The organism is Vibrio sp. AK197, assembly GCF_053903115.1.
In genome coordinates, this window is record NZ_CP096430.1 from 1,209,089 (window position 1) to 2,131,834 (window position 922,746).

General features: G+C 45.1%; 813 protein-coding genes, 10 tRNA genes, 2 pseudogenes, 3 riboswitches and 2 other annotated features (2 of these 830 only partly in view). Of the genes and pseudogenes, 398 read left to right on the forward strand and 427 right to left on the reverse strand.

Annotated features, from left to right (window positions below):
- The 10 genes from M1D72_RS12865 to M1D72_RS12910 all read left to right on the forward strand — a co-directional run.
- Positions 1-570 carry the 3' portion of a LysR family transcriptional regulator gene (locus M1D72_RS12865; RefSeq protein WP_456297134.1) on the forward strand. Its footprint begins 354 nt before the window's first position, so only the last 570 of its 924 coding nucleotides appear in the window; the start codon falls outside the window, past its left edge; its stop codon occupies positions 568-570.
- Positions 571-738: 168 nt separating this feature from the next.
- Positions 739-1,680, forward strand: a complete 942-nt coding sequence (locus M1D72_RS12870; RefSeq protein WP_456297135.1) for a substrate-binding domain-containing protein — start codon at positions 739-741, stop codon at positions 1,678-1,680.
- A gap of 55 nt (positions 1,681-1,735) precedes the next feature.
- On the forward strand, positions 1,736-3,718 hold the full coding sequence (locus tag M1D72_RS12875) for a methyl-accepting chemotaxis protein (RefSeq protein ID WP_456297136.1): 1,983 nt from the start codon (positions 1,736-1,738) through the stop codon (positions 3,716-3,718).
- 804 nt (positions 3,719-4,522) lie between these two features.
- The gene (locus tag M1D72_RS12880) at positions 4,523-6,148 is read left to right on the forward strand and encodes an ABC transporter substrate-binding protein (RefSeq protein ID WP_456297137.1); all 1,626 of its coding nucleotides are present in this window, start codon (positions 4,523-4,525) and stop codon (positions 6,146-6,148) included.
- Positions 6,149-6,253: 105 nt separating this feature from the next.
- Complete coding sequence (oppB, locus tag M1D72_RS12885; protein WP_390190490.1) at positions 6,254-7,174, forward strand: oligopeptide ABC transporter permease OppB; 921 nt, start codon at positions 6,254-6,256, stop codon at positions 7,172-7,174.
- A 13-nt stretch (positions 7,175-7,187) separates the two neighbouring features.
- The gene (oppC, locus tag M1D72_RS12890) at positions 7,188-8,090 is read left to right on the forward strand and encodes an oligopeptide ABC transporter permease OppC (RefSeq protein WP_456297138.1); all 903 of its coding nucleotides are present in this window, start codon (positions 7,188-7,190) and stop codon (positions 8,088-8,090) included.
- Positions 8,091-8,119: 29 nt separating this feature from the next.
- On the forward strand, positions 8,120-9,091 hold the full coding sequence (gene oppD, locus M1D72_RS12895; RefSeq protein WP_390190486.1) for an ABC transporter ATP-binding protein: 972 nt from the start codon (positions 8,120-8,122) through the stop codon (positions 9,089-9,091).
- Complete coding sequence (gene oppF, locus M1D72_RS12900) at positions 9,088-10,080, forward strand: murein tripeptide/oligopeptide ABC transporter ATP binding protein OppF (RefSeq protein ID WP_456297139.1); 993 nt, start codon at positions 9,088-9,090, stop codon at positions 10,078-10,080. Before oppD ends, oppF begins: the two co-directional genes overlap by 4 nt.
- Before the next feature lie 368 nt (positions 10,081-10,448).
- Positions 10,449-11,648 (forward strand): O-antigen ligase family protein, encoded by a 1,200-nt coding sequence (locus M1D72_RS12905; RefSeq protein WP_456297140.1) that lies wholly within the window; start codon positions 10,449-10,451, stop codon positions 11,646-11,648.
- Positions 11,649-11,775: 127 nt separating this feature from the next.
- The gene (locus tag M1D72_RS12910) at positions 11,776-12,726 is read left to right on the forward strand and encodes a glutathione S-transferase family protein (protein WP_390190482.1); all 951 of its coding nucleotides are present in this window, start codon (positions 11,776-11,778) and stop codon (positions 12,724-12,726) included.
- Positions 12,727-12,758: 32 nt separating this feature from the next.
- Here M1D72_RS12910 and M1D72_RS12915 read toward each other — a convergent pair whose 3' ends face one another.
- From M1D72_RS12915 to M1D72_RS12925, 3 genes are all read right to left on the reverse strand, one after another.
- On the reverse strand, positions 12,759-13,880 hold the full coding sequence (locus M1D72_RS12915) for an OmpP1/FadL family transporter (protein WP_456297141.1): 1,122 nt from the start codon (positions 13,878-13,880) through the stop codon (positions 12,759-12,761).
- A gap of 335 nt (positions 13,881-14,215) precedes the next feature.
- Positions 14,216-16,363: a phosphate acetyltransferase gene (gene pta, locus M1D72_RS12920; protein WP_390190480.1), complete on the reverse strand. Its 2,148-nt coding sequence runs from the start codon at positions 16,361-16,363 to the stop codon at positions 14,216-14,218.
- A gap of 136 nt (positions 16,364-16,499) precedes the next feature.
- Positions 16,500-17,696: an acetate kinase gene (locus M1D72_RS12925; protein WP_456297142.1), complete on the reverse strand. Its 1,197-nt coding sequence runs from the start codon at positions 17,694-17,696 to the stop codon at positions 16,500-16,502.
- Positions 17,697-18,060: 364 nt separating this feature from the next.
- On the opposite strand from M1D72_RS12925, the gene yfbV reads away from it, so the two are divergent.
- A complete protein-coding gene (gene yfbV, locus M1D72_RS12930) occupies positions 18,061-18,513 on the forward strand; it encodes a terminus macrodomain insulation protein YfbV (protein WP_390190477.1) in 453 nt (150 codons plus the stop codon).
- A gap of 73 nt (positions 18,514-18,586) precedes the next feature.
- On the opposite strand, the gene ald is transcribed toward yfbV, so the two are convergent.
- Entirely contained in the window at positions 18,587-19,711 is a 1,125-nt protein-coding gene (gene ald / locus M1D72_RS12935; protein WP_456297143.1) for an alanine dehydrogenase, read from the reverse strand.
- 156 nt (positions 19,712-19,867) lie between these two features.
- Here ald and lrp point away from each other — a divergent pair, with 156 nt between their 5' ends.
- Both lrp and M1D72_RS12945 read left to right on the forward strand, forming a co-directional pair.
- Positions 19,868-20,362, forward strand: coding sequence for a leucine-responsive transcriptional regulator Lrp (gene lrp / locus M1D72_RS12940; RefSeq protein ID WP_093269135.1), 495 nt, complete (start codon positions 19,868-19,870; stop codon positions 20,360-20,362).
- Positions 20,363-20,511: 149 nt separating this feature from the next.
- A complete protein-coding gene (locus tag M1D72_RS12945) occupies positions 20,512-23,415 on the forward strand; it encodes a DNA translocase FtsK 4TM domain-containing protein (RefSeq protein ID WP_456297144.1) in 2,904 nt (967 codons plus the stop codon).
- A 51-nt stretch (positions 23,416-23,466) separates the two neighbouring features.
- Here the strand turns inward: M1D72_RS12945 and dsbB are convergent, their stop codons facing one another.
- Both dsbB and nhaB read right to left on the reverse strand, forming a co-directional pair.
- Positions 23,467-23,988: a disulfide bond formation protein DsbB gene (dsbB, locus tag M1D72_RS12950; protein WP_456297145.1), complete on the reverse strand. Its 522-nt coding sequence runs from the start codon at positions 23,986-23,988 to the stop codon at positions 23,467-23,469.
- Between the two features lie 77 nt (positions 23,989-24,065).
- The gene (gene nhaB, locus M1D72_RS12955; RefSeq protein WP_390190472.1) at positions 24,066-25,658 is read right to left on the reverse strand and encodes a Na(+)/H(+) antiporter NhaB; all 1,593 of its coding nucleotides are present in this window, start codon (positions 25,656-25,658) and stop codon (positions 24,066-24,068) included.
- A 600-nt stretch (positions 25,659-26,258) separates the two neighbouring features.
- Here nhaB and fadR point away from each other — a divergent pair.
- Entirely contained in the window at positions 26,259-27,098 is an 840-nt protein-coding gene (gene fadR, locus M1D72_RS12960) for a fatty acid metabolism transcriptional regulator FadR (protein ID WP_456297146.1), read from the forward strand.
- Positions 27,099-27,163: 65 nt separating this feature from the next.
- Here the strand turns inward: fadR and M1D72_RS12965 are convergent, their stop codons facing one another.
- A complete protein-coding gene (locus tag M1D72_RS12965; RefSeq protein ID WP_456297147.1) occupies positions 27,164-28,330 on the reverse strand; it encodes a DUF1887 family protein in 1,167 nt (388 codons plus the stop codon).
- Between the two features lie 142 nt (positions 28,331-28,472).
- On the reverse strand, positions 28,473-30,464 hold the full coding sequence (locus M1D72_RS12970; protein ID WP_456297148.1) for a methyl-accepting chemotaxis protein: 1,992 nt from the start codon (positions 30,462-30,464) through the stop codon (positions 28,473-28,475).
- A gap of 241 nt (positions 30,465-30,705) precedes the next feature.
- On the opposite strand from M1D72_RS12970, the gene hinT reads away from it, so the two are divergent.
- The 7 genes from hinT to M1D72_RS13005 all read left to right on the forward strand — a co-directional run bounded on the left by hinT (position 30,706) and on the right by M1D72_RS13005 (position 36,791).
- Positions 30,706-31,056, forward strand: a complete 351-nt coding sequence (gene hinT / locus M1D72_RS12975; protein ID WP_390190465.1) for a purine nucleoside phosphoramidase — start codon at positions 30,706-30,708, stop codon at positions 31,054-31,056.
- 92 nt (positions 31,057-31,148) lie between these two features.
- Positions 31,149-32,537 (forward strand): COG3014 family protein, encoded by a 1,389-nt coding sequence (locus tag M1D72_RS12980; RefSeq protein ID WP_456297149.1) that lies wholly within the window; start codon positions 31,149-31,151, stop codon positions 32,535-32,537.
- Positions 32,537-32,926, forward strand: coding sequence for a YcfL family protein (locus M1D72_RS12985; RefSeq protein ID WP_390190462.1), 390 nt, complete (start codon positions 32,537-32,539; stop codon positions 32,924-32,926). Before M1D72_RS12980 ends, M1D72_RS12985 begins: the two co-directional genes overlap by 1 nt.
- A gap of 66 nt (positions 32,927-32,992) precedes the next feature.
- Entirely contained in the window at positions 32,993-33,583 is a 591-nt protein-coding gene (lpoB, locus tag M1D72_RS12990; RefSeq protein WP_390190461.1) for a penicillin-binding protein activator LpoB, read from the forward strand.
- A 33-nt stretch (positions 33,584-33,616) separates the two neighbouring features.
- On the forward strand, positions 33,617-34,471 hold the full coding sequence (locus M1D72_RS12995; protein ID WP_456297150.1) for a phosphotransferase: 855 nt from the start codon (positions 33,617-33,619) through the stop codon (positions 34,469-34,471).
- Between the two features lie 94 nt (positions 34,472-34,565).
- Entirely contained in the window at positions 34,566-35,108 is a 543-nt protein-coding gene (ycfP, locus tag M1D72_RS13000) for an alpha/beta hydrolase YcfP (protein WP_456297151.1), read from the forward strand.
- 393 nt (positions 35,109-35,501) lie between these two features.
- A complete protein-coding gene (locus tag M1D72_RS13005; protein WP_456297152.1) occupies positions 35,502-36,791 on the forward strand; it encodes an NAD(P)/FAD-dependent oxidoreductase in 1,290 nt (429 codons plus the stop codon).
- Positions 36,792-36,850: 59 nt separating this feature from the next.
- Here M1D72_RS13005 and M1D72_RS13010 read toward each other — a convergent pair whose 3' ends face one another.
- From M1D72_RS13010 to M1D72_RS13025, 4 genes are read right to left on the reverse strand one after another with little or no spacing between them, the layout of a single operon-like run.
- On the reverse strand, positions 36,851-37,390 hold the full coding sequence (locus tag M1D72_RS13010) for a GNAT family N-acetyltransferase (protein WP_456297153.1): 540 nt from the start codon (positions 37,388-37,390) through the stop codon (positions 36,851-36,853).
- A gap of 42 nt (positions 37,391-37,432) precedes the next feature.
- The gene (locus M1D72_RS13015) at positions 37,433-38,218 is read right to left on the reverse strand and encodes a peptidoglycan binding protein CsiV (RefSeq protein WP_456297154.1); all 786 of its coding nucleotides are present in this window, start codon (positions 38,216-38,218) and stop codon (positions 37,433-37,435) included.
- 46 nt (positions 38,219-38,264) lie between these two features.
- On the reverse strand, positions 38,265-41,726 hold the full coding sequence (gene mfd, locus M1D72_RS13020; protein WP_456297155.1) for a transcription-repair coupling factor: 3,462 nt from the start codon (positions 41,724-41,726) through the stop codon (positions 38,265-38,267).
- A 6-nt stretch (positions 41,727-41,732) separates the two neighbouring features.
- The gene (locus tag M1D72_RS13025) at positions 41,733-42,305 is read right to left on the reverse strand and encodes a PilZ domain-containing protein (protein WP_456297156.1); all 573 of its coding nucleotides are present in this window, start codon (positions 42,303-42,305) and stop codon (positions 41,733-41,735) included.
- Between the two features lie 163 nt (positions 42,306-42,468).
- Here M1D72_RS13025 and lolC point away from each other — a divergent pair, with 163 nt between their 5' ends.
- Genes lolC through lolE form a run of 3 tightly spaced genes read left to right on the forward strand, consistent with a single transcriptional unit; the run spans position 42,469 to position 45,601 of the window.
- Positions 42,469-43,677: a lipoprotein-releasing ABC transporter permease subunit LolC gene (gene lolC / locus M1D72_RS13030; protein ID WP_390190371.1), complete on the forward strand. Its 1,209-nt coding sequence runs from the start codon at positions 42,469-42,471 to the stop codon at positions 43,675-43,677.
- A complete protein-coding gene (lolD, locus tag M1D72_RS13035; RefSeq protein WP_456297157.1) occupies positions 43,670-44,356 on the forward strand; it encodes a lipoprotein-releasing ABC transporter ATP-binding protein LolD in 687 nt (228 codons plus the stop codon). Before lolC ends, lolD begins: the two co-directional genes overlap by 8 nt.
- Positions 44,357-45,601 (forward strand): lipoprotein-releasing ABC transporter permease subunit LolE, encoded by a 1,245-nt coding sequence (lolE, locus tag M1D72_RS13040; RefSeq protein ID WP_456297158.1) that lies wholly within the window; start codon positions 44,357-44,359, stop codon positions 45,599-45,601.
- A gap of 141 nt (positions 45,602-45,742) precedes the next feature.
- Here the strand turns inward: lolE and M1D72_RS13045 are convergent, their stop codons facing one another.
- Positions 45,743-46,252, reverse strand: coding sequence for a DUF2062 domain-containing protein (locus M1D72_RS13045; protein WP_390190367.1), 510 nt, complete (start codon positions 46,250-46,252; stop codon positions 45,743-45,745).
- Between the two features lie 8 nt (positions 46,253-46,260).
- On the opposite strand from M1D72_RS13045, the gene M1D72_RS13050 reads away from it, so the two are divergent.
- Genes M1D72_RS13050 through kdsB form a run of 5 tightly spaced genes read left to right on the forward strand, consistent with a single transcriptional unit; the run spans position 46,261 to position 52,221 of the window.
- Positions 46,261-48,519 (forward strand): DNA internalization-related competence protein ComEC/Rec2, encoded by a 2,259-nt coding sequence (locus M1D72_RS13050; RefSeq protein ID WP_456297159.1) that lies wholly within the window; start codon positions 46,261-46,263, stop codon positions 48,517-48,519.
- Between the two features lie 28 nt (positions 48,520-48,547).
- Positions 48,548-50,296, forward strand: a complete 1,749-nt coding sequence (gene msbA, locus M1D72_RS13055) for a lipid A ABC transporter ATP-binding protein/permease MsbA (RefSeq protein ID WP_456297160.1) — start codon at positions 48,548-48,550, stop codon at positions 50,294-50,296.
- 2 nt (positions 50,297-50,298) lie between these two features.
- The gene (lpxK, locus tag M1D72_RS13060) at positions 50,299-51,306 is read left to right on the forward strand and encodes a tetraacyldisaccharide 4'-kinase (RefSeq protein ID WP_456297161.1); all 1,008 of its coding nucleotides are present in this window, start codon (positions 50,299-50,301) and stop codon (positions 51,304-51,306) included.
- Positions 51,287-51,466 carry a Trm112 family protein gene (locus tag M1D72_RS13065; protein WP_390190360.1) on the forward strand — a complete coding sequence of 60 codons (180 nt, stop codon included), beginning with the start codon at positions 51,287-51,289 and terminating at the stop codon, positions 51,464-51,466. Before lpxK ends, M1D72_RS13065 begins: the two co-directional genes overlap by 20 nt.
- Positions 51,466-52,221 (forward strand): 3-deoxy-manno-octulosonate cytidylyltransferase, encoded by a 756-nt coding sequence (gene kdsB / locus M1D72_RS13070; RefSeq protein ID WP_456297162.1) that lies wholly within the window; start codon positions 51,466-51,468, stop codon positions 52,219-52,221. The genes M1D72_RS13065 and kdsB overlap by 1 nt, the downstream gene beginning before the upstream one ends.
- A 68-nt stretch (positions 52,222-52,289) precedes the next feature.
- Here kdsB and M1D72_RS13075 read toward each other — a convergent pair whose 3' ends face one another.
- The 6 genes from M1D72_RS13075 to pflA all read right to left on the reverse strand — a co-directional run bounded on the left by M1D72_RS13075 (position 52,290) and on the right by pflA (position 59,547).
- Positions 52,290-53,843: a SpoVR family protein gene (locus tag M1D72_RS13075; RefSeq protein ID WP_390190357.1), complete on the reverse strand. Its 1,554-nt coding sequence runs from the start codon at positions 53,841-53,843 to the stop codon at positions 52,290-52,292.
- 12 nt (positions 53,844-53,855) lie between these two features.
- A complete protein-coding gene (locus M1D72_RS13080; RefSeq protein WP_390190356.1) occupies positions 53,856-55,127 on the reverse strand; it encodes a YeaH/YhbH family protein in 1,272 nt (423 codons plus the stop codon).
- Between the two features lie 72 nt (positions 55,128-55,199).
- A complete protein-coding gene (locus M1D72_RS13085) occupies positions 55,200-57,134 on the reverse strand; it encodes a PrkA family serine protein kinase (protein ID WP_456297163.1) in 1,935 nt (644 codons plus the stop codon).
- Between the two features lie 306 nt (positions 57,135-57,440).
- On the reverse strand, positions 57,441-57,941 hold the full coding sequence (locus M1D72_RS13090) for a YfbU family protein (protein WP_390190353.1): 501 nt from the start codon (positions 57,939-57,941) through the stop codon (positions 57,441-57,443).
- 124 nt (positions 57,942-58,065) lie between these two features.
- Positions 58,066-58,731 carry an energy-coupling factor ABC transporter permease gene (locus tag M1D72_RS13095; RefSeq protein WP_456297164.1) on the reverse strand — a complete coding sequence of 222 codons (666 nt, stop codon included), beginning with the start codon at positions 58,729-58,731 and terminating at the stop codon, positions 58,066-58,068.
- Between the two features lie 75 nt (positions 58,732-58,806).
- Entirely contained in the window at positions 58,807-59,547 is a 741-nt protein-coding gene (gene pflA, locus M1D72_RS13100) for a pyruvate formate lyase 1-activating protein (protein ID WP_456297165.1), read from the reverse strand.
- 226 nt (positions 59,548-59,773) lie between these two features.
- Between pflA and M1D72_RS13105 the strand changes: the two genes are divergently transcribed.
- The gene (locus tag M1D72_RS13105; protein WP_456297166.1) at positions 59,774-61,654 is read left to right on the forward strand and encodes a methyl-accepting chemotaxis protein; all 1,881 of its coding nucleotides are present in this window, start codon (positions 59,774-59,776) and stop codon (positions 61,652-61,654) included.
- On the opposite strand, the gene M1D72_RS13110 is transcribed toward M1D72_RS13105, so the two are convergent.
- The 3 genes from M1D72_RS13110 to M1D72_RS13120 all read right to left on the reverse strand — a co-directional run bounded on the left by M1D72_RS13110 (position 61,655) and on the right by M1D72_RS13120 (position 66,972).
- Positions 61,655-62,650, reverse strand: coding sequence for a lipid A deacylase LpxR family protein (locus tag M1D72_RS13110; protein ID WP_456297167.1), 996 nt, complete (start codon positions 62,648-62,650; stop codon positions 61,655-61,657).
- A gap of 175 nt (positions 62,651-62,825) precedes the next feature.
- Positions 62,826-65,102, reverse strand: coding sequence for a formate C-acetyltransferase (pflB, locus tag M1D72_RS13115; RefSeq protein WP_456297168.1), 2,277 nt, complete (start codon positions 65,100-65,102; stop codon positions 62,826-62,828).
- A 322-nt stretch (positions 65,103-65,424) separates the two neighbouring features.
- Positions 65,425-66,972 (reverse strand): DUF3360 family protein, encoded by a 1,548-nt coding sequence (locus tag M1D72_RS13120; RefSeq protein WP_390190342.1) that lies wholly within the window; start codon positions 66,970-66,972, stop codon positions 65,425-65,427.
- A gap of 635 nt (positions 66,973-67,607) precedes the next feature.
- On the opposite strand from M1D72_RS13120, the gene M1D72_RS13125 reads away from it, so the two are divergent.
- The 4 genes from M1D72_RS13125 (at position 67,608) to M1D72_RS13140 (ending at position 70,764) form a co-directional block, all read left to right on the forward strand.
- The gene (locus M1D72_RS13125; protein WP_390190340.1) at positions 67,608-68,378 is read left to right on the forward strand and encodes an ABC transporter ATP-binding protein; all 771 of its coding nucleotides are present in this window, start codon (positions 67,608-67,610) and stop codon (positions 68,376-68,378) included.
- A gap of 106 nt (positions 68,379-68,484) precedes the next feature.
- On the forward strand, positions 68,485-69,255 hold the full coding sequence (locus M1D72_RS13130) for an ABC transporter substrate-binding protein (protein ID WP_456297169.1): 771 nt from the start codon (positions 68,485-68,487) through the stop codon (positions 69,253-69,255).
- A gap of 84 nt (positions 69,256-69,339) precedes the next feature.
- Positions 69,340-70,080, forward strand: coding sequence for an ABC transporter permease (locus tag M1D72_RS13135; protein WP_390190336.1), 741 nt, complete (start codon positions 69,340-69,342; stop codon positions 70,078-70,080).
- 6 nt (positions 70,081-70,086) lie between these two features.
- Positions 70,087-70,764 carry an ABC transporter permease gene (locus M1D72_RS13140; RefSeq protein ID WP_456297170.1) on the forward strand — a complete coding sequence of 226 codons (678 nt, stop codon included), beginning with the start codon at positions 70,087-70,089 and terminating at the stop codon, positions 70,762-70,764.
- A 61-nt stretch (positions 70,765-70,825) separates the two neighbouring features.
- Here M1D72_RS13140 and xthA read toward each other — a convergent pair whose 3' ends face one another.
- Positions 70,826-71,635, reverse strand: coding sequence for an exodeoxyribonuclease III (gene xthA, locus M1D72_RS13145; RefSeq protein ID WP_456297171.1), 810 nt, complete (start codon positions 71,633-71,635; stop codon positions 70,826-70,828).
- A gap of 356 nt (positions 71,636-71,991) precedes the next feature.
- Between xthA and M1D72_RS13150 the strand changes: the two genes are divergently transcribed.
- Positions 71,992-72,807: an SDR family oxidoreductase gene (locus M1D72_RS13150; RefSeq protein WP_456297172.1), complete on the forward strand. Its 816-nt coding sequence runs from the start codon at positions 71,992-71,994 to the stop codon at positions 72,805-72,807.
- A 129-nt stretch (positions 72,808-72,936) separates the two neighbouring features.
- Here the strand turns inward: M1D72_RS13150 and M1D72_RS13155 are convergent, their stop codons facing one another.
- A complete protein-coding gene (locus M1D72_RS13155; protein WP_456297173.1) occupies positions 72,937-73,287 on the reverse strand; it encodes a hypothetical protein in 351 nt (116 codons plus the stop codon).
- Between the two features lie 268 nt (positions 73,288-73,555).
- On the opposite strand from M1D72_RS13155, the gene M1D72_RS13160 reads away from it, so the two are divergent.
- Positions 73,556-75,670 carry a methyl-accepting chemotaxis protein gene (locus tag M1D72_RS13160; protein ID WP_456297174.1) on the forward strand — a complete coding sequence of 705 codons (2,115 nt, stop codon included), beginning with the start codon at positions 73,556-73,558 and terminating at the stop codon, positions 75,668-75,670.
- A 71-nt stretch (positions 75,671-75,741) separates the two neighbouring features.
- Here the strand turns inward: M1D72_RS13160 and M1D72_RS13165 are convergent, their stop codons facing one another.
- From M1D72_RS13165 to dinG, 5 genes are all read right to left on the reverse strand, one after another.
- Positions 75,742-76,887 (reverse strand): ribosomal protein uL16 3-hydroxylase, encoded by a 1,146-nt coding sequence (locus tag M1D72_RS13165; protein ID WP_456297175.1) that lies wholly within the window; start codon positions 76,885-76,887, stop codon positions 75,742-75,744.
- A complete protein-coding gene (gene rsmS / locus M1D72_RS13170) occupies positions 76,888-77,076 on the reverse strand; it encodes a pleiotropic regulatory protein RsmS (RefSeq protein ID WP_456297176.1) in 189 nt (62 codons plus the stop codon). It abuts the gene before it with no gap.
- A 2-nt stretch (positions 77,077-77,078) separates the two neighbouring features.
- Positions 77,079-77,627 (reverse strand): primosomal replication protein PriC, encoded by a 549-nt coding sequence (gene priC / locus M1D72_RS13175; protein ID WP_456297177.1) that lies wholly within the window; start codon positions 77,625-77,627, stop codon positions 77,079-77,081.
- Entirely contained in the window at positions 77,624-78,403 is a 780-nt protein-coding gene (locus tag M1D72_RS13180) for a sulfite exporter TauE/SafE family protein (RefSeq protein ID WP_390190325.1), read from the reverse strand. The genes priC and M1D72_RS13180 overlap by 4 nt, the downstream gene beginning before the upstream one ends.
- A 94-nt stretch (positions 78,404-78,497) precedes the next feature.
- Positions 78,498-80,573: an ATP-dependent DNA helicase DinG gene (dinG, locus tag M1D72_RS13185; RefSeq protein ID WP_456297178.1), complete on the reverse strand. Its 2,076-nt coding sequence runs from the start codon at positions 80,571-80,573 to the stop codon at positions 78,498-78,500.
- 515 nt (positions 80,574-81,088) lie between these two features.
- On the opposite strand from dinG, the gene M1D72_RS13190 reads away from it, so the two are divergent.
- Both M1D72_RS13190 and M1D72_RS13195 read left to right on the forward strand, forming a co-directional pair.
- Positions 81,089-82,069: a porin gene (locus tag M1D72_RS13190; protein WP_456297179.1), complete on the forward strand. Its 981-nt coding sequence runs from the start codon at positions 81,089-81,091 to the stop codon at positions 82,067-82,069.
- A gap of 65 nt (positions 82,070-82,134) precedes the next feature.
- Entirely contained in the window at positions 82,135-82,830 is a 696-nt protein-coding gene (locus tag M1D72_RS13195; protein WP_456297180.1) for a YccT family protein, read from the forward strand.
- A gap of 54 nt (positions 82,831-82,884) precedes the next feature.
- On the opposite strand, the gene bioA is transcribed toward M1D72_RS13195, so the two are convergent.
- The gene (gene bioA, locus M1D72_RS13200) at positions 82,885-84,168 is read right to left on the reverse strand and encodes an adenosylmethionine--8-amino-7-oxononanoate transaminase (RefSeq protein ID WP_456297181.1); all 1,284 of its coding nucleotides are present in this window, start codon (positions 84,166-84,168) and stop codon (positions 82,885-82,887) included.
- Between the two features lie 107 nt (positions 84,169-84,275).
- On the opposite strand from bioA, the gene bioB reads away from it, so the two are divergent.
- From bioB to bioD, 4 genes are read left to right on the forward strand one after another with little or no spacing between them, the layout of a single operon-like run.
- The gene (gene bioB, locus M1D72_RS13205; protein ID WP_456297182.1) at positions 84,276-85,328 is read left to right on the forward strand and encodes a biotin synthase BioB; all 1,053 of its coding nucleotides are present in this window, start codon (positions 84,276-84,278) and stop codon (positions 85,326-85,328) included.
- Entirely contained in the window at positions 85,315-86,472 is a 1,158-nt protein-coding gene (locus M1D72_RS13210) for an 8-amino-7-oxononanoate synthase (protein WP_456297390.1), read from the forward strand. Before bioB ends, M1D72_RS13210 begins: the two co-directional genes overlap by 14 nt.
- Entirely contained in the window at positions 86,465-87,268 is an 804-nt protein-coding gene (bioC, locus tag M1D72_RS13215) for a malonyl-ACP O-methyltransferase BioC (protein WP_456297183.1), read from the forward strand. The genes M1D72_RS13210 and bioC overlap by 8 nt, the downstream gene beginning before the upstream one ends.
- On the forward strand, positions 87,244-87,942 hold the full coding sequence (gene bioD, locus M1D72_RS13220; RefSeq protein WP_390190315.1) for a dethiobiotin synthase: 699 nt from the start codon (positions 87,244-87,246) through the stop codon (positions 87,940-87,942). The genes bioC and bioD overlap by 25 nt, the downstream gene beginning before the upstream one ends.
- 51 nt (positions 87,943-87,993) lie before the next feature.
- Here the strand turns inward: bioD and M1D72_RS13225 are convergent, their stop codons facing one another.
- Entirely contained in the window at positions 87,994-88,161 is a 168-nt protein-coding gene (locus M1D72_RS13225; RefSeq protein WP_456297184.1) for a hypothetical protein, read from the reverse strand.
- 266 nt (positions 88,162-88,427) lie between these two features.
- Here M1D72_RS13225 and htpX point away from each other — a divergent pair, with 266 nt between their 5' ends.
- From htpX to M1D72_RS13270, 9 genes are all read left to right on the forward strand, one after another.
- Positions 88,428-89,294, forward strand: coding sequence for a protease HtpX (gene htpX, locus M1D72_RS13230; protein ID WP_390190311.1), 867 nt, complete (start codon positions 88,428-88,430; stop codon positions 89,292-89,294).
- Between the two features lie 180 nt (positions 89,295-89,474).
- Positions 89,475-89,894, forward strand: a complete 420-nt coding sequence (locus M1D72_RS13235) for a nuclear transport factor 2 family protein (RefSeq protein ID WP_456297185.1) — start codon at positions 89,475-89,477, stop codon at positions 89,892-89,894.
- The gene (locus tag M1D72_RS13240) at positions 89,891-90,622 is read left to right on the forward strand and encodes an SDR family NAD(P)-dependent oxidoreductase (protein ID WP_456297186.1); all 732 of its coding nucleotides are present in this window, start codon (positions 89,891-89,893) and stop codon (positions 90,620-90,622) included. Before M1D72_RS13235 ends, M1D72_RS13240 begins: the two co-directional genes overlap by 4 nt.
- A gap of 10 nt (positions 90,623-90,632) precedes the next feature.
- Entirely contained in the window at positions 90,633-91,910 is a 1,278-nt protein-coding gene (locus tag M1D72_RS13245) for an NAD(P)/FAD-dependent oxidoreductase (protein ID WP_456297187.1), read from the forward strand.
- Positions 91,910-92,686, forward strand: a complete 777-nt coding sequence (locus M1D72_RS13250; RefSeq protein WP_456297188.1) for a DUF1365 domain-containing protein — start codon at positions 91,910-91,912, stop codon at positions 92,684-92,686. Before M1D72_RS13245 ends, M1D72_RS13250 begins: the two co-directional genes overlap by 1 nt.
- Positions 92,687-92,696: 10 nt before the next feature.
- Entirely contained in the window at positions 92,697-93,944 is a 1,248-nt protein-coding gene (locus M1D72_RS13255) for a class I SAM-dependent methyltransferase (protein WP_456297189.1), read from the forward strand.
- Positions 93,945-93,956: 12 nt separating this feature from the next.
- Positions 93,957-94,451, forward strand: a complete 495-nt coding sequence (locus tag M1D72_RS13260) for a DUF2878 domain-containing protein (protein ID WP_456297190.1) — start codon at positions 93,957-93,959, stop codon at positions 94,449-94,451.
- On the forward strand, positions 94,429-95,001 hold the full coding sequence (locus M1D72_RS13265) for a chalcone isomerase family protein (RefSeq protein ID WP_456297191.1): 573 nt from the start codon (positions 94,429-94,431) through the stop codon (positions 94,999-95,001). The genes M1D72_RS13260 and M1D72_RS13265 overlap by 23 nt, the downstream gene beginning before the upstream one ends.
- The gene (locus M1D72_RS13270) at positions 94,998-95,525 is read left to right on the forward strand and encodes a DUF3833 domain-containing protein (RefSeq protein WP_456297192.1); all 528 of its coding nucleotides are present in this window, start codon (positions 94,998-95,000) and stop codon (positions 95,523-95,525) included. Before M1D72_RS13265 ends, M1D72_RS13270 begins: the two co-directional genes overlap by 4 nt.
- A gap of 69 nt (positions 95,526-95,594) precedes the next feature.
- On the opposite strand, the gene purB is transcribed toward M1D72_RS13270, so the two are convergent.
- The 3 genes from purB to mnmA all read right to left on the reverse strand — a co-directional run bounded on the left by purB (position 95,595) and on the right by mnmA (position 98,868).
- On the reverse strand, positions 95,595-96,965 hold the full coding sequence (gene purB / locus M1D72_RS13275; RefSeq protein WP_390190294.1) for an adenylosuccinate lyase: 1,371 nt from the start codon (positions 96,963-96,965) through the stop codon (positions 95,595-95,597).
- A 141-nt stretch (positions 96,966-97,106) separates the two neighbouring features.
- Entirely contained in the window at positions 97,107-97,724 is a 618-nt protein-coding gene (gene hflD, locus M1D72_RS13280) for a high frequency lysogenization protein HflD (RefSeq protein WP_390190293.1), read from the reverse strand.
- Positions 97,725-97,758: 34 nt separating this feature from the next.
- A complete protein-coding gene (gene mnmA, locus M1D72_RS13285) occupies positions 97,759-98,868 on the reverse strand; it encodes a tRNA 2-thiouridine(34) synthase MnmA (protein ID WP_390190292.1) in 1,110 nt (369 codons plus the stop codon).
- A gap of 171 nt (positions 98,869-99,039) precedes the next feature.
- Between mnmA and M1D72_RS13290 the strand changes: the two genes are divergently transcribed.
- Together M1D72_RS13290 and M1D72_RS13295 are read left to right on the forward strand one after the other, a co-directional pair.
- Positions 99,040-99,306 carry a hypothetical protein gene (locus tag M1D72_RS13290; RefSeq protein WP_390190290.1) on the forward strand — a complete coding sequence of 89 codons (267 nt, stop codon included), beginning with the start codon at positions 99,040-99,042 and terminating at the stop codon, positions 99,304-99,306.
- Positions 99,307-99,405: 99 nt separating this feature from the next.
- Complete coding sequence (locus M1D72_RS13295; protein ID WP_390190289.1) at positions 99,406-100,710, forward strand: inosine/guanosine kinase; 1,305 nt, start codon at positions 99,406-99,408, stop codon at positions 100,708-100,710.
- 69 nt (positions 100,711-100,779) lie between these two features.
- On the opposite strand, the gene M1D72_RS13300 is transcribed toward M1D72_RS13295, so the two are convergent.
- Positions 100,780-101,199, reverse strand: coding sequence for an H-NS family histone-like protein (locus M1D72_RS13300; RefSeq protein WP_390190288.1), 420 nt, complete (start codon positions 101,197-101,199; stop codon positions 100,780-100,782).
- Between the two features lie 466 nt (positions 101,200-101,665).
- A riboswitch (Lysine riboswitch) is annotated at positions 101,666-101,846 on the forward strand.
- A gap of 111 nt (positions 101,847-101,957) precedes the next feature.
- On the opposite strand from M1D72_RS13300, the gene M1D72_RS13305 reads away from it, so the two are divergent.
- The 10 genes from M1D72_RS13305 (at position 101,958) to M1D72_RS13350 (ending at position 111,904) form a co-directional block, all read left to right on the forward strand.
- On the forward strand, positions 101,958-103,556 hold the full coding sequence (locus tag M1D72_RS13305) for a Na+/H+ antiporter NhaC family protein (protein ID WP_390190287.1): 1,599 nt from the start codon (positions 101,958-101,960) through the stop codon (positions 103,554-103,556).
- A gap of 182 nt (positions 103,557-103,738) precedes the next feature.
- Positions 103,739-103,873: a sequence feature (His leader region), on the forward strand.
- A gap of 45 nt (positions 103,874-103,918) precedes the next feature.
- A complete protein-coding gene (gene hisG / locus M1D72_RS13310) occupies positions 103,919-104,818 on the forward strand; it encodes an ATP phosphoribosyltransferase (protein WP_456297193.1) in 900 nt (299 codons plus the stop codon).
- 4 nt (positions 104,819-104,822) lie between these two features.
- The gene (gene hisD / locus M1D72_RS13315) at positions 104,823-106,121 is read left to right on the forward strand and encodes a histidinol dehydrogenase (protein WP_456297194.1); all 1,299 of its coding nucleotides are present in this window, start codon (positions 104,823-104,825) and stop codon (positions 106,119-106,121) included.
- Entirely contained in the window at positions 106,121-107,161 is a 1,041-nt protein-coding gene (hisC, locus tag M1D72_RS13320; protein WP_456297195.1) for a histidinol-phosphate transaminase, read from the forward strand. Before hisD ends, hisC begins: the two co-directional genes overlap by 1 nt.
- A 52-nt stretch (positions 107,162-107,213) precedes the next feature.
- Positions 107,214-108,287, forward strand: a complete 1,074-nt coding sequence (hisB, locus tag M1D72_RS13325; RefSeq protein WP_456297196.1) for a bifunctional histidinol-phosphatase/imidazoleglycerol-phosphate dehydratase HisB — start codon at positions 107,214-107,216, stop codon at positions 108,285-108,287.
- A complete protein-coding gene (hisH, locus tag M1D72_RS13330; RefSeq protein ID WP_456297197.1) occupies positions 108,287-108,907 on the forward strand; it encodes an imidazole glycerol phosphate synthase subunit HisH in 621 nt (206 codons plus the stop codon). Before hisB ends, hisH begins: the two co-directional genes overlap by 1 nt.
- A gap of 12 nt (positions 108,908-108,919) precedes the next feature.
- Positions 108,920-109,657, forward strand: coding sequence for a 1-(5-phosphoribosyl)-5-[(5-phosphoribosylamino)methylideneamino]imidazole-4-carboxamide isomerase (gene hisA, locus M1D72_RS13335; RefSeq protein WP_390190280.1), 738 nt, complete (start codon positions 108,920-108,922; stop codon positions 109,655-109,657).
- The gene (gene hisF, locus M1D72_RS13340; protein ID WP_456297198.1) at positions 109,639-110,412 is read left to right on the forward strand and encodes an imidazole glycerol phosphate synthase subunit HisF; all 774 of its coding nucleotides are present in this window, start codon (positions 109,639-109,641) and stop codon (positions 110,410-110,412) included. The genes hisA and hisF overlap by 19 nt, the downstream gene beginning before the upstream one ends.
- Positions 110,409-111,041, forward strand: a complete 633-nt coding sequence (gene hisIE / locus M1D72_RS13345; RefSeq protein ID WP_390190278.1) for a bifunctional phosphoribosyl-AMP cyclohydrolase/phosphoribosyl-ATP diphosphatase HisIE — start codon at positions 110,409-110,411, stop codon at positions 111,039-111,041. The genes hisF and hisIE overlap by 4 nt, the downstream gene beginning before the upstream one ends.
- Before the next feature lie 116 nt (positions 111,042-111,157).
- Positions 111,158-111,904 (forward strand): YebC/PmpR family DNA-binding transcriptional regulator, encoded by a 747-nt coding sequence (locus tag M1D72_RS13350; protein WP_390190277.1) that lies wholly within the window; start codon positions 111,158-111,160, stop codon positions 111,902-111,904.
- Positions 111,905-111,949: 45 nt separating this feature from the next.
- Here the strand turns inward: M1D72_RS13350 and M1D72_RS13355 are convergent, their stop codons facing one another.
- The 3 genes from M1D72_RS13355 to M1D72_RS13365 all read right to left on the reverse strand — a co-directional run bounded on the left by M1D72_RS13355 (position 111,950) and on the right by M1D72_RS13365 (position 115,826).
- A complete protein-coding gene (locus tag M1D72_RS13355) occupies positions 111,950-113,872 on the reverse strand; it encodes a monovalent cation:proton antiporter-2 (CPA2) family protein (protein WP_456297199.1) in 1,923 nt (640 codons plus the stop codon).
- On the reverse strand, positions 113,869-114,492 hold the full coding sequence (locus M1D72_RS13360) for an NAD(P)H-dependent oxidoreductase (protein WP_456297200.1): 624 nt from the start codon (positions 114,490-114,492) through the stop codon (positions 113,869-113,871). The genes M1D72_RS13355 and M1D72_RS13360 overlap by 4 nt, the downstream gene beginning before the upstream one ends.
- Positions 114,493-114,629: 137 nt before the next feature.
- A complete protein-coding gene (locus M1D72_RS13365; RefSeq protein ID WP_456297391.1) occupies positions 114,630-115,826 on the reverse strand; it encodes a putative manganese transporter in 1,197 nt (398 codons plus the stop codon).
- A 199-nt stretch (positions 115,827-116,025) separates the two neighbouring features.
- On the opposite strand from M1D72_RS13365, the gene M1D72_RS13370 reads away from it, so the two are divergent.
- Positions 116,026-116,934 carry a manganese-dependent inorganic pyrophosphatase gene (locus M1D72_RS13370; RefSeq protein WP_456297201.1) on the forward strand — a complete coding sequence of 303 codons (909 nt, stop codon included), beginning with the start codon at positions 116,026-116,028 and terminating at the stop codon, positions 116,932-116,934.
- Between the two features lie 45 nt (positions 116,935-116,979).
- Here M1D72_RS13370 and M1D72_RS13375 read toward each other — a convergent pair whose 3' ends face one another.
- The 12 genes and pseudogenes from M1D72_RS13375 to pspF all read right to left on the reverse strand — a co-directional run bounded on the left by M1D72_RS13375 (position 116,980) and on the right by pspF (position 130,092).
- On the reverse strand, positions 116,980-117,942 hold the full coding sequence (locus M1D72_RS13375) for a glycoside hydrolase family 43 protein (RefSeq protein WP_456297202.1): 963 nt from the start codon (positions 117,940-117,942) through the stop codon (positions 116,980-116,982).
- A gap of 53 nt (positions 117,943-117,995) precedes the next feature.
- Positions 117,996-118,991, reverse strand: a complete 996-nt coding sequence (locus tag M1D72_RS13380) for a LacI family DNA-binding transcriptional regulator (protein WP_456297203.1) — start codon at positions 118,989-118,991, stop codon at positions 117,996-117,998.
- Positions 118,992-119,029: 38 nt separating this feature from the next.
- Positions 119,030-120,343, reverse strand: a complete 1,314-nt coding sequence (locus M1D72_RS13385; protein WP_390190267.1) for an extracellular solute-binding protein — start codon at positions 120,341-120,343, stop codon at positions 119,030-119,032.
- A gap of 104 nt (positions 120,344-120,447) precedes the next feature.
- The gene (locus M1D72_RS13390) at positions 120,448-121,347 is read right to left on the reverse strand and encodes a carbohydrate ABC transporter permease (RefSeq protein WP_390190265.1); all 900 of its coding nucleotides are present in this window, start codon (positions 121,345-121,347) and stop codon (positions 120,448-120,450) included.
- Between the two features lie 5 nt (positions 121,348-121,352).
- Positions 121,353-122,228 carry a carbohydrate ABC transporter permease gene (locus M1D72_RS13395; RefSeq protein ID WP_456297204.1) on the reverse strand — a complete coding sequence of 292 codons (876 nt, stop codon included), beginning with the start codon at positions 122,226-122,228 and terminating at the stop codon, positions 121,353-121,355.
- Positions 122,225-123,325: an ABC transporter ATP-binding protein gene (locus M1D72_RS13400; protein ID WP_456297205.1), complete on the reverse strand. Its 1,101-nt coding sequence runs from the start codon at positions 123,323-123,325 to the stop codon at positions 122,225-122,227. The genes M1D72_RS13395 and M1D72_RS13400 overlap by 4 nt, the downstream gene beginning before the upstream one ends.
- 309 nt (positions 123,326-123,634) lie before the next feature.
- Complete coding sequence (locus M1D72_RS13405) at positions 123,635-124,420, reverse strand: peptide ABC transporter ATP-binding protein (RefSeq protein WP_390190260.1); 786 nt, start codon at positions 124,418-124,420, stop codon at positions 123,635-123,637.
- 110 nt (positions 124,421-124,530) lie between these two features.
- Positions 124,531-125,520: pseudogene (locus M1D72_RS13410) on the reverse strand (peptide ABC transporter ATP-binding protein); the annotation flags it as partial.
- Entirely contained in the window at positions 125,520-126,407 is an 888-nt protein-coding gene (locus M1D72_RS13415; RefSeq protein WP_456297206.1) for an ABC transporter permease subunit, read from the reverse strand. The gene M1D72_RS13415 and the pseudogene M1D72_RS13410, both read right to left, overlap by 1 nt.
- Positions 126,394-127,356 carry an ABC transporter permease gene (locus M1D72_RS13420; RefSeq protein ID WP_390190257.1) on the reverse strand — a complete coding sequence of 321 codons (963 nt, stop codon included), beginning with the start codon at positions 127,354-127,356 and terminating at the stop codon, positions 126,394-126,396. The genes M1D72_RS13415 and M1D72_RS13420 overlap by 14 nt, the downstream gene beginning before the upstream one ends.
- Positions 127,357-128,973 (reverse strand): ABC transporter substrate-binding protein SapA, encoded by a 1,617-nt coding sequence (gene sapA, locus M1D72_RS13425; RefSeq protein WP_456297207.1) that lies wholly within the window; start codon positions 128,971-128,973, stop codon positions 127,357-127,359.
- A 117-nt stretch (positions 128,974-129,090) separates the two neighbouring features.
- Positions 129,091-130,092, reverse strand: a complete 1,002-nt coding sequence (gene pspF, locus M1D72_RS13430) for a phage shock protein operon transcriptional activator (protein WP_456297208.1) — start codon at positions 130,090-130,092, stop codon at positions 129,091-129,093.
- 189 nt (positions 130,093-130,281) lie between these two features.
- On the opposite strand from pspF, the gene pspA reads away from it, so the two are divergent.
- The 4 genes from pspA to M1D72_RS13450 all read left to right on the forward strand — a co-directional run bounded on the left by pspA (position 130,282) and on the right by M1D72_RS13450 (position 132,299).
- Positions 130,282-130,953, forward strand: coding sequence for a phage shock protein PspA (pspA, locus tag M1D72_RS13435; RefSeq protein WP_390190253.1), 672 nt, complete (start codon positions 130,282-130,284; stop codon positions 130,951-130,953).
- A 66-nt stretch (positions 130,954-131,019) separates the two neighbouring features.
- Positions 131,020-131,253 (forward strand): envelope stress response membrane protein PspB, encoded by a 234-nt coding sequence (gene pspB, locus M1D72_RS13440; protein ID WP_456297209.1) that lies wholly within the window; start codon positions 131,020-131,022, stop codon positions 131,251-131,253.
- Positions 131,216-131,629 carry an envelope stress response membrane protein PspC gene (gene pspC, locus M1D72_RS13445; protein ID WP_456297210.1) on the forward strand — a complete coding sequence of 138 codons (414 nt, stop codon included), beginning with the start codon at positions 131,216-131,218 and terminating at the stop codon, positions 131,627-131,629. Before pspB ends, pspC begins: the two co-directional genes overlap by 38 nt.
- Before the next feature lie 106 nt (positions 131,630-131,735).
- Complete coding sequence (locus M1D72_RS13450; protein ID WP_456297211.1) at positions 131,736-132,299, forward strand: DNA-3-methyladenine glycosylase I; 564 nt, start codon at positions 131,736-131,738, stop codon at positions 132,297-132,299.
- Positions 132,300-132,370: 71 nt separating this feature from the next.
- Here the strand turns inward: M1D72_RS13450 and M1D72_RS13455 are convergent, their stop codons facing one another.
- Both M1D72_RS13455 and cls read right to left on the reverse strand, forming a co-directional pair.
- The gene (locus M1D72_RS13455) at positions 132,371-133,579 is read right to left on the reverse strand and encodes a cystathionine beta-lyase (RefSeq protein ID WP_390190246.1); all 1,209 of its coding nucleotides are present in this window, start codon (positions 133,577-133,579) and stop codon (positions 132,371-132,373) included.
- Between the two features lie 151 nt (positions 133,580-133,730).
- Positions 133,731-135,185, reverse strand: a complete 1,455-nt coding sequence (gene cls / locus M1D72_RS13460) for a cardiolipin synthase (protein ID WP_456297212.1) — start codon at positions 135,183-135,185, stop codon at positions 133,731-133,733.
- Between the two features lie 342 nt (positions 135,186-135,527).
- Between cls and M1D72_RS13465 the strand changes: the two genes are divergently transcribed.
- The 3 genes from M1D72_RS13465 to M1D72_RS13475 all read left to right on the forward strand — a co-directional run bounded on the left by M1D72_RS13465 (position 135,528) and on the right by M1D72_RS13475 (position 138,668).
- The gene (locus M1D72_RS13465) at positions 135,528-136,871 is read left to right on the forward strand and encodes a sodium-dependent transporter (protein ID WP_456297213.1); all 1,344 of its coding nucleotides are present in this window, start codon (positions 135,528-135,530) and stop codon (positions 136,869-136,871) included.
- A gap of 116 nt (positions 136,872-136,987) precedes the next feature.
- Positions 136,988-137,677, forward strand: a complete 690-nt coding sequence (locus M1D72_RS13470) for a TIGR01621 family pseudouridine synthase (protein ID WP_456297214.1) — start codon at positions 136,988-136,990, stop codon at positions 137,675-137,677.
- 58 nt (positions 137,678-137,735) lie between these two features.
- Positions 137,736-138,668: a class I SAM-dependent methyltransferase gene (locus M1D72_RS13475; RefSeq protein WP_456297215.1), complete on the forward strand. Its 933-nt coding sequence runs from the start codon at positions 137,736-137,738 to the stop codon at positions 138,666-138,668.
- A gap of 47 nt (positions 138,669-138,715) precedes the next feature.
- On the opposite strand, the gene M1D72_RS13480 is transcribed toward M1D72_RS13475, so the two are convergent.
- The 6 genes from M1D72_RS13480 to M1D72_RS13505 all read right to left on the reverse strand — a co-directional run bounded on the left by M1D72_RS13480 (position 138,716) and on the right by M1D72_RS13505 (position 145,385).
- Positions 138,716-140,212 carry a pectate lyase family protein gene (locus M1D72_RS13480; RefSeq protein WP_456297216.1) on the reverse strand — a complete coding sequence of 499 codons (1,497 nt, stop codon included), beginning with the start codon at positions 140,210-140,212 and terminating at the stop codon, positions 138,716-138,718.
- 460 nt (positions 140,213-140,672) lie between these two features.
- Positions 140,673-141,278 (reverse strand): CDP-alcohol phosphatidyltransferase family protein, encoded by a 606-nt coding sequence (locus M1D72_RS13485; protein ID WP_456297217.1) that lies wholly within the window; start codon positions 141,276-141,278, stop codon positions 140,673-140,675.
- Positions 141,268-141,921 carry an ATP-binding cassette domain-containing protein gene (locus M1D72_RS13490; protein WP_456297218.1) on the reverse strand — a complete coding sequence of 218 codons (654 nt, stop codon included), beginning with the start codon at positions 141,919-141,921 and terminating at the stop codon, positions 141,268-141,270. Before M1D72_RS13490 ends, M1D72_RS13485 begins: the two co-directional genes overlap by 11 nt.
- On the reverse strand, positions 141,918-143,600 hold the full coding sequence (locus M1D72_RS13495) for an ABC transporter permease (RefSeq protein WP_456297392.1): 1,683 nt from the start codon (positions 143,598-143,600) through the stop codon (positions 141,918-141,920). Before M1D72_RS13495 ends, M1D72_RS13490 begins: the two co-directional genes overlap by 4 nt.
- Positions 143,601-143,626: 26 nt before the next feature.
- Positions 143,627-144,769, reverse strand: coding sequence for an ABC transporter substrate-binding protein (locus M1D72_RS13500; protein ID WP_456297219.1), 1,143 nt, complete (start codon positions 144,767-144,769; stop codon positions 143,627-143,629).
- Positions 144,770-144,935: 166 nt separating this feature from the next.
- Positions 144,936-145,385 (reverse strand): META domain-containing protein, encoded by a 450-nt coding sequence (locus M1D72_RS13505; protein WP_456297220.1) that lies wholly within the window; start codon positions 145,383-145,385, stop codon positions 144,936-144,938.
- Between the two features lie 170 nt (positions 145,386-145,555).
- Here M1D72_RS13505 and M1D72_RS13510 point away from each other — a divergent pair, with 170 nt between their 5' ends.
- Positions 145,556-145,813, forward strand: coding sequence for a DUF1289 domain-containing protein (locus tag M1D72_RS13510; protein ID WP_456297221.1), 258 nt, complete (start codon positions 145,556-145,558; stop codon positions 145,811-145,813).
- On the opposite strand, the gene M1D72_RS13515 is transcribed toward M1D72_RS13510, so the two are convergent.
- Positions 145,805-146,029 (reverse strand): hypothetical protein, encoded by a 225-nt coding sequence (locus M1D72_RS13515; RefSeq protein WP_390190222.1) that lies wholly within the window; start codon positions 146,027-146,029, stop codon positions 145,805-145,807. The two genes, M1D72_RS13510 and M1D72_RS13515, sit on opposite strands and share 9 nt — an antisense overlap.
- Before the next feature lie 484 nt (positions 146,030-146,513).
- On the opposite strand from M1D72_RS13515, the gene M1D72_RS13520 reads away from it, so the two are divergent.
- Positions 146,514-146,879, forward strand: coding sequence for a PilZ domain-containing protein (locus tag M1D72_RS13520; protein ID WP_456297222.1), 366 nt, complete (start codon positions 146,514-146,516; stop codon positions 146,877-146,879).
- A gap of 75 nt (positions 146,880-146,954) precedes the next feature.
- Here the strand turns inward: M1D72_RS13520 and M1D72_RS13525 are convergent, their stop codons facing one another.
- Positions 146,955-148,151 (reverse strand): DEAD/DEAH box helicase, encoded by a 1,197-nt coding sequence (locus tag M1D72_RS13525; RefSeq protein ID WP_456297223.1) that lies wholly within the window; start codon positions 148,149-148,151, stop codon positions 146,955-146,957.
- A gap of 135 nt (positions 148,152-148,286) precedes the next feature.
- Entirely contained in the window at positions 148,287-148,937 is a 651-nt protein-coding gene (gene grxB, locus M1D72_RS13530; protein WP_456297224.1) for a glutaredoxin 2, read from the reverse strand.
- Between the two features lie 211 nt (positions 148,938-149,148).
- On the opposite strand from grxB, the gene M1D72_RS13535 reads away from it, so the two are divergent.
- Together M1D72_RS13535 and M1D72_RS13540 are read left to right on the forward strand one after the other, a co-directional pair.
- Positions 149,149-149,781 (forward strand): recombinase family protein, encoded by a 633-nt coding sequence (locus tag M1D72_RS13535; protein WP_456297225.1) that lies wholly within the window; start codon positions 149,149-149,151, stop codon positions 149,779-149,781.
- 77 nt (positions 149,782-149,858) lie between these two features.
- The gene (locus M1D72_RS13540) at positions 149,859-151,058 is read left to right on the forward strand and encodes a multidrug effflux MFS transporter (RefSeq protein ID WP_456297226.1); all 1,200 of its coding nucleotides are present in this window, start codon (positions 149,859-149,861) and stop codon (positions 151,056-151,058) included.
- 177 nt (positions 151,059-151,235) lie between these two features.
- On the opposite strand, the gene rplY is transcribed toward M1D72_RS13540, so the two are convergent.
- The 5 genes from rplY to M1D72_RS13565 form a co-directional block, all read right to left on the reverse strand.
- Positions 151,236-151,514 carry a 50S ribosomal protein L25 gene (gene rplY, locus M1D72_RS13545; RefSeq protein WP_390190212.1) on the reverse strand — a complete coding sequence of 93 codons (279 nt, stop codon included), beginning with the start codon at positions 151,512-151,514 and terminating at the stop codon, positions 151,236-151,238.
- 172 nt (positions 151,515-151,686) lie between these two features.
- Positions 151,687-153,072: an ATP-binding protein gene (locus M1D72_RS13550; protein ID WP_456297227.1), complete on the reverse strand. Its 1,386-nt coding sequence runs from the start codon at positions 153,070-153,072 to the stop codon at positions 151,687-151,689.
- Positions 153,062-153,721 (reverse strand): response regulator transcription factor, encoded by a 660-nt coding sequence (locus M1D72_RS13555; protein WP_390190209.1) that lies wholly within the window; start codon positions 153,719-153,721, stop codon positions 153,062-153,064. The genes M1D72_RS13550 and M1D72_RS13555 overlap by 11 nt, the downstream gene beginning before the upstream one ends.
- A gap of 47 nt (positions 153,722-153,768) precedes the next feature.
- Positions 153,769-154,191, reverse strand: a complete 423-nt coding sequence (locus M1D72_RS13560; RefSeq protein WP_456297393.1) for a PepSY domain-containing protein — start codon at positions 154,189-154,191, stop codon at positions 153,769-153,771.
- 126 nt (positions 154,192-154,317) lie between these two features.
- Entirely contained in the window at positions 154,318-156,054 is a 1,737-nt protein-coding gene (locus M1D72_RS13565) for a DEAD/DEAH box helicase (protein ID WP_456297228.1), read from the reverse strand.
- Positions 156,055-156,127: 73 nt separating this feature from the next.
- Here M1D72_RS13565 and rsuA point away from each other — a divergent pair, with 73 nt between their 5' ends.
- From rsuA to poxB, 4 genes are all read left to right on the forward strand, one after another.
- Positions 156,128-156,829, forward strand: coding sequence for a 16S rRNA pseudouridine(516) synthase RsuA (gene rsuA, locus M1D72_RS13570; RefSeq protein WP_456297229.1), 702 nt, complete (start codon positions 156,128-156,130; stop codon positions 156,827-156,829).
- Positions 156,830-157,003: 174 nt separating this feature from the next.
- On the forward strand, positions 157,004-158,209 hold the full coding sequence (locus tag M1D72_RS13575) for a Bcr/CflA family multidrug efflux MFS transporter (protein ID WP_456297230.1): 1,206 nt from the start codon (positions 157,004-157,006) through the stop codon (positions 158,207-158,209).
- A complete protein-coding gene (locus M1D72_RS13580) occupies positions 158,209-158,877 on the forward strand; it encodes a DUF2913 family protein (protein WP_456297231.1) in 669 nt (222 codons plus the stop codon). Before M1D72_RS13575 ends, M1D72_RS13580 begins: the two co-directional genes overlap by 1 nt.
- A 274-nt stretch (positions 158,878-159,151) precedes the next feature.
- On the forward strand, positions 159,152-160,879 hold the full coding sequence (gene poxB / locus M1D72_RS13585) for a ubiquinone-dependent pyruvate dehydrogenase (RefSeq protein WP_456297232.1): 1,728 nt from the start codon (positions 159,152-159,154) through the stop codon (positions 160,877-160,879).
- A gap of 32 nt (positions 160,880-160,911) precedes the next feature.
- Here the strand turns inward: poxB and M1D72_RS13590 are convergent, their stop codons facing one another.
- Positions 160,912-162,351, reverse strand: coding sequence for a DUF2867 domain-containing protein (locus tag M1D72_RS13590; RefSeq protein WP_456297233.1), 1,440 nt, complete (start codon positions 162,349-162,351; stop codon positions 160,912-160,914).
- 99 nt (positions 162,352-162,450) lie between these two features.
- Between M1D72_RS13590 and M1D72_RS13595 the strand changes: the two genes are divergently transcribed.
- The 5 genes from M1D72_RS13595 to nhaA all read left to right on the forward strand — a co-directional run bounded on the left by M1D72_RS13595 (position 162,451) and on the right by nhaA (position 169,545).
- Positions 162,451-163,839, forward strand: a complete 1,389-nt coding sequence (locus M1D72_RS13595; protein WP_456297234.1) for an MATE family efflux transporter — start codon at positions 162,451-162,453, stop codon at positions 163,837-163,839.
- 108 nt (positions 163,840-163,947) lie between these two features.
- A complete protein-coding gene (locus M1D72_RS13600; RefSeq protein ID WP_390190197.1) occupies positions 163,948-164,619 on the forward strand; it encodes an ABC transporter ATP-binding protein in 672 nt (223 codons plus the stop codon).
- Positions 164,600-167,053, forward strand: a complete 2,454-nt coding sequence (locus M1D72_RS13605) for an ABC transporter permease (RefSeq protein WP_456297235.1) — start codon at positions 164,600-164,602, stop codon at positions 167,051-167,053. The genes M1D72_RS13600 and M1D72_RS13605 overlap by 20 nt, the downstream gene beginning before the upstream one ends.
- Positions 167,053-168,174 (forward strand): lipocalin-like domain-containing protein, encoded by a 1,122-nt coding sequence (locus M1D72_RS13610; RefSeq protein WP_456297394.1) that lies wholly within the window; start codon positions 167,053-167,055, stop codon positions 168,172-168,174. Before M1D72_RS13605 ends, M1D72_RS13610 begins: the two co-directional genes overlap by 1 nt.
- A gap of 216 nt (positions 168,175-168,390) precedes the next feature.
- On the forward strand, positions 168,391-169,545 hold the full coding sequence (gene nhaA / locus M1D72_RS13615; RefSeq protein ID WP_390190194.1) for a Na+/H+ antiporter NhaA: 1,155 nt from the start codon (positions 168,391-168,393) through the stop codon (positions 169,543-169,545).
- Positions 169,546-169,618: 73 nt separating this feature from the next.
- On the opposite strand, the gene M1D72_RS13620 is transcribed toward nhaA, so the two are convergent.
- Together M1D72_RS13620 and M1D72_RS13625 are read right to left on the reverse strand one after the other, a co-directional pair.
- Positions 169,619-170,224: an OmpA family protein gene (locus tag M1D72_RS13620; protein WP_390191860.1), complete on the reverse strand. Its 606-nt coding sequence runs from the start codon at positions 170,222-170,224 to the stop codon at positions 169,619-169,621.
- An 8-nt stretch (positions 170,225-170,232) separates the two neighbouring features.
- Positions 170,233-171,546 carry a TolC family outer membrane protein gene (locus M1D72_RS13625; protein ID WP_456297236.1) on the reverse strand — a complete coding sequence of 438 codons (1,314 nt, stop codon included), beginning with the start codon at positions 171,544-171,546 and terminating at the stop codon, positions 170,233-170,235.
- Between the two features lie 282 nt (positions 171,547-171,828).
- On the opposite strand from M1D72_RS13625, the gene M1D72_RS13630 reads away from it, so the two are divergent.
- The 4 genes from M1D72_RS13630 to nspC all read left to right on the forward strand — a co-directional run bounded on the left by M1D72_RS13630 (position 171,829) and on the right by nspC (position 181,781).
- The gene (locus M1D72_RS13630; protein ID WP_456297237.1) at positions 171,829-175,884 is read left to right on the forward strand and encodes a cadherin repeat domain-containing protein; all 4,056 of its coding nucleotides are present in this window, start codon (positions 171,829-171,831) and stop codon (positions 175,882-175,884) included.
- Positions 175,885-176,425: 541 nt separating this feature from the next.
- On the forward strand, positions 176,426-179,311 hold the full coding sequence (locus M1D72_RS13635) for a diaminobutyrate--2-oxoglutarate transaminase family protein (protein WP_456297238.1): 2,886 nt from the start codon (positions 176,426-176,428) through the stop codon (positions 179,309-179,311).
- An 11-nt stretch (positions 179,312-179,322) separates the two neighbouring features.
- The gene (locus M1D72_RS13640) at positions 179,323-180,567 is read left to right on the forward strand and encodes a carboxynorspermidine synthase (RefSeq protein WP_390190190.1); all 1,245 of its coding nucleotides are present in this window, start codon (positions 179,323-179,325) and stop codon (positions 180,565-180,567) included.
- A gap of 80 nt (positions 180,568-180,647) precedes the next feature.
- The gene (gene nspC, locus M1D72_RS13645) at positions 180,648-181,781 is read left to right on the forward strand and encodes a carboxynorspermidine decarboxylase (protein ID WP_456297239.1); all 1,134 of its coding nucleotides are present in this window, start codon (positions 180,648-180,650) and stop codon (positions 181,779-181,781) included.
- A gap of 96 nt (positions 181,782-181,877) precedes the next feature.
- On the opposite strand, the gene M1D72_RS13650 is transcribed toward nspC, so the two are convergent.
- From M1D72_RS13650 to M1D72_RS13660, 3 genes are all read right to left on the reverse strand, one after another.
- Positions 181,878-183,476, reverse strand: coding sequence for a methyl-accepting chemotaxis protein (locus M1D72_RS13650; RefSeq protein ID WP_456297240.1), 1,599 nt, complete (start codon positions 183,474-183,476; stop codon positions 181,878-181,880).
- Positions 183,477-183,685: 209 nt separating this feature from the next.
- A complete protein-coding gene (locus M1D72_RS13655) occupies positions 183,686-184,198 on the reverse strand; it encodes a glycine cleavage system protein R (protein ID WP_390190187.1) in 513 nt (170 codons plus the stop codon).
- A gap of 186 nt (positions 184,199-184,384) precedes the next feature.
- Positions 184,385-185,326 carry a DUF3943 domain-containing protein gene (locus M1D72_RS13660; RefSeq protein ID WP_456297241.1) on the reverse strand — a complete coding sequence of 314 codons (942 nt, stop codon included), beginning with the start codon at positions 185,324-185,326 and terminating at the stop codon, positions 184,385-184,387.
- 182 nt (positions 185,327-185,508) lie between these two features.
- Between M1D72_RS13660 and M1D72_RS13665 the strand changes: the two genes are divergently transcribed.
- Positions 185,509-186,750, forward strand: coding sequence for a CinA family nicotinamide mononucleotide deamidase-related protein (locus M1D72_RS13665; protein WP_456297242.1), 1,242 nt, complete (start codon positions 185,509-185,511; stop codon positions 186,748-186,750).
- Between the two features lie 244 nt (positions 186,751-186,994).
- Positions 186,995-187,252: a hypothetical protein gene (locus M1D72_RS13670; RefSeq protein ID WP_390190184.1), complete on the forward strand. Its 258-nt coding sequence runs from the start codon at positions 186,995-186,997 to the stop codon at positions 187,250-187,252.
- 27 nt (positions 187,253-187,279) lie between these two features.
- On the opposite strand, the gene yfaE is transcribed toward M1D72_RS13670, so the two are convergent.
- The 4 genes from yfaE to ubiG form a co-directional block, all read right to left on the reverse strand.
- Positions 187,280-187,558, reverse strand: a complete 279-nt coding sequence (gene yfaE / locus M1D72_RS13675) for a class I ribonucleotide reductase maintenance protein YfaE (RefSeq protein ID WP_390190182.1) — start codon at positions 187,556-187,558, stop codon at positions 187,280-187,282.
- Positions 187,558-188,691, reverse strand: coding sequence for a class Ia ribonucleoside-diphosphate reductase subunit beta (gene nrdB / locus M1D72_RS13680; RefSeq protein WP_456297243.1), 1,134 nt, complete (start codon positions 188,689-188,691; stop codon positions 187,558-187,560). Before nrdB ends, yfaE begins: the two co-directional genes overlap by 1 nt.
- Before the next feature lie 78 nt (positions 188,692-188,769).
- Positions 188,770-191,052, reverse strand: a complete 2,283-nt coding sequence (gene nrdA, locus M1D72_RS13685; RefSeq protein WP_456297244.1) for a class 1a ribonucleoside-diphosphate reductase subunit alpha — start codon at positions 191,050-191,052, stop codon at positions 188,770-188,772.
- A gap of 464 nt (positions 191,053-191,516) precedes the next feature.
- Positions 191,517-192,227, reverse strand: coding sequence for a bifunctional 2-polyprenyl-6-hydroxyphenol methylase/3-demethylubiquinol 3-O-methyltransferase UbiG (gene ubiG / locus M1D72_RS13690; protein ID WP_456297395.1), 711 nt, complete (start codon positions 192,225-192,227; stop codon positions 191,517-191,519).
- Between the two features lie 284 nt (positions 192,228-192,511).
- On the opposite strand from ubiG, the gene gyrA reads away from it, so the two are divergent.
- Both gyrA and M1D72_RS13700 read left to right on the forward strand, forming a co-directional pair.
- On the forward strand, positions 192,512-195,238 hold the full coding sequence (gene gyrA, locus M1D72_RS13695) for a DNA topoisomerase (ATP-hydrolyzing) subunit A (RefSeq protein WP_390190177.1): 2,727 nt from the start codon (positions 192,512-192,514) through the stop codon (positions 195,236-195,238).
- 209 nt (positions 195,239-195,447) lie between these two features.
- Positions 195,448-195,693 carry a hypothetical protein gene (locus tag M1D72_RS13700; RefSeq protein WP_390190176.1) on the forward strand — a complete coding sequence of 82 codons (246 nt, stop codon included), beginning with the start codon at positions 195,448-195,450 and terminating at the stop codon, positions 195,691-195,693.
- 78 nt (positions 195,694-195,771) lie between these two features.
- Here M1D72_RS13700 and M1D72_RS13705 read toward each other — a convergent pair whose 3' ends face one another.
- Positions 195,772-196,257 carry a MarR family winged helix-turn-helix transcriptional regulator gene (locus M1D72_RS13705; protein WP_390190174.1) on the reverse strand — a complete coding sequence of 162 codons (486 nt, stop codon included), beginning with the start codon at positions 196,255-196,257 and terminating at the stop codon, positions 195,772-195,774.
- 397 nt (positions 196,258-196,654) lie between these two features.
- On the opposite strand from M1D72_RS13705, the gene M1D72_RS13710 reads away from it, so the two are divergent.
- Positions 196,655-198,229 (forward strand): BCCT family transporter, encoded by a 1,575-nt coding sequence (locus M1D72_RS13710; protein WP_390190173.1) that lies wholly within the window; start codon positions 196,655-196,657, stop codon positions 198,227-198,229.
- Between the two features lie 73 nt (positions 198,230-198,302).
- Here M1D72_RS13710 and M1D72_RS13715 read toward each other — a convergent pair whose 3' ends face one another.
- Both M1D72_RS13715 and M1D72_RS13720 read right to left on the reverse strand, forming a co-directional pair.
- Entirely contained in the window at positions 198,303-199,022 is a 720-nt protein-coding gene (locus M1D72_RS13715) for a 3'-5' exonuclease (protein ID WP_456297245.1), read from the reverse strand.
- 12 nt (positions 199,023-199,034) lie between these two features.
- Positions 199,035-200,921 (reverse strand): DUF294 nucleotidyltransferase-like domain-containing protein, encoded by a 1,887-nt coding sequence (locus tag M1D72_RS13720; RefSeq protein WP_456297246.1) that lies wholly within the window; start codon positions 200,919-200,921, stop codon positions 199,035-199,037.
- Between the two features lie 244 nt (positions 200,922-201,165).
- On the opposite strand from M1D72_RS13720, the gene M1D72_RS13725 reads away from it, so the two are divergent.
- On the forward strand, positions 201,166-203,049 hold the full coding sequence (locus M1D72_RS13725) for a methyl-accepting chemotaxis protein (protein WP_456297247.1): 1,884 nt from the start codon (positions 201,166-201,168) through the stop codon (positions 203,047-203,049).
- A 67-nt stretch (positions 203,050-203,116) separates the two neighbouring features.
- Here M1D72_RS13725 and M1D72_RS13730 read toward each other — a convergent pair whose 3' ends face one another.
- Both M1D72_RS13730 and M1D72_RS13735 read right to left on the reverse strand, forming a co-directional pair.
- Positions 203,117-204,220 (reverse strand): phosphoribosylaminoimidazolesuccinocarboxamide synthase, encoded by a 1,104-nt coding sequence (locus tag M1D72_RS13730; protein WP_456297248.1) that lies wholly within the window; start codon positions 204,218-204,220, stop codon positions 203,117-203,119.
- Between the two features lie 197 nt (positions 204,221-204,417).
- Complete coding sequence (locus M1D72_RS13735) at positions 204,418-204,804, reverse strand: hypothetical protein (RefSeq protein WP_456297249.1); 387 nt, start codon at positions 204,802-204,804, stop codon at positions 204,418-204,420.
- 412 nt (positions 204,805-205,216) lie between these two features.
- On the opposite strand from M1D72_RS13735, the gene tnpA (M1D72_RS13740) reads away from it, so the two are divergent.
- Positions 205,217-205,678 (forward strand): IS200/IS605 family transposase, encoded by a 462-nt coding sequence (gene tnpA, locus M1D72_RS13740; protein ID WP_456295486.1) that lies wholly within the window; start codon positions 205,217-205,219, stop codon positions 205,676-205,678.
- A gap of 122 nt (positions 205,679-205,800) precedes the next feature.
- Here the strand turns inward: tnpA (M1D72_RS13740) and M1D72_RS13745 are convergent, their stop codons facing one another.
- From M1D72_RS13745 to M1D72_RS13765, 5 genes are all read right to left on the reverse strand, one after another.
- Positions 205,801-205,995, reverse strand: coding sequence for a hypothetical protein (locus M1D72_RS13745; protein WP_456297250.1), 195 nt, complete (start codon positions 205,993-205,995; stop codon positions 205,801-205,803).
- A 163-nt stretch (positions 205,996-206,158) separates the two neighbouring features.
- Positions 206,159-207,154, reverse strand: coding sequence for a hypothetical protein (locus tag M1D72_RS13750; RefSeq protein ID WP_456297251.1), 996 nt, complete (start codon positions 207,152-207,154; stop codon positions 206,159-206,161).
- 65 nt (positions 207,155-207,219) lie between these two features.
- The gene (locus tag M1D72_RS13755) at positions 207,220-207,888 is read right to left on the reverse strand and encodes an OmpA family protein (RefSeq protein WP_390190157.1); all 669 of its coding nucleotides are present in this window, start codon (positions 207,886-207,888) and stop codon (positions 207,220-207,222) included.
- Between the two features lie 292 nt (positions 207,889-208,180).
- Positions 208,181-208,864, reverse strand: a complete 684-nt coding sequence (locus M1D72_RS13760) for a DUF2786 domain-containing protein (protein WP_390190156.1) — start codon at positions 208,862-208,864, stop codon at positions 208,181-208,183.
- A 120-nt stretch (positions 208,865-208,984) separates the two neighbouring features.
- Positions 208,985-209,674 (reverse strand): DUF3334 family protein, encoded by a 690-nt coding sequence (locus tag M1D72_RS13765; RefSeq protein ID WP_456297252.1) that lies wholly within the window; start codon positions 209,672-209,674, stop codon positions 208,985-208,987.
- Positions 209,675-209,872: 198 nt separating this feature from the next.
- Here M1D72_RS13765 and ydiJ point away from each other — a divergent pair, with 198 nt between their 5' ends.
- Both ydiJ and M1D72_RS13775 read left to right on the forward strand, forming a co-directional pair.
- On the forward strand, positions 209,873-212,905 hold the full coding sequence (gene ydiJ, locus M1D72_RS13770; protein ID WP_456297253.1) for a D-2-hydroxyglutarate dehydrogenase YdiJ: 3,033 nt from the start codon (positions 209,873-209,875) through the stop codon (positions 212,903-212,905).
- Between the two features lie 78 nt (positions 212,906-212,983).
- Positions 212,984-213,451: a methyltransferase family protein gene (locus tag M1D72_RS13775; protein ID WP_456297254.1), complete on the forward strand. Its 468-nt coding sequence runs from the start codon at positions 212,984-212,986 to the stop codon at positions 213,449-213,451.
- Positions 213,452-213,518: 67 nt separating this feature from the next.
- On the opposite strand, the gene hutH is transcribed toward M1D72_RS13775, so the two are convergent.
- The 5 genes from hutH to M1D72_RS13800 form a co-directional block, all read right to left on the reverse strand.
- Positions 213,519-215,054, reverse strand: a complete 1,536-nt coding sequence (gene hutH, locus M1D72_RS13780) for a histidine ammonia-lyase (RefSeq protein ID WP_456297255.1) — start codon at positions 215,052-215,054, stop codon at positions 213,519-213,521.
- Between the two features lie 73 nt (positions 215,055-215,127).
- Positions 215,128-216,354, reverse strand: a complete 1,227-nt coding sequence (gene hutI, locus M1D72_RS13785; RefSeq protein ID WP_456297256.1) for an imidazolonepropionase — start codon at positions 216,352-216,354, stop codon at positions 215,128-215,130.
- Between the two features lie 132 nt (positions 216,355-216,486).
- Positions 216,487-217,206, reverse strand: a complete 720-nt coding sequence (gene hutC, locus M1D72_RS13790) for a histidine utilization repressor (RefSeq protein ID WP_456297257.1) — start codon at positions 217,204-217,206, stop codon at positions 216,487-216,489.
- 104 nt (positions 217,207-217,310) lie between these two features.
- A complete protein-coding gene (locus tag M1D72_RS13795) occupies positions 217,311-218,285 on the reverse strand; it encodes a DUF3187 family protein (protein ID WP_456297258.1) in 975 nt (324 codons plus the stop codon).
- A gap of 104 nt (positions 218,286-218,389) precedes the next feature.
- Complete coding sequence (locus tag M1D72_RS13800; RefSeq protein ID WP_456297259.1) at positions 218,390-219,163, reverse strand: phosphoribosylglycinamide formyltransferase; 774 nt, start codon at positions 219,161-219,163, stop codon at positions 218,390-218,392.
- Positions 219,164-219,507: 344 nt separating this feature from the next.
- Here M1D72_RS13800 and M1D72_RS13805 point away from each other — a divergent pair, with 344 nt between their 5' ends.
- Positions 219,508-220,155 carry a thiopurine S-methyltransferase gene (locus M1D72_RS13805; RefSeq protein ID WP_456297260.1) on the forward strand — a complete coding sequence of 216 codons (648 nt, stop codon included), beginning with the start codon at positions 219,508-219,510 and terminating at the stop codon, positions 220,153-220,155.
- 66 nt (positions 220,156-220,221) lie between these two features.
- Here M1D72_RS13805 and purT read toward each other — a convergent pair whose 3' ends face one another.
- Complete coding sequence (purT, locus tag M1D72_RS13810) at positions 220,222-221,400, reverse strand: formate-dependent phosphoribosylglycinamide formyltransferase (RefSeq protein ID WP_456297261.1); 1,179 nt, start codon at positions 221,398-221,400, stop codon at positions 220,222-220,224.
- Between the two features lie 259 nt (positions 221,401-221,659).
- On the opposite strand from purT, the gene M1D72_RS13815 reads away from it, so the two are divergent.
- From M1D72_RS13815 to M1D72_RS13835, 5 genes are all read left to right on the forward strand, one after another.
- Positions 221,660-223,078, forward strand: coding sequence for an SLC13 family permease (locus tag M1D72_RS13815; RefSeq protein WP_456297262.1), 1,419 nt, complete (start codon positions 221,660-221,662; stop codon positions 223,076-223,078).
- An 8-nt stretch (positions 223,079-223,086) separates the two neighbouring features.
- Entirely contained in the window at positions 223,087-224,418 is a 1,332-nt protein-coding gene (locus M1D72_RS13820) for an ATP-binding protein (protein WP_456297263.1), read from the forward strand.
- The gene (locus tag M1D72_RS13825; protein WP_390190138.1) at positions 224,405-224,884 is read left to right on the forward strand and encodes a response regulator; all 480 of its coding nucleotides are present in this window, start codon (positions 224,405-224,407) and stop codon (positions 224,882-224,884) included. The genes M1D72_RS13820 and M1D72_RS13825 overlap by 14 nt, the downstream gene beginning before the upstream one ends.
- Positions 224,881-225,189, forward strand: a complete 309-nt coding sequence (locus M1D72_RS13830) for a hypothetical protein (protein ID WP_456297264.1) — start codon at positions 224,881-224,883, stop codon at positions 225,187-225,189. The genes M1D72_RS13825 and M1D72_RS13830 overlap by 4 nt, the downstream gene beginning before the upstream one ends.
- A gap of 205 nt (positions 225,190-225,394) precedes the next feature.
- A complete protein-coding gene (locus M1D72_RS13835) occupies positions 225,395-226,651 on the forward strand; it encodes an HD-GYP domain-containing protein (protein WP_456297265.1) in 1,257 nt (418 codons plus the stop codon).
- A gap of 61 nt (positions 226,652-226,712) precedes the next feature.
- Here the strand turns inward: M1D72_RS13835 and cdd are convergent, their stop codons facing one another.
- The 4 genes from cdd to sbcB all read right to left on the reverse strand — a co-directional run bounded on the left by cdd (position 226,713) and on the right by sbcB (position 230,355).
- Positions 226,713-227,600 (reverse strand): cytidine deaminase, encoded by an 888-nt coding sequence (gene cdd, locus M1D72_RS13840; RefSeq protein WP_456297266.1) that lies wholly within the window; start codon positions 227,598-227,600, stop codon positions 226,713-226,715.
- Between the two features lie 234 nt (positions 227,601-227,834).
- Positions 227,835-228,515: a CidB/LrgB family autolysis modulator gene (locus M1D72_RS13845; RefSeq protein WP_456297267.1), complete on the reverse strand. Its 681-nt coding sequence runs from the start codon at positions 228,513-228,515 to the stop codon at positions 227,835-227,837.
- Positions 228,515-228,880, reverse strand: a complete 366-nt coding sequence (locus M1D72_RS13850) for a CidA/LrgA family protein (RefSeq protein ID WP_390190133.1) — start codon at positions 228,878-228,880, stop codon at positions 228,515-228,517. Before M1D72_RS13850 ends, M1D72_RS13845 begins: the two co-directional genes overlap by 1 nt.
- A 50-nt stretch (positions 228,881-228,930) precedes the next feature.
- Positions 228,931-230,355: an exodeoxyribonuclease I gene (gene sbcB / locus M1D72_RS13855; RefSeq protein WP_456297268.1), complete on the reverse strand. Its 1,425-nt coding sequence runs from the start codon at positions 230,353-230,355 to the stop codon at positions 228,931-228,933.
- 538 nt (positions 230,356-230,893) lie between these two features.
- On the opposite strand from sbcB, the gene M1D72_RS13860 reads away from it, so the two are divergent.
- Positions 230,894-232,183 carry a methyl-accepting chemotaxis protein gene (locus tag M1D72_RS13860; protein WP_456297269.1) on the forward strand — a complete coding sequence of 430 codons (1,290 nt, stop codon included), beginning with the start codon at positions 230,894-230,896 and terminating at the stop codon, positions 232,181-232,183.
- A 112-nt stretch (positions 232,184-232,295) separates the two neighbouring features.
- Here M1D72_RS13860 and M1D72_RS13865 read toward each other — a convergent pair whose 3' ends face one another.
- Positions 232,296-232,991 carry an NAD(P)H-binding protein gene (locus M1D72_RS13865; RefSeq protein ID WP_456297270.1) on the reverse strand — a complete coding sequence of 232 codons (696 nt, stop codon included), beginning with the start codon at positions 232,989-232,991 and terminating at the stop codon, positions 232,296-232,298.
- 262 nt (positions 232,992-233,253) lie between these two features.
- Here M1D72_RS13865 and M1D72_RS13870 point away from each other — a divergent pair, with 262 nt between their 5' ends.
- From M1D72_RS13870 to btuD, 9 genes are all read left to right on the forward strand, one after another.
- A complete protein-coding gene (locus M1D72_RS13870) occupies positions 233,254-233,865 on the forward strand; it encodes a flavin reductase family protein (RefSeq protein ID WP_456297271.1) in 612 nt (203 codons plus the stop codon).
- Positions 233,866-233,874: 9 nt separating this feature from the next.
- Positions 233,875-234,903, forward strand: coding sequence for a nicotinate-nucleotide--dimethylbenzimidazole phosphoribosyltransferase (cobT, locus tag M1D72_RS13875; protein WP_456297272.1), 1,029 nt, complete (start codon positions 233,875-233,877; stop codon positions 234,901-234,903).
- Positions 234,903-235,670 (forward strand): adenosylcobinamide-GDP ribazoletransferase, encoded by a 768-nt coding sequence (locus M1D72_RS13880; RefSeq protein WP_390190125.1) that lies wholly within the window; start codon positions 234,903-234,905, stop codon positions 235,668-235,670. The genes cobT and M1D72_RS13880 overlap by 1 nt, the downstream gene beginning before the upstream one ends.
- Before the next feature lie 89 nt (positions 235,671-235,759).
- Positions 235,760-237,556: a M3 family oligoendopeptidase gene (locus M1D72_RS13885; RefSeq protein WP_456297273.1), complete on the forward strand. Its 1,797-nt coding sequence runs from the start codon at positions 235,760-235,762 to the stop codon at positions 237,554-237,556.
- Positions 237,557-237,754: 198 nt separating this feature from the next.
- On the forward strand, positions 237,755-238,783 hold the full coding sequence (locus M1D72_RS13890; protein ID WP_456297274.1) for a succinylglutamate desuccinylase: 1,029 nt from the start codon (positions 237,755-237,757) through the stop codon (positions 238,781-238,783).
- A gap of 89 nt (positions 238,784-238,872) precedes the next feature.
- A complete protein-coding gene (gene btuC / locus M1D72_RS13895; protein ID WP_456297275.1) occupies positions 238,873-239,865 on the forward strand; it encodes a vitamin B12 ABC transporter permease BtuC in 993 nt (330 codons plus the stop codon).
- A 421-nt stretch (positions 239,866-240,286) separates the two neighbouring features.
- Entirely contained in the window at positions 240,287-241,810 is a 1,524-nt protein-coding gene (locus M1D72_RS13900; RefSeq protein ID WP_456297276.1) for a pectate lyase family protein, read from the forward strand.
- Between the two features lie 451 nt (positions 241,811-242,261).
- Complete coding sequence (locus M1D72_RS13905; protein ID WP_456297277.1) at positions 242,262-243,806, forward strand: pectate lyase family protein; 1,545 nt, start codon at positions 242,262-242,264, stop codon at positions 243,804-243,806.
- Positions 243,807-243,934: 128 nt separating this feature from the next.
- Complete coding sequence (gene btuD, locus M1D72_RS13910; protein ID WP_456297278.1) at positions 243,935-244,690, forward strand: vitamin B12 ABC transporter ATP-binding protein BtuD; 756 nt, start codon at positions 243,935-243,937, stop codon at positions 244,688-244,690.
- A 271-nt stretch (positions 244,691-244,961) separates the two neighbouring features.
- Here the strand turns inward: btuD and M1D72_RS13915 are convergent, their stop codons facing one another.
- From M1D72_RS13915 to M1D72_RS13925, 3 genes are all read right to left on the reverse strand, one after another.
- Positions 244,962-245,537, reverse strand: a complete 576-nt coding sequence (locus tag M1D72_RS13915; protein WP_456297279.1) for a nucleoside triphosphate pyrophosphohydrolase family protein — start codon at positions 245,535-245,537, stop codon at positions 244,962-244,964.
- Positions 245,538-245,662: 125 nt separating this feature from the next.
- The gene (locus M1D72_RS13920) at positions 245,663-246,247 is read right to left on the reverse strand and encodes a DUF1415 domain-containing protein (protein ID WP_456297280.1); all 585 of its coding nucleotides are present in this window, start codon (positions 246,245-246,247) and stop codon (positions 245,663-245,665) included.
- A gap of 58 nt (positions 246,248-246,305) precedes the next feature.
- Positions 246,306-247,514, reverse strand: coding sequence for an MFS transporter (locus M1D72_RS13925; protein WP_456297281.1), 1,209 nt, complete (start codon positions 247,512-247,514; stop codon positions 246,306-246,308).
- Between the two features lie 124 nt (positions 247,515-247,638).
- Between M1D72_RS13925 and M1D72_RS13930 the strand changes: the two genes are divergently transcribed.
- The gene (locus tag M1D72_RS13930) at positions 247,639-248,508 is read left to right on the forward strand and encodes a LysR family transcriptional regulator (RefSeq protein ID WP_456297282.1); all 870 of its coding nucleotides are present in this window, start codon (positions 247,639-247,641) and stop codon (positions 248,506-248,508) included.
- A 5-nt stretch (positions 248,509-248,513) separates the two neighbouring features.
- Here the strand turns inward: M1D72_RS13930 and M1D72_RS13935 are convergent, their stop codons facing one another.
- Both M1D72_RS13935 and M1D72_RS13940 read right to left on the reverse strand, forming a co-directional pair.
- Positions 248,514-248,750, reverse strand: coding sequence for a glutaredoxin family protein (locus M1D72_RS13935; RefSeq protein ID WP_390190108.1), 237 nt, complete (start codon positions 248,748-248,750; stop codon positions 248,514-248,516).
- A 122-nt stretch (positions 248,751-248,872) separates the two neighbouring features.
- Positions 248,873-249,901, reverse strand: a complete 1,029-nt coding sequence (locus tag M1D72_RS13940) for a phage integrase (RefSeq protein WP_456297283.1) — start codon at positions 249,899-249,901, stop codon at positions 248,873-248,875.
- A gap of 180 nt (positions 249,902-250,081) precedes the next feature.
- Here M1D72_RS13940 and M1D72_RS13945 point away from each other — a divergent pair, with 180 nt between their 5' ends.
- The 3 genes from M1D72_RS13945 to M1D72_RS13955 are packed head-to-tail and all read left to right on the forward strand — an operon-like array spanning position 250,082 to position 256,211.
- Positions 250,082-251,260: a DNA cytosine methyltransferase gene (locus M1D72_RS13945; protein ID WP_456297284.1), complete on the forward strand. Its 1,179-nt coding sequence runs from the start codon at positions 250,082-250,084 to the stop codon at positions 251,258-251,260.
- Between the two features lie 60 nt (positions 251,261-251,320).
- Positions 251,321-254,368, forward strand: a complete 3,048-nt coding sequence (locus M1D72_RS13950) for an ATP-binding protein (protein ID WP_456297285.1) — start codon at positions 251,321-251,323, stop codon at positions 254,366-254,368.
- On the forward strand, positions 254,361-256,211 hold the full coding sequence (locus M1D72_RS13955) for a response regulator receiver domain (protein ID WP_456297286.1): 1,851 nt from the start codon (positions 254,361-254,363) through the stop codon (positions 256,209-256,211). Before M1D72_RS13950 ends, M1D72_RS13955 begins: the two co-directional genes overlap by 8 nt.
- 9 nt (positions 256,212-256,220) lie before the next feature.
- Here M1D72_RS13955 and M1D72_RS13960 read toward each other — a convergent pair whose 3' ends face one another.
- Together M1D72_RS13960 and M1D72_RS13965 are read right to left on the reverse strand one after the other, a co-directional pair.
- Complete coding sequence (locus M1D72_RS13960) at positions 256,221-257,216, reverse strand: HNH endonuclease (protein ID WP_456297287.1); 996 nt, start codon at positions 257,214-257,216, stop codon at positions 256,221-256,223.
- A complete protein-coding gene (locus M1D72_RS13965; protein WP_456297288.1) occupies positions 257,216-257,884 on the reverse strand; it encodes a phage repressor protein CI in 669 nt (222 codons plus the stop codon). The genes M1D72_RS13960 and M1D72_RS13965 overlap by 1 nt, the downstream gene beginning before the upstream one ends.
- A 95-nt stretch (positions 257,885-257,979) precedes the next feature.
- Here M1D72_RS13965 and M1D72_RS13970 point away from each other — a divergent pair, with 95 nt between their 5' ends.
- The 7 genes from M1D72_RS13970 to M1D72_RS14000 all read left to right on the forward strand — a co-directional run bounded on the left by M1D72_RS13970 (position 257,980) and on the right by M1D72_RS14000 (position 262,693).
- Complete coding sequence (locus M1D72_RS13970) at positions 257,980-258,192, forward strand: hypothetical protein (RefSeq protein ID WP_390190103.1); 213 nt, start codon at positions 257,980-257,982, stop codon at positions 258,190-258,192.
- Positions 258,193-258,304: 112 nt separating this feature from the next.
- Positions 258,305-258,844 carry a phage regulatory CII family protein gene (locus M1D72_RS13975; protein ID WP_456297289.1) on the forward strand — a complete coding sequence of 180 codons (540 nt, stop codon included), beginning with the start codon at positions 258,305-258,307 and terminating at the stop codon, positions 258,842-258,844.
- 9 nt (positions 258,845-258,853) lie between these two features.
- Positions 258,854-259,183: a hypothetical protein gene (locus M1D72_RS13980; protein WP_456297290.1), complete on the forward strand. Its 330-nt coding sequence runs from the start codon at positions 258,854-258,856 to the stop codon at positions 259,181-259,183.
- Positions 259,184-259,245: 62 nt separating this feature from the next.
- Positions 259,246-259,530: a hypothetical protein gene (locus tag M1D72_RS13985; RefSeq protein ID WP_456297291.1), complete on the forward strand. Its 285-nt coding sequence runs from the start codon at positions 259,246-259,248 to the stop codon at positions 259,528-259,530.
- Positions 259,530-259,766: a hypothetical protein gene (locus M1D72_RS13990; RefSeq protein WP_456297396.1), complete on the forward strand. Its 237-nt coding sequence runs from the start codon at positions 259,530-259,532 to the stop codon at positions 259,764-259,766. The genes M1D72_RS13985 and M1D72_RS13990 overlap by 1 nt, the downstream gene beginning before the upstream one ends.
- Complete coding sequence (locus tag M1D72_RS13995) at positions 259,763-262,354, forward strand: replication endonuclease (protein WP_456297292.1); 2,592 nt, start codon at positions 259,763-259,765, stop codon at positions 262,352-262,354. Before M1D72_RS13990 ends, M1D72_RS13995 begins: the two co-directional genes overlap by 4 nt.
- A gap of 120 nt (positions 262,355-262,474) precedes the next feature.
- Positions 262,475-262,693, forward strand: a complete 219-nt coding sequence (locus M1D72_RS14000) for a hypothetical protein (RefSeq protein ID WP_390190094.1) — start codon at positions 262,475-262,477, stop codon at positions 262,691-262,693.
- On the opposite strand, the gene M1D72_RS14005 is transcribed toward M1D72_RS14000, so the two are convergent.
- The gene (locus M1D72_RS14005) at positions 262,688-262,939 is read right to left on the reverse strand and encodes an ogr/Delta-like zinc finger family protein (RefSeq protein ID WP_456297293.1); all 252 of its coding nucleotides are present in this window, start codon (positions 262,937-262,939) and stop codon (positions 262,688-262,690) included. The genes M1D72_RS14000 and M1D72_RS14005 overlap by 6 nt on opposite strands.
- Positions 262,940-263,109: 170 nt before the next feature.
- On the opposite strand from M1D72_RS14005, the gene M1D72_RS14010 reads away from it, so the two are divergent.
- The 3 genes from M1D72_RS14010 to M1D72_RS14020 are packed head-to-tail and all read left to right on the forward strand — an operon-like array spanning position 263,110 to position 264,324.
- The gene (locus M1D72_RS14010) at positions 263,110-263,454 is read left to right on the forward strand and encodes a hypothetical protein (protein ID WP_456297294.1); all 345 of its coding nucleotides are present in this window, start codon (positions 263,110-263,112) and stop codon (positions 263,452-263,454) included.
- Positions 263,441-263,878, forward strand: coding sequence for a hypothetical protein (locus M1D72_RS14015; RefSeq protein WP_456297295.1), 438 nt, complete (start codon positions 263,441-263,443; stop codon positions 263,876-263,878). The genes M1D72_RS14010 and M1D72_RS14015 overlap by 14 nt, the downstream gene beginning before the upstream one ends.
- 56 nt (positions 263,879-263,934) lie before the next feature.
- Complete coding sequence (locus tag M1D72_RS14020; RefSeq protein ID WP_456297296.1) at positions 263,935-264,324, forward strand: hypothetical protein; 390 nt, start codon at positions 263,935-263,937, stop codon at positions 264,322-264,324.
- Between the two features lie 30 nt (positions 264,325-264,354).
- On the opposite strand, the gene M1D72_RS14025 is transcribed toward M1D72_RS14020, so the two are convergent.
- Both M1D72_RS14025 and M1D72_RS14030 read right to left on the reverse strand, forming a co-directional pair.
- Positions 264,355-265,383 carry a phage portal protein gene (locus M1D72_RS14025; protein WP_456297297.1) on the reverse strand — a complete coding sequence of 343 codons (1,029 nt, stop codon included), beginning with the start codon at positions 265,381-265,383 and terminating at the stop codon, positions 264,355-264,357.
- Complete coding sequence (locus tag M1D72_RS14030) at positions 265,380-267,161, reverse strand: terminase large subunit domain-containing protein (RefSeq protein WP_456297298.1); 1,782 nt, start codon at positions 267,159-267,161, stop codon at positions 265,380-265,382. Before M1D72_RS14030 ends, M1D72_RS14025 begins: the two co-directional genes overlap by 4 nt.
- Before the next feature lie 176 nt (positions 267,162-267,337).
- Between M1D72_RS14030 and M1D72_RS14035 the strand changes: the two genes are divergently transcribed.
- From M1D72_RS14035 to M1D72_RS14150, 24 genes are all read left to right on the forward strand, one after another.
- A complete protein-coding gene (locus M1D72_RS14035) occupies positions 267,338-268,213 on the forward strand; it encodes a GPO family capsid scaffolding protein (RefSeq protein WP_456297299.1) in 876 nt (291 codons plus the stop codon).
- Complete coding sequence (locus M1D72_RS14040) at positions 268,214-269,233, forward strand: phage major capsid protein, P2 family (RefSeq protein WP_456297300.1); 1,020 nt, start codon at positions 268,214-268,216, stop codon at positions 269,231-269,233. It begins immediately after the preceding gene.
- 11 nt (positions 269,234-269,244) lie between these two features.
- A complete protein-coding gene (gpM, locus tag M1D72_RS14045) occupies positions 269,245-269,961 on the forward strand; it encodes a phage terminase small subunit (protein ID WP_456297301.1) in 717 nt (238 codons plus the stop codon).
- 106 nt (positions 269,962-270,067) lie between these two features.
- Positions 270,068-270,532 (forward strand): head completion/stabilization protein, encoded by a 465-nt coding sequence (locus M1D72_RS14050; RefSeq protein ID WP_456297302.1) that lies wholly within the window; start codon positions 270,068-270,070, stop codon positions 270,530-270,532.
- On the forward strand, positions 270,529-271,017 hold the full coding sequence (locus M1D72_RS14055) for a phage tail protein (protein WP_456297303.1): 489 nt from the start codon (positions 270,529-270,531) through the stop codon (positions 271,015-271,017). The genes M1D72_RS14050 and M1D72_RS14055 overlap by 4 nt, the downstream gene beginning before the upstream one ends.
- Positions 271,010-271,669, forward strand: a complete 660-nt coding sequence (locus M1D72_RS14060) for a phage virion morphogenesis protein (protein ID WP_456297304.1) — start codon at positions 271,010-271,012, stop codon at positions 271,667-271,669. The genes M1D72_RS14055 and M1D72_RS14060 overlap by 8 nt, the downstream gene beginning before the upstream one ends.
- 2 nt (positions 271,670-271,671) lie before the next feature.
- Positions 271,672-272,787 (forward strand): DUF2586 domain-containing protein, encoded by a 1,116-nt coding sequence (locus tag M1D72_RS14065; RefSeq protein WP_456297305.1) that lies wholly within the window; start codon positions 271,672-271,674, stop codon positions 272,785-272,787.
- A gap of 15 nt (positions 272,788-272,802) precedes the next feature.
- The gene (locus M1D72_RS14070; RefSeq protein WP_390190070.1) at positions 272,803-273,255 is read left to right on the forward strand and encodes a phage protein; all 453 of its coding nucleotides are present in this window, start codon (positions 272,803-272,805) and stop codon (positions 273,253-273,255) included.
- A 26-nt stretch (positions 273,256-273,281) separates the two neighbouring features.
- On the forward strand, positions 273,282-273,488 hold the full coding sequence (locus M1D72_RS14075; protein ID WP_456297306.1) for a TraR/DksA C4-type zinc finger protein: 207 nt from the start codon (positions 273,282-273,284) through the stop codon (positions 273,486-273,488).
- Between the two features lie 4 nt (positions 273,489-273,492).
- Entirely contained in the window at positions 273,493-273,702 is a 210-nt protein-coding gene (locus M1D72_RS14080) for an HP1 family phage holin (RefSeq protein WP_456297307.1), read from the forward strand.
- Positions 273,689-274,270 carry a lysozyme gene (locus M1D72_RS14085; RefSeq protein ID WP_456297308.1) on the forward strand — a complete coding sequence of 194 codons (582 nt, stop codon included), beginning with the start codon at positions 273,689-273,691 and terminating at the stop codon, positions 274,268-274,270. The genes M1D72_RS14080 and M1D72_RS14085 overlap by 14 nt, the downstream gene beginning before the upstream one ends.
- Entirely contained in the window at positions 274,248-274,613 is a 366-nt protein-coding gene (locus M1D72_RS14090; protein WP_456297309.1) for a hypothetical protein, read from the forward strand. Before M1D72_RS14085 ends, M1D72_RS14090 begins: the two co-directional genes overlap by 23 nt.
- A 16-nt stretch (positions 274,614-274,629) precedes the next feature.
- The gene (lysC, locus tag M1D72_RS14095) at positions 274,630-274,818 is read left to right on the forward strand and encodes an Rz1-like lysis system protein LysC (RefSeq protein WP_456297310.1); all 189 of its coding nucleotides are present in this window, start codon (positions 274,630-274,632) and stop codon (positions 274,816-274,818) included.
- Positions 274,811-275,092, forward strand: coding sequence for a putative phage tail assembly chaperone (locus tag M1D72_RS14100; protein ID WP_390192981.1), 282 nt, complete (start codon positions 274,811-274,813; stop codon positions 275,090-275,092). The genes lysC and M1D72_RS14100 overlap by 8 nt, the downstream gene beginning before the upstream one ends.
- A gap of 107 nt (positions 275,093-275,199) precedes the next feature.
- Positions 275,200-275,277, forward strand: coding sequence for a hypothetical protein (locus M1D72_RS14105; RefSeq protein ID WP_456297397.1), 78 nt, complete (start codon positions 275,200-275,202; stop codon positions 275,275-275,277).
- Positions 275,278-275,292: 15 nt separating this feature from the next.
- Positions 275,293-277,113, forward strand: a complete 1,821-nt coding sequence (locus M1D72_RS14110) for a phage tail tape measure protein (RefSeq protein ID WP_456297311.1) — start codon at positions 275,293-275,295, stop codon at positions 277,111-277,113.
- Positions 277,103-277,426, forward strand: a complete 324-nt coding sequence (locus M1D72_RS14115) for a DUF2590 family protein (RefSeq protein WP_456297312.1) — start codon at positions 277,103-277,105, stop codon at positions 277,424-277,426. The genes M1D72_RS14110 and M1D72_RS14115 overlap by 11 nt, the downstream gene beginning before the upstream one ends.
- A 10-nt stretch (positions 277,427-277,436) precedes the next feature.
- Positions 277,437-278,642, forward strand: coding sequence for a baseplate J/gp47 family protein (locus M1D72_RS14120; RefSeq protein WP_456297313.1), 1,206 nt, complete (start codon positions 277,437-277,439; stop codon positions 278,640-278,642).
- Positions 278,635-279,276 carry a phage tail protein gene (locus M1D72_RS14125; protein WP_456297314.1) on the forward strand — a complete coding sequence of 214 codons (642 nt, stop codon included), beginning with the start codon at positions 278,635-278,637 and terminating at the stop codon, positions 279,274-279,276. The genes M1D72_RS14120 and M1D72_RS14125 overlap by 8 nt, the downstream gene beginning before the upstream one ends.
- Before the next feature lie 18 nt (positions 279,277-279,294).
- Positions 279,295-280,842 (forward strand): phage tail-collar fiber domain-containing protein, encoded by a 1,548-nt coding sequence (locus M1D72_RS14130; protein ID WP_456297315.1) that lies wholly within the window; start codon positions 279,295-279,297, stop codon positions 280,840-280,842.
- A complete protein-coding gene (locus tag M1D72_RS14135) occupies positions 280,839-281,387 on the forward strand; it encodes a hypothetical protein (RefSeq protein ID WP_456297316.1) in 549 nt (182 codons plus the stop codon). Before M1D72_RS14130 ends, M1D72_RS14135 begins: the two co-directional genes overlap by 4 nt.
- 3 nt (positions 281,388-281,390) lie before the next feature.
- Positions 281,391-282,281, forward strand: a complete 891-nt coding sequence (locus M1D72_RS14140; protein WP_456297317.1) for a hypothetical protein — start codon at positions 281,391-281,393, stop codon at positions 282,279-282,281.
- A gap of 2 nt (positions 282,282-282,283) precedes the next feature.
- Positions 282,284-282,757: a baseplate complex protein gene (locus M1D72_RS14145; protein ID WP_456297318.1), complete on the forward strand. Its 474-nt coding sequence runs from the start codon at positions 282,284-282,286 to the stop codon at positions 282,755-282,757.
- Positions 282,754-284,394 (forward strand): hypothetical protein, encoded by a 1,641-nt coding sequence (locus tag M1D72_RS14150; protein WP_456297319.1) that lies wholly within the window; start codon positions 282,754-282,756, stop codon positions 284,392-284,394. Before M1D72_RS14145 ends, M1D72_RS14150 begins: the two co-directional genes overlap by 4 nt.
- Before the next feature lie 59 nt (positions 284,395-284,453).
- On the opposite strand, the gene M1D72_RS14155 is transcribed toward M1D72_RS14150, so the two are convergent.
- Together M1D72_RS14155 and M1D72_RS14160 are read right to left on the reverse strand one after the other, a co-directional pair.
- Positions 284,454-284,819, reverse strand: a complete 366-nt coding sequence (locus M1D72_RS14155) for a hypothetical protein (RefSeq protein WP_456297320.1) — start codon at positions 284,817-284,819, stop codon at positions 284,454-284,456.
- A 5-nt stretch (positions 284,820-284,824) separates the two neighbouring features.
- Positions 284,825-285,115 carry a hypothetical protein gene (locus M1D72_RS14160; RefSeq protein ID WP_456297321.1) on the reverse strand — a complete coding sequence of 97 codons (291 nt, stop codon included), beginning with the start codon at positions 285,113-285,115 and terminating at the stop codon, positions 284,825-284,827.
- Positions 285,116-285,350: 235 nt separating this feature from the next.
- Here M1D72_RS14160 and M1D72_RS14165 point away from each other — a divergent pair, with 235 nt between their 5' ends.
- The 8 genes from M1D72_RS14165 to rlmF all read left to right on the forward strand — a co-directional run bounded on the left by M1D72_RS14165 (position 285,351) and on the right by rlmF (position 290,471).
- Positions 285,351-285,647, forward strand: coding sequence for a hypothetical protein (locus tag M1D72_RS14165; RefSeq protein WP_456297322.1), 297 nt, complete (start codon positions 285,351-285,353; stop codon positions 285,645-285,647).
- Positions 285,634-286,083: a hypothetical protein gene (locus M1D72_RS14170; RefSeq protein ID WP_456297323.1), complete on the forward strand. Its 450-nt coding sequence runs from the start codon at positions 285,634-285,636 to the stop codon at positions 286,081-286,083. The genes M1D72_RS14165 and M1D72_RS14170 overlap by 14 nt, the downstream gene beginning before the upstream one ends.
- A gap of 196 nt (positions 286,084-286,279) precedes the next feature.
- Positions 286,280-286,534, forward strand: a complete 255-nt coding sequence (locus tag M1D72_RS14175) for a type II toxin-antitoxin system Phd/YefM family antitoxin (RefSeq protein ID WP_456297324.1) — start codon at positions 286,280-286,282, stop codon at positions 286,532-286,534.
- Positions 286,527-286,796, forward strand: coding sequence for a Txe/YoeB family addiction module toxin (locus M1D72_RS14180; RefSeq protein ID WP_390193011.1), 270 nt, complete (start codon positions 286,527-286,529; stop codon positions 286,794-286,796). Before M1D72_RS14175 ends, M1D72_RS14180 begins: the two co-directional genes overlap by 8 nt.
- Positions 286,797-287,601: 805 nt before the next feature.
- Positions 287,602-287,946, forward strand: coding sequence for a hypothetical protein (locus M1D72_RS14185; protein WP_456297325.1), 345 nt, complete (start codon positions 287,602-287,604; stop codon positions 287,944-287,946).
- Positions 287,947-287,977: 31 nt separating this feature from the next.
- Entirely contained in the window at positions 287,978-288,394 is a 417-nt protein-coding gene (locus M1D72_RS14190) for a hypothetical protein (protein WP_456297326.1), read from the forward strand.
- 548 nt (positions 288,395-288,942) lie between these two features.
- On the forward strand, positions 288,943-289,449 hold the full coding sequence (locus tag M1D72_RS14195; protein ID WP_456297327.1) for a M48 metallopeptidase family protein: 507 nt from the start codon (positions 288,943-288,945) through the stop codon (positions 289,447-289,449).
- Complete coding sequence (gene rlmF, locus M1D72_RS14200) at positions 289,446-290,471, forward strand: 23S rRNA (adenine(1618)-N(6))-methyltransferase RlmF (protein WP_456297328.1); 1,026 nt, start codon at positions 289,446-289,448, stop codon at positions 290,469-290,471. The genes M1D72_RS14195 and rlmF overlap by 4 nt, the downstream gene beginning before the upstream one ends.
- Positions 290,472-290,614: 143 nt before the next feature.
- Here rlmF and pilW read toward each other — a convergent pair whose 3' ends face one another.
- Entirely contained in the window at positions 290,615-291,334 is a 720-nt protein-coding gene (gene pilW / locus M1D72_RS14205; protein WP_456297329.1) for a type IV pilus biogenesis/stability protein PilW, read from the reverse strand.
- Between the two features lie 160 nt (positions 291,335-291,494).
- On the reverse strand, positions 291,495-292,436 hold the full coding sequence (gene metA, locus M1D72_RS14210; RefSeq protein WP_456297330.1) for a homoserine O-succinyltransferase MetA: 942 nt from the start codon (positions 292,434-292,436) through the stop codon (positions 291,495-291,497).
- Positions 292,437-292,562: 126 nt separating this feature from the next.
- Between metA and M1D72_RS14215 the strand changes: the two genes are divergently transcribed.
- Together M1D72_RS14215 and M1D72_RS14220 are read left to right on the forward strand one after the other, a co-directional pair.
- Entirely contained in the window at positions 292,563-292,958 is a 396-nt protein-coding gene (locus tag M1D72_RS14215; RefSeq protein WP_390190032.1) for an AAA family ATPase, read from the forward strand.
- On the forward strand, positions 292,934-293,356 hold the full coding sequence (locus tag M1D72_RS14220) for a DUF3859 domain-containing protein (protein WP_456297331.1): 423 nt from the start codon (positions 292,934-292,936) through the stop codon (positions 293,354-293,356). Before M1D72_RS14215 ends, M1D72_RS14220 begins: the two co-directional genes overlap by 25 nt.
- Positions 293,357-293,369: 13 nt before the next feature.
- Here M1D72_RS14220 and M1D72_RS14225 read toward each other — a convergent pair whose 3' ends face one another.
- From M1D72_RS14225 to M1D72_RS14245, 5 genes are all read right to left on the reverse strand, one after another.
- Positions 293,370-294,899 (reverse strand): EAL domain-containing protein, encoded by a 1,530-nt coding sequence (locus tag M1D72_RS14225; RefSeq protein WP_456297332.1) that lies wholly within the window; start codon positions 294,897-294,899, stop codon positions 293,370-293,372.
- Between the two features lie 120 nt (positions 294,900-295,019).
- Complete coding sequence (locus M1D72_RS14230) at positions 295,020-296,156, reverse strand: ABC transporter permease (protein ID WP_456297333.1); 1,137 nt, start codon at positions 296,154-296,156, stop codon at positions 295,020-295,022.
- On the reverse strand, positions 296,153-297,298 hold the full coding sequence (locus M1D72_RS14235; RefSeq protein WP_456297334.1) for an ABC transporter permease: 1,146 nt from the start codon (positions 297,296-297,298) through the stop codon (positions 296,153-296,155). Before M1D72_RS14235 ends, M1D72_RS14230 begins: the two co-directional genes overlap by 4 nt.
- Before the next feature lies 1 nt (position 297,299).
- Positions 297,300-298,274 (reverse strand): HlyD family secretion protein, encoded by a 975-nt coding sequence (locus M1D72_RS14240; protein WP_456297335.1) that lies wholly within the window; start codon positions 298,272-298,274, stop codon positions 297,300-297,302.
- A gap of 9 nt (positions 298,275-298,283) precedes the next feature.
- Complete coding sequence (locus tag M1D72_RS14245; RefSeq protein WP_456297336.1) at positions 298,284-299,699, reverse strand: TolC family protein; 1,416 nt, start codon at positions 299,697-299,699, stop codon at positions 298,284-298,286.
- Between the two features lie 434 nt (positions 299,700-300,133).
- Here M1D72_RS14245 and M1D72_RS14250 point away from each other — a divergent pair, with 434 nt between their 5' ends.
- The 7 genes from M1D72_RS14250 to M1D72_RS14280 all read left to right on the forward strand — a co-directional run bounded on the left by M1D72_RS14250 (position 300,134) and on the right by M1D72_RS14280 (position 308,465).
- Complete coding sequence (locus M1D72_RS14250; RefSeq protein WP_456297337.1) at positions 300,134-300,829, forward strand: GntR family transcriptional regulator; 696 nt, start codon at positions 300,134-300,136, stop codon at positions 300,827-300,829.
- A 38-nt stretch (positions 300,830-300,867) separates the two neighbouring features.
- Positions 300,868-301,758 (forward strand): methylisocitrate lyase, encoded by an 891-nt coding sequence (prpB, locus tag M1D72_RS14255; protein WP_456297338.1) that lies wholly within the window; start codon positions 300,868-300,870, stop codon positions 301,756-301,758.
- A 116-nt stretch (positions 301,759-301,874) separates the two neighbouring features.
- Positions 301,875-303,002 (forward strand): bifunctional 2-methylcitrate synthase/citrate synthase, encoded by a 1,128-nt coding sequence (prpC, locus tag M1D72_RS14260; protein ID WP_456297339.1) that lies wholly within the window; start codon positions 301,875-301,877, stop codon positions 303,000-303,002.
- A gap of 36 nt (positions 303,003-303,038) precedes the next feature.
- Positions 303,039-304,490 (forward strand): bifunctional 2-methylcitrate dehydratase/aconitate hydratase, encoded by a 1,452-nt coding sequence (locus tag M1D72_RS14265; RefSeq protein WP_456297340.1) that lies wholly within the window; start codon positions 303,039-303,041, stop codon positions 304,488-304,490.
- A gap of 59 nt (positions 304,491-304,549) precedes the next feature.
- On the forward strand, positions 304,550-306,430 hold the full coding sequence (locus M1D72_RS14270; protein ID WP_456297341.1) for a propionyl-CoA synthetase: 1,881 nt from the start codon (positions 304,550-304,552) through the stop codon (positions 306,428-306,430).
- Between the two features lie 95 nt (positions 306,431-306,525).
- Positions 306,526-307,002 carry a GNAT family N-acetyltransferase gene (locus M1D72_RS14275; RefSeq protein WP_390190009.1) on the forward strand — a complete coding sequence of 159 codons (477 nt, stop codon included), beginning with the start codon at positions 306,526-306,528 and terminating at the stop codon, positions 307,000-307,002.
- Positions 307,003-307,031: 29 nt separating this feature from the next.
- A complete protein-coding gene (locus tag M1D72_RS14280; protein WP_456297342.1) occupies positions 307,032-308,465 on the forward strand; it encodes a bifunctional NUDIX hydrolase/phosphatase PAP2 family protein in 1,434 nt (477 codons plus the stop codon).
- A gap of 44 nt (positions 308,466-308,509) precedes the next feature.
- Here M1D72_RS14280 and M1D72_RS14285 read toward each other — a convergent pair whose 3' ends face one another.
- Positions 308,510-309,322: a Cof-type HAD-IIB family hydrolase gene (locus M1D72_RS14285; RefSeq protein ID WP_456297343.1), complete on the reverse strand. Its 813-nt coding sequence runs from the start codon at positions 309,320-309,322 to the stop codon at positions 308,510-308,512.
- A 162-nt stretch (positions 309,323-309,484) separates the two neighbouring features.
- On the opposite strand from M1D72_RS14285, the gene queE reads away from it, so the two are divergent.
- Together queE and queC are read left to right on the forward strand one after the other, a co-directional pair.
- Positions 309,485-310,135, forward strand: a complete 651-nt coding sequence (gene queE, locus M1D72_RS14290; RefSeq protein WP_456297344.1) for a 7-carboxy-7-deazaguanine synthase QueE — start codon at positions 309,485-309,487, stop codon at positions 310,133-310,135.
- Between the two features lie 12 nt (positions 310,136-310,147).
- Positions 310,148-310,828, forward strand: coding sequence for a 7-cyano-7-deazaguanine synthase QueC (queC, locus tag M1D72_RS14295; protein WP_456297345.1), 681 nt, complete (start codon positions 310,148-310,150; stop codon positions 310,826-310,828).
- Between the two features lie 68 nt (positions 310,829-310,896).
- On the opposite strand, the gene M1D72_RS14300 is transcribed toward queC, so the two are convergent.
- Positions 310,897-311,250: a DUF2750 domain-containing protein gene (locus tag M1D72_RS14300; protein ID WP_456297346.1), complete on the reverse strand. Its 354-nt coding sequence runs from the start codon at positions 311,248-311,250 to the stop codon at positions 310,897-310,899.
- Positions 311,251-311,290: 40 nt separating this feature from the next.
- Positions 311,291-312,484 (reverse strand): class I SAM-dependent methyltransferase, encoded by a 1,194-nt coding sequence (locus tag M1D72_RS14305; protein WP_456297347.1) that lies wholly within the window; start codon positions 312,482-312,484, stop codon positions 311,291-311,293.
- Between the two features lie 157 nt (positions 312,485-312,641).
- Between M1D72_RS14305 and yccX the strand changes: the two genes are divergently transcribed.
- Entirely contained in the window at positions 312,642-312,914 is a 273-nt protein-coding gene (gene yccX, locus M1D72_RS14310) for an acylphosphatase (RefSeq protein ID WP_390189997.1), read from the forward strand.
- A gap of 9 nt (positions 312,915-312,923) precedes the next feature.
- On the opposite strand, the gene M1D72_RS14315 is transcribed toward yccX, so the two are convergent.
- The 6 genes from M1D72_RS14315 to M1D72_RS14340 all read right to left on the reverse strand — a co-directional run bounded on the left by M1D72_RS14315 (position 312,924) and on the right by M1D72_RS14340 (position 318,457).
- Positions 312,924-313,253: a TusE/DsrC/DsvC family sulfur relay protein gene (locus M1D72_RS14315; RefSeq protein WP_390189995.1), complete on the reverse strand. Its 330-nt coding sequence runs from the start codon at positions 313,251-313,253 to the stop codon at positions 312,924-312,926.
- 145 nt (positions 313,254-313,398) lie between these two features.
- A complete protein-coding gene (locus M1D72_RS14320) occupies positions 313,399-314,061 on the reverse strand; it encodes a Bax inhibitor-1/YccA family protein (protein ID WP_390189993.1) in 663 nt (220 codons plus the stop codon).
- 199 nt (positions 314,062-314,260) lie between these two features.
- A complete protein-coding gene (locus M1D72_RS14325) occupies positions 314,261-315,010 on the reverse strand; it encodes an amino acid ABC transporter ATP-binding protein (protein ID WP_390189991.1) in 750 nt (249 codons plus the stop codon).
- Between the two features lie 23 nt (positions 315,011-315,033).
- Entirely contained in the window at positions 315,034-316,128 is a 1,095-nt protein-coding gene (locus tag M1D72_RS14330; protein WP_456297348.1) for an amino acid ABC transporter permease, read from the reverse strand.
- Position 316,129: 1 nt separating this feature from the next.
- A complete protein-coding gene (locus tag M1D72_RS14335) occupies positions 316,130-317,341 on the reverse strand; it encodes an amino acid ABC transporter permease (RefSeq protein WP_456297349.1) in 1,212 nt (403 codons plus the stop codon).
- A gap of 87 nt (positions 317,342-317,428) precedes the next feature.
- Positions 317,429-318,457: an amino acid ABC transporter substrate-binding protein gene (locus tag M1D72_RS14340; protein WP_390189985.1), complete on the reverse strand. Its 1,029-nt coding sequence runs from the start codon at positions 318,455-318,457 to the stop codon at positions 317,429-317,431.
- A gap of 464 nt (positions 318,458-318,921) precedes the next feature.
- Here M1D72_RS14340 and M1D72_RS14345 point away from each other — a divergent pair, with 464 nt between their 5' ends.
- The gene (locus M1D72_RS14345; protein ID WP_456297350.1) at positions 318,922-319,857 is read left to right on the forward strand and encodes an NAD(P)-dependent oxidoreductase; all 936 of its coding nucleotides are present in this window, start codon (positions 318,922-318,924) and stop codon (positions 319,855-319,857) included.
- A 33-nt stretch (positions 319,858-319,890) separates the two neighbouring features.
- Here the strand turns inward: M1D72_RS14345 and M1D72_RS14350 are convergent, their stop codons facing one another.
- Both M1D72_RS14350 and M1D72_RS14355 read right to left on the reverse strand, forming a co-directional pair.
- Positions 319,891-320,376, reverse strand: a complete 486-nt coding sequence (locus M1D72_RS14350; RefSeq protein WP_390189983.1) for a YajQ family cyclic di-GMP-binding protein — start codon at positions 320,374-320,376, stop codon at positions 319,891-319,893.
- A 9-nt stretch (positions 320,377-320,385) separates the two neighbouring features.
- A complete protein-coding gene (locus M1D72_RS14355) occupies positions 320,386-321,447 on the reverse strand; it encodes a 3-deoxy-7-phosphoheptulonate synthase (RefSeq protein WP_456297351.1) in 1,062 nt (353 codons plus the stop codon).
- Between the two features lie 209 nt (positions 321,448-321,656).
- Between M1D72_RS14355 and M1D72_RS14360 the strand changes: the two genes are divergently transcribed.
- Positions 321,657-322,544: a putative PEP-binding protein gene (locus tag M1D72_RS14360; RefSeq protein ID WP_456297352.1), complete on the forward strand. Its 888-nt coding sequence runs from the start codon at positions 321,657-321,659 to the stop codon at positions 322,542-322,544.
- Between the two features lie 98 nt (positions 322,545-322,642).
- Positions 322,643-323,131, forward strand: coding sequence for a DUF4442 domain-containing protein (locus tag M1D72_RS14365; protein ID WP_456297353.1), 489 nt, complete (start codon positions 322,643-322,645; stop codon positions 323,129-323,131).
- Here the strand turns inward: M1D72_RS14365 and M1D72_RS14370 are convergent.
- Positions 323,091-324,482, reverse strand: a complete 1,392-nt coding sequence (locus tag M1D72_RS14370; RefSeq protein ID WP_390189974.1) for a hypothetical protein — start codon at positions 324,480-324,482, stop codon at positions 323,091-323,093. The genes M1D72_RS14365 and M1D72_RS14370 overlap by 41 nt on opposite strands.
- Positions 324,483-324,575: 93 nt before the next feature.
- Between M1D72_RS14370 and M1D72_RS14375 the strand changes: the two genes are divergently transcribed.
- Positions 324,576-325,427 (forward strand): CvfB family protein, encoded by an 852-nt coding sequence (locus tag M1D72_RS14375; RefSeq protein ID WP_456297354.1) that lies wholly within the window; start codon positions 324,576-324,578, stop codon positions 325,425-325,427.
- A 187-nt stretch (positions 325,428-325,614) separates the two neighbouring features.
- Here M1D72_RS14375 and rsmF read toward each other — a convergent pair whose 3' ends face one another.
- The 4 genes from rsmF to M1D72_RS14395 all read right to left on the reverse strand — a co-directional run bounded on the left by rsmF (position 325,615) and on the right by M1D72_RS14395 (position 332,829).
- Entirely contained in the window at positions 325,615-327,039 is a 1,425-nt protein-coding gene (rsmF, locus tag M1D72_RS14380) for a 16S rRNA (cytosine(1407)-C(5))-methyltransferase RsmF (protein ID WP_456297355.1), read from the reverse strand.
- Between the two features lie 82 nt (positions 327,040-327,121).
- Entirely contained in the window at positions 327,122-329,758 is a 2,637-nt protein-coding gene (locus tag M1D72_RS14385; protein ID WP_456297356.1) for an MlaD family protein, read from the reverse strand.
- Positions 329,751-331,058, reverse strand: a complete 1,308-nt coding sequence (locus tag M1D72_RS14390) for a PqiA/YebS family transporter subunit (protein WP_456297357.1) — start codon at positions 331,056-331,058, stop codon at positions 329,751-329,753. The genes M1D72_RS14385 and M1D72_RS14390 overlap by 8 nt, the downstream gene beginning before the upstream one ends.
- The gene (locus M1D72_RS14395; protein WP_456297358.1) at positions 331,033-332,829 is read right to left on the reverse strand and encodes an ABC transporter ATP-binding protein; all 1,797 of its coding nucleotides are present in this window, start codon (positions 332,827-332,829) and stop codon (positions 331,033-331,035) included. Before M1D72_RS14395 ends, M1D72_RS14390 begins: the two co-directional genes overlap by 26 nt.
- 92 nt (positions 332,830-332,921) lie before the next feature.
- Here M1D72_RS14395 and M1D72_RS14400 point away from each other — a divergent pair, with 92 nt between their 5' ends.
- The 14 genes from M1D72_RS14400 to rmf all read left to right on the forward strand — a co-directional run bounded on the left by M1D72_RS14400 (position 332,922) and on the right by rmf (position 353,556).
- Entirely contained in the window at positions 332,922-333,395 is a 474-nt protein-coding gene (locus M1D72_RS14400) for a GAF domain-containing protein (RefSeq protein WP_390189961.1), read from the forward strand.
- Positions 333,396-333,494: 99 nt separating this feature from the next.
- Entirely contained in the window at positions 333,495-334,121 is a 627-nt protein-coding gene (gene proQ / locus M1D72_RS14405; protein WP_390189960.1) for an RNA chaperone ProQ, read from the forward strand.
- 17 nt (positions 334,122-334,138) lie between these two features.
- Positions 334,139-336,154 carry a carboxy terminal-processing peptidase gene (prc, locus tag M1D72_RS14410; protein WP_390189959.1) on the forward strand — a complete coding sequence of 672 codons (2,016 nt, stop codon included), beginning with the start codon at positions 334,139-334,141 and terminating at the stop codon, positions 336,152-336,154.
- 134 nt (positions 336,155-336,288) lie between these two features.
- Positions 336,289-336,951 carry a hypothetical protein gene (locus tag M1D72_RS14415; protein ID WP_390189958.1) on the forward strand — a complete coding sequence of 221 codons (663 nt, stop codon included), beginning with the start codon at positions 336,289-336,291 and terminating at the stop codon, positions 336,949-336,951.
- 149 nt (positions 336,952-337,100) lie between these two features.
- Entirely contained in the window at positions 337,101-339,707 is a 2,607-nt protein-coding gene (gene pepN / locus M1D72_RS14420; protein ID WP_456297359.1) for an aminopeptidase N, read from the forward strand.
- Positions 339,708-339,757: 50 nt separating this feature from the next.
- Positions 339,758-339,976: a DUF2835 domain-containing protein gene (locus M1D72_RS14425; RefSeq protein WP_390189956.1), complete on the forward strand. Its 219-nt coding sequence runs from the start codon at positions 339,758-339,760 to the stop codon at positions 339,974-339,976.
- 187 nt (positions 339,977-340,163) lie between these two features.
- Positions 340,164-344,999, forward strand: a complete 4,836-nt coding sequence (locus tag M1D72_RS14430; RefSeq protein ID WP_456297360.1) for an NAD-glutamate dehydrogenase — start codon at positions 340,164-340,166, stop codon at positions 344,997-344,999.
- Between the two features lie 45 nt (positions 345,000-345,044).
- Positions 345,045-346,055: a quinone-dependent dihydroorotate dehydrogenase gene (gene pyrD, locus M1D72_RS14435; protein WP_456297361.1), complete on the forward strand. Its 1,011-nt coding sequence runs from the start codon at positions 345,045-345,047 to the stop codon at positions 346,053-346,055.
- Between the two features lie 180 nt (positions 346,056-346,235).
- Positions 346,236-346,781, forward strand: a complete 546-nt coding sequence (locus M1D72_RS14440; RefSeq protein ID WP_456297362.1) for a cell division protein ZapC — start codon at positions 346,236-346,238, stop codon at positions 346,779-346,781.
- Positions 346,782-347,334: 553 nt separating this feature from the next.
- Positions 347,335-349,470: a bifunctional 23S rRNA (guanine(2069)-N(7))-methyltransferase RlmK/23S rRNA (guanine(2445)-N(2))-methyltransferase RlmL gene (rlmKL, locus tag M1D72_RS14445; RefSeq protein ID WP_456297363.1), complete on the forward strand. Its 2,136-nt coding sequence runs from the start codon at positions 347,335-347,337 to the stop codon at positions 349,468-349,470.
- Positions 349,467-349,709 (forward strand): glutaredoxin family protein, encoded by a 243-nt coding sequence (locus tag M1D72_RS14450; protein ID WP_390189951.1) that lies wholly within the window; start codon positions 349,467-349,469, stop codon positions 349,707-349,709. The genes rlmKL and M1D72_RS14450 overlap by 4 nt, the downstream gene beginning before the upstream one ends.
- Positions 349,687-351,606 carry an ABC transporter ATP-binding protein gene (locus tag M1D72_RS14455; RefSeq protein ID WP_456297364.1) on the forward strand — a complete coding sequence of 640 codons (1,920 nt, stop codon included), beginning with the start codon at positions 349,687-349,689 and terminating at the stop codon, positions 351,604-351,606. The genes M1D72_RS14450 and M1D72_RS14455 overlap by 23 nt, the downstream gene beginning before the upstream one ends.
- Positions 351,607-351,617: 11 nt before the next feature.
- Positions 351,618-353,216, forward strand: coding sequence for a DUF3466 family protein (locus M1D72_RS14460; protein ID WP_456297365.1), 1,599 nt, complete (start codon positions 351,618-351,620; stop codon positions 353,214-353,216).
- Positions 353,217-353,382: 166 nt separating this feature from the next.
- The gene (gene rmf / locus M1D72_RS14465; protein WP_390191843.1) at positions 353,383-353,556 is read left to right on the forward strand and encodes a ribosome modulation factor; all 174 of its coding nucleotides are present in this window, start codon (positions 353,383-353,385) and stop codon (positions 353,554-353,556) included.
- Between the two features lie 125 nt (positions 353,557-353,681).
- Here the strand turns inward: rmf and fabA are convergent, their stop codons facing one another.
- Positions 353,682-354,200 carry a bifunctional 3-hydroxydecanoyl-ACP dehydratase/trans-2-decenoyl-ACP isomerase gene (gene fabA / locus M1D72_RS14470; RefSeq protein WP_390189948.1) on the reverse strand — a complete coding sequence of 173 codons (519 nt, stop codon included), beginning with the start codon at positions 354,198-354,200 and terminating at the stop codon, positions 353,682-353,684.
- Positions 354,201-354,264: 64 nt separating this feature from the next.
- Positions 354,265-355,914, reverse strand: coding sequence for a S16 family serine protease (locus M1D72_RS14475; RefSeq protein ID WP_456295627.1), 1,650 nt, complete (start codon positions 355,912-355,914; stop codon positions 354,265-354,267).
- A 155-nt stretch (positions 355,915-356,069) separates the two neighbouring features.
- Between M1D72_RS14475 and matP the strand changes: the two genes are divergently transcribed.
- The 3 genes from matP (at position 356,070) to M1D72_RS14490 (ending at position 357,457) form a co-directional block, all read left to right on the forward strand.
- Positions 356,070-356,519: a macrodomain Ter protein MatP gene (gene matP / locus M1D72_RS14480; protein WP_390189946.1), complete on the forward strand. Its 450-nt coding sequence runs from the start codon at positions 356,070-356,072 to the stop codon at positions 356,517-356,519.
- Positions 356,520-356,539: 20 nt separating this feature from the next.
- The gene (locus M1D72_RS14485; RefSeq protein WP_390189944.1) at positions 356,540-356,854 is read left to right on the forward strand and encodes a DUF3634 family protein; all 315 of its coding nucleotides are present in this window, start codon (positions 356,540-356,542) and stop codon (positions 356,852-356,854) included.
- A 231-nt stretch (positions 356,855-357,085) separates the two neighbouring features.
- Entirely contained in the window at positions 357,086-357,457 is a 372-nt protein-coding gene (locus M1D72_RS14490; protein ID WP_456295628.1) for a regulator, read from the forward strand.
- Between the two features lie 282 nt (positions 357,458-357,739).
- Here M1D72_RS14490 and M1D72_RS14495 read toward each other — a convergent pair whose 3' ends face one another.
- The 9 genes from M1D72_RS14495 to M1D72_RS14535 all read right to left on the reverse strand — a co-directional run bounded on the left by M1D72_RS14495 (position 357,740) and on the right by M1D72_RS14535 (position 364,651).
- Complete coding sequence (locus tag M1D72_RS14495; protein ID WP_456295629.1) at positions 357,740-357,985, reverse strand: hypothetical protein; 246 nt, start codon at positions 357,983-357,985, stop codon at positions 357,740-357,742.
- Positions 357,986-358,120: 135 nt separating this feature from the next.
- Positions 358,121-359,323, reverse strand: coding sequence for a secretin N-terminal domain-containing protein (locus tag M1D72_RS14500; protein ID WP_456295630.1), 1,203 nt, complete (start codon positions 359,321-359,323; stop codon positions 358,121-358,123).
- On the reverse strand, positions 359,304-360,404 hold the full coding sequence (locus tag M1D72_RS14505) for a zonular occludens toxin domain-containing protein (RefSeq protein WP_456295631.1): 1,101 nt from the start codon (positions 360,402-360,404) through the stop codon (positions 359,304-359,306). The genes M1D72_RS14500 and M1D72_RS14505 overlap by 20 nt, the downstream gene beginning before the upstream one ends.
- Entirely contained in the window at positions 360,368-360,733 is a 366-nt protein-coding gene (locus M1D72_RS14510) for a DUF5455 family protein (RefSeq protein WP_390195344.1), read from the reverse strand. Before M1D72_RS14510 ends, M1D72_RS14505 begins: the two co-directional genes overlap by 37 nt.
- A 9-nt stretch (positions 360,734-360,742) precedes the next feature.
- Positions 360,743-362,245 (reverse strand): hypothetical protein, encoded by a 1,503-nt coding sequence (locus M1D72_RS14515; RefSeq protein WP_456295632.1) that lies wholly within the window; start codon positions 362,243-362,245, stop codon positions 360,743-360,745.
- Positions 362,246-362,322: 77 nt separating this feature from the next.
- The gene (locus M1D72_RS14520; protein WP_456295633.1) at positions 362,323-362,547 is read right to left on the reverse strand and encodes a major coat protein; all 225 of its coding nucleotides are present in this window, start codon (positions 362,545-362,547) and stop codon (positions 362,323-362,325) included.
- Between the two features lie 331 nt (positions 362,548-362,878).
- Complete coding sequence (locus tag M1D72_RS14525; protein ID WP_456295634.1) at positions 362,879-363,184, reverse strand: hypothetical protein; 306 nt, start codon at positions 363,182-363,184, stop codon at positions 362,879-362,881.
- Positions 363,172-364,434, reverse strand: a complete 1,263-nt coding sequence (locus M1D72_RS14530) for a replication initiation factor domain-containing protein (protein WP_456295635.1) — start codon at positions 364,432-364,434, stop codon at positions 363,172-363,174. Before M1D72_RS14530 ends, M1D72_RS14525 begins: the two co-directional genes overlap by 13 nt.
- A complete protein-coding gene (locus tag M1D72_RS14535) occupies positions 364,427-364,651 on the reverse strand; it encodes a hypothetical protein (protein ID WP_456295636.1) in 225 nt (74 codons plus the stop codon). The genes M1D72_RS14530 and M1D72_RS14535 overlap by 8 nt, the downstream gene beginning before the upstream one ends.
- A 170-nt stretch (positions 364,652-364,821) precedes the next feature.
- Here M1D72_RS14535 and M1D72_RS14540 point away from each other — a divergent pair, with 170 nt between their 5' ends.
- Positions 364,822-365,190, forward strand: a complete 369-nt coding sequence (locus tag M1D72_RS14540) for a DUF3693 domain-containing protein (protein WP_456295637.1) — start codon at positions 364,822-364,824, stop codon at positions 365,188-365,190.
- A 154-nt stretch (positions 365,191-365,344) separates the two neighbouring features.
- Here the strand turns inward: M1D72_RS14540 and M1D72_RS14545 are convergent, their stop codons facing one another.
- Entirely contained in the window at positions 365,345-365,716 is a 372-nt protein-coding gene (locus tag M1D72_RS14545) for a hypothetical protein (RefSeq protein ID WP_390189943.1), read from the reverse strand.
- Between the two features lie 259 nt (positions 365,717-365,975).
- Here M1D72_RS14545 and ccoN point away from each other — a divergent pair, with 259 nt between their 5' ends.
- The 11 genes from ccoN to ttcA all read left to right on the forward strand — a co-directional run bounded on the left by ccoN (position 365,976) and on the right by ttcA (position 375,983).
- Complete coding sequence (ccoN, locus tag M1D72_RS14550) at positions 365,976-367,403, forward strand: cytochrome-c oxidase, cbb3-type subunit I (protein WP_390189941.1); 1,428 nt, start codon at positions 365,976-365,978, stop codon at positions 367,401-367,403.
- A 14-nt stretch (positions 367,404-367,417) separates the two neighbouring features.
- Positions 367,418-368,038, forward strand: a complete 621-nt coding sequence (gene ccoO, locus M1D72_RS14555) for a cytochrome-c oxidase, cbb3-type subunit II (protein WP_390189939.1) — start codon at positions 367,418-367,420, stop codon at positions 368,036-368,038.
- A 9-nt stretch (positions 368,039-368,047) separates the two neighbouring features.
- On the forward strand, positions 368,048-368,221 hold the full coding sequence (locus M1D72_RS14560) for a cbb3-type cytochrome oxidase subunit 3 (RefSeq protein WP_390189935.1): 174 nt from the start codon (positions 368,048-368,050) through the stop codon (positions 368,219-368,221).
- Positions 368,221-369,207, forward strand: a complete 987-nt coding sequence (ccoP, locus tag M1D72_RS14565) for a cytochrome-c oxidase, cbb3-type subunit III (protein WP_390189934.1) — start codon at positions 368,221-368,223, stop codon at positions 369,205-369,207. The genes M1D72_RS14560 and ccoP overlap by 1 nt, the downstream gene beginning before the upstream one ends.
- A gap of 68 nt (positions 369,208-369,275) precedes the next feature.
- The gene (locus M1D72_RS14570; RefSeq protein ID WP_390189932.1) at positions 369,276-369,755 is read left to right on the forward strand and encodes a FixH family protein; all 480 of its coding nucleotides are present in this window, start codon (positions 369,276-369,278) and stop codon (positions 369,753-369,755) included.
- Between the two features lie 6 nt (positions 369,756-369,761).
- Complete coding sequence (locus M1D72_RS14575; protein WP_456295638.1) at positions 369,762-372,137, forward strand: heavy metal translocating P-type ATPase; 2,376 nt, start codon at positions 369,762-369,764, stop codon at positions 372,135-372,137.
- Positions 372,137-372,301 carry a cbb3-type cytochrome oxidase assembly protein CcoS gene (gene ccoS / locus M1D72_RS14580; protein WP_456295639.1) on the forward strand — a complete coding sequence of 55 codons (165 nt, stop codon included), beginning with the start codon at positions 372,137-372,139 and terminating at the stop codon, positions 372,299-372,301. Before M1D72_RS14575 ends, ccoS begins: the two co-directional genes overlap by 1 nt.
- Positions 372,301-372,966 carry a sulfite exporter TauE/SafE family protein gene (locus M1D72_RS14585; protein WP_456297398.1) on the forward strand — a complete coding sequence of 222 codons (666 nt, stop codon included), beginning with the start codon at positions 372,301-372,303 and terminating at the stop codon, positions 372,964-372,966. The genes ccoS and M1D72_RS14585 overlap by 1 nt, the downstream gene beginning before the upstream one ends.
- A 98-nt stretch (positions 372,967-373,064) precedes the next feature.
- Positions 373,065-373,814 (forward strand): FNR family transcription factor, encoded by a 750-nt coding sequence (locus tag M1D72_RS14590; protein WP_390189929.1) that lies wholly within the window; start codon positions 373,065-373,067, stop codon positions 373,812-373,814.
- Positions 373,815-373,946: 132 nt separating this feature from the next.
- On the forward strand, positions 373,947-374,894 hold the full coding sequence (uspE, locus tag M1D72_RS14595; protein WP_456295640.1) for a universal stress protein UspE: 948 nt from the start codon (positions 373,947-373,949) through the stop codon (positions 374,892-374,894).
- A gap of 156 nt (positions 374,895-375,050) precedes the next feature.
- Positions 375,051-375,983: a tRNA 2-thiocytidine(32) synthetase TtcA gene (gene ttcA / locus M1D72_RS14600; protein ID WP_390189926.1), complete on the forward strand. Its 933-nt coding sequence runs from the start codon at positions 375,051-375,053 to the stop codon at positions 375,981-375,983.
- A 69-nt stretch (positions 375,984-376,052) separates the two neighbouring features.
- Here the strand turns inward: ttcA and M1D72_RS14605 are convergent, their stop codons facing one another.
- From M1D72_RS14605 to M1D72_RS14615, 3 genes are read right to left on the reverse strand one after another with little or no spacing between them, the layout of a single operon-like run.
- Entirely contained in the window at positions 376,053-376,709 is a 657-nt protein-coding gene (locus M1D72_RS14605; RefSeq protein ID WP_456295641.1) for a DUF2987 domain-containing protein, read from the reverse strand.
- Positions 376,710-376,720: 11 nt separating this feature from the next.
- Entirely contained in the window at positions 376,721-377,536 is an 816-nt protein-coding gene (locus M1D72_RS14610; RefSeq protein ID WP_456295642.1) for a glucosaminidase domain-containing protein, read from the reverse strand.
- The gene (locus M1D72_RS14615) at positions 377,529-378,338 is read right to left on the reverse strand and encodes a hypothetical protein (protein WP_456295643.1); all 810 of its coding nucleotides are present in this window, start codon (positions 378,336-378,338) and stop codon (positions 377,529-377,531) included. Before M1D72_RS14615 ends, M1D72_RS14610 begins: the two co-directional genes overlap by 8 nt.
- A 317-nt stretch (positions 378,339-378,655) precedes the next feature.
- Between M1D72_RS14615 and potA the strand changes: the two genes are divergently transcribed.
- From potA to M1D72_RS14635, 4 genes are all read left to right on the forward strand, one after another.
- Positions 378,656-379,789 carry a spermidine/putrescine ABC transporter ATP-binding protein PotA gene (potA, locus tag M1D72_RS14620; RefSeq protein ID WP_456297399.1) on the forward strand — a complete coding sequence of 378 codons (1,134 nt, stop codon included), beginning with the start codon at positions 378,656-378,658 and terminating at the stop codon, positions 379,787-379,789.
- Complete coding sequence (gene potB / locus M1D72_RS14625) at positions 379,773-380,630, forward strand: spermidine/putrescine ABC transporter permease PotB (protein ID WP_390189921.1); 858 nt, start codon at positions 379,773-379,775, stop codon at positions 380,628-380,630. Before potA ends, potB begins: the two co-directional genes overlap by 17 nt.
- Positions 380,630-381,406, forward strand: a complete 777-nt coding sequence (potC, locus tag M1D72_RS14630; RefSeq protein ID WP_456295644.1) for a spermidine/putrescine ABC transporter permease PotC — start codon at positions 380,630-380,632, stop codon at positions 381,404-381,406. The genes potB and potC overlap by 1 nt, the downstream gene beginning before the upstream one ends.
- A 244-nt stretch (positions 381,407-381,650) precedes the next feature.
- The gene (locus tag M1D72_RS14635) at positions 381,651-382,688 is read left to right on the forward strand and encodes an extracellular solute-binding protein (RefSeq protein ID WP_456295645.1); all 1,038 of its coding nucleotides are present in this window, start codon (positions 381,651-381,653) and stop codon (positions 382,686-382,688) included.
- 65 nt (positions 382,689-382,753) lie between these two features.
- Here the strand turns inward: M1D72_RS14635 and cobB are convergent, their stop codons facing one another.
- On the reverse strand, positions 382,754-383,470 hold the full coding sequence (cobB, locus tag M1D72_RS14640) for a Sir2 family NAD+-dependent deacetylase (RefSeq protein ID WP_390189914.1): 717 nt from the start codon (positions 383,468-383,470) through the stop codon (positions 382,754-382,756).
- Positions 383,471-383,581: 111 nt separating this feature from the next.
- The gene (locus M1D72_RS14645) at positions 383,582-383,977 is read right to left on the reverse strand and encodes a DUF3305 domain-containing protein (RefSeq protein WP_456295646.1); all 396 of its coding nucleotides are present in this window, start codon (positions 383,975-383,977) and stop codon (positions 383,582-383,584) included.
- A 339-nt stretch (positions 383,978-384,316) separates the two neighbouring features.
- Between M1D72_RS14645 and M1D72_RS14650 the strand changes: the two genes are divergently transcribed.
- The 5 genes from M1D72_RS14650 (at position 384,317) to M1D72_RS14670 (ending at position 390,320) form a co-directional block, all read left to right on the forward strand.
- On the forward strand, positions 384,317-386,659 hold the full coding sequence (locus M1D72_RS14650) for an ATP-binding protein (RefSeq protein WP_456297400.1): 2,343 nt from the start codon (positions 384,317-384,319) through the stop codon (positions 386,657-386,659).
- Positions 386,660-386,661: 2 nt separating this feature from the next.
- On the forward strand, positions 386,662-387,552 hold the full coding sequence (locus M1D72_RS14655) for a mechanosensitive ion channel family protein (RefSeq protein ID WP_456295647.1): 891 nt from the start codon (positions 386,662-386,664) through the stop codon (positions 387,550-387,552).
- 105 nt (positions 387,553-387,657) lie between these two features.
- The gene (gene mobA, locus M1D72_RS14660) at positions 387,658-388,248 is read left to right on the forward strand and encodes a molybdenum cofactor guanylyltransferase MobA (protein WP_456295648.1); all 591 of its coding nucleotides are present in this window, start codon (positions 387,658-387,660) and stop codon (positions 388,246-388,248) included.
- Positions 388,241-390,001 carry a bifunctional molybdopterin-guanine dinucleotide biosynthesis adaptor protein MobB/molybdopterin molybdotransferase MoeA gene (locus M1D72_RS14665; RefSeq protein WP_456295649.1) on the forward strand — a complete coding sequence of 587 codons (1,761 nt, stop codon included), beginning with the start codon at positions 388,241-388,243 and terminating at the stop codon, positions 389,999-390,001. Before mobA ends, M1D72_RS14665 begins: the two co-directional genes overlap by 8 nt.
- A 52-nt stretch (positions 390,002-390,053) precedes the next feature.
- Entirely contained in the window at positions 390,054-390,320 is a 267-nt protein-coding gene (locus M1D72_RS14670; protein ID WP_456295650.1) for a DUF2960 domain-containing protein, read from the forward strand.
- A gap of 65 nt (positions 390,321-390,385) precedes the next feature.
- Here M1D72_RS14670 and nagK read toward each other — a convergent pair whose 3' ends face one another.
- Positions 390,386-391,306 (reverse strand): N-acetylglucosamine kinase, encoded by a 921-nt coding sequence (gene nagK / locus M1D72_RS14675; RefSeq protein WP_456295651.1) that lies wholly within the window; start codon positions 391,304-391,306, stop codon positions 390,386-390,388.
- Between the two features lie 174 nt (positions 391,307-391,480).
- A complete protein-coding gene (locus M1D72_RS14680; RefSeq protein ID WP_390189897.1) occupies positions 391,481-392,218 on the reverse strand; it encodes a tRNA-uridine aminocarboxypropyltransferase in 738 nt (245 codons plus the stop codon).
- A gap of 109 nt (positions 392,219-392,327) precedes the next feature.
- Here M1D72_RS14680 and M1D72_RS14685 point away from each other — a divergent pair, with 109 nt between their 5' ends.
- Positions 392,328-393,089 carry a sterol desaturase family protein gene (locus M1D72_RS14685; protein ID WP_456297401.1) on the forward strand — a complete coding sequence of 254 codons (762 nt, stop codon included), beginning with the start codon at positions 392,328-392,330 and terminating at the stop codon, positions 393,087-393,089.
- Between the two features lie 6 nt (positions 393,090-393,095).
- Here M1D72_RS14685 and M1D72_RS14690 read toward each other — a convergent pair whose 3' ends face one another.
- On the reverse strand, positions 393,096-395,129 hold the full coding sequence (locus tag M1D72_RS14690; RefSeq protein WP_456295652.1) for a methyl-accepting chemotaxis protein: 2,034 nt from the start codon (positions 395,127-395,129) through the stop codon (positions 393,096-393,098).
- Positions 395,130-395,192: 63 nt separating this feature from the next.
- On the opposite strand from M1D72_RS14690, the gene M1D72_RS14695 reads away from it, so the two are divergent.
- Positions 395,193-395,738 carry an NlpC/P60 family protein gene (locus M1D72_RS14695; RefSeq protein ID WP_456297402.1) on the forward strand — a complete coding sequence of 182 codons (546 nt, stop codon included), beginning with the start codon at positions 395,193-395,195 and terminating at the stop codon, positions 395,736-395,738.
- Between the two features lie 4 nt (positions 395,739-395,742).
- Here M1D72_RS14695 and M1D72_RS14700 read toward each other — a convergent pair whose 3' ends face one another.
- Positions 395,743-396,087: a DUF3802 family protein gene (locus M1D72_RS14700; RefSeq protein ID WP_390189893.1), complete on the reverse strand. Its 345-nt coding sequence runs from the start codon at positions 396,085-396,087 to the stop codon at positions 395,743-395,745.
- A gap of 294 nt (positions 396,088-396,381) precedes the next feature.
- Here M1D72_RS14700 and M1D72_RS14705 point away from each other — a divergent pair, with 294 nt between their 5' ends.
- Together M1D72_RS14705 and M1D72_RS14710 are read left to right on the forward strand one after the other, a co-directional pair.
- Positions 396,382-397,248, forward strand: coding sequence for a fructosamine kinase family protein (locus M1D72_RS14705; protein ID WP_456295653.1), 867 nt, complete (start codon positions 396,382-396,384; stop codon positions 397,246-397,248).
- 112 nt (positions 397,249-397,360) lie between these two features.
- Positions 397,361-397,564 carry a CPXCG motif-containing cysteine-rich protein gene (locus tag M1D72_RS14710; protein WP_456295654.1) on the forward strand — a complete coding sequence of 68 codons (204 nt, stop codon included), beginning with the start codon at positions 397,361-397,363 and terminating at the stop codon, positions 397,562-397,564.
- A gap of 11 nt (positions 397,565-397,575) precedes the next feature.
- Here the strand turns inward: M1D72_RS14710 and M1D72_RS14715 are convergent, their stop codons facing one another.
- Positions 397,576-398,187: a riboflavin synthase subunit alpha gene (locus M1D72_RS14715; RefSeq protein ID WP_390189887.1), complete on the reverse strand. Its 612-nt coding sequence runs from the start codon at positions 398,185-398,187 to the stop codon at positions 397,576-397,578.
- 121 nt (positions 398,188-398,308) lie between these two features.
- Between M1D72_RS14715 and M1D72_RS14720 the strand changes: the two genes are divergently transcribed.
- A complete protein-coding gene (locus M1D72_RS14720; protein ID WP_456295655.1) occupies positions 398,309-399,679 on the forward strand; it encodes an MATE family efflux transporter in 1,371 nt (456 codons plus the stop codon).
- Positions 399,680-399,777: 98 nt separating this feature from the next.
- Positions 399,778-400,749: a DUF3080 family protein gene (locus M1D72_RS14725; protein ID WP_456295656.1), complete on the forward strand. Its 972-nt coding sequence runs from the start codon at positions 399,778-399,780 to the stop codon at positions 400,747-400,749.
- 4 nt (positions 400,750-400,753) lie between these two features.
- Here M1D72_RS14725 and M1D72_RS14730 read toward each other — a convergent pair whose 3' ends face one another.
- Positions 400,754-401,605 (reverse strand): DNA ligase, encoded by an 852-nt coding sequence (locus tag M1D72_RS14730; RefSeq protein WP_456295657.1) that lies wholly within the window; start codon positions 401,603-401,605, stop codon positions 400,754-400,756.
- Between the two features lie 599 nt (positions 401,606-402,204).
- On the opposite strand from M1D72_RS14730, the gene M1D72_RS14735 reads away from it, so the two are divergent.
- Both M1D72_RS14735 and M1D72_RS14740 read left to right on the forward strand, forming a co-directional pair.
- A complete protein-coding gene (locus M1D72_RS14735) occupies positions 402,205-403,848 on the forward strand; it encodes a pectate lyase family protein (protein ID WP_456295658.1) in 1,644 nt (547 codons plus the stop codon).
- Positions 403,849-404,039: 191 nt separating this feature from the next.
- Complete coding sequence (locus M1D72_RS14740; RefSeq protein ID WP_456295659.1) at positions 404,040-406,550, forward strand: pectinesterase family protein; 2,511 nt, start codon at positions 404,040-404,042, stop codon at positions 406,548-406,550.
- 51 nt (positions 406,551-406,601) lie between these two features.
- On the opposite strand, the gene M1D72_RS14745 is transcribed toward M1D72_RS14740, so the two are convergent.
- The 3 genes from M1D72_RS14745 to M1D72_RS14755 form a co-directional block, all read right to left on the reverse strand.
- Positions 406,602-408,629, reverse strand: a complete 2,028-nt coding sequence (locus tag M1D72_RS14745) for a PhoX family protein (protein WP_456295660.1) — start codon at positions 408,627-408,629, stop codon at positions 406,602-406,604.
- Positions 408,630-408,811: 182 nt separating this feature from the next.
- Positions 408,812-409,759: an adenosylcobinamide-phosphate synthase CbiB gene (gene cbiB / locus M1D72_RS14750; RefSeq protein WP_456295661.1), complete on the reverse strand. Its 948-nt coding sequence runs from the start codon at positions 409,757-409,759 to the stop codon at positions 408,812-408,814.
- The gene (locus M1D72_RS14755; RefSeq protein ID WP_456295662.1) at positions 409,756-411,117 is read right to left on the reverse strand and encodes a cobyrinate a,c-diamide synthase; all 1,362 of its coding nucleotides are present in this window, start codon (positions 411,115-411,117) and stop codon (positions 409,756-409,758) included. Before M1D72_RS14755 ends, cbiB begins: the two co-directional genes overlap by 4 nt.
- Positions 411,118-411,443: 326 nt before the next feature.
- Between M1D72_RS14755 and cobD the strand changes: the two genes are divergently transcribed.
- Positions 411,444-412,517 carry a threonine-phosphate decarboxylase CobD gene (gene cobD / locus M1D72_RS14760; RefSeq protein WP_456295663.1) on the forward strand — a complete coding sequence of 358 codons (1,074 nt, stop codon included), beginning with the start codon at positions 411,444-411,446 and terminating at the stop codon, positions 412,515-412,517.
- Positions 412,510-413,370 carry a GHMP family kinase ATP-binding protein gene (locus tag M1D72_RS14765; RefSeq protein WP_456295664.1) on the forward strand — a complete coding sequence of 287 codons (861 nt, stop codon included), beginning with the start codon at positions 412,510-412,512 and terminating at the stop codon, positions 413,368-413,370. The genes cobD and M1D72_RS14765 overlap by 8 nt, the downstream gene beginning before the upstream one ends.
- A 5-nt stretch (positions 413,371-413,375) precedes the next feature.
- Here M1D72_RS14765 and M1D72_RS14770 read toward each other — a convergent pair whose 3' ends face one another.
- Positions 413,376-413,987, reverse strand: coding sequence for a histidine phosphatase family protein (locus tag M1D72_RS14770; protein WP_456295665.1), 612 nt, complete (start codon positions 413,985-413,987; stop codon positions 413,376-413,378).
- A complete protein-coding gene (gene cobU, locus M1D72_RS14775; protein ID WP_456295666.1) occupies positions 413,984-414,535 on the reverse strand; it encodes a bifunctional adenosylcobinamide kinase/adenosylcobinamide-phosphate guanylyltransferase in 552 nt (183 codons plus the stop codon). Before cobU ends, M1D72_RS14770 begins: the two co-directional genes overlap by 4 nt.
- 290 nt (positions 414,536-414,825) lie before the next feature.
- Here cobU and M1D72_RS14780 point away from each other — a divergent pair, with 290 nt between their 5' ends.
- The 8 genes from M1D72_RS14780 (at position 414,826) to M1D72_RS14815 (ending at position 425,143) form a co-directional block, all read left to right on the forward strand.
- On the forward strand, positions 414,826-416,640 hold the full coding sequence (locus M1D72_RS14780; RefSeq protein WP_456295667.1) for a sensor domain-containing diguanylate cyclase: 1,815 nt from the start codon (positions 414,826-414,828) through the stop codon (positions 416,638-416,640).
- 156 nt (positions 416,641-416,796) lie between these two features.
- Positions 416,797-417,921 (forward strand): N-methyl-L-tryptophan oxidase, encoded by a 1,125-nt coding sequence (gene solA, locus M1D72_RS14785; protein WP_456295668.1) that lies wholly within the window; start codon positions 416,797-416,799, stop codon positions 417,919-417,921.
- A 348-nt stretch (positions 417,922-418,269) separates the two neighbouring features.
- A complete protein-coding gene (gene pelA / locus M1D72_RS14790; protein WP_456295669.1) occupies positions 418,270-419,802 on the forward strand; it encodes a pectate lyase in 1,533 nt (510 codons plus the stop codon).
- A 408-nt stretch (positions 419,803-420,210) separates the two neighbouring features.
- Positions 420,211-422,628 (forward strand): DMSO/selenate family reductase complex A subunit, encoded by a 2,418-nt coding sequence (locus tag M1D72_RS14795; RefSeq protein ID WP_456295670.1) that lies wholly within the window; start codon positions 420,211-420,213, stop codon positions 422,626-422,628.
- Between the two features lie 4 nt (positions 422,629-422,632).
- Positions 422,633-423,259 carry a DMSO/selenate family reductase complex B subunit gene (locus M1D72_RS14800; protein WP_390189857.1) on the forward strand — a complete coding sequence of 209 codons (627 nt, stop codon included), beginning with the start codon at positions 422,633-422,635 and terminating at the stop codon, positions 423,257-423,259.
- Positions 423,252-424,028, forward strand: coding sequence for a dimethyl sulfoxide reductase anchor subunit family protein (locus tag M1D72_RS14805; RefSeq protein WP_456295671.1), 777 nt, complete (start codon positions 423,252-423,254; stop codon positions 424,026-424,028). The genes M1D72_RS14800 and M1D72_RS14805 overlap by 8 nt, the downstream gene beginning before the upstream one ends.
- A gap of 41 nt (positions 424,029-424,069) precedes the next feature.
- Entirely contained in the window at positions 424,070-424,660 is a 591-nt protein-coding gene (locus tag M1D72_RS14810; protein WP_456295672.1) for a molecular chaperone TorD family protein, read from the forward strand.
- A gap of 3 nt (positions 424,661-424,663) precedes the next feature.
- The gene (locus M1D72_RS14815; RefSeq protein WP_456295673.1) at positions 424,664-425,143 is read left to right on the forward strand and encodes a 4Fe-4S binding protein; all 480 of its coding nucleotides are present in this window, start codon (positions 424,664-424,666) and stop codon (positions 425,141-425,143) included.
- A gap of 164 nt (positions 425,144-425,307) precedes the next feature.
- On the opposite strand, the gene M1D72_RS14820 is transcribed toward M1D72_RS14815, so the two are convergent.
- The 8 genes from M1D72_RS14820 to M1D72_RS14855 form a co-directional block, all read right to left on the reverse strand.
- Positions 425,308-426,108 carry a hypothetical protein gene (locus M1D72_RS14820; protein WP_456295674.1) on the reverse strand — a complete coding sequence of 267 codons (801 nt, stop codon included), beginning with the start codon at positions 426,106-426,108 and terminating at the stop codon, positions 425,308-425,310.
- Complete coding sequence (locus M1D72_RS14825; protein WP_456295675.1) at positions 426,083-428,254, reverse strand: glycoside hydrolase family 19 protein; 2,172 nt, start codon at positions 428,252-428,254, stop codon at positions 426,083-426,085. The genes M1D72_RS14820 and M1D72_RS14825 overlap by 26 nt, the downstream gene beginning before the upstream one ends.
- 11 nt (positions 428,255-428,265) lie before the next feature.
- Positions 428,266-429,723, reverse strand: coding sequence for a PAAR-like domain-containing protein (locus tag M1D72_RS14830; protein ID WP_456295676.1), 1,458 nt, complete (start codon positions 429,721-429,723; stop codon positions 428,266-428,268).
- A gap of 165 nt (positions 429,724-429,888) precedes the next feature.
- Entirely contained in the window at positions 429,889-430,680 is a 792-nt protein-coding gene (gene icmH / locus M1D72_RS14835) for a type IVB secretion system protein IcmH/DotU (RefSeq protein ID WP_456295677.1), read from the reverse strand.
- Positions 430,677-432,002 (reverse strand): type VI secretion system baseplate subunit TssK, encoded by a 1,326-nt coding sequence (tssK, locus tag M1D72_RS14840; RefSeq protein WP_390189847.1) that lies wholly within the window; start codon positions 432,000-432,002, stop codon positions 430,677-430,679. Before tssK ends, icmH begins: the two co-directional genes overlap by 4 nt.
- 11 nt (positions 432,003-432,013) lie before the next feature.
- The gene (gene tssJ / locus M1D72_RS14845) at positions 432,014-432,514 is read right to left on the reverse strand and encodes a type VI secretion system lipoprotein TssJ (RefSeq protein ID WP_390191827.1); all 501 of its coding nucleotides are present in this window, start codon (positions 432,512-432,514) and stop codon (positions 432,014-432,016) included.
- Positions 432,507-433,997: a type VI secretion system-associated FHA domain protein TagH gene (gene tagH / locus M1D72_RS14850; RefSeq protein WP_456295678.1), complete on the reverse strand. Its 1,491-nt coding sequence runs from the start codon at positions 433,995-433,997 to the stop codon at positions 432,507-432,509. The genes tssJ and tagH overlap by 8 nt, the downstream gene beginning before the upstream one ends.
- A gap of 9 nt (positions 433,998-434,006) precedes the next feature.
- Complete coding sequence (locus tag M1D72_RS14855; protein ID WP_390189843.1) at positions 434,007-434,609, reverse strand: hypothetical protein; 603 nt, start codon at positions 434,607-434,609, stop codon at positions 434,007-434,009.
- Between the two features lie 639 nt (positions 434,610-435,248).
- On the opposite strand from M1D72_RS14855, the gene M1D72_RS14860 reads away from it, so the two are divergent.
- The 4 genes from M1D72_RS14860 to tnpA (M1D72_RS14875) all read left to right on the forward strand — a co-directional run bounded on the left by M1D72_RS14860 (position 435,249) and on the right by tnpA (M1D72_RS14875) (position 441,101).
- Positions 435,249-436,535 (forward strand): type VI secretion system ImpA family N-terminal domain-containing protein, encoded by a 1,287-nt coding sequence (locus M1D72_RS14860; RefSeq protein WP_456295679.1) that lies wholly within the window; start codon positions 435,249-435,251, stop codon positions 436,533-436,535.
- Between the two features lie 25 nt (positions 436,536-436,560).
- On the forward strand, positions 436,561-439,959 hold the full coding sequence (tssM, locus tag M1D72_RS14865) for a type VI secretion system membrane subunit TssM (RefSeq protein ID WP_456295680.1): 3,399 nt from the start codon (positions 436,561-436,563) through the stop codon (positions 439,957-439,959).
- 35 nt (positions 439,960-439,994) lie between these two features.
- Positions 439,995-440,447, forward strand: coding sequence for an Lrp/AsnC family transcriptional regulator (locus tag M1D72_RS14870; protein WP_390189836.1), 453 nt, complete (start codon positions 439,995-439,997; stop codon positions 440,445-440,447).
- A 192-nt stretch (positions 440,448-440,639) separates the two neighbouring features.
- Complete coding sequence (gene tnpA, locus M1D72_RS14875) at positions 440,640-441,101, forward strand: IS200/IS605 family transposase (RefSeq protein ID WP_456295681.1); 462 nt, start codon at positions 440,640-440,642, stop codon at positions 441,099-441,101.
- 130 nt (positions 441,102-441,231) lie between these two features.
- On the opposite strand, the gene tssG is transcribed toward tnpA (M1D72_RS14875), so the two are convergent.
- The 13 genes from tssG to M1D72_RS14940 all read right to left on the reverse strand — a co-directional run bounded on the left by tssG (position 441,232) and on the right by M1D72_RS14940 (position 456,687).
- The gene (gene tssG / locus M1D72_RS14880; protein WP_456297403.1) at positions 441,232-442,230 is read right to left on the reverse strand and encodes a type VI secretion system baseplate subunit TssG; all 999 of its coding nucleotides are present in this window, start codon (positions 442,228-442,230) and stop codon (positions 441,232-441,234) included.
- Entirely contained in the window at positions 442,227-443,975 is a 1,749-nt protein-coding gene (tssF, locus tag M1D72_RS14885) for a type VI secretion system baseplate subunit TssF (protein WP_456295682.1), read from the reverse strand. Before tssF ends, tssG begins: the two co-directional genes overlap by 4 nt.
- An 11-nt stretch (positions 443,976-443,986) precedes the next feature.
- Positions 443,987-444,397 (reverse strand): type VI secretion system baseplate subunit TssE, encoded by a 411-nt coding sequence (tssE, locus tag M1D72_RS14890; RefSeq protein ID WP_390189832.1) that lies wholly within the window; start codon positions 444,395-444,397, stop codon positions 443,987-443,989.
- Between the two features lie 93 nt (positions 444,398-444,490).
- Positions 444,491-445,969 carry a type VI secretion system contractile sheath large subunit gene (gene tssC / locus M1D72_RS14895; protein ID WP_390189830.1) on the reverse strand — a complete coding sequence of 493 codons (1,479 nt, stop codon included), beginning with the start codon at positions 445,967-445,969 and terminating at the stop codon, positions 444,491-444,493.
- Positions 445,970-445,977: 8 nt separating this feature from the next.
- A complete protein-coding gene (gene tssB, locus M1D72_RS14900; protein WP_390189828.1) occupies positions 445,978-446,484 on the reverse strand; it encodes a type VI secretion system contractile sheath small subunit in 507 nt (168 codons plus the stop codon).
- 26 nt (positions 446,485-446,510) lie between these two features.
- Positions 446,511-448,052 carry a type VI secretion system protein TssA gene (tssA, locus tag M1D72_RS14905; RefSeq protein ID WP_456295683.1) on the reverse strand — a complete coding sequence of 514 codons (1,542 nt, stop codon included), beginning with the start codon at positions 448,050-448,052 and terminating at the stop codon, positions 446,511-446,513.
- Positions 448,053-448,055: 3 nt separating this feature from the next.
- Entirely contained in the window at positions 448,056-450,047 is a 1,992-nt protein-coding gene (locus tag M1D72_RS14910; RefSeq protein ID WP_456295684.1) for a serine/threonine protein kinase, read from the reverse strand.
- A gap of 225 nt (positions 450,048-450,272) precedes the next feature.
- Positions 450,273-451,220, reverse strand: coding sequence for a hypothetical protein (locus M1D72_RS14915; RefSeq protein ID WP_390189823.1), 948 nt, complete (start codon positions 451,218-451,220; stop codon positions 450,273-450,275).
- Positions 451,221-451,231: 11 nt separating this feature from the next.
- Positions 451,232-452,206 (reverse strand): DUF2169 family type VI secretion system accessory protein, encoded by a 975-nt coding sequence (locus tag M1D72_RS14920; RefSeq protein WP_456295685.1) that lies wholly within the window; start codon positions 452,204-452,206, stop codon positions 451,232-451,234.
- The gene (locus M1D72_RS14925) at positions 452,187-453,506 is read right to left on the reverse strand and encodes a hypothetical protein (protein WP_456295686.1); all 1,320 of its coding nucleotides are present in this window, start codon (positions 453,504-453,506) and stop codon (positions 452,187-452,189) included. The genes M1D72_RS14920 and M1D72_RS14925 overlap by 20 nt, the downstream gene beginning before the upstream one ends.
- A 25-nt stretch (positions 453,507-453,531) precedes the next feature.
- Complete coding sequence (locus tag M1D72_RS14930; protein ID WP_390189818.1) at positions 453,532-454,017, reverse strand: hypothetical protein; 486 nt, start codon at positions 454,015-454,017, stop codon at positions 453,532-453,534.
- Between the two features lie 2 nt (positions 454,018-454,019).
- A complete protein-coding gene (gene tssI / locus M1D72_RS14935; RefSeq protein ID WP_456295687.1) occupies positions 454,020-456,098 on the reverse strand; it encodes a type VI secretion system tip protein TssI/VgrG in 2,079 nt (692 codons plus the stop codon).
- Between the two features lie 70 nt (positions 456,099-456,168).
- Complete coding sequence (locus M1D72_RS14940) at positions 456,169-456,687, reverse strand: Hcp family type VI secretion system effector (protein WP_390189815.1); 519 nt, start codon at positions 456,685-456,687, stop codon at positions 456,169-456,171.
- Between the two features lie 472 nt (positions 456,688-457,159).
- Here M1D72_RS14940 and tssH point away from each other — a divergent pair, with 472 nt between their 5' ends.
- Together tssH and M1D72_RS14950 are read left to right on the forward strand one after the other, a co-directional pair.
- Entirely contained in the window at positions 457,160-459,820 is a 2,661-nt protein-coding gene (gene tssH / locus M1D72_RS14945) for a type VI secretion system ATPase TssH (protein ID WP_456295688.1), read from the forward strand.
- On the forward strand, positions 459,807-461,462 hold the full coding sequence (locus tag M1D72_RS14950; RefSeq protein ID WP_456295689.1) for a sigma-54-dependent Fis family transcriptional regulator: 1,656 nt from the start codon (positions 459,807-459,809) through the stop codon (positions 461,460-461,462). Before tssH ends, M1D72_RS14950 begins: the two co-directional genes overlap by 14 nt.
- 65 nt (positions 461,463-461,527) lie before the next feature.
- Here M1D72_RS14950 and M1D72_RS14955 read toward each other — a convergent pair whose 3' ends face one another.
- The 4 genes from M1D72_RS14955 to M1D72_RS14970 form a co-directional block, all read right to left on the reverse strand.
- Positions 461,528-466,114 (reverse strand): OmpA family protein, encoded by a 4,587-nt coding sequence (locus tag M1D72_RS14955; protein ID WP_456295690.1) that lies wholly within the window; start codon positions 466,112-466,114, stop codon positions 461,528-461,530.
- Between the two features lie 199 nt (positions 466,115-466,313).
- Positions 466,314-467,540 carry a hypothetical protein gene (locus tag M1D72_RS14960; protein ID WP_456295691.1) on the reverse strand — a complete coding sequence of 409 codons (1,227 nt, stop codon included), beginning with the start codon at positions 467,538-467,540 and terminating at the stop codon, positions 466,314-466,316.
- A gap of 4 nt (positions 467,541-467,544) precedes the next feature.
- Positions 467,545-469,218: a hypothetical protein gene (locus tag M1D72_RS14965; RefSeq protein WP_456295692.1), complete on the reverse strand. Its 1,674-nt coding sequence runs from the start codon at positions 469,216-469,218 to the stop codon at positions 467,545-467,547.
- A 586-nt stretch (positions 469,219-469,804) separates the two neighbouring features.
- Positions 469,805-480,415 carry a tandem large repeat gene (locus tag M1D72_RS14970; RefSeq protein WP_456295693.1) on the reverse strand — a complete coding sequence of 3,537 codons (10,611 nt, stop codon included), beginning with the start codon at positions 480,413-480,415 and terminating at the stop codon, positions 469,805-469,807.
- A 266-nt stretch (positions 480,416-480,681) separates the two neighbouring features.
- Between M1D72_RS14970 and M1D72_RS14975 the strand changes: the two genes are divergently transcribed.
- On the forward strand, positions 480,682-481,617 hold the full coding sequence (locus tag M1D72_RS14975; protein WP_456295694.1) for a peptidoglycan DD-metalloendopeptidase family protein: 936 nt from the start codon (positions 480,682-480,684) through the stop codon (positions 481,615-481,617).
- Between the two features lie 51 nt (positions 481,618-481,668).
- Here the strand turns inward: M1D72_RS14975 and M1D72_RS14980 are convergent, their stop codons facing one another.
- Positions 481,669-482,118 carry a hypothetical protein gene (locus M1D72_RS14980; RefSeq protein ID WP_456295695.1) on the reverse strand — a complete coding sequence of 150 codons (450 nt, stop codon included), beginning with the start codon at positions 482,116-482,118 and terminating at the stop codon, positions 481,669-481,671.
- 10 nt (positions 482,119-482,128) lie between these two features.
- Positions 482,129-484,093, reverse strand: a complete 1,965-nt coding sequence (locus M1D72_RS14985; protein WP_390189799.1) for an alkyl/aryl-sulfatase — start codon at positions 484,091-484,093, stop codon at positions 482,129-482,131.
- An 831-nt stretch (positions 484,094-484,924) separates the two neighbouring features.
- On the opposite strand from M1D72_RS14985, the gene mqo reads away from it, so the two are divergent.
- Entirely contained in the window at positions 484,925-486,523 is a 1,599-nt protein-coding gene (gene mqo, locus M1D72_RS14990) for a malate dehydrogenase (quinone) (RefSeq protein WP_456295696.1), read from the forward strand.
- Positions 486,524-486,904: 381 nt separating this feature from the next.
- Here the strand turns inward: mqo and M1D72_RS14995 are convergent.
- Both M1D72_RS14995 and M1D72_RS15000 read right to left on the reverse strand, forming a co-directional pair.
- A tRNA-Val gene (locus M1D72_RS14995) sits at positions 486,905-486,981 on the reverse strand.
- A 38-nt stretch (positions 486,982-487,019) separates the two neighbouring features.
- A tRNA-Val gene (locus tag M1D72_RS15000) sits at positions 487,020-487,096 on the reverse strand.
- A 358-nt stretch (positions 487,097-487,454) separates the two neighbouring features.
- Between M1D72_RS15000 and M1D72_RS15005 the strand changes: the two genes are divergently transcribed.
- Entirely contained in the window at positions 487,455-488,504 is a 1,050-nt protein-coding gene (locus tag M1D72_RS15005) for a GGDEF domain-containing protein (protein ID WP_456295697.1), read from the forward strand.
- A gap of 16 nt (positions 488,505-488,520) precedes the next feature.
- On the opposite strand, the gene M1D72_RS15010 is transcribed toward M1D72_RS15005, so the two are convergent.
- Together M1D72_RS15010 and M1D72_RS15015 are read right to left on the reverse strand one after the other, a co-directional pair.
- Positions 488,521-489,186: a DUF2726 domain-containing protein gene (locus M1D72_RS15010; RefSeq protein WP_390189794.1), complete on the reverse strand. Its 666-nt coding sequence runs from the start codon at positions 489,184-489,186 to the stop codon at positions 488,521-488,523.
- A gap of 182 nt (positions 489,187-489,368) precedes the next feature.
- Entirely contained in the window at positions 489,369-490,346 is a 978-nt protein-coding gene (locus M1D72_RS15015; RefSeq protein ID WP_456295698.1) for a chemotaxis protein, read from the reverse strand.
- 423 nt (positions 490,347-490,769) lie between these two features.
- On the opposite strand from M1D72_RS15015, the gene M1D72_RS15020 reads away from it, so the two are divergent.
- Both M1D72_RS15020 and M1D72_RS15025 read left to right on the forward strand, forming a co-directional pair.
- Positions 490,770-490,991, forward strand: coding sequence for a hypothetical protein (locus tag M1D72_RS15020; protein ID WP_390189792.1), 222 nt, complete (start codon positions 490,770-490,772; stop codon positions 490,989-490,991).
- Between the two features lie 273 nt (positions 490,992-491,264).
- On the forward strand, positions 491,265-491,822 hold the full coding sequence (locus M1D72_RS15025; RefSeq protein WP_456295699.1) for an outer membrane beta-barrel protein: 558 nt from the start codon (positions 491,265-491,267) through the stop codon (positions 491,820-491,822).
- 71 nt (positions 491,823-491,893) lie between these two features.
- On the opposite strand, the gene M1D72_RS15030 is transcribed toward M1D72_RS15025, so the two are convergent.
- From M1D72_RS15030 to nirB, 11 genes are all read right to left on the reverse strand, one after another.
- Positions 491,894-493,075, reverse strand: coding sequence for a tetratricopeptide repeat protein (locus tag M1D72_RS15030; RefSeq protein ID WP_456295700.1), 1,182 nt, complete (start codon positions 493,073-493,075; stop codon positions 491,894-491,896).
- Positions 493,072-493,692 carry an energy transducer TonB gene (locus M1D72_RS15035; protein WP_390189787.1) on the reverse strand — a complete coding sequence of 207 codons (621 nt, stop codon included), beginning with the start codon at positions 493,690-493,692 and terminating at the stop codon, positions 493,072-493,074. Before M1D72_RS15035 ends, M1D72_RS15030 begins: the two co-directional genes overlap by 4 nt.
- Positions 493,692-494,096, reverse strand: a complete 405-nt coding sequence (locus M1D72_RS15040) for an ExbD/TolR family protein (protein ID WP_456295701.1) — start codon at positions 494,094-494,096, stop codon at positions 493,692-493,694. Before M1D72_RS15040 ends, M1D72_RS15035 begins: the two co-directional genes overlap by 1 nt.
- Entirely contained in the window at positions 494,093-494,596 is a 504-nt protein-coding gene (locus tag M1D72_RS15045; RefSeq protein WP_456297404.1) for a MotA/TolQ/ExbB proton channel family protein, read from the reverse strand. The genes M1D72_RS15040 and M1D72_RS15045 overlap by 4 nt, the downstream gene beginning before the upstream one ends.
- Before the next feature lie 59 nt (positions 494,597-494,655).
- The gene (locus M1D72_RS15050) at positions 494,656-496,017 is read right to left on the reverse strand and encodes a MotA/TolQ/ExbB proton channel family protein (protein WP_456295702.1); all 1,362 of its coding nucleotides are present in this window, start codon (positions 496,015-496,017) and stop codon (positions 494,656-494,658) included.
- A 1-nt stretch (position 496,018) separates the two neighbouring features.
- Positions 496,019-496,801: a DUF3450 domain-containing protein gene (locus tag M1D72_RS15055; protein WP_456295703.1), complete on the reverse strand. Its 783-nt coding sequence runs from the start codon at positions 496,799-496,801 to the stop codon at positions 496,019-496,021.
- A gap of 160 nt (positions 496,802-496,961) precedes the next feature.
- Positions 496,962-497,708 carry a siderophore ferric iron reductase gene (locus M1D72_RS15060; protein ID WP_456295704.1) on the reverse strand — a complete coding sequence of 249 codons (747 nt, stop codon included), beginning with the start codon at positions 497,706-497,708 and terminating at the stop codon, positions 496,962-496,964.
- A 91-nt stretch (positions 497,709-497,799) separates the two neighbouring features.
- Positions 497,800-498,558 (reverse strand): uroporphyrinogen-III C-methyltransferase, encoded by a 759-nt coding sequence (gene cobA, locus M1D72_RS15065; protein WP_456295705.1) that lies wholly within the window; start codon positions 498,556-498,558, stop codon positions 497,800-497,802.
- 136 nt (positions 498,559-498,694) lie between these two features.
- Positions 498,695-499,543: a formate/nitrite transporter family protein gene (locus tag M1D72_RS15070; protein ID WP_456295706.1), complete on the reverse strand. Its 849-nt coding sequence runs from the start codon at positions 499,541-499,543 to the stop codon at positions 498,695-498,697.
- Between the two features lie 125 nt (positions 499,544-499,668).
- On the reverse strand, positions 499,669-499,992 hold the full coding sequence (nirD, locus tag M1D72_RS15075) for a nitrite reductase small subunit NirD (RefSeq protein ID WP_456295707.1): 324 nt from the start codon (positions 499,990-499,992) through the stop codon (positions 499,669-499,671).
- A gap of 13 nt (positions 499,993-500,005) precedes the next feature.
- Entirely contained in the window at positions 500,006-502,567 is a 2,562-nt protein-coding gene (gene nirB / locus M1D72_RS15080) for a nitrite reductase large subunit NirB (protein ID WP_456295708.1), read from the reverse strand.
- A gap of 263 nt (positions 502,568-502,830) precedes the next feature.
- Here nirB and M1D72_RS15085 point away from each other — a divergent pair, with 263 nt between their 5' ends.
- The 4 genes from M1D72_RS15085 to M1D72_RS15100 all read left to right on the forward strand — a co-directional run bounded on the left by M1D72_RS15085 (position 502,831) and on the right by M1D72_RS15100 (position 508,644).
- Positions 502,831-503,367: a lipocalin family protein gene (locus M1D72_RS15085; protein ID WP_390189771.1), complete on the forward strand. Its 537-nt coding sequence runs from the start codon at positions 502,831-502,833 to the stop codon at positions 503,365-503,367.
- Between the two features lie 211 nt (positions 503,368-503,578).
- Positions 503,579-505,405: an ABC transporter ATP-binding protein gene (locus M1D72_RS15090; RefSeq protein WP_456295709.1), complete on the forward strand. Its 1,827-nt coding sequence runs from the start codon at positions 503,579-503,581 to the stop codon at positions 505,403-505,405.
- A 306-nt stretch (positions 505,406-505,711) separates the two neighbouring features.
- Complete coding sequence (locus tag M1D72_RS15095) at positions 505,712-506,887, forward strand: dienelactone hydrolase family protein (RefSeq protein ID WP_456295710.1); 1,176 nt, start codon at positions 505,712-505,714, stop codon at positions 506,885-506,887.
- Between the two features lie 173 nt (positions 506,888-507,060).
- Positions 507,061-508,644 (forward strand): methyl-accepting chemotaxis protein, encoded by a 1,584-nt coding sequence (locus M1D72_RS15100; protein ID WP_456295711.1) that lies wholly within the window; start codon positions 507,061-507,063, stop codon positions 508,642-508,644.
- Positions 508,645-509,103: 459 nt separating this feature from the next.
- On the opposite strand, the gene M1D72_RS15105 is transcribed toward M1D72_RS15100, so the two are convergent.
- The 9 genes from M1D72_RS15105 to M1D72_RS15145 all read right to left on the reverse strand — a co-directional run bounded on the left by M1D72_RS15105 (position 509,104) and on the right by M1D72_RS15145 (position 519,016).
- On the reverse strand, positions 509,104-509,664 hold the full coding sequence (locus M1D72_RS15105; RefSeq protein WP_456295712.1) for a hypothetical protein: 561 nt from the start codon (positions 509,662-509,664) through the stop codon (positions 509,104-509,106).
- Between the two features lie 733 nt (positions 509,665-510,397).
- The gene (locus M1D72_RS15110) at positions 510,398-510,553 is read right to left on the reverse strand and encodes a hypothetical protein (protein WP_456295713.1); all 156 of its coding nucleotides are present in this window, start codon (positions 510,551-510,553) and stop codon (positions 510,398-510,400) included.
- A gap of 271 nt (positions 510,554-510,824) precedes the next feature.
- Entirely contained in the window at positions 510,825-511,592 is a 768-nt protein-coding gene (gene fecE, locus M1D72_RS15115; protein ID WP_456295714.1) for a Fe(3+) dicitrate ABC transporter ATP-binding protein FecE, read from the reverse strand.
- A gap of 3 nt (positions 511,593-511,595) precedes the next feature.
- Positions 511,596-512,558 carry a Fe(3+) dicitrate ABC transporter permease subunit FecD gene (gene fecD / locus M1D72_RS15120; protein WP_456295715.1) on the reverse strand — a complete coding sequence of 321 codons (963 nt, stop codon included), beginning with the start codon at positions 512,556-512,558 and terminating at the stop codon, positions 511,596-511,598.
- Positions 512,555-513,556 carry an iron chelate uptake ABC transporter family permease subunit gene (locus M1D72_RS15125; RefSeq protein WP_456295716.1) on the reverse strand — a complete coding sequence of 334 codons (1,002 nt, stop codon included), beginning with the start codon at positions 513,554-513,556 and terminating at the stop codon, positions 512,555-512,557. The genes fecD and M1D72_RS15125 overlap by 4 nt, the downstream gene beginning before the upstream one ends.
- On the reverse strand, positions 513,556-514,452 hold the full coding sequence (locus M1D72_RS15130) for a Fe(3+) dicitrate ABC transporter substrate-binding protein (protein ID WP_456295717.1): 897 nt from the start codon (positions 514,450-514,452) through the stop codon (positions 513,556-513,558). Before M1D72_RS15130 ends, M1D72_RS15125 begins: the two co-directional genes overlap by 1 nt.
- 178 nt (positions 514,453-514,630) lie before the next feature.
- Positions 514,631-516,766 (reverse strand): TonB-dependent siderophore receptor, encoded by a 2,136-nt coding sequence (locus tag M1D72_RS15135; RefSeq protein ID WP_456295718.1) that lies wholly within the window; start codon positions 516,764-516,766, stop codon positions 514,631-514,633.
- 219 nt (positions 516,767-516,985) lie between these two features.
- The gene (locus tag M1D72_RS15140) at positions 516,986-517,939 is read right to left on the reverse strand and encodes a lactate/malate family dehydrogenase (RefSeq protein WP_456295719.1); all 954 of its coding nucleotides are present in this window, start codon (positions 517,937-517,939) and stop codon (positions 516,986-516,988) included.
- Between the two features lie 201 nt (positions 517,940-518,140).
- On the reverse strand, positions 518,141-519,016 hold the full coding sequence (locus tag M1D72_RS15145; protein ID WP_456297405.1) for a DMT family transporter: 876 nt from the start codon (positions 519,014-519,016) through the stop codon (positions 518,141-518,143).
- Positions 519,017-519,345: 329 nt separating this feature from the next.
- Here M1D72_RS15145 and ugpB point away from each other — a divergent pair, with 329 nt between their 5' ends.
- From ugpB to M1D72_RS15175, 6 genes are read left to right on the forward strand one after another with little or no spacing between them, the layout of a single operon-like run.
- A complete protein-coding gene (gene ugpB, locus M1D72_RS15150) occupies positions 519,346-520,638 on the forward strand; it encodes a sn-glycerol-3-phosphate ABC transporter substrate-binding protein UgpB (RefSeq protein WP_456295720.1) in 1,293 nt (430 codons plus the stop codon).
- A 57-nt stretch (positions 520,639-520,695) separates the two neighbouring features.
- Positions 520,696-521,577: an ABC transporter permease subunit gene (locus M1D72_RS15155; RefSeq protein WP_456295721.1), complete on the forward strand. Its 882-nt coding sequence runs from the start codon at positions 520,696-520,698 to the stop codon at positions 521,575-521,577.
- Between the two features lie 40 nt (positions 521,578-521,617).
- Positions 521,618-522,460 (forward strand): sn-glycerol-3-phosphate ABC transporter permease UgpE, encoded by an 843-nt coding sequence (gene ugpE / locus M1D72_RS15160; RefSeq protein WP_390189750.1) that lies wholly within the window; start codon positions 521,618-521,620, stop codon positions 522,458-522,460.
- Complete coding sequence (gene ugpC / locus M1D72_RS15165) at positions 522,450-523,625, forward strand: sn-glycerol-3-phosphate ABC transporter ATP-binding protein UgpC (protein WP_456295722.1); 1,176 nt, start codon at positions 522,450-522,452, stop codon at positions 523,623-523,625. The genes ugpE and ugpC overlap by 11 nt, the downstream gene beginning before the upstream one ends.
- A gap of 9 nt (positions 523,626-523,634) precedes the next feature.
- Positions 523,635-524,414 (forward strand): DeoR/GlpR family DNA-binding transcription regulator, encoded by a 780-nt coding sequence (locus M1D72_RS15170; protein WP_456295723.1) that lies wholly within the window; start codon positions 523,635-523,637, stop codon positions 524,412-524,414.
- A complete protein-coding gene (locus M1D72_RS15175) occupies positions 524,411-525,121 on the forward strand; it encodes a glycerophosphodiester phosphodiesterase family protein (protein WP_456295724.1) in 711 nt (236 codons plus the stop codon). Before M1D72_RS15170 ends, M1D72_RS15175 begins: the two co-directional genes overlap by 4 nt.
- A 1-nt stretch (position 525,122) precedes the next feature.
- On the opposite strand, the gene M1D72_RS15180 is transcribed toward M1D72_RS15175, so the two are convergent.
- Positions 525,123-526,091 (reverse strand): ABC transporter substrate-binding protein, encoded by a 969-nt coding sequence (locus tag M1D72_RS15180; RefSeq protein WP_456295725.1) that lies wholly within the window; start codon positions 526,089-526,091, stop codon positions 525,123-525,125.
- A gap of 148 nt (positions 526,092-526,239) precedes the next feature.
- Here M1D72_RS15180 and M1D72_RS15185 point away from each other — a divergent pair, with 148 nt between their 5' ends.
- Positions 526,240-528,180, forward strand: coding sequence for an ATP-binding protein (locus M1D72_RS15185; protein WP_456295726.1), 1,941 nt, complete (start codon positions 526,240-526,242; stop codon positions 528,178-528,180).
- 57 nt (positions 528,181-528,237) lie between these two features.
- Here M1D72_RS15185 and M1D72_RS15190 read toward each other — a convergent pair whose 3' ends face one another.
- From M1D72_RS15190 to hppD, 5 genes are all read right to left on the reverse strand, one after another.
- A complete protein-coding gene (locus M1D72_RS15190; protein WP_456295727.1) occupies positions 528,238-529,785 on the reverse strand; it encodes a DUF3369 domain-containing protein in 1,548 nt (515 codons plus the stop codon).
- Positions 529,786-529,890: 105 nt separating this feature from the next.
- Complete coding sequence (gene maiA / locus M1D72_RS15195) at positions 529,891-530,532, reverse strand: maleylacetoacetate isomerase (protein WP_456295728.1); 642 nt, start codon at positions 530,530-530,532, stop codon at positions 529,891-529,893.
- Complete coding sequence (locus M1D72_RS15200; RefSeq protein WP_456295729.1) at positions 530,525-531,541, reverse strand: fumarylacetoacetate hydrolase family protein; 1,017 nt, start codon at positions 531,539-531,541, stop codon at positions 530,525-530,527. Before M1D72_RS15200 ends, maiA begins: the two co-directional genes overlap by 8 nt.
- A gap of 23 nt (positions 531,542-531,564) precedes the next feature.
- A complete protein-coding gene (locus M1D72_RS15205; RefSeq protein ID WP_456297406.1) occupies positions 531,565-532,686 on the reverse strand; it encodes a homogentisate 1,2-dioxygenase in 1,122 nt (373 codons plus the stop codon).
- Positions 532,679-533,752: a 4-hydroxyphenylpyruvate dioxygenase gene (gene hppD / locus M1D72_RS15210; RefSeq protein ID WP_456295730.1), complete on the reverse strand. Its 1,074-nt coding sequence runs from the start codon at positions 533,750-533,752 to the stop codon at positions 532,679-532,681. The genes M1D72_RS15205 and hppD overlap by 8 nt, the downstream gene beginning before the upstream one ends.
- A 442-nt stretch (positions 533,753-534,194) precedes the next feature.
- Here hppD and M1D72_RS15215 point away from each other — a divergent pair, with 442 nt between their 5' ends.
- Both M1D72_RS15215 and M1D72_RS15220 read left to right on the forward strand, forming a co-directional pair.
- Positions 534,195-535,385: a type III PLP-dependent enzyme gene (locus M1D72_RS15215; RefSeq protein WP_456295731.1), complete on the forward strand. Its 1,191-nt coding sequence runs from the start codon at positions 534,195-534,197 to the stop codon at positions 535,383-535,385.
- A 203-nt stretch (positions 535,386-535,588) separates the two neighbouring features.
- A complete protein-coding gene (locus M1D72_RS15220) occupies positions 535,589-536,146 on the forward strand; it encodes an isochorismatase family protein (protein ID WP_390189734.1) in 558 nt (185 codons plus the stop codon).
- A gap of 36 nt (positions 536,147-536,182) precedes the next feature.
- Here M1D72_RS15220 and M1D72_RS15225 read toward each other — a convergent pair whose 3' ends face one another.
- From M1D72_RS15225 to M1D72_RS15235, 3 genes are all read right to left on the reverse strand, one after another.
- Positions 536,183-537,946 carry a putative bifunctional diguanylate cyclase/phosphodiesterase gene (locus M1D72_RS15225; RefSeq protein WP_456295732.1) on the reverse strand — a complete coding sequence of 588 codons (1,764 nt, stop codon included), beginning with the start codon at positions 537,944-537,946 and terminating at the stop codon, positions 536,183-536,185.
- A 176-nt stretch (positions 537,947-538,122) separates the two neighbouring features.
- The gene (locus M1D72_RS15230) at positions 538,123-538,860 is read right to left on the reverse strand and encodes a chromosome partitioning protein ParA (protein WP_456295733.1); all 738 of its coding nucleotides are present in this window, start codon (positions 538,858-538,860) and stop codon (positions 538,123-538,125) included.
- A 17-nt stretch (positions 538,861-538,877) separates the two neighbouring features.
- On the reverse strand, positions 538,878-539,036 hold the full coding sequence (locus M1D72_RS15235; RefSeq protein ID WP_390189728.1) for a hypothetical protein: 159 nt from the start codon (positions 539,034-539,036) through the stop codon (positions 538,878-538,880).
- Positions 539,037-539,398: 362 nt separating this feature from the next.
- Positions 539,399-539,493, forward strand: a riboswitch (glycine riboswitch).
- A 121-nt stretch (positions 539,494-539,614) separates the two neighbouring features.
- On the opposite strand from M1D72_RS15235, the gene M1D72_RS15240 reads away from it, so the two are divergent.
- Positions 539,615-540,988: an alanine/glycine:cation symporter family protein gene (locus tag M1D72_RS15240; protein ID WP_456295734.1), complete on the forward strand. Its 1,374-nt coding sequence runs from the start codon at positions 539,615-539,617 to the stop codon at positions 540,986-540,988.
- A gap of 97 nt (positions 540,989-541,085) precedes the next feature.
- Here M1D72_RS15240 and M1D72_RS15245 read toward each other — a convergent pair whose 3' ends face one another.
- Positions 541,086-541,262 carry a hypothetical protein gene (locus M1D72_RS15245; RefSeq protein WP_390189723.1) on the reverse strand — a complete coding sequence of 59 codons (177 nt, stop codon included), beginning with the start codon at positions 541,260-541,262 and terminating at the stop codon, positions 541,086-541,088.
- Between the two features lie 282 nt (positions 541,263-541,544).
- Complete coding sequence (locus M1D72_RS15250) at positions 541,545-542,174, reverse strand: LysE family translocator (RefSeq protein ID WP_456295735.1); 630 nt, start codon at positions 542,172-542,174, stop codon at positions 541,545-541,547.
- Between the two features lie 161 nt (positions 542,175-542,335).
- Here M1D72_RS15250 and M1D72_RS15255 point away from each other — a divergent pair, with 161 nt between their 5' ends.
- Positions 542,336-543,817: a carboxypeptidase M32 gene (locus tag M1D72_RS15255; RefSeq protein ID WP_456295736.1), complete on the forward strand. Its 1,482-nt coding sequence runs from the start codon at positions 542,336-542,338 to the stop codon at positions 543,815-543,817.
- 70 nt (positions 543,818-543,887) lie between these two features.
- Here M1D72_RS15255 and yghU read toward each other — a convergent pair whose 3' ends face one another.
- The gene (gene yghU, locus M1D72_RS15260; protein WP_456295737.1) at positions 543,888-544,727 is read right to left on the reverse strand and encodes a glutathione-dependent disulfide-bond oxidoreductase; all 840 of its coding nucleotides are present in this window, start codon (positions 544,725-544,727) and stop codon (positions 543,888-543,890) included.
- Positions 544,728-544,986: 259 nt separating this feature from the next.
- Between yghU and M1D72_RS15265 the strand changes: the two genes are divergently transcribed.
- On the forward strand, positions 544,987-545,694 hold the full coding sequence (locus M1D72_RS15265) for a glutamine amidotransferase (RefSeq protein ID WP_456295738.1): 708 nt from the start codon (positions 544,987-544,989) through the stop codon (positions 545,692-545,694).
- A gap of 70 nt (positions 545,695-545,764) precedes the next feature.
- Here the strand turns inward: M1D72_RS15265 and M1D72_RS15270 are convergent, their stop codons facing one another.
- From M1D72_RS15270 to M1D72_RS15295, 6 genes are all read right to left on the reverse strand, one after another.
- Entirely contained in the window at positions 545,765-546,808 is a 1,044-nt protein-coding gene (locus M1D72_RS15270; RefSeq protein WP_390189712.1) for a methyl-accepting chemotaxis protein, read from the reverse strand.
- Positions 546,809-547,157: 349 nt separating this feature from the next.
- Entirely contained in the window at positions 547,158-547,739 is a 582-nt protein-coding gene (locus M1D72_RS15275) for a DUF938 domain-containing protein (protein WP_456295739.1), read from the reverse strand.
- Positions 547,740-547,751: 12 nt separating this feature from the next.
- Entirely contained in the window at positions 547,752-548,372 is a 621-nt protein-coding gene (locus M1D72_RS15280) for a suppressor of fused domain protein (RefSeq protein ID WP_456295740.1), read from the reverse strand.
- Between the two features lie 157 nt (positions 548,373-548,529).
- Positions 548,530-549,912 (reverse strand): c-type cytochrome, encoded by a 1,383-nt coding sequence (locus tag M1D72_RS15285; protein WP_456295741.1) that lies wholly within the window; start codon positions 549,910-549,912, stop codon positions 548,530-548,532.
- Between the two features lie 11 nt (positions 549,913-549,923).
- A complete protein-coding gene (locus M1D72_RS15290) occupies positions 549,924-551,513 on the reverse strand; it encodes a GMC family oxidoreductase (RefSeq protein WP_456295742.1) in 1,590 nt (529 codons plus the stop codon).
- A 26-nt stretch (positions 551,514-551,539) separates the two neighbouring features.
- Positions 551,540-552,094, reverse strand: coding sequence for a sugar dehydrogenase complex small subunit (locus M1D72_RS15295; protein WP_456295743.1), 555 nt, complete (start codon positions 552,092-552,094; stop codon positions 551,540-551,542).
- A gap of 1,042 nt (positions 552,095-553,136) precedes the next feature.
- Here M1D72_RS15295 and M1D72_RS15300 point away from each other — a divergent pair.
- Positions 553,137-553,901, forward strand: coding sequence for a DNA/RNA non-specific endonuclease (locus tag M1D72_RS15300; RefSeq protein ID WP_456295744.1), 765 nt, complete (start codon positions 553,137-553,139; stop codon positions 553,899-553,901).
- Between the two features lie 55 nt (positions 553,902-553,956).
- On the opposite strand, the gene M1D72_RS15305 is transcribed toward M1D72_RS15300, so the two are convergent.
- The gene (locus M1D72_RS15305; RefSeq protein WP_456295745.1) at positions 553,957-554,604 is read right to left on the reverse strand and encodes a glutathione S-transferase family protein; all 648 of its coding nucleotides are present in this window, start codon (positions 554,602-554,604) and stop codon (positions 553,957-553,959) included.
- Positions 554,605-554,789: 185 nt separating this feature from the next.
- Between M1D72_RS15305 and M1D72_RS15310 the strand changes: the two genes are divergently transcribed.
- The 4 genes from M1D72_RS15310 to M1D72_RS15325 all read left to right on the forward strand — a co-directional run bounded on the left by M1D72_RS15310 (position 554,790) and on the right by M1D72_RS15325 (position 558,626).
- Positions 554,790-555,635 carry a LysR family transcriptional regulator gene (locus M1D72_RS15310; RefSeq protein ID WP_456297407.1) on the forward strand — a complete coding sequence of 282 codons (846 nt, stop codon included), beginning with the start codon at positions 554,790-554,792 and terminating at the stop codon, positions 555,633-555,635.
- A 21-nt stretch (positions 555,636-555,656) separates the two neighbouring features.
- The gene (locus tag M1D72_RS15315; protein ID WP_456295746.1) at positions 555,657-556,532 is read left to right on the forward strand and encodes a multidrug transporter; all 876 of its coding nucleotides are present in this window, start codon (positions 555,657-555,659) and stop codon (positions 556,530-556,532) included.
- 149 nt (positions 556,533-556,681) lie between these two features.
- Positions 556,682-557,617, forward strand: a complete 936-nt coding sequence (locus tag M1D72_RS15320; RefSeq protein ID WP_390189695.1) for a bile acid:sodium symporter family protein — start codon at positions 556,682-556,684, stop codon at positions 557,615-557,617.
- A 205-nt stretch (positions 557,618-557,822) separates the two neighbouring features.
- Positions 557,823-558,626 (forward strand): Cof-type HAD-IIB family hydrolase, encoded by an 804-nt coding sequence (locus M1D72_RS15325; RefSeq protein ID WP_456295747.1) that lies wholly within the window; start codon positions 557,823-557,825, stop codon positions 558,624-558,626.
- Positions 558,627-558,687: 61 nt separating this feature from the next.
- On the opposite strand, the gene M1D72_RS15330 is transcribed toward M1D72_RS15325, so the two are convergent.
- Together M1D72_RS15330 and M1D72_RS15335 are read right to left on the reverse strand one after the other, a co-directional pair.
- Positions 558,688-559,179 carry an AAA family ATPase gene (locus M1D72_RS15330; protein WP_456295748.1) on the reverse strand — a complete coding sequence of 164 codons (492 nt, stop codon included), beginning with the start codon at positions 559,177-559,179 and terminating at the stop codon, positions 558,688-558,690.
- A gap of 21 nt (positions 559,180-559,200) precedes the next feature.
- Positions 559,201-559,647: an HPP family protein gene (locus M1D72_RS15335; protein ID WP_456295749.1), complete on the reverse strand. Its 447-nt coding sequence runs from the start codon at positions 559,645-559,647 to the stop codon at positions 559,201-559,203.
- Positions 559,648-559,742: 95 nt separating this feature from the next.
- On the opposite strand from M1D72_RS15335, the gene M1D72_RS15340 reads away from it, so the two are divergent.
- Positions 559,743-560,297: a TetR/AcrR family transcriptional regulator gene (locus tag M1D72_RS15340; RefSeq protein WP_390189687.1), complete on the forward strand. Its 555-nt coding sequence runs from the start codon at positions 559,743-559,745 to the stop codon at positions 560,295-560,297.
- A 47-nt stretch (positions 560,298-560,344) separates the two neighbouring features.
- On the opposite strand, the gene M1D72_RS15345 is transcribed toward M1D72_RS15340, so the two are convergent.
- A complete protein-coding gene (locus M1D72_RS15345; RefSeq protein WP_456295750.1) occupies positions 560,345-560,638 on the reverse strand; it encodes a putative quinol monooxygenase in 294 nt (97 codons plus the stop codon).
- A gap of 123 nt (positions 560,639-560,761) precedes the next feature.
- The gene (locus M1D72_RS15350) at positions 560,762-561,577 is read right to left on the reverse strand and encodes a patatin-like phospholipase family protein (RefSeq protein WP_456297408.1); all 816 of its coding nucleotides are present in this window, start codon (positions 561,575-561,577) and stop codon (positions 560,762-560,764) included.
- A 166-nt stretch (positions 561,578-561,743) separates the two neighbouring features.
- Here M1D72_RS15350 and M1D72_RS15355 point away from each other — a divergent pair, with 166 nt between their 5' ends.
- Positions 561,744-562,220 carry a hypothetical protein gene (locus tag M1D72_RS15355; RefSeq protein ID WP_456295751.1) on the forward strand — a complete coding sequence of 159 codons (477 nt, stop codon included), beginning with the start codon at positions 561,744-561,746 and terminating at the stop codon, positions 562,218-562,220.
- A gap of 138 nt (positions 562,221-562,358) precedes the next feature.
- The gene (locus M1D72_RS15360) at positions 562,359-563,282 is read left to right on the forward strand and encodes an aminoimidazole riboside kinase (RefSeq protein ID WP_456295752.1); all 924 of its coding nucleotides are present in this window, start codon (positions 562,359-562,361) and stop codon (positions 563,280-563,282) included.
- 56 nt (positions 563,283-563,338) lie between these two features.
- Here the strand turns inward: M1D72_RS15360 and M1D72_RS15365 are convergent, their stop codons facing one another.
- The 3 genes from M1D72_RS15365 to M1D72_RS15375 all read right to left on the reverse strand — a co-directional run bounded on the left by M1D72_RS15365 (position 563,339) and on the right by M1D72_RS15375 (position 567,904).
- Complete coding sequence (locus M1D72_RS15365) at positions 563,339-564,970, reverse strand: glycoside hydrolase family 32 protein (protein WP_456295753.1); 1,632 nt, start codon at positions 564,968-564,970, stop codon at positions 563,339-563,341.
- Between the two features lie 263 nt (positions 564,971-565,233).
- A complete protein-coding gene (locus M1D72_RS15370) occupies positions 565,234-566,577 on the reverse strand; it encodes a carbohydrate porin (RefSeq protein ID WP_456297409.1) in 1,344 nt (447 codons plus the stop codon).
- A 337-nt stretch (positions 566,578-566,914) separates the two neighbouring features.
- The gene (locus M1D72_RS15375; RefSeq protein WP_456295754.1) at positions 566,915-567,904 is read right to left on the reverse strand and encodes a LacI family DNA-binding transcriptional regulator; all 990 of its coding nucleotides are present in this window, start codon (positions 567,902-567,904) and stop codon (positions 566,915-566,917) included.
- A 235-nt stretch (positions 567,905-568,139) separates the two neighbouring features.
- Here M1D72_RS15375 and M1D72_RS15380 point away from each other — a divergent pair, with 235 nt between their 5' ends.
- Positions 568,140-569,582, forward strand: coding sequence for a sucrose-specific PTS transporter subunit IIBC (locus tag M1D72_RS15380; RefSeq protein WP_456295755.1), 1,443 nt, complete (start codon positions 568,140-568,142; stop codon positions 569,580-569,582).
- Between the two features lie 225 nt (positions 569,583-569,807).
- Here M1D72_RS15380 and M1D72_RS15385 read toward each other — a convergent pair whose 3' ends face one another.
- The 4 genes from M1D72_RS15385 to M1D72_RS15400 all read right to left on the reverse strand — a co-directional run bounded on the left by M1D72_RS15385 (position 569,808) and on the right by M1D72_RS15400 (position 575,742).
- On the reverse strand, positions 569,808-571,379 hold the full coding sequence (locus tag M1D72_RS15385) for a hypothetical protein (protein WP_456295756.1): 1,572 nt from the start codon (positions 571,377-571,379) through the stop codon (positions 569,808-569,810).
- Positions 571,331-574,291 carry an AVAST type 2 anti-phage system protein Avs2 gene (avs2, locus tag M1D72_RS15390; RefSeq protein WP_456295757.1) on the reverse strand — a complete coding sequence of 987 codons (2,961 nt, stop codon included), beginning with the start codon at positions 574,289-574,291 and terminating at the stop codon, positions 571,331-571,333. The genes M1D72_RS15385 and avs2 overlap by 49 nt, the downstream gene beginning before the upstream one ends.
- A gap of 442 nt (positions 574,292-574,733) precedes the next feature.
- Positions 574,734-575,051, reverse strand: a complete 318-nt coding sequence (locus M1D72_RS15395; RefSeq protein WP_456295758.1) for a Fis family transcriptional regulator — start codon at positions 575,049-575,051, stop codon at positions 574,734-574,736.
- Positions 575,052-575,274: 223 nt separating this feature from the next.
- On the reverse strand, positions 575,275-575,742 hold the full coding sequence (locus M1D72_RS15400; RefSeq protein ID WP_456295759.1) for a GNAT family N-acetyltransferase: 468 nt from the start codon (positions 575,740-575,742) through the stop codon (positions 575,275-575,277).
- Between the two features lie 219 nt (positions 575,743-575,961).
- On the opposite strand from M1D72_RS15400, the gene M1D72_RS15405 reads away from it, so the two are divergent.
- Entirely contained in the window at positions 575,962-576,300 is a 339-nt protein-coding gene (locus M1D72_RS15405) for a cytosolic protein (protein ID WP_456295760.1), read from the forward strand.
- Positions 576,301-576,435: 135 nt separating this feature from the next.
- On the opposite strand, the gene M1D72_RS15410 is transcribed toward M1D72_RS15405, so the two are convergent.
- The 3 genes from M1D72_RS15410 to pheS form a co-directional block, all read right to left on the reverse strand.
- Positions 576,436-576,681 carry a hypothetical protein gene (locus M1D72_RS15410; protein ID WP_390189641.1) on the reverse strand — a complete coding sequence of 82 codons (246 nt, stop codon included), beginning with the start codon at positions 576,679-576,681 and terminating at the stop codon, positions 576,436-576,438.
- A 114-nt stretch (positions 576,682-576,795) separates the two neighbouring features.
- On the reverse strand, positions 576,796-579,183 hold the full coding sequence (gene pheT / locus M1D72_RS15415) for a phenylalanine--tRNA ligase subunit beta (protein WP_390189640.1): 2,388 nt from the start codon (positions 579,181-579,183) through the stop codon (positions 576,796-576,798).
- An 18-nt stretch (positions 579,184-579,201) separates the two neighbouring features.
- Positions 579,202-580,185 carry a phenylalanine--tRNA ligase subunit alpha gene (gene pheS, locus M1D72_RS15420; RefSeq protein ID WP_390189638.1) on the reverse strand — a complete coding sequence of 328 codons (984 nt, stop codon included), beginning with the start codon at positions 580,183-580,185 and terminating at the stop codon, positions 579,202-579,204.
- Between the two features lie 312 nt (positions 580,186-580,497).
- On the opposite strand from pheS, the gene M1D72_RS15425 reads away from it, so the two are divergent.
- Both M1D72_RS15425 and M1D72_RS15430 read left to right on the forward strand, forming a co-directional pair.
- Positions 580,498-580,989, forward strand: coding sequence for a GNAT family N-acetyltransferase (locus tag M1D72_RS15425; RefSeq protein WP_456295761.1), 492 nt, complete (start codon positions 580,498-580,500; stop codon positions 580,987-580,989).
- A 95-nt stretch (positions 580,990-581,084) separates the two neighbouring features.
- Positions 581,085-582,155, forward strand: a complete 1,071-nt coding sequence (locus M1D72_RS15430; RefSeq protein ID WP_456295762.1) for a PQQ-dependent sugar dehydrogenase — start codon at positions 581,085-581,087, stop codon at positions 582,153-582,155.
- On the opposite strand, the gene M1D72_RS15435 is transcribed toward M1D72_RS15430, so the two are convergent.
- The 9 genes from M1D72_RS15435 to uvrY form a co-directional block, all read right to left on the reverse strand.
- Positions 582,145-583,473, reverse strand: coding sequence for a diguanylate cyclase domain-containing protein (locus M1D72_RS15435; protein ID WP_456295763.1), 1,329 nt, complete (start codon positions 583,471-583,473; stop codon positions 582,145-582,147). The two genes, M1D72_RS15430 and M1D72_RS15435, sit on opposite strands and share 11 nt — an antisense overlap.
- A 1,125-nt stretch (positions 583,474-584,598) precedes the next feature.
- Complete coding sequence (gene tnpA, locus M1D72_RS15440; protein WP_456295764.1) at positions 584,599-585,060, reverse strand: IS200/IS605 family transposase; 462 nt, start codon at positions 585,058-585,060, stop codon at positions 584,599-584,601.
- A 559-nt stretch (positions 585,061-585,619) separates the two neighbouring features.
- A tRNA-Gly gene (locus M1D72_RS15445) sits at positions 585,620-585,695 on the reverse strand.
- 26 nt (positions 585,696-585,721) lie between these two features.
- Positions 585,722-585,808, reverse strand: a tRNA-Leu gene (locus M1D72_RS15450).
- 93 nt (positions 585,809-585,901) lie between these two features.
- Positions 585,902-585,977 (reverse strand) — tRNA-Gly (locus M1D72_RS15455).
- 20 nt (positions 585,978-585,997) lie between these two features.
- Positions 585,998-586,071 (reverse strand) — tRNA-Cys (locus M1D72_RS15460).
- Positions 586,072-586,341: 270 nt separating this feature from the next.
- Positions 586,342-586,899 (reverse strand): CDP-diacylglycerol--glycerol-3-phosphate 3-phosphatidyltransferase, encoded by a 558-nt coding sequence (pgsA, locus tag M1D72_RS15465; RefSeq protein ID WP_390189634.1) that lies wholly within the window; start codon positions 586,897-586,899, stop codon positions 586,342-586,344.
- Positions 586,900-586,976: 77 nt separating this feature from the next.
- A complete protein-coding gene (uvrC, locus tag M1D72_RS15470) occupies positions 586,977-588,809 on the reverse strand; it encodes an excinuclease ABC subunit UvrC (protein ID WP_456295765.1) in 1,833 nt (610 codons plus the stop codon).
- Entirely contained in the window at positions 588,809-589,453 is a 645-nt protein-coding gene (gene uvrY / locus M1D72_RS15475; protein ID WP_456295766.1) for a UvrY/SirA/GacA family response regulator transcription factor, read from the reverse strand. The genes uvrC and uvrY overlap by 1 nt, the downstream gene beginning before the upstream one ends.
- Positions 589,454-589,811: 358 nt before the next feature.
- Here uvrY and M1D72_RS15480 point away from each other — a divergent pair, with 358 nt between their 5' ends.
- From M1D72_RS15480 to M1D72_RS15490, 3 genes are all read left to right on the forward strand, one after another.
- Positions 589,812-590,294, forward strand: a complete 483-nt coding sequence (locus M1D72_RS15480; RefSeq protein ID WP_390189631.1) for a DUF3015 domain-containing protein — start codon at positions 589,812-589,814, stop codon at positions 590,292-590,294.
- 112 nt (positions 590,295-590,406) lie between these two features.
- A complete protein-coding gene (locus M1D72_RS15485) occupies positions 590,407-592,257 on the forward strand; it encodes an Lnb N-terminal periplasmic domain-containing protein (RefSeq protein WP_456295767.1) in 1,851 nt (616 codons plus the stop codon).
- A 63-nt stretch (positions 592,258-592,320) separates the two neighbouring features.
- Complete coding sequence (locus tag M1D72_RS15490; protein ID WP_456295768.1) at positions 592,321-594,702, forward strand: DNA polymerase II; 2,382 nt, start codon at positions 592,321-592,323, stop codon at positions 594,700-594,702.
- On the opposite strand, the gene M1D72_RS15495 is transcribed toward M1D72_RS15490, so the two are convergent.
- On the reverse strand, positions 594,699-595,469 hold the full coding sequence (locus M1D72_RS15495; protein WP_456297410.1) for a nucleotidyltransferase domain-containing protein: 771 nt from the start codon (positions 595,467-595,469) through the stop codon (positions 594,699-594,701). The two genes, M1D72_RS15490 and M1D72_RS15495, sit on opposite strands and share 4 nt — an antisense overlap.
- Positions 595,470-595,605: 136 nt before the next feature.
- On the opposite strand from M1D72_RS15495, the gene yeiP reads away from it, so the two are divergent.
- Positions 595,606-596,172 (forward strand): elongation factor P-like protein YeiP, encoded by a 567-nt coding sequence (gene yeiP, locus M1D72_RS15500; protein ID WP_390189625.1) that lies wholly within the window; start codon positions 595,606-595,608, stop codon positions 596,170-596,172.
- Positions 596,173-596,174: 2 nt separating this feature from the next.
- A complete protein-coding gene (locus tag M1D72_RS15505) occupies positions 596,175-596,495 on the forward strand; it encodes an HI1450 family dsDNA-mimic protein (protein ID WP_456295769.1) in 321 nt (106 codons plus the stop codon).
- Between the two features lie 83 nt (positions 596,496-596,578).
- On the opposite strand, the gene ihfA is transcribed toward M1D72_RS15505, so the two are convergent.
- From ihfA to M1D72_RS15530, 5 genes are all read right to left on the reverse strand, one after another.
- Positions 596,579-596,875, reverse strand: coding sequence for an integration host factor subunit alpha (ihfA, locus tag M1D72_RS15510; protein ID WP_093272440.1), 297 nt, complete (start codon positions 596,873-596,875; stop codon positions 596,579-596,581).
- Positions 596,876-597,341: 466 nt separating this feature from the next.
- Positions 597,342-597,842, reverse strand: coding sequence for an outer membrane beta-barrel protein (locus tag M1D72_RS15515; protein ID WP_390189621.1), 501 nt, complete (start codon positions 597,840-597,842; stop codon positions 597,342-597,344).
- Between the two features lie 101 nt (positions 597,843-597,943).
- Positions 597,944-601,867, reverse strand: coding sequence for an ATP-dependent RNA helicase HrpA (hrpA, locus tag M1D72_RS15520; RefSeq protein WP_456295770.1), 3,924 nt, complete (start codon positions 601,865-601,867; stop codon positions 597,944-597,946).
- A 250-nt stretch (positions 601,868-602,117) separates the two neighbouring features.
- The gene (locus tag M1D72_RS15525) at positions 602,118-602,735 is read right to left on the reverse strand and encodes a molecular chaperone TorD family protein (RefSeq protein WP_456295771.1); all 618 of its coding nucleotides are present in this window, start codon (positions 602,733-602,735) and stop codon (positions 602,118-602,120) included.
- A 209-nt stretch (positions 602,736-602,944) separates the two neighbouring features.
- A complete protein-coding gene (locus M1D72_RS15530) occupies positions 602,945-603,202 on the reverse strand; it encodes a DmsC/YnfH family molybdoenzyme membrane anchor subunit (RefSeq protein WP_456295772.1) in 258 nt (85 codons plus the stop codon).
- Between the two features lie 432 nt (positions 603,203-603,634).
- On the opposite strand from M1D72_RS15530, the gene M1D72_RS15535 reads away from it, so the two are divergent.
- Both M1D72_RS15535 and M1D72_RS15540 read left to right on the forward strand, forming a co-directional pair.
- Positions 603,635-604,009 carry a VC1380 family protein gene (locus M1D72_RS15535; RefSeq protein WP_390189614.1) on the forward strand — a complete coding sequence of 125 codons (375 nt, stop codon included), beginning with the start codon at positions 603,635-603,637 and terminating at the stop codon, positions 604,007-604,009.
- 116 nt (positions 604,010-604,125) lie between these two features.
- Complete coding sequence (locus tag M1D72_RS15540; RefSeq protein ID WP_390189612.1) at positions 604,126-604,575, forward strand: tellurite resistance TerB family protein; 450 nt, start codon at positions 604,126-604,128, stop codon at positions 604,573-604,575.
- Positions 604,576-604,579: 4 nt separating this feature from the next.
- On the opposite strand, the gene M1D72_RS15545 is transcribed toward M1D72_RS15540, so the two are convergent.
- Positions 604,580-605,110, reverse strand: a complete 531-nt coding sequence (locus M1D72_RS15545) for an exonuclease domain-containing protein (protein WP_456295773.1) — start codon at positions 605,108-605,110, stop codon at positions 604,580-604,582.
- A 248-nt stretch (positions 605,111-605,358) separates the two neighbouring features.
- On the opposite strand from M1D72_RS15545, the gene M1D72_RS15550 reads away from it, so the two are divergent.
- Genes M1D72_RS15550 through M1D72_RS15565 form a run of 4 tightly spaced genes read left to right on the forward strand, consistent with a single transcriptional unit; the run spans position 605,359 to position 611,476 of the window.
- Complete coding sequence (locus tag M1D72_RS15550) at positions 605,359-605,991, forward strand: DUF2760 domain-containing protein (RefSeq protein ID WP_390189610.1); 633 nt, start codon at positions 605,359-605,361, stop codon at positions 605,989-605,991.
- 11 nt (positions 605,992-606,002) lie between these two features.
- A complete protein-coding gene (locus M1D72_RS15555; protein WP_456295774.1) occupies positions 606,003-607,907 on the forward strand; it encodes an Hsp70 family protein in 1,905 nt (634 codons plus the stop codon).
- Positions 607,908-607,965: 58 nt separating this feature from the next.
- Positions 607,966-610,764 carry an Hsp70 family protein gene (locus M1D72_RS15560; protein WP_456295775.1) on the forward strand — a complete coding sequence of 933 codons (2,799 nt, stop codon included), beginning with the start codon at positions 607,966-607,968 and terminating at the stop codon, positions 610,762-610,764.
- Between the two features lie 25 nt (positions 610,765-610,789).
- Complete coding sequence (locus tag M1D72_RS15565; protein ID WP_456295776.1) at positions 610,790-611,476, forward strand: DNA-3-methyladenine glycosylase I; 687 nt, start codon at positions 610,790-610,792, stop codon at positions 611,474-611,476.
- On the opposite strand, the gene M1D72_RS15570 is transcribed toward M1D72_RS15565, so the two are convergent.
- From M1D72_RS15570 to M1D72_RS15590, 5 genes are all read right to left on the reverse strand, one after another.
- Positions 611,477-612,796, reverse strand: a complete 1,320-nt coding sequence (locus M1D72_RS15570; protein ID WP_456295777.1) for a diguanylate cyclase domain-containing protein — start codon at positions 612,794-612,796, stop codon at positions 611,477-611,479.
- Positions 612,793-613,797: an ABC transporter substrate-binding protein gene (locus tag M1D72_RS15575; protein WP_456295778.1), complete on the reverse strand. Its 1,005-nt coding sequence runs from the start codon at positions 613,795-613,797 to the stop codon at positions 612,793-612,795. The genes M1D72_RS15570 and M1D72_RS15575 overlap by 4 nt, the downstream gene beginning before the upstream one ends.
- Positions 613,798-614,026: 229 nt before the next feature.
- Complete coding sequence (locus tag M1D72_RS15580) at positions 614,027-614,248, reverse strand: hypothetical protein (RefSeq protein ID WP_456295779.1); 222 nt, start codon at positions 614,246-614,248, stop codon at positions 614,027-614,029.
- Between the two features lie 97 nt (positions 614,249-614,345).
- On the reverse strand, positions 614,346-614,822 hold the full coding sequence (locus tag M1D72_RS15585) for a Dps family protein (RefSeq protein WP_390189597.1): 477 nt from the start codon (positions 614,820-614,822) through the stop codon (positions 614,346-614,348).
- Positions 614,823-615,039: 217 nt separating this feature from the next.
- Entirely contained in the window at positions 615,040-616,176 is a 1,137-nt protein-coding gene (locus M1D72_RS15590; protein WP_456295780.1) for an HD domain-containing phosphohydrolase, read from the reverse strand.
- 220 nt (positions 616,177-616,396) lie between these two features.
- Here M1D72_RS15590 and M1D72_RS15595 point away from each other — a divergent pair, with 220 nt between their 5' ends.
- Complete coding sequence (locus M1D72_RS15595; RefSeq protein ID WP_456295781.1) at positions 616,397-617,263, forward strand: patatin-like phospholipase family protein; 867 nt, start codon at positions 616,397-616,399, stop codon at positions 617,261-617,263.
- Positions 617,264-617,302: 39 nt separating this feature from the next.
- Here M1D72_RS15595 and M1D72_RS15600 read toward each other — a convergent pair whose 3' ends face one another.
- The 8 genes from M1D72_RS15600 to M1D72_RS15635 form a co-directional block, all read right to left on the reverse strand.
- Positions 617,303-617,923, reverse strand: coding sequence for a 2OG-Fe(II) oxygenase (locus M1D72_RS15600; protein WP_456295782.1), 621 nt, complete (start codon positions 617,921-617,923; stop codon positions 617,303-617,305).
- 103 nt (positions 617,924-618,026) lie between these two features.
- Entirely contained in the window at positions 618,027-618,365 is a 339-nt protein-coding gene (locus M1D72_RS15605; RefSeq protein WP_456295783.1) for a DOPA 4,5-dioxygenase family protein, read from the reverse strand.
- A 10-nt stretch (positions 618,366-618,375) separates the two neighbouring features.
- Positions 618,376-619,014: a response regulator gene (locus tag M1D72_RS15610; protein ID WP_456295784.1), complete on the reverse strand. Its 639-nt coding sequence runs from the start codon at positions 619,012-619,014 to the stop codon at positions 618,376-618,378.
- Positions 618,980-620,362 (reverse strand): cache domain-containing protein, encoded by a 1,383-nt coding sequence (locus M1D72_RS15615; protein WP_456295785.1) that lies wholly within the window; start codon positions 620,360-620,362, stop codon positions 618,980-618,982. Before M1D72_RS15615 ends, M1D72_RS15610 begins: the two co-directional genes overlap by 35 nt.
- Before the next feature lie 83 nt (positions 620,363-620,445).
- Positions 620,446-621,729, reverse strand: a complete 1,284-nt coding sequence (locus M1D72_RS15620; RefSeq protein WP_456295786.1) for a TRAP transporter large permease — start codon at positions 621,727-621,729, stop codon at positions 620,446-620,448.
- A gap of 12 nt (positions 621,730-621,741) precedes the next feature.
- Positions 621,742-622,278 carry a TRAP transporter small permease subunit gene (locus M1D72_RS15625; RefSeq protein WP_456295787.1) on the reverse strand — a complete coding sequence of 179 codons (537 nt, stop codon included), beginning with the start codon at positions 622,276-622,278 and terminating at the stop codon, positions 621,742-621,744.
- 68 nt (positions 622,279-622,346) lie between these two features.
- Complete coding sequence (locus tag M1D72_RS15630) at positions 622,347-623,435, reverse strand: TRAP transporter substrate-binding protein (protein WP_390189582.1); 1,089 nt, start codon at positions 623,433-623,435, stop codon at positions 622,347-622,349.
- A 372-nt stretch (positions 623,436-623,807) separates the two neighbouring features.
- On the reverse strand, positions 623,808-624,188 hold the full coding sequence (locus M1D72_RS15635; protein ID WP_390189581.1) for a MarR family transcriptional regulator: 381 nt from the start codon (positions 624,186-624,188) through the stop codon (positions 623,808-623,810).
- A gap of 239 nt (positions 624,189-624,427) precedes the next feature.
- On the opposite strand from M1D72_RS15635, the gene M1D72_RS15640 reads away from it, so the two are divergent.
- On the forward strand, positions 624,428-625,102 hold the full coding sequence (locus M1D72_RS15640; RefSeq protein WP_390189580.1) for a DUF2982 domain-containing protein: 675 nt from the start codon (positions 624,428-624,430) through the stop codon (positions 625,100-625,102).
- Here M1D72_RS15640 and M1D72_RS15645 read toward each other — a convergent pair.
- The 17 genes from M1D72_RS15645 to M1D72_RS15725 all read right to left on the reverse strand — a co-directional run bounded on the left by M1D72_RS15645 (position 625,099) and on the right by M1D72_RS15725 (position 642,322).
- Positions 625,099-625,755, reverse strand: coding sequence for an MBL fold metallo-hydrolase (locus M1D72_RS15645; protein ID WP_390189578.1), 657 nt, complete (start codon positions 625,753-625,755; stop codon positions 625,099-625,101). The genes M1D72_RS15640 and M1D72_RS15645 overlap by 4 nt on opposite strands.
- Positions 625,756-625,818: 63 nt before the next feature.
- On the reverse strand, positions 625,819-626,358 hold the full coding sequence (locus M1D72_RS15650) for a DUF882 domain-containing protein (RefSeq protein WP_456295788.1): 540 nt from the start codon (positions 626,356-626,358) through the stop codon (positions 625,819-625,821).
- 183 nt (positions 626,359-626,541) lie between these two features.
- Positions 626,542-628,098 carry a L,D-transpeptidase family protein gene (locus M1D72_RS15655; RefSeq protein ID WP_390189575.1) on the reverse strand — a complete coding sequence of 519 codons (1,557 nt, stop codon included), beginning with the start codon at positions 628,096-628,098 and terminating at the stop codon, positions 626,542-626,544.
- Positions 628,099-628,175: 77 nt separating this feature from the next.
- The gene (locus M1D72_RS15660) at positions 628,176-629,264 is read right to left on the reverse strand and encodes a DUF1513 domain-containing protein (RefSeq protein WP_456295789.1); all 1,089 of its coding nucleotides are present in this window, start codon (positions 629,262-629,264) and stop codon (positions 628,176-628,178) included.
- On the reverse strand, positions 629,245-630,282 hold the full coding sequence (locus M1D72_RS15665) for an imelysin family protein (protein WP_456295790.1): 1,038 nt from the start codon (positions 630,280-630,282) through the stop codon (positions 629,245-629,247). The genes M1D72_RS15660 and M1D72_RS15665 overlap by 20 nt, the downstream gene beginning before the upstream one ends.
- A 9-nt stretch (positions 630,283-630,291) precedes the next feature.
- The gene (locus tag M1D72_RS15670; RefSeq protein WP_456295791.1) at positions 630,292-631,683 is read right to left on the reverse strand and encodes a di-heme oxidoreductase family protein; all 1,392 of its coding nucleotides are present in this window, start codon (positions 631,681-631,683) and stop codon (positions 630,292-630,294) included.
- 95 nt (positions 631,684-631,778) lie between these two features.
- Positions 631,779-633,041, reverse strand: coding sequence for an imelysin family protein (locus M1D72_RS15675; protein WP_456295792.1), 1,263 nt, complete (start codon positions 633,039-633,041; stop codon positions 631,779-631,781).
- A gap of 155 nt (positions 633,042-633,196) precedes the next feature.
- On the reverse strand, positions 633,197-633,793 hold the full coding sequence (locus tag M1D72_RS15680; RefSeq protein WP_390189565.1) for a GTP cyclohydrolase II: 597 nt from the start codon (positions 633,791-633,793) through the stop codon (positions 633,197-633,199).
- Positions 633,794-634,022: 229 nt separating this feature from the next.
- On the reverse strand, positions 634,023-634,205 hold the full coding sequence (locus M1D72_RS15685) for a hypothetical protein (protein ID WP_390189564.1): 183 nt from the start codon (positions 634,203-634,205) through the stop codon (positions 634,023-634,025).
- A gap of 417 nt (positions 634,206-634,622) precedes the next feature.
- Positions 634,623-635,096 (reverse strand): DUF2947 domain-containing protein, encoded by a 474-nt coding sequence (locus M1D72_RS15690; protein ID WP_456295793.1) that lies wholly within the window; start codon positions 635,094-635,096, stop codon positions 634,623-634,625.
- Positions 635,097-635,105: 9 nt separating this feature from the next.
- A complete protein-coding gene (locus M1D72_RS15695; RefSeq protein ID WP_456295794.1) occupies positions 635,106-635,696 on the reverse strand; it encodes an HD domain-containing protein in 591 nt (196 codons plus the stop codon).
- 2 nt (positions 635,697-635,698) lie between these two features.
- A complete protein-coding gene (gene rimJ / locus M1D72_RS15700) occupies positions 635,699-636,280 on the reverse strand; it encodes a ribosomal protein S5-alanine N-acetyltransferase (RefSeq protein WP_456295795.1) in 582 nt (193 codons plus the stop codon).
- Positions 636,280-637,824 carry a transcriptional regulator TyrR gene (gene tyrR, locus M1D72_RS15705; protein ID WP_456295796.1) on the reverse strand — a complete coding sequence of 515 codons (1,545 nt, stop codon included), beginning with the start codon at positions 637,822-637,824 and terminating at the stop codon, positions 636,280-636,282. Before tyrR ends, rimJ begins: the two co-directional genes overlap by 1 nt.
- A 102-nt stretch (positions 637,825-637,926) precedes the next feature.
- Complete coding sequence (locus tag M1D72_RS15710) at positions 637,927-638,955, reverse strand: YcjF family protein (RefSeq protein WP_456295797.1); 1,029 nt, start codon at positions 638,953-638,955, stop codon at positions 637,927-637,929.
- On the reverse strand, positions 638,952-640,325 hold the full coding sequence (locus M1D72_RS15715; protein WP_456295798.1) for a YcjX family protein: 1,374 nt from the start codon (positions 640,323-640,325) through the stop codon (positions 638,952-638,954). Before M1D72_RS15715 ends, M1D72_RS15710 begins: the two co-directional genes overlap by 4 nt.
- A 154-nt stretch (positions 640,326-640,479) precedes the next feature.
- Positions 640,480-640,665, reverse strand: coding sequence for a hypothetical protein (locus tag M1D72_RS15720; protein WP_390189552.1), 186 nt, complete (start codon positions 640,663-640,665; stop codon positions 640,480-640,482).
- 139 nt (positions 640,666-640,804) lie between these two features.
- Positions 640,805-642,322 (reverse strand): fumarate hydratase, encoded by a 1,518-nt coding sequence (locus tag M1D72_RS15725; protein WP_456295799.1) that lies wholly within the window; start codon positions 642,320-642,322, stop codon positions 640,805-640,807.
- Between the two features lie 180 nt (positions 642,323-642,502).
- Between M1D72_RS15725 and pabB the strand changes: the two genes are divergently transcribed.
- From pabB to M1D72_RS15750, 5 genes are all read left to right on the forward strand, one after another.
- On the forward strand, positions 642,503-643,879 hold the full coding sequence (gene pabB / locus M1D72_RS15730; RefSeq protein ID WP_456295800.1) for an aminodeoxychorismate synthase component 1: 1,377 nt from the start codon (positions 642,503-642,505) through the stop codon (positions 643,877-643,879).
- A 191-nt stretch (positions 643,880-644,070) separates the two neighbouring features.
- A complete protein-coding gene (locus M1D72_RS15735) occupies positions 644,071-644,658 on the forward strand; it encodes a CoA pyrophosphatase (RefSeq protein WP_456295801.1) in 588 nt (195 codons plus the stop codon).
- Between the two features lie 258 nt (positions 644,659-644,916).
- A complete protein-coding gene (locus M1D72_RS15740) occupies positions 644,917-646,080 on the forward strand; it encodes an efflux RND transporter periplasmic adaptor subunit (protein ID WP_456295802.1) in 1,164 nt (387 codons plus the stop codon).
- Between the two features lie 3 nt (positions 646,081-646,083).
- Positions 646,084-648,039: a MacB family efflux pump subunit gene (locus tag M1D72_RS15745; RefSeq protein ID WP_456295803.1), complete on the forward strand. Its 1,956-nt coding sequence runs from the start codon at positions 646,084-646,086 to the stop codon at positions 648,037-648,039.
- A gap of 17 nt (positions 648,040-648,056) precedes the next feature.
- Positions 648,057-649,448 carry an efflux transporter outer membrane subunit gene (locus M1D72_RS15750; protein WP_456295804.1) on the forward strand — a complete coding sequence of 464 codons (1,392 nt, stop codon included), beginning with the start codon at positions 648,057-648,059 and terminating at the stop codon, positions 649,446-649,448.
- A gap of 44 nt (positions 649,449-649,492) precedes the next feature.
- Here M1D72_RS15750 and queD read toward each other — a convergent pair whose 3' ends face one another.
- On the reverse strand, positions 649,493-649,855 hold the full coding sequence (gene queD, locus M1D72_RS15755; protein ID WP_390189545.1) for a 6-carboxytetrahydropterin synthase QueD: 363 nt from the start codon (positions 649,853-649,855) through the stop codon (positions 649,493-649,495).
- Between the two features lie 374 nt (positions 649,856-650,229).
- On the opposite strand from queD, the gene asnS reads away from it, so the two are divergent.
- Positions 650,230-651,630, forward strand: a complete 1,401-nt coding sequence (asnS, locus tag M1D72_RS15760) for an asparagine--tRNA ligase (protein WP_390189544.1) — start codon at positions 650,230-650,232, stop codon at positions 651,628-651,630.
- 372 nt (positions 651,631-652,002) lie between these two features.
- Positions 652,003-653,193, forward strand: a complete 1,191-nt coding sequence (locus tag M1D72_RS15765) for an amino acid aminotransferase (RefSeq protein ID WP_456295805.1) — start codon at positions 652,003-652,005, stop codon at positions 653,191-653,193.
- A gap of 79 nt (positions 653,194-653,272) precedes the next feature.
- Here the strand turns inward: M1D72_RS15765 and M1D72_RS15770 are convergent, their stop codons facing one another.
- From M1D72_RS15770 to M1D72_RS15780, 3 genes are all read right to left on the reverse strand, one after another.
- Positions 653,273-653,908 carry an outer membrane beta-barrel protein gene (locus M1D72_RS15770; protein ID WP_456295806.1) on the reverse strand — a complete coding sequence of 212 codons (636 nt, stop codon included), beginning with the start codon at positions 653,906-653,908 and terminating at the stop codon, positions 653,273-653,275.
- Positions 653,909-654,026: 118 nt separating this feature from the next.
- Entirely contained in the window at positions 654,027-654,404 is a 378-nt protein-coding gene (locus M1D72_RS15775) for a transporter (protein WP_456295807.1), read from the reverse strand.
- A gap of 201 nt (positions 654,405-654,605) precedes the next feature.
- Positions 654,606-656,951, reverse strand: coding sequence for a helicase-related protein (locus tag M1D72_RS15780; protein ID WP_456297411.1), 2,346 nt, complete (start codon positions 656,949-656,951; stop codon positions 654,606-654,608).
- A 146-nt stretch (positions 656,952-657,097) separates the two neighbouring features.
- Between M1D72_RS15780 and M1D72_RS15785 the strand changes: the two genes are divergently transcribed.
- From M1D72_RS15785 to M1D72_RS15800, 4 genes are all read left to right on the forward strand, one after another.
- Positions 657,098-658,786 carry an NAD-dependent malic enzyme gene (locus M1D72_RS15785; RefSeq protein ID WP_456295808.1) on the forward strand — a complete coding sequence of 563 codons (1,689 nt, stop codon included), beginning with the start codon at positions 657,098-657,100 and terminating at the stop codon, positions 658,784-658,786.
- A 56-nt stretch (positions 658,787-658,842) separates the two neighbouring features.
- A complete protein-coding gene (locus M1D72_RS15790) occupies positions 658,843-659,166 on the forward strand; it encodes a DUF3392 domain-containing protein (protein ID WP_390189537.1) in 324 nt (107 codons plus the stop codon).
- Complete coding sequence (locus M1D72_RS15795) at positions 659,139-659,927, forward strand: SanA/YdcF family protein (protein ID WP_456295809.1); 789 nt, start codon at positions 659,139-659,141, stop codon at positions 659,925-659,927. Before M1D72_RS15790 ends, M1D72_RS15795 begins: the two co-directional genes overlap by 28 nt.
- A gap of 119 nt (positions 659,928-660,046) precedes the next feature.
- Positions 660,047-660,877 (forward strand): DUF2797 domain-containing protein, encoded by an 831-nt coding sequence (locus M1D72_RS15800; protein WP_456295810.1) that lies wholly within the window; start codon positions 660,047-660,049, stop codon positions 660,875-660,877.
- A gap of 52 nt (positions 660,878-660,929) precedes the next feature.
- Here M1D72_RS15800 and M1D72_RS15805 read toward each other — a convergent pair whose 3' ends face one another.
- The 3 genes from M1D72_RS15805 to M1D72_RS15815 form a co-directional block, all read right to left on the reverse strand.
- Positions 660,930-662,696, reverse strand: coding sequence for a SulP family inorganic anion transporter (locus M1D72_RS15805; protein WP_456295811.1), 1,767 nt, complete (start codon positions 662,694-662,696; stop codon positions 660,930-660,932).
- 250 nt (positions 662,697-662,946) lie between these two features.
- Positions 662,947-664,179 carry a cysteine desulfurase-like protein gene (locus tag M1D72_RS15810; protein ID WP_456295812.1) on the reverse strand — a complete coding sequence of 411 codons (1,233 nt, stop codon included), beginning with the start codon at positions 664,177-664,179 and terminating at the stop codon, positions 662,947-662,949.
- Positions 664,163-664,819 (reverse strand): 2OG-Fe dioxygenase family protein, encoded by a 657-nt coding sequence (locus tag M1D72_RS15815; protein ID WP_456297412.1) that lies wholly within the window; start codon positions 664,817-664,819, stop codon positions 664,163-664,165. The genes M1D72_RS15810 and M1D72_RS15815 overlap by 17 nt, the downstream gene beginning before the upstream one ends.
- 400 nt (positions 664,820-665,219) lie before the next feature.
- Between M1D72_RS15815 and trxB the strand changes: the two genes are divergently transcribed.
- The 3 genes from trxB (at position 665,220) to cydC (ending at position 669,792) form a co-directional block, all read left to right on the forward strand.
- On the forward strand, positions 665,220-666,179 hold the full coding sequence (gene trxB, locus M1D72_RS15820) for a thioredoxin-disulfide reductase (protein WP_390189530.1): 960 nt from the start codon (positions 665,220-665,222) through the stop codon (positions 666,177-666,179).
- A gap of 114 nt (positions 666,180-666,293) precedes the next feature.
- Positions 666,294-668,075, forward strand: coding sequence for a heme ABC transporter permease/ATP-binding protein CydD (cydD, locus tag M1D72_RS15825; RefSeq protein ID WP_456295813.1), 1,782 nt, complete (start codon positions 666,294-666,296; stop codon positions 668,073-668,075).
- The gene (cydC, locus tag M1D72_RS15830; protein WP_456295814.1) at positions 668,068-669,792 is read left to right on the forward strand and encodes a heme ABC transporter ATP-binding protein/permease CydC; all 1,725 of its coding nucleotides are present in this window, start codon (positions 668,068-668,070) and stop codon (positions 669,790-669,792) included. The genes cydD and cydC overlap by 8 nt, the downstream gene beginning before the upstream one ends.
- A 49-nt stretch (positions 669,793-669,841) precedes the next feature.
- On the opposite strand, the gene rluB is transcribed toward cydC, so the two are convergent.
- The 3 genes from rluB to rnm all read right to left on the reverse strand — a co-directional run bounded on the left by rluB (position 669,842) and on the right by rnm (position 672,379).
- Positions 669,842-670,735 (reverse strand): 23S rRNA pseudouridine(2605) synthase RluB, encoded by an 894-nt coding sequence (gene rluB / locus M1D72_RS15835; protein WP_456295815.1) that lies wholly within the window; start codon positions 670,733-670,735, stop codon positions 669,842-669,844.
- 130 nt (positions 670,736-670,865) lie between these two features.
- Positions 670,866-671,486, reverse strand: coding sequence for an L-threonylcarbamoyladenylate synthase (locus M1D72_RS15840; protein WP_456295816.1), 621 nt, complete (start codon positions 671,484-671,486; stop codon positions 670,866-670,868).
- A gap of 35 nt (positions 671,487-671,521) precedes the next feature.
- Positions 671,522-672,379, reverse strand: a complete 858-nt coding sequence (rnm, locus tag M1D72_RS15845; RefSeq protein WP_456295817.1) for an RNase RNM — start codon at positions 672,377-672,379, stop codon at positions 671,522-671,524.
- 85 nt (positions 672,380-672,464) lie between these two features.
- On the opposite strand from rnm, the gene M1D72_RS15850 reads away from it, so the two are divergent.
- The 15 genes from M1D72_RS15850 to M1D72_RS15920 all read left to right on the forward strand — a co-directional run bounded on the left by M1D72_RS15850 (position 672,465) and on the right by M1D72_RS15920 (position 687,192).
- Complete coding sequence (locus tag M1D72_RS15850) at positions 672,465-672,575, forward strand: Trp operon leader peptide (protein ID WP_390189523.1); 111 nt, start codon at positions 672,465-672,467, stop codon at positions 672,573-672,575.
- Positions 672,522-672,624 (forward strand) — a sequence feature (Trp leader region). (Overlaps the previous gene by 54 nt.)
- A 105-nt stretch (positions 672,625-672,729) precedes the next feature.
- A complete protein-coding gene (locus tag M1D72_RS15855; RefSeq protein ID WP_456295818.1) occupies positions 672,730-674,295 on the forward strand; it encodes an anthranilate synthase component 1 in 1,566 nt (521 codons plus the stop codon).
- Positions 674,296-674,306: 11 nt separating this feature from the next.
- Complete coding sequence (locus tag M1D72_RS15860; RefSeq protein WP_456295819.1) at positions 674,307-674,897, forward strand: aminodeoxychorismate/anthranilate synthase component II; 591 nt, start codon at positions 674,307-674,309, stop codon at positions 674,895-674,897.
- Positions 674,898-674,920: 23 nt separating this feature from the next.
- Positions 674,921-675,919: an anthranilate phosphoribosyltransferase gene (gene trpD, locus M1D72_RS15865; protein WP_456295820.1), complete on the forward strand. Its 999-nt coding sequence runs from the start codon at positions 674,921-674,923 to the stop codon at positions 675,917-675,919.
- A 3-nt stretch (positions 675,920-675,922) separates the two neighbouring features.
- Positions 675,923-677,338 (forward strand): bifunctional indole-3-glycerol-phosphate synthase TrpC/phosphoribosylanthranilate isomerase TrpF, encoded by a 1,416-nt coding sequence (gene trpCF / locus M1D72_RS15870; protein WP_456295821.1) that lies wholly within the window; start codon positions 675,923-675,925, stop codon positions 677,336-677,338.
- A gap of 46 nt (positions 677,339-677,384) precedes the next feature.
- Positions 677,385-678,575, forward strand: a complete 1,191-nt coding sequence (trpB, locus tag M1D72_RS15875) for a tryptophan synthase subunit beta (RefSeq protein WP_390189516.1) — start codon at positions 677,385-677,387, stop codon at positions 678,573-678,575.
- Positions 678,575-679,381: a tryptophan synthase subunit alpha gene (trpA, locus tag M1D72_RS15880; RefSeq protein WP_456295822.1), complete on the forward strand. Its 807-nt coding sequence runs from the start codon at positions 678,575-678,577 to the stop codon at positions 679,379-679,381. The genes trpB and trpA overlap by 1 nt, the downstream gene beginning before the upstream one ends.
- 397 nt (positions 679,382-679,778) lie before the next feature.
- The gene (locus tag M1D72_RS15885; RefSeq protein WP_456297413.1) at positions 679,779-680,990 is read left to right on the forward strand and encodes a dicarboxylate/amino acid:cation symporter; all 1,212 of its coding nucleotides are present in this window, start codon (positions 679,779-679,781) and stop codon (positions 680,988-680,990) included.
- Between the two features lie 179 nt (positions 680,991-681,169).
- A complete protein-coding gene (locus M1D72_RS15890; protein ID WP_456295823.1) occupies positions 681,170-682,375 on the forward strand; it encodes an acyl-homoserine-lactone synthase in 1,206 nt (401 codons plus the stop codon).
- A complete protein-coding gene (locus M1D72_RS15895) occupies positions 682,368-684,911 on the forward strand; it encodes a response regulator (protein WP_456295824.1) in 2,544 nt (847 codons plus the stop codon). The genes M1D72_RS15890 and M1D72_RS15895 overlap by 8 nt, the downstream gene beginning before the upstream one ends.
- Before the next feature lie 142 nt (positions 684,912-685,053).
- Positions 685,054-685,260 (forward strand): hypothetical protein, encoded by a 207-nt coding sequence (locus tag M1D72_RS15900; protein ID WP_390191815.1) that lies wholly within the window; start codon positions 685,054-685,056, stop codon positions 685,258-685,260.
- 95 nt (positions 685,261-685,355) lie between these two features.
- Positions 685,356-685,895, forward strand: coding sequence for a septation protein A (locus M1D72_RS15905; protein ID WP_390189509.1), 540 nt, complete (start codon positions 685,356-685,358; stop codon positions 685,893-685,895).
- A gap of 87 nt (positions 685,896-685,982) precedes the next feature.
- Positions 685,983-686,384, forward strand: coding sequence for an acyl-CoA thioester hydrolase YciA (yciA, locus tag M1D72_RS15910; RefSeq protein ID WP_390189508.1), 402 nt, complete (start codon positions 685,983-685,985; stop codon positions 686,382-686,384).
- 105 nt (positions 686,385-686,489) lie between these two features.
- Positions 686,490-686,786 (forward strand): YciI family protein, encoded by a 297-nt coding sequence (locus M1D72_RS15915; protein ID WP_456295825.1) that lies wholly within the window; start codon positions 686,490-686,492, stop codon positions 686,784-686,786.
- 1 nt (position 686,787) lies between these two features.
- Positions 686,788-687,192 (forward strand): GspS/AspS pilotin family protein, encoded by a 405-nt coding sequence (locus tag M1D72_RS15920; RefSeq protein WP_390189505.1) that lies wholly within the window; start codon positions 686,788-686,790, stop codon positions 687,190-687,192.
- 37 nt (positions 687,193-687,229) lie between these two features.
- Here the strand turns inward: M1D72_RS15920 and metE are convergent, their stop codons facing one another.
- Positions 687,230-689,515 carry a 5-methyltetrahydropteroyltriglutamate--homocysteine S-methyltransferase gene (gene metE, locus M1D72_RS15925; protein WP_456295826.1) on the reverse strand — a complete coding sequence of 762 codons (2,286 nt, stop codon included), beginning with the start codon at positions 689,513-689,515 and terminating at the stop codon, positions 687,230-687,232.
- A 265-nt stretch (positions 689,516-689,780) separates the two neighbouring features.
- On the opposite strand from metE, the gene metR reads away from it, so the two are divergent.
- Positions 689,781-690,692, forward strand: a complete 912-nt coding sequence (gene metR, locus M1D72_RS15930; RefSeq protein WP_456295827.1) for an HTH-type transcriptional regulator MetR — start codon at positions 689,781-689,783, stop codon at positions 690,690-690,692.
- Positions 690,693-690,719: 27 nt separating this feature from the next.
- Here the strand turns inward: metR and M1D72_RS15935 are convergent, their stop codons facing one another.
- Positions 690,720-690,920 (reverse strand): DUF4250 domain-containing protein, encoded by a 201-nt coding sequence (locus tag M1D72_RS15935; protein ID WP_390189501.1) that lies wholly within the window; start codon positions 690,918-690,920, stop codon positions 690,720-690,722.
- Positions 690,921-690,991: 71 nt separating this feature from the next.
- Positions 690,992-691,672 carry a hypothetical protein gene (locus M1D72_RS15940; protein ID WP_390189499.1) on the reverse strand — a complete coding sequence of 227 codons (681 nt, stop codon included), beginning with the start codon at positions 691,670-691,672 and terminating at the stop codon, positions 690,992-690,994.
- A 199-nt stretch (positions 691,673-691,871) separates the two neighbouring features.
- On the opposite strand from M1D72_RS15940, the gene M1D72_RS15945 reads away from it, so the two are divergent.
- Positions 691,872-694,121 carry a YgiQ family radical SAM protein gene (locus tag M1D72_RS15945; protein WP_456295828.1) on the forward strand — a complete coding sequence of 750 codons (2,250 nt, stop codon included), beginning with the start codon at positions 691,872-691,874 and terminating at the stop codon, positions 694,119-694,121.
- Positions 694,122-694,167: 46 nt separating this feature from the next.
- On the opposite strand, the pseudogene M1D72_RS15950 reads toward M1D72_RS15945, so the two are convergent.
- From M1D72_RS15950 to M1D72_RS15960, 3 genes and pseudogenes are all read right to left on the reverse strand, one after another.
- Positions 694,168-695,193 (reverse strand): annotated as a pseudogene (locus M1D72_RS15950) (ABC transporter substrate-binding protein).
- A gap of 208 nt (positions 695,194-695,401) precedes the next feature.
- Positions 695,402-696,496 carry a 3-phosphoserine/phosphohydroxythreonine transaminase gene (gene serC, locus M1D72_RS15955; protein ID WP_390189497.1) on the reverse strand — a complete coding sequence of 365 codons (1,095 nt, stop codon included), beginning with the start codon at positions 696,494-696,496 and terminating at the stop codon, positions 695,402-695,404.
- Positions 696,497-696,623: 127 nt separating this feature from the next.
- Entirely contained in the window at positions 696,624-697,889 is a 1,266-nt protein-coding gene (locus M1D72_RS15960; protein WP_456295829.1) for a DUF945 family protein, read from the reverse strand.
- Positions 697,890-698,430: 541 nt separating this feature from the next.
- Between M1D72_RS15960 and M1D72_RS15965 the strand changes: the two genes are divergently transcribed.
- Positions 698,431-698,973 carry a hypothetical protein gene (locus M1D72_RS15965; protein WP_390189494.1) on the forward strand — a complete coding sequence of 181 codons (543 nt, stop codon included), beginning with the start codon at positions 698,431-698,433 and terminating at the stop codon, positions 698,971-698,973.
- Between the two features lie 68 nt (positions 698,974-699,041).
- Here the strand turns inward: M1D72_RS15965 and M1D72_RS15970 are convergent, their stop codons facing one another.
- Positions 699,042-699,629, reverse strand: a complete 588-nt coding sequence (locus M1D72_RS15970) for a TfoX/Sxy family DNA transformation protein (RefSeq protein WP_456295830.1) — start codon at positions 699,627-699,629, stop codon at positions 699,042-699,044.
- 362 nt (positions 699,630-699,991) lie between these two features.
- Between M1D72_RS15970 and M1D72_RS15975 the strand changes: the two genes are divergently transcribed.
- The 5 genes from M1D72_RS15975 (at position 699,992) to M1D72_RS15995 (ending at position 705,354) form a co-directional block, all read left to right on the forward strand.
- Positions 699,992-700,912, forward strand: coding sequence for an HDOD domain-containing protein (locus M1D72_RS15975; protein ID WP_390189491.1), 921 nt, complete (start codon positions 699,992-699,994; stop codon positions 700,910-700,912).
- Between the two features lie 14 nt (positions 700,913-700,926).
- Positions 700,927-701,832: a lysine exporter LysO family protein gene (locus M1D72_RS15980; protein ID WP_456295831.1), complete on the forward strand. Its 906-nt coding sequence runs from the start codon at positions 700,927-700,929 to the stop codon at positions 701,830-701,832.
- A 131-nt stretch (positions 701,833-701,963) separates the two neighbouring features.
- Positions 701,964-702,476, forward strand: a complete 513-nt coding sequence (locus M1D72_RS15985; protein ID WP_456295832.1) for a hypothetical protein — start codon at positions 701,964-701,966, stop codon at positions 702,474-702,476.
- A 92-nt stretch (positions 702,477-702,568) separates the two neighbouring features.
- Complete coding sequence (gene panP / locus M1D72_RS15990) at positions 702,569-704,215, forward strand: pyridoxal-dependent aspartate 1-decarboxylase PanP (RefSeq protein WP_456295833.1); 1,647 nt, start codon at positions 702,569-702,571, stop codon at positions 704,213-704,215.
- A 284-nt stretch (positions 704,216-704,499) separates the two neighbouring features.
- Positions 704,500-705,354: a MurR/RpiR family transcriptional regulator gene (locus M1D72_RS15995; protein ID WP_390189486.1), complete on the forward strand. Its 855-nt coding sequence runs from the start codon at positions 704,500-704,502 to the stop codon at positions 705,352-705,354.
- Between the two features lie 42 nt (positions 705,355-705,396).
- Here M1D72_RS15995 and M1D72_RS16000 read toward each other — a convergent pair whose 3' ends face one another.
- The gene (locus tag M1D72_RS16000) at positions 705,397-706,629 is read right to left on the reverse strand and encodes an iron-containing alcohol dehydrogenase (protein ID WP_456295834.1); all 1,233 of its coding nucleotides are present in this window, start codon (positions 706,627-706,629) and stop codon (positions 705,397-705,399) included.
- A gap of 267 nt (positions 706,630-706,896) precedes the next feature.
- Between M1D72_RS16000 and M1D72_RS16005 the strand changes: the two genes are divergently transcribed.
- Positions 706,897-707,160, forward strand: a complete 264-nt coding sequence (locus M1D72_RS16005; RefSeq protein ID WP_390189483.1) for a GrxA family glutaredoxin — start codon at positions 706,897-706,899, stop codon at positions 707,158-707,160.
- 163 nt (positions 707,161-707,323) lie between these two features.
- Positions 707,324-709,006 (forward strand): aspartate:alanine antiporter, encoded by a 1,683-nt coding sequence (locus M1D72_RS16010; RefSeq protein WP_390189482.1) that lies wholly within the window; start codon positions 707,324-707,326, stop codon positions 709,004-709,006.
- A gap of 72 nt (positions 709,007-709,078) precedes the next feature.
- Here M1D72_RS16010 and fabV read toward each other — a convergent pair whose 3' ends face one another.
- The 3 genes from fabV to M1D72_RS16025 form a co-directional block, all read right to left on the reverse strand.
- Entirely contained in the window at positions 709,079-710,281 is a 1,203-nt protein-coding gene (gene fabV, locus M1D72_RS16015) for an enoyl-ACP reductase FabV (RefSeq protein ID WP_456295835.1), read from the reverse strand.
- 173 nt (positions 710,282-710,454) lie between these two features.
- A complete protein-coding gene (locus M1D72_RS16020) occupies positions 710,455-712,740 on the reverse strand; it encodes an acyl-CoA dehydrogenase (RefSeq protein ID WP_456295836.1) in 2,286 nt (761 codons plus the stop codon).
- A gap of 57 nt (positions 712,741-712,797) precedes the next feature.
- The gene (locus M1D72_RS16025) at positions 712,798-713,424 is read right to left on the reverse strand and encodes a TetR/AcrR family transcriptional regulator (RefSeq protein ID WP_456295837.1); all 627 of its coding nucleotides are present in this window, start codon (positions 713,422-713,424) and stop codon (positions 712,798-712,800) included.
- A gap of 429 nt (positions 713,425-713,853) precedes the next feature.
- On the opposite strand from M1D72_RS16025, the gene M1D72_RS16030 reads away from it, so the two are divergent.
- From M1D72_RS16030 to M1D72_RS16065, 8 genes are all read left to right on the forward strand, one after another.
- A complete protein-coding gene (locus M1D72_RS16030) occupies positions 713,854-714,738 on the forward strand; it encodes a pyridoxal-phosphate dependent enzyme (protein WP_456295838.1) in 885 nt (294 codons plus the stop codon).
- A 23-nt stretch (positions 714,739-714,761) separates the two neighbouring features.
- The gene (locus M1D72_RS16035) at positions 714,762-715,034 is read left to right on the forward strand and encodes a DUF1496 domain-containing protein (protein WP_456295839.1); all 273 of its coding nucleotides are present in this window, start codon (positions 714,762-714,764) and stop codon (positions 715,032-715,034) included.
- Positions 715,035-715,244: 210 nt separating this feature from the next.
- Positions 715,245-715,970 carry a DUF3581 domain-containing protein gene (locus M1D72_RS16040; protein ID WP_456295840.1) on the forward strand — a complete coding sequence of 242 codons (726 nt, stop codon included), beginning with the start codon at positions 715,245-715,247 and terminating at the stop codon, positions 715,968-715,970.
- 289 nt (positions 715,971-716,259) lie between these two features.
- Positions 716,260-717,249 (forward strand): TRAP transporter substrate-binding protein, encoded by a 990-nt coding sequence (locus M1D72_RS16045; RefSeq protein WP_390189474.1) that lies wholly within the window; start codon positions 716,260-716,262, stop codon positions 717,247-717,249.
- 48 nt (positions 717,250-717,297) lie between these two features.
- The gene (locus M1D72_RS16050; protein WP_456295841.1) at positions 717,298-717,816 is read left to right on the forward strand and encodes a TRAP transporter small permease; all 519 of its coding nucleotides are present in this window, start codon (positions 717,298-717,300) and stop codon (positions 717,814-717,816) included.
- Positions 717,809-719,116 (forward strand): TRAP transporter large permease, encoded by a 1,308-nt coding sequence (locus M1D72_RS16055; protein WP_390189472.1) that lies wholly within the window; start codon positions 717,809-717,811, stop codon positions 719,114-719,116. Before M1D72_RS16050 ends, M1D72_RS16055 begins: the two co-directional genes overlap by 8 nt.
- 19 nt (positions 719,117-719,135) lie before the next feature.
- The gene (bglB, locus tag M1D72_RS16060; protein WP_456295842.1) at positions 719,136-720,278 is read left to right on the forward strand and encodes a beta-galactosidase BglB; all 1,143 of its coding nucleotides are present in this window, start codon (positions 719,136-719,138) and stop codon (positions 720,276-720,278) included.
- A gap of 287 nt (positions 720,279-720,565) precedes the next feature.
- The gene (locus M1D72_RS16065) at positions 720,566-721,378 is read left to right on the forward strand and encodes a helix-turn-helix domain-containing protein (RefSeq protein WP_456295843.1); all 813 of its coding nucleotides are present in this window, start codon (positions 720,566-720,568) and stop codon (positions 721,376-721,378) included.
- A 38-nt stretch (positions 721,379-721,416) separates the two neighbouring features.
- Here the strand turns inward: M1D72_RS16065 and M1D72_RS16070 are convergent, their stop codons facing one another.
- The 4 genes from M1D72_RS16070 to M1D72_RS16085 all read right to left on the reverse strand — a co-directional run bounded on the left by M1D72_RS16070 (position 721,417) and on the right by M1D72_RS16085 (position 724,080).
- Entirely contained in the window at positions 721,417-722,169 is a 753-nt protein-coding gene (locus M1D72_RS16070; RefSeq protein WP_456295844.1) for an SDR family oxidoreductase, read from the reverse strand.
- Positions 722,170-722,177: 8 nt separating this feature from the next.
- A complete protein-coding gene (locus M1D72_RS16075) occupies positions 722,178-723,029 on the reverse strand; it encodes a DMT family transporter (RefSeq protein ID WP_456295845.1) in 852 nt (283 codons plus the stop codon).
- Between the two features lie 105 nt (positions 723,030-723,134).
- Complete coding sequence (locus M1D72_RS16080) at positions 723,135-723,800, reverse strand: glutathione binding-like protein (protein ID WP_390189467.1); 666 nt, start codon at positions 723,798-723,800, stop codon at positions 723,135-723,137.
- A 43-nt stretch (positions 723,801-723,843) separates the two neighbouring features.
- On the reverse strand, positions 723,844-724,080 hold the full coding sequence (locus M1D72_RS16085; RefSeq protein WP_456295846.1) for a DUF2789 domain-containing protein: 237 nt from the start codon (positions 724,078-724,080) through the stop codon (positions 723,844-723,846).
- 264 nt (positions 724,081-724,344) lie between these two features.
- Here M1D72_RS16085 and M1D72_RS16090 point away from each other — a divergent pair, with 264 nt between their 5' ends.
- A complete protein-coding gene (locus M1D72_RS16090) occupies positions 724,345-725,247 on the forward strand; it encodes a DMT family transporter (RefSeq protein ID WP_456295847.1) in 903 nt (300 codons plus the stop codon).
- 169 nt (positions 725,248-725,416) lie between these two features.
- Positions 725,417-725,980 carry a sugar O-acetyltransferase gene (locus tag M1D72_RS16095; RefSeq protein WP_456295848.1) on the forward strand — a complete coding sequence of 188 codons (564 nt, stop codon included), beginning with the start codon at positions 725,417-725,419 and terminating at the stop codon, positions 725,978-725,980.
- A 53-nt stretch (positions 725,981-726,033) separates the two neighbouring features.
- Here the strand turns inward: M1D72_RS16095 and focA (M1D72_RS16100) are convergent, their stop codons facing one another.
- A complete protein-coding gene (focA, locus tag M1D72_RS16100; RefSeq protein ID WP_456295849.1) occupies positions 726,034-727,494 on the reverse strand; it encodes a formate transporter FocA in 1,461 nt (486 codons plus the stop codon).
- A 195-nt stretch (positions 727,495-727,689) separates the two neighbouring features.
- Between focA (M1D72_RS16100) and M1D72_RS16105 the strand changes: the two genes are divergently transcribed.
- The gene (locus M1D72_RS16105; protein ID WP_390189458.1) at positions 727,690-728,616 is read left to right on the forward strand and encodes a LysR substrate-binding domain-containing protein; all 927 of its coding nucleotides are present in this window, start codon (positions 727,690-727,692) and stop codon (positions 728,614-728,616) included.
- A gap of 270 nt (positions 728,617-728,886) precedes the next feature.
- Here the strand turns inward: M1D72_RS16105 and M1D72_RS16110 are convergent, their stop codons facing one another.
- The 7 genes from M1D72_RS16110 to citC all read right to left on the reverse strand — a co-directional run bounded on the left by M1D72_RS16110 (position 728,887) and on the right by citC (position 734,988).
- On the reverse strand, positions 728,887-729,717 hold the full coding sequence (locus M1D72_RS16110) for a DUF5718 family protein (RefSeq protein WP_456295850.1): 831 nt from the start codon (positions 729,715-729,717) through the stop codon (positions 728,887-728,889).
- A gap of 30 nt (positions 729,718-729,747) precedes the next feature.
- Positions 729,748-730,689, reverse strand: a complete 942-nt coding sequence (citG, locus tag M1D72_RS16115; RefSeq protein ID WP_456295851.1) for a triphosphoribosyl-dephospho-CoA synthase CitG — start codon at positions 730,687-730,689, stop codon at positions 729,748-729,750.
- Positions 730,673-731,212, reverse strand: coding sequence for a citrate lyase holo-[acyl-carrier protein] synthase (gene citX, locus M1D72_RS16120; protein WP_390189453.1), 540 nt, complete (start codon positions 731,210-731,212; stop codon positions 730,673-730,675). The genes citG and citX overlap by 17 nt, the downstream gene beginning before the upstream one ends.
- Entirely contained in the window at positions 731,209-732,636 is a 1,428-nt protein-coding gene (gene citF / locus M1D72_RS16125) for a citrate lyase subunit alpha (protein WP_456297414.1), read from the reverse strand. Before citF ends, citX begins: the two co-directional genes overlap by 4 nt.
- 96 nt (positions 732,637-732,732) lie before the next feature.
- The gene (citE, locus tag M1D72_RS16130) at positions 732,733-733,608 is read right to left on the reverse strand and encodes a citrate (pro-3S)-lyase subunit beta (protein WP_456295852.1); all 876 of its coding nucleotides are present in this window, start codon (positions 733,606-733,608) and stop codon (positions 732,733-732,735) included.
- On the reverse strand, positions 733,605-733,901 hold the full coding sequence (citD, locus tag M1D72_RS16135) for a citrate lyase acyl carrier protein (RefSeq protein ID WP_456295853.1): 297 nt from the start codon (positions 733,899-733,901) through the stop codon (positions 733,605-733,607). Before citD ends, citE begins: the two co-directional genes overlap by 4 nt.
- Positions 733,902-733,935: 34 nt before the next feature.
- Positions 733,936-734,988, reverse strand: a complete 1,053-nt coding sequence (gene citC, locus M1D72_RS16140) for a [citrate (pro-3S)-lyase] ligase (RefSeq protein WP_456295854.1) — start codon at positions 734,986-734,988, stop codon at positions 733,936-733,938.
- 272 nt (positions 734,989-735,260) lie between these two features.
- On the opposite strand from citC, the gene citS reads away from it, so the two are divergent.
- The 6 genes from citS to M1D72_RS16170 all read left to right on the forward strand — a co-directional run bounded on the left by citS (position 735,261) and on the right by M1D72_RS16170 (position 742,478).
- Positions 735,261-736,604, forward strand: a complete 1,344-nt coding sequence (gene citS / locus M1D72_RS16145) for a citrate/sodium symporter CitS (RefSeq protein WP_456297415.1) — start codon at positions 735,261-735,263, stop codon at positions 736,602-736,604.
- Positions 736,605-736,670: 66 nt separating this feature from the next.
- Positions 736,671-736,925: an OadG family protein gene (locus M1D72_RS16150; protein WP_456295855.1), complete on the forward strand. Its 255-nt coding sequence runs from the start codon at positions 736,671-736,673 to the stop codon at positions 736,923-736,925.
- Positions 736,926-736,936: 11 nt separating this feature from the next.
- Positions 736,937-738,733, forward strand: a complete 1,797-nt coding sequence (gene oadA, locus M1D72_RS16155; protein WP_456295856.1) for a sodium-extruding oxaloacetate decarboxylase subunit alpha — start codon at positions 736,937-736,939, stop codon at positions 738,731-738,733.
- 14 nt (positions 738,734-738,747) lie between these two features.
- Positions 738,748-740,049 carry a sodium ion-translocating decarboxylase subunit beta gene (locus M1D72_RS16160; RefSeq protein ID WP_456295857.1) on the forward strand — a complete coding sequence of 434 codons (1,302 nt, stop codon included), beginning with the start codon at positions 738,748-738,750 and terminating at the stop codon, positions 740,047-740,049.
- Positions 740,050-740,158: 109 nt separating this feature from the next.
- On the forward strand, positions 740,159-741,814 hold the full coding sequence (locus M1D72_RS16165; protein WP_456295858.1) for an ATP-binding protein: 1,656 nt from the start codon (positions 740,159-740,161) through the stop codon (positions 741,812-741,814).
- On the forward strand, positions 741,801-742,478 hold the full coding sequence (locus M1D72_RS16170) for a response regulator (RefSeq protein ID WP_456295859.1): 678 nt from the start codon (positions 741,801-741,803) through the stop codon (positions 742,476-742,478). The genes M1D72_RS16165 and M1D72_RS16170 overlap by 14 nt, the downstream gene beginning before the upstream one ends.
- 47 nt (positions 742,479-742,525) lie before the next feature.
- Here the strand turns inward: M1D72_RS16170 and M1D72_RS16175 are convergent, their stop codons facing one another.
- On the reverse strand, positions 742,526-742,798 hold the full coding sequence (locus M1D72_RS16175; RefSeq protein ID WP_456295860.1) for a hypothetical protein: 273 nt from the start codon (positions 742,796-742,798) through the stop codon (positions 742,526-742,528).
- A gap of 383 nt (positions 742,799-743,181) precedes the next feature.
- Here M1D72_RS16175 and hemB point away from each other — a divergent pair, with 383 nt between their 5' ends.
- The gene (hemB, locus tag M1D72_RS16180) at positions 743,182-744,165 is read left to right on the forward strand and encodes a porphobilinogen synthase (RefSeq protein ID WP_456295861.1); all 984 of its coding nucleotides are present in this window, start codon (positions 743,182-743,184) and stop codon (positions 744,163-744,165) included.
- 50 nt (positions 744,166-744,215) lie between these two features.
- Here hemB and M1D72_RS16185 read toward each other — a convergent pair whose 3' ends face one another.
- Positions 744,216-744,599 (reverse strand): DUF2750 domain-containing protein, encoded by a 384-nt coding sequence (locus tag M1D72_RS16185; protein ID WP_456295862.1) that lies wholly within the window; start codon positions 744,597-744,599, stop codon positions 744,216-744,218.
- Between the two features lie 187 nt (positions 744,600-744,786).
- Here M1D72_RS16185 and M1D72_RS16190 point away from each other — a divergent pair, with 187 nt between their 5' ends.
- Positions 744,787-744,975, forward strand: coding sequence for a DUF2986 domain-containing protein (locus M1D72_RS16190; RefSeq protein WP_390189435.1), 189 nt, complete (start codon positions 744,787-744,789; stop codon positions 744,973-744,975).
- A gap of 2 nt (positions 744,976-744,977) precedes the next feature.
- On the opposite strand, the gene M1D72_RS16195 is transcribed toward M1D72_RS16190, so the two are convergent.
- Positions 744,978-745,943: a LysR family transcriptional regulator gene (locus M1D72_RS16195; protein WP_456295863.1), complete on the reverse strand. Its 966-nt coding sequence runs from the start codon at positions 745,941-745,943 to the stop codon at positions 744,978-744,980.
- Positions 745,944-746,145: 202 nt separating this feature from the next.
- Here M1D72_RS16195 and M1D72_RS16200 point away from each other — a divergent pair, with 202 nt between their 5' ends.
- Both M1D72_RS16200 and M1D72_RS16205 read left to right on the forward strand, forming a co-directional pair.
- Complete coding sequence (locus M1D72_RS16200) at positions 746,146-746,802, forward strand: nitroreductase family protein (protein WP_456295864.1); 657 nt, start codon at positions 746,146-746,148, stop codon at positions 746,800-746,802.
- 237 nt (positions 746,803-747,039) lie between these two features.
- A complete protein-coding gene (locus M1D72_RS16205; RefSeq protein ID WP_390189429.1) occupies positions 747,040-747,261 on the forward strand; it encodes a CCE_0567 family metalloprotein in 222 nt (73 codons plus the stop codon).
- A gap of 25 nt (positions 747,262-747,286) precedes the next feature.
- Here M1D72_RS16205 and M1D72_RS16210 read toward each other — a convergent pair whose 3' ends face one another.
- The 3 genes from M1D72_RS16210 to M1D72_RS16220 are packed head-to-tail and all read right to left on the reverse strand — an operon-like array spanning position 747,287 to position 750,310.
- Positions 747,287-748,414: an ABC transporter permease gene (locus M1D72_RS16210; protein ID WP_456295865.1), complete on the reverse strand. Its 1,128-nt coding sequence runs from the start codon at positions 748,412-748,414 to the stop codon at positions 747,287-747,289.
- Positions 748,411-749,337 carry an ABC transporter ATP-binding protein gene (locus M1D72_RS16215; protein WP_456295866.1) on the reverse strand — a complete coding sequence of 309 codons (927 nt, stop codon included), beginning with the start codon at positions 749,335-749,337 and terminating at the stop codon, positions 748,411-748,413. The genes M1D72_RS16210 and M1D72_RS16215 overlap by 4 nt, the downstream gene beginning before the upstream one ends.
- A 4-nt stretch (positions 749,338-749,341) precedes the next feature.
- Entirely contained in the window at positions 749,342-750,310 is a 969-nt protein-coding gene (locus M1D72_RS16220) for an HlyD family secretion protein (protein WP_456295867.1), read from the reverse strand.
- 220 nt (positions 750,311-750,530) lie between these two features.
- Here M1D72_RS16220 and cowN point away from each other — a divergent pair, with 220 nt between their 5' ends.
- The 3 genes from cowN (at position 750,531) to M1D72_RS16235 (ending at position 753,292) form a co-directional block, all read left to right on the forward strand.
- Positions 750,531-750,809, forward strand: a complete 279-nt coding sequence (gene cowN, locus M1D72_RS16225; protein ID WP_390189422.1) for a N(2)-fixation sustaining protein CowN — start codon at positions 750,531-750,533, stop codon at positions 750,807-750,809.
- A 279-nt stretch (positions 750,810-751,088) separates the two neighbouring features.
- A complete protein-coding gene (locus M1D72_RS16230) occupies positions 751,089-752,342 on the forward strand; it encodes an NAD(P)-dependent alcohol dehydrogenase (RefSeq protein WP_456295868.1) in 1,254 nt (417 codons plus the stop codon).
- Between the two features lie 101 nt (positions 752,343-752,443).
- The gene (locus M1D72_RS16235; RefSeq protein WP_456295869.1) at positions 752,444-753,292 is read left to right on the forward strand and encodes an oxidoreductase; all 849 of its coding nucleotides are present in this window, start codon (positions 752,444-752,446) and stop codon (positions 753,290-753,292) included.
- Between the two features lie 68 nt (positions 753,293-753,360).
- Here M1D72_RS16235 and M1D72_RS16240 read toward each other — a convergent pair whose 3' ends face one another.
- The gene (locus tag M1D72_RS16240) at positions 753,361-754,107 is read right to left on the reverse strand and encodes an SDR family oxidoreductase (protein WP_390189415.1); all 747 of its coding nucleotides are present in this window, start codon (positions 754,105-754,107) and stop codon (positions 753,361-753,363) included.
- Between the two features lie 371 nt (positions 754,108-754,478).
- Between M1D72_RS16240 and M1D72_RS16245 the strand changes: the two genes are divergently transcribed.
- On the forward strand, positions 754,479-755,675 hold the full coding sequence (locus M1D72_RS16245) for an MFS transporter (protein WP_390189413.1): 1,197 nt from the start codon (positions 754,479-754,481) through the stop codon (positions 755,673-755,675).
- A gap of 164 nt (positions 755,676-755,839) precedes the next feature.
- Here the strand turns inward: M1D72_RS16245 and M1D72_RS16250 are convergent, their stop codons facing one another.
- Positions 755,840-756,610 (reverse strand): SDR family NAD(P)-dependent oxidoreductase, encoded by a 771-nt coding sequence (locus M1D72_RS16250; protein ID WP_456295870.1) that lies wholly within the window; start codon positions 756,608-756,610, stop codon positions 755,840-755,842.
- Positions 756,611-757,115: 505 nt separating this feature from the next.
- Here M1D72_RS16250 and M1D72_RS16255 point away from each other — a divergent pair.
- From M1D72_RS16255 to M1D72_RS16265, 3 genes are all read left to right on the forward strand, one after another.
- On the forward strand, positions 757,116-759,026 hold the full coding sequence (locus tag M1D72_RS16255; RefSeq protein ID WP_456295871.1) for a beta-glucoside-specific PTS transporter subunit IIABC: 1,911 nt from the start codon (positions 757,116-757,118) through the stop codon (positions 759,024-759,026).
- Positions 759,027-759,041: 15 nt separating this feature from the next.
- The gene (locus M1D72_RS16260; RefSeq protein ID WP_456295872.1) at positions 759,042-760,481 is read left to right on the forward strand and encodes a 6-phospho-beta-glucosidase; all 1,440 of its coding nucleotides are present in this window, start codon (positions 759,042-759,044) and stop codon (positions 760,479-760,481) included.
- Between the two features lie 65 nt (positions 760,482-760,546).
- The gene (locus tag M1D72_RS16265; protein WP_456295873.1) at positions 760,547-761,548 is read left to right on the forward strand and encodes a LacI family DNA-binding transcriptional regulator; all 1,002 of its coding nucleotides are present in this window, start codon (positions 760,547-760,549) and stop codon (positions 761,546-761,548) included.
- A 70-nt stretch (positions 761,549-761,618) separates the two neighbouring features.
- On the opposite strand, the gene M1D72_RS16270 is transcribed toward M1D72_RS16265, so the two are convergent.
- The 4 genes from M1D72_RS16270 to M1D72_RS16285 form a co-directional block, all read right to left on the reverse strand.
- Positions 761,619-763,037, reverse strand: a complete 1,419-nt coding sequence (locus tag M1D72_RS16270; RefSeq protein ID WP_456295874.1) for a nucleoside hydrolase-like domain-containing protein — start codon at positions 763,035-763,037, stop codon at positions 761,619-761,621.
- 90 nt (positions 763,038-763,127) lie between these two features.
- On the reverse strand, positions 763,128-764,654 hold the full coding sequence (locus M1D72_RS16275; protein ID WP_456295875.1) for a carbohydrate porin: 1,527 nt from the start codon (positions 764,652-764,654) through the stop codon (positions 763,128-763,130).
- Positions 764,655-764,741: 87 nt separating this feature from the next.
- Entirely contained in the window at positions 764,742-766,148 is a 1,407-nt protein-coding gene (locus M1D72_RS16280) for a glycoside hydrolase family 1 protein (protein WP_456295876.1), read from the reverse strand.
- Between the two features lie 25 nt (positions 766,149-766,173).
- Positions 766,174-767,592 (reverse strand): PTS transporter subunit EIIC, encoded by a 1,419-nt coding sequence (locus tag M1D72_RS16285; RefSeq protein ID WP_456295877.1) that lies wholly within the window; start codon positions 767,590-767,592, stop codon positions 766,174-766,176.
- Positions 767,593-768,226: 634 nt separating this feature from the next.
- On the opposite strand from M1D72_RS16285, the gene licT reads away from it, so the two are divergent.
- Together licT and M1D72_RS16295 are read left to right on the forward strand one after the other, a co-directional pair.
- Positions 768,227-769,087 carry a BglG family transcription antiterminator LicT gene (gene licT, locus M1D72_RS16290; RefSeq protein ID WP_456295878.1) on the forward strand — a complete coding sequence of 287 codons (861 nt, stop codon included), beginning with the start codon at positions 768,227-768,229 and terminating at the stop codon, positions 769,085-769,087.
- Between the two features lies 1 nt (position 769,088).
- The gene (locus M1D72_RS16295; RefSeq protein WP_456295879.1) at positions 769,089-770,996 is read left to right on the forward strand and encodes a beta-glucoside-specific PTS transporter subunit IIABC; all 1,908 of its coding nucleotides are present in this window, start codon (positions 769,089-769,091) and stop codon (positions 770,994-770,996) included.
- A 74-nt stretch (positions 770,997-771,070) separates the two neighbouring features.
- Here the strand turns inward: M1D72_RS16295 and M1D72_RS16300 are convergent, their stop codons facing one another.
- From M1D72_RS16300 to M1D72_RS16365, 14 genes are all read right to left on the reverse strand, one after another.
- Complete coding sequence (locus tag M1D72_RS16300) at positions 771,071-773,014, reverse strand: iron ABC transporter permease (RefSeq protein ID WP_456295880.1); 1,944 nt, start codon at positions 773,012-773,014, stop codon at positions 771,071-771,073.
- Positions 773,007-773,975 carry an ABC transporter substrate-binding protein gene (locus M1D72_RS16305; RefSeq protein ID WP_456295881.1) on the reverse strand — a complete coding sequence of 323 codons (969 nt, stop codon included), beginning with the start codon at positions 773,973-773,975 and terminating at the stop codon, positions 773,007-773,009. Before M1D72_RS16305 ends, M1D72_RS16300 begins: the two co-directional genes overlap by 8 nt.
- Entirely contained in the window at positions 773,954-774,733 is a 780-nt protein-coding gene (locus M1D72_RS16310) for an ABC transporter ATP-binding protein (RefSeq protein ID WP_456295882.1), read from the reverse strand. Before M1D72_RS16310 ends, M1D72_RS16305 begins: the two co-directional genes overlap by 22 nt.
- Before the next feature lies 1 nt (position 774,734).
- A complete protein-coding gene (locus M1D72_RS16315; RefSeq protein ID WP_456295883.1) occupies positions 774,735-776,945 on the reverse strand; it encodes a TonB-dependent receptor in 2,211 nt (736 codons plus the stop codon).
- A gap of 283 nt (positions 776,946-777,228) precedes the next feature.
- Positions 777,229-778,239: a nickel/cobalt transporter gene (locus M1D72_RS16320; protein ID WP_456295884.1), complete on the reverse strand. Its 1,011-nt coding sequence runs from the start codon at positions 778,237-778,239 to the stop codon at positions 777,229-777,231.
- A 25-nt stretch (positions 778,240-778,264) separates the two neighbouring features.
- A complete protein-coding gene (locus M1D72_RS16325; RefSeq protein ID WP_456295885.1) occupies positions 778,265-778,921 on the reverse strand; it encodes a DUF1007 family protein in 657 nt (218 codons plus the stop codon).
- A gap of 138 nt (positions 778,922-779,059) precedes the next feature.
- On the reverse strand, positions 779,060-779,944 hold the full coding sequence (locus tag M1D72_RS16330; RefSeq protein WP_456295886.1) for a metal ABC transporter substrate-binding protein: 885 nt from the start codon (positions 779,942-779,944) through the stop codon (positions 779,060-779,062).
- A 3-nt stretch (positions 779,945-779,947) separates the two neighbouring features.
- The gene (locus M1D72_RS16335; RefSeq protein WP_456295887.1) at positions 779,948-780,826 is read right to left on the reverse strand and encodes a metal ABC transporter permease; all 879 of its coding nucleotides are present in this window, start codon (positions 780,824-780,826) and stop codon (positions 779,948-779,950) included.
- Positions 780,807-781,583: a metal ABC transporter ATP-binding protein gene (locus M1D72_RS16340; RefSeq protein WP_390189384.1), complete on the reverse strand. Its 777-nt coding sequence runs from the start codon at positions 781,581-781,583 to the stop codon at positions 780,807-780,809. The genes M1D72_RS16335 and M1D72_RS16340 overlap by 20 nt, the downstream gene beginning before the upstream one ends.
- A 284-nt stretch (positions 781,584-781,867) precedes the next feature.
- Positions 781,868-782,704 carry an SGNH/GDSL hydrolase family protein gene (locus M1D72_RS16345; protein WP_456295888.1) on the reverse strand — a complete coding sequence of 279 codons (837 nt, stop codon included), beginning with the start codon at positions 782,702-782,704 and terminating at the stop codon, positions 781,868-781,870.
- 104 nt (positions 782,705-782,808) lie between these two features.
- Positions 782,809-784,506, reverse strand: coding sequence for a methyltransferase domain-containing protein (locus M1D72_RS16350; RefSeq protein WP_456295889.1), 1,698 nt, complete (start codon positions 784,504-784,506; stop codon positions 782,809-782,811).
- 97 nt (positions 784,507-784,603) lie between these two features.
- The gene (locus M1D72_RS16355) at positions 784,604-785,455 is read right to left on the reverse strand and encodes a 2-keto-4-pentenoate hydratase (protein WP_456295890.1); all 852 of its coding nucleotides are present in this window, start codon (positions 785,453-785,455) and stop codon (positions 784,604-784,606) included.
- A gap of 594 nt (positions 785,456-786,049) precedes the next feature.
- A tRNA-Ser gene (locus tag M1D72_RS16360) sits at positions 786,050-786,137 on the reverse strand.
- A 143-nt stretch (positions 786,138-786,280) separates the two neighbouring features.
- Complete coding sequence (locus M1D72_RS16365; RefSeq protein ID WP_390189376.1) at positions 786,281-786,730, reverse strand: L-alanine exporter AlaE; 450 nt, start codon at positions 786,728-786,730, stop codon at positions 786,281-786,283.
- Between the two features lie 370 nt (positions 786,731-787,100).
- On the opposite strand from M1D72_RS16365, the gene M1D72_RS16370 reads away from it, so the two are divergent.
- Positions 787,101-787,673: a UPF0149 family protein gene (locus M1D72_RS16370; protein WP_390189375.1), complete on the forward strand. Its 573-nt coding sequence runs from the start codon at positions 787,101-787,103 to the stop codon at positions 787,671-787,673.
- Positions 787,674-787,730: 57 nt separating this feature from the next.
- Here M1D72_RS16370 and nadA read toward each other — a convergent pair whose 3' ends face one another.
- The 16 genes from nadA to focA (M1D72_RS16450) form a co-directional block, all read right to left on the reverse strand.
- On the reverse strand, positions 787,731-788,792 hold the full coding sequence (nadA, locus tag M1D72_RS16375; protein WP_456295891.1) for a quinolinate synthase NadA: 1,062 nt from the start codon (positions 788,790-788,792) through the stop codon (positions 787,731-787,733).
- A 119-nt stretch (positions 788,793-788,911) separates the two neighbouring features.
- The gene (ybgF, locus tag M1D72_RS16380; RefSeq protein WP_456295892.1) at positions 788,912-789,685 is read right to left on the reverse strand and encodes a tol-pal system protein YbgF; all 774 of its coding nucleotides are present in this window, start codon (positions 789,683-789,685) and stop codon (positions 788,912-788,914) included.
- A 16-nt stretch (positions 789,686-789,701) separates the two neighbouring features.
- Positions 789,702-790,244, reverse strand: coding sequence for a peptidoglycan-associated lipoprotein Pal (gene pal, locus M1D72_RS16385; protein WP_390189370.1), 543 nt, complete (start codon positions 790,242-790,244; stop codon positions 789,702-789,704).
- Between the two features lie 31 nt (positions 790,245-790,275).
- The gene (gene tolB, locus M1D72_RS16390; protein WP_390189369.1) at positions 790,276-791,628 is read right to left on the reverse strand and encodes a Tol-Pal system beta propeller repeat protein TolB; all 1,353 of its coding nucleotides are present in this window, start codon (positions 791,626-791,628) and stop codon (positions 790,276-790,278) included.
- Positions 791,629-791,640: 12 nt separating this feature from the next.
- On the reverse strand, positions 791,641-792,699 hold the full coding sequence (tolA, locus tag M1D72_RS16395; RefSeq protein WP_456295893.1) for a cell envelope integrity protein TolA: 1,059 nt from the start codon (positions 792,697-792,699) through the stop codon (positions 791,641-791,643).
- Positions 792,700-792,712: 13 nt separating this feature from the next.
- Entirely contained in the window at positions 792,713-793,156 is a 444-nt protein-coding gene (gene tolR / locus M1D72_RS16400; RefSeq protein ID WP_390189365.1) for a protein TolR, read from the reverse strand.
- A gap of 3 nt (positions 793,157-793,159) precedes the next feature.
- Entirely contained in the window at positions 793,160-793,843 is a 684-nt protein-coding gene (gene tolQ, locus M1D72_RS16405; protein WP_456295894.1) for a protein TolQ, read from the reverse strand.
- Positions 793,833-794,252 (reverse strand): tol-pal system-associated acyl-CoA thioesterase, encoded by a 420-nt coding sequence (gene ybgC / locus M1D72_RS16410; RefSeq protein ID WP_390189363.1) that lies wholly within the window; start codon positions 794,250-794,252, stop codon positions 793,833-793,835. The genes tolQ and ybgC overlap by 11 nt, the downstream gene beginning before the upstream one ends.
- A 149-nt stretch (positions 794,253-794,401) precedes the next feature.
- Entirely contained in the window at positions 794,402-794,707 is a 306-nt protein-coding gene (ybgE, locus tag M1D72_RS16415; protein WP_390189362.1) for a cyd operon protein YbgE, read from the reverse strand.
- Positions 794,697-794,810: a cytochrome bd-I oxidase subunit CydX gene (cydX, locus tag M1D72_RS16420; RefSeq protein WP_390189360.1), complete on the reverse strand. Its 114-nt coding sequence runs from the start codon at positions 794,808-794,810 to the stop codon at positions 794,697-794,699. The genes ybgE and cydX overlap by 11 nt, the downstream gene beginning before the upstream one ends.
- Positions 794,811-794,822: 12 nt before the next feature.
- Entirely contained in the window at positions 794,823-795,959 is a 1,137-nt protein-coding gene (gene cydB, locus M1D72_RS16425) for a cytochrome d ubiquinol oxidase subunit II (RefSeq protein WP_456295895.1), read from the reverse strand.
- A gap of 11 nt (positions 795,960-795,970) precedes the next feature.
- Positions 795,971-797,557: a cytochrome ubiquinol oxidase subunit I gene (gene cydA / locus M1D72_RS16430; protein WP_456295896.1), complete on the reverse strand. Its 1,587-nt coding sequence runs from the start codon at positions 797,555-797,557 to the stop codon at positions 795,971-795,973.
- A 460-nt stretch (positions 797,558-798,017) separates the two neighbouring features.
- Positions 798,018-799,022: a Holliday junction branch migration DNA helicase RuvB gene (gene ruvB, locus M1D72_RS16435; RefSeq protein WP_390189355.1), complete on the reverse strand. Its 1,005-nt coding sequence runs from the start codon at positions 799,020-799,022 to the stop codon at positions 798,018-798,020.
- 83 nt (positions 799,023-799,105) lie between these two features.
- Entirely contained in the window at positions 799,106-799,720 is a 615-nt protein-coding gene (gene ruvA / locus M1D72_RS16440; protein ID WP_390189353.1) for a Holliday junction branch migration protein RuvA, read from the reverse strand.
- A gap of 80 nt (positions 799,721-799,800) precedes the next feature.
- Entirely contained in the window at positions 799,801-800,322 is a 522-nt protein-coding gene (ruvC, locus tag M1D72_RS16445; RefSeq protein ID WP_390189352.1) for a crossover junction endodeoxyribonuclease RuvC, read from the reverse strand.
- 629 nt (positions 800,323-800,951) lie between these two features.
- Positions 800,952-801,794: a formate transporter FocA gene (gene focA, locus M1D72_RS16450; RefSeq protein WP_456295897.1), complete on the reverse strand. Its 843-nt coding sequence runs from the start codon at positions 801,792-801,794 to the stop codon at positions 800,952-800,954.
- 223 nt (positions 801,795-802,017) lie between these two features.
- Between focA (M1D72_RS16450) and M1D72_RS16455 the strand changes: the two genes are divergently transcribed.
- The 3 genes from M1D72_RS16455 to M1D72_RS16465 all read left to right on the forward strand — a co-directional run bounded on the left by M1D72_RS16455 (position 802,018) and on the right by M1D72_RS16465 (position 803,895).
- On the forward strand, positions 802,018-802,251 hold the full coding sequence (locus M1D72_RS16455; RefSeq protein ID WP_456295898.1) for a TIGR02647 family protein: 234 nt from the start codon (positions 802,018-802,020) through the stop codon (positions 802,249-802,251).
- 149 nt (positions 802,252-802,400) lie between these two features.
- Positions 802,401-803,222 (forward strand): NAD(P)H-binding protein, encoded by an 822-nt coding sequence (locus M1D72_RS16460; RefSeq protein WP_456295899.1) that lies wholly within the window; start codon positions 802,401-802,403, stop codon positions 803,220-803,222.
- Between the two features lie 10 nt (positions 803,223-803,232).
- Positions 803,233-803,895: a YdcF family protein gene (locus tag M1D72_RS16465; RefSeq protein WP_456295900.1), complete on the forward strand. Its 663-nt coding sequence runs from the start codon at positions 803,233-803,235 to the stop codon at positions 803,893-803,895.
- Positions 803,896-803,985: 90 nt separating this feature from the next.
- Here M1D72_RS16465 and clpA read toward each other — a convergent pair whose 3' ends face one another.
- Both clpA and clpS read right to left on the reverse strand, forming a co-directional pair.
- Positions 803,986-806,256 carry an ATP-dependent Clp protease ATP-binding subunit ClpA gene (clpA, locus tag M1D72_RS16470; protein ID WP_390189345.1) on the reverse strand — a complete coding sequence of 757 codons (2,271 nt, stop codon included), beginning with the start codon at positions 806,254-806,256 and terminating at the stop codon, positions 803,986-803,988.
- 47 nt (positions 806,257-806,303) lie between these two features.
- Positions 806,304-806,624: an ATP-dependent Clp protease adapter ClpS gene (clpS, locus tag M1D72_RS16475; protein WP_390189344.1), complete on the reverse strand. Its 321-nt coding sequence runs from the start codon at positions 806,622-806,624 to the stop codon at positions 806,304-806,306.
- 474 nt (positions 806,625-807,098) lie between these two features.
- On the opposite strand from clpS, the gene cspD reads away from it, so the two are divergent.
- The gene (cspD, locus tag M1D72_RS16480; RefSeq protein WP_390189342.1) at positions 807,099-807,320 is read left to right on the forward strand and encodes a cold shock domain-containing protein CspD; all 222 of its coding nucleotides are present in this window, start codon (positions 807,099-807,101) and stop codon (positions 807,318-807,320) included.
- Between the two features lie 67 nt (positions 807,321-807,387).
- On the opposite strand, the gene M1D72_RS16485 is transcribed toward cspD, so the two are convergent.
- Positions 807,388-809,610 carry an NADP-dependent isocitrate dehydrogenase gene (locus tag M1D72_RS16485; RefSeq protein WP_456295901.1) on the reverse strand — a complete coding sequence of 741 codons (2,223 nt, stop codon included), beginning with the start codon at positions 809,608-809,610 and terminating at the stop codon, positions 807,388-807,390.
- Positions 809,611-809,900: 290 nt separating this feature from the next.
- Here M1D72_RS16485 and M1D72_RS16490 point away from each other — a divergent pair, with 290 nt between their 5' ends.
- On the forward strand, positions 809,901-810,581 hold the full coding sequence (locus tag M1D72_RS16490) for a pseudouridine synthase (RefSeq protein ID WP_456295902.1): 681 nt from the start codon (positions 809,901-809,903) through the stop codon (positions 810,579-810,581).
- 90 nt (positions 810,582-810,671) lie between these two features.
- On the opposite strand, the gene aspS is transcribed toward M1D72_RS16490, so the two are convergent.
- Positions 810,672-812,450 (reverse strand): aspartate--tRNA ligase, encoded by a 1,779-nt coding sequence (gene aspS, locus M1D72_RS16495; RefSeq protein WP_456295903.1) that lies wholly within the window; start codon positions 812,448-812,450, stop codon positions 810,672-810,674.
- Positions 812,451-812,724: 274 nt separating this feature from the next.
- Here aspS and M1D72_RS16500 point away from each other — a divergent pair, with 274 nt between their 5' ends.
- The 6 genes from M1D72_RS16500 (at position 812,725) to M1D72_RS16525 (ending at position 818,878) form a co-directional block, all read left to right on the forward strand.
- Complete coding sequence (locus tag M1D72_RS16500) at positions 812,725-813,591, forward strand: DUF72 domain-containing protein (RefSeq protein ID WP_456295904.1); 867 nt, start codon at positions 812,725-812,727, stop codon at positions 813,589-813,591.
- A 96-nt stretch (positions 813,592-813,687) separates the two neighbouring features.
- Positions 813,688-814,416: a carboxy-S-adenosyl-L-methionine synthase CmoA gene (cmoA, locus tag M1D72_RS16505; protein WP_456295905.1), complete on the forward strand. Its 729-nt coding sequence runs from the start codon at positions 813,688-813,690 to the stop codon at positions 814,414-814,416.
- A 37-nt stretch (positions 814,417-814,453) separates the two neighbouring features.
- Positions 814,454-815,425 carry a tRNA 5-methoxyuridine(34)/uridine 5-oxyacetic acid(34) synthase CmoB gene (gene cmoB / locus M1D72_RS16510; RefSeq protein WP_456295906.1) on the forward strand — a complete coding sequence of 324 codons (972 nt, stop codon included), beginning with the start codon at positions 814,454-814,456 and terminating at the stop codon, positions 815,423-815,425.
- Positions 815,426-815,618: 193 nt separating this feature from the next.
- Positions 815,619-816,383 (forward strand): ATP-dependent zinc protease family protein, encoded by a 765-nt coding sequence (locus tag M1D72_RS16515; protein ID WP_456295907.1) that lies wholly within the window; start codon positions 815,619-815,621, stop codon positions 816,381-816,383.
- Between the two features lie 9 nt (positions 816,384-816,392).
- The gene (locus M1D72_RS16520; RefSeq protein ID WP_390189328.1) at positions 816,393-817,901 is read left to right on the forward strand and encodes an inactive transglutaminase family protein; all 1,509 of its coding nucleotides are present in this window, start codon (positions 816,393-816,395) and stop codon (positions 817,899-817,901) included.
- 2 nt (positions 817,902-817,903) lie between these two features.
- Positions 817,904-818,878, forward strand: coding sequence for an alpha-L-glutamate ligase-like protein (locus M1D72_RS16525; RefSeq protein ID WP_390189327.1), 975 nt, complete (start codon positions 817,904-817,906; stop codon positions 818,876-818,878).
- A 123-nt stretch (positions 818,879-819,001) separates the two neighbouring features.
- On the opposite strand, the gene mukB is transcribed toward M1D72_RS16525, so the two are convergent.
- Genes mukB through cmoM form a run of 4 tightly spaced genes read right to left on the reverse strand, consistent with a single transcriptional unit; the run spans position 819,002 to position 826,296 of the window.
- Positions 819,002-823,456, reverse strand: coding sequence for a chromosome partition protein MukB (gene mukB, locus M1D72_RS16530; protein ID WP_456295908.1), 4,455 nt, complete (start codon positions 823,454-823,456; stop codon positions 819,002-819,004).
- Entirely contained in the window at positions 823,453-824,184 is a 732-nt protein-coding gene (gene mukE / locus M1D72_RS16535) for a chromosome partition protein MukE (protein WP_456295909.1), read from the reverse strand. The genes mukB and mukE overlap by 4 nt, the downstream gene beginning before the upstream one ends.
- A complete protein-coding gene (gene mukF / locus M1D72_RS16540; RefSeq protein WP_456295910.1) occupies positions 824,165-825,502 on the reverse strand; it encodes a chromosome partition protein MukF in 1,338 nt (445 codons plus the stop codon). Before mukF ends, mukE begins: the two co-directional genes overlap by 20 nt.
- Positions 825,503-825,504: 2 nt before the next feature.
- Complete coding sequence (gene cmoM / locus M1D72_RS16545) at positions 825,505-826,296, reverse strand: tRNA uridine 5-oxyacetic acid(34) methyltransferase CmoM (RefSeq protein ID WP_456295911.1); 792 nt, start codon at positions 826,294-826,296, stop codon at positions 825,505-825,507.
- Positions 826,297-826,409: 113 nt separating this feature from the next.
- On the opposite strand from cmoM, the gene elyC reads away from it, so the two are divergent.
- From elyC to M1D72_RS16570, 5 genes are all read left to right on the forward strand, one after another.
- On the forward strand, positions 826,410-827,213 hold the full coding sequence (elyC, locus tag M1D72_RS16550) for an envelope biogenesis factor ElyC (protein WP_390189320.1): 804 nt from the start codon (positions 826,410-826,412) through the stop codon (positions 827,211-827,213).
- Between the two features lie 438 nt (positions 827,214-827,651).
- On the forward strand, positions 827,652-828,659 hold the full coding sequence (gene purR / locus M1D72_RS16555) for an HTH-type transcriptional repressor PurR (protein WP_390189318.1): 1,008 nt from the start codon (positions 827,652-827,654) through the stop codon (positions 828,657-828,659).
- A 158-nt stretch (positions 828,660-828,817) separates the two neighbouring features.
- A riboswitch (cyclic di-GMP riboswitch) is annotated at positions 828,818-828,910 on the forward strand.
- Between the two features lie 96 nt (positions 828,911-829,006).
- Entirely contained in the window at positions 829,007-829,600 is a 594-nt protein-coding gene (locus M1D72_RS16560) for a TfoX/Sxy family DNA transformation protein (protein WP_390189316.1), read from the forward strand.
- Positions 829,601-829,778: 178 nt separating this feature from the next.
- The gene (locus M1D72_RS16565; RefSeq protein WP_456295912.1) at positions 829,779-830,456 is read left to right on the forward strand and encodes a TVP38/TMEM64 family protein; all 678 of its coding nucleotides are present in this window, start codon (positions 829,779-829,781) and stop codon (positions 830,454-830,456) included.
- Between the two features lie 18 nt (positions 830,457-830,474).
- Positions 830,475-830,804, forward strand: a complete 330-nt coding sequence (locus tag M1D72_RS16570; RefSeq protein WP_456295913.1) for a DUF7577 domain-containing protein — start codon at positions 830,475-830,477, stop codon at positions 830,802-830,804.
- Here the strand turns inward: M1D72_RS16570 and M1D72_RS16575 are convergent.
- From M1D72_RS16575 to topA, 5 genes are all read right to left on the reverse strand, one after another.
- Positions 830,788-831,600 carry an alpha/beta fold hydrolase gene (locus M1D72_RS16575; protein WP_456295914.1) on the reverse strand — a complete coding sequence of 271 codons (813 nt, stop codon included), beginning with the start codon at positions 831,598-831,600 and terminating at the stop codon, positions 830,788-830,790. The two genes, M1D72_RS16570 and M1D72_RS16575, sit on opposite strands and share 17 nt — an antisense overlap.
- Positions 831,601-831,754: 154 nt before the next feature.
- Entirely contained in the window at positions 831,755-833,230 is a 1,476-nt protein-coding gene (gene glgA, locus M1D72_RS16580; RefSeq protein ID WP_456295915.1) for a glycogen synthase GlgA, read from the reverse strand.
- Complete coding sequence (glgC, locus tag M1D72_RS16585) at positions 833,220-834,440, reverse strand: glucose-1-phosphate adenylyltransferase (RefSeq protein WP_456295916.1); 1,221 nt, start codon at positions 834,438-834,440, stop codon at positions 833,220-833,222. The genes glgA and glgC overlap by 11 nt, the downstream gene beginning before the upstream one ends.
- A 315-nt stretch (positions 834,441-834,755) precedes the next feature.
- Positions 834,756-836,450 carry a sensor domain-containing diguanylate cyclase gene (locus M1D72_RS16590; protein WP_456295917.1) on the reverse strand — a complete coding sequence of 565 codons (1,695 nt, stop codon included), beginning with the start codon at positions 836,448-836,450 and terminating at the stop codon, positions 834,756-834,758.
- 206 nt (positions 836,451-836,656) lie between these two features.
- A complete protein-coding gene (topA, locus tag M1D72_RS16595; protein WP_456295918.1) occupies positions 836,657-839,278 on the reverse strand; it encodes a type I DNA topoisomerase in 2,622 nt (873 codons plus the stop codon).
- 374 nt (positions 839,279-839,652) lie between these two features.
- On the opposite strand from topA, the gene M1D72_RS16600 reads away from it, so the two are divergent.
- Positions 839,653-839,901: a YciN family protein gene (locus M1D72_RS16600; protein ID WP_456295919.1), complete on the forward strand. Its 249-nt coding sequence runs from the start codon at positions 839,653-839,655 to the stop codon at positions 839,899-839,901.
- A 47-nt stretch (positions 839,902-839,948) separates the two neighbouring features.
- On the opposite strand, the gene aroA is transcribed toward M1D72_RS16600, so the two are convergent.
- Both aroA and M1D72_RS16610 read right to left on the reverse strand, forming a co-directional pair.
- The gene (aroA, locus tag M1D72_RS16605; RefSeq protein WP_456295920.1) at positions 839,949-841,229 is read right to left on the reverse strand and encodes a 3-phosphoshikimate 1-carboxyvinyltransferase; all 1,281 of its coding nucleotides are present in this window, start codon (positions 841,227-841,229) and stop codon (positions 839,949-839,951) included.
- Between the two features lie 113 nt (positions 841,230-841,342).
- Positions 841,343-841,798, reverse strand: a complete 456-nt coding sequence (locus M1D72_RS16610) for an outer membrane lipoprotein (protein ID WP_390189298.1) — start codon at positions 841,796-841,798, stop codon at positions 841,343-841,345.
- A gap of 25 nt (positions 841,799-841,823) precedes the next feature.
- On the opposite strand from M1D72_RS16610, the gene aat reads away from it, so the two are divergent.
- The 3 genes from aat to infA all read left to right on the forward strand — a co-directional run bounded on the left by aat (position 841,824) and on the right by infA (position 843,538).
- Positions 841,824-842,546, forward strand: coding sequence for a leucyl/phenylalanyl-tRNA--protein transferase (gene aat / locus M1D72_RS16615; RefSeq protein WP_456295921.1), 723 nt, complete (start codon positions 841,824-841,826; stop codon positions 842,544-842,546).
- Positions 842,543-843,241, forward strand: coding sequence for an arginyltransferase (locus M1D72_RS16620; protein ID WP_390189294.1), 699 nt, complete (start codon positions 842,543-842,545; stop codon positions 843,239-843,241). The genes aat and M1D72_RS16620 overlap by 4 nt, the downstream gene beginning before the upstream one ends.
- Before the next feature lie 78 nt (positions 843,242-843,319).
- Positions 843,320-843,538: a translation initiation factor IF-1 gene (infA, locus tag M1D72_RS16625; RefSeq protein ID WP_001040192.1), complete on the forward strand. Its 219-nt coding sequence runs from the start codon at positions 843,320-843,322 to the stop codon at positions 843,536-843,538.
- A gap of 66 nt (positions 843,539-843,604) precedes the next feature.
- Here infA and M1D72_RS16630 read toward each other — a convergent pair whose 3' ends face one another.
- Together M1D72_RS16630 and cysS are read right to left on the reverse strand one after the other, a co-directional pair.
- Positions 843,605-844,183 (reverse strand): thymidine kinase, encoded by a 579-nt coding sequence (locus M1D72_RS16630; protein ID WP_456295922.1) that lies wholly within the window; start codon positions 844,181-844,183, stop codon positions 843,605-843,607.
- Positions 844,184-844,271: 88 nt separating this feature from the next.
- Positions 844,272-845,654: a cysteine--tRNA ligase gene (cysS, locus tag M1D72_RS16635; RefSeq protein WP_456295923.1), complete on the reverse strand. Its 1,383-nt coding sequence runs from the start codon at positions 845,652-845,654 to the stop codon at positions 844,272-844,274.
- 200 nt (positions 845,655-845,854) lie between these two features.
- Here cysS and M1D72_RS16640 point away from each other — a divergent pair, with 200 nt between their 5' ends.
- The 4 genes from M1D72_RS16640 to M1D72_RS16655 all read left to right on the forward strand — a co-directional run bounded on the left by M1D72_RS16640 (position 845,855) and on the right by M1D72_RS16655 (position 848,953).
- Positions 845,855-846,349, forward strand: a complete 495-nt coding sequence (locus tag M1D72_RS16640) for a peptidylprolyl isomerase (RefSeq protein ID WP_390189289.1) — start codon at positions 845,855-845,857, stop codon at positions 846,347-846,349.
- A 42-nt stretch (positions 846,350-846,391) separates the two neighbouring features.
- Positions 846,392-847,141, forward strand: coding sequence for a UDP-2,3-diacylglucosamine diphosphatase (gene lpxH, locus M1D72_RS16645; RefSeq protein ID WP_456295924.1), 750 nt, complete (start codon positions 846,392-846,394; stop codon positions 847,139-847,141).
- Between the two features lie 50 nt (positions 847,142-847,191).
- A complete protein-coding gene (locus tag M1D72_RS16650; protein ID WP_456295925.1) occupies positions 847,192-848,397 on the forward strand; it encodes an EAL and HDOD domain-containing protein in 1,206 nt (401 codons plus the stop codon).
- 61 nt (positions 848,398-848,458) lie between these two features.
- On the forward strand, positions 848,459-848,953 hold the full coding sequence (locus M1D72_RS16655) for a YchJ family metal-binding protein (protein WP_456295926.1): 495 nt from the start codon (positions 848,459-848,461) through the stop codon (positions 848,951-848,953).
- Between the two features lie 67 nt (positions 848,954-849,020).
- Here M1D72_RS16655 and serS read toward each other — a convergent pair whose 3' ends face one another.
- The 4 genes from serS to M1D72_RS16675 form a co-directional block, all read right to left on the reverse strand.
- Positions 849,021-850,331 carry a serine--tRNA ligase gene (gene serS, locus M1D72_RS16660; protein WP_456295927.1) on the reverse strand — a complete coding sequence of 437 codons (1,311 nt, stop codon included), beginning with the start codon at positions 850,329-850,331 and terminating at the stop codon, positions 849,021-849,023.
- 91 nt (positions 850,332-850,422) lie between these two features.
- Positions 850,423-851,772, reverse strand: coding sequence for a replication-associated recombination protein A (locus M1D72_RS16665; protein WP_456297416.1), 1,350 nt, complete (start codon positions 851,770-851,772; stop codon positions 850,423-850,425).
- Between the two features lie 2 nt (positions 851,773-851,774).
- Positions 851,775-852,371: an outer membrane lipoprotein chaperone LolA gene (gene lolA / locus M1D72_RS16670; RefSeq protein WP_456295928.1), complete on the reverse strand. Its 597-nt coding sequence runs from the start codon at positions 852,369-852,371 to the stop codon at positions 851,775-851,777.
- Between the two features lie 93 nt (positions 852,372-852,464).
- Positions 852,465-853,082 carry an SEC-C metal-binding domain-containing protein gene (locus M1D72_RS16675; protein WP_456295929.1) on the reverse strand — a complete coding sequence of 206 codons (618 nt, stop codon included), beginning with the start codon at positions 853,080-853,082 and terminating at the stop codon, positions 852,465-852,467.
- 127 nt (positions 853,083-853,209) lie between these two features.
- On the opposite strand from M1D72_RS16675, the gene dusC reads away from it, so the two are divergent.
- Positions 853,210-854,166 (forward strand): tRNA dihydrouridine(16) synthase DusC, encoded by a 957-nt coding sequence (gene dusC / locus M1D72_RS16680; RefSeq protein ID WP_456295930.1) that lies wholly within the window; start codon positions 853,210-853,212, stop codon positions 854,164-854,166.
- Here the strand turns inward: dusC and M1D72_RS16685 are convergent.
- The 6 genes from M1D72_RS16685 to cysB all read right to left on the reverse strand — a co-directional run bounded on the left by M1D72_RS16685 (position 854,163) and on the right by cysB (position 860,909).
- Positions 854,163-855,626 (reverse strand): sensor domain-containing diguanylate cyclase, encoded by a 1,464-nt coding sequence (locus M1D72_RS16685; protein WP_456295931.1) that lies wholly within the window; start codon positions 855,624-855,626, stop codon positions 854,163-854,165. The two genes, dusC and M1D72_RS16685, sit on opposite strands and share 4 nt — an antisense overlap.
- Positions 855,627-855,756: 130 nt before the next feature.
- Positions 855,757-856,551, reverse strand: coding sequence for an ABC transporter ATP-binding protein (locus tag M1D72_RS16690; protein WP_390189270.1), 795 nt, complete (start codon positions 856,549-856,551; stop codon positions 855,757-855,759).
- A complete protein-coding gene (locus tag M1D72_RS16695; RefSeq protein ID WP_456295932.1) occupies positions 856,548-857,492 on the reverse strand; it encodes an ABC transporter permease in 945 nt (314 codons plus the stop codon). The genes M1D72_RS16690 and M1D72_RS16695 overlap by 4 nt, the downstream gene beginning before the upstream one ends.
- A gap of 59 nt (positions 857,493-857,551) precedes the next feature.
- On the reverse strand, positions 857,552-858,517 hold the full coding sequence (locus tag M1D72_RS16700) for an ABC transporter substrate-binding protein (protein WP_456295933.1): 966 nt from the start codon (positions 858,515-858,517) through the stop codon (positions 857,552-857,554).
- Between the two features lie 153 nt (positions 858,518-858,670).
- On the reverse strand, positions 858,671-859,873 hold the full coding sequence (locus M1D72_RS16705) for a methyltransferase (RefSeq protein ID WP_456295934.1): 1,203 nt from the start codon (positions 859,871-859,873) through the stop codon (positions 858,671-858,673).
- A gap of 61 nt (positions 859,874-859,934) precedes the next feature.
- Positions 859,935-860,909, reverse strand: coding sequence for an HTH-type transcriptional regulator CysB (gene cysB / locus M1D72_RS16710; protein ID WP_390189265.1), 975 nt, complete (start codon positions 860,907-860,909; stop codon positions 859,935-859,937).
- 299 nt (positions 860,910-861,208) lie between these two features.
- On the opposite strand from cysB, the gene M1D72_RS16715 reads away from it, so the two are divergent.
- Positions 861,209-861,973: a DNA repair protein gene (locus M1D72_RS16715; RefSeq protein ID WP_456295935.1), complete on the forward strand. Its 765-nt coding sequence runs from the start codon at positions 861,209-861,211 to the stop codon at positions 861,971-861,973.
- A gap of 150 nt (positions 861,974-862,123) precedes the next feature.
- Positions 862,124-862,882, forward strand: a complete 759-nt coding sequence (gene miaE / locus M1D72_RS16720) for a tRNA isopentenyl-2-thiomethyl-A-37 hydroxylase MiaE (protein WP_456295936.1) — start codon at positions 862,124-862,126, stop codon at positions 862,880-862,882.
- Between the two features lie 39 nt (positions 862,883-862,921).
- On the opposite strand, the gene pyrF is transcribed toward miaE, so the two are convergent.
- The 13 genes from pyrF to tig form a co-directional block, all read right to left on the reverse strand.
- Positions 862,922-863,617, reverse strand: coding sequence for an orotidine-5'-phosphate decarboxylase (gene pyrF, locus M1D72_RS16725; RefSeq protein WP_456295937.1), 696 nt, complete (start codon positions 863,615-863,617; stop codon positions 862,922-862,924).
- Between the two features lie 106 nt (positions 863,618-863,723).
- The gene (lapB, locus tag M1D72_RS16730; protein ID WP_456295938.1) at positions 863,724-864,893 is read right to left on the reverse strand and encodes a lipopolysaccharide assembly protein LapB; all 1,170 of its coding nucleotides are present in this window, start codon (positions 864,891-864,893) and stop codon (positions 863,724-863,726) included.
- A gap of 27 nt (positions 864,894-864,920) precedes the next feature.
- Positions 864,921-865,202 (reverse strand): LapA family protein, encoded by a 282-nt coding sequence (locus M1D72_RS16735; protein ID WP_390189257.1) that lies wholly within the window; start codon positions 865,200-865,202, stop codon positions 864,921-864,923.
- A gap of 140 nt (positions 865,203-865,342) precedes the next feature.
- A complete protein-coding gene (ihfB, locus tag M1D72_RS16740; protein ID WP_390189256.1) occupies positions 865,343-865,627 on the reverse strand; it encodes an integration host factor subunit beta in 285 nt (94 codons plus the stop codon).
- 190 nt (positions 865,628-865,817) lie between these two features.
- Complete coding sequence (rpsA, locus tag M1D72_RS16745; RefSeq protein ID WP_390189254.1) at positions 865,818-867,485, reverse strand: 30S ribosomal protein S1; 1,668 nt, start codon at positions 867,483-867,485, stop codon at positions 865,818-865,820.
- 104 nt (positions 867,486-867,589) lie between these two features.
- The gene (gene cmk, locus M1D72_RS16750) at positions 867,590-868,276 is read right to left on the reverse strand and encodes a (d)CMP kinase (RefSeq protein ID WP_390189252.1); all 687 of its coding nucleotides are present in this window, start codon (positions 868,274-868,276) and stop codon (positions 867,590-867,592) included.
- A 150-nt stretch (positions 868,277-868,426) separates the two neighbouring features.
- Positions 868,427-868,738 (reverse strand): ComEA family DNA-binding protein, encoded by a 312-nt coding sequence (locus M1D72_RS16755; protein ID WP_456295939.1) that lies wholly within the window; start codon positions 868,736-868,738, stop codon positions 868,427-868,429.
- Positions 868,739-868,880: 142 nt separating this feature from the next.
- Complete coding sequence (ppiD, locus tag M1D72_RS16760; RefSeq protein ID WP_456295940.1) at positions 868,881-870,740, reverse strand: peptidylprolyl isomerase; 1,860 nt, start codon at positions 870,738-870,740, stop codon at positions 868,881-868,883.
- Positions 870,741-870,909: 169 nt separating this feature from the next.
- Complete coding sequence (locus tag M1D72_RS16765) at positions 870,910-871,182, reverse strand: HU family DNA-binding protein (RefSeq protein WP_390189246.1); 273 nt, start codon at positions 871,180-871,182, stop codon at positions 870,910-870,912.
- Positions 871,183-871,375: 193 nt separating this feature from the next.
- Positions 871,376-873,727: an endopeptidase La gene (lon, locus tag M1D72_RS16770; protein ID WP_390189245.1), complete on the reverse strand. Its 2,352-nt coding sequence runs from the start codon at positions 873,725-873,727 to the stop codon at positions 871,376-871,378.
- Between the two features lie 118 nt (positions 873,728-873,845).
- Entirely contained in the window at positions 873,846-875,129 is a 1,284-nt protein-coding gene (gene clpX, locus M1D72_RS16775; protein ID WP_390189244.1) for an ATP-dependent protease ATP-binding subunit ClpX, read from the reverse strand.
- 81 nt (positions 875,130-875,210) lie between these two features.
- Complete coding sequence (clpP, locus tag M1D72_RS16780; RefSeq protein WP_390189242.1) at positions 875,211-875,837, reverse strand: ATP-dependent Clp endopeptidase proteolytic subunit ClpP; 627 nt, start codon at positions 875,835-875,837, stop codon at positions 875,211-875,213.
- Positions 875,838-875,938: 101 nt separating this feature from the next.
- The gene (gene tig, locus M1D72_RS16785; RefSeq protein WP_390189239.1) at positions 875,939-877,246 is read right to left on the reverse strand and encodes a trigger factor; all 1,308 of its coding nucleotides are present in this window, start codon (positions 877,244-877,246) and stop codon (positions 875,939-875,941) included.
- 498 nt (positions 877,247-877,744) lie between these two features.
- Between tig and M1D72_RS16790 the strand changes: the two genes are divergently transcribed.
- The 3 genes from M1D72_RS16790 (at position 877,745) to M1D72_RS16800 (ending at position 881,129) form a co-directional block, all read left to right on the forward strand.
- Positions 877,745-879,526 carry an ATP-binding protein gene (locus M1D72_RS16790; protein ID WP_456295941.1) on the forward strand — a complete coding sequence of 594 codons (1,782 nt, stop codon included), beginning with the start codon at positions 877,745-877,747 and terminating at the stop codon, positions 879,524-879,526.
- Between the two features lie 3 nt (positions 879,527-879,529).
- Positions 879,530-880,870, forward strand: coding sequence for a sigma-54-dependent transcriptional regulator (locus tag M1D72_RS16795; RefSeq protein WP_456295942.1), 1,341 nt, complete (start codon positions 879,530-879,532; stop codon positions 880,868-880,870).
- Between the two features lie 76 nt (positions 880,871-880,946).
- On the forward strand, positions 880,947-881,129 hold the full coding sequence (locus M1D72_RS16800) for a hypothetical protein (protein WP_390189236.1): 183 nt from the start codon (positions 880,947-880,949) through the stop codon (positions 881,127-881,129).
- A gap of 28 nt (positions 881,130-881,157) precedes the next feature.
- Here the strand turns inward: M1D72_RS16800 and M1D72_RS16805 are convergent, their stop codons facing one another.
- From M1D72_RS16805 to M1D72_RS16865, 13 genes are all read right to left on the reverse strand, one after another.
- Positions 881,158-882,519 carry a TRAP transporter large permease gene (locus M1D72_RS16805; RefSeq protein WP_390189235.1) on the reverse strand — a complete coding sequence of 454 codons (1,362 nt, stop codon included), beginning with the start codon at positions 882,517-882,519 and terminating at the stop codon, positions 881,158-881,160.
- Between the two features lie 3 nt (positions 882,520-882,522).
- On the reverse strand, positions 882,523-883,203 hold the full coding sequence (locus M1D72_RS16810; protein WP_456295943.1) for a TRAP transporter small permease: 681 nt from the start codon (positions 883,201-883,203) through the stop codon (positions 882,523-882,525).
- A gap of 72 nt (positions 883,204-883,275) precedes the next feature.
- A complete protein-coding gene (locus tag M1D72_RS16815; RefSeq protein WP_390189233.1) occupies positions 883,276-884,274 on the reverse strand; it encodes a DctP family TRAP transporter solute-binding subunit in 999 nt (332 codons plus the stop codon).
- 278 nt (positions 884,275-884,552) lie between these two features.
- Positions 884,553-886,028, reverse strand: coding sequence for a protein adenylyltransferase SelO (locus M1D72_RS16820; protein ID WP_456295944.1), 1,476 nt, complete (start codon positions 886,026-886,028; stop codon positions 884,553-884,555).
- A 355-nt stretch (positions 886,029-886,383) separates the two neighbouring features.
- Positions 886,384-886,947, reverse strand: a complete 564-nt coding sequence (locus tag M1D72_RS16825) for a GNAT family N-acetyltransferase (RefSeq protein ID WP_456295945.1) — start codon at positions 886,945-886,947, stop codon at positions 886,384-886,386.
- A 170-nt stretch (positions 886,948-887,117) separates the two neighbouring features.
- Complete coding sequence (locus tag M1D72_RS16830) at positions 887,118-888,527, reverse strand: MFS transporter (protein WP_390189230.1); 1,410 nt, start codon at positions 888,525-888,527, stop codon at positions 887,118-887,120.
- 681 nt (positions 888,528-889,208) lie between these two features.
- Entirely contained in the window at positions 889,209-889,625 is a 417-nt protein-coding gene (locus M1D72_RS16835; RefSeq protein ID WP_456295946.1) for an SPOR domain-containing protein, read from the reverse strand.
- Between the two features lie 155 nt (positions 889,626-889,780).
- Positions 889,781-890,974, reverse strand: a complete 1,194-nt coding sequence (locus M1D72_RS16840; RefSeq protein ID WP_456295947.1) for an amino acid aminotransferase — start codon at positions 890,972-890,974, stop codon at positions 889,781-889,783.
- 17 nt (positions 890,975-890,991) lie between these two features.
- Positions 890,992-891,585 (reverse strand): YitT family protein, encoded by a 594-nt coding sequence (locus M1D72_RS16845; RefSeq protein WP_456297417.1) that lies wholly within the window; start codon positions 891,583-891,585, stop codon positions 890,992-890,994.
- A gap of 163 nt (positions 891,586-891,748) precedes the next feature.
- Positions 891,749-892,210, reverse strand: a complete 462-nt coding sequence (locus M1D72_RS16850; protein WP_390189226.1) for an Lrp/AsnC family transcriptional regulator — start codon at positions 892,208-892,210, stop codon at positions 891,749-891,751.
- A 120-nt stretch (positions 892,211-892,330) separates the two neighbouring features.
- Positions 892,331-892,573, reverse strand: coding sequence for a YdcH family protein (locus M1D72_RS16855; RefSeq protein WP_456295948.1), 243 nt, complete (start codon positions 892,571-892,573; stop codon positions 892,331-892,333).
- Between the two features lie 284 nt (positions 892,574-892,857).
- Complete coding sequence (locus M1D72_RS16860) at positions 892,858-894,453, reverse strand: ABC-F family ATPase (protein ID WP_456295949.1); 1,596 nt, start codon at positions 894,451-894,453, stop codon at positions 892,858-892,860.
- A gap of 221 nt (positions 894,454-894,674) precedes the next feature.
- Positions 894,675-894,751: transfer RNA gene (locus M1D72_RS16865), tRNA-Arg, on the reverse strand.
- A gap of 204 nt (positions 894,752-894,955) precedes the next feature.
- Between M1D72_RS16865 and folD the strand changes: the two genes are divergently transcribed.
- A complete protein-coding gene (folD, locus tag M1D72_RS16870) occupies positions 894,956-895,816 on the forward strand; it encodes a bifunctional methylenetetrahydrofolate dehydrogenase/methenyltetrahydrofolate cyclohydrolase FolD (RefSeq protein WP_456295950.1) in 861 nt (286 codons plus the stop codon).
- 66 nt (positions 895,817-895,882) lie between these two features.
- Here folD and M1D72_RS16875 read toward each other — a convergent pair whose 3' ends face one another.
- The 3 genes from M1D72_RS16875 to M1D72_RS16885 all read right to left on the reverse strand — a co-directional run bounded on the left by M1D72_RS16875 (position 895,883) and on the right by M1D72_RS16885 (position 899,086).
- Complete coding sequence (locus tag M1D72_RS16875) at positions 895,883-897,703, reverse strand: cation:proton antiporter (protein ID WP_456295951.1); 1,821 nt, start codon at positions 897,701-897,703, stop codon at positions 895,883-895,885.
- A 74-nt stretch (positions 897,704-897,777) separates the two neighbouring features.
- The gene (locus M1D72_RS16880; RefSeq protein ID WP_390191804.1) at positions 897,778-898,710 is read right to left on the reverse strand and encodes a lytic murein transglycosylase; all 933 of its coding nucleotides are present in this window, start codon (positions 898,708-898,710) and stop codon (positions 897,778-897,780) included.
- Between the two features lie 97 nt (positions 898,711-898,807).
- Positions 898,808-899,086 carry a YcgL domain-containing protein gene (locus tag M1D72_RS16885; RefSeq protein WP_390189220.1) on the reverse strand — a complete coding sequence of 93 codons (279 nt, stop codon included), beginning with the start codon at positions 899,084-899,086 and terminating at the stop codon, positions 898,808-898,810.
- A 182-nt stretch (positions 899,087-899,268) separates the two neighbouring features.
- On the opposite strand from M1D72_RS16885, the gene minC reads away from it, so the two are divergent.
- Genes minC through minE form a run of 3 tightly spaced genes read left to right on the forward strand, consistent with a single transcriptional unit; the run spans position 899,269 to position 901,035 of the window.
- On the forward strand, positions 899,269-899,931 hold the full coding sequence (gene minC, locus M1D72_RS16890; RefSeq protein ID WP_456295952.1) for a septum site-determining protein MinC: 663 nt from the start codon (positions 899,269-899,271) through the stop codon (positions 899,929-899,931).
- Between the two features lie 20 nt (positions 899,932-899,951).
- Positions 899,952-900,764, forward strand: coding sequence for a septum site-determining protein MinD (gene minD / locus M1D72_RS16895; protein ID WP_390189218.1), 813 nt, complete (start codon positions 899,952-899,954; stop codon positions 900,762-900,764).
- Between the two features lie 7 nt (positions 900,765-900,771).
- Positions 900,772-901,035, forward strand: coding sequence for a cell division topological specificity factor MinE (minE, locus tag M1D72_RS16900; protein ID WP_390189217.1), 264 nt, complete (start codon positions 900,772-900,774; stop codon positions 901,033-901,035).
- Between the two features lie 208 nt (positions 901,036-901,243).
- On the opposite strand, the gene adhE is transcribed toward minE, so the two are convergent.
- Positions 901,244-903,955 carry a bifunctional acetaldehyde-CoA/alcohol dehydrogenase gene (gene adhE, locus M1D72_RS16905; protein WP_456295953.1) on the reverse strand — a complete coding sequence of 904 codons (2,712 nt, stop codon included), beginning with the start codon at positions 903,953-903,955 and terminating at the stop codon, positions 901,244-901,246.
- 662 nt (positions 903,956-904,617) lie between these two features.
- Between adhE and M1D72_RS16910 the strand changes: the two genes are divergently transcribed.
- A complete protein-coding gene (locus M1D72_RS16910; protein WP_456295954.1) occupies positions 904,618-905,256 on the forward strand; it encodes a YchE family NAAT transporter in 639 nt (212 codons plus the stop codon).
- 139 nt (positions 905,257-905,395) lie between these two features.
- On the forward strand, positions 905,396-906,817 hold the full coding sequence (locus tag M1D72_RS16915) for an MFS transporter (RefSeq protein WP_456295955.1): 1,422 nt from the start codon (positions 905,396-905,398) through the stop codon (positions 906,815-906,817).
- A 77-nt stretch (positions 906,818-906,894) separates the two neighbouring features.
- On the opposite strand, the gene M1D72_RS16920 is transcribed toward M1D72_RS16915, so the two are convergent.
- Positions 906,895-908,253 (reverse strand): GGDEF domain-containing protein, encoded by a 1,359-nt coding sequence (locus M1D72_RS16920; protein WP_456295956.1) that lies wholly within the window; start codon positions 908,251-908,253, stop codon positions 906,895-906,897.
- 399 nt (positions 908,254-908,652) lie between these two features.
- Here M1D72_RS16920 and M1D72_RS16925 point away from each other — a divergent pair, with 399 nt between their 5' ends.
- Positions 908,653-910,701: a methyl-accepting chemotaxis protein gene (locus tag M1D72_RS16925; RefSeq protein ID WP_456295957.1), complete on the forward strand. Its 2,049-nt coding sequence runs from the start codon at positions 908,653-908,655 to the stop codon at positions 910,699-910,701.
- Positions 910,702-910,788: 87 nt separating this feature from the next.
- On the opposite strand, the gene asd is transcribed toward M1D72_RS16925, so the two are convergent.
- Positions 910,789-911,901: an aspartate-semialdehyde dehydrogenase gene (gene asd, locus M1D72_RS16930; RefSeq protein ID WP_390191801.1), complete on the reverse strand. Its 1,113-nt coding sequence runs from the start codon at positions 911,899-911,901 to the stop codon at positions 910,789-910,791.
- A 483-nt stretch (positions 911,902-912,384) separates the two neighbouring features.
- On the reverse strand, positions 912,385-913,386 hold the full coding sequence (gene yejK, locus M1D72_RS16935) for a nucleoid-associated protein YejK (protein WP_456295958.1): 1,002 nt from the start codon (positions 913,384-913,386) through the stop codon (positions 912,385-912,387).
- 87 nt (positions 913,387-913,473) lie between these two features.
- Between yejK and M1D72_RS16940 the strand changes: the two genes are divergently transcribed.
- The 7 genes from M1D72_RS16940 to M1D72_RS16970 all read left to right on the forward strand — a co-directional run bounded on the left by M1D72_RS16940 (position 913,474) and on the right by M1D72_RS16970 (position 919,984).
- The gene (locus M1D72_RS16940) at positions 913,474-913,692 is read left to right on the forward strand and encodes a DUF1414 domain-containing protein (RefSeq protein ID WP_390189209.1); all 219 of its coding nucleotides are present in this window, start codon (positions 913,474-913,476) and stop codon (positions 913,690-913,692) included.
- A gap of 38 nt (positions 913,693-913,730) precedes the next feature.
- Positions 913,731-915,533, forward strand: coding sequence for a DUF3413 domain-containing protein (locus M1D72_RS16945; RefSeq protein ID WP_390189207.1), 1,803 nt, complete (start codon positions 913,731-913,733; stop codon positions 915,531-915,533).
- Between the two features lie 52 nt (positions 915,534-915,585).
- Positions 915,586-915,662, forward strand: a tRNA-Pro gene (locus tag M1D72_RS16950).
- Positions 915,663-915,857: 195 nt separating this feature from the next.
- Complete coding sequence (locus M1D72_RS16955; RefSeq protein ID WP_456295959.1) at positions 915,858-917,033, forward strand: tetratricopeptide repeat protein; 1,176 nt, start codon at positions 915,858-915,860, stop codon at positions 917,031-917,033.
- A gap of 141 nt (positions 917,034-917,174) precedes the next feature.
- Positions 917,175-917,999 (forward strand): sugar phosphate isomerase/epimerase family protein, encoded by an 825-nt coding sequence (locus M1D72_RS16960; RefSeq protein ID WP_456295960.1) that lies wholly within the window; start codon positions 917,175-917,177, stop codon positions 917,997-917,999.
- Between the two features lie 194 nt (positions 918,000-918,193).
- Positions 918,194-918,284, forward strand: a tRNA-Ser gene (locus tag M1D72_RS16965).
- Between the two features lie 236 nt (positions 918,285-918,520).
- On the forward strand, positions 918,521-919,984 hold the full coding sequence (locus M1D72_RS16970) for a catalase (RefSeq protein ID WP_456295961.1): 1,464 nt from the start codon (positions 918,521-918,523) through the stop codon (positions 919,982-919,984).
- A 116-nt stretch (positions 919,985-920,100) separates the two neighbouring features.
- Here M1D72_RS16970 and M1D72_RS16975 read toward each other — a convergent pair whose 3' ends face one another.
- Complete coding sequence (locus tag M1D72_RS16975) at positions 920,101-920,667, reverse strand: porin family protein (protein ID WP_390189201.1); 567 nt, start codon at positions 920,665-920,667, stop codon at positions 920,101-920,103.
- Between the two features lie 514 nt (positions 920,668-921,181).
- Between M1D72_RS16975 and M1D72_RS16980 the strand changes: the two genes are divergently transcribed.
- Positions 921,182-922,540 carry a diguanylate cyclase domain-containing protein gene (locus M1D72_RS16980; protein ID WP_456295962.1) on the forward strand — a complete coding sequence of 453 codons (1,359 nt, stop codon included), beginning with the start codon at positions 921,182-921,184 and terminating at the stop codon, positions 922,538-922,540.
- A 43-nt stretch (positions 922,541-922,583) separates the two neighbouring features.
- On the opposite strand, the gene M1D72_RS16985 is transcribed toward M1D72_RS16980, so the two are convergent.
- Positions 922,584-922,746: the end of a glycosyl hydrolase family 28 protein gene (locus M1D72_RS16985; protein ID WP_456295963.1), read on the reverse strand. It continues 1,919 nt past the right edge of the window; the window shows 163 of its 2,082 coding nt (coding positions 1,920-2,082); the start codon falls outside the window, past its right edge; the stop codon is at positions 922,584-922,586.

The window sequence follows — 922,746 nt, forward strand, 5'->3', positions numbered from 1 at the left end:
ATTCGAAAATGTGCACCCAATGTGACGGTGATTACGCGTAACACGCGAGGCGCTTTACCGAGAACCGAATTAGAAAAAGGGCAATGTGATCTCGCCATTGCGGGCTTTTTTAAGCAGCTACCCGATACTTTTCGTCAGCAATCATTAATGAATCAACCGTTTGTGGTTTTAGCCAATACCCAGAATCAACATATTCGTGACGAGCTTGATTTGGAAAGTTATTTAGCCAGTGAGCACCTAGTGACTACGTTAACTGGGGATCTTAATGGTGTGATTGACCAGCAGCTCAATCAACTTGGTCGCCAGCGCCGAATTATGGCCGGATTGTCGAGCTTTCTTGTTCCCAGCCAGATTATTGCTGACGGTGAATGCCCGAATCTAGTGGTGACCTGTTTACAGAGTTTGGCAAAGCAGGCTGTCGAACGAGAGCCTAAACGCTTAGTCATACATGAGTTGCCGCTAGAAATTCCCACCGCGACCATTTCTCAAGTGTGGCACGAGCGAACGCATGCTGACCCACTGCGCAAATGGCTGCGTGAGCAAATCAAAGACATTTTGAGCTGCGTGTAAAGCGCGCTTCAATTACCCACATGAGTTGATATTTCCATATTCATCGCGATTAGTGTATTCGTTCACATATTCAGCAATTTATGAACAGGACGAAAAAGCCGTGTCTATTATTAAACTTAAGAGTGATACCTCGAAGTTTGTAATCGACCGAATGTGCTTGGAGTCGCCATGAAAAGAGATTTTTTACATCTTGCCTCGATAGTCCGCTCAGTGCTTGTCGTACTGGGCGGGCTGTTATTTCCCTTACATGTTCACGCAAAGTTTATCGCGGTATCAGTGAGTGCCGAAGATAACTTTCGGAATTTGATCACAGCAAGTATTGAAGCCACGGTCGACCGCCGCGGTGATGAAATCTACATTGATTCCGCCTCTGGGGATTTTGATATCCAATATAAACAGGTGCAGCGCTATGTCGACGTTGGGGCCGACGCGATTATTGTATTATCGGCAGGAAACCAGGAGCAAAACTTAAAGTTACTCGAGTTCGCTAAGCAAGTGCCCATAGTGTTTGTCAATGTTGAGCCACTAAAGGATTTAAACGCTCTGCCTGACAACAGCGTTTATGTCGGTTCGAATGAAGAGCAGTCAGGCACGATGGAGATGGAAGAATTAGCCCGACTAGCGGGGTATGAAGGAAATGTGGCGCTATTGATTGGTGAGCCAAACCATCCTGCGGCCAAGGTCCGAACTCAAGATGTCAAAAATGTTTTGGCCAAATACCCCAATATGAATTTGGTCAAAAGCGAAACGGCCAATTGGCAGCGCAACCAAGCGTATAAGTTAGTTACCGAGTGGGTGAAAGAAGGGGTTGATTTTAAAGTACTGGTGGCGAACAACGATGAAATGATCCTGGGTGGGATTATGGCACTTAAAGACGCGGGTCAGAATCCTAAACCTTATTTAACCGGCGGAATTGATGCCACGGCGGACGCGTTACTGGAGATGCAAGCGGGCAACTTGGACGTCACTGTACTTCAAGACGCAGAGAGCCAAGGTGTGTCTGCTGTCGAGGCCGCTTATCGACTTATGAATGGAACGCAACGCGAGAAAACCGTATGGATTCCGTTTCGTTTAGTGACACCAGAAAACTACCAACAGTTCATGAAGTAATGGGTGGTTCATTCCCTTATCGAGTGGTCCAGTTTGATATATTGAGGATGCATTTATGTCTTTAGTTCAAAGAATTGTCGGTGGATTTTTGATCCTGCTGTTGGCGCTTCTTACCATTGTCATTGTTAGCTATGTTTCGATCTCCAAAATTCAGGAGGACTTGAATCAGGTTACCCATGAGACGCTGCCCGTTTCACAGCGAGCCAATAACATTAAAATTGATGTTTTACAGCAAAATGAGCGCGTAATGTCGATTTTTAGTGTGTCGAATCCTGAGGTTGTTGATGAGTTAGAGTCCGAGTTTAAGGATTTTAATCAGCAAGTGACGCAAACCTTAGCGTCGATACCAACACATGTTATTGAATCCAATTCGGTGCTCAAAACTGAACTGGCGATGATACAAAAGGTGAGGGCGGCGTATGTCGAACAGGCGAATCAGCTGTTCAATTTGCAGCGCAGTGATCTTGAGGTGAACGCTGAAATTAATGCTCAGTTGAGGATCATGAGCAACATTGAACGTCGGCTCACTTACTATCTTAACAAATATTCGAAACGCGCTTATTTAGGGCAAGACTTTACGTTGACGATGCAAGGTCTTGACCGTGAAGTAAAACAAGTGCTCACGGCTTTCAACAGTTACTTGGTCAATGGGAATCCGCAGGCTTTAGTTAACGGTATTGAAGGGATGGATGTGGTGATTGAGAAACGCTTCCAACAGATTCAACAAATTGACGGTGATATTGGAAAGCTATTTAGCCTGATGTTAGTGCCACTGCTGAGTGAGCTACGTGATGATGATGGCTTATACAAACTTTATTTGCTTGATGATAAAAACAACAAACAGATTGCTGAGCTTTTAGTTCAGACCAAGCAAAGCATCGATTCGCTTCTCACATCGGTCAATAAGTTTGTTGATCAATCTCGCGGTATCGTCCAGCAAGCACAGACCAACACCGATGGTAATATTGGTGTGATTAAAAAAACCACAATCACCGTTAGCGCTATCGCACTTGCGATCGCGATTATTCTGCCGCTATGGATTGCAACATGGATTCGCAAAATGCTCGGTCAGTTCCGTGAAGCACTGATGACCATGACGAAAGGGGATTTGAGTGTCGAGTTTGAGCATTCGGCGAAAAATGAATTTGGAGAGTTGGGCGGCTATTTGAATAATCTCGCTGAAAATCTACGTAATGTATTTAGCTCACTTAATATCTCAGCAGGTGAATTGACCGATGTCGCCGATCGTAACGCACAAATCAGTGACAGCACCACTCAAGCGGTGTCGCATCAGCGGCATTTGCTTGAAACGACAGCGTCAGCGATGACGGAAATGGAATGTTCGGTTGCCGAAGTGGCGCAGCGAGCACAAGATACAATGATGGCCGCTGAGCAGGCGAATGAGCAGGTAACCGAGGTTGGGGTCAGCATTAAACAGGCGATCAGTAATATTAAAGAACAAGCGGAGCAGATAGAAAAAACGTCGAAAACAGCGATTGAGCTGAATGAATATGGCCGCAAAATAGATAGCATTATCGAAACGATTCAAGATATCGCGGAGCAGACAAATTTACTTGCGCTTAACGCGGCGATAGAAGCAGCTAGAGCGGGTGAGCAAGGAAGAGGGTTTGCCGTGGTGGCAGATGAGGTGCGAAACTTGGCGAGTCGAACCAAAAAGTCAACCGAAGAAATCCAAAACATGATTGAGATAATGCAACGATTAATTCAAGCGGTTGTCGAGACTATTAATGTTAACGTCAGCAAGAACGAATCGAATGTGGCGGTGGCAGAGCAAGCAGGTGATGGTCTGACTCGCATGAGTAAAGTCATTGGTGAAATCGTCGAAATGAATATGCAGATTGCTACGGCTACCGATGAACAAAGCACCACAGCTAGAGAGATCAGTGCCAGTGTTGTGCATATTAGCGACTCGGCAGAGCAAACCGCTGAAGGAGCGAAAGAAAATACACAGTCGAGTCAAAGCTTGAAAGAGCAATCCATCAAACAGCGCCAGCTAATCGATCAATTTAAGGTGTAAATTATATATACGCTTAAGCGCATCGCCTCAGGGTAATTAACTCAGAGGCGATGATGTACCCTTTGTCGATGTCTCACTTAATTCTTTAAAGAACAGCATTATATATACCGAGTGGTACTAAAGTTTAAATTCGTAAACTTTAGTACCGTTCGCTCTTCTATCCCTCAACGCGTTTTTTACGTCATTCAGACTTTTCGTATATAGCTTAAGGTTATGTACCGACATTAAATTCTTGCTATCTGGTTATAATTAGATAATTAAGCTAGGTATATGACGGCAAAATGGTGGGAAAGCAAACGGGATTTTTTGCTCAAAATGTGCACGTTTTGGTTTTTTTATGACGACCAAAATCACATAAAAACCGCAATTATACGCAACTTGTTAGGTGATGGAATTCACGTTTTTACTGTATTTTCAACATCTATCGCGTGAAATGTTCGCTTAGTGTTAGAGGTAGTGGTAGATTTGTCGATCGTTATTTAGCACAGAATGCTACAAACTAGTCGTTCGCTAGATAATCAGGCACGTCTCTCTATCTGCAATGGATTACATATTCTGATTCACTGCAAAATATCGATATTTCGATATTAATGACTGAGTAGTTACATTGGATGAAGAATTATCCCATTTCTTGCTACATATTTATGGCAAATTGCTCCAATGATTGCTAATGTGTGCCGCAATCTTTGTAGGGTTTTAGAGTTTTCTGCTTACTTTTTGAGCTAAATAAATCTAAATCACTGACCGTTCTAGTGAACCTGCAAAGAAGTCATGGATGCAAAATTAAAACTCGGAGTTTTACGCATGTATAAAAACAAAATCACCACAGCACTTCTTCTTGGTGCTGGTCTTGCAGTGGCCTCTACGGCTTCTTACGCTGCGAATGTTCCCGCTGGTACTAAATTAGCAAAAGCGCAAGAACTTGTTCGTGGTAACGGTACTGAAGTCGCTTCTATTGATCCTCATAAAACTGAGGGTGTTCCAGAATCAAACGTTATTCGTGATCTGTTAGAAGGTCTGGTTAACCAAGATGCTAACGGTAATACCATTCCAGGTGTTGCTGAAAGCTGGGAAACTAAGGACAACAAATCTTTCATTTTCCATCTTCGTAGCGATGCGAAATGGTCAAATGGCGATCCTGTGACCGCTGAAGATTTCGTTTATAGCTTTAAGCGTGCTGTTGATCCTGCAACGGCTTCTCCATACTCGTGGTATCTTGAAATGACGACGATGGTGAACGCTGCAGATATCATTGCAGGGAAAAAAGACAAAGAGACTCTGGGTGTTAAAGCACTGGACGCTCACACGCTACAAATTGATTTAGAAACAGCCGTACCATACTTCGTTAAGATGATGGGTCACACGACTGTTAAACCTGTTCACAAAGCGACTGTTGAAAAATGGGGCGATGAGTGGACTAAACCTGAGCATTTCGTAGGCAACGGTGCGTTCGTTCTTGATAACTGGGTTGTCAACGAGCGTATGGTTCTTAAACGTAACCCTAATTACTGGGATAACGAGCACACGGTATTGGATCAGGTGACTTACCTGCCAATCGAAAACCAAGTGTCTGAAATGAACCGTTTCCTATCAGGTGAAATTCAAATCACTAACGAATTACCGCTTGAGCACTTCAAACGTCTGAAAAAAGAGCATCCTGAATCAGTACATGTACAGGGTAACCTATGTACTTACTACTACGGCTTCAACAACCGTAAAGCGCCTTTTGACGATGTTCGTGTTCGTAAAGCGCTTTCTTACGCCATTGACCGTGACATCATCACTGGTGCGATTCTAGGTCAAGGTCAAAAACCGGCTTACTTCCTGACTCCGGAAATCACAGCTGGATTTAACCCTGATATGCCTGCATACGGCAAGATGACTCAAAAAGAGCGTATTGCTGAAGCGAAGAAATTGCTAGCGGAAGCAGGTTTTGATAAGTCAAACCCTCTTCACTTCACGTTGCTTTACAACACATCTGAAAACCACAAGAAAATTGCTACGGCAATCCAGTCTATGTGGAAAAAATCACTTGGTGTTGATATCTCTCTTGAAAACCAAGAGTGGAAAACATTCCTAGATACTCGTCGTGATGGTAACTACGATGTGACTCGTGCCGGTTGGTGTGGTGACTACAACGAAGCGTCTACTTTCCTATCGTTGATGCAATCGAACAATGCGTCAAACGACCAGAAGTACCATAGCGCTGAGTATGACGCAGTGATGGAAAAAGCAATGAACTCAACTTCAGATGACGAGCGTTCTGCGCTTTACACTGAAGCTGAAAAACTGCTTGCTCGCGATATGCCTATCGCGCCAGTTTACCAATACGTTAAGTCTCGCCTAGTTTCACCAACCGTTGGTGGCTATCCTGCGAACAACGCAGAAGATAAGATCTACGCTAAAGATCTTTACATCATCGCGAAATAAGTAATAACCAGCGAAAATAAATATAATATTCAGACACTGCATGTGGCGACACATGCAGCGTCTTTCTACTTTTAAATAATAGTCACAGACTGAAAGAGTGAGTTTATGCTTAAGTTCATAGCAAAACGGATATTTGAAGCGATCCCAACCTTGTTGGTGCTGATTACCATATCCTTCTTTCTTATGCGCTTCGCGCCAGGTAACCCATTTTCAAGTGAGCGACCATTACCTCCAGAAGTAATGGCGAACATTAATGCTAAGTATGGTTTAGATAAACCTGTATCCGAGCAATACATTACATATCTAACCAATATTTTGCATGGTGATTTTGGACCTTCCTTCAAATACAAAGATTACTCAGTGAACGAGCTCATTTCGAGTGCGCTTCCTGTGTCTGCAAAAGTGGGCTTTGCTGCCTTTATCTTTACCGTCATTATGGGGGTATCTGTGGGCACCATTGCCGCATTGCGGCAAAACACTTGGGTGGATTACACGATAATGTCAACGGCCATGCTTGGGGTGGTCATGCCTTCCTTTGTGTTAGCGCCAGTACTGATCTACATATTCTCGATTAATATGGGGTGGTTCCCAGCAGGGGGCTGGCTTGATGGTTCATTCAAGTACATGGCACTGCCTGTTGTCGCAATGTCTCTGCTTTATGTCGCGACTTTTGCCCGAATTACTCGTGGTTCGATGATTGAAACATTGAACAGTAACTTTATTCGTACGGCTCGTGCTAAAGGTCTTAGCTACCCATATATCGTGGTTAAGCATGCACTTAAGCCGGCACTACTTCCTGTTGTTTCTTACATGGGCCCAGCGTTCGTCGGTATTATTACTGGCTCGGTTGTGGTTGAAACGATTTTTGGTCTTCCGGGTATCGGTAAGCTGTTTGTCAATGCAGCATTTAACCGTGATTACTCGCTAGTAATGGGCGTGACCATTTTAATTGGTTTCCTCTTCATTCTATTCAATGCCGTTGTCGATATTTTGCTGGCAATGATTGATCCAAAAATTCGCTACTAACAGGAAGTCGGTTATGTTGACGAAAAAAGAAAACTTGGACGCGGTTGAAAAGTTCTCAGAAAACCTTGAGATAGAAGGCCGCAGCCTATGGCAAGACGCTCGTATTCGCTTTATGCGTAACAAAGCGGCAATGGCGAGTCTCGCTATTCTATTTATTATGACAATGGCGGTCATCTTCCTGCCAATGTTATCTCAATACACTTATGACGATACTGACTGGTATGCGATGCATGCAGCGCCGTCGATGGAGCACTTGTTTGGTACTGACGCACTAGGTCGAGACCTGTTTGTTCGTACGCTGGTGGGCGGTCGTATTTCCTTGATGGTGGGTGTCATGGGCGCGCTGGTTGCGGTGCTTATTGGAACCCTTTATGGTGCGGCCTCTGGCTTTATTGGTGGTCGTACTGACCGTATCATGATGCGCATATTAGAAATTTTATATGCGGTACCATTCATGTTCCTCGTGATTGTACTGGTCACGTTTTTTGGACGTAATATCTTCCTTATTTTTGTGGCGATCGGCGCGATTGCATGGCTCGATATGGCACGAATCGTTCGTGGTCAAACTCTAAGCTTACGTAGCAAAGAATTTATCGAAGCCGCCCACGTTTGTGGTGTCAGCCAATGGAATATCATTACAAAACACATTGTTCCAAACGTGCTTGGTATTGTAGCAGTGTACTCTACGCTGTTGATTCCAAGCATGATTCTAACGGAATCATTCCTTTCATTCCTAGGTCTTGGTGTTCAAGAGCCGATGACAAGTTGGGGCGCACTTCTGCAAGAAGGTTCTCAAACAATGGAAGTGGCGATTTGGCAGCTAACTTTCCCTGCTGCATTTATGGTCGTGACTCTATTCTGCTTCAACTACGTTGGTGATGGTCTGCGTGACGCACTCGATCCAAAAGACCGATAAATAAAAACAGCAAGATTAAGGAAGCAATGATGAGTTTATTAGATGTCAAAGATTTGCGGGTCGAATTCACCACACAAGATGGAATTGTCACCGCAGTAAACGATTTGAACTTCTCGCTAAACCAAGGTGAAACCTTAGGTATTGTTGGTGAGTCAGGTTCAGGTAAGTCTCAAACCGTATTTGCGATTATGGGACTATTGGCGAAAAACGGGATTATTTCTGGTAGCGCCAAATTTGAAGGCAAGGAAATTCTTAACCTGCCTGAGAAAGCATTGAATAAAGTACGCGCAGAGCAAATCGCGATGATCTTCCAAGATCCTATGACGTCACTGAATCCTTACATGAAGGTGAGTGACCAATTGATGGAAGTATTGATGCTGCATAAAGGCGTCAGCAAAGCGGAAGCGTTTGAAGAATCAGTACGCATGCTTGAAGCGGTTAAAATTCCCGAGGCTCGTAAACGTATTACGATGTACCCACATGAGTTTTCAGGCGGTATGCGCCAGCGTGTAATGATTGCGATGGCGTTATTGTGCCGTCCCAAACTGCTGATTGCTGATGAACCGACAACCGCGCTCGATGTGACGGTTCAAGCACAGATTATGGATTTGCTTAATGAACTGAAAGACGAGTTCAATACCGCTATTATCATGATCACTCACGACTTAGGTGTGGTGGCAGGCTCATGCGACAAAGTGCTGGTAATGTATGCGGGCCGTACGATGGAGTACGGTACGGTTGATGATATTTTCTATAACCCAAGCCACCCTTATGCGGAAGGTCTTCTCAAGGCGATTCCTCGTCTTGATACCGAAGGGGATATCTTGCCAACCATTCCAGGTAACCCACCGAACTTATTGCGTTTACCAACAGGGTGCCCTTACCAAGAACGTTGCCATCGAGTTATGGACCGTTGTAAGCGCGAAACGCCGATTTTGACTCCATTTGAAAATGGCCGTCAACGTGCATGTTTTTCTGATTGGGAGACTTGGAACAAATGAGTACAGATAAAAAAGTCTTGCTAGACGTTAAAGATCTTAAAGTTCATTTTAGTATTGCGTCTAAGTCTGCTTGGCCTTTCTCAAAGCCGTCGAAATTGAAAGCGGTTGATGGCGTAGACATTCGCCTTTTTGAAGGTGAAACGCTCGGCGTGGTGGGTGAGTCAGGTTGTGGTAAATCGACATTCGCTCGCGCTATCATTGGCTTGGTTGAAGCGACTGATGGAGAAGTGGTTTGGCTTGGCCAAGACGTCACTAAAATGCGTGATGTTCAGCGCCGTGAAACACGCAAAGATATGCAGATGATTTTCCAAGATCCTCTCGCTTCTCTGAACCCGCGTATGACGATTGGTGATATCATCGCTGAACCGTTGAAGACTTTTTACCCAGAATTGTCGAAAACGGAAGTGAAAGACCGTGTTAAAGAGATGATGGCGAAAGTCGGCCTGTTACCTAACGTGATTAACCGCTATCCGCATGAATTCTCGGGTGGTCAATGTCAGCGTATCGGTATTGCGCGAGCATTGATTCTTAATCCAAAGATGATCATCTGTGATGAACCCGTATCGGCACTTGATGTGTCGATTCAGGCTCAGGTGGTTAACTTATTGAAAGAGATTCAACAAGAGCTTGGGTTATCTTTGGTGTTTATTGCGCATGACTTGTCGGTCGTCAAACATATCTCTGACCGTGTATTGGTGATGTATCTCGGTAATGCGGTTGAGATGGGAGAAGCAGAGGAACTGTTTGCGGATCCAAAACATCCCTATACTCGCGCTTTGATGTCAGCGGTTCCAATTCCCGATCCGAAAATTGAACGCGGTAAACAAATTGAGATGTTGGAAGGTGACTTACCATCACCAATTAATCCACCATCGGGTTGTGTATTTAGAACTCGCTGTCCGAAAGCGACAGCAGAGTGTGCGCAGCAGCGTCCAACCATTAAAGGTACTGATGTTCATTCAGTATCCTGTTTACACGTTGAAGTGTAAAACGTCATTCAGCCTGTGACGGGCTTAAGCGCGGTATCCTTTGGAACCGCGCTTTTTTTATGCTGTAAGTTCATGAAATATAAAGTAACACCTATACTTTTACCGATTGTTGTACTTTAGTTAACTGAATCACAAGATTCATGGTTATTGGTACAGAAAGGAATTAAGAGAAGATGGGAGTTCACTCACCGCTTAGACAAACCTTTAACTCGTTAGCATTTTTTATGCTGATTCTTTTGTGTTTTAACGTGTGGGTTCCTCGCTCCAACCTCGTTTTACTTTATGACATTAAACGATTTTATGTTATCGGTTTGCTCGCTGTCTTAGCGTTGATTCTCATAGTCTCGTTTCGAGAAAGACATGCACTCATGACGCGGTTTTTTAGCCTTTCTAGCCCCGTAAAGCTTACTCTGATGGGGTTTTGCTTATTTTCACTGATTCCAACTTTATTGGCTCAATATCCGGTAAGCGCTTGGACGCAATGGCTTTATTTACTGGGGCTTATCGTATTAATCGGCTATTTTTCTCTTTATCTATCAACGGAACCGCCTTTTTTCTTTCGTCTGATTATTATTTTGAATGGGCTGCTTTTTTTAAGCGTTGCGGTCGGTTTTTTTTACCGTTTGTCACTTTCATTACCCGTCGATAAGAATACCTTTGTTGGTTTCTCAAACCCTAGGTTTATCAGCCAGGTGCAAGTTTGGCTATACATGCCACTTGCATACTTAATACTGACTTACTGGCCGCGCCATCGTCGTGGTGGTTACGGGTTATTTTTCGTGTTGGCCGTCAGCTTCTCTTTGTGTTTCACCTTAGATGCGAGAGGCGCATTGCTGGCTGTTAATTTTGGTTTCCTATGTATGACAATTGTTGACCGAGCACATCGTAAGCAATGGTTTAAAATGTGGTTTACTGGGTTAACTGCTGGCCTAGCGATTTCATTGGTGTTTTTTAACCCGCTACCTTCCTATATTTTGGATATTCCTTATGAGGACCTGCAGGTTAGAACGTCGAGTTCTGGACGCATTGCGTTGTGGTTAGAGTCTTTAGAGAGCTTGTCATTTTGGGGAAAAGGCGGCGGCTTTTTTGTTTGTCAGCCGTTTGCTTTTGGTCGTCCTCATAATGCGGTATTAAACATATGGATCCATTGGGGGGTGTTATCGCTGCTATCATGCTTTGCGTTGGTGTGGTTGTTGATTAAAAAAATTTGGTGTTGTCGTTCAGTACGAACCAAAGCGCTAGGTGTCAATTTGCTTGTCGGGCTTTCATACAGTTTAGTGTCGGGAGTATTAGATTCTGCGTTAAGCCAGTTTGCCGCTGTCCTTTCTACGGCTATGTTTTGGGCAAGCCTTTCCCGGTCTGAATATCAAAGCTCCCGGTTTCGCGCCGCGCGACATAGCGTATTAATTGTGGTTATGCTGCTCGTTTTGGTGGCGGTTAGTTACCGAGCATATTTAAGAATAGAGCAGTATCCGATTGAGGTTTCAAATGACCAGATTAAAGAGTTGCGTTTTAAAACCCAATTTTGGGGAGGGTACAATTGTATCGAGTCGCCGAATCAGCCTTAGTCGCTTCCATTTTCTTTACCTTCAAGTTTTTTGAATGACTAGACCAAATTGTTCCGGTGTTGTCATCAAAGGGGAGTTTTACAATGAGTTATCAATAAATAGTAAGCAATTTACGGGTAGGTGAAGTATGGGTAAATTAGTTGAAGGAGTATGGCACGACGTTTGGTACGATACGAAGTCCAGTGGTGGTAAGTTCGTGCGTGAAGACGCCGGATTTCGTGATTGGGTAAAAAATAGCCCTGACGCAACATTTCAACCGGAGTCTGGCCGTTATCACCTTTATGTCTCCCTTGCGTGCCCTTGGGCGCATCGAACCCTGATTTTCCGCAAGCTCAAAGGCTTAGAGTCACACATTGATGTGACGGTTGTCTGCCCTGATATGTTAAGTGAAGGTTGGACGATGGGGCTACCAGAGCCTTTATTTGGCCACACGAAAATGCACCAGATTTACACGCAAGCCAAGCCTGATTACAGCGGCCGCGTGACTGTACCAGTGCTTTGGGATAAGAAGACCAACACGATTGTGAGCAATGAGTCGTCTGAAATCATTCGCATGTTTAACTCAGAATTTAATGAGCTCACCGGTAATACGGAAGACTACTATCCAGAAGCATTGCGTCCGGTCATTGACCACTGGAATGAATACATCTACCCCAATATTAACAACGGGGTGTACCGCTGTGGATTTGCCACGACACAGGATGCCTATGAAGAAGCCTACGATAGCCTGTTTGAGGCGTTAGATAAGGTAGAGGCGCATTTGGCAACGCATCGTTATCTCGCGGGAACACAGGTCACTGAAGCCGATTGGCGTCTCTTTACAACGCTTGTTCGTTTTGACCCAGTATATGTGGGGCACTTTAAGTGCAACAAGAAGCGCATTGCTGATTACCCAAACCTTAACGGGTATCTAAAAGAGCTGTATCAGTGGCAAGGGGTTGAAGAAACCGTTGATTTTTACCACATCAAACGTCACTACTATTTCAGCCATACCGGAATTAACCCAACGCAAGTTGTGCCTAAAGGCCCTGCGTTGGATTTAATGAGCCCACATGGGCGTGATGAGATTACCGCTTAATCAAAGAGCCGCAAAAGCGGCTCTTTTTTTGTTTAGTTAGCGGACCAAGAATAGGTCGTGGTAAAGAAATACAGTGCCGGATTATGGTAGTGGCCGTTTAACGATTCCGTGAGGTCACTTACTTCCGATGAGTCGATGAATACGCCAGTAAAAGCAAATCCAAGCGTGCGGCCGCCGCTCAGCGCATAGTCAATACCTGTCCCGATGCGGATAGCGCCGCCAGTTGGGATGGTGACGTCTCCGTTGTATTGATGTTTAAACATGCTGGTATCGTAGGCTACCCCTGCATTCCACTTAATGTTTGGATTGACGGTAAATTGTGTGCCAAAAGCAATTTGGTAGGTATCTTGAAATTTATCATTTGAAGAATAATCACTCCAATCCTGCCAGTTTAAGTTACCCATGATCGCCAATTGGTCGTTAACTCGGTGATAGGCACTAAAGGCAATTTGTTGTGGGCTGATTGCGCCGCTGTTGGTACTGAAATCAAGATCAAGAGGGGCAATATTGCCCGATAGCTTGAAATCAAATTCAGCTTTTGATGTATAGGCAAGGCCTAGGCGCGTATTACTGCTTGGTTCAAATAATACGCCGAGTTTCGCGTTGTAGGCGACGTCAGTATCATCGACATCTGAGCTCAGAATTGGACCTTTTGCTTCAAAGGTACCGTAGTGAAGTCCCAGTCCTGCTCCTAATGACCATTGTTCATTTAGGCGATAAGAAGCCGAAGGTTGAAGCACAACACTCTGTGTTTTACCTTCTGAAATCGGGAAATTATCATATTCCAACCCCATTCCATAGTTGCCGTACAAGCCGACACCTAGGGTCAGTTGTTCATCAATCTGCTGACTATAAAACGCTGAGCCCATTGGCACAAAACCAATCACATTTCCTGCATCACGACCACTGTTCATTTCATAGGTTGCATCACCATATAAACCTTGTAGTCCGCCAGTAAAGGAGCGCCCTTTAAGATGGCTCAGCCCGGCAGGATTGGTTGCTAGTACTGAGGCATCCTGAGCTCGGGCAGCATTGCCTGCTGAGGCAAAGCCAACATCACTGTTCGCCAGTTCATAAAGATAGAGGCCTGCTGCTTGAGTTGATGAACATAAAATCACTGACGAGGATAGGGTTGCTTTGATAATTTTATTCATTGTTATGCGCTTCTGTTAGAGAAAGGACCGAATTTTAAGAAACTCCTGTGCAGAAAATTTTGACTAAGAACAGGTTGTAATCTCTTGTTATGTAGGAGAAATCTGCAAATTGTTCAGAGTTGTCATTTCTAACTCGTTGTTTCTTTAACAACTATAGAGTGGATTGTATGAGTCACGCTGGAGATACAGGAAAAATCATTCGATCTGTTGAGGATATTATTGAGTGAGTAACCCCCTCGAAGGAGTTTTGTGTTCCGCGCTTAGAACCAATGGAAGGGGAATAAAAAAGCCACTGTAATGACAGTGGCTTGATAATGACAACTGGCGTTGACGCTTTATTTGTTTTCGGCTTGGGCCGCTTGAATCGCGGTCAATGCGATAGTGTAAACAATATCGTCAACCAATGCGCCGCGAGACAAGTCGTTGACTGGCTTACGCATACCTTGCAGCATTGGGCCAATTGACACAAGATCCGCACTACGTTGTACCGCTTTGTACGTTGTGTTACCTGTGTTGAGGTCAGGGAATACAAATACAGTCGCTTTACCCGCAACTGGAGAGTTTGGCGCTTTAGATTTAGCAACGTTCTCCATGATTGCCGCATCGTACTGAAGTGGGCCGTCAATGATAAGATCCGGACGTTTTTCTTGAGCGATACGTGTTGCTTCACGTACTTTATCTACGTCAGCACCTTTACCTGATTCGCCGGTTGAGTAAGAAATCATGGCAACACGTGGATCGATACCGAATGCCGCTGCAGATTCTGCAGATTGAATCGCGATTTCCGCCAATTGCTCTGCGTTTGGATCTGGGTTGATCGCACAGTCACCGTATACCAATACTTGGTCAGGGAGCAGCATGAAGAAAATCGAAGAAACGATTGACGTATTCGGGGCTGTTTTGATGATCTGGAATGGAGGTACGATAGTATTTGCCGTGGTATGAACCGCGCCAGACACCAGACCGTCAACTTCATTCGCTTCTAGCATCATTGTGCCAAGGAATACTGAATCTTCCAGTTTTTCACGAGCAACAACTTCAGTCATGCCTTTCGCACCGCGAAGTTCAACCAAGCGTGGCACGTATTGCTCACGTACAGCCGCTGAATCGATGATTTCAATGCCAGCGCCTAGGGTAACGCCTTGTTGCTCAGCAACACGCTTAATTTCGGCAGGGTTACCGAGAAGCACACAAGTCGCGATACCGCGCTCGGCACAGATAGCCGCCGCTTTTACTGTACGTGGCTCATCACCTTCAGGAAGAATGATGCGTTTGCCTGCTTTACGTGCAAATTCAGTTAATTGGTAACGGAACGCTGGTGGGCTTAGGCGACGAGATTTTTCAAAGCCTTCAGTTAGAGAGTCAATCCAGTTGCCGTCAATATGACTTGCGACGTGCTCGTTAACGAATTCAATACGTTCTTTATCATTCGCAGGAACTTCTAAGCTAAAGCTTTGCAAGTTCAAAGACGTTTGCCAAGTATTACCTTGCGCTTTGAAAATTGGCAAGCCAGATTCAAATGCCGGTTTACAAAGATCAACGATCTCTTTTGGCATATCGTAACCACCTGTCAGAAGGATGGCACCGATTTCTACACCGTTCATTGAAGCAAGTGCTGCCGCAACAATCACGTCAGGGCGGTCAGCTGAAGTCACCAGCAGTGAACCTGGTTTGAAGTGTTCAATCATGTGCGGTAGAGAACGAGCACAGAAAGTGATGCTCTTAATACGACGCGTATTGATATCACCTTGGTTAACCACTTCAGCGTTTAAATGCTTGGCCATGTCGATAGCACGAGTCGCAATGAGGTCAATACTCCACGGCACACAACCTAGAACGCGAATTGGGCTTGAGTTAAAGATTTGCATTACTTCAAGCTGGTTTTGAGTTGCGCTGTCGGCATCATCAAAGATTTCAGATAAGTCAGGGCGGGTGCGTCCTGCATCATCGACTGGCGCGTTCAGTTTGTTGATGATGACACCTGAAATATTTTTATTCTTGGTGCCGCCATAGTTTGAACAAGCGACTTCAATACGCTCTTTAAGCTGTGAAGGGTTGTCAGTACCTGGGGTTGCAACCAATACAATTTCAGCGCCAAGTGTTGCGGCAATTTCTGCGTTTACACTGTTTGCGAAAGGATGTTTACGAGTAGGAACCAAACCTTCAATCAAGGTGACTTCAGATTCTTGGTTGATCTGGTTGTAACGCTCAACAACGGTTTCCAAAAGCTCGTCCATCTTGTCGCTGCTGATAAGGTTATCAACCACAGACATTGGCATTGGCTCGCCAATTTTGATGGTGCTGTTTGCTGCAACGATCGTAGATGTTAGATCTGGTTGATCACCACCGCTACGAGGTTGAGAAACAGGTTTGTAGAAAGAGACTTTAACGCCTTTGCGCTCCATCGCGCGAAGAACACCCATACTGACACTAGTAAGACCAACACCAGCGCTAGTAGGGATAAGCATAATAGTACGGGACATTAGCAGAGTACCTTTAACTATTGAATTAAAGCTCAACTTCTTATTCCTGGGCTTCAGTGGAATAGAAAATGAGCCCTGAAGTTTTTTCTAAGATTAGAAAGAAAACTGGCTAGCCGATGGCTAGCCAGTAAAGTCATTAAAGACCAGCTAGGCTTGCTGTATCTTCGGCAATGACGAGTTCTTCGTTAGTAGACACGACCATTGCAGGAATGCGGCTGTTAGCCGTAGTAATTGTACCTTCACCACCAAAGCGTGCTTTAAGGTTGGCTTCGCCATCCACTTCGATACCAAAGATACCAAGACGGTTAAGAACCATCTCACGAATTGGTGCTGAGTTTTCACCAATACCGCCAGTAAAGACGATCGCATCTAAGCGGCCTTCTAGAGACGCCGTGTAGCCAGCCACATATTTTGCTAAGCGGTGGCAGAATACGTCCATTGCACGAGTTGCTTCTTCTTTTTCGCCATAGTTGTCTTCAACAAAACGACAGTCTGAAGTCACTTCAGTTAATCCTTGCAGACCAGATTCTTTGGTCAACATGGTGTTGATTTCTGCAACCGAGTAACCTAGTGCGTCATGAAGGTGGAAAACGATAGCTGGGTCAATATCACCACAACGGGTACCCATCACCAAGCCTTCGAGCGGTGTTAGGCCCATAGAAGTATCAACCGATTGACCATTTTTCACTGCACACACTGATGCGCCGTTACCTAGGTGACAGTTGATGATGTTGACTTCTTCAACTGGCTTATCAAGCAGTTTGGCGATTTCGCGGGTGATGAATAGGTGAGAAGTACCGTGCATGCCGTAGCGACGAATACCATTCTCTTTATACAGCTTGTAAGGTAGCGCGTATAAGTATGACTCTTCAGGCATCGTTTGGTGGAAAGCCGTATCAAACACAGCAACGTTTTTCAGTGTAGGGAATGATTTTTGAGCAGCTTTGATACCGATGATGTGCGCTGGGTTATGAAGAGGCGCGAGTGTTGCACAGTCTTCAATGCCTTTAATAACGTCATCAGTGATCAGTGCTGACTTAGTGAATTTCTCACCACCGTGAACAACACGGTGACCGATAGCTTTTAATTGCTCTGCCAGCTCAGGCTTAGAAGCAAGAATAGTTTCAACGATGAAAGAAAGTGCTTCATCGTGTGCAGCACCATCACCAAGCTGTGCTTCGTGTTTGCCGTCCAGTTTCCACTTAATGCGCGCTTCTGGAAGGTGTAGACATTCGGCAAGTCCGGTGAGATGCTCTTCGCCGTTGTCAGCATCTACAATCGCGAACTTGAGTGATGAACTACCGCAGTTTAAAACTAAAACTAGCTTAGACATGTGTTACTACCTGTTATTCGTCTGATAAAAATCAGTAAGTATTAAAAATCTTCACAAGAATATAGCCGAACTCACTAAGAGTGCGAACTTATCTTGGTCAATAAACTTGCCATTTCCGTTTGTTGAGACGTTGCTTTACCATCAAGGCAACTTGTGCAATCCTTGCAAAATTCCTATCAAAGTTGCCTATTTTGTAAATAACGGCAACAATGGTATTGAGGGTTCGCAAAGGATAGCGATAATCAGCAAATATAACAAAAAAAATTTGAAATTATATTAACTTTTATCAAGTTTTTACGCTTTAAGTTGAAAGATTAAACTAAATTTTAGCGGTCGAGGCGTAACGCTGGAGTAAGGGGATACCATGAGTAATAAAGTTGGATTAGTGCATAATCTAAGAGATGGACAGAAGTACATGGATATCTGGCCGATGCGTAAAGAGCTCACGCCTATTTTTCCTGAGCAACGCATCATTAAAGCAACCCGTTTTGCCACTAAATCAATGCCCGCCATTGCGGCAATTAGTGTTCTGACACAGATGGTGTTCAATAACTATCAATCGATGCCGCAAACAGTGGTGATTGCGTTATTTGCTATTAGTTTACCGATTCAAGGGTTTTGGTGGCTTGGTAATCGCGCCAACACGCAGTTACCGCCGTCTCTTGCGGGTTGGTATCGTGAGTTACACCAAAAGATAGTTGAAAGTGGTGGGGCTTTAGAGCCGATTAAAAGCAAGCCTCGCTACAAAGAACTGGCCAAAGTGCTCAACCGCGCTTTTCGCCAATTGGACAAGTCGGCTCTTGATCGCTGGTTTTAGAAAGTGTCTAGTTTGATATTGAAAAAAAAGCTCCCCTTGCTGGGAGCTTTTTTTTATTTGATCGAGTAAAGGGTTAATCAGAAACGGCCATTGCGTGTTTAGGATCAACATATTCAAGGTCAAATGCTTGAGCGACTTCTTTACATGTGACTTTGCCATCAATGACATTCAGTCCTTTCAACAGCCCCTCATCTTGAAGTAGGGCGTTTTTATAGCCATGGTTCGCGAGCTTAACAATATAAGGTAAGGTGGCATTGTTTAATGCAAAAGTGGACGTTCGCGCTACCGCCCCTGGCATATTGGCAACACAGTAATGCACCACATCATCGACAATATAAGTTGGGTCGGCGTGAGTCGTCGCGTGAGAGGTTTCAAAACAGCCCCCTTGGTCAATGGCGACATCGACAACAGCAGAACCTGGTTTCATGTTTGCGATGTGCTGCTTAGTGACTAATTTTGGGGCGGCAGCGCCCGGAATCAGAACCGCACCAATGACTAAATCCGCTTCGGTGACATGCTTTTCAACGGCATCCTCAGTCGAATAGACAACTTTGGCACGACCTTGAAACTCTTCATCTAGTTTACGAAGTGTATCGACGTTACGATCCAAAATAGTGACATCGGCTCTTAAGCCAACCGCCATCCGCGCTGCATTGGCGCCCACAACACCGCCTCCGAGAATGACAACTTTAGCAGGCTCAACCCCTGGTACACCGCCGATCAACAGCCCTTGGCCACCATGTGATTTCTCCAAAGTTTGTGCACCTGCTTGAATAGACATTCGACCCGCAACCTCAGACATTGGTGCTAATAGTGGCAAGCGACCCATATTATCTGTTACAGTCTCATAGGCGATGCAGACTGCTTTGCTCTTGATTAGCTCCTCAGTTTGTGGAAAATCTGGTGCTAAGTGCAAATACGTAAATAAAATTTGCCCTTCTTTGAGCATGGCGCGTTCAGTAGCCTGAGGTTCTTTGACCTTCACAATCATATCTGCTTTCGTAAAAACGTCAGCAGCAGTAGGAAGAATGGATGCCCCTACAGCGATGTAATCATCGTCTGAAAAACCGATGCCCACACCGGCATTAGTTTCTACAAAAATTTGGTGACCATGCGAAATAAGTTCGCGAACGCTAGCTGGGATCATTCCCACACGGTATTCGTGGTTTTTGATTTCCTTTGGAACGCCAATGATCATCCTGACTCCTTATTTTTATTTGGTTGTATTAACTATGTTTTGGGTGTTGATATCGAATTTAAATCTAGTATAGGATTAAGTTTGAGAAATTTGATGCTGAATATTGAATAGTTGTAGTATATATTTTTGCAAGGAAGTAATAAGGTGGAATAAAAAATGGCAGACAACAATAAGAAGCCGTCCAAGGATTTAGACCGTATCGATCGCAATATTCTTAACGAATTGCAAAAAGATGGTCGCATTTCAAACGTAGAACTTTCTAAGCGCGTTGGGCTATCTCCAACCCCGTGTTTAGAGCGTGTGCGCCGTCTTGAGCGTCAAGGGTACATTACTGGATATACCGCTCTTCTAAACCCACAATATTTAGATGCCTCACTTTTGGTGTTTGTTGAAATTACACTTAACCGTGGTGCGCCAGATGTGTTTGAACAGTTCAATACTGCGGTTCAAAACCTAGACGACATTCAAGAATGTCATCTCGTTTCTGGTGATTTCGACTATCTATTAAAGACACGTGTATCGGATATGGGCGCCTACCGTAAACTGCTAGGCGACACATTGCTGCGCTTACCTGGTGTGAATGACACTCGAACTTACGTAGTAATGGAAGAAGTGAAGCAAACGAATCAATTGGTTATAAAAACACGATAGAAACGCTAACGCTTTGAATCCTTTTCCAGATTCTGACGTTAGTTAATTGGGTTTTTGACATCAATATGGTTAAATCGGTAGTCCGAGACGACGTTGTCGCTCGGACTATTTTTATACATTAAGCTTTTATTTTTATAGTTAAGTTGGTTATGTTCAAAGAGAACAAAAGTAAAGTAGAAACAATCATTAAAACGGGTGAAGAGTCTTCCTCTTCGCGCTTGAGCGGAACGCAGCGGTTGAGAGAGTGTGCGCTGATTGTCGCCGTGCTTTTTTCGATTCTGCTTGCTGTTTCACTCGTTACTTATAGCCCAGCAGATCCTTCTTGGTCTCAAACTGCGTGGGGTGTGGATATTGAAAATGCAGGTGGTATTGTCGGCGCTTGGATTGCGGATACTCTGTTTTTCACTTTTGGTTCTTTAGCTTACCCGATACCCGTTATTCTAACATGCGCGGCATGGGTATTGTTCCGTAAGCGTGATGAAGACGAACCGCTTAACTTAATGCTTTGGGGCACTCGGCTTTTAGGGCTGTGCGTTCTAATCTTAACCAGTTGTGGTCTTGCAGATATCAACTTCGATGATATCTGGTATTTCTCTTCAGGCGGTGTGATTGGTGATGTACTCACCAGCCTTGCACTGCCCACACTTAACGTGTTGGGTACAACCCTAGTTCTGCTTTTCATGTGGGGGGCAGGGTTTACGCTGCTCACAGGTATTTCTTGGCTGGATATTGTTGATGGGCTTGGCAGTTTAAGCCTGCGCCTCATGACTGGCCTGTTAAACAAACTGCGTGGTCGTCAAGATGAAACCCTTGAGCCTTCACTGACCTCAACCATTGCTGAGCGCAAAACACTGACCGCGGAAGATTTTGTCGCCTCACGTGATGTCGATGCTCAAACGCATTCTGAGCCTTCGCCGCTCGCCAGTGAAACAGCGGCGGATGAGCCTGTAAACGATGAACCACCACAAGCGCGTCGTTTCAATATTCATGTCCCTGATTCACGTAGCGACGATCCGCTTATGGCCCCGACTGCGTCATCAGAACCTACGCCAGAGCCGATGTACATCGCGCAAGAAGATGAAGATACGTTTGATGCTGATGAACGAGAGCGTCAGTTAGGCGCAACCATTGAACAGTTAGAAGCCGCTGCGAAAACGGGCGAGCACAATCATGAACAGGCAACGTCGTCTGTAGCGATTGAGCAAGCGTCTTATTCAACGTCCGCAGCTCATTCAAGTAATGATGAAGATGAAGATTTGCAAACGGATGAGCTGCCTTGGCAAGTGGATGTTGAAGAGCAAGATACGCCAGCATTAAGTGAAGAGCAGTGGTCACAGATCAGCCAAGACATTACGCCGGAGTCTGAACCTAGTTTCTCGAGTTTTGAGATTGATGAGCAAGAGAATGACGTTTCAACGGCACCTGCGATGGAGAACGACGATCAAGATGCGGACGTTGAAGCGTTTCAAGATATTGTTAATCAGGCGCAAGCGACGCAGGCCGCTCAACAAAACCCATTCTTAGCCAAAAAAGAAGAGATTTTACCAAAACCGGCTGAGCCAATGCCGACGTTAGAGCTGCTCTATCATCCCGAGAAACGTGAAAACTTTATCGACCGCGATGCATTGGAAGATATTGCTCGTTTAGTGGAAGCTAAGCTGGCAGATTATAAGATTAAAGCGCGTGTGGTTGATATTTTCCCTGGGCCGGTCATCACCCGTTTTGAGCTCGACCTTGCTCCTGGGGTCAAAGTGAGCCGAATTTCTGGCTTATCAATGGATTTGGCTCGCTCGCTGTCAGCGATGGCGGTTCGTGTTGTCGAAGTCATACCTGGTAAGCCTTATGTGGGGCTAGAATTGCCGAACATGAGCCGTCAGACCGTGTATTTATCTGATGTTATTGCTAGCTCTCAGTTTAAGGACGCAAAATCCCCCACCACGGTTGTGCTTGGACAAGATATTGCGGGTGACGCTGTTGTTGCTGACTTGGCGAAAATGCCTCATGTACTGGTGGCGGGTACCACTGGATCGGGTAAGTCGGTTGGGGTGAACGTAATGATCCTCAGCATGCTATACAAATCGACACCAGAAGATGTTCGCTTCATCATGATTGACCCGAAAATGCTTGAGCTATCGGTTTATGAAGGCATCCCTCATTTGCTATCAGAAGTGGTCACCGATATGAAAGATGCCTCCAATGCATTACGTTGGTGTGTCGGTGAAATGGAGCGCCGTTATAAGCTAATGTCAGCGCTTGGGGTACGTAATATCAAAGGCTTTAATGACAAGCTGAAAATGGCGGCGGAAGCTGGTCATCCAATTCACGACCCATTATGGCAGCCAGGTGATAGCATGGACGAAGAGGCGCCACTGCTTGAGAAACTGCCGTATATCGTCGTGATTGTTGATGAATTTGCCGATTTGATGATGGTGGTTGGTAAGAAAGTTGAAGAGTTGATTGCTCGTCTGGCTCAAAAGGCGCGTGCGGCCGGGATTCATCTCATTCTCGCCACTCAGCGCCCATCGGTGGATGTCATCACTGGCTTAATTAAAGCCAATATTCCGACTCGAGTTGCCTTTACGGTTTCGACTAAGACTGACTCACGAACCATTCTTGATCAAGGCGGCGCGGAGTCGCTACTTGGAATGGGGGATATGCTGTATCTACCTCCAGGCTCTAGCCATACGGTTCGAGTGCATGGTGCGTTTGCTTCGGATGATGATGTGCATGCCGTGGTTAACAACTGGAAAGCGCGTGGTAAACCGAACTATATCGACGAAATTACTAACGGTGAGCAAAGCCCTGAAACGTTACTACCTGGCGAGAAAATGGAGTCAGATGAAGACGTTGATCCGCTGTTTGATCAAGTGGTTGAGCATGTCGTCGAATCAAGACGAGGGTCAGTATCAGGCGTTCAGCGCCGCTTTAAGATAGGTTATAACCGCGCCGCACGAATCGTGGAGCAGCTGGAAGCTCAGGGGATTGTTAGTGCCCCAGGGCATAATGGGAATCGAGAAGTCATCGCCCCGAAGCCGAATCGCGATATGAATTAACCCAATAAAAAAATCCCCGCATTAAGCGGGGATTTTTTTATCGTACCGTCATTACGATTTTGATTTGGTAAATTGCGAGATCAAAATGATAGCGAATGCGACTAAATTGCCCGCAAAGATAATGACCAACCACTGTGGCATAGACAAGGTCAGAAATTGCCATACGATTTTGCTGCAGTCGCCGTAGGCTTCAAACATCCATGGCATCCATTTATTCAGTGGCAGCCAGCTGGGTAAAGACACGAATACATCGCAAGTTGCGAAAGGAGATGGGTTAAATTGGTATTCGACATGCTGCATCGCAAGAGTTAGGCCTTTATATGCACTCACTCCCCAACCCAGCAGCCCAAGCCAGCGAAAGATGGGATTGTTTGGTGCTATGAGGCCGAGAACGGCTGCGCCGCCAATACCGACCATCGCAATACGTTCATAAATACACATCACACACGGAGCGAGCATTAAAACATGCTGAAAAAACAGCGCGCAAGCTTCAAAGAAAATCACGAACAGTAGCAGTAATAGCCAAGACAGCCGTCGAGTAGAAAAGGTTTTTATTGTTGTTAAAAGATTCACTTCATTGATCCTTATAAAAAAAGCTCTGAGTTATCAGAGCTTTTTATCTAGAAATAGTTTCGGGTGCAAACGAATTTTTAGTGTCCGCTACCAGAAATTGGTGAGCTAGGTTCCATTACCACATCGCTTATCCAGCCTAAGTCATACATCGCTGCTGAAAGTGGTTCAAGAAAGAACATAATCCCAGCCAGACCCGTCAGTGTTAATACAATGGTGTAGGGCAGCGCCATCAGCACCATACGGCCGTAGGACAGGCGGATCAACGGAGCGAGCGTTGAGGTCAGTAAGAACAAGAAGGCCGCTTGGCCATTCGGTGTCGCGACTGAAGGTAGGTTCGTCCCCGTATTGATCGCAACGGCGAGCATATCGAACTGTTCGCGTGAGATGATGCCTTCATTAAGCGCGGTTTTCACCTCGTTAATGTAAACCGTACCGACGAACACATTATCCGAAACCATGGAAAGTACCCCGTTGGCTAGGTAGAACAGAGCTAACTGAGCGCCGTCGTCTTCGATGTGTAATACCGAGTCGATAACGGGTTTGAACAATCCTTGGTCGATGATAACGGCAACAATCGAGAAAAATACCGCTAGCAGTGCTGTGAAAGGCAGTGCCTCTTCGAACGCTTTACCTAATGCATGTTCTTCGGTAATACCGGTAAAGGTGGTGGCAAGAATGATGACAGACAAGCCAATCAAACCGACGGCGGCAAGGTGTAAAGCCAGTGCGACAATGAGCCAGACTGCAATGAAGCCTTGTGCCCACAACTTAGCGACATCCTGATTGGTGCGTTTTTCGGTTTGCTGATTATCAAACTCTTCCAATATCGCGCGCACATTAGCAGGTAGCTGTGCACCGTAACCGAAGACTTTGAACTTTTCGACCAGTACGCAAGTGGCGATACCTAGTATAAACACCGGCAGTGTAATGGGGGCCATGCGTAAAATGAACTCACCAAATAGCCAATTGGCTTGATCGGCGATGATCAAGTTTTGCGGTTCGCCAACCATGGTTGTGACTCCGCCAAGCGCCGTACCAACACCAGCATGCATCAGCAAAGAGCGTAAAAACGCGCGATAGTTTTCTAAATCTTCTCGTGTTAATTCAGTGAAATGCTCATCTTGGGTATGATCGTGATCGGGCGCCGTACCGCGTCCGGAAGCGACCTTATGGTAAATCGAGTAGAAGCCAACAGCGACACTAATGACAACCGCGATGACGGTCAGCGCATCTAAAAATGCGGACAAAAATGCGGCGGCAAAGCAGAAGGCGACAGACAGCAGAACTTTTGAGCGGATGCCAAGCAAAATCTTGGTAAAGATAAACAGCAGCAGCTGTTTCATGAAGTAAATACCCGCTACCATAAACACCAATAGCAGTAACACTTCTATATTGGCGACAAGCTCATGTTTCACATGTTCAGGACTCGTCATCCCAATAGCAATCGCCTCAATCGCTAACAATCCACCTGGCTGAAGTGGGTAGCATTTTAACGCCATTGCTAAGGTAAAGATAAATTCTGCGACCAAAACCCATCCGGCAAGAAATGGGTCAACAAGGAAGAAAAGAATGGGGTTGAGCACCAAGAAAACAATGATGGCAACTTTATACCAGTCTGGTGCTTTGCCAAGAAAGTTTTTAACTAGGGCATTCCCGAAAGATATCGGCATTTGGACTACTCTTTATGTTGTTTTAATCTAGAGGTGAAGCGCTTGAATTATATTGATGTGGGCTATCTGACTTGCGGGAATGATTTGGTAAAACGACAAGTACGTATTCCTTGTGGTCTTGCCAAGCCATCCTTTGAGAAGACAAGCACTCATACTTAGGAGTTACTCTACTCTCCACAGCCATTTAGTCAACGATTGGTTAAATGAATCGTTGATTTATGGGATTTTTTGTTGAAAAACGCGATCAAAGTGGTATTCAGAATATCAACGCAATGTTGTTTCATTGTTTTAAGGTTGGTTGTCTTTTGTTAATGTTATGCATTTTTAGCACTAAACTCGTCTCTATATTGACACGTAATGAATATATAGATTGATTTTTGAGCGTCTGGGCCCGGATCAAGCCTGAGTCTGCCATTTCATTCAACGCAGGCCAATAATTTGGGTGAATATGGGTTGGTTAGTGAAGATTTCTTCACTACGTGAGTGAGCACTGTGTGCTTGAGCCCAAGTTTCACGGGCGTTAATTTCCTGTACCCTGTAACTAGTGGTATGATGAGTCACATTAGACCCAAATAACGAATAAATTGGATTAAAAACTAAATGGTCATTAAGGCAAAAAGCCCTGCGGGATTCGCAGAGAAGTATATTATAGAAAGTATTTGGAAAGGGCGTTTTCCTCCAGGTTCCATTTTACCAGCAGAGCGTGAGCTTTCCGAGCTCATTGGTGTCACTCGTACAACCTTAAGGGAAGTGTTGCAGCGTCTTGCTCGTGATGGATGGTTGACAATTCAGCATGGTAAGCCGACGAAGGTGAACCAATTTATGGAGACCTCAGGTCTGCATATCCTAGATACATTGATGACACTCGATGCCGAAAATGCGACCTCCATTGTCGAAGATCTGTTAGCTGCTCGCACCAACATCAGTCCCATTTTCATGAGTTATGCATTCAAGCTAAATAAAGAGCATGCAGAGCGCACGATCATCACCGTAATTGAGTCTTGTGAAACTCTGCTTGGCGCAGAGTCTTGGGATGCGTTTATGGCATCTTCACCTTATGCAGAGAAGATTCAACAGCATGTGAAAGATGATGGTGAGAAAGACGAATTGGTACGCGAAGCTAACTTGATCGCAAGAACCTTCAATTTCTACGATTACATGTTATTTCAAAGACTTGCATTTCATTCCGGAAACCAAATTTATGGTTTGATCTTTAACGGCATTAAAAAGCTGTATGATCGTGTCGGCAGTTATTACTTCTCTAATCCAGAGTCGCGTAAATTGGCATTGCAGTTTTATCGTGACTTATTGGATGTGTGTAAAGCAGGTAACCGTGATCAAGTTGCCGTTGTGGTACGTCAATATGGTATGCACAGTGCGCAAATTTGGAATGAGATGAAAAAGAGCTTACCAACCAGCTTTACTGAAGACGATAGCTAATACGGTGTTTATCGAAGGTCACAAAAAAGCCCCTGTTTAAAGGGGCTTTTTACTTTACGCAGGATTTAGCAATCGTCTTCTGACCCGCCAGCCGCTTTGAACCAATCGCAAAGATGCTGTTTCAAATTTTTCAATTCCTCAGGCCCAATTAATGCTAACCCCAAGTCTTCAGCGCGCGTGATGTCGTTATAGCGCAGTGGACGAAAACTGACGAGCATTGCGCGAGCTTGCAGCCCACCCAATAAGTCGCGTAGTGACTCCAACTTATACAGCGTGTCATCGCCATCATCACGCATGCCTTTGGTCTTACACTCAATAATATGCAGCTTGTTATTGACGACAGAGGCAACGTCTAATTCATTGCGGACTTCGCGATCGCCAAGCGTACGATATACCTGAACATTCAGTGAACGGTCTTGAATCGTCGGTAAATCTTCTTGGATCTGCTTGACCGTGCTATGCACGAGCGTTTCAAGCCATTCCCCATTTGAAAAGCGACGAGCATCTTCGTTGGCAAACGTCAGTATACCATCCTGATATGTGGCTATTTTGGCTTCAACAAGGTCATCTATTAGCATCGCTAACTCGCGATAGCCTTGCTGCTTTTCAGACAGTTCTACATCTAACTTGTGTTCTTTGCGGCAGGTAGTGGCGAGGTAGTTTAGCGTTGCAAGGCCAGGCCCTAATTCTAAAGCGTTACTTGCCCAGCTCTCGCCGAGCTGATAGAGCTTCTGATCAAGCTGTGGTGAAATCTCATGTTCACAGAATTCACCTCGCGCACCGAAGATCGTGAGGTAGTCCGAGATCGTGATATGGTCTTCGACTTGAACTTCTTGCTTACCGTCAGGGTAGAGCCAACATAAGCTGTCGGTGCTTGGTTCAACGACGAAAATGTCCCAGTGATACGAACGAAATACCTCATAAATCGACAATAAACGATGTCGCAATCCACAGCTCGCATTAAGTTTAACTTCTTCCTCGCCGCGGTTTTTCAACTCCTTGGCTAAGTGATCAACGGCGGTTTTTAGTTGGGAGGTGTTGGCTCGAATCGGTATCTCAAAAAATTCGGAGGTGATGTCGCGCTGCTTTAAAACTGTATCTAAACGCTGGTACATAACGTGTTGCGTACTATCGCCGATAAAAATGATGTGACGACTCACGGTACGTTTATCAAACAGGGGAGTGATTAAACGGATAGGATCCGAGTCTATGATGCCTACATGAACTGCCATATGATTTCCTCATGTATGGCTTGCAAAAATGAAGAGTCTTGAAAAGTGGGCAAGCCTTATACATTGATATAATGACATGCATCCCAAAAAACAAGGGCGACTTTCAATGAAAGTCGCCCGAGCTCAATAATTTACAGGGATTTTACAATTTGAAACGATGGACCAATTCACCTTGTTGATTGGCCATTTCTGTGAGTTGCACATTGGTGTGTGCAATATCTGCCATGGCTTGATAGCTCGTACTGGCGATGGTGTTGATCTCCTCAATGTTTCTGGCGATGTCTGAGGTTGTTTCACTCTGCTCCGCCGCGGCTTGGGAAATATGACCACTCATTTGGCTGATTTCGATGATCAGTGCCTGTATCTCTTCCATTGCGTTATTAGCGAGCGCCGCTTGCTCGACGGATAATGTCATATCCTGCATACAGCTCTCTATCACTTGGCTTGCGGTGGTGGAACTGGTTTGGAGATTACTGATCATATCTTCGACTTCCGTTGTTGAGTCGGTAGTCCTTTTGGCAAGTACACGGACTTCATCGGCGACGACGGCGAACCCTCGTCCTTGTTCTCCGGCACGTGCTGCCTCAATGGCCGCGTTGAGAGCTAATAAATTGGTTTGTTCAGCAATATTTCGAATCACGTCCAAAATAGTACCGATTTTACCACTCATCACTTTAAGCTCAGCAACCGCTTCAACCGAATGCGTGAGGCGGCTTTCTAATTGGTGAATGGTGGTGATGTTTTCGTTCATCACTTTACGCCCAGAGTCAGAAGCGGTTTCTACTCGTTCAACCATTTGCTGCGAGCTTTGTGCGTTGTTGGCCACTTCTTGTACCGAATGGGCCATCTCTGTCATGGCCGTCGCCACATTGGCTGTTTGTTCTCGTTGTTGGTTAAGCTGCGCTTGCGCGTTATTGGACGTCACTTGATTGTGATTGGCTGTGGACGTTAAGTCATCCGACGCGCTGTTTAATTTAACCAGTATATTGTGCAGATTATCCGCTAACGAGTTAATGTGATGACTTAAGCGGCTAAACTCATTGTTGTAACGAATTTCAATGCGCTGAGTCATATCGCCTTGCGTGAGGCTTTCGAGTGTAGCAAGAATGCGTGTTAACGGCTCTCGTACACTGTGCGCGATATGGTAACCGATGCCTGCTGCAAGTAAGGCAACCACCAAACCAATGGTGACAGCCTTAATCAAACCGCTGTTGTAGACTTGCTCGGCATCTTGCAAGGCTTGATTTAAGCCGTTTTCAGCTTCGGTGCTGAAGGTTTCGAGCAACAACATGGTGTTATCTACTTCGTTCGCGAGATTAGTGATGTTGTCATACAAAGCCGATTTTGCACTGAGGTAGTCATGATGTTGATCAAGCACGCCACCTTTCTGACCGATGTCGCGAGTAAACTGTTCGACTTGGTCATCAAAGGCGTCTTTTAACTCGGGTAACTGCGCGGTCAGGCCGCGATAGGCGTAATTTAAATGAGTGACGGCCTTTTTGTTTTTGGCGACGGCATTCGACACAAACTCAGTGTCACTGCTGGCGAGTGCATCAGAGGTAATACTTTCAGCTTCTTTTAGTTTAATGAAGTAGCTCTTTGCCATGATCTTTACAGAGATGCTTGATTGCCCGTCGACATATTCTTTCATTCCCACACTAAGTGATGAGGTTAAACGCTGAAAATCACGAGTTGATTGCTGAACTTGCGCTTGTGCATCAAACATGGCTTGGTAATTTGCCATTGCTTTTTCTGCTTCAGAAAAATAGCGCGCCTTGCCTTCTTCGAGTGCCGTCATTTGTTCGACCAGAGCCGGATGGTTGCTGCTGGCGTTTTTTAAATTATTGAGGGCATCACTGTAACGTTGCTCGGCCTGCGCGAACTGCTCTTGCATCTCTGCCATCCGCTGTTTACTTTGCGTCGTCAGAAAATCCTTAAAATACTTGTCGGCGCTAAGGAGTTTAACGCTGGTCTCATTCGAGAGGGAAACTAAGGGCAAAGAGCTTTTTGATACCGAGGTAAAATTACTTTGAATCATCTGCATGCTGCGCATCATTAAAAATGTGGTAATGGCAAACATGACTATGATCAGTGCAAAACCGGCGTACATCCGCCGTATCACTGAACCTTGCATAAATCTCTCCCTTATTCACGTGGCAAAAATATGATCTGTTTAAAAAAAGTTAACAGAAACAGCATCATGATATTTCAGGTGAGACGCGCATTTTATGACGCACAATACAAAAATAGTTTAGTTAAGGGACTGAATTCTTAATCTGTTAACCTCACTCTGTTTTTATTGAGCTTTCTATGCCCTTGCCGCATACTCAGTGGAATTAGGTCGTTTCGCATAATCTCTATCAGTTGGAGGAACCATGACTGAAGAAACCATTTTTAGTAAAATTATTCGTAAAGAAATTCCCGCCGATATCGTCTACCAAGATGACTTAGTGACTGCATTTCGTGATATTAATCCCCGCGCTCCAAGTCATATTTTGATCATTCCCAACAAACATATTCCGACGGCAAATGACGTAACGACTGAAGATGAACTTGCTCTTGGTCGCCTATTTACTGTGGCGAAAAAATTGGCTAAAGAAGAGGGCATTGACGAAAACGGCTACCGTTTGATCGTCAACTGTAACGCTCACGGCGGTCAAGAGGTCTATCACATTCATATGCATTTGTTGGGCGGCCAACCGCTTGGGCCTATGCTATTAAGCTAAACTATTTCTTTGTGTAATGGTCTTACGCCAGTATTGGAGGCATGGGTCGCGACTTATGCCTGTTTGTCTGAACTATTTGATAGGAGAGTGAAGTGCGCTATCGCATTCAACTCGTACTGGCAATGGTTAGCACAACGTTACTGACCTCTTGTGCTAACTTCTCTGCAGGTAATCTTTTTAGTCACTACAGTGCGCAGCAGCGTGACCTCTATCAATCGGTCAAATCTGGTCAATATCAAAAAGCCAAGCAGGCGCTTGGTGATGATGTGGCCGGGGCGATTCTGGATAATTTCGAACAAGGGCGTGTTGCGATTCTTAACCAAGATTACGCACAAGGCCGCCAATTTCTCGACCAAAGCGATCAAGCGGTTCGAGAGCAGCAAGATAAAGCAACCATATCCATTTCTGAGTCGGCAATCAGTGCCGGCTCACTTGCAACTAATGATAACCTCAATATTTATCGCCCTGCGGATTATGAGCTTGGTTTTTTGCATCTCTATTTAGGTTTAACCTACGTCTATGACAATGATTTGCAAGGCGCGTTAGTGGAAATGCGCCGTGCGAACCAAATTCAAGAGCAAGCCCGTAAAACGCGAGAAGCAGAGTTAGAAGCGGCGCAAGATAAGATGCAATCGCAAGGCCTAAGTCCAAATCTTGGGAGCATTTTGGCCAATTACCCGGATGCGGGCAAAACACTTCAAGCAGTGCAAAATGGGTATCTGCTCTATCTCTCTGCGCTCTTGTATGAAGCGTCGGGTGACTTGAATGGTGCGTACGTGGATTATCGGCGTGCATTAGCCGTTTCCGCCGATAATTCTGATGTTGCTATGGCAACCATGCGTGTTGCCAAGCGTCTTGGAATGGATCAAGACTTGCTCAAGCTCCGCCAACGCTATGGTGACGTTGAACCGCTGCGTTCGACACAAAGCCGAGTTATCATCATTGAAGAGCAGGGCGTAGTTGATGCGTTACAAGGCTGGAAACAGGCTTTACCTATCTTTGACAGCAAACGAGGAACAGCTTGGTATACTTTAGCACTTCCTTACTACCCAAAGGTAGGCGATGAAACGTTTGTGCCGATGACGTTAAATGGAGATCAAGTGGAGAGTTCTCAGTTGGCGGATGTCGATAATATGGCCTCCCATGATTTGTCTGAGCGCATGCCAAGCATTATCTTACGACAAGCGTTACGTGTTGTTACCAAAGAGCAATTACGCCGTCAAGCGGCGAAAGATGATGTCGGGAATTTGCTATTTAATGTGTGGAATACGCTCACCGAGCAACCGGACACACGAAGTTGGTTAACATTGCCAGCACGTGCAAATAGCGCCACCATTAATGTTGAGTCTGGTACGCAGACACTCAATATTGGTGAAAAAACATATTCGTTTGATGTAGAAGCGGGTCGAACGGTATTGGTTTGGCTCTCTCGCCAAGGTAGCAATGCGACCGTTTGGCATAAACAACTAGGAAGGCTGTAATGAAAAAATGGTTATTAGTGACATTTGCTGCGCTGACTCTCAGTGCGTGTGCCGATAATACTGCAGGGCTGAGAATTGATGGTGCCACTCAAACGGTATTATTTGGTGACAACGTGTTGGGCTCGCGTCTAAAAATTGACCACATTACCACGCAAGATGTGAATGGCAGAACTCGTGGAATCGTTCGGCTTGCAAGTCAATACAAGGGCGATCAACATATTCAATACCGTTTCTATTGGTATGATGACCAAGGCTTGGAAGTGAATTTGAAACAAGGCCCTTGGCGTCAAGCGGTAGTGCGTGGTATGGAAACTATCGCGATATCTGAAGTGTCTATCAACCCTCAAGGGACACAGTTCCGTGTACAAATCCGTGAACTGGACAACTAACTTTTGGTCTAATGTTCTTAGACCTTCATTAAAATAGTAATCGAATTGGTAAATGAGGAACCAATAATGAACAAAAGTCTTCTTGCTTTACTGGGCTTAGCAGTGGTTTTAGGTGGTTGTTCAAATACAGTCAGCTATGGTGATGCGCAAGCGGTTGAAACGACAACAATTGATTTCGGTTCAACCGATTTACAAAAAATTGCCGCCGATATGGTCGACAGCATGATGGCCTCCGGGTCGGTCGCGGCGATTACCCAAAACAACCGCCCAATCGTTTTTGTTGAGAGCATCAAAAATAAAACCAGTGAACACATTGATACGGAATCCATTACCGATAGCATCAGCACTAAGCTGTTGAACTCTGGTAAATTCCGTTTTGTCGACATGAATCGCGTTGAATCTGTTCGTGAGCAACTAAACTTTCAAAACAACGATGAGTTGGTGAATCAAAGCACGGCGATCCAATTTGGTAAAATGGTGGGAGCACAGTACATGCTCTACGGTAATTTATCGAGCATTGCCAAAACGGCGGGCAGCGATAAAGACGTTTACTACAAAATGACTATGCGTTTAATGGATCTGCAAACCGGTCTAATCGAATGGGCGGATGAAACTGAAATTCGTAAGCAAGGCTCTAAAAGTTTTCTTGGCTTATAATCGCTGATTAACGTTAAGCGTGAAGGAGGAGTAATGGCTCGCATGTCTTGGCAAGAGGCTTGTCATCTTGATGAGTCACTGGCTTCCCTTGATACCTTCTTCACTTTGCCCCCCGCGTACGCACAGACGTTGACCGGGGGGTTGACGAATCGTTGCTGGAAAATCGTTCTCTCCGACCAACAAGCTTATGTTTGGCGGCCTAGCACGCTGATCACTCAAGCATTCTCTATTTCTCGTGTCCAAGAATATCAAATCCTCAAAGCCATTGAGCAGACCCAACTTGGGCCAAAACCGATTTATTTAAACAGTGCAGGTTTGTTGGTTGAATGGATTGAAGGCAAAGCGCTCACGCATGACCTTGGGTTTGATTCATTACTTAAGAGCTTGGTCAAAGTGCATCTGTGCAGTGTCGAACGGATGCCGACCGCACCATTTAATTATACGGCTCGAGTCGATCATTACTGGATGAGCCTAGAGAGCCATTACAAAGTGGAGCCCTACCTATCTATTTATCAGCGCTGGCGATCACAGCCAAATTTGACTCATGTTGGAATCGCGTTATGCCATTTTGATTTAGCGGGTTATAACATGATTGATACCGAGTTAGGTCATCGAATTATCGATTGGGAATACGCAGGTATTGCCGATCCAAGATTGGATCTCGCATTGTGCATTGATATTTGCCAAGAAAAGCCGCTTGAAGCCGTGTTTCGCTATTGCCAACTGCGCAATATTGTCGAGGTGGATGACTGGGTTGATGGCGTTCAAGCTTGGCTACCTCGAGTGACGATGATGGCATTGCTTTGGTACTTACTGGCTCACCAATTATGGGGTGATGAACAATACCTTACCCAAGCGCAGCAACTTGTTGAAAGTTTTGATGAGTGATCATTTTTTGAGAATCGAGAGAGAGAATGCAGACTGCTCAGGTTTAAAACCTTAGCTTTCATGGTAGATTAATAGGACAAAAATCGGGGGCACCATGATTATTTACTTACACGGATTCGATAGCACCAGTCCTGGCAACCACGAAAAGGTGATGCAGTTGCAGTTCATTGATGAAGACGTCAGGTTTATTAACTACAGCACATTGCATCCCAAGCATGATATGCAGCACTTGCTGAAAGAAGTCGACAAGGCGATAGAGTTATCGGATGACACCTCACCACTGATTTGCGGCGTCGGATTAGGCGGATATTGGTCGGAGCGCATTGGTTTTCTGTGTGGCATTAAGCAGGTCATTTTTAATCCAAACTTGCACCCACAACACAATATGGAAGGGCGAATTGATCGTCCCGAAGAATATGACGATATCGCCACTAAATGTGTGACTAATTTTCGAGACAACAATAAAGGTCAGTGTATGGTGATTTTGTCAAAAAATGACGAAATTCGCGATAACTCTGATGTGGCACAGGAATTGTCACCTTATTATCCGGTTGTATGGGACGAACAAGAGACACATAAGTTTAAAAAGATCTCTCATCATCTACAGGCAATAAAGGCCTTTAAGCAGCAAAATTGATTATTATCGAGCTTAAAAAGCAGCATGTGAAAACACGCTGCTTTTTTTATGTTTTTGAAACGGTGTTTTTGTAATTTTAACCTGAGAAAATTTGTTTCAATATTTCATTTATCGACGTCATTCTTAGGTTGCACGGTCGGTTTTGACCTATATAATGACAATCCTAAATTTATTTGATAAATGTCAAGAAAAATTGAGAGCGAGCGAAGAACGCCGCCCCAAAAATGTCAGGTTGAGCACAGAGTTAGGCAAGCTTACGCGCGAAGAATAAACAACGAATAAACCCTCATCGCAATCTGCCTTGAACCGATGCTATGACGCAGCCTTAACGAATTTTATCGGGACGATTTATCGGCCTGAAACATGTTTATTCATTTTATGAGGATTGTTGTTTTGACAAAAATTGTAGTTGTTGGCGGTGGTGCCGGTGGTTTGGAGCTCGCGACCAAGCTAGGCCGAACCTTAGCCCGTAAGGGGAGAGCGCAAGTAACGTTAGTCGATAAAAATTCAAGCCACTTGTGGAAGCCGTTACTGCACGAAGTGGCAACTGGCTCGCTGGACGAAGGTGTGGATGCGCTCAGCTATCGTGCTCATGCGAAAAATCATCACTTCGATTTTCACCTTGGTTCGTTATGTGGCATCGACCGTGAACGTAAAGTGATTAAACTGGCAGAACTGACGGACGATGAGGGTGAATTGCTCATGCCGGCACGTGAAGTCGACTATGACATGTTAGTGCTTTCAATTGGTTCAACATCAAACGACTTTAATACGCCAGGAGTACGAGAGAATTGTATTTTCCTCGACAGCCCGGATCAGGCGCATCGCTTCCGTAGCGAAATGAACAATGAGTTCCTCAAGTTACACGTCAAGAATGGTCATGGCACCGTCGATATTGCGATTGTGGGTGGTGGTGCGACAGGTGTGGAGCTGTCCGCAGAGCTTCACAATGCTGTGCAAGCACTACAAACTTATGGGTTTGGCGACCTTGACTCCAGTAAGTTGAACGTCAATCTTGTCGAAGCTGGTGAGCGCATTCTTCCTGCGTTGCCAACTCGCATCTCTTCAGCTGCGCATCAAGAATTAGTCAAATTGGGCGTTAATGTACGTACTTCGACCATGGTGACTTGCGCAGACAGCGAAGGGTTAACCACGAAAGAGGGCGAGAAGATTCCAGCGCAGCTCATGGTTTGGGCGGCAGGGATTAAAGCGCCAGATTTTATGAAAGACTTTGGCGGTTTAGAGACTAACCGCATCAATCAATTGGTTGTGACGCCGACGCTGCAAACGACTCGCGATGAAAACATTTTTGTGATCGGCGATTTGGCACAATGTGAGCAAGCGGACGGTAAATTTGTACCACCACGCGCTCAAGCGGCTCACCAGATGGCGAGTCGAGCATTCAGTAATATTGTGGCTAAGTTGAGTGGCCGTGACATGAAGCCTTATGTGTATAAAGACCATGGTTCATTGGTTTCTCTTAGCCGCTTCTCTACCGTTGGTAGCTTAATGGGCAACCTCACTAAAGGCTCAATGATGGTTGAGGGGCGTATCGCCCGTGTGGTGTATATTTCATTATACCGAATGCACCAGATGGCGTTACATGGCATGTTTAAAACGGCGCTAATCATGTTGATGGGACGGATTAACCGAGTGCTACGACCGAACTTGAAACTGCATTAAGTTGGTCAACGTTATGACGAAAAAAAGAGCCTATTGATAGGCTCTTTTTTTTATCTACGTTAGCTTGGGATTATGGCGTAAACCATGCCATCGCGTGGCTGCTTGTTAAAGAGGTAACGATTACGTGCTAAGGCTTCAAATTCAGCGCCACAACGCTTGGCGATGATTTGACTCGGTTGATTCTCAGGATCACAGACAATTTCTAATCGACTCAGTTTTAACTGACCAAAGCAGAATTCAGTTAAGGCTTCAACGGCTTCTTTAGCATAACCCTGAAGCTGAAACTCATCGGCTATCCAATAGCCGATACTTGCCATATTAAAGGTATGATAAAACTCATTAATAGCGACCATGCCGAGCAGTTGGTCATCACAACGGCGGAATACGCCGAATCCAAAAGCGCTGGATTTTACCCAGTTCAATCGCGTAGAGACAATAAAATGTTCCGCGTCGAGAGCAGTGAAGTTTGGTACACACCAATCGACCCAGCGATGTAAGCTTGGCGATAACGCAACGCAGGCTTGGAGCTGTTCGCTGTGCGCTGAGTCGATCAATTTTAGACACAGTCTCGGCGTGACAATTTGATAATCAGGGCTCATCCGTCACCTATAGAAATGCCCTCTAGATGAGGGCATTACGGGTTATTCTTGCTCGGCAACTTTACGTACTTGAATGATAACACCAAGCAGAGGATGGTCGAGGTAATGAGTCTCGCCACTTCGCATTCGGCGTTTTTGTTCCATGCGGTAAGCTTTCAAGAAGCGCTGCTCTTTGACGATAGGCGAGACATCTTCCATCAATCCGACCTGAACTGTGTCATCTTGAGCTTGGTCGGTTGATGCATCTTCAGGGGCTAAATCAAGTTCCTTCTCTTCAAGCGTCACATTACGAACACTTGGCTCATTGAGATCGAGCTGGAGATCAGCATACAAATAGTGCTCAACATAGACTTGGAATTTGCCATCTAACTCATAAACAGGCCCATTGACGCTTTGCTCTGTCACACCGTCGATGACTTCATTACCTTGATTTTCACGTGGTGAGCCGTCTGCGGTAAATTGCTCAGAAAAGTCACGTCCTGCGCGGATATGGAAGATAGGTGACGCGTAGCGACCGCCATCACCTTGTCGCCATGCCTTGTGAAACAAAACCTGAAAACCCGCGTGCGCGTCGAGTTGCTGCTCTTGCGGGTTGAGCTGATATTGTGAAGCAGGAAGTAACTGTGCCCCTTGGCTGTTTACATAACTTTCGTCATTGAGGCTGCCTGCCTTGCTCATATCAATCTTAGGCAATTCATTTGGCCAAGATTCTGTTGTCTGCTCGGCATCAACTGCGCGTTTAAAAATGATCACTTCTACATCGAATTGGCGCTGTGCCCAAGATGGCAAAGCGACAAAGAAAAGTAAGAGTGGTATCAGCTTTTTCATTACAACTCCGTAATTCGGTTTAAGCCTAGATTTGTTGCTTTCATAATCAGCTTGCTGGAAGTAAATTTTGTTGGAACTCATTAAGCATGTCGTTGACAAAATCAAGACGCTGACGACGGTCTACTAATGGTACCCCAAACTTAAACTTGGTTGGTCCTTCCATCGCAAATTTTTGTGGCTGAGATTGCAATAGTTTAACCAAAAACGCCGGATTAATGTCAGCGTCAGGATAGAACTCAATGTAGCCACCTTTTTCATGTGCTTCAATTTTCTTCACTTTTATCTGAGCAGCATTAATTTTTAAGCTAGCGATAGATAACAAGTTTTTGGTTGCATCAGGCAATAAACCGAAGCGGTCGATGAGTTCGACTTTGAGCTCTTCTAGCTGTTCATGGCTCGTGACACTAGCGATTTGCTTATACATCGATAATCGAGTGTTGATGTCAGGAATATAATCTTCAGGTAGCAAGGCTGGAAGCCGCAGCTCCACTTCCGTTTGCTCGCGCAGTAAATCGTCTAAAGACGGCTCTTTACCTTCTTTCAATGCTTCTACCGCTTGTTCCAGCATTTCCATGTAAAGCGTAAAACCAACCGATTGAATTTGGCCGCTTTGTTCATCGCCGAGCAGCTCACCGGCGCCTCGAATTTCTAGGTCATGCGTTGCGAGGGTAAAGCCAGCACCGAGGTCTTCGAGTGACGCAATGGCGTCAAGGCGTTTAATCGCGTCCTTAGTTAACGCTTTTGGATGCGGCGTTAACAGATAAGCATAAGCCTGATGGTGCGACCGACCGACGCGCCCCCGTAATTGGTGTAACTGAGCCAGCCCCAGTCTGTCGGCGCGATCCATGATGATGGTGTTCGCCGTTGGCACATCAATCCCGGTTTCAATAATTGTGGTACACACTAGCAAGTTGAAGCGTTGATGGTAAAAATCGTTCATGATTTTCTCAAGTTCACGTTCACGCATTTGCCCATGAGCGACTGTCATCCTTGCTTCTGGGATCAGTGCGGCCAAGTCTTGAGCCACTTTATCGATAGTTTCCACTTGGTTATGAAGGAAATAAACTTGTCCACCACGCATAATTTCGCGCAATACCGCTTCACGAATAACACTCTCTTCACGCTGACGTACAAAGGTTTTTATGGCTAAACGACGTGCTGGTGGCGTGGAAATGATCGATAAATCACGCATTCCACTCATCGCCATATTAAGCGTGCGAGGTATTGGTGTGGCGGTTAAGGTCAAAATGTCGACATCCGCGCGCATGGCTTTCATTTTTTCTTTTTGTCGAACACCAAAGCGATGTTCTTCATCGACAATCAAAAGGCCCAAATCTTTGAACTGAATATCGCTTGATAGCAGTTTATGCGTACCAACGACAAGATCGACTTTACCTTCGGCAATGTCTTCCATAATCTGCTTTTGTTCTTTGGCCGACTTGAAGCGCGACAGTACCTCCACGCGGATCGGTAAGTTAGCAAATCGGTCCCGAAAGTTTTCGAAGTGCTGCTGAGCAAGCAAGGTGGTTGGCACTAACACCGCCACTTGTTTTTCGTTGTCAGTCGCTAAAAACGCGGCGCGCATTGCCACCTCGGTTTTACCAAAGCCCACGTCGCCACATACTAATCGATCCATGGCTTTCGGCTGACACATATCCGATAGCACTGCGTTAATAGCCGTGTTTTGATCATCCGTTTCCTCAAATGGAAAACCCGATTTAAAGGTCGCGTACTGGCCGCGGTCGAGCGCAAATTGATAGCCAGGTTTCAATTCACGTTTCGCGTAGACATCCAAAAGCTCTGCCGCAACATCGCGCACTTTTTCAGCCGCGCGTCGACGAGCTTTGGTCCATGCTTCGCCACCAAGCTTATGTAACGGCGCGCCATCTTCAGCGCCGCCAGAGTAACGACTGATCAAGTTTAGCGACGCTACCGGCACATATAGCTTGGCTTCGTCTTGATATTCCAGTGTCACATACTCGGTCGTCATGCCTCCAGCTTCCAGCGTTTGAAGGCCAATATAACGTCCAATACCGTGGTCGATATGAACGACCGGTTGCCCAGGCTTGAGTTCCGCAAGATTGCGTATTACCGCGTCACTGTTGGTTGCTCTACGATCTTTTTTACGACGTTGAATGACTCGGTCGCCAAGCAGATCACTTTCACAGACCAAAGCAACATTATGTTCGGTATCAATAAACCCGTGTTCACTAGAGCCAATGATCAGCGTGCGTGTCGCTTTGCTTTCTAGCGCTTCATAAAAATGCTGATGAGCGGTGGGTTTTAATTTAAGGGGCTGCAGCAATTCTAGCAGAGCTTCACGTCTACCTTCGGACTCGACGGAAAAGATGATTTTCCCTGAGAAGGTTTCAGTAAAATGCCTTAACGCCGCTAAAGGCTCTTGCTTTTGTGGCTGCGCGGCGAGTTCTGGTAGTGGGGCGATATTCGGGTTTGTGCGTCCTTGCTTTTCAGCCACTTTATCTACCGATAAAAAGCCTTGTGGAAGCTGTTTGCAGTAGGTGAACAACTCTTCTTTACTTAGCCACAGCTCTTGAGGAGGCAATAACGGACGCAAAGGGTCGACTTTCCTTTGGTCATAACGATAGTGAACGTCATTGAGAAAAGTATCGATAGCGCTCTCGATATCGCCGACACTGAGTAACTGGCTATCATCAGCGATGTAATCAAACAGCGTTTCGGTATGTTCAAAGAACAGAGGCTGCCAATATTCGATACCAGCAGGCCAGGTCCCTTTTGATACTTGCATATAGACCGATTCTGGTTCGCGGCGCGCATCAAAGCGTTGACGCCAGCGAATTCGAAAATCTTCAATGGCCGCTTCGGTTGATGGAAACTCATGGGCAGGAAGCAGACGAATTTCAGTGATGTCTTCGATTGAGCGTTGAGTATCTGGGTCAAAGGTACGAATCGTATCGATTTCATCATCAAAGAAATCGATACGATACGGTGCCTGACTGCCCATTGGATAAAGGTCCAAAATTGAACCGCGACTGGCGTATTCTCCAGGACTGAAGACTTGGTCAACGTGGCGATAACCCGAAACTTCCAGCTGCATTCTGAGCTTTTCCAGCGAGAACAGATCCCCTGATTTGACCATCAAGGTGTGCTGCATGAGAAAATCTCTAGGAGACTGTCTTTGTAGCAACGTATTCACTGGAACAATAGTAATACCATTGGTCTGGGTTGGCAGCTGATAAAGCTTAGCAATACGCTCGGAAATAATTTCTTGATGAGGGGAGAAGTTATCATAAGGCAGCGTTTCCCAGTCCGGGAACACGCTGACCGGTTGGTGACTAAACTGTTCAATTTCTTGTTGCAGTTTAATGGCCGTTTGCGGATCTGGGACCGCTAACAATGTATGGCTACTATGCTGATTCGCAAGTTCTGCAATAGCAAGGGCAAGACTCGCCCCTTGTAGGTTTCCAACGTATTTTTTGTCACCGGGCTTTGTTGGGTTGACCAGGTGAAGAAGAGAAGCGCTTGTCATGAGTAACTATTGATTATTTTCTCGGTCAAGTGAGCGTTGACGTAATAGCTTTTGCTGCTGGTTTAACGCCGCTTTGATCAGTAAATCCTGATCGGCATCACGAAGTAGCTGATATTTCACTGTAATGTCGAAGCCTTGTTCTTGGGCTTGGCATTCTACCACGCTGGCGTAGCAATATATTGCAGCAGCCGGATGTTCTAAAAACAGTTTTATACGAACGTACTGTCCATCATTAAGTGATGCAGGGGATAGAAATGTGCATTGGCTGGCGCCAAAAGCACTGGTGATCGTACGATAGGTTGGGTCATCCTGCTGTGAAAGCAAAAACGTCAGTAATAAGTTGAGTTTTGAATTTTGAGTGTCAAGCAAGTTAATCACATGCTTAAAATCAGAATTATTGAGTTCTTTACGCGCGCTGTCGTTCAGCATATCAAGGTGACTAAACTCGCTGGCAACGATAAAAGGCGCAGGAATCTCGGATTCAAATATTGGGTAAGAAGGCAGCGATGATCCTTCAGGCAGAGGTTCTGCATTGATGGTAAGTTGATGGTGAACGGTAAAATATTCTTGTTCTGTCATGGCTGAGTTCCTTCTTAATCTTGTCTGATTATCGTCATACCAGCCAACTAATCAAGGTATGTCATTGTTAAACACACATTTTAACGTCTAATTAGCAATTTAGGGCTACAACCAAAGCAGATTAATCGTTACAGTAACGCATCAGTTTTCTATGGTTGGTGTTATGTTTCATCCCATTTCTGTTTTTGTCGGCTTACGTTATTTGCGTGGACGGTCTGGGGATAGGTTTAGTCGCTTCGTCTCTTATATGTCAACCGCAGGTATTACGATCGGTGTGATGGCGTTAGTGACGGTTCTTTCGGTTATGAACGGTTTTGAATCGCAGTTAAAAGGACGAATCTTAGGCGTCCTGCCTCAAGCGGTGATTTCCCAAACGCAGGGCAAAACCGAGCGCAGCGACCAAGCCCCAGAATTTATTCAACAGCTTTCTACGGCGGCAAAGCCGCAACCCATCGTTGAGAGTGAAGCCGTGATTCAAAGCCACTCTCAGCTCAGCGCCGGGTTGTTAGTTGGAATTGATCCCAAGCCCAATGATCCGATTGCCGAGCACCTTATTGCGGGAAAGTTATCGTCGCTTGAATCGAGTGAATACAATGTGTTCATTGGCTATGCGCTCTCTCGCTCTTTAGGGGTGTCGATTGGGGATAAAGTCCGCTTAATGGTCACCAGCGCCAGCCAATTTACACCATTAGGGCGTATTCCAAGCCAGCGTATTTTTACCGTCTCTGGGATTTATAACACGGGTTCGGATATCGACAGCCAGTTGATCATCACCCACATTCAAGATGCAGGTAGGTTGCTGCGCTTCAGTCGCGATACGATGACTGGGTGGCGACTGTTTTTTGATGATCCGTTCGTGGTTGGTGACATCGCCAATCGTCCTCTCCCAGATGGGTGGCAGTGGCGTGACTGGCGCGATCAACGTGGTGAATTATTCCAAGCAGTACGTATGGAAAAAAATATGATGGGTCTGATGCTGGGGCTGATAGTCGGCGTCGCAGCATTTAATATTATATCAGCGCTGATTATGGTGGTGATGGAAAAGCAATCTGAAGTGGCTATTCTCAAAACTCAAGGTATGAAAGATCGACAAGTGCTGGCGATTTTTATGGTACAAGGCGCAAGTAGTGGGGTTATTGGTGCGCTGGTTGGCGGTGCGCTAGGCGTTGCGCTTGCACTGAATTTAAACGCTATTTTATCAAGCATGGGGGTTGCTCTGTTTGCGGGTGGAGGTTCTCTCCCTGTTCACGTTGAACCTATGCAGATCCTTGTGGTTGTCGTGTTGGCAATCAGCTTAAGTTTACTTGCAACACTCTTTCCATCCTATCGAGCGTCTTCTGTTCATCCTGCCGAGGCTTTACGTTATGAATAACCTTCTTCAATGCCAAAATGTTTGTAAAACTTATCGTGAAGGTGGGTTAGATACACAAGTGCTCAAAGGCGTCAGTTTCGACTTAAATAGCGGAGAGTTAGCGTCGATCATCGGCACGTCCGGGTCAGGTAAAAGCACCCTGCTGCATATTCTAGGAGCGCTTGATGAAGCTTCTGAGGGGCAAGTGTTATTTCTTGGTAATGAACTTTCAAAGTTATCTTCGAATAAGCAAGCGCAATTACGTAACCGCCATTTAGGCTTTGTGTATCAGTTCCATCATCTGCTTTCCGATTTCAGTGCGATTGAAAATGTTGCAATGCCGTTACTGATTGGTGGCGAAAAGGCGAATGTGGCCAAAGGTAAATCCAAAGCTTTACTCGATAAAGTCGGACTAACGCACCGTATGGAACATCGTCCAGCCGAGCTTTCGGGAGGAGAGCGACAGCGTGTTGCGATCGCCAGAGCGCTAGTCAATAGCCCTGATTTGGTATTGGCTGATGAGCCAACGGGTAACTTAGATCACAAAACGGCACTGGCGATTTATGACTTGATGCGCGAGCTAAACCGAGAGTCGGGAACCGCTTTTTTGGTGGTAACCCATGATGGTGAGCTTGCCGGCAAGATGGACCGTCAACTGCACATGCAAGATGGGCTGCTGATTAACGTGGAGGCGGGTTAATTGTTTTCGTCATTATCTCTGTTTATCGGTAAACGCTTTAGCCGCGCTAAACGGCGCAATAAAATGGTGTCGTTTATCTCTTTATCTTCAACGATCGGTATTGCGGTGGGGGTTGCGGTGATCATTATTGGTCTCTCTGCAATGAATGGATTTGAGCGTGAGCTAAAAAATCGAGTGTTGTCGGTCGTGCCGCATGGAGAGTTTGAAGGGGTTCGAGCTCCGATAGAGTCTTGGCAACGTTTGGCTAAACAAGCGGAAAGCCATCCTCGCGTACTCGCGGCAGCGCCTTATGTGCGGTTTACCGCATTGGCGGAAAAGGGCAGCAATTTGAAAGCCATTGAGGTTCGTGGAATTGATAAGGCACTAGAGCCAAATGTCTCTCATTTAATCGACTTTATTGATAAAGATGCCTGGCAAGCGTTTCAGCCTGGTGAGCAACAAGTGATTTTGGGCCGCGGTGTTGCTCGGCAGTTAGCTGTGCATAAAAATGACTACATTACGCTCATGATTCCCGAAGAGGGGAGTTCCTCACGAGTTCAGGCACCGCGCCGAGTCCGTGTTAAGGTGGCGGGCTTTTTGACGTTGAATGGTCAAATTGACCACAACCTTATTTTGTTACCGCTTGCGGATGCTCAAAGTTACAGTCGTCTTGGTGACGCTGTCACGGGTGTGTCAATTAAAGTCGATCGCGTCCTTGATGCTACTTCGATTGTACGTGAGGTCGGGAATACGCTGAATGAGTATGTCTATCTTAGGAGCTGGCAGCAGAAATTTGGTTTCCTGTATCGCGATATTCAGCTAGTTAGAACCATTATTTATTTGGTGATGGTATTGGTTATCGGTGTAGCGAGTTTTAATATTGTCTCAACATTAATGATGGCGGTGAAAGACCGCGCCTCGGAAATAGCAATTCTTCGTACGATGGGCGCTAAAGATGGACTCATTAAACGGATATTTGTCTGGCAAGGCGTGTTTTCTGGCGTACTTGGTAGCTGCTTTGGCAGCATTGCCGGGGTGCTGATTGCGCTTAATTTGACGTCACTGATTAAAGGCTTGGAAAACCTGATTGGTCATCATTTTCTATCTGGTGATATCTATTTTGTTGATTTTCTCCCCTCTCAAGTAGTGACAAGCGATGTCATTATGGTCTCGGGGACAGCGATTATCCTAAGTCTCCTAGCAACGTGGTATCCAGCCTCTAGGGCGAGTAAGCTCAATCCAGCGACCGTACTGAGTGCGAAATAAAGCTCGGTTGTTGTTTGAGCACAACGGCAATAAAAAAGCCCCACTCGGGGCTTTTTTATTGCGTGAATTTTATCAGTTACATTTCACTGTGGTTTGACTCGTAACTTAAGGTTTTATACTGGGAGGGATATTCAAACCAAGCTATTTTAATTTTCTTTGTTGCCAACTGCGAACCACGGAATAACGCCATAACCCCTTAATGCCAAAATAACCGATCATTGCTGAGGCGATACCACAGATTAAGCACCCAAGTAAAAAGGGCGGGCCTATCGTGCTCATCTGATTACAAATGAAATCCCAAGACAGTTCAAAGTGAAAGCGTTGTGGTGGAACATGAAGGATCTTGGCGCCGACTTTGTAAGCAAAATAAAACAGGACGGGCATCGTTATTGGATTACTGACCCAAACCAACGCCACCGATAAGGGAAGGTTGACGCCACATAGAATGGCTAAGCCAGCAGATAAAATCATCTGGCTCGGAAGAGGAACAAACGCCATGAACAGCCCAACGGCAAATGCCCCAGCCGCCGAGCGACGGTTTAAGCACCATAAGTTGGGATTGTATAAAACGTTGCCAAATACTTTTAGCGCTTTTTGGCGCTTAATGGTTTCAGGATTTGGCATAAAACGTTTAATGAACTTTCTTGGCATAGCGTTCTATGACTCTCTTGTTTAATTATTGGACGCTGATATCTTGCTCAGTTGTCATCATCTCCGCTCCTTATTGGCGCTGGATGCCAAATGAAGAGTGGATTATGGTTGGCGCCGCTTGGTTGTTCGTTAGCCAAAAGGTATCTCAATTGCGATGGACACGCGGTTGTTGCATCGCGTTAGTGATTATCTTAACTCATGGTGCCATCGCAAAATTACAGATGAAATCGCTTTTTCTATCAGGCTCGAATATTACCATAACTGGTGAGGTTGACAGCCTTTTTACGCAAATAAGTCACGGCTTTGAAGGAACATTGGTGTTAAGATCAATCAATGGTCAAAATGTCACCAGGTTTTTAAGGCCCAAAATTCAGTTGATATCGCCGGTTGCGCTTTCTTATGGTGATGTCATTCATACCAAAGTTACTTTAAAGCGGATTATTGGCCGTTTAAACCAAGCTGGGTATGATAAAGAAGCGCACTTTTTTGCCGAAGGTCTCATGGCGCGAGCATCTTTGGCTAAAGACGCCCGTTTCCGCATTGAGCATTTTTCATCACTTAAACGCTATTTGATAACAACGGTCGCCGATCACACCAAATCGCTGCCCAGCCAACCCCTCATCTTAGCGCTCTCTTTTGGTCTTAAAAGCGATATTTCACACCAAACATGGCAACAACTAAAAGCAAGTGGTTTAAGTCACTTACTCGCCATTTCTGGTTTGCATATTGGGATTGCTTTTGGGGTTGGATGGGCGCTTGGTAGCCTGCTTTTACGATGTTCGCCACGTTGTCACTTGTTACCCATGCTTTTTGCTATAAGTCTAGCGTATTTCTATGCTTGGCTTGCAGGATTAACCTTGCCAACACAGCGCGCATTGATCATGTGTTTGCTGTTGAGTGTCCTGATGTTTTTTCGTTGGCGACTTGCCATTGGTTTCAAATGGTTAGTCACGCTAGTGGTTGTACTGGCGTTGAATCCGTTTTCAACGCTGAGCGCCGGTTTTTGGCTGTCTTTTTCTGCTGTTGCGGCGATCTTTCTATTTTTGAATCAAGATAAGTGCGCCGTCACCCGCAACAGGGCCCATCATCGATTTGGGGCTTTGGTTAAATTACAACTCTGGCTGACGCTATTTATGCTGCCGTTAAGTGTCATGTGGTTTCAGGGGATAAGCTTATTAAGCCCTGTTTATAACTTGATATTTGTGGGATTGTTTAGCCTTATCATCGTACCTGGCATTCTCCTGTCGGTGCTGCTTAGTGCGGTTACAGGAAGCAACCACGTCATATGGCAAATACTAGATGCGTTGCTCAATGTGGTTGTTACCGCGATTGGCTATGCCGATATCGGATGGGTTCGTGTTTCTCCTCATGTCTTCGGAATTGTCGCGGTGTTATTAGTTCTGGTATTGGTGTGGCGACTTTTATCGGTGAAGTTTCGTCTATGGGGCATTGCGGCTGCATTTGGCGTGAGTCTCACTCTAACAGGAGAGCGAAATCCGCCGAATTGGCGGGTTGATATCTTGGACGTTGGTCATGGGTTAGCGGTTATCATTGAGCAGCAGGGCAGCGCTTATGTTTACGATACTGGCAATGCTTGGCTCACGGGCAGCTTTGCACAAGATGTGATAATGCCAATACTACGCCAAAGAGGTATCAGCCAGTTAGAGGGCTTTATTGTGAGTCATCTTGATGCTGACCACGCTGCCGGGAAATCAGACGTTGAGCGATTCTTCGCGCCTAAACTAAAACTCGCTAGTCAAAAGTTGCCGGGCTATCAAGAGTGCGTACAGGGTCGAACATGGCGATGGAAAACGCTCACCTTTGAAATATTATGGCCTCAACGCTTGGTCGACAGGGCGTACAATGCTCACTCATGCGTAATTCGGATATCGGATGGCACGCATAGTGTATTGATCCCAGGTGACGTGAGTGCGATTGCCGAGTGGCTTATCGCGCGTCAATCAAATTTAAAAAGTGATGTTGTCATTGTGCCGCATCATGGTAGTCGGACGTCTTCAACCATTGGTTTTGTTCGTGGTGTGTCCGCTGAGTTGGCTGTTGCGTCACTAGAAAAAGACGGGCGCTGGTCTTTACCTGCTCAAGAAGTCGTCAAGCGTTACCATCAACAAGGAACAAAATGGCTTGATACAGGGGAAAGCGGGCAGATAAGTTTAGATTTCTATTCAAATTATTGGAAAGCCAATCAGTTAAGAGCGATACAAGGGCAAGTGTGGTATAGGCAGATGCTGCGGAACGGAGTAGAATAGTCGCAAATTTTTAAACAATATATCTTCTATGTCATTAAACAAAGACGAAACCACAGGTAAAACTTTTGGTCGTTTATGGACGTACATTCGTTTATTTAAATCTGGTTTGATTGTTGCTGTCATCGCATTGATCATTAATGCCGCTGCCGATACCTATATGGTCTCGTTGCTAAAACCTTTGCTCGATGAAGGTTTTGGTTCTACTGAATCTGATTTTCTTAAAGTCCTCCCGATTATCATTTTTGTCATGATGCTGGTACGTGGCTTGAGCGGTTTCGTTTCTACCTATTGTTTAAGCTGGGTATCCGGTAACGTTGTGATGTTGATGCGGCGTAAGCTTTTTAACCAGTTCATGCATATGCCAGTCTCCTATTTTGATAAAGAATCGACAGGTGGGCTACTTTCTCGTATTACGTATGATTCCGAGCAGGTGGCAGGGGCCACGAGTAAAGCGTTGGTCAGCATCGTTCGTGAGGGGGCAAGCATCATTGGCTTACTGGTATTGATGTTCTGGAACAGCTGGCAGTTATCACTGGTGCTATTTATTGTTGCGCCTATCGTCGCCGTTGCGATTCGAGTAGTGTCAAAACGTTTTCGTAAAATTTCTCGCAACATGCAACAAAGTATGGGGCACGTAACCTCTTCAGCAGAACAGATGCTCAAAGGTCACAAAGTCGTATTGAGTTATGGTGGGCATAATGTTGAACGGGAGCGTTTCGACCGTGTGAGTAACCAAATGCGTCAACACTCGATGAAGTTGGTTGCGGCTCAGGCAATTGCTAACCCGGTGATTCAAGTTATTGCGTCTCTTGCATTGGTTGCAGTTCTGTTCTTGGCTAGCTTTGATTCGATTCGTAGTGAGTTGACACCGGGAACCTTCACGGTAATTTTCTCCGCAATGTTTGGTTTGATGCGCCCATTGAAAGCGCTCACCAATGTAACGTCAGATTTTCAACGAGGTATGGCTGCAAGCCAGACGTTATTTGGATTGATGGATTTAGAGGTAGAAAAAGACAGCGGCGAACGCGTGGTAGAGAAAGTCAAAGGCGATGTTGAAGTTAAAGATGTCACCTTTACCTATCAAGGAAACGAAAAGCCGGCGCTATCTCACGTGAGTTTTAAGATCCCTGCAGGAAAAACTGTGGCGTTAGTGGGCCGTTCCGGCTCAGGTAAAAGTACCATTGCGAACTTGTTTACGCGTTTTTACGATGTAGACTCTGGGGAAATTTTTCTTGATGGTCATGATGTTCGGGAATATAAGCTCAATAACTTGCGCTCGCACTTTGCGTTGGTTTCGCAAAATGTACATTTGTTTAATGATACGATTGCTAATAACATCGCCTATGCCGCGACTGAGAAATACACGCGTGAACAGATAGAAAAAGCAGCAGAACTTGCGTACGCGATGGATTTCATCAACAAAATGGAGCAGGGTATAGACACGGTTATCGGTGAAAACGGTGCGAGTTTATCAGGTGGTCAACGGCAACGTATCGCGATTGCTCGCGCCTTATTACGAGATGCTCCAGTTCTGATTCTTGATGAAGCTACCTCAGCACTTGATACAGAGTCTGAGAAGGCGATTCAATCCGCGCTTGATGAACTGCAGAAAAATAAAACGGTGTTAGTGATTGCACACCGATTATCAACGATAGAACAAGCTGATGAAATTCTTGTTGTAGACGATGGTGAAATCGTCGAGCGCGGTAATCATCAGCAGTTACTCGCTGAAGATGGCGCTTATGCTCAGTTACATCGAATTCAGTTTGGTGGCTGATCGTGGTTGAAAAGATTTGGTTTGAAAATCATCCGTTAAAATACCTTCTTTGGCCACTATTGTGGCCATTGAGCCGTTTGTTTACCCGTATTGCTCTGTCCCGTAGAAATGACTACAACAGCGGCAAAAAGGTAGCTTATAAAGCGCCTGTGCCTGTTATCGTCGTCGGTAACATCACTGCTGGTGGTAACGGGAAAACCCCCGTCGTTATTTGGTTAGTGGAAAAACTTCAGGCTAAGGGGCTAAAACCTGGGGTGGTTTCAAGAGGTTATGGCGCTAAGGCTCCGGCTTACCCTTTACTGGTTGAGGCACATACGCCGACGTCATACTGTGGTGATGAACCCAAGCTCATTTTTAAACGAACGGGAGCCCCCGTTGCTGTTGATCCTGTGCGGTCCAATGCGGTGAAATCTTTGCTTGAGCAGAAGGTCGATGTCATTATTACAGACGATGGCCTTCAGCACTACGCACTAAAGCGAGATATTGAGTTGGTGGTTGTTGATGGCAAGCGCCGGTTTGGTAATCAGCAAGCGATTCCTCTGGGTCCGCTGCGTGAGCCTTTGTCACGGCTTGAAGAAGTGGACTTTGTGATCACCAATGGTGGGATCGCAAAGGAAAATGAAGTCAGTATGTCGCTGTCGCCAAGCCTTGCGGTTAACTTAAGTAATGGGCAGCGAATGCCAGTGAGTCAACTTAAAGAGTTGGTGGCGATTGCGGGTATTGGACACCCTCCGAGGTTTTTTCATACGCTAGAAAAACTCGGTTCGACGCCTGTTCTGACTAAAGGTTTTGCCGACCACCAAGCATTTGATAAGGAAGAGTTAGAGCAACTCGCTCACCATGGTCAACATTTAATGATGACTGAAAAAGACGCCGTAAAATGCGCTGAATTTGCGCAAGACAATTGGTGGTATTTACCCGTTTCAGCCAATTTTAACCCAATGGATGAATTGCGCATTTTGAATAGAATTGAAGAGGTTATAGGAAGTTATGGATCACCGTCTGCTTGAGATTGTTGCTTGTCCCGTATGTAAAGGTAAACTCACTTTTGACAAAGTTAATCAGGAGCTTATTTGTAAACTTGACCGCCTTGCATATCCAATAAAAGAAGGTATCCCCGTGTTGCTTGAATTTGAAGCTCGCACTATGTCAATCGAAGAGGGGCGCTAATGTCATTCACGGTTGTGATTCCAGCACGCTATCAGTCTTCCCGTCTACCAGGTAAACCGCTCGCTGATATTTGTGGTAAGCCGATGATTCAGTGGGTGTATGAGCAGGCTATCCAAGCGGGCGCGGAAAAAGTCGTTGTCGCCACAGACGATGACCGAGTGAACGCTGCAGTGCAAGCGTTTGGCGGTGAGGTCTGTATGACATTATCTAGCCATCAATCGGGCACGGAGCGCTTGGCCGAAGTCGTAAAGAAAATGGCGATTCCTGACGATCATATTATCGTCAATGTTCAAGGTGACGAGCCGCTTATTCCTCCTTCAAATATCAAGCAAGTGGCAGATAATTTGGCTGGCAGTCAAGCGCCAATGGCGACCTTGGCCGTTGAAATTGAACATGCTGACGAAGTGTTTAATCCTAACGCGGTCAAAGTTGTCACTGACCGCGATGGTTATGCATTGTATTTTAGTCGAGCAACGATTCCTTGGGATCGTGATGGTTTCTCATCTCAAGAGCCCGAGATAAAAACGCCATTGCTACGCCATGTAGGCATTTATGCATATCGTGCTGGGTTTATTAATCAATATGTTAACTGGCCTGCATCAACGTTGGAGACGATTGAATCTCTTGAGCAGCTGCGCGTACTTTGGTACGGAGAACGGATTCACGTTGATGTGGCAAAAGAAGCGCCTCCTGCGGGTGTTGATACACCAGAAGATTTGGCTGCGGTCATTGAAATAGTAAAAAGCAGAGGTTAGCGGGCCTGTGTTAACAATTGATAAGAAAAGAGCGCCAGACGGCGCTCTTTTTCGTTAAGGTCTTGTCACTAAGGGGAAGTGTGATGGGGTTGCGTCTCATGTTTAGAGGGACATACACCGATCACTTCACGTCGACCCGTTTCCTTCACTTCTTCCAGTTTTACATCAAATCCCCAGAGCCTATGTAGATGCTTGAGCACTTCATGAAAGCTGTCATCAAGGGGGATTCTATCGTGAGGAACATATTGCAGCGTTAGTGAGCGGTCGCCACGTACGTCCACGTTGTAGACTTGAATATTGGGTTCCAAATTACTTAAGTTATATTGGGAAGCGAGTTTCTCGCGAATAGTGCGATAGCCCATTTCGTCATGGATGGCACTGACTTCGATAAAGTTTTTATGATCATCATCGACAATAGAAAAAAGCTTAAAGTCACGCATTACCTTTGGTGATAGGTATTGGCTGATAAAACTTTCATCTTTAAAGTTATGCATCGCGAAATGTAGCGTATCGAGCCAATTGGATCCGGCTATTTCTGGAAACCACTCGCGGTCTTCATCAGTGGGCTCTTCGCACATACGGCGAATGTCTCTGAACATGGCAAACCCTAGGGCATAAGGATTGATGCCACTAAAATAGGGGCTGTTATATGGTGGTTGAGCCACGACACTGGTATGGCTGTGTAGGAACTCGAGAATAAACTTATCGGAAACGATACCTTCGTCATACAAATGGTTGAGAATTGTATAGTGCCAGAACGTCGCCCAACCCTCGTTCATTACTTGAGTTTGCTTTTGTGGATAAAAATATTGGCTGATTTTTCTGACGATTCGAACCACTTCGCGCTGCCAAGATTCGAGTAGTGGCGCATTCTTTTCAATGAAATAAAGAATGTTCTCCTGAGGTTCTGAAGGGAAGTGAATTTGCTGCTCTTCCGCTTTTGTTTTCGATTTTGGTACCGTGCGCCAAAGCTCGTTAACTTGGGATTGAAGGTATGCTTCTCGTTGTTCTTGACGAGCTTTTTCCTCCGCGATGGAAATTTTTTCGGGACGTTTATATCGATCCACACCAAAATTCATCAGTGCGTGGCAGGAGTCAAGTAACTCTTCTACCTCATTAACACCGTATTTTTGTTCACATTCGGCTAAATAGTTTTTGGCAAACAGCAAGTAGTCGATGATCGAACCTGCGTCTGTCCAGGCTTGGAATAAGTAGTTACCTTTGAAAAATGAATTGTGCCCATAACAAGCATGAGCCATTACCAGTGCTTGCATCGTAACGGTATTTTCTTCCATAAGATAAGCAATACACGGGTCTGAGTTAATGACGATCTCATAGGCAAGCCCCATTTGCCCGTGTTTGTAGCCCTGTTCGGTTTGGATAAACTTCTTACCGAATGACCAATGGTTGTAATTGATCGGCATACCGATACTTGAGTATGCATCCATCATTTGTTCAGAGGTGATGACTTCGATTTGATTTGGATAGGTATCCAGTCGATATTCGCTCGCAACCCGCTTAATTTCGGTGTGGTAGCGTTCTAAAAGATCAAATGTCCAATCCGGCCCATCAGGAAGTAACTTGCTGTTCGCCTTGGTCCGCTGGCGAGTTTTTGCTGTCATAATCCTATCTCCCTATGCGGTTTCCTTTTTAAACAACTCCCTAAAGACAGGGAAGATGTCTTCAACGGCACGAATGTTTTTCATCGCAAAGTTATCGAATGCGGGTGCCAATTTTTCATATTCGTGCCAAAGCGTTTGATGAGAACGTTTTGTTATTTCAATATATGAGTAGTATTGACAGCTCGGTAACAAATTCTCTACCAGTAGCTCTCGACAGCGGGGGGAATCATCAGCCCAGTTGTCGCCATCAGAGGCTTGGGCTGCATAGATATTCCATTGATCAAGTGGATAACGTTCACGAACGATATCATTCATTAACTTAAGTGCACTGGAAACAATGGTCCCGCCTGTTTCTTGCGAATAGAAAAACTCATGTTCGTCCACTTCTTTCGCTTGGGTGTGGTGACGAATAAAGACGACTTCGACATTTTCGTAGGTGCGTGTCAAAAACAGATACAACAAAACATAAAAACGTTTTGCGATGTCTTTGGTTGCTTGATCCATTGATCCTGAGACATCCATCAAGCAAAACATGACGGCTTGGCTTGATGGAATAGGGCGCTTCTCGTAATTTTTAAAACGCAGATCAAAGGTATCAATAAACGGAACACTTTTGATCTTATCTCTGAGCTCTTGAATTTCCGCTTTAAGCCGTTTTTCCTCCAGAAGTTGAGCCGGTTCACTGTTCTTGATTCGCTCTAGTTCTTCCTCAAGCTCATTCATAAGGCGCTTTTTCCCTGCTGTCATCGCTGTACGACGAGCAAGGGATTGTTGTAATGACCGAACAATAGCAATATTGGAGGGCACGCCAGCAGTTTGATAACCTGCACGGTGCGTTTTCCATTCGGTGATACGATTTATTTGATTTTTTTCAAGGTTAGGCAGCTCTAGATCTTCGAACAGAATATCGAGATACTCATCCTTAGAAATTTGAAATACAAATTCATCTTCACCCTCTCCATCAGGGCTGGCATCGCCTTCACCTGCGCCACCACCTTGACCGCCACCTTTCGGACGTTCAATTTTGTCTCCGCGAATAAATTGGTCATTACCAGGGTGTACTCGCTCTTTTAAGCCTCCTTTGCCTTGATGGAAGACGGGCTCATTGATATCTCTTGATGGAATTGCGACATCTTCACCTGTATCGGTGTTGGTGATTGAGCGGCGATTGACCGCATCAGCCACCGACTCTTTAATCTTTTCTTTATGACGACGTAAGAAGCGCTGTCTGTTGACTGCGCTTTTATTCTTACCATTTAATCGTCGATCGATAAATTGCGCCATGAGTTACCCCTTATCAACATCAAACGTAGAGGAGGGCTCCTTTAAGAAGCCTCTCCTTGATTAGGGTCAGTCTTAAGAAGATTTACGCACGCGTAAATACCACTCAGACAACAACCTCACTTGTTTCTCTGTATAGCCTTTCTCCATCATACGAGCGACAAAATCGTCGTGTTTTCTTTGGTCTTCTGAGGAGGTTTTGGTGTTGAAGGAAATAACCGGCAACAGCTCTTCGGTGTTGGAAAACATTTTCTTCTCAATCACAGTGCGAAGTTTCTCGTAGCTGGTCCAAACTGGGTTTTTGCCGTTATTATTGGCGCGAGCACGTAATACAAAATTAACGATTTCATTACGGAAATCTTTTGGATTACTAATGCCTGCTGTTTTCTCAATTTTTTCCAATTCACTGTTGAGCGCTGAGCGGTCAAATAGCTGCCCAGTTTCAGGATCACGGTATTCTTGATCTTGAATCCAAAAATCGGCATAGGTGACATAACGGTCAAAGATATTTTGACCGTACTCAGAATAAGATTCTAAGTATGCGGTTTGAATCTCTTTGCCAATAAATTCAACGTAACGCGGAACCAAGTAACCTTTTAAGAATTCTAGATATCGTTCTGAAGTCTCTTGTGGAAATTGTTCACGCTCAATTTGTTGTTCAATGACGTAGAACAAATGAACAGGGTTTGCAGCAACTTCGGTTTGATCAAAGTTAAATACCCGCGACAAAATTTTGAACGCGAAACGCGTTGAAAGCCCCGCCATACCTTCATCGACACCGGCATAGTCACGGTATTCCTGATAGCTTTTTGCTTTAGGGTCCGTATCTTTGAGTGTTTCACCGTCGTATACCCGCATTTTAGAGTAAATCGATGAGTTTTCAGGATCTTTCAAGCGCGACAAAATACTGAATTGTGACAACAGTTCGAGCGTGCTTGGTGAGCAGGGCGCTTGGCTAAGCTCGGAGTGGTCGAGCAGTTTTTGGTAAATCTTAATTTCTTCTGAAACACGAAGACAATAAGGGACCTTAACGATATACACACGGTCCAAGAAGGCTTCGTTGTTTTTGTTATTTTTAAATGTTTGCCATTCTGACTCATTCGAGTGAGCCAAAATCATGCCATCAAATGGTAATGCTGATAAACCCTCAGTACCGTTGTAGTTGCCCTCTTGAGTGGCGGTAAGTAAAGGGTGAAGTACTTTGATCGGCGCTTTGAACATCTCAACGAATTCCATCAGCCCTTGGTTTGCTTTACACAAAGCACCTGAGTAGCTATAGGCATCTGGATCGTCTTGAGAGTAATGTTCGAGCATACGAATATCGACTTTACCGACCAGCGATGAAATGTCTTGGTTATTTTCATCACCCGGTTCAGTTTTGGCGATGGCAACTTGGTCGAGAATGGACGGTCTTACTTTGACCACTTTGAATTTGCTAATATCACCGCCAAATTCGTGCAGTCGCTTCGCCGCCCAAGGTGACATAATTGAGCGTAAATACCGTTTATCGATGCCATATTCTTGTTTAAGGAGTTCGCCGTCTTCGTTGACGTCAAACAGACAGAATGGATGGTCATTGACAGGGCTACGTTGCCCGTTGGCTGATAACACATAAATAGGAACTTGCTGCATTAAGGCTTTTAGCTTTTCAGCTAAAGATGATTTACCGCCCCCGACAGGGCCAAGCAAGTAAAGAATTTGTTTACGTTCTTCGAGACCCTGAGCGGCATGCTTCAAGTAAGAAACGATCTGTTCGATGGCTTCTTCCATGCCGTAGAAATCTTTGAACGTATCATACCGAGAAATAACTCGGTTTGAGAATATACGGCTTAATCTAGAATCTTGAGCCGTATCAATAAGTTTTGGCTCTCCTATAGCCATTAATAGCCGTTCTGCTGCGTTGGCGTAAGCACTTTTATCGTCTTTGCAAAGCGCTAAGAACTCTTGAAGCGATAGCTCCTCGTCTTTCGCGGCTTCGTAGCGTGCTTGGAAATGGTCGAAAATACTCATAATGAATTCCCCTCTGAACTTGTCTTACGACAATCAACCCGCATTGAATTGCAAATCCTTTATATTAAAGACTAGTTGGTTTTATGAATTTTGCTTAAAAAAGATATGTTTATTTACAAAGCGTGAGGGGGCTACCGGATTCAAAAAGTCGTAAAAAATCGAATTTTTGATGGTTATATGTTGGTATTTGACGGAAATGTGTTGTGGATTTGGCCTAACTGCAAGATTATTCGTTGAAATTTAGCGCAAATAAAGAAAAACAAAGGTCGCTTGTTTTTGCGACCTTTGCGACAGAAAAAACATGAGTTAAGCGTTGAATATTTGCTGAAATTCAGACGGTGATAAATGATACTGACGTGGGCAGTTTCTCCAACACGTTAACATACGGCTGTATTTTTCTAGCATCGGAGTTTGGCTATTAAAGTGATGGTCGCCTTTATCGAATTGAGGATATAACCCTTCTGAATCAATCAGGAAACGAACGTAATGAACAAGATGAGCTTCAGTGGCGATATCAAAGCCTAAGAAAGTCAAACGACGTTTATCAACTTCTTTTTGTGCTGTGTCTGCGAGCATGTTGTAAGACTCTTGCATCGCATGGTACATCTCCATGATATCGATCACTTTGCGGCAGTCATCTTCTTTGATACAACCGAAGTCTTTCATAATTTCGCGCATTTGCAGTTCATAACCACGTTCAACAATGTTTTGTAGACGCTGATATTTTTCTTTGCTCTCTGGATTGAGCTGAGACATCAAAAAGTATTGGTTTGACAGAATCAAACGTTGAGCATTTGTCATTTCCATGGGGACCTCACAATCGAAAATCTAAAGAATTCGTTATGAATCTAGAGTAGCTTTTGCCGACAATAGGAAACATGATCTCAACACATGTTTTGTTGTAAAAATGCCTTGAAAGTGAAATTTTGGGTCAGTCGTTGTGATAATGATTATAAATATAATCTTTATCCGAAAAAGCACGTAACCATTGAGGCTGAAAGACCGACAACAAAGTCACCGCCATACCGTTAAGTAACGCTTCTGGAAAAGCCAATAAGGGAAGGAAAATCAGATAGTTGTTTTGTATGTCATTCCAGGTATGGTTTTGTATGCCAAGGTGGTACAAGCTGATAGTCAATAGATGCAAGCTTCCAGTTAACGCGCCATTGATAAAACCGGCGACGAAAATGAAAACAAAAATGTTCCTCGGTAGCCATCGATAACTGGCAGTGAACACTATATGGCTAATAATGATGGGAAGTAGGCATGAAAGCGCCAGATAATCGGCAAGAGCGCTCCAATTGAGGTTACCAACCAGGGCCAAAATCAAGCTGACTGGAATCGTCAATAAAAAGGCAACTTTCCAGCCATACATCAATGTGAGAGTCGTCAAAGCTAAAAAGTGAATATTTAATCCGGGCTTAATACCCGCCTGTGCCGACCAAAGCAAAAACAGGCATAGCATGACAGCATACGTCAGATGTTGGAATTGACGTTCTTCAACAAATTTTGGCCAAAAAACACTCGCGATATCTCTGCGCGCAACCCATAACGCAATCACGACCAATATCACCATGATTGTTTGTAACAAGAGCATTGGTTCTTCCTATAAAAATGCCAATCCATATATGATATAGATTGGCATGAATCGCGAGTTTAGCCGAAAAAATAATCAGTATTTCACATTAGGATGATACTGTTTTAGAACGGCAACGATCTTTTCCATCGTTGCTTTGGGCGGTGGCTCAACGCCTTCAAGTGGGTATTCAAGTCCAAGAGCCTCCCATTTGTGTGCACCCAATTTATGGTAGGGAAGCAATTCAATTTTTTCGATGTTACTCATATCCTTAATAAAATCACCAAGCAAATGGGCGGACTCTTCATCGTCGGTGTAGCCAGGTACAATGACATAGCGAATCCATGTGGTTTGATTTATTTTTTGCAAATAGCGAGCAAAATCCAATGTTCTACGATTCGATACGCCCACGAGATCTTGGTGGATTTCATCTTTGAGATGCTTGAGATCTAACATCACTAAATCGGTTGCGGCTAAAACTTCATCAATCACATCGGTATGCTTACGAATATAGCCGTTGGTATCAAGGCAAGTGTGCATTCCTTCAGCTTGCGCGGCTCGAAAGAAGTCACGAACAAACTCGGGTTGCAGCATGGCTTCGCCACCGGAGCAAGTAATTCCGCCCCCAGAGGCTTTCATAAAGTGACGATAGCTTTTCGCTTCATTAATGATCTCTTCAACCGTAATTTCTTTACCACCATGAGTGTCCCAAGTATCTCGGTTATGGCAGTACATACAGCGCATAAGGCAGCCCTGCATAAAAACAATAAAGCGAATTCCAGGTCCGTCTACTGTTCCGCATGACTCAAAAGAATGGATACGACCAGTTGTTGACATGAGCTCATCTCTTATAAGAAGTTTACGAGGTATTTTATTATAAATTGTAAGGATTAAATAGCACTTGTCGTTTCACAGCTTAGAAAAATGATTCACGAATTATCCCCTTAATCACTTTTTGTGTGGTATAAAAACCGAACAACTAATAAAAAAGCATCAAGCAAGAACGAAATGGATAGCACAGGAAGTACTAGATGTTCATCTATATGATGATTAAGGATTTTTCATGCATATGCTTGCACTCTCTCAGAAACAAAAAACTGGGGTGTTCCTAGTTATTCTGACTTTAGGTTTTGTAATTTTAGGGGTTTTCACTGCTTCACGGTTGAATGGCTTAAGCCACCAATATGAACTCAGTGCAAATGTTTCACAAGGCACCGTTTCTTTACTGCAGTTACAAAGTGATATTCTCATTTTGGCCAGCCAACTCAAATCTGTGACGAATGAGCAACTGGATGACACCAAACAGAGTATTGCGGATATCGCGAAAGCCGTTACAGTCGATGCCCAGTTTCTCCAAAGGGTTTCCTTGGCGGATTTTGCTGCACAGTTGACCAAGAGCGTTGATCAATTTGAACAGGCAGTTTCTCCTTGGTTATCACTAAAAAGTGAATTAGGTTTTTCTGTTGACTCAGGGAAGCTTGGTGAGCTTAAAAGGCTCGCTTCAGTGATTGAAAGTAAGATAGCGGAAACCGGAATGGTGACGATAAACTCTGACTTTCAAGCGATGATCAAGGCACAGCAAACTTATTTACTCCAGCCTAACGAGCAAAACTTAACATTATTTAATCGTGCATTGGCGGGGTTTGTGACGATGTCCAACACTTACGCGATGCTGGATTTATACCAACAAGAGATTGACCAATTTAAGTCTACTTTTGAACGCGTCAGTGTCCTTTCACAGCAGGTTGAAGCCTCCGAACAGCAAATGCTGTCAACTGAGTCACAAATGAAAGCGGTGGTGGCTAATGCCAGCCAAGCGCTTGAAACACTCAGTCATTCCTATACTGATGTTGCACAGCAAGACGCTCAACACACGGTATGGTCGGTGTTATTCGCATGTGCGGTGTTGGCTGTGTTTGCCGTCACTTCTTCAGCGCTGCTGGGGGCGCAGCAAAGACGAGCGCTGCTGCAAACCAACCAAGTTATGCAAGCTGTGTCTGCTGGAGATTTGTCGCAGCGTATGGTCGTTGGCAGAAATTCGAAAGATGAATTTAATCAGCTTGCGCTCACCATTAACACCAGTTGTGAGAAGTTAGGTCAGTTAGTTCATCAAGTTCAAGACAGCAGTAGCGCACTTTCAGACAACGCGTCAGAACTTAATGCGGGGCTTGATCGTTTATCAAAAGGCCAATCTGAGTTGCTAGGGCAAAGCCAAATGCTGGCATCTGCCACCGAGCAGGTGAGTGTGACCACTCAAGAAGTCTCTGGCTCGCTTGAGTTTGTAGCTGAAATCAGCCGTAGCTCGACATTAGCGGCTAATGATGGCTCCCAAATTATCGCTACGGCAATTCAGTCGATTGAAGACATTGGGCAGGTTCTTGAATCCGCAGCGGCGCATATTAGCCAACTTGAAGAAGCATCAAGTAAAATTGATTCGGTGATGGACATCATTAATGGTGTGGCAGAGCAGACCAATTTGTTAGCGTTAAACGCGGCGATTGAAGCGGCAAGAGCTGGAGAACAAGGCAGAGGGTTTGCAGTGGTCGCAGATGAAGTCCGCAGTTTGGCGGTACGTACGGTTAGCGCCGTGGAAGACATATCAGGCACCGTTGACCAGATGAAAAATGAAAGCGCGGCCGTGATTGAGGCAATAAGCCAGTCCGAGCGGTCAATGATGTTGGGCCGCGAACGTGGACAAGCGGCAATGTCGGCCATGAGTGGAATAACAGAAAAAGCCGATGAGGCTGCACAAAAAACGCAGGATATTTTTGATGCCATTAAAGAGCTCGCATCAACGAGCCAATCAATGGCAGATAATATGACTCAAATTTCGAGTGCAATGCAAACGCTAGGCGAAAATAATAGCCAATTGAAGGCGGTGAGTGATTTGGTCAATCATCGTTCGAGTGGCTTGAGTGATGATTGCCAGAAATTTATTGTCTAACTAGAAAAATGCAAAGACAGATAAGCTACCGGTTCCGTATATATGGTCGGTAGCTTGTTGATATTCGGCTGTTTTCGCGGTGGTGGTAAAGCTCGCGCCAAAGCGAGAGTTATACCATGCAATCCCTAACACCGCGGTCGCTTGCCAAGGTTCAACGGAGACATTGTAAATTGCGGGGTCAGTCACATCAGGGGTGTTTTCAATCTCAGGGCGGTCGCCTTCGATGGTTAAATCGTTGAATCTATAACGCGCTTCAATACCCGCAAACGCAAACCAGCCTTGAGTAGAATCACCAATCATTCCAGCCTGAAAAGGGTGCTCAGCACTAATGTTGGCAGATCCCATGTTATGGAGTAAATCGCTTCCCCAGCGAAGCATCAATCCCGTCGCGATATCACTTCGAAAGTTGCCGAGATTGATATTCGACACATTCGATATTTCCCAATCAGAATTAAGTGTCATTGCGCCTCGCTGTATATTCAGATGATGTTGGTAACCGATGCTGCCTGCGACTTGGCTTTCTATTTGGTAATCCCAGCCATTCGGATCGTCTGATCCAGTGATGCCGTGCACGATATTTTGTGCTTTATCGGCGTAAGAGTGCTCTCCGGTGACGCCAAGCGTCAGATTGATTTTCTGTGCTCGCTCAGAACTTAAACTGATGTAATTTAATTCGGAATGAAAGAATCCCGCATAAGGGCGATCATTGGCGAGTGGTTCAGTCGCTTCTATATCGGAAGGGGTCCAGATTTTATGCGCGATCTTTACTTCCCATTTGTCGAATGACTCTTCTCCCCAATACGATAAGCTTAAAGGCTGTAACCAAGAGTAGGGTTCTATCTTCGCCGACGTATAAGAAAGGAAAATGCCATTGGTATAATCTTGATCAACGCCGTAGATACCATCGTTATCCAGAGAAAAGGTCAGCGTGCTAAGTGATGAAGCGAAGGTCGATGCACTCAATAAAAGCAGAGGAAAAACGGAAAGTATGCGCATAAGGGCCATGAGATTAAACAAAGAGGCCTTTATCTTAAAAGATATTCAATAAAATGCAGTGAAGTCAGCGTGAATTTAGGCTCAAGGTTGCACTGAATTTATCATCAGCTAACTCTGACATACTGGCAATAAAAAGCCCCACACTAGGCGGGGCTTTAAAACTTAGCAGTGAATCTTATAGAGATTCAGTGAAAGTACGTGCGATAACGTCTTGTTGCTGCTCTGTAGTCAAAGAGTTGAAGCGAACAGCGTAACCTGATACACGGATAGTCAATTGAGGGTATTTCTCTGGGTGCTCAACTGCATCAAGTAGTGTTTCACGGTTTAGAACGTTCACGTTCAAGTGTTGACCACCTTCAATACCAGACTCGTGGTGGAAGTAACCATCCATTAGACCAGCAAGGTTTGAACGTTGGCTATCTTCTTCTTTACCTAGTGCGTTAGGTACGATAGAGAAGGTGTAAGAGATACCATCTTGAGCGTCAGCAAATGGTAGTTTACCAACTGAAGTCAATGATGCTACTGCACCTTTCTCATCGCGACCGTGCATTGGGTTTGCACCTGGTGCGAATGGAGAGCCTGCGCGACGACCGTCAGGTGTGTTACCTGTTTTCTTACCATATACCACGTTAGAAGTGATAGTTAGGATAGATTGAGTCGGAATCGCATCGCGGTAAGTTTTCAGCTCACGAATCTTGTTCATAAATGTAGTCACAAGTTCACATGCGATGTCATCAACGCGTGGGTCGTTGTTACCAAATTTAGGGAAATCGCCTTCGATTTCGAAGTCGATTGCTAGACCGTCTTCGTCACGAACTGGTTTCACTTTTGCGTATTTGATTGCAGATAGAGAGTCAGCTGCAACAGATAGACCAGCGATACCACAAGCCATTGTACGTTTCACGTCACGGTCGTGTAGAGCCATTAGAGACGCTTCGTAGCTGTATTTGTCATGCATGAAGTGGATAGAGTTCAACGCAGTCACGTATTGTTTTGCTAACCAATCCATGAAGTGGTCCATTTTTTCCCACAACTCGTCGTAATCTAGGTATTCACCCGAGATTTTGTCCATTTTTGGACCGACTTGGATTTTCAGTTTCTCATCCACACCACCGTTGATGGTGTAAAGCATGGTTTTCGCCAAGTTTGCACGAGCACCGAAAAACTGCATTTGTTTACCAACGACCATTGGTGATACACAACATGCGATAGCGTAGTCGTCAGAGTTCATGTCTGGACGCATTAGGTCATCGTTTTCATACTGGATAGATGAAGTATCGATAGACACTTTTGCACAGAAGCGTTTGAAGCCTTCAGGTAGTTGCTCAGACCAAAGAACAGTGATGTTTGGCTCTGGAGAAGGACCCATAGTGTATAGGCTGTTTAGGAAACGGAAGTTAGTGCGGCTAACTAGCGTACGTCCGTCAAGACCCATACCACCCATTGATTCTGTTGCCCAGATTGGGTCGCCAGAGAACAACTCATCGTATTCAGGAGTACGTAGGAAACGAACCATACGTAGTTTCATCACGAAGTGGTCGATCATTTCTTGAGCTTGAGCTTCAGTCAGTTTACCTGCTGCGATATCACGCTCAATGAAGATGTCTAGGAAAGTCGAAGTACGACCTAGAGACATGGCTGCGCCGTTTTGAGATTTAACTGCTGCTAGGTAGCCGAAGTAAGTCCATTGGATTGCTTCTTGTGCTGTTTCAGCAGGGCGAGAGATGTCACAACCGTATTTCGCTGCCATCTCTTTGATTTGACCTAGAGCGCGGTGTTGCTCTGCAATTTCTTCACGAAGTTGCATGGTCATTTGTAGATCTTCGCCGTTTTCAAATTTCTCTTGAAGAGAAGTGAATTGAGCAAATTTGTCTTTCATCAGGAAGTCGATACCGTAAAGCGCGATACGACGGTAGTCACCGATGATACGGCCACGACCGTAAGCATCTGGAAGACCAGTTAGAACGCCTGATTTACGACATTTCATGATGTCAGGAGTGTAGATGTCGAACACGCCTTGGTTGTGTGTTTTACGGTATTCAGTGAAGATTTTTTTCACTTCTGGGTCTAGCTCGCGGTCGTACGCTTTGCAAGAACCCTCAACCATACGGATACCACCGTTAGGGATGATTGCACGTTTTAGCGGTGCTTCAGTTTGAAGACCAACAATTGTTTCAAGGTCTTTATTGATGTAACCCGCATCGTGAGCAGTGATGGTAGAAATAACAGAAGTATCGAAATCAACAGGTGCGTGAGTCGCGTTTTCCTGTTTGATGCCTTCCATTACTTTAGCCCAAAGCGTATTAGTTGCTTCAGTACCTTCAGAAACTAGGAAAGATTCGTCACCTTCATAAGGTGTATAGTTTTTTTGAATGAAATCACGAACGTTGACTTCGTTTTGCCAGTCACCTGCTGCAAAACCTTCCCAAGCTTTAGCAAATTGCTCTGCCATGACATACCTACCTTTTTAGTAGAAAAAACCCATACTGCAATGCTGTTGAGCCAGCATCCTTAATCGAATAAGACCAGTACACTCTTAGTAAATAACAATATCTATAGATTCAACTGCGTGATTAAAGCTATACATCTTGTTACTCGGAATTCACCGTTAGTTTCGTAGGAAACCTCTTGCTTGACTCTTACGTTAGACTAAAAAAAATCTACAAACCTTAAACTAAATCAATAAAATTCGAAAAAACGCATAATCTTGAGTAAAAAATAGTCGATCAAATAAAAAAAAGGGTAGCGACATGCGCTACCCTCGATATTTCTCGTTACAGCCAAGCTTTTATACCGTATTGGGTGTCCAGCATACCTACCGCAAGCATAGCAACCAGACAGATGATCAGTACACCACCCGGGATGACGATTTTATCGACAAACGATAGTTTAGAAGCACGTTCTTTATCCCCAATTAAGCCATTGTTATCTAAGAGCATTGTTAATGCCCAAGCCAAAACAGGGTTAACAACTGCTGCGCCAAAGATACAGATACCGGCCGCTTGTGAGTCTTTGGTATCACGAACCATCTGCATACCCGCTTCAAGAAGCGGTAAGAAAACGCCAACCAGAAGAGCAACACGCATTACTGGAGGCCATACGGCAACATCCATAGGGAAGCCGAGGATCGCAATGATCATCACTAAAAGACCAAGAATGATGGCACCACCAGGGATTGGACGCTTCGCGATCGCCGCAGGGATCATGTATGTACCCCAAGAAGAGGTGATGTTACCACCACCGACAGCGGTACCGACCATTTGACGAATTGAACACATGGTCATCGTGTCATCGACATCCATCAATACCTTGTCAGTATTTTTCGGATAGTTCATCTCTTGGAAAATACGGTGCCCAAGGAAATCAGGTGACCACATAGCCACAGCTAAAATCGCAAAGGGTAGAGAGGCAATGAAATGTTGAAGTGTTGGGAGTCCCAATTGCCAGCCTTGTTCTGTGCTTCCCCACCAGTATGCGGGGTTAAGGTTTGGCAGACCCATATGGGTTTCAAATTGAAGATCAAACCCAGCGCCAGCAAGTAACGCAATGATTAATCCTACGAATGCACACACAGGAATTGCGAGCCAGCGTAACCCCAGTTTCGCCAAAATTGCGTAGACCACAATGTTGATACCCAAAACCACTAGGCCTATGTAACCTAAGCTTCCTGCGGCAACTTCTGCCGATTGTAAGCCGGTCGCCCAAGTTTGGATTGAGGTGATTTGACTCATCGTTCCGGTAAAACCGAGGAAAATCAACAAACCGCCAGCGGTACCTTGGGATGTAAGATTCACCAGCTTTGAGCCACCTTTAAAGTAGCTGAGCAATAAACCAAAAATACCGAGTAGAATCGCAAGTGCTAATGGGTGAGCGCCTGCAAGAGCGATAGAACCAATCAATGGAATCATTGGGCCGTGGTTACCCGCTAGGTTCGCTCGAGGGTTAATAAAGCCAGAGGCTAATACACAGAATAGTAGTGCAGGGATAAGCATTTCAACACGCGCGACTTCGATAGCGAAATCTTTACCAAGGTTGATATGGTCCCAAGCTTGGGTTAAGCCATCAGCCCAAGACATCATCACCGCAGAATACATGGCGATGATACCAATGGTTCCAGCGAGTGCTGGTACTAAATCTTCAAGTTCAAAACGGAAGTCACGGCCGGGTAGGTTAAGCCCAAATCGGCGTGGCTTCATTATTTGTAACTCATGGTCCAGATAGTCTGAGCGACTGGCAAATTCAGAAGCTGGGCGATGGAGTTCGCTATAGCTTTTGCTATCGATATCCGAATCAGAGTGCGGTTGTTTGACTGCGTCTGACATAGATTCCCTCTTTATTACACAAAGTGATTTATTCTTATGGGTAATGGATTGTGTTGCGTTAAACCACCGCCCAGTATTTTTTACTGCATGAAACTCAGATTAATTTTGATCTCTAGCACGATCTATACGTGGTTGCATAAATTTGTTCGAGGTCAAATAAAATCTCGTTTTGAAGACAAAGTTCTATGGTGGCGAGTTTAGCTTGGCTCCCGTAAAGGGTGATTGATTTAGATCACTTTAAGTTTGAATGTGAAATAAAACTACAAACTAAGCCACTCATAACCACTTATCTGATATTTAAGATGAAATATTTTTTCATAATGTGAGTTTTCATAGATAACGTAGGCGACCGATCTGCAACATTTATACATCACACATGCAATCATTGAACTGGATCTTGTTTTTACCATAATCTCATGGCTTAACGATGAGGCTTGAAAGTGAGCTGACTGTTAAATATGCATGAAAACTAGCATAATAAGCTGACTAGTGATTTTTTAATCGCATTATGTGACTGAATATTTTCCACTTTTAGGTTAATAATTTGTTGCATGTTGTTTTTGGTAGTGATAATTTGATTAGCAGCTTTGGAACGGAAGCCAAGCAATGAATGAAAATATAGGGAGCAATAGCGCATGAATGATGTACCCGCGCTGAACATCAAAGATCTACATAAAACCTTTGGCCAAAATGAAGTGCTGAAAGGCATCTCTTTAGAAGCCCACAAAGGCGACGTCATTTCCATTATTGGCTCTTCTGGTTCCGGTAAGAGCACTTTTCTACGTTGTATTAATCTTCTTGAAACTCCGACGGCGGGTGATATTTGGGTCAACGGCGAGTTGATTGAAATGAAAGCTAACCGTCAAGGCGATGCTATCCCTGTTAATGAAAAACAAGTGCAGCGAATCCGTTCTCGCTTAGCCATGGTGTTTCAAGGCTTTAATCTGTGGTCACACATGACCGTGCTCGAGAACGTCATTGAAGCGCCTGTTCATGTTTTGGGTGTCCCTAAAAAGCAAGCGATTGAAAAAGCAGAACAACTACTGAATAAAGTGGGTCTGTTTGAGCGTAAAGATTATTACCCAGGTCACTTATCTGGAGGGCAACAACAACGGGCTGCGATTGCTCGTGCGTTAGCGGTTGACCCAGAAGTCATGCTATTTGATGAACCCACCTCGGCACTGGATCCAGAATTGGTCGGTGAGGTGCTTGGTGTGATGCGTGATTTGGCTGAAGAAGGGCGTACCATGCTGGTCGTGACCCATGAAATGGCGTTTGCTCGTGATGTGTCCAATCATGTGATGTTCTTACATCAGGGCAAAGTCGAAGAGCAGGGCGACCCGAAAAAGCTGTTCTCTCAACCAGAATCAAAACGCTTGAAGCAGTTTATTTCGTCTATCTATTAATTGAATCGATTTAGGCAGGTGTCATACGATACTTGCTTAAACAGATAACACTATCTGAACACAACAAAATCTAACAAAACAAAAATACAATCACAGGAGTATGGAAATGAAAAAGTGGTTAGTTGTTGCAGCTTTGGCTGCTACCGCAGCAACAGGTGTCGCTAAAGCTAAGGATTGGAAAACAGTCCGCTTTGGTATTGAAGGGGCATATCCTCCATTCAGCTGGACAGAAGCGGATGGCTCACTGAAAGGTTTTGACGTCGACATGGCCAATGCGCTTTGTGAACAGATGGAAGTGACCTGTAAAATTGTTCCACAAGATTGGGACGGTATTATTCCTTCTCTACTTGCACGTAAATACGATGCCATCATCGCTGCGATGTCGATTACTGAAGAGCGTAAGAAAAAAGTCGACTTTACGAACAAGTATGCGCTTATTCCAAATAAGTTTATTGCCAAGAAAGGCGCTGGTCTTGATTTCAATAATCTCGACGGTGTGAAAATTGGGGTTCAACGCGCAACAACACACGATAAATACCTGACAGATAACTATGGCGACAAAGTCGACATCGTACGTTACGGTTCTTTTGATGACGCGTATCTTGACCTTGCGAATGGCCGAATTGAAGCGGTACTTGGTGATGCATCTGCTCTTGAAGAGGGTGTATTGAACAAAGATGGCGGTAAAGACTACGAGTTCGTGGGTCCCTCGCTGACGGATCCAAAGTGGTTTGGTGATGGCTTTGGTATCGCGGTTCGTAAACAAGATAAAGATCTTACCGCCAAGCTGAATGATGCGATTGCTGCATTGCGTCAAAATGGCGAATACCAAAAAATTCAAGCGAAATACTTTAACTACGATGTATACGGTGACTAATTACACGTAACATCGTCATCATGGCCATTGATGGTCACACATCAATGGCCTTTCTTTTTTGAGTTGAGAAACTGGAACTCATTTATGCTGGATTTACATGGATATGAAGCCTCCATTTTAAAAGGGGCACTCCTGACGATTGAAGTAGCTGTATTATCGCTGGTTTTGGCCATGGTTTTAGGCATGTTGGGTGCATTAGCCAAGCTCTCTAACTATCGAACACTGCGCTCTGTCGCGACTATTTACACCACGATTATTCGAGGTATCCCAGATTTAGTTCTGATGATGCTGATCTTTTTTGGTGGACAAATTCTCTTAAACAACTCTCTCTATTCGATCAACGAATGGTTAAATAATTGGTTCGCTTCCAGTGACCCAAATCATGAATGGACTTCCTACTTACCAGATTATATTGACGTCAGCCCGTTTTCGGCTGGGGTTTTGACTATTGGTTTTATCTTTGGCGCCTATATGGCAGAAACTTTTCGTGGCGCCATTATGGCGGTGGATAAAGGGGAACTTGAAGCCGGCAAAGCTTATGGCATGAGTGGGTTTCTGGCCTTTCGCCGTATTTTGCTGCCGCAAATGATTCGTCACGCACTGCCTGGTTTTGGTAACAATTGGCTTGTGTTGCTCAAAACGACGGCTTTGGTCTCCATTATTGGCCTTGAAGATATGGTCCGTATTAGCTCTTTGGCTGCGGGTTCAACCAAGATGCCATTTACCTTTTATATGACGGTTGCCGTGATCTTCTTATTTTTTACCAGTGTATCGACGGGGCTACTTAAACTTGTTGAACGCAAATTTACGATTCACACGAGGTAGGAAACGATGGACTTTTCATTAATAGTTGAAAGCTTTCCTGTCTATTTAAGCGGTTTATGGACCACTGTCTGGCTGGTGGGCTTATCGTTATTGATTGGTATTTTTGTCGCGATCCCTCTTGCCTTAGCCCGCAATAGTCACTTTTTGTTATTACGCTGGCCTAGCTGGGCATTTATTTACTTTTTCCGTGGTACGCCTTTATTGGTGCAACTTTATTTAATCTATTACGGAATGGATCAGTTCTTTCCAGTCAAAGATACGCTCTGGGAAAACGCTTGGTTTTGCGCGCTGGTTTCTTTTGTATTGAATACAGCGGCTTATACTGCGGAAATTATCCGCGGGGCGATCAATGGGTTGCCGCGTGGAGAAGTCGAAGCGGCCAAAGCTTATGGCATGAGTTATTGGCAAACAATGCGTCGTATCGTTTTGCCTAGTGCACTACGCCGTGCGTTGCCTGCCTACAGTAATGAAGTGATTTTTATGCTTCACGGCAGTGCGGTTGCGGGAATCATTACCATCATGGATCTCACAGGGGCAGCGCGATTGGTGAATTCGCGCTATTACGCGCCGTTTGAATCATTTTTGACCGCGGGGCTATTTTATATGGGACTGACGTTCATTATTTTGTGGGTGTTTAAAAATGCAGAAAAACGTTTCCTCGCTTATTTAAAGCCGCGCAGTTAGTCTTCGTTGCAAATTAAAAAGGGCCTTGAAGGCCCTTTTTTCATTGAAGTCATGATTTAGATTATTGAGCAAATACACTCCAAATCGGCGCGTGGTCAGAAGGTTTCTCAATGCCTCGTAACTCGTAATCAATACCCGCTTGTTGGCACTTTTTCGCAAGGGAAGGGGTCGCTAATATCACATCGATCCGTAAGCCACGGTTATCATCAAAGCCACGAGAGCGATAATCAAACCATGAGAATTGGTCATCAACGCTTGGGTGCAAATTACGAAACGTATCTTCAAACCCCCAATCTAGTAGGTTTTTTAGCCATTCACGTTCTTCGGGCTGGAAAGAACATTTCCCAGTTTTCAGCCAGCGTTTGCGGTTGACTTCACCAATACCAATGTCTAAATCAATGGGGCTGATATTAATATCTCCCATTACGATAACTTGCTCGTCTTTGCTGTGGTATTGATTGAGATAGCCCATAAGGTCTTTATAAAATTGGCGCTTATAAGGGAATTTGGTCTCGTGGTGGATATTATCCCCCTGCGGAAAATAGCCATTGAGCACGGTAATTTTCTCGCCATTATCATCCTCAAACGTCGCCATGATCATGCGCTTTTGGTGTTCTTCAGTGTCGGTAGGAAAGCCTTTTTGCACTGTAATGGGTGTCTTTTTACACAGCATCGCCACGCCGTAATGCGCTTTTTGACCATGAAAATACACTTCATAGCCCATCGCTTTGACATCTTCCAGAGGAAATGCGTCATCGTGAACTTTGATCTCTTGTAGGCCAATAACATCCGGTTGATGTTTATCAATCAGTGCCTGTAATTGATGAAGGCGTGCTCGTAACCCGTTGATATTAAAACTAATGACTTTCATATTCTTTACTTTCCGTTATAAGCTTTGATTTGTGAAGATTTAATTATCTTTCGAAACTAATAGAGACCCGTGACTTTTTGAACGAACACATAATTAAACCAACAGTTTATCGTTTCGCTAATCTGATCACCAGTCGATAAGTATGTCTAATTAGTGGGTGAGGGTTCATTGCTCACCCTCCAATTCACTGTTATTACGAACTCCGGTGATAGACGACTTCCTCTTCATTCTTGTCATGATAAACGCTTATGTTAAAAATCTTAACAACCCTTTGATTTCAATGATCTACCATCAAGCTCTCAGTAGTACTGAGACACTAATTATTTGTACACCAAATAAAACAGAGGATGCTAGTTATGACAGAACATTTAGATGACATGTTGCCGCCCGTTGAATATATCAATGACGACTACAAAGGCTCAGGTAAGCTAACTGGCAAACGCGTTTTAATCACTGGTGGGGATAGCGGTATCGGACGAGCGGTGGCTTTACACATGGCGCGTGAAGGCGCAAAAGTCGCTATCGTTTATCATTCTGATGACGAGAGCGCTCGTGAGACACAAAAAGGCATTGAGGCCGAAGGTGCAGACGCTCTTATTTTGCAAGGGGACACCGCAAGTAGTGCGAGTTGCAAGCAGGCTGTGGAGGCGGTTGTTGCACAATGGGGCGGTGTTGATGTATTGGTCAACAATGCGGGTATGCAAAAACCGTATAACGATTTAACAGCAGTCAGTGATGAAGATTGGCAACAGCATTTTGACATCAATATGGCAGGTATTTTTTATGTCACTCGAGCGGCGTTAGAGCATATGAAGGAAGGCGACAGTATCATTAATACAACATCGGTGAACGCGTATGTCGGAAATGATGTATTAGTCCCTTATACGGCGACCAAAGGCGCTATCGTCAGTTATACTCGAGCGTTATCAAAGCAGCTATTGAATCGTGGTATTCGAGTCAACCAAGTGGCTCCAGGGCCTGTGGCGACAGAAATCCAAGAAGTCTTTAAAGATTTTGATAAAGACATTTTAGAATCAATGTCCTCGCCAATGGGACGTATAGGTCAGCCTCGTGAAATGGGGCCTGCGTATGTTTTTCTCGCGTGCCAAGATAGCAGTTTCATGACTGGGCAGACGTTACACCTCAATGGTGGGATGATCACTAACGGTTAAAATGTAGATGTTTGTATCTGCAGTTACTCAACTCCGAGGTCTAGCGCCACGTGAGAGAGTCAGTAAAACCAACACTGATAGTGCTGACGCTATCAGTGTTTTTCAGAAAACGGTAACCGCTAAGAGTATTTAGCACTTTTCTTGAAGTTGGTTCATGACTCTTCTAAGCGTCGGGTAGTTCCCTTGTTTTACTTGACTCACCCATACTTCACACTGCCCATAATCTCCTCGATATTCCCAAGTACCATCAAAACTGCGTCCCCCATCAATCATACTTTTAACCTCAGATTTGCTTTGATTGTTCAGCGATAAGCATTGTGTTGGGCCGCATCCCCAATAACGCATTTGTCCTGATGAATTACGGAACGTTTTGATGAACATTAAACCGCCCTCTGTGTAGTAATTAAAAGAATACGCGGTGGTCGTCATCAATAGCGATGAAGCAAAGAGTAAAGCCGTTAGGTATTTGTTTGGTTTCATTGTCACTAGCCCTTTTTCGTAGTTCATGAGCGTAAAGACTAGTCGATATATCAGCTTGGTATTGGCATCTAAGATGGGAGTTTTTTAGCGTGTTATAGGACTATTTCATCAGCCCTATGGTCTACGGATGGTTTTTAAACAAGAAATTGGAAACGCGTTGGTAATCTCTACGCCATCACTGAAATAATACAAAAGTTTAACTTTAGATTGATAATTAGTCGCAATATGGTGTAATAACTCTAACCAAGTTTGCAAAAAGGGATGTAGCATGCGAACCTTGTCTGTTCAATGGAAAATTATATTACTATCAGGCGCTTGCCTATTAATTACCTCTCTCTCGCTGATCGGATTTTCAGTATACAATGCGATAAGTAATCAACAAATAATCAAAACCAACAGTTCTCAGTCCGTAAAGCAAAAGTCTGAACAATTGGTGCAAACCACGGCGTTACTCAATGCCACCGAAATTTCTGAATACCTTAATGAAGCCCTGTATCGCGCCGAAATGCTAGCGGATGCGGCTTTGTTTCAAAAAACGAATTCCGAAGATAACTTTGGTGACAGTGAGACTCTGCGAACGGCACTTAATGACATTGTGAAAAACGCGGTCAGAAAATTTGACACCATTCAAGGTGCTTACATGGTGTTCAGACCCGATGAGCTTGACAGTGAAGATGCAAATTATGTGAGCGCCGAGTATGTAGGGTCGAATGAGACAGGGCGATTTGCACCGTATTGGCGTCATTCACAGAACGATGAAGTTGAAGCGCATGTATTGTCTGAGAGTGAACTATCTGATGGCAGTAATAGTGAGCGTTTTTATTGCCCATTAATTCGCAATACGACGTGCGTTAGTACACCACGTATCGTCGAGCAAGGAGATAGCCGCTATCTAACAACGTCTATCTCTGTGCCCATCATGCGCGACTACCTCGCCATGGGCTATTTTGGTATTGATCTTCGACTTGATACATTAACCGAGCTTGCTCAATCTTCTGATGCCAACCTCTTTGATGGGCAAGGCAAAATGAATATTGTCAGCCTCGATGGTTCGCTGATTGCCAGTGATGATCCTAATGCGGATATAGGTCAACCGTTTTCAAGTGACAATATCACGAATGATGATTTGGTCGACCTGTTATACGGCCAAGAGGTCATCACTCAATGGAGCGAAAATAATCAATGGCTGATGGTGTTTGCACCAATTACCATCGGCAACCAAAATTGGGGGATTTTGTTTGAAATGCCACGCTCTAGCGTACTGGCAGATGCAAATTCTCTTGATGTATTGATTGGCGAGCAAGTCTCTAAAGGTGTGACGACCGAAGTCTTCGCTGGCGGTATATTCGTTCTCATTGGCTTGGTGGTGATTGGATTTATGGCGGTTAGGCTCGTGAAACCCATTAAGCAAGTCGCGTTACGCTTGGAAGATATTGCTTCTGGAGAGGGGGATCTAACTCAGAGGCTTGATATCAAAAGCCAAGATGAAATTGGCCAGTTGGCATCAGGATTCAATGCTTTTCTGGATAAGCTTCAAGTCATCATTCGTGAAGTTGTCAACAACACCTATATGGTGGCTAGTACCACAGAGCAATCGTCGGTTGCTGCGCAACTTACGCGGCAAAGCAGTGATTCTCAGTTTAAGGAAGTTGATCTGGTCGCTACGGCGTCTGAAGAAATGACCCAAACTGCTACGTTAGTTGTTGAAAACGCAGGCAATGCTGTGAACGCCGCGCAAAAGGCTAATGAATCTGCGATGACAGGGCAAAAAGTGATTGAGCAGTCTGAATTGGAAATGCGCCGCCTGGTTGAAACCATGGATGCCGCGATTCCAATTGTTCAAGAACTTGCCAAAAGCAACGACAATATTACTGAGATGCTGAAAATGATCGAGGAAATCTCTGAGCAAACTAACTTGCTAGCGTTGAATGCTGCCATTGAAGCCGCTCGAGCGGGTGAGCAAGGTAGAGGCTTTGCGGTGGTAGCCGATGAAGTACGTAATCTCGCCAAGCGTACACAAGATTCAGTCGGAGATATTCGCCATGTGATTGAGCAGGTCCATACCGGCACTAACGACGTGGTCAATGTGATTCATGAAAGTAACGCGCTAGCCAATAATTCAGCAAGCCAAGTAAAAGTTGCCGTGGATGAGCTGCAACATGTATTTACGTCAATTGCTGCCATTACAGATATGAATACGCAAATATCAAAGGCAGCAGAAGAGCAGCAATCTGTGTCCACTGAGGTCAATTTGAGTGTGTCGAATATTCGTGACTTGAGTGCGCAAATTCTCTCTCAGGCGGAAGAGTCAGAAACGGTCAGTGGACAAATTAGTACCTTATCAGAGAAACAAAAGCAGTTAGTGAATCAATTTAAAGTGTGATGAGTCAGTGATTTGATAGAAAAGCCGCATTATGCGGCTTTTTTACATTGCGGTTGCTACGCGGAGGACGCTTAAAGCTCGTCCATGTACCAATATCCTTTATTGACTAATGTGTTTAATAGTTGCCAATGTTCTGCAGCCGGAGCTTGGGGAAGGTGGTGACGATTGTAATGCTCCAAGTTACACAGTAATGATAACTGAGACTGGATCTCTTCTGAAACGTCAAAGCGTTCACCGTTAATGTAGGCAACGGTTGGATGCGTGTCGTGATACAAGGTTTTTAATCCAGCGACCTTGTGCAGCTCTGAACCCTGAAATAGGTACTGCTGTATTTCTTGTTCACTCGACTCATCCTCTTCAGGAACAATATTTAACATATGACGTGATTGACTGAGCATGGAGCCCACAAATTTTCGCAGCAAGTCATCATCTTCGGTGGCCGCTTTGAGCATTGTGGTCAGCTTGGCTAAATGCTCTTGCTTGATCTCCCCAAAGCTTTGCTGTGCCTTCATGTCGGGTGCGTGTAAGTGAACATCACCAAGATCGTGCGCTAATACATAATCCGCAAAATTACTGAGTAGCTCCTGTTCTTTAGGTGAGCGGTAACCTATTGAATAGCTGAGGCTAGGGGTAAGTGTGTGACCCTCGTGGGGGAAACCGGCTGGAATGTAGAGAATGTCACCGGGCTCTAGCACATCGTCAATTTCTGCCTCAAACGATTTGATTTGTTTTAATGCATTGGCTTTAATGGTTTCTTGGTACTGACCCATGTCTTTAGGACCAACGCGCCAGCGACGCTGACCTTGTCCTTGAATAATGAATACATCATATTGATCAATGTGTGGGCCGACTCCGCCTTGTGGCGCGCTAAAACATACCATGACATCATCAAACAGCCATTGAGGAAGCTGCTTGAATGGCTCAACGAGTTGCGCCGCGCCTGGGTGCCAATGGTTCGCTGCTTGAACAACCAGTTGCCAGTGCGACTCGGCTAACTCACCAAAAAAGGACTCGTCAAAGGGGCCATGTTCGATCTTCCAGTTATGATTGTGATTAGAAATAAAGCGTGAATCAATTTCTTCTTCCAACGATAATCCGGCGAGCTCTTCCGCCGAAATCGGGTCCTCAAAGTTTGAAAAACCTTGACGAAGAATCGTTGGCTTTTTCTGCCAATAGTCGAGCATGAACTGCTCGAAGTTAAAGTTGAATTGATACATTTACTCTTGTTCCTGTATGAGTTTTTTTTCTAAGTCAGATTTTACGATATTGATTGCTGACAAAGCGGTATTGGTTGGAATGTCATTGGACTCGAGTAAATAGATAAGGTCGACCGCGAGTTTGATATCGTCTGGTGCGTTATCAAGGCTATTTGACGCACCGGTATTTGAAGTGGTTTTACAAGACATAACTACTGATTTCGTTCTCGATAGGTGATTTGATTTTCTAATTTTAGTTTAGCGGCTTGGCAACGTTTTAGACGCTGTTCTGTGGCAAGAAGCACTTGCTGGGCTTCTTGTTGCTGCCCCAACGAGCTATGGTTGAGCAAATATTCTTTTTCCATCACCATATCTTTTAAGCGTCGTTCCCATTCCTGATGCTGGGCAAGCTCTTGATATAATTTGTTTATGGGCTTTCTATAGTAGCTGCTGTGCTTAGGTTCACTCTTACGAATGGATGTTGTTGCAAGTTCTCGTTGGATCGCCCCAATTTGAGCGACCAGTCGCTCGGTAAGAAATTCAGCCCGTTCGGCGGTAAGAAGGTTGTTCTGGCTTTCACGTAGAATGGAGTCGTAGGTCGAGCGTGCTTCTTGAACACAGGGTGTTAACAGCCGAGCTTGACCTCGAAAAAGCCGTTCATCAAATAGCGGTAAATGATGTTCCCCTCGTTGTCTGTCAAGGGCAGCAGCTTGAATATCAAGCTGTTCTAACGTGTTCTTGAGCTGACTAAATTGACTCATAAATTGACAATCCATGCTTCATAAGCGAGTTTTATCGCCAAAATGCTCACAACAGTAATAAATACTGGGCGAATAAATTTCGCGCCAAATCGAATGGCTGAGTGCGCGCCGACAAAAGCGCCTGCCATTAAACATACGCCCATTGTTAAGCCTAGCATCCAATTAATATGGCCAAGAAGAGCGAAAGTCACCAAGGAGGTAAAATTACTGGTGAAATTCATGGCTTTGGATAAACCAGATGCCAAAAGAATATTGAGCTTATAGAGAGCCATGGAACTCACTGTCCAAAAAGCGCCTGTACCGGGGCCGGCTAATCCATCATAAAAGCCAATACTCAAGCCTTGAGCGTATTGTTTTTTATGAAATTTAGCACATTGCGGCGGTAGCACATTCGCGGCATTATGCGGCGTTTTATGAAAAATCGTATAGATAGCAGCGGCTAAGATAATTAACGGCAGGATCTTCTCGAGCCAGTCAGTGCTGATTGCATCAACAAACAGTGTGCCGAGCGTGGCACCAATCAATGTGGATATAAAAGCACGATACCAGCAACGAGGGTCGAATAATTTTTTACGATAATAAGTAAATGCTGCCGTTGAGGATGCAAACGTTGCCGCGAGCTTATTCGTTCCCAACGCGAGGTGAGGAGGAAGTCCCATGGATAATAGGGTAGGAACGGTTAACATTCCGCCGCCACCTGCGACGGCATCAATAAATCCAGCAATAAAGGCGACCAGTGCCAGCACCAACAGCAGTGTTGGCTCAAACATCTCCATAAATGTACTTCTATCTATTCTTTTTCAGTGAGTGGCATCGTGAGATAAACGTGAAAATTTGAGTCATTACTCACACAAAGGTTCAATATAGCAGCTAGTACTCGATATTTCGCTTGAATGGCGGCAGGGAGTCTAACAGTGCTTTACCGTATCTTTTACTGATAAGACGCCTGTCGAGGACGATGACTCTACCAGAATCTCTCTCTTTTCGCAGTAACCTACCGACAGATTGGATTAATTTTTTACTCGCTTCAGGCACAGCGATTTGCATAAATGGATTTCCACCTTTGGCCTGAATATATTCTGAGTGCGCTTGTTCGACCGGTGAAGTGGGTACTCCAAACGGTATTTTAGTGATAATCAGGTTTTCAAGTAGCTCTCCGGGTAAATCGAGGCCTTCAGAAAAGCTTCCTGTCCCAAATAGAATGCTGGTTTTGTGAATTTTTATAAGTTTTTTATGTTTATTGATAATTTCTTGGCGAGAAGATTCACCCTGAAGTTGTAAAGACCAGCCTTTTTTTGTGAATAGCATCGACAGTGCCTGCGCGGTTTTATTCATTTGCCAGTACGAGGCAAACAGCACCAAATTGGCTTTTCCTTCTTCTATTAGCTCAGGAAGTCGTTCAATGAGATGGTCAGTAAATTCGGGCATTTGTGGTTCGTACTGCATTTTGGGAATGTACAGCTCGGCTTGGTTTGGGTAGTCAAACGGTGAGGCTAGGGCGAGGAACTGAACGCCATCTTCCGCTTTATCACTGATGCCGGCTTGGCGACAGAAGAAGCTAAAGGAATTGAGTGCGCGAATGGTTGCGGAGGTTAATACTGCGCCAACGCAGCGACTCCAGAGTTGTTGGTCAAGTTGCCATCCAACTTCAAGTGGCGATACGTTGACAATAAAGTCACCTTCGCGTTCATCGCTCAATTCTAGCCACCTTGCAAGGGGGGCCCCCTTTTCTGGCTGTGGCTGAGCCATAAGTTGCCACACTTGTGCAAGGTTTTCCGTCCGTTGAATGTAAAATCCCAGCTCTGCTAATGCAGGTTCTGCAAGGCGATTTGCGATTTCGCCGTCCTTAACCCTCTCCGCAATAAGATCAGCGATTTTTGCCACTGATTGCGCGAGCTTATTTGACAGCTGCTTTAATTGCTTTGCTTCTTCTTCGAGCCAGGTGGGTAGTTCACCATGCTCAAAGCGATACGACTTATCGACAAATTGTGCTGGGTCAAAGCGTTTGGCGAGTTGACTCAGTGCTGGGATAAGTTCTTGCGCCGAATTTTGTAACTCGTTACGAAATCGGGCGACACGTTTTTCATCAGCCAGATTAGAGAATTTAGAAACGGATTGGTTGAGCTTTTCTAGCCAACTTGCCGCGCCTTTTAGGCTCGCGGCAGCAGACGAATGGTCACGAGCAACTTGAGGAAGATGGTGAGCTTCATCAAAGACATAAATAGTATTGTCAGGTTCGGGGAGTATCACGCCGCCACCTAAGCTTAAGTCTGACATCACGAGGCTATGATTGGCGATAATTACATCGACCTTATCCAGCTCAGAACGTGCCTTTTGAAAAGGGCATCCTCGGTGAGCTTGCATTGAGCCATTGCAGCTGTGCTTGTCACTGACCATCATTTGCCAAAGTTCATTACTGATAGGCTTTGGCCAAGAGTCTCGATCGCCGTCCCATTTACCTTCGGCAAGTTTCTCGTACATGGTTTTGAGCAAATCAATATCTTTCGCTTTCGGCTTGGTTTCAAACATCGCCATTTGACCGCCATCGACACCACTCGCCGCTGCTAATTTTTCTGCGCAGCAATAACGTTGGCGTCCTTTAGCAAGAATAAAGCTAAATTCAAAATCGGTGAGCCTTCTATATAGAGGCAGATCTTTATTGATGAGCTGTTCTTGTAATGCCACCGTGGCGGTAGAGATCACCACTTTGCGGTTATTGAAGCGAGCCACCGGGATGACCGACATCAAATAGGACAGCGATTTTCCAATGCCTGTTCCCGCTTCCGCCACCATGATGCGATTTGATTTGTGGTAACTGCCACACAATGTTTTGGTTATTTCCGCAACAAGATAGTTTTGTGCTCGACGAGGAATAAAGTTATCCAATTGATGTTGAAGGTTTTGATAACTTGTACGAATCGCTTTTTGAACTTTGCTGGTGGTCATGACGGGCCCTTTGAGTGAGTCGCGCGATGTTAGCACAGTTTGCTAAAACGTACCTAGCTCACGAAATAGAATCCTTTTCTTACAAACGGAGATCAACTTCACAAAAAAAAACTGAACCTTTAACAAGAGGGATTAATTTTAGTTTGTGAAAAATATATATCTCCAAAAAGTGGATTCTTGTGTTTAAATTGTCTTTAAAATGAAATTTTATCTATTTTATCAGGATTATATTCTGATGTTGTTTTTTGTGGTAGTTGCTGAATAAACTTTAGGGTTGGTTAGATATTGCTCTAAAAAAACACTAATTTATATGTAAGCTATTGATAATTAGATGTTTATTTATTTTTTATTATCTTTTTTTACAACATTTGACAGTTAGATGAATATTCTGCAATCTTAGCTGCAGATTTGTTGAGGCTGGTTCATAGGAGTTAACTCTCTGAGCCAACTTCAAAAAACAAAAAAGGGAACCGGATAAGGAATTCCCATATTAAGAAAAGGCAGTGGATTAAATTATGAAAAAAACACTATTAGCTATGGTTGTTGCAGCAACAGCCGCTGGTTCTGTTAATGCAGCAGAAATCTATAAAGGCGATGACGCAACAGTTGATTTTTACGGTCAACTTCGTCAACTAGTTACTCTATCTGACGTTGATAACGAAGATGACCTACGTATCGACAAAAGCTCGTCTCGTTGGGGTGTTAAAGTAGGTTACGACATCAACGAAGAATTTACTGCTGTTGGTAAAGCAGAAGTTTACGTTGAAGACTCAGGCCTTCGTCAACACTATGTAGGTTTTTCTTCTGACACATACGGTACTTTGACAGTTGGTCAACACCTACCGTTCTACGATGATGTTTACGGCGCTATCTACAACTGGCAGTTTGACTACACTCCATACCAAAATGGTTTGGGCGATACTTTCTGGCAAAAAAGCTCAATTGCTTACAGCTTAGAGAAAGACAACTTCTGGCTAAAAACTTCTCACAACCTATCTGAAAATGACGAAGACGCTCAAATGTCAGAACTTTTTGTAGGTACTTCTTTCGGTGATGTTTCTGTACACGTTGGTGGTGCTTATCAATCAGATAAAACTGGTCTAGATGGTTCAGACAGTTCTTCTGCTGTTAAGAAAGTTTCTAATGACTTTGATTCAACGTACGTTGAAGCGACTGCAGAATACGCGCTGTCTAATGGTGTTGTAGGTATTACTTACGCGTACAACAAAGCGGACGCTAACGATATTGATGCAACTCTTGAATCTGACAGCATCCACCTTGGTGGTAAATTCAAAGTAGCAGAGAAGACTTCTGTATACGCTCAGTACCAGTACTTTGATTTCGATCAAGATATCGACTCAACTACTAACGTAATGGTTGGTGCAGACTATCGTTTCTCTAGCTGGGCTGTTGCTTTCGTTGAATACAACTTCAACTCTCAAGAAGGTGAAGAAGACGCGAACAATGTTGCTCTAGGTGGACGTGTTTACTGGTAATCTACGCCTTTATTGATAGAATCAAAGCCCAGCATTTGCTGGGCTTTTTAGTAGGAGAAAATAAAATGTCTGTTTCTGGTTTTAAGTTTATCAATCAAACCATTCTCACTGGTTGTCTTTTTATCACTTCAACAGCGTACGCTTCTGTAACGTTGAATGTTCCTGAAGAAATAGACTTAAATGTAGTTAATCTTGAAAAAGCAGATGTGCAAGGTAGCCTTTTTGACTCAACAAAAACGATAGAATTACCTAATGGCACCAATCAAATCGCGTTCCGTTATATCAAGACATTTCTTTATCGAGAATCTAGCGAGAAAGTACATAGCCCTCTGATTGTCATGAAGTTTGATGCAAGTAATCAGGTTCTCGACTTTAAATTGCCAGAAGCTCGAGACGCGAATATGGCAGAGAAGCAGGTTAAAGGCTTTAATTGGACGTTATTGGACAGCAACACTGACCAAGCAATTGATGCTGTGGCTGATGAAGTTAAAGTAACGGGTGTCGTATTCGGTAAAGATTTTTTAGATGAAGTCGAGAGTTACAATAAAAAAGGTGGGAAAGCCGCTGTAGGTTTAACTTATGTAACGATTGATAATGGCCAGAACCAACCTTCGGTAACGCCGAAAACGCCAGTGAATAACCCTAGTGCTCAACCTCAATCTAAGCCTCAGGTTCAGAGTCTGAGTGCGCTGCAGCAGCAATATCTAAAAATGTCACAACAAGATCGCAAAGCCTTCTTGCAATGGGCTGTTTCTCAGTAGTTAGCCATTAATTGTATTTTTAATGCCAGTCATACACGACTGGCGTTTTGCTTTTCAGCGCTCTAGCATCTGTTGAGGCTTTTCTAATGCAGACGCGATGGCGTTGACCAGTTTGGTAATATGGTGCTTTTCACTAATAAAAGGTGGCATCATATAGATGAGTTTTCCAAACGGACGTATCCAAACCCCTTGCTCGACAAAGTGTTGCTGAATGACTTGCATATTGACTTTGTGATGCAGTTCCACCACACCTATCGCACCTAACCAGCGTGTTTCTTTCACTGCTTCAAAATGCTCAAGCGACGGTAAGGCCTCGCTAAACCAGGTTTCAATGTTTTTGGTTTGTATCTGCCATTGATTATTTTGCAAGATCGCCAAACTTTCCGATGCCACGGCGCAGGCTAAGGGGTTACCCATAAACGTGGGGCCATGCATAAAACATCCTGCTTCGCCTGAACAAACCGTATTGGCAACTTCTGAGGTGGTCAGTGTCGCGGCAAGCGTCATATAACCACCTGTCAGGGCTTTTCCAACACACATGATGTCGGGATTGATACCTGCATGCTCACAGGCAAACATCTTGCCAGTGCGGCCAAACCCAGTTGCAATCTCGTCAATGATGAGTAGCACCCCGTATTGATCGCAAAGCTCTCTTACTCGTTTTAAATAATTCGGATGATAAATGCGCATCCCTCCTGCACCTTGCACTATCGGTTCTAAGATGACAGCCGCGATATGAGAATGATATTGGGCAAGTTGGTGGCGAAAGTCATCGATGTCTTGTTTGTTCCAATCTTGGTTAAAACCAATGCTGGGTGATTTTGCAAATAGGTGCTTAGGAAGAAAACCTTTGTAGATCTTATGCATCGAATTATCAGGATCGGTCACCGACATGGCGGCAAAAGTATCGCCATGATAGCCATGTTTTAGCGTAAGAAACTGGCTCCGGTTTTCACCTTTTGCATGCCAATACTGCAGTGCCATTTTTAGCGCTACTTCGACCGAAACCGAGCCTGAGTCAGCCAGAAATACGTGCTTTAAGTTGCAAGGTGTAAGGGAGAGGAGAGACTTGCACAAACTAATAGCAGGCTCATGGGTGAGCCCGCCAAACATCACATGTGACATGCGCTCAATTTGCTGATGCGCAGCAGCGTTAAGACGAGGATGGTTATAACCATGAATCGCAGACCACCAAGACGACATGCCGTCGATTAACTGTTCTCCACTTTCTAACTCAATTTCGACGCCTGAGGCGCCTATTACAGGATAACAGGGCAGTGGCTCAAGGGTCGAGGTGTATGGGTGCCAGATATGCTGGCGGTCAAAATCTAAATTCATGGTTATTTTGTGACCTTGTGTAAACTTATTTATTTTTACAGTGTTGACAGTTTATCGTTCGGAGATAGACTAGCCAAGAAAATTCGCAAGAAATATAAGGAATTACTGTGGAAGTACGTCACAATTGGACCTCTGAGCAAGTCAAAAAATTAATGGCAATGCCTTTTATGGATTTGTTGTTTGAAGCTCAACAAGTGCATCGCCATTTTCATCGCCACAACTACGTACAAGTCAGTACCTTACTTTCTATTAAAACCGGAGCCTGTCCGGAAGATTGTAAGTATTGCCCCCAAAGTGCGCGTTACACGACGGAGATTGAAAAAGAACGTTTAATGGATGTTGAGCGTGTACTTGACGCCGCGAAAAAGGCTAAAAGCGCCGGTTCAACGCGCTTTTGCATGGGAGCCGCTTGGAAAAATCCTAAGCAGCGAGACATGCCCTATCTCAAGGAGATGATCAAAGGCGTTAAAGGGATGGGTTTGGAGACTTGCATGACCCTGGGTATGCTCTCTTCTGAGCAAGCTGCTGAGCTCGCGGATGCAGGCCTTGATTACTACAATCACAACCTTGATACTTCGCCTGAGTTCTACGGTAACATCATCACCACTCGGACATACCAAGATCGACTCGACACGTTATCTCATGTGAGAGAGGCCGGAATGAAAATTTGTTCTGGAGGCATAATTGGCATGGGAGAAAGTGACCATGACCGTGCGGGGCTATTGATGGAGTTGGCGAATCTTCCTGTTCACCCGGAAAGTGTACCGATTAACATGTTGGTCAAAGTAAAAGGTACGCCACTGGAAAAGGTGGATGATGTCGAGCCGTTTGATTTTATTCGCTTAATTGCTATTGCGCGAATTATGATGCCAAAATCCGCAGTCAGGCTGTCAGCTGGGCGCGAAAATATGAATGAGCAAATGCAGACTTTATGCTTTATGGCAGGCGCTAACTCTATTTTCTATGGCTGTAAATTGCTAACCACCCCAAACCCTTCAGAAGATAAAGACATGCAGTTATTTAAAAAGCTGGGTGTTAACACACATCAAGTTGCGCAAAAGCCGGATGAAATTCAAGAAAGTGAACTTCTCGACCAAGTTGTGAGTCAAGTGGCAGCACGTCCTACCAAAGACGATTTGTTTTATGATGCAAGCGTTTAGAACCCGTATCCGCTCGCAGCTTGAGCAGCGGAGAGAAAATCAATTAAATCGTCAGCTCAATGTAGTGACTCGTGGAAATCAACTGATGATTGAACAACATGGTGATCTCTGGGTTAATTTTTCTAGCAACAATTATTTAGGGCTGGCCAATGATTCATCGTTAATTGAGGCGTGGCAAAATGGGCTCACTTTGTTTGGTGCGGGTAGCAGTGCTTCTTCTTTGGTCACAGGCTTTTCAACTCCGCACCTTATGTTAGAGCACCAATTGTGTGACTGGTTAGGTTACGAGCGTGCTATTTTGTTTAATTCTGGCTTCAGTGCTAATCAAGCGATGCTGTTTACTTTACTCGAGAAGGGGGACCGCTTGCTGCAAGATAAGCTCAATCATGCTTCACTGATTGAAGCCGGTATGCTTTCTTCTGCGTCCATGACGCGCTTTAAACATAATGATGTGCAGGATTTAAACCGTAAACTGCACCGCGAAAATACGCCGGCGTTTATCGTTACAGAAGGCGTGTTTAGTATGGATGGCGATTGCGCGCCACTGTCCGACATCGCGTTGCAAATTCGTGACGGCGACTTATGGGCTGTGGATGATGCTCATGGTCTAGGCGTCATGGAAGGCGAGGGGCGTGGAAGCTGTGCAGCCGCTCAAGTGAAGCCAGATTTATTGATTGCAACGTTTGGAAAAGCGCTTGGAATGAGCGGTGCAGCCATCATGTGTAATGCTGAGTTAGGGGAGTATCTGACTCAGTGCGCGCGCCATCACGTCTATTCTACAGCGATGCCCCCAGCACAAGCTTACGCTCTATCACATGCCATTACCCTAGTTCAAACCCAGCAGTGGCGACGTGATCGTCTCGAGGAACTCAGTGCGCACTTTCATCACCGATTTCGCCAGTTTTCGGGATGTGTTGAAACGACAACTCCCATAAAACCAGTCATTTTAGGTGACGCTGAGTCGGCCCTCAATTGTGCACAATTTATGCGAGAAAATGGTCAATGGGTGAGTGCTATTCGCCCGCCCACGGTTGCGAAAGGTACCGCTCGAATACGCATCACCTTAACAGCACTTCATCAACCAACACATATCGATGCTTTGGCTGAAAAGTTTGAACAATGGATGGACGTTTATCATGGGTAATCCAGCAAAAATACTGCCGGCCTCTATGGGTAACAAAGAAGCGATCAGTGAAGCATTTGATAAAGCCGCGATGACGTATGATCGTCATGCTCAGTTTCAGCGCGATGTCGGTCATCGACTACTGGATTATCTGCCACAAGATTTAACGGGTAAAACGGTCCTCGATCTTGGCTGTGGCACCGGCTATTTTGCCAAGATTTTTCAGCAGCGTGGCGCCAACGTGGTGTGTGTTGACATGGCACCAAAGATGCTTGAGTTTGCTCGAGAACGCTGTGGTGACAAAGGCATGCAATATTTCGTGATGGATGCAGAACGGCTAAGTTTGAACGATGAAACGATAGATTATGTTTTCTCAAGCCTTGCATTGCAGTGGTGCTCTGATTTGTCCTATCCGTTTCAACATATTCGCCGAGTGTTGAAGCCTAATGGCAAAGCGCTGTTTTCGACTTTGCTCAAAGGGTCTTTGTTTGAGTTAAGTCGAGCTTGGTCAAAAGTTGATGAGTATCAACACGTCAACGATTTTGTGTCTAACATTCAGGTAAAAATTGCGTTAGCTCAAGCTCAGTGTGATCGCTATCACTTAGACTTTCCCATTATGACGATTTGGTATCCATCCGCATTTTCTTTAATGCATGATTTGAAGGGAATAGGCGCCAATCATGTCGTCGGTCGCTCGCAGGGGCTCACTGGTCGAAGTGCACTGCTTGCTGTTGAAAAAGCGTATAAAGAGTTTGAATCAAGTGATGGGCGAGTGCCTGCCACTTACCACGTATGTTTAGGGGTGATACATCGATGATAGATGCATTATTTGTTGCAGGTACGGATACAGATGTAGGAAAAACCGTCGCATCAAAGGCTATCCTTCAAGCCTTGGCGGCAAAAGATCTTAAAACAATTGGGTTTAAGCCAGTTGCTGCAGGCAGTGAATTCATTGAAGGTGAGATGAAAAATTCCGATGCGTTGCACTTACAATCGGTAGCGACGGTTGCTCGTGATTATAAGCAGGTCAACCCTTACACATTGGCGCTTCCAACATCACCACATATTGCGGCGCGTTATGAACACGAGATAATCGATTTTGACGTATTGAGTACCACATTAAGTGAGCACAAAGCCGCTGCCGATGTTGTGTTGGTTGAAGGGGCGGGAGGCTGGCGAGTCCCTGTTTCTGAGGATGAATATTTATCAACTTGGGTCCAAAAAGAACAGCTTCCGGTTATTCTTGTGGTTGGAATCAAACTGGGTTGTTTGAACCATGCTCTGCTAACTGCTGAAGCGATTGAAGCCGATGGGTTGACCATTGCTGGCTGGGTTGCTAATCGAATTAACCCAGGGACAGAACATTACGCAGAGATTATCAGTATGCTAGAGAAAAAGTTGCCGGCCCCTAAAATCGGAGAAATTCCTTATGTGCCAAGCGCCAAACGTAAAGAGTTAGGGCGCTTTATTGATATTAGCAAATTGATGTAATGCAAAAAAAGAGCTGCCAAATGGCAGCTCTTTTTAACGGCTTGGATTCTGTTATTTTTCGAGGTTGAATCCTAATAAAGCATGGTGCGACTCTGTCATAGTTTGATGAGACGGTTGGGGGTCTGAGAGTCCCAGTTGCTTTTTCGCTTCTTCTTCACTTAAGCCTAGGTGGCAGCACAGTAAATCTATCGCCATCTGATAGTTGTTTTGTTCTACCATGATACATTCCTTTTATTACCTGATTCTGTCTACAAAATCGACTATACCCGTTTTCAAAGGACTCACAATAAGACCAAAGTCTAATTCAATGCAAAGCGGTCGCTTTGGCGTTAGATAACTAATTGGTGTCAGTAAATAAATGTTGCAATTTATCGCTTAACCTTGTTTTAAAAAAACTTAGACTATATCTATAGAAGAAGTCTAAATAAGGTTAACAACCCGTTAATCTGAGATGTTTTATACCTAGTTCCCTTTGGAGTGGAAGAATGAAACGAGTTTTGCTGTTTTTAGCGACGAACCTAGCCGTGGTGTTCGTGCTGAGTATTGTTTTAAATATTGTCTACGCGACAACAGGCCTTCAGCCTGGAAGTCTCTCCGGTCTATTAGTTATGGCAGCGCTCTTTGGATTTGGTGGTTCATTCATTTCATTATTGATGTCCAAGAGCATGGCTTTACGCTCTGTTGGAGGGATGGTCATTGAAAGTCCACGCAACGAAACTGAGCACTGGCTAGTGCAAACCGTGTCTCGTCAAGCTCAACAAGCGGGTATTGGTATGCCGACTGTCGCTATTTATGATTCACCAGATATCAACGCTTTTGCCACCGGCGCCAAGCGAGATGACTCGTTAGTTGCCGTCTCTAGCGGGCTGCTGCATAACATGACTCGTGATGAGGCAGAAGCGGTCCTTGCCCATGAGGTCAGTCATATTGCTAATGGTGACATGGTAACGATGACGCTGTTACAGGGTGTGGTGAATACTTTTGTTATCTTTTTATCACGTGTGGTTGCTAATTTGGTGGCATCGAATAATCGTGATGAAGAAGGGGGCGGCACGAATTGGATGGTGTATTTTGCGATTTCAACAGTGTTGGAGTTGGTGTTTGGCTTCCTAGCGAGCTTCATCACAATGTGGTATAGCCGTCATCGGGAATTCCACGCTGATGCCGGATCTGCGCAATTGGTCGGTAAGCAAAAAATGATCGCAGCGCTCGAGCGATTAAAGATGAGCCAAGAGTCTCAGCTCGAAGGATCGATGATGGCGTTCGGTATTAACGGTAAGCGTTCTCTCACTGAACTTCTTATGAGCCACCCGCCCTTAGATAAACGCATCCAAGCGTTAAGAAATCTTTAGTAACATTTAATTAACTGAAAAGGCTTGGTTTTTACCAAGCCTTTTTTGATCCAGCTACCAATTATTTACGTAACAGATAAAAGTAACGAGAGTTAATCAGAGGGCGCTTGTCGTCCTTTGGTTTATCTCCTAGAGTCTTTGATAGTTGTACGTAGTTTATTTTTGTACAAGGTGGTAAGCATGGATATTAATGCCGTTGGTGACGTTTATAAACAGCTGAACAAGCATAATTTGGCTTCTCTAGAAACGGTATATCACCAAAATGTCATCTTTGAAGACGCCGCTCATCGTTTAGAAGGTTGGCAAAATTTGGCGCAGTATTTCACAACGTTGTATAAAAATGTCGAGCATTGCCAATTTGATATCAAAGAACAACATCAAGTCGGTGAAGATGGCTTTCTGACATGGACCATGGAACTTCAGCATCCTAAGTTGAAATCCGGTCAATTAATACGAGTTAAAGGTATTAGCCATATGAAGTTCCAAGATGGCAGGGTGATTTATCATCGGGATTATTTTGACCTAGGAGAGATGTTGTACGAACACTTGCCCGTTCTGGGTAAGGTCATCAAGGTGATCAAAGCGAGGTTAGGCCAATGAATCATGTTGTGATAACCGGAGCGACGTCGGGCATCGGTTGGCAGTTAGCTCGAGACTATGCTCAGCAGGGGTGGAGGGTGACTGCCTGCGGTCGCAATCAAGAGGCGCTTCATCAACTTGAGCAGTTCTCACCTCAAATCAAGTCGTTGCAATGTGATTTAACTCAACGCCAGCAGGTGATCGATTCGTTTTCTCACATTGACCCCAAGCCAAATTTATGGATTTTTAACGCCGGTGATTGTGAATATCTCGACGAAGGGATCGTCGATAGCCTGTTAATCGAGCGGGTCTTTTCAATTAACTTTCTCGGCCTCACTTACTGCCTTGAAGCGGCTCAGCCTCATTTTTATGCCGGCGTACAAGTGGGCGTCGTCGGCTCTATTGCCAGTGAATTAGCGTTACCTCGGGCTGGCGCTTATGGCGCCTCAAAAGCCGCCGTCAGTTATCTGGTTCGCTCTTTAAAGCTTGATTGGCAACCAAAAGGCATCCAAGTGTCGCTGATTTTTCCCGGATTCGTTAAAACGCCGCTCACCGATAAAAACGACTTTGACATGCCAATGATGATATCGGTCGAACAGGCTTCTCAATCGATACGTGTTGGTTTAGCTAAGGGGAAAGAAACCATCTACTTTCCTCGTCGTTTTACCGGTTTATTGCGCGTCATGACACTTTTGCCTTATCGCCTACAGCACGGATTAATTAACAAACTAATGGGCTCGAATAAATAAGGATAACAAGATGAGAATTGCCATTATAGGTTCGGGGATTTCAGGTCTCACATGCGGTTACTACTTACATAAGCGGCATCAGGTCACTGTGTTCGAAGCGGGGTCTTACGTTGGAGGACATACTGCGACCATTGATGTAGAGCATAAAGGGCAGCAGTATGCGGTCGACACCGGATTTATTGTGTACAACGATAAAACTTACCCCCATTTTATTGCTTTGATGGATGAGATTGGTGTTTCTGGAAAAGCCACAGAAATGAGTTTTAGTGTCACTAATGCCAAGCACGGGCTCGAATACAATGGCCATACCATTACGACATTATTTGCTCAAAAGCGGAATTGGCTCAACCCTAAATTCTATTCATTTATTTATGAAATTCTGCGCTTTAATAAATTGGCTAAACAAGCGACAAAAGACAACGACCACCACCAGACACTAGGCGCTTTTTTAGCGACGCATAAGTTCAGTGACTATTTTTGCGAAAACTACATTTTACCTATGGGAGCCGCGATTTGGTCATCCACGCTGGCCGATATGCGCGCTTTTCCGTTGCACTTTTTTACTCGATTTTTTCTCAACCATGGCTTGCTTGATATCGTCGACCGACCCCAATGGCGAGTGATTGAGGGTGGTTCACGAAACTACATCGGTCCGCTAACACAAGGCTTTTCCGATAATATTCGATTGAATTCTCCGGTGGATCGCGTGTGGCGTGACAATGTTGGCGTGCATATTGAAAGTAAAGGAAAGATAGAACACTTCGATGACGTTATCTTTGCATGTCATAGTGATCAAGCTTTAGGGTTATTGCAGGATGCATCGAATAACGAGAGGAACGTGCTTTCGCAGCTTAAGTATCAGAAAAATGAGGTAATTCTTCATAAAGATCAAGCGCTGTTGCCAAAACGCAAGGCCGCTTGGGCTGCATGGAATTATCGAATGTCGGGGAGCGAGGACGAATTTGATTCGAAACCAACGCTGACATACAACATGAATATATTGCAACATATTGATGCACCAGTGACCTTTTGTGTATCACTCAACAGTCGCCAGGCGATTGATGAAAGTAAGATTATTGCTGAATTTAGTTATGATCACCCCGTGTTTACGCAGCAGACACTCGATGCCCAACAGCAACGAGAAAAAATTAACGGACATCATGGGACTTGGTTCTGTGGCGCCTATTGGTATAACGGATTTCATGAAGATGGGGTTCGAAGTGCGCTAGATGTCGTACGTGAAATAGAACAAAAAGCCGTGACGCTGGATCACAAAGGAGCGGCTTGATGCAACACTCAGATGAAGCTGAAAGTTGGATAATGGATGGCAGTGTACGTCACAGAAGATTTATCCCGGTAGAGCATCAACTCAATGTGCCGCTGTTTATGCCATGCATCGATTTAGACCAAATAGATACCTTAGAGAAGCAAGTTTGGGGCTTTGGTCGTCGATGGTGGCATTGGGCACGATTCCGGCGAGAAGATTACGTGGGAGAAGGCGATCTTAAACAAGCGGTGCTGGACAAAGTGACCGATTTAACAGGAGAAACGTTTCAAGGCCGTGTCAAAGCCGTTATACATTTACGCTACTTGGGGTTGTATTTTAGTCCCGTCAATTTTTATTATGTTTACGATCACGAAGAAAATTGGCGCTACCTACTCGCGGAAGTGAGTAATACACCTTGGAACGAGCGGCACTATTACGTGGTACCGGCAGAGAAAGCCGATAATTTTATCCATGGCAAAGCATTTCACGTGTCGCCATTTAACCCTATCGATCAGCAGTACCAATGGCGTGTAAAACCATTATCTCTCGGTGTTAAGGTTCATTTGAGCTGCCAGCGTGGAGAAAAGCAGTTTGATGCGACTTTATCGATGAAGCCACATGCTTTTACCTCCAAAAATTTAATCAAAAAGCTGGTCAGAACGCCGCTCATGGCACTAAAAGTTGTCACTGGTATTTATTGGCATGCGTTAAAACTATGGGTTAAAGGTGCTCCGGTGTATTCACACCCCGGTTCGAATGATGATTCAAGCGCTGAGCAGAAAAAGAATAAGCAATAGGAGAGCTGGTATGTTGGAAACGCAAAGTGCAGCATTGGATTTTTCGCAAGCTTCAAAGGTTGAACAGACAGCCCGCAATTGGATTTTTCGCTACCTTGAGCAGATAGCCATTGGGCGGCTTACTGTTATAGAAACTTTTGGGGGTATTGATGACCGTGTACGAGTTTTTGGTCAGCAATCGTTAGAGCAGAGTCTTGATGCAAAGGTAGAGATTCACCATCCAAGCCTGTACGCCCGGTTTTTAAGAGGTGGCAGTGTCGCCGCCAGTGAAGCGTATATGGATGGGTGGTGGGACAGCCCTGATTTAACCGCTGTAATGAATCTCATGGCACAAAATCTTAATGCGCTTGATCAAATCGAGCAGCGTGTGAGCTGGTTTAGTAAGTTGGCGCTAAAATTAGGGCACTGGTTGAAACGTAATACCTTGGACAATTCCAAAAAGAATATCCATGCCCATTACGACTTAGGAAACTCGCTTTACGAAACGTTCCTCGATGAAAATATGCTTTACTCATCGGCTCTGTTTGCATCAGAGCAAGATACCCTTGAAGCGGCACAAATTCAAAAAATGGATAGGTTGTGCAAACAACTTGAGCTACAACCGACTGATCATGTTATTGAAATTGGTACGGGATGGGGGGCAATGGCCATCTACATGGCGCAGCAATACGGATGTCGAGTGACAACCACGACCATTTCTGATGAACAGTTTGCTTACGCACAGAGCAAAATTAATGCACTAGGTCTGAATGAAAAGATCACTTTATTGAAAAAAGACTATCGGCTCCTCGAAGGGCAGTTTGATAAATTGGTGTCGATCGAAATGATTGAGGCAGTCGGCAAAGCGTATTTGGACTCTTTTATTATCAAGTGTCGTCAATTGCTTAAGCCACAAGGTTTGATGGCGCTACAAGCCATCACTATTGTTGATTCCCGCTATGAAGAATACAGCCGTAATGTCGACTTTATCCAAAAATACATTTTCCCAGGTGGCTTTTTACCGTCAGTTTCTGCATTAACGTTTGCAACCGCTAAACAGACCGATTTAGTCGTGCGTAATTTGCATGATATGGGGTTGGATTACGCTAAAACCTTGCACCATTGGCATCAACGTTTTACGTTGCAGGAAAATAAAGTGCGAGAGTTAGGTTATGATGAGCGTTTTATTCGCATGTGGCGGTATTACTTTTGCTACTGTGAAGGTGGCTTTTTAGCACGTAGTATCAGTACCGTACAAATGACTTTCCAAGCTCGTTAAAGGAGTTGCTCCATGCGTTTGCTGACAATGTCAATTTGGTTTCAATTGCTTTGGTTTCTGGCGGTTATTGGCCAAGAGCAAACGCAGTGGTGGCTTATGTTATGTGTCATCGCTACCTACCTTTATGTGCTTTTAAAACAATCTATTCCATTAGAAAGGCTGTTTATACTCGGGTTTCTTGGTATTGCCGTTGATTGGATCAACATGCGTACTCATCTTCTGTCTTTTGATTCTGAATTTTTGCCCACTTGGTTAATTTCTCTTTGGTTCATTTTTGCTTGGTATGCGTATAACCTAGTGCCAGCGCTTAGACCTTTTTCTTCTTGGTTGTTGATCCCGATCGGCGGCCTGTTAGGAGCATCGAGTTATTTTGCTGGCTATAAGTTAGAGGCGGTTGCCTTACCCCATTCACTATCCGTGTCTTTGTCGGCACTGTTTATTGAATGGTCTCTTATCATGCTAGTGATTTTAAAGGTGATTTATCGTGAACAAAGGAGTATTCGCTAAGTTTGGTATCATACTTTGTGCCGTTTTCTTTATCGTACCGATAGCGCTTAGCTCGCCCCCGAGCATACAGAAAGACCGCAATAATATTGAGGGTTGGCAGGGCTGGCCCATGGTCGGTGAAGCTGAATTGTCGGTTTTTGTGTTTGATATTTATCGCTCAACGCTGTTCACTCCTTCAGGAAAATATCTACCTCAGGGGTTAAATGAACCTCTCGCTCTTTCTATTACTTATCTGCGAGACATATCCTCGACGAAGTTACTTGAGGCGACAGCAGAGCAGTGGCAAAAATTAGGTTTTAATCAACAACAAGTGTCAAGTTGGATACCCGTTCTTGAAGGCATCTTTCCAGATGTCGAGCCGGGAGACACATTGACCTATCTCTCCCAAGGCAAGTATGGGCATTTCATTTTTAAGCCCAAGAATCAAGCTCAAGAGTCCGTAGGGGACATTGATAATCAAGAGCTTAGCCAGGCCTTTTTATCGATTTGGTTATCTCCGAATACCACCTATCCCAAATTACGTAAACAGCTAATAGGAGAGCAAAAATGAGATTGTTGAAAGGCTTTTGGATTATCGTTGTCGCGACGCTTATAAGTGCATGTTCTGCAGACATCGACGAATATCAAACCCTAGCTCCGCGTTTCGATTTGTTCTCCTATTTTGATGGTGAAGTACACGCTTGGGGAATGGTTCAGGATTATCGCAACAAACAAGCGAGGCGGTTCACCGTTGTCATTGAGGGCAGCGTGAGAGGGGACACTCTGACTTTAAACGAGGACTTCACTTATGATGACGGTGAAACTGACAACCGGGTATGGACCATTAGTCGAGAAGGTGAAGGATATTACACTGGCTATGCGGACGATATTATTGGTGAGGCAAAAGGGCGAGAAGTCGGCAACGCGTTACAATGGAAATATGACTTTGAATTGGCGGTTGATGGCACTAACGTTGAAGTGACCTTTGATGATTGGCTCTATCGACAAGACAGTAAACGTGTTTTTAACCTAACGTCGATAACCAAATTGGGTGTTGAAGTTGGGCGAGTCACGCTGTTTTTTGAAAAGCAATAATTGACCGAAGAAAAAGGCTCTGCAGTGGAAGAGCCTTTTTAGTAGTAATAACGTGAGCGAGTAAGAAAATTACAGTTTGTCGGTTAACTCAATCGCTTGACCAATGTAATTTGCTGGCGTCATGAGTTTTAGACGCGCTTTCTCTTCTTCAGGGAGTGCTAGCCCATCAATGAATTGGCGCATTGCTTCACCATCAACACGTTTACCACGGGTAAGCTCTTTCAATTTTTCATAAGGCTTCTCGATGCCGTAACGACGCATTACGGTTTGAACTGGCTCAGCAAGCACTTCCCAGTTTTTATCAAGTTCCGCCAAAAGTGCCTCTCGGTTAACTTCTAACTTACTGATACCTTTAAGAGTCGAGGTGTATGCGATAACCGCATAGCCTACACCAACCCCTAGGTTACGAAGTACAGTCGAATCAGTTAGGTCGCGCTGCCAACGTGAGATAGGCAGTTTTTGCGCGAGGTGACCAAATACGGCGTTTGCAAGACCAAGATTACCTTCTGAGTTTTCAAAGTCGATCGGATTGACTTTATGCGGCATCGTTGACGAGCCAATTTCACCGGCGATGGTTTTTTGTTTGAAGTGTCCCAGTGCAATGTAGCCCCAGATATCACGGTCAAAATCAATGAGGATGGTGTTGAAGCGTGCAACGGCATCGAACAATTCAGCAATATAATCGTGTGGTTCGATTTGTGTGGTGTACGGGTTCCAAGTCACCTCAAGAGATTGGGTCACAAATTCTTCACTGAATTTGTGCCAATCAAGCTCAGGGTACGCAGAAAGATGCGCATTATAGTTACCGACCGCACCATTGATTTTCGCTAGAATCTCAATATTTTCGATCTGTTTATATTGGCGTTCCATACGGTAAGCAACGTTTGCCATCTCTTTACCCATGGTCGATGGTGAAGCTGGCTGACCGTGGGTCCGAGAAAGCAGTGGAATATCACGATATTCGACAGCCAATGCTTTGATGGCATCAATTAGTTTGCGAATCTCTGGAAGAATAACGTGTTCACGTGCTTCTTTTAACATTAAAGCGTGAGACGTGTTATTAATGTCTTCAGAAGTACATGCAAAATGGAAAAACTCATTCACTGCATGAAGCTCAGGAACGTCAGCTACTTTTTCTTTGAGAAAGTATTCAACCGCTTTGACGTCATGGTTTGTCGTACGTTCAATATCCTTGATACGCTGGGCATCTTGCTCAGAAAAATTGGCAGCCAAAGTGTCTAGAAATTGGTTTGCTTCTGCGCTGAACGCTGGCACTTCTGGAATTTCAGCAGTAGCCGCAAGCTTTTGTAACCAACGAATTTCAACGATAGTGCGGTATTTGAGCAGACCGTATTCACTGAAAATTTCGCGTAAAGCAATCGTCTTACTTCCATAACGGCCGTCTACTGGTGAAACAGCAGTCAATGCTGACAGTTCCATGATGTTCTCCTGAATTGAGTTTCTAAATTTCGTGAGCGTTATACCAATAACTTGAGTAATTGTCACGAAGATTGCGCAAACGTTTGCGTTAAATTTGTTTTCGTCAAAAAAAACAAGCTCGCGATGGACGCGAGCTTGCAGTTATAGCCTAGCTAAAAGAATCTGAGCCTGTTCGACCATTTTTTTACGGCCAAAAATCAAGTGACGGCGGCGCCCTCCCACTTGACGCCAAAGGACCGCGCTACGAATTCCAGATAAAAGCAGGGCGCGAACCTTATGCTGATTCGTTGTTTGCTGTAATACTGAAGGCGTACCTGTTACCTGAATTCTAGGTCCAATCGGGCTGATCACATCAAGGTACACGCTGGCAAGGTTGCTCAGCATTTGCTCGTCCATGAGGTCAAAGTGTTCGACTTGTCGTTCAAGCATTTGCAAACGATCGCCCAACTGAGACATCGCGTCATTACGACCCGCCAGTTTTCGCTCTAGTGCCATGAGGCTAATGATGTAACGCGTAATTTCGCTGCCTGACGGCGTGCTATCAATTCCTTTCACCAAGCATTCAAGCCCAAGCTTTAAATCTGACTCACGACCGTAAACGTTGAGTGTACTGCTTGGGTTGGTGTTGAGTACCGCTTTGAGTGAAGTTTCAAACGCACTGTCATCACAATGACCGTCTTTTGCTACTTGTTGAACAAGAGCGACTGCTTGGCAAATGCCAGCAAATGCAATGGTACGGTCATACAATGTGTTGGCCACGTAATCTACTCCTTAAATTTGTCGTCAAAAAAACTTATATACGCTGCTCAATGATACCACCACCCAGGCAGACATCATCGGCGTAAAATACCGCAGATTGTCCAGGTGTTACAGCCACTTGAGGCTCATCAAAGGTGACTTTGATGTTGTCCGCGTCGATTGGCGTAATGGTACAAGGAATATCCGTTTGACGATAGCGTGTTTTTACTGTGCAACGCATCGGTTCGGTCACGCTCTGGCGAGAAACCCAGTGCAGTTGTGACGCAATCAATCCATTTGACTTTAATAAAGGATGATCGGCACCTTGCACAGCAATTAATACATTGCGCTTCAGGTCTTTATCCGCAACATACCATGGTTCTTCATGGCCGCCGCCCCCTTTTTGGCCACCGATGTGTAAGCCTTTACGCTGCCCGAGAGTATGGTACATCAAACCTTGATGTTCACCGATGACGGTCCCTTCTGGTGTTTCAATTTTACCCGGCTGAGCTGGGAGATACCGAGATAAGAAATCGGTAAATTTGCGCTCACCAATAAAACAAATACCCGTAGAATCTTTCTTCTTCGCTGTGACTAAGCCTTGCTCTTCAGCGATACGTCGTACTTCGGGTTTTTCCAATTCACCGACGGGAAATAAGCTTCGAGCGATTTGCTGATGACTCAATGTATATAAGAAGTAGCTTTGGTCCTTATTGCCATCCAGGCCGCGTAACATTTGTGGCTGCTCACCATTCTCAGGAAAGGTTCGGCGAACGTAATGGCCCATGGCAATGTAATCTGCATCCAGCACTTCATCCGCGAACTCTAAGAACGCCTTAAATTTTATTTCTTTGTTACACAAGATATCTGGGTTTGGCGTTCTTCCCGCTTTATATTCTGCCAAGAAGTATTCAAATACGTTGTCCCAGTATTCGGCGGCAAAATTAATTGTGTGCAGATGGATGCCAAGTTTATCGCACACAGCCTGAGCATCAGCGAGATCTTCCGCTGCAGTACAATACTCTTCGTTATCATCCTCTTCCCAGTTCTTCATAAACAGGCCTTCTACTTGGTAGCCTTGTTGTTGAAGAAGATAGGCAGAGACAGATGAATCAACACCGCCCGACATGCCGACGATGACTTTCTTTTGGCTGTTATCAGACATTACTTAACACCACTTGATTTAACCGGACGCAGATTTTAACAGAAACCATTTGAAGGTGACAGATCTTGGACTCTAATCACACTTTTATTTGCTGAAAAAACTCTATGCTGCCATATCACACCCAGCTTGCTTGTGATAATTTGTCCACGAAATTCACAAAGAGTGTAAATAATGCAAGAACAATCTTTTATTGAAGAAGCAGAATTAATTGAAATTGTTGAAAATCAGTTGGCTGATGGCAATCCGGTAAAGACGAAAGAAACCTTAATGCGATTGATGATGACCGGAACAAGTCGTGAAGATGCCATCGCGATGATGGCCTGTGCGGTCTCGATTGAAGTTTTTGACGTGATGAAAAATGATGGCGAGTTTAATTTAAAGCGATATGCCGAACATTTAGATGAACTTCCAGACCTTTCTTTTATGGAAGGTGAATAAATTTATTGGCAATCGTTTGCTATACTTCCTTTTTATTGCCGCGCTAAATAGTGCGCGGTAGAATTCGGCTTCCTTCATTACCACAATCGAAACTCCGTTATGAAATTTCCTGGCCAACGTAAGTCCAAACACTATTTTCCTGTCCATGCTCGTGATCCACTCATCAGTCAGGCACAAGAAAGTAAAACCATGACACGTACCCATATTATTGGTATCGACCAAACGTTGGTCGATATTGAAGCCAAAGTGTGTACGGATTTGATAGAACGTTACGGTTTAAGTAAAGGCCATTCACTTGTTATTGATGATGATAAAGCGGAGTCTCTTTATAACGAATTGAAAGATAATGGTTTAATTACTAGTGAATATGCAGGTGGAACAATAGGGAATACCTTGCATAATTACTCTGTATTAGCGGATGACCGCTCAACATTATTAGGTGTCATGAGCCAAGATATAAAAATTGGCAGCTATGGTTATCGTTATTTATGTAATACATCAAGTCGAATGGATTTGAATTATTTACAAGGTGTTAATGGTGCTATTGGACGATGCTTTGCGTTAATTACAGAAGATGGCGAACGTACCTTTGCAATTAGTGAAGGGCAAATGAACCAATTGCATGCAGACAACATCCCGGAAAAGATTTTTGAAACGGCGTCGGCTTTGGTGTTAACCGCCTATTTGGTTCGTTGTAAAGAAGGCGATCCCATGCCTGTTGCAACGCAGCGCGCGATTGAATATGCCAAGAAATATGACGTGCCTGTGGTATTAACGTTAGGAACCAAGTTCGTTATTCAAGATGATCCTGAATTTTGGCAAAAGTTCTTAAAAGAACATATCTCCGTGGTTGCGATGAATGAAGATGAAGCGCAAGCATTAACGGGTGAGTCTGATCCACTTGCCGCTTCAGACAAAGCATTAGACTGGGTTGATCTGGTGCTCTGTACTGCTGGGCCTGTCGGCTTGTTTATGGCAGGTTATACAGAAGACACTGCTAAACGTGAAACGACACTGCCATTATTACCAGGCTGTATTGCCGAATTTAATCGTTATGAATTTAGCCGTCCGGTATTTAAAGCAGAGTGTGAAAATCCAATACGTGTCTATTCACATATTGCTCCATATATGGGTGGACCAGAAAAAATTAAAAATACGAATGGTGCAGGTGACGCAGCATTATCCGCGGTACTGCATGATATGGCTGCGAATAAATATCATAAAGAGAATGTGCCAAATTCTAGTAAGCATGCGCATACCTTTTTAACTTATTCTTCATTTTCACAAGTGTGCAAATATGCGAATAGGGCAAGTTATGAAGTTCTCGTTCAACATTCTCCCCGTTTATCTAAAGGGTTACCGGAACGTGAAGACAGCTTAGAAGAAGCATATTGGGAACGTTAATCGTTTATTGGATACAAAAAAGCCTGCAATATGCAGGCTTTTTTATAAATTAATTTTAATCACAACGGATTAATTTTTTTCGATAAGGAAATCGTCCAATGAGTTACCCGCATCTAAATGCGCTTGGATAGCTGATGGAGTACGACCTTGTCCTGTCCACGTTTTTTCTTGTCCATTTGCATCAACGTATTTGTATTTTGCTGGACGAGGAGTACGTTTAGACTTTGATTTTTTACTTTTTGTTTCACCAGATAATGCATCGATCAACGCCGTTACATCAATTCCGTCTTGAGCAATTTGCTCAGCAATAGCGGCAAGTTTTGCTTCTTGCTCTGCTTTTTCAGCAAGTTCTGCTTCTTCTTGTTCTTTACGTTCTTCAACAACAATAGTGAGTTTATCTAAAGCTTCTTCCAATTGCTCCATTGTTAAATCACGAGCAAAGGCACGAAGACTACGAATATTTAAAAGTGTTTTTGTCAGTTCCGACATTGTTCATACCTACTGAATTGAGTTTATATATAGATATTAATCTGCAAAGTTAACTAATACAATATTCTACTGTCAATAATATTTAAATTTTTTAGAGTTTGCAGATTTTGTGATCTCTATATCTGACTGCAATTGGGTTAATAAAGTTCAAAATATTGATTAGTAATTCTTCTATAATAGATATTTATCGAAAGCTATTTTACAAATATTTTGTTTAAAAATGTAATAATTAACCTTAGCGTAGATATTCAGAATTAATTCATTTGAATCTCTTGTTATGACATTTTACTCATAAACTTACGTGTTACATGCAATTTCTCTATTTAAATTGTGATTCGATACGTAAATCGGCTTTTGGGATGTTGTGTTGCAATAGCTCTCTAAATGAGTAAAATGGCCGCCACCTAATGCTCATGCAGGGTTGTATTGTGCTGTTTTTGACTAGCACTAAGGTATAATCTTTTGCATGAGCGGTAGAGGCGCGAACTGAAAGAGTCGCTGTTATTGGGGTGATGCCAATGAATAACAGTTAAAGGTCTTTTCGCCGAAGTCTATATCTTTATCAGGGATATAGGCTGGGGGTGCAGCGAATAGGTGCACCACTGCCATAGTCTATTATTTTAAAACTATGGAGCGCTACTGTAGGGTGTGGGTTCAGCATTCGCTTACCTTTCGCTTATTATCAACAATGACGTTTTGTTTTCATCTCGTATTGTCTGCAGTAGATCTCTAGCCAATCTAACTGGTTTTTGAAGATCATGAATTTAATTGATTTTGCTTCTTCGCCGATGTCCTTGTTGCCACCATTGGTTGCATTGAGCTTGGCGATTGTCACACGTCGTGTATTACTTTCTCTTGGAGTGGGGATTCTTTTAGGGGCGTTGTTGCTCACGGGATTCACACTTTCTTCTACCGCTCACTATGTCGGTACCACGGTGAAAGCCGTGTTCATCGAAGACGGTAGTATTAATAGCTGGAATATGAGTATAGTCGGTTTTCTGATTCTATTGGGAATGATGACGGCCTTGCTCGCATTGTCTGGCGGCACACGCGCTTTTGCTGCATGGGCTCAGTCACGAGTAAAAAGTAAACGCGGCTCAAAGCTGCTAGCAGCTTTTCTAGGCGTGTTTATTTTTATTGACGACTACTTTAACAGCTTGGCCGTTGGTGCGATTTCACGCCCAGTGACTGACCGCTTTTATGTTTCTCGCTCTAAACTGGCTTATATTCTTGACTCCACCGCCGCGCCAATGTGCGTCATCATGCCCGCATCTAGTTGGGGCGCTTACATCATGACCATCATCAGTGGCATTCTGGTTGCGCATGGCGTGACGGAATATTCAGCACTAGGTGCGTATTTACGTATTGTACCGATGAACTTCTACGCCATCTTTGCATTGCTTATGGTGTTTGCTGTCGCCTGGTTTGGTCTCGATATTGGTAAAATGCGCGAACACGAGATTTCTGCGTCTCAAGGGCGAGGATACGATAAAGAGAATGAAGTGAGTGAGGAAGCGCGCGATCTCACTGAAGAGCTTGATATTGTTGAAAGTGAAAATGGCAAAGTGTCGGACTTGGTGTTACCGATCGTCTTCCTTATTGTCGCGACAGTCATTGCCATGATGTACACCGGAGCGCAAGCTCTTGCCTCAGATGGGCTTGGCTTTAATATTTTGGGCGCATTTGAAAATACTGATGTCGGTACATCACTGATCTATGGTGGTGTTGTTGGTTTAGCCATCGCACTATTGACGGTGTTCAAGCAAAAAATCGCGCTAAATGCTATTTTACATACCCTCTGGGTCGGTGCGAAGTCCATGTTTGGTGCCATATTGATCTTGCTTTTTGCTTGGACGATAGGTTCCATTATTGGTGATATGAAAACCGGTAGCTACCTGTCGACACTTGCACAAGGAAATATTGGTACTCAATGGTTACCTGTGATTTTATTCCTGCTCTCTGGGTTAATGGCTTTTTCAACCGGCACCTCATGGGGAACGTTTGGCATCATGCTTCCTATCGCTGGTGATATGGCAGGTGCAACCGATGTTGCCATGATGCTACCAATGCTCAGTGCTGTATTAGCGGGGTCGGTTTTTGGCGATCATTGCTCACCGATTTCAGACACGACAATTTTATCGTCAACCGGTGCACGTTGTGATCACATTGATCATGTGTCCACTCAGTTGCCTTATGCATTATCCGTTGCGCTGATTTCATGTATTGGCTTTGTAGTTTTAGGTTTCTTTGGTTCACCAATGCTTGCACTAGCAGCGACATCCGTGGCGTTTATTGTTTTGTGCTTGGTACTTTCTGCGATGTCTAAGTCCAAAATGGCGAAATTAGAAGCTTTATAACTGTCTGATTTTAATCCTATTAGTGAAAGGTGCTTCGGCACCTTTTTAATTTGTATTATACAAATTAAAAAAAACGAAAATAAAAGGTTGAAAAAAAGGCCGAGCTTCGATAGTGTTGAACACAGTTCACAAAAACTCAAAAAGCCAAAGTAATTAAGTATGCGTAATTTCGTAATGAACATTCATCATCACCATCACCCAATCTAGTCTTTCGGGCGATGTACGCGTACCCGGGAGGCAGGACTCTCCCGGTGGTTGAAATCGAAGTGATTACAGATTCAAACCCTTGGGAGACAAACTTCCAAGGGTTTTTTAGTTTTTACTGATTTAAACTTTACTAAATTCTGCAAAGGAACCAATAAATGCAAACACAACAACGACTAAGAATTGCCATCCAGAAAAAAGGCCGCCTAAGTAAAGAGAGCCAAGCGCTACTCAAACAGTGCGGTGTGAAGTTTAACGTGATGGGTGAGCGTCTCGTCGTTCACGCTCAAAATATGCCGATTGATTTGCTATTGGTTCGTGATGACGACATTCCAGGTCTAATCATGGATGGCGTGGTTGACCTCGGCTTTATTGGTGAAAACGAGCTTGAAGAAGTTCGCCTAGAGCGTAAAGCACAAGGTGAACCTTGTGAGTTTGTTTCTCTGCGTCGTCTCGATTTTGGTGGTTGCCGTCTGTCTATCGCCATTAATAAAGACGAAGAGTACAACGGCCCTCAGGATCTCTCGGGCAAACGCATTGCAACCACTTACCCACAACTACTTAAAGCTTATATGGATAAGCAGGGCGTGCCGTTTTCGACTTGTATGCTTACGGGCTCAGTGGAAGTAGCGCCTCGCGCCGGGCTTGCTGATGCCATCGCTGACCTAGTATCAACAGGGGCGACTCTGGAAGCTAATGGACTAAAAGAAGCGGAAGTCATTTTCAAATCTAAAGCGACGCTCATTCAACGCATGGGCGAATTTGATGCCGATAAAACCGCGCTCATCAGCAAACTGCTTGTCCGTATGCAGGGCGTACAACAAGCAAAAGAATCGAAATACATTATGCTGCATGCACCGGTTGATAAACTGGAACAAGTGAAAGCATTGCTGCCAGGAGCTGAAGATCCAACCGTATTACCGCTCTCCGCTGAAAAACAAAAAGTTGCTGTACATTTAGTCAGCACCGAAAATCTATTTTGGGAAACCATGGAGCAACTTAAAGAGCTGGGTGCAAGCTCAATTCTAGTGTTGCCTATTGATAAGATGATGGAGTAGGGCGATGAGAACGGTAGTTTGGCAATCATTAAGCGAATCACAACAAGACTCAATCTTAGAGCGCCCGGCAATTACCGAAGGGGCGAATATAACGGCAGCGGTAGCTGACGTCATTACCCAGGTTCGCCAACACGGCGACCAAGCGCTCGCTGAGTTAACTGAGAAGTTCGACAAGGTAAAACCTGCATCGCTTCGCGTATCAAGCGAGGAGATTGAGCAAGCGTCAGAGCGTTTAAGTGACTCTATGCGTCAAGCGCTCGAGCAAGCTTACGCAAATATCGCAAAATTTCACAAAGCGCAAAAACCGCAGCCGATTAAAGTCGAAACTCAGCCGGGCGTGATGTGTGAACAAACCACGCGACCAATTCAAAAAGTGGGTTTGTATATCCCGGGAGGCAGTGCGCCACTTCCTTCCACCGTATTAATGCTGGGCGTACCAGCGAAAATCGCAGGCTGCCGTAAGGTGGTGCTGTGTTCTCCACCACCGATTGCCGATGAAATTCTCTACGTGGCGAAACTTTGCGGTATTGATGAGGTGTATAACGTGGGTGGTGGTCAAGCGATCGCAGCAATGGCTTATGGTACAGAGACCGTGAGTAAAGTCGATAAAATCTTTGGCCCTGGTAATGCTTATGTTACCGAAGCAAAGCGCCAAGTCAGTAATGATTTTCGCGGCGCAGCCATCGATATGCCCGCTGGCCCGTCAGAAGTCTTGGTTATTGCGGATGAGACAGCCACTCCCGACTTCATCGCGGCGGACTTATTAAGCCAAGCAGAACATGGGCCGGACTCACAAGTCGTGCTGGTAACGCCGTCACCGGTGATTGCTGATCAAGTGCGTGATGCTGTACAAACTCAGCTTGCGATGCTTTCTCGCGCGGACATCGCGCAAAAGGCGCTGGCATCGAGTTTGATTATTATTGCTGAATCATTACCGCAAGCTGTCTCCATCTCCAACTATTACGGTCCAGAACACTTGATTGTTCAAACCAAAAATCCTCGCGAATTGCTTCCTCTGCTGGATAATGCCGGTTCCATTTTCTTGGGGGATTGGTCTCCTGAATCGGCCGGGGATTATGCCTCTGGTACCAATCACGTATTGCCAACGTACGGCTATACACGGACTTATTCAAGCCTTGGCTTAGCTGACTTTTCCAAACGGATGACGGTTCAAGAACTTTCTGCTGATGGCTTGAAAAACTTAGCCCCAACCGTGGTGACCATGGCGGAAGCGGAAGGTTTGGATGCTCATAAACGTGCGGTAACCATTCGCGTAGAAAAACTGATGCAAGGAGAGGTGTGATGGAAAAGCTTGCTCGTAAACAAGTTCAGCAGCTGACGCCTTACTTATCAGCACGTCGCATTGGCGGCAGTGGTGATGTTTGGCTTAACGCCAATGAATCGCCCTTTGATAATGCCTATGTCGCAGATATTTCACGGCTAAATCGTTATAGTGAGTGTCAACCAAAGCCACTGATTGATGCTTATGCTGCTTATGCTGGCGTCAAACCAGAGCAGACATTGACCTCACGTGGTGCTGACGAAGGGATTGAGCTGTTAATTCGTGCTTACTGTGAACCCGGACAAGATGCGGTGCTCTATTGTCCGCCAACCTATGGTATGTACGCAATCAGCGCGGAAACTTTTGGTGTTGAGCGAAAAACAGTGCCACTGAACAGTGATTGGCAACTCGATCTCGCAGGGATTGAAGCACAGCTAGACAACGTTAAGTTAGTGTTTGTTTGTAGTCCGAATAATCCAACAGGCAATTTGGTCAAACGTGAAGACATCGTCACCTTGCTTGAAATGACGAAAGACAAAGCGATTGTGGTGATGGATGAAGCCTATATCGATTTTTGCCCTGAAGCTTCGACCGTCGATTTACTGAAAGAGTACGATAATTTAGCGATTTTACGCACCATGTCCAAAGCCTTTGCTTTAGCTGGGTTACGCTGCGGATTTACCTTAGCAAACCCTGACATTATTAATGTATTGCTAAAAGTCATTGCCCCTTATCCGGTTCCGATTCCAGTGGCTGATATTGCTCAGCAAGCGCTTTCTGCTCAAGGGTTGGAACGTGCAGCAAGTCAGGTTGCGGAATTGAACCAAAATCGTCAGTACCTTAGTAAAGCATTGTCCACAATTGAAGGGGTTACGGTGTGTGAAGGCTGGGGTAATTACCTGCTAGTGCTATTCGCAGATGGTGATGCTTTATTTAAAGCTGCGTGGGATAACGGCATGATTTTGCGCAACTCTCCGATTGAAAATGGAGTTCGCATCAGTATTGGTAATAAAACCGAGTGCGAAAAAGTCATTGGTTTTATTAAGAATTTTTATTTATAACCGACTAAACGTTATACGCTGAAGCTTCAGTGAAACTTAAAAGGATGTTCGAGTGAGCAAGCAACAAAAAATCCTATTTATCGACCGTGATGGCACCTTAATTGTCGAGCCTCCGGTGGATTTTCAAGTCGACCGTTTAGATAAGCTAAAACTAGAGCCGTATGTCATTCCGAGCCTCTTGACGCTGCAATCAGAAGGCTATCGCTTAGTGATGGTCACAAATCAAGACGGGTTAGGAACCGAAAGCTACCCACAAGCCGATTTCGATGCACCACATAATATGATGATGGAGATTTTCGAATCACAAGGCGTCAAATTCGATGATGTTCTTATTTGCCCGCACTTTGAACAAGATAACTGCAGCTGTCGTAAGCCTAAGCTTGGTTTAGTGAAAGAGTATCTTCAAGGTGGCAAAGTCGATTTCCAGCAGTCTGCGGTTATCGGTGACCGTGTCACGGATTTGCAGTTGGCTGAAAACATGGCGATTGAAGGTATTCAATATAACCCTCAAACCATGGGCTGGCGTGAGATTGTTAAGGCATTGACTGTCAATGCACGTGTTGCTGAGGTGGTGCGAACCACCAAAGAAACCGATATTCGCGTCAGCGTCAATCTCGATGAGCAGGGTGGAAATCAAATTCACACCGGGCTTGGCTTTTTTGACCATATGCTTGATCAAATTGCAACACATGGCGGTTTCCAACTGAGTTGCCAAGTGGAAGGTGATTTACATATAGATGATCACCATACTGTAGAGGACACCGCGTTGGCGCTTGGTCAGGCTTTGAAAGAGGCTCTGGGTGACAAGCGAGGTATTGGCCGCTTTGGTTTCAGCCTGCCTATGGATGAATGTCTTGCCCAGTGCGCACTTGATCTTTCAGGGCGTCCTTATTTGAAATTTGACGCTCAATTTGGCCGTGAACACGTTGGTGATTTTTCTACTGAGATGGTTGTGCACTTTTTCCGTTCATTAACCGATACGCTGGCGTGTACGTTGCACCTTTCTTCGGCTGGGGACAACGATCACCACATTATTGAAAGCTTGTTTAAATCATTTGGTCGCACACTGCGTCAAGCGATCAAAGTAGAAGGTAACGAACTGCCGAGCAGTAAAGGAGTGCTGTAATGAGCGAGCAAACTCAAAAAGTCGTTATTATTGATACTGGCTGCGCGAATGTTTCCTCGGTGAAGTTTGCCATTCAGCGTTTGGGTTATGACGTGGTGGTATCGCGTGATCCTGACTTGGTTCTTAGCGCTGATAAGCTGTTTTTACCAGGAGTAGGGACTGCCAGTGAGGCGATGCGTAACCTCGAAGAGCGCGGATTGATTGAGCTGGTTAAGCAGATCAAAAAACCAGTGCTGGGCATCTGTTTAGGTATGCAACTCCTTGGGCGTTTGTCAGAAGAGAAAACGCAAGCAAGCACAGAAGAAGTTCCATGCCTTGGCCTGTGTGATGGTGATGTCCGCATGATGGATACCGGCGATCTTCCATTACCGCATATGGGATGGAACACCTTAGTTGCATCGGCTGGTCACCCTTTGTTTAAAGATATTGAGCAAGGGGAATATTTCTACTTTGTTCACAGTTACGCCATGCCTGTTGGTGAGTATACGATTGCTGAATGCGATTACGGAAATGCTTTCACGGCAGCGGTACAAAGCGGTAACTTTTATGGAGTGCAATTTCACCCTGAGCGCTCTTCCAAAGCGGGTTCTAAACTCATTCAAAACTTTTTGGAATTATAAGGACATGGTTCAGTGATTATTCCAGCATTAGATTTAATCGAAGGCCAAGTCGTGCGTTTATATCAAGGCGATTATGGTCAAGTTACCGAATACAAAGTGAACCCGGCCGAGCAGTTCAATTTGTACCACCAAGCAGGAGCAAACTGGTTGCACCTAGTGGATTTGACGGGAGCTAAAGATACGACTGCACGTCAATTGGGTCTTATCGCGACGTTACTTGCTAGTACTCCGGCTAACATCCAAATTGGCGGTGGAGTGCGCAGTGAGCAAGATGTCATCGATCTTCTTGATGCCGGCGCACAGCGTGTGGTTGTTGGCTCAACAGCCGTTAAGCAGCCGGAACTCGTCAAAGGTTGGATGGAAAAATACGGCGCAGAAAAAATTGTGCTCGCATTGGACATCAATATTGATGCTCAGGGCGTACGTAACGTCGCCATCTCTGGTTGGCAAGAAGATTCCGGGGTAACAATAGAGGCTTTGCTTGATGACTACCTTACCGTGGGTCTCCAGCATGTCCTATGTACCGATATTTCTCGCGATGGCACATTAAACGGCTCAAACGTCGAATTGTATCGAGATTTATGCCAAGCCTACCCACAAGTGAAGTTTCAATCATCCGGGGGTATTGGCAGCTTACAAGATATCGCGGCACTTAAAGATACTGGTGTTTCTGGTGTGATTGTTGGCCGAGCTTTGCTCGATGGAAAATTTACCGCAGAGGAGGCGTTCGCATGTTGGCAAAACGCATAATTCCGTGTTTGGACGTTCGTGATGGTCAAGTGGTCAAAGGGGTACAATTTCGTAATCACGAAATCATAGGTGATATTGTGCCATTGGCCAAACGCTATGCAGAAGAAGGTGCGGACGAGCTAGTCTTTTATGACATCACGGCATCGAGTGATGGACGTGTGGTCGATAAAAGCTGGGTGTCACGTGTTGCTGAGGTGATTGATATTCCTTTTTGCGTCGCGGGTGGCATTAAAACGGCAGAAGATGCATCGCGTATTTTGGAGTTTGGCGCAGATAAGGTCTCGATTAACTCACCAGCGTTAGCCAACCCAGAATTGATTACCGAGTTGGCCGATAAATTTGGTGTGCAGTGTATTGTCGTCGGTATCGACTCTTATTTTGATAAAGAAACAGACCAATACCAAGTTTATCAATTTACAGGTGATGAAACGCGCACCAAAGCCACTCAATGGCAGACAGCAGATTGGGTAAAAGAAGTTCAAAAACGCGGTGCTGGAGAAATTGTCTTGAACATGATGAATCAGGATGGCGTGCGTAATGGTTACGATCTGAACCAATTAAATATGGTACGTGAGGTCTGTGGCGTTCCTTTGATTGCATCTGGCGGCGCTGGCGCAATGGAACACTTTACAGACGCGTTCCAACAAGCCAATGTTGACGGTGCCTTAGCGGCTTCCGTCTTTCATAAACAGATCATTAATATTGGTGAATTAAAACAGTACCTAAAACAACAGGGCGTCGAGGTAAGATTATGAGTGCAGAAGCGGTTGTAGAGGCACTGGAAGAACGAATTGATTGGGAAAAAGTGGACGGCTTAGTGCCTGCTATTGTTCAAGATTATCAGTCTAGCCAAGTGCTAATGATGGGCTACATGAACCCTGAAGCACTGAGTAAAACGCAGCAGACGGGCCAAGTTACTTTTTTCTCCCGTAGTAAGCAGCGTTTGTGGACTAAAGGTGAAACGTCGGGCAATGTGCTTGAACTAAAAAATATCTCCCTAGATTGTGACAACGACACGTTGCTAATTAAGGTTAATCCTGTCGGGCCGACTTGCCATACAGGGACCACAACCTGTTGGGATGCGGACAAACAGGATGAGTCACAAATGGTGTGGCTTCACCAATTGGAACAACTGCTTGGTGAGCGTAAAAATGCAGACCCTGAATCCTCTTATACTGCCAGTTTGTACGCCCGTGGCACCAAACGTATTTCGCAGAAAGTGGGCGAAGAAGGTGTTGAAGTCGCGCTTGCGGCAACGTCGGGTGACAAGGCGGAGGTCGTGAGCGAATCCGCTGATTTGATTTACCACCTTCTGGTGTTACTGCAAGATCAAGGGCTGTCAATGAATGACGTGATCAACAAGCTAAAAGAGCGTCACAAATAGAACGCTTGACACCTGTGGTAAACTAACAGGCATTGTTTGAAAAGCTGTGAGAAGTGATGTTCTTACGGCTTTTTTGCTTTTTATTGTCCACCAGTATTTTATATAGAGGTTTTTATATGGCAGGTCACAGTAAATGGGCGAATATTCGCCATCGCAAAGCCGCACAAGATGCCAAGCGCGGCAAAATCTTCACCAAATTAATTCGTGAGATCGTGGTTGCGGCAAAAGAGAGTGGCGGCGATGTTGAAAATAACCCTCGGCTACGCGCCGCTATTGATAAAGCGCTTTCCAACAACATGACACGCGATACCATCAATCGCGCCGTGTCTCGTGGCGCTGGTGGTGAAGGGGATGACAATATGGAAACCGTCATCTATGAAGGTTACGGCCCCGGTGGCACCGCCGTGATGGTGGAATGCATGACGGATAACCGCAATCGCACTGTGTCTGGTGTGCGGCATGCATTCTCTAAAGCGGGAGGCAACCTAGGGACAGACGGCAGCGTAAACTACTTATTTGATAAGAAAGGGGTGATCTCCTACGCGCCAGGCCTTAGTGAAGACGAAGTGATGGAAGTGGCTTTGGAAAGCGGCGCCGAGGATATTGAAACGGCAGAGGACGGTTCGATTGATGTTTACTCTGAGCCAGCCGAGTTTGGCATTGTTAAAGATGCGCTCGATAAGGCGGGTTTTGAGGCAGATAACGCTGAAGTGTCGTTGATTCCTTCAACTAAAGCCGAATTGGATGCGGATACTGCACCCAAGTTACTGCGTTTGATTGATGCACTTGAAGACCTTGATGATGTTCAAGAAGTTTACCATAACGGCGATATTTCTGACGAAGTGGCAGCAACACTTGAATAATCTAAGCCATCCTCAGCGGATAAACGCTGAGGATGATTAAAACGATCAGTCGTCTAGCAAATCAAAGTTATCGGCATAGCCTTTCGGCGGGGGAGCCCAGCCGCGCTCTGTGCGAGAGTGTTGGTCAGTATGTTCAAATGACATCTCATTACGAATACGCTCTTCAAGTTGAATAAACAGCTTGGCATAATTGTTGTCAAATCGTTCCTCTGAACCCGACTCCCCAAGCCAAGCTTGATACAGCTCATCAGATGAGGCTTTTTCCACTCGCTTGTAGGCGGTTTTTTGTTTCTCGACGGTAAACGGGTGTTGGCCGAGTTCCCGCAGCGCGATACCACCAATTTCTAACGCTGAATGGTAGGTTTCTAACTCAATGAAGTCTGCGCCAACTTGGCGAAGTCGATAGCTGTGTCCGCGGTCAAAGGCACGCGCTAACACTTTAATTTGAGGGTGGGCATGCTTTAAATATTTGACGAGATTAATGCTGTTTTCTCGGCTATCGATGGCGACCACGACCATTGCCGCTTCTTCGACACCAGCTTGTAACAACAGGTCTGGCCGTGTGGAATCGCCAAAATAGGCTTTGGTATTGATACGGCGTAGGTTATCAATTTGCGAAGCTTGATGGTCAAGCACGACAGTCTTAATACCGTTGGAGACCAGAATACGATTGACGATTTGCCCAAAGCGTCCGACACCAGCAATGATCACGGTGCCTTTTTCATCAATAGTGTCTGTTTCGCGGTCATTAGAAGCAGCCTGAAAACGTGGCATGATCATTTTTTCAAACACGATAAACAGTAACGGTGTGAAGAACATTGAAAGCGCGACCACCATAGATAACGTTTGGGCTAAATCATGAGGAAGGACGTGGTTTTGTTCGGAGAACGTGAGAAGAACAAAACCAAACTCACCCGCTTGCGCTAAGCTCAAGGCAAACAGCCATCGGTTACTGTGTTCGATTCTGAAAATAAAGCTTAACACCAGTAACACCAGTGCTTTGAGTAGCATCACGCCAATGGTCAGAGCCAAAATAGTAAAAAACTGGCCAAACAAAATATCAAAGTGAATGTTCGCCCCCACCGTGATAAAAAACAAGCCCAGCAATAACCCTTTAAATGGCTCAATATTGGATTCTAATTCGTGGCGAAACTCACTGTTGGCTAAAACCACACCCGCCAGAAAGGTTCCTAAAGCAGGCGAAAGGCCGACCAACCCCATCAGCGCTGCGATGCCCACAACCAGCATCAGTGCGGTGGCGGTAAAGATCTCTCTTACGCCAGAGCTGGCGACAAATTTAAGGAGTGGACGGCTTAAATAATGTCCTCCGACGACGATGGCAGCGATTGCAGCAGTCAACACTAAACCATAAGCCCAACTTGGCAAATCCGTGACTAAACTGATGTCAGAGTGATTCGCTTGCTCGCCAAGCGCGTTAGCCGATTCGACTAACTCAGGGATCGCTAACAGTGGGATAAATGCCAGCATTGGGATGACGGCAATGTCTTGAAATAGCAATACGGAAAACGCATTTTGCCCACCGATGGTTTTGGTTAGCCGTTTTTCATTGAAAGTTTGCAAGACAATAGCGGTAGAGGAGAGTGAGAAAATAAGTCCAACCGTCAGTGCCGTACTCCAACTTAGTCCCAAGGTGGAAGCGATAGCCATCACACCCAGCGTCGATAACAAGACTTGTAAGCCGCCCAGTCCCATCAAGCGGTTTCTCATCGCCCATAGGTGTTTCGGATCTAACTCAAGGCCGACTAAAAATAGCATCATTACCACGCCAAACTCGGCAAAATGTTGAATCGCTTCGGTTTCGTCACCGACAATACCAATCAATGGGCCTATCACCACGCCCGCCATCAAGTAACCAAGTACCGAACCAAGCCCAAAGCGCTTTGCAAGTGGCACTGCAATGACAGCGGCCAATAGATAAATAAACACTTGAATGAAATAACCTGTCATAACGCCTCCGATGGCAGGATTAAGTGCTCTACTTGGTGAGTCAATTTATCCAATTGTGCGGCTTGCTCGATATCCAAGCGGTCGTCTATTAACGCTTGTAATAACTGGCGATAGGTATCGACATGCTGATGAACCGATTGATCTTGGTAGGCTTTACGAGCATCGAACAAGGCAAAGGGCGGTAAATAACGCATTTTGGTCATACACGCCATCTGTTCAATGGGATAGAGCATCTGGCGAATGGTGAAATGATTGTACCCTTTGTCACCATAGGTTTGTTCTTTTCCGCCTGCGGTTAATGCGCACAGCAGTAACTTCCCTTGCAAAGCACGGCCATCTTGTCCGTAAGCAAATCCATACTCTAAAACTAAGTCTTGCCACTCTTTAAGAAGTGAAGGGGTTGAATACCAGTAAAGAGGAAATTGGAACACAATGACATCGTGCTCGAGCAAACGTTGCTGTTCAAGATCGATGTCGATATCGAAGTTTGGGTATTCATAGTAAAGATCAACCACGGTCACATTAGCCATGGCTTTCACTGCGCGAATCATCGGTGTATTGACTTCACTTCGGTGCTGAGAAGGGTGGGCATATAAGACTAAGACTTTTTTGTTTTTCATATTCAAGCGCCTAGCGGACGACGGAGCATGAAATAATAGTAAGAAGTTAATCGGATGGCGTCTACAGAAACTAAATGCGATTGCCCCATTATTCGGGAATCGCCCAATGAAAAGAGGCGTTGAATCAGCAGAATGTGCTATTCAAAAAACCAAAAGTAACTGTAGCCGACGATCAGCGCCGGAACTGAGGTGTAAACAGTGGCGACGAGTGCGGCTTTCGGTGCCATAGCAATCGCCGGGAAGAGCGCATCGCCATCGTTAGAAATTGCATTGGCGAGTTGGGTAGACATCGGCGCGGCGCCAGTGAGATAAAAGCTCGTGACTAGAATTTGTGGTCCACACCCTGGGAGCAGACCAATCAGGACACCAACCAAAGGCATCCACACTCCCCAGTCATTGAATAAAACCTGTAAGTTTAAATCCGCCAGTTGGGTTGTAAGGTCAAACACTAAAAAGGCCATCACGACCCAAGCCGTGACGAAATTGGTATCTTGCGCTGTCCGTTGCATGGGGTGTGAGATTCGAGGCTTACAGTCTTCGGATACCGTCGACTGGTAGCTTTTGATCTCCTTGGTTAAAGACCACAGCAATAAACTCACTACAAGGCAACCAGCGCCTACCCATTCAATAGTTTGAGCGGGCAATGCGAGTAGCTGATTAATATCAATTTGAAATGAACCAAGAAAAGCAACGATGCTGGCCGGAACAATCAGCCACTTCCAAAATGCGCCTTGCAAATTGATGGCTTTCGCTTCGAAGGCACTGTTTGCGTCTTGGTCGATGGGGGCTGCCACGTTCGCTGTTTTTGGGCGCATAAAATCATCATGGTGAATAAGATTAACCACCCAGCCGGAGAGACAGCCCACCACAACACCGAGGGCAATCACACCAAGTCCAACCTGAGGCTTACTGGCGAGGAGTAAGAATGCGGCATCGCCCATTGTGGCCGTGAGTACGGCAATAATAGCACCAAATCCGACTCGTCCACCGACAAACTGTGTCGTGACAATAATCGCGCCGCCACATCCAGGAAGTGCCCCTAAGAGCGCTGCGAATAGCACTTGGAAGTGGCGAGAATTTAAGTAAAGGTCGACAACGGTATTGCGCTGGCTAAAAAACTGCGACAGGTAGTGATACAGCGCCAATGTAAAGGCCACATAACTTGATACCGCCCAAAAAGCATCTGAGAGTGTATTGACAGCAATGGATTGAGTGGTGGGGGCAAGCAATAAAGCCATCAGCGTGCACGGCAGCAACATACGTTTGTAGCGCAACTCTAGTTGCGAAAAAAACGACCCATTCAATACCCACTGTGTCAGCTTTGCTGTCTGCATAAATAACCCGAAAGTGCCGAGACCATAGTTATAATATATGGTAATGAGAATCATTTGCAAATGAAATTGAATATTAAGTGGCTCGATATCACCAATTTCTTTGTTGTAAGCCATGACAAATTTTGCAGATAAGGTAAAGTAACGGTTTTTAAAATAGACCTATATTTTGTAGGTGTTTGGTAAGTAATTAGGAATTATAATGATTTTAGTTGTTGGACATAAAAACCCAGACAGCGACAGTATCTGTAGTGCATTGGTTACCGAAGCACTATTAACCGCGCGTGGTTTAGAAGCCAAAGCCGTTCGCCAAGGTGAACTTAATCGTGAAACGCAACATATCTTGGAGTGCGCAGGTGTTGATCAGCCAGAGCTTTGCACTCAAGTCGCGGGTAAGAAAGTATGGTTAGTCGATTATAGTGACGTCGCCCAAGCCCCGGATGATATTCAACACGCCGAGATTTTAGGCATTGTCGATCATCATCGCTTAGGCGACATCATGACCACCAACCCGCTTGAAGCATGGATTTGGCCTGTAGGATGCACTTGTACCATCCTATTTAACTTGCTTCAGTTAGAGAACGTAGCGATCACGCCATCGATGGCAACGCTAATGATGTCAGCCATTTTGTCTGATACCGTCGGTTTTGCTTCGCCAACGTGCACAGACAAAGACAAACAAGCCGTTGAGGCACTGGCCAAGTTAGCTAACGTTGATGATCTTGATGCCTTTATCAAAGCACTGTTGATTGCGAAAACCGACATCGAAGGGTTAAGCGCCGCTGAGTTGGTCGAGAAAGATCTTAAAGCGTATTCATTTAATGGACGTGATGTCGTTGTCGGTCAGATTGAACTGGCGACACTTGACCAAGTTGATAGCATGATTGATGCGCTTAATCAGGATTTACAACGCCGCTGCGACGAGCAAAACCTCGCGTTTGCTGCTGTGATGCTTACCGATATTACCAGCGCGCAAACACGGTTAATTTATACTGGGGAATGGGCGAGTAAGCTTGATAAACACCAGCATGAAGGCGTACTGATGATGGCAAATACGTTAAGTCGTAAAAAACAAGGCTGGCCTTGGTTACAAGCGCAGCTGGGCGAATAATACGTCTTGAGAAACAACAAGGGGCCGCGATGGCCCCTTTCTGTTTTATCCTTCAAACTCAATTTCATTTTGCGGCGAACCGAAAATAGGTAAACCGTCTTCAGACCAAAACACAGGCTGAATACAAGCGTGACGGTTTGGATCCCATAGAGGGTCTCCCTCAATGCCTTTATAGTTGCGCGCATGATAAATCATATAATCACGCTGGCCGTCTTTGCTGGTCGTAAAGCTATTGTGGCCAGGGCCATAGATGTGCTTCTCTTCATCGGTGACAAAAATCGGCGACAGCGCTTTGTGCCAATTGGAAGCGTCCAATAAGTCAGCATTTTCATCAATAGACAGTAACCCCATGCAATAACGTTCATCGGTTGCACTTGCTGAGTACGTTAGGTAGATACGTCCGTGACGATGTAAGACTGCTGGGCCTTCGTTGACCAAAAAGCCTTGCACTTCCCAATCAAATTCCGGTTTGGTTAATAGCACAGGTTCGCTTGACAAATGTGTTGGTGAATCCATCGTGGCGATATACAAGCAGGAGTTACCTGGAATCACCGCATCTTTCTGCGCCCAGATGTAATACCATTGACCGTTATGTTTATAACACGTGGCATCTAAACAAAAACTGGCGAGCCCGCTATCGACTTGAGTGGGTTCGCTCCATTGACCCTCTAACGGGTTATCGGCTTGAGTCGTGATGGCGTACATGCGATGCTGAAAAGCATTATCGACAATTTCACGGTTTGGCGCGGCGGCGAAATAGATAGCCCACGTGCCGTCAATATAGTGAATCTCTGGTGCCCAAATTAGGTCTGAATATGGCCCGCTACTGGGTTTGTGCCATACATCAACGATCTCATTGGTCGTGGCCAGCTCGGCCAAGTCTTGAGCGCGGCGAAGTTCAAGGCGATCATACTCAGGGACTGACGCCGTGAAATAGTAATAACCGTCGCTGTGCAAATACACAAATGGGTCTGCACGTTGTTCAATGAATGGGTTGGTTAAACTCATTGGGGCTCCTAGCCATGAAATCATGGTTTGTTTCTATAAAAGTAATTCCGACATTAAGTGGACTCTCGGCACACTAATTCACCTTCTATTTTCATCAAAAGCAGTTCAGGTGATGTCGGGGACAGCAAGGTTTCGACGGCGACACGGCCCATTTCATCGTAGGGAAGGTCGACCGACGAGAGAGAGGGCGTCAGTTGGCTGGCTAAAAGTTGGTTATCGTAGCCAATGACGGCGATATCCTCAGGAATCGTTAGGTTTGCGTGAGTAATGGCTTGGTATGCGCCTAAGGCCATTAAGTCGCTAGCACAAAAAATCGCATCCGGTCGAACGCGAGCGTTGAGCAGTGTTTGGGTTTCTAGATAGCTTTGTTTTACGGACCAGTTTCCTGGTTTGATCCAAGCTTCATTGATAGGAAGATCTGCATTGGTCATCGCTTGGCGAAATCCACGAAGGCGTTGAACAGAGGAGTCTGCCCAACTTTCACCCGTTATCATCGCAATGCGTTGATAACCGCTGTCAATCAGGTGTTGGGCCGCGTGGTAACCACCAAGAAAATCCGAGGTTACGACACTTGGAATGGTCGACGTTTTTGCGGTATGTGTGCAATTGAGCATTAATACGGGCAAAGAGGTGGGCAGCGCATCATCGATTTCAGTGGGTGTATTTAACGCGTAAATTAAACCATCAAAATTACCGTTTAAGATGGTCTCTAGCATGCAGGTTTTTAGCTCTTCGTTATCTTCGTAGTCAAAAACTGTCAAAATAGCGTCCAGTTCCCATGCACGTACTTTCGCAGCGCTAAGCGCATTAATGAAAGGGTCATGCATGTTCATGCTATTAACCAGTAGAGCGATGCGCCGATGTGATTGAGCGTGATAAATGTGGGCGCGCATTTTATAGCCCAACTCTTTCGCTTTATTGATCACTTTATCGCGAGTTTCTTGCGATATTTTCACGCTGTCAGAGCCGTTTAAAATAATTGATACGGTGGGTTGTGAAACGCCAACCGCAGTGGCGATATCTAACATTGTGACTTTTTTCTTACGCATAGCTCTACTTCTGTTAATCGTATTATATGAACATGGATTTAGAGGTTTGCGAGCATATCGTTGATGCGGCTTTCCGCATCCGCTAACGCTTCATCAACGGGTTTATTGCCCATGATTGCGGCAGCCAGTTCTTCGCCAATAATGTCTTGAATCGCCCATTGACGTTTAACGCCAGCAGGCAGTCCGCGGCCTGTCTGGGTGATCGACAGAATCTCTTGACGATGAGGAAGTGACAAGAATTGATCATCATCCAATACACTCGCAACGCTCGGTAAATGACCGGTACGCGACCATTCTATGTCATTGTCTGCAAAGAATTTAAATAGTTTTGCAATCGCGGCATCTTTTTCATCAGAGCGGCGTTGATTCGGTACAACCCAAGAGTGACCATCCACATAATGGGCTTTTGCGCCATCAAACAGCATCGGGTAGGGGGCAACATCATAGCTGTTGTACAGTGGGCTGCTTTCTTGGTGCGATTGTTCATCATAGGTACCAAGTAGCCAGTTACCATTGAGTAAGATTCCGCCCTGACCATTACTAAATGCTGAGACCGTAGCAGGGTAGTCCATATTTTTGGTCGTCAGGTTTTGCTCATAAATGGTCTTGAACAGATTGACGATGTTTTTGGCTTCTGGGGTTTGCAAAGAGATTTTGTTCGCATCATCAAAGAAGCCGCTGTTTTGCTGGAACATGTAGGTGTAGAACATGCGTGCATAGGCCGCGGTTTCATTGGATAAGATTTGAATGAAATACGGTTTGCCTGTGGCATCTTTAAACTGCTTTGCTTGAGCCAGTAATTCTTCTGGCGAGTTGGGCAAAATAGCGTTACCTGCGTCATCAACTAATTTGGCTTGTTTCATCAAGTCCATGTTGATGTGAAACAGCATGGTCCAAGTATCAATCGGCAGGCCATAGAAATGTCCTTCACGCGTCACGCCATTGGTGGCGGTTGGCGTAAACGTCGACTTATCAATGTTGGCTGTGGTCAGAAAGTCATCAATAGGCACGATTAAGTTACGTGATTGATAATCAGAGATAACCGAGTTATGCATGGTGACCACATCTGGCGGCGTACGTGATGCCATTTGCGCGGTGAGCTGATCATATCCTGGCCATTCTACGGTAGAGACATGCACTTCAATATCCGGATTTTCTTTGTCGAATTTATTGAGTAAGGTCGTCATGATGCCGCATTCACCGCTTGATGAAGCCACATCAGTCGATTGACCATACTCTGCTTCACACGCCCCAAAAAATCGCTGAATATTGAGGTCGGTTTTGGCTTGTACGGCGCCAGCAGAGAGCAAACAGCCGACTGCGAGTGACAGAGTTGATAAGTAGGTTTTCATAGCAAAGCCTTTTGTTATCGTTAATTTTTGCCTACCAGTGATGATAGGCATTCACGTTTTGGGTGCTCAAACAGCAGAGCGTGTTAATTATTATTTGCTTGTCATCATTGTTTGACTGCGCCGCCAGCAACGGCTGTCACAATGTGTTTTTGGAAGAAGATGTAAACCAAGATAATCGGAATCGCCGAGAAGATGGCTTGTGAACTCAAAAAGCCTAAGCCTTCACTTTGTGCAAAGTTGGTTTGCGACGAAGCGATACCAATGGTGATGGTATACATTGACTTATCGGTCGCAGAAATTAGCGGCCAGAAATAGTCATTCCACGATGTTAAGAAGGTCAAAATGGCCAATGTTGCCTGAGCTGGAACGGTCAATGGCAGTAAAACTTTCCAAAATATCTTAAATTTAGAGGCGTTATCCATGATTGCTGCTTCATCGATCTCTTTGGGGATTGCTTTAAAAAACTGAGTCATAAGGAACACGCCAAACGGCGCAGAAAGCCCAGGAAGAATTAAGCCTAAATAGGTGTTGTGCAGCTGAACTTCACTAAATAGCTGGTGGCGCGCAATGATTACCGCTTGTTCTGGGACAGCAAGTCCCATCAACACGATGACGAACAGGACTTTTTTGCATGGAAAGTCCAAGCGAGCAAAAGCGTATCCGGCCAATGACGATAGTACGAGTACCCCCAGTGTCATGCAGCCGGATACGACTAAACTGTTCATTAGCCATTGAAAGACCGACGAGTTGTGGAAAATATCCACGTAGTTTTGCAGCGTATACGGGAAGCGAAATACCGCATCCGTTCCAAGCATAAGTTCTTGGTTGTTTTTAAGACTTAACCCAACCATCCATAAAAATGGCGCCAGCATAATGAAAGACATCACGATGGTGAGCCACAAAATGGCTTTGGATGTTTTATGTTTATTTGGGTTATATGTATGAGTCTGAGGCTGGTCAGACGATGGCACGCGTGGTGCAGATGAAACTCTCATTTCGCTCATAATCCTTATCCCTTCTTACGGCTCATGGCAAATTGCGCAAGGGCGGCGATTAGAATAATCACAAACAATATTTGTGATGCAGCCGCAGCCATACCGATATCCCAGCGACGGAAGCCCGCGTCATATATGAACATGACAATCGAACGCGATGAGTTGTTGGGGCCTCCATTGGTCATCAATAGTGCCTGACCAAACAGTTGAAATTGCATGACAATTTCGATGATAGTCACCAATATGATGGTGCGAGTTATCGATGGCAGTGTAATACGGCGAAACGTCGTCCATTTACTGGCATTATCGAGTTGAGCCGCTTCGTACAGCTCTTTTGGAATCTGCTGTAACGCTGCAGTGAATAAAATCATCGGCAGACCGAGACACCACCAAATGGTGGCAATACCGATCGAGTGCAATGACCAATCTGGGCTAGATAAGAACGGAATCGGTTCAAGGTTAAACCAACGGAAAACCATCGCCATAAAGCCATCATTGGGGATAAAAATAATTCGCCAAATAAGAGTGACAACGGTGACCGATAGAATCGTCGATGCAAAGAAAATCCCGCGTAGCACATTGGCAGTGCGCGTTTGTTGGTTGAGCGCCAACGCAAGTAGCAGGCCGATAACCACCAAAATAGGCACAGTAAACAAGACGAAGTAACACGTATTCCAGACGGTTTGCAAAAAGATTTTATTGCTAAATAGGCGCTCGTAATTACTGAGCCCGACAAATTGCCCAGGACCAAATAAATCCACCTTTTGAAAGCTAAGATGAATACCCCAAACGAGTGGAATGGCAATCATGGTGACAAACACAAATAAGTAAGGGGTAACAAACAAAAAGTTCCCCCAACGCTCTCGAGCTGACCTCGCTTCCTGAATCATACTCGGCCTCCGTGGTAGGCACGGCCTTGTGAGTCAAACAAATGTATAGACTCAAGGTCAATGTTCAATCCAATCGCTTGGTTAAGTTCGATAAGCTCTTTACTGCTTGCTTCGGCGATGATCATTTGCCCGGTAGAGAGTTCAACGTAGACCAAGGTTCTGTCACCGAGACGTTCAATAAAGTTGACCACACCGGTGGCGTGGCAGCGAGCATCTGCAGCCGTCACGTAAATATCTTCAGCGCGAATACCCATTTCAAACTTATCATCAAATGGCAGGGCATCTGCACTGACTGTGGTTGCTAAAGGCTCAAATGGATCCACATGGATGAGTGCTCGGTCATGTTGTGAAACAAGACGCTCGACGGGTAAGAAGTTCATCGCAGGAGAGCCAACAAAACCCGCGACAAATTTACTCGCTGGGCGCTGATAGATTTCGATTGGCGTACCAATTTGTTCTATCTTGGTTTGATTGAGTACCACAATTCGGTCGGCCAATGTCATCGCTTCGACTTGATCGTGAGTCACGTAAATCATCGTTGCGTTGACGCGTTGGTGAAGTTGAGCCAATTCGATACGAGTTCGGCTGCGAAGCGCGGCATCCAAGTTTGACAGTGGCTCATCAAACAAAAAGGCGCTTGGCTCACGAACAATCGCTCGCCCAATCGCTACCCGTTGACGTTGCCCGCCCGACAATTCTGCCGGTTTGCGTTTCAGTAAATGTTCTATTTCTAAGATGCGCGATGCTTCGCCAACGCGCTTGTTGATCACTGCTTTTTCTGTACCTATGTTTTTTAAACCAAAGGTCATATTTTCTTCGACGGTCATGTGCGGATAAAGCGCATAACTTTGAAAAACCATAGAGATATTGCGACTGCCAGGGGCTAAGGTATCGAGACGATGGCCATCCATCCAAATTTCACCGTCGCTTAAATTCTCAAGTCCGGCAATCATGCGAAGTAGCGTCGATTTTCCACAGCCAGATGGACCAAGGAAAACGATAAATTCTCGTTCGTTGATATGGAAGGTAATGTCGTCTAAAACCTTTGAGCCATCAAACGCTTTGGTTAGATTTTTGATCTCAATTGATGAAGCCATAGGTTCTTCCTTGTTCGGTTCTTTGTAGGGTTTTTATGAGGTTTTATTGTTTTGAATAATACTATTACTAATAATATTAGCTGAGAATGGTTGTTATATAGAAAAGACAAATAGTTCACAAAACGAACGGCGAGGAATGGCGAATCTATCGGCTCAATCACAAATTGATGAAAGTCGACCATTGGGTTGATGGCTGAGTTTCATCAGTTCATAACTATGAGTGATAGTGCGGATGGCAAAGCGCCCAAGGACAGTGACTTGGGCGCGGTTTAATGTGGACGCTTATATGCTAAGGAGTAGGGGAAATGCTTATTTCACCATTGGTGCTTTATTGAAGTGGCTATCAATCATTCGTTGGGTAATAGGGTGCTGAGGGTTGGCTAATACTTCTGCTGTCGCACCGGCTTCCACCACTTTGCCTTCGTGCATCACCATCACTTTATCGGTGATGTGTTTAATCACTCCAATGTGCTGTGAAACATAGACAAAAGACACACCCATTTCTTCCTGTAGCTCTAAAAAGAGGTTAAGAATCTGCGAACGCATGGCCATATCGAGACCATTAAGGGCTTCGTCGGCAACGATGATCGATGGCTGAAGAATTAAAGCTCGAGCTAAGCACACACGCTGTTTTTGACCTGTGGCGAGCATTTGTGGATAAAAGTAAGCATGTTCAGGCAGCAAGCCCACTCGAAGTAAGGTCTCTTTGACCCGTTTCGTCCGGGCTTCGTGGCTCATACTGGTGTTTCGAATCAGTGGTCCTTCAAGGATTCGACCTATTTGAATTCGTGGATTGAGCGAAGTATTGGGATCTTGAAATATCATTCGAATCAGCTTACAACGTGTCGAATAATCTTTATGCTCAAGCAGCTCACCATTCACGCGAATCTCACCTGATGATGGCTCAATGACTCCCGCTAACATGCGTGCCACTGTTGATTTGCCAGAGCCATTTTGGCCAATGAAACCAATGGTTTGTCCAGCATCTAAGCTGAAATTGACGGGTTTGACTGCGTGATGAATTTGCTTACGAAATAAGCCGGGGCGGGTAATGAAATCTTTGGATAACCCCGCGACTTCTAACAGACTGCTCATACACCTTTCTCCGTTATGGCTTTATCGCTGACCGGCTTACTCTCTAGAGGCTTTTTACCCATGCCGCGTTTTTCAATCGCTTTTTTATCGCTAACTTTTTTGTCACTGACCTTCTTTTCAGTATTGAGAGGAAAATGACAGGCAAACTTATGATTTTTAATACGCTGAGTACGCGGGCTCTCCACACATTGGCGTTGAGCATAAGGGCAGCGTGGGCCTAGACGACAACCAATCGGCAGGTGCTGCAACGGTGGAATCGAGCCAGGCAGCGATTGTAGTTTCTGCTTATGAGGGATACTTTCGTCAAAGTCGGGCATCGCTTTGAGTAACGCCGCAGTATAAGGATGCTTAGGTTTTGCCATGATCTTTTTTGTGTCTGCCGATTCCACCGACTGCCCACAATACATAACCGTAATGCGGTTTGCCCATTGGGTGATGGTGGTTAAGTCATGTCCAACCAGCATAATTGTGGTGTTGTCGATCTGATTCATACGACTAAGCAAGCGCAAAATTTGCGATTGGGTGATTGGATCCAGGTCGTTCGTTGGCTCATCGGCGATCAAAAGTTTGGGTTTAGCCGCAATCGCCATTGCAATCATGACTTTTTGACATTCACCATCGGTTAACTCATACGGATAACTTTTCATGATGCGATGGTGATCTTTGATGCCCACTTTATGCAATAATCCTTTCGCTTGTTTCCGACGCCATTTAAAACGTTGCCACCACTTGCCAGCAAACGCGCGTGATGGAATGGATTCAATAAGCTGACGGCCCACTTCTTCCGAAGGGTCTAAACAGGTTGATGGCTCCTGGAAAATCATGGCGACGTCGCGAGCAATCACACGGCGGCGTTCGCGGGGAGTGAGCTGCAATAAATCAATGTTGCCTAGGCGCATGCGATCAGCCGACACGCGCCAGTTATCTTTCATCACGCCAACAATGGCTTTGGCAACCAAACTTTTGCCCGATCCAGACTCACCAACCAGCCCACGGATTTCGCCTTCGGTCATGGTTAGGCTCATTCGGTCAACCGCTTTCATCAAGCCTTGTGGGGTTTCAATTTCTATCGTCAGATGACGAATATCCAACAATGCCATTATTCGATTCCTGCGTTTAGCGCGCGTCTGACGCCTTCACCAACTAAATTGATGATAATTACGGTAAACATGATGGCGAGCCCCGGAAGCGTTACTGTCCACGGCGCTAAGTAAATAAGTTCAACAGAGTCACCGAGTATCGCTCCCCACTCGGTACTTGGGGCTTGGGCACCCAAACCCAAAAAACCAAGTGCAGTGATATCGAGTATGGCAATGGTTAAACCCAAGGTGATTTCTGAGGCAATGACCACCAAAATATTGGGGAAAATCGAGTTCCACAGTAGGTAGAGATCATTGGCGCCATCTAGGCGGGCGGCCATGATGTAATCTTTCTCTACTTCACGGTGCACGGCCAAATAGACCGAGCGAATGAAACGCGGAATCAGCGCAAGGCCTATCGCCAGTAAGATATTAAATTCCCCAAAGCCGAGGAAAGCGACAAAAATGATCGCCAGCAGCAATGAAGGAATAGACATTACCGTATCGAGCAGGTGGTTTAGCGTGCTCGACAGCAAGCCCTTGGTCATGCCCGCTAAAATGCCGATCGAACAACCCAGTAATGCTGCAACCGCGGTGATAATGACGGCGGCGCCAAAGGTTAGGCGTGAACCATCAATTAAACGCGACAAAATATCGCGGCCCAAGTCATCGGTGCCCAAAAAGTAATCGACGGTACCCGCAGGATTCCAAGATGGCGGCAGTAAAAGCTCACCTGACTGCATCTGCGGATCATTAGGAGCAATCCACGGTGCGGCAAGCGTGATCAGCACAATAAGGACTAAGCACCACAGCGCAAACATCGCCATGCTATTGGCACGATAGCTGCGCCAAAATCGCTCAAACTGAGTGGGAATATGCTCTTCCTGGTAAACACTATTTGTTAGCATACCATTCCTTTCTCACCAATGGGTTGATGATGGCGCCAATCAAATCGGAGAGTATGTTGGCGGTTAAAACCAGTGTGGCAACGACAATCACGCCCGCTTGAATCGAAACATAATCTTGGTTGGCTAAAGCATCAAGGAGCCAGCGTCCAATGCCGGGCCAGTTAAAAATCGACTCGGTCATAATCGCTAAGGTTATCATGGTCGACAGTTGAACCCCAATTTTAGGGATGATCGGCGGAATCGCGTTTCTAAGCACATGTTGAGTGACAATTTCGTACGTCGAGAGACCTTTAATACGCGCGGCGCGAATGTAGTTTTGACGCATCACTTCAGCAACTGCAGTTCGCATCTGACCAATCACTTGGGTGGTTGGCGTCAGTGCTAAAACCAGACACGGTAACATTAAATGTTCGATAACACTTTTTAACGCGTGGGCGCGGTATTCACCCTCGGAGATAAAGGCATCAATGATCGAAAAACCGGTGACGTGTTTGAAGTCGTAGAGGAGATCATAACGGCCAGAGACAGGAAAAACTTCGAATTTGAGTGAGAAGAACATGATCATCATCAGCGCAAACCAGAAGATGGGCGTCGAGTAACCGGACATCGAAATGAATGAAATAATATTATCAATCCATTTACCTTGCTTCATGCCGGCAATGGTACCAAGTGGAATGCCCACCAACAGCGACATAACAAACGCAATCAAACATAACTCAAGCGTTGCTGGAAAGACGACTTTGAGTTCGTCAACGATCGCCACGCCATTTTTATTCACGCCGAAATTTAGCTGCAGCAGTTCACCGAGGTAGCTTGACCAACCTTGCCAGAAGCCAATTTCATTCCAGTGTGAACTTGGGTCGAGTCGCAGCAAACTGAAACCGACCACGGTCAATATCAGCAAGGTGATAATAAACAGGTTAAAACGTCGAATAGCGTACAAAACCATTTATTTAACCCTCTCTACCAAATCAAACGGCTGAGCGTTGAAAGGGCTGACGCGGAAACCCGTTAGTGTTTTTGAATGGGCGCGAAATTGCATGCCGTGACTGAGTGGTATCACCGGAAAACTCTCGTTCAGTATGTTTTGAGCTTGTTTATACAAGTTAATGCGGTAACGCGTTTTATCGACTTCTAACGCGAGATCGAGTAGGAAATCAAAATCTGGGTTACACCAGACTGCAATATTAACGCCTGCGTTGTGTGAGTAACAAGAGAGCAGCGGGCGTAAAAAGTTATCTGGGTCGCCAGTATCGGCAATCCACCCAGTGAGATACAGGTCGCTATTGGTTTGCAGTGATTGCTGGCGGTCAAAACGGTCGTCTGTCACGATACGTAGCTGCACACCAACATCCGCAAGGTTTGATTGAATTAGCTCAGCAGTCTTTCTCGGGCTTGGGTTATAAGATCGAGGTTCCAAAGGCACAGACATTGTCAGCTCTAACCCTTGCTCATAACCTGCTTCACGCAGTAAACCAATTGCATAATTCCGGTCGTAGCGAATTTGGGTATTTTCACGTTGATAGGCCCAAGAATCGGGCGGAAGTAATGAATAGGCTTGAGTGCCGGTACCGTAGTACACCGAATCGAGAATGTTTTGACGATTAATGGCGTAGTTTAACGCCTTACGCACGCGAACATCATTGAGCGCAGGGTGTGAGGTATTAACCGCAATAAACGAAACGTTCATGGTTGGTTTGGCCGTCAATTCAATGTTATCACTGGCTTCAATGATCGGAATCTGGCTCGAAATCGGGGAACTCAGTACATCACACTCGTTACGCAGTAATTTCGCCAGTGTGCCAGTACCTCGGTGAGAAATATCAAACACCACTTGCTGCATCAAGGCAGGTTGTTTCCAATAGCGGTTGTGACGTTTGAGGCGAACTAAGTCGTTGGCTTGGTAATCTTCTAGATAGAAAGGCCCAGTGCCGACGGGTTTTTCATCAAGTTGCGGTTTTTCGTCGCGTAATTCCAATTGCGTCGCATACTCTTTGGAGAGAATGACGGCGTGGCTGGTCGCGATATTTGATAAAAAGCTGTTATCTGGGCGACTAAGTGTGAACTTAACTTGATGTTCAGATAGCGCTTCTACCTTGGTCACCAAATTTTGAAAATCAATGCCGTAAAACCAAGGGTAAGTGGCATTGCCAGTATGGTGGAAAGGATGATTTTCATCAATGATGCGTTTAAAGCTAAACACCACGTCATCGGCATTTAATGGACGAGTCGGCGTAAACCAGGCGGTGTGATGGAATTGCACGTTATTACGTAGGGTAAACGTATATTCAGTACCCGCATCATTCACTGTCCACTTAGTGGCAATATTGGGTTGTGGCTGATAAGACGTGGGATCGAGCACTAATAATGTATCGAAGAGTTGAGGGCTCAAGGTTTCCGATGTAATGCCACTGTCGACCAGTTGTGGATTAAAGGTTTCCGGACCAGCTTGGCCACAAAACACAAAGCCAGTTTTTCTGATTTCACTATGGTCAATCTCTTTACCACAACCAGCGAGCAAGCTAAGGCTAAAAATACTTAGCGTCAGTTTTACAAAAGCTTTCATAGAGAGCTCAAATTCATTTAAACAAGACATAAGGCATGAATTCCAGATGCCTTTGGATCAGAGTAATTTACCATTTTTGCTATTGTGAACCAAATGAAAAACGGAAAACCTTTTAGTTTAAGATAGGTTAGTGAGCTGATACTTTCTAATCATTCCGCGAAATTGATGGTAACTCAGTCCTAACAGCTCAGCCGCTTTACGCTGATTAAATTTGGCTTGTTGCATGGCATGTGTGAGTAACTCGATATCTTGTTCTGCTTGCCAAGTTTTGTAATCGATAGGAAATTCAAGCTTGCTGAGTGGCTGTTTGGGTTGTTCCACTTTTTGCTGTGGTGTTTGTTTGTCAGGGTGCCATTCCACCTCAAACGGATTGAATTGTAAGGTATCAATAGGCGTTTGTTGCTGACCGTGCTGATAGACCGCGCGCTCGATGACATTTTTTAGCTCACGCACATTGCCTGGCCAATGGTAACTGAGTAGGGCGTTTTGAGCGGAAAGCGAAAACCCAGCGAAATACTCTAATCCGATTTCTCGGCACATGCGAATGGCATAGTGTTCGGCAAGCAATAGAATATCTTCTGTGCGGTGGCGAAGTGGTGGTAATTGAATGACATCAAACGCTAAGCGGTCAAGCAGATCGGCGCGAAATTCGCCTTGGCTGGCCATTTCAGGCAAATTAGCATTGGTTGCACAAATAAGACGTACATTCGCGCTCATCGACTTATCACCGCCAACCCGCTCATATTCGCCGTATTCAATCACTCGAAGTAGTTTTTCCTGAACCAGCAATGGCGATGTAGCCAGCTCATCAAGAAAAAGAGAGCCTCCTTCTGCGCGTTCGAAGCGCCCTTTATGTTGACCTCGAGCGCCAGTAAATGCCCCTGACTCATGACCAAATAATTCCGAATCGATCAAACCTTCACTTAGGGTAGCGCAATTGAGAGAGATAAGAGGCTGGTCCCAACGTGCCGACAGATAATGAAGTCGCTGAGCAATCAACTCTTTTCCGGTGCCTCGTTCGCCAATGATCAAAACCGGGCGTTCAATAGCGGCCAGTTTTGAGACTTTATCAAGCACAGAGAGAAACGCCGGGGATTGCCCAATTAAATTCTGTTGCATTGCGCACCTTTAGAGTTGGTTAATTTCGCCTACTATCGGTTAAATTCATCACGCTTTCTGTCTGAGCACAAGACCCTATTTTTTAACTTATTGAATTGTATTGGATTTAATCTTGGCACGTTTGTTGATTAACCATACTCATCGAGCCGCAATTCGCGCTCACCAATTTTGTTAATAAAGGAGTGTCACATGGGCATTTTTTCTCGATTTACCGATATCATCAATTCCAACATTAGTGCGCTACTTGATAAAGCAGAAGACCCTGAAAAAATGATTCGTCTCATTATTCAGGAGATGGAAGATACCCTTGTTGAAGTAAGAACCAACTCTGCAAAAGCGATTGCTGATAAAAAAGAGCTGGCTCGCAAAGTCGAAGCAATTGAATCTCAAGTTGAGGAATGGCAGCAAAAAGCGACACTGGCATTGACCAAGCAAAGAGAAGATTTGGCTCGCGCAGCGCTGATTGAAAAGCAAAAATTACAAGATGTCCTCAAAGGTCTTCATACTGAGCAAACACTTGTCGAGGAAACGATAGAAAAATTGACCAGTGAAATCAGTAAGCTGGAAAGTAAAATTACCGAAACTCGCGCCAAGCAACAAGCACTCGCTATTCGTAATCAAGCGGCTTCAAATCGTCGGGATGTGCAAAAGCACCTGCACACTGCACGAACCAATGAAGCCATGGCAAAATTTGATCAGTACTCACGTAAAATTGATGAGTTAGAAGCTGAGGCAGATTTGTACTCCAATAGCGGTCAAGGTAAATCGCTCGACCAAGAGTTCGCTGAGCTTCAAGCGCAAGATGAGATTGAAAAAGAACTCGCAAAGCTTAAAGCGGATATGGAAAATAAGCAGCAATAAGGTCGTATGTAAACTCTCTGCCAATAATAACGGGCTCACTTGTGGGCTGTATAAGGAGCGATAAAAATGTCTTCGGTTTTGTTTTCCGGTCCATTGATTGTTTTTTTAATTTTCGTGGCCCCTTTGTGGTTAATTTTACACTATCGTAGCAAACGTAAAATGAGCCATAGCCTCTCTGGAGAAGAGCACGAGCGGTTAGATCAGTTAACGGAAAAGGCGCGAGGGTTGCAACAGCGCGTTGAAACCCTAGAGCGTATTTTAGATGCAGAATCGCCAAGCTGGAGGAATCGTTATGACTGATCTGTATCGCGATCCGGTGAATGGCAAACTGTCTGGGGTCTGCGCTGGGTTAGCCAATTTCTTTGGCATGGAAGTTTGGATTGTTCGTATATTGGTGATATCTGCGTTCTTGCTAGGGGGCAGTTTTCTGGTTGTCTTGGTCTACTTCGCGATGACGTTTATGCTGGAGAAGACCCCTCCAACGTATCAGAAAAATATCCAAACGGCACGTGAGCACACGCTTAAAAACAAGCCATGGCAATCGGGGCTTGGCGTCAGTGAGTTGCTCTCAACGTTGGAGCAAGATTTTGAGCAGATTGAACAGCGCGTAAAGACGATGGAAGCGTATGTGACGTCAGAATCGTTTAAGGTTAATCGCGAATTCAAAAATTTGTGATAGCGTCAAATTGGCGGTACGTTAAAATATTCGGCGCTGCGAGCGATAGGCTTAGCAGCGCCTTTGTATTTTTTGCGCCAATTCTGCTGACATTAGGACGAACATCATGACGGAGACAAACATTTGCGCATGGGCGCTTAATCACCCTCTAGAGCGAGAATATCATGATAGAGAGTGGGGCGTTCCCGTATATGATGATCGCACCTTGTTTGAGTTTGTGACACTTGAGGGAGCTCAAGCAGGGTTAAGCTGGATCACGATTCTTAAAAAGCGTGAAGGGTATCGTCAGGCCTTTCTTGATTATGATATTGCCCAACTGGCACAAAAAGGTGAGCACGATGTTGAAGTCATTATTGAGCAATTTGATGTTGTCAAACATCGCGGGAAAATTGCTTCGGTGTTTACTAATGCTAGGGCGACGCTCGAATTGATTCAAGAATATGGCTCACTCTCCAATGCATTGTGGCAATTTGTCGACAACCAACCGTTGATTAACCATTGGGAATCGATGTCTCAAGTGCCTGCATCAACACCCACCTCAAAAGCGATGAGCAAATTTTTAAAAAAGCGCGGTTTCAAATTTGTTGGTGAGACGATTTGCTATTCGTTAATGCAAGCCACTGGCATGGTGAATGATCACCTTATTGATTGCCCTAAAAAGCATCGCTAATTTGTTATTGAGATGGTAAGAAACAAAAAAGTCTGCCAACGGGCAGACTTTTTACTTCTCAAAAGACGCCGTTAAGAGGCGCTCGATTCTTTTTCAAGGATCACCGCGTTATAACGGCTTAGTCCAGCTTCAAGATCCGCGATGAGGTCATCCACATTTTCAAGCCCAATGTGTAGACGAATCAAGGTGCCTTCAAAGCCTGGGTTAGCGACTGTCCTCAGACTGTTGAAACTTTTGGGTTCGTTGGCCAAAATCAGGCTTTCAAACCCGCCCCAAGAGTAGCCCATACTGAAATGCTTCATACCGTCAAGCAATGCGGTGGTGGCGCGAGGTTCGCTGGTTTTCAATACAACGGAAAACAGCCCGTTACCGCCAGTAAAATCCCGTTCAAAAAATTCGTGACCGGGACAAGTGTCGAGCGCAGGGTGGCGCACATGGTCGACTTCAGGGCGCGTTTGTAGCCACTTGGCAATTTTCAAGCTGCTCTGCGCATGCTGCTGTAGGCGGATGTCCAGCGTGCGCAGCCCACGTAATCCTAAATACGCGTCATCAGGAGAAATACACTGGCCCATTAAGTAAGCTTGTTCACGCAGTTGATCCCAGTATTCACTGCTCGCAACAGCGGTTCCCAGCATGACATCGGAGTGACCGACAATATACTTGGTCGCTGCTTGAATCGAGATATCGACGCCATGATCAAACGGGGAAAAGTTCACCCCCGCAGCCCATGTATTATCCAACATGACAATAATGTCATTGTCGTGGGCGATACGTGAAAGAGTCGGAATATCCTGCACTTCCATTGTGATAGAGCCCGGTGATTCACAAAATAGGACTTTCGTGTTCGGCTGAATCAAGCTTTCAATATCAGCCCCTATCATCGGCGGGTAATAGGTGGTTTCGATACCCATTTTTTTAAGGATTTTTTCACAAAAATCACGAGTAGGCTCGTAACAGGTATCAGCCATTAAAATATGATCGCCAGACTCTACAAAAGCCAGTAGCGTATTGGAGATTGCCGCAGTGCCGCAAGGGAATAACGCGCATCCAGCGCCACCTTCAATCTCTGTCATCGCTTCTTGGAATGCGAAGTGGGTTGTCGTGCCGCGACGTCCATAAAAGAGGGTTTTATTCGCGCGGTTGATGGTTGCGTAATTTTTATCCGCGACCGTGTCAAAAACGACGGTAGACGCACGTTGTACGGGTGGGTTCACTCCGCCATGAGTCCATTTTTTGTTGCGGCCCGCAGTAATTAATTTGGTTTGTTTGTCTTGCGACATAAGCGTTCCTTGTCTTAACGTTATTGCTTATTTAAATCATGTGAACGCTTGAATATCAAGGGCAAAAAACGTTAACTGTACGTTTGTTAGCCTGTCAATTTCTTATATCTCAGATAAAAAAATACTGAATAAGGCGATTTAGACCAATAAATTACAATAATGGGTTAAAAAGATAGAAAACCCGTTCTAAGAAACGAGAATACAAGCTACGTTTCTGCCACTCAGTAAAATCAACACGGTATGACTGTTCGATATAGCTTTGTTGAAGTTCATACATTTCTTGCGTAAAGGTTTCGTCGTCAATGGCGAGCGTGAGCTCAAAGTTAAGCCACAAGCTTCTCATATCCATGTTGACGGTCCCAACTAAACAAAACTGGTGATCAATGACCACGGATTTAGTGTGCAGAAGGCCACCATAGAATTCATAGATTTTCACACCCGCTTGCATCAATTCAGTGTAAAACGCGCGAGATGCCCACTGCACCATCATTGAATCATTTTTATGGGGGATAATCAGTTCTACTTCGATGCCACGCTGCGCTGTCATTTTTAAGGTTTCAACTAAATCGGCGCTAGGGACAAAATAAGGTGTTGTGATACGGACCGATTCATTGGCTTGGTTGATGGCTAAGGTCAGGACTTGATGGATCAAGTATTCTGGCATTCCCGGGCCAGAAGGAACCACCTGAATTGGGTTTTGTACTTCTTCAGGTTCAACACTGCACTCAGGCAGAGAAGGTAACATACGCCGACCCGTTTCAACTTCCCAGTCCCAGCCATGGATCGCTGACATCACGTTGACGCTTGGGCCAGTGACTCGCACCATGATATCGACCCACTGACCAACACCAGAGTTTTGCTTGAAATAAGCCGGGTCGACCATATTCATAGAACCGGTGTAGGCGACGAGTTCATCAATGACGATGATCTTTCGATGCTGACGTAGATCAAGACGACGTAAGAAGATACGCCAAGGACTGACTTCTAACGCTTGCAATACCTCAATACCGGCATCACGCATCATGGTGTACCAAGGGCTTCGGAAAAAGCGAGGGCTGCCCGCAGAGTCGAGCAGTAATCGAACTTTTACCCCTCGTTTTGCTGCTTGAATCAGCGCCGTCGCCACGGAATCCGCAAGCCCTCCTGGGTGCCAGATATAAAACACCATCTGAATCGACGTTTGTGCGTTCTCAATATCATTGATCACCGAGTGCAAAATATCTTGTGGTGAGCTTTGCAGAGACAGTGTATTTCCACTTAATGCAGGTAGGCTTAATCTGTGATTACACAGTTGGTCAATTTTGTAGATATGCCGCCCCATGGTTTCAGGAGAGTGGGCGTTACAATCGTTAAGTTGGTTAAACCAGTGGCCAAAGGGCTCGAACATCTCTTTTGCACGTTCAGCGCGTTTTTTTCCAAGGTTCATTTCACCAAAGAGAAAATAGCAGATCACGCCCACAATCGGCAGGATGTAGATGATCATTAGCCAGGCGAGAGAGATGCTGACCGCTCGGCGCTTGAGTACCACTCTTAAAGTGACACCTGCAACCAGCAACCAGTAGACGACAATTCCGGCTAAGGTTAAGAAATGGTAGAACTTTTCCATTTGAAATCCTGGTCATTGGTTTGGAACGTAGATACTAAAACGAATTTGATACAAGAGGAACCGCCACGGCGCCAATATGCATGAAATTTAAATAAGAGATTAAATGTATATAACAAATAGAAAGGAGAAGGATGCGTTATGAGTGTTCAAAAAGGCAGCATTTAAAAGTAAAAATATTGTTCAAAACCAAAAAATATACCGTTTGGGCTTCCAATCCTAAACATAAACTGATTTACTTGCCACACTTCGCGGTAACCCCAAAATTCAGTTTTGTGTACACTTAATTTTACACTTAATTTTGGGAATGCAGAAAGCAAACACAACAGTGGTAATAGAACGATTATGGCAACAAATTCAAGAGAACACTTTTCAACGCGATTAGGGTTCATTATGGCAGCAGCAGGCTCTGCTGTTGGTTTAGGAAACGTTTGGGGTTTTCCGACAAAGGCGGCGAGCAACGGTGGCGCAGCATTTTTGGTGATCTACTTGGTGATGGTGTTTTTGCTCGCCTTTCCAATGTTGGTCGCAGAGTTAACGATTGGTCGTCATGGTCAGTCAAATCCCGTCGCTGCACTACGTAGTATCTGGACACGTAACCGAGCTGGCGCGACCTTTTTTGGCTTGATTGCTATGGTGACGGCGTCACTTCTTCTAAGCTTCTACTCCATTATTGCTGGTTGGCTCATGGGCTTTTCAGCAGCACCCACTTTTGAAGCGTTAGGTGTGACTTCGGTTTCCGAATGGTTAATCAACTTTGGGGATAGCCGTAATGTGTCACTGTCTGTGCTGTTTTCCCTATTAACCATTTACGTTGTGAAGAATGGCGTGGCTGATGGTATTGAAAAGTGGTCAACGCGTCTGATGCCGATGCTGTTTGCGCTGTTTGCAATTATGATTGTGTACATCTTTACGCAAGATGGTGCGGTTGAAGGTCTGAAAATGTACCTGATTCCTGATGTTTCACATATCACCGCACCTTTATTGGTTGATGCGCTAGGTCAAGCCTTCTTCTCACTCTCTCTCGGTGTTGGCTCGATGATTGCCTATGGCTCGTACTTGAAGAAAGAGGTGAATATTCCTAAAACAGCGGCACAAGTCGCGGCGATTGATACCGGTGTTGCCTTTGGGGCTGGGCTGTTGATTTTGCCTGCCATGTTTGTGGCCAAACACAATGGTGTTGAGATTTTTAATAACGCGGGCGAATTGATTAGCTCAAGTGATTTGGTCTTCCAAGTATTGCCTTCGATGTTTGATACCATGGGCAGTGCGGGTATTCTTATCGGTACGGTCTTTTTTATCTTAATGGTGATTGCTGCGCTGACATCATCGATTTCACTGCTTGAAGTCCCCGTGTCTTGTGCTCAAGATGAATTAAACATGACTCGTGGTAAAGCAACATGGCTTATCGGTGGTGTGATCATGCTGACCAGCATTGTGATTTCACTCAACTTTGGCGCGTTATTTAACTTTGTTGCGACCTTTACAACAGTCTACATGCAGCCGTTACTTGGCGCGGTTTGGGCTGTATTTGTTGGCTGGATCTGGCATCGTAACAATTTGCTGAATGAGATTAAGCAGGGCAATCCAGAGATCGAGCAAGGTCTGTTCTGGAAGATTTGGCCGTGGTATGTGCGCCTTGTATGCCCAGTTGCCATTGTTATGGTATTCGTATTTTCAATTCTATAACGATGACAGGTCTGAAAAGCCTCCTTTTAGGGGGCTTTTTGCGTTTCAGTCGCCGCGGTTTTCTGGTATTCGCTGTTTGAATCGGTATACTTTCGCCACCTAATTGGAGCGGCTTAATGTTTGACATCGTATATTCTCATTCCGACTTTGTTGTCATCAATAAACACCCGAATGTGTCTGTGCATAAGGATGACGGAGATACCGTACTGGTGTCTTCGGTGGCCAAAGCGGTTGAGTGCCAAAAGTTATATTTGGTTCACCGTTTGGATAAGATGACATCAGGCCTTTTGATCTTGGCTAAAAGTCATGACAGTGCCCGTCGTTTATCACAATTGTTTGCTGAGCGAAAAATTCAAAAGTTCTATTTGGCTATCGGAACGAAAAAGCCGAAGAAGAAGCAAGGTCTGATTCGCGGTGATATGGTGCGATCTCGTCGCTCAGCGTGGAAGTTGGTTGCGAGTACTGAGAACCCTGCAGTAACTCAGTTTTTGTCTGTCGCAGGAAGGCCCGGTGAGCGTGTATTTATCTGTAAGCCGCATACGGGTAAAACGCACCAGATTCGTGTTGCGCTCAATTCGCTCGGCTCTTCGATTGTTGGGGACCATATTTATTCGCCGTCAAGCCAAGCTGACCGTGGTTATCTTCATGCTTTTGCCCTGTGCTTCACGTATCAAGGGCAAGTTCTTGAGTTGGTGTGTGATCCAAGACATTACCAAGATTTTGGTCAGCAATGGCAGAGCACTGAAGTTAGCAGCGCGATAGACGCATGGTTGACGCCTTGGCAGCTCGACTGGCCCGCTTTGTAATCCATTCATTTTGATAGCTAACCGATAGTGCTATCTCTAAAAACAAGAGTAACGATTCATGCAAGCAAGCGCATTGCCCGTGTTTTTTGACTATTTAACCTCTCAGCTTGAGCACGCACCCGACGAGGTTCGCCGCCTTTTCCATGGACGAGGACGACGTTGGCCGGGGCTAGAACAGCTCACATGTGATTGGCTGCAGGGGCAATTAGTCATCTCACTATTTAAGCCCGTCGATGATGGGTTTCTCACCGAATTACAGCAAGGTGTTGAGCGTTTCACTCAACAAGAGTTGTGGTTACAAAAAGGCGGCCGCTGTGTGTTACTTCAACACCGTTATCAGGATGGAGCTCCTGCTCAGGTATTGTTTGGTGAGTTAGAAGAGGCACCTGTGGTCACTGAGAGCGGTTTACGCTATCAACTTAACTTGGGACGTAACCAAAATAGCGGGCTATTTCTGGATATGAGGTATGGGCGTGATTGGGTCCGCGGCCAAGCGCAGCATAAAAATGTGTTAAATCTCTTCGCCTATACCTGCGGTTTTTCTGTCGCAGCTATTGCTGGTGGTGCAGATAACGTCGTCAATGTTGATATGGCGAAATCATCACTATCAAGAGGGCGTGAAAACCATCGTCTCAATGGTCACAATCTGAATCAAGTGAAGTTCTTGGCGCATGATATCTTTAAATCTTGGGGAAAAATTAAAAAATCGGGTCCTTACGATCTGATTGTGATTGACCCACCATCGTTTCAAAAAGGAAGCTTTGCGCTGAGCAAAGATTATAAGCGTATATTGCGTCGATTACCTGAGTTATTGGCTGAGAAGGGGGAGGTATTAGCGTGTGTCAATTCACCCATGGTGAGCAGCGATTTTCTGATTGAAAGTATGCAGCAAGAAGCGCCGCAACTGCAGTTCATCGAGCGTTTGGATAATCCGCCAGAATTTGCTGATTTAGATTGTGAATCCGCCTTGAAAGCTCTGATTTTTAAATAAAAAAAGCCAGTCGAAAGACTGGCTTTTTTCCGCTAAGTATAAGCTGATTATTGACGTTCAAGCGTAAACATCTGATGTTCAAACCCTGCGGTACATTCGTACTGAAGCAAGTTTGCCCCATCGTCTGTTGACGCATTGAGTACATCTAAACACAGCTCACTGTTGCGGTTAATGATACGCCATTTGCCTGACCCTGCTGATTGGAAGCGGAACTGTTGATTCGCGCCGGCCCAGTATTCATAGAGCATAATATTTTCTCCATTGCTGGTTGACGAGTTATACACATCCAACGCTTGGTTTGGTGCATTTACCGGTGAAATGCGGTGCCAGATACCATCAACACTTGAGATATTGAATTTTTGGCAGTCGTTATTCAACCAGCCCCATTGTTGAACATTGGTACCGTTTTCAGTTCCGCAGTTTTCAACATCAATGGTTTTTCCACTATGAAGCGGTGTAATTTTGTACGTCCCATTGACAATACCGTTGTTGGTGGTGCCACAGCTTCCATTTGATACCGCTAACCCGGTATTCGCGCCCGCAGTTTGTGAAACAATGGTCGGTACACAACTGGCGTTATCTAACGAGTAGTTATAAGGAATCGAAATGGTTGTGGTTGAACTTGGGTTCGGGCCTGCGGGGTGAGAATCGTCACCAGGTGATGACCAAACCACATTATCCCAAATGTTGCCACTGACTTGCCAATAACCCATGTCATTGGTGTAGAAGGTACCAAGTGGATCTTTTGAGTCTTGCACATAGTTGTTTTCTGCGCGAATTCGGCCTCCGATACGAGGGTTCATACCAGAAGAGATCAACCCATTGTAGTAGTTGTTGTAGGAGTGTGCAGTCGCATGACGTAGCAGTGGGGTACGTGAATTGATATTTTCATAGTAGTTGTGATGGAAAGTGACAGGGCCATTGTTATCATCGCTATCACTTGAACCTACTAACCCGCCACGCCCAGAGTTGCGTAAAATACTGTAGGATAGGGTGACGTATTTGGTGTTGTTTTTCATATCGAACAACGCATCGTAGCCATCACTTTCACCGCCGCTTGCTTCAAGCGTGACATGATCAACCCAAACATTGCTGACATCTTTTTCCATGCCAATAGCGTCACCGCCATTCGATATTGGTGAGCCGGATTTTTTTACATTCCGAACATGGACATTTTGAATAATAATATTCGATGAATCACGAATATGGATGCCCAGTTGGTCGAATAAAGCGCCATTACCGACACCCAGCAGTGTAATATTACTGACTTCTTTTATTTCTATTTTATCTTCGGCGGTATTACAGCTATTACCGGAGACTTTACTGGTATTACTGTGATTAATTGTTCCTTCAACCTGAATAATAATTGGAGTATCACTGGAAGCACGATTACACAGTGCCTGGTGGATTTGAGTCCCGGTAGTGGCGTAAACCACATTCCCGCCAGCGCCGCCCGTTGTGCCGCCATTTTGAGTGGCGAAACCGTCAGCGAGTGCAGGTGTTGCCGCGAGAGAGACGGCAAGGGCAGTGAATTTTAAAGACATGGGTATGTGTCTATCTAATTGAATTATCATCATAAATCCTATTATATTGTTCTATAAATGATAAATCGGCCAACCAAGATGATACGACATCTTGACCATCATTTATTGTCGTTTCCGTTATTTGATTATTGCTATAAATGTGTTTGACGTTGTTAGTGGTTGTTCTATCTCCTTGTTAGTAAAACAGTGTGCGTTAAATATAGAAACCATGTTTCATATAAAAATACGCCGGACATAAAGATAGTTCAAAATAATGATCGTCAAATTGAACATATTTCACACAATTAACGAGATATAATTTTATTCTGATTAATTTGTCAGTGAATGATTTTATTTATTTGCGACTGCGCATCTTTTTAAGAAATGTCATACTGAGCTAGGATAGAAGTGATAAATATAAATAAAAAAGCCAGCAAAAATAGCTGGCTATATAAGTTAAACATCGATCTAAAATAATTGTTTAGCGTAAGGTGTTGAATCCAGAATAAATCCGAGTGGCTGTTGTAAACCAGCATGCGGTGGCAAACAGATAGGCGATAAACGCAAAATAATCAGGGAACAAACACATCATTACGAAGCAGGCGATGGTTTCGGTGCCTTCAGTTAGTCCTCCCATGTAGTAGAGAGATTTATTTTTATAAACGGGGTTTTCGATATTGCGCTTACTCGTCATCACCGCAAAGGCTAAAAAACTACTGCCAGTGCCAATAAATGCGAAAATAATGAATGCTCCAGCGACGGCATTGAGTTCAGGGTTGGCAACAACAAACCCGAACGGGACGAGTGAATAAAAGAGAAAATCCAAACTAATATCAAGAAAGCCGCCCGCATCAGTGACGCCTTGTCGCCGTGCTAACGCCCCATCGAGACCGTCACATAAACGATTGAGCACTATGATAATCAGCGCCAGTGTATATTGTTCTAACGCCAGAGCTGGAAATACCAAAAGACCAATGATGAAACCCGCCAACGTTACTTGGTTCGCGTTAAATCCGGCTTGGTCTAATAGACTCGCTCCCCAGTTCAAAGGCGCTTTAATCACCTTAATGCTATGCCTATCCAGCATTTTTAACCTCCCAAGGCCAAGTCATCAGTGGTTGAGACGGTGGAATGTCTTGCTGGTCATGAGTGACCATCACCGTAGGTATTGCGGCTTGCTGTAATTGTCCAAAGACCCAGTCTCTAAATTGGGTACGAAGGTCACTATCGAGCTGGCTAAATGGTTCATCAAGAAGCGCTAACTTTGGCTCGGAAAGCAACATCCTAAGTAAGCTTACTCGGGCGCGCTGGCCGCCCGATATTTGCTGCGGATAAGATTCTGCAAGCGATATTAAATCGAGTGCTTTCAATGTTTGCGTGGCACGATGTTTTCTCTGATGGCGTTTAATATTATTAGGCATCGCAAATGCTAAATTTTCCCATACGTTAAGGTGGGGGAACAAAAGGTCATCTTGAAATAAAATTCCCACCTTACGTTGCTCTGCTGGAAGGGGAAGCAGATTCGTACCATTTAGTTCGATATGACCTTTGCATTCAAATTCAGGAGATAAATGGCCGGCAATCGCACTTAAAATGGTTGATTTTCCGCATCCGCTCGGCCCCATCAAAGAGAGTATTTGACCGGGTGAGACGTCAAAACTTAGGTTATGACACAGTGTTTGTTGGTTATTCGAATGGATGATATTGAGCTGGTGAACCTGGAACGTCATAACGAACAAGCATCCTTGTGTGCGGTGGATGTTTGGCTTGAAGCCACACCATGACCGCGATGACTGAGTAACAATGACAAGGCAAAAAATACGAGTGGTAATAAGCCTTGCCAGAGCGCGTATATTGCTGTGACCCTGCGATCAAAGCCGCTAGATAGTGCCACCGCTTCGGTGGTTATGGTGGTAATTCTTCCTGCGCCCAGTATGAGAGTCGGCAGGTATTGGGCAAGGCTAACGCTGGCTCCTAACGCCCAAGCATAGAGAATCGCCGCCTTCAATAATGGCATCTTTATAAATAAAAAAGTGTAAAAGCGAGATTTACCTAAGCTTAAAGCCATGTTTGAGAAATTCTCGTTGTAACTACGCCAAGGCCCGTCCAACGCAAGATAGACAAAGGGGAACACAAAAAATAGATGTGACCAAATTACCCAAAGATAGTAATGCTGAGCCCCAAGCCATAGCGTGGTCACTTGCATGCCAAGTAACAACGAAAGTTGTGGAAGTAGCATTGGAATAAGAAACAAATAACTCGGTAAATGCCAGCGTGAACGTAACCGATATTGCTGAGCAACCATGGCGAGAATTAATGCCAGCGTTGCCGAAATTGCGGCAATACTCAGGCTCGTAAACAGGGTCGGATACACCCCAAACCACTCGTTGACCCAAAATCGCTTGGTGAACTGTGACGGGATTAAGTCAGGAAAAGACCAGCGCTGCGCAACAATCCATACACTAAGTAGCGGAATGATGGCAATGCTGAGAGACGCGCACAGCGCCATCAATAGCTTTCCTGGTAGAGCAAGACCAAAGCGACCGGAGTATTGCCAGCGACGCCAGACTAGCGTAATGAGTTTTTCAACGGTGACCATTCCAACCATCACCCCACACAGCAGCACAAAAAGTACTACCGCGCCCGCGGCGGCCTGCGGTAAGTAATTCAGGTCCGGGTCGTTAAACCATTGCCAGACAACAACGGCAAACGTTGGTGACGCTACGGGGCCGAGAATCAAGCCTAAATCGACTACAGAGACGCCATAAGCGGCTACGGCAAACAAGGAAAATCGAATACGAGGCAGCCATTGAGGCAACACGGCTTTCCACCAAAATTGTACGGGCGTATACCCCATAGAGCGGCAGCTTTGAAATAATTTCGGCACATTCAGTTGCTGCAATATTGGAATGCTCATAAAGAGTAGAAACGGGACCTCTTTAAACATCAAGGCAATGGTTAACCCTAGAGCATTGGGATCTTGTATGAACGACGTTGCTTCTGAGGCATTTGGCGTGTACTCGAATAGGGCGTAAATGAAACGAGCAATAAACCCGGTAGGTGCAAATAAAAATGCGAAACCAATCGCGAAGGCAACGTGCGGAAGCGCGAGCAGAGGCGCCAACAGCTTTTCAATGTTGGGCCAGTATCGACTTAGCCACAGCGATTGCAAAATGGCAAAGCACAGTAGAAGAGCGCCGTAGGTGCTGACAATAGAGCTTATGATAGTGAGCAAAAGTGACTGAGTGACGCCAGGCCACTGCGTGATCTTCCAAAAGGCGTCAGTGCTTATTTGATCCATACCAATCGCAGGAATAAAGCCGAACGCTGCACTTAACACGCCGATAAAGCCAGGAGCAAGCGGCGCTAGGCAAAGCACAATCACCGTAATGTAGCCCAAATGCAGTATGAATGAGGGGCTGTTATATTTGCTCATTATTGACCGTAACGAGTTTTCCAAGCGGCTTCTAGCGCACCTTGCCAACTAGGATGTGGCTCGGGGATAGCTTTGAATAAACGTGTTTGATGTGCACTACCGGTTAAATACTTGGTCTCCAAAATGGATGGGTCTCCCCATACATTGAGGTTACCCTTACGCGATTGCGCTTCGGAACCCATCAAGAAATTAATTGCTACAAGCGCGCCCGCTTTAGCGTTAGCGTTCCAAGGAATCGCAAGAAAATGCACGTTAGTAAGCGCACCTGCTTGCATCGCATATGCGCGTGTACTTTTCGCTAATGTTCCATTCGCTTGTGCAGAATAAACCGCGTTTGGATTGAAAGTGATGGCGAGATCAATTTGGTTGTCGTCGAGCAATTGCATCGTTTGTGCGCTGCTGGTTGGAAATTGTTGACCTGAACGCCAAGCACTTAGGTGAAAGTCATCAAGATATTGCCAAAGTGGGGCGGTTACTTTTTCGAAATCGGCATCGCTGACGGGATGGGCCAGTTCTCGGGCATTATCGGTTAATTCAATGAGTAGTGCTTTTAGGAAGCTTGTGCCGTGAAACTCTGGAGGCTGAGGGTAGGTGACACGGTTTGGAAATGCTTTGGCATAGCTTAACAGTTCAGAAAATGACTGCGGAGGGTTATTCAAGCGTAATTCATCATAAATAAAGACTAACTGGCCAACGCCCCAAGGAGCTTCTAATTCCATGGTTGGCTCGGAGAAATCACTTTCTACAGGAAGGCTTTTATCGACGAATTGCCAATTAGGTAAAGTTTCAACAAACGGTCCGTAGAGCAGTTTGTTGTCTTTCATAGATTTGAAGTTCTCTCCGTTGATCCAAACCATGTCCACGCTACCTCCGGTGTTTTGACCAGCGGCTTTCTCTGCAATCAGACGGGTCGTGGTTTCTGAAATATCGGTTACTTTGACATGCTTGAGAGTAACGTTATAGCGACGCTTTAGCTGTTGGCTTACCCAGCGCATGTAGTTATTGATCTCCTGACTTCCGCCCCATGCATGAAAATAGACCGTCTGTCCTTTGGCTTGCTGAAGTGTCTCAGACCAATTTGTTTGCGCATATACAGAGAGGGAAAACAGGGATGTTGCAAGAAATATCAGCAGTCTTGTCATAATGGTTCCTAAAAATGAAGGTTATAAGTAGACAGACCGAATAAATCTGACTTTCTATTCATTATGACGGAAATTAATGACTTTGGTATGTTTCTGAAACATCTAGAAATAAAGCTGTGATGAGGGTAAAAAAGAACAAGGCAACCAGTGGCTGCCTTGTCGTCAATTATTTTAATTCACTCAATTTGTAAGTGAGTTGGTTTACATCGGTTTTCAAGGTTAATGTATCGGCAGTGAGCGTGACATCACTCCAGTTTTGCAAAGCTTGAGAAATCGCTTGCTCAAAATCCATCACATCACCAATACACATTTTCATTGTCATGCCCATTTTATCGATGCGAAATTGGTTGTCATTCAGTTCGGCTTGGCCGATGAAGTTATTACAGCCAGCACTTCCTGATGCTCGAAATCCTTCGCTGATCTCAAGGAAAGGACGTTGTTTAGGGTTTGCTGGTGTAAAATCTTGTCCATTAACGTTAACTAACTCCCAGCGGTGATTTTGCAGATCGGCTGCGGTAATTGCATCACTATTGTCATTACTTTTCATTTGAGAACATCCAACGACCAAAAGAGGAAGCGTGATTGTGGTAAGTAACGCTTTTGAACTAAGCTTCATATAAATTGACTCCAAAAAGTGGAATTATTAACTTTACACAGACTTAAACTCGATTCATTTAGTATATTTAATCGCGAACACTGTTTGTCAGCGTCGAGTCATACTTTACGAGAGTTCACTATGGAAGTGCTTGATTATATTTATATTCTTAATGGTTGTGGAACCGAAACATGCAGCAGCTAGAGTTTTTCTCCGTCCCTAGCCCTTGCGTCGGTGTCTGTACTGTGGATGAGAAAGGTTACTGTCAAGGGTGCATGCGCAAGCGTGAAGAGCGATTTGGATGGCTCGACATGACGCCGGATCAGCAGCGCCATGTAATTAAGTTATGTCAGCAGCGTTATAAGCGTAAAATGGCAAAAAATAAGTTAAAACCGGACCAAAAAACGTCAGCGATTGAACTCGATGATCCTCAACAAGACTTATTTTAATCCCCAACGGTCACTTACCCAACCGCCAATATGTTCGTCAAAGTGGCAACCCGCAAAACGCCGATTAAGCTCTACTTCTTGGCTGACGCCTTGAGGCTTATGATCCAATAAATCCTGAATATAAGCTGCCATCGGATCGCCGCTATGGAGCCGCTGCTGTTTTACTGCGACTTCTTTTATTAATTGTAGACGATACGAATTTGTGGCACGTTTCATATTTATGACCTCCCAGTGACAATACCTATAAAAAATTTAGGAATCGACGGATTTTTAGTCAACTGAGGTTTTCAGTTTTTAGTCAAAAAAACTGTGTAAAAGGGGGAAGGTAAACAGATTGTGAACAGAATTATTGGGTATCTCATTGTTTAGCATATAACTCACCATTTTGGTGAAATAATGACTGTCATAAAAAATTCATATTTCTCTTATCTCTTCGCTTGACCTTACCCCAAGGGAAAGGGCTAAGTTGGTCGTATAAACGTACTGTTAGGAGGTATTATGGGATGCTGCAATGAGCCACCTCGGGGTGGAAGTAACAACGTCAAGTTATTGGTAAAGTGCACCTTAATCTTTTTTGTCATTATCTTCGCCATCGCTTGGCTGTTTGGCTAATACGGCTTGTTGCTGACTGGTTTAACGTATACTGTTAGTTAAGTGAGTCATAACCAATTAGTGAGTAAGATAAGCGTTGGAGTCAATCATGGAAGGCACGGTGACCAAACAACGAAGAGCGTTTTTTCGTTTAAATTATCCTAAGCGCGCACGGCCAAACGTTAGAATTGATGGTGATCTTTATCATGTTAGTGAGGTGTCTGAGCAAGGTATTCGTGTCGTGATGAATCCAAGAGGGTTTTATCATGGTTTGACGTTAAAGGGTCGCCTCAATCTACATCAAGATAAGCAAATTGAAGTGCAAGGACAGGTGATACGCATGGAGGAGACTGAAGTCATTTTAAAGCTTGATCTTGGTCCTTCGTTTCGAGATATGGTCCAGGAACAGCGTTACTTGCGTCAGAATTACCCCGCGATATTTTCTCGAGTGAATCACCAACAGGTGTCCAAATAACCGTATCTTTTGGCGATTTGAACCAGTAAAAAGGCTACCTTCGGGTAGCCTTTTTTCGTACGTACAAGCCTGACATTATTGATTATCCATATTGCGTTTGCTTTTAGGAACGTAATTTAGAATAGAAATTGGCACAGGCTTTTTGGGCTCAAAGCCAGCAACGTCACGACGTTCAATAAGATGACCAAGACGGCTCTCAATCATGCATAAGTTCTTAAAGTTATCTTTTGAGACAAATGAGATTGCCTCACCTTTAGCATTGGCGCGCCCAGTACGGCCAATACGGTGAACATATTCATCCGCCGGGAAGGGCAAATCATAGTTGATAACACGAGATAACTCATCGATGTCGATGCCGCGTGCGGCCACGCCTGTCGCAATAAGGTATTGAATGCGTCCCTGCTTGAAATCGTCAAGTAGTTGAGTACGAACTGCTTGGCTGCGTCCACTGTGAAAAGCTTCTGCTTTAATTCCCCGTTTTTCTAGCTGGGTTGCTAGCTTGGCTGCACCGTGTTTCGTCTCGATAAAAATCAGCGCTTGATCCCATTGGTTCTCTTGGATCAAGTGGCTTAATAGTGCCGATTTTTTATCTTTGTCGACGGTAATTAACCACTGCTCAATATTGCTTTTTGAAGCTTGGTTGGCAGCGATACTAATTTCTTTGGGGTTGGGAATCGCTGATTTCGCAAGTTCACGAACTCGATGCGATAGCGTCGCGGAAAAGAGCAGGTGTTGTATGTCTTTTGGCAGGCGATCGAGGATACGATTTATGTCATCGATAAACCCCATGTCCAACATGCGATCCGCTTCGTCCATCACCAACATGTCGACTTCTTCAAAATACACTGCTCGTTTGGCGTACATATCAAGAAGCCGGCCAGGAGTAGCAACAAGCACGTCTACGCCATCGATCAATGCTTGCTTTTGCTGAGATTCATCGACGCCACCGTACATTGCCAGTGAGGTCAAATCCAGATGTTGGCTATAGTCTGCGATCTTTTGGTTCACTTGAATAGCGAGCTCGCGAGTTGGAACCAAAATTAATGCTCGAACACGTTTTTTCTTTTGAGTTTGCCCAGAGCTGAGTCTATCTAAAATAGGCAGCACAAAGCTTGCGGTTTTGCCTGTGCCTGTTTGCGCGGCAGCAATTAAATCATTCCCCTGCATAATCACAGGAATCGCTTTATTTTGAATATCTGTCGGCTGGGAATAACCGACGTCGGTAAGAGCAGTCAGAATGGCAGGGTTTAAGTTGAAGCTAGAAAATGACATCAGCGATCTCGAAATTGTTAGATGAAAGGCAGAGCAGGGCTGCAAGGCGCGGATTTTAACACAGTCAGTAGAGTAGGCGAATGAATTGTTAAATCGCCGCTATTCACTTAAGAGTAGCGGCTTTCGAGACAGCAACTAAACTGCAACGCTGTCATAGACAGGAATATGAGTGAGTTCCGTGACTTCATCTATGTATTGGCGTACCCGAGCAGGGAATTCAATGCCTTTAATCACCGTAAGGTTACGCAGTGTTGGATACGTTAAAATATCGTCGTAACTCAGAGAGTGACTTTTCTCTGAAGGTAAGGCCAGCCAGTCCACTTCTTTAAGTAGCTGATTGACTTGTTGTATATATTCTGCACTGTGCTCAAGTGCTTTTTCAAATGTCATTCCAATCATGGTGGATTTGTTTTTGGTGTACCAAGCTTTCGCTTCATCAGACTGAAATTCAGGGAGGTTAATTTTCATCCAACGCGGATGTACCAGTGGCCCCTCATAAGGACGAATTTTTTTCTTCCACGCATCAATGGTTGTCTCTTTACTCGCAGGGGCTAAGTGTGTTGTCGAATCGAGTGCGTCCAAATATGCAACGATATCTAAACTTTCCCCCATGTAGCTGCCATCTGGTTTTTGCAAAATGGGGACCATATTGGCACCGACTTTTTCAATACGGGCATCCACATCGTGGTTTTGCAGATAGTCGATAGCCACATCGAGTTTCTTATAATTCGCGGTCATCATTGCTCGAACACAGAAGGGGCAATGCTCAAATACGAACAGCTTCATGGGATCTCCTTAGTCATAGTTGACTTTACATCTTCATTGTCACGCTATCAGACCTAAAGAGTATGAGAAAGCGACTCAATCGAATATTTACTGTTTATCCCGACTTTGTGTCTGTTATTCGCTGCTATTGGCTCTTTTGGTGTTGACAGTTCATTATGAACTGTTCAATTATGAGCTATAACATCATATGGTCTATTTTGGGGTGTTGAATATGAATTCCTACATTTATACGCGATTGTCTCCACGTAATCGAAGTCATGAAATGCAATTGGCGCAGCTCAATGCTGCTTTGCCGGGCGCAACGCTGTTTGAAGATAAAGTAAGAGGAAATGTGCCAGCGTTTGAGCGACAAAGCTTTTCGCAATTACTGGAAACCCTCCAAGCGGGTGATACTCTTGCGGTGTGGTGGTTGAACGTTTTTGGGGCTGATTTTCGGCAAAGCAGTGACGTGGTTGAGCACCTTTTGAGTAAGGGGGTTAGGCTGATGACGCTCTGTGAACGTTTAACATTCGTTCCAAATTCGAGTGAAGCATCGGTGTTACTCTCTGTTTTAAAAGGGTATGCTCAGGTTGAACGTTTCCACCGCTTACATGCTGCAGAGCTTGGGCGCCAAGCATTAAAAGCGGATCCGCAAGCATGGAAAGACAAATTTCGCGGGCGTCCTGCAAATCGTGAAAAGCATCATCAGATCGCGACTCTGTTATTGGCGGGGCGGACGCTACAACAAGTAGCTGACGAAGTCGATGTCAGCTTGTCGACCGTCAAACGTGTAAAATCTCGAATTATCGAGCAAGATGATGAAGGGCAGTTACGTCTGCGTTCTAAACATCATCGAAAGAAATAGGCACTTCGGAGCGAGCCTATCGCTGGCATCGTTATGCTAAACATCAAGATTAAACCTTCTCATTTCTCAGGACCCTAATGACCCACATGATTCAAAAAAAGACCATCATTCTTGCCTGCCTCATCATCAGTGTCGGGCAATTAAGTATGGGTCTTGTTATGCCTTCACTCCCTTGGATCGCAAGAGACTTCAATATTAATCTCGACCAAGCGCAGTTACTGGTGAGTATCTATTTGCTCGGGTTTGGCCCATCACAATTTATTTATGGCCCCGTTTCTGATGCGCTTGGACGCAAAAAAGTGTTGCTGTTTGGCTTGATGGTGGCGGTAAGTGGGCTGGCTGTAGTGATCGCCTGCCAATCGTCATTTTCTGGTATGGTCGCCGGACGTTTTCTGCAAGGACTTGGTACCGGTTGCTGTGCCGTTTTAGCTCGTGCGTCGACACGAGACCGATATAACGGCGACGACTTGCCTGTGGCGATGTCTTACATCGCAATGGTTGCGTCGATTACACCACTATTTGCACCAGTCATTGGCGGCTTTATTAACGCACAATATGGCTGGTCAATGGTGTTTGTTTCATTGCTTGGGTATGTGGTGTTTGCATGGAGTATTATTGCTCTGCGTTTTGATGAAACCATGCGCGTGAAAAGTGCCATCCCCTCCGTGAAAAACATTACGAAACAATACGTCAGCTTAATCCGTTCAAGCTACTTTTTGAGTTTTGCGAGTATCAGTTGGCTTAACTTCAGTCTGATGATCACAACGGTTTCGGTTATGCCATTTATTATGCAAGATCAGATAGGGATGACTTCCGATGAATACGCGCTTTGGGCATTGATTCCGACCATGGGTATGCTGATTGGAACGTCAACTTGTAATCGTTTAAGGCCCCGTATTGGTACGCGAAACATGCTGATGTTTACTCCAGTCTTGCATGTGAGTTCTGCGATTTGGTTTTTCTTCTGCCCAAATGAGCCACTGTTTTTAATGATTGGACAGTTACTGATGATCCTCGGTAACGGAATCGCTCTTCCTTGTGCTCAAGCGATGGTGATGCTGCCTTATAAAAAGCAAGCCGGTGTTGCTGCAGCCTTGTCTGGAGGAGGGCAAATGATTGTGTCATCGATTGTCAGTATGACCTTAGTACAGCTCGGATTAAGCCAAGTGTGGCATTTATCGCTGGTCATTGTGCTATTTGCCGCAATCACGTTCACTAATATTCGTCGTGGATTCCAAGTACCACAACCACAGGTTGAAGTGGCATCGGCAAATTAAGTCGGGGTTGAGCAACTTTAGGTGCCATGGGATTGACAATTATTGCCCCCCATAAACGGTGAAACCCCAGAGGTGGTAAGTCTCTGGGGTTTCGAATTTTTAGATGTCTCGGTTGGTAAAGCCGATTATCTTATATGCAAAAGGCTGGATTTCTCCGTCTTATTCCTGGTAAAGGAATTAAGCGCGGATGAAGTCCATGTGCTCAACTTTTGGCTTGAACGCGTGACGTTGAACGTCTTGCGGCTTAACCTTCACTTCTGCACCGTCGATCACTAGAACGATACCTTCGTAGAACTCAGGCTTGTCCATTTGGTTAACGACGTCATCGTGGTTTAGAGCGATTGATACTGGCGCAGCCTCACCACCGTAAACGATAGCAGGGAATTGACCAGCGTGACGTAGGCGGCGGCTCGCACCTTTACCTAGCTCAGTACGTACTACTGCTTCAAATTTCATAGTATTACTCTCAAATTAGAAATCATAAGGTTATAGGAACAATGCGACCTTGTTCTCTATAGTAAAGTTTTGCAAGAAAGGGTTCTTACAAAACGAGCGCGGATACTAGCATTCAATGTTAATGAGAGCAAGAGCGTTGGCATGATTGTTATTGTTTTAACGAATTATTTCGCTAGAACTTGGTGGTTTTTGACGCTCTTTTACTGCGTTTGTGTGATGGTTGATGGCGCTGCAATGTTAAAATCGCTTTTACGCCACCAAGCTCGGCACACTCTAAAGTGAGATTTCCTCGGTAGCTGTGCGCCATTTCGCTGACGATATTTAGCCCAAGCCCACTACCAGGCGTCGACTCATCGAGACGAATGCCTCGCTTCAATGCTTGCTGACGCTGAGGTTCAGGAATCCCGGGGCCATCATCTTCAATCACAATACTGACGGTTTCACTATCGCTGGTTTGCTGATGCACCCGAATCAGCGATGCTGCCCATTTATAGCTGTTTTCGAGCAGGTTACCCAGCATTTCATTCAAGTCGTTTTCATCGACCGCAACCAAGGTTTCTGAATCAAGCTCATTGACTAAAGTGACACCGCGCATGGAGTACAGCTTATCAAATGCGGTCCCGATAGTATCTACGCTAAGTGATGGTGATGATTTAACCGAGAGAATATGTTTTGAGCCAGCCATTCGAGCTCGGCTCAAGTGATAATCAATCTGTTGTTGTATCTGTTGTAACGGCAGTTGCAGTTTTTCTTGATCTTGCTGATCAAGGGCTGCCACTTCATTACGTAACACGGAAATCGGAGTTTTGAGGGCGTGTGATAAGTTGCCGGCGTGATGGCGTGCTCTATCGAGCAACTCCTGATAATGAAACAACAGAGCATTGAGGTCAGAAATGACAGGAGCAATTTCTTGAGGGTATTCTTGATGCAAGTCGTTTTGCTCGCCAGCCCTGAGCTTGACAAGTTCTTTCTGCAACTTACGCAGTGGTGCTAAAGACCAATAGACTTGTACCCCCATGACCACGATTAAGCCAATAAACAACAAACCGAGTATGACCCATAATTGACCGCGTAGTTTGGCGATGGATTGACGAATTGGTTTTTCATCGATACCGATGGTGACTTGGACGGGCTCTCGATATTCGGGTAAATACAAGGTCTTTTCTATATGGATCAGCGGCTCATTGCGCGCGCCAAGCAAATTGTTTTTCAGAGGTTGAGACTCGATGGTTCGGTCCCAAAGTGACCGTGAGCGCAAGCGGTGATTGCCAGCCTCTATCGACCAATAAAGCCCGCTGTAAGGTCGTCGAAAGCGCGGGTCAGAAAGTTCGCTCAGCATCGCCAGTTGGCCTGTATTATTGGTTTCCAAATTAGCGGCTAGCTCGTCCATATAGATATTAAGCTGTGATTTGGTTTCATCGACCATATACGAATAGACTTGGGTCGGTATCACGACGCCCGCGGCGAGAATCATCGCGGATAGCCAAATCAACGCCGCCAACATCAAGCGGTTGCGAAGGCTTAGGTGTGTGAGAATGCGTGTGACCTTAGTTGGCATTCAACTGATACCCAAGTCCGCGAACGGTTTTGATCACCTGTGGTGCGATTTTCTTTCGAATACGACCGATAAATACCTCAATAGTATTGGAGTCGCGGTCAAAGTCTTGTTTGTAGATATGCTCGACCAGTTCAGTGCGTGAAATGACCTTATCGGCGTTATGCATAAAGTAGGCGACGACCTTGTATTCAAGGGCGGTTAAACTCACCGCGTGACCTTGCCACAGGACTTTGGATGTCCGTGTATCAAGGCTCAAATCACCGACTTGTAAAATCGGAGAGGCGTTACCCGATGCGCGGCGCAATTGGGCGCGAAGACGAGCAACCAATTCAAGCAGTTCAAAGGGTTTGGTGAGGTAATCGTCCGCGCCAGCGTTCAGCCCATCGATACGTTGAGTTAAGGTGTCACGTGCACTTAAGATAACGACAGGCGTGTTAATATTCTCATCTCGAATGCCTTTAAGGACGGTTAATCCGTCCAGTTTCGGTAAACCTAAGTCCAGAACAATCGCATCCCACTGTTCAGAGGTTGCGCGGTAAAGGGCATCAATGCCATCGATGGACAGTTCTGGCACCCAACCAGCGTCTTCGAGCGTTTCAATAATTTGTTCGCCAAGGCGAGGTTCATCTTCGACAACAAGAATTTTCATGCTTTATTTCTTTACTATGAATGGAAAAAGTATTTACTGAGCGTGGTTTATTCAGCAAGTTGAATCGGTTGAAATTTTAGAACACTTTTAAGGTCTCGACCTTTTAGCAGGCGCATCTCAAGCGTGGTAGCACTGTATTTTACTTGCACAATACGCCCATCGTGAATCAGCTTTAGCTCATAAATCCACTCGTCGTCATCTTCTTCAAGTTCAACTTTAATAATGCGACCAAAGAGGTCTTGTTCAACCTCGTTGTACAATTCAGAAAACGGACGAATTTTTCCTGCCTTAACCGCATCGTAAACGTCGTCTTGATCTTCATCGATGTCGACTTCCGTGCCTTGTTTATACACGTCATTCACCAGATCATGTCCATTTTTTTCTTCCGCGCTGGTGGCAGAAAACGCACAGAGATTGAGTGCGAGAAGGGTACACAGGGTAAATGAGCTAGGGCGTGGAATTCGAAGCATAAAGTTACCTTTGGTTAACTGTTTCATTCAGTCTACTATGCCTTGATGAATATAGACTGAATAGCCATGATATCGAAATTAACCATTTGTTTCATCTACGCTTACTTTCGGCACTATGTCGCTAAGCTAGGTCAATTCGTCAGAAAAGACTTTATCTCGCATTTTCCAAAATCGGCCGACTTTGCGCGCAATGACAAACTGAGGAGGGCGAAAACGGTGTTGGTTATCCACCACTTTGCTTGGAGAGGCGGCATCAAACGCCCGATGCTTATCAGCTAAGTGAGGACGAACAAATCGACTTTTAAATTCAGCTTTTTGCTTTTTGGTCGACAATGACCAAAACTCATGGACCTGCGCTTGGTTGTCGCCCATGTAGGTGACTTTAAGCTGGTTATTCCCTTTGTCTGACTTGTGGATCGTCAGCGACATCTCTAAACACTCGAACACCAGCGCATCTTTAAGATTCAGGGCGTCTTTAAGTTTTTTGTCTGGATCTACTAGGGTGGCATCACACTCATGGCAAATGCGCGCAGCGATGTCATTATCTGCACCGCACTCACCGCAATACTTGGCCCGAAAACGGTAGTTACAGTGTTCTCGTTCCCCGGTTTCCTCATCAGTAAAAAAGCCTTGGCATTTTCGACCAAAATGCTCGAGTAGGAAACCGTTGCTATCAAGCTTGCCCCAGAAGTTATTATTAAAACCACAGGCAGGGCACGGAATGGTGATAATTTCGCTGTCGGAGTCAGGTTTAGGAGCGCCGACTTCTGGTTGATAAAGATCGTAGCTGTTGCCAGCATAATCTAAGACTAAACAATCCGTTTTTCCCTCTGAAAGACGCAATCCGCGACCAACAATTTGTTGGTAAAGACTGATGGATTCTGTTGGTCTTAAAATGGCGATCAAGTCTACATGAGGCGCGTCAAAGCCGGTGGTTAATACCGACACATTGACTAAATATTTGGTCTCTCGGTTTTTAAAGCGTTGAATAATCGCATCACGCTCGAGAGTTGGAGTATCCCCAATCACTAACTCTGCTTGACCCGCAGGAAGCCGTTGATGAATCTCTTGTGCGTGGCGTACCGTTGCTGCAAAAACCATAACGCCCTGACGCTTTTCTGCCATTTCGACAACTTGGTCGATAATTTGCGGCGTGGCACGTTTGGCTTGGTCGATCACCATATCGAGTTCTGACTCTTTATAACGCCCGGTGTGATTCGGGGTGAGCTGTGAAAAGTCATAGCTGAGTACGGGAGTGTCGAGAATCTTTGCGGGGGTTAAAAAGCCTTCATCCAGCAAGTAGCGAATGGGTAACTCAAAAATACAGTCACGGAAAAACCTCGCATCTTCACTGCGAACTTGGCCTCGAGTATGGTATTGATAAATCCATCCCATGCCCAAGCGGTAAGGGGTAGCCGTTAAACCCAGTACTTTGATACCAGGATTAAGCTCTCGAAGATGGCTGATGACTTTTTGATAGCTACTGCCCTTATCATCCGGCACACGATGACATTCGTCGATCACCAACAAAGAGAATTGGTTTTTAAACGCATCAAGATTTCTGACGACTGACTGAACCGACGCGAACACGACTTGTTGTTCCGTCTCTTTGCGGCCTAGGCCGGCGGAAAAAATCCCCCCTTGCTGGCCATAGCCTTCATATTTAGCGTGGTTTTGTTCAACCAACTCTTTGACATGAGCCAAAACCAAGACGCGGCCTTTGGCTAAGCGTGCGAGCTCAGCGATGACTAAGCTCTTTCCCGCTCCGGTAGGAAGAACGATGACCGCCGGTGTGCTGTGCTGGCGAAAATAGTGCAAAACCGCTTTGACTGAATCGGCTTGATAAGGGCGTAAGGTGTACATAAATTCTGTGAAAGGGCTCAACTATTTAGTTTTAGATGTCTATAATACCGCAGCAAGCAGAGATGAGGTATTCATGCGTTTAGATAAATATTTGTGTGACGCACTAGGCGCGACACGTAAAGAAGCAACAAAAATCATCAAAAGTGGTGATGTTACGGTTAATGACCAAACGCAAAAAAGTGGCGCGTACAAGGTTGGCGAAGAAGACGTTGTCGAGTGGCAAGGTCGAGAGTTGAGCCAACCAGGGCCAAAATACATCATGCTATTTAAACCTCAAGGTTATGTTTGTTCACATGAAGATGGTTTCAACCATACCGCATTTGTATTGCTTGATGAAGCCAATACCAAAGATTTGCATTTTGCCGGACGCCTTGATGTCGATACCACCGGCTTGGTTTTGATTACTGATGACGGTAAATGGTCGCATCGTATTACGTCACCTAAACATAAATGCGAGAAAACCTATCGTGTTTGGTTAGTTGATCCTATCGAGTCTTCTTATATCGAACAATTTGAGCAAGGAATTGAGCTTCGAAATGAACGTGAGCTAACAAAACCAGCTCAGCTTGAAATCGTCGATGAGCAAGAGCACGAAGTGCTGCTCACTATCCATGAAGGTAAATATCACCAAGTGAAACGTATGTTTGCCGCGCTTGGAAACAAAGTTGAACACCTGCATCGTGAGCGAATCGGCGATATTATACTGGATGAAGCATTGGAGCCAGGTGAGTACCGTATGCTTAGCGAACAAGAAATCAATTCTGTTTGGAAATAAGCGTAAATAGAAATAATCATTCCTGTAGGAAATTCTTTATTTCCTAATAAGAACTAGTCTTTTGTCTATTTTTCAGTAAGCATAGCCGCACTACACTCAGTTCAGTACTAGAGCCATACCATGAAGCATGACCTCATCGGTCATGCTTTTTCGTCATATATAATTAGGAGTTTTATGCAGCCGCAGCCGTCAACCTCTTCCCAGAGGCCCCCGCTCACATTTTTACTTTTCATTATTTTAGGGGCTATCGGGACGTTAACACCATTTGCTATTGATATGTACTTACCTGCAATGCCTTCGATTGCGAGTGATCTCGGAGTGACGGCGGGGGATGTACAAATTACCTTAACCGCGTATACCGCAGGTTTTGCGATTGGTCAGTTAATTCACGGTCCACTGGCCGATAGTTTTGGCCGTCGTCCCGTATTGCTGCTTGGTGTTATCTTCTTTGGCATTGCGGCGGTCGTGAGTGCAACCACGCATGGCATTGAAGCGCTGACTATGGTGCGTGCAGCACAAGGTTTCTGCGGCGCCGCAGCGGCGGTGATTATTCAAGCAGTGGTTCGTGATATGTTTGAGCGCGAAGACTTTGCGCGTACCATGTCGTTTATCACTCTAGTCATCACGATTGCACCGCTGATCGCACCGATGATTGGGGGGCACGTTGCAGTGCTTCTGGGATGGCGGGCTATTTTTTGGTTTCTTGCTATTTTCGCCGTTGTGGTGGTGGCTATGGTGTTATGGAAGATTCCAGAAACATTGCCTGTCGAGCGCCGTCAACCTTTGCATCTTCTCACCACACTGCGTAATTATTCTAAGCTGGTTTCCAATCCGGTCGCGATGGGGCTGATGCTGTCAGGGGCCTTTTCATTTTCGGGGATGTTTGCGTTCTTAACGGCTGGCTCGTTCGTCTACATTGATATCTATGGTGTAAGACCGGAAAACTTTGGTTATCTGTTCGGGTTGAATATTGTTGCAATGATCATCATGACAACGCTGAATGGTCGTTTGGTTCGCAAGGTGGGCTCCCACGCGATGTTGCGTTTTGGTTTAACGGTTCAACTCATTGCCGGTTTAGGTTTACTCGCCTGCTGGGTATGGGGCTGGGGGTTATGGCAAACCGTAATGTTTGTTGTGATGTTCATCGGTACACTTTCAACCATCGGCAGTAACTCCATGGGGCTGTTATTAAGCGGCTATCCACATATTGCGGGTACGGCCTCATCATTGGCTGGCACATTACGTTTTGGTATGGGATCATTAATCGGTGTTGCAGTAGCGGCGATGCCATCGGGGGTTGTTTGGCCTATGCTGGTGGTCATGAGCTGCTGCTCTATTTTATCTGCTGCCTGCTATTGGATTTTTGGAAGAAAAGCATAATGACAACGTCATACAGTGAAGAGATTCAGCATGTGGTCAACTCGGCATTAAGTGAGTTGGCTGAAGAACATCGCTCGGGGAAATTGGCCAATGCGCCTGTTGCTAATAATCATTTTTTAGTGCGCTGGGTGACAAAAGCACTCAAGAACCAACGTTTTGCGCGCTGTGTTGGGGATGATTTGACGCGTTGGCAAAAAGCGGGTCGCTCTAAAGGAAATGACGCAGCGCTAATGACGGTATTTGAACGGATATCCGCATTCTATCGTCAGTTTTTCACTCAGCATACGAGTGAGCAGCCAATCAAAGACAGTGATATTGAAGCCTTTCTTGATCACATGGAATCTCTTGGGTGGGAGGTGTCGACGTCAGAACCTTTGGTCGGCGTAGGAAAAGTTCAGATCTACACGGACGGTCAGAACTCGCTAGCGCTATGTAGCGAGCAGTGTGACAACTGTTTTGATGGTGAAGACATGGTTAAGCCGATGAGTTGGTTTGTTCGTGGTCATCATGCTGGATTTGTTGAAGCGGCGACTCAAGCGGGCTTTATGGTCCACAAAATTACCGACTATAAGTCCAATGTTAAGTACCATGGAGAGTACAAAATATTCCCAGGTAATTTGGGGAATCAACTCCCAGAAATTCCCTTGAGCTTTACCGTGGATAAGTAACAAAATTGGGAATCGATAAGATTAAGGCCGCGACCAACATCGCGGCTTTTTTGTGCTAGAAAGCAATCAATAAGCGCACGTTCTTATTGCAAAAGGATCTATAGAGTCGATGTTTATAAAAAGATCGTTTTTATAAAAAAATGTTGCAAAGATTAAAATAAATTTGACTTGAACAAGGTTTGTCACAAGAGGATGATAGAAAAATGAGAGGTAGAACACGTGTTTACCACTTGATCCTCGGTATCAATGATAAATCACAGAAGAGAGGAAGTTTATGAGCAACAGCATTGCCTATTTTATTGCCGAAACGTTACAGCAAGCCGGTATTGAGCGAATTTGGGGAGTCACTGGAGACTCCTTGAATGGCATCAGTGATAGCTTAAGAAAGCTTGGTAGCATTGAATGGTTAGGAACAAGACATGAGGAAGTCGCTGCGTTTGCCGCCGGAGCGGAATCTCATGTTACGGGTAAGCTTTCCGTGTGCGCTGGATCTTGTGGTCCAGGTAATATGCACTTAATTAACGGCTTGTACGACTGTCACCGTAATAAAGTGCCAGTATTAGCGATTGCAGCGCATATCCCTTCTTCTGAGATTGGCAGTAACTATTTCCAAGAAACGCATCCCCAAGAACTGTTCAAAGAGTGCAGTGTATATTGTGAATTGGTTTCTAACCCTGAGCAAATGCCTTATATGTTAGAAACGGCGATGCGCCAAGCCATATTGAACAATGATGTGGCGGTGCTGGTTTTACCTGGGGATGTGGCATTGAAACCGATGCCAGAAGGCATCAAGCCGAAATGGAATGTCCCGAAACCCGCACTGTATACGCCCGAAATCTCTGATATCAAAGCGTTAGCAAGCGAGCTTAACAGCGGTAAAAAAATTACCATGTTGTGCGGAGCTGGCACCAAAGGCGCGCATGATGAGGTGGTCGCGCTCGCAGAAAAGTTACAAGCTCCAATCGTTCATGCAATGCGGGGCAAAGAATTTCTTGAATACGATAACCCTTATGACGTTGGGATGACTGGACTCATTGGATTTGCTTCTGGCTATCACGCCATGGGCGAGGCCGATACGTTATTAATGATTGGTACTAGCTTTCCTTATCGTGCGTTTTATCCCGACAAAGCCAAAGTATTGCAAATTGATCACTCACCAGCCTCCTTAGGTCGTCATACTCAAATTGACTTGGGAGTGGTTGGTGATACGAAGACAACCCTTCAACAATTACTGCCGTTGTTAGAGGGTGAACGGTCAGATCGTCATCTGAAAAATTGTGTTTCTAACTATCGTGAAGCGCGTAAAGACTTGGATGATTTGGCCAACGGTAAAACCGGTAACAACCTGATTCATCCTCAATATTTGGCGCGTTTACTGAGTGAACAAGCGAGTGACGACGCGATCTTTACGTGTGATGTGGGGACACCAACGGTATGGGCTGCTCGTTATCTTGAAATGAACGGCAAGCGCCGACTCATTGGTTCGTTTAACCATGGATCGATGGCGAACGCCATGTCGCAGGCGATGGGGGCTCAAGCGATTGATCGTCAACGTCAAGTGGTCGCAATGTGCGGTGATGGTGGTTTTTCGATGCTAATGGGGGATCTGCTGTCTCTTAAGCAACTGAACTTGCCAATTAAAATCGTGGTGTTCAATAATCGCTCTCTTGGGTTTGTGGCGATGGAGATGAAAGCCGGTGGTTATTTGTCTGATGATACCGATTTGGACAATCCAAGTTTTGCTAACATTGCTGAAGCGTGCGGTATTAAAGGCATCCATGTTGCGGATCCAAAGGCGCTTCCTGAAGCAATTTCAGAAACCATGGCGTATTCGGGACCCGTTGTTTTGGAAGTCGACACCGCAAAACAAGAGCTGGCGATGCCGCCGCAAATTAAGTTAGAGCATGCGAAAGGCTTTAGCATGTATATGATGAAAGCGATCATCAATGGGCGAGGCGACGAAATCGTCGAGTTAAGTAAAACCAATTGGTGGCGCCGTTAGACAGGCGATGGAAGAGATAAGAAAAGGCCGCGTTAGCGGCCTTTTCTTATTCTTGCTTTCCTTACAATCGCTCTGACCATTCCTTTAAAGATGAACAGGTGGGCTGGCATCATCACAAACCAGTAGAGTAACCCTGGAAAACCTTTTGGGTGCCACCAGGCGGTGACATTCAGCTCTCGTTTTGCACCATGATCAGTAATGGTAAATTCAAGTCGACCTAATCCCGGTCCTTTCATTCCGAAAAACAGGGATAAAAAAGCATTTTTTTTACAGCGAATCACTTTCCAAGAATCAATGTAGTCTCCGACCATGAGCTCCGGGCCGGGAGGTGAGCGCCGAACTGGCTTTCCACCGCCCGCAAGTACATCAAGCCACTCTCTAAGGCGCCACAATGGATTGGCGAAGAAATAGCCCTGCTCTTTACTGCCTATGGTTTCAATAACTTGCCACAGTTTTTGTGCACTGACATCGGTATGGATACTGGCACCTGCTTTTTTGGGGAAGTAACCAAATCCGGGTTGCCAGCGCTTTAGAGCGGCGGGGTCAAACCCCCAAACATCGCTGCGAACAAATTGTCCTTCCTGAATAATGCTAATTCGCACCATTTGCTCAAAACTCAACAGCTTTTGAGGATACTCACGGGTTATTTTTGACGTATCAGCAATAAAGTCATGTTCAAGGCCGGCAAGTAATGCTTTACCAATCGAGGAAGGAACGGAGGTAATTACGCTTAACCATTTCGAGGCAATCGAAGGTGTTAGCCAGCGTGTCGACCAAAGGCGAAAAGGGCGATAGGTTTGATCGCAAATCGCTTTAAATTGTTCGCGGTAACTAAGAACATCCGGCCCACCAACTTCGTATGTTTGATGCTGTGTTGGTCTGCGATGGCTAAGTGCTAACAGATAGTGGTTAAGGTTATCAAGTGCAATCGGGTTTGCTTTCGAATCGACCCATTTCGGGGCAATCAAAACCGGTAAGTTGTAAACAAAGTCGCGCATGATTTCAAAGGCGGCAGAGCCTGGGCCGATAATTACACCCGCTCGAAGTTCGGTCACAGGGACATGAGTTTGACGGATGATTTCTCCAGTTTTCCGGCGAGCCTCAAGGTGGTCGGAATGCCCGGTTTGTGGTTGAAGAGCACTTAAGTAAATGACATGTTTAACATTGCTGATGGCCAGTGCATCACGGACGTTTTCTGCTAACGATAATTCATACTCAATAAAGTCATGACCTTGAGCCATGCCATGGACTAAAAAATAAACCACATCGAACTTAGGAATAATCTCAGCGGTGCGCTTGGCATCGCTTAAGTCCAGAAATAAGTAGTCAAGCAATGGATGACGTTTGGTTCTTGCTTTTAAATAGTGTAATTGTCTGGCCGCGGCCGTGACGTGGTAACCCTCTTCAATCAATTGATGAAGTAGCTGCGAACCCACATAGCCAGAGGCGCCCAATACTAAGACTTTTTTCACCTTGCCCCCTGTGAATGTTCTAGTCGCTCTATAATCACTTACGTATAATGACACACCTCGTGTCTCTTCTCGACCAAGCTATTCAATTTTGGAGTCATTTTGTCTTTTCTTTCTCAGGTATTTGCCCACACTAAAGGCGAATTTTTACGACGCTTAATCGCGATAGCACTGCCAATCACTTTGCAAAGTATCATGTTTTCAAGTCGAGGACTGGTGGATGTGCTCATGCTTGGCCAATTGGGTGAGGCAGAGATCGCTGCGGTGGGCGTTGCGGCGCGCGCGACTTTTGTTACCACCATCATGTTGGTGGGAGTTACGACTGGTGGGGCGTTGCTCACTGCGCAATATTGGGGGGCGGCAAATCGACAAGGGGTGAGAGAAAGTACAGCATTAACTTGGTTGGTGACCATGCTTTTTGCAGCGTTAACGGTCATCATTTTCTTGCTATTTCCTAGCCAGATCATGGGACTCACGACCGATTCACAGCACGTCAATGAGCTCGGAAGTCTTTACTTGATGATTACCTCGGTCAGTATGTTTGCCGTGGGTTGCGTGGCGAGCATGGCTGTTGGACTGCGCGCTATGCATAAACCCGGTATCAGTACTTTCTTTAGTGGGATTGGTATCGGTTCAAATATTTTCCTTAACTGGATGTTGATTTTTGGTCACTTTGGATTTCCAGCACTGGGCATTCAAGGCGCTGCAATTGCAACGGTATTGAGTGGTATTATCGAAGTCGGATGCTTATTCGGTTACCTGTATGCGAAACAACATTTACTCGCCTTTAAATGGCCTGACGTTGTTGCCGTGTTGCGACTAGACCGAATCGTCCGATTTTTGCGTCTATCCTTACCCACCACCTTTAATTTTCTCGCGTGGTCAGGGGGGTTATTTGCCTACCATGCAATTATGGGACAGTCTGGTGTACAAGGTTTAGCGGCTTTGTCGGTGATGACCCCCGTTGAATCGATTTCGCTGAGTTTGTTGATAGGGATGTCTAATGCAGCAGCGGTGTTAGTGGGAAACCAACTCGGCGCGAAAAGTTACGACACTTTATACTATCAAGCGGCCGGCGTTGTATTTTTGAGTTTATTGGTCGCGATATGTGTTTCCATTCTGTTATTTTTCGGCCAGTCTTTGGTATTGGGAGCGTTTGGAGCGCTGACCTCCCAAACGCGTGAGTTAGCCGAGCAGTTTATTACGATTTTAAGCCTCGGCATTATTTTACGCGCGATCCCAATGACACTGATTGTCGGTATTTTACGCGCTGGTGGTGACGTCAAATTTTGCTTGTATCAAGACCTTGTGGCGCAATGGTGTATTGGCATTCCTTTGGCTGCGTTTTGCGCAGTGTATTTAGGGGTTGATTCGCAATGGATCTACCTGCTGTTTTTGACGGAGGAAGTGGTCAAATGGGGTGGGTCTATTCAGCGTATGCGTAGTCGAAAATGGATGCGGAATTTGATTGAATTAGGCGTTAATCAATAGATCGGTGAAATTCAGTGCATAGAGTGTGACGTTCCCGCCAAAACACTTTCTCCATCAAGCATTTTGGTGTAGGCTCACATACCCCTATCAATGAATGTGAGATGTTGAATGTTACAACTTAAAGATCTCTGTAAAGGCTACGTTGACGGTGGTGAATTCCATCCAGTTTTACAGGGCGCTGAGTTGTTATTGGAACGAGGTGAGCAAGTCGCGCTAATGGGGGAAAGTGGTTCGGGAAAAAGCACTTTGCTCAACATGATCGCTGGGCTTGATACCGTTGATTCTGGTGAGATCTTATTTCCAGACTTTGCCATGCATGATGCCGCTGAAACCAAGCGTACTGTGTATCGTAGAAATAACATCGGTCTTATTTTTCAGCAGTTTAATTTAATTCCAACTTTAAACATCGCAGATAACATTCGTTTTTGTCGTCAGTTAAAAGGGCTACCCGAAGACCAAGGTCTGTGGCGGCAAATACTTTCGGCGTTGAATCTGATGCCCTTACTCGGGCGTTATCCTGAAGAAGCCTCTGGTGGGCAGCAACAACGAGCGGCTATCGCTCGCGCGCTCTATATGGAGCCCCAAATCCTGCTAGCGGATGAGCCAACTGGAAGCTTGGATGAGCGTAATGCTGAAGCGGTGATGCGCTTGTTGACGTCGCTGACACGGCATCTTAATTGTACACTTTTACTGGTGACACACAGTGAACACGTCGCCCAGCATATGGAAGGATGCATTAAGCTTCAAGGAGGCGTATTGAATGTTGTGGCCCGTAGTTAAAGCACTGCTTGGTCATTATCGACGTTATCCCTTCCAAATTTTACTTGTGTGGTTAGGGTTAACGCTAGGCGTATCCCTTCTTGTTGGTGTCACCGCGATAAACCACCATGCTCGAGCCAGTTATGAGCATGGTGAGCGCTTGTTTTCAAACCCTCTCCCATATCGTATTCGCCCTAAACACAATATCAACAAAATTCCTCAAGGCTTCTATATCCAATTGAGAAGAGAGGGGTTTAAAGAGTGCGCGCCACTTGAAACTTTACGCCTGCATACCGAGCGTGGGCGAGATTTGCAATTAGTCGGCATCGATCCGGTTGCAATGATTGATCTGAAATCAGATAAAACGCTTGGTCAATTTTCGATTCTCGCATTGATGCACCCACCATATCCGGTGCTGATTAGTAAAGATCTTGCTAAGTACCTAGATGTCTCCTCAAATGATTTTATTAAACTTGATGATGGTCGAGAGCTTGGTCCTTTGTTGGTCGATAGCCAAGATTTGGTCAGTGGTACGCAAGTCGCCGCTGATATCTCGTTATTACGCCAACTAGAGCGCAGTGCTGGAATCTCTGTGATTGCGTGCAGTGAAATGTCGAGTGCGCGTTTGGCGCAGCTTGAATCTATTTTGCCAAATGGCATGTCAGTGACGCGTAGTTCTCGAGCCGAACTGGAGTCCTTGACTAAGGCCTTTCATGTCAATCTGACGGCGATGGGGATGTTGGCTTTTCTGGTGGGGTTATTTATCTTTTATCAGGCAATGTCACTTTCTTTTATTCAGCGTCAGCCACTGGTTGGTGCGCTGCGTCAAATGGGCGTGTCAGGTTGGCAATTAGCTCAAGCTCTGGTTCTAGAACTTCTGCTGCTTATCTTGGTCAGCTGGTTATGCGGCAATATCTTCGGGCTGCTGCTTGCCAATCAATTGATTCCAACAGTCTCGGAAAGTTTAAATGATTTGTATAGTGCCAATGTTGGGCTTTCGATCAACTGGAGCTGGTCAGCGAGCCTATACAGTTTATTAATGACCGTTATCGGCGCGGTTCTCGCTTGTACTTGGCCGTTGGTTCGTTTGCTGCGCACTCAACCGATACGTTTAAGCGCTCGTTTATCCTTGGTGCGTTTTGCTGGACACGAATTCTTTATCCAAGCTTTGTTTGCGACAGCGCTGTGTGTTGCCGCGATAGCCATTTACCAAGCGCCGAAAACTCAGCAGTCAGGTTTTGCCATTATCGCTCTGATGTTGATGAGCGCCGCATTATTTACGCCGTTCCTGATATGGAAAATATTTAACAGTCTGTCGTTTACGTTACGTTGGGTAAAAATACGTTGGTTTTTTGCTGATGCTGCCTCCAGTATGAGTTACCGCGGTGTTGCAACGATGGGGTTTATGCTAGCGATGGCGGCAAATATTGGTGTGGAAACCATGGTGAGCAGTTTCAGAGATACGACGGATAACTGGCTGAATCAGCGTCTCGCTGCGGACTTGTATGTTTATCCGAATACCAGCAACGCGGCACGAATGAGTGAGTGGTTGATCCATCAGCCGGATGTCGAGGCCGTATGGTGGCGCTGGGAGAAGGAAATTTCCAGTGGGACTGGCACCACTCAAGTCGTGAGCACTGGGGGCTCGGAAGGTGAGCTCGAAGCGTTGACGGTGAAACTCGGCATCCCTAATTATTGGTATCATTTACATCACACGCGCGGTTTGATGATCAGTGAATCAATGGCTATCAAGCAGGGGATTCGACCTGGAGATAGAATTAACCTGCCTGGAGCACTTGGCAATAACTGGTTGGTCGTGGGTGTATATTACGACTACGGAAACCCATACAACCAGATTCTACTATCACATCGTAATTGGCTTTATGCTTATGCGGGTAGCGGTAATGTGGCACTGGGTGTCATAGCCGGCCATAACGCGGATATTGAAAATTTAAAGCAACGCTTGTCGTCGGTCTTTAGGTTAAGCTCCGAGCGGCTCTTCGATAATAGTCGAATCCATACTCAAGCGATGCAGGTATTTGACCGCACGTTCTCGATAGCCGATACCTTAGGTAATATCACTCTAGTGATTGCCGTGTTTGGTATTTTCTTTGCGACTTTGGCCGGTGAGATCTCACGTCAGCGTCATACTGCAATGCTTCGCTGTTTAGGCATGTCTGGGAAAGAAATGATTTTAGCAGGCAGCATGCAACTGTTGCTGTTCGGCTTTGTGGCAACGGTGATTGCAATACCATTAGGCATCGGCTTGGCCAAATTAGTCGTGGATATCATCATTAAGCAATCATTCGGTTGGACGCTTGAATTGCAGTTTATTCCGAGTTCGTATTTATACACCAGTGTATTAGCGATGCTTTCCTTAGTGGTTGCGGGCGCAATTCCAGTGATTCGTTTAGCGAAAAACACCCCAATTAAGTTATTAAGAGACGCATTGTGATGAAGAAGAACTTCAAAGTATTAATGCTGATTGTTGTTGCTATCTGTGTTGGGACAGGCGCATCGGTATTATGGCTTTGTTGGCAACATGTTTCTCAGCCTAAGTTAACTTCGCTCAATGAGTTTGATTCGATATTAAGTGCGAATAGCCAATCCGTGTTTGAACCCGTGTTACCGGACTCTCCGGTTATTCTTCCTGAAGACTTCCGCTTTCACCAAGATTTTCAACAAGAGTGGTGGCATTTCTTTGCCAATGTGACTGATGAGAGAGGGCGAGAGTATGGTATTCAGTGGAGTTATCTACGGGTAGCGAGAGAAGAAGCAGAGCAGAGAGGATGGCTGAATCCTCAATTGTTTATTTCCTACATATCGATTGGTAGCCGAGAGAATAGTGTTCATGAGCAGCGAATCGCACGTGGCGGTGTTGGCCAAGCAGGAATGGAAAATCGACCGTTTCGGATTTGGTTAGATAACTGGAACTGGCGATCGTTAGGAAAGACTCCGTTTCCTGGACAGCTTCGAGCCAGTTCGGATAAGTTTGCGATCGACATGTTAGTAACTCCGGTTGGGCCATTTGTGCTTCCAGGCGAGCAAGGTTACGTCGTCAAAGACGACATGTTGCCGATTGCATCCTACAATTTCTCAGCGCCGTTTTTAAATGTGAACGGTAAGATGATGTTAGATGACGGAGAGCAAGTGACTGTTCGTGGCCATGGTTGGCTAAGCAAAGAGTGGGGCACAGGATTACTCGCGAGTCAGCATCAAGGCTGGGATTGGCTTGTGATTCCGCTTGATGAGACATCGACATTATCGGTTCATCGTTATCGCCGTGAAAGCCGTCAACCTTACTTGTCTGGCTACATAGCGACAAATGATGGTAAATATTGGGCGTTAGATGATTCGCAATTAACGCTCGAGCCTTTACTCCATAGTACGCTAGAGAACGGGCATTCTGTTCCTCTAGAGTGGGAGCTGCGAGTACCAAGGTTTGGTGTAAACGTTCGTGTTCGCCCTATTAATACCAATCAATGGCTGCCGTTTGTCGTGCCGTATTGGCAGGGGGCCATTGAAACGATTGGCAGTCATAATAGCCAAGGTTTCATGCAGCTTTACGGCTATTAATCATTATTTTTCGATAAAATTCATCATATTGGCTTGGACTAAGCTATTCTTCCTATACGTGTGTTCGTTATAGTTTTTACGTACATTCTCTTTCTACTTATCGGTAAAACCGAATTAAAACATCTAAACAAGCGATTTTTCCTTATGTCAGGTTATCGCTAAACTCACGACTTAGATTGTTGAATTTATATAACTATTTTTAAAAAGGGAGATTTCATGAACAACGTCATTCGCGATTTTTTCAAAATGGAGTCTGCGGGAGGCATTTTATTGGTTATCGCTGCTGCCATTGCAATGGTGATAGCCAACTCTCCTTTGAACGAGTGGTATCAGGGCGCGCTTCACACTTATATTTTCGGAATGTCCTTTTCTCACTGGATTAACGATGGTTTGATGGCCATTTTCTTTTTGTTAATTGGTTTGGAAGTTAAGCGTGAATTACTAGAAGGTGCACTGAAATCTAAAGAAACAGCGATATTTCCCGCGATAGCAGCTCTAGGGGGCATGCTCGCTCCGGCGCTTGTTTATGTTGCTTTTAATATCGGTGATCCCGAAGCCATTCAGGGCTGGGCAATACCAGCCGCTACAGATATCGCGTTTGCGCTGGGGATCATGGCGCTTCTTGGAAACCGCGTTCCAGTGAGTCTTAAGGTATTTTTACTCGCATTGGCGATCATTGATGACCTTGGGGTGATTGTGATTATCGCACTGTTTTACTCAAGCGATCTTTCAACGTTGGCACTGACGATTGGTTTTGTCATGACTGCGGTCCTGTTTATGCTTAATGCTAAGCGGGTGACCAAGTTGACACCTTATCTCATCGCTGGTGCCATTTTGTGGGTGGCCGTTCTTAAGTCTGGTGTGCATGCTACGCTAGCGGGAGTGGTGATTGGCTTTGCGATTCCACTGAAAGGACAAACAGAAAAAGACCATTCGCCATTAGAGCATCTAGAACATGCGCTGCATCCTTACGTGGCTTATGGCATTTTACCTTTGTTTGCTTTTGCCAATGCAGGTATTTCTCTCGCAGGTGTTTCTGTTGAAGGGCTAACATCAATGTTGCCGTTGGGTGTTGCGCTTGGTCTGTTTGTTGGTAAACCGCTGGGTATTTTCACCTTTAGCTTAGCGGCGGTGAAATTAGGAATAGCGAAGCTTCCAGAGGGCGTTAACTTTAAACAGATATTTGCAGTGTCGGTATTGTGTGGTATCGGATTTACCATGTCGATCTTTATTGCCTCACTAGCGTTTGGCGGTGACAACGTTCAATTTGATACTTATGCTCGATTGGGTATTCTGATGGGGTCAACCCTGGCCGCTGTTGTTGGTTATGTACTTCTTAGCCGGTCTCTGCCCAAAAAGTCTCAAGCGTAACGACGCTTATAGCCTACAAAAAAGCCCCAACGACTAGGGGCTTTTTTTTACGCTTGGTTCTTATAAAAAAATATTATTTTTCTTTGACGCTGAATATTGTCCATTCTTCAACAACTTGCTCTGTTAAGCCCACGACTGTTGCGGTAACTTTTCGGTTGACTGCATGTGAGGCTGGGTCATCACCTTCGGCTTCTAAACGCGTTTCACCGTAACCAACAATGCGAACTCGCTTTGGATCTATCTCATAAGAGAGCAATTTATCTTGTACAGCATTCGCTCGCTGTTTAGACAATGCCAAATTATAGTCTTGCTGTCCGACCTTACTGGCGTAGCCTTGAATTTCGATAGATGCGGAACGATAACTTTTTAAGAAGTCCGCCATGCTTTGTATTTGATTTGCAAACACAGGATTAATTTCATAAGAATCATGGGCAAATAGAATACGTAGCTGCCGCTCATCTTGTTCTCTGATACTTGCGCCACATCCGTCGTTGTCGACTAGGGCGCTTTCTGGTGTATCGGGACAGAAGTCTCGAGCGTTCACAACCCCATCTCGATCGTCATCTTGTAAGTCGGCAATCTGATTTGCAATAGGGGTATCAATATAATCGTATTTGTCTGCGCTGCATGCACTTAAAAAAAGTGATCCGGCGAGCGGCATAAGTAGCAGGGGGGTCATTTTCATATTCAGTACTCCACTCGTTCAGTCCACTCTTCCGGTATATCAACCAGCAGGGCATCCAGTAGGTTACCTGTCGCATTCATCACGCGATATTTCGCGTATTGCTCTGCGTAATGCGCATCCAAATAATCCTTGCGAGCTTCAAAAAGCTCGTTTTCAGTATTGAGTAAATCAAGCAACGTACGTTGCCCAATTTGATACTGTTTTTCATACGCAATGACCGTTTCAGAGGCGGAATCGACATGATCGCTGAGGAAGTTTTTTTGTTGCAAAGTTAAGTCAAGAGCACTCCAAGAAAGTCGTAAACTTTCTTCTACTTGGCGGTAGGCATTATCCCTTAAATCCTTAGATTTATTGAGTTGATATGCAGCGCGGTCTGACATGGCGTTATCGCTACCACCATTGTAGAGATTGAAACGCATACGAAGCATCGCTAGAGTTTCATCGCCTCGGCCTTCATCTCCACCTGCATCATCGCGCCATGTTTGACTCGCTTCGATAGAAAAGGTTGGGAAGAATGTACTTTTGGATTGTTTGTACTGGAATCGTGCAGAGTCAACATCGGTATTTGCGATACGAATTACCGGGTGATTGTCATAAGCATCGGAGATGGCATCTGTCAATGACAGCGGCAATTTTGATTCGTCTGCACGAGGGTAAATGAGCCCTAATGGCTCTTGCCCGACCAATCGACGAAACTGTGTATGGGTATCAAATAAATTATTTTGTGCCGCTAACAAGTTACCGTGAGCCTTTGCAATACGAGCTTCAACTTGTGACAGATCGGCTGTGGAGCCAATGCCTGATTCTGCTCGACGTTTAATGTCGCGATAAATATCTTTATGAACAGCAACATTACTTTCAGACAACGCGAGTATTTCTGTCGCTTTTACGGCTTCCAAGTAAATTTCAGTCACGCGAAGAGCGATATCTGAGGCATCCGCAAAAATTTGCCATCGCACTGATTCTGCTTCAGCCGCCGTTCGAGCCATGTCATGCCATGTCGATGAGCCATCCCAGATGAGCTGCGTTAAGCTAACCGATGCTTCTTTTCTTGTTAGATCGGTATCATCTCGACCCGTCACTGCCGGAGGGTCGATTCCCTCATAACCAATGCCGGCATCAACGTCTATTTGAGGAAGGTAAGCTCCGTTACTCGCATCATGTTCTTTCAGTGAACTCACGTAGTCATTAAAAATACCTTTTATCTCAGGGTTAGTTGCTAATGTAATAGCAACGGCTTGTTCCAGCGTTTGTGCGCTAGAGTGGGGTGTCAACACCACAGCGCAGCTCAGCAGTAGGGGATGTTTCCACTTCACAGCATTCTCCTTAATCACCGTTAAGGGCTACCTGCTTTTCACACGAAAGAAAATACGGCGGGTAACACTAAATTAGTCATAAGAAGCTTAGTTAATGAATGTAAAACTGAGAAGTTAGTTCAAATAAAAATATTCATATTAATTGACAGGTTGTGGCTTATCGTTAGCACTTTATTGTTATTCGTGTGGATCTGAGCGGTTTGGTCAACTAATTTTTTAGAAGTAAATAAAGTGCCATCAATGTGTCGCTGGCACCAACGTTGATCAACAAGGATAGACATTATGAACAGTGCCAATATCTCCCAAATTATGTTGGCGACGATAATTATCGACGTTAATGGGCAAATTCGTACACTCGCTGCAGGGGAACAACCACGGCCAGGAGAAGTGGTTTTTGACTTGGGTGAAGACTTAACGAACGGTAATAACATTGATGTGCAGTTGGTTGAACCTTCAGGTGAGAACGTTAATATCACCCTCGACAACGAAATCGCTCAGTTACTAGAACAAATTGAGGCAGGGGAAGACCCAACTCAAAACCCTGATCTTGCAACCGCCGCTGGTGGGCAAAACGGTTCTAGCCCAACCGCTTCTGGAGCGATTGAACGGACGGGTGCAGAAACATTAGCCACGACCTCATTCGATACTACGGGATTGGAATCTCAAGGATTGTCTGAGACACAAAGTTTAGCGCTTCTCGATCTTATCGGAGAAACGTTGATCACTTCGAGCGGCGACACAGTCATTAATTATTTTGAGAATTCGAGTGTTGACACAGTACTTGCGATAGTCGATTTAGCTGAGTTTGAAGGTATTGAACAAAGTTTCTCGCTGCAATTTGAAGCCGGTGACCCGCTTGCTGATTATTTTGTGATTAATGAAGCTGGGGAGATTCGCTTCACTCAAGCGGGCGTCGAGGCATTTACCAATGACTTTGAAGCAGGGCCAAATTCTCACGCATTGACCGTAACGGTCACCGCTGTAAATGGTCAGGAACAAACCGTTAATATAACGCTTCAAGAGCTCGATGTGAATGAAGCTCCTGTTTTCACTTTGCCGCAAGATGACAATGATAATGGCGGAGATGATAACAATGGGGAGACTGATAGCGAGTCGCCTGGCTTCGTGTTTGAATACAGCGAAAACTCATCAACTGACGACATCATAGGTCAAGTCGCCGCTTCTGACCCCGATGCGGGCGATTCGGTCACGTACTCGATTATTGACAATGTGGTGAATTCTGATGACGAACCATTATATGAAATCGATTCAATTACTGGGGAAATCAGTCTCACCCAGGCAGGCGTTGACGCATTTACTAATGATTTTGAAGATGTAGAGGGTAAAAATAACCATCAAATTTTGGTGGGGGCCTCCGATGGGGAGCTAACGACAGAAATCATTGTTAACCTGAATGAGAACGATGTAAATGAGGCGCCAACCTTTGTCGATAATGATGATGGAACCGTCAATGCCTATACGTTCGAGTACAATGAAAACTCGCTATATATTGATGATACGCCGAATGATGGTTTAAATGATAACAAGATAGGCCAAGTCATCGCTTCTGACCCCGATGCGGGCGATACGGTCACGTACTCGATTATTGAAAATGTGGTGAATTCTGATGACGAACCATTATATGAAATCGATTCAATTACTGGGGAAATCAGCCTCACCCAAGCAGGCGTTGACGCATTTACTAATGATTTTGAAGATGTAGAGGGTAACAATAACCATCAAATTTTGGTGGGGGCCTCCGATGGGGAGCTAACGACAGAGATCATCGTTAACCTGAATGAGAAGGATGTGAATGAGGCGCCAACCTTTGTCGATAATGATGATGGAACCGTCAATGCCTATACGTTCGAGTACAATGAAAACTCGCTGTATGTTGATGAGACGCCTAATGATGGCTTAAATGATAACAAGATAGGCCAAGTCATCGCTTCTGACCCCGATGCGGGCGATTCGGTCACGTACTCGATTATTGACAATGTGGTGAATTCTGATGACGAGCCATTATATGAAATAGATTCGGAGACCGGGGAAATCAGTCTCACCCAGGCAGGCGTTGACGCATTTACTAATGATTTTGAAGATGTAGAGGGTAAAAATAACCATCAAATTTTGGTTGGGGCCTCCGATGGGGAGCTAACGACAGAGATCATCGTTAACCTGAATGAGAACGATGTGAATGAAGCTCCCATCTTTGTTGATGATAATGATGAAACCGTCAATGCCTATACGTTCGAGTACAATGAAAACTCGCTATATATTGATGATACGCCTAATGATGGCTTAAATGATAACAAGATAGGTCAAGTCATCGCTTCTGACCCCGATGCGGGCGATTCGGTCACGTATTCGATTATTGACAATGTGGTGAATTCTAATGATGAACCATTATATGAAATCGATGCAATTACTGGGGAAATCAGTCTCACTCAGGCAGGCGTTGACGCATTTACTAATGATTTTGAAGATGTAGAGGGTAACAACAACCATCAAATTTTGGTTGGGGCCTCCGATGGAGAGCTAACGACAGAGATCATCGTTAACCTGAATGAGAACGATGTAAATGAGGCGCCAACCTTTGTCGATAATGATGATGAAACCGTCAATGCCTATACGTTCGAGTACAATGAAAACTCGCTGTATGTTGATGATACGCCGAATGATGGCTTAAATGATAACAAGATAGGTCAAGTCATCGCTTCTGACCCCGATGCGGGCGATTCGGTCACGTATTCGATTATTGACAATGTTGTGAATTCTAATGATGAACCATTATATGAAATCGATTCAATTACTGGGGAAATCAGTCTCACCCAGGCAGGCGTTGACGCATTTACTAATGATTTTGAAGATGTAGAGGGTAAAAATAACCATCAAATTTTGGTTGGGGCCTCCGATGGGGAGCTAACGACAAATATCATCGTTAACCTGAATGAGAACGATGTGAATGAAGCCCCTATTGCTGAAGATTTTAGTGTGGATGTGGATATCGAAGCGTCAACACAAATTATCTTTGACTCTGATAATTCCGATTATGATTTTATCTCTGATGTGGAGGACGATATTTTAGAGAATCAGGTTATGGTTATGCTGACCTCGTTGCCGGATTACGGCACACTTTACTACACTGAGGGTGAAGTGACGAGAGAAATCACATCGGCAGATTTGTATTCAACGGACGGTTCTTTAGCCACACAATTTGACCCAAATTTTATTACCTATCAAATTGACGACTCAGACAAAGTTACCTTTGTGTTTGGTGATAATGGTACGTCGACTACTGGAGAATGGGGAGTCGCGACAGATGGAACGGACACAAAGAGAACTTTAGCCCTTTCCAATGGAAATGAAATTATGTTCTGGATCACTGATCAAAACGGTTCTCCAGATCACTTCGAGTTATACGAAAATAATAACGGGAATGATGGTTATGGTCTTGCCGATGATGATGGTAATGGTATCAATGGTAATGGTGGGAATGGCAACAGTGGGCACGAGACATTCCATATCGATCTTGGTGGTAACCCTATAGAAACGGTTGAGTTTGGTATTGATGGCCTAGGCGGTGGTCACAATGAAAATAGCGCTAACTCTGTTTTGGTAACCTATTACTTAGCCAGCGGTGCGACTGAAACAGTCGAGTATCAAAAAGATCCTGGAGATACAGGTAATAGCCAACTGTACTATGAGTTTAGTTATTCCTCTCCTGATGACCCGGTCATCTTTATGGAAATGATAGGCGATGGTGGCAACTGGGTTCTTAGATATTTAAGTGGAGAAGAAATACCGCCAAGTGAAACCAGTTTTGATTATGTTGCCGTCGATTCTGGACAAACTCAAACAGGTGACCCGTCTGATCCAACCAATGATGGTCCACAGCTGGTGAGCGAAGAAGCTACCGTGACGTTAAACAGTGGAGATAATACTTACAATATCGTGTTTGCTGCAAATGGTGATTCACTTAACGGACAACTCGGTAACGATGTTCTGGTGGGGGATGATCAAGCCAACGTGTTTGCTTGGCTTGATAGCACGTTAGATAATGGAAGAGATGTGATTGTTGATTTTGAATCTGGCAAAGACAAGCTCGATTTGCTTGATATTTTAAGTGATGGGGATGGGGCTGAAGATCTTGCCCAGATGCTAGTGACTAATCTCTCGGTAAATGGAGATAACGTTGAGTTAACCGTCGATAATAGTGGTGGAGATACTCAGACCATTGTATTTGAAGATGGTGCCACAATATTCAGCTCATATATATCAAACGATACGATTCAAGCTTCCGAGTTACTTGATAATATCTTAAAAGAGCCAAGTTAAGTAATTTATTGCATATAGACAGTTTACATTGCCGATAAATAAAAAAGCTCAACAGCGATGTTGAGCTTTTTTAATATTCAGACGTTTATAAATTTATAATATTTTTTTGTTGTCAGAACATTTCAATTTATGATAATTTCGCGCGTAATCTCGGACGTTGAATGTCGTAACGATTTCTGGGGGATACGCGTAGTGAACATTCGGGCTGATTGTGCCACTGCGTAGGGTAGGTATCGACAGAATACTTTTGTCGATAGACGGGATACTTAATGTCGCAAGATACGCGGCATGTGAATGGGAAACCCAACATTGAACTCACATAAACCACACTTAATAATCAGCTTCATTCCTCGACAATGCCCTGTTTTACAAAGCAGTAGCATAACCGAACCTTGATCTACTGATTCTCATAAAGTCATCCATTTGATGACGGTTTAGCTGTTTCTGCTATTTATTGGCAAACGGCTGATTTTATTATGTCTCATACTTAATGGCAGTCATTAAGGATGAGAAGGGTTTTTCTATTTCAAGGTAAAAGATAATGAGCACAGCCTTTGAAGTCGATAACAATATCGCGACCCCTTTTTCGTCTCAAATCCCAATCGTTGATGGGATTTATGATTTAACCCCTGATCAGGTGCTTTTAGATCAAGCTGAACACGAGTCTGAAGTTCGTTCATACCCACGCCGAATTCCGATTGCAATTAAGCAAGCGTATGGTGTGCTAGTTGAAGATACTCGTGGACAAGTGTTTTTGGACTGTTTAGCAGGCGCAGGTACGCTATCTCTGGGTTATAACCATCCAGAAATTAATCAAGCTCTGAAAGAGCAGTTAGATTCGGGACTGCCATATCAAACGTTGGATATCGCAACTGAAGTCAAAACTAAGTTTATTAAACAGGTGAAATCCTTCCTGTCTCCAGAGTTTGCTAAAGATTCAGCCATTCAGTTTTGTGGGCCTTCGGGCGCTGATGCAGTTGAAGCGGCTATTAAATTAGCGAAGCAAACGACAGGTCGTAACACCATGTTCGCATTTCGCGGTGCTTACCACGGAATGACCAATGGGACGATGGGGATGATGGGTAACCTGAGCACCAAATCACGCCGTACAGGTTTGATGTCTGATGTCCATTTTATGCCCTTTCCATATGATATTCGTTGTCCATTTGGTTTAGGTGGTGATGAAGGCGCTAAAGCCAGCATTCGTTATATCGACCGCCTGTTGAATGATGATGAATCTGGCATTATGAAGCCAGCAGCGATCATCGTAGAACCCGTGCAAGGTGAGGGTGGTGTGGTACCTGCGCCTGCATTTTGGTTACGTGAATTACGTCGCATTTGTGATGAACATGGCATTTTACTCATTTTTGATGAAATCCAATGTGGTGTGGGTAAAACGGGCTATAACTTTGCCTATGAAGAGTCAGGTATCCATCCTGATATTCTCTGCCTATCGAAAGCCATTGGTGGTGGTCTCCCAATGTCGATGTTGATCTTTAATAAGAAAGTCGACACATGGCGCCCTGGTGAGCACACTGGAACATTCCGTGGTAATCAGTTAGCCATGGTTTCTGGTGCTAAAGCGCTGGAAATCATCGAGCGTGACAAGCTTGTGGAACACGCGAACGTTGCTGGCCAGTACTTGCGTATGGGGCTTGAAAAGATTCAAGATGAAGTGGACTGTATTGCTGACGTACGTGGTAAAGGTTTGATGCTCGGCATTGAAATCAAAAAAACCAATGGTGAACGCAATAAGTTTGGTGAACCTGTTGCGGATGGTGAGTTGACACTGAACATCCAACGCTGCGCTTTAGAACGAGGGTTGATTGTGGAGAAAGGCGGGCGCGAGGGCGCGGTTATTCGCTTTTTGCCACCTATGATCATTTCTTTTGAACAAATTGACTTTGCGCTGCGCGTGTTCAAAGAAGCGATTCTAGCTGCGGGAGGAAACCTCGTAAAGAAGTCTCCTAATGCAAAGTGGAAAAAGCACTTTGTTCATACTGGTGAACATGGTGCGACGGAATTTTCTGCCGTGATGAACCACACCACTCAAACGCTAAAAGAATTGTTTGAGCAGGTAGAGAAACCCTACTCAGGTATGGATCCTAAACTGTTGGAAACGCAGATCAACGCTGTTTGTCTTGATGCCAGCAGCGATTGCTTAAAAAACGTGATTGACTCCACCAGTGAGTTGGTAGCGAAGAATGCGATATTTACTCAGCATCCCAATTGCATTGCTCATTTGCATACGCCGCCATTAATGCCGGCTATCGCGGCAGAAGCGATGATTGCAGCGCTCAACCAATCTATGGACTCGTGGGATCAAGCCTCTTCTGCAACCTACGTTGAACAGAAAGTCATTAACTGGTTGACGACGAAGTACCAGCTTGGCGCTGACGCCGACGGTGTATTTACCAGTGGCGGTACTCAAAGTAATCAGATGGGTTTGATGTTGGCTCGTGATTGGATTGCTGACACACTTTCGGGTCATTCCATTCAAAAGCTTGGGCTACCTGAATACGCTGATAAACTGCGCATAGTGTGCTCCGAAAAAGCGCATTTTACCGTGCAAAAATCCGCCTCTTGGATGGGGCTTGGAGAGCAAGCTGTTCTTACGGTACCAGTGAATGTCGATGGTACCGTGAAAGCTGAACACTTGGCGGATGTTGTTGCGACCGCAAAAGCGCAAGGATTGATTCCATTTGCCATTGTGGGTACCGCAGGCACCACTGATCACGGTGCGATTGATGATCTTAATGCGATCGCCGATATTGCCGCTGAGCATCAAATGTGGATGCACGTGGATGGCGCTTATGGCGGTGCATTGATATTAAGCCAACATAAAGAGCGTTTGGCGGGCATTGAACGTGCCGATTCAGTGAGTGTAGATTTCCATAAATTGTTCTATCAAACAATCAGTTGTGGCGCACTTTTGGTTAAGAATAAAACTGTGCTTAAGTTTTTGCTTCACCACGCTGATTATCTGAATCGTGAGCACGATGAACTGCCAAATTTAGTGGACAAGTCAATTGCGACAACCAAGCGTTTTGACGCATTAAAAGTGTTCATGACCATGCAGAGCGTCGGGCCTCATACGTTGGGAGAGATGTACGACCATCTCTTAAGCCAAACACAAGACGTGGCAAATTTGGTTCGTAACCATCAGGGTTTCGAATTATTGTCTGAGCCATCATTGTCCACGGTACTTTTCCGCTCAACGGTGACAACGACGGGGATGGATATCGACCAGTTAAACCAAAAAGTTCGAATTGAAGCCTTGGTTCGAGGAGTGGCAGTACTGGGTGAGACGACAGTTGATGGACACTCGGCGCTTAAGTTTACGATTTTGAATCCTTGCTTAACATTGGCAGACTTTGAAAAACTACTAACAGAAATTAACCAGCTAGCGGTTGAGCTAGCCGAATAAGGGAAAGAATAATGGCGATTCTTCAAATTGGTGCCGGTGGTGTCGGTTGGGTTGTTGCGCATAAAGCGGCGCAAAATAATGATGTTTTAGGTGATATTGTACTCGCATCTCGCACCGTGGCGAAATGTGAAAAAATCATTGAATCGATCCAGAACAAAAACAACTTAAAAGATCCATCGAAAAAACTCGAAGCTCGATCTGTTAATGCTGATGACGTCGAGGCACTGGTTGCTCTTATTAAAGAGGTTCAACCGGATTTAGTGATTAATGCAGGCCCTCCTTGGGTCAATATGTCGATTATGGAAGCGTGTTACCAAGCGAAAGTCTCCTATTTGGATACGTCGGTTGCGGTCGACCTTTGCTCTGAAGGTCAACAGGTTCCTCAAGCGTATGATTGGCAGTGGGGATACCGCGAAAAGTTCGAGCAAGCCGGTATTACTGGGATTCTTGGTGCTGGGTTCGATCCTGGTGTGGTTAGCGTATTTGCTGCCTATGCCGTGAAGCATTTGTTTGATGATATCGATACCATTGACGTGATGGACGTCAATGCGGGCGATCACGGCAAGAAGTTTGCGACCAACTTTGACCCTGAAACGAATATGTTAGAGATCCAAGGGGATTCTTTCTATTGGGATCATGGTGAATGGAAGCAAGTGCCTTGCCATTCGCGTATGCTAGAGTTTGACTTTCCGCTTGTTGGTAAACATAAAGTCTACTCAATGGCACACGATGAAGTACGTTCGATGAAAGAGTTTATTCCCGCCAAACGCATTGAGTTTTGGATGGGATTTGGTGATAAATACCTAAATTACTTTAACTGCATGCGTGATATCGGTTTGCTTAGCCCAGAACCACTAACGCTTCATGACGGTACCGTGGTTCAGCCATTACATGTATTGAAAGCCTTATTGCCTGATCCGACGTCGTTAGCGCCGGGTTATACGGGTAAAACCTGTATCGGGACTTGGGTTCAAGGGACAAAAGATGGCAAAGCGCGCAGCGTGTTCATCTATAACAATGCGGATCATGAAGTGGCGTACGAGGATGTCGAACATCAGGCGATTTCGTACACAACGGGTGTTCCCGCTATTACTGCAGCGCTTCAATTCTTCCGCGGTAAATGGGCGGATAAAGGTGTGTTCAACATGGAACAACTTGATCCTGACCCATTCCTTGAAACCATGCCGGAAATTGGTTTGGATTGGCATGTACAAGAACTTGAAGTCGGACAGCCGGACATTCAAATTCTTAAATAACGCGATACCAGCGACGACATCAATATCTCTAAGCCGATGCGAAAGTATCGGCTTTGTTCGATTTTAAATGGTTAATGACAATGCAAAAAAGCGAATTAAAAACGCCTTACTTCATGATCGATGAAGATAAGCTTATCGCCAACCTCAAAAAGGCCCAGCAGTTAAAAGACATATCCGGTGTGAAACTGGTTCTGGCCTTGAAATGCTTTTCGACTTGGGGCGTCTTTGACATCATCAAGCCTTATCTTGATGGTACAACCAGTAGTGGTCCTTATGAAGTCAAACTTGGGTACGAAACGTTTGGCGGAGAGACTCACGCTTACAGTGTGGGCTATAGCGAAGAAGACGTCCGTGAAGTCGCTGATATTTGTGACAAAATGATCTTTAATTCGCAGTCTCAATTGGCGGCTTATCGTCATATTATTGAAGGCAAAGCATCAGTCGGTTTACGGTTAAATCCGGGAGTGAGTTATGCTGGGCAAGATCTCGCTAACCCTGCGCGCCAGTTTTCACGTTTGGGCGTGCAAGCTGACCATATTGATGATGGCGTGTTTGATTCCATTGATGGCGTGATGTTTCACATGAACTGTGAGAACAAAGACGTCGATGCATTTATTACGTTGCTTGATGCTATCTCTGAGCGATTTGGTCAACACCTTGATAAATTGGACTGGGTCAGCTTAGGCGGCGGGGTCTTTTTCACCTGGCCAGATTACAATATCGAAAAGCTTGGCGCGGCATTGAAAACTTTCGCCGATAAACATGGTGTACAGCTTTACCTAGAACCAGGCGAGGCGATCATTACTAAAACGACTGATCTCGTGGTTACGGTTGTGGATATTGTCGAAAATGGTATGAAAACCGCGATTGTCGATTCGGCGACCGAAGCACACCGGTTGGATACGCTTATTTACAATGAACCTGCGTCTGTGTTGGAAGCCAGTGAGCAAGGGGATCATCAATACGTGATTGGCTCTTGTTCATGCTTAGCAGGGGACCAATTCTGTATCGCCAACTTTGAGCAAGAGCTAGAGATTGGTCAGAAGCTGCACCTTCTCGATAGTGCAGGTTACACCATGGTGAAACTCAATTGGTTTAATGGTTTGAAAATGCCTTCTGTGTATTGTGAACGCTCAAATGGTGATATTCAAAAACTGAACGAGTTTGATTATAGCGACTTCAAACGTTCTCTCTCTCAATGGTCGGTGAAGTAAATTATCGACAAATGATAAAAGAGCAGCAAAGCTGCTCTTTTTTTGATTCACCCGCTCTAAGATTCACGGTAAACCTTTACGGGTTATGATGCCGTATTACAAATTGAACTTGAGTAAACGCTCATCCAACTGCCGAGACAAACCCGCGAGTTTTTCACTTTCTTCAGCGAGGTAGCGTGCTGCTGAAGACATTTCTAATGCTGAATCATTGATACCACTTACGTTACGATTCATTTCTTCTGCAACAGAGCTTTGTTCTTCCGCAGCGGTGGCAATTTGTGTAGATTTATCACTGACGTGCTCTATGTGGCTGACAATCATAGATAGGTCCGTTCCTGCTCGTTCAGAGCGCTCGACACTGTCTTGCGCCAGAGACTGGCTTTTTTCCATCGCTTTAGCCGTCGTTAGTGCGAGCTGTTGTAACCGGTTTATCGTGGTTTGAATTTCATCTGTGGAGTGATGGGTTCGGCTCGCTAAGTTTCGAACCTCGTCAGCGACAACCGCAAAGCCACGTCCTTGCTCTCCGGCACGAGCGGCTTCGATGGCCGCGTTAAGTGCTAATAAATTTGTTTGCTCTGAAATTCCACTGATCACATTGGTGACTTCGCTGATTTCCATGACACCTTCTTTGAGCTTGTTGACTTGTTCGGAAGCATTAGAAAGTTCGTTAGAAAGCGCGCGAATGCTATCAACACTTGAGTGTACATCTCGATTACCAAGACCAGCTTCGCTGGTGGCTTCTTTGGTGTCTCGTGCGGTATCTTCGGCATGTTGTGCCACATCGGCAACGGTTGCACTCATTTCATTCATAGCGGTTGCTAATTGATTAAGCTGGTCTCTTTGGCTTGTGACTGAGGTACTGGTTTCTTCGGCTGAGCTAGCAATCCTTACCGCCGCTTCAGAAACTTCGGTGGCGGAGTGAACCGATTCAATTAACGCCTTACGAACCGATTCAACACTCGTATTGATACGCTCGGCTACAATGCCAATTTCATCCTTCCCTGTGATTGGTATCTTCGCAGTTAAATCGCCAGCTGCGATTTGCTTCATGGTGTGTTTGATCATTTCGAGTGGAACCGTGATTGTACGACTGATAAACACGCCGAGGATAGCCATTAAAATAACCAAGATAATGGTCACGATACCCATTTTTATGATTTGTTGGGTGATAGCCGCGTCGACGTCGTCAAGCAGCATGCCGCTGCCGAGTATCCACCCCCAAGGCGCAAAGCCTTTAACCAATGAGAGTTTATCGGCTGGTGTGCCTTTCGCGGTTTTCCATAGGTAAGTAAGCTTTCCTGACTGGCCGTTCTTTCCTTGGTTGACCATCTCTGCCCAAAAGCGTTCGCCGTTGTTGCCCATTTGTTTGCCTTCGAGCTCCGGTTTTATCGGATGGACAATAGCATGGCGCTGCTCATTAATGACAAAGACATAGTTTGATTTGTCATAGCGTAAAGCGGTGATCAGTGCCTTTGCTTGTTCTTTTGCTTCTGCAGGTGGGAGTGTTTTTTCCAGCAGTTGTATCTGTGACATCGTTGCGCTTAGTACGGCATCCAATCTTGCCTCGCGTTCTGCCAGCAGGCTATTTTTTAATGTCGTCGCGGCAATCGCGAGCAAAATGAGAGAGCCAATGATGCAAGCAACGAGCATCGTCGCGAGTTTATAACTCACACTTATATTTTTGAGCTTTAACATAGTGAAACCCTTAGCACCTTACCAACGTTGAGTTCATGGCTTGATATGGTTGTTATGCATGAACTTTCTATCCAACTTAAGTTTGGTTCACTATAACGATTCTGCGAGTTTTATATGCAACACTGTTAGCTGATTCAAAAGTTTAAGATAAAAAATGGGAAGCCAGTTGGCTTCCCATGCGAAATAGTGTGGGGGTAGGCGTACTTTAATTAAGCATCCAGCATCACTTTGGTATCTTCGCTCAAAGATTCAAGCTCTTTTACCACATCCTCAATTTTGACATTGGTTGGGATTTTGATCGCCATAGAGGCAGTAAAAAGACTTGAACTGACACCACCGCCACCGGCGAGAAACACTCGCTGGCAATCCATGTCGAGAATGTTGATTCCTTGGTTATCAAGGACGTGGGTTATTTCGTTGACGATACCTGCGCGATCATTGGCATCAATACGAATTTGGTAAATCACATCCGCATTATGGGCGTGAAGTTCGGTATTCGTGAATTGGACCAATAGGTCTGGCGTAGACTGAAATGCCTGTTTTACCGTCTCCTCATTGTGAGTTGGGAGTTCGACTTTAATTACGGCGGCAACTTGGTCATCAATAAAGTTGACTTTACTGATCAGCCATTTTCCTCCGTTTTCATGAGTAATTGCAGCCAATTGTTTAATTGTAGCGGGCGTTGCTTTTCCGGAGAAATTGACGATAAAAGTACTGTTCATGGTTGCCTCCTAACTGCGAGCAATTGCTGGTAGTTTGTGTTGACCTAAGTGTAGGATCTTAACGTAATTAACGTTTGATATAGGTCAATTTTTGGTATTAATCATGTTCGCAACAAGTTAATATTAAAAGTGAAACACAAAACAGCGGCAAAATTATACCGGAAGCATTGCGTTTGAAGAGGGGGGTTAAAAAGTAATTTTTAACTGGGCACCATAAAATACAGAATCGTATCGTGCGCCAGATTCTGCCGCGTAAGATGCTGCAGAGTGGTTTCCAAAGTAAGGCGTATTGACAAACTGAAACTCTGCGCTGCCACCCCAAGCGCTCGACACCCAGCCGTGAATGTGCCCAACCGGATTTAAGAAAAACAAACTAATATCGCCCATGGTCTCAGACCCCCAAACCTCACCACCTGACATAACAATGCTTTGTTCGGCCTCAAACATCATTTCTCCGACAACCGAGCCAAGAAATGGTGTGATGAAAATATCTTGCCAAGAAGGGACTTCTGCGAAGGCTTCTACACCGTATTCCCAAAAGAATGTGGACATGGTGGCTGAGTATAGAAATGATTCAAACTCATTAAACCCAGAGTGCCTCGCTGCGGTATAGTACACGCCGCCGAAGTAGGGGTGCATGACGTAGTTAAGGATGTGTTCATCTCTATCCCATACGGGGCCTTCGGTTACATGATCTTTCCACTTTTTACCCAATCCCTTAAGGCTTCGTGATTCTTTATCCCACTTAGTGATGGATTCTGGCAACAGTGTCATGGTCGCTGCGGTGACAACACTTAAACCGAGGATGGTGTAGGTTTGACCGAGTAAATAATCCCAATCTTTTTGATTGGATGCGTCGAGATATCTGGGCAGCGGCTTGGTGTCATCGAAGGTCAAAGCAGCCTGAGAGAGCATTAAGGCATGGTGATTGCTTGTATAATTAACCTCATCAATGGCGTAGCCATCTGGTAATAAATTCAAGTGTGATGATGGAGACGCTACCATCGTAAACGCTTGTTTGTTATTGTCCTGATAGGGTAATTCGCTGGTTAGGGGTGATAAACTGCTTACAGCGTAACTACAAGTAGAAAAACAGGTTATCAGAGCCGCGATGCTTTTTATATACACTCAACGCTCCATGATGTAGACCAGTAAAGATAAAATTATCCCATTAAAGATAGATGATTGGAAACAAACCACTGTTCCAAATAAGAAACACTAGTGCTGAAAATGGATAATTGCTAATAGTTTGATTTAGATTGACTTCGTCACGAGAAATCAATAACAAATTTCCACATAAGGAAACATATATGCTGAAAATAGCGATGCTCAGTACCGGCGAAGAAGTTCTTCACGGCGATATCGTTGATACCAATGCCTCTTGGTTGTCTGAACTGTTTTTTGAGTCCGGGTTTGAGTTAGTCAAACGTTCGACAGTCGGGGACCAAATGACGGCATTGGTCGAAGAGTTATTGATGCTAAGTTTTAATTCTGATGTGGTGATCGTAAATGGTGGGCTTGGACCGACGAGTGATGACTTGAGTGCGCAAGCGGCCGCTCTCGCTGCTGAAAAACCGCTTGTATTGCAAACCGATTGGCTAAAAAAACTTGAGGCGTTTTTTGCTGGTCGTGGCTTGCCGATGCCTGAGAGTAATAAAAAACAAGCCATGCTTCCTGAAGGCTCGGAAATGATCGATAACCCAATAGGAACGGCATGTGGGTTTAAATTGCGTTTGAATGAGTGTGACTTGTATTTTACGCCAGGTGTTCCGAGTGAATTTAAGCTCATGGTGGAAACACTGGTGTTGCCTGATATCCAAAAGCAGCATCCTGATAATGCAGGGCAAGAGTGCAGCCGCTTATATACCTTCGGCACTTCAGAATCTGCGCTCTCGGACAAATTGGATAAAGTCGAGTTACCCAAGGGGTATATGCTGGGCTATCGCTCTTACCTGCCGTTTATCCAAGTGAAGCTTTTTGGCCCCGCCAATGATCTAGAACGAAGAATTAAAGTACTGAACGTCATTTTTAAATTGATTGAGCAACACGTGGTCAGTGTTGATGAACCAATGATTGAGCACCTTGGTCTTTTGCTCACTGAGCGTCAGGCATCGGTCGCTGTGGCTGAGCAATCAACGAAAGGTTGGTTATCCAATTGGCTACATTCCAATGAAAATGCCAGTAAACTCTGCGCACATGGTTGGATTCTGGGTGACCATATTGATGTTGGAGAATCGGATAATGACCCGCTTGCAGCAATTTTTGCCTTAGCAGGGGCAACCAAAGATAAATGTTCTACCAATCTTGCTATCGCGACAGGTAAAGTCACCGATGGGCAGTTTTCAATAGGGCTTGCTGCACCAGAAGGCGAGTGGGGGCAAACATTGACCTTTAAACGTCGCTATAACGATGCAGAGCAGAAAGAAGTGATTTCTACTGTCGCTGGTGACATGTTGCGCCGTTACTTATCAGGAAAAGCCATGTTTGTACCTTACAGCTCACTCACTCGAGATAAGGAAATGTTTGTGCCAAGGCAAGTGCTCGAAAGTTAAATGTGTGCTTAGTGATAAAGCGTGATTTGTCAACTTTTCTATTTGGTGATATGAATAATAAGTGAATGATTATTGAGCTTATTTCGGGGGCTGTCTGGTATTTATTTCTTATGCCAAATCCGTCTATAGCTTAAATGAATGATTTTTAATGAAAGCATTCATTCAGTCTTATTTGTGCACTTTCTTTTCACGAAATTCGACTTAAACTGATATTTCGTAAAGCGTGGTGTCAAAGGAGACTGGCATGTTTCATCAATCAAAAATTGTAGTTTGTTACCAAATAGCTAAGCAAAAATTTGTTTTGGGAGAGGCAGTTGGCACAGAAAGTACCGATCTCATTTCGTTGTGGTGGAATGCGCCAGAAGAGCAAGACTTCACAGAATATAATGGTTACCTGCTTTCCTTATTTGACGATGATGGCCGAGCGATTGGTGAGAAGGCGGTGTCAGATTTAACGGCTGAGGCGTTTTTATCTGGGGGTTATATGACAAAAGCCAGCTAATGATGCTGGCTTTTTATTTGTGCATAATTATGCACTTTTTATCTTAAGTTTGTAGACGACATCTTCAAGTTCGATATCCGTTTTTGCCCGGCATATGCAGGGCAAAATTTCATCTTGTTGAGTGTAAGCCATTGCAAAACCAATGTACTCCACTTCGCCTGAAACGATACGACATTTACATGCGCCGCAATGTCCGTCCCGGCAGTTATATTCAGGCTCTAGCCCCGCTTTCTCCATAGTTTCAAGCAAGGTATCCGACGGGTTAGTCTGAATATGTGTGATACGATTGATCTTTATGTCAGGCATTACAGTTCAAAATCTCCAAAGTCATCAGCGCTGACTTCATTGTCGATTTGGCCAACAAGGTAAGAGCTGATTTCAGCCTCTTGTGGTGCAACTTGAACGTTGTCAGAAGACAACCAAGCGTTGATCCAAGGAATCGGATTCGATTTCGATTCAGGGTAGGCTGCAGGCAGTCCGACCGCTTGCATACGTACGTTAGTGATATATTCAACGTATTGGCTGAGAATATCTTTATTCAAGCCGATCATCGAACCGTCTTTAAACAAATATTCTGCCCACTCTTTTTCCTGCTCAGCGGCTTCTTTAAACAGATCAAAACAAGCGTCTTTACACTCTTCCGCGACTTGAATGAAAGAGAAGTCATCTTGACCGTTACGTAGCAGGTTAATCATGTGCTGAGTGCCTGTCAGGTGCAGCGCTTCATCACGAGCAATAAGCTTGATGATTTTCGCGTTACCTTCCATCAGTTCGCGTTCGGCAAAAGCAAAAGAACAAGCGAAGCTGACGTAAAAACGAATCGCTTCTAGGGCGTTTACCGACATCAAGCATAAATAAAGCTTTTTCTTAAGCTCGTGCAAAGTAACAGAAACCGTTTCACCGTTTAGGGTATGTGTCCCTTCACCGTAGCGGTGGTAGTCGTTTGTGGCTTGAATCAAGTCGTCATAAAAGTGCGCAATGTCTTTGGCACGCTTTAGAATATGATCATTCTCGACGATATCATCAAATACTACACCCGGATCGTTCACTATGTTACGAATGATGTGGGTGTATGAACGAGAGTGAATGGTCTCAGAGAATGACCAAGTTTCAATCCATGTTTCCACTTCAGGCAGTGAGACTAACGGCAGTAATGCAACGTTAGGGCTACGGCCCTGAATGGAGTCGAGCAGTGTTTGATACTTCAGGTTGGAGATGAAGATATGCTTCTCGTGATCCGGCAACTTGTTGTAGTCAATACGGTCACTTGATACATCGACTTCTTCTGGACGCCAAAAGAACGAAAGCTGTTTTTCAATCAGCTTTTCAAAAATTTCATATTTTTGTTGGTCGTAACGTGCCACGTTAACGGATTGACCAAGAAACATAGGTTCTTTGAGCTGGTCATTTTTATTTCTGTTGAAAGTACTGTAAGCCATTTGCCTCAATCCTTTAAGCCCCTTGAATTTTCAAGGGGCAGTCTATCTATTTTTACTGGAGGTGTATTAAGTCAGTGGTTAGATCTTACAACCGCCGCCTGCGCAATCGTCGTCTGCTGCTTCAACGGCATCTTTTTGGTCGTCTTGAGCACCATCACGAGTGTTATGGTAGTAAAGAGTCTTCACACCAAATTTATACGCAGTAAGAAGATCTTGGAGCAGTTTCTTCATCGGCACTTTGCCCGTTTCGTAACGGCTTGGATCGTAGTTGGTATTTGCAGAGATAGATTGGTCAACAAACTTCTGCATAATACCGACAAGATGCAAGTAGCCATCATTCGAGCCGATCTTCCATAGTAGTTCATAATTTTCTTTGTACTGCGCGTACTCAGGAACCACTTGCTTCAAAATACCATCTTTAGAGGCTTTAACTGACACATAACCACGAGGAGGCTCGATGCCATTGGTGGCATTGGAGATTTGTGATGATGTTTCAGATGGCATTAATGCGGTCAATGTTGAGTTACGCAGACCGTACTCCATGATCTCTTCGCGCAGTGCATCCCAATCGTAATGAAGCGGTTCATTACAAATCGAGTCTAAGTCCGCTTTGTAAGTATCGATCGGTAGTAGACCTTTCGCGTAGTTAGTCTCATGGAACGATGGGCAACGGCCTTGCTCTTTTGCCAGTTCAACCGACGCTTTAAGCAAGTAGTACTGCATTGCTTCAAATGTGCGGTGAGTGAGGCCATTTGCACTACCATCTGAGTATTTCACGCCATTTTTCGCTAAGTAGTAAGCGTAGTTAATCACACCGACACCCAATGTGCGGCGATTCATGGTTGAGCGGTACGCAGCGGGTAGCGGGTAGTCTTGATAATCTAAAAGGGCATCAAGTGCACGGACGACAAGATCGGACAGCTCTTCAAAATCATCGAGGGATTCAATTGCACCCAAGTTAAATGCAGACAAGGTGCACAGTGCGATTTCACCCGTTTCATCTTCAACATTGCTCAACGGCTTGGTTGGCAACGCAATTTCGAGACAAAGGTTTGATTGACGAACCGGTGCAACTGTTGAATCAAACGGACTGTGAGTATTACAGTGGTCAACGTTTTGGATGTAGATACGACCGGTTGACGCGCGCTCTTGCATCAGTAGTGAGAATAATTCAACGGCTTTAACGCTTTCTTTCTTGATCGATGGATCGTTTTCGTATTTCACATACAAACGCTCAAATTCTTCTTGGTCTTCAAAGAATGCATCGTAAAGCCCAGGCACATCTGATGGTGAGAATAGGGTAATGTTGCCGCCTTTGACTAAGCGGTTATACATGAGCTTATTCAGTTGAACACCATAGTCCATGTGGCGTACACGGTTTTCTTCTACACCGCGGTTGTTTTTAAGCACCAATAGCGACTGAACTTCGCCATGCCACATTGGGTAAAACACAGTGGCAGCACCACCGCGGACACCACCTTGAGAACAACATTTTACAGCGGTTTGGAAATATTTGTAAAAAGGGATACAGCCTGTGTGGAAGGCTTCACCGCCGCGAATTTCAGAGCCCAATGCGCGAATACGACCGGCATTGATACCGATACCTGCACGCTGTGATACGTAACGGACAATTGAACTTGCCGTTGCGTTAATCGAATCAAGGCTGTCACCACATTCAATCAATACACACGAGCTAAATTGACGTGTTGGCGTACGCACACCAGACATAATTGGCGTTGGAAGAGAAATCTTGAACGTCGATGCCGCATCATAGAAACGCTTGATGTATTCTAGTCGTGTCTCTTTTGGATATTTAGCGAACAAGCAAGCGGCCACCAGAATGTATAAGAACTGGGCACTTTCATAGATTTGTCCAGACACACGGTTTTGAACGAAGTATTTACCTTCTAGCTGTTTTACCGCAGCGTAAGAAAAGTTCAAATCGCGTTTGTGGTCAATGTGGCGATCAAGCTCTGCAAATTCCTGTGGCGTATAATCCTCAAGAAGGTGCTTATCGTATTTGCCCATATCAACAAGACGAGTAACGTGATCAAACAGAGCAGGCGGCTCATATTCGCCATACGCTTTCTTACGCAGATGAAAAACCGCAAGACGCGCCGCTAGATATTGGTAGTCTGGCGTATCCTCAGAGATAAGGTCTGCTGCAGATTTGATGATGGTTTCGTGGATATCAGAAGTGGTAATACCATCATAAAACTGGATGTGAGCTTTTAATTCGACTTGAGAGACTGAAACATTATCTAGGTCTTCTGCAGCCCATGTGATAACGCGATGGATCTTATCAAGATCGATTTTTTCTTTACGTCCATCACGCTTAGTGACGGTTAGTTGTTGGTTCATTCTGCTTCATTTCCCTAACAAAACTGATTAAAGCCGTGTTTTTATGTAATTCTTGTAAATTCTCTGGCGGCTTTGTGATCAAAGTGACTCAATGCTTTGTGTTGAAAACACAAGATATAGGGGTATCTCTGCTTTCGGGTTACAAGATAGTGCTATTGGCAGGCTATTTCAAGGTGAAGATCTTGAATGACTTGTGGATAAGTGACAAATTTAAAAAAAACAGTAAGTAGATACTAACCGATAACAAAAGGTGGCTGTAGGCGGGAGAATTTGGCATGTTTAATATTGTATTTTTCCTAACCAAGAACAAAAAAAAATTTCTTGATCTTTAAGTCAAAAGTCGCTCCCAAAAAGCGTTTAATTTTGCCTCAAAAAAAGTGGAACAGAGCGCACGAACTAACGTTTATAAACTAAAAAAGGCAATGGCTTTGTGCTATTGCCTTTTTATTGTACAGCCGTTCTAATTAAAGCTGCTTGAGAGTATGAACAATGTAGTTTACGTCGACTTTTTGACCTAACGAGTAAGTATCGGTCAGTGGGTTATAATGCAAACCTTTTATACCCATGGCATGAAGGTCTGCACGATCGACCATTTTTAATAGTTCGGAAGGCTTAAGAAACTTGTCATGATCATGTGTGCCTTCAGGGACAATCTTCAGCAATTTCTCGGCGCCGACAATCGCGAAAAGATACGATTTAAAGTTTCGGTTGAGGGTAGAGAAAAACACATGTCCACCGGGTTTAACCAAAGCAGAACATGCTTGAATAACCGATTCAGGATCAGGCACGTGTTCGATCATTTCCATGCAGGTCACCACATCATAGGCCTGCGGATTTTGAGCGGCATGTTCTTCGATTGTACTTTGGATATAGTCGAGCTTAGTTCCTGTTTCCAATGCGTGAAGTCTCGCAACCTCAAGCGGCTCTTTACCCATATCCAGTCCCGTGACGAGGGCGCCTTCTTTTGCCATACTTTCTGACAAAATGCCGCCGCCACACCCGACATCGAGCACTTTCTTGCCGAATAAGCCGTGAGCACGTTCTAGGACATAATTAAGACGCAGTGGGTTTATCTGATGTAAAGGCTTAAATTCTCCTTCGAGATCCCACCAACGTGAGGCCATGTCTTCGAATTTTTTGATCTCGCTTGGATCGACGTTCTTTGCTTGAGTCATATCTTCTACCTGGAGTAAAACCGCTTCCATGAAATTAAAACGCATTATACTCGTTAGGCGACCAGGCACCACTATTTGAAAAATTTTTGCTATTAATGGCTAAAATGTAACCATTTATCAGAGGGATAATTGGATAATGTGCAATTTGTCGTCAGTTGATTCACAACCAACCTCACAACCTGATAAAAGCGTAGGGAAAGTGATGCCGCACACCATAAATGTGTGTTATATTTTTGCACCTTAAACGTATTATATATACGAAACTATAGAGGGATATTGGCTCTATGAGCGATCTAGCTAGAGAGATCACGCCCGTCAACATTGAAGATGAGCTAAGAGGTTCGTACCTTGACTATGCGATGTCCGTTATCGTGGGTCGTGCTCTTCCTGATGTGCGTGATGGTCTAAAACCGGTGCATCGCCGCGTGTTGTTCGCGATGAATGTATTAGGTAACGATTGGAACAAAGCATATAAAAAATCAGCCCGTGTTGTCGGCGACGTAATCGGTAAATATCACCCCCACGGTGATAGTGCTGTGTACGACACCATCGTACGTATGGCTCAACCGTTCTCACTTCGTTATATGCTGGTCGACGGTCAAGGTAACTTCGGTTCCATCGATGGCGACTCCGCCGCGGCGATGCGTTATACCGAAGTTCGAATGGCAAAAATTGCCCACGAGTTGTTGGCTGACCTAGACAAAGAAACAGTCGACTATGTACCGAACTATGACGGTACTGAGCAAATTCCAGAAGTTCTTCCAACCAAAATTCCAAACCTATTGGTTAACGGTGCGTCCGGTATCGCAGTAGGTATGGCAACCAATATTCCACCTCATAACTTAGGTGAAGTCATTGATGGTTGCTTGGCATACATTGATAACGAAGATGTTACCATCGACGAGTTGATGGAATATATTCCGGGGCCGGATTTCCCGACCGCGGCGTTGATCAGTGGTCGTAAAGGTATCATTGACGCATACAAAACTGGCCGCGGCAAAGTTTACATGCGTTCAAAAGCGGACATCGAAACAGACAAGAATGGTCGTGAAACCATTATCGTTACCGAAATTCCTTATCAGGTAAACAAGGCTCGCTTGATTGAAAAAATCGCGGAACTTGTGAAAGACAAACGCGTTGAAGGCATCAGTGCTTTACGTGATGAATCTGATAAAGAAGGTATGCGCATTGTTATCGAATGTAAGCGTGATGCTGTCGGCGAAGTGGTTCTGAATAACCTCTACGCAAATACACAGTTGCAAACCACGTTTGGTATCAACATGGTTGCGCTGAATGATGGACAGCCTCAGCTGTTTAATCTAAAAGACATGCTGAAATGCTTCGTCGACCACCGTCGTGAAGTGGTGACTCGCCGTACTATTTTCGAATTGCGTAAAGCGCGTGAGCGTGCGCATATTCTTGAAGGCTTAGCCCTTGCGTTGGCCAACATTGATGAAATTATTGAACTGATTCGTCAAGCGCCAACCCCAGCAGAAGCCAAAGCGGGTTTGATTGCTCGCGGTTGGAACCTTGGTAACGTTGCTGCAATGCTTGAACGTGCTGGTACTGATGCTGCGCGTCCTGAGTGGTTAGAGCCAGAATATGGTATTCGTGACGGCCAATACTTCCTTACCGAACAACAAGCACAAGCGATTCTTGAGCTTCGTCTACACCGTTTAACTGGTCTAGAACATGAAAAAATCCTAGACGAATACAAGCAACTGTTGGATGAGATTGCAGAGCTAATGCACATTCTTGCCAGCACTGAGCGTTTGATGGAAGTCATTCGTGAAGAGCTTGAGTATATTCGAGACGGTTACGGTGATGCACGTCGTACAGAAATCACTGCTGCGACCCATGATATTGACTTAGAAGAGCTGATTGCTCGTGAGGACGTTGTCGTAACACTCTCTCACGAAGGTTACGTGAAATACCAATTACTGAGCGACTATGAATCTCAACGTCGCGGCGGTAAAGGTAAGAGCGCGACGCGCATGAAAGACGAAGATTACATTGAGCGCTTATTGGTGGCCAATACGCATGATAATATTCTTTGCTTCTCAACACGCGGTAAAACTTATCGTCTTAAAGTCTATCAATTACCACATGCAACGCGTACTGCGCGTGGTAAACCTATCGTTAATATTCTTCCTCTCGAAGAAAATGAACGTATTACCGCGATTCTTCGCGTAGACGAATACTCAGAAGATAAGTTTATCTTTATGGCGACCGCTGATGGTACTGTGAAGAAAACATCGCTCGACCAATTCGCTAATGTTCGTTCTAATGGACTGATTGCTTTGAACCTCCGTGATGAAGATTCATTGATTGGTGTGGATATCACCTCAGGTGAAAATGAAATCATGTTGTTCTCGAAAGCGGGTAAAGTTGTTCGCTTTAAAGAAGCAGAAGAGATTCCTGTGCTTAACGAAGATGGCACGCCTGTTCTTGATGAAGACGGTAATCCGGAAATCAAGTTCAAAGGTGTTCGTCCTATGGGACGTACCGCTTCAGGTGTTCGTGGTATGAAGCTTGCGGGAGACGATAAAGTGGTATCACTGATTGTTCCTGCCACTGAAGGCGATGTACTGACTGTGACTGAAAATGGTTACGGGAAGCGTACCGCGCTGGCTGAATATCCAACCAAAGGCCGTGGTACTCAAGGCGTCGTTTCTATCAAAGTCTCTGAACGTAACGGCAGTGTTGTTGGAGCGATTCAAGCGGACGAGGGTGATGAGTTTATGATGATCACCAACGCGGGTACATTAGTGCGAACTCGCGTTTCTGAAGTAAGCCAAGTTGGGCGTAATACGCAAGGCGTTACTTTGATTCGTACTGCTGAAGACGAAAAAGTGGTTGGCTTACAACGCATTGAAGAAGTCGAAGAGGCTGACCTTGAAGCGTTGGCAGAGGAGGGGAGCGAAGTTGAATCAGATGTTCAACAAGATGCCACTCAAACACCAGAGCAACCAACGCAACAAGATGACGACGCAGAAAGTGACGAAGAATAATCACGTCTAAAGTGTTTTCATTTTAAAAACCGAGCTTAACCGCTCGGTTTTTTTATGGCTCTAGAAACAAATAGAGAAAGCCGAGAGCGATTGAGGCATGTGCAGTTCGATAAAATAGGCTGATAAAGGATAAATACACCCACGTGTCTCATTGCTGCGGCACAAACTTTGATAGCGTATTAACCAACCTTAATCGGCAAGGAACACACATGTTGGATGACGTACTACTCACGTTATCTTGGATGCTGCTAGGAATGCTGTTTATTTACCCTTTTGCTGTCGCAGTACTTCAGGGCCTGAGTTACTCAAAACATCAAGTTCGTCAACGAAAGCGGGTAAAATACTTCAATTTTATCTTTCTGCTCTTATTTGTCGTGATATCCATCTTATATCTTGATGGGGCGATGATAGGCTACGGTTCAACAAATTATTATGCTTGGCTGACCACACCTTAGTCCTTTATCAGTGTTTAAATACAAAAAAACCGAGCGTTGGCCGCTCGGTTTTTTATATCTGTTGTTCATTCGCGCTGGCTAGCTTTTGTATTCAGATGTGGTAATACTGCCAATTTCCAGCATAGGCGCAACGTCATAATCTTCCGCATTCATCATAGAAGAAATTCTTTGCACTGATGATAGCAGCAGTGATTGCTCCCACTCTTCGAGCTTTTGGAAATTATTCACGAAGCTGTGTTGAAGTGGCAATGGTGCTTCTTCTAACAGTGTTCTACCTTTATCCGTCAAATGCGCATGAACTTTACGCTTATCCGTTTGGCTACGAATGCGCTGTACTAGCTCATTGCGCTCAAGCCTATCAAGAATCGTCGTGGCGGTTGCTTGGCTCATATTGGTGTTCTTTGATAACTCTTTAATGGTGACCTGACCAAGCTCACGAATTGAACGCATTAGGATCAACTGAGGCCCAGTCAACCCAGACTCTTTACTCAGTTTCTTCGAGTGTAGATCTATCGCTCTAATGATTTGGCGGATGGCGACCAAGACTTCTTCGTGTTTTTCCAAACTAATTTCCCAACGATTTTTGAGGTTGTATACAATGACTGACGCGAACATACCGGAAATTAACTGCCATTTAAAGTATAAATCGCAGTGATATTTAAGTGCTAACAAATTTTATTTTGACTACGAATAATTGAGCGTAAGTAAAAAGATTTGTATTCGAACCATATGGTTTAATATCCATCTAATTTATATGGTTAATATTTGTGCGCTTGAACCTAATTATTTAAGTTTTTTGGTTGTTTATTAATCATTTGCTGGATTATTAATTCATAAAATGTAAACTATCTGTCGAATTTGTATTCGGGCTCATCAATTTTATCATTGTTGAATGATTTTTGTACTAAACATTATTAGACGATATGACGAGTCACCAGGAAATGTTTATCAGAGAGGATGCATGACGAAAGGTATAGATAAGTACAGTATCGACAGTACCGACTACACAGTCGGTCAAGATAACGTACAAAAGTGGGGGTTTGATGTTCATAACCCTGTGTTTGGGATCAGTGCAGGTTTGATTGGCTTATTTTTATTAGCCGCGATGTTTCTCGACCCTCATGACACTAAAACCGCATTAGATGGCATTAAGTGGAGCATTATCGGTGCTTTTGATTGGTTGTTTATCTGGGCAGGGAATATCTTTGTAATTTTCTGTTTGGCGCTGATCGTATCGCCATTTGGTAAAATTCGACTTGGTGGCAAAGAGGCCACTGCCGATTTCTCTTTCATGTCATGGCTGGCGATGTTGTTCGCGGCGGGCATGGGTATCGGCTTGATGTTCTGGAGTGTTGCTGAGCCTGTTGCTTACTTCACAGGGTGGTATGAAACCCCTCTTAACGTAGAAGCGAACACACCGGAAGCTGCGAAGCTTGCTCTTGGCGCAACCATGTATCACTGGGGTCTTCACCCTTGGGCTATCTATGGCGTTGTTGCGTTATCTTTGGCATTTTTTGCTTATAACAAAGGCCTTCCACTCTCTATCCGTTCAATCTTTTACCCTATTTTAGGTGATAAAGCGTGGGGTTGGGCTGGCCATATTGTCGATATTCTGGCGGTTCTCGCGACACTGTTTGGCTTGGCAACATCATTGGGGCTTGGTGCACAACAAGCAGCCAGTGGTATTCACCACGTGTTTGGCTTGGACTCAGGTCTTGGTTTGCAAGTGATTGTTATTATTGGTGTGACTCTATTAGCCACGGTGTCTGTTATTCGTGGTCTTGATGGTGGTGTGAAAGTCATCAGTAACATCAACATGATCGTGGCATTCTTGCTTCTAGTGTTGGTTGCTCTTATTGGTTACGCTGTCACATTTGGATCTATTCCAACCACAATCACAGCGTATGTTGAAAATATTATTCCGCTAAGTAATCCACATGGCCGCGAAGACGAGGCATGGTTCCAAGGCTGGACGGTATTTTACTGGGCTTGGTGGATTTCATGGTCACCATTTGTTGGTACCTTTATCGCTCGCGTCTCAAAAGGTCGTACTGTTCGTGAATTCATGACAGCCGTACTGATTGTTCCAACGCTGGTAACGGTTGTCTGGATGTCGGTATTTGGCGGTTTAGCGATCGAACAAGTTGCTGATAAAGTCGGAGCTCTAGGAACTCAAGGCCTCACAGATGTTTCGCTTGCCATGTTTGAAATGTTTGATGTACTGCCTTACGGCGCGATTCTATCAACCATTGCCATTATCCTAGTGTTGGTATTCTTTATTACCTCTTCTGACTCGGGCTCTATGGTTATCGATAGTATTACTGCTGGCGGTAAAATGGATGCGCCTGTACCACAACGTATTTTCTGGGCGTTGATGGAAGGGGCGATTGCGATTGCCTTGCTATGGGTAGGTGGTACTGAAGCGATTCAAGCACTACAAGCCGGCGCGATTTCAACGGCATTGCCATTTACCTTTGTGCTGCTACTGATGTGTGTCAGTTTGATTAAAGGGATGAGCACCGAAGATCGCAGCTAAGCTGATCATGAAGATAAAAAAGGAGCCAATTGGCTCCTTTTTTTGTCGGTATATTAAGATAACGGAATGGTCACTATAACCAGAAGTTCTTCAATGGCTCTTGCTTGTCATAGTAATAAGCGATTTGTGCCTGCAGCAGTTCTGCGGTCGCAATTGCGTCCGTCAGAGCGTGATGTGGAGTATAAGCGGGCAAGCAATAACGTGTCCGGCTTTGACCTAATCGCACTGATTGAGGACGCTTTCCTTTGAGCCGATTAAGCAACCCGCCATTTACCTTCTTTTGAATCATACTTTCAAGAGCCAGCGTATCGACAACAGGAAATTCAATGCCTTCTTTCACGCGTGACTTTAGTGCTCGGTCGAGAAACTTTCGCTCAATCTGATTGTAATGAACCACTAAAATTTTACCGCTCATCTCTGCTAGCACATCTGCATAGATATCCTCAAAGTCCGGTGCATCCAAAATATCACTATGTGTAATCCCATGGATAACCACCGAGTCTTCTTCGAGTTGGCGACGAGGGCGCACTGTCCAGTGCTTGGCCTTATTTAAAAATATGCGATTTAATGTAAATGGCACGGTACCAATCGTCAGGATTTCATCTTCCTTGGCGTTGAGCCCGGTTGTCTCAAAATCCATTGCCAAAAAGACAACGTCTTCGATTGGCGTATCGCCAGCTTGAACTCCAGCTTGATAAAAGGATTGTAACTGAGGGTTTTTAACCAACTTCAGCTTTTGTTGAAACTTGTGCTCCCAATCAATCGCAGGAGAGGCGACGTGTCGTTTGAACATATTCGTTCTCTCTTACAATTTTTTACCCGCTTGATAGCGGTACTTTAAAAAGTTTTGTGCATTACTCAGGATCTGAAAGGCATCTTTGAGGTTGCGGCGTTCAAAATCAGACAGATGCTCTGGCTCGATATTGTTATCGGGTTCGATACTGTTTTCGACATCGTAAGCTTGGTGGCGAATACGTACCATAGAGATAAATTCAAGGGCATCGCGAATGTCTTCGGCTTTCCCTTTCGGTAAAATGCCCGCATCGATAATGTCATCGAGGCGTTCGAATGAGTTGCGCGAGCGAGAGCCAACTGCCAAAGCATGAACACGAATCAAATCGGCCAGTGGCGCAGTACCGCGACGTTTCAAGTTGATCGAGTTATTATGACGACCATCTTTTTCCATTACGAAGCTTTTAAAGAATCCGAGAGGTGGGGTTCGGTTGAGGGCATTGCGTGCCAAACAAGCCAAGAATCGGTTATTACGACGTGAACGGCGAACGATAAAACCATTCAGTTGCTCTGCCCATTTTAGGCGTCCGTATACCCCATCGAGATCAAAGAAGATAGACGCATTGAGTAAGGCTTTTGGATTCGGGTCATCAATCCAATCAGCGAAACATTCTTCCCATTCTCGGCGTGTCATACGCCAAGTTGGGTTGGTCGCCATGATATCACCGGTGCAATACGCATAGCCGCATTTATCTAACCCATCACAAATGATTTTGGAAAATTGTTCAAAATACTCGCCATGTTTTTCTGGGTCATAGCTGTCATCGAGAATAATGGCATTGTCTTGATCGGTCACCAGCAATTGCTCGTCTCGTCCCATTGAGCCAAGAGCAAGGAAGCAATATGGGATAGGCGCTGCGCCTAATTCTTCTTCGGCTAATTCAATGATGCGCTGCTTAAAACTGCGTCCGATCACCGACATCGCGCTGCCTACCATGTGCGAGTTCGCGTCTTCATTGACCAAACGGACGAAGCTGTCTTTGACCTGCTCGGAGAGTGCAGAAAGTTCTTCAATCGAATGCTGTTGGAAAATGCTGCTGACTAAAAGCAGTGAACTTTGTGATTCATAACGAACGATGTCACTGGTTTCAATAATACCGATCGGCTTTTTATTTTTCAGTACGGGTAAGTGGTGAACGTTATAGCGCAGCATTTTAAGCATGGCTTCATACACATACGCGTTGTGATCGAGGGAAAGCAGTTCAGTGGTCATCACTGAAGCGACTTCATCATGAGGGTCCAGACCTTGGGCTAATACGCGAGTACATAAATCTCGATCGGTGATAATACCAATCAGAGAGCTGCTGTCTTGCTCTTCGTCTTCCTCTATCTCTGGATCCATAACCAACAGCGCGGAAATGTTCTCTTCCGCCATTTTTATCGCTGAGTTTTGAATACTCTCATTTTTATCGATAAATGGTGCTTCTCGAGTGATCAAAGTGCGAACTTTTGAGGTCGTGAGATCATTCTCTTCTTGGGTGCTTGACACCGCTTGACGCAGGCGAGCGCTGTTTTCTACTTCGACATAGTCTGCGAATGAGTCGTGCTCTTCATACAGCTCTTGAAACACTTGTTCTGGAATGCAGTAAACGAGCGTGTCTTCAATTGCTTTTACGGGGAAGCGTACTTTGTTATTCGTTAATAACCCCATTTGTCCAAAGATAGCGCCTTGGTCGAGGCGGTTATACAACTCACCTTTACGTCGGTATACCTCAACCACGCCACTTCGAACCATGTAGAGATCAGTGATGTGATCGCCAAAGTGGATGATAGGGGTATCTTCTCTGAAGTATGAAATCTCAACATGACGAGTGACATTATCGAGGGTTTCATCGGGAAGCTCGTCAAAAGGCGGATACTGTGCGAGAAAATTTTTAATTTCAATCAGTTCAGCTTCCATATCTCTATTTCTCAGTTTGGGATGCAATCCCTCTATCTTACCTTAAGTTGATGATTTCTGCATGACGAGAAGCGCTAAATCCACACTCGAATGGAAGCTGCTGCAATGAAATCGGGTGAAATGATTAAATGTTAACTTTTAATGTTGGAAATGAGTTCAAAAATAATATTAAAAGCTTATATATCAATGAGTTTATACGGTAACATGCCATTCCCTAAATAAACGTTATGGTGTCCTGATAAAAATGAAAATCACTCTAAAGTCCAAGTTAATTGGGTCGAGTTTATTGGCGGTGGTGGCCATGGCCAGCGCGTTAACTTGGTTGGCGTCTCATCGTTTATACGAGCAGACTCAAGCGGCCATTTATAATCGAACAACAAGCTTAGCAAAAGCGACCGTTTCCAGTATTTCCGACTGGGTTGCTATCCGTGAATCGATTGCTCAATCATTTAATGACCATACCCAAGAAGCGGATGTGATTCCCTTTCTTCAACAATCGCGAAATGCGGGTGGTTTCGATGATATTTTCTTTGGAACAACACAAGGCGAGATGCTGCGCTCGCATCCAGAGCGTAATAGGGCGGGTTATGACCCAAGACAACGTCCTTGGTATCAAGATGCAAAATCGGCGGGTAAACAGATTATTACCACGGCTTATCAAGATGCGATCACCAATGCGCTTTTAATTACGATAGCCGAGCCAATTAACAAGCAAGGTCAGTTTATTGGTGTTGTGGGCGCAGATGTACTGATTGATCAGTTGGTGGAAGATGTGATTGCGCTTGATGCCGGTGTGAACGCCAACACCATGCTGATTGATGCGCAAAATGGTACGTTTCTCGCTCACCAAAATAGCGAACTTATCCTAAAACCTGTCAGTGAATTGTCGTCCAATCTTTCCATGCCCAATATTAAACAAGCGGCAACTGACTCTGTGCTAGAGAGCGTTGACGTCACTGGCGTCGAAAAGTTGATGCTGTTTAAGAAAGTGCCGAACACCGATTGGTACTTCGCCATTGAGTTGGATAAATCGACAGAGCTACAAAGCTTTTATCAGTTACTTAAAGGGCTGATCTTTACCGCGTCTATTATTGCTTTGGCCGTGTTTGGCTTGGTGTCATGGCTGGTTAATTTCCTATTTCGCGATTTAGGCCGCGTCTCTAAGGCATTGGAAGAAATCGCATCGGGTGACGGCGACTTAACTCAAACCATTACTCCGCGTTTTGATGATGAAGTCGGACAATTGGCGCGTAATTTTAATGTATTTGTTGAAAATATGCGTACGCTAGTTATGCAACTTCATTCTGTTGCGGGCGAGCTTTCTGAGCAGTCACGCGCCACCGCAAACCAAGCCAAAGAGCGTAGTGAGCGTATTGGGTTGCAACAAGACGAAATCAATATGGTGGCGACCGCCATTAATGAAATGTCAGCAGCGACTCATGAGATTGCCAATAACGCTGATAATGCCGCGCATTCGGCAACGCAAGCGGTATCGACATCGGTTAATGGCTCCGCGCAAGTGGGTCAAACTCAAGCGTCAATTCAAAACCTCGCGAAAGAAGTACAAATCGCCACGGATGTGATTCAAGAACTTAATGGGCATAGCCAGAGTATTAGTACGATTTTGGGCACCATCACTGATATCGCTGAACAAACCAATTTGCTGGCCTTAAATGCAGCAATTGAAGCCGCTCGTGCTGGTGAGCAAGGTCGAGGGTTTGCTGTTGTTGCGGATGAAGTTCGTGTCTTGAGCCAGCGAACTCATGCGTCAACGAAAGAGATCCAGACTATGATTGAGACGCTGCAATCCACGACGGGTAAAGCCGTGACCATCATGGATGATAGCCGCAATCTGGCCAACACTTCCGTTGCGGATGCTGAGCAAGCAGCACATAATTTGGAGCAGATTAAATCGGCGATTGAACTGATCAGCGATATGGCGACTCAGATCGCGACCGCGGCAGAGGAACAAGCCTCAGTGACTTCAGAAGTGACGCGCAATACACAAGGTATTCGTGACGTATCAAATGATCTCTCTGATGAAGCAGTGCAGGCTGCAGAGCAGGCAGGTAAACTCTCAGCACTGTCTGATCAATTGCATGGCCACATTCAGCGTTTTAAGTTATAAGCTGATAAGGTTACAGCAACAAAAAGCGCCACTTTTTAGTGGCGCTTTTTTTGATCAAGGCATGTTCTTAGTCAATCAAGCCATATTGCGCTTGTAGAATATCGATGATGTCCTGTTTTGGATTATTGCTCATCACGACGGGCTTTCCGGTGATTGTTTCCGCGATATCTGTATAAGTTTTTGACACCGCCATCAGTGCATCAAGCGGCAGTGCGTTGTCTCGTGCTAGCGCTTCACGCTCTGGCATTCTCTCTTTGTTGAGCAGAATATCTGGGTCAGGGAAATGATTAAGTAAGAACTGTCGGAATCCTTCTTTCGAGTTTTCAACGATCTTCCCTTCAGAGTAAGCTTTTTGATCCCACAGACGCGATGAGTCTGGCGTACCGACTTCGTCCATATAAATCAGTTTTTCTTGACCGCTACGGTCAGTGACATAGCCAAATTCAAATTTTGTATCAACGAAAATCTGACCCACTTGTTGAAGAGCATCACTGATAACGGTAAACCCGTCTTTAAGAAGCTTTTCGTAGTGAGCGATATCTTGTGGTGAAGCGAAGTTAAATGCGGAGTAATTTTCTTCAATGTTTTGGCGCGAAATATTGACATCATCGGCTTCAGGAACACCGGGAATACCTTTCAGAATGCCTTTAGTGGACGGAGTGATAAGTATCTCGGGCAGGGCTTTATCCTTCTCTAGTCCTTCAGGTAGCTTGATACCACAGAATTCGCGTTCGCCTTTTTCATATGCACGCCACATTGAGCCCGTGATGTATTGACGACAGATGGCTTCGATTTTTACTGGTTTGGCTTTTTGTACTATCCACACAAGAGGGTGGGGAATATCCAGTATATGACTATCCGCCAATCCATTTTGTTTAAAAAGGCTAAACCAATGGTTGGAAATAGCATTAAGCGCCGCGCCTTTTCCTGGAACGCCTTGAAGGTCGTTTTCACCATGCCAAATACAGTCAAATGCAGAAATTCGATCACTGATCACCATGATGGCCAACGGGGCATCATCTGGAACTGGGTAACCTTTTTCTTTGATCAGACGGCGGCTATCTTGCTCTGTTAGCCAGTAAACAGAGCGAACTTTCCCACTGTGAACGGGCTTATCGGTACGAATGGGAAGATCGTCATTGACGGCAAGAACTTGGTCAGCGAGGCTCATGAGGCATTCCTATGCTTAATTTCAAAACAACAGCGTAGAAGTGAAAGAAATCACTTAAATTTGAGAAGAATCATACCAGAAGATTTTGACACTTCCAGAGAAAAAGCAAACGTTTGCCTTGGCAATGAAAAATAGATACAAAAAAGCCTCTTCCGTAATACCAAAAGAGGCGAACAGACAGCTGTAATTCGGAGTGGTTAATGATATTGCGAGTGTTGTCCTTCAACGAAAAACAGTTCACACCCATAACGCTCTGCCATTTGAGTCAGCAGTTTTTGATTAATTAAATCGATATTCGTCGACGCAACTATCGCGCTGGCGTTTTGAGATTTAATGGCCTGTATGACGATTTCAATTTCCGACTTAGTTCGAGATGGCTTCATATGAATCACATTTTTGCAAAGTACGTTAAAAGCATTGAGCTGTTGGAGATCAGGGCGAGGGCATTCTGAAGTGAACAGTACCCATTGCTGCTGAGATAAGCCAGCAATGCGCTCCAATGTTCGGGCATCAATATCTAAAGGCTTTGTTGGTTGGGCAAGAACATTGTGTTTCGAATAAGTACGTGCTTTTAGTTGAATCATAATACTGTTCCTTCATGCATGCTGTATGTGCATACAGTATTACTGATCGACAACTGGATCAAGTCATATTTGTTGTTTTTTTATCCATGATGTTGGTGGTTATACGCGGTTTTTGTATTAAGTTGTTGAATAGTAGATAAAAGTAATCTTTTCTTTATGATGACATTGAGGCTGGTGAAATAGTCGGGTCTAGTGATGTAGACAAAGATTAGGCGGATATACAGTCGTCTACAGCGATCAAAAAAGCGCCCGCATAAGGCGCTTCTTGTTGTATAGAGAAAACCCCCAGCTAGGCTGGGGGTTCCGTAAAGCTTATAGCTATAAGTCAGTTATATAACCCCTTTCAATTTGATAAAAACGTCTTGTGGTCTGGCAACTGCAAGAGTTAATTAAGAATTGAAAGGGGGTCCCAATGGGGGACGAAAAGAGCTTAGCGCACACGCGCTGGAACTGTAAATACCACATAGTCTTTGCACCGAAATATAGAAGGCAAGTTTTCTACGGAGAAAAACGTAGAGCGATAGGTGAAATATTGAGGAAACTATGTGAATGGAAAAATGTGAACATTCTTGAAGCGGAATGTTGCGCGGATCATATCCACATGCTTTTAGAAATACCGCCCAAAATGAGTGTTTCAGGGTTTATGGGGTACTTGAAAGGCAAAAGTAGCCTAATGCTTTATGAACGATTCGGCGATTTGAAGTTTAAATATAGAAATCGAGAGTTTTGGTGCCGAGGTTATTATGTAGATACGGTAGGTAAGAATACGAGCAAGATACAAAATTACATCAAGCACCAATTAGAGCAGGATAAAATGGGAGAGCAATTATCGCTCCCGTATTCAGGTAGCCCGTTTACGGGCCGCAGGAAATAGTCATATGCAAATGTCAGATCACTACGCGCCTGCTAGGGCGCTGCCAGTAGGAGAGCCTTATAGGCGCATATGAAAAACCACCGGCTATGCCGGTGGATACTTTTTTTTTCAGCAAAAGGCTGTTATTGACGTATTGATTGCCGAGCTTGTTCACGTTCGCGTTGTTGTATTTCGCCAATATTAAACTGTCGAACGTCAAGCGTTGCAATACTGTTGCATTGTTCACATGAGTAGTGACACTTGCTATCAATATATTCGTGTTTGATTACTAGAGCGGGTTTTTTACACCAATCACAAACACCCTCAATCGTAAACATGTTATCTCCTCACCTGGTTTACAGTATGTAATCCTAGCGGCGCAAATTATTGCATAGCCTACGCACTAATGTTGAAATTTTGTTATGAAATGGGAGGGGTATCGATTGCTTTTCTCGTTGAAGCTATATCGCACATGACTTGGAATTAATAGTTTATATGTAACTACTTATTAACATGGGCCACAAGAATTTTTAATGCACTGTTTAAACGCTTCATTTCTTCATCACTGCCTTTTAAATCGGGGTGATAAATTTTACACAGCTGTTTATAGCGAGTTTTGAGCTGTTTTTCATCGGGTAAGTTTGCAAGGCGGTAGCCAAACATCGAAGCCGCAAGACCTAGTTTGTGATCACGGGTTTCTGTTTTTGGTGGCTGAGGAGTCGCTTCAAGCTTTTTAAATTGGCGAAAGAGTGTTTCTAGTTGACGCTTTTGTTGCTTGATTGTCGCATTTTGCTGGTCAATGTGTGCTTGCAATTGCTCAACATAATTAGCTGAAGCTTGGTCTTTTTGGTGCGTGAAGCGCTTCTTAACCAATAATAATAGAATTATCGCCAGCGCTGCCGCAAGAGCAATGATGGTATAAAGCATCCAACCATGGCTGGGGCTTATCTGATTTGCGTTCGTGGATGACTGTGTACTTTCTTCGATACTGTGCTCTCGCTCATTGATAGCAGCCAGTTGTTTTGCTCGCTGCTGGTTGAACTGTTGCTCCAATAACTGCGCATAGACATTGGCCGCCTGTTCATCAGTGTCTGCCGCAAGTTGATACCAAGCTTGAGCTAAAGATTCTGAAGCGATGGTTTGCCCTTCGGGAGAAAGGTAAAGTTCAGCAATTGCAATTTGCGCTTGGGTATTGCCCGTTACTGCCGATTTCAACAGCCAATAAAAACTTGAAGAAAATTCCATATTGTTGCTGGTGTTTAATGACAACTTGGCAAGGGCGAGGCTTGCTTGAAGGTGCCCATTTTGGGCTGCTTGAGTATACCAATAGCTGGCATCAGGAAGAGCGGACTCGTCGTTTGCATATCGCTGGGCGAGTTCAAATTGAGCTTGAGTATTATTTTGTTCTGCTTGTTGACGTAATGTCTCTAAATCTTCAGCGCCAGCGTGCAAAGGCGCTAGCAGTGCTAAACATAGAACGACGTTTTTGATGCTCAATCTTTATCTCCATGAATACAAAAATCGACCCAGTGAGGGCCGATTTATTTAAAACGATCTATCGATTATTTTAAAGGCAGGATTTGAATTTCAACCCGGCGGTTACATGCGCGTCCTGCAGATGTTTCATTGGTACAAATTGGGTAACGTTCACCATTACCGCGCGCAACGGCTCGGCCTGCTGCGACCCCTTGCGAAACCAGGTATGAACGAACCGATTCAGCGCGGCGCTCAGATAAGATTTGGTTGGTTGTGTCACTGCCTGTGCTATCGGTATGCCCATCGATGACTAAGCTCGTGTCTGGGTATTCCACCAAAATTCGAGCGACGCCACGAAGAGTGTTGTGAATAGAGGAATCGAGTTGATACGAGTTCGTTTGAAAGCCAATGCCATTTTCCATACGAAGTAATAGCTGATTTTCACCCACACGTTGTACTTGAACACCAGAATCAAGCAATTCTTTACGCAGTGCAGCTTCTTGCTGGTCAAAGTAGTAGCCGACACCACCGCCAATTGCTGCACCACCCGCTGCACCAATTAATGCACGGTTGCGGCGTTCTTTCGCGTCATCACCTGTGGCAAGGCCTGCTGCAATACCAGTAATGGCGCCAATCAAAGCTCCTTTAGTGGTTGAGTTGGTTTCATTTTCACCAGTGGTCGCATTTTGGCGCTGTGTCGCCTGACACCCTGTCAAAGCGATGGCAATGGCCAGCGCTGTGGTTAACTTTTTCACAAACACGTCTCCGTTAGTTAAAAAACGTTAGACAATAAACGTTGGATGGTCGCTGCTGTCAAATCAGGTAGTGGTGATTTGACTAAATGTTTACCGAGTGGGGATTTTTAAACCACTTGAGTCATTAGTTTAGATGCTTTTGTACACCTTGAATAATCACAACCACAACAATCTTGTTTTTCTTTCATGAAATCTGGGGGGAGGATCTCGTTATAAGACTCAGGCGCGGAGGTGAAAAGGGGGAGTGGGTTGTTGCCCGCGTTGTCTTACGGGCAAATCGTTAGGGTATCAATTAGCGGAGTAACTTTGGTGCCTGGGCACCATCGATTGGGCGACTGACGGAAACGGTGCGGCCTTTCTTAAGACCTTTCTCATAGTCAGCAGTGATGTTTTTCATCGCTTCTTTAAGCTGCTGCTTAAAGGTTTCACGGTCAATATTTTCAAACTCGCGGTCAATGTAACTGTCAATCTTTCTGGTCGACTCTTCATCGGGTGTGATAATCGGTAGTTTCTCTAAGGCGCCTTCAACCCAGCCTGATACAAACGAGTTGACTCGACGTGTCACCTCTGAGTTTGATGTGCCCGTCCCCGCAAAGCTATTGCGAAAACGTCCCGTTTGTTCGTTCATTTCTCGATAAATGATATCAAATGCAAACGCCGCAAAAATGGCACGGTCAGCTTCACCAATAAATTCTGTCCGCTTTAGCCCCTTGTGGTTAAGCAGTACAGCTTCAACGCCAAACTTGGTATTGATGCCGCGAATGACACGTAAAATAGTCGAGCTGATATTAGCGGGAAGAAGATGAGTTGATTGCGTCTTACCCATTTTAATGAACTCAATATCGTCTTTATCCAGGCCATACTTGACCATAAGACGATGAGCCATTTTGATTGCGTTTGCTGCTTCATTGACGTTTGCTGAGTTACCTAACTCCAAACATTTCGCAATTTTTTTGAGGGCTTTCTGTTTATCCATCGACGGCAAAAAAACTCTGTGATTGACAAAGTCGGCTATTTTAGCGCGTTCGAGGTAAAAACGAAATAATAGAAAAGGCTCGAGTGATGAATTTCATCCATAACTCGAGCGGAGTGTGACTTAAATACCTAATTCATCAAACAGATCATTGTCTGCGCTACCAGAAGTTTTTTCTTCCTGAGCGCGTTTACTGGATTCAGACATCTGCTGACGTGTGCGTTCTAAAATGCTATCTGGCGTTTCGTCTTCGGCGACATCAAACTCTTCTAACTGAATAAACTCTGTTTTATCCATCGCGAGTTCAAGATAAAAAATGTTGTTTTTCTCGGTAGAAAACGTCACGCGGCGTGCTTGAGGACGATCGAGATTGGTGTCCACAGAAAGAATCACTTGTTTGTTCAGTGACAACATTTTAGGTTGGTTCTGCGTAATGTTGGTTTGCAAATCTTTGCGCACTTTATTGGTGAAGTCGCCGACTAATTGGTTCATTAGTTCACCCAACACATCACCAACTTCATCAGACGTGTGGAGCACGGCTAACTCTTCTTCAGGCATCCCCATATTACGCATATAACTGGTGTAAAGCTCAAGGGCGGCTTTAGAGGTAAAGTTGATGACCACCAGCCCAGAAAACCCACCATCAAAAAGGACAAAACAGCCAAAATCAGGCTTTAAACTGGTTTTAGTAATCTTTTGCACCATCGCGGAGTAGGTGACGTTAGTCGCGGTGGCGGAGCTGAGTACGGTGGAGACGGACTGACATAGTTTTAAAAGAATGTCTTCGGTAGTGATGATTTTGTTTTTCTTCATTGATGATTCACTCATAAGATCCCATGGAATGCAGAGGTATAATACTTAAGTTTGGGTAACAATTGCGAGAACTTCCATTGTGCGCAGCAGATTCTGTTTTGATCACCTTTTTAAATGTTGTAAAGTGACGAAAATCAACAAAATTAATAATGATAACCCATTGCTGATAGGATCGGCGCAGTAAGGGGCAGGAAGCACATGTTACCAAGACTAGAATTACAAAATAACGTTGACCCGTTGGTGGTTAATTTCCTTCATGAACTTGAAGCTCAAGGATTTAGCGGCGACATTGAAACTCAATACGCCAGCCGTTTGGCCGTCGCGACAGACAACAGTGTCTATCAACAATTACCGCAAGCGGTCGTTCATCCTAAATCGACACAAGACGTCGCGCTAATTGGCCGTATTTCTTGTCGTGGAGATTACGAGCGCGTCACGTTTTCTCCGCGCGGTGGTGGTACAGGGACCAACGGACAATCCTTGACGAAGGGGATCGTGGTCGACTTGTCTCGCTATATGAATAACATTCTCGAAATTAACGAGCAAGAAGGCTGGGTTCGCGTTCAAACCGGGGTCATCAAGGATCAACTCAATGATGCGGTTCGTCCCTACGGCTATTTCTTTTCTCCTGACCTATCGACCAGTAACCGTGCAACGCTGGGTGGTATGATCAACACCGATGCGTCGGGACAAGGGTCGTTGAAATACGGTAAAACCTCTGACCATGTCCTCTCTCTGCAAGCGGTGTTTGCAGACGGCTCTATTTTGGAATCGGATTTATCTCACGGCTTACCTGAACAGGGTGAATATGCCTTTGACGCACTCAAGGTGACCGAACAGGTGTGCCGTGAAAAACGCCAGCAAATTATTGACAAATTCCCAGATTTAAACCGCTTCCTAACAGGATATGATTTAAAAAATGCGTTTGATGAACACAGCGATACCTTTGACATCACTCGAGTGTTATGTGGGTCGGAAGGCTCATTAGCGTTCATTACTGAAGCCAAGCTAAACCTAACGCCAATTCCTAAAGCGCGTTGCTTGGTGAATATTAAATACAACACCTTTGATTCCGCATTACGTAACGCACCTTTGATGGTCGAGGCGAAAGCGCTATCGGTTGAAACCGTCGATTCCAAAGTGCTCAATCTTGCCAAGCAAGACATTGTCTGGCACACCGTCAGTGATTTGATTACTGATGTTGCTGGACAAGAGATGTTGGGCATTAATATTGTCGAGTTTGCCGGTCAAGACCAAGCGGAAAATGCGCAGTTGGTTGCATCCCTTACTCAAAGCCTTGATGGCATGATGGCAAAAGGTGAGGCGGGTATCATTGGTTATCAAGTGTGTGACGACCTAGCGAGCATTAACCGTATCTACAACATGCGGAAAAAGGCGGTAGGCCTCTTAGGCGCGGCGAAAGGTCGAGCAAAGCCGGTTCCCTTTACCGAAGACACTTGCGTGCCGCCCGAAAATTTAGCGGATTTTATTGCAGAATTTCGTGAGCTCTTAGACTCAAAGCAGCTTGCTTATGGGATGTTTGGTCACGTTGATGCTGGAGTACTGCATGTACGTCCCGCGCTGGATCTGTGCGATCCTCAACAAGAAAAAATGATGCATGAAATTTCCGATCAAGTGGTTAAATTGGTCGCGAAATATGGCGGGTTGATGTGGGGAGAGCATGGCAAAGGCTACCGCTCAGAATATGGCCCAGAGTTTTTTGGTACAGAGCTGTTTAACGAACTGCGACGTGTAAAGGCGGCGTTTGACCCGCACAATAAAATGAACCCAGGAAAGATTTGTACGCCGCTCGACAGTGATTTTGAATTGGTCAAAGTATCCGATACCAAACGCGGCTATTTCGATCGCCAAATTGACGTTAAGGTCCGTGACAGCTTCAAACAGGCGATGGAGTGTAATGGTAATGGGCTGTGCTTTAACTACGATACCGCCTCACCCATGTGTCCATCGATGAAGGTGACCGCAGATCGTCGTCACTCGCCTAAAGGCCGTGCAGGGCTTGTGCGTGAATGGTTACGTCAACTTACCGAGCAGGGTATTGATATTCTCGATTTGGAACATCAAGCTCTGACATCATCAACCCCTGTCAAATCAATGATTGATCGTGTTCGTAACCGCTTCAACCGCAATAAAGAATATGACTTTTCTCACGAAGTCTACGAAGCAATGAATGGCTGTCTTGCCTGTAAAGCGTGCGCAAGCCAGTGTCCGATTAAAGTGGATGTGCCGAGTTTTCGGTCTCGTTTCTTAAATATTTATCACACTCGCTATCAACGCCCTGCAAAAGATTATTTAGTCGCGAATATTGAGACTATGTTGCCGATGATGGCCAAAGCGCCGCGCCTAGTGAATGGGGTAATTAAACATAAGTGGGTACAAAGCCTAACGGCATCGACAGTTGGATATGTGGATACGCCGCTGCTATCAACCCCTATTTTGGCAAAGCGAACCCGCAAGATAGAAGGGTTTGATTTACGCAAACTGTCGGCGTTATCGGAACAAGAGCGTGAACGGTATGTCTTGATTGTTCAAGACCCATTTACCACTTACTACGATGCGGATGTGGTTGAAGACTTTGTCAAACTGGTACAGCGCCTTGGTCATACACCGGTAATATTGCCGTTTAAACCGAATGGTAAAGCACAGCACATCAAAGGGTTCCTCAAGCAGTTTTCTGATACGGCAAAAACAACCGCCGCATTTTTAGAACAAGTTTCCGAGCTGAATATTCCAATGGTTGGAGTTGACCCAGCATTAGTGCTTTGTTACCGAGATGAGTACGCCGAGATTTTAGGTCCTGATCGCGGTGATTTTGAAGTTTTGTCCGTACATGAGTGGTTGCTGCCTCGGCTGAATTCTTTTACCGCCTCGAAAGTAAAACAAGATGAACCTTGGTACTTGCTCGGTCATTGTACAGAAAAAACGCGGATGCCGAATTCTGAAAAACAGTGGGGAGAAATTTTTACTCACTTTGGGGGGCGTTTAGAGTCGGTCCCTGTGGGGTGCTGTGGAATGGCAGGGACGTTTGGTCACGAAGTGGATAAGCTTCAGATGTCCAAAGATATTTATGCGCTAAGTTGGCGGCCTCGCCTTGACGACTTACCCAAAGAGCGCTGTTTGATCACAGGATACTCATGTCGAAGTCAGGTGAAACGCTTTGAGCATTATAAAGCGAAGCATCCATTGCAAGCTTTGCTGCACCTCGTGTAATTGGATTTTGTTCGCTACGATATATAGACCCGTCGTATGAGGCGGGTCGCTTGTTTTTCATGCTTGAATAGGAACACGGTGTTGAGAAAACTCGAATTGAAAGTCCCACCAGTTGCGGTATTTCTTATTCTTTTAGTGGCGATGGCTAAATCATCGGAATTGTTTCCTGACGCTTACTTACCGCTTCCTAAAACGGACTGGGTATTTATTGGTTGTTTGGTCATTGCTGTCATTCTTGCTTTCAGTAGCCTCTATCAATTTCGCAAAGCCAAGACCACCGTCAATCCGATAAAATTGCATAAGGTTTCTCAGCTGGTGGAGCACGGTGTGTTTTCAGTAACACGCAATCCGATGTATTTGTCGCTATTGACGACACTGTTTGGTGCAGCGTATTGGCTACAGAGCTGGGCAAGCATTGCTTGGTGCTGGGTGTTCATTTTGTATATGAATCGTTTTCAAATTATCCCTGAAGAGCGGTTTTTGGCGGCGCAGTATGGTGAGCGCTATGAGAAGTACAAGCAGAGAGTGAAACGTTGGTTACTTTGATTTTTGCCTGAGATTTCCATCTAGTTTGATATAAAAGGGCCTCGTTGAACGAGGCCTTTTCTTTGGTTTATACGCTGCTCGGTAACAGCTCTGCGGGCATCAGATGATTATGTATCGCTAATTTGAGCAGTTGGTTGGCGAGTTCAATATCAGGTGCAAAGTAGCGGTCTTTATCATAGAAAGGGACCTGCTCTCGCAGTATTTGCTTTGCTTCTTCTACGTGCACGGATGATTTATTTGGCGCGCGAAAATCGAGCCCTTGCGCTGATGCCAAATATTCTACGGACAAAATTCCTCGGGTATTTTCACCCATATCGCGCAAGCGTCTTGCGGCGAATGTCGCCATCGAGACGTGATCTTCTTGATTGGCAGAGGTGGGCAGGCTGTCGACCGAAGCTGGATGGGCGAGTGTTTTGTTCTCACTGGCAAGCGCCGCCGAGGTAACCTGAGCAATCATAAACCCGGAATTAACGCCGCCGTTATCCACTAAAAATGGTGGTAATTTACTCAACGCACTATCAATGAGCAGCGCCATACGGCGCTCAGATAAACTGCCGATTTCAGCAATGGCTAGGGCCAGGTTATCTGCAGCCATCGCGACCGGCTCTGCATGGAAGTTACCACCAGAAATGATGTGACCTTCATCGGCAAATACCAAAGGGTTATCTGACACGGAGTTGGCTTCCACGATTAAAACATCGGCCGCACTGCGGATTTGTTGTAAACATGCGCCCATGACCTGAGGTTGGCAACGCAGTGAATATGGGTCTTGCACTTTTTCACAGTCAGTGTGGGAGAGTCCAATCTCACTGTCTTCACCGAGTAAGTGTCGAAACGCGGCGGCGGCGTCTATTTGCCCCTGATGCCCGCGCACTTGATGAATTCGCGCATCGAAAGGACGCCGACTTCCAAGTGCGGCTTCCACCGACATCGCCCCGCATACGGTGGCAGATGCAAACAGGTCTTCGGCGCCAAATAGACCTTCAAGCGCAAATGCGGTAGATGCTTGAGTACCGTTGAGTAGGGCTAGCCCTTCCTTAGGAGCGAGAGTGATGGGTGACAAGCCAGCTATTTTGAGTGCGCTCAGACCAGAGATGATCTCTCCTTGATAACGAGCTTGCCCTTCACCTAATAAGATGGTGCTCATATGCGCCAGTGGAGCAAGGTCACCAGAGGCGCCAACTGACCCTTTTTGAGGTACACAAGGGTAGACCTCTGCGTTGACTAAGGTCATCAATGCGTTGATAACCTCAAGTCGAATACCGGAAAACCCTCGCGCTAAGCTATTAATTTTCAGTACCATCATCAAGCGCACCGTCTCATCGGCCATGAACTGACCAATCCCCGCTGCGTGAGAGAGCACAATACTTCGCTGCAGCGTCTCAAGATCGTGTGGTGCAATTTTGGTGTTTGCTAGTAAACCAAATCCCGTATTAATTCCGTAGACCGTTTTTCCTTCACTGATAACTTGATTGACGATGGATGTACTACGTTCAATCGCTGGAATCGCGTCAGGATCCAGAGTGAGTGTGACAGGAGAACGGCTGACTTGACGGAGTTCATGTAAGGTCAATTGACCCGGTTTTAAAGTTAAGTTCAGCATGCTGACTCCCTTCATCATAATGTGACTTGTACTGAGTAACGCCTGTTATTAACTATGAACTAAACACGTTGCGTTACTGAAAATAAGACTCGCTGGAGATACGCTCAAATCGGCCGTCAACAACCCGTGCGGCAAGTAGGGGAATGCCTTGCTGATAGCTGAGCTCCGCGGGAGATTGAATATTCCATATCGCAATATCAGCATCAAACCCTTCCCGTAATTGACCACGGCACTCGCTTTGGCCTATGGCTTTAGCGGCATGACATGTCACGCCGCGTAGGGCTTCTTCCGGTGTCAATCCAAACAGCGTGCAACCCATGTTCATCATCATTGTGAGATCGGCAAAAGGAGATGTACCTGGGTTCATGTCGGTCGCTAATGCCATGGGGACATCGTACTCTCGTAAGGCTTTAATCGGAGGTAATTGCTGTTCACGAAGAAAATAAAATGCCCCAGGTAATAATGTGGCAACCGTGCCCGATTGGGCGATGGCTTTGACCCCTTCAATGTCCAAGTATTCGATATGATCAACCGACACACCGTGATAACGGGCGGTTAACGCGCTTCCACCGAGGTTAGACAGTTGCTCTGTGTGGCCTTTAATCTTAAGGCCAAATTGTTGAGCACTTTTAAAAACGCGCTCGGTTTGTTCCAGGGTAAAACCAATGGATTCACAAAATACATCAACAGAGCAAGCCAGTTTCTGCTCGGCAACCGCCGGGATGATAACGTTACAAACATAGTCAATGTAATCATCAGCGCGTCCGGCATACTCTGGGGGGATTGCATGCGCGGCAAGTAACGTTGTCGACACCTTAATTGATCGGTAACTTTCCAGCGCTTTGGCTGCCTTAAGCATTTTTATTTCATCATCGAGAGTGAGTCCATAACCGGATTTGATTTCAACTGACGTGACCCCGCTGCGAATTAATCCATCGAGGCGGGGAAGCGCCAGTTCGATTAACTCTTGTTCAGTCGCACTTCGCGTTGCTTGAACCGTCGATAAGATACCGCCGCCTTGCTTTGCGATCTCTTGGTATGGGACGCCATTTAGACGCATTTCAAACTCGTTCGCACGACTTCCGGCAAAAATGAGATGGGTATGGCAGTCAATCAAACCTGGTGTGAGTAACTTGCCTGCACAATTGATGACTTTTAACGAATTATTTTCAGGAAGGAGGTGACTGATGGCAGAGATTTTGCCGTTAATGACGGTGATATTTTGGGGGGGCGAAACATCATAACCGGCTTTATTGGCCTGCATTGAAACCATTCGCGCGTTGGTGAGCACAAAGTCCATGTTATCCGCGAGTCCTGAAGATTTAAATGTATATACAATTATTGTCTCTATTACTCGTTAAGTGCAAGTGGCCCGTTAACAAAATGTGATCGTTCATAGGCGCTTGAAACGACACTGCCTAGTTGGGACGGTCTACGTAGTTGCAACGCTGACTTTAGAGCTCAGTTTATATTTTGTTCCCGGATGATAGAGAAGGGCTGAGCTGACCAATTTATCACCACTCCAAGTTCGGCGATTAAGCAACAGGCAAGGCTCATTCGCACCAAGACGCAATGCTCGGCGAACTTGCCCGTCGGGAACCACTGCTTCAACGGTATGTTCAATAGCGCTGAGTGGACAATTGGCCGATAAGTATTGGTTAGGTGTTTGCTGGGTAAAATCTTGGGATAGATAACCTGGAGCGTATTGAGCGTTTACCCAGCGTAGTTCAAGTTGAATCGGTCTTTCATCGGCGTAATGAATGATCTCACTATAATAGACCGTGCTACGTATCATTACTCCGAGTTTAATTGCTATCTCGTCATCAGCAACGAGTTTGGTCTGTTTGAGCACTTTATTGCTGTATTCTTGCCCTCGTTGCTGAACTTCTGCCGCGATATTCCGAATATCCAGCAACGGAGATTCCGCTTTATCATCCGGGGCACAAACAAAGGTTCCTGCTCGAGGTTTTCGTTGTAGCATTCCTTCTGCAACAAGATCCCGCACGGCTTTGTTGACCGTCATGCGGCTCACCGAAAATTGCTGGGTTAGCTCGAGTTCGGTTGGAATGCGATCGCCTGGTAACCATCGACCCGACGTAATGTTATCTAAGATATAGCGTTTGATCGTGAGATAACGCGGCGTTTGTGGCATAACGATTGCTCAGTAATGAATTGACTATACAAAACTGACACAAATAAGATGGAATTCAATCGAAATGTGCAAGTTTGCGTGACGAGGTCACATCGTCACACTCATCAATTACCTAAGCGATATCGGTAACCCAAGGTAAACGCAATGTCGGTACTATTATCGGCGTTGAACATATTTTCGATCATAGAAACTTCAAGTGCAGAGTGTTGCATATTGTAGCGATAACCCAGAACCCACTCGATAGCAAGCTTTGAAAATTCATCGTCGGCATAAGATAAACCTTGATAAATCATGCCCTGAACAATCAACTGATGGCGAACAGAAAAATCATATTGGTAACTCGCGCCACTCGACCATGCATTTTTACGAAACGGCAAATCCTGATACTGCTTTTGATGATTGTGGTGCGTGGCAGACAGCATAAAATCGGCATGATGTGCACCATGGCGATAACTGTAGTTGAGTTGGGTGCCAAACTCGACGTCGTTTGATTGAAAGAGGCTCGCGTCGAAGTGATTGTAGTAAAGTGAACTACCGATAGAGAAGGCGTGGTTTTGATTGGCAAATAACAAATATTGCCCGTAAGCGGTGATGGCTTGGCTTAAGGTTTTACCACGAAAGTCACGCTGCTCAATACCGTAGTCAGGTAAATCCATGACAAAACGATCATTTTCGACATCATCACGACCGTTCTGACTTAAACCGACCAAATCATGGAAACCGATGGTTAAGCCATCAATATGATTGTTACCCGCATAATTCCATCGGTAGTTTAGACCAAACTTCCAATCCGGTGTTGCCTGCCAGAGACCACCAAACGCGATTTGATTTTGATAGTAATCCAGCTCGTAATCGGAATTGACCGCCCAGACACTGGCTGCGGTTCCATTGATATAGAGCTCAACGTCGTTTTTTGATTTTGGAAAGCTGGATTGCAACTGTGGAGAGAGGCTATTGGTTCGAAAAGGAGTCTGGGTATAGGTTTTTAACGGGCCATAATTATTGTCCGCGATAGACTCAGCACTGTGACCGAATGCTGGAAGCCACATCAACGATATTAAGAGATAGTGATACTTCATAAGCTACATCGAAAATAGGGGTTAGCTAGTCATAGTATAGTTAAATTATTTCGATGAAAATCACAAAAAAGAGGTAACTCATTGCTGAGTCACCTCTTTTTTGATTAAGCAGCAGATAAATGTGTGGTGATGTAAGGTTGCCACGCGTCTTGATACAAACGTTTAGATTCGCTTCTCATTTTGGCAATTTGTGCTAATTCAAATTCATTTGCTCGGCGTTTTTCTTTTGCGGCAATACGTTCAATCTTTTGGATCTGTTCGTAGAGGCGATGCTCAGGGCCGCTTTTTACATCCGCAATGGCTTTCAGGTGGAGCTGCACTTCGGCAATAATTTGGGTCTTAGGCAGTTGAACCAGTACATTGAGGTCACGATAACCAGATTGTGCTGGGTTTTTAAAGCGGTTTTTTACTTTGAGGATGGTGGTTTCACGGCTTAGCACTTCGTAAGCTTCCATTAAGCTTGGTACATCATCGGCAACTAATGTTGCTCGCGCGAGGTCAGTGATTCGGTCTGCACGGCCGCCCAGTTCGTGCTCAATTTTGTCGACAGAGCGTTGATAAGATTTTACGCCAGCAAAATGGGGCTGTGTATTGGTATGAAGCGCGGCACCTTTGCATAAGGTTTCTAACTCGGCTTGCGCTTGGTGTGCCTTGCTGTAGAGCACATCAAAATCATTGTAGGGTTGAATTGGGCTAATATGATGAGACTCAATTCCGTAAAGGCCGCTTAAATTGTGCCTGAACGTTTTGGAGCAAACTTGGTTTTGCTTTGTTTCAGGCCCATTTTCTTCCGGATTTAAACTTACCGTGGCCGCAAAAGCAGGGGCGCGACTTAAAACTAAAAGCATCAATGCGGTAGTGCGCAATAATAAACTCATACGCTCTCCTTAATTTGTTGTTGTTTTACTCAGAAAGTGGGTGACGAAAAGTTCGGTAAAACGCGACAAATCAAAGTCTACAGTTCAGTTATGGGGGTAATTGTCAGAGTTCCAAGAGTCTTAATTTAGCTAACGGTCAAAAGCTTGAATTAGATCTCAATTGTGCCTAAATTCCAATCAATTACGTGATCGAATCCTTAATTCTTTATCCAATATCCTATGTGATGAGAGTCAGTATAGAGCGGCTTTTATGAACCAAGTCTGAACGGCTTGTTTACCTATCGAAATTGATCTAATTCGTTTATTCTAATAGCCATAATAATCGGTAAACATAAGGAATCAGAATGCGAGATCCTGAGTTCTGGCATAGAAAGTGGGCATCTAACCAAATTGGCTTTCATCAAGACGATGTTCACCCCTTATTAATTCAATTTTGGCCTAAGCTTCAGCCAAAGCGCGAAGATAAAGTTTTGGTTCCACTGTGTGGTAAAAGTGAAGATTTGGTGTGGCTGGCCAGTAAACACAATGACGTGCAGGGGGTTGAGCTGAGTAACATCGCTGTCCGCTCTTTTTTTGCGGAGCACTTCTACACTCCGCTTGTGATTCCTGTGGACGCAAGGCATGAGCTCTATCAGTTTGATGAACTCTCGATTTATGTTGGCGACTTTTTTACCGCGCCAATTGAAAGCGTGGACATTATTTATGACCGTGCCGCGCTGGTGGCTTTGCCAAAGGAGATGCGAGTCGAGTATGCTGAGCGCATAAAACAGTCACTGAATCCAGGTGGCCGCGTTCTGTTAGTGACGTTGGATTATAACCAAGATGAAATGTCTGGCCCGCCATTTTCGGTCACCGAGCAAGAAGTGCGTGAACTGTTTCAAGGGTATACGATCACGCATTTGTATCGTGATGACGCCGATGACACACATCCTAAAATCGCCGATAAGGGCATGAGTCGCTTTGCTGAAGAAGTGTTCTTGATCGAATCATAATCAGCGATGTAAAAAGGCTTACCTTGAGGTAAGCCTTTTTATTGGAGGTGTATGGTGAAAACCGAATCAGTTGTAAATAACGTTAACGCTTTGAGCTGCTGCTACCGCATCGCTGATTGCGGTTTCTAGGTCGTCACGTTGTGTTACGACAACACCAAGGCGGCGTCGACCATCAATTTCTGGTTTACCAAACAGGCGTAACTGGGTTTTTGGTGACGCTAAAGCCTCATTGATACCGGAGAACTGAATATCACCGGAAGTGCCCTGACCAAGTATCACTGCGGAGGCGGAAGGGCCGTATTGAGTGATACTAGCAATCGGTAATCCAGTAAAGGCACGGACATGCAGAGCAAACTCTGAAAGATCTTGGGAAATAAGTGTGATAAGCCCGGTATCATGTGGGCGAGGTGAGACCTCGTTAAAAATGACAGTGTCACCTTTCACAAACAATTCAACACCAAATAAACCATAACCCCCCAATGCCGTGACGATTTTTTCAGCGGTTTCTTGAGCGGCTTGCTGCGCTTTTTCAGACATCATTTGTGGCTGCCAAGACTCGCGGTAATCGCCATCTTCTTGGCGATGGCCTATCGGGGCGCAGAAATGAACGCCATCGCTAGCACTGATGGTTAATTGCGTAATTTCATAGTCAAAGTCAATAAAGCCTTCGACGATAACTCGTCCTGCGCCACTGCGGCCGCCATCTTGTGCGTAATTCCACGCAGTTTCAATGTCTTGCTGTGTTTTAATCACACTTTGTCCTTTGCCTGATGAACTCATAACAGGCTTACAGACACACGGTAAGCCCACGTGTTCAACCGCCGCGACAAAGTCTTGGTAGTTATCCGCAAATTGATATGGCGAAGTGGTGAGGCCTAGCTCTTCAGCCGCTAAACGGCGAATTCCTTCACGGTTCATGGTCAGTAAAGTGGCTTTAGCCGAAGGCACGACATTCAGACCTGTCGCTTCGAGCTCAACCAATTTTGACGTCGCGATTGCTTCGATTTCAGGGACGACAAAGTCCGGCTTTTCAAGAGCAATAATTGCTTCAAGCGCTTCACCATCAAGCATGTTTAGAACGTGGCTACGATGGGCAACTTGCATTGCCGGGGCATCGGCATAGCGGTCACAGGCAATGACTTCTAGCCCAAGACGTTGACATTCTATCGCGACTTCTTTGCCTAATTCTCCAGAGCCTAAGAGCAAGACACGAGTGGCACTTTTTCGGGTTGCTGAACCAAACATAACAGCCTCAAATTGGTGTGTTTAACAATGTTTGGCTCGCATGATACGGAATTTTAATAAAAAAGCAAACGTTTGCGTGGTGGTGTAAAAGTGGACAAATTAAGAACTAAAGCACAGTTTTTAAACAAATAAGTTGGCGATTAGGGAATCCTTGATCTAACCCCAAGCCTGAAATCGGTCTTAGCGCGAGGATAGTAAACAGTATGAAGTTCGAGGAGTGTTTTCTCGGCGCAGTGACAATAACAAGGCTTTATTTACTATGCGATTATCCATCAAATACTGGCTACCTATTGTTATCCCTATTGTGGTGCTATGCCTCCCATTATCCGCGTTTCCTTTTAACGGCATTACCGTACTGCAACAGCGAGTTATCGCCATCTTTTTACTCGCGGCCTTATGTTGGGTGTTAGAGCCCATTCCAATTTACGCCACATCTGTGGTGATCATTCTTCTTGAATTGCTGATGCTATCTAATAAAGGGGTGGTGTTTTTACGCCTTGAGCAAGGGCAACCGCATTTCGGTCAGTTATTGGATTATCATGATGTGATGGCAACCTTTGCCAGCCCGATCATCATGCTGTTTTTAGGTGGTTTTTTTCTGGCGATGGCCGCGACCAAGTATCGCTTGGATGTTAACTTAGCGCGTGTTTTACTGCGACCATTCGGTCATAACCCGAAGTACGTGATGCTTGGACTGATGCTGATTACGGCTATCTTCTCGATGTTTATGTCCAATACGGCGACGACGGCGATGATGCTCTCAATTTTAACGCCGGTGATGGCGTTGTTCGCTCCCAAAGATCCTGGAAAAGTTGCGTTTGCTTTATGTATTCCTGTCGCAGCCAATATCGGCGGAATAGGGACACCGATTGGCACGCCTCCTAATGCCATCGCCCTTAAATATTTAGTCGGTGACAACTTAATTTCGTTTGGCGAGTGGATGGTGTTTGGCGTTCCTTTTGTGGTCGTGATGATGGCGTTGGCTTGGGGATTACTAAACAGTTTGTATCCAGCGAAACAGCGTAGCATTGAGCTCTCTATAAAGGGTAAGTTTCTTAAAACGCCCAAAGCGTACGTCGTTTATATTACCTTTGGTTTGACGATTTTATTGTGGCTAATGGGCGACTTACACGGCATGAATAGCTATACCATTGCTTTGATTCCCGTGGCAGTGTTTTCATTAACGGGTATCATCAATAAAGAAGACCTGAAAAAGATCTCTTGGGATGTTTTGTGGCTGGTCTCGGGTGGTATCGCACTTGGGCTTGCATTAGATCAAACCGGTTTAGCAAGCTTGGTCGTCAATAGCATTCCGTTTGATCAGTACTCGCCATATGTCGTGCTTTTTGGCGCAGCGTTATTGTGTTTATTGATGGCAAACTTTATGTCTCATACGGCAACCGCGAACTTGCTTATGCCCATCATGGCAGCGCTTGGCGCCTCAATGACCAGCCTTGCGCCGCTGGGCGGAGAAGTGACAATGATTTTAGTGGTGACCTTTGCGGCATCGCTGGGCATGTCACTGCCAATCAGTACGCCGCCCAATGCTCTTGCTCATGCCACGGGCCATATCGAGAGCCGGCAAATGGTCAAAGTAGGTGCAACACTAGGTTGTGTTGGTGTCGTGCTGAGTTTTGTTATGGTGTGGATTCTTCACGCCGTAGGCCACATCGGGTAAAGGTAGCGATGATGCAACCTAATCAACTCATTGAAGTGTATTTTTCCGATTCAAATCGGCAGCTCACCATTGCTAGTGGTCAACAGTTACTGGTGCAAGGTGGGTTTAATGATCGCCTCTATTATGTCATTGAGGGCGAACTCGATGGCTATTATTCCCACGATGATGACAGTGACATCAAAGTGTTCAGCGCGAGCAGCGGTGCGTTTATTGGTGTGCACAGTTTTTTCTCTCGAACTTGGATACCGTCTTCAAGTGTGGTCGCCAAGGTTGAGACAACGCTAGCGTGGATTGACCGCCATACTCAAGCTGTGGAAGAGCACAGCTGGGGGAAGCTAACCGAACAATTTATGCCCGTCATTGTACAAGAGCTTTCTCAGCGGCAAAGGCGTGCAACCCAAGAGGCCATTGCGAAAGAGCGAGCGTTACAGAAGCTTCATCTAGCTGAACAGATGACTACTTTGGGCCAGTTAGCCGCTGGGCTGGCGCATGAACTCAATAATGCGATAGGGGTTGTGAGCAGCAAAAGTCGCCAACTAGAAACGGTTATTCAGCAACTGCTTGAAGAAGCGCATCCTGATGAGGTGGAATATTATCAGCATGGACTGACACAAGGTCAGCGTTGCTCTTCATCTCAAGCGCGTCTGTTAGCCAATCAAATCGAAAACTATTGTGGTATTGAGCGTCGTCTGGCGAAACAGTTGGCGAAGGCACTACCGAATGGGGAATTATCACCACATTGGCTTGCTCAGCCAGAGCAAGCGGTGCGGTTCTGGCAAGTAGGACGAGATTTGCATGATCTGCACCTAGCCTCGAAACATGCAATTGGTATTGTTCAGTCAGTAAAGCAGTTAGGCAAAACGGAAATCAATCAAGAGGAGTGGGTGGACATTAATGACACCCTGAACAAAGCGACGGTACTACTGCAAAGCGATTTACGCAGGGTCGCGCTGAAAGTGCGGCCTGCGGAGTTACCCAAGTTTCAATGCTCTGAGACCGAATTAGTTCAGGTGTGGGTGAATATCATCAAAAATGCGTGTGATGCAATGCAAGAGACCGACAATCCGCAAATTTTGATTCAAACTCGAGTCGATAAGAGCAGAATATTGGTCACCATTGCTAATAACGGACCTGCGATGAATGAATCGGTACGCAGGCAAATTTTTCAGCCTAACTTCACGACGAAGAAAGGCGGATTGTCATTTGGGCTGGGGCTTGGCTTGGCAATCGTGAAACGGATAGTGACGGGATATGGTGGTTCGGTAGCAGTAAAAAGCGATAATCAGTACACCATTTTTCGAATTAAATTGCCGGTGGAGGAATGTTATGGAAAAGCTTAATGTCGTGTGTGTTGATGATCAGCGGGAAGTGCTCAGTGCGGTCGCACAGGATCTTGAAATGTTCTCTGATTGGTTGTCGATCGAAGAGTGCGAATCGGCTGGAGAGGCGTTAGCGTTTATGGATGAATTGGATGCTCAGGGAGAATATGTCGCGGTGCTGGTTTCTGATCATGTCATGCCTGAAAAAACAGGGATTCAATTGCTAACTGAAGTCGCACAAGATATTCGCTTTAAGCACACCAAAAAAGTATTACTTACCGGTCAAGCAACCCACTCTGATACCATTACGGCAATTAACGCCGCAGGCATTGATCATTATTTTGAGAAACCTTGGAATCCACAGCAGTTACAAAACGCGATCCGTACGTTGGTCTCGGAATATGTGTTTCAGCAAGGTTTTGATTATTTGGAATACCAGCAACATTTGGATTCAAACGTTGTGCTTAAGTATCTTAGAGAAATATGACGCGTAGTAGAAAGCAGTTAACACCATACAAGCGCAAAAAGCGCCAAGGCATCATTTTTAATCTTGTTGTCTGTGCAGTGAGTTATGGTTTTATTAAATTAGGCTGGTTGAGTTTAATTCCAGTATTTACCTGTGCGATAAGTTTTATCATGGCACTGTTTCATTCGATGTATTATTTCTTCAACTACGATGATGAAGAGGAATCGATAGAAACTTTTTTACAAAATGAAGTGTATATCACCTCAAATCGTAACCAGATGCCAGGTGAAAACACAGAGAATAGAGATAACCCTCATCCTAGGTGACAAACCCAAAGTGATACGGGCAAGTTATTGATGTGATCAATGAGTGCGCGGTGAGAAATCAGTATTAATATTGTGATTAACTCTAGTTTAGTTAATTTTTAGAATTACTTAGCAAATTTTAACGCTTTTGTAGCATTCGGGCGTAGCATAAACGTACGGCTTATTGTTAAACTGCATCCACATTAGTTTTGTTATGTGTCTGTGCATGAAGTACGATCCTAACCAATCGATTCAGATTCCAATTCAAGACCTGACCGTCGGCATGTTTGTCACTGCGATTGAAAACAATAAGCGGGTCAATCTGGCTAATGCGGGACGCGTTAGTCATCAGGCATCCATTAAACAATTAATCGAGCGTGGAATCCAATTTGCTTGGGTTGATGTCGCTTTGTCTGAAAAGGGGTGTCAGTTCCCTAAACCTAAACCCGTTCAACAAAGCTTTGATTCAACGTTGATGGCATCCACACCGTCAGCGTCCACAGCTGAGCCTGCAGAGCTACACCATCCCGTGGAAAGCAAGACTAGGCGTTTATTTAGCCGAGAAGCTAATCAAAAGCGAGCCACTAAGGTCATTGGTGAAGCACGCAAATTGGCTAAAAAACTCTTAAGCCAGACGTTTGATAGTAAACCGCTGCAATTAGATGAACTCAATCAGTGGGCGGATGAACTTATTGATAGCGTGATGGTGGATCCTGACGCGCTTCATTGTGTTTCAGCGCTACGCAATAAGGATACCTATCTTCTAGAACATTCCGTGAATGTGGCGTGTTTATTAGTGACCTTTGGCAAATATTTAGAGCTGGACACGCAAACGTTAAAACAGTTGGCGATTGGCGGAATCGTTCATGATATCGGCAAAATTAAGGTTGATAACGACATCTTGCACAAGCCGAGTAAGCTGACTCCACAAGAATTCGAGCACATGAAACTGCACCAAGTGTTTGCTCAAGATATGCTTAAGTCGATTAAAGGTCTTGGGCCTATTAGCCGTGATGTGTGTTTAATGCACCACGAAAAAATGAATGGCACAGGTTATCCCTTTGGTTTGAGCGGTGAGCAGTTACCTTTACATGGTAGAATGAGCAGTATCGTCGATATCTATGACGCGTTAACCGCAGATCGCTGTTACAAAAAAGCGATGAGTTCAGCGGAAGCTTTCAAAGTGCTATTGAGCTTGACGCCACACCACCTTGATAAAGAACTCGTATATAAATTCATCAACTGCATCGGCGTATATCCGGTGGGATCTGTGGTGGAGTTGAGTGATCAGCGTTTGGGGATTGTATGGGTGTCGAATGCTCATGAGCCGCTTAAACCGGAAGTGAAGTGCTTTTATTCTACTAAATACACTCGCTTTACCGAGGTAACTTACGTCGATTTGAAAAAGGTGCCATTGACTATTGGGCGCGCCATTTCACCAACCGGGCTGAATATCGACATGAGTCCATTTTATCACGTTTAGCGAGTCTATAAATGCAACAAAGGCGCGATTTACTCGCGCCTTTTTCGTCTGTTCGCTTAGCTTACAGCGATAAGTAGGCCAGCGTCGCATCAGGGTTAATGGCTTCTAAAGTCGATTGTGTGCACGCTAAATGACTTATTGTACCTGAAGACATTTCAACCAGCGCGCCAGCTTCAATCTCATCGAGAGATTGCTGGGCGATTAATAATTGCGCCAAGGCAACTTGGAGTGGCGGCAAGCTTGGATTAAACGCTGCGTTTTCCGCGTAAGCACCGGTAAAAATGCGCCCATTCTTAAGTTTTAGTGCGACACCACTTAAATTATGGGTGTATGGGGCGTGGCTTCGATTAAGTGCTGACAGGGCGTGTTGAATCAGAGGATCGCTATCTTGGCTAGTTAATTCGTGATTCACACTTGACATCAAACCCGCATCAATACCGAGGTCGCCCGGGCCAAATGAATCGGGCAAATACTCCTGCAGAGACATTGGATCTCGTTCTGGCAATTGGATCTGTAAGGTCTGAGAGGTGGTCAGTTCATTCATAAACTGTCGACAGTGACCACATGGGCTATAGTTGACGGTCACATCCTTTATACCTGTTTCACCTTTCATCCAAGCATGGCTAATGGCGCACTGCTCAGCATGAATGGTTTGTCCAAGCTGAACACCATCAAACTCGATGTTCGCACCAAAATAAATTTTACCCGATGTTCCGCGAGCTAACGCGCCAACATTAAATTTAGATAAAGGTGTATAGGCCAGAGCGGCCGCAAGTGGTAGCAACGCAAGGCGCAATTCATCATCCGCCAAACCTGTGATGGTTTGTAACTCAGCAAACTGCTCTGTCGATAATGTTGCATCGAAATCTCTATTTAAAAATATCGGTGCCAAAAAGTCTGAGACAACTTTGGGCATCTCTTGCAGCGCCTGTTCAATACGGCTTGTCATAATTGATCCTTTATCCTGCGTGAATCTTGGTCGATGCTTTGGGCTAAGACGAAGAAACATTTAATTAATATGGGTTATATATTCTAGGAATTACGCGCCACATTACGCCGATCAATATCACATAAAAAGATGAAACGTAGTGTTATGTTTCATTATTAGAGTGAGCTCACACATGTTATCGATTGCATTCTAACAATTGTTGATGGTGATCTCGTTGTTTGCTCTCAACCGTGCTTAGGTGCCTGCCAGCCATATGATGGCAGCAAAAAACGAAGGTGCGAGTATCGAAGTAATCACACCACACACGACCAGTGCCAGTGAGCTAAATGCCGCGTCTTGTGGATTTTTTTCTGCGCATGTCGCTGTCCCAAGAGCATGTGAAATGGTACCCATGGTCAATCCGCGCGCAACGGGATGACTGATGTTTAACAGTGTGTAAATCGGGTAGGCAATAATAGCGCCGAGCAAGCCGACAATCAGCACCAACATGGCCGCAATGGCCGGTTCACCGCCGAGATGACTTGCAACTTCCATTGCGATAGGCGTTGTGACGGATTTACCTAGTAACGCAGCAATCAGTTCAATATCCGCGTGCATCAGCAGGGCAATGCCACCAGCCGTAACCATAGACAGTACGCTGCCAACCGTACACGCTAACATGATTATGCGCCAGTTAGTTCGGATTTGCGGTAACTGTTCATACAGAGGATAAGCAAGGGCGACGACGGCAGGTTGCAATAAGAAACTGATGGATTGATTGTCAGCGTAGTAGGTCTCAAACGGTATATCCAATACCATCAATAATGGAATAAGTATTGCGATGCTGAGTAACAGCGGATTAAACAGTGGGTTGTTGATTCGCTTACTAAATTCACGAGTAGCAAAAAACACAATGAGCGTGACGAGTAACCACATTATTTTTCTCCTTTCCTCAGCATGCGATCGAGCATCAAACCCAGGACGACCAAGACAATCAGTGTGCCCCCCACGGCGCTTGCGAGAATCGGTAATGCATTATTGACCAGTACATCAAAGTGCTCCATTAAACCGACACTGATGGGGACAAAGAGCAAGATCATGTAGCGAATGAATAAATTGGCGCTTGGACGTACCCATTCAACAGGCACTAAACCACTTGCCATGAGGGCAAATAAGATCAGCATCCCGATGATACTGCCTGGTATTGCGGTACCCATCAGTTGTTGAATATTGGTTCCCGCAAGTAAGCAAAGAAGAATCAGTCCCATAGAGACTACATATTGGAGAATGTTTTTTATCATGGTGGAAGCAAAGAACTCGGTTAAATAGACATTAGAGTGACAGTGTCACTCTAAGAAACTAATTTTTCGACATACTGATAAACAGCTTTTAGGATTGCCATCTTGTGCTGATCACTCTCGTGTTCGTGCGCAAGGTTTTCCAAATGGAGCATGTAATCTTCAATGCGTGATTCAAAATAATCGCGGCAATGCATCGCCCATTTTTGTTGCTCAGATTCGTCGAGCGTCCATGGGTAATGGCGAGCACGATATCGGAATAAAAGTGGAGCAATTCGTGGGTCATTAAATGTTATATCCAACGCCGCTAAATTGTTCGGATCCGTTTGGCGAATAATCTCCATAGAGGCTTTATCCGCTGGCGAGAAGAAGTCCTTGTACAACTGAGTATCAACGTCAGTCTCATTTTGATATTCCCGTTCGACGCTGAACAGTTCACTGAGTTTCTCTCGCACCTGTGGATTTTGGCGTAAAAGCGCCAAGTTCTGTAAGCACTGCTCACGGTCGATACCAATGCGCTGAGCATTTTCAGCGGTTAAGGTTTTGGCTGGAGCAAGAATCGGGCACTTATTGAGATGAATGAGTTTTACTGGAACCGGCAGTTGCTCTGAGGATAAGTCAGTATGTTTCGTATAAAGACGCTCACGTAACTCGTCACTATCCAACGTTAACAATGGCGTGGGGTCTTTAGCGAGATCAACCACCACAACGGCGTTTTTATTCGTCGGATGCCAAACCACGGGGACAATCCAACTGGTGTACTGGCATTCGCGCCCAAGCATGCCAGAGACATGCATTAAAGGGGTCATGTTGACGATATCAACTAACTCGTTGAGTTTACGCTTGTGACGCATGGTTAAGAAATAGTCAAACAGTTTTGGCTGCGCGGCTTTCACTTTTTTGGCCATTTCGATCGTCGCGATGACATCCGCCATAGCGTCATGGGCATTAGCGTGTTCAATACCATTCGCAACGGAAAGGTGTTCGAGTTTAAAACTGGTAAAGCCGTCTTCATTCTCTGGCCAGTTGACGCCTTCAGGACGCAGCGCATGGCAAGCGCGTAATACATCCAACAAATCCCAACGAGAGTTACCGTTTTGCCAACTCCACGCGTAGGGATCGATGAAGTTGCGATAACAGGTGTAGCGAGTGACTTCATCATCAAAACGAATACTATTGTAGCCCAAGCTAGTGGTATTGGGCGTAGCCAGTTGTTCATGAATTCTGGCGATAAATTCGGGTTCTGGTAACCCTTCTTTTACGGTTTTTTGAGGTGTAATTCCAGTGATTAATGCGGCTTCTGGTGAAGGAAGGTAGTCCGAAGGCGGCTGACAATAAATCACAAGAGGTTCACCGATAATATTGAAGTCCATATCGGTGCGAACGCCAGCAAATTGCGATGGACGGTCTTTCGCCGGGCTTGTTCCCCACGTTTCGTAATCAAAAAAGAAAAACGTAGGTTGTTGCTCTTGATGCATATTGGAATACCAAAAATATTGAAGTCATCTATAACCAGTATTAGACCACTGCAATAAAGGCTTAGCAATGGACAAACCAAGATTACTTTCCCTTGGGTATTATGTTTCTTCTGCTCACACAAAACAGGGTGACTTTGTGATGCATTTCGGGGAGTTTACGCATTTACCAACACGACGCTTGCCAGAAATAACGTTTGTTATCGTAGATACGTGGAGTCACTGCTTATATTTTTTGAGGAGGTTTTTTATTTGAGCGTAATGGCGATGCGTAAACTAAACTCACTGTAAAGTTTAGCGATTGTGTCGATAGGTAACGTATCAATCGAGTACAGATGACTAACGATAACGTTTTGAAATTTTTGAAAAGAATCCAAAACAAATAGTTTATGAATCGGGTTGAATTATATAATTGTATGAATCGGAAATTAATTTATAAATAGCATGTGACAAACTAACGAATGGTGTTTAGAGTAATTGCATAATTAATAAATGACTAAATTAGATTCTCTTTTTATTTCGGTTTGATTTTTGGAAGGTTGTGATGTTTTTTAAGAAAAAAAATAGCAGTGATACTGAGCAAGCCACACGCTCTGACAGTATTTTGCATGCCATCAAGCTCAATATGGCGACGATAGAATTTGATCCTCAGGGAAATATTATCGAGGCCAATGAGCGATTTCTCAGCCTAATTGGGTATACAAGCACCGAAATCATCAATCAACATCACCGAATATTTTGTGAAAAGGATTACGTAAACTCCTCTCAATATAAAGCGTTTTGGGAGGCACTAAGACAAGGACACGCTCAACAAGGGACTTTCAAACGTGTCACTAAAGATGGCACTGCAGTGATGATCGAAGCGACCTATTTTCCCATTCGAGAAAATGACGTGGTGACCGGCGTCATGAAAATCGCCTCAGATGTCACTGGTAAGGCGATTGAAGCAAAAGGTCAAAGCGAATTGGTGACTGCGCTGAATCGCACTTTTGCGGTTATTGAATTTGAAATTGATGGCACGATTTTAAACGCCAACCAGAACTTTCTGGATGTCGTGGGGTATGAACTGAGTCAAATTAAAGGCAAGTCCCACCGTATGTTGTGTTTTGACGACTTTTATAAAGAGAACCCCGACTTTTGGAAACGATTAGCCAAAGGTGAAGCCTTTTCTGGTCGTTTCATGCGCCAATCTTCATATGGCGAGCAAGTGTGGATTCAAGCATCTTATTGTCCGATTTTTGATGAAAATGATCGCGTGTATAAAGTCGTCAAATTTGCATCGAACATTACAGAGGATGTTCAACGTGAGCAAAGTACGGCTGACGCTGCCTCGGTGGCCTACAGCACTTCGGTCGAGACATCCCAAGTGGCGTTAAACGGCAACAAAGCACTGCAAGATTCCGTAGTGTTGGCTGATAAAGTCATGAAAAGTATAGAAGAATCTCGTATATTGATTGCGCAATTGGTTGATCAGTCCAAAGACGTATCAGAAATCGTGAAAACGATTCAGGGCATCGCAGACCAAACCAACTTACTTGCCTTAAACGCGGCGATCGAAGCGGCGCGAGCCGGTGAGCAAGGCAGAGGTTTTGCTGTCGTGGCTGAAGAGGTGCGTAAACTGGCTCAGAGAACATCCACAGCCACGGAAGAGATTAATAATGTGGTGGGAAAAAATATCCAATTGACGGACAGCGTAACCAATTCAATGTCTGACGTATCGGCCTTTTCGAGTGATACTAATCAGCGAATCGTCGAAGTTTCATCGATCATGGATGAAATTTATCGTGGGGCTGAAAACGTCTCTTCTGCGGTCGGCAGTTTGAAACTCTAGCTGCGTAAGACGTTATTTCGTTACAAACAGTCATTTCGTTATAAACAAAGGGGGAGTCTCGATTGAGGCTCCCCCTTTGTTGGATAGCTCAAAGCAAATTGCGCTCTAAGAATCAATCATTCGTATGCTGATATTGGCTCAGCATATGCTTCATCTCTGGTGTCGTTAATAGGGTGACTCGTTTGCTGCTCGGTTGATACACACTATACAGCATGCTCTTAGCCACATGAGACGCGCGAATAGGACGTATTTTCTGAAGAGGGCCGATGAGCAAAGGCTTCAAAACGTTGAGTGTGACTAAGGTCAACCATTCGCTGCTTCTTGGTGAATCTCGAAGTCCAACTAGTGGCCCTGGGCGCGCAATAGTCAACTGTTCAAAGCCCATTTCTCGCAGCGCGAGTTCCATTTTCCCTTTACAACGTAGATAGTGAGACATCGAGCGTGATGATGCGCCTAAGCTTGAAACGACCGCTAATCTTTTGACCCCAATAACTTTCATTTCACGAGCAACTTGGCAGACTAAATCGTAATCGACCTTTTCCAGTCCTTGCTTTGAACCGGCTTGCTTGAGCGTCGTTCCTAAGCAGATAAACCCCAAGCTTGGCGGGGGTGTGTTTTCCTGCCAGTCAGTGATTTGTAACTTCGGCGAGACAAGAGGTTTCAGTTTTTGGCTTTGAAAAACCAGTGGCCTACGTGCCAATGCATAGACGTTTTTTATCGATGGCACGTCAAGAAGCTGTTTAATCAGTTCTGAACCCACTAAGCCTGAACCGCCTGCTACGATAACCGACGTGTGTTCTTCACTCATTGACTATCACCTCCCGCTTTTCGTGACTATTTTGAGTGACTCAGTGGCATCATGCCATTGGCCGGTAGCGATTTTCAATCTTTTGCTGATGGTGAGTTAGCATATCGCGAGTTACCCCTAAAGCAATAGGTTGTTATTTGGGTATCAACAGAACAAACAAGTGGCAATCAATCCATTTATCTCTTGGATGAGTCTAGTTAAGCCATTGATTCCGGTATAGACTGAAAACGATTTATCCAATGGTCAATACAAGGAAAGCAAGATGCATATAGATGTTTCACAGCAGAGTCCAAGTGACATTTATCATTTGATTACTCAAACTGTGGTACCTCGCCCCATTGCTTGGGTTCTCACTGACTCAGGAGAGCACAACTATAATTTGGCGCCTTTTTCCTATTTCACTCCAGTATCGAGTAATCCACCATTGCTGATGGTTTCCGTGGGCAAAAAGCCCAGTGGAGAAGTGAAGGATACGACCAAAAATGCATTAGCGACCAAGCATTTGGTTATACACATTGCGTCAGTAAAAAGTGCCGCTTTGGTTACCAACACGGCAGCGACCTTAGAGCATGGGCATTCTGAGGTAACAGAAAGCCAAATTGAGTTGGAACAATTTGCTGATTTTCCTCTACCTCGTGTTAAAGACTGTGCCGTCGCCTTTGGCTGTGAGTTGTATGAAGTTAAAGAGATTGGTGAGACGCCGCAAAGCCTGATTTTTTCGGAAATCAAAGCCATTTATATCAACCCTGAAGTGATAGATGAGGAAGCCAGTCGTTTGAAAATTGATGCACTTGCGCTCGATCCGCTTTCAAGGCTTGGTGGCGGAGAATACGCGACATTGGATTCCACATTTACAATCGAAAGACCGCAATAGGAGCATTGCATGTTAGAACAGTCGTACTCTGACGCAATTTGGCACCGGATTAACCAAAAAACAAAACCTCTCGGCGCGCTTGGCCAACTGGAATCGGTGGCTCATCAATTGGCGCTCATCGCCAGTCATAACCAAGGCGATGTTGCGACTCAGTTATCTTTGATAAAGCCGAGCGTTTGGGTTTTTGCTGGCGATCACGGCATTGCACAGGAAGGGGTGAGTATTGCGCCTAGTGCAGTGACTCGTCAGATGGTGATCAATTTTCTGAACGGTGGTGCGGCGATTAACTGTTTTGCTCGCGTCAATGATATTGAACTTAACGTTGTGGATACGGGCATTATTGAGCCGATTGATAACCCCCACCCGAACCTTATTGTTCAACGTTTAGGGGCTGGCACTGCCAATTTCTCTTTGCAGCCAGCGATGAGTCGAGAACAAGTCAATCAAGGCATTGAGTATGGACGCCAAATGATTGTGGATGCAGTCAAAAACGGCAGCGATATGGTGATGTTTGGTGAAATGGGCATTGGGAATACCAGTAGTGCATCGGCTATCTTTGCCGCATTGTCACTTGATAACGTTACCGAGTGTGTTGGTAGAGGGACGGGGATTACTCCTGAGCAGCTTGAGAAAAAAATTGAAGTGGTGGCGAAAGGCGTGGTGCGTTGCCAAGGTCAGCCAGTGCTTGACGTCTTAGCAGAAGTCGGCGGATTTGAAATTGTGCAAATGGTCGGAGCGTTTCTTGGTGCCCACCAGTCGAGAGTCCCAGTTGTCGTTGATGGGTTTATTACCAGCGTGGCCGCGTATTGCGCGACGTTAATTGCCCCTGACTGTCGCGAATACATGATTTTTGCTCATCAATCTCAGGAGCAGGGCCATAAACGGGTTTTGGAATTAATGAACGCTGAGCCATTGCTTGACTTGTCATTGCGTCTCGGTGAAGGCACGGGCGCTGCATTGGCGGTGTCGCTCATTAAAGGTGCGATCGAATTTTATAATCACATGGCAAGCTTTGAGGATGCTGGAGTCACGGTGTAATGCTCAACAAACTTCGTTACCAAGTTGAATTGTTTTGGCTTGCTCTGAGCTTTTTCTCGCGTATTCCAACGCCAGAATCCACGCCATACTCTGAAGAGCGTATGAATCGTGCGGGGCGCTACTTTCCCTTGGTGGGGATGTTACTTGGATGTTTGTGCACGCAAATTTATCATCTCGCCATTCAAGTTTTTTCGCCGGATGTGGCGATCTTTCTCACTATGGTTGCGAGTTTGTTGCTAACTGGCGCGTTTCATGAAGACGGCTTGGCTGATATGAGCGATGGTATCGGCGGTGGCATGACGCAAGAAAAGCGTTTGAGTATCATGAAAGACAGCCGTATCGGCACGTATGGCGCGAGTGCTTTGCTTATGGCACTGCTGGGTAAATATGTGTTGTTAAGTGATCTGGTTACCTTAGGCTCTCTATTACCGGTATGGATCGTCGCCTATACCCTTAGTAGAGCTGTGGCGATCTCACTCGTTTACTCGATGCCTTACGTTTCAGACCTTGATGCAAGCAAAAGTAAGCCTCTAGCTCATCGCCAGACCAAAACGGATTTGGCGGTGATTATACTGACGGGAGCTATTCCATGCTTGTTGTGGGATGTTGAATTGGCAGCGACGTTATTTGTCGTCGCCTTGGTATTTCGATGGTTATTTCAGTTTTGGCTGACCAAACGCTTGGGCGGTTTTACCGGTGATTGTTTGGGCGCGGCTCAACAAGTCATGGAACTTTTAATCTATTTAACGCTGCTTGTGGTACGTTAATACAGTGTAATCAAATCAATTTTAAGTCGATATAAATCGATAAATGGGGGCATGCTCCCATTAAGACAGATGAGACAAAAGGAAAAAGGATGAACGCACCAAGTTGGGATCTTTCCATCGCCTATCAAACCTTGGACGATGCAAAAATCGACCAAGATATTCAACTAATTACCCAGTGTATTGATGTGTTAAATCAGCATGTGGACAGTCGTCATTCTGTTCAGGTGATGCAAAACGCAGTCCAAACTCGTGAAGCTGCCGGTACCTTGTTATCGACGATCAATACGTTTGCCAGTTGCCACGCCTCAACCGATGCGGCGAATCATAAAGCCAAAGCGTTGACCGGCCGAGTCGCCAAGCTCAGTTCTCGACTTTCGCAAGCATACACACCCTATCAAGATGTCTTAGCAACAGCCGATGACTCATTTATCGAACAAGTGCTGGAACATGAAAGCGCCGATATTGCGGGACAGGGCTTTGTGATTGAGTGTTTACGTAAAAAAGCACAAACCAATCTCAGTGTAGAGCAAGAGCAATTATTGTCTGCAATGGAAGTGGATGGTCGTGATGCCTGGGGGCGTTTGTATGACAACCTCACAGGATCGCTGAGTGTTACGCTTAAATATGCCGATGGCAAACAAGAAACCATGGGATTCTCACAAGCGGCAAGTCTCCTTTACGGTACTGACTTTGAGCGCCAGCCACTGGCTTGGCGAGCGATTCAGGAAGCGATGAAAACGCATCAGGAGAGTTTTGCCGCTATTCTCAATGCGTTATCAGGTTGGCGCTTAACTGAGTATCAAAAACGTTCTTCCAAACAGTCAGTACATTTCCTTGACCCTAGCTTGCATCAAAGCCGTATCCAACCCGAAACGTTGCAAGCGATGATGCAATGTGCCAAATCCAACCGTCATGTTGGACAAAAGGCAGGAGAATTAATGGCACAGGTTCATGGTTTGAATGCCATGAAACCTTGGAATCATATGGCGGGTATGCCAAGCCTCACCGCTGAAGCGCCAGAACAGTATACCTTTGACGCCGCGATTGAGCTGATCAAAGCGGCGTTCTCCGATGTATCGCCCGACATGGCGAGTTTCGTTGAGTTGATGGTGGAAAATGGTTGGATTGACGCAGCGCCAACAGAAAATCGTCGGCTTGGCGCATACTGCACTAAGTTTGCCGCAACTCGCTCACCGCTTGTGTTTATGACTTGGGGCGGCAGCCGTTCGGACTTAATGACCTTGGCCCATGAATTAGGACACGCTTTTCATAATTGGGTAATGAAAGACATGCCATTATGTCAAACGCGTTATCCAATGACGTTGGCTGAAACGGCGTCTATTTTCGCTGAAACGATTGTTCGCGATTATTTACTGGGTAAAGCGCAAACTCGTGAACAAAAGCTCGAAATGCTGTGGGAAGAGTTGTCCTCGTGCTACGCCCTGATGGTTAACATACCGGTACGCTTTGAGTTTGAGCAGGCCTTTTATGCGCAACGTGAGCAAGGGGAGTTGTCTGCCGAGCAGTTGTGCGATCTAATGGGTGAAACATGGGCGGATTGGTACGGAGACTCAATGGATGAGGTTGATCCATACTTCTGGGCCAGTAAGCTGCATTTTAGTATTCCTGAAGTGAGTTTTTATAATTACCCATACCTGTTTGGTTATCTGTTCAGCTTAGGTGTTTATGCGCAGCGCGAAGCAAAAGGAAATCAATTCTATACAGATTACCTCAACTTATTGCGGGATACCGGTTCAATGATGGCAGAAGACGTGGTACAAAAACATTTGGGTATGGACTTAACGAAACCGGAGTTTTGGCAGCAGAGTATTGATCGTGTTAACGACAAAGTGACGCTGTTTGAACAGTTACTCAATCAGGAGTAAAGCCGTTTGATTGGGCGCTGTGGTCGTGTCAGTTTTTATAGCGGCGCCCAATAATAGAATCAAACATATGGGTTTTGCTTATTATTGAGCGTTCTATTTGTGAGCAAACAGCCAGAGCGACTCGATAAGTGAGATCGCAGCAACAGACTTTTCCATATATTTCCGTAACATACCGTCTGTGCAATAAAGGAGTAGCGCATGACAAAATCTCTGTTTCGCAAATCTTTTCTTTTTGACAGCTTAGATCTAAAACAAGAAATGCCAGCAGGTGAACAAGTCCTAGCATGTGGTACACGCTTAACCTTGCATCAGCGAGGTGTGCTGGAAGTGACACCAATGGCGATGACGGTCAATAGCAAAAATATCGTGATTTCGACGGGGATTCATGGTGACGAAACGGCGCCAATGGAGATCATCGATAAAATCATTGATGATATAGTGTCTGGATTCCAACCGATCCGACATCGTTGTTTGTTTTTAATCGCGCATCCGCAAGCCACAAACAAGCACGTTCGTTTTCTGGAAGAAAATCTCAACCGTTTGTTTGATGATAAAGCGCATGAAAGTAGCTTGGAACTCGATATCGCGGATGAGTTGAAATCTCATGTTACGCGGTTCTATCAAGGAACGCAGGAGGCGACACGCTGGCATTTAGACCTGCATTGTGCGATTCGCCTTTCCAAGCATTACAGTTTTGCGGTGAGCCCAAAAGTGCGCCATCCTGTACGTAGCTGTGACCTCATCAAATTTATCGAGAATGCACACATTGATGCGGTGATGTTCTCAAATGCACCAACAAGCACATTTAGCTGGTTTACAGCTGAACATTTTTCTGCGCAGGCGTTAACGCTGGAGCTCGGACGTGTTGCTCGTATTGGCGAAAATGATTTGGATAAATTAGTGGCCTTTGATCTGTCGCTGCGTGATCTGATTGCAGGGGCAAAATCGGATCATCTGCCGAAAAAAGCCACGATGTATCGTGTCAGCCGTACTTTAGTTCGTCTCAATCAAGACTTTGATTTTCTCTTTGATGATGAAGTCGAAAACTTTACTTCTTTTAAGCATGGTGAAGTCTTTGGACATGATGGTGACAAACCTTTGATGGCAAAGAACGAAGGTGAGGCGATCGTCTTTCCTAATCGCCACGTTGCGGTAGGTCAGCGCGCGGCATTGATGGTGTGCCCAGTTAAGATTCGTTTTGAAGATGGGCAAGTGGTTTACGATTAATCGATGCAGACTATCTATTTGAATGGCTTAGCGGTATCGTTAAGCCATTCTTTTTTCTAATCAACCATATTGCCCAATATGGTCAACCTATGAACTACAATCAGCTACTACTTCGCAAACATCGACGCTGGATTCTCGCCATTGGTTTGGCGACGCTGTGTTTGATTTTCTTTTCCGCTATTTACTTGATGGTGGGAGAGCTGTTTATTTCTCCCTTTCAAACCACGACTTCTTTAGAGCAACAGCTGGTGTTTCAATTGCGTTTACCTCGTTTGATTGCGGCGATTGTGATTGGTGCCGGGCTGGCGGTGTCCGGTGCGACGTTACAAGTGTTACTTGGCAACGTGTTAGCGGAGCCAGGAGTACTTGGCATTTCAGGCGGGGCCAGTGTGATGATGGTCGGGCTGCTGTTCTTTTTCCCGGTACTGGCAACGCCACTTGGGTTCATGTTTGCTGCCATGATTGGTTCGCTGGTGTTTACGTTCATTTTAGTGATGGTCGCTCGCCGTAAAGGGTTGACGACTGCGCGTCTGTTATTAATTGGAGTGGCGCTTGGAATATTAGCCAGCGCTATCGTGACATGGGCGTTTTATTTTAGTGATGATTTAAGCCTGCGCCAATTAATGTATTGGTTGATGGGAAGTATAGGCGGAGTCAGTTGGTCGCAACATGTTGTTTCACTGTTTATGTTACCTGTCGTGGTTTGGTTATGTTGGCAAGGCAGCCGCTTAGATAAATTAATGATGGGCGAGTTACACGCGAAACAGTTAGGGGTTGATATTGCAGCGGTTCGTTGGAAATTAATTTTTGCTGTTTCTCTTTTAGTGGGTGGAGCCGTGGCGTTAGGGGGTATGATAGGCTTTATCGGTCTTGTCATTCCTCATTTATTGAGAATGTCTTTGGGTAGTGAAAATAGATATTTGTTGCCGATTTCCGCGATCGCTGGCGCGGCATTTTTAGTTGCAGCCGATATCATTGCACGAGTTTCTCTCCAGTCTGCAGAGTTACCGTTAGGCGTTGTCACAACCTCAATTGGTGCGCCAATATTTATTTGGATGCTCGTCAAAAACCATCTTGATTAATAATACGCCATGTTATTTATAATTAGGATGACGTATTATTGTTCATGTTTAGGACGTTGTAATTCTTTTCTATATGTTTATATTAAGGGAAATTCTTTATATATAAAATTATGACAACGTAACCTTGATTAAAATATTTCATTAATTTGACAATGCCTTAGTATTTTGTGTTTTTAGTTTTCTATTTATTAGTTATTTATATTCATCCTTTGAAGCATTGTCACATATTAGTGAAAATGAAATTTATTAAATTGATCTGATTTTATTATTTCATAATATTCTCCCTTGAATTCAGAGAATGGGTTCAGGCTTAAATTAGGGGTTAAGGAACGCCGTATTAAATATTGGATATATCCTTAAAAAATATGCGGCATATTCTCCCAATAATAATTTATTAATGGAAATTAAAATGAAATATACAATGTCTAAGAAAACTTTTGCCCTAAGTGTGCTTTCTAGCTGCGTTGCGTTAGCCACTCAAGGTGCTTACGCGTCGGGTTTTGCTACAGAAAATGGTGGGACGACAGGGGGCGAGGGTGGCCAAGTTGTCTATGCGACAACCGGAACGCAAATTCACCAAGCACTCTGTAACCGCGCGAGTAGTGATACACCAATCATTATTCAAGTAGAAGGCACCATCAATCATTCTAATACCAGCAAAGTATCTGGCGATAGCTGTAACACCGCTGAAGATAAGATTGAGCTCAAAGAAATCAGTAATGTGTCGCTGATCGGTGTGGGTGAAGGCGCGTTATTTGATGAGCTAGGTATTCATATTCGTTCATCATCAAACATTATTATTCAAAACGTTCATGTCCGTAACGTGAAGAAGTCTGGTTCGCCGACTTCAAACGGGGGGGATGCGATTGGTTTAGAAAGTGATGTGCACAATGTGTGGGTTGACCACGTTACTCTTGAAGCAAGTGGCGGTGAATCAGATGGTTATGATGCGCTGTTTGACATGAAAAATGATTCAAAGTACGTCACACTTTCTTATAGCATCTTGCGTAATTCTGGACGTGGCGGCCTAGTTGGTTCTAGTGACAGCGATGATAACAATGGCCCAGTAACATTCCATCACAACTATTATGAAAACATTAATTCGCGTACGCCATTGCTCCGTCACGCGACCGCGCATGCTTATAACAACTACTACAATGGATTGATTTCCTCTGGGATGAACCCGCGTATTGGTGGGCAGATTAAAGCGGAAAACAACTACTTTAAAAACTCCCAAGATCCTATTGGTACATTCTATACCAACGACATGGGCTACTGGGATGTTAGCGGCAATACGTTTGACAACGTTGATTGGTCAAGCGAACAGTCCAAACGTCACCCCGCGGGGCCTGATCCGATTTCAACAACATCAATCAGCATTCCATATGATTATGCATTAGATGATGCTTCGTGTGTTCCAGACATCATTCTAGCGACTGCTGGTGCGAATACAGGATTGGCCGTTTCTGATGGTTCATGTGAGGTGTCTGCGCCTGAGCAGCCGACACCAACGGATCCAACTGATGGCAACGACGGTAGCGACAATGATGGTGATAATGGTGGCAATACAGGCGATCTTGGCAGTAACCTTGCTCTCAGTGCTGATGCTGATGGCAGCGACAAGTACAGTGGCACGAGCTACGGAAAAGTGATCGATGCAGATACATCGACATACTGGTCTCCGAAGCAGACCACCGGCACCATCAATATTAAAAAGCTGAATAGTGTTTACAATACGGTGCGAATTATTGAGCTTGCAGGTACAGAGGGAACCGTGACGTCTTGGTCATTGGTTAACCACGATACTGGTGTGACGTTAGCACAGGGTACGACAATTCCATCAGTGATTAGCTTTGATGCTGTCCGCGCATCTAAGCTGAGTTTTGTTATCCACTCAGCAAGTGACAGACCTCAAATTTCTGAGTTCGAAATTTACAATCAATAATTATTCACTGATTGGTTGAATATTTACAATGAAAGTCATTAGTGTTTTTACACTAATGACTTTTTATTTTTTCAGAAAGCCTTTAATTATAAGGAAATAATTAAATTTGGTGATAAAAATAAATGTTCGATTCACTTCATTCCATGTATGGATTCTGTGGTTGTTTATATTAATAAACGACAACAGATGTGATCTATCTCTCTCTATAAGTTGATTAGGCAATTTATTGTTGTTTTGGATCGAATTATGTTTACTTCACATATTTAAGAAAACCAATTTAATTTGGATTGATCAAAATAAAACCGCGGTTCATATTGTTAGGTATTGAGTTTTATATGTAATTCTGTGCTGAAAATAAAGGAGGGCTAGGTCACACAGTTATTTTATAAACGCTCCATTAAACACGAAAAGTGGAGTGAACTCGATAATCCAATATACGATGGAATAAAACATGATTATTACAAAAGCAAAGAAGCACTTAACTCTGTCTACGTTATCCGTGTGTATCGCTCTTGCTGCACAACCTGTTATCGCTAGTGGGTTTGATACTCAAAACGGCGGCACAACGGGAGGTGAAGGAGGGCAAGTTGTTTATGCGACCACAGGTACTGAAATTCATCAAGCTCTGTGTAATCGAGCAAGCAGCGACACGCCGATTATTATTCACGTCGAGGGCACGATTAATCACGGCAATACAAGCAAAGTATCAGGTGATAGCTGTAACACCGCTGAAGATAAAATTGAAATTAAGGAAGTGAGTAATATCTCTCTGATTGGTGTGGGCAACGGTGCTCTTTTTGATGAACTGGGTATTCATCTGCGCTCTGCATCAAACATCATCATTCAGAACGTTCACGTACGGAATGTGAAAAAGTCGGGCTCACCAACCTCAAACGGAGGTGATGCGATCGGAATGGAAAGCAACGTCTCGAACGTCTGGGTTGACCATGTCACTTTGGAAGCCAGTGGTGGCGAGAGCAAAGGCTATGATGCACTATTTGATATGAAGGCCAACACAAAATATGTGACGCTTTCCTACAGCATTCTACGTAATTCGGGGCGTGGCGGGCTTGTCGGCTCAAGTGACAGTGATAACAACAACGGCCCTGTTACCTTCCACCACAACTATTATGAAAATATTAACTCGCGCACACCGTTATTACGTCATGCCACGGCGCACGCATACAACAACTACTACAACGGTTTGATTTCCTCCGGGATGAACCCACGTATTGGTGGCCAAATGCGGGCAGAAAATAACTACTTCAAAGACTCCAAAGATCCTCTAGGCACTTTCTATACTGACGACATGGGATTTTGGCAAGTTAGCGGTAATATTTGGGATAATATTGATTGGTCAGAAGACGCCTCTAAGCTCCACCCTGCAGGGCCAGATCCAGTATCGACCACGAGTATTGCTATCCCTTATAGCTATCAGCTGGATGATGCGACCTGCGTACCAAGTGTTGTTCTTGCTTCGGCAGGTGCGAACACTGGTCTGGCGGTCTCTGACGGCAGTTGTAGTACTACTGAACCAGGTGATGGGGGTGATACCGGAAGCGGTGGAGACGGCGGTGATACAGGTGGTGGTGACACCGGTGGCGGCGATACTGGCGGCACGGGGGAATTAGGGACGAATTTAGCGTTGTCAGGTGATGCCGATGGTAGCTCTAAAGCCAGTGGCACCAGTTATGGCAATGTTATTGACGGTGATACTTCGACTTACTGGTCACCAAGTGGCACAACAGGAACCGTGAGTGTCAAACGCTTAACTTCAACATTTAACACCGTTCGAATCATTGAGCTCAGCGGAACAGAAGGCACAGTGACGTCTTGGACACTGGTGAATCATGATTCAGGTGCAACCCTAACGTCGGGCAGCAGTCTCAATGACGTGATTACGGTCGGCGATATTAATCCAGCGAAGATCAGTCTGGTGATTAATTCCGCGAGTGATGTGCCGAAAATTGCCGAATTTGAAGTTTACAACCAATAACCGTTTTATGGTTTATTGTACTAAGCCCACTCCTTGTGGGCTTTTTTCGTTAATACGACGTGTTAGCGTTTTCTCCGTATCGCGAATCGGGTAAGGTTAGGGCAGTTAACTGTTTGCGCGATATCTTTATGCTCACTATCCAAAGTCTTTGTGTTAAAACCCGTTTATTGCCTCTATCAATTGAGGCGCAGCGTGGCGACGTAATTCATATCCTGGGCCCCAATGGTAGCGGAAAAAGCACATTTTTATCGGCGGTCGCCGGTGTAATTGATTTTGAAGGAGACGTCTGGCTTGATGAAGACCATCTCAATGCGTTGTCGATTGAAGCATTAGCGGGCAGACGAGCCTATTTGACACAAAGTGGTAAACCGCCGTTTGACATCGGTGTGGCGCAATATCTATCGCTGTCGATGCCTGCGGGGGTAAATGCGCAAGATAAACACGTTGCAGAGGTTGTGGCTGAACTGTGTTCTCTACTCGAATTGGATGACAAATTGCATCGTTCGATTGCACAGCTGTCGGGTGGAGAGTGGCAACGCGTGCGATTAGCGGGTATCTGTCTCCAAGTTTGGCCATCACTCAACCCTTACGCCAAAATGCTGTTACTTGATGAACCTGCGGCGCCTCTCGATATCGGTCAAGAGTCCTTACTTTATCAATTAATCCAGCGTATGGCGGATATGGGGCTGGTGATTCTGATGGCCAATCATGATTTAAATCGCTCTTTGCGTTATGCCGATAAAGTCGTGCTGATTCGTGAGGGGGTCATGTTGGAATTTGGCGAAACAAAAATGGTGATGACATCAGAAAAGTTATCAACGCTGTTTGCTACTGATGTGCAACGTGTTGAGTTTAATGGAAAAAATGTCTTAGTGTTTGATTAATTCGGTGCACGATGCACTGTAATGGATCGCTGATTTTTTACGGCTTTTTAGGTGAAAATGCTAAACCCTTTAAAATCAGCAAGTTAAGTTTTTTAAAAAGTTGGCATGAGGTTAGCATTATAGAAAGTGATACATTCTCGTTCTTGTTAGGCTTTATGTCATTTCTTGACTATGACATTTACGCGCCACCCCGGTCTCCCTGAGGTGGCGCTTTTTTTATGCTTTTTCAATAGGTTACTATTTTGCTTTACGGTGGGTTCCACTCAAATTGTTATTGAGTTAAAGCCATTAAATCAGCAGGGCGATAGTAAACCGATTTTAGCACTTTGCCTTGACGGATAGTTTTCCCCTCAGCGACAAAATCTTGTGCACATTTCGCAATAATGTAATCGCCTTTTTGTACCGCCATCAGAGTGATGCCTTGTTGAGCGTAAAAGGCTTCTGTTTCCGCATACTCTTGTTCGCTGCGGCATACTTTACTCATATTACTTGAGTGTACTTCATCCCAGCATGGCACGAAGTCGATCCTGCGGTTTACTGCAACGTTGAGCAACAGATCAATCAGGTAACTGATCGCAAGATTATCTTCAACCTGACTTTGGCCCAAATGGACTAAACGACCCATTAGGACATACACGGTATCGACAATCGCATCAGCCTGCTCAACCTTAGAATCGGCCTCAGCTAATTCAGTTAACTCTTCGATAGCGAGCGAGGTATGCAACGTATCGCCTTTTTCATCGAGCGTACTTGGCGCTGCGACAGGGAGGTCAAAGGTAGAGCGAAACTCCGTAATGTCTTGATACAGATGGTCGTATAGTTCTTGAGTCAATTTTGATAGGTGCATTCGCTTAAATCCGAATTAGTTACAATGATCGCGTCATACTAGCAAAGCCAGCAAGCAGGCGCTATTCATCGACAGCAATTTATGCGCTGTCAACCAGCAAGCTATTCCTCTCGCACTATTGATGGCTATGATTTGAATAGATAGGGGAACAGCGCTTTACGCTGGGCTTCACTCAGTGACGACACACGTTCAATATTATTTTCGGGTATGGCTTCTGGGTCTGGGTAATGGCTTAACACTTTTTCCATACTGGCTTCGCGAATCAAATGGAAAATAGGATACGGCGAGCGGTTAGTCAGATTCTCGGGATCATCAGGTTGGCATCCTGCAAAACAGTAATCTGGATGAAAAGTCGCGACTTGATAAGTCCCTTCCCAGCCTTGCTGACGAATAATCGCTTCTACCCAGTCAATAAAAAGATTGTACTCGTAAAAATCACTCAGCATATTTGGAACCACAACCAATGTGGTATCCAGCTTATCACTGGGTATGTTATCGAGGTCAATGAACTGGGTGAGGATGTCTTCTAGCAGGCCTTCATCTGTGGACGCGTCGCTAACGAAGATACGAATCTGCTGGTTACGTTGCGGCTTAGCCGCAAATGGGCATAAGTTTAGGCCAATCACCACGTCTTCAAGCCAAGTATTTACCGTATCGGCGATGTTTTGATTTGAAGCAGAATGCGTAACAGGTTGTAGTTGCTGAGTCATAAATAAGCAGTTTTTAATGGATAGTTATAAAATGGTGACTGGCGTGCAGCATACCAAATTAAACCGTCTCTAGCTTGGCTTTTGTGCGATGTTTACTTTCCATACTTTTAAGTCGTAAGCAAAATGTAAATACTAAGGCGTACAGTACTAAACCTCCGCCGATCACACCGGACCAGCGCTGAACTTGCCAGCAGTAGATAAGAAAGAAACCGCCTAAGCTTCCACCGATGTAATAATGAACCAAATACAGTGCAGTGGCGGTGGCTTTAGCGTGCGTTGCCTTTTGGCTGACCCAAGCGTAAGCCAAGGTGTGAGTAAAAAAAGCGCCAAAGCTAATGAGCATGAGTCCAAGTAACATAGTCGGCAGCCACTCAAAATAAGCGATAAGCATACCACTAAGGCTGATACAAGCCCCAAGTAACATACCATTGAGCTGCGAATGACGCAGGCTCCAGCGCCCCGATAATTTTGAGCTCACTGTCCCACCCAAATAACATAAGAAAATTAAAGACGCTAAGCCGACGGGTAAATTATGGGGTTCCGCTACCAAGCGAAATCCCATCACAGAGTAGAGATTAACGAAGAGCGCGAAGTTGGCACCACCGATTAACATTGCCACCACGATCACCGGATTTTTCATGTGAGTGATCAGTGATCGATTGTGCGAACGCAGCATACCACGCTGAGGCGTGAAGTGACGCTGCGCAGGTAGAAGCCAAAACACCACAAGAATACCGACTAACGTAATCCCCATCATCATCATCACTGCAAAGTGCCAACCGAATGCATCGGTTAAGTTACCTCCCATGATTCGCCCGGTGATGCCGCCTAATGAGTTGGCTGCAATATAATTACCAATTGCTTGGCTAAAAGCTTTTGGTTCTAACTCTTCCGCCATATAAGCCACGGCAACAGAAGCAAAAGCGGCGATCGCAATCCCCATTAGCGCGCGGCAAACCACGATGATCCAGAATTGATTGGTAAGCAGCATTAACCCGCCAATCATTGGCATCGCAAAAAGCCCAATCAGCATGACTCTTCTGCGCCCGAAGGATTCAGAGCTTACCGCCCAAGGCACTAAGCTGACTGAGAGCGCCAACGTGGCCGCTGCGAATACCCAGTTAACCTGGGTTTCTGATAACGAAAAATGCGCCGCCATCGTCGGCAGCATCGGCTGAAAAAGGTAGAGGTTACAGAACACGAGAAATGAGCCGAGCGCTAAACTTAAGGTCACTTTGTGATATTCGCTACTGCCTAATGAAATCATACGGAGTCTCGGGGAAATAGGGGTTAAATAGTCTTTCTGTGAGCAAACTATCAATGTTCGCTGGATATATAAAATATATTAAAATTATCAGTTCGATATATTTTATATATAAGGTGTAAATTCATTGGAAAGTCGTCAACTTCGTCACTTTGTCGCGGTGGCAGAACATGGCAGCTTTACTGCCGCTGCAAAAGCACTACATATTGCTCAGCCGGCATTGAGCATTTCGATTAAAAAGTTCGAACAGCAGTTGGAGGTTGAACTGTTTCGTCGAGAGGATCGTCAAATTGCGTTGACCAATGAAGGGGTGACCTTATTTGAACATGCTAAACGAATTCTGCAGCAGTTAGACGATGCGCAACTTGCGGTGGACGAGCTTAAAGGACTGGAAAAAGGAGAGGTTAAATTAGGTGCACCCAGTATGATGGGATCTTATTTTTTTCCCGAAGTTCTGATGGCATTTAAGAGCCATTACCCAAACCTCAAGTTGACGCTCATTGATGCGGGAACACGTTCTATTCGGCAAATGCTGCTCGATGGTGAGCTTGATCTCGGGGTTATCGTCAGTGAAGATGTGATCGATGAACTTGAAACCGACCATCTACTCGAGGCCGAAATGGTGGCGGTAGTTGGGAAGCAGCACTCCCTTGCGGAGAAAAGCGTGATGGATTTTCAAACCTTTTTCGAACAAGAACTTGTTATGTTTAAGCCTGGCTATTTTCACCGTGAGTTCATTGAATCAAAAGCGAAAAAACACGGCTACAAAATGGATTTCTCATTTGAAACCAATTTGCTACCTATGATTTTAAGCATTGTTAAGCACGAATTTGCGATTACCTCGTTATTAACCTTGGTCACCGATAACGAACCGGAAGTGAAAGGCATCTCATTTGAGCAACCTGTCACATTCAACTTGGTATTGGCGTGGCGCAAGGATGGTTACTTATCAAAAGCAGATCAGACGTTTATCGAGTTTGTAAAACGCTATGTTTAAGATGTCTATTTTCCGCGATAAAGCTTATCGAAACTGGCAGGATTCCACCCAATCATAATTCGGTCACCGACTTTTAACACTGGCAGCGATCGTGCGCCAATCGCATCGAGCTCTTTACGACCACGCTGCATTTTGGCGTTACATAAACGATACTGAATCCCTTTACTGTCGAGATAGCGCTGCGCATCTTTACAATGAGCACACTTGTCTTTGATGTATAAAACCACGCGTTTCTTCTGCATTACGTCTGTTTTTTCCTATCTTATTGATTAATATTCACTTTATGGTTTATTGCTTTTAATTTAATACCGTTTGAAACCGACTAAAACCGAGGGTTTCTGACGAGTGTCGCCACTTTGTCGCCTCAATTTTCTAGCGGGTTTAGCTCTATAGCCTGGACTAAATGTTCGGGTGCGAAGTGGGCGTAAGTCATGGTTTGTTCAATGTTCTGGTGGCCAAGAATTCGCTGCAGAACCAGTATGTCTCCACCATTCATCATAAAATGGCTTGCGAACGTATGGCGAAGTATGTGGGTCGCTTGTCCGCTGGGGATCGCTTTTGGTAATGCCCGTTTCACACACTCCCACGCTGTATAGTATCGAACATTAAATACGATATGTTCGGACACCGCGTTTTCGATAATCTCGCGATGTAGATTCTTCGATATCGGTATACTGCGGTTCTTTTTACCTTTGGTGTCGGTAAAGGTCAATTTACAATTTGATATTTGGCTGTGCTTAAGTGCCAAAGCTTCACCAATACGAGCACCCGTTGCTAAACAAATCTTGCAGGCTATCAAAATCTGAGCTGCTTTTGGGCTGATATCGGTTCGAACAGCATCTAAAAACGGTGGTATAGCTTCTTTGCGTAAAAAGGCCATTTCTCGTTCTGATGTTTTAATCAACTCAATATCTTTGACAGGATTTTCTTGTTTCCATTCACCAATTTTGATCAGCCTGTTGAATAGGGACTTAAAAGTTTTGAGTTCAATATTATGAGTCGTCGCTGATACGGCGAGATCCTGTCGCGTTGGTTGAAGTCGAACGCGATTGGCGCGGTAGTTCAAATAGTCTGAAGCAGTCAGTTGGCTAGCGATCGGATTCCCAAGCATCTCAATGGTTTTGTTGAGTACTCGGTAACTTCTATGCCCAGTTTTTACTGTTTTCCCATGCATGAGCCACCAAGTGTCAAGGAGATCGCTTAAGCGGCGGTGATCGGTTTTTTCACCAAGCCAAGGTTTATCATGAACCTCGCGCATGATGAATTGCTCATAGGCCGTCGCTTCACCTTTGGTCGCAAAACGTTTACGAACGCGTTTACCTGTCCGCCCCTGAGGATAACACTCACAAAGCCATGGTTTTTTAGAGCTATCTTTTAAGTTTCGTATAGACATAGTAGAATATTTTATCTGTATATATATACAGTTTAATTCGTAGTAAAACGTTGAACAATGTTTATTATTGGTTTGGCTGCATGTGTGGCTTGATTTGTAATCTCTTAAGTGTGTGAGGGAATGGTAATTTATGATTAAGTCGGTAAAATGTGCCAGCTAATTTTTTTATGAGTGGTTCAAATGACAGTTAAAGCCATAGACTTATTTGCTGGCGCTGGTGGTTTTACACTTGCTGCACTTAGTGCAGGAGTTGATGTACTTGCGGCTATCGAATTTGATGAGCTTGCTGCTCGTACCTATAACGAAAACTTCATCAATAAGCGAAAACTAGATGTTGATTTAAGAGCAGGCCCAGAAGAAGGCGATATTAATAATGTCGAACCTTCAGAACTTAGAAAATCACTTGATATAGAACAAGGTGCTCTAGATCTCATTCTAGGAGGACCGCCATGTCAGGGATTTTCTACGCACCGAATAAAGAACGCTGGGGTTAATGATCCACGTAATGCGCTTTTATTAAGATATTTTGAGTTTGTAAATGAATTCAAACCAAAAGCATTCCTAGTGGAGAATGTGGCCGGACTCTTGTGGAAGCGTCATAAGGACTTTTTGAATAAATTTCTTTCACTAGCTAAAAAAGCTGGATATGAAATCAAGTATTGCGACATTTTAAATGCCAAGGACTATGGTGTTCCACAGAGTAGAAAACGCGTGTTTATCTACGGTATAAGAAAAGATCTGGATTCTAAGGGGATTACTTTTCCACCGAAGCCTACTCATTTCTCATTAGCTTCTGGAAAGCAGCCGACTTGGTTACCTGCGTCTTCTGTTTTTGAAAAACTCCCTTCGCATCTTTATCAAGTCTATTGGGATGAGTTTTTCAGCAAAGACAAAAAGTACGACAGAGAAAAGGTTTTTGAGTTACTTAGGTCGCTTCCATATGGAGAGGGTTTTAGAAAAGATGATTCTTGTAATATACACATGGAACCGACTTCTGTGATGAAAGAACGTTTTGCTGATACTCCACTTAACGGTAGTAGGGAGGATGCAGGAGAAAAGCATAGGCTAAAATGCCACTCGAATGGATACAAAGGCCATAAAGATGTCTATGGTCGCGTTTTAATTCACTTGCCAAGTAACACAATTACTACTGGATGTAATAATCCATCGAAAGGTCGTTTTGTTCACCCGTGGAAAAACCATGGAATGACCCTGCGCCATGCAGCAAGATTACAATCCTTCCCTGATTGGTTCGATTTTTATGGAAGTTCGACACAAAAGGCTCGGCAAATAGGTAATGCAGTTCCTCCAATGCTTGGAAAAATACTTATTAGTGACATATGCAGTAGATTGAAATGAATAAAGTGCCTACAATGTTAGGCACTTTTTTTTCAAATTTCAGTTTGTTAGGAATTATGAATGTCTAAGTCAGTTCCTTTCGTCACTAGGGCGAGAACTCTTGATCATCTTGGGCGAGAACAGATAGCAGATTGTCCAACAGCCATCTCTGAGTTGTGGAAAAACGCTTTTGATGCATATGCGAGGAACGTTTCTCTGCACATTATATCTGGTCGCTCGACTGTCGCTGCAATTGTTGATGATGGTCATGGTATGAACCAAGAAGAGTTCATCAATAAATGGTTAGTTGTTGGTACAGAGTCTAAGAAAACCAATACCGTAATCGATCCGGATGATAGAAATGGCCTAGATGAAAGACCAAAGCAAGGTCAAAAGGGTATAGGTAGACTGTCTTGTGCGATTATGGGCTCACTTCTTTTAATCGTTTCCAAGCGAAGAACAGACAAATTTGTTGCGTCTTTGGTTGACTGGCGGCTATTTGAAAACCCATATTTATATTTGCATGATATCCAGATTCCAGTAGAAGAATTTGATAGTCCAACTGAACTGCAAAGCGTACTACCAGGTATGTATGCGCAGTTATCCAGCAACTTATACGGTGATAATGAAGATAAAAACCGTACACAAAGAATTATTGAAGCTTGGGAAGCATTCTCTAAATTAGAAACTGACGAGCAAGAGAGTTCAGATCAGCTCGATCTACAATTTGAATATGAACAAGATGTCACGACTACTTATTCTCAAATTGCATACACATTAGAGAATGAGGTGTTCACCATTGAGCACTTTGAAAAATGGGATGTATGGAAAGGTTTAAACGATAGGGGGACCGCCCTATTTATATCTGAAGTTAATGATGATATTGAAGCTCAGCTATTGGACAATTCAACAGATAGTACGATAGTTCAAGCAAAGAGTAAGTTCTCTGAAACACTATCAAATTTTTCTGAATTGTTGGTTTCTAAAAACAAAACAATTTTCGATACCTATGAAGAGCTGGAAAGTATGGAGCCTTCTTTGAGGGAATTTTCCAGCAATGAATTTAATCATAAGGTATTGTTATGGAAGGATAGGGATAAGGATATTCTTATCGCATCTTCTCGTGAATTCTCATCTTTGGATTTTGATAAATGCGAACATCTACTCTCAGGGTATGTCAGTCATGACGGTGTATTTCGCGGTAAAATCAAGGCATTTGGGGAGCTTCGTGGTGATATAGAGATCTTACCCAATATAGCCATACCCAAACATGCTCGCAGTCGCGTGGGTGGCTTTTACATTACAGTTGCAAGTTATGAAAACTTAGAAAAAAACACAACATTAGATGGCCAAACATGGGCCTATCTTAATGAGGTTTCAGATAATTATTCTGGTTTCCTAGTATATAGAGATACACTACGTGTAATGCCATATGGTAGAGATGATAATGATTTCTTTGAAATAGAAGCAAGGCGTTCTAGAAATGCTGGTAAATATCATTATTCTAACCGAAATATATTTGGTCGCGTTGTAATATCAGGAGATGAAAATAAGAACTTAAGAGACAAGGCTGGGCGTGAAGGATTTATTGATAACAAAGCGGCTAAAGTTTTTAGAGATATTGTGAATAATATATTAGTTTCTACGTCAAATAGATATATTGGCCGTGAATCTGAACTTAGAAAAACATTACAACCCATACTTAATGCTGAGTTTGATGAAAGAAAAGCAAAGATAGAAAGAGATAAAAAAAAGAAGCTAGATCAAAAGCGGTTTATTAAGACTCTAATTTCCAATTACCCCAAGATTAATGAGTTACATGACGAAGTTAATGAATTTGTCACTAATTTTTTAAAATTGGAAGGTAAATATAGCTCTGAAGATTTAGAGTGTTTTTCAGAAAATATATCTGATTTCAAAATAGTCTTGAATAAACTAAAATTTTCAGGTGTACCAAACAGGCTAGGCGATAGTGAGAAAACTTACAGAGAGTTTAGAGATAAGTTTGTGGAAGTATCTCAGTGGCTTAATAATACACAACAATCAATAGATAGGCTTCAAGAAGATTTAAGCCCTAAATCTACGGTAGAGCTAATTGAGAACAGAATAAACTCAATTGTTAAATCCTATAGAAGAAATATCAATAGTCATATAAATTTCATTAGAAGTGAGTTTACATCAGAAATTGACCGTCTTACTAGGGTAACAAGTGGCCACCTTAGCGGAATTGAGTCTGATCTAAATAAGATTCGACATGAAGTTACTAATGATGCAATTAGTCTGCAACAAGGTTTCTCTGACGCGGAGAGGCGGTTTGATGAGTATAAGCTAGAAGTAGATACGATCTTCAGTGCATATTCGATTGCAATAGATAATTTAAAAAATGATATCGATTTGAATGCAATAGCTTCATATGATATGAACGAATTTGAGCAGTTGCAAAACGAAGTTATACGTTTAAATAGCCTTGCTCAACTTGGCATTACTGTAGAGATAATCAGCCATGAGCTGTCACACTTAGACTTAGCTATGTTTGATCGAATGGATTACCTTATTAATAATGATATGATGAGCAAGGAAGTTATTGCTATTAAGGAAACTTATGAAGGTATTTCTAGCAAATTTAAGTTTTTAGCTCCATTGCGCCTCTCAGGCACTAGGATAAAGGAAAAAATAACTGGTCATGATATAGAGCAATACTTGGATGAGTTTTTTAAAGGGTTGTTGAGTGATAGCAAAGTATCAATAGAGTTTAGTGAATCATTTAGGGCTATTACCTTAAGGGAAGAAAAGTCTAGAATTTTTCCTGTGTTTGTAAACCTAATTAATAACTCACGTTATTGGGTCTGTCAGAAATCAGATAACTTACGACAAATCTTAGTTGATTTTGTCGATGGTAAGGTCGTGATCTCAGATGATGGCCCTGGAGTAGATGTGGATGATGTTAAGAACCTATTCACAATATTTTTTACAAAGAAAGCTTCTGGAGGAAGAGGTATAGGTCTTTATTTGTGTAGAACAAATTTAACAGTAGGTGGCCACAAAATAGAATACATAACGGACAACGAAAAAAAGATCTTGCCTGGAGCAAATTTCGCAATTGATTTTAAAGGGTTAACTCATGGCTAATTTAGATAACTTGATTGAAGAGGTTTATATCAACCCCATACGTTCTGTATTAATAGTCGATGATGAGTTTGTCAGTTTAGATAAGATGATCGATTTCTCAGCTTCTCTTTATGAAGGTGATTCACCTGACACTGTTAAGTCTGAGTTAGATAACGAGTATCCCAATGGTTTGGATATGAGACGGGCACAAAACATGGTTTCGGCATTCCGTGATGAAAGAAGAAATTGGCTTTGTGATATTCATGATGGAAAAGATATTGTGTCAGGTGATACGGAAGAAAAAATAGCTAACCACTTGCACCAAAGCGATTTGCTTATTTTGGATTATAATCTGACCGCAGACCATACTGATGGGACTACAGCCCTATCTTTAATAAAAAAAATCTCTGAAAATACGCATTTCAATTTGATCGTGATATACACGAAAAGTTCTATAGTGGATACTTTTCATGAAGTTTTGTATAGCTTGACGAAAAAAGAACCATTATTGGATGAAAGACCCGATGCCATGATGATAATGGCTCTTGAGTTATGGAATGCCGAAGATTCTTCTATTGAAGATAGAATAAGTTCTTTATTTTCAAGTGTTAATTTTACTGAGGCAATAAATTGTTTTAAACGTAATTTAAAGATTAGCTCTTTGAGTTTCTATAGTCAGTTGGAAGAAATATTTCATGATAAACCAGACGATGTTCAATTAAGTATTGATGATTTGTTTTATTTAGGTCTTTATAGATCTTATGTCACTATAGGAGATAAACTTCTTGGTGAAGAACAGTTTTTTAACGAAGCATTTATTGATGGCGAAGTTAATTGGATTAAAAATAATCGTTTGTTTATAACTGTCGTCGATAAAAACGCTACAGAGCCTCAAAACCTACCAGACATGCTTTTACAAGCGCTATGCTCGTGGAATCCTAAACCATTACGATTACTAATGTCTAAGATTCGCACTGAATTAGATGGGCATGGTATTAGTTTTGAAGATGCTGCGTTATCTAATGATTATGTTCATGCCGGATGGTTGAGTGAGTTTGTAAGTGCAACTAGCGAAGAGTCTCGATGGGTAGCTAAGAAATCTATTCAGCAAGTGATGCTTTCACTTTCAGAGTCTTTGCAAAATAATATGATGAATTTTTCATCTGATTTGAAAGAGCAATTATCACAGTCGGCTATTCAAGATTTAGTTCGTAGTTATCACAAGCTAGATATCAATGACAATGATATAAAAATTAAGATGTCTAGTTACTTTAATGCTAATGCATGTAGCAAGGAGATTTCAGGAAATCAATTAAAAACAGGTCATGTAATAAATATTGGTAATGATTATTACCTTTGTTTAACTCCCGCTTGTGATCTAGTCCCATCGCAATCTAACGAATGGAAAAGAAAACTTGGTGACTTGATGCCAGTTAAATTGGTTCTTCTGCATAATGAGAGCAAAGTGTTTAATGGTTCCCCACACGCTCATAAGAAGCTCCTTCAGGATTTAAATTCTAATAACTATATTGTTCTTGATATCCAAGAAGAATTAAAAGGCTTTTCTTATATAGTTAATTCTAAGAGTAACCCTCAGTGGGAACAAGCATTTGTTGCGTCCAAAGGTGGGCTAGATTGGAGCGAAGAAAATACAGCGACGTTGACGTTAATTCGAATTGGGCTTGTTGGTGAGGAAGGTGAGGTGGGTACAAACTCTGACACTGGTGAAGTCACGTTGCCATATACATACAGCAAGGCAACAGTGGTTGGAGAGCTAAGATATGAGTATGCGATAAACTTGCTTCAAAAGTTTGGTATGTCTCAGTCTCGTGTTGGCCTAGATTTTGCTGAACTAAAACTTTAAAAATAGCGGCTATAAGCCGCTTTCTTTTTCTTTGATACGTTTTAGTAGCGTTGAAGCTTCGGCTTCACGACCTTTCCCAAAGTGCAGCATTCGATGGCAATTTGGGCAGATACCTGCGCAGTTTTCTACAGTGTCAGCACCGCCGTCTACGAGCGGCACAATATGATGAACCTCTAAGAATGGCCTATATTCTTCAGTCTCAAATGGTGCTTTTTGGTTACAGCACTCACACATACCGTTTGCACGGTTGAGAACCCAGGCTTTGACTTCCGGCGATCGAGCATAGCTTGTAGTGGTGGTTGTACTTGTTCTTGGTTTTGTATCACCTTTAGGCTTTTCTTGGTTTGGCTTTTTAGATGACTCTCTTACTTTAGCTTCAAACGACGCGGTACCTTCAAATGGTTTGTGTTCTATAGATGCAATAAGGCTCTCAATTAGTTCCACTTGTTGAGCAGTGATATTTCGTTTGGGTTTTAAGCCAGGGATCCATGCTCTTCCCGAAAGTTCGAACACGTAAGAAATGTTTTGCATTCGAAATTCGTAGGACTTGTGTCCTCGTTTATGACGTCTACTAAGCTCGCGGTATATTTGAGCTTTATTGAATTTTTCGCCTTTTCTGCTGAGTTCCAGTATTCTGAGATACTCGCGTACTGAGTCCTCCATTTCGGCATCGGACCAAGGGTTTCCATCCTTTAATCTAATCTCGAAGCCCAGGTTTTCAAATGTCGTAAAACAGGGGCTTTTCAAGCCAGCAGAGAAATGGTATGAGAGAACTTCAAATCCAAGCAGCTTAGTCATGGCTAAGCCAAAGATTGCTTTTGGTGGGTAAGGCTCTTCATCAACAATTAGGTCATAAGTTGAAGAATGAGAATACGTATTTACAGAGCTATTTTGTTTTAAGAATTGATTAGTAGCAGTAATTATATCGTCTCGCGTTAATGATTTAGCCAAACTTGTCAAACGAGAAATGGTTCCACTTTTATCAAAAGTTATGGCTTTATCCATTATTTCTGCTCTAACCCCACAGCTACGCGACCAATTACTTTTATATCTTCTTCTGATACTTCAACTGTAGATTTGCCAAACACGACTGCTAATTTGTTTGGTAAACGTTGAATGTGATTTATAGACAGTCGTCCATTCATATCAATCAAATACTCGCCGCTAACCGCATCATTCTGCTTTTTATCTATTAGAAAGCGTCCTTCATTGGTCTCAATTTCAATGGTATTGCTAGCATCTAGTTCCCAAGAATTGAAGATGCGTTGCGCGTATGGAATTTCCCCAGTTGGCAATAGTTGTCCATTTGAAAGACAGAAACTTTTAATCACTACTATGCCCAATTGGGGATTTTGCCCCTGTTGTTCTGGGGTAGATGAAATTACTGCTGATGACTTATTACTATCCCAAAAAGACTGGTGCAGATCAGCGAGTGGGTAATCCTTCGGGAGTATTAGTTCGTGAACAGGGATTCCTGTCCTCAAATGAATACGAACAACTAACTCATGTGAGTTTCTGTCGTGTGCATTCCATGTACTTATTGTTTGTCTACTTACATTAGTCGCGTCAGCGAGCTCTGCGAATGTAGACAAACCTAGAGCATCTTTCAAGGTTTGAGTAAATTCCTCACCTTTTAGGTACTCGAAAATTGATATTTTGTGTTGACTATCCATAAAAGTTGATCAATATTGTACTCGAAAATTGATTTCCTTGCTGAGCAAAGCCATAGGAAACCGATGAAGACAGACATAAAATCAAGGATATCACTATGTTAACTTACAAGATACCACCTCTAAGCCCCTATGTGACCTACGAAGAATACTCCCGTCTTACTGGCCTACCTATGGGCACCATCAAACAGTACGTGACAGAAGGTCGCGTCATCATCAAACCTAAAGATAAGCGCCGAGACAAGCCATTGATAAACATGGTTGCGATGCATGAATTAGCCGCCCGTGAAGCTATTGCTGTTTTGGGATAATTCATGTGCTTTTCCTCTCTTATACCGACTAAAAACTTACTGCCCACTTTGGCTTCATGTATTTGCGTGGGCAGTCATTTGCGTTCCTTCGTTTCTTTAAGGATTGTCAAACATGGACGAAAACAATGCCATGTACAGTTTACGTGAGCTCAAACAAAACGCGTTTGACGAAGCTTGCTGTGCATTTGCAACCAACCACAACATGTCTGAAGTCGCTCGAAAGATGGAAATGGGCGAGACGATGCTACGTAACAAACTAAACCCAGCTCAGCCGCACAAGTTGTATGCCATTGAGCTGGCATGGCTTTGTTATCACTCGGGTGACTACTCTATTCACAACGTTCTTTATAAGGACTTAGGAACGGTCACCGTTGCGCTACCGGAAAGCTCAGAAAAGAAGAACTTTATTGAGCGCACGTTAATGAACAGCGCTCTCGGTGGTGAGCTCTCTGGCGATGCAATGCAAATGTGCAGCGCAGAACGCTTACCTCGTTCAGTCAAAAATAAAACGTTAGCCAAGGCTCATGCCGCTCTGGGCAACCTCGTTTTAATGATTTCTGACCTTGAAAACCGCACCACCGGCGTGACCCCCATGCTTTCTATGGGAATGGACTTTGTCGTCAATGGTGCGCCGTTACCCGGCTTAGCTTAAGGAGTCACCATGAATAATCTAGCCATAGTTCAACCAGAAACCTTGCCGACAGCTCAAGAAAGCATTGCGGCTTGTAAATCGCTTTTCAACGGACGACATACTCGCGCCACGTTGAAGGGAATGTGGAACAAAATGCCGCCACGTTTTCGCGGAATGATTCTAATTGCTGGCGACCTTAAAGCGGCAGAACACGTTCGAGAGTTTGATAGCTTCACCGACTTGGAGCTCACCAAAATTCGTCGTGGTATGCAGTTAATAAAAGAAATGTCCGTCGAGTTTGATAGCAAACTGGGCGACGTTCGCCGCCTCAAGCATTACCAATTCAGTAATACCCATTAAACCTTGCCAACCTTTGCCCCTGTAACCGGGGCTTTTTTTCACCTTGATGTAGGAGTCTAGAAGTGAATAACACGATTACTGATATCGCATACAAAAGAGCGATCCTCGCCACACTAAGTAGTCTGACCGCGTTGGCTTTCGATAGCGCTGATATTGCGAGTATTCGAATTGAGTACTCGTCAAGCCTGCACTTAGTCAATGTGATCGTTTTCTCTCAGTTCACAACACATCGAATCAGCCATGCCGTCATGCTCGAAGCAGACAAAGCCCTGGAGGATTTGCTGAAAATAGAAGATGACCTAATCGACCTCATTGCTCAATACCGAGATCAAACGGAGGAAGCGTGATGCAATACGCCGCGATAACACTTTGTCCCGATGGCGGAATCGTTCGTCATGAAGAAACACAAGAAGTCGCCAATGTCCTTATTGGAGAATTCGATTCGCTGCAAGACGCGGTCAATCAAGCCTGTATGGTTCTGAATTGCAGTATCCTAAATCCAGCTGACTGCGGAATCATTAGTAAAGGTCACGGTAAAGGCGGGTTTATGTTGATGACTACGCAAGAACTTGTATCGGCATGACCCCCAGAGCTGAATCGACCGAAATCGAACTCTTTGACTTCCCATGGCAAGCCCCTTTAACACCTGTTGAAGCGGGCTGCTTGGCGTCTCGGTTTTCCTCTTACCAACCCGAGCCCGAAGACCTGTCTGTCATCGAACGTCAAATGTTTGAAGTAAACCCCCGCGATCATGAATGGCGCAAAAAGTTCTTTCAGGATGTGCCGATGTACTTAGCCAAGTATTTTGCCAAACGGTACATTGAGCTCTGTAAAAAGGCCGGCGCGAAAGTCGCAAATACATTTCTACGTCAAAAAATGGCACCGGCGACTGAGCGTGTCGGTTTAGTCATGCAGAAATACAAAGCACTACCAACGACACGCAAAGTGGCTTTATTGTCTAAAGAGCACGGTGAGGGTGAAAACTCATTTCATCCCGTGTTTTTTACAGAATATGGCCATCCAGAAGATATTGAACGCAAGCAAGCTTCGTTTGATTTTGAGCAAGCGGAAAAGCATCACAAGACAGTAAGAAATCGGATCCTTGCGGAGCTTGAGCAAGATGAATTGCGAGAAATGGCGTTCAAAATCGCTGAGATAGTGAATGCGCGTTTTCAAGTGATCAGTGGAAAAATTTCAAAGTTAGACGTTGAAGCCATCAACAAAACTTTGCCAATCAGTGAACACTATATACCGGAGGTCGATGGGTATGAGCAACTGGCTCAATTTGTCGAAGAATTCGGCATTAAAGCACCTCGCAAATACAAGAAGCAAAACGCACTCTCAGCGCTGAATGATATTTCACGCATGCTCAGCGACAAATGGTGGCTCGATAGGCTCGTGAAATCGCGCAAAATTATGCGTGAGCATCTGGCGATTGCGATGGGCCAAGTCTCTTCGAAAGCCTCACCATATGCTTCTTGGGACTGTGTTCGTGAGCACCAAGACCAACAAAAGCGCAATTGGGATTACATCAAGCAGCGTGAGCTTTTTGATGAAGAGACCGGTGAGCAAGCTGATCTGGCGGAGATGGTACTAAAGAGCGTCTCGAATCCTGCAATCCGCCGGCACGAACTGATGGTGCGTTGTCGTGGCTGTGAGGACATTGGTAACGAATTGGGCTTGCAAGGCTTGTTCCTGACGCTCACCACACCGTCTAAATATCATAACTCCTACAAAAAGGGCGGATTCATTGATCACTGGAATGGCGCCAGCCCCCGTGATGCGCAGTTGTACCTCAATAAGGTTTGGCAGCGTATCCGTGCCAAGTTAGGTCGTGACGGAATCCGTTGGTTTGGTGTTCGTGTCGCAGAGCCTCATCATGATGGTACGCCACACTGGCACCTGTTGATTTGGGTTAAACCGGAAGAGGTTATCCGAGTGCGTGACACCTTCATTTCCTACGCCACGCTCGAAGACCGCCACGAACTCCATCCAGAGCTTGAAAAAGAAAAGAAAAAGCCATTTCGAAAAGGGGCATACGTTGGCCCTATGGATTATCGGCCACGTTGCGACTTTGGCTTGATTGACCCAGAGAAAGGCACAGCGACAGGCTACATCGCCAAATACATTTCTAAGAATATTGACGGTTTTGCGATGGATGATGACGTCTCGGACGAGACCGGAAAATCCGTTAAAGACATGGCGAAAAACGTCAGTGCCTGGAAAAGCCGCTGGCGCATTCGCCAATTTCAATTCTTTGGTGGGGCACCCGTGACAACCTATCGTGAGTTGCGCCGCTTCGCCAACCACAACAAAAAAGCCTTTATGGACTACCTCTTTATGCAAGAGCGTGTCGACTTACTCACGATGTATTCGATGCTTCAACGTGAACTAGTAGGACCCATTAAGCCAAGCCGTTTAATCAGTAACAGAGAACTGATGGAGGTGATCGGCAATTGCTATCAGGCTCGAATTAAAGCCGGTGATGCCAGTGTGACCGACACGCTAAAAGCGGCCGATGAGGGCAACTGGCAAGGCTACATCATGGGGCAGGGCGGCCCATTCGTGAAACGCGATGATTTACTGATCGTGAATTCGTATGAAGTGCTGCCATTCGCTTCACCACACGGTGAAGAGGTCCGCAAAATCGAGGGCTTTAAAACACCAGAAACTACCATTAGAACTCGCCTTAGAGTCTGGACGATTCAAAAGAAATCAGAGTTGAGCGATGAAGCCGAAGCGTGTAACCAAGGGAGCGAAGCGACCGCAATTGGCGGCTTTGCCGCCTCTCGGAGTTCTGTCAATAACTGTACGGAGCCCTGCGAAGGTCAAGTCTGCGATCAGCTTAATCGGTTACTCAGTCCGAACCAAAAATTGGGTAAATCTCCACCTGTTTATGATGAGCCGGCTATTTCTGCATTACTCAAAGGCAGCAGTTTAAAAATTGATGAAGAGAAAAGTATTCAAATCCGCCCAGTGGAGGTAGATGAGTACGGTAATCGAAGACCCGCTCAGTTAGTCGAAGTTCGGAGAGATGTTTCCGATAGCCAAAATTGGACACACTTTGAAGGGTGGGATAAGGCTTTAGAAAATGTCGAAAGGAGTGAATACAGGCAGCCGAACTTATCCATATTTCCAGAGTTAGACACTGATTGGCCAATGACGGAGTAACGTATTTACCCACATCATTTTTATATCGCCATTTTCTAATGTAAAAGGACTAATTAATCCATAGTAGAAACCTGTATAGATATACAGTATATTACTGATGAGGTTGGTAAGGATATTGATATGTCAGACAAAAATGAATTATTCAAACAAGCACTAGAACTGGTGATCGATGGCGTTGCGTTAAGTGAAAGTGGTGCAGGAAGGTACATTGCAGGGCGCTATATACTCACTTTATTGATAGCTGATAACCCTGGACTCGTTGACGCCGAAAAAATAAAAGCCATTCAATCGATAATTGCAATGGCTGATGAGCAGGAAAGTCCAGCGTTTAAACTATAGCATCGATAGCTGGTGTTGAAGTTCTTTGCGTTGTTCTGGGGGTAAGGCTTGAACCATATTAAAGGCAAGTTGTGATGTCGTTTTCGCACTTGGGCTTAAAGTGTGACTATAAGTTAGGTTCATAACAAAGCTATGACCACATTCAGGTTCGCTACAAGAACAATATAAATCGGCATATTTAGAACTGATTCGGTTCGACTTTTGAATGCAACTTTTCGCGCCACACTCAGGGCAAAATACTCTCATTGGGCTACCTAATGCTTGCTGATTGACCGTTTAATATTACGCCATTTCACTGTGTTTTTGTACAGTTTTTTGAGGCAAAAAACGTCATTTTACCTACAATATCAGTGATTTTTTAAATGAAACCTAGTGTATATTTTATGGTTTGTTTTTATACAATAATGGACAAACTCATGGCTTTACTAGGTTATTGCGATATCAGTAATTTTAAGTTGACTCCAAAAAGCAAACACGCGGTGGCAGAAATACAAGATATCATGGATGCTGGTAACCTCATGGCTGGCGTGTTAGCGGCGACGCCGTTTTATTATATTTTTGGTTCGCCGGGCATCACGAATAGCCCTTTTGAAAAAATGATAACAATCAGAGAGCATGACTGGGAGCAACTTGGTCAATCTATGGCTTCTGTACCCAAGATTGTTAAAGGTCGTATTTATAAGGTTGCCGAGCCTATGACTTGGTCAACTAACGGACAAGAACGTAAGTTTTGGGAGTGTGTTTCAAATGCGTCATTATAAAGTACTTATCCTTCTAGCTTTATTAACGGGCTGCAGTAGCGAAGTGGATACTGAAAAACGTATCACCAATTGGGTCCAGAAAAGTGATCAGTGTGTCGCGGATGCTCGAGCGAGTGAATTCAGTTTTCCTAGTGATGAATGGTTTGATGCGCTTCCTTTAGAGCAAAAACGTAATGTTGTTGTTTATATTTACCAAGAAAGATTAACTAATTGTTTTGGGCCGGAAGCTCAGTCTTTGAAAACGGCGCTTGAGAAACATGACAACCAAACCTTGCTGAAGTTTTTCGATGGTTACGGAGCGTTTGAGGAGCCCGATGAAAGCCGTTTAGAAGGGGTGAACAAAGAAAAAGTAGCGATTTTTTCTAAGAACATTCCACTCTTTAACTTGGGGAAAGTAGGTCAGGAAATTCCTCTCTATGATTGATATAGAGGCGGTTAATAAATAGAAGATACTGATATAAATTAGACGGATAAATTCGAATGAATAAATTCATTTACTTCTTTATGTTTTTTTTATCATTTAAAGCATGGGCCTATCCTATGCAAGAACTATATGAAAAACTAGATATTACATCATTTAATAGTTCTTTAATGCCCATGATAGATTCTAAGCATGAATATAAAAATTTTAAAGATATCAATCAATTAGCTACTTCTATAACGGAGGATGAGATAATTATCGATAGTGAGTATTGGAAGTACTCTTTAAAAGTGATCAAGGTTAAAGGTTCTGATTTTTATGTTTGCTTCTCTGATAAAGCAAAAATGGGTTCCTATGATGCTCAATCACCTATGGTGCTCCGTAAATATAACGATATCTATATGGCTACGGCACGTAGAACAGCAGTTTGTGAAGAGTATGCTCGGTAAAAATATCATCGTGACTGGTAAAAGAGGCGGTTATTCCGCCTCTTTTGTTATTGTATCAAATTGAAGCTGCAGTGGTGGGCTACGCATGATTTCGGGGTCGCTGTTTACCTCATCCATAATGAGCTGACACACCGGAATGATCTCGTCCTTGGCGTACTCACTGCCAATTTTCGTCGGGTCACCTAAGCTGGTTGTCCCTTGTGGAATAATGCCGGCTTTACCCACAGGGAAGCGGTGACCCACTAAAATATCCTGGGCGGTAATGTTCTTAATTCGTTCAAACTCATCTTTCGTGGCAATGTCGCCAACGGGGATCAATTGAATCCCTTTCTCCCCGCCGTTGGGGATGTTGACAAACATGCTGCGAAAATTCCCCACGCCTTTTGAACTCGCAATCTTCTCTTTGAGCATTTGCTCGTCGTCATCGCTGAGGTTGGGGTCGGTGGCGTAAAAGATAAAGCCCATGTGCGCGCCGTTCTTGTAGTAGCGGCGACGAAATAGCGTGGCGTCTTTATTGAGTAAGCTGCTTTGCAAACTGCCTAGGTAATCGGGCAGACCATAAATCTGCTGTTGTAAATCTTCTTGAGGCAAGAAAATGATGTCTTTCGCTTTATAGGTGCGTTGAGTAAAGTCCCGTTCTAAGAGCGCAAAATCCCCATTTTTGCGGCGACGTAGGTACATACTCGGCAGCGGAAATAAACGCACCACACGGCCAAAGCCATCACGGATTTTAAGAAACGCCGCATCCCCAAAGGTGAAGTAGTTATTGCAAAAGGCTTGCACGTGCCGGCGCTTGGCGCCGCCTTTCACAAAGCGCGCTGCGACGTAATTGGCGCGCGCTTTTAATAGCGAGCCATGATAGGCATTCGCGCGTGAGGTTTCCGCGAGGCCCTGGCGAGAAATCGGTGGCTCCCAATAATCCTCGCCTTCGTTGTAATAGAGCTCCGAATACGAGGTCATCCAACTGTTGGAGTCGACGGCTTCAGGCGACGAATCGATATGGTAGGCTGACGTTGATGCGTCGCCAGGTTGGTATTGCGTTGTTAGTGTGTCGGTCATGCTGCAGTGGCCCAAGTTGATTTTGTTGGTTTGGCGTGGTCTAACGGCTCATTAATGATCGCGTGCGAGATGGCCCAGAACGCGTCGGCGTGTCCGGTGGTTTCGCTGCGCTCGGCTTTAAAGGTCATGGCGTTGCCACTTTGGGTCGGTACCCGTTTGATGGCCATGAACGCCATCGCGATGTCTTTGTGCTCGGCATCGAATTGCAGGCGCTTGGCCTCAACAATGTCGATCATCTTCATCACCAAACGGTTTTTGTTTTCGTTGCTGTAGTGAATCGCGTGGGCTTCTCGTGGATGGCGTTTGCTGATGAGGTCCCACACGCCGCCGCCAATACCGGTGGTATCGATGCCGATGTACGAGACTTTGTAGCGCTCAAACACTTTATCGATTTCCGCCACGTGGTATTGAAAGTTGAGTCCCTTCCAATAATGCTTTTCTAACACCCGAAACTTTTCGCCCGGAATCACGGGCGGCGCAATCACCACCAAACACGCGTTGTCTCGAGTGCGGCTTGGGTCGTAACCCAGCCACACTTCGCGCCGCGCAAAGGGCGATTTGGTTTTCGGTTTAAAGTCCTGCCACTGAGCCGAGTCCACCATGCCTTTTTCCAGGTCGGAGAACCGGAAGACGGAGAGGGCGCCATCGACAAAAATACACATAAAGAGGTTATCGAAATCGTCTTTACTGTATTCGTCCTGCAGCTCTTCAATATCAAATAAATCACAGCCGCCGGCTGCCGCATCCTCGATAGTGACGACGTAACGCCACTGTTTGTCTGGGCAGAGCACGCCGCCTTGGCGGTATTCATCAAAGGTCGGAAATTCAATGTTGGCGCGCGAGTCTTTGCCTTTACGCCATTGGTCACCGGTCCAAAACGGATACGCCTGGTGCATTTTCGATGACGGCGTTGAGAAATAAGTTTTGCGCCATTTCTTATGCGTGGCCATGGCTGAAGCAAGTTTGTTCAGCTCATCAAATTTCGGTATCCAAAAATATTCATCGACGTACACATGGCCATGATAACTTTGCGCGGTTTTGCTGTTGGTCGAGAGAAACCGCAGCTCGGCGCCATTAGACAAAATAATCGGGTTCCCACTGAGCTCAATGCCTAAGAACTCTTTGGCAATCGCGATGATGTAACTGCGAAACACTTCGGCCTGGGCGCGCGAGGCGGATAAGAATATCTGGTTGTCGCCGGTTAAAATCGCATCTTCTAACGCTTCACCGCTGAAGTAATAGGTGGCGCCAATTTGGCGAGATTTGAGGATGTTTCGAATTCGCTGCGTAATGTTGTCGCGCATGATGTGCTGATATTCAAACAGCGAATCATGCCAGGTCGCAAAGTCCTCAAGCGCCAGCTCACTAATGTCATTCTTCTTCCGTGACTTTTTCTTCTTATTTGGATTTGTTTCGCTCTTTGAATGAGGGCGTTCTTGATGCTTACGACGCTGATCTTGGCTTTGTCGCGGCTGCGCATCTTGCTGCTTTTCAAGGGCGCGTTGCTTTTTCAGCGCGGCATGATGCTTAATCAGCCGGTCCAACATATCGAGCTGGTTTTTGCTCGGCTCGGGCAGCTCGAGCAACGTCTGAATGCGATTGGAAATCGCCTCATCAATGGTTTGTTCACGCAGCATATCGCGCCAACCAAACTTATCGGCCCAGTAATAGAGAATGCGCTCATTACCCAGCTTTAATTCGGTGGCGATTTCACGTGGCGTCCAGGCTTTTAAGTAAAGCGCTCGGGCGGCTTGTCGTACTTCGGGAGAATAGGCCATACGCGCATCATACGCTGTGAAATGTGGCAAATGACGGACTCAAATTCGGCTGGTTTCGGATAGGGCTTCTATCCGAATTGACCCGAACACAATTGGCTGAAAGCCGACATTCAAAGGCGTATTGTTGGCCGTATTCGATAGGCATTTGACGCAATTGAGCTAGGCAAATTACAACAATGAGCAAAACCAGTGATTGGAAAATCGTTGCCACTGAGGGCGCGACTGTTGATGGCCGCCAAATCAGCGCAGCGCAAATTAAAGAGATGGGCGAGTCCTACTCGCAAGACGTGTATCCCGCTTTAATTTGGCCAGAGCATTCCCGCTCTCATTGGAATGTGTTTGCTGGCAATAACTGGGGCGAAGTGCCCGAAGTCAAAGCCGAAAAGCGCGGCGGCAAAATGCGCCTGCTCGCCAAAATTACCCCAAACGACTATCTACTCTCGGCCAATAAAAAAGGTCAAAAGCTTTACTCATCGATTGAATTGCATCCCGACTTTCAAGGCACCGGGCGCGCGTACCTCGTCGGTCTTGCTGTGACTGACTCTCCTGCATCCACGGGGACGACGCGCCTGACCTTTTCACGCCAAGAAGGCGAAACGCACGAAATTGAAACCGACTCGCTTGAGGTGATTGAGCTCACTGAGTTTTACACCTCAAGTCGTTTAGCGGCCGCGTTCGCCACCCTTGCAAGCCACTTCCAATCTAGCGGTGAGCTGCCCACGCTGACTCCCGCCGAGCCTGAACCGGAGGACACCACCGTGACCGAAGAAGAACTTAAGGCCGCACTCAAAGAGAACTTTAGTGCCTTCAAACAAGAGCTGAAAGACGAACTCAAGCAAGAGTTTGCGCAGCCAAATCCAGAGTCTGAGCCTGAGCCGTCTAGTGATATGGCGGCGCAGTTCGCGGCCACGCTGGACGACAAACTCAATCCACTGCTTGAAAAAGTGGCAGGACTTGAAACCAAATTCGCCGAACTTGCCAATGAAGTGCCTGGACAAGAGCCACAGGGTACCGGCGTTGATGACAAGTTCTCTACCGCGGAGATTTTCTAAATGTTGAATGCGATTTCGACCAAATACCTTCAAGAATACACCGCGGCGACGCTGTCGGCGGCCGGTGCCGATGCCGGCGTTGGGATGTTCAATCTCACGCCGCCAATGGAAACCAAATTGCGCCAGGCGATTATGCTCTCGGATTCGTTCCTTGGCATGATTTCGTTGCTGCCTGTGCAGCAAATCAAAGGCCAAGTGGTCGATGTCGGTAACGACGGCCTCTCAACCGGTCGCGGCGATGGCGAGCGTTTTAGTGTCGAAGTGGGCCAAAGTGGCAATACGTACGAGCTGGTCAAAACCGATTCCGGTGCCCACATCCTATGGGAAATCATGACCCAATGGGCGAACTCGGGCTCAAAAGGCCAATGGCTCAAGATGATGCAAAGCGCAATCGCGCGTCGCTTCGCACTCGATATGCTGCGCATTGGGTTTAACGGCACCTCGGTAGCCGCGGTCACCAAGCCCAAAGACAACCCACTCGGCGAAGACGTCAACAAAGGGTGGCTGACCATCGTCAAAGAGAAGAAAGGGACACAGGTTCTGGCTGCCGCTAATCTCGATGCGACGGGTAAGTCCGCGGATTCTTACAAGAACTTGGACTCCCTGGTGCAAGACTTGATCAACACCACGATTGCGCCTGAGCATCGTCAAGATCCCGATTTGGTGGTGTTAGTGGGCTCGGAATTAGTCGCTGCGGAGCAGCACCGCTTACTCGAATCGGCCGAGACGCCGACCGAGCACAAAGCGGCGCAGAGCCTTGCCAAAACCATCGCAGGCAAAACCGCCTACACGCCGCCGTTCTTCAAGCCAACCAGTATTTGGGTGACCAACGTGAAGAACCTGCAAATCCTAACCCAAGAAGGCACGCAGTGGCGCCGCCAGAAAAACGATGAAGACACGCTTCGCTATAAGCAAAACCATATTCGTATGGAAGGCTACGCCGTGGGCAACTTGAACAAGTTCGCTGCGATTGAAAACGTCACGGTCGTTGAGCCGGCAGAATCTGAAGCGGCCGCTTAAGGAAATTAGTCATGGTTAGCCCATTAGCCCGTCAACGTCGTCAGCTTCTTGATTCGCACGCTAACCAAGTGGCATCGGAGCGCGCCTCCGATGCCAATACTCAAAGCCTGCACATTAAGCTCATCGACTTTGAAGAAGACAGAAAATACCTGCGCCGATTGAATGCCATTGCCCAGCGCGTCGAGCACAAGCGCAGCGTCCTGGTCCCGAAATACAAAGCGTATGTCGAAAATTATCTCGCCAGTGGTGAGGTGTTTGAAAACCCGATTTTCACCAACATGGTGATTTGGCTGTTTGATGTCGCTGACATTGAGACCGCCATCGATTGGTGCTTGAAAGCCATTGCGCTCGATTTACCCACGCCTGAGAACTTTCGCCGCGATTGGCCAACGGTGTGCGCCGATGAAGTGTTGGCCTGGGCGGAAAAAGAATCCGAGCGCGGTCACTCGATTGAGCCGTACTTCACCAACGTGTTTGAGAAAATTCAGCACGATTGGCAGCTTCATGAAGAAGTTGAGGCCAAGTGGTACCGCTTTGCCGGCTTGCATCTGATCCGAAACGAAGAGGGGCAGCCGCAAGCAACCAGTATTGGCCGGATTGAAACGCTTGAAAAAGCGCGAGACCTCCTAGAGCTGGCCCACGACAAGTACGACAAAATCGGGGTGAAAACCCAAATCAAGAAAATTGAGCAGCGCCTACGCGCCCTCAAAGAAAACACGAATCTTTAAGACTCCTACGCCGCCGCGCTCGGCTGGCGAGGCACGAGTAGCCATAGCTCACTCAATGCCGTCGACCCAGTGGCTAGAGCGCCTTTATTAGAGAAAAGGGTTTGCGATGTTTGCAGGTTCAACCGGCGCCAATTATCAAGACACCACCATCACCAACGATGGGTTTTGGCCCGACATTAACGCCGGGGATTTTGAGCAGCGTCGCGGTATACCTGCCGCGCAAGATGGCCAGCGCATTGCGATTGCGCTCGTGAACGCCATGGCAGAAGTGAATCAGCAGCTCGCACGACTTAAAGCCCGCTATGAAAGCCAAGGCCATCAACACGTGTCAGACGTCAAAACCTTTCCTGTGCTTGAGGGTAAAAACCGCGTGGAATACCAATACGAGTCTGCGGTGTTTGCTAGGGCCAAAGCGGATTTACTGCCCGATATCGCGACGGTGCACACCAAAGACAAGGGTGATCATTTAGCGGAGCGCAGCGAACAAACGCGAAGCGAATTACTCGCAGAAAGTCAGCGCATCATTCGCAACATGAAAGGGCTCAATCGCTCTTCGGTGGATTTGTTATGAGCACGCAATATCAAGCGGGTTATAAGCTGCGTGACCTCAAAGCGTTTTTGGGCTCTGTGGTGGGCGAGAAAATCGCCAAGCGCATGGAGTGTGAAATGGGCCGAGTCGAGCTCAAGCTGCAAAGCAAGAACATGGGCCACGGGTTTGATCTGTTGTATCAGCGTTACGAGGCGGATTTCTATTTCGATAAGTTTCCGTTTACCCATTATGACCCCGCGGTGCTGTTTGCCAACGTTGGCGCCTGGCTGATTGATAACGACGCGTCGCGCTTTGACCATGATGACTTAGACGACCCCGAAGTTGATGTGGTGATGGAAGATGAAAAGAGCGCCGAGGTGCTGATTTCGGTGACGTTCGAAGAGCCGGTCAAAGTGATTCAAGACGACAACGGCCCCATCACTTGGCGAGGCCAGAGCTGGCGCATTGAAGAGTATGACATTTGGCAGGCCGAGCGGGTGAGCGATGTGGTGAGCCACCGTGCTTGAGGTGCGCGCCGATAAGCGCAGTTTTCTGCGAATGAAGGAGCAGCTCGCGCTTTTAAGGCTCGATAAAAAGGCGCGAACTCGGGTGCTTAAAGTTTTGGGTAAATACATTACCAAAACCACCAAAAAGAACATTCGTGCCCAGCGCGACCCCGAGGGGAATCCGTGGCCAAAACGCAAACGGGGACGGCGAAAAATGCTGCGCGGCTTTACCAAAAAGCTCAAGTATTTTCAAAAGAATGACCATCGTGTTTTGGTGGTCGGTTGGCCGTCAAGACGCGGCACCATCGCACTCGCTCACCATAGTGGCGAGGCGCAAAAAAGCGGACTGCAGCAACGTTTTAACCAGGCAAAGAAAGCCAACGAGCCTAAGAAAACCGACCCCGCGACACGTGAGCAAGCCAAAGCGCTGCGCGATTTAGATTTTAGGCTGCCAGCAACGGGCCGGCAGAAGCGAGGAAAGAAACCGACGCTCAAGTTCATCATGCAAAACATGACGGTGGCAGAGGCGGCCAAAGTGATTAGCGATTTAGAGAACAAACACCCCGCTCGCAAGTGGGATATCGACCGCCCCGAGCGCCGCTTAATTGGCATCAGCGCCAGACGCGCCGCGATGATCATCAAGCGGGAATTAAACCGAAACAGGAGTAATTAGACATGGCATGGCCTACCGTCATTATCAAAATTTTAAACCTGATGAACGGCCCCATTGCTGGGGTGGAGCATCACTTTCTCTTTGTCGGGTTCGGTGCGGTTCAAGGCGCTGAGCGAAACCTCATCATGGTCGACGCTACGACCGATTTAGATGACGCGCTCGCCCAGGCGAATACCTCACTACTGGCCACGGTGACGGCCGCGCAGCTCAATGGCAAAAGCGAGTGGACTGCAGGCGTGATGATCATCGATGAAAAAGACAACTGGCAAGACGCGGTATTTAAGGCCAATGAGACCTCAAGCTTTGAAGCGTTTGTCCTCGATTTCCCCGCGGCCGATAAAGCGCTGCTTGAAAGCGCGGTGGCGCTGCGTACCGAGCTCAAAAGCAAGCTCGCCCGTGAAACCTTTGCGATTTGCTGCTTGCCCGAGATTGATCGCAGTGAAGACGGGCAATCGTGGGCGCAGTGGTTAGCGAAAACTGTCGCCATTCCCAAAGGTATCGCCAGTGAATACATCACCGTGGTGCCGCGCGTTCACGCTGATGGCTCAACGCTCGGTAAATATTGCGGGCGCCTCGCCAACCAAGAAGTGTCGATCGCTGATTCACCGGCGCGGGTCAAAACCGGCAGCGTGCTCGGCAGCACCGATTTACTGACCGACAAAGACGGCAAAGCGCTTGAGCTTTCTGTGCTTCGCACGCTCGAAGAAAATCGCATTGCGGTGCCAATGTGGTACCCCGATTATCCTGGTCAATATTGGACGACGGGCCGAACCCTCGATGCGCCTGGCGGTGACTATCAAGATATTCGCCATATTCGCGTGGCCATGAAAGCGGCGCGTAAAGTTCGCGTTCGCGCCATCGCGCGCATTGCTGACCGTGAATTCAACTCGACACCGGCCAGCGAAGCCAGCGCCAAACTCTACTTTACCCAAGATTTACGCCAAATGGCGGTGGTCAGCAAAATTGGCGATTACGAGTTTCCAGGCGAAATCAAACCGCCAGAAGACGGCGACATCACCATTACCTGGGCAAGCAATGAAGAAGTCGAAATCTTGCTTGCGGTTCAGCCTTATGAGTGCCCCGTGAAAATCACGATTGGCATCATGATCAAGCAATAATCAGGAGCGATAGCGATGAATGCTCGTTATACCGGTCGAAGCTTCGACGTCAATATTCTCGGCGTGTTGGTCCACGTCGAGTCGGCCTCGGCCACCATCAATGATGAATCCGCCGTGGATAAAGAGCGCGGTATTCCCACTGGCTTCACCCATGGCGCGGTGAGTTGTGAAGTCGAGTATGAGCTCGACCTCAACAACTTTCGCAAGCTGCAGCAAAAAGCGCGTGAAGCAGGGAGTTGGCGCGCCGTGCCGGCTCATGACTGCATGTTCTATGCGAACACCGGGGATGAAGAAGACAAAATTGAGCTGTTTGGCGTCAAGCTGCAAATCTCAGATTTGCTGAGTGTGGATCCCAACAGCAGCGACAAAAGCAAACGCAAACTGACCGGCTTTGTCACCAGTCCCCATTTTGTGCGCATCAATGGGATTTCCTACCTGAGTGCGGATGATACCCGCGGCTTGATGTAAGCCATTACCAAAGAGAGGGCGTTTCAATGCCGGATTTTATCGATCATGCCAGTACTCAGGAAACGAAATTCACCGAGATGGCGATTGCCCATCAACTTAAAAGAAGCGTGCAAACCACGGCGCAGGAAAGTGCCAAAGAATGCCTGGAATGTGGTGAGGTCATCCCCGAAGGGCGCCGATTGGCGATCGTGGGCTGCCGTTACTGTGCGACCTGCCAAGCTGAATTGGAGTAACGCCATGAGAGATTGGTATGACAAAGTCACCACTGGAACGGCTTATTTGATGTCACTGCTTGGCATGACGTTCAGCAAACTGACATTCGAGCAGTGGTATTTCATCCTGTCGCTGGTGATCGGTCTTGCCGCTTTGGGGTTGAATTACTGGCACAAACGCGCGATGCAACGCATCGCCCAAGAAAAGGGGATTGCGCTCAATGACGCTGACTAAACGCATTATTTGCTCGGTGGCCGCGGTGATCGGGTTGGTCACCGGTGGAATCGCGCTGAATAACCAAGAACGACCTGTTGGTCAAGTGACGCTTGGCTCAGAGACAGTGGCGACGCTGCGTATTAGCCCTGTGGGTTTGGAGATTATCGGCAGCGCTGAAGGGTGTCGCCAAACACCTTACACCTGCCCATCGGGGCTTATCACCAATGGCATTGGTAATACCCACAATGTGACAGGAAAGACGGTATCGCTCGAGCAAATCGCGGCCGACTGGGTGGCGAACTTAAGCGATGCGGAGCGCTGTATTACTCAAGCTGAATCCCAATCGGGCGAGAGGATGTCGCAAGGTGAGTTTGATGCCTTTACCTCGTTTAGTTTTAACACCGGATGCGAGCGGTTCAAACGCAACCGAGACGGCAGTGAAACCGAGATTTATCGGCGAATTAAACGAGGCCAATTTGCGAAAGCGTGTGATGAGCTTCAGCGCTGGGTGTATGGCGGCGGGGTGAAGCTCGAAGGCTTAATTCACAGACGGGAGCAGGAATATGCTCGCTGCATTGCCATTTAAACGTCTTAAGTTGGCCAAATGGTTTGGGCTGGTTTTGGTTGGAGTGATCATGGTGTCGATGTGGTTGATGTTAAAAGCCAGCCGCGCGGAGCAGATGGCCTTAAGGGCGCGGCTTGAGAAGGCACTCGTGACCAACCAAGTGAGTAAAACGACGATTGATGCGCTAACGAAACAAAGTGAAGCGGCCAATCGGCTTTTGGTTGAGCGGGCCAGAGCGCAAAGCGAGAAAGAGGCAAAGCTCAATGACGATATTCAACACCTTCGTGACAGGCTCAACGATGAGCCCTGTTATCAAAAGCCTTGGCCTCGCGATGTTACTGAGCGGCTGCGCGAGCCGTACTGAGGTAGTAATAAGCCCGATGTTGCCGCCGGCTGGGCTTATCGTGCCTTGCACTAAACCCACACTCAAAGCCACGACGCCAAGCGTCACCGCGAGTGACGATGTCCCGAGATTAAAAGCGGCGCTGAGCCAATGCGCTCAGCAAGCCGAAGATTATTTGAACTGGCGCAAGCAGCGCGAAAAGACAAAGAGGAATACCCATGACTAAACCTGCTTTTACCTCCAAACCGGTGATTGTGACTGTTGGCCCAACGGATTTTGAATTCACGCCAACGGTGCAAGATGCGAACAACTACACCAATGACATGATGCCGAATAACAAAGTGGCGCCGGCTTACGCGTATTTAACGCGCACGGTAAAACCTGAGCAAAAAGACGAGCTAACGGGGCTACTCGATAGTGTGCCAGGACTGACCATTGAGCTGTACGCGACGGTGAGCAGCGCCTCCAAAGGTGGGATTGAAATCTCGCTAAAAAAATAACCCAAAGGGCAAAGCGCATCGAGGATAACCCCATCGAACAAGCCTTTGCCCTGCGCCGTCATTTTCTGCCGAGTGAGCCCGATGACGAGCAGAGTTTAAGCCGAGCGATTTGGCTTGATAAACACCAGTTCGAGCGAGAAGAGCGAGCCGTCATGAGCGCCATTAGCCGTTTGTTTAAAAAGTAAGGCCAGTAATACGCGATGAGTATGGACAAGCTATTAATGCACGTGGCCCTGGTTGACCAAGTGACTAAACCACTGCAAGGCATTACCAAACAAGTGCAGTCATCCATGAATGTGGGCCGTCAAGGTCTGCAAAACATGGCCTCCGGCGGCGCAGGGTTGGTGGCGACGGGCTTTGCGATTCAAAACGCGCTGATGCCGGCGATTGAAATGGATCGCAAACTGGGCGAGGTGAAATCACTTGGCGTGGCCGATCATGCGTTAAAGCAGCTTCAAGCTACGGCGCTCAATTTCTCGGCCGACTATGGCAAATCGGCGACCGACTTTGTCGCGGCTTCTTACGATATTCAGTCGGCCATTTCCGGCTTAAATGGCGATGAGCTGTCGCAGTTTACCCGCGCTTCGGGCGTGTTGGCCGCGGCCACCAAAGCCGATACCGCCACCATCACCAGTTACATGGGCACCATGTACGGCATTTTCAAAAACCAAGCGGCCGAGATGGGCAAAGCGGAGTGGGTGGACGATGTGGCCGGTAAAACCGCCATGGCCGTGCAAATGTTCAAAACCACCGGCTCGGAAATGAGCCGCGCGTTCACCAGTGTTGGCGCCAATGCGACCTCGGCAGGTGTGGCGATGTCTGAGCAAATGGCGATTTTGGGGACCTTGCAAGCAACCATGAGCGGCAGCGAAGCGGGGACCAAGTATCGAACGTTCTTAGCCGGTGTGGCGAATGCCCAAGACCGCCTTAACTTATCGTTTACCGACAGCCAGGGCCAAATGCTGCCCATGCTCGATATCTTGGACAAACTCAAAGGTAAGTATGGCGACACCTTAAGCGTGGCCGAAGCCGCTGACTTGAAAAAGGCATTTGGCTCGGAAGAAGCGGTCAGCATGATTAAGCTTTTGATGGCTGACACCGATGGGCTGGCGAGCAGTATTGAGCAACTTGGTCAAGTCCAGGGCATGTCCAAAGCCGAACAGATGGCCGGTGCGATGACCGACCAATGGGAGCGATTGGAATCGGCATGGTTTGCGGTGCGTGCGGCGGTGTTTGGCGCGATTCTGCCGTCGATTAATAGCCTGGTCGGCTCGATAGCGGATGGTTTGACCGTCGTGACCGGCTGGACCGATGAATTCCCCTTCCTCACGCAATTATTCGCGTACGCGGCGGTCGGTGCACTCGCCCTTGGCGGGGTGGTCGCGTCACTGTCTCTCATTATGGGTATTGGCCAAATGATGTCTGGCGGCTGGGCGGTGACCATGGGCGCCTTAAATGGCGTGATGAAGCTATTTCGCATTAGCACCATTGCGACCACGGCCGCCGCTTGGCTGTTCAATGCCGCGCTTTGGGCGAACCCTATTACTTGGGTAGTGGCGGGGATTGCGTTACTCATTGCTGGTGTTGGCGCGGTGATTTATTGGTGGGACGATTTAACCGCCGCGTTTAAAGACACCGCGTGGTTTAAAGTCATTTCCGGTGCCATTGAAGGGATTGTGGATTTACTGAATTTGATCCCAGGTGTGGACATTGAGTTTGGCAGTGATGCGGATACGCCAGAAGTGAGTACGGCGGTCGAAGCTGAGCGCAATGCCCCCAAAGCGATTGAGACGGTGGCCTTTGAGGCGCCCGAGATGCCAAGCTCGATGACAGGCAGCATTGCTGATTATAAGCAGCCTAGTAATACGCCGACGCTGCCGGCCAGTATGGTCCAAAACGTCACCACAACCACACAAAAGCAGGGCGCCAAAACCACCTCGTACGGTGACGTGTATATCACCGCGCCCAACGGCATCACACCCGACCAACTTGCAGAATGGGACGAACTCAATGCCGGATAAACGATACATTGATATCAAAGTTATTGATGGAGGATGGCAAATGGATGCAGGGCAGCAGCCGACCGAGTGCAGCGATTTGTACAGCATCGCCCAGGACATCAAACACGCCATCATGGAATCGGGGCTGGCCCGTTTGCTGGTTGCCGAGCGAAACCCAGCCCTGCGCGCCGACGTTCTGGTGCAAATCGAACAACTGGCGGAGCTGGACACAAGATTAATCCCTGGCACCGCCACGGCCACGGAATCCGAGGTTGGCCACATTGATTTAACCGCCACCGCCTATGACTACGGCGACTTGACCATTTCAGTCTAAGAGAGGGGCTATGAGTAAACGACCAACGGCCGACTTTATCGATATCCTGAGTGAATCCGGTGTGCCGGTGACCGAAGCCGACTTTGAACAAACGCTTAAAAGTGATGTGTTGAGCGCCGGCAGTCAAATCTCGAATGACTCGGAGATGTCGCCGTTTTGGCGCTGGGTACGCGCTGCGGTAGTGACGCCGAGTGTGTGGCTGATCCGCACCTTATTGGCGGGGCACATTATGCCCAATATGTACGTCGGGACCGCTGAGCGCTGGGCGCTCAAACTCAAAGCCTGGGAGCATAACATTGAGCCCAAAGAGGCCGAGAGAACCCAAGGCTATATCACCTTAACCAAGGCGAATGCCGCCGATGCGGTGACCGTGGAAGCGGGGAAAATTATACAAACCCTGCCCATTGAAGGCGTGGTGTATCAAATGGAAATTCTGGAAAACACCGTCATTGAGGCTGGGCAGTTGACCGGGCAAGTCCTAACTCGCGCCATCGAGCCCGGCTCGGCTTACAACCTGCCTGCTGGCTATTTCAATATCATTCCCGAAGAGTTACCGGGCATTGTTGATGCGGTGAATGAATCAGATTGGATAACCCAGCTTGGCGCCGAAGAAGAGAGCGATGAAGAGCTCGCGCTTCGCATCCAAAACGCGTTCACCAGTTCCGGCGAATGGCACATCGATGATGTTTACCGATCGATTATCGCTAGCATCGCCGGCATTCGTAGTGACAATATCTATTTCAATAACACCGGGCATATTACCCCAGGCAGCGCCGAGGCATTGATTCTGATGGAAGTGGGCGCGACGCCGCAACCGGTACTTGACCAACTGAATCAATACATCATGGAGCAAGGCCATCATGGCCATGGGGATGTACTGACATGCAAAGCGATCCCCGATAGCCCTCAAACCATGGTGGCAGAGGTGGTGTTCGTGGCCAACTTAACCGATTTACAAATCGTCAATGAGCTCGAAGAAGTGGAAGGGCGCATTCGCGCGGCGTTTCGTGAAACCGCTGCCTACCCAGAGATGACGCGCTCCAAGCCACTGAGCCGCTTTAGTTTGTCGCGGCTGGGCAGTGAAATCCACACCCACATGGCGCTGGTGAACTCGGTGAGGTTCACCGTAGGCGGAAAAGTCCAAGAAGACATTGTGAGCGGTCTTGAGCAGCCGCGTCTTCAATCTCTGATTGTAAGAGAGCTTGAAGATGGCTGAGCACAACGCGCCCAAACTGCCAAAAACCATCATTCCTTGGTGGCAAGATGGCAGCACGACCAGTGATGAGCTGAAAGAGCCTTACTTTCTTTCAAAGGGAGTATCGACGTATTTGAGCCGGTTGCGAGGCTGGTTACTGTTTCCGCTCAATCAAATGGATGCGCTGACCTGCAGCGAACGCTCCCTCAAACTCATTGCCTGGGACCGTGACATTACGCGCTTTGAAGGGGAGCCGCTTGGCCTGTTTCGAAAGCGTGTGAAATACGCGGCGATTAACGCTAAAGATGCCGGCAGCGTAAGAGGCTTTAAACGCATTTTTGAGCGTCTGGGCATTGGCATCGTGGCGTTTAAAGAGCGTGAAAACCCAGAACAATGGGACGTGTGCACGATTGAACTGAGCGATGGGGATATCTCAAGCAATGCCCGTCTAGCGCAAACCCTCATCGAGCAATATGGCCGTACATGTCGCCGCTACCGTTTTGAGGTGATGTTCAACGTGTCGGTCTCCATGGGCAGTGCCGCGCTGTCTCACTCTCGCCATCTATATGTGGCGAAAGAAACCCACGGCCTAAACATCGAGTTCAAACCGCAGCCTATCCAAAACCGTCAACAGGGCTTTATCGCCCGTCTCTGACAAAAGGAAATTCATGGTATGAGTCAAACCGTCATCCCACTTCAATTTGAGCAGTATTTGCAAAACCAAATTAGCTCGGGCAAAGCGCCGGACATGAATGAAATGGTGTTTGCGTACATTCCAGAATTGGATCCGAGCGCGCCCATTGACCGCGCGAACGGTCTGCCGGACAAAAGCCTTTGGGTTCACACCCAGCGCATCGACCAAGTTGGTAAAATGGGCGAGAACGCGCTCGCGTATTCCGTCGTTATTCCCAGCAATCAACCGCTGTTTACATTCAACGCGATTTACCTTCACGATAATAACGTGGCCAACTCTTGCGGCATGGTGGTGCACAAAGCCGACGAGACCAAAGAGCTCGGTATGGCCATCACCAAATCACTGGTACAAGCCTATGATGGCGCCGCTAAGGTGGTGGGTATCGATGTCGATGCGGCGACTTGGCAGATAGATTATCAGGCGCGGCTTTTTGGTATCGAGGAAGAGATGCGCCTGACTAACCTTGATACCTATGGCCACACTGCCTTTGTCGATGGGTTTGAGGTTGCACCAACCGAGGATGAAACGGAGTACACAGTCTCTGCCGGTGATGTGTATGTCGGCGGTCTGCGCGCCATCTTGGATGAGACCATCACGCAACGTGTGGAAACCAAGCCGTGCACCTTTTATGTCGATGTCGTGCGAGAGGGCTCGGAGCTCTCGGTGTGGAAAAACGCCCCGACGATTTTAGTCTCTGAAGATGACTTAACCGATTATGTGGACACCCAAGGTCACGCCCATTATTTGGCGAAATTAGCAAGCATCGATGCCAATGGAACCGTGATCGACTTGCGCGTCAAAGGCGGCCTTGCCAAGCATGAGCAAGAAGATAACCCGCATAAGCAATATCCGCTCATGACCGAAACGCAGTGTTTGGAATTTAATCCCGAGCGCGCATACCGACTAGGCGAGCTGTGCTTTACCAAGGATGCGGATACCGGCGCAGTGCGTTACTGGCAGTGGTATTCCAACGTTGAATCGCTGGCCGGCATGGACCCCACAAGCCCAGACAACCGCCGCCCTGGTTGGGAAGACAGCACCAAGCCGTGGTACTGGAATCCGTACGTACCAAAACTCCCTGGTGAAACGCTCGGTTGGGACTCCGATGATATCCCAGAAACCATGGTTTTAGCGATTGGCCAGCAATTGCCGGTGGCGGTGTATCACCGTTTGGCCAAGGCAAAACCGCATTGGATTGATGAAACGGACAACACCTTAATTAATGTTCCTGACCGCCAAGGGCGTTTTACCCGCGCTGCGAACGGCTCAAGTTGGCTGGTTGGTGACACACACGAGCATGCGATGCAGGTGATCAAAGGCAGCTTTGGTTATTTGTGTGCAACGCGAAATAACGCAACCGCGTTTGGTAGTGGGCCGTTTACTCGCGGGGCGTCCGCTGGGCAAGGTCGAGGCTCCGGTGATAGCACCGCGTTTCGAATCGAATTTGATACCTCGAATTCTACTGCCAACACCGGCGATGAAACGCAGCCACTTGGTTACATTGAATGGGTAGGGTACGCACTATGAAAATGAAGTTTTGGACTTTTGATGAAGACACGCTGGAAGTCAACCCCGTTGCTGTCGAGCTAATTCGCCAATCAAAGATGGATGAATACCCGAAACGCGCCTTACTGACGGAGCCACTACCTAAGGTGGAAGGTAAAGCGGTGGTTGTGAGCAAATTCGAGCATGGACGCCCGACAACAACGAAATACGTCACCGACCTACGGGGTGAAACGCTGTATTCCATCGAAGACTGCAGCGAGACCCAAATCATGGAGTCGCTCGGCGATGTACCAAAAGGGTGGACGCCCGAGGTGCCGAGCTCGCATTACTGCGTGTGGCAGGGTGAGCAATGGAGCGTCGATACCAGCGCGAAGCACATTGCCGAATTTAACCAAGTGGATGACGTTCGCCGTGACCGCTACGCCCAAATGGTAGACCCACTGATTGTGGAAGCGGTGATTAAACGCTTGCAAGGCGATGAAGATGGCGCCAAAGCGCTCGAGCAACAAGCGCTCGGCGCGCGTGCCAAAGTCCAAGCGGAAAACCCATGGCCGGAGGCGGTTTAGCGTATGTGGCGTGAATCAAAACTGAGCTGGCCAAGCCGCGCGCAGGCTATTCAAACTCAAGCGGAATCGGTCACTGGCCAAGTGGGTAGCACCATGAAAGAGGCGCTAGGCCGGTTATCCAGTCTTCAAAGTGACGCCCAGTTTGGGCGTCATGCTTTAAGCAGTGACGCCGAGGCGCTGCTTGGTTTACGTGGTGAGCTAGAGGCTTTGTTATCGACCGGAACGGTGCTCACCGTTTCGCCGTATCAATTCAATGTCGGGACGAAGCTAGAGTCGGGAAGCTATCTCAATCCGCAAACGGCCGTGAATGTGTTATCGGCAAAATTACGGGATTTTGCGGATAAGCATCGGCCCACGGGGAATATTCATTGTATTGCGATGATGGCCACGGCGTCTCAGCTTAATCCGTTCGCGAGTAAGTTGGCGCAGCTCACGCATGTGCTGCCTTTGCCAGATTGGTGCCAGGTGGCGCGGCAAGCCCAGGCGCTCACCACTAATGAGGTGGATAAGTTTCATCAACCGGCGGGGATTCGCCAGCCACGCTTTAAGCCGATGGCGCACCTGAATTCTAATCCACTGCGGGGCGCGCTTACTGGGCAAGGGGCGCAAATCGCCATGCTCGAGTCATTGGCCGATGATGCCACCGATGTGATTGGAAAACTGCAGGCGCTGGCTACTAAGCGCGAAAGCAAATTGAGCGCCATCACAGAGAAAATCAATGCGCTGAAGAATGTCCAGGGGAGCGTGTATTCGTTCTCGATGTCGGGCAATACCGAAAGCTTAGCCACGCAACTGAGCCAAGCTGGCGCGCCCAATAAACATTCTTTGACGGTGGCAAGCCTGTTGCTCAGCGCTGAGCCGATGCCGTTTTTCGAAGCGCTGCTAGGAGGATAACGATGTTAGCACTTGATGGGATGCCGGTGAATTTGGACTCGATGAAAGTCGAGATGTCGATGGAGCTCAAAGACCAAGACATGAGCGGCCAATCGTCTGGGACCGACACGGCGGAGCAGGGCGACAAAGGCAAGAAGCTCACTTTCAGTGGGCGCGTGTCGTTTGTGAATGTAGGGACATTGACCCAGCTTTACACACTCGCATCAGCCAAGAACGACGCAAACGAGCGCAAGGTGTATCGCATCGGTAACGATATTGCGCTGGCGCTCAAAATTCGTAACGTCAAATTTACGGGGCGGATTAATGCTAGCGAGCACGATACACTGCAAGCCTGGAACGTGTCGTTTGAGCTGCGCGAGTTTAACAGTGTCGCCGAGCAAAAAGAGCAGCGAGCGAAAGCGCAAAGTCAACCCGAGCAGCGCGACAATACTCGCCTAAAACAAGCGCTCATCAACGCTGAGGAAGCCACGCAATGAAGCTAGACAAACGCCTGTTTATTAATGATGAAGAAGTTAATTTGGCGAGTCACATGGTGAGCTTAAAGCTCTCGCTGGGTAGCGTGGCCATCTTCAAAATCAAAGCCGAAACCGCGCCTAATCGCCTTGATTTGGTTCGTTTTGATATCGGCTATGAAAACAAACTCGCACCTTGGTTCGAAGGCTTTATTGAAAAAGTGCACAGCGCCGAAAACGGGTACTACAAAATCACGGTCAAAGAGCTTGCCGGTATTTTAAGTAAGCGTTGGCCGATAAGCATTGAACATCCGACAGCCCAAGAGATAATTGAAAAACTCTCCACCCTCACTGGGCTTGAGTTTAATCTACCCGAGGCCGATTACATGACCACGCGCATTCCCAACTTTGTGTGTCATGGCTCTGGGTATCAGTGTTTAGAGCAAATCGCTCGCGCTTTTTCGGTCCCTGACTGCATTTGGTATCAGGGTACCGACCAGGCGATTTATTTTGGTTCGTACGAACACAGCCATTTTGCCAACAAACCGATGCCACTGCCCAAAGAGTTCACGAGCCGGCAGAGCGGGAATAGTATTACCTTTGTGCCGTTTCCGATGCTGCGGCCGGGCAGGGTGATGAACGACAAACGCGTCACGCGTTTGGATTTGATAGACGATGAAATGACCGCGTATTGGCAAGACAGTCAAAGCGATGTCTTGGCCAAAAAACGCGAAACCTTGCAGCAGTTCCCCGAACTTGCGGCTGGGTACCATTTACCCAAGTTTGGCCGCGTGGAAGCGGTGCGCGATGTGGTTAAAGCCGGTCAAGTCGCAGACCCATTTCGTCCACGTTATGCCATCGATGTTCAGTTGCTCGATGAACACCTGCAGCCTGATTTAAGCGTGCCGGTGTATCAATCCATTCCGTTGCCGGTTCATATGAGTGGCCATGAATCTGGATTATTATCCTATCCGCTTGAAGGGAATGTCGTTGACATCGTGTTCGCGTATGGCCGTAACGATAGGCCAATCATACGTGGCATTTATGGGCGTGAGCATGCGCTGCCCTCAATTGAGCCTGGCGAGCAACTTCAACAGCAACGCGACGAAGTCAACAACCGAATCGATCCGGTTGGCAATATGACTTACCAAACAGACCAAACGCAAACCTCAATCGCGTTTGAGCAAATCGATAAAGCCGACCGCTTCCAGGGAAAGTATGGCCAGCACCATATTGACGTTAGCGAGCACAGCACGGAAGAGGTGAAAGGCAAGAAGCTGATTGAAGCGCTGGGTGCGATTAACTTGCTAGCGGGTGATGATATTGTTTTGGGGAGCTTAGGGAACATGCAAACCGCCACGGCAGGGGATTTGGTGGAAACCATCGGTAAGGTTCGCCGAAGCATCGCGGCAGAGCATCAATGGCTTCAAGCGCCTAAGACATGGCTAGGCTCTAAAGAGGAAAATGTTTTAGTACTTTTATCCGAGCTTATGCAAGTCGTGAAAGAGCTTGCTGACACATTAGCCACTCATACTCACAGTGGTGTAGCGCCAGGTAATGCCATGACACAGCCTCCCGCTCAAGCAAGTGCTATGACCAATCATGGCACTCAGAGTTCCGAACTCAAGACCCGCCTAGATCCCATTTCTCAATCAAACTAACATAATAACGGTTCAAGAGGGATAGCAAATTTCAAGCCCATACCGTCATGGGCTTGTATTTATTTGTCTTTTGATATTAATTGAAAGGGTAAAATTAAAAGGCTTAAAAGTAGAGCATAAAGCATTGGCAGCAGAGCTACACCAACCCCCACAAAAGTTGCTTCTACATCAAAATAGCCTTTTGAAAACGTTAGTATTACTCCTAGAATTAGTCCAAAAAAACCGGCAAAAATAGAGGTTAAAATGACGTATTTGAAACAGTCATGATCTTTCTTCGTCAATAAGAAAACTAGAATACTTGGAACACAAACCAAAGACAGACTTGTCAAATCAAAGTAGTTAATCAAATCTTGGCCATTGATCAGTGCACGCAACACAACAAGTGATGTTACTACTAAGTATAGAGTTAAAAATGCGCGTTTCATTATCGTTACCACCAATATCCATACATTATTCTATTTGGATCTCTCGGCAATGATAACATTGATTCACGATCATCCATGTAACGTCTTTTAAAGTTATTGCGCTTAGCTCCCATTGGGGCAAGGTTGGTAATTGCCTCTACTAACTTTCTTAGTTGAGGGTCTGATAAAGGAGTACCTCGTTCAAGTGCTTCATGGAGTTCTGGGACAAGTAGTTTGTACCACTCATTTGCTTTCTGCTTACCTGATATTTGCCCGTAAATCTGCTCTACAGCACTAGATATAAATGACGTCGACATCTATGGTTCCTTTGTTACTAACTTGCTGTGCATTATACTGTTTTATGATTGTTAAGTAATTGTTCATATTGACTATTTTTGTAGGCATAATGACTACCAATATACTTGGAATGACTATCGAATTAGGCGTGCAAAGGCACTGATGCATATATAATATGTTGCCTATATAAATTATATTAATTTAGGCGTAACCGTTTTCACTGTGCTGACGTATTGCAAAATTGACGAAATGGTAATGACACCAAAGATGAAAGGCTACTTGGATCGTATCGAAAGTAAATTAGCTTTAGGAAAACTACTGGCGACGTCAGTTGCATCAAGCCAATTTATTGAGCTTTTCTCTGGCCGAATGAGTGTAGGAAAACGTCTTAAAGCTATTTCTGAACATGGTTGGAATTTGTTTGGTGAGGTAATGATGTATTCTCACATCATTACTAAAAATGAAGTCAACAAGGTTGCGGATGAAGCACGACTTTTTTCTAGTGGTAAAGAAGCTAAATTTTGGGGGCGTGTCTACGATGCTACGCGCTAGTGTTATTCTCTCAGGCTTGATCGCTTTTAGTGCTAATGCCTCAATTGAAGATGCTTTTGAGCAATTAAATACGCAGACAGCTATTTGTCAGCAGAACGAAACCTCACTCAAAACCGTTGAAGATAACTGGTTGCTATCTTTAGATGATTACTCTTTAAAAATTGCGTTGCTAATGCTTAAAGATTCAGCTTTAAGAAAATGCGTAGCGGAGCAAGAAAAAGAATATTTGTATGAAATTTACCTTGTGTACCAACAAACAGGTAATCGTCAACCGTTAGATGCTTACTTAGGCTTGATGGAGAACCGTGTGATTTCACTCCATCATGAGATTGTGACAGAAGAATTTCTTGATGAAATAAAGCGTCTATCTAGTACTGATCTGTTTTCAAATACATTCGATGTTTTGGATGAATTTAAAAAGATAAGAAGTGAATGATTGTCCGAACCTCCTAGAGGTCTAAACCATTTCATATATTACCCTCAAGGCCCTTAACTGTTTAGTTGGGGGCTTTCTTGATACTGTCTCGCATAAGTCGTCTCAGCGATTCTTTATGTTTTACATGTTCTATATGCTGTACATGTTCGAGCTCTGGACTTATACTTGTCCCATTATATGTACATGTGGAGGTTCTATGAGAATCGTATCTTTTACGGAAGCAAGAAATGGTCTGAAAGCGGTTTTAGACAGTGTTGTTAATGACGCCGATACGACGGTCATTACTCGCCGTGATTCAGAAGACGCTGTTGTGATGTCACTAGAGTACTACAACAGCTTAATGGAGACTGTCCATTTGCTTCGTTCGCCTAAAAATGCTGAGCATTTGAATCGCTCTATAGAGCAGTATCGAGCTGGCAAAACAACGGCGCGAGAGCTAATTGATGAGTAATGGCCAACGCCTATTATCCTGGACAGACGAAGCCTGGGAAAATTATCTCTATTGGCAAACTCAAGATAAGAAAACCTTAAAGCGCATCAATAAGCTTATTAATGATGTAAAGCGCTCACCATTTGAAGGAATTGGTAAGCCAGAACCTTTAAAAGAAAACTTAGCGGGCTTTTGGTCACGCCGTATTGATGATACCAACCGATTGGTTTACGCCGTTGATGACCATGCTATCACCATACTATCCTGCCGCTATCACTACTGAACTAGATATTATCTCTTACCATTGTGATTCTACTGATTCTTACTAAATAGGGCTCTTTCACTCTTAGTTAGAGCCTTTCGTTATTTTCTCCTGTCCCAAGATTTCATTACACCACGCAATGGCACGTCAACGTCACGAAATTCGCACTCACCTCACCCGGCTGCGAGGTTTTTCGATCACTTTTTTTTCAGTTTTGTTGTTACGAAAAATCTGGCTATTTGTATAGGGCTCGTAATCCGTTGAGAGCCCTATATTATTGGGCTGTAGAGTAGGGTACCCATTTCAATTTACCCTCTAGATAGGGTTCTAAAAAATTTCAATCATTTCAGTTTTTTTCAGTCAATTGAAAAAATGAAGATCTCTAAAGATCTGTTTGTCTTTCTTAACTCTATGAAAAATAAGAGTTCCATGATTTTTCGTGGCTTTTGGGATGATCTTGTTAGTGTAGTGAATGATCTGCATAAAATGCTAAGAACCATTGAGTGGCAGGGGTTGTAGAAGAGTTCGAGTCCAAAAACATTTTTTCAAAATGTTTCGATGTTTTTGTCATGGTATATCTTATGCGCTGACTCAGTTTTGCCTCAGAGCTTCACAGAATTACCTTTCATCTTAGAGTCAAACGTTACAGTTTAACCTAGTACAGTGATTCTAGGGAGCTGAGTCTAGGTGCACCATTTTTGCAAGCTGACTTCAATCTCTTGTCATAATCAATAAATAATTAGTTAATATCACTAATTATTTGGTTAAATTTAAACTCAGGGGTTTGGTATTATGTATAAAACTTTTCTAAAAAATGAGGTTCAGTTTGGCTAGAATTGGAATGTGCGATATCAACAATCTAAAGCTCAGTAAAAATAGTATGCGAGCAGTTGGCGATATCAAAGATACTCTCGAAAGGGGTACTCTACTTGAGGGGATACTCGCTGCGACTCCTTTTTATTCGATATTCGCGACTCCTAGTGTCACTAAGTCTCCTTTTGAGACAATGATAACCATACGCGAACATGATTGGGATACGTTTATCTCTGCTATGAGTTCAGCAAATAAATTCGTTCGAAGAAATGTCTTTATGATAGCCAACGAACAAGAATTGTATTCATATGGTGAAGAAAGAAAGTTTTGGAGTTGTGTAAGTGAAGCCGCTAAATAAATTCTTTTCTATAATGTGCGTAGCGTTATTCGTGACAGCTTGCGCTCAAACGCAAGTGACCAGTGAAAATGCCGCAAAAGCGTGGGATGAACGATACAACGAATGTGTCGATTTCGCTGAGGCCAACACTGTTCCATTCCCTACCAATGAATGGTTCGATTCGCTTAGTTTTGAGGACAAACGCTCTGTGATTGGTTACGTCTACAATTATAACCAAAACCTGTGTACGCAAGATGAAATCGCTCAGCTTAAAGCTGCTATTGCTCAAGATGACAATAAACAGATAGCGTTTGAATATCAGGAAGTAATCACTCCATTAGATGAGTTGGCAGCGAACCGAATGCAGGGTATCAACAAACAGGAAGTCATGAAAATACAGCACAAATTGCAAAAGCCTTTCAGTTTGCGCTATGTACTCACCACACTTGATCTCTACCAAAACAACTGAAACTAAATCATTTCACAAGTATCAATTTTTGATTACTCTGATCATCAAATAAGCACATTAAGACATTGGATTGTAAAGTAACGTAGTTACTTTACAATCCAAAATCGCTTTCGTCCAAAAGTGAGTTTGCCACACTCCCTTTGGATAGACATGTTGATCGAGTCGATAACTCTATGGACCCACTACCAAACCGTTGGGGCCATAAATGTACTAACTGTGGCCAACAAGGGTATTTCCCTTTTGCATACCCTTACATCAAATATAAGAACCAACAGTTCGTGCTAGAGAAGCACATTGTCAAAGTGGATCCTAAGCCGCCGTATTTTATCTAATTTATATCTGTCGCCACTTAATCGCCATTGTTATTGGGTTTTAAGATAAGATATTGATTTTATTAAGTTTAATCATCTACAAATAAATCCACGCGTTTCATTTTATTCCTCAGGCATGTTGAAGAGTCAGAGTCTATCCGAAAGGCGATGAATGGCAAGTGAGAATAAGGTACACTTGGCGCCGTTTTTTGTGGTGAACCTGTTTAGGCAAACGTTATGCACCCATCCTTAAAGTATATTCAAGGCTATCCCCCAACAATTATCGAGCAGGTTAGTCGTTTAATTGAAAGTGATCAACTGAGTGTCTGGTTTGAGCGTAAATATCCAGAGACACACCAAATTCAAAGTGAAAAAGCGTTATTTGAATACACCATGGCGATTAAAAATCGTTACATGAGAAAGAGCTCCCCGCTTAGTAAAGCGATTTATGATAGTAAAATTCACTTAATTCATAATGCTCTGGGACTACATACTTATGCGACGAAAGTACACGGCAATAAAATTAAAAGTAAGAATGAAATCCGTATTGCGAGTGTATTTAAAAAAGCACCTGAACCGTTATTGCGGATGCTGGTGGTCCATGAGTTAGCCCATATTAAAGAGAAACAGCACGATAAAGCCTTTTATCAACTGTGTTGCCATATGCTGCCTGACTATCATCAGCTTGAGCTTGATGCTCGGTTATTTTTGATTTGTCAGGAATTGAATGAGGAAAGATCATGACTCAACGTTCACCGCAAGCTACTTCTCAAAGCGCTTCCGCGCCGCTGAAATGGACGGTGATCAAGTCAAAGCCGGGCCTTCATGCACGTAATCTTCATCAAGGGCGCTATGACTTCTCCGTTTTGGTCAAAGAGCTTCCTGAACTTAAAGCTCACATCATCACCACACCGAAAGGGGAGTCAAGTATTGATTTTGCAAATTCCCAATCGGTAATTTTGCTGAATAAAGCACTACTCAAACATTATTATGGTGTTACAGAGTGGCAAATTCCTTCAGGTTTTTTGTGTCCGCCTATCCCTGGGCGCGCCGATTATATTCACCGACTGGCTGACGTTTTAACTTCGGAGTGTAAAGGGCTCAAGCACGGTTTAATTAACGCGTTGGATATTGGTGTTGGTGCTAATTGTATCTATCCCATCGTTGGTGTTCGTGCTTATGGTTGGCGCTATGTGGGCAGCGATATTGACCCTATATCGGTCGAAAACGCGCAGCGAATCGTTGAGCGAAACTCACGGCTTAAGGGACAGATTGAATGCAGGTTGCAAAGTGACCGCACTTCGATGTTTGCCAATGTTATTCGCCCTGGGGAGTTTTATGATGTTACGACCTGTAACCCTCCTTTTCACCGCTCAGAACAGGAAGCGGCACAAGGCAGTGAACGTAAACAACGTAATTTGGCGGCGAATAAAGTCAAACGGCGAGGAACATCTGCAACAGAGGCAAAAAATACGACTCTGAATTTCGGAGGCCAAAAAGCAGAGCTATGGTGTCCGGGCGGAGAAGCCACTTTTGTTAAGCAGATGGCGACAGAGAGCCGATTGTACGCTCAGCAAGTGGCATGGTTTTCAACACTTCTATCAAAAAAGGAGAACGTTCGCTGGTTGAAAAAACAGTTACAATCGGTAGGGGCTGTTGAAGCGAAAGTCGTTGAAATGCAACAGGGGCAAAAAGTCAGTCGCTTCGTGGCATGGACGTTTAAAACGCCTGAGCAGCGTCATCAATGGTTCAAGTATAAGTGCTAAACTTATTGATGATATTTAGTTCCATTGAGGAGGGCGTATGGAATTTGAAATCTATATGCCTTGTGAGCCCGATTGGATCTGCTCAAGCTTTCTATGGTTATTCGCCGGGTTATTCATACTAGGCTTATTTGCCTTCATACGAATTATATTTTTAGAGTATCGCTCGATTCAACGTCGACATCGTGTTCGTCGTCGGCGACAAACTCATTATTCAAAGCGGCGTTAACCAAGAGCATCATCGCTGTGTAGTATTTATCGGCGCCATGATACGTAAGATATGTTTTGAGTTGCTGCTCGGCCTGCGAAATGCGTTGATGTTGAATCAGTAAAGCAATCCAGTGTTGCCAAGCGCGAATTTGCCTTGGGTCATGTTTCACGCTTTGCGCGAAGTAGGTCATGGCATTTGTGTCGTGATGTGCTTTTAATGCACAAAGCCCCATATTTTCATAACTGGTCGCAACGGATACGTAGTCACGCTGCTTGATCGCTTTTAACAACCAGCGCTGTGCGTGTTGATAATCCTTTTTGTGACATAAAAACGTACCATAGTTATTCATCACATCACCGTTATTTGGGTGATCCTTGAGCGTCTGCAAATAAAGGCTTTCTGCACGTTCTAACTCATTGACTTGGGTATAATAATGAGCAAGAGCTAACTGAGTATGTAGGTAGCGAGGAGCATGATTTTGGGCGACAAGTAAATTTTGCCAAGCTTTGGTGTGATCGCCTTGTTTTAAATAGGCAAGTCCTAGTGCGATACGCGCGTTTGCTTTGTTTTCTCGCTCTGCGTTTTCAGCGCTCGACACATTTGCGCAGCCAGTATTCAGCAGCATAGTCATGATAAATAGCGCAATGTGGCGCATAGACACTCCTCATTTCAAACCGCTTTATCTTAACTGGTGCTTAGCTGCTCACGATCAGCCAATATGTATGGTTGCGAGTCAACGTGACGGTATACTCTGCAAAATAAAAGGCCGCAGTTTGCGACCTTTGGAGTGACAACACAGTTTTATCTCAAACTTCTTAATCGTCTTTTGTGAAATTCGATTCGCTGAAATGATCGAGATCGTATGGCGTTTGCTGATAAACGCAGTAGTTAAGCCAGTTGGCAAATAGCAAATGCCCATGGCTACGCCAAGTCGCACTTGGTGGGTTATCCGGGTTGTCATTTTGGTAGTAATTGACCGGAATGTTTGGCTCCATGCCCTCACCAAGATCGCGAACATATTCGTTATGCAGTGTATTGGCATCATATTCTGGATGGCCTGTCACAAACACATTACGTTTATCTTTGGTTGCGGCTAGGTATACGCCAGCGACATCTGAGGTAGCAAGAATATCTAAGTCCGTATTCTCCGCCAGAAACTCAGGTGAGAAATCCGCGTAGCGCGAGTGTGGGGCTAAAAAAGTGTCGTCAAAGCCGCGCAAAATAGGATGAAATTGATGCTGGATTTGATGATGATATACACCAGATAACTTTTCTTTTAGTGTGCGTTTGGGCAAGTTATACAGGAGCTTTAAGCCTGCTTGAGCAGCCCAACAAACATACAGCGTCGAGGTGACGTGGTCTTTCGCCCAATTCATAATGGTTTTGAGATGATCCCAATAGAGGACGTCTTCAAATTGAACTAAGCCAAGCGGTGCTCCCGTAATGATCAAGCCGTCGAAATTGCGATGCTCGATAGTTTGAAACTGGCGGTAGAAGGTGTTGAGGTGCTCTTCGGGCGTATTTTTGCTTGGACGATCATCGATACGTAACAACTCGATATCCAGTTGAAGTGGCGAGTTCGACAATAAGCGTAAAAACTGCGTTTCCGTCTCAATTTTCTTTGGCATTAGATTCAAGATCAAAATCTTCAAAGGACGGATGCCCTGAGTCAAAGCGCGAGACTCTGACATCACAAAGATATTTTCTTGGCGCAGCACATCGGTGGCTGGCAATTGATCAGGAATTTTAATCGGCACAACTTGCTCCCTAAGTAGTCTAGACGTCTATACCTCCAAACTTAGCGTAAAGTTCAAAGGATGTCGATAGCTTATCGCGGTCTTTTTACGTTATTATGCACGCCCTTAAAGCAATATAAGTGCGCTATGAGATTAACGCTAACATTGATTCGCGGCTTGCCGGGCTCGGGTAAAAGTACATTAGCTCGCTCTATGGGTATCCCACACTATGAAGCGGATATGTACTTTATTGATAACCAAGGGTGTTATCATTTTCGCCCAGATAAGCTTGAGCAAGCACATCATTGGTGCCGACAGCAAACTCAGCAAAGCCTGGCGCGTGGAGAAAGTGTCGTCGTCGCTAATACGTTTGTGCGTCGCTGGGAAATCGCACCCTATGCCAAACTCGCTAAGCGTTTCGGTGCACAATTAGATGTTATCGAATGCCATGAACAGTACCCCAATATTCATGGCGTTAGTGACAAAACCATTCAATCAATGAAAAAACGGTGGCAATCATGGCCAAACGCTCGCCAGTCATAGAAATGACGTCATATGGTATTTACACCCAATGGGACTCGAATTCAAAACATCTTCCGAAAATTCAAGATTTTACGACCGATGTGACGGCTGATATCGACATCGAGTTTGGTTTTGTGGTGAACATAAAAAAAGCCAAGGGTGTTGTGATTGAATACTGTATTGAACATCCCGGTATTTTGAGCAAGCGCGGGGAGTTACTGGAACCATTTACCGGTGAGATTCATGTTGGAAGTAACGATTGGGATTTCTATCTTGGTGATACCATCTGGGAACCGATTGAGGATAAACTTGGAAAGTGGCGCATGTCGTTGACCATGAACGGACGCGTGATTGCAGAAAAAGTCTTCCACGTTTGCGCGTGCGACGAAAGCCAATTTTGGAAACGCCGCGGGTTTTAGCCAACATGGCTGCCTAGGCGGGATTCGGCTCTACGCTTAACAAGTGTTTTAACGTTGAAATATCAATGGGATGGCTAAACAGATACCCTTGTAACAGTGGGACGTTTACCTGTTTCAAATACTCAGCTTGCAGGCTTTGTTCAACACCTTCAGCGATGATTTTTACTCCTAAACGGTGGCCCAAATCGACAATGGTATTGAGAACCGGCGTGTTGACGGTGTCTAGGCCAATGCTATCAATAAAGCATTTATCAATTTTCAAATAATCAAACTGGGTTTGTTGAATCACGGAGAGTGAGGTATGCCCAGTCCCAAAATCATCAATGGCTATTGCTACGCCATGATTTCGCAACACTTTAAGGGTTTCTCTGCCCGTATGGTCGAGTACTTGACGCTCTGTAATCTCAACCGTTAAGGTAAAGCCTAAGGCTTCAAAAGCGTTGGCGTACTCAACCAATTTATCGATGTTATTTGGGTGGTGAAGATATTGTGGCGCGACATTGACCCCAAGGTGCAACGCAGGCTGCGCACTCAATGCTGTGCGGTCAATTTGTTTTAAGTTGTGTAAACTCTCTTCAAGTACAAGATCGGTAATTTTATTTACTAAGTTTTGCTGCTCGGCCAAAGGGACAAAAATATCCGGACGGACCAAGTTCATATCCGGGTGCTTCCATCTCACTAAGGCTTCGATTCCTTCAATCTCATTGTTGTCACTGTTCACGATGGGTTGATACATGACAAACAACTCGCGGCGTTGAATACCTTTGCGTAAGTCATAAGCCAAACTGTGGCGTTGATGATAGCGATGGTTAGCGATGAGCAAAGCAAACGAAATCATCAGCGAAACGAGAATGCAAAAGAAGGCGGCGTATGAGGCGCGGCGAAATACATAGTTACTGTTGGCGTTGAGCAGCACCGAGTAGTTGTAGCGCTCAGAGTGTTCTAGTTGCGAAAATGTCGCCTCATGATATGGATTTTCCTTTGGAAAGGTTTTGTCACCCAGTTTAAAAGTGACGTAACTCACTTGATCGCTGGCGATTGGGCCTAGGCGGTCAATCAGATAGTTTTTGTCTACCAGGGCAAGTGCGCCAGTCCCTTTAGGGCTGTGGTCCATGACAACCAAGGTTCTTTGGTGTGGGTCGTCATTATTATCATAGAAAAATATGGATGACTGCGCTTGAGTTTGCTGGTCGAGAATAGGGCTGATATTGGAAATGACCATACCGCGTTTCGAGGAGCATACCGCCATATCATCGCTTAGTAAGATAAGTTCTCGTAGTGGGCTCGCATCTAACATGCTTTCTCGAATTGTCATGCAGTCGTCATTATTTTCAATCGCTTGCTGGTTTTCTTCATGCAATTGAGTAATAACGTCATCCATACGGTTTAGGTACGTCTGCGCTTTCGATTGAAGGTTATGAGTGACACTATCATAAGTTATGTATAGAGATGCAGGCATCACAATGACTAGAGGTATCAATAAAAAAGCCAAAAGTGACTTGGTACCCGTGCCAAGCGATGCAAACAGAGATTGAGAAACCATTGTTTTCGCTCGTTGCCTATGTATACAAAACGGAACACATATTTGTGAGCGATAGATGTTAACGAAAACTGACGATAAATGAATGGATGTCAGAAGGTTATGACAAAAATTTAACCGCAATCAGTGCACAGAGCGAAATTGCCGCTTTAGTTGTAAATATGCCAATATTCCCCAAAAACTCACCAAAGTCCAAAGAATGATATAAGGTAATGCAATTTGTCTCCACTCTGAGCCCATTTGATTGAGGCGCAGTAATCCAGTGATCGCCGAGGTACTAGGGAAAAATTGGGAAGCGATCACGATAAAGTTAGGGATGGATTCAACTGGCCAAATAAATCCTGCGCTAAAAATTAATGGCATCGAACTCACTAATACAACCACCGTGACCAACTCACGCCTTGGTGTGAGTGCCCCCAACCAAATACCTATGAAGCTTGATGCGAGGAAAAATGGCAAAATGAAGGTAATAAGTTCGGAAATACTAGCCAGCCGATTAACGTCAAGCGCTGCAAAGCGTGACCCAAAATAAAACATCGCCAGCACATAATAAATACACACGAAGACGAAGCTGCGAACTGCCATCAACTTGATGGGAGAGGTGTTTCGCCAGTAACCATCATTATTTCGTTGTGTGCCCACCATCAGCCCGGTCGCCATCACTAAAGTCTGCTGCAAAATCAGAACAAAAACCGCAGGAACAACATAGTCTAAGTACCCCATTTGTGGGTTAAAGGTTGGCTTTAAGTTTAGGGTTGTTGGGGCGTACTGCTGACGGGCCCTTTCAAGCGGGACTCCATCATTCAGTAGGCGAGTGACTTTAGCCTGAGCCGCTAGTGTCCCGCCTGCTTTGGCTAATCCTTCAACCACGGTTCCATAGACTAAAAAGTACGACGCATCACCAGCATAAGATAGGGTTGGGCTACTCCCTAACATCAAGTGTTTATAAAAGTCTTTGGGAATAACAAGTAAGCCACTGATCTCCCCATCTAAGAATGATTGTTTTGCACGCGCAATCGAGTGCATTCGTTTGATAACCTGCACTTGTGGCGTGGCATCAACCATACGCTCAAGATGATAGCTCGTCGCGGTTTGATCCAGATTGACGATCGCTATTTTTTGTTGTTGAGGTGTTTGCTGCTGATAGGGCAGAGGATAGAGCAAAGAGTAAAACACAACACCGCCGAACACGGTTAATACCACGACAGGGTTTGCAAATATCGCTTTGAATTCCAGCTTAATTAATGTCCAGAAGCTCATCGTGCTTTTTCCTGCTTAGTCCGTTGCCAAGTAATCAGCAGTGATATCAATAATAACGGGAGGCTATACCCCAGCATGGGAATCAACTTGTGCAATGTCGATATTAAATCTGCGCCATAACTGCTTTGCGCGACCTGCACCTGAATATAATGACTGACGGGTAACAAGCTTCGCCAAAATTGAGCAAGTGGCCCCATGTCGGTAACGGGAAATGTGATACCCATAAATGCAAAACTGGGCGCAGTAAAAGCGCCAGCAAAACTCATGGCTCTCGCGGTATCAAGCGTTAAAAAGTAGAAAAAGGCCCCCATGATCATACACGCTATGGCTGTGAACCACTGCGCCAAAATGACCAAAGCGAATTGACCATGAAATGGCCAATGTTCAACACCGTAAAACCAAGCCAAAAATAATGCGCCATGTAACGCATATATAGGGAAGTAGGGCGCTATAGTTGTGACAACGTGACGCAATGGTTTTGGCCCCAACCAGCATGCTAGTGATTGATGCTGATGGTTGGCCGCTAGAATCATAATGGTCACCACCACCATCATGATCTGCCACAGTGCTGGTACGATGGCAGTGACCAAAAACTGCGCATAGTTGGAATTGAGGTTAAACAGAGGGGTAATTTGAGTCTGAATGGGTACCGCCTGTGCCATGGCACCTGATAGAGTTTGGCTTCCTTGTGATAGGCCACTCAATGTTTCAATTTGTGCGTTAAAGGTCGCATGCGCTTGTGTGAGGGCCGAGTTTATCAGTTTTCCCACCAATACATATTGACTGTTGTAAAACGCAGACACTTGCGGAGATAGGCCTTTTACCGTGTCTTTTTCAAAATCGACAGGAATAACCAGATAGGCATAAATATCACCTTCGATAAGCGCTTGTTTGGCAGACGAAACATCATTCGGCATCTGAGTAACGTTCATCGTAGGACTGGCATTCACGTTGCGCACCAATTGTTGAGATAGGCGACTGTGATTTAAGTCAACGACCCCAACTGGCAAATTATGTGCAATACCGGCACTGAATATTGCCCAGATTGATAGAGACAACATCACCGGTAACCAAGTTAAGCACGCCAATAGCCATTTATCGTGGCGGACAATGTGCCACTGCTGAGTGAAACTTGCGGTCATGTTACAGTTCAACCGCCACGCTCATACCCATACGCAAAGCTTGTTCATTCTGGGTTGGGCGCGCTTCGACTTCGAATGTGCGTAAATCAAAGCCTTGGGATGAATCGGTAGAGCGCCAAGTGGCAAAATCGCCCATTGGCGCAATATGCGTCACTTTGAATTCAATGTTTTTGTCAAGTGCAGGAACAAACGCTTGAAAGGTATGACCTTTTTTAAACTGCATTAAATGATCTTCACGGACATTGAATACTGCCCATGAATCCTCACGATCAACAACGGTGACCACAGGAAAACCTTGCGGCGCTAATTCTCCACTTTGTAACAACACCTGAGAAACCTCGCCCTCAAACCAACTCTCGATTTGTGTATCTTGTGCATACGCTTCAACTTCCGCAACGGCACCCGCTGCCATGCGTTCTTTTTCTGAAGCGGCTTGTTTCTCTTCATCACGTGTCCCTTCTTGCGCCATTTGATACATCTGGTAAGCCGCGCTTTCCGTGTACTTTGCCGCTTCCCACTGGGTTTTCGCTTCATCGCGCTTTTGTTCTGCCACGACCCCATCCTGATAAAGGTTGTTCACCCGCAGGTAGGTTTTCTCTCTGAGGTCGGTGGCCGCTTTCGCTTTAAGCCATTGATCTTTTGCCGCTTGAACTTGTTGCTGGCGGGCTCCTTGTTGTGCTTCTTGAGCAAGGGCCCCCGCGGCGGCTTTATTCGCTTGAGCTTGTTGGAGTTTTGCTTCAATTTCAGGGCTGTGAAGAGTGAAAATGAGTTGTCCCGTTTGGACTTGATCGCCTTTACGTACAAAGACTTTATCAATACGTCCAGCCACTTTTGACGAGATGCTGTATTGCTGGGACTCAATTTGCCCTTGAATTTTTATAGGCTGCGGTTGATAAGCTTGGTAGAAACTCCATCCAATCCAAGCAACCAAGATAAGGCTAAATACACTAAGTAAGGTGACTTTAAGCGATTTCATTGTAATTCCTTAATGTGTAGATGTTGGCTGATAGGCGGTTGAACGGATTTGATATTGAGCGAAGTCGTTCATATTGCTCGAAAGAGCGAGTAATCGTGAAAGTGCCGTTACGTAATGAAACTTTGCGGTTGCTTGCTGTGTTTTGACGCTTGCTAGATTGAGTTCTGCATCAACCACATCGGTGGACGTCGATAACCCTTGCGAAAATGCCTTTTGACGTAACCTTAGGTTCTCTTTGGCTAAGCGCAGGCTAGAGGTGAGACCACTCACTTCTTCTTGTGCTTGTTGTGCTTGGTAGTAGGTTTTTTGTACCAATACGTTGAGGTCTTGTTTCGCTTGAGCACGTTTATGTCGAACTTGAAGTACCGCGCTGTGCGCGGCGGCAAGGTTATCTCCCCGCCCGGAATTATCAATTAGCGGGATACTAACACCGATGCCCACCAGCCAATCTGGCTTAAGTTGACTGGCTAGGGAGTCATCTTCGTACAAGCTGTAATCCCCATATAGGTAGACATTTGGGTAATACTTACCTTTCTCGGCTTTTATAAGACTTTGTGCTTGTTTTTCTTTTGCATCGAGCAAAGCCAGCCCAGGATAGGTGTTTAAAGTTTGGGTCACAAAGGTGTCGATTGCCGGAAGGTGATCATTGGTAAAAAGTGAGTCACCGGGTTCAACCATCACATTTTGATTTAATATTTGAGTGAGCGCATTTTGGGCGATTTTTAGATTATTCCGGGCTTTCTTTTGTTCAATGGTCGCTCGGTCGAGGGCGGATTCAGCTTGCAAGCGTTCAACTCGAGCGATTTGTCCTTGCTGTTCAAGCTTTAATGCATTCTCATAATGGCGGTTTAAGCCTTTTACCACTAAGTTACGTGTCTGAAGGACATCTTGTGCAAGTAACACACTGAAATAGTATTTGCTCAAATCTTCAAATCGCGCTTGTGTTTCCATCGCCAGTTGGCTTTGTGCTTCTTGCGTTTGACCTGTTGCTGCCGATTGCGCAGCACTAATTCGACCGCCAGTGAAAATTGGCCACATGGCGCGTATTGACGAGCTGAAAATATCCCGCTCTGTGATGGTTGACGTGAGATCGCCAAGCCCGCTGATTACCGCGCCTAAATCGGATGCTGCAACACTCGGTGGCAAGGTGATGTTCGCGCCCGTACTGTTGACAATCTGACGCCCCGACAACGTCACATCCTGATCCAAATAGGTGTAATTGGCGCCCACCGTTATTGATGGCCAGTTACGTGCAGAACTCGCCTCTTGCAGATGTTGATAGCGATCAACGTTAGCGCGTTCAGCCGCTAAGGAGTTATTGTCTTGTTGCACTATTTCCCAAGCTTGGGGAAAGCTAATGGTTGCCGCATTTATGCTAGGCGCTATCGCACCAAAACAACCGATAAGAACCAAAAGTTGTCGCATTAACCTACCTAATGGCTGAAAATGATTAGAGTATATGCTCTAAAAAATACTACCGCAATAGAAGAGCTTAACAGAGTATAGGCATGAAAATAGCCATGAGTTCAAGCGGACTTATTGATTATATTGATGATTTAACAGTTCTGTGACTTGTTAACCTAAGTCGGGAAGCAATAGTCATCATTCACGTGCGTTTAATGGGGACATAATCAGTGATGTCATTTGACTAAAGTCGAATAGCCCAACGATGTCCTCAGCCCCTTATCCTAATACTGCTCTTCCTTTCATCACTAAATCAAAAACCTAGGTAAATCAGCCTGCCATGTCGGCTAAGACATTAGTCTTAATTGTCGACAATGTTCTTTTATATTGCCATTTTGTTGGTTATTTTTGGGGTGTTATCTATTTATTGTCGACAAATTTTTGAGGCGTTACGAATGAACTCTGTTACATCCATAGACATGACAGCCAAGGAGCTAACGAAGTCGGCTAACCTAACCGAATACCTGATTGAGAGTATTGTTAGTGGTAGTGTTCCTAGTGGCGCTAAGATCTCTGAACCTGAATTAGCTAAGCGCTTGCAGGTGAGTCGAGGGCCACTACGGGAAGCGATAATGCGTGTTGAGGGGCTAGGGCTGATTGAACGCATTCCTCATGTCGGCGCTCGGGTCACCACGTTGACGCTAACTAAGCTTGTTGAACTGTACGCAGTGCGTGAAGCGCTCGAGGGGATGGCGGCCCGTCTAGCTGCTCGCCATATTCGCCCCAAGGAACTGCAAGCACTAAAAACGGTGTTGGCGGCGCACTCTGAACATATTGAGCAAGTTGAAGGGGCTTCCTATTTTCATCAACAAGGTGACTTTGACTTCCACTATCAAATTATCAAAGCCAGCCGTAATCAGCAATTGACCACATTGTTGTGTGATGAGCTTTACCACTTACTTCGCATGTATCGCTTCCAATCCCCCCGTTCTCACTCTAGGCCAACAGAGGCGCTGCAGGAGCATAAATTTATCCTGCAGGCGATTGAACAGGGCGATGAAGAGTTAGCTGAGCTGCTAATGAGACGTCACATTTCTCGCAGTAGAGATTTAATAGAGCAGCAAATTCGGCTGGACGAACACAGCACATAACCACGATTTCATTTGAATTCATTCACAGGAGAGTCACGATGAGCATTTCACCAGGGCGTCATTTTCGACAAGCGTTAGAGCGGAATAAACCGCTGCAAATCGTCGGTACGATTAATCCGTATTGCGCGCTGATGGCCAAGCAAATAGGGCATCAAGCGATTTATCTATCTGGCGGCGGCATCGCTAACGCGTCGTACGGGTTACCAGATTTAGGCATCACCACATTGAACGATGTGCTGGTTGATGTAGAGCGTATCACCAATGCAAGTGATTTACCCCTGCTTGTCGATATTGATACGGGATTTGGCGGCGCGTTTAATATCGCGCGAACCATTAAAGCGATGGAGAAAGCGGGAGCCGCAGCGGTGCACATGGAAGACCAGGTGGCACAAAAGCGTTGTGGACACCGGCCGAATAAGGCGATTGTTTCGACTCAGGAAATGGTTGACCGCGTTAAATCAGCGGTAGATGCCCGTTGTGATGAACAATTTGTCATCATGGCAAGAACCGATGCGCTGGCTGTAGAAGGTATGGACAGTGCGATCGAGCGCGCTATTGCTTATGTTGAATCTGGCGCTGATATGATTTTTCCTGAAGCCATGACCGAGCTCAATCAATATCTTCAGTTTTCCAATGCATTGCAGCAAGCAACAGGTAAAAAAGTTCCGATACTTGCCAATATTACGGAGTTTGGTCAGACCCCTCTATATAGCTGTGACCAACTCGCTGAGGTCAGCGTTGACATGGTTCTATACCCATTGAGTGCATTTCGTGCCATGAACCAAGCCGCTGAACGCGTGTATCGACACTTGCTGGCAGAAGGAAATCAGAGCGCGCTACTTGAGCAAATGCAAACACGCAGTGAGCTTTATGATTATCTGAATTACCACGACTACGAGCAAAAATTAGACAGACTATTTTCCGAGTGAGGCGCGGTTACTACACCCATATCTACATCAACCTAATCCAATAACGTGAAACCGGGCTGATTGACTAAAAATTGCTCCAAAGAGAGCTATGCAATCGGTCTGAAAAGGAGTTCAACATGCCACAAAAAGAGTTAGGCGGCGCAGGGCTGCGCGGTCAAAGTGCGGGCACAACATCGTTGTGTACTGTTGGTAAAACAGGGACGGGCTTAACCTACCGAGGTTATGACATCAGCGACCTTGCCAATCATGCCCAATTTGAAGAAGTGGCTCATTTACTGTTGGTCGGACATTTACCCAACCAACAAGAGCTTGACCAGTATAAGACGAAATTAATTGCCTTGCGTGGTTTGCCTCAAGCGCTCAAGACGGCATTAGAACTGATTCCAGCCGATGCTCACCCAATGGATGTGATGCGCACTGGCTGTTCAATGCTTGGTAACCTTGAGCAAGAGCAAGACTTTAGCCAGCAACTCGCGGCGACTGAACGTATGCTTGCCACCTTTCCTGCCATCATTTGCTATTGGTATCGTTTCAGTCATCACGGTGTGCGCATTGACACCGACGATCAGAGTGAAGATTCAATCGGTGGCTACTTTCTAAAAATGTTAACGGGCAAAACGCCAAGCGAACTGCATAAGCAAGTCATGCATTGTTCATTGATTCTTTATGCTGAGCATGAATTCAATGCATCAACGTTCGCCGCTCGGGTCTGCGCATCTACGTTATCGGATATCCATTCATGTGTTACCGCCGCGATAGGCACATTACGTGGGCCGCTACATGGCGGTGCTAATGAAGCGGCGATGGCGATGATAAAAGATTGGCGAACGCCGGAAGAAGCCGAGCAGCGAATCCTCGAGATGCTCAAAAATAAAGAAAAAATCATGGGATTTGGCCATGCGATTTACCGTGAAAGTGACCCGCGTAACGCACTGATCAAGCAGTGGTCTCAAGCCTTGTCGTTTGGCGCGCAAGATGACCATCTTTATGCTGTTTCCGAGCGAGTTGAAGCGGTGATGAAGCGTGAAAAAGACTTATTCTGTAACGCAGATTTTTTCCATGCTTCCGCCTATCACTTTATGGATATTCCAACGCCTTTGTTTACCCCAATTTTTGTGATGAGCCGATTGACCGGTTGGGCTGCTCACGTGTTTGAACAGCGTGAGAACAATCGAATCATTCGCCCGAGCGCCGATTATCAAGGTCCAGAGCATCAAGCATGGCTACCGATTGAACAGCGTTAATCAAAGAAGATTAAAACTTTAAGACAAGGAAAGAACATGAGCCACAATGTAGAACTGAATGAACGCCCTCAACCAGATGAGTTATTAGTTAAGATTGCGAATTACGTCAATGAAACTGAGATTACATCAAGCGAAGCCTATGACACCGCACGTAACTGTTTAATGGACACATTAGGCTGCGGGCTACTTGCGCTGCGCTTTCCCGAGTGCACCAAACACATGGGGCCTCTGGTGCCAGGAACGTCGGTACAACATGGCGCACGCGTGCCAGGCACTTCCCATGAACTTGACCCAGTCACTGCCGCATTTAACATCGGGTGCATGATACGTTGGCTGGACTTTAACGACACGTGGTTGGCCGCAGAATGGGGGCACCCCTCTGACAACTTAGGGGGGATATTGGCGACCGCTGATTACCTAAGTCGAGTTGCAGCGGCGCAAGGAAAGCCGCCGTTAACCATGAAAGATGTGTTAACCGCGATGATCAAAGCGCATGAAATCCAAGGCGTTTTGGCGCTAGAAAACAGCTATAACCGAGTAGGTCTTGACCATGTACTGTTGGTCAGAGTGGCTTCAACGGCGGTAGTGACGAAAATGCTAGGAGGCTCGCTAGAACAGATTATTAATGCCGTGTCTCATGCTTGGGTGGATGGTTGCTCACTAAGGACCTACCGTCATGCACCAAACGCAGGTTCGCGTAAATCTTGGGCCGCCGGTGATGCAACTTCACGAGCGGTTAGGCTGGCTTTAATCGCGATGAAAGGTGAAATGGGTATTCCAACGGTACTCAGTGCGCCTAAATGGGGCTATTACGATGTGCTGTTTAACGGTGACTCTTTCAAGGTCAACCAGCCGTTCGCCAGTTATGTAATGGAAAATGTGTTATTTAAAATCTCATTCCCGGCTGAGTTTCATTCACAAACCGCCGTTGAATGTGCAGTTACCCTTCACGACCAAGTTAAACATCGCTTAGATGATATCGAGCGCATTGAAGTGACGACCCACGAGTCGGCGATTCGCATCATTTCCAAGCAAGGCGAGTTGGCCAATCCAGCCGACCGTGACCACTGCTTACAGTACATGATTGCTGTGCCGCTCATTTATGGTGATTTAATTGCCGAGCATTATGAAGATGCGTTTCACCGTTCTGATGATCGAATTGATGCGCTGCGCAACAAAATGGTCATTATTGAAGATAAGCGTTATACCCAAGAATACTTGGAGGCAGACAAACGTTCGATAGCCAATGCGATTCAAATTTTTTATCGCGATGGGTCTCATAGTGACAAAGTCGAAGTCGAATACCCGATTGGTCATCGCCGTCGCCGAGAAGAGGGCATTCCTGTTCTTGAGAATAAATTTGTCCGCAATTTACAAACGCGTTTTCCTCAAGGTCGCTGTGAGCAGATTTTTGCTTTGTGTAAAGACCAAAAACAGCTAGAGCAAACGCCTGTTCATGAATTTATGAATCTTTTGGTGATCAACTAGCGACCATGCATGGAGCGCAGCGCGATTTGCGGCGCTCCTTGAATGAAGGAGGAACCTCTATGTCGGCTTACGAGAATGAGTATCGCATGGCGCAATCGTCGCCAGAACAGTATTGGTTGGAACAAGCCAAGCAAATTGATTGGTTTAGCGCTCCGACGCAAGGCATTTGCCTTGATGAAAATGGTATCGAACGCTGGTTTCCTGATGGTGAAATGAACACGGCTTGGCTGGCCCTTGACTATCATTGTCAACAAGGACGGGGAGCGTATCAAGCGCTGATATACGACTCTCCGGTAACGGGTCAAAAGCATGTTTACACGTACCAGCAATTAAAAGATGAAGTAGCCCTCGTCGCGGGTATGTTGACGGATTTAGGCGTTGAAAAGGGTGATCGTGTTGTCATCTATATGCCGATGGTTCCTCAGGCGGTAATGGCTATGTTGGCCTGTGCAAGGATAGGTGCCATTCACTCTGTGGTCTTTGGCGGTTTTGCCCCCAATGAGCTTTCGGTTCGCATCGAGGATGCCGAACCGAAATTATTATTGACGGCGTCTTGCGGTATAGAAATTAATAAAGTGTTGCCTTATAAACCGCTGGTCGACAAAGCCGTGATGGACAGTCGCTGGAAACCAGAGCAAGTGGTGGTATTTCAGCGACCTCAATGCCCCGCTGAACTCGACCAACCGCGTGATGTCGATTGGCAGCAGTTGGTGGCGAAAGCATCCCCGCAAGATTGTGTGCCACTCAACGCTACCGACCCGCTATACATTCTTTATACATCGGGCACTACAGGCAAACCTAAGGGCGTCGTGCGTGATAATGGTGGCCATGCCGTTGCGATGAAGTATTCGATGTCGACTATCTACAATATGCCTCAAAATGGCGTATTTTGGGCAGCGTCAGATGTAGGATGGGTGGTTGGGCATTCCTATATCGTGTATGCGCCATTAATTCATGGTTGTACATCCATATTATTTGAAGGGAAACCCGTGAAAACGCCGGATCCGGGCGCTTTTTGGCGTGTGTGTGAGGAATACAAAGTGAACGTCTTGTTTTCTGCGCCTACCGCTTTTCGTGCGATAAAAAAAGAAGACCCACAAGGATTATGCTTGGATGTGTACGATCTTAGTGCGCTCGAAACGATTTTTATGGCGGGTGAACGTCTCGATCCACCGACACTTGAATGGGTACAATCGAATACTCACAAACCGGTCATTGATCACTGGTGGCAGACTGAAACAGGTTGGGCGATTTCTGCCAACCCAATCGGACTTGAGACGTTACTGGTTAAAGCGGGTTCCTCGACCAAACCCGTACCGGGGTACCAGGTTGAAATTTTAACCGAAGCAGGAGAAGTTGCTGCGCCTAACCAGCAAGGATTTGTTGCGATAAAGCGCCCGCTACCGCCAAGTTGTTTACCAACCGTGTGGCGTAATCATGATCGCTTCCAAAGTGGATACCTTAGCCAGTTCCCGGGTTATTATGTCTCAGGCGATGGCGGTTATTTGGACCAAGACGGGTACTTATTCATCATGGGCCGAATTGACGATGTCATAAACGTCGCGGGTCACCGGCTATCAACCGGAGAAATGGAAGAAGTGGTTGGCGCGCACCCTGCTGTTGCGGAATGCGCGGTGATTGGTATCCATGATGAACTCAAAGGTCAACTGCCGTTAGGATTGGTGGTGCTCAAAGATGGCGTTGATGTGGAAGCGTTGCAGCTTGAAGGGGAATTGGTCGGTAAGGTTAGGGAAGAAATCGGTGCTGTTGCATGCTTCAAACATGCACTGGTGGTTGACAGGTTACCTAAAACACGCTCAGGAAAAATCCTGCGGCGAGTGATTCGTCAAATTGCCGATGGCGAAGAATATGTCGTTCCCTCGACCATTGATGACCCTAGTAGCTTATCGGAAATTGAAAAAGCACTGCATTCATCCTAACTAATGAATGAAGTTGTAAGAAAAGCCTCAGAATGTGAGGCTTTTTTTATGCAAGTTATATAGAATATCAGTTTATTATATTGGAATTAATAACCATGCCGACTCTCGGTGTTTCTTCTGCTCAAACTGCCGATCTTGAACAGCTCAACGACCTCATGTTTTCGTTGCATGACGAGCATCATCAGCAGTGCCCAGACCACTTTAAAACTGCAGAAGAAATCGAACAGGAAAAAAGCATTAGTCGCTATATTGATGATCCCGAATGTCTCATTTTTGTGGTTAAGCAACAGCGTAAAATACTCGGTTTTGTGACTGGGCATTTTTGTGAGCTGATCTCTACGGTCAGTAAACCCGTCACTATGGGGAGCATTGATGAGCTTTATGTCCTGCCAGAGTATCGTCATCAAGGTGTGGCGAGGTTGTTAATGGCCACAATTGAACAACGTCTAGCGGAATATGGCGCCAAGCAGATTTTTGTCGAAGTGTGGCAATTTAATCAAACTGCGGTCAACTTGTACCAAAAATTGGGTTTTGAGCATCATATTCATTGGTTAAGAAAACCTGTTGAATAAACATTAAATAACTAGAGCAAAAATTAAGAATGCGCGTATTTTTTTCCTGTCTGCTGTTTTTATTGGGAATATTGTCTATTGCGTTGCCTTCATATGCTGATGAGGCTTCGATTACCTCACAGCCTGAAGGGGCGTTATGTATCGTTCGAGCCGATGAAAAAATTGTATTAATTCATGAGTCTCTTACCGACAAAATGTCACTGCCTGGGGGGACAATTTCGGCCGACGAAACACCGGAAGTGACAGCACAACGAGAAACTTGGGAAGAGACTGGTCTCGTAGTGAAAGTAAAACAGTTGTTGGGGCAAACAGAGCAAGCCTATTTCTATGAGTGCGCGTCTGAATCGGATGTCATTGCTTACGAGCTCAACAACATTCTTGATGGTCATGAAATACCTGTCTGGTTTGCACCCCATTATGGTGTCGAAGTGTCCTCTGCGATGCTGATTGAGCCTTCCTCGCTGGATTCAGGGCTCTATCGCTACCCGAAACAGTGGGATACCGTGAAAGCCTTGTTTAACCAAGCAGAAGGTCAGAATGTGACCTATGTGGGTAACTTAATCGCTGCCGCTCCCGTTATTAACCAAGTTGAACTGAATTGGATCCTTGGATTTCAACATGCAATAAAATCACTACCGGATGGCATGGGTTGGCTGTGGGACAGTGCGGTGCTAATGCTTAACCAACTGACTAATCCACTGCTATTTCTTTTGATATTTCCATTACTCTACTGGCAATTTGGTCTTCATTTTGCCTACCGAGTCTTTTATTTGGTCGCTATCACGTCACTATTGTGTTTTGTCGCACGGCAGACGTTCGCTCTGCCAAGGCCGCATGTCTATATTCCGGCTATCGAACTTTCTCATAGTGATGGTTTCAGCATGCCAAGTCTTGCATTAGCGTTATGGTGCAGTGTGGGAATTTTGGTACTGAACGCGTTTGAGCGTTTTTCTCTGAACCGCTATTTCGGGGCTTTTATCTTCTTGCTCATCGCGATCATGACAGCCAAGTTTTATAGCGGCGCTGCGTTTATCGTTGATATGTTGGTGGGAAGTATATTCGGCATTTTGACGGCGTGGCATATCATTCGATTGGAAGATAAACCGGGCTTTGATCTTGAAAAGTTGATTTGCTCGCGTACTTCTTGGGCTCTGCTCGCCGCGGTTGCGGCTGTTCTGGCACTTATCTTTCAAATGCCATCATTTACGGTGTTATTGGCAACGTTGTTGACCGCATGCGGCATCATTTGGACAGGTAAAGAGAGTGGGGATTTCATCAGTTTCCGGGAAATGGTGTTTATGGTGCTGCTATTGGTCTTGGTGAATGAAATTATTTCGTTCTCCGCGACGTTGGTATCGTCTAGCAGTCTGCTGTCTCTGGTTGCTGAAATATTACGATTCCCCTTATTACTGTTGGTATTTAATATCAGCGCGCTACGCAGTCATAAAAGCGAACCGTTGTAACCCGCAAAAAGCCCCAAAGTTGGGGCTTTTTCGTAGCACAGCGGTTAAGCTGGGTTAAGAATATAGTTTTCAATGACTTTTGCGACCCCGTCATCGTCGTTGCTATCAGTAATTAGGTCAGCAATCTTTTTCGTTTCTTCCATCGCATTCGCCATGGCAACCCCAAGCCCTGCGTATTCCAGCATATGATGATCATTTTCAGCATCGCCCATACAAATGACTTCAGATGCTTCGATGCCAAGTCGTTTAGCAATCGCTTCAATACCCGCACCTTTATTGCTCACTGGGTTTAGGAACTCAAGAAAGAAAGGGGCACTTTGCAAAATGGTAAATTCGTCGTAAAACGCTTGCGGTATTTTGGTTATCCCCGCAGTGAGCGCATCGGGTTCACCAATGATCATGGCTTTAATTATGGGGTGGTCATCGCTGAGTGTATCGAAATCGACAATACTGTAAGACATGTTATTGATGTGCGCTTCATGCTCGGTATAACGGCTGGCTCTCGGTGCGATTAACCCCAGTTCTTCACTGAAGGCGTGACAATCGAGGCCCAGTTGCTCTGCAAGTTTTGCGACACGCTTAGTGGCGGCACCATCGATGATACCACGATGAACGACTTTGTTATCATCGAGCTCACGGATGATTGAGCCATTAAAGCACGCCACAAACTCATTTTTTCCACGGATTTCGAGTTCATCGAGTTTTTCGACGATGCCCTCTAATGGTCTTCCAGAGGCAAGTACGACAGTGACACCTTTGGCGCGTGCATCGGCAATCGCTTTTTTGGTTCGTGGTGAAATAGACTTGTCTGTGGTCAGCAACGTGCCATCCATATCCAGCGCAATTAGTTTGTACATCTCTTACCTTAATTTTGACTATAAAAGAGCAGATTAGATTAGCAGAGATATTTTATCAATTGATGAATAGGTTGATATTATTTCGTCTCTCCATTAAGGTCACGTTCCTGAAATTTTGAGAAGACCAATTTGGCTAAGCTGACGTTGTATAAAGTTAACGAAATGTTTGAGACAATCCAAGGTGAGGGGACGTTTACCGGCGTTCCTTCGGTGTTTGTACGTTTGCAAGTGTGCCCTGTGGGATGCGCATGGTGTGATACCAAACAGACTTGGACTGCCGAGCCAGAAGATGAGCGTAGTTTTGAACAGATCATCGTGAAAACGCAAGACTCGCCAACATGGTGCTCAAGCAGTGCCGAGCAAATTGTTGAGCAATACCAGAAACAGGGCTATACGGCTCGGCACATCGTTATTACTGGCGGTGAGCCATGTATTTATGACTTAAGACCATTAACTGCTGCATTTGAAGCCATTGGCTGTCAGTGCCAAATTGAAACCAGCGGTACCAACAATGTGCTGGCGTCCGAGCAGACCTGGGTGACAGTGTCACCCAAAGTGGCGATGAAGGGTAAGCTCCCAGTCCTCAACAACGCGCTACGACGAGCCAATGAGATCAAACATCCGGTGGCGACCTTAAAAGATATTGATCAACTGGATGCGTTATTGTTGAACGCGAATATTCCTACCAGTACGATTATCGCACTGCAACCCATTAGCCAGAAGCCGAGAGCGACTCAACTGTGCATCGACACCTGTATTGAGCGTAACTGGCGTTTATCGATTCAAACTCACAAATATCTCAGCATCGCTTAGTAAGGAAGACAAATGAAAAAAGCCGTTGTGGTGTTTAGCGGCGGGCAGGACTCAACCACCTGTCTTGTTCAAGCACTTAAAGATTATGATGAAGTCCACGCGATTACCTTTGATTATGGACAGCGTCACAAGCTGGAAATTGAAGTCGCTCAGAAACTGGCAAGCGATCTCGGCGTGAAAGCGCACAAGGTAATGGATGTAGGGCTGCTGAATGAGTTAGCGATCAGCTCACTAACACGTGACGATATTCCGGTCTCCCATGAGCTTCAAGACAATGGTCTTCCGAATTCTTTTGTTCCTGGACGTAACATCTTATTTTTGACGTTGGCGGGGATTTACGCCTATCAAATTGGAGCGCAAACGGTGATTACTGGTGTCTGTGAAACCGATTTTTCAGGCTACCCAGATTGCCGAAATGACTTTGTTAAAGCGATGAATAATGCGTTAGTTCAAGGTATGGACCGTGATTTAGAGATCAAAACACCACTAATGTGGCTAAACAAAGCGGAAACCTGGGCGTTAGCTGACCAATATCAAGCACTGGACTTGGTAAGAGAGCAAACTTTAACGTGTTATAACGGTATTATTGGCGATGGATGTGGTGATTGTCCATCATGTGAACTGCGTAAAGCGGGGCTGGATGAATATCTCAATAATCGTCAAGCTGTGACACAGGCACTTCTTAGTAAGTAGGGTTGTGGTAACTAACACGAATAAAAAGGGGGCTCACACAGTGTGTGAGCCCCCTTTTTTAACCAAGATTAGTCAAGGTACATTTTTGCTAATTCTGAAGGCTCAAGCTCTTTGCCTTGCAGTTCATTATTCCAGTTGGTACCAATCAACACCCCATCTTCATCCAGGGTGATTAACCAATCTTCTGCAAAAATATCGAGAGGAATTTCCACGACTTCAAAATCTGCCCACTCTTCCACATTGTGTAAGGTCGCTTCCTCTTTTGACGACCAAAATGGCATGACTTCGCTATTTTCAAACTCTACAGAGTCGCAGCATAGCCAACCTTCCTCGTTGCGCATTCCCCAAACCAAATTGGTTTCTTTGGTTTCTTTAATAAATAACTCAAGGTTTGCTTGAAGATCGGCAGTTAATTTACTCATCAAAATGATCTCTTTTGTATTAATTAATTAGATTATCACCCTATAAGACTTTACACGCAAAACCTTTTAGATAAAAACCTTCAGGGTAGGCGCTGTCGGTTGGATGATCCGCCGCTTGCTCGAAGCGTTCAATAAATTTCACGCTGCGCTGAGCATCGACTGCCGCATCGGCAATGATTTTTTGAAACAAGACTTGGTCCATTAGCCCAGAGCAAGAGTAAGTCAGCAGCGTCCCCCCGGGCTTAAGGATTTGCATCGCAAGCATATTAATGTCTTTGTAGCCTCGACATGCCCCGTTGAGCTGATTTTTAGATTCAGCGAACTTAGGCGGATCCATAATGACAACGTCAAACTTGGTTCCCTGATCGCGGTATTCCCGCAGCAGTTTAAAGACATCTGCGTTTAAGAATACGGCACGCTTTTTCGCGATATCAAATTCATTTAATTGAGCGTTGTATTTGGCAGTGTCTAACGCTGGCTGAGATACGTCCGCGTTAATCACGCGTTTTGCGCCGCCTTTAAGTGCATATAAACCAAAGCCACCCGTGTACGAAAAGCAGTTGAGGACTTCTTTTTGGTTAACGTATTTCATTGACTGCAGGCGGCTATCGCGTTGATCGAGATAGAACCCGGTTTTGTGTCCGCCAACGATATCAACACTGATTTTTACGTCATTTTCTTCAATGACAACTGAAGAGGGAGGCATTTCACCATGAAGAACGCCCACACGCTCTTCAAGACCTTCTTTTTTACGAACCGCAACGTCAGAGCGCTCGTAGATATGGCAATCAGGAAATTGAGACTGTAGCGCTTGGACCAACACCTCTTTCTGATACTCAGCACCTGCACTCAATAATTGGCAGACAAGGAAATTTTGATACTTGTCGATAGTGATACCGGGTAAGCCATCAGATTCGGCAGCAACGAGACGGAAACCAGTGAGTCCGTCACGGGCAATGATATCCTGACGAAGCAATAAGGCTTGAGCGAGACGTTTTTCAAAGAACGTTTGATCAATCGTTTCTTGTTCAAAACTCCAAACACGAGCTCGAATCTGTGAATGGGGAGAATAGGCGGCTTTTGCTAACCATTGACCATTGTGAGCGAACACATCAATCGTTTCACCGAGTTGGGGATCACCTTCAGTACGTTGAATACCGCGAGAGAAAATCCAAGGGTGTTTTCGACGTAAAGACTTTTCACGTCCTTTGACTAAATAAATTGCAGGCGTCATGGCATTGTTTGGTCGATTTTAAAGGAGACGTATTGTCGAGTAATGACTTAGGAAAAGCAAATAAATTAGCGGTGAGTCCTTTAAACTCGAGGCACTTTATCGATATGCTACTGTCTGACTACATAAGAGATTATTGATCACGATAAAGGAGCGAGATATGGATTTGAAAAGTGAAAAGTTCCTCGTTAAAGGGATGGTTCAAGGCGTTGGATTTCGCTACCAAACTTGTCATCAAGGTCTAAAGTTTGGTTTAACGGGTTACGCGAGAAATCTCAATAACGGCGATGTTGAGGTTGTGGTCAGTGGCGATAAACCGGATGTCGAAAAATTTGCTGAATGGTTAAAAGAGGGGCCAAGAACTGCCTGGGTAGAGCAGGTTAGCCGAGAGTCTCTTGAGCCGACCTCTTTTCAAGGATTTGAAATTCGTTGATGAATGGTCTTAAAGGCATTTTGCGGGTTTAGGTAACCCAGCAAGTTTTGTTGCTTGCTTAGCGGGCCCCTGACGGAAAAGCTTGAACAAGTATTTGCTGTTGCCTTTTTCCGGCCCGTGCGCTTTTTCCATTGCTTTCACAAGCATGCGAATAGCGGGGGATGTATTGAATTCTTCGTAAAAATCTCGAACAAAATGAATAACCTCGAGATGTGCAGGGGTCAGTTCGATGCCTTCTTGTTCAGCCAAAGGCGCAATCATGCCTTCTTCCCATTCGGTATAGTCAAGTAAGTAACCCTGACTATCGGTTTCAATTTGCTTACCGTTGTATTCAAACATAGTGGTGTAAGAGTCATGCCAGTTGTTGAAAGGTCTATAGGGTAGCGAAGTCGGCGCTAGGGTCAATAAATTTTTGTTTGACTCAATAACAAAAAAAGCCCGCAGAGAATTGCGAGCTTTTTTATTTTATGTTGTCAGACTGAGTTTAGTCGTCGTTCATTACGCCAAGAATGCTCAGTAAGCTGATGAACAAGTTGTAGATAGAGACATACAACGTGATCGTCGCAGAAATGTAGTTGGTTTCACCACCACGCACAATTTGCTGCGTTGTTAGCAAAATAGCACCGACAGAGAACAGGATAAAGAGTCCGCTCATTGCAAGGTACAGCATTGGCATTTGAAGGAAAATATTCGCAACCATACCGATAAGCAGAACCACAAACCCCGCCATCAAAACGCCACCTAAGAAAGACAGATCACGTTTTGTGGTGAGTGCGTAAGCGGAGGCGCCCATAAAGGCGAGGGCGGTACCACCAAGCGCAGTGACAATCACGTCGCCCATTCCAGCACCAACGTACATGTTAAGAATAGGGCCTAGCGTGTAACCAAGGAAACCTGTGAATAGGAAGGTGAAAACCAAGCCTAACCCATTGTTACGGTTTTTCTCGGTCAGGAACAGCAAACCGTAGAAACCCACTAAGGTAATGATCAAACCTGGGTGTGGCAGGTTCAATGCCATAGAAACGCCAGCCACTACCGCTGACCAAACCAAGGTCATAGACAGCAATGCGTAGGTATTGCGGAGTACCTTGTTTGTTTGTAGAGCACTATCTTGTGTCGAAGTGCGGCTATACATAGGACTGTTCATAATCTTCCTCATCGGAGTGTTTTACTTATATGTACATTTATGGGCATGAAAGTTCAAAATTTCAAGCCTAGCAATGTATGAAACTAACGAAAATAATAATAGAAATAAAAACTTAAGTATTGAATAAGATGTAACACAATATAACAAACAAAAAGGGACGTTGAACGTCCCTTTCAAGATTATTTGTACCAAGTTGTCATTAGTGGTGCAGAATTTGTGCAAGGAAGTTTTGCGTACGGTCCGATTGAGGGTTTTCAAAGAAATCTCGAGGATTGTTTTCTTCAATGATTTCACCCGCATCCATGAAAATAACTCGGTCTGCGACCTCTTTCGCAAAGCCCATTTCATGCGTAACGCATAGCATTGTCATCCCTTCCTCCGCGAGTTCCACCATCACATCCAGCACTTCTCGAACCATTTCAGGGTCGAGTGCTGAAGTGGGTTCATCAAATAACATCACTTGTGGGTTCATACATAACGAACGAGCAATCGCAACACGCTGTTGTTGCCCACCTGAAAGCTGACCAGGGAATTTATCCGCTTGATCGGGAATCTTCACTCGTTCAAGGTATTTCATTGCCAACGCTTCTGCCTCTTCTTTGGGCATTTTTTTCACCCAAATAGGAGCGAGCGTACAATTTTGCAGAACTGTCAGGTGAGGGAACAGGTTAAAGTGCTGAAAACACATTCCCACTTCTTTACGCACTGCTTCGATGTTTTTCAAATCTTCAGTTAGCTCTGTCCCTGAAACGAGGATTTGCCCTTTTTGATGTTCTTCTAAGCGGTTAATGCAGCGAATCATTGTTGATTTACCTGAGCCTGATGGGCCACAGATAACAATTTTTTCGCCTTTCCTAACGTTTAAGTTAATGTTTTTTAATACGTGGAACTCACCGTACCACTTATTCATATCTTTAATTTCGATCATTGTCTCTTGATGCTGAGTCATAATTACGTCCTTGATCTTTAAAATTATCGTTTGTGACCGGTGTGGAGTTTGTTTTCAAGCCAGATGGAGTATCTCGACATCCCAAAACAGAATACCCAAAACACCAACGCGACAAATACATAACTTTCGATGGCGAAACCGAGCCAATCTGGGTCTGTGTTTGCAGATTGTCCTATACCCAGCACATCAAACATACCGATAATAAGAACCAGACTGGTATCTTTAAATAGGCCGATAAAGGTATTTACGATAGAAGGAATGGTGATTTTCAGTGCCTGAGGCAAAATAATCAGCCCGACTTTCTTCCAGTAGCTAAGACCGAGAGCATCAGCCGCTTCATATTGTCCTTTCGGAATCGCTTGTAACCCACCACGAATGACTTCTGCCATATAGGCTGATGAAAACATGATGACACCAATTAATGCACGAATCAGTTTGTTTGTTTCTGAACCTTCAGAAAGAAACAACGGTAACATCACTGATGCCATGAAGAGTACGGTGATCAACGGAACGCCGCGCCATACCTCGATATACACCGTACATAGGCTACGAATAATCGGCATATCTGAACGACGTCCAAGCGCAAGTACGATACCAATCGGTAGTGACGCAACGATGCCCACTAAGGCGATGATTAATGTGACGAGTAATCCACCCCAGCGGTGAGTTTCGACCACTTCAAGTCCCGCTACGTCTCCGTAGAGTAGGCCAGCCATCAAAAATGGATAGACGACAATTGCGAATAAACCAATCCAGAGGCGTTTTGGTGTTTTTTCATAAGCAAGCAAGGCGATAAGAATAGCCAGCGTTGCATAGAATAAACGGGGACGCCACAGCTCGGCTTCTGGGTAAAAACCATACATGAACTGTTCCCAGCGCACGCTAATAAATACCCAACAGGCACCTTCGCGGCTACAAGCGTCGCGGGTTGTACCGACCCAATCCGCATTAATCAATGCCCAGTTAACGATGCCCCAAATTGCTGAAATAGCCAAGTATGCCAACACTATGGTAATGACGGAGTTAATCGGGCCGTTAAATAGGTTTTTTCGAAGCCACCCTACGAAACCGACGGTATTGGCTGGTGGTGGCAGATCTGGTTGAAATTCATGTTTCATATTATCTCTCCACCAACGCAACTTTACGGTTATAAATATTCATCAATAACGAAGTGAGTAAGCTTAACGTGAGGTAAACGCCCATTGTCATTGCAATAATTTCGATGGCTTGACCGGTTTGGTTGAGGGTCGTTCCTGCAAACACAGAAACTAAATCCGGATAACCAATGGCCATGGCTAACGAGGAGTTTTTAGTTAAGTTAAGGTACTGACTAGTCAGTGGCGGAATGATGATACGCATTGCTTGAGGGATAACCACAAGCTTCAGTGTTTTATTTCTGGGTAAGCCCAATGACATTGCCGCTTCGGTTTGACCGTGACTAACCGCATTGATCCCAGAACGCACGATTTCTGCGATAAATGATGCCGTGTACACACTTAGTGCAAGTAATAATGCCGCTAGTTCAGGAATAATGCTGACGCCACCACGGAAGTTAAAACCTTTTAGCTCTGGGTAATTGGCACTGATTGGACTGCCAGCTAAAAAGTAAACTACCAATGGTAGGACAACGCATAATCCGAGGACGATACGTCCCATTGGGGTTTGTTGCCCGGTCAGCTTTTGTTTGTTCTTGGCCCAAATGTTGATAACAATTGTTGCGAAAACCCCAAGAAGAAACGCGCCGATGACCACACCACTACCAGGCTCAAAATGTGGCGCTGGCAAATAGAGACCGCGAACGTTAAGGAAAATGGCTTCACCTAAACTCATACTCTGACGTGGTGAAGGCAGTGCCTGTAGGACTGCGAAATACCAAAATAGAATCTGCAGTAAGAGAGGAATGTTACGGAATATCTCAATGTAGACGGCTGCTAGGCGACTCACCAACCAGTTGGAGGATAGTCGAGCAATACCGATAAAGAAGCCTAGAATCGTGGCAAAGATAATGCCGAGAAAAGAAACTAGGGCCGTATTTAGGAGACCAACAACGAACGTTCTCCCATAGGAGTATGTTTCGTCGTAATCAATCAGTGTTAGGCCAATCCCAAAGCCTGCCGTTTTATCAAGAAAGCCAAAGCCTGTGGCAATGCCTCGCGCATCTAGGTTAGTAAAAGCATTGTTGATAATGGTGTAAAAGAAAAACACCAACGCCGCGACTGTAATAATTTGAAATGCGACGGAACGAAAGGTGGGATTATATAAAAGGCTGGTTTTGGTAGTCCGTGACTTAGCATCAGCGCCTTCTGATGCCGCAGTATTTGTGGGTTTCATACAGCGAATAACCTCAAATCCATTTTATATATAAGGGCGGTGTTACCACACCGCCCATTTTTACTTTGTTGTGTATGAATGCGCTGATTAGCGGATTGGTGGCGCGTACATGAAGCCGCCAGCATTCCATAGTGCATTAACACCACGTGAGATTTGAAGAGGAGAACCTTTACCGACGGTACGCTCAAAGCTCTCACCGTAGTTACCAACTTGTTTAATTACTTGGTAACCCCAGTCGTCACGAATGCCTAAACCTTGACCTTTAGGTCCATCAACACCAAGAATACGGCCGATGTTAGGATCTTTCGATTTTAGCATTTCGTCTGCATTTTCTGATGTGATGCCGTATTCTTCAGCGTTAACCATTGCAAACAGAGTCCATTTAGCAATGTTAAACCACTGGTCATCACCTTGGCGTACGACAGGGCCTAGCGGCTCTTTAGAAATGATTTCTGGAAGTACCATTGCTGAATCTGGATCCGCTAGGTTTAGACGAAGCGCATACAGACCAGATTGGTCAGTGGTGAGCACGTCACAACGACCTGCATCAAAGCCTTTTGAGGTTTGCGCTGAAGTATCAAATACAACAGGCTTATATGACATACCGTTGTTACGGAAGTAGTCAGCAAGGTTCAGTTCAGTTGTTGTACCTGATTGAACACAAACTGAGGCGCCATCAAGTTCTTTAGCGCTGGTCAAGCCAAGGTCTTTTTTCACCATAAAACCTTGACCGTCATAGTAGTTCACGCCTACAAAGTTAAGACCTAGCGCTGTATCACGATGCAGTGTCCAGGTTGTGTTGCGTGATAGAACGTCGATTTCACCCGATTGAAGCGCAGTAAAGCGCTCTTTTGCAGTGAGAGGAACGTATTTTACTTTTGTCTTATCACCAAGTACTGCTGCTGCAACCGCTTGACAGTACTCAACGTCAATGCCTTCCCATTCACCTTTTGAGTTTGGGTTTGAGAAGCCGGGTAGGCCAGTACTCACGCCGCAACTTAAAAATCCTTGTTTCGTCACTTTGTCTAATGTACTGTCTGCTGCAGATGCCGTGTTTGCAACGAAAGCAGTAGATGCAGCTATGACTGAAGCAATAAGTGTTAGTTTATTTGCCATGTGTATCCTTCCTGTATGATCCATGTTTAAACCAAGTTGAGCTTGGAATTTTGTACTTATTGATGTTGTGTTTTGTTGTTTTTGAGTTGTTTATTTATAGCACTCATCCTGTCTATAAAAATCAACTGTTTATAAGTCTAGATAAGCATTGCCGTTTTCTCAAATGCATCATTTGAAAAGATTTTTCTATTTCGGTGCAACGCCTTTACTGACAAGAATGACGAAATGTAAGGTGAATGTAAATAGTGCAAAAGCTCTCAATATTGGTGCAACAGGATGAATTTAAAAAGTTTATTCAAATAAGCAGCGATTACGATCGATAGTGAAATCTAACTCCGATATAAAATTCTGGATATAGCTAAAAATTCGGTAGTAAATTATAGTTGTATAGGGGTTTTATCGTTGTTTTGCACTACTTTTGTTCATTAAGTTTTGCTGGTCAATTAACATAATCAAGGAATGAAATGCAGTATTTTCCTCTCTTTCTCGACTTATCTAATAAACCTGTTCTCGTTGTCGGTGGCGGGGAAGTGGCGTGCCGCAAAATCGATAGTTTATTAAGGGCGGGCGCAAAGGTAACTATCTTGTCTCCTAAAATTGAATCCTCGTTGCAACAGCTTGTTGATCAAGAGAAGTGCGTATGGATTCAAAACTTCTATTCCGGCGAGCATTTATCTCCTGACTATGTGCAAGTCTGGGCAACGACCAATAACCCAGAGCTGAATCACCAAGTTCATGCAGATGCAAAGAACGCTCGAGTATTGGTGAATGTCGTCGATGATCAACCATATTGTGATTTCATTACGCCGTCACTGGTCAACCGTGGAAAAATTCAATTGGCCATTTCAAGTGGTGGTGCTTCACCGGTCTTAGTGCGTAACATACGTCAGCAGCTTGAGTCTTTATTCTCTCAGCGCCTCGGCGATCAGGCTGATTTCGCCGCATCAAAGCGAAGAGACATTAAACGCATCCTGCCTTCTGTTGATGAACGACGTAAGTTCTGGGAGCGATTTTTTGATCATCCCGAGCTTGAACTTTGCAAAAATCGACACGATTTCGAGCAATTGTATCAAGCGCTACTCTACGCAGAAGTAGAGGATAGGGCGTCTATTACTTGGATAGAATATGGCGAGGATGCTGAGCTTTTGCCTTTAAAAGCATTGCGTTTGATGCAAAAAGCAGAGATGGTCTTTTTCCACCACTATTGTCCTTTTGATTTTGTGGATTTAGTTCGTCGTGATGCCGAGCGTACAACATTTGCCAATGACATTGAGTTAGCGAGCCATCTAGAAGAAATCCGTAAACATAATATTCGGACCTGTGTATTTGTTCCTCCAGGCGCTAGCAAATACCACTTGTTACGCGGTGACGATATGCTAATTGAATTGGGGAAAGTATAAAAAATCCCGCTTGTTAAGCGGGATTTAAAACCATCAATCTCGGAAGTTATTGAACTGAAAGGGTTGGCCCAGCTCCGCTTGCCGGATTGAAGCAATCGCCGCTTGTAAATCGTCGCGTTTCTTTCCTGTGACTCGGACCTTATCACCTTGAATTGATGCTTGAACTTTGAGTTTGGCATCTTTTAGGTGCTTGACGATTTTTTTCGCCATTGTGGTCTCTATTCCTTGTTTGAACTGGATGATTTGGTGCCAGTTTTTACCACTCGCTTCAGGATCTCGTGATTCCATTGCATCGGCGTCAACGTTGCGTTTTGCCATATGGCCACGCAAAATATCACGCAGCTGTTTTAGCTGAAACTCACCTTCAGCACTAAGTTTCACCGACTCATCTTTTTGCATTTCTATGGCCGCTTCTACGTTGCGAAAATCAAATCTTGTGGTGAGTTCTCGCGCTGAGTTTTCTACTGCATTACGCAGTTCAACGGCATCAATTTCAGAAACAATATCAAATGAAGGCATCATCTTTCCTTAACAGTTTTCGTTGCGTTGTTTTACGGCAGCCGCCAGCATTTCCAACATGGTTTCAGTGTCATCCCAGCTTAAACATGGGTCGGTAATCGATTTTCCATACTCAAGGTTATTGAGGTCTGCCATAGATTGGTTACCTTCCTTGATAAAGCTCTCCGCCATGATACCTGCCACCTGGTTTTTACCGCTAATAATTTGCTCACAAATAGTTTTGGCAACATCAAGTTGTTTGCGGTGCTGCTTTTCACAGTTTGCATGACTAAAGTCGACCACTAAACGCTGAGGTAGGTTAAATTCTGCCAATTGTTGGCATGCTTGCTCAACAGATTGTGCATCATAGTTGGGGCCGTTCGCGCCACCACGCAAAATAACATGACCATAAGGATTGCCACTGGTACGGTAAACCGTCATGCGTCCATTTTTATCTGGCGAATAAAAATAGTGTGATGCTTGAGCCGCACGAATTGCATCAATCGCGATTTTGACATTACCATTGGTACCATTTTTAAAGCCCACAGGGCAGGAAAGCGCAGATGCCATTTCACGGTGAATTTGCGATTCTGTAGTCCGAGCACCGATTGCGCCCCAAGTGATCAAATCCGCGATGTACTGGCCTGTAATCATGTCTAAAAATTCGGTCGCGGTGGCCAAGCCTAGTTTATTGACATCGAGTAGTAATTTACGCGCCTTACTTAGGCCGTTTTCTAGTGCGTATGAGCCATCAAGATTAGGGTCGGTGATTAAACCTTTCCAACCGACAACGGTTCTCGGTTTTTCAAAATAAGTACGCATAACGATGAACAATTCGTCTTTATAACGTGTTTGCAAATTCGCTAATCGTTGTGCGTAGTCTAATGCGGCATCGGTATCGTGCACGGAGCAAGGGCCAACAATGACTAACAAGCGGTTATTGTTGCCAGTCAGTATTTCTTCAACTTGTTGACGAGAATGAGCAATACGTTCTGCGACATCATCAGTAATCGGATGTAAACTTCCCAGTTCAGCGGGAGTGGGCATAGGCCCAAGGGCTTGGGTCCTGAGTTCATCGGTTTTTTGTGGCATACCAGCGCCTATTATCGTTTTGCGAAGCGCTAAAGATAGCCGAAACCGCGGAGGGAATAAACCACTTATGCTCGTTGTGGTGACAGTTCACCAAATGGTTGACGCCAGCCAAGACGATTTTTTGTTATGAAACCGACTTTTGACCTTGTTTTCAACGCTGGCTGTCGGTATGTTCACACTATCGATTATTATAAATATATGGAGCAACAATGAGTACGGAGAATGCTAACACACTTCCTCCTTCGTTAACTGTGGGCGACGCTCTGCCAGCACATAGCCAGAACCCAGATGCGAAGCATCTTTATATCTCCCTTGCCGATATGATTTCTGAGCATATTTTCTACCATCCAGGGTATGAAAATGCAGAAGTTCAATTGACTGAAATGGAGCAAAGCTCAATCGATGCGATCATTGGCGCTCAACCTCTTGCCGAACACTTTGTCTCGACAATGGTCGAAAAGATTACTGAAGCGATACACGCGCAGCACCAAGTCGTTAGGGTGTCGCTGAGCGATTCCGACAGCTATATGTTCCGCTCTTTGCTGGGTGGCAAGTTTGAACCGGAAGAAGTCAACCCGGCTTTAGGGTTACGTGGTGTGTCACGTTTTGCCACTGAAGCTTATTCGCCTGTGTTTGCTTTAGAATGCCAGGTGGTGAAAAGCCTACGCGCTGCAGGAGTTGAAGTGGAGGTAGTCGTACCTTACGTTCGCACCTTATCGGACGCGGCAAAAATCATCGATTTGTTGGCAGAACAAGGGCTTTCACGTGGGCAAAATGGTTTGAAAGTTGCGTATTGTGTTGATGTGCCGTCATCTGCATTACTGGCCGACAAGCTTCTACCTTATTTCGATGGCGTTGTACTTGATATCGAAAACTTAGCTCAAACTACTCTGGGCATCGATCGTTATAACAGTACTCTCGAATATCTATTCGATGCCGAAAATGATGCTCTACTCATGTTGGTTAAATCGACGATTAAAGCCGCTGATGAGAGTGGGAAAGCTGCGCTAGTGATGAGTTCGGGCTTAAGAGGTTATCCTAAGCTTCTTGATTTATTAGCCGATCATACCAATGTTGATGTTGTTGTAACCGCGTAATGCTTAGTGACTCACTCAACACATTTGTTAATGATTTGTTGCGATAACTAACCCGTTGAGGTTTACTGGCCTGACTTGTTTACTAGTCAGGCTTTTTTATGTTTTCTGCGTTGTACAAAGCCAATCTTTATCTTAATTGGTTTGGCTTTTTTAAAGTTCCTCTCATTTGGAGTTGTCGGCCCAAACTTTTGGCATTAACCGACCAACATGTCGAAATAAAAATTCCACTTAAACATAAAACTAAGAATCATCTAAACAGTATGTATTTCGGTGCGCTGGCTATCGGTGCGGATTTAGCCGGTGGCTTCTTAGCAATGCATAAGGCAAAGTTGAAAGGCGTGCGTGTGTCGTTAGCGTTTAAAGCGGTAGAGGCTCAGTTTCTTAAACGGCCAGAGGCTGATGTCCATTTTGTTTGCGATGAAGGGGATACGATAGAAAAGATGCTGGACGATACGATAAATACTGGCCAGCGAGTGAACAGAGCCGTGAAAATTATCGCCACATGCCCATCGCTGCATGGCGATGAACCTATGGCGGAATTTTCACTTACTCTGTCTTTAAAGTGTCATCCGTCGCCAAATCATTAAGTTGAATTTGTTCAATGGCCACGATTTTGCTGCGATTTAGAATGACTTTCCAGCGATAATAACGGGCGCCGTTTTCTTTATTGTGCTCTTTGATGATCAAGTTGAGCAAGTGGCGCTTTTCAACCGACTCTCGTGTGACCTGGTTACTGCTATTTAGCGTATAGACTTTATTTGAGCCTTTATCCATCAGGCGGGTGATGGCCCGCATATTGATATTAATCGTTTCGCGAGTTTCCTCATAACCACTGAGGAACTTTGAGGTCGACATTTCCGTTTCTGAACGATAGTGCAAAATTTGTTCTTCACGTTGCACAACCCGTTTTTTTCGAATCTTCTGAATGCGATCTGGCAATTTACTGAGTGAGGTATAGTCGAGCCATTCATGCTTTTGGCCAACAGCCTTGTTGGTGGTCGGATCGATATAAATCTTACGCCACTTAGGCTTTCCTTTACGAAATAGGCGCCACAAAATATCACGTAAGTCGTCTTTAAAAATTTCGCGTAGCGCGTAAATAAACGACATAGCGATGATAAAAGAGGCGGTAATTTCTCCCCAATAATCGCGGGCTAGAACGGCGGTTAATGTGACAAATACCATCACCAAGCCCGTCGCAATACCTTTCACCGCGCGCTTCATATTTTTGCCCAGTGACGTATTTTTCTCTTTGAGCACAATAGGGTGCTCGATCAACCTACGTAATAGGCGCATCTTATTACTCATCCGCGTGACATCGTCACGAACATGTTGTGAGTTATAGTCATTCAGCTTGCGATGAGCTTTTTCTCGTTCTATGAGAGTGATAAGTCGTTCTTTGATGGTGCGGTAATCGCCTTCTCGCGGCAAGTGAGATACCAAGGAAAGAAACCGTTGCTCAGTGTACCAAGAGAGATAGTTATCAATATTGGCGTAGTAACGTTTTAACCCTTCCTCATAAGGAATGCTTCGGCGTAAACGTTTTAAAATATCGAGAGCAAGCTCGATGACTTCATCGACCTCATCAGCAGTGACTTCAGCACGTTTATCATGTTTATTAAGTTGGCTGACTGCTTTGTCGAGAGCAATGACGTATTGATAGGCAAACAGGCTCAAACTGACGCGATATTGCGTTGAAGACAAGCGACCTCGTTTCGCCAAACGGCTGTGCACGAGAGGCAGCAATGTTTTGTCACTGAAATAAGTGCGCTTTTGAGTAATCGAACTGTAGTAAAAGTCACTTTCTTGGGCGATGTCTGGTGTTAAACCAAGTTCGCCAGGAACGAATAGAAATATATCGAGGTGAGACTTCTTATTTGAGGCCGTTGAGTGAGATATCTTTAAATTAATGCCGTCTTGTTTATCAACGGTAATCAAGTATTTGCTCCTATGAAAAATAGTTGAAATAGCTAGCGAAAGCATAACAGACTTTAGGTATAATCTCCGCAAATTTAACACGAGATAGCTGAAATGATTAAAGTTGGCCAAATAAACTGCTTGGAAGTCACAAATAAAGCAGAATTCGGAATATTTTTAGATGCCGGAGAGTATGGAACGACTTTGTTACCATACAAGTTTGCGCCACAAGAGGTTGAAGTAGGGCAAAGCATTGATGTATTCCTCTATTTTGATTCAGACAGACAACTCGTTGCGACCACAGAGAAACCGATTGCACAAGTCGGTGAATGGGGTTTAATGAAAGTGGAAGGTGTCAATAGCACCGGAGCATTCGTCAACTGGGGAATCAAAGATAAAGATCTTCTTGTGCCATTTAGTGAGCAGCGTGGCCGTTTGCGTGAAGGGCAGACAATTCTGGTTTACGTGTACACGGATAAAGCATCAGGGCGCATTGTTGGAACCACTAAATTCAATAAATGGCTCGATAACACCCCAGCTAATTACAAAACCAATCAATCTGTTGATCTCCTTATCGCTGAACGCAGTGAACTCGGGTATAAAGCGATCATTAACGGTCAACATTGGGGAATGATTTTCCCATCCGATGTTTTCGGGAAGTTGTTTATCGGAAAAACGTTGAAAGGTTACATCAAGCAAATACGCAGCGACGGCAAGATTGATCTCTCGTTGCAAAAAGTTGGTGTGGCAAAGATGGATGATTTAAGTGCCAAAGTTCTTGAGTTGCTTGAGAAAAAGGGTGGTTTTTTGCCATTGAACGATAAATCTACGCCCGAGGCGATTTTTGCTGCGTTTCGCACCAGCAAGGGGACGTTTAAAAAGACGATTGGCGGTTTATTTAAACAAGGTAAAATTAAAATTGAAAAAGACGGGATCTATCTCGTTGATGACTCTGATATTAAGTAAGCACTGGCGGTGTTTAAGCAGGGTGTTTCGATTTTCATGACCTAAAAAGAGGCCCAAAACTGATCCTGTTTCGGGCCTAGGGGAAGGGCTCTTAAGGAGCCTGCGCTAATTTAATGACTAATTAAATTGTAGTGTATTAGTCTCAGTTAGCGAGGCTCTTTTAGAATTTCATTCTATAGTTTGCCGATTAAAATAAATTTTTATCTCTGACCAATTCCCTAGGCAATCCATTCTTAATTCGATTTCCGACCCATTTTCCTAAGCCAATCACTTGGTTATTAAAGGTGACGAATACTTCGCCTTTCCCGCTTTGGTTGTCAGGGCGTATATCTCGCCCCATGTACCATTCTCTGGCGTCCTCAATACAAAGTTCAACGCAACATGGTTCGTCACCGGTTGCCAGCGTCGTCGCAACTTGATGCTGCCAGCGATAACCTTTCTTATGAGTTTGGGCGATTTTGATCCCCATTCGGGAGAACCGTAGTTCGCCTAGCATTGGTTCCAATGCGCTCGGGAACAACCAAACATCGTCGTCACGTAGCCAAATTTGACAATCGTTAGGTAGCGGTATGTGTAATTGTTGCTGCAGCTGCGCTTCAATATCTTGCACTTGTCTTTTAGAGGCTTTGGAAAAAGGAAATTTGCCCAGGCGTTTTTTAACCTCAGGCGCGGCGACGGATCCAGTCTTCTTTAACCGTGCAACAAAAAAGCCTTCACTGTCATAAATTTGTGGAAATACGTGTAGAAAACCTTCTTCGGTTAAGGCTTTCTCTGCATCCGGAAATAATGATCCTAAGCTATCAAACTCGATGTTCTCACCAAATGTTTCTTTTAAGTGGTGACACACTTGCTGATTTTCTTCGACGCTGAGTGTACACGTTGAATAGACCAAATACCCGCCTGGTTTAAGTGCGTGAAAGGCACTTTCAATCAAATCTTTTTGCGTTTCAGCAATGGCTAATGTTGATGCTTTACTCCAATTTTTCATGGCATCAGCGTCTTTTCGAACCGTTCCTTCTCCTGAACAGGGGGCATCGAGCAAAATGGCATCGAACTGTTCAGGTAGCCATCCGCCAAACACTCTGGCATCAAAATTACTTAATGCGCAATTGCGGACTCCACAGCGCTCAATGTTGGCATGAAGTACTTTGACCCGACTTGACGAAAACTCATTAGCCACCAGCACACCACCGTTGTCCATCAACGCAGCGATTTGTGTGGTTTTCGAACCGGGAGCGGCAGCCATGTCCAATACCGATAGAAACGGGGTTTCTTGGTTTGGAAATAACGCAGTCACCGGTAGCATAGATGAAGCTTCTTGAATGTAAAATACACCACACATGTGTTCGGCGGTGTTACCCAGAGGTACCTGCGATTCATCTGCATCAATCCAAAAACCTGTTTCGCACCACGGGATCTGCGTCAACTGCCATCCTTTGCTATTGGCCAGCCGTTTAAACTGGTCGACACTCATTTTCAGGGTATTAACGCGAATGCTTTTGCGTAATGGTTGTTGACACGATTCAATGAAATCAGCCATTGAAAGGTGCGCAGGCAAAATAGCCGACATTTCGCGTAGAAATTCATCAGGAAGATAGACGTTGCTGTGCAAAACATATTACCGATAGTCAATTTGCGGGTAATTATACTCAAATTGAGATTAAACGCAGCGAATCGCTGCGTTTAATTGTTGATTAGGGCTTAGGAATTGCAGTACGCCAACTTTTCCACTCTGGTTTGGCTTCTGGATAAAGGAGAAATGAGGCTCCGGGGTTGGCGGCGGGAAGTAAGGTTTTCTCCTCGGGCGTTGCAAAGGTGATGCCCCCGCGAACAATGCTATCGAGTGTTCCTGCTTTGATATCTGCACCGGATAGCCCGATTGAAATATCAACCCCAGAGGTATTCCAAAATACGGTATTACGACGAATCAGATAGGTGTATTTAGGCTCGATTGAAATAGTGGTATTCACGCGGTCGGCGAAGTCTCCCAATTCAACATCAGTGACATGTCCCACTTCGATATCTCGATAGTATATCGGTGTACCTTTGGTGACGGAGCCGCGACGTTCGCTTTGCAGCGTATACGAAACGCCTTGTTGTTTGAAGGCGGAATCGCCTAATGCAAAATCTTGTTGTGCTTGGCCGTCACCGGGCTCAACATGAATCGCTTGGGCAAAAATACCCGAAAGGTTTTTCACCCCTCCACTGAGAGAGACTTGAGGCGGTTGCTGCCAAAAATACGATCCCTTACGAGCGATGGTCTTGGCGTAGTCAGGAAGTATATGCGCTTCAAACAACACCTGGTCATGTTCAAAATCAGGAGTCACTTGTGTCACTTCACCCACTTTGACGCCATTGTATTTAATCGGAGTCCCATGACTGATGTTGGTTTCACCTTGCGCAGTTAACGTTATTTTTTGTCCGAATCGACGCGCGGATTTAAGGTCTGAGTAGAGCTTCCAATATTCACCTTGCTTATTTTCTGTACCAGGCATGCTATCAAAGGCAATTCCACCGCGAATTAAAGTCTTTAGTGGTGACGCTGTCACACTAATGCCACTTAGTGAAGCATCAATTTCGACGCCAGAGCGATTCCAAAATACCGTCTGTGGAGTGATGAGGTGCTGATACTGATTTTCAATGGTTGCAGTAATCAATACACCTTGATTGACCAAATGAAAGTCATCAATCTTTCCGACTTGCAAGTTATGGTAGAGCAGAGGGCTGCCTTTTGAGACGGGGGGAAGCTCTCGTGCAAAAAGGGCGAGCTTATACGACCCCGTTCGGTTGTATTTTGCAAGTTCTGCTAATGATTGATTAGCGTAGAGTGTGTATTCTCGTTTTGTGCTGGGTTCTCCTTCACTGGTGAAACTGATTGAACCTGTGAGAAGTTGTTTTGCTGGTGGCACCGTAACGTTTAGCCCGGATTCGGTTAATTCTGCGCTGGCACTGCCTGTGACAAAGTAGCGATTCTGCGTACGAATTAAGTGGGCATATTTGCTGTCAACCAACACATCAAAGCGTACGCGATCATTGTCTAGTTCAACATGGCTGACAGAGCCAACGGTAATCCCACGATAAAGAACATTAGCACCCGCGTCCAATCCATAGGAATTGTCGGCGGTTAGCTGAACGACGATAGAACGAGCTAGCTGACGGTCGATTTCATTTTTGCGATACGCGGTGAAGTAGCGCGAGCGGTCTCCTTTACCCGGTACTAATGTCAGGTAGTTACCGGTGACTAAATTGCTGATGTTTTCTACGCCAGATAACGATACCTTAGCTTCTTGAAGTATAAAGCGGGTACCGCTTGTCAGCATGTCGCTGAATGCCGGCTGTATCGCGGCGGAAGCAATGATATCTTTGCGTGAATCAGAAAGCTGTAAATCTGTAATTTGGCCTATTTCAATTCCCCGATACATCAGCGGCGCGCCAGAACGGCTAATGCCACTGTCATCAGGCAACGTAATTTTGATGGGAATACCGCGCCCAGCCGTTTTTAAATCAGGATACAGTTTGAAGATTGCGTTGTCGCCAACTTGTTCACCACCGTCCGGAGAATCGACGGCAATTGCTCCGCCAATGAGTGAGCTTAAACTATCGACTTTCACATCTACGCCCTGAAAGCCAAGGCTCGCACCTACGCCACTGACATTCCAAAATCGGCTTTCATCGGTGATGAGTCGGCTGTATTCCTGCTGGATGGTAGCCTGGATTAAGACGGCTTTTGCATCACTATCGAGCTGATAGTTAAAGACTTCGCCGATCGGAATTTTTTTATACACGATTTGAGAGCCGATGGTGACACCGCCTAAGTCAGAAGACTTCAGTGTAATATTGAGCCCTTGCTTGGGCATGATATCAGAAGGAGCGCGTTCTAGAGCGGTGAAGACGGTTTCTGGTTCTTCCTCTTTTGCACTCGGCTGGATGGCAATGTAGTTGCCCGTAACCAAGGCATCAAGTCCGGAAATACCGGACAAGCTGGCCTTTGGCTTAACTAACCAAAAACGTGTGCCTTTGGATAATAACTGCGTGGCTTCAGGGTATACATCGGCATCGACGTAAATACTGTCTAAGTCTTCGGATAGGTTGATATCTCGGACCATACCGACCTCCAACCCTTGGTAGCGGATAGGCGTACGCCCTGCGACTAACCCTTGGGCTTCGCGAAAGTGGATTTGAATACTTTGCCCGGCATCATGGATGGCTTTAAATACTAACCAGCCTGCAAGCATCAAGGTCAATATGGGCAGCAGCCACAGAGGGGAAATTCCGCGACTACGCTTGATGTCAGGTGAGTATGACGTTTGAGTGGCTTTATCTTTATTCATTCAATGACTCTTCTTTCGAAGCGGATGAGTAATTATCCCAAATTAGGCGAGGATCTAAGCTTTCCGCCGCTAACATGGTAAACACAACCACCATACCAAATGCAACGGCACCATAACCTGGCGTAAAATCGAGGATCTGACCTCTGTCGACTAAGGTCATCATGATGGAAATAACAAACAGATCCATCATCGACCATTTTCCAATCCATTTAACAACAAAGTAAATCCACATTCTTTGACGATGGAAAACTTGGCGTTTAAATCGTATTGCCAGCAATATATACGAGAGCCCAACAATTTTGGCTATCGGGACCACAATACTGGCCACGAAAATAATGGCCGCAATCCCAGTCATACCGCTACTGACTAAACTTGCGACGCCTGAAAAGATGGTATCTTCCACCCGTTGACCGTTGGTCATAAGAATAGAAATCGGAATTAAATTGGCAGGGATGATGGCAATCGTAGCGGCAAACAGTAGTGCCCATGTTTTTTGTTCGGATTGCGGAGTGCGGTAATGCAAGGGATGTGCACAGCGCAGACAGCGCTTATTTTCAGGCTGTGAGAGGTGACAGTTATGACAGTGTATCTTTTTGCTGTGGAATAAGTAATGACTCTCGTCGTCCCACTCCTCCCAATAACGGCGAATGCTGACGCGAGTTAACAGTAAAACAGTAAACAACTGTAATAGAACAAGGCCATACAGCGCAGGGCCAATAAATATGTCAGAGTAGTCCTGCAGCTTAAAACAAGAGATTGCAACGCTGATAAGAAATACGTCAATCATTGCCCAATGTTTTAGCTTTTGAAATACGTCTAGGCACAGCTTAAACGGTTTAAAGGCTTTGTAGTGTAACGCCGCATGCGCGCCAACGACAGATAAACAGACTAAAAAGGGGGCAATACAACTGCAAAACAGCACCAGCACGGACAGGAAATAGAACCCGTCTTCGAATAGGGAAAACATACCTGAAGGGAGTGAGGCGGGAATGTTTACACCGACCAATCGAATGCTGATGAAGTTAAAGAAGTACGCAGGAATAAACAAAATCACGCAGGTTAGGGCGATCGACAGATTGCCAGAGAGAGAAGGACTGCCTCCGCGATACAATTGTGTGCCACAGCGAGGACAGTAAGCGTTCTTACCGCGTGGCAAAGAGACGGCATCAACAACCAGTTCGCATCCCTGACAGATGCGAACGCCAGTCACTTGGCTCAAATGTCCCTCAAGGCGCTGAAAGCGTCGAGGTGGATTTTTAGTGACATCGTCACTTTTATCCGTGTTTCTGTATCGCTCCATATAAGGTTTGATATAACCCTTCTTCGTTGACAAGCTCACCGTGGGTACCTGTTTGTGTCACTGTACCTTCTTCAAGGACATAAATCAGGTCTGCTTGTTTCACCGCCGATAGTCGGTGTGCGACGATCAGCGTCGTTCTGTTATTCAGAAATTCAGTTAATGCTTTGTGCAGTGCGGCCTCGGTTGAGGTATCAAGGGCAGAGGTCGCTTCATCCAGAATAACAAACTTGGGGTCGCTTAAAATCATACGCGCGATGGCTAAGCGTTGTCGTTGCCCTCCGGATAGACGAATACCGTTACGACCTACCTGGGTTTCAAGACCATCGTTGAGTTGGTTAATGACGTCCTGCATCTGCGCAATTTCCAGCGCTCGCCATAAAGATAAATCATCATAATCAGAACCAAGAGTGAGATTCTGTCTTAGAGTATCGTTAAAAAGTATAGGTTGTTGAAGCACAACCGCTATGTGATTTCGGATAATATCAAAAGTGATATCGCTGGCTAATTCACCATTAAAGGTAATGTCGCCTGCAGTGGGTTGATAGACTCCGATCAGCAATTGTATTAACGTTGATTTCCCGCCACCACTGGCGCCTACTAACGCAACTTTTTTACCCGTTGGGATGGTTAAACTTAGGTTGCTTAACACTTGGTTTTCATCGTTATAAGCGAAGCTCACATTTTTGACCTGAACTTCCACATCCTGTCCATTGGTGAAGGGATTAACTTTACTTTCTGGGCGATGCTCTTCTTCCACGCCGAGTAGGGCATTAATCCGCCCTAATGCTGCCTTGGCGCTATACCAAGAAAACTGAATGCCTAACAGTTCTTGAACAGGTGACAGCATAAACCACAAGTAACCAAATACCGCGAATATCTGGCCAATACTGAGGTCGCTAAAAATTACCATAAGCATGGCGATAGCACGGAACAGTTCAAAACCGATTAAAAACAGCAAAAATGAGAGTCGCCCAGCCGCTTCTGATTGCCAAGCGTAGGTATCGGCGTCTTGGCGAATTTGATTGGCTTGGTGCTTTAACTGGCTAAGAAACTCTCGCTCTTTATTTGCTGCACGTAGTTGATAGATACCATCAAGGGTTTCAACTAGGCGATTTTGGAAACGTTCAAAAGATTGATTTTCCTTTTGCTTTAGATACTTGACCTTGCTCCCAAGTTTTCGAGAAAAATAAATGACCAGCGGATTAACCAGTAGAATAAACAGTCCTAAGCGCCAGTCGAGCCAAAGAAGAACAATGGCGGTACCTATAACAGTTAAAATGCCAATCAGGAACTTGCTGAGTGTCGTGCCAATGAACTGATCAATGGTTTCGATGTCAGTAATTAGGTGAGCGTTAATACCACCGCTGCCACGGGTTTCGTATTGACGTATGCTGATACGGCCCAGTTTATCAATCATCTTACTTCGCATCTGGAAAGTAATGGTTTTGGAAACGAGAGTAAATTGGCGGCTTTGAACAATATTGAGTAATTGACTGATCGTGCGCATTAAAATGACAGCAAACAGGGTACAAAAAATATAACCCGTCGGCGTTAGCCAATTGCTGGGTAGCAGCATATCCATAAACTGGATGCCTTTACCCGGTTGGTCGAGGAGAACTTCATCAACCATTAAAGGCATTAATAAAGGTATGGGTACACTGAACAATGTTGCAGCAATCGCAACAATATTAGCCAACAATAACTTAGACTTATGTTTTTTTACTTGAGTTATCAACCAAGAACGGCTAATAGTGTTGATATTGTGTGTCATTTTATTAATGAGAATGAATGCTATTTATGTTGTGATGCAAAATTGTACGCACAAATGAAATAGAAGTCTCTTATTTTCAGATGGAAGTAGTTATGAAAATAGAACATTATCAGCGCTTGACCAAACAAGCCGTTGCCCTTATTGAATCCGAAACCGATCTTATCGCTAATCTTTCTAATATCAGTGCCTTAATAAATATGGAACTTGACCGCCTTAATTGGGTAGGGTTCTACTTAATGAAAGACGACGAGTTAGTTCTTGGTCCTTTTCAAGGCAACCCAGCTTGTGTGCGTATTCCGGTTGGGCGTGGTGTGTGTGGTACTGCTGTCGCAGAAAACAAAGTGCAACGTATTTACGATGTTCATCAATTTGAAGGACACATTGCTTGCGATGCAGCAAGTAACTCTGAAATTGTAATTCCGTTTGAAATTAATGGGAAAGTAGCGGGCGTTCTAGACATTGATAGTCCAGAAATTGGTCGTTTTAGTGAGGTAGATGAGCAGGGTTTAACAATTTTGATGCAAGAAGTCGAAAAGCTGCTTAATTCACACGCTATCGAGGGATAAATTGAGTCGATGGAGTGGTTTTTCCTTTTCAGGTCTCTATAATACCTGAAATATTTATCTTAATGCTCGCGGAAAACCCCGTTATAACCAGGAATCCTCATGGAAAACACTGAAAAGTTAAAAAACAGCAAAGAAGTCATTGCATACGTTGCTGAATGTTTCCCTAAATGCTTTACTCTTGAGGGTGAGGCAAAACCGTTAAAAATTGGTATATTTCAAGACCTTGCGGAGCGTCTAGCGGACGATCCGAAAGTAAGTAAAACTCAGCTTCGTGCGGCGTTAAGACAATACACATCATCATGGCGTTACCTTCACGGTGTTAAGCCGGGCGCTGTACGTGTTGATCTCGATGGTAACGAATGTGGTGAGCTAGAAGCAGAACACGTTGAACATGCACAGACAGCCTTGGCAGAGAGTAAAGCTCGTGTTCAAGCTCGTCGTAAAGAGCAGGCTCAAAAAGCACGTGAAGAAGCGAAGGCAAAACCAGCCGGTAAGAAAAAGCCGCAACAACCTCGTCGTCCACAAGTGAAAAAGCAGAAATCTGAAGCTCCTGTTGAAACACGAGCACTGAATGCTGACGAAGTAACCGTCGGTAATCAAGTGAACGTCAACATGGGCAAAGGAAACATGGCTGCAACAATCGTTGAAATTAATAAGGAAGATGTGCGAGTTCAACTTTCTAATGGCCTACAAATGGTTGTGAAAGCGGAGCATCTGCGCGCTTAAAGGAGATACTCCTAAGCATGAAATGCCGTTCAAAAATCACTCTAATTGCTGCTAGCCTTTGGTTAGCAGCCTCTTCAGTCAATGCTGTAGAACCCACGACCAGTCTTAGTGACCTCACGGATGTTTTGTCCAAGTTAAAGCCCGAAGAGCAACATGCGATTGCCAGTAAAAGGGTGACTTCTCGTCTGACTCGGTCCCACTACAAACATTTCAATCTCAATGATGACTTCTCAAAACATATCTTTGACCGTTATGTGGAGATGCTCGATTACAACAAAAACATCTTTACCCAAGCCGATATCGATAGCTTTGAAAGTAAAGGCTGGACCGTCGCTCTTGATGACCAGTTGAAAGCAGGGAAGAACGCCATTGCCTTTGATGTTTACAAGTTATCGATGCAGCGTCGTTACGAGCGCTTTGATTATGCGCTGTCTTTACTTGATAAAGAGATGAAGTTCGATGCGGATGAGTCGATCGAACTGGACCGTAGTGAAGAAGCGTGGCCGAAAGATGAGGCAGAGTTAAATGAACTTTGGCGTAAACGAGTTAAATATGATGAGTTGAATCTTAAGTTGACTGGGAAAGAGTGGCCTGAAATTCAGGAAACATTGACCAAGCGATACAACAATGCCATCAAGCGTTTAAGCCAAACGCACAGTGAAGATATTTTCCAACTGTATATCAACGCATTTGCGCGTTCTATTGACCCGCATACCAGTTACCTATCACCACGCAGTGCTGACCAGTTCCAAACTGAGATGAATCTGTCGCTTGAGGGAATTGGCGCGGTGTTGCAAATGACCGATGATTATACGGTGATTCGTTCTTTGGTTGCTGGTGGACCGGCATCGAAAAGTAAGCAGTTAGCCGAAGGTGACCGTATTATTGGCGTTGGCCAAGACGGTGAAGCCATTGTTGATGTGATTGGTTGGCGTCTTGACGACGTGGTGCAACTTATCAAAGGTCCGAAAGGCAGCAAAGTCAAACTGCAAGTTTTGCCAGAAGGCAAAGAGGCAAAATCGCAAATCATCACGTTGGTCCGTGATAAAATTCGCCTCGAAGATCGCGCTGTTAAGTCAGAATTGATTGAGAAAGAAGGCAAGAAAATTGGCGTACTCGAAGTGCCAAGTTTCTACGTCGGCCTCTCTAAAGATACTGATAAACTGATTAGCGATCTTAAGCAGCAAGGTGTGGACGGCATTATTGTCGATCTTCGCAATAATGGTGGTGGCGCATTAACTGAAGCAACCGCTTTGTCAGGGCTATTTATCACTAGTGGGCCAGTAGTCCAAGTTCGCGATAGCTATGGTCGTGTTAATGTCAACAATGATACGGATGGCAAGATTAGTTATGACGGTCCAATGACGGTTCTGATTAATCGTTACAGTGCATCGGCATCAGAGATTTTTGCTGCAGCCATGCAAGATTATGGACGTGCCATTATTTTGGGTGAGAACTCGTATGGTAAGGGCACTGTACAGCAGCACCGTTCTTTAAATCATATCTACGACTTGTTTGATAATGAGTTGGGTTATGTTCAGTACACGATTCAAAAGTTCTATCGTATTAATGGTGGCAGTACACAAAACCGTGGAGTAGCCCCGGATATTGCTTATCCTACGCCAATTTTGCCACAAGATACGGGTGAAAGTGTCGAAGACAATGCGTTGCCTTGGGATAGTATTGATAAAGCGAAGTATCAAGTATTACAGCGTAACAAAAGCCTAGTGACTAAGCTTGAACAAGAACATCAAGCTCGTGTTGCCAAGGACTTAGAGTTCCGCTTTATTGCTGAAGATATCGATCAGTACAATCAGGAAAAAGATGATAATACACTGTCTTTGAATGAAAAAGTACGTAAAGAGCAAAGTGAAGAAGCGGATGAGCGTAAGTTATCTCGTATCAATGAACGTCAAAAACAACGCGGTGAAGCGCAGTATAAATCGCTTGATGACGTACCTAAAGATTATGAAGAGCCTGATGCTTATTTAGACGAATCGGTGTCTGTCATGGTTGACATGATAAACGGTTGATTATCAAAGCCTATTGAAAAAGCGAGCATGTTGCTCGCTTTTTTTATGCGCCCAATTAATGTGATTTAACTCAAATATTTTCGCTTTTTGTGATCTTCACACCTACGCTTAAAGAAAAGAGCGAGGTAAGTTCCATGCGATGGATATTCATACTCATTGCTTGTTTTAGCGGCCTAGCAAATGCGAGCAGTACCAAAGACAATAGTGATCTCACCCAATTTGACCAGCCGTTTCTATTGGGTGACTGGTATCTAGTGAATCCGAATATGGAAAATCCTCAGGAGGATTTTCGTGCGGTTAAACTGAGCCTCGACTCTTCCTACAACTTTTCTATCGACATTCAGAAACTCGATTACAGCGTGGATCATTGGGAGGGGCTGTACACGGCCAATGAAGATACGATTATTTTAGGCGTCAATAGCCAAGACCCACAAGTCTATGAATATAAGAGTAATCATAATTTATTGACTCTTAATGGAATAACTTTCACAAAAGCGCTGCCCAATGCATTGGCAGGGATTTGGTCGAGTGCTCATTTATCGGGAGAGGATGTCCTTGACAGTCAACTCGATAGCGTTGATTTAATTCTTCAGCCTGATTTTGTATTTATGTTTCGAGCCAGTAATAGTGAAGGCAGCGAAGCTGTGCATCGCGGTGTGTACTACACCGAAGGTGACCATCTTGTTTTACTGTATGAAGGAGGCGAGCATGACACTCGGTACACACTTAACCGAGATACGCTGACTCTTGAGCTTGAAGAAGGCGATGTGTACGCCGTTTTGAATCGAATTAGGTAAACTAGAATATGGGTATTATTTAGTCAGAGTGTTCGAATTCTTGATGATTACTAGCAAAATAACGAGGTATAAGGATATTATGCCTCGTTTTTTTTTTGCGACAGAGGTAAGCTTACTGTTCAAACCTAAATAGTCAGAAGGATTTAGACATGGCTCAATCTCCTCAAGCCAAATACCGCAAAGATTACCAATCTCCCTCACATACCATTACTGATATCGATTTGACGTTCGATCTTTTCGATTCCGCGACTACAGTAACCGCCATCTCTCAAGTAAAGCAGTTGCTGGATAGCACGACATTGTTTTTAGATGGGGAAGATTTGGTTCTCAAAGCGATTAACGTCGACGGTGAAGCGTGGTCCCAGTACCAAGAAGTCGAAGGTGGTTTAGAGATCCATGGTTTACCACAGCAATTTGAATTAACCGTGGTAACGCAAATTAATCCTGAGGCGAACACGGCCCTAGAAGGTTTATATAAATCGGGCGGCGCATTTTGTACTCAATGTGAAGCCGAAGGTTTCCGCCGCATTACCTATTATCAAGACCGCCCAGACGTGCTGGCAAAATACACAACAACGGTGATTGCCGATAAAGAAAATAACCCATATTTGCTGAGTAATGGTAACCGCATTGATCAAGGCGAACTTGAAGGCGGACGCCATTGGGTTAAATGGCAAGACCCACATCCAAAACCGGCGTATTTGTTTGCTCTTGTTGCTGGGGATTTCGACGTATTGCGCGATAACTTTGTTACTCAATCTGGCCGTGATGTTGCTTTAGAGATTTTCGTCGACAAAGGAAATCTTGATCGTGCAACCCACGCGATGACGTCTCTGATCAATTCGATGAAATGGGATGAGACACGGTTTGGTCTAGAGTACGATCTTGATATCTATATGATCGTTGCGGTTGATTTCTTCAACATGGGCGCTATGGAAAACAAAGGGTTAAATATTTTTAACTCGAAGTACGTTCTCGCAAATGAAACCACGGCAACCGATACTGACTATCTGGGTATTGAAGCGGTAATTGGCCATGAATATTTCCATAACTGGACGGGTAACCGTGTCACTTGTCGCGACTGGTTCCAACTTAGCCTGAAAGAAGGATTAACGGTTTTCCGTGATCAAGAGTTCTCGTCGGATCTTGGTTCACGAGCCGTAAACCGAATTAATAACGTTCGCATTATTCGCGGCCCGCAGTTCGCGGAAGACGCGAGTCCAATGTCACATCCGATTCGCCCGGATAAAGTGATTGAAATGAATAACTTCTATACCTTAACGGTTTACGAAAAAGGCAGTGAAGTTATTCGAATGATGCACACATTATTGGGTGAAGAGGGCTTCCAAAAAGGAATGAAGCTTTACTTTGAACGCCATGACGGCACGGCGGCGACTTGCGAAGATTTTGTCGCAGCGATGGAAGATGCATCAGGTGTTGACCTGACTCAATTCCGTTTATGGTACAGCCAGTCTGGTACCCCAAAAGTAACGGTGAGCAGTGAATATAATGCTTCACAAAAAACCTATGCGTTGACGATTGAGCAAGTCACTGAACCGACTAACAATCAAACCGATAAGCAGCCATTGCATATTCCGTTTGATATCGAACTCTACGATAGCAAAGGCGAAGTTATTGATTTGGTGATGGATGGCCAAGCCGTTCACCATGTGCTTGATGTTAAAGCGGCTAAGCAAACTTATGTCTTTGAAAATGTGGCTGAGAAGCCAATTCCATCGCTATTGCGAGAGTTTTCTGCGCCAGTTATTTTGGAATATGACTACCAAGATGAAGAACTGATCTTTTTGATGGTTCATGCACGGAATGAGTTCGCTCGTTGGGATGCTGGGCAAATGCTACTGGCAAAATACATTCGCAGCAACGTTCAAGCAGTACAAAGTGGTGACACTGTCACTCTTCCATCTTCTGTGATTGATGCCTTCCGTGGTGTTCTGTTAAGCGAAGAGCTTGAGCCTGCCTTCATTGCGGAAATGCTTGCTCTTCCTTCACATAATGAGGTTTCTGGTTGGTATGCGAGTGTCGATGTTGACGCGATTGCCAACGTGCTTAAGTCACTCAAAGTTCAATTAGCTCAAGAGCTGAATGATGAGTTAAGTGCTATCTATCATAGCCTGAAACAAAAAGAGTACAGCATCGATCACGCTGCTATTGGTAAACGTTCATTACGCAATGCGTGTTTGTCTTATTTGGCGCATACTGAGCTAGGGAACAGCTTGGTGCAAGCTCAGTATCAGTCTGCGAACAACATGACAGATACGATGGCCGCAATGAGTGCTGCTAATCAGGCACAGCTTTCATGTCGCGAAACTCTCATGGCTGACTACAGTGAAAAATGGAAACACGATGGTCTAGTGATGGATAAGTGGTTTATGTTGCAAGGGACAAACCCAGCAGATAACGCGCTCGACGTGATCCGTGAAACCATGAATCATGAAGCGTTTAGCTTGAAGAATCCTAACCGAACTCGCAGCTTAATTGGCGCATTCTTGAGTAACAACCCGGTTGGTTTTCACGCGAAAACAGGTGAAGGCTATCAGTTTGCGGGAGAGATACTTCGTGAGTTGAACAGCAGTAATCCGCAAGTTGCTTCACGGTTAATCGATCCATTGTTAAAATTCCGTAAATACGATGTTGAGCGCCAAGCGCTTATCAAACAGCAACTTGAAACATTGAAATCGATGGACAACCTAGCCAAAGATCTCTATGAAAAAGTGACAACCGCGCTCGATGCGTAAGTAAAAATAGGCCGGTAACGCTTTCGCTTTACCGGCTAGTTGACTTTGTAATGAACCACTACCACTTTAATCTTAATATTTCTTACCAGGTTTTTCTCGCCCATTATTCTGGGGCCGCTAGTGCCGTTGTCGTTACTACAGATCAAGGGCTTAGATTGCAAATTCCCGCTTCTCGACTGCGACCATTCTTAACTCAACTCGGTGTTAAAGGTCGGTTTAGGCTTACGACTAACCAACAAAATAAATTTTTAAAGTTAGAAATGCTATAAAGCGATTTTGCTCTAGCGTTTTAATTAGAACCTCAATCACATTCTCGAACATTTCACCTTAGACTTATCTAAAATCGATAACGATTTATCAATAAAGCTTTTACAATAAATCTGCATTACCGATGTAAAGCGCTATGCTTACAATATCCCTAATAAAAACAGATAATTCTAATCTTGGAGTGTGATTATGACCGCTCGTGAAACACTGATGCCGGTACTGCTCGAAAAAGTCTATCACTTGATTGAAGATAAAATCGAGCCAGCTCAACAATCCCTAGTAACTCAACTTGCTCAGCACCTTTTCAGTAATATTGCCCACGACGACCTCATCCAAAGGAATGAATCCGATTTGTACGGCGCCATTTTAAGTTTATGGCACCAAATCAAAGATAAGGAATCGCAAGAAATTTTAGTGCGTGTTTTCAACCCTGCGGTGAGCCGACAAGGGTGGCAATCGACGCATACCATTGTTGAAATTGCATTGCCTGACAGTCCATTTCTCGTCGATTCAATCAAAATGGCGCTCAGTCGTTTGGATTTAGCCTGTCATTTTATGTTGCATGGGCCCACGCAAATTAAACGCAGTCGTGAAGGTAACATTGAAGCGATCAATAGCGGTGAAGGTGAACTGCAATCGCTATTTCATATCGAGGTCGATCGCCTAAGTGATGATGCGGCGATGGCATCTTTAAAACAAGAATTACTCAGTATTTTGTCTGACACTCGTTTGGTCGTAAATGACTGGCAAAGTATGTCGGAAAAACTTCAACAGGTAACGAACGAAGTTGAAGCGATGAAAGACAAAATTGAAATCGAAGGAGAGCGAGCCCATGAAACCATTCAGTTTCTTCGTTGGCTCGGCGATCACAACTTCACCTTTATGGGTTATAAAGAGTATGACTTAGTAAATAAAGACGATGATTCCGAATTACGACCAACCAAAGAGCCAGGTCTCGGGTTGTTTTCGGATGTGTCTCGCGTAAAAACCGTCAAATTATCAGAGTTCTCCGAATCGGCGAGATTAGAAGCACGTAAACGTTTTTATCTGATTTTAACTAAGGGAAATTATCAATCACGGATTCATCGCCCTGCTTATACTGACTATATAGGGATTAAGAAGTTTGACAGCAAGGGTAAAGTGGTTGGTGAGCATCGGTTTACAGGTTTATATACATCCGCAGTTTATAACCAGAGTGTTGAAGGCATTCCACTGATTAGGGAAAAAGTGGAACGAATTTTAAATGCGAGTGGTTACCGTCACGGTTCATACTCGTATAAAGCACTGCATAATATTTTAGAAAATTATCCGCGCGACGAATTGCTGCAAGCTCGTGAAGAAGAATTACTTGAAGTCGGGATGGGGGTCGTGCAAATGCAAGACCGCGACCTGATTCGTGTATTTGTTCGTAAAGACCCATTCGGCCGTTTCTTTAGTTGCATGGTCTATGTCACTAAAGACAGATACAACACCGAGTTACGCCGTCACACTCAAAGAATTTTGAAGCAAGCATTCGGTTGTGAGCAAGAAGTGGAGTTCACGACGTATTTTTCTGAGAGTCCGTTGGCTCGAACGCATTACATTGTGCGTGTTGAGAACAACAATATTCCTTTCAATGTCAAAACCATAGAGCAAAATTTAATGGAAGCATCGGTAACTTGGGACGACCGTTTGTCGGAAGCAATCATTGCTAATATTGGTGAAAGCAAAGGATTGTCGTTATCGAAAGAATACATGCGAGCGTTTCCAAGATCGTATAAAGAAGATGTCATGCCAGGTTCTGCCGTTGCAGATATCGAACGTTTGGAAGCGTTGAGCGATGACCATAAATTGGGAATGTTATTTTATCGACCTCAAGAATTGGGCAGTGACTCGAAAGCGGTACGTTTCAAACTTTATCACCGAGACGAACCAATCCATCTTTCTGATGTGATGCCAATGCTCGAAAACTTAGGCTTACGTGTGATCGGTGAATCACCTTATGAAGTCCGTAAAGCCAATGGACAAGTGTATTGGATCCTCGAGTTTTTCATGTTGCATAAGAGCGATAAAAGCGTCGATCTTCGTGAAGCTCGCGATCGTTTCCAGCAAGCCTTCGCCGCCATTTGGAATGGTGAATTAGAGAGTGATGGATTCAACCGTTTGGTATTGGGAGCATCCTTGACTGGGCGAGAGATTTCTATTCTCCGTACCTATGCCAGATATATGCGACAGGTTGGCTTTCCATTTAGTCAGCAATATATAGAGGAAACGCTCAATCATTACCCAGATCTTGCTCGTGGTTTGGTTGATCTATTTAGCGCACGTTTTGATCCAAAATCCAAAGGTCATAAATTAGAAAAACAGATCGTGACTCTTATTACGGAGCAATTAGATCGTGTGGAAAGCCTCGATGACGATCGTATTGTACGCCGTTACATGGAAATGATCTTAGCGACACTGCGAACTAACTATTATCAAGTTGATGAGCACGGACAAGCGAAATCTTGGTTATCGATTAAGATGCAACCAAGCGCTATTCCTGAAATTCCTCAGCCTGTCCCCGCGTTTGAAATTTTTGTTTACGCCGCTGACTTCGAAGGTGTTCACCTAAGAGGCGGCAAGGTGGCTCGAGGTGGCTTGCGTTGGTCTGATCGCCAAGAAGATTTCAGGACAGAGATTCTTGGTCTAGTAAAGGCACAACAAGTTAAAAACACCGTTATTGTTCCTGTGGGAGCCAAAGGTGGGTTTGTATGTAAGCGTCAGCCAAGTCTTTCCAATCGAGATGAGATTTTTGCTGAAGGCCAGCGTTGTTATAAGCGTTTTATTCGCGCTTTGCTTGATGTCTCTGACAATATTATTGAGGGCAGTGTTGTCGCTCCGCAAAATGTGGTTCGTCATGATGAAGATGATCCTTACTTAGTGGTGGCGGCTGATAAAGGCACGGCGACGTTCTCTGACTTGGCTAACTCGGTATCCGCGGAATATAACTTCTGGTTAGGTGACGCATTTGCGTCTGGCGGTTCAAATGGGTATGACCACAAAGCCATGGGGATTACCGCCAAAGGTGGTTGGGAATCTGTAAAACGCCACTTTAGAGAAATGAATATTGACTGCCAAACAACCGATTTTACAGTAGTTGGTATTGGAGATATGGCCGGAGATGTATTCGGTAATGGTATGTTGCTTTCCAAACACATTCGTCTGCAAGCGGCCTTTAACCATATGCATATTTTCCTTGACCCTAACCCAGATGCGGCGACCAGTTGGAAAGAACGCGATCGGCTATTCAAACTACCTCGTTCAAGTTGGGAAGATTATAACGCTAAACTCATTTCCAAAGGAGGCGGTGTTTTTTCACGTAAAGCAAAATCAATTGTTTTGACGCCAGAAATACAAAAAATGCTGGGGACGAAAAAGGCCGCATTGGCACCAAATGAGCTGATCAAAATGATCTTAAAAATGCCAGTGGATCTGCTTTGGAATGGTGGCATTGGCACTTACGTGAAATCTTCAAAAGAAAGCCATACTGATGTGGGTGACCGCGCGAATGATGTATTGCGAGTGGATGGTCGTGAGTTACGCGCCAAAGTTGTTGGTGAAGGCGGTAACTTGGGCATGACTCAGCTTAGCCGTATTGAATTTGCCCTTAATGGTGGGCGTGTTAATACAGACTTTGTCGATAATGTTGGTGGTGTCGACTGCTCGGATAATGAAGTGAACATTAAGATATTTCTTAATGGTTTGGTCGCAAATGGTGATATGACGGTCAAACATCGCAATACCATCTTAAACTCGATGGAAGTCGAAGTCGGGGAGATCGTACTTGAGGACGCTTACCTGCAATCGGAATCTATTTCCGTGACAGAACAACAAGGTGTTTCTCTGGTTAAAGAACAAATTCGTTTTATCCATACTATGGAGAAAAGTGGTCATCTTGATCGTGTACTCGAATACATACCGGATGATGAAACGTTACTAGAACGAGAAAAACTGGGGCAAGGATTAACCCGTCCGGAACTTTCCGTACTGGTGGCTTATGGCAAGATGGTATTGAAAGAACAGTTAGTGGATGACGAGATTGCCAATGACGAATATCACCGCCAGCAACTTGGTCATTATTTCCCAACTGAGTTACGCCGTAACTATTTGCAGGAAATGGAGAACCATCCGTTGCGGGCGGAGATTATCGCGACCGCGTTAGCCAACCAGATGGTGAACGAAATGGGCTGTAATTTTGTCACCCGCCTCCAAGAAGAAACCGGAGCGTCAGTGGTTGAAGTCGCAAATGCGTATGCGGCTGCGCGCGAGATCTTTGGATTGGATAAAGTCCTCAATGCAGTGCGTAAACTCGATAATGTGGCGACAGCCTTTGCTCAATACGACGTGATTTATTACGTTCGCCGTACACTGCGCCGTTTATCGCGTTGGTTACTCAGAAATGCGCGTTCCAGCAAACAGAGTGTTCAGCAATTGGTCGAAATGTATCAACCCGATGTGCTTGAAGTTACTGATAAGCTCGATCATATGTTAGTGCCGAGTGAAGTTGAAGAGCACAAACAAATGGCCGAAGGCTGGATAAAGCAGGGGATCGATAAGCAAACCGCCGATTATGTGTCTCGTTTGTCGAGCTTACAGTCTGTACTGGATATATCAACAGTGTCCCATGAAAAAGGTAAAACGATAGAGCAAAGCGCAAAACTTTATTTTAATTTGGGTGATCGCCTGTCACTGCATTGGTTCTTAAAACAAATCAACAACCAGGTTGTTGACAATAACTGGCAAGCATTGGCAAGAGCCGCATTTAGAGAGGATCTAGATTGGCAGCAACGCCAATTGACCGCTCAAGTACTCACATGTCATAGCAATGAGAATGATGTACTGGCGGCGTTAGATTCCTGGATTGATAATAATGAGGTTGCATTAAAGCGTTGGGAGAACATCCTAAACGAGTTTAAAGTCGGCTCGGTTCATGAATTTGCTAAATTCTCGGTGGCTCTGCGAGAATTAATGCTTTTAAATTTGAATTGTTCCGCAAATCAGTAAATAATAAGGCCCCGTTTATACGGGGTTTTTTCTTTCGGAGGCACAATGCTTTACCGTTTAGCCAGAGCTGGCTTTTTCCAATTGGATGCCGAAAAGGCACACGATCTTGCCATTCAAAATTTCAAACGTTTTACCGGCACACCACTGGATCTTTTCTATCGTCAACAGCTTCCACATCGCCCTGTCGAATGTATGGGAATCACGTTTCGTAACCCAGTCGGTCTCGCCGCTGGCTTAGACAAAAATGGAGAGTGTATTGAGGCATTTGATGCCATGGGTTTCGGCTTTGTGGAAGTCGGGACTGTGACACCAAGACCTCAACCAGGCAATGAACAGCCTCGCTTATTCCGCTTAGTTGAAGCCGAGGGGATCATCAACCGAATGGGGTTCAATAACCTCGGCGTTGATCATTTGGTTGATAACGTCAAAAAGGCCAAATTCAGTTGTGTACTTGGGATCAATATTGGTAAAAATAAAGACACGCCAATTGAAAAGGGCGCTGAGGATTATCTCATTTGCATGGATAAAGTTTATGAACATGCAGGTTATATCGCGATAAATATCTCATCGCCCAATACGCCAGGGTTAAGAACACTGCAGTATGGTGCAGCGCTTGATGAATTATTGGTCGCTTTAAAAGAAAAGCAGGCACAACTTGCTGAAAAATATAACAAGTATGTACCGCTTGCTTTGAAGATCGCGCCAGATCTTGAGGATCAAGAACTTGAGCAAATCTGTCAATCGTTAATCAAGCATAAGATTGACGGCGTAATCGCAACCAATACCACGTTGGATCGCTCCATTGTTGATGGAATGAAACACGCCAACGAAGCCGGTGGCCTTAGTGGGCGTCCTCTCCAATCAAGAAGTACACAAGTGATTCGTCAATTGCATGAATTGCTTGATGGCCATTTGCCAATTATCGGGGTAGGCGGTATCGATGATTTCGTCTCCGCGAAAGAAAAGCTGATGGCAGGCTCAACGCTTGTGCAGGTTTATTCTGGTTTTATTTATAAAGGACCTGGCCTTGTCGCTGATATCGTGAAAAATATCTAAAGGGTGACACCGTCACACGCCAATTTCTTTAAATAATTGATTTGACGAAGAGGAGATGAGAAATCATTTCCTCTTTTTTTTCCTTTAAGCGCTTATAAAATTATCAGCACGTTCGGAAAGGTAATTAAGCGTTTTACCTAGCTAGTTTTAAATCAATCACATTTAGAGAGAATTGGAACAATGCTAAAGCCCAATGACAAATGGACTTGGTACTATGATGATGGAGAAGGCTACTTAATGCTGGACCTAGGTCAAGACATGGTATTTAAGACCAACCTTTCTCGAAAACTGATTGTAGATTGTGCCGAAGGCGTCAATGAGTTTTCTGTCGATGATGCATCAGCCTTTCAAACATATAAAGAACAGGTTTCTATGCTGCCTTTAACGCAACCAAGGCAAGCGGAGCTAGTGCTGTATTGTGTTGCGGCCAAGCGTTTCCATAAACCTGTTCAGCCAAAGAGCTGGTTTTTCGATAGTCAAAGTGATGGCAGTTATGTGCCTGAAGAAGGAGACTTAATCTCGTTGACTAATAGCTATGGCGATAGCCACTTTATCGTTCTAGATGTCGGCGAGAATGCCAGCCTCTGTGCGTCAATAAATTTGGACGAATGTGCGTTAAATGGCAGCAAAACGCTTAAATTTGGAGAAGCGATAAAAGTCATGCACGACCGTATGTTGTGTATTAATCACCAATTTCTTGTTCAACCGATCGCTATGGTTGGTTAATCCCTTTCGTTCCTTTTGTTTCATTTCTCTATCGGCCAAATGGCCGATTTTTTTTACCTTAAATCTGCTGCTCTGGAACCTACGTTCCCATAATCTTTCAAGCAAATGGTCTTGGTTAGTCCTATTTGTCGATTCAATGAATCGAATTTAATAGAGGTAAAAGCCGCTCAAAGACAGGCTTAAATGTGAGATAGGTTAAAAAATTTGTTGATTTATTGAGCTCAATTTTCACTGTTTTACCCTTCAACGTATTCAATGTGCCCCTAATAATTCCTCTATTTTAGCTGTTTTGTAACTAAATTACAGTCATCTTGGTTGTCTGGTATAGACCAGAATGACTGTGAATAAGTATTCACTCCGCTTTGAGCCCTGATAGGCTCGTCATCTCGTCGAAAGGATAAAAAGGTGACGTAGGACTGAGTCTTAACTCGAGATAAATGGTGATTAATTGAGCGAACAGCGTGTTAAAGCCAATAAAAGCCAGATAAGGTTTATGTTCTTGGTAAGGAATTGTTTATAATCATGGGTCATTTTCAGAGTTATAAAGAGCACTATGCACCACTATCTCGCGGTTACTTCCAATGGCTTGGAGAATCTACTGGTTGATGAGCTAAAACAGTTGGGGATCGACAATCCAAAGCCCGTTCAAGCTGGCGTCAAATTTAAAGCGACTAACGAACAGATTTATCGTTGCTGCTTGTGGAGTCGGCTTGCATCTCGCTTTGTTCGAGTGCTATCTGAGTTTAATTGCCAAGACGATATGGACTTGTATCTCTCTGCGTCAGCGATCAATTGGGTGAATCAATTTCATAGCTCAAAGAAGTTTGTTGTTGACTTCAATGGGACCAACCGTGAGATACGTAATAGTCAATACGGTGCAATGAAAGTGAAAGACGCAGTCGTCGATGCTTTCAACAAGCGTAATCTACCAAGACCGACGATCGACAAAGATCAACCCGATCTTCGAATCCACGTCCGACTTCATCGTGATCAGGCATTGCTTGGTATTGATATGGTTGGTGTTGGCTTGCATCAGCGCGGCTATAGACCTGCATCTGGTAAGGCTCCTTTGCGAGAAACCTTAGCAGCCGCCATTATTTTACGTAGTGGGTGGGAGGCATCTAAAGACCTCTTGGACCCGATGTGTGGCTCTGGTACTTTGCTTATTGAAGCGGCAATGATTGCAGCGAATATGGCACCGGGTGTGAATCGTAAATACTGGTGCTTTGAAGCGTTAGAAGATTTTGACCGTGAGTTGTGGACGCAAATTAAATCTGAAGCGAATGTGCAAGCTAGGCGTGGTGTCAAAAAATATGACGCTAAAATGTTTGGTTTTGACAACGATGAGCAGGTCATAAAAATTGCGCGAGAAAACGCGAAACGTGCTGGCGTTGACAGCTTAATTGAATTTCATGTCGGTGATGCGGCAAAACTGACAAAACCACAAGAATTCCGTCAGGGGGTTGTCGTGTGTAACCCCCCTTATGGTGAGCGATTAGGTACTCATCCAGGGCTTATCGCGCTGTATACAGCTTTTGGTGAGCAATTGAAGCAGCATTTTGGAGGCTGTCAGGCATCCATTTTCTCTAGCTCTGATGAATTATTAAGTTGTCTGCGAATGCGAGCAGAAAAGCAGTTTAAGTTAAACAATGGTGCGTTACCTTGTCACCAAAAAAACTACTCAATTTCTGAACGTAAAGCGAATGACGATGGCAATAACAGCCAATCATCGCCGATCATCGCCCTAGATTTTACTAATCGATTGAAAAAGAATTTAACCAAGCTTCGTAAATGGGCGCGTAAAGAGCAGCTTGATTGTTACCGTATTTATGATGCGGATTTACCGGAATATAACGTTGCGATTGACGTGTATTTAGATCATCTGGTCATTCAAGAGTATTCTGCACCTAAAAATATTCCCGAAGAGACGGCTAAACGCCGTTTAACCGACATCATTCGTGCCGCGATTAATGTGACTGGGGTGGATGCTAATAATGTGATCCTAAAAGTCCGCGAACGCCAAAAGGGGCGCTCGCAGTACCAAAAACTGGCTCAACAATCGCAAACTTTTGACGTTAATGAGTACGGTGTGAAGTTACGCGTAAATCTGTTTGATTACCTTGATACCGGGTTGTTCCTTGACCACAAACTGACTCGTAAGATGCTCGGTGAGATGTCCAGCGGTAAAGATTTTCTTAACTTATTTGCCTATACCGGTTCTGCAACCGTCCATGCAGCAAAAGGCGGAGCTCGTTCGACGACTACGGTTGATATGTCTAAAACCTATTTAGATTGGGCGAAAGACAATATGAAACTCAATGGATTGGTCGGGCGTCAGCATCAGTTTATTCAAGCGGACTGTTTACAGTGGCTTGAAAAATCCAATGAACAATATGATTTGATTTTTATTGATCCACCCACTTTCTCGAATTCAAAACGCATGGAACAATCATTTGATATACAGCGTGATCATGTGCAGTTAATGCGCCATCTTAAGCGATTACTGCGTACTGAAGGGACAATAGTGTTCTCAAACAATAAGCGGCACTTTAAGATGGATGAGTCGGCATTAAGTGAGTTGGGGCTCAAAGCAAAGAATATTTCTTCGCAGACACTGCCACTGGATTTTTCGCGTAATAAGCACATTCATAACTGTTGGATTGTCACGCATCGTGATGACGAGCAATGATTATCTTATATAGCACCGAAGGATGCCATCTCTGTGAGATGGCATCTGATCTATTCAAGCAACTGAATTTATTGGATGATGTCTCGATCGTTGATATAGCATTTGATGATGCTCTATTTTCTCGTTACGGGGTCACCATTCCAGTGGTCAATATTAGCGGCAATGAACTCAATTGGCCGTTTACTTTGGAACAATTAAAAGAGTGGTTAAATAAAAATGGCGTTACTTACCATTCATAACGGGTTGCTCGCATTTGGCGATCACCCTTTATTAGACAATGCTGATTTCGCATTACAAGAGAATGAACGAGTTTGTCTTGTTGGCCGCAATGGTGCGGGCAAATCGACCCTAATGAAAGTATTGGCAAAAGAGATTCAACTGGATGATGGCAAACTGCAAGTCACGCAAGACGTTGTTGTTTCTCGCTTAGAGCAAGACCCACCACGCAATGAGCAGGGAACCGTATTTGATTATGTTTCGGGTGGTTTGGCTGAGGTGGGTGAAAAGCTCAAGATCTATCAGGATCAGTTGGATCTCATAGCCCATGATCCCTCAGAAGCCAATATCAATAAACTGGCGCGTATCCAAGAGCAATTAGAGCACTCTGGCGCTTGGCGTTTTGAAGATCGCATTAAAAACGTATTGTCAGCGCTAGAACTCGATGCGCAGACGAAGCTGACCGATTTATCGGGAGGGTGGCAGCGTAAAGCGGCGTTAGCGCGTGCGCTAGTTTCAGATCCGGATGTTCTATTGCTTGATGAACCGACGAACCACCTAGATGTGACCACCATTGAGTGGCTTGAGGGATTTTTAAAAGACTTCCGTGGTTCCATCATCTTTATTTCCCATGACCGAGCGTTTATCAAGTCAATGGCGACACGCATTGTCGATCTGGATCGCGGTAAACTTAACTCTTTCCCTGGTGATTACGATAATTATCTGACAGATAAAGAAGAGATGCTACGCGTTGAAGAGATGCAAAACGCCGAGTTTGATAAAAAGCTAGCGCAAGAAGAAGTGTGGATTCGTCAGGGAATCAAAGCGCGAAGAACGCGTAATGAAGGGCGAGTTCGCGCATTGAAAAAGCTTCGCGAAGAGCGTCAAAGCCGCCGTGAAGTACAAGGTAAAGCCAACATTCAAATTGATGATGGAACGCGTTCAGGCAAGATTGTGTTTGAAGCTGAGCATCTGAGTTATCAAATTGATGATAAAACCATTGTCAAAGACTTCACTTTCAATATTATGCGAGGCGACCGTATTGCCTTAATTGGTCCCAACGGTTGTGGTAAGAGTACCTTACTAAAGCTGTTATTGGGTTCACTAACGCCAGATAGCGGTAAGTTACACTGCGGAACCAAGCTGGAAGTGGCGTATTTTGACCAGTATCGAGAGGTTTTGGATCCAGAAAAATCGGTGATCGATAACTTAGCCGATGGTAAACAAGAAGTGATGGTCGGTGGACGTCAACGTCATGCTTTGAGCTATCTACAAGACTTTCTGTTTGCACCGAAACGAGCTCGCACACCAGTGAAAGCTTTGTCTGGTGGTGAAAAGAACCGCTTATTGCTGGCTCGAATTTTCCTCAAACCAAATAATTTGTTGGTTCTTGATGAACCCACCAACGATTTGGATATCGAAACTTTGGAACTTTTGGAAGATTTGCTTGCCAATTATCAGGGTACATTGCTTTTGGTCAGTCACGATCGTCAATTTGTTGATAATACAGTGACCACGAGTTGGATTTTTGAGGGCAATGGTGAAATCGAAGAGTTTGTTGGCGGCTATCATGATGCACAGCAGCAACGTGCTCAAGCACAACAAGCGCGTCAAACTTTCGCCCCTTCATCCAAGGCAGAAGCAGACAACACGAAAACCAGTCAAAGTGAAAAAGAGAGTAAACCGAAGGCGAAAAAGCTCTCTTATAAGTTACAGCATGAACTTGAAGAGTTGCCTGCACGCTTAGAACAACTGGAAAGCGATATTGAGGCACTGCAAGAGCAGGTGAATGACCCTAACTTCTTTGGTCAGGATGTCAGTGCCACACAGCCGGTTTTGGATAAGCTTTCAAAAGCTGAGCAAGATTTAGAAATTGCCTTTGAGCGTTGGGAAGAGCTCGAAGCAATGCAACAGGAATAGTTAATATTAAAATGAGTAGTAAAACATTTAAATTATCAGCCATCGCAGCCACCGTATTCACGGCATTAAGTGCAAATGCGGCTATTTATAATGTGACACAATATGCACCGGAAGGCACCAACGTTGACACTTATGGCGTGGCCATTCAACAGTCTGCATCCGGCGAGTCATGTTGGGATAGTGGATCTACATGTCCTACCTCTGATGTTATTGCAGAAACGCAAAAGAACCCACAAGGTTTCAATTACCGTGATGAAGCGCCGTTTTTCTTACGTTATGGGTTTGATTATCTTGATGATGGCCGAGATGGTTTTGAAACCTATTGTTATCGTTTCCTCGGTTACACTGATTCAATTTGTGATGATTGGGCGAGTGAGCAGTGGCAAGGCTACTCCTATGAGCGCGCAGGGAATTATGACAACGTGATTGCTTATTCGCAATCCAGTGGACAGCTTTCGTTTAGCGAAAATACGGCTGTAAACGCCTATAACCAAGACGGTACGATTGTCGGTAATGTGCGAGATGGCAGCACAAGTCGTAATCGTGCATTTGTTGGTGGTAGTTTGCTAGATGATGACGTCTACACAGACACTGACTTTGAAGCTTCTCATGCTTGGGCGCAAGTTTCCGATGGAAGCAACACTTATACCGTCGGTAGCGTGTCTCGTGATAACAGTACACGTTCAAACACAACCTCATCAAAAGCGACAATTTGGGTGAATAGTACGGCGCATGAAATTGATTGGGTGAGTGCCAAAGCTGATGGTTGGGTTATTCCACAAGGTAGCGCGCGCGACATTGTGGTTGATGACTCTACGATTTACGCGGTGGGTTATAACTCCAACGATGAAGAGCGCCTGATTGCTAGCGTGTTTACGTCAACCGACAGTGGCAGTACGTGGTCAAACCGGTTTGTGAGTAACTTCCGCTATGATGTTGAAGATGACTATGCAAACTCAGTTTTAACCTCGGTCAATGAAAATAATGTTGCTATCGGTACTGCAAAGATGAACGAAGCACGCAATGGTGCTTACGCGAACACGTTGTTTTATGTGCCTAATGTTGCTTCACCGCGTTATACCGAATTCTCTGGCAGTATCTTTTTCTCTGGAGCAAATGGCCAAGCGGGTGCTATCAACAATTTTAATGAAGTTGTCGGTACCATTGATTATGAAACTCACCGAGAAATTAACGGTAACCCACGAGCTCAACGCGGCTTTATTGCACCACTGACTATCTCAGGAAGTGCAAACGGCCCACGAGACGTCTTTAGTAATACAGCATACTATCTCGATGATCTGACCAATGATGGTTCGGCTTCTTCATCTAATAACCAATATCGCATTTTTGAAGCATCTGACATTAACGATGCAGGCATTATTTCCGGTACTGCTTATTACTGTGCTGGAGGCTACGATACCACCGCGATTGACTCACCTTGTAGTGGTGATGAAGCTGTGGTTGCTGTGAAACTCACGCCGATTGCGGATGCCACTAACACTGATATACAAACCCGCCCTCAAACTGAGGTGACCGTGTCACGTAAGGGTGGATCACTGAACTGGATATTATTGACCATCTTAGGGTTTATTCGGTTCCGTAAAAAATAGGTTAAATTTTCATCTAGAGCACAGGTTCACAAAATTGAATCTGTGCTTTTTTTCGCCTTGAGAAAGGGCGAAAATTGATCGATCCTTAATAGTGGAGTCATAAAAACTCCATGAAGTCGTAACACTATTTTTGTAAGTACAAACCACAGTGTATGAGGATGGTATGATGAAGAGACAGAAGCGTGACCGCCTTGAAAGAGCTCAATCTCAAGGTTATAAAGCTGGCCTCAATGGTCGTTCAGTAGAAGCGTGTCCGTACTCTCAAATGGATGCACGATCATATTGGTTAGGAGGTTGGCGAGACGCTCGAGAGGACAAACAGACAGGCCTCTATAAATAGGTTTCTCCCCATACAATTTTGCCCCTATATTTAGGGGCTTTTAATTACCTCACTAATGCACTATAACTAAATATCTTGACATCAAAAAAGCGACTCAGACAAGCCGCTAATAGATAAGCATTCAATTAAAACGCAGAAGTGTCTTGGAACAAACCAACTTTTAAATCTTTAGCAACGTAAATTTCTTTACCATCAACTAAAACACGGCCATCAGCTAGGCCCATAACCAATTTACGGTTAACAACACGCTTCATATGAATTTCATAAGTCACTTTTTTCGCTGTAGGCAAAATTTGACCAGTAAACTTCACTTCGCCAACACCCAGTGCACGGCCTTTACCTTTACCGCCAACCCAGCCAAGGAAGAAACCAACTAATTGCCACATAGCGTCCAATCCAAGACAGCCAGGCATTACTGGATCGCCAGGGAAGTGGCAGTCAAAGAACCACAAATCAGGCTTAATATCTAACTCTGCTAAAATCAGACCTTTACCAAAATCACCTTCGGTTTCAGACATTTTACTAATGCGATCCATCATCAGCATGTTAGGTGCTGGTAGTTGTGGATAGCCTTCGCCAAAAAGTTCGCCTTGGCTTGAGGCTAGTAGATCGTCACGATTGTATGATTCACGTCTGTTTTGCATTATCACTTACTCCAAGTTTTGATAGCAGCATGTTAGTGAACACGTGTAAGCTAAACAACTCCGATCAGTGTTTAACGAACAAGTTTTTGATACGCTCCACAATAGTAGGCGGATGTTCGTGCTTTTCATAGTTTTCAATGCGTTCTGCTATCTTACTAATGACGCTTGATTCATCTTCGTCTCGAAATGGTTTTCCCATAATTAGCGGAATCGCTTCATCAACATTCGACACTGACCAAATATGAAAGTCGCCACTTTTAATACTATTGATGACTTCTTTGTCGAGTGCTAAATGCTTCAAGTTAGCTTTCGGTAATATTACACCTTGATGTCCAGTAAACCCTTGGTGTTGGCAAACACGGAAAAAGCCTTCAATTTTTTCATTGAGTCCGCCCACCGCTTGTACACGACCAAATTGGTCCACCGCGCCTGTTACCGCAATCTGCTGATTGATGGGGTATTCAGAAAGGGCACTTACAAAGCTGCATAGCTCTGCTAGTGACGCGCTGTCGCCATCGACTTCGCAGTACGATTGCTCAAATACGACCGAAGCCGAGTAGGGTAAAGGTTCATCGAGCTTTAATGCGCTACTCACGAACGCTTGCATGATCATCATGCCTTTGGCATGTAGGTTGCCACCAAGCTCAGCTTTGCGTTCAACATCTGAAATATCACCATCGCCGAAGTGGATAACGCAAGAGATACGGGCGGGTTCGCCATAAGACAAAGGATGCCCAGGTACATCAATAACCGTTAAACCGTTCACTTGGCCAACACGTTCACCTTTTGTTTCAATGATGACTTGGCCATCTAGAATGTCGGATAATGCCCGTTCTGGTAGATAATTTTCGCGCTGGCGTTGGTGTTCAAGAGCAAGCTCAATCGATTGTGCGTTAATGCGTGATTGATCAACAAATTCAGTGGCTTGAGAAAGTAGGGTGCGAGTCCATAAAACATCCAAAGGCATATAACCTTGATCTTCAGTATATCTGGCGCCCGCAGCCATCAGTTGATGAAGCCCATCATGAGTCAACAATGGCAATTGATATTGGTTAATGAGCCAACGAACAAATTCTAAATAAGAGAGAATCGATTGGCTAGTCAGTGCTATCTCTGTTTCCAACTCTCCAAACATACCGAGACCAGTCAATAGCTCTGGTTCGATATAGTCGATATCTGCAAGTTGGTTTCGATCGCCGACAACCACGATAGTACACGTACAGTTTTCTATAATCGGTTCTGCTATCAGTGTTTTACCTGAAACATTAAGCGGACTTAATTCTTGTTGCATTAATGCCGCTTTAATAAGACACCAATTGTCACTATTTTTGAGTATCAACGTGGCGGGAATAACCACAATGCCATCTTTTGCTTGTTTTAATAAGCCCGGTTGGTAGCGAACCAATTCCCCTGATTGTGAGGTGACATAGCTGCCAAGTAACGTTTTAAGATCACAAGATTCAGTCGTAAGTACCGGTTTATCGCTGATAGCGCGGAGCTTTTCTGCAATAAGGGTGCGATACAACGGATTATCAGGGGCGTTGACTAAACAAACCTGAGACGCATTGTGCGAACTGGCAAACACCTTTAATGATTGCGCTAATCGTTTTTGGCTGGACCAAAAGCTGAATGATGCTAACTCATTAAAGTTATTAATATTTGTGTCATAAATGTCGTAATTAGGTACAAGAGAATGCCAGGTTTCTTGGTTCATTTAAGGTAACTGATTGCTTTATAAGGGGGCAAATTATATAGAAAAAGGGAGATAGGGCATAGAGCTAATGATCTCCATCTTGTTTTATTCAAAAATAATTGTAGTTGACAACGGCTTGAGTTACGCTGTCACTCAAAGGATCAAGGAATACGCTCATGAAATACCAACAGCTCGAAAACCTAGAATGTGGTTGGAAGTGGAACTACCTGATAAAGAAATGGAAAGAAGGCGAAAACATTACTCGTCACATCGATTCCAGTGAAGCTGAAACTGCCATTAAAGCGCTGCAAAGCGTTGAGCATGAGCCAACAAAAGTCCTTGAGTGGATCGATAACCACATGTCTTCAGAGCTTGATAATAAATTAAAACAAGCGATTAGAGCCAAACGAAAACGTCACTTTAATGCTGAACAAGTTCACACAAAAAAGAAATCGATTGATTTAGACTACCGAGTTTGGGAGAAACTGTCCCAAAGAGCCAGCGAGCTGGGTTGTACACTTTCAGATGCAATTGAATACTTGTTGTCTGAAGCTTCTCGCAGTGAAAAAGCAAGCAGAACGGTCACCAGCTTAAAAGAAGATCTGAGCAAATTGCTTTCTGAATAATTTACTCTTAAGGAGTTGTTATGTTGTACGTCATTTTGGTGGCTGCCGCCGTCATTTTTTGGTTAGTGGTGATTGATAGACCAATCTTAAAAGTTCGTTTTAAAGACGGGCATATTGTCGGCAACAAAGGTCACTTTCCACCGAAATTTAAACATAACGTGACAGAGATCGGCGAAACAACACCATTTGATGGTGAGCTAAAAGTCTACCAGCAACGCAGCGGCTTCAAATTGACATTTTCCAACCAAGTCCCAAAGAAGGTTCAGCAGCGAATCCGAAATGTGTTTCCTCACCAAGGATTCAAAAGCACCAGTCACAAAGCCAAGCGTGGTTAGTGCCGCTCAATATGTTTGTCTGGTTCAAATAAGGATTGTTTGAGGCCAATAACGCCAAAGTAGAGAAAGCAGAATGCTCAAATTTTAAAATCTATGGACAATGAGCCTCAAATGCTTCCAGATTTTACGTAGCCTCACCATTATTTCTAACAATTTAACAGTGCGCATTATGTTGTGTTTTGTTAAATGACACTGATTGCATAAAATACCCCCTTTTAGAGGGTTACGGCAATGAAAGGTCGCAAGATGCACAAAAACTATGTTTTTCGTGAGTTCATTTGCGGGATTTCAGTGGAAGAAACAGCAAAACTTTGTTTTAAAAGTGTGAACACAATCAAACGTTGGGACGAGGGCGCACCTATACCAAAAGAGTGTAAGCGTCTCATGAGAATGCACAAAAGTTTAGAAATTAGCCAGTCTGACGAGTGGCACGGCTTTAGAATGCAAAATGACAGGTTAATGCTCCCAACTGGACAGCTAGTCACAGCGCAACAGCTACTAACAGGAATCGGACTAATCGAAATTGGCTCCGAGCTAGAACGTCAAACCTCAGCGCACTTGATGAAGCTCGCAAGGGCGATAAGTAAGTTAAGAACGGGGTAAGACTTTCACCCCGTATTACTATACGGGGTGGTGCTGCGCACTAATCCCATCGTATTGCTCGACACTCGCAACACTCCCATATCGTTACTTAATCATGTTCCAGTAGGTTAACGCGCCACTGACGCTGTAAGGCTCTGCGAGGCTTATCTTGGCATAAAGGAGGGTGTTTTTCGTGAGGGGTCTGCTACGCAGGTTTTCGGGCATTTGGAAAAGACAACCCCTTGAGTGAGACGAGTGCCCTTGTATGGGCTGCGCCCATTAAAAAAATGGGCAAGAGCCCATTTAATCTATTTGACTCAACGCTGCAAAAGAACGATTGAAGTCAGAAATTTTTCTCTTGAGCTGGTAAAGCTCTCTCTCTAAAGACTCGCGCTTTTCTTTTTCAGCTTGATACTGGCTATAGTAGCTAAGCGCCATGTAACCGCCTCGAATCAAGCTTTTTGATTTAGTATTTTCGTTTGTTAGCTGTATCAACTCAGCAAGCATTTCTTCATGTGATTCTACGTCACGTATTGTAATAGCCATCATTTTACCCCTAATGCCGGTTTAACCTGGTTCAATTATGATAGCATTTTTATTTGTTTGTTCCAGGAAGAAACCCCACAAATGATAGCAAAACATGATTTTAACTAGGAACACCGGTGGATGTTTTGATAGCAACACCTAGAGGATAGTTGTTTTAATGACGATTCGTAATTCTTTCTTAATCACTTCACTACGCTCAGAACGAAACAGAGCCCCAATGAAAGGAATATCTTTGAGCACAGGCACCCCAGATTCGCGCCTACGCTCATCTTTTGATATCAGACCGCCTAACATAATGGTTTGCTTGTCGCTGACTCTAACAACGGTTTGCAGTGACCGTTTATTGGTGATGATATCCGCAGCAATAGATGAATTAGTCACGGCTTGAGATTCTTGGCTAATAGACAGCACTATATGATCATCAACAATATGTGGTGTCACATCGAGAGAAACCCCCACATCTTGCCGTTCTATGCGCTGGACTGTTTTACCGCCGTCCGTTGTCTCAGTGGAAATTAAGAAAGGTACGTTTTGACCCACAGTGATGTAACCCCGTTCCCTATCCATGACCAAGAGATTAGGGCGAGAGAGTAAATCGGTGTTTTCACTGGCTTCGACTGCTTTGACCAAAGCACTAAAATCACCCCCATCAAAAACGACTGCATTATCGGTTAGTACGTCAATCAATGATGTGTTGGTAACAAAGCCAGCCTTATCAAGTGCCGCTTGGAGATTCACACCGATTTCCTGCGAATCATCAATTGATGTTTCCGTAATGATTGCCTCAATAAACACTTGCCGTTGTGGTGTGTCGATACCGGAGATAAGCGCATCAATTTTCGTGATCTGGTCAGTGGTGCCCGTCACAATCAAACCGTTAGTTGTGGGCAAAATTTCAACCGTGTAATTGTTGATTGCATTATTGTTCACAATGGTTGTTCGAGTTGCTTTTAGAGTCGAATCGATTAAATCAGCCACCTTTGAATTGCGTACGTTTTTCAAGTGGTAAAGCTTAACGCTTGACGGTTCGATTTCTTGGATAGATTCATCCATTGGAACAACCGTATACAAACCATCGTGATACTTGACGCCGTAACCGTGAGCATAAAGAACAGAGTTAAAAAACGAGAGGTATTCGTCAGGCTGTAGGTTTGGAGCCGTAAAGCTCACCGTCCCAGATACGCCGCGACCGAGAACAATCGGTTGATTCATTTCACGCGCCGCCCAAGCCACAAATTCACTGATAGGCGTATTGGAGGTTTCAAACGTGCCTGCATCCTGCGCATGAGAGACAGGCGACAGCAACAAAAGCAGCGAGAGACTAACAGTTAACAGTTTCATTTTTGTCACCTTGACGGAATGTAATTAAGCATTTTGAAGAGGTTTCAAACGAATAGCCCATTGATGATAATTCGATGCTCGTAACTCGTTTTCCCGATTTGTCGAGTTCGAAATAAACAGCTTGATTAGGCGCTTTCATATAACTAGCTATTCGATATCCAGAAAAATCAAAAGATTGCGGCTCGATAGTTTCGACTTGCTGAACGTCCGATTCATCAACAAGGTGAGGTATTGTGAGATAGCCAATACCAAACGAGATCAACGCACCCACCGTAAACGCAGTGAGCCTAGACCACTTGCGGGCATAGATTTTTGTAATTCGCATAATGTTTCTCAGTGTGTAAGGGACAGTGTAACGCCCGTGTGTGTACCAAGGCGGCAAAACGGAATACGTAGTGTGTGGGTAGTTGTCGGAAAACGCCTGTTTAGTGTCATAAGTGGTATAGAGGTCAGTGCCAAAAAGTATCCACTTATCAACAGTGAGTGAATTAGCATTATCACCATATTTCACAATGCCAACATGCAGTTTGGGGAGAGGCAACCGCAGTTGACCAAGAGTGACAATACTGACGATGGACGAGAGAAAAGGTATTTTCATACGGTCAAGGCGGCGACAGATAACAAGATGTTCGCCGAGTGCTAACCGCGCTTGTTTATCAACGATTGATATATCTTGAACAATGAAAATAATATCCCAGCCCAGTTTACGAGCATGAAGAAACCAATTAATAACGTCTTGCCGTGATTTATCGTTCCAAGTACGAGAGTTAAACCAAGTACCACATTCATCAAGTACAAGAAGACCATTTTTGGATTCATCATAGGATTTGTTACCACGCCCGAGAGCATTTAAATCAGCTAATGTTGGCTTGTCAGGAACGCGATATAAACGGGTATTTTTTTTGTTGCGTCCTAACATCTGCGCCAGATTAATGTTTAGGTTAGTGGCAACAGGCACACCGCGCTCAAACGCTTCACGGATGCGCCCGACAGAAGTAAGGGATTTACCTGCGCCTAATTTGCCAGTAACGAAATAAACAGCCATTAGCTGGATACCTTCATAATGGTAAAGAACTGCCATTCCCACACCCAGCGGATGATACGAGCAGAGCCAATAGCGGCAACACACGGAATTGCATTATCGGGAACAAATAAAGAAATACCCTCAGACAAATAGCTTGGAATGACAAAAGACAAGCCATTAACTATCCCATAAAGGGCAGCAGAGGTGGTCACCGTCAAACCAGCAACCATTGTTAGAATGGTGAGGTTAACCGCTAAACGGCGGCTCATACGCTGGACAAACCAGCCTAATACCTGCGCAGCAAGATTCCCTAAAAACATCGCAATGGCAGGAATGCGCAGTGCACCGCTAACCGTACTTAATATTGGAAGTAAAAACGCGCCCATGTAACCCCCTTAGCGTCTCATGTAAGGAACGGTGCCAGCGACAGGCGTAACCGTTGCAAACAGAATGTTGATTAACTGATAGATGGTGAACATATAAAAAACCGCAGAAAGAATGGATTTGGTATTGTTTGAAAACTCGCAAGTAATAACGGCTCGTTTGTCGAAAGGAAGTGAAAATTCAAGTGCGGTACATTGACCAGGCTGTGGAAGTGCACCCGTCAAAATGGATAATGAACCCTCAACATTTTCTCTAGCGGCAGAACTGACAGCGTTATTCATTTGAGCCTCAGTTGAAGCAATAAGATTTCTTTCTTGTTCTTGGTATTCGGCACTGACTACGCCAACCATTTCACTAAAAATAGTGCTGGATGTAGATAGGTCTAATCCGTGGGGATTTTCACAATAATTGTTACTTGCGGTAGGCTCACATAATTCATCACCTTGAGATAAGAGATCCTTTATTTCTCCCAAATTACCGTTGATTGCATCAAGTTTGTTTCCGCTCTCACCAATAGCGCCAGCAACCAGAGTGCCATTAGCCCCAACCGCCGCAACAATCTCAGCACCAGCATTCATCACCGCGCCTGTTGTGGCACTTTGTAATTCACGGTCAGCCTTAGCCAATTGGTAATCTTGATTCATTTGGTCAACGATGGATTGACCAATTGCATTGTTGGTCGAATTAAGCTGATTAAGTGCCGTGTTGGTATCGGCAAAGCCTTGATTCATGTCAGAGCTAATTTTACCAAGGGCTTGGTTTTGGTCACGGTTCATATTTTGAACCGCTTGCAGAAGTGCCGTATCGGTTGTTTCGTCAGGGGTAACAGGGTCGGGTTCGTCTTTTTCCCAAGGGTCATTTGGGTTAGCGGTATCACCAGAACCACCATCAAAACCGCCACTTGGTTCATCAATCGGTGAAGTGGGGTCAATATCGCCTAAGCAAGATGGCCAGTTAGCCGCACCAATCACACAGTTGGACTTATCCGCACAGGTAAAATCAGCAGTCTCAAAGAAATCGGAGCATGAAAACGTGAATGCACCACCGGAAGCGGCACACGAATTTGATTGCTCAACATATTCGTCTATGAAATCGGAGGACTCGCAGAAGGGCACCTCCTGACATTCATTTGTATCAGGGTTTAACTCCCAACCATCCTCACACGTGGGAGGCTCACTACAAATACCTTGACCGTCTACGCTAGTGCCTGATGGACACCCATAAGGAGCGGTTTCAACATAAGCGAGTCTAAAATTACGACCACCACTACTAACAATAATTTGCTTATCGTAACTTGAATACCAAGATTTTGTTCGAGTCCACGACTGACCGCCATTTTGCCACGTGTAACCAATGCACATTTTTGTGGCATCAACAATCGCACCAATATAAATACCACAATGGGGAGGCGGAGCATCATTATAAAGACCAGAAAAGGACGTGATTCTGACATAGGTGGCAGAAGCATTAAACGATAATAAAAAAACGGAAAGAAAAAGAAATAAACGAGGCATGTATTAACCCCTATATGAGTAAGAGGTATAAACATCGGATGCCTTGACCATCCGACACAAAGAGAGCAGAGCAGTGATTAGGTCGCTTTGTTGATTGCTTTTTTGAATAGCTTGATTCCCGCAAATCCAGCAACAACAACGATAGCGATACCCCATGCAGCGGCAACGAAATCAGTACCCATAGTGCTAACACTATCGACAGCCGCTTGAGCGTCAGTAGGTAACGCAGCATGAGAAGATGAAGCAACAGCAACTAGTGAAGCACCAACGACATTTTTAAGTGACAAAATTTTAACTTTCATGGTTATTTCTCCTATGTATTAACCAGATGTTGAAATCTCGACAGCACGCTTGAAAATCAATATTTGCTTTCCAATAGTGAAGCCAAGGATAAATGCTGCGGCGAATGCGCCGACCATAAACTCGATACTCAACATTTATCTTTGACCTCCAACGAACCAACCGACACCAATCAACAGAAAGAGCAATCCGATAAAAACCATTAACTGGAAGTTATCAAGCCGAGTCATTAATTCAGTAAATTGCGTTTCCGTCATAACAAATTGCCTTTAAGAGTTGTTACTTGTTCCCCTGTGCCGGACGAGCTGCGCCCATCCAGCACAGGGCAACACATTAGATAACCTTTACATCGACCACATGGTTACGTTGTGGGTTCGATGGGTCTACCTCTAAGGTCAACTCACATTGACAAGGGAACTTAGCCGAGATTTGCTCAAACGCAGCAACAAGCTGTGGGCTTGGGTTCATTTGGATTTGTTTTTGCGTCATTCCAACGCCTTTACATGAACCCTTGGTTGAACTCCAACCCTCGTTTTTGGCAAGGAAATTTACCTGAGCAAAGTTGTAAGGCGAATCGTCTTTTTTAGACAAGCCTTGAGCATGTTCACAGCCGATAACGACAACAGTTAGTTTTGACATAATGTAAGTTCTCCAGATTGGTAGTGTTCATCCCGACAGACTGGAATATTTAAGCGGTCGGGGATATCAGAAACGGTTAAGCCGCGAGTCAACATTTCAACGACTTGTTCTGGCGAGTCGTAAATCAGATTCATCAAGTTCACAAACTTGCCGTATTGCTTTTTGGCATGGTCAACGAAACGCTCAAAAGAGGCGTTAGCCACCACGCGAGAAATGGGAATAATTTTAGGCTCAACATCCTCAAGAACGGACGCGAGAGCAGGGTATGCACCTGTAAAATAGGGGTCGCTATCAATGAGAATATCGAGTGGAATCACACGCGATTTGTTGCCAAGTTGAATCTCCAAACGTACCCAGTCAGGGTACTCAGTGCACTTGAGTTGCTTGCCTTTTTCGTACCCACGAAACATTTTGCCGTTTTGACGATTGCCAACATAAAACGTGCGACCACCAACAGGCACCGCGCCATAACGCTTGGTGTGTTCTTTCGTAATTAGTGCGCCTGACTCAATATAACTGTAACTAGGCGGAGCACCGCGAGTGATAAATTCACCGTTCTCATATTGTTCGCGCAGATAAGGCACCGTGATTGCGCCTTGTAAGTCGTCAAACGCAATATCCACACGAGTTAAACGGGCGTCAGGCATCTGTGAGAGTGCCTTATGTAAAACATCCATCTTGATTGCCGCGCAGCCAGTACCAGAAAAGGACACGTAATAACCGAAGTTTTCCGCGCCCCAAGCAACAAGACCCGCTTGAGTTCCATTACATAACAGCTTGGCACTGTAACGATAACCAGAGAAACCGCCGCGCCGTTCAATCGACCAAACGTTACCCTCGACAGAGATTTCATCATTAAGCAATTCAAGAAACGATTCGATTTCGCCGTGACAAAGCACATCGAGCATATCAATCCCAATATTGGCGATTAATTCTTGATAGCAATCGTTAAATGATTTATCAGTGGTTATCTGAATATCAGCGTTAGCCAATTCACGGTCTAAGGCTTCAAAATAGAAATCGGCATTGGCGAAGTTTTCACGCTCAGTGCAACCGAGAGCCAACGCGAGATTTTCAGCAAAGTAGCCGATTTTGCAGCGTTCACGGCTGGCAATGGCTGTGGTAACTTGAGACTCGAATTGGTTAGGCGCTTGATTCAGAGAGAAACGTTGCTTAGCCATTTCTTTGCAACGCATTAAAAGCATTGGTGTGCCTGAAAAACTCACGTAGTCGATAAGCGTTTTATTCATCACAGACCACCGGAGAGAATGCGCCAGAACGACGAAGTTGAGGCTCGTTTTCGTGCGTGACTTCAATGATTTCACGCTCAGATTCACAGGCGTAAAGGTACATTTCATGTTTGGTTTTGAAATACTCAGGACAACCATCAATAGAACACCAAAAGCCGTCATTATGCTGCTCGAAATAAACAGGACGCTTTCTATCGGGTTTGTTGTCTGAAAACATGAAATCACCTTGACCGTGAGTAATGGGATTGACCACCCAACAATCGAGTCAAGGTCGAGAGTCGAGCGGTCAAATTCGATTTATCGCAAGCTTAATTTCGATTTATCGCACTTACAAGATGCGATTTATGGCATTTATAAGGCTAAAATAATGCAAAAGGAGGAATGCTGATGTACTCGAATGAACTATTAAATGCCTACAAAAAGGCTCAAAACTATGTACAAGACAAGCAAATAGCTCACGACTTGAACCTAGACCCGTCAAAGATAAGCAAAATAAGAAATGGAATTAGACAACTAACTGATGATGAAGCAGTTTTTCTCGCAAACGGTGCAGGAATAGAACCACACATAGCATTGCTCGGATGCCATTCAGACCGTAATGAAAACCCTAAGATAAAAGCAATGTGGGAAGAAATTGCAAAAAAGTATAACGGGCTAGGATTATCAAGAATATCAGCAGCTTATGCAGGCTTAACGGTGGCAATCAGTACCCATACAGAAACCCTGTCACAGTACGCATTATGTATCTTATGTTAAATTGGTTTTGAGCTAAATTATGTCACTTCCTTTTTTCTATATACTCTCTTCTGATTAGTGGCTTATTTGCGTTAAACATAACTATTTACCATAAAATACCTAATAATCAGTTTGTTAATCTTCGAATCTCATCCTGATTATTAGGTGCTGTGCCTTAGTCTAATGAAATTGTAACTAGGTAATTCGAATTGTTTGAGTTAGTTAGCGTTAAAATAACGTCACTTTGTTGTGGTTGCAGTAATACTTCCCAGTAGTTTACACGATTCATAACGCTGTTTTTTGCGGAACTCAGGGTCCAATCCATCTCTGGCTTAGCGATTTTAAGGCTATTTTGTCGCGTCTTTTGCACTTCAATTTGCTCTTCACTGATATCAAGCATGCAGCGCCCAGCGCTTATCTGACATTGGATGTCTGTTTCCTGTTTAGGCTCATGAGTAAATGTTCTCCAGAAAAAAGCCACAACTAAAATGGTTAACATGACGATTATTTGTGCGAGCCGCCCCGGTGTCAGTTTTTGTGCTGGCATTGTTTTAAGTTCTCCATGCAACAAAGTTCAAAGTTTTGACATAAAAGCCCATACCCTGAACGTTTGTAAGGGTTACCACCCTGTCATTAAATTGTTAAATGAATTATAGTTATCGCCTGAAAATGCTGCTTTTTTAAAAATCTTTTCAGGAAAATTAAATCGCTGAATAAACGCAACTTTCTGAACGGTTTGGGTGGCATTACGACATGAGTCGTGTTGGAAGTAAAGTGTAGTTAATTAGAAAATTGGAAGCATGCAAATGAGCCAAGAACAGCAGCTTGAACAAAACTACAACTATACGGTCGTTCGCCAATTTACCCTTGTGACTATTTTATGGGGAATTGTCGGTATGGGCGTTGGTGTTTTGATTGCCGCTCAACTAGTTTGGCCACAGCTAAACTTTGATACGCCGTGGTTGACGTACAGTCGTCTTAGACCGCTGCATACGAATGCGGTAATTTTTGCCTTCGGTACAAGTGCCCTGTTTGCAACATCTTATTATGTTGTTCAGAGAACTTGTCAAACTCGTTTATTTGGTGGGCCTTTAGCCGCCTTTACGTTCTGGGGATGGCAAGCCGTCATTCTTTCCGCGGCAATATCTTTGCCATTAGGATACACAACAAGCAAAGAATACGCAGAGCTTGAATGGCCTATCGATATTGCCATTGCAATCGTTTGGGTGGCTTATGCTGTTGTTTTCTTCGGCACAATTGTAAAACGTAAGACCTCACATATATACGTCGCAAACTGGTTCTTTGGCGCGTTCATTATCACAGTTGCCGTTTTACACATCGTCAACAGTATGGCGATTCCTCTGTCGATGATGAAGTCCTATAGTATCTATTCCGGTGCTGTCGATGCCATGGTGCAATGGTGGTATGGGCACAATGCCGTTGGTTTCCTATTAACCGCTGGCTTCCTTGGAATGATGTATTACTTTGTCCCTAAGCAAGCTGAACGTCCTGTTTATTCTTACCGTTTGTCTATCGTTCACTTCTGGGCTTTGATCTCTCTTTATATCTGGGCTGGCCCTCACCACCTACACTACACCGCGCTACCTGACTGGACTCAATCTCTGGGTATGGTGATGTCTTTGGTATTATTTGCGCCATCTTGGGGGGGAATGATCAACGGCATTATGACCTTATCAGGTGCATGGCATAAGTTACGTTATGACCCAATCCTTCGATTTTTGATTGTTTCTCTGTCGTTTTACGGCATGTCGACCTTTGAAGGTCCAATGATGTCAATTAAAACCGTTAATGCCCTATCCCACTATACCGACTGGACGATAGGTCACGTGCACTCTGGTGCTCTAGGTTGGGTTGCGATGGTGTCTATCGGCTCCGTTTATCATTTGATTCCACGTCTGTTTGGCCAGCAACGCATGTACTCCGTCGGCCTAGTTAACGCTCATTTCTGGTTAGCAACAATTGGTACTGTTTTGTATATCGTGGCAATGTGGATCTCTGGTGTCATGCAGGGGTTGATGTGGCGTGCAGTGAATTCAGATGGCACCTTGACGTACAGTTTTGTTGAGTCAGTTCAAGCGTCGTATCCGTTCTATACTGTCCGCTTTATCGGTGGTTTTATTTTCTTAAGTGGCATGTTCTTAATGGCTTACAACACGTATAAGACGATAGCGGCACCAAAAGATAGCCTCAAAGCGATTTCGCAGCCAGCATAAGGAGATGGACAAACATGAGTAGTAATTCGAATAACCGCCATGAGGTCATCGAACGCAATGTTGGTCTATTAGCCATCTGCATTGTGTTTGCGATTAGCTTAGGCGCGCTTGTGGAAATCACGCCGTTGATTTTCCAAAAACAAACCACTGAGCCAGTAGAAAACTTAAAACCCTACACGGCATTGCAGTTGGAAGGTCGTGATATTTATATCCGCGAAGGTTGTAATGTTTGTCACAGCCAAATGATTCGTCCTTTCCGCTCTGAAACAGAACGTTATGGTCATTATTCAGTCGCTGGCGAAAGTGTTTGGGAGCATCCATTCTTGTGGGGCTCTAAACGCACAGGGCCTGATCTTGCGCGAGTGGGTGGACGTTACTCTGATGAGTGGCATCGCGTACACTTGATGGATCCGCGTGAGTTGGTACCAGAGTCAAATATGCCGGGTTTTCCGTGGTTAGCAGAAAATATGCTTGATGGTAAATATACCAAACAAAAAATGGCGTTATTCCGTAATCAGTTTGGAGTGCCATACACGGATGAACAAATTGAAAACGCACCAAAAGAAATCGAAGGTAAATCAGAGATCGATGCTCTAATTGCTTATCTTCAATCTCTTGGTCATGCAATGAAATAAGGGGCGATTATGGATATCGGTACGATACACAGTATTTGGACCATTGTTCTGTTCGTTAGTTTTATTGGCGTCGTATGGTGGGCATTTGGTAAAAGCCGTAAAGCTCGCTTTGAGGAGGACGCGAATATGATTTTTGCTGATGAGCAAGAACGCCCTTCACATGAACAAGGAGTGACTAAGTAATGACGACGTTTTGGAGTCTTTGGATTATCATCATCACCGTTGGTACGTTGCTTGGCTGTGCTGCGCTTTTGTATTGGTGCCTGAAGGATAAAATGGGCGTTGAAGAAGGCAAAGACATGGGCCACGAGTATGATGGTATTCGTGAAATTAACAACCCATTGCCTAAATGGTGGACGTATCTATTTGTTGGTACTTTCATTATTGCTGCGACTTATCTTGCTCTCTATCCTGGTCTGGGTAACTTTAAAGGTTTACTTGGCTGGCAAAGCTCAGATCAAACCGTGCGTTCTTTAGAAGAGTCAAAAGCTTCGATTCAAAATGCACAACAAGAAAAACGTTTGGTCCAATACGCGAAAGAGTTGGATGATGCGGACGCATATTTTGGAGAAGCATTTAGAAAGCTGGCTCATGTTGAAGGTTCTTCCGAGCTCAGGCCTGTACCAGAAATCGCTGCAGATCCGGAAGCGGTCAAAGTAGGACAGCGTTTGTTTTTACAAAACTGCTCTCAGTGTCATGGTTCTGATGCCCGTGGACAAAAGGGTTTTCCTAATTTAACAGATGATGCCTGGCTGTACGGTGGCGAGCCGCAAGCGATCGTAACAACTCTGATGCATGGTCGTGTGGGGCAAATGCCATCATGGAAAGATGCCCTTGGTGAGCAGGGTGTTCAGGAAGTGGTCAGTTATACGCTGAGCTTATCCGGCCGTAAAGTGAATGCACGTGAGGCTGAAGCTGGTCAAAAACGCTTCGTGGTTTGTGCAGCTTGCCATGGCACAGATGGTAAAGGTAACCCTGCAGTTGGCGCTCCGGACTTAACTGACCGAGATTGGCTATTTGGTGGTACTCGAGCTGATGTTACGGAAACCGTGATGAATGGCCGTTCTGGTGTAATGCCTGCGTGGAAGGACATTCTCGGCGAAGACAAAATTCAGCTTGTCGCATCTTATGTTTGGAGCTTAAGTAACTCGGACTCACAAGAGCAATAATTGAAAGCTGTACCGGCTTCATCATGAGGCCGGTCATATTCCCCCCTATTCATGTTGAGATCTTTTTTATGGTAAAGCCTTGGTATAAGCAGTTTTGGCCCTGGTTTCTCATTATTCTACCGTCCATCGTTGTTATCTGGACGATAATTACGGTCATTGTCTTTTCTCAGAATTCTGTCTCTTTGGTCACCGAGGATTACTATAAAAAAGGGAAAGGTATTAATATCGATTTATCGAAAATTGATGCTGCTAAATCTCAGGAGCTGTCAGCGACTATCGCCTCTACGGGGCAACAGATCGTTGTTCACTTTGATAAAGGTCAGCTAACGCATTACCCCGCACTTAACGTTATGTTTGCGCATCGGACTTTACCCGATCGCGACTTTTCTCGAATGCTCAGTGCGGACGCCAATGGGAACTACCGGCTTGATTTGGACAGTGAACTTCAAGGCCCATGGTTTATCGAAGTCACACCTCATGATCAGTCATGGTTAATTCAAGGTCGAGTTCAATTCCCTAGCCCTTCACCTGTTCCTCTTATTAATTGAGGTCGTATGAGCAAAACGTGTTACCACTGTGGTGAAGATGTACCAGTCGGCACGGACTATAGTGTAGAAATATTAAACAAGCCACGCACCATGTGTTGTCCTGGCTGTCAATCTGTCGCACAAACCATCGTTGATAGTGGTTTAGTCTCTTACTACCAGTATCGAACTCAAACGGCCGATAAAGCGGATTTAATTCCAGAGCAGCTCAGTCAACTCGCCTATTATGACAACGAAGATGTCCAATTAGATTTTGTTCACGACATCGATAACGCCAAACAGGTGACGCTGTCACTAGAGGGGGTATCTTGCGCGGCTTGTGCATGGCTTATAGAAAAGCAATTGATGCGTCAGTCAGGCGTCATCGAGATTCGCGTCAATACCACAACCCACCGAGCGCACTTAAAATGGTCTCCAGAGCAAACAAGTTTAAGCGAAATTTTAACGGCTATTCAAAAGCTGGGCTATAAAGCCGCGCCGTTTGAGGCTGACGAGCAAGAACGAATCTATCATCAGTCGATGAAACAATATTTATATCGATTAGGCGTAGCGGGTTTGGCCACTATGCAAGTGATGATGCTTGCCGTGGCACTGTATTTTGAAGTATTTGGGGACCTAGACACTTCGTTTCGTAATTACTTTCGCTGGGTAAGTTTCATCTTCGCAACCCCTGTCTTACTTTATTCTGCTTCGCCGTTTTATGTCAGTGCTTGGCGAAGTATCAAAGGACGCACCTTAGGAATGGACGTACCTGTGTCCATTGCTCTACTTTTTGCTTATATAGCCAGCTTTATTGCGACAGTCACAGAGCAAGGTGAGGTCTTTTTCGAATCCATTTCGATGTTCACATTCTTTTTGCTGGTTGGCCGCTTTCTTGAAATGCGCGCAAGGCGCAAAGCTGCGGCAGCCAGTGGCAATTTATTGAAGCTGATTCCCGCCATGGCAACGACTTTAGATGGTGAGACGATTGCTGTACGCTCGCTTAAATCGGGCGATAAAATCCGAGTGCTACCGGGTGAACATATTCCAGCAGACGGTACGATTATTAGCGGCCAAGTACATATCGATGAATCGATGTTAACGGGAGAATCTGAACAGGTTGCTAAACACGTTGATGATAAAGTTTATGCAGGTACCTTGAACGGTGCAGAAGCGTTTGAGCTATTGGTTACTGCATCGAAAGCACAATCTCGAATAGCCAGTATCATTCGTCTGCAAGATGAAGCACAGCTTTCCAAGCCTAGAATTGCTGAATTAGCGGATATTGTCGCACGCTATTTTGTTGGAGGGCTATTATTGACGGCCGCTGCAACCTGGTTCTATTGGCAGCAACATCGCCCAGAAGATGCGTTTTGGATTATGCTGTCGGTCCTTGTGGCGACGTGCCCGTGCGCACTCTCTTTAGCAACTCCAACCGCTATCACCTGCGCTGCATCACGCATGGGTGAGCTTGGTATTATTCTAAGAAAAGCGCATGTCTTTGAAACCTTATGTAAAGTCAACCATCTGATCGTTGATAAAACAGGGACATTAACTCAAGGCGATATTCAACTTCATCATGTTGAAGTCTTCGAAGATTGGCAGCGACAAGATGCGCTAAAGCTTGCTGCTGCGTTAGAGTCTTTCGCTAACCACCCTATCGCCCGCGCTTTTCAGCCATACAAAGATGCGAGTATCGAAGTTGATCAAGTAGAAAATAAAATTGGTTTAGGCGTTCAAGCGATTTATAACGGAAATACCATTCGAATCGGTAAAGCCAGTTTCGCGCTAGATTCTGAGTTTACGTCAAACGAAACGGCAATTTATTTATCTCAGAATGCTCAGCTTATCGCCAAATTTTATTACTACGACCCACTTCGCTCGGATGCAAAAGCATTGATTGATTCGTTTAAAGCGAGTGATATTCAAATCACCTTATTAACGGGCGATAACGCCTCAAATGCACACAATATTGCACAACAAGTTGGTATTGATAACGTTATTTCAGATTCAAGCCCGGAAGATAAACTAGCATATCTAACCACTCTAAAAAGTGACAGTGTCACCATGATGATCGGTGACGGCATTAACGACGCACCAACGCTTTCTGGTGCTCATCTTTCCGTTGCTATGGGCGGCGGAACCGACATAGCAAAAGCCTCTGCAGATATGGTTCTGCTTGGGGATAACCTTGGGCAAGTCATGAAAGCTCGAGAACTTGCTCGTTTTACTCGGCGGATCATTCACCAAAACCTTGCTTGGGCGCTGGGTTATAATGCGCTGATTTTGCCACTTGCCGTAGCAGGTTTTATTGCGCCCTATTTTGCTGTGGTTGGTATGTCTGCGAGCTCAATTATTGTAGTATCTAACTCATTGCGTCTTTTAAAAGAAGCGAGCTCAAAATAATGGAAAGCCTTTATATCCTTATCCCTATCGCGATTTTGTTGGTTTGTTTAGCGATAGGCATATTTGTGTGGGCCGTAAAAAGTGAACAATTTGAAGATCTCGAGCGTCAAGGACACAACATTTTATTTGATGACGATGAAAAATCGGATCGCGACAACCCATGATAAATACTGATTGGTTTGCCGCTTTTTTGATTGGTTTTGTCGGAGCTGGCCATTGTATGGGAATGTGTGGCGGGATAGCGTCACTGTTAAGCTTAGGCCAACCTCACCAATCTAAGTGGACTCCTTTGCTTTATAACTTCGGACGAATTGCAAGTTATATGCTGTTTGGTGCGTTAATCGGCGGCGCATTTGCGACTATAGCGAGTCTCAGTTCGCTTAATCAGGGGTTAGTGTGGCTTAGAATTGTTGCTGCACTGTTTATGATCATGCTGGCTTTATATATTGGTCAATGGTGGCAAGGATTACTGAAAATCGAAGCTCTAGGACAGGCTCTTTGGCGCCAAATCTCTCCATTTGGTCAATCCCTTCTTCCTCTAAAATCTCCGTTCCACGCAGTGCCTTTTGGATTTATTTGGGGTTGGCTGCCGTGTGGTCTTGTTTATTCCACATTAACCTGGGCCGCGGTGTCAGGTAGCGCGCTCAACGGATTGATGATCATGCTGTGTTTTGGGCTCGGCACTCTGCCAGCTATGCTATTGGTTGGCTATGGCGCTCCACATTTTAAACAATGGCAGCAGGCTAAATGGTTTCGCTCCCTTGCTGCGACTTTACTATTGATTTACGCTGCCTTCCTACTCATAGAAAGTATCAATATGCTCAACTAAAATTGTTAGTTGATTGAATTTATAGGTATTTTTTAGCTATCCTTTACTTTTAATGGATGCTAAAATGTTGATGTATATCAAATTAGTGCAAGGTTATTATGATTTCAGAGAAACCAGCAACAAAGCGCGTTCAATCTGGTGGCTGTGCAATTCACTGCCAAGACTGCAGTATCAGCCAACTTTGTATTCCTTTTACTCTCAATGAAACCGAGCTGGATCAGCTTGACGAAATTATTGAGCGTAAAAAACCTATTCAGAAAGGACAAGAGCTCTTCAAAGCTGGAGACGAGTTGAAATCCTTGTATGCTATCCGTTCTGGTACCATTAAGAGCTATACCATAACAGAACAAGGTGACGAGCAGATTACAGCCTTTCACCTCGCGGGCGATTTGGTTGGTTTTGATGCGATTACGGAAGACTCTCACCCAAGCTTTGCTCAAGCGTTAGAAACCTCTATGGTTTGTGAGATTCCTTATGAAATTTTAGACGATCTCTCAGGTAAAATGCCAAAGTTACGTCAGCAAATCATGCGTTTGATGAGTAATGAGATCAAAGGCGACCAAGAAATGATTCTGTTGTTATCGAAGAAAAACGCAGAAGAGCGTTTAGCCGCATTCTTGTATAACCTATCCACTCGTTTCTCACAACGTGGCTTTAGCCCTCGTGAATTTCGTTTGACCATGACTCGTGGTGATATCGGTAATTATCTTGGCTTGACGGTGGAAACCATCAGTCGCTTATTGGGGCGTTTCCAAAAATCGGAAATCCTCAGTGTAAAAGGTAAATATATCACCATTCTTAATCATGATGCGTTGATGGAATTGGCTGGCGTATCTAAAGATTCTTAATAAACTTCAATGACGTAGCTCAAAGCTGAGCTGCGTCATACTTCTTCAATCCACTTCTAATTTTTCCTCATCATCTCTGCCAAAACTAAGCTAAAGTAATCATAAGGGTCTCCTCGTTATTAAGGAGTAAATATGAGTATTTACAGTAAGATTTTAGTAGTCGCTGATATCAATCACGATGAACAACCTGCCCTAATTCGTGCTATTCAACTTGCGGAAAAGAGCCGTTCAAGAAGCCGAATTACTTTCTTCCTGTCCATATACGATTTCTCGTATGACATGACATCCATGCTATCGTCTGATGAGCGAGATGCAATGCGGCGAGGAGTTATCCAGCAACGTGAACAGTGGATGAGAACGGTCGCTGAGCCCTACTTAACGGACAACTTTGATTTCGACATTAAGGTGGTGTGGCATAATCGACCTTACGAAGCCATCATTGCAGAAGTGTTTTCAGGTCAACACGATATTGTGATAAAAGGAACACGAAAACATGATGTTCTTGAGTCGGTGATTTTTACGCCGACGGATTGGCACTTACTTCGTAAATGTCCATCCCCTGTACTCTTAGTGAAAAATGCCCATTGGCCGAAAGACGCCAGTATCTTGGCCTCGGTCCACGTAGGTTCTGAGATGGAGTCGCACATTGACCTCAATGACAAAATGGTCGAACAGCTGCAAAGCCTCTCAGAGCGTTTGGACGCCAAGCCTTATTTGGTGAATGCCTATCCTATCACGCCCGCCAATATTACGATTGAATTGCCAGAGTTTGATCCGACAACCTATACTGATGCGGTGAGAGGTCATCACTTAACCGCAATGAAATCATTGCGACAAAAACATGGGTTTGATGAAGAGCAAACTGTCGTAGAGCAAGGGTTACCGGAGGAAATTATTCCTCAAACCGCTGAGAAATTAAACGCAGCGATGGTTATTATTGGCACGACAGGACGTACCGGGCTTTCTGCCGTATTCATCGGTAATACAGCAGAACACGTTATTGATAAAATTGATTGCGATATCTTGGCACTGAAACCAACGGGATACGTAAGTCCGCTCGATCCTAAAGAGGCGGTTTAACCATTTTGGGCTTATATGCAATAACAGTGTCTCAAAAATCCTCGCTTTCATCGCGAGGATTTTTTTGGCTTGAGTTCGCATTTATTGTGGAATCTGTAATAGATATCCGTATCATACCCACTCATTTCGTTTTGAAGATTAATGAAGCAGAAATTAATGACTGAACAAAAGCAAGAGCCAAGTAAAGCGCAGCAATACAACTTTAATAAGTTGCAAAAACGCATTCGACGCAACACTGGACAAGCGATCCAAGACTTCAACATGATTGAAGATGGCGATCGTATTATGGTTTGCCTTTCTGGTGGTAAAGACAGTTTCACCATGCTAGACATGCTGATGAGTTTGCAAAAAAGTGCGCCGATTTCATTTTCATTAATTGCTGTTAACTTAGACCAAAAACAACCCGGTTTCCCTGAACACATTCTTCCTGAATACTTAGACAGCCTTGGTGTTGAGTATAAGATTGTTGAAGAAGACACCTACTCTATCGTTCAAGATAAAATTCCGGAAGGTAAAACCACCTGTTCTTTGTGTTCTCGTTTACGTCGAGGCATCTTGTATCGTACGGCGAAAGAATTGGGCGCGACTAAGATAGCGCTTGGTCACCATCGCGACGATATTCTTGAAACGTTGTTTTTGAATATGTTCCATGGCGGAAAAATGAAGGGGATGCCACCTAAGTTAGTATCAGATAATGGTGAACATGTCGTGATTCGTCCCCTTGCCTACTGCCGTGAGAAAGACATCATAAAATATTCTGATATGAAGTCTTATCCTATTATTCCTTGTAACCTATGTGGTTCCCAACCGAACTTGCAACGTCAAGCGATTAAGCAGATGCTCAATGATTGGGATAAACGTTATCCTGGCCGAATCGAGACCATGTTCCGAGCGATGCAAAATGTTGTCCCAAGCCATCTTGCCGATTTTGAACTGTTCGATTTCAAATCGATTGATAAAGATTCAGGGGTGATTAACGGCGGTGATATCGGTTTTGATAAAGAAGATATGCCAGCGTCACCTACTGTTGAAGATGAGTTGGTGAATGAATTTGACCCTAGCCTTCAGCTTGATGTAACCAATATTTAATGCCATTACTATCTTTGATAGAAAAAGAGGCGACTTAATGTCGCCTCTTTTTTTCAGCAAAATGGTATGTTAATCGGCATCAGGAAGATAAGGCAATACTCGAGATGTTTCGGCTGGCAACGTTAAATACCCACCTTGAAGCTGAGTTAATAGGACTTGTGCCTTGCCGTTGGTTATTGGCACAGAATGCCCATCAGACAAAACCACTTCACCGCTGTTTATCTCTGTAAACTCAAAGGTTAATCCTTTTACTTCTGGAGTAAACCAACTGGCAAACATTCCGCCTAAATCTTCAAGTAAGGTTTGCATTTGTGGAAGGATTCGCGCCATTTCGTTCGCTGTCACACGGCCTTGGAGTGATTGTTTCGTCATTACCACCATAGAAAAGTCACACTGTAACTCTTGAGGCGTATCCACAAAGACTAAAGGATTTGCCTGGCGTAGGTTACTATCAATCGGTACCAAAAGTTCATGATTTTCAGATACTTTTAGGCGTTCATAGTGTTGTTCTTTCTCCATCCATGCTTTGTTTATTGGGCACAAATTCTTGTTCTGCGCATTCACGAAGAAGAAAGCGATTTTCACGTCATCGTGACCTTCTGACGCATTAGATTTCATCTGCGAGTACAACTTTGAATAGGTAAACATATACTCTTGGGCGGACAGATGAAAAGAGGCGCAGACGGATGCTGCGCCAATGAATAGTGTGCTAAGCGTTTTATGCATATTACGGCTGATTACTCTTGTTCATGTTGCCAGAAGTGCTCATTATGCCGAATCATCGCTTTAAGATCGTTGACGTAGTCGTCACCTCTTTCAGAATATTTCAGTAAACCATCCGCCAGAGCCATGGCCGCATTAACCGAGTGTAACTCTTTTCCCTGCTTTTGACGCTGACGGCGTATTTCACGTAAATCTTCATAAGCACGATTTCGGTTTACATTCATAAAGTAACGATGAATCGACTGTTGAACCGACTTAAACTTGGCCACTTCGTGACTTTTGCCATCGGAACGCTGCATCGGCACCAAGCCACATCCGGAGGAATAACACCATTGCCCAAAAAAGTTGTTACCCTGCTTGGCAAAACGTGACGTTCCCCAAGCAGACTCATTCGCCGCTTGTACCAAGACTAATCCCTCAGGAATTATATTTACGCGCTTGAGAAGACGGTCAAACAACACATTATCAATCCCTTCTTCAACTAACTTGACGTTGTAACGAGCTGCGATCTCTTTGATAAAACGCATATTCTTCGCGTTTAAGGTCATATTCTGAAAGCGTTCGCGCACGTGCTCTAGTTGCACTCTTTCTTCAAGGATGCGTTTATTTTCCCAAGCAATTCCAGGGCGAAGGTAGTCAAAGAAGGTTTGCTTCTTTGTATCCACATCGCGAATTGCGCTGAAGTCGGGTGGCGTGGAGACTTTTTTCGGGATGATCGGCCAGTCATGAGAGACCGTAAATTGGAGCTGCTGCTTATTTTGGTATGAGATAAAACTATACGTGGCAACCAAAACAGTTGCCACAAGTGCGAAGAATTCGGATTTACGCATTAAATACCTGTGAGTTGTTATTGTCGTCATCACCACCGCTGCCTTTGTGGGTACCAGTGGAAACTATTTTCAGGCGAATCCCAAACATATTGCGATAAATCACCCCCTTCGCATGGAAGAAAAACGGAAGGACGAAAATTAAACCTATGCCGTAAAACATCGCGGCGATAACAAACATGACTAAAATGACGAAATATACACCAGCCAAAGTCAGCAACTTTTTGTTTGCCGCCCGCAGTGACAACAGTAAAGCTTGCATTGGTGGAATATTCTTCTCGCATATCAACAGAATGGTATTACTGAACGCAAGTGAAAAATACAAGGAAAGGAATGGAAGTAACATACCGGCAAGGATCTGGATCACTAGTCCGATCAGTGTGACGATAATGACAGGTACCGTAAATTGCAGCCCTTTACTGATGTGCTTGAGCTGAGTTTTAAGGCCTGCAGCATGGCTCATCGCCATCAAGCAAATACCAGCATAAATAGGCGCACTGACGACTTCATAACTGAAGTTGGCCATCACAATGGCTTGCACCACATTTTGGTTAAAAGCTTCCGGATCAGAAAGCGAGTCGACAATAATCCCTAAGTCACCAAGTTGCAGTTTCAACGCAATATAAAAAATCAGCGCTTGAAGAGCCAAAAGCACAATGATAGCTGGGGAAAAAGAGACAAAATGTTTGATGGTTTGCTGCCAAGCTTCTTTTAATACACTACCGACTTTCAACTCATATTGACCAGAAAGTGCGGTCTCGATCGTACCACCTAAGTTGAAATCAGTTTTTATATCTTTATTCATTACGGATAATCCATAACTCCGTGAAGTCATCTAAAGGAGCTAAGTAGTTGATAAAATATTAGCTTTATTATACCTAAAGCGCGCTTTTACGAAAATCATAACCTCGCTTAAGTCACTTGCTTTATGGTCTGTATGGATAATAATTGACCCGGCTGCACAGTGGAAATAAGTAAAGTAAAAATTCGTTACTTTACGAGTAAAAACTTTTTCTTTTGAGCCCTCATAAATTGCTTTAATTTCACTATATTGAGGATTATCATGCGCGCCTAATTTCGTCGAAAATTTGGGCGTAATATCACATCGCTTTCCCTGACAGAATAGGAGAAAAACAGGCATTGAATGAGCAAACACAAATGACCCCACCCGTGGTGCGGCTGACTAACGTCTCAAAAAGCTTTGATGATAAGGAGATCATCCGTCAACTTAATCTTGACGTAAACCACGGTGAGTTTCTTACCATTCTCGGCCCTTCTGGCTGCGGAAAAACGACAGTACTTCGCATGATCGCTGGATTTGAATCCGTCGATAACGGAAGCATTGTTTTAGATGGGCAAGATGTTACTCAAATCTCTGCTGAGCATAGACACGTTAATACTGTATTTCAAAGTTATGCCCTATTCCCACATATGACGGTTTATGACAATGTCGCGTTTGGTTTGCGAATGCAAAAAGTGCCTCAATCTGAAATCGAACCGCGAGTGATGGACGTATTGAAAATGGTTCGCCTAGAAACCATGGCTCAGCGTAAACCTCATCAATTGTCTGGCGGCCAACAACAACGAATTGCCATTGCACGTGCCGTGGTCAACAAACCGAAAGTATTGTTGCTGGATGAATCTTTATCGGCATTAGACTACAAGTTACGTAAGCAGATGCAAATTGAGCTCAAACAGCTTCAACGTCAGCTCGGTATCACTTTTATTTTCGTTACTCACGATCAGGAAGAAGCGTTGTCCATGTCGGATCGCATTATTGTGATGCGTGAAGGCGTAATAGAACAAGATGGCACGCCACGAGAAATTTATGAAGAGCCTAAAAATCTATTCGTAGCGCGCTTTATCGGCGAGATAAATGTGTTTAATGCTGAGATGATAGAGCGCCTTGATGACAAGCGCATCCGTGCCCAAATTGAGGGCGTTGAGTCTGTCGTTTATTACCAACACAGCGCCCAGGCCGGTGATAAACTTCAAGTCTTACTGCGTCCTGAAGATTTGCGAATTGAAGAAATTAAAGAAAGCGAACAAAAAGGGATCGTTGGCCATGTGGTCGAACGTACTTACAAGGGGATGACGCTCGATTCCGTTGTCGAACTCGAGTCAGGGGACCGAGTGATGGTCAGCGAGTTCTTTAATGAAGATGATCCTGATGTGGATCACTCACTTGGCCAAAAAGTGGCCATTACTTGGGTTGAAAGCTGGGAAGTGGTACTCAAAGATGACTCGCAAATTTAATCTTCAAACCGCCATTATTACCTTAGTTGTTGGGTGGCTAGGCCTATTTGTACTGCTACCCAATGTGATGATTATCGCCACTAGCTTTTTAACTCGTGACGAAGCGAACCTAATTGACCTGACGTTCACCGTCGACAACTATGCGCGCCTTGCCGATCCTTTATACGCCAAAGTGCTTATGCATTCGTTTTATATGGCGGGTGTTGCTACCGTATTATGCTTAATCATTGGTTATCCGTTTGCTTATATCGTGGCTAAAATGCCAGAACGCTGGCGCCCTTTTATGTTGTTTTTAGTCATCGTGCCTTTTTGGACCAATTCGTTAATTAGAACTTACGGATTAAAAATTGTATTGGGCACGCAAGGCATTCTCAATAAGTCTTTACTTTATTTGGATATTATCGATAAACCTTTGCGTCTAATGTATACCGAGGTGGCCGTGATGATTGGCTTAGTCTACATCTTGCTACCGTTCATGATTTTACCGTTATATTCTGCCATTGAAAAACTCGACAACACTTACATCGAAGCCGCGAGAGATCTTGGCGCGAACAAACTTCAAACGCTACTCAAAGTCGTTTTACCTTTGACCATGCCGGGAATCGTTGGAGGGTGCCTGCTGGTGATGTTACCCGCACTTGGTATGTTCTATATTTCTGATCTTCTTGGCGGGGCTAAAAATCTGTTGATTGGTAACGTAATTAAGAGTCAGGTACTTAACGCGCGCGACTGGCCTTTTGGAGCCGCAACGAGTATCGCTCTAACCATTGCAATGGCAATCATGCTTTATGCCTACTATCGCGCCGGTAAGCTGCTGAACAAAAAAGTGGAGTTGAACTAATGGGACGCACTATTCGCTTTAGCTTTATGGGGTTGGTTTATGCGTTTCTTTATCTCCCTATCATCGTGCTTATTGCTAACTCATTTAACAGCAACAAGTTTGGCATGCGTTGGGATGCTTTCACTCTGAAGTGGTACGAAACGTTAGTCAACAACGATAGCTTGATGCAAGCCGCGTGGCACTCTATTAACGTCGCGGTATTTTCGGCCACAGCAGCAACGATAATCGGAAGCTTAACGGCAGTAGCTCTATTTCGCTATCAATTTAAAGGTAAAGCTGCCGTAAATGGACTGCTGTTTGTGGTAATGATGTCCCCAGATATCGTGATGGCTATCTCTTTGCTGGCTCTGTTTTTGGTTCTTGGTGCCCATTTGGGGTTCTTTACATTATTGATTGCTCATATCACCTTTTGTCTTCCGTTTGTGGTGGTCACCGTGTACAGCCGACTGAATGGCTTTGACGTTAAAATGCTTGAAGCTGCCAAAGATTTAGGAGCGAGTGAATGGGTCATTTTAAAGCAAATATTGTTGCCATTGGCAAAACCAGCCGTGGCTGCAGGATGGCTACTGAGTTTCACTTTGTCACTTGATGATGTGATTATTAGTTCTTTTGTTACAGGCCCAACCTATGAAATATTGCCTTTGAAAATCTATTCAATGGTGAAAGTGGGTATATCTCCTGAGGTCAATGCACTAGCAACCGTGATGCTGGTAGTCTCTTTGATTCTAGTCATCATTTCTCAGCTGATAGCACGCGAAAAGCACGATTTAAAATAAACTCACAAGCAGCAGATAACCGTTTCTGCTGCTTTTTTGTATCACTTCCAAGACCGCCGAATCATTTGTAAACCGATGACGGTAAAGTTGGCTAATTCCTAAGCTGACGACAGTAAACTTCTTGTTCTAGACTCCCTATTTTGCTTTTCGCTGATATACTTACCCTGTTTGTCACTTTTATCGTCACGATAAATTCATTTTCACCCAGACTACGGCAAGCGTAGCCAAATAAAACGGAACTGAAATGAAACGTAAATTCTTTGCGGGCGCACTTTGCGCGGCGAGTCTCTTCACCTCATCTGCTATGGCCGACGATCAGGAATTGTATTTTTACAACTGGTCTGAGTATATCCCTAATGAAGTGCTAGAGGATTTTACAAAGGAAACGGGTATTAAAGTTATCTATTCGACTTACGAGTCGAATGAAAGTATGTATGCCAAATTGAAGACGCAAGGCTCTGGTTATGATCTTGTTGTCCCTTCCACGTATTTTGTCTCCAAAATGCGTAAAGAAGGCATGCTTCAGAAGATTGATAAGTCCAAACTTAACCACTTTAAAGATTTAGATGCCAACTTTTTAAACAAGCCGTTTGATCCAGATAACAGCTATTCGATTCCTTATATTTGGGGAGCGACCGGTATCGGCATTAACTCGGATATGCTTGATAAATCAAGCGTCACTAAGTGGGACGATTTTTGGGACAGTAAATGGGAAGGTCAGCTGATGTTGATGGATGACTCACGTGAAGTTTTCCATATCGCATTAACTAAACTGGGTTACTCTCCAAATACGACTAACCCTGATGAAATTAAAGCAGCTTATGAAGAGTTAAAGAAATTGATGCCTAATGTTTTGGTTTTCAATTCTGATTTCCCAGCGAACCCTTATCTTGCAGGTGAAGTCTCGCTCGGTATGTTGTGGAACGGTTCAGCGTACATGGCACGTCAAGAAGGCGCATCGATCGATATCGTTTGGCCTGAAAAAGGGACTATCTTTTGGATGGATAGCCTTGCCATTCCAACAGGCGCTAAAAATATCGATGCGGCTCATAAGATGATCGATTTCTTGCTGCGACCTGAAAACGCTGCCAAAATTGCCCTAGAAATAGGCTATCCAACACCGGTTCAAACCGCCTATGACCTCCTACCGAGTGATTTTGTGAATGACACTAACGTCTTCCCTCCACAAAATGTGATGGACTCAGGGGTATGGCAAGACGAAGTGGGTGAAGCAAGCGTACTTTATGATGAATACTTCCAAAAACTTAAAGTTGGCAACTAAGTTTCGATGGATAATATAAAAAAGCGGCGTAGAGCCGCTTTTTTATTGGAACAAGATGACAGTAGCTACTGCATTGCTAACAACTCATCCACCAGCTTGGGTACCTCCTCACTGGCTTTACCATAACGCTTTTCTTCAAACTCGGTTTCGACGGCGCTTGGTTCTAGGTTGATTTCAATGGTATGGGCGCCATGCATTCTCGCATCATGAACAAAACCGGCAGCCGGATAGACAACACCTGAAGTACCAATTGATACAAACAAATCAGCTTGCTCGATCGCGTGGTAAATTTCGCCCATACGCAGTGGCATCTCGCCAAACCAAACAATGTGTGGACGCATTTGAGCTGGAATTTGGCAACAATGACACAACTCGCCCATATGGATATCGTCATTGTGCTCAATCACTTGGTTCGACTCACTACATCGTGCCTTCAATAATTCACCATGCATATGAATGATGTTGGTTGTCCCGCCTCGTTCGTGCAAATTATCGATGTTTTGAGTGACCACCGTGACCTGCCCTTCAAGCTCCCGCTCTAGGCGACCAAGCGCAATGTGCGCAGGATTAGGCTGTATTGCCGGATCTTGCAGCTTACGGCGGCGCTGGTTATAAAAATCTTGAACTAATTCTGGGTCGCGAGCAAACCCTTCAGGCGTCGCAACATCTTCTATACGGTGATTTTCCCAGAGACCATCTTGAGCACGAAAGGTTTGAATGCCCGATTCTGCGGAAATGCCCGCGCCCGTTAAGACCACAATATTTCGATAAGGAAATTTCATACGGCTTCCTTGCTAAATCTCAGTTGACAATAGCTTAGCACTCTAGCCTAATGAACAATAGCCTTGAAAAATAAGACCATGGTCTACTATTGAGGCATTTCGCACCTTACCTTAATGTTTACTGCACACAAAATCGGCCAACCAGGCTTGTACTGGTCCAGGCATTTCGTTGGTTAAAACAAGGTATTCGCTATTCATGTATTCGTTAGCGACCGATTTAGAAGCCGACAGTTGAATAATAAGCGGGCTAGAAAGATCACGTGACGCCTCGATGATAAGATACAGCTTCGGGCTCAGTGAAAATAGATTGTTTCGATAATCGAACTCTTGTACACGGGATAAAGCCAATGTTGCTGTGTGTGAATCAGTTTGTTGAGCTTCTAAATCAAATCCCACCAGTTGCCATTGTGTCAGTTCCCCAATACCTGTCGTAATCTGATGCTCTTTTAGATTGCAGCCTATTAACCAACTACATTGCGTTTTTATTGCTTTCGTTGTGCTCGCCATGCCCCACCTTTACAGTATGATGCATCTATTTAATTACACTTTAGTTTATTTCTCTTCGCCACCAACAACCATCGGTTTAAAAATTGACCGTGCTCGCTTTTATTAGGAAAAGACGCAATAAGTGAATCATTTTCAATACATTATTCACCTCCTCAGTGAGTTACGGGAGGTATTGATCAGGAGAATATTTTGCTTGGCTACCATCGCGTTTGCCCGTTTCATTGAGTGCGACAATCTCAATGATGACACCAAATGTCATTTCCTATTGATTGTTGCAGGTCCAAAATACGCCACCACCTATTCTTAAAAATATAAATCAAAGAGTTATCAGTGGTTCCAATGCGTATGTTGATTCGTCTCATTTTAATTATTTCTCTACTCCCTTGCGTGTGTTTCGCGAGTTGGCAATCTGAGTTGCAACCGGAGCCTAACATCACTTCTGAGTCTCTAGAGATACAAAGTAAAGTGGCGGCGCTTCCTGATTCCTTGTTCATTGATACTGAAGCTCAGCAACATATAAGGCCGCTTTTGATCGCGACACTTAACCAGCAAGTTGAGCAGCTCGCCCACTTTCAAGCGAGCCTTAATCGTTATCGACATACCCGCAGTGATAAAAATTGGCGCGCCGCGCAAGCCAATTATCTAACGCTTAATAGCCTAGGGGCGAGCAAAGAACGGTTAATTGAATTGGCTGATACTCATACGCGAGAGAGGCTCACTGGGTTTGGTCCCTATGGCGTCACTCAGTTTAAGCTTGAATGGAATCTCACACTGCTGAATGCGGAGTATCTCCTCTATTTTCAGTTGCGCAGCTTTCAAGCTCTGGTGCGTGATTTGATGATTTCTCCGATACCCGTCATTTGGGCTGGCATAAAGGTGCTACTGATTTACTGTGTCTTGATCTGGTGGCTAACGAACAGCAAACGTTTGATCACGCTTTTTCATCGCACCTATATTGAAAATAAAACACAACCCGCGTTTTGGGTTCGGTGCATTTGGTATTTAAGCCAAGCCAACCGCGCCATTGCTTGGCTTATCGCCATCACTTTGTCACTGCGGGTCCTTTCCACCATTCCAAGCCTCCAGCATCTTATCTATTTGGAAATATTAACTTGGTGGGTACTGGGTGGTTCTATCGCCATCAGCTTCCTTCTTGAGTTTGCAGCTCGTAATAGCCGGTCGTCACAGAAAGAAACCTTGGTGCTGCGCCTTAAAACCATTCGGCGTTATGTCTGGAGCATCATTTTTGCTGGGGTTATTTTACAAATATCCATGCGCACCCTTGGTAAAACCACAATTTATTATTGGATCACGAGTGCTCTCTATTTCTGGTTTATTGTCGTCACCATTAGTGCTTTGAACCTATGGCGTAAAAAAACCTTTTGTGAAGTCGAATCTATTAGTGACAGACCTGCCTGGGTTAACTGGGCTGTTCGACACCAAAATACATGGGTTATACGTATTCTCGCTACGGCAATCGCCATTGTATGGTTAATAACACACCGGCTAAAACTACGAGTCATGACGCAATTGTCAAATTATCAATTCTTTAGCCAGGCATTAGCGTATCTGTTTCGTATCGAAGTCTCTAAAAGTTCTGGAGACAATCATACAGAAAACCACCTCACGGCAATCAAAGGCGATGCAGCCTACGATTATGTCTTACCCGGCAGCGATAGCAGTGAACTTATCGATTACGCGACCCAAGAGATCGAACAACTCGGGCGATATTTGCTATCAGATAGCCCGTCAATGTGTGTGGTTTCAGGGGAAAGAGGTATAGGCTCAACCACGGTGATTAATCAATTACAAAGCCGAGTCAAGAATGCAACCGCAATTTATGTTAACTGCCCATATGATGGCTATTCAGCATTACTCAGATCGCTAAACCAAGCTTTTGGGCTCGCTGACGATACCAGTGAAGTTCAGCTACTCACTCATCTTCGCCAATCTGAAAATAATTATTTTATCACCATTGATAATGCGCAGCGCTTAGTAAAGCCGATGGTGGGCGGGTTAAAACATCTGATCCATCTCACTAACTTACTTCGCCGAACACATGGACATCATCGTGTCCTATTCGCTATTGAAAAAGCCAGTTGGAACTTTATCGACCGCGCGCGTGGTGAGCGACTGTTATTTGATTTCGTCGCTTTTCTTCCGCGGTGGAATGAGAAGCAAATGGCGGAATTACTGTCTACGCGAATCAATCACCAGGGGCAAAAATCACTGTCGTTTGATGGCTTGACTGTTCCGAAACAATGGGATCAAGACGACATATCAGAGGAAGAGCGAGCAATGCAGGGCTTTTTTCGGATTCTTTGGCATTACTCCGATGGTAACCCAACGATAGCACTTCGTTTTTTCCGATTATCTCTGCGTATCGATAAGCATCATGAGCAAGCTTATGTGCGGCTATTTAATGCGCCCCAATCTCAGGAACTGGAAAAAATGCCCAAACCGATGTTGGCCGTACTAAGATCCGTCGTCCAACTCGAAGTCTCTTCTCCGGAAGAGGTTTCGCAATGTACTCAACTTAGCATTGCAGAAGTTCTAGGTACCTTACGCTACTTTCAAAGCCGCGGATTTATTGAGTGGAGCGAAGAAAAAGCGCGCATTTCCGACCATTGGTTTCGACACATTACAAATGTATTAGACCGTCAACATTTGCTGGTGAAGTAATTATGTTTCGATTGATTGTTTTGATTTTTTTTACATCTATTTCTTGCAGCGTTGTGGCGGAAGATGATCTCGCTAGCGTGACAAACCTTCAACAAATTGCCAGTTTGATACGTTGGAGCGGCGTGCTGTTTTCGATGTTAATCGTTGCTGGCACCTGGTTACTGCTTAAATTCATTGCTTCTCTTGTTGACAACATCGGCGGTCAATTTGTTCAATACCGAATGTTGCTACAGAAGCTGCAATCGTTTTTGCAGTTTTTTATCTATATGTCCGCCGGGATTCTGGTCTTTATGCTGAGCTTTCGAATTAATGATCAAATACTGGCATTGATTGGCGGTACCCTTGCGGTGTCGGTCGGCTTTGCGTTGAAAGATTTAGCGGCCTCATTTATTGCAGGGATGACGGTGATGGTTGACCGCCCTTTTCAGGTTGGTGACCGCGTGACCTTTGAAGGCAACTACGGCGATATTACGGCAATTGGTTTGCGCTCGGTGCGCATGCGGACGTTAACTGACGATATTATTACTATTCCAAACAACAAGTTTCTAAATGAAGTTACCGTCAGTGGTAATTATGGCGCCTTGGACATGCAAGTTGTCATTCCGTTTTTCGTCGGTCTTGATGAAGACATCACATTAGCGCGAGACTTAATTCAAGAAGCGGCTTCATCTAGTCGTTACGTGCACCTTCCTAAGCCTGTCACCGTGCTGGTCAAACAAACAATGGCAGATAACTATCTGGCGATACAATTAACGTGTAAAGCATACGTTGTGGATACGGTGTATGAGAAACTGTTTGAAACCGATATAACACTGCGCGTGATGAGTGAGTTTCGAAAACATGACATCAAGCCACCTCGAATTGCGCTCTATCAACAAGGTTCGATTGAGTAAACCTTAGTCAATCGCTCGAAAAAAAGGGGTCAGCGCAAACTCAATTCGCGATTCTCATGATAGTCTGAACAATCATGAGCCATGATAATGCGATGAGAGCGATAAATGATTGATACACAAACTACATCTTGGGTCATTTTGTCGGGCGGGCAAGCGACTCGAATGGGTGGACAAGACAAGGGGCTTATAGAGTTTAACGGTAAACCGCTTATCGAGCATGTTATGACACGCCTGTCGTTACAGCATCACGATATCTACATCAATGCCAACCGCCACCAAGAACACTATCAGCGTTATGCGCCGGTATTTTGTGATTCACTGGCGAACTATGCAGGTCCTTTAGGGGGGATTCACGCAGCATTGAGTCAGCTTAGCAAACAATGGATTGGCTTTGTTCCGTGTGATAGCCCATATCTACCAGAAGATCTTGTGTCTCGATTATGTGCCAGTGTAACAGCGGCTACCGATTTAGTAGTGGCGCACGACGGTCAATATCCACAACCTGTTTTTACACTCATGCATCGCCGTACCTTACCAAACTTAGAGGCATTTTTAGCCAGTGGCGAAAGAAAAATGCAACGCTTCCATCAAAAAGTAAACACTGAGTACGTCGACTTTAGTGATTCTCCCAATGCGTTTATCAATTTGAATACACCGCAACAATTGACCGAATTAGGACAAAACAAAAATGAATAATTACCCTATCCCCGTATTGGGTTTCGCTGCGTATTCTGGAACGGGTAAAACCACATTGCTCGAAGCGCTGATTCCTTTGTTGACACAACAGGGTTTACGGCTTGGTGTACTAAAGCATGCTCACCATGAGTTTGACGTCGACAAACCGGGTAAAGACAGTTATCGACTGCGTAAAGCTGGCGCAACTCAGATGCTCGTTGCATCACATCAACGCCATGTGATGATGACTGAAACACCAGAGCGCGAAGCGGACTTTGACGATTTACTGAGTCGATTTGATCACCATCAACTCGACCTAATCTTGGTGGAAGGATGTAAAAATATCGCTTTTGATAAAATTGAACTGCATCGCGACGCCGTCGGCAAACCTTGGCTTCATCCTTATGATGACAATATCATTGCCATCGCCTGCGATCAGAAACCTATTTCAACCACACTTCCGATTCTTGATATTAATGATTTGCCTTCAATCGCACAGTATGTGTTGCGATATGTGAATCAGCTTAATTCCACGCGTAACGCGCAAGAACAAGCCATACAAGGGCTTTCCGTTATCCAAGGGGTAAACACCATTCTTGAGCGCATAACAACAATGAAAGCCACTGAAGTCAGCCAGCTTCATGAAATTGATAATCGAATAATCTCTCGTAATATTAGCTCTCCCATAGCCAGCCCCCACTATACTCAAGCCGCGATTGATGGTTATGCGATTAGTTATCAGAGCGCAGAAAACTCTCAGTTTCGAGTTTTTGAACATCTGTTCGCGGGCAATAAAATGGAACGTACTTTACAGCTTGGTGAAGCGGTTAAAATAATGACCGGTGCACCGATGCCAGATGGCGCGGATTGTGTGATTGCTCTTGAGGACGTGCAAAGCACAAGTGACGGCGTCACTATTAATCTCGACGCTGTTACACCTGGGCAAAACATCCGTTATCGTGGAGAAGAGCTACAATGTGGCCAGCTGGTGTATGAATCGGGACAACGGCTAACCTCAACGCACATCGGCCTTCTTGCTTCTTTAGGGATCACAGAGTGTGAAGTCTATCGCTCGCTTCGAGTTGGCGTATTTTCTACAGGTGATGAAGTTCAGTCACCCGGTTTGCCCCTGCGCTCCGCCGCCATTTATGACGCCAATCGCTATGTACTGTTAGACAATTTGCAACGTTTGGGCTGTTTGGTTGATGATTTAGGTGTTTTACCTGACGACCCTACGGAAATTGGAGAGGCATTAACCAGCGCTGCTGTGCAATGCGATGTTCTACTTGGTTCAGGTGGCGTTTCATTCGGTGAAGCCGATTACGTAAAAAGTGCACTGGAGCAGTTAGAGGTCGGCCATATTGATTTTTGGCGAATCAACATGCATCCAGGCCGGCCAATGGCTTTTGGCCACATTGGCGCTCGCCCCTTCTTTGGTCTACCAGGTAACCCTGTTGCTGCTACTGTTGGTTTTCTCCAATTCGTTGAACCTGCGATTCGAAAGATGCAGGGGGAAGTGGATTGGATACCACTGAAAACCCGTGCATTTACTCTGCAGCGACTTAAATCAAAACTCGGTGTCACTGAATTTGTAGGCGCGGTATATCGGCTAACAAATAACGGCGAACTTGAGGTTGAACAGGTATTATCACAAGATACTCGAGCGCTGTATGCCTTAAGCCAAGCTAACTGCCTGATTGAAATACCAGAGCATATAGAGCAAATCAATCGCGGAGAACACGTGACAATCATCCCTCTACAAGGCAGAATCTAGCCAAATTTTAGTCCGGCGATTTTTATCCGCCTTTTAAACGTAGAGAATAGCCATGGCGCGTACGATTATTTATGAGTACAAAGGTGAAGAAAAAACATTAACCTTCTCATATCAGCAATTTCACTCAATCCATGAAGCGGTGGCTGACGCCGAAGGAATTGATATTTCAAACTATTTGAAGATGGAGCAGCAAATCGAAGCGGTATCTGACACCAAAGCAGTACGGAATTATCGTGACAACCACTTTGCTAAGCTCGGTTTTGGAAAAATCACGCTAAAACCCAAAGACAATATTGGTATTGGACAAAAGAAGCCGTAACTCACATCGAAAAGGCTCGCATCTAGCGAGCCTTTTCCTTTCTGCATTACGGTAAAATACAGCGCTTAGCCTTGGTGGATATTCAAAAATGCCGCGCCGCGTACACCACCTGAATCGCCATGTTTTGCTTTGACGAATTTTGGTGCTTTCGCAACGGATAATAGGTACTTAGGCAACCTCTTTGGTAGCTCTTCATAAATTAAATCAAAGTTAGACAGCCCACCACCAAGCACAACAACATGTGGGTCGATCGCCGTCAGCATACTGCCTAAACACGTCGCGAGAAGCTCCATGAATTTATCGACAAACTCGAGCGCATTATTTTCACCTTGTTGGTAGTCAGCGATGATATCGATGGCTTTTTTGGGTGTTTGATAATAGTGTTGATAAAGCTGTTCAAACCCCCTTCCCGATAAGTAATTATCTAAACACCCCTGTTTATCACAGCCACATGAAAACAAAGGCGCTTGTCCGCTATCCCCCAACAAGAACCAAGCATCAATAGGTAAACGTTGGTGACCTAATTCACCCGCGACGTTGTTACGTCCAGAAAATACTTCACCGCCGATCACCAACCCGCCACCGAATCCAGTTCCTAGAATCAATCCCAGTACCGATGGTGACGATTGCAGACTTTCATCCCAGGCTTCGGAAAGCGCAAAACAGTTGGCATCATTTTCAATCTTGACGGGGCGATCAATCAAAGCTTCAAGATCAGATTTTAAAGGTTTTCCTTTTGCTGCTGGAACATTTACCGTAAGAACTTTGCCGGTATCCGCATCCTCCATACCTGGTAGACCCAGACCAACGGTGCCTTTTGTCGCAAACTGCTGATCGTATTTTTTTACCAGTTCAGATAAGGTCGTCACTAACTTTTCATAATCTTCGGTTGGCGTAGGAACTCGTTCGGTTGCAACACGCTCTAATTGCGCGTTAAATGCACCAAATTCGATTTTTGTGCCACCTACATCAAAGCCGTAATACATGCATGCTCTCCCAGAAAATCATGTTTCAATAAAAGTAAAAATCAACAAATTGAACGCATTATCTACTAGAGCTACGCCTACATACCGTGACCAAAAGCGAATTTATTTCCTAGTTGATGAGGTTATAAACAGCAATAGGTCACCAATTATGATTTGTTCGACTCATTTCTCGTTTTAGCCTTGCATTTTTACATGCTTTTTATAGCTATCTAAGCAACTATCACGCAGCTCAATATTACTTTTGATTCGCGTTTTACTGAGCATATAGGACTCACGAAATACATCAAACCACAAAGACAGGGTTTTCGACGTAAAATCATCACCTAATTCGCGGATAACAATAGAAGCCACCTCAGCAGTCGACAAATGATTGTCTTTACTTGCTTTGCGCATTAAATACTGAGAGACCACTGTCGGCTCAACAGAAATGACCGGTAAGGAATGTAAATACTCAGAGCGGCGGAAAATGCGCTTCGCTTCGCGCCAACTGCCATCGATAAAAATAAGCAGTGGGGTTTTATTGCTTTTTGTATAGTTTGTCAGAGACAAAAGCCGTTCTGGCTGATCAACGTATTCTTCGGGAAAGACTACCATCGGCTCAAAACGTGGGTCCTCAAGGAGTGCTAACATTTGCGAATTTGGTTCGGTGCGATGCCATTGAAACGCGTAAGTTTCAGAAACAGTATCAGCAATCAGTCGCCCGGTGTTGCTCGGTTTTAGAATTTCGTTATCAGATAAAATCAGCAGTACCGCAAAGTCAGTTTCAATGTCGGGCTGCCATTGACAAATACAGTGTTGCTGTACTATTTGGCAGGCAGAGCAACGCATGACCTTGCCCCCTCGTGCGTTAAAGGGTTTCGTTGATTGAGACAGACGCTGTTGATACAAGCGGTGGAAGTTATGGGTTCTCATCACATTGGCGAATTAGTGGAAATCGCGGACGATTGTACTTACAGTTGGCATAGTTGCAACTGAGGGTTAGGAATAAAGCGTGGCCGAATCAAGTGTTTTGCGGTTGTTCATGTTTGTCGGTGTCTTCATCGTCTGTGCGATGTGGGAGTTTTATGCTCCGCGGCGAGCGCTTTCACTGACGCGCTGGTTACGTTGGACGAATAACTTAGGATTGGTTGGGTTCAATACGCTGAGCGTCATGCTGCTTATGCCTTTGGTTGCCGTGGATGTTGCTATGTTGATTGAGCGATCTAATCTTGGTCTCATGCACTGGCTGGGCTTACCCCTGTGGTTGAATATATTTATTGCTGTGGTGATACTCGACCTCGCGATATATGGACAGCACGTTCTATTTCACTTTGTGCCCTGGTTATGGCGTCTGCATCGCGTTCATCATGCCGATCAAGATATCGACGTCACGACTGGCGTACGTTTTCATGTATTGGAAATTGTACTGTCACTTTTTTATAAAATAACCCTCGTGGCAGTATTAGGCGTTTCGGTTTGGGGAGTGATCGTATTTGAAACCCTACTCAATGCCAGCGCGATGTTTAACCACAGTAATGGGCGCTTATCGAATTCATGGGACGCTGCGCTGCGCAGGTATATTGTCACCCCAGACATGCATCGTGTTCATCACTCCACACGACCTCAGGAAACTCACTCTAATTTCGGCTTTTGCTTGTCGATTTGGGATAGGTTTTTTCACACCTATGTCGCTCAGCCAAAATGTGGCCATCAGGATATGCAAATTGGCCTTCCTATATTTCGTGTTCCACGCGAGCAGCGGGTTGATTACATGTTAACGCAACCATTTAGACGTCCCAAATGATAACCATTAACCCAAGCGATACTTATTCAGCATGCTCTGCTGATGGCCAGCGCTACTTGCTACCTGCTGCGCACTTTCTACCATTGCATCAAGTTGCAATTTAGTGTTATCGCTTTGCTCTGATATATGAGTGATAGAACCGCTGACGTCTGCCGTCGCTCTCTCTTGCTGCTCTGTGGCAACAGTAATTTGTTCGACTCGAGCACGAATTTGATCAACGGATGATCGGATTTGCTCAAACGCCTGTTGCATCGACTCACTGGACTGCTGGACGTAACGCATCTCTTCGCGAGAGCTTTGCACTGATGAGCGTGAACGATGGGCTGAGGCAATCAATTCATTCATACGGGTTCGAATACTATTGGTTTGCTGTGATGTATCTTGTGCTAATTTTCTCACTTCATCGGCAACGACGGCAAATCCTCGTCCTTGCTCTCCCGCCCTAGCCGCTTCAATGGCGGCGTTTAACGCGAGCAAATTGGTATTTTCGGCAATACCGGAAATCATATCGACCATACCACCAATTTGTTTTACGCGCTCATCCAACTCTGTCATGGCGTGTTCATTGCTATTCATAGACAGTTCTAAGTCACGCATGCGTTGGTGGCTATCTTGAACCGCTTGCGCCCCTGATTGGGTGTGACTAACAGCCCGCTGAGCAACGTGATGACAATCATTGGTCACCGATGAAATTTCGCGAATAGACGCTTCTAATTCGGTGACCGTTGATACCATGTTCGCCAGAGATTGATTTTGATTGTCTAATGCGAGGTTGCTACGTTCAGCAGCTTGATGACTAACTTCGGCACTTTGATAAAGATGATTAGAATGGGTAGTAACAATACGTAAAGAGTCAGCGATAGAACGTCCGAGTTCGCCCAGTTGCTGAGTAATTAATCGCAACTCTTTTGGCCCAGCGTAATGCGGTTGGTGCGTAAAATCATTGCCAACCAAGCTTTGCAGGTAGTCGCGAATGGTGACCAGTCCACGATTAATCCAGCGGCGTAATAATAACCAAGCGGCGACAATTAAGACAACCAAAACGCCGCCACTTATCATCAGCACACTGCGAATAGTGAGCATGGTGTTTTCAACCACATTTTGGCTTGTCACAATCATTTGATTAGCTGTGCTTGAAATCTCGCTGAGCGTTTCTATGGTTTGATTGGCAAGTTTAACCGCTTGTTCAAGTTCCAATTTTTGCTGTTGAACTAGAGTTAACTTGGTCATTATCTGCTTTAAAACACCATTTTCAGAAAACCCTGACATTACCATTTCATAGGGCGCCGTTAAGCTAGCGAAGTCATTGATATCCGTATGAAGTTGCGCGTAATCATCATACGCCAACTCAATGCCAGACAGACGTGTTTTAAGCTCTTTGTATTGTTGCTCAGCCTTTATGATATCCGTTTGCATCAACATCATTAGAAAAGTGCTTTCCATCGATGTCGCACCCGCTGAAAAGCGGTTGGCAGCATCGATAGACTGAGGGTCCTCATTGGACAAAAAGGAACTAATACGTGTCATTTCAGGTCCAATCGAACTGATACCGTAGCGAAAACTCTGAACTTGCTCATCGATTGTCGTTTGCATATCCAGCAATCGACTTTGCGCTGACAAAATTGAGTCGGTAATGTTAAAAAGCTGCTGAATTCTGGTTTTTAAAGCTTGTTGCTGCTCATCGGTCACTGTGCCTTGATGAGCGTCTGAGATCTCAAAAACCTGCTGGCTTTGAGCATCAATTCTTTGTTGAAGGTCATCGACACTGGTTTGAATGGATTTCAGTTGCTGCTCGGATGCCACTTGGGAGCCGTAATTTAGCTGCTTAACCAGTTGCAAAACAGTTTGTGTTAAATCAGCATTACGCAGTGCTAGAGGCAAAGCGTTTTTCGATAAAAATGAGAACTCACCTTCAATACGGCTGACGCTCTTAACGCTCGTTACTGACAACAACGCGACAAATATGGTAATGGTGATAAATAACACACTGATGGTTTGCAGTAGTGATAAATTCCATTTGGTGTGGTTTTTCAGACTCATAACAACAAAAGCTCAATCCAAAGTTTATTGGTTATGAGTTTATGGAGAAACTATTTCAGTAATATGTCATTTCATCGATTGATAAAAGCTGCCGTTTTGCCGTTTGTTGGTTTGGCTTTGCTGAGCGGATGTGCCAGCCAACCTGAAGTCAGCGACTTTAAACCTGCAGTAAAACAACCCACACGTCCATCAACAACGGAGTCTGCAAGCCAAGGACAGCGTGAGAAAATTCTCAACTCATTTCTGCATGTTTTTAATCGCTGGGAAGGGGCGCCGTATCAGTTTGGTGGTACGACAAAAAGTGGCGTCGATTGCTCAGCATTTGTTCAAATCGCGTTTCGTGACGCGACACAAACCCAGTTACCAAGAACCACCTATTCTCAAGTTCAGGTAGGTAAGCAGTTAGACTTTAGTCAGGCGCAGCCCGGAGATTTGGTCTTTTTTAAACCGTCGAGAAGTTCACGCCACGTTGGCGTGTATCTAGGAAATAAACAGTTTATGCACGCCTCGCAGTCTAAAGGCGTTATTATCTCTCGCCTCGACAACCCCTATTGGGCTTCTACGTTTTGGCAATTTCGACGAGTATTAACACCGCCCAGCACGCATTAAACCGTTAGTCGTAGGTTGCTACTGCAGAATCGAATAAGTTTTTTACTAAGGCGATGTATTCATCAAGAAACAAAATTTGTCCATTTGTTGCAGGTTTACCCCACACGCCAGCTAGGACTTCGCCTAAATCCTCAACAACCATATCTGCTTCTTTCAATAGCTGAAAACGAACACTAGAGTGCAACTCAGGATTTTGTTCAAAAATTGCCATGATGTTACTAGCCACCATGTCGGTTACTACATCTTCTACGCTCTCTTTACCAATATCGCCATCATCAGAAGCAAATATCTCTAAGTTGAACGCTAAGTGTTCGATTAATGCAAGATAACCATCGGTCTCTACAACCACACTTTCTCTCCATCTATTGATAAGGTCGTTTATAATCCTGTTCTAATACTAATTGATTAAAAATAAATTTCATAACATTCGGTGACTTCTGAGCAATATTTTCTACATTGCCCTCAATTCAGCTTGCCAGATGTCCTGCGGTAAAATAGTTTCCACTGATGACAGCATAGCGTCTCTCGCATCGAGTTTAACTGAGTTTTTACTAGAAGTTTGAACGGCACTAAACTCTAAACGGTAATTGTTGATAAACTGTTCTACACTCTAACCCAGAAGATATTCTTCGCAGGAGTAACTATGTGGCAAGCGATTTCGCAGCAACTCTCTGAGACACTGCTTTTTGATTATCAAATTATCGAAAAACAGAAAATTCATGGTGGCGATATCAGCGAGTGTTACATGATCAGTGATACTCGTCAGCGCTATTTTATCAAAGTAAACAGCCGAGACTGCCTGCACAACTTTGAACTCGAAGCCGAAAACATCGCGCTACTTCGCCAAACCAACACGGTATTTGTCCCTGAACTTGTTCATTTGGGGTACACGAAAGATCACGCCTTTTTAGTGCTTAACTACCTTCCCACAACGCCTTTAGATGATGCCGCCAATAGCTATAAGTTTGGCGAACAATTGGCGAAACTTCATACATGGGGCGATCAAAAAGAGTATGGCCTAGATGACGACAACTATATTGGTGTAATGCTTCAACCCAATAAGTGGGATAAAAAGTGGTCACGATTCTTTGCCGAACAGCGCATCGGTTGGCAATTGCAGCTCATGCGAGAAAAAGGCATCGAGTTAGTTAACATCGCAGAGTTTACTCACTTAATACAAGACTTACTGAGTAACCACACACCGCGCCCTGCTCTGCTTCATGGTGATTTGTGGCATGGGAATAGTGCGGTATGTGCTGTGGGTCCGATGTGTTATGACCCTGCCTGTTACTGGGGCGATCGCGAGTGTGATATCGCAATGACTGAGCTGTTTGGTGGCTTTCAGCCTGAATTTTATCAGGGTTATGAAAGTATTGCTCCCCTGCCCAATGATTACCCTCAACGTAAAGACATTTATAACCTTTATCATATTCTTAATCATTACAATCATTTCGGTGGGCATTACTTGGAACAGTGCCAAAAGATGATTGATGAGATTCTGGCTTATTAAGTGCCTAGTGATCACCTGGTTTGATAAGCATCGATGTTAATTTATGCTCGTCAGTCTCGAATTCGATATACACTAAAAGTGAGCGTTTTGATTGAGTAGGAGCCGTAACTACATGGATGATTTAATGGAAAAGTTAGTGAAGTGCCCGCATTGTGGGCACTCTATTGCCATCACATTGGATGCCTCGAATGGCAGTCACGAATATTACGATGACTGCCCGGCATGCTGTAACCCGATTCACTTTCACTTAATGATCAATGAACAACGCGACAGCTTCGACCTGTTCATTGACGCAGACGACGAACAGATTTTTTAGGTTGAACGTGCTTACATCTCTCGAGCTGCGAGCACGCGCTCTACTGTGTTAACAATCGCTTGAGTTTGTGGATCAAATTCAACGTTCACTTTATCGGTGACTTGTTTAGATCCAAATAAAGTGCGCTGCATGGTCTCAGGAATCAAATGGACACAGAAACGGTTGTCGGAGACTTGTCCAATCGTCAAAGAGCACCCATCAAGTCCAATATACCCCTTATCTAAAACGTATTTCATTTGCTCGACAGGAAGTTCAAACCAGATAGTTCGATTGTTTGGCGTATCGATAATCTCTACGATCTCTGCGGTTTGAGCAATATGCCCAGACATACTGTGCCCACCAATCTCGTCGCCAAATTTCGCTGCGCGTTCAATATTAACGTCATCACCTGCTTTCAATAATCCCAGATTAGTCGTTGCAAGAGTCGCTTGCATTAAGTCAAAAGAGACTCTGTTCTCATTCACTTGCGTCACGGTTAGACAGCATCCGTTGTGTGCCACTGACGCCCCTATTTCCAAGCCTTCAACCATCGGCTCAGTCATCTCTAAGACATGAGTTTGAAACGATTCTTTTTTGTCGATGGCGATCACTTTCGCCATTCCCATAACGATTCCAGTAAACACAGTGAAATTCTCCAAATTTTACGTAGAGCTTAGGGTTATATTTCTTTATTATGCGTGTCAATGGTAACAGAGATTACCTATCACGTCGCCAATCGGCCGACGTCTATTTTGGAGTGTATCAGTGCAACTGTATAAAGAAGAAACCTCAACGCTGGTGAAGTTGGCGACACCAGTATTGATCGCGTCCATAGCCCAAACGGGAATGGGATTTGTCGATACTGTCATGGCCGGCGGCGTAAGCGCAACCGACATGGCCGCCGTTTCGGTTGCGAGCAGTGTATGGCTTCCGACCATCTTGTTTGGCATGGGACTGCTGATGGCCTTAGTCCCCATTATTGCCCAACTCAATGGTTCCGGACGTCAAGGCAAAATATCATTTGAAATTCAGCAAGGCATTTGGCTTTCTGCCATCGTCACTGTGCCGACTGTATTGATTCTGATGCAAACCCAGACTTTTTTGCGATGGATGGATATCGAAACCTTAATGGCAGATAAAACCATCGGTTATATGCATGCCATGTTGTTTGCAGTTCCTGCGTTTTTACTCTTTCAAACACTGCGCAGTTTCACCGACGGTATGTCTTTAACTAAGCCAGCAATGATCATCGGGTTTGCAGGGCTGTTATTAAACATCCCACTGAACTGGATTTTTGTGTATGGCAAATTTGGGGCGCCTGCACTTGGAGGGGTTGGCTGTGGTGTGGCAACGATGATTGTCTATTGGTCAATGTTTCTGATGTTGCTGTTTTACGTTTTAACCTCTAAGCGCATCGCCCATATTGCGTTGTTTAGCCAATTTCACAAACCCGACGGCAGAGCGTTATTCCGGTTATTTAAACTTGGGTTTCCCGTTGCCGCAGCATTATTTTTTGAAGTCACCTTGTTTGCGGTGATTGCACTGATGATTGCCCCGCTTGGTCCAACGACGGTGGCAGCACATCAAATTGCGATTAACTTCTCGTCATTGATCTTTATGTTACCAATGAGCATCGGCGCTGCAGTGAGTATTCGTGTTGGTCATCGGCTCGGAGAAAACAATACGCATGGTGCGATGGTTTCAACGCACGTCGCGATGGGATTAGGCATTAGTACTGCGGTTGTGACTGCTATTTTTACTGCGGTATTCAGAGAACCCGTTTCACTTATTTACACTGAAAATCGCTCAGTGATTGAACTGGCCATGCAGCTGCTTTTGTTATCGGCTATTTATCAGGTCACCGATTCGATTCAAGTAATTGCTGCAGGTGCATTACGCGGCTATAAAGACATGTCTGCGATATTCACGCGTACTTTCTTTGCCTATTGGATTCTTGGCGTTCCTTGCGGCTATATTCTGGGTATGACTGATTGGGTCGTCGAACCAATGGGCGCCGTTGGTTTTTGGGTTGGTATTATCGTGGGTCTCTCTTCTGCCGCGCTATTTCTTGGTTTGAGGTTACATTGGCTACATCGCCAAAGCCATGAAACCTTGTTAACTTTCGCAGCTCGATAAACTCCCCCCTAAAGACCAGCATTCGCTGGTCTTTTTTGTTATGTTTTCGTATAGATGCTAGTGGTCTCAATTGGGTAACGATAGTGGTGATGCGAATATTGAGTTTAATACTGTTGAGCGCAGCTCTATTTGGCTGTTTCAACTCAACACCTCAACCAGAGCAACAATTTGGTCATTACTTAGCGAGGATCGCCAATGTCCAAGAAAGTGCTCAGTTGACCAGCCCTGAGCGTAGCTATCCAAGATTACCGAATAAACGTGAGTTAAAAATCGATATTCCTTCAATCACTTTGGGACTCTTAGAAAGTTATGAGCTGCGACACTGTCAATTGTTCAAGCTCATTGCACAACGCAATTCCTCACTGGGTAAAGTGCAAGATCAATTTCACAATTACCAGTACCAAAATCAGCTCATTCGCGGGTTGAACCGTTGTCTCGACCACCCAGAAATTTCGCCATCACTCAAAACCAAACTCAGTGATATTTTGGCTCAAAAGCGGCAGCAACACCTTCTGCATTTAAGTAACCTGTTGTTTGTCAGTGACACCATGCGTTCACAACTGATCAGTTATCAATGGATTGATCAAGGTATGTATGACCATGCTAATCAGGTGATCCAGGCGCTTTCTGTCATTAGCTCAACAATTACGAGTTCAAACCCAAATGAGCGTTCTATTGTCACGACTCAACAAACGTTAGAAACCGTGCCGTTACTAGGGCGCTTGAGCTATTCGTTAATCAATGCGAGCCAGTGGCTGAAAGTGATTAACCAACAGCTTTATAGTAACGATACGAAAATAACGTGTGGCGCCCAACGCGACACCACCAAATTAACGTATCTGCGTAATGTATTCGATAAATTCTATGTACGTCAGATTCAGCCTTACCTTGCGCAATTAGACCAGCTCTATTTTAGACTGCAACCCAGTATCCAGATTTTGTCGACGACTCACCCTAACTATCAATATCCGTTAGCACAACAACATCAGCGCTTTCATCGTCAGAGCGAACGGCATGCTAACTATTGGCAACAATTGTTTAAACGTTGCGGGATTCGAATTGGCCAATAGCCCGTTATTCAGCGCGCTCACGAATAAAACGAGCAAACTTGGGGATACCATTTTGCGTATAGCCATTATAGCGAAATGTCACGCTTTGCCCTAACTGAGGTGGCTGGCGGCGAAGTTGGTCTGAAAAACCACTCCCTAAATAAAACTGGATGCCATTAGGAAGTCGGACTAACAAAGACCCCATCATTCCTTCGTATTTACCTTGACCCGGTTTGTATCCGACGACGATGGCTTCCGTGTCTTGATGATTTTTTAACTTAATCAATGTATCGCTGCGTCCGCTTTGATATAGCCTATCGAACCGGCGTAGCATCAACCCTTCTCCATTTTGACTAGCAATACTGTCGAGCTCAGCCATCAGTTGTGACTCTGAACTTATCGATCGCTGCTCAACAGCCTCCAAAAATGAAGAAGAAGTATGACTGACCAGTTGAGTGAGTGCTTTGTAGCGTTGCTTAAAGGGGTGTTGTAACTCTGGCAAATCAAACGCCATAAACCGTATTTGTTGCCAAGCGGAGTCCACCGGTTTGGCATCCAACACGGTTTGCTGAACGAGATGAAATTGACCACGACCAGCCCAGAGCTCTCCATCAACCACGGTGTGAGGTAACGATTTTATAAACCATTTAGGGGGATTGAGCTTGCGTCCGCTTCGTGTCCTTAGCTGTTGTCCATCCCACAGTACACGAATACCATCGAGCTTTTCACTGACCCAATATGCACTGATGTCGAGTTCGTTGTGAAATTCACTTGCCTGCATCAAATCTGGGCTACGGTTTAACTCAATACTTTGAGCATGAGCGTCGATACTAACCAGTAACAACGCAACACTGAGAGCGCTTAATTTCAAAATCATTGCTTACCTCAATACTGTTTGTGATAAACAAATAGTGAAAGCGAAAACCAAAACCGCAAGTTTTACCCTGTGGTTTCTTAATCAATTTTCGTTAATTTAGTAACTAACTCGCTTATCAATTTCACAAAAACCTCGGTTTCATCGATATCGTTAACCCTCATAAAGTTCAAAAATAAACCTAAATTATAAAAACAAGCATATTTTATTTAATTGGTCTCTTTAGGATTTATTTAGAGCATGAAAAATAAAACCCTGCCATTATTTTATAAATAACTTTTTGTTGAATTTAATAAAAATACGACATAATTATATTTAATTTAACAGAATAAAATATTGACTCAATATCACAAAACGATTTTATCTAACTAGATATCAATCGTACCTACAGCACATTTTTAAAATTTAAAAATCGAAAAATCCACTCATCACTTCAAATAAAACAAATAATAAACAAAAAGTTTAGGTAATAACCTTTGGTGATTAGAATTTTCCATAGGTTGTTGTTATTTATATTTATTAGATCAAAGACACAGTTTGAAACGTAATCCACAATTAATATGAAACCGCGTTTTAAATACAAACCAGGAAGGTTAAAAACCATGAAAAAAACTTACCTAGCATTACTATTACCTTTATTAATTGTTGGGTGTAATACAACTGATTCTGACGATAATACCGCCGATAATGGCAATGCTGATACTCAGGTAGCGGTGATTCAATCTGCCGATGGATGGGCTGCTGCAAATGGTGTTGTTACTGGAGGAGAAGGCGCAAGCGAGTCTCATATTTACACAGTCACAACACGCGATGAACTGATTGAAGCGCTTTATGGCGATGCTAATGCGTCACTTTCTGATCCGCCGAGCCCTGAACCAAAAATTATTTATATTAGTGGCACAATCGACCTAACTGCTGATGCAAGTGGCGCTTCACGCAGTGAGGAAAGTTTCATGGCGGAATGTGAAACCACGTTTGACGATTACGATGCATTTTACACCGCCTATCAAAATGAATACGACCCCAATGTTTGGAATAATAAAACTCTTGAAAATGGCGATCCGCCAGACCCTACTGGTCCACTTGAAGATCAACGTGACTGTTTCCAACATGCGCAAGCCGATTATATTAAGTTTAGAGTCGGCTCAAATACCTCAATTATTGGCTTAGGTGATGATGCCGAGATTAAATTCGGCACCTTATCACTGGGTCAATCAGGCGGTGAAGCGGTGCAGAACATTATAATTCGCAATATCGCGTTCAACGATGCGTTTGATATGTTCCCCGCTTGGGACCCCGGTGATTCATTTAGCATTGACGATGATGAAATTGGGGTTGGTAATTGTAGTGATATCGAGGACGGAGATAACAACCCGAATGGTTGTCCATCACGTGAAGGTGGCGGCCGCTGGAATTCAGAATACGATCTCATCAGTGTGGATAATGCCCAGCAAGTATGGATAGACCATAACTACTTTAGTGATGGTGAACGTACCGATGATCAATACCCACCGGTCTTCGATGCGCCTTACAACGCAAAAGAGCAGAAAGTTCAACATCATGACGGGTTAATTGATGTTACGAATGGTGCGACACAAGTTACGATCACTTATAACGTGTTTGAAAATCACGATAAAACCAATTTACTCGGTGGTAGTGATAATACCAACGCCGACCGTAACTATGGCCCGGGGTCAATTGACGTTACCTTCCACCATAACTATTGGCACAATACCGGCCAACGTATGCCACGCGTTCGATTTGGTCGGGTGCACGTATACAACAACTATTACAGCTTAAACAATAGCGATGTTCACGCGGAACCTTATTACCCAATGGGTGAAGCGGTTATTTTAGGCGCAGCGGCAAAAATCTTTGCGGAAAATAACGTGTTTGAAATAGCCACAGAGGATACTGAATCCGCTTCTGCTAAAATTGTCTCATATAAATCGAAACAATCGAAAAAAGAGCGCTGTCTTGAATATGGATTTACTGAGCAAGAGTGTTCTACCTATTTCTATTCCAGTGGAAATACGCTAGATGGAAATAACATAGATTTAACACCTATTGCTCAAGAACACGCCGAGTCAAGCAGCAGCAATGCCGAGCTATACATTATCGACCCAGAAGCGACAGATAATTATTGGACACCTCAAATGGTTTATGATTATCAATTGCAAAGCACAAGCAGTGTGAAACAGTTTGTGATTGATAATGCCGGCACAGGAAAAATAGACATTCAATAATAAAAATATAAATAGGGTTTAATAACATTAAGCCCTATTTACTTTAATCATATTCATTATTTAAAAAATAATTTCCATTTTATCGAGTCCAAATAATTAAATTCATCAATCAGGTATTAGTTCTTATTAATACCGAGTAGCTATTTATGTTTAAAACCCTACAGACCAATATAATGAATGAGGAATAGATAATGAGAACCAAGCTAGGAATTCTGCCGCTAGCCATTATTATCGCACTTGCCGGATGCGATGATGAAACGACGGGAACGACCGACCCACAAACGCCCCCAACTGACTCTTCAAGTGGCACCGTTAACGAAAATTGTGACGACATGACCAATCTCTATTTTTGCGACGACTTTGATTCTCAAGATTTGTCGACCAATTGGCAGGTGCTTGCAGAAAGCGGCGGCGATCCTGACGGCGTTTTTGATGTCCCCGAAGGGCGTAGTTATCTACGATATACCGCAGGGAGTTCTGGTGGCGAACTATTGTTAGCACAAAACTCAGTCCTTGATAATCTTCCTAGTGATGGCAATTATTTTGTCGAAGCACGGATTCGACCTCGTCAAAACAGCACAACAGCGAATAAACAGCTATTTTTAATGGGACGCTGGCAAAGCGAAGGTAATTGGTATGCGGGCGGTCTCAATGTCCAAAACTCGACATCCAGTACCAAAGTCGAAGTCGCCACCAGCATTGAGGGCTCGATAACTCGCCCTGTACAAAGCAGCAAACCAATTGAATTAGGTACTGCAGGGGGGGAAGATGATGGAACTTGGTACACCACCCGCTTTGAAATGATCGATGATAACTTGTCCGTCTATTTAGATGGCGAACCTCTTGGAACAACCCAAGATTCACTGTTTGTCGATCCTGGAAATTTTGGCGTATTCACCAACAACCGATCATTTGAAATAGATTACATTAAAGTCGGCGACCCAAGCATTAAGCCTGTACAGCTGACGCTCGATTATGCGTCATCGGCATGGACCAGTGCGGTTGCGGGCGAGGATCCATTGGTTATCAACGTAACCGCGCTGCAGAGTGACGGTGTGACTGAAGATACCTTTAGTGTCGAGTCCAGTGACGAAAATGTGGTCACGGTAGATGTTCAGGGTAGAGTTGTGACATTGTCACCAATAGATCAAGGATCCGCTGTTGTCACTTTCTATTCAGGCTCAAATCCAAGTTTAGTAAAAACACTTGATGTCAGTGTTGATCCTCGGTTCATCATGCCAACCGCTGACTATGGCAATATTTCCTCAGCAGTCACCCCCACGGTGAATAGCACGGAGCAGTTTATTGATACAACGCTAAGCATTTCATTTGATAATGAAATTGCCGCAGGTAGCAGTGGTCAAGTACGTATTTATCGCAGTAGTGACGACACTTTGGTTGATACGCTCAAAATGTCAGAAGAGACAGACTCGATGGGCTATCGAGATCAAGCTAACAAGCGTACCGTCTATTATCGCCCACTCGACTTTACTGGTAATACGCTAAGCATCAAGTTACATAGCGATGTTTTGGACTATGGCGAAACTTACTATGTTGTGATCGGCGATGGTGTGGTCAATGGTGCCGAGCTTAACGGCAATGCCTTTGTTGGCCTTGGCCAAAACAGTAACTGGTCATTTACCACCAAAGCAGCAATGCCAAGTGGCAATACTTTTAGTGTCGGTCATTCCTCTGGTGCAGACTTTGCCACGCTCCAAGGTGTGTTTAATCACATCATGCAATACAACGACAGCAACGACCCTATCACCATCGATATTGAGGATGGTACGTATAACGAACTTCTGTTCCTGCGCGATCATAACAACGTGACCATTCGTGGGGCAAGTCGAGAAGGTACGGTACTTCAATACGATAACTTTGAAACCTTTAACTCTGGTACTGGTAAAAGTGAGCCTGTCGGTGGCACACCCTCGGGTGGCAGAGCGGTATTTTTAGCGGAAAATGTCGATTTACTGACCCTTGAAAATTTGACATTGAAAAATACCCATCAACGAGACAATCAATACTCAAATCAAGCAGAAACCATTTACTTTAATAGTGAAGGTCGTTTCATCGCCAAAGACGCAGACTTTATCAGTGAGCAAGATACGTTGCTGCTTAAGGGGTATAACTGGTTCTATAACACGCTGATTGCAGGGAATGTTGACTTCATTTGGGGGTACAACACCGCCACCGTGTTTGAAAACAGTGAAATTCGCACCCTTGGTGACTCGAAAGCAGGTGTGGGTGTGACCACCCGTGGTGGCTATGTTCTTCAAGCGAGAACCAATACCCTCGACTCCCCAGGATTTGTCTTCATTGGTTGTCAATTCACGAATGGAGAAGGCCCTGTTGGCAATACCGTGGAGACTGGCAGTACCTATTTTGCTCGAAGTGGCGGCAATGCGAACTACTTTGACAATGTTGTCTTAGTTAATAGCCAAGTTGATGACCACATTGCTGACATCGGTTGGGCGGTTGAAGGTATCAATGGTCAACCTGCCCCCAATCCAAGTCAACCGACAGCCACATCAGGCTGGCGTGAATACAACACGATGGATATGAGTGGCACACCAGCCGACACTTCGCAGCGTCAAGGTGTGTATATTCTCAGTGAAGAAGAAGCCGAGCCGTATTCAACTCGTGAAAACGTATTTGCGGGTTATAACGATGGACAAGGTTGGACACCAACTGTCAACTAGTGTACTTAGCGAAGTAAAAAGGCCTGCTTACGCAGGCCTTTTTTGATTGTGCTATACGCCAATTTCCCCACCATCCTCTCGGCGAATGACCACCGTTGCCGCGCGTGGTCGAACACTCACTCCTTGTGGTGTTTGCTGTGTGGCATCCTCACTGTATGGCCAGTTACCAGGATGCTGAATGTTGACAAATAGCGACGTATAATCAGGACTGATCGTAAACCCGGTGACTTCACAGCCATTTGGGCCAACAAAAAAGCGCCGCAGGTCCGCTTGATTGTTTGCGTTCACCGTCTCTGCGTTACCATCGCTATCGGTCATGGTGGAAGGGACCACTGCCAGCATTTGATCATTGGTATATTGCGTAACTTCATCAGCACCGTTATCAGTTTGGATCCATAAAATACCTCGCTTATCGAAGCTTAATCCATCTGCGCTGGCAAACTGATTAAGCTCGGTTAGCCCTGAAATATTCACGTTTTGTTCTTCATCAGCCGCAGAACCAAACACAAAAATATCCCAAGTGAATTCACTCACTGAATCTCCCTCATCCCAGCGAATGACATGCCCAAACTTGTTATTTAAACGTGGGTTCGCTGCATTGGTGTCTGTTGTGCGTTGAGTATTATTGGTCAAAGTTAAGTAAGCGGTGCCAGTAAACGGGTCAACGCTACACCACTCAGGGCGATCCATCGGCGTTGCTCCCAGTAAATCAGCCGCGCCAGCGGTATTTAAAATAATGTCAGCAAGCGAGGCAAATGTATCCGCCAAAACGCCCCCCTCTATCGTTTGGCTATCTAACGTTAATGGCAACCAGGTTCCGCTATTATCATCGTTAAAACGCGCAACATACAATGTGCCGTTATCTAAATACTTGTCTCCGATAGATAAACGATTCGATGGCTTCTCATCTGCAGCGTCCCAAGGCTGCGCCGAAACAAACTTATATAAATACTCAAAGCGCGAGTCATGACCAGAGTAGAAAACCACTGGCTGCCCTACCACCAAACGGCCAAACGTGCAGCCCTCATGGCGAAAACGTCCCATGGCGGTTCTTTTTACCGCTCGAGAATTTGCCGTATAGGGATCAATTTCTACGATATAGCCAAAACCATTGGCTTCATTACGATAATCTTGGGTCGCGGATGATCCGCTTGGTGTTAGATTAAAGCGCGAAAATTCATCAACCTGTTCTTGAGCACTGCCGGCAAGTGTTTCCCATAGATAACGGGTGGTGGATGTGGAAATGCCGATACGCTGCTGGTCTTCAGTGAGCGTATCCGTATTGACAAAATAGCCTGGCCAATTCTCTTCACAGGTGAGATAGGTCCCCCAAGGCGTATAACCATTCCCGCAGTTATTTAGTGTGCCACGCGTTTGGCTACCATCGGGAGAAAACGGCGTGACTAAGCTCTGCGAATACGCCATTGGCCCTGAAATATCCATCACTGTGCCAGCGGTATAACGGCGATTCAGTGGATCATTATCGACGATGGCCCAAGTCTCCCCCACCAATTGAATACGCACCACAGAGACACCATGTGCGTTGATTTCTTTTCTGACTTCATCGACATCGGTACGCACGCCACCAGAGACCGAAGGACCATTGGGATGCAATGCGTTGGGATCAATATATTCATGGTTGATACACAGCAAGCCATCCGTTGAGCTGTCGTTTATCGGAAAAAAATGCATCCCGTCATGGTGCATACCAAGAGCATTGCGCTGATCGTCACTGGTATTACTGCCATCCTCTTGCCAAGGTGTACCAAGCGCATTGAGCGGCGTTCCCCACGGGACCAAAACTTGAGCGACATACCCTTCAGGGATACTCACCGCGTCCGTCAGTGATCCGGGAATGGAATTAAAGTTGAGAGTCGCCGGCGTAGCCTCACTGCCTGTACCACTGTTTGACCCATCGTTACAGCCTACCAGTCCAAACGCTCCGAACGCTGTCATCGCGCCAACGCCGACCCCACCTTTTAAAATTGAGCGACGCGATAAATTTGCCTCAAGTACTTGTTCAAATGGCGTATTGTTACTGCGGTTAAAACGTCGTGAATCAAAAGTTTCCTTGCTCATTAATTTCGCTTCCTAATGTCATCTGAGTGAATTAAACGCGACTCATACTGACGTTCACTTGTGACAGAAAAAGTGACTTTATGTTAAAATTAGGTTTAACGAGCGTTATTAAAACGATAGTTTACATAAATTTATAATTTTACCTCGACCAGCGGGTTTCATTTATAAATTCAATGACTTGTTTATATTAGAATCCATAGTGAACAGAATCCAACACTGAGTATGCTGGACACCAACATTAGACGACATGCCAGCGTGATATCGTGTATTTCAATGTCACGACGCTTGTCACCAATCCATGGTTTATCAACCCACTCACCAAAATATTGGCTTGGTCCACCAAGTTTAACCCCCAATGCACCGGCCACCGCCGCTTCAGACCAAGCACTGTTCGGGCTTTTATGGTTATAACGATCACGCCAGCCAACCTTTAACGCGGCGCGCGCATCTAAGCGAAGAACCACAGCAGACAAGGCCAGCATTAGCCAACCTATGCGAGCAGGAAGAAAATTGGCAATGTCATCCATTTTCGCCGAGACAAAACCCATCTCACGAAAGCGTTCATTTTTATATCCCACCATCGAATCTAAGGTATTAACGGCCTTGTAGGCGACAGCCCAAGGGACGCCTCCCAAAAATAAAAACAACATAGGAGCGATAACGCCATCAATGGTGTTTTCAGCAACCGTTTCCACTGTTGCTCGTGTGATTTGTTGGTGGTCGAGCTTTGAAGTATCTCGACCAACGATGTACGAAAGCATCTGACGCGCATGGGCGATATCGCCAGATTTGAGTGGTATTAACACCGCATAAGCACTCTGTTTTAAACATTTCCCTGCGAGCGTTGTAAAACCAAGCCAAATTTCTACGATCACGCGTAGCATGGGATGAATAGATTCTAATTGCTCCAAGAGCCACCAGCAGCCAACACCACTGATGCCAACCACCACTATCCACAGTAATCCCCCGGCAACATAGCGCGCAAAACCCTGCATTGCGTGACGGCGTAACCTAGTTTCTAACCATGAGATGAGGCAGCCCATCCAGCGTACCGGATGAGGCCAACGAGGAGGATCGCCGAGTAGCCAGTCAACGATAAACGCGGCCAAGCCGATGAGCAGCGTATTCACAGTTGGCGCGCTCGCTTAAACCAATTAAGTAAAAACTGTGGATTTTGCGCGAAGTGAACATGCAGATAACTCGCCAACGTATTATCGAGTTGGTAGCCACCTTTCCATTTCGACAATATTTCACCATCACGCTCTTTATACAACGAAAAAGCAGGTTCAAGTGCGGTTGTGAATTCAGAATAGTGAAATTCGTGTCCACGAATGATCGAGTCAACATCGCACAACAACGTATTCTGGGTGGCTTTGGCATAGCAATAACCAAAACGTTTAAGACTTTTGGTCATTTGGCTGGTACCGGGTAACACTCCGACCATTGAGTGTTGGTGATTATCTTGATCAATCAATCCTTCCCCCAAATACATCAAACCGCCACATTCCGCATAGATAGGAATACGACGTTCATGAGCGCGCTTTAAAGAGGCCAACATTGAGCGGTTTGACGCCAACTGATGCGCATGAAGCTCAGGAAACCCTCCCCCTAAGTAAACCATATCGCAATCTGGAAGTTGCTCATCATTCATTGGGCTAAAGTAGGTAATGCTCGCGCCGCAACGCTGGAGAAGATCAAGGTTATCTTGGTAATAGAAATTAAACGCTTGATCATAGGCAACAGCCACTGTTAGCCCCTGCCCTGACTGCGCAAATTCAGCAGGCTCCTTCGCGATTACAGGTGTGGTTAATTGCACGACCTCAAGTAACTTATCGAGGTCAATATGCGCTTCGACGACCTCCGCAAGTTGATCCCAACTGCTATCAAACTGGGTCGATTCTCGTGCTGTTGTTAAGCCAAGATGACGTGATGGCAGTTCGATATCAGGCATTTTAGGCAAACGTCCCAGAACAGGCACACCACAGTAGGTCTCGATAGCGGTTTTTAATAGATCAAAATGACCTTCACTGCTCACATGATTGACGATGACACCAGCGATATTCACTTTGTCAGAGAAGGCTTGGAATCCCATCACAGTGGCTGCCGCCGACGTAGATACCGCTTTTCCATCTACAATCAAAATTACGGGGCAATCTAATGTTGCGGCAAGACCTGCACTGCTGCAATAGTAGGGATCATTACCATAGCCATCATACATGCCCATGACTCCCTCGATGATAGAGATATCAGCTTGCTGGGCTTGCTGCGCAAAGGCGTTGAGTAAGGCGTCATCGCCGAGCATAAAACCGTCTAAGTTTCTCGACGTCACGCCAGCAACTTTAGTGTGCCACGCCGTATCAATATAGTCTGGCCCCGCTTTAAACGGTTGAACTTTCAGCTTTCGATTGGCTAAGGCACGCAATAGACCAAGCGTGATGATGGTTTTTCCGCAGCCACTATTGGTACCTGCGATCACTAATGCTTTCATAATTTTTCACCGCGCGTCCATTACGCTGCGCCCTTCTAGTATCTGACATTGGTGGTTCATACTGCGGTGCTTAAGCCATCACCGCTGCAATTTCCTATCTGTGCTGAACGTTGCCAGCATTTAGCAAAAACATCAATCAATTCATAGGAATAATTATTATTTCACCGTTATACAGGGCACATATTGAATAGAATGTGACCAAGATTTAGAGAAATCTTGCCAACTGCCACTTGTTCGCTTGAATTTCTCAGTAGATGGGGGCAAATTTAGGCGCTTAAATGACGCTGCAAATACTCAGCAATGTCTATTACAATGAGTAGCTTACTATGGCAATTAGTGGACAGCATGGCGGTAACGTGTTGCAGATGGCAGCACAATTTCATGTCGACCCCAAAATGGTGCTCGACTTTAGTGCAAACATCAATCCGATGGGACTTCCGGACTCATTACAAACTGCGATCATCGAACATTTAACCGATGCAGAGCAGTACCCTGATATTGAGTACACCGAGTTACATCAGGCCATCGCCTCTCACATCGGTTGCGATGCCAATTTTGTATTAGCAGGAAATGGCGCCACTGAGTTGATCTTCCTTTGGGTCCACTATTTTCGACCTCGTCGTGCGATGATTATAGAACCAACGTTTGCTGAATATCGCCGCGCACTGGAACGTTATGAATGTGATATCGAGAGCTACCCTTTACTCGAGCAAGACAACTATCAATTGACAGAAGCCTTCCTCAATAGTTTGAATGCAGGGTTGGATTGTTTGTTTCTCTGTACACCAAATAATCCCACGGGATTGATGCCAGAACCGGCGTTGCTTGAGAAAATTATCATCAAGTGCCAAGCATTGAATATTGCTTTATTTGTTGATGAATCGTTTATTGATTTTCTGCCGCATGCGACTAACTGTAGCTCCTTGCTCAGTCAATACTCTCATCTCTATGTACTGCGTTCACTCACTAAGTTTTATGCGATGCCAGGGCTGCGCTTGGGTTACTTACTTTCATCGGATATCTCTCTATTAAATAAAATCAGAGATCAGCGGGAGCCATGGACCATTAACACCTTTGCAGCGCTATCTGCCGATATCGTGTTAAATGACGATGATTACAATCAAGCCACCTACACCTGGTTAGCACAAGAGCAGCGCTACCTCTTTGATGCATTGAATCAATTTCCGTCACTGTCCGTTTTAAAGCCCTCAGCAAACTATATTTTCTTTACGGTTGCGGGTGACATCGATTTGCAATCTAAACTCATGGTTCATCAGATTCTGATTCGCAGTTGCGCTAATTATCCGCAGTTGAATCAACAGCACTATCGAATCGCAATCAAATCTCACCAAGATAACATGCGGCTTATTGAGGCGTTAAACGAGGTGTTGAATGGCTGAAGCACGCTGTCCTGCATCGTGCGGTGAGTTGGTTCAAGGTTGGATACAAGGTAGTGAAAAGCTGGTGTCGATGCCGATCAATTGGTTTTCAACCGTGTTTGTCACTTTTGCCCAACCGCAATATCACCAAGAACGGCCAATGATGCGCAAGGCTTTGCAACTGACGCTACAATATTTCCGCGCAGATCCTCAATTAACTCATGGTTTAAAGATTGAGTTTGATTCAACTATTCCGGTCGCTAAAGGCTTTGCAAGCAGCACCGCTGATATAGCCGCCACCATTATGGCGACGGCACGCTGTTTGGAGCAAACAATTGAAGAGCAAGACATTGTCCAGCTGTGCGCGCACCTTGAACCCACGGACAGTACCGCCATACAACCACTGGCTCTGTTTGATCATCAACAAGGCAAGATCTGTGAACGCCTCCCTGCCGCGATGGACATCGACATTCTTATTTTGGAAAGTCCGATTCATCTAGAAACCTCGCTCTACCACCTCATGAACCGACGACAAACATTGCTCCAATCCTCAGAGCAAATGACTCGCGCCTATCGCACCTTGCGTTCTGGGCTTTACAATCCATCCCCACAAGCCATTGGTGAAGCGGCGGTAATGAGCGCAATTGAAAGTCAGCATATTTTGCGTAAACCCCATTTTCGCTGCTTACTGGATATCGTGGAACATCATCAGTTATTTGGTTTAAATGTTGCCCACAGCGGCAGTGCTGTGGGCATGCTGTTTGATGGTCATGCGCATGATATAGAACGGGTTATTAACGATATTCAAGGCATCAGTGCCAATCACTACCCGGATTTTCATTTAACCCAGTTGATTGCAGGTGGTGTTCGTTAAGGTTATTAGGGCAGTGTTACGCCTACCGACTTTACTTGAAAGAACACTTGCTGTTGATGACGCGTCATTTGAATGTGCGTAACACTCTGGTTACCAATACTAAGCGTCGAATACCAGCGCGGATTGCGCCAATCGACTCCGAGAACATCGGCCAAAATAAAACGAATAGTCCCCCCGTGCCCGATGATAAACGTATCTTGCTCCATACTATGGACAATATGTTGCCAAGCCTTGGCCACCCGAGCAAATCCAAGGTCTAGCGGCTCTGCGCCCGGGAGCGTATTTTGTGCAGGCGCTTGCCAAAATGCTTCGAGTTTTGGCCATTCATCGCCGAGAGAATCATAAGCAACGCCATCATAGTGCCCAAAATCAAGCTCTCGCAATGCGTCAATTTCACTGAGCGTTAAATGAGGGTCACGCTCTACCAGCAAATCAGCTAAGGCTTTGCAGCGCGTCAACGGTGAGGTTAACACGTGTTGAAACTGATACGTTGCCATCACGCTATCACGCATCGCATATTGGATTGGAGTGGCAACGCTAACGTCTGTTTTCCCATTCAGTGCCGCAGGCCCAAGCGTTTGCCCGTGGCGAAGCAAGTAGATGTTGATCGGATTCATTGTGCGTCTTGACCTTTTAAACACATAGGCAAGCCTGCTGCCATAAAGGTGACTTGCCGTGCGACCTTCGCTACCGCTTGGTTCATCCAACCTGCATGGTCAACAAACAACCTTGACACTTCTCCCATAGGAACAATGCCTAGCCCGACCTCATTCGAAACGCATAGGATGGTAGCCTTGCTCGCTTCAAGTGCAGAGACGAGCTCTGTCACTTGCGCGGTGATTTGCGTTTCTGTAATGGGCTCGCCTTGATTGTAAATGATGTTATTTATCCACAATGTCAAACAGTCGACTAACACGATATCGTGTCGATCAAATGTCGCTAATTGATTGGCTAAGCGCAATGGTGTTTCATGATTTTGCCATTCGCTACCACGCCTGTTTTGGTGGTGGATGATACGTTGTCTCATTTCGTCATCAAAGGGGGTGGCCGTTGCAATATAATGCAGCTGGCAAGCTGAAGATTGTTTTAAATAATGTAACGCGCGCTGCTCTGCAAATGAGGATTTGCCACTACGCGCTCCGCCAAGAAAAAGTTCGACTGCCATAACGTCCTTGAAATCTAGTTGGATACATAACATGCACTGAGCAAATCAAACATGCCATCGCTGAGTACTCAGTGTACCTAATTGTCTCGCCACTTCTAAGCGAAAGTTTTTGTACAAAAACTCCCCGCTGCACAATATAAAAGACTGATGAATGAGATCTTAGTTACGCCACCGGCTTTTCTTCATTCATCAGATATCGTCAATATTTCAAATGCTTCCTATACTAACTTTTGAGTGAGTTGACGTACGTTAAAACGTAAACTTATGGAAAAGAACGTAGAGGGTAATGAATGGAATGCTACAACATCTTATATTCGAGTGAACTCGATTTACTCCCTTATCGAGATAAGGTGCAAAGCTATCCTTCTGATCAGGTTCTCATTCAAGTATTTACTGGAACAAAAAATCGACATTTGTTGCAAAAAACCATCGACACAATTAATGCGCTGATCCCTGATGCCTCAATCATTGGGGCCTCGACCGAGGGTGAAATCTTCGCAAGTGAAATAACAGATCAAAAAATCGTCGTCAGTATTTCACTGTTTGATTCAACGAAAGTCACCGCATTTTGTGTGCATGATGCCGAGGTTCCCAGGGGAATCGAACTTGGAAAACTCATTGCCAGCCACCAGCCAACACTTGCCATTTTGTTTACCACCGGCATTGTTGATGGCAATTTACGTAATAGCGTCGATTATTTGCAGGATATTTCCGAGCAAGCTCCGGGCGTGATGATCGCAGGTGGGCAAGCTGGCATTGGCGAGGGTTTTGCTCAAACCTTTGTGTTTGACCGCGAGCAGGTTTTAACCCATGGCACCGCAGTGGCTTTGCTCACAGGACCCGATCTCAATGTCTCTACCTATCGCCGTGACGGATGGACGCCCATTGGACGCTATATGACAGTGACCAAGTGCAAAGGCAATCGAGTGTATACCATCGATAATCGCAGCGTGCGGGATGTTTATAGCCATTATCTCGGTGTTGACTTTGACTTTACTCAGTTACATAACCCGACACTAGAATTTCCACTGACGTATTACATTGACGGTATTATGATGAAAAACGTGCCGGTCAAAGAGTATGACGATGGATCTTTTGAATTTTTGAAACCTTTTCGACCAAACGAAAGTGTTCGTTTCAGTTTTTGTGATATTTCATTGCTTGAAATGGAAGCCCTCTCGATACAGCGTCAACTGCAAGAAATCGAACCCCAAGCTATCTATATCTACTCATGTGCCTCACGCAAAGAGATATTTGGCAATGAAATCATCATCGACAGCCAAGAACTCAATCAGATTGCCAGTTGCTCTGGATTTTTTACGTCGAGTGAGTTTTACACCTCAGCGAAGGATGACCCTCAGTGCCTAATTCAAAACATGACCTTGCTCGCCTTGTCCGAGAAGCAATCTACCTATGAGCAACCTGATTACGAGCATCACCAAGAGGTTGAAGAATTTGAACTTACGCGTACATTTAGAGTGCTCAAAATACTGACAAACCTCATTACGGTAACCTCAAGAGAGCTCGAAGAGTCCCATCAAAAGTTGGCGAAAATTGTCAACCAAGACAGCATGACTAAGCTCTTTACACGCCGCTATTTTGACACGACCTTCTCGCAGTCACTTAAAATCCATAGTAGAGCGTCAACACCGATTTCACTGCTCTTGCTCGATATTGATTTTTTCAAACAATTTAACGATTGCTATGGGCATGTTGCTGGCGACGAGTGTCTTGCGGCTATTGGTAAGGTATTGAAATTAACGCTGAAGAGACCATCAGATATCGCGTTTCGCTATGGCGGTGAAGAAATGGGATGCTTACTGCCTGCAACCAGCATCGATGGTGCCATGGAAATCGCAGAGCACGTTCGAGAAGCGATAGAATCGCTACATATTGAGCATCAATCTTCAAAGGTTTCCCGTTACGTGACCGCCAGTGTCGGTGTGATTAGCTTGCGGTTTACTGAACATGAATCACTTCCCCCTCATAACAAGCGTGTGATTGATGCGTGTGATGAAATGCTTTATCAAGCCAAAGCACAAGGTCGAAATACCATTTGCGGTCGAGAAGTTCTGTTAGAAGACTTGCTCACCGATGAGGAGTAAACAATACCTAGCGTGTTTGAAGGCGAACGTTGTCGAAGTCATCGACGCTACCTGAAACGCTGCTTTTATATCATAGCGTTCAAATAGATAAGCGCTTTGACAACTGGAACAATGTGTTAGGATTTCGCCCTATTCATTGTATTTAAGGGAGTTATCATGCAGTTTGATGTCGCGATTATTGGTGCCGGTTCAATGGGAATGGCCAGCGGGTACTTTCTCGCCAAACAAGGAAAAAGAGTCTTATTGCTGGATGCTTTTGACCCTCCCCACTCTCACGCAAGCCATCATGGTGAAACACGCATCATTCGCCATGCTTATGGTGAAGGCAAAGAATATGTTCCGCTTGCTTTAGGCGCACAAAAACATTGGGAAGATCTTGAACGGTTGTCTGGAAAATCACTGTTTTTGAAAACCGGCGTCTTGAACGTGGGTGAAAAGAGTTCACCATTTATCACTATGCTCATCGCTAGCGCCGAGAAATATCAGTTACCCATCGACATACTATCTGCTGAGGAAGCCAACCAACGCTTTGAAGGGCTGAACTTACCCGCCGAATACATTGCATGCTTTGAATCAACGTCGGGCGTCTTACGCTGTGAAGAATGTATCCAAGCCTACCGTGATTTGGCGATATCCCATGGAGCGACGCTGCTATCTCACCATAAGGTGACCGATATCGATATTCAGCAGCAAGGGGTTGTGATCACGGCCAATGACCTATCTTTCCAAGCCGATAAAGTCATCGTCTCGGTTGGCGCTTGGTCTAATGATTTACTTGAGATGCTTCAACTTGATTTACCCATTCGCCCTATTCGTAAAACATTTGCTTGGTTTGATGCTCCCGAAGCCTTATATGGTGAAGGGCATTTCCCCGCATTTTCTTTTGATACCCAAAACGGTATCTATTACGGATTCCCAAGTATTGATGGCGCAGGGCTAAAAATTGGCCGTCATGACTTAGGCGATGACCAAAATCCAAATCAAGCATTAGCACCTTTTGATGAGCAACAAGATGCCCATGATTTAAAGCAGCTTTTAAACAAACATATGCCAAGCGTCGGTGACTTAAAGTTTGGGAAAACCTGCATGTACACCATGACGCCAGATGAGCACTTTGTGATTGATACTCACCCTGAGCACCGTCACGTCGTGATCGCCTGTGGATTTTCCGGTCATGGATTCAAGTTTAGCAGTGTGATTGGCGAAGTTGTTGCTGATCTTGCACTCGGTAAAACGCCCAAATATGACTTAAATCTTTTTGCATTGGATCGTTTTCAATAGCGTCACTCGGCAGTTAGGTGCAGCATCCTATTTCTCAATGCTGCACCTAACAAAATGTGACGAATATGTTTTATTCTCGCTCAACCACCAATAACTAACCTTTTAATCAAAATCAGTGATTATGTGTCGAAAATCTCAGATTTTGTGGCTTTAATCGACAATAACTAAGAGCTAGATAACGTTTTACGTTGTCTAATTGCTTGTGACGTGATTTAACTCTTATCTCGCTAAATTGAGACTACTTGTCTTGCTCCGGATGTGTAATATTTCCATTAATTCAAAAAATTGCCAGTTTGAATTTAAATAATAAAACAACAGTTCAGTTTATACACTCCCCGGAGACGTGAAATGAAAATACTAAGAAAAACCTACCTTGCTGCCGCGCTAACCAGTATTTGCTTTGCTGGTGCTGTCCACGCTCAAGATGTAACTTGGGAAAATGGAGAAATCCATACAGCCTCTCTCATGATGAGTGAGCCAATGATGAAAGTAGACGGTGGCTATCACGAACTGCTTGACTCCTATTACCTAAAACCGATGATGACCGAAGATAAAGTCGTGATGGCGCCGCTTGACGATATTATCGATGAGCTTAATGGCGACTTTAGTTTTGATGGTGAAAAAGTCACTATTGGTATGAATGGCAAAACAGTCTCTATGACGGCAGGTTCGGCAACAGCGCTAGTCAACGGTAAAGAAACGATTGCTCCTGCAGCAGCAACGCTCGTTGAAGGGGCTTTGTACGTTCCATTTAAGTTTGTCTTTGAAGAGCTTGGTGGTAAATACTCTTGGGATTCAAAACGTAAGCTTGCCAAAGTGACCTTACTTCGTCCTGAAGGCAGTATCTTCAAAGCGAAGAAAGGCAAAATTTCTCTGAAGACCATCGAAAAACAATCTGATGATTGGTACGGCAGCGAAGAAGCAAAAGCTGTCGCTGATGCGATGCTGAAAAACCAAAACCCTGATGGTGGCTGGTTTAAAGTGGGAAGTTCCAATGATCTGTCCCAAGTTTACGATCGTGAAACGTTCCCAACCTACCGCCAAAAATCAACCATCGATAACGATGCAACGTATATTCAAATCATGACGTTAGCCAAAGTCTACGAAAAGACCAACAACGAAGCGTACAAAGAAAGCGCGATTCGTGGTATCGAGTACCTACTCGAAGGTCAATATGATAATGGTGGGTGGCCGCAATTCTTCCCGAATTCAGAAGGTTATCATCGTCACATCACGTTTAACGACAACGCCATCGCGAATACACTTAACGTGATGCGTGACGTAGCCAGCCAAAAAGGTGAATTTGCCTTTGTTTCTGATGATCTCGCCTCGCGAGCAAAAGCATCAATGGATAAAGGACTCCGTTTTGTGCTTGATAACCAGGTTGTGGTTGACGGTAAGAAAACTGGATGGTGTGCGCAATACAATGTCGACACCCTCGCTTGTGAACGTGGACGTTCATATGAATTAGCGTCTATCAGTGGTGATGAAAGTGTTAAAGTCATCAAATTTTTAATGAGCATCGAGAATCCATCTGCTGAAGTCGTTGAGTCAATCAACAGCGCTGTTGCTTTCTTGAAAGCTGAAGAGATACCAGGTAAGAAGATGATCAAAACGCCGGACGACACCATGGAATTTGGTGTGAACCGTGTGGTCATCGATAAAGAAGGCAGCAGTGTCTGGCCACGCTTTATCAACCTAGAGAATCTAGAACCACTGTACTCAAACCGTCAGGGTGACAAACTCGATAAGTTCGAAGATGTGAGTTACGAGCGCCGAGTAAAATACAGCTGGCTCGTCACTTCTCCGGGTAAACTATTTAAAAATGATTATCCTAAGTGGCAAGAACAGTACTCCTCTGATGTAAATGCTCTAAATTAATCAATTTTAGACATTTAAGATAAATAAAAGCGCTGAACACAGCGCTTTTATTTTATACGCAATTCAATGACGAAATACATATTCATATCCCTTCCTAATACTCCCTAAAGATAATAGTTATCAATTAGATTAAACTCCTTGAAATAACAACTAAACATAATTAAATCAAAACCTTACATAGAAAAATTTCATTTTAAATTGGCATAAGTCAATATCAGCATTGTTTAAAGGTTATTGGAATATATATTCCCATAACGCTGAAAAATTAATCCGACCAAAATAAAAAATGATCGAAATCATTATATTTAATTTCAATAAGTTTAGCCTGAAAAAACACTGTGAAAGATAACACTTCTTTTATTTTCCCAAAATAAAATCATAAAAATTCACGCACTGGAGACAGTCGATATGAGCAAATCTTCCTTGCTTAATGCACAAATAACCAGACGCAAGCTGCTAGAATACACTGGCGAAGTTGGTGTTACCTCAGCGCTGCTCACGACCCTTTCAACGGTCCCCTTTTCCAAAAAAGCTCAAGCGCAAACTCTCCCACAAGGACAAGCCGAATTTAAACACAGCGCTTGCTTAGTCAACTGCGGAAGTCGATGTGCTTTAAAAGTTAAAGTTGAAAATGACCGTATTATTCAAATTGAGCCAGAGCCTGCGGTTAATGAAGCGGAGTTTGGCCAACACCAAATTCGCCCATGCTTACGCGGACGCTCAAACAAATATCGGGTTTACAATCCTGACCGCCTTAAATACCCAATGAAGCGAATTGGTAAACGTGGTGAGGGTAAGTTTGAACGTATCAGCTGGGAAGAAGCGACCCAAATGATCGCAAATGAAATGACTCGTATTCGCCAAGAACACGGGAATGAAGCCGTCTATTATCAATACGGAACCGGCGCCTACTACCATACACAGGGTAGCCCAGCTTGGCATCGTTTGTTAAATCTCACCGGCGGCTATTTAAACTACTTTAACACCTATTCAACTGGGCAGATAAATAAAGCCACACCTTATACTTATGGTAACTATTCCGGTTCCCATTTCACTGAGGTAGAAGACTCAGACCTCGTAGTCTTGTTTGGTCTTAATGTCTCTGAGACTCGGATGTCTGGCGGTGGGCAGGTTGAAGAGTTGCGCCGCGCGCTTGAAAAATCTAATGCGCAAGTGGTGATACTGGACCCGCGCTATACCGATTCTGTTATTGCTGAAAATGCGGAATGGCTTCCTATTCGTCCGACCTCTGATGCTGCTGTGGTTGCGGCTCTTGTACATACCATGATCACCGAGGATCTTATTGATGAAGATAACATCAATAAGTACGCGGTTGGGTTTAGCCGAGAAACCTTACCAGCCTCAGCACCGGAAAATAGCAGCTACAAAGACTACGTGATGGGCACTGGTGAAGATGGCATCGTCAAAACAGCGCAATGGGCGTCCGATATTTCAGGTATTCCTGCCAAACGTATCCAACAACTTGCCCGTCAAATTGCTAACGCTAAATCGTGCTTTATCTGCCAAGGTTGGGGACCACAACGTCACCACAATGGTGAACAAACCGTGCGTTCCATTTTGAACCTACCGATCATTGCCAATCAGTTTGGCCGCCCAGGGACGAACTCGGGCTTATGGCCTTACGGCAATAAATATGGTGTGCCAAAACTTCCTGCAGGCGAGAATCCGGTGAAAGTGTCGATTCCTGTTTATACATGGACCGACGCCATCGCGCGTCCAGAAACCATCACCTCAAAAACGCACGCACTAAAAGGCGCAGATAAGCTTAATGTCGGTATTAAGATGATTATCAGCCAAGCAAGTAACGTACTTGCCAACCAGCACGGTAATCTCAATGCCACTCGTGAAATTCTACAAGACGAAAGCTTATGTGAGACCATCGTTGTCGTCGACAACCATATGACCGCAACCGCAAGATTTGCGGATATTTTACTTCCAGAAACCACTTATCTAGAAGCGGACGATTTGGTCGACAACTCTTATGCTTCAGGTTCAAACTGCTACATGATTTCCATGGAGAAAACCATCACGCCATTGTGGGAAGTCCGCAGTACCTACGACGTCTGCCGTGATATCGCCAAGCATCTTGGTGTCGAGCAACAATTCTCACAAGGTCGTACTCAGCAACAGTGGATAGAAAAACACTACCAAGATATTCGTAGCCAGCGCACCTATCTGCCTGAGTTCTCTCAAATCAAAGGCAGCGGGATTATTGATCAACACCGCACACCGAAAAAAGACAGTGTCGCTTATCAAGATTTCTATCAGGATCCTAACGCGCACCCGCTTTCAACCCCATCGGGTAAAATTGAAATCTATTCGGAGCAATTGGTGAACGAGACCTCGGATTGGATCTTACCCGCAGGCGATAAAATTCCAGCTGTTGGGCAATATCTTGAAGTTCCTGATTCACAATCTGATAAAGAAACCCAGAAGAAATTCCCTATTCAGTTAACCGGATTTCATACCAAAGGTCATGCTCACTCAACCTATGCCAGTGTTGGTGTTGTTAAAGAAGCCGTTCCCAACGAAATTTGGATCAATTTCTTAGATGCCGAAAGTAGAGGTATTACCAATGGCGATATGGTTCGCGTATTTAATGACCGCGGAAGTGTACTCGCAGCAGCTAAGGTGACACACCGCATTCTTCCCGAAGTTGCCGCCCTACCTGAAGGGGTTTGGTCTGTAGTGAAAAACGGCGTCGATATTGGCGGCTGTATCAACTCACTCACCAGCCACCGTCTATCACCATGGGCAAAAGGTAATCCACAACACACCAACTTGGTCGAGATTGAAAAGGCATAGTTAAATGACACAGTACGGATTTTATATTGATTCTTCTCGCTGCTCTGGCTGTAAAACCTGCCAAGTAAGCTGCAAAGATAAAAACAATATCGATGTAGGTCGCAAGTTTCGCCGCGTTTATGAATACGGCGGCGGTAGCTGGCAAAAAGTGGATAACGCATGGCAACACAACACCATTGCCTACTACGTTTCCATCTCATGTAACCATTGTGATAACCCGGCTTGTGTTGCTGGCTGCCCAACAGGCGCTATGCACAAGCGTGAAGAGGACGGATTGGTATTAGTTGACCAGGATGTATGTATCGGTTGTCGCTACTGTGAAATGCGTTGCCCATATGGCGCACCACAATATGACCACGAAAAGAAAGTCATGTCGAAGTGTGATGGTTGCCTAGATAGACTTCAACTAGGCCTGAACCCTGTTTGTATGGACTCTTGTCCTCAACGTGCTATCGAGTTTGGTCCCATTGATGAGCTACGAGAAAAATATGGCCGCGACTGCGATATTGCACCACTGCCATCTTCTGAACTGACTCACCCTAACCTCATCATCAAACCGCATGGCAATGCGATTTCCAACCAAGACAGTATGGGCCAATTACAAAACCCTAAGGAAGTGAAACATGCATGAGTTACCTCTGGTCTTTTTTACGGTATTGGCTCAAGCATCTGCAGGGCTATTTATCTTAATGACATTAAATAAGCTCATCATCAAACGACCAGATGACAAAGCGATGTTTGTCTCCGGAGTGATCAGTTTGGTTATTGTCGGCGTTGCTGGGTTTAGCGCCATACTTCACCTTGGGCAACCATTTCGTGCCATTAATGCCTTATTCGGTACCGGTCGCTCACCAATGAGTAATGAGATCGTTTCTTGTTCTATATATGGAGGGCTGTTGTTTGCTCACTTAGCTGTCAGCTACTTGCGCCCTCAGATGACCAACGCAATTAAAGCAAGTCGAATTGCTACCGCGATCGCTGGCATAGCCTTACTCGTGCTGATCCCGAAAGTGTATACCATTGAAACGATCCCTCAATGGAACACCTCTTACACCATGATCCAAATGTTGCTTGCTGCATTTACGGCGGGTGGCGCATTGGCGATGATTTTGCAGCCAAATCGTATCAACCTCGCCGTGACTGTATTAAGCGTGATGCTCAGTGTGTTCATCCTGCCAAGCTACTTAGCATTTTTAAGCCAAACTGCGCCACATATGCTCGAGCTTGGTATGAGTTTCTGGAACGCTAAATTTGCACTTTATGTTGTTGCGGTTGCACTAGCAGTACTGGCTTATCGCAAAAATTGGATGCCTCTAGCGATTGGCTCTAGCGCTGTACTGATCATCGCCGAACTCTCAGGGCGTATCGCATTTTATGACTTGTGGTCAATTAATATGTAGTCGTTAAGGCGGGTTCGCCCGCCTTACTTTTAAGGAGTTTTATGTCTCAGATCTCTATATTACCGCGCCTTTTGGGTAACCTAATGTTTGAATACCCGAGCAGCGAACGTAATCAAGCCATCCTTAACCAATTAGGTCATATTCCGGTTTTATTTCCTTGGGATAACCCCGAACAAATAGCCGCACTCATTGCAACATTAGAAGACACCAAACACAACCTAAACGATTATGCGTTTTCTGTGTTGTTTGAAGGGCAAGGCAAGCTCATCGCACCGCCCTGGGGCTCGGTCTATCAACACCGTGAAAATGAAGTTATGGGCGACAGCACCGAAGCGTTTCGTCTGTTTCTTGAACACATCGGTATGAATATCGAGATTGGTAGCCAGCCCTGCGATCACTTCGCCATAATGCTTTGGGCGATTGCCTACACACTAGAAAATGAACAGGACGAGGCGTTAGTTGATCTACTAGAAATTCATTTATTACCTTGGTCAAATCGCTATTTGTCACTACTAAAAAGCAATCAAGACTCAGCGTTTTACGCAGCGGTCTCCGAACTATGTGAACTGTTTTTGAGCCAACTTCAACATCTGCTTCAAGTGACACCACAAGCCAAACAATTATATTGGTGATTTATGCCAGCGTTTAATCCTCAGCGTCGTGCCTTATTTCAAAGGCTAGCCTCTCCAGTTCAATTCGCTCACCAAACCACATTGAACTTCCCTCGCCCGCCGGGGGCGGTTGAAGAGACGATATTTTTGCAGCGTTGCACACAGTGTAAAAGCTGCATAGAGGCTTGCCCAAGTAATGCCATTACGTTAGAACAAGGATACCCAACGCTGCAATCGGCGAATCACTGCAAAGGTTGTCATGCCTGTGTGTTAAGTTGCGATACCGGTGCCCTTGAACGTAATGACTTGCTCCTCACCGTGGACCACAACTGTGACCCTGCCGTCGCCGCATACTGCCAAAGCTGTGTAGAAACTTGCTCGCAGCAAGCGATCATGATTAACAGCGGTCAACAACCAACAATAGATACCCAGTTGTGCAACCGCTGCGGGTTATGTGAGAAAGCTTGTGACTTTCAAGCTATTCACTGGCAGCGAGCCCAATAAGCCTTCATTTGAATAACACTATCCCTCTCAAACTCTAAGCTATAATCGCTATCAACGAAAGGATATGTCAATATTGCTTAAGGGTTAATATTAAATTCATAACTAAGGACCTCCTGCAACTGATTAACATAAAACAAGCTTTCAGATAGCTAGATAGTTATTCATCAATAAACCTCAGAACAAGATTTATTAAATATTGTTTTATTATTTAACGTTACTAATAAAGATGGTTTAAATTTATTATTAGCTTTTAATGAATATGTGTAACCACCACGACTAAAAATAAAATCACCTGATTCATTGTGCTTTATATTTTTCTCATCCCACTTAGGGTATGAAATCTCAATATTGGATGTAGTTCCATATCTATAAATTTTATTCTTACTCCCACCACAAATAGATACTAATTTTTCATTATTTAACTGGCATGAAAACAAGGTATTTTCATTCAAAGAACATAATCCTACAGAGCGATTCTCAATTTTATCTTTTAAATATTTTATTAATATATTAAGATCTTGATACTGGTATTTTTGTGGATTTTTTGGGTCTTCATACCCTGTAAACCCACTCATAGCTTTAGTATTAGTAAGAGGAATATCTTTGGTAAACCTGCCATTGGTGTATTTATATATATAGTTAGTATATTGAGTTCCATTAATATCTGAATGCCGTATAGTCCAACTTACCTGTACAATAAGATAAAACTGATCTTTTATAGAAGTTAATTGAATGTCATCAATTTTTGGTTCTGCCCCTTCATAAGGGAAGCGATCGACGATATATTCCTTACCATTATCTTTGGATTTTAGTAACAGAGGATAATTTTCATCCGTAACTGATTGTTCAAAAATATTGACTTTTAAATTATCTAAAGTGACTTCTTTTGACAAGGCATTATTTGATATAAAAAACACAACAAATAAAATTATATATTTTCTAATCATTGGTATATTTTTCAACATTACTAATTCCTAATACTTCCGCTACAGACCTAAACCTTTCTTTACGATCATTAAGCCCATTGCTACCACCATTAATTTTTTTTGTTACTTTTCTTACTGTATAGTTTTCTGCATCATTGCTCGTTATACCCTTGAAGTCAAACCAAAAATAGAATGCACTGGATGTAGCAAACTCTATACTTGATGATAACAATTCAGGGTTAGTTAAGAAATCCCTTATATCTTCAGGATTATGAAAATTATGAAAATCGGTAAACTCTGAATATTTATCTCTACCTGTCAATTGTATTAACCCCCTCCCTCTGTACTTATATCCATCACCTGAGATTTCGTTACCATTTCCCATTCTATCAGCATAAACATAGCTCCCTAAATTACGAGAATTACGCGAGTATTTGCTTTCTTCGGTCCACAGTTTTTCTCTTAATTTACCTAAGCTACAACTATCTATATCAGATATATAATTTTTAGAACCGCCCTTACAACCAAAAATTTCCCTCATCCTTTTAGGTGAATATGATAAACTTTCTGTGGTTGCTGTAAAACCACTTTCATGGGCTAGTTGAGATAGGAAGTGGGCTATAACCACAGGCGAGTTCAATTTGTATTTCTGGGCATACTTATTGAGGTAAGGAAGTATATTTTCACATGCATTTCGATCCTGTCGTAAATTCGCTGCATAAACCATATCTAAGCTAATCAATTCACTGAACGTCGTGTTGAACGGCCAGAAATAATAAGGTTTTGGATCTACAGTGACGATATCACTGGCGTCTTCCATCCAAGTTAACAGCTTCGCGCGTTCTTGTTGTTGGCTGAAGAACTCTTCATAGATGCTTTCAAGTTTATTGTGCCATTGCGAGTCTTGGTATTCCTGCTTTGAAACAAAGCTGCTTTGCAGTATTTCATCCAATGATTTTTTACCAACGGCTTTTATCATATCAAGCAAACTTTCAGCGGACTCATTAAACCACTCGCTCTGGTGTTGAACAATGAGATTCTCAAGTTTATCACGCTTACCGTTCAGCCGAGTAATTAAGTCTTTCGTCGTGGTTGGCGCTTCACTGGTGTCACCTTCCTCCGAAGTGAGTGTGACTAATTGTTCAAATAGTGCATTACCTGGTTGAATAGCTCCGTCACTGCTGGTTCCATCAATGGGTGTGGTATTGATATTTTCAAACTGTTCTAAAAAATAGGCTGGTGGAGTATCAAGCGAGAACATTTCGATATGCACAACATCCTCAACTTGTTTGGTTCCATTAGGATCTTGACTGAATTCATTCAGCGACAAAAATCCTAAAGCCTCACCCGCTTGTACTGAAATGCGAGAATCGACTTGTGGTGACTCAGGCTTTTTCTGAGCCACCACCACACCTCCACGTTGAATAGTTTCGGTCAACATCCATTCAGGCTCAGTTTGTGGTAAAGGTTGGATATAACCCGCTTTATCTAAGAATTCAAAACGCGTGCCTTCTTCAAGCCCCGCCCCCGAAGCTATCCATACTTCCTTTCCGACTAAACTTTCATTGCCGCTGGGTACAGACAACACTTTACACCGGATCATCGCATGAGGTACCGAACCTATCGTAAAGCTCTGGTAAGTATCATTATCAACATCCAAGTATTCAAATTCAGTGCCGCTGGGCAGAGCCATTTTTGTTTCTAGTTGGTCTGCATGAGGTTCACCACTACTTGTACGAAACGTTCGAACATTAATGCCGGTAGGCTCTTCCATTTTAAAACGTGAAGGTTTGGCATTCGCACCTATCGCACTGGGTGGCGCTAAATGCATATATAGGGTATAGAACGTAAAGCTCGCAGTGGAACCTTCCGTTGGGTCAGAAAATTCATGTTCTAGCAAAACAAAGTTATTGCTGAGTTTGAACTCTTTTCCTAAATAATTTGTGACAACGTAATCGTCGCTAATTCGGTAAGCAGCAACCTTTCCGGGCAACATTGCTTGCACAGCGCGTAAATTTTTCCCCCAAGGGAAAGATTGAGAGTTGATATGCACACCGCCGTGCCAACCATGCCCAGCACTTAGTAGATAACGGCCTGAAGTACTCTTATTAAGATCTTGTTTGAACTCAGTAAGTGAAGCATAGTCCGAGCCATCGCGTTTTAAGATTGGAAATACTGCATTCATAAAACGCCCTCTTAATCAGAAAATAGATCTTTGAAAATCACAAATGGTGGTCGATTGGGATTATGCGCCTTGGTATAAACAATGGTGCTAAATTCTCCAGAGTTGGTTGCAAATCCTGATTCCCCCGTACGATTCACAATCGCGCCTTCCGCCATGCTGGCAATATCGGCTAAATTAGACGCAATCTGCTCAAAGATCTGGCCGAAAATATCAGGTAAGAGGTTACCCAATGTTTTTGTGGCATCACGATAGGTTGCGAGTCCCGTTTCCAGAACACTTAAACCACGCGTTTGAGCTTGCATCTGCATATATTCAAGGCGAATATCAAGGTCAGCAATGAGGTCGCTAACAAAACCACAAAGGGTATTATTTACCTCTTCCCAATCGAGATTTTGAATATAGTTAAGTGTGTTTCCGGTACCGAGCAAACGCAGTTTGGCTAATAACTCTGCAGGCGGCTCTGCGCTATCGGCTTGGGCAAGTAAACGTATAATATTGCCTTGAGGGTGCGCCTGCTCAAACAGTTGCTCAAGCAAAGGCTGATATTTTTCCAACGTTTCAGTGTCATCTAACGAATGATTTAATGCCGACACAAACGCAAAAGCGAAATCTTTTGACTGATTGCGACTCACAACAAATGGCGCCGTAATTCGGCTTTGTTCATAAACAATATCGCGGAAATCATCATCAGTAAGCTGAGGAGAAATCAAAATCCCCCAATCATTGCTAGCCGCAACACTGATGTCCCAAAAAGGGGTGCGGTACCCCGAGACGTAAGTGCAGAATGTTTGGCTATCTTCATAGGTTTCGGTCGGTTGATTGATAGGAAGCGAAGCATTTGCAACGTAGTCATCGCTCGATTCACTGAGCACCAAAATACACTCTGCAGGGGAAAGCCCGCTCACCGAACCTTGGCCGTTGGCATCAAGGGTTCCACTGCCAATCACGCCACCGCTTGCATCGCGCAGTTCAAAAGGTGCATTGGCATAACCAGCGCCATTTGGATAACGACAAATCAGATCAATGGTATAAGTGCCTTCTTGCTCCTCGGTAACCGATACCGATGGATTCTGCACCCCACCTAAACACATCGTATTGGCTTTATTCATGGTCATTTGATCGGATAAGCGGCATACGCCTACCCCTTCAAATTTAACCGTGGCAGAGGCTGAAATAAATTCCGCTTCGGCTTCAATAGTGCCCGACGATTGCCCCATTTTATCGCCTGCTGCGTCACCAGTACTTTTCGCAAACTTGCTACCTTTAATCGCAACACTGTTGCCGCCATCCATTGTAATACTGGTAGTGCCATCAGCGAGATCGGCCGATTTCGCGTTGTTGCCATAGGGGATCGGGACAACAGGTGGCCCACATTGTGTTTTACACACATCCGGTAAAGTTGCATTGGCTTCGCCGCCGGAGCCTTGATGCACGACACTTAAGCCGTTGGCATTCACTGTTACACCCATCGCTGATCCACTTAAAGTTGAGATGATAAAAATAGTAAAAGAGATTGCCGAAACAATCCCTCTTAATTGCTAGTCATAATAACTATTCAGCCTGTCGTTTTATCTAACCTGTTCAAAATTGAGTCAGCCTCAAGAATTTCTGAACCGTTATTGATAAAAGATTAACTACTGGTACGCATTGAGTAAGTCTTGAAATTTCAAATCAATCACCACATACGTTACCGCATACATCGCCGCAAAAATTAACGCGGTTACCCCCAAAGTGAACTTGGGGGAAATCACTTTCTTAAGCGGTTTCTTTAAATACTTGGCTTTAAGATTAACAAGCGACACTTTTTCCTGTTCTGCTAAACGATCATCGCGAACTAATCGATAAATTGTGTTACCGATGTCGGCCAGCTTTTCATTTCCTCGTTCTTCCCGCCCATATTTACCTTGGAAACCGAGTTGTAACAACAGGTACAAAAATTCAATCACATAACGATATTTGCGCGGATCCGCTTTAAGCCGCTCAAGAATAATAAAGAATTTGTCACCACCCGATGTTTCATTGTGAAACTCCGACAATAGACTGTTTTGACTCCAGTTACTGTTCGCCCCCCACTCTTGGCGCAAAACTGACTCATCAATCGCAGCGCATAAGCAGTAACGGATAACTAAAATCGAGGCGCGGTCAAGTTCCATTTCGTTCAGCTTGCGCTCACCCTTACGGATTTCACGAGCAACCTGTTCACGAAATGGCATTGGGTCATCAAGCCAAGGAATAGAGGACATACAAGACAGGCTAGCGATTAACCAGGTGAATTGGTCAACAAGTGGGTTAACCCCCATTTTGTCGATTTCTAAATCACGGACCGAGATATTACGGGATAAATCAGGCGCCGGCATGACCTCCATCGGTTTGCCGGGCTCAGGTTGGAATAAGACGACAGTGACATCGTTATCGGCGTAACTCATAAGCGTACAGCCCACAACTGTAGTGATAGATTCGCAAAATCACCGGCCACATGAACAGCAATCGCGGCACTATCTTTAAGCGCTGCCCACTCATCACTTGCCTTATCCAATTCAAAGTACGTGTAACCGGCATGATATGGCAAAGCACGTGGTACCACTGGCATCGGTTTAATTTCAATACCTGGCAGCTGCAAGTTAATAAGGTCACGAATGTTATCGATCGAACCAATCTTGGTTTGACTCACAAATTGAGTATGCAGAACATCCAGCGTAACGTCTGCCTTAACAGCAAGGATAAACGTCGTGGACTCCACAACCTTACGGTCAGGAATTGCGGCGGTGCGAATGCCGTAATTTTGATCTTTCAGCGTTAGCGGGATCGCTCGTTGTTCAGACATCACACTCAAGGTCATTTTCGCGCTTTCAAGTGTGGTGGTTAAACAACTTGTGAGGTCACCATGGTTATATTTAGTAAACTCTGTCGGCCTACGGGACGCGGAACACAGTGTTGATAATTCGCCCTCGGCTTGCAGCAAAATACGATAGAAAGACTCAGGGTGAACCCCCTCTACGCTCGCAAAATGCCAAAACAAAGGTTCATAACGGTTTAGTGCTTGCAGCAGCATGAAATCAGAAACAGAAGACACACCTTGCTGGTCAACCACCCCTAAACGCTGAACAATCGACTCAGCTCGGTGCTTGAGCATAGAAGCAAATTCAGTGGTGTACTTACTTAGCACGCTTGAAGCATGGATATCTAGACAAGTGGGAATAAAGCTATCATCGAGAATCACGCTACCATCAGGTTTGACTTCCGATATTTTCAAAATAGGAATCGAGGTATACGCACTTTTATCTTCATGATCATAGAGCAGACAAAAATTAAGCTTACCCACTGAAATACTGGCAATGTCTTCGCTGTCATAGCAGGAGTCGACAGCTTCTTGCGCTTCGATTTTATAACGTGCGCCATCCTTCTGGCTGCCAAATAGCTCAGCGCGTTCAGAGGGAAGCGGACAACATAAATACACCACTTTATCCGTGATAGACGGGTCAACATCGCGAACTTCTGGAAGCTCCGCCAATAAAGGCAACTCAAATGGGGTGCGATCTTGAAGGACACCTTCAGCGCGAGTAATACCAATTTTGCCTAAGGCCAATAATTCTGCGTTGATTTCAATACGCTTAAGTCCCCAATGCAGAGGGGAACTGTTTGCGTTGAGCATGCCCGCCATTTTACCTTGAGAGCGGTCGAGTTGCTGGAAGTGCTGCGGCTTCATGAACATGCCGTCTTGCCAAACAACTGGGTTGTATAAAGACATGTGGTGATCCCTTAAAAATACGTCTGTTCTATGCCGCGACTTTTATCGGAAGATAACTCGCTGCCTTCAACAATTAATCTCAAAAAATATTCGGTTTTTTCATCAACCAGTTCAACTTTGCGCCATGACGAGCCATTAATCTCACGAAACGCCACCGAAAAACCGACGGCACGAGTATCAGGAGATAACTCTATTGTCTGTTCAATGGTATCGCCTGGCTTGAGCTGGAATTCATAACGTTTGATGTACTCATCGCCAAGTGCCGCTTTGTCGTTATCAAACAGAGCAAAGAAATCGAGGCTTCGAAAAAGAACGGGCGATGTTAATTCATGAATGCGTAAAATGACGGGAGAGGACTCCCCGCCCTCACGAACGTTGAGAACATCAGAAGCTTCGATCACTAATTCAATCGAAGATGTTTCAGGCGTGATTCCCGTAGACTCTTTCATTTGATCCCACACTGCGCATCCGCTGAGCGAGGAAACCATTAATGCGATAAGCGCACTACGCATGTTTTTCTTGAACAATTTTTTCATAGTTTTCTTTGATCAATTTCTTTACAGAATGGTCGTTAAATTTAAGGCGGTTTTGATCATAATGAGCGGTATAAGCGCTCCAAAGTTTTGATTTAGATGCAAACTTTTTATTGTTGCTAAAATCATGTTCAAATTTTTTCGGCTCACAGGCATTAATCTGTTCAACCAAGAAATCGCTAATCGCGCGTTCATATAACACGCGGTGATCAGAAAGCTCATCGAGCATCTGCTCAATCAGTTCATGAGGTGCAAGGAGTTTTTGACTGCTTAGAGTTAACATCAGCTCTGTCAAATTGGCTGTCGTGTTTTGGCTTTCGCCATCTTGCTTCAATGTCTCTACGTCATTGAGCTCTTTTTGTAAGCTGTCCATACAGAGACGCAAACACATTCCCATGTGTCTAAAAAACTGCTCATCTTGCTGCACAAGTTCGGGCTCTGAGATTCCTAATCCTTGAAAAAACGCCTCGCTCATACCTAAAGGGCCTGAAGTAGGCGGTGTCTCAGTATGAATCGTTGTCGGCTCGACGTTTACTGATGGCGTAACGCTCGCTTCTGATGACTCCGCTTGATGCTTAGGTTCAAATGGCAAAGTGACTTCTTCCCAACTCTGAGTTGGGGTTCCAGTTTGAACGGTTTGTTGCGTTGCCGCCTTTACGGTATGTGCGGCCTGGTGAGCCTCGGCGTTAAATGATTGCGCATTGGGCTGTTTTTCTGCATGAGGCGCAGGCTCAACAAACACCTTCTCTTGCGGCGGGTGATTGTCAGTGCGGGGAGGCGCAGACGCTGTTTTCTCGGCACCTAACCAATCTTCAGGAATCAGGTTCGGGATATCAAATTCGGAATCGATACTAAAGCTATCATCAACGATTTGACGACGATTATCGATTGGCTCTGCAGGCTGAGGCTTACGATGCTCTTCATCTTGAATCAAGAAATCATCATCGCGCTGCATGGAAAAATTGAGGTGTGTGATAGGGTCTTGCCCATCAATTTCATCAGGTTTTGTTTCCATAAACAGATCTTCTAGAGACCCGACTTGCTGCTCCTCTTCAACAACAGGCTCGCCTAGATTCACTAACGGGTCACTTGAATCACGTTCAGGGGCAATATCTGCGGCTATATCTTGAGCCAGCGCGATTTGCTCAAACACAACGTGCATTTCATATTGTCCAAGGGTAACAGCATCCCCTTCATAAAGTGACACAGGTTGATTGCGTAGGACTTTATTACCATTAATTAGAATGCCATTAGTGCTGACATCACTAATGTAATATGTATCCCCATAGACGCTAATCAAGCAGTGCGTACCCGAAATAAACCGGTTATGGTCAGCAAGTGTTAATGTACAGCTTGGATTGCGCCCAATCGAGCCTCCTTCTTCTGGCATCTCAATATGCTTAGAGCCGGTATACTCTTCCGGACATTTGGCGATGGTTAAAACAAGCTGATTTAATCTCATTGTTGACCTCTAGAATACCAACGAAACAGACAGTTCGACGCCACCCAACCCATCGTTGAACACGGGTGCGATGTAAGAAGCTTGAGGAATAAGTTGAACATGTGCGTTCGGATTACTGCCCAGTTTAATCACCATTCCGGCAGTCACAACCGCACCCACTTCAAACTGAGAAACGTCTTCCAATTGGTCACCATATTTGTAGCCGTCTTGGTCAACAACCCAGCGGTTAGAATATTGAGAATACGCAAGGGATACACCTGCACCGATATAAGGCGTAAACAGTGTCCATGTCCCAATCGCATACTGGGGAACGACACGCAGTTCATAGTTTGTGACTTCCTGATATAAACCATTCATTGGTGCGTCTACTTCACCATTGAGATAATTTAAGCCAAACCACCAACGCCAGCGATTATTGTTTTCGTCTAATGGACGAGTATGAACGAGGCCAAAACGCGTCATATCTTGTTCGCCACTTTCGCCTTCGTCATATTCAATGCTTTCGACACTGAAAAGATTATAAGAAATACCGTATCGTTCGCCTTTCGCGAAACTAACTGTAGAAAAAAGACACATAAGTGATAGCGCGCCAATTTGGCTTGGTTTGAGCATCGTTTCCCTCGAAGAAAAGTCTATTCCGAATAATAAAACGCGAAAGATACCAAGCTATTGGACATTTTCAACATGCTGTAAAGCACATCGAGCAAATACTGCAAAAAGACTACTTAAGACGTGAATATAACTATAACTTTAGTTATATAGCGATAAAACAAACTAATGATAAGAAAGACAATAACAAACGCCGACCTAGTTACACAAATGTAAATAGAACCGATATTTTATTAACACAACACAAACTATCGCTCTATTTTTTATCCTTTTTAATCTGCCAGAAAACCAGCTTAAAACGCTCATTATTTAAACAAAATAAGCCATTACAGCATTACATCCTTCAGAGAGACCATTTTATGCAAAATATTTAAATAAAAACATAAAAAATGGAATAAACATCAAACTTAACTACCTCTTTAGATAATGCCATTCGGTATGTAATGTGATGCACATCACACTTAGTTAAAATACAACAAACGGGGGCAATTTTTTTGTTCAAATTAAACTTTTTAACTATAAAATCCTTCGCAAAATAAATATAAAAGCTAAAACCTTAAATTATAAAACTATAAATTAAACCTAAAGGTTTAGGCATGCATATCAACCATTACATTGTAACTTTAGTTGGATCTATTCAATATGTTCTTTACTGATTTTGCTAGAAGGCCTATTAGCGATACTAGCCCTTCTGGTGATAACCCTAATAATTTGGAAGAGTTTGACGAAATCAAACGTCAAATAAATAACCTGAGTAAAGTTACCGGGTCTGTCTCTTGGAAAAAAGTTCAAACTCTTTCAAAGAAAATTCTTGTCAGCGACAGTAAAGATTTTCGATGCAGCTGTTATTACACCGTCGCAGCTATGCACAACGATGGTTTAAAAGGTTTTGTCGAAGGCTTACACTCTCTGCTTGATCTGTGTGTCGTATATTGGCACTCCGCCTACCCTGATCCAAGCAAACCCAATGCTCGTATCGGTGCGATGGAGTGGCTAATAGAGCATGCTGATAAGCGATTGAAAAAAATCAATATTTCAGAAGATCACCTTCCCCTCCTTGAGGCTGGCCATCGTGTCTGCCTAAGTCTAGAGGAAGAGCTTCGTCTCCATTACGGAATTAAGGCGCCTTCATTCGGGGGGATTCGTCGTGAGCTAATGCAACACATCGAGAACCTAAAAGACAAGCAAGCAGAAAAAGAACGTCAGGCGAAGAACAAAGCGGTCAAAGTCGAAATTATGAAGCCGGCAACACCTCAACCTGCGACCCCACCAAAAACAGCCGCACCAACAAAAAAAGAACATGAGAGCCGTTCCGCTATTATCACTATATCAGCGATGGTTATTGCGTTATTTGTTATTGTGAGTTCTTATTTTATTTACCAAAACCACCAACTTAAATCACTAAAGACAAATATCGAATCTGGCTCTATACATCAAATCGAAGTAATAACAGATAAGTTATCCGTCGAATACAAAGATTTTAAAGACGATATTAAGCCACTGCTTATTTCTCGTCTTAATAGCTTAATGAATGGTTGGCAACGTTCGCCTTTAAAAGTGACACAAATGGACAGCCTAGGAAATATTCTTGATAACGTAGTAGCGTTATATCCAGACTCGTCTAGTGCGTTAAAACTTAATCAAGAATTTTACCAGCAGCGTCGTAACATCGAAGTGCAATATTCTAATTTGCACAAACAATTTACAAACGCTCGTACGGTATTTGCCAATGTCATTGCAAATAGTGCGGATAATGAAGCGAAAAAAGCCTATCAATATAGCAACACCCTTTTTCCTTTGTTGGGGCGAATTGAGTATTCAGAAAAATCACAAAACCTTGAAGAGCTAAATCGTTCTCTTGAACTATTGAATATTTATCTGCACAAGATAAATCAAGTTCAGCATGCTCTCGAAACTACAAAACAATAATTAGACAAATAAACGCAACAGGCTTATGTTAAAAAATAAACTCTTCCGCAATCCAGTGTTTTTATCAACACTGGTAGCCATTATCTTTGCGTCGATTTTAGCAGCAATATTTATATTTTGGCTGACTGATCTAGACAGACTGTATCTTTGGGCCGGTCTCGGTGTCATTGCTTTATTCTATGTCGTTTTCCAGGTAACTCTGTGGGTTAAAAAACGCAAAGGCAATAAAGCGCTAAAACTTGAGACCGAAGAAGAAGCGCTTTCTATGGTAATAAGCCCCCTATTAAGTAAATCTGGGAAAAAACCGATTTATCTACTTTTAGGGAACAAAGGCGCGGGAAAAGTTCAGTTTCTGACTAACTCCAACGCCATCAAACCGATGGACAAAAGCCGTACCGCAAAAAATGACTTTTTTGAGTGGTATGAGTCAGATACGGCAATTTACCTTAAGCCTGACCAGCGTCTCGTATATCAAGAAGTATCAAGTGCCGATGCCGCACTTTGGGATACATTGGTAAAAGAGGTGATTCGACACCGCCCAAGAAAACCGTTTGCTGGCAGCTTGTTCTTTATCGACTTTGAGTTTTTGATCGTCAACGAAAATGAACAAGTAGAATACACGCTCACTGCCCTGCTTGACCGTCTTGAATCGATAGGCAAAGAGACTTCTTCCGCGCTGCCTATTTATCTGATCATGTCTAAGTTGGATAAATTGGAAGGGTTTAAAGAGTACGTTCAATTCAGCCCATTAAAAACCAGCATTGAGTTTCTTTCTATCCCATTGAAAGAAGCCAAAGGTGCGGTGACTGACTATTACGAAGACAGCTATCAAAACTTGGTTAGAGTCATGGAAACCAACGCCCTAGACTCTTCGACCAACACAACCAACGTTGATGAAAAACAAGCTATTTTGGCGTTTCCAAAGCAATTTGAACTGTGTAAATCGGAAATCGGCTCTTTAGTGGAACGTATCTCGTCAATCAATCGTGGGCACTATTATTTTGATATTCGTGAAGTGTTTTTCTGCTCGAGTATTCAAGGCGGACGCAAATATAATTTGCTCGCGAAAAGCTGCAGCAATTACTTCAATTTGCCAATCATTGCCTCGGAGCATACACATTTATCAGAAACGCCGTTCTTCACACGTTTTCTGGTCGATTCGCAAATTCTTCCTGAAGCGGATTTTGCAGGCGAAAACAAAGCTTACCTTCGTAAGTTACAGCGTAAGAGCCGTGCAACCATTGTCTTTGCCGCGATGTTTATTGCAGGAAGCGCGTATTTCTTTGTCGATACTCTCGGCAGTAATATACGTGTAATTAACACCTTAGTCGGTGTCGACACGGTTGATAGCGGTGATAGCGCCACCAAATCCTTTAATGAAGAGCTGGAAAGTGCGTCTGTCTCTGTGCAATCGGCTTACGAGGGCTGGCTAAGCGGCAATACCGCATTGGACAACGAAGTTGTCTCTTTAAAAGTCAGTCGATTAGAAGACAGTACGAAAATTGCCTATCGCGCGCTTATCGACCAGTTGTCAAACAAGCTGATGCCTTTGATTGAAAAGGGTTATCGCATCGAATTGGCAAACAACCAAGATAACCTCAGTCGCTCTTTGCCGCTGCTCAAAGGTTACTTGATGCTCAAGGAATCTAAGAAACGTGACGTTAAGTTTTTGCGCAAGCAAACGCTGCAAGTCCTTAACGCCTTGAGCTCAAACCCAGAAACCGTCACCAAAGTGATGGACTACTTGGATGCCTATCTACGCACGTCATTTGATTCGGTTGAAATCAATATGGACATCGTGCGTGCAACACGTCGTTCTCTGCTTGCACATTCGAATGTTGATTTGGTTTACGCACACCTACTTCAACAAGCCAGTGACATCGATTTAGGCACGTTAGATATGCAGCGCGTCGTCGGCTTTGACTTCTTCAATATTTTTGATGACCAAGTCGATAATAACCGCTTAGAAGTCAGTAAAGTGTATACCGCTACCGGATTCAGTACCTTCTATCGCCCTCGGGTTGACCTCATGTCGGAACAAGTTATTGCCGACAACTGGGTTTTGGGCCTATCCAACAATGTGGTACCGACACCGGAAGAGCAAGAAGCGTTTAAGCAGCAAGTTCGTAAAAAATACACCGACGACTACATCACCTATTGGCGTAATGCGCTGAGCGAGTTGAAAGTCAAAAAATACGATACTGTGGGTGATATTACCAATGCGATTGACCTGATTTCAGGCCCTTCTTCACCAATGACCACGGTTCTAAAGCAAGTGTTCAGCAACACCCACTTTACACGTGATGAAAGCCAGGATGCCCTGCTTTCTAAGGTCAAACCAAGCTTAACGGATGCCATTGAAGAAGTAACAGACCAAGCTGAAGAAGTGGTTCAACCTGACTACGTGTTAATGCAGCGTGTTGAAAAGGCTTTCCATAACCTCAACCAACTGCAGGTCAGTGAAACATCGGATACCACATCACCTTGGGAAGAAACCGTTACTGCACTGAGCCAAGTCCGCAACTACATGAAAGATATTGCTGACTCGCCAGATCCTCAAATGACGGCGCTCACCGTTGCCCGCCAACGTATTAGCAGCACGGATGCCGACCCATTGATTCGGTTAAAGCAAATAGCCGATCGCTCACCGGAACCGGTTCGTAGCTGGCTGCTTGCTGTCGTCAATCAAAGCTGGTCTGTGATCATCAAAGAGTCTTCTCGCGGCATTCAGACTCAGTGGTACAGCCAAGTCTACAGTAAGTTTAAAGAACTTGGCCTTGGTAAATACCCCTTTGATCTGAAAGCAGAAAAAGAAATTTCTCTAGAAGACTTTGAGTTGCTGTTCGCCTCTGGCGGTATTTTGGATAACTTCATTAAAGAGAACTTTGCCCCGTTCTATGACACCAACCTATGGCGTCCAAAACGTCTAGATGGCGAAACGATGGCACTGTCTCAGGAAGTCTTGGTCCAACTGCGCAACTACAACGTAATTCGTGATGCTCTGATCAATAAGAGCACCAATAAAGTGTATATCCCGTTCAGTGCTGAAGTGATGGATATGGACTCAAGTGCAATGCGTGCCAATATTCAAATAGCAGACGCAAGCTTCAATTATTTCCATGGCCCAAGCCGTATTCAAGAACTGCAATGGCCACCCAAAGACGGCAACTTCAAGATCAGTATGACCATTCAGGACGTCACTGATGAAGGTACACAGCATGTCTTAGATAAGAATGGACAATGGGCGATTTACCGCTTGTTTGGTGACTCAACACTCACCAATACGCATAACGGCAGCTTTACCAGTGATATTCGTATTTCTGGCCGAGATTTGCGTTTACGTATTACCCCGCATGCGCAAACCAACCCATTTACATTGGAAGAGTTATATAACTTCACTCTTCCAGAAAAAATCGAACAATAACAACACTATACTAAAAATAACGCAAAGGCAGGACTATGATGTCAAATATGAATCTTCAAGGTTTAGATAAATTGGATCGCAAGATACTTTCTAACTTGCTTTCTAATGGCCGTGAATCTATCGCCAATTTATCTCGTAACATTGGTTTGTCACGAACGGCAGTGGCTGAACGCATCAACAGGCTAGAAAAAACCGGTGTAATCAAAGGTTACACCGCTCAAATCCGAGTCGAAAATGAAGGGCGAAAAGCCGCCAGCTATTTGCTGATCTCTTGTGAGAAAGGCAAAAAAAACGAAGTGAGCAATGCGCTGAAGGAACTGCCTGAAGTGCGTCTTACCAGTATTGTTGGGGGTAACTACGACATTATTTCGTTAATCGAAGCGCCAGATCTTCAATCGATTCACCGCTTATGTAACGAGATTGAATCGTTTAACGGCATCAAATCGATTAATACCACGGTGGTTTTGCATCAACCGATCAATCGTTAACCATTGTTTCGACACGCAAAAAAGCCGCTTCTCCCAGCGGCTTTTTTATTGTATAGAGAAAACCCCCAGCTAGGCTGGGGGTTCCGTAAAGCTTATAGCTATAAGTCAGTTATATAACCCCTTTCAATTTGATAAAAACGTCTTGTGGTCTGGCAACTGCAAGAGTTAATTAAGAATTGAAAGGGGGTCCCAATGGGGGACGAAAAGAGCTTAGCGCACACGCGCTGGAACTGTAAATACCACATAGTCTTTGCACCGAAATATAGAAGGCAAGTTTTCTACGGAGAAAAACGTAGAGCGATAGGTGAAATATTGAGGAAACTATGTGAATGGAAAAATGTGAACATTCTTGAAGCGGAATGTTGCGCGGATCATATCCACATGCTTTTAGAAATACCGCCCAAAATGAGTGTTTCAGGGTTTATGGGGAACTTGAAAGGCAAAAGTAGCCTAATGCTTTATGAACGATTCGGCGATTTGAAGTTTAAATATAGAAATCGAGAGTTTTGGTGCCGAGGTTATTATGTAGATACGGTAGGTAAGAATACGAGCAAGATACAAAATTACATCAAGCACCAATTAGAGCAGGATAAAATGGGAGAGCAATTATCGCTCCCGTATTCAGGTAGCCCGTTTACGGGCCGCAGGAAATAGTCATATGCAAATGTCAGATCACTACGCGCCTGCTAGGGCGCTGCCAGTAGGAGAGCCTTATAGGCGCATATGAAAAACCACCGGCTATGCCGGTGGATACTTTTTTTAATTTTATCCCGCCCTCCAGGCGCTAGATACTACCAATCACTTTGATCTTCGCATCACCCTCTTTGGCTTGTCCTAGCCATAACGTTTGCCCCAGTTTATTGCCCTTACCCTGTCCTAACTGATTGTGGGGAATCGTATCGAGGTTAACGGTGAGCTTGAGATCCCAAGACATCGGGTCACGCAAAATAAACTGCATCAACCCAGTTAATGTTCGGTGTCCCTCACCTCCGTTTGAAAAGGTCACGAACGTATCGAAATCAATATTATCGATACACACATTAAACTTACCGTTTAAGTCCGCAATACTCTGTCCTAAGTGCAAATTTTGCCCCAAAACGCAGTTGGCACGATTCAGACGATTACGCTGACGCTCATCAATATTAACACGGCGATACACCCACTCTTCGATACGGACATTTGGTAGCGAGAAATAGTGCGCAACGATACCAGAAATCAGCTTAGGAGAGCGTGTTCGCGTCGAGAGCTGACCAACGTAGGATAAAATTTTCGCCCGATCGAGTTCAGAGGCAGACGTTTCCTGAATCACTTCAGACAAGCCCGCTAGGTGGAGAATACGCCCTGAAAAACGGTCATTTGCCCCGCTTTGATATTGAATATGATAGCGGTATTTTTTCCACACTCGATACAGCAAAGAGATATGTCGATTATGAAAAAAATCGAAGAAGTCTTTTACCGGGTTATCGTCTTCATCACGCCCTGCGAGTTTCTCCGTGTACGACGCCGGTAGTGGTGAACTTGAACCGTGAAGCCCCAAGAAGTTGGTTTCAACCCGAGTATAACTGCGACCATCGCGTTCCATATGAACGATATAATCCATATCGCTTTTAGGAAACGATAAATTTGGCGACACGCTAAATTCAATGAACTCATGGTGAAAGTATTTATTCTCACCCACGGCGACAAACTGATTATCGGGTTCATACTGGTAGTGCTTCTCCAGCAAGTGCACCGCTTGGAAGAAACTAAACTCATGGGTTTTAGAAGTTAATGCACCAATCATAATACTGTCTGCTGCCCAGTTAAGCTTTCCCACTGGTAAACTTCACCACTGGCTTCATCAAACACTTCTAGCTCGGTAAACGAGTTCACACTCGAGTACAAGCGGATAAACTCATTGAGCACGTTACACATTAAGAACATGTCACCTTCATTGACGAAATAGGTTGAGTTGGTGGTGAGCTTGAACTGGTTGCCGCGAATCGAAACCCCGCGAAATACGCGATCAATGGGATTCATTTGCGAAGCTCTTATGCCATCTAAGCGATGAATCGATGCTCGGTGCGCTTGACGGTCAACGCGAGAATGGAAATCGTAAGTGGAGAGCAAGACTTTCAATACGTCGATGTTTGCGAGCGATAAATAGTTCAGTGACATATTGGCAATGAGCTGCCATTGCAGTTCACCATTCACTTGAGGGCTCACAGATTGAGTCGGCTTGGTGATATTACTGAAGGTCGCATAGGTCGGGGATTTATGTGTCGTGTACACAATATCACCCACGGATAGGCGCTCAGCAAGGTCAGCGTTGCTGCATTTGAGCTTCATCAATACCGTTTCAGTCCCAAGCTCGGCAACATCGCCATTATGAGTGTGGAAAGAGATATAGCGCTCTAACCCTCGCCCACTGATACGCTCAGCCACTTTGGATTTATAAAACTCACGCTTATCACGTTGGTTAATTTGGTGTTCAAACGACTCAAATTCAATCAATGCTTTTCGGCGCCGCTCATCTTTACTCCAGCTTTCCACTGCATCTATGGAGTACACTTCATAGTGTTCTTGGTTGGTACTTTGTGGGCGGACCTTATATTCATTGCGGCGATGCTCCAAACGGATTGGGTCACCGTCTTTCTCAAATAAGTTCACCGCAGGCGTACAATTAAGACGAAGATGCTTATCTTTGAGCACCACCTCAGAAGGCAAAGCACGATTAAAGCAAAAGGTCATTTTCAAGGTCGAACGTTGCGGAATGCCTTTTAACCACTCAAGCCCTGTGACATCAAAGAACATGAACTTGTCGGGTAATGAGAAAAACTCTTGTAGCAAGCGGTACCCTGAAAACGAATTGGCGCCGTAAGGAAGAATCGCTTCTTTTTCCCCAAAGCCCACCGCTTTCACTGCATCCGGTCTGAGTTGATGAACATAACCGCCACCAACGTCCAACTTAATGTGATCAAGATACTTAAACAGCCACAAATACAGCGAGCGTGTAATATGCAGTTCACCGTGGAGGTGAAAGCGTAAAGAGTCCATACCGATTCGACTAAGCTCAAGACCGTTTTCCGTCGACAAGGTAACATCGACACTGGAACTTGTCCGACTATTACTCTGATCGATTTGGTTAATTTGCAGAGGATAGAGGCTGACATCATAACAGGTTTGGAATAGACACTGTGTACCTTCGACCTGCTCACTGGCCATCTCTGCCCCGCGTTTAATGACGGTTTTTTCAGTCACACTGCCGGAGTGCGGTGTGAGCTCACTGATGCACATCGACGGGATGGAACGCATGTAGTGAGGCCACAACAGAGTCATCAATGATTGCGTGAGCTCAGGTAGCTCATCGTCTATTTTTTCGCGAATTCGCCCAGTGAGAAAGGCAAACCCTTCAAGCAGACGTTCCACATCAGGATCAAACGTACCGTCAGACAGGAAATGCGTTAGTTTAGGGTGATATTTAGCAAATTCAGCGCCCGACTCACGAAGATAAGTCAGCTCATCTTGGAAATACTTACTGTTACTCAAACCGTTACCTACTAGACGTTAAATTGACCATCGACACCCATATAGATATCAATCGACATCGAGACCTTGCCCCCGTTATGGAATACTTCCGCCAAAATGCCGAATCCGAGTTGCAGCGGGTTGTGGTGGTCTTCGCGATAATGAACGTCGATATTACGTAATCTCGGCTCATAGCGTTCGATGGTGGTGCGTATATTTTGCTGAATATTTCGCACTAAGTTGGTGTTGTTAGACAACACATCGTTAAAATCAGGTAAGCCGTAATCGCCATCAATCATGGCGTTTCCGGCGTGGGTATTAAGAAGATCGGCGAGATGAATATGAATGGATTCTATGAGATGTTTGTGTGACACCACTTTGTCATAACTGTTTTTGGGTTCACCCAATTCAATACGTTCTAATAGACGATAACCTTTTTCCATACTCGGCTCTTACTCTATGCGATTGCCACCGCAACTTAACCCGAAAAAGCGGCCAACTTCGAAAAGACTGGCCGCCTATGTTTTTACTTTGAATTACTGATCCAGTTTACCAACTAGAGACAGATCAAAGCTTGCACCCATGTATTTGAAGTGCGGACGAACAGACATTGATACTTTGTACCAACCTGGATCGCCTTCAACGTCAGACACTTCCACTTTCGCTGCGCGAAGCGGACGACGACCACGAACTTCCGCTGGCGGGTTCTCTTGGTCAGACACGTATTGACGGATCCATTTGTTCAATTCGCTTTCTAGGTCAGAACGCTCTTTCCAAGAACCGATTTGTTCGCGTTGTAGCACTTTAATGTAGTGAGCAAGGCGGTTAATGATGAACATGTAAGGAAGCTGAGTACCCAACTTGTAGTTCATTTCCGCTTGCTTACCTTCAGGCGTATTAGCGAAGACTTTTGGTTTTTGTACTGAGTTTGCAGAGAAGAACGCCGCATTGTCAGAACCTTTACGCATTGTTAGCGCAATGAAACCTTCTTCAGCCAATTCGTACTCACGGCGGTCAGAGACCAAAATCTCTGTTGGGATCTTAGTTTCGATTTGACCCATGGATTCAAAGTTGTAAACCGGAAGGTCAAATACTGCGCCACCACTTTGCGGACCAATGATGTTTGGACACCAGCGATATTTAGCAAACGATTCGCTGATTTTCGAAGCCATCGCGTACGCCGAGTTACCCCAAAGGTAGTTATCGTGGCTGTCTGTTACCATCTCATCGTAGTCAAACGCTTTGATAGGGTTATCTTCCACAGAGTACGGAGTACGAAGCATAAAGCGTGACGTACACAGACCAACGTAACGTGCATCTTCGTGTTCACGGAAACCACGCCATTTCGTATACTGAGGGCCTTCAAACACTGACTTGAGATCTTTCAAGTTTGGTAAATCTTCGTAGCTGTCTAGGCCAAAGAACTTAGAACCCGCAGATGTAATAAATGGTGCGTGTGACATTGCGCCAACGTTCGCCATGTATTCCATCAATTTAATGTCTGGTGTGGTTGCCGCAAGTTGGTAGTCACAGATAACGGCGCCTACAGGTTTACCACCGAACTGACCGTATTCACGCGTATAGATTTGCTTGTAAAGACCAGATTTCACGACTTCAGGCGCATCTTCAAAGTCATCAAGCACTTCATCTTTTTTCGCTGAGATCAATTCAATCTGAATGTTCTCGCGGAAATCGGTATGGTCAACAAGGTACTTCAGACCACGCCACGTTGACTCAACCGCTTGGACATCTTCGTTATGAAGAATCGCATCGACTTGCTTAGACAGTTTTTGGTCGATTTCAGAAATCATCAGATCAACCAGAGATTGATCAACTTTGCTGTCTGAGCTTGAATTGCTTAGTAGTTCACCAATGAAAGCTTCAACACCACGTTTGGCAACGTCGAAACCTTCATCACTTGGTTTTAAACGGGTTTCATTCAGAATACTATCAAGAAGTGAGCCTGATTCCGCCAGGGCTGCTTCTTGTTCTGCCGCTTGAGCTTCTGCCGACATACTATCCCTTACTCTTCTTTCGCTTCTTGGTCTGCACCAAGGCTTAGTTCATCCAATAATTTCTTACGTGCTTCTTCATCTTGAAGCACTGAAGCAATCTTTTTACGGAACGCAGGTACGTTCCCAAGAGGACCTTTCAACGCAACTAATGCTTCGCGCAGTTCAAGTAGGCTGTTAAGCTCAGGAACGCTGCGAGCGATAGATTCAGGGCTGAAGTCTTTCATGTTTTTAAACGTTAGATCGACGCCCATTTGTGCGCCTTCTTCGTCTGTAAGACGGTTTTCAACGTTTACTTTTACGTTTGGCGCATAACCTTCAAGTACTTCGTTGAAGTTATCTTTATCGATGTTGATTGGCGTACGCTCTTCAATCGGGGTTTCATCTGCACGCGCAGTGAAATCACCGACAACCATCATACTCAGCGGCAGTTCTACGTCTTCTTGCGCATCACCTGTTGCTGGAACATAACGGATATTAATTCGCTCTTTAGGAGCTACCGAGCCATCACGTGACATAACGAGTTCCTTATCTAATATTGTTACTAGTCATTAATTGTTGTCCAATCTTGATACTTTTCAGGTAGTTGCTCTTTATTGGGGTATAACTCGTTAAGAGTTTTTTGAGTAAGAACATCTAATTGCAAAGACAAGTGTGGTTCCCAGCTAGCGAGATTAATTTCTTCACGTACAAGCCAAATTTTTTCAAGATAAGGAAGACATAAAGTGCATAATCCGACGCTGTGGTAGGCTTTTACTAATTGTAAATACAGCAAAAACTGCCCTCTACCCGAGCGGTCCTGCTCTAGGCGCTGGGCAACATCTGCTGAAAAATCCCCTAAATTCTCAAGGGTCACCTCTTCCACTGGCGGCAATGATTGATCTTCAGCAAACACCACATTTTGCATCGTAGTGGTTCCTGAAGCCTGCGCAACACCAGACGACAACCAATTGAGTGTCGCTTCATCGGCAAATGGAACAGAATTTTTGAACGTGAGTTTTTCAATACCTGAAAACTCATTCACAAAGGACAAGACCTCATCTTTCACAGCCGTTGCTGCGTTATCGAGCCCTAAGTTAGTTAGCATGGAGAAAACGTAATAATGACCAGTGAGCCAAAACGGCGCATCAGTCAGTGTTCTCTCTAAACGTTTAATTGTATCGACGTCACTTTCTTGTTGAGCTTTGTCTCTATATTCCGTTTGCTGATCTTGCGAAACGGCGAGAATGAGTGGCGTTTGCCCCTCTTGGTTATCTGGTAAGCCATCAACATCATCCCACGTTAAATGGCGGAACAAACGGTAAGCAAGCGGGGCTGCTGGGTTTGCATGCAGCATGGTTTCCGCGACTTTTTTCAACGTCCGCTTTGATGCCGTTGGCGTAGAAAAGTCGGTATCAATATCGACTTCTTTCTGTTTCGGTTTGCTCTTGGTATCAGGCGCTGGCGCTGCTTCAACTTGCGGCTTAGGCGTGGGGGTTGGCACAACACTTTCAGCTTGAATATCAGGCTGAGCCGGTTCTGGCTCAGCAGTAGGTTGCGGCTCAGAGGGCGCCGGTTGCGCACTTGCACGCTGCATTAAGCCGTTAAGCTGAGTACGAATTTCAAAAAAATCGACTTCAGAGTCTTCGTACACTTCATCAAATTTTCCCTGCAGTTTTTCAGTTACTTGCAGGCATTGTGATACCGCTTCCCAACTTGCTTCTTCATACTTTGGTAACGTGAGTTTTAACTGATGGTTCAACCATTCAATTGCGCCATCTCGTCCACGTTTGCGCCTAGGATGCAAATCAGCGCCAAAACGGTCTAAAGCTTGATAAACCAGTTCTAAGCCCTGCTCCACACCGTTTAAACGCCCGTCTTCAGCCAGCGCGCGCGTCAAATAACAACATGCTTTAAGATCTTTACTGTGCGTGGATAATACTTCTTCAGCCTGAGCTTTCACGACAGCCCAATCCACCGTTTCACCAAACAAAGAGCCAAATTTTTTAACTTCAGCTTCCATCAACTCGTAGCTAAATTCGTATTTCGCATCTTCACCCGTTGGCGCAGTGTCGCTTATCGGCGCTAATAACGTTTCGAGATCCACGGCTTAGCTCCTCGTTGACGTGTTGTAGTCAATCAACGCACGCTGTACAAGCAGTGCACCTTGCGCTGGTCGTGATTTTTGGTGGCTGTTTTGAATCGAATCTGTCGCCATTTGACCAAGCAGTTCAGTGACTTCCGAGAACTTTTTCGGCGCGTTGCGCTCAAGGTCGGCGAGCGAAACATTTAATTTCTGCTTATCGAAAATAAACTGACCCGTTACCGTACTAAACAGCACGTATTCACTGCGGGCCACTTTCAGCTCGCGCATTTTGGTTTGCAGTGCAGCAGTTCGACCAAAGAAGGTCATTGCTGCTTCAATTTCGTCAATGGCTTGCGTGTAATAATGCTTTTGCGCATGCGTTTCGACCGATTGATAAACACTCGCCAACACTTGCTTAGGCAGAACTTTGCTGTAGAAGTAGCCTTGTGACTGGTTCAACAACCAAGCTGATTTCAAATACTCATCGGCTTGCTTCGATTTCCCATTTAGGATCAGTTTTACTAACTGATCACGCTGATTGCCTGTCACATCCGTTAATTTGATGGCATTAACCGACGCTTTGTTTAAATGCGACATGGCTAGATCAAGCTGCTGCTCAGTTTTAGGAAACAGCGCACCATCATCACTCAGTTGTTGACGGAGAGTGACTAATTCACTGCGCACTGAATTCAGTGTTCCCGGCAGTCCTGATGACGCATTCTGGTACGCGGAAAGATCCGATTGGTATTGGTTGTACAGGTTATCGAGTTTGACCTGCTGCACTTGATAAGCTTCACGATATGGCGCTGTCGAGACAACATTCGCCTCCATGTCATTCAAGGCGTCTTCAATATCCCATGGTGACTGAGCCAAAAAGGATGCAGTTTGCGCAGGTTTAATTGCCGAAACGACATCGTTATTTTGCTGTTCAGACTTCACAATATTGCGCCATTCTGGCTGGCTCGCATCATAAAGGTAAGCCCCTGTAATCACGATGACACTCGCGACTAGGCTGGCCTCAAGATAGCGAAAGCGCTGACTGGGTAAACGGTCAAAGGCCTTACGCGGAGTCAATACTAAATCGGCATTTCGCAAGTTGTTGAAAATTGGTGCACTGGCATTAGCGTCAAGGTTGTTAACATCAATGCAAGCTAGCCTCTGGGCAAAAGAAATCGGCGTATAACCGTGTTTACGCGGCTTTAGAATGACATCGCGAATCAAGCTCCAGACATGGCCAGGTATCAGTTGTGGGCGCTTACGGTTAGTCAGTTGAGTTTGCCAAGCATCACCAAACACATATCCCAAGAATAAGTGTCCAGTTAGAAGCGCCAGTGAATATACATCATCTTGCGGGTATGCAGTTCCAGCTTCTAGATAATCTGGAGACGCATATTTTAAGCTTGCTTCAGCGTACTGCTCTGCTTCGCCGACATAGCGTGACGCGCCAAAATCAATCAATTTGACGTTGTCATTTTCGCTCACAATGACATTGGAAGGCTTGATATCAAGGTGACAGACACCACGCGTGTGCATGTATTCCAAAGCACCCGCAAGCTGATAGATCAACCACGCAATGTGGTCATGACGAAACCCTTTGCTGGAATAACGCTCCATCTTATCAGCGACAGATTCACCCTGAATCCACTCATACATGAAGTATGGGCGTTCAAACTCGTTACCAAATTTAATAAATTCAGCGACGCTTGGGTGCTGAGAGATTTCTAAACGACTCGCTTCACTTTGCAGTATTTTACGTGCGGCTTCACTTGCATCTTCGTTGACAACCTTGCAACACAACTGCTTTTCGGGTGCGTCTTTCTTAGCTAAGTGATAAATCGTCGTTGTGCCGTTTTTTGAAGGAATCGTTTCAAGCACATCAAATTGAGAAAACAGCACGTATTCCAGCTTTGGCTTATTTTTATTCGCCATATTTTGCTGTTGCTGTTTTTTCTTTTCAATTGCCTTCACAACCAGCTTATCGATATAGCTGTTGGCTATCCCTTTGTTCTCTGACACGATTGACTCTTTAAATGAAGGAAGTGTTATTACGCGCAGATAATAATTAGTCTACCCCTCCTAATTCAACCGTTTGAATTAAAAAGAACGCTATCCCTACAACTTTAGTTAAAGTAACTGGTTAAGTAGCCAATTTTACTTGTGCTTTCACTAAATAATTTTGTCACTTTTTGAGACTAACTTTGTAATAAAGATCACTGCGTGATGTATTATTATCAGACAGGACTAAAATTGATTATCCAACTGTAAAATGGCACGGTCACCGGTTATTGAAAACATGAGAAGTGAAGACGGTTCACTACTTCGGTTTTCTTGAATTGCGGTTGCAATTAACGCCATCGGAGAGCAATTACCCAACGTTCCCCACAATTCATTAATAAGAAAAGGTTGCTGTGGATTCAGAAAGTACTCAGCACGAGCTCCCAACGCAAAACCATAATCTTCAGTATCATTTCGGGTGTTCGTCATATCACTAAAAACCCAGCCAAATGATTGAATTTTCTTACTTAAACGCTGGACAATGCGCATCATTCCACGCCTGTCACTTACGCCATATTCAGCGTCAAAATGACCAAAACGGGCGACAGGTTGCAGTTTTAAGGTGTCGATAATGTTTTTCCTTGCCAAAACCATACCTGCACCACCTTCACTAGGAATGATGCCCCACGGATTATTTGAACCCAGTACTTGGTTACTGGCAATTAAATCTTCAATGCGCTCAACTAAAGAATCAATAGAAATACTGATCAGAGCATCATGGCTATCCAACTTATTAATCGTTTTCTCAATATATTGAGGGCCACTAGAATGTTGGATATCGATATTAGAAATAGCCCGTGAATAGTCTTTTTCATCAAACCAACGTTGTAATTCCTCACTGAATATCGGCGATGGAATCGAGATCATCAATGGCACAGGCTTTAAAGAAGTCGGAATTTTATCTAATAGCGAATCTAATAGGATGGAGAGTGTATTGGTGACGCGAGAAAATAAACTTTCTCCACTGATAAAATCAATTTTTGCAAAGTTGTATTTATCGATGCCGTTATCAGCGGGCTTTTGCTCAAACCGTGCGAGATCCGCTTTTGCTATCGCAAGCGATAATTCCAAATTCATGCCCATCGGAGAAACAAGTTCTGTCGCCAACACGTAACGACCGTGGCTATTATTCATTGGTGTTCCTATCAGATTGTCTGAATTTCGGTGTTTTTAAGTAGGTGCTCTTTGTCTTGGCACGCAAATGAGGTGGTGTAAGTCAAAGACAACGTTTGCTGCTCGGTATCGACAAATACGGTATAAAGCTCGAGAGGTTGTTGTAACACCTCGTCATTAAAATGCGCCGAGGCCAAATAACGCTGCTTGGGAAATCGAAAAGAGAGAATATCATCATGATTAAAGCCGCTTAGCATCAAGCGTTCTCCCCCTTGCAGATACCCTTTACACTGTTGATCTTCCGGTGCGCACTGATAATAACGACGATCAAAATCCAACGGTAACAAAGGACGACGGCTCTCCTGCCACTGCTCATCAAAGGTGCCTGCCCATTGATATCGTTGCTGGAAGAAAGGCGGTAGTGGACCAAAACCTGCGACGCGAACCTTTTTGGTATCTGCGCTCCAATCCTCTTTGGGATAAAACACACTCGGAACCGCTTGATTTAGTAAGTCGCGATTGTTACTGGCAACGCCGCCGCCAAGGCGGTTACGTGCTTCATCGCCGCCCAACGCAAATCGATAATCCATCTCTTGAGTGACAAAATCCTTTGCAAGTGACACCGTCACACTACCTGCGTGCTCAATCCAATCTCTGGGTCCATGCACCACTAAGGTTTTGTCAATGTGACCATCCAGTAACACGCGACATTCCATCGATGTTACTGGTCGCTTAGCATAAGTACGTGCTTTACCCGACACAATCACATCGGTATTTTGGCGATAAATTGGAAACTCATGGTCATGCACCAAAGCAGAAAAACCGGGCTCCCCCGCATAAAGAGGGTCATCGTAGATCTCAATGTCGTCAGCCGCAAGCCACTGCTGCTGAGTAAAACTCCACACACGCTTAACACTGACAACCCAAACCTCATGGCCATTTTCATCACGTTGAAAACGCCCCTTAATCGCGAGTGTTGGGTGCTGTTCAATATCCCATAACTGCATGATCATTCCTCAGATTAAAGCGGTCCATCGCAGGCTTGTTCTGCTTTAACTTGTCTAATATCTGTTGCTGCTGTCGAGTCGGCATTGACATGTCCCATGGCACGTAGACTCGAGCACCGAGGCAAATCTGACGCCAAATCCAATCTCGAAAATCAGCACTGATTGCACTATCCGACATCGCCCGTAGCGAAGATTCAAAGCCAAAGGCAAAGCCCAAACGGCTAGGCAGTGAAAGTTGCTCATCCCCGGTTTCGAGCCAAGTTTGTAAATTGGCAACGGCCTCTTCCCACTGATAGTCGATACCAAGTTGCAAATGGTTGAGTGGAAGACGCTCACCGTAAACGACATATAGAGCCTGCAACCAGGTTTCGCCGTCACTTTCATCTACCGTGGCTAAATGCTCAATCACGGATTTTGTCCACTGGGTGTCACCGACTAAGGCATAGTGATAGGCCGCATGTTCACTTTGAATATCAAACCATTCAAACTCTTTCAGCTCGAGAAGTTTGGCATAGGTTGCCACCATCGCAGAGGGTAAAGCCGCTGGTTCAATTCCGAAGTACTGGCGAAACCAGGTGTTTCTGTCCTGCTTAACAAGCAAACGTTCATACAACATTTGCTCGCCACTGGCATGTTCATCGAGCCACTCTATCGCATCGCGATCATTCAATTGAGCCAACGTGGTATTGAGCGCTCGTTCGTCAATACGCTCAAATTTGAGCCAGCGTTTACACAAAGAAGTGGATAAGGTTTGACGCAGTTTAAGCCACTGAAAGCACGGCTCAGCATAAGGAGCCTCCCCTTCTATCAAGCTCACCAGATCCCTATCCAGCGCATCAAGCGAAGATTGCACAACCAGTATATTGGCTTGTTTGGGGGTCAATTGACTCAGGTTTTCTAAACCAGCCACACGATGCTGCTGCGATTGGCCAAACTCCGGTTGCAGCATCAACCAAACGAAAATCTGCGGTTCACTGTTTTTGAGCTGATAAATCAATCCTGGCGCGAGACGAAACATTGCTACATAGACATCTTTTAACTCACGGTTTTGACGTTCTATTAAGCGCAGGTAGTCAAGTTCATGGCTTGGGAAGCCTCGTTGATGAAGACGTAACCACTGATTGAGAATGAAATTCAAAGACTCGTTGGCGAGCCCTAATTTTTCTTGGCAAAAAGCCAACCAGATAGGATCCAGTTGGCTCAATTGGTTTATCTCCAGTTCAATGCCATCAAGGTAAGATTGTCGAACCTCTGCACTCAATGGCTCTTCAATGTGTTCAACACTAATTCTTTGCCGCATTTAACCTTCTCTGCCCATTTGACTGTTAGTTGATAGCAACGGTGCCACCTTGTATTTTCTGGGCTTTTTCTGCTTGTGAAGTAACGTATTTGGCCTTGGTGGTGACTCGATTATCACGCCCGCTATAGCGAGTCTCTGTATCACCACTGCGTACCATCACCTCTTGTTCACCTTCGATAACAATTCGTTTCGCTTTGAGGACGAGTTCGTCAGAATCATCCAAAATCGAAAACAAAATATCAGTGACCATCGGTAAACTGATGTCATCATTAATAAACTCAATACGACATTGGAAGCGATTGTCGATCGCCAATTGGAGCTCAGCCTTTTTAAAATTGCGCCCTAGCCTTGCAGAAATAGGTTGCCCAAATGGGTTTCCTTCAAAATCTACACGAACGCTGTCTAATGATTCATTAATGCCAATAATGGTGCCAAAACGCGAACAGCAAGGAACACGTGGTTCTTGCTGTTCGAAGAGTTGGATTTCATTTAATTCCAAATCTTTTTGCATAATTAGTTAATCGCTACGTTGCCGCCTTTCACCACGACTTTGTCGCTACCTTCAATGGTGATTGCTGAACCGCTTAATTTGATCGTGCCATCACTGCTCATAACCAATGATGACCCACCGGTTTTAAGAACGATTTTGTCGCCGCTGATCACCTGAGTTGCCCCATCTGCTTTATAAGACGTATTGCCTTTCACTGAGACAGTTAGGTTGCCACCCACGGTTTGGTTATCATCGGCACCGATGTCGGCACTTCGTGATGCGCCGACCGTTAGGTTACTGTTTTCACCCACATCTAGATCGTCATTTTTACCGATGTTGGTGGTGCGGTTATCACCAATTTCTAAGGTGCTGTCGTTTTTAACATTTTGAATTTCGTTGGCGTTATAAGTCACCGTGACGTCTTGCTCGACGGTTTCGGTAAAGGTGCTATTAACCTGTGTGGTTTTGTGCCCTTCAATCGTTTCTTTATGGTCGCCTTTGACTTCATTGGTTTGGTGACGAGCCACTTTCAAGAACTCGTCTTGACCGATATCGCGATAACGGTTATTCAGCACCTTGGTTGACATGTCTTTTTGGGCGTGAATATAGATTTCTTCTTGGTTGGCTTCGTCTTCAAAACTCAGTTCGTTGTAGCCAGTGCCTTTGTGAGTTTGAGTACGGAATGTAGTCCGCGTTTTGTTTTCTGGCAACGAGTACGGAGGGAAATGCAGCCCGTTATACACCGCGCCAGTGACCAATGGACGGTCAGGATCCCCTTCTAGGAACGTCACTACGACTTCATGACCGATACGTGGTAAATACACGGCGCCCCATGTTGGCGCCGCCATCGACTGGCTGACACGAATCCAACAGCTTGAATGCTCATCTTGGGCGCCGTAGCGATCCCAGTGGAATTGAACTTTAATTCGGCCAAGGTTATCGGTGTAAATTTCTTCCCCCGCAGGGCCAACAACAACCGCTGTTTGCGGGCCATCAACCATAGGGGCAGGCAATTTTGGCGCTTTGTATTCGACATCACGTGGAATACACACAAATTGGTTATGGTACGTGGTAGGTAAGCCGCTGGCTTCATCTTCGTGTACTTGCGGATTATGGCCACTGTGGGTCACAGAAATCATCAAGTAATCACGGTTGATTTCGGCACGCGGATGGTCGCCGATATTGAAGCTATAACCGGTCGCCAAGCGCATCACATCACTCGATGCTTCTACTTGTCGGTTTTCCACCACGTGATCAGCCATCCATTCGCCAGAGCGAACTTGCCCATCGGCGGGATCGACATAACGGCCAGGAAAGTCAAACAGTGCTAAGTCTTGATCCAGCTCGCCGTTAGCGCTCATTTCCTGTGGAATTTTGGGCTGTTCGTAGTTGTAATCGGTGTAGGTAACCATGCCGGTCTTGACGCGGTTTACGAGCTCAAGGTCGGTGATATGTTCACGATCAGCAACGCCGCCTGCATCAGAATGGTAGACAATGGGGCCAAGATAAGAGCCGTTCAAAGGCGTACTGACTAAATCTGCAATCGTATCGTTACTGTCAACGATGACCATGGTGTGCGTGGTGTCATTGTGTTCAAAGTAATACCACATCCCGTGCTCAGCCAACATACGCTGAACAAAATGGCTATCAGTCTCACGATATTGCAATACGTATTCTTTGGAGGTGTAGCTACCAGAGAGCTCTAAACGGTAATCAGTAACTGATGCACCATCGAGAACTTCAGAGATGATTTCCGGTGCCGTTTTCTGCTGAAAAATACGCAAGTCTTGACGTTGAGTCAGGAACCAAAGTTGCGGCACAAGGGTAATTTGATAGCGCGAAAAACGACGCCCCGTTCCTAAATAACGGACTTCATTGATCACACCACTAAAATGTCTTGCGGTTCCTACCCCTTGGCCAAATAGCATTAGATGAGCTGGTTTACGAATCAGCTCATCAAAGGTGATATCAGCATCAAGTGAAAGTAATGATAAACTAACTCGAAATGGTTTTGAGAGTTCTTCTGTTACCTGAAAACTTTCTACTTTGAATTCATGCCCTGAATCAGGAACTTGAAATTTAAATTCTACATCATTAACCATATCTTTTACCTGATACTAATAAAGGAATAAGGGCCAACAAGCATTGGCCCTCATAAATAATGCGTAGCGATTATGCTTCGCGTGGCGCACGCCAGTCATCGTTACCAGCAGTACCACAAGTTTCGTGAGTCACTTCGATTGCACGGTAAGTGAACTTAAGAACTTCTTCAGTTACGCGGTCAGACGTTGCTGCATCTTGGCAGTGGTTCATGCGAGTTTGCATGTCAACCAATAGCGCATCGATCAATTTGATTGAGTAGTAATGCTCTTGCTTACCTTGTACAGAAGTACGGTAGAAACGGATAACACACTCAGGAAGTTTTTCACCAGAAACAAGTGCGTTAAATAGTAGTGGAGAGCTACGGTCTTGAACTTTAGTCACAACAACAGGCTTGTGAACACGTTGACCAGTAGGTTGACCACTTTGAGGGTCACGTGGAATAGTAAGAACGTGGTCTAGTTCTTGAACTAGGAATTCGTCAACGTGAGCTTCTTGCCATGAGTTACCGACTGAATCTGCAGAGTAAGTGTCTTTAGTGATATCACCTTGAGTTTCACCAGAGATAGACATATATGCTGGAGTTGGCATTGTTATTTCCTTCTTTATTTAAAATCGAAATTTAATTTACTTGAGTTCACCAAATCGCTTATCACCGCGACCTGAAACCATTAAAGCAATCAACATGCCAACTTTTAATTGCCATATTTTTCAATAACTTACTTAAATACGGTCATTATAAACATAATTATCATTTCCAATATTTTGGAAAATTTCACAAGAAATGGTTTCAGCTTCCTAATTTATTGTTATCGACTCACAAAGGCAAAGTAACGGGGTTCCAAAATGTAAAATAAGTTAGATTAACTATAAACAAAGTTACTTTAACTAATAAAAAAAACGTTTCGAAAGAATTCGATTCTATATATAGATAAATAAAGAAAACAACCTAGATTAAAATACCTAAAATGGCCTAGTAAAAACCACGGCTTAAAAAAAAGCTTTTCTATTGTTTAGTATAATTGCGCTTATTTCATTCACTCACGAACTTACTAAAATAAGCATGATAAATATTAATCTTTCTTCACTGATACAACGTCTTCACCCTATTGCTAAGGTTGCGCTCGAAGATGCAGCGGCGCTGGCAGTATCAGAAATGGCCAATGAAGTTCAAATTGAACACTATCTTTTAAGCTTGCTCGAGCGCCCAAATAGCGATTTCGATGTCCTGCTTGCCCATTTTGACTGTTCAGAAAACCTACTGCGTCAGTCAGTTCGTTCGTCATTAGATGGCACTTCGACAGGTAACGGCGGTAAACCCGTTTTCTCTTCTTTATTGATTGAGTGGCTTCAAGAAAGTTGGATGATGTCCTCACTCGATTTATCGCAAACCCATATTCGCACCGGTGCCCTACTGCTGACATTAGTCAGTAACCCTCTACGCTATGGGCAACAAAGCTACTCAACGATTCTTGAAAGCGTCAACCCAGATAGCCTAAAACGTAACTTTGCTGAACTCACGAGCCAATCCATTGAAGCACAAGTGGCGACATCGGAAAAAACCCAAGCACGTGAAGACGGTTCAGCGCTGAGCAAGTTCACCACCGACTTCACAGGCAAGGCGCGCAAAGGCGAGATTGACCCTGTCTTTTGCCGTGATCAAGAGATTCGCCAAATTGTTGATATTCTTGCGCGTCGCCGTAAAAACAACCCGATTGCCGTCGGTGAACCGGGCGTTGGTAAAACTGCCGTGGTTGAGGGCTTAGCGCTGAAAATTGTCCAAGGTGAAGTGCCTGATAACCTCAAAGGTGTTGAACTTTACGGCTTGGATATGGGGCTTTTACAAGCTGGTGCTAGCGTTAAAGGTGAATTTGAAAAACGCCTTAATGCCGTATTGGACGAAGTGAAAAACTCACCAACCCCGATCATTTTATTCATCGATGAAGCGCATACCCTGGTTGGTGGTGGAAACCAAGCCGGTGGCAGTGATGCAGCTAACCTGCTAAAACCTGCGCTTGCGCGCGGCGAAGTCAAAACCATCGCGGCCACCACCTGGTCGGAATACAAGAAATATTTTGAAAAAGATCCAGCCCTTGCCCGTCGTTTCCAACTGGTGAAATTAGATGAGCCATCACCTGATCAAGCCGCGCTGATTATTCGCGGCCTACGCCCAGCGTATGAAAAATCACACAATGTCTATGTTCGCGATGATGCGATTACTGCAGCCGCTGCGTTGTCTGCACGTTATATTTCGGGGCGCCAACTGCCGGACAAAGCGATTGATGTGCTGGATACCGCCTGTGCGCGCGTCAACATCAGCCTTAATGCAGTGCCTTCATCGGTCGAAGCGCTGCAACAAAAATTGGCAGCGCAAAGCCGTGAGCTTGAAGCATTAGAACGTGATGCTCTGCAACAAACGGGTGATAAGCACAGCTTAGCGGGTATTCCGGATCTCAAAGCAGATATGCAAGCAACCCAAGCTGAATTGGACGTCCAAGAGGCGCAGTGGAAACAAGAAAAAGATCAGATCGATCAAATGATCGCTCTACGTCAGCGGCTGAATCAGTTGGTTTCGGGTGAGTCCCAACCAGAACCAGAAGACGATGAACAAGAGGTTTCGCCATACGCCGAGCTTGACGAGCAACAAGTGCGCGCTGAAATCGCCGCATGCCAAGAGCAGCTTGATGCCATTCGCCAAGGAAATCCACTGGTTCATTTTGAAGTTGGCCCAGATGAAGTCAGCCATGTCATCTCTGACTGGACAGGCATCCCAATGGGCAAAATGCTTGAAGATGAAGCGCAAACCACGCTGAACTTAAAAGATAACCTTATCGCCGCCATCAAAGGCCAAGAATACGCGATTGATGCCCTTGCACAAGGCATTCAAACGGCGAAAACTGGCTTAGGCAACCCAGAAGCGCCAACGGGCGTATTCTTATTAGTTGGTCCAAGTGGTGTTGGTAAAACTGAAACGGCACGGGCCATTGCTGACCAATTGTTTGGCGGTGAGCGCTTTATGACCACCATCAACATGTCGGAGTTTCAAGAGAAGCACACGGTGTCACGTTTAATTGGCTCACCTCCGGGTTATGTTGGTTACGGAGAAGGCGGTATGTTGACTGAAGCGGTTCGCCAGCGCCCTTATTCCGTTGTGTTACTTGATGAAGTTGAAAAAGCCGATCCGGAAGTGATGAACCTTTTCTATCAAGTATTTGATAAAGGCACGTTAAATGACGGTGAAGGCCGCACTATTGATTTCAAAAACACCTTGATTTTGATGACCAGTAACCTTGCCACTCACGAAATTGAATCTTTGGTTCAACAGTCAAAAGACATCGAAGCCAGCGTGATTGCCGAAGCGATTCGTCCAACGCTGAATCAATACTTCAAACCTGCGCTCCTTGCACGTATGAATGTATTGCCATATATCCCGCTTTCTGATGATGCAATGACCAACATTATTCACCACAAGCTTGGTAAAGTGTCTGAGCGTTTGCAAAGCCACCACAAACTTGAGCTGAGCTATGACGATAATTTGGTCGAGTTTGTACTGGGTAACTGCCGCTTAGCGGAGACGGGCGCACGTAACATCGACGCAGTCATTAACCGCCAGTTACTGCCTCAGCTATCCACTCAATTGTTGATGAACGATAAAGATGATTCACACACACAAATCACGGTGTCTGTGGATGAGCAAGGAACGCTAGCCTATGCGTTCAGCTAATCAGAATGATCTGAGTAGCGCTCTGCTCGCGATCAGCCAGTCTTTGGCTGATCGCACTCAGCTTGCGCAAACGCTCGATGCGGTGCTTACCGCTGCGCGGCAAATGACGCTGTCTAAACATGGGATAATTTATGTGCTTGACCAAACAGGGCAAGCACTGATTCCTAGTATCGTTCATCACAACGAAAAGCCGATGGTTTCACATCCGTGGAAGCCTCTGTCGCTTGATCTGGCCAGCGAAACCGACCCATTTAGCTACGCGATTCATAATGGTGAAGTGGTGCTGATTAACGACTTGTATCAATACAACGGCTACGATTGTGATGCGATTTATCAGATAGAGCTAAACATGGGCCTACGCAGCCAAAACTTGCTGGCGTGGCCACTGGTCGATGACGATCGCAAAACCATTGGCTTGCTAGCGCTATTTGATCTTAACGTGATTGACAACGAAGACGCCCTCACCTCATTTTGCCATATGGCCGCAAACAGTATTCGCCAAGCCGCTTGGCTTGAGCAATACGGTCAAATGATCAAAAGCCTCAGTGAAGACAATGCCGCCCTCGCCCGTGAGAATCAGCAGCTTAAAAAGCGCAAACAAAGCCATTACGATGGCCCGATAGCAGAAAGCGAACAAATGCTCGAAGTCCTGCGCCGTTTAGACAAAGTGCTAGCGCTGCCTGTTGACGTACTGCTACGTGGTGAAACTGGCGCGGGTAAAGAAGTGATTGCTAAGTACATTCATGAAAATTCTAACCGTTCAAAAGCGCCGCTGATTGTGCAAAACTGCGCGGCAATTCCTGAGCAGTTGTTAGAGTCTGAATTATTTGGTCATAAGAAAGGCTCATTTACGGGCGCAGACAAAGACAAAGTTGGCCTATTTGAAGCCGCTGATGGCGGTACGCTGTTTCTCGATGAAATCGGCGATATGCCACTGTTACTGCAAGCGAAACTGCTGCGAGTACTGCAAGAACGTAAAGTTCGCCCAGTCGGAGCGAGCAAAGAGATTGAAGTTGATGTGCGCGTGGTTGCCGCCACCCACTGCCATTTGATGGAAAAAATCAAAGCCGGAGATTTTCGTGCGGACTTATTCTATCGTTTGAATGTGTTCCCAATCACCCTGCCGCCACTTCGTGATCGCGACACCGATATCTTGCCTTTAGCGGAACACTTTGTGCAGCAAAGTGCGAAGTCATTAGGGTTACCACAAGCGCCGGGGCTGAGCGCCAACGTACGTAAGCAACTGCTTGAGTACAGCTACCCAGGTAATGTGCGTGAACTGAAAAATATCGTTGAACGCGCCGTTCTGCTCTCCGATTTTGAAACCATTACCCAAGTCGAAATTGGCGAAGGGTTTGAAACACCAGAGCAAGCTGTCAGTGTGGTCGCGCCACCTGAGCCAGTGCAAGCGCAAATTGACGAGCAAGATGAAGAGTTAGTGAGCACGCAACAAGAAGAAGCCCTGCTCGACGAAGCAACGGTGAGCCTTAAAGAAGCTGTCGGCGAATACGAAAAGACCGTGATTCTTGACTGCCTCAATGCGTGTAATTGGCACACCAAAAAGGCTGCAGAACAACTCTCGCTGCCGCTGAGTACCTTAAACCACAAAATGAAAAAGTACGATATCTCAGCCGCCAGTTAATTCCCTAACCCTGTTAGAGTTTAATACGTCAGTCAATAAAAAACCGCCCGAAGGCGGTTTTTTATTTATTTAACCCAGTCACCCAGCATATTAATCCTTTCTGGAGTTAAAGAATCAAAATCATCACTGACTTGCATCCAACACTGAAGATTGTAATGAGGGAGGAATTTTATAGGGTTGCCTTTTAGGTTCTCGTATAGCTCCCCATCTGTCTTACTTTCATTCATCTTCTGGGCTATGTCGATCTCATATTGTTTATCTTTTAATTCAAGCCAACGCTTTGGAATGACATTCACCTCCGCATCATAAATATGTATAACGTTACTTGTCACGTCATCTAAACCTGATTTATGAGGTCCATTTATATGAGCGGTAAATTTCACACCAGCTTGACCATAAACATAATAGGCTTTTGCAGGTTTTAGCATCGGCACTAAGCCTTTTACCTCGTTGCCGAAAAAGTTTATGTAGCTCAGTTCGCAGACATTAGCGAACAATTCTGTCTTATCCTCCCCGTTCAAACTAAAGAATTCTAACTCAGAGCTATCAAATGCGCGAAACTCATTCACTAAGTTTTTAAGTGATTCATGCTTGATACGCGGATGCAATCTGGTAGGGTTAAACTTGTAGCCCCCTTTATCTTTGATAATATTGCCTATTCTAATAATGCTCTTGATGTTTGTTACAGGACGATTATTGGTTCCAAACAATCGGTCTTGATCAATAAATTTGATATCCACTGGGATTTCGTTCACATCGTACTTTTGATCAATCAATTCTTGCGGATCATCGGGTTTTGTTTTTATTATCAGTGTTCCGGTTACATCCTTATCCCAATCAAAGTTATAGACTTTTCCACGTAATTTTCCAGAATTTGATACCAGTGGATCTTTTGAAATATCCTCATCGACCCGCTTATCAGTTACACTTCCGCTTTGCTGGACATAGAACAGAGCCTCTGCCGAATCAAAAACTTTAGGATAGCTTAGCTCTTTTGTAAGCTCAGGGGGTTGAAGAAAGCTTTCTTCATAAAATAAACCATCGGCTAATTGTGGTGGACTAAAGCTCTTAAAGTCCTTAGTAAACTCATAGGTACGAGTTGGACTTAATGTCATATTAAACCAAGGTGTATATTTTTTCCCCATACTTGAAAGTTCAATGAGATCGATCTCTTTCTCAGTATCACTCTGCCCAGGAACTTGTAACGACATTGAATAAGATAAATATTGCCTTGCTCCAGAAGAGATTGATTTTGACTGCGAGTCAAACAGCGCTTTCATTACCGGGCTATCATAATCGGCAATCGGGCGAATGCCAAAGATACGCCGTGTACCAAAGAAATAACTTGGCTGGATAACGACTCCTATAACCGACTGTTTTTCTGCATTATCTCCAGTGAACAGTGACAGTGCTTCAATCTCTCGGGGAGAAAACTCCGAACGATTCAGGTTACGCACATATTCGATATGTGATGACGCTTTAGAATCAAAAAAGTGCCAAGCTCCCTCATTCGAGCCCTGAGAGTGAACAACTAAGTTCACAGGTAAAAATGGACTAACTTTCTTACCGTCAAATTTTGCTTTTTCCTCATCAACAATCGCAACAACTTTAATATTGTCATAAGGCGTTATCTGACCGTGATTAAGATCATAATATTCCGCGAAAGGTACCCAATCGTCTTGTGAGGGTAAAGACCCATTATCACCTTTATATGGTTGACGAACAAAGACAGCAATTTGTTTAAAAATTTTCTCATCTAATCCTTGAGGAATGGTATCGGTCAGTAAGCTTTTAAAACGATCTTCACTTTCGCTCGCTCGATAATGGATAGGAAAATATTGACTGTAACGCGACGCTTGTGTACGAATTGCCTCTGTTTGCTCATCAGCAGTATATTGCTTAACGACAGCAGAAGCATTCGCAAACCCCATGCGAATAAGTCGCCCACCAAATAAGTCCGTTGTATCATTGTTAAAACCATTTTGATTTAGCCATACTTCATCAAGATTTTCCGGCCCTAATAGGGAAATATCCAAATCCCAATCATCGTTAAGAATAAATTCATCGATATAACCAAAGATATCAAAGTCCGAAAACGAATGGGCGGCAGACTTCTGTATGACCGAGTTAAAGGAATCCTGTAGCTGAGCTAACTGATAGGTTTTCAATAATCTCATTAAACCATTTAGCGCGGTCATTCGCTTCATATAAGCACGTAAATGAACGTTGTCGATTCCCTGAGTGTCGCTATGGGCAAGGAAGGTGTTAATAGCCATTAAGTCTTGGTAACGAATGGTATTGATCTCATCTAACAGCTGATACTTCTTCTCTTGAAAAGTGTTTTCTATAAATTCGATTACCTGCAGCGCTAGCTCTAGCGCCATTTTGCCCGCGGCAATTGCTTTTGCTGGAGGAAATATAGCGGATACGCCTAACAGAGTTGCATCAATCGTTTGGTTGATAGAGGAAATCAAGCTTTCACCAGCACCAGTATTCGCAAGAATCTTTTGCTTCGCAGACTTCTCGACTTCATATAACCCAGCTCGACTTGGAGGATACTGAACGCTCGTCGATAGATTAAAAAAGATCTCTACGCGCCTATTTTTCCGCCTTTCTTGCTCTGTCCGATTTTTATTACCCGGTAGGGGTTCACTGAAGCCCTTCGCAACGATTTTAAAATTCGGCTCCCAAATGTCTTTAGCAGACTGAGTGCTAAAACCTTCAAAAATCGCATTTTTTACCGCAATAGCGCGCTCTGCTGAAAGACGCATATTCACGTCTTCAGATCCGATAATGCAGGTGTGCCCAGTAATAACGACTTCAAAAGGTGCATCGGTCATTTGTTCTAACTGGGTCGCAATCGCTTTATAAGATTCTTGACCTTCAACAAGCGTTGCTCTGTTAAACTCAAACATCGTTGCATCCAAGCGCAATAACGCTCCAATTGCAGTTTTTTCATCAATAGCAACATGGCGCTTGCTGTCAAAAAATTTTTTAGCTAGTACCTTTTTAAGAGCCTGAATCGCTTGCTGGTATTTCTGTGCTGCACTGTTATCTTTTTGGAAAGCCTCCAATTTCGATGCATGAAGTGAAGAGGTCACATTCATATATCGGTTAATACTGCCAACCAGTGCGTTATCTTTATTGTCGCTCTCTTGATTTGCTTGTCCATAATTTCCCCAGCCATTAACGGTATCAGCCACCGTTAGCACTGGGTCTGCTTTTTCTAAAATAAACGAACCGAATTTACCGACACCGCGGAGTAATGGATTAAAGGACTGAGTCGTAAAATTCGGGGCTAATGAAGTATGACCAAATAATTCATCAAGTGACATTGCTGCGCGAACATGGGGCGATGTATTTTCGCCGAAAACAAGTGCTTTCGATAGGGCCTTAGCTCCTGATTTCCCAGCTCGGGTTAACTTATTATCATAGTGCGTATTAAGCTCACCGAGAGTATTCATAAAACCAACCGATGCAAGGCCCACACCTATCGCTTTATTGACGGTATCAGTAAACCCAGTCGCTTCTGAGGTCGCGGCGCTGGCAACTTTTGCGAGAGTGATCCAAGAGACGCCTTTTTCCAACGCCCCAAAGCTGGTTTCTAGCATACCTTTATTGTTTTGAATAACGCTCCAGGTCTGCTGCGGTAAACTTGCCCCCACCGTGTTGTTCATCGCCAATTTTTCTGGCAGATCAAACGGCTGTTTAACCATGGTTTCCATTACATTGGTGTAAAACTGCGGCGCATGGTTAAGCAGCGCTTCTTCCACACTGATAGGATCGCCATTAATTAATGTGCAGCGCCCGGCCAGGGTTTGAATCGGTAGCTTAAATAAGTTTTCTTTTAAACTGTATTTATGAGGAATCCCTTTAGCGATAGCAGAATCTATATTTTTCTGCTCCATGGATTCTAAACTAATATCTATTCTCGAAAACTGTTCTATTTCCGGCAGAGTTAATACTTTTGGTGACTGAATCCAAAAGGTTGCAACATAACTGTGTTCTGTATGTTCGTTACCATCGCTATCATAGTAAGTGTAAGCAACGACTTGAACCAGGGATACAGGTTGGCCTTTTTCGTTACTTGGTTGGTCACCGACAATATCGGCCATTGAACCTGTATTATTAGTAACGATTTGCTCACTTAAGTCACTTAATGTAACTGTTGCTCGCTCATAATCTTTGGAAGAAAAGACGATTTGAATGGTATAAAACTGCGGCACTTCGAGCGCTAATATATGGCGGTTTTTATGGGCATTTAACCAATTACTGTAATTTGTAAAGTATTCGGTAGTTAATAACGCTTTATCTGTTGGCAGCTGCAAGCATTGGCCATCAACATGAATATCAACCGCGTCCATATCGACGCAGCAGTCGTCTGCCTGATTCTCGGCACTGTCTTTGAGATAGCCATAAAGTTGTTCTAACCAACCGGTTGTTGGTGAAGTTTGTTCACTACTTTGGTTTGCGCCGGTTTGCAGGGCAAGTTGAGTCATGGGAACAAGGTAGCTAGGAAAAAACAGCACCTGAGAAAGTGTATTTTTCCCTTTCACAGACTTTACACTGCTTTGCGTAACTGGGCTACGGACAAGTTGCCCGGTTTGAACATCTTCACTGAGAACATTTAATACCCCGTGTTTATCACTCACCGCAATAGGATTCGCCGCAGTGACTTCGACAACGGAATTTTTACTTTGTGGGTCAATGCTCAGTTTATTTTCAAATTTAAGCTCCGGCGCGGTTAAGGTTTCAAACGGCAGTGGAAAATAACGGCTAGCGGGCTGACCCTTACGACCATAAAGGCGCCCCATTAAATACAGCTGGCGCTGATTATGCGATGCGGGCATATTATTTTCCCTCCTGACGCGATTTTAATTGACGTTGATAGGATTCGTCGTATTGCTCTTGAGTCGGAATTGGCGGGAAAAAACTGCCTAGATCCACTTGGTCAAACTGTTGTGCTAGATGTTGAGAAATAAACAGGTTCAAGTGATTAAGGCTCTTATAATCGTCTTTACTACCTAACTGTAAGTCATAATAATATGTGATTTTATCGAACATTCCAGCTTCATTGGGCTGGCGATAACGCAGCAAAGTATTACCGTAATTACCAGAATTTTCTTTGAAGTACCAGGCTCCCTGTTTTATAACATTTCGGATAGGTGCATTTACTATCTGTTTATTGGGATTCGCTTTAGAGAACACGTAATTTTCACGGCTCATATTATCACCACAAATAAAGTAGTTTTGATTGGGGTTATAATCAAATTGGTCTTGACAGGCAGGATCTAAGTAATTTTTAACCTCTTTTATTTTTAAAGTATCTAAATCAAACCCCGCTTGTACTCGTTTAATAATCTCACCGGCGGGATTAGTTTTAGAGCCTGACCAAATTAATAGATTCAACTCGTCATTAATCATAAACGTTTGAGTGTCAACTTCGGGATAATAAAGTTCACCGTCTATGGTAAATTTCTCAGGCAACACATTAGATTCAGCACCTGTTGCAAGGTCAATTTTACGTGGCTGATTATGGATGGGACTGGTATCAGAATAATAGTAAGAGCGACTATCCTGACTAAAGGTGCCATCCCAACAAGTGCGCATCTTAGCCACAATCTTACGGTCTTTTAAATCATAGATAAGGCAGGGAGTTCTATCTAAATTAAACGAATAGTGCGTGGATAAATATCGGCCATTCGGAGAGCGAACATTATAGCCCGTCGGCAGTTTCCCTAACTCCTCACGATCCAGCAGTAGACGCATATCTGACCCGTTTATATTCATGGTATAAATCGTGCCATCTCGCCCGTAATTAAACATCACTTGAGGTTGGCTATGTACTGTATCCCACTTTTCTAAGGTAATGTTTTTAGGTAATTCGATAGTGATATCCCAAGAAGGAATGCGCTGCTTTCCATTCCCAAATATATTCCATTCTCTGCTCTTAACAATTCTATCGATTCTTTCTTGTATTTCTGGAGCTGATCTAGGCTTGGAATTCCAATAGGCTGTGCCAGCACCGATAACGACCACTGCTGCAACCGCAGCTGAAGTAAGGACTTTTTTATTCATAGTTCTAGCCAAAAATAAGTTGTTTCATTGAATCCAGCAGTTGGTTTTCTGCTACTTGCATTTGTTGTAATTGCTCGTCGATTTCGCACTCTTCACATTCAGCAGCAGAATCAAACGGCTCTGGTTCTTTGATGACTTGGTCATAGGTTAATTCACTAAATACTGGAAATAGGCTATCGCTGCCTTGGCTGTTGGCCAAAAACAGGTTGAATTTACCATCGGCAGGTAAGCCGCTAATTAGCGCTTCGATATAGCCATTTTTTACTTCAAGACCGAACGCTTCGCTGACCTTCCAATCACTTTGGGTATCTTCCATAATGGCTATCAAATTCTGATAATCGGAATCTTCAAGTTCACCTTCGTTTTGATTCACTTCCACCCGCACCATAAAGCCGCTGTTTTTACCATCAACATACGCCACCACGGTGTTGCTGTTATCAAAACTGCGCACCACGGTTTGCTGAGCGCTTAACCATGGCATATCGTCTTCGGTAACGGCGTGAACAGTCGCGCTGACCACATCCGAGGTATGTTCTTGGGCAGAAAAGATTTGCGAATCGCTGTAAACGGTTAGTTCATCTAGCGGTGTGCTGGCAGCAGCGAGTTTATCAGTATCTGATTCCAGCGCCTCAATTTGACTAAAGCGCTTTTGTTTGGGTGAGAACACCAGCTTTAAGCCAGTCTCTTGCTGTTGCACTTCTCCGGCGATTTTGTAAGGCATCCAAATATGTGGCATGGCAAATCCGTCTGCCACTCGTGGAATATTTCGTGGCTGCTCTTTTTGCTGCTCTTCTGCTTCAAGTTGACGGTAATACTCAACGTCAATGTCTTGGTAATAGCCTTTTTCGGTAATTTCCAATTCACGCCAAAGTTTGTTGTTCCAAAATACGTATAAGTAGCCGCCTTGAAGCTCAGAGGCCTTGGCTTTATCCAAACTGCTGTCGAGGTAGGCAAGCGGCCTAACCGGCACCAGCACGTTATCCCACTCATCCATTTTGGTGTCTTTATCGACGGGAGTTAAATCGTCTGCCAGTTTAAGCAAAATGGGTGTTGGCTGACCTGGGCATGGAATGCGGATGTAGAGCGTTTTTGGTTCGTTCTCTAGGTCTTTAAACGTCGCTAAGCTGCGGTGTTTATGATCATGGTCAACTCGGCTGACCGTGACTTTTTCTTTTTGCGCTTCTGTTTTACCGAGCATTAAGCACGCCGCGTTGCTTGGCCACTGACCAGCAAATTCCACCACAATTTTATGATCAGGCGATGGCGTCACTGGCGTGTACGTCATGACACGTGGCAACGGCACATCATCCGTCACCATTTGATAAGCGGCTTTATGCACTTGGCCGGTTTGTGAACCGGAAACACTTTCGATTAAAGCTGCGAATTTGGGCGTGGCTTTGAGCTGAGCTTGTGAGATCGGCGCTTTTCGATTAAGCGGCGATGTTGCCACCCACTGCGCACTGCTAAGTTGATTTTTAATGGCAATAAAAAGGCTGTGAAGGTCTTTTTTTGCAGAGGGCGCCAACTGTTCAGAAAGAGATTTAGGAAGCTGACTTAATACGTCTGATAATTTTCGCATACGCGAAAGCTGCCCTATACACTCATCAGGTGTAAGGACAAATTGGAGCTCATTTTCCGTTAACTTAGAGCCCGGTATAAATTTGCAAACTAAATGCATGTAACGTCTCCACAACCAATATTGGTAAATTTATGGCTGCGGTGATTTTAAGCTGATAAGGCTTAGATATTCGATTTGGTAAATGGATTCTACTGGCAAAAATTAATTGCATCAACCAAAGAATGATCTCTTTATGGATAGTGAATATACCTAGCTATATACGGTAATAAATAATAGAAGTGAGCTTGAAAAGAAAAAGAAGTGGGAGTTTTCACTCCCACTCAATGTAACTAAATACGTTCTCGTCTTCGAATCAATTCGGTTCAGTAATCATATAGTTACCAAAGGGTTAGGTAACATGCCGTTACCCAAGCAGGACGTCACCCCGTACTGGAGCGAGTGGGTGCACTATATATTAATCGATTGGAATCGCAATCTGACATATACCCAGGTAGAAACAGGCTTTATAACACTATTCATGCCCCATAATATTAAGTTAGTCGGAGCAGTTAGTGATTAGCACTATTAAACTAATCATTTGCTCTATCACTAAAGAAATAGCACCGATATTAAATATTAAAAAATGATACATTGATCCCAAAATTTATTTTAAACACAAAAAAGGCGAGCTATTGCTCGCCTTTTCCTATGCAGCTAACTGCCAGTCTCTATGTTTATTTTTATCTCGGTCTGTGTTTATTTCAAAAGTTGGATTCATGGTTATCTCCTCTCCACTCGAGTTTTTATTAAAGCTCTGGGAATCTTGAGCACTTAAGCCCGATTGGTTCACACCATCAACGCTGATGTTAATTGTATCGTCAGCCAGTTCGCTCAAATCTAAAGAGACACTCCAAGTTCCATCACTTTGAATTTGTGCCTCGCCAGACACCTCAGCGTTATTCACATCTGTCGCGACTACGTTAACAGTGATACCTTCGTCAAAATGAAGGCTAGTACCACTTATTTCAACCGAACTTGCATCATCGGTTATATCGCTTGGCGCGTTAATCGTAATGCTCGGCGTCGGCGTGATTAACAAGGTTTTCGTCGACGTCACATCTTCACCTTGGTTACCAAACGCATCACTATAGCCTGCAATTTGTAAACTTAACTCGTCACTTTGACTATCGAGATTTGAAACCGTAATTGTACCTTGCCACTGAGAGCTTTCGCCGCCAAGGTTTTGCCATGCAATAGTTTCGCTGCCTAACATTGAACCTGTCGGGGCACTCACTGCTTCTCTGAAGGTTACATTGACGGTCACTATTTCACCTTCGCTAGCACTTTGCGGTGAAATAGTGGTATTTGCGTCATTCAGTGTCGGCTTAGTTTGTTTTAGTTCAAAGCTACCGGTGACGTTTTCTGCAGTTGCTTCAACGTGGTTACTACCGCTTACGGTGATGGTCACTGTGCCATCACTAAAGTTTTCTACATGGGCAACGACCGCCCAACTGCCGTTATCTTCCACGTTGGCAGTGAAGTCTTCGCTTTGGCTGCCATTGCTGACTTTGACATTTAACGTATCACCTTGGCTAAAGCGGGTGCTAGTACCGGAAATGGTCACTGCGCTGGCATTGCTGCTGTTCACATCACTGACGTCATTCAACGTAATTGTTGGTGTGATCAGTAGTTTTTGCGACGCGACTGTCGATGACCCACTGTTGCCTGCTTCATCGCTAAAGCCAGCAATGATGAGTTCAAGATCCTGAACATCGCTACCCAAGCTCGGTACAATATAGCTGCCCGTCCATGTGGCGCTTTCACCGCTTTGGCTCGTCCAGCTAATACTGTTACCACCAAGGGTTGATGTACTTGGCTCGCTCACTGCTTTGTCAAAGTTTGCAGTGATGGTGACTTCATCACCTTCACTGGCCATTGCCGGTGACATAGACGCGCTGCTTAGTTCCGGGCTGGTTTGTTCCAATGTAAAGCTGCCTGTTGCGCTCTCTGCTATCGCGCCAGCTTGGTTCGTACCACTCACCGTAACGTTTACAGTGCCATCGCTAAAGCTTTCGACATTGACACTGGCTGTCCAACTGCCGCTGGCATCCACACTGACGGATTCCTCAATCTCTTGACTGCCATCACTGACTTTAACGCTTAACCTCTCGCCTTCGATAAAGCGGCTACTGGTACCGGAAATGATCACCGCCCCGGCATTGCTGCTGTTCGCATCACTGACGTCATTCAACGTAATCGTTGGTGTGATCAGCAGCTTTTGCGACGCGACTGTCGATTCACCACTGTTGCCTGCTTCATCGCTAAAGCCAGCAATGGTAAGTTCAAGCTCCTGAACATCGCTATTCATGCTCGGCACAATGTAGCTGCCCGTCCATGTAGCACTTTCGCCGCTTTGGCTCGTCCAGCTAATGTTATTGCCACCAAGGGTTGATGCACTTGGCTCGCTCACTGCTTTGTCAAAGTTAGCAGTAATGGTGACTTCATCACCTTCACTGACCATCGCCGGTGACATAGACGCACTAGTTAGCGCTGGGCGCGTTTGTTCCAAGGTAAAGCTGCCTGTTGCGCGCTCTGCTATCGCGCCAACTTGATTCGTGCCACTCACCGTAACGTTTACAGTACCATCGCTAAAGCTTTCAACATTGACACTGGCTGTCCAACTGCCGCTGGCATCCACACTGACGGATTCCTCAATCTCTTGACTGCCATGACTGACTTTAACGCTTAACGTCTCGCCTTCGATAAAGCGGCTGCTGGTACCGGAAATGATCACCGCCCCGGCATTGCTGCTGTTCGCATCACTGACGTCATTCAACGTAATCATTGGTGTGATCAGCAGCTTCTGCGTGGCGACTGTCGATGAACCACTGTTGCCCGCTTCATCGCTAAAGCCTGCAATGATGAGTTCAAGCTCCTGAACATCACTATTCAGGCTCGGCACAATATAGCTGCCCGTCCATGTGGCGCTTTCACCGCTTTGGCTTGTCCAGCTAATGTTATTGCCACCAAGGGTTGATGCGCTTGGCTCGCTCACCGCTTTATCAAAGTTTGCAGTAATGGTGACTTCATCACCTTCACTGGCCATCGCCAGTGACATAGACGCACTGCTTAGCTCTGGTAGCGTTTGTTCTAACTCAAGGCTCGAGGCGACTTCATCCGCGACCGCTCCAAGTGCATTGATACCATTGACGGTCACAGTGATCGTGCCATCTTTCAAGCCTGATAAGTCAGCTTGCGTTGACCAATTCCCGCCGTCGCTTACCGTTGCTTTAGCGGTAACTTGGTCGTTTCCATCAGAGAACACAAGGTCTAGGCTGTCATTAGCATTAAAACGCGTCGATGTTCCTGACACACTCACCGCTGAGACATTTTGTGAATTCACATCAGGCAATGAATTTAAGCCAATACTAGGCGTGATCGCTAGGCTGTATTGGGTATTCTCCGCTCCCACATTGCCCACATCATCACGATAATTACTAACTGAGACTTGTAGCTGGTTGCTGCTGGTACTTGGCACGCGAACTTGACCTGTCCATTGGGTTCTGTCGCCATTTGACGTCAGCGAATTGATGCTGGTATCCCCAAGGCTAACCTCTGGCGACGCCACCGCTTTATTAAACGTCAATTGCAACGTTACGTTCTCACCAATTTTTTGGTAACTCGGCGTAAACGTTAACCCATCGAGAGTTGGCAAAATACCATCTACATTAAGCGTTAAGCTATCCCCCTCACCTTCAATGGTGTTGATGCTTTGATAGCTTCCGGCTTCAACGGAAATTTGAACATCTTGCTCGATATCTTGAGGCGCTTGATACGTGACCGTAAAACGGGTGTTATCGGCGGTATTCCAGGTTGCCGATAGTAAAGAGCCGACTTTACTGGTATCACTTGCACTCAAATGCACATCAGAAATATCGAAACCTTCTACTTGTTCAGAGAACACAAACGACAACTCAACTTCTTCGCCCGCCGATAATGTCCCTGATTGACTAGTGGTGATATTCAGTGTTGGCACCGATGATTCGGCAACCGCGACTGATGATGAAGCCGATGCGGTTTTGTTTGCCGCATCCGTTGCCAAAATGCTGGCGGTGTAAGACCCTGCCTCCACGAGGTAGTGATACACATACAATTGGCTTTCACCATCTTGCGGCAATTCTGCTTGCTGAACGGAGAATGTTTCACCGCGACTATTGGTCAGCGTTGGCGTGACATTGCTCAGGTTAGCATCGCTGACTGTCGCAGAAACCGTGACTTCATATTTGCCATCTTGTGGCACAGCTGATGCTTGAACCGCCGCGACATTCGAGACTGTTGGTTGACTGAAATCGACGATCGCGCTTAAGCCACGGCTATCAACCTCGTCGCCACTGTAAAGATAACCTTGAGTCTCACGGCCGATTGTGTCTGTTACCGTAATTTTGAGATGATAAATCGCTTGGCTGTCCGTGTTTAAAGTGAAAGAACCGTTCGCGGAGGTTCCCCCATTAAAACTGCCAGACTCAACGATGTTACTCATTTCATCCGATTCTAAACTCACCGTATAGGTTTGTGCTTCAATGGCGGCTGAATTATTGGCACTTAGAATAAAGTTCTGAATTGAATCAGAGAACAGCAGCGCACTGTTGACCATTGATACATCGCTATCCAGCGTTAGCGTAACTTGAGGGCGAGACGTATCCACGACGATGGTTTTTGTGGTGGATAATCCCGCTAAGTCGGTTGCTGTGATATTGACACGTAAGCTATCCATCCCTTCAAGCTGTTCGGCATCCAGTTCAATGTAGCTTGCGGTGTTATTGACATCCTGCTGTTTATTGAACGTAAACTCCGGACTGAATGAGCTATAACTGACTGTTTCAATACCGCTGCCACTGTCGTCGATATCGAAACGGAAACGTACCTTACCTTGATTTTCTGAAGACGGCGAAACCGTTACGTCGTCACCAATGGTTGGCGCGGTGTTGTCAATTTGCAGGTTGATCGAATCAGTAGCGGTTTTGCCCCAAACGCCTTGCGCGGTAACACGGACTCGTACAGATGTGCCATCAAGCTCTTCGGATAAATCATTGCTAAAGGTAAAGCAGTTGTAATCCGAATCATCATCACAGCGCTCAGCCGTACTGAACAGATTCGAATTTTGTGATTGAGAGTAATCGGTATTACCGACGCGCACCGTAATATCATCAATACGTGAGTTTTCGTACACTTTCACTCTAAACGCTAAGTTCAAGCGCAAGCCAACATTGTCACTGTCACTAATGATGCTTCCTGTGGCTGGATCCGTAATGTCCACATCTAGGCTGCCCGTTGGAATCACCAACTCAATATTCTGCGTTTCAGCCGTATTACCTGCAATATCACGCAGGTTACTGATTTGGAAGTTTTGCTGGGTACTCAAGCCATCAATCAATGAATCGTACAATTGCGTATACGTACAGGTTGTCACCGAACTGTTGGTTGGCGTCGTACAAGTTTCCGGTGTGAACGCCACATTGCCGTTAACTTTAGTCAGTGTTGGCACGGTATTGTTTTCGTCGGTGTAAACACCGGAGAGTACATCACTAAACGCAAGACCAAAGCTCAACATTTTTTGGCCGTCGCTGTTCTTATAGATGTTTTCGCCAGTAAAACTGTACGCACTGCCATCATCCACGACCGGCGCATCAATATCCATCATATTGAAGTTAAACAAGCTAGTGGATTCTTTACCATTGGTCCCTGTTACGCGAGCCACTAGAGTGACGTTGTCACTCATATTGCGATCGGTTGTCACATCACACCCATAAGGTGGCTGCGAAACGTGAATCACGCCGGAGTACGCATACGAGTTGTCCGCTGGTACGTCTCCTGCGGTGTGATTTTCACGAACCCAACATTCGATCGTCGATGGCGCGACTTCGCCTTCCACATTGAACACCACACTTAAATTATTATTAGCAATATAGCTTTGGAAGTTGCTCGGGCTAGCAATAGACAGCTCAACACCTTGACGCTGGACACTAATGGTCGCGTTCTGTACGCCGGGCTGACGAGCACTGGCGTCGGTATAACGAGTCTGGTTATACACGCGAATTTCAATGTTATAGCTACCATCAAGCTCCAGCTGCGAAGCAGAAAGACGCGCTTGCCAGCTGCCATCTTGTTGCTCGACAAAATTAAAGCTACTGGCTTCTGAAGAGACTTCACCAAGGTAACGATAGGTTGCTTCAATCGAATCCACACCACTGACGTCATCAATATCCATGGTAATCAAAATGTCGTCATCACGCGTGATCGCCTGACCAATATCGGATCCATCGGCGTACGTCATTTTATAGCCACTGATGGTCGGGCGAGCGTTATTCACGTTAACCGAGAACTCTTGCTGTTTGGAATTACCCCGATTATCGGTCGCCTCAATTCTCAACGTGTGCTGTCCATTGGTTAGCCCAGTTAAGCTTATGACTTTGTCTTCGCCGATATTAATACCCGCGACACCATCTAATGGCGGCGTATCGGTGTACATCCAATACTGCATGTTGTCTTGCACCCCTTGCGTGGAAGAGATGGCTGACGAGCCGCCCGTTTCAAACAAGTCACGTGCAATCACGTCAAAATCGTAAGAGCTTAGATAGTAATCTTGATCACTAAATCCATTGAGTGAAATGGTTGGGCCCTCTCGATCAATCATGACCTCACGAGAGTTTGACTCAGAAACAAAGCCGTAGATGTCGGTCGCTTTAACCACTAGGTCGGTTCGTAAATTACCCTCTTCAAGCTGAATTTTGTCGGTATCGGAGCTGGTCAATGACATTGAAAATGGGTTACTGGCATCCGTTGGGCGAATCACCTTAAGCGGCGTATCATAACCCACTTGATAAAGCGCAACTTGCTCGACGCCGGAGTCGTCCAAGGTAGAAGCTAAGTTGACAGAAAATGCACGGCCTAACAGATAACTTTCACCAGAAACGGAATCTTTGGCCCAAGGAGAATCAAAGGCAATGGTTGGTCCTTGGTTATCAACTTTAAAGCTAAAGGTGCCTGTGCCACTTTCATTGGCAGGGTAAGCACTATCTTTTGCCGTCACTGAAAAGATGTTAGTCGCATCATAATCAAATGCGTCCGCGACCAATTGCACCGCTACATCCGGCTGATCGCCAACTAAATAAGGCTGATCACAAACCTCAGATTCAGGGTCGCACTTCGTTAACTCAACGGTTTGCCCTGAGCCACGACGTAGGCTTATCTTCACTTCACTGCCGGGAGCGAGATTGCCCCACTCAATATCCGGCGTCCAGCGTTCATTACCGCCCAAACGGGTTTCAATCGCTTGGCCATTCACCACTGGTGGCTCAGAATCAATATGAATATTAAAACGCGGCGCATTACTGGTAACCTGAGAAACCGAGTTACCTAGGTTATCTTCCGCGCTGACGACGACGAGCCAATCACCATCACCAGGGTTAATAGACTGCTCGCCGTTCTCACACGCACTCTCGTTACACAAACGTACTTTAAAGGTGGTTTCACCATTGCTTGAGAACTTCTCATAGCTGTATGAAGCGCGTTCACCGGTCGGTTTGTAGAACACCAAACCACGAGACTCGAGTTTATCCCCGACTTCATCTTGAATATTAAACGTCAGTTCATGGACATTATTGGTATTAAGATAGGTGTCCTCTGACAACGTGTCGCCATCGATGTTCAGTGGGGGTTGGTATGTCGCGACTGGGTAGTCATTATCAACATAAAACGACTGAACATAAGCAAACTCACCATTGTAGCCGTATGACTCGCCGTTGTTATCCATTGCACTGATGTTTAATGCAAATTCGACAATATCAGGCAAGGCAGCCGATTGAGAATCAAGGGTAAAGTTATACACCTTTTTATAATTGGTACTGCTGCTTGCGTCTTGATTGATCGATACATTTGCTAAACGTTTTTCATTGATCGAATCATACCAATATGGCACGAAATCAGGCGCATATTCACCGCTGGCAACAATGCCCGATGGATCTTCAATCGCCACTTGAGCGTTAATACTGCCTGCAATATAAATTCGATTATTTACCGTTTCGTAAGTTCGACCAGATGCAATCGTCACCGTTGGTTCTGGTGGCGTTTTATCAATACTTTCACCTTCAAAGTCGAACACACCGCTCCCATTGAGCATTGGATTCGCCTTAGAAATATCATCGGCGTATAACTGAGCTAGGTAAGAGGCAACATCGTAATCAACAGTCACTTTATCGAAATAAATTTTCGCCAAATCAGTGCGATAGGTATCTGCGCTAAGTTGGTAGCCATCAAGCGATAAATTTACGCCATCAATACCGATGCCATTGGCTTTGCCGTCGTAACTGAAATCACTGTAGAAAGACGTTGCAAAATTGGCTGAGGTATTTCGCGGCGTGTCTTCTGCCATGGTCGCAATCGATTCAGCAAGAAAACGGTGTTGGTACTCGTCACCAGGATTCGACGGAATCGACTGTTCTCTTAATAATTGATTGGTGGCGTAAGGCGTGCTTGCCGGATCAAAGCTAAAAAAGGCACTGCTGTTAGTACCGAACACGGCGGAATTGACTTTATTCAGCGTATCCACCGCTTTCGCGTTGGTTTTGTCGCCACTTCCAACTTGATCCCACAAGTAATCAAACAATCCGGTTTGATAGACTGAAAGTTCAGTAATGTAGAAAGTTTGTGAGCCATCAAGTTCAAAATAAGCGCCAAAATTGGCATTGCTTAAATCCACACTCGCGCGGTTGCTGTCATTATCTTGCCATTGATAGTAGTAAGTATTGCTGTTGTCCGTGCTGATTAAGCGAACCCGCATAAAGTCATAGTTGACCACATCGGTCGTGAGGTCACACGACGCGACGTCATAGGCCAAAACACCAATAGACTCGTTTTGTTGCACTGTGCTACAACTCGCGAGAGAGGTAAATGAGCCGTTGGCACTGAGCCCTTCAAGTTGAGCACGGGCATTGATAAATGGGGTAACAACGGTAATCGTTGGTAAATCAAAGGTACTTCTAAAATACACGTTTTCATGAGGGCTTTCGTTGCCAGATTCATCTTCGGTATAGATAACCAAACGTTGACTGCTGTCTTCCGATACCGATGTAAAGTCGGGACCAAAGATATCGCGGCTGTAAGGAATATAATAAATCACGCGATTCACTGAGCCATCGTCGTCTCGCTCTATGGTCTCATGCGGAATTTTACTCACCACCTCATCGGTTGATGCCACAGTTGAAGTTGAATTTTTAAGCGTATAGTCACCGTCATTATTTTCACTGACATAGTAATCGACGACTAATTTGAGATCCTCGGCAGAGGAACCAATGACTGACTCACCGCTTGGGTCACTCACCACCACGCGAAGGTAAGGAATGTTATTTTGATTAAGCAAATTGACGTTAAAGTTCGCCATATCGACATCATCAATCGTCGAAGCAATTCCATTGGCACCATAGCTGTAATCGATTTTTAAGTATCGGTCTGCGCCAATTACCGTGTCTGCGCTATAAGTGGACTCGTTATATTCACCTTGAATTTCTGAGCGATTCTCACCGTCTGATGCATCGATAAAAGGAAACGTGGTGTTTTGTGGAAAAGTGATGGTTTGAGTAGGCGCGGTATCATCGCGGCTGACGCTATGAGTATACGTCCCAACGTTACCTTCACTGTCAGTCGCTTTAATCGTAAACAGCGTATTCGATGTAAAATCTTCTGTTGGATAGGGTTTACTGAATTCACAGGTACTGCCGATTTGTGAAATCACAGGTGTGCAATCGGCGGCGTCATCAGTACCACCATTAAATGACACGGTCACAGACGTAATGTCTTCTGCCGCTTCTTTTACAGTTGCGCGCAGTACATACTCAGTGAGAGTATTGTTGATGGTGCTGGCCGAAGTAACATCAATAACTGGTGCTTGGTTATCCCAGCTAAATGGAATTTCGATGCCTTGATCTTCATACACAGTTAACGCATTGCCCAGTACGTCACTGGTATAAAGGACAACTCGCGCCGCGGTGACGTTCGTTAATTCATCCTCATCAAGAGACACATGATCCACTTGGGTGGTATCAATGGTCACATGAACCTGGGTTTCGCGAACGCCACGCTCAAAATCCGTTAAATCTAATCCGCAGTAACCAACCGGCGCTGCATCCGTCAACTCACACGGTTCAAGTTCAGACCACACACCATCCAATTGATACTGAAGGTAGGCTTCAACGTCATCGACACCGATGTCATCACTAATCGTGACATCCATTTGATCAATATCGGCCAAGGTATCAGAATCGGTGCGAGTGGCGGTAGGAGGCAGTTCATCAATCGTGACTTCATCACGAGCAGGAATAACGCCATCATCCCCTTCTCCACCTAATGCATTGATTTTCTTACTGAACGTCTCGTAATCTGATGCTACCGTACCGGAAATATTCAATGCCGGGTCGTTGACCACGATCAGTACGTGCTGCGCAAGCGTATTGGTGTATAAGTCACTGCTGACGCGAACTTGCCCATAAGAAAGCGCCATTGGTAAACCGTTTGCAGCATTGATGGCTTCACCATCTAGCAAACCATCGGCAATGATATCTTGGTGCTGAAGGTAAGCTAAGTTTGCTGACGTATACACATTTTCGGTATCGCCATGGGTATCAATAAGATCCTTGGCAAGCGAAGAGTATGCAAGCAACAGTGCGCCATACTGGTGGCCGCTCGTCGCATAACTGCTTTGACCACCGCGGGTAATATCAATCGGCGTGGTGCCATTCACGTCAAAACCATACATCGTATTGACCGTTTCCAGCGCGTCGCTGACCGCTTTACTATCGTCCACCCCTTGGGCGATTTGATATTCAGCTAATCCCGCAGCAAGGTAACTAAGCGGAGTAACCATCAGGCTTTCATCATCACCTTCTGAATAGTTAATCACACTATCAAAACGCAGGGTATTACCATCGCTTTCTGCTACTGTTGCGCCGGTTATCGGGTCTTGATACGCACCGCCCTGAGCGGTGATCAATAATGGGCGTGAGGAAGAATCAATAGATACGGAGTATTCACCAAAGGCATTGGTTTTGGTTCGCGCTAATAGTGACCCTAGGTTACCATTGTCGTATTCCCATACACTCACTTCTGCACCAGATATCGGTGCATCATAAACGTAACCAGAAATACTTCCGGTAGCACGAGATGGCGGAGAGCTATCGCCTCCGCCGCCTCCACCACAAGACGTTAATATAAATAAACTAGCCAGAGCGGAATAGAAAGATGATTTATTGTATTTTATGGGCATGATGATGACGTAAAAAAAACTTTTCGCCGATTATATGCTCGAAAATAAAAATCTCAATCTGGCAAAAAAACGACTATTTTACGCATAAAGAAAGCCCAAATAGTCATAATGCCTATTGGGAGTTTAGGTGGGATAGTTTAATTAAACATTAATCTAGTTAAACTATGACTTTGATATTAACTGGGATGTACAATATTTTAAAAAATAATAGAATAAAACATCCCAAGCACAATGAATTCTAATATTAATCGTCAGTTATATATATCATGCCAAAGTCAGTATTTTTGTCAGCATTGTGTCTATTCGTGCTGGTAACCTCTTCAATTACAAGTGCAAGTTACTTTTGGTCGTCATCAGAACCTCAAGTAAGCGAGTCTTTATCTGAGCCAAAAACCGTCAAAAAAATTCCTACTGTTTTTACAGGCACCGTTGAATACTCTTTTGTCAGCTCTGTGTTAGATACAGGAGTTACACCGACAGAAGTAAAGTCTCTATTAGATCTAACGACCGATCACTTCAATGTATTAAATCAAGCTTCAAAAGGTGGTCAATTCGCGTTTAAAACAGATATGGATAAAAAAAAGGAGCGCTTTGTTCGTGCCTTCTATTATAAAAATAGCGATAAAGAGTTTTATGCTTACCGCGGCAACGATAATCAAATCTATGATCAAGATGGATTTCAGTTTAATAGTTTAAGTCGCCTGCAAATGCCGTTTAAACACCATTACCGGATTAGCTCTTCGTTTAGCTTGAATCGCCGTCACCCAGTCACGAACCGAATAACCCCTCACTATGGTACCGATTACGCCACACCTGTTGGCACGCCAGTATTGGCAGTCGCGCCCGGTAAAGTATTAGTGTCAAGACACGACCATTACGCTGGCAACTACATTACGATTAAACACGGCAATGGTGTCTTGTCTCGCTATATGCATTTGAAGAAAAGTAAGGTGAAACGCGGCGATTATGTGGCTGCTGGCGACATCATTGCTCTTTCAGGCAATACTGGGCGAACAACCGGGCCACACCTGCATGTGGAATTAATCGAGAAAGGCATACCGATTGATTATGCGAAAACCATGCGCGACTTTAACCGCCGGGAATCATGGGCAAACCGCTCACGTTCAATGCAAGCGGTCAATATGTTCCATACGCTCAAGGGCGACTTAAACCAACAAACCATTGCGTTGGCGATACCATAGACCACTCTTGTCTTAAGCTAAAAACGTAGAAGCTCAAATTTGCCTTTAGGCTCACGTGCGTAAAATCAAACCAATATCCAAGGCATGTTCAAAGGTTAAAGTTTCTGAGATCAGGCTGTGAAGCGTTGTTTCCGTGAGTTGAACAACCGTAACGTCTCCTTTAGGGGGAGCAACGTGAACAGCAATTGCCTTCCCTTGTTTGTATTGCGCCCAAAGTTGGCTATCCACTAAGTAGATATAACTGTTACTTGGAATCGGCGGTGAAGAATCGCCCCATACTTTCAGCCACCAAGTCACGCGTCTCAAGCCATTGGTTCCAGTTAAAACTTTCGTGGGTATGATGACGTCATTTTTCACCGCTTGTTGCGTTGCAATTGCGACATCTAATGCCCCTGGATAACTCTCAGCAAATGGATTGCTGAACTGACCATCGTAAGAGCAAGCCCAACTCGCTGGGCTCGCAATCAGGAGGCTCAGTAACATACTGAGTTTATAAGACATAGTCACCTACCTATGGCGTCACAATGTTAAACCAGAAGTTAAAGCTATCGAGCATGCCGACAAAGTCTTTAAATACCTCTTTATCTCCACTTAAATCGATATCACCATCAGCGATGGCTTTTTCCAGTGTCACATTACCTAGCTGTACCTCATCTAAAATGCCTTTTGTTAAGGTTAGCGAGACATCAGGGTCATCGGTTTGCTTGCGAGTATGATTCAATACTGAGTGTTCAAGGTAGAGCGTGTATTTTTCATCAAGGTCCGTGAAATTTAAGTTGATAGCAAATGCTTTACCAGCTGCTTTTTCCGGTAAAATCCGCACGGCAAGGTAATCAAACAGCATCTCAGGTGGCATGTTTTTGATAATATCTGGTGAAGCTGTGTTGGTCCCACCGGCGGAAGGTGTCCCGTTTCTCAGTTCATACGCACCTTGAAGGTATACCGAACGCCAAGGTCCCGACTCCGCTTGATATCCAAGTTGTTCATAGGTGTCAGCCAAAAGCTGTTTCCCTTGCTGACTCTCGGGGTTGGCAAACACCACATGTTTCAGTACTTCTGCTACCCAACGATAATGACCAGTCTCGAAATCCGCTTTGGCTTTTTCTATCGCCGCTTTCTCTCCACCCATGTATTCGACGTATTTTTTCGCGGCGCTTTCCGGTGGCAGATTGTTCAAATCAGAAGGATTGCCATCGTACCAACCCATATAGCGCTGATACACCGCGCGGCTGTTATGACGTAAGGTTCCGTAATAACCTCGTGAACTCCAGCTATTTTCAATTTCGTCAGGGAAATGAATCATCTCTGATATTTCCGAACCAATATAACCTTGATTCATGAGACGAACGGTTTGATCGTGCGTATACTTATACATATCGCGTTGTGTTTTGAAATAGTCGACAATGTCTTGATTGCCCCACTTAGGCCAGTGGTGACTTTGAAATTTAACTTGAACTTGATCGCCCCACATCTCAATGGTTTGTTGTAAATAGCTCGCCCATTTCAAAGCATCTCGGACTTGCGCACCGCGCAATGTAAGAATGTTATGCATTGTATTGGTGGTATTTTCTGCCATCCACAATGCTTTTTTATCGGGAAACCAAGTGTTGATCTCTGTCGGCGCCTCAGTACCAGGTGTGTATTGGAATACCATTTTTACACCGTCGATAGTTCGTTCATCTCCGGTTTTCTCAATGGTATCGGTTGGTTTGATTAGCGTAGCTAACCCAGTCGATGTAGTTTGCCCTAACCCACCATTAACGCCACCGTACTGGTTACGCGGTAACAACGCACCATACATATAAATGGCTCTGCGCCCCATAGCATTTCCTGCAATGACGTTTTCAGATACCGCATGCTCCGTGAAACCGTGCGATGCGATAATTTTTACTTTTCCGGACTTCACATCTTCTTCATCGACAATACCCCGTACGCCACCAAAGTGGTCAATATGGCTATGACTGTAAACTACCGCAACAACTGGCCGCTCACCAAGTTGTTCATTTATAAAGTCCAAGGCCGCTTTTGCCGTTTCTTGAGAGATTAATGGGTCAAAAACAATCCATCCCGTGTCGCCTTGAATAAAAGTGATATTACTAAGATCGTAACCCCGTACTTGATATATACCCTCCGTTACTTCAAACAAGCCATTCATCATATTCAGTTGAGCGTTACGCCATAAGCTCGGGTTCACGGTATCCGGTGCCGCTTTAGTGACATCGATATATTGTTTGTAGGCTTCTAAGTCCCACACAATGTCACCTTGTTCATTTTTGATGGTTACTGTATCTTGCTCAGCAATCAACCCCCTCTGTGCTTCCTCGAAATCCTTCTTATCACTAAAGGGTAATGTCTGTTTGACTTGATTATTGATCTCAACCGTTGTCTTTGATGCGGGCTTTGGGTCCGCAGCCACGGAGCGATACGGAGACAATATTGTCACTCCCACTGCCAATGCGACGAGTGCTGGTTTCATTGAATTAATCCCTATTCTGTATTTGATCTCCTCAAGCGTAGAAAAATATTCAGTAAACTGTGCTCCACCCCAGGCCAGCATCAAGCAACTATATGAAATGTAGATAATTTCCAGAATAAAAATAAACAAAAACCAACTAAATACTTAGAGTGAAAACTACAAAACTGACCGCTGTTAGGCATAATCTATTATGTAAAAAACATGATCTTTGCATTTATTTATCATTAATAAATGTAGGGTTTAAATCATAATTTTCCTGAAGTTATTGATAGGCAAGCTTTAACGTCACACCATGTTATTAACCAATAAGTTTACGATGAGACCTCATAGGCTGGTACCAAAGACTGTGATTATAATCGGGATGCAAGTCAGAGAGGAAAACGTATCACATATCATTGGCGTAATACTGTAGTTAATTTTCATAATTTAAGAGCCAATTAGGAACGTTGCACGTGACAACCCGACAATCACACAAGCGAAAACACGCAACCTTTGACGTTTAAATCACGAGTTAATTGGCATATTGATCAGAAAATAAAAACACGTTTCAAAAAATAGCGATACATATATCACACCTTATCGAGAATAGTCAGCGCCCTGACTTACCCATCCAATCATTTTTAAGACAAACAAAAATGTGTAATTTTTGTTTCATTTTGGTAGTTTTATTACTGATAGAACTGCTCTATCCTTGTTCGCGATGTAAAAGCTAATCCGGCCAACGGACATAACAAGCGATAAAAATAGAGTTCGGTCACACAGGAACAGTGACGAATATAACGCGAACAAAATACTTAAAACTGCTTATAGATTAAGAGAGATTTCAGTCCCATGAAAAAGGTATCTGGTCAAAATGGATTCAACCAGCCTAACGAAAAACGAGAAAGTGAACTGGTTGATGTTGTACTAATTGGCGGAGGTATAATGAGCGCAACGCTCGGCACCTTCATTCAGCAATTAGAGCCGAATTGGCGCATCGAAATGTTTGAGCGCCTCGATGACGTCGCACAAGAAAGCTCAAACGGCTGGAATAATGCTGGAACAGGCCACTCATCACTTGCAGAATCCAATTACACGCCAGAAACGGCAGATGGCGAAGTAAAGTTTGGTAAAGCTGTTGATATATATGAGCAGTTTCAGCTTTCGCGTCAGTTTTGGGCCTACCTCGTAGACAGTGGATTAATCCAAGATCCAAGTACGTTTATCAATAGCGTTCCACACATGAGTTTTGTAGCCGGCGAAAAGAACGTTAATTTTTTACGTAAACGGTTTGAATTATTGAATTCAAAACCACTTTTTGAAGGTATGGTGTATTCGGAAGATAGAGAACAACTCAAGTCTTGGGCGCCACTACTTATGGAAGGACGCGATCCAAAACAGCCTGTAGCAGCGACACGTTCGCGCTTTGGTACGGACGTTAATTTCGGTGCCCTCACCCGCCAATTAATCGATATTCTCAGTTCTAACCGCCACTTTTCTCTTCATTTGCAACATGAGGTTCGGTCATTAAAACAACGCTCCGACGGCACATGGCAAATGACGGTGACTGATCTTACTCGCCATACTGAGCGTAACGTAGTCGCTAAATATGTGTTTATTGGAGCTGGCGGCGCTTCCTTAACGTTACTACAGAAATCCGGTATTCCAGAAGCAAAAAGCTATGGCGGGTTTCCTGTAGGTGGGCAATTCTTGGTCACAGAGAACCCTAATATCGTAAAAGCTCACCAAGCCAAAGTGTATGGTAAAGCCCCTGTCGGCGCGCCTCCCATGTCAGTGCCCCATATGGACACTCGGATTATCAACGGCAAGGAAGTATTGTTATTTGGCCCCTTCGCGAGTTTCTCAAGTAAATTTTTAAAGCAGGGCTCTTTGCTTGATCTTTTTGCTTCGGTCTCCCCGTCTAACTTACTGCCAATGACTCAAGTCGGATTGAAAAGCTTTGATCTTATCAAATACTTAGTTGGTCAATTGCTGCAGTCCAATGATGATCGAATGAAGGCATTACGCGAGTTTTACCCGCAAGCTACCCCAGATGATTGGACACTTCTCCAAGCCGGCCAGCGCGTACAAATCATTAAAAACATCCCTGGGCGAGGTGGCGAGTTACATCTTGGTTCTGAATTAGTTCACGCCAATGATGGCAGTTTGTCCGCTTTGCTAGGAGCCTCCCCTGGAGCATCGGTATCAGCATCTATTATGTTGAACCTTCTTGAGCGTTGCTTTACCGAACAGATGGCATCAGCCCAATGGCAGCAAAAAATTAAGCAGATGATTCCATCGTATGGCAAATCATTGGATGAGAACCCAGATTTAAACCAAGAAATTTTGTTGGCGACCAGTCGCACACTGCAGTTATCGCAGGATTTGGTTGAAGTACGTCGCTCTGAAATTCCTCCGGCTGAGGAAATCACCGCCGTTGGTGCCAATTAAGAATCTAGCATCCTCTGATTAACCCAAAGCCTCTCGATGAGGCTTTGGGGTTTCTCTTTTATTTTCTACAACATGTACCGTTTAGATGCTGTCTATTGGCTACTTATACGGTCAATGGAAGAATGGGCGTTCTTAACGACAGCGCTGAATGGATTTTGGATCCAGAGATCAACCGAGCGTACACTTAAGGGCACGGCTTTCTATTCCTATAAACCAAACGTTTCGCCGTAAACATTGGTATAGGCCTACGCGTTGACCGATGTTTACATCAAATAAACTCCGAAAGTTGAAAATTGAGTTCATGAGTCAACGAGAGTACGAAATAATTTTGAAAGGCTAAACACAAAAAGCCCGCTTAAAAGCGGGCTTTTTTGTTTAATTTGGTGGGTCCGGGCGAACTCGAATCGCCGACCCCTACCATGTCAAGGTAGTACTCTAACCAACTGAGCTACGGACCCAAATTTTGTGTTCAACTGAATCATCATTCAAGCAAGAATGGTGCGTCCGAGTGAACTCGAATCACCGACCCCCACCATGTCAAGGTGGTGCTCTAACCAACTGAGCTACGGACGCATTCTCTTTGAACGGGGAGGATATTACCCAGTGTTGTTTTTCGGTGCAAGTGGAAATTTGGCTTTTTAATGCTGTTTGATGCACTTATCACCTGTTTGACTATTTTTTATTCCCAATATCTGTAAAATGACCCGCTTACACCTTGCTGTTGATAAGTTTAAAAGTTATAACCGGATAGCGAGCACTAAAAAAACCGTGATCTAGATCCGTGACAGTGACCATGTTTACAACAATACAGCATACGCCAACGCGACATTCGTTCAAAATATGATTGATCGCTAGCACTAAAGTATTATTATGAATTTTAACATATTCACTATTTAGCATATCAACTTAGCATCGAAAGGATTCGATAAACATGGACATTGACTTGTTTAATCCCTCTAAACAGATCAGGACTCTGATTTTGTTTAGACTCAGTGTGTTACTCGCACTGGTTTCTTTGCTATTGGCTAGTTTTAACTTCTCTTACGGATACTACTTCCCCGCCACTGTTGACCTTATTTTTTGCCTTTTATCCGTTTGGGTTTATGTCCGAATTCGTAATTCTCGTTATAGCTTTATCGTGGCTAACCTCTATACCTATGCCATCATCACGTTAGTGATCGTTGGTACATTAACCACTCCGTTGAGTGATGGCTTCTTTATATGGAGCTGCTTATTTCCCGTGATGTTCTATTTGGTTCTTGGTAAAAGTTATGGCGTGATTTCAACGGCAATAGCCCTCGTGGTCGAAAGCATAACCATTACTTATAAACTCCACCACCTAGTGAACTTTGAAGGCAGCGCGTTTCTGGTGAACTTCTACCTGTGCTTCGCGTGTATTTGGGCGGTTGTCCATATTTTGGAAGAAAAACGCGACTATTCAGAAAATTCATTGGGAGAACTGGCATCAAGAGATGCGCTTACGGGGGTTTATAACCGTCATGCGCTAATGCATAACTTCGAAACCTATCGTACTCAGGTTGACCAGCAACCAATGGCACTTTTGATTTTAGACTTGGACTTTTTTAAATCCATTAATGATCGCTTTGGCCATCCGACAGGCGACAAAGTCTTGGTGCAAACAGCCAGTCTGATTGATGGGTTATCCGGTGAGAACTTGGTATATCGTATTGGTGGAGAGGAGTTTTGCGTCGCGCTTCCCAATGTCAGCACCAACAAAGCCAAACAAAAGGCAGAGCACCTGCGCTCTGCCATAGAAGCGTTTGAATTTAACGATAAGGAAACGCCCATTAAATTAACCGCCAGTATTGGAGTGTACCAATGTAATCGGCTAATTTCCCTCGAAGACGTTTTAAAGAAAGCAGATAACGAGTTATACCGGGCAAAACAAAACGGTCGAAACCAAGTGATGGTGTCCTGTTTCGAGGATCATCAACAAGAGCAAATTATTCGTTTCGGTTAACCCTCTACCTTTTTAGCTATAGTTCATCGTCCAGATCGTCAAACACCACGTTATAGTTTTCGGTGTAAGTACAATGCGGTTGGCGGCTACATGTAAAGAATTTCCTTCCTTTAAAATCCCCTTGTGATGCCACTTTAATGATCATTGGGCTACCACAACGCTTACAAAAACGGACTTCTTTATCAGGTTCTATCAGTTCGATGTGAGTGGCGAGCAAACGACGTAAACGCCCAACTTGATAACTGTATTTCATATGAGTGCCTATCAGCGGTAGATTTGCGCTTTTACACACATGTATCACTAATTTTTGGCGCTCGATTTTGCCTTTATCCAACTCTTTGCCGTTATCTAACTCAATCACGACTCGAGGTTCGAAAGTTCGTGGATCACAGATAACGTAATCAAAATAGCTGCGAGCGATGCGATTGTTGGCGATAAACCACTGCTTTTTGTCCGTGGCTTTCGGGCCAATAATTTGCGTCATCAAAACTTTGGGCATAACAACTCCGTTATTACCCACCGCAGAGACTAAAGCATTGTAGAATACGCTTTCGTTGCTATTTAACGTTGCCCCTTTTACTTTGTATTGGCTCTCTTTCAGCGGGCTCTGTTTAGCGACACGCTTCTGGACAATAAAGAAAAACATCACCAGAACGACGACAACAATAAAAACGCTTTCCATTCACCTTTCCGCTTTATCTAACAACTGTTAACCATTGATTATTCGGGTTTCCTTTTCAGGAGCAAGAAACTTTTCTATTTTATGGCTCAAATTGGCGAGTTTCCCACATCTTCAAGGCTCGCCAAAAATGAAAAAGCCCGAGCAATCGCCGGGCTTTATGTATCAAACAATAGAAATGAGCTTTAAGCGCCAAATACATATTTATCCATCATCGCAACCATCTTGCCGATTTCTGGTTTAGTGATGGTATCGTTGGCTCCCAAAGAAAGCGCCTTCTGTCGGTTATCATCACTCATCAACGATGAGAACATGACAATCGGCGTATCATTGTATGCATCGGTATCGCGCAGGCGTTTCACCAAGTGCATGCCATCCATACGAGGCATTTCAACATCACTGACCACAGCATTAATCAACTCTGACACGTTCATTTTTTCGTTCTTCGCCACTTCGGCGATTTCCATCAGTTTATCATGTGCTTCGCCACCATCTTTACAGGCAATGATATTGTAGCCAGCAGAGCTTAAGGTGTCCTGAATCAGGCTTCGAATAAACGCGGAATCATCAACGACCATCACGGTCTTCGCATTGCGTTTACCCACCATTTTTTGGTTAAGATCGACGCTTTTATCGACCTTCACATCGTATTTTTCCATACTCAGTTCTGGGTTGATATCCGCGATGATTTTTTCAAAGTCTAAAATCATGATCAAGTTGCCATCTTTACGCACAACAGCCACAACGCAGTCTTGTTCGCCGGCTTCAAGAAACTGGCTCGGAGACTCGACATCGTTCCAAGAAATACGGTGTATACGGCTGATGCTGTCGATAAGAAAGCCATTGGTCATGCGGTTGAAGTCAGTGACGATAACAAACTTTTTATCGATGTCACCACGGGTAGGAACACCGAGCCAACCAGCTAAGTCAACCAGTGGAGTTAAGACGTCTCGTGAAGAAAAAACGCCAATCATATGCGGCTGTGCGTTAGGGTAATCCGTGGTTTCGGGGACTTGAATAACCTCGCGCACTTTCGCGACGTTAATACCATAGTAACAAGTTTTGGTACCGCCATCAGGCAAGCGCTTTTCTAGATGAAATTCAATGATCTCTAACTCGTTGGTGCCGCTTTCGGTCAGGATGGTACTGCTGGAAACACTCATAATCGACTCTTACTCATCACAGGTAACTAAATCTTGGCAAACTCTGCGCCTATCACGTCAAAATGACATCACGCTGGTTACAACTTTACATTTATACTACTGATAAACTTTATATTTATAAACAGTTATCTCTATGTATCGTAGGAAACCAGAAAAACTTCAGAAATTTTTATTATTGTGCTAGTTCAGTCTAAAAATTGGCTTACGCCAGCTAAACTTTAGATACAAATCTTAATATCGTCCACATTCTGTCGCGGGCAAACGTCGAAAGCCCACCGACATCAAGCTGCGAGCTAAGTCATAACAGGACGGTGAGCGCTCAAGTTTTGTTGTGCAAAGTCTGCAAGCCTTTTCTACAATTTAGACAGAATAAGTTGGTACGCCTGAAAATGGATGGCAACGGTTAAGGTTTGAGGAACAAACATGAAACGTGACGCTTTTGGCATTTGTATCTCCCCTGCACTTCTCTCGCGTAATTTATCCAGTACTTTTACCCATATTCGAGGGTATGAAACTCGAGAGCAGCAAGACACCACGGTTAAGCTTGCTTTTCAGCAACTGTCTGGGGAACAACTCCTGAATACCGTCGAAAGTAATACTGAGCTTTTATGGCGTGCTGAGTACTGCTGTACACTTGATAAGTAAATCACACTCCGTTTAGCGCGCATTTTTTCACCGGTATATAGTGATTACCTGACAATTCGCTCGCCAACACTCATGCCAACTCCGCTGAACATCTCTATTCCCTTAATATTAATCAGGTTTCTTCTCACTAAACATACAGTAAAGCATACGCAAAAATTAGACATTCTCCTGAGCCTTTGTTTGCTAACACTATTCTGACAGTTGCATATTGGCTGCGTCCTATTTTATTGCCACGAGCTCTCAGGCTCTTGCAAATAAATAAGGACACTTAAAATGAAAAAAACTACGTTGGCGTTAGGCTTAGCAATGGCTTCTGTATCTGCTTTCTCTCAAGCAGCGGTAATGCTAGAACAAGGCACTCAAGAAGTGTCAGTACAAGGTAACTTAAACTTGGACTACTCTGATGACTACCTATTGGTTCTAGACTCTACTTACGGTTACTTCATCACTGACGATTGGGAAATCGGTGGTGGCCTTGGCATCAATATGTCAGAGCACAACAAACGCTTCGAATTCGGCGCGTTTACTGAGTATAACTTCACTAACTCTACCGACTTCGTCCCTTATGTTGGCGCAGCTGCGCAATTCGCAACATTGGACTATAAGAGCGGCCACGGCTTTGATGGCGATTGGGGCTCTGAAAAAGATGACGGTACCAACAACGCACTTAACTTCAAAATGGCACTGGGTCTAAAATACTTCGTAAACCCAAATGTTGCCTTAAGTGCAGAAGTTAACTACAACATCGCAACCGACGACGTTAACGTAACTAAAGATGGTCTTGAAGACAGCTTTACTAACATCGTATTCGGTACTCGCTTCTACTTCTAAGGCAGCGCGTTAAGAAACAAAAAAGGATGCCAATTGGCATCCTTTTTTATGTTGAGTCGGTGGATTGAAGTCTAGCTCTCAACACCTTGCTTGGTTTTTCTCAAGTTCGTGAGGAATTTGATCCAGCTTTCAGATTCTTTCGAATGCTCAATGTTATGCGCTTCTTTTGCTTCAACTAACGCTTTATCCAACTCATTAAGCTTGTAGTAAGCTCGGGCTTTCGCTAATAAGACTCTACGCTGCTTATCACGTTGCTCGACTTTTTCAAGCGCGACGATCGCACGGTCATAGTAGCCTTGCTGAAGCAGAACTTGTGCTAAGTTCCATTGATACTTGCTATCTTGGCGAGATGCCAGCTCCCACTGTTCAATTGCGTTATCCCACTCTTTGGCTTGTTGCCAATAGACAGCTTGCTGAGTGATAAGCTTCAACTCACTCTGTGAACCCGCAAGCTCAGAAAGCGTTATAGCGGCACGCTCTGGGATGCCTCGCTGCGCATAAAGTTGAGCAAGTAGACGTAAGTCTTGCTCAGAAAGCGCGAGCTTGTTCAGCTTCGCTAATGCCAGTGTATCAAGCGCTTTACCATACTGCTTAGTTTGCACTTGAAGACCAACCAACTGGCGCCACCAAGAGAGCTTATTTGGCTCCAGGCTGACCAATTTTTCCAACGTTGGAATGGCTGACTTCCAGCGTTCAAGGGCTAATTGCGCTCCCAACTTTAACGACAAAGTGGGCACTTCATTAATGGCTTTAAACTTCTGGTATTGCCCTAGAGAACTTAAAACCGGCGCCCATTGCTCAACTTGGTATTGCGCTTGCGCCAATCGAAACCAAATCTCTTCAGCTTTTTGATTTTGAGGCACATTCTTAGTCAATGCTTGGTAGTGACTAATCGCTTGCGTATATTGCTGATTAGTCATTAACAAATCAGCAAGCATGCGTTGTGTTGTCCAACCTTGCTCATCTTCAAGCAGGTGACTCTCAACCGCCTTTTTTAGATGGGCAATGGCCTGCTGGCTATTTCCAGCCTGCCAATAGAAAACGCCGAGCATACGCTCCACATAAGCGCGATCATAGTCACGAGAGGTATCTATCGAATTGAGCGCCTCAATGGCTGGTTTGTATTCCTCTTTTAAGGCAAGTTCATTGGCTTTTTGAACACGTATCGCCGTATATTGACTCAGTTGCGGCGCGGCAAAACTCGCCATAGAAAGCGTTAGCAAAGGGACTGAGCATAAAATTCGTCTGATCATTTTGCTAATTTAAACTCCACTTTAACTGTTTGGTTCGGCTGCTCGACAGCTTTCCCATCAATAATTTGCGGCTGATACTTCCATTTACTCAACGCTCTAACCGCTTCCCTGTCAAAAATTCGTTTCGGCTCGGAATCCGTGACTTGGATATCCGTTGGACGACCACTTTTGTCGATAGTGAACGACAGCGACACATAGCCTTCAATTTTGCGTTTCTGCGCGCGTAGCGGATACCGAGGATCAACACGGTTGATCGGCACTGCCTGTTGATTGACCCCAAAATCACCAAATGTTGGGGCGTTAATCGCGACCCCATGAATACTGGTGTCAAGTCCTAACGCTGGCGCGGCCTGAATGTCCGTCATTGGTGTCACATCTGCCTGCGCTTGACTGACTGGCGCTTGCTCTGGTACTTGAGGCATTTCAGGTTTATCTGGCACCGAACGCTGGCGGCGCTGAACATCTTGTTCGTTTTCTACCATCACCATATTAAAGCTCAGGGCCGGCTTGGATTCGGGCACTTTACGCCCTCCGTTATCAATCATCCACGCCATAAACGAGAACACAGCAAAAGCCATAACCAAGGCAACTGGTGCAGCGAGGAGAATACGTTTCACTACTGATTCTCCGCCGCTAACGCGATGTTTTTCACCCCGGCCCCCTTAGCAGCATCCATCACTTTAACGACGGTGCCGTTATAGGCTTGTTCATCCGCCTGAATAACTAATGACGCATCAGGCTTATCCAGTATCAAATGTTCCAGCGTCGCTTGAACGCGCTCAGCATCTACCATACGTTTATCGATAAAAATATCGTTGGCTGACGTGATGGCGACAAAAATACCCGCGTCTTTTTGGCTTACCGCATGTGACGCCTGAGGACGATTGACTTCCACACCTGACTCACGCACAAAAGAGCTGGTGACAATAAAGAAAATCAACATGATAAAGACGATATCTAACATCGAGGTTAAATCGATTTGTGCTTCTTCTGCTTTTGATTGACGTCTACCGAGTCTCACTTCTGACTCCTCAAAGATTTTTCTAATTTAACTTCTCGAATTTGACACGCTTTTACCAATCGAGCGTGGACAAACATACCCACTAATGCGGCCACCATGCCTGCCATAGTGGGCAGCGTCGCAAGTGAAATACCTGCGGCCATCAATTTCGGATTACTACTGCCTTGGTTGGCCATCACATCAAACACAGAAATCATCCCCGTTACGGTTCCCAGCAAACCGAGCATCGGACAAATGGCAACCAATACTTTGATAAAATTAAGGTTTTGCGTTAGATCGCTTTGCGCTTTTCCAAGCCAGCCCTCACGAATCGAACGAGCATACCAAGATGTTTGATCTTTACGTTGCTGCCATTTTTCAACCCACTCTGCACGCTGCTTAGGAAAGTAGAAAGACAGGTACAAAGCACGCTCAGCAACCAGCAGCCAATACACCAAAACCACCACGGCTAGCCACCAAAGTACTTGTCCACCTTGCTGCATAAACTGATGCAATGTCATCACCCAATTGGTGTTGATCAGAGCATCTGGCAACCAAGCAAATAAGCTAAAGCTTTCCATTACGCTGCATTCCCTACCGCAGAGTTCATAGAAGGTTTAAGCTCTTTTTCAGCCTGTTCGGCGACAAGGCCAATACCTTGCTTTTCAAGAATATTTCGAATGTGCTCAGCCTGTGAACTCAAGAAGTTATGGGCCAGCAATAACGGCATCGCCGCCACCAAACCAAGAACGGTGGTAATAAGAGCCATCGAAATGCCACCGGCCATCACTTTAGGATCGCCGTTACCAAATTGAGTGATCACCTGGAACGTTTCGATCATTCCGGTTACGGTACCCAGTAGCCCCAACATCGGCGCCAATGCAGCAAGAAGTTTCAACATCGACAACCCTTTTTCTAGGCTCGATTGTTCATCAACCACCGCTTCAAGCAGACGCAATTCTAATGCCTCCACTGTTTGATTTTGCTCTTTGTTGTATACCCCAAGAACACGCCCAAGCGGGTTATCACCCGGCTGCTGAGGATTTTTAAGCTGCGCACCAATTTTCTGACGCGCGATAGCTAAGCTCGAACCACGGACGACCGCAATAATCAAACCAATCAGCAATAGACCAAGAATAATTTTACCGACAACACCACCGGCTTGCAGACGCTCAGTCAGGCTTGGCGTAAGCGACAGTTGGTCAATCATCACACCTCGTGATGGGTCTACCACCATATTAACAATGCCGTCATCATCCAGAGCAGAAAGCGATGATAGGGTTGGACCATCCTCTGGTTGCTTCGCAAAACGTTGAGCTTCACCTTTCTCGCCTTTCCAATCGACATAACCTTGGTCTGTAATGAGGCCAAAGCTACCGATACGCTCTGCGGGCACCTGAGAAATCTGCCCTTGACCATCAACAAATTTAATCTCTGTATGAGAAAACTCACCGCTGGCTGAAATTTGTTCTTCAAATGCCTTCCAAAGACCGGTCAGTTGCTTCATCGACGGCAGCGACTTCGCGTCGACGATATCATCAACAGTCGATGCATATTGCTGGTTATCGGTTTTCGTTACGGATTGGTGGATTTCACTTTGCAGCTCTTTCGCGTTTTGACGTACGACGCCAAATACTTCACCTAGGCTGCCACTTTCAAGTCGCAACTGCTCTTCTAAGCGTGCTAGGTTGTCTTCATTTTGGCTAAACTGCTCAGTCAACTCATCCGTTTGCGTTTGCAGTTGCTCGCGCTCTGCTTGCAACTTGTTTTTTAACGTTTGCAGCTCTTGCTGAGTCTGCTTGAAACCGGCTTCACGCTGAGCGTTATGTTGCGCTTGTTGACGTTGTTCGGTTTGTGCGGAGCCTACGAGAGAGTCAGCTGCAAATACATTAAGTGACATTGTCACTGAAAGCATCGCAATAGAGAGTGTTTTCAATTTCATCTTAGTTTGCCTCTCCTTTTGCTAAAGACACTGGCAAGGTCAAAAGGCTTGGAGCACTTTGCTGCATTGCCACACTGAATGCTTTGTTGATTTCAGGTTGCAAGCTGGCGTCAACACTTTGCCAAGTCTGCGTTTTCTGGTTCCATGCCCAGTATTCACTCTGGTCGAAATTGCGTGCAACGAGCGAAATGCGCCCAAGGTGTAAAATATCCGCTTGACGAGTTTGGCCATCAATATCGACTTCGCCTTGATACGCATCTAATTTGGTGCCGTAATCCATCTCTATTTGGTACGCCTCCAAAATACGGCGGTATTTCTCTGCATCACTGACATCTGCACGCGTCATTAAAGACTCGAGCTTTTCGATACGCTGCTGACGTTGAGCCAATTTTATGGGTTTGTCATTGCTGACAATCGACTTTAATCCATCCAACATTGAATACATCAGCGGCACAATGCCTTGACGTGTATCTTTAATCTCTTCAATTTGCACCGCGAGACTGTCAGCTTCACCTTCTTGGCTTTTCACTAATGCGGACAAGTGGTCGCGGTACACTTTCATATTTTTTACTTCTTCTTGAAGTCGTTCGATATCGCCACGTAACTCCAAAGATTGCTCTGCACTTTTATCAATGTTTTTTTGGCTCGACGCCGAAGCCGCATTGGTTCTGCTCTGCACTGATTGAGCTTGATTTAACGACTCCTGCGCCCACAAAGACGCAGAAAAAGAAGAGGAATACACTGCCGCTAGTAAAAGGGCTAATTTGGATCTGGTTAGTTTCATATCAATAATCAATGACTTTAAGAAAAGTTACATGGCCGAGTTGATAAGCAATCTCATTATCACCTAGATTCCATAGTAACGATTTTTGATGTTAATTCCAATGACCAAAAACAAAGAACCTGAGAGTAACTCGGTCTCTACTGATTTTTTTGTCATTCGCCTAACGCGCTAACAATTCTTTGTTTTCAGGCAAACGTGGGCAGTTAGCACAGAGCCCGCGTCCATCGCATTTATAAATTAAACAGCAGCTTTTTCGTACTTGAACCAACTGTTCTGAAGGCAGTTTCTCAAGCAACGTGTCTGTTAACGATAACGGCAACCGACAGGCGTTAAGCCATAGTCGTGCGTGTTCAAAAACCTGCTCTCGAGACACCTGCTGGGCATAAAAACATTGCAATAAACACGCAATGATTGCATCGCCAAAAATATGGTCAGCAAACCCAGGGCGAATGCGTGTCCAGTTCGCCATATCTTCTCGATATTCATCAAACAGTCGCCGTAGTTGCTCGCCTGCTTTAACGATGACCTGCTCTAGATCACCTTGCTCGACGGTTAGTTCATCAAATTGGTAACCGGTTACAAAGCAGTCAGTTTTATATTGAATAAGTTGGGTTAACGTCGGCACGCGCTGAAAACCATAAACTGAAATAAAAGCAAGATAGGTGGGCTGCCAACATAGCAAGGACCAAGTTCGAGTGAGCCAATATGCACTGCCCGCCTCAGGGTTGCGTTGTTCAATCTGCGAATACAATTCCTGAACGACTTGAGCATTGGATTGCTGCGGTCGAATGGCTTTCAGTTCAACCTCGCCCTCATAGCCACACAAATAGGGTGTTATTTCAGACGATTTGACGTACAGCTGGGAAAAGAATGAAGATGCAGACATAAATACTTGAACAAATGACACGTCGATGTCGCAAGAATATAAGCTGCAGAAAATAAATGCAATTAGTTATCATTAACTGACATTAACTAATCTCATTATCAGCACAGCATACTCAAGGTTGGAACCAGTGTAGCTTTTGGTGCAATTCGGCCACCTGGCCAACCACAATCAGCGCTGGGCTTTCGGCTTGCAGCGCCAAATGCGGTAGTTGCTGCAAGCACCCCGTTATCACACGTTGGCGAGCCGTGGTGCCTCGTTCAATCACTGCACACGGCATATCGCCACTTACCCCCGCTTGAAGCAGGTTTTCAGTGATATGTCCACTTTGCTTCAGCCCCATATAAAACACTAAGGTTTGGTTACTTTGTGCAAGGCAGTGCCAATTGATTGGAGCTCCGTTTTTTTGAAGATGCCCAGTAATGAACTGGACACTTTGCGCGTAATCTCGATGAGTGAGTGGAATACCCGCGTAAGCCGTTGCACCAGCGGCAGCAGTGATACCAGGCACAACTTCGTAACGAATTTGGTGCTGCGCGAGCACTTCAAGCTCTTCGCCTCCTCGACCAAAAATAAACGAGTCTCCGCCTTTCAAACGCACAACACGTTTTCCTTGCTGCGCCTTGTCGACCAAGATCTGGTTAATTTGAGATTGAGGAACACAATGAAAATCGAGCTGCTTACCGACGTAAATACGCTCAGCGTCGGTCGGGGCTAAGTCAAGAATCGCTTGAGAAACCAAACGATCGTAGACCACAACTTGGGCTTGCTGAATAACACGCAGCGCTTTCACAGTCAGCAGCTCTGGGTCGCCTGGCCCTGCGCCTACTAAGGATACAAAGCCTAAATCGGCGAAGGAATGATTTGTCATCATTACGCAAGTCCTCATAAAAAGGAGAAGTACAGGAGTTTAAGGATAAAAAGTTACATTCACCGTTTTCAGAACATGACTTGTTATCCTCACACAGAGGAATACATGGGCTTCACTTGAGGCAAAGCCCATCATTGCCTTACTTCGAATGAAATACCGTCTGAGTGGTATCTTGTGACTGAGAACCTAACGCAGGCGCGGTTTTCGCATGAGTTAGATACAGAGGAATTGCCGTAAATAGCAACCCACCGACAATATTACCCAAAATAGTGGGAACCAAATTGAAGTTAAGCCAAGTGGCAACGCCAAAGTCAGCGCCAAGCATCATGCCAAGTGGGAACAAAAACATATTCACAACCGCGTGCTCAAATACCAACGCGAAAAAGATAAAGATAGGCAACCACATGGCAGCAATTTTTCCAGCCACTGAACGCGCAGTCATATTACCAATGACCCCAAGACACACCATTAGGTTACATAAAATCCCACGCACGAAACAGGTAATCCAACCGTCTGCGCCCAATTGCTCAAAACCAACGGTGCGCGCAGTAGACACTTTAATAAACGTCTGCCCTACTGCATTGGGCTCCATGCTAAAGTTCATGGTTAGCGATAACGCAATCAAACCCGCAACAATCAACGAGCCAAGCAAATTACCAAACCCGACGAGTGCCCAACAGCGCACAACACGACCCCAAGTCACACCTGAACGGTTATCAAGCTTAGCCAATGGCGCTAAACCAAAGACTCCGGTGACTAAGTCATACCCCATCAAGCTCAAAATACAAAACCCGACGGGAAAGACCAACGCGCCCACCACGCCAAGTCCAGTTTGAGTAATGGCGGTGATGGCCACCACTACCGCTAACGACAAGATGATCCCTGCCATTGCACCGCGTAAAATTAAATCACGCGTGCTCGTTTTGATTTTGGCTTCGCCAACATCGATCATGGTTTGGACAAATTCTACAGGTTTTAATGCAGACATAATTGTATCCCTATCAAAAGTGAAAATTAAAAGGTTTAGGATTGAATAGGCAAAGGGACTTCTCAAAGATCTTTGGCTATTCCATCAGTTGGATTTGCCCTCCCATAAAAGGGAGGGCGCTGCCACTATGCGGCGATTTCGACCTCACCATTGATGACACGAGCTTGGTATGGCTTGACGCTAAACCGCGCATCCTCCAAACACTCACCTGTCGCAAGATTAAAGCGCTGCTTTTTCAATGGGCTCGCAACCCAAAGCGCTTCCTGATGCTCACAAATAAGGCCACGTGATAATACGTTGGCTTCAAAAAATGGGTCGGTATTACTGATAGCGAAAACTTGTTCGTCGAGTGTCGGACGAAAAACCGCGACTTGTTCACCATTGACTAGCGCGCAAACGCCCGTCCCCGGAATGATATCGTCAATAAGACAGACTTTTTCAAATGGCATAATGGGGTTCCTCTTAGGCTTCACTGGCAGCGACATGTAGAATATCGCCTTTACGCTGTGGGTACTTTTCACTCAGCGTCGCAGGGCGGTGTTGCTGACGTTCATCAACAAACACAACGTTATCATCACGTTGTTCTGAGTTGACGAAATGGGCAAAACGCTTAAGTTTTGATTCGTCAGCGAGCGCTTCCGTCCATTCGCAGTGATAGGCCTCGACCAACTTAGCAACATCCGCTTCTAGCTGTTGGTTGATGCCCAACTTGTCATCAATAATCACTTCACGCAGGTAATCAATGCCGCCTTCGAGATTTTCAAACCAGACGGAAGTTCGTTGAAGCGGAGCCGCTGTGCGAATGTAGAACATCATGAAGCGGTCGATATATTTGATCAGCGTTGCTTTATCGAGATCACTCGCCAACAAGTCGGCATGACGGGGTTTCATCCCACCGTTACCGCAAACGTACATATTCCAGCCAGCATCCGTCGCGATAATGCCAAGATCTTTACCTTGCGCTTCTGCACATTCACGCGTACAGCCAGAGACACCAAACTTCATTTTATGTGGGGTGCGAATGCCTTTGTAACGGTTCTCGATGTAAGAGCCCAAGCCAATAGAATCCTGAACACCATAACGACACCAGGTTGAGCCAACGCAGGTTTTCGCCATCCGCAGCGCCTTGGCGTACGCTTGGCCTGTTTCGAATCCAGCTTTGATCAGCTGTGACCAAATGGCTGGCAGGTCATCTTTATGAGCGCCAAATAAACCGATACGCTGAGCGCCAGTCACCTTCGTGTACAACTTGTATTGCTCCGCGACTTGCGCCAATACACCAAGAGCTTGAGGCGTTACTTCACCGCCAGCCATCCGTGGAATCACAGAATAGGTGCCATCTTTTTGAATATTGCCAAGGAAGTTGTCATTGGTGTCATGCAGTTTGACAAGCTGTGGCTTAAGAATATGCTCACCCCAGCAAGAGGCCAAAATGGATCCGACGAGAGGTTTACATACCTCACAACCATAGCCATGACCGTGCTTCTCAAGCAGTTCATCAAACGTTTTAATCTCTTCGATACGCACTAAATGAAACAGCTCTTGACGCGAATAAGCAAAGTGAGCGCAAACGTCATTTTTTACTTCAATACCTGACTTCGCCAATTCGGCATTCAGCACTGAAGTGACGAGCGGCACGCAGCCGCCACACCCCGAGCCTGCGCCTGTAGCGGCTTTGACATCAGCCAGCGTATGACAACCATCGGCTACCGCTTGAGCGATTTTGCCTTTGGTGACATCAAAACAAGAGCAAATAACCGCGCTTTCAGGAAGTGCATCCGCACCCAGTGCCGGCTTTTCTGCGCCCGCATGTGCCGGTAAAATTAAGCTATCGGGATGCTGAGGCAGTTCGATTTCATTGAGCATTAATTGCAACAAATCACCGTAGTCTGACGTATCGCCAACCAACACGGCGCCAAGCAGTTTTTTACCATCCTCAGAGACGATAATTCGCTTATAAACGTCTAGATCTTCATTTTGATAAACATAACTTTTGCAATTTGGCGTTCGCCCATTGGCATCGCCAATCGAACCCACTTTCACTCCCAACAGCTTGAGCTTAGCGCTCATATCAGCACCTTCAAACCGACTGCTGTGGCCAAGTAAATGGTCGACCGCGACCGTTGCCATTTTGTAGCCGGGCGCGACTAACCCGTAGAACTTTTCATTCCACGATGCGCATTCGCCAATCGCGTAAATATCGCCGTCTGATGTTTGGCATCTGTCATTGATTGCGACGCCGCCGCGCGGCGCAATATCTAGCCCCATTTGACGAGCTAGCTTATCTTGTGGGCGAATACCTGCCGAAAACACGATAAAGTCCGTTTCTAACGCCGAACCATCAGCAAATTGCATGGTATTACGAGCCTGTTCACCACCCGCAACGATCTCCAAGGTATTCTTACTGGTATGGACTTGAACGCCCATGCGTTCAATTTTATTGCGTAGCTGCAACCCACCTTGCGCGTCGAGTTGCTCTGCCATCAGTACAGACGCGAATTCAACCACATGCGTCGTCACGCCCAAAGCTTTCAATGCCCCCGCGGCTTCAAGCCCTAACAAGCCGCCACCAACGACAACACCACTTTTGCTGTGCTTAGCACACGCTTCTATCGCTTTTAGGTCTTCTATGGTGCGGTAAACAAAACAGTCTTTGTTTTCATTGCCTTTAATCGGTGGTACGAATGGATATGAGCCCGTAGCAAGAACCAGCTTGTCATAACCAATTTCTCGGCCTGAGCTTGAATAGACGGTTTTATTGTCGCGGTTAATATTGATGGCGCGCTCGCCCACCAATACCTGAATACCGTGCTTGTCAAAAAATCCTTCTTTCACAAGAGAAAGTTCATCAGCAGTATGGTGAGAGAAGTAGGATGAGAGATGCACACGGTCATAAGCAACACGGGGCTCTTCACAAAATACCGTCACTTCGAACTGAGAGACGTCAGCTTTCTCAACCAGGTCTTCTAAAAATCGGTGGCCAACCATCCCATTACCGATGACCACAAGTTTCAACTTGCCCATAAGAATTCCTAAGTGTTAATTATTTCACTGAGTGAATTTTTAAATGCGCAGCCAAAACGTTAGATGATATAAATCAATTCACCGTCCAAACTACCCTAAAGGGGTAGGTAAAACGCTCAAATTCGAAGTCAAAACTTCTCTCACCAACGAGCCTCATCCTAAATTCTTTTTCTTGCGTATAACAATTGGCGTTTGAATTGCTATCATGATGTTGATTTTACAGCTATCTTTACTTCGCATCTCATCAATAAGGACTGACAACTATGGCTTGGATAAAACGTGCTTTTATCACCCTATTTACCGCAATATCGCTCGCAGCTTGTACGGGGATTCCTGATGACATTCAACCTGTAGATAACTTTGATGTGCAGACTTATATGGGAAAATGGTATGAAATCGCCAGGCTCGATCACCCATTTGAACGGGGCTTATCCAATATATCAGCGACCTACACATTGCAAGAAGACGGCAGCGTTGAAGTCATTAATAAAGGGTGGAACCAAGAAGACAATGAGTGGAGCGAGGCAGTTGGCAAAGCTAAATTTGCTGGCGACAATGACGAAGGCCACCTCAAAGTGTCATTTTTCGGGCCGTTCTACAGCAGTTATATCGTCTACTTCTTAGAACCGGATTACTCTGTCGCCTTAGTCAGTGGCTATAATCGCGATTATATGTGGATTTTATCGCGCACACCGACTCTGACTGACGCTCAGCTCGACAAATATCAGACCATTGCAAAAAAAGCAGGTTTTGATACCTCCGCACTTATCTACCCGGAGCAGCAAACTCAACCTGAGTAATGCTTGCTTTAAACCAGCAGACGGATAACCGTTTGCTGGTTTTTCTTCTCCCTACCCGTTCTGTTAACTGATGAATCAAGTTGTTCATATTTGAGTCTTGCGTCAATTACGCTTATCATGAGCGCGCATTTCTTTGATCGTTAACAGAGTTTCTACAAATTCCGGTCAATAAATACACATTTCTTTTTCATTGCGTTAGGTCTATTTATTCATGTTTCAATGGTTCGAAAGCCTTACCACTCCTTTTCCCCAAGAGGAGCCACAAAAGCCACCTAAAAACCTATTAGGTTTTTGCCGACATTACACGCGTGGTTATGAAATACCGCTTATTTTAATGTCGATCCTCAGTGCATGTGTCGCCATTGCAGAGGTGACTTTGCTTCGCTACATGGGCGAACTGGTGGATATTCTTGGCAGCCAAGAGCGCTCAACATTTTGGCAAAACCAAAGTGACACCTTGTGGTCGATGGGCCTGCTCGTGGTGGTGGTCATGCCGATTTTGGCGTTCACGCACTCGATGATCATGCATCAAACATTGCTGGGTAACTATCCGATGTCTATCCGCTGGTTAGTGCATCGTTATCTGCTAAAGCAAAGCGTTGGCTTTTTTCAACGGGATTTCGCCGGACGTGTCGCCACGAAAGTAATGCAAAGCGCTTTAGCGATTCGTGAAACGGTGATGAAGTTGGTCGATGTGATGGTCTACATCAGTGTCTATTTTGCCTCGATGGTGTGGATGATGGGTGAAGCAGATCTGGTGATGATGTTGCCTATCCTTATCTGGCTTATCCTCTATATCGTCATCCAGTTTTATTTTATCCCGCGCATGAAAGCCATTGCGACAGACCAAGCCGATGCACGTTCGCAGATGACAGGACGCATTGTCGATAGCTATACCAACATCACGACCGTCAAGCTGTTTTCACATTCAGAACGTGAAATGAAGTATGCAGAAAGCAGTATGAAGTCATTCCTGCAAACCGTATATCGCCAAATGAGAATGGCCACTTGCCTGCTGTTAAGTGTCGACATTCTTAACTATTTATTGCTGTTTTCAATTGCAGCGCTTTCTATCATGTTGTGGATGGACGCTTCGGTGACGGTTGGCGTTATCGCTGTCGCGATCAGTATTGCTTTGCGCGTACAAGGTATGTCGAAATGGATCATGTGGGAGCTAAGCGGGCTGTTCGAAAATATCGGCACCGTGGTTGATGGCATGAATACCATCTCAACCGATGTTGAGATCAAAGATGTCCCTAACGCCAAACCCCTTAAGGTAAACCAAGGCAAAATTGAGTTTGACCACGTCAACTTTAATTACAGCGACGAAGTTTCGGTGTTTAATCAATTGAAACTCACACTTAAGCCGGGTGAGAAAGTGGGGATTGTCGGGCGTTCTGGAGCAGGTAAATCCAGCTTAGTTAACTTGCTGCTGCGCTTTTACGACATTAACTCTGGAACCATTCGTATTGATGGCCAAGATATTTCACAGGTATCTCAGGAGTCACTGCGTCATCAAATAGGCATGATTACTCAAGACACCTCATTATTGCACCGCTCCATTCGCGATAATATTCTTTACGGTGCGCCTGATGCCAGTGAAGAAGCATTAATTGAAGCGGCCAAACAAGCGCATGCGCATGAATTCATCACCACGCTGCGTGATGAACAGGGACGCAGTGGCTATGATGTCGAAGTCGGTGAACGGGGTGTGAAATTATCGGGTGGTCAGCGTCAACGTATTGCCATTGCTCGCGTCTTACTCAAAAACGCGCCTATTTTGATTATGGACGAAGCGACCTCAGCATTGGATTCTGAAGTGGAAGTTGCAATTCAGGAAAACCTTGATGCTTTGATGGAAGGCAAAACCGTGATTGCCATTGCTCACCGCTTATCGACCATTGCCGCGATGGATCGGTTAATTGTGATGGAACAAGGGCAAATTGTTGAACAAGGCTCCCATCAAGAGCTGATTGAAAAGAAAGGTATTTACGCCCAACTTTGGGCCCATCAGACTGGCGGGTTCATCGGAGAATAAAGACCATACTTTAGTGATAAATATCTGAACCTTGATTTTAAATTTCTAAGCGGCACACAGGTGTCGCTTTTTTTCTTCGCAATCACATGAAGCACACGGACGCCACGCTTCAATGTACTAACCACATTTAGAACAGCATAACACTCGCCCACAAATAAACGTGACAACCTACCAATAAATAATAAAACACCTTTTTAAAAACTCGATCGGCAATCCTAATTTGCCAGTACAATCACGACAATTGATTTCACGTTCTTATAATTTCTCAAGTGATGATAATACCATCTCACAAGGACGAAAATACTAATGAAAAAGAACGTTATTACCCTACTCGCGACTGCCTGTGTCACCTGCTTTACCTCAACGGCATTTTCTGCTGCCAGCGGCCCAGAGTATCAAACGCAAGCGTTTGATTCTCCTGATCGCACTTTTCCGCTGTTTTATGAGCAGCTCAAAGAACGAATGCCATTTGCCTTAGCTTGGAACGATGACATTAAGAACCCTAAGCAGTGGCGCAAACGTGGTCTTGAAAAAGCCCGTGACGTGATCTTCCCCTACCAAGACAAAACGCCTTTTATGCCAATGGTTATCGATGAAATTGATCGTGGCGATTATATTGCTCAGAAAATTGTGTTTAATATCAGTGCGGAGTCTCGCGTTATGGCCTTAAAGCTGATCCCTAAAGGCCGAGGCCCATTCCCCGCCGCGCTGTTTTTACACGACCACGGCAGCAAGTTCGATATCGGCAAGGAAAAATTTGTTGAAACCTGGAATAACGATGCGCGCCTAGCGTCATCGCAGGATTGGGCACAACGCTACTTCTCCGGTCGCTATCCTGGTGATGAACTGGCGAAACGTGGCTATGTCGTCCTCTCTATTGATGCATTGGGATGGGGTGACCGCTCAGTTGAAGGATTTAAAACCGACTCGCAACAAGCCTTAGCCTCTAACCTCTTTAATCTCGGTTCGTCATTTGCTGGCATCATCGCTTTAGAAGATGCTCGCGCCGCCCAATTTCTTGCCCACCAACCCGAAGTTGACCGCAAACGTGTGGCGGCGGTCGGTTTTTCAATGGGGGCTTTTCGCGCCTGGCAAGTCACCGCTCTCTCTGATGACATTACTGCGGGCGTCGTCGATTGCTGGATGGGCACCATGAAAGGTTTGATGGTGCCTGGCAACAACCAGCTTAAAGGACAGTCTGCCTTCAGCATGCTTCATCCTACCATCAGTAAGTATCTTGACTATCCCGACATCGCCGCACTCAGTGCACCAAAGCCAATGCTGGTATTCGCAGGCGGCCAAGATACGCTTTTTCCTATCGACTCCGTTGAAACGGCTTTCAACAAAATGCATTCAGTGTGGGATGCCAATCAAGCCGACGACAAACTTACAACGAAAATTTGGCCAAACAAAGGCCACACCTTTACCGAAGACATGCAAGAGGAGGCATTTGACTGGTTAGACAGTCAATTTGTTCGCTAGTCACGTTCGACCACATTCAAAACTAAAAGAGAAAACAGCATTGGACGGGTTGGGTCGTCCAATGCTGCATAACACAACCATGATAATTCAAATAATACCTAACACCCATTTAAGCAGTGCGCCGCGGCGCATTTGATTGACACTTTATTGATGTTCAAAGAAATGAGGCCCCCATGAAACTTTCGAAACAACTGGCCAGTTTAATTGCAGTCATGGCGATTGCACTTTTACTTAATGGCACCCTCGCATTAAAGCTACTCAATAATCAATTAATTGAAGGGAGAAAGCATGAAATCGAAACGATTTTGAATTTAACCCTCAACCAAGTAAATCGCTGGGTAGAAATGGAACAATCTGGGAAAATTACCCGAGAACAAGCGGAAGAGCGTGTTGTCGATATTTTATCTGGCATTCGATACGGTAGCTCCTACATTTGGGCGAATGACAACAATGGCATCGCACGAGTGCACGTCCGAGATGGCGTTGTCGGCACCTATCAAAAGTCATACCCAGAAGCGATCGCTCAACTGCGTGGCAAAACGCTTGATTTCAAAGTGTCCAATAACAGCAAACCTGGCACCGATGAAATGATCGTCAAAATTAATGGTATGGCCAAAATACCCAATTGGAATTGGGTAATGGGCATTGGCGCCTATATGGATGATATCAACGAAGCTTATTGGCAAGTGGTCATCTCGTTTCTTGCCTTGTCGGTATTGGTGCTGGCGGTCATTATTGCTATCGCCCTTTACATCGCTCGAAATATTCTTGGCAAAATCGGCGGCGAACCAAGTTACGCCATGGCCATTACCCAACATATAGCCCAAGGTAATCTCGATGAGAAAATTCAAGGTAAGTTCAGCGATAACAGCTTGCTGGGCTCCATATCCAAAATGCAACAATCACTTCGCGATGCGGTGCAGAGTATTCGCTCTGGTTCAAAACAACTGACCACATCTACTGCGCAATTAAAAACCCAGATGGAGAATATCTCTGCGGCTTCAACCGCTTCCTCTGATGCCTCCCACTCGACAGCCGCTTCAATACAAGAGCTTTCAACTTGCATTGAAGAGATCGCCCGTCACGCGACACAAACTGAGGACAACTCAGTACGCTCAAATACCATGTGCGGCGAGGGGGAAATGGTAGTTTTGGCTTCATCAGACCATATTCAGGCAATTTCCAAACAGCTTGAAGAATCGGTAGGAAACATCGATAAACTGCAACAGCGTTCATCGCAAATTGGTGAAGTCGTCAATGTCATTAATGATATCGCAGAACAAACAAACCTGCTTGCGCTTAACGCTGCAATAGAAGCAGCACGTGCAGGAGAACAAGGCCGTGGGTTTGCGGTCGTCGCTGATGAAGTGCGAACCCTTGCCTCTCGCACGGCTAAAGCCACCTCTGAAATCACAGATACGATTGGTGTAGTACAGACGGAAACGGATCAAGTGGCCAACCTTGTAAAATCGATTTTGCCGACGGTAGAGAACAGTGTGACCACCTCGGCTCAGGTGGCAACCATGCTTGAAGACATTAAAAACAGTTCGCTTGATACCCTGACGATGGTTAAAGATGTCTCGAATGCAACTTCGGAGCAAACCATCGTCGCTGATGAACTCGCGAAGCACTTCGAAAAAATCTCACAGATGATCAACGAATCAAATAGTGCGGTGATGGCTTGCAACACCAATGTTGACGATCTTGATACCCTCGCTCGTGACCTTGATGACGCAATTCGGATTTTTAAAGTGTAACCGATAAAGAGTCAGCACTCGGTGTGTTGACTCTTTACATCCCCAAACGACAGCCAACTATTGATGTAAAAAAGCTCACTACATCAAAGATAACCAATTGAAAATATTAAGTTTTTAATTAAGAAACTTTAAGAATACCAACTTCTAACCATAAATTAATTTAAATGTTATATAAAAAACAAACCATCGTTTTTTATTTTATAAATAACCTTAAATATATTGCTTTACCTCGCATTATTAGAGTAAATATTTTAATAAATTTGCGAGTGAACGGGCAGCTCACGATCCAAGCGAAAGAATATGTAATTTAATCTTGATAAAAATTAGAAATGGTTTAAATTTAAATCTCTTCTATCTGATAAACTCAAATCGCTTATTTTTAGCGCCACCTCTTCGGTGGCTTTTTTATTTTCAATAACAGCTAAACTAAATGATAATAATTATCAAAATACAAAACAATCAATAATCATCCTCTTCTAGCATTTCTAGGGCATCAATTAACCCTACGTATTGCACTTCAAATTCATCATTCAACGCTGTTAGATTGACGACACTCTGCTGTTTGTCAGTATTAAGTTTAATATCCATCCAGCAGTTACGCAGATTCAGAGCCAAAGCAGTCCATGAGAAACGATGATTGTTCACCAACATATCAAGTTGATATAGCTCATCTTCAAGTGCATTAAATGCGCCTTCTAGGCGCTCCTCCTGAAGAAAAACATCATCATCGTGCCCGTGTTTTTGACTTAACGCCTTAGCAATGGCCCACTGCTTTTTATAGGCGTTAATATTTCTTACGTCACGCAGTGCATAGCGTGCTAAGTGATGTATCATTTCCGTTTTACGTTTATTACGAAATGTATAAATAATCGCAATCAGTGAAAACAAAATAATGCCACTACCTAGAATTAATACCGCGAAGTTAACTATGTCGTACTCCTTAAATGTATTCGATGATGAGCAGTCATAAATAACACAAACATCAATAAACCAGTGACCCGAGAATCTTTCGTCGTACACATAGGGTTTGGCAACCAGAACGCACGACCTCAATAACCAGACAAAAGAGGTAGATTTCGATTTTATTTAATTACTACATGTTATTCTATTAAATCTACTTATAATTAACCTAAGTTTCAATTTCAACACTCAAAAATAATAATTATGATCAATAGCATGTCTTAACAAAGGTATAACTCCACTAACCTTAAGGATATTTAGATTACCCTTACTCTTAGTGAAAGGTTAATTGGAAAATGAATAATAAACGTCTCCGCTTATTTTTGAATAATTACTCCAGATAAGGCGTCGATTATCCAATAATTAAAGGAAATTATATTTATAACAATAATGCATTTATAAAATTAATAGTTAACGCGATAAGAGACGTGAATGTTACCGAAAGAAAAGGGCCCAGCAATATATATTACGTTAAGTCACAGTTCCGACTCTAACTCAATTCTCCAAAACGAAAAATGGATTTGACCGTCAAAATAAAGCCAATCACCGCATATTCATGCTGAAGGCAAAGGTCAATATGAGTACTGGCTATAGGTCACCTATCAGCTGGCCACCAGCTTTAAGCCCGTCTTGTTATTATTGTGGGCTTAATGTATAGCGGCTTAGTCTCCGTTCAATCAGACGCGAACACTATCGACACCAATATGTAGCTCGAGACGGATACATTGCGCTTAATCAGTAACCAGTAAACGCTGGTGACGTCCAATATTAGTGTCAGTGCCATCGCCCAAATTCAAGCGGGATAATAATCAATAAACAAATTGTAAGTGACAAAAAATAGACCGTTAACGGCAATAAGTAACGCACTGACAAAGTTGAGGTATGCCCAGCGATATTGGCGATCATCGCTAGTAAGAGAAAGGTAGTGAACGAATAATTTAGCAATCATGATAACGACCGTCCTGCGAAATAAAAATCGTTCGATAGTTACCATGGTCATGAGCAATCAGATTAACAAACAATTTAGTGGATATGCATCGCTCATCATCGGCGAAGCGGCCGATAGCATCGAAGACATCTCAATATACTGATTGTCTAAATCATACCGCTATGATTCGCCTAACTGATAGTCCTAACAGTTATAAGAGCTAACCACACAATACGCTATATCTATAAGAAAATGTTACTGATTTTATGCATGTAATTCGCATTAGAGTGATTTAACGTACGACACACATCGGCGTTTGCGCAATAGGATCTCGGTGAATTTCCGCTTCCAACGCGAACACCTGTTTGAGTAACGGCCGAGTAAGCACCTGTTCAGGTTCTCCTTCAACCACGACTTCACCCTCTTTCATTACAATTAAATGATCACTGTAACGGCACGCTTGATTAATATCATGCAACACACAAACAACCGTTTTTCCTTGTCGCTGTAGAGTTCTTAGCAGATTCATCAACTCAACTTGATGACTTAAATCTAAGTAGGTTGTCGGTTCATCCAGCAGAATATAATCCGTATCTTGTGCGAGCGTCATCGCTAACCAGGCTCTTTGACGTTGACCTCCAGAAAGATCGCTTACAGCGCGCTCTGCATAAAGGTCAACGCCTGTCGCTCTCATCGCCTGCGTAACCATGTGTTGGTCATGCTCGGACAGTTGTCCCCAAAAACCGGTATAAGGGCTCCGTCCATAAGCGACGGCTTCTCTAACCGTGACGCCTTCAGGGGTTTCTTGCGCTTGAGGAAGCAAAGCCAAGTGGCGAGCCAGTTGCTTTGAATCAGCTTGTTGAATCGGTTGATCATTCCAATACACAACGCCTTGCTGCGCGGGCAAAATGCGTGACAGCGCTTTAAGCAGCGTTGATTTACCGCAGCCATTTGGACCAAGCAATGCCGTGATTTTACCTTCAGGAACGGTAATGTTGACGCCTTTAACAATGGGAGTACGTCCATAACCAACCATCAAATTCTCTGTGTGTAACTGCATTGTTTATCTCAATTTAAATAGCAAATATAGAAAGTACGGTGCGCCAATAATCGCGGTTAAAATCCCGGCAGGCAACTCGATGGGAGGGTTGATGGTACGCGCTATAAAATCGGCCAGTAACAGTAAAACGGCGCCCACCAACATCGCAGTAGGCAGTAATATTTGATGGCGACCACCGACTAGCTGTCTCGCAAGATGCGGGGCAACTAGGCCTAAAAAGCTAATTGGACCACATACCGCGACGGCAGCCGCCGTCCACACGACAGCAAGCAAAAGCGCACCGACACGAGTCCATTGGACATGAATTCCCAAGCTGGTGGCCCTTTCATCGCCGAGGGTCAGTAGGTTTAACGCTTGGCTAAGCCACAAAACTATGGGCGTTAAAAGCAGCCATGGCGCAAGCATACTCAATTGCTCCCAACTTCTCCCCCATAAACTGCCCGTTAGCCACAACAGCGCATTGTTGATTTCTAGTGGTTGAATTAGAATCAAGAAGTCTATCGCGCTGCCGTATAGCGCCGCCAGCGCAACGCCGGTGATAGCCAAACGTACTGGCCTGACATCCCCCCCTACCACTAGAGCTAAAATGAGTGCCGCAGCGATCCCGCCACAAAGCGCGGCCGCAGGTAACCAATACACAGAAACAGCAGGAAATAACGTCATCAAAATGACCGCCGCCAACCCAGCACCATGACTGACCCCCAGAATATCTGGAGAGGCTAAAGGGTTTCTTATCACTCCCTGAATCAGCACACCTGCGCTGGCCAGCATGGCCCCGACGAAGATGGCAAGGATAGTGCGCGGTAAGCGGTATTCATGCACGGTAAAATAAAACTCACTGTGATGACGAAACCCGGCCATCACCTGTTCTAAGGTTAAATTCACCGCACCAAAGCATAAACTCGCGGCGACAACGAGCAAGCATAGCATGCTCAAGAGCAGTAACGCTCGAAGCGAAGTGTTCACTGTTTATTCCTCACCAGATATAAAAAGCAAGGTGCACCAATTAATGCCAATACGGCGCCTGCTGGAGTTTCCGTCGGAAAACTGACGGCGCGACTTAGTATATCGGCGCTAATGGTCAATAAGGCCCCAACCAACATCGCAACGGGTAAAGTCCGGCGATAGTCAAACCCCACCAGCATTCGCGCCATATGAGGGACAATCAGACCAACAAATGCGATGGCACCAACGGCGCTCACACTGATGCTCACTAAAATCAACACGATCAGTGCAATCAGTATTCTCAAACGTGTCAAATTGACACCAAGGCTTTTGACTCGTTCGTCCCCCATCGCTAGCAAATTGATTTTGGGTGTGATCAATAATGCCGCCAGCGATGTTGGCGCTAACAGCAGACAACTGGTTTTTAATGTCGGCCAATCAACATGTGCAAACGACCCAGCAAGCCAACTCATCACTGCGATGACTTGGTCTTCCGCCAAAATAACACTGGCTTTGGTTAATGCACTGCACAAAGCGGAGATCGCGATACCCGCTAAAATAAGTTGCCCACGTTCTGAGCCCATCTTCCATGCACCGCCAAGTGTCATGACTAATGTCCATGCACCAAAACCACCCACCATCGCTGCGAGTGAACTGCTGATCATCGACTGAGAAATAAAAAGCGTTGTCACTAATGCCATGCCAAGCGCTGCGCCAGCATTAACCCCAAATAAACTTGGAGAGGCCAAAGGATTTCGCGTCAATGCTTGCATTAAGCAGCCAGCGCCCGCCAGAGAGCTGCCCACCACAGCCGCTTCAAGCACACGAGGTAATCGCAGCTCACGAACGACGACATGCGCCATCTGCTGAGGATCAAACGAGAAGATAGCCTTCACCGCTTCGCCTGCTGAGACAGGAACGGCCGAGTAACTAAATAGCGCGACCCACATCATTAGCGTCAGAAACAAGGCGAGCGTGAAAATCACGCCCGCAAAAGAAAGAGGTAACGCTCGATGCATTAAGATTGAACCAATTTCAGTAAATCATTGGCCATATATTCTGCGGCTAATATCCCGCGGCAGCGTGCCCACATATTCCCATCGACGTGATAAACATGTTGATTCGAAACGGCTTTTAGCACTGACCATAATGGCTGTTTTTGCCACTTTTTGACCACACTGTTCTCTGTGTAATCACCGACAATCAGATAATCAGGGTTGAGACCAAGTAGCTGCTCCAAACTAATTTGGCGTGAGGCTTTTTCATTGTCGAGTACCTGAGGAGAGCTCAAACCAAGGGCACTGATCACTCCACCTGCGTAAGACTGAGAAGAATGCGCATAAAAATCATTTTCCCGCGCGACACCAAATTGGATCTGATTGCCATTCAATACCGCCAGTTTTTTAGCGTAGCTCAGCATTGTTTGATGGTGCTTGGCTAAACGTGACTGCATCTGCTTATTTTTACCAACGACCTTACCAATAATCGCCGCCGACTTGAGGTTATCTTGATACGTTTCCCGACGTGACGGTAGTAATATGGTCGGCGCAATCTTAGATAAATCGTTAAATACCGCAGAATGGCGGTCAACATCTGCGATGATCAGGTCGGGCTTAAGTGAAGCGATAACCTCTAAACTGGGCTGCGAACGAGTACCGACCGAAGTCCAATCACCTAATTTCTCACTCACAGCAGGAAGTAAACGACTTGGATCGTTATCATCCGCGATGCCAACAGGGCTCACGTCTACTGCGGCGAGAGCGTCAACAAACGAAAACTCCAGTGCCACAATTCGCTGTGGTTGATAATCAAGACTAAATTCACCACGACTATCGGTCACTGTCACCGCCGCCGCGATGGTGCTCCACAAACAAAACAGCGCCACCGCGCCTCGCACAACCCAAGAAAAAGACATATTAATCCAATACCTTACATTACTTTGCTACAAAAAAAAGACGTTGACGATTGTACGCCGAAACCATAAAAAGAAAACAATAAATCAATTGATAATTATTCATATTCCAAATACAAATAATCAACGCCCATCACTTCAGCCAGATAAAACTAAGGCCTGAGTATCTCAGGCCCTAAGATTAAAACTGGTAATTAGCGGTGAGGTAAACGCGACGTCGCTCACCTGGGAAGTGTCCGGTTTTATTGCTAAATCCGCTAACTGCGTACTCTTTATCAAACAAGTTTTTGACATTAAGTTGGAACTGCCACTGCTGCCACCGTGTTTGCCACGATGCATCGTAAACTACATAGGACTTCACGATTTGCCCGCTACGGTTATATTGCTCACTCACATAATCAGCACCAAAACCGAGAGACGAATTCAGAGCGCTTACGTCATAGCGTGTCCACATACCCAGTTGATTATGGGGTGCATTCGAAAAACGTTTGCCAATCGCGTTGGTAATACCATCGTACGCTTTTTTCACGACCGTATCGTTATAGGCGTAGCTCAAATTCGCCGTCCAGTTTTCAGTTAGGTCGGCCAACATATCCACTTCAATACCTTGGCTACGCACTTCTCCAAATGCCACTAAGCGATCAGAGTCTTCAGGGTCAGATTGAAGGATATTCTCCTTAATGGTTCGGTAAGCCGCTAGGTTGACATTGAGGGCATTATCAAACCAGTAGCTACGTATACCCGCTTCATACATCAAACTTTCTTCGGGATCGAAAGGTCCACCATTCGACGCAGCTTGGTCTGATGCATCTTGTGGCACAAAGCCACTCGCAACCACCGCATAAGGATGCAGTTGCTCACTGATTTTATAGGTTGTTCCTAAACGGTAAGAAACGCCGGAGCCGTTATAAGAGCTCGTTTCATCGCCCACTAAATCATGGACTTCATCATCAAATAGATCGGCGCGAATCCCTGCGAGTAGATTCCACTGCTTGTTGACGGCCCATTGGTCTTGCAAATAAACACCAAAACGATCCGAACGTGAGGTCGTTTGCTTAGCCAACTTAAGCGTATAATCCGAGGCGTTATCACTGTAGTCTGGGTTTTGTAGACTAACACCAGAAACGCCATCCGCTGTTTTAGCACGATAGTAAACGTAATCTTGATCCACACGATAGTAATCACTGCCCGCCAACAAGGTATGTTGACCAAGCTCTGCAATGAGGTTAGCACTCAATGCACCCGCTTGGTTAGAGCGAACTTGGTCACGATATTGACGCGCGCTCCAGTCGACCTCTCCATCGCCATCCGTATCACTGAACCCCACGGGTTCATGGTATTTTTGTGTTTCTTGATTTTCATAGTAACGGGCCGTGACATTACCGCTTAACCAAGCGTTAAAGTCATGATCGACACGCAGTTGATAAACTTGAGCTTCAAGATCTTGGTAGTCCGATGCCGAATTTGCATTCCAGTCAATGTCGGTTAAAAAGTTTCCGGCATCATCGGTTGGAATGCCACGAACACGAGCACCGCCGAAATGTTGAATAATGTCGGTAAACTGGGCTGTCATCGTCGTCGTATCACCAAAGTCCCAAGCGTAACCTAAATCGATAATCCGATTACGTACGTCAGTATTGTCACGCGCGGGATTTTCGTGATCTTGATAAATACCGATGCGGTAAAGCTGAGTGGACTCATCATTCGCTGACCCAGACAGCTCAAGGCTACCGCTGACAAAGTCTTGATTACCCGCCGTGACGGACAGCTTTCGCTGCGTATCATAAGTCGGTTTTTTAGTGGTGTAATTGATCACCCCACCCGGTTCGCCACTGCCTGAAATGGCAGCCGAGGGCCCTTTCAGTACTTCAACTTGCTCAATGTTAAACAGTTGTGGAATGGCAAAACCATTAAATGGATCACCGCGCATGCCATCATAAAGAATCTCATCTTGGCGGAAACCGCGAAATGTCACTCCCGAATAGGAATACTGACTCACGCCACTGATAGAACGATAAAGATCGGTAACTTGCCGCGCACCTTGGTCTTCAATCAGTTGCTGTGGCAGCACTTGAATCGATTGAGGCGTATCGTCAATATCGGTCGCAGTTTTTGTGGCTAAACTGGCTTGCTGCGCACGGTATACTGACAGAGCTCGTCCATAAACCGTCACTGTATCTTGTGAATCGTCAGCGCTATTGCTCGTTTGAGATGTAGAATTGTTGGTTGACGTCAACGCGTCGTTTGCATGTGCCTGCGCACTCAGCCCCGCCAATACGGCAAGAAACAAAGGATGAAACTTAGTAAAACCCGTCATTATTATTCATTGTGTGATGAGAATAGGGCTGCAAAATCTAACTGAGTTTAATTCTCATTACAATTTATTTTATTGATATACTCCGCACTTATTATTTGAGTGATGAATAAACCATCATTACCTACGCCACTGGTTTAATACTCCGCATGAGAACAACAATGCCCAGCAACATCATCAATATTACTGGGCACACTCCCCCACTCACTGAGTTTGTGAACGCTAGGCGTTTAATCCCGTGCTCTTGGCAACTTGAGCGACCACTGACTTTAAGCTGGAAGCGATATCTTGCAGGGTTTGCTGCTCTTCATCGCTAAATGGGTGTTGTAAAATAGATTCCGCACCGTTGGAACCAACGATGGTAGGTAGACTGAGTACCACATCATTCAGCCCGTAATCCCCTTGCATCATACTGCCAACGGGAAGCACTGAGCGTTCGTTAATCATAATTGCTTGAATAATTCGAAAGACGCTCGCAGCAATACCATGTGTGGTATTTTGTTTGCGTTTAAAAATCTCAAACCCGGCCTGCTTCACTGACTCCAGCAGTTTATCGGCATCAATGCGTGGTAGGCGATGTGTATCACAGTAGTAATCCGCTGGTTGGCCAGCAATTGAGATAAGGCTTTTTGGGGTAAAACAGTGACTACCGTGCTCGCCCAAAACGTACCCAAACACATTTTTAGGGTCTAGGTTTATGCGGCTTGCAACGATTGACATTAACCTTGCGGTATCAATCACACAGCCAGCGCTGATCACTTGCTGCGCTTTATATTGTGTATTTTTAACAATAAAGTGCGCGACGATATCACATGGGTTGATGACGATGATCAGTTTCGCACCTGGGGCCACTCGCTCGATTTTTTTAGCAATATCCACCCCGATTTGGCTATTGATTTCCGCCAAGTCAGTCCGTGATTGGCCATCTTTAATCTGGGCTCCTGCAGTGATCACCACAATATCGCAGCCAATTAACGTCAGATAATCATCTGTCGGCAAGATGTGTGTGTTCTTAGAAAACGTTAATGCGGCAGTGTGGCGGAAGTCGAAAACCTCTCCTTCGGCTCGCTCCAAATTCTGATCAAGCAGTACCAATTCACTGACACTGCCCATAGTTAACAGGTAGTTACATACGCCTACGCCAACCGCGCCCGCACCAATAACACCAATTTTCATGTTTCTCTCCCTGAGATAACTTCATGTATATCAATGTTAATTATACCTACTAAACACGTTTTAACTTAAACTAAATTTCTTAAACTAAGATTAAATTAGCCATAAATATTGCAAATAACAACAAATGCAATACGTAACACTTTTTAACCTGCACTAAAATACATCAATAATCACCAAAACAGAGCAATCGTCTGCTTACGTTTAGCGATAAGCACGTAATCTCAGCCGACCATCCGTTCGATAAATAATCAACGCGAGCAAAATCAATACACACCCAATCAGTTTTGAGTGGGAAAGCTGCTCGGCGTACCATAAAACGCTCAGAACCACCGTCCATACCGGCTCTAAAATCATAATGAGTGCGGCATTTCCCGGATTGATGTGTTTTTGACCTAAGGTTTGCATCACATAACGAAGCGCGGTCGCAAGAACCGCGCTCAACGCGAACCATCCCCAAATACTCGGTTCAATGGATTGAGGCATGGTTTCAAACATCGCGCTCGCTATCATGGCGATCACCCCGGTGACAAACAGTTGAATGCAGGTTAACAGCAGGACAGGAAGTGTTTGCGAATATTTGCTGTTGATATTGAAATGCAGCGCAAGCATGCTCGCGTTGACCAAAAACCACAGTTGGCTGCTGGAAGCCTGCCACCCATCAGCCAGTGAGAGAAAGCCAAGGCCAATCACGGCGATAGGGAGGGATACCCAAAAAATACGTTTTGGTTTTTGTTTGAATAGCAGCCATGCAATCAGCGGAACGATCAACATCGACAAGCTGACGATAAACGCCCCTTCCCCCAAAGTTTCACTGATGGAAATGGCATGAATCCAACTAAGGAGAGCGCCACTAAGCAAGACACCAACCATCGCAGCTTGTGCAATTGCTTGACGATTGGTATTGATTAGCGCGCGGTAACACAGTGGCAAAATGCACAAAGAGGCAACCAGAAACCGCAACCCAACAAAGGCAAATGGCGGTAGCCCAGCAATGGTCTCTTTGGAAAATATCCAACCAAAGGCGGCAAATAAGGTTGTCACCACTAAAATGAGGCTCGCTTTACGTTCTGAATTCACAGGCATGACTACTCATAACAAACAAAGATACGGAGTAAAACTGAGAACCAGATTCACTCAGACTGCCTCATCATGCCAAACCTAAATTCAACAAGCGATCAAAATATCACTCACGATGATGTTTCGTTTATACAAAGCTCAATAACTTAATGAAACATTCAGAATTTACCTGCCAATACATTGATAACACAAGGCTTAGCCATCGTTCCGTCAACAAAGCTTCATTGAGCTGACACATTAAGCTCACCAATCTGCAATATAAATTTCGCACCATAGCCTGCAAGCGAAACACACTTAGTCTCGTTCGAAACCTTACAAGGAAATGGATAATGAATAAGCTATGGCTAGCAGGCGTGCTGTCTGCAACGATTTCAGGAACGACGTTTGCAGCAACCGATATCACTTGGTGGCACGCTATGGGCGGACAACTTGGCGATACCGTCAACCACATTGCCGATGAGTTTAACGCTTCACAAGACAAGTACAAAATTACACCGGTGTTCAAAGGCAGTTACACAGAAACGCTCACTGCCGGAATTGCGGCTTTTCGCGCTGGTGAAGCGCCCAATATTCTCCAAGTTTTCGATGCTGGCGCTGCCACCATCATGAACGCACCAGGCGTCGCAAAACCCGTGGCCGACATTATGGTCGAGTCGGGTTACCCTTTTCACTCCGAAGATTACTTAGCAGGGGTTCGCAACTTTTACGCTGACAACAACGGAAAGATGGTCGGCATGCCATTTAATAGCTCAACTCCCGTTCTTTACTACAACAAAGATTTGCTTAGTCAGGCTGGCGTTGACGTTCCTAAAACCTATGAAGACATCGAAAAAGCCGCAGAGAAACTCAAGAAAGCGGGCCACATTGCCTTTTCCCAATCACACACACCGTGGATTATGTTTGAGAACTTCAAATCACGCCACAACCTGCCGCTTGCGGATGAACACAATGGCTACGACGGCCTCGCAACCAAACTGACGTTTAATAGCGATGACATGAAAATGCATTTCAATAAGCTCAAAGAGTGGTCCGATAAGGGCTACTACAAATATTATGGAAGCGATTGGGATGCCAACCAAACTCCGTTTGAACGCCAAGAAGTCGCTATGTGGATTGGTTCATCGGGCTCATTTGGTGGCTTGCGTGACCGCGTAAAATTTGAGTTGGGCACAACCTATTTGCCCTACTGGTCTTCTCTGAGTAATCACCCGGTTCATACCTTTATCGGAGGCGGTGCGCTGTTTGCACTCAGTGGGCACGACCAAGAACAAGACAAAGGCGTTGCGGCTTTTTTTGCTTACCTTACCCAACCAGAAACCCAAATGTACTGGCATAAAACGACGGGGTACGTGCCAGTCACCAATGCGGCTTATGAGCTCACTAAAGCGACTGGCTACTACCAAAAAAATCCAAATGCTGAAGTGGGCGTGAAGCAGCTCAGTCTCCCCGATGGCGAGTGGGCAAAAGGCTACCGATTAGGGTTCTATCCACAAATCCGTGAAGTCATGAACCGTGAATTCGATAATATTTTTGCTGGAAGCTCCAGTGTCGAACAAAGCTTAGACAAAGTAGAAACCGAGAGCTCGCAATTACTCAAACGTTTCGCCCGCACCGTTCAATAACCCCACACCGCCTTCTCTTGTGATAAGGGAAGGCGTTTCTATTATCAGGAGTGCGAAATGCCACGTCGCCAACAATTTATTCACTCTCCACTGCCCTATCTCTTCTTGGCACCGCAAATCGTTATTATCGGTATCTTCTTTATTTATCCAGCCGTCAAGGCGGTGTACCTCTCGTTCATGCTTGAAGATCCATGGGGAATGTCTTCCACGTTTGTGTGGTTTGAAAACTATCAAATGCTATTTGGCTCTGAAGAGTACTTAAAATCGGTCGGCTTTACGTTGTGTTTTGCGTTTATCGTTTCGTTCTTTTCACTCTCTTTCGCACTGCTGCTCGCGGTCAAAGCCGACAACATTATTCATGGTCAAAGTACATATAAAGTGACGCTCACTTGGGTTTATGCTGTTGCGCCAGCAATTGCCGGCGTCATCGGCAGCTTTATGTTTAACCCACACATTGGCGTATTAACCGATTTTTTTGCGGCTATAGGCTGGGATTTTAGTTTTCAAACCGATCCATTTGACGCCACGTTTGCACTGGTGTTGATGTCAGTTTGGAAGCAAGTCGCGGTGAACTTTATCTACTTCCTCGCTGGCTTACAATCCATTTCCGGAGCGGTCAAAGAAGCCGCCACGCTCGACTGCGTGAGTGACAGCAAGCGATTTTGGACGATTACGTTTCCTCTGCTCGCGCCCACCGGGTTCTTTTTATTGGTGATTAATTTGACCTACGCCTTTTTCGATACGTTTGGCGTCATTGACACCATGACGAATGGCGGCCCCGGCGGCAGTACCACATCACTGGTATACAAAGTTTACCGTGACGGCTTTGTTGGGGCCGATCTCGGAGGTAGCTCAGCGCAATCGGTGGTGCTATTACTCTTGGTTCTCTCGCTAACGTTTATTCAATTTCGCTTGGTGGAAAAACGCGTCCACTACTAACCGTAATAGCCCGGCTTAAAACCATCATTAGGAGATGTTTATGACTATCAAAACCTTCTCTGATCACGCCATTCTCATTATCGGCGCTCTATTTCTTTTAGTGCCGATTTGGCTGATTTTTGCAAGCTCAACCCATGACCCGAATACCATAATGACCGAAGGGTTACAATGGCTACCCGGTGAGCATTTCTTTGATGTTTACCAAGAGGCATGGAGTAAAACGACTGGCTTTGCCGGCGAAGTGACCACCCAGAGTATGGTGATGAACTCGATCATCATGGGACTGGGCTTTGCCATCGGAAAAATCATTATTTCACTGATGGCGGCTTACGCGCTGGTTTACTTTCGTTTGCCGTTCGCCACGTTGTGGTTTTGGCTCATCTTTGTCACTTTGCTGCTGCCACTAGAAGTGCGAATTATTCCTTCGTATGAAGTCGTCTCCAGCTTAGGAATGCTCAACAGCTATTCAGGGTTGGTCCTGCCATTGATTGCCAGCGCAACGGCCACTTTTTTCTTTCGTCAATTTTTTAAAACCGTACCCGATGAGCTGTTGGAAGCGGCGCAATTAGATAACGCCGGGCCGTTACGATTTTTCATTGATATTTTACTGCCGCTGTCGAAAACCATGATAGCTGCGATTTTCATCATTATGTTTGTCGTGGGTTGGAATCAGTATCTATGGCCAATCATGATGACGACTGATGAGAGTTACAACACCATCGTGATGGGCATTAAACAACTCCTCAATAATATTCGAGAAACACGGACACCACGCTACGACTTTGCGTTTGCGATGGTTATCTTCGCGATGTTGCCGCCGATTTTAGTCGTGGTGGTCTTTCAGCGTTGGTTTGTAAAAGGACTGGTTGAAAGTGAAAAATAACCTAACTCAACGCGTGATAACACGCCATCCAAACTCACTTGCCCGACTTTCCAAGGATGTCACTGCTATGTTATCAATTCGAAATTTAGTCAAAACTTACGACAATGGTCACCAGGCCGTTAAAGGCATCAATTTAGAGATCCAACGCGGCGAATTTATTGTTCTTGTCGGCCCCTCGGGTTGCGGAAAATCTTCCGTATTACGCTCCATTGCTGGCTTAGAAACGCTCTCGAGCGGTGAAATTCATCTCGACAGCAGGCGGGTAGATACTGAAAAGCCTGCATTGAGGGACATTGCGATGGTGTTTCAAAACTATGCCCTTTATCCACATATGTCGGTATACAACAACCTTGCGTATGGGTTAAAAAACCGAGGCGTGAGTAAAGAGCAGATCGATATTAAGATCCAAAAAGTCGCTAAAACTCTAAAAATTGAAGAATATCTAGAGCGAAAACCGGCCAAGCTGTCTGGAGGACAACGCCAACGTGTGGCGATGGGCCGAGCCATCGTTCGCGATCCGCAGTTGTTTCTATTTGATGAACCACTCTCCAACCTCGATGCGGCGCTGCGTGCACATATGCGCCTAGAAATAAAGAAATTGCAACGCGAACTGGGCGTGACCAGTGTCTACGTTACCCACGACCAAATTGAAGCCATGACGTTAGCGGATCGGATCGTTGTGCTCAACCAAGGCCAGATAGAACAGATAGGCACTCCTGCGCAAGTCTACCATCAACCAGCAAGTCAATTTGTTGCGAGTTTTATCGGTAGCCCTGCAATGAACTTTATGCCAGCATCAGTGGAGCATGGTCACTTAAAACTTGGGGATCATAGCCTTTATTTGCCCCACTACGCGTCGTTATGCCAATCACATCTCACCGTAGGTATTCGTCCTGAACATGCTGAGCAGCAAGCATCAACGCGAAGCTTAACCCTCGATCTCACCATCCACGTTGTTGAACCACTTGGTCCTAATCAATTAGTACATGGGTATTTAGGCAAACAGCCTTTTGTTGCTGTGACGCCTGAAATGGCGTTGGAGCCCCAGTTAACCTTGCACGTTGATATCCATAAACTGCATCTGTTTGATGAGCACGGACAACGAATCGCCCCGACTGCGAGCCACAACACCGATGCCCAAGGCCCATCACAGGCAATCGCTTAAAGAGGTCACGTGAGTTTATCGTCAAGACAAAAAGAGATCCTTGCATACTTGCAGCGCACCCATGGCGTACTATCAAGCTCTCTGCTCTCAGAGCGCTTCAGCGTATCAGTGCAAACCATTCGTAAAGACATGAATGAATTGAGTGATAAAGGGATCGTCAAACGCGTACATGGTGGCATCATGTTACCCAGTGCCAATGATAACCTCTCGTTCACTAACCGTGAATTACTCAATCATGCCGCGAAACAAGCGATCGCTCGTCATGTCGTGAGCGAATTGAGCGAAGGCACCAGTTTGTTTCTAGGAATAGGAACCACGCCCAAACATCTGGCTCATGCGCTGCTCGATCATCCCGGTCTCACAGTCGTGACCAACAACATTAATGCGGCGTTGACGTTAAGTCGCAACCCCAATTTATCGATTCACTTGGCGGGCGGCGCGGTACGCTCTTCGGATGAAGATACCGTTGGCGAAGCGACAACCGAATTTTATCGTCGCTTTAATATCAAGATTGGCATTTTTGGCGTGGGTGGACTCAATGAAAAAGGACAACTTCTTGATTTCACGCCAGAAGAGTCATGTTTAACCCGCGCCATTATTGCGCAAAGCCAGCAATGCTGGGTGATGGCAGACCACACAAAATTAGGTCGATACGCGCCAGTTGTCAGTGGTAGACTGAGCGAAATTGATCGCCTGTTTGTCGACCAAACGTCGGCGCAAATTCAACATTTATGCCACACCCATGACACCCAATTGGTGGTGGCTTCTCGCAGTGAGAATGAACTATGAAACAAGTTATTGTTGGCCACCGCGGCGTTGCGGGCCATTGCCCTGAAAACACCAAAGTCAGTGTTCAAAACGCGATAGACATGGGGCTCAAATGGGTCGAAGTCGATGTTCAACCAACCAAAGATGAGATTCTGGTTGTATGCCATGATCACACGATTGACCGCTGCAGCAATGGACAAGGACGCGTCGATGACTATACCTTAGAGCAGTTGCAACAACTGGACTTTGGAAGTTGGTTTGATGCGACGTTCAAAGGGGAGTCAATCATGACATTAGCCTCACTCATTGAACTTGCTCACCAACACCAATTATCACTCAATATTGAAGTAAAAATAGACCGCCAGAATGTCGCGCACGTGGCGCAAAACCTGAAAATGCAACTCGATAACGCTCAACTCCCACCCAGTTCAATACTGCTCTCAAGCTTTAGTCACGGTATCATTCGAGAGCTTCATCAACACTGCCCTGGCTATGCACTCGGCGTATTAAGTGAGCGTCTCTCTAAAGCAGACTGGCAATTATTAGAAGAGGTTAGCGCATTTAGCTGTAACTTAAATTATCGCTGGGTTTCAGAGAAGCATATCAATGCTTTGCATGATAAAGGCTACCAAGTTTGGTGCTACACCGTAAATCAACCGGAAAAATTTAAACATTTAGCCATCGTCGATGGGGTGTTCAGCGATTTTCCCGAACGGTTTCTTGGCTAGTTTATTCGAGTGCTTGCCATTGCAACGGCGGTTTTAATTGCCAACGAGTCATCTCGCTACGGCTGTAAATCGCCCTGCCTTGAGTGCCTATCTTAATCGGAATTAAGCCCGCATCTTCGCCATTGAGTATTCGGTTGACTAATTGTGCGACCGTGCGCCCTTGGCTTTCTCCAAACAGCACGACTCCACCTGCGGTTTTTCCTTTACCAACGGCGTAGTCCCAAAATCCGAATAGTGGCACTGAAGCATGTTGGTTTGTCCACTTCATGATGGTGCTTGCGGCAACATTGCGACCTTGATCATCGATAATCGTATGATATAAACCAACGAAAATCGCATCGACACCCTGAGATTGAGCTTGGTTAACCTGAGCCTGCCATTCGCGGAACGTGGCAATATTATGCACCGACACATCAATACCCAACCCAGCTTTTATCTGCTCAAATTGGGTCACGATGTACTCACCTGCAATTTTAGACGTCACCCCGGAGTCAAACATCACTTTAATGCGCAGGTCTGTTTTACCCAATACACGACTTATTTCACTCAAGTTACGGACAAACAGTGGCCTCTCCAAAATTCCCGTCACTTTCGCTTGGCCCGAGAACTCGGAAAGTAGATGACGCGGGTTGTCATTGATACCCAAAAATACAATAGAAATTGGTTGATCATAGAGTTTGGGTAACATCAGCCTCAGCGCATTATCATCGCCTAAAACCACGACTTTGGGCTGATGCTGGCGATAAGCATGCCAGGCCGCTTCGGCAGCATTATCAAATTGATTCATGGGAATGCGCTTGGTGTCCATCTCGAACGTCACTAATTCAATACTCGGGTTGAGCTCTTCGTAGATACCAAATAAGTAGCTTTTATCCCATTCAAATTGGGAGCGATAGCTTTCGATGACTAATACATCGGCCGCCGCCAGTTGAAAGCTCAATAACCAACCCATGCCAAACCCACTACGCATAAGGTTCTCCAATTTAGTGTCATGCTTATAGTCTAGCCAGTGAAATGACCTTTATATCAAAATTTTCTTTGCCAGAAACTTTACGCTTACGAGCAAACCAACAAAGCCTATCTATACTCATAATAATTAAAATAAAAAGTTGATAGCCATGAACCGATCCCAGCAGTTTGAAGACAGTATTCATAACCCCTACTTTAGTGTTATTGGTCGACGAATCATTCTGATCATGATTGTACTGAGTGGTATCGTCACTCTGCTAATGACTTTTGTTCAGCTTTATTGGGATTACGACAAAGAGTTCAATGCTGTAAACGCGCGTCATCAAGAAATAAAAACCGTGCATGCAGATACACTGGCCGCATCACTGTGGGCGTTTGACTTGACCTTGCTGCAAGAACGTTTAGAAGGGTTAGTCAATTTACCCGGCATTGACTACATTCAGGTGACGTCAGGGCGTTATCAATTTACGGCGGGAAAAAAAGTGGAAAAAGGGCCGATCATCAGCAATTACGCTCTAACTTACCACACGATTCAGCCCGACACTTACGAAACCATCGGTACGATTCAAGTCGAGTCTGACCCACACCAGATATACAATTACTTACTTAAACAGTTCTTTATTACCTTAGGGATGAACGCATTTAAAACGCTGATCGTTTGCTACTTTGTGTTGCTGGTTTTTCATCACAGCGTCAACCGAAGAGTATTCGCCATTGCTCAATATTTACGTAAATACAATCCTCGCCATCCCTCTAAAACGCTTACCTTAGAGCATAATAAGTGGATCATGAATGAAGAGGATGAGTTAGATTGGCTCGCCGAAGAATCCAACAAAATTACCGATAACGTCACAACCTTGTATCGCACCATCAAATTTGAACAAGAACGCCTCAGTGACTTTACGCATGTCTCATCCGATTGGTTATGGGAGACCGATGAGCACAATACGTTAACCTACTGTTCGGAAATGATGCTGCGCTCTTTGCATTTGGAGTTCAATCAGCCCCCCGATATCACCAGCATCGATTTATTAAGCCAGTGTAAAACCCTACTTAACATGCTCAAACAACGCCAAGATTTCGCTAAATGCGAAGAGTGTATTGTGGTTAATGATCAGCCCAACTATTTCATCTTTCAAGCCATCGCTCGTTTCGATCAAGACAAATTTCTTGGTTTTCGTGGTACGGCAATAAACATTACCGATTTAAAACTGGCTCAGCTTGAAGTTGAAAGTTGGAATCAAAAACTTGAACTCATTGTCGCAAAGCGGACTCGCGCACTAGAGCAAAGCATGGAGAGGCTGCAAGAAACACAAGAACAACTGGTTGAGTCCGAAAAATTGGCCGCTTTGGGCGGGTTAGTTGCAGGGGTTGCTCATGAGGTCAATACGCCACTTGGCATCGCGGTCACCGCGACATCCGTCATTAAAGAAAGTACGGGCAGCTTAAAAACCGCATTTGATAATCAAACCCTAACAAGCACTCAATTTTCGGAATTAATCAGTCGGCTTACACAAAGCAGCGATATGTTGGAGAACAATTTAAATCGAGCGGCAAAATTGATTCGTGATTTTAAACAAACCGCTGTCGATCAAGTCTCAGAAAGTCGGAGTGAATTTGCAATCAAGCAAGTACTCGACGCACTGATTGCCAGTTTGCACCCTGAGACTCGTAAGGTTCCCGTTTCTCCTGAATTGGAAGGCGACGATACACTCACCATGAACAGCCTACCTGGCGTGCTGACTCAAATCTTATCGAATCTCATCATGAACAGTATTAATCATGCATTCACTCACCAGCAAACGCCTCAGATACACGTAGAGTTTTCTCAGCAAGATGACAACATTGTTATACACTATCGCGATAATGGTGAAGGCATTGAAAAATCTCTGCATCAACGTATTTTTGAGCCGTTCTACACCACTAAACGCGGCAAAGGTGGCTCTGGTCTTGGTCTAAACTTAGTGTTTAACCTCGTGAAACAAAAGCTGAAAGGCGACTTGGAGTTTGAATCGGAACCGGGTCAAGGCGTGCACTTTACGCTGATTTTGCCAAAATCATTACCACAAGATATCAACCCCACCCCATAAACTCGATAGAACATAAAAGCCACCTAAGTTAGGTGGCTTTCCTTAAGGCGAACTACGTTAATCTGGCAAAGAATTGCGAATATCGATAAACGCTTGCCAGTTTTCAGTCATTAAATCGACAAGTTGCGGATCAAAGTGTTTACCGCGCTGCGCGACCAACTCTTCTAAAATGGCTTCATTGCTCCAAGGTTCTTTGTAGCTCCGCTTTGCTCCAAGGGCATCAAACACATCCGCTAACGCGGCAATCCGCCCAGCAATCGGTATCTCTTCCCCTTTAAGCTGATTGGGATAACCCGTTCCATCCCATTTTTCATGATGCGTACCGGCGATTTCACGCGCGACAGCAAATAGACGTCGCTTCGAGTTGTTCAGAATGTTGACGCCATATTCGACATGACGCTGCATTTCACTCCACTCTTCGCTATCAAGCTTACCGGGTTTATGTAGAATCCGATCGGGAATGGCGACTTTACCGACATCATGCAGTGGCGAAGCATGTTTAATCATACTGACATCGTGATCATTTAGCCCGACTAATTGGGCCAGTTTTTCACAAATTAGCGACACTCGCTGCACGTGAGCCCCAGTCTCTTTGCTCCTCGCTTCAACCGCATTGGCTAGGTTATAGACCAACTCTTTTGACGTTTCACGTACATCCGTCATTAAAGTAAGATTTTCAAACGTCAAACCGATATTTTGCATATAAATTTCAAGTAACTGTTTATCAAGTTCAGACAGCTCTTTTTGTATGTTGACGTAAAGAAGCCTATCCACGCCCTGATCGTCATTCGCATAAAGTAGATATGCGTCGTCATAACAGGTTGTCTGGCCTTTTTCGAGAACCTGACTACAGCGCTCCGCAACATGGCTTGGCAAGCGTTCAAAAGCACATTCGCTGTAGCAATCAAAGTATTCGCCAGTTGCTGCAAGAGTAAGCGCACGCGATTCTTCACCATTTGCTCTAGGATGGACTAAACAGTAAAACGCCGATTTTTGTAATTTAAGTAGTGAGGTCAACTGCTCTAACACTGACGTGGCATAGGTTTGGAGTGTCGTCGTATTTTGGACCAAAGCCGACGCTTGAATCACTTTACTTAACCCTTGTTTCTGCTCTTCAATTAAACACAAATCGCGATAAGCTCTAAGCATCGAGTACAATAAGGTTTTAAGCTTTTGGGTTGTCAGCTCGGTTTTTTCTTTGTAGTCATCAATATTATACTCACGAATTACCGTATCTTCTGGCGCTTGCCCTGCTTGCCCGGTTCGCAATACTAAGCGGACTAATCGGTTATCCTGCTCTTCACGAATAAATTTTACTAATTCTAGACCTGCATGTTCTGATTCCATCACAACATCAATCAGCGCTAATGCAATATCATCGTGCTGCCGAAAAATATCACGAGCTGCAACGCCAGACAGCGCCGAGATCAGCTCTAATTTCCGGCCCTCAAACTCAAAATCCATGAGTGCGATTTTGGTAATTTGATGAACTTGCTCATCATCATCCACCAATACAATCTTCCATGGCACATTAACCTCGTTTCCCGAATGAGAGACTACAGGTGACTCACTGGGCTGAGGTTTAAAATCGGCAAAGAAATCCATTTTTATTTTTACTCTACAAAGTCGATTCTCTATTTAAGGTTTAGCACAGGCTTTAACTTTTTGATTAACAAAATAGAGCATATATCGATTTTTAGTGGAAAAATGTCACTCTGCATCCGGTTGTCGCTCCGGTTTTGCAGCTTGGAATGCCTCAAACGTCAAAAGATGTTGATAAATCGCGACTATTTTAGGATACGGGCTCAAGTCACAATCAAAGCGCTGAGCATTATAAATTTGCGGCACTAAACAGGCATCCGCCATTGTGACAGCGTCACCGTGGCAATATTTTCCCTCACTTTGTGCAAGGCTGGTTTCCAGTGATTGCAAACTGGTTGCGACCCAATGTTGGTACCAGGCGGTTTTCGTCGTTTCATTGTGTCCTAACGTCTTTTGTAAATAGTTGAGCACTCGTAAATTGTTCAGCGGGTGGGTATCAGCGGCAATATCTAAAGCGAGCGCTCTGACGATCGCTCGGTCTGGTGCCGATTTTGGTAGCAAGGGCGGACTAGGAAAACGTTCATCTAAATATTCGATAATCGCCAGAGATTGATGCAAAGTATTATCTTGATGGCGAAGAATGGGCACGGCATGGCTCGGATTCATGGCTTGAAACCATGGGCTAAACTGCTCTCCGCCTCCCTTGGTTAAGTGCACTGGGTACATGCGATACTCCAGACGCTTCCAGTTTAGAGCAATACGCACTCGATAGGCGGCTGATGAACGCCAATAGCTGTACAATTCAATCATAAGATGCCACAACTTCTTGTTCTATTTTCCCAAAGATAGAACACTGATTTTCATCTTTCATTTCGATGCTCACCGTATCACCAACGCGCATAAACGCCGTTGTTGGTTGTCCATTTCGCAACGTTTCAATCATGCGTAGCTCGGCAATACAGGAATAGCCAACGCCCCCTTCACTCACCGAAGTGCCGTACTCTGTTCCTTGTTTGTTTGACACGGTACCAGAGCCGATAATGGTTCCTGCGGTTAAATGTCTGGTTTTGGCGGCGTGGGCAATCAACTGTGGGAAATCAAACGTCATGTCTATCCCCGCATTTGGACAACCAAATAAGCTTTGATTGTAGTGCGTACACAAAGCCAGCTTGAGTTTGTGGCCATCCCAATGATGACCCAACTCATCTGGTGTCACTGCGACCGGGGAAAATGCGCTTGAAGGCTTGGATTGAAAAAAGCCAAACCCCTTAGCGAGTTCAGAAGGAATGAGGTTTCTCAGTGACACATCATTGACCAGCATAAACAGTTGGATGTATTGCGCTGACTCAGATGGTTTCACCCCCATAGGGACATCACTCGTCACCACGGCAACCTCCGCTTCGAAATCAAGTCCCCAAGACGCATCGTCAAGAACAATATCATCACAGGGCCCAAGAAAGCTGTCGCTTCCACCTTGGTACATCAATGGGTCTTGCCAAAAACTCGCTGGCATTTCTGCTCCGCGTGCTTTCCGTACTAACTCGACATGATTGACATAAGCTGAACCATCCGCCCACTGATAACTTCTGGGTAGCGGCGCCATACATAGTTCACTGTCAAAAGGCATTTCGTTGATCAATTCACCATGATTTAGTGCTCGATAAACCTCTTCCATTGGCTGCTTGCAGACCTGCCAATGATCGAGTGCATATTGAAGGCTGACCGCAATATCCGGCACCGCAACACAGCGGCTTAAAGCGCGATTAACCACAACCAAGATGCCATCGCGGCTTTCACTTCTTAGCGTCGCTAACTTCATCACTTCTCCTTGAGTTATTCAGTTTACTGCCAACTTGAAATATAGTCTGTATTCTCAACGCTCGATGCCTGCTCATCCACTATTAAGGCATGGCGCGTATCAATCATGACCGCCACTTCATCAGTAAACGTTTTTGCGTGACGTTGTCCGGATTCGAACGCTTTAGGGTGCGGGCCATGGGTAAACCCAGCGGGATGAAACGTCATCATTCCCGGCTCTATGTTATCGCGACTAAAAAAATCCCCACTGTGGTAAAAAAGAACTTCGTCATAATCATCATTATTGTGAAAAAACGGCACTTTCAACGCCCCCGGATCACTTTCTATTGGACGAGGAACAAAGGTGCACACCACAAAATCACCCGCAACAAACGTCGTATGCGCCGATGGCGGTAAATGGTAACGATGAGAGGACAGCGGTCGAATGTCTCGCCAGTTAAGTTTCGCGACGGCTAAATCGCCGTGCCAACCAATGGCATCCAGCGGATTGAACGGAAAAGTAATGACGTTCATTTTATCGTGGCGCTTAACATAAACTTGCGTCGTATGCTCACTGTATTGCGCTTGGAATGCGTGGTTAATTTTCGGAATTTCAAGCACAGCAGGATCAAAGATCGCATGCTGGCCAAGCAATCCTTTGTCAGGCAATTGATAATGGCTGTCGGTACACTCAATCATCAATATAAACATTGCTTGTGAAGGTTCAATTCGCCACATCGTCGAGCGTGGTATCAGTAGATAATCACCGGGCTTTAACGTGATATGACCATAATCACAATACACATCGCCCTGACCTTGGTGGATAAACAGCAATTCATCCCCATCGGCGTTCCGTACTAAATGTGTCATCGGTTGATTTAGACGCCAAGTACGGATTTTACATTGTTGGTTGTGCAAAAGTGCCGCCGCCCCCCAAGGCACATCTCGTTCACTATCGAGGTGATTTAAGTTGAAGCAGCGAGGCCTGAGTTCGCCTTGCCAATCGCACCATGCTGTCGGCGGGTGTTGATGATGAAAATGGGTCGCGGGACCATAAAACCCTTCTTGCCCAACTTCACGTTCATAGATTGCGTCTTTGGGTAAATCCGCATGTGCTTGCCGTGAGCAAACCCCTTCGCGGTGAGGATAAGTCATCGGTTTACGCATCATTCAATACTCCACGACGTATTTGGTCTTCTTCAATCGATTCAAACAGCGCTTTAAAGTTACCCTCACCAAAACCTTGGTTACCTTTGCGTTGAATGATTTCAAAGAATATTGGCCCAATCACGGTTTGGGTGAAGATCTGCAGTAAAATGCCGTCTTTTTCTGGAGCGCCATCAATCAAAATATTGAGCGCTTGTAACTGGCTGAGATCTTCACTGTGGCCAGCGACACGGCTGTCAACTCGCTCATAATAGGTGTCTGGCGTGGACATAAACTGCACTCCGCGCTGTCTGAGAACCTCAACCGTTGCGTAAATGTCCTCGGTCGATAAAGCAATGTGCTGAATGCCTTCACCGTTGTATTCTCGAATAAACTCCTCAATTTGTGATTTGTCATCGCGAGATTCGTTAATTGGAATTCGAATTTTCCCACATGGTGAGGTCATCGCTCGACTCACAAGCCCGGTAAGTTTACCTTCGATATCAAAGTAGCGAATTTCTCGAAATTGGCCAATGCGCTCGTAAAAACCAGCCCATGTATCCATTTCTCCCTGGCGAACATTATGCGTCAGGTGGTCAATCGTGTTGAGACCAACCGCGATAGTCTCTTGCTTAAGCTCTGCATCAGGGTAAAACTTGAAATCCACATCGTAGATGGTGTTATCGCCATAGCGATCCACAAAATAAATAAGACTACCGCCAATACCACAGATAGCCGGAATGCTCAGTTCCATCGGGCCGATTTCTGTTTCATAAGGCTGAGCCCCTTTGGCAATGGCATGACTGTGCGCATGTGCTGCATCTTGAACACGAAATGCCATGCCACAAACTGAGGGACCATGAACATCGGCAAACGTCTGTGCTTGGCTTCTTGGTTGAGCATTAATGATGAAATTAATATCACCTTGACGATACAGCCAGGCTTGTTTGGAACGGTGCTGGGCGATTTCTGCAAAACCTAATGAGAAAAAAAGTAACTTGAGTTGCTCGATGCCCTCGGCGTCTGCGGCCGTGTACTCAACAAACTCAAAACCATCCGTTCCGAGCGGGTTGTATTGATTGTTCATATTCCACCTTCCCGTTCAAACACAGAGATTTACTCTGCCTATGGTTATAAAGGTGGAATAATGCGTTTAAAATGCCAATTTCTTATTGATATCTGTCATCAACCTTGGGCTGTAAAAATGTAAATTTAACATTACATTAACAATGAAATTACCGATTTATTATTGCTAGAGACTCAGAAAAACCCATAATAAACTATTTAATTTCAATGAATTAAAATTATTTTCAATTCTAGACAAAAAAAGAGTTGCGCAAATAAAAATCCGATTTTATTATCGCGCTGCTTCTTGATGATAGCCAATCCGAGTACATCACAGGTTGTTTGTGGCAAGGCGATAGAGCAACTATCCAAGAGTGACTTTGACGGCGTGTTTACACGTTTTTATTGACGCTCAGCTTTCCCGCGTAACGGGAAAGTTTGCCCACTGTTTCGGAGGCTACCCCATGGCACAATCAGCGTTGGATCTTTTCCCTATCTTACCTGCCGTTCTTAGCACTGGAGACGCTCAATTAATTGAAGCTTCAGTTGCTCAATTTGGCGCACCACTTTTATTGCTTGATTGCGATTCCGTTCGCCAGCAATATCGTGCATTATCAAACGCACTTCCTAACGTGACTTTGCACTTTGCTCTAAAACCGCTACCTCACCCTGCAGTCGTCGATACGTTGCTTGAAGAAGGTGCGAGCTTTGATTTGGCAACAACAGGCGAAGTGGAATTGGTTGCAAGCCGTGGCGTGCCTGCACACAGAACAATTCACTCACATCCCATTAAACGAGATGCTGATATCCGTGCAGCGCTTGAGTATGGATGTAATGTGTTCGTCGTCGACAATCTTAACGAACTAGAAAAGTTCATCCCCTACAAAAACGAAGTCGAAATATTGGTTCGCCTAAGTTTTCGTAACGCAGAGGTGTTCGCCGATTTATCGAAAAAATTTGGTTGCTCTGCACAAGATGCAATCGAGATCATCGACAGAGCGCAAGCCATTGGCGTTCGCATAAAAGGTTTGTCGTTCCATGTCGGCTCTCAAACCTTGAACCCACAGAAATATGTGGATGCAATATTGGCGTGTAAAGCGGTGATGGAGCGTGTGGTTGAGCTTGGACTACCTGCGCTGAGTACTTTGGATATTGGTGGCGGCTTTCCCGTCACTTACACTCAGCCCGTTATGCCGATTGAGGCGTTTTGTAAACCCATCAACCAAGCTCTGAGTACACTGCCTGAAACCGTACAAGTACTGGCGGAGCCTGGGCGCTTTATTGTCGCGGCTTGCATGACGTCTGTTGCATCCGTCATGGGCCAAGCACAACGTGAAGGGCAAACTTGGTATTATCTTGATGACGGCGTGTACGGCTCGTTCAGTGGTGTCATTTTTGACCATGGTCAGTACCCGCTGTATACCACCAAACAAAGTAATGACATGCACTCAAGTGTGTTAGTAGGCCCTACATGCGACAGCATTGATGTCATTTCAGACCACATCATGTTGCCAAAATTGAATAACGGTGACTTGATTGTTGGCCGCATGATGGGCGCTTACACCAGTGCGACTGCAACCGACTTTAACTTCTTCAAGCGTGCGCAAACCATCGTCCTTAATGACGTTATGGCCGACAACCGAATGATTGGCTAATCACTCGCTTTTAAAGCTCTCTTAGTTTTGGATTAAGGGAGCTTTATGTGTTTAAGCGGCTACTCCCGCTGCTCTAACATCAAATAATTCAAACAACTCTTTCAAATTCCTATGATTTAAATCCAGCGGCGACTGATGCTAAGGTGACGTATAGTGGTGCTATATGTGCACCGTTTTTATTATCAACAGATAAGGATTCCATCATGGCAATTACTCAACTTGATCCTAAAACAGCCCTCATTGTTATTGACCTACAAAAAGGGATCATCGCTTTGCCTACTGTGCATCCTGCTCAGCCCGTTATTGATAACAGTGCCACTTTGGCAAACGCATTTCGTGAAAAAGGCTTGCCCGTCGTCATCGTGAACGTGGTCGATAGCGCTCCGGGTCGCACAGACCAAAGCGTAGACAGTGACGAACAACCACCCGCAGACTGGGCCGAATTGACACCAGAATTAAACGTTCAAGAGAGCGATATTAAAATCTCGAAAACAACGTGGGGTGCGTTTAATAAAACAGATCTCGACCAGCAGTTACAAGCCCTAGGAGTGACTCAAGTGGTGGTTGTAGGAATCGCGACATCCATTGGTGTGGAATCAACAGCACGTCAAGCCTACGAACTGGGTTACAATGTCACAATTGCAACAGACAGCATGACCGATCTCAATCTAGACACGCACAATAACAGCGTTAACCTCGTATTCCCTCGCCTAGCGGAAACTGGGACAAAGGATGAAGTGTTGGCAGCGTTAAATAAATAATTGCCCCCTTGGGCTAACGATATAGTTAGCCCAGTTTTATTCATTGACTGAACGGTTAAGCAATTGAGTAAAGCTTCGCGACTCGATAGGCTTGCAATAAAAATAACCCTGATACTCATCACAACCTTCGAGCGCCAGTAACTCTAGCTGCTCTTGGTTTTCTACCCCTTCGGCAACTACTCTTTTGCCTAAATTACGTCCAATCTGAATGATGGTTCTCACCAACATATGATCGGTATGTTCGACAACACAGTCATCAACAAACGCTTTATCTATTTTAAGGACATCAACCGGTAGTTGCTTAAGGTAATTCAGTGATGAATATTCAACCCCAAAGTCATCCACGGCCACTGACACCCCCATTTCGCGTATGCGCGTACACCCAGATACCACAAAGTCAGAACACTGCATTAATGCGGTTTCGGTGATTTCGATTTGCAGTAAGTGAGGCGGTAAACGAGTTTCATCAAGCACTCGCTCGATGTATTGATCTACCTCATCGTGGGCAAATTGGATTGTTGACACGTTGACTGAGACACAAACCGGATGATTCATGTCGTACCAAACTTTGGCTTGCAAACAGGCTTGACGAATCACCCAACGACCAATCGGCACTATCTGCGACGTCTTTTCAGCAATGTTAATAAAGTCATTGGGAGGAATCATGCCTAAAAAAGGATGCTGCCAGCGGATTAAAGCTTCCGCGCCAACAACGGTATTTTGTTTAATATCGACTTTAGGCTGATACACTAAAAAAAACTGCTCAGAATCAATAGCGCCCGTGAGCTCGATTTCAATTTGATGCTGACGAACTGACTCTTCAAGCAGTTCATCATCGTACCACTGCACCTGATTTGTACCGCGGACTCGCGCTTTATACAGCGCGGTAGACGCATTTTTCTCCCACAACCGTGGGTCGCCAAGCGCATCATTATACAACGCAACACCAACGCTGTATGAAAGCCGATGTGAGGTATTGCCAATAAGAAACACTTGCTGGGTGCTTTGCGCCAGATGCTCAAGGGTGGAACGAATGGTGTTTTCGACTTTCTGCTGGGCGCTAAATAACACAATAAATTCATCCCCCCCTAAACGGTACACTTTGCCATGCCCCCCGACTAAGGTCAGCAAATGGTCACCAAACTTAATCAATAAGTTATCGCCATTGGTGTAGCCCAAGCTATCGTTGACCGATTTAAAGTCATTCAGTCCAATGATCGCCATACCATGCTCTAGACGTGCCGAAAGTTGCTTTACCTCTTCGAGATAGGCTTTGCGGTTTGGGAGCTGAGTTAAAAAGTCGGTCAAACTGTCTTTTTGATACGTGTCGACTAAATGGCGATATTTTTGCTGAAAGCGGACCATCATTGAAGAAATAGCGGTAATCACGGCGAGTTCAATGATGTCCTCAAAAAACTCGCCATAGTCACTTTGTGGTAAGTAACGTAGATAACAGATGATCAAGACTGGCACAATGGCATTTGGCCACAGCGAGCCAGGAAACATGACGATGTAACACAGTGGAAGCAGTATGAAGACTTCTTCTACATATTCTGGATTTAATGGCTCAAGCCAGCCGCCATAAACCACTAGCCCCAGTGACAGTATCGCACTCCAGCGCTTTACGTTGGGATGAGAATGAAAATGACCAACGGCCATCAGCATAGGATAAAGTAGAAACCACCAGCCCAACTCTTGATGCTGGGAAACAAGCGTGTAGGTTATCAAGATCACAGCGAGATAAAACCCGAGGTGGACGGCAAGTTTCACTCGTAAAACTTGTGCGTCAACGCGTTTCATCCTTTCCATTTAGACCTCGACTCAATCCTTGTTCATCTTTTTTGAAAGACTGTCATACAAAATGAGTATAAAGGTAAAAATTCAATTAATTGATCTGTTTTTATAAACCGTACGGCTCAATGAGATATGTTGCACAAAAAAGCCTCGTCACAACGAGGCTTTAACCAGATAAAATACTATAACCCCAAATCTTCACTAAGTGCTTGGATCTGTTTTAAATCCATTTGGTGAACTTGAATCATTTGTTCCACTTGGCTTAAACGTGACTGGGCTTCGTCTTGTTTATCACACGAATCCGATTTTGCGTCCCATGACGCACCTTCTAAGTATGCGTCACACTCCGTTTTCAACGATTCGATTGTTGGTTGAAGTTCTTTTTTCTCTTTTTGCAGCTCAGCAAGTTCTTGCTTGGTTTGCTCTTCCTTTTTGAACAACTCGCGAGCCCGCTCAAACATCGTCGCCTGCATATCCGTTTGCTGGTTGAGACGATCATTCTTCTTCGTCGCGCTTTCCAACTGTTGCACTTGTTGGTTCAAGTCTTGGCTCAACTCGGTATTTTGCTCCTTAAGTTCGCCAAGTTCCTTTTCCAACTCAGAGATTTTGTCCTCATATTGCTTTTTTTGCTCTTCCACTGCTTGGCTAAACTTACTCTCTACTTCTTGGTCGACACTGGCTAATTTTTTATCTACCTGAGCAACTAACTGCAGTTTATCGTCTTCCAAAGCCTGATATTTTGACTCCAACTGCTGGTAGGTCGCTTGCCAATCATTAGCAGTGACAGATGCCCCTACTAGCCCGCCAAGGGCTAAACCCAATACACCGGCTATCACAACATACAGATAAGTTCGCTTATCGCGCTGTTCAATAACAACAACGTTTTCGTCTGACTCATCAACATCATGGTGCTTATTCACTGCTCGCTCCTTGTTCGCTAGCGTATCAACTCACTGATCACAAGAGTGCTGGTATAAAGAACCAGACCAGAGATAACAGTAATCACAACCCATTTTTGAAGTTTTTCACTGGTTCGGTAGCGAATCAATAAAAACGCCAACACGACAAACACCGCAATAGCAATTAAGCGAGTCATAATTACTCCTTAGCTTAGGGAAGAAAGAGATTCCTCTTCTTACCAACACTCTAATAATCCTATTAGTTTACATGACTTAGCCGAAATTTGGTCAGCTTCCGGTAGATTCTATTCATTCGATTCCGCTTTATTCATCGCTCCATTGATTTTTTGCATGACATCACACTTTTTTTTTCGTAATATCTGCTTCGCAAATTACCACCTAGGTAATTGTTCCGATGAAGACTACAGGAGAGTGGTTTATAACCAATTATTAACAATTGGTTAGATAAACCCGCCGAAGAAGTAAATCTTTCAGGTGCTTTATTCTGATAAATCAGAATGCGCTAAGGGCGTCCCCTTAGCAAGTGAGGACTGTAGTTGGAGGAACCTCTGGAGAGAACCGTTGAATCGGTCGCCGAAGGAGCAAGTCCCATCATGGGGTGAAACTCTCAGGCAAAAGGACAGAGGAGTGGAAAGAATCGACCGCGCTATATGACGAAATCAACATCGTTTTGTGCGTTTGATCTGTGTTATGTTCGACCAAACTGCCCTTTCCCTCTTCTCCTTAGTAATGCATTATCCATTAAGGGGAATTCATGAATAATATAGAAGCACTTCTCAATACCATTGACAGTTTTGTATGGGGTCCCCCACTACTGATTCTGCTCGTTGGTACCGGTATTTACTTTACTTTTCGTTTAGGTTTACTGCAATTTCGCCATTTACCGACCGCACTAAAACTCGTCTTTAGCCGTGATAAAAACAAGGCCGAAGGTGATGTTTCAAGTTTTGCTGCGCTGTGTACTGCATTATCAGCAACCATAGGTACTGGGAATATTGTCGGCGTGGCAACCGCGATAAAGCTCGGCGGGCCAGGCGCACTATTTTGGATGTGGCTAGCCGCGCTGTTTGGCATGGCAACGAAATACACCGAATGTTTACTAGCGGTAAAATACCGCAAAGTTGACGAAAATGGGCAAATGGTCGGCGGGCCTATGTATTACCTGCAGTACGGCGTCGGGTCTAAATTGCTCGCAACTTTATTTGCCGTGTTTGCCTTGGGTGTGGCCTGTTTTGGTATCGGGACGTTTCCTCAAGTGAACGCGATAATTGATGCCAGCGAAATTTCTTTTGGCCTATCACGGGAAGTTTCGATCGTGATTCTTACTGTGCTGGTCGCCTGTGTCACCTTAGGTGGTATTCAATCTATTTCTAAAGTCGCCGGTAAAGTCGTGCCGACAATGGCGGTATTTTATGTGCTGGCTTGTTTAAGTGTCATTGTCTTAAACGCTGATAAACTGATTGACGCTGTAACTCTCGTATTAACCTCGGCCTTCTCTTCGACAGCGGCGACGGGCGGATTTACTGGTGCAACCATCATGATTGCCATTCAATCAGGGATTGCGCGCGGGGTTTTTTCCAATGAGTCTGGATTAGGGAGCGCGCCAATGGCGGCAGCGGCGGCAAAAACCGACTCTTGCGTACGCCAAGGCCTGATTTCTATGACCGGTACCTTCTTTGACACCATTATTATCTGCACCATGACGGGCCTTGCTCTCATACTCACTGGCGCATGGCAAAGTGATTACGCAGGCGCAGCCATGACCACCCATGCGTTTGCTCAAGGCTTGAATGCGGGCACCCTGGGACCCACGCTAGTTTCTATCGGACTCATGTTCTTTGCCTTTACCACTATTTTGGGTTGGAACTACTATGGTGAGCGCTGTGTGGTTTACCTATTTGGTACTAAGGCTGTGGTGGCGTATAAAATCGTCTTCTTGGTGTTAGTCGCGTCAGGCGCGTTTTTACATCTTGATATGATTTGGGTGATTGCGGATATCGTTAACGGTTTAATGGCGATTCCGAACTTAATTGGGCTGTTGGCACTTCGCAACGTGGTAGTCACTGAAACTCAACATTATTTTCAAGCCATTGCGCTAAACAAAGCAAAACTGCAAACCGATAGCTAAAGCTCTGTTAAATCCCTCATTAAAAAAGCGCCATTCAGGCGCTTTTTTATGCGATGCACCATACATTGAATTCACTCGGCATTGTTTGAAAATCCAGCTACTTTTTTACCACTTTGTTATTGATAACGTCTTTACATTGATAAGGGACCAACACTTCTTTGCCCTCATGCTTTTCAACGACATTACAGATAGGCTCCGCGGTCATTTTGTTCCAACCCCACATGATAACGCCCACCATCAATCCAACGGTTAATGGATCTGCTTTTACTTTCATTGATTGTGCTCCCCCTAGGTTGACTAAGTTTAGGTACAGCTTTGTAAGCATAGACAATAGCTAAACTTTCGACACAACAAATTAGGGCGTCACAGGATCACACATACTTAAACATGAGACAGGTAACAACATCGATAAGTAGTAATTTTTGCGGGGAATAACACATTTAAGGTCAATTCCCCGCGATAATCGTTAGGTTGCGATTGACTATCGCATCACTGCAATACTGAGGCTAGATTAGAAGAGAGGGATTAGCCGCCAGATTGAAGATACCTATCACGCTTATTGCTTTTCAAGCATCAGTTTTACGCCGAGTGCAACCAATACCATGCCCGTTGTTGCCTCCATCCAGCGCATAAAGCGTCCATTTTTAAGCAAGTTTTTCGCTTTATTCAAAGCCCCTGCGACGCCACATTGCCAAACCATAGCGATAACAAAATGAATCGCTGCCATCAGCATAGATTGGACTAAAGGCGAATACTCAGGATTAATAAACTGAGGCAAAAACGCGAGATAAAACACGGCGGTTTTTGGATTGAGGACATTTGAAAGAAATCCTTCTTTGAGCGACCGTTTGAGAATAAAACGATGTTGGTGACCTTGCTGAACATGAAGCGTACCCGCCCCTTGAAACGTTGCTTTAAGGCTGGTCACACCCAGATAAACTAAGTAAGCCGCACCGACCAATTTCACGGCTTGGAATAATTCCGCAGATTGCGCTAAAACCGCAGAAATTCCGATGGCGGAAAGGAACGCGTGAACGAAGAGCCCACTGCAAATCCCCAAACTGGTCATACTGCCATCGACAAAACCCCCGCGCGAGGTATTACGAATTACCAGAGCCGTATCAAGGCCTGGGGTAAGCGTAAGAATAGTAATAGCCACAATGAAGGCTTCAAAATTTTGAATCATGGCGCTTAACGTCCTGTTGTCAATCAATAACTCCTCGGGTCAAAGTACCGCGAAAACGTCCAAAGCGCTAGCCACTTTTTTGGTAACGCTATTCTTGCCTTGGGGACACTGTAAAAAGTTGATAACATTTACTTTCTTCTCTAAGCCAATTAGGACGATTTATGAGTGCTTTCGACCAGTTAGTTCAACATTCCAAAAAAGTTTCCAACTTTAAACATCTTGCGGCGATCAGCGGTTGGGATCAGGCAACGGTCATGCCCAGTGGCGGCAATCAGGCGCGCTCTGAAGCGATGGCTGAACTTTCTGTACACATTCATCAGTTAATGACGGCCCCTCAGTTGGGCGAGTGGTTCGATAAAGCACAGCAAGAAGACTTATCGCATGAACAACAAGCCGCTTTACGGGAACTCAAACGCGAATGGCAGCAAGCGACCGTGCTTCCAGAAGATCTGGTGCAAGCCAAATCTCTTGCGGGTTCAAAATGCGAACACGCTTGGCGTAAGCAGCGAGTCGACAATGACTGGCAAGGATTCGAAGCTAACTGGTCAGAAGTGGTCAATCTTTCCCAGCAAGAAGCCCAAATCCGCGCCGAAGCGAATGGGCTGACCCGTTACGATGCAATGCTTGATTTGTATGAACCAGGAACAAACTCAGCATCGCTTGACGTGTTATTCACCGATGTCAAAACTTGGCTTCCCTCACTGATTGACCAAGTCATCGACCAACAGTCGAGTCTAGAGCTTGTTTCCCCAACCGGACAGTTTCATCGCGCGACGCAAAAACAACTCGGTATGGAGGTCATGCAGCTGCTGCAATTCGATTTTGAGCATGGGCGACTTGATGAAAGCGTGCACCCTTTTTGTGGCGGCGTACCAACGGATGTCCGTATCACAACGCGTTACGATGAGAGCGAATTCGTGCAATCTCTGATGGGCATTGTTCACGAAACTGGCCACGCGCGCTACGAACAAGGGCTGCCGAAAGCATGGGCTGGTACACCAGCGGGTGAAGCTCGTTCGATGGGGATTCATGAATCTCAGTCTCTATTTTTTGAAATGCAAGTCGCCCGCAGTGAGGCGTTTATTGGTCACCTCGCTCGTCTAGCACAAAAGCACTTTGCAGAGCATGACCCGAGCTTAATGTCACGCACAAACCTGCAACGTCTTTATACTCAAGTGAAAAAAGATTTTATTCGTGTTGATGCCGATGAGTTAACTTATCCAGCACATGTCATTTTGCGCTATGAGATTGAAAAGGCGTTAATTAATGGCGAGATAAAACACACTGATGTTCCTGAGCTTTGGGATAACAAAATGCAGGCGTATTTGGGGCTATCAACAAAAGATAATTACCGAAACGGTTGCATGCAAGACATTCATTGGACAGATGGTGCTTTTGGGTATTTCCCAAGCTACACACTGGGCGCGATGTATGCTGCTCAGTTTATGGCGGCGATGAAGAAAACTGTGGATGTCGATGGTGCGATTGAAAGTGGAGATCTGTCACCTATTTTTAATTGGCTGTCGGGCAATATTTGGCAAAAAGGTAGCTTACTCAATACCGATAATTTGGTCGAACAAGCGACCGGAGAAAAACTTAACGCCAGCTTTTTTAAACAGCATTTAATGGCTCGCTATTTATAGACGTACAACCAGAATGAAAAAGGGTTAGGCATTATGCCTAACCCTTTTTTGGTATCCATAGGTTCAGCTTTTAGCCAACCACTTTATCAATATCTGCAGCGCTATGGCGCTCTTCAACAAAACCTTCACCCGTACGATTGACAATGCGTCCACGCTTCACTGCTTGGCGCTCATCGATTGCTTTCGCCCAGCGTTGTACGTGCTTGTAGCTTTCTACATCGAGGAACTCAGCAGCATCATATGCTCGGCCTAACACCAAGTTGCCATACCAAGGCCAAGTCGCAATATCAGCGATACTATACTCTTCACCGCCAAGGAAGGTGTTGTTAGCGAGGCGCTTATCAAGGACATCCAACTGGCGTTTGGCTTCCATTGCAAAACGGTTGATGGGATATTCAAACTTCTCTGGTGCATAAGCGTAGAAATGACCAAAACCACCACCTAAGTATGGCGCCGAACCCTGTAGCCAAAACAGCCAGTTCATGACTTCTGTGCGAGCTTTTACCTCTTTCGGTAACAGGTATCCAAATTTCTCTGCTAGATAAAACAGAATATTGCCAGACTCAAAGACGTTGATGGCGTCGCTGCCCGAGCGATCAACAAGTGCTGGAATTTTAGAATTTGGATTCGCCGCCACAAAGCCAGAAGAAAACTGATCGCCTTCGCCAATTTTAATAATATGGGCGTCATACTCTGCTTCACTCACACCCAGTGCCAGCAACTCTTCTAGCATAATCGTGACTTTCTGACCGTTCGGCGTCCCCATCGAATAAAGCTGCAGTGGATGTTCTCCGACTGGCAGTTCTTGTTCATGGCGAGCACCTGAATCTGGGCGGTTGATACTAGCCCACTGGCCACCATTTTCGTTGTCCATGGTCCAAACTTTAGGCGGAACATATTGGTCTGTCATTGTGCTTCCTTTTGGTTTGAGGTTGACTGTAACAATGATATTGGGATAGAAGCAGAGGTTTACCACCCTTTAAGCCTAAACTCTTCATATTATTTAGTTATTGTATGTGCAGTTTGGCTATTAACCGCTTTCTATCAAAGACAAACAAGTGACGACTAACCAGGTGAGTTCGATTGTTCAACGGATAAATCTTCATTGCAGTTGGGCCAGCATTTCTCTAGATTAAGCAGACACAGACGTACAATGAACAAGGAAGATAATGAACGCGTTATTGATTGTGAATGTTGGACATGCGCCAGCGAGTCAATTGCAACGATTTGGTGATTTTGAACAGTGGGCGAAAACAGCGATTGGTCCCCTAGAAATCCGCATTCAATTTCACGACGGTGTCGCACACCCTATTCCGGATCAACCATTTGCAGGTGTGATTATCATGGGTTCGCTCTCTATGGTGACGGAACAGGCACCTTGGATGCAGCGTCTGTCGCAACAAATTGTCGAATTACACGACAAGCAGGTTCCCCTACTGGGTATCTGCTTTGGCCATCAATTGATCGCTTGTGCACTTGGGGGACGAGCAGACTTTAATCCTCAAGGGTTGGAAATCGGCACAGTGGATATCCAGCGGCACCCAGAGAGTAACGACGACCCTCTATTTTCAACGCTACCAACCCGCTTTAAAGCCCAAGCTGTGCATTTTCAGTCTGTACTCGCGCTGCCTGATGGTGCGACATGTTTAGCAAGCAGTGAGATGGATGATCACCACGCTTTTCGCGTTGGGGATACAACTTGGGGCGTTCAGTTTCATCCCGAGTTCACCACTGACATCATTTTGGATTCACTGCAAAACCAAAAACAGTATGTAGCAGAGACGTATCAGAATTTAGTGGCGCAGGTGTGTGCCACACCAAATGCGCAACAAGTTCTGATACATTTTGCACAGCGCTGCGTGGCAACACGTAACTAACAGGTGTTCCCAAGCATTTGATACAAAAAAGACGCCTTGAGGCGTCTTTTATCTTGGCATGAATCGCGGTTTAGTACGCTTTGGCCGCATCCACGTCACGCTTAGCAATATCAAGTAGCGATTTTTGTTCATCAACAACAGCCACAAGTTGCGAAATTTTATCGCTTAACTGCGCGAGACGCTCATAGATGCTATGCACCGACTCTTTTTCTGCATTATTGAAAATGACCGCCTGATCCACATGCGAGCTAATACGCTCAATACCAACACTGCATTCTTGAGCTTCACGAGCCACCGATTCAATGCTTTGTTCAATTTTGGCACTTGAAGAGCGAGCTCGAGCAGCAAGATTACGGACTTCATCAGCCACCACAGCGAATCCACGCCCTTGCTCTCCGGCACGCGCGGCTTCAATCGAGGCATTAAGTGCCAGCAAGTTGGTTTGGTCTGAAATATCGTTAATCTCTAAGGCCAACTCATTGATTGTGGTGACACTCACGCCAAGCTGAGCAATTTGACCTTTAAATCCATTAATATAATCCGCGTCTTCTTTTGTTGCCGCGGCAGAGGCTGCAACGTTCTTGGCACTGCCTTCAACATCCGTGGCTGAATTTGCCGCACCTTGAGCACAGTGAGCAATCTCTTCTGCCAAATGTTCAACAACCCCATAAAGTTGTTCCAGAGAGCGTGCTGCACTATCAATGCGATCTTGCCAAACACCTTGTTGACGTTGCCCTTGAGCTTGAAGTTCACTCACTTGTTGCTGATAGGTCTGGTTGTTATCACTCAGCGTCGCCACTTGTTGCTCATAACTATTGCAATCATCAAGCAAGATCTGAATACCCGATTTAATATGATCAAGCGCGTGCCCTTGCTTACGAATTCGACGATTATTATTAAGCTGTGAGAAAAGTTGCTGCTCTAATTCGGTAATTTGTGTCGATAAATAACGATAAATCACCACAAAATTAATCAAACCAAGGGCAAAAACACCCGCCAAGTAAACTGACCAATCTAAGCGGTCATCAACCAAAAAATAATGAGCCAAAGCGGCAAACACGACAACAATATCGACAATCGCCAACTTGCGTGACACTGACAATTTAAAAAGCATGTGAGTCCTTATTTTTTCTGAGAGATTGGCATTCTCTTTCCATTATTAAACGCATTGCATATTGTTATATTATTCATGCTTCGTTTGCGTACGACGGTTAATCATTTTTTACTTTGAACAGCAAAAATAATTAACTTTCGATTATAAAACGACTCATACTGAAAATGAATTAAATTTACAGTGATTACTCTAATATAATTAATCCGTACACCTTTCCAAGCCTTATATAACCTGCACGTCTCATAGTTGCATAAAATAGAAGATCGTGAATATTGATGCCGGATTAATTCATTTTGACGAGGTATTCAGGTCAATTAATATTTGCGTAAACCAAATGGATAACGCGCAGTTATTTTTTCCACACTAATAAAAAGTTATTGGCAGGCATTGATATAACATGCTCTAAGCGCAGTCCGTTCGCCCATTCAACCAATTGCTCTAAATCCCGAATGCCCCCAAAACCTTGAGCACGAATTTGTTGATCAAACTCGCGGTCGCTATCCCCCGAAAATTCGCCTTTTATTTTCATTGGGCCATATTGGCAAAACACACCATCGGCAGGTAACGCGGCTTGCACTGATTCCATCATTAGTTTCGCTTCTTCTGGCTGCATGATATGAGTAGTATTCGCGGTAAACACCGCATCTACATCACCCAGTGGCCAAGCATCAATACCCACGGTAAATTCAATCGGTTCAACCAAATTTGTTAATGCTTTTTCCCGTACATAAGTGCGGATACTGAGGTGGTTATTTGGCATATCGCTGGTATGCCAAACAAGATGAGGAAGATGAGTCGCGAAATGCGCCGCATGCTGGCCTGTTCCTGAGCCAATTTCTAATACTCTACGAGCGGTACGAAAATGAGATTTTAAGTGCGTAAGGATAGGATATTTATTGCGTTCACAAGCTTCTGAAAATTGTTTGGACATAACTTGGTCTTTCTAGTTTGGCTTTATGGGGGCAAGGTAACACAACCGCTGACGATTAAGCACTAGCGGATGTTGATTTTGTTGAAATAAGTGACAAATGGGCGCGAGTCCTTGCTGCTGTTTTAAAGCCGATTCGGCCTCAGTAACAGGGACGACCCACAACGGTTCAACCGGATATGGCGCCGCATCAAAATTCTCCAATAGCTTATTATCCATCTCAATGGCTGGCGACATCAGTAAACAAGTGGATAAACGGCTACCTTCATACATATTTTCTGGCAGTTCAATGCTATCTCCATACCCAAGCAACATTTGGTTGCTGTATGGCAACGTTGCAAGCCAAAGCATCCAATGGATGTCTCGCTCGGTCACCGCTTCAAGATAGATCAGTAATTCCGTCGACCATTTTTCATCATGATAATCGGCAGGGAAACATTGCGGAACTTGGCTCATACCCAGAGTGACCAACACATCATGCGCCCGTCCGGTTTCCGCTTTACGATACAACGCAACCCAGATATCAGGTAAACCGCTCGTCTGATTTTTCCACCAACGGCTGCCAAACACCACCGACGCCGTGCATGCAAAATGCTGATCATAGTATGCAAGTTGTTTGTTTAAATAATGATTCATTATCCCCGCTCACTTTGGATTACCTATCATGTCACCGTTATTAATAGGCGGCGGAACTCGCTCAGTTAGTTAACGAAACCTTTGCGGATCGTATTGTCATTCCCTTTGCAACAACCGATAAAAAAAGCGCCCAGTTTGAGGCGCTTTTTAATCCCGATTATTTGCGTCGACGGTAGACAACGACAAAGCCAATAACAATGAGTACAAGCACCAATGCCGATACCAGCAGTGTCGATGCGTAACGAATCACAAATGGCGCTTCTTGACCATGACGAATGGCAGCAACGTCTTGTGATGAAAGATCACTTTTCACTTGACCAAAGCGCTGGCGAACATAGTTCGTCACGCTAGCAATTTGCTGATTCGACAGATCACGTTTAAACGCAGGCATCAATACATCATATTGGTTGCCTTGACGCGCAACGCCATCACTGATCGCCATAATGAGATTATTTGCTTTGGCTGCCGTCACGGTACGATTCTCAACGAGAGATGGATAAAAGTGATCATCGGTTCCTGCGCCATCACGTCCGTGGCAACTTGCACAAGCATTCTGATACAAACGACCACCGTCTTGCTCACTCGTATCGGCAAGTGATGCCTGATCACCTTGACCCGTTATCTGTTGATGTACACTCGAGGTTACCGGTTTAGTCAATGCCTTAGCGACTGGCGTTTGGATTGCTGGCACTTGTTTAATGTATTTAGCAATCGCGTTCAGGTCACCATCATTCAAATGACGAAAGCTATGCTCAATGGCTTCCGCCATCGGCCCACCCGCTTGCGCCTTGCCAGGGACGTCCCCCGTTTTCAAATATTGAGCGATATCCTGATATGACCAGTTACCAATACCAGATTCCGCATCTGAGGTAATATTTGGCGCGTACCACCCATCAAGCTCAGCGCCCGCCAGATATTGACTTTGATCTTCGGCCATCAAGCTATTTCGCGGTGTATGGCAGGTAGAACAATGCCCCAAAACGTCAGACAAATATTGGCCGCGAGACAGCTCGGCAGACTGCGTATCATCGGGCGTATAAGGCTGATCATTGGCATAGAGCAGATTCCACCCAAACATCAGGGCGCGAATATTAAATGGAAAGTCTAATTCGGTTTGTTTTGCTGGCTCGTCAACCGGTTCCACACCATGCATAAAGTAGTAATAAAGGGCATGTACGTCTTCATCCGTCATTCCTGAATAGGCGGTATAAGGCATTGCTGGATAGAGATGATGACCATCGGCTGCGATGCCTTTTCTCAGCGCATCAGAAAATTGCTGCTCGGTGTAGTTGCCGATACCAAATTCAGCGGAGGGCGTAATATTGCTGGCGATAATGTCACCCATTGGTGAATGAATCGCGTAATTGCCTGCATAGGGCTTCGCTTGTGAATTCGGCTGTGTGTGGCACGCGGTGCAGTCAGCCGCAGTAGCAAGGTAACGACCTTTATCCAGCATTGAGGTATCGATATTATCGGCAAGCACATTAAAGGATGTGCAGAAAAGGCATATATTGATAGCCCACAAGGTGGCGTTTTTCATATCTTGGGCTCCTATATTTCACGCTCAATGATTTCGGCAGCACGAATACTTAATGCCACGCCCGTCAACGTTGGATTAATGACCCCAGAAGCAGGAATCACGCCCGTGGTCGCTAGAAATAAGTTTTTATGATCCCAAGTTCGACATTCATGATTAACGACTGAATCTGCGGGGTCATCACCCATAATCACCGTTCCCATGATGTGGTCACGGTTCTGCCACCCAGTATCATCTTCAATCACCGTGCCACCCATCAGTTCGACAAACTTGGCAAAATCTTGCATTGCATAAGGCTTAGCCGCGGCGACATAGTCATCAACATCATAATTCACTTTGAGCATCGGAATTCCGAGTGCGTCTTTACGATCAGGGTTGGGCTGAACTCGATTATTGGCGTGCGGTAGCATTTCAAACACTGTTGAGACTTCCACCCAATGGGCCGCTTGATGGCGAATTTGTTCATCGAGCTTCTTACCAAAAACCCCCTGCTCGATAAGCCTTCTTGCGACTTTCATATTGGGTACACCATTGCTGATCGCATGCTTAACGGCTGCGTAATCTTGACGAAACTCACCATCTCGGCGATTAAAAATACCACCTTGTTGTACTGCGCCTCGTCCCATCCAAACCGGCTCATCGGCCAAAAAGGTCAACCCGACTCCGGTGTGATCCATTAAGTTTCGTCCGACTTGGTCAGAAGAGTTGGCCACATCAGACATCAGCAGCAGTTTTGGTGTTTCCAATCCATGAGCAGCAACAATAAAGTATTTAGCGGTGAGTCGAACATCTTCTCCAGTAGAACGTCGATAATGCACAGCAACGATATCCCCGTTACTACCTTTCTCCAATTTATAAGCCGTGGCGTCGGTAATCAGTTTGGCGCCATTGTCTTCAGCGTGTTGAGCATGGACATGACCACTGTACATCGCGCCAATTGGACACACGGGCATGCAATTATTATTACCACTACAAGCTGGACGGCTGTCATAGGGCTTGGTTGCCCGAGCATTAGGCTCATGGATAAAATGAAACCCCTGTGAACCAATTCGGTCTCTAAGACGTTGAAATAAATACGTTTCCGCTTCAGGTTCCATTGGATATGGTGCAGAACGTGGTGGCCAAGGTCGCTGAGCTTGACCACTTTGATCATCGCTGTTTGACCCACAGACACCGAGGTTCAATTCGGCTTTGACATAATAGGGTTCAAGCTCTGAGTACTCCATCGGCCAATCACGACCAACACCATACAAGCTTTTGATTTTCATATCATTTGGAATGTAACGCCAGGCCGCAGCCGCCCAATGCCAAGTGGTGCCTCCGACTAATTTAAGCATGCCCGGACGAAAATCAAACGAACCGGTATTTTCGATATAGGCATCATCGTAAGAGTGATGGGCCCAAGGTTGATTGGGATACGGTGAATTGTAATTTTCTTTTTTTGAGGAATTGCGAAAGTTTTCCACAATTTTCCAACGAGGAATTTTCTCCCCAGCCTCCAAAATAATGACAGATTTGCCTTTTTGGGCGAGAGTGTGCGCGGCATTGCTGCCAAGCGCACCCGAGCCGATGACAATAACATCAGCATCATAGTGCTTACTCATAATGAACCTTCCTTAATTGATACTGATTAATCGTTGTCGATTGAAGCTGGCGGATTGACCCAATAATTGGTTCGTGCTCGCGAGTAGCTTGGTATGACAGTGGCATCCAACGTGGGTTGGTACATTAAGGCATCGGTATAAGTAACAAAGCGGGTATTATCTTTGGCTCTTTGACTGATGGGCGTCCCGGTGTAGCCCAAATAGAAAGCACTGACTACACGTTTTACGGTCTGTGCAAAGGCATCATCTTGCATCAATGAATGCTCATTGAGTTCATCGACTGACGTGAGATTTGCTTGCTGAATTTTCTGCCAAGCCATTGCTGAATGGGCAAGGAATGCGGAGTCTTGCGCGGTCAACGCCTCGTAGCCACGCTGAATCACGACACCATTCAGGGCTGACTGCCCAGTCAAAAAGTGGGCTAATTGACTAAATTGACGTTGCTCTTTGGAAAGAAGTGCCGAATCTGCCCAAGCGATACTCGGAGTGAAGGCTGCCGCCACCATCAGAGCAGCAGACGATGAAAGAAAATGTCTTCGAGCGGAAAATGTGGCCTCTTGTTGCTGTTTTTTATTGCTCATTAAGTTGATACCTATCCTTTAGACTGTTAATTAGTTATTGATTTGTATCTATTTGCTCAATAAAAAATACTCAGATCACAGAAAGAACTCAATGCAGCAACTTTTTTACAACATCCTCCCACACAAAAACAAACACTGCTCTGACAAAAATTAAAATAAACTTTTTAAACAATAACTTAAGAATAAATTCCTCTCTCCTTTCGTCAAAACAAATGAGAATTCTTATTATTTATCAAGCATTTCTAATTATAAAGTTATTAAATTTTGCTTTAATTTATTTTCAAATAGTAAGTTTTCAAAAATGCAATGTTATACACAAATCCAACGAGATGAGTAAATGAGCATGTATCAAACTGCATTTTTTATTATTGATCATTTCTTCGTTTCTTATCTGGATAGGTTCATTATCATCGCATTATATAAACAATAAGACGTTCAGAGACGGACAAAAAATAAAGTCCCTTTATATCCAATAGTAATAGTGACAAGACGCGTAATTAAAAAAGGCAAGCAAATTTTATTAACAACTTGGTTGATAAATTGTTTGCAGAATGGAATAAGGTAATTTAAACCATTCACCTAGCTAGTGACAAAAGTCACGATAAAAACCACCAAAACTGATAACACCAGCAGCTTCGTGTAAAATTCAAAGAAAGCAAGCTTGTCACAACCCCCCTTCAATGGTTTAATTGAGTGGTCAAATAACTCAATCATTAGAATGAGTTTATGTAAGCATGCCGATATCAAATTATAAACAAGTTAGGTAATCATCCAAAAAATTACATCGAGCCTTTTAAACGATCAACTAAAGCTTTACTGTATATTTATAGTAGAAAAAGCTCCTATAAATTATATTTCAAAATAAACCACTCATTTAGTATGCGTCAATTAAAATTGAAAAATACACAATTTTAATGACCAATAACAATATTTTCTCGCCGTAAAAGATCGTCTCAGAAATAAGCTTAACAATACATTCATCGCTACTTAACCTTAATTTGGCGTTATGGAATCTCCCTATAAACCAACAAGGAAAGTCACGATGAAATTAAAAGTTTTATGTTTTACAGCAGCCAGTTTATGGAGTTCATTCTCACTGGCGGCAAACTGCGTTTATAATTGCCCAACCGGGATAAGCGGACAAACCATTGAGCGTTCAATTTACACTCTGAATAACAACAGCAGCACCAAATTTGCAAACTGGGTCGCCTACCATGTTACACCATCGACCATTAACGGACCGAGTCGCAGCCGTAATTGGCGATCAGACCCGTCGATTAGTAGTAGTGCGACCCTTGAGCCTTCTGATTATCAAGATGCACACGCAACCATAGGTACCGACCGTGGTCACCAAGTTCCTCTGGCGTCATTCAGTAATACATCGGATTGGGCGATGCTAAACTACCTTTCAAATATCACTCCTCAAGCATCAAACCTCAACCAAGGTCCATGGGCACGTCTAGAATCGGCCGTTCGCAGCTATGTATCGACAGGCCAAGACGTGTATGTGGTTTCAGGACCACTCTACGAGTGGTACTTTGCTTCATTGCCGCAAGCGGATGAGAGCCATACCATTCCAAGTGGCTATTTCAAGGTCGTTATTACTGATGTTAACGGATGGGTTGAAGCTTCTGCCTTTATCATGGAGCAAGATACTTCACGTAGTAGCAGCTATTGTTCATTTGAAGTCACGGTTGATGAAGTCGAATCTCGGTCTGGTTTAAATATTATGCCAAGCCTAGAATCCTATAAAGAAGGAGCGGTAGAAGGTCAGTTAGGCGGCTTGTCTTCTCCACTGGGCTGTTAAAAACGCCTGGGTTATCCAAATCAATGAGGCCACCATAGGGTGGCCTCATAACTGGTTAAATCGGTTCGCCGGCTTCATCTTCTTCAACAATATCGGTTTCCGTGCTGGCTTGTTGAAGCCATAATTTTATTGCCGGGCTGGCCAGCACTTTATGTTGGTATTGCTGAGCTAGGGGCGAGAGTGGAATTTGATAGGTTTCAAATCTCAAAGCGAGTGGCGCGTACATCGCATCGGCAATCGACCACTCCCCAAATAACCACCCTTCTGGGAAAGTTCGCATTTGCTCACTCCACATCTCGTCTACTCGAGCGATTTCTTGCTTAGCTTGCTCACTGAGTGTGACTTGACGTTTCGCTCTGCAATTCATTGGCAGCTCATTACGAATGGAGAAAAAACCCGAGTGCATTTCACTGGCTAACGCTCTGGCCTTCGCTCTCTCATTCATGGCGCCAGGCCATGCTTGATGGCTCAACTTGGCTTCATTAATGTATTCAAGAATCGCTAACGAGTCCCAAACCGCTACGTCACCATCAATAAGCGCAGGCACTTTTGCCGCCGGGTTTTTGCCAGCAAGTGTGTCGTAAAATTGCGGACTAAATAACGTAAGCTTTTCAACATCGACCTCCAACTCATAGTGAGCAAAAATTAGCCAAGCCCGTAAAGACCAACTCGAATAGTTTTGGTTACCTATATATAGCTTCATTTCAATCATCCTTTTGTACGTTAACCTTGATTTAAGGTTATCCTTCACCCTGTTTGACTACTAGCGCATAGTTTTGATGGCTGCTATTCAAAATAATGATGGGTTCAAATAACGATAAAAGCTTGTTTTCTTTGAACCTAAGAGATAGCTTTGAGCTATTCTTTCGCCTGCCAAATCGTCAATATATGGATATCGAAGCATTACGCAGTTTTCTTGCGTTTGTTGAAACGGGAAGTTTCACCCGCGCCGCTAAGCAGATTCATCGTACTCAGTCCGCGTTAAGTGCCCAAATGCGTAAACTGGAAGATGAAATTGGAGCGGCCTTATTTGAAAAGGAAGGGCGAAATTTAATTCTGACACCGGCGGGGCTGCGCTTAAGTTCGCACGCTAAGCACTTGGTCACCAGCCATGATTCTGCGTTGGGCCAACTCAAGAAGTTTCAGTCAAAGACACCATTACGTCTGGGGTGTCCTGAAGATTATAACGACGCCGTATTGCCTCATGTGGTCTCTGCGCTAAAACGCAAAGAACCGACCTGCTCAATACAGATTTACAGCGAACCCAGTGTTTCGCTGCGTCAAGGTCTCGATGATGGCAGGCTCGATGCAGCCATTTTGACTCGCTCACCAGAAAGTGAAGAAGGATATTGGCTGACCAGTGACCAAGGGGTTTGGATCGCGGCTGTTAATTATCACCTCGACATCACACAACCTTTAACGCTAGCCCTGTTTCAAATTGACTGTAAATATCATGCCGCCGCGATTGATAGCCTGACGAAACGTGGCATTGACTACCAATTATTAGCCAGCTGTAATACGGCTTCAGCACAGCGTGCCATCGTTCGTTCAGGGCTCGCCATTGGTGCAATGGGACGACTGAGCCTCGGTGAAGGACTTAGCATTCTAGAAACAATGCCACCACTTCCCGCGGTTGATGTGGTGTTAGCGGTCAGCGCAAAATCTCACCCTTTGCTAACTCAAGCGTTTTTACAGCAGTTAAGTGACGAGTGTAATCACATAATTAATCATTAAAACTGAATGTCGGAAGGTGAAATGACCTGGATTATTTTTACATGCTTTGCTGCATTTTGTCAGGCTTGGCGCAACGCGTTACAGAGCAAATTAAGTGGTGAACTCAACGTGGTAGGGACCACATTGGCGCGCTTTCTATGGGCAAGCCCACTCGCTCTCATCTATTTAGTGACACTGTATCAAGTACAGCCAGTTGAACTGCCCACACTGACTCTCACCTCAAGCGCGTTTGTTATCGCGGCCGCGGTCATGCAGATTGTCGCAACAGGTCTGATGGTGCTGCTATTTAAACAAAAGAACTTTGCCATCGGGGCCGGCCTCGCCAAATGTGAGGCGCCAGTCGCTGCCCTACTCGGCACCCTCTTTTTTGGCACAACACTCACTTACTGGGGCTGGCTTGGTGTGTTTGCGGGTGGTGTTGCCGTGATCATACTCAGTTCACCAGAGCGAATTAAACACATTTCGCTAAAAACCGTGATTATCGGTTTGGCGTGCAGTAGCGCGTTTGCACTTACATCGCTGTGGGTCAGAGAAGCCAGTTTAAGTCTCCACCTGCCTTTCCCTCATAGTGCGGCATGGATTTTGTTTTCCGTGATTACTCTGCAAACGCTTATTCTGGTGAGCTATTTGCTGATGCGAGATCGTATGACTCTTGGCAAAATGTTCGCCCTGCGCGGCCCCGTGATGTTGACCAGTTTAATGAGCTTTTTAGGGTCGCTTGGCTGGTTCAGTGCAATGTCACTGCAAAGCGTGCCGTATGTCAAAACCTTAGGTCAAATCGAGATCTTTTTTATGATGCTGATTTCTGCTTTTTGGCTCAAAGAACGAGCGCGCCGCAAAGACTTTTTTGCACTTTGTCTTGTCGCGGTCGCCGCCGTGTTGGTGATGTTTCATTAACACGGCGAGAGATCGAAGCTAAACAGAGGAAAAGTGGCCATCAATTCGTGTGTCGGTACCTTCAGCATTATTTAGCAAACAATATCAGTGCATTTTTATTCATTTGTTAATAGTATGTGAGCTGCAAATACAATAACAGGTACACGAGAATGATAAATAGAATAACTCAACTATTTCCGCTGTGGGCAGTGGCTTTATCTGCCATCGCTTTCTTCCAACCCAACCTATTTACCGGGTTTAAGACCGAAATAGTTCCACTGCTCACCATTATTATGCTAGCAATGGGCTTAACCCTTCAGCCAAAAGACTTTGCCAATGTTCTAACCAACATTAAAGCGGTGTCCACTGGCGTCGTTTTACAATTTAGCGTGATGCCGCTGGTTGCTTTGCTGATCGCCACTTTACTTAACTTCGATGCTAACTTAACCGTAGGATTGGTCTTGGTTGGGTGTGTGGCCGGAGGAACCAGCAGTAATGTAATGTGCTTTTTAGCTAAAGGTGATGTCGCTTTATCAATCACCATGACGGCCATCAGTACGTTACTGAGTGTTCTTTTTACCCCACTTCTGGTCGAATTACTGGCAGGGCAGGCGGTGGATATTCCCGTGGCTGGCATGATCATGAGTTTGGTAAAAGTCGTTCTCGCGCCGGTGCTGATAGGCGTGGTTATCAATAGCTTGTTACATAAGCCTATTCAGCGCATTAGCCCAATCCTTCCTTTGGTATCGATGTTCGCGATTATTGCTATCATTGCCATTGTCGTGGCTCTGAATGCCGGTAAGTTAGTGGAGGTCGGCCCTTTGGTCGCCGTTGCGGTTGTCTTGCACAATGCGATTGGCTTAGGCGCGGGTTACCTCATCAGTAAAAAACTGGGGTTCGAAGAAAAAGTATGTCGCACCATTGCATTTGAAGTTGGCCTACAAAATTCAGGTTTAGCCACAGCACTGGCGATGAAATTTTTTGCCCCAACCGCCGCGATTGCCGGCACACTGTTTTCTGTCTGGCACAATATCAGCGGTTCGCTGCTCGCCGGTTTTTGGTCAAAACGCCAACTCTCTCAGCAGCAAGCCGCTGCGAACGCATAATTTACTGACCAATATGTCTATCCAGCCAATCGCATTTGTGATTGGCTGAATGGATTGTGTCCGCTTTTCCCAACAAAGGTTCAGATTCAACCTAAACCATCAAGCACGCTTCATAAACACTTGCATCTCCTCCCTTTGCAATTGCATACTCACAGGTTCTCGTTAGCTTTTTAAGCTGTTTTGTTTTTCATCATGAGTAGCGCAAATGTCAGATAACCAAGTTAAATTTATAGCAGCCGATATGGATGGCACCCTGCTTAACGAACACGGCCAATTGGATCCCGAATTCTTTGACGTTTTTTCGAAACTTGAACAAAAAGGGATTATTTTTGCTGCCGCTTCTGGCCGCCAGTACTATAGCCTTCTCGACACCTTTGACGCGATAAAAGATCGGATGATGTTTGTTGCCGAAAACGGAACATTTGTCATTCATAAAGGTGAAGAGCTTTACAGCAACCCGATAGATAAACCTTCGGTTATCGCGATCATCAAAGAAGCACGAAAAATTCCCAATACCCATATTGTATTATGTGGTAAGCGCTCTGCGTATATTGAAACTCAAGATCAAAAAGCCAATACAGAAGTACAAAACTACTATCATCGGTGTGAGTTGGTCGATGACTTACTGAACGTGGATGATGAATTTATCAAGATTGCTTTATGTCATTTTGAAGGGACGGAAGAACACGTGTTCCCAGCAATTAACCAGCAATTTGGTGAGACGCACAAAGTTGTTGTTAGCGCCAAAATTTGGCTTGATGTAATGGATGCCAGTGCTTCAAAAGGCGCTGCTATCAAAGAACTCCAAAAACGCTTAGGGTTCAGCTATGAGCAAACCATGAGTTTTGGTGATTACTTTAATGATGTTGAGATGCTAGAGCAGAGCTACCACTCATACGCAGTGGAAAATGCGCACCCAGGGGTTAAACAATATGCCCGATTCCGTGCGCCAAGTAACAAAGAAAGCGGAGTTATTCAGGTCCTCAAACAACTGATCGATGCCTCATAAGCAGGTATCCATAGAGATAAAAAAGGCTGGCAATGAAACCAACATGTCAGCCTTTTTTGTTTTAACAGCAACGGTTATTGATGACGCGCATGGTTGCCAACTCCTCACCCGCAGGCGGTTCAAACCACGACCAAAACATATTTAGCATCTCAGGGGTCATCTCATACGCGGTGTGTAATTGACGCGTTTTATTTCTTGCTAGGGCTCGCTTACAGCAAGTATCAAAATCAGTATTTAAATACACAAACTCATACTCGATTTGATGCTCTAAAGCCCAACGCCTAAATTCTGCTCGGTCTCTACGCGTCCAAAAGCCGAAATCCAACACGACGGAGACATCAAGGGCTAGCAACTCTAGGGAAGAACGTTTAAATAGCTCCTTCAAGGTCGCTAAGTGGCCATCAAATACTTCTCTTTCCATGTGTTCTCCAAACAGCGGTATCATCCACTCATCGATGGTAAATCGAAATGCGGGCGTTTGCTTGGCAAGCTGATGAGCGACATGAGTCTTACCGCTGCCTATAAATCCACATATGAAAAAGATCTTTGCCATTTTGTTGTTTTGCCTCGAGCTTTATCCCCATTGACGTTGCAACTTTCTCATAGTTTGTCCAATGAGCACGATAACTACCGCGCCAAACAAGACGGGGGTCAATAAAAAGCCCCAACTTTGCCCAGTTAACATGATCAATAGTGGGTTGGCTCCCGCCGGTGGATGGGTTGTTTTGGTTAACAACATTGCACTCACAGCAAGCCCTGTCGCCGCAGCTAAACTCCACGGTGTCGTACCAACGTATTGACTGAAGATCACTCCGATTAATGCCGTCAACATATGCCCAACAATAACGTTTTTGGGCTGAGCTAATGGACTGTCTGGGACGCCAAACACCAAGACCGTTGTCGCGCCAAAAGGCGCCATCAATAAAGCGATATCCGTAAGTTCAACTTGAGATAGCGCCAATACGGCAATCGCTGTTGCTGCACCTAGCCCAGCAAATAGTGGAAACATAACTCGGTTCATTATCCTCTCCTTCAAAGTAGACCAACTTGTCTCCCCATTAAAGTAGACAAGTCTGTCCCCTTCTGTCAATATAAAAATTCACAAGGAGATTTCAGATGAAGAGTAAACGTGAACAACTTATCGATACGGCACTCGACCTGTTTTACCAACATGGCGTAAACTCCATCGGGATTAATGAGGTGCTTAAAGTATCAGGTATCGCGAAGAAGACGCTGTATAACCACTTTCAGAGCAAAGATGCGCTGATTTTAGCGGCACTAGAACAGCGAGATAAACGCTTCCTCTCTTGGCTTGAGTCTTGTCTCGCGACGGCAAATTCGGATAAGGCGTTAGTGACGAGCTTGTTTACTGCGTTAGAGCAGTGGTTTGAGAACTGCAGTCCTCTAGGGGATTTTCGCGGTTGCTTTTTTGCCAATACATCCGCTGAGATCGCCGATCCTGAAAGTGATATTTTCAAGTATTGCCAAGCTCATAAAGACAAGGTGCGACACTTGATCAGCACAAGGCTTCACCATGCAAAACCTGATCTGATTGAAGCGATCTGTCTCGTCAAAGAAGGGGCGATCAGCCGCGCTTACGTCAATGGAGAAACGCACAGCGCCGCTATCTGCATTCGTCTGATTGAGCCGATGCTCATACAGCACCAATAATTAGTAAGCATCCATCAACCAAGGCCAGCGGCGTTGAAGTGCAGAGTTTACGCAATAACCGAGAGTTGGTTAATGGACAAACTGACACACACATCTTCGATAGCCGCGGAGAAGGCTTGCATATGAATAGAGGCAAGATGGGCATCGAGATAAAACTTGGTTTCCCATCGCTCGATGAACATGAATAGATGAGGATTATCGTTATCTTGGTGAAGAACGTATTCTAAACAACCAGGCTCTATTCGAGTTAATTCAATAAGTTGCTCAGCTTGTTCTTTGACAAATTCAACATGCCCTGCTTTCACTTCAAGCCTAGCAACAACAACCAATGGGTTTGACATAATAGTTCCTCAACGAAATGAAAATAAACTGGTTCTAATTCAGTATTATACGCACAAATTTTCACTCAGCTGGAACCTATCGTTGAGAATTCACCATAATTTTGCATGATGCCTAACTAAAACTTACTTTAATACCACTTGGCGGTTCCATGTCTCTATTGCCTGCTCCCCCATTTCAACACCGAGTTGATATGCCCTTTTCAACGGCTCACTATCACGGCTTAAACGCTTAAGTTTAAAACCCTCTGGAGGGCAAAACTGCATGATATTGATGCCCTGTGGTGGATGAGCGATCAATGAAAGCGCTTGGTTATAGCGTACATCACGCGTTAACATTGGCTCAACCAAACCAGGAGTCTCTCTGAGCAAACGGCGAGTTAAGCCGCGCCATTTGGCTTTAGGTTTACGATAAGAAGCTGGTCGGCTACGAAGTACCATAATATTCTTCGCTCCCTGTTCGATGGCAGCCTGAATTGGGAGTGCATCGGCAACACCACCATCGACATATTTAACACCATCCAGTTCCACGCCATTACGATATAAAATAGGCAAGGCACTACTGGCTTTCATCACTTGTGCTATGTCTTTTGGGTTCGGATTTAGATACTGAGCTTGACCATCACTTTGGCGGGTCACGGTAATAAAAAGAGGCCTTTTCTCCTCACTGAGCACCTCAAGATCAAGGCCTAACTCTCTTAACGAGATCTCCCACATCCAATCCAAATCCATAAGATCACCGCCACGGACGAAGCGGCTAGGCTTGATAAATTGTTTACGACAGCTGTAATCCAGGTAAACCTTAAGATTCCTCTCTGGCATGTTTGCAAGATAGGCAACCAGATTATTTGCACCTGCTGATACGCCCCAAAAACTATCAAAAGGGGAAAACTGCTTGGCGAGAAAGCTATCTAATATGCCACATGAAACGATGCTTCTCATCGCTCCGCCTTCAACAACCAGTGCGTTGGGTCCTACAGACACAGTTATCTCCTTGAGCATCATTGGATTTGATACTTTACCGCATAGATTACCTGTCACCAAACACGTTTAATCAACTTGGCTATGGTATACTCGCCGAAACTTATTGACTTCAACATAGAAGACGATGACTGGCCAAGATATAGAACTTCAACACATCTATTTAGAAGTAAAAGCTGAGCGCTGGCAGTGCATTGAACGTTTTTTACTTCCCTATTTTTGCTTTCGCCACCAATACATCACCCAGCAAGGAAAAGCCGATTGGCAGAAAATGCGCGATAAGGTTGCCTCCTCGGATCAAGTGGATGATAGAAAGCAGGCCAAATTGATCCCTGCCATTCCGCACCAAACGTTGATTGGAAAAATCAAAACCCTTGCTCATCATCAAGGTTTTTCTCTCACCTCACTTGAACAACTGCTCGCCAACAACTTATCGTTTGTGTTGATTTCAAACGCTGAATACCAGACGTTAAAATCGCTCAAGTTAATCGATAAAATGCCAGTAGAATGGTATCGTTCCCGTCATCAAGCACCAATGGCTAGATTCACACACGCTGATATTCAATTTTCAACATATCATACTGATTTAATTAAAGTTTCATAAGGTGGACAAAAAGAATGTAACGCCTCACAATAGCATGTTTTAGATCACATTCTTTCGCGCTGTAACCTGCTTTTCATTGCGAGACTAAATCGGTTCAGCGATCATAGTAAATTCCAGAATCACATAATGATGATATCCATGACCAATCGTGTATGGGTCACCGGCGATGCTGTCGTTGACTTAATTCCAGACCAGAAAAATACCTATTTAAAATGCCCAGGGGGCGCGCCTGCCAATGTTGCGGTTGGTGTCTCTCGGCTCAACGGCGATGCAGCTTTTTTTGGCCGAGTCGGTGATGATCCGTTTGGGCACTTCATGAAAGAGACGTTGAATCAAGAGCACGTGAATACGGATTACCTGTTTCTTGATATTGCTCATCGCACGTCAACCGTTGTTGTCGAACTTGATGAGGGTGGAGAGCGAAGCTTTACATTTATGGTCAAACCCAGTGCTGACCAATTCCTGCAACCCTCTGACATCCCTCTTTTTAAACCACATGAGTGGCTCCACGTATGCTCAATCGCCTTGGCGAATGAACCCAGTAGAAGCTCAACGCTCTCAGCCATGAATGCAATCAAAAAGGCCGGTGGTTACGTCAGCTTCGACCCTAATTTACGTGAAGAGGTATGGGCTTCACCCAGTGAGATGATTCCTGTTGTACGCCAAGCGATTGCGTTGGCGGATGTGGTTAAGTTCTCTGATGACGAGTTGCTACTGCTCACTGGTAAATCATCACTACAGGCGGGTATCAAGGCACTGGAGGAATTCAACAACACATTAACGCTTATTACGCAAGGCGCAAAAGGCAGCATTGTTGTGTTTGAAGGTCAACAAACGTTAATCTGTGGCGAAGCAATAACTCCTGTTGATACAACGGGCGCAGGCGATGCGTTTGTTGGCGGATTGCTGGCTAAACTTGCAAAAACCAATATTTGGGCAAGCCAAGAAACGATCTTTAACGCGGTGCATATTGCGAATGCCTGCGGCGCTCTGGCCACGACGAAGAAAGGCGCAATGACGGCACTGCCGACTCAAACTACGCTCCTCTCCTACCTAAAATAATCAGAGATAAAAAAGCCCCCGAGAATCAACATCGAGGGCTTTTTGTTATTTGATGATTAACCACTAAATGGTGGCATACTCGGTTCGACAGTTTGAACCTTGGCAACTTCTTGACCACCAAGCAATGAGACACAGGTAGACATTGGGGAAGCAAAAACACGTGACGTCATCACGTATTCTCCCTGATTAATAAAAAGCTCGAGCGATGAAGTATCAACAAAAGCGCTGATCTCAATCTCCTGACACGCCAAAGGAAGTTGGCGAATGGTATCCGCAGAGCGATTAAGAGTATCAGTGCGATCCAGAACCAAACAGCGTGTTTGGCTGCAGGCTTTTAACTGCACTCGATAGCCATCGCCTTCAAATAGGTTCAGCGTTTGTCCCCATTTAAGCGTCATGCGAAGGACAAAACTTTGCGTACCAAGGTCGCACAATGACTCATTCAATGACAGTGTTCGCTGCTCACAAAGCAAAGCGTCTAACTCGCGAACTGGTCTCTGATATATACGCCCTTCGCGATACTCTAGCTCACGCAAGCACGTCAATTGATGAAGCCACCCTTCATCAACACTGGGGTGGTCGACATCATCAGGTAGCCCCATCCACGCACATAATACTCGACGTCCGTCGGGTGTTTGCATGGTCTGTGGCGCATAGAAATCAAACCCATGGTCAAGGGTTTGGAAATCACGAAGCGTCAGGTTGAACGGCTCGGATTGTAATGTCAGCTTAGCGATTCCATTGTGATGCTCTACGCTGTGGCATGCGTTAGGTGAGTCGATGCCTTGCGGGCAAAACATCGCAAATTGCTGGCCATTGAGTTCAAATACATCTGGGCATTCCCACATGTAGCCCAACTCCCCTAACTCCTCACCAAACAGACCAGAAAATTGCCAATTCAGGCGGTCACTTGAGTGATAAACAGCCAGACGCCCTTTAAGTTCGGTAGTCTGAGCCCCAAGAATCATCCACCATCGCCCGGCATATTCGATGACTTTTGGGTCACGAATATGCTCCGTTACGCCTTCTGGGAGTTCATGAATCACTGGGCCCAGTTTTTCAAATGCTCCCCCCTGTTTACTCACCGCAACGCATTGCGTTGTTTGGCGCGCACGCTCGGCCCCTACCCGAGTATTGCCGGTATAGTAGGCATACAAGGTATCACCGTCACTGACAGCATGGCCAGAAAACACACCATGACTGTCAAACCAAGCGGAAGGAGTCAAAGCCACTGACTGCCATTGCCACTCAATAAGGTTGTCACTGGTCAGTTGCACCCAGTGCTTATCTTTATGTTCACAACCATACGGGTACCACTGATAAAAAAGGTGATATTGGCCATTATGGTAAATAAATCCGTTGGGATCATTGAGCAGCCCTTGTGGCGGAGAAATATGCCATGCAGGACGAAATACACTCGTTACTGGATTGCTCATCGTATTTGCGTCTTTCTTTTGGCGCTCCGCCAAACACTGACTGATCGCCATCGCTTGAGATGAAGTCATGTCATCAGTTCGCGCAAATACCCACTGACATTCACCGCCCACATTTTGGGATTGAATAAATAGCGGATGATTGGGCTCCGCTTGCGGATTGCTCAACGCCAAAATTAACTGCTCATCCGTAAAGAGCAGCCGCGTGACATTGCCAAAACCACCACAGAAAACAAAGAGATCGTGAATAGACATTGACTACAAACCTAAAAATGGGAACGATTGCGAAAATAACCAATTCCCTCAAAATAGACAAGGCAAATCCTCAAAGAGAATGCTCGACTTGTCATAAATAATACAAAAATGCCCTTAAACAACGGCTGGGTATCAACGCCAAGGCGAAAGTATGGCGGTGTCATTACCCTATCACGCTTAACAAGATTAAAGGCGGCTAAGTAAAACCGTTATTGAGATAGAGTGCACCGTAACGCGCCAGCGCTCGGTGCACGTTCGTTCGATTAGAACCAAGTCTCCATTTGCAGAGCAAACAATGCTTCCCCGCCGTTACCCATCGTTGATGCATCGGACGCTAGGCTCACAGAGTAGTTATCAAGTGCTTCACTCCAATCCACGTAACTTACCGCAAAGCGCAGCTCTGGACGGTCAAAAAATCCGCCTACGGTGGACAGTTTAAGTGTCGGTGCGAGCGTGAATTTGTAAAATGAGCCTTTCGCTTGATCAGCCGTATTATCGAGATTCATGTATTGATACGAACCTTCGTAGACCATTTCAAAATTGGGATTAAATACCTGCGCAAGGCGAACGTTAGCAGAAACCCATTTAAATTGGTCGTTCTCTTTTACCCTATCTTCACTGACTTCAGCCATTAACGATGGTGCAATACGCCAGTTATCAGCAAAATTGGTGGCACCGTAGGTAAAGAAGCGTACTGCTTTTGCATCGTCATTAAGGTTGCCATTTGAGCCTATGCCTTTAAGCTCGCTGCCAAGGCCCACTCCAGATACAACTCCTGTTTTTGAAAAGCCATCACTTAGGCCATAGAAGTTATTACCATGGTAGGCCAGCAGGGCATGTATCCCTTTTTCTGCACGTTGCGTTGGCGACGAGCTATCGGTAGTGCGATTGTCATTATCGACAGAATGCATACCGCTCAACATCAACTGCCAAGCTCCAAAACGGTTATTGATGGTCGCAATATAGTTTTCAACATCCGTACCCGCGCTGTCGATAGTCCCAAAGTCTCGCCCGTAGATAGAGACATTGGCCTTCCAATTCTCACTCAGTTGAACATCGTAGATCCCGGCTCCGGTACCAGCTAAGAAAACAATATCTGAATCAACAAAATGGATATCAAAATTGTCTCGGTCAAACCGTTTTCCTGCCCAAATACTGGCATGCTCAAATGCACCACTAAACCAGGTTAAATCTGAGAGCTCGGTATACAATTGACGTACATTAAGATCACTGTCATCTGGCGCCCAGTCGTTATTCGTTTCAACACCGTCTGCGAGCATGATTTTAAAATAAGCTTTTGAACCGTTATCTGCGACGCGGTTGTGGACTAGGTTTGCTTCGACATAATGATCATCTTCTAAACCTAAGCGCCCTACCGATGCACCTAGTGCCCCTGCCGCGCTCATGTACGCACCAGTGCCGGTGGCACCAGAAAACTCATCATTACTGAGTAGTCCTGAGCGAGCATAGCCATGAAACTCAAAATTTGCCGCTTGTTGCTGAGCAGCATCGGCTTGTTGTTCAGTTTCAGCCAAGCGTGATTCAAGTTGATTAATTCGCGCTTCCAAGTCAGCCATATTGGTATCCGCTAACGCACCACCAGACATAGCTAACGCTAAGCTACACGCTAAATACACATTGCTTTTTTTCATTTTATTTCTCCACATTCATGTCGTTCATTGATTTCGGATTTGGGCAAACGGTCCCGAAATCGCATCAACGTGGATGCACTGGCATCACAGCCAATGTTGTTCTTGTCCACCAGCATGTACTTAGTGGCAACTGCGGCGACTATAAAACACATTTCGGGAACGTTACCAACAAATCATCAAAGAATGGTAAGTGGCTCACGAATCGCTGATAATTTGTGATAGTTAGAATTAAACGAGGTGCATAAAAAAGCCGCGAGTAATCGCGGCTAAACTAGAATGGCATGTGGCGCTGTTAGCACGTTTGCCGATCAACATTTTGAAAGTTGAGTACGACTTTGCTCATGACCTGATGTTCACCCTCGATAAGGCTCAACAGAAGTTTTGCGCTACTTTCTCCTGCTTTATCAAAAGCATAACTAAATGTTGATAGACTCGGGGAAATGACAATACTCAATTCATCATTCCCCACGCCAAGCACTTTCACCTGGTCTCCCACCTCAACATTCAACTCTTTGAGAGCCTTGATAACCCCGATTGCGATCCTATCTGTGGCGCAGAAAATCCCATCAGTATGTGGATACTGTTGATACAGGCTTTTCATCTGCTGATAACCGGATTCAATCGAGAATTGCCCGTGGCTATGAAACACCAACGGTTCGAGCCCCTGAGCCTCGAGGTACTGACTCATGCCCTGAGAGCGCAATTTATCAACGGCAAGATCCGATTCGTCCACACCAATAAAGCCAATCTGCTTACAGCCCTTCTCCGTCAATCTTCGCCCGGCTTCGTACCCAACACGAACATCATCATGCACCACACTTGGAATATTAAATAACGAACCATCTTGACCAACTAGCACCACAGGCACTTGGGAACGTTGGATTGCTTCCACCAATGCTTTATCGATATGCGTTGCATAAAATATAATGCCTTCGACGCGCTTTTGATTAAAAAGCTGGATGAATTCAATCTCTTTATGGCTATTCTGCTGAGTATTGGCCAGCAATACGTGCTTACCTGATTTTTCAAAAACGGCCGTCAGTCCGTCGACGCCCAAAGCAGTGGCATAAGAAGAGACCCGAGGGACAATCACCCCCACCAAATTGGTTTTTCGTGATTTCAAATCCTTAGCAACTTGATTAACCACGTAACCACACTCTTCAACCGCTTGCATCACCTTTATCTTGGTGGCTTCTTTTACGCCATATTCATTGTTAATGACGCGAGAAACGGTGGATTTTGATACGCCAGCCAATCGAGCGACGTCATGCAGACTTGCCATGAACCCAACTTCCATTCTGTATTACGGGAAACGATCGCTAAACGCTATCAAACTGATAAAGAAAAGCTACTGTTTGATCAGATATTTATCAAATTCTCACTGATCAAGTTCACAGAAACTATGAATCTATTTTGACCTCAAGATACAATTGAATAAAAATCCGCATTGCAAACGTTCCCGAAAATAAGCTCAACAGTCAATAACAACAATAACGCGAACACCTACGGGGTATGGAATGAATTATCCAATCATTGCAAAAGAACTGCTGGCGCTTATTGGCGGAAAAGAAAACCTCCAAGCTTTAGCGCACTGTGCCACTCGGCTTCGTCTTGCCTTAAAAGACGACAATCTTGTTGACCAACAAGCGATAGAAAACTTGGACGGAGTGAAAGGCCAATTTCAAGTCGCGGGACAATATCAAATTATTTTTGGCTCGAGCGTCGTCAATAAAGTTTATGCGGAAATGGTCAAATTGACCAGCATGGGTGAGATGTCTACAAACGATGTCGCACTTGCTGGCGCTGATAAACAGAATATCGTCCAAAAAGCGGTAAAAGGTTTATCAGACATTTTTGTTCCAATCATTCCAGCGATCGTTGCTGGAGGCTTACTGATGGGGCTATTCAACGTCTTGACCGCCAAAGGTTTGTTCATTGATGGTCAATCCCTAATTGAAGCGAATCCCGGTTTGGCGGATCTCGCCAGTATGATCAATACCTTTGCTAACGCTCCTTTTGTCTATCTGCCGGTATTATTGGCTTTCTCAGCCAGCAAAAAGTTTGGTGGCAACCCATTTTTAGGCGCTGCACTTGGTATGTTAATGGTTCATCCCGACCTGCTTAACGGCTGGGGCTTTGGCAGTGCCAGCGTAACGGGAACCGTACCAACTTGGAACATCTTTGGTTTTGAGATTGAAAAAGTCGGCTATCAAGGCTCGGTACTTCCTGTTCTTGTTAGCGCCTTCATTCTTGCTAAAGTCGAACATGGGCTGCGTAAAATTGTTCCTGCGGTATTGGACAACCTACTGACCCCGATGCTCGCTATCTTTATTACTGGTTTTCTCACCTTTACTCTTGTGGGCCCTGCCACACGTGATGTTGGCTTCCTACTTGGAGACGGACTGAACTGGCTTTATGATTCTGCAGGCTTTATTGGCGGCGCGATATTTGGCTTTATGTATGCGCCGTTTGTTATCACCGGCATGCACCATAGTTTTATCGCCATTGAAACTCAACTTCTCGCGGATATTGCGACCACAGGTGGCACCTTTATTTTCCCAATTGCTGCGATGTCTAACGTTGCACAGGGGGCGGCGTCACTCGCCGTGGCCTTCACGACGAAAGATGTGAAATTAAAAGGTATCGCCCTCCCCTCTGGCATCACCGCCTTACTTGGCATTACGGAGCCTGCCATGTTTGGTGTGAACTTAAAGCTGCGCTACCCATTTATTGCTGCGATCATTGGCGCGGCGATCGCTAGTGCGTTTATTACGTTATTCAACGTTAAAGCACAAGCGCTTGGTGCTGCTGGCCTACCCGGTATTATCTCGATTGCGCCAAACAAAATTAGCTACTACGTCATCGGTATGCTTATCGCGTTTATCGTCTCATTTGTGGTGACACTTGGCTTAAGCATGCGTAATCGCGGGATTAAAATCGCTAAACAAGCAACCGCATAACCGCTTCCCCCTTACATCAAAACCGCTGTCTGATTTTGATGTTTAGCGCCCCATTGGGGCGCTTTTTTGTTCTCTGAATGTAGCCACTTTAATTGAATTACCAGCTAGCTCGCTTTTGGACAAATTCCGAGTTACGAACAATAAAGCACTCTGACTTTTCTGATTACTTTTGGTATTGCTACCATGTATGTAGTGGCCAGCCTAAATGTGGCTGGCCACATTCTCTTATCCACTACAGATTGTAGTGTAAATCTTATGCTTTCCTTCAATATGATCTCCATCAATGTAAAAAGCACCGCTAAACTTTATACGGCCATAATTATGGTTCGAAGAAAAAGAGCCACCAATTACGCCTTTCTCACCTAACAAAGTCCAAACAACCTCCAAATCATTATCCTTTAGCATCTTTAAAAATGGTTCTTTTTTAACTAATAAATGTGCTTTTGTATCGTTTAGAGCTTCAGCTGCAAAACAAACAACATTATTAGCCTCATCGATATAGCTACCTTCTTGAGAACCATGTTTTAATTTCATATTGTCAAAAATTAGAGAGCTTGGCTTAAGAAAACTTAAAGTTTCAGCCTTTGATTGATCGAACTCTTCTTCCCAACGATAACCGATAGTAGTAACACCAACATCAGCAATCTCAGTCCTTGTCTTTTTGTCTGTAACTGTTACCCAGTCCGAGCCACTATAGTATTCAGATTTAAAGAACTTAAAAGCCTCTGACCAGTAATACTCTCTATTAAACAACTGATATCTATCAGTGCTTTCAGGCATCCATAGCCCCATATAATGTTGGCTTTCAGCCCAGTTTTTAAAATGTTCATATTCAGGTGACTTAACTAAGTAACTTTTAAGATGACACCAAACCTCTTTCCGTGGATGTCCCCAGTCTTCCTTACCTACTTCTTTAGGCTCTTTCCAAGACGGATAACTTTCCAGAACAAGCCAGTCACCACCATTATTATCTTTTACTTCAATCAACCCCTGCGGGTTATCCAACGTAGAAGTATCTTTTACCCAATTTTCAAAAGTACAATTCCACTGAAAAGCTTCTTTACTAACCCACCACTTATCTTCAAGAGGTATGCATTTATCTCCTGTATTTTTAAGCAGAATTGTTGGATCTATATCCCTTTCATAGGGTTCCCAAGGGCCTAGGTAAGGAGACTCTTTTCGCTCATCGCCGTATCCCTCATAGCGGATGTAATTATCTGAAAGCCTTGCTATAAATTCATGAAATGAAATCCATTGATATTTTTTACCTATTCGTTCTTGGTGGGATTTATGCCGTCCCCTGCCTGTGCCAATGTTTTTATCAAAATCGCCATGCTTATCAGGAGACCAGCCTAGATCTATAACGCGATTAAAAATAAAACATTCAGCTAGCCTAAGATCAAAATGAGCATCTGTATCTAATAAATTGTTGTTATGATCAAGGTATGGTTCAATATCTCTTTCATAAATAGTTAAAGTGCTTTCTGATAAAGTCTTTTTAAAAGCTAATTTATTCGAAAGTAGCTCTTCATCTGTTTTTCTGCCTAAAGCAGTTCCCATGCGGATTATAGTTTCACCTATAACCAAATCATTAGAGTCTTCAGCATAAATAATAGGGTCTAATGAATTAAATAACTCAAGCTGTTCTTCAGATAAGTCGCTCTTAAGATTTTTAAATATTTCTTCCCTATTTACAGGGGATTGACCAAATCTACACCCGGACCAATCTGAATGATTAAAGTTAGTGCCTATGGTGTACCTAGAGAAGTCCCCCCCCCCCCCATAACTGAACTCCACAAGTTCCTGTAGTCTTTCTGATCATAAAGACTTTTCAGATCATCTTTAGTTGGTATGTCATCAGGCCATTCACTTTTGTATGGGGGCTTAGTTTTGGACAATTCAATATTTTCTGTTATCAATCCAAGGTGTGAAACATACTCTATAATCTCTCTTGCATAGTCTCTTAAAAGGATATGTGGATATACATCATCTGTATCAAAGACCTTTGTATAGACAATTTCAGCTACAGCGCCTAGCTCATGATGATCCTTTGTCCGCAATACACAACCTAAGGCAACAGCCAACACTCTCTCCCAAACATAAGGATCATCTACGGCATCAAATTTATTGATTATCTTAACCAATACTGGAATTCTATTTTCTAACAAGTTAACTAAAGCTTTAGTTGAACAATCCCTCAACTCTCGATTGGTTGAAGTCAAAAACCAACAAAGCGCAGTAGCAACTAACTCGATTGAATCATCAGATATGTAACTCTTATCAAAGTCATCCCAAGCCCAATCTATTAAATGTCTGAATGTAGAGTCTTCACTATACTTATATTTTAATTGAGTAGTCCAAAATGCATCTCTGTTTGGCAAGGGGTGCTTAGATAACCAATAATGTAAGAAATTCGCATTAAATGGGTGCCCTTCAACACCTGAAATGGAAATCAGTATTTCTAAAAAGTGGCTAAATGTACTCCTAAACTGAAGTACGTTGTCATTTATGAACGATTTAAGTTTTTCGAAATCTATCGCAGATATTTCTCTCCAAACTAAACTATCAATAAAAGAATTTATTAAGTAATCATGCTCACTGAACTCTGGTAGTAACTCGTAGAGTTCTTTTCCATATTTTTCAGGCAATTGAATCGAAAGAGCCTCAACAATTCCTTGGTTGTAGTAAAAATCATACTCTTCTTTAAAGTAATGTCTTAGACGGCCTCCCGCCTTAAACTCATCTTCAATATTTTTAACGCCGTCAAGTAAGTAGTTTACTGTTAAATGGTCATCAAACCTTTCAAAAGATATATATACTACCTCTTCAACAACGTTTTCGTCGTTTCGAGTAATTCCTTTTGTTAACACCCCTTCATCTATTAATGCGCTAAGAAAAGTTTTATCGTTAACATAGTCTTGAACAACGGATTGAACGGCAACATGCGCATTTTTAAGAGGTATACTCTTAGCCCCTGAGTCTACCTTTAGCTTGATTAATTCATTTAGTGCGTCATTAACCAATGGAAAGCTGGAATCGAAACTGTACTTTTTAGGTGAGGCAAGCGACTTGTTGACACCAGTAATGAAAAAACTGAGAATTTTAGAAATACCATGAAAACCCACGGGAACTTTACTTAACCCACTTTTCTTAACTCCTTCGCATAGTAATTTCAAAAATAACGGGTTTTTGAACTCTGGGTTTAAGTTGGGAGAAGAGGGTCTCTCTATATTGTAATTGTCATAGAATAAATTAACAGCTTCCAGTTCAATATTCTTAAAGCCAATATGCTCATGAGTTTCAAAATTATTGCGTGATACGTTCTCATCAGAAATGGTAATGTTTTTGTACGTTGACCTAACTGACATTATTAAACCAAGCCAATCAAATTGTTTAATTTCTTCAACAAAACTATTTATATTGTCATCCCAAAATTTATTGCCGTTCCCTTCATTGATCGCATCGATAAATATCAAAACCCTCTTATTAGTTTTTTGAGCATATAAATTGAGCTTTTCTAGAAAATCATTGGATGTGGTATCGACCTGTAACCTTTTAAAAATTTGTACCCAAGGAGATTCATCAGAAGTGAGCTGTTGCCCTAATAAGAAAAGAGATGGAGAACCAGTTTTAATTCTCGTTTCAACGATATCGGCAAGTAAGTGAGACTTACCAATGCCTGCTTCCCCTTCAAGAAGTAAAAACGGATTGTTCGACAAGTTTACTGTAATGGAGTTTAAGAAAGTACTTAACTTATTACACTCATAATCAAAATCCCTAAGTTCCCTTAAAGTTGATGAGTATTGGTCACTGTAAACATTAGACCCTCCGGCTGCTTGCAGTTTCCACAGTACCGATTCAGATTCTGCTACTGCATTGTTGCAGGAAGTAATACTGTTACAAAGTTCATCTGTTGGTATTTTAGTTAATATAGAAAAATCAATTGCTTGGTATAAGGTTGTAATTTCAGTTAAAGATTTAGATATTACAGATAGTTGTGAGGATATTTCATCACACGCACAGAGCTTGTTTCCTTTAATCAGAAAGCTATCTATATGTAAAAAAAAGAGTTCTGAAAAATTCTGAGTTCTCCCGAGACCCTCAAAGATCTTTGCTATTTCTAGCTTTAAGTTTAATTCAGGTGTGTATCGTCCACCTAAATCAGCTATTGCCTGTCTGTTTTTGTCATTTAACCAATCATCACTTAAGTGAAACGTGAGCTTCTCGTCTATAGAGCGTAATAGAAGTTTCATTTGAATCAGCTCTTCATTGATATCGAATATCTTTTCCTTATAAGTCTCTTCGATATGGAGCTTTTTTAACGTTGTACACTTGTTTACTTTAAGCGCTAGAATCGCATAAAAACGTTCAAGTTGTTTTTGAGTTGGAGGAAGCACACTAGGATAATCACTAAACTTATTCACTACCTCAGCTTTATCAGGAAACTCTTTAAACAAAGTATATCCGTTTAGCACGTCAAATAATGGCTGAGATTGATAGAACGGAACCTTGTCTGAATCTGTTGGATATTCAACTTCAAACTCTAAAGCGGTTTCCTCGATAAGCTGATAGAGCCTGTCTACATACCTTTCCTTAGGAAAAAGCTGCTTTCGAAACCAGCCATATCCCTCCTGAGATATAAATTGGTCTACAAACTTGACAGCAACGTAGTAAGACGCCCCACCAATTGCCAGTGTAATTGGTTCCATTTTTATCTACCCTTAAATGCTAACAAATTATACCGCCATCATAAAAACGGACTTTTTCAAAACGTACCTGTTCTGACTTTAAAAAAGTATAAATTTCAGTAGGTTGCTGTTTTTAAATTAAATATACTAGCAATATGCTGATGTTTGCACAACTAGAGGACGTGTGAAACCATAGAATTTTAGCACTTTAACTCAATCGCCCCTAGTCCAGATATCTCATAAATTACGTTATGCGAAATTGTGAAAAAATGACATCAATGGACCAATTGCTCTAACTCGTTTTGGGGCAAAGATGAGTTTGTGAAAGGAAATCAGGCATAGCTCTGTATCTAAGTGAGCATGAATTAGTCATCCTGTCTAAGAAGGTAGGTGGTTTAATATCAAAACTCGTAGATTAAAGTCTTCGATGCTCACTACAACACTACTTTGTACTAATTCACTTTCATTGATGACTGCACGCACGCTTTTGCCGAGTTTCGTAACTGATTTGTTTACTTACGTTCTTTAGTTGCACCCCTACCTTATTAAACGCCTTTTGGACAGTTATTGAGACGTGCTGGCGGCCTTCGCCCGCTAAAAAGTTTGCTCTATCTTGATTCGTTTCAAATACGCAGACTATTTCTAAGCTTTGTGGAAAAGAAGAGAATTTGACCGTATGAGTCACCCAAAGGAAACCCTCGTAGCCTTTTAACGTATCCTCACAAACTTCGGTCAACACCTCTCTAATTAGGTTCTCAATCTTCTTATCTGATTTACGCATGAAGCAAACTTCCTACTTAACACCTTTAAAAAAGGCTTCATTCTACATTGTCTTAAACGATATTGGGCAGTGGAATTTAGGCAACAGCCTTTTAACCAAATTATTCTTATAACGGTGTACTGTGTTCTAAACACATTTAGGGGCGCATTCGAGTGAGAAAGTACCACGATTACAAATTCACAACGCGTAAAAGTTCAACGCATAAAGGTTATGGATATAACTGCTATAGCGAAATTGCTGTCGTTGGTTTTAGCTGCCATTCATATCTAAGTTTTTGACGAGAGCCATTTTTATAAGAGGGGTCACTTTCTGGGACTGTTACCTCATTAATGAATTTGGCATTTAATTTTTTAATTGTTTTTATCGAAGGCTTATTGTCTGGGTTGCAGGTCAATATAATTGTATTAAAAAACTCTCGGATAAATGGTTTTATTGCCTCACATGCAAAATATGAATATGAATTACCTCTAAATTGAGGAAGAATTTCATAACCAATATGACCAGCATATTGTTTTATATGAACAGTTTCTCCTAGTTTAAAATTTATATGACCAACCGTATCGCCTTTCAGGTTGTGAATTTTAAATCTATAAACAGGAACTAACCCCTCATCAGGTTTAGCATCAATATACTTTTCAAATACGATTTCAACTCGATCTGACTTTATGCTTATTGGTGGCATTTTCTTCATTTCTTTTTCCGTATATTTTGTCAATTGTTACGTATTATTATGAGGCTAACACAAAAATTCGAGCGGTAGATCAAGTACACCGCTAGACGAAAGCATGGTTTATTTGGGATTGTGAACACTTGGAAATGGCAAAGAATTACCGTCTTTAAGCCCTAAACCTCTACAACACGTCCCCCTGATAGTGATAACATCTGCGCATCAGAATTATCGAGAAACTCTATGTTCATCCATCAAGTTAACGACATCGACTGGCTGGTGATTACCGCTTTTGAAGAACTGAAAACTCTATTTATTGAAGAAGCTGGTGCGATTCCCTCTTACTTTTCTGTCGCCAGCGAATTGAGCTTGATCGATCAAGCCAGGCACTCTTATGGATATTTGCCTAAACTCAACGGCGTCATCACCGATACTGGCACATTTCAAAGCCAAGAGAACGAAGAAGATTTAAACCCACAACTTGCCTGTCTAGTCGAGGGACGAGGCCGGGTGTTTATCTATCACGGTGGTTTTGTCGCGTTTGTCGATGACGAGCAAACCTTTATTACTCGTATGGACTGAGCATGATTCAGTCGGTTGAAATCGGCGAATGAAACACAGCCGGATGCTAGCTTTAACAAGAAATACCATTCTGCGGTGAACTCGTAAGCGGTATTTCTAGTAAGAAGTGTCCCATAGATAAGTAAAGCCGTTTGCTTATTCCTTAGGTAGGTGCCCCGTCTTCTTCGCAAGCTTTTGCATTGCCTCGGCAAACGTTGTGCTACCACCTTTAGCTTGAACCTGAAGCACCTTATACCCCATACTTTCCAGTGCTTGACGCTCTTCCAAAACCGCTTCGTCGTCTGGTTGACTGCCCTGTACCGGCTGATGAATGTAAGCCCCTTCTAGTTGACCGTCTTCGACCAGTTGGTGGTGTTTCAGTGCATTAATATCAAAATTCATAATCAGTCTTTTTGTTTAAAATGGAGATGTCGGTGGCAAGCCCGCGATCTACGTATTCAAATTACATCCAAAAAAGCCTCGCAGATGCGAGGCTTTCATCGTTAGTAAAAAGCATTAATCACGAAGCGTAGCGCCAAACTGCTCAGAAACCTGAGCAACAATTGCCTCTACTGCGCCAGCAATATCCGCTTCTTCAAGCGTACGCTCTGCAGATTGTAGAGTAAGCGCAATTGCCAAACTCTTCTTACCGTCTTCAACGCCTTTGCCAACGTAGACATCAAACAGTTTGGCATCTTTCAAGAACTCACCACCCGCGTTTAAGCACGCATCGACAATCTCGCCAGATTCAACACTGTCATCTACCACAACCGCGATATCACGACGGTTAGCCGGGAATTTAGACACCGCAACCGCTTCAGGGATAACACGAGTGTTGATCGCATTCCATTCGATCTCAAATACGATAGTACGACCATTTAGACCAAACTTGCGCTCAAGCTCTGGGTGAACCGTACCAATGATACCAATCGGTTGATCGTCAACCACGATCGCTGCACATTGCCCTGGATGCAATGCTGGGTGCTCAGCAGCAACAAAGCCGTAAGCTTTATCATTCGCTGTCAGTTCAAGTACCGCTTCTAAATCCCCTTTAAGATCAAAGAAGTCAACGCTGTTGGTCTCGATATCCCAATGTTCTTCACTGCGTGCTCCGGCAATAACACCCGCCAACATAGGCTCTTGGCGCATTCCGTTTTCCGCATCTTGATCAGGAATAAAACGCAATCCGTATTCAAACAGACGAACTCGTGGCTGTTGACGTTTTTGGTTATGAACAACCGTATTAAGCAGGCCTTGAATCAAGCTCAAACGCATCGCTGACATATCTGCAGAGATTGGGTTTGGCAGCATGAGCGGGTCAATTTCTGGCACGATTAATTTTTGCTGTTCAGGTTCGACAAAGCTGTATGTAATGGCTTCATGGTAACCACGATCAACCAGCAAGTCGCGAGCACGTTTTAAAGGTAGCTTCGCTTCTTGATGATGGTTCATACGCAGCGCGGCTGTTGGCGACTGATTTGGAATGTTGTCGTAGCCATAGATACGACCAACTTCTTCAATCAAGTCTTGCTCAATGGCGATGTCAAAACGCCAAGTCGGTGCTGTCGCTTTCCAACCTTGCTCTGTGGTTGAGACCGAAAGGCCTAAACGCTCTAGAATCTCGACCACATCTTGAGATGGGATTTCATGACCGAGCAAGTTATCTAATTTAGTTCGGCGAAGTTCAACGGTATTCGGCGTTGGCAGATCGTCTTGTGACTCGACAGTCACCACAGGAGCCACTTCACCACCACAAATGTCAACGAGCAGCTGAGTTGCTCGTTCCATAGCGCTGGCTTGCAGTGCGTAATCGACACCACGCTCGTAACGCATTGAAGAGTCTGTATGTAAACCGTAACTGCGAGCACGACCACGAATGTAATCTGGTGCGAAAAACGCACATTCAAGCAGTACATCTTGTGTTTCGTCGGTCACGCCTGAGCCTTCACCACCAAAAATACCGGCGATAGCCAGTGCTTTATTGTGGTCTGCTACCACCAAGGTATCGTCGTTAAGCTCCGCTTCATTTCCATCGAGCAGTGTTAGCTTCTCGCCTTGTTCAGCCATACGAACCACAATGCCGCCTTCAACTTTGTTTAAGTCAAATGCGTGCATCGGTTGACCTTGTTCAAGAAGCACATAGTTAGTCACGTCAACCACAGGGTCGATAGAACGAATGCCACAGCGACGCAGTTTTTCTTGCATCCACAATGGCGTTTGCGCTTTAACGTTCACGTTTTTAACAATACGCCCCAAGTAGCGAGGACACGCTGCTGGTGCTTTTACCTCGATAGAGGCCAGAGCATCGATACTTGGCTCAATCGCTTCAACCACGGGGGCGTTGACATCAAGACGGTTCAATACCCCCACTTCACGTGCCATACCACGAATACTAAAGCAGTCAGCGCGGTTTGAGGTCAGATCGACATCGACAGTGACGTCGTCTAAGCCAAGAAACTCGCGAAAGTCGGTGCCGATAACCGCATCTTGAGGCAGCTCCATGATGCCATCAGACTCGACATCAATACCTAGCTCTGTAAACGAGCACAACATACCGTGAGACGGTTGACCACGCAGTTTCGCTTTCTTAATTTTGAAGTCGCCAGGCAGTACAGCGCCGACTGTTGCAACCGCTACTTTCAATCCTTGGCGACAGTTCGGTGCGCCACAAACGATATCCAGTAATTCTTCTTCACCGACGTCAATTTTAGTGACGCGCAGTTTGTCTGCATCTGGATGTTGACCACATTCCACAACGTGGCCGACTTTTACGCCATTAAACGCACCAGCAACGGGAAGGACATCGTCAACTTCCAAACCTGCCATCGTAATTTGGTGTGTCAGTTCGTCAGTGGTAACCGAAGCGTTAACCCACTCACGAAGCCATGATTCGCTAAATTTCATAGTGATTAAACCTCTGGATTACTTGAACTGTTTTAGGAAACGAAGATCGTTTTCAAAGAAGGAGCGCAGATCGTTAACACCGTAACGAAGCATCGCCAAACGCTCGATACCAATACCAAACGCAAAACCAGAGTATTTCTCAGGATCAATCCCGACACTGCGAAGCACATTTGGATGCACCATGCCACAGCCTAGAATTTCTAGCCACTTACCATCTTTACGTTTCACATCGACTTCTGCTGAAGGCTCAGTGAATGGGAAATAAGAAGGACGGAAACGAACTTCAAGCTCTTCTTCAAAGAAGTTAGTTAGGAAGTCGTAAAGAACCCCTTTAAGCTGCGCAAAGTTAACGTTCTCATCGACCAGCATACCTTCCACTTGGTGGAACATTGGTGTATGCGTTTGGTCGTAGTCGTTACGATATACGCGGCCCGGTGCGATAAAGCGGAATGGCGGTTTGCCATTTTCCATAGTACGAATCTGTACACCTGAGGTATGGGTACGCAACATCAAATCAGGATTAAAGAAGAAGGTATCGTGATCAGTACGTGCTGGGTGATCGTCGGCGATATTCAGCGCATCAAAGTTGTGAAACGCATCTTCAATTTCAGGGCCAGACTCCACGGTAAAACCCAATTCACCAAAAAAGCTCTCAATACGTTCAACAGTACGAGTAACCGGATGCAGACCGCCATTTTCAATACGACGACCAGGCAAAGTGACGTCGATGGTCTCTTGAGCCAGTTTCGCTTCCAGCTCAGCACGTTGCAGTGCATCTTTACGAGCAGCGATAGCTTGCTGAACGGCACCTTTTGCTTTGTTGATTTCTTGGCCTGCTGTACGGCGCTCTTCAGGTGGGAGTTTACCTAGGCTTTGCAGTTGGCTGGTTAATTCGCCTTTTTTACCTAGGTACTGAACACGCACTTCATCAAGCGCGACTAGCGACTCTGCAGCGTTAATGGCTGCGGTCGCATTAGCAATGATCTCTTCTAGATGTTGCATCGTTTCCTCATCTACCTACTGGTAGTGTCCATAAGGTTCCCTAGCATTACTGCGGACACGTTTCATCGAGAATGACTTATCGCCAATCCGCACAATACTCAAATGGGATTTAGGGTATTTTCAAGTAGCTATACATAGTAACGAAAGCAGCATTCAAAGCCAAATTGAAATGTGGTTTGCGCGAGTATTAACCGCACAATCGTTGGCAAATTAGACAATTTTCCTATTTAGGCACACCTGCGGCGGCGAACAGGTGACTTTTGAATAGCAATATGGCACGTTTCCATTCATCGCCACTTTGGAGAGGAACCGATGCAATTAGAAATTCGCCCGATAACGGCACAAGATGACTCAGCAATAAAGCAGATCATTGAACAAGTCGGCAAGGAATATGGCGCCATTGGCGACGGGTTTGGGCCATCAGATGCAGAAGTTGAACATATGAGTCGACATTATGCGCCGCAGTTTAAAAGCCAATACTGGGTCGCGTTACTTGATGGTAAGGTCGTCGGCGGCAGCGGGATTGCCCAATTTGCAAATGATCCGAAGACTTGCGAGCTCAGAAAACTGTTTTTATTACCAGAAACCAGAGGTTATGGCATTGGTAAAAAATTAACTCAGACCTGTTTAGACTTTGCCGCCCAGCAGGGCTATCACCAATGCTACTTGGATACCCTTTCGTCCATGGAAGGCGCCATTAAGCTCTATCTTTCTGAAGGTTTTTCTCGGCTAAATAAACCACTCGATGGCACGTTACATAACGGTTGTGACGTTTGGATGCTAAAATCCCTCATAGAAAACTAAGCCGATAAACGCAGTTACATTTTAAGCCATGCCGATTGGGCACTATCCCGCTACACTTTGATAATGACTTTGTGTTTTGAAACAAGGATATGCCCATGAAACCGCTGCACATAACACTGCTTCTTACGCTGTTGATTCCCCTTCCCTCCTACGCGTTGAAAGCGGAAAAAGTATTTTCTGGGTTAACCTTACCTTGGGGCTTTGAATTTATTGACGATCATCGGCTTATTCTTAATGAGAAGTATGGTGATATCAGCTTGGTTGATTTGAGTAACCAAACCAAAACCCAACTGTTTCATGTCCCTCAGCTATTTAGTGACGGTCAGGGAGGGTTAATGGATGTCAAAGCGTCCCCTTTTGAGTATGACACCTTTTACTTCACTTACAGCCAGCGAGTCGGTGGCTCGGGCCAAACCGCACTTGCCCGCGCGCGTATCGAAGACGATAAATTCCATGGCTGGAAAACATTACTGGTGACAGAATCAGGGTCTGATACTTCACGTCACTTCGGCAGTCGCCTCACTTTTGACAAACAGTCAATCTACATGACAGTAGGGGAACGCGGCATTCGAGATAACGCTCAAAACTTATCAACTCATGCTGGAAGCGTGTTAAGACTGACGCCACAAGGTCAAGCCTTTGCCGATAACCCCTTCCTAACTCAATCCGATGCACAACCTGAGATCTGGAGCTACGGACACCGCAACCCCCAAGGAATCGTTTATGACTCGGCCACATCCCGCCTATGGGAAATCGAACATGGCCCACGCGGTGGCGATGAAATAAATCTAGTAAAGAAAGGGGCTAATTATGGCTGGCCGCACACCTCTCATGGAAAAGAGTATTGGGGGCCAGTTTCAGTCGGAGACGGTAAGGACAAAGAAGGCATCGAGTCACCAAAGCATGTATTCACGCCTTCGATCGCGCCAGGAAGTATGGTGCTTTATAAAGGTGACAAATATCCAGAACTAACAGGTAAGCTATTGGTCGGAGCGTTAAAGCTTACCCATATCAATGTTCTTTCAATCGAAGCCGACCAAAGTGTCGTAGAACGTATGCGGCTATTTGAGGACCTCAATGAACGTGTTCGTCAAATAGCCGTAAACCCACAAGGCATGATTTTCTTTAGCACTGATAATGGTAACTTATACCGCATTATTGAATAGACTGGTTACTCAGAATAAAGCAATTACGCCCTTGTCGTTTACTTTGATACAGGGCTTTATCCGCATCCTCAAACAGAAGCGTGAGTACTTTTTCTGGGTTCAACTCATCTAGGGACATACGTTTTAAACAAGCATATGCTCCCCCTACCGACATAGTCACGACCTGATCGTCACCGCGCGCAAGATGGGTGATATTAAGTTGCTCAATGTGCTGGCGTAGGGTCTCTCCAGCATAGCGCAGACCATCTTTATTTGGCCTTGCCAAGAGGACTAAAAACTCTTCGCCTCCGAAACGGAACACCTGATCCCCTGGCGATAACACCTTTTCGATGCCTCTTGCCACCGCGACAAGTGCTTTATCACCTTCCATATGGCCATAAAAGTCGTTGTATAATTTGAAGTGGTCAATGTCACATACAAACATACCCACACATTTTTCTTGCCCCAGACTGCGTTTAATAAACTCTTCGGCCATCCTAGAGTATTTATGCCTAGAGCCAATTCCAGTCAGTGTATCGGTATCATTTTGAGCTTGTAGTAACCGTAACTGTTCATGGTTTTTGCTGAGGAGATTGTGATATGCCTGAGCCAATTGACCAATCTCATCTTGTCGAGTTAACTCAGGAAATGACTCTAAACTCGCGAACTCCGCTTGCTTCATATTACGGGCTAGTTCTTTAATTGGGCTGACAATGCGTCTTGTGACATAAAGAGCAACGAGCATCGAGAGAAAAATCGCTGCTGCGGCTTCCAACACCAAATTCTTCACCAGGTCCTGATGAAAAGCGACAAGCTGGCTCGCATCAAACACAGCCCACATACGACCATGATCGGGGTTAGACAATGCGAGCAATAAGTGCAAGCGACGATATTCAGGCTCAAAAATATATTCTTGTTGACCTGAAGGCTGTTTTGTTACCCAAGGAACCGAGGAATGAGGCTCTTTATGACTTACACCAACCTCGTCCAGCGTTGCTTCGGCTCGGTTAAAACGGATATGTACTGGCGATGATGCTCGACTTGGACTGCCCAAAATATCGAGAAACTGTAAGTTATCAATCCGTTGTAAATAATCAAGAATAGACGGCGCCATTAATCGTTTGACGTCTCTTTTTTCTAAAAGCTTCGAAATATCATCAAGGTGCGGGGTAAATTGCTTTTTTGAAGAATTAACGAAATAAGTCAATTGCTGCTGCCATGAGTTCACATAGCTGCTATAACTCATGACAGACACCAATGAAATGACCAACAGCAGGTGTGACAAAAGCAACACTCGGTGCACTGTCAAATGCCGACAAGGAAAACTAAATAACGGCATAATGAACCTCCTTGAGACGACGGACGTTGCACACTAGAGGTAAGTTAACGAACCAAGAATTGCGATCCTGATTCCATTGATCATGTAGACGTCTTGAGACTCTCGGCAATAATAAGCCAAAATAAAAGTACACTTGAACCCAAGCGTATAAACCAGAAAAAAACGGATTTTTTTCAGTGCCTGACAAGCACAAAAAGAAACGATTAACCATAGCCATCAATTATTTTTATTTATAAATTGACGTCATTCTATTTGATAAGCGTCTGTTTTTATATGCTTATTAGTGAAATTATTATCAATAGCGTGTAAAAAAATGGTCACTTCGGCGCTAAGCGTTCATATTGCTCGTCTTCAAATTCATATCCCATTTCACAATCTTGTATACCTCTGAGTGTTAATCAATCCATCCAAATTAGTGGGTATTCATCCGATAAAAAAGCAGATGTAAAAAAGCCCCGACATAACATCGAGGCTTTCTATTTGGAGCGACACACGAGGTTCCCTTCTTTCATGAACAGGTGTGACCTCAACCTTGGCAAGATTGCGATCTCCTCATACTCGTAATCTTGTGCGCCACTAGAAGAGTTACAAATTAATGCAAACTTTTGGGTATCGTTCGATGCAAAAATCAGATGTAAAAGAGCCCCGACATAACGTCGACGCTTTCTATTTGGAGCGACACACGAGGTTCCCTTCTTTCATGAACAGGCGTGACCTCAACCTTGGCAAGGTTGCGCTCTCCCTAGAACCACAATCTTGTGTACTGCTAGAGCGGTTTACAAATTGATGCAAACTTTTGGGTATCATTCGATACAAAAATCAGATGTAAAAAAGCCCCGACATTATGTCGAGGCTTTCTATTTGGGGCGACACACGAGGTTCCCTTCTTTCATGAACAGGCGTGACCTTAACCTTGGCAAGGCTGCGATCTCCCTAGAACCTCAATCTTGTGTGCTGCTAGAGCGGTTTATAAATTGATGCAAACTTTTGGGTATCGTTCGATGCAAAAATCAGATGTAAAAAAAGTATCCACCGGCATAGCCGGTGGTTTTTCATATGCGCCTATAAGGCTCTCCTACTGGCAGCGCCCTAGCAGGCGCGTAGTGATCTGACATTTGCATATGACTATTTCCTGCGGCCCGTAAACGGGCTACCTGAATATGGGATCGATAATTGCTCTCCCATTTTATCTTGCTCTAATTGGTGCTTGATGTAATTTTGTATCTTGCTCGTATTCTTACCTACCGTATCTACATAATAACCTCGGCACCAAAACTCTCGATTTCTATATTTAAACTTCAAATCGCCGAATCGTTCATAAAGCATTAGGCTACTTTTGCCTTTCAAGTACCCCATAAACCCTGAAACACTCATTTTGGGCGGTATTTCTAAAAGCATGTTGATATGATCCGCGCAACATTCCGCTTCAAGAATGTTCACATTTTTCCATTCACATAGTTTCCTCAATATTTCACCTATCGCTCTACGTTTTTCTCCGTAGAAAACTTGCCTTCTATATTTCGGTGCAAAGACTATGTGGTATTTACAGTTCCAGCGCGTGTGCGCTAAGCTCTTTTCGTCCCCCATTGGGACCCCCTTTCAATTCTTAATTAACTCTTGCAGTTGCCAGACCACAAGACGTTTTTATCAAATTGAAAGGGGTTATATAACTGACTTATAGCTATAAGCTTTACGGAACCCCCAGCCTAGCTGGGGGTTTTCTCTATACAAAAAAAGCCTCGACATCACGCCGAGGCTTTCTATTTGGAGCGACACACGAGGTTCCCTTCTTTCATGAACAGGCGTGACCTCAACCTTGGCAAGGTTGCTATCTCCCTATAACCACAATCTTGTGCTGCTAGAGCGGTTTACAAATTAATGCAAACTTGTGGATATGGTTCGATGCAAAAAATCAGATGTAAAAAAGCCCCGACATTACGTCGAGGCTTTCTATTTGGAGCGACACACGAGGTTCCCTTCTTTCATGAACAGGCGTGACCTCAACCTTGGCAAGGTTACGCTCTCCCTAGAACCACAATCTTGTGTGCTGCTAGAGCGGTTTACAAATTGATGCAAACTTGTGGGTATCGTTCGATGCAAAAATCAGATGTAAAAAAGCCCCGACATTACATCGAGGCTTTCTATTTGGAGCGACACACGAGGTTCGAACTCGTGACCTCAACCTTGGCAAGGTTGCGCTCTACCAACTGAGCTAGTGTCGCATAATGCTGAAAAGCATTTTATGAGATGGTGCCCCGGGCCGGACTTGAACCGGCACAGCGCGAACGCCGAGGGATTTTAAATCCCTTGTGTCTACCAATTCCACCACCAGGGCACGCAAACTTTTTGCGATGGAGACACCATCTTCGATATCATTGATATCGGCAATCTGTATGAAGCTAGATAATATATCTCTAACTTCGAAATTTGGAGCGACACACGAGGTTCGAACTCGTGACCTCAACCTTGGCAAGGTTGCGCTCTACCAACTGAGCTAGTGTCGCAATTATTCTCTATAAGAGAATGGAGGCGCCTCCCGGAGTCGAACCGAGGTCCACGGATTTGCAATCCGCTGCATAGCCACTCTGCCAAGGCGCCTTATTGTCACAGGAGAAGTTTTGATGACTCCCCTTGGGTACGGAAAAGCATTTTACGGATTCGACCCAATGAGTCAACACTAATTTTAATTTTTTAAATCGTTTGTCTAATTTCCGCGCAAAAACCCGTAAACTGGTTATTTTCTAGCAACTTTTCTGCACTTTTCAGCGAGATAAACCTGATACTTTCACATTGAGCATTAGGACAGACGAACAACGAAAACAATTTTTATCCGTTAAATACTAAAAAAGTGGGCTAACGCCCACTTTTTCATTGATTCTCTTCACTCAGCAAATCGCCTTTAGCGGCTCGTAAATACTGCGCCATGGACCAGTAGGTCAATATAGTCGCAATATACAATGCAATATAGCCGAGCCAAATCATCCAGTCATCGTAGCGCCAAATCAGCACCCATAACGCAAACATTTGAGTTAACGTTTTAACTTTCCCGACCCAAGAAACGGCCACACTTGCACGCTTACCAATTTCAGCCATCCATTCTCGCAGTGCTGAGATGATAATCTCTCTGGCGATCATCGTCGCCGCTGGAATCGTAATCCAAATAGAATGGAAATGTTCAGTAATCAAAATGAGCGCAGTGGCGACCAGCACTTTATCAGCAACAGGGTCAATAAAAGCCCCGAAGCGAGACGTTTGCCCTAACTTTCGGGCTAACATGCCATCTAACCAGTCGGTAAATCCCGCCACCCAAAATACCATTGCGGCGGCAAATGGTGCCCAAGAATATGGCAAGTAAAACACCACAACAAACACCGGGATTAGAAAGAGTCTTATTAAAGACAAAATATTAGGAATGTTAAAACGCATATTTTTCATGCTCTTATTGTTGCGTATACGACCTGCTTACCGCTTGCAAACAGTCGCTATATGGTGCGGTATTTTTGTTATTGTTTCAATGCTTGATGAATGTTTTCTGCCAATGCTTTGCTAATTCCCGGAACTTTAGCAATTTCATCAACGGTCGCACGGCGAAGTTCCTGCAACCCTCCCATGTATTTGAGCAAGGATTGGCGGCGTTTAGGACCGATGCCTTCAATACCTTCTAACGAACTAGTACGGCGGGTTTTACCGCGTTTTGCTCGGTGTCCGGATATTGCATGATTGTGGCTTTCATCGCGAATATGCTGCATTAAGTGCAAAGCAGGATCATCACTTGGTAAGTTAAACTCTTCACCGTCTGTGGTAATTAACGTTTCAAGACCAGGCTTACGAGTGATTCCTTTAGCAATACCCAATATACGCGGCTTTTTAGGCCAATCACCCCAATATTGACTAATAATGTCATACGCGCGGTTGAGCTGACCTTTACCACCATCAATAAAAATTACATCAGGAATTTTGTCGACATCAATTTGTTTAGAATAGCGGCGTTCTAATACCTGGCCCATAGCCGCGTAATCATCACCTCCGGTGATCCCGGTAATGTTGTAACGTCTATATTCTTGTTTGATTGGCCCTTCAATACCAAACACCACACACGAAGCAATTGTACTCTCCCCCATGGTATGAGAAATATCGAAACACTCCATACGCGCAATGTTTTCGACATTGAGTACATCACACAACGCTTTAAAGCGCTGAGAAATGGTCATCTTATGGTTGATTTTGGCGGTAATCGCCGATAACGCATTGGTGTTTGAAAGCTTGAGGTAACGACCTCGAGTTCCAGTTGGGTTGAGGTTAAATTGTACTTTCCGCCCCGCCAGTTGACTGATTGCTTCTTGTAACGCTTGGCTGTCTGCCAATAAATCACTGTTAAGAATGATACGAGCAGGAATGGTCCGTGCTTCATTATGGCCCAAATAGTATTGGCTAAAGAAACTGGTAAACACTTCTTCTCGCGTGGTCTTGGCGGGAATTTTCGGAAAATGGCTGCGACTGCCCAACACTTTGCCTTGGCGAATCATTAAGGTGTGAATGCAAGCAACACCGGATTCTTGAGCAAAGCCCAACACATCCATATCTTCCATGCTATCTTCCGAGACAAACTGTTGCTCTTGAACTCGTCTTATCGCATGAATTTGGTCACGATATTTTGCGGCATCTTCAAATTTTAATGCTTGGCTCGCCTGCTCCATTTTATCAACCAGCTGTTGCAGCACCTGTTGATCTTTGCCTTGTAAAAATAGACGTACCATACCAACCAGATCATCGTACTCTTGATCTGAGACGGTGTTTTTAACACAAGGCGCGGCGCAGCGACCAATTTGATACATCAAACAAGGGCGTGTCCGGTTGCGATAAACACTGTCCTCACACTGACGTACAGGAAAGATTTTCTGCATCAAGTGCAATGTTTCTCGAACCGCTCCGGAATCCGGATAGGGACCAAAATATTCACCTTTGCGTTTTTTCGCACCACGGTGCATGGATAACCGAGGATGCCGATGCGCACTGATAAAGATATACGGGTAGGATTTGTCATCACGCAGCAACACATTGTACTTAGGTAAATACTGCTTAATGTAGTTGTGTTCCAAAATCAACGCTTCGGTTTCGGTATGCGTTACCGTGACATCGATTTTAGCAATATGCGTGACAAGTGCGCGCGTTTTCTCGCTATCAATTTTTTTACGAAAGTAGCTCGATAAGCGCTTTTTTAAATCTTTCGCTTTTCCAACGTATATAACATCATCCCCGGCGTTGTACATTCTGTACACGCCAGGTTGATTGGTTACGGTCTTTAGGAAAGAGGCGGAATCAAATTGAGAAGTCACTATAACGTCTCAGTATCGAGCATCCCGTGGCGAATCGCCAAATGGGTTAGCTCAACGTCTCCGTTGATATCGAGTTTAGCAAACAAGCGATAACGGTAGCTGTTGACCGTTTTCGGGCTTAAATTCAATTGTTCAGAAATATCCGTCACTTTTTGCCCTTTGGTGATCATTAACATGATCTGCAGTTCACGCTCCGATAAATCCGCAAATGGATTTTCTGAGGCGGGAGAAAATTGGCTTAATGCCATCTGCTGCGCAATTTCAGGCGAAATATAACGCTGGCCACTATTCACGATACGAATCGCGTTGACCATTTCGTCAGGTCCCGCGCCTTTGGTTAAGTAACCAGACGCACCCGCTTGCATCACTTTCGTCGGGAAAGGATTTTCGGTATGAACCGTTAATACGATGATTTTTACATCGGGGTTATGCCTAAGGATTTTTTTGGTCGCTTCAAGGCCACCAATACCAGGCATATTCATATCCATCAAAATAACATCGGCATGATTGCTACGACACCATTTTAATGCCTCTTCACCACTGTCAGCTTCCCCTGCTACGTTCATTCCACGGACGTCTTCAATAATACGTCGTATCCCTGTGCGAACCAGCTCGTGATCATCTACAAGGAAAACACTAATCAAACTTGTATCTCCACACTAATCAATTGGCTCTGCACCCACCAGGTGATGGATAACAGCATGGTCAGCCATTCTAACTCAAAAATGCAAATATGCTTAGAGTGAATATGTGCTGAATCGCAAACTTTGGCAAGAAGTAATTTTTCGAACTAACGTCAAACTCCTTAGTGATGAATTTGTTATTAAGCATTTACGCCATTTGAACAATGTTCTCACTATGGCGAATAATCCTGAGAATTGACCATTCTCCGGTTGAAAGAGCCAGGTAAATCATCTACCAATAATATGTCGGCGATGAAAACCATTACTGACAAGTATGTATCCCCAAGAATTGGGCACGAATAATTAATAAGGAACTTCTATGAAAAAGCTTCTAGCAGTGGCTGCTCTTGCTACTATCGGTTTATCAAACGTTGCAATGGCAGATGACGACATCGGTTGTGGTCTAGGTACTATGGTTTTCGACGGTAAAGAAGGCAAAGTATTTAAAGTGTTGGCAGCAACAACAAACGGCACATCAGGTAACCAAACTTTCGGTATCACTTTCGGTACACTTGGTTGTGACGGTACTGGTACTATCGATTCTGCTGAAAAACTAGCAATGTTCATCGACGGTAACCTAGACAACCTTGCTCGCGACATGGCGAAAGGTGAAGGTGAAACTCTAGCAACACTTTCTGAAGTTTGGGGTATCCAAGGCGAAGATCAAGCGAACTTCGCAAAACTTGCTCAAGGCAACTTCTCTGACGTATTCAAATCAGAAAACGTAACTTCTAAAGAAGTATTTGCAAATCTTAACGACCTAGTCGCTAAAGATGCAACTCTTTCTGGTTACGCTATCTAATCAGATTTATTAAGAGTGCCCACTTTGGGCACTCTTACTTTATCCACTCACCGCTTTACTTTAGCTTTACACTCTTCTTCTCGCTTTCGCTACTTCACTAGAATGGACATCAATGAAGCTGTCAAAAACTTTTCAAGCGCTTTTACTCGTTTCTGGAGTCAGTTTTTCATCACTCGCTTTTTCAGCACAAACTCTAGACGCCAATAAACTCGCCTATCAGCCATATTGGCTTAAACTTGGTCACTATCTTCCTGCGTTTCGTACCGATTTCAAAAGTACCGTTGATTCCAGTGAATTTTTTTTAGCCGCTAACGGTAAAACGGACCCAAAAGCCGAATTAAGAGCCACGATCAAAGCATTATACAATTCAGACCGAGATACGGTTAAAGAGATGCGCTGCCGCTTTCCAGCCCGTTATACATGGCTAGAGTCCCAATTAGGTCGAGAAGCCAATTTACGTTGTGAAGGCATAGAACAGTGGAAGCAGGTCCTTGATCCTGCTGGGATGACTCTCGTTTTCCCTACCGCCTTTATGAATAACCCCTCTTCGATGTTTGGTCATACCTTGTTGCGTATTGATGCCAAAGACCAAACGCGTAACAAAGAACTTGTGGCATTTGCGATTAACTTTGCTGCGGATCCGGACACACAAGATAACGCAGCCATGTACGCGCTCAAAGGCATTGTCGGGAGCTACCCCGGGCATTTCACTGTAATGCCATACTATCGCAAAGTGCGTGAATACAACGACATGGAATCGCGCGACATCTGGGAATACAAACTCAATTTAAGCGAACAAGAAGTCAATCGCATACTGCTCCATTTGTGGGAAATGCAGCAGGCTGAATTTGATTATTTCTTCTTTGATGAAAACTGCTCATATCAATTGTTAGCACTTTTAGAATTAGCACGAGACGATCTGTCTTTAGTCGATGAGTTTCCACTTCAGGCTATTCCATCCGATACGGTTGCGGTACTGGCTGAAAATGGCTTAGCGGAAGCTCCGAACTATCGCCCTGCATTTGGCACCCGTTTGCTTCACCAAGTCGAAGAGCTTGATCCCGCAATGTATGAAGGCGCTAAACAAGCGAAAAAAGGTTTTTATCCAAGTGAAACAGAATTCAGCCCACAAGAACGAGCGGCTATTTTAGAGTTTGCTTATGAGTGGCTCAATTATGAGTTTTACGATGAAGCTCTAAAGCGTGACCCAACGGCCAAGCAACTGACCGAGCTTCTTAAACAGCGAAGTCAAATTAAAGCGCAGTCTCCGTTTACACCAGTACCAGTACCAGAGATCTCGCCTGAACAAGGGCATGGTTCGGCTCGTCTCGGGCTTGGTTATCAGCTTAACAAAGAGCAAGACAACCAAACGGTATTTGAATGGCGCGCCGCTTATCATGACCTTCTTGATTCACAACAAGGCTTTATTCCCGGTGCAAAAATCAGCTTTTTGGATACGCGAATCGCGCTCAGCGATGGTCATGCAAAGTTGGATCATCTCTATATTGTTGATGCTATGGCATTGGCGCCCAGCAACAAAGTCTTCGATAGTTGGGCGTGGAACATTCGTGCAGGCTACGATCGCCTGCCCTCAGAACAAGGGATGGAAGGCCGAGGTTTTGCTCAAGGCGGATACGGGAAAGCTTGGGGCAACGCCAAAACGTTACATACCTATACCCTATTCGGCGCAGAGTTTAGCCGCGGTGAATTAACCGACCGCGATGTTGCGATTGGGTTAGGAATGGAAGCAGGTGCCCTGCTTCAAGTCGGTGACCAAAACCGTCTCGGACTTCAAGGGCAATACTTCGAACAATTTAATACCGATGCAGACCGTCACATTAGCGTAAAAGCAAACTGGCAATGGTCAGTCACTCGAAATTTCGCCCTTCGCTCAGAAGTCGGTTACCAGTATTGGGATGATCATGAGTTGTCAGCAAACCTTATGAGCTATTTCTATTACTAACGTAATCATTACCAGACAATGTTAAGATAAAGGCTGCCAATGCAGCCTTTAATCGTTTTATAAATGAATTCACACCACCAGCCCAAACTCGACCACGGTTTTTTACTCACTCGCCAAGCACGTGATGTGTCTGGAAGCACCCAAATTGAACTTTGGGTAACAAACGAGCAGGGTCCTTGCCAGTTGCTGATCCATGGCGAGCGGCCTGTCTTTTTTATTGATAAGCAAACAGAGCAAGATGTCAGTGCTTGCGCTCGCAAGTTGCAAATTGGTGTCGAGATTAAAAACGTAGCGCTAAAAAGTTTTGAGCAAATCCCCTTGTGTGCCTGCTATTGTCATACAATTCGCGATGCTCAACGCTTAGCAAACGCACTTAAAGAGCAAGAGATTTTGGTGCTTGAAGATGACATTCGTCTCGCCGACCGATATTTAATGGAACGGTTTATTCGTGGTGGGATTGAATTTACAGGCACAGAGCAAGCCAGTTCTGGCTATCAAAAGGTCACACAGGCCAAATGTCGCACAGGTCATTACACTCCGAAACTGAACGTTGTCTCTCTTGATATCGAGTGCTCAGAAAAAGGCCTTCTCTACTCTATTGGCCTAGATAGCCCGATGGATAGCCGAGTCATCATGGTCGGGCCGCCGGAGCCTAGTGAAACGCCTGTTCAATGGGTCAATAACGAACGCGACTTGCTTGCAGCATTAGTCGCTTGGTTTGAACAGTATGACCCTGATGTTATTGTCGGCTGGAATGTCATTGATTTTGACTTTCGTCTGCTTGATAAACGCGCTCAATGGCATCAAATCAAGCTCAAACTCGGTCGCGCTCAGCAGCCGATGTTTTTTCGCTCTTCATCGCAAACCCAGCAAGGATTCATCACCCTTCCTGGCCGGGTCGTGATGGACGGTATCGATACACTAAAGACGGCGACCTACCATTTTCGGTCTTGGTCACTTGAATCGGTATCGCAGGAGCTTTTGGGCGAAGGCAAGCAAATTCATAACGTGCATGACCGAATGGCAGAAATTAATGAAATGTATCGTAATGACAAACCTTCACTAGCGAAATACAACCTGCAAGATTGTGTGTTAGTTAATAAGATTTTCTCCAAAACACACTTACTGGAATTTGCGATAGAGCGTTCACGGCTTACTGGCGTTGAGTTAGACCGCGTTGGAGGCTCGGTGGCTTCCTTTACCAACTTATACCTTCCACAGTTACACCGCGCTGGATACGCTGCGCCTAACCTGCATTCTGAAAACTGGTTAGCGAGCCCTGGTGGCTATGTAATGGATTCAATCCCGAACCTCTACGATTCGGTGCTGGTTCTCGATTTTAAAAGCCTGTATCCATCCATCATTCGCTCGTTTTTAATTGACCCCATGGGGTTAATTGAAGGATTAAAGCTCGAGATAGGTAAACAGTCAAACCAAGCGGTTCCCGGTTTTCGTGGCGGGCAATTTCATCGCACTCAGCACTTTCTCCCTAAGATGATCGAAGAGCTGTGGGCCGCTCGCGATATTGCCAAAAAAAATAACGAACAGGCGTTTTCACAAGCGATAAAAATCATTATGAACTCTTTTTATGGCGTGTTAGGTTCTTCAGGCTGTCGATTTTTTGATACTCGCCTTGCTTCAAGTATCACGATGCGTGGCCATGAGATCATGAAGAAAACCAAAGAACTGATCGAGAATAAGGGGTTTCAAGTCATCTATGGTGATACTGACTCAACGTTCGTATCACTCAATGGGCAATACTCCGATCAGCAGGCGGATAAAGTCGGACAGGAACTTGTTCAATACATCAACCATTGGTGGCAATCGCATTTAGAACAAGAGTATCAACTCACCTCAATGTTAGAAATTGAGTACGAGACCCACTATCAAAAATTCCTAATGCCAACCATTCGCGGAGCGGAAGTCGGGTCGAAAAAACGCTATGCGGGCTTAGTGACCAGAGGCGGAGATGAGCGCATTGTGTTTAAAGGGCTTGAAAGTGCAAGAACCGACTGGACACCACTGGCCCAGCGCTTTCAACAACAACTTTATAGCTTAGTGTTTCATGGCGAAGACCCTAGCCACTATATTCGTGAAATCGTAGAGCAGACACAGGCCGGGGAATTGGATGAGGAACTCACCTACCAAAAACGTCTACGTCGCCGCTTAGATGAATACCAAAAAAACGTGCCGCCTCAGGTTCGAGCTGCTCGAATGGCTGATGAAATAAACGCCCAGCTAGGACGTCCTCTTCAATACCAGAATCGCGGACGTATTGAATACGTGATCACGCTAAACGGGCCTGAACCCAAAGAGTATTTACGCAGTCCGATTGACTATCAACACTATATCGATAAACAGCTTAAACCGGTTGCCGATGCCATATTGCCGTTTATTCATTTGGAGTTTAAACAGCTGAGCGAACCACAGTTAGGACTTTTTTAACCGATTTTAAACTCAGTGCGTTTATATTGTTGAACTAACCACTCGCCGTAACTATCCAATAATCCAACCACCGAGCGTTTCGGTACTGCTTTTTCAAGGCGTAACAATAAACCAAGGCGTTCGATTTCCGTTAGCTTTTCAGGGTGGTAACGTAAGAAATGTTTGCCACAATCAATAGGGTCGTCATACCAATTTTTATCTTGCGGAATCACTAATGAGTAGCTCGCTCGCAGTAACTTTTTAGCAATCGCCTTTTGTGCTTGAATTTGGGCTTCGGGCTTATCTGAGCGTCCTATGCGGTGGCGATATACCGCCAGCCAATCTTCCACATCCATATTCCAATGCTTAGCGATTTCCCAACTTGGTTCATAGTCTCCAAAGCACTCAGACAAATCATCCCCATACACACAGACTGCGCAGTGGCGAAGCAAAAAGCCCCAAGAGAACAGACTATCTAAACTCGCCACCGTTTCCACCAACGCGGTTTTAAATGAAAGCTGCGTGATAAAAGGATACGCTTTTTGAAAACGCCATTTAATGGTATTCACTAACCCTGCTCTCTGCTCTTCAAAGCCACGATGAGTAACCACAACAATGTCTAAACCAGATTGACCAGGAACGGCAGTTTTACGCGCGACACTGCCATATACATAGATGCTGTGCAGGTTCTCGCCAAGCCCACTTTTCATAAAATGGATCAATTCCCGAAGCGCGGCGGCGTATTTAGGCTGAAACGGCTGTTTAGGGTCAAGGCTTGAGAGGATCATGTCTAGCAAACTGTTTGTTTTTATTGGAGGTGTTCTAATATTCTCTCAGAGCGAAATATGAATCAAGAAGAGATTCCTTATCCAGCACGAATTGCTATAATGCGCGCCAACATTGACATTCACAAAGGAAACCGTCATGCCAAAGGCTAGCGAATTAAAAAAAGGTTTTGCGATTGATTCAAACGGCAAAACGTTGCTAATTAAAGATATCGAAATCACCACTCCTGGTGGACGTGGCGGCGCTAAAATTTACAAACTGCGTTGTACTGACGTGGCAACTGGCGCGCGTTCGGACGAGCGATTTAAGTCTGATGATGTTGTAGAAACTGTCGAAATGAATAAACGTAATGTGTCTTTCTCTTACGTTGACGGCGATGAATACATCTTTATGGACAACGAAGACTTCTCTCAATTCACTTTCAAACAAGATGAAATTGCGGATGATTTACTGTTCATTACTGAAGAGATTCAAGGCCTACAGGTCGTTCTGATTAATGGATCTGCGGTTGGCCTAGAATTGCCCGCATCAGTCGAAATGGTGATTGAAGAGACGGATCCATCCATCAAAGGGGCTTCAGCATCGGCCCGCACGAAACCCGCACGCTTTAGCACAGGCCTCACCGTTCAAGTTCCAGAATACATTGCAACGGGTGATCGAATTGTGATAAACACAACTGAACGCAAATACATGAACCGAGCTTAATCATGCCAGATTTAATTTCTTACGACGATGTCATCGAAGCTGCTTACGATATTTTTCTGGAGATGGCGCCAGATAACCTAGAGCCTGCTGATGTCATTCTATTCACGGCCCAATTTGACGACCGCGGTGCTGCTGAAATCGTCGAAACTGGGGACGACTGGGTATCTCATGTCGGATTTGATGTAGACAAAGACATCTACGCTGAAGTCCGCATCGGCCTAGTCAATGAAGAAAATGATGAAATGGATGATGTATTCGCAAGAATGCTGATCAGCCGCGATCCAGAACACAAGTTTTGCCATATGCTCTGGAAACGTGATTAAAAAGACGAAGGTCTAGCATTCGCTAGACCTTCTCTACATTTAAGCAGCACACTTTTATCGGGTGTGTGAGCGGCAACAGGTTATTATTTATCGACCTTGATATTCTCTACACGGGCTTTCAATTTCTGTCCCGGTCGGAAGGTGACTACGCGTCGAGCTGAAATCGGAATATCTTCACCTGTTTTTGGGTTTCGACCCGGGCGCTCATTTTTATCGCGCAAATCAAAATTACCAAAACCAGACAGTTTTACCTGCTCGCCACTTTCAAGCGCTTTACGAACTTCTTCAAAAAACGCTTCAACCGTTTCCTTGGCATCCCGTTTACTGTATCCGAGCTTTTCAAACAGGTTCTCAGCCAATTCGGCCTTTGTGAGCGCCATAAAACTTCCCTCAAAGCTGTGTTAAACATAGCTGCCATACGGCAGCGCCAAAGCATTTCGCCCAGCCAATCAACAACATATCGGCTTTTACAGGGAAAGTGTATGCCAAGCTTATGATTTTCGCCAACTTTTTTAATGTTCAATTGGACATTAATCTGTAAAAACAACAACATAGGTAGTGGCAAAACTGGAATAACACGATAATTTTAGTTAACACCACCACGAAAAGCAGTCAAAAACACCAAATACAAAAACCAATGCAGAATAAAAACCTAAACTTCAGAGTTTTGTAAATTTATCGTAGCGCGTCAAATGTAATAAAATCATACGTTTATATCGCACGCTTCCACAGTAAATCATTCCAAATAACGACATCCGTGGCCCAAGTCTACTGATAACTGACCAAAAAATAAGGCCAGCTTTCGCTGACCTTATTTCGATACAACCAATTCTGCGTCTTAACGCCTTATAAAAAGTGGAAAGTCGCGTTTAGAGAAAAGTTCTCGGCCTCGTCTTTATCAAACGAGTAAACGTTGTATGACGCACCAAAAGAAACAGGCCCCATCATAAAATATTCAGCGCCAATACCATACATCACATCGATATCATCATCTTTAAAACCATCGCTGTGCTGCGATTTAAGCTCATAACGATGCAAACCCGCTTTGGCGTAAACATGCAGAGGACCGAAATCAATGCTCGGCTTCGCCGCAACATAGTATGAGCTGCCCTTGAGATCACGTACCACACCGCCGTAATTCACACCGTCGAATTCACCGTAGTTTTGTAAACCAGCTTCCAAACCAATAAATGGCAAAATACCCGTGCCAACGTGAATATTGTAGGATGTTGATGATTCACCATCCATTGTCGCTTGACCAACGCTGGCACTACCGTAAATCCATGAATCTGCAAACGCGGAAGTGGAAGCCCCTATAAGCGCAAGTGCGAGTAGTGTCTTTTTCATAATTACCTTCTCTAGTGTTTGACGCTAACGGCAACCGGTTGCCAGTTTCCCGTCATTAAATACAAGTATCGTTGCATCAAAGCAAAATGCATACCGTAAACTTAGCATGCATCAATGGCATTTTTGACTCGCTTGTCAGAAACTGGGTACGGTGTCCCAAGTTGCTGAGCAAAGTAACTCACGCGCAACTCTTCAATCATCCAACGTATCTCTTTCACCGAGTCGGGCGGCGTAACTCCTTTTGGAATTTTGCCAAGTAACGCTTTGTAATCTTGCCAAACCGCTTCAATCTTCAGCATATGTAAGCGATCTTTATTTGGGTCGATAGGAAGCTTTTCCATACGACGCTCTATCGCCTTCATATAGCGTAGAATATCTGGCAAACGTTTCCACCCACATTCGGTCGCAAACCCTTTAAAAATAAGCCCTTCTATCTGTGCTTTAATGTCAGAAAGCGCAAACGCCATTGTGAAGTCAACTTTACCTTTCAGTTTCTTATTGATGTTGAATGCGGTGGTTAAAATCGTTTCTACTTGCTGAGCAATATCAACAACCGTGTCACCAAGTTCTCCGCGAATTTGTTCTTTCAACTGCTCGAATTGCTCGGGTTCCCAAACCAAACCACCGTGCTGATCAATCAATTTATCAACGCCACAGGCGATACAGTCATCGATCAGATCCATCACTTTACCGTAAGGATTGAAATAAAGCCCCAGCTTAGATTTATTGGGCAAATTCGCGTGCAAGTACTTAATAGGAGATGGGACATTCAGCAAGACTAAGCGGCGTTGCCCTTCCCTCATCACCGCTTGCTGTTCTTCTTCAGTCTCAAACAGTTTAATCTCGACACTGTCTTTATTGTCGACTAAAGCAGGAAACGCTTTGACTTCATAGCCACCACGTTTTTGCTGGTAGACTTTCGGTAACTCGCCGAAGCTCCATGTGTGAAGCTCTTTCTGTTCTATGTCGTCGTCTGCCACTTTTGAAAGTGTCTCTTGGACTTGTTCTTTCAAGCTCTCTTTGAGCTCAAACAAATCTTTATTTTCTTTCAGTTTGCGGTTGCGGTGGTCAACAGCGCGGAAGGTCACTTTCAAGTGTTCTGGCACTTGTTCCATATTCCAGTTTTCGCGCAATATCTCCACGCCAGTCATACGGCGTAACTCTTTTTCAAGCGCATCAAGCAAAGGCATTTCCATCGGCGTAATTCGCCCAAGAAACGCATCCGCATAGTTGGGCGCTGGCACAAAGTTCTTGCGCAACGTTTTAGGTAGCGACTTAATCAGACTCACGACTAGCTCATGACGAAGCCCTGGGATTTGCCAGTCAAAGCCTGCTGGTTCTACTTGGTTTAGAATAGGTAACGGCAAGTGAACCGTGACGCCGTCACTATCATCACCTGGTTCAAACTGATAGCTCAACTTGAGTTTCAATCCGTTCTGATGCCAGAAGTTCGGATAATCAAGCTCAGTAATATGGCTCGCGTCACCTTTAAACAACATCTCTTTTTCAAAGTTCAGCAACTCTGGTTGCTGTTTTGATGTTGTATTCCACCACGTATCAAAATGGCGACCAGAAACCACTTCCGTCCCCACACGCTGATCATAAAAATCAAACAATTCATCATCATCAATCAAAATATCACGGCGACGGGATTTGTGCTCGAGCTCTTCGACTTCTTGGAGTAGACGGCGGTTTTGTTTAAAGAACGCGTGTTTGGTCTCCCACTCGCCTTCCACTAAAGCGCTACGAATAAAAATCTCTCGGCTGACAACGGGATCTATATTGCCATAGTTGACTAAACGCTGGGCGACAATCGGCACGCCATAAAGCGTGACTTTTTCGTAGGCCATCACCGCGGCACGTTTTTTAGACCAATGCGGCTCACTATAGCTGCGCTTAATCAGATGTTTAGCGATAGGTTCAATCCACTCAGGCTGGATTTTGGCGATAATACGCCCCCAAAGTTTCGACGTTTCCACCAGCTCAGCGGACATGATCCACTTCGGCTGTTTCTTGAATTGTCCAGAAGCCGGAAAAATATGAAAACGCGCGTTACGAGCACCTTGATATTCGCTCTTCTCTTGGTCTTTAACACCAATGTGTGACAGCAAACCAACCAAAATAGCACTGTGTACACTTTGGTAGTTTGCAGGTTCTTGGTTGATTTTGAACTCCATGTCACGCATCGATTGATGAAGCTGGAAGTACACGTCTTGCCACTCTCGCAAACGTAAAAAGTTTAAATAATCTTGCTTACATTGACGGCGGAATTGATTGCTGGATAACGCTTTTTGCTGCTCTTGAATGTATTGCCATAGATTCACAAACGTTAAAAAGTCAGAGTCTTCATGTGCAAAACGGCGATGTTTATCATCCGATGATTGTTGCTTATCACTCGGACGTTCGCGCGGATCTTGAATTGACAGCGCCGAGGCAATAATCATCACCTCTTTTAGGCAACCCAGTTTCGCGGCCTCAAGAACCATTCTCGCCAAGCGAGGATCAATCGGCAGACGAGCCAACTGACGTCCGGTTGCCGTCAGACGTTTCTTTGGATTGCTGGCTTTATCATTGATGGCACCAAGCTCTTCTAATAGACGCACACCATCTTGGATATTGCGTTTGTCTGGGGCTTCAACAAATGGAAAAGCTTGAATATCGCCCAGTCCAAGTGCCGTCATTTGCAAAATAACAGACGCTAAGTTGGTCCGTAAAATTTCTGGATCCGTAAACTCTGGCCGAGATAAAAAGTCCTCTTCCGAATAGAGGCGAATGCAAATCCCCTCTTCAACACGCCCACATCGGCCTTTACGCTGATTAGCGCTCGCTTGAGAAATCGGCTCGATCGGCAAACGCTGAACTTTGGTTCGGTAACTGTAACGGCTTATTCGCGCCGTTCCGGGATCAATAACATATTTGATACCAGGCACCGTCAGTGACGTTTCCGCTACGTTTGTCGCTAATACGATTCGTCGTCCGCTATGGGACTGGAAAATCTTATTTTGTTCACCTGCAGACAAGCGTGCGTACAACGGCACAATCTCCGTCGATTTTAGATTTCGTTTTGACAAAGCATCCGCGGTATCGCGAATCTCCCGCTCACCATTCATAAAGATCAAAATATCGCCAAGACCTTCATCACACAGCTCATCAACGGCTTCAAATATTCCTTCCAATTGGTCACGGTCACTTTCGTCTTCGCCACCTAAAGGACGATAACGTGTTTCAACTGGGTAAGTACGGCCTGACACTTCAATGATCGGCGCATTATTGAAGTGTTTTGAGAATCGCTCGGGATCAATGGTCGCTGAGGTAATAATAACTTTGAGATCTGGACGTTTAGGTAACAGCTCTTTGATATATCCCAAGATAAAATCAATATTTAGGCTACGCTCATGGGCTTCATCAATAATGATAGTATCGTACTGATTTAAAAAGCGATCATGCTGAATTTCAGCCAGTAGAATACCGTCGGTCATCAACTTAATTTGAGTGTTATCTGAAATCTGATCGTTAAATCGGACTTTGTAACCAACGAACTCGCCAAGTGACGTTTCCATCTCTTCAGCAATCCGATTAGCCACAGAACGCGCCGCCAAGCGTCGCGGTTGAGTATGGCCGATAAGACCAAATTTACCTCGACCAAGCTCAGTACAAATCTTAGGAATCTGTGTGGTTTTACCTGACCCTGTTTCACCGGCAATGATCACCACTTGATGCTCAGCTATCGCTGCAGCAATATCGTCTTTTTTCTGACTAACTGGCAGGATTTCTGGATAATTAATTTTCGGCTGAGCAATTTGCCGCTGTTCGGCATACGCCATCGATTTAGCGATATCAAGGGCAATTTCATCAAATACGGCGTTACGTGCGTCTGAATTCTTGATTTTATTGGCGCCAGAAATGCGTTTACTAAGACGAAAACGGTCTCGAATCATGCATTCACTAAGCGCTTTTCGAAGTGCTGCCGCACTGTTTGCGCTGGCAGACACTTGAGATGCTGTGTTCGGCTGTGACGAAGTCAAAGCGTATCCTATTCAATTCTTAACTAAAAACTAGGCGAATTGTATCACAGCCATTTAGTGATGTGATCGCTTTACTAAGTTATTCAAGCCCTCTAAAGGGCTCAGGTGGCCTCATTAACGAGCATTGAATCACATGTGTAAAGCATTGCTAAACACAAGCTCAGCCGCGGTAGTCATACGGACACGCTTTATCTCGACTGTTCTCTCACTTAAGATAGAAAATCATCGGCTAGTCAACGAAGCAATGCGTTTATCCCGCCACGTGCCAATAATCTCGCCGAGGCTCGGGGTTCGCTTTAAACCGCTCTGAAAGGTCACTGAGCAACAGTTCACTTACTGACGCTAACTTCGAAAACGCCCGTGATTTTGTCGCTATCTGAAAACGTTGTAAAAAGAAGTCACTCCAAGTCAATAAGTGCTGCTCGAGCAACTCTTTAGACAGTGCAGATTGACGATTCTCTAGCAGCAAACTCAACACCATCATCATCAAACCAAAGTGGTCTTCAGGCTCTTTTTGATTGGGTTGAAATGCCACGCCGCAGCGTTGCAAAAAATCTCGGTATGTCACGGTCGAATCACCAAACAATATCGCTTCTTTATCTAAGTAGGCTGAGCCCCATGGCGGCGCTTTCATCTGTTCAACACCACAAAATAGGCGGTCGTATTCCTGCCCTAATTGCTCACCATCCGCTTGACGAAAGGCATCAATCATTTCAGCGACAGGCGTGACGGTCACCGCTGTTTCTTGATGGAAAATATCGGATAAGTGGGAATCTTGATAATCGTCTGGGTGGTAATAAAACAGTGCACCACATAATTTCAATAACACTTCGGTATCTTGGTCTGTCAATTGGGAAAAATTCATCATCACTCCAAAAGCCACGGCGCCCATGAGACATCCCGCAACTAGGTCATTAGTACAAACCAGACGTAAAGCGTATTCCGTAGAAAATATTACGCCCCAATAGCCCATCATGAGCTAAGCGACTAACGCCATTGTAAGGAACGTTTGTCGCATCTTCGCGTTTAGTCAATCAACACCGCTAACCAATCATTAATCGCAGCCACTTTTGCAAATCATAAAAGCGTGCGTCGCTCATAAGGCGAATCAGATAACGTTATCAAATAACAACTCACATCACTCCGAGCGTCAGATCCGTAAAATACAAACTCGGTTACGGTGTCGAGCGAATTCCACGCAGGTACAGTGTCAATATAGTAGACGTTCACCATCGCAAACTTGAAAACCACACCAATAATCAAAGATATGACATGGCTTAATTTCCGTATTAGCTCTGAACCAAGCTCGGTGACACAGTCGTTGCCGACAACCATTCGCGTCGCGATACAGTTTGATAATCCAATTCGGGTGAGTGAGAGGTTGTTTTAATCTCTTGACGTCGCGGGCTCAAGCCTATCCATTCATTGATGATTATTTTTGATTAGAATCAACGATGTGCGCCAGAGCGTAAAAAGCCGACAGCAAGTTTTAAATCTGAAACACAGTAAAATCATAACTGTTATCAAACATTAAAAATAAAGCCCAGATTGATAGTTTTGAATGATACGTTTCACTGTTTTTATCGGCGATAAAAAATACAGGCTTTGGTGAGCTGTTTTAAATGAAACGTGAAATTTACCGATGCACAACCATAAGGTTTTGAAAAATAAGTCGCGCTATTTGTTCAAAAATACCGCGTTCAAATTTATGTTTTCGTACAAAACGCCGTTACAATAAGTAGATATGTAAACAATGTGCGAACCATAGTGAAAGCATCCGAGTTAAAAAACCTGTTATACGCAATACCCAATGACCCAGACATTGTAACCGGCGATGAGTGGCTTCCAGAACAACTGGTTGAAGCCCGCATCGAAGGTGACTTGTTGTTTTTCAAATTTGATAATGCTCCTGAAGAGTCACAAGGTGAAGAAGAAGGGCGTGGTTTCGTCGAACATGAAGTTAAGATGATTCGTCAGCGTTTAGCTCAGCTGCTTGAAGAGCCTTCCAATACTGAGACAAAAACGGATGCCCTTCTCGCTCTTGTTCTCATGGCGCATGAGCTTTCGAGTTCTGAGGTCATTGAAATACTTGAACAGCCAACCATTCCCGCCTACGTTTCACGTGGCGATTCATCATCCTAAATGACCTCACCGTTCAAAGTTTGACCTGTTACTGTTGTATTACGTACATAAAGGTTGTGAAACATATTCACCATCTCCATGTCTAACTGTAAGTGGAACGTAAAAAGGGGAGCGCTATGTTTAGTTCAATTACATCGGTATTTAAACAATTTTTAGAAGGCAATGACCTCAATCAAACGGTGCAAGCGGATCCTCAACTGGCCATCGCTAGCCTGTTATATGAAGTGTCTAATGCGGATAAAGACGTCGACGACGGAGAACAAAAAGCTCAGATCCATCTTTTACAAGGGTTATTAGAAACCGACGAAACTCATGCACAAGAACTGCTCTCTAAGGCGAAAGCCAAGGTGGCAGAATCAGCTTCTTTGTATGATTTTACGTCACAATTAAGAGCGTTGGAGCAAGAGAAACGTTACCAGTTGATTGAAGCCATGTGGCAAGTGGCTTATGCCGATCAGGAACTCGATCCATTGGAAGAAGCGGTCATTCGCAAAACCGCAGAGTTACTGTATGTCGATCACAGCGAGTTTATTCGAGCCAAACTCTCCGTCACTGGGGAAAAGTAATCGACTATAGAATTCTGAGTGCTAGCTTTGCAAGGTTGTAAGCGTCAACATAACCTGAATGTTGGCGCCCTTCCCACTCAATATCCAGTGCTTGCTGAGCATCACGATGACCAATACGCTTGTCTTTCATACGGTACTTAATTCGATATAATGTCGCTAAGTTAAGAAATTCACGGAAAGGCATATCAATGCCCTTTTCTTGGCATTCTCTGGCTAAAATTTGGTCATCGCGCCCCCATGACGCATAGATTTTATTCGCACCACCAAAGTTTTTGATCATCGATTGGATTACGCTTGATAAAGGGCGGCCTTGTTTTTGAATTTTGCGCGGCGTAATGCCTGTTAACTCAACACAAAACAGAGACACTTCATCATGTTCCGGGCGAACATAGTACTGGGCTCGTTTGACAATTTCGCCACGCACTAAATCAATCTCTGCAAGTCCGATCTCAATAATTTCCCCGGTAGTTCCGACGCCGTTTTCATTCCAACAACACATTTCAAGATCGAAACACACGATACGGTTATGATTCATTGCCTGCCTTTCGTTGATTTAATCAAAGCGCGGTATTCTACCTGAGTGATATTAAAAAAACGAGAATCAAGCGTTGTACACTCTTTTTTGTTCAAAAACAGACCAAACAACGCCTGAGACTCAAGTTTACAACGCATTTCTTGAAGCCAATAAACTTGAATATGCTAACATTCGTCCATATTTATCCGAACACGTGGCGATAAGCGCCGAAGCGAGCATTAACTCGCTTATTCAACTGAGAACACATCATGAATTTTGATTTACAAATGATCCCTCAAACTTTCGATATGCTGCATGCAGGTCTAGCCGCAACGACGGTTCTGTTTTTACTCATCGCAATAACCAAAAAATCGAAAGTGATTGAGAAAACCGTAGAGAAACCCGTCGAAAAAATCGTCGAAGTTGAAAAACCAGTTGAAAAGATTGTTGAGGTCGAGAAAGTCGTTGAAGTCGAAAAAGTGGTTGAGAAAGTGGTTGAGGTTGAATCCAAGCTAGCAACCGCATCCACTGATTCAGCGATGCAATTGCTGTCTCTCATGCAGCAAGATGCGCGCCTGATTGATTTTCTTCAAGAAGATCTCACTGCATTTTCTGACGAAGAGGTGGGTGCAGCCGCTCGCGTGATTCACACAGGTGGTCAAAAAGTATTGAGCGACTATGTGAGCCTAGAGCCAATTCGCAGCGAAGACGAAGAGACTCGAATTACTATTGAAGATGGTTTCAACCCTCAGCAAATTCGTTTGGTCGGAAATGTCACGGGGCAAGCACCATTTACTGGAACCTTGGTTCACAAAGGTTGGAAAGCGACAGCGATGAACTTACCTAAATTGGCAGAAAACTACGATGCGTCAATCATCGCCCCAGCAGAGGTAGAATTATAATGGAAGCCACAATGCCAACGACCAATGCGCCAAGATACAGCGTCGGTATTGACCTTGGAACAACGCACTGTGTGCTGTCATTTATTGATACTCACAACGAAGATGCTCACGTTGAGGTGATGCCTATTCCTCAACTAACGGCGCCAGGTAATGTTGAAAGCCTCCCTCAACTCGGCTCATTTTTGTATCAGCCACACGAGCATGAAATGAATGCCTCTGCTCGAGTGTTACCTTGGACAACCGAACCGAGCGCTCTAGTCGGCGCGATTGCACGTAATTTAGGTTCCAAAACACCAATTCGCTTGGTTGCGAGCGCTAAATCTTGGCTTTGCCATAGTAGTGTTAATCGCCGTGATGCGTTTTTACCAGCTGGAAGTCCTGAGGAGGTCGACAAAGTCTCGCCTCTGCAAGCAACGCAATGCTATTTGGAACATTTAAAGCAGGCGTGGAACCACACCCATCCTGATTTTCCGCTGCAAGCTCAGGATGTCACCATCACTGTCCCAGCCTCCTTTGATCCAGCGGCGCGTGATCTTACGGCTGAAGCCGCTAGAAACGTGGGCTTTGAGCATTTAACCTTACTGGAAGAGCCGCAAGCTGCACTGTACAACTGGATCGATAATAGCGGTGACGCTTGGCGTGACCAAGTCAGCGTCGGTGATATTGTATTGGTGGTGGACATCGGCGGGGGCACGACTGATTTATCTTTGGTTAAAGTGACCGAACAAGACGGTAATTTAACACTGGAACGTATTGCCGTTGGCGAGCATATTCTGCTTGGCGGTGACAACATGGACTTAGCCTTAGCCTATCGTTTGAAAGTCAAGCTAGCGCAAGAAGGGAAAGAACTTCAGCCTTGGCAAGTTCAAGCGATGACACACGCCTGCCGTGACGCCAAAGAAGCACTGCTTAACGATGCAACGCTACAATCAGTACCTATTGTTGTACCTAGCCGTGGCTCTAAACTGCTTGGCGCGACGCTCAAAACTGAACTCACTCAGCAAGAAGTACAACAAACTCTTGTGGATGGTTTCTTCCCACAAGTTACGATCGATGAGCACCCGGTTCAACGCACACGAGGCGCATTAACTCAAATGGGCCTACCCTATGCGCAAGATGCAGGGATTACACGCCACATTGCTGCATTTTTAGCTAAGCAAGCCGGCGCTGCTAGTGATGCGAATAATGCTCCACAAGGGTTTGATCCCTTTGCCAACATGCCCGGTATGCCTTCGCAAGCAGCCAGTACCGATTTCATTAAGCCAACGGCAGTACTCTTTAACGGTGGCGTGCTGAAATCAACGTTGCTCGCTGATCGGCTCACCTCAACCATTAATGGGTGGTTGATTGAAGCGAACGAAGAAGATGCTAAGCCATTAACAGGTGTTGACCTTGATCTGGCGGTTGCCAGTGGCGCTTCCTATTATGGCGCCGTGCGCCGTGGTCAAGGGGTACGAATTCGAGGTGGCCTCGCCTCTTCTTATTATGTCGGTATTGAGAGTGCGATGCCGGCGATTCCCGGTATGGCAGCACCGATGGAAGCATTATGCGTTGCGCCTTTTGGCATGGAAGAAGGCTCCAGTTTGGATGTCCCTAGCCAAGAGTTTGGATTAGTTATTGGCCAACCGGTCCATTTCCAATTCTTTGGCTCAACCACTCGCCGTGACGATCAGGTTGGTACCCATATTGATTACTGGACACCAGAGGATCTCACAGAACTACCAGAGATCCGAGTCACGCTGCCTGTTTCTGAAGGGCGCACTGAAGGCGAAGTTGTCCCCGTCCGACTGGCTTCGCGTGTCACTGAGCTTGGCACCTTATACCTAGAAGCTATCGCGAGTGATAACGGGCAAAAATGGCATGTGGAGTTTGACGTGCGTGAAGACGCCGCCCAACAGACTGACCTCGCCTCTTAATTAGCATTAACGGCATCCTCAAAGGTGCCGTTTTTCATCAAATCAAAGGTTATATTTTATGACTGCGCCTCGTTTTCTTGTCGGCATTGATTTAGGAACGACCAATACCGTCGTTGCGTTCTGTGAGATCGAAGATGACCTCCAACATGCTCCTGTCTCGTTATTTGATATCGACCAATTGATTGGTCCCGGAGAAGTTGTCCGTAAACCACTGCTGCCATCGTTTCGCTATCATCCGGCTCAAAGCCAGATTGCAGCATCAGATTTAATGTTACCTTGGGAAAATCAACCCATTGCAGGTGATATCAAGCATGTCATCATTGGCGAATGGGCTCGAGAACTCGGCGCAAAAGTTGAAGGCCGCCAAGTATCCAGTGCCAAAAGCTGGCTTTCGCATCCAAACGCAGATCGTCACGCGGATATTCTTCCGTGGGCAGGCGCTCAAGATGTCGATAAAGTTTCGCCGGTGCTTGCCAGTGCAAGCTATCTCAATCATATCCGTCAATCATGGAACTATCGACACCCAAGTCACCGCCTCGAAGATCAAGAAGTTGTGGTGACGGTTCCAGCCTCGTTTGATGAGACCGCGCGTAAGTTAACTCTAGAATCCGCAGAGCTTGCCGGGCTGTCAAATATCGTATTATTGGAAGAGCCACAAGCGGTTTGCTATGACTGGTATGCGCGCCATCAAGACAGCGCCTCAGCATCGCTAAAATCATTGCCGCTAATGTTAGTGTGTGACGTTGGTGGTGGTACCACGGACTTAAGTTTGATTGAAGCGAAATTTGAAGGCGACGAATTAAGCCTCAACCGGATCGGTGTTGGCGAGCATTTAATGTTAGGGGGGGATAACCTCGATTTGGCACTCGCTCATATGGCAGAGCAGCGTTTTAATCAAAACAAAAAGCTCAATGCGGCGAATCTCAGTAAACTCATTCAGCAAACTCGAAAAGCCAAAGAAACACTGCTCTCACACAATGCACCCGATGAAATCAAAATCACTATGTTGGGCAGCGGTTCAAAACTGCTGGGGGGAACCAAAAGCATTGCTTTGACACAGCAAGAGGTTCATCAGATTGCGTTAGAAGGTTTTTTTCCACTGAGTGATTTTACTCAATTGCCTGATAAACGTCGTAGTGCAGTGGTTGAATTTGGCCTGCCTTACGTCGCAGACCCCGCCGTAAGTAAACATATTGCAGAGTTCTTAACACAGCACCAAACCGTTGCTAAAGCAGCATTAGCGCATGAACAGGATTCTCCTGCCATTCCTGTTGGGTTGTTGCTCAATGGAGGGGTATTTAATAGTGAATTAGTTACCGAGCGGGTAACCTCTTTGCTTGAAAACTGGCGTGGGTCTGACGTTACTGTCATGAATAACCCCCATCCCGATTGGTCAGTTGCCTTAGGTGCAGTCGCCTTTGCAAAAGCTCGTCGTGGTGCTCAACTGCGCATCGGAGGGGGATCAGCACGTTCTTATTTTCTTCATTTACAGGAGAAAAATAAACTTGGCCGAGCGCTATGCTTATTAGCCAAAGGCACAGAGGAAGGACAAGAAATTCGACTTAGTGGCCGGCGATTCTCTTTAACGCTGGGTGAGCCGGTAAGATTTAATTTGCTCACCTCAACACACGATCTCTTTAACACAGACACTCAGGTTCAAAACGGACTGGTCGTCGACATTGATCCGGATCTGTTTATGCCTTTACCGCCTTATATCGCGACACTGGACGGCGAAGGGAAAACGCTGGAAGCCAACCAAAAAGAGCGGGTTGAAGTTCAACTGGCTTGCCAACTGACCGAAGTCGGTACGCTTAAAATGGAATGTGTAAGTGTTGAAGATGATAGTAAACGCTGGGCATTAGAATTTGAAGTTCGTAACCAGCAAGCAGACGATAACGAACCGCCGACGCTTTCTCCTCGCTTAGAGCAAGCTAAAACACACATTGGTAAACTATACAGTGGCAATAAAAAAAGCGCGCAAAACAATGAAATTAAAACGCTAACCAAAGACCTAGAAAAGTTATTAGGAAAACGCGATGAGTGGGACTTTAGCACGCTTCGCCATTTATTTGATAGCTTTGCACTGGGGCGCAAGCGCCGCAGACGTTCTGAACAACACGAGAAAAACTGGTTTCGTTTAGCTGGGTTCTCAATGCGTCCCGGTTTTGGGGCGGCCACTGATGCATGGCGTATGGAGCAAGTATGGGCGCTGTATCCGCAAGGCTTGCAGTTTCATAGCCATCAAGCGTGGAGTGATTGGTGGGTGTTTTGGCGTAGAGTCAGTGGTGGATTAAACCAGGAGCAACAAGAGACTATCCTTGCAGACATCGCAAAATATTTGCACCCAGGGGCGATGAAGAACCCACAAAGTGCCAAGACGGCTCACGAGATGGGTTATGAAGCCATGGTCCGTCTTGCCGCCTCTCTTGAGCATCTTGATGTCGAAGATAAAGCGTTATTAGCCAGTTGGTTTATCAGTAAAGCCATCAATCATCCCCAGTTTGTTCAAGCGCATTGGTGGGCCGTGGGCCGATTAGCCTCGCGAACGCCATTTTACGGTAGCCAACACAGCGTTATTTCTCGTGAACAAGTTGAACAATGGTTACCTAAGTTGCTGGACCAAGATTGGCAAAAAGAGCCAATGATTGCGTTTGCCGCCGTGATGATGTGTCGAAAAACCGGAGACCGACAATTCGATATTCACGATGAATTTCGTGCCCAGGTTTTATCGAAACTCAAACAAAGCCGCGTCCCTAGCTCATGGGTGGAATTGGTTGACCAGGTCAAAACATTATCGGAAAGTGAGTCAAAACGCGTATTTGGCGATGCCCTACCCAATGGGTTAACGTTGCTTTAAATCCTTAATATAAAGTGAATAATTTATGAGCTTAGAAAAGTTTTCTGCAATCTATCAACGTGCAGCGGAGCGAAAAGGTGGAGACCAAGCGCTTGAAGCATTGCTGAGCCAGCCTTTATCTCGCGCTGAAATTGAAGCGATTCCCGAGGATCGGTGGCTATCAGCTTTTAGCATGAAAGTATTTCAAAGCGGAATTTCTTGGCGCGTGGTTAGAAATAAATGGCCAAACTTCGAACAAGCCTTTTTTCAGTTCAGAATAGAGCCGCTGCTGATGCTTTCAGATGAGCAATGGGAGCAAAAAGCCCAAGATCCCGCCATAATTCGACATTTGACTAAAGTCATGTCGATACCCGCTAACGCTCAAATGATTTACCAATGCCGTCAGACTCACGGCTCGTTTTCCAAGATGGTCGCGCAATGGCCACAAGAGAACATCATAGACTTGTGGGTCTATCTGAAAAAACATGGCAATCGCTTAGGAGGTAATACGGGCCCTTATACGCTGAGGCAAATGGGAGTAGATACCTTTTTACTGACCGGTGACGTTGAAGCCTATTTAAGAAATATTGGAGTCATAGAGGGCGGAAGAGATACCAAGCGAGCCTTAACCGCGACCAACAAAGCTTTCATGACGTGGCAGCAAGAGTCAGGGCGCTCCCTAAGTGAAATCAGCCAGATTATTGCCTACAGCTCTGGAGATAACCGTGTCTAACTACCCACCGACTTCACGATAACCACTGCCTTCCCCAGTCTTTGCTTGGTACATCGCTTGGTCTGCGGCGTTAATCAAACCTTTCGGATTGTCAGCATGTTGCGGGAAATAACTCACCCCAATGCTGGCATCGACTTCGAGTTTTTGTTCTTTATAGATGATTGGCTGACTTAAACTCGCAATCAAATTTTCGATTTTCGCTGGCACGGCATCGAAGCTTTCAAGTAAATCCAGACATACGACAAATTCATCGCCGCCCAAACGCCCTACGAAATCAGAGCTACGCACCGATTTCTTCAATCGTGAAGCGATCGATGATAATACATAATCCCCTGCATCGTGCCCTTTATTGTCATTCACCTCTTTGAATTTATCCAGGTCAATAAACAATACCGCCAACTTTACGCCCGAGCGATTCGCTTTTATCACAGCGTTATCTAACGCTTTTTCAAACGCGAGTCGATTTTTTAGTCCGGTAAGAGGGTCATGCTCAGAGATAAATTGTAATTTTTGTTTTTTTCGCTCGAGTTGCGCTGTTTTTATTTTAACTTGCTGTTCCAGTTCTTCTCGCGTAACGAGAGAGTCACGCAATGATTGAGTCATACGATTAAAAAAACGGGCCAAACGAGCAAACTCTCTATCCATGGCTTCTTCGCGCATTTGATAACTCATCTCTCCTTCACTGAGCTTTTCGATTCCCGTTTTAAGCGCTTTCGACCCTGCATTAAAACGTTTAAGAATTCGCCACGCAATACCACAAGTGATAATAGCAATGATCAAATTAACGGCAGCGGTGGCTAACAAGTTAGTTAATTGTAATTTGGCACTGGCTTTGAGCAGTGTTTGGTGAATATAAAAGACCTCTTCCGTCATATTCTGCACGATCATGTTGTACCTAGAATGAAGTAAGGTTTGAGGCTTGATCGAGAGTGAACGGACATTCGGCTTCGCTTCTAGTGAAGATTCTTGCGCCAAGAGCAACTGCCTTTCGTGTTCCAATAGTCCGAGTAAGCTTTGGTTCATCTGCTTGACGTTAGCTAGGTATCGACTATCACCGATGAAGTTATTCAGGCTGTTATCCAAATTTCGTTGAGCCTGATAAATATGCTTAAATGCCGCCTCATCCTGATGCTGGAGAAAAACCCATAATTGGCTGCGCATTAAGTCAATATCCAGCTCAATTTTCATTAAGCTATTGAGCTCATTGTGGATCCGTCCTTGCTCTTTATAAGTCAACCCAAGAGACAATAAGATGGTAACGACCAATAAAATACTGGCGGTAAATAAAAGTACAAGCTTGTTGCCTATCGAGTTGATCATCGTGTCTTCACCTTGATATCCAGCGCGTCCTCAAACGGTTTAGAAGCAAAAATCGAGCGATAGTCTGGCTGTTGATTTGGTACTAACTGTTTTTCAATGGCCCAACGTGCTTGTAATTGCAGGTTGGTCAGCAAAGCGTTCCCAAGCGATAAGCGAAAAACATAATCATCCCAAGACCATTTTAATTGGTTTGCCGGAACATCAAGTTGGCGAGCGATTATTGCTCTTGCCTCCTCGGGGTGAGCCTGAATCCAAGAAATAGCCTCGTCTAATGCACTCAGTATTTTATGCGTTTCATCGTCAAGCTCAGCGATAAGTTGTTGTCGTGAAATAAGATTAAATGACAACTGGTAAATACCTTGTAACCCTAAATTTGTTACATCAGACGCCGAGGAAATCGTCGTTTTATAGCCATAAGGCTCCCAAATAGAGATGGCATCCAACTGGTAGGAAAGCAGAGAATTCATTAATTCCTGCGGTGGTAAGTACACTTTTGTATATTCCATGTCAGTAACATTGTTAGCGATTAAAATAGAATCCAAATAAAATTCACTAGCACTGGCTTTGATAACACCAACTCTTTTTCCATCTAAGTCTTGAATAGAATGAATATTTTGATTTTTTAGTGCCAAAAGCTTTAAGTCATTGTCCGATTCAACAAAACTGGCGATAAGGCGGATATCATCATGTTTAAAGCTCTGAAACATCACCACCGATTCCGACGCTGTAGCAAAATCTACTTGCCCATCAAACAGAGATTTGGCACAAGCAACTCCGCCAAAGCAGGAAATCAAACTGACATCAATCCCCTGCTTTTTAAATAGTTTATTATTTTGAGCAATCAGAAACGGTGCGGACAGTGGGGTTTGAGAGACCGCAATTTTAACGGATCGCCGAGCACGATCAGATTCCTGATTAAAAAACGTCCCAACCATAACGAAGCCAGCAATGATGACAAACGCCAACCCACCCCAAAAAGCAATTTTCTGAGACTTCCCCATTTCACCTACTCGTTTAAACTACACTCATGAACTCTTGATAGTAGTTTAGTTGCACAATGTCATCTGTGCGAATAAACGCGCATCACCCTCAATATTCTTTATCTTAGACAACCAAATAAACATTTACAGGCACGATACCTTAGTCGATAACATTGAGCGTCAATGGGTATAAAACTAAAAAGGGTGACCACCTAAGTGATCACCCTGATTCAAACAAACTAAAACTCATTTAATGCTGGACACCTGTTGGGTTATGTCCAAAGTCGGTTTGTTCATAAATATCGGCCAATGATTTTGGTTTCGTCTGCTTACGAGCTTTACTCGACGAACTCCCCTTTCTTTGCTGACTGATCAATGCTTTTTCATGTTGTTTTGCCGAACGCCTAAAGTCAGGGTCTGACATGGCTTGTTGGCGTAGTCGGTTCACTCTTTCTATTGTGTCAGATAACATAGCTCACCTCCGTTACATGGTTTTATATACAGTATAGTCACAACTTCAAAAGACGCAAGGAAATACTGTATATTTAGCCAGCAATCTTCATTAGGCCTTATTGTAGATAAGCGTTCAACATCCACATAAGTTTTTCTTGCTCACGAATGTAGTCACCCATTAACGCATTGGTACCCTCATCTCCAGCATCCGCTGAGCTATCAAGAATCGAGCGTTGCTTCTCAAGCAAAGTAGTAAAGCCATCCACAAGCCCTTTCACACATGCAGCGCCATCGGTGACTTGGGTATCTTCTTTAATCGAACTCGCTTCTAAATAGGTCGTAAAGCTGTGATCAGGCATAAAGCCTAGTGTTAAGATGCGTTCTGCGATCTCATCAATTTTGGTCTGAAGATCGGTATAAATCTCTTCAAATTTAGTATGCAATTCAAAGAATTGTGGCCCTTTTACATTCCAATGGTAACCACGAGTGTTCATATAAAATACTTGATAATGAGCCAGTAGTTGATTGAGCTCACGAGCAACACTTTGTGATTGTTCTTGGTTAAGACCAATGAAGTTTTTTTCTGTAGTCATAAAATTCTCTCCTGACGATGTGTCTTTATAAATTCAAAACATTTCATCTTGTTACGAGTTCAGTCTATGACTTAGCGCGAGTTTTTAGAAATTGTTTGTAGTTATCGTCTTGATAGATATTGACTATCAATAAGACCAAAAATGAGAAAAAAATTAACTAAAGGAGGAGGGTTGCGCGATTATGGCCGCCGAGAATAGCGACGACCATAATAAATCGTTAAAAGTCTTTAGGATCGTATTCTGGGTATTTGTCCCGCTCAACACTGATGTCGTACTGATGTTCTCGAAGCGCATTCACGCACTGGCGATCCAATTTTCCTTGATTCACCATTTTTTCGAGCTCAAGCATCGCATGAGGTATCGACCAAGCCTGACGATAAGGACGATGCGCTGTTAGGGCATCAAATACATTTGCTGTGGTGACAATTCTCGCTGAAATCGGAATTTGCTCCCCACAGAGTCCTTTCGGATAGCCACTGCCATCCAAATATTCTTGGTGATAAGCCATGATTTCGGTAAGCAGCATAATACTCGGGTGTTGTGGAAAACCAAAACTGTCGAGAATGTCGTCAACAATATCCATCCCATGTTGAATATAATCTCGCATTTGTGCGCGCTCAACTTCATCCAACTGACAGTGCTGGCAGATAAGCTGCTCCGGCAGACGAACCTTACCGATGTCATGAAATTGAGCGAACAGCGATAAGTGTTCAACGGTTTCATCATCAAATCCATAATCATCGGCGATATAGGATGCAATGAGCTTAGTGTAATAACCGATACGCTCTTTATGGGCTTGCGAGTCCTTTAAGCCAAGGTTTGCCTCATCAAACAATTGCCTTGCCGTTGACGCAATGAGATGGACGATGTCGTTTTCCGAGACCACACTGAACTTGATCATATTAATGTAGGGCATCAACAGCTCAATCGAGTGTTCGGAAAAAACATTGACTGTCCGCGAATTCAGAAAGATAAATCCTTTAAAACAATCCTTTTCATAGCAAGGTATTGCCGCAGACGATCGATAACCGTATGAAAGCAGCATCTCGACATGTTTTGAGGAAGGCAGAGAAGCGAGATCATCAATGATTCTATTCTCTTTCTGCAGCGCACAATGCATCAACGCAGGCAACTCATTCATCGGAGCCTCGTAATGAGCTTGGCGGAGTGACCAGAACGCGCTATCTGCGTAAGTTTTCAACACTTTGTGCTGCTGATCAAAGAGCGCAAAAGACACGCGATCAAGCTCCGGCAAATGAGCTTGCATGCGACTTTTAAGCCTTTGTAACTGCGTATTAAGCGAATCAGCCATCTGATAGTATGAAAGTTCGCTCGGCAAATATTGAGTATTCATCAGTGTTGCCCCCAAACAACAAGGCGTTTATTGTCCTTCTAAGTGTAGATAACTTTCTGTGTCTACGCGGTCAAAATGACGACAAATTCAACGGATATTCCTCAGCATTATGAGTAGTTCATAGGTATGACCTATTTGAATAATCAGCTTTTCCAACTTTTCTGTTTATGAATCAACCGATATGCTGTTATTAATGAATGTGATAGGAGGGATGAAGGTTATGAAGGCTCTAGTGGTTGAAGGCGGTGCAATGCGTGGCATTTTTGCGAGCGGCGTTTTGGATGGTTTTATGGAATATAATTATCGCCCCTATGATCTGGCCATTGGAGTGTCTGCTGGCTCTTCTAACTTAATTGGCTATCTCTCAGATCAACCAAGACGCAGTGTTCAAGTCATCACCCAAATCGCTACTGATAAACGCTTTTTTAATCCTGGTCGATTTCTCAGAGGTGGCGATCTCATTGACGTAAAGTGGCTAATTGAAGAATCTAACCGCTGTTTTCCAGTGGATACCGATACGCTGTTTTCGTCGACACCAATGTTAGCGGCCGCGACCAATATCGCGACCGGAGAAGCAGACTACTATCGGCTCAGCCCGGACAATATTAATCAGGTGGTTGAAGCGTCATGTGCGTTACCCATTGCGTATAAGTCAACCCCGTGTTTCTCCGGTGGATGTTACACCGACGGCGGCGTTGCCGATTCCATTCCAGTAAGAGAAGCCTATCGCCGCGGTGCAAGAAAAATCACGGTGATCCTTTCCCATCCAATGAGTTACGTGATGCCCAGAACGCGAAGCCCGTGGATCATGAAACGGTTGTTTGCTCGCTATCCGCAGGTGGCTGATGCACTCGTGAAACGCGCGGATAACTACAATGCATCACTTGATTTCATTCGTAATCCCCCTGAAGGAACAACCATTAACGTGATCGCGCCACCTGAAGATTTTGCGGTAAAACGGCTCACCATGAAACGGCCGATTTTAGAGCAAGGATATCAAATGGGGCTATCGGCGGGTCGTGAACATGTAACCCAATATCAGACTATCGTTGAGCCTGGCGTACTTGCTCAACAAGCCTGTTTATAGTGCTTAAGGCACTGTATTTCAGTGCCTTTGTTAACCTGTTTAACGACTAATATCTAATTGGTTCTCGGTCACACCGTTGACACGAAACCAACCCGCAATACTGTAACGCTCTCTTTTCGCGACATTGACTTGATGAGCAAATTTCTCAGAAAGAAACACCACCAAGCGCCCGGATTTTGGCAAGAGCGTTTCAAGGGTGTCTGTCGATTGCTCTAAAGATGGGGCTGACTGGTAAATCACCAACTCACCTCCGTCGGTTAGCTGCCAATCTTGGTTCAAATACAAAACGGTGGTTAAACGTCGGTTGGTAGCGCCGTGGAAACTGTCAAAATGCTTTTGATAGCAGTCACCGATGGCATACTTTGCAAAGTGGGCTTCATACTCAAATAAACCGAGATAGAGATGGCGATTTACCGCCAGTCTTATTGTTTCCATTAATGTTAAATACGCTTGAACGCCTTTGCCCATCTCAGCACTTAACCACTGAATATTGTCACTACGCACACTGGTTTTCGTCGTCAAGTCATCATGGCGTCCAATGCGAGCGACTTGCCAAGCTTCTGGCATATCTTGGTTCAAGCTGTCTACTTGGTCTGGTGCTAAAAAGTCATCCCAAACATAGTAACCTTGAGTAAAAAGAGCATCGATCAGCGCGTCCATTAAACGTCTCAATTGGTAAAATTAAGCGCTTTATAGTGAATACGCCCCGCCGGAACAACTTACATCCTTAATGGTAACGATAAAATATTTTAAAATCGGTCAGTTAACTCATCTTTAGATTGAGTTTTTGCTCGTCGCCTAACCAATAGGCATGCTCAGTATGATCTTGATAGAAATCACCGGTATTACCATGAACCAAGATAGATAACCCCTGACGGTGGCGTTCTAACCAAGGAATGAGTTGGTCAAACTGGTCACGCGTAAAAGCGATTTGAAAACTCCATTTGGTGTGAGGCCCCACCAACTTTTGATGGAAGCGACCAAGTTGATACTCGGGGAGAGATTGGAGCTGGGCGTATAAGAACTCCCCTTTTTCTAAGCTTTGCTCATCAAAATACACATGAGCGTGATAGCGCTGGTAAATATTTTGTGGGAAACGCATTTAACCTCATTTAGTCAACTAAGCCATGTTCCACAGCGTATTTTGCTAATTGTGCCGTACTGTGAAGGTCGAGCTTATGTTTAATATTCTGACGATGAGTTTCAACGGTTCGGTAACTGATATCAAGCAATGATGCGATTTTTTTGCTGCTGTGCCCAATTGCGACCAATTTCAGAATAGATTCTTCCCTTCGACTTAGGGGATTCGCTGGATGGTGAGCAACCGGTATGGGTTGAGTAAATAAGGTTTGCGTCACTGACTCACAAAAATAGGTGGCGCCCTGAAACACGGTTTTGATCGCTTGAACCATGTTCTCAGCCGAAATCTCTTTGAGCATATAACCGACTGCGCCAGCTTGCATCACTTGAATAATGTATTCACGGTTATCGTGCATGGTTAACATAATCACTTTCACATTCGGAAAGTTGGACTTGATCACTCGTGTTGCATCAATCCCGTTCATAATCGGCATACTGACATCCATGAGGACAACGTCAGGATGCCAACGCCCGACGGCTTCAATGGCATCGACACCATTGCTGGCCGTTCCCACAACGTGTATTTGTGGTTCAAGTTCCAATCTGGCGAGAAAGCCATCCAATACCACTTGGTGGTCATCGACGAGCAAAACGTTCACTGGTTCTTCCATATACCATTCCATCCAAATTAAGCAGCACCGTTATTTCTGTGCCAAAGCCAAGCTCACTCGAGAGCTCAAATTCCCCACCGATAAACTCAACCCGTTCACGCATGTTACGTAACCCAATACCATTGCGATGACCGATATGAGGTCTCTCAAAGCCTACACCATCATCACTGATCATAAGTTGCAGCATATTCCCCATCTGTTGTAAAACCACTCTCACTCGGTTTGCATTGGCATGCTTTTCGATGTTGGTTAATGATTCTTGAGCCACTCGATAAAGCGTGGTTGCCACCTCTGATTTGAGTTTTCCCGGCTGAGTATCAAGCAGCACTTCCAATTCAATGCCTGAATGGGAACGAAAATCTTGCAGCAGTGTGTTAAGCGCCGCTTCAATGCCAATGTCATCAAGAGCGCTAGGACGCAACTGGTGAGAAATATGACGAACTTCATTAATTGCAGTGGTCAAAGATTGCCGAGATTTATCTAAGTGTGCTCGAAGCTTTTCATCACCGAGTTGGTCGTCAAGCAGTTCCAGATGGCATTTACTGGACACCAATAGCTGATTTATTCCATCGTGTAATTCACGAGCAAGGTGCTTTTTTTCGTCCTCTTGAAACAAAATTGTCTTATGCGCTAACTCTTTTAAACTGAGATCCGCCAACTTGTGTTCATGTAAATTCACCGCCAGAGTAATCACCACCACAACTGCCACAGTAACAACGATGATCATCGTTAATGAGAAAAAGGTGGTGGCGATATTGTCGTTAATCGCGGTTTGCATCGCGGCTACTTCTTGAGTGATATCTTCAATGTACAACCCTGTGCCAACCATCCAGCCCCACTTATCCAACCAAGCGGCATAGCTTAATTTGGGCACCACGTCACCGGTTGATGGCTTACGCCATAAGTACTGATGAAAGCCCCCTCCTGACTGAGCCTCATGCAGCAACGCTTCAATGACTAAGTCACCATTTTCATCTTGCAAATGAATCAAATTTTTTCCAATCAGATCAGGCTGAACTGGATGGACCAAGTTACGCCCACTTTGGTCATAAGCAAAAAAGTAGCCATCAATGCCATAGCGCAGTGAACTCAGTATCGTTTTAACTTGTGCCTTGGCATCATACTCGCTGAGCTGTGGATCGCTGTATACGTGATCTATCGCGTCAAAAGCCAAATCAACACTGTCTTTTAGCGCGAACTCTTTTGATTCAATTAAAGAACGGCGAAATGTTTCGACTTCACTCTGTCCTAAGCTTTTAGCCTGGTAGATAGCAATCCAACTGATCGCCGCTGTAACCAACAAAAAAGGCACTAAACTCAATAAAATCAGTTTGGTTCTAAGCGTCATGGCTCCCTCAACGCGAAACAGCCTACCGTTCGGTTAGGCTGTTTTACTTTAACAACTTTATTAATAAGGTTGTAACTTGTTGATCACATTCCATACAACTGAGGAAACACGAGCAATGAGGTCAATACAAGGATTTGAATTAGAATAAAGGGCATCACGCCACGATAAATATCGGTCGTGGTAATGCCTTTTGGCGCAACCCCTTTAAGGTAGAATAAGCTAAATCCAAATGGTGGTGTTAAGAAAGAGGTTTGTAAGTTCATCGCAACCAATATCGCAAACCATGTCATATTGATCCCTAACAGTTCAGCGACTGGCGATAAAATCGGCACAATGATGAAACAGATTTCAACAAAGTCGATGAAAAAGCCTAAAACTAAAATCACCAACATGGTAATGATTAAGAAGCCCCACTTCTCTCCTGGTACGGCGAGCATCCACTCTTCAACTAATAAATCACCGCCAGTATAGGTAAATGCCATAGAAAACGCGGTTGCTCCTAGCAAAATAGCAAAAACCATCGCCGTCACTTTAACTGTCTCTTTGGCCGCGTCATAAAGCATAACAACACTGAATTGGCGATAGATTAACGCGAGCACTATCGCTCCGGCCCCGCCAAGTGCTGCCGATTCAGTCGGTGTCGCAACGCCGGCAAAAATGGAACCTAAAACCACCACAATTAAAGTCAGTGGAGGAACCACCGCTTTCAAGGCTTGAATGACCTCTTGACGACGAGTGATGGCCTCATCTCGGTCTATGGGTTGCGCCGCTTGTGGGTTCAATTTGGCATAAATCAGAATATAGATAATGTATGCCCCCACCAGCACCAATCCCGGTATTAATGCCGCCTGAAATAAGTCACCAACCGGTACCCCAAGTACATCACCAAGTAAAATCAGGACAATTGAGGGTGGAATAATCTGGCCCAACGTACCAGAAGCACAAATGGTGCCGCAGGCTAGCCCCTTGTCGTAACGATATTTAAGCATCACTGGCAGCGAAATAAGCCCCATCGCGACAACCGAGGCCCCTACTACACCGGTGGATGCGGCGAGAAGTGCTCCCACTAATACCGTTGATATGGCAATCCCCCCCTGAACGCCACCAAATAAGCGTCCCATGGACTCCAAAAGCTGCTCGGCCAATTTGGTTTTTTGCAATACCAAACCCATAAAGACAAAAAGTGGCACTGCCATCAATACCGTATTTTCCATTATCGACTGAATGCGGTATGGCATAAACGCAAACATCTCAGGCCCTTCAGCCCAAACGCCAAAAATTAATGCGATACCACCAAAAGTAAAAGCGACAGGAAAGCCGAGTAACAGGGCAAATAAGGCCACAAAAAACATCACGATACCAATCATCGCAGCACCTCTTTAACGGGAGTTAGAATGATCAGACATCAAATGAGGATGAATGATTTTATTCAAGGAATGAAGAATGAGCCCAATGCCACTAAGGGCCATCAGGGTAAAAGAAATTGGGATTAGGGCTTTAATGATCCAGCGATACGGTAAGCCACCAGGGTCACCAGACGTTTCGCCAAGACTGTAACTCTCTTTTGCAAAGTCAATCCCATACCAAGCAACGAGAACGCAAAAAGGAATCAGTAGAGTCAACGTACCAAGTAGATCAATCACCGATTGCGTTTTGTACGAAAGGCGCTCATAAAAAATATCGACGCGGACGTGTCCACTCGCTTTGATGGCATAAGGGACACCCAATAGAAATACCGCAGAAAATAGATGCCATTCAAGCTCTTGGAATGCGATGGAAACATCATTAAAAACGTATCGCATGACCACGTCATAAACGACGTTCACCACCAGCAAAAGAAATAGCACGCTTGAAATGACACCTAAACCGTCACCCAACCGATTGAACAGGCGCTCGATGTAAATCAAACGACGCATGAGCTGCTCCTTTTAAATCATTAACAGGCCATCGAGCAAAACGAGTTTGCTCGATGGCTAGGTTAGCTTTATTTCGCTTGACTGTTTAAGTACGCACGGTGAGAGATATCTGTCCATGAACGGACTTGCTGCAAGTATTGTGCTTGAGATTGCTGAATTTCTTTGGCTAGAGGGTCTTGAGCGGCGTGCTCAGCCAACAATTTGGCATTAGCATCTCGCATCGCTTGCATCACTTGGGGTGGAAAGTCCTTAACCTGAACATCCGGATACTCAGACTTTATTGATGACCAATTTTTACCGCTTTCATGGGTTGCTTGGGTATACATATCGTAGGCAGCGGTGCGCATGGCAACACGAAGAATTTCACGTAAATCTTCCGGTAAACGCTGCCATACTCGCTTATTGACTAAGAACTGAAGCTCAGATCCTGGCTCGTGCCATCCGGTATAGTAATAAGGCGCGATTTTATGAAAACCCATCCGTAGATCAAGTGACGGCCCCACCCACTCAAGTGCATCAATCGTTCTACGCTCAAGCGCGGTATACAACTCGCCTGGCGCAATGTTGGTAGGCTTTGCTCCCAGTTCGGCCAATACTTCACCAGCAAATCCTGGAATCCGCATCTTCAAACCTTGAAGGTCCTCGACACTGTTGATCTCTTTTTGAAACCATCCCCCCATCTGAATATCGGTGTTGCCTCCCGGAAAAGACAGTAAATTATGTGGCGAATAGACTTTTTCCATCAGCGCCATACCGCCGCCATGATAGAACCATGCGTATTGCTCAGCAGGCGTCATACCGAAAGGCATTGAGGTAAAATACAGAGTGTTTGGCACTTTTCCTTTCCAATAGTACGATCCTGAATGACCGAGGTCGTACTGACCGGATTTCACCATATCAAAAACTCCTAGTGGAGCTTTGTGTTTATTGGCCGAATCAATGCGAATTTGCAAGCGTCCGTTAGACATTTTTTCCGCCATCGCGGCCATATTTTTGGTCGCATCACCAAAGACAGGAAAGTTCGGGCCCCACGTTTCAGCTAACTTTAAACGGTATACTTTTTCCGCCGCGGTAACCGATGTTGCCATCACAGAGAGTACGGCAACCAGTGCGGTACTTTTGAGTACTCTTTTAAAACTGGATTGTATCAAGTTCATGTTCGTCATCCTTAAGTGTTGTTATCTCGTTCAATAACAGAAATGTCACTTAAACATGAACCATTTACACGCCAACGCCCATCGTTAAGAACACGCATAAGCCGTAACACGTGAATGCGCCAAACGCTAAAGCGAGTACGTACTAATACGTAGGTAATAGACTATTTTTTAAAATCACTCTTGAAAATAAAGGGGGGAAAGTGAAGCTCATTACCGAACATGGGACGCGATACGTACGTAGTGACACCCTGAACTTATCCATGAGTTTGTAAATAAATTGTGATGAACAGCAGGTTCTGCTATTGGAAAGGCAAAGAAAAAGCCTTAACGTTGTTCGCTAAGGCTTTTTCTCGAAGGGCTTGATCGCTGTGATTATTTCGCTTTATAAATAACCTTGTTACCCGCGATTTGCTCTTTAACGACAAGATTGTCTTCAAGCAGTTTTTTCAGTGCACCTGTTGCCCATGCAGCCGCTTTGCCGTCTTCTTGGCCTGCAGCTAAGCCGATACCTTTCGGGTTGATACCTTCAGGATTCGCAACCACGATATCCAAAACTTGTTGCTGTTTCGGTGTCAGTTCTGGATTTGCAGCCGCTTTAGGCGCTGCTACTTTTTCAGCCGCGGGAGCTTTAGGGGCTACTTTCTTTTCAACAACCGGCTTAGGAGCCTTGTTGGATGCTACAAGGTTGGCGACTGTCGCTTTAACTTGTTTTTTCAGCTTCAGCTGCACGTTACGCTTATGAGCAAGTCTCATCGAGTATTTCTCCATCTCACTGTCATTGGTACAGTGTTGAAAATTTGAAGCGCGTTTTATACCAAAAAAATGCGCCCTTTTGTAGGGTAATTAAAGAATAGTGAGGCAAAAATGCGCTCAACACCCAGCAACGATTATAATTTATTCAGTCGATACTGTGATCGAGCCTATAAATATTCAACATATAACTGAGTGGTCTCCTAGTTATCACCCTACGCTGACAAAATAGGTTTACTCGCATGCAAACCATCCACATCGTTAACCAACCATTCCAATTAGACAGTCCAATTAAAAAGTGGATACTTGTCCTTATTGCGACCGGATTCCTCTCTTTGATAATGTTTGCGCCCGGTTTTAAACTTGCGCTACTGATCGCTGGCGCGATTGCTCTAGGTTGTGGCTGCACCTATCTACTGTTACTCAAAGCAACCGTGAAGTACACCTTGACTGCCACTCATTTTCAGCAGCATCTATTCCACGGTGGATGGGTAGTGAAATGGAGCGATATCATCGACATAGGTGTGTGCCAGTATCAACACCAAGGCTGGCATCACCCCTTGCCTTGGATAGGCATCAAACTTAAACGCTATTCGCCCTATCTTGATAGCATTTGTCCGCGTATCGCATCACAAATTCTGCTCGATCAACGTTCGCTACTGTTTCTTGGCTTACGACAGCACAACCAACATAAATTTTTTGAGGACCGAGTTCTCGATACCGAAGTGTTCATCGCTGATAACGGCCGTCAATATAAGGGATTATTGGCTATGCTTGCCAATAGAATGGGCTACCAGCGAAATAACTACGGCTACGATGTGTTTATTTCAGCCAGTGATTTAGATAGACCCATAGACGAGTTCGTTGGCCTGCTGCGCCGATACCTCGCAGCAGCAGACCAAGAGAGGAATGGTTAGTAAAGTGGCATTTCGTCGGCAACAAACGGATTACTGGCTCGCTCACGACCAAATGTGGATTCTGGCCCATGTCCTGGAACAAACCGTACATCATTGCCAAGAGGCCAAAGCTTGTTCTTAATTGACGCAATCAAGGTATTGAAGTCACCTTGAGGGAAATCAGTGCGTCCTATGCTACCGTTAAACAAGACATCCCCCACAAAAGCAAGTTTCGCCGATTCACTGTACAAGATGACGTGTCCAGGCGTGTGGCCCGGAGTATGAAAAACATCAAGCACTTGATGACCAAATTCAATTTTGTCGCCTTCCTCAAGCCATTGTGTCGGCTCAAATGCCGTGGTCAGAGGAAAGCCAAACATCTGGCTTTGTCCTTCCAGCCCTTCTAACCAGAAACTGTCATCTTTATGCGGGCCAATAATATCAATATCACCGAGTTGTTGAGCCAAAGGCTCAGTGCCTCCAACATGATCAAGATGACCATGAGTCAACACCAGTTTATCGACGTTGACACCCAGTTCACTGATCAATGCCGCTAACTGCTTCACGTCACCACCCGGATCAATCACAATGCCCTGCATCGTTTCGTCACACCAGACGATAGAGCAGTTTTGAGAAAAAGACGTCACCGGAACAACTTGATATTGCAAAGACATGTTTCAAACCTTGTTAAATTCATAATCGTAAAACTATGACATTGTCATCGCGGTTTGACAACATTAGCTCCAATAACGCATAGGGCCTGTGTCTATGTGTACAAAGTTACTTTTCGGATAATACCCGACACCACCGGCTTTAAGACTTCGAGCAGCATCGCGCACGCGCCTTAAGCTGACACCATGTAAACGAAAGTCAATCGCTTGCCCCGTCATATGATAGCTTTTCTTGGCCACACCTGAAGACCGATTGCGCAATTGCTCATTGGTCGCTGGAGAACGGTACCCGGAGATAATTTGTACTTCCGCATCCGTTCCCAGAACTTTTTGAATCCGTGCGATGTGGTCGAAAAGGCGCTTATCCATTGAAAAGACTTCATTTCTTCTAAAATCACGGCACAAATGATTCAGTTTATGTAATTCATCACGCACGTATTTTTGCCCATCAAAATAGCAAGTTTCTAAGCTTTCTCCAGTATGGAGATTGTTTAATGCTAAAGTTCTAGGTTTTGTCGCTGGAGAGGCGATAGCAAGGGATGGACAAGTAGATAAAATCGCTCCTGCACCAGCAAACTTGAGAAAGTTCCTACGAGATAACTTCACAATATCTTACCTTCATAACAATAATTGAATCAAAGCGTCAAAAAAGACACTACCTAACTTAGTTATGAAGTACAAATGCATATTTCATGCTAACTGGCGATAAAAAAAATAATCCCCAAGCTTAATGTTTGATTCGCTTGGGGATTAATTTGAATTTCTCTTAATCAAAAAGTTTGTAAAAATTTAACCTTTGCCGTATTTCGTTCTATCAAAGCGGTAAATATCATCCCGGTAGTGGACAAGCCCTGCCTCGTACCATGCCGTTTGATAAATAATATGAACCGGAATCCGCTGCTTAAGAGGAATCGATTGATTGGATGCGCCCTTATGATCCACCACACTACTCGACGCATTCATGCCTTGGTTCTGAAGTAATAGCGAAGCAAACTGATCGGCATTTTCAACCCGAATACAGCCCGAGCTGTAAGCCCGGCTTTGACGATTAAACAAATATTTACTAGGCGTGTCGTGGAGGTATATTGCGCGTCTATTCGGCGTATTGAACTTATACAAGCCCAGTGCGTTGCCATAACCAGAGCGTTGACGTAATTTGTATGGGAACGTTTTCGGCGTCATTGCGCTCCAATCAATGGTATTTGGGTCGATGGTTTCTTTGGCTCCCCAAGACGGAATAATTTCAATATTATGATTGGTCAGATAATTGACGTCTTGCTTCACCTTAGGAAGAATATCCTTAACCATAATCGTCCACGGCACATTCCACGTAGGGTTAAGGATCAAAGAGTCGAGTTTAATCGACATGACTGGTGTTTGCCGGGTTGCTCGCCCAACCACCACTTTAGATTCAAATTGTTCTTTACCTAAATACCAATATTTTAAGTCGTAGCTTGGAACATTAACCAGAATGAGAGCATCACGCTGCGATGGCCACATCCTGACTCGTTCCGCATTAATCGCCAACATATCCAAACGCTGTTCAGCACTCATGTTCAGCCATTTAAGCGTTGCTGGACCAATAACGCCATCTGGCGTCAGCCCATGCATACGTTGAAATTGCATCACGGCAGGTGTCAACGATGAATCATACCAACCGATCCCCTGACGAACTCGGCTGATATCAATATCAAGCATCGCAAGACGTTCAATCAATCGCTGACGCTGTTCCAAACGGTCCCCCACTCGTCTCGATCCTTTTTGTCGATAACGAGGGAGTTGGCTATTTGCGTATTTCACAAGGTGCAGATAGGTATTCACCAGTTGGTCATACTCTTGCGAATCTGGTGTATACATTTCAATTAACGCGGCAAGATGTTGTTGCTCGATGGCGGTTTGAACAAACTCGATGGTTTTTGCGGTTGGCAACGGAAGCTTATCGGTAAGCTTTTTATCGAAATACCAATCTTGCCCAAGCTTTGGCGCATTTTCAGCGTAGCTTAAATAGGATAACAGCGCATCCGTCGCCAAGAGATCATATTCATACCAACGATTGTTACTGCGATAATAACGCAAGTAACGTAGCTGATTAGAAAACAAAGCGCTAAAACCAGCACGATCGAGGATTTCCAACTGAAATTCGAGTTTACTGCTCTGCTGTAAATCGAACCAAATCAACTGTTCATCATTGCGCTGATAGATATTTTCTAGAAGGTACGGGTATTGAATCAGCTCGTTGATTTTAGAGTCTGGCGCCGTCCACCCGAGCTGTTCAAAATAGGGAGTTGCCCATGTCTTGACTGGCAAGCAAAGTACGAACAACAACAAACACTTAACGCTACGCATTACTCACTCCAATAATCCGAACTCTGTAAAGTATGGCAAACATTTATGGATAGAGTAAAACTTGTTTTTAAGACTATTCAATGAATTGCAGACCAATGATTATCCCAAGGTATATTTGAGTTAATTTGCCGCTTGCCGCCCGGTTGTGTCTGGAAGATCACCTTGCCAGAACCGGAACTGACTCGAAACTCTCGTCCGTTTGTCACTACACCAGACGCATCGGGTAGCGGCAACAGCTCAACTAACTCACCACTGTGTTTCGACCAAATCCCGTAGCAATTACCGCGAGGAGATGTCGCTAAAATCCAATCATTGGTAGCAGCAATACTGGCAATGTAATGGTTAAAGCGAGCCCATTGCTCAGGCTCGGCGTGAAGTGGAACCATAGGTTGCCCACGCTGGTGCATGGCAAGTAATGAAGGATAAGCCTCTGGTTTTCCTCGGTATTGCTGACCACATAACACTGTTTTATTGCCATCATGCGCTAAATGACGGATGCTCAGATGATGATCTGCTAAACCAACTTGGTCAAGTAACTCTCCCTCTGGACTAAGATAAGTTAGACTTGGCTCCATGGTTGATAAATTTAATGGTGTACGTCCATCTGTATGTACACCGCCAACGCCAACCACCAATGTCCCATCTTGCATGATAATCACTTCATGGGGACCAATCCCAAACCCAGTCAATTCATCGACTTTCTGATACTGGTTTCGTGCATCATAAACACCAATAATGCCGCGACTTGTTGCTCTTTCTCCTTCGGTCGCATACAACCAATGCCCATCATTGGAATACACGCCGTGGCCATAAAAATGACGGCGGTTAAAGGCTTTAATGGTCTGTACTAAAGTGCCTTTGGTGTAGTCAAACACCATCAAGAATTCTCCAGGGCGGCGAGCAAACGCGGCGGCATGTCCTAATTGAGGAGCGATCGCAACACCATGGCCTCGAGCCGGCAGAGGTAAACGATAAATTGGCTGGCCAAATTCATCAGCGATTGTTACTTGAAAATCATCTCGCCCGTGGATTGAACAACCAATCAACCCAGGTTCGCGCAGCGCTCTGTTCGAGGCACACCCAAACGGAAGCACTGGCGCCGCCATTCCTAATAAGGCGGCTTTGAGCAAATTACGTCGAGTTTTATCAGTCACCATCAGTTGCATTAAATCCTATAACCACTTCCAGTTCGACAGCCACTTCTTGATGAATAAGATACTTCAGCTGCTCCAGTTTATTGTATTGAGCGAGAACTTGCTGATAACCCTGCTTAGTGGCTAATAGATCAAACAGACTCTCCTGCGTTGACCAAGTTTCTATCGTCGCGCGGAGTTGGTTTTTTACTCGATCAGCAAGGTCACTACGCCCTCTCTCCCGAAGTAAGTTATCCAAACCACCACGTTGCGTTAAATAAAGTTGCTCAATAGCCTGTAAATTTGCTTTTAAGTTCAACATCGAGTTTTTTGAGCGCCAAGATTCGGCAAAGTAAGGTCTTGGATGACCAATATTGCCAAGTGGCCGAGTCAATTTACTCATACTGAATTCGAGTTGATTAGAGAGCAGTGCGATATATTCCGCATACCAAGACGCTTTATCCAGTGTTATCCAGGGGTTTTTCTGCCAAGCACTGGCTATGATCTGCGCTTTATTTAGTAAATTCTGAGCAACCGCCTCACCGAGTTGGCAAGCTTGCGGATCACTATGAAGTTGCACTTGCGGCTCATAAAGCAGCCATTCAAGTGCCCCCAATCCTTGCACCGTCACACTTTGAGTGGCAAGTTGATTAACGGTTGGCACCGTTGACTGCTTGAGTAACGCTGACATTTTAAGTCCAGTGGTGTTCTTTTTATCTGGCCAAAATTGAATATTCCAGCTTTGCTCTAATGCGTTTAAAGGCCCACGCTCCTGTCCTTGAAGCGCCATCCAACTTGCCATCGTCATTTGCCATTGCGTTTTGAGGTGTTGGGATCCTTGCTCACTCGGTGACTGACAATAGAGTCCAAACTGCTGATTTAACTGTTCAGCCTGTTGATAAAGTGAACGGGCAAATTCAAATTCCACTTCATAGACCGCTTGGCTTAAATGCGATGTTGTTTGCATTTCAAATGGCGATTGCTGTGGTGAAGACTGACATCCCAACACACCCATCACCAATAAACTCACGGTAAATTTCAACCTTGACATAGTGCTTCCCTATAAAGAATTTAAAAACGCGATAAGAGCTTCACGCTGTTGAGCATTAAAATGGAGTACCGCTTGTTGTGCCTCACGAGCTTCTCCTCCATGCCAAACAATCGCTTCCATTAGATTACGCGCTCGACCATCATGAAGAAAGTAGCTGTGGCCATTGACTTCATTGGTGTAACCTAATCCCCATAATGGTGGCGTACGCCACTCTCGTCCTGAGGCTAAAAACTCACTTCGATGATCGGCAAGTCCATCTCCCATATCATGAAGTAATAAATCACTGTAAGGACTGATTGTCTGTTGCGACAAACTGGGTAAATCATCGCGAATGCCGGTTTGAACCGAAGGCTTATGACAGCCATCACACCCGGCTGTCGAAAATAGCTTTTGCCCCTGCTGAACCAGAGGTTGGTTAGAATTCCGTCGAGCTGGTACCCCTAAGTGCTGGCTATAAAACTCAACAAATTTGAGGATTTTGTCACTGACTTCAGGTACTCCCCCATTCGGCATTTGCTGGCAAACCGTCTGAACTGGCATGCAATTCTCTGATGGGAAAAGACGGCTGGTTAAACCGATATCGCCATTAAGCGCCGCCGCATTCTGCTGCATGAGACTCGGTTGTCCCGCTTTCCAACCAAAGCGTCCAATGACCGTCGCTTGCTTTTCAATATCCCAAACACGGTTAACACGACCTGATATTCCATCGCCATCAATGTCATCAGGGTCCTGCCATTTAAGGAGTGTTTGATTAGGAATACTCTCTAATAAACCAAGACCTATCATGGGAGGGGCAATCCGCGCAGAAAGTTGAACATTATCCGCCATTGGACCATATCCCAACGCTTTTATTGACACTTCAGGCTTTCGTAATTCAATGACACTTCCATCAGCAAAGCGTCGATGCTCATATTGATACGTGATGGCTATCTGCCCTTCAGGCTTGCGATCAGCAAGCGCAAAATCCTGCAATTGATCGCCGTAGGTTGGCTCAGGGATGACGCCATAGCGAATTAAATCACGTTGTTGCTGAGCACTCATTGCGGGCACACTCAGCCGAACTAACATAGAGACGGCGTTGTTATCTGATGTCTCCGGAGGATGACCGCGCCCGTCTTTAATATGACAGTTTTGACAACCGTTGGTATTGAATAATGGCCCTAAGCCATCTCGAGCATCGGTTGTTGAAGGTGCTTTGACCCAAGGGTTTCGAAAAAAACTATTACCAACGCTAAAATCAAGCCGCTTCATCATTGGCAAGTTATTCGCGGGAAGCGAAAAGGCATTCCCACCGGTTTGAGCAACCGTCGTATCGCCGCCCGATTTGACTTGATATGCCGATGCATCAACACTAGAAAACAAAGAGGTGCCCAACATAATGGACACGACAAACGCTCGCATGACTATTTACTCACAACATCGCGAATTGCGACTTCAGTAAAGGACAAAAAGGGCTCCATGAGCCCTTCTTTTCATTGGCTTCAATCGCCGTTCAATTAAAATTCGTGATCCGCGGTATCTGGATTCAAGCTGGTAATCCCAACTAAATTCGCCACTTTTTCAATACTGCCCGTTTGAGCGACGAGCGACATAATCGTGTCATTCACCAATGCATTACCTTGGGGATTATTTGCCGCGATTAATTGGTCAAAATGCTGGTTATTCTCCTCAGCAGACTCTACAAGCTTATGCACCTGAGCTCGAGTGATATCAAATTGCTTCTGAGCGTTCTCAGCCGCTTGAGCGTCTTTTTGAGCGGCCAGGTCATAGAGACTTGGACCAGAAATTAAACTGCCGTCTGTGCGCTTGTACAGCCCCGTAAATACGTTATAGATCCCTTGTTCGTTGTAATAGTGGGAATTATGGGTGTTATCAGAGAAACAATCATGCTCGTCTTCTGTCGAGTTCGCCTCTAGAGCAACCTTCATGCGTTCACCCGCTAACTCACCCAGAGACAATGATCCCATACCAAACAACATTTTTCGCAGGCCATTTTGCGCTGAATCGGCCAATAGCTCTTGACGGTAATTCCCTGTGACTTGCGGAGACCACTGCTTTTCCATCCACTCAAGATCTTGCACCAAAAGATCGGCAGTTGCTTGTAGGTAGGCCGCGCGGCGATCACAATGCCCATTAGTACAATTTTCACCTTGAGCATAATCCGTATAAGGGCGTTCACCTGCGCCAGGGTTCACCCCGTTTAAATCTTGTCCCCATAACAAAAACTCAATGGCATGGTAACCTGACGCAACGTTTGCTTCAGAACCGCCAAGTTCGTTCAAATCAGCAATAAGTTGGGGAGTGATATTCTCAACATCCACTGTTGACGCCCCGATCGTTAGCTGGGTCTTGGCCACAATATTGGCTTTGGCACCCTCATTACCTAACTCGTACTGATAGTCATCAGCAACATAGTCAATCAAGCCTTCGTCCAGCGGCCATGCATTTAATTGCCCTTCCCAATCGTCGACAACTCCGTTACCGAAGCGAAACACTTCCGATTGTTGATAAGGTACGCGAGCGGCTATCCACGCTTGCTTGACTTCCGTCAGTTTGGCTTGTGATGGAGAAGCAATGAAAGATTGGATCTTGCTGTCTAATGTTTTTGCTGTGGTCAATGCATCTGCGTAAACGGCATGAGCGACATCAGCATAATGCGTGACAACTTGTTGAGGCGTAACATTCGCAGCCACTGCGCTGCCAGCCATCAGTGGCAGAGAAGCAGCCACAAATTGAGCAAGAAGGGATTGAGTCTTCATGAAAGGTCTTCCTTGTTGAAACTGAGTTTATTAGTATGATACTGAAAATTATTATCATTTGAGTTTAGGCGAATAATACAAATTCGCTACTCTTTTTCAACAAAGGAAAGCAAAAAGCCCCATAAAATGAGGCTTCTATCAACAATACTGTTAATTTATAGCTTTAAGGTGTGTTTTCCGTGAGAAATTTTTGCTTTTAGATAGTTTTCATTACCATCTTTGAGATGAGCAGCCGTGTTGACGACATCAACAATCTCAATACCGTTCTCTTGCAAATCTTTCACTTTCTTAGGGTTATTGGTCACTAAGCGAATTTTTTTGACGTTCAAAGCTTGTAGCATTTGCGCTGCTTCAGTGAACTCTCTTAAGTCATCACCAAAACCGAGGTGATTATTGGCTTGATAGGTATCCATTCCTTGGCTTTGTAACTCATACGCATCAATTTTATTGTATAGCCCGATGCCACGACCTTCTTGACGCAAATAAAGAATAATTCCGCCAAGTTCGCCCATACGCTCGATGGTTTCCTCTAACTGCTCACCACAGTCACAGCGAGATGAATGAAACACATCCCCCGTTAAGCATTCTGAATGCATGCGCACTAATGGCACGTCTATCGTCGAATCTGCATGTTTAAAAATGATGGCTACATGTTCTTTGTCGGTTTTAAGGCCATTAAATGAGAGAATTTCCGCCTCAATGTTGCTTTTCGCTCCGACTTTAAAGTCAACTCTGGCTCTTACTTCCGCCATATTTACACTCACTTGAAATCTATAGGTAATTGTTGTTCTTGTTATCTAACTGAACGCCCTGTAACTATGGGGATCAATACTCCGAAAATCAATATCTCGATCACATTGTTATAATATAACAATTTATTCTTTAGGCAATAAAAAAACCCCGATACGTTTGAGATATCGAGGTTTTCCCAGTAACTACGGTGTGAAACTTAGTGACTCAAGCACCAAAAAATTTTTCGTTTCAATGCGACTGCTTTTTCTTCCACATACACAATTCCACCCAAATATGTTCAAGTTCACGGATTTCTTCTTCCGTGAGCACCGATAACGTTGGTTGTGAATGCGGCAATGTGTAGGCTTGCAATGAACTTATTTGCGCATAAAAGTCTTTTTTTAGCTGTGTCACTATCGATTCCACTGACATACCCTAAGTCAACCGTTACAATGAGTAATTAATATTATTTATTACAAATAATACTAGATTACATTTTTGATGTTTGACAAATAATATTTTATGGAATGTTTATCACATTAAATATTTACTGCTCTTTGCCTACTTAATCAACATATAAAGTCTGTCGCCGTGTTTGTTAATCCTAACATCAACAACGGGTGTGATCTTAATTCATCAACGTTCAATCTCCCGTCTATATCCGATTAAAATATACTCAGGATAAGCTCACGACCTGCCGAGAGAGTATTCACAACCCCTTCTAAAAATTTACTGTTTGTCAACATAGGCACTCAGTTTAACACTATTAAAAGGATCAAATGGAATAGTATGTTGCTTTAGGTGGATCTTTAGAAAATAAAAAAGCAGCCTTAGCTGCCTTTATTTTAATTATTCGCGAAAACCAATTTTTACCTGACCGTGAGAATCAAACCATAATGCTTCTTTCCGGCGTCGTCCGATCAATATTGGACCGTCATCATAGAAGAGGAAATTCTTCCAATATTTTTTAAATATCGACCATTTTGTCTCAATCACATTATATTTCTCATAACAGAAATAAACAGTCACATCGTCTTGCCATTGAATCGCATCCATCACTGCTTGAGGTAAGCTTGGCTCATCGGATTCCCACTCACTCATCCAGTCGACACTGAGTGGCCAATTACGCTCTTTGGCTGGCCAGTCTGATGAACTTAGTCTTTCTGAATCAGGGCTTTGTGCACTAATTTGTTCTTTCCAGAGCTGCGCACTACGTGCTTGATCCATCGGCTTTATCAATGCCCAGTCTTGCTCAGGAACTGGCATTGACGGGTGAGTAAAAATCCATTTTCTTTGGTATTGTTCCAAAGGTAAATAAGACATTCAGTCTCCTTAATTTGCTCTTAACCAGCCGTTTTCTACCGCTTGGTCAATCATCTTCTTCGCATATTGCCATAGGGCTTCAGAGCCCAATTCAATCTTGTTATTTATCGTCATTACTTGATGACGAGAAATACCATGCTCTTGCCAACTCTGCCCTTGATTATTGAAATTCAGTAACATCGGGATCAATCGATCCAACGCTTTGGCAAATTGTGCATCAGCGCTTTGTGCCTGTTCAAATTCAAACCACAACGCTTTCAATTCGCGAGCTTGATCATCGGGCAATAAGCCAAACAATCGCTCAGCAGCATGAGATTCTTTCTCAGATTGCTGCTCGGTCGCCACCGTGTCATATACAAACGTATCGCCAGCATCGATTTCTACTACATCGTGAATCAAGAGCATTTTGACTACACGGCTAATCTCTACTGGCTCATTAGCGTGCTCTTCAAGCAATAAGGCCATTACGGCAACATGCCAACTATGTTCGGCACTATTTTCCGCACGGCCTTGTGCCTCTTTTACTCGCGTACGACGCAAAATCGACTTTAATTTATCGAGCTCTAAAACCAGTTGTATCTGCTTGCTCAAGCGCTCCATTATTACTTTTCTTTAATCCATTCAGGGTTCGTCAACGAAGTTAATATATGATCTTCCCATTGATCATCGATCAACAAATAGTTTTTGGCGATCCCCTCTTTTTGAAATCCATTACGTTCGAGCACTGCCGCACTTTTCGCATTCTTTGGCATATAGGCTGCCATTAAGCGATGCATATTTTGCACTTTGAACATATAGTTGACAGCCATCGACAACGCCTGTGTCATAATTCCTTGGCCTTGGGCTTTTTCACCTAGTGAATAACCCACATTACATGCATAAAATGGAAAGCGACTTAGGTTACTAAAAGAGATGGTTCCGAGCATTTTTCGAGTTTGCTTTTCCTGAATAATTAAATAATACCCTAAGCCCATTTTATGCAGTTCACTCAGCTTAATTAAACGCTGCGTCCAACCATCCACACGATAAAAAGCGGGTTCTCTTTTTGGTTCCCACGGTTTTAAAAAATCTCGATTTTCATTGAAATAATCAACAATCATAGCCGCATCGGTAACCTCTGCTGTGCGTACAATGATCTGTTCATTGTGTTCGTAGACTTGAGTGGGGGTACTTAATCTTTGCATTATTTTTTTCTAATTCCATATTCACGCAATTTATTGGCTATCGAGGTATGAGAAACATTCAGTCTCTTGGCCAATTTTCGGCTCGAAGGAAAAGATTGATATAAGCGCTCAAGTACTTGAGATTCATATTCCTTCATTATCTCATCCAATGGACCTTCAAGATTGAGGTTCGCTCCAATTCCGCTACCACTATCCACTTGAGGCAGGTGGAAGAGATCAGCACTCAACACATTCCCTTCTAATTCCGTCAACGCACGCAATACCATGTTATCTAATTGGCGCATATTGCCAGGCCAACTGTAACTGCTCAATTGGTCAAGCAAGTTATCATCCAATACTGGTTTTTGAATGCCTAGCTGTTTCATATACTTACCGATAAACAGCTCAAGCAATGGACCAATATCGTTCAGGCGCTCACGCAGTGGAGGAATGCTCAAAGTCAACACATTGAGACGATAAAATAGATCCTCTCTAAATGACTTGGTTTCCGCGAGCTCAGCGAGGTTATGCCGTGTGGAGGCAATCACTCGCACATCAACATGGATTTCGTGCTCTTCCCCAACTCGGCGAAAAGTCCCATCTTGTAAAAAGCGCAGCAATTTGATCTGCAAATGAGGACTCATTTCACCGATTTCATCGAGAAATACCGTACCACCATCCGCTTGTTCAAAGATGCCTTTTTTACCCTGTTGATTGTTAAACGCACCAGGTGCGTGTCCGAACAATTCTGTCTCTGCGACATCGTCTGGCATTGAGGCGCAACTCAACACCAAAAAAGGATTCGAGCCGCGTACCGAACGATTGTGGCAGGCGCGGGCCATCATTTCTTTGCCAGTGCCAGTTTCACCTTGTATCAACAATGGCTGATCAAGGAAGGATAGCTTTTTAGCTTGGCTGATCAGAAGCTTATGACGATTTGATACGCCAACAAAATGTTCGAATCCAAGCGCATTATGCAGAGGTAAAGCATCATCAAAGATATTTTTTTGTTCTGCGGCGCGAATGATCATCACGGTGCTAGCGAGAATGGATTCGGCACTTTCACTCGAGATGTACACAGGCATACACTCAGCAACATAATCCAAACCGTTGATGACGATGTTTTCTCTCTGGCGGGTGATCGGCCCTTCAACCCATTTCGCGAAGTTGAACATCGGGATTAGGCTACTAATTTGTTGGCCAAGAACTTCGCTTTCCTCGAGACTCAATAAACTCAGGGCGGCATGGTTTGCCATATCCACCAGCCCTTTGAGGTCAATCGCCAATACTGGGTCGGGAAGATTATTGAGTAGCGAGATCAACTCGGTGTTATGACGTTCCATCGGCATAAAGGGAATACGACGGACATCCTTTACGCCATCAATTCGTCGAATTTCTGCCATGAGCGCACTAAAGGTATCAAAGTCAATATCAGGGCAGTTGAGGTAAATGATGCCAACCACATCAATTTCAATCCCTCGTAAGTCGATATTTTTCGACGCTAGAATATCCAGCAGCTCGCGAGTCAAGCCTAGCCGGTCTTCACAAATCACTTCTAGACGCACAAATAGGTTCCTAGGTTAGGTGTCAGGAAAAGTTGACAGTAGTTTCTACCAAGCGCCAGTAAGCGTCAAGCGAGAGTAAGCGAAGCTGTGTTGTTAAAGTCACTATTTCACGGTAACTGATGTTATTTTCGACACGATTTGTTTACGAATCGCGCTGAGCTTCACTGCCCTTTCCGGTTTCCAAGGAATTGGGCGAAGCAGCCCCATGGCTTTTAACCCTAACCGAGCGGTTAAAATGCCGACCCCGACACCTTGCCCTGCTCGTGCCGATACTTTCCCAGCGAGATCCATCGACATCAAATCCATTCCCGCATCCACCGCCGCTTCACTCACGCCGGCAAACGCCATATTAGCTAACACGTTTTTAAACAATTTTAACCGCGACCAATAACCCAGTTCGATGCCATACTCTTTAGCTAACTGGTTGATCATCGCCAAGTTACGCCAAGCAACCAATAGCATGTCTGCCAAGGCTAACGGGCTTACGGCAACCAGTAATGCAGATTCAGTCGCATGCTTAGTGACAATGTCACGGGCGCGTTTGTCTTGTTCACTGACAACCATAGCATCATACATATCCACCACTTCGCCATCACTATGTGTGGCGCTAATTGTGTTTATCCAGCGATCATAAGCGGGAGATTCAGGCAGCACACCGCCCTCTTTTGCTAACTGCTGGCAAAAGCTTTTCCCTTTTCCGATGCCATCACTTTGCAACAGCTCTTCGCTTTGTTGCTGGATATCAAAATGATGGCGTAAGGTGTGCAGTTTCCAAAGCTCTTTACCCAACGCACCAACACCAAGAGAAGCCACTGCGGTGATTAACCCTGTCCAACCCAAAGAAAGCCAATCTTGTTGCTGCCAAGCTTGGTAGACCGAGTCTACGGCCTGCCAACCGAGTAACCCGGTAAACGCAGTCAATAATACCGTGCCGATGCGATTTTTATTTTTACTCGGGCGTATGACTTGTTCAATTTGAACGCCATCCTGGTCTAACGACGAATCTTGAATATCGACAGGTACAAAGCTCGTTTCAGATTCAAATCGCTGCTGGGCCGTTAATTCAACTTCGGGTTCAGACTGGCTTTGTAGCTCTTGCTGATAAACGCGTTTTTTCTTTAAATCACTCATCGCAATTTATCTCCTATCAAATACTCCAGCGCTTTATCTAAGCGGATATGGCGCAGCGGATGATCTGCTTCTACGGGCATAGGACGAAAAGACGTATATTCAAATCCATTATTCTGCCAATAGTCTGCCGCAGGCAGTTTTTCTGGGACATCGCCAGGAAACAGCGTTATTGATTCACCTTGTTCACTCACCCCTTGAATGGCTGGGTGAGACTCACCTTGCTGGTTAATAAACCCCGCCTGCGTCGCCTGAATCGATGCAATGCTCATACAACTCATATCAATATTTTCATAGGCAGCGGTTTGCCATGCTGGATGAACCATTTGCTTAAGTAGCGAGGTTAAGTGCCCGTGTTGATCAGGCGTCACATGATCTGCCTTAGTCGCAGCAAACAAAATTTTGTCAATTCGCGGTGCAAACAGGCGACGTAACAAACTGCTTTTCCCATACTCGAAGCTGTGCATGATTTGCTCTAAAGCGCCGCGCATATCGGCAAAAGATTCGTGCCCCTCGTTAAGTGGAGTAAGGCAATCAACCAGCACGATTTGGCGATCAAAAGTCGAAAAGTGGTGTTTATAAAACGCCTTTATGACTTTTTGTTGATACTGCTTGAATCGCGCCTTTAACATTGCATAGTGGCTATTTTTGGTCGCGTCTTTCCCTTGAAATTGGCAAGGAAAAAATTGCAGCACAGGCGCACCATCAAGTTCACCAGGTAACACAAAGCGCCCTGGTTGAACCCAGTGCAGACCGGCTTGTTTACAGGCATACAAGTAGTCCGTATATAAACGGGCAATCGAAGCCAACTGCTTTTCATCCGCTTCCGCATTAAGGTCTAATTGAGCAAGCGCTTCCAGCCATGGTTTGGCAAGAGTTTCACGCGTTCCAGACAAAGCTTCAAACTGCGTGTTCGACCAAGTATCGAAATCCATATCAAGTAAAGGCAAGTCCAATAACCATTCGCCCGGGTAGTCAATAATGTCAATATTCAACGTTGACGTTGCACCCAATAAACGCTTCGTTTTGCGTTTTGGTCGATACTTGATCGACAAGCGAATTTCGCTTACGTCACGTGTTGGTTCAGGCCACATTGGCGGCTGCATTTCGAGCTGAGCCATCGCTTGATCATAGCTAAATCGTGGCACCATCATATTCAGTTGAGGGACGCGCTTAGCGCCCACTAAACGCTTATCACGAGCAGCAGTTAATAGGGGCAAGTTATCATGGGTTGATGTGTGCAACAGTTGATTAACCAAAGAACTGATAAACGCCGTTTTACCAGCTCTTGATAAGCCAGTGACCGCGATTCGTACATGCGAATCTAGTGTGCGGTTGATAAAGTCATTCACTTCTTGGGTAAGATTGACCATGTCGAATTCGATTTCCTCGCAGGTTAAGAATCTAAGGCAATGGACAATGAAATCGCTGATTTCATCCTAAACCGGCAGTTTAGCCATCACAACCTTAATCAAAGATGAATAAAAAAGCCTCTGAAAATCAGAGGCTTTGATTAAGATAATCGAGTTAATCGTCTTCTATCAACTTATAGATCACAAACAAAGTGATTTCTAAGAATATCCATAATATACAAGTCATGGTCACGTATTTGTTATCAAAGACACTGATCCCATGAAGAATTAAGTCATAGCCAACGAATGCCCCTACGACGACCGCAAATATGATCTGCAAAATTTGAATAAAGCGAGGCATGACCTTCTCCTGCAACTGAATTTAATGAGATATAAAACCAAACTAATGCCTAAGTATATAGACAAAAAGTGCCGCTTGCGCGGCACTTTTGTCAAAATTTGAGCAATAAAATCAGCACTTTGATGCAATCTTAAATATGTTACGCATCCATTTCAGCAATTTTTACTTTCCAAGTATCCGGACCAATTTGATGAGCATTGGTACCGCGAGCATCCACCGCAACTGTCACCGGCATATCTTCGACTTCAAATTCATATATCGCTTCCATACCTAGGTCTTCAAATGCCACAACACGCGCTTTTTTGATCGCTTTTGCCACCAAATAGGCTGCGCCACCAACCGCCATCAAGTAAACTGCTTTGTGATTTTTGATGGATTCAACGGTTGCCGGGCCGCGCTCCGCTTTGCCAATCATGCCTAAAATGCCGGTCTTATCAAGCATCATATCGGTAAATTTATCCATACGAGTCGACGTCGTTGGACCTGCAGGGCCAACCACTTCATCGCCGACCGCATCCACAGGCCCAACGTAGTAAATAAACTTACCGTTTAAATCCACACCCTTAGGTAAGCCTTCACCACTATCGAGCATGCTTTGAATACGCTTATGTGCCGCATCTCGTCCTGTCAAAATCTTACCTGACAGCAGCACGGTTTCACCCGTTTTCCACTCTTGGACCTCTTCCTTAGTCACGCTATCAAGGTTAACACGACGTGTGTTAGCCCCCGCTTCCCAAGTGATGTCTGGCCAATCTTCTAGTTTTGGTGGCGTTAACTCTGCAGGGCCTGTGCCATCCAATGTAAAGTGAATATGGCGCGTCGCAGCGCAGTTGGGAATCAAACACACCGGTTTTGATGCCGCGTGAGTTGGCGCAGTTTTAATTTTGACGTCGACAACCGTGGTTAACCCACCTAAGCCTTGTGCGCCAATACCCAATTTATTCACGCGATTAAAGATATCCAAACGCAGCTCCTCTTCTGCGTTACTCGCGCCTTTTTCAATAAGGTCTTGAATATCGATATCTTCCATCAAGGATTCTTTAGCCAAAACCGCTGCTTTTTCGGCTGTACCGCCAATACCAATCCCTAGCATTCCTGGCGGACACCAACCAGCGCCCATGGTCGGCAAGGTTTTTTCCACCCACTCGGCGATATCATCCGATGGATTGAGCATCACCATTTTACTCTTGTTTTCACTACCACCACCTTTGGCAGCGATTTGAATATCGACTTTGTCTCCCGGCACCATATTGATATGAACCACCGCAGGCGTATTGTCTTTAGTGTTGATTCGCTTGCCTGCTGGGTCCATCAAAATGGAGGCACGTAGCGGGTTGTCTGGATTGGTGTACGCTTGACGTACGCCTTCATCAACCATCTGCTGTACCGTCATATCCGTTGCATCCCACTGCACCCCCATTCCGATATTGACAAAACACGTGACGATACCCGTATCTTGGCAAATTGGTCGATGGCCTTCCGCTGACATTCGAGAGTTGATCAGGATTTGAGCGATAGAGTCTTTCGCCGCTTGGCTTTGCTCGCGATGGTACGCTTTTTCTAGGGCTTGGACGAAATCTAAAGGATGGTAGTAAGAAATGTACTGCAACGCATCAGCAACACTGCTGATGACATCTTGCTTGCGAATAACCGTCATTGCTTGCCTCGTTATTGTTATGCTTCCATTGGTCGGCACATTCTGCAGGCATAATGAAATTTAACAATAATCAACAATGACACTGCCGGGCAGAAGTAGCCGCTTTTATTCTGGTTATGATACTCTTGCTTTCCCAAACACGCCAATGGGCGAACGATTTCTTTGTCACAAATTAAACAAATGAATAACAATAGCCAAAAACCGATTCAAATCAAATCGCTCCAATATCAACGCGATCTTGCTGTCACCACGTTTTCAACCATAGAACACCTCAACTGGGCAATGCTATTACGCTCCGCTTCAAGTGCTCACATCGACAGCCGATTTGATATTTTGGTGGCCAATCCGCTCGCAACACTGGTGACATTTGGTCAGCAAACCACCCTCACCCAAGACGGTCAAACCACAACGTCAACAGAGGACCCGTTCACGCTACTTCAACAAACGCAGGATGCGCTGCTCGGCGATATTGAATTTCATCAATTAGACCTGCCGTTTGTCGGTGGCGCTGTTGGATATTTCGCCTACGATCTGGGGCGCCGAGTGGAGTCGATTCCCGATATCGCAAGCCACGATATCAATGCGCCCGAGATGGCCATCGGCTTGTATAATTGGGCGCTGATTGTCGACCATCAAGCCTGTACGGCGTATATCGTAGGACAAGACGTTGAGCAACATGCGCATTGGTTATTCGAACAAGTAGCCACGCCTTGCGCTGAGTTTAAACTCAACTCTGATTGGCAATCGAATATGTCGCCTTGCGCCTACGCCGATAAATTTAACTCAGTACAGCAGTATCTGCATGCCGGAGATTGCTACCAAATCAACCTCGCTCAACGTTTTCGCGCTGAATATCAAGGCAGTGAATGGCAAGCGTATCAAGCACTTGAAGCCCACAATCTCGCTCCCTTTTCGGCGTTTATTCGTTTGGAGGACACCGCAATCATCAGTGTTTCTCCAGAACGTTTTATTCAATTAAATCAAGACACGATTGAAACTAAACCCATCAAAGGCACACGTCCTCGGTCTACCGATCCTGTGGCAGATAAAGCCAACGCCGACGAACTGGCCAACGCACCCAAAGATCAGGCAGAGAATTTGATGATTGTCGATTTACTGCGTAACGACATTGGGCGTGTGGCAACACCTGGTAGCGTTCAGGTGCCAAAGCTGTTTGATATTGAAAGCTTCCCTGCCGTGCATCACTTGGTCAGTACCATCCGCGCTCAATTAGATACGGGCTATCGCCCAGCGGATCTGCTGCGTGCAGCGTTTCCTGGTGGCTCTATTACAGGGGCACCTAAAGTGCGCGCGATGGCGATCATTGAAGAATTAGAGCCACATCGGCGCAGCGCTTATTGTGGCAGCATCGGTTACATTAGCCGTCACGGCCACATGGACACCAGTATTACCATTCGAACCTTAGTGGCTCATCAAAATCATCTGTATGCTTGGGCAGGAGGCGGTGTCGTCGCCGACAGCCAATGTGACAGTGAGTATCAGGAAACGCTCGATAAACTGAGCCGTATCTTACCGATTCTTGATCAATATCGATAACTTATGTGAACTCAGCTTGGAGTATTAGCCTCGGTTTTTTGGTAGCCCATTCAGTGTTCAAAAATTCATGATTGGCTACCGAATTCACCCCCTGCGCGGCACAGTTTGTCTATGCTTATTAGAAAGTTACTCTATCATGATGATAATTTGTGGCATGATAACCGAATAAGGAGCGCATTTTGGAGAGCACCATGACTCGCAGTGATCTGTTACAACAGTTTCAACTTCATCCACCGGTTGCCTATCACCACCATGCAATTGCTCGAGTCTCTCATATCAAACCGCAAGAATTAAGAAAAGCGGCGGTTTTGATAGGTTTTGTTGAGCGAGATAATGGGCTAAATGTCATTTTTACCAAACGCGCTGCACACCTTAAACATCATCCCGGCCAAGTCAGCTTTCCCGGCGGAAAATATGAACCTTATGATGACGATTTATCAAGTACTGCTCTGCGAGAAACACAAGAAGAGTTAGGTATTGATCACCATCAGGTAACGATATTTGGTCAGTTGCCGGAACTGGCGACGATTAGCCGCTTTACTGTTACCCCCTTTCTGGCCTTTGTCCGTTCAGATTACCAGCCTCATATTGACCATAATGAAGTCGAGCAATTGTTTGAGGTGCCTGCGGATGTCGTGCTCGACCCAGAGCAGCTGCATAGCCATCACTTTCGTATTCGCGGTCAACACCATACGGTTTTTGGCTTTAGTCATGACCAACATTTTATTTGGGGCATGACGGCGCAAATCATCCAAGCGCTGCAAAAACAGTTCGCCTAGCCATTTGCTATCGCTCGTAGACAAGTCGTCTCGGTAAACGGCAGGTCATTGCAACTAAAGTGATTTTCTTTGGTCAAACTTTCTGCGAACGCGAGGCTAACCCGTGAGTCATTCCTCCGTTTTACGTTACTTTACCTATATTTACACTCACTTCTCTTTGTCTTGTTCGCCCTACGTTGTATAAACAATACATCAATGATGTGCGCTGTTACGGCGACATCTCGACTTCAGATTACAGACATCATTAAAAAGTAGATTATGAATAAAAAACTTGTGGTGATTACCGTGGCTTGCCTGATTGTGGCAGCAGGAGCCAGTTATTATTTTTTTAAGCCTTCCGAGGTAAAAACCAGTTACGCTTCTGAACCTGTTCATCGTGGGGATATTGAAAATACCGTTCTCGCCAACGGTATGCTTCAAGCGTCTAAATTAGTCAGCGTTGGTGCGCAGGTCTCTGGGCAGATTGATGAACTTGCCGTGCGGTTAGGCGATGACATTGAGCAAGACGACCTTGTTGCGCAGATTGATAGCCTAACTCAGCAAAATAGCCTCAAAAACGCACAAGCTTCTCTTGGCAGTTTGCAAGCTCAATATCAGGCAAAACAAGCGCAAATCAAACAAGCGACCTACGAATACCAGCGTCAAAAAAATATGTTGTCAGCCAAAGCCAGCTCACGCAGTGATTACGAAACGGCAGAAGCTAACTTAGCCATTTATAAGGCGGAGTTAAAACAACTGGATGCTGAAATTGATCAAGCTATTATCAACGTTGATAATGCCAAGCTTGATCTCGGTTACACCACCATTACTGCGCCTATCTCCGGTACCGTGGTTTACACCGCAGTAGCCGAAGGCCAAACGGTTAACTCAAATCAAACCACCCCGACCATCATCGAGATGGCCAATCTGGACGTCATGACCGTAAAAGCGCAAATATCAGAAGCCGACGTTATACATGTTCAGCCGGGACAAAAAGTGTATTTCACGATTCTTGGTCAACCAAACAAACGTTATGAAGGGACACTCAAAGCGATTGAACCTGGTCCTACTCTGATGGATGGCGACGATAACGACCTTGAAATCAGCGACAGTGATGCCGTGTACTATTACGGGCTGTTTGATGTGCAAAACCCAGACCGGGTTCTTCGAATTGGCATGACCGCGCAAGTATCGATCATTTTAAATCAATCGAAAAACGCACTTTTGGTGCCCGCGCAAATCCTCAAATCCACGCCTAACGGCTATCAAGTTCCGGTGCTCAACCAAGGCCAAGTTAAATATCGTGACGTCAAAGTTGGGATCAATAACAAGATCCAAGCTGAAATACTCTCTGGGTTGAAAGAAGGTGAACAGGTTGTGCTTGGAGAAACCACGCCAGGCGATGGCGGTTCAGGACGCCGCGGCCCAGGTATGAGGTTCTAATCCATGAGTGATGCGTTACTTTCGATTCACAATATTACTCGTACCTTTCCTGCCGGGGACGAAACATTAACGGTGCTCAATAACGTTAGCCTCGACATTCAGCGCGGTGAGATGGTCGCTATTGTCGGGGCATCTGGCTCAGGTAAATCAACGTTAATGAACATTCTTGGCTGTCTCGACCAGGCCTCGTCAGGCAGTTATTGGATAAACGGTCGGGATACTTCCACCATGAGCGCTTCACAGCTCGCCGAGCTGCGCCGTGAATATTTCGGGTTTATATTTCAACGTTACCACTTACTAGGAGACTTAACCGCGCAACAAAATGTTGAAGTGCCCGCGGTTTATGCTGGTGAAGAAAAAAGCAAACGTTCACAGCGAGCCCAAGAATTACTCAGCCGACTTGGCCTTGATGAGCGATTGGACCATAAACCCAACCAATTAAGTGGTGGTCAGCAACAACGCGTATCTGTTGCTCGAGCACTCATCAATGGCGGAGATGTGATTCTCGCCGATGAGCCCACTGGCGCACTGGATAGTAAAAGTGGCGAAGAAATGATGACGCTGTTGCAAGAACTGCATCAGCTTGGTCACACCATTATTTTGGTCACTCACGACCTTAAAGTCGCCGAGCATGCCCAGCGAATCATCGAAATTAAAGATGGCGAAATTCTCAGCGACACCATCAACGACAAGCAAGTCACACTCGGCAGTCAAACTCGCCTTGAACATCGCACGCCCAAGCAGACTGGCAAAATTCGCCAAGCGTGGGATAGCTTTGCCGAAGCGTTGAAAATGGCGATGCTGGCGATGTCTAACCATAGATTGCGAACGTTTTTAACCATGTTGGGCATTATTATTGGTATCGCTTCGGTGGTTTCCGTGGTGGCATTGGGGAATGGCTCACAGCAAGCGATCCTTGCCAGCATCTCGTCAATGGGTACCAACACTATCGACATTATGCCCGGTAAAGGGTTTGGCGACCGCCGCTCAGGCAGAATACGCACCTTGACAGCCAATGATGCTGAAGCGCTGAAAACCCTACCTTTTGTTGACAGTGTGACACCATCCGTCAGTACTAGCGCCACGCTGCGAATTTCAAATCAGGCCGTGACTGCCTCAGTCGGTGGTGTGGGACCGGAGTACTTTCGAGTTCGAGGCTATGAACTGGCGCAAGGTCAATATTGGGATAGTGCCAGTGTGGACACACTCGCCCAAGAAGCGGTGATTGACGATAACACTCGCAAGGAGTTGTTTCCCGAAAGTTCTCCGATTGGCAAAGTGATTTTTGCTGGTAAATTGCCCGTACGTATTATCGGGGTCACCAAGCCAAAGGAAAGCGCATTTGGCAACAGCGATTCTTTGAACTTATGGCTCCCTTACACCACGGTTAGTGGACGTATGGTGGGCCAAAGTTACCTCGATAGGATTTCAGTTCGGGTGAACAACCTAGCACCAAGCGATGCAGCCGAACAGGCGATCATTCGTTTGCTCACCATGCGTCATGGCACTCAGGATTTCTTTACGATCAATACCGATACCATCCAGCAAAATATTAAGAAAACTACGTCAACGATGACCTTACTCGTGTCGATGATTGCTGTTATATCCCTCATTGTTGGCGGGATTGGTGTCATGAATATTATGCTGGTCTCCGTCACTGAGCGCACACGTGAAATTGGCGTTCGCATGGCGGTCGGCGCTCGAAAATCCGATATTCTGCGCCAGTTTTTAATCGAAGCCGTTTTAGTGTGCTTATGTGGCGGTGTCATTGGTATCGGGCTGTCTTATGCCATTGGTGCCATTTTCGCCAGCACTGGCGGAAGCTTTAATATGATTTACTCAACAACATCAATATTGTCGGCTTTCATCTGTTCGACCTTAATTGGCATTGTGTTCGGGTTTATTCCGGCGCGCAATGCTGCGCAATTAAACCCTGTTGATGCCCTAGCCCGAGAATAAGACGACACGTGATGACCATGAAAAAAACACATATCGCGACGTTACTTGTCGCCACTGTATTGACGACAGGCTGCGTTATGCGCTCAGAATATCAAGCGCCAGAGCTTGATATGCCCGATACCTGGAATCAATCCACCAGCACCCGTTCTGTATCGATTGACCAGTGGTGGACTCAATTTAACGATCCGGTACTGAATCAAATTATTCAGCAAGTTCTGGCCAAGAATAATGATTTAGCGATAGCCACCCTCACGCTTCGCCAAGCCCGGTTACAAGCAGATTTAGGCCGAGATGATTTTTACCCAGACACCAGCTTGAGTGGTTCGGGAACACGCTCAAAATCCTTAGACAGCGGACAATCATCCACCAGCTATAATGCAAGTTTAGGCGTCAGCTACGAGCTGGATTTGTGGGGCAGAGTATCAGCGTATGCTGACCAAACAAAATGGACAGCAATGGCCACTGAACAAGACCGAGAAGCAACCGCACAAAGCTTGGTCGCAACCACCGCGACACTTTATTGGCAAATCGGCTATTTGCACGACCGGCTCGCTCTGGGCGAAGAGAACATTCGCGCCGCACAAGAAACACTCAACATGAGTGAAAACCAATATCAAAACGGCGCAGTATCAAAAGTTAATGTTCTTCAGGCCAAGCAAAGCCTGGCGGCTCTGCAAACTCAGCAAAGCCAATATCAGCAGCAGTTAGTGGAGGCACAAAACGCGTTTGCGATTTTATTCGACCAAGCCCCGCAGAGCGCTTCGTTGCTGATGAATCATCTTCCCAGTACGCCAATTCCGCAAGTAGCGGTTGGGATTCCATCAGACTTGTTGGCGCGCAGACCTGATGTCAAAGCCAAACTGTATGAATTGAAAGCGGCTTTAGCCAGTAAAGACCAAACTGCGGCCGCCTATATGCCATCGTTGACACTCACTGGCTCTATGGGTGGTTCATCAAGCGCGCTACATAACTTGTTGACCGATCCCATAGGCACACTGGGCGCAAATCTCGCTCTACCGTTTATTCAGTGGGATGAAATGGACCTCAACAAGCAAATTGCTGATGCTCAGTATCAATCTACTATCATCGATTATCGACAAACACTGTACGCAGCATTTCAGGATGTAGATAACGCGCTATCCTCAAAGCAACAACTCGCCTATCAGTCAGAGCGGTTGCGTGAGCAGTACCAAAGCGCAGAAGAAGTCGCGCGTATCTATGATAATCAATATCAAAATGGCGCGATTGAATTTCGTGATTTGTTAGATGCACAAACCGACGAGCGCAATGCCAAAGCCAGCGTATTGCAAAATCGCTATAACCAATATGTTGCCATGGCGACGCTGTATCAGGCGCTGGGCGGACAAGACGTCATGCCAGAAACAAAAGAAGGTGAAGCCTTTGATTAGCTTCACCTTCTTCGGTGATGAATCGTGTTTATTAAGGCGAGTGATTACTGGCCTTGATAAACACAACCTGCGGTGCAAGTTTCTTTAATCTCTACTTTACTCAGCAGTGATAGGCTTGGTTTTAGCTGCTGCCAAATCCATTTCGCTAACACTTCACTGGTCGGATTCTCCAATCCTTCGATGTCGTTCAGGTAATAATGATCAAGACGGTCATAAATCGGCTTAAATGCGGATTTAATTTCTGAGAAATCAATTACCCAACCGGTATGGGGATCCACTTCCCCTTCCACGTAAAGACGAACAAGAAAAGAATGTCCATGCAGGCGCCCACACTTGTGTCCCTCTGGAACGTGCGGCAAGTGATGCGCAGCTTCAAACATAAACTCTTTATACAATTCGGTTCTCATTGTTGCTCTCGGGCTCGGAAAAAAGAGACGCAATAGTAAGGAATTCCCTTATTCGGTACAAGGGGAGATAAAACATTCAAACGCCAAACCAACACCTAACATAAAAAGCAACAAAAGCTTATTCCAACGTAGCCAAGTGAGAGCATCAAATTCAAGACTGGGAATAAAGCGAAGATAAATCGAAAAATTTCATCAAATGCACAGAAATTTGCTACTCAAAACGTGATTAAAGGTTGAAGCTCCCAAATTGACAGGTAATATGTGGCGTTGATTATAAAACCTTTATGCAACTCAATGTTTCGACTGTTTTTTGTTCGAAATGGAAATACTTGAATCTTGAGTGCAATTTTTACTTCAACGGAGAATATATCTCAATGACTTACGCGCCTGTAAAAGACGTTCTGAGCGGTAAGCTAGCAGTCGACAGTGAAGTCACTGTTCGCGGCTGGATTCGTTCGCGTCGTGATTCCAAAGCTGGAATCTCTTTCCTTGCCATCTACGACGGCTCTTGTTTCGACCCGATTCAGGCCGTGGTCCCAAATAATTTGAATAATTACGACGAAGAAGTTCTCAAATTAACAACAGGTTGCTCTGTTGAAGTAACAGGTACTGTGGTTGAGTCTCCGGCGAAAGGTCAAGATTTCGAACTGGCTGCAACAGCAGTGAAAGTGGTTGGTTGGGTTGAAGATGCTGACACTTACCCAATGGCGAAAACACGCCACTCGATTGAATACTTGCGCGAAGTTGCGCACCTTCGTCCGCGTACCAATGTCATTGGTGCTGTGGCCCGTGTTCGCAACTGCCTATCTCAAGCGATTCACCGTTTCTATCATGAGCAAGGTTACTTCTGGGTTTCAGCACCGCTGATTACCGCGTCTGATGCTGAAGGTGCCGGTGAAATGTTCCGCGTATCAACGCTTGATATGGAAAACTTACCACGTACTGATGCTGGCCAAGTTGACTACAACGAAGACTTTTTTGGCAAAGAGACGTTCCTAACGGTTTCCGGTCAGCTCAACGCTGAAGCGTATGCGTGTGCGATCAGCAAAGTGTACACTTTCGGCCCAACGTTCCGCGCTGAAAACTCAAACACCAGTCGCCACCTAGCTGAATTCTGGATGGTTGAGCCTGAGGTCGCGTTTGCTGATCTAGATGACGTTGCGAAATTGTCCGAAGACATGCTTAAGTACGTATTTAAAGCGGTACTTGAAGAGCGTCGTGACGATCTTGAGTTCTTCGCTCAGCGTATCGACAAAGAGGCAATTACACGTCTTGAACAGTTTGTCGCTTCTGACTTTGCACAGGTCGACTACACCGATGCCATTCAGATCCTACTCGACTCAGGTCGTGAGTTTGAATTCCCTGTTGAATGGGGCATTGATATGTCTTCTGAGCATGAACGTTACCTTGCAGAAGAACACTTCAAAGCACCGGTTATCGTGAAAAACTACCCGAAAGACATCAAAGCCTTCTACATGCGTCTCAACGATGACGGCAAAACCGTTGCGGCAATGGATGTGCTTGCGCCAGGAATTGGTGAAATCATCGGTGGTTCTCAGCGTGAAGAGCGTTTGGATGTTCTTGATGCACGTATGCAAGAGATCGGTATTGATCCTGAGCACATGAGTTGGTACCGCGATCTACGCCGTTACGGTACTGTGCCTCATGCCGGTTTCGGTCTCGGTTTTGAGCGTTTGGTGTCTTACGTGACTGGTATGGGTAACGTACGTGATGTGATTCCATTCCCTCGCACACCGCGCAGCGCGAACTTCTAACCGCCTGCTTGGTTGCAACAGAATTTAACGCTAAGCCCTCGTCATACGAGGGCTTTTTTATAGCCCAACTTTCTATTCTCAAACTCGCTCATTGCGCTTCAAGGTCTGTCTTTGGTGAATATGGCCAAAAACATAACCATTAATTTCATAATTTTCAGTATATTACCTATCAAACACGACAAGTAAAATACATATTCACCCTTAATGATTGTCGCGTGAAATATCAAAAAACACTGGCTTGGGAAGTCTGTTCTTCGAGATTCCGTTATTTTTTACGGTTATCACCGAAATGCGGTTGTCACTCCTAACTCATAACGGTATAAAGAGAGATTGAAACACCCATTCTCTTTTCGACTTACATGGACGACGATTATGTTTGAAAAAGTTGTAGCAGCTCCTGCCGACCCTATCCTTGGACTTACTGAAGAATTTAAAAAAGATTCACGCGCTGAGAAAATCAATCTTGGTGTGGGTATTTATAAGAATGAACAAGGCGAGACGCCAGTGCTTGCCACAGTAAAGAAAGCAGAAGCAGCTCTAGTTGAAACGGAGAAAACCAAATCTTACCTCACCATTGAAGGGACTGCCGAGTACGGCCTTGCTGTACAAAAACTTCTGTTTGGTGATGATTCTGCCATTGTCACTCAAAAACGCGCAAAAACAGCTCAGGCCCCGGGCGGTACTGGCGCACTGCGTGTTGCGGGTGAATTTATCAAACGCCACTTAGGTGACGTAAAAATCTGGATCAGTAATCCAACTTGGGCAAACCATAACGGCGTATTTAAAGCCGCTGGCTTGGAGATTGCACAATACAGTTACTACAACCCAGAAACGCACGATAAAGATTTCGATGCAATGGTTGCCGATCTTCAACAAGCAAACACAGGTGATATCGTCCTGCTTCACGGCTGCTGCCACAACCCAACGGGTATCGACCCAACAGAACAAGAGTGGGAAGTGCTGGCAAAATTAGTGGCAGAAAAAGGTCTGGTTCCTCTGTTTGACTTTGCTTATCAAGGTTTTGCAAAAGGCGTTGAAGACGACGCGGCTGGCCTTCGTACTTTTGCTAAGTACAATGATGAAATTTTGGTGGCGAGTTCGTTCTCCAAAAACTTCGGTTTATACAACGAGCGTGTTGGTGCCTTTACGCTGGTTGCGAAATCTGAAGAGGTTGCAACGACCGCATTCTCACAAGTCAAAGCAATCATCCGCTCAATCTACTCGAACCCACCAGCACACGGAAGTTCCGTCGTAACTTTCATTCTCTCTAACCCAGAACTTCGAGCACAATGGGAACTTGAAGTAAAAGAGATGCGTGATCGTATTCAAGACATGCGTGAGCTGTTTGTGGAAACGCTGAAAGCTGAAGGCGTAAGCGCTGACTTTAGCTTTATTGAACGCCAAAACGGCATGTTCTCTTTCTCAGGCTTGAGCAAAGAGCAAGTGGCGCAGCTTAAAGATCAGTTCGGCATCTATATTGTTGGTTCTGGCCGTATCAGCGTAGCCGGTATGACGCGTGATAACATGGGGCCACTATGTAAAGCGATCGCCAAGGTTTTATAATTATCCTGAGTGCGTCAATAGTAAAAGCCAGCTTCAGAGCTGGCTTTTTTGAACTGCGCATTCACACATTGAACTAAGACTAATAATACACACGAGCCGATAGCCCGCCGGCATTCTCTGAATTATGCCCATAATCGGTGTAGGTATAAAAGCCACCAAGCCCAAACAATTTATTAAACCGATAATCGATTTTTAACTGAAAAATATCCTCATCCACTCTATCGCTGCGATTCAGCTTAACCGTACCACCGAGTTGTAATTGATCGGTCAGCGCATAACGCAAATACACCCCGCCACCGAGCATCCAGTCTGTGCTGCTATCGAGGTTATCGTCAGTATCATCATCACTAAGCACATAGCGAATCCCTCCGACCTTTGCATCCACCACTAAATCAAGTCGCTCCCCGAGTGGAAAATAGGCACCAACTCCTGGCAGAAGGATATAATTTTCCGCGGTGGTTCCTTCAAGATGAACAAATCGAGCTCGGTAATCACCAGTTAGAATCCAACGTTCACTCAGCGGATAAAAACCACCTACAGCTAACTCTGTGACATCACTGTTATCCCCTAACGATCCATCTTGTGAGCCCGAAGCGGCATCAAAATACACGTAGTCATAACTTAAAGGGTCGAGAGAAGAAATTTCGTCGGCAAAGGCCGTGTGTAATAGCAGTCCACAAAGCAGCGCCGTACTTTGGGCAAAGGTATGATTCATCAACAACTCCATTTTCGCAATCATTGCCAATCGTTTGGCTCAACTGCACTAAGAGTAGTTCAGGTCATGATCTTAACAGTGCGAACAAACCGCAAAGCGTGTAAGTTTGACGAATAATTTACAACTGAATAATCAGGTGGTCGTTGTCATCCTGAGTGATATGCTCTAGCCCTTCACTGCGCAATAACTCTAACTGTTCGGGCTCAAGTGAATACGGCATCACCAATCTTAATTCCTCAATCCCTTGCTCCTTGGCAATGGCAATCAAGACCGCTAAGTTGGACTCGTCACTGTGACTGGGAGACAGTGCTTGCATGGCTTGTTCCCAAAGACGGTCTTCGGGTGTTTGAGGCTCCTGAATCGTGTCTTTCCACGCGACACTGAATACGGGCGCTACTGAACTCATCGCTTCTAAGAACGTCCATTTCTTTTTACAGGAAGCACCAAGAAAAGAGGTGTAATCAAACAAGACTGAGGGTGAGCTTAACTGTTCCATATCGCCTTCTTTGTACTTTAAGCACTGGGGATATAGCCAATATTGACGACTCTACCCCATATAGCAATAGGATATAAAACAATCATCTTTTATACCCTTAAAACCAAAAGAAAAGGCATATAAAAACCCAATTAATAACAGAGTTAAAACAAACTGATTAAAATATGCACTTGAATGCGCAATAAATGAAGACATCGCCAGTTAACGAATATCCACCACTCGACTGGCTTTCTTGTATTGAATACGCCAACCATTCCAACGTGGTAACTCCCACCGTTTAGGATCGCCTTTACGTAACCCGCCTTGATGAATTACATGAACCAATTTGTGAGTCGCAAAATATTCCACCCGTAACGTGAGATCAGCAAGCTGGAGTTCGAATGGATATTGCTGTGCAAAGTCCTGATACTCCCATTCGGGCACCCCATCAAAGCTGAAATCCTCTGGTTCAAACAGCATGAGATCTTCCATTGCACTTACCTCAAGCATCTCAAGTTGTTGGCTAATCCAAGCGTCAAAGTTGAGCGTTTGTGACGGTTTTGACAGCGGGTCATCGAGGGTTTGATACAACTTCCACAGCTCAATCTCTCGTTCACGCTGCTTTGCAAACCCCGGCCATAACTGGTCACTTTTCAGCGCCTCAATAATGGCTGCAACAGCGTATTGCCCGGTTGGCGCTTGATATCGGCGTTCAATGACTCGGCCTGCGTATATCAGCTCAACCGGCACTTGATACCCATTCTCGGTTTGCTGTGCCTCTCGTTGTTGCCACTCTCCAAGATCTAAATCAACCAATTGGTCAAGCGTCAGCGGCATGGTGACGGTAGCAAGATTTAAGGTATTTTTTACGCCTCGCCCGGGGACACTGTGCGTATCCAGTACCAGTGCGGCTTCATAGTGAGAAAGTAAGCGACTCTCGCGGCCAAGGGTAACTTCCATCTTGCCATTCCCCATTGATTCGCGACGCTTTTCTCGGCGAATAAAAACCAGTTCAGGATGTAATTTGCCAATTGCCGATGATAAATCGCTAAGCGAAAAACGAGAAGCCACCGACAGCTGCGGTAATTCAAATACCGCGCGCATTTGCTCAGCCAGTGCTGTTGCCTCTTGCCGTGCTTCTTCATCGACTGCTATCCCGTCATAATGTTGGCCACGGACCAAACCAATGATCAACGCACCATCGCATCCCATCGGCTCTTGTTGCTGTAGTAACTCAATCTGTTCTTGATGATTAGCCAGCCGAAACAATTTAGCGGGCACACACAGCGCTGCGGTCAAATCCACCATCGCCTCTTGGAGGGAGCGTGATGGCATACGAGTCACCAAATCAGCGTACAACGCATCGATAGGAAGTGGATACAGCTTGTTACCATGAGGCGTCGCCATGCCCTGTTTGGTGAGCGCTCCCATACTCACAAGAAGTTGTTTTGCCGCCTGAAAAGATTTTTCAGGCAGTACTTCAAGAAAAGTCAGTCGGTCTAAAGGCACGCCACAACAGGCCGCCGCCAGCATAGGTTCAGTTAGAGATTCTCGATGTAACTGCGGAGGCGTGACATCACTTAGCGCGGCATGCTGTCCATACAAGCGAACACACCTTCCCGCCATGACTCGCCCGGCTCGCCCTGCCCGTTGCTGAGCGCTGGCTTTAGACACCGCTTTTAACGCCAGCGCAGTTCGACCATTTCGTTGCTCGTTACGGCGCTCTAACCCACTATCAATCACCAAGGTAATGTTAGGAATCGTCAGAGAGGTTTCGGCAACATTGGTTGCCAGTACGACTTTTTGTTGAGGCTGACGCGTTAATGCCTGCTGTTTTTGTGGCTCAGAGACTGAGGAATGTAGGGGGACGACCAATAAATCAGGCTGATTTGTCAACGCTTGCTGACAGGCGACGATTTCCTTTTTCCCCGGTAAAAACACCAAAATATCGCCATCCATTTGGCCCACGTGATGCGTCACTTGAGCACAGACTCGCTGAGCTATATCGCGGCTATCAGGCAGCTGATGTGACTCGCGACTCACATGTTGGATCTCAACCTCAAATCGCCGCCCTTGTGCCTGCAGACGCTTACCATCGATATATTGGGCCAATTTAGTTCCTTCAATGGTTGCCGACGTAACGACCAATCGGTGGCTGTTTTTCTCTCGAAGTAATGCAACCAATAAGTCGGTGTCCCAGCGCCGTTCATGAAACTCATCCACCAACACATAATCAAACGACTTAAGCCCCTCTTCCGCCAACCAACGCAAGGCAACACCGGGAGTAACAAACACCACTTGAGTGTGTGGCTGATACTGAATATCGAGCTTAATGGCATAACCGACTGACTCGCCAAGCTGCTCACCTCGACTCTGCGCCAAAAACTGCGCCAATGAAGTACATGCGATTCGTCTGGGTTCAATGACCAGCACTCGTCCATGTTCGGCTAACCAAAGTGGTAAGCGAGTTGATTTGCCGGAGCCAGTCTCTGCCTCAACCACCAGATGGTGTTCTTTAACCTCAGCAAGAAATTCGGATTTTAGGCGATCAATGGGGAGTAATGTCATAACAAAAAGAATGAGATAGTGACTTTTAGTCAATTGTACCTTAATTTTTAATGTTAAGCGCTTTCTATAAAACGATTAATTCGTTTACAATACAGTCACTAATACCTATCATTTTGTCGTCCTTGCTACCCTTCAAAAGGCAAATTATGAATAACGATAAGCGCCCTTTATATATTCCTTACGCTGGTCCTGCTCTGCTCAGCACCCCTTTGCTCAACAAAGGCAGCGGCTTTACGGCTGCAGAACGTGTCTCTTTCAACTTAGAAGGTTTGCTTCCCGAAGCCACTGAAACCATTCAAGAACAAGTTGAACGCGCCTACTTACAATATTGCAACTTTGAAAGCGATATGGATAAGCATATCTACCTACGCAATATTCAAGATACTAACGAGACACTCTTCTACCGTTTGGTTCAAAACCATATTACCGAGATGATGCCCATCATCTATACGCCAACGGTTGGCGCGGCCTGTGAAAACTTCTCCAATATCTATCGTCGTGGACGTGGGCTGTTTGTGTCTTACGCGAACCGCGACCGTATCGATGACTTACTTAATAATGCCGCAAACCACAACGTCAAAGTGATCGTGGTGACCGATGGCGAACGTATTCTTGGTTTGGGTGACCAAGGCATTGGTGGCATGGGCATCCCAATTGGTAAACTCTCTTTGTACACCGCTTGTGGCGGCATTAGTCCAGCCTATACCTTACCGATTGTGCTTGATGTTGGTACGAACAATCCGCAGCGCTTAGCAGACCCAATGTATATGGGCTGGCGTCATCCACGTATCACTGGTGCGGAATACGATGCGTTTGTCGAAGAATTTATCCAAGCCGTTCAGCGTCGCTGGCCTGATGCCTTAGTGCAATTCGAAGATTTTGCACAAAAAAATGCCATGCCATTGCTTGAACGTTACAAAAATCGTATTTGTTGCTTTAACGACGATATTCAAGGCACGGCGGCGATTACCGTGGGTTCTTTGCTTGCAGCTTGTCAAGCAGCGGGCAGCAAACTCTCAGAGCAACGTATTACCTTCTTAGGCGCGGGCTCAGCGGGTTGCGGTATTGCCGAAGCCATCATCGCACAAATGGTTTCAGAAGGTATTTCAGATCAACAAGCACGTTCTCAGGTGTATATGGTTGATCGCTGGGGTCTATTGCAAGAAGGCATGACTAACTTGCTTGAGTTCCAGCAACGTCTGGTCCAGAAAGAGCAAAATACTCAAGATTGGCAAAGCGAAACTCCAGGGTTCTCATTACTTGATGTTATGCGTAACGCAAAACCGACCGTACTGATCGGCGTCTCTGGCGCTCCCGGCCTGTTTAGCCAAGAAGTCATCGAAGAGATGCATAAGCATTGTGATCGCCCTATCGTCTTCCCGTTATCAAACCCAACAAGCCGAGTGGAAGCCACACCGAGTGACATTATCCGTTGGACTAACGGCGCAGCTCTCGTGGCAACGGGAAGTCCATTTGATCCCGTCGTGCATGAGGGTAAAACCTACCCTATCGCTCAGTGTAACAACAGTTATATCTTCCCGGGTATTGGTCTCGGCGTTCTAGCTGGCGGCGCGAAACGCGTCACTGACGAGATGCTGATGGAATCGAGCCGCGCGCTGGCAACCTGTTCTCCTCTTGCAATTAATGGCCGCGGAGCACTGCTTCCGCCTCTTGAAGAAATTCACTCAGTATCGAAGAAAATCGCTATCGCTGTGGGTAAAAAGGCCATAGAACAAGGTGTCGCACCTGCCGTTTCGGATGAGGCATTAGAACTGGCTATCGATCAGCACTTCTGGCAACCCGTCTATCGCCGATACAAGCGTACGGCATTCTAAACCGCGAAAGCCCCTTCTTGGGGCTTTATTCTTTCTGATAGAGATATCACATTATTATGCTTAGTTTTTTTGCACCTGCGGGGCAGTTATTGCTACCGTACTTAAGTGAAATTTCCATGTCACTGATCGCGTGTCTTCTTGTGATGGGCGGGGGTGAGATCAACACTTTGGTTCGACGGTTAATGCGCAACCAAATGTTCATTGTGCGAACCATTGTTTTTGTGTTGATTAACGCGTTCGGTTACGGCTTAATCATAGTAAAGGTGACACCTTACCTCACTCGGACATTACACAAACTCGAGCCAGGTATGATGTTTGTCGTTGTTATTATTAGTTTTATTGTCATTGGTTCATGGGCTCAAAGAAACCGTCACATCTAGTGCGACGTCTTAAGCGCACGTCTTTTGTTTGGCCGCTAAAAGTACTCAAAGGTGCGATTATCGCGCTGGCGATTTGCTTATTTTGTGTGGGTCTCATCGACAGGTGGGTCAGTTACCAAACTCAAGATCAACTCTATTTTAATGTCGAAGAGATTCCTCACTTCGACGTCGCTGTCGTGCTGGGGACGAGTAAGTATTTAGGTCGAACACTCAATGACTATTATATTCATCGTATTAACGCCGCCATCGACTTGTATCAGCAGGGTAAAATCAACCGCTTTCTTTTAAGTGGCGACAACGCACACCGTTCCTATAATGAACCTTGGACTATGAAGCGCGATTTACTGCGAGCCGATGTCCCTAACCAACGTATTTTTCTTGATTATGCGGGTTTTCGCACTTTAGATTCGGTGGTGCGCGCCAAAGAGATCTTCGACACCGATGACTTTTTGATCATTTCTCAGAAGTTTCATTGTGAACGCGCTTTATACATCGCAAATTACCACAAGATCAACGCACGTTGCCTTGCAGTACCAGGCCCGGAGCATTCAAATATTCAGATTCGTCTGCGTGAAATTTTTGCTCGTGCTAAAGCGTTTTTAGATTTGTATATTATTGATACCAAGCCGCGCTTTTTAGGTCCCAAAGAGCCGATTCCGACACTGGAAGAGAGTGAACTAAGCGCAGGCCCAATGACTGACATGTCACTGCAAGATATCGAATTACCTCCCAGCGCAGCATCCAGCGTACTCTGTTATTAAATCGCTCAAATCGACTGATTTAGAGTCACCTCAACGGGTGCCTCTAGCCGTGAAGTTTGCTACACTTCAGCGCAAATTATCGACCCGCTGAAGTGGGCAAATTTATAGAGAGCAATGTCATGTCTTTACTTGCAACTGGTACGCTTAGCAAAATGAAAGCGTCCCTGGAAGGTACCGTTCATTATCGCCTACCTGTGGGGGAGCAACTGATCGATCTTAATCCATTTATTGGTCACACCCTCACCCTAACTCACACGGGCAATATCTTTTGCAGTTCATGTGGAAAGAAAACAAAGAAGAGTTATTCTCAAGGGCACTGTTTTGTCTGCATGAAAAAGCTCGCAAGCTGCGACATGTGCATCATGAAACCAGAAACATGCCATTATGACCAAGGCACCTGCCGCGAGCCTCAATGGGGTGAAGAGAACTGCATGGTCGATCACTACGTGTATCTGTCTAACACCTCCAGTCTCAAAGTCGGCATCACTCGACATACGCAAATTCCAACCCGTTGGATTGATCAAGGCGCCACGCAAGGCATGCCGATTTTTAAAGTCAAAACGCGCTATATTTCTGGCCTGCTGGAAGTGGAATTAGCCAAACACATTGCCGATAAAACTAACTGGCGTACGTTGTTAAAAGGCGATGGAGAACCTCTGCCATTGGAAGATCAGTTCGCGCAATTATTGCCATTGGTGGAAGACACCATTCAGGATTTAAGAACGCGATTTGGTGAAGATGCGGTCGAAGTGCTTTCCAGTGATATTACCGCGATTGCTTACCCCGTTGAGCAACATCCAGTTAAAATCAGCTCGCATAACTTTGATAAAAATCCCGAGGTAACGGGCACACTCCAAGGGATTAAAGGTCAATATTTGATCTTTGATACTGGGGTGATTAACGTGCGTAAATTTACGTCCTACGAAGTGGAAGTCAGTACGACGGCATAACGACGTTTCAAAGCCATACCTCATTCAAGCGTATGGCTTTTCTAAACCCTGACTAAGCGATATTCGTAACCCCTTTACTGCCCTCCCGTTCATCATCTTGCTTTTTCACCTCTGGAACTTGTCCTTCCTCAACGGCTTGCTGATAAACACCGCTCAGTTTAATCGCCAGATACAGATCGGCACGTAGCACCACCCCGCCATCGCCAACCGCAACACCGCCTAATTCACACCATTGACGTAAGCTGCGTTTACGGCCTGCCAAAATGAGGCGAATACCTCTTTTTTTAAGCACACTTTGAATATCAGCCAAGGTTGCCATCACACTCAGATCAAGATGGGTAAAACTGGCGACGGCATCGATAATAATACAATCAATATGTTGGTCGGTTATTTCACTATTATCGAGAACTCGACGTTTAAAATATGGCGCATTGAAATAGGTAAGCGGAGAATTGAAGCGATAAATCAATAACCCGGGGATAGGCTTCGATTTACCACTGCCATCGAGAGTGCGAATCGTCCCTTTATCATCTAATCCCAAAATTTGTTCACTCGGGCGCATCACCACGCGCAAGAATTGGAATAACCCCAACAATACCGCGAGTGTAATCCCAGGAATAACACCGATGACGAGTACCGCCACCAGCGTGATTGTCGCTAAAGAGAACGCATCTTTGTCCCGTTTTCGTAACGCCCATACTCCTTTAAGGTCGAGCAATGAAATCGAGGCAACAATTAATACCACGCCCAACGCCGCAGTCGGAATATATTGCAGCGGTTCATAAATAAATATCGCAATTAGCGCAATGATCAGCGCAGCCAAAATAGACACCAACTGCGACTTTCCACCATTCGCATCATTAACTGCGGTACGAGAATCTGCACCACTGATTGCAAAGCCCTGAGAAAAGGCGGATGCGATGTTTGCCACGCCTAACGCGTGAAACTCTTTATCTGCATCGATATCATAGCCATTTTTTGCCGCGAAGCTGCGTGCGGTCAACATCATACTGACAAAACTCACGACGGCTAAGTTAAGGGCTGGCATAACAAGTTCTCGCGCATCGCCCAAATTAAACACTGGCGTTTGAAATGCCGGTAATCCACCTTGAATCACACCGACGACTCGAACATCGCATTGCTCTAAGTTCAACGCCCAGACAAACCCGCCGGCAACAATAATTGCGATCATTGCCGAAGGCAGAGCGGGTCGATAGCGTTTGATGCCTAAATACGTCGCAGCCGTCATTAGGCTAATCAGTAATGTCTGCCAATGGATATCGAGTAATAAACGTGGCGCCTCATAAAGACGTTCGAGTAAGTCTTGATTTTCGAATTTAAGACCGAGTACTTTTGCAAACTGCCCAACAACAATCGTCAGCGCAACACCATTCAGTAAACCAAGTAAAATCGGCCGGGAGAGAAAATCAGCAAATACGCCTAACTTAAAGCGACTTGCCAGTATGCACCATCCGCCTGTCATCGCCGTCATGGTCATGACCAACTGCCAATGTTTTGCTGGATCTCCCGCAGCCAAAGGAGACACGACTGCAGCAATCACCGCACACGTCGCGGCATCAGGGCCCACAATCAACTGCCGAGATGTGCCAAACACGGCATACACTATCATCGGTAACACACAAGAATACAGGCCGACAATTGCAGAAACCCCTGTAAGCTGGGCGTAAGCAATCGCAACAGGTAAGGCGACGGCAACTACTGAAAGCGCTGCACGTGCATCATCCACAAGCCACTCACGCTGATAGTGCTTTAATTGATAAAGCCCGGGCAACCAAGATGTGATAGAGATAGATTTCAATATCGTATCCTTCGAAAACAAACTCAGTCATCAGCCTAGGGCAACACATGCAGGCTAATTGGCTGATTTAAAAATAAATAAAGTGCTTGCTGTAACTATAAAACACATTTTTAAGCTCAGGGGGAGAAACTCACCATTGAGGCTGAGACAATGATCCAATCTACAAAAAATCCCTTGATTTTTATCAAGGGATTCAATGCTTAGGTTCATGGATTCACGTTATATATCGACATGACGTAAACAAGGGAAATCACCGTAATCGCGCACGCAGTAAACCGATTAATGCATCAATCTCTTGTTGGGTGTTGTAGTGCATGAAACCAATGCGCAGCACCCCCCCTCGCGTCTCAAGGCCAAGTTGTCTGACCAAACCTAGCGCGTAAAAATGCCCATTCCAAACACAGATATTATGCTCGCCCAGCCATTTCGCTACGTCTTGTGGTTCATGCTGATCAAACCGAAGGGCAAAGGTCGGTGTGCGTAGGCTGCCATCTGCCGTGTCTCTTCCGTAAAGCGTCACGCCAGGCAATAAACGCAGCTGCGTTAAGAAATATTCGCTCAGTGCCTGTTCATGACGATGCGTCTGACCGTAACTGTGTACAAGGCGTTGACGCAAGCTGTCTTTAGGGTCTCCCCATTGAGCAAGATAGTCGATGGCCGCAACCACTCCCGCAAGCGCTTCAAAATTTTGCGTCCCGGTTTCAAAGCGGCCAGGACCGACCTCAGGCGCTGGCTCAACTTTATAAGGCTCGAGCGTGTTTAGCCATTGTGGAGCGATATATGCGATACCAAGATGAGGGCCGAAAAATTTATAGGCAGAACACACTAGAAAGTCACAACCTAGTGTTTGAACATCAATAATATTGTGCGGCGCAAAATGCACCGCATCCACATACACTTTGGCGCCGACTGCATGCGCTGCTTCGACCACTTGTTGAATATCTACCACTGATCCAGTGGTATTTGACGCCATTGTCACGGCGACGAGTTTGGTATTGGCATTAATTAAAGAACGTAGATGCGCCATATCCAACGAACAATCGTCGCTGTCGAGTCGCGCTTGATGAACCACAGCCCCTTTATCCTGAGCAGCCTGTTGCCAGCTTGAAACATTTGCATAGTGATCAAGGTTAGTGACGACGATCTCGTCACCGAACTGCCAATCACGACTGATCGCTCGGCTAAGCTGAAACGTCAGCGATGTCATATTGGCACCAAACACGATGTTGTCGCGGCTTGGTGCATTAACCAGAGCTTGGGCTGACGCTCGCGCACGTTGCATGAGTTCTGTCGTAATTTGACTTGAGAAATAATGCCCGCCTAGGTTTGCATTATAACGTCCTAAATATGCGGTCATCGCCTCTAATACTTGGCTGGGAACTTGCGAACCACCAGGGCCATCAAAAAAAATGACCGGCTGATCATTATGAGTTTGAGAAAGCGCGGAGAATTGTGCTCTTACTCGTTCAGGAGTGAAACTCATTCTCTTGATCCTTTGCGGTTAAAACAAACAAGTCCATGTACCCTTCTTGATTCTGATGAATAGAACGTATCGGACAGGCGTTGTGCCATAGTTTGGTATCAGCCACCATCGCCACTTCTCCGTTATTGAGCACTTTGCGATAAAACGGCGCTTGATGATCATCTTCGTATAGCATGATTTCGCCGCCGACAATATTTTGTCTGTCGATACCAATCAATGCGATATGATCAAAGCCGTCTTGGTGAACACCTTCAGGGGCAACCTGAGTTTCATCGTAGATTGCGGTGATTCGAATTTGATGAATCTCAATCTCTTGTCCATCCGGTAATTCGTTGGCTTCCATAAATAAACCGCACATTTCGCGCATACCGTCACTCTGTAGCGTTGAAGAGAGTATCGGTTCAAAATAACGAATAACATTACCTTGAAAATGATTGATATCATCAGTTTGCACAAAATCATGCTTGTTTTCCTCAATCACTTTTCCTTGGTCATAACGTACAACGGAGTAGCGCCGTAATCGGTACTTGCCATCAGCATGTTCAGTATGAGGCAAATTGGCAAAGGACGGAGAAAGTTGCTGCAATGCTTGTTGGCTAAGCTGCGTAATGTGTAGGGTATTTTCATGTGTATGTAACATCATCGACTCCTTAATGATCATACAACTGACTTATTTTTAGTTAACATTTTATTTACATTCAAGATTACGCATTTATCTCGTTAATTCAAATTTCGCAGTTCACAAAATGGCAAAAACAAACAAATAAGGATGATTAAACTTAATATAAACCAATTAGCAGATTAAACAGCCAAATAGAAACTTACCAACATTTTAAAACCAGTATGCTGTGCTACAAACACCCTTTATTTGTCTCTAAAACAGCAAATTAGGTACTTATTTCGCCAACTAAAATTTATGTTCTAATCTATAACATTTTGTTCCTCTGTTCGTGAGCACAAGGCTTTTACTGGCTACCCTCTTCCTTTACAATCGGCTCAGAGAAAGATAATGACTAACGCACCACGCGAATGGAGCACGAATGAGCGACGTAAAACACTGTAACTTACTAATTCTTGGTTCAGGCCCTGCTGGCTATACAGCAGCGGTTTACGCAGCACGCGCAAACTTAAACCCTGTACTAGTAACGGGTATGCAGCAAGGCGGCCAGTTGACCACCACAACTGAAGTTGAGAACTGGCCTGGCGATCCTGAAGGGTTAACAGGGCCCGGCCTGATGGAGCGTATGAAAGAGCACGCAGAACGCTTTGAAACCGAAATTGTGTTTGATCATATCAATGAAGTGAATCTCTCTGAGCGCCCATTTCGTCTTAAAGGCGACAGTGCTGAATACACTTGTGATGCACTCATCATCTCGACTGGCGCGTCGGCAAAATATCTTGGTTTAGAGTCTGAAGAGTCATTCAAAGGACGCGGCGTATCAGCGTGTGCGACCTGTGACGGATTTTTCTATCGTAACCAAAAAGTGGCCGTTGTTGGCGGTGGTAATACTGCCGTGGAAGAAGCACTTTATCTTTCAAACATCGCTTCTGAAGTCCACCTGATTCACCGTCGTGACACTTTCCGCGCAGAAAAAATCCTTATCGATCGCCTCATGGATAAAGTGCAAAATGGTAATATTATTTTGCACACTGACCGTACTCTTGAAGAAGTGGTTGGCGATGAGATGGGTGTGACGGGTGTCAAAGTCAAAGATGTGAACTCTGGCGCGATTGAAGAGTTCGACGTTATGGGGACATTTATTGCCATCGGTCATCAACCAAATACCGGCATTTTTGAAGGCCAATTGGATATGAAAGATGGCTACATCCTTGTCAACTCAGGCTTAAATGGCAATGCAACCCAAACCAGCATCGAAGGTGTATTTGCTGCAGGTGACGTTATGGATCACAACTATCGTCAAGCAATTACCTCTGCAGGAACAGGTTGTATGGCGGCGCTTGATGCTGAACGTTACCTCGATGGTTTAGCGTCAAAATAATCCTTGTTCGCCAAGCATCATCAAAACGATCTAGCCCAGCGGGTATTCCCGCTGGGCTTTCTTTTGTATAATGCCTCGCTCATCAGCCATAACAATTATCAATAAGCCTTCAAAATGGATAAGAAAAAACGCAAAAGCTTGAATCTGTGGCTTAAGCAGCAGAGTAAGCTAGCAAAGCGCTGGCTCATGCTCGCTATTGGCTTAGGGGTTTTATCAAGCTTGTTTTTGCTTGGTCAAGCCGCGCTACTAGCTTCAATTCTTCATCAAGTAATCATCGAACAAGTCGACAAGTACCAGTTACTTCCTCAATTTTTTGGTTTAATCGCCATCATTCTCGCTCGAGCCTTATGCTCATGGGGACGTGAAATCGCCGGCTTCCATTGCGGAAAAGAAATTCGCCTGTATATTCGCGAACAGATTCTTCATAAACTGCGCGAGCTTGGCCCGGCCTATATCAAAGGCAAACCCGCCGGTGCTTGGGCAACGCTGCTATTAGAGCAAGTTGAAGAAATGCACGACTTTTTCGCGAAATATTTACCGCAAATGTCGTTATCCGTACTGATTCCATTCGTCATTCTCGTGGTTGTTTTTCCTGTAAACTGGGCGGCTGGATTGATCTTTTTATTCACGGCCCCGCTCGTGCCACTGTTTATGGCTTTTGTCGGTATGAAAGCGGCTGACGCGAATAAAAAGAACTTTAAAGCTTTGCAGCGTTTATCGGGACACTTTTACGATCGCTTACAATCGATGACCACCATTCGTCTGTTTGACCAAACGCAAGCGGAAACCGATGTGATGAAAAGCGCATCTGAAGTTTTCCGTAGCCGGACGATGGACGTGTTACGTATTGCGTTTCTATCCTCCGCTGTTCTTGAGTTTTTCACTTCAATTTCTATCGCGATTACCGCCGTTTATTTTGGTTTTAGCTTTATTGGAGAGCTCGACTTCGGCTATTACGGAGCCGGTGTGACGTTATTTGCCGGGCTGTTTATTTTAATTCTGGCACCAGAGTTCTACCAACCACTGCGTGACTTAGGTACTTATTATCATGCAAAACAACAGGCTATCGGTTCAGCCGAAAGCATCGTTGAATTCCTAAATCAGGATGTCAGTAAAGTACGCTCAGGCACTGAACAAGTGAAGGGAGATACGGTCACCATTGAAGCCAAGGATTTGGAAGTGTTTAGCGCTGAAGGTGATAAACTTGCTGGACCACTATCCTTTGTTATCCATGCCGCCCAAACCACCGCGCTAGTAGGCCCGAGCGGTGCCGGAAAAACCAGCTTGATTAATGCCCTTCTCGGCTTCCTTCCCTATCAAGGTAGCCTAAAAATTAACGGTATTGAACGCTCCCAACTCGACTTAACTCAATGGCGACAGCATATTAGCTGGGTAGGACAAAATCCGCTGCTGCTTCACGGCAGTATTCGTGACAATATCACCATGGGTAAGCAAAACATCAGTGATGAACATATCGCTAAAGTGTTGAAAGATGCCTATGCAGATGAATTCGTTGATAATCATGGCCTTGACTACGCTGTTTCTGATCGTTCTGGCGGCCTTTCTGTTGGGCAAGCCCAGCGTCTCGCTCTTGCCCGTGCAATGCTGCAGAACGGCGCATTTTGGCTATTAGATGAACCGACAGCCAGTTTAGACGCTCGAAGTGAACGACTCGTCATGGCCGGACTCACCGAGCAAATTCAAGGACGCACCACTTTAATGGTGACTCACCAACTGAGCCCGCTTAAAGATGTCGAGCAAATTTTGGTCATGAGCCAAGGTAGCATTGTGCAGCAAGGTGGATTTGAAACACTTTCTAAACAGTCGGGCTTATTCCAAGACATGCTGCATTCAAGTCACCGTCAGCAAACAGACAAGGGGAACCTCGATGCGTGATTTACTCCCTTATTTAAAACTCTATAAAAAACATTGGTTTGGTTTAACTCTTGGCATGGTACTCGCCTTATTAACCCTATTTGCATCGATTGGCCTACTTACGCTTTCAGGTTGGTTCTTATCGGCTGCGGCAGTGGCTGCGTTAAGCGTCGCTCGTGAAACCTTCAACTATATGTTGCCGGGTGCGTTCGTTCGTGGGTTTGCTATGGGCAGAACTGCAGGTCGCTGGGGAGAACGCGTGGTAAGCCACAATGCGACCTTTAAACTGTTGACCGACCTGCGTATTTTCTTTTTTCAAAAATTGGCGCCGTTAATTCCAGGGCGAGTATCTGGCATTCGTGATGCGGATCTTCTCAATCGCCTTATTGCGGATATTGATGCAATGGATCATGTCTATTTACGACTGATAAGCCCAATTATCGTCGGCACCTTAGGCATTATCGGGTTAACTGGGTTTGTCGCTTGGTTTGATCTTAAGTTAGGGCTAACCTTAGGTGGTATCTTGTTGTTTATGCTCTTAACTTGGCCGGTGCTGTTTTACAAACTCGGTAAGAATAACGGTCGAGAGCTCACAGAAAACCGCGCCCATTTTCGAATTACCGCGCTCGATTGGTTGCAAGGCCATACCGAACTTACGCTGTTTGGCGCAGAACCTAAGTATCGTCAAGCCATTGATGATGCACAGGAGAAGCTGCTAAAGAATCAGTATATCAATGCGCATTTCGGTGGTTTAGCCCAAGGTTTACTTATGTTGGTTAACGGCTGGACATTAGTTCTGGTGATGTGGTTAGCCGCTGATGGCGTTGGCGGCCAACAGCCCGATCCGTTTGTCGCGATGATGGCCTTCGCCACCATGGCAAGTTTTGAACTCTTGATGCCCATTGCAGGCGCTTTCCAGTACTTAGGGCAAACCCTCACGTCTGCACGACGCCTAAATGAGGTGATTCTGTCAGAACCTGAGGTTCAGTTCCCAACAGAGCCTGTTGCACACAGTGGTGAATACAGCATTGAATTTAGTGATGTAAGCTTTCGCTACGACGCGCAACAACCAGCCGTCCTTGACCATATCGATCTCACCATTGCTGCGCAGCAAAAAGTCGCAATTCTTGGTCAAACAGGCTCAGGAAAATCCACCTTAATGCAGTTGCTGACGCGCTACTGGGATCCACAACACGGCGAAATCCGTCTTGCTGGTAAACCTCTGACTCAATGGAGCGAAAGTCAATTACGTCAGGCCATCAGTGTGGTCAGCCAACGCGTTGATATTCTCAATGGCACACTGCGAGACAATCTATTAATGGCCAAGCCACAAGCGAATGATGCCGAACTAACGTCAATACTGACACAAGTCGGATTAGAAAAACTGCTTGAACAACCTGGGTTAGATGCTTGGTTGGGTGACGGTGGCAGACAGTTATCGGGCGGTGAAAAGCGCCGTATTGGGATCGCACGAGCACTGTTACATAATGCACCAATTTTGCTGCTTGATGAGCCTACGGAGGGTCTGGATAAGCAGACAGAGCAGCAGATAATGACGTTGTTTGAGCAGCACTTTGTGGGTAAAACCGTGCTGTTTATTACCCATCGTTTAGTCAACCTTGAGCAGATGGATGCAATTTGCTTAATTGAACAAGGTGAAATCGTTGAGTTTGGAAGTCATCAAACATTGACTGAGCAGCAAGGACGGTACTATCAGCTCACTCAAACACTGGCATAACAGCAAAAAGCCCGCATTAAGCGGGCTTTTTTATTAAACATGAATCATCTTAACGGCGACGTTTCGTGTTGGCTCGGCCTTTAGGAGGATTGGTAATTCGCTCTTCATGACGCTTCACGGCGCGGCGAATTTTTTGGCTCTTAGAGCGCTCACGTTTACGTGAAGTATTGGCTTTATTGGTATCCAAAAGCGTCTCTTTCTCTGGACGCAACTCAACCAAATCACGCAGGTAGTTGACGTCTTTAAGACTAAGCTCCATCCATCCACCACGTGGTAATTTCTTATCGAGGAAAATATCCCCGTAACGAACACGTTTTAGACGGCTTACGGTACAATCTTGCGATTCCCATAAGCGACGAACTTCGCGGTTACGACCTTCATTGATGACTACGTAGAAAGTGTGGTTCATCCCCTCACCGCCCGCGTAAACAACATCTTCAAAGCGCGCTAAACCGTCTTCCAATTCAACGCCGCGAACCAGATTACGAACTTTTTGTTCATCCACTTCACCAAATACTCGAACCAAATATTCACGTTCGACTTGGCGGCTTGGGTGCATAAGGCGGTTAGCTAATTCACCATCGGTGGTAAACAGCAAAAGACCGGACGTGTTCGCATCTAAGCGACCCACAGAGATCCAGCGAGAGCCTTTAATTTTAGGTAGGCGGTCAAAAACAGTGCGACGACCTTCTGGGTCGTGACGGGTACAAAGCTCGCCCTCAGGTTTGTAGTACGCGAGGACACGGCAGATCACTTCTTCTTGCGCTTTGACAGACACAGTATGACCGTCAATACGAACGATCGCGCTATCATCTTCTAAGCGTTCGCCCAATTTAGCGACCACACCATTGACGCTCACGCGTCCGGCTTTGATAAGCGCTTCCAGTTCACGGCGAGAGCCATGACCAGCACGTGCTAATACCTTCTGTAACTTTTCGTTCATTGATTTACTATTTACCTATATGTCGTCTTCTCAGACGTCGTTGCATGCCGAAAAATGGCGTTAATTGGCGACTGCAATTTCGCAGCCGAGTAGTATGCCAAATTTTGGGCGCAAAAGCACCACCTTTCCGCTATTCAAATACGCTTGGATCACCAGCACCAAGACGCGCAATCACGGGCTCACCCTCACTGAAATCCACCACTGTGGTTGGCTGTTCACCTAGGTATCCGCCGTTCAAGATCACATCAACCGCGTGTTCCAACTTATCACGAATATCCTCAGGATCAGACTCAGTAATATCACTCCCCGGCAAAATGAGTGAGGTTGACATCAGCGGCTCTCCAAGCGCTTCTAACAAGTCCAAGGCAATACGATTATCAGGCACACGAATACCTATCGTTTTACGTTTTGCATTCATCAAACGTCTCGGCACTTCTTTCGTTCCTTTAAAGATAAAGGTATAAGCGCCAGGCGTATGGTTTTTCAGTAAACGAAATGCAGTATTGTCAACCCGAGCATAAAGAGAAAGCTCAGATAAATCACGGCACAACAGCGTGAAGTTGTGTTTTTCGTCTAAACGACGAATCTGACAAATACGCTCTAGCGCGTGTTTGTTTTCAAGCTGACATCCAAGTGCATAACCGGAGTCAGTCGGATAAACAACAACACCGCCGTTTCGAATGATCGCAACCGCTTGGTTGATCAAGCGAGCCTGAGGGTTCTCTGGGTGAACATAAAAAAACTGGCTCATGGTAGTTCCTCATTATTGAGTCTCACGACTCTACATTAATCCAATTGCGCGCTAGGGTGTGGGAAAGACCAATCTTTCCAAACTGGTTCCACCCCCGCAGGCAGCCATAAATTCCGCCCCAGCTCCATCCATGGTGAGGGATAATGAAAGTCGCTGCCTTGCGACGCTAATAGTTTGTATTGTATAGCATAATCAGCAAGGTTGCGCCTTTCTTGTTGAGCTTGTTGTGGTTGAGCGACTTCCATCGCATCCCCACCCGCTTCCACAAATGCAGCGAGCAGCCTTTTTAACCATTTTGCGGTCAAGTTATAACGTCCCGGATGCGCGAGCACCGCTTGCCCTCCCGCTTGATGAATGGCCTCGATGGCTTCTTGCATTGAACACCAGTTAGGTGGCACATAGCCTGGATTATTGCGCGTTAAGTATTTCTTAAATACCTGCTGCATGGTTTTTGCGTATTCATTTTCCACTAACCACTTAGCAAAATGGGCACGCGTAATCGGCGCCTCGCCAGCGATGGCCTGAACTTCCTCAAAAACGCCCTCGCGCGTCACTTTTTGCAATCGGTGCGCGATCAATTCTGCACGTTCTTGACGATAGCGTTTTTGCGCTTCAATACGCTGTTGAAGCACCTCACTATTGGGGTCAATATTTAGCCCAACGATATGAATGTCCTTATTTTGCCATACGGTCGACATTTCAATACCGTTAATCAGTTGGATAGGCAGGAGATTGGCATCAATATACGCCTTAGCAGGCGCAAGTGCATCCGTATTATCGTGGTCGGTGATCGCCAGTACTTCGATGTCAAAACTTAATGCTCGATCGATGAGCTGTGGCGGCGTTAGCCGACCGTCTGAAGCGGTGGTATGACTGTGTAAATCTATTCTCATGATATTTTTAATTTAAGGCTTGACTTCGGCGTCATGAACTAGTTAACTAGTACACAAATACGATTCATCGAAACTAGGGTTCACCATGTTACAAGAATTTAACCACAATCAGAAAGCGAAACCGCTAAATTCGTCTTCAGAACTGAATTGGTGGCGCACTTGGACACAGTCTTGGTGGGCTACCGTGTACTTCTAAGTAACACCTCGTTTCTACGAAGCCCGCTCACTCTAGCGGGCTTTTTTGTTTCTCCACAGCCACATGACAATCATAAATCTGACGATTTGCTGATTTGGATCCTTCCCATATTATGCAACTATGTGGTCAACGAATTTAAATTAAGGAGGTCTTTGTGAATAAGGCCATTGAAATCAAACACCGTGACACGATTGAACTGCTGCATTCGACCGTACCTTACGCCCCCGACCCTACCCATCTGTTCCATTCGCTGTGTGAGAACAAAACCGATTGCTTACTGCTTGAGTCGGCAGAAATCGAATCGAAACAGAATTTGAAAAGCTTGATGATCATTGACTCGGCAGTTCGTATTGTCTGTTACGGTAATGTTGTCACCCTCACCGCATTGACTGATAACGGCCGCCAACTGCTGGACACCATCAAACACAACGTCACACAGGTCGTAAGTGTTGAACACACGTCCTCATCGCTGACACTGACCTTTCCTGCTCCTGATCGTCACGTAGACGAAGACAGTCGCTTGCGCGAGGCTTCGGCGTTTGACGCGCTTCGTTTAGTTCAGCACAGCTTTGATTTAACCGGGCTAGACGAATACGCCGTCTTTTTAGGAGGTCTATTTGCCTACGATATGGTCGCAAACTTCGAACCTCTTGGTGATGCAAACAGTGACACCGCCTGCCCAGACTATGTGTTTTATGTTGCAGAAACCTTGTTAATTGTTGATCACCAGACCGAACGCTGCGAACTGCAAGCCACGCTTTTTGCTCACAGTGATGAAACCAAAGCTCAGTTAGCGACACGTCTAACGGATATTGAGCATGTTTGCTCGGCGCCCACAGATGTACCCGAAGCCCAAAAGCTCGCCAACGTTGAACTGCAAACCAACATCTCCGACGCTGATTTTTGCGATATCGTCACTGACTTGAAAGACTACGTGGTTAAAGGCGATATTTTCCAAGTGGTGCCGTCTCGCCGTTTCACACTGCCATGTCCTTCACCACTGGTGGCTTATCAAAAGCTAAAACAGAGTAACCCAAGCCCGTACATGTTTTACCTTCAAGATGAGTTCTTTACCTTGTTTGGTGCGTCTCCAGAAAGCGCACTGAAATACGAAACAACCAGTAATCAAATAGAAATTTATCCCATTGCTGGCACTCGCGGACGTGGTAAGTTAGCCGACGGTAACATTGACTTTGACCTCGACAGCCGTATTGAACTCGAGCTGCGTTGCGACAAAAAAGAAAATGCTGAGCACATGATGCTGGTCGACCTTGCGCGTAATGATGTAGCCCGCATTGCAGAGCCCGGCTCTCGACACGTTGCCGACCTACTTAAAGTCGACCGCTATAGCCACGTGATGCATTTAGTGTCGCGCGTTGTCGGTCAACTGCGAGGTGACCTTGATTGTCTCCATGCATATCAGGCGTGCATGAATATGGGCACACTCACTGGCGCACCAAAAATTCGTGCCATGCAATTGATTCGCGATGTCGAAAAAACACGCCGTGGCAGTTATGGTGGCGCGGTTGGTTATTTAACCGGTGAAGGCAGTTTAGATACCTGTATCGTCATTCGCTCCGCCTATGTTGAACAAGGCGTTGCTCATGTTCAAGCTGGCGCTGGTGTTGTCTTTGATTCAGACCCTCAAGCCGAAGCCGATGAAACACGCGGCAAAGCTCAAGCGGTGATTTCCGCCATTTTATCAGCGCATCAAGCTTAGGAGAGTAGATCATGGCTGACATCGTATTTATCGACAACTTTGACTCATTTACTTATAACTTGGTTGACCAATTCCGTTCATTAGGCCATCAGGTTAAAATTTATCGAAATAGCATTGAAAGCGGCGTGATTGAGCAGGCGATTACTGAACTCGAAAATCCGGTACTGGTTCTCTCGCCCGGGCCTGGGGAGCCAGCTCACGCAGGCTGTATGCCACAGCTGTTAACCAATATGAAAGGTAAAGTGCCGATTATCGGTATCTGCCTCGGCCACCAAGCAATTGTCGAGGCCTATGGCGGTAAAGTGGCTGGTGCCGGAGATATCGTTCATGGCAAAGTGTCGATGATGGCACATCAAGATCATCCGGTTTATCAGACACTTCCTTCTCCGATGGCGATTGCGCGTTACCACTCGTTGGTTGCAGTGGAAGTACCGTCAACATTGACCGTGACTGCCGAAGTCGACGGATTGGTCATGTCGGTTGTTAATGAGCAAGATAAAGTGTGCGGTTTTCAGTTTCACCCAGAGTCGATCATGACCACTTATGGCGCGAAGTTACTGACCAACGCCATCGACTGGGCGCTTGAAGCACAGACAGTTTAAACGGAATTTAAGAGGATACTGCAATGGAAAACATCATCAATAAGCTGTACGCACAACAAGCGCTGAGTGAACAAGAAAGTCATCAACTGTTTGACGAGATCATTCGTGGCGATCTTGACCCGATTTTAATGTCTGCGGCCCTCACCGCTCTTAAAATTAAAGGAGAGACACCCGATGAAATCGCCGGAGCGGTCGGCGCACTTGTCAAAAATGCCAGTCCATTTCCTCGTCCAGATTATGACTTTGCCGATATCGTCGGCACTGGCGGTGATGGCCACGATACCATCAACATTTCAACGACAGCAGCCTTTGTTGCTGCCGCGTGTGGGCTAAAAATCGCCAAACACGGTAACCGTAGTGTTTCCAGTAAATCAGGGTCATCGGATTTATTGGACTCCTTTGGGATTAACCTCGCCATGAGCCCAGAAGATACTCGCAAAGCAATCGATGATTTAGGTGTCGCTTTCTTATTTGCGCCTCAGTATCACGGTGGGTTTCGTCATGCTATGCCCGTACGTCAAACATTAAAAACTCGCACTATCTTCAATATTCTTGGTCCTTTGATTAATCCCGCCCGGCCCAATATCGAACTAATGGGTGTGTACGCGCCAGAGCTAATTAAGCCGATCGCGGAAACCATGCTCAAGTTGGGTATGAAACGTGCTGCGGTGGTTCACGGCAGTGGCTTAGACGAAGTTGCCATTCATGGTGAAACACACGTTGCGGAAATTCGAGATGGCGTTATTGTAGAGTACACGCTAACACCGGAAGACTTTGGTTTAGACAGCTATGCGCTAGAAGCGATTAAAGGCGGAACACCGGCACAAAACCGCAAGATCACCCAAGCGATTTTGACCGGCACGGGAACCCCCGCACAGGTCAGCGCGGTGGCGGCCAACGTTGCGCTATTAATGCGTCTATTTGGTCATGAAGATCTCAAAGCCAATACAACCAAAGCCTTTAACGTAATGAACTCAGGCAAAGCGTTTGAGCTTGTCAAACAATTAGCAGATAGAGGTTAAGACATGACGCAATTATCCGAACACGTGTCATTAAAAGAGAGCCAAATGGCTGAGGTACTCGCAAAAATTGTTCGAGATAAGCACCTCTGGTTAGAGCAACGCAAACAAGCTCAGCCGTTAGAATCGTTTCAATGTGAACTGACCTTGTCCAATCGCAGCTTTTATGATGCCTTATCGACACCACAAACCGCATTTATTCTTGAATGTAAAAAAGCATCGCCTTCTAAGGGCCTGATTCGTGACGACTTTGATCTGGACTATATCGCTTCAGTTTACAATAACCACGCGAGTGCCATTTCAGTACTCACTGACGAAAAATACTTTCAAGGCAATCTGGAATTTTTGCCTCAAATACGTCGCCAAGTCACCCAGCCGATTCTGTGTAAAGACTTTATGGTCGACGAATACCAAGTGTTTTTGGCACGTTATTATCAAGCCGATGCAATCTTACTGATGCTGTCTGTCCTTGATGATGCCCAATACAAAACGCTTGCCGAAGTCGCACACTCTCTCAATATGGGCGTGTTAACCGAGGTCAGCAACGAACAAGAACTTGAGCGAGCGGTCGAGCTAGGTGCAAGAGTCATTGGTATCAACAACCGTGATTTACGTGATCTGAGCACAGACCTCAACCGAACGAAAGCGCTTGCTCCGAAACTACGCGCCAGATTGCCGCACGTGACACTGATTTCTGAATCTGGCATCTATACCCACCAGCAAGTACGTGATCTTAGCCAGTATGCAAATGGCTTCTTGATTGGTAGCTCATTGATGTCAGAGGATAACCTCGAACTTGCCGTACGCCGCGTTCTGCTGGGTGAAAACAAAGTCTGTGGATTAACCAGCCCTGAAAACGCCGCACGCGCGTATCAAGCAGGCAGCGTATTTGGTGGGCTAATTTTTGTTGAAAAATCCCCTCGCTATATCGATGTACAAACGGCACGTACGACCATGAGTGGGGCGCCTCTTAAATACGTTGGTGTGTTCAAAGATCATTCCGTGGAGGACGTTACTACCATCGCTACCGCGCTTAACCTTTATGCGGTTCAGCTGCATGGCAATGAAGATCAACAATACGTTAACCAGCTTAAAACCACTCTGGGTGAAGAAATTGAGGTTTGGAAAGCCTATGGTGTGAATGACACACTTCCAACGCTGCTTGAAAACAACGTTAACCGTCACCTGCTTGATAGCAAAGTCGGCAACCAGTGCGGCGGGACTGGTCAGCAATTTGATTGGCAATTAGTGACGGATACTCACGGTATTATGCTCGCGGGCGGTATTTCCCCAGAGAATGCCAAACAAGCCGCGGCGCTTGGCTGCTTAGGGCTAGACCTTAACTCCGGAGTGGAAACTTCACCGGGTGAAAAAAGCAGTCTAAAACTTCGCCAAGCTTTTGAAGCGATTCGAGATTACTGATTTTATTTAAGTGGTGCAGCCACTTAACGCAATTTAAGGAAAGAACATGGCTAAGCTTAACGCCTATTTTGGCGAATACGGTGGACAATATGTCCCACAAATTTTGGTACCTGCGCTAGACCAGCTTGAGCAAGCGTTTATCGATGCTCAGCAAGATGATGAATTCCAAAGCGAGTTTATGGGTCTACTTCAAGAGTATGCAGGCCGACCTACCGCGCTCACCCTAACCCGTAACCTCACTAAAGGTACCAAGACTAAGCTTTATCTTAAACGTGAAGACTTACTGCACGGTGGGGCGCACAAAACCAACCAAGTGCTTGGTCAAGCGCTGCTGGCTAAACGTATGGGCAAAACGGAAATCATTGCGGAAACGGGAGCGGGTCAACATGGGGTTGCAACGGCGCTCGCTTGCGCGCTCCTCGATTTGAAATGTCGTGTGTATATGGGTGCCAAAGACGTGGAACGTCAAAGTCCAAATGTATTTCGTATGCGTTTGATGGGTGCAGAGGTGATTCCTGTTCATTCTGGCTCTGCAACATTGAAAGATGCGTGTAACGAAGCGCTTCGTGACTGGTCTGGTAGCTATGAGAATGCGCACTATCTCCTCGGCACAGCCGCAGGCCCTCACCCATTTCCAACCATCGTTCGTGAATTCCAACGTATGATAGGTGAAGAAACCAAGAATCAAATTTTAGCGCGTGAAGGTCGCTTGCCTGATGCCGTGATTGCCTGTGTTGGCGGTGGCTCTAATGCGATTGGCATGTTCGCTGACTTCATTGAAGAGAGTGACGTACGTTTGATCGGCGTGGAACCAGCTGGCCTTGGCATTGATACCGACCAACACGGCGCACCACTTCGCCATGGTAAGCCCGGAATCTATTTCGGTATGAAGTCCCCCATGATGCAAGATGAACATGGACAAATTGAAGAATCTTACTCCGTTTCTGCTGGATTGGACTTTCCTTCTGTTGGTCCTCAACATGCGCACCTTAACGCTATTGGCCGCGCGGAATATGAGAACATTACAGACGATGAAGCCATTGACGCTTTTCAAGAGCTCGCTCGTCATGAAGGGATTATTCCTGCACTGGAGTCTTCGCATGCACTTGCTCATGCTCTAAAGATGGCCAAACAAAATCCAGATAAAGAACAACTGCTGATCGTGAACTTATCAGGTCGTGGTGATAAAGACATCTTTACTGTCGACAAAATTCTACAAGAGAAAGGAGTGCTGTAATGGATCGTTATCAAGCGATGTTTGAGCGTCTAGAGTCAAAAAACCAAGGCGCATTTGTTCCGTTTGTCACCATGGGCGATCCAAACCCAGCCTTGTCGTTACAAATCATGGAAACCTTAGTTGAAAATGGCGCCGATGCGTTAGAACTGGGTATGCCATTTTCTGATCCGCTGGCAGACGGCCCAACAATTCAGGGCGCAAACCTACGTTCTCTTGAAGCCGGAACAACACCTGACACTTGCTTTGAATTGATTGCCCAATTACGCAGCAAGTACCCAGAGACCCCAATTGGTTTGTTAATGTATGCCAACTTAGTGTTTTCAAATGGCATCGAAGCGTTTTATGAGCGCTGCTCCAAGGCGGGTGTCGACTCGGTATTGGTTGCTGATGTGCCGACCAGTGAAAGCGATGAGTTCGTCGCTGCGGCGAAAAAATTTGATATACACCCGATTTTCATCGCGCCGCCAACGGCCAGTGACGAAACGTTGCAAGATGTCGCCAATAAAGCCAGTGGCTACACTTACTTGCTATCGCGGGCGGGGGTCACTGGTACAGAAACCAAGGCAAATATGCCTGTCGATACGCTGCTGTCACGGTTAAATCAATATGATGCACCACCAGCGCTGTTGGGATTTGGTATTTCCGAGCCTGAGCAAGTTCAGCAAGCACTGCAAGCGGGTGCGGCCGGTGCTATCTCTGGCTCTGCGGTAGTAAGAATCATCGAAGAGAATCAGCAGCAACCAGAAGTCATGCTGAGCCGTCTTGCTGATTTCGTTTCTTCCATGAAGCAAGCCACTCAGCGCTAAACCAACCAGCCTACAACAACAAGATCGATTTTTGGGTACGCAACCCGAAAATCGATCTTATTATTAACAATCCTTCTCTTTTCTAACCTCACCTTTTCATGGTTTGGCTTAAAAGCCACATCACGAACCTTATCACCTCAAATTAAAGCAAACGTTTGCCTTGTGATTAAAAAACAAGCATAAACTATCAATTTTACCACTCTAGGCGAAGTTATGACCTGATCGTCATTGATCATTGACCAATATACGTGTAAAACACCTGCGGAATATTTATCCACTAATATTTTTCTGCCTAGTGGTAAATTCTAGGATATTAAACGTACATAGCACAGAGGTTAAGGAAGTGTTAAAAAATAAGAGTTTGCTAAGCAATATCGGCGTACAAGTCGTCATTGCAATGATCATCGGTACTGCCGTTGGTGCGTTAATGGGACAAGACGCTGCCCTATTTGCACCACTTGGAACTATCTTTATTAATCTAATTAAGATGTTGGTCATTCCACTGGTTGCTGTTGCACTTATCTCCGGCGCTGCGGGCTTAGGTAATAGCCAATCTGCCGGTAAAGTCGGAATGATCACATTAGGTTATTTCGCGTTGACCTCTGCTTTGGCTGTTGCTTTGGCCCTCATTATGGGCGAAGTATTCAAGCCAGGTATGGGCATCGATGTATCTGGTGTTGAAGGTATGTTCTCATCAGAATATGCATCAAAAGGTGAACTACCCACGTTTTGGGCAACCATTACGGGTATGATCCCGACCAACGTTTTCCAATCATTGAACGACGCCAATATTTTACAAATTCTTGTTTTCTGTCTGTTCTTTGGTATCGCCATTTCTAAACAAGAAAAATCGCGCCGCGAGCCTATCATGAACGGTGTGAACTGCATTGTTGATGCCATGGTATGGATGATCAATAAAGTGATGATCATTGCTCCTATTGGTGTTTTTGGGCTTATGGCCGAAGCGGTCGGAACATTTGGTTTTGGCGCGTTAATGGTCGTCTTTAAACTGTTCTTGGTCTACGTTGCTGCGATCCTTATCTTTGGTTTCGTTGCCTACCCACTGATGATTCAGTTGTTCACCAAAACATCCGCTAAGAAATTCCTAAGCGTGATGAAAAAGCCACAAGCGGTGGCGCTATCAACGGCATCGTCAATGGCAACCCTGCCTGTGACAATGGACACCTGTGAAAACGAGCTGGGTGTTAAAAATTCAACAGCGTCGTTTGTCCTACCGCTAGGCGCGACCATCAATATGTCCGGTAACGCAATTTACTACGGTCTGGTTGCTGTATTCTTTGCACAGCTATTCCATATTGATCTTTCGATGGGTGCGTACATCGCGATCATCGTTACCTCAACCTTGGGTGCCGTTGGCCAAGCAGGTGTACCTGGGCCATCGTTCCTAGTGGTTGCGGTTCTTTTGGCAGCCGGTATTCCAATTGAAGGCCTACCATTGCTGTTCGCTCTTGACCGTATTTTCGATATGATTCGTACTGCGCTCAATATTACGGGTGATGCCGCGTGTGCGGTTATTGTCGACGCATTAATTGAAGATGAAGTTAACGAACAACAAAAACAAACCGAATTAGAAAAGCAACAAGCGTAATATTCGTTTAGTTTTATAAGTATCAATATTTAACCAACCGCCCTTCGGGGCGGTTTTTTATCCTACAAGATCACAGTTTCATATATTTTCCCCGTAACATAGGCTCGTTGATATTCAACTAAGGTGATATCATCCAAAAAAAATAGCTATAAAAATACTACGTCAGATTGGATGAAAAAATGGAACTTTATAACCTCTATGAGCGCTATCTACGTGATAGAAAGCTCGACATTTCGCGGGAGGAAATTTTCCTTGCGATTGAATCAACGCCCTCACCCAGGTTAAGGGCATGCTTTGAACATATACTTAGCACACGGCTTCAACAAATCACTTATCAATCACCAAGTTGTAAATACTTAAATATTGCGGGCCAACTTCACTCAGCGATTTATCTTGAACAAATTTGCCAGAATTCTAATGGGCTTAGCCCGTTTGAATATCAGTTAGAACAATTGGCATTAGCCTATTTCGATAGCATTGCCGACTTGTGGTGCGAATATGAAATCAATCACATAAAAGCTAAATATCAAAAACAGTTAAATCATTTTAGTGAGCCAATCTTTAATAATAATTACGATGAAAGTGCCTATTCTTCTCAATTGATTGATAATGTAGAAAGCGACTTAAATCATTATTACACCCTGTATTTCTCTGCACCTCTTTCTCTTTCCGATGCGATTCTTCTCTCCAATTTATGCACATTTATTAAGCAGCATAAATGGTATGAAATGTTATTTTCTCTTTCGCTTTCGACGCAAGGTACACATTTCATTTTGACGACGAATAGCGCCAGTGGTATTCCGTTACTGGTATCTAGCGCCCGGATTCAATATTGGCAACATCGCGATGAGTGGCTTTATTTATCACCTTTCTTCCAATCGCGTGCTTGGACACCGTCTATTGCGCCACACTTTCAGCAAACGTTAGAAGCGCAACACATTTTGCGACCTCACAGCCACATCGACCCAAGTAGTATCAGTGCTTTAGACAGCAGTCTCACCGAGTCGATCATCGATAAACAGGCGATATGCGAAATTCTCCGTTTAACCGCAAGCGGCAATACCCTACAATGTTCGTTTATTCTCTATCTCGCCCAAAAGCATATGATGGCGTTACTCTACGAGCGAGCATTTGCACTTGGATTTGTGGTGATAGAGCAACCCTTGATGATGCGTTACTACGACAGCCTGTCTGATAACGAATATCTCTACACAGCAGAATGTAATTTACAAGACACCGGCAATTCCACATATAAAGGATTATGGATAATTGACAAGCTCAATCAGCAACTTAAAACGACCAGTTATAAAGAGTATAAGCGTCGTGTCTTTCTCCAACGTAAGCAATCAAGTGCGGCTAGGTTAGAAGGGAATCGCCATGGTTAACTTGTATCAAAACTTATTTATCTACCCTAAAGCGATGGTGCTTACGTTTACTTCGCTTATTGTCATTACCTGGGTCGGCTACTTCTATTTGAGCCTAAAAGAACGTAACGTCGATCTTTCCAAAAGCCATTATAAGTACTACCTCAGCTACTCTAGCGGGCTGTTCTTCTGGATTCTGAGTAACGCGTATTTTCACTCTGGTTATTTAGTGAGTCAGTCACAAAATGCCGCTATCTTTATGGCGATTTTTGCCAACTTGACGGCGTTCACAGCATTTGCTTCAGCCTTTTTGTTCTCCTGCAAACTCAAAGAGCATTATCTACAAAAGAAGACTCCTCGCTTGGTGTATACCTTGTTGACCGCGCTGACTGTGATGACCTTGGGAATCAACTTAATTCCTGAGCTCACGGTGCAATCGGTTGATATTACCGCCCCCAGCGTATTCGTGATTCACTTTGGTAATTATACGTCTTTGTTCTTCTTTACCCTGGTGAGCTTGGTTCTTTTCACTTTATTAAATCTTGTATCGCTGCGCGGCGTCAGCAACCGCTTGAGTAAAACACGAGTCAACTTTATGGTTGCAGGCATGATTATTTTCATGGTCTCAACTGGAATCATTCAGCTCGGATTTACTTTGTTTTGGGGCGACTTTTCGTTAACTTGGCTGCCACCCGCGCTCTCGATTAGCGAGATGATCATTACCGGCTATGCGCTCATTACTTCGCGTTTTTACAGCACTCGCTACATGAGTTATTTAACTCTGACGGCTATTGTTACGTGCGCCATCTATACTTTTCCGCTGTTCTTTTTGGTTCGCGACCACGGCATTCCCTATGACGTGGTCATTGCGTACAGCTTCGTATTAGGTGTGACGTGGCAATTTCTCTACAGCCGAGTGAAACAGTACACCAGCTTAATGGTCTACAACTCACCGCAAGCCCCAACGGAACGTATTTATAACTTAGTGAGTGAGTTTCAAAAATCGCCTCCCCAGGCGCTACAAAAACTCGCTGAGCTGCTTAACGTTCCTGCAAGTCAGATTCAACTGGTCAAAAAGAGCGCGGACGATGAACTGTTTGTTGATTACTTTAACAATAATCAAGATGCGCTGATCATTGAAGAGCTGCAAGATAAGTTAGACGGGCAAGCCAGCGAAGGTCGTTTAGGTGAACTGCATGACAAAATGCATGAGCAAGATGCGGCGATCATCATGCCAATGTTTGACAACAGCCATGTGATTTCTCATTTATTAATCGCTACGCACAAAAGTAATGGGCAAATGTTTTCCAATGAAGAACTTATTGCCCTGAAAAAAGTACTCGAGCAAGCGCAATATTACATAAATTCCGACCGCCGAGTGAAACAATCTCAAGCCCTTGCGAATTCTATTGCACACGAAATGCGCAATCCGCTGGCTCAGTTACAATTACATTTTGAAAAGCTGCAAATTCAACTGCAGACCGATGCGCCAGTTGATACGCTTCTCAACGAAGTCGAAAATGGAAAGTCAGCCATTCGACGTGGCAAGCAACTGATCGATATTATTTTACGCGAAGTCAGTAGCTCATCGCTTTCTCAAGAGCCGATGGCTGTATCCCCTATCAAACGCCTATTACTGCAAGCGATTAACCAATTTGGGTTCGAGAGCGAACAGATAAAGCGTCGCATTCACCTGCACACAGATGTGGATTTTTCGGCTCGAGTTAACGACACCCTATTTAACTTTGTGGTGTTTAATCTACTGCGCAACGCGATTTACTACTTCGATTCGTACCCAGAAAGCCGCATTGATATCACCACCATCTCGCGCTTCCATGAAAATGTGGTTGTGTTTCGAGACTCAGGGCCAGGTATTCCACAAGCGATAAAAAATCAAATCTTCGATGATTTCTTTAGCCATAACAAGTCCGGAGGTAGTGGCTTGGGGCTAGGTTATTGCGCACGTGTCATGCAGTCATTTGGGGGCACCATTCAGTGCCACTCCGAATATGGGCAATACACTGAGTTTCATCTGATTTTTCCAGCGCTATCGCTCTCAGCACTCGAAGAAACCGAGCACCAAGACCAAGAAACGCAAGAGCTCGCTTCTCTGCCCATTGAGAGCCAGTATGATGATCTGTTGCTACCTTATAACCAATCACAAACGAGCATTCACTGCCACAAAACGGTGCTTGTGGTTGATGACAAAGAAGTTCAGCGAGCGATGGTCACGCTTTATCTTCAACAACTCGGTTATGATGTCATTCAAGCCAACAATGGCAAAGTCGCGGTGGAAATTTTTCAAAACAACCCCATCGACTTAGTAATGATGGATATTCAAATGCCCGTCATGAATGGCTTTGAAGCCGCTACCCGTATAAAACAGTTGAGTCCTAACACCCCGGTGATTGCGTTATCTGGAGAGTCCGGAGAGCGTGAATTGGATCTAATTACCAGCCTGATGGATGGTCGTTTAAGCAAACCGACCACCAAAGCGGACTTACGCGCTGTGATGTCTCACTGGATAGCAGATCACGAAATATCGTCAACAAGCTAACAAATTTAAAAGTTGGCACCAAATGTGCTTAATTACAGCCAGTAGTAAAATTCGTAGCGAGGAAATGACACCTCGCTACCTAAAGAGGATATTGGTTGTGGATACTTACAGACCTACTTATTGCCGCCTAGTCCACCATGGAATGAAAAGTTTACTGGTTGACCGTATGGGTCAGTTTTCTGAGATGGCTTATCATGAATATCTCTATCTGATCACTGGTAAATCCAGTTGCTTGGCAATGACGGATGACGAACTCAAAAACACCGTATACGATCTGAAAAACGAAGGGTATTTGGAGGATCTTAAGCCACAAATCACTCATCTTCCCGTGTTCAGCGTCGCGGAATAAGCGCTTTATTTGTTTCGAGTTGTCACTGGCTATTCAGTCTAACGGCAAGTTCCGTTAGACTGTTGGCAACGCAGTCACTGGATAGCAAGCTCACAATGAAGCAAATTATTGATTTTATTCCCTTAATCGTATTTTTCGTCCTGTATAAGATGTACGACATCTATGTCGCTACAGGTGCACTTATTGTTGCATCTGCCCTCCAAATTGTTCTTCTCTACGTCTTATACAAAAAAGTTGAGAAAATGCAGTTAATTACGTTTGTCATGGTCGCCATTTTCGGTAGTATGACGCTGATTTTGCATGACGCCGACTTCATCAAATGGAAAGTCACTATCGTCTATGTCGTACTCGCACTCGCGTTGGCGATTAGCCACTTAATGGGAAAATCCGCCATAAAGAGTATGCTCGGTAAAGAGTTAGAGTTGCCAAACCAAGTTTGGAATAAAATCACCTGGGCATGGGTGGTGTTTTTTGCGCTTTGCGCAGCACTGAATGTTTACGTGGCTTTTCACCTTTCACAAGATATTTGGGTCAACTTCAAAGTCTTTGGATTGCTGGCAGCAACTTTACTTTTTACTCTGCTTACAGGCGTGTACATTTATAAGTATCTACCCAAAGATAACAAGGTGGAATAACCACCAACCAAACTTAACAGTTTGATTAAAATAATGATTTTCAGCGGCCTTCGGGTCGCTGTTTTATTGTAGTGGATGTCTATTTTTATGAACCCAGAAATGAACTCACCAAAAGGACAAATGATCCTTCGAACCCTGGCAATGCCCGCGGATACCAACGCGAATGGCGATATTTTCGGAGGATGGATCATGTCTCAGCTTGACCTTGCAGGCGGCATACTCGCCAAAGAGATATCAAGTGGAAGAATTGTAACGGTGTCGGTTTCGAGTATTACCTTCAAAAAGCCCGTTCGTGTGGGTGACGTTGTGTGCTGTTATGGCGAATGTACCCGAATTGGACGAACATCGATGGAAATGAATTTAGAAGTCTGGGTTAAACCAGTAAAAGAAGATGGCGTTGGCCACCGTTTCCAAGTCTGTGAAGCGACCTTTAACTATGTGGCAATCGATAGCCAAGGTCGTCCTCGCCCTATTGAGACAAACCGTTGATTTATCACTTTACTTCACCATTGGCTGTGAAAATAACCGCATATTGGGTAAAGTAAAGGCGATTGATGCAAACGCTCCTAAGCCGAGCTCACAAGGAATAATATAATGTGGTATGTAATTTTTTCACAAGACGTTGAAAACTCTTTAGAAAAGCGTATGAGCGTAAGAGAAAAACATCTCGCTCGCTTACAAGAGTTGCAAGATGAAGGCCGACTTTTAACCGCGGGACCAATGCCAGCCATCGATGCCGATAACCCTGGTGAAGCTGGTTTTACTGGCTCAACTGTGATTGCAGATTTTGCCTCACTAGAACAGGCTCAGCAGTGGGCGGATGCCGACCCTTACGTTGCTGCTGGCGTGTATCAAAACGTCACCGTGAAACCTTATAAAAAAGTATTTTAATATGAAACGTACTTATCGCTTCGTCGCGCTTGCACTCGGTGTTTTAATCCTAAGTGGGTGTTCTGCAAATCGTGAGCAACAACGCCAATTAGAACTGATTGCCAATAGCCGTGCCAATATGCTCTCTTCTGAACTGCCTATGGATGTGGGCCCATTATCCATCTTACGAGCTAATGCGAATGGTTCGGTGATTGAAATCATGATGGTTTATAATGATGATGCCCAAAATGCCAAACCGATCCAGCAAGTGCTAAGAACCAGCATTAACACCTACTGCACCAATAAAGACATCAAAAATAATTTGGAAGTTGGCGTCAGTTATCGCATTAAAATGCGTAATAGTCGTGGTCAGTTGATGATTGACCAACTTATTACCGACGACACCTGTGATGCCGTCAATCCATAAATAACAAAGCCCCATCAGGGGCTTTGTTATTTTTATTTTACGCCGCTTTAGCGTATTTCTTACGCAGCAATTTGGCCGCCAGTACCAGATTGGTCAATGATGCTTCTGTCTCCTGCCAGTTTCGCGTTTTTAAACCGCAATCTGGGTTAACCCATAAACGCTCAAGTGGAATTAAGTCCGCCGCTTTTTCAAGCAGACTTTCAATCCACTCAACAGACGGAATGTTGGGTGAGTGAATATCATAAACGCCTGGGCCGATTTCATTAGGGTAATTAAAAGCTTCAAATGCACGAAGCAATTCCATGTTAGACCGAGAGGTTTCGATGGTAATTACATCGGCGTCCAACGCAGCAACAGAGTCAATAATTTCATTGAATTCACTGTAACACATATGGGTGTGGATTTGCGTTTGTGGCTCTGCGCTACCTGCAGCGATCCGAAATGCATTCACTGCCCAATCGAGATAGGCTTTGTGCTCCGCTTGTTTTAGTGGCAAACCTTCACGAATCGCAGGCTCATCAATTTGAATAATGTGAATCCCTGCCTGCTGAAGATCGGCGACTTCATCACGTAAGGCGAGCGCCAGCTGCTCTGCAATGGCTTGACGAGAGATGTCCTCACGCGGAAACGTCCAGCACAGTATTGTGACCGGCCCAGTGAGCATACCTTTCATTTTCTTACTCGTGAGTGACTGGGCATAGCGTGTCCACTCGACCGTCATCGCTTGCTCTCGCTCAATATCGGCCACCACAATCGCAGGCTTCACGCAACGTGAACCATAACTCTGAACCCAACCAAATTGTGTGGTTTGAAAACCCGACAAGTGCTCGGCAAAGTACTCAACCATATCATTACGCTCAGCTTCCCCGTGTACCAACACGTCAAGATCGAGCGCTTCTTGGCGCTGCACGGCATCTTTAATATGTTGTTTGATCACTTCAACATACTCCGCTTCTGGCAGCGTTCCTTTGCGATAAGCGCTGCGCTGAAAACGAATATCCTGCGTTTGTGGAAAAGAACCGATTGTCGTGGTTGGAAATAATGGTAAATCAAGCACTCGTGATTGATGCTTAGCGCGCTCAGCATAGGGAAGACTGCGCTTAGACAAGGCTTGGGTAATGCTATTGACTCGCTTTTGTACCTGAGGTTTATGCACGTGATCAGCCTTTTGACGCGCAATGATTGGTTGACTATATGCCTCACACTGCGCAATGGCGGACTCGTCTCCCTCTAAGCCACGTGCTAGCAGATTCACTTCTTGAACTTTCTGCTTAGCAAAGGCAAACCAACTGCGTGTCTCTTCGCTTAACTCAGTTTCCAATTCAAGGTTCACCGGACTATGAAGTAAAGAGCATGAACTCGCAATCCATAAGCGCTCACCGAGTTGCTGCTTCAATGGCGTCAACGTTGCGAGTTTTGCCGCTAAGTTTGCGCGCCAAACGTTGCGCCCATTAATCGCACCGACAGAAAGCACCCAAGCTTCCGGAAGTTTTTCAACCACTAGCGGAAGTTGCTTATCAGCAGCGCACAAATCGATATGTAGGCCATCAACCGCGAGCTCAGTAATGACATCAATGTTGGCTACAATGGAATCAAAGTAGGTGGTTAGCAATAACTTGGTACGGCCTTTCAAAGCTTGGTAAGCGGAGTCAAACGCTGCCAGCCACGCAGGCGGTAAGTCAAGCGCTAACACTGGCTCATCAATTTGTACCCAGTCAACACCCAGTTCGGCTAGTTTGCTGAGAACTTGCTGATAAACCGTTAATAATTGAGGCAGCAGAGAAAGACGGTCAAAGCTCTCGTTGGTCTCTTTCCCCAAATACAGGTAACTGACGGGACCAAGCACGACAGGCTTGACGTGATGCCCAGCCTGCTGCGCTTCTGCCACTTCATCAAAAAGCTGAGTCCAAGTCAGCTCAAAATGATCGTCCGCGCTAAATTCAGGCACCAAATAATGATAATTGGTATTAAACCATTTCGTCATATCCGAAGCAGCAGCGCCGCAACCACAGTCTGAACGAGATTGCCCGCGAGCGATGCGAAACAGCGTATCTAAATCGGTTGAATGGCCTTGATGGCGTTTGGGAATATGTCCAAGGAGTAACGAGGTATTTAACACATGATCGTACCAAGCAAAATCACCCACTGTGACAAAGCTTAGGTTAGCGTCCTTTTGTGTTAGCCAGTTTTGATGACGCAGCTCGCTGCCCGTCGCCAATAATTCCGATTGTTCAATTTCACCGCGCCAGTATTTTTCAAGTGCGAATTTGAGTTGACGTTGTTCACCAATGCGTGGGTATCCCAAAATATGTGTTGTAGTCATGGCTATTTTCCGTAATTGAATTTGATTATTTAAGAAGTCTGGACGTCTAAACTATCCAATTCACGGCCAAATAACTCAAGACGCTTTTATTCAACTTGTTTATGAACAAACTTCATACACCGCACAGCTTATTGCAGCGGATTAATTTAAATAGGGCAAAAGCCAATAACAAAAACAACAAACAGACGTCTAGACGTTTACAAAAACCAACAAAGCGCGTAAGTTAATATTCATCATCTTGATATTATTACCATGAGAGGATTTCATGATTGAATTGAAGCATTTGAAAACCCTAGCTTCTTTGCGCGATACGGGGTCACTTACCGCCACCGCGACAGCACTGCACTTGACTCAATCGGCCCTCTCCCATCAAATCAAGGATCTCGAAGCACGTATCGGTGGGCAGTTATTTTTGCGTAAAACACGCCCCGTAAAGTTTACTTCGGAAGGTGAGATTTTATTACAACTTGCCAATGACATATTGCCACGGCTTGCAAAAGCCGAAAATGAACTGGCCAGTCTGAAAGAAGATGTCAATGGACGTCTTCACATGGCGATTGAGTGTCACTCTTGTTTTCAGTGGTTAATGCCCGCTTTGAAGGAGTACCAAATTGCCTGGCCAAGCGTGACCCTTGATTTTTCTTCGGGCTTTGGTTTCGAGCCCCTGCCTGCGTTGATGAATGGCGAGTTGGACTTAGTCATTACCTCAGACATTCAGCCACGCTCTGAAGTCCATTACGAGCCACTGTTTGACTTTGAGATGCGTTTGGTCACCGCCACCAATCATCCGCTTGCACAGCTCGAGCGTATCGAACCAATAGATTTACGTGAGCAGACTATGCTCTCCTACCCTGTCCAAAAGCAGCGTTTGGATGTCGTGAAGCATTTTTTACAACCCGCTGGGGTGGAGCCGATGAAATGGAAACAAGCGGATAATACTCTGATGCTGGTACAAATGGTCTCGGCAGGACTCGGCGTAGCCGCATTACCAAACTGGGCAATCAGTGAGTTTTCTCGCCAAGGATTGATCACCAGCATACCGCTCGGTGATGGCTTATGGCGCCGCTTATTTGCAGCAGTGCGCAACAGCGATCGTAACAAGCGCTACCTACAAGCCTTTTTCTCTACCGCGCGCCAACAAAGCAAAAGCCACCTTGATGGTATCAAGATGGCTTAAAAATATTTTATGGTGGGAAGGTTAACGTTACCGCATCGCTGACTTAAATTGATTGGTCAACGGATCATATTGGTAGCCTAAACTATCTAATTTGACAGTGACGGTTTCTACATCCATATCGTAGACCGTCACCAACTCATCAAAACTATCACATTCTAGGCGCAATTTTTCATTGACGATGCCGAGCAAAATGACGCTATCAAACTGGCTAATGTTACTTAAATCCATCACTACACTCCTTTCTACTTCGACTCATAGAAAAGGGTAGCGCGAATTCATTGTTTTTGCTGAGACGAAACCTAAAGAACGAATAATCCTTGATGAAATAAGCCAGAAGCCACCAACATCGCCAAGCTAATCAATAGCTGAACACGACCTATGGCTTTCTCAGTAAAAATGTGCCAGCACCACACGACGATGGCGGAAATCATCAAAGATAAGCCAAACAAAATTGATTGTGTCGCGCTATCAACTACTTGCGGAGCTAATCCATAGGCTTTTGCCAGTACGCTGAGAGCCGTGAACATCGCAGCCACCACACCACAAAACGGCAAAATACGATGAAACGCTTGCAGCCGTGTGCGAGCAATAACCAGCAACAAATGCGCAAACGCCGCCCCAAGTAGAACCACTTGCAACAATAGATGGATACTCGATGACGTATCGGGCTGCATAAAGACTTGAATACCAACAAACGCTAACGCCAAGCCATTCGCCAAATACAACGCCCACAAAGGCCCTTGGTTACGCGTTTTTTTAGTCTGAACCTGAGTATAAAAATAACCAATGGCAAAAGTGACCATGATCGCCTGCATTTTAAGCGATGCCACCGCAAGCCATAAAATCGCCAATGTTGGCATTAATTTATGAATGCGCCCTCGCTGACCAGGACAAATATCGCCTTTGACTAACACCAAAGTCAGAATAAGTTGAGCACCTAAAAGCATTGGCGCGCACAGAAACAGAAGTTGTTGAACCATAATATCTATACATCGTTATCAATTGCAGCGGATGATAACAGACTGGGACAAGAACTCTAGCGTTGAAAATAAAATCCCATTGGTTCATAAATGAACCGTTTGCTTTTGTCTTGACCTTCTAAACTGTACGGACATATAGCGCTAGATACTCGGTTAGCAAGTCGCTATAATTCGCGCTCGCGAAATCTGAGGTCAATTTATGCACAGTGATATCACACCGATTAACCAATATACCCCATACTGGGCCGCTTGCTATGGCTCATCTCCATTTTTGCCGACGACTCGTCAAGAGATGGATGCCCTAGGCTGGGATAGCTGTGACATCATCATTGTGACGGGCGATGCGTATGTCGATCACCCAAGTTTCGGTATGGCGATCATTGGACGTCTGCTCGAAGCGCAAGGATTTCGTGTTGGCATCCTTGCCCAACCTGAATGGCAAAATAAAGAAGCCTTCATGGGTTTGGGTAAACCCAACCTCTTTTTCGGTATTACAGCTGGTAATATGGATTCGATGATTAACCGCTACACCGCGGATAAAAAATTACGCCATGATGATGCCTATACCCCGAACAATGAAGGAGGGAAACGCCCTGACCGCGCGACATTGGTCTATTCACAGCGTTGTCGAGAAGCGTATAAAGAGGTGCCCATAGTCCTCGGTGGCATTGAGGCCAGTCTGCGCCGTCTCGCGCACTATGACTATTGGTCAGACAAGGTTCGTCGCTCAGTATTGTTTGATGCCAAAGCCGATATTTTGCTATTTGGTAATGCAGAACGAGCCTTAGTTGATGTCGCTCATCGCTTAGCCAATGGGGAATCCATTGCGACTATGACCGATATTCGCGGCACCGCTGTCAACCTTCCTGCAGCACCTGAGCACTACAAGATCATCGATTCATCACGCATTGAAAAACCGCGTAAAGAAGCGTTTGTACCGAAAAACCCTTACGAAGTTGAAACCCAATGTGATACGAAAGCGGACGATGCAAACCAAGCACAGCCAATCACCATTCGCCCTTCTCGCCATGATGCAGCAACCACCGCGGTACGCATCCCAAGCTTTGAGAAACTGCGCAACGATCGCATTCTCTATGCGCACGCGAGCCGCATTATGCATTTGGAAACCAACCCTTATTCTGGTCGCGCTCTGATTCAAAGCCATGGCGATCGCGAATTATGGGTCAATCAGGCTCCCATTCCGTTAACCACCGAAGAGATGGATTACGTCTTTGACTTGCCTTACGCCCGCGTTCCTCACCCAGCCTACGGCAAAGCCAAAATCCCGGCTTATGACATGATTAAAACATCGGTTAACATCATGCGTGGCTGTTTTGGCGGCTGTTCATTCTGCTCGATTACCGAGCACGAAGGGCGTATTATTCAAAACCGTTCTCAAGAGTCGATTATTAACGAGCTTGAGGAGATTCGCGATAAAGTTCCTGGGTTTACAGGGACCATTTCCGACCTTGGCGGCCCAACGGCCAACATGTATCGCCTCGGCTGTAGTGACCCGAAAGCAGAAGCCAACTGTCGACGTCCATCGTGTGTCTTCCCTGGTATTTGTAGCAAACTCAATACCGACCATAAGCACACCATTGACCTGTATCGTGCTGCGCGAAATGTCGACGGGGTTAAAAAGGTCATGATCGCTTCTGGTGTGCGTTACGATTTAGCCATTGAATCGCCTGAGTATGTCAAAGAGTTGGTTACACATCACGTTGGCGGCTATCTAAAAATTGCACCAGAGCACACCGAGAAAGGTCCACTGGATCTGATGATGAAGCCAGGCATGGGCACCTACGATCGCTTCAAAGAGATGTTTGAGAAATACAGCAAAGAAGCGGGTAAAAAGCAGTATTTGATCCCCTACTTCATCTCTGCCCATCCCGGGACCGAAGATGAAGATATGCTTAACTTAGCACTATGGCTGAAGAAGAATGATTTTGAATGTGACCAAGTTCAGAACTTCTACCCGTCACCAATGTGCAACGCAACGGCAATGTATTACTCAGAAACCAATCCACTAAAACGCGTTAAGTATAAAAAACGCGAAGAAGTCCCCGTGGCCAAAGGCGAACGCCAGAGACGCTTACACAAAGCTCTGCTGCGTTACCACGATCCAAACAACTGGCCGTTGATTCGTGAAGCACTGGTTGCTATGGGTAAAAAACATCTGATCGGTGATAAAGAAAGCTGTTTGGTTCCCGCAGAAGATATTGATGCTAAAACGCCTGCGCAGCGCAGAAAGTCAGGTCGTCATGGCGCTAACCGCTTTGCGACCAAACACACCAAGAGTCAGCCAGGCTTTGCTCCATTGGCGGGTAAAAAAGGGAAACCACAAAATAGCTCGTCGTCACACAATGGACAAAGTGCTAAGTCATCTGGTGCAGACAAAGGCCGCTCTAACAGCAGTGGTAAAAATCGTCAAAAAAGTCGTCAACGTTAAACATAAAAAACCGGGCCAAAAAGCCCGGTTTTTTAATTATAATCGTTTACTGGTTTCTTAGTTTTTGCCAATACTTTTCATAAATCGCCAGCGCCTCTGGCCCGACATCGTTAATGAACTCGCCTTTCACCATATCGGCCTCTGATGGGAAAATCGTAACGTCATTACGAATAGCATCATTGAGTAAGGCACGCCCACGAGTCGTCGCGGACGCGTAACCTAAGCTATTGACGATCTCTGCTTGGTTTTCTGGCTGATACATAAAGTTAATAAACTGGTGGGCCAACACTTTGTTTTCACTGCCCGATGGAATAACAAAGTTATCCATCCACAGTACGGCACCTTCTTGTGGCATCACAAACTTCAACTCTGGCATCTCTTGCTGACCTTGATAAGCGTTGCCGTTCCATTGCATTCCCACAGAAGCTTCACCCGAAACATAGGGCACATGCGGCGCATCTGAGTTGTACAGCAGCACATTAGCTTGTAGTGCTTTTAACGACTCATAAGCCTTTTCAATCTGTTGTGGGTTTTGACTGTTGATACTGTAACCATTTAATTTAAGTGCCATGCCAAAAACGTCACGAATATCGTCAATCAGCATAACTTGCCCAGCGAATTCCGGCTTCCAGAGATCGGCCCAGCGCGTCACTCCGTCAACCATCTCTGCATTATAGCTAAGGCCCGTCACACCCCAAATTTAGGGCAAAGAGTAACGGTTCTGTGGATCATGCGCCTGGCCTAATAACTTCGGCATCGTATCCTTCATATTTGGAATTTTCTCGTGGTCAAGCTCAGCCAATAAACCTTCTCTACCCATTTTTTCGATAAAATAAGCAGATGCAAACACCACATCATAACCACCACCTTTGAGCAGCTTTAACTTGGTGTACATGGATTCATTGTTTTCAAAGGTGGAGTAATTTACGGTGACTCCTTGCTGCTTTTCAAATTGTCGAAGCGACGCTTCAGGTAAATAGCCTCCCCACGCATAAACATTTAATTGCTTGGCGTGTGCGGTTCCTAGCATCAACAAGGCTGAAAGCGCGATGCCCTTGACCAGATTGTTCATTAATTTTTGATTCCTTTGAAGCCGGCACCATGCCGATTGCGGCTCAATAATTAAGTGATTTTCTGGAGAAATAAAGACAATAATATTTGTCGTAAAGAACAATATTTATTAAGGATAGCGACAGGGAAAAGACAAGGAGCACAGTGAATAAGTTAAAAAAAAACCGCGCGGTTGAAACCGCGCGGCTCTCGTTATCAAAACGCAATCTTTAAGCGTATTGCGCTTCAAATTCTTGCATGAAGTCGACTAAGGCTTGAACACCTTCCAGCGGCATGGCGTTGTAAATAGATGCACGCATACCACCAACCGCTCGGTGACCTTTTAGTGCCACGAGACCACGCTGCTCCGCGAGCTCAAGGAACGTGCCATCAAGTTCTGGTTTAACCAATTGGAAAGGCACATTCATTCGTGAACGGTTCGCGGGATGAATATCGTTCTTATAAAATGGAGAATTATCGATGTAATTGTAGAGGGTATCGGCTTTCTTGCGATTGGTCTCTTCCATTGCTTTCAAACCACCCTGCTCTTTTAGCCATTTGAAAACTAGACCCGACAAATACCATGCAAACGTTGGTGGCGTGTTATACATAGAATCTTTTTCTGCCAAGATTTTATAGTTAATAAAGCTCGGCAGCACATCACGCGCGAAATCAAGCAGATCATCACGCACAATTGCAATGCAGATACCAGCAGGACCAATATTCTTCTGGGCGCCTGCGTAGATAACACCGAATTTAGACACATCAATATCACGCGATAGAATGTTTGATGACATGTCAGCGACGATCGGTTTATCGGTTTGAGGCAGATCGTAAATCTCTACACCGTCAATCGTTTCATTTGGGCAAAAGTGCACATAAGCCGCATCAGGGGCCACTTTCCATTCAGAAGCAGGTTTGACAGCAGTTTTGCCATCGATTTCGGTTTTGGCGTCAAAAGTATCTACTTGGCAATACTTGTTCGCTTCATCAATGGCACTGGCGGCCCAATAGCCAGCATCAATATACGTGGCCGTTGAGCGCTCACCCAACAAGTTTAGTGGTACTGCAGAAAATTGAGCTCGTGCCCCGCCCTGACAAAATAGAACTTTATAGTTGTCTGGGATTGAAAGTAAGTCACGCAAGTCTTGCTCGGCTTGCTGTGCAATTTCGATGAATGATTTACTGCGGTGGCTAATTTCCATAACCGAAGTACCGAGGCCATTCCAATCTACGAATTCGGCCTGAGCCTTTTCCATGACTGCTTTAGGAAGCGCAGCGGGACCCGCGCTGAAGTTATAGACATTGCCTGTAGAAGACGCCATGAGTTTCCTTGCTCCTGCTGTTAACAAACTAGTGTGATTAATACCACTTTTTTGCCTAGAGCAAAAGTAACAAAAGAGGTCTTAAGACCTCTTTTTATTGATTGATAAAGGGAATGCAACGAGCGAATTACAGCATCATCGGTAATATAAGCGCCATTAAAGGAATTTTCTGGCCATTTTTAAACACCAGATTGCTATTTTCGAGCTGAGCCTCAATGCGATAACCAGATTGAGTTTGGTCAACAATATCCATCACAATCGCTTCATCAATCGCCTGCTTTATGGTCGGAAACGTCTCGACCATTTGTTCAGATACATAGCTTTCCACATCCCCGGTCAACTTCGGTAACACCGCCATCGGGTTTGCTGCAACATCTTTCGTCCCTTCTGGTACTTGAATATTCATCGCAGATCGAAATTCGCCATCACCGATTTTGGCACTAAAATCGTTTACCGAAACATAAAACCCTTGAGCGAATAAGGTTTCAATACTCTCGATTGCTGTTTGCAGTTGGGCGTTTGATAGCGAAGGGTTAGGATTATTTTGGTAAACATCCAACAACTGACCAAAAGCAACACTGTCAAGATCACCAAAAGAAACATCCACATTAAAATTCGAGACTTGTCCTTGGTCGGTTTTCAAGTCATTCATTTCAAGCACATGTTGGCCTGAAACTCGGTTAGTCGTGGGAATTTCATTTGACGTAAAGTGATAGCTGGCGTTCATCATCTCAAAGGAGGTGACTTGATCAGGATTAACAATTTTGGCTTGACCGATGGTTATCTGCTGATCTCCAATCCAAAATGCGTGAGTGCGTTTGCCTTGTCCCTGCGCTTTAATACTGGTAATCGACAATTTGTCGCCGGACGCAAAATCCAATTCCATCGACGGTACATCAAGTTGATACGACAGCTCGCCTAACACCGTGATGGTTCCCGTTAACGAGGATGGCGGAAGTGAAACCATTACGTTTTGATTATTTTTAGAGACGTAATGCCAGTTATCTAATTGAATATTAAAGTCGGTATTACCGTTTAGTTGAGTCGTTGAGTCCATAACTAAAGGAAGCTGCGCCGCTTCGTCCACAACAGAATGTGCAGACAGGCTCATCAAGCCATGGCTCACGTCACTGGTGACGGTAAATTCACTCGGCAGCCCATCAACTTTGAGTTGCTCAATCAGCTGAGGATCCGTCACATGATAGCGAGTGGTCACCACTGACGATAAATAGCCACGATCATAAGCGACGATTTCCGCCTTCAGTACATCACTGTTTAAGTTACCGATCCCATCGGTGATGACGTTTTGTCCAATACTCCCTACCGCTAGAGGCCAGCACAACACCACAGCGATAGCGCCACCGACGGCGCCCCATTTTTTTATTTGTTGCATTTGATTCTTACTTTTATTGGCGATTTATTCAGTTTACACGAAAAAACCGTTTGGTTAATCAGACGATTGCACTAGATTGTAAGCCAACAATACACAGTGATTATGATGCGAAGAACAGGAATTAACCGCCATTCGTGACTTTCATACAGGTAAAAATATGACATCAACACTTTCGTTGAGCGTATTGTGTTGATAACAACGTCAAAAACATGACGAAGAAATGAGCTGTGTTCCACTTTTGATGTAGAAGCGCATAATTATGTGATTCATCACATTCTACTCTGTTAGACTCGTGGCTAACTACTGAGATAGAAAGACGTTTCCCAGCAACATACTGCGACTGATTAAATTGCGTACGGTTTGCTGCATAAGCACTCATTCGACTGGAATGAAACTTGCTTGGAATTCACTTAAACGACAAAACAGTGACATTTTATTGGTTAATTCAAACCAAGATGCATTATCATGTCGGCATTACATGTCATGACGGCCTTGTCGTCAAAGACCAAGGAAATTAACAAGATAAAGGTTTATCGTAGATATGCGTAAAACACTCTTAGCTGCAGCGCTGGTTTTGACTTCTGGTCAAACACTGGCAGAAGATCCAAACAGCCCGGCCATCATGAGCAACTTCAATTACGATTACATCGAAGCACGCATTGGCGCAAGCCCTGTCACCTTCGGTGCGGCATTTAGTAAATCGATTCACCCTAACGCGCATGCGATTGGTCGAATCGATTCTGAATTTGAAGGCGATTTTGACGCTGCGGCTGGTTTTGGTTTTCATGCTCCAATCAATAACTGGGCAGATTTAAAAGGTGAAATGCTGTTTCGCGTGGTTGATAACGACAAAGATAGCACCGAAACTGGTATGGAACTTAACCTAGGCATCCGCCAATGGCTTGGTCCACAGCTTGAAGTCGGTGGTCAAGCAGGTTACCTCTCTATTGATGATGATGACGATTGGATCGGTTCTGCGTACATTCGCTTCCATTCTACTGAGCTTTTCTCTATGGGCGCAGAAGCACGCTTCAATGACTTTTACGGCAACCAAGTGATGATGACGACTCGATTCAAATTCTAATCACTTACGCTAAAGCGTTAACCAATAAAAAACCGAGGATCCTTCCTCGGTTTTTTTATCCGTTACTTTTACTGGCAATCTGCCAATAATTGGCGTTTTCTCGGCTCTTGAATCAGCTTCCAATGAATACCATCAATGGCGCCTGCAAATTTCCATAATAATTTGAGATCGACGTCATTGCCGTATGTACGTTTCACACGAGAAAAGACTTCTGGCGCGCCGAGTTCTAAGAAGCGGTCCACATTGTCCACCCCTGCCTTTTTCACCATGCGTTCTAGAGTCAGTTGCATGTTAGGCAAGTCGCGAAGCCGTTTATTCTCAGGTGCTTGTTTGGACTTTCGCTGCGTAACGGAGCGAGAGATCGCCTGGCTGACAATCGCATCAAGTTGTTGATGACGATTAACAAACAGATGGGTGATGTCATAGTAATTGACTGTCGCCGTCGACTGCTTTTTGACGTGACGGTATTTATCACAGCCTAACTGGTGCAGCAATTCATCCAAGGTGCCTCCCCCACGAATAAAAACGCGCTGAGCACTAAGAAGTGCAAACATCGCCTCTTCGCGAAACAGTCCTAAGCCACCAAACATTGATCGCGTTTGGAAACGGCCAAATTGCTTAACATAATTGGTAAATTTTTGCTCTGTCATATCCATTGATCCTTAATCAAAAACCCCGATTAGTTCGATCACCAGATACAGCAGCTTATAAGCGAAAAAAGTATTGAAGGTCTGACTTGATGAATTTATTAATATGAAAGTAAGCCTAGATTCCCTCAACCAAATGATAGTTAATGATGCGAAATAAGTCTGTGCATAGTTCACAGGCTTTACATCAGAAAATAAATTTATTGGAATCACAGTCACAAATTTAAATGTCGTTGACACTCTATCTCAAAAATACCTGTAGGTTAGAGTAAGTTTTTAGTTTTACGCACACAATTCAGTAACCTATAACGTTTGCCTAGCACAGGTAACAGACGTTAATATTCGGTAGTTGCCCACATCTTTCAAGTTTTATGAACCATTTATCATTTTATTGGTTACCTGAGAATAACGAAGTACTAATAAAAGGAATAGAGACCGAGTTTGCACAATTAATCGAGCAGTCTATTAATACTGGGAAAATATCTCTCCCACCTATTCCAGACGTTGTATTGCAAATTCAAAAACTATCCTCTCAGGAAAACACAAGCGTATCCGATATTGCCGATTGCCTGATCGAAGATCCGAGCTTGGCCGCTATCGTTATTCGTGTTGCCAACTCGGTGATTTTTAATCGCCGTAGTATTATTTGCACCGATCTTGTCACTGCAGTGGCGCGCCTTGGTATTCATCGCGTTCGTGATATCGTTACTGCCCAATCTATTGAACAACTCAAACAATCCGTCAATCTGAGCAAAGAGTGTAACTACATTTTGATCAACAGTGCCGCCACCTCTCGTGAGCTTGCGGCCACGATGGTCATGGTGACCAAAGGGTTCCGAGATTCAGGTGACCCACGTTATGCTAATTTGGAAAATGATAAAGCCCTTTTAACAGGACTGTTAGCGGATATTGGTTTGTTTTGTATCGTCAATGAATATTACCTCTATCTTGAAAGAGGTAATTATTTAGACGAAAACATCGCGCTGCAAATCTTTAGCAGCCAATGCTCTATTGTTAGTAAACTGGTGCTTGACCACTGGGGCTTTGATTCTGACTTTGTTGAAGTTGCCACTAATCAACGCATTGATAACCCCCAACATGATGTCACGTATTTGGATGTCGCGCGCATTGCCAACCATGTATTAATGTTCCGCCGTGAAGATGACGCCATCGACGAGCACGAAGTCGAACTCGACGTCACCGGTGCCGATATTCTCTACCAACTTACTAACCTTAGTGATTTGGAGTTCCGCGATCAAATTGACGCAGTCATTAACGCCTGCGGATTATAATAACAAGGATTTTCATGTTTTCAGGGATGATGTTCATCTTTGCCCCGCTGGTCGTGGGCTACCTATTTACCCTATCCAACACGGCAATTACCCAAACCATTAATCGCGCAACGTCTTACTTAATCTATGTGATTTTAAGTTTGATGGGCTTGAGTCTTGCGGCGCTTGATAACTTAGGCCAAAACTTGCAAACCATCGTCCAATACACAGCTGTGTTCTTCTTGTGTTTAGGCGTTGCGAATCTGCTGTTTCTGCCACTGGTCGATCGCTGGTTACCACTGCAAACTGAAGCTGCGAAAAGTAAACTGCCCCTTTCCAGTATGGCCTTAGAATCGGTCAAGCTTATCGTCGTTGTCGGCGGCGGTTTGTTGGTCGGCATACTGCTGCCTATCGACTTGAGCTGGGTTGATACCGCGAGTGAATGGATTTTATTTATCTTACTGTTTTTTATCGGTATTCAATTAAGAAATAGTGGACTGACTTTAGGGCAGATTCTGCTTAACAAGCATGGAATGATCATCGCATCTGTGATCATATTCACTTCCATGCTTGGCGGATTGCTTGCGGCATGGATTCTCGATATCGGTGTCTTCCATGGTTTGGCGATGGCCTCAGGATTTGGTTGGTATTCACTGGCAGGCATTCTCATGGGCGATGCGTTTGGTCCCGTATTTGGTGGCGCCTCTTTTTTAATCGAGTTATTACGAGAACTGGTTGCTCTAGTCATGATCCCGATGTTGATTCGCACTCGTCCTTGCACCGCTATCGGCTATGCCGGAGCGACAGCTATGGACTTTACACTTCCTGTCATACAAACCACAGGTGGTGTACGCTGCGTACCTATCGCAATTGTTAGTGGGTTCATCTTGAGCCTGTTGGTCCCAGTGCTGATGCTATTCTTTGTCTCTCTTGCTAACTAGATCGCAGGAATACAGCAATAAATCCCCTAGTATAAGGCACTCAGTTTCGCGCCAACTTTCGCTGTAACTTGATTATATTGAGTTCACCGCAAACAATAAAAACAAGCGCTTATTTAGCAAAAGGAATCCCTATGAAACGCTTGATGGTCACTTTGCTCTTTACCTCGTTGCCCTTCTCTGCCTTTGCCGCCGATAACTCATGTTTGGCAGGAAAATACGACGCCTATATTGATGCATCGCTTAATTGGTACCAAGATTTAACCACACTTACCACCAGCCAATATCCTGAGCTTGAAGGAGTGAGCACGTGGTTTCTTCAAGGGCGCAAACACCATTTTGAACTAAGCCGCGCAGCTGTTCATTACTATCTGGAACATGACCCAAGTAAAGTGGCGATTGAACAGTCGGTTGAGGGTTGGCTAAAGCTTGAGCAATCTGATATTAAAGCCCTTGCTAAACGCGATGATCAACTCGGTCAATTGGCAAAAGTTACTTACAATGATCGCCAAACACCGCCTCATGAAAAAAACTATGAACTGCGCTCGGCATTAGCAGAATTATTAAGTCATCCCAACAAGATTGACCAAGCTCTACAAACCTACAATCAGTCCATCAGCCAAATATCTCAGACTGAATGCCAATAAAGAGCAATTAATACCGAGCAAACGGGACTTTGCGCCCGTTTTGGTTTACATTGTCACGCCTAATAAAGATGTATATTGAGTCACAATCGAGTATGGACACTGAACAAAAAACGGTTGATGTCAGTTTCGAAAATTTGCTGCGAATCTTCACTGTTCCTGAAGGTCCTGATTCTACCCTTACCAAGATTGAAGAAGAGCTTTCGCGTAATCTAAATCAATTTTTACGCGAACACATCGTTGCAGAAGAAAAACCGCTTAAAGAGATAGAAAAAGACTTCTCGAATCCAACCATTCCCGAACAACCGAGCTTTGTCTCCGACCATACTCAGCACTTACTCGATACGTTAGTGTCTCACTCGGTGCATACTTCAGCACCGAGTTTCATTGGACATATGACGTCTGCGCTCCCCTATTTTCTGATGCCGCTGTCCAAAATCATGATCGCACTCAATCAGAACCTAGTAAAAATCGAGACGTCAAAAGCCTTTACGCCTTTAGAACGTCAGGTTCTTGGAATGCTCCATCGGCTCGTTTATCAGCAAAATGACGCCTTCTATACACAATGGATGCACAGCGCTGAACACTCACTTGGCGCCTTTTGCTCGGGTGGAACCATCGCTAATATTACCGCGTTATGGGTTGCTCGCAATAATGCATTAAAAGCCCAAGGAAACTTTCAAGGCGTTGAAAAAGAGGGGCTATACAAAGCCATGAAACACTATGGCTACAACGGAATGGCCGTTCTTGTTTCCAAACGTGGTCATTACTCATTAAAAAAAGCCGCCGATGTGCTTGGGCTTGGCCAAGATGAACTGATTGCAATAGATACCGATAATGCGAACCGACTTTGCCCAAATGCTTTGGCTAAGCAACTCAAGCAGTTACAACAGCAAAACATCAAAGTTATCGCAGTGATCGGCGTCGCAGGCACGACCGAGACCGGCAATATCGATCCACTCGATGAGATAGCCGAGCTATGTCATCAATATCAGTGTCATTTTCACGTTGATGCGGCTTGGGGCGGTGCAACGCTGATGTCAAATCGTTATCGAACCTTACTCAAGGGGATCGAGCGCGCCGACTCAGTGACCATCGATGCTCACAAGCAGCTGTACATTCCTATGGGGGCAGGAATGGTGCTGTTTAAAAACCCAGACTCGATGCGCTCGGTAGAACATCATGCGCAATATATATTGCGTAAGGGCTCAAAAGACTTGGGTAGTCACACTTTAGAAGGCTCACGCTCAGGTATGGCAATGTTAGTGTACGCGGCGATGAATATTATCAGTCGCCCTGGCTATGAGCTTTTGATAAATCAAAGCATTGAGAAAGCGCAATATTTCGCCAAGCTTATCACCCATCAGCCCGACTTTGAGTTAATTTCAGCCCCTGAGCTCTGTCTGCTGACTTACCGTTATGTTCCAGAAAAAACTCGCAAAGCGCTAAACGTTGCGTCTGGAAAACCGCTCGCTGAACTCAATGATAAGCTCAATGAACTGACCCAGTTTATTCAAAAGACGCAGCGCGAAACCGGCCGCTCTTTTGTGTCACGAACTCAACTCAACCCGCAACATTTGGAGCAACGGGACACCATTGTATTTCGCGTTGTACTTGCCAATCCCCTGACACAAAACGAGATATTACAAGCGGTGCTTGAAGAACAGCGAGAAATCGCAGCAAAAGCGCCAAATCTCAATAAACAACTCATGAGTCTCACCAACGAACTATTGAAAAAATGAAAATTTCTTTCGGTTTCATGTAATTTCTATATCATAGCCAAACCGAAATACGTACATTTGCAGCAAAACTATGCAGATTTTGTAGTTTAGACAAAATTTAGTTTGAGGCTGGTCATATTCTGATTAATTGAGATGTACAAAAATTACTGTAAACCTTTAGGTTAGGTTTATACTGGTCGCATGGCGTTGGTTAGAATTTACCATTTAGGAAATCACTCTTTTTCCTACCCCCTACACTTGGATGGTATAACCAATAAGTTGTTCTCCATACCCTCGTGAACACTATGAATACATTAGAAAAAATACAAAAAAATCTGGAGAACTTTAGCAAATCCGAACGGAAAGTCGCTGAAGTTATAATGGCTACCCCACAAACTGCCATTCATTCCAGCATTGCTACACTGGCTAAGATGGCTGACGTAAGTGAGCCTACGGTCAACCGTTTCTGCCGACGTTTAGATACCAAAGGGTTTCCTGATTTTAAGCTGCACTTAGCACAGAGCTTAGCCAATGGAACACCTTACGTTAACCGTAATGTCGAAGAAGATGATGGCCCTGACGCGTACACCCACAAGATTTTCGAATCGACTATGGCGTGCTTGGATGTGGCCAAAAACAGCCTAGATCCAATGCAAGTAAACCGTGCCGTCGATCTGCTTACTCAAGCCAAACGGATTTCGTTTTTTGGTTTGGGTGCATCGTCTGCGGTTGCCAAAGATGCACAAAACAAGTTTATTCGATTCAATATTCCGATTACTTGCTTTGAAGACATTGTCATGCAACGCATGAGCTGTATTAATTGTACCGATAACGATGTTATCGTATTAATTTCACATACAGGCCGAACCAAAAGCCAAGTCGAGATTGCTAATCTAGCAAAAGAAAATGGCGCAACGGTAATTGCGATTACTGCGAAAGACTCACCACTGGATAAAGCCAGTTCGCTGTCAATTTCATTGGATGTGCCCGAAGACACCGACGTCTACATGCCAATGGCAAGTCGTGTCGTACAAATGACCGTCATAGATGTCCTTGCTACAGGCTTCACTTTACGCCGTGGTACTGGTTTTAGAGAGAATTTACGCCGAGTAAAAGATGCCTTAAAAGACTCGCGCTACGATAAGCTTTCACACTTTTAAACAGTGAATATCTCATCAAAAAAAGGAGCCAAATGGCTCCTTTTATCGTTCCGTCTCTCGGTCATCTAGCATGGTATAGCTCGCTTCCTCGCGTTCAACCCCTTCATACAGTGATTGATTCTCACTACAACTGCATACATGATCGAGAATAAACGTTAAACGTGCTTTGGTTAACGGCAGAGGGTTGCCTTTAATCGAGACCGATTTCATCGCCCCATCAACGACCTGCTCAAAAGACGTGCGGCAGACACCAAACTGACTCAACGCCGGGATTCTTAGTTGCTCTAAAATCATTTTAACCCAGGCAATACCATCGCTCATATGGGCATCATTATGATTGGTTAGAATACGTGCCATCGTACGATAGCGTTTCAGCACCTCAAGCTTACCTTCTAATTGAGCAACCTTGATATTTTCCTCCATAACATACGGCGCTAAGCGTGCGGTGATCACGCTGTGAGGAGCGGTCATTTTGCCAGCTAAAGATGCGGCCAAACCGTGAGCGGCTCCAAGATAGGCATTGGTACTGGCCATGCCACCAAGCATAGACGCCACAGCCAAATCTTCTCGCCCTTGTGGCTCATCTCGTAAGCAACTAGGAATGATTGAACGGCTAAGACGTCTTAATCCCTCCTCGCAGATCATATCGGTTAACGGATTCGGTTGGCTACAAACATAGGCTTCCATTAGGTGAGTAAAGGCTGTCATTGCGCCGCGAGCTGACAACTCTTTAGGCATGCCATATGTCAATGTTGGATCAACAATCGCCACATCGGCCAGCATATCGCTACTGCGCAAACTGACCTTAATTCGGTCTTGGCCTGATTTGAGGACGGCTTTATGCGTCACTTCAGACCCAGTCCCTGCCGTCGTTGGAATCGCGATAAAGGGAAGTGGCTTCGACTTTAAAGGCACCTTACGACCAACAACTTCGACATAATCATATACATTACCTTTATTGGGTATCACCGCTGCTAATGCTTTTCCCATGTCCAAGGCGCTACCTCCGCCCATAGCAATCACCATATCTGGGCCAAACTTACGCGCTTCAACTGCCGCTTCTTCCACCATCGTGATGTAAGGCTCACCAGACACGACCAGATGCTGATAACGAAAATGTTGGTTATGCAGATAATCACCGACGGCATTCCCCTCTTGGTTATGCTTATCGGTTACCAGTAATGCACTGTAACCGTATTGATTAATGACAGACAAAGAAGATAGCAAAGCGTCTTGACCAAAAATCACGCGTGTTGCAGTCATAAAATCGAACATAATCCCTTCCGCCCAATAAAACTATTAATATCATCTTTCAGATTGCCTATAGAATTCAAATAGGTACTTGACCCAGTGCAAAGAACCAAAGATTAAACAAACTGAACACCTGTTTTACTGCCAATTTAAAAGATAACGCACAATCTGTAGACAAATCAGATAAAATTTATTCAATAAGTTTTACCTATTAAAACAACAGCTATTTGCTTCTTTATTTTCCAAACCACTTAAGGCATAGTGCTTGTTAACAAATTAGAGGAGAAAGCTATGTTCGTTGTTATTTTTGGTCGCCCTGCTTGCCCTTTCTGTGTTCGCGCTAAAGAACACGCAGAAACTCTCAAAGCGAAACGTGATGACTTCAACTATCGTTACGTAGATATTCACGCTGAAGGCATTTCAAAAGCTGACCTAGAAAAAACCGTCGGTAAGCCAGTTGAAACTGTGCCACAAATTTTTATCGACCAACAACACATCGGCGGATGTGATGATTTTGAAGCATACGCAAAAGAAAACCTTGGTCTGTTCGATTAAATTGAACCGAGTTAAAAAAAGCCGCTCTTTGAGCGGCTTTTTTGTTTTATTTATTAAATAAATTAACGCGAAAAATATAAAATATTTTACTTATATTTTTATCTCTTTCAGCTACAATTCCCTACACAAACCTTACCTCTTTGGCATAAAAAACTTATTAGCCGTGAATATAGACGTCGTACTTTTGCTAGAACAAAACCCTATCCTACTCATCTTTGTCGTCTTGGCGATCGGTTTAGCGATTGGCAAGATACGCTTTGGCAATTTTCAACTCGGAAATTCAATTGGCGTACTCCTGACATCACTGGTGATGGGTCACCTTGGCTTCACTTTCAATGCGGATGCCTTAACAATAGGCTTTATGCTGTTTATTTACTGTGTCGGAATCGAAGCGGGCCCTAACTTTTTTGGCATTTTTTTTCGAGACGGCAAGCACTATTTCTTACTGAGTATGATTGTGCTAAGCAGTGCTCTCTGCATCACTTATTTTTGTAGTCACTACATGCACCTCGACTTCGGCCTTTCAGCGGGCATGATGGCAGGCGCACTCACCGCGACTCCAGTGTTGGTTGGGGCACAAGATGCGCTCAATTCAGGCCTCGCAAATATTCCGCGCAATATGGAATTTAGTGTTGTGCTTGAAAACTTGTCTGTGGGTTATGCTATGGCATATTTGGTGGGATTAATCAGTATGATCATGTTCGCCAAACTCTTACCAAAATTGCAAAAGCAAGACCTTTCTGATTCCGCGCAGCAAATCGCTCGAGAGCGTGGCCTTGGCAGTTCAGGGCAACGTAAAGTGTACCTACCGATCATTCGCGCCTATCGTGTCGGCCCAGAATTGATTGAGTGGATTGATGGACGCAACCTTCGCGAACTGGGCCTTTACAACCAAACCGGCTGTTATATCGAGCGAGTACGCCGTCACGGCATCCTTGCCCACCCTGATGGCGATGCGATTTTGCAAGAAGGCGATGAAATTGCCTTAGTCGGTTTTCCGGATAGTCATGCTCGACTTGACTCTAGTTTCCGTAATGGCAAAGAGGTCTTTGACCGTAACTTGCTTGATTTACGCATTGCCGAAGAGGAAATCGTGGTAAAAAGCGATTCCATTGCAGGTAAACGACTTTCGGATCTCAACCTTTCTGAATACGGCTGTTTCTTAAACCGCGTGGTGCGCGCACAGATAGAAATGCCGATGGATCTCGACATTGTCTTAGCCAAAGGAGACGTGTTGCAGGTCAGTGGTGAAAAGAGCCGAGTTCATGGTCTTGCCGAAAAAATCGGTTTTATCTCAATTCACAGCCAAATGGCCGACCTTCTCGCCTTCTGTAGTTTCTTTATCCTCGGCATCTTATTTGGCTTAGTCACCATGACATTCGGGCAAGTTTCGTTTGGACTTGGCAATGCCGTCGGCTTGCTATTGTCTGGTATTACACTCGGCTTTTTGCGGGCCAATCACCCGACCTTCGGCTACGTGCCACAAGGGGCACTCAATATGGTCAAAGATCTGGGTTTAATGTTCTTTATGGTAGGTATAGGGCTCAGCGCTGGCGGCAAAATGTTTGACCATCTGGCTCAGGTTGGCCCTCAGGTCATTGGGTTAGCGTTTTTGGTAAGTGTCGTACCCGTGGTTATTGCATATCTGGTTGGAGCCTATCTATTCAAAATGAACCGCGCTTTATTGTTTGGTGCAATTATTGGTGCACGTACCTGCGCGCCAGCTATGGATGTTGTCAATGATTACGCTAAATCGGCGATTCCAGCGCTTGGTTATGCAGGAACTTATGCGATCGCCAATATATTGATGACCCTCGCCGGTACCGTATTGATTATTTTAAGTTAGCCAGACTTATACGCGACAACTGCAACAAAAAAGGCGCTCAATGAGCGCCTTTGATTTTATTACGATATTCAATTATATATTGATAAAGTTGGTTTCCACTGCAGGATTAACATCGGCGTCGTAATCCACACCATCAACACCGAAGCCAAACAACTTAAGGAATTCTTCTTTATATTCCTCATAATCCGTCAGCTCTTTAAGATTCTCAGCTGTGATTTGTGGCCATAGGTTACGGCAATGCTGCTGAATATCTTCGCGAAGTTCCCAGTCGTCAAGGCGTAAGCGATTTTTATCATCCACTTCAGGGGCTGAGCCATCGTCTTTATAAAGGCGTTGGCTAAACATACGCAAAATCTGCTCCATACAGCCCTCATGTACACCCTCTTCACGCATTTTCTTAAATACCATCGCGATATAAAGTGGCATTACCGGGATGGCTGAACTTGCTTGTGTCACAACAGACTTCAATACCGCAACGTTTGCACTGCCACCTTGAGCAGAGAGTTTGTTGTTCAGCTCAGAAGCCGCACGATCAAGGTCCATTTTGGCACGGCCTAACGCACCGTCCCAGTAGATAGGCCAAGTTAGCTCGGTACCGATGTAGCTGTATGCTACGGTTTTACAACCATCAGCCAACACACCTGCTTCAGATAACGCATTGATCCAAAGTTCCCAATCTTGACCACCCATGACGGTGACCGTGTCTTCGATTTCTTGCTCAGTTGCAGGCTCGATACTCGCTTCAATAATGGTATCTTTGTTGGTATCAACCGCAGCAGATGTATATGTCTCGCCAATCGGTTTGAGAGAAGAACGAACCAACTCACCCGTTTCTGGAAGCTTACGAACTGGAGAGGCCAGCGAGTAAACCACCATATCAATCTGACCAAGATCTTGTTTGATCAGCTCAATAACTTTTTCTTTGGCTTCATTTGAGAAAGCATCACCATTAACGCTTTTCGCGTATAGGCCTTCTTCATGTGCCAATTTTTCAAAAGCAGCTGCATTGTAAAAACCAGCTGTGCCTGGTTTTTTCTCTGTGCCTTCTTTTTCAAAAAAGACACCAATGGTTGAAGCGCCACCACCAAATGCTGCTGCGATACGGGAAGAAAGTCCGTAACCACTTGACGAGCCCACGACAAGTACGCGTTTTGGTGCGTTCTTGATTGGACCTTGTGCTTTTGTATAAGCAATTTGTTCTTTTACGTTAGCTTCACACCCAACTGGATGTGTTGTGGTACAGATAAATCCACGAATTCTAGGTTTGATGATCATATTCAACTTCCTTTAAAAAACCTTGCTAGGATAAAAGTTTCATCTTTAAATCTCACCAAATTTCTCAAAAAATAAGGTCAATTATCCAGTGGTTGGATCTGTTTCAGTGTAAAACCCCTAAAAATAGGAAGGCACCTCACAGAGGTGCCTTGATAGCTTAGTTCATAAAACACTCAAGCGACATTATTCAACTTGGGCTTCTTTACGGTTTGTTCCGTTCTGACCTCACTAAAGTCATGACTGAAATGATCAACCTGAATCGCTCGGTAGCGAAGCTTATCTGCGTGATTTATCTGATTCACCTCTTCTTGCGATAAAATTCCTACTTGTAAGGCTTGCGCTAAGCGTTCTTGTAATGGTCCTTTACGTGCGACTTTCCCTTCTTTTGCCGCGCGAGCAAGTTTACGCTCTAACGGTTTAACCCCATACATCGCAATAAAGGCCTGTTCCATTAAACCAACGCTATCATCCGCTTGCTGACCGATGTAACACAGTTTGGTTAAACGGTCTCGGTGTGCGCCTGGAGTCATCAAACTTTCTGCAAGACGGACGGTTAAATCATCACTTGGTGCACTAAAATGATTCCCAATTGGGAAAATAACCGCCTTCATGAAACGTCCAACCGCTTTACTTGGGTAGTTTTGATAAGCTTGTTGCAGAGCGTCTGATGCTTTGTGAAGACAGTGCTGAACAGCATAATGAACGTAATCGAGGTCCTGCTGCTGACGTCCTTCTTCCTCATATTTTTTCAGCACTGCGGACGCCATATATAGGAAGCTCAGAGCATCACCCAAACGCGCTGAAATCATTTCTTTACGCTTTAATTCCCCACCCAGCGTGAGCATGGCAAAATCCGCACTCACCGCAAGGGCTCGGCTTAAGCGCGTCAAATCTTTGTAGTAGCGTTTTGTTGGCCCACTCATGTCTGCTTTAATAAATGCAGAGCCGGTGAGCGCCGCGCTTAATGCCCCAAAGGTATTTTTTGTCGCATGTTTAATGTGTTTAAACAGTAACGTATCAAATTCTTTCGCCCCTTGCTGCTCATCGGGGTTTGCGGCAGCATCCATCTCTTTGAGAACATAAGGATGACAGCGTGTGGCACCTTGACCAAAGATCATCAGGTTACGCGTTAGAATATTAGCCCCTTCCACGGTAATCGCGACGGGAATACCCAAGTAGTGCGTGGCTAAATAATTCATTGGTCCATCTTGAATTGCTCGCCCGGAATGGATATCCATTGAATCATTTAAAATACCCCGCGCAATTTCCGTCATATGGTATTTAGCAATCGCGGTAACGATACCAGGCTTTTCTTTCATATCTAAAGCGGTCGTGGTCATGGTACGAGTGGCTTCGAGTAGATACGTCATGCCCCCAATACGACCCAATGCTTCAGCGACGCCTTCAAATTTGCCAATCGACATACCAAATTGTTTACGAACATAGGCGTAAGCGCCGGTTGTTCTTGCGGTCAAGTGTCCAATCGCCGTCCCTAATGCAGGCAGTGAAATTCCGCGCCCAGCCGATAAACACTCCACCAGCATACGCCAACCTTTGCCCGCATAATCTGCGCCGCCAATCAGCCAATCCATTGGAATAAATACATCTTGTCCGCGTGTCGGCCCGTTCATGAATGCCAATCCAAGAGGATCGTGACGTTCACCAATCTCCACCCCAGAATGTGAAGCCGGAATTAACGCACAAGTAATGCCAAGATCGCGCTTATCACCAAGCAGCCCTTCTGGATCAGACATCTTAAATGCCAATCCAAGTACGGTTGCTACCGGCGCGAGCGTGATATAGCGCTTGTTCCAATTTAAACGAACGCCCAGCACTTCTTTACCTTCGTGGGTGCCATAACAGACAACACCTTGGTCAGGAATCCCACCCGCATCCGACCCTGCTTCTGGGCCAGTTAACGCGAAACAGGGGATGTCGGTACCATCAGCCAAACGCGGTAGCCAATAATCTTTTTGCTCTTGAGTACCGTAGTGCGTGAGCAACTCACCCGGGCCGAGTGAGTTAGGCACCATGACGGTCACGGCAGTACTGATGCTTCGCGTCGCAATCCGCGACACAATAGTTGAGTTCGCCAGCGAAGAAAATTCACGCCCTCCATACTCTTTCGAAATAATCAGAGAGAAAAAGCGTTCTTTGCGAAGATAATCCCATACTTCTTTCGGTAAATCTCGGTCTTGCTTAATGATTTTATGGTCATCAAGCATTTCGAGTAGCGTTTCTAACTGATTATCGATAAACGCTTGTTCTTCATCACTGAGCGTCGGTTTCGGATAGTGATGCAGCTTTTGAAAGTCAGGTGAACCTGAAAATAATTCACCATCCCACCAAACACTGCCCGCTTCCATGGCCTCTTTTTCGGTGTCTGAAAGAGGAGGCAGCACTTTCTTAAACAATTTAAATGCTGGGTCACTGACCCATTTTCTTCGTAGAGAGCTCATGTTCCGATCCTTTTGTTCACGTTTTGGTATCACGTTGTATTGTTATTATGTTTTGTCTTATTCAGCGCCAACGCCCGCAGCTAAATAGATGATTAAATGGTCGACAACCGCTTTAATATCGACTTCATGCCCAAAGTTACTTTGCGCAATTTCCGATAACGCTTGGCTTGACGCCATGGTGAAAACGCAAGTTCCTAAAGTAAAATGTAAACGCCAAAACAGCGTTTCTGGATCCAACTTAGGATTCGCCTTCAGCACACTGTCAGTAAACAGCGTCAGCGTTTGTTGATAACGAGTCGTAATAAACCAGCGTAAATGACCCTGCACATCGGTGTACCCACGTCCAATCAAAGACATAAAGCGACTTGTTCCGTTCGGCCTAACATTATTTAACGAGCGTAGCGGTTCACGTAACGACTCAAATACGTCCGCCATGCTGTAGTTTTTGTCTAGATTGAGTGTAATCAAAGCATCTTGGAGCGCGGGCATAAACGCTTCGAGATAACGGTTAAGCACGGCTCTCACCAAGGTTTTCTTGTCCCCAAAGTGATAATTGACTGATGCTAAGTTCACCCCTGCTTTACTTGTAATCACCCGTAGAGAGGTATCGTTAAAGCCATGCTCAGCAAACAGCCCTTCCGCAACATCCAGTATTCTGTCTTTGGTGGTGTTTTTAATCGCCATTCCAATCACCCAAATCAAACGCTTGTTTGAAATATACAATCGACACATTTAATTAACAAGCAATTAACATCACAAAATCAAACATTGGTCAGACCAGAATAAAATGCGTCGAATAGCGGGCTTCAAAGTGGAATAGCAAATTTTTTTGAGTTTTTTTTGGCGCCATAGGGAACTGTTTGCTTTTCCCTCGGTCTGAATTTGTGTAGTCGGCAGAGCATTGAGAGTTTAGAGGCTGTCATATCCTTAATTCCCAACGTGACTACTTGTTTATTTGCGCTGCTTTTTTCTTAATTAACTCCTATGTTTGTATATGCCCGAACTGTTATTCGGGCTTTTTTTTGTCTTTTTATCCCCTCAAATCATCTCATCACTGATCCTCAGCGAGAAATTCATTACTATGTCACTAGAAGGTTCCTAACAGTTCATACGATGAAACTCACACAAAGCCCAATGACCTATCATCAATTTGGTGATATTCACTTTGCCCTGAAAAGAGATGATCAGTTGCATCCCCAATTTAGTGGTAATAAAGCTCGCAAATTAGCTTGGTTACTTGATACCAGCCAACAGTCTGACATCACAACACTGATTGGTTACGGCAGTGTCCAAGCCAATTCGTTGTACTCACTTGCCGCTCTGGCAAAGCTCAAAGGTTGGCAACTGGAATACTACGTGGCGCGCATTCCACAATGGTTAACAGCGTCTCCAACAGGTAACTACCGCGCTGCGCTCGCGCTTGGCGCTCGGATCATCGTGACCGAGACTCAGCCAGCTGAATATATTGAGCATGTACGTCGCCCAGACCAGCAGTGTTTATGTGTCCCTGAAGGCGGCCGATCTCAGTGGGCACAATATGGCGTGGAGCAGTTAGCTCGCGAGTTATTAACCCAAATAAGCCCAAGCGTTCGCCAGAACACCATTGTTGCTCTGCCCTCTGGTACCGGGACAACGGCTCTGTATTTGCACAAAGCGCTCGCTTCCCACGATATCCAAGTTGTGACCTGCCCATGCGTCGGCGGTGAAGCGTATTTGGTGAAACAATTTCAATCGCTTGGCGAAAAATCACATCCTCACATTCTAACGCTGGATAATAAACACCACTTCGGTAAGCTCGATAAACAAGACTATAAAATATGGCAATCGCTCTTCACCGCCACTCAAGTCGAATTTGACCTACTGTATGATCCCATGATGTGGCGCTGCTTGATGGATTGGCTACCAAACCAATCGCGGACGTCATTAGTCTATATTCATCAAGGTGGTGTACTGGGAAATGAAAGCATGCTACCTCGTTATCAACGTAAATTTGGTTAACGTTCAATAAAAAGGAATGACTTATGTTCCGTCCCCTACTGTTTGTTTTCGGTTTGATCTCCTTTTCGAGTACTGCCCAAGTCGCGCATACCGCACCGGCGCCGATTGTCAGGTTAGATACAGGGAAAATAGCCGAACGAGTCTGCTACTACCAAGACCAAGCCTATTCATTTGGCGCCATTATTCAGGTCGGTGATTACTACATGGAATGCAAAGCAGCCAATGATTTCGAAACTAACGGCTCACTCAAATGGCAACGCATCAATAAAAAGCCGCAGCAGAAAACATCTCAGTAATTACTACGAGTCTGAGCATGGAACAAGAAGACTCAATTAATCTCACATTTATGACAGAAACTCATATCAAACCCTTATAGAATCAGGGTTTGATATCGAAAATTTGCGCTGAAGGTCACGACAAAAGTTGAGATTTGTCATCTGGATAGACCATTAAACAGCAAAAGTTTGTATATACTGCTGTGCAGTTTTGGTTACTTAGTGTCAATTATGTTTCTATCACCTTATTTTTCATGTTCAGATCAGCAATTCCAGTTCACTCGCGAGCAAGCCAGTCACTTTGCTAAAAAAGTCGCGGGAGATTTCAACCCTATTCACGATGAAGACAGCAAACGTTTTTGCGTTCCTGGTGATCTTTTGTTCGCTGTATTGCTCAAACAGCAAGGCATCAGCCAAAAAATGCGCTTCGAATTTGCGGGAATGGTGGGCGATGGTATTGCTCTTAATATCGAGCAGCAGTGTGAGAAACAAGCCGCTGTCATTGATGAAAATGGCAAAGAATACTTGCGTATGACTCGCGAAGGCTCAGTCAGCCATGATGCTGAATTTATCGAGCACGTTGTCACCAACTATGTGCAATTTTCCGGCATGAACTTCCCGCATATTATGGTGCCATTGATGGAGCAGCAGCAGGTCATGATCAACTGCCAACGTCCACTGGTCATTTATGAAAGCATGGAAGTCGAATTCAGCCGTTTGGATTTGCACAAACCAGAAGTGATATTTACTGACGCGACATTTGATGTCGAAGGTAAACGCGGTATCGTCACGATGAACTTCGCCTTCAAAGAAGGGGAAGAAACCGTAGGTACAGGCTGTAAACGTATGGTCGCCACCGGCCTTAAGCCTTATGAACAAGTGGCCGTCGACGATTTAGTGGACCGATTCAATCAACGTAAAGCAGAGTTTTTAGCAAAGTTTAAAGCGGCGGCATAATTCACGCTTTTTCAAAAAACATTCCCCCACATTATTAAGCCAAGTGTCGACCTGATACTTGGCTTTTCTTTTGCGCAGAAAACCCTCTCGCGATATACGGATTTTTTAGATTTGTGATGCCCATCTTTTGGGCGGGCGAAAAACGTCAGCTTTGATATTTGACTGGCGGATTTTCAAAGGTGGCCAAATGTTCAAGCTGACAACATAGTGTGTAGAACATGAAGCGCATTGCGATGCGACTAGCCAAACATAAATCAAAAATAACCCCTATATCCTTAATGGAGGACTTATGTCGACACTCCGTACCCCATTGAAGTTACTACTTACTTCAATGTTAATTCTGCCAACCCTCTCAGTTGCCCATGCACAAACCGTCCTTAAGTTAGCTTACGCTGAAAATAGTCAGCCCGTAAAAGATGCATTGAAGTACATTGGTGACGCTGTTGAACAAAAAACCAATGGCGAAGTCAGAATACAGTATTTTCCAGACAGCCAATTAGGTGGCGAAAGAGAATTGGTCGAAATGGCCCAAGTCGGCGCCATTGATATCACTAAAGTCTCCTCTGGATTACTGGAAAGCTTTTCTCCGCTGTACGGCGTTTTCTCGCTTCCCTATTTATTTGACTCAGAAGAAAACTACTATCAGGTGATGGATAACCCCGACATCATGAATCCTGTTTATCAATCAACTGCAGCGCAAGGCTTTACTGGGGTCGCATGGTATGACTCGGGGGCACGTAACTTCTATATGGCAAAAGGCCCTGTAGAGAAGCTCAGTGACCTCAAGGGCAAAAAAATTCGTGTCATGCAAAGTGAAACGGCGATTGAAACCATGAAATTGCTTGGCGCCTCCCCAATTGCCATGAGCCAAGCTGAGGTCTATACCTCACTCCAACAAGGCATTCTTGATGGTGCAGAAAATAACGAATTCGTACTGACTATCGCTCGCCACGGTGAAGTCGCTAAATATTACTCTTACGACATGCATACTCGAATTCCCGATATCGTCGTCATGAGCAACCTGACCAAAAACAAACTCACCCCAGATCAATACCGCGCATTAACCGAGGCCATCGACGAATCCGTCGATATTGAAAAACAAGCGTGGAAAGTCGAAATGGAGAAAACACGAAAGCTGGCCAAAGAACAGTTTGGCGTTAAGTTTTACAACATTGACCAAACTCCGTTCAAACAAGCCGTTCAGCCAATTTATGACAAGCTAGAGAACAAACCGGAAGTGTTCTCCTTGTATAAAAAAATCGCGGCAGTCAGTCAATAATCGTGTTGGGCGCTCTGCTGTCTGCGCCCATCTATTTCCGAGGTCGTCATGAATAAATTACGTTGGTGGCTCGACAAAAGCATTGAGATATTTGCCTGTGTCTTGTCTACATTGATGGTCGGTGTCGCCTGTTGGCAAGTCATAAGCCGCTATCTTTTTAACTCTCCGAGCACATTTTCAGAAGAGTTTTTACGTTTTTCTCTGGTGTGGATTTCCGTCATAGGGCTTGCGTATGTCGCAGGGAAACGAGAACACATCAGCCTGACTCTGTTTCTGGATAAATGCCCAAAACAGTTAACCGCTTATTGGAACATTGTCATTCAAGTGGTGTTCATTTTATTCGCCATCTACATCCTAATCATCGGTGGAATGAAAGTATCAAATAACGCCATGATGCAAATCTCTCCGGTACTCAAATTATCGATGGGCAAAGTCTATTACGCGTTGCCTCTCTCGGGCGGGCTTACCATCATCTACTGTGTGCTCAACATCGTTGACATGATTAAAGAGCGTCATGCAGAGCAACTCGACCCAACGGCCGTGCTCAAGGAGGACTCTCATGGTTGATCCTATCATTGCTGCCAGCCTGCTTGTGGGTATCTTCGTCGTGTTGCTGGCGTTAGGCACACCGATTGGCTTATGTATTGTTATTGCCTCTGGCAGTACTGTGATGCTGGTGTTGCCTTTTGATATTGCGATGTTCACGACGGCGCAAAAAATGTTTTCCAGTCTGGATAGCTTTGCGCTGCTTGCCGTCCCCTTCTTTATTCTTTCTGGGGTCATAATGAACAACGGCGGCATCGCGACTCGTTTAGTCAACTTTGCCAAGCTATTTACAGGACGGGTACCAGGCTCACTGTCTTACACCAATATTGCCGGTAACATGATGTTTGGTGCTGTCTCTGGCTCAGCGATTGCCGCTTCCACGTCAATCGGCGGCGTAATGATACCAATGAGCGCCAGAGAAGGTTACAACCGTAACTTCGCCTCCGCGGTCAACATTGCCTCTGCGCCCACAGGCATGCTAATCCCACCAACCACAGCCTTTATCCTCTATGCGTTAGCCAGTGGCGGTACCTCAATCGCGGCATTATTTGCTGGCGGTTTAGTGGCCGGCAGTTTATGGGGAATCGGTTGTATGTTAGTGACTTATGTCGTCGCTAAACGCAACAATTACCGTAACTTCTTTACGTTGCAAAAAGGCGCTGCGTGGCAAGTTTTTAAGGATGCGGTACCAAGCTTACTGTTGGTGGTCATTATCGTCGGAGGGATTGTTAAAGGCATCTTCACAGCCATTGAAGCCTCAGCGGTAGCCGTGGTTTACACCGTTTTTCTCACCGTATTTTTATACAAAACCTTAAGCTGGAAACAGCTCCCTAAGATTTTAATACAAACCTTTGTGATGACGGGCGTCATTATGTTCTTGCTGGCGACCTCTTCTGCAATGTCGTTTGCGATGTCGATGACAGGCATCCCCGGCGCATTGAGCACAATGATTCTAGGCATTTCTGAGAATCCGATGGTGATCATGTTAGTGATTACGCTGTTTATGCTGATCGTTGGCGCATTTATGGATATCGGCCCTGCCATCTTGATCTTCACCCCCATACTATTGCCAATTGTGCAGAAGATTGGCGTCGATCCGGTGCATTTTGGCATTTTGATGGTTTATAACCTTGCTATCGGAACCATTACTCCTCCTGTCGGCAGTGGTTTATATGTGGGTGCAAGCGTCGGTCAAGTAAAAGTCGAAAGCTTAATTAAGCCTTTAATGCCGTTCTATATCGCCATTATCATCGTTTTAATTTGCATCACCTATCTACCTGAATTAACGCTATTTTTACCAAGACTTCTTGGTGTGATGTAACTGAATTCTGAGGATTATTATGAAAGTTTTTCCGGTTAAACACAGCGCCTTACTTCGCCGAACAGAGCGCCCACATCCGCGCAGCTTGATCGTGGACAAAATTACCAGCCTCATCGATAACCTGATTAATATTCAAGATGACACTGGTGAGTTCCTGTTACACCTTGATGATGGCCGCACGATTGATACCAAAGGCTGGGCCGGTTGGGAGTGGACGCACGGGATTGGCCTTTACGGAATGTACAAATACTATCAGCAGACCAACGATCTCAACGTTTTGAATATTATCGACGAGTGGTTTGAAGACCGTTTTGCCGAGGAGCAAGCCACCAAAAATGTGAATACCGTGTGCCCGTTTTTGACGCTCGCCTATCGCTACGAAGAAACTGGAGACCAATCGCTGATCCCCTATTTGGAAACTTGGGCTGAGTACGTGATGTATCAGATGCCGCGAACGCAAAGCGGCGGAATTCAACACATTGTTTACAACAGTGAGAACACTCAGCAGATGTGGGATGACACACTGATGATGAGTGTCATGCCGCTGACTAAAATTGGTTTATTGCTGAACAAACCTGAGTATGTTGAAGAAGCGAAATATCAGTTCTTAACCCATATCCAGTACTTAACCGACCGTCAAACTGGCGCTTGGTATCATGGCTGGACATTTGCTGGCAACCATAACTTTGCCGATGCTCGATGGGCTCGAGGAAATAGCTGGGTTACCATCGTCATTCCAGACTTTTTAGAATTGCTCGACCTTCCAGAGCACGATGCATTTCGACGCCATCTACTGCATATTCTTAACCGCCAGGTCGAGATGCTCGCAAACTGCCAGCAACCCAACGGATTGTGGTGCACGCTGCTTGACGATCAAAGCTCTTACGTTGAAGCCTCTGCAACGGCAGGCTTTGCCTACGGAATCCTAAAAGCTGTCCGTAAACGTTATATCGATGAGCAATATGCACCATTAGCACATAAAGCAGTGGATGCGTTAGTCGAGGAATACATCAACCGCGACGGTGAATTAGTGAACGTGTCATTTGGTACTGCAATGGGCAGTGATCTTGATTACTATCGCCAGATCCCACTGACCTCAATGCCTTATGGACAAGCAATGGCGATTTTATGCCTGTCGGAGTACTTGCGTACTTATCTATAAATCACCAAGCGTCGCCAGCAAGTATGCCTCTTGGCTGTTGCTGGCGACACTCACCCAATGTGACATGGTCACAAAACCTGCCCTACCCCAACAATGAAAATCCAAGCGCTTATTGAGTGGGGTTAGTTGTTCTAATTTTTGAGAGTTCAATGTCATAGCAAGCTGTACAAAATACATCCAGATCACAGAAACAGACATTAGTAATAAGTGTCTATTTTTCCATGATTTATATCACTGCTTTGTGGTCAAAATTTGTTAACTTACCTGTGAGTTTGAAATGGATAACAATGAAAATGTTTCAACTTAATAGCGATGAGTTTTTTGAACATTCTGACGCTGCCGTTTCCACTGAGGTCCGCGCTCCGCAGGAAAATTATCCTGAACACAGTCACGATTTTTATGAACTGGTGATTGTAACGAAAGGAGCGGGACAGCATGTGATTAATGATGTGCCAACAAACCTATCGCAAAATTACATCTGTTACGTTACACCGAGAGATCGCCATCTACTCGAAGAGGTCGACAACCTATATTTGACTAATGTTTTGTTTAAAAAAACAAGGTTATCTTATTCGCCGCTGCTCAAACATCTTCTGCCTAGAGACGACGAAAAAAATAACAGTTGGTTTGTCGCTTCTGAAAATATGAAACGGGTCAATCTGTTAGTGAATCAACTACAACAAGAATCACAACATAACACCCTAGAGTCTCGCTTGATGAGCGAAGCTTTGTTTCAACAACTCGTGGTGGAGATCTCTCGGGGACGTTTAACAGCCAAATCCAATAACGAACACGATAACTGTATCCTTAAAATCATTGATTGGATTCAGGCCAACTACCAACAAGATTTTCAAGTCGGCGATATTTCTGAACACTTTTCGATTTCCTCGCGAACGCTCAGCCGTCGAATCAAACAAGTCACTAATTTATCATTTAATAACTATGTACATCGTGTACGAATTAATAAAGCGATGGACTTGTTACATTACTCTGATTTATCGATTACAGACATCGCGTTTGAAGTTGGCTACAAAGACAGTAACTACTTCAGCACCAAGTTTAAGCGCTTTACATCCCGCACGCCGTCTGAGTTTCGTTAGGCTTTAGGCCGCCACAGCGGCCGATTAACTTGGTGCGGTTACAAACCGCCTGTCGTGTCAATAAATTTGCCCGTAACAAATGAGGCATTTTCACTGGCTAACCAGAAGATGGCTTGCGCCACTTCATGCGCCTCACCACCTCGTCCGAGGGGAATCTTATGCTGAAGACGCTCCACGCGCTCTGGTTCCCCACCACTCGCATGCATCTCGGTGTAAATCAGCCCTGGGCGAACACCATTAACTCGAATCCCTTCTTGGGCCACTTCTAAAGCGAGACCACGTGTCAGTGTATCCATCGCGCCTTTTGACGCCGCATAGTCGACGTATTCATTAGGCGAACCGCTCAATGCCGCTCCCGATGAAACGTTAATAATCGCGCCACCTCGCCCTCCATAACGCGTCGACATTTTTAACACTGCTTGCTTGGCACACAAAAAGCAGCTCATGGTATTGGCAAGCAACACTTGTTGAAAACGCTCGGCTGAAATCTGATCCATTCGGCTTTGTTGATGCAAAACGCCCGCATTGTTGATCAGTACCGTAGGCACGCCGAATTGCTCAATTACCTTGTCAAATAGCCGTGCCACTTGCGACTCCACTGCAACATCTGCTTGAATGGCTATCGCATTGGCGCCCATCTTGCGCAGTTCTTCGACCAATGCATTGGCCGCTTGATGATTCGATAGATAATTAACCGCAACGTGATATCCGTTTTGGGCAAACAATCTTGCGGTGGCCGCGCCAATGCCTCGACCACCGCCAGTAATTAAAACAATAGGTCGCTGACTCATAAACATCCTTAACCAGGCTTACGTGTATTAAATACCAAGGCAATGCCTCCAAGTACCAACAGGCTTGCTAGGCTCAAACGCCAGTTGAGCGGCTCTTGTAACCAAATAAGCCCCCCAAATACCGACAACACAGGAACAGACAGTTGAACCACCGAGGCTTTTAGTACGCTAATAAAGGCCAGTGCTCGATACCAGATAACATACCCCAGTGCCGACATCACAGCACCAGACAACAACGCCCATATCACACCAGGCGTTGATAGCGCTTTGGGCTCAACAAGCCAAGGTGATAACACCAACACAATGAGCCCTGCCCCCAAAAATCCCCAGTAGGTTGAACGCAATGGCTGCCCAGCTTTCTTTCCTACAACCGTAAATACTGCCCAGCAGATTCCAGCGACCATCATTAACAGCGCCGATATCAGGTCAGGTTGGCTTGCCGAGGGCAATAACAGTAGGCAAAAACCGCCGACGGCCAGCATGACGCCAAACCACTCACCAGCCGTTAGTCGATGGCCACTCATCCAATGGTAGGCAATCAGCACGAGTTGCACGGTGGCAAACAAAATCAATGCCCCAGTCCCCGCGGTGAGATGTAAATAGGCGTAGGAAAAACTTAATGCATAGCCAAGTAGCGGTAGCGCAAAAGGCATTAGCTTCAAAAGGTGCTGAGGATTGAGCGTGATTCGCTGCGCACGACTTATATGGTAAAAAGCCCCTAAACATAGCGCACCAGATAGCAAACGAATCACGCTAAATGCACCGGCATCAATGCTACCGTCCGCAAGGGCCAAGCGATTTAAAATCGAGTTACCCGCAAACGCTAACATCGCAAGTAGAGTCAATAAATAACCTTGCATTTTCATCCTAAATCAAGCTGTTACCAAGGTATCATGACACTATTTTGTGTCGCACGAAATAAAAAGCCACCGACAACGGTGGCTTTACGTACGCAATAGTTGGTTTTACGGTAAAGACTCAAGCGCGCAAACTGTCATCGCCCGGGCAGTGGCAGGCCTAGCTAACAGTCGCTCAACCCAACGTTTGATATTGGTGTATTGATCAAGACCAAACACTGCACCGGCCTGAAAGTGCTGCTCAAGGCAGACAATCCACGGCATGATGGCAAAATCGGCAATCGTGAGCTCATCACCGATGATATACACCTTGCCTTCCAAGTGTTTTTCTAAAACATTAAGTAAGTGCTGAGTCTCATCACGATAGCGAGCCTGCGCATAACTGACGTCTTCATCCACGGGCACGGAATAACTGAAATGCCCATACTGCGCCAACATTGGGCCAAGCCCGCCAATTTGCCAGCACAGCCATTGCAGAGTTTGACTACGACGTATGGCATCTTGAGGTAAAAACAGCCCTGTTTTTTCAGCCAAATAAATCAAAATGGCGCCGGATTCCATGACGGCATGCGGTTGACCGTGGTCGCCAACCGGGTCAACAATTGCTGGGATTTTGTTGTTCGGATTGATGCTGAGAAACTCTTCAACGAACTGGTCACCGACACATGAATCCACGGCGTGCGCGTCATACTCAAGGGCCATTTCCTCTAACGCAATAGCGACCTTTTGCCCGTTAGGTGTCGCCAGTGAGTATAGCTGCACTCTATGCGTCATAATTCACTCCTATCCTCGCCACGTTAAACGGCGGCCTAAGGGATTATTCATTTCGCAGCAAGACATCCAGTTGGTCAACCAACTCTGCCCAATCTGCATCCTCAGCCAAGGATTGGCGCAAAAAGCTCGCTTGGCTGTCATTCCAAAACGAAGCTTGATGCAAAGCGCCCTGCCCGACATTACCTTTGTGCTGCTCAATAAATTGCTCGATATCTTGTCGATGACCACTTAGGCCTAGTTGTTCAAACAATTCAGATAATGAGTGTTGCGTCGACTCCATACTTCCTCCTATTTTCGCGATCGATATGTTCGGTTGTCGTGGTGTCGTTTACTTTGTAACTATAGTAAAAATCAGTGATTTTCTCCGTTAAATCGCAGTTTGTTTTTGGTAATAGATTGATCAAAGCAATTACCAGCAACACATTGAATGATGAGAAGAATACCTCGACACTCAATCCAATAATTGGCATGCTACTGCACCACTCATTGCTTAGGGTGGGCAATAGACACATCACCAAGAAAGAGGAGAAGGAGAGATATCGCCATGGAAAGCGTGAAACCCGCACAGCCATCATCTAATCGCCGGGTTGTGATTATCTTGCTATTCTTATTGCCCCCTTTGTTCTGGGCAGGCAATTTTATTGTTGGCCGCGCCGTAAGAGATGAACTTCCACCCATAACTCTTTCGTTTGATCGTTGGATACTCGCCAGCCTAATCTTATTGCCATTTTCCTATCGTTGGATACGCCGTGACTGGCGTTTGTATTTCACCCATTGGCGCTTGATCACGCTAACCTCGGTCACTGGCTTCGCCGCGTTTAACTCTCTAATTTACTGGGGGCTCCAGTCAACGCCAGCCACCAACGGCACAATTTTAAACGCGTTTATTCCGCTGCTGATCAGTTTATTTGGTGCATTGTTTTTTGGGCTTGCCATGACCTGGCGTCTTGCTGCGGGCATCGTGCTCTCTTTATGCGGTGTCATTACGATTGTCACCGCAGGTCATTGGGCAAACTTGCTTGGACTCAATATCAACCAAGGTGACTTCATCATCTTCATCGCCATGGTTTGCTGGGCTATTTATACGATAGGCTTAAAACGCATGCCGGCCGAGCTCAATCGTTTGGGCTTAATGTCAGTCCAGATGATGATCGCGATTGTGTGCTTATTTCCGTTTTATTTATGGGAATTACATACTGGCCCCGCGCCTATTTGGAATGCTCACTCACTCATGAGCTTATTGTACATCGGTGTCCTGCCATCGATTGGCGCATTTTTATTGTACATGCGCTGTGTGGAAGCCTTAGGGCCTGCCAAAGCCAGTTTATCTGTCCACTTTATACCCGTGTTTGGCGCTTTACTGTCGGCAGTGTTCCTTGGCGAGTTTATTCAGCTCTACCACCTAGTCGGGATTGTACTGATATTCCTTGGACTCACTCTGAGCTAACCAATACGTGCACCATCGATATTCGGTGCGATGCCTGCAAAATTGTCGATGGGGTTGCAAAGTGCACGTGAAAGCAATTTGATACATGCCTTTAGCTATTTTCAGCATGTTTTTCCTCTAGGGGCTTTGTTTATACTTTTGAGCCCAGCCCCTAGTAGAGCATATCCCCATGACTGAATTAGAAAAAATGATTGCCGGCCATCCTTATCACATCAACGATCCAGAACTGGTTGAAATTCGCTTTGATACTCGGGATAAAACCGACGCATTCAATCAACTCTCGGCTCGTCAAGCCGAGCAAAAATCTGCGCTGATTAAGGATATTTTCGGTCAAGTGGGTGACAACGTCCATATTGAGAAAGGGCTGCGGGTCGATTACGGTTTTAATACAAAAATCGGCAACAATGTATTCATCAACTACAACTTCGTGGTACTTGATTGCACGGATTTCATCATCGGCAATAACGTGTTTATCGCACCGAATGTGCAGGTTTACACGGCGATTCATCCACTGGAACCTCGCCAACGAGCTCAGCATATCGGTCAAGCCAAGCCCATTACCATCGAAGATGATGTCTGGATTGGGGGCGGCTGTATCATTATGCCTGGTGTGACCATCGGCCGTGGCTCGACCATCGGTGCCGGCAGCGTTGTAACTCGGTCAATCGCACCAAATAGTGTTGCGGTGGGCAATCCGTGTAAAGTTAGCCGTACCTTAGACCATCAAGACTGACCCTATCGCCCCCAACACCGAGCAGTGTCGGGGGCGATAATCAACACTGAGCGTTATGCCCGTAGAGGTGGCTGTTGGTCTTCGACATCAACGACACGCATTCTCTCGCCATAGATTGTTCTCAGCGCCGAAGCAACATGTTGGCGATCGATCACACCACACAGCTCGCCTTTGTCGAGAACGGGTAAAATATGTGGCTGGCTGACTTGCATATTCTTAGCGCGTTCCTCCAGAGACAACGAACTCCACTGGGTGGCAAACCCCATACTGGTGGTTGGATACAGTTGCTCTTTATCAATACACATAAACTCAACCACATCCACCAGCTTATCTTCCGTGTTTAGCGCGATGACATCGCGGCTCATCAAATCGACTACAGTCTGCCCCTTTTCGGGTAAATAATCCTGACACCACAACTCAACCATTACATCATGTACCGAGAAAAAACCGACTAAATTGCCGTGAACATCGGCGACGGGTGCACCGTGCATGTTGGCATCGAGCAAAATATCCAGTGCGTGTTCCACGGGCATATCAGCGGTTAAGGTCGTAGGACGAACGTTCATAACATCGCGAACTAAAATGGTGGCATTCATAGGACTTTCCTTAACAGATTGTAGATCTTGAGTGTGAATAATAGGTTGGATAGAAACGGAGTTAAGCTGTGGCTTACGGTAGATACACCAGTTCGCCAGGCCGACCAATACCGCTCCGCCAACGATATTGCCAAGGGTGACTGGAATTAAGTTGCTGGTCACAAAATGAGACAGCGTCAAATCGGCAAATAGACTGGCCTCTACGCCAACTTGTAACCAAAAGGCCTCTGGGGCAAAGCTGTGAATCGTAATACCGAGTGGCACCATAAACATATTGGCCACACAGTGCTCAAAGCCACTAGAGACAAACATGGCAACGGGTAATACGGTCATCGCCGCTTTGGTCAGCGCATTTTTCGATGAGAATGTAAGCCAGATGGCTAAACACACCAGTACGTTACACAATACGCCTAACGAAAATGCCTGAATCGGCGTGTGATGCAGTTTATGCTGGGCAATTTGCAAGGCATTTAACCCCCAATTTCCGCCATCAAGTTGGTATAACCCTGCACCAGTGACAATGAGTAACAGCAGCATCGCGCCGATAAAATTTCCCACATACACTGTTGCCCAAATACGTAGCATACGACCAAACTGTAGCTGCTTATTTGCCCAAGCAATGCTTGAGAGGACCGAGCTGGTAAACAGTTCGGCACCACAGAGCACAATCAGCATCAAGCCCATGCTGAAGGCCAAACCGCCTATCAGACGACTTACCCCCCAACTGCTCCCATCACTGCCTGTGGTCACGGTGATGTAAAACACAAATGCCAAGCCAATAAAGGCACCCGCCATCACCGCTAAGCTCAACATCATTGATGTGCTTTTTTGCGTTTTCTTTTTCGCAAACTGTTCTGCCTCTTTCATCATTTCAAAAGGCGTCAATAAATGTTCATTGGATGAAGCAACAACCGACATTCTCGCCTCCTACATGTATTTCCATAATCATTTCTCCATAGCGTCACAAGCCAAGCGCTTGTTCTCTTTCACCATAAGGAGCGTCATCTAGGAGGTAAAATTGATAATAATAAAAAACCTCATCAAAAATATTGATATATGTGAAATTAAATTTACAATAAACCCTTGAGTTGAAAGACAATGGATGAGGTGTCGATGCGTTACTCTTTAAAGCAATTAACGGTATTTGATGCGGTCGCTGATACGGGCAGTGTCAGCTTAGCTGCTACCAAGCTGTCACTGACGCAATCCGCCACCAGTATGTCTCTCGCTCAACTGGAAAAGATGCTTGGTCGCCCCCTCTTTGAGCGTCAAGGCAAACGCATGATGCTCACTCACTGGGGCGTATGGCTACGGCCCAAAGCCAAGCGCTTACTGCAAGACGCACAGCAAATTGAGATGGGCTTTTATGAGCAGCACTTGTTAAGTGGTGAAATCCGTGTCGTTGCCAGCCAAACCCCAGCTGAACACTTGCTTCCCGACCTTATCAGTAATATTGATAACGATTTTCCAGAAATGCGCATCTCTCTCGATGTAAAGAGCACCAACAGCGTGCTTAAAGGAGTACTGGATTATCAATATGATTTAGGCGTTATTGAAGGTCGCTGTGACGACAGTCGATTGCATCAAATGGTGTGGTGTAAAGACTGCCTGACGATTGTCGCCTCTGCCCATCATCCGTATGCCCTGAGTGATGAAGTGACATTGGCTCAGCTTGAACAAGCCAAATGGGTGTTACGTGAAAAAGGGTCGGGTACGCGCAAAGAATTTGATAGTTCAATCAACCCACTGATCGATGATTTAGACGTATGGCGTGAGTACGAACACGTCCCGGTGATTCGTAGTATGGTCGCCAATGGTCCCTACATCACCTGCCTACCCTATTTAGACGTAAAGCCGATGATCAACAGTGGTCAATTGGTGGTGCTCAACGTTCCACAAGATCTCAAAATAAAGCGGACTTTATCGTTTATTTGGCGAGCGGATATGGCCGAGAATCCATTAGCAGAGTGTATTAAGCGTGAAGGGTTAAGAATGATGAAAAATGTCTCCAACTCGGTTGAGAGCCTCTCTCCCGCTTAGTTTCGGAAATCACCGACAACATCCATCAATAAAGTTGAATTGCCTCATCAATTTAGATGATGAACTAGACCATAAAAAATGTGCCGCAGATCGCTTTTGTGAAGAAAAATTCACAACATTGAGTTCTAAGCGGCCGGCTCATCAACCCATTTTCTCTCGCTCTTAAAACAAGAAAAGCCTAACATTCGTGTCCCGATAACACAGATGTTAGGCAAAAAAACAGCGCTGACCCCGCCAGCACCGCCCTACAAAATAGGATGCAGCTCTTGGTTAGAACACGGTTTGAACCACCGCTGAAATGCCACTTTTTTGAAGTTGATTGCTCGCGGCTAGCTGGCGAATTTGTTGCGGCGTATAGCTACGCTGGTCATAAACCACCACCATGCTGACATCACCACGCTGCAGAAAATTAGTTTCCCCATACGGAGTATATCGGGTTGCCCCAAGCGCTAATAAGACTTGTTGTGGATAATCCGCTTCAGCAATCATGTGTTTGATATTCTCTTTTGGCCCGGAGTCTTGCTGTTGATTCATCTGCTCGCTGATCCAAGAAAGTAATTGGTCATAGAAGTAGGTGTATCCAGAAATCTCACAATCTTCACCGTAGAGCTCAAACCCCTCACCCCGTTTGTGAAAACTTGCAATGCGGTACTGATCAATCTCGCCGCCCGGCGCAAGCTGGCTTATTGGCAACAAGGTCTCAGCAATTCCTTTTGACGCCGTCCCCCAATTCTTTTTCTCACTAATCTTATTGGCATCAGGGCGTCTTATCGAACAATCATTAAACGCGCCGAATGCTTTGGGTTTTAAATCAACCACATGATGATACTGGTCATACACGACATCGCATAACAGCCCGACTTCCGGCTCAATCTGTAAATGGTCGACATCAAGAGGCAGTTGTATGGCATTGTGGCTCAGAGGAAAATTGGTTAAGAATGAGTTGCTCTCCGAAGGCACATAAATTGGAAACAACGCTTGTGGTTTCGCCAGGTCGGCACCTTCAAGTTGCGCAAAATCTTCCGCTTCTCCCGCTTGCTGCAGGTGACCTGCAAAATTGCCAGCAATGCCGAGAACCAGTACATCGGTATACATTTTCATCGAAATAAATCCTTGTTTGATTGCTGCCAGTTACTGGCAATGTTGATTGAGATGATTTAACTGAGCGATGAGCCATGTCATCGCCAGGAGGTCAGCGCTGCCTCCGGGGCTCAAGCGACGATCCGTAAACTGCTGATTCAACTCAATAAGCTTTTGCTCAAGATGTGGGTTATCGCTGCCGCCCTGCTGTAGAAGTTGCCACGCAGCATTTTGTACAAAACGCAGGCCATGCATGCCGCCACGAGACACCACATTGGTATCTTGATTGTTCGCCATGAGTACCAGTAACGTTTGCCAAAGTGCGTGTTCAGTGCTCTGCCCTCTTGCGATGGCCTGTTCATAAGCAGGAAGGCTAAATTGGGTAATGGTGGCAAACCCCGAGGCGGCTTCGCCTCTTGCGCCCGTGAGCCCATATTGTTGAAACAACTTTTCACCGTGGCTTTGCGGTTGGAGCTGAGCAATTTTAAGCTCATCAAAGACTAACGTTGCACAGCAGCGCTTGATCACATGGCTAATGTGCACAGCATCCACCGCCAAACTTTTGCCTTTTAACCAACCGACAGCACCGCATATCAGACCGAGGCTAAATATCATTCCTTTATGCGTGTTTACGCCTTGCGTTGCTTTAAACATTGCTTGCTCGGCTTCAAGACCTATCGGCCTCAATACCGACAGCAAGTGATCCGCGCCATGCTTTCGATGTTCAAATCCCGCCACAAGAAACTGATAAATAAAAGGTTTAATTGCTTCTGCGCTGCGTTCGAATAATCGAACATCCATGTCAGAATGGGCTCCATTATTAAGCAAGTCCACCAGCCCCGGTTTAGGCGTTAAGTGCACTTCAACCAGCATCGCGTGATACGCCAGTTCAGAGACTAATTTGAATAAGTCAACGCGAACCGTTCGGTCCGCTTGAATCGGCGCTTCACAAAAATGCTCAGCGCCAACTAAAAGATTAAGCGCTGCATTCATGTTCTTTTACCATGTCATCAATCGCGCGGTTAAGCTCATCGAGCGAATGGCGACGGCTGCGCGCACAAACCACCGCGTCTTGCTCACAAATAAAACATTTGCGCCGCGGCATCTGCTCTCCTTGGCGAGAAATGATTTTGCCATCAGTGCCGATCACATCAAGATCCATAAGCCTGCCAAGCGGATGCTGCGTCTCAATTTGAATCATCCACTTTTTGAGCACAGACGCACTCACGGCGTTGACCACAAATAGGCCTTCTGGCCCGGTATTCTTAGTCACAAGTTGGCGAGCAACGATGTCACAATCATGGTGTTTGCACAGCCGGCTTATCGCTTCCACGCCTTGCTCAAACACTTTGTGAGAATTCGATGTCAACTTGTAGGGGCCGGGAATATTAACGGTGAAGGAGAGCAAAGGCGCGGAGTGGCGGCGAAGCCACTCCTGTTGTCGTTTCATCCGAGCTTCTTTACTCGCCAATATCTCGTCAAGCCCGACCGCATGTACTTGGCGGTCAAAGGTCATTGCTTTACCCTCTTAATAACATCAATCACCGAGCCATCACGGTAACGAACATAACCGACGATAGTGTCATCAAACTCAATCGGTTCAGGTTTCCCTGTTAGCGTCATCGCACGTTGATACAAGGTTTCAATCTCGACCACTTCAATGCCTTTACTCACTAATTGCTGGCGTACATCGTTGCGGGCTGGATTAACGGCAATCCCATGATCGGTCACCAGAACATCAACTGACTCACCAGGCGTCACCGTATTCAACACTCGGTTCACCACTGTTGGAATCCGTCCGCGAACCAAAGGCGCAACAACAATCGCGAGATTAGCGCCGGCCGCCGTATCGCAGTGACCTCCGGATGCGCCTCGAATCACCCCGTCAGAGCCTGTAATGACATTGACATTAAACTGAGTATCAATTTCCAGTGCGCTAAGAATCACAATATCTAAGCGATCAACCACCGCGCCTTTAGAAGACGGGTTTGCGTATTCATTGGCGGAAATTTCGATATGATTTGGGTTACGTGCTAACGAATCGGCTGCGCCTGCATCAAAGCATTGCACATCAAGTAGATGTTTTATTAAGCCTTTTTCGTGCATGGCGACCATGGTTGAAGTGATACCACCCAATGCAAACTCAGCGCTGATATCCTGCTTAACCATTTCGTTTTCAAGAAAGCGCGTTACGGCCAGTGACGCGCCACCCGAACCGGTTTGTAAGTTGAACCCTTGTTTGAAATAAGGTGAATGAATAATGACATCAGCGGCACGTTTGGCGATCAGTAACTCTCTCGGGTTACTGGTTAAACGTGTTTCCCCGCCACCAATTTTTGCCGGATCCCCAACTTCTGAAACTTCAACCACGGCATCGACATAGTCTTGAGTGATCGACGCCGGATGATTTGGATACGCGACTAAGCTTTCCGTTAACATCACCACATGCTTGGCATGCTGGGCGTCCACTTTCGCATACCCTAAAGACCCACAGCGAGATTGCCCATTGATGCCATTCGCATTACCAAACTCATCGCAGCACGGGACACCGATAAAGGCGACATCAATCTTTAACTCACCACTTTGAATCAAATGCACGCGCCCACCATGAGAGTGAATATGGACGGGCTCGTTCAGTAACCCACGGGAAATCGCTTCACCTAATTCGCCGCGGATACCTGAGGTATAAAGCTTGGTTACAACCCCATTGCGAATGTGCTCAACGATGGGAGAATGAATCCCCGTGAGTGAACTTGGCGCTAACGTTAGGTTCTTAAATCCCATCGACGCAATGGTATCCATGACCATGTTGATCACTTTGTCTCCAGCACGAAAGGCATGGTGAAAAGAGATCGTCATGCCATCTTCAAGCCCAGAGTCACGTATCGCTTGCTCAAGTCCGGCTTTTATTTTGCGACTGGTTTTTGTCTTCTCATCCATCAAGTAAGGCGTTGTACAATTCGCACCGCTAAATGCAGTCAATGATGACGCTTGAGGAAGGTTTAGATTAAATTCAAATTCTGCCATGATGCTGCCTTACTGTTTGATGCCTGATTGTGCTTTTTGAAGCGTCCAACGTGCGCGCTCGATGATTGGACTATCGACCATTTTTCCGTTTAACGACACCACGCCTAACCCTTGTTCTTCCGCCTCTTTTGCGGCTTCAATGACGCGATTGGCGTAATCCACTTCTTTTTGCGTAGGCGCAAAAACGTTATGGATGATTTCAATTTGGCGCGGGTTAATCAGCGATTTACCATCAAAGCCCAGTTGTTTGATGTGTTCCGCCTCACGCAAGAATCCGGCTTCATTATTGGCGTCGGAATACACAGTATCAAAGGCCATAATCCCTGCGGAGCGCGCGGCTTGTAGAATCGAGCAGCGCGCAAATAACAGCTCAGTTCCTTCTGGAGAGCGTTGGGTGCGAAGATCACGAACATAATCTTCTGCGCCAAGCGCAATACCAATCAAGCGTGGGCAACAATGCGCAATCTCAACCGCATTGTTGACGCCGTTTGCAGACTCAATCGCAGCCATCATCTTGGTGCTGCCAACCTCTCGTCCACACTGACGTTCAATGTCGGCAATATGACGCTCCATTTCCAGTACATCTTCCGCATTATCGGTTTTGGGAAGACGAACGACATCTGCCCCACCACGCACCACGGCATTAAGGTCATTGAGACCGTGTTCAGAGTCGAGAGGGTTTACTCGGACCACGGTCTCAACATCTTGATAAAATGGGTGTTGTAGTGCATGAAACACCAACATTCTTGCGGTATCTTTTTCACGGATTGATACCGAGTCTTCTAAGTCAAACATGATCGCGTCTGGCTTGTAGATAAAGGTATTGCTGAGCATCGCTGCGTTGGCACCGGGCACAAACAGCATACTGCGACGTAATTGACTCATGATAGCGCTCTCCATTCCATCTGTTTCGTTTCTGCAGCGCGCATCACCGCCGCTTGAACTCGCGCTTTAATCACGCAATCCAAAGCCCCTTTGTCTTCAATCTCAAGCACAGCCGACTCAACGCCCATGTTGCTAAGCACGTCACGCACTAATTGTTCAATTGCAGTGCCAAATTGCTTTTGCACCGAACTGTCGAGAGCAATGTCTATTGCTCCGTCAGGGTTAGGCGCGATACGAACCTGCAAGTCACTGGACTCCAGTGTGCCTGCAAAAGCGGGTTGTATAATCTTCATTCAATAAACCTTTACACGTTAATTTATTCGGCGGCTAAACAGCCGCAAGCTCCCCAGAGCGCGTCGCGGTGCACAAGTGATGACTCTGGATGTAATCGATGGATGTCTGTGGCAGTAGCGAATCCAGCTGTTTAACCTGCCCTTTTTTCAGTAGCGAACGTACCGTTGAAGCTGATATCGGTTGTTGATGCGCGGTTTTTCTTTCCAATTCAACCACATCAATCGGTGGCCACTTCAGGTCATCGGTGGTGAGCCAGTATTTCATTTGCTGGTTGTAGTGACTGGTCACTACACAGTCAGGCTCACTGCCGACGTAGCGATGAGTGACGCCTAAAGCTGGCGCAATGTAATGACGAAAAATTTGTAAATCGATAGCGGTATGACAGTAATTGACTAAGCCTTGCGATTTAATAAAGTAGGTAGGAAATGTCGCTCTTGAAATAATATAACTGGAGCCTGGATGAACAGTAACATTAGGAATGTGACTGATGCCTTTTTTAATCATTTCTAATCTGTCGTGGTAAGAGAATTCACTTCCTTCCTCTTTAACAACGATTAAATGTAACCACTCACAATCTTTCGCCGCCTGTTCAATTAAATACTGGTGTCCTAATGTGAATGGATTCGCATTAATAACCACACTTCCAATTCTTCCACCATCAACTTTTGATTTTTTGAGTTTACGACAATAGTTTCTTAGTCGATATTGGCTATTTTCGAGAAGAACTAATGTCTCATCTACTTTTGCAATCGGAAAGAAACCAGATTGCCTAAATAATTTAGCATTCTGTGGTTTAGTAAATAGAAATAATTCATATCGTCCCATTTCATAAGCCAAAGACGTTAATTCAGTCATTAATCTTAATGAAAATCCTGAACCATGTAATTGCTCATTTATCGCAATTGATTTAAGAATATTTCCGGCTATTCCACCGCAGGCTACAATTTCCTCGCCTGAATACGCGACAATAAATCGCTCTACGTCCGTGTCGACGCCAAGGTTGAAACGTTGTAAAAACGCCGCTATATCAGACCACTTCTTCTGATTTCTAGCACTCACTCGGCTTAATGTATAAGTGTCTAACATCTTATTCATCCCCATATCTCGACAAGTAAATAGTGAGCGAATGGGCGATTGAAAATAATGATCGATGTCGACTATTTTTTGCGACTAAAAAATCTTTATGAATTTAATGATTTTTATTACTTAACTCGTTGAAATAAAAAGAAATGAACGAGTTAAAAACTTTAAATTCATAAGTACCTTTTTAAGCCATAACGTTAAATGATCACACTCACAGTTAAGCTAAGTAATTCTTCATAAATTAGTAAGGAAACATCAACAATGGAATATTTATGATGAACGAAAAAACACTAACTATAAATGAAGGACAAAGTCCTGGCTTAGCGATGTTATCACAAGTCAGAATTTTTGGTCTGCCCTTACCTCTCTACTGCATCTTATTCATGGTTATTTTAATCGCACACGTAACCGATACTATCCCAAATAATATTGTGGGTGGCTTTGGATTTATGTTTGTGGTTGGTGCCTTATTTGGTGAATTAGGGAACCGTCTACCGATCTTCAACAAATATATCGGTGGTGCACCTGTAATGATATTTCTAGTTGCGGCTTGGTTTGTTCACGCTGACTTATTAACGGATAACGAAATCGCGACAGTAACCGATGTCATGAAAGGCACGGATTTTCTCGATCTCTTTATTGCTGTATTGATCACTGGGTCGATTCTTGCCGTTAACCGCAAACTCTTAATCAAGTCTCTCATTGGCTACATTCCGACCATTTTAGCGGCCGTCGCTGGCGCTTCGATTCTCGGCATTTTAGGTGGGTTGATTTTTGGAATTTCTGTCAAAGAAATCATGATGTTATATGTACTACCTATTATGGGTGGTGGTAACGGTGCCGGGGCAATTCCTCTGTCTGAAATCTATGAATCCGTCACTGGCGGCTCAAAAGAGCAGTACTACTCGATCGCTATCGCTATTTTGACCATCGCGAATATTGTCGCGATTGTTGCCGCAGCTGTACTCAACGGAATTGGTCAAAAGATGCCAGCACTCACCGGTAACGGCGAGCTATTACGTAAATCTAACTTTAGCGTTGAAGAGCAAAAAGAAGCCAAAATCACACCTCGTGAAATCGCGATTGGCTTAATGCTTTCTGCCTGTGTTTATACCTTTGCAGCGGCACTCTCCAAAGACATCTTACCTGGTTTTGGTGATGTCAAAATCCACACGTTTGCGTATATGGTGATTTTGGTTGCCATCATTAACGCATGTGGTTTGTGTTCAGATGAAATTAAAGAAGGTGCAAAACGTCTTTCTTCTTTCTTCTCAAAACAACTGCTTTGGGTACTGATGGTAGGGGTTGGTATTGCCTATACCGACCTTGGCGAAATCATTAACGCCCTCAACTTCACCAACCTGGTCATTGCTGCACTTGTGGTTATTGGTGCCATCTTTGGTGCTTCTCTTGGCGGTTGGGTGATGGGCTTCTACCCGGTTGAATCTTCCATTACCGCAGGGCTTTGTATGGCAAACCGAGGCGGTTCCGGCGACTTAGAAGTATTAGCCGCATCCAATCGCATGTCACTCCTGTCTTACGCGCAAATTTCGTCACGTCTTGGTGGCGGCTTGGTGCTGATCATTGCCAGCGTCGTGTTTGGCGTACTCGGAGGTTAATTACGTTTTTTGTTTCATTAGGAGCAAAGGGAAGCCTTTGCTCCTCCATCTATTTTGGGAGCACTTATGCAGTCAAATCTCTTTTCCGAAGGACTCAACCTAATGACATTAGGTATGGGGTTCGTCTTCATTTTCTTAGTCTTTTTGGTGTTCGCCGTCACCGCTATGTCCAACCTGATTGCTCGTTGGTTCCCTCATGTTGAACCAACACCGGCAACAAGCACTGTGACACCCCCAACTTCAGCGCAACAAGACAATCAGTTGGTTGCTGTGCTGGCGGCGGCCGTTCATCACAAAAGAATTCAACAAAACTCGCTGTAAAAGGAATACTCATGTCTGAGTCAAAAAAAGCCATTGGCATTACTGACGTTGTCTTACGTGACGCGCACCAATCATTATTCGCAACCCGTCTTCGCTTAGATGACATGCTGCCTATCGCTCAACAACTGGATGACATCGGTTACTGGTCTCTTGAATGTTGGGGTGGCGCCACTTTTGATAGTTGCATTCGCTTTCTTGGTGAAGACCCATGGGTACGCCTTCGCGAACTAAAAAAAGCGATTCCTAAAACACCATTACAAATGCTACTGCGCGGACAAAATTTACTGGGTTATCGCCATTACGCTGACGACGTCGTGGATAAATTCGTCGAACGCGCCGTTACCAATGGCATGGATGTGTTCCGCGTATTTGATGCGATGAATGATCCTCGTAACATGCAACAAGCCATAACTGCGGTCAAAAACAACCAGGCTCACGCTCAGGGGACACTGTGTTATACCACTAGCCCTGCCCACAACTTACAAACTTGGGTCGATATTGCCCAGCAATTAAGTGAAATTGGCGTCGATTCTATCGCACTCAAAGACATGGCGGGCATTCTCACCCCGTATCAAGCTGAGGAGCTAGTCTCAACGCTCAAGAAGCAAGTGGATGTTCCTCTGCACCTCCACTGCCACTCTACGGCAGGCCTTGCCGACATGACCATCATTAAAGCCATTGAGGCCGGTGTTGACCGAGTGGATACTGCGATTTCCTCCATGAGCGGTACTTATGGGCATCCTGCGACCGAATCGTTAGTCGCCACACTCAAAGAGACCCCATTTGATACCGGGCTTAACATCGAAAAGCTCGAATCAATTGCAGCTTATTTCCGCGAGGTTCGCAAAAAATACTCGGCATTTGAAGGGCAACTAAAAGGTGCTGATTCGCGAATTATCGTTGCTCAAGTGCCTGGTGGCATGCTGACCAACATGGAAAGCCAGCTTAAACAGCAAAACGCCGAGGATAAGCTTGATCAAGTCCTCACTGAGATACCGAAAGTTCGCGAAGAGCTTGGCTTTATTCCTCTGGTAACCCCGACGTCACAGATTGTCGGCACTCAAGCCGTGATTAACGTCTTGATGGGTGAGCGTTATAAAACCATTACCAAAGAGACCGCTGGAATTCTAAAAGGCGAATATGGTCGCACGCCGGCGCCAGTCAATGCCGCGCTGCAAAAACAAGTACTTGATGGCGACACACCACTAACCTGCCGCCCTGCTGATCAACTGCCACCCGAGCTCGACGCGCTGATAACCGATGTGAAATCGCAAGCCAAAGAGAAAAACCTGACTCTCGCCGATGACCTTATCGATGACGTATTGACGGTTGCGCTCTTCCCGCAAGTCGGCTGGAAATTCCTTGAAAATCGCCACAACCCTGAGGCCTTTGAGCCCGTTCCTTCTGCCTCTCAATCAACCCCTGCTAAAACAGAGAAAACCAAAATGACACAATCTCAGCAACCAAGCACTTACACCATAACTGTTAACAATCAATCGTATGTGGTTGAAGTCAACGAAGGGGGCGATGTTACCCAAGTCGCTTCAGCGACAACCACTCAACCTGCGGTAAGCGCACCTGCGCCCGCGGCCAATGCAGAACCAATGAGCGCACCACTCGCTGGTAACATTTGGAAAATTCATACTAAACCAGGGGATAACGTAGAAGAAGGTCAGGTTTTACTCATTCTTGAAGCGATGAAAATGGAGACTGAGGTTCGCGCACCGCGCACTGGCCAAATTACCAGCATTGACGTTTCAGAAGGTGATGCGGTGGATGTTGGCGCACCACTGCTACAAATCGCGTAACGGGAGCCTGAACCATGGAAAAAGTTTATGCTCTGATCAATGACTTCGGTCTGTTCCATTTGGAATTGGGACAAGCCGTAATGATCATTGTCGGCTTATTATTGTTGTATTTGGCCATCGTCAAACAATTTGAACCCTTGCTATTGGTGCCAATTGGCTTTGGTGGCATTCTTGCCAACTTACCGGACGCTGGTTTGGCGATGTCGGCCGTCGAAAATGCGCTGCATGCCGCGAAACCGGACGTGATGTCCGCTTTTGCTTCAGCACTGAATATTACCGCTGAGTCTGCAAGCGAAGTCAAAGCCGCCCTCGCAACCGCAACTCCCACCGAACTAACCAATGTTCATCTATTAGCCGAGGAATATCAGTACTCTGATGGAATGTTATATACCTTCTACAGCGTCGCTATTGCTTCCGGTGTCGGGCCGTTGGTGATCTTCATGGGTGTCGGGGCAATGACGGACTTTGGTCCTCTACTTGCCAACCCGAAAACCCTTCTGCTTGGCGCCGCCGCGCAATTTGGTATCTTTGCTACGGTACTGGGCGCTCTGGGTTTGAGTAGTATCGGCATGATGGACTTTAGCGTTGCTCAAGCCGCTGCGGTCGGTATTATCGGCGGCGCCGATGGCCCAACGGCGATTTACGTATCTAGCCTACTGGCGCCCGAGTTGCTAGGTGCTATTGCCGTAGCGGCCTACTCCTATATGGCGCTGGTGCCACTGATTCAGCCACCTATTATGCGCGCGTTAACCACGCCTGCTGAGCGCCAAATCACCATGCAGCAACTGCGTAAAGTCGGCAAGCTAGAAAAAGTCTGCTTCCCACTGCTGCTATTGGTGCTTATCGCTCTGTTATTACCTTCAGCCACGCCACTGCTTGGCATGTTCTGTTTTGGTAACCTGATGCGCCAATGTGGTGTTGTTGAGCGTTTGTCTGACACAGCACAAAACGCACTCATCAATATCGTGACAATTTTCCTTGGTCTCTCTGTGGGTTCAAAACTGATGGCCGATAAATTTCTGCAAGCAGAAACCATTGGCATTTTGGCATTGGGCATCGTGGCATTTTGTATCGGGACCACCGCCGGGATATTGATGGCGAAGCTGCTTAACCGTTTTACGTCTGAGCAAGTGAATCCATTGATTGGTTCGGCGGGGGTTTCTGCCGTTCCGATGGCAGCGCGCGTCTCCAACAAAGTAGGTCTTGAAGCCAATGCGCAAAACTTTTTGCTCATGCACGCCATGGGGCCTAACGTTGCAGGCGTGATTGGTTCTGCTGTCGCCGCGGGTGTCATGATCAAATATGTGATCGGTTAAACGATTTGTAGGAAGAGACTGACAAATGTTAGCTCCACTAGATCGAGATCAGTTCTCTTCCTCCTTTAGTTTCATAAATTCATCGTTCACACTTTGCTACGAAGATCACATGCCGAAACGAGCCTTTTATCACCATTTCTGTCGCAACATGACATTTCGCCAGCGCGTTTGGGCGCTGTTGTTTGTCGTGGTGAGTATTCAATTGCTATTGATTGCTGCTTACTTTCACTACATTTTATCCAACACATTGACTCATCAAGTCAGCACAAGAGCGGTCATTCAGGCACGGGAAATCGCCAGTGATCCGCAATTAATCACCGCGATTACCGAACATAATGACGCCAAAGTGGAAAAACAAATCGCTCGCCTGCAGAAAATTTCTGACGCTGACTTCATTGTTGTGGGTGATGACCAAGGCATTCGTCTTGCGCATCCAGACCCACAAAAAGTCGGCTATCCGATGCAAGGGGGAGATAACGCCCGAGCATTAGAATTGGGGGAGCATTACTATTCGATTCGAAAAGGAAGCCTTGGATTAGCCATTCGAGGTAAATCACCGGTGGTTTCACTGCAAGGAGAAATTATTGGCGTCGTCTCCATCGGTTATCTGTTGGATACCGTCAGCACTTGGTTACTCCTTTACTCTTATCCGTTCTTCTTTGCGCTTTTGATCATATTAGGCTGCTCAACACTCGGCGCTTGGGCGTTTTCTCGTCATATAAAAAGCCAAATGTATGGTATGGAACCGGAAGAGATCGCTCTCTCACTGCGGGTGCAAAACTCGGTGTTAGAAGCGGTGTATGAAGGCATTATTGCTATCGACAAACAAGGACGCTTTCTCTCGGCCAACCAGGAAGCCTTACGTATTCTCGGTATTGCCCGCCATTTAGATTACCTGCGTGGGCGAATGGTGAGTGAATTTATCACACCGTGTGAGTTTTTCTATGGTGTAAAACTCAATGGCGACCAAGACATTCAAGAACGTCAACACGAAGTGATTACCTGCAACGGGGAAACGTTAGTGGCCACCCGAGTACGGATTTGGGAAAACAACCATGATATTGGATGGGTCGTGAGTTTTCGCCCACGAAATGACAAAAGTACGCTCAATTATCAGCTCAACAACATTCGACAACAAACCGATAATTTACGTGTACTTAGCCATGAATATGCCAATAAGCTTTCCACCATCAGCGGGCTAATTCAAATTGGTGCTTACGACCAAGCACTGAAAGCCATTCGTCAAGAAACTGAAACGCATCAACAGTTGATTGATTTTATTGCTCGTACCTTCAACTCTAAGGTCATCGCCGGTTTGCTACTGGGTAAATACACTCGCGCTCATGAGTTGGGGCTGACACTTGAATTCGATCCATTTTGTCAGTTACACCACGCGCCAGCACGGATTACCGAAGACGAACTGGCGGCCATCGTTGGTAATCTGCTCGACAATGCCTACGAAGCTACGCTCAAAAATCCGGACAGCAATAAACGGGTAACGATATTGCTCTCCGATTATGGTGAGAGTGAGTTGATTGTCGAAGTGGCAGACAACGGAACCGGTATTCCTCAAAAAATCGCAGAATCCCTATTTGAAAAAGGGATCACAAGCAAAGATCAGCCAGGCCATGGCATTGGCCTCTACCTTGTTCATCACTTTGTAACCCGCGCAGGCGGAAACATTGTTGTGGATAGTGCAGAGCCAGCCGGAACCATTTTTTCTTTATTTATTCCAAACGTGAGTACAAAAGATGGAAACCTATGACGTACTAATCGTCGAAGACGAAAACAATATCGCCGAGTTTCATTCATATTATTTGCAGCAGACTCAGCGATTTCGCCCTATTGGCATCGCTAAAAGCGTGGCGGAAGCCAAAAAAATGATTCAACTGCTTAAACCGAAATTGGTGTTGTTGGATAACTATCTGCCGGATGGCAAAGGCATCGACTTATTAAAGGAAATTACGTCGTCAAAAAGCGCGCCCGATGTCATATTTATCACTGCTGCCAATGATATGGAAACCGTGCGCGAAGGGGTGAGATGTGGCGTCTTTGACTATTTGTTAAAACCGATTTCTTATGATCGCCTCGCAGATTCGCTTGATCGCTATCTTAAATACACCAGTTCACTAAAAGCCAACGACAGCATCAACCAGCGACATGTTGATGAACTCTTTAACTTTCAATCCAAGACTGCGCACCTTCAGCAATTACCCAAAGGCATTGATGAGCTGACGCTGGATAAAGTCACCGAAGCATTTGATGACAGTGAAGAAATTTACACCGCGGACACTTTAGGTAAGGAGGTCGGCATCAGTAAAACGACGGCCCGTCGTTATCTTGAGTTTCTAACCGCCAAAGGCTTTGTTCACGCCGTTATTCATCATGGCCGAGTGGGCCGGCCGGAACGCGTCTACAAGAAAAAATAGCAGCGATGGGGTAACGCGCTGTGATCACGCAACGCGTTACCCACAAATTATAATGTGAGATTGGCGGGTATCACTTCAGTTCCCTCGGCAATTTCAAGAGAGCTGTCTAGGTTTTCACTGTGCGCCTTGCATAATGGAATCACGTACAGCTGCTGCTCATCATTGGGCGTTTTCACTAACACACCATGAGCATGCTCTGCAACGCAGTTAACTTCACTGCAATATTTGTTGTGCTGCGCACTAAAGTGTTGCCAGTATGAAAGCCATTCTTGTTTAGCTTGATCGTTGATGAGTCCATCAGAAACGTTACTTACAATCATATGCAGACCATTTGGTTATTGAGAATGCATTGATTAAACCGAAAATATCACGATGAAATTTCGTCTTAGCTCAAATAAAAACGTGAGCTTAATGCCCTCTTCGGTTTTTAAGTTTTTAATTGCTTGTAGCACTCGATTGAGCCCTTTCCTATCTTAAGCAACCCTCAAATTACTTGATTTTCATCACACATAAGCTCATTCTGTAACACGTCTTCGACAAGCCTGACGCTAGCTTGCTATGGTCAGCGCCCCACATCGCTCTCTTGTTTTGCCTTTCAATCTGGTTACTCACACAAGCTGTAAGATGTGTCGTCTCAGGTTTGATGACATCTGTGTTTCACCCGATTCGCATAAACTGCGAGTCCTAATCAGAGCAAACATTCATGACTCCAACTACGCCCCTAAAACGTCTTCGCCGCCTACGACGCAGCGAAACAATGCGCGACATGTTACGTGAAAACGACTTTAAACTTGCCGACTTGATTCATCCGATCTTTATTGAAGAAGGCATTTCCCAGCAGCAACCTATTTCAACCTTACCCGGTATCTGCCGTTACCCAGAACAAGAACTGGCAGAAGAAATTCAAGCTTTGTACAACCTTGGCATTCGCGCTGTCATGCCCTTTGGCATCTCCCATCACAAAGACGAAACAGGCAGCGACACTTGGCAAGAAAACGGCTTATTGGCACGCATGACACGCACCATCAAACAAGCGTGTCCTGAGATGATGGTGGTGCCGGATATTTGTTTTTGCGAATACACCACTCATGGCCATTGTGGTATTTACGATGGCGAGCACGTTCACAATGATCAAACCTTAGAAGGTTTAGTGAAGCAAAGCGTCACGGCAGCCAAGGCGGGAGCAGATATGCTTGCACCTTCTGCAATGATGGACGGCCAAGTCCGTGCTATTCGTGAAGGGTTGGACGCGGCAGGCTACGAGCACGTGGCGATTTTGGCGCACTCAGTGAAATATGCTTCCTCGTTCTATGGTCCGTTTCGTGTGGCGGTAGACAGTGAATTGAGTGGCGACCGTAAAGCCTATCAGATGGATTACGCTAATGGCCGCCAAGCGATGCAAGAGGCGTTATTGGATGAACAAGAAGGCGCGGATATTTTGATGGTGAAACCAGGTACGCCTTACCTTGACGTACTTGCCAATTTACGCCGTGAAACGCATCTTCCTTTAGCGGCATACCAAGTCGGTGGTGAATACGCTGGCATCAAATTCGCGGCATTGGCCGGTGCATTAGACGAACAGAAAGTCGTGTTTGAAACCATGACTGGCTTTAAGCGTGCTGGCGCGGAAGTCATTGTCACTTACTATGCCAAACAAGTGGCTCAATGGTTGGCAGATAGCGAGTAACCCATGAAAAAGCCCCGAACATTCGGGGCTTTCTTTCGCTTGGTTATGGGTTAGCGCTGCTTGTTTTCGCGCTTTACCAGTTCAAATTCAAATTCTTCTGGGTAAAGCACAATCCCTTCCCCATTTTCATCGGGATAGACGATAATCGACAGTTCGTCCTCTTCTAAGCCCGCCGTCCAGCGACTTTTCCACTTTGCGGTCGAGATTGGCTCAGCGGTAAATCCTTCCCACTCTCCTGTTGCCCACAGCAGCGCATGCTGCTCTGAAGGCCAAACTGGCACACAATCTTCATCTTCAGCACTCAGCAGTACGCTCCCGTGCTCATCAATCAACAACCAAATTTGTCTTGATGAGGCCGCCGAGCTGAAAAACTGGTTAAAACGTTCACTTGGGTCTTTTGCTACCGAGATTGGCGCATCATTTGAAGAAGTCATTCATTACCTTCGCTTTGGTGAATTCTGTGGTGAGTATAACCCGAGACAAAATAAAACGCGGTAACAAAATGCCATCGAATGTTGTTGGCGCTGCGTTTTTGTCCACTCGTCCCGTTCGCGCAAATATTTGTCACCGCCGATAAAAACGGCTATTCTCGCCGCTCTTCACGTCCCAAGAGCATCACTGATGAACCGTAAAAAAAGAATTAATCAGATTTTAAAGTCAAAACAAAAAAAGCAGAACGCCAAATTGCATACCAGCAATAAGCCTCGTTATATCTCAAAAGCGGAGCGAGAAAAGATGGCGCTTGAGGAAGCACAGAAACAAGCGTCAGAGGACACCAGCGAAACCTCCCCAAACTCTAACGTCGAATAAGCTTACTCTGCTCTCCCCTCACTGCGCGTCGTCATGGGCAAACATTGGCTGCTCAACACTCCTTTTTCAACCAAGTCGGTTAAAATCGCCTGCGTTTTCTGACGAAAGGTATCACGCAACAAACGCACTGTCGGCGTGATCGATTGACGACTTGGACAGACCAGCCAAAGCTCCGTCGCTCGATGTGGGTAGTTTGGCATCAATGCCACCACATTGCCTGAGAGTAAATCTGTCGACATATCGAGAATAGATTTGCTGGCAATGCCTTTGCCAGCAACGCACCAGCGTCGAACTAAATCGGCATCGTTGGAGACACGATTGCTGCTCATTTTCACTTTAAACTCTTGCTCAGCGTTATAAAAATCCCAAACATCATGCACACCATCGTACAATTGATACAAGAGGCCATTGTGTGACCCGAGTTGAGAAGGATGCTCAGGGGCACCGCAGCGCTCAACATATTCTGGTGAAGCGCAGACGACTCGCGGCACATCGCATACCTTGAAACCATACAAATTGCTGTCATTGGGTGAACCATAGCGCAGTGCGATATCAATTGAATCACGATAAAAGTCCACGTTCCGGTCACTAATATGAGCGCGTAAACTCAAATTGGGGTAACGCTCCATGATTTCATCTAGCCACCATGCCACATGGTTTCGCCCAAGGTCAGAAGAGAGAGCAATTCGTAAATCCCCTTCAATCGTATGCTGCTTATGGCTTACGCTAAGTTTCGCCTGTTCAAGCAGCAATAGTGCTTGTTCGCATTGGGGAAGGTAGCGCTCACCCGCGCTAGATAGGCGCAAATGGCGGGTGGTACGCACAAACAACTCGACGCCTAATGCACTTTCAACACGTTTAACCGCAGCACTCGCGGTGGCACTGCGCATCTCGAGATGATTCGCGGCAGCCGTAATATTGCCAAATTCCGCGACTTTCAATACCACCTGTAAATCTTCAATCAACATATTATCTAACTTTATTTGACAATTAAGCGTACACAGTCGCGTTAATCCCGTAAAAACGTGGCCTTAAGCATTTCATGCACAATGATTATCAAATAATATTTGATAATCATTCAAACCAACAGCACTTTTTCAGCTCACGTAATTCTTTTAATATTCTTCATATTATGACTATTTAGCCCTTCAAATATGGAGACTTTTCACTATGACTCATCCTATTATTGCTGATTTGGAATCACGCTATACCGCCAAAAAATACGATTCTTCTAAGCGTATCCCTCAGCAAGATCTTGATGTGATCTATGAAGCGCTGCGTCTTTCTGCTTCTTCCATTAACTCACAACCTTGGAAGTTTATCGTGCTAGAAAGCGATGAGGCGAAACAACGCATGCATGAAACCTTTGCGCATAAATTTCAATTTAATCAAAAGCATGCGCTAGAGGCATCACACATTGTGCTGTTTGCTCATAATCCGGCTTATCAACGCGAAGATTATGCCAAAGTCATTGATAAAAACATCGAAGACGGTCGATTAAAGCCCGAAGAACGAGAGCAAGCGTTTGGGGGGTTTGGCTTTGCTGAACTCAACACCGACGAACAAGGGAACACCAGCAAGTGGACTAAAGCGCAAACTTACCTTGCTCTGGGTAATACACTGCATACGCTGGCACGTCTTGGTATCGACTCCACCACCATGGAAGGGATTGATTCAGACATGGTGAGTAAGATTTTTGACAAAGAACTGAATGGCTATGTGTGCGATGTCGCGCTAGCAATGGGGTATCATCATTCAGATGAAGACTACAATGCAAAGCTACCGAAATCACGCCTTGCTCGTGAGCAAGTGCTCACCGTGCTATAACCAAAGTGTTTTAAAAAGCCTATTCCCTCGCTTCAAAAGCCGCCATTTGGCGGCTTTTATGTCACTTAACTTGTCGCGTTAATGACAAGCTGACGAACAATTTGTCGCCTTTAGACGGTGACACCCTTTCATACCTTTTCTAATTCAAACAGTTACCGCGGTATAAAATTTGATGACGCCTTAGTGGCTTAACATAAATAAACCACACACCACCAAGTCACCAAACTAAAGGAAACCATGATGGAAGAGATGGATATTGAAACCTTAAAAAAGCAAGTAAAACGCGCAAAACGTATTGCCTCAGAACACGCTGGTGAGCTCCATGATTTAGTGGAGGACCGGCTGCCAAAAGCCTACGAAGAGATTCCACAAATGGCACAAGCCTGCTATGACGCCTGCCAACAATGGGCGCAGCTGAGCGCTCAACTTGAACAAAGGCAAGCACTAGAAGCGTCATAACGCTCAGCGCAATACACTAGGGTGGTTAGTCGAGTGATTTTTTAAATCGCAGCGCGGCAATAATAATTCCAACCAGAGTAAACACCAGTAGCCATAGGCTATCAGGCCAAAGTTCAACGACATTGGCGCTACGCAGCACAATGCCACGTATCAGCCGCATGAAGTGCGTCGCAGGCAATACTTCTGCTATCCACTGCGCGGCTCGTGGCATGCCTTCATACGGAAACATAAATCCAGAAAGTAAAATTGAAGGCAGTAAGATAAACACCGTCATCTGCATGGCTTGGAGTTGGCTTTGTGCCAAGGTTGAGATAATTAACCCTAAGCTGAGGCTGGCAGAGATAAACAGTAAAGATCCAATAAATACCTGAAACAGCGAGCCATTAATCGGGACCGAAAACACAAAATGTCCCAGCCCCAAGACCAGTACCACTTGAATCAAACCAACGAAAATATAGGGAATGATTTTTCCCACCATCAATTCAATGGGATGAATCGGGGTGGTAATCAAAAGCTCCAAATTGCCACGCTCGCGCTCACGGACAATCGCAATACTGGTAAACAGAACCATCGTCATGGTGAGAATCACCCCTAGCAGACCGGGAACAATATTCACCGCCGAACGTCGACTGGGGTTATAAAACAAGGCAATATCAAAGATAGGTTGTGTGCCATGAGCACTCAAAAGCGAACTCTCCCGGCTGGCATTGGCAAGCTTATCAAACGGCGTAAATGGCATGCGCTGTAGCTTCATGATTGTCGAGCCAATCACACTATCCGAACCGTCCACCAGCCACTGAGCCAAAACCCTTCCCTGCTCTAACCGCTGATTGAGATCGTGAGGAATCACCATCGCAGCCCGAATTTCGCCCGTTTGGATTGCTTGTTTTGCTTGTTGTGGGGTGGGATAAATCGCCTCGAAACTGACGACTTGAGATGCGCGCACAGCTTGCGTCAGCCAGCGACTATTTTGGGTTTGACTCTGGTCCACTAACCCCACCGGAATATCGCGTACATCGGTATTGATTGCATAACCAAATAACAGCAGCTGAACCAAGGGGATCATCACGATCATTGCAAACGTCAAACGGTCGCGTGACAATTGACGAACTTCTTTAAACACAATCGCGCCAATACGAGAGAACGTGCTCATGGCCGATGCTCTCCGGTCACACTCACAAACACATCTTCCAGTGTCGGCCTCACCACTTCAAGCTCTGCGTGTTGAAGCTCCGGACACTGCTGACGTAGCCATATCACAGGCTCCGCGACGGATTGATAGATAAGAACTCTCAGCCTCACCCCTAATTGCGCCGCAGACCGCACTTGCTTATAGCCAACCAGCTTCGCTTTCAATTGGCGCAGCCGCAGTGCTTTAATTTCCACAATGTTGACGCCCATGTTCGCCATCAGGTTTTGCGGTGTGTCATCAGCGCGCAGTTGCCCCGCTTCCATTATGGCTAGCCGATGACAACGCTCAGCTTCATCCATGTAGTGCGTGGTGACCAGTATCGTCGTACCGTGTTCGCAAAGATCAAACAGTTTTTCCCAGAAGTCACGACGATTTTCTGGGTCAACGGCGGAGGTTGGCTCATCCAAAAACAGTAATTCAGGCTGATGAATCGTTGCCGCTGCGAGCGATAAACGCTGTTTCTGCCCACCACTAAGCCCTCGAACCAAGCGCTTGCTTAGCGAAGTGAGTGAGTACGTCTCTAGCTGCTGTCGGCAACGCTGGTTAAGTTGCTTACCTGTCAGCCCGTAGATAGTCCCTATAAACGCCAAGTTTTCTGCCACGGTTAAATCATCGTACAGTGAAAACTTTTGCGTCATGTAGCCAATACGCAGACGCAATTTATCCGCTTGTTGCGGCATGGATAACCCAAGCACGTCAACGCGCCCGGAACTTGGCGTTAACAACCCAGTTAAGGTGCGTATCGTGGTCGATTTACCACAGCCATTTGGGCCAAGAAAGCCGTAGATCGTGCCTTTTTCAACCGCTAAGTTGATGTTATCAATCGCGGTAAATTCACCAAATGCCTTGGTCAAACCCTGAGCAGAAATAGCGATAGTGGCCATGACATTACTCCAGATCCACTTGCACCGGAATCCCTGCAGGAAGCCTTGCTGGCGCATCAGGTAAATCGATTTCAGTGAGGTACACCAATCTTGAACGGTCTTGCTCACTCATACTGCTGTAAGGGGTAAACGCCGGCTCCACAGATATCCAGCGCACAATACCTTTTAGCTCAGTATCGAGTCCGTCTACGTGAACATTCACTTCACTCCCCACCTCTAACGTGGCGATATAAGGTTCGGCAATATAAACCCTGGCATAAGGCACACTATTGGCTTGCAAAATGGCCACCACCGCATGGGTGGCAACTCTTTCGCCAACATGATAAGGCAGAGAGTCCAAGATGCCATCTCGCGTTGCAATCACAGTTAGCTCGGAGAGCTTTTGCTGCTGAAGCTTGAGTTCTTCAGATGCGGCTTGTAATTTTGCTTTAGCAACATCAATGTCTTCTTGGCGATAACCTTGGGTGAGCTTTTTCCAATTTTGCTGCGCGGCGTTATATGTTGCCTGAGCGGCGTCTCGCTGCGCGAGTGCGTTATCCAAGTCGGCAGGTGAGGCCAGTTTACGACTGACCAGCTCTTTCAACCGCTGATATTGCTTACTGGCATCCGTCAGCAGCGCTTGGGCGTTGGTTAAGTTGGCTTTGGCTTGCTCGATGTCTTCTGGGCGCTCGCCGTTGAGTAATTTACTGAGCGCGGCTTGCGCCTCATCTCGCTGCGCCGACACCTTTGCCACCACCGCTTGTTGATTTGCTTGGTTTAACTGCACCAGTATTTGCCCTTGCTTTATTTCACTGCCTTCGGCGATAGGCAGAGCCGCGATCAGCTCGTTCGCCGTCGCGGTTAGCGTAATGCGCTCACGCTCAACAACACCCAGCGCTTGTTCAGAGCCGCCTTGGTCACAGCCGGAGATAAACGAGCTGAGCAATAAGCTCGCAACACCGATGCATAGATAACGTCGAGATTTTACATTCATCGCCGTTCACTCACGTTGGAAGGGAAATACCACCGCAGCACAGAGTTCCCACTGAGCCACTTTGTTGTTTTTCATTGTTAACATTACGACAATCCCGTCAATTTGTCTGAAATTGAGGTCGATAACGCGACAATCGCCACGGAAAACCGCGGTGCTCGATTGGTACAGATATTGCTCGCCTCTTTGACTTATTTCTTTTTAACAATGAAGGAGTTGCTTTATGTCAGAGCCTGACCGCTACATCTCGTTTTGCAACATTGACTGCGATAACAACGCCAACTTACTGGTGTCTATGCTTGAACATCATTTGACGGCGAACCACGGGCACGCCCAGTGGCACAGCTACTTTGAAAACAAACGCCAAGAGCAAGCCAATATGCAACGCGACAATCTCAATTTTGTTGGGAATCAACTCAATATGCTCTACGAATATTTTCGTGAATGTGAGGATCAAAACGCCTTGGATCTGCTGTATCAAATTGAGCAAGAGTGCTGCTAATTGTGTAAATCCACCCTCGTAAAGTCAGCCAAATCTTTGCACAATCAGTCAAATGAAAATAAATAGAAAAATCATATTAGTGCATTGATATAAAAGTAAAACAATAACAATCAGCCTCAAACACTTGTTTATAGATCAACCACAAAAACGCATTAAAACTGTAGGATAAGGCAAATATTAGAGAGTTTTAGACTAGAGAAAATCCGCCAATTATAGACAAAATGAATACGATGAGGTGAGTGTAAAGGACTGACCTCACAACCCACCGTTTGGTTAAGTATGTCGTATGTTCACACACTACAAGGGGATATTCTGATGTGTCATAAATGCCGTTCTTCTCACTCCCAAGCACCTCATCCTGACGCTGACGTTGATACTAAACGTCGTCACCTATTGCTCGGCGGCAGCGCTATCAGTGCCGCGGCTGCCCTAACGCCCTCTTTCATCAGTTTTTCGAGCATGGCTCAAACCAATGCTGCGCCAAATATGGCGGCACGTGATAGCCAAGCGTGGGCGGCGTCAGGCCCTAACTCTGCTTTCAAATCAATCATGATTCCGCGCCGCGCGGTAGGCCCGACAGATGTCTCACTCGAGATACTCTATGCTGGCATCTGTCATTCTGATATTCACACCGTGCACGGAGACTGGGGCGCACCGCAATATCCATGCGTACCCGGCCATGAAATTGTCGGCCGTGTGGTCGCCATCGGTTCACAAGTCACTCGCTTTAAAGTGGGGGACATTGGCGGCGTCGGTTGCATGGTTAACTCTTGCGGCGAATGTGCTAACTGCCTTGCAGACCGCGAACAAAACTGCCTTAATGGCACCACCTTCACTTACGGTTCAGAAGACAAAATTTCCGGTGGCTACACCTTTGGTGGCTATTCAAAGCAGGTGGTGGTTCGTGAGCATTTTGTCGTCAATGTGCCGACATCCATGGACATCTCACGTGTTGCCCCCATCATGTGTGCTGGTATCACCACGTTCTCACCTATGCAGCATTGGTCACTTGAGAAAAACCAACATATTGGCGTCGTGGGGATTGGCGGTTTGGGTCATATGGCCGTTAAGCTGGCCATTGCTCGCGGCGCAAAAGTGACCGCACTGACCACCTCGCGTAACAAATTTGAAGCCATTCGCGCCATGGGCGCAGAGCCCGTGCTTTGGACAGATAATAACGCGCTTCGCGGCTTAACGGCGTCAATGGATATGATGATCTCAACCATTCCCTATCCCTTTAGCATGCAACCTCTGCTCAATCTGATGAAACTCGATGCTACTTTTGTCAATGTCGGCCAACTCGGCACCATTGATGGTTTGAATGGCATGATGATGGGCTTTAATCGTCATAGCATTGCTGGGTCAATGATTGGTGGCATGAAAGAAACGCAAGAAGTCGTCAACTACTGTGCACAACACAACGTTCTTCCTGATGTCGAAATCATTAAACCCAGTGAAATTGACGAAGCCTGGCGCCGCGTTCAGGATAAAGATATTCAATTCCGCTTTGTCATCGACATGCAACAAGCGTAACCCGACAGAGTACGACGCAAACATTGTGTTGCGTCGTGCACTCAGAGACTTACTACGCAAAGGTAAGTCACTCTTCGAAAGTAAAAAATCAAGGAAATATCATGACAGACAAAACTCCAGTTTGGTTTATCACGGGCTGCTCAACAGGCTTTGGTCGCGAACTTGCCCAGCAAATTCTCGCACTGGGTTGGAATGCCATCGTCACCGCTCGTAATGCGGACAGCCTTACAGATCTTGTCTCGGCATATCCAAACAACGCATTAGCGCTGGCATTAGATGTCAATGAATCAAGCCAAATTACCGAGGGCGTTAACGCCGCGCTTGAAAAATTTGGTCATATCGATGTGCTGGTCAACAATGCCGGTTATGGGTACTTTTCTGCGATTGAGGAAGGCGAAGATGCGGAAATTCGTAGGCAGTTTGAAACCAACGTATTTGGCTTGACCGCGCTCATTCGTGAAGTACTGCCATCGATGCGTGAACGCAGAAGTGGTCACATCATTAACTTCTCATCGATTGGCGGATTAGTCGCCTACCCTGCCCTTGGGTATTACAACGCCAGTAAATTTGCGGTTGAGGCCATTTCCGAAGCACTGTCTAAAGAAGTAGCGCCACTTGGCGTTCACGTTTCTATCATTGAACCTAGTGGCTTTAGAACCGATTGGGCAGGACGTTCAGTGATCGAATCACAAACCGAAATTGACGATTATGCCGAAACGGCTGGCAAACTAAGACGTGGAATTCAAGCGGGTTCAGGCCATCAAGCAGGAGACCCCGTGCGTGCTGCGAAAGCGATTATTCAGATCGCTCAGTCGCAAGAGCCACCACTGAGATTGCTGCTGGGTAAAGCGGCGTATAACAATGCGTTAGCGAATCTTGATGAAAAACGTCAAAACTTTGAGCAGTGGCGTGATGTCAGTATCGGCGCTGATTTCCCAGAAGGGGAATAATGCGCTCTCAGGCCAATAAAAAAAGCCGCTCAACTGAGCGGCTTTTTACTAATTTAACCAGCTTTAAATTACACCACTTGGTTGGTTGGACGAATCAAAATCTCACTGACTGCAACCGTATCAGGAACACCAATTGCGTAAGCCACAGCATTCGCAATATCTTCCGGTTTGAGTCCAACACCGGGAATTTTAGCCGCGTCACGTAATTGTGAGCCAAACTCTTTATCACTGATGGTGGTGTAGAGCTCTGTATCCACCAATCCTGGCGAAACAATCGTCGAGCGAATATTACTTTCACGCTCTTCTTGGCGAAGGCCTTCCATGATGGCGCGCACAGCAAATTTAGTTCCGCAGTAAACCGCAGAGCCTGGATAAACAACATGGCCCGCCACTGAGTCAGTGGTAATGATATGGCCAGATTTTTGCGCTTTCATGGTTGGGAGAACAGCAGCAATGCCATTTAGTACCCCCATGATGTTAATATCCAGCATCTCTTTCCATTCGCTGTGATGCAATTCACTCAGATTCGCGGTTGGCATAATACCCGCGTTGTTGTAAATCACATCAATGCGTCCAAACTTATCCAGCGCTAACTGTGCAAGGCTTTCAACTTGCTTTTGGTCTGTGACATCCGTAGCTTGATAGTAAATTTCCGCATTGGGCAGTGAGTCGGCAAGCGCTTTGAGTTTTTCTTCTCGTCTTGCACCGATCACTAGCTTTGCGCCACCTTCAGCCAAAAGACGAGTGGTCGCTTCACCAATTCCGCTGCTCGCACCAGTAATAATGACGACTTTATTTGCTAGTTCTGTACTCATACACACCTCTTATATTCGGTTATTAATCGGTACTACCATTCATGGATGTCATCGCTACGTTTGTCACGAATCTGGGAAAAGTATATGACACGATAGACGATATTGACGCGACCAAAAGTGTTTAATCTTTGCCTAAATGTCCATCAACTTGATACCGCTCCATAAAAAATAAAAAGGAGAGATGGACAAGCTTTGAAGAGAAACAGGCAAGCCGATTATCATCGTGCCTCTTATAATAGCTATCGTCATAATGGCGTCTTTGCAGCGCCATTCTCTAATTCGAACGACTTCATAAGCCTCCTCACGGCAAGCCAGATTCGGTGCCTTATTTAACATGAAGTCACCCACCAACCGCGATAGGAGTGTATCCATTGTCTAAGAAAGGTAACTTATTCTCTTTTGTCGGAGCGGCATTTGCGCTAATCGCGACGTACATCACCTCGGCAGTCCCTATCCCTCTGTATGGCATTTATCAAACGGCTGATCATATTGGCTACGTCGAACTGTCACTGAGTTCTGTCGTCTATTTTATTGGCGCGGTCACCGCGTTAGTGGTGTTTGGACGATTGTCTAACCACTTAGGGCGTAAACCCGTCGCCGTGATCTCACTACTCCTTGCCGCCCTTTCAACTCTGTTCTTTTTGAATGTACATAGCGCTGCGCCGCTGCTGCTGGGTCGCCTGTGCCAAGGGCTCGCTTGCGGCTTAGCGTCTACCGCACTGGCATCTTGGGTCGTGGATTGTGCATTTACCGTTCGGGCGTGGATTGCGCCCGCTATTTTGAGTTGTGGCCCAATGACAGGCTTGACCATTGGTGGTTTAGGCTCTGGCGCTCTGACCGAATACGGCCCAATACCACGTCAATTACCTTTCTACGTGGTCCTTGCTGTGCTACTGGTTTGCCTGCTTTTCGTACTCAGAAGCCAAGAAACCATGGCGCCTAAATCCGGCGCTATGCGCTCACTCAAGCCGAACTTTGCGTTGCCTCCATCAGCCAAAAAAGCCTTTCCTCTTGCCGCTTGTACCTTTGTTTGTACTTGGGCACTTGGCGGGTTTTTCCAGGCGTTTGGCCCCGCAATGGCGCGTGAACAATTGCATTCAACCAGTGCTGTCGCCGCTGCTTTGGTATTTGCCTCCATTATGGCGCCCAGTTCAATTGGTGCCTCTCTTGCAGGAAAAATGTCATCCAAACGCGCACAATTTGCCGGTATGTTGAGCTTTACTCTGTTCGTGGGATGCATTTTATTCACGCTCAGTTCGGGGTTACTTATCCCGTTTCTGATTGCAAGCGTTCTCGCCGGGATAGCACAAGGAATGGTACTGACTGGCAGTATCCAAACCATGGTCTCTGAATTGACGGCTGACGAACGGGCCAACGTGCTTTCGGTGATTTATGCCACCTCTTATATGGGCGCGGCAGTGCCAACGCTGATTGCCGGGCAATTTTCGGAGCACTTTAGCTTGCTGCAAGTCGCTGGCGCGTATGGCGTTCTCGCTTTATTAGGATCGGTTATTTTAATTGCGGCCAAATTAAAACAAAAAAGTGCTGGTGCCATCACGGATAATTAATCGTGAAAAGTGCAGTTAAATTACTTGGCTTCGATATTCAACAGAATTGAGGTGTTATTTATAAGCTATTTTCATTGCTGGCGAAATATAATAACCCTCTGAACAAATAATAAAAAAGCTCCCATGCAGGGAGCTTTTTTTATGCGCTAGAGAAAACTCTCCGATTATAAGAACGCACCGTTATCAACCTGAATCACTTGCCCTGTCACCGCACTGCCCATTTTGCTGGCTAAATACAACGCTGCATAAGCTTGGTCACGAGGGTCTGTCATCGGCACTGTGGTATTCACGTATTTATCGGAGAATTCCAACATAACATCGCCGCCTTCTTGCTCACCTGCTGCCCAAGCCGCTGCAGCTTCGGTATCAGTCACCCCTGGTGCAATCGCATTACAACGGATATTGGTACCAGACAGACGAATCGCAATGTTTTTGGTCATGGTATTGACTGCACCTTTTGTCGACGTATACGCCACACCACAAATCGGCAAGGTACCATTCACAGAAGAGACATTAATAATTCGACCTTCGTTACGAGGTAAGAAATGTTGAACCGCTTCACGGCAATAGCGGAATACACCCGATAAGTTCAGCTCTACAATTTTCGCAAAGTGCTCATCGCTGGCTTCTTCAATCGCAACCATATCACCTGAGCCCGCGTTATTGACCAAGACATCAACTTGACCAAATGCCTCAATTGCCGCTCCAAACACGGCTTTCGGCGCCGCAGCATCGCTCGAATCGGCAATGACACCAATCGCTTTACCGCTGCCAATTTGATTGATGTTCTCTACCGCTTCGTCGAGCGCTTTTTGATTCCGGGCTGTCATAACAACATTTGCGCCCTCTTCAACAAATACTTCGGCAATAGAGTAACCAATGCCTTTACTCGCCCCAGTAATAACCGCTGTTTTACCTTCTAATAATGGATTCATAATGGCCTCCGGTTGTTGATTGAAATTCCTATTTCGCCACCAACTTGAGTTGGACATAATGCGATTTCTCTTATTTTCATGAGGGAAAAAGCACTTGGCTTTATTTAACTTAACGGAGGACCGGTCCATTTCTCTTTATTAAAAATCGCTATTCATTGCCTATTTATACAAATTATTACCCGTTTCAATATATACGACATAAATACGCCTGGTGCCGCTTCACTCTTCGTCACATTGCCACCTTTATTGAGGTTTAATCACTCATTATTCTCTGTGGTCGTTTCATTTCTAAGACACCAACACCATAAGATTTCACCATACGGTATGACAGTGAGATCACCGACACAGAACCGTATCTAATTTGTCTCATAGCGCACAAAATTCGATCTTTCATCTTGTTGAAACCGGTTGCAGAAATTAACTTGAAACCGGTTGCAAAGAAAACCAAAGACAACTTAAAACAATAAAAACCTCTTCCCTAACGTTAAACATAAGGTGATCACTCATGACTAAAGTCAGAGATTACAGTCAACTGGCTGCCGACATTCTCAGCGAGGTCGGCGGGCAGGAAAATATCATCAGTTTTACACGCTGTGCCACGCGCCTACGTTTGGTTCTAAAACAAACGCCCGAGCTGGCACCTGAAAAAATCAAATCCATGCCAGGGGTGATAACCGTGGTGCAAAGTGGCGGTCAATTCCAAGTAGTGATTGGCACTCACGTAGCGGATGTGTACGAGGCCATGGGCAACTTGGTCGACCAACGTCTGCTGGATAACCAAGACAATAAAGTTCGTGTCATCGATGCCGTTATCGGGTCAATGTCAGCGATATTCGCACCGATCATTTTTGTTCTTGCCGCGGCGGGGATTTTGCAGGGCCTACTGATTGTTGCGAAACACTTCGCCCCAGCGATAACCGATTCTGGCACCTTTGCGGTTTTAAACTTTATGTCGTGGACACCGTTTGTCTTTTTGCCCGTGTTTATTGCCATGACATCCGCCAAGCATTTTCGCTGTAATCCTTTTATCGCCGTGATGTGTAGCTGTGCCCTTATCAACCCATCATGGGCACAAATCGCAGCGCAAATTGCAGACGGTGACATTGTCACCTTCCTCGGTATTCCTTTGGCAAAAACCGTATATACCGCTTCGGTTTTACCGCCTATTTTCATGGTTTGGGGCCTGTCTCATGTTGAGCGCTGGTCGAAAAAAATCATTCCCGATGTTGTTAGTGAACTGTTCACTCCATTAGTGTGCTTAGTAATTATGGTGCCACTGACCCTGATTGTGATTGGTCCGGTAACAAGTGGCGCAGCCACCGCCATCGCTGGCGGGTATAACTGGCTATTTGATACTTTCCCGCCCCTTGCTGCGGCGTTAGTCGGCGGTATTTGGCAAGTGATCGTTATTTTTGGTGTTCACTGGGGCATCACGCCGGTGGTTATTTCAAACTTTGATACCTACGGTTATGACTCATTCCAAGCATTCCAAACCGTCGCGGTGGTCGCGCAAATGGCAGCGGCATTTGCAGTGGGTATCAAATCGCGCAACAAACGCTACAAAACCACGTGTTACTCAGCAGGGGTAACCGGGATTTTTGGTATTACCGAACCTGCGTTGTACGGGGTTACGTTGCGGCTTAAGAAGCCATTTATTTGTGGTTGTATTGGCGGTGCGGTCGGAGCAGTGGTCGTCAGCTTATTTGGCAGTTACTACTACGCATACGCAGGTTTACCCGGCTTACTTACCATTGTGAATGCGATTAGCGCAGAAAACCCAATGTCTTTTATTGGTGAAGTAGCAGGCGTGATCACCACTATTGTGGTCACCACGGCGCTGGTCTTTACTGTCGGGTTTGATGACCCTATTGATGAAGAACAAGCAGAACTTGAAGCCGCTAAGCGCTCAGACACCGAGACCTTAGTCGCTACGCCGACCTCTATCGCCAGCAACAGCACTGCTTTGACCTTATTAGCGCCAACTCAAGGCGAAATCATTCCACTGAGCGACGTCAACGATGAAAGCTTTGCTCTTAAGTTATTGGGCGATGGTATCGCGATTCGCCCCAGCGAAGGCCTTGTTAAAGCCCCCTGTGATGCGGTGGTGTCTTCGGTCATCGAAAGCCAGCATGCCGTTGGTTTAACCTGTGCTAATGGGGTTGAACTGCTTATCCACGTTGGCCTTGATACCGTTAATCTCAAAGGCAAGCACTTTAAAACTTTAGTCAAACTCGACCAAACGGTGACAAGCGGCGAACCACTGATTGAATTTGATAAAGCGGCGATCGAAGCTGAGGGCTATGACCTCACGACCCCATTTATCATTCTCAACAGTGACGAATTCTCTCTTGAGCTGCTTGAAGAACCCAAAGACAAATCGGTTCAATTTGGTCAACCCATGATGCAAATCTGTTAACAAATAGGAGTTTCCATGAGTCATTCTTTTCCAGACAATTTTCTATGGGGCGGCGCTGTCGCTGCCCATCAACTTGAAGGCGGGTGGGACCAAGAAGGTAAAGGACCAAGTGTCGCGGATGTTTTAACCGCAGGAGCTCACGGCGTTCAACGTCGTATTACTGATGGTGTGGTTGATGGTGAAAGTTACCCAAACCATCAAGCGATCGATTTTTATCACCGCTACCCACAAGATGTCGCGATGATGGCCGAGATGGGCTTTAAATGTTTTCGCACCAGTATCGCCTGGACACGAATTTTCCCAAATGGTGATGAAAGTGAGCCCAACGAAGCCGGGTTACAATTCTACGACGACTTATTTGATGAGTTATTAAAGTACGGCATCGAGCCTGTCATCACCCTAAGCCACTTTGAAATGCCTTATCACTTAGTGCAAAAGTACGATGGTTGGATGAGCCGCGAAGTGGTCGACCTATTCGTTAAGTTCTCAATGACAGTGATTGAACGCTATCAGCACAAAGTCACCTATTGGATGACCTTCAATGAGATCAATAACCAGAAAAACGTGTCGGCAGATATTTTTGGCTGGATGTGTTCTGGCGTGCGTTTTCCACAAAAGGTAAAGCCTGAAGAAGCCATGTATCAAGCGGTGCATCACCAGTTTGTCGCCAGCGCGTTAGTGGTCGAAAAAGCCCATGCGCTTAACCCAAAACTCAAAGTTGGCGCAATGTGTGCCATGGTGCCTTTTTACCCGAATTCATCAAAGCCTGAAGATGTGATGCTGGCACAAGAGTCGATGCGGGATCGCTACTTCTTCTCTGATGTGATGGTTAAAGGGCATTATCCAAACTATGCCAAGCAAGAGTGGGCACGTAAAGGTTATCATATTGAGATGCGCGAAGAAGACGAAGCGCTCCTTGCACGTGGCAAAGTCGATTATCTGGGCTTTAGCTACTACATGTCGAACACCGTCGATTCAACCATCCATCAAGCGAATGACACCAGCATGGACGGCAGCAGTGTGCATTCAATTAAAAACCCGTACCTCAAAGCCAGTGATTGGGGATGGCAAATTGATCCCGTTGGGCTTCGCTACTCATTAGCCTCTCTCTACGAGCGCTATGAGGTGCCTTTGTTTATCGTCGAAAATGGCTTTGGTGCCGTGGATGTCGTCGAGGAAAACGGCGAGATCAACGATGACTATCGCATCGATTATTTGCGAGAACACATCAAGGAAATGGAAAAAGCAATCACCATAGATGGGGTTGAACTGCTGGGCTACACGCCTTGGGGTTGCATTGATTTGGTCTCTTTTACCACTGGTGAGATGAAAAAGCGTTATGGGTTTATTTATGTTGATAAACACGATGACGGCACAGGAACGCTAGAACGTTCGCGTAAAAAATCCTTCTTCTGGTATAAAGACGTGATTGCGTCAAATGGAGCAACTCTTTAAGATAAATTGGGTGCTAACAGGCAGTTAGCGCCCAACCTTAAATCAAATGGAGAACAACCACAGTTATGGTCACCATGTTGGATGTCGCGAAAAAAGCCGGCGTTTCCAAAGCAACGGTATCGCGCGTATTAAATGGGAAGAATATTGTCAGACCGGATGTGGTCAGCGCGGTATTTAAAGCCATACAAGAAACGGGTTACCGCCCAAACCTATTAGCCCGCCAACTAGCTACTCAACAAACCAATTTTGTCGGATTGGTAATTACCAACGCCTTATTTAATGGCCCCTATTTTTCCTCTCTGGTGTATCACGCCGCGACATTTACTGAGCAGCGTCAGCATCAGTTGGTTATTGCTGATGGCAAACACAGCGCACAAGATGAGCGTGATGCAATTAACTTTCTCACGGATATGCGCTGTAAAGGCATCGTGGTGTACCCGAAATATTTAAGTGATGAGCAGCTTGGCGAGATCATCGATAAGTCGCCAATTCCCATCGTCGTTGTCAACCATCAAGTCACCCAGCATCCACAATGCACCGTCGCCTCTGATCACTATCAAAGCGCCTGCCGCGTGATGCAGCACATGGTTGAAAAGGGCCACCAGTCGATTGCGTTTATCGCTGGGCGAGAGAATTCGTTCACCGGAATCCAGCGTTTAAAAGCCTATCGAGATATGTGTCATCAACACGCACTCGATACTGACCCGCGCCTTGTGGTACAAGGGGACTGGACCCCGCAAAGTGGTTATTTAGCAGCGAAGCAATTGATTGCCAGCGGGGCTGAGTTCAGCGCTATCTTAGCCGGGAACGATGAAATGGCACTGGGCGCGATCAAAGCTTTGTTTGAGCATGGCTATCGTGTGCCTGAAGATGTCTCGATTGCCGGATTTGATAACATCAATCTTGCTGACTTTGTCACGCCAAGCCTGACGTCTGTCAGCATTCCTCTTGAACAAATGGCGCAAAAAGGCGTGTTGATGATTTTAGGGGAACATGAGCAAGCTCAACAGTTATCAATACAAGGTGAATTGATCGAGCGAAACTCGATCTTTGATCGCTCAACCTAAATTTGCCCGCCACACTAAACCAACGCTGACAAAAAACCGCAGCCTCAACTGCGGTTTTTATATAGGACAATTATGGTGATACCGTGATGATCGCGCGGCGATACGAATAGAGTGACGGCATTCCCTCATCGCTAACTTCAATAATCACATGAAACGGCGTGGGTTTATCGACTTTTGGCGCCACAAAACTGGTGTCGGCCTGGTTGGTTGAAGACAGCTCTATCTTGGGGCCGAAATGAATTTGCAGCGTATGTGCACTTGGCTCCGCATACTGCCACCAACGATAATTTAACGCATCGTTATCTGGGTCTGAGCTGCCTTTGGCTGACAAGTTAACTTTCTCGCCTGATTTTGCCTCAATATAGACAGGAGCAAGCCCACCTTCCCCATTAAGTTTAACGTTCGGATTATGATTGGCTTTGGAAAAATCATCGGTCAATGTCCACTGAATACGCCCTGCGAAATCATTTTGGAATTGCTCTCTAAAACGCCAAATCGTTGCCGACGCATTACGATATTCTTTCCCATCAACGCCTGTGACCGTATCCGATGTGCTGGTTCGCAACCCGCCCGCATCGTCATACGTGACCGCAGCGTAGCGCCCTCCCCAACCACCATATTCAGGATGATCAGGTACATTTAAACCATTTTGAAGCAAATACATAAATGATGGGCTATCGCCTTCCATGATGTACATGATGTCCGGATATTGACTGCCGAGTGGACCTTGTTGGATATGCTGACCAATCCACTCATTATTAACCTGTGACATGTCCCCGCCTTCCGCCATCGGCGCAGAAATGCCAATCCAAGTCGATAACCAATAGTCGTTGAATGCATGCAAACTGCTAATCCAGGTCATGGTTGGGAAATTACGGCGAATCCAAGCGCCGGTATTGTCTTGGTCAGAGATGGAATAAACGCGGATTTTGCGAATAAATGCCGCCACGTCTTCATCGCTGCGCGTGTGTTTCACATCCCAAAGCGCTTGCGCCAGATCGACTGAGCCACCCCACACGGTGATCCACACCGGGCGATCGTCTGCTTTATCGACGATTTGGGTGATGGTCTTTGACGCCTTTGAGGTTTTGCCTTCGCCAACATAGTCCATTCCAAAGCCAGCACGGCCGCTGATGATCTTTGATTTAAGCTCAGCTGGTGAAGGAAAGCCTTCAGCGTGGGCCTCTAAGTTATGAAACACTTTGGCGTACGCATCAACGCGCTGTTTCAGTAATTGTGGCTGCACTTTATCGCGCTGCCAGGTAGAGGTTGTCGCAATCACACTCTCAATATCAAACTCATTGGCGTACGTCAGTAAGCGAATGAACGATTGCGAATCATCGGGTTCGTTACCAATATCCGTCAATACAATCATGCGTGTCTTATCCACCGCAGGCAGTGGTTCGGCAATCGATACATGGCTCGCTCCTGCACATAAAGCAGAAACAAGTGGAACAAGCAAATTTAAATGTTTGTTTATTTTCATCATAACGACCTTTCCAAGTCTCAAGTAAACAGTAACGCCGACGTCTAAAACTACGTTCCACAACATCGGCGTTAAGAATTCAATCAGCAACGGTTAAAACCACCAAAGCTCAGCTTGAACGCCAAAACTCAGTTGATCATCGTTATCACCATCAAAAGCAAAATTAGTGATGTCGTTTTCATCCGCTTTCAGGTAGGTCGCATAGAAGCGAATCTCTGGACGAGAACCAAGCATGCTGGTCGCGACCTTAAACGCATGGTACGCCGTTAACTTATAACCGCTCTCATCGTAATCTTTCCCTTCGACACGGTTGGTTTGATTGAAGTACCCCAGTTCCACACCGGTTTGATTAAACTGATCCCAAATGTAAGCAGGACGAACAACCGCTCTAACACTATCAAAGTCAGTATGCGCTGACGCTAAATCGTAGTTATAAATATCCTCACCATGAGATGCGACAAATGCATGCGCAACCAAGACTTGATTTTCAAATAGGTATTTTTCGCCTTGAGATACGAAACGGACGGCGTAACCATCAGTGTGCTCACCTTGGTAGTTATTAATGCCTGCGCTAAAGTCAGGGTTTCCACCAGCAATCGATGCCAAGCTACTGGCTATAGAGTTGGTCGTATACTGTAGCGTGTATTCATTGAAACCATTGTTCGTTAATTGTTGGTTAACGATAGTTGAGAAACTAAGCGCATCCTCCACGTTTGGATAATTCCCAGAATTCTCTGCATCTTTTGCGCTCGACCCAGGATTAGCAAACTGGTATTTAGAGGCGAAACCGAGTTGCAATGAATCACTCAACTGATACCCCTGATAACGAACATCAATGATGTTACTGTTGACGTCTACACCATTATCTTGAGCGCTGTCATCTAGATAGTTAAGGTCTTCTCGAATGAGAGCAATATTGAGCGAGCCTTCTGGTAAAACAATATTGTCTAACCCCACGCCAGCGCCTGAGTTAGTCCGGGTACTTTTCCAATCGAGCATCTGAATTTCTGAGCCAGTGATGGCATGACGTCCAACCCAAAGCTCCGATTCTGGTAATGCAGGAATGAACCCTTTGGTGCGAATATATAGGTCAAGGAAGTGGAAGTAGTTCTCTTCTTGCCCCTCAAGCTCAACCCCTTTTGCAAGACCGCTGTTACCATCAAAGGTAATAACGGCTTCGACTTGCTTACCTTGCTTGTCATAGACACGTTGCTTAAAGGTTAAGTCATACCAGCCGCTGAGCTCGTTACCAAAACGGCCCAACGAGCCAATCGCATATGATTCTGGCGATCCATTTTCAGCACCGAACCAGCCCGCTCGTAGGTAGCCATTGAAGGAAAAACCACTTTGCGCCGAAACTTGATCAGTAAATGTAGGTAACGCATCGGAGGTCGTTTCGGCAACAGGCGACGCATTTTCAGATTCACTACCGTTAGACGCTTGCAGTGCTTTTAGCGTTTGCTGCGCCTGAGTGATTTGTGATTGCAACGCCTCAATTTGAGAGTCCACCTCTCCTTGCGCCGCAGCGCCAGCCGTCAAGCCACTGGCCACCAGAGCAAGACAAATTAGAGAGAGTTTTTTAGTCCACGCTTTTGAAAAATGTTTGTACTTGTTATTCATTATCGTTCCTGCTTACTTTTCGTGTTAAAAGTGAAGCCCACCAAGATCAGGATCGCTCAGTGAACTTCTTGGGGGAACTGAACGCAATTACGATTGCGGTTCAGTCAAAGTTTCACCTTGCGAGCCAATCACGGATTGATACCAATAAAAGCTCTTTTTCGGGGTGCGTTTTAGAGACCCGTGGCCTTGGTTGTCGCGATCAACATAAATAAAGCCATAACGTTTGCTCATTTGTGCCGTTCCTGCGCTAACCAAATCGATAGGCCCCCAACTGGTGTAGCCCATGACATCTACACCATCTTGAATCGCTTCGCCCAGTTGATATAAGTGATCATTAAGATATTGAATACGGTAGTCATCTTGTATCGCGCCTTGCTCATCAACCACATCCACGGCACCCAAACCGTTTTCCACCACAAACAGAGGTAGTTGATAACGGTCATAAAGAAAGTTGAGTAAATAACGCAAACCTTTGGGATCGATCTGCCAGCCCCACTCCGATGCTTTGAGGTGAGGGTTAGCAATCATTTGCAGCATATTCGCGTCAGCTTTATCTTGCTGTTCAGGATCTGCACTAGCACATCCCGTCATGTAGTAACTAAACGAGACGAAATCGATGGTTTCTTTGAGTGCTTGTTTGTCATCCTCAGTGATATTTAATGTCACACCCATTTCAGTAAATTTACGCGTCATGTAAGACGGGTAATAACCACGAGCCTGAATATCTCCAAACATCAACCACTCTCGGTTTTGGGTTAACGTTTTCAGCATATCGTCGGGATGACAGGTCAATGGATAAAGCATTGCACCTAAGATCATATTGCCAATTTTTCCCTCTGGGACCATGTCATGGCATAGCTTGACGGCTTTCGCACTCGCCACCAACTGGTGATGAATGGCTTGAAAACGCGTTTGTTCATCACAGTCCCTTGGCAAACCAGATCCAGTAAATGGTTCATGTAACGTCACATTAATCTCATTAAACGTTAACCAATGTTTGACCCGGTGACCAAAGCGTTGAAAAACCACTCGTGCGTACGTTTCAAAAAAACCTATCGTCTCGCGACTTGCCCAACCTTGATATTGCTTGGCAAGGTTAAGCGGCATTTCATAGTGCGATAACGTCACTAATGGCGTGATGTTGTGCTTTTCCAACTCGGTAAAAATTTTGTCGTAATACGCGAGGCCCGCCTCGTTTGGCTCGGCATCATCGCCATTAGGGAAAATGCGACTCCATGCAATCGACAAGCGCAATGTGGTGAACCCCATTTCAGCAAACAGCGCGATATCCTCTGGGTAACGGTGATAGAAATCGATAGCAACATCTTTAATGTTGAAATCATTTGGCTGACGTTCAACCAACTCACCAAAAGCACCATAAGGTTGGATATCGGAAGTTGATAATCCTTTTCCGTCAGTTAGATGTGCCCCTTCTACTTGGTTTGCAGCGATGGCGCCGCCCCATAAAAATGTATCTGGAAAACGGTAACTCATGCGTTCATCTCCTTTAATTAATTGATTACTTCTCTGCCGCTGTTGCGTCGGATTGCGTGGTAGAATGCGAACGATCAAGACCGAACAGGAACGTCAGGATTGCAGCTAAGAAAATAGCCACCAGCGAGCCAATCACTGCTGCCCATACACTGGCATCAACACCGGCTTGAGGGATAAATTGTGGGAAACTCAAAATACTTGGCAGCGAAAAAGAGAAAATCTTGGTTTGGTATAGCCCGATAATCGACGCACCAACCGCTCCGCCAACACAACCAAAAATAAACGGACGACGACGGGGCAGGTTCACACCATAGATTGCAGGTTCGGTGATACCGAAAAGACCAGCCGTAAACGCAGAGCCAGAAATCGTTTTGAGTTTGGCATCGCGAGTACGCAGTAATACACCAAGTACAGCGCCGGTTTGACCTAAGATTGCTGGAATCAGCAGTGGCAGCATAGTATCCGCTCCCAAAACACTGAGGTTATTCATCATGATCGGAACGAATCCCCAATGCAGACCAAAGATCACAAAGACTTGCCAGAGTGACCCCATGATCGCGCCTGCAATCATTGGACTCATGCCATATAAAAGCTCATAGCCGTTTGCCAGAAGATGGCTTAGGTATGTCGCCGCCGGCCCAATCAGCAAGAACGTTAATGGCACGGTAATCATGATGCAAAATAGTGGCGTGAAGAAATTACGCACAGCACCGGGTAACCATCGGTCGAACACAGTTTCGATTCGGCAAGAAACCCAAGCGGCGAAAATGATTGGTATCACTGACGAAGCATAATTCATAAACACAACAGGAATACCAAGAAACGTGAGTTCTGCGGTTTCAGGAGAACTCGAAGCCTGGAAAGCAGCAATCATGGTCGGATGCACGAGCGCACCGCCGATGACCATGGTAACGAATGGACTTCCACCAAATTTGCGCCCAGCCGTAAAACCGAGTACCAAAGGGAAGAAATAGAAGAGAGCATCACTAGCGGCAAATAGAATTTGATAGGTTCCGGATTGTGGATTTAACCATGCCATAGCGACTGCGAGCGCAAGCAACCCCTTCAAAATACCCGAAGCAGCCAACGTGCCGAGCATGGGAGTAAAAATGCCAGAGATGGTATCCATAAAACGACCAAACAGCGTTGGCTTATCTTGCCCACTGTCAGTTAACGCACTGCCAGCTGCAGAGCTATTTCCTTCCATTGAGGACTCAATCGCTTTCAGTACTTGCCCAACATGATTACCGATAACAACTTGAAACTGGCCCCCACTCTCAACCGCAGCAATAACCCCCTCTAGTTCGTTGACTTTATTTTTGTTGCCTTTACTGGCTTCTTTTAATCTGAAACGCAGTCGGGTCGCGCAATTGAACACGCTATCAATATTTTCTATCCCACCGACACCATCAATGATGTCTGATGCTAACTGTTCATATGCCATAACTATGTCCTATCTCATTAAACCGAATGACCACTGAACTGAAGGCATAAAAAAACCCGGTGAAACTCGAGCATTAAGTACTTGAGTCTCACCGGGTTTTGCCCAATTTAGAGGTAACAATCCCGTCAATAACCAAAATTAAATTTTAGATATAAAAAAACCTGACCACTTTCCTTCAATCGCTCTTGGAGCTTTGAAGTCAGTTAAGTCAGGTTTTGCTCGCTTTCGCGATAACAATCCGTTTGATGGCTGAACGATAGTCTTAGCCCATTATTGATTCAATACGCTAAATAATCATTTGTGATTCAGATCGCGACTAAATATGTCAAAAAGCCTTCAAATGGCGACATAAATCACAGCTGTAACCGGTATCATAGAATTTTTATATTCATTGCAACTGACTCCGCTTATTATGCATTTAAACTAAACACCGTGGTTATCACTCCGTTTAGGGCAAACTGTGTTGCCATTCACACAATCCATTCAGCTGATTTGAGAGCGGCTTATAATGACTATACACTCAATAAAAAGTACGGATTGTTACTGCATTTAGCAGGCAAAACCTAAGTGGTGTTTTCCTTGGATGACACCACTTAGGTTTTTTTATGCTCAACTTACTGCCTACGATAAAAATATGCATGTATCTAAAGTTTTAAATAATAATGTGCTGATCTCCCAAGATGCCAACCAACGCGAAGTGGTGGTGATGGGTCGCGGTATCGGTTTTCAAATGAAAGTCGGTATGGAGATTGATGCCAATAAAATTGAAAAGGTCTTCACACTCGCCTCAAGTGATGATGATGCGCTTGATGCGCGCTATCACGAGCTATTGGAGGAAATTCCCCTCGAGTTACTGGCAGCGACGGAACAAATCGTCGAACTTGCTCAGCAAACATTAAGTGGCGACCTTCACCCGAGTGTGAGGATTTCCCTTGCTGACCATATCCATTTTGCGATTGAGCGTCTGCGCACTGGCCAAGTGGTTAAAAATGCGATGCTGTGGGAAATTAAACATCTCTACCCTGCCGAGTTTGATGTGGGCCTACAAGCTATCCGTTTGCTTAAAAACGCCTCTGGCGTGACCTTTGCTGAAGATGAAGCGGCGTTTATCGCGCTCCATTTGGTCAACGCCCAGCTTAACGAAGACATGAATAACACCATCAGCGTCACCAATTTGATTCGCGATATCGTGCAGATGATCAAATATAACCTGGCGCTTGAGCTCGATGAAGAAGGGGTAGAATTTCGTCGTCTGGTGACTCATCTCAAATTTTTTGCGCATCGCCTGATCCATCAAAGTACCATTTCTGATGACGATGACTCTTTGTTTCGTTCGGTGCGTGACAAGTACCCACTGGCGTTTTCGTGTGTTGAAAAGATAAGCCTGTATATCAATAAGAAGTTCAAACACGCCATGACCTCAGAAGAGATGATGTTTTTAACCATTCACGTTGAACGTGTTCGCCGCTCACAAAAGCCAAGTTCTGAGGCATAACATGGACACCACACCGAGTTATCATGCGCGTTTAGCGGCGCAATTAGTCGCGCTTGTCGGTGGCGCAGAGAATATTTTGCACGTGACTCACTGCACGACTCGGCTACGCTTTCAGCTAAAACGTGTACCGATTGAAGCAGTGAAGAAAGTCAACGCGTTACCTGAAGTCATTTCAGTGATGAACTCCGGCGGACAGTTTCAAATTGTCATTGGTAGCCAAGTCGAATTACTTTATCAATCTGTTATTCCATTGCTCGGCGAGCCAAAGAACCAAGATATTTCAAGCCACTTTTCTAATCTGATTGATACCGTCATTGCGATATTCAACCCTATCTTATGGCCAATGAGTGCCGCTGGGATTTTAAAAGGGCTTATCGTATTGTTTGCCACGTTAGGGTGGATGAGCCAAGACAGCGGCACCTACCGCATCTTATATTCATCCGCTGACGCCGTTTTCTTTTTTCTTCCAATTTTGCTTGGCTATTCCGCTTCCAAAAGGCTGGGAGGCAACCCGGTCGTCGGTATCATCATTGGCTGTGCACTGGTGCATCCAGAAATCGTCAACCACGTAGAATGGCTACGCGCGCAACAAGTAGCTGGCCTTGAAACACCAAAAGAGCATTTTCTCGGTTTTCCTATTCAATATCTCAATTATGCCACCTCCGTTATCCCAATTATTTTCGCGGTTTGGTTTCAAGCCCGTCTTGAGCGCTTGTACCCTAAAAAACTGCCTGACTTTGTTGATAAATGGTTAGCGCCATTTTGTAGCTTAGCGATTACTGTGCCGTTAACGTTTTTGCTGATTGGCCCTCTGAGTATCGTGGTGGCGAACTTTATCTCATCGGGCGTGTTTTTTCTCTACCATGCAAGCCCAGTGATTGCGGGGATTTTTATCGGTGCCAGTTGGCAAGTGTTAGTGATATTTGGTATCCATTGGTGCTTGGTGCCTATCGCGCTCAATAACTTTGCTGTTAATGGTTATGACTTACTTATTCCCTTGTTGATTCCAGCCGTGTTTGGACAAATGGGCGCATGTATCGGGGTATTTTTGAAAACACGTCATCGCAAAGTACGAGGTTATGCCGGACCTGCAGCGATGACCGCCATGTTTGGGATCACTGAGCCTGCTATTTACGGCGTTACTTTACCCAGAAAGTGGCCATTTATTTTTGGCTGTGCTGCAGCCTCGGTTGGCAGTGGCATCATTGCGTCATTTCAAACCAAAGCCTATTCGATGGGGCTGATGAGCCTATTTTCGTTTACTCAGCTCATTTCTCCACAAGGCATTGATAACACGGTCATCGCTTGTGTTATCGCCACGATTTTAACTATTATTCTCGCCGCGGTACTGACGTACTTTTTTACGCCTAGCGAGTCTGAGCCAGCAGAGTCTGTTCCCATGGTGGAACCAAGCAACGCAACACAAACCCTGTCTCAGTCAACACCCAAAAGGACAGGACAAGATGATGTGGCAAGCCCGTTAAGTGGTGAAGTGATTCCGCTTAGCCTCGTGAGTGACCCCACTTTCGCCAGCGGCGTGATGGGAGAAGGCATCGCTATTATTCCCGATAGCGGTACATTGGTTGCCCCTTTTGCGGGGACGGTCTCTTCGGTGTTTAAAACTCAACATGCGATTGGCCTTAAGAGTACGACGGGCATTGAGCTTTTGATCCATATCGGCATTGATACGGTCAAGCTTGACGGGCAAGGATTTAAACTCCTGGTCGAACAAGACCAAGAGGTCATGCTTGGCGAGCCACTGATAGAGTTTGATTTGGACTTTTTAGCATCTCAAGGTTTTGAGACAACCACGCCAATTATTGTCGCCAACTCCGCAGATTATCTTGATGTTATCCTCACCAGCGCAACCCATATTAAACAAGGCGCACCTTTAATGACGACCTTGTAATTCACCCCAAAAAAGCCCTGAATGCCTAAGCAATACAGGGCTTATTTAACTGTGTTTATTGAGATGAAACTTGCTCAGATTTCAACCTCTTGCGGTTTAAAGCGCTGCTTACGATAGCCTATCAACAGCAAAAGCAGAAAATACACACTGCCCAGAATCGATACCACCAGCCCGGCGGCAATTTCCGACGGCGGCATTAAACTGCGGCCTATCCCGTCGGCCCAAATCAGCAAAATGGCGCCTGTCATGCCTGCGGCAGGCAACAAACTATTGTGGCGATATAACCCGAGTAATCGCGCACAGTGCGGCGCTAATAGACCAACAAAGCTGATTGCGCCGACACTGGAAATCGCCATCGCGGTCAATACCGCGGCGATAAACAGCAGCAATAAACGATACGGCTTAAGCGCAATGCCGAGAACCTGAGGAATCACCTCCCCTAGCGGCAAGATATCAAGGCGGCGCAGCATCGGTATCGAAAGTGCCAACATCAACACACAAGCGACAGCCAGCGGTGCAATATTTTCCAGTGACGCACCATAAGTCGAACCGGATAACCACATTAGGGTTACACTCGATGTCGTGCTGCCAAAAGTAAGCAATATATGGGTTGCAGTTCCCGTGAATGCGGAAATCACGATCCCAAATAGGGCGAGTTGCGAGACACTCAGTTTGCGCTTAATTCCCCAAGACAGCAGTAACGTCACCAACAACGCGCCCACGAGGCCTGCCACTGTCAGCCAGATTTGCCCCGCGCCGGGAAAGACCACCAATAAGCAAGCAATAAACAGCACGGCACTGGTACTGACTCCAGAGATATCAGGGCTTGCCAGTGGATTACGAAACAGCGTCTGTAATAAAGTGCCGCCAAACGCTAATGCAAATCCTGCTAGGCCTGCCAGCCATAAACGATTGCTCACCCACTGCGCGCCTATTGACTGTGCTGGGGGATGCCAAAACCATATGGTAGCGACCAATAACAATGATAACCAGGTCAAAGCCCATACGGGTTTTAACCGGATTAGAGGCCTTAAACCGATAACTTGCTGCTCTGTTGCCGCCAGTGCTTGTCCACTGCGACCAAACAAAAGAACCAGAAAGAATGGCGCACCAAGTAGCGCAGCAAATGCGCCCGTTGGCAAACGATAGCCCAGAAACAATAAACTGCGCGAACTCCATTCCGCCATAACCACCAGCAGCGCACCGACTAGCAAAGAGGCGAGCCAAATTCCGCTGATACTGCGTCCTTGACGAAAAGAGACACTCAAATAACGCGCCAAATGCGGCGCCATTAAACCGATAAAACCAACCATGCCTGCCATTGCTGTCGCCAGTGCCGCTTGCCCTACGGCTAAGGCTAAAAACAGCCAGCGCCAGCGACCAACGGCCATCCCCAGGCTCTGAGCATGGACTTCTCCCAGTTGAAACAACGACAGCTTGGGCAGCAAGACTGAAGTGACCAACAACATGATCACACTAGGAATCACCATAGTCTCAAAGGGCTGTGCAGAGCTTTGCAATACTTGCCCACTCCCCCACAGGAATAAACCGTCTGTTTCATGTTCAAAGTACAACAGGAATACAGATGCAATCGCCCCGGCACCAAGGCCCAGCGCCATACCGACCAAGACAATCGGTAGTTGCCCACCACCGATAAGTCGGCTAACCAACAGCACGATGAGCGCTAACACCGCACCACCTAAACACGCCGCCGCCCAAACCGTCATTAAATCCGCATCCGCAATAAATACTCGACTAAGCACCGCTCCAAGTAATGCGCCAGAGGCGACACCCAGTGTTGATGGTGAAGCGAAATCATTATCCAAACTGGTTTGAATCAGCACACCGGAGCTTGAGAGCAACATACCAACCATGACCGCCATACCAACGGTTGGCAGCCAAACCGCTTGCATCATCACCGTTTGCAACTGAGCATCAGCGACCTCATCAATCGTTAACAAATACCCCGCAATGCCAGCAACTAAGGCCAGTAAGGTAGAAAGGGTCAGTTTAACCACGATTCGCCTCCTGCCAATCGAGTAACGACTGGGTAAATGCCTTTGCCATACGCGTGATAGAAACGGGACCGCCAAAACTCCAAAGCGGTTCGACCGACGAAAATTGATGCGTCTTAACGAATGGCAAAAACGGCCAAACCGGTGAGGTCGTCATTCGTTCGCTGTCAGTTTGGTTCCCTGCGAGCAGTAAATGCGTATCATGAATATGAGGCAACTGTTCAAGCTGCAAGTGGACAAAATCTTTACCCGGCAATGTATTGCGCCAGTGATAATCAAGCCCGAGCGCAGTGGCGACCGAACCGGCCAAGCTCGGGTTGGAAAAAATACGTAGCCCATACCCCATGCCAATAAACTTGCCATAAGTGACTGACTTTCCGCCGAAACCTGCACTCGCCAGCTGCTGCTTTAGCTGCGCGAGCGTTGCGTGCATCGCATTCAATTGGGCTTGTCCCTGCTCGACCTTTCCAGTTAGCAATGCAAGATGGTGAAACACGGTCTGCGCATAATCAAAGTAGCGAAAATCAGGCTGATCGACTCGCGGGAACTGCTGATAAAGCAAGGTTGGCGCAATACGTTTAAGCATTGAGTACAAGCGTTGATGGCGAAAGTCATAACCAATAATGACATCTGGTTTAAGTTTGGCGATTTCGGTTAAATTCGGCTCTTGCCGGCGCCCAATTTCAACCGCCGAAGCATTCAACTGCGGATGGTTAGTTTGCCACTTTTTATAACCTTTTATTTCCGTGACACCGACTGGTTCTACGCCCAGTGACAGCAACATCTCCGCGGCTGACCAATTGAGCGCCACCACACGTAATGCTGGTTTATCCAAAGTGACACAGGTTGACAAACACGCTTGGTATTGACCGCCGAAATCCGTCGGGTTGGCCAGACTGATAAGCGGCAACCAAGCAATCAAAGCGAGAGAAAATAGCCGCCTCATCGCGCCGCCTCTGTCCATAAAATGCGTTGCCCGTCCAAATCATGCTCACGTACCGGCGTTTGATACACTTGCGTGACAATATCCGCAGTGATCACTGTATCAACCGAGCCCGCCGCCACTAAATTACCATCATTTAACAGCATGGCTTGATCGCTGTACTCCAACGCCTGATTCAAATCGTGTAACACCCAAATGATGGTTTTTCCATATTGACGATTAAGCCGCCGCACAATATTCAACAAGGCTTGCTGGTGATGGATATCAAGCCACGAGGTTGGCTCATCCAACATCACCATGGGTGTATCTTGCGCTAACACCATCGCCAGCCAACAACGCTGCAGTTCCCCGCCTGAAAGAGCGGTCAGCAGCCGTTTGCGATAATGGATAATCCCTGACTCTTCCATTGCCCATTCGATAAGCTCAGTATCGTTAGAACTGAGGCGGCGATACCAAGGGCGATGAGGGTGGCGTCCGAAAGCGACCAGATCCTCTACCGTGAGTGTTGAAGGCACCGGATTACGCTGAGGCATTAGTGCCATCTGCTTGGCCAATTCCGCGCGATAAAAACGCGAAAGCGGCTCTTGATTGAGCCGCACTTCGCCTTGAGTGGGCGTAAGCAGTTGATTGAGTATTGCCAGTAATGTTGATTTGCCCGACCCATTGGGACCAATCAACGCCGTAATCGCACCGGGGACAAACTCACCACTCATGGGATGAAGGATGGTTTTCCCTCCTATTTGGAGGGAAAGATCATGAAAGCTAAGCGTTGATTTCATATTAGAACGTCGCGCTGTAGCTCAGTGCCAACGTACGGCCCTGACCGTTATACACATAAATGCTTTGCGGTGAGCTTGCACCATAAAGCATCTGCGCACGTTGGCTCCATAAGGTTTCGTAGTCACGGTCAAACAAGTTGGTAATACCAATATTGAGTCGGCCTACTGGCAGCGCATAATAAGCGCTCAAATTCGCCAAGGTATAACTGTTGAGCTTAGCGCCCTCATCATCTTTGTAGGAGAGGAAACTATTCACTCTTAGCTCTGCGCCGTAATTAAAGTTGTCATAGCCTAACCACACACTGCCAGTACTTGGGCTTGCAGAGGACGCTTCAAGATCCTTCCATTTACCGTCGGATTTGGTTTTACTTTTCACGTAATGGGCTTGAACGCCCGTATAGACTTCATTATTTACGTGATAGACCGCTTGCCCTTCAACGCCATAAATGCGTTTATCATCATCTTCAACCAGCACAGCGTAGGTAGCGCGGTCATAAGTGACGGTTTTATCGGAGAGAGATAAGTAGCTCGCCACCTGCACATCCAACGCATCTTGCGACATTCGCCAGCCCAGCTCAAACGAGTTGGTTTTTACGCCCTGTAGATCTGCACTAGCAACCGAGGTTGATGATTCCAGCGTGGTACCTTCACCATAAGTGCCACTGTAACTGCCTTGGCCGAAGAATTTTGCTGGGTCTGGCACGTCAAAGCCTTGAGAGAAATTACCCCACACTTGCATGTTATTGGTAAGGTGATAAACACTGCCAAGGTTAAATAACCACTCATCGTAGTCAGTGTCGCCACCTTCAATTACATCGGGTTGCACGCTGCCATATTCACCATTTAAATAGCGATATTGTTGCAAGACGCCAACGTGGTCGCCAACTTCATGTTCCATCGCTTCATAGCGAAGGCCACCACTGATTGACCAATCTTGAGTCACTTGCCAATCTAGCTGACTAAACAAAGCCAAATAGCGGCTGTCAATATCCGGATAACGCTGCACGGTTTGCGAAGGCTCAAACACCAAGCCACCCGAACCGATAGACGTCATTTGATCATAAATGTTTTGATCAGCGTCATAAGATTCTTGAGAGGCATCCAAGCCGTAAGTCAGGCTGAAGTCTTGCCAACGTTTGATAAGCGCCAAATTGGCACCAAAAATCGATGTATTTTGCTCTGAAGCACCGTACAACGGGTACACCTCATTAGGAAGTGGCGAGCCTTGGACACGAGGCAATGAGGGGTAAGGGAAAAAGCGCAAAGATTCATCACGGTAATAAGCTTGCGCGAGCAATTGCTGACCAAAAACATCATCGTGTCGATATTGAGCGTTGATCATCACACGCTCAGTTTGAGGCTGCTTATCAAGCACTAACCCTTTACGAGTATCAATTAAAGAGGCATCAAATAGGCCGCCAAGGTTAGCACCAAGATAGGTCGCGTAATCGCTATCTTGTTCACTGTTATAGTATTGGGCGGTGACTGATAGCGATTGATGTTCATCTGGTGTGTATTGCACATTCGCCATCAGATCAATGATGTCGTTGAACTGCATATCCGTTTGCGTAATGTCGGGACGAACCATATCGCCATTGGCATCATAGGTCCCCCCTGTTTTGGTGTAAGCCAGTGACAATCGACCACGTAACGTCTTACTACCACCGGAGACCGCAACCGCACCTTGCTTGGTGAAATCATTGCTGTTATTAAAACCGGTTTGGCCGCCGATTTTGGTCTCAATGGTGAGTTCCTGTGACTCTGCCTTTTTCGTGATGATATTGATAATGCCGCCCGCGGCGCCAGAGCCATACACGGAGGTAGCACCAGAAAGCACTTCCACTCGCGCAATGTTAAACGGGTCGATACTGTCAAATTGACGGCTGATGTCACGCGTTGAATTCAGTGATACACCATCGATCATCACTAAAGCAGAACGTCCACGTAAATTTTGTGAATAGTTGGTGCGGGTGCTACTCCCAAAATCAAACCCTGGAATCAATTCACCTAACGCGCTTTTGAGATCCACGCCTGCGTTTAGACTGCGTTCCAACTGTTCTTGGTCAACCACCCACATGGTGGCAGCAACATCAGAGATCGCCGTTTCACCTCGGCTTGCGGTGACAACAACCGTCTCAGTATTGGCAGCTTGGCTGAGGTTGGCACAGACAAGCAGAGCCAACGGGCTCAATTTCATGGCAGCTTTGTTCATTCTTTAGATATCCATTCTCTTAGGTTGAATAACGAGATTAAGCACAATTATCCACTGCCTGCACCACTGTAGATACAAAGCTTAATGATAATAGTTTGCGTTATAATTTGAACGAATTATACAAAATATGAACAAAAAGCCAATAAAAACGAAACCTTATAATATCTAAGGAAATTTATAACCCACCATTAATACCGAAGCTACACGCTACCCTAGCTGATACTTAGACACCTAAAACTTGCCTAATAATCCAAATCGGACCAGGCTAAATGTGCATTGAACGTCAGTGGCTACCATTAAACATCGGCGACATGCCAAAGCCACCTTGGTTGAACAAAATGATGGCCACCAGCATGAGAAATAGCCCGGAAAACATCCGTAAAAAAGGCCAAATGTTAATGGTTTTATAAGCGGAATCTTTCAGGTAATAACGGACAAACTTTCGCCCTGAAACCGTCATCAACGCGATACTTGATGTTGTGATTGCCGTTCCTACTGCCATGACAAAACTGCTCAAAATGCCCAGCCAGTAAACATCCGCAAGATTGGCAAAAAACAACACGAGAATGGCGCCGGTACATGGACGTAAACCAATGCTGAATATCATCGCGGCGTACTCTTTAACGCTTGATGCCTGATTAAGCTCATCAGCAGAGGCTAGATGTTTATGGCCACAGCCACAATTCGAGTCATGGGTATGATGGTGCGAGTGGTCATGCAAGTGTGCAGACGTACGTGACTTACGCCACTGGGCTATCCCCTGCCAAACAATATATAGACCAAGTAAAAACACACCGACATAGCTGGCATGGAAAAATTGGTTCACTACCCCATTGAGCTGGCGCATCGAGGCTTCAATCACAAACAGTACAGCGGTAACCAGAGCAATGGCTGTCAGCGCCTGAACCAGTGCTGAGATAAGGGTGATATAAATACCGATTTTTATTTTGGTATTGTGAGTGGCGAGATACGTACTTACGACAACTTTACCGTGCCCCGGCCCTAGGGCGTGAAAAATGCCGTATAAAAAACTGATTTGTACCAGGTTCCACATCGAACCCGCACTTTGATGGGTTAAATACAGCAGTTCACTCATCTGATTCACAATCTGCTTTTGCCAGCGAATTGAGGTCATCAAAATCGTCGGCCACTCCAGCCACAGTAAATAGCCGATCAACGCGAGGATGCCTAAGCTAAGCACCGCGGTCAGTGTACTTCTGAGCCAATTCATTTTACGAGCTGGGGGTGACGGGGGCTTCGATTCGATAAGACGAAAGTTAGACATTGAAGGCATAAACGATTCCTTTAGCGAGCACTATCTATGGGTTATTTGATGGTTGGCAAGTGATGCTGGCCGCTTGAGTGAATAACTGACCGAGCGCGTTATCTGGGTCTGCGTCTACCGGTAATGACATCGCATAGCTCACTTGCTCTGGCGTTGGGTTAGGTTCAATGAGCTTGAAAGAACAATGCTTTTTGAGCGCTTGATTTAGCACTAAGTGCTGGCGATCATCCCACGACATATCAACATAATACGTCGGGTCAAAAACCTTGAGGGTCAGCGTGTTACCGTTGAACACGTAAGGCTTAGATAACATCAGTTGAAACGTTAAGGTCGCTTTGCCTTTCGAGGTGCTTAATTCCGCCGACGTCACTTTTTTATAACGAATGGGCGTGGTACCGTCAGCATCATAGAAGTAAGTAAAGTAATGGCTTTGCAGCATATTATCGATGGTAGATTGAGCGAGTTTGTTCAAGGTTTTTTGCCGCTGCCCTTTTGACATATCTTCACCATCAAACAGATACGCGGTGGTCATGGCATCAAACGTCCAAGACATATCAAAGCCAGTTAGCTGCTTCTCATTTCCATTAATTTGGGTGGTCATCGAAATCCAAGAGTGCGGATGAGCGTTGACGCCAAAACACGCCACACTCAACACACTCCCGGCGATGCCGCTTCTTAATTTTTTTAACAATGCTTTCTCTACCATGCCGAAATCACAAACTACGTTATAACATCTCACAATAGGACAACATCAATCGCATTTTGTTAGAACAAAAACTTGTTCCCAAAAATCGCACTGGCGGGCAGACATTCACCTGCCCGCTTTGACCTATTGCATGCTTGCGAGCATGGTTTCCACATTGTGCTTAAATGCGTGAGCATACGTATCCGCTTTCCCGCCTTTTTCACTCAGCGCTTCGGGATACAACTCTCCGCCATTTTTTGCTCCAGAGGCGTTCGCTATTTGCTGCACTAAACGCGGATTAGTTTGATTTTCGATAAAATAGACCGCGATTTGTTCCTCTTTGAGCTGATTAATCAAGCGCCCAACCTCATTGGCACTGCCCTCAGATTCTGTTGAAAAACCAACCGGAGAAAGAAACTTCACCCCATATTCCTGACCAAAATAGCCAAACGCATCGTGGCTGGTCAGCACTTTTCGTTTCTCGGCTGGCACTTTAGCAAACGCTTGTTTTGCCCATTGATTTAACTTGTCGAGTTTCTGAATATACGCCTCGCCTTGTTGTTTAAAGTACTCGGCATCTTCAGGGTCTGCGTTAATCAATGCGTTCATCACGTTACGCGCATAAATTGCCCCATTGTGGGCACTGTTCCATGCGTGAGGGTCAGTCATCACTTCACCGTCTTCTTTCATTTCACGTGTATCAACACCTTGAGAAGCCGTGATCACCTCACCTTGGTAACCGGACGCATTGACTAGGCGCGCCATCCAACCTTCAAGCCCTAGACCACTGACAAACACCACATCCGCTTGCTTTATGGTGACACTGTCTTTCGGTGCTGGTTCAAAGGTGTGCGGGTCACCATCAGGGCCAACTAAAGTGCTGACGTTGACATGCTCTCCGCCGACTTGCTTGACGATATCCGCCAGTACCGAAAAGCTCGCGACCGTTTCAACGGTCTTTGCCATTACCATCGGACTCATACTGGTGGCGAGTGCGAGCGAAACTAGGGACTTTTGCCAAAATTTCATTATTTATTCCTTACTTGTTGAACAATGAGACGACATCTTCCTGATTGGGAAAATGCCTTTATGCGATCCGAAAAAAACCGAGGTTAAAAACAGCAGCGTGGCGACCAGCACAATCGCAGGGCCTGCGGGGATCGATTGATACCAAGACCACGTAAGGCCAACAGCAGAGCTTATAAAGCCCAACGATATCGCCACGCCCAACATAATTGGCAACCGATTTGACCAGCAGCGCGCCGCAATCGCAGGTAACATCATCAACCCGACTGTCATTAGGGTGCCGAGAATTTGAAAACCCGCGACAAGATTCATCACCACAATCGCCATAAACATGGCTTGAATCAGTGAAGGGAGACGCTTGATTTTAAGCGTGAGAAAAAGAGCATTGAACGACTCGAACACCCATGCGCGATAAAAAATCGCAATCAGCGTGACGGTTAACGTGCTGATCACACCAATAAAGACTAATGATTGATGACTCACCGCCAGCAGTGAGCCAAATAGTAAATGCAGCAAATCCACACCAGTGCTGCGAAGCGACACCAACGTCACGCCAAGTGCCAGAGAGCCAAGATACAACCCCGCAAATGCCGAATCTTCATGCAACTGAGTAACTCTGCTTATCCAGCTTGCAAGTAAAGCGACCAGTAACCCGGCAACAAATCCGCCAAGCCCCATGGCCAGCAGTGACATACCCGAAAGCAAATAACCAATGGCAACGCCAGGAAGAACCGCGTGTGATAATGCATCCCCTATCAAGCTCATTCGTCTTAATAACAAAAACACGCCCAACGGGGTTAAGCTCACCGACAACGCTAAACAGGCAATCAGAGAACGGCGCATAAACCCAAACTCAACAAACGCATCAAGAACATGCAGGTTCATGGTCGGCTCCTTGTTGAGGTTGAGAAAGTTGAGCGCGAGGAGAGCTCGTCCAATGCTGATGAAGATATTGAGGAAGGATATGCTGGGTTTCCCCCCATCGTACTTGTTGGTTTTTCATCAACAACAGCTGTGGGAAAAAGGCTTGTACCACCTCAATATGATGCAGCACGGTAATAATGGTTTTACCTGACTGATTTAACGCGGTAATCAGCTCCATAAGCGCGGCGCGTGTTTGGCTATCAATCCCAACAAAAGGCTCATCCATCATCATCACCGGCGTATCTTGCACCAACAGACGCGCAAACAGCATGCGCTGAAACTGACCACCCGATAACGTATCAATGGTGTTATTTGCCAGTGAGGCGATACCAGTTTGATACAGGGCTTCGCGAACACGTTGATACTGGGTATCGCTTAAGGCGTTAAACAGCCCGGTATTGGGCCAACACCCCATAGCGGCGACATCAAACACTCGAATCGGAAAGCTGCGGTCAATATCCGATTGTTGAGGCAACCAAGAAAGTAGCTGAGACGTTGGTTTACCATAGTGAATGTCACCCGATACCGGCGCATGGAGCTGTGCGATAGTTTTCAGTAACGTTGATTTTCCGACGCCATTTTCTCCAAGAATGGCGGTTAAACTGCCTGCAGAGAAATGACCGGAGATAGGTGGAGTGAGCGCCTTACCTTGATAGCCGACCACTAAATTATTCAGTTCGATCATGGCAGTAATACCGCCCAAAATATCGCGATCCACAGCAAAGCAATCAATGGGGCCACAATAAGCACTCGCCCAAGCGCAGAATAGCAAAGCGGCTTTATAATACTTGGATCTAGCCGCTGTGTCGGACGGAGATTCATCACTTTTCCTTATACTCCTCAGGAAATAATGATTATGTTATAACATAACAAAACATTCTGAAACAATATTTAATTTGTGAAGTATTAAGGAAGGGATTTTGAGAGGCTGGCAATAGAAAATAAGGACGGCTCGCCTTCTCATCTCAAGCAGAGTATGGGATGAGAAGGTCGAGAAATGGGTCAGCGACCAAAATGCTTAGCGAACTTTGGATTAAGGTATGCCAGCCACTGAGTGTACGCCTGTGAGTTTAAATGCAGATCATCGGCACTGCATTCAAGTGGCAGCTCGCCCTGTGGACAGAGCGGAGAATTCAGGTCGATAAAAGTGACCTCTCGCTGCTGGCATAACTCATACAAACGCTGATTAAGCTCTGCCACCAATGGATTTAACGATGCTAGGCGCTCACCTACATGCAGCGTCGACTGAACCCAAACATCAATATCATGCTGATGCCAGAAGCTCAGCATCTCGCCGTAGTTGTCGATGATTTCATCGATGGTATATCCCTGTGCTAAATCATTGATCCCCGCCATCACGCACACCAATTTCGGCTCACACACTAAAGTCGTATCTAGGCGCATGATCATACCTTGAGTGATATCACCACCAAGGCCGCGATTCGCCACACTCACGCCGATAACCCCATCATGCCATGGCCCCCATTCGGTGATCGAATCGCCAAACATCACCACATCAACCGGTTTAGAAAACGCCATATGATTGTCCTTGGTATGAATAAAACGCGCCGCTTTCTGCGCGCGCTGATTTAAGTCCAGCGTTTTAGTGAGTGACAAAAACTGCTCAGCCGTCAGCGTTTTTGCATCCAAATCTTGAGTGAGCTTTTCTATCTCAGTAATAAAACGCGAAATGCGTGTATTCAATCCGTGCTCAGCCTTCACTTGATACAAGGCTTCCACCAGAGAGTAAAAATGCGTATCTGGGTAGCGCTCATAAAGCGCCGCCAAATCTAAATAGTCGTGTTGCTCCAATTCACGAAGCAGTTGTTCTGGGGTCATAAAGTTCTCACCGCGAGTAAAAGAATTTTAAAAAGGATTTGCAGAGAGTAATACATCGCAAACCATCAGTGCATTTGCACTGCCGACAGCGAATACCTAAAGCGTTACCAGTCAGGAATCAATAAACGACTTTTCACACCCCGAATTTGCAACCCCATCGCCTCAAATACTTCTTCAAAATTCTCACATTGCTTGGGAATATTGGGGAGTGACAATGACGCTTCGGTAAAAAATCGTTGCCTGAAATGAAGTTCGCTTCCCCAAGCCGTTTGCCACCACGAAGTTATTCTCTGTTTAGATTCAACCAAACGTAATTTACTCGGTAATCTATCGCTTTTCTCTAAGTTCTCTTTCTTAGTCGTCGGCAGTAAATTCCACATATCGTTGTTTGGCCAGTAGGCAAAAGGTAGACAATGATCAACATGATACATTCGATTGAGCTTGCTATTACTCCAAACGCTCGTCAATGCATGACCGGCATCTTGAAGCTGCATTACACGCTTTCTTACCTCGGAGGTGTCATGATCTTTTTCTAACCAAATCAAACCATTATGATAGCTCTGCAGAGAGACTTGATTAGTTTGATTACGTTCAAAACGCTGCATCACGCTTATCCATTGATTGACTACTAGAGGCTCAATCCACGAATTGTAAATTCGTAGACACTCCCACAGACTCGCACTCAAAACAAAAGACCCAAAGCTCGAAAAAAAATCCGAATCTAAGTAAATACTTTCTGTCTTCTTATAGCGCTTGGTTAAGGTCGAAAACTCGTGGACTCGCTGTGTAGCTGGTCCGGTATAGATATGCTTAATCGGCCCATCTTTCATCGTTTTTATCGATGCTTGAAGCGTATTTTGAATCGCTAAAGCTTCACTTCCCGAAAACCAAGCTCCAACAGCAAGATCATCAGCAGACAAATGCTTTATTTTCATCCACCCTTTTTCATCAACAAACCCTAGCCCTTTTTGACTATTGCTATTTTGCTGCAAACCCTCATGGTCCAATAATCGCTTATATGCCTTTATCCAATACAGAGCAACCAAACCCAAAGGAATCTCTACTTGATTATCCGTTTTATCAATAATGCATCCAGGATGCGCGTCGGCAATTCGAAGTAAAACACGTAACAATCCAAGTTTATAAGTGGCGCTTTTATTGTCGTTGACAATGATGTGTCTAACTTTATTGAGATCTCCCGAACCATCATCAGGCAAACTCAATACCACTGTTTGCCAATATACGGCGTTACGCTTCATTCGATCTTCGGAATCTCGAACTTCTTTCACCAGTAACGCGGTATCTTTTGCAAACTGCTCAAGTTCAGTAACCGAGACCTCATAACCGACACGCTCATCTTCAAACTCGCCATGTCGAAGCGTGATAACCAACCGCCCATTAGGTGCCAGCAAATTGGATAACTTACGAAATGCTCTAGCACGAGTGGTTGGCGCTAAATGCATCCACACAGCACTGACTAAAATGAGATCAAAGCGCATGCCCATGCCTTGCACCCGATTTAAACTCGGTAATTCATCATTAATCCAAGTAACGTCAGGCCCCGTAAAACAACGGCCAAATTCACGCAGTTCGTCACACGGTTCGAGAGCGTAAACGTCAGCACCTTGCTCTACCATCCACTTTGCATCACGCCCTGAGCCAGCGCCAACATCCATCACCCTATCACCTGACATAGGCCAATACGCTTTCCACGAGCTATGTACGTTTTCAAAGTCTAGAGTGTTATATTGAGATGCAAGCTCATTAGCATTTTTGCTATAAAATGAGAGAGTTGAGGCCATTTCTATTACCGTTTTTCTGACTCGTTTTAGGGTAATGGGAAAATGAAAGGATTGCGAGAGTTGAATAGTTTTCCAGCCTTTTCAGCAGTTGCTTCATCTACTTTTCAAAATTAACACTAACACTACCTAGATTACCGAAGTCACCACGAACTGTGACCGGAGGCTTAGCCGGGATAGGCCCGATTACTGCGCCTGTTGTAACCCAATCTCCTGCCTTTAGGTTGTAACCTCTCTTTGGTAATTGATTAGCTAGCCAAGTAAGCGAACTCAGAGGATCTCCCAATACGTTACTCCCCTCTTTTTGACCAACCTTTTTGTTATTAAAGTAACCAGTTACTACTATTTTGGTTAAATCAATACCTTCCCAATTAGGTATCGCTGAACCATAAACAAAACCATAATTACCTCCATGATCGGCTGCAAACTGAGGGACACCGGACTTCACTGGCCCTAATGTATAACGAGTCCCAACCGGCTCTATAGCTAAATGCATACTTCCAACTGAAGCTTTCACTTCTTCTACGCTGTATGGTAAGCCTCTTGAAGGTAAATCTTTAGCCATCTTAAATGCAAACTCAAACTCAAAGCCATATAGAGTGGGGGCACCATCAGTTATCGTATGTGGCTCTGGGTATATCCATTTTTCAAAAAGTGGACCCGATATTGGTTCGCTTACTCCTGCTTTTTCCATCAAATCTTTGCTGGTAATAGCGATCTTCCACCCCTTCTGTGGGATACCAATGTTTTGAATTATTTTATCTTGTATTTGATATCCATTATCTAATGTTTGGGGCTGAAGTGAGCGTGGTAGCTCGATCAATTGATTTCTCTCTCGAGCATTGATCAGAATTTGTGCCGCTTTCTCCTGAATTTGATCAGCAGAAATGTCTGCAGCCTGAGCAAAACTGGTAAACAAAGTCACCGTTGATAATAACGCAATACCTTTCATTCTTTTAACTCTCCTATAACGGTCTCCGATGACAAATTGAATTTATCTGAAGTGGCCATTGCATCAAGGTTCGCTGATGACCAAAGAACAAAAACTTCTGTCAATACGCACAATACAAATCAAGTTGTATTGCCAACAACAAATAGAGCTAAATTCAGAAAAAATCTACAGCAACCATATTTAACATCTTGATTTTGCTTTTATAAGAAAAGCCAGACAAATAAATTTCACCTTTGGTTAACTTGCCCACACTATGCTCCCACTAGCGAATCTATCCACTCATCGAGTAGATTGCCTGAATGTCTTCTTGGGTTGGGAAGGAAATTTGCTGTATATGAATGACTATTTCTGATGTGAACTTAGCCGCTTGGAGCTAATCTCTTGCTTTTAGAATGGTTGGCGAATGGTGCTTACCATTAATTCTAAGATTCCACTGGAACGTCAAAATATCCGGCCTACTGATAATTAGATAAAGTGAGTTTCTAAAAAATGGCCTTTAATTCGATAACATGCGTTAGCTTCTGCCGAGGCTAGCATTATCTCAATAGGTATTTAGAACAGGAAAAGGCCTGATAAATCAGGCCTTTCTGAATTTGGCGGTGAGTGAGAGATTCGAACTCTCGATACGTTGCCGTATACACACTTTCCAGGCGTGCTCCTTCAGCCACTCGGACAACTCACCGTATTTTGATTGGGTTGGCTTGTGAACCAACGAGGCGCTAATTTAATGATTCTACGCACTTAGGTCAAGTGGAAAACCGAAAAAAGCCCTGCCTTTCACGCCGTTTGGCTAATATTTAGCAAAAACGGCGTGATAGTAAACATTTAGACTTGAGGATAGTAACCAGGAACACGGAACCAACGTCGGCAAGTATCAAGAAAGTAACCATACAGAACCCCCATCCCACAAGAGATCACCGCATTACTGGCAACTGCCGTAATTATCTGATCCGTTGATGCTCCTACGCTGTAGAGAATACCCGCATAAACTGGGGACTGGAACAACACATAAGCCGCTAAATCGGCAATATTTTTCATTAAGCCGCTTGAGGATATTCGTTTTGCACTACGCAAAACGAGGTCACGGAACACGCCGTATGGCCAAGCAATGGCGATGTTAACCGGAATCGAAACCAAACGAGAAGCCAGCGACTGTTGGAATGACATTCCAGAGATAAAAATTTCAACTAACATACCTGCAGCAAAGCAAAATACGACCATAGCGAACGTATCAGCAGCAGCATGGCGAAGACAAAAAGGCCCACGTGACTTCATAACGCATTCCATAAAATAAATAACCAGCATATTCTTTATATTGGGTGAATATATCTAGCTAATTGGTTAACGGGCAGAATATGGCGCTATTAAATCACAACATATTAAGAATTACTCACCAATTACAAAACCAAGTCAGGAATAGATAACTAACTTTGAGACCAAAAGTAGCTCAAATCACCAGATTTCATGACTCAGGTCACTTTTTCATCAATTATCGATATTTTGACTGTGTTTGTTGCCACGGAAACGGCTACAAGTGGTTACTTTTTCTGTTTTGTTTTGAGGCAAACCCAGCGAGGCAATTTTGTGTTCACACTGATGACTGGTAGTATTACGTAATATTTTTGATGACCGTGATGAAGCGATTTTGACATTACAAGAAATATTGGCTCAACCGGAGCTGGAAGGAAAATTACTCAATCAAGCCAAAACTCAAGGCTTTGTGACTGCCATGGCGGCTGCGCCCTATACGCTCACACCGCATGAATGGCTGCCTTTCCTATGGGGTGGCGAAGAAGTTGCACCCTTTTCCGATGGAGAAGAGCTTGAAAGCTACATTGAAGCTGTAATTCAGATGTGGAATGCATTCCGCCCTGCACTACTCGAGAACCGCTGGATGTGGCCAGAGGGCTGTGAGTTAGACGATGCAGATATTGTCACTGAGCAAACCCGTGACTTTTGCGAAGGGGTTCTTCAGGGCTGGCAGCTAGCCCGTGATGATTGGGAAACTATTATGCCCGAAGATAGCCAAGATAATGCGCTACTCGGGGGTGTCCTGCTCTCTGTGAGTATGCTTTATGATCCAGAAACATCTATTGCCACGCTTTCTGAGCAAGGGGTTGAGGGATTAGAACAATTTGAAGAAATCTTTAATGCGATTCCCACCATGCTTTGCGGCTTAACCATGCGCGGCCATCAATTAGCAGAGCAGCAAGATTAAGGTCAAATAAAAAACCAGCCACTAGGCTGGTTTTTTTTAATTCTTCATGCGAGGTGACTACGCGTTGCCTTTTACTTGCATATTCAATTGCTCTGCAAAGTCCAACATTCGATTGAGAGGAATCAAAGACTTCACTCTCACTTCTTCATCCACAAAAATTTCATGTTGCTTTCCACCTTCACGCAGCGCCTGTTCAATCGCTTGTAAGCCATTCATCGCCATCCATGGGCAATGTGCGCAGCTACGACAGGTTGCACCATTTCCTGCTGTTGGCGCTTCGATCAGTTCTTTTTCAGGGACTAATTGCTGCATCTTAAAGAAAATCCCTTTGTCCGTTGCGACGATCATTTTCTTTTGCGGTAGTGACTTCGCCGCTTTAATTAATTGGCTGGTAGACCCAACGGCATCAGCAAGTTCAACCACGCTAGCGGGTGACTCAGGATGGACTAGAATCGCCGCATCAGGATAGAGGTTTTTCATCTTACGTAATGCATCGGCTGAAAACTCATCGTGCACCACACACTCACCTTGCCAAAGCAGCATATCTGCGCCGGTTTGTTTTGCGATGTATGAACCTAGGTGGCGATCTGGCCCCCAAATGATTTTTTGGCCTTCAGAATCAAGATGTTCAACAATTTCAAGCGCGATACTTGATGTCACGACCCAATCTGCGCGGGCTTTTACCGCCGCCGACGTATTCGCGTACACCACAACCGTATGCTCAGGGTGTGCATCACAAAACTCAGTGAAGGTATCAACAGGACAGCCCAAATCAAGTGAGCATTCTGCATCCAACGTTGGCATCAAAATACGTTTTTCTGGCGTTAAAATTTTTGCCGATTCGCCCATAAAACGCACGCCGGCAATAATCAGGGTTTCCGCGCTGTGGCGGTTACCAAATTTGGCCATTTCTAAAGAGTCACCAACAAAGCCGCCCGTTTCTTCAGCCAGCGCCTGAATTTCAGGGTCGGTATAATAGTGAGCGATCAGCACTGCGTTTTCTTTTTTAAGTAACGCTTTGATATTACTAACGTGTACTTGTTTCTGTTCGTCGCTCAACGGAGTGGGTTTCGGCGGGAAAGGGTATACTGAATCTATTTTATCCAAAATATGGTTCATTGCTCTTGCTCTACGCAATTTCCGGTAATCCGCGCATTGTACACCCGAACCTAAAGTAGAATCAAAAGTTCAGCCCCCAGAAACGAAAAGAGGCGCCTTAGCACCTCTTTTTGATTGATTTATTTCAGCTGTTCTTTCGCCAAGTTGGCTGATGAAGAGTTAGGATATTCCTCAATCACTTGCTGATAATATTTCTTGGCTTGCGCAGCGTTATTATTCCGCTTGGCGATATCACCAAGTTTAACCAGCGCATCTGGACGTTTATTAGAATCGGCGAAGGTTAAAACCGCAGCAAAACTCTTCACGGCTTCTTTGTCTTGCTTCTTCGCGAAGTAAAGCTGACCTAACCAGTAATGTGAGTTGGGCGTAAAGCTTGATTGCGGATAGTCTTTTTGAAACTGCTTGAATGCGTCAATCGCGCCGTTGTAGTCACGTTTTTTGAGAATCAAGTCAACAGCGTTTTGATAGGCTTCTTGCTCACTGGCATTGGTACTGAACGTTCCTGCTGACGCTGAGCCATCAGACTTCTGCCCTGCGTTAGACGACGCCGCGGGCTGGGAATTCACTTGTTCACGAAGCTTATCAACTTCAACAAACAACTCACGCTGACGAGTCAACATTTGCTGCATGTCATAATTATTCTTTTCGATTTGTCCACGGAGATCGCTGATCTCTTGCGACATGCCATCAATTTGCTGCTGCATGCGCGCTTGGACAAGATTGCTATTTTGAATCAAGCGTTCAAGACGCTCAACGGTGCTTTCGTTGCCTGAGGAGGCACGTGAACCGGATGTGTTATTTAGATCAGATACTGGAGCTGGTGCAGCGAGCACGGAGCTCGCTGCACTTGCCAGTAACATAAGCGACGTTAAACGCTTGAGGTTACTGAACATAAGGCGTCACCTTGTCTTAGTATACAAGTACTGCGCGACGGTTTTTCGCGTAAACTTCTTCAGACTGGCCAAGTAGAAGAGGTTTTTCTTCACCGTAGCTTACGATAGAGATTTGGCTCTTCTGAACACCTAGAGCTTGTAGATATTTCGCTACAGCTTGCGCACGACGTTCGCCTAGCGCGATGTTGTATTCAGGAGTACCACGTTCGTCAGCGTGACCTTCAACTGTCACGTTTAGATCTGGGTTTTTGCTTAGGTATGCAGCGTGTGCAGCAAGCATTTCTTCGTAGTCACCCGCGATAGTCGCGTTATCGAATGCGAAGTAAATTGTTTGCGATTCACGTAGTGCTTGCTCTTTTAGTTCTTGCTCAGAAAGTTGACCGTTTTCATCCATTGGAGACACAACGGTGGTATCAACATTTGAAGAACCAGAAGTTGAAGTCGACTGATTGGTTTCTGTACCAGAAGCATTCGCCGCTTCATCGCTTGAACTACATGCTGTCACTGCTAGAACAGGTAGTGCAATTAGAAGTCCTTTAAGAACCTTATTAAGTTGCATTTTATTTTCCTTACTTTTTGATACTTACTTGCTACAAAAATGGTGACCACGCAGGCGCACGAACTCGCCCATTGGTTGCCGGTAATCTCGCTTTAAATCGACCATCAATCGACACCATGGAAAGAACGTTTGTCTTGTTGTAGATGGAACTGTAAATAACCATCCCACCATTTGGTGCAATACTTGGAGATTCATCTAACAATGTTTTGGTCAGAACCTGGACTGCGCCGGTTTCTAAATCTTGCTTCGCTAAGTTAAAGCCAGAATTACTCCGGTTCACCATGACAAGGAAGCGGCCATCAGGGGTAATTTGCCCACCGAGGTTTTGACTACCCTGCCAAGTAATACGCTTAGTCGATCCGTCTGCCAAATTTACTTGATAAATCTGAGGTTTACCACCCCGATCCGAGGTAAAGATTAATGATTTGCCATCAGGATGCCAGAATGGTTCAGTATTATTTGATCTTCCCCTCGTAATCTGACGCAATTTACGAGTTTTTAAATCTAGAGTGTATACTTGAAGGCTCCCCGTCTTCGACAAAACTAAAGCTAAAGTATTACCGTCCGGTGAGAATTTTGGCGCCCCATTGTGTCGAGGGTATGACGTCAATTTCTCAGTTTTCCCGGTGTAGATATTCATTAAAAAGATTTCAGCTTGGCCGTTTTGAAAACTTACGTACGCAAGCTCTTTTCCATCTGGGGACCAAGATGGCGACATCAACGGCTGCTTTGAGCGTAGAACTAAACGTTCGTTGTAACCGTCATAATCGGCAACGCGCAGCTGATAGGGATAGGTATCTTTATCATTCACGACCACATAAGCGATACGAGTCAAGAACGCGCCGCGCTCACCGGTTAGCTCTTCATACACTAAATCCGAGATGCGATGCGCATATTCACGCAGACGATTCCCCGGAACCGTAGCTCGCTTATTAAACAGCACATGATCGTTAGACAGTACCAGCTCGCCATCATCGCTTAACGCTTTGCTCTTTCCACTTGTCAGCTGGCCACGAACAATGTCTACCAGTTTATAACTGATGACATAGTTACCATCTGCGGCTTGACTGATGGTCCCGGTGAGTAATGAGTCGACACCGAGAGATGTCCAAGCATTAAAATCAATGTCGGAATCGGTATACGGGGTTTGCGGCATTTTGCTTGCCGCCACTGGGCTAAACTTACCACTGCGCTGTAAATCTGAGGCAATGACGCCAGACACATCTTGTGGGAGTGGTGATTGTCCTTCCCATTTAAAAGGCACTATCGCTATCGGGCGAGCGGAATCAATACCATCGGTAATGACCAACTCAAGCGCCGCATTGGCGATCTGAAGGCTACTTGCTAGTACAAGTACACAACCTAATACAATTCGCTTTAACACTAGTTTTTCCTTTTACTGAGGTTCAACGGTTAAATTGATGTCTTTTAACTTTGCCACTACGTCTGGGTCGTTGGGTAATGGAAATGTGTTAACAGTTGCAACAGCACGTTTGGCTGCCGCACACAGACGGCTATCGCCATCCAAAATATTCAAGCTACCAACGATTGCTCCAGAGCCCGTTGGAATAAGCCGCAAGTTGACGCGACACTGTTTGCCGCGAAAACTGTCTTCTATCAGCAGTTGTTCACGAATCAGCTGGGTATAAATTGCACCATAGCGATCGGCTTCACTGGCAATATGTTTGCCGCGTGCTGAGCTATTTTGTGCGGCTTCGGTTTCTAAACCTGAGAAAATATCATTCAAAGCGGCTTCCTGTTCTTTGCGCTGCTTTTCAAGACGCTCTTTTTCCTGACGCGCTTTCTCAGCCGCTTCCTTCGCTTGACGTTCTTTCTCTATGCGTTCTTTTTCCGCTTTTTCCGCCGCAATTCGTTCGCGCTCTGCTTTCTCAGCTGCCGCTTTCGCCGCTTTTTCATTGGCAATACGTTGCTGCTCAGCTTTTTCTGCTGCCGCTTGTTTCGCTTTACGCTCTTCTTCCGCTTTCCGCACCGCTTCTTGCTTTGCTTTACGCTCAGCTTCGAGCTTGGCAGCGCGCTCTTGTTCTTGCTTAGCGCGAGCTTCTTCTGCTCTGCGTTGCTTCTCTTTCTCTTGGCGCGCTTTTTCCGCTTCACGTGCCGCTTTAGCTTCTTGTGCTTGCTGCTGTTTTAACTTACGAATGCGCTCTTCTTCAGCTTTACGGTTTTGTTCAAGCTGCTCGCTTTCACGTCTGAGTTTATCCAGACGGTCTTGTTCTTTCTTCGCCGCCGCTTCACGTTGGCTGCGAATTTGCTGAGCCTGCTGTCGCACTGCCGCAGGATCGATAACGACGGCTTCAACCATCTGCCCACTGGCTTCGGGTTTGGACATGGTAAAATCCGCGCCCCACAATAACGCCGCAATCAGCGCCAAGTGTAAAGCCACTGACACGCCAACGGGTTTGGCATAACGATTATGTTTTGGCTTTTTTTCTTTCATGAAACCCTAGGACTTATTCCTTAATATCCGTTAGCAACCCAACTTTCGGGATGCCCGCTCGGCTCAATTCATCCAACACCAAAACCACTTCAGCATATGGCGTAGCCGCATCACCGCCTACGGCGACAGGAGAGTTCGGATTAATTGAAAGCTCAGCTTTGACACGAACAATCACGTCTTCCAGAGACAAACCGCGCTGCATATCTTCGTTGTTGACACTCAACCCCACTTGGCCCTGCTTATCCACTTCAACAATGATAAAGCTGGCGTCGCTATCGCCTGCTAACTCAGAAGCGGGTTTCGCTGTGGATGTTTTAGGAAGTTCAACATCCACACCTTGGGTAATAAATGGCGAGGTCACCATAAAAATGATCAGCAAAACCAGCATCACGTCGATATAAGGCACGACGTTGATTTCTGCCGTCATCTTACGTTTTTTTGGTTGATAGCCAGCCATGGACTACTCCCTACCCGCCATTGCTTGACGGTGAAGAATGCTGTGAAACTCTTCCGAGAATGTCGCGTAATTATGTTCTAACTTACCGACTTTGTTACTTAGGCGGTTATAAGCCATAACAGCAGGAATCGCGGCAAACAACCCCATTGCTGTCGCAATCAAGGCTTCTGCGATGCCCGGCGCAACCATCGCCAGTGTCGCTTGTTTAACTTCACCTAAAGCGATAAACGCGTGCATGATCCCCCAAACAGTACCAAACAGACCGATATAAGGGCTAATAGAACCGACGGTGGCAAGGAATGGGAGGCTAGTTTCTAAGTCATCGACTTCTCGAGCAACCGCGACACGCATCGCACGCCCTGTCCCTTCCATAATATAATCAGGGGAAGAAGCATTGGACTTTCTTAGTCGGGCAAATTCGGTAAAGCCAGAATAGAAAATCTCTTCAGTCCCGCTTAGCTCATCTTTTCGTTTATGAACTTCTTGATACAAGACAGAAAGATCTTTACCAGACCAAAACTTATCTTCAAATGTTTCTGTATCACGCGAGGCTTGTGAAAGCACTTTGCTTCTTTGGATAATCATCGCCCAAGAGGCCACCGACATACCAAGTAGAATTATCATTACCAGCTTGACTAAAAAGCTGGCCTGCAAAAACAGATCTAGAATCGAAATATCAGCGGTCACTACGATTGAACTCCATAAAAATTGATTGAGGGATCGCCTTAGGCCTCATTTTCTCAGTATCAATACATGCTACCTTAACCATTGTTTTACACAACGCCTTCCCTTTAGGATTAACGATCTCCTGACAGAAAGTGATAGAAGCCTTTTTTAAATCAGATATTGATGTTGTTACCGTTAGTTGTTCGTCAAGGCGTGCACCTTGCAGAAAATCGATATCCATGTGTCGGACTACAAAACCGATGTTTTGTTCCAATAAGGTGTGTTGAGATACACCCAGTGAGCGAAGATACTCGGTTCGAGCTCGCTCAAAGAACTTCAAGTAATTTGAATGGTAAACAATGCCACCTGCGTCTGTGTCTTCGTAATACACAGTCACCGGCCAGCGAAATATTGATTTATCTTGTAGCACAACAACGCCAACGACTCTTATTTATTAGACAGTTACTATAACGCAACCCAGGCGTACCAACGCAAGCCCTAATTGGGATTTTGAGGCTTGATGCGACAAAAAAATAGCACTGAGCCTTACGACTAGTGCTATTTATGACCGATTTGGCTTCATAACCAATAACGTGCGGTGAGATAAAGCAAGATGGTTAAACTAAAGTAAGGGCTGAAAAGCAGTTGCCAGTACCAGCGTATTGGCTTAAATCCGACACCAAATACCATACTTGAACAGACCGCCCATATCAGAAGCGGCGAAATAATGGCATTAAAACCACCTATCGCTTGCGCGTATTGCTCAGGATCCCACATCACCATAACAACATGGTAGAAACCGAGAATTAAAGATAAGGCCCGCAAAGGGGCCTTATCCATAGCAACATGAAGCTTTGCTATTTTTTGAGCGAAATCACTCACCATCGCTGTCTTTGTCCATCATTTCAGAATGCTCTAGCCAAAGAGCATTGATGATGCCAAATGCGCATGCGAGCAATACGCCGAGAATCCATGCGAAATACCACATAGTCGTTGCTCCTTAGTAAAGTGAGTGCTTGTTGTCGTCGATGTATTTCTTATCAAGACGACCGAACATTTTGTAGTACGTCCACGTTGTGTAACCAAGAATAATTGGTACGAACACAAACGCAACCCCTGTCATTAGGTTCAACGTCAATTCACTTGAGGTTGAGTCCCATAGCGTCAAGCTGTGGCTCGGAGTTAAGCTTGAAGGCATGATGAATGGGAACATCGCAAAGCCTGCCGTAAAGATAACGCCAGCAATACCTAAGCTCGAGGTTAAGAACGCTAACCCTCCTTTCTCTGCGCGAGATGCGATGATGGTCAGCAATGGCATCACAACACCAAGAGCAGGCGCTAACCAAAGCAGTGGGTATTGATGGAAGTTATTCATCCAACCACCTGCAACGGTTTCCACTTCTTTCGCAATTGGGTTAGATGCGGCGTTGCCATCAATCACACTGGTGATCACGTAACCATCAATGTTTTGTACCCAAATACCCGCAAGGACAAAAGTCACGACCGTAAGCAAGCCACAAAGTTGCGCAGCGCTACGAGCACGCACATGCAGAGAATCGGTGGTCTTCATTTGTAGCCAAGTTGCACCCTGCATAACTATCATGAATACGCTAACTAAACCACATAGAATCGCGAACGGGTTCAACAATCCAAAGAACGAGCCATGGTACGTCGGCATCAAGAACTCGTTGAGGTCAAACGGTACGCCTTGCAACAGGTTGCCAAATGCCACACCAAAGATAAGGGGTGGAACAAAGCCTGAGATGGTAATTGCCCAGTCACACACATTACGCCATTTTGGGTCGTCCAGTTTTGAACGGTAGTCCAAGCCCAGTGGACGTAACCAAAGCGCCGCAAGCGTAACAATCATCGCAAAGTAAAAACCAGAGAAAGAGGTCGCATACACGAGAGGCCACGCCGCAAATAGCGCACCACCAGCCGTAATTAACCATACTTGGTTTCCATCCCAGTGAGGGGCAATCGAGTTGATCATCACTCGACGCTCACTGTCATTTTTACCGAGAATTCGAAGTAGCGCACCTACGCCCATATCGAAGCCATCAGTCACTGAAAATCCGACCAGCAAAACACCGATGAGAACCCACCAGATGAATCGCAAGATTTCGTATTCAAACATTCTTTTTCTCCTTACGCTTCGACTTGGCGACTAACTTTATCGTCTAAAGAGTTCGCGTCTTGTTCGAAATGGTAACGACCTGTTTTCAGGCTGCTTGGTCCTTTACGTGCGTATTTCACCATTAGGTACACTTCCGCAATCAAGAATGCAGTGTACAGCGCGAGAATCGCGAATAGTGACGCCCAAATTTGACCGGCTTCAAGCGCAGAAGCAGCAGAGTGTACAGGAAGAATTTCACCAACGGCCCATGGTTGACGACCAAACTCGGCAACAAACCAGCCCGCTTCAACCGCAATCCAAGGAAGTGGAATGCTAAGTACCGCCGCTTTCATTAACCAGCGATTATGTTCGATTTTCTGACGACATGTTTGAATGAACGCCGCGCCAAACACGAACAGCATGATAAAGCCACAGACAACCATGATGCGGAACGACCAGAACAGAGGCCAAACCGTTGGGATAGAATCATCCGCAGCCGCTTGGATATCCGCTTCTGTTGCGTCAGTGACGTTTTCTGTATGACGTTTAAGTAGCAGACCGTAACCTAGGTCACCTTTCACTTCTTCAAATGCTTGCGCGGTTTCTGGTGTTTGGTCACCTGCGCGCAATTTCTCTAGCAGATCATAGGCAATCATACCGTTACGGATACGATCAACGTGCTCTTCTCGTAAATCACGAAGGCCTGTGACTTCTTCATCAATAGAACGAGTGGCGATAATCCCCATTAGGTATGGAATTTTAATCGCGTATTCCGTTTCCATTTTCTCTTGGCTTGGTAAACCAAATAACGTAAAGGAGGCAGGAGCAGGCTCGGTGTGCCATTCTGCTTCAATCGCCGCCAATTTTACTTTTTGAACTTCACCTAATTCGTAGCCTGACTCGTCCCCGAGTACGATAACCGACAACACGGCAGCAATACCAAAAGAGGAAGCAATGGCGAAAGAACGACGGGCGAATGCAACGTCGCGACCTTTAAGAAGGTAGTACGAGCTGATGCCTAGAATAAACATTGCGCCGGTCGTGTAACCAGAAGCGACGGTATGCACGAATTTAACCTGAGCGACAGGGTTAAGAACAACTTCTGCAAAGCTCACCATTTCCATACGCATGGTTTCGAAGTTGAAGTCCGCGCCAACTGGGTTTTGCATCCAACCGTTGGCGATCAAGATCCATAGCGCTGAGAAGTTTGAACCCAGTGCCACCAGCCAAGTCACCACTAAGTGTTGACGTTTAGACAGACGATCCCAACCAAAGAAGAATAGGCCAACAAAAGTGGACTCTAAGAAGAATGCGACCAATGCTTCAATCGCAAGCGGTGCCCCAAAAATATCACCTACATAATGCGAATAGTAAGACCAGTTTGTACCAAATTGAAACTCCATGGTTAAACCGGTGGCTACACCAAGCGCAAAGTTGATACCGAAAAGCTTACCCCAGAACTTTGTCATGTCCTTGTAGATTTGCTTGTCAGTCATTACATACACTGATTCCATGATAGCGAGTAAAAACGCCATACCAAGAGTCAGAGGTACGAAGAGGAAGTGATACATCGCTGTAAATGCGAATTGCAATCGCGATAGATCAACAACGTCAATCATGATAACTCCTATGTGTCGGCTGAAGACACTTTCCGCATAAAAGACATCAAACGGCCAATCGTTAATGCAACATTAAACATGTTGAAAACAATCAATAGCTTGTTGCAATTATGTACCATTATGGTTAGTTAATTGTTAAGCATCAGCTAATATAGCTGGAGCTAATACTACTGCTAAAGAACCTAGGTTTCAAAAGGTTTATAGGAGGATTCCGCTTTGATTTAGATCAAGTTTAGTATCGCCATTTCGCTCAAAAAAGCATCACATTGATCTAGATCAAAGGATATCGCATAAGTATGTTAATGCTTAGTAATTTTGTACGGAATATTCTTGGAAGGGTAGCACAATGAATTAACAAAGTTCTCAAATCGGTTACTTATCAAGCCATCAATAAATATCAAAAAAGGCGATCAATATCACAATTTATGCTGGTGTCAGCTTATTCTGACACCACTTTTTATTAGCGGTCGAGCCCAAAATGTAAATACGCACGGTCTGTCGCAATACGACCTCGAGGTGTTCTTTGTAAATAACCTTGTTGAATCAAGTAAGGTTCTAACACATCTTCGATGGTTTCTTTCTCTTCGCCAATAGCCGCTGCCATGTTATCCAATCCAACAGGACCACCGCCAAACTTTTCCATTATAGCCAAAAGTAACTTCCGGTCCATATAATCGAAGCCTTCGGCATCGACATCAAGCATATCCAGCGCTTTATCTGCGATGGATGCGTCAATGTGACCGTTACTCTTCACTTCAGCGTAATCGCGTACACGACGCAGCAATCGGTTAGCAATTCGCGGCGTGCCACGCGCACGGCGCGCTACTTCTAATGCGCCTTCCATATCCATCGACAAATTCAGGTATTCGGCACTACGCTTAACAATGTCTTGGAGGTCGGCCACTTTGTAATATTCAAGACGTTGAGTGATCCCAAAGCGATCGCGCAGCGGCGAGGTTAAAGACCCCGCTCTTGTGGTTGCACCAATCAAGGTAAATGGCGGCAAATCGATTTTAATTGAACGAGCGGCAGGACCTTCACCAATCATGATGTCCAGCTGATAGTCTTCCATCGCCGGATACAGTACTTCTTCAACCATGGGGCTTAAGCGGTGGATCTCGTCGATAAATAGCACATCATTTTCTTCAAGATTGGTCAGCAACGCTGCAAGGTCGCCGGCTTTTTCTAACACCGGACCTGACGTTGTGCGAATATTCACATCCATTTCATTGGCGACAATATTAGCAAGTGTCGTTTTACCCAGGCCAGGAGGCCCAAAAATCAGTAAATGATCTAACGCTTCACTACGTAGCTTTGCCGCCTGAATGAATATTTCCATCTGGTCGCGTACATGGTCTTGGCCTTTATAATCAGCCAGACTCTTAGGACGAATAGCGCGGTCAATCACATCTTCTTCTTTAAACACGGGATTGTCCGGAGCAATAAGGCGATCAGCTTCGATCATAAATGGCAAACCTTGAATAGAATAAGTTTAATTGTTTGGAGAAACCGTATTGCTAGGCAACAAACAGTGCCTAACCTCTGCATTTACACCATGGATTTTAATGATTCGCGAATCAGATCTTCGCTATTCATTCCGTCAGAATAAATTTTTGAAACCACTTTCGAGGCTTGCGTTGACTTGTAGCCTAGCGCTATTAACGCGGCGATTGCCTCTTCTTCGGCACCAACAGAGTGCGAGGCTGGTGAATCCGCAGGAGCAGCATCGGTAAAGGGTGTAAATAAGTCACCGGCACCCCAGCCTTTTAACCTATCTTTCATTTCGACAACCAAACGCTCTGCGGTTTTCTTACCAACCCCAGGTAACTTCACCAATGTCGAAATATCTTCATTATCAACACAAGTTACAAACTGTGTCGCCGTCATTCCAGACAGAATACCCAGCCCGAGCTTTGGCCCAACTCCATTCGCTTTAATCACTTCACGAAATAGACCGCGCTCTTTGGTATTGTTAAATCCATAAAGTAACTGTGCGTCTTCACGAACCACAAAATGAGTGTAAATAACGGCTTCTTCACCGACGTTGGGTAACTCGTAAAAACAACTCATTGGCATTTGGACTTCATAGCCAACACCATTGACTTCAATTAAAACTTCAGGGGGTTGCTTTTCGAGAATAATGCCGCGTAAACGTCCAATCACTGTGTCATTCCTAGTTATCTCTTGTCGTTGCTATGAATCATAATAAATTACTGGATAGATAGCCAGTAAAAGCAAGTCAGTTAGCGATATCGTCCTTTACGTGCTGAAGTCGCTCTTCCCGCAAGGGCAACCATGGTTTTATTGGTATTCGCATGGCAGATAGCCACACCAAGCGCATCGGCGGCATCGGCTTGAGGCTTCGCTGGCAACTTTAGCATATGTTGAACCATATGCTGCACCTGGACTTTATCCGCCCCGCCCGTGCCAACCACAGCTTGTTTGATCAATCGAGCCGCGTATTCGTAAACCGTCAAATCGGCATTGACGGCAGCAACAATCGCACTCCCACGAGCCTGCCCTAACTTCAATGCTGAATCCGCGTTTTTGGCCATGAACACCTGTTCAATCGCGAACACATCAGGCTGAAACTGGGTGATGATTTCGGTGACACCAGCGTAAATTTGCCTAAGCCGGCCAGGAAGTGCTTTTTCCGAGGTACGAATACAACCACTGCCCAAATAATGTAAGTGTCTACCCTGCTGACGAATAACACCATAACCTGTAATTCGTGAACCTGGGTCGATACCCAAAATAATGGTCATATACTGCGCTCGGTAACGTTAACTAATGGTTGTGTATCTTATAGCAGAGGTTCACGCAGGTCGAGAGTCACCACCTTAGCTTGGGACTTTACTTAAAAAACACGATGGATGGATTCAATCCAATAATTTGCGAGGTCACTTCTAGCCCGCTAAAAAGTTGAAGGTGTTATTTTTTAACCAATTCCGGTAATTTTTCCTACTTCCTCAATTTTATTATGCGCCAAGTTTTATGAAATATTTTGCTATACGTCTTGTATGCGAGATAGAGTAAATAAATATTTTCTTATAAAACAAGAAAGTATACCCTCATCCCGAAAATAAGACTTTTTATAAACAGACAACATTTAAACAAATTATTATCCACAGAATCTGTGGATAACCACTGGGATGAGTCACTTTTCATGTCACTTATTATCCTTGTCGTTAAAAATTAACCACAAATTAAAATGACGTCGACTCGATATTAAGCGGTGATAGCAAAGACTAAACGTGGAGAAGAGAAAAACATACCAAAGCCAGTTTGCAGGCGAGAGATAGAGGCAAGATAAAGGTTATATAGGTGTAACACGGCGAATTCAGCAGCCAAATCATGGTTAGACTGCCAAATTCGTACCACTGGTCACGAGCAATTAGCGACGCAAATAGATCATCCAATACCACATTGCCACAAAAACACCGCCACCAATAATATTACCTAGCGTGACAGGAATGAGGTTATGAGTAATAAAGTGAATAAGATTCAAATCTGCGTAATCAGCAATATTCGCACCTGTCATTTGCCAAAATGACTCAGGAGCAAAGTATTTGATACCAATCGCCATTGGAACTTGGAACATGTTTGCAATGCAGTGTTCAAAACCCGATGCAACGAACATAGCAACCGGAAGAATCATGACCACGATTTTATCTGTTAATGAACGACCGCTGAATGTCATCCACACCGCGATGCACACCAAAACGTTACACATAATGCCCAATGCGACGGCTTGAAAGAAACCGTGATGCATTTTGTGCTGAGAAATGGCCATCGCATTAAGACCAACCTCACCGCCATCGAACATATATTGACGTGCAACCAGCATGCAACCAACGAGCAGCAGTGCACCGCATAAGTTACCCGCGTAGACAACAAGCCAATTTTTTATCAGTGTTTTCCACGTGATTTTACCACTGGCACGAGCAACTAAGGTTAACACTGAGCTGGTGAATAGCTCTCCACCCGTGACTACCACTAAGATCAGACCTAGGCTAAAAACCAATCCGCCAATCAAGTGTGTCATCCCCCAAGGCAGTTGAGAGGCCCCGGTTGTCACAGTGGTATAAAAAATAAACGCAATACCGATATGAATACCTGCTGAAACAGCTAATAGAAAAGATTTATTCGCAGGTTTGGTGGCTTTGCCGACGCCTACTTCTGCAGCGCGTTCCGCCGCTTGAGGCGGCAATAGTGAATCAAATTGATTAAAATCCATACTTTAGTAACATCTTGAAACATTTATCGGGAGCGCGAATAGTCTCTCCAATTTGATATAAATACAAGATTTAAGTCACATTAAATTTTAATTTTTTTCGTGGCGCGAATTTTATCGCTAAACACGCTATGCCGTATCTAGATAACACTATCGAAACTAGGGACTTGCTCGAAGTTCGGCTTACGATTACTGTCGAGATAGCGATATAAAAAAGGAACGCCTTATGAAATTTACCGCCGAGCATCTTTCTGAATTGAACCTTCTGCTGCAATTTGATTTACGCAGTTCTGCAACAGGAATTAAAGTTCATAGTGACGCTGATAGTGACATTCAACAAGCCGTCACTCGCTTGTTTAATAAAGGTCTATGCACCGCACCAGACGGTGGCTACCTCACTGATGAAGGTATCGTGATTGCCGAACATGCCGACAAAATCCTCCATGTGCTAAGCCAATAATCTCTGCGTAGGAGTCAAATCGGCTCCTATTTTCCCCGTTCATGACCTTTCGCCCTCTCTCTTTTTCAAGCTCTTAAAACTCACCATGACGTGATTCAATGATTTGATTACAATAAGTTACTCATGTAATCAGGCCATAAGGATAAGGTATGCAAAATATCACCATCATTGGTGCAGGTTGGCTGGGCTTACCTTTAGCTCAGTACCTGAAAACCATTGGTTTTAAGGTTAGCGCGACTCGACGAACACCATCAGGTATCGACGAGTTAACGCATCAGAATATTGAAGCAATTACCGCAGACTTGGCACAGCCGTGTAGCGAGCTAGAACAATACCTATCTGACAATGACGTCGATACCTTGATCGGCAGTTTTCCTCCAGGCTTTCGCAAAGATGGCGGAGAAAGCTACCCCACACACTGGGCAAATCTGATTAATATTGCACGTCGCTGCAAGGTAAAAAAAATCGTTATGGTAAGTAGCACCTCGGTTTATCCATCAGTCGCTGAGGATATGACTGAAGAAAAGGCATCACTCGCCTTAGCGGTAGAAGAGGAATCGTTTGATGACAAAGCCAAAATTCTGCTGGAAGCCGAACAACATGTCATCAGCAGTGGTTTGGAATATGCGATTGTACGCTGCAGTGGTTTAGTTGGGCCAAACCGTCACCCTTCAAGATTTGCGACTAAGTTGCCAAGTGTGAGCTGCTCTGCCCCTGCCAATATGATCCACCTTCAGGACGCCATGGGTTGCATCAGTTTTGCCGCAGCCAATATCACCAATCAAGTGGTCAATGCATCGACACCCAATACCGTCAGTAAGGAGGCGTTTTATCAACAAGCTCTGGATAATGCGGGACTCTCCGACACACTGCCAACCGTGGTTGATAAACCCGATAAACGAATTGTCTCAGATAAGATCATACAACTCGGATATAAATTTCATTTTAGCCATACACTAGAATTGGTTTAGTGGAGTCATCATGTCAAAACCTCTCTATCAGCACATCGAAACGCTTTGGGACTACATGCAACTAAAGCAGTCACTTACACAATCAGACTGCATTCTGGTTTTAGGCAGTAACGATGTTCGTGTTGCGGCGTATGCTGCACAGCTTTATCACCAAGGTTTGGCTCCTGTTATGATCTTCTCTGGTGGTCGAGGTCGATTTACTCAAGATTTTACGACATCCGAAGCTGAAACCTTTGCTCAAGTGGCCATTGACCTTGGCGTACCGCAGCAAGATATTTTACTCGAAACACAATCCACCAACAGCGGCGAAAATATTCGTTTTAGCGCGGCGTTGATTGAGCAACACGGCCTTCAAATCCAATCCGTTTTGCTGGTCCAAAAACCGTATATGGAACGCCGAGCACTGGCAACATTTCAGCGTCAGTGGCCAAACTCTGACGTCCACGCTTCGGTTACGTCAACAGGCAGCGATTTCTATGACTTTTGCAATGAGCAGCTATTGATGCCAGAAGTCATCGATGCTCTCATCGGTGACTTTGAACGCATAAAACACTATCCCGCTAAGGGCTTTCAAGCAGAGCAAGAGATTCCCGACGAAGTCGAAGAAGCTTACCAAGCCCTGGTTAGCTTTTATCCGCGTGATGAAGATGCTCTGTCGTACTTATTGCCATAAGTGGCAGCCTCTAGAACACAATTTCTTCGTGACAATAAAAAAGCCGAGGTAATCACCTCGGCTTTTCATTACTCCTAAGAGCATCAATGATTAATGGACAGCGGCTTCTTCTTCATTTAGAAAGTCAAACACCAACTCGTCATCTTTCAGTGTTACTTTCACGGTACCGCCGTTAACTAAGGCGCCAAACAGCAATTCATTTGCCAATGGTTTCTTAAGCTGCTCTTGAATAACACGTCCCATCGGGCGTGCTCCCATCGAGCGATCGTAGCCTTTAACCGCGAGCCAGTTGCGTGCGTCTTCAGAGACTTCCATCGATACGCCACGCGCATCCAATTGTGCTTGCAGCTCAACAATGAATTTATCAACCACCTGATGAATCACTTCTTCATCCAAGCTATTAAACCAGATGATGTTATCCAGACGGTTTCTGAACTCTGGCGTAAACACTTTCTTGATTTCTGCCATTGCATCAAAGCTGTGGTCTTGCTGAATCAAACCAATTGATTTCTTCACGGTTTCAGACACACCTGCGTTGGTTGTCATCACCAGAATCACATTACGGAAATCCGCTTTACGACCATTGTTGTCGGTTAACGTGCCGTTATCCATGACTTGCAGTAACAAGTTAAAGATGTCTGGGTGCGCCTTTTCGATCTCATCAAGTAACACCACAGAATGTGGATGCTTGATGACGGCATCAGTCAATAAACCACCTTGGTCAAAACCAACGTAGCCTGGAGGAGCACCAATCAAGCGGCTCACTGAGTGACGTTCCCCGTACTCCGACATGTCAAAGCGAAGGAGTTCAATACCCAACAGCTTGGACAGTTGTAAAGTTACTTCCGTTTTACCTACCCCAGTCGGGCCTGCAAATAGGAAAGAACCAACCGGTTTATTCTCAGCACCCAACCCTGAACGGGAAAGCTTGATGGCTTCACACAGCACGCTGATTGCAGGATCTTGACCAAACACCAACATCTTCATTTTCTCATCAAGAGATTGAAGTACGTCTTTGTCGGTTGAAGACACAGACTTCTCTGGAATACGCGCCATTTTGGCAACCATTGACTCAATGTCAGCAACACCCACTGTCTTACGGCGACGGCTTGCTGGTGCTAGACGACTTCTAGCTCCCGCTTCATCAATGACATCAATGGCTTTATCAGGAAGATGACGCTCATTAATGTATTTGGCAGAAAGCTCTACCGCTGCACGCAGTGCTTTGTTGGTATAACGAACCTCGTGGTGTGCTTCGTATTTGGTTTTGAGGCCCATCAAGATCTTGGTCGTATCATCCAGTGAGGGCTCGACAATATCGATCTTTTGGAAACGACGAGAAAGCGCACGCTCCTTCTCAAAAATACTGTTGTATTCTTGATAGGTTGTCGAACCAATACAGCGTAATTTACCACTACTTAACAGTGGCTTAATCAGATTCGCAGCATCGACCTGGCCACCAGAGGCGGCGCCTGCACCGATGATAGTATGAATCTCATCGATAAACAGGATCGCGTCTTCTTCTTTCTCAAGCTGTTTGAGAATGGTTTTAAAACGTTTCTCAAAATCACCGCGGTATTTAGTTCCTGCAAGCAATGAACCAATGTCCAGTGAGTAAATAACACTTTGTTTGATAATATCTGGAACTTGGCCTTCGACGATGCGCCAAGCCAACCCTTCGGCAATGGCGGTTTTACCGACACCAGCTTCACCGACTAACAACGGATTATTTTTACGGCGGCGGCATAGGACTTGGATGGTACGCTCGAGCTCTTGGTCACGACCAATTAATGGGTCAATGTGACCTTGCTTTGCCACTTGGTTGAGGTTGGTGGCAAAACTTTCTAAACGTTCTTCCGAATTGCTCTCTTCGACACTATCACTACTAAAGGAATCAGGACCTGTTGGGTCTTCACCCGTACTGGATGCCTTAGTAATACCGTGTGAAATAAAGTTAACGATATCCAAACGGCTAATATCATTTTTCTTCAATAAGTAGGCAGCGTGAGATTCTTGTTCACTGAAAATCGCGACAAGGACGTTAGCACCAGTGACTTCACTGCGACCCGAAGATTGTACATGGAATACCGCGCGTTGAAGCACGCGTTGAAAGCTAAGTGTTGGCTGAGTCTCGCGAGTTTCATCGTTTTCTGGAATCAGCGGGGTTGTTTGGTCAATGAAAATATCTAGCTCGTTACGCAAAGTATCGATGTCTGCTTGGCAAGCCATTAACGCTTCTCTTGCTGCATCGTTTTCTAACAACGCTAACAGGAGGTGCTCGACGGTCATAAATTCATGTCGTTTATCTCGGGCGCGAGCAAAAGCGCCGTTCAAGCTCGACTCTAATTCTTTGTTAAGCATAAGGACCTCCTTTAAGGAATCACTTTGTCATTGTCATTCCGATAGCATCAAGCTTGTTCCATGGTGCAGAGTAATGGGTGCTCATTTTCCCTAGAATACATTGTCACTTGTGCCACTTTTGTTTCCGCGACTTCAGCCGTAAACGTACCGCAAATCGCCTTCCCTTCATAATGTACTTTAAGCATCACTTGAGTCGCTTTATCTATGTCCATTGAAAAAAATCGCTCAAGGATTTCGATGACAAAATCCATTGGAGTGTAGTCATCGTTACACAAAACCACGTTATACATAGCTGGTGGTTGAACTTTAGTTTTTTCTTTCTCCAGAAGGTTTGAGTCTGGAGTAACCCATTCGAATTGCTTACTCATAATAGTTAATAACAAAGAGTGTTTCGATGTTCAATTTGTATCGCTTCCGCATTGATTTTAAGTGGGATGAATCTCTTAACTCAGCGCAAAAAGACCAATTTGAAAAACGCCCTTATTAAGAGACTAATGCAGCAATGGTATCGCTGCAAATAAAAGATTTCTATATCACGTATGCTTTAGACTAAATGCTTAAAAAGCGAACAACAAGCTATTTCGGTACTGAATGAGTGAATTCCAATCTTGTAAACGCATCAGTTAGCAAAATGTAAAGGTTGCAAGCAATTTGTTTGCAAATATGTCGCTGTTAATACATTTTTCCTATTGACTGTGTTCCATCATTGGCTAAATTGGTCAAATAGTGACTAAAAATTTGGCAGCGGCTAAATGACTATTCACTTATAAGCAGTGTCCTTTTTATTTTAGGGCGACTACTTTTAACAACTTCAGTAACAAAATGCATGAGGGATGTAAAGCATGGCTACAGGTACAGTTAAATGGTTTAATAACGCCAAAGGATTTGGTTTCATCTGCCCAGAAGGAGAAGACAGTGACGTATTCGCGCACTACTCCACCATTCAGATGGAAGGCTATCGAACTCTAAAAGCTGGCCAACAAGTCACTTTTGAGGTAGAGGAAGGGCCAAAAGGCTATCACGCAAGTGAAGTGGTGCCTGTTGAAGGTCAACCAGTCAAATAATCGCTGCCCAGTTAAGTGTTGTAAAAAAACCCGCCAAAAGGCGGGTTTCTTTGTTTCTACGATGAGCTTAACCAATAATTTGGTTTAGCGTCGCACTTGGACGCATCACTGCCGCCGCTTTTTCAAACACGGGCAGATAGTATCCGCCAAGATCAGCAGGAGTACCTTGTGCGCCATTGAGCTCTTCAAGAATTTTCGCTTCGTTTTCCACCATCGCTTTGGCAATCGGTGCAAACTCTGCGGCTAAGTCAGCATCTTTGGTTTGTGCTGCCAACGCTTGAGCCCAATACATGGCTAAGTAGAAGTGGCTACCACGGTTATCGATTTCACCTACGCGGCGCGACGGTGATTTATTGTTATCTAGGAAATCACCCGTTGCTTTATCAAGCGTATCAGCCAAAACTTGTGCTTTCGCGTTATTCGTCGCGGCAGATAAGTGCTCCAAAGAAGCCGCAAGAGCCAAGAACTCACCCAACGAATCCCAGCGAAGGTGATTTTCTTTTTCAACTTGTTGGACGTGCTTAGGCGCTGAACCGCCCGCTCCGGTTTCAAATAAACCACCACCATTCATTAATGGCACAATCGACAGCATTTTCGCCGACGTTCCGAGTTCTAGAATTGGGAACAAGTCAGTTAGATAATCACGCAGCACGTTACCTGTTACCGAGATGGTATCTTCACCACGCTTGATGCGCTCTAGTGAATACTTACAGGCATCAAGTGGCGCCAAGATCTTAATCTCTAAGCCGGATGTGTCGTGATCTGGCAAGTACTGGTTTACTTTCTTAATCAACTGCGCATCATGAGCGCGGTTTTCATCTAACCAAAATACTGCTGGTGTGCTGGTTGCGCGTGCACGATTAACCGCCAGTTTGACCCAATCTTGAATCGGTGCATCTTTCACTTGACACATACGGAAAATGTCGCCTTGCTCAACGTTTTGCTCAAGCAGAACATCACCATTTTCAGAAACAACACGTACCGTACCCGCAGCATCAAGAATGAACGTTTTATCGTGAGAACCGTATTCTTCTGCTTTTTGAGCCATCAAGCCAACGTTTGGCACACTGCCCATGGTTGTCGGATCAAACGCGCCATGTTGCTTACAAAAATCGATTACAGCTTGATAGATGCTCGCGTAGCTGCGATCAGGAATCATAGCTAGCGTATCTTTTTGGCCGCCATCAGGCCCCCACATCTGACCCGATGAGCGCAGCATTGCAGGCATCGACGCATCAACAATCACATCACTTGGAACGTGCAAGTTGGTGATGCCACGGTCAGAATCGACCATGGCGAGTGGCGGTTGTGTTTTGTATACGTCATCCAGAGCCGCTTTGATCTCAGCTTGCTTGTCTGCAGGCAGAGCTTCGATCTTCGAGTAAACGTCACCAATACCGTTATTAACATCGACACCAAGCTGCTCAAATAACTCACCGTATTTTTCAAATACGTCTTTGTAATAAACCTTAACGGCGTAGCCAAAAATAACTGGGTCTGAGACCTTCATCATGGTCGCTTTGAGGTGAAGAGAAAGCAAAACGTCTTGTTGTTTTGCTGCTTCTATCTGCTGTTCAAAGAAAGAAATCAATGCATTTTTGTTCATCACTGACGTATCAATGATTTCTTTTTCAAGCAATGGGAACAACGGTTTCAACTCTTTGGTTGCCCCATCTTGACCGACGAATTCGATTTTTACTTTTGTCGCCGTATCAATAGTGACCGATTTCTCGCTACCAAAGAAATCGTTTTCTGTCATGCTTGCAACGGACGACTTCGACTCTGCGCTCCACGCCCCCATTGAGTGTGGGTTTTTCTTCGCGTAGTTTTTCACTGATAGAGGCGCCCGGCGATCAGAGTTACCTTCACGCAACACTGGGTTCACCGCGCTGCCTTTAATTTTGTCGTATGTCGCTTTAATCGCTTCCTCTTCGTAGCTTGAAGGTTCCGCTGGGTAATCTGGGAGGTTATAGCCTTTTTGTTGCAGCTCTTTAATCACCGCGCGCAATTGCGGAACGGAAGCTGAGATGTTTGGCAATTTAATGATATTTGCTTCTGGTTTCTGTGCCAATTCACCTAACTCAGCCAACGCATCTCCAATGCGTTGCCCTTCTTTCAAATGCTCTGGGAAGTTAGCGATCACTCGGCCTGCCAATGAGATGTCACGCGTTTCAACATTAATACCCGAAGACGCCGTAAAAGACTGAATGATCGGCAGCAGTGAGTAGGTCGCAAGAGCTGGCGCTTCATCGGTAATCGTGTAGATGATTGTAGGTTTTTCTGTAGGCATGAAATTTCCCTATTGTTCTAACAGCACCATGAATGATTGATGCTGAGTGAATGGCCGCTGGGCAAGCTGGTATCATCCTCTCTAAGCTTGCACGCGATTGATGTTTTTTTACGTCTCAGCTGTCAAAGACAGCAAATTCCATGAGAACTCGTTATAATTAAACAAAACCAAGATAATAGTCTATTATCTTGTTCGTCAATCCTGTATTTGGGCGCGCAAATAATAGCGCAAATCGCGCCAGCTTAAAACTTCCACATACAGTTCATTTACATTTTTGCAAGGTAGTTAACATGTCACCTCGCTCTTCTCGAGCCCATACACGGAAAAGTCATTCTCCCTCTTCCCCGCGATTAAAACGTCAAAGCCAAGACAAAAGTAGTGTAAAACACCGCTCTAAACCGCGCACTCAAAAACCACGTGTTCGCCCAGAAGACCGTAAAATTATTGCCTTTAATAAGCCTTATGACACATTAAGCCAATTTACCGATGGGGATGGAAGAACCACACTCGCCGACTATATTGATATCAAAGGCATTTACGCAGCCGGTCGTTTAGATCGAGATAGCGAAGGGCTGATGATCCTGACCAATGACGGTATCCTTCAAGCGAAGTTGACTCAGCCCGGTGAAAAGTCGCCCAAGACTTACTGGGTACAGGTCGATGGCTCACCCACTGAACAAGACTTAGATAAATTGCGTTCGGGGGTAGAGTTAAAAGATGGGCTAACGCTTCCCGCCAAGGTCGAGCTCATTCAAGAGCCAAATGTCTGGCCGAGAAATCCACCTGTGCGTTTTCGCGCTCACATTCCCACTACGTGGTTAGCAATCACTATCGTTGAAGGGCGTAACCGCCAAGTCCGTCGCATGACTGCACACATTGGATTTCCCACTCTTCGACTTATTCGTTACGCAATGGGAGACGTCACCTTAGATGCACTTCAGCCCGGGCAATGGAAAACAATCACCCTCTAAAACAAGCGCTTGTTCAAGCGCTTGTTTTAGAGCTTTTGAGACAAAAAAAACCGCTGAATCATCAGCGGTTTTTTCTAATCACGTTTAACGTTACTCTGCATCTTTCTCTTTAGCGGCAGTCACAGCAATCGCTAGCTCTTCAAGTGCCGCAGGGTTTGCCATACTTGGCGCATCCGTTAACAGACACGCAGCTGCCGTTGTTTTAGGGAATGCAATCACGTCACGGATATTCTCCGTACCACAAAGTAGCATTACTAGACGGTCAAGACCAAACGCAAGGCCTGCATGTGGTGGCGTACCGAATTTAAGCGCATCGAGTAGGAAGCCAAATTTCAATTGTTGTTCTTGCGCATCAATGCCTAGCAAGTCAAACACTGCCGCTTGCATAGTGGCATCGTGAATACGCACCGAACCGCCACCCACTTCATAACCATTTAGTACCATATCATAGGCATTCGACAACGCTGATGAAGGATTCGCTTTCAGCTCTTCTGGCGTCATGTTAAGCGGTGACGTGAATGGGTGGTGCATTGCCGCCACATTGCCTTCTTCATCCGCTTCAAACATTGGGAAATCAATCACCCATAGTGGCGCCCATGCTGACGTGTCCGTTAACTCGAGATCTTTACCCACTTTCAAACGTAGCGCACCGATGGCTTCAGCAACAACGTTCGCTTTATCTGCACCAAACAAAATGATATCACCCGTTTGTGCCCCAGTACGTTCAACAATCGAGGTAATAATCTCTTCGTTGAGGAACTTCGCAACTGGCGATTGAATGCCTTCCATGCCAGCAGTAGGGTCGTTAACTTTCATCCACGCTAGACCTTTCGCGCCGTAGATAGCAACAAATGATGTGTACTCATCGATTTGTTTGCGGCTTAGCGAAGCACCACCAGGAACGCGAAGTGCTGCAACGCGACCATCTGTATCGTTCGCCGGGCCTGAGAAAACTTTGAATTCAACGTCTTTAAGCAAATCCGCTACATCAACCAACTCAAGTGGGTTACGCAGATCTGGCTTATCGCTACCAAAACGACGCATCGCTTCTGAGTAAGGCATGATTGGGAATTCACCCAACTCAACGCCTTTGAGTTCTAGCCACATGTCACGGATCATTTTCTCTGTCACTTCACGAACTTGTTCGGCGCTCATGAATGACGTTTCGATATCGATTTGAGTAAATTCAGGCTGACGGTCAGCACGTAAGTCTTCATCACGGAAACATTTCACGATCTGATAGTAACGATCAAATCCAGACATCATGAGGAGCTGTTTGAACAGCTGAGGAGATTGAGGCAACGCGTAGAAGCTCCCCTTATGGACGCGACTCGGTACCAAGTAGTCACGTGCGCCTTCTGGCGTCGCTTTTGTTAATACTGGCGTTTCGATATCCAAGAAGCCGTTTTCATCGAGGAAACGACGCACAAAACTTGACGCTTTTGCACGCAACTTAATGCGGTCGCTCATTTCAGGGCGACGAAGATCGAGATAACGGTATTTTAGACGCTGTTCTTCTGAGTTCTTTTGATTAAAATCGAGAGGCAAAACGTCTGCACGGTTGATGATCTCAAGACTTTGAGCCAAGATTTCCACTTCACCCGTCACCATATCCTTATTCGCTTGGCTATCTGGACGCGCGTTAACCACACCGGTCAATTTGATACAGAACTCATTACGAAGCTGGTTTGCTACCGCATACGCATCCGCCATATCTGGATCAACCACCACTTGAACAATACCTTCGCGATCTCGCATGTCGATAAAAATCAGACCGCCTAAATCACGGCGACGATTAACCCAGCCGCATAATTCTACAGTTTGTCCCGCCAGGGACTTGTTCAGGTGACCACAGTAATGGGTACGCATAGTGAATTTCCCAATCTCTCGTTTGATTAATAATTCCAAGTTGCTCAGCGATAGTCGAAGCAACATTAAGCTGTCATTTATACGCTGAAAGTCGAACAAAATCGATATATCAGCGGACAAATTGTTGTCTTTTCTGTCGATTGAACAAGCTTTCGGCTACAAACTAGCCAAAATTAAGTGCAAGTGACAAATGTGCGCCGATTATAGCGTTAAATTACACAAATCTTCAAAACTGCCGTAAAGTATGGGCTACCATCAATGACCTCACTTTGCGATGCAAGATTTACCCATTCGACTCGGCTTAACCATGTGGTCTCATGCTCAGTGGCAAAGCACATTTTACGGCAGCGGTACCCAACCCGCGCAGAGGCTTGAACGCTATGCCAGCGTTTTTCATACTGTGGAAGGCAACACGACATTCTACGCCACGCCGTCGGCAAATACGGTACTAAACTGGCGCGCAGCAACCCACGATGATTTTCGTTTTACATTTAAGTTGCCCAAAGCCATCACCCATCAGCATATGCTTAAACACGCTCAACCTATGTTGACCGAATTTTTGCAAGTGATGGCACCGCTTGCTGAGCGCGTTGGTCAATGGATGATTCAACTCCCTGCTGCTTTTGGCCCGGAGCATCTATCGCAGCTCCAGCAGTTTTGCCGTCTGTTTCCTCAAGATGTCCCGCTTGGTGTTGAAGTTCGCAATATGGCTTTTTTTGCGAAGGGAGACGCCGAGCAACGTCTCAATCAGTGGCTTATCGAATCCGGCATTGACCGCGTTATTATGGACAGTCGCCCCGTGTTTGCTGCGCCGCCGAACACTGAAGCGGTTATCGACGCTCATCAAAAGAAACCTAAGGTTCCCGTACATGCTATCGCTACCGCGAAAAGTCCGATGATTCGCTTCATAGGCCACCCACAGCGTGCAGACAACTTGCCATTTTTTAAAGCTTGGCAGAATAAGCTGCCAGATTGGGTTGAGCAGGGCAAACAGCCTTATTTGATGATCCATACTCCGGATAATATTGAAGCGCCGCAGTTAGCACGAGACTTGTATCAACAGCTTAGCCAAAATATTCTTTTACCGGACTTAGCGCCATTTCCCGCCGAAGGGAATGCGCCACAGCTGAGTATGTTCTAGCGATCGCAGGGTGATAATGACACCGAGGTAAATTTGCCCTAAAATACGCGCCTTTTCCGTTTCGCTGTATCAAGTTTACGCCCTGTGAGAGACATCATGAGCAATAAAGACGCTATCTTTTCTGCACCGATTGATAAAATTGGTGACTTCACTTTCGACGAACGAGTCGCCGAAGTTTTTCCGGATATGATCCAACGCTCAGTACCAGGGTACAGCAATATCATTTCAGCGATTGGTATGTTGGCAGAGCGTTTTGCCAAACCCAATACTAATGTTTATGACCTCGGCTGTTCATTAGGGGCAGCAACGCTATCGATGCGCAGACATATTGACAAAGACGGCTGCAAAATTATCGCTGTCGATAACTCATCAGCCATGGTCGAACGCTGCAAACTTCACATCAATGCTTACCGTTCTGATACCCCTGTCGAGGTGTTGGAAGCGGATATTCGCGATGTGGACATTCAAGACGCCTCTGTCGTCGTCCTCAATTTCACCCTGCAATTTCTTTCTCCCGACGATCGCTATGCGCTGCTTTCAAAAATCCACGCTGGATTACGCCCTGGTGGCATTCTGATTCTCTCGGAGAAGTACGTGTTTGAAAACGCGGCCGCCAACGAACTTCTGATTGACCTTCATCATGACTTTAAACGCGCGAATGGTTACAGCGAACTCGAAATCAGTCAAAAGCGTAACGCCATCGAAAACGTACTACGTCCAGATAGCATTGCCGACCATAAGCAGCGTTTTGAGCAAATAGGTTTCTCAAGTAATGAAGTCTGGTTCCAGTGTTTCAACTTTGGTTCAATGTTCGCGATTAAGTAATGGCGTGAGTAGTTGTTTTTAATTAGGTAATGATTTGATGTTTAACTTTGGCAATTTTTATCAGCTGATCGCGCAAGAGCCGCGTTTACAATCCTGGCTTAATACGCTGCCACAGCAACTTACTGACTGGCAAAATACCCCACATGGCGATTTTGAACGCTGGTTGCGTGCGCTTAAAAAAATCCCTGAAGGGGCGGCCCAACACATCGACCTCAAAGACTCGGTGTCCTTAAGCCACGAACAACCGCTGGCAGAGGGTGAAAAGAAAAAGCTGGAAAACTTGCTGCGTACTTTCCATCCATGGCGCAAAGGCCCCTATACGGTTCATGATATCCATATCGATACCGAGTGGCGCAGCGACTGGAAATGGGAGCGACTCTTACCACATATCAGCCCGCTGAAAAATCGTACTGTGCTCGATGTTGGCTGTGGAAACGGCTATCACATGTGGCGCATGCTCGGCGAACAAGCACGGCTGTGTGTCGGTATTGACCCATCACACCTTTTTTTGGTGCAGTTCGAAGCCATTCGTAAGCTAATGGGTGATGACCAACGTGTGCATTTGTTGCCTTTAGGCATTGAGCAACTACCGCAACTGGAAGCGTTTGATACGGTATTTAGCATGGGAGTGCTTTACCATCGACGTTCTCCGCTCGACCACTTGATTCAGTTAAAAAATCAGTTGGTTTCTGGCGGTGAATTGGTCTTAGAAACGCTGGTAATTGACGGCGATGAAACCGCCGTTCTGGTGCCAACCGACCGCTACGCTCAAATGCGCAATGTATTTTTCTTCCCTTCGGCACGCGCACTGAAAGTGTGGCTCGAGCAATGCGGCTTTGACGATGTACGCATTGTTGACGAAAATGTTACGTCAGTTCACGAGCAACGCACCACCTCATGGATGACCCACAATTCACTGCCTGACTACCTTGACCCGAACGACCCGAGTAAAACGGTCGAAGGCTACCCTGCTCCTCGCCGCGCAACTCTTATCGCGCGCAAACCATAATTGACAGAAAATTAACGCACTTTTTGACTATTCAGGTAGGCTAAGCTAATACAAATTGGGGATGTATTTATACATCCTCATTTTGGGCTAGCCAAACTTTGATTCACGTTCCAAATGAATAAGTTGTGGCAGCTAAGGGATATAAGTAAACTTCTAATTTTGAAACCATCTACGTTCATCACTAAGGTTTTCGATGTTTAAACAATTGACGCCCGTTCTCGCTGTCGCCCTGCTTTCAGGTTGCGTATCAACGAAAACTGAGCAGTATCATCAAGAGTCATTATCCGCCATCAAGTCAGTTGAAACCAACCTATCTCGTCAGGTTGATAGGCTGGAGCTTAAAATCAGTAATCAATCCGAATATATCGAGAGTCTTGAGTACGAAATCGACCAACTCAATGAGCAAGTTGAGCATTTTGGTACAAAAACCCTAAGTCATCTTCGTCAAGATGAATCTAGAGCTGACGAAACCCCTGATGCTTCCCCCGAACCTATCGCCTCTATCCCTTCTAATGAAGTGGTTCTCGGTGCCATTGAGCGAGTGACCATCGATGCCATTCAGCAAACTTTTGATGCGCGAGTCGATACCGGTGCTGCAACTTCGTCTTTAGATGCATCTGATATCGAAGAATTCGAGCGCAATAGCAAGACTTGGGTACGTTTCCATCTCACTGATATTGATAACAAAGAAGCAGAACAAAACTGGATTGAAGCCCCCGTGGTTCGCTTCGTGCGAATTCGTCAAGCAAGTAGCTCAGAAGTGGAACGCCGCCCGGTGATCGAGCTTTGGGTTAAAGTTGGGAAAATCCACGAGAAAGCACAGTTCACTTTGGCGGATCGCTCTCAAATGAGTCATCCTGTATTGCTTGGACGAGAATTTATTCGTGATATCGCCGTCGTAGACGTGAGTCAAAAATACATTCACACCGAAAAAACCGATAAGACAGAACAACAATAAAGGCTTATTATGACGTCAAAGGTCCCCTTTTATATATCAGTCCTATTGCTTGTGGTGGCTGGTATCGCCCTCAGCGTATTCAGACACCAAACTTATGCTGTGCCATGGACTCCTGGCGAAACTCGCCAAGTTTGGGATATCGAAGCTCGCATAGAGTTTACCGCCCAAGATAAACCCGTCAAAGCCTCATTGGCTGCACCACAAACCCAAGAAGGGTTTACCTTAATTAATGAATCTTCATCCTCGTCTGGCTACGGCATCGCTTATGTCAATACCGATGTGGGTCGCCGAGCTGAGTGGACAGTTCGTAACGCCAAAGGGCCGCAGATCATTTACTACAAAGCGCAGTTTTTGGTCGACCCCCAGGCCAAAGTTTCTATCAAACCGCCAAGCCAAGAGATCGTCAAACCGACATTTGAGGGCCCAGTTGAAGCCGCGGTAATTGCTCTAATTGATCAAGCTAGCCAACGCTCCGCAGATGATCCGACGCTAGCGCGTGAGTTGATTAAAGCGTTGAACGATCAAGACAACCAGAACTCGGCATTGCTGCTTAACAACATGACGAAAGTCGACGCTGTCGATAAGATTCTCGCCTACGCAGACATTCCGAGCAAAGTCGTTGGCGTGATTGAACTTGAAGATGGTCGCCGTCGACAAGTCCTTCAGTTGATGAACCAAGTCTGGGATGGCGAACGTTGGGAACTGTTTAATCCAGAGTCAGTGGAACAACAAATCAATCCTAATATTTTGGTTTGGGATCAGTCCAACGTCTCCCTGCTTGATTTGATTGGTGGCCAAAACAGCCAAGTTCATTTCTCGATGATTTCTCAGGAAGTGACTCCACGCCAAGCAACCAGTGATAAAATTTCTGCCGACGGACTATTGAACTTCTCGATTCATAGCCTGCCGCTTGAAGAGCAAGCGATGTTTAAAACCATCATGCTGATTCCAATTGGCGCTCTGATTGTGGTGTTCCTGCGAGTCATCATCGGCTTAAAAACATCCGGTACCTTTATGCCCGTATTGATTGCGGTGGCTTTCGTTCAAACCCAATTAATGACCGGTATTATCGGATTCCTGCTGATTGTCGGGACAGGCCTCATCATACGAAGTTACCTCTCGCGACTTAACCTACTCTTGGTCGCGCGAATATCGGCGGTGATCATTACAGTGATTTTGATCATCTCAGTATTTACGGTCGTCGCTTATAAGATTGGGTTAACTGAAGGCCTCTCCATTACCTTCTTCCCAATGATCATCTTGTCATGGACCATCGAGCGTATGTCGATTCTGTGGGAAGAAGAAGGCGCGAAGGAAGTGGTTATGCAAGGTGGCGGTTCCTTACTTACCGCGATCTTGGTGTACCTCGCGATGACCAGCAGCTACATCCAGCATCTGACCTTTAACTTTATAGGCTTACAGCTGATTGTACTCGCAGGTATTTTGCTACTGGGTACTTATACTGGTTATCGTTTAACCGAGCTACGACGCTTTAAGCCATTGGCTGAGGAGGACTAACAATGTTTTCCCTCTCTCAGTACACAACCCCTAGTCGCCTGCATCACAAAGGCATCATGGGAATGAACAAGCGCAATCATAGCTACATTGGTCGCTATAACGATCGCTCGAAGTACCCACTGGTTGATGACAAACTGAAAACCAAGATCATCGCTCAGGAAGCGGGCTGCACCGTACCGAAATTGATTGGCGTTATCGCCAATCAAGCTGAGGTGAAGCGTATCCATGACATGGTCAAAGGTTGGCCTGGGTTTGTTATCAAACCAGCACAGGGCAGTGGTGGCAAAGGCATTTTGGTGGTGACCTCTCACAAAGACGGCGTTTACACCAAACCTTCTGGTGCCACCATTAGTTCAAGTGATGTGGAGCGACACATTAGTAATGCGTTGGCAGGGTTATTTTCGCTGGGCGGTAAAAACGATGTTGCCGTTGTCGAAAACTTAATTAAGTTTGATGATTGCTTTGACGGTTTCAGTTATGAAGGCGTGCCTGATGTGCGCATTATCGTCTTTAAAGGTTACCCAGTTATGGCGATGATGCGTTGTTCTACTGCCGCCTCTGACGGTAAAGCCAACTTACACCAAGGCGCCGTTGGTGTGGGGTTAGATATCGCCACTGGACAAGCCGTGCGTGCCGTGCAATTTGACCAACCGATTACCCACCATCCAGATACTGGCAAAGCACTTTCGACGCTTAAAGTGCCGCATTGGGAGCGTTTGTTGATTTTGGCTTGCAGTGCTTGGGAAATGACTGGATTAGGTTATATGGGCACCGACATGGTCTTGGATAAAGACGAAGGGCCAATGGTCCTTGAACTCAACGCTCGCCCAGGGCTCGCGATTCAAATTGCCAATGGCGCAGGTTTACTGCCTCGTCTACACCATATCGAAAGTATGGGCACCCAAGCCGAATACCCAAAACCCGCTGAACGTGTTGCCTACGCCGCCGCGCAATTTGGCGCCAAGAAGCAGTTCTAACCAGAGACATAATCAAAAGCCGCGAATTCTATCGCGGCTTTTTTGTGGGTGTTCGTCACTGACCCCTCACCAGTATTGAGTCGAGCACAAAAAAACGCCCTTCTTAAAGGGCGTTTTTAACGATTAAGCTTGCTCCATTATCGCCTCTAGAGCATCTTGCTTCGGTGCTTGGCCAAACCCTTTGAGACCAACGACGTGAACGTGTTCATGGTCTTTAAACACTTTACGTACGAGTTTGTAGGTTGTGCCTTTTTCCGGGCTGATGTTTTCTGGCGCAGCAATTAATAATTGCATATCCAAACGGTCACACAGCTCAAACAAGGTAGAAATGGACTTGGCATCAAGACGCGCGGCTTCATCGAGAAACAACAAACGACACGGCACAATATCTTTACTGCGCAAACGGCGAGATTCTTCTTCCCAACTTTGAACAACCATCAACAGAATTGACTGACCAGTACCGATCGCTTCACCGGTCGAAAGCGCGCCAGATTCGGCTTGCAACCAACCGTCAGAACCTCGGTTCACTTCAACACTGAGCTCCAAGTAGTTACGATAATCCAGTAACTCCTCACCAAGCACCTGCGGTGAACGCTGCCCCATATCAATATGTGGGTTAACGCGCTGGAACAGCTTGGCCATCGCTTCAGAGAACGTATAACGCATGCTTTCAAACAGGTCTTTGTGTTGTGACTGCTGATCGGCAAGCCCCGCAAGTAACGTTTCATGGCTTTCACGTACTTTGACATTCAAACGCACACCTTTGACTTGACCAAATCCAATATTCGACAGCCCTTGGTTAAGCATACGAATGCGATTTTGTTCACGCTGAATGGTCTTCTTGATGATACTCGCCACTGACTCAGAACTGATTGCCAAACGGTTTTCACGTTGCGTCAATTCTTCCGTCAAGCGTGCCAGCTCCACTTCCATCTCTTCAATCGCTTCAACCGGATCATCGGTATGGATGATATCTTGGCGAATACGTTCGCGCAGATGTTGATACACCGCAATGTAGAACAATACCTTGCGCTCCGGATGCGCCGTGTCTTCTGATAAACGCAGTGCGTCACGTAAATCATCATTATCCGCGACGGCCAAACGCAGAGCACCTAGAGATTTATCCGACATCGAACGTAATTCACCCGCAGACAAATAAGCCAGCTCGCGCTTGTGCAGTCGGCGTTCAACATCATGCTCACGCGCTAAGCGCAACACCGAACACCAACCGGCTTTGGCCGCCACCACAAAAGTTCGCAGGTCTGCGTAATCCTTTTGGATTTTTTTCAGGCGTTTCGCCAAACTCTTCATTTCAAGCTCAGTCGCGGTGATGGTGCGTTCATACTCACTTTTACGTGAACGTGAGCTGTGTAAGCGCTCGTGAAGTTCATCACGACGACGAATTGCACGCTCTTGTGCGCCTTCATCCGCTGTCACACCATACTCTTGGAGTTCTTGCTTGAACTCCTGCACGGTCTCAAGTTTCGCTTGATGCGAGCTCTTGAGTGATGCCAGAACTTGGTGGTATTGACTCAGCTGCGATTGATGTTGCTTGAGCGCTTCACGGCTCGACGTCCGGCTACGCTCTGCTTCAACCAATTTGGCTTTCAATTGCTCACTAAGCTCGCTACTTTGGTTCAGTAAATCAACCGAGTCGGCGTAGCTAAAGTAATGACGACGTTCCACCAAATCAGACAACGCAAAGATTTGCGTTTTCAAATTCTGTAACGCTTGGTCAGCTTGCTGGTACTGGCTTTCTAAGGCATCAAACTGCTCTGGGTCTGTGTCTAAAGCAGACACTACCGGTTCTAACTGAGAGAGCGCTTTTTGGTGCTGATTTAAAAACGCTTTGTGTTCAGAAAGCTCAGATAATTTATGTTCCAGCTCGGCAAAGCGTTCACTTAACGTCTCGTCTTCAAGCAGCGACATATGAGGGGCAATTTTATCCAATTTGACCAACGCTTGTTTACTGTTGGTTAATTGACCACGTTGCTGCTGCTCTTGATTGTCTAAGTCAGTTAACGCTCTGGCTAATTGATTTCGCTGGTCGCGGCGCTGCTGAATCGCTTGTTCTGGGTCCGCATCAAACGCAATATGGATGTGCTGCGCGACAAATTGGTTAAATGCTTGGTACAGGCGCTGCAGCTTTTGTGAATCAAAAGCGGCTTTTGCGTGCTGCTCAACCACCTCTTCCAATTGTTCACGCAGTAACTCTAAACGCTGCTCGCGAGCGGCGCGGCCAAACAATGGAATTTCCGGGAATCGAGAGTAACGAATTTGCCTATCATTAAGGCGCACGCACACCGCTCGTTCGAGCTCTTCGGCTTGCATTGCACTATCATCAAAGGCATCGACATCGCCTTCAATGATGTAAAGATCCTCTGGGCAATCGTCTAAATCGACAAGCTTATCTTCGATATCCGTTAGATCAGATACCACAATCGCATGACGTGCAGGCCCATACATCGCACTGAAATAAGGCGCATCCTCTAAGGTGATGTCGTCATAAATTTCAGATAGCAACACACCGCCCAGAGTATCGGCTAACCCTTTAAGGCGCGAGTCATTCGACCCACCGGGTGATGCAAGATGTTCAATCTCTTGCTCAAGTTGAGCTCGACGAGTCGCTAGCTGCTCTTTCTGCCCCGTTAGCTGACGCTCATTTTCCAGAACCACTTGCATGTGGCGCATCACAGACTGACTGTCTGCCAACGCTTCACCACTTTGCTGTTTAAGGTTATCTAATGCATCGCTCGCGGCGATCCATTTAGGCGCTGCGGCTTGCAAACGCTCAATCTCTGCGCTGTATTCTTGGTCAAGACGACGTTTTTCACTGCGTTGTTCGCGCAACAGCTCATAATCTTGTTCAAGCGATTCGATGTGATGAGCGTGTCGTTCACGCTCTTGCTCGAGGCTCAGTTCATCATCAAGCGCAATCTGATGGTGCTGTTGATACTCATCACGCCACTGCTTCACCTGCTGTTGTTGCTGAATCTGACGTTCCAACTCACGATGTTGGGCACGCCATTGTGATTCATTTTGCACTAATTGCTCGGCACTACGAGCGCGTTGCAACGCTTGCTTACCCGCAGCAGACGCCCCAGCGCGACTCACGTCGCCAACAATGGAGCGAACTAAGCTCAGCGCCGTTTCAAATTGTTGCGCGGCGGCAGACGACATGTCCAATTTGTGTTTTAGCGCGAGAACTTCGTTGGTACGTTCACTTTGCTGATGTTTAAGCTGGTTCACCAAGTTCATGGCACTTTCAGCGGTTAAGCGGTTGTCGTCCAAGAGTAAGCGAGCCTGCTCTAATGCTTGTACCGCTTGTTGATACTGTAATGCTCGGGTTTGCTGGACATCCAATGCTTGCTGATAATCCGCCAACTGACTTTTTAGACTATCGACTTCTTCTTCGGCTAACGTTGCCTGCTCTTCAGCCATCATGGTGCGTTCTTGTGCTTCCTCGACCACCATAGCTTGCTCTTCAAGACGTTCATTAAGCTCTTCCAAGTCTTCTTGGTAACGCTCAATTTTCTCCTGTTGACGCAGTGCATTTTGAACCAATTGCAGATGGTCGGACGCCGATTGATAATCTTGTTCCAATCCTTCCTCTTGCTCGACCAACATCGCGAGTGCGTCTTGCGCTTGGTTGAGCAGTTGGTTGTTTTCAATCAACGTTTCGCGTGACTGGAACAGTTCACCGCGCAGTGATAACGTCTGTTCAAGTTTATTACGGCGATCGTTCGCGTGACGCATGTAGTCAGCGGCTACGTAATTGGTGGACTCCGTGATCAAATGTTTAAACAAGTCGCGATCAGATTGGGTCGTTTTGATGGCTTCAAGCGTCATGCGATTCTCACGCAGCGCCGATTCCATATCTTGGAATGCTTTTTTCACCCCACCATTTTGTGGCAGTAAGTAGTCTCGCAATGAGCGCGTAATCGCACTAGAAATACCGCCATACAATGACGCTTCGATTAAGCGATAGAACTTAGAGCGATCGCTACTGTTGCGTAGTTTTCTCGGAAGCACACCAAAATCAAACATTTGAGTATGGTAGTCGACCACAGAGTTGAACGCTTTAAAGCTCGCGCCTTCGTAAGTGAGAGCGACGTCTTTCACTTCGTTAATTTGACGCACACGCGCTTGAGTATCAGATACCGACTCAATAAGTACATCGGTTGGTTTGACATGGCTTGGCAAGCCTTGAATTACGAATGGTTTGATGTCGACTTTTTTATCTCGTCCAGCGACTTGCTGTAGCTTAACCGCAAACAATAAACGCTGATGACGCGAGTTAACCACATCAAGCGCAGCGTAACAGGCGCCAGGCTGTAGTTTACCGTACAGGCCTTTATCGCGAGACGATTGGCTACTCCCTGCTTCCGTGGTATTACGAAAGTGCAGTAAGCTTTGATCAGGAATCAATGCCGTAATAAACGACGCCATGGTTGTGGATTTACCCGCCCCGTTACCGCCCGATAATGTGGTCACCAGATCATCAATATCGAAAGTACGCGCAAAAAAGCCGTTCCAGTTGACCATGGTCAGCGATTGATATTTACCTCGTTCAATCATGCGTCACTTTCCTTTTGTTCTTCGTCTTGCAGCTCATTTTGTTGAGCTTGTTCGCTGTCTGCGAGTAGGTTACCTTGATTTGGCTCTGCGTCATGTACGACCGCTTCACCATCTCGAATCAGGCGCAGCTGCGCGTCGCGCATATCATCACCAACTCGAACATCGGCGCCAAAACGAAATACCGCTTCGCTAATACAAAATTTTCCCGTTTCCCCCACATTGATGACCATGCCTAAACGGCGTAAGCGACGTAGTGAAGTACGAACTTTTTCAAATAGTTTTTCTTTATCAAGATCCGACCCTGTTGCACGGTGCGTCACCAGGCGCATGAGCTTTTTCTCATCGGTTAGCGCCAGCAGCTCGTCATACAACTCTTGATTGGTAAAGATCCCCTCATGAGCGAGGCGTTCAGGGCTGAGATAAAGGAAACATAATACCTTCCCAACCAACATATCGAGCTCTGACAAAACGCTGCGGTTGATGAGCGATGTAGAACGCGGACGCAAATAGAAAAAACCTTCTGCAGCCTTGACTAGCTCGGTATTATAACGTTGATAAAACGCAGCAAGCTCTGGTTCAAAATCGCAAAGCAGTGCGTGATTATCTAAATCCTCACTGGAGATATGACGCCCAGCGCGTAACAAGCTGTCAAGCGCTGGGAACAGTGGGTTAGAAATCGCTTTTGCCAGTTTTTCTGGCATATATTCATTAATATCTGTCGATGACATTTGCTTGTACCTTTGCACCAAAATCGTTGATCGCTGTCCAGTCCGGTTGAATTGCTTGGTAATCGGATTCCGAATACCCTAAGCGTACCGCCTGGTCGACAATAATTCTGGCGAGATCAAAGTGATGAGTTTGAGGGTGCTCGGCCAGGTAATCACGAAGAACCGACCCCAAATCAATGGGTGTTTTGTCCTGCTTGTGTACCGCGAGCATGTCACCAATTCGCTCAGAGAGCTCATCATTGACTTGTTGAAATTCTTCATATTCGACTTCGAGTGGCACGTGTCCCGTCACTTCGTCATTACGAAGGACTAACGCTTCATCTCGAAGGTCCATCAATCGCTCAGCGTCGGCAAACGTAAGCAGCCATGGCGCATCAAAATACTCTTTAAGTGACTGACGCAGACGTGTACTAAACGCACGATTTTTATCCATATCAATCGCAGTTCGAATAAATTTATGCACGTGGCGATCATAGCCAATCCATAAATCAATCGCTTGCTGGCCCCAACTGGTAATGCGGTCGAGCTTCATTTGCAAGCCAAATAAGGTCTCGTCGATGATGTCGAGTTCGGGGTCCCCATGCACACGTTCTTGAATATCCAAAATCTGGGTTTGAAGCTCATCCCCTGCCGCTTGCAAGGTGTCTTGCAGTTCTTTTAACGTGGAGGAGGTTTCGGACAACAACTGTTCACAGTTATGAATCGCTTCGCGCCAGTCTTTGTTAAGCAGTTCGGCGATTTGCTCTTTCACCGTTTGCTGTTGCTCATCCATAACGCGTTGGTTGAGGTCAATTTGGTCGAAAATCTCGCCAACGGAATACCGTAACACGCCGTAAACGTTTTTCTTCCAGTGGCCAGCCGTTCCCCCCTGCTGAGCAGCTTCAACGGCTTTCGCCATTTCACCCGCCACCATCGAGAGCTGGATTGAAAGTTTGAGTTTAGAAAATTCACGGTGGCGCACATAGTAGTCGGTAATACCGACGGCCAGTGGTGAGAGACGATAAATACTGGCTCCGTCGTTAATTTCACTGGTAAAGCGGCTAATCAGACGCTGTTTCACCAATTCATTAATCGCATTGTTCGCTCGAAATGCCGAAGGCTCACCCGTATCTTCAAAGAGTCGCGTAACGATAGTGAACGCATCGTGCAATTCCCCTTCGCCTAACTCTTCGTCGTATCGCTCGTTGCTTAACACCGCAAGAGAGATCAAAAATGCTAACCGTTCGTTGGTAAGATTTAATGAGAAATCGTGTTGCTTGACCCAGCCCACCAACTCGTCAATTGGCTGGCTAGCAGCGTCCTGAGTTATCTCACTCATTATTATTCCTGTTGTTCTTTTTTCTTAGCCCATACATGAATGTATCGACCTAATGAGAGGTACGGCTCTTGTCGACAATATTTCTTTTCAAGAGCTAATACATCGTCAAACTGGTATTCGCCCATATTGGGCCCATTACCAATGTAATCATTAAAGCAACGAATACCCGACTTACCTTGAATATCAAAGCCGGCGTTCGAGATCCATTGATAAACATCTTCCGGGTATAACCCATGCGATGGTTGTAGCTTGAACCGCTTACGGTGTGGCATGCCTTCTAATATGTGGGGCAAATTGCCACAAGAGACATTTTTGTACACCAGACCATGCTGGTTATAAAACATCACAGACGCAATCCCACCAGGCTTTAGCTGCTTTAGCGCCACTTCTAACGCCGATTTCGGATCCGCCAACCATTCCATCACCGCATGAAACATCACAATATCCACCTTTTCGTTCAGGTGTTTATCAATCATTTGAATGGGAGAATGAACAAAGCGATACTGCTTAAGCAAAGCCTGCTTTTCGATTTCCTGCTTAGCAAGTTCAAGCATTTCAGAAGATAGATCACATAACGTGACGTGATGTCCGAGCCGCGCAATCTTTTGCGACATCTGTGCCAATCCGCCCCCGGCATCTAACACATGCAGTGGTTTATCCTCACCACCAAACTCTGCTAGAATCTGCTCAAGATCTTGCCAAACAATCACTTGGCGGATTTTTCCTTTATCGGAGCCGTAAATGTTTTTTGCAAATTTGTGGGCAATGTCGTCGAAATTACGGTCTTCTATCACTGGGCTTGCGTTATCATGAATTAATGTGTCGCTATTCTGTCACAAGATCCGCAGGAATAAAGAGGCATTGTCTTTTTTTATAATCAACTGATGTTTTTTCGGGCTATTTAAGTATGTTTGAGCTGAAAAAGGTTGTATCAGCGCTGCTGATGCCACTACCAGCAATGTTAATCATTGGCTTTATTGGCCTGATGCTGATTATGTTCACCACACGTCAGAAGTCGGGCTGTTTGATTGTACTATTTTCGTTTATAGGTATCTTTTTAATTGCGTTCCAACCCGTTTCTTCACGTCTTTTAATGCCGATGGAGCGCCAACATTCTGCGTTTTTCCCGGTTGATGATGCCATCGATTACGTGATGGTACTGGGCAGCAGCCACGTGGTCGATGATGATATTCCGCCAACCTCTCAACTGAGTAGGACGGGATTGATGCGCTTAACCGAGGGAATTCGGGTATTGCGAATGTACCCAGGGGCCAAGCTGATTTTATCGGGATATTCTGGTGGGTCAGAAGTCAGTAATGCTCGCATGATGGCCAAAGTTGCCTTAGCGCTTGGGGTATCAAAATCCGATATTATCTTGTTAGAAACCGCTAAGGATACCTGGGAAGAAGCGCGCCAAGCGGCTGCATTTGTGCGTAATAAGAACTTGGTCTTAGTCACGTCAGCCAGCCATATGCAGCGAGCTCTGAATGAGTTTCATGCCGCTGGTTTAGAACCCTACCCAGCGCCAACCAACTATCTGGCTCAAAAGGAAATCTCTCAAGTTTGGGAACGCTACACACCTCGAGGTAAGTATATTGAACAAACTGAAATTTTTTGGCATGAGCTCTTAGGTAAAATTTGGCAAACCCTGAGAGATTGGGCTTCAGACTATGAAGAGACCGCCATCGAGGCGCAGCACACCAACGCTTAAATGGCCGTAGTGCTCGCCTTGTATCCAGCCGAAGTTATTGCTTCGGCTTTTTTATCGATAATTTCAACCTTCAGCAAACCGTGATTCTCAATTTTCGCAATCAGTGATGTAGCTGCCAGTCTAAATTTTAGGTTATGGAAATGTATCTCAAAATCGGCGCGAACCATGCTGAAGATTGATAAAAACCGCCTATATTAACCCTGTGGTTCGTTACCTTAGAAAAATGTCAGAAAGATGAATTAGTCACGGTTTTTGTTTGCCTCAAGCAACAATGCAGTCTAGAATCTACGCCGAAAATGACTATAACTAGAAGCTTGACAGTGATGAACCGCTTAATTTAAGAGCGGTTTTTTGTATTTATAATCCGTATAAATTCCATGTCATTCAGCTTACTTATTTTACCCAACATCTAGCAGTACTTTCGAGTGGACAAACCCTATGGCTACCATTAAAGATGTCGCCCGTTTAGCCGGCGTGTCAACAACAACTGTATCTCATGTCATTAATAAAACTCGTTTTGTTGCGGAAGCAACACAAGAGAAGGTAATGGAAGCAGTCAAGGAGCTTAATTATGCTCCGAGTGCCGTTGCACGCAGCTTGAAATGCAATACGACCCGCTCGATTGGTATGCTAGTTACCCAGTCGACTAACTTGTTCTTTTCTGAAGTGATCGACGGTGTAGAAAGTTACTGTTATCGCCAAGGTTATACTTTGATTTTGTGTAATACCGGCGGTATCTACGAAAAGCAACGCGATTACATTCGTATGCTGGCAGAAAAGCGTGTAGACGGCATTTTAGTGATGTGTTCTGACCTGACTCAAGAGCTATCAGAAATGCTTGAACGTCACTCCGATATTCCAAAAGTCATCATGGACTGGGGTCCTGAGAGTTCTCAGGCTGATAAGATCATTGATAATTCAGAAGAAGGAGGCTACCTCGCCACCAAATATCTGATTGACCATGGTCATCGTGACATTGCTTGCTTGAGTGGCCACTTTGAAAAAGCGGCTTGCCAAGAACGCATTCAAGGCTTTAAACGCGCAATGAGCGAAGCCAATCTCCCCGTCAACGAGGATTGGATCCTTGAAGGTAACTTCGAATGTGATACCGCCGTCCTCGCTGCAGACAAAATTGCCTCTTGGGATCATAAACCAACCGCGGTTTTCTGCTTCAACGATACTATGGCATTGGGGCTTATGAGCCGATTGCAGCAAAATGGGATCCGCATTCCAGAAGATATGTCCGTGATTGGATATGACAATATTGAACTAGCTGAATACTTTTCACCTCCTCTGACTACCATCCACCAGCCCAAGCGCCGCGTGGGTAAGAACGCTTTTGAGATCCTGTTAGAGCGCATCAAAGATAAAGAGCATGACAAGCGAATTTTTGAAATGCACCCTGAAATTGTTGAACGCCATACAGTAAAAACTCTAAATAAATAAACAACATAGCGTACGTCTGTGATGAATGACTTATTTTCTGGATCAATCGCATACTTTGAAATCATTACCTGAACCAAGATCACATTTTTGAATATAAATCGTGATCGGTCCCGCACAACCTGTTTTATGCTGTTTCTTGATGTAACAACGTAACCAAGCCACGCACAGGGCAAACCATTCGAAAGGATGGGACGCAAAGCTTCCGGCCTTACCCATAAGTGACAGTTATGAAAGGTAGCGGGGTTGCCGATGGCAAATATGCAAATTAACAACATACTGACAATAGTTTGCATAGTTTTGCTAATCTCTCGGACCTGAACTGGTGGCATCAAACCGAGAAAATAAGCATGGACAAACCAGTACTTAAAGATTCAATGCGTCTATTCGAGCAGCTAGGCAGAGTAAAATCTCGTTCAATGTTTGGCGGATTTGGGATTTTTGTTGACGACACAATGTTCGCACTTGTGGTCGGAGATAAACTCCATATTCGCGCGAATGAGAAGTCGACAGGAGAGTTTAAAGACTTAGGTTATGAACCTTATGTCTACAAAAAACGCGGTTTCCCCGTCGTCACTAAGTACTATGCAATGCCAATGGACTGGCCAAGTAACACCGATTACATTCTGACTTTAGCAAAAGATGCACTATCGATTGCTAAGAAAGAAAAACAAACCCAGCAACAAGCGAAACCTGACCGCTTGAAAGATCTTCCCAATCTTAGGCTTGCAACAGAAAGAATGCTTAAAAAAGCCGGTATCTCTTCCGTGGAACAACTGGAAAAGACTGGTGCACTAGAGGCATACCGTGCAATCCAAGATACGCACGCTTCAGACGTGAGCTTAGAACTACTTTGGGCTTTAGAAGGTGCGATTAAGGGAACTCACTGGTCGGTGATTCCGCAAGACCGTCGCACCGAGTTGATGGCTGGATTGAACGGCTAAGTTAAGTGATACATCAGAGCCAGTGTAGCAATACACTGGCTTTTTTTATGCCTCAATGAAATTTTCTGCCTTTTGTCCGGTTCTTATTGATATTGACTTATTATGAACATTAGCTGGTCATTAAGTTCACGACTGACAGTCAATGGTCACTCGGTGTTATCAAACAAAAGGACACAAGATGTATAAGAAGATTCTGCTAGCCGCGCTATTACTGCTCATCATCGTGCTGATCGTAAGTCAAACTCGCACCTTCATTACCCTCGAATCCGCCAAACATTACCAACAGCAATTGGCGCTGTTCATCGAGCAAAATTTTGTGATTGCCGCCAGCATCTACTTTGTGGCGTATGTCCTTGTCACAGCCCTGTCTATTCCGGGGGCAACCATCATTACCCTACTTGGCGCAGCACTGTTTGGCTTTTGGTTCAGCCTGTTGCTCGTTTCTTTTGCCAGTACACTTGGCGCAACCTGCGCTTTTTTACTCAGTCGTTATTTTTTCCAAAACTGGGTACAAACTCGGTTTGGCGATAAACTCGAGGTTATTAATCAAGGTATAAAAAAAGATGGTGCATACTATCTGTTTTCTCTGCGCCTCATTCCGATTTTTCCATTCTTTGTCATCAACCTGGTCATGGGACTCACCCCAATTGCGGTTCGTCAGTTCTATTTCGTTAGCCAAATCGGTATGTTGCCAGGGACGGCCGTGTATCTAAATGCCGGTACCCAGCTCGCTCAAATTGATTCCCTTTCCGGTATTGTGTCACCATCGGTTCTACTTTCGTTCGCTCTACTGGGTATTTTCCCTATACTTATCAAATGGGTAGTACGGCGTTGGAAACTCACGCCTTCACAATAATTATTCAGTTAAGGGAAGATGGTGAAAATCTATATTGGAGAGAGTCCGGTTGATGCGCATATCGTTTGCGGATTACTCAATACCGACCTCATTGACTGTGAAGTCCGTGGCGATGCCCTGTTTTCAATCCAAGGTGAAGTACCATTTGACGATTCGACTGCGCCTTACATTTGGCTCAACGAGCCGAGCCAACACGTGAAAGCAAAACGCATCATTAAAGAATTTATGACATATAAAACTAGGCACAAAGCGGACTGGCACTGCATGCAGTGTGGGGAACTAAACGAAGGTAACTTTGCGATTTGCTGGCAATGCGGCGAACCCTACACGCCTAACTCAGTGACGTGATGCTCACTTGCTCTTGAATAAAACGAATGGAGTGTTGATTAAACTCATCTGCTTTTTCGATATTGCACACATGCCCACAATCTTCCAATTCAAGCAATCGGCTGTGTTTATGCGCAGCCACCATTTCTTTAACGGGTTGAATAAACATGTAATCCAGCTCGCCCATCACGTATAAGGTGGGAATCGCCAGTTCTTTATCTTTGAAGTAACGCATCAAAGGGTTTACCTCCGAGGTTAAGATATACCAACGTTTAAACTCCTTTTGGCATAACTTCTTCGCCTCACCGATAAACAGTAGTCGTGATTGTCTTTGATTACGCTGCGGCATCACGATATACGCAAATAATCGATATAACCACATGTAAGGGATAACATGCTTAAATACCCCACCAAGGGTAACAAGTATCTGAGAACGGGCGTTAAAGCGCGTTACAGCGCCGCCAAGAACCATTGACTGGACACGATGCGCTGCAATTTCTGCCAGTGTACGTACGATTATTGTTCCCAGTGACATCCCGACAAAATGGGCCTGAGGAATATTAAGATGATCCATCACATGCAGGATATCTCGTGACACATCTCGAAACGTGTAGCGCTGAGTAATAATATCTTGTAACAATCGGTTCGACTTGCCATGACCTCGAAGATCAATCAACAGCAAATTAAAATGCGCTTTATAGGCACGAATCTGTTTGCACCAGATAGAAGAGCTGCCGCCTGCCCCGTGGACAAAGACAACCCATTCACGACTGCTGTGGTGGCGATGTATCTTATGAAACAATAAGTTGTCTTGCATATTCACGTCATTGACCGCAGTGATTAAACTCGAGGCTGCTCAGACTACCACAGACCTTCACAACTTGGAGTGGCATAAGATCAAGAATTGCTCGTTCTTATGACCAAACGCTGAACTTTTAATCTGTGGATAATCAGCGCCCATAGTACTTGCACTAGCGATACAAGCTTTCCTTGGCTAACGCAGCGTGATAAAGCTCGAGATAGTGCTGCGCAGCATTATGCCAACTGAAATCCTTATTCATCGCCCTTTGCTGCACTTCCAGTATCCATTGCGGATTTTGCTCATACAATAACAACGAACGCAGCATGGTAATCAACAATTTGTCTGGCTCTGGCTCATCAAACACAAAGCCAGTGGCGTTGGCAGAATCGAGTAACATATCATTCACGGTGTCTTTTAACCCTCCGACGCTACGAACGATAGGTAAAGTACCATAGGCCATACTGTAGATTTGGTTTAAACCGCAGGGTTCAAATTCAGATGGCATCAAGAAGAAATCAGCCCCAGCCTCTACCCAGTGAGCAAGTTCATTGTCATAAGCCTCGATAAACTTAAATTTATCAGGAAACTGTTCGGAAATCGCCCGCAGTTGTGTGGCCATGGCCAGTTCACCCGTTCCTACAATCACAACCTGTACATCGTGTTGGAGGAAGTCACTCAAAATAGGTGTAAGGTATTGAATCCCTTTTTGATGTGTTAAGCGACAAACCATGCCATACATCGCGTGAGGCTCAGTTGGAAGCCCTAGACGCTCTTGTAATGCCCGCTTACAGTCGCTCTTACCCTGAGCGAGGCTTTGTGCTTCATCAGTATAGTTAGTAGGAATCAGTGTGTCGTTTTTAGGGTTCCACATTTGATAGTCACAGCCATTTAAGATACCCACTAAATCTGCGCTACGTTGCTGGAACTCACGCCCCATGCCATGGCTGCCAAGCTCGGTGGTGAGCTCTTTGGCGTAGGTTGGACTGACTGCGACAATTTTATCTGCCGTCATCACGCCAGCTTTCAGCATGGTGACGTGTGACGCGCTCACCGCCGCTTCCGGCACATGCTTGGTATGGAACTCTGGCAGACAGCGCAATTCGTCGTAACTAAATACGCCTTTAAATACCGCATTATGGATTGAAAGCACACTATGAATGCCTTGAAAATACGGGGTTTCTCGATAGCGTTGTCTTAATAGGTAAGGAACAAGCCCTGTATGCCAGTCATTGGCATGAATCAAATGGGGCTTAAAATCGAGCTTGGGTAACATATCAAGGCTGGCTGCACTGAAAAACGCAAAGCGCTCTCCATTATCAATGTATGCTTGGTTATGTTCAGCATACATTTGTGGGCGATCAAAATAGCGTTCACATTCAATCGCGTAAACCACCACCTCTCCTAAAGCCAATTGCCGAACTTGATATGGCGTATGTGGCCAAAAGTCCAATTCACTTTTGAGTATCACTGGCGCCTCATATAGGCCTTGGATATTGCTATAACCCGGAATGCTAAGTCGCACATCCTGCCCCAGAGATACAAGGCTTTCAGGCAGAGCCCTAGCGACATCCGCTAGGCCTCCACTCTTAATTAATCCATCAGCTTCTGATGCAACAAACAGCACCGCTAACTTGTCAGTACCCAATTTTTGCTCCTTTTGGAATGACGACAATACCGCCATCCGAGACATGAAATTGTTGCTTATCTTGCTCAAGATCAACACCAATTTCGGTTCCCGGGGCAATTTCAACGTCCTTATCAACAATAACGCGGCGCAGAGTACAACCTTCACCCACTTTTACGCTGCCGAGAAAGATACTCTCGCTTATGTCGCATTGTGAAGCAACATTAGTGCGAAAACCTAACACTGATTTTTTGATTTGCGATCCACGGACCCAACTACCGTTGCACACTAAGCTATCTACAATTTCAACGTTTTGGTTATCTGAGTTGATGTAGGTTGCTGGTGGTAATGCAGGTTGATAGGTGTGCAAGGGCCACGCGCGGTTATACAGTGAGAACGGTGGGTTTTCTTTGAGTAAATCCATATGAGCTTGCCAATAGGCATCAATTGTTCCCACATCACGCCAATACGTTTCCTCCTTTTCACCCGGAATAACGTTGGTACTAAAATCATAGACATAGACCTCACCTCGTGGGAACATTTTTGGAATAATATCGTTACCAAAATCGTGGCTGGACTCTGGGTCCTCTGCATCTTGGTTAAGTTCGTCATACAAAGCTTGCGCTTTAAAAATATAATTCCCCATTGAGACCAAGGCAGTTCCAGGTAGCCCTGGAATTGATTTAGGCTTTTGCGGCTTCTCTTCAAAACCAATCATCATTCCCTGCTCATCAATCTCAATCACACCAAATTGACTGGCTTCCTCCACCGGCATTCTGATCGCAGAGACGGTAAGCTTGGCTTGCTTTTGACGATGAAAATCCATCATCTGACGAATATCCATTTTGTAAATATGGTCAGACCCAAAGATACAAATATCCTGAGCACCAGAGAGCTCCATAAAGCGTAAATTTTGATATATCGCGTCTGCGGTGCCTTCGTACCAACGCTTCCCGGTACGCATTTGCGCTGGAACGGGTTCAATGAAGAAACGGCTGGTGAACCCGCTAATCATCCAACCTTTGCTGAGATGGCTATTGAGCGATTGAGATTTAAATTGGGTCAATACGTATAAACGCATAAAGTCCGCATTAACAAAATTGTTGAGGGCAAAATCTACCAGGCGGTAGCTGCCGCCAAACGGAACCGAGGGTTTACTTCTTGATTCGGTTAATGGTCTCAACCGAGAACCCTCTCCGCCCGCTAATATCATACCTAGTACTGCAGTCATGTTGCCTCCGTATCACTGTTATTGTGTGGATGTGGCATTGCAATTGGCAAGAGACGGAGGTATCAGCCAAACAGCACCAACACCTGAGTTACGGGGGATGTAACCCTCCAATCAACTCACTATGCAACCCTGCACTCATTATCAGTGGGCAAAACAAAACTTTACAAACGCCATTCGGTAACTTGGCCACAATGCGTAAAACTGAGACACAGAAGTTGTCAGGATACATAACCTCACAAGGACATTTCGTGAGTGAGTGCATTTGTGATACAGGTAAGACAGTTAACGATGCTGCGCCAAATCGTCGCGAAAAAACTACCCTCGGTAACGCTCTGATGTTGAAGTGTGAATAATATACACCTTATCTTGTGGCTTAGACTTCGCCATATAAAGTGCACTATCCGCTTTTGCTAGCGCATCTTGGAGAGACATCGCCGGATCAACCACCAATCCTCCGAGCGCAAATAAAATCTCCACGCCATTTGGATCATCAGCGATTTCGGTCTTAAACCGCTCGGTTAGCGCTTCCAGAGCTTGTGCCTGATGAGAGCGAATAAGCACAACAAACTCGCCATCAGCCCAGCGGCATGCACAATCGTATTCACGAACCACTTTTTGTAGCAAAGCAGACGCATATTGTAATTTCTTATCTCGCTCCAAGTGAGCGGTGATATCGACAATATCCGACTCTTCCATCCCTTCAATTGAGATCCAGACTAAGCCAAAAGCGCTCCCTTCACGTTTCGTTCTCGCCAGTTCAGAGTTTATTTCCCTTTCCATGCCGGAACGATTGAGTAGCCCGGTAAGTGGGTCAATCATTGCAAGTTGGTCAAGGGTTTCCGTTCGCTCTCTAACCAACGAATCTAAAGAGTGACGTGAACGAAACAGTTCTCGATCGAGCTCTTCCAAGTTGTGAGTGATGTCTTTAAAGAAATCTTTACTGCGACTGCGTTTCCCTTCAGGCATCATACGTTTGAGATGGCGATGGACAGCAATGAGCGGGTCGAACACTTTACCATTAACAAAAGTAAACATCAGCAAAGTGAACACCATAAACATCACCAGACTAATTTCAGCAAAGGACTCAAGATAATTACTATCCAGCACTTCATCAATATCAACGAATTTTACTTGATACCAACCTAGGCCTTGAATGAATTTTATCGAGGCGAACATGCCATTAGGCTCAAGAGAAACAACTAACGTGTCTGACTCCTTACCTTGCGACTGAAGTTCCATAAGATCTTTGATCACCTTATAGCTGGCATCACTATTCACCACTTGATGTAACGTTTTTTTATGCCTGAGCTTGTCAAGGTCGTGGACAAAATTGCCGCTTAAAAAGCTATGGTCCAGCTCAATTTCGCCCCTTTGGTTAACGTATACGGTGTTAATACCGTCAACTTTCTCGCCCAGTAGTTTAGGGACTAACGTCCCAAGTTCAAACCCCGTCCCTGTTAACCCTAAAAACTTGCCATTTTGGATAATAGGCACCGTCATCCACAACTTGACGAGACCTAATACTTCATCGTAATCAACCGTTGCATTCGGTCTGGTGATATGTCTACGAGTGTAACGAAAATACCATTCCTCATCCGCGTTGTTAGGATTGAAATGATAACGAAATGGGGATTGAGTTTTTGGATCAGCACCGTTAATCACGTAATAGGAAAGATTTTTATCCAATGCGATAAAAAGGTTGTCTTCGGAAAATAAATGGCTTTGATTTTCTAGCCAATCTAAAGCTTGCTGCTTTCGTTGTTTATCACTGGGCGCCCTAGCCCACTGGACCACTCTCTGGTCATTTGCCAAGACTTTGGCCATATCGACTTGATGATTTAACTCGGTCAAAATATTTTGTGAGTCATGCTTGGCGGTCACTTCACTGTATTTCCAAAGCAGTTCATGCACAATATCATCAACCAGGTGCCTCACCGTCAGATACATGCCAAGACTAAACAGCGCACATAATGTGACAGTTACACCAAGTAACTTGGTTCTTATTGTCATAGATCCTTCTATCTATACAACAAAATCAACGACTAACGAAAAGCGAAGATTTTAAACGCGGGACGAATAGAAACGATAAAATATCATCATTTCCTTCTATAATTTACAAATTAAATCATTGTCCAACAAATAAGAACCTAGTTGCAATAGTGATAAACAAAAAAAGCGGCCCTTGGGCCGCTTTACTATGTTTTAAGACAAAATCCTTATGATTTCTTACGCTTATCAGTAATGTCCCACTTGCCATCATTGTACAGCGCAGTCCATCCTGAAGGCTTACCGTCTATCTCAGAGCGCACGTAGTTCTCTTTGGACTTACGGCTAAAGCGAACGACGGTTGGACGACCATCTGGATCATGTGTTGGCGCTTCTGTTAGATAATGGAACTTCGGTGAGATTCGGTCTTTAAAACGAACCAGTTCCTCAACCAAAGGCGCACGCGTCTCTCGTGATTTAGGGAATGTGCTCGCCGCTAGGAACAGACCAGAAGCACCATCACGCAGTACGAAGTACGCATCAGAATTTTCACACGGTAATTCTGGCAAATGTACTGGGTCCTCTTTTGGTGGAGCGACCTCGCCATTTTTCAAAATCTTACGAGTGTTCTTACAGTCATCATTGGTACAGTCCATATACTTACCAAAACGACCGTTTTTCAACACCATATCCGAACCACATTTATCGCACTCGACAACCGGACCATCATAGCCTTTGAGTTTAAACTCACCGTGCTCAACCACATAACCATCACAATTAGGGTTATTACCACACACATGAAGTTTACGCCTATCATCAATGAGGTACGCATCCATCGCGGTTTCACAAATTGGACAACGCTTCTTGGCACGCAACGCAGCCGTTTCAACATCTTCCTCGAGAACATTAATCACCCCATCCTCATCGCCGAGGTTGATGGTGGTCTTACAGCGTTCTTTTGGCGGCAGTGCATAACCAGAACACCCTAAGAAAACGCCCGTTGATGCGGTGCGAATGCCCATAGGTCGGCTACAGGTCGGACACTCGATATCCGTCATGACGATATGATTTGGCTTCATACCACCGTGTTCTTCATCTTGTTCCGCTTTGCTGAGATCAGATGAGAAATCGGTGAAAAAGTTATCAAGAACCGACTTCCAATTGGCTTCACCCTCAGCAATTTGGTCAAGTTTCTCTTCCATACGTGCGGTGAAATCATAGTTCATCAAGTCATCAAAACTATCTCCGAGGCGATCGGTAACGATTTCACCCATTTTTTCCGCATAGAATCGACGCTGCTCGACTTTCACATAACCGCGATCTTGAATCGTAGAAATGATTGAGGCGTAAGTCGAAGGGCGGCCAATACCACGTTTTTCAAGTTCTTTGACTAATGCGGCTTCTGTATAGCGAGCGGGCGGCTTGGTAAAGTGCTGTTTCGGCTCCAACTCTTTCAGAGTCACCGTGTCGCCCACTTGAACAGGCGGTAAGATTTGGTCTTCATTTTTACCCAATGGACGCTGAACGCGAGTCCAACCATCAAATTTCAAAATGCGACCTTTGGCTTTTAGCGTGTATTCCGCAGCCTTAACACTGACCGTTGTTGAATCATATTTTGCCGGCGTCATTTGACACGCAACAAACTGATTCCAAATCAAGTCATACAGCTTGAGGGCATCATTATCTACACCTTGGAGATCCGCGGACTTCACACCCACATCAGAAGGACGAATTGCTTCGTGCGCTTCTTGTGCGCCCTCTTTGCTGCCATAAACATTAGGTTTAGCGGGTAGGTAGGCATCACCAAACTCAGAACCGATATAACCACGTACCGCATCCACTGCTTCACTACTCAAGTTTGTTGAGTCAGTTCGCATATAGGTGATGTAGCCCGCTTCATACAAACGCTGAGCAAGCATCATGGTTTTCTTGACGCCGTAGCCTAAACGAGTACTCGCTGCTTGCTGTAAGGTAGAGGTAATAAATGGCGCCGAAGGTTTACTTGACGTTGGCCTATCTTCACGCTTACAAACTTCATATTGCGCTTTCTCGAGGACGGCAACGGCGGCTTTGGCTTCCGCTTCATTACCTGGTTTAAATGCAGTGTCATTTTTCTGCGCAACCAGTAAACGAAAATCGCTGTTGTCTTTGGTTTTGGTATTCGCATGAATGTCCCAAAACTCCTCTGGAATGAATGCTTTGATTTCGCGCTCACGCTCAACCAACAATTTCACTGCCACAGATTGAACGCGACCTGCGGACAAACCACGGGCTACCTTCTTCCAAAGTAATGGCGAGACCATAAAGCCGACCACACGGTCCATAAAGCGTCGCGCTTGCTGCGCATTAACGCCATCCATGCTTAACTCACCAGGTTTCTGGAACGCTTGCTGGATTGCGTTTTTGGTAATTTCGTTAAACACAACACGTTTATATCGCTCTTCATCACCACCGATGATCTCACGTAGGTGCCAAGCGATGGCCTCTCCTTCGCGGTCCAAATCGGTTGCGAGATAAACGCTATCAGCGTCCTCTGCCAACTTTTGCAGCTCGGCAACAACTTTCTCTTTTCCTGGTAGAATTTGGTAGTTCGCTTCCCAGTCGTGATAAGGATTAACCCCCATCTTTTTGATCAGCGATTTACGGTCTTTCTCTTGCTTAATGCGCGCTTTTTCTTCTGCGCTCAGACCTTTTGTTGATACAGCGGCAGCTTTTTTGCCTGAACTTTGGCCGGCAGTCGGTAGATCACGTACATGACCGACACTCGACTTCACAATGAAGTCTTTGCCTAAATATTTATTTATGGTTTTTGCCTTAGCTGGCGACTCCACAATAACGAGTGATTTACCCATAATTGACTCAAATGCCCTTAATCACTGTTGCGAACTTAATCGCACAACGTACTAAAATTAACTTCTTTTTTTACTATTGAGCGAGAAGACTAGAAGATCAATACCTTTTTTTAAAATGCGTATTGACTGCTCGACAATTGGACGACCTTAGCTGAAGAATATGATTTTATTGAGACTCTTCAGCTCATCATCTCATGTTACGGGCGCTAGAATCCGGCACAGTCTAAACTTGTCAGCGTGAAAACCAAACCCCAAGAGGGTGGATTCTGTCATCGATCACAAAAGAAAAATGCCGATTGAACTGCCCTAAGTCAATTGAAATGACCGCTTAAGCGCTTACAATCGCTACCAAGATAACTGATCAGGTATAGGCCATGAGCGAAAAAAAAACCATTTCTGAATTTGACTTACTGTTGATTGCCAATCAATTCATTCAAGATCATGATGACTATCTCGAAGGCATGCATGCCAATAAAGTAGAAGAAAAAGACGATGTTCTAATCTTTAAAGGTGAATACTTTCTCGATACAAACGGCTTACCTACAGAAAAAACGACCGCCGTGTTTAATATGTTTAAATATTTAGCCCATCACCTATCCAAAGAGTTTACGCTTAAAAACTAGGCAGGGCCCAAACAAAAAGCTTGTCATTTCGACAAGCTTTTTCGGTATTAGACACTCAATGATGCCAGTTTATCAAAGTAGTCCGGAAATGTTTTTGACGTACATTTCGGGTCATTGATAGTAACTGGCGTATCGCTCAATGCCACCAGCGAAAAGCACATCGCCATGCGGTGGTCATCATAAGTGTCAATCGCCGCGTGAGTGAGCGTTTGTGGCGGCGTGATGATGATGTAATCTTCACCTTCTTCGACCGTCGCACCCACTTTACGCAATTCTGTCGCCATCGCTGAAAGGCGATCAGTCTCTTTCACCCGCCAGTTATAGACGTTACGAATTGCGGTTGTACCTTTAGCAAAAAGAGCAGTGGTTGCAATGGTCATCGCGGCATCAGGAATATGGTTAAAATCAAGATCAACGGCGTTCAATTCTCCCGCTTTTGCCTTGATGTAATCGTCGCCCCACTCAATGTCGGCGCCCATTTTTTCCAGCGCATGAGCGAACTGAACATCGCCTTGAATGCTATTTTTACCAATCCCTGTGACTTTAATTTCACCACCTTTAATCGCGGCAGCCGCAAGAAAATAAGACGCTGACGAGGCGTCGCCCTCAACCAAAAATTCACCTGGCGCCGTGTATTGCTGGCCGCCCTTTACTACGAACTGTTGGTAATCGCGGTTTTCCACTTTGACACCAAATTGCGCCATAATGTGCAGCGTAATATCAATGTAGGGTTTCGACACTAAATCACCAATAATATTGATGGCGGTATCGCCTTTCCCAAGAGGTGAGGACATCAAAAACGCGGTTAGAAACTGGCTTGAAATCGAACCATTAATAGAGACTTCGCCGCCTTTTATACCCGTGCCTTTAATGTGTAATGGCGGATAATTTTCGTTCTCTAGATACTCAATTTTTGCCCCAGCTTGACGTAGAGCATCAACCAAATGGCCAATAGGACGCTCTTTCATTCGCGGCTCACCAGTAAGCACAAATTCGCCTTCACCTAAACACAGCGCAGCCGCCAGTGGACGCATCGCGGTGCCCGCGTTGCCCAAAAACAGTTCTAATGCTTGTGAAGATTGAAACGGTCTACCGAGTCCATCGACTTCACACACCGTTTTATCTTCCGATAAACGATAGCTAACGCCCAATTTAGCGAGCGCATTCAGCATATGGCGAATATCATCGCTGTCGAGTAAATTGGTAAGTGTTGTGGTGCCTTTAGACAATGCGGCAAGCAGTAATGCACGGTTAGAAACGCTTTTAGAACCAGGCAAATTGACTTCGCCATTGACTTTTTTGATAGGTTGTAGTGTCAGGCTTTCCATTAATGTTGTGTTTCCTTGGTCACTGCGAATCTCCATGGTGCAGCGACGAGCAATTTTTCGTACCTGCAGCCTATCGAAATTCTTAAACGAACACCACCCCAATTTCGACTGGTTCAGTAAGTTTTATCTACTCGAACGCCATTATCAAAGTAGAGAATACGAACCGAATCACCACGCTCAAATAGCATGTTAGGATCGACATCCTGAATGACATCAATCAATTTGTCTTGGTCTGTGCGAATCAACAACTCGACGAGTTTGTACTCAACACGATAACTTTGGTTCGCTTGCTGGCGAGCGACAGCGCCACCCGCAACGGCCCCAACCGCTGTTGCCACTTCTCGACCAGTACCGCCACCAAATTGATGGCCCACAACGCCACCAATCACAGCGCCAAGCAGCGTTTCCCAACCTGAACCTTTGGACTCAACAATTTGCTGTTGGGAGATATAACGAACCGAATCAATATCACCAAATACAACATCATTAACAGGTCGGGCCTGATTACGCTGGTAGGCGGCATTGGCAACCACAGGAAAAATCACTAATATCCATAGCCACTTTTTCATCTTTTACTCCTTCACGTGCTGAATTATGTCGATATATTTAACCGAACTCGATCCTCACGATTTACGTTTTCCGTCACCTTTTGAGGCACTTGAAGACCCAAACGGCTTATTAGCGTTTGGGGGCGATTTGAAGCCAGAGCGTATCCTTGCCGCTTATCACCACGGGATTTTCCCTTGGTATGGCCCAGACGACCCTATCTTATGGTGGAGCCCCGCCCCGCGCGCAGTGTTTAATCCTAAGACATTCAAACCCGCCAAAAGTCTTAAAAAATTTCAACGCAAACACGCTTACACTGTTACCATCAACCAAGCGACCAACCAAGTCATTGATCTCTGTGCGGCAACACGCCCCCCAGAAGAGACTTGGCTTAACCCACAAATGCGTCATGCCTACCAGACTTTAGCCTCTCAAGGTCACTGTCACTCAGTGGAAGTTTGGCATAACAACCAGCTGATCGGTGGTTTATATGGCATCCTCGTTGGCCGTTTATTTTGTGGAGAATCGATGTTTAGCCTGCAAACCAACGCATCGAAAATGGCACTATGGTATTTTTGCCGGCACTTTGCAGAGCATGGTGGTGAATTGATTGATTGCCAGGTCATGAACGCCCACCTCGCTTCCCTAGGAGCAAGCGAGATACCACGTGAAGCATTTCTTCAATCCCTGCTATCTTTAAGAGAACAGCATGTTGATAGCCCATGCTTTTGCCCTCAGCAACTGCGGTTAGCAAATCAGGACCCCGAATGAGTATCGAACTTCAGCATATAAAAATTGGTCTAACTACCAACCATCCTTGCAGTTATTTAGCCGACCAGCAAGAGCGTGTCGCCGTCGCCCTAGACCCACAAATGCACAGCTCATCAAGTTATGAGGTGTTACTTGCCAATGGCTTTCGTCGCAGTGGAGATACCATTTATAAACCTCACTGTACTCAATGTCAGGCATGCGAAGCGATCCGTTTATCGGTTCCAGACTTTAAAATGAGCAAAAGCCAAAAACGGGTAAAAAACAAAGCGCAACACCTGACTTGGGTCATGAAAGACACCATGGACAAAGGCTGGTTTGATCTGTATTCACGATACATTGAAGTCCGCCATCGCGATGGCTCTATGTATCCCCCAAAAAGAATGGAATTTGACCAATTCTCTCAAAGCTCTTGGCTCAATACTCAATACTTGCACATTTATGACGGGGACCAACTTGTCGCTATCGCCGTGACTGATATTATGTCTAACGCAGCCAGCGCGTTTTACACCTTCTATGACCCAACCCACCCGATTTCTATGGGAACTGTCGCCATTTTAATTCAAGCGGAATATTGCCAACAACAAGGTAAACAGTGGCTATATCTGGGGTATCAAATTGACGAATGCCCAGCAATGAACTACAAAGTGCGCTTTCAACGCCATCAAAGGCTAGTAAATCAGCGTTGGCAAGGGTAGAATACGCCCAACTTTACATAATTTCATTTTAACGGCATTATGAGCCGGTTAAAATTGCCCATTCTTAAAGAGGATTAAATGGCTAAAGAAGACGTAATTGAGATGCAAGGTACTGTCCTTGATACTCTTCCAAACACTATGTTCCGTGTAGAGCTAGAAAACGGTCACGTCGTTACTGCTCACATCTCTGGTAAAATGCGTAAGAACTACATCCGTATTCTTACTGGTGATAAAGTAACTGTAGAGATGACACCGTACGACCTATCTAAGGGTCGCATCGTCTTCCGTGCTCGTTAATCCTTGATTCTCGGACACAAACAAAAAACGGAGCCAATGGCTCCGTTTTTTGTTGCGTAAAGGAAACTATTTCCCTAATGCAAATTTGTAGTGTTCACGGCACACGGACACATAACGGTCATTACCACCAATCGCGACTTGGTCACCTTCTTTTATCGGATTGCCATCTTCATCTGTTCGAATCACCATGTTCGCTTTACGCCCGCAATGGCAAACCGTTTTCAGTTCAATCAGTTTATCTGCCCATGCCAAAAGATATTGGCTACCTTCAAACAATTCACCTAGGAAATCAGTTCTTAACCCGTAACACAACACTGGGATACCTAATTTATCAACGACTTCGGTAAGTTGATAGACTTGCTGTTTAGTTAAGAACTGACACTCATCAATCAGTATACAGTGCCGTGTTTTTTGCTTGTGCAGCACTGCGATCTCGGTAAACATATCGGTTTGCGCACTGAATAAATGCGCATCAGACTCTAAACCAATACGTGAAGCCACTTTACCGACACCAAAGCGATCATCGAGCGCCGCGGTAAAAATCACTGGCGTCATACCACGCTCTTGATAGTTAAATGAAGATTGAAGCAGTGTGGTGGATTTACCCGCGTTCATCGCTGAGTAATAGAAGTACATCTGAGCCACGAAAGAGATTCCTAATAGTCATTACTACACAGAAAAAAGGGCTGTGCAAACAGCCCTAATACCAAAAGTTTGTTTTTAAAACCGCACGTTACTTACGACGCCAAGTGGTCCCTTGTGGGCCATCTTCAAGAACGATTCCCATCTCAGTCAACTTGTCACGCGCCATATCGGCATTGGCCCAATCTTTGGCGGCACGCGAGTCATTACGTAATTTGATTAACGCTTCGATTTCAGCGACTTCATCATCGCTGCCCGCATCGCCCTGTAGGAACTGTTCAGGATCTTGATGAAGAATACCGATAACATCAGCAAGCTGACGTAAACGCGCGCCAAGTTGACTTGCCGTGGTGATATCTTCGGCTTTGACTCGGTTAATCTCGCGAGCGAGATCGAACAATACGGAATAAGCTTCAGGCGTATTAAAGTCATCATTCATCGCTTGATTGAAACGGCTAACAAACTCCTCGCCGTTAGCAGGCTCGACACTCAAGTCTAGGCCGCGCAGTGATGTGTATAAACGCTCAAGCCCAGCACGCGCTTGATTTAAATTTTCTTCACTGTAGTTGAGTTGACTACGATAGTGACCCGACATTAAAAAGTAACGAACCGTCTCAGGATCATAGTGGCCTAGCACGTCACGAATGGTAAAGAAATTACCCAGCGATTTTGACATCTTTTCTTTGTCGACCATCACCATACCACTGTGCATCCACGTATTAACATACTGAGTATCGTGTGCACAGCAAGACTGTGCGATTTCATTTTCATGGTGAGGGAACTGTAAGTCTGAGCCGCCCCCATGGATGTCAAAGTGGTTACCTAAAATTGATGAGTTCATTGCGGAACACTCAATATGCCACCCAGGACGGCCTGCGCCCCATGGCGATTCCCATGTAGGCTCACCCGGCTTGGACATTTTCCAAACCACAAAGTCCAGTGGGCTGCGCTTTGCGGCTTCCACATCGACTCGAGCGCCCGCTTGTAACTGCTCAAGATCTTGCTTAGACAACTTGCCGTAATCATCAAACTTGCTAACTTCAAACATCACGTCGCCATTGTCTGCGACATAAGCAAAACCGCGCTCAATGAGTTTTTCAACTAACTCAATAATTTGATCAATATACTGGGTTGCGCGTGGTTCAACATCTGGGCGTTTCATATTAAGCGCATCAAAATCGGCATGCATTTCGCCAATCAAACGTTCAGTGAGGGAGTCACAAGTTTCACCATTTTCTGCTGCACGTTTGATGATTTTATCGTCAATATCGGTAATGTTACGAACAAAGGTTAAATCATAGCCTAGGTAGCGCAGATAACGCGAAACGACGTCAAATGAAACAAACGTACGTCCGTGGCCAATATGGCAGAGATCGTAAATAGTGACACCACACACGTACATGCCAACCTTACCGGCATTGATGGGTTTGAATTCCTCTTTTTGTCTCGTCAGTGTGTTATATATCTTTAGCATGATCTCTGTCTGATATTTGATAGTAAAAATTGTTGGCTAGTATACCAACTTGCTTGCGGTTAGTAATCCCCTCCGCACGGGAAAAGAAGACCTAAACGGTCAATCCTTGCTCCCACTATTCACTTTTCACATATAATTATCGAGAAAGTTAATATAGAATCTCGTTCTCAACTCTAAATCAGTTAATAAAGGTAATAATCATGATCACCCTTCACACAAATTTTGGTGACATCAAAATTCAGCTAAACGAAGAAAAAGCGCCAGAAACAAGCGCTAACTTCCTTCAATACTGCCGTGATGGTTTCTATGACAATACCCTATTCCACCGCGTCATTGATGGCTTCATGATTCAAGGTGGCGGCTTGGAATCAGGCCTACGTGAAAAAGCAACACGTGCGTCAATCAAGAACGAAGCAAACAATGGCTTGAGCAATAAAGTCGGTACTCTTGCGATGGCTCGTACAATGGAACCTCATTCAGCCAGCTCTCAGTTCTTCATTAACGTTAACGACAATACCTTCCTAGACTTCCGTTCAGAAAGCTTAGATGGTTGGGGTTACTGCGTGTTCGCAGAAGTGGTTGAAGGCATGGATGTTGTCAACAAAATCAAATCAGTAGATACCGGCTCTATGGGTATGCATCAAGATGTTCCACTTGAAGAAGTGATCATCACAGGCACAACCATCGAAGCATAATACTGTTGAGCGCGCTATAGCGCGCTCTTGCTATGGACCATTATGACCACACTGTTTATTTCCGATCTGCACTTAACGCCTTCCGCCCCAGAAATTACTGATTGCTTTACCCGCTTTATGCGTGAAGAAGCCATTCACGCCGACGCGCTTTATGTCCTTGGCGACCTGTTTGAATTTTGGATTGGTGACGACGATAACTCTGACTTCGCCAAGCAAATCAAAAGCGAATTCAAACGCTTAACCCAAGCAGGCATTCCTTGTTTCTTTACTCAAGGCAATCGTGACTTTTTAGTTGGTAAACGTTTTGCAAAACAAACAGGCGTTACCCTACTTGGCGACGAAACCGTCATTGATCTCTATGGTACACCAGCCGTAATCTTACACGGTGATACACTTTGCACCGACGATGTTCAATACCTAGCATATCGAGAAAAGGTTCACCAACCTTGGCTGCAATGGGTATTTAATCGCATTCCTTTTTGGATCAAAAAGAAAATTGTGGCGAAGGTGCAAAGCGATATTAGCGATACAAAAAAAATGAAGTCTATGGAGATTATGGATGTCACGCAAAGCGAAGTTGAAGCCGTGATGCATAAACATCAGGTCAAACTGATGATTCATGGGCACACGCATCGACCGAACATCCATCATTTCGGTGAGGGTTTACATCGCATTGTCCTGGGTGATTGGTATGAACAAGGCTCGGTGTTAGTTTGCACGCAATCTCATCTGGATTTGCAAACTCGACCTTTTGCTACGCCACAGAACTCAAACAATAACCTTGAAAAATAGTCTTGGAACGCTATGCTTTTAACCACCTGATAAGTTAGAAGTATGCCTCCTTGACTTACGCCTATATTGCTCGCCAGCCAATTCTCAATCGCCGAAAAGACACGATCGGTTATGAACTGTTATTTCGAGATGGGCCAGAGAATAAGTTTCCTGATATTTCCCCCGAACTGGCGACCAGCCGGTTGCTCACTGATCACTTTTTTTCCGCACATTACGATACACTTGGCAATTGTCTCGGGTTTGTGAACTTTCCTTATGAAAGCCTGATCAATCGAATTCCAACCCTCTTTCCTGCTGGCAATCTGGTCATCGAAATATTGGAAGATTGTCCGCCAAGTGATGACCTACTTGATGCAGTAAAAGAGATGTCAGAGCTGGGATACATCATCGCGTTAGATGACTTTATTCCGAACCCACAATGGAAACGCTTTCTACCCTATATTTCCATCATTAAATTCGATATTCGGTTGGTCTCCATTGCTAAGGCGCAAAGCTTTATTCACAAACTCAGCAAGAGCAAAATCAAATTTTTGGCTGAAAAAGTCGAGACTTATGAAGAGTTCGAACATGCGAAAAATGCAGGCTTTGATTATTTTCAAGGTTACTTCTTTAGTAAGCCAGAAGTGTTGCAAACCAAAACACTCTCACCAGCGCTGCATACTGTCGTTCAACTCTGTAAAGAGATATCCAAAGCCGACCTCGACTTTGCCGCCATTGAGCAAATCATCAGCCAAGACGTGAGTTTATCCTATAAGTTGCTCTCAACCGCCAACTCATCGCCATTAGTCAACAGCAAGATACGCTCATTTAAGCAAGCGGTTGTCTACCTTGGTGAAGAGAAACTGCGCAAGTTTGTCGCCTTACTGGCCATCGCCTCGACCCAAGAGTCCAAACCCAGCCACCTCTATGCGCTGTCGATACAAAGAGCACGATTCTGTGAATTGGTGTATCAACAGTTCGACTGTGATGCCAGTTCAGCGTTTCTTACCGGGTTATTCTCCTTACTCGACTCTCTGCTCGATCAGCCCCTAGAACATATATTGACATCAATGCCTGTGGATGACGACGTCAAGCGGGCACTAATCGATAACCAAGGGATGTTAGGTCAAGTACTCAAGCTCATCAAAGCCTATGAGCTTGCCCATTGGCAAGAGGTAAGTACCATAAGCCAAGCATTAGATTTAGACGAAAAACATCTCTGCGATTGTTACATTGCGTCGGTCAAATGGACAACTGGCTTGGTCGCGATGTCTTAACAATTTACAATATAGGCGGTGGTGGCTACACTGCCTTTTTTAGTGTCAAGGTCACCGTCCCATGAGCCAACTTTGCCCCTGCCAAAGCCAGAAACTCTATTCACAATGTTGTGAGCCAATTCATCACGATGTCAAAAAGGCAGCTCAACCCGAGCAACTCATGCGCGCACGTTATTGTGCCCATGTTCTTGGGCTCGTCGACTTCGTGGTCGAGACCTATCATCCTAGCTGTGATGCCGCGAGCCAAAGGCAAGAAATCGCCGATTCGATAGACTCTGATTGGGTAAATTTGATTGTCCATGACTGTCAAAAAGGCGCACATCAGGATGAGGGCTATGTCACCTTTAGTGCCTATTTTATGCAAGATGGGCAGCAGCATGCTTTAACAGAGTGTTCACGCTTTGTTCGTGAACATGACCAGTGGTATTACATTGATGGAACGTTTCCAGAACCCAAAGATAAGCGTTTAACTCAGTCAATTAGCTCACTTAAAGTTGGACGCAACGATCCATGCATTTGTGGAAGCGGTAAAAAGTTCAAAAAGTGTTGCGGTTAACCGACGGCGACAGTCGAACAAAAAAAACCGGCTTAAAGCCGGTTTTTTTATTTGCCGCGAGCAAGCATCATTTAGCGATGTGCGTCGCGCCATTCATGTACTTTTGCAGTACTGCAGGGATTTCAATACTGCCATCCGCTTGCTGATTATTTTCCAAAATCGCCACCATGGTACGACCCACGGCCAAACCAGAGCCATTCAGTGTATGAACAAGTTCAGGCTTTTTCTCTCCCTTACGACGGAAGCGCGCCTGCATACGGCGAGCTTGGAAATCCCACATATTTGAACAAGATGAGATTTCACGATACGTCTCTTGAGCCGGAACCCAAACTTCCAAATCGTAAGTTTTACGAGCACCAAAGCCCATATCACCTGCACAAAGCACCACTTTACGATACGGAAGTTCAAGCAGTTGAAGTACTTTTTCAGCATGACCCGTTAGCTCTTCAAGTGCATCCATCGAATCTTCAGGTTTCGTGATCTGAACCAATTCAACTTTATCGAACTGGTGCATACGAATCAGGCCACGAGTATCACGACCATAAGAGCCGGCTTCTGAACGGAAGCATGGCGTATGTGCCGTCATTTTCAAAGGCAGATCCGCTTCTTCTGAAATGGTATCACGCACTAAGTTGGTGACGGGCACTTCAGCCGTCGGAATAAGTGACAGTTTACGCGGTTCTTCATCATTCACTTTTTCAGCCAAAGGCTCAGTATGGAACAAATCTTTGCCAAATTTTGGTAACTGACCTGTGCCGTACAAGCTATCTGCATTCACTAAGTAAGGCATGTACATTTCTGTATAGCCATGCTGCTCGGTATGCAAATCCAGCATAAACTGGGCAATTGCGCGGTGTAAACGAGCAAATTGACCACGCATGACGATAAAACGCGCACCGGTGATTTTAGTTGCAGCGGCAAAGTCTAGGCCATCACCCATTTCGCCAAGATCGACGTGATCTTTAACTTCAAAGTCATAAGACTTGGGTTCACCCCAACGTGAGATTTCAACATTCTCTGACTCATCAAGGCCATCAGGCACATCATCGGCAGGAACGTTTGGAACCGAAAGCGTAATCTCTTCCAACTGAGTTTGCACCTCAGCAAGTTCCACTTTTTTCGCTTCAAGATCACTGCCTAAGTTACCGATTTGCTTTTTAATCTCTTCGGCGCCCTCTTTATCTCCCGCTGCCATTTTTTGGCCAATTTGCTTGGAGATGGAATTACGCGTGGATTGTAAATTTTCAACTTCTACTTGAATCGACTTACGTTGTTCTTCAAGTTTACGAATCGCATCTACGTCTAGCTTAAAGCCTCGACGTGCCAATTTTGCAGCTGTTTCATCCAGCTCAGTTCGAAGTAATTTAGAATCCAGCATTGTTAATCCTATGCTTTTTTGTGATAAAAAACGCGTGAAACCGTTCACGCATTATTGAAATAATTGATCGTTTAACGATACCCAAAAGCCACTAATTTTCATAGCGCTTTTGTGGGCTATTTGCGTCTAAACTAGCCAAGTAATCTAACTTTTCGCCAATTTTCGTTTCTAACCCACGATTTGTCGGCTGATAGTAGCGTTTTCCGGTCATTTCCGAAGGAAGATAACGCTCACCAGCGGCATACGCTCCGGGTTCGTCGTGAGCATAACGATATTCTGCGCCATAGCCCATTTCTTTCATTAAGCTTGTCGGGGCGTTACGAAGATGGTGAGGTACTTCGTACTCAGGCAGATTGATGGCGTCATCCATCGCTTGTTTCCAAGCCTGATAAACCGCATTACTTTTCGGCGCGCAGGCCAAGTAAACAATCGCTTGAGCGATCGCTCGCTCACCTTCAGCAGGCCCAATACGCGTAAAACAGTCCCACGCCGTGATCGCCACCTGCATCGCTCTAGGATCCGCATTGCCGATATCTTCTGAGGCGATAGCCAACAAGCGGCGAACGATATATAGCGGATCACAGCCCGCCGTCATCATGCGAGCCGCCCAGTACAGCGCAGCATCGGGATTGGAACCACGAATGGATTTGTGAACCGCTGAAATCAAGTCATACCAAACGTCACCTTTATTATCAAAACGTGCGACTTTCTCTCCCGCCACTTGGGCCAGCAGATCAAGAGTAATGACTTTGTCACCTTGCTCATTCTCTTGCGCCATATCAAACAGTAGCTCAAGGTAATTGAGTGACATGCGCGCGTCCCCGTTGACCAGTTCAGATAACCTATCAAGGACATCATCGACAAACGTGGCTGGTTGAGCACCCAATCCGCGCTGTTGATCAGCAACCGCTTGATCAAGCGCCTGACGTATTTCTGCGTTCGATAGTGAGGTTAATTTGTAAACACGAGCACGTGAAAGCAGAGCGTTATTGAGCTCGAACGATGGATTTTCCGTTGTTGCGCCGATAAATGTGACTGTTCCATCTTCGATATGAGGTAAAAATGCGTCTTGCTGCGACTTATTAAAGCGATGCACCTCATCAACAAATAAGATGGTGCGACGCCCCGCCATTTTGTTTTCTCGCGCTTTATCAATCGCCGCACGAATATCTTTCACACCCGAAGTGACGGCTGAAACTCGTTCAACTTCCGCATTGGCGTAGTTTGCTGCGACTTCCGCTAAGGTTGTCTTCCCTGTCCCAGGAGGCCCCCACAAAATCATCGAGTGAATGTGCCCGCCTTCCAATGCCTTGCGCAGCGGTTTTCCAGGCGCCAACAAATGTTGCTGACCAATGTATTGCTCGATGGTTTGCGGCCGCATTCGGGCAGCAAGAGGACGAAAATCTTCGTCGCCGGAAAAATCTAATGTGTAATTACTCAACATTAATCCCTTTGGTCGTCCACCTCGACGCCTTGTGGAATCTCAAAGGTGAAGCGATCTTTGCTTGGTGTGGAAAGATCCACGTTATCAAACGTGAACTGGCTGCGCTGACCATCTTGCTCAATGACCCCAAAACCTTTTACAACGCCTTTAGCGCCAATTTCTAACTTGAATTGACCTTGGTTACTATCAGCAGCGGTTGGAGTCAGGGTGAACACATCTCCGTCTTGCGTCACGTTGTAGTTGTCCCAATCACTAGCACGATTACGTGTCAGGAGCACAAACGGCGTCTGCTCAGTCGCTTGCTCCTGCCAGTAGATACTAACTTGCTCAATAAATGGGCTGTAGTACCACAACGTTTTACCATCGGAAACAAGAATGTTCTCATCCGGCTGAGTCGTGGTCCAGCGAAAGAGGCTTGGACGTGCAATTTCAACTTGGCCTTCACCTTCCATGACCACTTCCCCGTCCGGCGCAGTCACGATTTGAGAAAAGTCGGCACTGAAACCCTCGGTCAATTGCAAACGTTGGTTTAATACGTCTTTCGGTGCAGCGATTGCACTCATACTCACAAAAAATAACGCTAACAATTTCTTCATTCAATTCGCTCCGTTGGCTAACGCCTTTATTTTCATTGCATTTTTCACTGAGTTATTCAGCGATATGATCGCGTTAGGTAAAAATTTTGTGGTTTAGTTCCCACAGCATTGCTTAAACTTTTTGCCGCTACCACAAGGGCATGGATCATTACGCCCTGTCTGTTTATATGGGTTCACACTTTGCGATTTTCCACCCATTAATGCTTCATCTGCCGCTAACGCGACTTCATTAATCATTAAATCAAGTTGAGGCGCCAACTCTGATAATGCCGGCGGATGCTCGAAGCCAGCTTGTTTCATTTGCTGCTGCGTTTGCTCTTCATCAATCGCGAGCATCATCACTGTCAGTAACGCTTGAAGCATTCGCGCCGTACCATCCGCTAACGTCGCTTGTTGCCACAAAGGCTCGACGACTGGCCAAACTTGCATAAATCCTTCAGCGAAATCCGCTAATGGCTCTTGACTTTGTGGGTAATGTACAAGGTCGAGTAACGAGTAATCACCACGCTTAAGCGCATGATACTGTTGGTGAATCTGCTCTGTTACCTTTTCGGCTAAGAAAGAACTTTGGTCACCAAAAAGTGGCGTTAACCATGTATTTGGATCCAGCGGTTCGCGGCTAATGTTGGCAGCTAAGATTGCACCTTCAATAAAATATTCGGATTCATCCAGCTCGGCGGTTTGGAGAATGCTAACGAGAGAATAACTCATTGGGTATCGCTTTTATGATCTAACTTAGCGCCATTATAACCAAAGCCAGCCTTCGAGGTCACTGAATAGGGTGACATTCGTTCGCATTCCCTCTAGAATCTTGCGTCTGATTTTAGAGGGACAATCCATGCGACTTGTTTTAGGCCCGATGGAGGGCGTTTTAGACCATTTAATGCGCGAACTACTCACCGAGATTAATGACTATGATCTTTGTGTGACGGAGTTCGTTCGTGTTGTCGACCAAAAACTGCCCGCCCACGTATTCCATCGTCTATGTCCTGAACTTGAACATGGCTCCATGACCAAATCGGGCGTTCCTGTTCACTTACAGTTACTCGGACAAGATCCTAAATGGATGGCAGAGAATGCCCACTTTGCCGCAGAGCTTGGTGCCAAAGGCATTGATATTAATTTCGGTTGCCCTGCGAAAACGGTCAATAAAAGCAAAGGAGGGGCTGCCCTACTTCAGCATCCAGAAATCGTCCATCAAGTTGTCAAAGCTTGCCGCGATGCGGTTCCTGATGATATTCCCGTTACAGCGAAAATCCGTTTAGGGTGGGAAAATCCGGATGACTGCTTTGAAATTGTTGACGCCGTTGAACAAGCAGGAGCAAACGAGCTTACCGTCCACGCTCGTACCAAGATGGCTGGATACAAAGCGGAGCACATCAAGTGGGAATACATCCGCCAAATTCGTCAACGCCATCAAATTCCGCTGATCGCTAATGGCGAAATTTGGGGATATGAAGATGGGCAGCGATGCCTTGAAACGACGGGGGTTGACTCTCTCATGGTGTGCCGCGGCGCATTTAATATTCCTAACCTTGGCAATATGGTGAAATATAACCATTCATCAATGCCATGGCACGATGTTGTTCGCTTGATGATCGCCTACTCACGTTATGAGATTAAAGGGGATAAAGGACTGTATTACCCAAACCGAATTAAGCAATGGCTTTCGTACTTACGCCAAGAATATCAGCAAGCAGATGACCTCTTCCGCTCAATTCGTCGTTATAATAAAGCAGCACCGATTGTCGATACCATCACCGACATTCATGCTCAGTTAACGGCTTGCGCTTAAAACACCAACTGATTCTTGCCAGACGTTTTCGCAATATACAATTTTTCATCCGCGGCTTTGAACAGTTTTTCAAAGTCGCTACGTTCAGAAACTCGCGTTACCTTAACCCCACCAGAAACGGTAAATCCGCCGTTTATAATCAAGTGTGAATCTTCACAAATTTGCTGTTTAATACGTTGCATAATGGTTTGCATTTGGTCACGGTCACCACAAGTCAAATAAATAACAAACTCTTCACCACCAAAACGCGCCGCCGCATCGGTGCCGCGAATGTTGTGTTCGATTTTATCCGCCATGTAGCAAATGACTTTGTCACCGATATCGTGGCCATAGGTATCGTTAATCGATTTGAAATTATCGATATCCAGCACCGCCAGTGCAATATCACCCGATTTAAGCGTATTGCGCCAAAAGTCCTCTAAGCCACGACGATTCAATAATCCAGTCATCGGATCCTTAGCCGCCAGCGCTTTAAAATGGCTACGCTCCATATTGCTGTTCACATAAAACAAAACAATCACTGACAGCATATAGATAAACGCAATTACGATTAGGCTATATTTTTCGAGCGCAAAAAAGCGCTGAACTTCACTTCCCCAATCAATTTGATAATACAGCGCATGATGAGTTTGCACCTCTGGAAGCTCAATCTTGTGTACCCTACGGGCGCTAAAAGGAATAGTTTCATCACGCGTGTTGATGATACGAATATTGCTGGCCAATACTTGGCTGTTTTGCAGTAATTTGGGCGCGTCAATATCCAAGGAGATCATGCCTTGATATTGTTCTTTGAAGAAAAAAGGCACAACGAGACTAAGAATACGTTTAGTAATAATGCGCGATGTACTGGGTCCAACAAGAGAGATCTGTGGCTCACTTTTGGCCGCTTCTATCCAATAAGAACGAGCTCGAATCGTATCGAGTAATTGTTTGGTAATATTTTTTGACAACGTGTCCGGTGAGGAAAAAACGTAGCCTTCACGGTCGATAAAGTGCACACCGAAAAGATAAGAGTCGAAATCATGAAGGAAAGAGAGCATGGGTGCCATCGCCACCTGTTGGGAAGCTCGGCGATAAAGCGGGTTTTGCGGGTCGCACATTTCAGGCGAGCCCACCATCATGTAGTTAAGTTCTTTTAACGGTGAAGCAACCATCGTTCCTTGCTGACCAGTCAACAAAGCATCAATAGGCCACATACGGCACAAACCATCTTCCACTAAGCGACTGTGCTTTAAAAATAAATCACTTCTCTTTTCTTTAAAGGCAGCAAAGCTATAATCAATTGCGGCGACCGCCTTTGTCGAACGAGTTAAAGCGCGCTGAATTCGGGAATACTCTACATCAATATAACGGTTTACCGTCTGATAATAATTGGTGATCGCTAAGGACAGAATAACTAATGACAACAGCGCTGGGACCAAAAAGACAAATTGTAGGCTGAAATGTCTTTGAACATTCATTATCACACTGACCTATAGAAAAAATAAAACTCATCAACAGCCTAAAGCAGTCAATGAGCCTTGTATTAAAAATCAGCCAATGGTCTCACAAGTTGTAATAATGCAATGTCAGAAGCAGGTAAACATCACACTAACTAAGTAGCAAGCTGTCGTCCGTCAGTTCCTCGCCTCGAACTTTACTAAACATTTCGAGTAAGTCAGGTACGCCCATATTTGCCCGCTGCTCGCCAGCAACGTCCAGAACAATTTGTCCTTGATGAAGCATAACCGTGCGGTCACCACACGCAAGTGCATCTTTCATTGAGTGAGTCACCATCATCACCGTCAGATTAAACTCATTAATGATCGTTTTCGTCAAATCAATGATAAACGCCGCCATACGTGGATCGAGCGCAGCCGTGTGCTCATCAAGCAACAATAGTTTACTGTCCGAAAGCGTGGCCATCACAAGGCTAACAGCCTGACGCTGCCCGCCAGATAATAGCCCGATACTATCCCCCAACCGGTCTTCTAAACCTAACCCGAGTATGCTGATACGCTCCTGAAATAACTTACGACGTTTTGATGATAATGACATGCTCCAACCGCGTTTCTTGCCACGCATATAAGCCATCGCCATATTTTCTTCAATAGTCAGTGCACCGCACGTTCCTGCCAATGGATCTTGAAATACACGCGCGCACTGCTGCGCTCGTTGGTCAACCCTTTGTTTAGTCACATCAAGATTATTGATGATAACGTTGCCGCCGACCATGGGTGTTTCTCCGGTGACCGCGCCAAGTAACGTCGATTTACCTGCGCCGTTTGAGCCAATCACCGTTAAAAATTGATGTTCCGGCACTTCCAACGAAACGCCGCGTAACGCTTTATTTTCTAGGATAGTGCCTGGGTTGAAGGTCACTTGAATATCTTCTAAACGAATCATGCTTTTTCTCCCGACGTTTTCACCTGCTTAGAGACCACTTCACTTTGAGCAGGCGCTCTACCCTTTTTTGATGAAAGGTTTCCTTTCAGTCGTGGAGCAATCAACGCGATAGCAACCAATACAGCGGTCACCAAATTGAGATCAGAGGCTTGTAAGCCAAACATACCTGAACTCAACGCGAATGCGACCGCAAGACGGTAAAGGACCGAGCCAACAATAACCGCTATCACCGCGACCCAGATTTTACGCCCAGGGATGAGTGTTTGACCCAAAATCACAGCGGCTAAGCCGACCACGATGGTCCCCACTCCGGAAGTTACGTCAGCAAAGCTGTTGGTTTGAGCAAACAGCGCTCCAGCAAAGCCGACAAAACCGTTGGATAAGGCGAGGCAAAAGTATGTATAAAACGCTGTACTTGCGCCTTGAGCGGCAACCATACGTGCATTAACCCCGGTAGCTCTAAGCCCCAACCCAAAATCACTGTTAAGCAACCTCACGACAAACACCGCGGAGAGGAACACCAGTATCGCCACCACAAGCGGGCGAATGTACATGGGATCCCCCATCGCCTCAAAGGGCGTTAGAATCGTCTCTTCACCCAATAAAGCTAAGTTTGGTCGTCCCATGATGCGAATGTTAATCGAAAATGCAGCAATCATGGTTAAGATAGAAGCAAGTAGATTTAGAATGCCCCAACGAACCGTTAGATAGGCAGTCACCCATCCTGTTATGGCACCCGCAACCATCGCTAATAAGGTTGCGAGCCATGGGTTAACTCCTGCAACAATTGCTGTCGCAGCTACAGCGGCGCCCATCGGAAAACTACCATCGACACTTAAATCAGGAAAATCGAGAACTCGAAAGGTAAGATAGACGCCTAACGCGACTAAACCGTATATGAGGCCAATTTCCAGGGCCCCAAAAAACGCAAAAGCAGACATAACGACTCCCTTTTCTGCTTAATAAGTCGGCATGTTGCCATGCCGATAATCATCACTTGTTATTTTACGCTGGTCGCGCGGTCCAGAACGGATTGCGGGATCGTCATACCAAGCTTGTCAGCAGCCGTTTTATTGATAACCAAATCAGACCCTTTTGCCACTTCGACATCGAGTGAGCCAGGCTCCTTGCCTTCAAGAATCGCAGCGACGTAATCGGCGGTTTGCACCCCAATTTGATAGTAGTCGAAACCGAGGCTGGCGATAGCACCACGCTCAACATACGAGGTTGCAGCGCCAAATACTGGGGTTTTAGATTGATTGGCAGCCACGATCATACCTTCAATTGCGCTGGCAACGGTATTATCGATAAGCGCGTAAATAATATCGGATTTTTCCGAGATCGCTTGGGTTGCTGATTGCACATCCGCGCTTTTTAACGCCGTCGCTTCAACTAGCTTTAAACCGTGTTTTTCCGTTGATTGCTTCAGAAGTTCCATCAAGCTAACCGCGTTCGCTTCGCCTGGATTATAAACCACACCAATCGATTTCACGTTCGGTAAAAGTTCTTTGATTAATTCCACGTGCTGCTCAACAGGCGACAAATCAGAAAGGCCTGTAACATTTTTACCCGGCTGCTTAAGGGTTTTCACCAACTTCGCACCGACAGGGTCTGTTACGGCTGTAAAGACAACGGGAATGGAACGGGTAGCCGACACCAAGGCTTGAGCAGTAGGTGTTGCAATACCGACTAGCACATCGGGGTTTTCACCAACAAATTGGCGAGCGATCTGCACAGCAATCGCTGGGTTACCCTGCGCGGTTTTATATTCAAATTCTAGATTTTCACCCTCTACGTAACCTTTCGCTTTCAGCCCATCTAAAAGACCTTGTCGAGTTGCGTCAAGAGCTGGGTGTTCTACGATCTGTGATACAGCGACTTTAGCGGTTTCCGCCATAATGCTGGTCGAGGAGAGTAACGCTGCGCCAGCGAGAACGGCCGTCGCAATAGCTTTGGTTGCTTTCATCTTAACTCCTTGATTTAAGCAATTTATTAATGTTGTGTTATATAATTATTAGTCGAGTGCACATTTCCTGCACTTAACTTCATTATTACCAATAAGTTTATCTAAAGGGAAGCAGGTTTTTAGCTTGATATAACAAAAAAGAGAGTTACGTAGTTATTCACTTGGCTTTGTTGCCTGAATCACCAAATTTCGTGGGGTGACCTCGCGCGAACAAAACACATTCACCGCGACTTGATAGCCATGCTCTTGCAGATACAAGGCCTTGTCCAACACAAGCCAGACCTCCAAAATCCGTTTGAAAGCCGACTGCACTAAGCTGAGCTTTTCCATACGCTCAAAACGTTGCTGGCCCAACTGTTGGTAATGCTCAAACTGTTGATTACGAAGGGTGAGATCTTTTTGCTCTGCAGCCCAGCGGCAAAATGCCTCAAAGCCCTGGCTGAGTAACGATTTTTTGATGCTAGGAATAGGTAAATATTGTTGATACCCCAGTTCGGCGCGCAGTAATTCATCAAACCCGAGTCGAAAGATCATTTCTTGCTGGCGATGGCGCTTAACCCGTTCACCACCGGTGACGATTTGCTGCAGTGGAATTCGTAACTCTTGCCGCGTGAGGTTTAGGCTTGAGGCTTGACCATACCCCGACAATGGTTGGTATGATTCAGACGCTGTTAGATGATAACAACAAGGAGAAATCGTCGTGGCCACCAAACCACGCTCAACCACCTTACGCAATAACGTTTGATGAAGATCACCACAAGCATGAAGAGCAACTGCATGTTGAGAAGGCTGCACAAACGCGTCGACCTCCTCTGACAGAACATCGATCTGCTGAAATTGCTGCCCTGTAATACCCAGCGTATTCACCAGCGTCTCTCCTGCATCGCATAACCCCTGTTGGTACTCGAGACTCAGCACCGGCTTTAAAGAGTGCACACACAGTTGACGCCCCAAAAATCCTTTCCCCGCACACCACTCTAGCCAACTGTCACCGAATGACGATGACAATGCATGAGCGCTTAGTGCTTGAATCTGCGAGAGTTTGCGTCCGGGTATTCCGTTGTCTAAAACCGAAGAAAGTGCAGGCAACGCCGAATGAATCGTTGCGAATTCAGTATACTTTGCCGCTTGTTGTAGGTCCTGAATATAAGGCGCAAGATGCCGTAGCAAATCAGCCTCAGACGCCAAAAGCGCATCGACCTCGGGAAATGATAATCTGTCTAACCATTGGCAAAGCTCATGATGACTACCCTGCCAAGGGTAAGCGGGATGTCGAGAGAGCTGAAAAGGTTCAAAACGCCACAGCGTTTGATGTTGAATTAAAAATGCGTCAAGAAACGCTAATCTATTTTGCATACATCCCCCTCAAAACAGAGTGCATTTTAAGGGGTGATACGGCGAGCACAAAGCGTTATTACTAGCGAACTGGCAATTCAATATCTTTAAACATTTCCTCGATTTCTGCATTAGACTTGAGAGAAATCGCCTGTTCAACCACAGGACGGGTCAAATGCGGAGCAAAACGTTCCATAAAATCAAACATATAGGACCGTAAAAATGTTCCGCGACGAAAACCGATACTCGTCGTACTGGCACCAAAAATATGGCTGGCATCAATCGCCACCAAATCGGTATCTTGTTTTTCATCGATTGCCATACTGGCTATCACACCAACGCCCATTCCCATTTTGACGTACGTTTTAATGACGTCTGCGTCAGTGGCGGTAAATACAACTTTAGGGGTGAGACCAACGCGATTAAAAGCAGTATCCAGTTCAGAACGCCCTGTAAATCCAAAGACATAGGTCACAAGAGGATAAGCCGCTAACTCTTCAATCGTGACTTTGTCTTTTTGCGCCAATGCATGGCCTTTAGGAACCACAATTGACCGATTCCAGTGATAACAAGGCAGCATCACCGCATCTTGATACAGATGGAGCGCTTCAGTCGCAATCGCAAAGTTCGCAGTCCCTTTGGCAATCGCCTCCGAAAGCTGAGTTGGGGTGCCCTGATGCATATGCAAAGAGACTTTAGGGTAGCGAGTCGTAAACCCTTTTATAACTTCAGGTAGTGCATAGCGAGCTTGAGTATGAGTCGTTGATATATTGAGAGTCCCCATTTCTGGATGGGTATGTTCACCTGCCACTGCCTTGATACTCTCAACACGCGACAAAATCTCTTGGGAAATGCGAATAATGTCTTCACCCGCTGAAGTGACTTGGGTAAGATGCTTGCCACTACGTTCGAAAATCTGAATGCCGAGCTCATCTTCCAACAATCTGACTTGCTTACTTATCCCTGGCTGGGAAGTATATAGACTTTCGGCCGTCGCGGACACGTTCAGGTTATGGTTGACGACTTCAACAATATACTTCAGCTGCTGTAACTTCATTACCGACCTCGTAGGCGTTGAGTGTTTCTTTGGTTGGAGAACATAGTTTATAATATTTAGTTATAACGCCGATTAAACTAAATTAATAGTAAAAATCATTGAGACTGTTGATTAAGTAAACAAAATCACGTAATTAGCCACTTATTTGTAATCCATCGCTCAGAAAAGCTTCCAGAACTACGGTTTACATCGCTTAACTAATAAAAAGGGTGATACGATTGATTTTATTTATAACTGCAGTGTTTTAACAGGATAGTGTATCCTTAGTATTAGCCGGTTGAATTGAAATTATGGGATTTATGAATATAGCTCTTATTATTGCTCTAGTTGTTGTCTTGCTAGTGCTTATCCTTGGTTACAACATTATGTTGCAATATAAGGTCAAAGCAGAAAGTGCTCGAAAACAAGAGAGTGCTCGTTATGTCGCTATTATCGACGCAACGGAAGAACTGATTGGCCACGCCCATCACCTCCCATACAGTAAAGAACTTTTGGTCTGTTTGAATAATCGAATTTTAGACGCACTCACCAATATGTACGAGCTAGACCCTAAAAATCGTCAATTGGAACAGCGCGTAGAATCAGTAAAGCAACAAATTAAGCAACTGCAAGAAAATTACCAAGGCGGTGATAGCAGTGCCTTTAAAGTCCCAAGTAGTGATAAACAAGCCATTGTCATGCTGAAGTTGGTTAAACGCCTTCGAGATACTATTCGCTCAGAACACAATAAAGGCCGCTTTGATACTCAAGCTTATGTTGCGGAAAACGGCCGACTTGAAACCATTCAAACACGCATCAACATTGAAAACGTCATTAAACGCTCAAAAGATGCCATCGTACGTGGTCAGCCAGGCACCGCATTGCAACTGTTGCGGAAAGGCTTAGACGTTCTTTCTACAAAAAATGATAACTACTCACTCCAAGCTCGTGACAAACTTCAAGCAATGCTAGATGAACTTGAGCAAAAACGTCAAAGCCGAAGTGCAGAGCAGTTACAACAGATTGAAGAAAAAGAACGCCAAGACGATATGGACGTCCTTTTTGGCGAAAAGAAAAAGTGGTAGATTATCCAAACTTACACAGTAAAAGCCGCCGAACTTGGGCGGCTTTTTTGATTTCACCGCTGTCGATTACCCGGCCCATACTGTACTTAATTCACCTCCGCTTTTTATTCATGATAAACTCGCGCCAGCTTTGTTAAATAAACCAGTATCATGTATCAAGAACTCTTAACTCCCATTCATCAATTTCTCGGTTGTACAACGCCCGAAGCTTGGATTGAACAAGCCCAGAAGCCGACAAGTTTACCGATTATCCTTCGCGATCACTTATTGTGTGAATTAAAAGCGGCTCAAAGCGCTGTGTTTCTCCTCAAGCGCTACGCGCTAACACCAGAAGGGATAGAGAGTATCACTCAGCTTGTCGCTCCCTATGAGCAGTACGCGTACAAATTAATTGGAGATCGTGAGAGTCTAAAAGGCAAAAACACACTATCAAAATTAATTAAGCCAAGAGCAGGCTGCCCTTATGGACAAGATATGATCGATAAAATGGTCTTGCTGATTCGAGAGGAGCTACATCATTTTTATCAAGTACTGGAAATTATCGAAGATAATGGCTTTGTCTATGAACCCATTCCTGCTTCACGTTATGCGAAAGGAATGATTAAACATGTTCGAACATATGAGCCCGAAGCGTTGGTAGATAAACTGGTGATTGGCGCATTTATCGAGGCGAGATCCTGCGAAAGATTTGCCAAACTGGCGCCTTACCTCAGCGAAGAAATTGGCAAGTTTTATGTGTCTCTTCTTCGTTCTGAAGCGAGACATTATCAGGACTACTTAGCGCTCGCCCAGTCTATATCTAACGATGATATTACACCAAGAATACAGCATTTTAGGCAGGTAGAAGCCGAACTGATCTCATCGCCAGATAGCGATTTTAAGTTTCACAGTGGTTCTCCAACTCGATAAAAAGAAAGCCCGTAAAGGGCTTTCTTTATTAAGCTAACATTAAGCTAACGAGGCATTAATTTGCTGCAAAACACCTTGAGGATCTTGCGCCTGAGTAATCGGCCGGCCAATCACAAGGTAATCAGATCCAACAGACATCGCTTCAACTGGCGTCATAATGCGGCGCTGGTCGCCCACCTCAGAGCCCGCAGGTCGAATACCTGGCGTAACCAACTTAAAGTCAGCGCCTAATTCGGCTTTCAGCATACTCGCCTCTTGAGCCGAGCAAACAACGCCATCTAGGCCAGAATTTTTAGTTAAGGTCGCCAAACGCTGAACCTGCTGTTGCGGCGTCACGTCAATACCAATACCGTTAAGGTCAGACTGTTCCATACTGGTCAGTACTGTTACACCAATGAGCAGAGGACGCTGTGCGCCATAAGGCTCAAGTATCTCACGCGAAGCTTGCATCATGCGCTCTCCGCCACTCGCGTGCACATTGACCATCCACACACCAAGCTCCGCCGCAGCTCGTACGGCTTTAGAACATGTATTAGGAATATCATGAAATTTTAAGTCCAAAAATACCGAGAAACCACGTTGATGAAGTTGTTTTACAAAATCAGGACCAAACAGAGTGAACATCTCTTTGCCCACTTTTAAGCGGCAGGAATTTGGATCAATCTTATCGACAAATGCGAATGCGTCTGCTTGATTTGCATAATCTAATGCCACGATTACTTTCTGGTCGGTCATTTCATCTCCCATTAATTAAAACTTCTACATCAATGATTTGTGCACGAGAGTGCGTTTTACAATTGGTCAAAAAAATGCAGCTAACGTCGTAGCTGCATTTCAAAAATTATTCACCATCCAATCCTCGAATTGGCTTAATGGTCCCCCACCCTTTACAGGAAGGACAATGCCAATATAACGAGTGCGTTGAAAATCCACATTTACGGCAACGGTAATGAGGTTTCACTTTCAATTGCTCACCAACGAGCTTTTGTAACGTCCCTAAACTCTCTTTAGCACGCCCTTCTTCCGCCTCGAGCAAATGGTAATCCATTAGACGGTAAAAACCTTTCATTGTCGGGTTCTTCACCAGTTGGCGAGTCAACATTTCTTGAGCAGAACCTGCGCCTTCATGCTGCGCCACCAATTGGGCGAGCATTAACTCCGCAGACACACCGGCCTTACTCGCGATACATTGGCGGAGAAAGTCCAGCAACTGGTCTTCTTGCCCTAAATGATGATAACAATCGGCCAGCGTTGGCAAAACTTCGCTGATGAAGTCAGAATCCTGCTCCAAAACTTGAGTCAGATACTCGACCGTTTGTTGATAGTCTTGGCGCCCTAGATAAAGTTTGCCGAGTGCAATACTTGCGCGCACGCAACGCTTATCTTCTTGTAATGCCTTTTTGAAGTATTGAATGGCTTTTTCGTTATGGCCATCAGCTTGCTGCTGCATGGCTAACTCACACCAGAAGTGACCAATCGCGGAGCGCATACGTCGCTTACCGGCTTTTACCAAAATACTGGCGTAGTGAATCGCTTTTTCCCATTCTCGGGTTTGCTGATAAATCGAAACAAGTTGATATAGCGCCGCTTCTTTGTGATCGGGTTCATCAACAAGTTGCTCAAAGATTTTTTCTGCTCGGTCAAGAAACCCGGACACCATGTAATCTTTGGCTAACTGTTGCAGCGCAATATTTTTTTGATCAATGGTTAACCCTGAACGTGAAATCAAGTTCTGGTGAATACGAATAGCGCGATCAACCTCTCCGCGCGAACGAAACAAGTTCCCTAGCGCTAAGTGGGTATCTATGGTCTCATTATCGACCTGTAGCAGCTCGATAAAGTGATCAACCGCTTTATCGGATTGGTCTGAAAGTAATAGGTTCAGACCTGTCACATATTGACGTGATATCTGGTTGGACTGCTTCTGCTTATCTTGCTGAGCACTGCGATTCCCCATGTACCAGCCATAGGCGGCGGCAATCGGCAGTAACAAGAAGAGTATTTCAAGCATTGAGTATTGTGCCTATCCGTGTGTAATTTATGCTTTTTTTTGCTCCTCAGCTTTGTCAGTAATGGCTGAGAGTTTCTTCAACTGTTTATTGAGTTTGCGAACTTGCATGCGAGATTTCAAATGCAAACCACCAAAGATTAGCCATGCGATAGCGAAACCAATCACAAACACAACACCAAGTAATGTAGATAGGTGGAACTCACCCTGTGCAAGCAAATAATTGAAAGTCACGACATCTTGGTTCTGAGATCCAAGAGCCAGAGCGATAAGGAAAAGAGCAAGCACAGCTATGATTTTTATAATTTTCATGTTCCATCACCTTAGCAAAGTAGCGGATAAGATTATGCAGTAAAAGTTCGTAACAAACCATGAGAATATTACGTATCGATACCATAAAAAAACGGCACACGATAGTATGCCGCCTTTTGGTGTATCATTGCAAAGATCAGCTAGAGAGATTCATTCACTCGCTCACGTAGCTCTTTACCTGGCTTGAAGTGAGGCACAAATTTACCTTCTAACTCCACTTTATCCCCAGTTTTTGGGTTACGTCCGACACGTGGTTCGCGGTAATGAAGAGAGAAACTACCGAAACCGCGAATTTCGATTCTGTCTCCACGTTCCAGTGTTGATGCCATGTGCTCCAAAATATCTTTAACTGCGTCTTCAATCTCTTTCGCCGAAAGATGTGTTTGCTCAGCACAGAGTCTTTCAATTAATTCAGACTTAGTCATAGTTTCCCTCTTAGAGTAATTTATCACTTATTATAGTAAGTAATATCAATTCCAACAAACACTTGGGTATAATTCTAGCGTTTTTTGTCCAAGCTGCATAACAATTCCTGTCATAATTTGTACAAATATTGTTAGGTTTGCGGGAAATAAAAAAGGAGCCCTAAGGCTCCTTTTTGATCAAAAAGTGAAATTATTCACCTTTTGCAGCTTTAAATGCGTCAGCCATAGCGTTACCGAAACCACCTTCGTCTTGGTTCAGTGTTGCCATTGCTTCTTGCTCTTCAGCTTCGTCTTTCGCTTTGATAGATAGGTTGATTACGCGGTTTTTACGGTCAACGCCAGTAAATTTCGCTTCAACGCTATCACCAACACTCAAGATTAGAGAAGCATCTTCAACGCGGTCACGTGAAATTTCAGAAACGCGGATGTAACCTTCTACGCCTTCTTCAAGTTCAATTGTTGCGCCTTTAGCATCAACAGCAGTCACAGTACCGTTAACTAGAGTACCTTTCTTGTTGTCAGCAACGTAAGCATTGAATGGGTCGTTTTCCATTTGCTTGATGCCTAGAGAAATGCGCTCACGCTCTGCATCTACAGCTAGAACTACTGCAGAGATTTCGTCGCCTTTCTTGAATTCACGTACTGCTTCTTCACCTGGAACGTTCCAAGAGATGTCAGATAGGTGAACTAGACCATCGATGCCGCCATCAAGACCGATAAAGATACCGAAGTCAGTGATAGACTTGATCTTACCAGTTACTTTGTCGCCTTTAGCTTGCGCTTCAGCGAAAGATTGCCATGGGTTAGCTTTACACTGTTTCAGACCTAGAGAGATACGACGACGTTCTTCGTCGATTTCAAGAACCATAACCTCAACTTCGTCGCCAACATTAACAACTTTAGATGGGTGGATGTTCTTGTTAGTCCAATCCATTTCAGAAACGTGTACTAGACCTTCAACGCCTTCTTCGATTTCTACGAAGCAGCCGTAATCAGTTAGGTTAGTAACGCGACCAGTTAGTTTGTGACCTTCTGGGTAACGCTTAGCGATTGCTACCCATGGATCTTCACCTAGCTGTTTCAGACCTAGAGATACACGAGTACGCTCACGGTCGAACTTAAGAACTTTAACAGTGATTTCATCACCAACGTTAACGATCTCAGATGGGTGTTTAACGCGTTTCCAAGCCATATCAGTGATGTGTAGAAGACCATCAACACCACCTAGGTCTACGAACGCACCGTAGTCAGTAAGGTTCTTAACGATACCTTTAACTTCGCTACCTTCTTGTAGAGTTTCTAGAAGCTCTTCACGTTCTACGCTGTTCTCAGATTCGATTACTGCGCGACGAGAAACAACAACGTTGTTACGCTTCTGGTCTAGCTTGATTACTTTGAACTCTAGCTCTTTGTTTTCTAGGTGAGCAGTGTCACGGATAGGACGTACGTCTACTAGAGAACCAGGAAGGAAAGCACGGATACCGTTTAGTTCAACAGTGAAACCGCCTTTCACTTTACCGTTGATGATACCAACAACAGTTTCAGCTTCTTCGTATGCTTTCTCAAGAACGATCCAAGCTTCGTGACGTTTCGCTTTCTCACGAGAAAGTTGAGTTTCACCGAAACCATCTTCAACAGCGTCTAGAGCTACGTCTACTTCAGCGCCAACTTCAACTTCAAGTTCGCCTGCAGCGTTCTTGAATTGTTCAGCTGGGATAGCAGACTCAGATTTAAGACCAGCGTCAACAAGAACGAAACCGTTCTCGATAGCTACTACAGTACCTTTAACGATGCTGCCTTGTTGAAATTCAGTTTCGTTTAGAAACTCTTCAAAGAGTTGAGCAAAAGATTCAGTCATTTAGTTAATCTTCAATAAATTAAACGTCCACGGGTGTCCTACCACATGGGGTTATTAAATTCGCCAGTCATCATCCTTGCGACCAACGCTCTATCAGACAAGCTTTATAGTGAGCTTGCCAGTTTAGATTCTATATATTGTAGTGCTTGAACCACGACCTCGTCGATAGACAAGGAGGTTGAATCGAGCACTAATGCATCGTCCGCAGGGCGCAAAGGCGCAACAGGGCGGTTACGATCGCGATCATCCCTTTCTTGGATCTCGCTTAAAAGGGCGTCAAATTTAACATCTAGCCCCTTGTCTTGCAACTGCTTCATACGGCGAGCCGCCCTTTCTTCAGCACTTGCATCTAGGAATATTTTTGCTTGGGCTTCTGGGAATACGATGGTGCCCATATCTCGACCATCTGCGACCAAACCTTGGCCATCAGCAAACGCTCGCTGACGACGCAGCAATGCTTCACGAACTCGCGGAAAGGCAGCCACTTTCGATGCCGCCATGCCAGTCTCTTCTTTACGCAATTCTCCAGAGACATCTTCGCCTTCGAGAATAACCTTAACTAAGTCACCTTCAGCAATAAATTGGACATCAAGATGAGTCGCTAAAGGAACTAAGGCGTCTTCCGACTCAACATCAACCCCATGATGTAAGGCTGCTAAAGCGAGAACACGATATATCGCGCCAGAGTCTAACAAATTAAAATTGAGTTGTTTCGCCAATAACATACAAAGGGTGCCTTTGCCTGCACCACTTGGTCCATCTACCGTAATTACCGGTGTTTGTGAGGACATCTTTTACTCCACTTTCATTATTATCTAGGCTTCTATTTTCCTAGTTGGTCGCGGCAATGAATTATAATGCGAATGGTAGGCGGGTGCCAGTAAGAATGGGATTTAGAATGGAATTGAAGTGTTCAGCCAGCCAAACACTGGCTGAAAATTTTACAGTTTAATTCGCTCAAGGTTCTTTTCTAAAATTGAAGCACCAATACCTTTAACTTTGGTCAGATCTTCAGCCGCTGCAAATTGTCCGTTTTTCTGTCGGTAATCAACGATCGCTTGCGCTTTTGACATGCCAATTCCGGTCAAAAGAGCAGAAAGTTCTTCAGAGCTGGCTTGGTTAATATTCACCGTGATTTCTATCCCTGCTTGCTTAGGGTTTTCCTCTTGAGCATGAGCGAAGTTAAAAAGCGGAAAAGTGAGCAAAAGAATCAGTAATGGCTTGATGATATGGAAGTTGAGTGGCTGTTTCATGGTCTTTCCTTAGTTGGGTTATACAGCGGTTATCAATAACCTAATTAGGAAATAGCCCACTCTCCACCACTTCACCCTCAAAATAATAAGGGCCGCGAATGCGACCCTTATTGATATATTTAAATATTACATCAGGAGTTGATTACTGCCCCACCGCGTAATACTCGATATCCGTATTGTTACGCAAAATATTAAGTAAGCCGTTTAAGTCTTGCTGGGCACTCATCTGCACCATTTGCTGTCCAATACGTTCGTTCATTTCAGAATCGACGTTTGCTTCTACATTATCTAACTCTACGATCACCACATTACCGTCAGCGTCTTGAGTTTGTGCATAGTGTTTAGTGTCATCACTCGGTTTTGGCATAGAGAACACACGTTCTGCTAGTGGGGAACTACGGTCAATTTTCTCAAGTTCCCCGAAAGCCACCCCATTTTGCTCAAGCACACTATCGTCGCCTTTTTCTAATGCTGTAACCAGCTTATCGGCAAGCTCCATTGCTTGTTCTTGACCTTGGTCATCTGCAATCGCGGCAACTACGTCATCACGAACCTCTTCGAGAGGCAGCACTGTTTCTGGGCGGAGATCGTTTACTCGAACAACGATGACATGCTCAGGAGCCACTTCCAGCACTTCTGAGTTTAAGCCATCTTCTTTCACTTCCACGGTATTGAGCGCATCGAGAATTTGTGGTGCAGTCAATAGCTCTGGCGCGTCTTGCTCTGAAACAAAATCAGTCTCTTTGATTGGCTGTCCAATCACTTTAGCCGCTTCATCTAGCGAATCAGGGCTTTCAAAAGCCACTGTTTCTAACTCATTTTGCAGCTCATAGTATGTATCAAGCGCTTGCTGTTCTGATAACTCAGCAACAATGTCAGACTTAACGTCATCGAATGGTTTTGACTCTGGCGCTTTAACATCGTCGAGTTTGATGATGTGGTATCCAAACGAAGATTTTACTAGGCCAGATACATCACCTACGTTTTCGAGCGAAAAGGCAGCCTCTTCAAATGCAGGATCCATCACATCGTGCTCAATCCAACCAAGCGAACCACCTTGTTCTGCACTACCGACATCTTCAGATTGCTCTTTAGCCACAGCAGTAAAGTCAGCACCGTTATTCAGTTGGTCAAGAATGGCTTGGGCTTTTTCTTCATCATCCCCTTGAACCAAAATATGGCTCACTTTACGTTGTTCCGCCGTTGAATATTTATCAAGATGTTCGTTGTAGTATGCTTTCGCATCTTCATCCGTCACTGTAACGTTGTCTTTCAACTGATCTGCTGACAGTTCAACATACGCAATTTTCATCTGTTCTGGGCGGGTATAATCATCCTGATGTTCGTCGTAATACGCTTGTACTTCGTCGTCACTTGGAGAGACTTTTGCCGCGTAGTCGTCAATGTTAAGCGTTAACGAACGAATGTCGCGAGTTTGAGTGATCAGCTTACCTTGTGCTTCAACTTCACTTTGCAATGAGAAATCACTGCCTTGAATCGCTGATAACAGCTGGTTACGAACCAAATCTTGGCGCAAATATTCAGCAAAGTTCTCTGGTGTATACCCTGCTCGGCGTAACGCTGATTGATAAATTTGCTGATCAAATTCACCATCGGTCTGGAACTGTGGCATATCAAGAATCATTTGACGAACTTGCGCATCACTAACACGCAGACCTAATGACTCAGCATGCTGCTGAAGTAGGCGGTCGTTAATCAAACGGTCCAACACTGATTTACGGAATGAAGCGACGTATTCAGGGTCGCCCAAAAGATTGGAAAAGTAGTCACCGAGTTGCGATTGCATGCGGTTGCGTTCGTTTTGATACGCTTGCTCAAACTCACCACGACCGATTTCGGAATTACCGACTTTTGCCGCTGCGTTATTGCTACCACTGACCAAGTAACTGCCTATACCAGCAAAAACAAAAGATAGGATAATCAGTCCTAAAATAATTTTTACCGCGATGCTATTCACGCCTTCGCGTAACCGCTCCATCATAATTTAACTACTCTCCAGGAAGATTGCTGTACCCATTGAGGGCTTGTAGGTACGAAGCTTTAATATCTCAAAAATTAATAGCGCGATGATACCAGAAAAAGAAATGCGCATCAGTATGATGCGCATAATTTAAAAAGGTTCTAAAAAATTAGCCGTTACGGCCATTTTATTAGTTACAAGCGTCTTTAAGTGCTTTACCAGCTTTGAATGATGGAACTTTCGCTTCTGCGATTTGGATTTCTTCGCCAGTTTTAGGATTACGGCCAGTACGTGCAGCACGAGTACGTACACTAAAAGTACCAAAACCAACAAGCGCTACTTGGTCACCAGATTGAAGCGTATCACTTACTGCTTCGATGAATGCGTCAAGCGCACGACCCGCTGACGCTTTAGAGATGTCTGCGTTGCCAGCAATTTTTTCTACTAATTGTGTTTTATTCACTGTGATTCCCCTTTAGGTCACCAATTATTATTTTTTTTGGTGACGGTCGTTCCATTAAGTTTCAAAGATAACGCAAAACCTTATATATCAAGGCTTCACGCTATACTCGCTAAAGTTAGCGTCCAAAAAAAACGCTGACAAGCCTTTTTTGGACTTATCAGCGTAATCTTTTACTTATTTTTGCTACATATCACTATTTTACGACGTCTAGCTCAACACCTGCGGGGTGTCGCTCTAATGCTACCGTCAAAACTTCATCAATCCATTGTACTGGAATCACCTTAAGATCTGCGATGACATTATCCGGAATATCCTTCAAATCACGCTCGTTGTCTTTCGGAATCAGTACGGTTTTGATGCCGCCGCGATGCGCAGCGAGAAGCTTCTCTTTCAAACCACCAATCGGTAATACTTCACCACGCAGAGTAATCTCACCCGTCATAGCGACTTCAGCTTTCACAGGGTTACCTGTTAAGCTTGAAACGAGAGCAGTACACATTGCGATACCCGCACTTGGACCATCTTTAGGCGTGGCGCCTTCTGGTACGTGAACGTGAATATCTCGTTTTTCGTAGAAATCTTCGTTGATGCCTAATTTCTCGGCGCGAGAACGTACAACCGTCATTGCCGCTTGGATTGACTCTTGCATCACATCACCAAGAGAACCGGTTTGCGTTAGCTTGCCTTTGCCTGGCATTGATTGAGTTTCGATAGTCAGCAGGTCACCACCGACTTCCGTCCAGGCGAGACCAGTAACTTGGCCGATCCGGTTGCTGTCATCCGCTTTACCGTAGTCAAAACGTTGAACACCAAGATACTCTTGAAGGTTGTCCATATTGACAGTAACACTCTTCAGATCTTTATCGAGCAAGATGTTCTTAACCGCCTTACGGCAAATTTTTGAAATCTCACGCTCAAGATTACGTACGCCTGCTTCACGAGTGTAATAACGGATAACACCAATAATGGCGGAATCCTCAAGCACGATTTCATTCGGTTTCAAACCATTACGTTTAATCTGTTTCTCTACCAAGTGACGTTTAGCAATGTTTAGCTTCTCATCTTCGGTATACCCAGAAAGACGAATGACTTCCATACGATCCAGTAGTGGCCCTGGAATATTCATCGAGTTTGAAGTCGCAACAAACATCACATCTGATAAATCGTAGTCAACTTCAAGGTAGTGGTCGTTAAACGAGTTATTTTGTTCAGGGTCAAGCACTTCAAGCAATGCAGAAGCAGGGTCGCCACGCATATCCGACGACATCTTATCGATTTCATCGAGTAGGAACAGTGGGTTTTTAACGCCAACTTTCGACATTTTTTGAATCAGCTTACCTGGCATCGAACCAATGTAAGTGCGTCGGTGACCACGAATTTCCGCTTCGTCACGTACCCCACCTAAAGCCATGCGAACGTATTTACGCCCTGTGGCCGCGGCGATCGAACGTCCAAGAGATGTTTTACCAACCCCAGGAGGACCAACCAAGCAAAGGATAGGCCCTTTAAGCTTGTTGATTCGGTTTTGCACCGCTAAGTATTCAAGGATGCGATCTTTTACGCGCTCTAGACCATAATGGTCTTCGTTAAGAACTTCTTCCGCTTTTGCCAAGTTCTTCTTAACTTTTGAGCGCTTGTGCCATGGCACGCCGATCATCCAATCGATATACCCGCGAACAACCGTCGCTTCTGCCGACATTGGCGACATCATTTTTAGCTTTTGCAGCTCTTGTTCGGTTTTTTCGCGCGCCTCTTGCGGCATCTTCGATTCTTCGATTTTCTGCTTCAGCGTTTCAAATTCGTCTGGCGCTTCATCCATCTCACCAAGTTCTTTCTGAATGGCTTTCATTTGCTCATTCAAATAGTACTCACGCTGGGATTTTTCCATCTGCTTCTTCACGCGGCCACGGATACGCTTCTCAACTTGCAGTAAGTCAATTTCCGATTCCATTTGCCCCATCAAGAACTCAAGACGCTCGGTCACATCCAAAGCTTCCAGAACTTTCTGCTTATCGGCAAGTTTTAATGGCATGTGAGCGGCGATGGTATCTGCAAGACGCGCAGCTTCATCAATGCCATTAAGTGAGGTCAAAACTTCCGGTGGAATCTTCTTATTGAGCTTAATGAAACCTTCAAATTGATTGATGGCACTGCGAACAATCACTTCCTGCTCACGTTCATCAAGCTCTGGCGTCACGAGATATTCTGCGTCCGCCGTAAAGAATTCGTTGTCAATAAATTGATTTATTTTCGCACGTTGCTGGCCTTCAACCAGTACTTTTACCGTACCATCTGGCAATTTCAATAATTGCAGAATGGTCGCAATGGTACCAACTTCAAACAAATCGTCTTTTGACGGTTCATCGGTATCTGCTTCTTTTTGCGCGACCAACAATACTTGCTTGTTGTTATCCATCGCTGCGTCAAGGCAGGCGATCGATTTCTCACGACCAACAAACAAAGGAATTACCATATGCGGGTAAACTACTACGTCTCGCAGAGGTAGTACTGGGATCTCGACACGTTCGGAACGTTCCAAGTTCATATTAATCTCTCTTCCGCTTACTCTCTTTTGCAGTATATGGGGGCTAATTGATTGGATTCAATGGAAGAATAAAAAAAAGGAGGCTTGAATTGCCTCCTTTAGATGTTAAGTCAGAAAATTAGGACTCTGCGCCCGCTGCTTGGTTGTCTGAATTGCTGTAAATCAACAATGGGTCAGATTCCCCTTTAATCACAGACTCATCAATCACAACCTTGCTGACATCATCCATTGAAGGAAGATCGTACATGGTTTCAAGTAAGACACTTTCAAGGATTGAACGTAAGCCACGAGCACCAGTTTTACGTTCCATTGCTTTTTTAGCAATAGCACGGAGTGCATCTTCACGGAACTCTAGCTCGGCATCTTCCAATTCAAATAGCGCAGCGTATTGTTTGGTCAACGCGTTCTTTGGTTCGCACAAGATTTGAATCAACGCTTCTTCGTCAAGTTCAGTCAATGTTGTCGTGACCGGTAGGCGACCAATGAATTCTGGAATCAAACCGTATTTGACCAAATCTTCTGGCTCTACTTTCATGAACAGCTCACCGACAGTCTTAGACTCATCTTTAGAGCGAACCTCTGCGCCGAAACCAATACCTGTACCTGTTGCAACACGCTGGTCAATCACTTTATCTAGGCCAGCGAAAGCGCCACCACAGATAAAGAGAATCTTCGACGTATCAACTTGCAAAAACTCTTGTTGAGGATGCTTACGACCACCTTGAGGTGGAACCGAAGCCACAGTACCCTCAATTAATTTGAGCAGCGCTTGCTGAACACCTTCGCCAGACACATCACGGGTAATTGATGGGTTCTCAGCTTTGCGAGAAATCTTGTCGATTTCATCAATGTAGACAATACCGCGTTCGGCTTTCGCTACATCGTAATCGCATTTTTGCAGCAGTTTCTGAATGATGTTTTCGACATCTTCACCGACATAACCTGCTTCAGTCAGGGTTGTCGCATCTGCCATCGTAAACGGTACGTCTAGGAAACGAGCCAAGGTTTCAGCAAGCAATGTTTTACCACTACCCGTTGGACCAATGAGAAGAATATTACTCTTACCGAGCTCTACGCCTTCACTCGTGGTGTCTCCATTTCGTAAACGCTTGTAGTGGTTGTAAACAGCAACCGCTAACACTTTTTTCGCGTAATCTTGCCCAATCACATAATCATCAAGGTGTTCACGAATCTCACGTGGCGTTGGCAACGCCTCCGATTGTTTCTTAGGAAGAACATCTTTGATTTCTTCACGAATGATGTCGTTACATAGATCGACACATTCATCACAAATGTAAACGGATGGGCCAGCAATTAATTTGCGAACTTCGTGTTGGCTTTTGCCACAGAAAGAGCAGTAAAGAAGCTTACTACCACTGCTCTCTTTGCCTTTATCTGTCATTCGCTAACCTCTTAGCCTTTAACTCTTTATAGATTGAGTGTATATCAAATTAGCTTGAATTGCGCTAAACAATCCGCGCGATTATTCAGCGCGGTGTGTCAATACTGAGTCAACCAACCCATATTTCACTGCGTCTTCACCGGACATAAAGTTGTCGCGGTCAGTATCACGCTCAATCACTTCGATCGGCTGACCTGTGTGTTCAGCAAGTAAAGAGTTAAGTTTTTGTTTAATGCTCAAAATCTCTTGGGCATGAATCTGAATATCAGACGCTTGGCCTTGGAACCCACCTAATGGTTGGTGAATCATGACACGAGAGTTTGGTAGTGCATAGCGTTTGCCTGGCGCACCACCAGCCAATAAGAAGGCGCCCATTGAGCATGCTTGTCCCATACATACTGTGCTCACATTTGGTTTAATGAATTGCATGGTGTCATAAATTGACATCCCCGCAGTCACACTACCGCCTGGTGAGTTGATGTATAAGAAAATATCTTTATCTGGATTTTCTGACTCTAAGAAAAGCAGTTGGGCCACGACAAGATTTGCCATGTGGTCTTCAACTTGACCAGTTAAGAAAATCACGCGCTCTTTCAGCAAACGAGAGTAGATATCGTAAGAACGTTCACCTCGAGAAGTCTGCTCCACCACCATAGGTACTAGCGCGTCTAAGATTGGCGACATTTCATTTTTTTCTTGGTAGCTCATATTCTTATGTCCCTAAAATAAATGGCCCGGATGATATTTATCATACGGACCATTGTTAGCAGAATAGTTAACGTTAAGTCAACCTTCTACACAAGATATTATTAAGCTGCAGGCTGTTGTTGGTTCATTAGCTCGTTGAAGCTAACTGCGGTTTCAGTAACCTGTGCTTTCGCAATGATCGCGTCAATCGCTTGCTCTTCTAGAGCCACGTTACGCATGTTTTGCATCATTTGCTCGTTTTGCTCGTAGTAAGAGATAACTTCTGATGGATCTTCATATGCAGTTGCCATCTCTTCGATAAGCGCTTTCACTTTCTCTTCGTCCGCTTCTAGCTCTTCAGACTTGATCACTTCACCAAGTAGGAGACCAACCATTACGCGACGTTTTGCTTGCTCTTCAAACAGTTCACGAGGAAGTTGAGCAGCTGCTTCTGGGTTACCGCCGAAACGTTGTGCCGCTTGTTGACGTAGTGTACCGATTTCTTGATCGATAAGTGCTGCTGGCACATCGATCTCGTTCTCTTTGACTAGGCCGTCAAGCGCTTGCTCTTTGATGCGGTTCTTCACAGCTTGCTTCAGTTCGCGTTCCATGTTTTTACGAACTTCTGCTTTCAGAGCGTCAATGCCGCCTTCTGCAACACCAAATTTAGACACAAACTCATCGTTGACTTCAGGAAGTTCACGATCTTCAACTTTGCTCACTTTGATAGCGAACTTCGCTGCTTTACCTTTTAGGTTTTCTGCATGGTAATCTTCAGGGAAGTTAACGTCGATCTCAAATTCCATACCAGCAGTTTTGCCTGCGATACCGTCTTCAAAACCTGGAATCATGCGGCCAGAGCCCATTTCTAGAGGGAAGTTTTCAGCTTTACCGCCTTCAAACTCTTCACCGTCGATAGAACCAACAAAATCAATAGTCACGCGTTTGCCGTCAGCCGCAGCTTCGTCAACTTCTTTCCAAGTTGCTTGCTGCTTACGTAGCGTGTCGATCATTTCTTCTACGTCAGAATCTTGAACTTCAGTTTGTGGTTTCTCAACCGCAATGTTCTCAAGACCTTTCAGTTCAACTTCTGGGTAAACTTCGAAAGTAGCGTTGAATACAAGATCTTCGCCTTCTTTGTTTGACACAGGTTCGAACGTTGGAGCGCCTGCTGGATTGATTTTTTCTTTAACGATAGCTTCAATGAAGTGACGTTGCATCACTTCTCCAAGTACGTCTTGACGAACCGCTTTGCCGTACATTTGAGCAACCATCTTCAAAGGCACTTTACCTTTACGGAAGCCGTCAAAACGACGGTTCTTCGCGATGTTGCGTAGTTCAGCTGTCACTGCATCTTCAATGTTTGCGGCAGGAACAGTAATGTTAAGACGGCGCTCTAGGCCTTCTAGCGTTTCAACAGTAGCTTGCATTATTCATTAACCTCAAAACTGGCTCAGTCTATCTGAGCATGAGAGTTGACTTACTGATTCAGTAAGAAAACTGCATCCTTGGTGTGCGTAATCACACGTTCTAAATCGAGAATCGACTTCAGCTAAGTTAGCCAAAAGCCGGACTAATAAGTGATATCTTTAGTGCAATAAAGGTATCTCTGATTAGTCTCAGGATAAAATTTCAGACGCCGCATTCTAGCGAGGTCATTCAGCCCTGTCGAGCTAATCGCCCTGACCGGACGCACAAACCCCTAAATTCCCACTTAACTGGTCCAAAATCGAACAAATCCGTTAAGCAACAGAGCAAAAATGGGGACATTAAATGTTTTTTCAAGAGAAACGACGATTTTTTTTAATCCGAGAGAGAAAAAGAGAGCTTGCTCTTGTTTTGGCGCACAGTTTTTACATCTCAAAGCACACGTTTGTAACAAAAAGCTTTAGTCTTAGCGTTAATGGAATGTAAGAGAAAAGCAGCAGATGTCACCAAGTCGTAAAACCAGTTGGTTGATACTTTTCCTGTTTACGGTACTCACCGTTATCAGTTGGTTTGTCGTTTGGCACCATCAGTACCAAACCTTGGTCCAAGAACACCATGCGCAGCTCGATAAGTTCACCAATCACATTGTGACAAGGATCGACAAGTACGCGCACATACCTCAATTACTGTCCAAAGACAAAGAGTTAGTGCTAGCCCTACAAAACCAAACTAACTCTGCACAAATTGAAATTACCCACCGTTATTTAGAACAAGTCAATCAAGTCATAGAGGCGGAAGATACGTACTTGCTCAATCAATACGGTACAACCATTGCGGCAAGCAATTGGAATTTGAGCCGAACCTTCGTTGGCCGAAACTTTGCGTGGCGTCCTTACTTCAAGCAAGCCATTCAAGGTGCTTCAAGCCAATATTTTGCGTTGGGCTCCACCTCGGGTTCTCGAGGTTATTACTATGCCCATCCCGTCACTTATGCTGCGGAAAACATTGGCGTCGTGGTCGTCAAAATGGACCTCACCGCAATAGAAGACAATTGGCAGAGTGCCACCAGCTCGATGGTGGCCACGGACGAATACAATGTTGTTTTCATGTCCAGCGAACCTAAATGGCTGTTTCACAGTTTGACGGATTTAAAACCCGACCTCAAAGCTCGCATTGTTGATAGCCGCCAGTACCATACTCAGCCTCTTCCCTCGCTCGGATTATTAGGAAGACTCACTGCCACCACCTCGGAACTGACAACCCCCTTTGTTGGTGGCTGGTTTAGTGACTATTTGGTGACTTCGCGTTTAGTCCCCGGGCTAAAACTCACGTTTCGAGTGTTAACCCCTAAGCGGGTGCTATTTTGGTCAACTGCTGCCTTTGTCTTAGTCGAAATTTTAATTTTCTCGGTGATTTATCTTACTTATCAGTTAATGCGCCATCGCCAACAGCGCAAGCGCCAATTTGAACAACTGCAATCGGAAGCCAAACAAAAATTGGAGTTTTTGGTCATGGAGCGCACGGCTGAACTCCAAGCCGAGATTTTGGAGCGCACAAGAACAGAACATCAGCTGAGGCAAACACAAGATGAACTCGTACAAGCAGCGAAACTTGCCGTGCTAGGCCAGATGTCGACAAGCATCAGTCATGAGCTGAACAATCCTCTTGCTGCCATTCGAAGCTTTGCAGATAACGCTCGGCGCTTCTTAGCTAAGCAGCAACCACAGCGGGTAGACGACAACCTATCTCGCATTTCTGCATTAACGGAGCGGATGGCGAAAATCAGCGAACAATTAAAATCATTTGCTCGCAAATCAGACTCAAGCGATCAAATCCATGCTCTCGTCGCGCCGGTTATTCAATCAGCCATTGATTTGCTGGATGCGCAGATTAAAACCAGTGGAGCGATACTCAAAGTTCGACTCCCCGCCTCTCCGGTTAAATTAATGATCAACCCCATTCAGCTTGAACAAGTATTGGTCAATCTTATTACTAACGCCCTTCAGGCCCTGCAAGATACGGCCAACAAACAGCTTCATCTTATCTGTGTTAGCGAAGCTGAACGATTCATCATCTACCTTGATGATAATGGTCCCGGAATCAGTGATGAACAGGTACGGTGTTTGTTTGAACCTTTCTACACCACCAAGAAAAATGGGTTGGGTCTGGGGCTGTCAATTTCACAACAAATTATACAAGCAATGGATGGGGACTTAACTGCCGAATCGTCTCCCCTCGGCGGGGCACGCTTTACCATTACGTTGCCATTTAAGGAGCAGTAATTGATGTCGGACGTTTATTTCATCGATGATGAGAGCAATATTCGAATTGCGATCGAACAAAGTTTTGAGCTAGAAGATATTTCTGCCGAGTTTTTCGCCAGCGCCGAAGAGGCGCTATTAGCAATAAAAGAACATGGCTTACCTAAAGTAATTATTACTGATATCTGCTTACCCGGGCTTTCCGGTGAACAGCTTCTTGCAACACTGGTGCATCAAGACCCTGAGATTCCGGTCATTCTGATTACAGGTCACGGAGACATCTCCATGGCTGTTAATGCACTACAAAACGGCGCTTATGACTTTATAGAGAAGCCTTTTGCCATTGACCGTTTAATTGACACCACACAACGCGCGCTAGAAAAGCGCTCGTTATGGTTGGAAAATCAAGCGCTCAAGCGGTCACTCAAAGCAAGCCAGACACTCGGTCCGCGAATTATCGGTGACACAGAGTCGATTCAACAGCTGCGTGACACCATCACTCATATTGCGGATACCGATGCCGATATTCTTTTATTTGGTGAAACAGGCACAGGCAAAGAGTTGGTCGCTCGCTCGATTCATGAGCAGAGCTCTCGCCGTGAAAATAATTTTGTCGCGATCAATTGTGGCGCGGTAGCCGAGAACCTGATCGAAAGTGAATTATACGGGCATGAGAAAGGCGCATTCACCGGCGCTGACAGTCAGCGAATCGGCAAATTCGAACATGCGCAAGGCGGCACGCTGTTTCTTGATGAAATTGAATCGATGCCAATGCAAGCACAAATTCGCCTGCTACGCGTATTACAAGAACGCGTCCTTGAGCGAGTCGGCTCCAATGAATTATTGCCTCTAGATATTCGAGTCATAGCCGCCACAAAAGTCAATCTCAAGCACGCCGCTGATGAAGGCCAGTTTCGCGCTGATCTTTACTATCGACTTAATGTCGTCACCTTAGACCTCCCTCCGCTACGTGAGCGTAAAGAAGATATTCCCGCTCTGTTTCACCACTTTTTACTGGTCGCCGCGGCGCGTTATGGAAAAACCGCGCCAGCCTTACCCGCCAGCGATTTATCAACGCTCCTCAATCATACTTGGCCTGGTAACGTGCGTGAACTGCGTAATGCCGCTGAGCGTTTTGTGTTACTGGGAAAATTGAATCAGTTAGGCGACTCCGTTGTCCCTGTCGTCAGTGAAAACAGCCTTGCTGAACAAGTCGCGGAGTTTGAAAAATCGGCGATTGAACACGCCCTCATTGAATGCGGTGGCAGCATTAAGCTAACGATGGAGAAGCTTAACCTAGCTCGCAAAACTTTGTATGACAAAATGCAAAAGTATCAGATTGAAAAAGAGGCATTTAAGAACTAATACCCAAGCTTGGTTGAACGGTCATCTTGCTCGATAATCAAACGCTGTCGAGCATATGGCTAGGTGAAAGATCGACGTGGGCGACAAAATAAAAATACCGTACATCACTGAAACCGTTTTGATTGATGGGACTTATCATCAAGAACAACGCTCCGGTGAAGATCGGCGTAAAAGCAAACAGAAATACCCATATTATGATCGAAGAAAGCGGATTGATCCGCGTATCGGCTGGGTAAAAAAAATCAACGAGGAGGTCTAAGCCTCCTCGTTTTATTATCTTACTCGAATTATTTAGTAATGATCTCTGGGCCCATAAAGGTGGTTGGCAACCAAGTCGACACCCAAGGAACATAAGTGACGATGATCAGGAATAGGAACATCACTGCCACCCAAGGCAGCGCGGCTTTCACCACCCTCATCATCGACATTTTAGCCACCCCAGCGGTCACAAATAAGTTCAGCCCCACCGGCGGCGTAATCATTCCTATCTCCATGTTCACCACCATAATGATGCCCAAGTGAATCGGATCAATACCGAGTGCCATCGCGATAGGGAAAACCAATGGTGCAACAATAATCAACAAGCCAGACGGCTCCATGAATTGACCACCAATCAGCAATAGCACGTTGACCACGATTAAGAAGGTAATTGGCCCAAGTCCGGCAGAGAGCATGGATTCCGTAATCATTTGCGGGACACGCTCTTCGGTAAGCACATGTTTCAAAATCAATGCATTAGCAATGATAAACAGTAACATGATGGTGAGCTTACCCGCTTCAAATAGGGTTGCTTGAGTGTCTTTATGAACCAAAGACTGGAACACTTTGACCACAACAGGTTTACCATTTTGCTTATCGGCAAATGGCCCCATGTCTTTATAGATGAAGTTAGCAATAAAAAAGGCGTAAACAGCTGCGACAGCGGCCGCTTCGGTTGGCGTAAAAATGCCGCCATAAATACCGCCTAGGATAATAACCACCAACAGTAGCCCCCAGCTCGCATCTTTTGCCGCTTTTAACGCTTCTGTCCATCCGACAAAAGGCTGCTTAGGTAAGTTCTTAACTCGCGCTGTGATATAAATAGCGACCATTAACATCAACCCTGCGAGCAATCCCGGGATCACGCCGCCGAGGAACATACGCCCAACCGACACATCCGTTGCCGCAGAGTAAACCACCATCACGATCGACGGTGGAATCAAGATACCCAATGTCCCAGCGTTACAAATAACCCCAGCCGCAAACTCTTTGGTATAGCCATTTTTCACCATGCCGGCAATCACGATGCTACCGATGGCAACCACCGTTGCAGGTGAGGAACCGGACAGGGCAGCAAACATCATGCACGCCACCACCGATGCCATGGCCAAACCGCCTCGGAACCAGCCGACCATTGCAATCGCAAAACGGATGATACGCTTGGCCACACCACCGGTAGACATAAAGCTTGAGGCCAAAATAAAAAATGGAATGGCTAATAATGTGTAATGCCCTTCAAACGCGTTAAACAGCGTTTGCGCAATGGAAGCCAAAGAGCCTTCTGAATGGATCATCAGAAAGATAACGCTCGAAAGCCCGAGAGAAACAGCAATAGGAACACCGATTAACATAAAACCGATGACCATTAAAAATAGAAATAAAATCGCCATGGCTTAACGCTCCTCGTTGTGTTTTTTATTATTTGCGTCAGCATTGACTGACATGGCCTGCTCAACATCGCCCATATCAGCTTTCAGCGCTTCGAGATCTTCTTCAGCCTCATGACCTGCAATCATTCGGTCGAGTTTTCCGGTCAGGATTTGCACTAAAATTTGCAGAAAACGGAAAGTAAGCAAAGCCATACCCAAAGGGAGCGCCATATAAGGAATGAAACGTGGCAGCTTTTCATAGCGTTCGCCTTCGTTCATAAGATCAGCAAGAAACTGCAGCATTTCTGGCATCGGAATATCATCGGTTTCGTACCAAGCGCGCTCGGTTGCAAACGGATACCAATAATTCCAAGCACCAATCAGCAGTAAAACAGAAAATGCTAAACAGCAGCCGACAGCAAGCAATGCACATAGTTTACGCATCGCATCCGGGACAATATTGATCACCACATCGACCCCGATGTGGAAATGTTTTTTAACGCCGTAAGAAGCCCCAACCAATACCATCCACGCAAACATGAAGACAGTGAGCTCTAGCGCCCACAAAATGTTGTCGTTAAATAGGTAACGCGCTAACACGTTGACAAAAGTTAAGAGTGTCATAGCCCCGAGAAAAAAGGCAATGAGCGTCTCCTCCACTTTGTCGGTGAAGGCGCCGACTTTAGCAAAAAATGACTGTTCCATAATGATACTTCGCCTTGATGGTCATTATTATTAGAATCTGGCCTCACCACCACGTGATGAGGCCAAGTTGATTTACTGTTTGTTGGCAGCCAATGCCGCATCAATCAAGTCAGAACCAATGTCTTTTTCGAATTTCTTCCATACCGGTTTCAAAGCATCAACCCACTGCTGACGTTGCTCTGGCGTCAATTCACGTACCACACCACCCGCTTCAATCACGTACTGTTTGTTTTGCATTTCAACTTTGCTTGATTCGGCATTACGAGTTTCAGTCACTTCTTTCAAAATGGTGGCAAACTGGTCACGCACATCGGTCGGAAGCTTGTCCCACCATTTCGTTGATGTTACGACTAGGTAATCCAAAATCCCGTGGTTGGTCTCTGTCGTACCATCTTGAACTTCAAAGAATTTCTTACCGTAGATGTTGGACCAAGTGTTCTCTTGCCCATCAATAACTTTGGTTTGCAGGCCGCCGTATACTTCAGCAAACGACATTTTTTGAGGGTTAGCATCCAGTTGCTCAAATTGGGCAACCAACACATCCGATGCCTGGACACGGAATTTCAACCCTTTCGCATCTTCAGGTAGTACAAGAGGTTGGTTTGCAGACATTTGTTTCATGCCGTTGTGCCAAAACTCTAGTCCTCTCACGCCACGACGGTTCATGGCATTTTTCAGCTTTTCGCCCGCTTCTGAATTTTGGAAGCGGTCAACGGCGTGGACATCATCAAAAAGGAAAGGAAGGTCGAAAAGGCGGAACTTTTTGGTGAACTTTTCAAATTTAGAAAGTGATGGAGCGGCTAATTGCACATCCCCGTTTAACAGCGCTTCTAACACTTTGTCATCATCATAAAGCGTTGAGTTCGGGAAAACTTGCATACAAGCTTTGCCATTCATCTCCTCGTTAACGCGTTTTTCTAGCAGTGACGCGGCAATTCCTTTGGGGTGTTTGTCGGTGTTGGTTACGTGGCTAAACTTGATAACCAGTTCACCTGGGTCGCAATTCGCTGCGGCAGTGAAGCTCGTCATTGCGATGATGGAAGCAGATAGTAGGGTTAGAGGCTTGTTCATTTGTTATTCTCCTTGTTGGTATTCAGGCCCAATCAATGAGCACTGACTGTTAACATAAGAGCAACAAACAAGCCAAGTTTAAAAATATAAAAAATAACCTTAAAAATCAAAGATTAAAAAATAAAGATACGATAAAAATGTTAACTAAGTTAATGATTCATTAACAAGATGGGTAAATTATGACTCATTCTTTGGTGTGAAATGGGTGGCTTTCCACCAATTTGGTCACCCCTTTTAGCCCAATGTTACATCTCGCCAAAGGGGTGACAGGGTAAAGGCTAAGAAGAGCAACTGATCGCCATCTTTTTGCCCCAACTCGGCGGTAAATTAGCGTACGAATCATGCTGTGGTTGCTCGTCAAAAGGCGCTGACAATAACAACGCCAAATGCGCTACCTCACTGAAATCTCCCTGCTCTGCTTTTTGTATCGCTATTTGTGCCAGATAGTTACGTAAAATGTACTTAGGATTAACTTTACGCATTGCTTGGCAGCGCAGATCAGCACTCAATGGCTGACCTTCACCATCTCTCTCCAATTCACATCGCGCTATATACAACGCCAACCATGACGCTGCAGCTTGGCGGTCAATAAACAGATCGATGACAGGCTGGCTCCCTGCTTGATCAATGCAAGATAATGCGCGAAAGAAGCGTGTGTAGTCCGTTTGGTTCTGACTTAACAACTCAAACATCCCATCGAACAGTTTTCCATCTTCAGGAAGTGAGCGAATTAAACCGAGCTTGCTGCGCATTTGAGCACTGAAATGGCGGCTTAAAGCCGACTCATACTGAGCCAAAATACGTTCCAGATCATCACGTTCAATAAGCGGTGATAGTGCATGCGCCAACGCCGAAAGGTTCCATAAAGCCACTCGCGGCTGCTGGTCAAAAGCGTAACGCCCCTGATAATCTGAATGATTGCAAATAAAGCCCGTTTCATAGTCATCTAAAAACGCAAAAGGGCCGTAATCAAATGTTTGCCCTAGAATCGACATGTTATCGGTATTCATCACTCCATGAGCAAATCCAACGGCTTGCCAAAGCGCTATCATTCTTGCCGTTGAATCAACAATGCACTCAAACATAGCCGCGTAGGGCTTTTCATCAGCGCTCAAATGCGGCCAGTACCATTCGATGGCTTTGTCAGCCAATAATTGCAAATTCTCCATTTGGTTGGTGTAAAAGAAGTGCTCAAAGTGACCAAATCGAATATGTGATTGCGCCGCACGCACCAGCAATGCGCCAGGTTCAATACGCTCTCTATACACCGGCGTCTCACTGACCAACATGCCAAGGGCGCGCGTGGTTGGAATCCCAAGTCCAGCCATGGCTTCGCTGCACAAATACTCGCGAATGGTCGAGCGCAGTACCGCACGCCCATCCCCCATTCTCGAATACGGCGTAAGACCTGCGCCTTTTAAATGCAAGTCATACACGTCCCCATAGCGATCAGTGAGCTCGGCCAGCAGCAACCCTCGACCATCCCCTAGATCGGGATTGTAAACACCAAATTGATGCCCAGCGTATTTCATCGCTAGCGGTTTAAACGCGGAAAATGAAGCTTCGCCGCTGAGTGCAGCTTTTAGTTCGGCGCTTTGCGCGTCATCAGAAGTGAATCCTAGTTGCTCGGCTAAAGGCTGATTCCATGCCACCCAACGTGTACTCTCCAAGGGTGTCGGTGATACCAAGGTATAAAAATCATTTGGTAGCTCAGAAAAGCGAGTCGAGAAAGGCAGCGTCGTCCAGTTAGACATAAACAACTCATTAACAAAAATTAAACGTTAAGAGCACGCTATCATAAGTAGTTGCCGTGAATCCAGTCACAAAAAAGCGACGCTGGATATCCAGTCTCGCTTTTCACATTTTTAGGGCAATCTGCAATTACAATATCGCAAACACGCTAACCATGGCTGCAACCGAAAAAATGCAGATACGGCTGATTAAGCCAAATTCGGAAGGGTGAATCATTTCTTGATGTTGCATGGGCGCTCCTACATTCTTTCTTTGTTACACGATAATGACAATATGATGAAATTTACGCCAACTCTCAATCCATATCTTGATGAATTTTTTATGACACTGCGATGAATTTTTGTCAAAACCTAGGTTTTATCGACCTTGGCGAAGGGTTAACCACTCGTCGTAAGTTATTTGGTATAAGCAGTGCCGAGACAAGGGGTGCGCCACCTCAAGCTTAGGATGATCAAAATCTTGCTGTGTATTGCGCATACCGATCTTTTCCATCACTCGCCTCGAGGGGCTATTGGTTACTGTAGTAAATGCGCAAACTTTAGGCTTCTGCAAAATCTTGAACGCATAATCCAGGCTCGCATTCGCGCCTTCCACCGCCAATCCTTGCCCCCAGCAATGTGCTTTCAACCGCCAACCGATTTCAACAAAAGGCGAGCCGGGAATGCCGCTGTGCTTATCTTGTTCATGTAACCCTATAAACCCAAGTACCTCACCACTGTGCTTTGCTTCAGCAGCCCAAAACCCCCACCCTTCGCGTTTAGCGATCAGCGAAATCAGCCGTTGTAACAGCTCATCACTTTCTCGTTGACTGAGCGGATGAGGAAAATAGCGCATGACTTGCGGATCAGAACATAAATCAAACAGTGCTTGACGGTCACCAGGTTGCCAAGGTCGTAATATCAGTCTTTCTGTCTGTATCATATTGAGATCCTGTATTAATTAGAGTTATGCCTAGCCTACGTGACACGTACTAGATAAGCGACATGAGGCAAGACAATCGCCACGATCAAGGGCAAAAGCAATATTAATAAGAGAAAAACAAAAAAGGTGAGCATTGCGCTCACCTTTTTTATTAGCCAATTAACTAGGCGTTATTTTACCGTCACAGGTTGCGTTTGTGGTGGTTCTTCGTCCTTAGCTTGAGCTGGGTGGACGCTGCTACCATCTGATAAGATATTACGCGCCGTCATCGTGTGATAGTAAGCATCCGTCACTTTATACTTAAACATCAGGGCGCCCATCAGGAAGTGGAATAAGCCCGGAATGATCGTCAGCATTAGAGCAATGCCAGTCAGTGCCGTTTCTGTCTGCTCTTGGTTAGGTACGTAGTCAAAGAAGGTTAATAACCAACCCACTATTGCGCCAGCAATACCCATTCCGAATTTTTGACTAAACGAAATGCCACCAAATGCCAATCCAGACACTCGTTCACGAGACTTAAATTCACCGTAGTCTACCGCTTCAGCAATCGCAGACCAGAACACTGGCGCATGCAAATCGACGACAAAGGAGATCAAGAAATACATGACAAATGCGAGTGCAATATCGTCTCGGCCCACTAAGAAGTACATCAATGCGCTTAGAATCAATACAGCGATCTGAGTGTATCTAAACAGTTTAATTTTACAGTAACGTTTGGTTATCCAAGTTGATGCGACCATTGCCAATATCGCGGCGGTTACGCCAGTAGCCAGAAATGCAGAAATCGTCCCTGCATCGCCACCTAAATAATATTTGGCGTAGTAAGCGCCCACCGAGCCACGTATAACATAACCCACCGTCCCTGTGACGCACACGCCACACAGAATCAACCACTGGTCGTTTTGCGCAAGTAATTTGACCTGCTGTCTAAACGGTTTTTTCTCAACCTGATGCTCGACTCGTTCACGGGTAGTTAGGAAACAGAACAGGAAGAGCAACGTGCCCATTAACCCCATCAATCCCATTGAGTATTGGTAGCCAGCTTGAATATTATCTTCCCCCCAAGTGGCTGCAAGTTGCGGTACGATGATCGTCACTAAGAACGCCGCAATTTTGGCAAAGAACAATCGATAACCATTAGCGGATAGGCGCTCTTTGGGATCATCGGTCATCACACTGATTAGAGAAATGTATGGGATAGTCACGGCAGTAAACATGATGGTGACCAAAATATAGGTCGCGTAGGCATAGGCCAGTTTCATGTTGTAATCGACACTTGGCGTACTGAAGGTCAAATACACTGAAAGGCCAAATGGTACGGATAAAAACAGCAAATAAGGTCGGTAGCGGCCCCACTTGGTATCAAATTTATCGGTAAGCATCCCCATCACAGGGTCCGTCACCGCATCGATTAAGCGCACCACAATAAATAGCATCGCAAGATCTTTGGCATGAATACCGAAGATATCGGTATAGAAGAATGTGATGATCAACATCATTGATGAAATAACGACGTTCACCGCCATATCACCAGCGCCGAACCCCACTTTTTCGAGTACAGAAAGTTTATATTTATACATTGAACACCCCGTTCAGGATTCAAGATTTGATTTATTTTGTGGGGTATTTTTATCGATATTTAATTATCGCATCTGTTATCAAATTCCAATTCAAGAAATATTAGCTAATTTGTCCATACATACAGCAATTATCATAAGAACAAACCATCAGGAATAACGCTTTAAGGTCACACTTTATTTATAAATTACCCACTGGATAAAAAGATTTACCTATCGCTATTTATTTTACTATTTAAATTAAATAAAAACACAAATAACCAAGTAAAAAATAACCATAACTATCATTAACTTAATGTGATACATAAGTACAATCAATAAGATGAAATATTATTACATCATAAACAGAAAAAATATCACCATTTAGCGAAATACTCCATAATTAGAAAAAATAAATCCATGAAAAATTGATAGGTCGAAATTATTTAAGGAACCAACTAATACTTTTGGCTTATATATTCATCAATATCACTCACTATTAAACTGCCAAATAAATTAGCATTTAACCCTTCTAACTTTAGGGAAAGTAAAGGATATGAGACAGAAAATATAAGTGTTTATTGGCAATTAAGTGAATAAACCATTTCAAAGATAAGGAAAAAGAATGATCACAAAGTGTGTGAATGGTTTACAGAGGGACAGAGAGAAAATAGCCTCTCAGCGGAGGCTAAAAAAAGAAGAACACTAACGCATTCTGACAACATTCGTTTGTTGCTTTTGCTTCATTTCAGCAAAACTCATCACGAACGGTGATGATTGCTTAACATGAACAGGAAGCGATGTCATCGCTTGAAGCGCCTTTGATTTAGTTGCAAAATCACCCACCGTTACAGCGTACCACTGTGTACCGCGGCTTTGTTTCCAGTTAACCCAGACAGGGTGTTTTGGGTCAATATTATTGATGTATTGCTGAACGTCTTTTTCTTGCTTAAGCGCCAAAACCTGCACGGTGTAATGTGAGGGCTCCATATAGCCATAAGCATCTTGTGAAGTCATCACTCCGACACATTGCTGTGGCGTTTGTTGCTCAGTGGCCTGCATACTTAAAGGCGTACAGCCGATTAATCCTGTCATCATCAATAGCGATAAAATCTTATACACGCTTCGCTCCATTTTACATTGCTTGGTTGAAGGCCTGTGCCTAATTGTCCTAACGGCGACCAAACAGGAAGCGGTAATAAATGGTGCATCAATAAAAAAGCTCGAAGCTTTTCAGTATCGAGCTTTTGCTATTCGATTATCAGTCAATCATGTGCTTATAAGGCAGCAATCGCTTTGGCAACACGATGAACATTACTTTCGTTCAGGCCCGCGACGCACATGCGCCCGCTACTGATCAAATAAATGCCATGTTCTTGGCGCAACGTATCAACTTGCTGCGACGTAAACCCTGTGTAACTAAACATTCCACGCTGCTTAAGTAAGTAATCAAAGTTTTTCTCAGGGCATAACTCACGTAAATCAGCGTGTAAACGAATCCGCATCTGGCTCATGCGGTCACGCATTTTCTCGACTTCTTGTTGCCAAGTCGCGAGTAGTTCTGCTTCGTTCAATACCTGTGAAACAATCGCCGCACCATGCTTGGCTGGGCTAGAGTAATTGCGTCTTACCGTCGCTTTAAGCTGTCCGAGCACTCTTTCAGCTTGTTCAGGATCTTGGCAAACGACCGATAACCCGCCGACACGTTCACCATACAAAGAAAATGTTTTTGAGAATGAATTTGCGACAAACGCGATCAACTGTGGATCATTAGAAATTTGACGAATCACGTACGCGTCTGCGTCTAGGTTATCGCTATATCCTTGATACGCCATATCGAAAAATGGAATCAGTTGGCGATGCTTAATAATGGCAATCACCTCATCCCACTGCTCTGGCGTGAGATCAACGCCCGTTGGATTATGGCAACACGGATGAAGTAACACGATACTTTGCTCTGGTAACGTGCTCAATGTGTCGATCATCGCGGCAAAAGCGAGCAAATTCGTTTCACGGTCAAAATACGGATAAGTGTTTACCTCAAAGCCAGCGCCAGCAAAAATCGCATGATGATTTTCCCATGTCGGATCACTGACCCATACCTGTGAATGGGGGAAGTAGTGATGGAGAAAATCGGCACCGATCATTAAACCGCCGGATCCACCAAGAGATTGGATGCTTGCGACACGTTTTTCAAGTAACGCTTTGTGCCCTTCGCCAAATACCAATTTTTGCAAGGCAGAACGAAATGGCTGCATGCCTTCCATCGGTAAGTACACACACGGCGTTTCACCCATTTCAGCAAGCTGTTGTTTAGCCACACGAACCGACTCTAACGTCGGGATTTTCCCCGCTTCGTCATAATACAGACCAATGCTTAAATTCACTTTATCCGCACGCTCATCGGCCATAAATCGTTCCATCAATGACAGAATAGGGTCCCCAGCGTATGAGGTAACACGATCAAACACCCAACATCTCCTTTTGTTTATCCGTGATAACGGTCTTGACGGTGATTCAACGCAATCACCAAGTTAAGAATCAGTGCGCAGACAATTGAAAGCAGCAACTCTCGTAATCCGACCACTGATAGGGAAACCAGCATAATAACCACATCCACCGTCATTAAAAACCATCCGGCGCGAAGGCCGAATCTGTCTTGCAAATAGAGCGCGAGGATATTGAAACCACCTAGACTGGCTTTGTGGCGAAACAGAATAATAAACCCGGTACCAAACAGAAAACCACCAAAAATTGCTGCATACAGCGGGTTCAACTCACCAAGCTGAATAAACTGGCCTTGAGTGTTAGTCAAGAATGACACCATGCCAACGGCGATAAAGGTCTTCAAGGTGAAAAACCACCCCATTCGCCGAATCGCCAAATAATAAAAGGGCAAGTTGATAAGAAAGAACACCGTTCCAAATTCGATGTTCATTTTGTAATGCAGAAACAGAGATAACCCAGCGGTTCCTCCGGTAATCATGCCGATTTGTTTGAGAAACAACACACCAAATGAAACCAAGCTGGTTCCCATTACTAATGCGAGCACATCCTCAAACCATTTATGCTCCATTTTCATTGCTGATACGCTAGACATACCTCTTCCTTAAATCCGTCAAACACCACGCTTAAGCTGTGTTCAAGTATCAACAAAACCGCCAAAACATGCAACAAATAACCATAATCAGCCAATTTGTGCGTCATTAAGGCAAACTTCGATAGATATGTGCATAAATTGTAATTTAGAATTTGGTGATCGTTGTACCGTGCTCTTTAAGACGCTCTAATACGACCGTGGTTTTGATATGAGAAATGGCTTGAGTCGTGAAGATACGGTTCACTAAATCGTTCAAAGTATCTAAGTTAGAAACGGTACATTTGAGAAGATAATCAGCCTCACCCGTGGTTTTAAACGCCTCCACGACCGCTTTATCTTGATCGATGAACGCTAAAAATGTCGCGGTATTGTTTTGCCCATGGTTCAACAATTTAATTTCTATCATCGCGATAACCTCTTGCTGCAATGCCCGAGGTGCGAGGCGTGCATGGTAACCGAGAATAAGTTGGCTATTTTCGAGATTAATTCGACGCCGAGAACATTGAGAAGGCGACAAACCGACCAACTCGCTCAATTCCTGATTTGTCAGACGCCCATTATCTTGCAGTAATCCGAGTATCTTAAGATCGTAATCGTCGACTTCCATCTGTTTTCATCACCTCTTTGAACAGCACGAGACCAGCATGGTGACTGGAGTGCGAATAATGCGTTGAAAAGTGACATAAAAAAACCGCTTGAACAAGCGGTTTTCATTAATAGAGATGGACTACTTAGCACGAATAATCCGTTGATGGAGTAAATCCTTGAGCTCTGCCCTTTCCAGTTTCATCTGATTCATTGTTTGGTCATCAATAGGATTTCCCCTCAACTCAAGAACCCGAATTTCTTTATCCAGTGCATTATAGTGACTTGCACTCGAACTGAACGACTCATCGGTCTTGGACAGTTCGCTGATTTTATCCAAGTGTTCTGGAAATTCGTGAGCTAAAGAATGATTTTCGCCTAACATAGAAACCCCTTTATCAATGGATTAAAGTGTGAGTTTATAAATACCTCATATACAAATGTAGCAGCTCAAATCGCCATTAAAAGTTACTGATTCGGTGTTCTGATGAGATTTAACACAGGGCTTGCAACTCACAGATTGAGCTTCGACATTGGCCATCACGACTCTTATCACTAACTCCCTCTTTCACCATTAAAAATGCATACTACCGATAAACTAGCCACTTTTTATATGGTGAAACAAAAAAGCCACCGCACATGGCGATGGCTTTCTTAGTAAGCGACGAGTTAACCCGTTAATCCCTGCTTCGCTAGATACTCATCGTAAGTACCGTGGAAATCATGGACGCCGTCTTTTGTGATTTCAATAATACGCGTAGCAATTGATGACACAAACTGACGGTCATGAGATACAAACAGCAATGTGCCTTTGTAGTTCTCAAGCGCTAAGTTCAAGGCTTCAATCGATTCCATATCCATATGGTTAGTGGGTTCATCCATCAACAAGATATTTGGCTTTTGCATGATCATTTTGCCAAACAACATACGACCTTGCTCACCACCCGAAATGACTTTCACCGACTTCTTGATGTCATTTTGAGAAAACAGCATGCGTCCAAGAATGCCGCGAACGGTTTGCTCATCGTCACCCTCTTTTTTCCACTGCCCCATCCAGTCCAGTAACGTCATGTCTTCGCTAAAGTCATGGGCATGATCCTGAGCATAAAAGCCGATATTGCTATTTTCTGACCATTTGATGTCGCCAGACATCGGCTCCATGACACCAGCCAATGTATTTAGCATGGTTGATTTACCAATACCGTTTTCACCGATGATGGCAATGCGCTCACCGACTTCAACCATCAAGTTGACGTCGTTGAATAAGATATTATCTTCGTAGCCCTGCTTCAGGCCTTCAACAATCAATGCATTACGGAATAGCTCTTTCTCTTGGTCAAAACGAATAAAGGGAGATTGACGACTTGAAGGCTTCACTTCGTCTAACTGAATTTTCTCCAATTGCTTTTGACGCGACGTCGCTTGTTTCGCTTTTGATGCGTTAGCAGAGAAACGACTTACAAAGGTTTGTAGCTCGGCAATCTGAGCTTTCTTCTTCGCGTTGTCAGCATGCAAGCGCTCACGAGCTTGTTCCGCCGCAACCATGTATTCATCATAGTTACCGTGGAATAGACGCAGTTCACCGTAATCTAAATCTGCCATGTGGGTACACACGGTATTTAGGAAGTGGCGGTCGTGCGAGATGATGATCATTGTACAGTTACGTGCGAGCAACACCTGCTCAAGCCAGGCAATGGTATGCATGTCCAAGTTGTTGGTTGGCTCATCAAGCAGCATAATTTCAGGCTCTGCGAAAAGCACCTGCGCCAATAACACACGCAGTTTTAAACCCGGAGCGATTTCACTCATCAACCCAAAATGTTGCTCTTCAGGAATCCCAAGGCCAAGTAACAGTTCACCGGCGCGCGCTTCTGCAGAGTAGCCATCCATTTCGGCAAATTCGGTTTCTAGATCGCCAACACGCATGCCATCTTCATCCGACATTTCTGGCAGAGCGTAAATACGGTCACGCTCTTCTTTTACTTGCCACAACTCTTTGTGGCCCATAATCACGGTATCGACCACAGAAAATTCTTCAAACGCAAACTGATCCTGACCAAGCTTTGCCATACGCTCATTAGGATCGATCGCCACGGACCCAGCCGATGGCTCAAGTTCACCGCTCAGGATCTTCATAAACGTAGATTTGCCGCAGCCGTTCGCACCAATCAGGCCGTAACGGTTGCCATTACCGAATTTAATCGAGATGTTTTCAAACAATGGCTTATCGCCAAATTGCATGGTGATGTTTGCAGTCGTTAGCACAAGAAATTCCAAGTTGTTGGATGGTAAATAAGCAAAAAGTTGGCATTAGCCAACTTTCAAAGTGACGAGATATTAACAGTTTTTGTGATTAACATCACCCCTGTTTCGTGGATTGGTTGGTCAAATAACGACAACTCAGTGCGAGGACACAACACAAGTGGATGTATAAAAAGCAGAAACGAAAAAGGCGCTGGCAAATCAATGCCAACGCCTTAAATAAATGGCACGCCCTACAGGATTCGAACCTGTGACCACATGCTTAGAAGGCACGTGCTCTATCCAACTGAGCTAAGGGCGCGCTACAGAGGAAGGATTATACGAGTTCAAAATGTTAAATCAACGGCTTTCTATAACATTCTGTTCTGACCGCCTAAAAAAAGGCCATCCAACGAATTAGTGACTAAAAACACCCCAAAGCAAACGTTTGCGTGTGGATGTTATCTTAATTATTTGCGACAATGCGCAGCAATTCGTTTGGCAATTCGATTTCTTAAGGAAAGTCATGTCTGCTCAAAATATTGATGGAACTCTTATTTCTCAAACCGTCCGTTCAGAAGTTGCGGCTCGAGTAAAAGCGCGTGTTGAAGCGGGTTTACGTGCACCAGGTTTAGCCGTGGTATTGGTAGGTGAAGATCCTGCGTCTCAAGTTTATGTTGGTAGTAAGCGTCGCGCCTGCGAGGAAGTCGGGTTTGTATCAAAATCGTTTGATCTTCCAGCCACCACCAGCGAAGCGGATCTCCTTAAGCTAATTGATGAGCTTAATGCCGATGAACAAATCGATGGTATTTTGGTTCAGTTACCCCTGCCTGCTGGTATCGACTCCACGCATGTCCTAGAGCGCATCATTCCAGAGAAAGATGTGGATGGATTCCACCCATACAACGTTGGCCGTTTGGCTCAGCGCATTCCCACTCTTCGCTCATGCACGCCAAAAGGTATCATTACTCTGCTGGATCGTTACAACATTAACTTACGCGGTAAGCACGCGGTGATCGTCGGTGCCTCCAACATTGTTGGCCGCCCAATGACACTTGAGCTATTACTTGCAGGGTGTACAACCACGACTTGCCACCGATTTACCAAAGATTTAGAAAGCCATGTGCGTCAGGCAGATATCGTAGTTGTTGCGGTGGGTAAGCCCAACTTCATTCCTGGCGAATGGATCAAAGAAGACGCAGTGGTCGTTGATGTCGGCATCAACCGCATGGATAACGGCAAGTTGGTTGGCGATGTTGAGTACGCCAAAGCCAAAGAGCGAGCGAGCTTTATTACTCCTGTCCCAGGTGGCGTTGGGCCAATGACCGTCGCCAGTTTAATTGAAAACACCATGCTGGCATGTGAGCAGTTCCATACCAAAAAGTAACGATTAACCAAACTTTGGATACAAAAATGGCAGCCAACTCGGCTGCCATTTTTTATGATGAACCAATCAACTGGCTTTGCTTTGAATCACGTTATCCACCACTTCTGTTTGCGGTGGAATCACGCTGATTAAATCCCAGCCTTGGGTTTTAATTTCTTCCAGCACGTCTTTTGCCGTCAGTAGCCATAACTTACCATCCTTCACTAAACACAACGGCAATGCCTTGGGGTTGCACTCCCAAAATTGAGCGATAGTAAAGTTTTCAGTGATTGACGTACTTTTAATTGTGCTTCCCTGTGCCATCATTGAATTGAGCATCGCATAACTTACGCCATCACCAAACAGCACTTCATTTGGGTTGCGATCCACTTTGTAACGCTCGTGGGTGTTTTCCCCGACACTCAATTGATACACCGCGTTTTCACCAAAGTCATTTTGGTAGTACATTGAGACAATCGGATTGGCTTGACGATACGGCGAAGCCACCATCACTTTACCAATCCCCGCTAAATCCAAATGACTTTCTGCATGGCTTGACGCCGGGTTACCAAAATAGACATTGAGATTATTCATTCTCGATAAACGAATGCTCTCCCAGTTGGTGTCCGCCAAAATGGTTTTAATTTTGTGTTTGGCCAACGTTTGAGCAAAAGCGCGAGTAAATGTTGTGGCACCAAAAATCAGCATTCCCTGTGGCTTACCTTCGGTTACACCCAAAAAATTAGCCCACAAACGCGCCGTTAGGCTTTGCGTGACAACCGTACCAATGATCATCAAAAACACCAGCGGTACCAGTTTATCAACCCCTTCGAATAATCCCATATCACTTAAGCGAATCGCGAACAGCGACGAAACCGCTGCGGCAACGATCCCACGCGGAGCAATCCATGATAGAAACCATTTATCTTTTGAAGTCAGCCCCGTTCCAATCCCACATAACCATACCGACAATGGACGAGCAACAAACATTACCACGGCCAAAACGCCAAGACCGCCCCATCCGAGCGAGGTAAATGCATTGGAGTCCAGTCGACTCGCGAGCAAAATAAATAATCCCGAGATGAGCAGCACGGTTAAGGTTTCTTTAAACTCAATAATGTCGTCTAAGTTGAGGTTTTTGACATTGGCAAGCCACATACCAATGATGGTCACCGTCAAAAGCCCCGACTCTTCTTGTAACTCATTCGACAACGCAAACATCGACAAAACAATGGTCAGCACAGCAATATTGCGTAAATAATGTGGCACCCAGTTACTTTTGAGCATTTTGGCAACAAAGACTCCGGCCAAAATACCGAGCCCTAACCCGACGCCAATCACCATAGTAAAGGCACTGACTAAATGCTCTGTTGGCTCAGCGGCAGAAACAATAAACTCGTAAACCAGTACCGCAAGCAGAGCACCTAGAGGGTCGATGATGATCCCTTCCCAGCGCAAAATACGCCCGAGTTCCGCTTTAGGGTGAACACTTTTTAGCATGGGAGCAATAACCGTTGGCCCGGTCACCACCACCAGCGCTGAGAACAGAGCTGCCAGTGACCACTCAAAACCTGCCAGAAAATGCGCCCCTAATGTCACACAGACCCACGTCACGCCAATTCCCGTCGTGACAAGGTTCATCACCATTCGACCGTGACCGCGTATCTCCTGAATATTGAGCGTTAATGAGCCCTCAAATAGGATGATTGCTACACCAAGCGAAATAAGAGGGAACAGGGTGTCGCCAAACAATTGGTCTGGGTTAATGATGTCAAAACCCGGCCCAACGGCTAACCCCACCAATAAAAGAGGGAGTATCGCAGGAAGGTGCAATCGCCAACCAATCAGTTGGCAAATGAGAGAAAGCAAGCCGATTAACGCCAAAGAGGCAGCTATCGATAATTCCATATAAGTTTCCTTATAAAAAAACCACAACACAGCTCGTCGCCGGGTTGTGGATTTTTATCAGACCTGTTGATTTATTAATAAATAAGATCAGCGAGGTGGCTTACCGCAAGAGCGAAATAGTACGAACGATTCCACTTCATCAACACATTATAGTTGTTGTAGACCAAATAAACGCGACCATTCTCATCATCCGGTGCAATGAGCCATGCGTCGATGTCATTGGTCAACTTCGGTAGAGGGCTGCCGTCATAACGGGTTACCCCCAACGCGCTCCATTCAGACAGCGTTTTGGCTTTATCTTTATCACGACCTTGAATGCTCAGGTCAAATCCCTTTGGCAACTTCACTTGGCGTCCCCAGGTAAAGTTGTCGTCCCAACCTGACTTACTTAGATAATTCGCCGTTGATGCAAACACATCCGCTTCGGTGCCCCAAATGTCTTTTTTGCCGTCTCCGTTACCATCAGCGGCGAACGCCAGAAACGAACTCGGCATAAATTGACACTGCCCCATGGCACCCGCCCAAGAGCCTTTCATCTCACTCGCTGAAATATGCCCTTGTTCGAGAATGGTTAACGCTGCCATCGCTTCACTTCGGAAGAAGTCTTCGCGGCGCCCATCGTAAGCCATCGTTGCCAATGCATCAATGACGCTATAACCCCCAGTAAATTTACCGAAATTACTCTCCACACCCCACAGCGCAACGATGAAGCGCGGTTGCACACCATATTGTTTACCAATTGTTACTAATTCATCGTGGTGTTGCCGGTATAATTCGCGAGCTTGCTTTACTTTCCACGCAGGTGCGGCGCGTGGAATGTACTCGTCAAGAGTTAAGCGTTTTTCCGGTTGATTGCGGTCTGCCTTAACGGCACGAGGCTTGTAAGTGACGTCAGCAAAGGCTTCATCAATCACTTGTTGTGAAATGCCTTTTTGCTGCGCTTCTTGTTTCAGCCCTTCTACATATTGGTCAAATTCAACGTCGGCGGCCATCACGGCGCCCGACATTGCAAAACTTAAAGCCACTGACACGATTTTTTTCAATGTTTTGCTCCTTGGGCCAATTACCTTCGTTCGATCATGCTAGGCCAATAATCTTGAATAATTATGAACCCTGTTTCGCTTTTTGCTCTTTGTATTTCTCTAATAGATTTTCTGGCGGTGGCGGCAATTGCAAAAAGAAGCCGTCATCGATGAGCGATTGTTTCACTTTCGCTACATCGACTTGCGCTAAATCGCGTCCATCCAGATTAATCATCATAACCAGCGAAGGTTTGCCGAACATCGCCATAAGTGTGTCAGGAACTTGTGAAAAATCGTCCTTCTTTGGAACATACAGGTAAGCACCTTCTTTCTTGGTACTTTTGTAAATGGTACAGAGCATTGGAAGCCTTTTTAATGTAACAACTCTATAAACGTCAGCGTTTCGAAAAAAATGTTCTCAAAACGAAGAATTAAACACGAGATAACTTGCTGTGCCTTCTGAGGAAATATAACATGACATCCCTAGTCTCAAGCAACGCCAATTCTCGTTTGGTGATGATTTATCGAGGTCCATAATTCAAGATGTCACGCACCCCAGACCTAAAAGGTAGCAGCTTTACTCTGTCAGTTTTGCACCTTTCTGACAATAATGTCGAACAAGCTATCCATTTTTTACAAGAAAAGGTCGATCAGGCTCCCGCCTTTTTCGCCAGTGCGCCCGTGGTTATCAATATTGATAACGTGGAAAAAGACGTCGACTTTAAACAATTAAAGCAAGGTATTCAGACCGCGGGTATGATTCCTGTCGGGATCTCAGGCAGTAAAGATAAGCGCACGCAAAACCTCGCATCACAAGCCGGCTTTGCGGTCATGAGTGCCAGTAAATCGCCCTCGCAAGCGCCTGCCCAAATGGTCCCGACCAAGGTTATCCGTACCCCAGTGCGTTCTGGACAACAGATCTACGCGAAAGACTGCGACTTAGTCATCCTCAATCATGTCAGCGAAGGCGCTGAAGTGATCGCGGATGGCTCAATCCACATTCATGGTACGCTACGCGGCCGCGCCATTGCTGGAGCGAGTGGTAATACCAATGCAGTGATTATCTGCAATCAACTGAACGCCGAGTTGATGTCCATTGCTGGACATTATTGGCTCACTGAACAATTTGCACCTGAGCTATGGCAGCAAAAAGTTATGCTCAGTTTGCAAGACGACTCTCTTAAGCTTGAGTTGCTAACAATATAAAAAGATAAGGAATCTATTTCATGGCACGCATTATAGTTGTCACGTCGGGTAAAGGCGGCGTGGGAAAAACAACATCGAGCGCGGCAATCGCTTCTGGCTTAGCGCTTAAGGGCAAAAAGACCGCGGTGGTTGATTTTGATATCGGCTTGCGTAACCTCGATTTGATCATGGGCTGTGAGCGTCGTGTCGTCTACGATTTTGTTAACGTGATCAATGGCGAAGCAACCCTGAATCAAGCACTGATCAAAGACAAACGCACAGAAAATTTGTTCATCTTACCTGCATCACAAACGCGTGATAAAGACGCCCTCACCCATGATGGCGTAGAGCGCGTACTCAATGAACTTGACGAAATGGGCTTCGATTTTGTCATTTGTGATTCGCCTGCAGGCATCGAGCAAGGTGCGCTAATGGCGCTATACTATGCAGATGAAGCAATTGTTACTACCAACCCTGAAGTTTCATCAGTTCGCGATTCTGACCGTATTTTGGGCATTTTGGATTCAAAATCAAAACGCGCAGAACAAGGCCTTGAGCCCGTCAAGCAGCACCTACTATTGACTCGCTACAATCCAGCGCGTGTCAATCAGGGTGAAATGCTAAGTGTCGAAGACGTTGAAGAGATTTTACATATTTCATTGCTTGGGGTAATTCCAGAAAGCCAAGCGGTGTTAAACGCATCAAACAAAGGTGTCCCTGTGGTCTTTGATGAGCAGTCAGACGCAGGTATGGCGTACAGCGATACCGTTGACCGCCTTCTTGGTGAACAAGTGGAGTTCCGCTTCTTGGTCGAGGAGAAAAAAGGCATCTTTAAACGACTATTTGGAGGCTAACGACATTATGTCACTACTTGAGTTTTTTAGACCCAATAAGAAAGCATCCGCCAGCCTCGCCAAAGAGCGACTACAAATTATCGTTGCGGAGCGACGCAGTCAAAATGAACCTTCTCCGGCCTACTTGCCGCAGATGAAAGAAGACATTCTGGCCGTCATTAAAAAGTACGTCGCGATAGACCCTTCTATGGTCGATTTGTCGTTTGAACAAAAAGACGAAGATATCGCAGTACTGGAGCTTAACGTACGCTTACCTGATGACGAGAAGTAAACGCGAGTTCACTGTGAGTCGAATATGTAAAAGGCGCCGAACGGTGCCTTTTTTATTGCCATCAAAAGCGCTTTACCCCTACTCCCAGCAAGCGTTCGACTGGTACATAAGTGCCCCTCACCGATGCCCCAATCAGGCATAAAAAAAGCCCCAGCGCGGGGCTAGGGCTTTGTCGACATCGTAGATTTCGTGCTAGCGAAAATCTCTCTTATGCTTCAGCTTTTGGCTTTTTGCTTGCTGCTGGTTTTGCTGCTGGTTTTTCAGCAACTTGGTCAGCTTTTTTCTTGATAACGGTAGTGCCTTCGAAGGTTTCACCTTCAACAAACGCTTTACCGTAGTAAGACGCTTTAAGCACTTCTTTTAGCTCGCTGATTAGAGGGTAACGTGGGTTCGCACCAGTACATTGGTCATCGAACGCGTCAACCGCTAGTTGGTCAACTTTCGCTAAGAAGTCAGCTTCATTAACACCGGCGGCTTGGATAGACATTGGAATATCCAAGTTTTGTTTTAGCTCATCCAACCAAGCAAGTAGACGCTCAATTTTCTGTGCAGTACGGTCGCCAGGTTGAACCAGACCTAAGTGCTCAGCAACTTCTGCGTAACGACGGCGTGCTTGTGGACGGTCGTATTGAGAGAACGCAGTTTGTTTAGTTGGGTTGTCATTCGCGTTGTAACGGATAACGTTTGAAATCATCAATGCGTTAGCAAGACCGTGTGGAAGGTGGAACTCCGCACCGATTTTGTGAGCAATTGAGTGACAAACACCAAGGAACGCGTTGGCAAATGCCATACCAGCGATGGTTGCGCCATTGTGTACTTTCTCACGAGCAATTGGGTCATTCGCACCATTTGCATAGCTTGAAGGTAGGTACTCTTTTAGCAGTTTAAGAGCTTGTAGCGCTTGACCGTCTGAGTACTCGCTTGCCAGAACAGATACGTAAGCTTCTAGCGCGTGAGTTACCGCATCGTAACCACCGAATGCAGTTAGAGACTTCGGCATATTCATGACTAGGTTCGCATCAACGATAGCCATTTGAGGAGTTAGCTCGTAATCCGCCAATGGGTATTTCGCGCCAGTTTGGTCATCGGTAACAACCGCGAATGGTGTTACTTCTGAACCAGTACCTGAAGTGGTAGTGATACAAACAAGCTCTGCTTTTTGACCCATTTTAGGGAACTTGTAGATACGTTTACGGATATCCATAAAGCGCATTGCAAGCTCTTCGAAGTGCGTTTCTGGGTGCTCGTACATCACCCACATGATTTTCGCAGCATCCATTGGTGAACCACCACCTAGCGCAAGAATCACATCCGGTTGGTAGCTCTGCATTTGAGCAGCACCTTTCTTAACGACCGATAGCGTTGGATCCGCTTCTACGTCAAAGAAAGTTTGAACTTCAAGGCCTAGACCTTTCAGTAGGCTCACAACTTCGTCAGCATAACCGTTGTTGAATAGGAAGCGGTCAGTCACTAGGAATGCACGTTTCTTACCTTCTAGGTCGCTAAGTGCGATCGGAAGGCTACCACGACGGAAGTAGATTGACTTAGGTAGTTTGTGCCACAACATATTCTCAGCTCGCTTCGCAACAGTTTTCTTGTTGATTAGGTGTTTAGGACCTACGTTTTCAGAGATAGAGTTACCACCCCAAGAACCACAACCTAGCGTCAATGAAGGTGCAACATTGAAGTTGTACAAGTCACCAATACCACCGTGAGTGGTTGGGATATTGATAAGAATACGAGCTGTTTTTAGTTTGTCACCGAAGTAACGGATACGGTCTGCGTTAACATCTTGGTTCGTGTAAAGACCTGATGTATGGCCGATACCACCGATTTCAACCATTGTCACCGCTTGGTCTACCGCGTTTTCAAATGAAGACGCGCGGAACATGCCCAATGTTGGAGACAATTTCTCGTGAGCGAACTCATCGTCGTAAGACACTTCACCGAGACCTTCACCCACAAGGATTTTAGTATCAGCAGGGACTTTAACACCGGCCATTTCTGCAATCACAGTCGCAGGTTGACCAACGATTTTCGCATTCAGTGCTCCATCGATAAGCAGAACTTTACGCACTTTATCCGCATCAGTTTTTGATAAAACGTGCGCTTTGTGAGTGGCAAAACGCTCTTTCACTTCGTCGTATACATCGTCAACAACGATAACCGCTTGCTCAGACGCACAAACAACGCCGTTATCGAAGGTTTTTGACATCAGTACAGAGGCGACAGCACGTTTAATGTCTGCGCTTTCGTCGATAACAACAGGAACGTTACCTGCACCAACACCGATAGCCGGTTTACCAGAAGAGTAAGCTGCTTTAACCATGCCAGGACCACCTGTTGCAAGGATAAGCGCAATGCCTTCATGTTTCATCAATGCGTTAGAAAGCTCAACTGACGGCTCATCGATCCAGCCAATGATGTCACGTGGTGCGCCAGCAGCAACAGCGGCTTCAAGAACCAATTTCGCTGCATCGTTTGTTGAGTGTTTTGCGCGTGGGTGTGGTGAGAAGATGATACCGTTACGAGTCTTCAAAGAGATAAGAGATTTGAAGATTGCGGTTGAAGTTGGGTTAGTGGTTGGAACAATACCACAGATAATACCAACAGGTTCTGCGATAGTCATAGTGCCTAGGTTGTCATCTTCGTCTAGAACACCACAGGTTTTTTCATCTTTGTATTTATTGTAAATAAACTCAGATGCGAAGTGGTTTTTGATCACTTTATCTTCGACAATACCCATGCCAGATTCCGCAACTGCTTGTTGAGCAAGAGGGATACGGGCTTGGTTTGCCGCTAGAGATGCTGCACGGAAAATTTTGTCTACTTGCTCTTGAGAGTAAGTTGCAAATTCTTCTTGAGCCGCTTTTACGCGAGCGACGAGAGCATCAAGTTCAGCCAAGTTGGTTACAGGCATAGTGAATCTCCTAAAATAACAAATATTAAAAACTTTTTAGTAAGGTTGTGGACGTTTCTCTACTGATGTTTCAGTTACTTATCTAACAACACTCTTAGTAAACGGCTTTCAATGTAAGTAATTTCTTTCCATGGCTTGAGTATATTATTTCAGTATTCGAAATAAATTGACCCAGATCAGTTATGAAAAGCTCTTTACCTCTAAAGTAGTGCGCCGCACAAAAGAAAAAACCTAAGTAACTGAATTTAAACAGCTTTTAATAACTTCGCGTTTGTAAAAAAAACACATATTTTTGAGAAATTTTCACGCCTCTTTCAGCCCTCTTGTAAAAAAGTTTCATTTTTAACCACTTAATTACATGTGTATCGTGATTTTCGTGCCACTAAAAAGTATAGAGAGCCTCGATAAACTCTCTACTTTGTCGCGATGATTATGAAATAACTTTGCTCATTATAGACCGTTCCTATCTATGGATACGTTGCTGCCATTGTAGTTAACATCGTGGCAAAAAGCCGTTTACCTTAAAACCATAAATTAGTTTTTCTCACATCTGCAATGGCTGACAGGTTAGTTTTTTTCATTCGAACCAAAGTGATTTTTGCCTTACATTAGCGCCTCACCTAACATTCACCTTGATCCTTTTTTCTTTGAGTACGCAAGTTATGCAAAGTTTCGATTTGGCTATTTTTCTTCAGTTTTTTCTGGGATTAGTAGCTGCGGTCAATCCGGTAGGGATTATGCCGGTATTCGTGTCGCTTACCGGACACATGACCATTGAGGAAAAACATAAAACGGCAGGCACCGCGAATATCGCGGTTGCGGTCATTCTGATTGTCTCGCTGCTCGGCGGACAACTGCTACTAGATATGTTTAGCATTTCCCTCGATTCGTTTCGTGTCGCTGGCGGTCTGCTGCTGATGAGCATCGCGTTTTCAATGATGAGCGGTAAACTTGGTGAAGATAAACAGAATAAACAGGAAAAATCGGAATACATTAGCCGAGAACAAGTCGGCGTCGTACCGCTCGCCATGCCGTTAATGGCCGGGCCTGGTGCAATCAGTTCAACCATTGTTTACGGTTCACGTTATCCGGGAATGATGGATACTTTAGGTATCTGCCTAACTATCGTAGTGTTTTGTGGTTGCTCATGGCTTCTATTTCGCTCTGCACCACTCATCGTGCGTTTTCTTGGTCAAACTGGCATCAACGTAATTACCCGTATCATGGGTCTAATTCTAGGCGCATTGGGGATTGAATTTATTGCCAATGGCCTGCGCAGTTTATTTCCTGGCCTGGCATAACAACAGATTGATTCCCTTCTCCTAAACCGCGCTTTTTAGTGCGGTTTTTTATATCTCTCATCCCCAAGTCCTCACTGGCTCTATCGCTGTTTTGTCTTCATAATGGCACGTAGTTTTCCCCGAACTAAGGTCGTGTTACTTGAATGACAGCAACAAAAGCCAGTTAACCGCTGCTGGTTTAACTCTATTAATACTTGGGCAGTTAATGCCACAGATGGATTTCTCCATCGTGAATGTCGCGCTTGATGCCATTCGCCAAACGCTGCAAGCCAGCGATCTACAACTCGGTCTTGTTGTCTCGTTGTATGGCTTAGCCTTTTCAGTATTTCTGGCCATGAGTGGACGTCTTGGCGACCGCTACGGACGCAAGAAGTTGTTTATGGTGGGTATTTGCTTATTTGCCCTCTCGTCACTGCTGTGTGGTATGGCACAAACCATTTACTTGCTGATCGGTGCACGCATACTACAGGGCGTGGCAGCCGCACTATTGATGCCACAAATTCTCGCCACGATACATGTGTCGTTAAGTGGAGAGCGTCACTCAAAAGCAATTGGCTTATACGGTTCTGTTGGCGGCCTCTCCTTTGTCATCGGCCAAATTCTTGGTGGTTGGCTGGTTTCTGCCGATTTATTTGGAATGGGTTGGCGCTCCGTGTTTTATCTGAATCTCCCTTTTTGTGCCGCCATTTTGTATTTTGGTAAAAAACACATTCCTGAAACGAAAGAACAGCATGCGATGTCCCTCGATGGCTTAGGTACCCTGTTATTTGCCATGATTGTGGGCCTCATTCTTACCTCCATTTCCTTGGGTGCAGAAGATCACTGGTCATGGCATATATGGGGGTTACTCGTGGTCACGATTCCTCTTGGCGTTTTACTGTGGAATATTGAGAGGCGCAAAGAAGCCAGCAATGATGCGCCGCTGCTTCCTCCCTCCCTACTGAAAGAACCCAATGTGCAAGCGGGGATGTTTAGCTTAATGATGTTGAGCGCAACGTTTGGCGGCTTTATGTTTGTGGTTGCGTTAACATTACAGTCGGGCTTTCAGTGGCCCGCTTATGCATCCGGAAATGGCTTTCTGGGTTTAGGGCTCTCGTACTTTGCAGGCTCTTTGATGGTGGCAAAAATCGCCAAAATGATGGGAAAATCGGCGTTTCGCGGTGTCATGATTCTAGGTGCTGTCTTGTGCTTGATTGGCTATGTCTACCTCTACACGACCCTCACCCAGTATGCGGAATCATTGACAGCAACCGTGCTGTTCCTACCTATGGTGGTGGTCGGTGTCGGTAATGCGTTTGTGGTAAACAGTGCCATTCGAATTGGGTTATCGGGTATTCCTGCCAAATTCGCGGGTGTGGGAAGCGCATTAATGACCACCCTGCAACAAGCCGCGTTGGCATTAGGTACTGCCCTCGCAGGTGCCTTTTACACTCAACATATTGAAGCGAGCGATCGCTTTCAACTTCACGCTTTGCAAGCGGGCCTTTGGGTATTGACGGTATTTATTAGTGTGCTGCTCATTTTCAATTTACTGCTGCTGTTTAAACGTCGCCATGGCTAGTTAAGCAAAATACGCAATCTCACTAAAAAAGCCCCGCGTGGGGCTTTTTTGTTAATGCTACGGTAATCACATTGGTGTTACTCACGATACACCACCTGATTGCGGCCAAGTCGTTTCGCATCATACAAAGCGCTGTCTGCTCGTTTGAAAAGGGAAGTTTCATCATCGAACTCGCGAAACGTGGTCACGCCGAGACTGACCGTCACCGGAGGTAAATCTTCATAACGTTTACTTTCAATCAGACTTTGTAGTGATTCAGCCACCGCTTCCAATGCTGGCTTGTCGAGCATTGGCAAAATGATCGCAAACTCTTCACCACCAATTCGAAACAACATGTCGGTTTTACGTAGCCGTTCACTGATGGTCGCCGTGATACGCTTTAGCAATTGATCGCCCGTATCGTGGCCATGCTGGTCGTTAACCCTTTTAAAATGGTCAATATCAAGAATGATCAAACCAAACTGATAACCACGCTTAGCTAAGTTTACTTGCTTAGCAATTTCTTCTTCCCATTTATGGCGGTTAAACACGCCCGTCAGTCTGTCTTGTGTTGCCAGTTTCAACAGCTGCTTTTCCACTTCTTCCCGATAGGTCATCTCTCCTGACAAACTGAGCATAACGCGCTGAATGTCTTTTTCTAAACTTGCCAGTTCATCACGACTGTCCACGTCGCTGATGTCCGGTGCGGGCACAGGCTCACCATGTTCCAGCGAATTGTTGAGGCTGTGGATTTCACCCTGAATGCGACGAATACGTGTAAGGATTAATCGAACAATATACACGGTCAGCAGTAAGCCTAATACCAATGCCGTAATACCAAGCGCAGAGTTCACAAACAAGAACTCCTTCTCATGTTGCTCTGTGTAATAAGCGTCGCGGCGGGAGATTTGATTCAGGCGTTCTATCACCTGCTTTTGCAGTGCTTCTAATTCGGCTGCGAGTGTTTCTATTTGCTCAATATCTTGTTCATGAGCCTTAGGCGCTAACATGACTTGTGTCAGTTTATCTTCATAGCGGCGGCTGAGTTGGTAGTAATCACTCAGCGACGCAGACACTTGCTGGTGCTCGACAACATTGAGCTGAAGCGCTTCTTGGTTGAGGCTATCTGAAATCAGGTTAATGGCGCGGTCAAGCAACTGCTTGAGCTTATTTTTCTCCATCACAAACTGTTGATGGGGTTCTAGCGCATTAGGATCTAAGTCACCGAGTAACACTTGTTCAAATTCGAGGTGCTGCTCAAGCTCGATAAACTCGATTTGATTCATGATCTGGCTGAGAGGGATATCCAGATACGCCACTTCCCTCATCTCTTCTTCGATCAACTGAATTTTGTAGATTGAATAAACAATCGTTGCCAATAGAAACGAAAGTAGCAAAACAAAAAGCCCACCAATCTTTCGTTTAATTGACGCGTTATACCAGCTTACAAACACCATGCTGTTCCTTAAGTCATTTTGCAATCAAACGCTTAGCTGCGCTCTTAAGGGTTTAACAATCACTAAATTATAAATCACTTATGTAATAGCGTCAGAGAATATTTCTCTATATTACGATAGATACCAGTTAATAAAGTTGGGCTTATTTTTATAAATAAACATCGAAATTTCATTAACTTCGAGAAACTAGCAGGCTTTAATGGCGGACAAAAACGAACGTAATTTTAGCTCAATCTATAGTTGTAGCGATCTTGATTCCAAGTAATTCAAATGTTTGAGCTAAGTATCAAAGCTGACAATTGCTCTGTGACCAATGACAAAAACACAAATCAAAACGATGTTTTATTTATAACCTTGTCGATATTGTGACTTTACATTCTGCCTAACCATGGATGTATCATGACAATCAATATAATGAATTATTTTAATAACAAGCGAGTTGGTTTTCAGGTCAAGCTAGTGATGATCGTGGCATTAGCCGTGGTATTCACCGCTTTAGCGAGCTTGGTGTATTTCAATACGTCGAAAATCTTTCTCTCGTCCCTCTACAAAGAGCAGCAATCTCGTCTAAGCGCAATCTCTGACACTATTAGTGGTCAATACGATGCGTATGTCGATACCACACGCGTTCTAACATCCACGCTAAAAAATGGCTATTTGGCAGGATTTGAAATTCAGGATATGAAGCTGCCGTTTGGTCAATATCAAATCTACAACATTGATCTCTATGGCTTGCCCTTGGTCAATAACACCGAGTTGGTTGATACTTTCACCACAGACACCGGAGCCAAAGCCACCTTGTTTGCGTTAATGGACAACAGCTGGTTAAGTATCTCCAGCTCACTAACCGATGAACAAGGTGAACGCTACGTATCTAAAGTCATGGATAAGGAGTTTGTCGGTTACGAAAAGCTGATGAATGGCAAAAGCTACTCTACGTTTTATCAGTATGGCGGCAAGCAATATATCTCATATTACGAACCGGTTATGACTCGCGACAAAAAACCAGGCGCGGTGTTTGCGGTTTACCTACCAGTCTCCACCATCACCCAAAAAATCTTTGCGTCGCTATACACCATTAAATGGGGGGATTCAGGTAATACTCTGGTCGCCGATGCAGACCACGACAGGCTAGGAAAATTGTTATTGGCCGATGAGACGCTCAGTGGTCTCGACAATCTGACTCAACTGACCGATGCAAGTGGTCAGCAACCTTTTGCGAAACTCGCCGAACAGCAACAGGGGTTAGTTCAATACACCCAAGACACCGATGGTGCAAAACTCCCGATGTACGCGGTGTTTACCAAAATCAAAGGCTGGAACTGGTATTTGATTGGCGGTAGCCAGCAAAGTGAATTAACCAAAGACAGTAAAACACTCATCTGGCTTGTAAGCCTAATGTCGCTCGCAGGCGGCATCATCACCTTTATTTTGCTAACGCTCACGATTGGTCGCGTACTCAAGCCAATGAAATCAATCTCACAAGCCGTGCAACGCTTAGGCGATGGAGAACTGAGCTTAGAGCTTGAAACTGGCAATGCCAACACTCAAAACGAGATCATCCAACTTAAAAATGGCGTGTCGGCGATGGCTCATCAGTTGAACGATTTGGTGAGGCAAATTCGCCAATCAAGTGAGCAAGTCAGTGATCTCTCGTCGGCAGTGGCTGACGATGCCAACATCAATAACCAGCAATCTCAAAACCAGCAGCAGCAATTAGAGTCTATGGTGACAGCCATCGAAGAACTGGCAACCTCGTCAAATGACATAGCTCAGCAAGTCGAGTTTATTGCTGAAGGAACGGAAAAAGCTAAGCAAGCTTCAACCTTGGGTAAAAACAAAGTGGAGCAAGTGGTTTCGGAAGTCACGGTGCTGCATGACCAGCTCACAAACCTCGCCAAAGCCAACGAGCAAGTGGATAAAAGCAGTCAAGAGATTCAATCTATTATCAAAATGATCAGTGAGATTGCCGAGCAAACTAACCTGCTGGCGCTCAACGCTGCCATTGAAGCCGCGCGGGCTGGCGAGCAAGGTCGAGGGTTTGCCGTGGTCGCCGATGAAGTCCGCACCCTCGCCCAACGAACTCAGAATTCGGTGGGCAGCGTCGTTGACTTTATTAAGCAGCTCAACGCTTCGACACAAAGCTCAAATCAGCAAATGACAGAAAGCTTAGAGAAAGCCACACATGTCACGCAGATTACCTCACAAGCGGAGCAAGCATTGGAATCCATTACAGAACAGGTCAACTTAATCAATAGTCACTCAACCTCAATAGCGGCAGCGGCAGAGCAACAAGCCCAAGTCTCTCAAGAAGTTGCGACTCACGCGACTGAAACCAATGAACTCACTCAAGCCGGACGCGAGACCATCGCTCGAACGTTACAAAGCTCTCAGTTATTAGGCAAAGAAGCCCAATCGCTTGTCGAGCACGTCGCGAGCTTTCGATAGTTGTTAAGCATGTGACATCAACCAGCAAGTACCGATAAAAGAAAAGCGCCCGAATGGGCGCTTTTGCTATTGAGAGCTTTATAATGATTAAGCTTTTTCTGCAAGGATAATGCGTAATGTACGACGCAGTGGTTCTGCTGCGCCCCATAGCAGTTGGTCACCTACTGTAAACGCATTGAGGAAATCGTTGCCCATCGCCATTTTACGTAGGCGACCGACAGGGACTGACATGGTTCCAGTTACTTTCGCTGGAGAAAGCTCTTGAGTCGTGATATCGCGTTCATTCGGGATCACTTTTACCCAATCGTTATGAGTCGCAATGATCTCTTCGATTTCATCCATCGGGACATCTTGTTTCAGCTTAATGGTAAGCGCTTGTGCATGGCAACGCATCGCACCAATACGTACACAAGTACCATCAATCGCAACCGGGTTGGTATTACCCAAAATCTTGTTAGCTTCAACGCCCGCTTTCCACTCTTCTTTGCTTTGACCATTGTCGCGTTTAACGTCAATCCAAGGAATTAAAGAACCGGCCAATGGCACACCGAAATTATCAGTAGGGAAAGAAGCGCAGCGCATGGTGTCAGCGACTTTCTTATCGATATCAAGAATTGAACTTGCAGGGTTAGCCAGCTCAGAGCTAACAGAATCGTTAATCACGCCCATTTGGGAAATCAACTCGCGCATATTTTTCGCGCCAGCACCGGATGCCGCTTGATAAGTCATCGCGCTCATCCACTCAACAAGGCCTTTCTCAAATAAGCCGCCTAAGCCCATTAGCATCAAACTCACCGTGCAGTTACCACCAACGAACGTATTGGTACCACCGTGAATGCCTTGCTGAATTTGCGCTAAGTTGACGGGATCAAGTGTGATAATCGCATCTTTATCCATGCGCAATGTTGATGCAGCGTCAATCCAGTAACCTTTCCAGCCAGCTTGACGAAGTGCTGGGAACACTTTCTCTGTGTAACCACCGCCTTGACAAGTAATCACTGCATCCAACTGTTTTAGGCTGTCGATATCGTAGGCATCTTGCAAGTTACCTGCATCTTTACCAAAGTTTGGAGCAGGAATACCGACTTGCGAGGTGCTGTAGAAAACAGGTTCGATAAGATCGAAGTCTTTTTCTTCAATCATACGTTGCATTAGGACAGAACCCACCATGCCACGCCAACCAATCAAACCAACTCTCATCATTAACTCTCCGTGTACTCGTTCAAATATGCTTTCCATCTTTCAATTTTCAGCAACAAATCTCAAGTCATATTTAGATTTTTCTTCCAGTTTTTGCTTAATTTTTATCAAATTTTGCTAAAAACTAGAGTTAGTCGATGATCTTACGAAGATTATTGAGCCAATTGAAAACGTAACGAATCATGAATATAGAACTTTTTATTTTTAATAAACAATAAGATAAATTAATATATCTCGTTATGAGTATCCGTTATGCCAATCAAACATGCACAGCGGCGCGGCGAAACGACAATAAAGCCAATACCCTATATTTAGGTAGTGGTTTCCATAGAAAGAATGGGAAAACCAACGAAAAAGCTCACTTGATACTCAAAACCCAGCACAGGATGAAAAAAGCCGTTTGGAACAAGCAGAGAGGAATGAAAATGACTTTGCTTCAGACGTTTACTATTTAGACTGAAGCAAAGCTTAGTAGGGAGGAGATTACTGGTTGCGGGTCAACTGATCACGCAGATTAGGTGGTGTCCCTTTGATGGTAAGCGTGTCCGTTTCTGGATCGTAAAACACGCGTTCGCCCATGAGCACACTATCAAAGCTGACATTCAACCCACCGCCAGCGCCGACATATTTAGTGAGTTTGCGTACGGTTGAACGGTCGGCAGGAAAGCTCTCTTCCAACTCGTAACCTTGCTCTTTGGTGAAATCCATAAAGCTGGTGCCATCTTGGCTCGCGGGCAATTCACCAGATAGCTCACGAACTTCGACTTCATCACCTGATTTTATCTGCTCATTACAGTAGTCGTATACTTGCTTTTTGTACTGAACCGCTTCTTCTTTCTCCAATTTCGAATCCGCGCAAAAATCTTGTACCGCTTGCATCAACACTTGGTTTTGCTGCTTCACATCAAGCCCAACTTCTGCTTGGAGAAAATCTAGGAAGAAATCGGCAACTTTGCGCCCGACACGCCCTTTGATGTAACTCAGATAGCGATTGGACTCTTTATCGGTGTCGTAACTTGATAAGTCAAGACGGGCGACAATGTCCATTTTTGTCAGATCTAAGTAATCTGTCGCACTAATCTCTAACCCTTCGGTGACTTTCATGCTCTGTTTGGAAGGTATAATACCAATCAGTAAATATTCAGTGGCAAGTGACTGATATTGTGCAATAACAAAGATCCCCTCTTCTGCAAAAGGGTACTTTGAAATTTCATCTTTAAGACGGGTTCCACACAGTTGAGAGAAATCGTAGAAATTTTTATCGCCGCTACGTAATTGCTGCAACCAGTTTTGGAATTCACTGTCTGATTTAAAAGAGCCAAAGCCTTTACCTGCTTTAGAATGAAAGACACGGTGTAATTCAGAAACAAAGTGCTCGCTGGACGCATCATGCTCTAGTGCATCACTGCGGAAATGGATTTCTAACTCTTCAGAGTCATTTTTCTGAAGTTGATGAAGGATAAGGTTGGAAAGATGAAGGCTCATAGTGAAAATATCGTTGTGCTATGTTTCAGTTGTCACGCATTGTAGGTTATCATAAGCCGCTTTACTACTATCATCATTAGAGTCTTTATGCCGATTACATCAAAATACAGCAATGAACAAATTGAAACTATCCTTAGCGAAGTTGGCACTATTTTTCAAAAACACCAAGCCGCTCCAGATTTGATGCTGATGATCGCTGGTAATATTGCTACCAACGTGGTAAATCAACACGTTGCGGAGTCTCAACGTAAGAAAATTGCAGAACAATTTGCTCAAGCATTGCTTGCCTCTGTCGAAGAAAAGTAAGACTAAAACACAAAATTTAGCGGAAAATAGAACAGTACATGGTAGATAAAGGAAATACATACGGCGAAAGAGTGTCGAGATTAGTCGGTTGGGGGCACTGGTTTGCTTTCTTCAACATAATTTCTGCAATGCTCATCGGGACTCGATATATCGCTCAATCCCCTTGGCCAGAAACATTATTAGGCCAGTTTTATCTCGCCGTCTCTTGGGTTGGACATTTTGGTTTTTTAGTTTTTGCTATTTACCTGTTAATTCTGTTCCCGCTGACATTTTTGATTCCATCACGGAAACTCTTTCGATTAGTCGCTGTCTGCTTTGCAACGGTGGGGTTGACGGTTCTATTAGTCGACACTCAAGCCTATCAGTCGATAAACCTGCACTTAAACCCTGTAGTTTGGGAAGTGCTATTTAGTGACGACAGTGAAAGTGCGGTGACCGCGGACTTGCAGCACTTGTTTGTCGTGTTACCGCTGATCTTCTTGATAGAGCTCGCATTATCAGAATGGGTCTGGCACAAGCAGCGCCGTTTATCACACAAACGTGTGGGACGCCCGATTGCCGCCTTTTTCTTTGTGAGTTTTATTGCAAGCCATCTAACGTACGTTTGGGCGGATGCTTACTTCTATAGCCCAATCACTTCCCAGCGAGCGAATTTCCCGCTGTCATATCCAATGACCGCCAAGTCGTTCATGCAGAAACACGGGTTACTGGATCGCGATGAATACCTCAAACGCCAAGCGGAGAGTGAAAATGCGGACATTGTTAATTATCCACTAGAACCGATTGAATTTAACCGCCGTCCAAATGATTTGAATATTTTGGTGGTGAGCGTGAACAATCTCCGTTCTGACGCGCTCAATGAGCAGGAAATGCCCAATACCTACGCATTCGCTCAGCAATCATTGAACTTTACCAACCATTATAGCTCCAGCAATGACATGTTTGGTGTCTTCGGGCTGTTCTATGGTTTGCCAAGTAGCTATGAAACGAGTATTCGCTCTCAAGCGACCAAACCTGTTGTGATTAAAGCACTTGAAAATCAGGACTACCAATTTGGTCTATTCAGTGGTGGTAATTTCGATGACAACCTGTATGCAGAAACTATGTTCATCGATAAATCACTCACTGAACTGCCCAAAGATGGCAACGGACCAAATGACAATCAAGCGATCAACGCTTGGTCACAGTGGGTTACTCAGCAGCCAAATGGTAAACCTTGGTTCAGCTTTATCGAGCTAACCACACTTGAAGATTTTCAAATGCAAGGGAATGGCAAAGGCTCGGCTACCGAAAAATTACGCTCAGGCTATCAACAGTCAGTGCAGCATGCGGACGAGGAACTGGCGAAATTGTTTGAAGAGATTCAAACCTTACAGCTGCAAGACAACACCATGGTCGTGATTACGTCAAACCATGGTATTGAGTTCAATGAAACCAAGACCAACAGCTGGGGCGCCAATAGCAATTACAGCCAATATCAGTTGCAAGTCCCAATGGTCATTTACTGGCCAGGTAAAGTGCCCGGCGTCTACAGTCATCGCACAAGCCACCTCGATTTCTCGGTGACTCTAATGCAAGACTTATTGGGTGTGTCATCGAAACCCAGTGACTTTAGTAGTGGTCGTAATATGTTTGATGAGAGCAAACGCCGTTGGATCATTGCCGGTGATTCTCGTGAACTTGCTCTAATTACCGACAGCAGTACCACCGTGATTGATAAATTTGGTAACTTCAAATTGTACGACCAAGACTACCATCGTCTACAAGATGAAAACCCAACTTTGCCTGTGTTAATGCAAGGATTGACCGAATTGCAGCGTTTTTATACAAAAAGCAATTAAATCAGTTTGTTATTGTTGACCTCATCGGCTTTTATGATTACATTTGTCGAATCGGACTGTAGCACAGCTTGGTAGCGCACCGTCATGGGGTGTCGGGGGTCGGAGGTTCAAATCCTCTCAGTCCGACCATACACCTGAAAAGGAAGCCTAACGGCTTCCTTTTTTTATGCCCTACAGAATGTGATGCTTTGTCGAGTTTCTGCGAATTCCCCTACACCTTCCCTTAATCATTTGTCTCCTTTGACGCACTACCGATATAGCCATACCGCATAACGTTTATCGCGGATTAAAGCTTATCCCCCATTCAAGCCAAAGGAAATGCCCGTGAAATTACTCAAATTCCTGACCCTCTGTGGTGCTGTAGTTATGCTCAGTGCCTGTGTGTCGAAACAACAAGCCTTATATCAAAAAGCCGATGATGGCGATGCCAATAGTCAGTTAGCTGTTGGATTAAATCTCTATCATGGTGAAAATGGATTTAAACAAGATAAAGTCAAAAGCCTTCAATATCTCGAGAAGTCCTTTAAACAAGGAAACAAAGACGCTGGGTTTAATATCGCCCATATTTATCAATCTGACGATGACTACGAGAAGGCGGTGCAGTACTACCAAGAGGCAGCGCAACTAGGCAGCATAAAATCTCTCGATAACTTGTCGGTGCTTTATTTAGTCGGTAGCGGTGTCAATAAAGACCTGAAACAAGCACAAGACTATGCTCAGCAAGCGATTAAACTGGGTGGCATTCGTGCTCATCGAATTCTCGGAGACATCTATCTTGAGCAAAATAAACCAAAGTCAGCATTAAAGCAGTTTAATGCCATGCTCGATGCACCGTTAACCCGCTCCAATTCTAAAACTCAAAAAGCCTATACCAGCCGTGCCAAAATGGCAGCCTATTTGATGTTAGGTGACACGGAGAATGCGTATAAGTGGGGCTCAATTGCGTTAATTACGACCACCTTTGATGACACCTCTGAGCGAACCAAGCAGCTATTTAGCCGCTATCAAACTGCGGCTTCTCAACTCAGTCAAAACACGAAGCAGCGTTTAGCTAAAACCATCATCGATACGCATTACCAACTGTTTGAAAGTGATCACTCGTTCTATAAAGATCATCACATTCAGCCTCTGGCACCTGGGGTTATCGACCCAGATCGCGATCAGATCTTAAATTTCGTGGGTTACTTTACCTATCCAAATCGTAACCTATTTGGCACTATCAGTGCGTTGAAAAAACGCAGCGAACCAGAGGCCAAAGAACTGTTGGTCATCTCTCAGCTTAAGCTCTCTAATCAACATATGAAATATGGCACGATGTATTTGCAAACAGGCGCGGCAAGAACCGTAACAAAAGAAGCCATTAGCGTGATGGACGAGATTGAAAACCCAAGCTTTGACTACTTCAAATCATTAGCTGAAAGAAAATTGGATGTGATGAACAATATTTACGACTATCAGGTCGCGACCATTAAAGCTCACAAACCCGCTGAAGGCGCTTAAAGCCAACCTCTCGCCTCGCCCAGCCAACGCTGGGCGTTTTCTTTGTTAGTCTATTGATTTGTCAGATTATTTGACTGCCCTACAGTGACACCCTGTATGATGGTGATTCCACTCGAACGAAAAAACGGGAGGCGACACCCTATGATCAAAGCCCTTCACGGCGCATCCACATTCCACTCTAACGTGCTCTCCGATGTCGAAATCGCTCACCAAACTGGCTATCAAGGCGTCGAGTTTTTTATCGACAAACTACTGCGTTACTTAAATAACGGTGGCAGTGCGACATCGCTCAAACAGCGTCTTGATACACATCAATTGCAGACGACCTGTATCAACGCTTTGATGGGAGTAGACCGCCATACCCCCCAAGACAGAGATTCATTAATCTCAGAAGCGCGACGTATTACTGAGGTGGCAAACCAACTAGAATGCCCCACTGTACAGCTAAATCCTGGTCACTACACCGATCATTTAAGCCAAGCTCAGCGTCTAGATATCATTACCGAAAACATTGGCGAAATTGCTCAACTTGGCGAACAATACGGCATTCGTTATCAAATAGAATTTGTCGCATCGAGTGAATTCAACACTCTACCAATGGCACTTGACGTCATCGACAGATTAGCCACGACTAACGTAGGTCTGGTGATGGATTTTTGGCACCTCTATGCGCGTGGCGTCAGTACGCCGCAAGATGTTGCAAGCCTCGACCCCGCACTGATTTATGGCGTACATTTTTGTGATGGACGTAAACCTCGAGCCGGCGAAGATTGGGATGAAACCGTCCTTCGAGCTTATATGCCTGGCGAAGGTGAAATTGATATTCAAGCATTTGTCGATGCGGTCAAATCGACCGGCTACAATGGCGCTTGGTCACCAGAACTGATTAGCCCATCGCATTGGGAATACGAACACTCAGACATCGCTAAAGCGTGTTTCCACAATATGAGCCACTTTATTGACTAGCAAGCGTTCAAGACCACTACATGACGTTTGGTAAAAACAGCAGAAAGTTGATTTATTTTGCTTAACAATTGTTCACTTAATATAGAGAAATGGCGATTAGTTCACGTATTTGAATTCAGTTGAACATAAAAGCATCAAACAACCTATACAGGGGTTTACAACGCTCGTAAGCCCTTATACTATTCGCGTCACACGGAGAGATGGCTGAGTGGTTGAAAGCACCGGTCTTGAAAACCGGCATACGTTAATAGCGTATCTAGGGTTCAAATCCCTATCTCTCCGCCACATTTCAAAAGCCCGCTCAATGAGCGGGCTTTTTTCGTTATAACTCGATTTTTTCGTCTTTCTCATCCTTGCCACATCCCTTCACTCAATTCAGCCCTCTAGTGGCATACCCCTTGCTCCCATTAACTTAGACCCAGCCAATATGACTCAAGCTGACTGAGTTTAAGAAAAAAATTCAAAGGCAATCGGAAAGAATTACCTTCGATCGCCAAGATGACACTCTAATGGAGGGCAATATGTCGAACCAAAATAACAAACCCACCACCACTGATGCCGGTATTCCCGTCGCCAGTGATGAGCATTCTCTGACTGTAGGTCAAGACGGCCCGATTGTTCTACACGACCATTATCTCATTGAACAGATGGCCAACTTCAACCGTGAACGTATTCCAGAGCGCCAACCTCACGCCAAAGGCAGCGGCGCATTCGGCCACTTCGAAGTCACCAATGATGTCAGTCAATATACCAAAGCAGACGTCTTTCAACCCGGCACAAAAACCGACGTTCTCATGCGCTTTTCCACCGTCGCCGGAGAACGTGGTAGCCCAGATACTTGGCGTGATCCCCGAGGTTTCTCAATTAAGTTTTATACCCAAGAGGGTAACTACGACTTAGTCGGTAACAACACACCGGTGTTCTTTATTCGCGATCCGATGAAATTCCAACACTTCATTCGCTCGCAAAAACGCCGAGCAGACAATAATTTGCGTGATAACGACATGCAATGGGATTTTTGGACCTTATCTCCTGAGTCAGCCCATCAAGTGACTTGGCTGATGGGAGACCGTGGTATTCCTAAAACTTGGCGTCATATGAATGGTTACTCTAGCCACACGTATATGTGGGTCAATGAAGATGGTCAACGCTTTTGGGTTAAATACCACTTTATTTCTGACCAAGGCGTCGAGTGCTTAACTCAAGAGCAAGCAGACCAACTAGCAGGCTCCGACGGTGATTACCATGGCCGCGATTTGTTTAACTCAATAAAACAAGGGCAATACCCGAGTTGGACGCTGAAAATGCAGGTCATGCCATATGAGGATGCGAAAAGCTACCATATCAATCCGTTTGATTTAACCAAAGTATGGTCACATAAAGACTACCCGTTGATTGAAGTGGGTAAATTAACCTTAGACCGCAACCCAACGGATCATCATACGCAGATCGAGCAAGCTGCATTTGAGCCAAACAATATGGTTCCGGGTATCGGCCCTAGCCCTGATAAAATGCTACTTGGACGCATGTTTGCCTACGCGGATGCCCATCGTGCTCGCTTAGGTGTCAACTACAAACAAATACCAGTTAATGCCCCACAATGCCCTTTCCATAGTTACAGTAAAGATGGTGCAATGCGTACCCAAAATGTCGAAGATCCGGTCTATGCGCCTAACAGTAAAGGCGGGCCACAAGCTGATCCAAACCGTTATCCTGAATCTGCGGTCTGGGCCGCTGATGGAGAAATGGTACGCTCTGCGTATACCCTGCGCCCTGACGACGATGATTACAGCCAAGCAAATGATCTCATTAACAAAGTAATGGACGATTCTGCTCGAGAGCGTTTAGTCAGTAATGTCAGCGGCCACTTGCTAAATGGCGTCACTCAGCCGGTACTTGAGCGTGCCTTTGAGTATTGGAAAAATATCGATACGGTGATTGGCGAGCGAATTGAAAATGAAGTCAAAAAAGCCTTATCTAAATAATAGGCATTAAATCTATATTAAAGCACCCTTAATGGGTGCTTTTTATTTTAACTTACGATAGTAAATAATAAAAAAGCCGTGATTGAACACGGCTTTTTTATTTAACTGGTTTGATACTAGAATCGGTATTCAGCACCAATCGTTGCTTGTTTAAAGTCTGTGTTGGTATCTGCACCGTCATTAATATCATTAGCGTCTAAGTCGACATCATACCAAGTATATTCTGCATTGATTAAGAAGTTATCAGTTACTTTAAAACCAACACCAGCACCAGCAAATACCGCTTCATCATCTTCATCGCCATTTACACCAACAATATCGTAGTCAGTGGTATACCATAGTTGACCACCTTTCGCATAAAGCTCAACACGATCACCAATTGGCGCGGTCAGTTTTAGAGCGGCAGTATAACCATCAGTTTCGGCACTTGCCACACTGCCACCATAAGAACCGAAGTCAATGTAACTGCCTTCGACACCAATGTAACGGTTTAATTTAAAACCAATTAAAGCCTGCATGACATCATTGTCGTCATCAAAATCATCTTGCCCATCTATTTTTACGTAGCCGTAGTTACCGCCTACATAAACGCCACTTTCATCGTCCAAAACTGCCGCTTGTGAAATTGTGCTGAACGTTGTTAGAGCCATGGTACCCGCTAGAATTGGAAGGATCTTTTTCATCTTTTACTCCTAGTGATTTTGAATAAGCTATCAAAATAGATGCTTTTATTGTTAAACGTGAATTACGTTCCAAATAATTCAAGAGCCATGCCAAGATAATAAAATGAATAAATTATTATCGTTTTTAAGCATTATTTTCTTTATAGCCCTTGATACGTGATGATTTAAATTTATATCAACCATAAATCTCCATGTTATTATTCCGTCATAACTAAGTTAAAGTTATATGGTTTAAATAATAAAAGAGTCGTACTTCGGTAATATATTCATTGTTATTGAATTATTTTCAGGTGCTAGACGGAAAGTAAAAGGTTTGGTTAGAAAATATCACGACGGCAGGGTCTGCCTACACGGACACTCGATTTAAGCCTCTGAAGTGGCAGCGTATCGCAAAAAGTTCAGCGAATATTTTGGTTTAGCACTAAAATTTTAGAAAAAACTTGAGATTCTTAACGCCTGTAGGCAAGGTCGTCATTATCTAAAGCACATGCTATAGGGCTGTTTAGGGCACAACATGTTTTCAAAGATCAATAAAAAGAGCCACATTCTGTTTGCGCTGGTTTCGCTTTTGTTTTGGTTGGTTGCGGTAACAACCATTCATATCATATCGGCTCAATTCATTCAGAAAGAGGCATTAAAAGTCGAGCGCGTGATAGAAAAAAACGTGGCGTTAATGCGCGCTAAGTTTGAAGCCACCATCTTTATGGATACCTACTTGGCTGATAGCCTAGCTACCGTTGTCACCATTGACCCAACCTTCGCTATCGCCAATTGGGATAACATTGCCTCTAAACTATTGAGTAAAGCGCTCTTTGTACGCAACGTCGGTATTGCTCCGGATAATGTCATCTCAAAAGTGTATCCATTGAAAGGCAATGAAGGCGCAATTGGCTTTGATTTTAAAACCAATCCACAGCAACTGCGCACCGTCTTATTAGCGAAAAATCAGCAGCAAGTTTATATCGACGGTCCACTCACTCTCGTGCAAGGGGGAGTCGGGTTGATTGCCCGCTATCCAATTTTTTCTGACTACCCTCTCAATGAAGATTATTGGGGAACCGTCAGCATTGTTCTCGATTACAATAAGCTCATCAAGCACATTGGAATCAATGAGTTTGAGAATGCTGACATCGCTTTTCGTCGCAACGACAATCGCCACGTCTTTTTAGGTAATGCAGACGTCTTCAATAACCCAGACATTGAAAACACCGTGATGCTTCCTAACGGCACTTGGGAAATGGCCGCAAAATACCGTTTGGATAACGCAGAGCACATCCAATTTACCAAGCAAGTGGTTTACACCATTGGCTATATGATTGCAGTACTGCTTTACTCTTTGATTTTTATCCACTTTAGAAACTACCGAAAAGTGCATAAAGCCTCTTTATACGATGAATTGACCCATCTGCCGAATCGTCGTCTGGCGATGAGCCAACTTGGTCAGTTAGTAAAAAGCGATGATGGTGGGTCATTTGCCGTGTTGAATATCGATCTCAACGATTTCAAGCTGGTGAATGATCAGTTAGGACATGAAGCGGGAGATGAGCTACTTAAACACATCGCTCATTATTTAAAATTGAGTGTACGCACTAGTGATACGGTCGCGAGATTTGGCGGCGATGAGTTCATTATTATTTTACGCCATGTCTCTGAGGCGAAAAATGTTGAGGTGGTCGTCGAAAAAATCCATCAAATGTTCGCTGATAACCCGTTATCATGGGGCAAACATAAGATAGAGCCATCAGTGAGTATTGGTTATGCCCTTGCGCAAAAAGAGACTGAAAATGTCAAACATTTACTCTCTGAGGCGGACCATGCCATGTACAAACAAAAGCAGAAATACAAAAACAAGAAGCATCAGTTTGGTATTTGATACTGCGGCTAACGTTAAGAAAGGGGCTTGAGGCCCCTTTTTTTTATTGTGTCACACTGTCAGGCATCGGAGAGACCTGCTCAAATGTCAGATTTTGTGAATCTTCGATTTGCCAAGGTGAATCATAGCCTTCTTCCCAATTTTCAAATGTCACATTGGAGAAGGTGGAGTCTTTTAGCCGGTGAATATTGGTGACTTTACTGTTG

Excerpts from the sequence above, each read along its gene's own strand:
- trxB (WP_390189530.1), top strand. The coding sequence starts at position 665,220 with ATGAGCGACGTAAAACACTGTAACTTACTAATTCTTGGTTCAGGCCCT.
- M1D72_RS14055 (WP_456297303.1), top strand. The coding sequence starts at position 270,529 with ATGAGCACGCAATATCAAGCGGGTTATAAGCTGCGTGACCTCAAAGCG.
- M1D72_RS14605 (WP_456295641.1), bottom strand. The coding sequence starts at position 376,709 with ATGCATAAAACGCTTAGCACACTATTCATTGGCGCAGCATCCGTCTGC.
- bioD (WP_390190315.1), top strand. The coding sequence starts at position 87,244 with ATGTTTAGGGGTGATACATCGATGATAGATGCATTATTTGTTGCAGGT.
- pabB (WP_456295800.1), top strand. The coding sequence starts at position 642,503 with ATGAATAACAATAGCCAAAAACCGATTCAAATCAAATCGCTCCAATAT.
- M1D72_RS15285 (WP_456295741.1), bottom strand. The coding sequence starts at position 549,912 with ATGAAAAACGCCACCTTGTGGGCTATCAATATATGCCTTTTCTGCACA.
- icmH (WP_456295677.1), bottom strand. The coding sequence starts at position 430,680 with ATGAGTTACGCCGATAACGATGTCACTGTCGTCTTATTCCAACCTGAG.
- M1D72_RS14820 (WP_456295674.1), bottom strand. The coding sequence starts at position 426,108 with ATGTTGAAAAATATACCAATGATTAGAAAATATATAATTTTATTTGTT.
- M1D72_RS15685 (WP_390189564.1), bottom strand. The coding sequence starts at position 634,205 with ATGTCAGTGGAATCGATAGTGACACAGCTAAAAAAAGACTTTTATGCG.
- M1D72_RS15010 (WP_390189794.1), bottom strand. The coding sequence starts at position 489,186 with ATGGAAAGCGTTTTTATTGTTGTCGTCGTTCTGGTGATGTTTTTCTTT.
- hisF (WP_456297198.1), top strand. The coding sequence starts at position 109,639 with ATGTTGGCAAAACGCATAATTCCGTGTTTGGACGTTCGTGATGGTCAA.
- M1D72_RS13470 (WP_456297214.1), top strand. The coding sequence starts at position 136,988 with ATGTTTGACATCGTATATTCTCATTCCGACTTTGTTGTCATCAATAAA.
- cmoB (WP_456295906.1), top strand. The coding sequence starts at position 814,454 with ATGTTTAACTTTGGCAATTTTTATCAGCTGATCGCGCAAGAGCCGCGT.
- M1D72_RS13700 (WP_390190176.1), top strand. The coding sequence starts at position 195,448 with ATGTTGGATGACGTACTACTCACGTTATCTTGGATGCTGCTAGGAATG.
- M1D72_RS15085 (WP_390189771.1), top strand. The coding sequence starts at position 502,831 with ATGGCTTGGATAAAACGTGCTTTTATCACCCTATTTACCGCAATATCG.
- M1D72_RS15815 (WP_456297412.1), bottom strand. The coding sequence starts at position 664,819 with ATGTTACATACACATGAAAATACCCTACACATTACGCAGCTTAGCCAA.
- M1D72_RS13650 (WP_456297240.1), bottom strand. The coding sequence starts at position 183,476 with ATGTTAAAGCTCAAAAATATAAGTGTGAGTTATAAACTCGCGACGATG.
- M1D72_RS16200 (WP_456295864.1), top strand. The coding sequence starts at position 746,146 with ATGACTCATCCTATTATTGCTGATTTGGAATCACGCTATACCGCCAAA.
- M1D72_RS14145 (WP_456297318.1), top strand. The coding sequence starts at position 282,284 with ATGTTAGCACTTGATGGGATGCCGGTGAATTTGGACTCGATGAAAGTC.
- ccoP (WP_390189934.1), top strand. The coding sequence starts at position 368,221 with ATGACGACGTTTTGGAGTCTTTGGATTATCATCATCACCGTTGGTACG.
- M1D72_RS16460 (WP_456295899.1), top strand. The coding sequence starts at position 802,401 with ATGCAAAATATCACCATCATTGGTGCAGGTTGGCTGGGCTTACCTTTA.
- M1D72_RS16175 (WP_456295860.1), bottom strand. The coding sequence starts at position 742,798 with ATGATTGTAAGTAACGTTTCTGATGGACTCATCAACGATCAAGCTAAA.
- M1D72_RS14375 (WP_456297354.1), top strand. The coding sequence starts at position 324,576 with ATGATTAAAGTTGGCCAAATAAACTGCTTGGAAGTCACAAATAAAGCA.
- M1D72_RS14710 (WP_456295654.1), top strand. The coding sequence starts at position 397,361 with ATGGATGATTTAATGGAAAAGTTAGTGAAGTGCCCGCATTGTGGGCAC.
- M1D72_RS16600 (WP_456295919.1), top strand. The coding sequence starts at position 839,653 with ATGAGCGAAAAAAAAACCATTTCTGAATTTGACTTACTGTTGATTGCC.
- M1D72_RS15795 (WP_456295809.1), top strand. The coding sequence starts at position 659,139 with ATGGGCTCAAAGAAACCGTCACATCTAGTGCGACGTCTTAAGCGCACG.
- M1D72_RS13920 (WP_456297280.1), bottom strand. The coding sequence starts at position 246,247 with ATGACTCAGCAACTACAACCTGTTACGCATTCTGCTTCAAATCAAAAC.
- M1D72_RS15935 (WP_390189501.1), bottom strand. The coding sequence starts at position 690,920 with ATGGATTTAAGTAACATTAGCCAGTTTGATAGCGTCATTTTGCTCGGC.
- M1D72_RS13820 (WP_456297263.1), top strand. The coding sequence starts at position 223,087 with ATGATGCAACCTAATCAACTCATTGAAGTGTATTTTTCCGATTCAAAT.
- M1D72_RS15135 (WP_456295718.1), bottom strand. The coding sequence starts at position 516,766 with ATGACGGGTTTTACTAAGTTTCATCCTTTGTTTCTTGCCGTATTGGCG.
- M1D72_RS14120 (WP_456297313.1), top strand. The coding sequence starts at position 277,437 with ATGAGTAAACGACCAACGGCCGACTTTATCGATATCCTGAGTGAATCC.
- M1D72_RS16855 (WP_456295948.1), bottom strand. The coding sequence starts at position 892,573 with ATGTTAGGCGAAAATCATTCTTTAGCTCACGAATTTCCAGAACACTTG.
- M1D72_RS15605 (WP_456295783.1), bottom strand. The coding sequence starts at position 618,365 with ATGCGTTTCCCACAAAATATTTACCAGCGCTATCACGCTCATGTGTAT.
- M1D72_RS16795 (WP_456295942.1), top strand. The coding sequence starts at position 879,530 with ATGTCGGACGTTTATTTCATCGATGATGAGAGCAATATTCGAATTGCG.
- M1D72_RS16165 (WP_456295858.1), top strand. The coding sequence starts at position 740,159 with ATGCCGAAACGAGCCTTTTATCACCATTTCTGTCGCAACATGACATTT.
- citS (WP_456297415.1), top strand. The coding sequence starts at position 735,261 with ATGAACGAAAAAACACTAACTATAAATGAAGGACAAAGTCCTGGCTTA.
- ugpB (WP_456295720.1), top strand. The coding sequence starts at position 519,346 with ATGAATAAGCTATGGCTAGCAGGCGTGCTGTCTGCAACGATTTCAGGA.
- M1D72_RS13550 (WP_456297227.1), bottom strand. The coding sequence starts at position 153,072 with ATGCCAACTAAGGTCACACGCATTCTCACACACCTAAGCCTTCGCAAC.
- M1D72_RS14385 (WP_456297356.1), bottom strand. The coding sequence starts at position 329,758 with ATGAATAAAGATAAAGCCACTCAAACGTCATACTCACCTGACATCAAG.
- M1D72_RS16565 (WP_456295912.1), top strand. The coding sequence starts at position 829,779 with ATGTATAAGAAGATTCTGCTAGCCGCGCTATTACTGCTCATCATCGTG.
- M1D72_RS15860 (WP_456295819.1), top strand. The coding sequence starts at position 674,307 with ATGGCTGACATCGTATTTATCGACAACTTTGACTCATTTACTTATAAC.
- M1D72_RS14960 (WP_456295691.1), bottom strand. The coding sequence starts at position 467,540 with ATGAATAAAAAAGTCCTTACTTCAGCTGCGGTTGCAGCAGTGGTCGTT.
- M1D72_RS15695 (WP_456295794.1), bottom strand. The coding sequence starts at position 635,696 with ATGGAGCGCTTGAGCAAGCAGATACAACTGGTTTTAGAGCTCGATAAA.
- yghU (WP_456295737.1), bottom strand. The coding sequence starts at position 544,727 with ATGACAGACCAATATGTTCCGCCTAAAGTTTGGACCATGGACAACGAA.
- M1D72_RS15045 (WP_456297404.1), bottom strand. The coding sequence starts at position 494,596 with ATGACATTGCATCAGTTTATGCAGCAAGGTGGACAAGTACTTTGGTGG.
- M1D72_RS15485 (WP_456295767.1), top strand. The coding sequence starts at position 590,407 with ATGAAGCTGTCAAAAACTTTTCAAGCGCTTTTACTCGTTTCTGGAGTC.
- mnmA (WP_390190292.1), bottom strand. The coding sequence starts at position 98,868 with ATGTCTGATAACAGCCAAAAGAAAGTCATCGTCGGCATGTCGGGCGGT.
- M1D72_RS15265 (WP_456295738.1), top strand. The coding sequence starts at position 544,987 with ATGAACGCGTTATTGATTGTGAATGTTGGACATGCGCCAGCGAGTCAA.
- M1D72_RS15405 (WP_456295760.1), top strand. The coding sequence starts at position 575,962 with ATGTTCATCCATCAAGTTAACGACATCGACTGGCTGGTGATTACCGCT.
- M1D72_RS13950 (WP_456297285.1), top strand. The coding sequence starts at position 251,321 with ATGTCTAAGTCAGTTCCTTTCGTCACTAGGGCGAGAACTCTTGATCAT.
- M1D72_RS13900 (WP_456297276.1), top strand. The coding sequence starts at position 240,287 with ATGTCTAAGAAAACTTTTGCCCTAAGTGTGCTTTCTAGCTGCGTTGCG.
- pheT (WP_390189640.1), bottom strand. The coding sequence starts at position 579,183 with ATGAAATTTAGCGAATCATGGCTTCGTGAGTGGGTTAACGCTTCGGTT.
- M1D72_RS16305 (WP_456295881.1), bottom strand. The coding sequence starts at position 773,975 with ATGGACAGAGGCGGCGCGATGAGGCGGCTATTTTCTCTCGCTTTGATT.
- metE (WP_456295826.1), bottom strand. The coding sequence starts at position 689,515 with ATGACTACAACACATATTTTGGGATACCCACGCATTGGTGAACAACGT.
- mukB (WP_456295908.1), bottom strand. The coding sequence starts at position 823,456 with ATGATTGAACGAGGTAAATATCAATCGCTGACCATGGTCAACTGGAAC.
- M1D72_RS14345 (WP_456297350.1), top strand. The coding sequence starts at position 318,922 with ATGCAGTATTTTCCTCTCTTTCTCGACTTATCTAATAAACCTGTTCTC.
- M1D72_RS14690 (WP_456295652.1), bottom strand. The coding sequence starts at position 395,129 with ATGAGTCTGAAAAACCACACCAAATGGAATTTATCACTACTGCAAACC.
- M1D72_RS15320 (WP_390189695.1), top strand. The coding sequence starts at position 556,682 with ATGATAAATAGAATAACTCAACTATTTCCGCTGTGGGCAGTGGCTTTA.
- mobA (WP_456295648.1), top strand. The coding sequence starts at position 387,658 with ATGATTGATACACAAACTACATCTTGGGTCATTTTGTCGGGCGGGCAA.
- M1D72_RS15295 (WP_456295743.1), bottom strand. The coding sequence starts at position 552,094 with ATGAGCAATAAAAAACAGCAACAAGAGGCCACATTTTCCGCTCGAAGA.
- M1D72_RS15515 (WP_390189621.1), bottom strand. The coding sequence starts at position 597,842 with ATGAAAAAGACACTACTCGCACTTGCGCTTATAGGGGCTTCCACTTCC.
- M1D72_RS16945 (WP_390189207.1), top strand. The coding sequence starts at position 913,731 with ATGGTAGATAAAGGAAATACATACGGCGAAAGAGTGTCGAGATTAGTC.
- M1D72_RS14365 (WP_456297353.1), top strand. The coding sequence starts at position 322,643 with ATGTTTTCTGCGTTGTACAAAGCCAATCTTTATCTTAATTGGTTTGGC.
- M1D72_RS15545 (WP_456295773.1), bottom strand. The coding sequence starts at position 605,110 with ATGAATCATAACCGTATCGTGTGTTTCGATCTTGAAATGTGTTGTTGG.
- M1D72_RS14395 (WP_456297358.1), bottom strand. The coding sequence starts at position 332,829 with ATGACACACAATATCAACACTATTAGCCGTTCTTGGTTGATAACTCAA.
- M1D72_RS15800 (WP_456295810.1), top strand. The coding sequence starts at position 660,047 with ATGTCTTTACTTGCAACTGGTACGCTTAGCAAAATGAAAGCGTCCCTG.
- M1D72_RS15735 (WP_456295801.1), top strand. The coding sequence starts at position 644,071 with ATGACTCGCAGTGATCTGTTACAACAGTTTCAACTTCATCCACCGGTT.
- M1D72_RS15585 (WP_390189597.1), bottom strand. The coding sequence starts at position 614,822 with ATGACTACAGAAAAAAACTTCATTGGTCTTAACCAAGAACAATCACAA.
- M1D72_RS14535 (WP_456295636.1), bottom strand. The coding sequence starts at position 364,651 with ATGTTTTCAGACAACAAACCCGATAGAAAGCGTCCTGTTTATTTCGAG.
- M1D72_RS14635 (WP_456295645.1), top strand. The coding sequence starts at position 381,651 with ATGAAACGTAAATTCTTTGCGGGCGCACTTTGCGCGGCGAGTCTCTTC.
- M1D72_RS15025 (WP_456295699.1), top strand. The coding sequence starts at position 491,265 with ATGAAAAAAACTACGTTGGCGTTAGGCTTAGCAATGGCTTCTGTATCT.
- M1D72_RS13940 (WP_456297283.1), bottom strand. The coding sequence starts at position 249,901 with ATGTCTATACGAAACTTAAAAGATAGCTCTAAAAAACCATGGCTTTGT.
- M1D72_RS13605 (WP_456297235.1), top strand. The coding sequence starts at position 164,600 with ATGTTGTGGCCCGTAGTTAAAGCACTGCTTGGTCATTATCGACGTTAT.
- M1D72_RS13045 (WP_390190367.1), bottom strand. The coding sequence starts at position 46,252 with ATGCCAAGAAAGTTCATTAAACGTTTTATGCCAAATCCTGAAACCATT.
- cysB (WP_390189265.1), bottom strand. The coding sequence starts at position 860,909 with ATGAAGTTACAGCAGCTGAAGTATATTGTTGAAGTCGTCAACCATAAC.
- M1D72_RS14415 (WP_390189958.1), top strand. The coding sequence starts at position 336,289 with ATGCGATGGATATTCATACTCATTGCTTGTTTTAGCGGCCTAGCAAAT.
- M1D72_RS14155 (WP_456297320.1), bottom strand. The coding sequence starts at position 284,819 with ATGAAACGCGCATTTTTAACTCTATACTTAGTAGTAACATCACTTGTT.
- M1D72_RS13720 (WP_456297246.1), bottom strand. The coding sequence starts at position 200,921 with ATGGAAGCTGAACTGATTGAAATTAAAAATTTTCTCGCACAGTATCCG.
- minD (WP_390189218.1), top strand. The coding sequence starts at position 899,952 with ATGGCACGCATTATAGTTGTCACGTCGGGTAAAGGCGGCGTGGGAAAA.
- ruvB (WP_390189355.1), bottom strand. The coding sequence starts at position 799,022 with ATGATCGAAGCTGATCGCCTTATTGCTCCGGACAATCCCGTGTTTAAA.
- proQ (WP_390189960.1), top strand. The coding sequence starts at position 333,495 with ATGGAAAACACTGAAAAGTTAAAAAACAGCAAAGAAGTCATTGCATAC.
- serC (WP_390189497.1), bottom strand. The coding sequence starts at position 696,496 with ATGGCGTCTTCTACAGGCAATGTCTATAACTTCAGCGCGGGTCCCGCT.
- rplY (WP_390190212.1), bottom strand. The coding sequence starts at position 151,514 with ATGAAATTTGAAGCAGTAGTACGTACTGAGCTAGGTAAAGGTGCGAGC.
- kdsB (WP_456297162.1), top strand. The coding sequence starts at position 51,466 with ATGTCATTCACGGTTGTGATTCCAGCACGCTATCAGTCTTCCCGTCTA.
- hisIE (WP_390190278.1), top strand. The coding sequence starts at position 110,409 with ATGAGTGCAGAAGCGGTTGTAGAGGCACTGGAAGAACGAATTGATTGG.
- M1D72_RS15345 (WP_456295750.1), bottom strand. The coding sequence starts at position 560,638 with ATGTCAAACCCATTGGTTGTTGTTGCTAGGCTTGAAGTGAAAGCAGGG.
- M1D72_RS15270 (WP_390189712.1), bottom strand. The coding sequence starts at position 546,808 with ATGCTTTTTAAATTGTCAGTGTCACGCAAGTTGGCGATTGTCGATATT.
- glgC (WP_456295916.1), bottom strand. The coding sequence starts at position 834,440 with ATGACTGCAGTACTAGGTATGATATTAGCGGGCGGAGAGGGTTCTCGG.
- cydX (WP_390189360.1), bottom strand. The coding sequence starts at position 794,810 with ATGTGGTATTTCGCATGGATTCTCGGCGTATTGCTCGCATGCGCATTT.
- M1D72_RS13210 (WP_456297390.1), top strand. The coding sequence starts at position 85,315 with ATGCAAGCGTTTAGAACCCGTATCCGCTCGCAGCTTGAGCAGCGGAGA.
- M1D72_RS14180 (WP_390193011.1), top strand. The coding sequence starts at position 286,527 with ATGAGTAATGGCCAACGCCTATTATCCTGGACAGACGAAGCCTGGGAA.
- M1D72_RS14050 (WP_456297302.1), top strand. The coding sequence starts at position 270,068 with ATGTTTGCAGGTTCAACCGGCGCCAATTATCAAGACACCACCATCACC.
- M1D72_RS14770 (WP_456295665.1), bottom strand. The coding sequence starts at position 413,987 with ATGAATCCGATCAACATCTACTTGCTTCGCCACGGGCAAACGCTTGGG.
- M1D72_RS14740 (WP_456295659.1), top strand. The coding sequence starts at position 404,040 with ATGAGAACCAAGCTAGGAATTCTGCCGCTAGCCATTATTATCGCACTT.
- M1D72_RS15435 (WP_456295763.1), bottom strand. The coding sequence starts at position 583,473 with ATGCCGTTATTTAGTTTTCCTTGTCGGCATTTGACAGTGCACCGAGTG.
- M1D72_RS14705 (WP_456295653.1), top strand. The coding sequence starts at position 396,382 with ATGTGGCAAGCGATTTCGCAGCAACTCTCTGAGACACTGCTTTTTGAT.
- M1D72_RS13960 (WP_456297287.1), bottom strand. The coding sequence starts at position 257,216 with ATGGATAAAGCCATAACTTTTGATAAAAGTGGAACCATTTCTCGTTTG.
- M1D72_RS13270 (WP_456297192.1), top strand. The coding sequence starts at position 94,998 with ATGAGATTGTTGAAAGGCTTTTGGATTATCGTTGTCGCGACGCTTATA.
- M1D72_RS15530 (WP_456295772.1), bottom strand. The coding sequence starts at position 603,202 with ATGGTTGTCGGCAACGACTGTGTCACCGAGCTTGGTTCAGAGCTAATA.
- M1D72_RS16700 (WP_456295933.1), bottom strand. The coding sequence starts at position 858,517 with ATGAAAGCAACCAAAGCTATTGCGACGGCCGTTCTCGCTGGCGCAGCG.
- M1D72_RS14110 (WP_456297311.1), top strand. The coding sequence starts at position 275,293 with ATGAGTATGGACAAGCTATTAATGCACGTGGCCCTGGTTGACCAAGTG.
- M1D72_RS15690 (WP_456295793.1), bottom strand. The coding sequence starts at position 635,096 with ATGTCTTATTTACCTTTGGAACAATACCAAAGAAAATGGATTTTTACT.
- M1D72_RS15290 (WP_456295742.1), bottom strand. The coding sequence starts at position 551,513 with ATGAGTAAGCACTATGATGCTGATGTTATTGTCATCGGCTCGGGTGCG.
- M1D72_RS14855 (WP_390189843.1), bottom strand. The coding sequence starts at position 434,609 with ATGCTCAAACCAAGCCAAATTGGCGCGCTATCACTTATGTGTCTTTTT.
- M1D72_RS13370 (WP_456297201.1), top strand. The coding sequence starts at position 116,026 with ATGATTTTAGTTGTTGGACATAAAAACCCAGACAGCGACAGTATCTGT.
- M1D72_RS15495 (WP_456297410.1), bottom strand. The coding sequence starts at position 595,469 with ATGATCCTCTCAAGCCTTGACCCTAAACAGCCGTTTCAGCCTAAATAC.
- M1D72_RS13555 (WP_390190209.1), bottom strand. The coding sequence starts at position 153,721 with ATGAAAATTCTTGTTGTCGAAGATGAACCTCGCCTTGGCGAACAAATT.
- pyrD (WP_456297361.1), top strand. The coding sequence starts at position 345,045 with ATGCTTTACCGTTTAGCCAGAGCTGGCTTTTTCCAATTGGATGCCGAA.
- hisH (WP_456297197.1), top strand. The coding sequence starts at position 108,287 with ATGAGCGAGCAAACTCAAAAAGTCGTTATTATTGATACTGGCTGCGCG.
- M1D72_RS14965 (WP_456295692.1), bottom strand. The coding sequence starts at position 469,218 with ATGCATTTAGTTTGCAAATTTATACCGGGCTCTAAGTTAACGGAAAAT.
- M1D72_RS14100 (WP_390192981.1), top strand. The coding sequence starts at position 274,811 with ATGACTAAACCTGCTTTTACCTCCAAACCGGTGATTGTGACTGTTGGC.
- M1D72_RS13160 (WP_456297174.1), top strand. The coding sequence starts at position 73,556 with ATGCGAACCTTGTCTGTTCAATGGAAAATTATATTACTATCAGGCGCT.
- M1D72_RS14245 (WP_456297336.1), bottom strand. The coding sequence starts at position 299,699 with ATGCGACAACTTTTGGTTCTTATCGGTTGTTTTGGTGCGATAGCGCCT.
- M1D72_RS13725 (WP_456297247.1), top strand. The coding sequence starts at position 201,166 with ATGAAAATCACTCTAAAGTCCAAGTTAATTGGGTCGAGTTTATTGGCG.
- M1D72_RS13135 (WP_390190336.1), top strand. The coding sequence starts at position 69,340 with ATGCTGGATTTACATGGATATGAAGCCTCCATTTTAAAAGGGGCACTC.
- cydB (WP_456295895.1), bottom strand. The coding sequence starts at position 795,959 with ATGTTTGAATACGAAATCTTGCGATTCATCTGGTGGGTTCTCATCGGT.
- M1D72_RS13090 (WP_390190353.1), bottom strand. The coding sequence starts at position 57,941 with ATGGAAATGACAAATGCTCAACGTTTGATTCTGTCAAACCAATACTTT.
- M1D72_RS14275 (WP_390190009.1), top strand. The coding sequence starts at position 306,526 with ATGCCGACTCTCGGTGTTTCTTCTGCTCAAACTGCCGATCTTGAACAG.
- M1D72_RS13125 (WP_390190340.1), top strand. The coding sequence starts at position 67,608 with ATGAATGATGTACCCGCGCTGAACATCAAAGATCTACATAAAACCTTT.
- M1D72_RS14670 (WP_456295650.1), top strand. The coding sequence starts at position 390,054 with ATGGCGCGTACGATTATTTATGAGTACAAAGGTGAAGAAAAAACATTA.
- M1D72_RS16455 (WP_456295898.1), top strand. The coding sequence starts at position 802,018 with ATGAAATTTACCGCCGAGCATCTTTCTGAATTGAACCTTCTGCTGCAA.
- bioC (WP_456297183.1), top strand. The coding sequence starts at position 86,465 with ATGGGTAATCCAGCAAAAATACTGCCGGCCTCTATGGGTAACAAAGAA.
- solA (WP_456295668.1), top strand. The coding sequence starts at position 416,797 with ATGCAGTTTGATGTCGCGATTATTGGTGCCGGTTCAATGGGAATGGCC.
- folD (WP_456295950.1), top strand. The coding sequence starts at position 894,956 with ATGTCTGCTCAAAATATTGATGGAACTCTTATTTCTCAAACCGTCCGT.
- M1D72_RS15300 (WP_456295744.1), top strand. The coding sequence starts at position 553,137 with ATGAAATTAAAAGTTTTATGTTTTACAGCAGCCAGTTTATGGAGTTCA.
- M1D72_RS13150 (WP_456297172.1), top strand. The coding sequence starts at position 71,992 with ATGACAGAACATTTAGATGACATGTTGCCGCCCGTTGAATATATCAAT.
- M1D72_RS13815 (WP_456297262.1), top strand. The coding sequence starts at position 221,660 with ATGCGATTATCCATCAAATACTGGCTACCTATTGTTATCCCTATTGTG.
- M1D72_RS15425 (WP_456295761.1), top strand. The coding sequence starts at position 580,498 with ATGCAATTAGAAATTCGCCCGATAACGGCACAAGATGACTCAGCAATA.
- M1D72_RS13110 (WP_456297167.1), bottom strand. The coding sequence starts at position 62,650 with ATGCGCATACTTTCCGTTTTTCCTCTGCTTTTATTGAGTGCATCGACC.
- M1D72_RS13600 (WP_390190197.1), top strand. The coding sequence starts at position 163,948 with ATGTTACAACTTAAAGATCTCTGTAAAGGCTACGTTGACGGTGGTGAA.
- minE (WP_390189217.1), top strand. The coding sequence starts at position 900,772 with ATGTCACTACTTGAGTTTTTTAGACCCAATAAGAAAGCATCCGCCAGC.
- rlmKL (WP_456297363.1), top strand. The coding sequence starts at position 347,335 with ATGCACCACTATCTCGCGGTTACTTCCAATGGCTTGGAGAATCTACTG.
- M1D72_RS16655 (WP_456295926.1), top strand. The coding sequence starts at position 848,459 with ATGAGCCAACTTTGCCCCTGCCAAAGCCAGAAACTCTATTCACAATGT.
- M1D72_RS15595 (WP_456295781.1), top strand. The coding sequence starts at position 616,397 with ATGAAGGCTCTAGTGGTTGAAGGCGGTGCAATGCGTGGCATTTTTGCG.
- M1D72_RS13580 (WP_456297231.1), top strand. The coding sequence starts at position 158,209 with ATGACAACGTCATACAGTGAAGAGATTCAGCATGTGGTCAACTCGGCA.
- queC (WP_456297345.1), top strand. The coding sequence starts at position 310,148 with ATGAAAAAAGCCGTTGTGGTGTTTAGCGGCGGGCAGGACTCAACCACC.
- infA (WP_001040192.1), top strand. The coding sequence starts at position 843,320 with ATGGCTAAAGAAGACGTAATTGAGATGCAAGGTACTGTCCTTGATACT.
- M1D72_RS13795 (WP_456297258.1), bottom strand. The coding sequence starts at position 218,285 with ATGAAGTATCACTATCTCTTAATATCGTTGATGTGGCTTCCAGCATTC.
- M1D72_RS16030 (WP_456295838.1), top strand. The coding sequence starts at position 713,854 with ATGAAACTCACACAAAGCCCAATGACCTATCATCAATTTGGTGATATT.
- M1D72_RS15050 (WP_456295702.1), bottom strand. The coding sequence starts at position 496,017 with ATGAAATTGAAAACACTCTCTATTGCGATGCTTTCAGTGACAATGTCA.
- M1D72_RS13880 (WP_390190125.1), top strand. The coding sequence starts at position 234,903 with ATGCTCAACAAACTTCGTTACCAAGTTGAATTGTTTTGGCTTGCTCTG.
- nspC (WP_456297239.1), top strand. The coding sequence starts at position 180,648 with ATGCAAAAAAGCGAATTAAAAACGCCTTACTTCATGATCGATGAAGAT.
- M1D72_RS14005 (WP_456297293.1), bottom strand. The coding sequence starts at position 262,939 with ATGAGAGTATTTTGCCCTGAGTGTGGCGCGAAAAGTTGCATTCAAAAG.
- focA (WP_456295897.1), bottom strand. The coding sequence starts at position 801,794 with ATGGATTTTAATCAATTTGATTCACTATTGCCGCCTCAAGCGGCGGAA.
- M1D72_RS14485 (WP_390189944.1), top strand. The coding sequence starts at position 356,540 with ATGTTGTACGTCATTTTGGTGGCTGCCGCCGTCATTTTTTGGTTAGTG.
- poxB (WP_456297232.1), top strand. The coding sequence starts at position 159,152 with ATGAGCAACAGCATTGCCTATTTTATTGCCGAAACGTTACAGCAAGCC.
- M1D72_RS13490 (WP_456297218.1), bottom strand. The coding sequence starts at position 141,921 with ATGACGTTCCAGGTTCACCAGCTCAATATCATCCATTCGAATAACCAA.
- pta (WP_390190480.1), bottom strand. The coding sequence starts at position 16,363 with ATGTCCCGTACTATTATGCTTATCCCTACTAGCGCTGGTGTTGGTCTT.
- M1D72_RS14170 (WP_456297323.1), top strand. The coding sequence starts at position 285,634 with ATGCTACGCGCTAGTGTTATTCTCTCAGGCTTGATCGCTTTTAGTGCT.
- M1D72_RS13735 (WP_456297249.1), bottom strand. The coding sequence starts at position 204,804 with ATGATTCAACTAAAAGCACGTACTTATTCGAAACACAATGTTCTTGCC.
- M1D72_RS14815 (WP_456295673.1), top strand. The coding sequence starts at position 424,664 with ATGCCAGCGTTTAATCCTCAGCGTCGTGCCTTATTTCAAAGGCTAGCC.
- oadA (WP_456295856.1), top strand. The coding sequence starts at position 736,937 with ATGTCTGAGTCAAAAAAAGCCATTGGCATTACTGACGTTGTCTTACGT.
- M1D72_RS15740 (WP_456295802.1), top strand. The coding sequence starts at position 644,917 with ATGAATAAAAAACTTGTGGTGATTACCGTGGCTTGCCTGATTGTGGCA.
- M1D72_RS13915 (WP_456297279.1), bottom strand. The coding sequence starts at position 245,537 with ATGCACCTATCAAAATTGACTCAAGAACTATACGACCATCTGTATCAA.
- M1D72_RS16365 (WP_390189376.1), bottom strand. The coding sequence starts at position 786,730 with ATGAAGTCACGTGGGCCTTTTTGTCTTCGCCATGCTGCTGCTGATACG.
- M1D72_RS14680 (WP_390189897.1), bottom strand. The coding sequence starts at position 392,218 with ATGAGAACCCATAACTTCCACCGCTTGTATCAACAGCGTCTGTCTCAA.
- M1D72_RS13395 (WP_456297204.1), bottom strand. The coding sequence starts at position 122,228 with ATGATTCAGGAAGCGAGGTCAGCTCGAGAGCGTTGGGGGAACTTTTTG.
- M1D72_RS14220 (WP_456297331.1), top strand. The coding sequence starts at position 292,934 with ATGGCCAAACGCTCGCCAGTCATAGAAATGACGTCATATGGTATTTAC.
- M1D72_RS14615 (WP_456295643.1), bottom strand. The coding sequence starts at position 378,338 with ATGAATAAAGATATAAAAACTGATTTCAACTTAGGTGGTACGATCGAG.
- cspD (WP_390189342.1), top strand. The coding sequence starts at position 807,099 with ATGGCTACAGGTACAGTTAAATGGTTTAATAACGCCAAAGGATTTGGT.
- M1D72_RS14860 (WP_456295679.1), top strand. The coding sequence starts at position 435,249 with ATGTTCTTTACTGATTTTGCTAGAAGGCCTATTAGCGATACTAGCCCT.
- M1D72_RS13510 (WP_456297221.1), top strand. The coding sequence starts at position 145,556 with ATGCAGCAGCTAGAGTTTTTCTCCGTCCCTAGCCCTTGCGTCGGTGTC.
- M1D72_RS16085 (WP_456295846.1), bottom strand. The coding sequence starts at position 724,080 with ATGGAGTCGACGCAACACTCATTATCTGAATTGTTTGAACAACTAGGC.
- M1D72_RS15250 (WP_456295735.1), bottom strand. The coding sequence starts at position 542,174 with ATGATTCAAAATTTTGAAGCCTTCATTGTGGCTATTACTATTCTTACG.
- M1D72_RS14805 (WP_456295671.1), top strand. The coding sequence starts at position 423,252 with ATGCATGAGTTACCTCTGGTCTTTTTTACGGTATTGGCTCAAGCATCT.
- M1D72_RS14235 (WP_456297334.1), bottom strand. The coding sequence starts at position 297,298 with ATGACCGCAAGTTTCACTCAGCAGTGGCACATTGTCCGCCACGATAAA.
- M1D72_RS13380 (WP_456297203.1), bottom strand. The coding sequence starts at position 118,991 with ATGCGTAAGAAAAAAGTCACAATGTTAGATATCGCCACTGCGGTTGGC.
- M1D72_RS16820 (WP_456295944.1), bottom strand. The coding sequence starts at position 886,028 with ATGTCTAACTGGACGACGCTGCCTTTCTCGACTCGCTTTTCTGAGCTA.
- M1D72_RS13225 (WP_456297184.1), bottom strand. The coding sequence starts at position 88,161 with ATGGTAGAACAAAACAACTATCAGATGGCGATAGATTTACTGTGCTGC.
- asd (WP_390191801.1), bottom strand. The coding sequence starts at position 911,901 with ATGAGAGTTGGTTTGATTGGTTGGCGTGGCATGGTGGGTTCTGTCCTA.
- M1D72_RS13180 (WP_390190325.1), bottom strand. The coding sequence starts at position 78,403 with ATGGAGATGTTTGAGCCAACACTGCTGTTGGTGCTGGCACTGGTCGCC.
- citX (WP_390189453.1), bottom strand. The coding sequence starts at position 731,212 with ATGACCTTTGACCGCCAAGTACATGCGGTCGGGCTTGACGAGATATTG.
- trpB (WP_390189516.1), top strand. The coding sequence starts at position 677,385 with ATGGCTAAGCTTAACGCCTATTTTGGCGAATACGGTGGACAATATGTC.
- M1D72_RS14940 (WP_390189815.1), bottom strand. The coding sequence starts at position 456,687 with ATGCCAACTCCAGCATATATGTCTATCTCTGGTGAAACTCAAGGTGAT.
- M1D72_RS14355 (WP_456297351.1), bottom strand. The coding sequence starts at position 321,447 with ATGCCACAAAAAACCGATGAACTCAGGACCCAAGCCCTTGGGCCTATG.
- M1D72_RS16920 (WP_456295956.1), bottom strand. The coding sequence starts at position 908,253 with ATGGTGTTTGTAAGCTGGTATAACGCGTCAATTAAACGAAAGATTGGT.
- M1D72_RS16020 (WP_456295836.1), bottom strand. The coding sequence starts at position 712,740 with ATGAGCTCTCTACGAAGAAAATGGGTCAGTGACCCAGCATTTAAATTG.
- M1D72_RS15280 (WP_456295740.1), bottom strand. The coding sequence starts at position 548,372 with ATGAATCATTATTTAAACAAACAACTTGCATACTATGATCAGCATTTT.
- M1D72_RS13420 (WP_390190257.1), bottom strand. The coding sequence starts at position 127,356 with ATGGTTTTGTACGCTATTCGACGTTTTAACCTGTTTATTATCACCTTG.
- M1D72_RS16885 (WP_390189220.1), bottom strand. The coding sequence starts at position 899,086 with ATGCTCTGTACCATTTACAAAAGTACCAAGAAAGAAGGTGCTTACCTG.
- M1D72_RS15675 (WP_456295792.1), bottom strand. The coding sequence starts at position 633,041 with ATGAAGACTCAATCCCTTCTTGCTCAATTTGTGGCTGCTTCTCTGCCA.
- cobD (WP_456295663.1), top strand. The coding sequence starts at position 411,444 with ATGGCAATTAGTGGACAGCATGGCGGTAACGTGTTGCAGATGGCAGCA.
- M1D72_RS15375 (WP_456295754.1), bottom strand. The coding sequence starts at position 567,904 with ATGGCAAGTCTGCATGACGTCGCTCGATTGGCTGGCGTATCAAAATCC.
- M1D72_RS15745 (WP_456295803.1), top strand. The coding sequence starts at position 646,084 with ATGAGTGATGCGTTACTTTCGATTCACAATATTACTCGTACCTTTCCT.
- M1D72_RS15560 (WP_456295775.1), top strand. The coding sequence starts at position 607,966 with ATGACTGCGCCTCGTTTTCTTGTCGGCATTGATTTAGGAACGACCAAT.
- M1D72_RS16690 (WP_390189270.1), bottom strand. The coding sequence starts at position 856,551 with ATGATTCGTTTAGAAGATATTCAAGTGACCTTCAACCCAGGCACTATC.
- miaE (WP_456295936.1), top strand. The coding sequence starts at position 862,124 with ATGTATCAAGAACTCTTAACTCCCATTCATCAATTTCTCGGTTGTACA.
- cowN (WP_390189422.1), top strand. The coding sequence starts at position 750,531 with ATGTCAGAGCCTGACCGCTACATCTCGTTTTGCAACATTGACTGCGAT.
- purR (WP_390189318.1), top strand. The coding sequence starts at position 827,652 with ATGGCTACCATTAAAGATGTCGCCCGTTTAGCCGGCGTGTCAACAACA.
- M1D72_RS13375 (WP_456297202.1), bottom strand. The coding sequence starts at position 117,942 with ATGAGTTTAACCAACCCATTCATTGAACAACGTGCAGACCCATTTGTG.
- M1D72_RS15630 (WP_390189582.1), bottom strand. The coding sequence starts at position 623,435 with ATGAACTTGATACAATCCAGTTTTAAAAGAGTACTCAAAAGTACCGCA.
- avs2 (WP_456295757.1), bottom strand. The coding sequence starts at position 574,291 with ATGGAACCAATTACACTGGCAATTGGTGGGGCGTCTTACTACGTTGCT.
- hisC (WP_456297195.1), top strand. The coding sequence starts at position 106,121 with ATGGAAAAGCTTGCTCGTAAACAAGTTCAGCAGCTGACGCCTTACTTA.
- ycfP (WP_456297151.1), top strand. The coding sequence starts at position 34,566 with ATGATTATTTACTTACACGGATTCGATAGCACCAGTCCTGGCAACCAC.
- M1D72_RS13845 (WP_456297267.1), bottom strand. The coding sequence starts at position 228,515 with ATGTGGTTACTCGTCACGCTCATTGTGTTTTTTGCTACTCGTGAATTT.
- M1D72_RS13730 (WP_456297248.1), bottom strand. The coding sequence starts at position 204,220 with ATGAGCCTCGCTGACCAAGTTCTTGCCGTCAATGACGATCTTCCCATT.
- M1D72_RS16685 (WP_456295931.1), bottom strand. The coding sequence starts at position 855,626 with ATGAATGTTCAAAGACATTTCAGCCTACAATTTGTCTTTTTGGTCCCA.
- cmk (WP_390189252.1), bottom strand. The coding sequence starts at position 868,276 with ATGTCCTCACAAACACCGGTAATTACGGTAGATGGACCAAGTGGTGCA.
- M1D72_RS14430 (WP_456297360.1), top strand. The coding sequence starts at position 340,164 with ATGACCGCTCGTGAAACACTGATGCCGGTACTGCTCGAAAAAGTCTAT.
- yccX (WP_390189997.1), top strand. The coding sequence starts at position 312,642 with ATGGATTTGAAAAGTGAAAAGTTCCTCGTTAAAGGGATGGTTCAAGGC.
- M1D72_RS14475 (WP_456295627.1), bottom strand. The coding sequence starts at position 355,914 with ATGAACCAAGAAACCTGGCATTCTCTTGTACCTAATTACGACATTTAT.
- M1D72_RS15670 (WP_456295791.1), bottom strand. The coding sequence starts at position 631,683 with ATGCGAGCGTTTGTCGTGTCCATTATGTTGGGCACCTCTTTGTTTTCT.
- M1D72_RS14360 (WP_456297352.1), top strand. The coding sequence starts at position 321,657 with ATGAGTACGGAGAATGCTAACACACTTCCTCCTTCGTTAACTGTGGGC.
- M1D72_RS14490 (WP_456295628.1), top strand. The coding sequence starts at position 357,086 with ATGAAAGGTCGCAAGATGCACAAAAACTATGTTTTTCGTGAGTTCATT.
- M1D72_RS16825 (WP_456295945.1), bottom strand. The coding sequence starts at position 886,947 with ATGATACAGACAGAAAGACTGATATTACGACCTTGGCAACCTGGTGAC.
- ubiG (WP_456297395.1), bottom strand. The coding sequence starts at position 192,227 with ATGACTCAAGCAAAGAACGTCGATCCAAGCGAGATCAAAAAATTCGAA.
- tig (WP_390189239.1), bottom strand. The coding sequence starts at position 877,246 with ATGCAAGCTACTGTTGAAACGCTAGAAGGCCTAGAGCGCCGTCTTAAC.
- lysC (WP_456297310.1), top strand. The coding sequence starts at position 274,630 with ATGTTGCCGCCGGCTGGGCTTATCGTGCCTTGCACTAAACCCACACTC.
- cysS (WP_456295923.1), bottom strand. The coding sequence starts at position 845,654 with ATGCTAAAGATATATAACACACTGACGAGACAAAAAGAGGAATTCAAA.
- hutC (WP_456297257.1), bottom strand. The coding sequence starts at position 217,206 with ATGCCACAAACGCCGCGTTATCTCACGATCAAACGCTATATCTTAGAT.
- cydD (WP_456295813.1), top strand. The coding sequence starts at position 666,294 with ATGGATAAGAAAAAACGCAAAAGCTTGAATCTGTGGCTTAAGCAGCAG.
- M1D72_RS15920 (WP_390189505.1), top strand. The coding sequence starts at position 686,788 with ATGAAACGTACTTATCGCTTCGTCGCGCTTGCACTCGGTGTTTTAATC.
- M1D72_RS16590 (WP_456295917.1), bottom strand. The coding sequence starts at position 836,450 with ATGACAATAAGAACCAAGTTACTTGGTGTAACTGTCACATTATGTGCG.
- M1D72_RS13560 (WP_456297393.1), bottom strand. The coding sequence starts at position 154,191 with ATGCTTCGAATTCCACGCCCTAGCTCATTTACCCTGTGTACCCTTCTC.
- M1D72_RS14140 (WP_456297317.1), top strand. The coding sequence starts at position 281,391 with ATGTGGCGTGAATCAAAACTGAGCTGGCCAAGCCGCGCGCAGGCTATT.
- M1D72_RS14195 (WP_456297327.1), top strand. The coding sequence starts at position 288,943 with ATGCACCCATCCTTAAAGTATATTCAAGGCTATCCCCCAACAATTATC.
- M1D72_RS14130 (WP_456297315.1), top strand. The coding sequence starts at position 279,295 with ATGAGTCAAACCGTCATCCCACTTCAATTTGAGCAGTATTTGCAAAAC.
- M1D72_RS15655 (WP_390189575.1), bottom strand. The coding sequence starts at position 628,098 with ATGCGTAGCGTTAAGTGTTTGTTGTTGTTCGTACTTTGCTTGCCAGTC.
- M1D72_RS12995 (WP_456297150.1), top strand. The coding sequence starts at position 33,617 with ATGGCTCGCATGTCTTGGCAAGAGGCTTGTCATCTTGATGAGTCACTG.
- M1D72_RS12870 (WP_456297135.1), top strand. The coding sequence starts at position 739 with ATGAAAAGAGATTTTTTACATCTTGCCTCGATAGTCCGCTCAGTGCTT.
- M1D72_RS14300 (WP_456297346.1), bottom strand. The coding sequence starts at position 311,250 with ATGAGTAAATTAACTGCCGATCTTCAAGCAAACCTTGAGTTATTTATT.
- M1D72_RS16025 (WP_456295837.1), bottom strand. The coding sequence starts at position 713,424 with ATGGCGATTAAAAACACCACCAAAGACAGAATACTGGATGTTGCGGAA.
- citE (WP_456295852.1), bottom strand. The coding sequence starts at position 733,608 with ATGAGTCAATTACGTCGCAGTATGCTGTTTGTGCCCGGTGCCAACGCA.
- bioA (WP_456297181.1), bottom strand. The coding sequence starts at position 84,168 with ATGAATTTAGATTTTGACCGCCAGCATATCTGGCACCCATACACCTCG.
- M1D72_RS16980 (WP_456295962.1), top strand. The coding sequence starts at position 921,182 with ATGTTTTCAAAGATCAATAAAAAGAGCCACATTCTGTTTGCGCTGGTT.
- M1D72_RS13745 (WP_456297250.1), bottom strand. The coding sequence starts at position 205,995 with ATGTTTACGATTGAGGGTGTTTGTGATTGGTGTAAAAAACCCGCTCTA.
- M1D72_RS13015 (WP_456297154.1), bottom strand. The coding sequence starts at position 38,218 with ATGAAAAAGCTGATACCACTCTTACTTTTCTTTGTCGCTTTGCCATCT.
- M1D72_RS16275 (WP_456295875.1), bottom strand. The coding sequence starts at position 764,654 with ATGAATAACAAGTACAAACATTTTTCAAAAGCGTGGACTAAAAAACTC.
- M1D72_RS13095 (WP_456297164.1), bottom strand. The coding sequence starts at position 58,731 with ATGCTCTTGTTACAAACAATCATGGTGATATTGGTCGTGATTGCGTTA.
- M1D72_RS13065 (WP_390190360.1), top strand. The coding sequence starts at position 51,287 with ATGGATCACCGTCTGCTTGAGATTGTTGCTTGTCCCGTATGTAAAGGT.
- M1D72_RS14980 (WP_456295695.1), bottom strand. The coding sequence starts at position 482,118 with ATGTCTTATAAACTCAGTATGTTACTGAGCCTCCTGATTGCGAGCCCA.
- M1D72_RS14280 (WP_456297342.1), top strand. The coding sequence starts at position 307,032 with ATGCGCGTATTTTTTTCCTGTCTGCTGTTTTTATTGGGAATATTGTCT.
- hutH (WP_456297255.1), bottom strand. The coding sequence starts at position 215,054 with ATGCTGAACTTAACTTTAAAACCGGGTCAATTGACCTTACATGAACTC.
- rpsA (WP_390189254.1), bottom strand. The coding sequence starts at position 867,485 with ATGACTGAATCTTTTGCTCAACTCTTTGAAGAGTTTCTAAACGAAACT.
- M1D72_RS16050 (WP_456295841.1), top strand. The coding sequence starts at position 717,298 with ATGAATAAATTACGTTGGTGGCTCGACAAAAGCATTGAGATATTTGCC.
- M1D72_RS16830 (WP_390189230.1), bottom strand. The coding sequence starts at position 888,527 with ATGTATAAATATAAACTTTCTGTACTCGAAAAAGTGGGGTTCGGCGCT.
- M1D72_RS15775 (WP_456295807.1), bottom strand. The coding sequence starts at position 654,404 with ATGGAACAGTTAAGCTCACCCTCAGTCTTGTTTGATTACACCTCTTTT.
- M1D72_RS16095 (WP_456295848.1), top strand. The coding sequence starts at position 725,417 with ATGACTGAATTAGAAAAAATGATTGCCGGCCATCCTTATCACATCAAC.
- M1D72_RS15190 (WP_456295727.1), bottom strand. The coding sequence starts at position 529,785 with ATGGATTTCTTTGCCGATTTTAAACCTCAGCCCAGTGAGTCACCTGTA.
- M1D72_RS14520 (WP_456295633.1), bottom strand. The coding sequence starts at position 362,547 with ATGAAAGTTAAAATTTTGTCACTTAAAAATGTCGTTGGTGCTTCACTA.
- M1D72_RS13890 (WP_456297274.1), top strand. The coding sequence starts at position 237,755 with ATGACAAAATCTCTGTTTCGCAAATCTTTTCTTTTTGACAGCTTAGAT.
- M1D72_RS14925 (WP_456295686.1), bottom strand. The coding sequence starts at position 453,506 with ATGCGGCAAAGAATTAGTGTTGAACACATTGAAGAGCCATTGAGTGCA.
- M1D72_RS13025 (WP_456297156.1), bottom strand. The coding sequence starts at position 42,305 with ATGACAGAACAAGAATATTTTACCGTTCACCATCAACTTACCATCAAT.
- mfd (WP_456297155.1), bottom strand. The coding sequence starts at position 41,726 with ATGACAAGCGCTTCTCTTCTTCACCTGGTCAACCCAACAAAGCCCGGT.
- M1D72_RS16220 (WP_456295867.1), bottom strand. The coding sequence starts at position 750,310 with ATGAATGTAAAATCTCGACGTTATCTATGCATCGGTGTTGCGAGCTTA.
- ydiJ (WP_456297253.1), top strand. The coding sequence starts at position 209,873 with ATGTTACCAAGACTAGAATTACAAAATAACGTTGACCCGTTGGTGGTT.
- queE (WP_456297344.1), top strand. The coding sequence starts at position 309,485 with ATGTTTGAGACAATCCAAGGTGAGGGGACGTTTACCGGCGTTCCTTCG.
- M1D72_RS16280 (WP_456295876.1), bottom strand. The coding sequence starts at position 766,148 with ATGAGTTACCGTTTTCCAGATACATTTTTATGGGGCGGCGCCATCGCT.
- M1D72_RS13830 (WP_456297264.1), top strand. The coding sequence starts at position 224,881 with ATGACGCGTAGTAGAAAGCAGTTAACACCATACAAGCGCAAAAAGCGC.
- M1D72_RS14495 (WP_456295629.1), bottom strand. The coding sequence starts at position 357,985 with ATGATGGCTATTACAATACGTGACGTAGAATCACATGAAGAAATGCTT.
- grxB (WP_456297224.1), bottom strand. The coding sequence starts at position 148,937 with ATGAAGCTGTTCGTATTTGAGCATTGCCCCTTCTGTGTTCGAGCAATG.
- M1D72_RS16195 (WP_456295863.1), bottom strand. The coding sequence starts at position 745,943 with ATGTTGATTGAAGATTTACAGGTGGTATTGAAAGTCGCGGAATTTGGC.
- M1D72_RS16240 (WP_390189415.1), bottom strand. The coding sequence starts at position 754,107 with ATGAGTACAGAACTAGCAAATAAAGTCGTCATTATTACTGGTGCGAGC.
- rlmF (WP_456297328.1), top strand. The coding sequence starts at position 289,446 with ATGACTCAACGTTCACCGCAAGCTACTTCTCAAAGCGCTTCCGCGCCG.
- M1D72_RS13465 (WP_456297213.1), top strand. The coding sequence starts at position 135,528 with ATGGCAACAAATTCAAGAGAACACTTTTCAACGCGATTAGGGTTCATT.
- M1D72_RS15610 (WP_456295784.1), bottom strand. The coding sequence starts at position 619,014 with ATGGAAGAACCAGTGAACGTTTTGCTCGTCGATGACCACCAAGTGGTA.
- cls (WP_456297212.1), bottom strand. The coding sequence starts at position 135,185 with ATGGAAAAGTTCTACCATTTCTTAACCTTAGCCGGAATTGTCGTCTAC.
- ybgF (WP_456295892.1), bottom strand. The coding sequence starts at position 789,685 with ATGTTCAGTAACCTCAAGCGTTTAACGTCGCTTATGTTACTGGCAAGT.
- yfbV (WP_390190477.1), top strand. The coding sequence starts at position 18,061 with ATGAGTAATAAAGTTGGATTAGTGCATAATCTAAGAGATGGACAGAAG.
- M1D72_RS15070 (WP_456295706.1), bottom strand. The coding sequence starts at position 499,543 with ATGTCTGCATTAAAACCTGTAGAATTTGTCCAAACCATGATCGATGTT.
- M1D72_RS15575 (WP_456295778.1), bottom strand. The coding sequence starts at position 613,797 with ATGGGGAAGTCTCAGAAAATTGCTTTTTGGGGTGGGTTGGCGTTTGTC.
- M1D72_RS16575 (WP_456295914.1), bottom strand. The coding sequence starts at position 831,600 with ATGCAAGACAACTTATTGTTTCATAAGATACATCGCCACCACAGCAGT.
- M1D72_RS14350 (WP_390189983.1), bottom strand. The coding sequence starts at position 320,376 with ATGCCTTCATTTGATATTGTTTCTGAAATTGATGCCGTTGAACTGCGT.
- M1D72_RS15380 (WP_456295755.1), top strand. The coding sequence starts at position 568,140 with ATGAATTATCCAATCATTGCAAAAGAACTGCTGGCGCTTATTGGCGGA.
- M1D72_RS16075 (WP_456295845.1), bottom strand. The coding sequence starts at position 723,029 with ATGCAAGGTTATTTATTGACTCTACTTGCGATGTTAGCGTTTGCGGGT.
- M1D72_RS14975 (WP_456295694.1), top strand. The coding sequence starts at position 480,682 with ATGCCAAAGTCAGTATTTTTGTCAGCATTGTGTCTATTCGTGCTGGTA.
- ald (WP_456297143.1), bottom strand. The coding sequence starts at position 19,711 with ATGATCATTGGCGTTCCAAAGGAAATCAAAAACCACGAATACCGTGTG.
- hinT (WP_390190465.1), top strand. The coding sequence starts at position 30,706 with ATGACTGAAGAAACCATTTTTAGTAAAATTATTCGTAAAGAAATTCCC.
- M1D72_RS14460 (WP_456297365.1), top strand. The coding sequence starts at position 351,618 with ATGAGTAGTAAAACATTTAAATTATCAGCCATCGCAGCCACCGTATTC.
- M1D72_RS13415 (WP_456297206.1), bottom strand. The coding sequence starts at position 126,407 with ATGCTAACAAATAGTGTTTACCAGGAAGAGCATATTCCCACTCAGTTT.
- hisD (WP_456297194.1), top strand. The coding sequence starts at position 104,823 with ATGAGAACGGTAGTTTGGCAATCATTAAGCGAATCACAACAAGACTCA.
- M1D72_RS13235 (WP_456297185.1), top strand. The coding sequence starts at position 89,475 with ATGGATATTAATGCCGTTGGTGACGTTTATAAACAGCTGAACAAGCAT.
- matP (WP_390189946.1), top strand. The coding sequence starts at position 356,070 with ATGAAATACCAACAGCTCGAAAACCTAGAATGTGGTTGGAAGTGGAAC.
- M1D72_RS14315 (WP_390189995.1), bottom strand. The coding sequence starts at position 313,253 with ATGTTTGAATACAACGGTAAGCAAATTGAAACCGATAGTCAGGGTTAC.
- M1D72_RS15750 (WP_456295804.1), top strand. The coding sequence starts at position 648,057 with ATGAAAAAAACACATATCGCGACGTTACTTGTCGCCACTGTATTGACG.
- M1D72_RS14225 (WP_456297332.1), bottom strand. The coding sequence starts at position 294,899 with ATGGTTTCTCAATCTCTGTTTGCATCGCTTGGCACGGGTACCAAGTCA.
- M1D72_RS15905 (WP_390189509.1), top strand. The coding sequence starts at position 685,356 with ATGAAGCAAATTATTGATTTTATTCCCTTAATCGTATTTTTCGTCCTG.
- M1D72_RS14755 (WP_456295662.1), bottom strand. The coding sequence starts at position 411,117 with ATGAAAGCATTAGTGATCGCAGGTACCAATAGTGGCTGCGGAAAAACC.
- M1D72_RS12915 (WP_456297141.1), bottom strand. The coding sequence starts at position 13,880 with ATGAATAAAATTATCAAAGCAACCCTATCCTCGTCAGTGATTTTATGT.
- rmf (WP_390191843.1), top strand. The coding sequence starts at position 353,383 with ATGAAGAGACAGAAGCGTGACCGCCTTGAAAGAGCTCAATCTCAAGGT.
- M1D72_RS14400 (WP_390189961.1), top strand. The coding sequence starts at position 332,922 with ATGAAAATAGAACATTATCAGCGCTTGACCAAACAAGCCGTTGCCCTT.
- M1D72_RS15960 (WP_456295829.1), bottom strand. The coding sequence starts at position 697,889 with ATGCAACAAATAAAAAAATGGGGCGCCGTCGGTGGCGCTATCGCTGTG.
- nhaA (WP_390190194.1), top strand. The coding sequence starts at position 168,391 with ATGAACAACGTCATTCGCGATTTTTTCAAAATGGAGTCTGCGGGAGGC.
- M1D72_RS14010 (WP_456297294.1), top strand. The coding sequence starts at position 263,110 with ATGGCTTTACTAGGTTATTGCGATATCAGTAATTTTAAGTTGACTCCA.
- tolR (WP_390189365.1), bottom strand. The coding sequence starts at position 793,156 with ATGGCTGGCTATCAACCAAAAAAACGTAAGATGACGGCAGAAATCAAC.
- M1D72_RS14425 (WP_390189956.1), top strand. The coding sequence starts at position 339,758 with ATGAACCACTACCACTTTAATCTTAATATTTCTTACCAGGTTTTTCTC.
- M1D72_RS16185 (WP_456295862.1), bottom strand. The coding sequence starts at position 744,599 with ATGACTTCTTCAAATGATGCGCCAATCTCGGTAGCAAAAGACCCAAGT.
- M1D72_RS15410 (WP_390189641.1), bottom strand. The coding sequence starts at position 576,681 with ATGAATTTTGATATTAATGCACTGAAACACCACCAACTGGTCGAAGAC.
- M1D72_RS15625 (WP_456295787.1), bottom strand. The coding sequence starts at position 622,278 with ATGCGTCGTTTGATTTACATCGAGCGCCTGTTCAATCGGTTGGGTGAC.
- nirB (WP_456295708.1), bottom strand. The coding sequence starts at position 502,567 with ATGGGCAAGTTGAAACTTGTGGTCATCGGTAATGGGATGGTTGGCCAC.
- M1D72_RS15130 (WP_456295717.1), bottom strand. The coding sequence starts at position 514,452 with ATGTCTTTTTCTTGGGTTGTGCGAGGCGCGGTGGCGCTGTTTTGTTTG.
- M1D72_RS16735 (WP_390189257.1), bottom strand. The coding sequence starts at position 865,202 with ATGAAAATTATAAAAATCATAGCTGTGCTTGCTCTTTTCCTTATCGCT.
- M1D72_RS16210 (WP_456295865.1), bottom strand. The coding sequence starts at position 748,414 with ATGAGCACGTTCTCTCGTATTGGCGCGATTGTGTTTAAAGAAGTTCGT.
- clpP (WP_390189242.1), bottom strand. The coding sequence starts at position 875,837 with ATGAGCTACCAAGAAAAAAATGAAATGTCGCCAATCTTAGACGCGCTA.
- mukE (WP_456295909.1), bottom strand. The coding sequence starts at position 824,184 with ATGTCATCGACAGATATTAATGAATATATGCCAGAAAAACTGGCAAAA.
- M1D72_RS13965 (WP_456297288.1), bottom strand. The coding sequence starts at position 257,884 with ATGGATAGTCAACACAAAATATCAATTTTCGAGTACCTAAAAGGTGAG.
- M1D72_RS14270 (WP_456297341.1), top strand. The coding sequence starts at position 304,550 with ATGTCGGCTTACGAGAATGAGTATCGCATGGCGCAATCGTCGCCAGAA.
- M1D72_RS16320 (WP_456295884.1), bottom strand. The coding sequence starts at position 778,239 with ATGCCTTCAATGTCTAACTTTCGTCTTATCGAATCGAAGCCCCCGTCA.
- M1D72_RS16065 (WP_456295843.1), top strand. The coding sequence starts at position 720,566 with ATGAAAATGTTTCAACTTAATAGCGATGAGTTTTTTGAACATTCTGAC.
- M1D72_RS13405 (WP_390190260.1), bottom strand. The coding sequence starts at position 124,420 with ATGAGCAGTCTGTTAGAAGTCGCGGGGTTATCCAAAGATTTCATTACC.
- M1D72_RS16845 (WP_456297417.1), bottom strand. The coding sequence starts at position 891,585 with ATGAAAATGGAGCATAAATGGTTTGAGGATGTGCTCGCATTAGTAATG.
- M1D72_RS14175 (WP_456297324.1), top strand. The coding sequence starts at position 286,280 with ATGAGAATCGTATCTTTTACGGAAGCAAGAAATGGTCTGAAAGCGGTT.
- M1D72_RS16160 (WP_456295857.1), top strand. The coding sequence starts at position 738,748 with ATGGAAAAAGTTTATGCTCTGATCAATGACTTCGGTCTGTTCCATTTG.
- M1D72_RS13360 (WP_456297200.1), bottom strand. The coding sequence starts at position 114,492 with ATGAAAAACAAAAAAGTCTTAGTCTTATATGCCCACCCTTCTCAGCAC.
- oppB (WP_390190490.1), top strand. The coding sequence starts at position 6,254 with ATGCTTAAGTTCATAGCAAAACGGATATTTGAAGCGATCCCAACCTTG.
- M1D72_RS13400 (WP_456297205.1), bottom strand. The coding sequence starts at position 123,325 with ATGGCTTCATCAATTGAGATCAAAAATCTAACCAAAGCGTTTGATGGC.
- M1D72_RS16265 (WP_456295873.1), top strand. The coding sequence starts at position 760,547 with ATGGTCACCATGTTGGATGTCGCGAAAAAAGCCGGCGTTTCCAAAGCA.
- M1D72_RS15255 (WP_456295736.1), top strand. The coding sequence starts at position 542,336 with ATGAGTGCTTTCGACCAGTTAGTTCAACATTCCAAAAAAGTTTCCAAC.
- M1D72_RS13105 (WP_456297166.1), top strand. The coding sequence starts at position 59,774 with ATGCATATGCTTGCACTCTCTCAGAAACAAAAAACTGGGGTGTTCCTA.
- M1D72_RS16880 (WP_390191804.1), bottom strand. The coding sequence starts at position 898,710 with ATGTCGGGCGCCGTGATGGCCGCCGACGTTGAATTTGACCAATATGTA.
- M1D72_RS14165 (WP_456297322.1), top strand. The coding sequence starts at position 285,351 with ATGACACCAAAGATGAAAGGCTACTTGGATCGTATCGAAAGTAAATTA.
- M1D72_RS14085 (WP_456297308.1), top strand. The coding sequence starts at position 273,689 with ATGACGCTGACTAAACGCATTATTTGCTCGGTGGCCGCGGTGATCGGG.
- M1D72_RS15765 (WP_456295805.1), top strand. The coding sequence starts at position 652,003 with ATGTTTGAAAAAGTTGTAGCAGCTCCTGCCGACCCTATCCTTGGACTT.
- M1D72_RS14125 (WP_456297314.1), top strand. The coding sequence starts at position 278,635 with ATGGCTGAGCACAACGCGCCCAAACTGCCAAAAACCATCATTCCTTGG.
- M1D72_RS14390 (WP_456297357.1), bottom strand. The coding sequence starts at position 331,058 with ATGGAGCGATACAGAAACACGGATAAAAGTGACGATGTCACTAAAAAT.
- M1D72_RS14730 (WP_456295657.1), bottom strand. The coding sequence starts at position 401,605 with ATGATTTTGAAATTAAGCGCTCTCAGTGTTGCGTTGTTACTGGTTAGT.
- M1D72_RS13630 (WP_456297237.1), top strand. The coding sequence starts at position 171,829 with ATGAACAGTGCCAATATCTCCCAAATTATGTTGGCGACGATAATTATC.
- M1D72_RS14830 (WP_456295676.1), bottom strand. The coding sequence starts at position 429,723 with ATGGGTGTAACAGTGAATGCCAACGGCTTAAGTGTCGTGCATCAAGGC.
- bglB (WP_456295842.1), top strand. The coding sequence starts at position 719,136 with ATGAAAGTTTTTCCGGTTAAACACAGCGCCTTACTTCGCCGAACAGAG.
- tnpA (WP_456295681.1), top strand. The coding sequence starts at position 440,640 with ATGGGGGACGAAAAGAGCTTAGCGCACACGCGCTGGAACTGTAAATAC.
- M1D72_RS13935 (WP_390190108.1), bottom strand. The coding sequence starts at position 248,750 with ATGCAGAAGAAACGCGTGGTTTTATACATCAAAGACAAGTGTGCTCAT.
- M1D72_RS16520 (WP_390189328.1), top strand. The coding sequence starts at position 816,393 with ATGACGTCAAAGGTCCCCTTTTATATATCAGTCCTATTGCTTGTGGTG.
- M1D72_RS15680 (WP_390189565.1), bottom strand. The coding sequence starts at position 633,793 with ATGGCGGAAGTAAGAGCCAGAGTTGACTTTAAAGTCGGAGCGAAAAGC.
- M1D72_RS15305 (WP_456295745.1), bottom strand. The coding sequence starts at position 554,604 with ATGAAGCTATATATAGGTAACCAAAACTATTCGAGTTGGTCTTTACGG.
- lapB (WP_456295938.1), bottom strand. The coding sequence starts at position 864,893 with ATGCTTGAAATACTCTTCTTGTTACTGCCGATTGCCGCCGCCTATGGC.
- M1D72_RS16040 (WP_456295840.1), top strand. The coding sequence starts at position 715,245 with ATGTTTCTATCACCTTATTTTTCATGTTCAGATCAGCAATTCCAGTTC.
- M1D72_RS14455 (WP_456297364.1), top strand. The coding sequence starts at position 349,687 with ATGGCGTTACTTACCATTCATAACGGGTTGCTCGCATTTGGCGATCAC.
- M1D72_RS16500 (WP_456295904.1), top strand. The coding sequence starts at position 812,725 with ATGCAAGATTTACCCATTCGACTCGGCTTAACCATGTGGTCTCATGCT.
- M1D72_RS16170 (WP_456295859.1), top strand. The coding sequence starts at position 741,801 with ATGGAAACCTATGACGTACTAATCGTCGAAGACGAAAACAATATCGCC.
- M1D72_RS13885 (WP_456297273.1), top strand. The coding sequence starts at position 235,760 with ATGAACGCACCAAGTTGGGATCTTTCCATCGCCTATCAAACCTTGGAC.
- M1D72_RS13990 (WP_456297396.1), top strand. The coding sequence starts at position 259,530 with ATGCAATACGCCGCGATAACACTTTGTCCCGATGGCGGAATCGTTCGT.
- M1D72_RS13825 (WP_390190138.1), top strand. The coding sequence starts at position 224,405 with ATGGAAAAGCTTAATGTCGTGTGTGTTGATGATCAGCGGGAAGTGCTC.
- panP (WP_456295833.1), top strand. The coding sequence starts at position 702,569 with ATGGACACTGAACAAAAAACGGTTGATGTCAGTTTCGAAAATTTGCTG.
- M1D72_RS15125 (WP_456295716.1), bottom strand. The coding sequence starts at position 513,556 with ATGCATCGAGCGTTACCTCTTTCTTTTGCGGGCGTGATTTTCACGCTC.
- tnpA (WP_456295764.1), bottom strand. The coding sequence starts at position 585,060 with ATGGGGGACGAAAAGAGCTTAGCGCACACGCGCTGGAACTGTAAATAC.
- M1D72_RS15615 (WP_456295785.1), bottom strand. The coding sequence starts at position 620,362 with ATGACGCTTAGAACCAAACTGATTTTATTGAGTTTAGTGCCTTTTTTG.
- fabV (WP_456295835.1), bottom strand. The coding sequence starts at position 710,281 with ATGATCATCAAACCTAGAATTCGTGGATTTATCTGTACCACAACACAT.
- M1D72_RS14080 (WP_456297307.1), top strand. The coding sequence starts at position 273,493 with ATGAGAGATTGGTATGACAAAGTCACCACTGGAACGGCTTATTTGATG.
- M1D72_RS16005 (WP_390189483.1), top strand. The coding sequence starts at position 706,897 with ATGTTCGTTGTTATTTTTGGTCGCCCTGCTTGCCCTTTCTGTGTTCGC.
- dusC (WP_456295930.1), top strand. The coding sequence starts at position 853,210 with ATGCGACTTGTTTTAGGCCCGATGGAGGGCGTTTTAGACCATTTAATG.
- tssB (WP_390189828.1), bottom strand. The coding sequence starts at position 446,484 with ATGTCACGTGATGGCTCGGTAGCTCCTAAAGAGCGAATTAATATCCGT.
- M1D72_RS15395 (WP_456295758.1), bottom strand. The coding sequence starts at position 575,051 with ATGCGTAAATCAGATAAGAAGATTGAGAACCTAATTAGAGAGGTGTTG.
- M1D72_RS14610 (WP_456295642.1), bottom strand. The coding sequence starts at position 377,536 with ATGCGTAAATCCGAATTCTTCGCACTTGTGGCAACTGTTTTGGTTGCC.
- tssH (WP_456295688.1), top strand. The coding sequence starts at position 457,160 with ATGATAAATATTAATCTTTCTTCACTGATACAACGTCTTCACCCTATT.
- M1D72_RS16295 (WP_456295879.1), top strand. The coding sequence starts at position 769,089 with ATGGACACCACACCGAGTTATCATGCGCGTTTAGCGGCGCAATTAGTC.
- mukF (WP_456295910.1), bottom strand. The coding sequence starts at position 825,502 with ATGAGTGAGATAACTCAGGACGCTGCTAGCCAGCCAATTGACGAGTTG.
- M1D72_RS15725 (WP_456295799.1), bottom strand. The coding sequence starts at position 642,322 with ATGACGGTTATTCGCAAGCAAGATGTCATCAGCAGTGTTGCTGATGCG.
- M1D72_RS15310 (WP_456297407.1), top strand. The coding sequence starts at position 554,790 with ATGGATATCGAAGCATTACGCAGTTTTCTTGCGTTTGTTGAAACGGGA.
- M1D72_RS13385 (WP_390190267.1), bottom strand. The coding sequence starts at position 120,343 with ATGAAAACCTACTTATCAACTCTGTCACTCGCAGTCGGCTGTTTGCTC.
- citG (WP_456295851.1), bottom strand. The coding sequence starts at position 730,689 with ATGAATGCAGCGCTTAATCTTTTAGTTGGCGCTGAGCATTTTTGTGAA.
- M1D72_RS13805 (WP_456297260.1), top strand. The coding sequence starts at position 219,508 with ATGCGAGATCCTGAGTTCTGGCATAGAAAGTGGGCATCTAACCAAATT.
- rimJ (WP_456295795.1), bottom strand. The coding sequence starts at position 636,280 with ATGCAAAGATTAAGTACCCCCACTCAAGTCTACGAACACAATGAACAG.
- M1D72_RS15780 (WP_456297411.1), bottom strand. The coding sequence starts at position 656,951 with ATGACATTACTCCCCATTGATCGCCTAAAATCCGAATTTCTTGCTGAG.
- M1D72_RS12970 (WP_456297148.1), bottom strand. The coding sequence starts at position 30,464 with ATGCAAGGTTCAGTGATACGGCGGATGTACGCCGGTTTTGCACTGATC.
- M1D72_RS15185 (WP_456295726.1), top strand. The coding sequence starts at position 526,240 with ATGAACCGATCCCAGCAGTTTGAAGACAGTATTCATAACCCCTACTTT.
- M1D72_RS16570 (WP_456295913.1), top strand. The coding sequence starts at position 830,475 with ATGGTGAAAATCTATATTGGAGAGAGTCCGGTTGATGCGCATATCGTT.
- M1D72_RS15895 (WP_456295824.1), top strand. The coding sequence starts at position 682,368 with ATGGTTAACTTGTATCAAAACTTATTTATCTACCCTAAAGCGATGGTG.
- ppiD (WP_456295940.1), bottom strand. The coding sequence starts at position 870,740 with ATGATGGAGCGGTTACGCGAAGGCGTGAATAGCATCGCGGTAAAAATT.
- M1D72_RS16350 (WP_456295889.1), bottom strand. The coding sequence starts at position 784,506 with ATGGCCTCAACTCTCTCATTTTATAGCAAAAATGCTAATGAGCTTGCA.
- M1D72_RS14735 (WP_456295658.1), top strand. The coding sequence starts at position 402,205 with ATGAAAAAAACTTACCTAGCATTACTATTACCTTTATTAATTGTTGGG.
- ihfA (WP_093272440.1), bottom strand. The coding sequence starts at position 596,875 with ATGGCGCTCACAAAGGCCGAATTGGCTGAGAACCTGTTTGAAAAGCTC.
- ihfB (WP_390189256.1), bottom strand. The coding sequence starts at position 865,627 with ATGACTAAGTCTGAATTAATTGAAAGACTCTGTGCTGAGCAAACACAT.
- M1D72_RS16110 (WP_456295850.1), bottom strand. The coding sequence starts at position 729,717 with ATGAAAATGTATACCGATGTACTGGTTCTCGGCATTGCTGGCAATTTT.
- M1D72_RS15720 (WP_390189552.1), bottom strand. The coding sequence starts at position 640,665 with ATGCCTCGCTTTATTCAAATTTTGCAGATCATATTTGCGGTCGTCGTA.
- adhE (WP_456295953.1), bottom strand. The coding sequence starts at position 903,955 with ATGCCTGTAACCAACTTGGCTGAACTTGATGCTCTCGTCGCTCGCGTA.
- M1D72_RS14970 (WP_456295693.1), bottom strand. The coding sequence starts at position 480,415 with ATGCCCATAAAATACAATAAATCATCTTTCTATTCCGCTCTGGCTAGT.
- M1D72_RS15565 (WP_456295776.1), top strand. The coding sequence starts at position 610,790 with ATGAGCTTAGAAAAGTTTTCTGCAATCTATCAACGTGCAGCGGAGCGA.
- potB (WP_390189921.1), top strand. The coding sequence starts at position 379,773 with ATGACTCGCAAATTTAATCTTCAAACCGCCATTATTACCTTAGTTGTT.
- M1D72_RS14250 (WP_456297337.1), top strand. The coding sequence starts at position 300,134 with ATGAACTCTGTTACATCCATAGACATGACAGCCAAGGAGCTAACGAAG.
- M1D72_RS14665 (WP_456295649.1), top strand. The coding sequence starts at position 388,241 with ATGAATAATTACCCTATCCCCGTATTGGGTTTCGCTGCGTATTCTGGA.
- M1D72_RS13450 (WP_456297211.1), top strand. The coding sequence starts at position 131,736 with ATGACGGAGACAAACATTTGCGCATGGGCGCTTAATCACCCTCTAGAG.
- M1D72_RS15325 (WP_456295747.1), top strand. The coding sequence starts at position 557,823 with ATGTCAGATAACCAAGTTAAATTTATAGCAGCCGATATGGATGGCACC.
- M1D72_RS13365 (WP_456297391.1), bottom strand. The coding sequence starts at position 115,826 with ATGCAGACAGCAAAGCTGACACAGTGGGTATTGAATGGGTCGTTTTTT.
- M1D72_RS13475 (WP_456297215.1), top strand. The coding sequence starts at position 137,736 with ATGCAAGCAAGCGCATTGCCCGTGTTTTTTGACTATTTAACCTCTCAG.
- tssE (WP_390189832.1), bottom strand. The coding sequence starts at position 444,397 with ATGGAAAAAGGTTATCGTCTATTAGAACGTATTGAATTGGGTGAACCC.
- M1D72_RS14500 (WP_456295630.1), bottom strand. The coding sequence starts at position 359,323 with ATGAAACTGTTAACTGTTAGTCTCTCGCTGCTTTTGTTGCTGTCGCCT.
- M1D72_RS15365 (WP_456295753.1), bottom strand. The coding sequence starts at position 564,970 with ATGTCTATTCACGATCTCTTTGTTTTCTGTGGTGGTTTTGGCAATGTC.
- M1D72_RS14930 (WP_390189818.1), bottom strand. The coding sequence starts at position 454,017 with ATGCAAAAAGATTTGGAATTAAATGAAATCCAACTCTTCGAACAGCAA.
- M1D72_RS14040 (WP_456297300.1), top strand. The coding sequence starts at position 268,214 with ATGTTGAATGCGATTTCGACCAAATACCTTCAAGAATACACCGCGGCG.
- M1D72_RS13525 (WP_456297223.1), bottom strand. The coding sequence starts at position 148,151 with ATGTCATTTTCTAGCTTCAACTTAAACCCTGCCATTCTGACTGCTCTT.
- cobA (WP_456295705.1), bottom strand. The coding sequence starts at position 498,558 with ATGATGACAAATCATTCCTTCGCCGATTTAGGCTTTGTATCCTTAGTA.
- M1D72_RS14575 (WP_456295638.1), top strand. The coding sequence starts at position 369,762 with ATGAGCAAAACGTGTTACCACTGTGGTGAAGATGTACCAGTCGGCACG.
- btuD (WP_456297278.1), top strand. The coding sequence starts at position 243,935 with ATGCTCACTATCCAAAGTCTTTGTGTTAAAACCCGTTTATTGCCTCTA.
- prpB (WP_456297338.1), top strand. The coding sequence starts at position 300,868 with ATGAGCATTTCACCAGGGCGTCATTTTCGACAAGCGTTAGAGCGGAAT.
- tssK (WP_390189847.1), bottom strand. The coding sequence starts at position 432,002 with ATGTCTTTATACAACCCAGTTGTTTGGCAAGACGGCATGTTCATGAAG.
- M1D72_RS15155 (WP_456295721.1), top strand. The coding sequence starts at position 520,696 with ATGCCACGTCGCCAACAATTTATTCACTCTCCACTGCCCTATCTCTTC.
- M1D72_RS12880 (WP_456297137.1), top strand. The coding sequence starts at position 4,523 with ATGTATAAAAACAAAATCACCACAGCACTTCTTCTTGGTGCTGGTCTT.
- msbA (WP_456297160.1), top strand. The coding sequence starts at position 48,548 with ATGTCATTAAACAAAGACGAAACCACAGGTAAAACTTTTGGTCGTTTA.
- nadA (WP_456295891.1), bottom strand. The coding sequence starts at position 788,792 with ATGAACCATATTTTGGATAAAATAGATTCAGTATACCCTTTCCCGCCG.
- M1D72_RS16490 (WP_456295902.1), top strand. The coding sequence starts at position 809,901 with ATGTCACCTCGCTCTTCTCGAGCCCATACACGGAAAAGTCATTCTCCC.
- fadR (WP_456297146.1), top strand. The coding sequence starts at position 26,259 with ATGGTCATTAAGGCAAAAAGCCCTGCGGGATTCGCAGAGAAGTATATT.
- tssM (WP_456295680.1), top strand. The coding sequence starts at position 436,561 with ATGTTAAAAAATAAACTCTTCCGCAATCCAGTGTTTTTATCAACACTG.
- pepN (WP_456297359.1), top strand. The coding sequence starts at position 337,101 with ATGGCTCAATCTCCTCAAGCCAAATACCGCAAAGATTACCAATCTCCC.
- M1D72_RS16560 (WP_390189316.1), top strand. The coding sequence starts at position 829,007 with ATGGACAAACCAGTACTTAAAGATTCAATGCGTCTATTCGAGCAGCTA.
- focA (WP_456295849.1), bottom strand. The coding sequence starts at position 727,494 with ATGTCGGTTGTTGCTTCATCCAATGAACATTTATTGACGCCTTTTGAA.
- M1D72_RS13715 (WP_456297245.1), bottom strand. The coding sequence starts at position 199,022 with ATGTTCAAACGACACGTCGCCTCTCCTGCGATTGATTGGGAGCACAAG.
- pspF (WP_456297208.1), bottom strand. The coding sequence starts at position 130,092 with ATGCAACAGAATTTAATTGGGCAATCCCCGGCGTTTCTCTCTGTGCTT.
- M1D72_RS16215 (WP_456295866.1), bottom strand. The coding sequence starts at position 749,337 with ATGGCCACTATCGCTATTTCTGCTCAGGGTTTGACCAAGGCATTTGGT.
- M1D72_RS14650 (WP_456297400.1), top strand. The coding sequence starts at position 384,317 with ATGCGTATGTTGATTCGTCTCATTTTAATTATTTCTCTACTCCCTTGC.
- sbcB (WP_456297268.1), bottom strand. The coding sequence starts at position 230,355 with ATGCATCAAGAGCAACAACCTACGTTTTTCTTTTTTGATTACGAAACG.
- M1D72_RS14570 (WP_390189932.1), top strand. The coding sequence starts at position 369,276 with ATGGTAAAGCCTTGGTATAAGCAGTTTTGGCCCTGGTTTCTCATTATT.
- M1D72_RS15020 (WP_390189792.1), top strand. The coding sequence starts at position 490,770 with ATGAAACGTGACGCTTTTGGCATTTGTATCTCCCCTGCACTTCTCTCG.
- pelA (WP_456295669.1), top strand. The coding sequence starts at position 418,270 with ATGAAAATACTAAGAAAAACCTACCTTGCTGCCGCGCTAACCAGTATT.
- M1D72_RS14150 (WP_456297319.1), top strand. The coding sequence starts at position 282,754 with ATGAAGCTAGACAAACGCCTGTTTATTAATGATGAAGAAGTTAATTTG.
- M1D72_RS15350 (WP_456297408.1), bottom strand. The coding sequence starts at position 561,577 with ATGAGAAGCATCGTTTCATGTGGCATATTAGATAGCTTTCTCGCCAAG.
- M1D72_RS16620 (WP_390189294.1), top strand. The coding sequence starts at position 842,543 with ATGAGTATCGAACTTCAGCATATAAAAATTGGTCTAACTACCAACCAT.
- M1D72_RS14645 (WP_456295646.1), bottom strand. The coding sequence starts at position 383,977 with ATGGCGAGCACAACGAAAGCAATAAAAACGCAATGTAGTTGGTTAATA.
- M1D72_RS14560 (WP_390189935.1), top strand. The coding sequence starts at position 368,048 with ATGGATATCGGTACGATACACAGTATTTGGACCATTGTTCTGTTCGTT.
- M1D72_RS14590 (WP_390189929.1), top strand. The coding sequence starts at position 373,065 with ATGATTTCAGAGAAACCAGCAACAAAGCGCGTTCAATCTGGTGGCTGT.
- elyC (WP_390189320.1), top strand. The coding sequence starts at position 826,410 with ATGTTTGAGCTGAAAAAGGTTGTATCAGCGCTGCTGATGCCACTACCA.
- M1D72_RS15315 (WP_456295746.1), top strand. The coding sequence starts at position 555,657 with ATGACCTGGATTATTTTTACATGCTTTGCTGCATTTTGTCAGGCTTGG.
- M1D72_RS12905 (WP_456297140.1), top strand. The coding sequence starts at position 10,449 with ATGACGCGGTTTTTTAGCCTTTCTAGCCCCGTAAAGCTTACTCTGATG.
- M1D72_RS14510 (WP_390195344.1), bottom strand. The coding sequence starts at position 360,733 with ATGGGCGCGTTTTTACTTCCAATATTAAGTACGGTTAGCGGTGCACTG.
- M1D72_RS14070 (WP_390190070.1), top strand. The coding sequence starts at position 272,803 with ATGAATGCTCGTTATACCGGTCGAAGCTTCGACGTCAATATTCTCGGC.
- M1D72_RS16250 (WP_456295870.1), bottom strand. The coding sequence starts at position 756,610 with ATGAATCCATTATTAGAAGGTAAAACAGCGGTTATTACTGGGGCGAGT.
- fabA (WP_390189948.1), bottom strand. The coding sequence starts at position 354,200 with ATGCAAAACAGACGTGAATCATACAATCGTGACGATCTACTAGCCTCA.
- M1D72_RS15665 (WP_456295790.1), bottom strand. The coding sequence starts at position 630,282 with ATGTCAAGGTTGAAATTTACCGTGAGTTTATTGGTGATGGGTGTGTTG.
- M1D72_RS13300 (WP_390190288.1), bottom strand. The coding sequence starts at position 101,199 with ATGTCGGAACTGACAAAAACACTTTTAAATATTCGTAGTCTTCGTGCC.
- M1D72_RS14800 (WP_390189857.1), top strand. The coding sequence starts at position 422,633 with ATGACACAGTACGGATTTTATATTGATTCTTCTCGCTGCTCTGGCTGT.
- M1D72_RS16515 (WP_456295907.1), top strand. The coding sequence starts at position 815,619 with ATGTTTAAACAATTGACGCCCGTTCTCGCTGTCGCCCTGCTTTCAGGT.
- M1D72_RS16755 (WP_456295939.1), bottom strand. The coding sequence starts at position 868,738 with ATGAAACAGCCACTCAACTTCCATATCATCAAGCCATTACTGATTCTT.
- M1D72_RS15810 (WP_456295812.1), bottom strand. The coding sequence starts at position 664,179 with ATGAGTTTCACTCCTGAACGAGTAAGAGCACAATTCTCCGCGCTTTCT.
- lrp (WP_093269135.1), top strand. The coding sequence starts at position 19,868 with ATGGCAGACAACAATAAGAAGCCGTCCAAGGATTTAGACCGTATCGAT.
- cdd (WP_456297266.1), bottom strand. The coding sequence starts at position 227,600 with ATGACAAGCCGTATTGAACAGGCGCTGCAAGAGATGCCCAAAGTTGTC.
- M1D72_RS15970 (WP_456295830.1), bottom strand. The coding sequence starts at position 699,629 with ATGGATATGACAGAGCAAAAATTTACCAATTATGTTAAGCAATTTGGC.
- prc (WP_390189959.1), top strand. The coding sequence starts at position 334,139 with ATGAAATGCCGTTCAAAAATCACTCTAATTGCTGCTAGCCTTTGGTTA.
- M1D72_RS15965 (WP_390189494.1), top strand. The coding sequence starts at position 698,431 with ATGCGTAAAACACTCTTAGCTGCAGCGCTGGTTTTGACTTCTGGTCAA.
- pflA (WP_456297165.1), bottom strand. The coding sequence starts at position 59,547 with ATGTCAACAACTGGTCGTATCCATTCTTTTGAGTCATGCGGAACAGTA.
- uspE (WP_456295640.1), top strand. The coding sequence starts at position 373,947 with ATGAGTATTTACAGTAAGATTTTAGTAGTCGCTGATATCAATCACGAT.
- M1D72_RS15200 (WP_456295729.1), bottom strand. The coding sequence starts at position 531,541 with ATGAAGTTAGCGACGCTAAGAAGTGAAAGCCGCGATGGCATCTTGGTT.
- fecE (WP_456295714.1), bottom strand. The coding sequence starts at position 511,592 with ATGCAGTTACACACAGAGAATTTGATGGTTGGTTATGGACGTACTCCC.
- citF (WP_456297414.1), bottom strand. The coding sequence starts at position 732,636 with ATGGATGAGAAGACAAAAACCAGTCGCAAAATAAAAGCCGGACTTGAG.
- metR (WP_456295827.1), top strand. The coding sequence starts at position 689,781 with ATGATTGAATTGAAGCATTTGAAAACCCTAGCTTCTTTGCGCGATACG.
- M1D72_RS16705 (WP_456295934.1), bottom strand. The coding sequence starts at position 859,873 with ATGCAAAATAGATTAGCGTTTCTTGACGCATTTTTAATTCAACATCAA.
- M1D72_RS15335 (WP_456295749.1), bottom strand. The coding sequence starts at position 559,647 with ATGAACCGAGTTATGTTTCCACTATTTGCTGGGCTAGGTGCAGCAACA.
- M1D72_RS16235 (WP_456295869.1), top strand. The coding sequence starts at position 752,444 with ATGACAGACAAAACTCCAGTTTGGTTTATCACGGGCTGCTCAACAGGC.
- M1D72_RS13155 (WP_456297173.1), bottom strand. The coding sequence starts at position 73,287 with ATGAAACCAAACAAATACCTAACGGCTTTACTCTTTGCTTCATCGCTA.
- M1D72_RS16315 (WP_456295883.1), bottom strand. The coding sequence starts at position 776,945 with ATGAACAAAGCTGCCATGAAATTGAGCCCGTTGGCTCTGCTTGTCTGT.
- M1D72_RS15480 (WP_390189631.1), top strand. The coding sequence starts at position 589,812 with ATGAAAAAGCTTCTAGCAGTGGCTGCTCTTGCTACTATCGGTTTATCA.
- M1D72_RS15645 (WP_390189578.1), bottom strand. The coding sequence starts at position 625,755 with ATGTCTTTGCAATATCAAGTTGTTCCGGTGACGTCTTTTTCTCAAAAC.
- M1D72_RS15995 (WP_390189486.1), top strand. The coding sequence starts at position 704,500 with ATGAATACATTAGAAAAAATACAAAAAAATCTGGAGAACTTTAGCAAA.
- M1D72_RS13250 (WP_456297188.1), top strand. The coding sequence starts at position 91,910 with ATGCAACACTCAGATGAAGCTGAAAGTTGGATAATGGATGGCAGTGTA.
- M1D72_RS13575 (WP_456297230.1), top strand. The coding sequence starts at position 157,004 with ATGCAGCCGCAGCCGTCAACCTCTTCCCAGAGGCCCCCGCTCACATTT.
- M1D72_RS14075 (WP_456297306.1), top strand. The coding sequence starts at position 273,282 with ATGCCGGATTTTATCGATCATGCCAGTACTCAGGAAACGAAATTCACC.
- M1D72_RS13390 (WP_390190265.1), bottom strand. The coding sequence starts at position 121,347 with ATGAGCGAAATGAGAGTTTCATCTGCACCACGCGTGCCATCGTCTGAC.
- M1D72_RS15890 (WP_456295823.1), top strand. The coding sequence starts at position 681,170 with ATGGAACTTTATAACCTCTATGAGCGCTATCTACGTGATAGAAAGCTC.
- M1D72_RS15640 (WP_390189580.1), top strand. The coding sequence starts at position 624,428 with ATGCAAACCATCCACATCGTTAACCAACCATTCCAATTAGACAGTCCA.
- M1D72_RS13255 (WP_456297189.1), top strand. The coding sequence starts at position 92,697 with ATGTTGGAAACGCAAAGTGCAGCATTGGATTTTTCGCAAGCTTCAAAG.
- M1D72_RS16485 (WP_456295901.1), bottom strand. The coding sequence starts at position 809,610 with ATGCCTACAGAAAAACCTACAATCATCTACACGATTACCGATGAAGCG.
- M1D72_RS15975 (WP_390189491.1), top strand. The coding sequence starts at position 699,992 with ATGAACCATTTATCATTTTATTGGTTACCTGAGAATAACGAAGTACTA.
- lpxH (WP_456295924.1), top strand. The coding sequence starts at position 846,392 with ATGACCACACTGTTTATTTCCGATCTGCACTTAACGCCTTCCGCCCCA.
- oppF (WP_456297139.1), top strand. The coding sequence starts at position 9,088 with ATGAGTACAGATAAAAAAGTCTTGCTAGACGTTAAAGATCTTAAAGTT.
- M1D72_RS13665 (WP_456297242.1), top strand. The coding sequence starts at position 185,509 with ATGCTGAAAATAGCGATGCTCAGTACCGGCGAAGAAGTTCTTCACGGC.
- M1D72_RS16150 (WP_456295855.1), top strand. The coding sequence starts at position 736,671 with ATGCAGTCAAATCTCTTTTCCGAAGGACTCAACCTAATGACATTAGGT.
- M1D72_RS16355 (WP_456295890.1), bottom strand. The coding sequence starts at position 785,455 with ATGAAAGGTATTGCGTTATTATCAACGGTGACTTTGTTTACCAGTTTT.
- oppC (WP_456297138.1), top strand. The coding sequence starts at position 7,188 with ATGTTGACGAAAAAAGAAAACTTGGACGCGGTTGAAAAGTTCTCAGAA.
- M1D72_RS13710 (WP_390190173.1), top strand. The coding sequence starts at position 196,655 with ATGACGAAAGGTATAGATAAGTACAGTATCGACAGTACCGACTACACA.
- M1D72_RS14340 (WP_390189985.1), bottom strand. The coding sequence starts at position 318,457 with ATGGCAAATAAACTAACACTTATTGCTTCAGTCATAGCTGCATCTACT.
- M1D72_RS16675 (WP_456295929.1), bottom strand. The coding sequence starts at position 853,082 with ATGAGTTATTCTCTCGTTAGCATTCTCCAAACCGCCGAGCTGGATGAA.
- M1D72_RS16270 (WP_456295874.1), bottom strand. The coding sequence starts at position 763,037 with ATGATGAAAATAAACAAACATTTAAATTTGCTTGTTCCACTTGTTTCT.
- M1D72_RS14230 (WP_456297333.1), bottom strand. The coding sequence starts at position 296,156 with ATGAGCTTCTGGACATTAATTAAGCTGGAATTCAAAGCGATATTTGCA.
- M1D72_RS13980 (WP_456297290.1), top strand. The coding sequence starts at position 258,854 with ATGAATAATCTAGCCATAGTTCAACCAGAAACCTTGCCGACAGCTCAA.
- M1D72_RS14240 (WP_456297335.1), bottom strand. The coding sequence starts at position 298,274 with ATGAAATCGCTTAAAGTCACCTTACTTAGTGTATTTAGCCTTATCTTG.
- M1D72_RS13050 (WP_456297159.1), top strand. The coding sequence starts at position 46,261 with ATGACTCTCTTGTTTAATTATTGGACGCTGATATCTTGCTCAGTTGTC.
- M1D72_RS15355 (WP_456295751.1), top strand. The coding sequence starts at position 561,744 with ATGACTGGCCAAGATATAGAACTTCAACACATCTATTTAGAAGTAAAA.
- M1D72_RS15900 (WP_390191815.1), top strand. The coding sequence starts at position 685,054 with ATGAAAAGTTTACTGGTTGACCGTATGGGTCAGTTTTCTGAGATGGCT.
- M1D72_RS12945 (WP_456297144.1), top strand. The coding sequence starts at position 20,512 with ATGTTCAAAGAGAACAAAAGTAAAGTAGAAACAATCATTAAAACGGGT.
- M1D72_RS13480 (WP_456297216.1), bottom strand. The coding sequence starts at position 140,212 with ATGTCTTTAAAATTCACTGCCCTTGCCGTCTCTCTCGCGGCAACACCT.
- M1D72_RS14525 (WP_456295634.1), bottom strand. The coding sequence starts at position 363,184 with ATGTCAAAACTAACTGTTGTCGTTATCGGCTGTGAACATGCTCAAGGC.
- serS (WP_456295927.1), bottom strand. The coding sequence starts at position 850,331 with ATGCTGGATTCTAAATTACTTCGAACTGAGCTGGATGAAACAGCTGCA.
- M1D72_RS14530 (WP_456295635.1), bottom strand. The coding sequence starts at position 364,434 with ATGAATAAAACGCTTATCGACTACGTGAGTTTTTCAGGCACACCAATG.
- M1D72_RS14450 (WP_390189951.1), top strand. The coding sequence starts at position 349,467 with ATGATTATCTTATATAGCACCGAAGGATGCCATCTCTGTGAGATGGCA.
- M1D72_RS15430 (WP_456295762.1), top strand. The coding sequence starts at position 581,085 with ATGAAACCGCTGCACATAACACTGCTTCTTACGCTGTTGATTCCCCTT.
- clpS (WP_390189344.1), bottom strand. The coding sequence starts at position 806,624 with ATGAGTAAGCAATTCGAATGGGTTACTCCAGACTCAAACCTTCTGGAG.
- htpX (WP_390190311.1), top strand. The coding sequence starts at position 88,428 with ATGAAACGAGTTTTGCTGTTTTTAGCGACGAACCTAGCCGTGGTGTTC.
- M1D72_RS14065 (WP_456297305.1), top strand. The coding sequence starts at position 271,672 with ATGGCATGGCCTACCGTCATTATCAAAATTTTAAACCTGATGAACGGC.
- M1D72_RS14335 (WP_456297349.1), bottom strand. The coding sequence starts at position 317,341 with ATGAAACCCACAAATACTGCGGCATCAGAAGGCGCTGATGCTAAGTCA.
- M1D72_RS13535 (WP_456297225.1), top strand. The coding sequence starts at position 149,149 with ATGAATTCCTACATTTATACGCGATTGTCTCCACGTAATCGAAGTCAT.
- M1D72_RS13295 (WP_390190289.1), top strand. The coding sequence starts at position 99,406 with ATGAAATTTCCTGGCCAACGTAAGTCCAAACACTATTTTCCTGTCCAT.
- M1D72_RS13760 (WP_390190156.1), bottom strand. The coding sequence starts at position 208,864 with ATGGATAAACAGAAAGCCCTCAAAAAAATTGCGAAATGTTTGGAGTTA.
- M1D72_RS13010 (WP_456297153.1), bottom strand. The coding sequence starts at position 37,390 with ATGAGCCCTGATTATCAAATTGTCACGCCGAGACTGTGTCTAAAATTG.
- M1D72_RS16230 (WP_456295868.1), top strand. The coding sequence starts at position 751,089 with ATGTCGTATGTTCACACACTACAAGGGGATATTCTGATGTGTCATAAA.
- M1D72_RS14090 (WP_456297309.1), top strand. The coding sequence starts at position 274,248 with ATGCTCGCTGCATTGCCATTTAAACGTCTTAAGTTGGCCAAATGGTTT.
- M1D72_RS15110 (WP_456295713.1), bottom strand. The coding sequence starts at position 510,553 with ATGATTGCTAAATTATTCGTTCACTACCTTTCTCTTACTAGCGATGAT.
- lpoB (WP_390190461.1), top strand. The coding sequence starts at position 32,993 with ATGAACAAAAGTCTTCTTGCTTTACTGGGCTTAGCAGTGGTTTTAGGT.
- M1D72_RS13085 (WP_456297163.1), bottom strand. The coding sequence starts at position 57,134 with ATGAGTATTTTCGACCATTTCCAAGCACGCTACGAAGCCGCGAAAGAC.
- M1D72_RS16695 (WP_456295932.1), bottom strand. The coding sequence starts at position 857,492 with ATGTCTGCTTTTGCGTTTTTTGGGGCCCTGGAAATTGGCCTCATATAC.
- M1D72_RS12875 (WP_456297136.1), top strand. The coding sequence starts at position 1,736 with ATGTCTTTAGTTCAAAGAATTGTCGGTGGATTTTTGATCCTGCTGTTG.
- pheS (WP_390189638.1), bottom strand. The coding sequence starts at position 580,185 with ATGCAACATCTAGAAGAGATCATTGCTAATGCGACCGCAGCCATTAAC.
- M1D72_RS14215 (WP_390190032.1), top strand. The coding sequence starts at position 292,563 with ATGAGATTAACGCTAACATTGATTCGCGGCTTGCCGGGCTCGGGTAAA.
- M1D72_RS15090 (WP_456295709.1), top strand. The coding sequence starts at position 503,579 with ATGTTTCAATGGTTCGAAAGCCTTACCACTCCTTTTCCCCAAGAGGAG.
- ybgE (WP_390189362.1), bottom strand. The coding sequence starts at position 794,707 with ATGGTGAGTGATTTCGCTCAAAAAATAGCAAAGCTTCATGTTGCTATG.
- tolA (WP_456295893.1), bottom strand. The coding sequence starts at position 792,699 with ATGAAAGAAAAAAAGCCAAAACATAATCGTTATGCCAAACCCGTTGGC.
- M1D72_RS14015 (WP_456297295.1), top strand. The coding sequence starts at position 263,441 with ATGCGTCATTATAAAGTACTTATCCTTCTAGCTTTATTAACGGGCTGC.
- M1D72_RS13500 (WP_456297219.1), bottom strand. The coding sequence starts at position 144,769 with ATGACAAGACTGCTGATATTTCTTGCAACATCCCTGTTTTCCCTCTCT.
- queD (WP_390189545.1), bottom strand. The coding sequence starts at position 649,855 with ATGAGAACCGAATTGTATAAAGAGTTTATGTTTGAAGCTGCGCATCAC.
- yejK (WP_456295958.1), bottom strand. The coding sequence starts at position 913,386 with ATGAGCCTTCATCTTTCCAACCTTATCCTTCATCAACTTCAGAAAAAT.
- M1D72_RS16190 (WP_390189435.1), top strand. The coding sequence starts at position 744,787 with ATGAACCGTAAAAAAAGAATTAATCAGATTTTAAAGTCAAAACAAAAA.
- rnm (WP_456295817.1), bottom strand. The coding sequence starts at position 672,379 with ATGAGAATAGATTTACACAGTCATACCACCGCTTCAGACGGTCGGCTA.
- M1D72_RS14795 (WP_456295670.1), top strand. The coding sequence starts at position 420,211 with ATGAGCAAATCTTCCTTGCTTAATGCACAAATAACCAGACGCAAGCTG.
- M1D72_RS14545 (WP_390189943.1), bottom strand. The coding sequence starts at position 365,716 with ATGCCAGCACAAAAACTGACACCGGGGCGGCTCGCACAAATAATCGTC.
- M1D72_RS14030 (WP_456297298.1), bottom strand. The coding sequence starts at position 267,161 with ATGGCCTATTCTCCCGAAGTACGACAAGCCGCCCGAGCGCTTTACTTA.
- trpD (WP_456295820.1), top strand. The coding sequence starts at position 674,921 with ATGGAAAACATCATCAATAAGCTGTACGCACAACAAGCGCTGAGTGAA.
- M1D72_RS16035 (WP_456295839.1), top strand. The coding sequence starts at position 714,762 with ATGTTCCGTCCCCTACTGTTTGTTTTCGGTTTGATCTCCTTTTCGAGT.
- M1D72_RS13765 (WP_456297252.1), bottom strand. The coding sequence starts at position 209,674 with ATGAAGAAAAACAAAATCATCACTACCGAAGACATTCTTTTAAAACTA.
- M1D72_RS15015 (WP_456295698.1), bottom strand. The coding sequence starts at position 490,346 with ATGAGTGTTTCCAGCAGTACCATCCTGACCGAAAGCGGCACCAACGAG.
- licT (WP_456295878.1), top strand. The coding sequence starts at position 768,227 with ATGCATGTATCTAAAGTTTTAAATAATAATGTGCTGATCTCCCAAGAT.
- M1D72_RS14765 (WP_456295664.1), top strand. The coding sequence starts at position 412,510 with ATGGCTGAAGCACGCTGTCCTGCATCGTGCGGTGAGTTGGTTCAAGGT.
- trpA (WP_456295822.1), top strand. The coding sequence starts at position 678,575 with ATGGATCGTTATCAAGCGATGTTTGAGCGTCTAGAGTCAAAAAACCAA.
- M1D72_RS13620 (WP_390191860.1), bottom strand. The coding sequence starts at position 170,224 with ATGACCCCCCTGCTACTTATGCCGCTCGCCGGATCACTTTTTTTAAGT.
- M1D72_RS13835 (WP_456297265.1), top strand. The coding sequence starts at position 225,395 with ATGAAGTACGATCCTAACCAATCGATTCAGATTCCAATTCAAGACCTG.
- M1D72_RS15235 (WP_390189728.1), bottom strand. The coding sequence starts at position 539,036 with ATGACTCGCTTAATTGCTATTGCGGTGTTTGTCGTGTTGGCGTTTTTA.
- gyrA (WP_390190177.1), top strand. The coding sequence starts at position 192,512 with ATGAGCGATCTAGCTAGAGAGATCACGCCCGTCAACATTGAAGATGAG.
- M1D72_RS15175 (WP_456295724.1), top strand. The coding sequence starts at position 524,411 with ATGAAACAAGTTATTGTTGGCCACCGCGGCGTTGCGGGCCATTGCCCT.
- prpC (WP_456297339.1), top strand. The coding sequence starts at position 301,875 with ATGCCACAAAAAGAGTTAGGCGGCGCAGGGCTGCGCGGTCAAAGTGCG.
- M1D72_RS14745 (WP_456295660.1), bottom strand. The coding sequence starts at position 408,629 with ATGAGCAAGGAAACTTTTGATTCACGACGTTTTAACCGCAGTAACAAT.
- pyrF (WP_456295937.1), bottom strand. The coding sequence starts at position 863,617 with ATGACCGACCAGAAAGTAATCGTGGCATTAGATTATGCAAATCAAGCA.
- purT (WP_456297261.1), bottom strand. The coding sequence starts at position 221,400 with ATGTTTGGTTCAGCAACCCGAAAAAGTGCCACTCGTGTCTTGCTCTTA.
- M1D72_RS14330 (WP_456297348.1), bottom strand. The coding sequence starts at position 316,128 with ATGAAACATGAATTTCAACCAGATCTGCCACCACCAGCCAATACCGTC.
- M1D72_RS14305 (WP_456297347.1), bottom strand. The coding sequence starts at position 312,484 with ATGACGCCTGCAATTTATTTAGTCAAAGGACGTGAAAAGTCTTTACGT.
- M1D72_RS15400 (WP_456295759.1), bottom strand. The coding sequence starts at position 575,742 with ATGAAGAAAATGCCACCAATAAGCATAAAGTCAGATCGAGTTGAAATC.
- M1D72_RS16640 (WP_390189289.1), top strand. The coding sequence starts at position 845,855 with ATGATCACCCTTCACACAAATTTTGGTGACATCAAAATTCAGCTAAAC.
- M1D72_RS15785 (WP_456295808.1), top strand. The coding sequence starts at position 657,098 with ATGAATAACGATAAGCGCCCTTTATATATTCCTTACGCTGGTCCTGCT.
- M1D72_RS16525 (WP_390189327.1), top strand. The coding sequence starts at position 817,904 with ATGTTTTCCCTCTCTCAGTACACAACCCCTAGTCGCCTGCATCACAAA.
- hppD (WP_456295730.1), bottom strand. The coding sequence starts at position 533,752 with ATGAACAATCAATACAACCCGCTCGGAACGGATGGTTTTGAGTTTGTT.
- M1D72_RS16330 (WP_456295886.1), bottom strand. The coding sequence starts at position 779,944 with ATGAAATTTTGGCAAAAGTCCCTAGTTTCGCTCGCACTCGCCACCAGT.
- M1D72_RS15850 (WP_390189523.1), top strand. The coding sequence starts at position 672,465 with ATGTTACAAGAATTTAACCACAATCAGAAAGCGAAACCGCTAAATTCG.
- M1D72_RS14825 (WP_456295675.1), bottom strand. The coding sequence starts at position 428,254 with ATGAATGCAGTATTTCCAATCTTAAAACGCGATGGCTCGGACTATGCT.
- tssI (WP_456295687.1), bottom strand. The coding sequence starts at position 456,098 with ATGGTTAATGATGTAGAATTTAAATTTCAAGTTCCTGATTCAGGGCAT.
- tssG (WP_456297403.1), bottom strand. The coding sequence starts at position 442,230 with ATGATTGGTGCATTAACTTCTAAAACCCATGAGTTTAGTTTCTTCCAA.
- M1D72_RS15790 (WP_390189537.1), top strand. The coding sequence starts at position 658,843 with ATGCTTAGTTTTTTTGCACCTGCGGGGCAGTTATTGCTACCGTACTTA.
- M1D72_RS15030 (WP_456295700.1), bottom strand. The coding sequence starts at position 493,075 with ATGATCAGACGAATTTTATGCTCAGTCCCTTTGCTAACGCTTTCTATG.
- M1D72_RS16080 (WP_390189467.1), bottom strand. The coding sequence starts at position 723,800 with ATGACGCATAGAGTGCAGCTATACTCACTGGCGACACCTAACGGGCAA.
- M1D72_RS15360 (WP_456295752.1), top strand. The coding sequence starts at position 562,359 with ATGACCAATCGTGTATGGGTCACCGGCGATGCTGTCGTTGACTTAATT.
- M1D72_RS16000 (WP_456295834.1), bottom strand. The coding sequence starts at position 706,629 with ATGTTCGATTTTATGACTGCAACACGCGTGATTTTTGGTCAAGACGCT.
- M1D72_RS13925 (WP_456297281.1), bottom strand. The coding sequence starts at position 247,514 with ATGATTTCATTAGGCAGTAGCGAATATCACAAAGTGACCTTAAGTTTA.
- M1D72_RS14950 (WP_456295689.1), top strand. The coding sequence starts at position 459,807 with ATGCGTTCAGCTAATCAGAATGATCTGAGTAGCGCTCTGCTCGCGATC.
- M1D72_RS15600 (WP_456295782.1), bottom strand. The coding sequence starts at position 617,923 with ATGGACGCGCTGATCGATGCTCTTTTTACTCAAGGTTACTATGTTTGG.
- M1D72_RS13505 (WP_456297220.1), bottom strand. The coding sequence starts at position 145,385 with ATGAAGCTTAGTTCAAAAGCGTTACTTACCACAATCACGCTTCCTCTT.
- M1D72_RS16910 (WP_456295954.1), top strand. The coding sequence starts at position 904,618 with ATGCAAAGTTTCGATTTGGCTATTTTTCTTCAGTTTTTTCTGGGATTA.
- M1D72_RS14135 (WP_456297316.1), top strand. The coding sequence starts at position 280,839 with ATGAAAATGAAGTTTTGGACTTTTGATGAAGACACGCTGGAAGTCAAC.
- M1D72_RS16205 (WP_390189429.1), top strand. The coding sequence starts at position 747,040 with ATGATGGAAGAGATGGATATTGAAACCTTAAAAAAGCAAGTAAAACGC.
- M1D72_RS16850 (WP_390189226.1), bottom strand. The coding sequence starts at position 892,210 with ATGGAAGTCGACGATTACGATCTTAAGATACTCGGATTACTGCAAGAT.
- M1D72_RS15340 (WP_390189687.1), top strand. The coding sequence starts at position 559,743 with ATGAAGAGTAAACGTGAACAACTTATCGATACGGCACTCGACCTGTTT.
- btuC (WP_456297275.1), top strand. The coding sequence starts at position 238,873 with ATGAACTACAATCAGCTACTACTTCGCAAACATCGACGCTGGATTCTC.
- M1D72_RS16805 (WP_390189235.1), bottom strand. The coding sequence starts at position 882,519 with ATGGCGATTTTATTTCTATTTTTAATGGTCATCGGTTTTATGTTAATC.
- asnS (WP_390189544.1), top strand. The coding sequence starts at position 650,230 with ATGACTTACGCGCCTGTAAAAGACGTTCTGAGCGGTAAGCTAGCAGTC.
- hemB (WP_456295861.1), top strand. The coding sequence starts at position 743,182 with ATGACTCCAACTACGCCCCTAAAACGTCTTCGCCGCCTACGACGCAGC.
- M1D72_RS14035 (WP_456297299.1), top strand. The coding sequence starts at position 267,338 with ATGAGCAAAACCAGTGATTGGAAAATCGTTGCCACTGAGGGCGCGACT.
- M1D72_RS15635 (WP_390189581.1), bottom strand. The coding sequence starts at position 624,188 with ATGAGACTTGCTCATAAGCGTAACGTGCAGCTGAAGCTGAAAAAACAA.
- mqo (WP_456295696.1), top strand. The coding sequence starts at position 484,925 with ATGAAAAAGGTATCTGGTCAAAATGGATTCAACCAGCCTAACGAAAAA.
- M1D72_RS13655 (WP_390190187.1), bottom strand. The coding sequence starts at position 184,198 with ATGAACAGTACTTTTATCGTCAATTTCTCCGGAAAAGCAACGCCCGCT.
- lolA (WP_456295928.1), bottom strand. The coding sequence starts at position 852,371 with ATGAAGAAATTGTTAGCGTTATTTTTTGTGAGTATGAGTGCAATCGCT.
- M1D72_RS15985 (WP_456295832.1), top strand. The coding sequence starts at position 701,964 with ATGAAACGCTTGATGGTCACTTTGCTCTTTACCTCGTTGCCCTTCTCT.
- M1D72_RS13190 (WP_456297179.1), top strand. The coding sequence starts at position 81,089 with ATGAAAAAAACACTATTAGCTATGGTTGTTGCAGCAACAGCCGCTGGT.
- rsuA (WP_456297229.1), top strand. The coding sequence starts at position 156,128 with ATGCGTTTAGATAAATATTTGTGTGACGCACTAGGCGCGACACGTAAA.
- M1D72_RS15490 (WP_456295768.1), top strand. The coding sequence starts at position 592,321 with ATGAATTCACACCACCAGCCCAAACTCGACCACGGTTTTTTACTCACT.
- M1D72_RS13565 (WP_456297228.1), bottom strand. The coding sequence starts at position 156,054 with ATGTACACCTTACGCCCTTATCAAGCCGATTCAGTCAAAGCGGTTTTG.
- M1D72_RS14915 (WP_390189823.1), bottom strand. The coding sequence starts at position 451,220 with ATGAATAATAGCCACGGTCGTTACGTGTTGGCGACAGAACTTGTTTCT.
- yeiP (WP_390189625.1), top strand. The coding sequence starts at position 595,606 with ATGCCAAAGGCTAGCGAATTAAAAAAAGGTTTTGCGATTGATTCAAAC.
- pspC (WP_456297210.1), top strand. The coding sequence starts at position 131,216 with ATGCAGAATCGCCAAGCTGGAGGAATCGTTATGACTGATCTGTATCGC.
- yciA (WP_390189508.1), top strand. The coding sequence starts at position 685,983 with ATGAACCCAGAAATGAACTCACCAAAAGGACAAATGATCCTTCGAACC.
- M1D72_RS15570 (WP_456295777.1), bottom strand. The coding sequence starts at position 612,796 with ATGATCAACTCGATAGGCAACAAGCTTGTACTTTTATTTACCGCCAGT.
- gpM (WP_456297301.1), top strand. The coding sequence starts at position 269,245 with ATGGTTAGCCCATTAGCCCGTCAACGTCGTCAGCTTCTTGATTCGCAC.
- cmoA (WP_456295905.1), top strand. The coding sequence starts at position 813,688 with ATGAGCAATAAAGACGCTATCTTTTCTGCACCGATTGATAAAATTGGT.
- M1D72_RS16345 (WP_456295888.1), bottom strand. The coding sequence starts at position 782,704 with ATGACCCCAGAACAACTGCTTCGTGAATTGGAGCAACACGACTATTTA.
- ruvC (WP_390189352.1), bottom strand. The coding sequence starts at position 800,322 with ATGACCATTATTTTGGGTATCGACCCAGGTTCACGAATTACAGGTTAT.
- M1D72_RS15915 (WP_456295825.1), top strand. The coding sequence starts at position 686,490 with ATGTGGTATGTAATTTTTTCACAAGACGTTGAAAACTCTTTAGAAAAG.
- M1D72_RS15180 (WP_456295725.1), bottom strand. The coding sequence starts at position 526,091 with ATGCGTAGTGGGTTTGGCATGGGTTGGTTATTGAGCTTTCAACTGGCG.
- M1D72_RS15220 (WP_390189734.1), top strand. The coding sequence starts at position 535,589 with ATGGCAATTACTCAACTTGATCCTAAAACAGCCCTCATTGTTATTGAC.
- M1D72_RS15580 (WP_456295779.1), bottom strand. The coding sequence starts at position 614,248 with ATGTTATCTGACACAATAGAAAGAGTGAACCGACTACGCCAACAAGCC.
- M1D72_RS16465 (WP_456295900.1), top strand. The coding sequence starts at position 803,233 with ATGTCAAAACCTCTCTATCAGCACATCGAAACGCTTTGGGACTACATG.
- M1D72_RS16610 (WP_390189298.1), bottom strand. The coding sequence starts at position 841,798 with ATGAAAAAGTGGCTATGGATATTAGTGATTTTTCCTGTGGTTGCCAAT.
- M1D72_RS15140 (WP_456295719.1), bottom strand. The coding sequence starts at position 517,939 with ATGAAAATTGGTGTTATTGGTGCGGGCGCGGTTGGCGTAGGCGTATGT.
- M1D72_RS15770 (WP_456295806.1), bottom strand. The coding sequence starts at position 653,908 with ATGAATCATACCTTTGCCCAAAGTACGGCGCTGCTTTGTGGACTGCTA.
- trpCF (WP_456295821.1), top strand. The coding sequence starts at position 675,923 with ATGACGCAATTATCCGAACACGTGTCATTAAAAGAGAGCCAAATGGCT.
- cobU (WP_456295666.1), bottom strand. The coding sequence starts at position 414,535 with ATGGCAGTCGAACTTTTTCTTGGCGGAGCGCGTAGTGGCAAATCCTCA.
- yfaE (WP_390190182.1), bottom strand. The coding sequence starts at position 187,558 with ATGCCTGACATAAAGATCAATCGTATCACACATATTCAGACTAACCCG.
- hisG (WP_456297193.1), top strand. The coding sequence starts at position 103,919 with ATGCAAACACAACAACGACTAAGAATTGCCATCCAGAAAAAAGGCCGC.
- M1D72_RS12925 (WP_456297142.1), bottom strand. The coding sequence starts at position 17,696 with ATGTCTAAGCTAGTTTTAGTTTTAAACTGCGGTAGTTCATCACTCAAG.
- M1D72_RS14160 (WP_456297321.1), bottom strand. The coding sequence starts at position 285,115 with ATGTCGACGTCATTTATATCTAGTGCTGTAGAGCAGATTTACGGGCAA.
- M1D72_RS15710 (WP_456295797.1), bottom strand. The coding sequence starts at position 638,955 with ATGAGTGATTTAAAGAAAAAACGCGTTTATCAGCAAGAGCTACAAAGC.
- M1D72_RS15715 (WP_456295798.1), bottom strand. The coding sequence starts at position 640,325 with ATGGTCAATCTTACCCAAGAAGTGAATGACTTTATCAACCGCACACTA.
- M1D72_RS16815 (WP_390189233.1), bottom strand. The coding sequence starts at position 884,274 with ATGAACAAGCCTCTAACCCTACTATCTGCTTCCATCATCGCAATGACG.
- M1D72_RS15550 (WP_390189610.1), top strand. The coding sequence starts at position 605,359 with ATGAATTTTGATTTACAAATGATCCCTCAAACTTTCGATATGCTGCAT.
- topA (WP_456295918.1), bottom strand. The coding sequence starts at position 839,278 with ATGGGTAAATCACTCGTTATTGTGGAGTCGCCAGCTAAGGCAAAAACC.
- M1D72_RS16335 (WP_456295887.1), bottom strand. The coding sequence starts at position 780,826 with ATGAACCTGCATGTTCTTGATGCGTTTGTTGAGTTTGGGTTTATGCGC.
- ccoO (WP_390189939.1), top strand. The coding sequence starts at position 367,418 with ATGAGTAGTAATTCGAATAACCGCCATGAGGTCATCGAACGCAATGTT.
- M1D72_RS16940 (WP_390189209.1), top strand. The coding sequence starts at position 913,474 with ATGCCGATTACATCAAAATACAGCAATGAACAAATTGAAACTATCCTT.
- M1D72_RS13905 (WP_456297277.1), top strand. The coding sequence starts at position 242,262 with ATGATTATTACAAAAGCAAAGAAGCACTTAACTCTGTCTACGTTATCC.
- maiA (WP_456295728.1), bottom strand. The coding sequence starts at position 530,532 with ATGATTGAATTGTACAGCTATTGGCGTTCATCAGCCGCCTATCGAGTG.
- xthA (WP_456297171.1), bottom strand. The coding sequence starts at position 71,635 with ATGAAAGTCATTAGTTTTAATATCAACGGGTTACGAGCACGCCTTCAT.
- dinG (WP_456297178.1), bottom strand. The coding sequence starts at position 80,573 with ATGACCACCAGCAAAGTTCAAAAAGCGATTCGTACAAGTTATCAAAAC.
- M1D72_RS16105 (WP_390189458.1), top strand. The coding sequence starts at position 727,690 with ATGCGTTACTCTTTAAAGCAATTAACGGTATTTGATGCGGTCGCTGAT.
- nirD (WP_456295707.1), bottom strand. The coding sequence starts at position 499,992 with ATGCCATTTGAAAAAGTCTGTCTTATTGACGATATCATTCCGGGGACG.
- M1D72_RS16875 (WP_456295951.1), bottom strand. The coding sequence starts at position 897,703 with ATGGAATTATCGATAGCTGCCTCTTTGGCGTTAATCGGCTTGCTTTCT.
- M1D72_RS15275 (WP_456295739.1), bottom strand. The coding sequence starts at position 547,739 with ATGTCCAAACAATTTTCAGAAGCTTGTGAACGCAATAAATATCCTATC.
- nhaB (WP_390190472.1), bottom strand. The coding sequence starts at position 25,658 with ATGCCGATATCTTTCGGGAATGCCCTAGTTAAAAACTTTCTTGGCAAA.
- M1D72_RS16975 (WP_390189201.1), bottom strand. The coding sequence starts at position 920,667 with ATGAAAAAGATCCTTCCAATTCTAGCGGGTACCATGGCTCTAACAACG.
- tagH (WP_456295678.1), bottom strand. The coding sequence starts at position 433,997 with ATGAGATTAAATCAGCTTGTTTTAACCATCGCCAAATGTCCGGAAGAG.
- M1D72_RS13865 (WP_456297270.1), bottom strand. The coding sequence starts at position 232,991 with ATGAGTGAAGAACACACGTCGGTTATCGTAGCAGGCGGTTCAGGCTTA.
- M1D72_RS16790 (WP_456295941.1), top strand. The coding sequence starts at position 877,745 with ATGTCACCAAGTCGTAAAACCAGTTGGTTGATACTTTTCCTGTTTACG.
- M1D72_RS14285 (WP_456297343.1), bottom strand. The coding sequence starts at position 309,322 with ATGTACAAACTAATTGCGCTGGATATGGATGGCACGTTGCTGACCACA.
- M1D72_RS13120 (WP_390190342.1), bottom strand. The coding sequence starts at position 66,972 with ATGTCAGACGCAGTCAAACAACCGCACTCTGATTCGGATATCGATAGC.
- M1D72_RS14320 (WP_390189993.1), bottom strand. The coding sequence starts at position 314,061 with ATGAACAGTCCTATGTATAGCCGCACTTCGACACAAGATAGTGCTCTA.
- nrdA (WP_456297244.1), bottom strand. The coding sequence starts at position 191,052 with ATGAACCAACAACTAACCGTCACTAAGCGTGATGGACGTAAAGAAAAA.
- M1D72_RS13640 (WP_390190190.1), top strand. The coding sequence starts at position 179,323 with ATGGCGATTCTTCAAATTGGTGCCGGTGGTGTCGGTTGGGTTGTTGCG.
- rsmS (WP_456297176.1), bottom strand. The coding sequence starts at position 77,076 with ATGTCTTGTAAAACCACTTCAAATACCGGTGCGTCAAATAGCCTTGAT.
- M1D72_RS13670 (WP_390190184.1), top strand. The coding sequence starts at position 186,995 with ATGTTTCATCAATCAAAAATTGTAGTTTGTTACCAAATAGCTAAGCAA.
- nagK (WP_456295651.1), bottom strand. The coding sequence starts at position 391,306 with ATGTATTACGGCTTTGATGTAGGTGGCACAAAAATCGAATTTGGTGCA.
- M1D72_RS15555 (WP_456295774.1), top strand. The coding sequence starts at position 606,003 with ATGCCAACGACCAATGCGCCAAGATACAGCGTCGGTATTGACCTTGGA.
- cobB (WP_390189914.1), bottom strand. The coding sequence starts at position 383,470 with ATGAAATTTCCTTATCGAAATATTGTGGTCTTAACGGGCGCGGGCATT.
- pgsA (WP_390189634.1), bottom strand. The coding sequence starts at position 586,899 with ATGCGTTTTAACATTCCTAATATTTTGTCTTTAATAAGACTCTTTCTA.
- aroA (WP_456295920.1), bottom strand. The coding sequence starts at position 841,229 with ATGGAAAGCCTGACACTACAACCTATCAAAAAAGTCAATGGCGAAGTC.
- M1D72_RS15885 (WP_456297413.1), top strand. The coding sequence starts at position 679,779 with ATGATCATCGGTACTGCCGTTGGTGCGTTAATGGGACAAGACGCTGCC.
- M1D72_RS12965 (WP_456297147.1), bottom strand. The coding sequence starts at position 28,330 with ATGGCAGTTCATGTAGGCATCATAGACTCGGATCCTATCCGTTTAATC.
- lolD (WP_456297157.1), top strand. The coding sequence starts at position 43,670 with ATGAATAACCTTCTTCAATGCCAAAATGTTTGTAAAACTTATCGTGAA.
- M1D72_RS13130 (WP_456297169.1), top strand. The coding sequence starts at position 68,485 with ATGAAAAAGTGGTTAGTTGTTGCAGCTTTGGCTGCTACCGCAGCAACA.
- M1D72_RS15945 (WP_456295828.1), top strand. The coding sequence starts at position 691,872 with ATGCACAGTGATATCACACCGATTAACCAATATACCCCATACTGGGCC.
- M1D72_RS13240 (WP_456297186.1), top strand. The coding sequence starts at position 89,891 with ATGAATCATGTTGTGATAACCGGAGCGACGTCGGGCATCGGTTGGCAG.
- M1D72_RS13260 (WP_456297190.1), top strand. The coding sequence starts at position 93,957 with ATGCGTTTGCTGACAATGTCAATTTGGTTTCAATTGCTTTGGTTTCTG.
- M1D72_RS13245 (WP_456297187.1), top strand. The coding sequence starts at position 90,633 with ATGAGAATTGCCATTATAGGTTCGGGGATTTCAGGTCTCACATGCGGT.
- pflB (WP_456297168.1), bottom strand. The coding sequence starts at position 65,102 with ATGGCAGAGCAATTTGCTAAAGCTTGGGAAGGTTTTGCAGCAGGTGAC.
- M1D72_RS13540 (WP_456297226.1), top strand. The coding sequence starts at position 149,859 with ATGACCCACATGATTCAAAAAAAGACCATCATTCTTGCCTGCCTCATC.
- M1D72_RS13970 (WP_390190103.1), top strand. The coding sequence starts at position 257,980 with ATGTTAACTTACAAGATACCACCTCTAAGCCCCTATGTGACCTACGAA.
- M1D72_RS13485 (WP_456297217.1), bottom strand. The coding sequence starts at position 141,278 with ATGCTGGATAGGCATAGCATTAAGGTGATTAAAGCGCCTTTGAACTGG.
- M1D72_RS13075 (WP_390190357.1), bottom strand. The coding sequence starts at position 53,843 with ATGACAGCAAAAACTCGCCAGCGGACCAAGGCGAACAGCAAGTTACTT.
- M1D72_RS13520 (WP_456297222.1), top strand. The coding sequence starts at position 146,514 with ATGGAAGGCACGGTGACCAAACAACGAAGAGCGTTTTTTCGTTTAAAT.
- M1D72_RS13610 (WP_456297394.1), top strand. The coding sequence starts at position 167,053 with ATGAAGAAGAACTTCAAAGTATTAATGCTGATTGTTGTTGCTATCTGT.
- M1D72_RS16310 (WP_456295882.1), bottom strand. The coding sequence starts at position 774,733 with ATGAAATCAACGCTTAGCTTTCATGATCTTTCCCTCCAAATAGGAGGG.
- clpX (WP_390189244.1), bottom strand. The coding sequence starts at position 875,129 with ATGACAGATAAAGGCAAAGAGAGCAGTGGTAGTAAGCTTCTTTACTGC.
- ccoS (WP_456295639.1), top strand. The coding sequence starts at position 372,137 with ATGGAAAGCCTTTATATCCTTATCCCTATCGCGATTTTGTTGGTTTGT.
- M1D72_RS16715 (WP_456295935.1), top strand. The coding sequence starts at position 861,209 with ATGAATATAGCTCTTATTATTGCTCTAGTTGTTGTCTTGCTAGTGCTT.
- M1D72_RS14265 (WP_456297340.1), top strand. The coding sequence starts at position 303,039 with ATGAGCCACAATGTAGAACTGAATGAACGCCCTCAACCAGATGAGTTA.
- M1D72_RS14655 (WP_456295647.1), top strand. The coding sequence starts at position 386,662 with ATGTTTCGATTGATTGTTTTGATTTTTTTTACATCTATTTCTTGCAGC.
- citC (WP_456295854.1), bottom strand. The coding sequence starts at position 734,988 with ATGTTAGACACTTATACATTAAGCCGAGTGAGTGCTAGAAATCAGAAG.
- pal (WP_390189370.1), bottom strand. The coding sequence starts at position 790,244 with ATGCAACTTAATAAGGTTCTTAAAGGACTTCTAATTGCACTACCTGTT.
- M1D72_RS15660 (WP_456295789.1), bottom strand. The coding sequence starts at position 629,264 with ATGCAACTGATGGTGACTGATAAAACTCGACGTAATTTGCTCAAAGCC.
- oppD (WP_390190486.1), top strand. The coding sequence starts at position 8,120 with ATGAGTTTATTAGATGTCAAAGATTTGCGGGTCGAATTCACCACACAA.
- M1D72_RS13870 (WP_456297271.1), top strand. The coding sequence starts at position 233,254 with ATGCATATAGATGTTTCACAGCAGAGTCCAAGTGACATTTATCATTTG.
- M1D72_RS13800 (WP_456297259.1), bottom strand. The coding sequence starts at position 219,163 with ATGAGTTTATTATTGCGCACTACCGCATTGATGCTTTTAGTTTTAAGT.
- M1D72_RS16810 (WP_456295943.1), bottom strand. The coding sequence starts at position 883,203 with ATGGAACAGTCATTTTTTGCTAAAGTCGGCGCCTTCACCGACAAAGTG.
- M1D72_RS13975 (WP_456297289.1), top strand. The coding sequence starts at position 258,305 with ATGGACGAAAACAATGCCATGTACAGTTTACGTGAGCTCAAACAAAAC.
- M1D72_RS13165 (WP_456297175.1), bottom strand. The coding sequence starts at position 76,887 with ATGTATCAATTCAACTTTAACTTCGAGCAGTTCATGCTCGACTATTGG.
- M1D72_RS14505 (WP_456295631.1), bottom strand. The coding sequence starts at position 360,404 with ATGGCAGTTCTTTACCATTATGAAGGTATCCAGCTAATGGCTGTTTAT.
- M1D72_RS14515 (WP_456295632.1), bottom strand. The coding sequence starts at position 362,245 with ATGCCTCGTTTATTTCTTTTTCTTTCCGTTTTTTTATTATCGTTTAAT.
- M1D72_RS15525 (WP_456295771.1), bottom strand. The coding sequence starts at position 602,735 with ATGATGAATTTTTCCCAATTGACAGACCAAGATACCGAAGTGTTATTG.
- rluB (WP_456295815.1), bottom strand. The coding sequence starts at position 670,735 with ATGAACGAAAAGTTACAGAAGGTATTAGCACGTGCTGGTCATGGCTCT.
- M1D72_RS16960 (WP_456295960.1), top strand. The coding sequence starts at position 917,175 with ATGATCAAAGCCCTTCACGGCGCATCCACATTCCACTCTAACGTGCTC.
- M1D72_RS15245 (WP_390189723.1), bottom strand. The coding sequence starts at position 541,262 with ATGAAAGTAAAAGCAGATCCATTAACCGTTGGATTGATGGTGGGCGTT.
- M1D72_RS16055 (WP_390189472.1), top strand. The coding sequence starts at position 717,809 with ATGGTTGATCCTATCATTGCTGCCAGCCTGCTTGTGGGTATCTTCGTC.
- M1D72_RS15240 (WP_456295734.1), top strand. The coding sequence starts at position 539,615 with ATGAATAATATAGAAGCACTTCTCAATACCATTGACAGTTTTGTATGG.
- ccoN (WP_390189941.1), top strand. The coding sequence starts at position 365,976 with ATGAGCCAAGAACAGCAGCTTGAACAAAACTACAACTATACGGTCGTT.
- M1D72_RS13140 (WP_456297170.1), top strand. The coding sequence starts at position 70,087 with ATGGACTTTTCATTAATAGTTGAAAGCTTTCCTGTCTATTTAAGCGGT.
- tssC (WP_390189830.1), bottom strand. The coding sequence starts at position 445,969 with ATGTCGGCAGAAGCTCAAGCGGCAGAACAAGAAGCAGCCCTGGCGGAA.
- M1D72_RS13080 (WP_390190356.1), bottom strand. The coding sequence starts at position 55,127 with ATGGCGCAATTTATCGATCGACGATTAAATGGTAAGAATAAAAGCGCA.
- M1D72_RS13195 (WP_456297180.1), top strand. The coding sequence starts at position 82,135 with ATGTCTGTTTCTGGTTTTAAGTTTATCAATCAAACCATTCTCACTGGT.
- M1D72_RS16255 (WP_456295871.1), top strand. The coding sequence starts at position 757,116 with ATGACTAAAGTCAGAGATTACAGTCAACTGGCTGCCGACATTCTCAGC.
- tnpA (WP_456295486.1), top strand. The coding sequence starts at position 205,217 with ATGGGGGACGAAAAGAGCTTAGCGCACACGCGCTGGAACTGTAAATAC.
- M1D72_RS13355 (WP_456297199.1), bottom strand. The coding sequence starts at position 113,872 with ATGACAGGTTATTTCATTCAAGTGTTTATTTATCTATTGGCCGCTGTC.
- M1D72_RS15505 (WP_456295769.1), top strand. The coding sequence starts at position 596,175 with ATGCCAGATTTAATTTCTTACGACGATGTCATCGAAGCTGCTTACGAT.
- M1D72_RS13350 (WP_390190277.1), top strand. The coding sequence starts at position 111,158 with ATGGCAGGTCACAGTAAATGGGCGAATATTCGCCATCGCAAAGCCGCA.
- M1D72_RS16090 (WP_456295847.1), top strand. The coding sequence starts at position 724,345 with ATGGAAAGCGTGAAACCCGCACAGCCATCATCTAATCGCCGGGTTGTG.
- lolC (WP_390190371.1), top strand. The coding sequence starts at position 42,469 with ATGTTTCATCCCATTTCTGTTTTTGTCGGCTTACGTTATTTGCGTGGA.
- M1D72_RS14780 (WP_456295667.1), top strand. The coding sequence starts at position 414,826 with ATGGAATGCTACAACATCTTATATTCGAGTGAACTCGATTTACTCCCT.
- M1D72_RS14810 (WP_456295672.1), top strand. The coding sequence starts at position 424,070 with ATGTCTCAGATCTCTATATTACCGCGCCTTTTGGGTAACCTAATGTTT.
- M1D72_RS15055 (WP_456295703.1), bottom strand. The coding sequence starts at position 496,801 with ATGAAACTAACCAGATCCAAATTAGCCCTTTTACTAGCGGCAGTGTAT.
- M1D72_RS13995 (WP_456297292.1), top strand. The coding sequence starts at position 259,763 with ATGACCCCCAGAGCTGAATCGACCGAAATCGAACTCTTTGACTTCCCA.
- M1D72_RS14000 (WP_390190094.1), top strand. The coding sequence starts at position 262,475 with ATGTCAGACAAAAATGAATTATTCAAACAAGCACTAGAACTGGTGATC.
- cydA (WP_456295896.1), bottom strand. The coding sequence starts at position 797,557 with ATGATTGACGTTGTTGATCTATCGCGATTGCAATTCGCATTTACAGCG.
- M1D72_RS15940 (WP_390189499.1), bottom strand. The coding sequence starts at position 691,672 with ATGGTTCAACAACTTCTGTTTCTGTGCGCGCCAATGCTTTTAGGTGCT.
- M1D72_RS15980 (WP_456295831.1), top strand. The coding sequence starts at position 700,927 with ATGTTTTCAGGGATGATGTTCATCTTTGCCCCGCTGGTCGTGGGCTAC.
- pilW (WP_456297329.1), bottom strand. The coding sequence starts at position 291,334 with ATGCGCCACATTGCGCTATTTATCATGACTATGCTGCTGAATACTGGC.
- M1D72_RS15100 (WP_456295711.1), top strand. The coding sequence starts at position 507,061 with ATGAAACTTTCGAAACAACTGGCCAGTTTAATTGCAGTCATGGCGATT.
- sapA (WP_456297207.1), bottom strand. The coding sequence starts at position 128,973 with ATGAAAGCTTTTGTAAAACTGACGCTAAGTATTTTTAGCCTTAGCTTG.
- purB (WP_390190294.1), bottom strand. The coding sequence starts at position 96,965 with ATGGAACTGTCAGCATTGACTGCTGTTTCACCAGTAGACGGCCGTTAT.
- M1D72_RS16925 (WP_456295957.1), top strand. The coding sequence starts at position 908,653 with ATGACAATCAATATAATGAATTATTTTAATAACAAGCGAGTTGGTTTT.
- priC (WP_456297177.1), bottom strand. The coding sequence starts at position 77,627 with ATGAGTCAATTTAGTCAGCTCAAGAACACGTTAGAACAGCTTGATATT.
- M1D72_RS14695 (WP_456297402.1), top strand. The coding sequence starts at position 395,193 with ATGTCATTTCATCGATTGATAAAAGCTGCCGTTTTGCCGTTTGTTGGT.
- M1D72_RS15540 (WP_390189612.1), top strand. The coding sequence starts at position 604,126 with ATGTTTAGTTCAATTACATCGGTATTTAAACAATTTTTAGAAGGCAAT.
- M1D72_RS13455 (WP_390190246.1), bottom strand. The coding sequence starts at position 133,579 with ATGTCGCAAGACAAACAAACCAAATTAATTACTGCGGGCCGCAACAAA.
- cydC (WP_456295814.1), top strand. The coding sequence starts at position 668,068 with ATGCGTGATTTACTCCCTTATTTAAAACTCTATAAAAAACATTGGTTT.
- M1D72_RS15330 (WP_456295748.1), bottom strand. The coding sequence starts at position 559,179 with ATGGCAAAGATCTTTTTCATATGTGGATTTATAGGCAGCGGTAAGACT.
- minC (WP_456295952.1), top strand. The coding sequence starts at position 899,269 with ATGTCACGCACCCCAGACCTAAAAGGTAGCAGCTTTACTCTGTCAGTT.
- M1D72_RS14985 (WP_390189799.1), bottom strand. The coding sequence starts at position 484,093 with ATGAAACCAGCACTCGTCGCATTGGCAGTGGGAGTGACAATATTGTCT.
- M1D72_RS16070 (WP_456295844.1), bottom strand. The coding sequence starts at position 722,169 with ATGAGTCAGCGACCTATTGTTTTAATTACTGGCGGTGGTCGAGGCATT.
- M1D72_RS14920 (WP_456295685.1), bottom strand. The coding sequence starts at position 452,206 with ATGCAGTTATGGGATATTGAACAGCACCCAACACTCGCGATTAAGGGG.
- pspB (WP_456297209.1), top strand. The coding sequence starts at position 131,020 with ATGTCTTCGGTTTTGTTTTCCGGTCCATTGATTGTTTTTTTAATTTTC.
- aspS (WP_456295903.1), bottom strand. The coding sequence starts at position 812,450 with ATGCGTACCCATTACTGTGGTCACCTGAACAAGTCCCTGGCGGGACAA.
- M1D72_RS15095 (WP_456295710.1), top strand. The coding sequence starts at position 505,712 with ATGAAAAAGAACGTTATTACCCTACTCGCGACTGCCTGTGTCACCTGC.
- M1D72_RS15005 (WP_456295697.1), top strand. The coding sequence starts at position 487,455 with ATGGACATTGACTTGTTTAATCCCTCTAAACAGATCAGGACTCTGATT.
- M1D72_RS13850 (WP_390190133.1), bottom strand. The coding sequence starts at position 228,880 with ATGATAAAAAACATTCTCCAATATGTAGTCTCTATGGGACTGATTCTT.
- tssJ (WP_390191827.1), bottom strand. The coding sequence starts at position 432,514 with ATGCGTAGTGCGCTTATCGCATTAATGGTTTCCTCGCTCAGCGGATGC.
- M1D72_RS13290 (WP_390190290.1), top strand. The coding sequence starts at position 99,040 with ATGCAAGAACAATCTTTTATTGAAGAAGCAGAATTAATTGAAATTGTT.
- M1D72_RS15205 (WP_456297406.1), bottom strand. The coding sequence starts at position 532,686 with ATGCGTAAACCGATGACTTATCCTCACCGCGAAGGGGTTTGCTCACGG.
- M1D72_RS13945 (WP_456297284.1), top strand. The coding sequence starts at position 250,082 with ATGACAGTTAAAGCCATAGACTTATTTGCTGGCGCTGGTGGTTTTACA.
- M1D72_RS14020 (WP_456297296.1), top strand. The coding sequence starts at position 263,935 with ATGAATAAATTCATTTACTTCTTTATGTTTTTTTTATCATTTAAAGCA.
- M1D72_RS14685 (WP_456297401.1), top strand. The coding sequence starts at position 392,328 with ATGTTTGTCGGTGTCTTCATCGTCTGTGCGATGTGGGAGTTTTATGCT.
- M1D72_RS16970 (WP_456295961.1), top strand. The coding sequence starts at position 918,521 with ATGTCGAACCAAAATAACAAACCCACCACCACTGATGCCGGTATTCCC.
- M1D72_RS14025 (WP_456297297.1), bottom strand. The coding sequence starts at position 265,383 with ATGACCGACACACTAACAACGCAATACCAACCTGGCGACGCATCAACG.
- M1D72_RS15215 (WP_456295731.1), top strand. The coding sequence starts at position 534,195 with ATGGCACAATCAGCGTTGGATCTTTTCCCTATCTTACCTGCCGTTCTT.
- M1D72_RS15225 (WP_456295732.1), bottom strand. The coding sequence starts at position 537,946 with ATGAAACGCGTTGACGCACAAGTTTTACGAGTGAAACTTGCCGTCCAC.
- M1D72_RS12910 (WP_390190482.1), top strand. The coding sequence starts at position 11,776 with ATGGGTAAATTAGTTGAAGGAGTATGGCACGACGTTTGGTACGATACG.
- lon (WP_390189245.1), bottom strand. The coding sequence starts at position 873,727 with ATGAACTTGGAACGTTCCGAACGTGTCGAGATCCCAGTACTACCTCTG.
- M1D72_RS16045 (WP_390189474.1), top strand. The coding sequence starts at position 716,260 with ATGTCGACACTCCGTACCCCATTGAAGTTACTACTTACTTCAATGTTA.
- M1D72_RS15620 (WP_456295786.1), bottom strand. The coding sequence starts at position 621,729 with ATGATTGGTATCGTGATGTTTTTTGTGGCCTTATTTGCCCTGTTACTC.
- M1D72_RS15370 (WP_456297409.1), bottom strand. The coding sequence starts at position 566,577 with ATGTCTGGTGGTGCGTTAGCGGATACCAATATGGCTGACTTGGAAGCG.
- M1D72_RS13515 (WP_390190222.1), bottom strand. The coding sequence starts at position 146,029 with ATGAAACGTGCCACAAATTCGTATCGTCTACAATTAATAAAAGAAGTC.
- M1D72_RS14540 (WP_456295637.1), top strand. The coding sequence starts at position 364,822 with ATGTACTCGAATGAACTATTAAATGCCTACAAAAAGGCTCAAAACTAT.
- pspA (WP_390190253.1), top strand. The coding sequence starts at position 130,282 with ATGGGCATTTTTTCTCGATTTACCGATATCATCAATTCCAACATTAGT.
- M1D72_RS15590 (WP_456295780.1), bottom strand. The coding sequence starts at position 616,176 with ATGAATACTCAATATTTGCCGAGCGAACTTTCATACTATCAGATGGCT.
- M1D72_RS16285 (WP_456295877.1), bottom strand. The coding sequence starts at position 767,592 with ATGGCATATGAACAGTTAGCATCAGACATCATTGATGGTGTCGGTGGG.
- M1D72_RS13305 (WP_390190287.1), top strand. The coding sequence starts at position 101,958 with ATGAATTTAATTGATTTTGCTTCTTCGCCGATGTCCTTGTTGCCACCA.
- M1D72_RS12985 (WP_390190462.1), top strand. The coding sequence starts at position 32,537 with ATGAAAAAATGGTTATTAGTGACATTTGCTGCGCTGACTCTCAGTGCG.
- M1D72_RS13635 (WP_456297238.1), top strand. The coding sequence starts at position 176,426 with ATGAGCACAGCCTTTGAAGTCGATAACAATATCGCGACCCCTTTTTCG.
- citD (WP_456295853.1), bottom strand. The coding sequence starts at position 733,901 with ATGAAGATTATACAACCCGCTTTTGCAGGCACACTGGAGTCCAGTGAC.
- hutI (WP_456297256.1), bottom strand. The coding sequence starts at position 216,354 with ATGGACTTTGTGCTCACCAACGCGCGAATGGTTTCAATGCAGGCCAAT.
- cobT (WP_456297272.1), top strand. The coding sequence starts at position 233,875 with ATGTTAGAACAGTCGTACTCTGACGCAATTTGGCACCGGATTAACCAA.
- potC (WP_456295644.1), top strand. The coding sequence starts at position 380,630 with ATGGGACGCACTATTCGCTTTAGCTTTATGGGGTTGGTTTATGCGTTT.
- M1D72_RS14325 (WP_390189991.1), bottom strand. The coding sequence starts at position 315,010 with ATGACTCAGCATCAAGAGACAATGATCGAAATTAAAGATATGAATAAG.
- ugpE (WP_390189750.1), top strand. The coding sequence starts at position 521,618 with ATGACTATCAAAACCTTCTCTGATCACGCCATTCTCATTATCGGCGCT.
- M1D72_RS14870 (WP_390189836.1), top strand. The coding sequence starts at position 439,995 with ATGATGTCAAATATGAATCTTCAAGGTTTAGATAAATTGGATCGCAAG.
- aat (WP_456295921.1), top strand. The coding sequence starts at position 841,824 with ATGTCGATATATTTAACCGAACTCGATCCTCACGATTTACGTTTTCCG.
- M1D72_RS16260 (WP_456295872.1), top strand. The coding sequence starts at position 759,042 with ATGAGTCATTCTTTTCCAGACAATTTTCTATGGGGCGGCGCTGTCGCT.
- nrdB (WP_456297243.1), bottom strand. The coding sequence starts at position 188,691 with ATGGCTTACAGTACTTTCAACAGAAATAAAAATGACCAGCTCAAAGAA.
- ttcA (WP_390189926.1), top strand. The coding sequence starts at position 375,051 with ATGACTGAACAAAAGCAAGAGCCAAGTAAAGCGCAGCAATACAACTTT.
- clpA (WP_390189345.1), bottom strand. The coding sequence starts at position 806,256 with ATGCTTAACAAAGAATTAGAGTCGAGCTTGAACGGCGCTTTTGCTCGC.
- M1D72_RS14115 (WP_456297312.1), top strand. The coding sequence starts at position 277,103 with ATGCCGGATAAACGATACATTGATATCAAAGTTATTGATGGAGGATGG.
- M1D72_RS14440 (WP_456297362.1), top strand. The coding sequence starts at position 346,236 with ATGCTAAAGCCCAATGACAAATGGACTTGGTACTATGATGATGGAGAA.
- M1D72_RS15840 (WP_456295816.1), bottom strand. The coding sequence starts at position 671,486 with ATGAGCCAGTTTTTTTATGTTCACCCAGAGAACCCTCAGGCTCGCTTG.
- M1D72_RS13955 (WP_456297286.1), top strand. The coding sequence starts at position 254,361 with ATGGCTAATTTAGATAACTTGATTGAAGAGGTTTATATCAACCCCATA.